Annotated in this window: 813 protein-coding genes, 3 tRNA genes, 2 other RNA genes and 3 riboswitches (1 of these 821 only partly in view); of the genes, 441 read left to right on the top strand and 377 right to left on the bottom strand. The window is 58.5% G+C overall.

Annotation, left to right across the window (positions count from 1 at the left end; translation table 11 throughout):
• Positions 1-2,250: the 5' portion of a sensor domain-containing diguanylate cyclase gene (locus J3362_RS13210; RefSeq protein ID WP_349520280.1), read on the bottom strand. It extends 99 nt beyond the left edge of the window; the window shows 2,250 of its 2,349 coding nt (coding positions 1-2,250); it begins with the start codon at positions 2,248-2,250; its stop codon lies beyond the left edge, outside the window.
• Positions 2,251-2,437: 187 nt separating this feature from the next.
• On the opposite strand from J3362_RS13210, the gene J3362_RS13205 reads away from it, so the two are divergent.
• The 9 genes from J3362_RS13205 to J3362_RS13165 all read left to right on the top strand — a co-directional run bounded on the left by J3362_RS13205 (position 2,438) and on the right by J3362_RS13165 (position 9,375).
• Positions 2,438-3,226, top strand: coding sequence for a MotA/TolQ/ExbB proton channel family protein (locus tag J3362_RS13205; RefSeq protein ID WP_349520278.1), 789 nt, complete (start codon positions 2,438-2,440; stop codon positions 3,224-3,226).
• A complete protein-coding gene (locus tag J3362_RS13200; protein ID WP_349520277.1) occupies positions 3,213-3,608 on the top strand; it encodes an ExbD/TolR family protein in 396 nt (131 codons plus the stop codon). The genes J3362_RS13205 and J3362_RS13200 overlap by 14 nt, the downstream gene beginning before the upstream one ends.
• The gene (locus J3362_RS13195; RefSeq protein ID WP_349520276.1) at positions 3,605-4,015 is read left to right on the top strand and encodes an ExbD/TolR family protein; all 411 of its coding nucleotides are present in this window, start codon (positions 3,605-3,607) and stop codon (positions 4,013-4,015) included. The genes J3362_RS13200 and J3362_RS13195 overlap by 4 nt, the downstream gene beginning before the upstream one ends.
• Positions 4,015-4,746: an energy transducer TonB gene (locus J3362_RS13190; protein WP_349520273.1), complete on the top strand. Its 732-nt coding sequence runs from the start codon at positions 4,015-4,017 to the stop codon at positions 4,744-4,746. The genes J3362_RS13195 and J3362_RS13190 overlap by 1 nt, the downstream gene beginning before the upstream one ends.
• Positions 4,747-5,083: 337 nt before the next feature.
• Complete coding sequence (locus tag J3362_RS13185) at positions 5,084-5,932, top strand: formate/nitrite transporter family protein (protein WP_349520270.1); 849 nt, start codon at positions 5,084-5,086, stop codon at positions 5,930-5,932.
• A 77-nt stretch (positions 5,933-6,009) separates the two neighbouring features.
• Complete coding sequence (locus tag J3362_RS13180; protein WP_349520268.1) at positions 6,010-7,734, top strand: bifunctional protein-serine/threonine kinase/phosphatase; 1,725 nt, start codon at positions 6,010-6,012, stop codon at positions 7,732-7,734.
• A gap of 215 nt (positions 7,735-7,949) precedes the next feature.
• On the top strand, positions 7,950-8,468 hold the full coding sequence (locus tag J3362_RS13175; protein ID WP_325146204.1) for an Hcp family type VI secretion system effector: 519 nt from the start codon (positions 7,950-7,952) through the stop codon (positions 8,466-8,468).
• 85 nt (positions 8,469-8,553) lie between these two features.
• Complete coding sequence (locus J3362_RS13170; protein ID WP_349520266.1) at positions 8,554-8,901, top strand: hypothetical protein; 348 nt, start codon at positions 8,554-8,556, stop codon at positions 8,899-8,901.
• 15 nt (positions 8,902-8,916) lie between these two features.
• On the top strand, positions 8,917-9,375 hold the full coding sequence (locus tag J3362_RS13165; RefSeq protein WP_349520265.1) for a hypothetical protein: 459 nt from the start codon (positions 8,917-8,919) through the stop codon (positions 9,373-9,375).
• Between the two features lie 33 nt (positions 9,376-9,408).
• Here J3362_RS13165 and brnA read toward each other — a convergent pair whose 3' ends face one another.
• Genes brnA through J3362_RS13150 form a run of 3 tightly spaced genes read right to left on the bottom strand, consistent with a single transcriptional unit; the run spans position 9,409 to position 10,540 of the window.
• A complete protein-coding gene (gene brnA / locus J3362_RS13160) occupies positions 9,409-9,654 on the bottom strand; it encodes a type II toxin-antitoxin system BrnA family antitoxin (RefSeq protein ID WP_349520264.1) in 246 nt (81 codons plus the stop codon).
• Positions 9,644-9,907, bottom strand: coding sequence for a BrnT family toxin (locus J3362_RS13155; protein ID WP_349520263.1), 264 nt, complete (start codon positions 9,905-9,907; stop codon positions 9,644-9,646). The genes brnA and J3362_RS13155 overlap by 11 nt, the downstream gene beginning before the upstream one ends.
• Positions 9,908-9,946: 39 nt before the next feature.
• Complete coding sequence (locus tag J3362_RS13150) at positions 9,947-10,540, bottom strand: type IV toxin-antitoxin system AbiEi family antitoxin domain-containing protein (protein WP_349520261.1); 594 nt, start codon at positions 10,538-10,540, stop codon at positions 9,947-9,949.
• 299 nt (positions 10,541-10,839) lie between these two features.
• Here J3362_RS13150 and J3362_RS13145 point away from each other — a divergent pair, with 299 nt between their 5' ends.
• On the top strand, positions 10,840-11,502 hold the full coding sequence (locus J3362_RS13145) for a hypothetical protein (RefSeq protein WP_349520955.1): 663 nt from the start codon (positions 10,840-10,842) through the stop codon (positions 11,500-11,502).
• Positions 11,503-11,511: 9 nt separating this feature from the next.
• Here the strand turns inward: J3362_RS13145 and J3362_RS13140 are convergent, their stop codons facing one another.
• Positions 11,512-12,807 carry a nitrate- and nitrite sensing domain-containing protein gene (locus J3362_RS13140; protein WP_349520260.1) on the bottom strand — a complete coding sequence of 432 codons (1,296 nt, stop codon included), beginning with the start codon at positions 12,805-12,807 and terminating at the stop codon, positions 11,512-11,514.
• A gap of 365 nt (positions 12,808-13,172) precedes the next feature.
• On the opposite strand from J3362_RS13140, the gene nirB reads away from it, so the two are divergent.
• Positions 13,173-15,680 (top strand): nitrite reductase large subunit NirB, encoded by a 2,508-nt coding sequence (gene nirB / locus J3362_RS13135; RefSeq protein ID WP_349520259.1) that lies wholly within the window; start codon positions 13,173-13,175, stop codon positions 15,678-15,680.
• A gap of 222 nt (positions 15,681-15,902) precedes the next feature.
• Positions 15,903-16,271, top strand: a complete 369-nt coding sequence (nirD, locus tag J3362_RS13130; protein WP_349520257.1) for a nitrite reductase small subunit NirD — start codon at positions 15,903-15,905, stop codon at positions 16,269-16,271.
• A 135-nt stretch (positions 16,272-16,406) separates the two neighbouring features.
• Here nirD and J3362_RS13125 read toward each other — a convergent pair whose 3' ends face one another.
• Positions 16,407-19,577, bottom strand: coding sequence for an efflux RND transporter permease subunit (locus J3362_RS13125; protein ID WP_349520256.1), 3,171 nt, complete (start codon positions 19,575-19,577; stop codon positions 16,407-16,409).
• A complete protein-coding gene (locus J3362_RS13120) occupies positions 19,577-20,653 on the bottom strand; it encodes an efflux RND transporter periplasmic adaptor subunit (RefSeq protein WP_349520254.1) in 1,077 nt (358 codons plus the stop codon). The genes J3362_RS13125 and J3362_RS13120 overlap by 1 nt, the downstream gene beginning before the upstream one ends.
• Positions 20,654-20,841: 188 nt before the next feature.
• On the opposite strand from J3362_RS13120, the gene J3362_RS13115 reads away from it, so the two are divergent.
• The gene (locus J3362_RS13115) at positions 20,842-22,209 is read left to right on the top strand and encodes a WS/DGAT/MGAT family O-acyltransferase (RefSeq protein ID WP_349520252.1); all 1,368 of its coding nucleotides are present in this window, start codon (positions 20,842-20,844) and stop codon (positions 22,207-22,209) included.
• 9 nt (positions 22,210-22,218) lie between these two features.
• Here J3362_RS13115 and J3362_RS13110 read toward each other — a convergent pair whose 3' ends face one another.
• Positions 22,219-22,626, bottom strand: a complete 408-nt coding sequence (locus tag J3362_RS13110) for an NINE protein (protein WP_349520251.1) — start codon at positions 22,624-22,626, stop codon at positions 22,219-22,221.
• A 386-nt stretch (positions 22,627-23,012) separates the two neighbouring features.
• Complete coding sequence (locus J3362_RS13105; protein ID WP_349520250.1) at positions 23,013-24,119, bottom strand: helix-turn-helix domain-containing protein; 1,107 nt, start codon at positions 24,117-24,119, stop codon at positions 23,013-23,015.
• A 225-nt stretch (positions 24,120-24,344) separates the two neighbouring features.
• Between J3362_RS13105 and J3362_RS13100 the strand changes: the two genes are divergently transcribed.
• Positions 24,345-25,250 carry a metal-dependent hydrolase gene (locus J3362_RS13100; RefSeq protein ID WP_349520249.1) on the top strand — a complete coding sequence of 302 codons (906 nt, stop codon included), beginning with the start codon at positions 24,345-24,347 and terminating at the stop codon, positions 25,248-25,250.
• A gap of 134 nt (positions 25,251-25,384) precedes the next feature.
• Here the strand turns inward: J3362_RS13100 and J3362_RS13095 are convergent, their stop codons facing one another.
• The 3 genes from J3362_RS13095 to J3362_RS13085 all read right to left on the bottom strand — a co-directional run bounded on the left by J3362_RS13095 (position 25,385) and on the right by J3362_RS13085 (position 28,230).
• Positions 25,385-26,164: a class II glutamine amidotransferase gene (locus J3362_RS13095; RefSeq protein WP_349520247.1), complete on the bottom strand. Its 780-nt coding sequence runs from the start codon at positions 26,162-26,164 to the stop codon at positions 25,385-25,387.
• Between the two features lie 48 nt (positions 26,165-26,212).
• The gene (locus J3362_RS13090; RefSeq protein ID WP_349520245.1) at positions 26,213-27,313 is read right to left on the bottom strand and encodes a GGDEF domain-containing protein; all 1,101 of its coding nucleotides are present in this window, start codon (positions 27,311-27,313) and stop codon (positions 26,213-26,215) included.
• Positions 27,314-27,414: 101 nt separating this feature from the next.
• Positions 27,415-28,230 (bottom strand): SDR family NAD(P)-dependent oxidoreductase, encoded by an 816-nt coding sequence (locus J3362_RS13085; protein WP_349520244.1) that lies wholly within the window; start codon positions 28,228-28,230, stop codon positions 27,415-27,417.
• Positions 28,231-28,434: 204 nt separating this feature from the next.
• Between J3362_RS13085 and J3362_RS13080 the strand changes: the two genes are divergently transcribed.
• Together J3362_RS13080 and J3362_RS13075 are read left to right on the top strand one after the other, a co-directional pair.
• A complete protein-coding gene (locus J3362_RS13080) occupies positions 28,435-28,893 on the top strand; it encodes an NfeD family protein (RefSeq protein WP_349520243.1) in 459 nt (152 codons plus the stop codon).
• Between the two features lie 2 nt (positions 28,894-28,895).
• Positions 28,896-29,930, top strand: a complete 1,035-nt coding sequence (locus J3362_RS13075; protein ID WP_349520241.1) for an SPFH domain-containing protein — start codon at positions 28,896-28,898, stop codon at positions 29,928-29,930.
• A gap of 14 nt (positions 29,931-29,944) precedes the next feature.
• Here J3362_RS13075 and yfbR read toward each other — a convergent pair whose 3' ends face one another.
• Positions 29,945-30,538 carry a 5'-deoxynucleotidase gene (gene yfbR / locus J3362_RS13070; RefSeq protein WP_349520240.1) on the bottom strand — a complete coding sequence of 198 codons (594 nt, stop codon included), beginning with the start codon at positions 30,536-30,538 and terminating at the stop codon, positions 29,945-29,947.
• Positions 30,539-30,645: 107 nt separating this feature from the next.
• Here yfbR and J3362_RS13065 point away from each other — a divergent pair, with 107 nt between their 5' ends.
• A complete protein-coding gene (locus tag J3362_RS13065; RefSeq protein ID WP_349520238.1) occupies positions 30,646-31,470 on the top strand; it encodes a substrate-binding periplasmic protein in 825 nt (274 codons plus the stop codon).
• Between the two features lie 2 nt (positions 31,471-31,472).
• Here J3362_RS13065 and J3362_RS13060 read toward each other — a convergent pair whose 3' ends face one another.
• Positions 31,473-34,298 carry a DUF748 domain-containing protein gene (locus J3362_RS13060; RefSeq protein WP_349520237.1) on the bottom strand — a complete coding sequence of 942 codons (2,826 nt, stop codon included), beginning with the start codon at positions 34,296-34,298 and terminating at the stop codon, positions 31,473-31,475.
• A gap of 79 nt (positions 34,299-34,377) precedes the next feature.
• Positions 34,378-35,664: an MHYT domain-containing protein gene (locus J3362_RS13055; RefSeq protein ID WP_349520236.1), complete on the bottom strand. Its 1,287-nt coding sequence runs from the start codon at positions 35,662-35,664 to the stop codon at positions 34,378-34,380.
• A 234-nt stretch (positions 35,665-35,898) separates the two neighbouring features.
• On the opposite strand from J3362_RS13055, the gene pdxH reads away from it, so the two are divergent.
• Genes pdxH through J3362_RS13030 form a run of 5 tightly spaced genes read left to right on the top strand, consistent with a single transcriptional unit; the run spans position 35,899 to position 38,694 of the window.
• Complete coding sequence (gene pdxH / locus J3362_RS13050) at positions 35,899-36,534, top strand: pyridoxamine 5'-phosphate oxidase (protein ID WP_349520234.1); 636 nt, start codon at positions 35,899-35,901, stop codon at positions 36,532-36,534.
• A complete protein-coding gene (locus J3362_RS13045) occupies positions 36,503-37,261 on the top strand; it encodes a 4'-phosphopantetheinyl transferase family protein (protein WP_349520233.1) in 759 nt (252 codons plus the stop codon). The genes pdxH and J3362_RS13045 overlap by 32 nt, the downstream gene beginning before the upstream one ends.
• A gap of 33 nt (positions 37,262-37,294) precedes the next feature.
• Positions 37,295-37,876 carry a DNA-3-methyladenine glycosylase I gene (locus J3362_RS13040; RefSeq protein WP_349520231.1) on the top strand — a complete coding sequence of 194 codons (582 nt, stop codon included), beginning with the start codon at positions 37,295-37,297 and terminating at the stop codon, positions 37,874-37,876.
• 57 nt (positions 37,877-37,933) lie between these two features.
• A complete protein-coding gene (locus tag J3362_RS13035) occupies positions 37,934-38,239 on the top strand; it encodes a DUF6482 family protein (protein WP_349520230.1) in 306 nt (101 codons plus the stop codon).
• Entirely contained in the window at positions 38,236-38,694 is a 459-nt protein-coding gene (locus tag J3362_RS13030) for a DUF3429 domain-containing protein (protein WP_349520228.1), read from the top strand. Before J3362_RS13035 ends, J3362_RS13030 begins: the two co-directional genes overlap by 4 nt.
• A 32-nt stretch (positions 38,695-38,726) precedes the next feature.
• Here J3362_RS13030 and J3362_RS13025 read toward each other — a convergent pair whose 3' ends face one another.
• The 8 genes from J3362_RS13025 to J3362_RS12990 form a co-directional block, all read right to left on the bottom strand.
• Positions 38,727-39,725, bottom strand: coding sequence for a sigma-70 family RNA polymerase sigma factor (locus J3362_RS13025; protein WP_349520227.1), 999 nt, complete (start codon positions 39,723-39,725; stop codon positions 38,727-38,729).
• Positions 39,726-39,863: 138 nt separating this feature from the next.
• On the bottom strand, positions 39,864-41,306 hold the full coding sequence (locus J3362_RS13020; RefSeq protein ID WP_349520225.1) for an aspartate kinase: 1,443 nt from the start codon (positions 41,304-41,306) through the stop codon (positions 39,864-39,866).
• Between the two features lie 50 nt (positions 41,307-41,356).
• Positions 41,357-42,625, bottom strand: coding sequence for a diaminobutyrate--2-oxoglutarate transaminase (gene ectB / locus J3362_RS13015; RefSeq protein WP_349520224.1), 1,269 nt, complete (start codon positions 42,623-42,625; stop codon positions 41,357-41,359).
• A gap of 208 nt (positions 42,626-42,833) precedes the next feature.
• Positions 42,834-43,349, bottom strand: a complete 516-nt coding sequence (gene ectA / locus J3362_RS13010; protein WP_014578976.1) for a diaminobutyrate acetyltransferase — start codon at positions 43,347-43,349, stop codon at positions 42,834-42,836.
• 149 nt (positions 43,350-43,498) lie between these two features.
• Entirely contained in the window at positions 43,499-44,449 is a 951-nt protein-coding gene (locus tag J3362_RS13005) for a hypothetical protein (protein WP_349520222.1), read from the bottom strand.
• 4 nt (positions 44,450-44,453) lie between these two features.
• On the bottom strand, positions 44,454-45,857 hold the full coding sequence (locus tag J3362_RS13000) for a sodium:solute symporter family transporter (RefSeq protein WP_349520220.1): 1,404 nt from the start codon (positions 45,855-45,857) through the stop codon (positions 44,454-44,456).
• Positions 45,858-46,301: 444 nt separating this feature from the next.
• Positions 46,302-47,273 (bottom strand): radical SAM protein, encoded by a 972-nt coding sequence (locus tag J3362_RS12995; RefSeq protein WP_349520218.1) that lies wholly within the window; start codon positions 47,271-47,273, stop codon positions 46,302-46,304.
• On the bottom strand, positions 47,260-49,449 hold the full coding sequence (locus J3362_RS12990) for a dihydrolipoyl dehydrogenase family protein (protein WP_349520216.1): 2,190 nt from the start codon (positions 49,447-49,449) through the stop codon (positions 47,260-47,262). Before J3362_RS12990 ends, J3362_RS12995 begins: the two co-directional genes overlap by 14 nt.
• 254 nt (positions 49,450-49,703) lie before the next feature.
• On the opposite strand from J3362_RS12990, the gene J3362_RS12985 reads away from it, so the two are divergent.
• Genes J3362_RS12985 through J3362_RS12970 form a run of 4 tightly spaced genes read left to right on the top strand, consistent with a single transcriptional unit; the run spans position 49,704 to position 52,107 of the window.
• Entirely contained in the window at positions 49,704-50,321 is a 618-nt protein-coding gene (locus J3362_RS12985) for an RNA polymerase sigma factor (RefSeq protein ID WP_273155801.1), read from the top strand.
• Positions 50,315-50,581, top strand: coding sequence for an anti-sigma factor family protein (locus tag J3362_RS12980; protein WP_349520214.1), 267 nt, complete (start codon positions 50,315-50,317; stop codon positions 50,579-50,581). Before J3362_RS12985 ends, J3362_RS12980 begins: the two co-directional genes overlap by 7 nt.
• A complete protein-coding gene (locus J3362_RS12975) occupies positions 50,578-50,889 on the top strand; it encodes an EthD family reductase (protein WP_349520213.1) in 312 nt (103 codons plus the stop codon). The genes J3362_RS12980 and J3362_RS12975 overlap by 4 nt, the downstream gene beginning before the upstream one ends.
• Positions 50,890-50,934: 45 nt before the next feature.
• Positions 50,935-52,107 carry an ADP-ribosylglycohydrolase family protein gene (locus J3362_RS12970; RefSeq protein ID WP_349520211.1) on the top strand — a complete coding sequence of 391 codons (1,173 nt, stop codon included), beginning with the start codon at positions 50,935-50,937 and terminating at the stop codon, positions 52,105-52,107.
• A 16-nt stretch (positions 52,108-52,123) separates the two neighbouring features.
• On the opposite strand, the gene J3362_RS12965 is transcribed toward J3362_RS12970, so the two are convergent.
• Positions 52,124-52,816, bottom strand: a complete 693-nt coding sequence (locus J3362_RS12965; protein WP_349520210.1) for a TVP38/TMEM64 family protein — start codon at positions 52,814-52,816, stop codon at positions 52,124-52,126.
• Positions 52,817-52,959: 143 nt separating this feature from the next.
• Complete coding sequence (locus tag J3362_RS12960; RefSeq protein WP_349520208.1) at positions 52,960-53,982, bottom strand: Fe(3+) ABC transporter substrate-binding protein; 1,023 nt, start codon at positions 53,980-53,982, stop codon at positions 52,960-52,962.
• A 193-nt stretch (positions 53,983-54,175) separates the two neighbouring features.
• Between J3362_RS12960 and J3362_RS12955 the strand changes: the two genes are divergently transcribed.
• Positions 54,176-55,291 carry an ABC transporter ATP-binding protein gene (locus J3362_RS12955; RefSeq protein WP_349520206.1) on the top strand — a complete coding sequence of 372 codons (1,116 nt, stop codon included), beginning with the start codon at positions 54,176-54,178 and terminating at the stop codon, positions 55,289-55,291.
• Between the two features lie 7 nt (positions 55,292-55,298).
• On the opposite strand, the gene J3362_RS12950 is transcribed toward J3362_RS12955, so the two are convergent.
• From J3362_RS12950 to J3362_RS12940, 3 genes are all read right to left on the bottom strand, one after another.
• On the bottom strand, positions 55,299-56,978 hold the full coding sequence (locus J3362_RS12950) for an ABC transporter permease (RefSeq protein ID WP_349520205.1): 1,680 nt from the start codon (positions 56,976-56,978) through the stop codon (positions 55,299-55,301).
• A 180-nt stretch (positions 56,979-57,158) separates the two neighbouring features.
• Positions 57,159-58,010, bottom strand: a complete 852-nt coding sequence (locus J3362_RS12945) for a UDP-2,3-diacylglucosamine diphosphatase (protein ID WP_349520203.1) — start codon at positions 58,008-58,010, stop codon at positions 57,159-57,161.
• A gap of 178 nt (positions 58,011-58,188) precedes the next feature.
• A complete protein-coding gene (locus J3362_RS12940; protein ID WP_349520202.1) occupies positions 58,189-58,812 on the bottom strand; it encodes a YbhB/YbcL family Raf kinase inhibitor-like protein in 624 nt (207 codons plus the stop codon).
• 114 nt (positions 58,813-58,926) lie between these two features.
• Between J3362_RS12940 and J3362_RS12935 the strand changes: the two genes are divergently transcribed.
• From J3362_RS12935 to J3362_RS12925, 3 genes are all read left to right on the top strand, one after another.
• Entirely contained in the window at positions 58,927-59,259 is a 333-nt protein-coding gene (locus J3362_RS12935; RefSeq protein ID WP_008176856.1) for an ankyrin repeat domain-containing protein, read from the top strand.
• Between the two features lie 6 nt (positions 59,260-59,265).
• Entirely contained in the window at positions 59,266-60,009 is a 744-nt protein-coding gene (locus tag J3362_RS12930) for a spermidine synthase (protein ID WP_349520200.1), read from the top strand.
• Positions 60,010-60,110: 101 nt separating this feature from the next.
• On the top strand, positions 60,111-60,284 hold the full coding sequence (locus J3362_RS12925; protein WP_349520199.1) for a hypothetical protein: 174 nt from the start codon (positions 60,111-60,113) through the stop codon (positions 60,282-60,284).
• 31 nt (positions 60,285-60,315) lie between these two features.
• On the opposite strand, the gene J3362_RS12920 is transcribed toward J3362_RS12925, so the two are convergent.
• Positions 60,316-60,876 carry an LOG family protein gene (locus tag J3362_RS12920; RefSeq protein ID WP_349520198.1) on the bottom strand — a complete coding sequence of 187 codons (561 nt, stop codon included), beginning with the start codon at positions 60,874-60,876 and terminating at the stop codon, positions 60,316-60,318.
• Complete coding sequence (gene yghU, locus J3362_RS12915) at positions 60,873-61,745, bottom strand: glutathione-dependent disulfide-bond oxidoreductase (protein WP_349520197.1); 873 nt, start codon at positions 61,743-61,745, stop codon at positions 60,873-60,875. The genes J3362_RS12920 and yghU overlap by 4 nt, the downstream gene beginning before the upstream one ends.
• A 109-nt stretch (positions 61,746-61,854) precedes the next feature.
• Here yghU and J3362_RS12910 point away from each other — a divergent pair, with 109 nt between their 5' ends.
• A complete protein-coding gene (locus J3362_RS12910; RefSeq protein WP_349520196.1) occupies positions 61,855-63,963 on the top strand; it encodes a 4Fe-4S binding protein in 2,109 nt (702 codons plus the stop codon).
• Between the two features lie 25 nt (positions 63,964-63,988).
• On the opposite strand, the gene J3362_RS12905 is transcribed toward J3362_RS12910, so the two are convergent.
• Positions 63,989-64,543, bottom strand: coding sequence for a carboxymuconolactone decarboxylase family protein (locus J3362_RS12905; protein ID WP_349520195.1), 555 nt, complete (start codon positions 64,541-64,543; stop codon positions 63,989-63,991).
• A gap of 116 nt (positions 64,544-64,659) precedes the next feature.
• On the opposite strand from J3362_RS12905, the gene J3362_RS12900 reads away from it, so the two are divergent.
• Entirely contained in the window at positions 64,660-65,265 is a 606-nt protein-coding gene (locus J3362_RS12900) for a TetR/AcrR family transcriptional regulator (RefSeq protein ID WP_349520193.1), read from the top strand.
• A 235-nt stretch (positions 65,266-65,500) separates the two neighbouring features.
• Positions 65,501-66,811 carry an NAD(P)/FAD-dependent oxidoreductase gene (locus J3362_RS12895; RefSeq protein ID WP_349520191.1) on the top strand — a complete coding sequence of 437 codons (1,311 nt, stop codon included), beginning with the start codon at positions 65,501-65,503 and terminating at the stop codon, positions 66,809-66,811.
• Here the strand turns inward: J3362_RS12895 and nuoN are convergent.
• From nuoN to J3362_RS12825, 14 genes are all read right to left on the bottom strand, one after another.
• Entirely contained in the window at positions 66,774-68,234 is a 1,461-nt protein-coding gene (gene nuoN, locus J3362_RS12890) for an NADH-quinone oxidoreductase subunit NuoN (RefSeq protein WP_502882439.1), read from the bottom strand. The two genes, J3362_RS12895 and nuoN, sit on opposite strands and share 38 nt — an antisense overlap.
• A complete protein-coding gene (gene nuoM / locus J3362_RS12885) occupies positions 68,231-69,766 on the bottom strand; it encodes an NADH-quinone oxidoreductase subunit M (protein WP_349520187.1) in 1,536 nt (511 codons plus the stop codon). Before nuoM ends, nuoN begins: the two co-directional genes overlap by 4 nt.
• Positions 69,763-71,637: an NADH-quinone oxidoreductase subunit L gene (nuoL, locus tag J3362_RS12880; protein ID WP_349520186.1), complete on the bottom strand. Its 1,875-nt coding sequence runs from the start codon at positions 71,635-71,637 to the stop codon at positions 69,763-69,765. Before nuoL ends, nuoM begins: the two co-directional genes overlap by 4 nt.
• Entirely contained in the window at positions 71,634-71,942 is a 309-nt protein-coding gene (gene nuoK, locus J3362_RS12875; RefSeq protein ID WP_349520184.1) for an NADH-quinone oxidoreductase subunit NuoK, read from the bottom strand. The genes nuoL and nuoK overlap by 4 nt, the downstream gene beginning before the upstream one ends.
• Positions 71,942-72,460: an NADH-quinone oxidoreductase subunit J gene (gene nuoJ / locus J3362_RS12870; RefSeq protein ID WP_349520183.1), complete on the bottom strand. Its 519-nt coding sequence runs from the start codon at positions 72,458-72,460 to the stop codon at positions 71,942-71,944. Before nuoJ ends, nuoK begins: the two co-directional genes overlap by 1 nt.
• 18 nt (positions 72,461-72,478) lie before the next feature.
• On the bottom strand, positions 72,479-73,048 hold the full coding sequence (gene nuoI, locus J3362_RS12865) for an NADH-quinone oxidoreductase subunit NuoI (RefSeq protein ID WP_349520181.1): 570 nt from the start codon (positions 73,046-73,048) through the stop codon (positions 72,479-72,481).
• Between the two features lie 13 nt (positions 73,049-73,061).
• Positions 73,062-74,045, bottom strand: a complete 984-nt coding sequence (gene nuoH, locus J3362_RS12860) for an NADH-quinone oxidoreductase subunit NuoH (RefSeq protein ID WP_349520179.1) — start codon at positions 74,043-74,045, stop codon at positions 73,062-73,064.
• A complete protein-coding gene (gene nuoG / locus J3362_RS12855) occupies positions 74,042-76,804 on the bottom strand; it encodes an NADH-quinone oxidoreductase subunit NuoG (RefSeq protein WP_349520177.1) in 2,763 nt (920 codons plus the stop codon). The genes nuoH and nuoG overlap by 4 nt, the downstream gene beginning before the upstream one ends.
• 38 nt (positions 76,805-76,842) lie before the next feature.
• Positions 76,843-78,171, bottom strand: coding sequence for an NADH-quinone oxidoreductase subunit NuoF (gene nuoF, locus J3362_RS12850; RefSeq protein ID WP_349520175.1), 1,329 nt, complete (start codon positions 78,169-78,171; stop codon positions 76,843-76,845).
• 38 nt (positions 78,172-78,209) lie between these two features.
• Positions 78,210-78,722 carry an NADH-quinone oxidoreductase subunit NuoE gene (nuoE, locus tag J3362_RS12845; RefSeq protein WP_502882433.1) on the bottom strand — a complete coding sequence of 171 codons (513 nt, stop codon included), beginning with the start codon at positions 78,720-78,722 and terminating at the stop codon, positions 78,210-78,212.
• Positions 78,722-80,482 carry an NADH-quinone oxidoreductase subunit C/D gene (nuoC, locus tag J3362_RS12840; protein ID WP_349520173.1) on the bottom strand — a complete coding sequence of 587 codons (1,761 nt, stop codon included), beginning with the start codon at positions 80,480-80,482 and terminating at the stop codon, positions 78,722-78,724. Before nuoC ends, nuoE begins: the two co-directional genes overlap by 1 nt.
• A 49-nt stretch (positions 80,483-80,531) precedes the next feature.
• Positions 80,532-81,209 carry a NuoB/complex I 20 kDa subunit family protein gene (locus J3362_RS12835; RefSeq protein WP_349520171.1) on the bottom strand — a complete coding sequence of 226 codons (678 nt, stop codon included), beginning with the start codon at positions 81,207-81,209 and terminating at the stop codon, positions 80,532-80,534.
• 77 nt (positions 81,210-81,286) lie between these two features.
• Entirely contained in the window at positions 81,287-81,697 is a 411-nt protein-coding gene (gene ndhC, locus J3362_RS12830; RefSeq protein ID WP_349520169.1) for an NADH-quinone oxidoreductase subunit A, read from the bottom strand.
• Positions 81,698-81,857: 160 nt separating this feature from the next.
• Positions 81,858-81,931 (bottom strand) — tRNA-Gly (locus J3362_RS12825).
• A 68-nt stretch (positions 81,932-81,999) separates the two neighbouring features.
• On the opposite strand from J3362_RS12825, the gene J3362_RS12820 reads away from it, so the two are divergent.
• The 3 genes from J3362_RS12820 (at position 82,000) to J3362_RS12810 (ending at position 84,883) form a co-directional block, all read left to right on the top strand.
• Positions 82,000-83,724, top strand: a complete 1,725-nt coding sequence (locus J3362_RS12820; protein ID WP_349520168.1) for a potassium/proton antiporter — start codon at positions 82,000-82,002, stop codon at positions 83,722-83,724.
• Between the two features lie 107 nt (positions 83,725-83,831).
• Positions 83,832-84,395 carry a L,D-transpeptidase family protein gene (locus tag J3362_RS12815; RefSeq protein ID WP_349520167.1) on the top strand — a complete coding sequence of 188 codons (564 nt, stop codon included), beginning with the start codon at positions 83,832-83,834 and terminating at the stop codon, positions 84,393-84,395.
• A gap of 206 nt (positions 84,396-84,601) precedes the next feature.
• Complete coding sequence (locus J3362_RS12810) at positions 84,602-84,883, top strand: Lpp/OprI family alanine-zipper lipoprotein (RefSeq protein ID WP_088558521.1); 282 nt, start codon at positions 84,602-84,604, stop codon at positions 84,881-84,883.
• Positions 84,884-84,924: 41 nt separating this feature from the next.
• On the opposite strand, the gene J3362_RS12805 is transcribed toward J3362_RS12810, so the two are convergent.
• The 7 genes from J3362_RS12805 to J3362_RS12775 all read right to left on the bottom strand — a co-directional run bounded on the left by J3362_RS12805 (position 84,925) and on the right by J3362_RS12775 (position 92,531).
• Positions 84,925-85,728: a slipin family protein gene (locus J3362_RS12805; RefSeq protein ID WP_349520165.1), complete on the bottom strand. Its 804-nt coding sequence runs from the start codon at positions 85,726-85,728 to the stop codon at positions 84,925-84,927.
• Positions 85,729-85,765: 37 nt separating this feature from the next.
• Entirely contained in the window at positions 85,766-87,253 is a 1,488-nt protein-coding gene (locus tag J3362_RS12800) for an NfeD family protein (protein WP_349520164.1), read from the bottom strand.
• Positions 87,254-87,358: 105 nt separating this feature from the next.
• Positions 87,359-88,405 (bottom strand): L,D-transpeptidase family protein, encoded by a 1,047-nt coding sequence (locus J3362_RS12795; RefSeq protein WP_349520163.1) that lies wholly within the window; start codon positions 88,403-88,405, stop codon positions 87,359-87,361.
• A 52-nt stretch (positions 88,406-88,457) separates the two neighbouring features.
• Positions 88,458-89,027 carry a TMEM165/GDT1 family protein gene (locus J3362_RS12790; protein WP_014578946.1) on the bottom strand — a complete coding sequence of 190 codons (570 nt, stop codon included), beginning with the start codon at positions 89,025-89,027 and terminating at the stop codon, positions 88,458-88,460.
• Between the two features lie 238 nt (positions 89,028-89,265).
• Entirely contained in the window at positions 89,266-90,657 is a 1,392-nt protein-coding gene (locus tag J3362_RS12785; RefSeq protein ID WP_349520162.1) for a DHA2 family efflux MFS transporter permease subunit, read from the bottom strand.
• Positions 90,658-90,660: 3 nt separating this feature from the next.
• A complete protein-coding gene (locus J3362_RS12780; protein ID WP_349520160.1) occupies positions 90,661-91,086 on the bottom strand; it encodes a MarR family transcriptional regulator in 426 nt (141 codons plus the stop codon).
• A gap of 161 nt (positions 91,087-91,247) precedes the next feature.
• A complete protein-coding gene (locus J3362_RS12775) occupies positions 91,248-92,531 on the bottom strand; it encodes an MFS transporter (protein ID WP_349520159.1) in 1,284 nt (427 codons plus the stop codon).
• Positions 92,532-92,802: 271 nt separating this feature from the next.
• Here J3362_RS12775 and J3362_RS12770 point away from each other — a divergent pair, with 271 nt between their 5' ends.
• From J3362_RS12770 to J3362_RS12755, 4 genes are all read left to right on the top strand, one after another.
• Positions 92,803-93,705, top strand: a complete 903-nt coding sequence (locus tag J3362_RS12770) for a helix-turn-helix transcriptional regulator (RefSeq protein WP_349520952.1) — start codon at positions 92,803-92,805, stop codon at positions 93,703-93,705.
• Between the two features lie 9 nt (positions 93,706-93,714).
• Positions 93,715-95,475 carry an ExeM/NucH family extracellular endonuclease gene (locus tag J3362_RS12765; RefSeq protein ID WP_502882432.1) on the top strand — a complete coding sequence of 587 codons (1,761 nt, stop codon included), beginning with the start codon at positions 93,715-93,717 and terminating at the stop codon, positions 95,473-95,475.
• 128 nt (positions 95,476-95,603) lie between these two features.
• Entirely contained in the window at positions 95,604-96,491 is an 888-nt protein-coding gene (locus tag J3362_RS12760; RefSeq protein ID WP_349520158.1) for an alpha/beta fold hydrolase, read from the top strand.
• 156 nt (positions 96,492-96,647) lie between these two features.
• The gene (locus J3362_RS12755; protein WP_349520157.1) at positions 96,648-97,715 is read left to right on the top strand and encodes an AraC family transcriptional regulator; all 1,068 of its coding nucleotides are present in this window, start codon (positions 96,648-96,650) and stop codon (positions 97,713-97,715) included.
• On the opposite strand, the gene queE is transcribed toward J3362_RS12755, so the two are convergent.
• Positions 97,716-98,372, bottom strand: a complete 657-nt coding sequence (gene queE / locus J3362_RS12750; RefSeq protein ID WP_349520155.1) for a 7-carboxy-7-deazaguanine synthase — start codon at positions 98,370-98,372, stop codon at positions 97,716-97,718.
• Entirely contained in the window at positions 98,372-99,037 is a 666-nt protein-coding gene (queC, locus tag J3362_RS12745) for a 7-cyano-7-deazaguanine synthase QueC (protein ID WP_349520153.1), read from the bottom strand. The genes queE and queC overlap by 1 nt, the downstream gene beginning before the upstream one ends.
• A gap of 185 nt (positions 99,038-99,222) precedes the next feature.
• On the opposite strand from queC, the gene J3362_RS12740 reads away from it, so the two are divergent.
• Positions 99,223-99,756 carry a 3'-5' exonuclease gene (locus tag J3362_RS12740; RefSeq protein ID WP_349520152.1) on the top strand — a complete coding sequence of 178 codons (534 nt, stop codon included), beginning with the start codon at positions 99,223-99,225 and terminating at the stop codon, positions 99,754-99,756.
• Between the two features lie 15 nt (positions 99,757-99,771).
• On the opposite strand, the gene J3362_RS12735 is transcribed toward J3362_RS12740, so the two are convergent.
• Complete coding sequence (locus J3362_RS12735; protein ID WP_008176800.1) at positions 99,772-100,011, bottom strand: hypothetical protein; 240 nt, start codon at positions 100,009-100,011, stop codon at positions 99,772-99,774.
• A 546-nt stretch (positions 100,012-100,557) separates the two neighbouring features.
• Here J3362_RS12735 and J3362_RS12730 point away from each other — a divergent pair.
• Entirely contained in the window at positions 100,558-100,830 is a 273-nt protein-coding gene (locus J3362_RS12730) for a hypothetical protein (RefSeq protein WP_349520151.1), read from the top strand.
• Between the two features lie 25 nt (positions 100,831-100,855).
• On the opposite strand, the gene J3362_RS12725 is transcribed toward J3362_RS12730, so the two are convergent.
• Genes J3362_RS12725 through J3362_RS12715 form a run of 3 tightly spaced genes read right to left on the bottom strand, consistent with a single transcriptional unit; the run spans position 100,856 to position 105,333 of the window.
• The gene (locus J3362_RS12725) at positions 100,856-101,269 is read right to left on the bottom strand and encodes a response regulator (protein ID WP_008176796.1); all 414 of its coding nucleotides are present in this window, start codon (positions 101,267-101,269) and stop codon (positions 100,856-100,858) included.
• A 14-nt stretch (positions 101,270-101,283) separates the two neighbouring features.
• Positions 101,284-101,841 carry a hypothetical protein gene (locus J3362_RS12720; RefSeq protein ID WP_349520149.1) on the bottom strand — a complete coding sequence of 186 codons (558 nt, stop codon included), beginning with the start codon at positions 101,839-101,841 and terminating at the stop codon, positions 101,284-101,286.
• A 33-nt stretch (positions 101,842-101,874) separates the two neighbouring features.
• Positions 101,875-105,333 (bottom strand): response regulator, encoded by a 3,459-nt coding sequence (locus tag J3362_RS12715; protein ID WP_349520948.1) that lies wholly within the window; start codon positions 105,331-105,333, stop codon positions 101,875-101,877.
• A 202-nt stretch (positions 105,334-105,535) separates the two neighbouring features.
• On the opposite strand from J3362_RS12715, the gene J3362_RS12710 reads away from it, so the two are divergent.
• Positions 105,536-106,606, top strand: a complete 1,071-nt coding sequence (locus tag J3362_RS12710; RefSeq protein WP_349520148.1) for a hypothetical protein — start codon at positions 105,536-105,538, stop codon at positions 106,604-106,606.
• Here the strand turns inward: J3362_RS12710 and J3362_RS12705 are convergent.
• Positions 106,603-106,854 carry a hypothetical protein gene (locus J3362_RS12705; RefSeq protein ID WP_349520146.1) on the bottom strand — a complete coding sequence of 84 codons (252 nt, stop codon included), beginning with the start codon at positions 106,852-106,854 and terminating at the stop codon, positions 106,603-106,605. The genes J3362_RS12710 and J3362_RS12705 overlap by 4 nt on opposite strands.
• A 196-nt stretch (positions 106,855-107,050) precedes the next feature.
• On the opposite strand from J3362_RS12705, the gene J3362_RS12700 reads away from it, so the two are divergent.
• Positions 107,051-107,395: a hypothetical protein gene (locus J3362_RS12700; RefSeq protein ID WP_008176786.1), complete on the top strand. Its 345-nt coding sequence runs from the start codon at positions 107,051-107,053 to the stop codon at positions 107,393-107,395.
• 10 nt (positions 107,396-107,405) lie between these two features.
• On the opposite strand, the gene J3362_RS12695 is transcribed toward J3362_RS12700, so the two are convergent.
• Positions 107,406-108,692 (bottom strand): serine hydrolase domain-containing protein, encoded by a 1,287-nt coding sequence (locus J3362_RS12695; RefSeq protein WP_349520144.1) that lies wholly within the window; start codon positions 108,690-108,692, stop codon positions 107,406-107,408.
• Between the two features lie 124 nt (positions 108,693-108,816).
• Positions 108,817-110,004 carry a sensor domain-containing diguanylate cyclase gene (locus tag J3362_RS12690; RefSeq protein ID WP_349520143.1) on the bottom strand — a complete coding sequence of 396 codons (1,188 nt, stop codon included), beginning with the start codon at positions 110,002-110,004 and terminating at the stop codon, positions 108,817-108,819.
• Between the two features lie 222 nt (positions 110,005-110,226).
• Between J3362_RS12690 and ybaK the strand changes: the two genes are divergently transcribed.
• Both ybaK and J3362_RS12680 read left to right on the top strand, forming a co-directional pair.
• On the top strand, positions 110,227-110,697 hold the full coding sequence (gene ybaK, locus J3362_RS12685) for a Cys-tRNA(Pro) deacylase (RefSeq protein WP_349520141.1): 471 nt from the start codon (positions 110,227-110,229) through the stop codon (positions 110,695-110,697).
• 3 nt (positions 110,698-110,700) lie between these two features.
• Positions 110,701-111,894, top strand: coding sequence for a cation:proton antiporter (locus tag J3362_RS12680; RefSeq protein WP_349520140.1), 1,194 nt, complete (start codon positions 110,701-110,703; stop codon positions 111,892-111,894).
• A gap of 88 nt (positions 111,895-111,982) precedes the next feature.
• Here the strand turns inward: J3362_RS12680 and J3362_RS12675 are convergent, their stop codons facing one another.
• The 8 genes from J3362_RS12675 to J3362_RS12640 all read right to left on the bottom strand — a co-directional run bounded on the left by J3362_RS12675 (position 111,983) and on the right by J3362_RS12640 (position 124,670).
• Positions 111,983-114,226 (bottom strand): NADP-dependent isocitrate dehydrogenase, encoded by a 2,244-nt coding sequence (locus tag J3362_RS12675; RefSeq protein WP_349520139.1) that lies wholly within the window; start codon positions 114,224-114,226, stop codon positions 111,983-111,985.
• Positions 114,227-114,715: 489 nt separating this feature from the next.
• The gene (locus J3362_RS12670) at positions 114,716-116,704 is read right to left on the bottom strand and encodes an acetoacetate--CoA ligase (RefSeq protein WP_349520138.1); all 1,989 of its coding nucleotides are present in this window, start codon (positions 116,702-116,704) and stop codon (positions 114,716-114,718) included.
• Positions 116,705-116,720: 16 nt separating this feature from the next.
• Positions 116,721-117,500 carry a 3-hydroxybutyrate dehydrogenase gene (locus J3362_RS12665; RefSeq protein WP_349520137.1) on the bottom strand — a complete coding sequence of 260 codons (780 nt, stop codon included), beginning with the start codon at positions 117,498-117,500 and terminating at the stop codon, positions 116,721-116,723.
• A 13-nt stretch (positions 117,501-117,513) separates the two neighbouring features.
• Entirely contained in the window at positions 117,514-118,878 is a 1,365-nt protein-coding gene (locus J3362_RS12660) for a TRAP transporter large permease (protein WP_349520136.1), read from the bottom strand.
• A complete protein-coding gene (locus tag J3362_RS12655) occupies positions 118,878-119,516 on the bottom strand; it encodes a TRAP transporter small permease subunit (protein ID WP_349520134.1) in 639 nt (212 codons plus the stop codon). The genes J3362_RS12660 and J3362_RS12655 overlap by 1 nt, the downstream gene beginning before the upstream one ends.
• Before the next feature lie 116 nt (positions 119,517-119,632).
• A complete protein-coding gene (locus J3362_RS12650) occupies positions 119,633-120,685 on the bottom strand; it encodes a TRAP transporter substrate-binding protein (protein WP_349520132.1) in 1,053 nt (350 codons plus the stop codon).
• Between the two features lie 324 nt (positions 120,686-121,009).
• A complete protein-coding gene (locus J3362_RS12645; RefSeq protein WP_349520130.1) occupies positions 121,010-122,422 on the bottom strand; it encodes a sigma-54 interaction domain-containing protein in 1,413 nt (470 codons plus the stop codon).
• 142 nt (positions 122,423-122,564) lie between these two features.
• Positions 122,565-124,670, bottom strand: coding sequence for a 3-hydroxybutyrate oligomer hydrolase family protein (locus J3362_RS12640; protein ID WP_349520129.1), 2,106 nt, complete (start codon positions 124,668-124,670; stop codon positions 122,565-122,567).
• 354 nt (positions 124,671-125,024) lie between these two features.
• Between J3362_RS12640 and J3362_RS12635 the strand changes: the two genes are divergently transcribed.
• The gene (locus tag J3362_RS12635; RefSeq protein ID WP_349520128.1) at positions 125,025-125,936 is read left to right on the top strand and encodes an alpha/beta fold hydrolase; all 912 of its coding nucleotides are present in this window, start codon (positions 125,025-125,027) and stop codon (positions 125,934-125,936) included.
• An 11-nt stretch (positions 125,937-125,947) separates the two neighbouring features.
• Here J3362_RS12635 and J3362_RS12630 read toward each other — a convergent pair whose 3' ends face one another.
• Positions 125,948-126,310, bottom strand: coding sequence for a DUF6164 family protein (locus J3362_RS12630; RefSeq protein WP_349520127.1), 363 nt, complete (start codon positions 126,308-126,310; stop codon positions 125,948-125,950).
• Positions 126,311-126,407: 97 nt separating this feature from the next.
• Between J3362_RS12630 and J3362_RS12625 the strand changes: the two genes are divergently transcribed.
• The 4 genes from J3362_RS12625 to J3362_RS12610 are packed head-to-tail and all read left to right on the top strand — an operon-like array spanning position 126,408 to position 130,905.
• Entirely contained in the window at positions 126,408-127,817 is a 1,410-nt protein-coding gene (locus J3362_RS12625; RefSeq protein WP_349520125.1) for a DUF2868 domain-containing protein, read from the top strand.
• Complete coding sequence (locus J3362_RS12620; protein WP_349520124.1) at positions 127,814-129,244, top strand: GTPase/DUF3482 domain-containing protein; 1,431 nt, start codon at positions 127,814-127,816, stop codon at positions 129,242-129,244. Before J3362_RS12625 ends, J3362_RS12620 begins: the two co-directional genes overlap by 4 nt.
• A 50-nt stretch (positions 129,245-129,294) precedes the next feature.
• The gene (locus tag J3362_RS12615) at positions 129,295-129,690 is read left to right on the top strand and encodes an ectoine synthase (RefSeq protein WP_349520123.1); all 396 of its coding nucleotides are present in this window, start codon (positions 129,295-129,297) and stop codon (positions 129,688-129,690) included.
• Between the two features lie 12 nt (positions 129,691-129,702).
• Positions 129,703-130,905, top strand: a complete 1,203-nt coding sequence (locus J3362_RS12610; RefSeq protein WP_349520122.1) for an MFS transporter — start codon at positions 129,703-129,705, stop codon at positions 130,903-130,905.
• 170 nt (positions 130,906-131,075) lie between these two features.
• Here J3362_RS12610 and J3362_RS12605 read toward each other — a convergent pair whose 3' ends face one another.
• Together J3362_RS12605 and J3362_RS12600 are read right to left on the bottom strand one after the other, a co-directional pair.
• A complete protein-coding gene (locus J3362_RS12605) occupies positions 131,076-132,251 on the bottom strand; it encodes a type III PLP-dependent enzyme (RefSeq protein WP_014578914.1) in 1,176 nt (391 codons plus the stop codon).
• A gap of 178 nt (positions 132,252-132,429) precedes the next feature.
• Entirely contained in the window at positions 132,430-133,248 is an 819-nt protein-coding gene (locus J3362_RS12600) for a hypothetical protein (protein ID WP_349520120.1), read from the bottom strand.
• A 140-nt stretch (positions 133,249-133,388) separates the two neighbouring features.
• Between J3362_RS12600 and J3362_RS12595 the strand changes: the two genes are divergently transcribed.
• Entirely contained in the window at positions 133,389-134,243 is an 855-nt protein-coding gene (locus J3362_RS12595) for an eIF2B alpha/beta/delta subunit family protein (protein ID WP_349520119.1), read from the top strand.
• On the opposite strand, the gene hrpB is transcribed toward J3362_RS12595, so the two are convergent.
• The 6 genes from hrpB to J3362_RS12565 form a co-directional block, all read right to left on the bottom strand.
• Positions 134,197-136,677, bottom strand: coding sequence for an ATP-dependent helicase HrpB (hrpB, locus tag J3362_RS12590; RefSeq protein WP_349520118.1), 2,481 nt, complete (start codon positions 136,675-136,677; stop codon positions 134,197-134,199). The genes J3362_RS12595 and hrpB overlap by 47 nt on opposite strands.
• A 22-nt stretch (positions 136,678-136,699) precedes the next feature.
• The gene (locus J3362_RS12585) at positions 136,700-137,371 is read right to left on the bottom strand and encodes an SCO family protein (protein ID WP_349520117.1); all 672 of its coding nucleotides are present in this window, start codon (positions 137,369-137,371) and stop codon (positions 136,700-136,702) included.
• A gap of 148 nt (positions 137,372-137,519) precedes the next feature.
• Complete coding sequence (cyoE, locus tag J3362_RS12580; RefSeq protein ID WP_349520115.1) at positions 137,520-138,440, bottom strand: heme o synthase; 921 nt, start codon at positions 138,438-138,440, stop codon at positions 137,520-137,522.
• Positions 138,437-139,498 carry a COX15/CtaA family protein gene (locus J3362_RS12575; protein WP_349520946.1) on the bottom strand — a complete coding sequence of 354 codons (1,062 nt, stop codon included), beginning with the start codon at positions 139,496-139,498 and terminating at the stop codon, positions 138,437-138,439. Before J3362_RS12575 ends, cyoE begins: the two co-directional genes overlap by 4 nt.
• 64 nt (positions 139,499-139,562) lie before the next feature.
• A complete protein-coding gene (locus J3362_RS12570) occupies positions 139,563-140,213 on the bottom strand; it encodes a redox-active disulfide-containing membrane protein (RefSeq protein WP_502882431.1) in 651 nt (216 codons plus the stop codon).
• Complete coding sequence (locus J3362_RS12565) at positions 140,194-140,931, bottom strand: SURF1 family protein (RefSeq protein ID WP_349520114.1); 738 nt, start codon at positions 140,929-140,931, stop codon at positions 140,194-140,196. The genes J3362_RS12570 and J3362_RS12565 overlap by 20 nt, the downstream gene beginning before the upstream one ends.
• Positions 140,932-141,011: 80 nt before the next feature.
• On the opposite strand from J3362_RS12565, the gene J3362_RS12560 reads away from it, so the two are divergent.
• The gene (locus tag J3362_RS12560; RefSeq protein ID WP_053113472.1) at positions 141,012-141,215 is read left to right on the top strand and encodes a twin transmembrane helix small protein; all 204 of its coding nucleotides are present in this window, start codon (positions 141,012-141,014) and stop codon (positions 141,213-141,215) included.
• A 10-nt stretch (positions 141,216-141,225) separates the two neighbouring features.
• Here the strand turns inward: J3362_RS12560 and J3362_RS12555 are convergent, their stop codons facing one another.
• The 4 genes from J3362_RS12555 to coxB are packed head-to-tail and all read right to left on the bottom strand — an operon-like array spanning position 141,226 to position 145,513.
• Entirely contained in the window at positions 141,226-142,113 is an 888-nt protein-coding gene (locus J3362_RS12555; RefSeq protein WP_349520112.1) for a cytochrome c oxidase subunit 3, read from the bottom strand.
• A 16-nt stretch (positions 142,114-142,129) separates the two neighbouring features.
• A complete protein-coding gene (locus J3362_RS12550; RefSeq protein WP_349520110.1) occupies positions 142,130-142,732 on the bottom strand; it encodes a cytochrome c oxidase assembly protein in 603 nt (200 codons plus the stop codon).
• A gap of 15 nt (positions 142,733-142,747) precedes the next feature.
• A complete protein-coding gene (gene ctaD, locus J3362_RS12545; protein WP_349520108.1) occupies positions 142,748-144,331 on the bottom strand; it encodes a cytochrome c oxidase subunit I in 1,584 nt (527 codons plus the stop codon).
• 57 nt (positions 144,332-144,388) lie between these two features.
• Positions 144,389-145,513 (bottom strand): cytochrome c oxidase subunit II, encoded by a 1,125-nt coding sequence (gene coxB, locus J3362_RS12540; RefSeq protein ID WP_349520106.1) that lies wholly within the window; start codon positions 145,511-145,513, stop codon positions 144,389-144,391.
• A gap of 204 nt (positions 145,514-145,717) precedes the next feature.
• Between coxB and J3362_RS12535 the strand changes: the two genes are divergently transcribed.
• The 7 genes from J3362_RS12535 (at position 145,718) to J3362_RS12505 (ending at position 152,666) form a co-directional block, all read left to right on the top strand.
• Entirely contained in the window at positions 145,718-147,046 is a 1,329-nt protein-coding gene (locus tag J3362_RS12535) for an MATE family efflux transporter (protein ID WP_349520104.1), read from the top strand.
• 206 nt (positions 147,047-147,252) lie between these two features.
• Complete coding sequence (locus J3362_RS12530) at positions 147,253-147,903, top strand: hypothetical protein (RefSeq protein ID WP_349520103.1); 651 nt, start codon at positions 147,253-147,255, stop codon at positions 147,901-147,903.
• Between the two features lie 16 nt (positions 147,904-147,919).
• Entirely contained in the window at positions 147,920-148,585 is a 666-nt protein-coding gene (locus tag J3362_RS12525; protein ID WP_349520102.1) for a methylamine utilization protein, read from the top strand.
• Positions 148,585-150,939 (top strand): putative bifunctional diguanylate cyclase/phosphodiesterase, encoded by a 2,355-nt coding sequence (locus J3362_RS12520; protein WP_349520101.1) that lies wholly within the window; start codon positions 148,585-148,587, stop codon positions 150,937-150,939. The genes J3362_RS12525 and J3362_RS12520 overlap by 1 nt, the downstream gene beginning before the upstream one ends.
• Entirely contained in the window at positions 150,936-151,811 is an 876-nt protein-coding gene (locus J3362_RS12515) for a DUF3034 family protein (protein ID WP_349520100.1), read from the top strand. The genes J3362_RS12520 and J3362_RS12515 overlap by 4 nt, the downstream gene beginning before the upstream one ends.
• Positions 151,812-151,813: 2 nt before the next feature.
• Positions 151,814-152,263 (top strand): group I truncated hemoglobin, encoded by a 450-nt coding sequence (locus J3362_RS12510; RefSeq protein WP_349520099.1) that lies wholly within the window; start codon positions 151,814-151,816, stop codon positions 152,261-152,263.
• A 16-nt stretch (positions 152,264-152,279) separates the two neighbouring features.
• The gene (locus tag J3362_RS12505) at positions 152,280-152,666 is read left to right on the top strand and encodes a DoxX family protein (RefSeq protein ID WP_062783591.1); all 387 of its coding nucleotides are present in this window, start codon (positions 152,280-152,282) and stop codon (positions 152,664-152,666) included.
• A 14-nt stretch (positions 152,667-152,680) separates the two neighbouring features.
• Here the strand turns inward: J3362_RS12505 and J3362_RS12500 are convergent, their stop codons facing one another.
• The gene (locus tag J3362_RS12500) at positions 152,681-154,477 is read right to left on the bottom strand and encodes a sensor domain-containing diguanylate cyclase (protein WP_349520098.1); all 1,797 of its coding nucleotides are present in this window, start codon (positions 154,475-154,477) and stop codon (positions 152,681-152,683) included.
• A gap of 158 nt (positions 154,478-154,635) precedes the next feature.
• On the opposite strand from J3362_RS12500, the gene J3362_RS12495 reads away from it, so the two are divergent.
• Both J3362_RS12495 and J3362_RS12490 read left to right on the top strand, forming a co-directional pair.
• Entirely contained in the window at positions 154,636-154,866 is a 231-nt protein-coding gene (locus J3362_RS12495) for a DUF1653 domain-containing protein (RefSeq protein ID WP_064229415.1), read from the top strand.
• 116 nt (positions 154,867-154,982) lie between these two features.
• Positions 154,983-156,305, top strand: a complete 1,323-nt coding sequence (locus J3362_RS12490; RefSeq protein WP_349520096.1) for a Na+/H+ antiporter family protein — start codon at positions 154,983-154,985, stop codon at positions 156,303-156,305.
• A 320-nt stretch (positions 156,306-156,625) separates the two neighbouring features.
• Here J3362_RS12490 and J3362_RS12485 read toward each other — a convergent pair whose 3' ends face one another.
• Positions 156,626-156,883, bottom strand: coding sequence for a YheV family putative zinc ribbon protein (locus J3362_RS12485; RefSeq protein WP_008176700.1), 258 nt, complete (start codon positions 156,881-156,883; stop codon positions 156,626-156,628).
• Positions 156,884-156,940: 57 nt separating this feature from the next.
• Positions 156,941-158,986, bottom strand: a complete 2,046-nt coding sequence (gene prlC, locus J3362_RS12480) for an oligopeptidase A (RefSeq protein WP_349520095.1) — start codon at positions 158,984-158,986, stop codon at positions 156,941-156,943.
• Positions 158,987-159,211: 225 nt separating this feature from the next.
• On the opposite strand from prlC, the gene J3362_RS12475 reads away from it, so the two are divergent.
• The 4 genes from J3362_RS12475 (at position 159,212) to J3362_RS12460 (ending at position 163,705) form a co-directional block, all read left to right on the top strand.
• The gene (locus tag J3362_RS12475) at positions 159,212-159,748 is read left to right on the top strand and encodes a gamma carbonic anhydrase family protein (protein ID WP_349520094.1); all 537 of its coding nucleotides are present in this window, start codon (positions 159,212-159,214) and stop codon (positions 159,746-159,748) included.
• A gap of 66 nt (positions 159,749-159,814) precedes the next feature.
• The gene (locus J3362_RS12470; protein WP_349520092.1) at positions 159,815-160,060 is read left to right on the top strand and encodes a hypothetical protein; all 246 of its coding nucleotides are present in this window, start codon (positions 159,815-159,817) and stop codon (positions 160,058-160,060) included.
• A complete protein-coding gene (gene mdoH / locus J3362_RS12465) occupies positions 160,053-162,158 on the top strand; it encodes a glucans biosynthesis glucosyltransferase MdoH (protein WP_349520091.1) in 2,106 nt (701 codons plus the stop codon). The genes J3362_RS12470 and mdoH overlap by 8 nt, the downstream gene beginning before the upstream one ends.
• A complete protein-coding gene (locus J3362_RS12460; protein WP_349520090.1) occupies positions 162,155-163,705 on the top strand; it encodes an alkaline phosphatase family protein in 1,551 nt (516 codons plus the stop codon). The genes mdoH and J3362_RS12460 overlap by 4 nt, the downstream gene beginning before the upstream one ends.
• Before the next feature lie 7 nt (positions 163,706-163,712).
• Here J3362_RS12460 and J3362_RS12455 read toward each other — a convergent pair whose 3' ends face one another.
• The 8 genes from J3362_RS12455 to J3362_RS12420 all read right to left on the bottom strand — a co-directional run bounded on the left by J3362_RS12455 (position 163,713) and on the right by J3362_RS12420 (position 170,412).
• A complete protein-coding gene (locus J3362_RS12455) occupies positions 163,713-164,030 on the bottom strand; it encodes a PA4642 family protein (RefSeq protein WP_349520089.1) in 318 nt (105 codons plus the stop codon).
• Positions 164,031-164,142: 112 nt separating this feature from the next.
• A complete protein-coding gene (locus J3362_RS12450; protein WP_349520087.1) occupies positions 164,143-164,976 on the bottom strand; it encodes a flagellar motor protein MotB in 834 nt (277 codons plus the stop codon).
• Positions 164,977-164,980: 4 nt separating this feature from the next.
• Positions 164,981-165,754, bottom strand: coding sequence for a motility protein A (locus J3362_RS12445; protein WP_053113435.1), 774 nt, complete (start codon positions 165,752-165,754; stop codon positions 164,981-164,983).
• Between the two features lie 54 nt (positions 165,755-165,808).
• Positions 165,809-166,636, bottom strand: a complete 828-nt coding sequence (aroE, locus tag J3362_RS12440) for a shikimate dehydrogenase (RefSeq protein WP_349520086.1) — start codon at positions 166,634-166,636, stop codon at positions 165,809-165,811.
• Positions 166,629-167,555, bottom strand: coding sequence for an oxygen-dependent coproporphyrinogen oxidase (hemF, locus tag J3362_RS12435; RefSeq protein ID WP_349520084.1), 927 nt, complete (start codon positions 167,553-167,555; stop codon positions 166,629-166,631). The genes aroE and hemF overlap by 8 nt, the downstream gene beginning before the upstream one ends.
• A gap of 8 nt (positions 167,556-167,563) precedes the next feature.
• Positions 167,564-168,136, bottom strand: a complete 573-nt coding sequence (gene tsaC / locus J3362_RS12430; protein ID WP_349520083.1) for an L-threonylcarbamoyladenylate synthase type 1 TsaC — start codon at positions 168,134-168,136, stop codon at positions 167,564-167,566.
• Positions 168,137-168,181: 45 nt separating this feature from the next.
• Positions 168,182-169,372, bottom strand: coding sequence for a DNA-processing protein DprA (dprA, locus tag J3362_RS12425; RefSeq protein WP_502882430.1), 1,191 nt, complete (start codon positions 169,370-169,372; stop codon positions 168,182-168,184).
• A gap of 23 nt (positions 169,373-169,395) precedes the next feature.
• Positions 169,396-170,412, bottom strand: coding sequence for a LysM peptidoglycan-binding domain-containing protein (locus J3362_RS12420; protein WP_349520081.1), 1,017 nt, complete (start codon positions 170,410-170,412; stop codon positions 169,396-169,398).
• 418 nt (positions 170,413-170,830) lie between these two features.
• Here J3362_RS12420 and def point away from each other — a divergent pair, with 418 nt between their 5' ends.
• The 9 genes from def (at position 170,831) to J3362_RS12375 (ending at position 180,326) form a co-directional block, all read left to right on the top strand.
• Positions 170,831-171,334: a peptide deformylase gene (def, locus tag J3362_RS12415; RefSeq protein ID WP_349520079.1), complete on the top strand. Its 504-nt coding sequence runs from the start codon at positions 170,831-170,833 to the stop codon at positions 171,332-171,334.
• 92 nt (positions 171,335-171,426) lie between these two features.
• Positions 171,427-172,362 (top strand): methionyl-tRNA formyltransferase, encoded by a 936-nt coding sequence (fmt, locus tag J3362_RS12410; protein WP_349520077.1) that lies wholly within the window; start codon positions 171,427-171,429, stop codon positions 172,360-172,362.
• A 1-nt stretch (position 172,363) separates the two neighbouring features.
• Complete coding sequence (gene rsmB, locus J3362_RS12405) at positions 172,364-173,665, top strand: 16S rRNA (cytosine(967)-C(5))-methyltransferase RsmB (protein WP_349520076.1); 1,302 nt, start codon at positions 172,364-172,366, stop codon at positions 173,663-173,665.
• A complete protein-coding gene (trkA, locus tag J3362_RS12400) occupies positions 173,662-175,065 on the top strand; it encodes a Trk system potassium transporter TrkA (RefSeq protein WP_008176663.1) in 1,404 nt (467 codons plus the stop codon). Before rsmB ends, trkA begins: the two co-directional genes overlap by 4 nt.
• A 105-nt stretch (positions 175,066-175,170) precedes the next feature.
• Entirely contained in the window at positions 175,171-176,196 is a 1,026-nt protein-coding gene (gene glyQ / locus J3362_RS12395; RefSeq protein ID WP_349520074.1) for a glycine--tRNA ligase subunit alpha, read from the top strand.
• 2 nt (positions 176,197-176,198) lie between these two features.
• A complete protein-coding gene (glyS, locus tag J3362_RS12390; protein WP_349520072.1) occupies positions 176,199-178,280 on the top strand; it encodes a glycine--tRNA ligase subunit beta in 2,082 nt (693 codons plus the stop codon).
• A 28-nt stretch (positions 178,281-178,308) separates the two neighbouring features.
• A complete protein-coding gene (gmhB, locus tag J3362_RS12385) occupies positions 178,309-178,866 on the top strand; it encodes a D-glycero-beta-D-manno-heptose 1,7-bisphosphate 7-phosphatase (RefSeq protein ID WP_349520071.1) in 558 nt (185 codons plus the stop codon).
• 35 nt (positions 178,867-178,901) lie between these two features.
• A tRNA-Pro gene (locus J3362_RS12380) sits at positions 178,902-178,978 on the top strand.
• Between the two features lie 277 nt (positions 178,979-179,255).
• Positions 179,256-180,326 carry a Fic family protein gene (locus J3362_RS12375; protein WP_349520069.1) on the top strand — a complete coding sequence of 357 codons (1,071 nt, stop codon included), beginning with the start codon at positions 179,256-179,258 and terminating at the stop codon, positions 180,324-180,326.
• An 81-nt stretch (positions 180,327-180,407) separates the two neighbouring features.
• On the opposite strand, the gene J3362_RS12370 is transcribed toward J3362_RS12375, so the two are convergent.
• Positions 180,408-181,964 (bottom strand): phospholipase D family protein, encoded by a 1,557-nt coding sequence (locus tag J3362_RS12370; protein ID WP_349520067.1) that lies wholly within the window; start codon positions 181,962-181,964, stop codon positions 180,408-180,410.
• A 244-nt stretch (positions 181,965-182,208) separates the two neighbouring features.
• Between J3362_RS12370 and J3362_RS12365 the strand changes: the two genes are divergently transcribed.
• From J3362_RS12365 to J3362_RS12355, 3 genes are all read left to right on the top strand, one after another.
• Positions 182,209-182,835: a peroxiredoxin gene (locus tag J3362_RS12365; RefSeq protein WP_014578868.1), complete on the top strand. Its 627-nt coding sequence runs from the start codon at positions 182,209-182,211 to the stop codon at positions 182,833-182,835.
• A 66-nt stretch (positions 182,836-182,901) separates the two neighbouring features.
• Positions 182,902-183,057: a hypothetical protein gene (locus J3362_RS12360; protein ID WP_349520066.1), complete on the top strand. Its 156-nt coding sequence runs from the start codon at positions 182,902-182,904 to the stop codon at positions 183,055-183,057.
• 4 nt (positions 183,058-183,061) lie between these two features.
• Positions 183,062-183,448: a rhodanese-like domain-containing protein gene (locus J3362_RS12355; protein ID WP_349520064.1), complete on the top strand. Its 387-nt coding sequence runs from the start codon at positions 183,062-183,064 to the stop codon at positions 183,446-183,448.
• Positions 183,449-183,493: 45 nt separating this feature from the next.
• Here the strand turns inward: J3362_RS12355 and J3362_RS12350 are convergent, their stop codons facing one another.
• Both J3362_RS12350 and J3362_RS12345 read right to left on the bottom strand, forming a co-directional pair.
• Positions 183,494-183,937, bottom strand: a complete 444-nt coding sequence (locus J3362_RS12350; protein WP_349520063.1) for a DsrE family protein — start codon at positions 183,935-183,937, stop codon at positions 183,494-183,496.
• Positions 183,938-184,103: 166 nt separating this feature from the next.
• Positions 184,104-185,012, bottom strand: a complete 909-nt coding sequence (locus J3362_RS12345; RefSeq protein ID WP_349520061.1) for an MBL fold metallo-hydrolase — start codon at positions 185,010-185,012, stop codon at positions 184,104-184,106.
• 281 nt (positions 185,013-185,293) lie between these two features.
• On the opposite strand from J3362_RS12345, the gene J3362_RS12340 reads away from it, so the two are divergent.
• The 6 genes from J3362_RS12340 to J3362_RS12315 all read left to right on the top strand — a co-directional run bounded on the left by J3362_RS12340 (position 185,294) and on the right by J3362_RS12315 (position 194,454).
• Positions 185,294-186,562, top strand: a complete 1,269-nt coding sequence (locus J3362_RS12340) for an NAD(P)/FAD-dependent oxidoreductase (protein ID WP_349520059.1) — start codon at positions 185,294-185,296, stop codon at positions 186,560-186,562.
• A 135-nt stretch (positions 186,563-186,697) separates the two neighbouring features.
• Positions 186,698-188,251: a methyl-accepting chemotaxis protein gene (locus J3362_RS12335; protein WP_349520058.1), complete on the top strand. Its 1,554-nt coding sequence runs from the start codon at positions 186,698-186,700 to the stop codon at positions 188,249-188,251.
• A 22-nt stretch (positions 188,252-188,273) separates the two neighbouring features.
• On the top strand, positions 188,274-190,328 hold the full coding sequence (locus tag J3362_RS12330) for a sensor domain-containing protein (protein WP_349520056.1): 2,055 nt from the start codon (positions 188,274-188,276) through the stop codon (positions 190,326-190,328).
• Between the two features lie 9 nt (positions 190,329-190,337).
• Positions 190,338-192,704, top strand: a complete 2,367-nt coding sequence (locus tag J3362_RS12325; protein ID WP_349520055.1) for a sensor domain-containing phosphodiesterase — start codon at positions 190,338-190,340, stop codon at positions 192,702-192,704.
• Positions 192,705-192,737: 33 nt separating this feature from the next.
• Positions 192,738-194,027 (top strand): sensor domain-containing diguanylate cyclase, encoded by a 1,290-nt coding sequence (locus tag J3362_RS12320; protein WP_108018228.1) that lies wholly within the window; start codon positions 192,738-192,740, stop codon positions 194,025-194,027.
• 55 nt (positions 194,028-194,082) lie between these two features.
• Positions 194,083-194,454, top strand: a complete 372-nt coding sequence (locus J3362_RS12315) for a VOC family protein (protein ID WP_014578858.1) — start codon at positions 194,083-194,085, stop codon at positions 194,452-194,454.
• Positions 194,455-194,494: 40 nt separating this feature from the next.
• Here the strand turns inward: J3362_RS12315 and J3362_RS12310 are convergent, their stop codons facing one another.
• The 3 genes from J3362_RS12310 to ptsP are packed head-to-tail and all read right to left on the bottom strand — an operon-like array spanning position 194,495 to position 200,042.
• The gene (locus J3362_RS12310) at positions 194,495-196,249 is read right to left on the bottom strand and encodes a PTS fructose-like transporter subunit IIB (protein WP_349520053.1); all 1,755 of its coding nucleotides are present in this window, start codon (positions 196,247-196,249) and stop codon (positions 194,495-194,497) included.
• Positions 196,246-197,211, bottom strand: a complete 966-nt coding sequence (pfkB, locus tag J3362_RS12305) for a 1-phosphofructokinase (protein WP_349520052.1) — start codon at positions 197,209-197,211, stop codon at positions 196,246-196,248. Before pfkB ends, J3362_RS12310 begins: the two co-directional genes overlap by 4 nt.
• Positions 197,211-200,042, bottom strand: a complete 2,832-nt coding sequence (gene ptsP / locus J3362_RS12300; protein ID WP_349520051.1) for a phosphoenolpyruvate--protein phosphotransferase — start codon at positions 200,040-200,042, stop codon at positions 197,211-197,213. Before ptsP ends, pfkB begins: the two co-directional genes overlap by 1 nt.
• Before the next feature lie 152 nt (positions 200,043-200,194).
• On the opposite strand from ptsP, the gene cra reads away from it, so the two are divergent.
• A complete protein-coding gene (gene cra / locus J3362_RS12295) occupies positions 200,195-201,229 on the top strand; it encodes a catabolite repressor/activator (protein ID WP_349520049.1) in 1,035 nt (344 codons plus the stop codon).
• Here cra and J3362_RS12290 read toward each other — a convergent pair.
• The 3 genes from J3362_RS12290 to J3362_RS12280 are packed head-to-tail and all read right to left on the bottom strand — an operon-like array spanning position 201,150 to position 206,050.
• Positions 201,150-203,447 carry a helicase C-terminal domain-containing protein gene (locus J3362_RS12290; protein WP_349520047.1) on the bottom strand — a complete coding sequence of 766 codons (2,298 nt, stop codon included), beginning with the start codon at positions 203,445-203,447 and terminating at the stop codon, positions 201,150-201,152. The genes cra and J3362_RS12290 overlap by 80 nt on opposite strands.
• Entirely contained in the window at positions 203,444-205,153 is a 1,710-nt protein-coding gene (locus tag J3362_RS12285; protein ID WP_349520045.1) for a VRR-NUC domain-containing protein, read from the bottom strand. Before J3362_RS12285 ends, J3362_RS12290 begins: the two co-directional genes overlap by 4 nt.
• 27 nt (positions 205,154-205,180) lie before the next feature.
• Positions 205,181-206,050: a polysaccharide deacetylase family protein gene (locus J3362_RS12280; RefSeq protein ID WP_349520044.1), complete on the bottom strand. Its 870-nt coding sequence runs from the start codon at positions 206,048-206,050 to the stop codon at positions 205,181-205,183.
• Between the two features lie 327 nt (positions 206,051-206,377).
• Here J3362_RS12280 and J3362_RS12275 point away from each other — a divergent pair, with 327 nt between their 5' ends.
• The 5 genes from J3362_RS12275 (at position 206,378) to folM (ending at position 211,086) form a co-directional block, all read left to right on the top strand.
• Complete coding sequence (locus J3362_RS12275) at positions 206,378-207,364, top strand: TRAP transporter substrate-binding protein (protein ID WP_349520042.1); 987 nt, start codon at positions 206,378-206,380, stop codon at positions 207,362-207,364.
• A gap of 58 nt (positions 207,365-207,422) precedes the next feature.
• The gene (locus tag J3362_RS12270) at positions 207,423-207,914 is read left to right on the top strand and encodes a TRAP transporter small permease (protein ID WP_349520040.1); all 492 of its coding nucleotides are present in this window, start codon (positions 207,423-207,425) and stop codon (positions 207,912-207,914) included.
• A 1-nt stretch (position 207,915) separates the two neighbouring features.
• A complete protein-coding gene (locus J3362_RS12265; RefSeq protein WP_349520039.1) occupies positions 207,916-209,196 on the top strand; it encodes a TRAP transporter large permease in 1,281 nt (426 codons plus the stop codon).
• A gap of 244 nt (positions 209,197-209,440) precedes the next feature.
• Positions 209,441-210,367 carry a LysR family transcriptional regulator gene (locus J3362_RS12260; RefSeq protein WP_349520037.1) on the top strand — a complete coding sequence of 309 codons (927 nt, stop codon included), beginning with the start codon at positions 209,441-209,443 and terminating at the stop codon, positions 210,365-210,367.
• A gap of 11 nt (positions 210,368-210,378) precedes the next feature.
• Positions 210,379-211,086 carry a dihydromonapterin reductase gene (gene folM, locus J3362_RS12255; RefSeq protein ID WP_349520036.1) on the top strand — a complete coding sequence of 236 codons (708 nt, stop codon included), beginning with the start codon at positions 210,379-210,381 and terminating at the stop codon, positions 211,084-211,086.
• Between the two features lie 18 nt (positions 211,087-211,104).
• Here the strand turns inward: folM and J3362_RS12250 are convergent, their stop codons facing one another.
• Together J3362_RS12250 and J3362_RS12245 are read right to left on the bottom strand one after the other, a co-directional pair.
• Positions 211,105-211,545, bottom strand: a complete 441-nt coding sequence (locus J3362_RS12250) for a DUF4864 domain-containing protein (protein WP_349520035.1) — start codon at positions 211,543-211,545, stop codon at positions 211,105-211,107.
• Between the two features lie 83 nt (positions 211,546-211,628).
• Positions 211,629-212,060 carry a hypothetical protein gene (locus tag J3362_RS12245; RefSeq protein WP_349520033.1) on the bottom strand — a complete coding sequence of 144 codons (432 nt, stop codon included), beginning with the start codon at positions 212,058-212,060 and terminating at the stop codon, positions 211,629-211,631.
• Positions 212,061-212,137: 77 nt separating this feature from the next.
• Here J3362_RS12245 and J3362_RS12240 point away from each other — a divergent pair, with 77 nt between their 5' ends.
• The gene (locus J3362_RS12240; protein WP_014578848.1) at positions 212,138-212,428 is read left to right on the top strand and encodes a DUF6482 family protein; all 291 of its coding nucleotides are present in this window, start codon (positions 212,138-212,140) and stop codon (positions 212,426-212,428) included.
• An 18-nt stretch (positions 212,429-212,446) separates the two neighbouring features.
• Here the strand turns inward: J3362_RS12240 and J3362_RS12235 are convergent, their stop codons facing one another.
• Positions 212,447-213,232 carry an SDR family NAD(P)-dependent oxidoreductase gene (locus J3362_RS12235; protein WP_349520031.1) on the bottom strand — a complete coding sequence of 262 codons (786 nt, stop codon included), beginning with the start codon at positions 213,230-213,232 and terminating at the stop codon, positions 212,447-212,449.
• A 155-nt stretch (positions 213,233-213,387) separates the two neighbouring features.
• On the opposite strand from J3362_RS12235, the gene recC reads away from it, so the two are divergent.
• Genes recC through recD form a run of 3 tightly spaced genes read left to right on the top strand, consistent with a single transcriptional unit; the run spans position 213,388 to position 223,000 of the window.
• Positions 213,388-217,014, top strand: coding sequence for an exodeoxyribonuclease V subunit gamma (recC, locus tag J3362_RS12230; protein ID WP_349520030.1), 3,627 nt, complete (start codon positions 213,388-213,390; stop codon positions 217,012-217,014).
• Positions 217,011-220,736: an exodeoxyribonuclease V subunit beta gene (gene recB / locus J3362_RS12225; RefSeq protein ID WP_349520029.1), complete on the top strand. Its 3,726-nt coding sequence runs from the start codon at positions 217,011-217,013 to the stop codon at positions 220,734-220,736. The genes recC and recB overlap by 4 nt, the downstream gene beginning before the upstream one ends.
• Positions 220,733-223,000, top strand: a complete 2,268-nt coding sequence (gene recD / locus J3362_RS12220; protein WP_349520027.1) for an exodeoxyribonuclease V subunit alpha — start codon at positions 220,733-220,735, stop codon at positions 222,998-223,000. The genes recB and recD overlap by 4 nt, the downstream gene beginning before the upstream one ends.
• On the opposite strand, the gene J3362_RS12215 is transcribed toward recD, so the two are convergent.
• Positions 222,997-224,820: an ABCB family ABC transporter ATP-binding protein/permease gene (locus tag J3362_RS12215; protein ID WP_349520025.1), complete on the bottom strand. Its 1,824-nt coding sequence runs from the start codon at positions 224,818-224,820 to the stop codon at positions 222,997-222,999. The genes recD and J3362_RS12215 overlap by 4 nt on opposite strands.
• A 254-nt stretch (positions 224,821-225,074) precedes the next feature.
• On the opposite strand from J3362_RS12215, the gene J3362_RS12210 reads away from it, so the two are divergent.
• The 3 genes from J3362_RS12210 (at position 225,075) to J3362_RS12200 (ending at position 229,146) form a co-directional block, all read left to right on the top strand.
• The gene (locus J3362_RS12210) at positions 225,075-226,805 is read left to right on the top strand and encodes an ABC transporter transmembrane domain-containing protein (protein WP_349520941.1); all 1,731 of its coding nucleotides are present in this window, start codon (positions 225,075-225,077) and stop codon (positions 226,803-226,805) included.
• 89 nt (positions 226,806-226,894) lie between these two features.
• Positions 226,895-228,172, top strand: a complete 1,278-nt coding sequence (gabT, locus tag J3362_RS12205) for a 4-aminobutyrate--2-oxoglutarate transaminase (protein WP_349520023.1) — start codon at positions 226,895-226,897, stop codon at positions 228,170-228,172.
• 209 nt (positions 228,173-228,381) lie between these two features.
• Positions 228,382-229,146: a VC0807 family protein gene (locus J3362_RS12200; protein WP_349520021.1), complete on the top strand. Its 765-nt coding sequence runs from the start codon at positions 228,382-228,384 to the stop codon at positions 229,144-229,146.
• 93 nt (positions 229,147-229,239) lie between these two features.
• Here J3362_RS12200 and gyrB read toward each other — a convergent pair whose 3' ends face one another.
• From gyrB to dnaA, 5 genes are all read right to left on the bottom strand, one after another.
• Complete coding sequence (gyrB, locus tag J3362_RS12195) at positions 229,240-231,654, bottom strand: DNA topoisomerase (ATP-hydrolyzing) subunit B (RefSeq protein ID WP_349520019.1); 2,415 nt, start codon at positions 231,652-231,654, stop codon at positions 229,240-229,242.
• A 54-nt stretch (positions 231,655-231,708) separates the two neighbouring features.
• Positions 231,709-232,836: a DNA replication/repair protein RecF gene (gene recF / locus J3362_RS12190; RefSeq protein ID WP_349520018.1), complete on the bottom strand. Its 1,128-nt coding sequence runs from the start codon at positions 232,834-232,836 to the stop codon at positions 231,709-231,711.
• Positions 232,837-232,964: 128 nt separating this feature from the next.
• Positions 232,965-234,236 carry an ABC1 kinase family protein gene (locus J3362_RS12185; protein WP_349520016.1) on the bottom strand — a complete coding sequence of 424 codons (1,272 nt, stop codon included), beginning with the start codon at positions 234,234-234,236 and terminating at the stop codon, positions 232,965-232,967.
• 15 nt (positions 234,237-234,251) lie between these two features.
• Positions 234,252-235,355 (bottom strand): DNA polymerase III subunit beta, encoded by a 1,104-nt coding sequence (gene dnaN, locus J3362_RS12180; RefSeq protein ID WP_088826473.1) that lies wholly within the window; start codon positions 235,353-235,355, stop codon positions 234,252-234,254.
• A gap of 55 nt (positions 235,356-235,410) precedes the next feature.
• Complete coding sequence (gene dnaA / locus J3362_RS12175; protein WP_349520014.1) at positions 235,411-236,865, bottom strand: chromosomal replication initiator protein DnaA; 1,455 nt, start codon at positions 236,863-236,865, stop codon at positions 235,411-235,413.
• 645 nt (positions 236,866-237,510) lie between these two features.
• Here dnaA and rpmH point away from each other — a divergent pair.
• The 5 genes from rpmH (at position 237,511) to mnmE (ending at position 241,523) form a co-directional block, all read left to right on the top strand.
• On the top strand, positions 237,511-237,645 hold the full coding sequence (gene rpmH, locus J3362_RS12170) for a 50S ribosomal protein L34 (RefSeq protein ID WP_008172542.1): 135 nt from the start codon (positions 237,511-237,513) through the stop codon (positions 237,643-237,645).
• Positions 237,646-237,659: 14 nt separating this feature from the next.
• Complete coding sequence (gene rnpA, locus J3362_RS12165; protein ID WP_349520013.1) at positions 237,660-238,067, top strand: ribonuclease P protein component; 408 nt, start codon at positions 237,660-237,662, stop codon at positions 238,065-238,067.
• A complete protein-coding gene (gene yidD / locus J3362_RS12160) occupies positions 238,067-238,360 on the top strand; it encodes a membrane protein insertion efficiency factor YidD (protein ID WP_349520012.1) in 294 nt (97 codons plus the stop codon). The genes rnpA and yidD overlap by 1 nt, the downstream gene beginning before the upstream one ends.
• Positions 238,361-238,364: 4 nt before the next feature.
• Positions 238,365-240,080, top strand: a complete 1,716-nt coding sequence (gene yidC / locus J3362_RS12155) for a membrane protein insertase YidC (protein ID WP_349520011.1) — start codon at positions 238,365-238,367, stop codon at positions 240,078-240,080.
• Between the two features lie 72 nt (positions 240,081-240,152).
• Positions 240,153-241,523, top strand: coding sequence for a tRNA uridine-5-carboxymethylaminomethyl(34) synthesis GTPase MnmE (gene mnmE, locus J3362_RS12150; protein ID WP_349520010.1), 1,371 nt, complete (start codon positions 240,153-240,155; stop codon positions 241,521-241,523).
• Between the two features lie 2 nt (positions 241,524-241,525).
• Here the strand turns inward: mnmE and J3362_RS12145 are convergent, their stop codons facing one another.
• Complete coding sequence (locus tag J3362_RS12145; RefSeq protein WP_349520009.1) at positions 241,526-243,346, bottom strand: acyl-CoA dehydrogenase C-terminal domain-containing protein; 1,821 nt, start codon at positions 243,344-243,346, stop codon at positions 241,526-241,528.
• 246 nt (positions 243,347-243,592) lie between these two features.
• Here J3362_RS12145 and J3362_RS12140 point away from each other — a divergent pair, with 246 nt between their 5' ends.
• From J3362_RS12140 to J3362_RS12130, 3 genes are read left to right on the top strand one after another with little or no spacing between them, the layout of a single operon-like run.
• Positions 243,593-244,153 (top strand): DUF3833 domain-containing protein, encoded by a 561-nt coding sequence (locus J3362_RS12140; RefSeq protein WP_349520008.1) that lies wholly within the window; start codon positions 243,593-243,595, stop codon positions 244,151-244,153.
• Between the two features lie 38 nt (positions 244,154-244,191).
• A complete protein-coding gene (locus J3362_RS12135) occupies positions 244,192-245,286 on the top strand; it encodes an efflux RND transporter periplasmic adaptor subunit (protein WP_349520006.1) in 1,095 nt (364 codons plus the stop codon).
• A 3-nt stretch (positions 245,287-245,289) separates the two neighbouring features.
• The gene (locus J3362_RS12130) at positions 245,290-248,436 is read left to right on the top strand and encodes an efflux RND transporter permease subunit (protein ID WP_349520004.1); all 3,147 of its coding nucleotides are present in this window, start codon (positions 245,290-245,292) and stop codon (positions 248,434-248,436) included.
• A 12-nt stretch (positions 248,437-248,448) separates the two neighbouring features.
• Here J3362_RS12130 and J3362_RS12125 read toward each other — a convergent pair whose 3' ends face one another.
• Positions 248,449-249,714: an EAL domain-containing protein gene (locus tag J3362_RS12125; RefSeq protein ID WP_349520002.1), complete on the bottom strand. Its 1,266-nt coding sequence runs from the start codon at positions 249,712-249,714 to the stop codon at positions 248,449-248,451.
• 228 nt (positions 249,715-249,942) lie between these two features.
• Here J3362_RS12125 and J3362_RS12120 point away from each other — a divergent pair, with 228 nt between their 5' ends.
• From J3362_RS12120 to J3362_RS12020, 21 genes are all read left to right on the top strand, one after another.
• On the top strand, positions 249,943-251,241 hold the full coding sequence (locus J3362_RS12120) for an MFS transporter (protein ID WP_349520001.1): 1,299 nt from the start codon (positions 249,943-249,945) through the stop codon (positions 251,239-251,241).
• Positions 251,242-251,580: 339 nt separating this feature from the next.
• Positions 251,581-253,467, top strand: a complete 1,887-nt coding sequence (gene mnmG / locus J3362_RS12115; RefSeq protein ID WP_349519999.1) for a tRNA uridine-5-carboxymethylaminomethyl(34) synthesis enzyme MnmG — start codon at positions 251,581-251,583, stop codon at positions 253,465-253,467.
• A gap of 9 nt (positions 253,468-253,476) precedes the next feature.
• Positions 253,477-254,121 carry a 16S rRNA (guanine(527)-N(7))-methyltransferase RsmG gene (gene rsmG / locus J3362_RS12110; RefSeq protein ID WP_349519998.1) on the top strand — a complete coding sequence of 215 codons (645 nt, stop codon included), beginning with the start codon at positions 253,477-253,479 and terminating at the stop codon, positions 254,119-254,121.
• A 50-nt stretch (positions 254,122-254,171) separates the two neighbouring features.
• Positions 254,172-254,966 (top strand): ParA family protein, encoded by a 795-nt coding sequence (locus tag J3362_RS12105; RefSeq protein WP_008172572.1) that lies wholly within the window; start codon positions 254,172-254,174, stop codon positions 254,964-254,966.
• Positions 254,967-255,026: 60 nt separating this feature from the next.
• The gene (locus J3362_RS12100; protein ID WP_349519995.1) at positions 255,027-255,902 is read left to right on the top strand and encodes a ParB/RepB/Spo0J family partition protein; all 876 of its coding nucleotides are present in this window, start codon (positions 255,027-255,029) and stop codon (positions 255,900-255,902) included.
• A 272-nt stretch (positions 255,903-256,174) separates the two neighbouring features.
• The gene (locus J3362_RS12095; RefSeq protein ID WP_008172578.1) at positions 256,175-256,573 is read left to right on the top strand and encodes a F0F1 ATP synthase subunit I; all 399 of its coding nucleotides are present in this window, start codon (positions 256,175-256,177) and stop codon (positions 256,571-256,573) included.
• Positions 256,574-256,592: 19 nt separating this feature from the next.
• Positions 256,593-257,465, top strand: a complete 873-nt coding sequence (gene atpB, locus J3362_RS12090) for a F0F1 ATP synthase subunit A (RefSeq protein ID WP_349519993.1) — start codon at positions 256,593-256,595, stop codon at positions 257,463-257,465.
• 75 nt (positions 257,466-257,540) lie between these two features.
• Positions 257,541-257,798, top strand: a complete 258-nt coding sequence (gene atpE / locus J3362_RS12085) for a F0F1 ATP synthase subunit C (protein WP_012138088.1) — start codon at positions 257,541-257,543, stop codon at positions 257,796-257,798.
• Between the two features lie 69 nt (positions 257,799-257,867).
• Positions 257,868-258,338, top strand: coding sequence for a F0F1 ATP synthase subunit B (locus J3362_RS12080; RefSeq protein ID WP_008172587.1), 471 nt, complete (start codon positions 257,868-257,870; stop codon positions 258,336-258,338).
• 15 nt (positions 258,339-258,353) lie between these two features.
• Positions 258,354-258,890, top strand: a complete 537-nt coding sequence (locus tag J3362_RS12075) for a F0F1 ATP synthase subunit delta (RefSeq protein ID WP_349519992.1) — start codon at positions 258,354-258,356, stop codon at positions 258,888-258,890.
• Between the two features lie 28 nt (positions 258,891-258,918).
• Positions 258,919-260,463, top strand: coding sequence for a F0F1 ATP synthase subunit alpha (gene atpA, locus J3362_RS12070; protein WP_349519990.1), 1,545 nt, complete (start codon positions 258,919-258,921; stop codon positions 260,461-260,463).
• A 75-nt stretch (positions 260,464-260,538) separates the two neighbouring features.
• Positions 260,539-261,402 carry a F0F1 ATP synthase subunit gamma gene (gene atpG, locus J3362_RS12065; RefSeq protein ID WP_104321065.1) on the top strand — a complete coding sequence of 288 codons (864 nt, stop codon included), beginning with the start codon at positions 260,539-260,541 and terminating at the stop codon, positions 261,400-261,402.
• Positions 261,403-261,457: 55 nt separating this feature from the next.
• The gene (gene atpD, locus J3362_RS12060; protein WP_349519988.1) at positions 261,458-262,852 is read left to right on the top strand and encodes a F0F1 ATP synthase subunit beta; all 1,395 of its coding nucleotides are present in this window, start codon (positions 261,458-261,460) and stop codon (positions 262,850-262,852) included.
• 47 nt (positions 262,853-262,899) lie between these two features.
• The gene (locus J3362_RS12055) at positions 262,900-263,322 is read left to right on the top strand and encodes a F0F1 ATP synthase subunit epsilon (RefSeq protein WP_349519986.1); all 423 of its coding nucleotides are present in this window, start codon (positions 262,900-262,902) and stop codon (positions 263,320-263,322) included.
• A 148-nt stretch (positions 263,323-263,470) separates the two neighbouring features.
• Positions 263,471-264,835 (top strand): bifunctional UDP-N-acetylglucosamine diphosphorylase/glucosamine-1-phosphate N-acetyltransferase GlmU, encoded by a 1,365-nt coding sequence (glmU, locus tag J3362_RS12050; protein WP_349519984.1) that lies wholly within the window; start codon positions 263,471-263,473, stop codon positions 264,833-264,835.
• Between the two features lie 30 nt (positions 264,836-264,865).
• Positions 264,866-266,698, top strand: coding sequence for a glutamine--fructose-6-phosphate transaminase (isomerizing) (gene glmS, locus J3362_RS12045; protein ID WP_349519983.1), 1,833 nt, complete (start codon positions 264,866-264,868; stop codon positions 266,696-266,698).
• Positions 266,699-266,799: 101 nt separating this feature from the next.
• Positions 266,800-267,270, top strand: a complete 471-nt coding sequence (locus tag J3362_RS12040) for a hypothetical protein (RefSeq protein ID WP_349519982.1) — start codon at positions 266,800-266,802, stop codon at positions 267,268-267,270.
• 55 nt (positions 267,271-267,325) lie between these two features.
• Positions 267,326-268,285, top strand: coding sequence for a helix-turn-helix transcriptional regulator (locus tag J3362_RS12035; RefSeq protein WP_349519980.1), 960 nt, complete (start codon positions 267,326-267,328; stop codon positions 268,283-268,285).
• Positions 268,286-268,391: 106 nt separating this feature from the next.
• Entirely contained in the window at positions 268,392-270,545 is a 2,154-nt protein-coding gene (locus J3362_RS12030; protein WP_349519978.1) for a TonB-dependent siderophore receptor, read from the top strand.
• Between the two features lie 340 nt (positions 270,546-270,885).
• Complete coding sequence (gene nhaB / locus J3362_RS12025) at positions 270,886-272,391, top strand: sodium/proton antiporter NhaB (RefSeq protein WP_349519976.1); 1,506 nt, start codon at positions 270,886-270,888, stop codon at positions 272,389-272,391.
• A 181-nt stretch (positions 272,392-272,572) separates the two neighbouring features.
• Complete coding sequence (locus tag J3362_RS12020) at positions 272,573-273,319, top strand: substrate-binding periplasmic protein (protein ID WP_349519974.1); 747 nt, start codon at positions 272,573-272,575, stop codon at positions 273,317-273,319.
• A gap of 13 nt (positions 273,320-273,332) precedes the next feature.
• On the opposite strand, the gene J3362_RS12015 is transcribed toward J3362_RS12020, so the two are convergent.
• The 3 genes from J3362_RS12015 to J3362_RS12005 all read right to left on the bottom strand — a co-directional run bounded on the left by J3362_RS12015 (position 273,333) and on the right by J3362_RS12005 (position 278,403).
• Positions 273,333-274,019: a DUF3047 domain-containing protein gene (locus J3362_RS12015; protein ID WP_349520939.1), complete on the bottom strand. Its 687-nt coding sequence runs from the start codon at positions 274,017-274,019 to the stop codon at positions 273,333-273,335.
• A 108-nt stretch (positions 274,020-274,127) separates the two neighbouring features.
• Entirely contained in the window at positions 274,128-275,033 is a 906-nt protein-coding gene (locus J3362_RS12010) for a response regulator transcription factor (protein WP_053113353.1), read from the bottom strand.
• Positions 275,020-278,403 carry an ATP-binding protein gene (locus J3362_RS12005; RefSeq protein ID WP_349519972.1) on the bottom strand — a complete coding sequence of 1,128 codons (3,384 nt, stop codon included), beginning with the start codon at positions 278,401-278,403 and terminating at the stop codon, positions 275,020-275,022. Before J3362_RS12005 ends, J3362_RS12010 begins: the two co-directional genes overlap by 14 nt.
• Positions 278,404-278,700: 297 nt before the next feature.
• Here J3362_RS12005 and urtA point away from each other — a divergent pair, with 297 nt between their 5' ends.
• The 11 genes from urtA (at position 278,701) to J3362_RS11950 (ending at position 291,894) form a co-directional block, all read left to right on the top strand.
• Positions 278,701-279,972, top strand: coding sequence for an urea ABC transporter substrate-binding protein (gene urtA, locus J3362_RS12000; protein WP_014578807.1), 1,272 nt, complete (start codon positions 278,701-278,703; stop codon positions 279,970-279,972).
• A gap of 99 nt (positions 279,973-280,071) precedes the next feature.
• Positions 280,072-280,998 (top strand): urea ABC transporter permease subunit UrtB, encoded by a 927-nt coding sequence (gene urtB / locus J3362_RS11995; protein ID WP_014578806.1) that lies wholly within the window; start codon positions 280,072-280,074, stop codon positions 280,996-280,998.
• 9 nt (positions 280,999-281,007) lie between these two features.
• Positions 281,008-282,216 carry an urea ABC transporter permease subunit UrtC gene (gene urtC / locus J3362_RS11990; protein ID WP_349519970.1) on the top strand — a complete coding sequence of 403 codons (1,209 nt, stop codon included), beginning with the start codon at positions 281,008-281,010 and terminating at the stop codon, positions 282,214-282,216.
• Positions 282,216-282,974, top strand: coding sequence for an urea ABC transporter ATP-binding protein UrtD (gene urtD, locus J3362_RS11985; RefSeq protein WP_162851866.1), 759 nt, complete (start codon positions 282,216-282,218; stop codon positions 282,972-282,974). The genes urtC and urtD overlap by 1 nt, the downstream gene beginning before the upstream one ends.
• A 2-nt stretch (positions 282,975-282,976) precedes the next feature.
• Positions 282,977-283,666, top strand: coding sequence for an urea ABC transporter ATP-binding subunit UrtE (gene urtE, locus J3362_RS11980; RefSeq protein ID WP_014578803.1), 690 nt, complete (start codon positions 282,977-282,979; stop codon positions 283,664-283,666).
• A 14-nt stretch (positions 283,667-283,680) separates the two neighbouring features.
• Positions 283,681-284,727: an aliphatic amidase gene (locus tag J3362_RS11975; RefSeq protein WP_349519968.1), complete on the top strand. Its 1,047-nt coding sequence runs from the start codon at positions 283,681-283,683 to the stop codon at positions 284,725-284,727.
• A gap of 15 nt (positions 284,728-284,742) precedes the next feature.
• Positions 284,743-285,786: an AAA family ATPase gene (locus J3362_RS11970; protein WP_349519967.1), complete on the top strand. Its 1,044-nt coding sequence runs from the start codon at positions 284,743-284,745 to the stop codon at positions 285,784-285,786.
• Positions 285,787-285,887: 101 nt separating this feature from the next.
• Entirely contained in the window at positions 285,888-287,120 is a 1,233-nt protein-coding gene (gene fmdA / locus J3362_RS11965) for a formamidase (protein WP_108018271.1), read from the top strand.
• A gap of 5 nt (positions 287,121-287,125) precedes the next feature.
• Complete coding sequence (locus J3362_RS11960) at positions 287,126-287,479, top strand: FmdB family zinc ribbon protein (RefSeq protein ID WP_041645822.1); 354 nt, start codon at positions 287,126-287,128, stop codon at positions 287,477-287,479.
• 155 nt (positions 287,480-287,634) lie between these two features.
• Positions 287,635-287,813, top strand: a riboswitch (cobalamin riboswitch).
• A 129-nt stretch (positions 287,814-287,942) separates the two neighbouring features.
• The gene (locus J3362_RS11955) at positions 287,943-290,708 is read left to right on the top strand and encodes a ribonucleoside-diphosphate reductase subunit alpha (protein WP_349519964.1); all 2,766 of its coding nucleotides are present in this window, start codon (positions 287,943-287,945) and stop codon (positions 290,706-290,708) included.
• A 127-nt stretch (positions 290,709-290,835) separates the two neighbouring features.
• Positions 290,836-291,894 (top strand): ribonucleotide-diphosphate reductase subunit beta, encoded by a 1,059-nt coding sequence (locus J3362_RS11950; protein ID WP_349519962.1) that lies wholly within the window; start codon positions 290,836-290,838, stop codon positions 291,892-291,894.
• Between the two features lie 4 nt (positions 291,895-291,898).
• Here J3362_RS11950 and J3362_RS11945 read toward each other — a convergent pair whose 3' ends face one another.
• Positions 291,899-292,195, bottom strand: coding sequence for a site-specific integrase (locus J3362_RS11945; RefSeq protein ID WP_349519960.1), 297 nt, complete (start codon positions 292,193-292,195; stop codon positions 291,899-291,901).
• Between the two features lie 229 nt (positions 292,196-292,424).
• Between J3362_RS11945 and J3362_RS11940 the strand changes: the two genes are divergently transcribed.
• The 7 genes from J3362_RS11940 (at position 292,425) to J3362_RS11910 (ending at position 297,201) form a co-directional block, all read left to right on the top strand.
• Positions 292,425-292,829: a GFA family protein gene (locus J3362_RS11940; RefSeq protein WP_349519958.1), complete on the top strand. Its 405-nt coding sequence runs from the start codon at positions 292,425-292,427 to the stop codon at positions 292,827-292,829.
• Between the two features lie 99 nt (positions 292,830-292,928).
• Positions 292,929-293,381, top strand: coding sequence for a hypothetical protein (locus J3362_RS11935; RefSeq protein ID WP_349519144.1), 453 nt, complete (start codon positions 292,929-292,931; stop codon positions 293,379-293,381).
• Positions 293,382-293,443: 62 nt separating this feature from the next.
• Positions 293,444-295,090 carry an ATP-dependent nuclease gene (locus J3362_RS11930; RefSeq protein ID WP_349519956.1) on the top strand — a complete coding sequence of 549 codons (1,647 nt, stop codon included), beginning with the start codon at positions 293,444-293,446 and terminating at the stop codon, positions 295,088-295,090.
• Positions 295,091-295,207: 117 nt separating this feature from the next.
• The gene (locus J3362_RS11925; RefSeq protein ID WP_349519955.1) at positions 295,208-295,486 is read left to right on the top strand and encodes a type II toxin-antitoxin system RelE/ParE family toxin; all 279 of its coding nucleotides are present in this window, start codon (positions 295,208-295,210) and stop codon (positions 295,484-295,486) included.
• Complete coding sequence (locus tag J3362_RS11920; protein ID WP_012137899.1) at positions 295,486-295,779, top strand: HigA family addiction module antitoxin; 294 nt, start codon at positions 295,486-295,488, stop codon at positions 295,777-295,779. The genes J3362_RS11925 and J3362_RS11920 overlap by 1 nt, the downstream gene beginning before the upstream one ends.
• Positions 295,780-295,858: 79 nt before the next feature.
• Complete coding sequence (locus tag J3362_RS11915) at positions 295,859-296,197, top strand: antibiotic biosynthesis monooxygenase (RefSeq protein WP_349519953.1); 339 nt, start codon at positions 295,859-295,861, stop codon at positions 296,195-296,197.
• Positions 296,198-296,352: 155 nt separating this feature from the next.
• A complete protein-coding gene (locus J3362_RS11910) occupies positions 296,353-297,201 on the top strand; it encodes a tetratricopeptide repeat protein (protein ID WP_349519952.1) in 849 nt (282 codons plus the stop codon).
• Between the two features lie 102 nt (positions 297,202-297,303).
• Here the strand turns inward: J3362_RS11910 and J3362_RS11905 are convergent, their stop codons facing one another.
• Positions 297,304-299,406, bottom strand: a complete 2,103-nt coding sequence (locus tag J3362_RS11905; RefSeq protein WP_349519950.1) for a molybdopterin-dependent oxidoreductase — start codon at positions 299,404-299,406, stop codon at positions 297,304-297,306.
• 164 nt (positions 299,407-299,570) lie between these two features.
• On the opposite strand from J3362_RS11905, the gene J3362_RS11900 reads away from it, so the two are divergent.
• Positions 299,571-300,344, top strand: a complete 774-nt coding sequence (locus J3362_RS11900; RefSeq protein ID WP_349519949.1) for a CLCA_X family protein — start codon at positions 299,571-299,573, stop codon at positions 300,342-300,344.
• 6 nt (positions 300,345-300,350) lie between these two features.
• Complete coding sequence (locus J3362_RS11895) at positions 300,351-300,812, top strand: methyltransferase family protein (RefSeq protein WP_349519947.1); 462 nt, start codon at positions 300,351-300,353, stop codon at positions 300,810-300,812.
• An 8-nt stretch (positions 300,813-300,820) separates the two neighbouring features.
• Here J3362_RS11895 and J3362_RS11890 read toward each other — a convergent pair whose 3' ends face one another.
• A complete protein-coding gene (locus J3362_RS11890; RefSeq protein WP_349519946.1) occupies positions 300,821-301,504 on the bottom strand; it encodes a DUF4396 domain-containing protein in 684 nt (227 codons plus the stop codon).
• A 35-nt stretch (positions 301,505-301,539) separates the two neighbouring features.
• The gene (locus J3362_RS11885) at positions 301,540-304,134 is read right to left on the bottom strand and encodes an EAL domain-containing protein (RefSeq protein ID WP_349520937.1); all 2,595 of its coding nucleotides are present in this window, start codon (positions 304,132-304,134) and stop codon (positions 301,540-301,542) included.
• Positions 304,135-304,376: 242 nt separating this feature from the next.
• Here J3362_RS11885 and J3362_RS11880 point away from each other — a divergent pair, with 242 nt between their 5' ends.
• The 6 genes from J3362_RS11880 to ahpC all read left to right on the top strand — a co-directional run bounded on the left by J3362_RS11880 (position 304,377) and on the right by ahpC (position 310,765).
• Positions 304,377-304,589 (top strand): acetyltransferase, encoded by a 213-nt coding sequence (locus J3362_RS11880; RefSeq protein ID WP_349519944.1) that lies wholly within the window; start codon positions 304,377-304,379, stop codon positions 304,587-304,589.
• 193 nt (positions 304,590-304,782) lie between these two features.
• A complete protein-coding gene (betI, locus tag J3362_RS11875) occupies positions 304,783-305,376 on the top strand; it encodes a transcriptional regulator BetI (protein WP_014578776.1) in 594 nt (197 codons plus the stop codon).
• 63 nt (positions 305,377-305,439) lie between these two features.
• Positions 305,440-306,909 carry a betaine-aldehyde dehydrogenase gene (betB, locus tag J3362_RS11870; protein WP_349519943.1) on the top strand — a complete coding sequence of 490 codons (1,470 nt, stop codon included), beginning with the start codon at positions 305,440-305,442 and terminating at the stop codon, positions 306,907-306,909.
• 27 nt (positions 306,910-306,936) lie between these two features.
• Positions 306,937-308,622, top strand: a complete 1,686-nt coding sequence (gene betA, locus J3362_RS11865) for a choline dehydrogenase (protein ID WP_349519942.1) — start codon at positions 306,937-306,939, stop codon at positions 308,620-308,622.
• 196 nt (positions 308,623-308,818) lie between these two features.
• On the top strand, positions 308,819-310,036 hold the full coding sequence (locus J3362_RS11860; RefSeq protein WP_349519940.1) for a BCCT family transporter: 1,218 nt from the start codon (positions 308,819-308,821) through the stop codon (positions 310,034-310,036).
• Positions 310,037-310,201: 165 nt separating this feature from the next.
• Complete coding sequence (ahpC, locus tag J3362_RS11855) at positions 310,202-310,765, top strand: alkyl hydroperoxide reductase subunit C (RefSeq protein ID WP_088828136.1); 564 nt, start codon at positions 310,202-310,204, stop codon at positions 310,763-310,765.
• A 77-nt stretch (positions 310,766-310,842) separates the two neighbouring features.
• Here ahpC and J3362_RS11850 read toward each other — a convergent pair whose 3' ends face one another.
• Complete coding sequence (locus J3362_RS11850; protein WP_349519939.1) at positions 310,843-311,319, bottom strand: peroxiredoxin; 477 nt, start codon at positions 311,317-311,319, stop codon at positions 310,843-310,845.
• Complete coding sequence (locus J3362_RS11845; protein ID WP_349519938.1) at positions 311,300-312,055, bottom strand: DUF3581 domain-containing protein; 756 nt, start codon at positions 312,053-312,055, stop codon at positions 311,300-311,302. Before J3362_RS11845 ends, J3362_RS11850 begins: the two co-directional genes overlap by 20 nt.
• 259 nt (positions 312,056-312,314) lie before the next feature.
• Between J3362_RS11845 and ahpF the strand changes: the two genes are divergently transcribed.
• The 3 genes from ahpF (at position 312,315) to J3362_RS11830 (ending at position 316,101) form a co-directional block, all read left to right on the top strand.
• Positions 312,315-313,901 (top strand): alkyl hydroperoxide reductase subunit F, encoded by a 1,587-nt coding sequence (ahpF, locus tag J3362_RS11840; RefSeq protein WP_349519937.1) that lies wholly within the window; start codon positions 312,315-312,317, stop codon positions 313,899-313,901.
• A gap of 172 nt (positions 313,902-314,073) precedes the next feature.
• Complete coding sequence (locus J3362_RS11835; protein ID WP_349519936.1) at positions 314,074-314,844, top strand: transporter substrate-binding domain-containing protein; 771 nt, start codon at positions 314,074-314,076, stop codon at positions 314,842-314,844.
• Between the two features lie 102 nt (positions 314,845-314,946).
• Positions 314,947-316,101 carry an ABC transporter substrate-binding protein gene (locus tag J3362_RS11830; RefSeq protein WP_349519935.1) on the top strand — a complete coding sequence of 385 codons (1,155 nt, stop codon included), beginning with the start codon at positions 314,947-314,949 and terminating at the stop codon, positions 316,099-316,101.
• Positions 316,102-316,125: 24 nt separating this feature from the next.
• Here J3362_RS11830 and J3362_RS11825 read toward each other — a convergent pair whose 3' ends face one another.
• Both J3362_RS11825 and J3362_RS11820 read right to left on the bottom strand, forming a co-directional pair.
• On the bottom strand, positions 316,126-316,794 hold the full coding sequence (locus J3362_RS11825) for a transglutaminase-like domain-containing protein (protein WP_349519933.1): 669 nt from the start codon (positions 316,792-316,794) through the stop codon (positions 316,126-316,128).
• A gap of 116 nt (positions 316,795-316,910) precedes the next feature.
• Positions 316,911-317,639 (bottom strand): TrmH family RNA methyltransferase, encoded by a 729-nt coding sequence (locus tag J3362_RS11820; RefSeq protein WP_349519931.1) that lies wholly within the window; start codon positions 317,637-317,639, stop codon positions 316,911-316,913.
• 156 nt (positions 317,640-317,795) lie between these two features.
• On the opposite strand from J3362_RS11820, the gene rlmE reads away from it, so the two are divergent.
• Positions 317,796-318,416 carry a 23S rRNA (uridine(2552)-2'-O)-methyltransferase RlmE gene (gene rlmE, locus J3362_RS11815; protein ID WP_349519930.1) on the top strand — a complete coding sequence of 207 codons (621 nt, stop codon included), beginning with the start codon at positions 317,796-317,798 and terminating at the stop codon, positions 318,414-318,416.
• Between the two features lies 1 nt (position 318,417).
• On the opposite strand, the gene J3362_RS11810 is transcribed toward rlmE, so the two are convergent.
• Positions 318,418-319,452: a histone deacetylase family protein gene (locus tag J3362_RS11810; RefSeq protein ID WP_349519929.1), complete on the bottom strand. Its 1,035-nt coding sequence runs from the start codon at positions 319,450-319,452 to the stop codon at positions 318,418-318,420.
• Positions 319,453-319,595: 143 nt separating this feature from the next.
• Between J3362_RS11810 and J3362_RS11805 the strand changes: the two genes are divergently transcribed.
• Together J3362_RS11805 and J3362_RS11800 are read left to right on the top strand one after the other, a co-directional pair.
• The gene (locus tag J3362_RS11805; protein ID WP_349519928.1) at positions 319,596-320,144 is read left to right on the top strand and encodes a YgjV family protein; all 549 of its coding nucleotides are present in this window, start codon (positions 319,596-319,598) and stop codon (positions 320,142-320,144) included.
• A 155-nt stretch (positions 320,145-320,299) separates the two neighbouring features.
• Positions 320,300-321,826, top strand: a complete 1,527-nt coding sequence (locus J3362_RS11800; RefSeq protein ID WP_349519926.1) for a flavin-containing monooxygenase — start codon at positions 320,300-320,302, stop codon at positions 321,824-321,826.
• Here J3362_RS11800 and mltF read toward each other — a convergent pair whose 3' ends face one another.
• A complete protein-coding gene (gene mltF / locus J3362_RS11795; RefSeq protein WP_349519925.1) occupies positions 321,827-323,191 on the bottom strand; it encodes a membrane-bound lytic murein transglycosylase MltF in 1,365 nt (454 codons plus the stop codon).
• A 189-nt stretch (positions 323,192-323,380) separates the two neighbouring features.
• On the opposite strand from mltF, the gene J3362_RS11790 reads away from it, so the two are divergent.
• Entirely contained in the window at positions 323,381-324,301 is a 921-nt protein-coding gene (locus J3362_RS11790) for a lysophospholipid acyltransferase family protein (RefSeq protein WP_349519924.1), read from the top strand.
• A gap of 69 nt (positions 324,302-324,370) precedes the next feature.
• On the top strand, positions 324,371-324,826 hold the full coding sequence (locus tag J3362_RS11785) for a DUF302 domain-containing protein (RefSeq protein ID WP_349519923.1): 456 nt from the start codon (positions 324,371-324,373) through the stop codon (positions 324,824-324,826).
• 40 nt (positions 324,827-324,866) lie between these two features.
• On the opposite strand, the gene J3362_RS11780 is transcribed toward J3362_RS11785, so the two are convergent.
• A complete protein-coding gene (locus tag J3362_RS11780) occupies positions 324,867-325,682 on the bottom strand; it encodes a prolipoprotein diacylglyceryl transferase family protein (protein ID WP_349519922.1) in 816 nt (271 codons plus the stop codon).
• 320 nt (positions 325,683-326,002) lie between these two features.
• On the opposite strand from J3362_RS11780, the gene J3362_RS11775 reads away from it, so the two are divergent.
• The 3 genes from J3362_RS11775 (at position 326,003) to J3362_RS11765 (ending at position 329,989) form a co-directional block, all read left to right on the top strand.
• Entirely contained in the window at positions 326,003-327,325 is a 1,323-nt protein-coding gene (locus J3362_RS11775) for a DEAD/DEAH box helicase (RefSeq protein ID WP_014578759.1), read from the top strand.
• 128 nt (positions 327,326-327,453) lie between these two features.
• Positions 327,454-327,933, top strand: a complete 480-nt coding sequence (gene mrtJ / locus J3362_RS11770) for a JDVT-CTERM system glutamic-type intramembrane protease MrtJ (RefSeq protein WP_349519920.1) — start codon at positions 327,454-327,456, stop codon at positions 327,931-327,933.
• Between the two features lie 235 nt (positions 327,934-328,168).
• Positions 328,169-329,989: a hypothetical protein gene (locus J3362_RS11765; protein ID WP_349519919.1), complete on the top strand. Its 1,821-nt coding sequence runs from the start codon at positions 328,169-328,171 to the stop codon at positions 329,987-329,989.
• A 137-nt stretch (positions 329,990-330,126) separates the two neighbouring features.
• Here the strand turns inward: J3362_RS11765 and J3362_RS11760 are convergent, their stop codons facing one another.
• The gene (locus J3362_RS11760; protein ID WP_349519917.1) at positions 330,127-330,849 is read right to left on the bottom strand and encodes an OmpW/AlkL family protein; all 723 of its coding nucleotides are present in this window, start codon (positions 330,847-330,849) and stop codon (positions 330,127-330,129) included.
• Positions 330,850-331,016: 167 nt separating this feature from the next.
• Positions 331,017-331,487: a winged helix-turn-helix transcriptional regulator gene (locus tag J3362_RS11755; protein ID WP_349519915.1), complete on the bottom strand. Its 471-nt coding sequence runs from the start codon at positions 331,485-331,487 to the stop codon at positions 331,017-331,019.
• Positions 331,488-331,576: 89 nt separating this feature from the next.
• Here J3362_RS11755 and J3362_RS11750 point away from each other — a divergent pair, with 89 nt between their 5' ends.
• Entirely contained in the window at positions 331,577-332,689 is a 1,113-nt protein-coding gene (locus J3362_RS11750) for an NADH:flavin oxidoreductase (RefSeq protein WP_349519914.1), read from the top strand.
• Positions 332,690-332,844: 155 nt separating this feature from the next.
• On the top strand, positions 332,845-333,150 hold the full coding sequence (gene bamE / locus J3362_RS11745; protein ID WP_349520935.1) for an outer membrane protein assembly factor BamE domain-containing protein: 306 nt from the start codon (positions 332,845-332,847) through the stop codon (positions 333,148-333,150).
• 30 nt (positions 333,151-333,180) lie between these two features.
• Here the strand turns inward: bamE and pntB are convergent, their stop codons facing one another.
• From pntB to J3362_RS11730, 3 genes are all read right to left on the bottom strand, one after another.
• A complete protein-coding gene (gene pntB, locus J3362_RS11740) occupies positions 333,181-334,572 on the bottom strand; it encodes a Re/Si-specific NAD(P)(+) transhydrogenase subunit beta (protein WP_349519912.1) in 1,392 nt (463 codons plus the stop codon).
• 12 nt (positions 334,573-334,584) lie between these two features.
• Positions 334,585-336,162, bottom strand: a complete 1,578-nt coding sequence (locus J3362_RS11735; protein WP_349519910.1) for a Re/Si-specific NAD(P)(+) transhydrogenase subunit alpha — start codon at positions 336,160-336,162, stop codon at positions 334,585-334,587.
• A gap of 127 nt (positions 336,163-336,289) precedes the next feature.
• Positions 336,290-336,922: a TetR family transcriptional regulator gene (locus J3362_RS11730; protein ID WP_349519909.1), complete on the bottom strand. Its 633-nt coding sequence runs from the start codon at positions 336,920-336,922 to the stop codon at positions 336,290-336,292.
• Between the two features lie 488 nt (positions 336,923-337,410).
• On the opposite strand from J3362_RS11730, the gene J3362_RS11725 reads away from it, so the two are divergent.
• The 7 genes from J3362_RS11725 to J3362_RS11695 all read left to right on the top strand — a co-directional run bounded on the left by J3362_RS11725 (position 337,411) and on the right by J3362_RS11695 (position 349,486).
• Positions 337,411-338,994 carry a flavin-containing monooxygenase gene (locus J3362_RS11725; RefSeq protein WP_349519907.1) on the top strand — a complete coding sequence of 528 codons (1,584 nt, stop codon included), beginning with the start codon at positions 337,411-337,413 and terminating at the stop codon, positions 338,992-338,994.
• Between the two features lie 116 nt (positions 338,995-339,110).
• The gene (locus J3362_RS11720) at positions 339,111-340,172 is read left to right on the top strand and encodes a zinc-binding metallopeptidase family protein (RefSeq protein WP_349519906.1); all 1,062 of its coding nucleotides are present in this window, start codon (positions 339,111-339,113) and stop codon (positions 340,170-340,172) included.
• Positions 340,173-340,186: 14 nt separating this feature from the next.
• Entirely contained in the window at positions 340,187-341,647 is a 1,461-nt protein-coding gene (locus J3362_RS11715; RefSeq protein WP_349519905.1) for a circularly permuted type 2 ATP-grasp protein, read from the top strand.
• A gap of 1 nt (position 341,648) precedes the next feature.
• Positions 341,649-342,587: an alpha-E domain-containing protein gene (locus tag J3362_RS11710; RefSeq protein WP_349519904.1), complete on the top strand. Its 939-nt coding sequence runs from the start codon at positions 341,649-341,651 to the stop codon at positions 342,585-342,587.
• Between the two features lie 35 nt (positions 342,588-342,622).
• Positions 342,623-345,925: a transglutaminase family protein gene (locus tag J3362_RS11705; protein WP_349519903.1), complete on the top strand. Its 3,303-nt coding sequence runs from the start codon at positions 342,623-342,625 to the stop codon at positions 345,923-345,925.
• Positions 345,926-346,014: 89 nt separating this feature from the next.
• Positions 346,015-348,519, top strand: coding sequence for a circularly permuted type 2 ATP-grasp protein (locus tag J3362_RS11700; RefSeq protein WP_349519902.1), 2,505 nt, complete (start codon positions 346,015-346,017; stop codon positions 348,517-348,519).
• A gap of 10 nt (positions 348,520-348,529) precedes the next feature.
• Positions 348,530-349,486, top strand: a complete 957-nt coding sequence (locus tag J3362_RS11695) for a transglutaminase family protein (RefSeq protein WP_349519900.1) — start codon at positions 348,530-348,532, stop codon at positions 349,484-349,486.
• A gap of 21 nt (positions 349,487-349,507) precedes the next feature.
• Here the strand turns inward: J3362_RS11695 and J3362_RS11690 are convergent, their stop codons facing one another.
• On the bottom strand, positions 349,508-350,404 hold the full coding sequence (locus tag J3362_RS11690; RefSeq protein ID WP_349519899.1) for an alpha/beta hydrolase: 897 nt from the start codon (positions 350,402-350,404) through the stop codon (positions 349,508-349,510).
• 112 nt (positions 350,405-350,516) lie between these two features.
• On the opposite strand from J3362_RS11690, the gene J3362_RS11685 reads away from it, so the two are divergent.
• The 5 genes from J3362_RS11685 (at position 350,517) to J3362_RS11665 (ending at position 355,268) form a co-directional block, all read left to right on the top strand.
• The gene (locus J3362_RS11685; protein ID WP_349519897.1) at positions 350,517-351,521 is read left to right on the top strand and encodes a GlxA family transcriptional regulator; all 1,005 of its coding nucleotides are present in this window, start codon (positions 350,517-350,519) and stop codon (positions 351,519-351,521) included.
• Positions 351,522-351,614: 93 nt separating this feature from the next.
• Positions 351,615-352,238 carry a MarC family protein gene (locus J3362_RS11680; RefSeq protein WP_349519895.1) on the top strand — a complete coding sequence of 208 codons (624 nt, stop codon included), beginning with the start codon at positions 351,615-351,617 and terminating at the stop codon, positions 352,236-352,238.
• Positions 352,239-352,274: 36 nt separating this feature from the next.
• On the top strand, positions 352,275-352,841 hold the full coding sequence (locus J3362_RS11675) for a gamma-glutamylcyclotransferase (protein WP_349519894.1): 567 nt from the start codon (positions 352,275-352,277) through the stop codon (positions 352,839-352,841).
• 75 nt (positions 352,842-352,916) lie between these two features.
• Positions 352,917-354,605, top strand: a complete 1,689-nt coding sequence (locus tag J3362_RS11670) for a phosphoethanolamine transferase (protein ID WP_349519893.1) — start codon at positions 352,917-352,919, stop codon at positions 354,603-354,605.
• A 207-nt stretch (positions 354,606-354,812) separates the two neighbouring features.
• Positions 354,813-355,268 (top strand): hypothetical protein, encoded by a 456-nt coding sequence (locus tag J3362_RS11665; protein WP_349519892.1) that lies wholly within the window; start codon positions 354,813-354,815, stop codon positions 355,266-355,268.
• On the opposite strand, the gene J3362_RS11660 is transcribed toward J3362_RS11665, so the two are convergent.
• The gene (locus J3362_RS11660) at positions 355,225-356,175 is read right to left on the bottom strand and encodes a DMT family transporter (protein ID WP_349519891.1); all 951 of its coding nucleotides are present in this window, start codon (positions 356,173-356,175) and stop codon (positions 355,225-355,227) included. The two genes, J3362_RS11665 and J3362_RS11660, sit on opposite strands and share 44 nt — an antisense overlap.
• A gap of 225 nt (positions 356,176-356,400) precedes the next feature.
• On the opposite strand from J3362_RS11660, the gene J3362_RS11655 reads away from it, so the two are divergent.
• On the top strand, positions 356,401-357,348 hold the full coding sequence (locus tag J3362_RS11655; RefSeq protein ID WP_349519889.1) for a LysR family transcriptional regulator: 948 nt from the start codon (positions 356,401-356,403) through the stop codon (positions 357,346-357,348).
• Between the two features lie 5 nt (positions 357,349-357,353).
• On the opposite strand, the gene J3362_RS11650 is transcribed toward J3362_RS11655, so the two are convergent.
• From J3362_RS11650 to J3362_RS11625, 6 genes are read right to left on the bottom strand one after another with little or no spacing between them, the layout of a single operon-like run.
• Positions 357,354-358,142 carry an ABC transporter ATP-binding protein gene (locus tag J3362_RS11650; protein ID WP_349519887.1) on the bottom strand — a complete coding sequence of 263 codons (789 nt, stop codon included), beginning with the start codon at positions 358,140-358,142 and terminating at the stop codon, positions 357,354-357,356.
• Positions 358,142-359,164 carry a FecCD family ABC transporter permease gene (locus tag J3362_RS11645; protein ID WP_081449850.1) on the bottom strand — a complete coding sequence of 341 codons (1,023 nt, stop codon included), beginning with the start codon at positions 359,162-359,164 and terminating at the stop codon, positions 358,142-358,144. Before J3362_RS11645 ends, J3362_RS11650 begins: the two co-directional genes overlap by 1 nt.
• Positions 359,137-360,174: an iron ABC transporter substrate-binding protein gene (locus tag J3362_RS11640; RefSeq protein WP_349519885.1), complete on the bottom strand. Its 1,038-nt coding sequence runs from the start codon at positions 360,172-360,174 to the stop codon at positions 359,137-359,139. Before J3362_RS11640 ends, J3362_RS11645 begins: the two co-directional genes overlap by 28 nt.
• 10 nt (positions 360,175-360,184) lie before the next feature.
• Complete coding sequence (locus J3362_RS11635) at positions 360,185-360,976, bottom strand: molybdate ABC transporter substrate-binding protein (RefSeq protein ID WP_349519884.1); 792 nt, start codon at positions 360,974-360,976, stop codon at positions 360,185-360,187.
• A gap of 22 nt (positions 360,977-360,998) precedes the next feature.
• Positions 360,999-361,490, bottom strand: a complete 492-nt coding sequence (gene tsaA, locus J3362_RS11630) for a tRNA (N6-threonylcarbamoyladenosine(37)-N6)-methyltransferase TrmO (RefSeq protein WP_349519882.1) — start codon at positions 361,488-361,490, stop codon at positions 360,999-361,001.
• Positions 361,491-361,505: 15 nt separating this feature from the next.
• Positions 361,506-364,013: an acyl-CoA dehydrogenase gene (locus J3362_RS11625; protein ID WP_349519881.1), complete on the bottom strand. Its 2,508-nt coding sequence runs from the start codon at positions 364,011-364,013 to the stop codon at positions 361,506-361,508.
• Positions 364,014-364,235: 222 nt separating this feature from the next.
• On the opposite strand from J3362_RS11625, the gene J3362_RS11620 reads away from it, so the two are divergent.
• On the top strand, positions 364,236-365,879 hold the full coding sequence (locus J3362_RS11620) for a methyl-accepting chemotaxis protein (RefSeq protein ID WP_349520934.1): 1,644 nt from the start codon (positions 364,236-364,238) through the stop codon (positions 365,877-365,879).
• On the opposite strand, the gene J3362_RS11615 is transcribed toward J3362_RS11620, so the two are convergent.
• The gene (locus tag J3362_RS11615) at positions 365,869-366,759 is read right to left on the bottom strand and encodes a prenyltransferase (protein ID WP_349519879.1); all 891 of its coding nucleotides are present in this window, start codon (positions 366,757-366,759) and stop codon (positions 365,869-365,871) included. The genes J3362_RS11620 and J3362_RS11615 overlap by 11 nt on opposite strands.
• Before the next feature lie 16 nt (positions 366,760-366,775).
• Entirely contained in the window at positions 366,776-367,663 is an 888-nt protein-coding gene (locus J3362_RS11610) for an AEC family transporter (RefSeq protein ID WP_088558697.1), read from the bottom strand.
• Positions 367,664-367,874: 211 nt separating this feature from the next.
• Between J3362_RS11610 and J3362_RS11605 the strand changes: the two genes are divergently transcribed.
• Positions 367,875-369,080: a MalY/PatB family protein gene (locus J3362_RS11605; RefSeq protein WP_349519878.1), complete on the top strand. Its 1,206-nt coding sequence runs from the start codon at positions 367,875-367,877 to the stop codon at positions 369,078-369,080.
• Here the strand turns inward: J3362_RS11605 and J3362_RS11600 are convergent.
• From J3362_RS11600 to J3362_RS11585, 4 genes are all read right to left on the bottom strand, one after another.
• Positions 369,074-369,619 (bottom strand): carbohydrate-binding protein, encoded by a 546-nt coding sequence (locus tag J3362_RS11600; RefSeq protein WP_349519876.1) that lies wholly within the window; start codon positions 369,617-369,619, stop codon positions 369,074-369,076. The two genes, J3362_RS11605 and J3362_RS11600, sit on opposite strands and share 7 nt — an antisense overlap.
• The gene (locus J3362_RS11595; protein WP_349519875.1) at positions 369,612-370,580 is read right to left on the bottom strand and encodes a DMT family transporter; all 969 of its coding nucleotides are present in this window, start codon (positions 370,578-370,580) and stop codon (positions 369,612-369,614) included. The genes J3362_RS11600 and J3362_RS11595 overlap by 8 nt, the downstream gene beginning before the upstream one ends.
• A gap of 44 nt (positions 370,581-370,624) precedes the next feature.
• Positions 370,625-372,016: a succinylglutamate desuccinylase/aspartoacylase family protein gene (locus J3362_RS11590; protein ID WP_349519873.1), complete on the bottom strand. Its 1,392-nt coding sequence runs from the start codon at positions 372,014-372,016 to the stop codon at positions 370,625-370,627.
• A gap of 191 nt (positions 372,017-372,207) precedes the next feature.
• The gene (locus J3362_RS11585) at positions 372,208-373,845 is read right to left on the bottom strand and encodes an MBL fold metallo-hydrolase (protein WP_349519871.1); all 1,638 of its coding nucleotides are present in this window, start codon (positions 373,843-373,845) and stop codon (positions 372,208-372,210) included.
• A gap of 292 nt (positions 373,846-374,137) precedes the next feature.
• Between J3362_RS11585 and J3362_RS11580 the strand changes: the two genes are divergently transcribed.
• Positions 374,138-374,563 carry a thioesterase family protein gene (locus tag J3362_RS11580; protein ID WP_008172718.1) on the top strand — a complete coding sequence of 142 codons (426 nt, stop codon included), beginning with the start codon at positions 374,138-374,140 and terminating at the stop codon, positions 374,561-374,563.
• Here the strand turns inward: J3362_RS11580 and J3362_RS11575 are convergent.
• From J3362_RS11575 to J3362_RS11555, 5 genes are all read right to left on the bottom strand, one after another.
• On the bottom strand, positions 374,549-375,886 hold the full coding sequence (locus J3362_RS11575; RefSeq protein WP_349519869.1) for an MATE family efflux transporter: 1,338 nt from the start codon (positions 375,884-375,886) through the stop codon (positions 374,549-374,551). The genes J3362_RS11580 and J3362_RS11575 overlap by 15 nt on opposite strands.
• A gap of 224 nt (positions 375,887-376,110) precedes the next feature.
• Entirely contained in the window at positions 376,111-376,608 is a 498-nt protein-coding gene (gene tpx, locus J3362_RS11570; protein ID WP_349519867.1) for a thiol peroxidase, read from the bottom strand.
• 68 nt (positions 376,609-376,676) lie between these two features.
• Entirely contained in the window at positions 376,677-377,897 is a 1,221-nt protein-coding gene (locus J3362_RS11565) for a Bcr/CflA family multidrug efflux MFS transporter (RefSeq protein ID WP_349519865.1), read from the bottom strand.
• Positions 377,898-378,128: 231 nt separating this feature from the next.
• Positions 378,129-379,040: a LysR family transcriptional regulator gene (locus J3362_RS11560; protein ID WP_349519864.1), complete on the bottom strand. Its 912-nt coding sequence runs from the start codon at positions 379,038-379,040 to the stop codon at positions 378,129-378,131.
• 33 nt (positions 379,041-379,073) lie between these two features.
• The gene (locus J3362_RS11555; protein WP_349519862.1) at positions 379,074-380,297 is read right to left on the bottom strand and encodes an alpha/beta hydrolase; all 1,224 of its coding nucleotides are present in this window, start codon (positions 380,295-380,297) and stop codon (positions 379,074-379,076) included.
• Between the two features lie 133 nt (positions 380,298-380,430).
• Here J3362_RS11555 and J3362_RS11550 point away from each other — a divergent pair, with 133 nt between their 5' ends.
• A complete protein-coding gene (locus J3362_RS11550; RefSeq protein WP_349519860.1) occupies positions 380,431-381,102 on the top strand; it encodes a haloacid dehalogenase type II in 672 nt (223 codons plus the stop codon).
• 153 nt (positions 381,103-381,255) lie between these two features.
• Here the strand turns inward: J3362_RS11550 and J3362_RS11545 are convergent, their stop codons facing one another.
• A complete protein-coding gene (locus J3362_RS11545) occupies positions 381,256-382,407 on the bottom strand; it encodes an alpha/beta fold hydrolase (protein WP_349520932.1) in 1,152 nt (383 codons plus the stop codon).
• A gap of 220 nt (positions 382,408-382,627) precedes the next feature.
• Between J3362_RS11545 and yihG the strand changes: the two genes are divergently transcribed.
• Positions 382,628-383,521 (top strand): 1-acylglycerol-3-phosphate O-acyltransferase, YihG family, encoded by an 894-nt coding sequence (gene yihG, locus J3362_RS11540; protein ID WP_349519859.1) that lies wholly within the window; start codon positions 382,628-382,630, stop codon positions 383,519-383,521.
• A 10-nt stretch (positions 383,522-383,531) separates the two neighbouring features.
• On the opposite strand, the gene J3362_RS11535 is transcribed toward yihG, so the two are convergent.
• The 3 genes from J3362_RS11535 to J3362_RS11525 form a co-directional block, all read right to left on the bottom strand.
• On the bottom strand, positions 383,532-383,735 hold the full coding sequence (locus tag J3362_RS11535; protein WP_349519857.1) for a hypothetical protein: 204 nt from the start codon (positions 383,733-383,735) through the stop codon (positions 383,532-383,534).
• A 61-nt stretch (positions 383,736-383,796) separates the two neighbouring features.
• Positions 383,797-385,782 carry a ribonuclease R family protein gene (locus J3362_RS11530; protein WP_349519855.1) on the bottom strand — a complete coding sequence of 662 codons (1,986 nt, stop codon included), beginning with the start codon at positions 385,780-385,782 and terminating at the stop codon, positions 383,797-383,799.
• Between the two features lie 84 nt (positions 385,783-385,866).
• Complete coding sequence (locus J3362_RS11525) at positions 385,867-386,541, bottom strand: Fe2+-dependent dioxygenase (RefSeq protein WP_349519853.1); 675 nt, start codon at positions 386,539-386,541, stop codon at positions 385,867-385,869.
• 137 nt (positions 386,542-386,678) lie between these two features.
• Here J3362_RS11525 and J3362_RS11520 point away from each other — a divergent pair, with 137 nt between their 5' ends.
• On the top strand, positions 386,679-387,605 hold the full coding sequence (locus J3362_RS11520; RefSeq protein ID WP_349519851.1) for a 4-helix bundle domain-containing protein: 927 nt from the start codon (positions 386,679-386,681) through the stop codon (positions 387,603-387,605).
• Between the two features lie 42 nt (positions 387,606-387,647).
• Here the strand turns inward: J3362_RS11520 and J3362_RS11515 are convergent, their stop codons facing one another.
• The 9 genes from J3362_RS11515 to folE form a co-directional block, all read right to left on the bottom strand.
• Positions 387,648-389,369, bottom strand: coding sequence for a diguanylate cyclase (locus J3362_RS11515; protein WP_349519849.1), 1,722 nt, complete (start codon positions 389,367-389,369; stop codon positions 387,648-387,650).
• A 154-nt stretch (positions 389,370-389,523) separates the two neighbouring features.
• Positions 389,524-389,973, bottom strand: a complete 450-nt coding sequence (locus J3362_RS11510) for a DUF411 domain-containing protein (protein ID WP_349519848.1) — start codon at positions 389,971-389,973, stop codon at positions 389,524-389,526.
• A 126-nt stretch (positions 389,974-390,099) separates the two neighbouring features.
• Entirely contained in the window at positions 390,100-392,721 is a 2,622-nt protein-coding gene (locus J3362_RS11505; protein ID WP_349519847.1) for a heavy metal translocating P-type ATPase, read from the bottom strand.
• A 6-nt stretch (positions 392,722-392,727) separates the two neighbouring features.
• The gene (locus tag J3362_RS11500; RefSeq protein WP_349519845.1) at positions 392,728-393,171 is read right to left on the bottom strand and encodes a MerR family transcriptional regulator; all 444 of its coding nucleotides are present in this window, start codon (positions 393,169-393,171) and stop codon (positions 392,728-392,730) included.
• 152 nt (positions 393,172-393,323) lie between these two features.
• On the bottom strand, positions 393,324-393,635 hold the full coding sequence (locus J3362_RS11495) for a hypothetical protein (protein WP_349519843.1): 312 nt from the start codon (positions 393,633-393,635) through the stop codon (positions 393,324-393,326).
• A 50-nt stretch (positions 393,636-393,685) separates the two neighbouring features.
• On the bottom strand, positions 393,686-395,953 hold the full coding sequence (locus tag J3362_RS11490) for a putative bifunctional diguanylate cyclase/phosphodiesterase (RefSeq protein ID WP_349519841.1): 2,268 nt from the start codon (positions 395,951-395,953) through the stop codon (positions 393,686-393,688).
• 107 nt (positions 395,954-396,060) lie between these two features.
• Positions 396,061-396,498, bottom strand: a complete 438-nt coding sequence (locus J3362_RS11485; RefSeq protein ID WP_349519839.1) for a CoA-binding protein — start codon at positions 396,496-396,498, stop codon at positions 396,061-396,063.
• A gap of 23 nt (positions 396,499-396,521) precedes the next feature.
• Positions 396,522-396,896, bottom strand: a complete 375-nt coding sequence (folX, locus tag J3362_RS11480) for a dihydroneopterin triphosphate 2'-epimerase (protein WP_008172757.1) — start codon at positions 396,894-396,896, stop codon at positions 396,522-396,524.
• A gap of 24 nt (positions 396,897-396,920) precedes the next feature.
• Positions 396,921-397,490 carry a GTP cyclohydrolase I FolE gene (folE, locus tag J3362_RS11475; RefSeq protein WP_008172758.1) on the bottom strand — a complete coding sequence of 190 codons (570 nt, stop codon included), beginning with the start codon at positions 397,488-397,490 and terminating at the stop codon, positions 396,921-396,923.
• Between the two features lie 196 nt (positions 397,491-397,686).
• Here folE and J3362_RS11470 point away from each other — a divergent pair, with 196 nt between their 5' ends.
• Positions 397,687-398,607, top strand: a complete 921-nt coding sequence (locus J3362_RS11470) for an alpha/beta fold hydrolase (RefSeq protein ID WP_349519837.1) — start codon at positions 397,687-397,689, stop codon at positions 398,605-398,607.
• A gap of 19 nt (positions 398,608-398,626) precedes the next feature.
• On the opposite strand, the gene J3362_RS11465 is transcribed toward J3362_RS11470, so the two are convergent.
• Positions 398,627-399,694: a GGDEF domain-containing protein gene (locus J3362_RS11465; RefSeq protein ID WP_014578682.1), complete on the bottom strand. Its 1,068-nt coding sequence runs from the start codon at positions 399,692-399,694 to the stop codon at positions 398,627-398,629.
• A gap of 195 nt (positions 399,695-399,889) precedes the next feature.
• On the opposite strand from J3362_RS11465, the gene J3362_RS11460 reads away from it, so the two are divergent.
• Both J3362_RS11460 and J3362_RS11455 read left to right on the top strand, forming a co-directional pair.
• A complete protein-coding gene (locus J3362_RS11460; RefSeq protein ID WP_349519835.1) occupies positions 399,890-400,972 on the top strand; it encodes a patatin-like phospholipase family protein in 1,083 nt (360 codons plus the stop codon).
• A gap of 63 nt (positions 400,973-401,035) precedes the next feature.
• The gene (locus tag J3362_RS11455) at positions 401,036-401,284 is read left to right on the top strand and encodes a CDGSH iron-sulfur domain-containing protein (RefSeq protein ID WP_349519833.1); all 249 of its coding nucleotides are present in this window, start codon (positions 401,036-401,038) and stop codon (positions 401,282-401,284) included.
• Here J3362_RS11455 and J3362_RS11450 read toward each other — a convergent pair.
• The 12 genes from J3362_RS11450 to pilG form a co-directional block, all read right to left on the bottom strand.
• Complete coding sequence (locus tag J3362_RS11450) at positions 401,281-402,288, bottom strand: PAS domain-containing protein (protein ID WP_349519832.1); 1,008 nt, start codon at positions 402,286-402,288, stop codon at positions 401,281-401,283. The genes J3362_RS11455 and J3362_RS11450 overlap by 4 nt on opposite strands.
• Positions 402,289-402,379: 91 nt before the next feature.
• Positions 402,380-403,192 (bottom strand): zinc ABC transporter permease subunit ZnuB, encoded by an 813-nt coding sequence (gene znuB / locus J3362_RS11445; protein WP_349519830.1) that lies wholly within the window; start codon positions 403,190-403,192, stop codon positions 402,380-402,382.
• Positions 403,179-403,946, bottom strand: a complete 768-nt coding sequence (gene znuC, locus J3362_RS11440; protein ID WP_349519828.1) for a zinc ABC transporter ATP-binding protein ZnuC — start codon at positions 403,944-403,946, stop codon at positions 403,179-403,181. The genes znuB and znuC overlap by 14 nt, the downstream gene beginning before the upstream one ends.
• On the bottom strand, positions 403,939-404,430 hold the full coding sequence (locus J3362_RS11435; RefSeq protein ID WP_349519827.1) for a Fur family transcriptional regulator: 492 nt from the start codon (positions 404,428-404,430) through the stop codon (positions 403,939-403,941). Before J3362_RS11435 ends, znuC begins: the two co-directional genes overlap by 8 nt.
• 73 nt (positions 404,431-404,503) lie before the next feature.
• Positions 404,504-404,965, bottom strand: a complete 462-nt coding sequence (locus tag J3362_RS11430) for a chemotaxis protein CheW (RefSeq protein ID WP_008172769.1) — start codon at positions 404,963-404,965, stop codon at positions 404,504-404,506.
• Positions 404,966-404,976: 11 nt separating this feature from the next.
• Positions 404,977-406,029: a chemotaxis protein CheB gene (locus J3362_RS11425; protein WP_349519824.1), complete on the bottom strand. Its 1,053-nt coding sequence runs from the start codon at positions 406,027-406,029 to the stop codon at positions 404,977-404,979.
• Complete coding sequence (locus tag J3362_RS11420; RefSeq protein WP_349519822.1) at positions 406,029-413,624, bottom strand: Hpt domain-containing protein; 7,596 nt, start codon at positions 413,622-413,624, stop codon at positions 406,029-406,031. The genes J3362_RS11425 and J3362_RS11420 overlap by 1 nt, the downstream gene beginning before the upstream one ends.
• Positions 413,625-413,635: 11 nt before the next feature.
• On the bottom strand, positions 413,636-414,535 hold the full coding sequence (locus J3362_RS11415) for a CheR family methyltransferase (protein WP_349519820.1): 900 nt from the start codon (positions 414,533-414,535) through the stop codon (positions 413,636-413,638).
• Positions 414,536-414,562: 27 nt separating this feature from the next.
• A complete protein-coding gene (locus J3362_RS11410) occupies positions 414,563-416,638 on the bottom strand; it encodes a methyl-accepting chemotaxis protein (protein WP_041645743.1) in 2,076 nt (691 codons plus the stop codon).
• Positions 416,639-416,729: 91 nt separating this feature from the next.
• A complete protein-coding gene (locus J3362_RS11405) occupies positions 416,730-417,275 on the bottom strand; it encodes a chemotaxis protein CheW (protein ID WP_008172777.1) in 546 nt (181 codons plus the stop codon).
• A gap of 20 nt (positions 417,276-417,295) precedes the next feature.
• A complete protein-coding gene (pilH, locus tag J3362_RS11400; RefSeq protein ID WP_011787171.1) occupies positions 417,296-417,658 on the bottom strand; it encodes a twitching motility response regulator PilH in 363 nt (120 codons plus the stop codon).
• Between the two features lie 32 nt (positions 417,659-417,690).
• Positions 417,691-418,083 (bottom strand): twitching motility response regulator PilG, encoded by a 393-nt coding sequence (gene pilG, locus J3362_RS11395; RefSeq protein WP_008175635.1) that lies wholly within the window; start codon positions 418,081-418,083, stop codon positions 417,691-417,693.
• A gap of 297 nt (positions 418,084-418,380) precedes the next feature.
• Here pilG and gshB point away from each other — a divergent pair, with 297 nt between their 5' ends.
• The 8 genes from gshB (at position 418,381) to J3362_RS11355 (ending at position 425,336) form a co-directional block, all read left to right on the top strand.
• Positions 418,381-419,334, top strand: a complete 954-nt coding sequence (gene gshB, locus J3362_RS11390) for a glutathione synthase (protein WP_014578672.1) — start codon at positions 418,381-418,383, stop codon at positions 419,332-419,334.
• A gap of 48 nt (positions 419,335-419,382) precedes the next feature.
• On the top strand, positions 419,383-420,249 hold the full coding sequence (locus tag J3362_RS11385) for an energy transducer TonB (protein WP_349519817.1): 867 nt from the start codon (positions 419,383-419,385) through the stop codon (positions 420,247-420,249).
• Entirely contained in the window at positions 420,246-420,812 is a 567-nt protein-coding gene (locus J3362_RS11380; protein ID WP_039882120.1) for a YqgE/AlgH family protein, read from the top strand. Before J3362_RS11385 ends, J3362_RS11380 begins: the two co-directional genes overlap by 4 nt.
• Complete coding sequence (gene ruvX / locus J3362_RS11375) at positions 420,805-421,227, top strand: Holliday junction resolvase RuvX (protein ID WP_008175643.1); 423 nt, start codon at positions 420,805-420,807, stop codon at positions 421,225-421,227. The genes J3362_RS11380 and ruvX overlap by 8 nt, the downstream gene beginning before the upstream one ends.
• Before the next feature lie 7 nt (positions 421,228-421,234).
• Positions 421,235-421,744, top strand: a complete 510-nt coding sequence (pyrR, locus tag J3362_RS11370; RefSeq protein ID WP_349519815.1) for a bifunctional pyr operon transcriptional regulator/uracil phosphoribosyltransferase PyrR — start codon at positions 421,235-421,237, stop codon at positions 421,742-421,744.
• Between the two features lie 27 nt (positions 421,745-421,771).
• The gene (locus J3362_RS11365) at positions 421,772-422,785 is read left to right on the top strand and encodes an aspartate carbamoyltransferase catalytic subunit (protein ID WP_008175649.1); all 1,014 of its coding nucleotides are present in this window, start codon (positions 421,772-421,774) and stop codon (positions 422,783-422,785) included.
• A complete protein-coding gene (locus J3362_RS11360; protein WP_349519813.1) occupies positions 422,782-424,086 on the top strand; it encodes a dihydroorotase in 1,305 nt (434 codons plus the stop codon). The genes J3362_RS11365 and J3362_RS11360 overlap by 4 nt, the downstream gene beginning before the upstream one ends.
• Before the next feature lie 284 nt (positions 424,087-424,370).
• Positions 424,371-425,336: a putative solute-binding protein gene (locus tag J3362_RS11355; RefSeq protein WP_228743866.1), complete on the top strand. Its 966-nt coding sequence runs from the start codon at positions 424,371-424,373 to the stop codon at positions 425,334-425,336.
• A 42-nt stretch (positions 425,337-425,378) separates the two neighbouring features.
• On the opposite strand, the gene J3362_RS11350 is transcribed toward J3362_RS11355, so the two are convergent.
• The gene (locus J3362_RS11350) at positions 425,379-425,651 is read right to left on the bottom strand and encodes an HU family DNA-binding protein (RefSeq protein WP_349519811.1); all 273 of its coding nucleotides are present in this window, start codon (positions 425,649-425,651) and stop codon (positions 425,379-425,381) included.
• A gap of 294 nt (positions 425,652-425,945) precedes the next feature.
• Here J3362_RS11350 and J3362_RS11345 point away from each other — a divergent pair, with 294 nt between their 5' ends.
• Positions 425,946-427,010 carry a hypothetical protein gene (locus J3362_RS11345; protein ID WP_349519809.1) on the top strand — a complete coding sequence of 355 codons (1,065 nt, stop codon included), beginning with the start codon at positions 425,946-425,948 and terminating at the stop codon, positions 427,008-427,010.
• A 26-nt stretch (positions 427,011-427,036) separates the two neighbouring features.
• Positions 427,037-429,100, top strand: a complete 2,064-nt coding sequence (locus J3362_RS11340) for a TRAP transporter large permease subunit (RefSeq protein ID WP_349519808.1) — start codon at positions 427,037-427,039, stop codon at positions 429,098-429,100.
• 21 nt (positions 429,101-429,121) lie between these two features.
• Here J3362_RS11340 and J3362_RS11335 read toward each other — a convergent pair whose 3' ends face one another.
• From J3362_RS11335 to mutM, 7 genes are all read right to left on the bottom strand, one after another.
• On the bottom strand, positions 429,122-429,400 hold the full coding sequence (locus tag J3362_RS11335; protein ID WP_349519806.1) for a hypothetical protein: 279 nt from the start codon (positions 429,398-429,400) through the stop codon (positions 429,122-429,124).
• Between the two features lie 87 nt (positions 429,401-429,487).
• Positions 429,488-431,023, bottom strand: coding sequence for a phosphoenolpyruvate carboxykinase (locus J3362_RS11330; RefSeq protein ID WP_349519804.1), 1,536 nt, complete (start codon positions 431,021-431,023; stop codon positions 429,488-429,490).
• A 172-nt stretch (positions 431,024-431,195) separates the two neighbouring features.
• On the bottom strand, positions 431,196-432,050 hold the full coding sequence (gene hslO / locus J3362_RS11325; protein WP_349519803.1) for an Hsp33 family molecular chaperone HslO: 855 nt from the start codon (positions 432,048-432,050) through the stop codon (positions 431,196-431,198).
• A gap of 69 nt (positions 432,051-432,119) precedes the next feature.
• On the bottom strand, positions 432,120-432,527 hold the full coding sequence (hslR, locus tag J3362_RS11320) for a ribosome-associated heat shock protein Hsp15 (protein ID WP_008175667.1): 408 nt from the start codon (positions 432,525-432,527) through the stop codon (positions 432,120-432,122).
• Between the two features lie 41 nt (positions 432,528-432,568).
• Positions 432,569-433,258, bottom strand: coding sequence for a GMP/IMP nucleotidase (yrfG, locus tag J3362_RS11315; protein WP_008175670.1), 690 nt, complete (start codon positions 433,256-433,258; stop codon positions 432,569-432,571).
• A gap of 95 nt (positions 433,259-433,353) precedes the next feature.
• The gene (locus tag J3362_RS11310) at positions 433,354-433,683 is read right to left on the bottom strand and encodes a hypothetical protein (protein ID WP_008175672.1); all 330 of its coding nucleotides are present in this window, start codon (positions 433,681-433,683) and stop codon (positions 433,354-433,356) included.
• 184 nt (positions 433,684-433,867) lie between these two features.
• Positions 433,868-434,680, bottom strand: coding sequence for a bifunctional DNA-formamidopyrimidine glycosylase/DNA-(apurinic or apyrimidinic site) lyase (gene mutM / locus J3362_RS11305; RefSeq protein ID WP_349519800.1), 813 nt, complete (start codon positions 434,678-434,680; stop codon positions 433,868-433,870).
• Positions 434,681-434,820: 140 nt separating this feature from the next.
• Between mutM and J3362_RS11300 the strand changes: the two genes are divergently transcribed.
• A complete protein-coding gene (locus tag J3362_RS11300) occupies positions 434,821-435,999 on the top strand; it encodes a DesA family fatty acid desaturase (protein WP_349519798.1) in 1,179 nt (392 codons plus the stop codon).
• Positions 436,000-436,081: 82 nt separating this feature from the next.
• On the opposite strand, the gene rsmD is transcribed toward J3362_RS11300, so the two are convergent.
• On the bottom strand, positions 436,082-436,732 hold the full coding sequence (gene rsmD, locus J3362_RS11295) for a 16S rRNA (guanine(966)-N(2))-methyltransferase RsmD (RefSeq protein ID WP_349519796.1): 651 nt from the start codon (positions 436,730-436,732) through the stop codon (positions 436,082-436,084).
• Positions 436,733-436,893: 161 nt separating this feature from the next.
• On the opposite strand from rsmD, the gene ftsY reads away from it, so the two are divergent.
• The 8 genes from ftsY (at position 436,894) to J3362_RS11255 (ending at position 445,023) form a co-directional block, all read left to right on the top strand.
• Entirely contained in the window at positions 436,894-438,075 is a 1,182-nt protein-coding gene (ftsY, locus tag J3362_RS11290) for a signal recognition particle-docking protein FtsY (protein WP_349519794.1), read from the top strand.
• A 29-nt stretch (positions 438,076-438,104) separates the two neighbouring features.
• Positions 438,105-438,797 (top strand): cell division ATP-binding protein FtsE, encoded by a 693-nt coding sequence (gene ftsE / locus J3362_RS11285; protein WP_349519793.1) that lies wholly within the window; start codon positions 438,105-438,107, stop codon positions 438,795-438,797.
• Positions 438,787-439,794 (top strand): permease-like cell division protein FtsX, encoded by a 1,008-nt coding sequence (gene ftsX / locus J3362_RS11280; protein WP_349519791.1) that lies wholly within the window; start codon positions 438,787-438,789, stop codon positions 439,792-439,794. Before ftsE ends, ftsX begins: the two co-directional genes overlap by 11 nt.
• Before the next feature lie 192 nt (positions 439,795-439,986).
• Entirely contained in the window at positions 439,987-440,847 is an 861-nt protein-coding gene (gene rpoH, locus J3362_RS11275) for an RNA polymerase sigma factor RpoH (RefSeq protein WP_349519790.1), read from the top strand.
• 240 nt (positions 440,848-441,087) lie between these two features.
• Positions 441,088-441,999 (top strand): NAD(P)-dependent oxidoreductase, encoded by a 912-nt coding sequence (locus tag J3362_RS11270; RefSeq protein WP_349519789.1) that lies wholly within the window; start codon positions 441,088-441,090, stop codon positions 441,997-441,999.
• A gap of 7 nt (positions 442,000-442,006) precedes the next feature.
• On the top strand, positions 442,007-442,786 hold the full coding sequence (hyi, locus tag J3362_RS11265) for a hydroxypyruvate isomerase (RefSeq protein WP_008175692.1): 780 nt from the start codon (positions 442,007-442,009) through the stop codon (positions 442,784-442,786).
• 103 nt (positions 442,787-442,889) lie between these two features.
• A complete protein-coding gene (locus J3362_RS11260; RefSeq protein ID WP_008175694.1) occupies positions 442,890-443,570 on the top strand; it encodes a winged helix-turn-helix domain-containing protein in 681 nt (226 codons plus the stop codon).
• The gene (locus J3362_RS11255) at positions 443,557-445,023 is read left to right on the top strand and encodes a HAMP domain-containing sensor histidine kinase (RefSeq protein WP_349519787.1); all 1,467 of its coding nucleotides are present in this window, start codon (positions 443,557-443,559) and stop codon (positions 445,021-445,023) included. Before J3362_RS11260 ends, J3362_RS11255 begins: the two co-directional genes overlap by 14 nt.
• 17 nt (positions 445,024-445,040) lie before the next feature.
• On the opposite strand, the gene J3362_RS11250 is transcribed toward J3362_RS11255, so the two are convergent.
• Positions 445,041-445,322, bottom strand: a complete 282-nt coding sequence (locus tag J3362_RS11250; protein WP_349519786.1) for a hypothetical protein — start codon at positions 445,320-445,322, stop codon at positions 445,041-445,043.
• A 302-nt stretch (positions 445,323-445,624) separates the two neighbouring features.
• On the opposite strand from J3362_RS11250, the gene greB reads away from it, so the two are divergent.
• Together greB and J3362_RS11240 are read left to right on the top strand one after the other, a co-directional pair.
• Positions 445,625-446,140 carry a transcription elongation factor GreB gene (gene greB / locus J3362_RS11245; RefSeq protein WP_349519785.1) on the top strand — a complete coding sequence of 172 codons (516 nt, stop codon included), beginning with the start codon at positions 445,625-445,627 and terminating at the stop codon, positions 446,138-446,140.
• 111 nt (positions 446,141-446,251) lie between these two features.
• Positions 446,252-446,701: a hypothetical protein gene (locus J3362_RS11240; RefSeq protein ID WP_349519783.1), complete on the top strand. Its 450-nt coding sequence runs from the start codon at positions 446,252-446,254 to the stop codon at positions 446,699-446,701.
• 9 nt (positions 446,702-446,710) lie between these two features.
• Here the strand turns inward: J3362_RS11240 and J3362_RS11235 are convergent, their stop codons facing one another.
• Together J3362_RS11235 and J3362_RS11230 are read right to left on the bottom strand one after the other, a co-directional pair.
• Entirely contained in the window at positions 446,711-447,028 is a 318-nt protein-coding gene (locus J3362_RS11235) for a site-specific integrase (RefSeq protein WP_349519782.1), read from the bottom strand.
• Positions 447,029-447,161: 133 nt separating this feature from the next.
• Positions 447,162-447,422, bottom strand: a complete 261-nt coding sequence (locus tag J3362_RS11230; RefSeq protein WP_349519780.1) for an acyl-CoA-binding protein — start codon at positions 447,420-447,422, stop codon at positions 447,162-447,164.
• 278 nt (positions 447,423-447,700) lie between these two features.
• Between J3362_RS11230 and tssB the strand changes: the two genes are divergently transcribed.
• The 25 genes from tssB to J3362_RS11105 all read left to right on the top strand — a co-directional run bounded on the left by tssB (position 447,701) and on the right by J3362_RS11105 (position 479,676).
• Positions 447,701-448,198, top strand: coding sequence for a type VI secretion system contractile sheath small subunit (gene tssB / locus J3362_RS11225; protein WP_349519779.1), 498 nt, complete (start codon positions 447,701-447,703; stop codon positions 448,196-448,198).
• Positions 448,199-448,254: 56 nt separating this feature from the next.
• The gene (tssC, locus tag J3362_RS11220; RefSeq protein WP_349519777.1) at positions 448,255-449,736 is read left to right on the top strand and encodes a type VI secretion system contractile sheath large subunit; all 1,482 of its coding nucleotides are present in this window, start codon (positions 448,255-448,257) and stop codon (positions 449,734-449,736) included.
• A 3-nt stretch (positions 449,737-449,739) separates the two neighbouring features.
• Positions 449,740-450,180: a type VI secretion system baseplate subunit TssE gene (gene tssE / locus J3362_RS11215; RefSeq protein WP_349519775.1), complete on the top strand. Its 441-nt coding sequence runs from the start codon at positions 449,740-449,742 to the stop codon at positions 450,178-450,180.
• A 146-nt stretch (positions 450,181-450,326) separates the two neighbouring features.
• The gene (gene tssF, locus J3362_RS11210) at positions 450,327-452,099 is read left to right on the top strand and encodes a type VI secretion system baseplate subunit TssF (protein WP_349519774.1); all 1,773 of its coding nucleotides are present in this window, start codon (positions 450,327-450,329) and stop codon (positions 452,097-452,099) included.
• Complete coding sequence (tssG, locus tag J3362_RS11205) at positions 452,063-453,079, top strand: type VI secretion system baseplate subunit TssG (protein ID WP_349519773.1); 1,017 nt, start codon at positions 452,063-452,065, stop codon at positions 453,077-453,079. Before tssF ends, tssG begins: the two co-directional genes overlap by 37 nt.
• A gap of 20 nt (positions 453,080-453,099) precedes the next feature.
• Positions 453,100-454,416: a type VI secretion system-associated FHA domain protein TagH gene (tagH, locus tag J3362_RS11200; RefSeq protein ID WP_349519771.1), complete on the top strand. Its 1,317-nt coding sequence runs from the start codon at positions 453,100-453,102 to the stop codon at positions 454,414-454,416.
• Positions 454,413-454,946 (top strand): type VI secretion system lipoprotein TssJ, encoded by a 534-nt coding sequence (gene tssJ / locus J3362_RS11195; protein ID WP_349519769.1) that lies wholly within the window; start codon positions 454,413-454,415, stop codon positions 454,944-454,946. Before tagH ends, tssJ begins: the two co-directional genes overlap by 4 nt.
• Positions 454,946-456,280, top strand: a complete 1,335-nt coding sequence (gene tssK / locus J3362_RS11190) for a type VI secretion system baseplate subunit TssK (protein ID WP_349519767.1) — start codon at positions 454,946-454,948, stop codon at positions 456,278-456,280. The genes tssJ and tssK overlap by 1 nt, the downstream gene beginning before the upstream one ends.
• A gap of 3 nt (positions 456,281-456,283) precedes the next feature.
• Entirely contained in the window at positions 456,284-457,111 is an 828-nt protein-coding gene (gene icmH / locus J3362_RS11185; protein ID WP_349519766.1) for a type IVB secretion system protein IcmH/DotU, read from the top strand.
• Between the two features lie 10 nt (positions 457,112-457,121).
• Positions 457,122-459,755, top strand: a complete 2,634-nt coding sequence (gene tssH / locus J3362_RS11180; protein WP_349519764.1) for a type VI secretion system ATPase TssH — start codon at positions 457,122-457,124, stop codon at positions 459,753-459,755.
• Between the two features lie 178 nt (positions 459,756-459,933).
• Entirely contained in the window at positions 459,934-461,505 is a 1,572-nt protein-coding gene (locus J3362_RS11175; RefSeq protein WP_349520930.1) for a sigma-54 interaction domain-containing protein, read from the top strand.
• The gene (gene vasI / locus J3362_RS11170; RefSeq protein ID WP_349519762.1) at positions 461,502-462,149 is read left to right on the top strand and encodes a type VI secretion system-associated protein VasI; all 648 of its coding nucleotides are present in this window, start codon (positions 461,502-461,504) and stop codon (positions 462,147-462,149) included. The genes J3362_RS11175 and vasI overlap by 4 nt, the downstream gene beginning before the upstream one ends.
• 34 nt (positions 462,150-462,183) lie before the next feature.
• Entirely contained in the window at positions 462,184-463,620 is a 1,437-nt protein-coding gene (gene tssA / locus J3362_RS11165) for a type VI secretion system protein TssA (RefSeq protein ID WP_349519761.1), read from the top strand.
• A 32-nt stretch (positions 463,621-463,652) separates the two neighbouring features.
• Positions 463,653-467,246, top strand: coding sequence for a type VI secretion system membrane subunit TssM (gene tssM / locus J3362_RS11160; RefSeq protein WP_349519759.1), 3,594 nt, complete (start codon positions 463,653-463,655; stop codon positions 467,244-467,246).
• 116 nt (positions 467,247-467,362) lie between these two features.
• On the top strand, positions 467,363-469,468 hold the full coding sequence (locus J3362_RS11155; RefSeq protein WP_349519757.1) for a type VI secretion system Vgr family protein: 2,106 nt from the start codon (positions 467,363-467,365) through the stop codon (positions 469,466-469,468).
• Complete coding sequence (locus J3362_RS11150) at positions 469,440-470,201, top strand: DUF4123 domain-containing protein (protein ID WP_349519755.1); 762 nt, start codon at positions 469,440-469,442, stop codon at positions 470,199-470,201. Before J3362_RS11155 ends, J3362_RS11150 begins: the two co-directional genes overlap by 29 nt.
• A 174-nt stretch (positions 470,202-470,375) precedes the next feature.
• Positions 470,376-473,633, top strand: a complete 3,258-nt coding sequence (locus J3362_RS11145; RefSeq protein WP_349519753.1) for a hypothetical protein — start codon at positions 470,376-470,378, stop codon at positions 473,631-473,633.
• Between the two features lie 427 nt (positions 473,634-474,060).
• Positions 474,061-474,633, top strand: a complete 573-nt coding sequence (locus J3362_RS11140) for a hypothetical protein (RefSeq protein WP_349519752.1) — start codon at positions 474,061-474,063, stop codon at positions 474,631-474,633.
• 182 nt (positions 474,634-474,815) lie between these two features.
• Positions 474,816-475,265, top strand: a complete 450-nt coding sequence (locus tag J3362_RS11135; RefSeq protein WP_349519751.1) for a DUF4124 domain-containing protein — start codon at positions 474,816-474,818, stop codon at positions 475,263-475,265.
• Positions 475,266-475,342: 77 nt separating this feature from the next.
• Positions 475,343-476,197 (top strand): DNA ligase, encoded by an 855-nt coding sequence (locus J3362_RS11130; RefSeq protein WP_349519750.1) that lies wholly within the window; start codon positions 475,343-475,345, stop codon positions 476,195-476,197.
• A 115-nt stretch (positions 476,198-476,312) separates the two neighbouring features.
• Positions 476,313-476,570 carry an HP1242/YdcH family protein gene (locus J3362_RS11125; protein ID WP_014578630.1) on the top strand — a complete coding sequence of 86 codons (258 nt, stop codon included), beginning with the start codon at positions 476,313-476,315 and terminating at the stop codon, positions 476,568-476,570.
• Between the two features lie 100 nt (positions 476,571-476,670).
• Positions 476,671-477,954 carry a glycerophosphodiester phosphodiesterase family protein gene (locus J3362_RS11120; RefSeq protein ID WP_349519748.1) on the top strand — a complete coding sequence of 428 codons (1,284 nt, stop codon included), beginning with the start codon at positions 476,671-476,673 and terminating at the stop codon, positions 477,952-477,954.
• A 138-nt stretch (positions 477,955-478,092) separates the two neighbouring features.
• Entirely contained in the window at positions 478,093-478,416 is a 324-nt protein-coding gene (locus J3362_RS11115; RefSeq protein WP_202346114.1) for an ElaB/YgaM/YqjD family protein, read from the top strand.
• A 2-nt stretch (positions 478,417-478,418) separates the two neighbouring features.
• Positions 478,419-478,931 (top strand): hypothetical protein, encoded by a 513-nt coding sequence (locus J3362_RS11110; protein WP_349519746.1) that lies wholly within the window; start codon positions 478,419-478,421, stop codon positions 478,929-478,931.
• Between the two features lie 166 nt (positions 478,932-479,097).
• Positions 479,098-479,676, top strand: a complete 579-nt coding sequence (locus tag J3362_RS11105; RefSeq protein WP_349519744.1) for an outer membrane beta-barrel protein — start codon at positions 479,098-479,100, stop codon at positions 479,674-479,676.
• 38 nt (positions 479,677-479,714) lie between these two features.
• Here J3362_RS11105 and cysK read toward each other — a convergent pair whose 3' ends face one another.
• The 3 genes from cysK to J3362_RS11090 form a co-directional block, all read right to left on the bottom strand.
• A complete protein-coding gene (cysK, locus tag J3362_RS11100; protein WP_349519742.1) occupies positions 479,715-480,686 on the bottom strand; it encodes a cysteine synthase A in 972 nt (323 codons plus the stop codon).
• Between the two features lie 43 nt (positions 480,687-480,729).
• Positions 480,730-483,645, bottom strand: a complete 2,916-nt coding sequence (locus tag J3362_RS11095; RefSeq protein ID WP_349519740.1) for a transporter substrate-binding domain-containing protein — start codon at positions 483,643-483,645, stop codon at positions 480,730-480,732.
• Positions 483,646-483,712: 67 nt separating this feature from the next.
• Positions 483,713-484,156 (bottom strand): methylglyoxal synthase, encoded by a 444-nt coding sequence (locus tag J3362_RS11090; protein ID WP_008175765.1) that lies wholly within the window; start codon positions 484,154-484,156, stop codon positions 483,713-483,715.
• Positions 484,157-484,239: 83 nt separating this feature from the next.
• On the opposite strand from J3362_RS11090, the gene J3362_RS11085 reads away from it, so the two are divergent.
• Entirely contained in the window at positions 484,240-485,031 is a 792-nt protein-coding gene (locus J3362_RS11085; RefSeq protein WP_349519739.1) for an ATP-binding protein, read from the top strand.
• On the opposite strand, the gene J3362_RS11080 is transcribed toward J3362_RS11085, so the two are convergent.
• Genes J3362_RS11080 through pdsR form a run of 3 tightly spaced genes read right to left on the bottom strand, consistent with a single transcriptional unit; the run spans position 485,032 to position 489,093 of the window.
• Positions 485,032-486,339, bottom strand: a complete 1,308-nt coding sequence (locus tag J3362_RS11080) for a DUF3422 family protein (RefSeq protein WP_349519737.1) — start codon at positions 486,337-486,339, stop codon at positions 485,032-485,034.
• 18 nt (positions 486,340-486,357) lie between these two features.
• Complete coding sequence (locus tag J3362_RS11075) at positions 486,358-488,388, bottom strand: ATP-binding protein (RefSeq protein WP_349519735.1); 2,031 nt, start codon at positions 488,386-488,388, stop codon at positions 486,358-486,360.
• A 3-nt stretch (positions 488,389-488,391) separates the two neighbouring features.
• Entirely contained in the window at positions 488,392-489,093 is a 702-nt protein-coding gene (pdsR, locus tag J3362_RS11070; protein ID WP_014578623.1) for a proteobacterial dedicated sortase system response regulator, read from the bottom strand.
• Positions 489,094-489,286: 193 nt separating this feature from the next.
• Here pdsR and J3362_RS11065 point away from each other — a divergent pair, with 193 nt between their 5' ends.
• The 5 genes from J3362_RS11065 (at position 489,287) to J3362_RS11045 (ending at position 493,477) form a co-directional block, all read left to right on the top strand.
• Positions 489,287-491,401 carry a marine proteobacterial sortase target protein gene (locus J3362_RS11065; RefSeq protein WP_349519734.1) on the top strand — a complete coding sequence of 705 codons (2,115 nt, stop codon included), beginning with the start codon at positions 489,287-489,289 and terminating at the stop codon, positions 491,399-491,401.
• A complete protein-coding gene (locus J3362_RS11060; protein ID WP_349519732.1) occupies positions 491,398-491,988 on the top strand; it encodes a class GN sortase in 591 nt (196 codons plus the stop codon). Before J3362_RS11065 ends, J3362_RS11060 begins: the two co-directional genes overlap by 4 nt.
• 48 nt (positions 491,989-492,036) lie before the next feature.
• Entirely contained in the window at positions 492,037-492,735 is a 699-nt protein-coding gene (locus tag J3362_RS11055; protein WP_349519730.1) for a lysophospholipid acyltransferase family protein, read from the top strand.
• Between the two features lie 95 nt (positions 492,736-492,830).
• Positions 492,831-493,073, top strand: coding sequence for a GlsB/YeaQ/YmgE family stress response membrane protein (locus J3362_RS11050; protein WP_008175780.1), 243 nt, complete (start codon positions 492,831-492,833; stop codon positions 493,071-493,073).
• A gap of 2 nt (positions 493,074-493,075) precedes the next feature.
• Positions 493,076-493,477 carry an MAPEG family protein gene (locus J3362_RS11045; RefSeq protein ID WP_349519728.1) on the top strand — a complete coding sequence of 134 codons (402 nt, stop codon included), beginning with the start codon at positions 493,076-493,078 and terminating at the stop codon, positions 493,475-493,477.
• A gap of 65 nt (positions 493,478-493,542) precedes the next feature.
• On the opposite strand, the gene J3362_RS11040 is transcribed toward J3362_RS11045, so the two are convergent.
• Together J3362_RS11040 and J3362_RS11035 are read right to left on the bottom strand one after the other, a co-directional pair.
• Complete coding sequence (locus J3362_RS11040) at positions 493,543-494,196, bottom strand: DUF2202 domain-containing protein (RefSeq protein WP_349519726.1); 654 nt, start codon at positions 494,194-494,196, stop codon at positions 493,543-493,545.
• 308 nt (positions 494,197-494,504) lie between these two features.
• A complete protein-coding gene (locus J3362_RS11035) occupies positions 494,505-494,945 on the bottom strand; it encodes an OmpA family protein (RefSeq protein WP_014578618.1) in 441 nt (146 codons plus the stop codon).
• Between the two features lie 322 nt (positions 494,946-495,267).
• Here J3362_RS11035 and J3362_RS11030 point away from each other — a divergent pair, with 322 nt between their 5' ends.
• Entirely contained in the window at positions 495,268-496,716 is a 1,449-nt protein-coding gene (locus tag J3362_RS11030; protein WP_349519725.1) for a rhomboid family intramembrane serine protease, read from the top strand.
• A gap of 121 nt (positions 496,717-496,837) precedes the next feature.
• Here the strand turns inward: J3362_RS11030 and J3362_RS11025 are convergent, their stop codons facing one another.
• Positions 496,838-498,292: a hypothetical protein gene (locus tag J3362_RS11025; RefSeq protein WP_349519723.1), complete on the bottom strand. Its 1,455-nt coding sequence runs from the start codon at positions 498,290-498,292 to the stop codon at positions 496,838-496,840.
• A gap of 144 nt (positions 498,293-498,436) precedes the next feature.
• On the opposite strand from J3362_RS11025, the gene J3362_RS11020 reads away from it, so the two are divergent.
• The 5 genes from J3362_RS11020 to J3362_RS11000 all read left to right on the top strand — a co-directional run bounded on the left by J3362_RS11020 (position 498,437) and on the right by J3362_RS11000 (position 506,194).
• Positions 498,437-500,260, top strand: a complete 1,824-nt coding sequence (locus J3362_RS11020) for an ABC transporter ATP-binding protein (protein WP_349519722.1) — start codon at positions 498,437-498,439, stop codon at positions 500,258-500,260.
• 94 nt (positions 500,261-500,354) lie between these two features.
• Positions 500,355-501,017, top strand: coding sequence for an SCO family protein (locus J3362_RS11015; RefSeq protein WP_349519721.1), 663 nt, complete (start codon positions 500,355-500,357; stop codon positions 501,015-501,017).
• A complete protein-coding gene (locus J3362_RS11010; RefSeq protein ID WP_349519720.1) occupies positions 501,014-502,534 on the top strand; it encodes a methyl-accepting chemotaxis protein in 1,521 nt (506 codons plus the stop codon). The genes J3362_RS11015 and J3362_RS11010 overlap by 4 nt, the downstream gene beginning before the upstream one ends.
• Before the next feature lie 260 nt (positions 502,535-502,794).
• Entirely contained in the window at positions 502,795-505,554 is a 2,760-nt protein-coding gene (gene acnA / locus J3362_RS11005; protein WP_349519718.1) for an aconitate hydratase AcnA, read from the top strand.
• A gap of 100 nt (positions 505,555-505,654) precedes the next feature.
• Entirely contained in the window at positions 505,655-506,194 is a 540-nt protein-coding gene (locus J3362_RS11000) for a ferritin-like domain-containing protein (RefSeq protein WP_008173036.1), read from the top strand.
• A 40-nt stretch (positions 506,195-506,234) separates the two neighbouring features.
• Here J3362_RS11000 and J3362_RS10995 read toward each other — a convergent pair whose 3' ends face one another.
• Positions 506,235-508,298: a GAF domain-containing protein gene (locus J3362_RS10995; RefSeq protein ID WP_349519717.1), complete on the bottom strand. Its 2,064-nt coding sequence runs from the start codon at positions 508,296-508,298 to the stop codon at positions 506,235-506,237.
• Positions 508,285-510,078 carry a sensor histidine kinase gene (locus tag J3362_RS10990; RefSeq protein ID WP_349519714.1) on the bottom strand — a complete coding sequence of 598 codons (1,794 nt, stop codon included), beginning with the start codon at positions 510,076-510,078 and terminating at the stop codon, positions 508,285-508,287. The genes J3362_RS10995 and J3362_RS10990 overlap by 14 nt, the downstream gene beginning before the upstream one ends.
• A gap of 107 nt (positions 510,079-510,185) precedes the next feature.
• On the opposite strand from J3362_RS10990, the gene J3362_RS10985 reads away from it, so the two are divergent.
• The 8 genes from J3362_RS10985 (at position 510,186) to J3362_RS10950 (ending at position 518,531) form a co-directional block, all read left to right on the top strand.
• Entirely contained in the window at positions 510,186-511,889 is a 1,704-nt protein-coding gene (locus J3362_RS10985) for a diguanylate cyclase (protein ID WP_349519711.1), read from the top strand.
• 30 nt (positions 511,890-511,919) lie between these two features.
• Entirely contained in the window at positions 511,920-513,050 is a 1,131-nt protein-coding gene (locus J3362_RS10980; protein WP_349519709.1) for a response regulator, read from the top strand.
• 4 nt (positions 513,051-513,054) lie between these two features.
• Positions 513,055-513,456, top strand: coding sequence for a response regulator (locus tag J3362_RS10975; RefSeq protein WP_349519707.1), 402 nt, complete (start codon positions 513,055-513,057; stop codon positions 513,454-513,456).
• Positions 513,457-513,552: 96 nt separating this feature from the next.
• Positions 513,553-513,873: a DUF2288 domain-containing protein gene (locus tag J3362_RS10970; RefSeq protein ID WP_349519706.1), complete on the top strand. Its 321-nt coding sequence runs from the start codon at positions 513,553-513,555 to the stop codon at positions 513,871-513,873.
• Between the two features lie 12 nt (positions 513,874-513,885).
• Positions 513,886-514,254 carry a PA4575 family protein gene (locus J3362_RS10965; RefSeq protein ID WP_349519705.1) on the top strand — a complete coding sequence of 123 codons (369 nt, stop codon included), beginning with the start codon at positions 513,886-513,888 and terminating at the stop codon, positions 514,252-514,254.
• Between the two features lie 29 nt (positions 514,255-514,283).
• On the top strand, positions 514,284-515,192 hold the full coding sequence (locus J3362_RS10960; RefSeq protein ID WP_349519703.1) for a LysO family transporter: 909 nt from the start codon (positions 514,284-514,286) through the stop codon (positions 515,190-515,192).
• Between the two features lie 103 nt (positions 515,193-515,295).
• Positions 515,296-516,255: an ABC transporter substrate-binding protein gene (locus J3362_RS10955; RefSeq protein ID WP_349519702.1), complete on the top strand. Its 960-nt coding sequence runs from the start codon at positions 515,296-515,298 to the stop codon at positions 516,253-516,255.
• Positions 516,256-516,305: 50 nt separating this feature from the next.
• On the top strand, positions 516,306-518,531 hold the full coding sequence (locus tag J3362_RS10950) for a PhnD/SsuA/transferrin family substrate-binding protein (protein WP_349519701.1): 2,226 nt from the start codon (positions 516,306-516,308) through the stop codon (positions 518,529-518,531).
• Here J3362_RS10950 and J3362_RS10945 read toward each other — a convergent pair.
• From J3362_RS10945 to J3362_RS10935, 3 genes are all read right to left on the bottom strand, one after another.
• Positions 518,501-520,117, bottom strand: a complete 1,617-nt coding sequence (locus J3362_RS10945) for a Na/Pi cotransporter family protein (protein ID WP_349519700.1) — start codon at positions 520,115-520,117, stop codon at positions 518,501-518,503. The two genes, J3362_RS10950 and J3362_RS10945, sit on opposite strands and share 31 nt — an antisense overlap.
• A gap of 73 nt (positions 520,118-520,190) precedes the next feature.
• Positions 520,191-521,399 (bottom strand): HD-GYP domain-containing protein, encoded by a 1,209-nt coding sequence (locus tag J3362_RS10940; RefSeq protein ID WP_349519698.1) that lies wholly within the window; start codon positions 521,397-521,399, stop codon positions 520,191-520,193.
• Positions 521,396-522,205: a TatD family hydrolase gene (locus tag J3362_RS10935; protein WP_349519697.1), complete on the bottom strand. Its 810-nt coding sequence runs from the start codon at positions 522,203-522,205 to the stop codon at positions 521,396-521,398. Before J3362_RS10935 ends, J3362_RS10940 begins: the two co-directional genes overlap by 4 nt.
• Positions 522,206-522,334: 129 nt before the next feature.
• Here J3362_RS10935 and J3362_RS10930 point away from each other — a divergent pair, with 129 nt between their 5' ends.
• Together J3362_RS10930 and J3362_RS10925 are read left to right on the top strand one after the other, a co-directional pair.
• Positions 522,335-523,168: a polyphosphate kinase 2 family protein gene (locus tag J3362_RS10930; protein ID WP_349519695.1), complete on the top strand. Its 834-nt coding sequence runs from the start codon at positions 522,335-522,337 to the stop codon at positions 523,166-523,168.
• Positions 523,165-524,457 (top strand): D-amino acid dehydrogenase, encoded by a 1,293-nt coding sequence (locus J3362_RS10925; RefSeq protein ID WP_349520929.1) that lies wholly within the window; start codon positions 523,165-523,167, stop codon positions 524,455-524,457. The genes J3362_RS10930 and J3362_RS10925 overlap by 4 nt, the downstream gene beginning before the upstream one ends.
• Before the next feature lie 38 nt (positions 524,458-524,495).
• Here J3362_RS10925 and J3362_RS10920 read toward each other — a convergent pair whose 3' ends face one another.
• Positions 524,496-525,218 (bottom strand): tRNA/rRNA methyltransferase, encoded by a 723-nt coding sequence (locus tag J3362_RS10920; protein WP_349519694.1) that lies wholly within the window; start codon positions 525,216-525,218, stop codon positions 524,496-524,498.
• Here J3362_RS10920 and J3362_RS10915 point away from each other — a divergent pair.
• Entirely contained in the window at positions 525,217-526,491 is a 1,275-nt protein-coding gene (locus J3362_RS10915; RefSeq protein WP_349519692.1) for a methyltransferase, read from the top strand. The two genes, J3362_RS10920 and J3362_RS10915, sit on opposite strands and share 2 nt — an antisense overlap.
• Here the strand turns inward: J3362_RS10915 and J3362_RS10910 are convergent.
• From J3362_RS10910 to J3362_RS10900, 3 genes are all read right to left on the bottom strand, one after another.
• Positions 526,448-526,954, bottom strand: a complete 507-nt coding sequence (locus J3362_RS10910) for a DUF4124 domain-containing protein (RefSeq protein ID WP_349519691.1) — start codon at positions 526,952-526,954, stop codon at positions 526,448-526,450. The genes J3362_RS10915 and J3362_RS10910 overlap by 44 nt on opposite strands.
• A 49-nt stretch (positions 526,955-527,003) precedes the next feature.
• Positions 527,004-528,212: an OmpA family protein gene (locus tag J3362_RS10905; protein WP_349519689.1), complete on the bottom strand. Its 1,209-nt coding sequence runs from the start codon at positions 528,210-528,212 to the stop codon at positions 527,004-527,006.
• A 160-nt stretch (positions 528,213-528,372) separates the two neighbouring features.
• On the bottom strand, positions 528,373-530,694 hold the full coding sequence (locus J3362_RS10900) for an ATP-dependent helicase (RefSeq protein WP_349520927.1): 2,322 nt from the start codon (positions 530,692-530,694) through the stop codon (positions 528,373-528,375).
• A gap of 194 nt (positions 530,695-530,888) precedes the next feature.
• Here J3362_RS10900 and J3362_RS10895 point away from each other — a divergent pair, with 194 nt between their 5' ends.
• The 3 genes from J3362_RS10895 (at position 530,889) to J3362_RS10885 (ending at position 534,005) form a co-directional block, all read left to right on the top strand.
• Complete coding sequence (locus tag J3362_RS10895) at positions 530,889-531,266, top strand: DUF2237 family protein (protein ID WP_349519687.1); 378 nt, start codon at positions 530,889-530,891, stop codon at positions 531,264-531,266.
• The gene (locus J3362_RS10890; RefSeq protein ID WP_349519685.1) at positions 531,266-533,425 is read left to right on the top strand and encodes a tRNA(Met) cytidine acetyltransferase TmcA; all 2,160 of its coding nucleotides are present in this window, start codon (positions 531,266-531,268) and stop codon (positions 533,423-533,425) included. The genes J3362_RS10895 and J3362_RS10890 overlap by 1 nt, the downstream gene beginning before the upstream one ends.
• An 82-nt stretch (positions 533,426-533,507) precedes the next feature.
• Entirely contained in the window at positions 533,508-534,005 is a 498-nt protein-coding gene (locus J3362_RS10885; protein ID WP_349519683.1) for an ankyrin repeat domain-containing protein, read from the top strand.
• An 11-nt stretch (positions 534,006-534,016) separates the two neighbouring features.
• Here J3362_RS10885 and J3362_RS10880 read toward each other — a convergent pair whose 3' ends face one another.
• Complete coding sequence (locus J3362_RS10880; protein WP_349519681.1) at positions 534,017-535,120, bottom strand: enoyl-CoA hydratase/isomerase family protein; 1,104 nt, start codon at positions 535,118-535,120, stop codon at positions 534,017-534,019.
• Between the two features lie 219 nt (positions 535,121-535,339).
• Here J3362_RS10880 and J3362_RS10875 point away from each other — a divergent pair, with 219 nt between their 5' ends.
• Complete coding sequence (locus tag J3362_RS10875) at positions 535,340-535,675, top strand: c-type cytochrome (RefSeq protein WP_349519679.1); 336 nt, start codon at positions 535,340-535,342, stop codon at positions 535,673-535,675.
• 24 nt (positions 535,676-535,699) lie between these two features.
• Here the strand turns inward: J3362_RS10875 and ppnN are convergent, their stop codons facing one another.
• Positions 535,700-537,082 (bottom strand): nucleotide 5'-monophosphate nucleosidase PpnN, encoded by a 1,383-nt coding sequence (gene ppnN / locus J3362_RS10870; protein ID WP_349519677.1) that lies wholly within the window; start codon positions 537,080-537,082, stop codon positions 535,700-535,702.
• Positions 537,083-537,192: 110 nt separating this feature from the next.
• Here ppnN and thiI point away from each other — a divergent pair, with 110 nt between their 5' ends.
• Positions 537,193-538,647 carry a tRNA uracil 4-sulfurtransferase ThiI gene (gene thiI / locus J3362_RS10865; protein WP_349519675.1) on the top strand — a complete coding sequence of 485 codons (1,455 nt, stop codon included), beginning with the start codon at positions 537,193-537,195 and terminating at the stop codon, positions 538,645-538,647.
• 4 nt (positions 538,648-538,651) lie between these two features.
• Here the strand turns inward: thiI and J3362_RS10860 are convergent, their stop codons facing one another.
• Positions 538,652-539,665: a histone deacetylase family protein gene (locus J3362_RS10860; protein WP_349519673.1), complete on the bottom strand. Its 1,014-nt coding sequence runs from the start codon at positions 539,663-539,665 to the stop codon at positions 538,652-538,654.
• 185 nt (positions 539,666-539,850) lie between these two features.
• Here J3362_RS10860 and J3362_RS10855 point away from each other — a divergent pair, with 185 nt between their 5' ends.
• Positions 539,851-541,302, top strand: coding sequence for an NAD-dependent succinate-semialdehyde dehydrogenase (locus tag J3362_RS10855; RefSeq protein WP_014578583.1), 1,452 nt, complete (start codon positions 539,851-539,853; stop codon positions 541,300-541,302).
• Positions 541,303-541,607: 305 nt separating this feature from the next.
• A complete protein-coding gene (gene uvrD, locus J3362_RS10850; RefSeq protein ID WP_349519671.1) occupies positions 541,608-543,773 on the top strand; it encodes a DNA helicase II in 2,166 nt (721 codons plus the stop codon).
• A gap of 151 nt (positions 543,774-543,924) precedes the next feature.
• Here uvrD and J3362_RS10845 read toward each other — a convergent pair whose 3' ends face one another.
• Together J3362_RS10845 and arsB are read right to left on the bottom strand one after the other, a co-directional pair.
• Positions 543,925-544,722, bottom strand: a complete 798-nt coding sequence (locus tag J3362_RS10845; RefSeq protein WP_349519670.1) for an undecaprenyl-diphosphate phosphatase — start codon at positions 544,720-544,722, stop codon at positions 543,925-543,927.
• Positions 544,723-544,850: 128 nt separating this feature from the next.
• Complete coding sequence (arsB, locus tag J3362_RS10840) at positions 544,851-545,921, bottom strand: ACR3 family arsenite efflux transporter (protein ID WP_349519668.1); 1,071 nt, start codon at positions 545,919-545,921, stop codon at positions 544,851-544,853.
• Positions 545,922-546,012: 91 nt separating this feature from the next.
• Between arsB and J3362_RS10835 the strand changes: the two genes are divergently transcribed.
• Genes J3362_RS10835 through arsJ form a run of 3 tightly spaced genes read left to right on the top strand, consistent with a single transcriptional unit; the run spans position 546,013 to position 549,023 of the window.
• Positions 546,013-546,777, top strand: coding sequence for a metalloregulator ArsR/SmtB family transcription factor (locus J3362_RS10835; RefSeq protein WP_349519666.1), 765 nt, complete (start codon positions 546,013-546,015; stop codon positions 546,775-546,777).
• Between the two features lie 46 nt (positions 546,778-546,823).
• Positions 546,824-547,828: an ArsJ-associated glyceraldehyde-3-phosphate dehydrogenase gene (locus J3362_RS10830; protein ID WP_349519664.1), complete on the top strand. Its 1,005-nt coding sequence runs from the start codon at positions 546,824-546,826 to the stop codon at positions 547,826-547,828.
• A gap of 1 nt (position 547,829) precedes the next feature.
• Entirely contained in the window at positions 547,830-549,023 is a 1,194-nt protein-coding gene (arsJ, locus tag J3362_RS10825) for an organoarsenical effux MFS transporter ArsJ (RefSeq protein ID WP_349520926.1), read from the top strand.
• 7 nt (positions 549,024-549,030) lie between these two features.
• Here arsJ and J3362_RS10820 read toward each other — a convergent pair whose 3' ends face one another.
• The gene (locus J3362_RS10820) at positions 549,031-549,657 is read right to left on the bottom strand and encodes a porin family protein (RefSeq protein WP_349519662.1); all 627 of its coding nucleotides are present in this window, start codon (positions 549,655-549,657) and stop codon (positions 549,031-549,033) included.
• Positions 549,658-549,746: 89 nt separating this feature from the next.
• Here J3362_RS10820 and J3362_RS10815 point away from each other — a divergent pair, with 89 nt between their 5' ends.
• The 7 genes from J3362_RS10815 (at position 549,747) to J3362_RS10785 (ending at position 559,406) form a co-directional block, all read left to right on the top strand.
• Positions 549,747-550,355 (top strand): ABC transporter ATP-binding protein, encoded by a 609-nt coding sequence (locus J3362_RS10815; RefSeq protein ID WP_349519661.1) that lies wholly within the window; start codon positions 549,747-549,749, stop codon positions 550,353-550,355.
• Positions 550,342-551,139, top strand: a complete 798-nt coding sequence (locus J3362_RS10810) for an ABC transporter permease (RefSeq protein WP_349519659.1) — start codon at positions 550,342-550,344, stop codon at positions 551,137-551,139. The genes J3362_RS10815 and J3362_RS10810 overlap by 14 nt, the downstream gene beginning before the upstream one ends.
• 99 nt (positions 551,140-551,238) lie before the next feature.
• Positions 551,239-552,414, top strand: coding sequence for an MFS transporter (locus J3362_RS10805; protein WP_349519657.1), 1,176 nt, complete (start codon positions 551,239-551,241; stop codon positions 552,412-552,414).
• A 105-nt stretch (positions 552,415-552,519) separates the two neighbouring features.
• The gene (corA, locus tag J3362_RS10800) at positions 552,520-553,593 is read left to right on the top strand and encodes a magnesium/cobalt transporter CorA (protein ID WP_349519655.1); all 1,074 of its coding nucleotides are present in this window, start codon (positions 552,520-552,522) and stop codon (positions 553,591-553,593) included.
• A gap of 2 nt (positions 553,594-553,595) precedes the next feature.
• Positions 553,596-554,717, top strand: coding sequence for a tRNA-queuosine alpha-mannosyltransferase domain-containing protein (locus J3362_RS10795; RefSeq protein WP_349519653.1), 1,122 nt, complete (start codon positions 553,596-553,598; stop codon positions 554,715-554,717).
• A 110-nt stretch (positions 554,718-554,827) separates the two neighbouring features.
• Positions 554,828-558,421: a pyruvate:ferredoxin (flavodoxin) oxidoreductase gene (gene nifJ, locus J3362_RS10790; RefSeq protein ID WP_349519651.1), complete on the top strand. Its 3,594-nt coding sequence runs from the start codon at positions 554,828-554,830 to the stop codon at positions 558,419-558,421.
• On the top strand, positions 558,414-559,406 hold the full coding sequence (locus J3362_RS10785) for a dihydroorotate dehydrogenase-like protein (protein ID WP_349519649.1): 993 nt from the start codon (positions 558,414-558,416) through the stop codon (positions 559,404-559,406). The genes nifJ and J3362_RS10785 overlap by 8 nt, the downstream gene beginning before the upstream one ends.
• A gap of 12 nt (positions 559,407-559,418) precedes the next feature.
• Here the strand turns inward: J3362_RS10785 and J3362_RS10780 are convergent, their stop codons facing one another.
• Positions 559,419-559,823 (bottom strand): acyl-CoA thioesterase, encoded by a 405-nt coding sequence (locus tag J3362_RS10780; protein WP_349519647.1) that lies wholly within the window; start codon positions 559,821-559,823, stop codon positions 559,419-559,421.
• Between the two features lie 197 nt (positions 559,824-560,020).
• Between J3362_RS10780 and J3362_RS10775 the strand changes: the two genes are divergently transcribed.
• The 5 genes from J3362_RS10775 to phoU all read left to right on the top strand — a co-directional run bounded on the left by J3362_RS10775 (position 560,021) and on the right by phoU (position 565,509).
• The gene (locus tag J3362_RS10775) at positions 560,021-561,061 is read left to right on the top strand and encodes a substrate-binding domain-containing protein (protein ID WP_502882429.1); all 1,041 of its coding nucleotides are present in this window, start codon (positions 560,021-560,023) and stop codon (positions 561,059-561,061) included.
• 137 nt (positions 561,062-561,198) lie between these two features.
• Complete coding sequence (pstC, locus tag J3362_RS10770; RefSeq protein WP_219120884.1) at positions 561,199-562,587, top strand: phosphate ABC transporter permease subunit PstC; 1,389 nt, start codon at positions 561,199-561,201, stop codon at positions 562,585-562,587.
• Complete coding sequence (gene pstA, locus J3362_RS10765; protein WP_349519643.1) at positions 562,580-563,854, top strand: phosphate ABC transporter permease PstA; 1,275 nt, start codon at positions 562,580-562,582, stop codon at positions 563,852-563,854. The genes pstC and pstA overlap by 8 nt, the downstream gene beginning before the upstream one ends.
• An 11-nt stretch (positions 563,855-563,865) precedes the next feature.
• Positions 563,866-564,753, top strand: coding sequence for a phosphate ABC transporter ATP-binding protein PstB (gene pstB, locus J3362_RS10760; RefSeq protein WP_349519641.1), 888 nt, complete (start codon positions 563,866-563,868; stop codon positions 564,751-564,753).
• A gap of 33 nt (positions 564,754-564,786) precedes the next feature.
• On the top strand, positions 564,787-565,509 hold the full coding sequence (phoU, locus tag J3362_RS10755; protein WP_088558819.1) for a phosphate signaling complex protein PhoU: 723 nt from the start codon (positions 564,787-564,789) through the stop codon (positions 565,507-565,509).
• A gap of 331 nt (positions 565,510-565,840) precedes the next feature.
• Here the strand turns inward: phoU and J3362_RS10750 are convergent, their stop codons facing one another.
• The 5 genes from J3362_RS10750 to mnmH form a co-directional block, all read right to left on the bottom strand.
• Positions 565,841-566,206: a histidine triad nucleotide-binding protein gene (locus J3362_RS10750; RefSeq protein WP_088558820.1), complete on the bottom strand. Its 366-nt coding sequence runs from the start codon at positions 566,204-566,206 to the stop codon at positions 565,841-565,843.
• A 41-nt stretch (positions 566,207-566,247) separates the two neighbouring features.
• Positions 566,248-567,543, bottom strand: coding sequence for an FAD-dependent monooxygenase (locus tag J3362_RS10745; RefSeq protein WP_349519638.1), 1,296 nt, complete (start codon positions 567,541-567,543; stop codon positions 566,248-566,250).
• An 82-nt stretch (positions 567,544-567,625) separates the two neighbouring features.
• Positions 567,626-568,183: an aminoacyl-tRNA deacylase gene (locus tag J3362_RS10740; protein WP_349519636.1), complete on the bottom strand. Its 558-nt coding sequence runs from the start codon at positions 568,181-568,183 to the stop codon at positions 567,626-567,628.
• Between the two features lie 170 nt (positions 568,184-568,353).
• A complete protein-coding gene (locus J3362_RS10735) occupies positions 568,354-569,187 on the bottom strand; it encodes a mechanosensitive ion channel family protein (RefSeq protein ID WP_349519634.1) in 834 nt (277 codons plus the stop codon).
• Positions 569,188-569,329: 142 nt separating this feature from the next.
• A complete protein-coding gene (gene mnmH, locus J3362_RS10730; protein ID WP_349519633.1) occupies positions 569,330-570,433 on the bottom strand; it encodes a tRNA 2-selenouridine(34) synthase MnmH in 1,104 nt (367 codons plus the stop codon).
• 133 nt (positions 570,434-570,566) lie between these two features.
• On the opposite strand from mnmH, the gene J3362_RS10725 reads away from it, so the two are divergent.
• Complete coding sequence (locus tag J3362_RS10725) at positions 570,567-571,226, top strand: class I SAM-dependent methyltransferase (protein WP_349519632.1); 660 nt, start codon at positions 570,567-570,569, stop codon at positions 571,224-571,226.
• 443 nt (positions 571,227-571,669) lie between these two features.
• Here J3362_RS10725 and J3362_RS10720 read toward each other — a convergent pair whose 3' ends face one another.
• Positions 571,670-572,074, bottom strand: a complete 405-nt coding sequence (locus J3362_RS10720) for a VanZ family protein (RefSeq protein ID WP_349519631.1) — start codon at positions 572,072-572,074, stop codon at positions 571,670-571,672.
• A 97-nt stretch (positions 572,075-572,171) separates the two neighbouring features.
• Between J3362_RS10720 and cysZ the strand changes: the two genes are divergently transcribed.
• The 6 genes from cysZ to J3362_RS10690 all read left to right on the top strand — a co-directional run bounded on the left by cysZ (position 572,172) and on the right by J3362_RS10690 (position 580,088).
• Positions 572,172-572,921: a sulfate transporter CysZ gene (cysZ, locus tag J3362_RS10715; RefSeq protein WP_349519629.1), complete on the top strand. Its 750-nt coding sequence runs from the start codon at positions 572,172-572,174 to the stop codon at positions 572,919-572,921.
• A gap of 16 nt (positions 572,922-572,937) precedes the next feature.
• Positions 572,938-575,799 carry an RNA polymerase-associated protein RapA gene (gene rapA, locus J3362_RS10710; RefSeq protein ID WP_349519628.1) on the top strand — a complete coding sequence of 954 codons (2,862 nt, stop codon included), beginning with the start codon at positions 572,938-572,940 and terminating at the stop codon, positions 575,797-575,799.
• A gap of 130 nt (positions 575,800-575,929) precedes the next feature.
• Positions 575,930-578,380: an acyl-CoA dehydrogenase gene (locus J3362_RS10705; RefSeq protein WP_349519627.1), complete on the top strand. Its 2,451-nt coding sequence runs from the start codon at positions 575,930-575,932 to the stop codon at positions 578,378-578,380.
• A gap of 17 nt (positions 578,381-578,397) precedes the next feature.
• Positions 578,398-578,778 (top strand): fluoride efflux transporter CrcB, encoded by a 381-nt coding sequence (gene crcB / locus J3362_RS10700; protein WP_349519625.1) that lies wholly within the window; start codon positions 578,398-578,400, stop codon positions 578,776-578,778.
• A 238-nt stretch (positions 578,779-579,016) separates the two neighbouring features.
• A complete protein-coding gene (locus J3362_RS10695) occupies positions 579,017-579,223 on the top strand; it encodes a cold-shock protein (protein WP_008172950.1) in 207 nt (68 codons plus the stop codon).
• Between the two features lie 169 nt (positions 579,224-579,392).
• Positions 579,393-580,088: a lysophospholipid acyltransferase family protein gene (locus tag J3362_RS10690; protein WP_349519623.1), complete on the top strand. Its 696-nt coding sequence runs from the start codon at positions 579,393-579,395 to the stop codon at positions 580,086-580,088.
• A gap of 50 nt (positions 580,089-580,138) precedes the next feature.
• Here the strand turns inward: J3362_RS10690 and J3362_RS10685 are convergent, their stop codons facing one another.
• Complete coding sequence (locus J3362_RS10685; protein WP_349519622.1) at positions 580,139-580,942, bottom strand: dienelactone hydrolase family protein; 804 nt, start codon at positions 580,940-580,942, stop codon at positions 580,139-580,141.
• A 109-nt stretch (positions 580,943-581,051) separates the two neighbouring features.
• On the opposite strand from J3362_RS10685, the gene ald reads away from it, so the two are divergent.
• The 13 genes from ald to J3362_RS10620 all read left to right on the top strand — a co-directional run bounded on the left by ald (position 581,052) and on the right by J3362_RS10620 (position 597,999).
• On the top strand, positions 581,052-582,170 hold the full coding sequence (gene ald / locus J3362_RS10680; RefSeq protein WP_349519620.1) for an alanine dehydrogenase: 1,119 nt from the start codon (positions 581,052-581,054) through the stop codon (positions 582,168-582,170).
• A gap of 22 nt (positions 582,171-582,192) precedes the next feature.
• Complete coding sequence (locus tag J3362_RS10675) at positions 582,193-582,765, top strand: glutathione S-transferase family protein (protein WP_349519618.1); 573 nt, start codon at positions 582,193-582,195, stop codon at positions 582,763-582,765.
• A gap of 233 nt (positions 582,766-582,998) precedes the next feature.
• Positions 582,999-584,411, top strand: a complete 1,413-nt coding sequence (locus tag J3362_RS10670; protein ID WP_349519617.1) for a carbohydrate porin — start codon at positions 582,999-583,001, stop codon at positions 584,409-584,411.
• A gap of 30 nt (positions 584,412-584,441) precedes the next feature.
• On the top strand, positions 584,442-585,713 hold the full coding sequence (locus tag J3362_RS10665; RefSeq protein WP_502882428.1) for an ABC transporter substrate-binding protein: 1,272 nt from the start codon (positions 584,442-584,444) through the stop codon (positions 585,711-585,713).
• Between the two features lie 6 nt (positions 585,714-585,719).
• Entirely contained in the window at positions 585,720-586,712 is a 993-nt protein-coding gene (locus J3362_RS10660; RefSeq protein ID WP_502882427.1) for a carbohydrate ABC transporter permease, read from the top strand.
• Entirely contained in the window at positions 586,709-587,551 is an 843-nt protein-coding gene (locus J3362_RS10655) for a carbohydrate ABC transporter permease (protein ID WP_349519615.1), read from the top strand. The genes J3362_RS10660 and J3362_RS10655 overlap by 4 nt, the downstream gene beginning before the upstream one ends.
• 15 nt (positions 587,552-587,566) lie before the next feature.
• Positions 587,567-589,183, top strand: a complete 1,617-nt coding sequence (locus tag J3362_RS10650) for an alpha-amylase family glycosyl hydrolase (RefSeq protein ID WP_349519613.1) — start codon at positions 587,567-587,569, stop codon at positions 589,181-589,183.
• Between the two features lie 51 nt (positions 589,184-589,234).
• Positions 589,235-590,368, top strand: coding sequence for an ABC transporter ATP-binding protein (locus J3362_RS10645; RefSeq protein WP_349519611.1), 1,134 nt, complete (start codon positions 589,235-589,237; stop codon positions 590,366-590,368).
• 31 nt (positions 590,369-590,399) lie between these two features.
• Positions 590,400-591,449, top strand: a complete 1,050-nt coding sequence (locus J3362_RS10640) for a LacI family DNA-binding transcriptional regulator (RefSeq protein WP_349519609.1) — start codon at positions 590,400-590,402, stop codon at positions 591,447-591,449.
• Between the two features lie 34 nt (positions 591,450-591,483).
• Positions 591,484-592,440 carry a carbohydrate kinase family protein gene (locus J3362_RS10635; RefSeq protein ID WP_349519607.1) on the top strand — a complete coding sequence of 319 codons (957 nt, stop codon included), beginning with the start codon at positions 591,484-591,486 and terminating at the stop codon, positions 592,438-592,440.
• 154 nt (positions 592,441-592,594) lie between these two features.
• On the top strand, positions 592,595-593,206 hold the full coding sequence (locus J3362_RS10630) for a Yip1 family protein (RefSeq protein WP_349519606.1): 612 nt from the start codon (positions 592,595-592,597) through the stop codon (positions 593,204-593,206).
• Positions 593,207-593,422: 216 nt separating this feature from the next.
• Positions 593,423-595,165, top strand: a complete 1,743-nt coding sequence (locus J3362_RS10625; protein WP_349519604.1) for an alkaline phosphatase D family protein — start codon at positions 593,423-593,425, stop codon at positions 595,163-595,165.
• A 107-nt stretch (positions 595,166-595,272) separates the two neighbouring features.
• Positions 595,273-597,999 (top strand): cation-translocating P-type ATPase, encoded by a 2,727-nt coding sequence (locus J3362_RS10620; protein ID WP_502882438.1) that lies wholly within the window; start codon positions 595,273-595,275, stop codon positions 597,997-597,999.
• Here the strand turns inward: J3362_RS10620 and J3362_RS10615 are convergent.
• Positions 597,980-600,397: a phosphoketolase family protein gene (locus tag J3362_RS10615; RefSeq protein WP_349519601.1), complete on the bottom strand. Its 2,418-nt coding sequence runs from the start codon at positions 600,395-600,397 to the stop codon at positions 597,980-597,982. The genes J3362_RS10620 and J3362_RS10615 overlap by 20 nt on opposite strands.
• 212 nt (positions 600,398-600,609) lie before the next feature.
• Here J3362_RS10615 and ilvD point away from each other — a divergent pair, with 212 nt between their 5' ends.
• Positions 600,610-602,298 carry a dihydroxy-acid dehydratase gene (gene ilvD / locus J3362_RS10610; protein ID WP_008173555.1) on the top strand — a complete coding sequence of 563 codons (1,689 nt, stop codon included), beginning with the start codon at positions 600,610-600,612 and terminating at the stop codon, positions 602,296-602,298.
• Positions 602,299-602,310: 12 nt separating this feature from the next.
• Here ilvD and J3362_RS10605 read toward each other — a convergent pair whose 3' ends face one another.
• The gene (locus J3362_RS10605; RefSeq protein WP_349519599.1) at positions 602,311-604,746 is read right to left on the bottom strand and encodes an EAL domain-containing protein; all 2,436 of its coding nucleotides are present in this window, start codon (positions 604,744-604,746) and stop codon (positions 602,311-602,313) included.
• A 394-nt stretch (positions 604,747-605,140) separates the two neighbouring features.
• Here J3362_RS10605 and pbpG point away from each other — a divergent pair, with 394 nt between their 5' ends.
• Positions 605,141-606,091 carry a D-alanyl-D-alanine endopeptidase gene (gene pbpG / locus J3362_RS10600; protein WP_349519598.1) on the top strand — a complete coding sequence of 317 codons (951 nt, stop codon included), beginning with the start codon at positions 605,141-605,143 and terminating at the stop codon, positions 606,089-606,091.
• Positions 606,092-606,110: 19 nt separating this feature from the next.
• A complete protein-coding gene (locus tag J3362_RS10595; RefSeq protein WP_349519596.1) occupies positions 606,111-606,590 on the top strand; it encodes an asparaginase domain-containing protein in 480 nt (159 codons plus the stop codon).
• A gap of 3 nt (positions 606,591-606,593) precedes the next feature.
• Here J3362_RS10595 and rsuA read toward each other — a convergent pair whose 3' ends face one another.
• The 3 genes from rsuA to J3362_RS10580 all read right to left on the bottom strand — a co-directional run bounded on the left by rsuA (position 606,594) and on the right by J3362_RS10580 (position 609,633).
• Positions 606,594-607,286 (bottom strand): 16S rRNA pseudouridine(516) synthase RsuA, encoded by a 693-nt coding sequence (rsuA, locus tag J3362_RS10590; RefSeq protein ID WP_349519595.1) that lies wholly within the window; start codon positions 607,284-607,286, stop codon positions 606,594-606,596.
• Between the two features lie 5 nt (positions 607,287-607,291).
• Positions 607,292-608,320: a metal-dependent hydrolase gene (locus J3362_RS10585; protein ID WP_349519593.1), complete on the bottom strand. Its 1,029-nt coding sequence runs from the start codon at positions 608,318-608,320 to the stop codon at positions 607,292-607,294.
• 62 nt (positions 608,321-608,382) lie between these two features.
• On the bottom strand, positions 608,383-609,633 hold the full coding sequence (locus J3362_RS10580) for a lytic murein transglycosylase (protein ID WP_349519591.1): 1,251 nt from the start codon (positions 609,631-609,633) through the stop codon (positions 608,383-608,385).
• A 228-nt stretch (positions 609,634-609,861) separates the two neighbouring features.
• On the opposite strand from J3362_RS10580, the gene J3362_RS10575 reads away from it, so the two are divergent.
• Positions 609,862-610,737: a response regulator gene (locus tag J3362_RS10575; RefSeq protein WP_349519590.1), complete on the top strand. Its 876-nt coding sequence runs from the start codon at positions 609,862-609,864 to the stop codon at positions 610,735-610,737.
• Here the strand turns inward: J3362_RS10575 and phoR are convergent.
• From phoR to J3362_RS10550, 5 genes are all read right to left on the bottom strand, one after another.
• The gene (phoR, locus tag J3362_RS10570) at positions 610,734-612,053 is read right to left on the bottom strand and encodes a phosphate regulon sensor histidine kinase PhoR (RefSeq protein ID WP_349519588.1); all 1,320 of its coding nucleotides are present in this window, start codon (positions 612,051-612,053) and stop codon (positions 610,734-610,736) included. The genes J3362_RS10575 and phoR overlap by 4 nt on opposite strands.
• A 53-nt stretch (positions 612,054-612,106) precedes the next feature.
• Positions 612,107-612,799 (bottom strand): phosphate regulon transcriptional regulator PhoB, encoded by a 693-nt coding sequence (phoB, locus tag J3362_RS10565; RefSeq protein ID WP_008173539.1) that lies wholly within the window; start codon positions 612,797-612,799, stop codon positions 612,107-612,109.
• Between the two features lie 76 nt (positions 612,800-612,875).
• Positions 612,876-613,763, bottom strand: a complete 888-nt coding sequence (gene ubiA, locus J3362_RS10560) for a 4-hydroxybenzoate octaprenyltransferase (protein WP_349519585.1) — start codon at positions 613,761-613,763, stop codon at positions 612,876-612,878.
• Positions 613,764-613,832: 69 nt separating this feature from the next.
• Positions 613,833-614,396, bottom strand: coding sequence for a chorismate--pyruvate lyase family protein (locus tag J3362_RS10555; RefSeq protein ID WP_349520922.1), 564 nt, complete (start codon positions 614,394-614,396; stop codon positions 613,833-613,835).
• Positions 614,377-614,934 (bottom strand): hypoxanthine-guanine phosphoribosyltransferase, encoded by a 558-nt coding sequence (locus J3362_RS10550; RefSeq protein WP_008173534.1) that lies wholly within the window; start codon positions 614,932-614,934, stop codon positions 614,377-614,379. The genes J3362_RS10555 and J3362_RS10550 overlap by 20 nt, the downstream gene beginning before the upstream one ends.
• 264 nt (positions 614,935-615,198) lie before the next feature.
• Here J3362_RS10550 and rd point away from each other — a divergent pair, with 264 nt between their 5' ends.
• The 3 genes from rd to tesB all read left to right on the top strand — a co-directional run bounded on the left by rd (position 615,199) and on the right by tesB (position 617,571).
• Positions 615,199-615,366: a rubredoxin gene (gene rd, locus J3362_RS10545; protein ID WP_286221021.1), complete on the top strand. Its 168-nt coding sequence runs from the start codon at positions 615,199-615,201 to the stop codon at positions 615,364-615,366.
• Between the two features lie 58 nt (positions 615,367-615,424).
• Complete coding sequence (locus J3362_RS10540; protein ID WP_349519582.1) at positions 615,425-616,579, top strand: FAD-dependent oxidoreductase; 1,155 nt, start codon at positions 615,425-615,427, stop codon at positions 616,577-616,579.
• A 134-nt stretch (positions 616,580-616,713) separates the two neighbouring features.
• Positions 616,714-617,571 carry an acyl-CoA thioesterase II gene (gene tesB, locus J3362_RS10535; RefSeq protein ID WP_053113187.1) on the top strand — a complete coding sequence of 286 codons (858 nt, stop codon included), beginning with the start codon at positions 616,714-616,716 and terminating at the stop codon, positions 617,569-617,571.
• A 4-nt stretch (positions 617,572-617,575) separates the two neighbouring features.
• Here the strand turns inward: tesB and J3362_RS10530 are convergent, their stop codons facing one another.
• The 3 genes from J3362_RS10530 to J3362_RS10520 all read right to left on the bottom strand — a co-directional run bounded on the left by J3362_RS10530 (position 617,576) and on the right by J3362_RS10520 (position 621,866).
• On the bottom strand, positions 617,576-620,155 hold the full coding sequence (locus J3362_RS10530; RefSeq protein ID WP_349519580.1) for an EAL domain-containing protein: 2,580 nt from the start codon (positions 620,153-620,155) through the stop codon (positions 617,576-617,578).
• Positions 620,156-620,236: 81 nt separating this feature from the next.
• Positions 620,237-620,683 (bottom strand): flavodoxin, encoded by a 447-nt coding sequence (locus J3362_RS10525; protein ID WP_349519578.1) that lies wholly within the window; start codon positions 620,681-620,683, stop codon positions 620,237-620,239.
• A 79-nt stretch (positions 620,684-620,762) separates the two neighbouring features.
• Positions 620,763-621,866, bottom strand: a complete 1,104-nt coding sequence (locus J3362_RS10520; RefSeq protein WP_349519576.1) for a GGDEF domain-containing protein — start codon at positions 621,864-621,866, stop codon at positions 620,763-620,765.
• A gap of 207 nt (positions 621,867-622,073) precedes the next feature.
• On the opposite strand from J3362_RS10520, the gene J3362_RS10515 reads away from it, so the two are divergent.
• Both J3362_RS10515 and J3362_RS10510 read left to right on the top strand, forming a co-directional pair.
• Positions 622,074-623,633 (top strand): inorganic phosphate transporter, encoded by a 1,560-nt coding sequence (locus tag J3362_RS10515; protein WP_349519574.1) that lies wholly within the window; start codon positions 622,074-622,076, stop codon positions 623,631-623,633.
• 89 nt (positions 623,634-623,722) lie between these two features.
• Positions 623,723-623,989 (top strand): hypothetical protein, encoded by a 267-nt coding sequence (locus J3362_RS10510; protein WP_008173512.1) that lies wholly within the window; start codon positions 623,723-623,725, stop codon positions 623,987-623,989.
• Positions 623,990-624,159: 170 nt separating this feature from the next.
• On the opposite strand, the gene panP is transcribed toward J3362_RS10510, so the two are convergent.
• The 4 genes from panP to J3362_RS10490 all read right to left on the bottom strand — a co-directional run bounded on the left by panP (position 624,160) and on the right by J3362_RS10490 (position 628,908).
• Positions 624,160-625,836 (bottom strand): pyridoxal-dependent aspartate 1-decarboxylase PanP, encoded by a 1,677-nt coding sequence (gene panP / locus J3362_RS10505; RefSeq protein WP_349519572.1) that lies wholly within the window; start codon positions 625,834-625,836, stop codon positions 624,160-624,162.
• Positions 625,837-626,030: 194 nt separating this feature from the next.
• Entirely contained in the window at positions 626,031-626,375 is a 345-nt protein-coding gene (locus J3362_RS10500; protein WP_349519570.1) for a DUF503 domain-containing protein, read from the bottom strand.
• 197 nt (positions 626,376-626,572) lie between these two features.
• Entirely contained in the window at positions 626,573-628,273 is a 1,701-nt protein-coding gene (locus J3362_RS10495) for an isovaleryl-CoA dehydrogenase (RefSeq protein ID WP_349519569.1), read from the bottom strand.
• A 2-nt stretch (positions 628,274-628,275) separates the two neighbouring features.
• A complete protein-coding gene (locus J3362_RS10490) occupies positions 628,276-628,908 on the bottom strand; it encodes a TetR/AcrR family transcriptional regulator (protein WP_349519567.1) in 633 nt (210 codons plus the stop codon).
• Positions 628,909-629,180: 272 nt separating this feature from the next.
• Between J3362_RS10490 and J3362_RS10485 the strand changes: the two genes are divergently transcribed.
• The 5 genes from J3362_RS10485 to J3362_RS10465 all read left to right on the top strand — a co-directional run bounded on the left by J3362_RS10485 (position 629,181) and on the right by J3362_RS10465 (position 635,246).
• Complete coding sequence (locus tag J3362_RS10485; RefSeq protein WP_008173503.1) at positions 629,181-629,402, top strand: hypothetical protein; 222 nt, start codon at positions 629,181-629,183, stop codon at positions 629,400-629,402.
• Between the two features lie 157 nt (positions 629,403-629,559).
• Entirely contained in the window at positions 629,560-630,582 is a 1,023-nt protein-coding gene (locus tag J3362_RS10480; RefSeq protein ID WP_349519565.1) for a lipase secretion chaperone, read from the top strand.
• Positions 630,583-630,722: 140 nt separating this feature from the next.
• The gene (hemB, locus tag J3362_RS10475; RefSeq protein ID WP_349519563.1) at positions 630,723-631,742 is read left to right on the top strand and encodes a porphobilinogen synthase; all 1,020 of its coding nucleotides are present in this window, start codon (positions 630,723-630,725) and stop codon (positions 631,740-631,742) included.
• Positions 631,743-631,793: 51 nt separating this feature from the next.
• The gene (gene ppk1 / locus J3362_RS10470) at positions 631,794-633,935 is read left to right on the top strand and encodes a polyphosphate kinase 1 (protein WP_349519561.1); all 2,142 of its coding nucleotides are present in this window, start codon (positions 631,794-631,796) and stop codon (positions 633,933-633,935) included.
• Between the two features lie 21 nt (positions 633,936-633,956).
• Positions 633,957-635,246, top strand: a complete 1,290-nt coding sequence (locus J3362_RS10465; RefSeq protein WP_349519559.1) for a DUF945 family protein — start codon at positions 633,957-633,959, stop codon at positions 635,244-635,246.
• Between the two features lie 62 nt (positions 635,247-635,308).
• On the opposite strand, the gene coaD is transcribed toward J3362_RS10465, so the two are convergent.
• From coaD to J3362_RS10445, 4 genes are all read right to left on the bottom strand, one after another.
• Positions 635,309-635,785 carry a pantetheine-phosphate adenylyltransferase gene (gene coaD / locus J3362_RS10460; RefSeq protein ID WP_008173494.1) on the bottom strand — a complete coding sequence of 159 codons (477 nt, stop codon included), beginning with the start codon at positions 635,783-635,785 and terminating at the stop codon, positions 635,309-635,311.
• A 338-nt stretch (positions 635,786-636,123) separates the two neighbouring features.
• The gene (locus J3362_RS10455) at positions 636,124-637,713 is read right to left on the bottom strand and encodes a GMC family oxidoreductase N-terminal domain-containing protein (RefSeq protein ID WP_349519557.1); all 1,590 of its coding nucleotides are present in this window, start codon (positions 637,711-637,713) and stop codon (positions 636,124-636,126) included.
• Between the two features lie 28 nt (positions 637,714-637,741).
• On the bottom strand, positions 637,742-638,380 hold the full coding sequence (locus J3362_RS10450) for a hypothetical protein (protein WP_349519556.1): 639 nt from the start codon (positions 638,378-638,380) through the stop codon (positions 637,742-637,744).
• Between the two features lie 169 nt (positions 638,381-638,549).
• Positions 638,550-639,995, bottom strand: a complete 1,446-nt coding sequence (locus J3362_RS10445; protein WP_349519554.1) for a coniferyl aldehyde dehydrogenase — start codon at positions 639,993-639,995, stop codon at positions 638,550-638,552.
• Positions 639,996-640,187: 192 nt separating this feature from the next.
• Here J3362_RS10445 and J3362_RS10440 point away from each other — a divergent pair, with 192 nt between their 5' ends.
• The 6 genes from J3362_RS10440 (at position 640,188) to gntR (ending at position 645,662) form a co-directional block, all read left to right on the top strand.
• The gene (locus J3362_RS10440) at positions 640,188-640,868 is read left to right on the top strand and encodes a TetR/AcrR family transcriptional regulator (RefSeq protein WP_219120837.1); all 681 of its coding nucleotides are present in this window, start codon (positions 640,188-640,190) and stop codon (positions 640,866-640,868) included.
• Positions 640,869-641,159: 291 nt separating this feature from the next.
• Complete coding sequence (locus J3362_RS10435; protein ID WP_349519552.1) at positions 641,160-642,170, top strand: TRAP transporter substrate-binding protein; 1,011 nt, start codon at positions 641,160-641,162, stop codon at positions 642,168-642,170.
• Positions 642,171-642,231: 61 nt separating this feature from the next.
• Positions 642,232-642,834 carry a TRAP transporter small permease subunit gene (locus J3362_RS10430; protein WP_349519551.1) on the top strand — a complete coding sequence of 201 codons (603 nt, stop codon included), beginning with the start codon at positions 642,232-642,234 and terminating at the stop codon, positions 642,832-642,834.
• Positions 642,827-644,143: a TRAP transporter large permease gene (locus tag J3362_RS10425; protein ID WP_349519549.1), complete on the top strand. Its 1,317-nt coding sequence runs from the start codon at positions 642,827-642,829 to the stop codon at positions 644,141-644,143. The genes J3362_RS10430 and J3362_RS10425 overlap by 8 nt, the downstream gene beginning before the upstream one ends.
• Before the next feature lies 1 nt (position 644,144).
• A complete protein-coding gene (locus tag J3362_RS10420) occupies positions 644,145-644,663 on the top strand; it encodes a gluconokinase (protein WP_349519547.1) in 519 nt (172 codons plus the stop codon).
• Complete coding sequence (gene gntR / locus J3362_RS10415; protein ID WP_349519545.1) at positions 644,664-645,662, top strand: gluconate operon transcriptional repressor GntR; 999 nt, start codon at positions 644,664-644,666, stop codon at positions 645,660-645,662.
• Between the two features lie 7 nt (positions 645,663-645,669).
• Here gntR and yihA read toward each other — a convergent pair whose 3' ends face one another.
• Positions 645,670-646,293, bottom strand: a complete 624-nt coding sequence (yihA, locus tag J3362_RS10410; RefSeq protein WP_349519544.1) for a ribosome biogenesis GTP-binding protein YihA/YsxC — start codon at positions 646,291-646,293, stop codon at positions 645,670-645,672.
• Positions 646,294-646,469: 176 nt separating this feature from the next.
• Between yihA and J3362_RS10405 the strand changes: the two genes are divergently transcribed.
• The 3 genes from J3362_RS10405 to J3362_RS10395 all read left to right on the top strand — a co-directional run bounded on the left by J3362_RS10405 (position 646,470) and on the right by J3362_RS10395 (position 648,783).
• Positions 646,470-647,078, top strand: coding sequence for a c-type cytochrome (locus tag J3362_RS10405; protein WP_349519542.1), 609 nt, complete (start codon positions 646,470-646,472; stop codon positions 647,076-647,078).
• Between the two features lie 143 nt (positions 647,079-647,221).
• Complete coding sequence (locus tag J3362_RS10400) at positions 647,222-647,857, top strand: thiol:disulfide interchange protein DsbA/DsbL (RefSeq protein WP_349519540.1); 636 nt, start codon at positions 647,222-647,224, stop codon at positions 647,855-647,857.
• Between the two features lie 65 nt (positions 647,858-647,922).
• On the top strand, positions 647,923-648,783 hold the full coding sequence (locus tag J3362_RS10395) for an endonuclease/exonuclease/phosphatase family protein (protein WP_349519538.1): 861 nt from the start codon (positions 647,923-647,925) through the stop codon (positions 648,781-648,783).
• 64 nt (positions 648,784-648,847) lie between these two features.
• On the opposite strand, the gene rpmG is transcribed toward J3362_RS10395, so the two are convergent.
• From rpmG to radC, 3 genes are all read right to left on the bottom strand, one after another.
• Positions 648,848-649,003: a 50S ribosomal protein L33 gene (rpmG, locus tag J3362_RS10390; protein ID WP_008173465.1), complete on the bottom strand. Its 156-nt coding sequence runs from the start codon at positions 649,001-649,003 to the stop codon at positions 648,848-648,850.
• 11 nt (positions 649,004-649,014) lie between these two features.
• The gene (rpmB, locus tag J3362_RS10385) at positions 649,015-649,251 is read right to left on the bottom strand and encodes a 50S ribosomal protein L28 (protein ID WP_008173462.1); all 237 of its coding nucleotides are present in this window, start codon (positions 649,249-649,251) and stop codon (positions 649,015-649,017) included.
• A gap of 228 nt (positions 649,252-649,479) precedes the next feature.
• Complete coding sequence (gene radC / locus J3362_RS10380) at positions 649,480-650,154, bottom strand: RadC family protein (protein WP_008173460.1); 675 nt, start codon at positions 650,152-650,154, stop codon at positions 649,480-649,482.
• A 186-nt stretch (positions 650,155-650,340) separates the two neighbouring features.
• Here radC and coaBC point away from each other — a divergent pair, with 186 nt between their 5' ends.
• The 7 genes from coaBC (at position 650,341) to argA (ending at position 659,711) form a co-directional block, all read left to right on the top strand.
• Positions 650,341-651,540, top strand: coding sequence for a bifunctional phosphopantothenoylcysteine decarboxylase/phosphopantothenate--cysteine ligase CoaBC (gene coaBC / locus J3362_RS10375; RefSeq protein ID WP_349519536.1), 1,200 nt, complete (start codon positions 650,341-650,343; stop codon positions 651,538-651,540).
• 41 nt (positions 651,541-651,581) lie between these two features.
• Positions 651,582-652,043: a dUTP diphosphatase gene (gene dut / locus J3362_RS10370; RefSeq protein WP_349519534.1), complete on the top strand. Its 462-nt coding sequence runs from the start codon at positions 651,582-651,584 to the stop codon at positions 652,041-652,043.
• 87 nt (positions 652,044-652,130) lie between these two features.
• Positions 652,131-654,773, top strand: coding sequence for a phosphomannomutase/phosphoglucomutase (locus J3362_RS10365; protein WP_349519532.1), 2,643 nt, complete (start codon positions 652,131-652,133; stop codon positions 654,771-654,773).
• A gap of 57 nt (positions 654,774-654,830) precedes the next feature.
• On the top strand, positions 654,831-655,727 hold the full coding sequence (gene argB, locus J3362_RS10360) for an acetylglutamate kinase (protein ID WP_349519531.1): 897 nt from the start codon (positions 654,831-654,833) through the stop codon (positions 655,725-655,727).
• 24 nt (positions 655,728-655,751) lie between these two features.
• Entirely contained in the window at positions 655,752-657,002 is a 1,251-nt protein-coding gene (locus J3362_RS10355; RefSeq protein WP_349519529.1) for an aq_1923 C-terminal domain, read from the top strand.
• A 26-nt stretch (positions 657,003-657,028) separates the two neighbouring features.
• The gene (argE, locus tag J3362_RS10350; RefSeq protein ID WP_349519527.1) at positions 657,029-658,198 is read left to right on the top strand and encodes an acetylornithine deacetylase; all 1,170 of its coding nucleotides are present in this window, start codon (positions 657,029-657,031) and stop codon (positions 658,196-658,198) included.
• A 205-nt stretch (positions 658,199-658,403) separates the two neighbouring features.
• The gene (argA, locus tag J3362_RS10345; RefSeq protein ID WP_349519525.1) at positions 658,404-659,711 is read left to right on the top strand and encodes an amino-acid N-acetyltransferase; all 1,308 of its coding nucleotides are present in this window, start codon (positions 658,404-658,406) and stop codon (positions 659,709-659,711) included.
• Here the strand turns inward: argA and J3362_RS10340 are convergent.
• A complete protein-coding gene (locus J3362_RS10340; protein ID WP_349519524.1) occupies positions 659,685-660,755 on the bottom strand; it encodes an aminopeptidase in 1,071 nt (356 codons plus the stop codon). The two genes, argA and J3362_RS10340, sit on opposite strands and share 27 nt — an antisense overlap.
• 171 nt (positions 660,756-660,926) lie before the next feature.
• On the opposite strand from J3362_RS10340, the gene J3362_RS10335 reads away from it, so the two are divergent.
• Both J3362_RS10335 and J3362_RS10330 read left to right on the top strand, forming a co-directional pair.
• The gene (locus J3362_RS10335) at positions 660,927-664,694 is read left to right on the top strand and encodes a DUF1631 family protein (protein ID WP_349519522.1); all 3,768 of its coding nucleotides are present in this window, start codon (positions 660,927-660,929) and stop codon (positions 664,692-664,694) included.
• An 18-nt stretch (positions 664,695-664,712) separates the two neighbouring features.
• Complete coding sequence (locus J3362_RS10330) at positions 664,713-665,579, top strand: phosphoribulokinase (RefSeq protein WP_349519520.1); 867 nt, start codon at positions 664,713-664,715, stop codon at positions 665,577-665,579.
• Between the two features lie 4 nt (positions 665,580-665,583).
• Here J3362_RS10330 and J3362_RS10325 read toward each other — a convergent pair whose 3' ends face one another.
• From J3362_RS10325 to J3362_RS10315, 3 genes are all read right to left on the bottom strand, one after another.
• A complete protein-coding gene (locus J3362_RS10325) occupies positions 665,584-666,432 on the bottom strand; it encodes a pirin family protein (RefSeq protein ID WP_349519518.1) in 849 nt (282 codons plus the stop codon).
• 134 nt (positions 666,433-666,566) lie between these two features.
• A complete protein-coding gene (gene speD, locus J3362_RS10320) occupies positions 666,567-667,361 on the bottom strand; it encodes an adenosylmethionine decarboxylase (RefSeq protein ID WP_064229797.1) in 795 nt (264 codons plus the stop codon).
• A gap of 247 nt (positions 667,362-667,608) precedes the next feature.
• A complete protein-coding gene (locus tag J3362_RS10315; protein ID WP_349519517.1) occupies positions 667,609-668,031 on the bottom strand; it encodes an OsmC family protein in 423 nt (140 codons plus the stop codon).
• A 265-nt stretch (positions 668,032-668,296) separates the two neighbouring features.
• On the opposite strand from J3362_RS10315, the gene crp reads away from it, so the two are divergent.
• Positions 668,297-668,938 carry a cAMP-activated global transcriptional regulator CRP gene (gene crp, locus J3362_RS10310; protein WP_007153756.1) on the top strand — a complete coding sequence of 214 codons (642 nt, stop codon included), beginning with the start codon at positions 668,297-668,299 and terminating at the stop codon, positions 668,936-668,938.
• An 82-nt stretch (positions 668,939-669,020) separates the two neighbouring features.
• Here the strand turns inward: crp and modC are convergent, their stop codons facing one another.
• The 6 genes from modC to J3362_RS10280 form a co-directional block, all read right to left on the bottom strand.
• On the bottom strand, positions 669,021-670,103 hold the full coding sequence (modC, locus tag J3362_RS10305; RefSeq protein WP_349519515.1) for a molybdenum ABC transporter ATP-binding protein: 1,083 nt from the start codon (positions 670,101-670,103) through the stop codon (positions 669,021-669,023).
• On the bottom strand, positions 670,100-670,780 hold the full coding sequence (modB, locus tag J3362_RS10300) for a molybdate ABC transporter permease subunit (protein ID WP_108018444.1): 681 nt from the start codon (positions 670,778-670,780) through the stop codon (positions 670,100-670,102). Before modB ends, modC begins: the two co-directional genes overlap by 4 nt.
• Positions 670,780-671,583 carry a molybdate ABC transporter substrate-binding protein gene (gene modA / locus J3362_RS10295; protein ID WP_349519513.1) on the bottom strand — a complete coding sequence of 268 codons (804 nt, stop codon included), beginning with the start codon at positions 671,581-671,583 and terminating at the stop codon, positions 670,780-670,782. The genes modB and modA overlap by 1 nt, the downstream gene beginning before the upstream one ends.
• Positions 671,567-672,535 (bottom strand): alpha/beta hydrolase, encoded by a 969-nt coding sequence (locus J3362_RS10290; RefSeq protein ID WP_349519512.1) that lies wholly within the window; start codon positions 672,533-672,535, stop codon positions 671,567-671,569. Before J3362_RS10290 ends, modA begins: the two co-directional genes overlap by 17 nt.
• Positions 672,495-673,481: a sterol desaturase family protein gene (locus J3362_RS10285; protein WP_349519511.1), complete on the bottom strand. Its 987-nt coding sequence runs from the start codon at positions 673,479-673,481 to the stop codon at positions 672,495-672,497. The genes J3362_RS10290 and J3362_RS10285 overlap by 41 nt, the downstream gene beginning before the upstream one ends.
• 108 nt (positions 673,482-673,589) lie before the next feature.
• Entirely contained in the window at positions 673,590-674,336 is a 747-nt protein-coding gene (locus tag J3362_RS10280; RefSeq protein ID WP_349519510.1) for a glutathione S-transferase family protein, read from the bottom strand.
• 138 nt (positions 674,337-674,474) lie between these two features.
• Between J3362_RS10280 and J3362_RS10275 the strand changes: the two genes are divergently transcribed.
• Positions 674,475-675,449, top strand: coding sequence for an META domain-containing protein (locus tag J3362_RS10275; protein WP_349519509.1), 975 nt, complete (start codon positions 674,475-674,477; stop codon positions 675,447-675,449).
• Here J3362_RS10275 and J3362_RS10270 read toward each other — a convergent pair.
• The 4 genes from J3362_RS10270 to J3362_RS10255 all read right to left on the bottom strand — a co-directional run bounded on the left by J3362_RS10270 (position 675,425) and on the right by J3362_RS10255 (position 679,516).
• Positions 675,425-676,267: a substrate-binding periplasmic protein gene (locus J3362_RS10270; protein ID WP_349519507.1), complete on the bottom strand. Its 843-nt coding sequence runs from the start codon at positions 676,265-676,267 to the stop codon at positions 675,425-675,427. The two genes, J3362_RS10275 and J3362_RS10270, sit on opposite strands and share 25 nt — an antisense overlap.
• A gap of 82 nt (positions 676,268-676,349) precedes the next feature.
• Positions 676,350-677,408 (bottom strand): quaternary amine ABC transporter ATP-binding protein, encoded by a 1,059-nt coding sequence (locus J3362_RS10265; RefSeq protein WP_349519506.1) that lies wholly within the window; start codon positions 677,406-677,408, stop codon positions 676,350-676,352.
• A gap of 11 nt (positions 677,409-677,419) precedes the next feature.
• The gene (locus J3362_RS10260) at positions 677,420-678,454 is read right to left on the bottom strand and encodes an ABC transporter permease (protein ID WP_349519505.1); all 1,035 of its coding nucleotides are present in this window, start codon (positions 678,452-678,454) and stop codon (positions 677,420-677,422) included.
• Between the two features lie 96 nt (positions 678,455-678,550).
• Positions 678,551-679,516 (bottom strand): ABC transporter substrate-binding protein, encoded by a 966-nt coding sequence (locus J3362_RS10255; protein ID WP_349519503.1) that lies wholly within the window; start codon positions 679,514-679,516, stop codon positions 678,551-678,553.
• Between the two features lie 299 nt (positions 679,517-679,815).
• On the opposite strand from J3362_RS10255, the gene J3362_RS10250 reads away from it, so the two are divergent.
• The 4 genes from J3362_RS10250 to J3362_RS10235 all read left to right on the top strand — a co-directional run bounded on the left by J3362_RS10250 (position 679,816) and on the right by J3362_RS10235 (position 683,049).
• Entirely contained in the window at positions 679,816-680,916 is a 1,101-nt protein-coding gene (locus J3362_RS10250) for a M14 family zinc carboxypeptidase (protein ID WP_349519501.1), read from the top strand.
• 41 nt (positions 680,917-680,957) lie between these two features.
• A complete protein-coding gene (locus J3362_RS10245) occupies positions 680,958-681,692 on the top strand; it encodes an alpha/beta fold hydrolase (RefSeq protein ID WP_349519499.1) in 735 nt (244 codons plus the stop codon).
• Between the two features lie 91 nt (positions 681,693-681,783).
• Complete coding sequence (locus J3362_RS10240; protein WP_349519497.1) at positions 681,784-682,401, top strand: glutathione S-transferase family protein; 618 nt, start codon at positions 681,784-681,786, stop codon at positions 682,399-682,401.
• Positions 682,402-682,437: 36 nt separating this feature from the next.
• Positions 682,438-683,049: a DUF4202 domain-containing protein gene (locus J3362_RS10235; RefSeq protein WP_349519496.1), complete on the top strand. Its 612-nt coding sequence runs from the start codon at positions 682,438-682,440 to the stop codon at positions 683,047-683,049.
• Between the two features lie 153 nt (positions 683,050-683,202).
• On the opposite strand, the gene trpC is transcribed toward J3362_RS10235, so the two are convergent.
• The 6 genes from trpC to rpe all read right to left on the bottom strand — a co-directional run bounded on the left by trpC (position 683,203) and on the right by rpe (position 688,921).
• Positions 683,203-684,024, bottom strand: coding sequence for an indole-3-glycerol phosphate synthase TrpC (trpC, locus tag J3362_RS10230; RefSeq protein ID WP_104270813.1), 822 nt, complete (start codon positions 684,022-684,024; stop codon positions 683,203-683,205).
• A gap of 166 nt (positions 684,025-684,190) precedes the next feature.
• Complete coding sequence (trpD, locus tag J3362_RS10225; protein ID WP_008173396.1) at positions 684,191-685,219, bottom strand: anthranilate phosphoribosyltransferase; 1,029 nt, start codon at positions 685,217-685,219, stop codon at positions 684,191-684,193.
• Between the two features lie 11 nt (positions 685,220-685,230).
• Entirely contained in the window at positions 685,231-685,812 is a 582-nt protein-coding gene (locus J3362_RS10220; RefSeq protein ID WP_108018455.1) for an aminodeoxychorismate/anthranilate synthase component II, read from the bottom strand.
• A gap of 16 nt (positions 685,813-685,828) precedes the next feature.
• Positions 685,829-687,316, bottom strand: coding sequence for an anthranilate synthase component I (gene trpE / locus J3362_RS10215; RefSeq protein WP_349519495.1), 1,488 nt, complete (start codon positions 687,314-687,316; stop codon positions 685,829-685,831).
• A 232-nt stretch (positions 687,317-687,548) separates the two neighbouring features.
• Complete coding sequence (locus J3362_RS10210; protein ID WP_349519493.1) at positions 687,549-688,238, bottom strand: phosphoglycolate phosphatase; 690 nt, start codon at positions 688,236-688,238, stop codon at positions 687,549-687,551.
• A complete protein-coding gene (gene rpe, locus J3362_RS10205) occupies positions 688,235-688,921 on the bottom strand; it encodes a ribulose-phosphate 3-epimerase (RefSeq protein WP_008173385.1) in 687 nt (228 codons plus the stop codon). The genes J3362_RS10210 and rpe overlap by 4 nt, the downstream gene beginning before the upstream one ends.
• 117 nt (positions 688,922-689,038) lie before the next feature.
• Between rpe and J3362_RS10200 the strand changes: the two genes are divergently transcribed.
• Positions 689,039-689,995 carry a DUF3530 family protein gene (locus J3362_RS10200; protein WP_349519491.1) on the top strand — a complete coding sequence of 319 codons (957 nt, stop codon included), beginning with the start codon at positions 689,039-689,041 and terminating at the stop codon, positions 689,993-689,995.
• On the opposite strand, the gene J3362_RS10195 is transcribed toward J3362_RS10200, so the two are convergent.
• The 3 genes from J3362_RS10195 to J3362_RS10185 are packed head-to-tail and all read right to left on the bottom strand — an operon-like array spanning position 689,992 to position 692,493.
• On the bottom strand, positions 689,992-690,753 hold the full coding sequence (locus J3362_RS10195; protein ID WP_349519490.1) for a DnaJ domain-containing protein: 762 nt from the start codon (positions 690,751-690,753) through the stop codon (positions 689,992-689,994). The two genes, J3362_RS10200 and J3362_RS10195, sit on opposite strands and share 4 nt — an antisense overlap.
• A complete protein-coding gene (gene murU, locus J3362_RS10190; protein WP_349519489.1) occupies positions 690,740-691,438 on the bottom strand; it encodes an N-acetylmuramate alpha-1-phosphate uridylyltransferase MurU in 699 nt (232 codons plus the stop codon). Before murU ends, J3362_RS10195 begins: the two co-directional genes overlap by 14 nt.
• Complete coding sequence (locus tag J3362_RS10185) at positions 691,435-692,493, bottom strand: aminoglycoside phosphotransferase family protein (RefSeq protein WP_349519487.1); 1,059 nt, start codon at positions 692,491-692,493, stop codon at positions 691,435-691,437. The genes murU and J3362_RS10185 overlap by 4 nt, the downstream gene beginning before the upstream one ends.
• Positions 692,494-692,736: 243 nt before the next feature.
• Here J3362_RS10185 and J3362_RS10180 point away from each other — a divergent pair, with 243 nt between their 5' ends.
• The 9 genes from J3362_RS10180 to slmA all read left to right on the top strand — a co-directional run bounded on the left by J3362_RS10180 (position 692,737) and on the right by slmA (position 701,282).
• Entirely contained in the window at positions 692,737-695,058 is a 2,322-nt protein-coding gene (locus J3362_RS10180) for an LPS-assembly protein LptD (protein ID WP_349520920.1), read from the top strand.
• A 64-nt stretch (positions 695,059-695,122) separates the two neighbouring features.
• Positions 695,123-696,463 carry a peptidylprolyl isomerase gene (locus J3362_RS10175; protein ID WP_349519486.1) on the top strand — a complete coding sequence of 447 codons (1,341 nt, stop codon included), beginning with the start codon at positions 695,123-695,125 and terminating at the stop codon, positions 696,461-696,463.
• Positions 696,463-697,473: a 4-hydroxythreonine-4-phosphate dehydrogenase PdxA gene (gene pdxA, locus J3362_RS10170; RefSeq protein WP_349519485.1), complete on the top strand. Its 1,011-nt coding sequence runs from the start codon at positions 696,463-696,465 to the stop codon at positions 697,471-697,473. Before J3362_RS10175 ends, pdxA begins: the two co-directional genes overlap by 1 nt.
• Positions 697,470-698,300, top strand: a complete 831-nt coding sequence (gene rsmA, locus J3362_RS10165) for a 16S rRNA (adenine(1518)-N(6)/adenine(1519)-N(6))-dimethyltransferase RsmA (protein WP_349519483.1) — start codon at positions 697,470-697,472, stop codon at positions 698,298-698,300. Before pdxA ends, rsmA begins: the two co-directional genes overlap by 4 nt.
• Complete coding sequence (locus J3362_RS10160) at positions 698,293-699,093, top strand: symmetrical bis(5'-nucleosyl)-tetraphosphatase (protein ID WP_349519482.1); 801 nt, start codon at positions 698,293-698,295, stop codon at positions 699,091-699,093. Before rsmA ends, J3362_RS10160 begins: the two co-directional genes overlap by 8 nt.
• 76 nt (positions 699,094-699,169) lie before the next feature.
• Positions 699,170-699,496: a DUF423 domain-containing protein gene (locus tag J3362_RS10155; protein ID WP_349520918.1), complete on the top strand. Its 327-nt coding sequence runs from the start codon at positions 699,170-699,172 to the stop codon at positions 699,494-699,496.
• Positions 699,497-699,521: 25 nt separating this feature from the next.
• A complete protein-coding gene (gene thiS / locus J3362_RS10150; protein ID WP_064229836.1) occupies positions 699,522-699,722 on the top strand; it encodes a sulfur carrier protein ThiS in 201 nt (66 codons plus the stop codon).
• Positions 699,723-699,794: 72 nt separating this feature from the next.
• Positions 699,795-700,604, top strand: coding sequence for a thiazole synthase (locus J3362_RS10145; protein WP_349519481.1), 810 nt, complete (start codon positions 699,795-699,797; stop codon positions 700,602-700,604).
• A 90-nt stretch (positions 700,605-700,694) separates the two neighbouring features.
• Entirely contained in the window at positions 700,695-701,282 is a 588-nt protein-coding gene (gene slmA / locus J3362_RS10140; RefSeq protein ID WP_349519480.1) for a nucleoid occlusion factor SlmA, read from the top strand.
• A gap of 408 nt (positions 701,283-701,690) precedes the next feature.
• Here the strand turns inward: slmA and J3362_RS10135 are convergent, their stop codons facing one another.
• The 3 genes from J3362_RS10135 to J3362_RS10125 all read right to left on the bottom strand — a co-directional run bounded on the left by J3362_RS10135 (position 701,691) and on the right by J3362_RS10125 (position 705,279).
• Positions 701,691-702,515 carry an inositol monophosphatase family protein gene (locus J3362_RS10135; protein WP_349519479.1) on the bottom strand — a complete coding sequence of 275 codons (825 nt, stop codon included), beginning with the start codon at positions 702,513-702,515 and terminating at the stop codon, positions 701,691-701,693.
• 56 nt (positions 702,516-702,571) lie between these two features.
• On the bottom strand, positions 702,572-703,867 hold the full coding sequence (locus tag J3362_RS10130) for a pyridoxal phosphate-dependent aminotransferase (protein WP_349519478.1): 1,296 nt from the start codon (positions 703,865-703,867) through the stop codon (positions 702,572-702,574).
• Positions 703,868-703,980: 113 nt separating this feature from the next.
• Entirely contained in the window at positions 703,981-705,279 is a 1,299-nt protein-coding gene (locus tag J3362_RS10125) for a substrate-binding domain-containing protein (protein WP_349519477.1), read from the bottom strand.
• 289 nt (positions 705,280-705,568) lie between these two features.
• Between J3362_RS10125 and J3362_RS10120 the strand changes: the two genes are divergently transcribed.
• Positions 705,569-706,168, top strand: a complete 600-nt coding sequence (locus J3362_RS10120; protein ID WP_349519475.1) for a response regulator transcription factor — start codon at positions 705,569-705,571, stop codon at positions 706,166-706,168.
• Here J3362_RS10120 and J3362_RS10115 read toward each other — a convergent pair.
• From J3362_RS10115 to J3362_RS10095, 5 genes are all read right to left on the bottom strand, one after another.
• Entirely contained in the window at positions 706,101-707,495 is a 1,395-nt protein-coding gene (locus J3362_RS10115) for a sensor histidine kinase (RefSeq protein WP_349519473.1), read from the bottom strand. The two genes, J3362_RS10120 and J3362_RS10115, sit on opposite strands and share 68 nt — an antisense overlap.
• Positions 707,496-707,574: 79 nt before the next feature.
• On the bottom strand, positions 707,575-708,678 hold the full coding sequence (locus J3362_RS10110; RefSeq protein ID WP_349519472.1) for a lipase secretion chaperone: 1,104 nt from the start codon (positions 708,676-708,678) through the stop codon (positions 707,575-707,577).
• Positions 708,679-708,685: 7 nt separating this feature from the next.
• Complete coding sequence (locus J3362_RS10105) at positions 708,686-709,612, bottom strand: esterase/lipase family protein (protein WP_349519471.1); 927 nt, start codon at positions 709,610-709,612, stop codon at positions 708,686-708,688.
• Positions 709,613-709,741: 129 nt separating this feature from the next.
• Positions 709,742-710,056 (bottom strand): DUF3301 domain-containing protein, encoded by a 315-nt coding sequence (locus tag J3362_RS10100; protein WP_349519469.1) that lies wholly within the window; start codon positions 710,054-710,056, stop codon positions 709,742-709,744.
• Between the two features lie 50 nt (positions 710,057-710,106).
• Entirely contained in the window at positions 710,107-711,738 is a 1,632-nt protein-coding gene (locus J3362_RS10095; protein ID WP_349519467.1) for a methyl-accepting chemotaxis protein, read from the bottom strand.
• A gap of 238 nt (positions 711,739-711,976) precedes the next feature.
• On the opposite strand from J3362_RS10095, the gene J3362_RS10090 reads away from it, so the two are divergent.
• Together J3362_RS10090 and J3362_RS10085 are read left to right on the top strand one after the other, a co-directional pair.
• Positions 711,977-713,665: a putative bifunctional diguanylate cyclase/phosphodiesterase gene (locus tag J3362_RS10090; protein WP_349519466.1), complete on the top strand. Its 1,689-nt coding sequence runs from the start codon at positions 711,977-711,979 to the stop codon at positions 713,663-713,665.
• 89 nt (positions 713,666-713,754) lie between these two features.
• A complete protein-coding gene (locus J3362_RS10085) occupies positions 713,755-714,720 on the top strand; it encodes an AraC family transcriptional regulator (RefSeq protein WP_349519464.1) in 966 nt (321 codons plus the stop codon).
• 64 nt (positions 714,721-714,784) lie between these two features.
• Here the strand turns inward: J3362_RS10085 and J3362_RS10080 are convergent, their stop codons facing one another.
• A complete protein-coding gene (locus tag J3362_RS10080; protein WP_349519463.1) occupies positions 714,785-717,874 on the bottom strand; it encodes an efflux RND transporter permease subunit in 3,090 nt (1,029 codons plus the stop codon).
• Entirely contained in the window at positions 717,874-718,974 is a 1,101-nt protein-coding gene (locus tag J3362_RS10075; RefSeq protein ID WP_349519461.1) for an efflux RND transporter periplasmic adaptor subunit, read from the bottom strand. The genes J3362_RS10080 and J3362_RS10075 overlap by 1 nt, the downstream gene beginning before the upstream one ends.
• Before the next feature lie 225 nt (positions 718,975-719,199).
• On the opposite strand from J3362_RS10075, the gene J3362_RS10070 reads away from it, so the two are divergent.
• Entirely contained in the window at positions 719,200-719,706 is a 507-nt protein-coding gene (locus J3362_RS10070; RefSeq protein ID WP_349519459.1) for a J domain-containing protein, read from the top strand.
• 2 nt (positions 719,707-719,708) lie between these two features.
• Here J3362_RS10070 and J3362_RS10065 read toward each other — a convergent pair whose 3' ends face one another.
• Complete coding sequence (locus J3362_RS10065; protein ID WP_349519458.1) at positions 719,709-720,497, bottom strand: secretin N-terminal domain-containing protein; 789 nt, start codon at positions 720,495-720,497, stop codon at positions 719,709-719,711.
• Between the two features lie 360 nt (positions 720,498-720,857).
• Here J3362_RS10065 and J3362_RS10060 point away from each other — a divergent pair, with 360 nt between their 5' ends.
• Positions 720,858-721,910 carry a 3-deoxy-7-phosphoheptulonate synthase gene (locus tag J3362_RS10060; protein ID WP_349519456.1) on the top strand — a complete coding sequence of 351 codons (1,053 nt, stop codon included), beginning with the start codon at positions 720,858-720,860 and terminating at the stop codon, positions 721,908-721,910.
• Here the strand turns inward: J3362_RS10060 and J3362_RS10055 are convergent.
• Positions 721,855-722,526 carry a LysE family translocator gene (locus J3362_RS10055; RefSeq protein ID WP_349519455.1) on the bottom strand — a complete coding sequence of 224 codons (672 nt, stop codon included), beginning with the start codon at positions 722,524-722,526 and terminating at the stop codon, positions 721,855-721,857. The genes J3362_RS10060 and J3362_RS10055 overlap by 56 nt on opposite strands.
• Before the next feature lie 175 nt (positions 722,527-722,701).
• On the opposite strand from J3362_RS10055, the gene J3362_RS10050 reads away from it, so the two are divergent.
• Positions 722,702-724,144: a dihydrolipoyl dehydrogenase gene (locus J3362_RS10050; RefSeq protein WP_349519453.1), complete on the top strand. Its 1,443-nt coding sequence runs from the start codon at positions 722,702-722,704 to the stop codon at positions 724,142-724,144.
• An 18-nt stretch (positions 724,145-724,162) separates the two neighbouring features.
• Here the strand turns inward: J3362_RS10050 and J3362_RS10045 are convergent, their stop codons facing one another.
• On the bottom strand, positions 724,163-724,438 hold the full coding sequence (locus tag J3362_RS10045) for a DUF2061 domain-containing protein (RefSeq protein ID WP_349519451.1): 276 nt from the start codon (positions 724,436-724,438) through the stop codon (positions 724,163-724,165).
• 229 nt (positions 724,439-724,667) lie between these two features.
• On the opposite strand from J3362_RS10045, the gene J3362_RS10040 reads away from it, so the two are divergent.
• Both J3362_RS10040 and J3362_RS10035 read left to right on the top strand, forming a co-directional pair.
• The gene (locus J3362_RS10040; RefSeq protein WP_349519449.1) at positions 724,668-725,141 is read left to right on the top strand and encodes a Dps family protein; all 474 of its coding nucleotides are present in this window, start codon (positions 724,668-724,670) and stop codon (positions 725,139-725,141) included.
• A gap of 161 nt (positions 725,142-725,302) precedes the next feature.
• Positions 725,303-726,973 (top strand): choice-of-anchor I family protein, encoded by a 1,671-nt coding sequence (locus tag J3362_RS10035; protein WP_349519447.1) that lies wholly within the window; start codon positions 725,303-725,305, stop codon positions 726,971-726,973.
• A gap of 61 nt (positions 726,974-727,034) precedes the next feature.
• Here J3362_RS10035 and J3362_RS10030 read toward each other — a convergent pair whose 3' ends face one another.
• From J3362_RS10030 to J3362_RS10005, 6 genes are all read right to left on the bottom strand, one after another.
• Positions 727,035-728,159, bottom strand: coding sequence for an NAD(P)/FAD-dependent oxidoreductase (locus tag J3362_RS10030; RefSeq protein ID WP_349519445.1), 1,125 nt, complete (start codon positions 728,157-728,159; stop codon positions 727,035-727,037).
• Positions 728,159-729,472, bottom strand: a complete 1,314-nt coding sequence (locus J3362_RS10025) for a class I SAM-dependent methyltransferase (protein WP_349519443.1) — start codon at positions 729,470-729,472, stop codon at positions 728,159-728,161. Before J3362_RS10025 ends, J3362_RS10030 begins: the two co-directional genes overlap by 1 nt.
• A 224-nt stretch (positions 729,473-729,696) precedes the next feature.
• On the bottom strand, positions 729,697-730,992 hold the full coding sequence (locus J3362_RS10020; protein WP_349519442.1) for a TRAP transporter large permease: 1,296 nt from the start codon (positions 730,990-730,992) through the stop codon (positions 729,697-729,699).
• Positions 730,989-731,534, bottom strand: a complete 546-nt coding sequence (locus tag J3362_RS10015; RefSeq protein WP_349519440.1) for a TRAP transporter small permease subunit — start codon at positions 731,532-731,534, stop codon at positions 730,989-730,991. The genes J3362_RS10020 and J3362_RS10015 overlap by 4 nt, the downstream gene beginning before the upstream one ends.
• A 102-nt stretch (positions 731,535-731,636) precedes the next feature.
• The gene (locus J3362_RS10010; protein WP_349519438.1) at positions 731,637-732,713 is read right to left on the bottom strand and encodes a TRAP transporter substrate-binding protein; all 1,077 of its coding nucleotides are present in this window, start codon (positions 732,711-732,713) and stop codon (positions 731,637-731,639) included.
• 145 nt (positions 732,714-732,858) lie between these two features.
• Positions 732,859-733,317 (bottom strand): ATPase, encoded by a 459-nt coding sequence (locus J3362_RS10005; protein ID WP_349519436.1) that lies wholly within the window; start codon positions 733,315-733,317, stop codon positions 732,859-732,861.
• Positions 733,318-733,435: 118 nt separating this feature from the next.
• Between J3362_RS10005 and J3362_RS10000 the strand changes: the two genes are divergently transcribed.
• Positions 733,436-734,503 carry a beta-N-acetylglucosaminidase domain-containing protein gene (locus J3362_RS10000; protein ID WP_349519434.1) on the top strand — a complete coding sequence of 356 codons (1,068 nt, stop codon included), beginning with the start codon at positions 733,436-733,438 and terminating at the stop codon, positions 734,501-734,503.
• A gap of 9 nt (positions 734,504-734,512) precedes the next feature.
• Here the strand turns inward: J3362_RS10000 and J3362_RS09995 are convergent, their stop codons facing one another.
• Positions 734,513-735,223, bottom strand: a complete 711-nt coding sequence (locus J3362_RS09995) for an SIMPL domain-containing protein (protein WP_349519432.1) — start codon at positions 735,221-735,223, stop codon at positions 734,513-734,515.
• 116 nt (positions 735,224-735,339) lie between these two features.
• Here J3362_RS09995 and J3362_RS09990 point away from each other — a divergent pair, with 116 nt between their 5' ends.
• Positions 735,340-735,873: a macro domain-containing protein gene (locus J3362_RS09990; protein ID WP_349519430.1), complete on the top strand. Its 534-nt coding sequence runs from the start codon at positions 735,340-735,342 to the stop codon at positions 735,871-735,873.
• 9 nt (positions 735,874-735,882) lie between these two features.
• On the opposite strand, the gene J3362_RS09985 is transcribed toward J3362_RS09990, so the two are convergent.
• Together J3362_RS09985 and J3362_RS09980 are read right to left on the bottom strand one after the other, a co-directional pair.
• A complete protein-coding gene (locus J3362_RS09985; protein ID WP_349519428.1) occupies positions 735,883-736,884 on the bottom strand; it encodes a ChaN family lipoprotein in 1,002 nt (333 codons plus the stop codon).
• Between the two features lie 22 nt (positions 736,885-736,906).
• Complete coding sequence (locus J3362_RS09980) at positions 736,907-737,086, bottom strand: ribbon-helix-helix protein (protein WP_349519426.1); 180 nt, start codon at positions 737,084-737,086, stop codon at positions 736,907-736,909.
• Positions 737,087-737,198: 112 nt separating this feature from the next.
• Between J3362_RS09980 and dauA the strand changes: the two genes are divergently transcribed.
• On the top strand, positions 737,199-738,950 hold the full coding sequence (gene dauA / locus J3362_RS09975) for a C4-dicarboxylic acid transporter DauA (RefSeq protein ID WP_349519424.1): 1,752 nt from the start codon (positions 737,199-737,201) through the stop codon (positions 738,948-738,950).
• Positions 738,951-739,021: 71 nt separating this feature from the next.
• Entirely contained in the window at positions 739,022-740,968 is a 1,947-nt protein-coding gene (locus J3362_RS09970) for a CASTOR/POLLUX-related putative ion channel (RefSeq protein WP_349519422.1), read from the top strand.
• A gap of 7 nt (positions 740,969-740,975) precedes the next feature.
• Here J3362_RS09970 and J3362_RS09965 read toward each other — a convergent pair whose 3' ends face one another.
• From J3362_RS09965 to J3362_RS09955, 3 genes are read right to left on the bottom strand one after another with little or no spacing between them, the layout of a single operon-like run.
• Positions 740,976-741,365, bottom strand: coding sequence for a CBS domain-containing protein (locus J3362_RS09965; RefSeq protein ID WP_349519421.1), 390 nt, complete (start codon positions 741,363-741,365; stop codon positions 740,976-740,978).
• 13 nt (positions 741,366-741,378) lie between these two features.
• The gene (locus J3362_RS09960) at positions 741,379-741,729 is read right to left on the bottom strand and encodes a transcriptional regulator (RefSeq protein WP_349519420.1); all 351 of its coding nucleotides are present in this window, start codon (positions 741,727-741,729) and stop codon (positions 741,379-741,381) included.
• Positions 741,726-743,219: a DUF1538 domain-containing protein gene (locus J3362_RS09955; protein ID WP_349519418.1), complete on the bottom strand. Its 1,494-nt coding sequence runs from the start codon at positions 743,217-743,219 to the stop codon at positions 741,726-741,728. The genes J3362_RS09960 and J3362_RS09955 overlap by 4 nt, the downstream gene beginning before the upstream one ends.
• Before the next feature lie 278 nt (positions 743,220-743,497).
• Here J3362_RS09955 and J3362_RS09950 point away from each other — a divergent pair, with 278 nt between their 5' ends.
• The 3 genes from J3362_RS09950 (at position 743,498) to senA (ending at position 748,517) form a co-directional block, all read left to right on the top strand.
• Positions 743,498-745,090, top strand: coding sequence for an isocitrate lyase (locus J3362_RS09950; protein ID WP_349519416.1), 1,593 nt, complete (start codon positions 743,498-743,500; stop codon positions 745,088-745,090).
• 163 nt (positions 745,091-745,253) lie between these two features.
• Positions 745,254-747,068 (top strand): SLC13 family permease, encoded by a 1,815-nt coding sequence (locus J3362_RS09945; protein ID WP_349519415.1) that lies wholly within the window; start codon positions 745,254-745,256, stop codon positions 747,066-747,068.
• 69 nt (positions 747,069-747,137) lie between these two features.
• Positions 747,138-748,517 (top strand): selenoneine synthase SenA, encoded by a 1,380-nt coding sequence (gene senA / locus J3362_RS09940; protein WP_349519414.1) that lies wholly within the window; start codon positions 747,138-747,140, stop codon positions 748,515-748,517.
• Positions 748,518-748,529: 12 nt separating this feature from the next.
• Here senA and J3362_RS09935 read toward each other — a convergent pair whose 3' ends face one another.
• From J3362_RS09935 to J3362_RS09880, 12 genes are all read right to left on the bottom strand, one after another.
• On the bottom strand, positions 748,530-750,104 hold the full coding sequence (locus J3362_RS09935; RefSeq protein WP_349519412.1) for a cation:proton antiporter domain-containing protein: 1,575 nt from the start codon (positions 750,102-750,104) through the stop codon (positions 748,530-748,532).
• A 109-nt stretch (positions 750,105-750,213) separates the two neighbouring features.
• Positions 750,214-751,152 (bottom strand): alpha/beta fold hydrolase, encoded by a 939-nt coding sequence (locus J3362_RS09930; RefSeq protein ID WP_349519411.1) that lies wholly within the window; start codon positions 751,150-751,152, stop codon positions 750,214-750,216.
• Between the two features lie 115 nt (positions 751,153-751,267).
• Positions 751,268-752,554: a phosphoribosylamine--glycine ligase gene (purD, locus tag J3362_RS09925; protein ID WP_349519409.1), complete on the bottom strand. Its 1,287-nt coding sequence runs from the start codon at positions 752,552-752,554 to the stop codon at positions 751,268-751,270.
• A 116-nt stretch (positions 752,555-752,670) separates the two neighbouring features.
• On the bottom strand, positions 752,671-754,251 hold the full coding sequence (gene purH / locus J3362_RS09920; protein ID WP_349519408.1) for a bifunctional phosphoribosylaminoimidazolecarboxamide formyltransferase/IMP cyclohydrolase: 1,581 nt from the start codon (positions 754,249-754,251) through the stop codon (positions 752,671-752,673).
• A gap of 84 nt (positions 754,252-754,335) precedes the next feature.
• Positions 754,336-754,653 carry a DNA-binding transcriptional regulator Fis gene (gene fis, locus J3362_RS09915; RefSeq protein ID WP_008170934.1) on the bottom strand — a complete coding sequence of 106 codons (318 nt, stop codon included), beginning with the start codon at positions 754,651-754,653 and terminating at the stop codon, positions 754,336-754,338.
• The gene (gene dusB / locus J3362_RS09910) at positions 754,650-755,648 is read right to left on the bottom strand and encodes a tRNA dihydrouridine synthase DusB (protein WP_014578431.1); all 999 of its coding nucleotides are present in this window, start codon (positions 755,646-755,648) and stop codon (positions 754,650-754,652) included. Before dusB ends, fis begins: the two co-directional genes overlap by 4 nt.
• Positions 755,649-755,872: 224 nt before the next feature.
• On the bottom strand, positions 755,873-757,129 hold the full coding sequence (locus J3362_RS09905) for a DUF3426 domain-containing protein (protein ID WP_349519406.1): 1,257 nt from the start codon (positions 757,127-757,129) through the stop codon (positions 755,873-755,875).
• 61 nt (positions 757,130-757,190) lie between these two features.
• The gene (gene prmA / locus J3362_RS09900; protein WP_008170937.1) at positions 757,191-758,087 is read right to left on the bottom strand and encodes a 50S ribosomal protein L11 methyltransferase; all 897 of its coding nucleotides are present in this window, start codon (positions 758,085-758,087) and stop codon (positions 757,191-757,193) included.
• 2 nt (positions 758,088-758,089) lie between these two features.
• Complete coding sequence (gene accC, locus J3362_RS09895; RefSeq protein ID WP_349519404.1) at positions 758,090-759,436, bottom strand: acetyl-CoA carboxylase biotin carboxylase subunit; 1,347 nt, start codon at positions 759,434-759,436, stop codon at positions 758,090-758,092.
• 18 nt (positions 759,437-759,454) lie between these two features.
• A complete protein-coding gene (gene accB, locus J3362_RS09890) occupies positions 759,455-759,913 on the bottom strand; it encodes an acetyl-CoA carboxylase biotin carboxyl carrier protein (protein WP_349519403.1) in 459 nt (152 codons plus the stop codon).
• Positions 759,914-759,940: 27 nt separating this feature from the next.
• A complete protein-coding gene (gene aroQ / locus J3362_RS09885; RefSeq protein ID WP_349519402.1) occupies positions 759,941-760,381 on the bottom strand; it encodes a type II 3-dehydroquinate dehydratase in 441 nt (146 codons plus the stop codon).
• 310 nt (positions 760,382-760,691) lie between these two features.
• Complete coding sequence (locus J3362_RS09880) at positions 760,692-762,305, bottom strand: diguanylate cyclase (RefSeq protein WP_349519400.1); 1,614 nt, start codon at positions 762,303-762,305, stop codon at positions 760,692-760,694.
• Positions 762,306-762,503: 198 nt separating this feature from the next.
• Between J3362_RS09880 and J3362_RS09875 the strand changes: the two genes are divergently transcribed.
• Together J3362_RS09875 and J3362_RS09870 are read left to right on the top strand one after the other, a co-directional pair.
• Positions 762,504-764,504 carry a bifunctional diguanylate cyclase/phosphodiesterase gene (locus tag J3362_RS09875; RefSeq protein ID WP_349519399.1) on the top strand — a complete coding sequence of 667 codons (2,001 nt, stop codon included), beginning with the start codon at positions 762,504-762,506 and terminating at the stop codon, positions 764,502-764,504.
• A 7-nt stretch (positions 764,505-764,511) separates the two neighbouring features.
• On the top strand, positions 764,512-765,564 hold the full coding sequence (locus J3362_RS09870; RefSeq protein ID WP_349519398.1) for a DUF2333 family protein: 1,053 nt from the start codon (positions 764,512-764,514) through the stop codon (positions 765,562-765,564).
• Positions 765,565-765,647: 83 nt separating this feature from the next.
• On the opposite strand, the gene ppa is transcribed toward J3362_RS09870, so the two are convergent.
• From ppa to rpiA, 3 genes are all read right to left on the bottom strand, one after another.
• A complete protein-coding gene (ppa, locus tag J3362_RS09865) occupies positions 765,648-766,175 on the bottom strand; it encodes an inorganic diphosphatase (protein ID WP_014578423.1) in 528 nt (175 codons plus the stop codon).
• A gap of 505 nt (positions 766,176-766,680) precedes the next feature.
• Positions 766,681-767,820, bottom strand: a complete 1,140-nt coding sequence (locus J3362_RS09860; RefSeq protein ID WP_349519396.1) for an acyl-CoA dehydrogenase family protein — start codon at positions 767,818-767,820, stop codon at positions 766,681-766,683.
• Between the two features lie 145 nt (positions 767,821-767,965).
• Positions 767,966-768,646, bottom strand: a complete 681-nt coding sequence (gene rpiA, locus J3362_RS09855) for a ribose-5-phosphate isomerase RpiA (protein WP_349519395.1) — start codon at positions 768,644-768,646, stop codon at positions 767,966-767,968.
• A 151-nt stretch (positions 768,647-768,797) separates the two neighbouring features.
• On the opposite strand from rpiA, the gene ilvA reads away from it, so the two are divergent.
• Entirely contained in the window at positions 768,798-770,333 is a 1,536-nt protein-coding gene (gene ilvA / locus J3362_RS09850) for a threonine ammonia-lyase, biosynthetic (RefSeq protein WP_349519394.1), read from the top strand.
• 365 nt (positions 770,334-770,698) lie between these two features.
• Positions 770,699-770,860, top strand: coding sequence for a hypothetical protein (locus J3362_RS09845; RefSeq protein WP_008170953.1), 162 nt, complete (start codon positions 770,699-770,701; stop codon positions 770,858-770,860).
• Here J3362_RS09845 and J3362_RS09840 read toward each other — a convergent pair.
• From J3362_RS09840 to J3362_RS09815, 6 genes are all read right to left on the bottom strand, one after another.
• Positions 770,842-771,477 (bottom strand): 5-formyltetrahydrofolate cyclo-ligase, encoded by a 636-nt coding sequence (locus J3362_RS09840; RefSeq protein WP_349519393.1) that lies wholly within the window; start codon positions 771,475-771,477, stop codon positions 770,842-770,844. The genes J3362_RS09845 and J3362_RS09840 overlap by 19 nt on opposite strands.
• A 4-nt stretch (positions 771,478-771,481) precedes the next feature.
• Positions 771,482-771,663: non-coding RNA, 6S RNA (gene ssrS, locus J3362_RS09835), on the bottom strand.
• 62 nt (positions 771,664-771,725) lie between these two features.
• Complete coding sequence (locus J3362_RS09830; protein WP_014578418.1) at positions 771,726-772,022, bottom strand: cell division protein ZapA; 297 nt, start codon at positions 772,020-772,022, stop codon at positions 771,726-771,728.
• On the bottom strand, positions 772,022-772,228 hold the full coding sequence (locus tag J3362_RS09825) for a TIGR02449 family protein (protein WP_008170964.1): 207 nt from the start codon (positions 772,226-772,228) through the stop codon (positions 772,022-772,024). Before J3362_RS09825 ends, J3362_RS09830 begins: the two co-directional genes overlap by 1 nt.
• 103 nt (positions 772,229-772,331) lie before the next feature.
• The gene (locus tag J3362_RS09820; RefSeq protein WP_349519392.1) at positions 772,332-773,606 is read right to left on the bottom strand and encodes an ABC transporter permease; all 1,275 of its coding nucleotides are present in this window, start codon (positions 773,604-773,606) and stop codon (positions 772,332-772,334) included.
• Positions 773,603-774,319 carry an ABC transporter ATP-binding protein gene (locus tag J3362_RS09815; RefSeq protein WP_349519391.1) on the bottom strand — a complete coding sequence of 239 codons (717 nt, stop codon included), beginning with the start codon at positions 774,317-774,319 and terminating at the stop codon, positions 773,603-773,605. Before J3362_RS09815 ends, J3362_RS09820 begins: the two co-directional genes overlap by 4 nt.
• A 67-nt stretch (positions 774,320-774,386) precedes the next feature.
• Here J3362_RS09815 and J3362_RS09810 point away from each other — a divergent pair, with 67 nt between their 5' ends.
• Positions 774,387-774,908, top strand: coding sequence for a DUF3299 domain-containing protein (locus tag J3362_RS09810; protein WP_349519390.1), 522 nt, complete (start codon positions 774,387-774,389; stop codon positions 774,906-774,908).
• Positions 774,909-774,914: 6 nt separating this feature from the next.
• Here the strand turns inward: J3362_RS09810 and J3362_RS09805 are convergent, their stop codons facing one another.
• The gene (locus J3362_RS09805; protein ID WP_349519389.1) at positions 774,915-775,478 is read right to left on the bottom strand and encodes a ZrgA family zinc uptake protein; all 564 of its coding nucleotides are present in this window, start codon (positions 775,476-775,478) and stop codon (positions 774,915-774,917) included.
• 136 nt (positions 775,479-775,614) lie between these two features.
• Here J3362_RS09805 and J3362_RS09800 point away from each other — a divergent pair, with 136 nt between their 5' ends.
• From J3362_RS09800 to J3362_RS09780, 5 genes are read left to right on the top strand one after another with little or no spacing between them, the layout of a single operon-like run.
• Positions 775,615-776,214, top strand: a complete 600-nt coding sequence (locus J3362_RS09800) for a UPF0149 family protein (protein ID WP_014578413.1) — start codon at positions 775,615-775,617, stop codon at positions 776,212-776,214.
• 26 nt (positions 776,215-776,240) lie between these two features.
• Positions 776,241-777,560, top strand: coding sequence for a Xaa-Pro aminopeptidase (gene pepP, locus J3362_RS09795; protein ID WP_349519388.1), 1,320 nt, complete (start codon positions 776,241-776,243; stop codon positions 777,558-777,560).
• Between the two features lie 6 nt (positions 777,561-777,566).
• Positions 777,567-778,850: a 2-octaprenyl-6-methoxyphenyl hydroxylase gene (gene ubiH / locus J3362_RS09790; protein ID WP_349519387.1), complete on the top strand. Its 1,284-nt coding sequence runs from the start codon at positions 777,567-777,569 to the stop codon at positions 778,848-778,850.
• Positions 778,843-780,066 carry an FAD-dependent monooxygenase gene (locus J3362_RS09785; RefSeq protein ID WP_349519386.1) on the top strand — a complete coding sequence of 408 codons (1,224 nt, stop codon included), beginning with the start codon at positions 778,843-778,845 and terminating at the stop codon, positions 780,064-780,066. The genes ubiH and J3362_RS09785 overlap by 8 nt, the downstream gene beginning before the upstream one ends.
• An 18-nt stretch (positions 780,067-780,084) precedes the next feature.
• Positions 780,085-780,999 carry a DUF808 domain-containing protein gene (locus J3362_RS09780; RefSeq protein WP_349519385.1) on the top strand — a complete coding sequence of 305 codons (915 nt, stop codon included), beginning with the start codon at positions 780,085-780,087 and terminating at the stop codon, positions 780,997-780,999.
• Between the two features lie 13 nt (positions 781,000-781,012).
• Here the strand turns inward: J3362_RS09780 and J3362_RS09775 are convergent, their stop codons facing one another.
• The 9 genes from J3362_RS09775 to ubiE form a co-directional block, all read right to left on the bottom strand.
• Positions 781,013-781,732 (bottom strand): 16S rRNA (uracil(1498)-N(3))-methyltransferase, encoded by a 720-nt coding sequence (locus J3362_RS09775; RefSeq protein WP_349519384.1) that lies wholly within the window; start codon positions 781,730-781,732, stop codon positions 781,013-781,015.
• Complete coding sequence (gene tatC, locus J3362_RS09770; RefSeq protein ID WP_349519383.1) at positions 781,729-782,514, bottom strand: twin-arginine translocase subunit TatC; 786 nt, start codon at positions 782,512-782,514, stop codon at positions 781,729-781,731. The genes J3362_RS09775 and tatC overlap by 4 nt, the downstream gene beginning before the upstream one ends.
• Complete coding sequence (gene tatB / locus J3362_RS09765; protein WP_349519382.1) at positions 782,511-782,984, bottom strand: Sec-independent protein translocase protein TatB; 474 nt, start codon at positions 782,982-782,984, stop codon at positions 782,511-782,513. The genes tatC and tatB overlap by 4 nt, the downstream gene beginning before the upstream one ends.
• 11 nt (positions 782,985-782,995) lie before the next feature.
• The gene (gene tatA, locus J3362_RS09760; RefSeq protein WP_148608823.1) at positions 782,996-783,235 is read right to left on the bottom strand and encodes a Sec-independent protein translocase subunit TatA; all 240 of its coding nucleotides are present in this window, start codon (positions 783,233-783,235) and stop codon (positions 782,996-782,998) included.
• A gap of 88 nt (positions 783,236-783,323) precedes the next feature.
• Positions 783,324-783,653: a phosphoribosyl-ATP diphosphatase gene (locus J3362_RS09755; RefSeq protein ID WP_349519381.1), complete on the bottom strand. Its 330-nt coding sequence runs from the start codon at positions 783,651-783,653 to the stop codon at positions 783,324-783,326.
• Between the two features lie 30 nt (positions 783,654-783,683).
• Complete coding sequence (hisI, locus tag J3362_RS09750; RefSeq protein WP_349519380.1) at positions 783,684-784,100, bottom strand: phosphoribosyl-AMP cyclohydrolase; 417 nt, start codon at positions 784,098-784,100, stop codon at positions 783,684-783,686.
• Between the two features lie 27 nt (positions 784,101-784,127).
• Complete coding sequence (gene ubiB, locus J3362_RS09745; RefSeq protein WP_349519379.1) at positions 784,128-785,771, bottom strand: ubiquinone biosynthesis regulatory protein kinase UbiB; 1,644 nt, start codon at positions 785,769-785,771, stop codon at positions 784,128-784,130.
• Positions 785,768-786,409 (bottom strand): ubiquinone biosynthesis accessory factor UbiJ, encoded by a 642-nt coding sequence (locus tag J3362_RS09740; protein WP_349519378.1) that lies wholly within the window; start codon positions 786,407-786,409, stop codon positions 785,768-785,770. The genes ubiB and J3362_RS09740 overlap by 4 nt, the downstream gene beginning before the upstream one ends.
• Positions 786,409-787,200: a bifunctional demethylmenaquinone methyltransferase/2-methoxy-6-polyprenyl-1,4-benzoquinol methylase UbiE gene (gene ubiE / locus J3362_RS09735; protein WP_349519377.1), complete on the bottom strand. Its 792-nt coding sequence runs from the start codon at positions 787,198-787,200 to the stop codon at positions 786,409-786,411. Before ubiE ends, J3362_RS09740 begins: the two co-directional genes overlap by 1 nt.
• Before the next feature lie 125 nt (positions 787,201-787,325).
• On the opposite strand from ubiE, the gene J3362_RS09730 reads away from it, so the two are divergent.
• Positions 787,326-787,604: a polyhydroxyalkanoic acid system family protein gene (locus J3362_RS09730; RefSeq protein ID WP_349519376.1), complete on the top strand. Its 279-nt coding sequence runs from the start codon at positions 787,326-787,328 to the stop codon at positions 787,602-787,604.
• 20 nt (positions 787,605-787,624) lie between these two features.
• On the opposite strand, the gene J3362_RS09725 is transcribed toward J3362_RS09730, so the two are convergent.
• A complete protein-coding gene (locus J3362_RS09725; protein ID WP_349519375.1) occupies positions 787,625-788,374 on the bottom strand; it encodes a DUF8198 family protein in 750 nt (249 codons plus the stop codon).
• Positions 788,375-788,457: 83 nt separating this feature from the next.
• The gene (locus J3362_RS09720) at positions 788,458-789,381 is read right to left on the bottom strand and encodes an alpha/beta hydrolase (protein ID WP_349519374.1); all 924 of its coding nucleotides are present in this window, start codon (positions 789,379-789,381) and stop codon (positions 788,458-788,460) included.
• 361 nt (positions 789,382-789,742) lie between these two features.
• Here J3362_RS09720 and J3362_RS09715 point away from each other — a divergent pair, with 361 nt between their 5' ends.
• The 4 genes from J3362_RS09715 (at position 789,743) to J3362_RS09700 (ending at position 796,085) form a co-directional block, all read left to right on the top strand.
• Positions 789,743-791,149, top strand: a complete 1,407-nt coding sequence (locus tag J3362_RS09715) for a WS/DGAT domain-containing protein (RefSeq protein ID WP_349519373.1) — start codon at positions 789,743-789,745, stop codon at positions 791,147-791,149.
• A 187-nt stretch (positions 791,150-791,336) separates the two neighbouring features.
• Complete coding sequence (locus tag J3362_RS09710) at positions 791,337-792,437, top strand: porin (RefSeq protein WP_104270852.1); 1,101 nt, start codon at positions 791,337-791,339, stop codon at positions 792,435-792,437.
• 239 nt (positions 792,438-792,676) lie between these two features.
• Entirely contained in the window at positions 792,677-793,846 is a 1,170-nt protein-coding gene (gene nosP / locus J3362_RS09705; protein WP_502882437.1) for a nitric oxide-sensing protein NosP, read from the top strand.
• A complete protein-coding gene (locus J3362_RS09700; RefSeq protein ID WP_349520916.1) occupies positions 793,824-796,085 on the top strand; it encodes a hybrid sensor histidine kinase/response regulator in 2,262 nt (753 codons plus the stop codon). Before nosP ends, J3362_RS09700 begins: the two co-directional genes overlap by 23 nt.
• Positions 796,086-796,195: 110 nt before the next feature.
• Here the strand turns inward: J3362_RS09700 and J3362_RS09695 are convergent, their stop codons facing one another.
• On the bottom strand, positions 796,196-796,873 hold the full coding sequence (locus J3362_RS09695; protein WP_088828159.1) for a response regulator transcription factor: 678 nt from the start codon (positions 796,871-796,873) through the stop codon (positions 796,196-796,198).
• A 370-nt stretch (positions 796,874-797,243) separates the two neighbouring features.
• On the opposite strand from J3362_RS09695, the gene J3362_RS09690 reads away from it, so the two are divergent.
• Genes J3362_RS09690 through J3362_RS09680 form a run of 3 tightly spaced genes read left to right on the top strand, consistent with a single transcriptional unit; the run spans position 797,244 to position 799,634 of the window.
• A complete protein-coding gene (locus tag J3362_RS09690) occupies positions 797,244-798,197 on the top strand; it encodes an ABC transporter substrate-binding protein (protein WP_349519371.1) in 954 nt (317 codons plus the stop codon).
• A complete protein-coding gene (locus J3362_RS09685) occupies positions 798,194-798,970 on the top strand; it encodes an ABC transporter permease (RefSeq protein WP_349519370.1) in 777 nt (258 codons plus the stop codon). The genes J3362_RS09690 and J3362_RS09685 overlap by 4 nt, the downstream gene beginning before the upstream one ends.
• Positions 798,963-799,634 carry an ABC transporter ATP-binding protein gene (locus J3362_RS09680; protein ID WP_349519369.1) on the top strand — a complete coding sequence of 224 codons (672 nt, stop codon included), beginning with the start codon at positions 798,963-798,965 and terminating at the stop codon, positions 799,632-799,634. The genes J3362_RS09685 and J3362_RS09680 overlap by 8 nt, the downstream gene beginning before the upstream one ends.
• Before the next feature lie 200 nt (positions 799,635-799,834).
• Here the strand turns inward: J3362_RS09680 and J3362_RS09675 are convergent, their stop codons facing one another.
• From J3362_RS09675 to J3362_RS09660, 4 genes are read right to left on the bottom strand one after another with little or no spacing between them, the layout of a single operon-like run.
• Positions 799,835-800,641: a lanthanide ABC transporter permease protein PedC gene (locus J3362_RS09675; RefSeq protein ID WP_349519368.1), complete on the bottom strand. Its 807-nt coding sequence runs from the start codon at positions 800,639-800,641 to the stop codon at positions 799,835-799,837.
• A 1-nt stretch (position 800,642) separates the two neighbouring features.
• On the bottom strand, positions 800,643-801,365 hold the full coding sequence (locus J3362_RS09670; RefSeq protein ID WP_349519367.1) for a lanthanide ABC transporter ATP-binding protein PedB/LutE: 723 nt from the start codon (positions 801,363-801,365) through the stop codon (positions 800,643-800,645).
• Positions 801,362-802,336: a YVTN family beta-propeller repeat protein gene (locus tag J3362_RS09665; protein WP_349519366.1), complete on the bottom strand. Its 975-nt coding sequence runs from the start codon at positions 802,334-802,336 to the stop codon at positions 801,362-801,364. The genes J3362_RS09670 and J3362_RS09665 overlap by 4 nt, the downstream gene beginning before the upstream one ends.
• Positions 802,337-802,378: 42 nt before the next feature.
• Positions 802,379-803,551, bottom strand: coding sequence for a lanthanide ABC transporter ABC transporter substrate-binding protein PedA1 (locus J3362_RS09660; protein WP_349519365.1), 1,173 nt, complete (start codon positions 803,549-803,551; stop codon positions 802,379-802,381).
• Positions 803,552-803,811: 260 nt separating this feature from the next.
• On the opposite strand from J3362_RS09660, the gene pedF reads away from it, so the two are divergent.
• The 3 genes from pedF to J3362_RS09645 all read left to right on the top strand — a co-directional run bounded on the left by pedF (position 803,812) and on the right by J3362_RS09645 (position 807,255).
• A complete protein-coding gene (gene pedF, locus J3362_RS09655) occupies positions 803,812-804,240 on the top strand; it encodes a cytochrome c-550 PedF (RefSeq protein WP_349519364.1) in 429 nt (142 codons plus the stop codon).
• Positions 804,241-804,329: 89 nt separating this feature from the next.
• Positions 804,330-805,286: a substrate-binding periplasmic protein gene (locus tag J3362_RS09650; RefSeq protein ID WP_349519363.1), complete on the top strand. Its 957-nt coding sequence runs from the start codon at positions 804,330-804,332 to the stop codon at positions 805,284-805,286.
• Between the two features lie 193 nt (positions 805,287-805,479).
• Positions 805,480-807,255, top strand: a complete 1,776-nt coding sequence (locus tag J3362_RS09645; protein ID WP_349519362.1) for a PQQ-dependent methanol/ethanol family dehydrogenase — start codon at positions 805,480-805,482, stop codon at positions 807,253-807,255.
• A 63-nt stretch (positions 807,256-807,318) separates the two neighbouring features.
• Here J3362_RS09645 and J3362_RS09640 read toward each other — a convergent pair whose 3' ends face one another.
• The 3 genes from J3362_RS09640 to J3362_RS09630 all read right to left on the bottom strand — a co-directional run bounded on the left by J3362_RS09640 (position 807,319) and on the right by J3362_RS09630 (position 810,319).
• Positions 807,319-808,104, bottom strand: a complete 786-nt coding sequence (locus tag J3362_RS09640) for an ABC transporter ATP-binding protein (protein WP_014578369.1) — start codon at positions 808,102-808,104, stop codon at positions 807,319-807,321.
• Entirely contained in the window at positions 808,104-808,919 is an 816-nt protein-coding gene (locus J3362_RS09635) for an ABC transporter permease (protein ID WP_349519361.1), read from the bottom strand. Before J3362_RS09635 ends, J3362_RS09640 begins: the two co-directional genes overlap by 1 nt.
• 66 nt (positions 808,920-808,985) lie before the next feature.
• Positions 808,986-809,094: riboswitch (guanidine-I (ykkC/yxkD leader) on the bottom strand.
• Positions 809,095-809,287: 193 nt separating this feature from the next.
• Positions 809,288-810,319 (bottom strand): alpha/beta fold hydrolase, encoded by a 1,032-nt coding sequence (locus J3362_RS09630; RefSeq protein WP_349519360.1) that lies wholly within the window; start codon positions 810,317-810,319, stop codon positions 809,288-809,290.
• A gap of 154 nt (positions 810,320-810,473) precedes the next feature.
• Here J3362_RS09630 and glnT point away from each other — a divergent pair, with 154 nt between their 5' ends.
• A complete protein-coding gene (gene glnT / locus J3362_RS09625) occupies positions 810,474-811,832 on the top strand; it encodes a type III glutamate--ammonia ligase (RefSeq protein WP_349519359.1) in 1,359 nt (452 codons plus the stop codon).
• Between the two features lie 14 nt (positions 811,833-811,846).
• On the opposite strand, the gene J3362_RS09620 is transcribed toward glnT, so the two are convergent.
• Entirely contained in the window at positions 811,847-812,617 is a 771-nt protein-coding gene (locus J3362_RS09620) for a class II aldolase/adducin family protein (protein WP_349519358.1), read from the bottom strand.
• A 138-nt stretch (positions 812,618-812,755) separates the two neighbouring features.
• On the opposite strand from J3362_RS09620, the gene J3362_RS09615 reads away from it, so the two are divergent.
• A complete protein-coding gene (locus J3362_RS09615) occupies positions 812,756-813,655 on the top strand; it encodes a bifunctional transcriptional activator/DNA repair enzyme AdaA (RefSeq protein WP_349519357.1) in 900 nt (299 codons plus the stop codon).
• Here the strand turns inward: J3362_RS09615 and J3362_RS09610 are convergent.
• The 5 genes from J3362_RS09610 to J3362_RS09590 all read right to left on the bottom strand — a co-directional run bounded on the left by J3362_RS09610 (position 813,638) and on the right by J3362_RS09590 (position 820,602).
• Positions 813,638-814,249 carry a TetR family transcriptional regulator gene (locus tag J3362_RS09610; protein WP_349519356.1) on the bottom strand — a complete coding sequence of 204 codons (612 nt, stop codon included), beginning with the start codon at positions 814,247-814,249 and terminating at the stop codon, positions 813,638-813,640. The genes J3362_RS09615 and J3362_RS09610 overlap by 18 nt on opposite strands.
• Positions 814,250-814,469: 220 nt before the next feature.
• Complete coding sequence (locus tag J3362_RS09605; RefSeq protein WP_349519355.1) at positions 814,470-815,537, bottom strand: putative urea ABC transporter substrate-binding protein; 1,068 nt, start codon at positions 815,535-815,537, stop codon at positions 814,470-814,472.
• Positions 815,538-815,608: 71 nt separating this feature from the next.
• Positions 815,609-819,235, bottom strand: coding sequence for an urea carboxylase (uca, locus tag J3362_RS09600; RefSeq protein WP_349519354.1), 3,627 nt, complete (start codon positions 819,233-819,235; stop codon positions 815,609-815,611).
• Positions 819,226-819,864 (bottom strand): urea amidolyase associated protein UAAP2, encoded by a 639-nt coding sequence (locus J3362_RS09595; RefSeq protein WP_349519353.1) that lies wholly within the window; start codon positions 819,862-819,864, stop codon positions 819,226-819,228. Before J3362_RS09595 ends, uca begins: the two co-directional genes overlap by 10 nt.
• Positions 819,865-819,876: 12 nt before the next feature.
• On the bottom strand, positions 819,877-820,602 hold the full coding sequence (locus J3362_RS09590; RefSeq protein WP_349519352.1) for an urea amidolyase associated protein UAAP1: 726 nt from the start codon (positions 820,600-820,602) through the stop codon (positions 819,877-819,879).
• 58 nt (positions 820,603-820,660) lie between these two features.
• A riboswitch (guanidine-I (ykkC/yxkD leader) is annotated at positions 820,661-820,766 on the bottom strand.
• A 375-nt stretch (positions 820,767-821,141) separates the two neighbouring features.
• Between J3362_RS09590 and exaC the strand changes: the two genes are divergently transcribed.
• The 13 genes from exaC (at position 821,142) to J3362_RS09525 (ending at position 835,400) form a co-directional block, all read left to right on the top strand.
• Positions 821,142-822,662 (top strand): acetaldehyde dehydrogenase ExaC, encoded by a 1,521-nt coding sequence (gene exaC, locus J3362_RS09585; protein WP_041646366.1) that lies wholly within the window; start codon positions 821,142-821,144, stop codon positions 822,660-822,662.
• A 333-nt stretch (positions 822,663-822,995) separates the two neighbouring features.
• Complete coding sequence (gene pqqA / locus J3362_RS09580) at positions 822,996-823,067, top strand: pyrroloquinoline quinone precursor peptide PqqA (protein WP_007153157.1); 72 nt, start codon at positions 822,996-822,998, stop codon at positions 823,065-823,067.
• A 53-nt stretch (positions 823,068-823,120) separates the two neighbouring features.
• On the top strand, positions 823,121-824,050 hold the full coding sequence (gene pqqB, locus J3362_RS09575; RefSeq protein WP_349519351.1) for a pyrroloquinoline quinone biosynthesis protein PqqB: 930 nt from the start codon (positions 823,121-823,123) through the stop codon (positions 824,048-824,050).
• Positions 824,047-824,802: a pyrroloquinoline-quinone synthase PqqC gene (gene pqqC, locus J3362_RS09570; RefSeq protein ID WP_349519350.1), complete on the top strand. Its 756-nt coding sequence runs from the start codon at positions 824,047-824,049 to the stop codon at positions 824,800-824,802. Before pqqB ends, pqqC begins: the two co-directional genes overlap by 4 nt.
• Complete coding sequence (gene pqqD / locus J3362_RS09565) at positions 824,802-825,077, top strand: pyrroloquinoline quinone biosynthesis peptide chaperone PqqD (RefSeq protein WP_053113097.1); 276 nt, start codon at positions 824,802-824,804, stop codon at positions 825,075-825,077. Before pqqC ends, pqqD begins: the two co-directional genes overlap by 1 nt.
• Positions 825,074-826,210: a pyrroloquinoline quinone biosynthesis protein PqqE gene (gene pqqE / locus J3362_RS09560; protein ID WP_349519349.1), complete on the top strand. Its 1,137-nt coding sequence runs from the start codon at positions 825,074-825,076 to the stop codon at positions 826,208-826,210. Before pqqD ends, pqqE begins: the two co-directional genes overlap by 4 nt.
• Positions 826,176-828,098, top strand: coding sequence for an alpha/beta hydrolase family protein (locus J3362_RS09555; RefSeq protein WP_349519348.1), 1,923 nt, complete (start codon positions 826,176-826,178; stop codon positions 828,096-828,098). The genes pqqE and J3362_RS09555 overlap by 35 nt, the downstream gene beginning before the upstream one ends.
• Before the next feature lie 44 nt (positions 828,099-828,142).
• A complete protein-coding gene (gene ercA / locus J3362_RS09550) occupies positions 828,143-829,306 on the top strand; it encodes an alcohol dehydrogenase-like regulatory protein ErcA (protein ID WP_349519347.1) in 1,164 nt (387 codons plus the stop codon).
• A complete protein-coding gene (locus J3362_RS09545) occupies positions 829,290-831,056 on the top strand; it encodes a PAS domain-containing hybrid sensor histidine kinase/response regulator (RefSeq protein ID WP_349519346.1) in 1,767 nt (588 codons plus the stop codon). Before ercA ends, J3362_RS09545 begins: the two co-directional genes overlap by 17 nt.
• 116 nt (positions 831,057-831,172) lie before the next feature.
• Positions 831,173-832,963, top strand: coding sequence for a CotH kinase family protein (locus J3362_RS09540; protein WP_349519345.1), 1,791 nt, complete (start codon positions 831,173-831,175; stop codon positions 832,961-832,963).
• Complete coding sequence (locus J3362_RS09535; RefSeq protein ID WP_349519344.1) at positions 832,960-833,718, top strand: polyphosphate polymerase domain-containing protein; 759 nt, start codon at positions 832,960-832,962, stop codon at positions 833,716-833,718. Before J3362_RS09540 ends, J3362_RS09535 begins: the two co-directional genes overlap by 4 nt.
• Positions 833,702-834,286 carry a DUF4956 domain-containing protein gene (locus J3362_RS09530; protein WP_349519343.1) on the top strand — a complete coding sequence of 195 codons (585 nt, stop codon included), beginning with the start codon at positions 833,702-833,704 and terminating at the stop codon, positions 834,284-834,286. Before J3362_RS09535 ends, J3362_RS09530 begins: the two co-directional genes overlap by 17 nt.
• Positions 834,276-835,400 (top strand): OprO/OprP family phosphate-selective porin, encoded by a 1,125-nt coding sequence (locus tag J3362_RS09525; RefSeq protein ID WP_349519342.1) that lies wholly within the window; start codon positions 834,276-834,278, stop codon positions 835,398-835,400. Before J3362_RS09530 ends, J3362_RS09525 begins: the two co-directional genes overlap by 11 nt.
• Here the strand turns inward: J3362_RS09525 and J3362_RS09520 are convergent.
• From J3362_RS09520 to J3362_RS09510, 3 genes are read right to left on the bottom strand one after another with little or no spacing between them, the layout of a single operon-like run.
• Positions 835,372-836,742, bottom strand: coding sequence for a sensor histidine kinase (locus J3362_RS09520; protein ID WP_349519341.1), 1,371 nt, complete (start codon positions 836,740-836,742; stop codon positions 835,372-835,374). The genes J3362_RS09525 and J3362_RS09520 overlap by 29 nt on opposite strands.
• Positions 836,739-837,380 carry a helix-turn-helix transcriptional regulator gene (locus tag J3362_RS09515; RefSeq protein WP_349519340.1) on the bottom strand — a complete coding sequence of 214 codons (642 nt, stop codon included), beginning with the start codon at positions 837,378-837,380 and terminating at the stop codon, positions 836,739-836,741. Before J3362_RS09515 ends, J3362_RS09520 begins: the two co-directional genes overlap by 4 nt.
• Positions 837,380-838,858 (bottom strand): response regulator, encoded by a 1,479-nt coding sequence (locus J3362_RS09510; protein WP_349519339.1) that lies wholly within the window; start codon positions 838,856-838,858, stop codon positions 837,380-837,382. Before J3362_RS09510 ends, J3362_RS09515 begins: the two co-directional genes overlap by 1 nt.
• Positions 838,859-839,050: 192 nt before the next feature.
• Here J3362_RS09510 and J3362_RS09505 point away from each other — a divergent pair, with 192 nt between their 5' ends.
• From J3362_RS09505 to J3362_RS09495, 3 genes are all read left to right on the top strand, one after another.
• Complete coding sequence (locus tag J3362_RS09505) at positions 839,051-839,335, top strand: hypothetical protein (protein WP_008171059.1); 285 nt, start codon at positions 839,051-839,053, stop codon at positions 839,333-839,335.
• 67 nt (positions 839,336-839,402) lie between these two features.
• On the top strand, positions 839,403-840,779 hold the full coding sequence (locus tag J3362_RS09500; RefSeq protein WP_349519337.1) for a class II fumarate hydratase: 1,377 nt from the start codon (positions 839,403-839,405) through the stop codon (positions 840,777-840,779).
• 27 nt (positions 840,780-840,806) lie between these two features.
• Complete coding sequence (locus tag J3362_RS09495; RefSeq protein WP_349519336.1) at positions 840,807-841,289, top strand: CDP-archaeol synthase; 483 nt, start codon at positions 840,807-840,809, stop codon at positions 841,287-841,289.
• On the opposite strand, the gene J3362_RS09490 is transcribed toward J3362_RS09495, so the two are convergent.
• Positions 841,286-842,260: a metallophosphoesterase gene (locus J3362_RS09490; RefSeq protein WP_349519335.1), complete on the bottom strand. Its 975-nt coding sequence runs from the start codon at positions 842,258-842,260 to the stop codon at positions 841,286-841,288. The genes J3362_RS09495 and J3362_RS09490 overlap by 4 nt on opposite strands.
• Before the next feature lie 165 nt (positions 842,261-842,425).
• Here J3362_RS09490 and chrA point away from each other — a divergent pair, with 165 nt between their 5' ends.
• From chrA to msrB, 3 genes are all read left to right on the top strand, one after another.
• The gene (gene chrA, locus J3362_RS09485; protein WP_349519334.1) at positions 842,426-843,607 is read left to right on the top strand and encodes a chromate efflux transporter; all 1,182 of its coding nucleotides are present in this window, start codon (positions 842,426-842,428) and stop codon (positions 843,605-843,607) included.
• Positions 843,608-843,719: 112 nt separating this feature from the next.
• Positions 843,720-844,373: a peptide-methionine (S)-S-oxide reductase MsrA gene (msrA, locus tag J3362_RS09480; protein ID WP_008171069.1), complete on the top strand. Its 654-nt coding sequence runs from the start codon at positions 843,720-843,722 to the stop codon at positions 844,371-844,373.
• A gap of 11 nt (positions 844,374-844,384) precedes the next feature.
• Positions 844,385-844,810, top strand: coding sequence for a peptide-methionine (R)-S-oxide reductase MsrB (gene msrB, locus J3362_RS09475; protein ID WP_349519333.1), 426 nt, complete (start codon positions 844,385-844,387; stop codon positions 844,808-844,810).
• A 33-nt stretch (positions 844,811-844,843) separates the two neighbouring features.
• On the opposite strand, the gene sorU is transcribed toward msrB, so the two are convergent.
• Both sorU and sorT read right to left on the bottom strand, forming a co-directional pair.
• Complete coding sequence (sorU, locus tag J3362_RS09470; protein WP_349519332.1) at positions 844,844-845,164, bottom strand: SorU family sulfite dehydrogenase c-type cytochrome subunit; 321 nt, start codon at positions 845,162-845,164, stop codon at positions 844,844-844,846.
• 58 nt (positions 845,165-845,222) lie between these two features.
• Positions 845,223-846,449 (bottom strand): SorT family sulfite dehydrogenase catalytic subunit, encoded by a 1,227-nt coding sequence (gene sorT / locus J3362_RS09465; protein WP_349519331.1) that lies wholly within the window; start codon positions 846,447-846,449, stop codon positions 845,223-845,225.
• A 214-nt stretch (positions 846,450-846,663) separates the two neighbouring features.
• Here sorT and J3362_RS09460 point away from each other — a divergent pair, with 214 nt between their 5' ends.
• A complete protein-coding gene (locus J3362_RS09460) occupies positions 846,664-847,428 on the top strand; it encodes a lysophospholipid acyltransferase family protein (protein WP_349519330.1) in 765 nt (254 codons plus the stop codon).
• A gap of 26 nt (positions 847,429-847,454) precedes the next feature.
• On the opposite strand, the gene J3362_RS09455 is transcribed toward J3362_RS09460, so the two are convergent.
• The gene (locus J3362_RS09455) at positions 847,455-848,438 is read right to left on the bottom strand and encodes a calcium/sodium antiporter (protein WP_349519329.1); all 984 of its coding nucleotides are present in this window, start codon (positions 848,436-848,438) and stop codon (positions 847,455-847,457) included.
• A gap of 9 nt (positions 848,439-848,447) precedes the next feature.
• Complete coding sequence (nhaD, locus tag J3362_RS09450) at positions 848,448-849,698, bottom strand: sodium:proton antiporter NhaD (protein WP_349519328.1); 1,251 nt, start codon at positions 849,696-849,698, stop codon at positions 848,448-848,450.
• 323 nt (positions 849,699-850,021) lie between these two features.
• Between nhaD and mqo the strand changes: the two genes are divergently transcribed.
• The 5 genes from mqo to J3362_RS09425 all read left to right on the top strand — a co-directional run bounded on the left by mqo (position 850,022) and on the right by J3362_RS09425 (position 857,602).
• Complete coding sequence (mqo, locus tag J3362_RS09445; protein WP_349519327.1) at positions 850,022-851,503, top strand: malate dehydrogenase (quinone); 1,482 nt, start codon at positions 850,022-850,024, stop codon at positions 851,501-851,503.
• Positions 851,504-851,659: 156 nt separating this feature from the next.
• Positions 851,660-852,892 carry an ATP-grasp domain-containing protein gene (locus tag J3362_RS09440; protein WP_349519326.1) on the top strand — a complete coding sequence of 411 codons (1,233 nt, stop codon included), beginning with the start codon at positions 851,660-851,662 and terminating at the stop codon, positions 852,890-852,892.
• A gap of 55 nt (positions 852,893-852,947) precedes the next feature.
• Positions 852,948-854,972, top strand: a complete 2,025-nt coding sequence (locus J3362_RS09435; protein WP_349519325.1) for a hypothetical protein — start codon at positions 852,948-852,950, stop codon at positions 854,970-854,972.
• A gap of 48 nt (positions 854,973-855,020) precedes the next feature.
• Positions 855,021-856,691 carry an acetolactate synthase large subunit gene (locus J3362_RS09430; protein ID WP_349519324.1) on the top strand — a complete coding sequence of 557 codons (1,671 nt, stop codon included), beginning with the start codon at positions 855,021-855,023 and terminating at the stop codon, positions 856,689-856,691.
• Between the two features lie 47 nt (positions 856,692-856,738).
• The gene (locus tag J3362_RS09425; protein WP_349519323.1) at positions 856,739-857,602 is read left to right on the top strand and encodes a hypothetical protein; all 864 of its coding nucleotides are present in this window, start codon (positions 856,739-856,741) and stop codon (positions 857,600-857,602) included.
• On the opposite strand, the gene J3362_RS09420 is transcribed toward J3362_RS09425, so the two are convergent.
• The 3 genes from J3362_RS09420 to J3362_RS09410 all read right to left on the bottom strand — a co-directional run bounded on the left by J3362_RS09420 (position 857,599) and on the right by J3362_RS09410 (position 860,022).
• Positions 857,599-858,486, bottom strand: coding sequence for a chemotaxis protein (locus J3362_RS09420; protein ID WP_014578332.1), 888 nt, complete (start codon positions 858,484-858,486; stop codon positions 857,599-857,601). The two genes, J3362_RS09425 and J3362_RS09420, sit on opposite strands and share 4 nt — an antisense overlap.
• A gap of 213 nt (positions 858,487-858,699) precedes the next feature.
• Positions 858,700-859,356: an SDR family oxidoreductase gene (locus tag J3362_RS09415; RefSeq protein WP_349519321.1), complete on the bottom strand. Its 657-nt coding sequence runs from the start codon at positions 859,354-859,356 to the stop codon at positions 858,700-858,702.
• A gap of 69 nt (positions 859,357-859,425) precedes the next feature.
• On the bottom strand, positions 859,426-860,022 hold the full coding sequence (locus J3362_RS09410) for an exopolysaccharide biosynthesis protein (RefSeq protein ID WP_349519320.1): 597 nt from the start codon (positions 860,020-860,022) through the stop codon (positions 859,426-859,428).
• Between the two features lie 261 nt (positions 860,023-860,283).
• Between J3362_RS09410 and J3362_RS09405 the strand changes: the two genes are divergently transcribed.
• Positions 860,284-861,090 (top strand): substrate-binding periplasmic protein, encoded by an 807-nt coding sequence (locus tag J3362_RS09405; protein WP_349519319.1) that lies wholly within the window; start codon positions 860,284-860,286, stop codon positions 861,088-861,090.
• 79 nt (positions 861,091-861,169) lie between these two features.
• Here J3362_RS09405 and J3362_RS09400 read toward each other — a convergent pair whose 3' ends face one another.
• The 4 genes from J3362_RS09400 to smpB form a co-directional block, all read right to left on the bottom strand.
• Positions 861,170-862,144, bottom strand: a complete 975-nt coding sequence (locus J3362_RS09400; RefSeq protein ID WP_349519317.1) for an MBL fold metallo-hydrolase — start codon at positions 862,142-862,144, stop codon at positions 861,170-861,172.
• 135 nt (positions 862,145-862,279) lie between these two features.
• Positions 862,280-862,644, bottom strand: a transfer-messenger RNA (tmRNA) gene (gene ssrA / locus J3362_RS09395).
• A 90-nt stretch (positions 862,645-862,734) separates the two neighbouring features.
• On the bottom strand, positions 862,735-864,153 hold the full coding sequence (locus J3362_RS09390) for a WS/DGAT/MGAT family O-acyltransferase (protein ID WP_041645611.1): 1,419 nt from the start codon (positions 864,151-864,153) through the stop codon (positions 862,735-862,737).
• 140 nt (positions 864,154-864,293) lie between these two features.
• Complete coding sequence (gene smpB, locus J3362_RS09385; RefSeq protein ID WP_008171507.1) at positions 864,294-864,773, bottom strand: SsrA-binding protein SmpB; 480 nt, start codon at positions 864,771-864,773, stop codon at positions 864,294-864,296.
• Positions 864,774-864,974: 201 nt separating this feature from the next.
• On the opposite strand from smpB, the gene J3362_RS09380 reads away from it, so the two are divergent.
• The 3 genes from J3362_RS09380 (at position 864,975) to J3362_RS09370 (ending at position 867,406) form a co-directional block, all read left to right on the top strand.
• Entirely contained in the window at positions 864,975-866,600 is a 1,626-nt protein-coding gene (locus tag J3362_RS09380; RefSeq protein WP_349519316.1) for a sodium-dependent transporter, read from the top strand.
• A 72-nt stretch (positions 866,601-866,672) separates the two neighbouring features.
• Complete coding sequence (locus J3362_RS09375; RefSeq protein ID WP_008171509.1) at positions 866,673-867,119, top strand: type II toxin-antitoxin system RatA family toxin; 447 nt, start codon at positions 866,673-866,675, stop codon at positions 867,117-867,119.
• Positions 867,116-867,406, top strand: coding sequence for an RnfH family protein (locus J3362_RS09370; protein ID WP_008171510.1), 291 nt, complete (start codon positions 867,116-867,118; stop codon positions 867,404-867,406). Before J3362_RS09375 ends, J3362_RS09370 begins: the two co-directional genes overlap by 4 nt.
• Here the strand turns inward: J3362_RS09370 and J3362_RS09365 are convergent.
• Positions 867,400-867,726, bottom strand: coding sequence for an outer membrane protein assembly factor BamE (locus J3362_RS09365; protein WP_008171511.1), 327 nt, complete (start codon positions 867,724-867,726; stop codon positions 867,400-867,402). The genes J3362_RS09370 and J3362_RS09365 overlap by 7 nt on opposite strands.
• A gap of 122 nt (positions 867,727-867,848) precedes the next feature.
• On the opposite strand from J3362_RS09365, the gene fur reads away from it, so the two are divergent.
• On the top strand, positions 867,849-868,259 hold the full coding sequence (fur, locus tag J3362_RS09360; RefSeq protein WP_104321777.1) for a ferric iron uptake transcriptional regulator: 411 nt from the start codon (positions 867,849-867,851) through the stop codon (positions 868,257-868,259).
• A 104-nt stretch (positions 868,260-868,363) separates the two neighbouring features.
• On the opposite strand, the gene recN is transcribed toward fur, so the two are convergent.
• Positions 868,364-870,043 carry a DNA repair protein RecN gene (gene recN, locus J3362_RS09355; protein ID WP_349519313.1) on the bottom strand — a complete coding sequence of 560 codons (1,680 nt, stop codon included), beginning with the start codon at positions 870,041-870,043 and terminating at the stop codon, positions 868,364-868,366.
• A gap of 254 nt (positions 870,044-870,297) precedes the next feature.
• Between recN and grpE the strand changes: the two genes are divergently transcribed.
• From grpE to greA, 7 genes are all read left to right on the top strand, one after another.
• Positions 870,298-870,897 carry a nucleotide exchange factor GrpE gene (gene grpE, locus J3362_RS09350; protein ID WP_349519311.1) on the top strand — a complete coding sequence of 200 codons (600 nt, stop codon included), beginning with the start codon at positions 870,298-870,300 and terminating at the stop codon, positions 870,895-870,897.
• Positions 870,898-870,989: 92 nt separating this feature from the next.
• Positions 870,990-872,915 (top strand): molecular chaperone DnaK, encoded by a 1,926-nt coding sequence (gene dnaK / locus J3362_RS09345; protein WP_349519310.1) that lies wholly within the window; start codon positions 870,990-870,992, stop codon positions 872,913-872,915.
• 78 nt (positions 872,916-872,993) lie between these two features.
• The gene (gene dnaJ, locus J3362_RS09340) at positions 872,994-874,124 is read left to right on the top strand and encodes a molecular chaperone DnaJ (protein ID WP_349519309.1); all 1,131 of its coding nucleotides are present in this window, start codon (positions 872,994-872,996) and stop codon (positions 874,122-874,124) included.
• Between the two features lie 26 nt (positions 874,125-874,150).
• Positions 874,151-874,951 (top strand): 4-hydroxy-tetrahydrodipicolinate reductase, encoded by an 801-nt coding sequence (gene dapB, locus J3362_RS09335; RefSeq protein WP_349519308.1) that lies wholly within the window; start codon positions 874,151-874,153, stop codon positions 874,949-874,951.
• A gap of 194 nt (positions 874,952-875,145) precedes the next feature.
• Entirely contained in the window at positions 875,146-876,276 is a 1,131-nt protein-coding gene (carA, locus tag J3362_RS09330; protein WP_349519307.1) for a glutamine-hydrolyzing carbamoyl-phosphate synthase small subunit, read from the top strand.
• Between the two features lie 80 nt (positions 876,277-876,356).
• Positions 876,357-879,575 (top strand): carbamoyl-phosphate synthase large subunit, encoded by a 3,219-nt coding sequence (gene carB, locus J3362_RS09325; RefSeq protein WP_349519306.1) that lies wholly within the window; start codon positions 876,357-876,359, stop codon positions 879,573-879,575.
• 4 nt (positions 879,576-879,579) lie between these two features.
• Complete coding sequence (gene greA / locus J3362_RS09320) at positions 879,580-880,059, top strand: transcription elongation factor GreA (RefSeq protein ID WP_349519305.1); 480 nt, start codon at positions 879,580-879,582, stop codon at positions 880,057-880,059.
• A gap of 77 nt (positions 880,060-880,136) precedes the next feature.
• On the opposite strand, the gene yhbY is transcribed toward greA, so the two are convergent.
• Positions 880,137-880,448: a ribosome assembly RNA-binding protein YhbY gene (gene yhbY, locus J3362_RS09315; RefSeq protein WP_008171523.1), complete on the bottom strand. Its 312-nt coding sequence runs from the start codon at positions 880,446-880,448 to the stop codon at positions 880,137-880,139.
• Between the two features lie 386 nt (positions 880,449-880,834).
• On the opposite strand from yhbY, the gene ftsH reads away from it, so the two are divergent.
• From ftsH to pnp, 13 genes are all read left to right on the top strand, one after another.
• A complete protein-coding gene (gene ftsH / locus J3362_RS09310; protein WP_349519303.1) occupies positions 880,835-882,778 on the top strand; it encodes an ATP-dependent zinc metalloprotease FtsH in 1,944 nt (647 codons plus the stop codon).
• 95 nt (positions 882,779-882,873) lie between these two features.
• Positions 882,874-883,704, top strand: a complete 831-nt coding sequence (gene folP, locus J3362_RS09305; protein WP_349519302.1) for a dihydropteroate synthase — start codon at positions 882,874-882,876, stop codon at positions 883,702-883,704.
• Complete coding sequence (gene glmM / locus J3362_RS09300) at positions 883,704-885,047, top strand: phosphoglucosamine mutase (protein WP_008171529.1); 1,344 nt, start codon at positions 883,704-883,706, stop codon at positions 885,045-885,047. Before folP ends, glmM begins: the two co-directional genes overlap by 1 nt.
• Before the next feature lie 75 nt (positions 885,048-885,122).
• Positions 885,123-885,881 carry a triose-phosphate isomerase gene (gene tpiA, locus J3362_RS09295; RefSeq protein ID WP_349519301.1) on the top strand — a complete coding sequence of 253 codons (759 nt, stop codon included), beginning with the start codon at positions 885,123-885,125 and terminating at the stop codon, positions 885,879-885,881.
• A gap of 24 nt (positions 885,882-885,905) precedes the next feature.
• Complete coding sequence (gene secG, locus J3362_RS09290) at positions 885,906-886,286, top strand: preprotein translocase subunit SecG (RefSeq protein ID WP_349519300.1); 381 nt, start codon at positions 885,906-885,908, stop codon at positions 886,284-886,286.
• 7 nt (positions 886,287-886,293) lie between these two features.
• A tRNA-Leu gene (locus J3362_RS09285) sits at positions 886,294-886,378 on the top strand.
• 321 nt (positions 886,379-886,699) lie between these two features.
• Complete coding sequence (gene rimP / locus J3362_RS09280; protein WP_088559066.1) at positions 886,700-887,161, top strand: ribosome maturation factor RimP; 462 nt, start codon at positions 886,700-886,702, stop codon at positions 887,159-887,161.
• Between the two features lie 55 nt (positions 887,162-887,216).
• The gene (gene nusA, locus J3362_RS09275) at positions 887,217-888,710 is read left to right on the top strand and encodes a transcription termination factor NusA (protein WP_349519299.1); all 1,494 of its coding nucleotides are present in this window, start codon (positions 887,217-887,219) and stop codon (positions 888,708-888,710) included.
• Between the two features lie 18 nt (positions 888,711-888,728).
• Positions 888,729-891,266: a translation initiation factor IF-2 gene (infB, locus tag J3362_RS09270; RefSeq protein WP_349519298.1), complete on the top strand. Its 2,538-nt coding sequence runs from the start codon at positions 888,729-888,731 to the stop codon at positions 891,264-891,266.
• A 25-nt stretch (positions 891,267-891,291) separates the two neighbouring features.
• The gene (rbfA, locus tag J3362_RS09265; protein WP_349519297.1) at positions 891,292-891,717 is read left to right on the top strand and encodes a 30S ribosome-binding factor RbfA; all 426 of its coding nucleotides are present in this window, start codon (positions 891,292-891,294) and stop codon (positions 891,715-891,717) included.
• Positions 891,714-892,655, top strand: coding sequence for a tRNA pseudouridine(55) synthase TruB (gene truB, locus J3362_RS09260; RefSeq protein WP_349519296.1), 942 nt, complete (start codon positions 891,714-891,716; stop codon positions 892,653-892,655). The genes rbfA and truB overlap by 4 nt, the downstream gene beginning before the upstream one ends.
• Before the next feature lie 78 nt (positions 892,656-892,733).
• On the top strand, positions 892,734-893,003 hold the full coding sequence (gene rpsO, locus J3362_RS09255; protein ID WP_064230008.1) for a 30S ribosomal protein S15: 270 nt from the start codon (positions 892,734-892,736) through the stop codon (positions 893,001-893,003).
• Between the two features lie 358 nt (positions 893,004-893,361).
• Positions 893,362-895,476, top strand: coding sequence for a polyribonucleotide nucleotidyltransferase (gene pnp / locus J3362_RS09250; RefSeq protein ID WP_502882436.1), 2,115 nt, complete (start codon positions 893,362-893,364; stop codon positions 895,474-895,476).
• Between the two features lie 88 nt (positions 895,477-895,564).
• Here pnp and J3362_RS09245 read toward each other — a convergent pair whose 3' ends face one another.
• The 3 genes from J3362_RS09245 to J3362_RS09235 all read right to left on the bottom strand — a co-directional run bounded on the left by J3362_RS09245 (position 895,565) and on the right by J3362_RS09235 (position 898,823).
• Positions 895,565-896,434: an alpha/beta hydrolase gene (locus J3362_RS09245; protein ID WP_349519294.1), complete on the bottom strand. Its 870-nt coding sequence runs from the start codon at positions 896,432-896,434 to the stop codon at positions 895,565-895,567.
• On the bottom strand, positions 896,404-898,269 hold the full coding sequence (locus J3362_RS09240) for an Lnb N-terminal periplasmic domain-containing protein (RefSeq protein WP_349519293.1): 1,866 nt from the start codon (positions 898,267-898,269) through the stop codon (positions 896,404-896,406). The genes J3362_RS09245 and J3362_RS09240 overlap by 31 nt, the downstream gene beginning before the upstream one ends.
• An 89-nt stretch (positions 898,270-898,358) precedes the next feature.
• A complete protein-coding gene (locus J3362_RS09235) occupies positions 898,359-898,823 on the bottom strand; it encodes a DUF3015 domain-containing protein (RefSeq protein WP_349519292.1) in 465 nt (154 codons plus the stop codon).
• Between the two features lie 320 nt (positions 898,824-899,143).
• Here J3362_RS09235 and J3362_RS09230 point away from each other — a divergent pair, with 320 nt between their 5' ends.
• Entirely contained in the window at positions 899,144-899,578 is a 435-nt protein-coding gene (locus J3362_RS09230; protein ID WP_349519291.1) for a hypothetical protein, read from the top strand.
• Positions 899,579-899,654: 76 nt separating this feature from the next.
• On the opposite strand, the gene J3362_RS09225 is transcribed toward J3362_RS09230, so the two are convergent.
• From J3362_RS09225 to J3362_RS09200, 6 genes are all read right to left on the bottom strand, one after another.
• On the bottom strand, positions 899,655-900,356 hold the full coding sequence (locus J3362_RS09225) for an ABC transporter ATP-binding protein (RefSeq protein ID WP_349519290.1): 702 nt from the start codon (positions 900,354-900,356) through the stop codon (positions 899,655-899,657).
• Positions 900,357-900,365: 9 nt separating this feature from the next.
• Complete coding sequence (livG, locus tag J3362_RS09220) at positions 900,366-901,121, bottom strand: high-affinity branched-chain amino acid ABC transporter ATP-binding protein LivG (RefSeq protein WP_014578286.1); 756 nt, start codon at positions 901,119-901,121, stop codon at positions 900,366-900,368.
• Between the two features lie 6 nt (positions 901,122-901,127).
• Positions 901,128-902,399, bottom strand: coding sequence for a high-affinity branched-chain amino acid ABC transporter permease LivM (locus J3362_RS09215; protein ID WP_349519289.1), 1,272 nt, complete (start codon positions 902,397-902,399; stop codon positions 901,128-901,130).
• The gene (gene livH / locus J3362_RS09210) at positions 902,399-903,322 is read right to left on the bottom strand and encodes a high-affinity branched-chain amino acid ABC transporter permease LivH (protein ID WP_349519288.1); all 924 of its coding nucleotides are present in this window, start codon (positions 903,320-903,322) and stop codon (positions 902,399-902,401) included. Before livH ends, J3362_RS09215 begins: the two co-directional genes overlap by 1 nt.
• Before the next feature lie 162 nt (positions 903,323-903,484).
• Positions 903,485-904,597 carry a branched-chain amino acid ABC transporter substrate-binding protein gene (locus tag J3362_RS09205; protein WP_349519287.1) on the bottom strand — a complete coding sequence of 371 codons (1,113 nt, stop codon included), beginning with the start codon at positions 904,595-904,597 and terminating at the stop codon, positions 903,485-903,487.
• Positions 904,598-904,751: 154 nt separating this feature from the next.
• Positions 904,752-905,660 (bottom strand): TPR end-of-group domain-containing protein, encoded by a 909-nt coding sequence (locus tag J3362_RS09200; RefSeq protein ID WP_088559079.1) that lies wholly within the window; start codon positions 905,658-905,660, stop codon positions 904,752-904,754.
• Positions 905,661-905,825: 165 nt separating this feature from the next.
• On the opposite strand from J3362_RS09200, the gene J3362_RS09195 reads away from it, so the two are divergent.
• Positions 905,826-906,320, top strand: coding sequence for a MarR family winged helix-turn-helix transcriptional regulator (locus J3362_RS09195; RefSeq protein ID WP_008171562.1), 495 nt, complete (start codon positions 905,826-905,828; stop codon positions 906,318-906,320).
• 106 nt (positions 906,321-906,426) lie between these two features.
• On the opposite strand, the gene lon is transcribed toward J3362_RS09195, so the two are convergent.
• Positions 906,427-908,880 (bottom strand): endopeptidase La, encoded by a 2,454-nt coding sequence (lon, locus tag J3362_RS09190; RefSeq protein ID WP_349519286.1) that lies wholly within the window; start codon positions 908,878-908,880, stop codon positions 906,427-906,429.
• A 207-nt stretch (positions 908,881-909,087) separates the two neighbouring features.
• On the opposite strand from lon, the gene trxA reads away from it, so the two are divergent.
• The 3 genes from trxA to J3362_RS09175 all read left to right on the top strand — a co-directional run bounded on the left by trxA (position 909,088) and on the right by J3362_RS09175 (position 910,646).
• Positions 909,088-909,951 (top strand): thioredoxin, encoded by an 864-nt coding sequence (gene trxA, locus J3362_RS09185; protein ID WP_349519285.1) that lies wholly within the window; start codon positions 909,088-909,090, stop codon positions 909,949-909,951.
• A 71-nt stretch (positions 909,952-910,022) separates the two neighbouring features.
• Positions 910,023-910,349: a hypothetical protein gene (locus J3362_RS09180; protein WP_349519284.1), complete on the top strand. Its 327-nt coding sequence runs from the start codon at positions 910,023-910,025 to the stop codon at positions 910,347-910,349.
• 63 nt (positions 910,350-910,412) lie between these two features.
• Positions 910,413-910,646, top strand: a complete 234-nt coding sequence (locus tag J3362_RS09175; RefSeq protein WP_349519282.1) for a hypothetical protein — start codon at positions 910,413-910,415, stop codon at positions 910,644-910,646.
• Between the two features lie 47 nt (positions 910,647-910,693).
• Here the strand turns inward: J3362_RS09175 and J3362_RS09170 are convergent, their stop codons facing one another.
• The gene (locus tag J3362_RS09170) at positions 910,694-912,058 is read right to left on the bottom strand and encodes a KamA family radical SAM protein (protein ID WP_349519281.1); all 1,365 of its coding nucleotides are present in this window, start codon (positions 912,056-912,058) and stop codon (positions 910,694-910,696) included.
• A gap of 162 nt (positions 912,059-912,220) precedes the next feature.
• On the bottom strand, positions 912,221-912,694 hold the full coding sequence (locus J3362_RS09165) for a hypothetical protein (RefSeq protein ID WP_349519280.1): 474 nt from the start codon (positions 912,692-912,694) through the stop codon (positions 912,221-912,223).
• A gap of 25 nt (positions 912,695-912,719) precedes the next feature.
• Between J3362_RS09165 and aceE the strand changes: the two genes are divergently transcribed.
• Complete coding sequence (gene aceE, locus J3362_RS09160) at positions 912,720-915,383, top strand: pyruvate dehydrogenase (acetyl-transferring), homodimeric type (RefSeq protein WP_349519279.1); 2,664 nt, start codon at positions 912,720-912,722, stop codon at positions 915,381-915,383.
• A 10-nt stretch (positions 915,384-915,393) separates the two neighbouring features.
• Entirely contained in the window at positions 915,394-917,073 is a 1,680-nt protein-coding gene (gene aceF / locus J3362_RS09155; RefSeq protein ID WP_349519278.1) for a dihydrolipoyllysine-residue acetyltransferase, read from the top strand.
• Between the two features lie 245 nt (positions 917,074-917,318).
• On the opposite strand, the gene J3362_RS09150 is transcribed toward aceF, so the two are convergent.
• The 6 genes from J3362_RS09150 to J3362_RS09125 all read right to left on the bottom strand — a co-directional run.
• On the bottom strand, positions 917,319-918,335 hold the full coding sequence (locus J3362_RS09150; protein ID WP_349519277.1) for a TRAP transporter substrate-binding protein: 1,017 nt from the start codon (positions 918,333-918,335) through the stop codon (positions 917,319-917,321).
• A gap of 220 nt (positions 918,336-918,555) precedes the next feature.
• Complete coding sequence (locus J3362_RS09145) at positions 918,556-919,842, bottom strand: TRAP transporter large permease (protein WP_349519276.1); 1,287 nt, start codon at positions 919,840-919,842, stop codon at positions 918,556-918,558.
• Complete coding sequence (locus J3362_RS09140) at positions 919,842-920,396, bottom strand: TRAP transporter small permease (protein ID WP_349519275.1); 555 nt, start codon at positions 920,394-920,396, stop codon at positions 919,842-919,844. Before J3362_RS09140 ends, J3362_RS09145 begins: the two co-directional genes overlap by 1 nt.
• 203 nt (positions 920,397-920,599) lie before the next feature.
• Complete coding sequence (locus J3362_RS09135) at positions 920,600-921,415, bottom strand: HpcH/HpaI aldolase/citrate lyase family protein (protein WP_349519274.1); 816 nt, start codon at positions 921,413-921,415, stop codon at positions 920,600-920,602.
• A 6-nt stretch (positions 921,416-921,421) separates the two neighbouring features.
• The gene (locus J3362_RS09130) at positions 921,422-922,003 is read right to left on the bottom strand and encodes a cysteine hydrolase family protein (protein ID WP_349519273.1); all 582 of its coding nucleotides are present in this window, start codon (positions 922,001-922,003) and stop codon (positions 921,422-921,424) included.
• Positions 922,004-922,042: 39 nt separating this feature from the next.
• The coding region (locus J3362_RS09125) for a CoA transferase (protein ID WP_349519272.1) at positions 922,043-922,746 on the bottom strand (704 nt) is incomplete at its 5' end.

Genomic DNA, 922,746 nt, shown 5'->3' with positions numbered 1-922,746 from the left:
GCCGCTGTCTTCCGCTGTCAGTTCCGTCAGGCCGATGCTGGTGGTTACACCGAATGAGCGGCCGTCATGCTCAATGCGAAGCGCCTCCACATCAACGCGAATCCGTTCCGCCAGCGCCTCGGCCCGGGTCATGCCGCAGGCAGGCAAAATGATGCCGAACTCATCGCCGCCCAGTCTGGCCACGGTGTCGGATTGGCGAACCGCGTCCTTGAACAGATCCGCCAGCCGTTTGAGCAGGTCGTCACCAAGCAGGTGACCGCCTTCATCGTTCACCGGTTTGAAATAATCGAGATCAATCAGCATCAGTACCGAACGGACTTCCTGGCGACCGGCCTCACCCAGGCACCGAACCAGCGAGGCGTTGAATGCGCGTCGGTTCATCAACTGGGTGAGGGTGTCGTGGGTCGCTTCCCAGGACAGCCGCTCCTCCTGCCGGCGCCGGTCGCTGTCGTCCCGCAGCACAAACACCAGGCGTTCATCCTCGCGGCCCTGACGAATGTGCAGCATGGTCAGATCAATAGGGAAGGGAACACCCAGCGAATTACGGAGCGTCACATAGAGGCTGTCCAGGTCATCACCAGTCAGGAACTGCTGCGCCGTCATTTCGCGTTCTTCCGTTTCGATGGTGACCAGCTGGAAGAAGTTCCTGAGCACGCATTCCCCCTCGGTTCCCAGAAGACGACATGCGGCATCGTTGGCAAAACGAATAACGCCCTCGACGTCTACCATGAGAACCCCCTCCTGGAGTACGCCAAGTATCGTCTCTGCCCGCTGCTGCTCTGCCCTGAGGGCCTCTTCCACCTCCAACTCATGGGATATATCGCGAACGACCGTGATGGTGCCGAGCGCCTTCTCAGGGGTCTGTATTGCAGCCGTCATCACATCACCCCAGATCACCCGGTCCCGTGCGGTCGATTCCAGCCTCAACCGTCCCCGGAAAACGCTCTGGTTCCTGATCGCCGTCTTCCAGCCGGCAATCGCCTCCAGTCGATCGCTCTCATGCACACGATTGGCCAGATAACTGTAGGTGAGTTGCTCCGCCGGATGGCCAACGATGGCCTCAAAAGCCGGGTTGGCAAATTCAATTCGGCCCAGAACGTCGGTCTGCACGATGCCGATGGGCGCACTTTGCGTGAGGGAACGGAAAAACGCCTCTCTTTCAGCGAGAGATACCAGAACCTCGTCCCGTTCATCGGTTACGGTGTTAAAAATCTCTGCAACCTGGCGGATTTCCTTGCCTCCGGCGACGTCCACCGGGTCGGAGCGCATACCAAGGTGGCGCTCGCGAATCTGCTCGCCCAGCGTTTTTAGCGGCGCCATCAATCGCCGGAAGCGCCAGAGCGCAAGAGGCGAGATCAACAGGATCACCGCAAGCAGAATCCACACAAAGGCATCCAACGTCCGGGTCATCGGGGCCAGGGCTTCACGTGCCGGCCAGGACGCCGCTACAAACCAGGGAACCTGGGTCAGCTGCTGCACCGACATGATGGTCTTTTCACCGTCGCTGCCGCGGGTCTCCAGCGTGCCTTCAAACCCCTCCATGGCATCCCGGAGCACCGGATTAGCAACACGAACCGGTGACATGGCCCTTTCATCCCGCTGACTGACCACCACAAACCCGCTCCGGGTAGCGACACCGAGATAACCGGTGGTTCCAATCCGGATATTGATAAACTGATCAAGGAAGTTGTTGCCATCCAGGGCGATGGCGCCGCCGATGACGCCGATGAACCGTTGGCGGTGGTCGAAGATCGGCGCGGCGACCATGATGGCCGGCTTTTCCTGATAATTGGACAGGTAGGGCTCGCTGATCACCGGCGTGAGAGTGGAGGAGACCCGGCGAAAATATTCCCGATTGCTTACATCCAGTCCCGACTGCCGGTAATCTTCGGGATGCTCGGCGACCACCAGGCCATCCTCATCCATCAGGTACACAGCATCAAACAGGTGCTCCAGGGCCGTTTGCCGCCGGATCAGAATCTGCGCCCTTGCATTCAGCACATCGCGAGACATGGTGAGGTTCTGGGCCACATGGTTAAGTGCGCCAAGCCTCAGGGCCAGTTTGTCGTCCAGCTCTCCCGCAATCAGGGTGGCAATCGTTTCCACCTGGTCACGGGCCTGCTGTTCCAGCTCCGACCGGCTCAACAGGGACCCGGCCACGGTTGCCAACAAAGCCGAAAGGATGATCGCCACCACCACCAGGGCAACGGCCCGATTCACCAGACTGCCGAACCATTGTTTGATCAGCACAGCATCCACGCTCCCGGACGGTTTCGACGACCCGTAATGACCTTACCTCCAATCTCAGGTTTTCTGTTCGAGTGACCAGTGGCTTCAAGTCTAACAGAGGGGCATTCAATGTCAGGTTACGTACTTGCAAATTTAATGATAATCGTTATTATTTAGTTCCACTTTTGCACAACGAGCGCCTTTTCAAATGACGGACCTCACCCTGCCCATGAACACAGGCCCACTCGCCCAACTGTTTGATATGGGTGGCCCTGTGATGATGGTGCTCGTAGCACTCGCGGTAATCGGCCTGGTTACTTTCGTGTATTTGATGCTCCTTGGAGCACTCTATGCACCACGCTTGTCCGGTCGGCTTAAAAAAACCGTAATGAACTGGCAGAGCAATCCGGCGTCGGTAAGACCCTCAGAAATGCGACAGCAGGCCGGCCGATGGGGGAGGATGAATCCGCTACAGCATCTTGTCACCGATACCATTGAGGCCATTCAGAAGGGCCGGGATGACCGGCAGATCCGGGAAACCGCGGCACGGGATGCCCAGCAATCCCTGGAGCCGTTCGAGGCCCCGCTGAAGATCATCGAAGTCATTGCCGCGCTGGCTCCTCTTCTCGGCCTGCTGGGAACCGTGCTGGGCATGATGGAGGCCTTCAGCGCCATGGCGGCTACCGAAGGCCGTGCCAATGCCACCCAGCTCAGTGGCGGTATTTACGAGGCCCTGACCACCACCGCTGCGGGCTTGGTCGTGGCCATACCGTTTGCTGCACTGGCTGCATGGATCGAGTTCCGGCTGCGACGCATCCACAAGACCATCAACAGTACCCTGGTTTCGATTCTGCATATTGTGCCGGAGCAGACCCTGGACGCTGATGAGGCAGACTACAAGGTTCCTGAACAGCAGCTTCACAGCGAGGCAGCCGGGGACGAGCCCGACCGCTATACAACTGCCCGGGGTCAGCGATTCGCCCATGCAACTGGTTGAACCAAGGCCGAGTCGCCCGGTCCCGATACGGATCACGCCCCTGATCGACGTCGTCTTCATCCTCCTGGTGTTCTTTATGCTGACCACCCGTCTGTTGCCAGTCGACTACCTGGAGCTTGCAAATAACACCACCAACCGCAGCCCGGTCACTGGCGAGCCTCTGCCTGAGCTGACTGTGACTGCCAATGGCAAGGTGCAATGGCAGGGGCAATCCATGGCCCTCGATCAGCTTGTGAGCGAGCTGGGAGACGCCGGTATCACCGAAGTAAACCTCGGGACGACGGGTGATACGCCTCTGGGAGCCTTCACCAGGGTACTCAGCGGCTTGACTGACCAGGGTATCGACACCCACTGGAAGCGGGCGAAATCACAGACACCATGAGCGATCTGGTTCCACCTCCCTTCACCTCCGGCAAAACCTTGATGGAACGCGTGGAAGATGCACTTCTGCCGTTGATCAATCTGGTGTTTCTGCTTCTCATGTTTTTCATCGTTGCCGGCCAGTTGACCGACGACCCACTTCCGGAATTGCCCGCCACGCAGCAGGCTGAGGACCGGCAGTCGCCCCATGCGGACATGATTGTCAGTGCAGAAGGCGAGTGGAAAGTGGATGGCGAGCTGCTCGACAGGGCGTCTCTGGTTGCCAGACTGCCAACGCCTGGCGAAGAGCAACCCCTGAAAATCGCCGCTTCCGAAGCAATCGGCATGGCGGATCTGGAGGCACTCTTCCGGTTGCTTGAGGAGGCCGGATACCAGGATATCCTGTTATTGACGGAGCCTGCCCAGTGATGCCGCAACAACCACCCTTCCGGTGGACACTTTTGCTGCTGGCATTCGTGATCACCTTTGTTGCGCTGGTCTTCGCATCTCCCGAAAAGACGGTGGAGCTCAATACTCTGGGCGAATCCGCCGTCAACACCGCGCCCGCCATTCGTATTAAGCTGGCTGGAGAGCCCGCTCCCAGGCCCGAGCCTGTGACTGCGCCGGAACCGAAGCCACAGCCCAAGCCGGAACCGGAACCGGAACCCGCGCCTGAACCGGAACCCGAGCCTGAACCCGAACCCGAACCTGAGCCTGCGCCCGAGCCAGAACCGGTAACGCAGCCGACGCCCGAACCTGAGGTCACCGAGCAAGTAACAGAGGCAGAGACGCCGGTTGGCGATCCCGTGGAAACGGAGACCCGGGAGCAATCTCAGGCGACCGTTCCGCTTCAAAACGCTGGCGTCAGATCAGAAGTGGACAATTACCTGTCCAGGCTCAGTCGCCACCTTGCCCGGTATTATGAATACCCCCGCCGGGCAAGACGGCTCGGCCAGGAAGGCACCCCTGTGATTGTGTTCGAGTTTCGGAGGGACGGGTCCCTGGTGGCACACAGCCTGAGAGCCAGCTCCGGACATCAGCTTCTGGACGAGTCGGCTCTGGCCATGTTGGAGCAGGCAGAGCCTCTTCCGGCCGTGCCTGATGAGATATCAGGAAAGAAATTCCGTTACGCACTGCCCGTACGCTTTCGCCTCCGCTGAACCGGGCTACCGCTGCGCCAGCTTGCAGCAATCCGCGGAGTTCACGCACCGATCGAGTGCGTGACAACAGGCTTCATGCTTGACACGAAATCAGGTATTCCCACCTAAAACTACATACCAAGCTGATTTAAATCTGATTTTTTTTGATTCAAACCAAACTGGCACAGTCTCTGCAGATTTGGACGTAACGGAACCAACGTTGGTTCTGTTCACAGCGACAGATTCATTCAGACGACGGCGTCTACTTGTACCTGCAGATTGCAGGCGGCGAGTAACGCCGTTTTTTTATGGCCAATCAAAACGTCTGGCCACTTGATAGAAGTCAGAGGAAAACACTATGTCTTACATCGTGCCTTCGGAATTCGTCACCAAAATGGTCGACGCCGGCGAATCCAAGATCTACATGTCAACCCGGGACACCCTTATTCGGGCCTTCATGGCCGGTGCCATCCTGGCCCTGGCTGCAGCGTTTGCCATTACCGTGGCGGTCCAGACCGGCGTGTTCCTGATCGGCGCCATCCTGTTCCCGATCGGCTTTTGCATGCTCTACCTGATGGGCTTCGACCTGCTGACCGGCGTTTTTATGCTCACCCCCCTGGCGCTACTGGATAAGCGTCCCGGCGTAACCCCGGCGGCCATTCTGCGGAACTGGGGCTGGGTCTTTCTTGGCAACCTGGGCGGCGCACTGACCGTGGCCTTCATGATGGCCTTTATCTTCACCTACGGCTTCAACACCGATCCGGGGGCGGTTGGTGCCAAGATCGCCAGTGTCGGAGAGGCGCGGACACTCGGTTACGCCGAATACGGCGCAGCCGGTTGGGCCACCATTTTTATCCGCGGCATGCTGTGTAACTGGATGGTTTCCATGGGCGTCGTCGGCGCCATGATTTCCACCAATGTCAGCGGTAAAGTACTGGCCATGTGGATGCCGATCATGCTGTTCTTTTTCATGGGTTTCGAGCACTCCATCGTGAACATGTTCCTGTTCCCGTCCGCCATCATCATGGGCGGTGAGTTCTCGGTCATGGACTACCTGTGGTGGAACGAGATTCCCACCGTGCTGGGCAACCTGGTAGGCGGCCTGGCCTTTACCGGCCTGACGCTCTACACCACACATGTAAGAACTGCGCCGAAGCGCAAAATTGCAACGGCCTACAACGATACTGCCCTGGCCAGCTCCAACTAAGCAGGGTCTTCCTGCAACTCCGGCTGCCGCACCCGCCGGAGTTGCTTTTTCCTCCAGCAGGGAACCCCCAGTTTTCCATGACAACATCTTTGTCCATTTCCGTCGGCCAGCACTCGGAAGCTGGCGCAAAGCCGATGAACCAGGACTTCCACGGTCTGTTAGTGCCTACGGGGCGTCAGCTGGTTACCAAAGGCATTGCCGTTGCCATCGCCGACGGTGTCAGCTCCAGCGATGTCAGTCAGATTGCCAGCGAATCCGCCGTGGCCGGGTTTCTCAACGACTACTTTTCAACCCCGGAGAGCTGGTCGGTCAAACAGTCCGCGCAACGGGTACTACGGGCGACCAACGCTTGGCTCCATGCCCAGACCCGGCAGAGCCAATATCGCTATGACCGCGACCGGGGCTATATTTGCACCTTGAGCGTGATGGTGGTCAGATCGGCCACGGCGCACCTGTTTCACATTGGCGATGCCCGCATCTACCGGGTCCATTCCGGACAGCTCGAGCAGCTCAGCACCGATCACCGACTCTGGCTCTCCCGGGAAGAGAGCTGCCTGACCCGTGCCATGGGCATCGGCGATCAACTGGACATCGATTATCAAAGCCTACCGATACAACCCGGCGACACTTTTCTGCTGACCACCGATGGCATCCATGAGCATCTGGACGGGCGAACCATGGCCCACATCGTTCAGGAATCTGCCGACGACTTGAACGTCGCCGCCCGCCGGTTGGCGGCTGCAGCCCTCGAGCGGGGTAGCAGTGACAACCTGACAGCCCAGATCATCCGGGTCGACTCAGTGCCCTCAGTGCGAGAAAGCCGCGAACTGTTTCACGAGCTGGCCGGACTCCCGTTCGCGCCGGAGCTACAGCCAGGACACCGTCTGGATGGCTACCGGATTCTGAGACAGATTCACGCCAGCAGCCGCAGCCACGTTTACCTGGCCGTAGAGGAGGACACCGAAACCCGGGTGGTGCTAAAGATGCCGTCACTGGAACAGCGGCACGATCCGGTCTACCTGGAACAGTTTTCCACCGAGCAGTGGATTGCCCGCCGAATCAACAGCGCCCATGTCGTGAGACCGTTTCAATCAGCCCGACAACCCAGCTTTTTGTACCAGGCTACAGAGTTCGTGGAAGGCGGTACCTTGCGGCAATGGATGCTGGATAACCCGGCCCCGGCACTCGAAACCGTGCGTAATCTCGTGGAGCAGATTGGCAAAGGCCTGCGGGCATTCCATCGGCTCGAGATGGTGCACCAGGACCTGAAACCGGAAAACGTGCTGGTCGATGCGCACGGCACCGTCACCCTGATCGATTTCGGCGCCACCCGGGTCGCCGGCCTGGAAGACTCTGGCGACGATGAGCAAGGCGGCCCAAGGGGAGCCGCTCTCTACAGTGCCCCGGAGACTTTTCTCGGAGAGCCTGGGAGCTGGTTAGCAGACCAGTTTTCCCTGGGGGTGATTACCTACCAACTGCTCACCGGCCAGCTACCCTATGGCCCGGAAGTGCCGAAGATTCACAGCAGGAAACAGCTTCGAAACTTGAAATATCAACCTGCCCGCCAGGTCCGGGAGAACCTGCCCGGCTGGGTCGACGATGCCATTGAAAAAGCCGTTCATCCCCAGGCCCACAGACGCTATCCGGCACTCTCGGAATACCTTTACAGCCTGCGACACCCTCCCGTCGATTGGCACAAATGCCATCGACCGCCACTGATGGAACGCAATCCAGTCGCCTTCTGGCAGGGCGTTTCCGTTTTATTGCTTCTGGCACTGCTGGCAGCCCTGGGTCTCCGCTGAAGCCTGCATTGCCCGGGCGAGATTTTGCCCCGCCAGCAATCCGTCGCCTGGTATTCGGGCGCGGGATTGCCCGGCACGCCCGGAGCGTTTCCGAGAAAAAAGATAACCTACTGTTTTAAATAACATTACCTGTTCTGGCACAGGCTTTGTAGTGGAAGTCGGCGTCCAGGGAACACCCCGGGGACACCATTCATTCACAAGTCATGGAGCAGACTATGCCAACTCCTTGTTATATCAGCATCGAAGGCCAGACCCAGGGCAACATCACTGCCGGCGCATTCACTTCCGACTCCGTCGGCAACATCTACGTGGAAGGCCACGAAGACGAAGTGCTGGTTCAGGAATTCAGCCACGTTGTTACAGTACCGACCGATCCCCAGTCCGGTCAGCCTTCCGGCCAGCGCGTGCACAAGCCGTTCAAGTTCACCTCCGCCCTGAACAAGGCCACCCCGCTGATGTACAACGCCCTCGCCTCTGGCGAGATGCTGCCCAAGGTCGAACTGAAGTGGTACCGCACCTCTGTTGAGGGCAAGCAGGAGCACTTCTTCTCCACCATCCTCGAAGATGCCACCATCATCGACATCAACTGCAACATGCCCCACTGCCAGGATGCCAACAACGCCGACTTCACCCAGCTGGTGACGGTGTCCGTGTCCTACCGCAAAGTCACATGGGAGCATGCCGTTGCCGGCACTTCCGGTGCTGACGACTGGCGTTCGCCTATCGAGGCGTAAGTCGATCCGCAGTGAGCGGAATAGATGCTCCGGAGACGAAAGGGTCTTCGGAGCATCAGCTTTAGAGCTTCAAGGAACGAAGAGCATGAGCGACTCAATTACTGAGAATGATGTTGATATCATTCAAGCAATCATTCGGTCATTCTATGGGCAAGGCAATGCCCGTCTGTTTACCTCATCCACGATTACAGATGAAACTATTGTCAAAGTAGTAGAGTTATTGGCAGAAACGGAAGACTGCAGCACTTGGATTGACGCAATTCCCAGCCCGCAGGATTTGCTTATGCCCTCCAATAAACCAAGAAAGTGGGGTCTGCGAATCATCAGAAAGTCCGGAGAGCCCTCTCTCACCGGCAACGTGCGCATTAACATAATGTGCAAGCGGTTCCGCGCTGCGCAATTCAAACCAGCTATAATCGACCCTTTAAATTAAACAGGGATGTGTTTCATGAAAGCGTTCATCGCTTGCGGGATTTTTTTGATCAGCCTGATCTCGGGTTGTGCTTCTCTTTATCAACAAGCCACCGAGTTTCGCACTTCCAATGGTATTGCGTTCGAGTTCAATAGCGGGCAATTCGATACTGTCGATATCCAACCTTCTGAAACACAGATTTGGCGCGGCTCGGAATTAGTGGGCTCTGTAGCGACGATGGAAACCAACGCCGAGTTTTCAACGGCAGTAGAGGAGGTCAGACAGGGTTTTAGGGAAGCACAGAAATCCTCTGGTGACGTGACAGAACTGGACTTGGGCGAAGGAGTCTATGGGTTCTCTGCAACTGTAAACGGCTACACCACTGCTTTTATCGCCACGTCGAACCACCCGTCATCATGGGTTACGATTAGCACTGATGATGACGTTTTCTACGAAGTTTTATCCACGTTGACGGTTCACGAGAGGCACCAATAATATTTGCCGTTAGTTGACACCACTGGCATTGTTTTAATTGGGTGGCTTATTAGCCGCCTCAGCCTGTAAACGCTCAACCAGCCAGACCTTGATGATGGATTGACGGGTAACGCCAATACGCGCTGCCTCACGGTCCAGAGACTCCACGACCCAAGCCGGAAAATCAACATTGATTCGCTTTTGTTCCTGATTCACCCGCCTTGCAGAAGACAGATCAAGATCCCCGACAACATCTTCCTGGCCCTCATCAAACTTCTTGTCAAAGTCTTTAGCTTTCATAAAGCTCAACCTCTTTCTTGCGGGAACGCCTGACCGAAATCAGGCGAATACGCCCCTCCCGGTAAGTCACAACGGCCGACCAGTGCTTGTCCCCAATCTTGCCAATTAGCAGATATCGGGGCTCATCCATGCACTTTGCCTTTACTTCCAGCAAATACGGGTCTTTCCACAGCTGCTGGGCATCTACGAAATCAATGCCGTGCTTGTCCAGATTGACTTGGCTTTTGGTTCCGTCAAATTCAAACACGTCCATGAGTACAAACTATTCCTTTTTTACTCAATCGACAAGAGACTACAATACCTTCACCGGCATCTCTCGTTTGGCTTCCAGGTAGGGCGCCATCACATTGGCGACCCGGCAGATTCTGGCGTATTCCATTAGTCTACCCGGTAGGAAGGTTTTACGGGTGCGATAAAGCTCCAGGGCCTCCAGCACCACATCCATGCCGATGCGATTGCGGAACTTGAAACAGTCCACCAGGGTTTTCTCAGGGTTGTAGACGTTCAGGACGATGCCATCCACGTCCACACGGTCAATGCCTGCACTGAAAGCCCGGCCGGAGAACCGGTATCCGGCCACCGGCGGATAATCCAGTACCGGCAGACGGGCATCCCGCTCCACCGCCAGATGCACCTGATGGGGAATCTGTGTAGTGATGTCGTGCCAGGCCAGCGCGGAAATCAGGCAAAGCACCGCATTGGGGAAACGGGTAGTGGCAGCCACCAGATCCGGGTTTTCTACTGAGGGCAGGTCCGCCAGCCGGTAAAGGCCACGGCTGACCGGTTCAATCAGCCCCTCGTCCCGGAGCTGATAGAACTGGTAACGGCTAAAGCCCCGAGCCAGCGCTTCTGTCAGGCGGAGCTGGCCGCCGCGTTGGCGGAACATGGTTTGGAGTTGTGCCCTGGAAGATCGGACGGAGTCGGAGCCAGACAAATCGTCACCACTTATTTATATATGGCGACAGTTTGTCTGAATTGCATAGGTCATTCAAGTATCGGCTTCACTGGACCTTTCCCAAAGGTCGATAATCAGTACCACTGCATAATATTGCCGAGCCAGACCATAGCAAACCGCAAATTCGAACGTTAAGCTTGTCTATTCTTACGCATTCGTGAAGTGGCCAGGTACCAAGTTTGCAGAAAACGCCCCTACCAACCCAGACCGCCATCAGCCTCGGCGAACTCATGTGCGCCGTCACCCGGGACTGGCTCTGGCAACCGGCGAAGCAGTGGGTCCGGGAACGCAATCCGGGCAGTGTCCTGCATTGCCGGGTTGGGTCCGGCCAGGCCACCTACCACCGCTACGATTCCCGCGACCGGCAGCACCTGATCACCTACGGTGCCCGCATGATCGCCGCTAAGCACCAGCCGGAGACGGCCAGCGGCTGGCTCTCGGGCCGGGAGATCCGGAAACGGGGGTACTTTGGCGGGGAACTGAGCACTCTGAATCTTTTGGCACACACCTGCTGCCACGAGTTTGCCCATCTCCTGCAGCAAAGTGCCGGACAACGGTATCGGGGTTCTGTGCACAACCGCCATTTCTACACCATTCTGGATGAGTTGCACGAGAGCGGGGCTGCGCAAGCTACCCGCAAGGCCCTGGCAGAGAGGGCCAAGGAACAGGGCCTGGCACTGCCGGATACGCCTTTCGAGCCTGTGGACACAAGACAACAGATGGCCCACTGGCAGGTGGGCGATACCGTACGCTTTGGTGCCGGCCAGCGGGAACTTCACGGCCAGATTATCCGGGTCAATCGAAAGACCTGCACCGTGGACGGTATCGGGCACTCAAGAGGGGTTCGTTACCGTGTACCAGTGCAGATGCTGAGCCGGGTTGGCCAGCGGTAGCGGCTAGCCTTACTTGAGTACATCTGCCATCGAAATGAGTGATCGGGCAACCTCTGGAAGCTTCCTGCCCTGATCCATGGCGAGTTTCCGGAGAAATCGGTGGGCTTCGTCATTACTGATTTTTCGATGCTCCATCAACAGGAGCACCGCTTTTTCCTGGGTTTTCCGGTCTTCCAGCGCTTCCTTTGCACTCCGGAGTTCGTCAGTGATCTGCTGCAAACGGCGAGTCTGCTCCTGTACAAGTTCAAAGATTGAACGGCCAAACTGCTGCCCCACCCCTTCACTTGAAAACGCCTCACCCGTTGAACCTTCGCTTCCGGAATTGCACAAAACCAGCAAAGGTTGACTGGCGTCCCCACCGGTATCAAGCGATGCAATCAATGTCTCCTGATGCGCCAACGACTTTTTGGCAGCGGCAAAGCGTTCGATACACCGGGTGTGAAAGCAGCCTTCGACAGAATCCTCAACCTGTTTCAGAGCATCGATACGCTCTGTCATCAGCTTGAACCACTGATCGGCGAGCTCGGAATCGAGATCTTTAAACCGCCCCAAAGACGACGCCAGACGTCTCATACGTTCGATTTCACCTTCACGCTCGTGACCACGTACTTTTTGCCAGAGAGACAGGGAATCCGCATCGGCAAAACCGGCAAATACGTCGAAGCAGCGTTCCTGTGCCTCAATGAGGTGCGCCATGCGCGCGGAAAGTGCACGATCAAATGCCCCGCTCGAGAAACCCGCAGAGCCCACGGCCCGTTCCTGCCCACACAATTCCTTGCCATTCATCAGGTGAACCATCGCCACCAACAACCCGGCAATCGTAGGGTCTGCGGCAGTGTCGGCGGCTTCGAAGACAACGGCTATCAGATTGTGTATCAGGCTGCTGTAGTCCTCGGTGGCTGACTCTGCAGTAATTGTCCGTGCCACGACGCAACGTCTCAGCTTGCTCAGGCCATCGAGGCTGTGAAGTGCGCTGGCAATCTGGTTCAGCAGACGGCTACTGACCGGGTGGCCGGTCAGCTCTTCGTGAATCTCTGCCAGCGCATGCTCAAAGGATCTTTTGAGCCGGTCGGATTCCCCGGCCAGCGACTCTCTTTCTTCCTGAAATTTCTGTCCCGAAGAACCGAGAAACACGTTGGACGCGCCACGCTCCCTTTGCAGACCATGCACCAGACTGCTAATGCATTGGACCAGCCTGCCCATCTGCAAAAAGTACTGGAGGCTCATCAGTTCGCAGGTCTTGGACGCAATCAGATAGTCGCCGGCCCTGGGAATTTCCGGAACGGTATTGCGCTTGGTATTCATCAGTACACTCCCGGGCGCTCTCACCCTCACCCCTCGCAGGGGGTTTCCGCAATTTGAAGACAGACCTGAGCAATTACCGCGCCATGCGAAACAGGCGCCAAAGCCGTGCAGTCTGCCCTGCGACAGGGCAGTTTTTCGGTCAGAAATTACCCTCGAATCCCACGGAAATTCTCAAGACATTGTTTTTAATAGCTTTTAAAACCTGGCACGAAGATCGCTACGTTTTTAGCAAGGACGAACGTCACGGCCATGGATCAGGCCGGACCATCAGATCATTGTTGTTGGCATTGGCGCCGGACCATCGATTTCCCTCCCTCGGGAATAGATGCTCCGGCTTTTTTTGTTGTTTGGGAGGCAGAACCGGAATGAGTAAAAAAACCCTGATCGTGGTTGGCAACGGCATGGTCGGCCATCACTTCCTGGAACAATTCTGCGCCAGCCCGGCTGCTGCCGATTTCGAGATCATCGTGTTCGGCGAGGAAAAACAGCTGGCCTATGACCGGGTCCACCTGTCCGAGTATTTCGGCGGCTCCACCCATGCCGATCTCGCCATGGGCACCCTGGAGTGGTACACCGAGCAGGGCATCCAACTGCACCTGAACGAGCAGGTAACCGGCATCGACCGCGAGAACAGAACGTTGGAAACACCACGGGGCAGTTACCGGTACGATGAGCTGGTCCTGGCCACCGGCTCCTATCCGTTTGTCCCACCGATTGAGGGCAACGAGCGCCCCCACTGCCTGGTCTACCGGACTCTGGATGACCTGGATGCCATTCGCGCCAGCTCGGAGGGTGCCCGCACAGGCGTGGTGGTAGGCGGTGGCCTGCTGGGTCTTGAAGCTGCCAATGCGCTCAAGAGCCTGGGACTGGAAGCCCACGTTGTGGAATTTGCGCCCCGGCTGATGCCGGTTCAGCTGGATGCCGATGGCGGCGCCCTGCTGCGCCACAAGATTGAGGAGCTGAGCGTTCAGGTACACACCGAGAAGGCCACCACAGCGATTACCGAAGGCAAGGATGCCCGTCTGCGCATGAATTTCAGCGACGAATCCTTCCTCGAGACAGACCTGATCGTCTTCTCCGCAGGCATTCGGCCCCAGGATGCCCTGGCCCGGGCCAGCGGACTGGAGATCGGCGAGCGCGGCGGCATCGTGATCGACAACCACTGCACCACCTCGGACCCGCATGTGCACGCCATTGGCGAGTGCGCGCTCTGGGAGCAGAAGATTTTCGGCCTGGTGGCCCCCGGCTACACCATGGCCCGCACTTTGTCTGCCGCCCTGAACGGTGATCGAGAAACTGCTTTCACCGGTGCCGACATGAGCACCAAGCTCAAATTGCTGGGCGTGGATGTGGGCTCCATCGGTGACGCCCATGCCCAGACCCCGGGCGCCCGCAACATTCGCTTCAACGATGAGCAGGCCGGCCACTACCGCCGCATGGTGATCAGTGAGGACGGCAAGACCCTGCTGGGCGCCATTCTGGTGGGCGACAACAGCCACTATGACACCCTGCTGCAATACGCCCTGAACGGCATCACACTGCCGGAGAATCCGGAAACCCTGATCCTGCCGGAAGGCCAGGGCGGCGCACCGGCCCTGGGCCCTGACGCCCTGCCGGAAACTGCCTCCATCTGCTCCTGTCACAACGTGACCAAAGGCGATATCTGCGGCGCCATTGATGCCGGCTGCTCGGACCTTGGCAGCGTCAAGACCGAAACCAAGGCCAGCACCGGCTGCGGCGGCTGCGCCGCCCTGCTCAAGAACGTGGTGGACAGCGAGCTGGAAATGCGCGGCGTGGAGGTCAGCAAGGATCTGTGCGAGCACTTCCCGTACAGCCGCCAGGAGCTTTTTCATCTAGTGAAGGTAAACGGCATACGCACCTTCCGCACCCTGATTAGCCAGCATGGCAAGGGCCACGGCTGCGACATCTGCAAACCGGCGGTGGCCTCAATCCTGGCCACCTGCTGGAACGAGCATATCCTGGCCACGGATCACGTGCCGTTGCAGGACACCAACGACACCTTCATGGCCAACATGCAGAAGAACGGCACCTATTCCATCGTGCCGCGCATCCCCGGTGGCGAGATCACCCCGGACAAGCTGATTGTGCTGGGTGAGGTGGCGAAGGAATACGATCTGTACACCAAGATTACCGGTGGCCAGCGGGTAGACCTGTTCGGCGCTACCCTGAGCCAACTGCCGGAGATCTGGGAAAAGCTGATCGCCGCTGGTTTCGAGACCGGCCACGCCTACGGCAAGTCACTGCGCACCGTAAAATCCTGCGTTGGCAACACCTGGTGCCGCTACGGCGTTCAGGACAGCGTGGGCATGGCGATTCGCCTGGAGGACCGCTACAAGGGCCTGCGAGCGCCCCACAAGGTGAAGATGGCGGTCTCGGGCTGCACCCGGGAATGCGCCGAAGCCCAGAGCAAAGACTTTGGTGTGATTGCCACGGAGAACGGCTGGAACCTGTATGTCTGCGGCAACGGCGGCATGCGGCCTCGTCACGCCGATCTGTTTGCCACGGATCTGTCTGACGAGGAGTTGATTCGCACCATCGACCGGGTGGTGATGTTCTATGTGCGCACCGCCGACCGGCTGCAGCGCACCAGTGTCTGGATGGAGAACCTGGAGGGCGGTTTGGAGTACCTGAAGCAGGTGGTGCTTGAGGATAGCCTGGGGATTGGCGCAGAGCTGGAGGAGCACATGGAGGGGATTGTTGGTACCTACCAGTGTGAGTGGAAAACCGCCGTTGAGGATCCGGAGAAGCGGAAGCGGTTCCGGGAGTTTGTGAATGCGCCTTCGCAGGCAGATCCGGTTCAGGAGTGGACGGTTGAGCGGGGGCAGCGGCGGCCTGTTTTGGAGTCCGCTTAGACTGGTTGTTGAGGGGCAGAGCGCAGGAGTAGGTATCTTTTCCCTCGGGAAAAAGAACTCGCTGCGCTCAGACACCTTTTTCCTGTCGGGAAAAAATACCTACCCCCACGCTCACCGGATCACGAGTTAACGCCCGAGCATAAAAGGCCGGAATTTGAAGGCCGAATCGACCTGAACCGCAAAACGATTCGGTTAATCGCAAAAACAAGATTGGAGGAATGCATGAAACCACGCACTCGTTGGGAAGCGGTTTGTACGGTCGACGACCTGGTACCGGAATCCGGTATCGCGGTATGGACTGAGGAAGGACCGGTGGCGGTTTTTTATCTGCCGCATCGACTGCCTGCGCTGTTTGCCATCAGTCACACAGACCCGTTCAGCGGCGCTAATGTGCTGGCTCGGGGTATTACCGGGGATCTGAAAGGGGAACCGGTGGTGGCCTCGCCGCTATACAAGCAGCATTTCAGTCTGCGCACCGGTGTCTGTCTGGAGGATGATTCCGTGCGGGTAAAAACCTATCCGGTGCTGCTGGACGGCAATCAGATCCGCCTGGAAGTCCGGGCAAATCAACGCCAATCAGTCGCTGCCTGACCCCCTAACAATGTCGGCAAGAGCCGACGCGTGGTATGGGAGGTCTTTGTGCAGGGGAAAAGATGTCTGAGCGAAGCGAGTTGCTTTTCCCCGGAAGAAAGACCTCCCATGGCGCGTGACGGCGCTACTCCCAGCTCAGACCTCGCCGGAATGGCGCTTTTGCCAACGCTCCCGCCAGCCAAGGACAAAGATGGTCAGTGACGGCAGGAAGGTCACGGTTACGATCGCTGCCCCAAGCAGGCCAAACAGGACGATGGCGCCTACGCCCCGATAGAGCTCGGTGCCTTCGCCCGGGAGAAACACCAGGGGCGAGAGGCCACAGATGGTAGTCAGGGTGGTCATGGCGATGGGGCGCAGGCGGGTCTGAACCGCACCGGTGACGGCTTGCACCACGGTAACGCCCTTCTGGCGCAGGTTCTGTCGGGCCTGGTCCACCACCAGGATCGGGTTGTTCACCACCGTCCCCATCAGGATCAGGAAGCCCAGCATGGTGATCATGTCAAAGGGCTGTCGCAGGGGTTGCAAGCCAATCATGGGCAGCAGCCCGCCTACCAGGTTCATCAGGGCCAGGCCCACGATGCCGCCAGCGACGCCCAGGGGGATGGCGGTCATGATCAGCAGCGGGAATCCCCAGTGCGCGAAGATGGCCACCAGCAGCAGGTAGACAATGGCAATGGCAATGATGAAATTGCCGGTCAGAGCCTCCCGGGTGGCATTGAGCTGATCGCTGGCGCCGGAGATATCCACGTTCACATTCGCGGGCAACGCGCCGCTGTCCCGCATGAACTGCAACAGTTCCGTGCGCACCCTCTCAACGCCGGCTTCGAGCGGCACATCGTCCGGGGGAATCACATTCAGGGTCACCGTGCGGCGACCGTCTACCCGGCGGACCGTGCTGGTATCGACGGTTTCCTCGATGGTAGCCAGGCTGGAGAGTGGCAGGGTAGCACCCTGGGGCGTGTGCACCATGACATCCGGCAAACTGTCCAGTGACGGGTTGCGACCCTCGCTGCCGTAGACATAGATATCGATCTTCTCGTCGTCCAGGAAGAAATCGTCGACGTAGCTGCCCTCAGTCAGGGAGGCCACGGTAAAGCCAATGCCTTCAGCGCCAAGGCCAAGTTCCGCGGCACGATCCCAGTCAGGCATGATCTGGATCAGCGGCTGTGCCAGGGACAGCGTGGAGGGTTGGCTCTGGATGCGGGGGTTGTCGAAGATTTCCTCTGCGCGCTGATAGGCAGCGTTCGCAGCGCCGTAGACTGACACCAGATCCGGCCCGGAAATGTCCAGATTGATGCTGCGGGTGCCGCCGTCGTTGCTGGAGATGATGGAGCCCTTGGCCGCGAAGGCGCGCATGCCCGGGAACTGTTCATAGAACCGGGTGATCTCGTCCATCAGGGCTTCGATGTGCCTTGGATTCAGGGTCTCGGCGATGATCCGGATCCTGGTGGGCGTTACCTGCATGTTGAGATAGGCCATGGGCGGCACGCTGGTTTCGCCGGCGGCGTAGGCATCGCCGTCCGCGTTCACGTGGGGCAGGAAGTAGTCTTCCACCTGGCGGGCAATGGCTTCCATCTCCTGCAGGTTATAACCCGGCGGCGCCGACATGGCGGCAAAGGTCTTGGGCTCCTCACCTTCCGGCAGGTATTCGGCGGGTGGGGTCAGCACAAAAATCACCCACAGGCTGAAGCCGACGGTGGCTGCCATCACCAGAAGCCGGCGGACCGTGCCATTCACCAGCCATCGCACCGCCCCCATGGCGGCCCCGCTCCAGCGACCCGAGGTTTCGTTGCCGTATTCATCGGTGGTCACGCCCCGGCGGCCGAAATCCAGCCGGGCGCAGAGGGTGGGTATGATGGTGATTGCCACCAACATGGAGGCGAGAATGGCAGCAGAGATGGCAATGGCCACGTCGGAATACAGCTGGCCCGCCTCTTCCTCGATAAACAGGATCGGCAGGAACACCAGGATGGTTGTGGTGGTGGACGCCAGCACCGCCGGCCAGACTTCGCGCACGCCCTTGAGGGCCGATTCGAAACGGTCCAGCCCCAAACGCCGGTGTCGCTCGATGTTCTCCAGCACCACGATGCTGTTGTCCACCGTCATGCCGATGGCAAAGGCGATACCGGCCAGAGAGATCACGTTGATGGTGCGGCCGGTGATCAGCAGTCCGATAAACGCGGCTATGGCACACAGCGGTATACCCACCACCCCGGCAAACGTGGCCCGGCCGGATCTCAGAAACAGGAACATCACCAGGGTTGCGAAGGCGGCGCCAATCCCCAGGTTGGTCCAGACATTGGCCACCGAGGCTTCCACGTAACGGGCATCGTCTGCGGTCAGGCCCAGCCTCATGCCCGCCGGCTCCAGCACCTCCTGGTTGATGGCGGCCACTTCGTCCATCATCGCGCGTTTGATATCAATGACATTGGAGCCGCTTTCACGACGCACCTGCAGGCCAATCACCCGCTGGCCGTTGATAAAGGACAGCTCCCGGATCCGGGAGTGGCCCTGCTGAACCCGGGCCACCTCACCAAGGCGCACCACGCTGTCGCCCTGCCGGCGTACCACCAGCTGTTCCAGGGATTCAACGTCGTCAAAACGCCCGACCGTGCGCAACAGATACCGGCGCTTGCCAGAGTCGATCTCGCCGCCGGAAATGTCCTGGTTACGAGCCACGATTGCGTTGCGCAAATCCACCAGGCTCAGGCCGCGCTGGGCCAAGGCGGATTCGTCCACAATGATCTGCATCTGCCGGTCGGCACCACCGCCAACGGTAACCTCGGAAACCCCCGGCACACTCTCCATCCTTGGCCGGACGCGATCCTCGATGAAATCGCGCATCAGCTCGATGTCCAGCTCGCGGGGATTGCCCTCCAGGGTAGCGACACGGAAATACATGAACGCATTGGATGAGAAAGATGCCGCGACAATCCGTGGCTCATCGACGTTTCTCGGGTAATCAGGGACCTGGCTCAGGGCATTGTTGATCTGGATGAGGGTCTCGGTGATATTCACCCCGAACGGAAACTCCAGCTCGATCTCCGCAGCGCCGCTGGATGCGGTGGAGGTCATCCGGCTCAGATTGGGGACATTGCGCAGGAACCGCTCCTGTTCGATCAGTATGTCTTTTTCGATGTCCTGGGGCGTCGCGCCAGGCCAGCTGGTTTCCACCGTGACCGTGCGCACTTCCAGGTCCGGAATCATCTGGACCGGAATCCGGAACGCGGCAGCCGCCCCGAGAATGGCAACGATCAGGGCAATAACAGTAACCAGAGTGCCGTGACGGATAATTCCGGCGAACATCAGCGGCTCTCCCGTTCGGCAATGCGAACGCTGATGCCCTCGCTCAGGGATTCGTTACCACGAACCACCACTTTCTGGTCCGTCTCAAGACCATCGGTCACCTCAACCCGGCCCTCGAAGCCAGTGCCCAAACGCACCCGTTTTTCCCGCACCGTCCAGGTATCGTCATCCCCCGGTTCGGCAATCCACACGGTGGTTCGCCCTTCCGGGTACCGATTGATGGCATCCCGGGAGACCGTCAGCCCACGTTCGCCGGTGGTAACACGCAAGACCGCCTGTACAGACATACCCGGAAGCAGCTTCATGGACTCGGGCTTGATGGCGCGGAGGAGAAAGGTTCTGGACTGGGGATCGTTGACCGGCACCAGAACATCGATGGCCGCTCTGCTCATTTCCTGCCCGTCCTGCACCAGCAGCCGGCTGTTGTCGTCGATGCGTTTGAAGAAAGTCTGGGGCACCTGGAAATCCAGGCGCAGGTTGTCGGTATCGACCAGGGTCAACAGCTGATCACCCGGGGTAACCCATTCCCCGAGATCCCGGGACCTCTGGCTGACCACACCATCGAAGGGGGCGGTTACGCGATGGCGCCCGGCCCGGACTTCCACAAGTCGACGTGCGGCTTCCAGACGCGCCAGGGTCGCTTCGCTGGCGGCCACTTCACTCTCCCGGGCACTGACCTCGGTGGCAGCAATATTGCGGCCTGCACCGACGGACCTGGCCTCACGCAGCCGACGTTGCGCTTCCTCGAGACGGCTACGGGCCTCTTCTGCCTCGGCCCTGGCGGCCGCCAACTCCCAGTTGACCATCTCATCATCAAGCTCGACCAGCACGTCGCCGCGGGAAACACGGTCGCCGGTTTCTACCCGAACCTCGTCCAGCAGGCCGGCAACCGCCGCCGACATGCCAGATACCCGCAGGGCATTCACCGTACCGTTCAGGGTCACTTCCTGGACAATATCCTCTGAAGAGACGGCCTCCAACTGAACACCCGGAAGGTCCTGCGCAGCGGTAAACGCGGAAAACAGGCAGCACACAAACAACAAGAGTCCCTGCAGGCTCTTCATGGGGGTAGCCACGTCCTTTTCTCCAAGATTCATTTCAATGGATGCAGTTACTAACCTTAGTTGAAGGCTTACGATGGAAAACCCTGTCCGGACCTTGGGCACCGTTTGGCCCGGTGGGTTGAGGAAATGCGAACCGGGGTCAATCCCGTCGTCAGACATCTGAGCTACTATTGTCACAACACTGATAACAAGGACGCCCCGTGAAACCTCTCAGCCCTACGGATCAGCTTTTTCTCTGGCTGGAAAAGCGGCAGCAGCCCATGCACGTGGGCGGTCTTCAGCTGTTTTCTTTTCCCGACGACGCACCGGATGATTACGTCGCCCAGCTGGCCGACCGGCTCAGACAGTACACAAAGGTAACCCCGCCGTTTAATCAGCGCCTGGATTACCGTTTCGGCCAGCCGGTCTGGGTGGAAGACGAGCATCTGGATCTGGAGCACCACTTCCGATTCGAAGCACTGCCAACGCCGGGGCGGGTCAGGGAACTGTTGTCGTTTGTTTCGGCAGAACATTCCCACCTGATGGACCGTGAGCGTCCACTGTGGGAATTTCATCTGATTGAAGGGTTGGGGGAGCGGCAGTTTGCGGTGTATATCAAGGTGCACCATGCCCTGGTGGACGGTGTCTCGGCCATGCGGATGGTTACCCAGATGCTGTGCCAGGATACCGGCGAGCGGGACATGCCGCCGATCTGGGCCATGCCACCCCGCCCAGCCCGTGAGAAGGATGATGGCGGCCCCTCCCTGTGGCGCAGTGTCGGCCATCTGCTGGGCGAATCCGGCAAACAGCTGGGCACCGTGCCTACCGTGGCCCGGGAACTACTGCGAACCATCAACGACGCCCGCAAAGACCCGGCCTATTCTTCCATATTCCACGCACCCCGAAGCATCCTGAACCGGAAAATCACCGGCTCCCGACGCTTCGCCGCGCAATCCTACGAACTCAGTCGGATAAAGGCCGTGTGTAAAACCTACGGAACCACGGTGAATGATGTGGTAATGGCCATGTGTGCCACCGCCCTGCGCAGCTACCTGATGAACCAGGACGCCCTGCCGGAAAAGCCGCTGATCGCCATGGTACCGGTGTCCCTGCGTAAGGATGATAGCTCCGGCGGCAACCAGGTAGGCGTTATCCTAGCGTCGCTTCACACCGACGTCACCAGTCCGGTAACCCGGCTGATGCAGATCCACGATGATGTTAAGGCTGCCAAAGACCGCTACGCCGACATGTCGCCGGAGGAAATCATCAATTACACCGCCCTGACCCTGGCCCCGGCGGCCTTTAACCTGCTTACCGGCATGGCACCGAAGTGGCAGACCTTCAACGTGGTGATCTCCAACGTCCCCGGACCCCGGGACACCTGCTACTGGAACGGCGCAACCCTGGACGGCATGTACCCGGTCTCCATCGCCATGGACCGCCTGGCCCTGAACATGACCCTGACCAGCTACGGCGACCAGGTGGAATTCGGCCTCATCGGCTGCCGCCGCACGCTCCCCAGCCTGCAGCGGATGCTCGACTACCTCGAAGAGGCCCTGGTCGAACTGGAAACCGCCGCCGGCCTATAAACAGAGCGATCAGCCGAAGCGGCGCTCTTCGTTGCGGATGGAGATCTGATTGTTCAGGGTCCAGAAGTCATACAGCACACCGATCAGGAACAGGCCGCCGGTAAACAGGTAGATGATGCCCGTGATCCACTTGCCCATGTACATCCGGTGAATGCCGAACACACCGAGAAAGGTCAGCAGGATCCAGCCGATGTTGTAGCTGACTTCGCCTTCCCGGAACCGAAGATCCGCCTCCCGGTCCATGGCCGGGATCAGGAACAGGTCAATAATCCAGCCGATGAACAGCAGCCCCAGGGTAAAGAACCAGATGGTGCCGGTAACGGGTTTGCCGTAGTAAAACCGGTGCGAACCCAGGAATCCGAAGATCCAGAGCAGGTAGCCGATCAGTTTGCTGTGGGTGTTTGGGCGCTCTGTCATGTTTGCTCTCATCCTTCTGGGTTGGTACCAGCTTTCAATGTTAGCCCAAGCCTGAGTGTTATGGGGGCTGGCCGGGGGGAAGGAATATTTTCCCTTGGGAAAAACAACTCGCTTCGCTCAGACATCTTTTTCCTGGCGGGAAAATATTCCTTCCCCCCGTCCGTCGAACCATTGTGGCATAACAAACGAAAAGCAAATTAAGACAGAGCAATAAAAAATAAGACGGCAATCTCCTCTGTCAGCAGGGCGTGGGGTGGGGCTTTATTTTTTCGGGGAAAAAATGTCTGAGCACAGCGAGTTGTTTTTACCCGAAAAAATAAAGCCCCACCCTGCGACCACGCTCCAAACCAAGCGGCCCGAGAAGGCCCGAATACCCAAGCCAAACCTCAGGGACCAACCTCAGGAGCCGGATCCGGCCCACCCTCGCGAAACTCGCTGGCCGACTTGCCGGTCCACTTCCGGAACGCCCGGCTGAAGTTGGAAAGGTCCGCATAGCCCAACTCGTAGGCAATCTCGCTGACCGACTGGTTGGTGTACCGGAGCAACTGGATCGCCCGGTCTTTCAGCACCGACTCGAGGATCTCCCGGTAGCTGGTATCCCGGTCCGCCAGCCGGCGTTTCAGGGTTCTGGACGAAACGCAGAAACGCTCGGCCATGGCTTCCAGTGATGGCAAGGGGCCCGGCATCATCCGGAGCATGTTGCGGATCGCCAGGACAATGTCGCCCTGCTCCTTCAGGGCTTTCTGCAGCTCGAACTCGCACTGGTCGCGGGCCATGCGGGAGGCTTCGGCGTCGGCCAGGCGCATACGCACATTAAGAAGGTCCCGGGGGAACACCATCATTTCGTCGGGCTGGCCGTATTCGAACCGCACCGGCAACTGGTCCGCAAACTGCCGGTACCAGGGCGGCTCCGGGGCGATCAGGCGAACCGTGACACCGGTCAGTTTGCCGTCTTCCAGGGCGAAGCCGCGTTTGATGGCGTCTTCCCGATCCAACAGCTGTTCGGTCAGCAGGATCAGGGTGGCACTGACGGTCTCCGCCAGAAACGGATAGAGGCCGGGCACTTCGAATTCAGCGCAGAGTTTTACCAACACCTGATCGTCCGCTTCGGACTGGCTCATACTGAGGAACGGCACCCTCAGATGCAGGTATCGGCGCACAGAATCCAGGGCATCGGCGAAGGTGGGGCTAGTCAGCGCGGCGAAGCCCAGGGTACCGTGAATCGTCAGCCGCAACTCCCGGGCCAGCATGAAGCTGAGACCGTCGTTCCCGGCAAGGTTCACGGCCCGTTTGGCCATGATGATGGCATCGGTAACAAACACCCGGCTGTCGTTGGACTTGAGATCGTCCGGGGTAACGTCCAGGCCTTCATAGAGTAACCGGTCGTTATAGCCAAGTTGGCGGACGGTCTCGGCCAGAACCCGCAGGTAAGCGCCCGGCACCAGGAACAATCCCAGCATCTGCCGTTCTCTGTCCGGACCGGTTGCGCTCATTGGCATTCCTTATTATTGAGTTGGCTGAAGCACCTGAACTGACTCTATCAGATGCCCTGTGCCGCGACAGTGGGGCCCGGCACACCCTGGTCGCCGTCAACTTGGCCAATCAATTTCCCGTCCTTGTCCCATCCTGATCGACAGCCGTCCCCTTTGCGCATTCCTGCCCGACGTTGACTGCCACACACTGGAGCCATGACATCAGCCAGAGTGAGGAGTACACACATGCTGAGCAACAAAACCGCAGAAAAGAAGACGGCTCCGGTTACCCGGGCTTCCAACACACCCGAAAACGTCACGATCACAGCCCAGCGTATGGGTTTTGAATTCGGTGAACAGGTACCCCGTTACTGGGTCGACAACAGCTACACCATCAGCCACATCATGAATGGCCTCTCGGTGCTGTTTCCGCAGGGCGAGCAGTTCTTCGTCGATTCGGTAAGAGCGTTCCGGGACCAGATCTCCGATCCCAAACTGAAAGAGGAGATACGCGGGTTCATTGGCCAGGAGGCCATGCATTCCCTGGAGCACGTCGCCATGAACCAGCATGTTCGTGATCAGGGCATGCCGGTAGAAGAACTGGAAAAACACCTGGAAGTGGTTCTGGGGATCGCCAAGAAGCTGCCCAAACGTCACCAGCTGGCCATCACCTGTGCCCTGGAACACCTCACCGCCATGATGGCCGACATGCTGCTGGACCGTGACGATGTGCGCGAAGACATGGATGAATCCATGCGCCCGCTGTGGGTCTGGCACGCAATCGAAGAAACCGAGCACAAGGCGGTTGCCTACGACGTTTTCCAGGCAGCGGGCGGCACCTATGCCGAGAGAACCTTTTATCTTGCCTTCAGCACCGCCGCCCTGGGTGTAATGAGCACCTATTTCACCAGCCGGATGATGCTGAACGACCGCACGAACTTCTCTTTGAAAGACACGGCCACAGGTCTCTGGCGCCTCTGGGGCGTAAACGGCACCTTCTCAAGCCTGATTCCCACATGGCTGGAGTACTTCAAACCCGGCTTCCACCCCTGGGACCACGACAACAGCGATCTGATTGCCCATTTCAAAGAGCAAATTCAGGCGCACATCGCACCGCAGTACAAGAAAGGTAATCGCAGGACGCTTCAGTAGCTTTTGGAGTTACGCGGCAAGCGGGTGGGGGTGGCTTTTCTTCCGGGAAAAACAACTCGCTGCGCTCAAACATTTTTTCCCTGCAGAAAAGCCACCCCCACCCACTCACTCGCTTGATCCGACTATGCTCAAGGCTATGCTTTTGCCACGCCAGAGCGAATAACCTCGCCCTTCCGCCAAAGCCGCCATTCACCTGGCTGGTAAACATCCCACTTTTCATCTGTGGTCAGAGGTTCAGTAACGATCACGCTGACGATGTCATTGGGCGTCGTTTCCGATTCGAAATCCACCGTTACATCGGCGTCTTTCAGACGTGCAGGACCAAACGGGGCTCTCCGGGTGATGCTGGCCATTTTGGTGGTGCAGTAAGTGAACAGCCAGTCGCCGTTGCTCAGCAGGAGGTTGAACACGCCCTGGCAGGCGTAGGCCTTGGACAGCCGAACCAGCCGCTCGATAATGTCGTCGGTGGGCGTGTTCCGGTCACAATGGCTGCGCAAGTGGTTGAGGATGTCGCAGAACAGGGCTTCGCTGTCGGTGGTGCCGACCGGCTCGTAGAAGCCGGGATTCGAACGGAAACCGGAGAGCTGGCCATTGTGGGCGAACACCCAGTAGCGGCCCCAGAGTTCGCGCATAAAAGGGTGGGTGTTGGCCAGGCAGATGTCGCCGACGTTGGCCTGGCGAATGTGGCAGATGGCCACTTCGCTCTTGATCGGGTGAGTCTGGACCACTTCGGCAATTCGGGAATTGGCGCTGGCATCGGCGTCGTGAAAGGCGCGCACGCCTTTGCCTTCGTAGAAGGCGACACCCCAGCCGTCCTTGTGGGGGCCGGTCTGTCCACCGCGACGGGTCAGGCCGGTGAAGCTGAAACACAGGTCGGTGGGCGTATTGGCACTCATGGCCAGCAGTTCACACATGGGCTACTTCAATATTGCAGGAGAATGATTACCCCAAGAATACCGGAATCAGCCCGCTTCGACAGTCAGAATCTCGAGCTGACGAGGGTTATGACCAGCACCTACGACGCGATTTCGTCCGGCTCGCTTGCCGCTGTAAAGCCATCGATCTGCAACTCGGAATAGGCTCTCGGCCTCGCGACCATGGTCTGGCCACTGGGCAATCCCGAAGGAGGCGGTCACCCGGATGCGGGCTTCGCCATAAGGCAACTCTCGTTCAGAAATTCGCTGGCGCAGCTCGTCCATCAGAACAAAAGCGTTCTTGGGCTTCACATCCCTAAGAATCAGGCCGAACTCCTCGCCACCCAGGCGGCCGACAAAGTCCGTGCTTCTCAGGCGCTCGGTCAAGCATCGGCTGATATTCTTCAGCACAAAGTCTCCGGCCTCATGGCCCAGGGTGTCGTTCACGACCTTGAAGTGGTCAATATCCATCACCACCAGCGCAAATCCGTTACCGCTGCGTTCACCCTCGGCAATGGTACGGTTCAACGTGCCCTGGAAGTTGCTTCGGTTGGCCAGACCAGTCAGCGCATCGGTCTGGGCCATATCCACCAGGCGCTGTTCGGCCTCTTCGCGCCGCCCCTCATACAGATGAATAAATGCCAGCATGAGCGCACCACACAGAACCATGTTAAGCAGATCAATCATTGCATGGGAGCTGCCGACCTGACCAAGGTGGATGTAGTAGATAACGCCGCCGACCATCATGAAGGGAGCGCTGAGGATCATGCCCTCTTTTTTGCCAAGCAGCAGATAGGCGAGAACCGGCATCATCAGCACCCAGACGAACGCAGATACCGATGCGTCGGGCAACAGCATGATGACCAGAAAGAATGCGAACAGCGGCACCAGGTAGGCGTAGACCCACTGCTGCAGATAGGGCGTCGATTTCAGGCGCCAGACGCCGAAATAGAGCAAGGCACTGGCGCAGAGTTCACCAATGCCTACCCAGAGGAAACCATTGAGAATCTGCAGGCATGCGAAAACCACCAGTGCCGAGCCGGTGATCAGAAAAAGCAGCCGCATCAGTGAGCGGCGGTGACTGTCGCGCAGACCCGAGCGGCTCTGTTCCAGAGTGGCCCCCAGGTCGGAATGGTGAGGCGTATTCATGCTGACTCTTCCTTGGATCAGCTTCCGAGTATAGTCCCAAAACACTGTTTGTAAAATGTACAGCGGACCCGGTCGCCAGGCCCGCCATACGCGGGGTACTGTCAGATATAAAGGTTCTTGCGGGAGAAGCGCTCGACCAGCGGCTGGTAGGCAGAGCCCAGCAGGCGGTTGATCGCATCAATACCCCAGGCGTCCGGGCCGACCAAGATGCGGGACTCGTTTTTCAGAATACCTTTAACAATGATTTCAGCCGCTTTCTCCGGCGTGGTCATGGCTAGCTTGTCGAAGCCTTTGCGCTGCGCGTCCGCATTCTCGGATCTGCCCATGCGCGCTGCGTTGGCAATGTTGGTGCGGATGCCACCCGGGTGCACACAACTCACCGCCACCGGCTGGTTCTCCAGCTTCATTTCCTGGCGCAGGGCTTCGGTGAATCCCCGAACTGCAAATTTGGCAGCATTGTAGGCACTCTGCTTGGGTACGCCTATCAGACCAAACACACTGGACACGTTCACCACATGGCCATCGCCCGAGGCAATCAGATGTGGCAGGAAGGCGCGGGTACCATGGGCAACGCCCCAGAAATCAATATCCATGACCCATTTGAAGTCCTCGTCGGTCATCTCCCGCACGGTGGCGGAAAGCGCAACGCCCGCGTTATTGATCACCAGATTCACCTGACCAAAGTCCTTCGCAACCTCTTCCGCATGGGCAAAGATGGCATCGCGATCAGACACGTCCAGCCGGTAGGTTTTTACATCAGCGCCACTGAGCTCTGCGGCGGTTTCGGCCAGGCCTGACTCATTGACGTCGGACAGCGCCAAGCGGCAGCCCCGGTCCGCCAGTGATTTCGCAAGCGCGCGGCCGATACCCGAGCCGGCACCGGTAACAACGGCCACTTTGTTTTTCAGCTTTTTCATGGTCAAAGACCTCTTGTTGTAGGCGTTTCAATTAAAGCAGATACTCTAACAATTGCCCGCCCGCGGGATATGGCTTTAGTGAACCAGGCCGCAAGGCATTCCGGCCACCCTCTGACTCGGCCCCCGGTTTCCGGTACAATCCAGTGCCGTTGTTCGCTGCGCAACAGCAACCCGACGCCTCTCCTGAACCTTTGGATTTTCTGTATGGAATGGAGTCTTACGCATTTCTGGCTGATCCTGGCACTGGTGCTGTGCCTGGCCGAGCTCACCTCCGGTGTGCTCTTGCTTCTCGCTCTCGGTATCGCCGCGGCCCTGACCGCCTTGCTGGCATTCCTCGATGCGCCCTTTGAATGGCAACTGGCTGGGATGGGGATTTTCTCGGGAATCCTGGTCCCCGTCGCCATACGCTGGATACGGCCACGCTTCTCCCCCAAGGGCGTGGCGTATGGAACGACAGGCACGGGCGTGGAACAGGGCCGGCACTACCAGACCCTGAAACGGGACTTCGACGGTGCCGCCGGCATCAAGGTGAATGGCGATTTTTATCGCCTGAGAGTCGCTGACACCGGAGCCACCGACCTTCCGGAAGGAACCAACGTCATTTTCAGACAGTTTGACGGCACGACCGCCGTTGTTGAGACGATCACACACAAGGAACAGTAAACATGGAACAGTATCTTTCACCCGGACTGGTTATCAGTCTGATCGTAGTCGCCATCGGCATCTTCATCATTGCCAAGGGTCTGGTCATCGTGCGCCAGTCCGAGGTCATGGTCATTGAGCGCCTGGGGTCGTTCAACCGGATCCTCGAAAGCGGCGTGAATATTATTATTCCCTTCGTGGAGCGGCCCCGAGCCATCAGCATGCTTCGTTATGTCCGCATGGGCGAAGATTATCATCCGGTGATGAGCGATGAGATCCGGATTGACCGCCGGGAGACGGTTATGGACTTCCCGGGACAACCGGTGGTGACCACTGACAACGTTACGGTGAAGATCAACGGTGCCCTCTACTATCAGATCATTGACCCGCGCCGGGCCGTGTACGAAGTGGCCAATATGAGCCAGGCGGTGGAAGTGCTGGCAAAAACCACGCTGCGCTCAGTGGTCGGCAAGATGGAACTGGACAAGCTGTTTGAATCCCGCAGCGAAGTGAATAACGCGATCCAGGCCGAGATGGAAGAGGCCGCTTCCAAGTGGGGTGTAAAACTCACCCGGGTGGAGGTTCAGGACATCAGCATGCCGGAAGAAGTGGAAGAAGCCATGCGATTGCAGATGGCTGCGGAGCGGAAACGCCGGGCCACGGTCACCGAAGCCGAGGGTGAAAAGTCAGCAGCCATCGCCATGGCCCAGGGCCAGCGGGAGTCCGCCATTCTCAACGCCCAGGGCGACAAGGAATCGGCCATTCTCCGGGCGCAGGGCGAACAGGAGTCTATCCGTCTGGTACTCAGCGCCATGGGCGACTCCGAGGAGAACAAACAGACCGTCATTGGCTACCTGCTGGGCCAGAGCTATATCAAGGTTCTGCCGAATATGGCGAAAGAAGGTGAGCGGGTGTTTGTGCCCTACGAATCCTCGGCCCTTCTGGGCTCCATGGGCATGTTCCGCGAACTGGCCGGCAGCCCGGAAGACACCGTTCGCCAGCATTTGCAGCGCGATGGTCTGCGTGGCGGGCTGGTCGGCTCGGCCGGTAACAGCTAAAGCCTGAGAACCTCTCAACCCAGCAGATTGTCCAGGGGTTGCTCGTAACTGGGGGCAAACACCTTCAGGAAATAAGCAACCTCTGGCAACCCGTCCTCGTCTAACCGCTTGCGGATCTGTCGGGCGGCGGGCTCGAATTCCTTGTTGCCGGCGCGGATCTCCGCCTGGCACTTCAGCCACGCCGACAACCTGTCGGCGGCCTTGATCAGTTCCTTGTCTTCTGCCGGTAGCTGCGATTCCCGAACGTAGGGTGAAAAAGCATCCCGCAGATCCTCCGGCAACAGCGCCAGCAGTTCCGCCTCCGCCTTGTGCTCGATGTCCCCGAATGCTTCTCGCATCACCTTCGAATGGTATTTTACCGGTGTCGGCATATCGCCGGTAATCACCTCCGTTGCATCATGGTAAAGCGCTGCTGCGGCAATACGATCGGCGTTCACACGGCCGCCAAAATACCGGTTGCGGATGATGGCAAGCGCATGGGCGAGGGTCGCCACCTCCCAGGAGTGGGTGGCCACGTTTTCCTCAATGGCATTACGCATCAGCCCCCAGCGCTTGATCCAGCGCAGGCGGGAGACATAGGCAAAAAAATGGCTCACACCGTTACCCATCACTTACAGATCCGTTTTGCATAAGTTAATAATCTTTTGCTTCAGGGGCACAAAATCCCCGTGCTATTCTGAATGCGTATTCAATTGTTACACAACCGGGAAGCGCCGTGCTCACAAACGCACCGATTTGGAAACTACTGGCCATATTTTCTGCCGCAATTATGCTGGCAGCGGCGCCGGTTTTTGCCAATGAAACCGAAATTACCGTGGGCGTTTACCACTTCCCCCCCATTGCCAGTGTTGACGACAACGGGGAAGCCACCGGGCTGCTCGGAGACTTGCTGCAAGAACTTGAGCAGGCCAACCCAACGGTATCCTTCCGGGTCTTTTATACCTCGCCCAAGCGTCGCTACCTGGATTTCGAGGCCGGCCTGTACGACGTTATCTTCTTCGAAAGCCCCGACTGGGGCTGGACCAAGAGAAACGTCGACATCTCCCGACCGATCCTGGCAGATGAGGAGCTGTATGTCGCTCTCAAAAAACCAGGCCGTGACGACTCGTTCTTTGAAGATCTGGAACAGCGGTCGATTGTCGCCATTTCAGGGTATCACTATGGTTTTACCGGTTACGAAACCGACAACTCCGTGCTGGAGCAGAAATTCAACATCGAGTTCTCCGACAGCCACAGCCGCAACATAAACCTGATCAAGGCCGACCGGCCGTCCGTTGCTGAAGTCGCTATTGTCAGCTACTCGTACCTCCAGCGGCATCTGGCCAGGCACCCGGAAGACTGGGACAAATTGCTGGTTTCAAGGGAGCCGGACCAGCGCTACCATCTCAGCATCATCGCCCGCAAAGGCGGCGCTGCGAGCGCCGACGAGATGCTGCGGCTTCTGGCGCCGCTGGTCGATAACGGTCGCTACCGGCAACTCGTGGAAAACTGGGGCCTCCAGTTACCAGCCGGTTTTCTGACCGGTTTCGAGGCCCCCTGAGTTCAACGAACGTCCAGGTTGAAGGCGACAATAACGTTTCCTTCGCTGCCCACGTCCGCATTGCGGGCCGGATCCAGTAGGAACAACTGATCAGCCGGCACACCGTGGGTCTGCTGGAGAACATTGCGCAGGGTCACGCCTCTCGAGGACGCCAGATTGCTCAACGCTTCCGGCGCGAGTGAACGCTTACCGGCAAGATACGCCTCCCGGGCAGCTTGCCATTCCTCCTCGGACACATCCCGCTGACCACCCGCTGTCAGGTCTTCCCGAAGCAGGGCAAGGCCATCGGCCTGAGGCTGAACATTACCCCGAATATTCAGCAGCAGGTCCGGGCGCTCCAGCATCGCGTCCGCCAGCGCCGCCAGCTTTTCAGCCTCGCCCTCGGCCAGCTGGATACTGCCGGGAATAAACCTCACCTTCCCGAGCTCCTCCCCGCTCAGGCCGGCGAGTTCGGCAATCGAGCCGAGCATACTGAACGGTGAGGCCGCCGCCTTGGCCAGAAGATTCACGAACGCCCGCATCACGACTTTCCCGACGCTGAAGTCCGGGTCAGACAGGTCGCCGCTGATGGGCAAGTCGACTTCAATCACTCCCTTACTGTCCCGAAGCAACGCCAGCCCGAGTTTTACCGGCGCATTAACGGCCTGATCACTGGCGATGGCCGAACCCAGCTCAAGACGATCCATCACCACCAGATTGGACGCATCGATCCTGGATCCGGCAATTTCATAATCCAGATTCAGGTTCAGCTTGCCACTGTCCACACCATAACCCAGGTATCGACCAAAGTAAGGCGAAAGCGCAGGCAGCGACAATTCCTGCATATTCAGTTTCAGATCGCTGACATCCTCGGTACCAAGGGTGCCGATGGTGCCTTCAAAGTCCAGATCCGCCACGCCGCCGACCCGGCCCCGGATAGAGACCTTGCCCTGTTGTGGGGAAATGTTGCTGAGGCCTGTCACGCTGCCGTTCAGCTCATCAAACGAGGTGGTAAACGCCGGTTCCAACGTGCGGTCGGTATACGCCAGCTCGCCATTTTCCAGCATCAGCTGGCCAATACGGAAAATGAACCCCGGCTCGGAACCCTCCCCCTGCTGAGCATCTGCGGTCGCCTCCTGCTGACCACCGGCCGCTGACGCTTTGGCGATCAGTTCCACGTTGTGGATATTGTCGGTATTGCGGACAACGTTGATGACCGGTTGGGCCAAGGTCACCGTTCCGATTTCCAGGCGTGCCGGATACACGTTGTATTCAATAGGTGCCAGGCGCAGGGTTTGCCAGGATACCAACGAACCGGAACTGTCGGGCAGCTTCAGATCGAGGCCGGCCACTTCCGCGGTGCCGCTGAAGGTGCCTGTGAGCGGCTCCTGCTGACCATCCAGATCAAGGTTGCCGTCAACGCCCAGCGTGCCGCTGGTAATGGCAAGGTTGGCGCCTTCCTGAACGTAGGGCTCAAAGGTCGCCAGGGCGATGCCGTTTCCAGAGATGGCGGCTTCCAGGGTAAACGGTGCGGGTGTCACCTGGCCATTGAATGACAGTTGGCCACCACTGGCCAGGCTTCCGGTTATCTCGTAAGACACCGGCTCCTCAAGTTGATGGCTCAGTTGCCCGATGGATGCGGAAAGCTGCTCTACGGCAATTTCAGTCGCCGTCGCCGGCTGGCTGTCCTGCCAGAGAATGCGCCCGCCTGACAGCGCGACGCCGGCGACTGACCAGCGGAATGGCTGACCGCCGGTAGACGCTTCGCCGTTGTTTTCAGGCTCAGCTTTGTTGGCGGCCAGCGGTGCCAACCAGTCAATCTCCCCATTTGCGCTCCGGGCCACGGCCACATCGAGCTTGTCCAGCGAAACCTGGCCGATACGGATTTCCCGACGATTCAGGTCGAACCCGACAGCATCCACGGAAAGCTCAGCGTTGCTCAGTCTCGCCTGTTCGCTCTGCTCATCCAGAGCGACGGCCAGATTCTCGAGTTGCAGCTGACCGTTGGTCGTCTCCAGGAAAAAGCCGTCGCCGGCCTGGATTTCATAGTCGGAGCTCAGGGTGACGCTGCCACCACGCAGATCATAGGGAAAGAAAGGAGCCAGGAAATGAGCCAGGGTTTCATAGCCCACCGATGATACCTTGAGCGTGCCGTTCGAGTAGAACGGGGCGACGCTCAGATCACCCTGCCACTCGATGGTCTGACTGCCCAGCGCCGCCAGCAGGGAGTAATCGCTGTCCTGCCCCTCGCGACGCCAGGTGGCCAGGTCACTCAGGGTAAGATCCATCGGGGTAATCCGGAACTCGGCCATGTCGGCCTGGGTAAAATCCCGGAACAACATTTCGCCGCCGTTGAGTTCAATTTTCCCGAAGTACAGCCGGGGTGGCGCCGCCGCGTCATCCGATTGCGACGCTTCAGGCCCTGGCTCTGCAGGTCCCGGGTTGGCCGCCTGCCAGTCTCGGGCAAAATTGACGCTGTAGTCCTCCAGCAGATCCACCCGAACATAGGGCTCATCCAGCTCGATGGCTTCAAACCCGGCAATACCCCGAACCAGCTGGAAAAAATTCATGTCCAACATGAGCCGGTCAAAGGCAAGCACCTGCTCACCCTGGGGATCGTTGGCCGACAGACCCAGCGCCTCGACTCGAAGGGTAAACGGGTTGGTTCGGATATCAGTGATTTCTGCCTGCCAGCCCATACGCTGGTCCAGTTGCTCGGGTACCAGACGCTCCAGCCACCAGGGAAGTAGCAGGAAACCGGCCAGGGCATAGATAATGAAAAACACCAGGAATCCGATCAACAGATTCCTGGGCATATGACTGCGTTGACGGCTCTGGGCCACGGACATCTCCTTCTAAACGGCGGATTCCCGGGGCAATCTTGCCCACCTGCCTGTTCACAAGGATAGTCGGCCCAGAGGCGGTTTGTCAGCTGTGACGGTTATGACCCGGCATCACCAACTCCGGATCGGCGGCCATGTTCGTAAATTCGCCGATCTCATTGAGGTCTCTCGGTACCATGGCAGCTCGCACCAGCTTACGCGTCGAATTGCCGGTTTTCGGATAGGCGGCCTGGCCGGCGCGCCAGGTAACCGGCATCGCAGGCGTGCCGATACGCTGATCAATCTGCCGCAACCGCTTGTACATGAAGGCATGCTGGCTATCTTCATGATCTGGCACCAGGGCAAAGAAGGCGCTGGCCGAGTACCGGGCGAGAAACACCTGATCCGACATCTGATCACGCAATGCCTCGCTGATTTCCCTGACGACCGCGTTCAACGATTCATCACCCATTCCGGTGGCCAGTTCACGGAAGTTGGCAATGTCGAGGTAAATCAGGGCAAACGGGTTGCCGCGGTCGTTGTCCCGGGCAAGAATATCCAGCAGACGTTGTTCCAGCGCTGACCGGTTGGGCAGGCCTGTAACGGCATCGGTAAAGGCAAGCTCTGCCACCCGTTTGTCCTCTTCCACCTTGAATTCCACAAGTGCCCGCTGATGCTTCACATCCAGAACGGTCACCACCAGGGCAACGGCCAGCATCGCAATGCAGAAGACGGCCAGGGGTATTCCCATCCAGTTCCCCCGCAGGCCGTTGTCAGCTGCAGGCACGGCGCCCTCCGGAAAGGTCATCGCCATCATGCCCGTGTAATGCATTCCACAGATTGCAGCGGCCATCACCAGGGCGGCCACGAACTGGACCGCCAGGGTGCCGGATCCGTCCATGCCCTGCAGTTTCCGGCAGAGGGCAAGCGCAGCTCCCGAAGCCACAACGGCAATCGCGATCGAGATCAGCAAAAATACGGTGTTAAACGTCGGCGGCGCTGACATGCGCATGGCATACATGCCCAAGTAATGCATCACTACGATACCGCTGGCCATGGACAGGGTCGCACTGACGAACAGAGGAACTCCCAATTGTTTGCGCCCGATGATGTGGAGAGCCACACCGGAAGCGAACACGGCTGCGAGCCAGGAAACCAACGTCATCATCACATCAAACGACATGGGGACACCCATCGGCATAGCCCGCATTCCGACAAAATGCATCGTCCAGACTCCGGTACCCATCAGCAAGGCGCCGGCAAATAGCCATTTCCGACGCTCGCCGGCCTCCGCATTGACGAGTCTGGCGCCAAAAAACAGAGCCGCATAAGCTGCCAATACAGCAACCAGAAAGGAGGCGACAACAAGGGGCAGATCATATTCGGACATCATTTATGCAAACCTTTGTTTTGTGTGTGCGGGCGGGCCAGCCAGGAAGTTTGCCCAACCCAGGCCAACGTCGCCGTCGGAAGAGATACGGGCAAGTTGTGATCCGGGTCTCACTTTATTGTTGGATTTATGTAACCGTTTCAGACATAAGCAGCGCTGACAGTGAACCCTGAACCCGATATGCTTCTGGCTCGTATTTCTCCCGGATCGTTTTACGCGCAGGCAAGAGGACAAGTTATGGACATCGGCGATATGCGTCGTGATTTCGAGAGTGAGGGACTGGATCGCGATGCGCTGGATAACGATCCGGTCAGACAGTTCCAGACCTGGTTTGAAGATGCCCGGGAGGCCGGCATTCTTGAACCCAATGCCATGTCGCTGGCGACTACGGGGCAGGACGGCATGCCAGATCTCCGCACGGTATTGCTGAAGTACTTCGACGACCGTGGCTTTGTGTTCTACACCAACTACGGCAGCCGAAAAGCGAAGGAGATGGAGGAAAACCCGCAGGCGGCGCTTTTGTTCCCCTGGATCGGACTGAACCGACAAGTAAGGATCCAGGGTGCCGTTGAGAAAGTCAGCAAGGCCGAATCCCTGCGCTACTTCGCATCGCGCCCCAGGGGCAGCCAGATCGGCGCCTGGGTTTCCGAACAGAGCAAGGCCATTACGTCCAGGGGCCTGCTCGAACAGAAGGTTGCCGAAATCAAGCGGAAATTCAGCGAGGGCGAAGTGCCTCTCCCCAGCTTCTGGGGCGGCTATCGCATCGTGCCGGAGCGTATCGAATTCTGGCAGGGCAGGCCCAGCCGGCTTCACGACCGTTTTGAATATGTGAGGAAAGGCGATGGCTGGCTCATCCAGCGACTTCAACCCTGAATCCCGGCCGTCGGTCTGGCTGTGTCACCAGACCGACGGACCCGAAATTGCCCACCCGCACTGGCTGACTGACTACGAACGCCAGACAGCGAGCAAGTTCAGCGGTCCGCGGGAACGTGAATACCTTTCCAGTCGCTGGCTGATTCGTCAGGCAATCGGCAAGTCAGCTCAGGTGGCACCGGACCTCTGCTGCCCGGTATCCGGGCGCCCCAATGCGTCCGGCACGCCCGAGGGCTGGCGGCTGTCCCTCAGCCACAGCCAGGGCCTGTCTGCCTGCGCCACTCTATCAGGCTCGCCCATTGGACTGGATCTTGAACCCTGCCAGCGCCATGCTCAATGGCAGAAAGTAGTAAAACGCTGGTTCTCCCCCGTCGAGCAGGAGTGGCTGTTCCGCGAAGACGACTCCAACACCTTCCTCAAGGTCTGGACCCTGAAGGAAGCATGGCTGAAAGCCACGGGCAGGGGCATTGCCGGCAACCTGCAAACGCTTGAGGTGCGGAAGAATTTCGAGATCTACGGCGACCAGCCCGAGCAGGACTGGCAGGCGGCCTGTTGCTATATTGAAGGCTATCTGTTGACCGTGGTGTACCGTGGAAGCCGGCCCCTATGGCCGGAAATCACCCTACTTGAGCCGCCGCCACGGGACTTCGCCCTGGTGGATGCCGAGCCGATGGAGGCCTACTGGGAGCCACTGTTCCAACGCACGATTCGTCGAAAAAGCCCGTAACCCGAACCAGACACAAATAACACAGGCTATTGTATGGAGACCGCTGAACGCTGCCCCTGGTGTGGAAATGATCCGCTTTACGTGCACTATCACGACACCGTCTGGGGCCGCCCGGAGTACGACGATCTCGCCCTTTTCGAAAAACTCTGCCTGGACGGCCAACAGGCCGGCCTGAGCTGGATCACCATCTTGCGAAAACAGCACAATTACCGAGCCGCTTACGACGACTTCAATCCGGAAAAGATCGTCCGTTACGATGAGGCAAAGGTCGAGGAACTGCTGTCCGACCCGGGCATCATCCGCAATCGGCTAAAAGTCAGATCGATCATCAAGAATGCCCGTGGCTATCTGGATCTGCAGGAACAAGGTATCGGTTTCAGTGATTTTCTCTGGTCGTTTGTTGGCGATAAACCAATCCAGAACCATTGGCGCGCCTTCTCCAAAGTGCCGACCACAACCGCAGAATCCGAGGCCATGTCGAAAGCTCTGAAGCGGTCCGGTTTCACCTTTGTCGGCCCAACCATTGTGTACGCCTTCATGCAGGCGACCGGCATGGTGAATGATCATCTGGTTCAGTGCCCACAACACCGGGAATGCTATTTACTAAGCCAATGATCTCAATAGGCTGGGGGGTCGTAAGTTCTGGAGTGTTTGAAACCGCGGAGCTTTACTGTGCGAATCACCCTCGACCAACTCAGAAGCCTGCAGAGTCCGGTTATCGACCTGCTTGAGATCCTCTCGCTTGAAGGCCAGCACTACATGGCCCGCCTGAGTATGGACAACCAAACCCTGCTTCTCTCGGAGAAAAACGGCACCACCAGTCTGTTCCGCGGCGCCTGGCAGATTCAGGACACCCTGGCGTCGTTCGACATTCGGGAAACCCAGGTGGTCCACCCCTCCGCTTACCACGAAATGGTGGGAATGGAACCGGCAGACGTTGAACCGATGCGAATCCGGGTGCAGAGGCAGAAACCGTGATTGCTGTAGCGAGACTTGCCATCCTCGTTGGCATCGCCGGATTGATACCGTTTATCGGCCTCCTGGCGGGGCTGTTTTTCATGCCGCATTACAGCGTGGCGCTTCTAGGCTATTTCTATCTGTACAGCGCAGGCATTCTGGCTTTTATGGCGGGTGTCTACTGGCCCATTGCCATGCAGCTGGACAACTGCTGCTATCCGTTGTCGCCGCTGATGACGATGCTACTCAGCCAAGTCTTCTTTGTTACTGCGGGGGTAGGATTACTTCTTCCTGTTAACGGCCAGATTGTGTTGTATACCAGTGCCTATCTGGCCCTCTATCTGGTGGACGCCCGCTGGATGAAGGTCTATTGGCCAGCCTGGTATCTTCGCCTGAGACTGGTCCTCACCTCGGTCGTCTTGGTCTGTCAACTTACTGCGGCAGCCTGGTTTCTTCTGCTGCACACTGCTCACTGAATCGAAATTGGGATGCAGGAGCCTGATGTATATCAGGCTCCAAACGCGTCCTCGGGGGATTCGTAACGACTCTGTAGCTTCTTCAAGGCGGTTTTTTCGATCTGACGCACCCGTTCCCGGCTGATGCCGAGATCGTCGGAAATCACCTGCAGCGTTTCCGGTTCCGGCAGTCCCAGACCATAACGACGCGACAGAATGTCTTTCTCACGATCATTCAACTCGCTGAGCATCGACTTCAGAGTACGTTGCCGATCCCTGTCCGACATCGGATGATCCGGCGCCATCTGATCGCCTGCGTCCAGGCTGTCTCCCAGGGTGACGGACCCGTCCTCAACAAGGGGAACGTCCGTTGATATCTCCCGGGTCGCCAGCGCCCTTAGCTCGCCGATCCTGGAAGGGCTTGCCTCCATTTCGCGGGCAAGCTCGGATTGGGAAGGCGTCCGCCCGAGGCTCTGATGCATTCTCAGCGACACTTTGTGCAGCTGACGAATTTCGTCCACCACATTTTCCGGTGTGTGCACCAGCCGGGTCCCACGCTGCAGGCAGCGTTTAACTTCCTCGCTTATCCACCAGTAGGCATAGGTCGAAAACCGGAAGCCCTTGGTGGGATCAAAACGCTCTACCGCCTTGATCAGACCGACGTTGGCGTCCTGAATCAGGTCGGACATGGGAATACCGTGCTGCCCGTAACGGCGGGCAATATGCACTGCCAGACGCAGATTGCTCTGGATCAGCTTGCGACGACAGGCGGTCGCCAGATGAAAGGCCCGGCGACATCGAGATGAAAACGCACAAGCGTCTCCGAGGCTACCAATCACTTCCCGGAACGTCTGCGGAGTCTCCTCCGGCAGGGCCAGCTCGGTACTGATGATTCGGTAACACAGTGTCAGTTTGCGGGAGAGGCGGCGTTCAGCCCCATCTGTCAGCAGTTCATACCGGGACGCATCCCTGAAGTACAGCCCGACAAGGGAATCCCTTTCACCATCGTTGGGCGTTGTCGGAGACGGTCCCAGCCTTTCGGTCGTTCGCATGGCTTAGGTACCGGTCAGAATTTACATCAAAGAATACGACGTGCTGTAGCTGATGGATTTACCGGGGGAGGGTCAGTAAAAACCCACAGACGACGCTGGCGGTCGGCTGTGGGTATCGTGCGAAGAGGTTACAGAAACTCAGGCTGCGACAATGGCGTATTCGTGGTTGTGTGGCTCGATCAGCACACCGTGCAGAGCAACGATCGCCTTCTTGTAGTCGTCCTCGTCCACAACAAACTGAATATCCACCTGGCGCATGCACTGGTGCAGGGCCAGAATACTGATCTCCTCATCCGCCAGTGCCTTGACGGAGCGGGCAAGAATGCCCGGAACCTTCATATCGCTTCCGATGGCGGAAACCACAGCCACCTTGCGGGTATTGATTTCCGCGTTGGGGAACTCTTCCTTCAGCGCCTTGACCACCCGCTTGACGTGTTTCAGCGTGCTACCCACGTAATGAGTGATGGTATTGGCGTTCGTATCCTTGGACATGAAGCGCACCTTGAAGCGGCTCAACACATCCAGAATGCGACGGTCGGAACCCGGCTCGCCCTGCATGTCCTGATCGAACACTTCCACGGCAAAAACGCCCTTGGCGCCGGCAATGATCTCCACCTGGGGTTTTTCACTCACATAATCGCCGGTGATCAGGGTACCCGTGTGCTCCGGCTCGAAGGTGTTCATTACCCGCAGCGGAATCTCGTTCTGGCGCATCCCCTTACCGGCACGGGGATGAATCGCTTCCATACCGAGGTTGGCCAACTGGTCTGCCACGTCGTAATTGGTGCGCCCCAGCGGAACAACCTTGTCGGCGCCAACGATATTGGGGTCGGCGGAGCTCAGGTGGTATTCCTTGTGGATGATCGCTTCACGGGCCTCGGTGATCACCGCGACCCGGCTGAATGTCATCTCGCTGTAACCGCGGTCGAAGGTGCGCATCAGGCCTTCCTTGCACTGGGCATAACCGGTCACGATCGGCAGCTCACGGCTAAGATCTACAGCATCGAAAGCTTGCTTTAGCTTTTCGTCCAGCGGCAGCAATTCATTGTCGCGCCAGCCGGTGAGGTCCACGAAACGGGCGTTTATACCCTCCTGCTGGAGTTTCAGCGCTGTGTTGAAAGCACTGTGGGCCTCACCGATGCCCGCCAGCATCTCCCGCACCGTCAGCAGGTGCTCTTCCAGCTGGAACTGGCCATAGGAGCACAGGCGCTGCAGATCGATCAGGCAACCCCGTACACCCTCGACACGGTCGGTGATGAACTGATCTGCCTGCTGCTTCAGCATCGGGTCCTCGAACAGCTCGCCGTTGATGTCGGTCAGGAACTTGACCAGTTTGGTGAGATCGTCACCCCAGGCCCAGTCGGACTCGGCATCCGCAAACAGAGCATAAACGCCTGGCTCACCGGTCTTCTTGTGTTCCAGCAGCTCGTTGGTCACGCCGCCATAGGCAGAGACCACAAAAATGCGCTGGTACAGGTTATCCTTCTTTCGATTACCGATAATGATGTTGTCACGGACGGCCTCGTAGTTACTCATCGAGGTGCCGCCGATTTTCTCAACGGTATGTAGTTGGCTGGTCATAATCTTGCCTTTGCTATCCTGCAGCATGAATGTCCGGATGTGCAGGCGTCTTACGACGCCTCGCTAAGCCCTTCCTGCATGATTTCGTCCACACTTTTTGCCAGCAGAGCAGCCCCTTTCTTGAGGTCTTCTTCGCTGGTTGTAAGCGGCATCAGGCACTTGATGACTTCATCATTCGGACCACTGGTCTCGATGATCAGGCCGTGCTCGAAGGCACGTTTGGTAATCGGGCCTGTGATGTCTGCGTGTTTTGCTTCAATACCACGCATCAAACCGCGCCCCTTCATTTTGAACTGACCGGGGTACTTGTCGCAAATCGACTGGAGGGCATCGCCCAGCACCTTGGTCTTGGCCTTCACCTCATTGGCAAAGGCATCGTCTTTCCAGTAATTCTCGACAGCAGCGCAGGCAGTGATAAACGCCATGTTGTTGCCGCGGAAGGTACCGTTGTGCTCGCCCGGATCCCACACGTCCAGTTCCGGCTTGAACAGCACCAGGGCCATCGGCAGGCCATAGCCACTGAGGGACTTGGAAACGGTTACGATGTCCGGCTTGATACCGGCAAATTCAAAGCTGAAGAACTCGCCGGTGCGGCCATTACCCGCCTGGATATCATCCAGGATCAGCAGAATATCGTGCTTCTTGCACAGCTCCGACAGGCCTTTCAGCCATTCCGCGCGACAGGCGTTCAGACCGCCTTCGCCCTGAACCGCTTCGACGATTACCGCCGCTGGCAGCTCAAAACCGGAGGAGCCGTCGCTCAGCAGTTTATCCATGATCGCCAGGGTATCGACATCGTCGCCCAGGTAGCCGTCATAGAACATGAAGTCGACATTGCCCAGGGGCGTGCCAACACCGCCGCGGTGATGCTTGTTACCCGTAGTGGCAACCGCGCCCATGGTCACGCCGTGGAAACCGTTGGTAAAGGAGATAATGCCGCTGCGGCCTTTTACCTTACGGGCCAGTTTCAGGGCTGCTTCCACACAGTTGGTGCCGGTGGGACCGGTGAACTGCATTTTGTAGTCCAGACCACGGGGATCCAGGATATGCTTCTTGTAGGATTCCATGAAATCGTGCTTGGCCGTAGTAAACATATCCAGGCCCTGGCTCACGCCGTCTGCTTCGATATACTCAAGCAGTGCCTTCTTCAGGGTATCGTTGTTGTGGCCGTAGTTCAGGGACCCGGCGCCGGCGAGAAAATCCAGGTATTCCTTGCCATCTTCGGTGTACAGGTGCGCGTTTTTGGCGCGGTTGAAGATAACCGGAAACGCACGGCTGTATACACGTACTTCGGATTCAGTCGACTTGAAAATTTCCATCGTCTTGCCTCTTAGCATGTCAGGTTCGAGGTAGATGCGCGGTGGCTTATCAAAAACTGCTGATGGGGTAGCGATAAGGCCTACCGTGCGTTGATTAAAGCCCTGTGACAGACCTACCTCAGTGGTCCGCCGGCTAATTCAAATCACAGCTTTACAGTCGTTCACAGCCCCGCAATCTTGTTGCCGGGCTGATCCAGGACCGCGGCCCTCAGGCTGGCTTCGTGAAAGGCCCTATGCGCAGCAAGAATTCGGAATCGTGCTTGCCGCCAAAGTGGGTCTCTTTCTCGAAATGCTCGTGGTAGGTGAGCTCGGCTCCCATATCACGGGCGAATGAACGGAACAGCGCCCATGAAGCCTCGTTGTCCTCGGTGATGGTTGTCTCCATATGGGTGACGTTCTTGCACGCATCACGGCCAACGATTTCTTTCAGCATCCGCTTGGCCAGGCCCTGTCCACGACCTTTCTCATGCACGGCCACCTGCCAGACAAACACGGTTTCGGGCTGTTGGGGAGGGATGTATCCGGAGATAAAGCCGACCAGATCGCCGTCCTTCTCCGCGGCCACGCCGGTTTCGGCAAAGTGGCTGCACTGCAACAGGTTGCAGTAAATCGAGTTGGGGTCCAGCGGGGGGCACTCTGCCACCAGCTGGTGGAGCCTGAAGCCATCATCTTTCACCGGTGTGCGAAGCGTGATGGCGGTGGTATTCGATCCTTCTGATGTCATAGCGAGATCAATTCGTGGCAAAAAGTTAGTGTTGAATTATATAGACCACAAAATATATTTCAAGTACAGCTCAAAACCCGCCTACGGCAAGGCCCCGACCCACTCTTTCAGAATAGACCGGATTGAAGCATTCGCCAGTGACAAAATGGTTAAATTAGTGCAGGGAAAATCACATCGTCGGCACTTAGTGAGGTGCCCGTCAGAATCCGGTTTCGATAGGAGATGGCGGCGGGCGAGCCGGTCGGCCATAACCGGTCAAACTCCGGCAGCCAGGCCTCCAGGGGGAAGGATACCGGCAGCAGAGAGACATGCAGACCCTGGCGCTCAATTCCGGCAACAGGCTCAATGAAAGGGCTGGAGAGACCAATCCGGGTGATCAGCCCACGCGGGTCTGATTGCAGATTCCCCATGCCTGCGGAGCCATTGTTCACCACTACCCGACTCTGCTCACCCACCAGCCCCGACCAGAGCACCGGCAGGCACGTGTGGGTTGAGGCAATCACATCGGCCCCCGACGCCAGGAACCATTCCGAGAGCTTGCCATCGTTACCTTCGACAAAAGCTTCGTGAGCCAATCCCCATCCGGCCAGAGACTCCAGATCCCCATGCACCACCAAAACCTTTAGGCCTCCAAAGATCAGGCATCGATACCGCGGCAGCAAGGACAAACGACGCTGGATATCAGGATGCTCCCAGGCAATGCCCTGAAGCCGTTCCATGATAAGGTTCGATCGCTCCACCACTCCCTGATCGACAAAATCCGGGTAGGCGCAACCGCACCCGGCACCGGCACTGGGATTCGCCAGCTCGAAATCCACATTCCCGAGACTGACCGTGTGATCCAACACCCGGTTATTGATGGTTCGGAACAGGCTATCGCTGGCGTTGAACCAGTTGAAGTCACCATTGAACACCAGCTTCACCCGATGCCCCTGCCGCTCTTCCGCCAATGCCATCTGCTCGATTTCATCGAGGGCCCAGGGATTTCCGTAGAGCCCTCCAATGATATACAGCACGTCCTCAGAGACCGTTCGGGGATCCTGGCAAAGCGATTCGGCAGAGTACCGGTACGCCAACGGACAGCTGCGGCCTTCGCTCATCGGCTCAGGCCTCCCCCGCCGCCAGTGACCGTCCGGCAAGGCGACGAAGCAATAAAGGCGTAAAGAAGCCAGCCGTACAAATAAGGAAGCCATAGGCGTTCACGCCCAGCAACATGGCGTACTTGCCATCGCCAATGGCCCAGCTGGAGGGGATCAGGCCAACCGCCAACAAAAGCCCGAGGCCCAGGCCAGTCCAGAAACTCAGGTGGAAACTCCAGGGCGACCACTTGGTGAAACCGTAGAACAGGAACACCGGCGCCAGCCCCATGACCATCGTCCCTGAGATGGTAGTTGCCTTGAGGATATCGGTGCCGGCGAACATCGGCAGGTTGCCGAGGAAGGCAAAGATCACCATCACGATCGCACCCACCCGCATGCTCGGCAGCGTGTCAGAAGCACGTTGCGCCAGCCTGGGCAGGTCCACCGCCAGCGACTTGGCCAGCGACGTGAAAGTGGAATCCAGGGTCGAGCCCGCCGAGGTCATCATGACCACGCTCATAAAGAACAACGCCGCCAGGCCCAGAGACTGGCCTACGGCAGCAGGCGCGTTGCCCATGGCCTCAATGCCATTAAGCCGGGCGTGAACACCCACCAGACTGAAGATAAACACCGCCACGAAGCCCAGCAGCCCGGCCACCACAAAGCTCTTGAGCATGGTCTTTTCCTTGTTCACAAAGCCCCGGTCGGTCAGCACCGGATCGTGGAACGGATAACTGAACAGCTGCAGCAAAGCCACCAGCAAGAGATCAAAGCCGGCATTGAGCCGGAACTCACCATTGGTCAGCAGGGCGCTGGTATCGTTCGCGGGTATGATTAGGAACAGCACCGCGCCCACAAAGAACACAAACACAAAAGCCTGAATCACATCGGTGAAAATCGACGACCGAAGCCCGCCTTTCAGACTGTAGGCCAGAGTAAACACCGTAAACAGCATCGCCGCCGCGTAATACTCCCACTCACCGGGCAACCCGAAATAACCGCCCACCACCGCCGTATTACTCCAGACTTCGTTATAAAGCCGGATCAGAATCGCCGCCGCAAACGCCAGACTGGCCAGCCGGCCAAACCGGGAGGTCAGAAATTCCTGCAGACTCTTGGCCCCGGTCTGGGTCCGGATCAGATAGATCACATAGCCCGCCACTGGAATCGACAACCAGTAACTGGCATAAGCCAGACCGCCCACCACACCATAAGCCGCACCCAGGTTCGCCGCATTGGTCACCGACTTGGCGAAGATCCAGCTGATAAAAATACTGGCCGTCAGCGACCACTGCCCCACCGGGTTACCCTGGTCATCGGCACCCTTATAGAACGAATTCGCGTTCTTGCTCCGGGGCGACAGCCAATACATCACCACGCCGTAGACCAGCAGGAATCCCCAGAACAGGGAGGCCTCTGTGAAGTTCATGTTTTCGTACCTTTGTTCTTTGTGCTTTGTTCCGGGGCCTTCCCGGGGTTTTTGATTTGGTGCTTTCGGGGCAGGCCGGTAGGGGGTTCAAAAAAACGCCCGTGAACCCATCCATGGGGGGCTTGGTCGCGCCATCCCTGGCGCTCCACATTTTTTGAACCCCCTACCGGCCTGCCCCTTGTTCAACTTCTGTTCTGGTTTCCCCGGCAAGGGAGATAGCCTATAGACTGGACCGACAGCTTTTTTATGCGCTTTGCTTTTCTATCTTTCTTCCCACTCAGCAACCGAATGGCAAAGCCCTGTCCGCGGTCTGGGTGGTGAGGTTATTTTCCCGCCAGGAAAAAGATGTCTGAGCGAAGCGAGTTGTTTTTCCCAAGGGAAAATAACCTCACCTCCCAGGCCGCCAATGACCAACTATCAGTCCTGAGCGGCCCTACACCAGAATCAAGCCGGCGCCGAACAGCTGGCCCCAAATCGGTAACAGGAAAAACACCGGTGATGCCGCAACATAATGCGCTCATCCATGCTCTCCGCCAGCGTGCCACCCAGATCGTACTGCGGGTCATCGTCCACCAGCGTGCAAGCAAACACCCGAACCTGGTCGCCCTTCTTCACCAGCATCCGCGTATAGGTGCACATAAAGTGCGACCGGGATTCCTTCGTCGGATACTTCTCCATGCAGGTCTCGGTAATCTCCGGGCTGCCGTCTTCCGAGCCTGGCGTACCCAGATCCGGAAATGCGGTGAATGCCAGGTTCTCCGGAATGCCCCACTCTCGGAAGATGTCACGGAACGCGGCTTCGACATCTGCCGGAATTTCCTCCGGATCGGTCTGGCGGGCAATGGACACCTTGAAGCCCTGTTCGACCAGCCAGCGGATGCCCTGCAAAGCCTCGTCGAAGCTGCCGTCGCCGCGGTCCTTGTCGTGACGGGCCCTGTCCGGGAAGTCCAGGCTGACCCGAAAATGAATCGGGTAGGGGTTGTCCAGCAAAGGCAGTACCTGATGCTGGCGCTTGTGCAGCGGCTCGGTGGCGTTGGTCAGCACGAAGCAGGGCCGGTGCTGGCTGGCGTAATTCAGGATATTGACGAAGTCCCGGATCACGAAGGGCTCACCACCGGTGAAGGAAAACTGCTCCACCCCCATGTCGATGGCTTCGTGGATAAACGGCTTTACGTCACTGAGCTTCATGCCAGGAATGCGGCCATCGCCGGGGTGGGAGCCCTCCAGGCAGAAGGGGCAGGCCAGGTTGCAGGCGGTGCCGGTGTGGATCCACAGCTCTTTCAGCTTGTCCGCATCGATGTAACCTCTCGGGTCGCCATTGCGGGTGTGGGTCCAGCTGTCGCGGGCCCGGGGTTCTAGGACTTCCACAGCCGGAATGCGTTGTTTCCGGGCCGGTCTGGTTTCAGTCAGGGGCATAGACGCTCCTCGGTGTATTCGTGTTTTTCCCACGGCGCCAGCCATGGAGCTTCTCCAGCAGCTTCAGGATGCCTTCGGGGGCATGAGCGCGCTTCCATTCACCGGCAGCGTATTTCGCCGACTCGTTCCAGGTCGGGTACGGGTGAATGGTGCCCAGGATCTTGTTCAGACCAAGGCCATGCTTCATCGCCAGGGTGAACTCCGCCAGGATTTCCCCGGCGTGGCTGCCAACCACAACGGCGCCCAGGATCTTGTCCTTACCCGGCGGGGTCAGCACCTTGATAAAACCATGATCCTCACTCTCGGCAATGGCACGATCCAGATCATCCAGCCCGTAGCGGGTCACTTCGTAGGCCACGCCCTGCGCCTTGGCTTCGGCTTCACTGAGTCCCACCCGCGCCACTTCCGGCGAGGTAAAGGTCACCCAGGGCATTACGCGGTAGTCTACCTTGAAGCGCTTGAACTGCCCGAACAGACCGTTGACCGCCGCGTACCAGGCCTGATGGGCCGCCGCGTGGGTAAACTGGTAAGGACCAGCCACATCGCCGCAGGCAAATACGTTCGGGTACCTCAGGCTCATGTCTTCCTCTACCGGTACGGTTCCGTTCGGCAGGGTATCCACACCAATCCGCTCCAGGTTCAGGCCGGCGGTGTTGGCAGCTCGGCCAACAGCAACCAGAACCTGATCAAAAGGAATGCGCACCCGCTCCCCGTCGTGCTCGCAGTAGGCAACCTTCTCTCCTTCCTCTATACGGAACTCGGCAGCAGCATGTTTCAGCCGGACATCCACGCCGTCCGCCTGGAACTGCTTCAGAATCAGTTCGGAGACATCCTCATCCTCCTTGGCCAGCAGGCGCTCGCCCATCTCCACCTGGGTCACCTTGCTGCCCAGCCGGGCAAAGGCATGGGCCAGTTCGGAGCCAATCGGACCACCGCCCAGCACCAACAGACGTTCCGGCTGCTCTTCCAGCTCCCACAGGTTGTCGGACGTCAGCGGCTGCATGTCTTTGAGACCGGGAATCGGAGGTACGGCCGGCTTGCCGCCGGTAGCAACAACGATACTGCGGGCGGTCAGGCGCTCGGTGCGGCCATCGTTGTGCCGGACCTCAAGCTCCCAGGGCGACACGAAGCTGGCTTCACCGGCGATGCAGTCCACACCCAGCTTTCGGTAACGCTCCGGGGAGTCGTGGGGCTCCACTTTGGCGACAACATCCTTGACCCGGTTCATGATGGTCTTGAACGAGCCTTTAACGGGCACCGCCTCCAGCCCGTACCGATTGGCATGGCGCAGGGTGTCGGCAGCCTTGGCGCTGCGGATAAGCGCTTTGGAGGGCACGCAGCCGGTATTCAGGCAATCGCCACCCATCTTGTGCTTCTCTATAAGAGCCACCTTGGCTTTCACCGCTGCAGCAATATAGGCGGATACCAGACCGGCAGAGCCACCGCCTATGACCAGCAGGTTGTAATCGAAATGTTCGGGCTTCTGCCAGCCGGCGTACACTTTGCGGCGGCGGATAAAGCCCACCACAAATTTGGCAATCAGCGGGAACAGACCCAGCAGCGCGAAGGAGAGCAGCAGATCGGCCGAGACAATGTCCCCGGTGGACTGGATCTGGCCCAACTGGGTGCCGGCGTTAACGTAAACAAAGGTGCCAGGCAACATGGCGATCCAGCTTACCAGCGCATAGGTGCGCAGCTTCATGGCCGTCAGGCCCATGGCCAGGTTGATCAGGAAGAAGGGAAACACCGGCACAAGCCGCAGGGTTGCAAGGTAGAAGGCGCCGTCTTTTTCAATGCCGCGATCCATCTTCGCCACGGTTTCGCCATACCGTTTTCGAAGCGTGTCTCGCATCAGGAACCGCGCCACCAGGAAAGCAAGCGACGCACCGATAGTTGAAGCAACGGAGACGGCTGCCAGACCGTAGAGATTGCCGAAAAACGCACCACCGGCCAGCGTCATGATAGTAGCGCCTGGCAGAGAAAGCGCTGTTACCACGACATAAACAACAACGAAGCCCAGCACCGCAACCAACAGATTCTGGTCAATCCAGTTACCCAGGGACTGTTGGTTTTCCTTCAGGTTCTCGAGGGTCAGAAGCTCGCTACCGCCACTGGCAATAAACCCGACAACCACAGCCGCAATCAACGCGACCAGAATCCATTTCTTGAGTGTCATGAAATAATCCTTTCTACCTTGAACGTGATAACGAAGAGACACCCCAATCCCGGAAGTGTTACATCAAACCTTGGGCTCAGTGTTCGCTACCGGCTTACCGTTGTTGTACGTCGTTCGGCAACGCATTGTGTCAACGATTGCTCATGAATATCTAACAATTTGATTACACCGCCTGCCGAATACGCCGGGAACTTATCGACCGATTTCCAAACTTACTGCTATTCTTGAACAATTGCTCATAAAAGGGAACGGTCATGACTGACTCAAGTCGGGAAAAGGAGATAGAACTGATTCAGGGCTTGAAAACGGGTGATAATGATTCTTTTCAGGAAGCAGTACGTGCCTACACCCCCGGCATGTTAGCAGTCGCCCGGTTCTATCTGGATCATTCCAGTGCAGAAGAGGCCGTTCAGGATTGCTGGGTTAAAGTTATTGATGCGATCCATGGCTTTGAAGGTCGTTCAGGTTTAAAAACCTGGTTGCACAGGGTTGTTGCCAACCGTTGCAAGAATCAGCTTCGATCGGCCAACAGGGAAGTCCCAACAGACTTTTCGGACAGCCTGGAGCCAGAACTGGCCCATCGTTTTAACGCCAAAGGACGCTGGGAGCTGCCACCCAAACTTCAATTCCATGAATCCGCCGATACCCTGATGGAGAACGGCGCTCTCAGCGATTGCCTCGACAAACACCTCTCCTCCCTTCCGGAAACCCAGCGCTCGGCGCTGATGCTCTACGAAGCCCACCAGCATAAATCCGATGACGTCTGTAACATTCTGGACGTCAGTGCCTCTAATCTGCGTGTACTTTTGCATCGAGCGAGGCAAAAGATCTTTCTGATGGTGGAGAATTTCCAGGAGACCGGCGAATGCTGATGTGCAGGGATCTCGCGGTAATTGCCAGCGACTATATTGATGGCGAGCTGCCTGCTCTCCAGAACATGTCAGTCAAAATGCACCTGATGATGTGCAAGGACTGCCGGACCTTTATTGGCAATCTGCGGGCAAGCACCGACATGTTAAAAGCACATTCCTCTGGCCAGGCAGACGAGGGGCTTATCCGCAAGATTGACGAACGGGTGGCCCAGGCGCTAAAAGAGGGTCCCCGCGATTCCACAAACCGAGGCCCAAAATGATCAAAGTCAGCGTCATGTATCCGAAAACCGCAGAAAGCACCTTTGACCTCGCCTACTACCGAGACACGCATATGGCGTTGGTCCGCAACAGGCTGGGCGATGCCTGCAAGCGTACAGCCATCGAATCGGGGTTGGCCGGAGGCACTCCCGGAGAAGGCCCCACCTACATTGCCATGGGCCATATGTATTTTGACTCTGTTGGTGATTTCCAGACCGCGTTCGGCCCCCATGCCAAGGAAATTCTTGGCGACATTCCAAACTTCACCAACGTTCAGCCAACGGTCCAGATCAGCGACGTTATCGAATAATCCTTCAGGTCGGACTTACAAACCAGACATCAAGGACCCCCCCCCATGGTCAGCCATCTTCCTCACGAAAGAAAAGCCGCCAGCACCGCTGCTCTGGCTGGAGGCTGGGTCGCAGACGCAGCCAGCCTGGGTTTGCACTGGCTCTACAACAGCGAGCGCATTCTGGAGGTGGGTGGACAGTCGCCCGAATTCCTGCCTCCACGATCCGAGTACTACACAAAGGGATTCGGTTACTTCGCTCACGAGGGGAAACAGGTTGGCGATGTGAGTCACTACGGCGCTGCCACCGGCGTGCTGACCGACAGTTTACTGGCCACCAACGGCAGTCTGGACATCCGCGATTACCAGCGCCGGTTTCGTTCGTTCTTTGGGCCCGGTGGCCAGTGGCGGGGATTTATCGATAACCCGACACGGATCACGCTGGAGAATTTCAATGCGATCGAGCGCAAGGCGGTCGAGGAGGCGCAGTCCGGCATGCCGGATGATCTTTCCGACAAACAGAAGCGAATTCTGGTGCAGAAGGTCATGCCCTACACCCGTCGTTTGAGCGGCAGCGCGCTTGCACAACCGGTGCGCGAGGCCATCAGCCTGACGTACAAGGAAAAGGCCATTCAGGAGGCCGGCGTTCATCTGGCGGAAACCATCGACCGCAATCTGGAACCGGAGAGTGGCGCCGACGACATGCAGCTGCCTGCGGTGTCCAAACTGCCGCCACTGGTTGCCTGCCATAGCGGAAGCAGCAACCTCCTGGACGTTGTTGAAGCAGCCGTGCGGGTTACCAATCACAACGACGAGGCCGTTGCCTGGGCAAAGTGTGCAGCGGTGCTTCTGGACGGGCTATTCAGGGGGGAGCCTCTTGCCAAGGCAATGAATTCGGCCATCGCCGAAGCACCCGATCAGGCGTCCCTCAAACGGGCACTGGAGAGCTCGGAACTGAACGGCGTTGCTGCCGGTGATACGTTTGGCCGTACCTGTTACCTGCAGGAAGCCATGCCGGTCAGCTTTCACATTCTGAACACGGCCCGGAGCTACACCGAAGCCATCCACGCCAATATTCATTGTGGCGGCGACTCCTGCGGTCGAGCCTGGCTGATTGGCCCGGCCATGGCGGCCATGCACGGTGTTGGCGGTGAGAAGGGCATCCCCCTGAGCTGGCTCGCCAGGGTAACGGATGCTGCGACCGTCTATCAGGATATCGAGTCGCTTTTGGGAAATTGAGATTCTGCAGCGGGCATCATACCCTTCCATCCAGCTGCAGCCAGCGAGCCAGACGGGAATGTGGGCGACGCCGCAGGTAAAGGGGCAACGTGCTCATCACCAGCAATACCGTGGCTGCCGCTACAACGGTCAGGGTGGGGTTAAGCTCGAGGGTATGCCCCAACCCGGCAAACACAAAGGTCATGGGTAACATTCCAATGACCGTTGCCAGGGCGTAACGCCAGAGGTGTATCGCCGTTACGCCGGCGGCATAGCTGATCAGGGCGAAGGAAAACACCGGGATCAAACGGGTGAGAAGAACGGCAATAAACAGGAACCGCTGTGACCCTCTGGCCGAGAATACGGGATTGTTTTCAAGCTTTTGCTGAACAGCATCCCGCCCAAGCACTCGCGCCAGATAAAAGGCAATCAGCGAACCCGCCAGGGCACCGGCTACCGCGATTGCCGTTCCGTTGAACATTCCGTAAACCAGGCCGGACGCCGCACTGATCGGCAAGGTGGGTATTGGCCCGACCACGACAGCAAGAACCATCAGGAGCATCAGTAATACCGGCCCAAGAGCCCCCTGACTGGCAAACCAGTCAGACAGCACCGTTGGCGCAAAGCTGGCAGGCATGCCCAGTTGCCGCAGCAGAAGCCAGATCATGGCCATCAAAAACGCGACAATGGCAAGAAAGGAGAGACGGAAAACCAGCGGCGATCGGGTCATCCGGCTATTCTACCCGCTCATCCGGTAACAGGAAGCACAGCCGGTGCCTCAATAAAAAGTAAAGGGCCGGATGTCATATCAACATCCGGCCCTTCGGCACGCTCTCGCAAGCGTAATGTGCAATCAATTTCGTGACACTTCGATTAACGCCATCCCACACGATCGAAGATTTTCACCGCTTCCGGGTTGTTGGTGCCCAGAACGCTCACATTGATGTCATCAATGTTCAGGTTGCCCCAGGAATCCAGCACCGGATTCTTCAGTACACCTTCTACAGCCGGGAACTCGTGATTGCTCTCAGCGAAAATTTGCTGAGCAGTATCGGAAGACAGAAACTCCAGGAACCGTAAAGCATTGTCGCGGTTAGGCGCGGTAGCCACCACACCCGCACCACCGATGTTGGCGTGAACACCGCGGCCATCCTGGTTCGGGAAGATAATGCCAACCTCACGGGCCACTTCACGGTCTGCAACATCATCAGAGTTCAGCAGGCGCGCGTAGTAGTAATGGTTGCCAACCGCCAGGTTGCATTCACCGGCAGCCACAGCGCGGATCTGATCGGTGTCACCACCCTGGGGATCACGGGCCATGTTATTGACTACGCCCTGCGCCCACTCCTCAGCGCCTTCTTCGCCGTGGTACTCAACCAGGCTTGCCAGCAATGACTGGTTGTAGATGTTGCTGGAGGACCGGATGCAGATCTCGCCCTTGAATTCCGGCTTGGCCAGGTCCTCGTACTGACTGATCCGGGCAGGATCAAAGTCTGAACGATCGTAGTAGATCACGCGCAGACGCTGACTGAAGCCGAACCAATGCCCTTCCGGATGACGCAGGGAATCCGGCAGACGGCTGTTCAGGATTTCGGAATCCACCGGCTGGAAAATGCCTTCCTGGTCGGCTCGCCAGAGGTTACCCGCGTCAACGGTGATCAGGATATCCGCCGGGCTGGCGACACCTTCCCGCTGGATTCGCTGGATCAACGCATCGGACTTGCCTTCAATCAGGTTTACCTTGATGCCGGTCTCCTCGGTGAAGGCGTTATAAATCGCTTGGTCCGAATCGTAATGCCGCGCAGAGTATAGGTTGACTTCACTCGCGGAGACACTTGTGGCTGCCAGTGTTGTTGCCAGGGCAGTGGCTGCCAACGTCGCTTTATGAGATACCACGGGATCTCTCCTTGGTTGTTAATTACTATTGCAGATGAAAACGATTAATATTTAGATGTGATTTAAACGAACCTAGGCATAGAAGTCAATAAATAGGAATCAGTCGCTTTTACGTATTCAATACACAATCAGACGCAACAAGCTTACAATTGCATCTCCACTGGAGTTTGAACCGGAAGGCTGGATCGGCACCATGAGCATTTATCAGGAAAGCCCAACCTACAGCGACCAACTCGAGAACGGCCTGTCAGGTCCGTCACTGATGCTTGACCGCGTGCATTGCCAGTTCCATGGCGATAGCGTTGTCAAAGACATCAACCTGCATCTGGAAGCGGGCGAAGTTGTCTGCCTCCTCGGCCCATCTGGCTGCGGCAAAACAACGCTGCTGCGTATCGCTGCAGGCCTCCAGATTCCTTCTCAAGGCAAAGTCTTTCTCGGCAGCTCCCTGGTTTCGGCACCCGGTGGCGTGCAGGTACCACCGGAAAAGCGGAATGTGGGCCTGGCATTCCAGGAATCTGCACTCTTCCCCCATCTGACGGTGCTGGAGAACGTCTGCTTCGGCATCAGCTCCATGCCGAAAAAGCAGCAACGTTCCCGCGCACTCGAACTGTTGGGGCGCCTGGGCATGGCCGATGCCGCCAATGTTTACCCACATACCCTCTCAGGTGGTCAGCAGCAGCGGGTAGCCCTGGCCAGGGCCCTTGCTCCCTCGCCACGAGTCATGCTGCTGGACGAACCATTCTCCAGCCTTGACGCCCGGCTGCGCGACCAGATTCGGGACGATACGCTGCATGTGCTGAAAGAGCTGAACACGGCCACCCTTCTGGTTACTCATGACCCGGAGGAAGCCATGTTCATGGCGGATCGGATCGCACTGATGCGAAACGGAGAGATCGTGCAAACGGGGACTCCTACGGATCTCTACTGCAATCCCGCCGAGCCGTTCGTGGTCAACTTTTTCGGGCAGGTGAACGAACATCGCGGCGTTGTCCACAACGGCGTGGTGACAACGCCATTGGGCCACCTGGAGGCTAAAGGTTTCGGGGACGGCAGCAGCGTTCGAATTCTGATCCGTCCGGAGGCGGTCAAAGTCAGGCAACTTGAAGGACAGGCCGGTGATGACCGCACCAGCCATGTTCTGATGTCCCGACTGCTCGGCCCGACCAGTCTGTTGCATATTTGTGCTCACGGGCCAGACGGGCAGGAAATGCACCTGCATGCAAAAGTGCCCGGGGTGTTCCTGCCGGAGGAGGGGCAGGCTGTCTCGCTTGAGCTGGATATGTCGCAGGTTTTTCTGTTCGGCGAGTAAACCGTGGCTACCCCGTTTTACTTCCCGGGCGGGAACGACGCATCGCCAGGCTCAGAATGACCACGGGAATGATCCCGACCACAACAATGGCGAGGGAGGACATGGCCGACTCGGCCAATCGCTCGTCAGAGGCCAGGCTGTAGGCACGGACCGCCAGGGTATCGAAATTGAACGGCCGGAGTATGATGGTCGCCGGCAACTCCTTCATCACATCCACAAACACCAGTATACCGGCCGCCAGCAGGCTACTGCGCATGATCGGCGTATGAACCTTGCGCAAGGTGCCACCGGCGGTTTGACCGAGGGTTCGCGCAGCTGCGTCCATTGAGGGCGTAACCTTCCCCAGGCTGGCCTCAACCGTATTGAAGGACACGGCCAGGAATCTCACCGTGTAGGCGTAGATCAGGACAAAAGCGCTGCCACTGAGCACCAGACCCACCATGAAACCAAAGTTGTCACGAAGAAAGAGATTGAGCTTCTGATCCAGCCAGGCCAGCGGAATCATGATGCCCACGGCAATGACAGAACCGGGGATGGCATAGCCCATGGCCGCAATCCGGTTCGCACTCCGGACCCAGGAGCTGGGATTCAGCCGCGCGCCGTAACTCAGCGTTACCGCAAGCGTAACGGCAACCAGCGCCGCGCTTGAGGCGAGTATGAGGCTGTTGAACGCGAACTCCAGAAAACGCGTCCCGAAAAGGCTGTCGCCGGTCGTAATCGCCATTTCCAGCAGAATCAGGGCCGGAACAATAAAACCGATAAGAACAGGCAGGAAACACACTGCAAAGGCGAGCGCAGCCTGACCTGAATTCAGCGAATACTCGGGCAACGCCTGATAACGTGCCGAGGTATGGTATTGCTTGCCACCGCGGGAAACGCGTTCCAGAACAACAACAAGAACCACGAACACCAGCAGGCAGGCTGCCAGCTGAGCCGCTGCAACCGGCTCACCCAGGCCAAACCAGGTCCGGTAGATTCCGGTGGTGAAGGTATCGACGCCAAAGAACTGGACTGCCCCGAACTCGTTCAGTGTTTCCATCAGGACCAGCGAAACGCCGCCGATGATCGCAGGACGGGACAGCGGCAGAGCAATGCGTTTGAACATACGCCACGGCCCCAGGCCGAGAGTGCGGCCAACATCAAGTGCACTTACCGACTGCTCCATGAAGGACGCCCGGGCAAGCAGGTACACGTAGGGGTAGAGCACCATGGTAATCAGCAGGGCAGCACCGCCCAGGGACCGGATATCCGGAAAGTAATAGTCGCCAAACTCCCAGCCGAACCAGTCGCGCAAGGCGCTTTGTAATGGCCCCGCAAACTGCAGGAAATCCGTGTAAGCATAGGCAATAACGTAGGTTGGCACCGCCAGCGGCAGCAGAAGGGCCCACTCGAACAGCCGCCTGCCGGGAAACCGGCACATAACCACCAGCCAGGCACAGGCAGTGCCAATCAGGGTGGTTCCTACGGCCACAGAGACACTGAGCACCACGGTGTTACTGAGGTATCTTCCAAGCACCGTGCTGACAAGGTGTTGCCAGACTTCACCAGACGGGAAAAACACATGGGCAAGGATGACCAGCACTGGCATCGCGACCAGCAGGGCGATCACGAGGGTGCTGACCGTCCAGGCGTTGAGACGACGCGCGCGATGACTGGCGGCGCCGGTTCCGGGGCCAGCGCCAGCCAAACCGCTTGTCTGTGATGTCGTATGTTCAGCCATAAAGCCTATGAAGGGCTGGTAGGGACACGGAGTATAAGGGATACGATGGCGTTATGAAAAATAGCCACCCTGAAGGAAAGGTATTGAAGCCTCGAGGGGCCCGAGCGAGTACCAGGGCAGGCGGCCGTGGTCGCCGCACACCGCTGCTCAGCTGGCGAGCCGGTTGACCTGCTCCACGAACGCCGTAGGCAAGGTATCAATCACCGGCCGGGCGTCTCCGCACACATCCGGATGCGGGGCGTCAGGCTCTCTGGCCAGAATATTGGGGTTTTCCGACCAATGCAGCAGCTCCAGTGTGCCGTTCTCCTGCTCCACCAGCGCCGTGCAGTGTTCTACCCAATCGCCGTCATTGCAGTAAAGACCATCTTCGCTGCGCAGGAAGCCGGCGGAGTGGATGTGGCCGCAGATAAAACCGTCGTAGTTGCCCTTTTCCGCGACCGTCAGCGCCGCCAGTTCAAACCGCCGGATGAACGTGCGCGCCTTGCCGATTCTGCTCTTTACCCAGGCTGCCAGCGACCAGTAAGGCTTGCCCTTGAGCCGGCGCCAGGCGTTGAACCAGCGGTTCAGGCGGAGCAGGATACCGTGGGCACGGTCACCGACCAGAAGCATCAGTGGGCTGCATCGCACCACCTGATCAAACTGGTCGCCGTGGCAGACCATGAAGCGTCGACCATCTGCGGTGGTGTGTATGGCCTTGTAGCACAGCTCAATACCGGCAATAGTCTGGCCGCAGAACCGGCGCAGGAAATCGTCGTGGTTACCGGGCACATAGACCACCCGCGTTCCACTGGCCGCCAGCTCAATGAGTTTGTGAATGACGGCCTGATGGGAATCCGGGAAGTGAACCCGTCGCTGCATCGCAATCAGGTCGATGATATCGCCCACCAGATAAAGAGTTTCGCAGCGGACCTGGTTCAGGAAATCCAGCAGATACTCGGCCTGGCAGTCAGCCGTGCCCAGGTGCACATCGGAAATGAAAACGCTCCGGTAGCTCCGCATCTTGCCTCCCGTCTTTCAACCATTCCGGATGCTGACACCTTGGCAAGACCGGGTGACGGGGACATGACAACAATAAGACACTTCTGTGACGTTCAGAAAGGAATCAGGGGGAGGGAACGATGGCTATCCGGTAACCGATGGGGTTACCGGAGTATCACTGCCCGGTGTCTGGAATCCGTTAGCGCAGGTCCGGATTCAGGGTGTAGGTACCCGTCACCCGGGCGCTGGCCAGTACGTGGCCTGCCATGGCTTCGCGCACATCGTTACCATCGAACTCGCCATCCAGCGCAAGGGTATCCACGTCCAGTGCGTGCACCTCGAAGTGGTAGTGATGGAGGATCTCATCGTTCCAGGGCGGACAGGGGCCATCGTACCCGGCGTAAGTGCCGTTCATGTCGGGATTCCCCGCCAGAAACTGGGTGTAGTTGTTCACGCCACGGATACCGATGGGGCCAGGACCCGGCTCCTTGCCCTTGGGAATCACACCATCGCTGTCCTCACCTTCCGGAATCCGGGTGGTGCCGGCAGGCACATCCACCAGCAGCCAGTGGAAGAAGTCGACGCGGGGAATATCTTTTGAAACCGTCTTACCTTCCTGATTCACGTCGTCGGCAACGCTGGGCACGTCCGGATCGAACATCATCACCACGAAGCTTTTCGTGCCCTCTGGCGCATCTTCCCAGACAATCTCGGGATTCCGGTTGGGGCCGAAACTCATGTGATCTTCTTCACTGTAGACCCCGAATGCGAATTTCTCCGGAATCGGCTGGCCTTCGTCTATGCCTTGAACCTGTAGTTTCACGGCGTTGCCTCCTGTGGTTTTTGGCCTTGGGCTCATTGACTGTGTCTGGGACAGTCTCATTCTGTGATAATACGTTTTTAACACAAAACCGATTGAACTGACCACGGAGCCCCGATGAGCCAACAGAAGCCCGGCAAGCCGCAACAGCCCGCAAACCAGAAAGACGAGGATGCGGTTGCCTTCGCCCAGGGTATTTTCGAACTGGCCCGCAACGGCGGTGCCGGACCTCTGAGCGTGATGCTTGATGCCGGCGTCCCGGTGAACATGCGCACCAGCGAGGGCGAGACCCTGCTGATCCTGGCCAGCAAGCACGGCCACCCGGAAACGGTACGTCTGCTGCTGGAAAAAGGCGCCGATCGCGAAGCGAAGGACAGCAACGGCAATACCGCTCTGTCGCTGGCAAAGACCGACAGCGTAAAGCGCCTGTTCGAAGAATCCGGCCGGTAAGCCGGCATGTTCAACAAAGGCGAGATTATCCACCACACCCGGGATGCCCTGGGCAGCATTCTGGTGGTCGATTACCGCAAACACCGGGTGCTTACCTTCAATTCGGTGTTCGAGCAAAGCAAGATTGATCGCCGCTTTCCCTATCTGCCAGTGCATGAGTACAACCGGGCCATGATGCTGCCGGCGGTATTTGCCAACCCTCGCCACGTCACCATTCTGGGCCTGGGCGGCGGCGTGATGGCCGGCGCTTTTCACCATCTTTATCCCGAGTGTCGGATACACGCCGTCGAGCTTCGCCAGGCGGTGCTGGACACCGCGAGGGAATTTTTTGATCTGCCCGGCAGTGAGCGCCTTGAGATCACCATTGCCGATGCCAGGGATGCCCTGGAAAAGCTGCCGGTGGCGAGTACGGATATGATTCTGGCCGATCTGTACAACGCAGACCGGATGAGCCCTGCACAGGCCCAGAAACAGTTCGTGGATGAGTGCGCCCGGTCGCTCACGGAGGACGGCTGGCTGGTGCTGAATTACCACCGGACCCCGGATGTCCAGGGGGCTTACTTCCGGAGGCTCAAGAGGCACTTTGCGGTGCTTCTTGGCTTTCGAAGCAAAAGCAACAACACCGTGGTTTACGCCAGCAAAAAGCACTTCCAGTCAGTGCACCCCAAGGACCCGTTGCTGGAGGAACTGGAGAACCGGCTACCAATAGACTGGCGTCGATTGATGGCGAAAGTCAGCCGGATGGAGTGAGCTGAAAATCGTCCCGGAGTTGATCTGCGTCCTTGATGATTATTGGGGATGATCCATAGTTACTGGTATGGAATCCACAGTGTTCGAGAGGAGTACTGACCATGAGTGAGGAAGACTACAAAAAGCTACATCCGGTACTGAGCGAGGTCACCCAGACCTACGTCGATCTCTACACCAACCGGCCTAATGAGGAAAACCGCGAGAAGCTGATCAAGCTTGAGGCCCTGCTGCACGAGAAGCTGGAAACCATTCAGAAAGCCAAGAACGAGCAGTAACAGGGCCCGACTGCGCCGGGCCCCTGCACGATCAGGTCCATTTTTCTCCGGGACTCCGATAGTCCCGGAAGGCCCTGTGCAGGCGATCCGGCTGGTCGGTCCGGATCAGCATGTCGATGTATTGCTGCTGCAAAAAACCGGCACGTTCCATGTTCTCCGCCATCGCCAGCAAAGGGTCAAAAAACCCGTTGACGTTGTAGATAGCACAAGGCTTCTGGTGCAGCCCCAACTGGCCCCACGTCCAGGCTTCGAACAGCTCTTCCAGGGTGCCAATGCCGCCAGGCAGCGCAACAAAACCATCGGCCAGATCGGCCATCAGGGCCTTGCGCTCGTGCATGTTTTTGACCACATGCAGCTCGGTCAGGCCGGAGTGGGCCAGCTCACGGTCCCGAAGATGCTCCGGGATGACCCCGTGGACCCTGCCGCTCGCGGCCAGGACCGCATCGGCTACGATCCCCATCAGGCCGACATGGCCTCCACCGAACACCAGCTCAATACCATTGCGACCGAAGTAGTCACCCAGCTCCCGGGCTTTGTTCGCGTAGAGCGGATCATTGCCCGACCGGGAGCCGCAATAGACCGCGACCTTCATTCACCGTCCCCGATCTTGTCCTGGGTCTGGGTCTCAAAATCACTGGCATCGTGGCGTTCATGCAACTGGCTGCTGGGCTCGCCCCAGGCCCGATTGACCATGCGACCACGCCTGACGGCCGGACGCTGGGCAATCTCATCCGCCCAGCGAATGACGTTGGTATAGGTGTGGGCTTCCAGGAACTCGGCCGCGTCATACACCTTGTTTTTCACCAGTGCGCCGTACCAGGGCCATATAGCCATATCGGCGATGGTGTATTCGTCGCCCGCGATGTAGCGGTTATTGGCCAGCTGCCGGTCGAGCACATCCAGCTGACGTTTGACTTCCATGGTGTAGCGGTTGATTGGGTACTCGTAGTATTCCGGCGCGTAGGCATAGAAATGACCGAAGCCGCCACCGAGCATGGGCGCACTGCCCATCTGCCAGAACAGCCAGTTCATGGTTTCGGCACGACCGGCCATGTCTTTGGGCAGGAACGTCCCGAATTTTTCCGCCAGGTAGAGCAGGATGGACCCGGATTCGAACAGGCGGATGGACGGGGTGACACTGTGGTCCACCATGGCCGGAATCTTGGAGTTGGGGTTCACCTCCACAAAACCGCTGCCAAACTGGTCGCCCTCGGTAATTTTGACAAGCCAGGCATCGTACTCGGCCTCTTCAATACCCAGTTCCAGCAGCTCCTCCAGCATCACCGTCACTTTCACCCCGTTGGGCGTCGCCAGCGAATAAAGCTGCAATGGGTGCTTGCCAACCGGTAGCTCCTTGTCGTGGGTCGGACCAGCGATCGGGCGGTTGATACTGGCAAACCGACCTCCGCTCTCGGAGTCCCATTTCCAGACTTTGGGTGGCGTGTAGGTAGCGTCGGTCATGGCATTTCTCCTCACAAAGTAGCATTCAGCTGGCTCCGAGGTCGCATTGAGCCCGGGGCCGAAAACTCTAGCATGGAAGATCAAACAAAAAGAACCACAGGAGTACCCCATGGCAGGGCACATTGTGCTCCTTCTTGCCTGTCTGTTTGTAATGCCCCCGGTCCAGGCCGAGCTGTCAGACAGCAAGCGGGCGCTGATCCAGGAGCTGTTTCCCTCGGCAACGGTCATTGAAGACAAGCTGCCGGATTTTCCCGTGTACCCGGTTTATCAACTCCAGGAACTGCTCGGCTATGCCTACGAAACCATAGACCACAGCCGGCTCCAGGGCTTTGCCGGCAAACCGATCAGCATGCTGATCGGCCTGGACAGCAAAGGGCGTTTCACCGGCATCAAGGTGCTGAACCACCACGAGCCGGTCTTTCTCCATGGCCTTGGCGAAGCCCCCCTGTTCGAGTTTGTAGACCAATACGAAGGGCATTCGTTACAAGAGCAGATTATTGTCAGTACCTCCAACTCCAGCCGTTCCGGACGAACCAGTGACGGCAACGTGGTGCACTTTGACGGTGTCAGCAAGGCCACGGTTTCGGTCCTGATCATCAACGACACCGTGCTCTCTTCAGCCCTCAAGGTGGCCCGTAAGAAACTCGAGGGCTTTGCCCAGAGCGCACCCACACGGGCGAAACAGGATTTCTACCAGCCCATGTCCTGGCAGCAGCTGGTGGATCGCGGCTACATTGGACACTGGCAGATTGCCGCCGAATCCATCGAGGCCGAGCTGGGCCGGCCTCTTTCAGACTACCCCATGGACATCGAGCCCGCAGACGGCGAACCTTTTACCGAGCTTTTCTTCGCCTACATCAATTCGCCCATGGTGGGACGGAACCTGCTCGGAGACGATGGTTACCAGCGCCTCATGCAACGGCTGGATGACGGCGCACAGGTTCTGGCCGTCATGTCCCGGGGCGCCTTTCCCCACGTTTCCCGCGAGTTCGTGCCCGGCAGCTCTCCAGACCGTGTTGGGCTCACCCAGAACAACCTTGCCGTGGAAATGCGCGATCTGAACCTGCTGGATCAGAATCTCGATTTTCGGGCGGCCGGCATCCCGTCATTCGATGCCGGCAACCTGTTCCGCGTGGGCGGTAACGCCGGCTTCAACCCCGGGGCGGAAGCCAATCTGAAGCTCAACGTCGAACTGGCCCGCAATCACCTGATGGTGGACCGCACGTCCCTGAATATCCCGGTTCGGTTCAACGAAGACCTGTTTGAAGCCGTCGAGGTTGCCCCCAACCCGGAAGACACCCGGCAACCGGTCTGGATCGGCCTGTGGAAAGAACGCTGGTGGCAGATTTCACTGCTGGTAATCGGCCTGACCGTTCTGACCGTGTTCTTCGCCCGCCAGAAAACCCTGAGCCGCAACCCGAAGCTCGTACACCGGTTCCGCTGGGGATTTCTGTTTTTCACCCTGTTCTTTATCGGCTTCTACGCCCAGGGCCAGCTTTCGGTGGTTAACATCTACACCCTGTTCCTGGCGATCTGGGACGGTTTCTCCCTCAATGTCTTCCTGCTGGATCCGATCATCTTTATTCTCTGGGTGTACACATTCATAACCCTGTTTATCTGGGGCCGCGGCCTGTTCTGTGGCTGGCTCTGCCCGTTCGGGGCCCTGCAGGAAATGGCCGCCTGGCTTGGCGAAAAACTGAAGTTCCGCCAGATCAAGGTGCCCGAGCAATGGCACCGGCGCCTGATCCTGCTCAAATACCCGATCCTGCTCGCTCTAGTGGGTACCGCTTTCTACTCCCTGACCATCGCCGAAAAACTGGCGGAAGTGGAGCCATTCAAAACCAGTATCACCCTGTTTTTCGTTCGCTCCTGGCCCTTCGTGCTTTACGCCGTCGGCCTGCTTGTGATCGGCATGTTCATCCACAAATTCTACTGCCGCTACCTGTGCCCACTGGGCGCCGGCCTTGCGGTGCTTGGCCGGTTCCGGCTGTTCAGCTGGCTGGTCCGGGTCGAGCTCTGTGGCAACCCCTGCCAGCACTGCAAGAATGAGTGCGGCATCAATGCCATTCGCAAGGATGGCAGCATCGATTACGACGAATGCATCCAGTGCCTGGAATGCGTGGTTATCCTCGAAGATGACACCCGGTGCGTGGACAAACGGCTCGAGACCAAAAAGCGATCAAGACAGGCAAACATACTGGCAACGGACGCGGGCTGACCCGCTTCGTTGCCCCAAACCCCGGTTACTGCTTCTTCTGCCATTCAAATTTCCTGAACGGCTCATCAACCGGTGTTTCCGCAATGTGATTGACGTAGTTACTCATGACTTTCTGGGACAACACCAGAATCACTTCCAGTACCTGGCGGTGCTGATAACCGGCTTCATAAAACGCGTCCAGATCCGCTTTGCTGACATTGCCGTGTTTGCGCATGACCGCGAGAGTGAAGGTTCTCAGCGCCTCGAGCTTGTCGCTCGGCAGCGGCGTTTCGTCCCGCAGTGCATTGGTAATGTCGTCAGACACGTCCATCATTTTGGCAATCCCGGTATGGGCCGGGACGCAGTAATGACAGGCGTTTTCCACGTTGATGGTCTGCCAGACGACCGTCTTTTCATCATTATCAAAGCTGCTGTCCAGCACCAGTTGATGCAGTTGCTGGTAACCCTCAAGGATGCCCGGCGCCTCCGCCATGACCGCATGCAGGCCAGGAATCATGCCGAACGCCTTGAGCGAATTGTCCAGCAATGGTCTGGACTTCTCCGGTGCCGTGTCTTTGTCGTGAAGGGGGAAATCTGTCATTGCTAACTCCTTTATTGAATGATTGCTCAATTTCTACTTCAGGCTAACTGTTATTGAGTGGTCATTCAAGATATAATTGAACAGTCATTCAATCACTACGATGGTGAATTGTTGTTATGGCCAGACACGCACGCTATGACCGAAAAACCGCTCTGGAAAAGGCCGTTGGCCTGTTCTGGGAGAAGGGCTATCACGGCAGCTCCATGAAGCAGATTGAGCAGGCCCTCGACATGCGGCCGGGCAGCATCTACGCCACGTTTGGCAGCAAGGACGGTCTGTTTTCAGAAGCACTGGCCGCCTATGCGGAACAGGGCGGCCGGGAGTTGGCCGTTCACCTCAAGGGTTTTGATTCCATTGTTGACGGCCTTCAGGACTATCTGCGCGGCATCGCCTGCAGTTGCGGCGACGGAGGCGCGGCACCCTCACGGGCCTGCATGATCGTGAAAACGCTGCTGGAATCCAGCAATACCCATTCGGCCCTGGCGGACCAGGCCAACAGCATCCTTGCTGCGATTGAGGGATCTCTTGCAGATCTGGTAGAGCAGGCTCGGGTGAAAGGCGAGCTGGCGCAATCCGTAGACAGCCGTCGACTTGCCCGACTCCTGCAGGCGCAGATCATGGGCCTGAGATCCATGGGTGAACGCAATCTGGACCCGCAAGCCATGAAAGACCTTGGTGACGATATGGCCGCCATCCTGGCCGGGTATCGCACCCAGCATTAGACCTGCGGCTCCGGCGAGCGCGCGGCTCCACGGGTTCGCGAGCGCCAGGCGGGAAGGAAACAGCACTTCCGTAGAATTGTACCCACAGGTCCGGCCGCGTTAACATTATCGCCCGGCTCAGGCCCCGCCCTGTTTCCCGATCGAATTGCGCCTGCTCATCTGGTTCCGAGTGAGGACAGCCAAGCATTCTCGCCTGAAGAGTGCTTGGCTCTCTTCACTTACAGGTCTGATTGGTATGGATAACCTTCATCACATTGTTGTGGTCGGCGGTGGCGCCGGCGGTCTCGAACTTGTTACCAGCCTCGGCAACAAACTGGGTAAAAAAGGAAAAGCCAGAATCACGCTGGTGGATTCCGGTCTGACCCACGTGTGGAAACCCCTGCTGCACGAAGTTGCCTCAGGTTCCCTGGATGCCAGCGCGAACGAAATCAACTATCGCGCCCATGCCCGCAAACACCATTACGAATTCCAGCTCGGCCGCATGAGCGGACTGGACCGCGATAGCAAGAAAGTGGTCATAGCCCCGTTCCACGATGTCGAGGGCACAGAGGTCGTTCCCGAACGCCATATCGCCTACGACACACTGGTGATTGCCGTGGGCAGCACCGCCAACGACTTTGGCACGCCCGGCGCCCAGGACAACTGCCTGTTCCTGGACAGCCTCAAACAGGCCCGGCGCTTCCACAACCTGATGCTCAACGCCTTTCTGCGCAAAAATCACGAGGCGTTTCAGGGAGCTGAGCACACCCTGAATATCAGCATCATCGGCGCGGGTGCCACCGGTGTCGAACTGGCCGCAGAACTGCGGCTGGCGTCCCGCGAGCTGCCGGTGTACGGCATGAACCACCTTCAGCCCTCGGACGTTTCCATTTCAGTGATCGAGGCCGCTGACCGTATTCTTCCCGCCCTGCCGGGCCGGCTGTCTGCAGCGGCCACAAGGGAACTGGAACACCAGCGGGTGAAAGTTCTGACCGGCCAGCCGGTGAGTGAGGTACGGCCGAGTACCGTGGTGATGAAAGACGGCACGGAATTACCCTCGGAAATGACCATCTGGGCAGCGGGCATCAAGGCCCCGGCGTTCCTGGCTGAGTTGGAAGGTCTGGAGGTGAACCGGAGCAATCAGCTGGTGGTGGAACAGACCCTGCAAACCACCCAGGATGCGGACATCTTTGCCTTTGGCGATTGCGCAGCCTGCCCGCAACCCGACTCCGACCGTCCGGTGCCACCCCGGGCGCAGGCGGCGCATCAGCAGGCAGACACCCTGTTCAAGACCCTCTGCAACCGCCTGGACAATGGCGAGGCGGTGCCCTTCGTCTACAACGATCACGGTTCGCTGATCAATTTCAGCCGCTACACCACCGTCGGCAATCTGATGGGCAACCTGTCCGGCCGCAGCATGTACATCGAGGGCAAGGTAGCCCGCATGTTCTATCTGTCCCTCTACCGGATGCATCAGGTGGCACTGCACGGCATGTTCCGCACCGGGATCATTTGGCTGATGGACCGGATCAGCCGCGCCATGCACCCGAGACTGAAGCTGCACTGACACTAAGTTCCTGCACCCAGTCGATCATCGGCGCGGGGTAGATGCCCAGTACCAGAATGACAATCGCCAGGGTGACCAGGGTCATGCCGCCAAGGCGGCTGCCCCAGTCATTGGTGACATCCCGGCGTCGCATCCCCGGTTCGGGCAGATACAGGGTGACCATCACCCGCAGGTAGTAATACAGACCAATAGCACTGCCGGCGACAACACCGCCCACCAGCCACCAGCGGCTGTCGGCGACACCCAATGCAATGACATAGAACTTGCCGATAAATCCGGCGGTCAGGGGAATCCCCGCCAGCGACAGGAAACTGACCGTCATGACCGCCGCCAGGTACGGACGCCGCCAGAATAGGCCGCGATAGAGCGGCAAGCCATCTGCGTCTTCGCCTCCGAACGGACTGGAGACGAGAGTCACCACGCCGAATGCCGCCAGGGTCGTCACCAGATAGGTAACCAGATAAACCCCGGTAGTTTCGACGGCCAGTGCGTCGCCGACGGCGATGGCCACCAGCAGGTAACCAAAGTGGGCAACGGAGGAGTAACCCAGCAGCCGTTTTAGATTCGACTGGAACAGCGCCAGCAGGTTGCCGCCCAGCATGGTCAACAGGGCCAAAACCGTGATTAAGGTCTGCAACCAGTCACTCTCGAGGATCGGCGCCGACAGTACCAGCCGCAACAGCATAACGAACACGGCCAGCTTGCTGACCGTCGCCAGGAAAATCGTGGCTGGCGCCGGTCCACCCTGATAGACATCCGGCGTCCACAGATGAAATGGCACCACCGAGAGCTTGAAACCCAACCCTACGATCATCAGCGCGGCACCTGCCAGCATCCAGATATCCGGCCCAGCCGCAAGGGCGCCCGCAATGCCAGCCAGATCCAGATATCCGGTGCGGGCATAAATCAGCGCCATGCCAAACAGCAGGAAGGCAGTGGCTGCGGCCGACAGCAGCAGATACTTGATACCCGCTTCCAGGGAGCGCTCGGCCCGAAAGCTGTAGGCAAGCATGCCGTACAGGGGCATCGACAGCAATTCCAGGCTGATAAACAGCATGGCGAGATGGTCACTTGCAACCAGTCCCAGGGCGCCTGCGGTGGCACACAGCAACAGCAGGTAGAACTCTTCTTGCGGACCGATATACCCCGTCAGATAGTGATGACTCAGGATCACGGTAACCAGCGCTGACAACAGAATCAGCGTCGACGCCATTCGGGCCAGCCCATCCACCGCCATCAACGGAGGAGATCCGTTGGATGTCATGGGCAGCAACAGGAGAGCAAGCACCAGACCCGCCCCGGCTAAGATGGCCGTGGCTGCGTGATGGCGCCGCCAGGCAATCGCCAGCATGACAACTACCGCGGTGGCGCCAACGATGATTAGTGGCAGCAATGTCAACAGGTCCGCCGCGGTCAGCATCAGCGCACCTCCCCGACACTTTCTGCCAGGCTCTGAGCACCGCCCGCAAACAGTTCTACCACCCTGCCGGACATGCCGGCGGTGGTATCCAGCAGCGGTTGCGGATAGAGCCCGATGAGCAGAACCAGCGCCAGCAGGGCCAGCATCATGCCGTACTCCCGCCAGTCCGGTCCCGCGAGCGCTCCGTCACGATAAGCCGGCCCGAAATGGACCCGCTGCATCAGGATCAGCGAATAAATAGCGGCCATGACCAGCCCCGTGCTGGCGATAACCACCACCACGGGCGCGCTCGGGAAAGTGCCGAACAGAATCATGAACTCGCCAACGAAATTGGCTGTGGCCGGCATCCCCAGGGACGCAGCGACAAAACACAGTGTAAATCCGGGCAACGTCGGTATCCGGCCCCAAAGCCCGCCCATGATGCGCATGTCCCTGGTATGGATGCGTTCATAAAGTTGGCCACTGAGTATGAACAGACCAGCGGAGGAAAACGCGTGGGCCACCATCAAAACCACCGCGCCCTGGATGGCCAGCTCCGAACCGGAGTAGATGGCAATCAGCACAAAGCCCATGTGGGAGATACTGGTGTAGGCGATCAGCCGCTTGATGTCCTGTTGGCCGCAGGCGAGCACGGCGCCATAGACAATGCCTACCAGCCCGAGCCCCATGGCCACGGGTGCAAAGGCGGCAGACGCTTCCGGGAATAATGGCAGCGCAAAGCGCAGCATGCCATAGGCGGCGGTTTTCAGCAGAATGCCCGCCAGATCGACGCTGCCTGCCGTCGGCGCCTGGGCATGGGCATCGGGCAGCCAGCCGTGGAACGGCACCACCGGCAGTTTCACCGCAAACGCCACGAAAAAGCCGAGCATCAGCCAGGGAGCGATGGCCTCTGGCACCTCGGTATTGAGAAGAACCTCGTAGCTGAACGAGAGCTCACCGGTATTGCCGAAATGAATAAACACCAGCGCCAGGATCGCCACCAGCATCAGCAGGCCACTGGCCTGGGTGTAGATAAAGAAACGCGTGGCGGCCCGAATTCGGGTCTGGCCGGCCGAGCCGCTGTGCCCCCAGAGCGCGATCAGGAAGTACATGGGCACCAGCATCATTTCCCAGAACAGGAAGAACAGGAACAGATCCAGGGCCAGGAATACACCGACCACACCGCCAAGGATCCACAGCAGGTTGAGGTGGAAAAAGCCGATGCGGTGGCCGATTTCATGCCAAGAGCAGAGCACTGCAAGGGCGCCGAGAAAGCCCGTGAGCGCGACCAGAATGAGCGAGAGCCCATCCATCGCCAGATGGATTTCAATGCCAAAGCGGGGAATCCAGTCGGCGCGCCACTCCAGCAACCAGGGCGTTTCACCCCCCGAGGGCAACGCGAAATCCCCCGCGGCCCACAGCACAAGGCTGATCACCAGGACAAACAGCATGGTCGCCAGGGCAATCCAGCGCGGTATCTGCTCGCCCCAGCGGTCCGCCTGCCAGCATAACAGGCCGCCCAGAAACGGAATCACGATCAGCCACATCAGGATCACGCGACACCTCCCGGGCCAATGGCAAGAGCCAGCAGAATCAGGGTTGCCCCCAGAATCATGGCCGTGGCATAACTACGAATCCGGCCATTCTGGGCCCGCACCAGCCCGTTATTGAGCAGCCGGGCGAGCACCGCCAACAGGTTGATAGTGAGGTTGACCAGGTCATGGCGCAGCATGCGCACCAGCAACTGCCAGGGCCGGACCAGCAGCCGGTCATACAGCGCATCAAATCCCCAGGCCCGGTGCCAGAGAGTCCAGAGGAAGGCGCCCGGGCCAAGACTGACTTGCCGACGGAGCCAGTTCCGCCGCTGCAGGAACAGCCAGCCGGCCACCGCCAGACCGGCAATAACGGTACCACTGGCCAGTAGCTGCAAGAGGGTATGACCTGCCTCGGCGCGCTCACCCGGCGCCATCGGGAATAGGCTGCCAAGGTGCGGATACAGCAAGGCGCCGACAAACGTGGAGAGCACCGCCAGCACGCCCAGGGGCAAATGGTGCGTCAGCAGATGGGTTCCGGGCTCGGCGTGTCTGGCGTTGTCACTGCCACAAGTGCCATGGAAGGTGCCGAGAATCAGCCGAACTGTATACAGGCAGGTCAGGAAGGCGCCCAGGAGACCGGCCACGAGGAGTCCCTGCTGGTCCGCGGCCATTGCCTGCCAGAGGATCTCGTCCTTGCTATAGAATCCGGCCGTTACCAGGGGCAGTGCCACCAGCGCGGACCCGCCCACCAGGAAACCGGCGTAGGCCACAGGCAGGCGCTTTCTCAGCCCGCCGAGATTCGCCATGTCCTGTTCGTGGTGGCAACTGGTAATCACCGCCCCGGCCGATAGGAACAACAACGCCTTGAAAAACGCGTGGGTGACCAGGTGAAAGATGGCGGCATCGAAGGCGCCCACTCCCAGGGCCAGGAACATGTAGCCAATCTGGCTCATGGTGGAGTACGCCAGCACCCGCTTGATATCGGTCTGGGCCAGGGCCGCAAAAGCGGCCAGGAGCAGCGAGACGGCACCGATGACGCCCACCAGCCACAAAACCTCCGGCGCAAGCAGGAATACACCATTGAGCCGGGCAATCAGGTAAACGCCGGCCGTCACCATGGTGGCGGCATGGATCAGCGCAGACACCGGCGTCGGGCCTGCCATGGCGTCCGGCAACCAGGTGTGCAGCGGCACCTGAGCTGATTTACCCAGGGCTCCGCCAAGCACCAGCAAGGCAACGAGGGTCGCGGTAGGGTCGCCCACTGACCAGACCTCGGCAACCCGCGCCATGACCTGCTGGATATCCAGAGTTCCCAGATCACGGAAGATCAGGAACAGCCCCAGGGCGAGAAACACGTCTCCGATCCGGGTGACCACAAAGGCCTTGAACGCCGCACGACCGTTGGCACTGTCCCGGTAGTAGTAGCCGATGAGCAGATAACTGCACAGACCAACCCCTTCCCAGCCCAGGAACAGCAACAACAGGTTATCCCCGAGTACCAGCATCAGCATGCTGAACACGAACAGGTTCATCCAGGCGAAGAAGCGGGTAACGCCGGCCTCACCACCCATATACCAGACGGCGAACAGATGGATGAAGAAACCGACGCCGGTAATCACGGCCATCATCACCAGGGCCAGGGCATCCACCGCCAGACCTATTGTCGGCTGGAAAGTCCCCACCTGGATCCAGGTCCACAGCGTGAAACGAACGGCGCCATCGCCGCCGGCATAAAGCGCAATGGCCCAGGCCGTTGCAAGGGCAGCAAGCCCCACACTGGCAACACCGATAACGGCGCCGGCCCGCGGCCCAAGCCGCCCGCCGGACAAAGCAAGCACCAGGGTACCCATCAGGGGCATGACAAACGACAGGGTGACCGCCAGTTCCATCATCCGCGCATCCTGCTAACCAGATCGAGATTGAGGGACTTGATCCGCTGAAAGAGCTGGATCATCAGCGCCAGACCCACCGCCGCCTCGGCGGCTGCCAGGGTAATCACCAGCAGGAACATCGCTTGCCCATCGGGCTGGTTCCAGGCCGTGGCGCCAACCACGAACGCCAGCGCTGAAGCGTTCAGCATCACCTCAAGGCTCATCAGAACAAACAACATGTTGCGGCGCAGCATCAGGCCAACCAGGCCCAATACGAACAGGATGGCCGCGAGAATCAGGCCGTGCTCCATGGGAATACCCGCCATCAGGGTCGCCTCCTCTGTCGCAACGGATTTGACCGCCGGCCCACGTGGGATGCGGCCACCAGCGCGCCGAGCAAAAGCAGGCCCGCCAACTCCACCACCATCAGCCAGGGCCCGAACAGGGTCAGCCCCACCGCCCGGGCAGTCAGCAGTTCGCCATGAATAACCTTGGCCATATCGCCCCCGGCGATCAGGTGGAACAGCACACCAAGTAGCACCAGAGCCAGCACCGAGGGGCCCAACCAGTGCCGCGGATGGCGCCAGCCAGCCTCCTCGTCATCCTGGTCCGGTCCGAGGTTAAGCATCATCACCACAAACACGAACAGGACCATGATAGCGCCAGCGTAGACGATGATTTCCAGCGCGCCGGCAAAGGGTGCTCCCAGTGCGAAGAAAACGAGGGCAACGGCAATCAGCGAGACAATCAGGTACACCACGGCGTGTACCGGATTACTGCCGGTAATCACACCGACCGTCGCCAGTACCGCCACCAGGCCACTCAGATAAAAGGCCAGTTCCATGGGTCTTTACCTCCCGCTCTATGGCAACAGAGAACGCACGTCCACCGGCTCCTCCTCGTTCAGAGCCTGGCCCTTGTCCTTGCCGCCGATGGCCATACCGGCCACCTTGTAGAAGTGATAATCATGGTCCTTGCCCGGACCGTTGATCAGCAGATCCTCTTTCTCGTAAACCAGCTGTTGACGGTCGTACTCGCCCATCTCGAAATCCGGTGTCAGCTGGATCGCCGACGTGGGACAGGCCTCCTCACACATGCCGCAGAAGATGCAGCGGGAAAAATTGATCCGGAAAAACTCCGGGTACCAGCGCCCGTCTTCCTGCTCACCTTTCTGCAGGGAAATGCAATCCACCGGGCAGGCTACCGCGCACAGGTTGCACGCCACGCAGCGCTCTTCACCGTCCGGATCCCGGGTCAGCACGATCCGGCCCCGGTAGCGGGGTGGCAGGTAAACCTCCTCATCCGGATAGTTCACGGTCTCCCGCTTACGAAAGCTGTGCATGAACACCATCCCCAGTGTGCGCAGCTGGCTCCAGGTTGCCGGTACCAGCCAGAACACGGATTTGATGAACGGGACCTTTTCCTTCTCCATAACAGGGTCCTCCTCAGCCTTCCGGGGCAACGAGCAGAATCGCCGCGCCGGTTGCCAGCAAATTGATCAGGGTCAGGGGCAGACACACCTTCCAGCCGAAGCTCATTACGCGGTCATAGCGGGGCCTGGGCAGCGAGGCCCGCAGCAGGATAAACAACATCAGAAAGAAGCCGGTCTTGATCGCGAACCAAAGAATCGGCGGAAGCCAGGGGCCGTGCCAGCCACCAAAGAACAGAGTAACGATGAGGCCAGACACCAGGACCATGCCCACATACTCGCCAATGAAAAACAGCCCGAACTTCATGCCTGAGTATTCAATGTGATAACCGTCCGCCAGTTCCTGCTCGGCCTCCGGCTGATCGAATGGGTGGCGGTGGGTCACCGCAATGCCTGCGATCAGGAATGTGCAGAAGCCAAAGAACTGGGGCACCACGAACCACAGCCCTTCCTGGGCCGCGACAATCTCGCGCATGTTGAAGGAGCCGGCCAGGGCCACTACCCCCATCAGCGACAGCCCCATGAAGACCTCGTAGGACACCGTCTGGGCGGACGAGCGCATGGCGCCCAGCAACGCGTATTTGTTGCCACTGGCCCAGCCCCCGACCAGCACGGCATAGACGTTGATTCCCGCCATTGCCAGGAAAAACAGCAGCCCGATGTGCAGGTCCGCAATGCCCCATCCGGGCGTTATGGGAATGACGATGAACGACAGCAGCAGCGAGGCAAAGGCGATCACCGGCGCCAGCAGAAACAGCGGACGGTCTGCAAACGGTGGAATCCAGTCTTCCTTGAAGAAAATCTTGATCATGTCCGCCACCAGCTGGAGGAGCCCGAACGGCCCGACCCGGTTCGGGCCGTAGCGATCCTGCCAGAGCCCCAGCAGGCGACGCTCAACAATCGTCAATGCGGCGCCCAGCAGCACCGCACCCAGCAGAATCACCAGGGCCTGAAACATCGCCCAGAGAATGGCCTGCCATTCCGGTGTCAGCCAGCTCATGGCCGCGCCTCCTCTCCGGCTGTCGGCGTGGAACCCGGGCCGGCGGTGAGCGTGACCGGACCATCAGCGATGCCCGCCGGAACACTGCCTGCCGGCAGGCCCACCAGACCCCGGGGCCAGTCCGCCTGCATGCGTGCTGGCAGCGTCACGCAGGCGTGCTCTCCGGTAACGGTCACCAGCCCGCCCAGCTCGGCACCCAGTGAAATGGCATCGGCTTCCGAAAGCAGTAGCACCGGTGACTCCATCCGCTGACGAATAGGGTCCGCCATCGCTGAGGTTTCGTCGCCGCCGAACAGACGGGGCAGAACGATGGCCTGGCAATCGGTATCGAACGGCTGGAAGGCAGCCGGAATGTCAGAATCGTAGTGATAGTGACCCGGCCGGGGATGGAGCAGGCGGATGCCAGGGTCGCCGCCGCGCAAGTGGCCGCCGACCTCATCGGTGAACTTGTTCCAGGCCTGGGGCGAGTTCCAGCCCGGCGCCCAGGCAAAGGGCACCTGCTGGTGCGGGTGCCGGAAACCGCTGTACCCTTCCATGGAGAAGGCAAGTGCGGTGTCCGGATCCTGGGGCACGCGAGGCTCACTGACATTCTGATTGGCACGCATGGATGTGCGACCACTGTACCGGTGGGGCTCACGGGCCAGGCGCAGACCCTCGATACGGAAGCGTGCATCGGGTGCGGCCGCGGTAATCATCTCCAGGTCCGCACAAGCACGGCTGCAGGCCGCTGTTACCTCGTCGAGGGTAATATCTCCGGGCGTATCGCCGCCCAAGTTGGCCGAGAGCCCGTGCAGCCAGCGCCAGCTCTCATGGATCCGGGCTTCGGGGCGAAGATACCCCGGCTCAAATACCTGGAAGAAGCGCTGGGCCCGCCCCTCGAGGCTGACCGCGGTACCATCACCTTCGGCAAAACTGGCTGCGGGCAGCGAGAAGGTTGCCCGGTTCAGAGTCCGGGTGCGCTGATGATCCAGCACCACCAGCGTCCGAACATTTGCCAGGGCCGTGTCGACCCTCGCTTCATGCACGCGTTGATAGAGATCGTTCTCCAGGATAACCGCCGCATCGGCGCTCCCATCAGTCATCTGCTCCAGAGCCCACTCCAGGGGCTGGCCGCCCAACAGGGACAAACCGGTGCTGTTCACTTCCCGACGCACCAGTAACAGTCCACCACAACGGGCCCGACGGGCCAGCGCCCGGGCAATGTTACCGGCCGCCTTGATAATAGCCGGGGAATCGAGAGCACCGCCACTGACCACCAGCGGCCGTTCCGCCGCCAACAACGCCCGGGCAATCTCGGTAGCCCGCGACTGCAGGCCCTCATCAAGATCAGCCACCGCTGGGGCTGTCGGATCAATGGCGTGGGCTACCGCAAATCCAAGACGGGCGATGTCGTCAGGCGCAAGCGCCACTCGTTTACGGGCAAGGCCGTCCAGTTCGGTTTCAGCCGGGTAGGCAATAAAAAGGGGCTGGCGATGGTCCTGGGAGAGGGTTTTCATGGCTTCGGCATTCCAGTTTGGGATGCCCAATTTCGCCGCGTACTCCACCGGTGGCGCGGTGATCGCCTGGCGGATGGCAAGCCCGAGCCGCGCCGCGCTTTCCATGGGATCCTCCCCAAGCAGGAGAACAGCATCGTGCCCTTCAACCTCCCGAAGTGTGGGCGTCGGCAATCCGCAACTGCGGCCCAGCTCGTCCATCAGCCCGAGGCAAGACTGCTCCCTCGAATTAATGCCCGTGGAAAAGTTCTCTTCGCCCACCAGTTCCCGTAGTTGGTGATTGCTTTCCAGGCTGGCCCTGGGCGAGCCAATGCCAATAATCCGGTCGGCATGGCGCAGCGCCTCCGTGATCCGCGCCAGAGCGGTATCCACCCCCAGCGCCTCTGGCTCCTGTTCCCGCGTCTGGGACGGACGGCACTCCGGCACTCGGGGTCGATCCTGCCGGTTCACATAGCCGTACCCGAAGCGGCCAAGGTCACAGAGGAAAAAGCCATTCACCTCGCCGTGGTAGCGGTTTTCGATTCGCCGGATGTCGCCGTAGCGTTCGCCCGGGCTGATGTTGCAGCCCATGGCACATTGATGACAGATGCCCGGTGAGAACTGGAGATCCCACTTGCGGGTGTAATGATCGGAATGGCTCTGGTCGGTGAACACGCCCGTCGGACAGACTTCCGTCAGATTGCCGGCAAACCGGCTTTCCAGGGTGCCTTCTTCGTAGCGACCAAAGTAGATGTTGTCCTTGGCGCCGAACGCGCCCAGGTCAGTGCCGCCCGCGTAGTCGTTGTAAAAGCGCACGCAGCGGTAACAGGTGATGCAGCGATTCATTTCGTGGGCTATGAAAGGGCCCAGGTACTGGTTGCGACGGGTGCGCTTGCGGAACCGGTAGCGGCGCCGGTCGTGACCGGTCATCACGGTCATGTCCTGGAGGTGGCAGTGGCCGCCCTCCTCGCACACCGGACAATCGTGGGGATGATTGATCATCAGCCATTCGACAACGCTGGCTCGAAACGCCCGGGCCTCTTCATCTTCAATGTCAATGCGGGTGCCGTCGGCGGCCGGCGTCATACAGGACATCACCAGCATACCCCTATCGTCCTCGCTGTCCTTGTACTGGCGCACAGCGCACTGGCGGCAGGCGCCGACACTGCCCATGGCCGGGTGCCAGCAGAAATAGGGGATATCCAGGCCCAGGGACAGGCAGGCCTGAAGCAGATTGTCTGCCCCGTTTACCTCGTAACTCTGGCCGTCCACGTGGATGGTTGCCATGGTGCCGGATTACTCCCTTTTGGCCGTGACTGTTCGTTTCATACTTCCCCCGCCGGGATGGGATCGACGTAGGGCTTTCCCTTCGGGTCGCGCACGCCCTGTTCGAACTCATGCCGGAAATGCCGCAATGCGGTCTGAAGAGGCATGGCCGCACCCGGCGCATGGGCACAGAAGGTAAGCCCCGGGCCACAGTCGGCCGCCAGCTTATCCAGCAGTCCCACATCGCCGATGTCACCCTCACCCCGCTCCAGGGCCAGCAGCAGCTTCACGGTCCAGGGCAGTCCATCCCGGCAGGGCGTGCACCAGCCACAGGACTCGCGGGCAAAGAACTCTTCCAGATTGCGCATCAGTGAGACCATGCTCTGATCCTCGGTCACCACCGTAATCAGGCCGGTACCCAGCCGGCTACCTTCCTTGCCAACGGTGTCGAAATCCAGGGGCAGATCCAGATGTTCCGGTAAAAGAAAGCCGGTGCTTGCGCCCCCGGGCAGCCAGGCCTTGAGCTTTCTGTCCTCTCGCAGGCCACCGGCCAGTTCCAGCAGCTCCCGGCCGGTGGTGCCAATGGGCAACTCCCAGAGTCCGGGGCGGTTCACCAGCCCGGATGCGCCATAAAGTTTCGTGCCGCCGTCCTCAGTGCGACCCCCCGACAGCCCCTGGTACCAGTCCGCGCCACGAAGCATCACCGCCGGCACGTTGCACAAGGTTTCCACGTTGTTCACAACTGTGGGTTTACCCCAGGCCCCGGACTGGCCGGGAAACGGAGGCTTCGCCCGCGGATTGGCCCGGTGGCCCTCCAGCGAGTTGAGCAGGGCGGTTTCCTCGCCGCAGATATAGCGGCCTGCTCCGGTGTGCAGGGCAATATCAAAGTCAAAGGCGCTGCCGGCAATGTTCGGGCCCAGCCAGCCGGCCTCCCGGGCTTCGGCAAGAGCTGCCGTGAGGACCCGGGCGGATTCCGCGTATTCCCCGCGCAAAAAGATGTAGCCATACCGGGCGTTGTTGGCGAAGGCAGCTATAATCATGCCTTCAATCAACAGATGAGGCTGCTGTTCCATCAGCAGGCGATCCTTGAAGGTACCCGGCTCCATCTCGTCGGCATTGCAGACGATATAGCCGCGGGGCATGTCGCTACCCTGCAGGGTGAGGCTCCATTTCAGACCGGCGGAGAAGCCGGCGCCACCGCGGCCCCGGACATTGGCCTCCTTCATCGCGGCGATGACGGCACCGGGATCGTGTCCATTGAGAATCTGCGAAACCGCCTGGTAGCCTTCTTGAGCTTCATACTCTTTCAGTCCCACCACCTGGCCATCATCCCGTAGCCGCCAGGTCAGCGGATGGGTCTCCGGCGTTCGCTCCTCAGTCGCCTGCATCAGGCGGCTTCTGTAAATCGGAGACCGGCGCTGGCTGTTCACGGATAGCCCTCCAGGATGTCCGGCAGATCCTCCTCACCCACGGGCCCGTAAACGTCGTCGCCAATCATCATGGCTGGCCCGCCGTCGCAGGCGCCCAGGCAGCACACCGGCAATAACGTGTAGCGACCGTCGGACGTGGTCTGGCCGAGGCTAATACCGAGCCTCTCCGACAGGTTCTTCCGGAGCCGGTCGGAGCCGGTCAGGAAACAGGAACTGCTGTCGCACACCAGGATGACATGACGCCCCACCGGCTGCCGGAAGATCAGGCTATAAAAGGTGGCTACGCCCTCTACATTGGCCGGCCCCACACCCAACACACGGGCAATGGCCGGGATCGCATCATCCGGTACCCAGCCATGACGACGCTGGACAATCTTCAGCGCCTCGATGCAGGCCGCCTGGGGCTGCTCGTAGTGACTGGCCTCGGCGCGCATGGCGGCTTCATCGTCCGGGTGCAACCGGAAGCCGTCGGTGGTGATGGTCTGTGAGGTCGGTGTCGGTTCCATCATCAGCGGTCCACGTCGGCCATAACAAAATCAATGCTGCCCAGGTGAGCAATCAGGTCCGGCACAAAGCCGCCGCGCATCACACTGGGTATCTGCTGAAGGTGCGGAAAACTGGGCGTCCGGATCCGGGTCCGGTAACTCATGGTGTTGCCGTCACTGGTCAGGTAATAGCTGTTGATGCCCTTCGTGGCCTCCACCATCTGCAACGACTCCTGGGGCTTGAGCACCGGCCCCCAGGACACCTGCAGGAAGTGGGTAATCAGGGTTTCAATGTGTTCCAGCATCCGCTCCCGGGGCGGTGGGGTAGTGAGCGGGTGATCCGCCTTGAAGTCCCCCGATGGCATGTGATCCACGCACTGCTGGATGATCCGCAGGCTCTGGCGCATTTCCTCGATACGCAGCTGGCCCCGGTCGAAGACATCGCCCCGCTCGCCCAGGGGCACCTCGAATTCGAAGTTGTCGTAGCCAGAGTAGGGGCGCTGTTTGCGAAGGTCAAAGTTGCAGCCGGTGGCACGGAGGTTGGGGCCGGTGACACCCCAGGCCAGCGCTTGGGCGGTATCGAAGGAGGCCACATTACGGGTGCGCTCACGCACCAGGGCATTCTCCATCATCGCCCGCTCGTACTCGCGCAGCCGTGGTGGCATCCAGTCCAGAAACTCCTGCACCAGTTTTTCCCAGCCCTGCGGTAAATCCTGCATCACCCCGCCAATGCGGTACCAGGCCGGATGCATGCGAAAGCCCGTGATCCCCTCGATCACCTTATAGCCCCGCTGGCGGTCGCTGAAGGTGTAGAACACCGGCGTCATCGCGCCCAGGTCCTGCAGGTATGTACCGAGAAACAGCAGGTGGCTGGTGATACGGAACATCTCGGCCATCATCACCCGGATGGTTTTCACCCGATCCGGTACCTCGATGCCGGCCAGCTTCTCCACCGCCAGCACGTAAGGCAGGTTATTCATCACCCCACCGGTGTAATCAATCCGGTCGGTGTAAGGTATGAAACTGTGCCAGGACTGGCGCTCGGCCATTTTTTCCGCGCCCCGGTGGTGGTAGCCAATGTCTGGCACACAATCGACAACTTCCTCACCGTCCAGTTGCAGCACAATGCGGAAGGCGCCGTGGGCAGAGGGATGGTTGGGCCCCAGGTTCAGGAACATGAACTCGGCGCCTTCACGTTCCCGAGCCATGCCCCAAGCTTCGGGCACGAACTGGAGGGCGTCCTGCTCGGTCTCCTGACCTGCCACCGTCAGGGTGTAAGGATCGAACTCGGTTGCCCGGGCCGGATAATCCTTGCGCAGGGGATGCCCGGTCCAGGTGTGTGGCATGAGGATGCGTTCAAGGTGCGGGTGGCCAGCGAAGCTGATGCCAAACATGTCCCACACCTCTCGTTCGTACCAGTTGGCCGCCGGGAAAACACCGGTGGCGGTCGGGAGACTCAGGTCTTCTTCCGCCAGACCGACTTTGAGCATGATGTCCCGATTGCGGGTAATCGACATCAACTGGTAGAACACGGTGAAATCCGAGTCGGGCAGGCCCTGTCGGTGGCCGCGCAGCCGCTCGTCCATTGCCGACAGGTCGAACAGCAGATCAAAAGGCGCGTCCAGTTGCTTGAGGTAACCCAAAATATTGGTCAGTGCCGCACGCGACACCCAGAGCACGGGCATGCCGGTACGGGTCTGCTGGCAGCACAGAACCACCTCGCCAAAGTCCCGCTGGAGGGCTTCGACCAGTTCAATGTCGGCATTGTCTGCGCTACTGCTCATGCTCGTGGTTTGACTCCTGACAATCAGTTGTAAACGACGGCAAGCGGCTTTAAAGCTTGTCGGGGCTCCTCAGTTCCGTGGCCTGGATTCGCTGATCCCGCCATTTCTCCCGCTGCGAGGGCATCTCGGCCCGGTAAACGCCCTGGTCACCCACCACCCAGGACAATGGCCGGCGCTCCTCCTGGATGGAGTCCTGCAACAGTTGCAACCCCTGCAGGAAGGCCTCCGGACGGGGTGGACAGCCGGGCACATACACATCAACCGGCAGGAATTTATCCACGCCCTGTACCACCGAGTAGATGTCGTACATACCTCCGGAATTGGCGCAGGAGCCCATGGAAATCACCCATTTCGGCTCCAGCATCTGGTCATACAGCTGCTGGATCACCGGCGCCATCTTGATGAAGCAGGTGCCGGCAATCACCATGAAGTCTGCCTGCCTGGGGGAAGCCCGGATAACCTCCGAGCCGAACCGCGCAATGTCGTGGGGTGCGGTAAAGGCGGTGGTCATTTCCACATAGCAACAGGACAGCCCGAAGTTGTAGGGCCAGAGGGAATTCTTGCGGCCCCAGTTAACGGCAGAGTTCAGCACTTCGCTCAACTTGCCGGTAAAGACATTTCGCTCGAGCTGCTGCTTGACCGGGTCTTCGACCCTCTCGCGCCGATCCAACGGATAACGGGCATTGCTTCCCGCAGGACCCTCAGCCCGGGTCAGGGTATAGGCCATGAAAACCTCCCTTGATGGTCACACTACTCCATCCATCTCCGGATTCCGCGGAATCGGGAGACTCAGAGCGTGTGTGTCTATGCGCCGCGCTTGCTCGCCGGGCTCTGCTCGGGCGCCCAGTCCAGGGCGCCGGTGCGACTGTCGTAAACCAGTCCGGCCAGCAGGATGAAGATGAACACAGCGGCGCCCCAGAAACCGGTCCACCCAACATCGGGGATGACAATGGCCCAGGCAAACAGGAAAACCGCTTCAATGTCGAAGATGACGAACAGCATCGCCACCAGATAGAACTTCACGGAAAAACGCTGGCGGGCACTGCCGGCGCCAACGATGCCCGATTCGAAGGGAAGAGACTTGCTGATACCGCGGCTGCGGCCACCCAACAGGCTTGATGCCCCCACCATGAAGGCGCACAAACCCGCTACCGCAAAGATGAAAAAGCCGGTAGCCCAATACTCGGCAATACCCTTTGCCGCCGTTTCAAGCATTCAGTTTCCCCTCGAAAGCACATGGCTGTCGTGTTGGATACCTCTCTTCAAACCTAGCAACGGGCCCCGAATTGCGCAAACCGCTGCGCGGAATCAACGCGCAAACGTATGATGCAAAAGATATTACGGATGAGGCAGGGGATTATGAGAAGATAAGAATTGGAGCGGGTGAAGGGAATCGAACCCTCGTATGCAGCTTGGGAAGCTGCCGTTCTACCATTGAACTACACCCGCAAAAAAGACCGCGAGAGCAATATAAGCGGTCAGCCCGGCAATGGGCAAGCATTCTGTCTGGAGCAACAATGGACCCCACCCTGACTCTGATTGGCGCCCTGATGCTGGTCATCAGTATCGTGCTCAGCCCGCTTTCCAGCCGGGTGGGCATGCCTGTGCTGCTGATCTTTCTCGTGGTCGGCATGATGATGGGCGAGGACGGCCCGGGTGGCATCCAGTTTAACGATTTTGAGCTGGCGTTTCTGATTGCCAATCTGGCGCTGGGCGTGATCCTGCTGGACGGCGGCATGCGCACCCGTGCCGAAACCTTCCGCGTGGGGTTAAAACCGGCCCTGGTACTGGCCACGCTCGGGGTCGCGATGACCGCCGCCGGCGCCGCGGTTGTGGCCTGGTGGGTATTCGATCTGCACTGGCTGACGGCCCTGCTAATTGGTGCCATCATTTCCTCTACCGATGCGGCCGCCGTGTTTTCCCTGCTTCAGGGGCGGGGCCTGCACCTGAACGAACGGGTCAGTGCCACCCTGGAGATCGAATCCGGCAGTAACGACCCCATGGCGATTTTCCTGACCCTGATGCTGGTCACGCTCATCGGTAACGATGGCGACCACGCGGGCTGGGCGGTCTTATCCATGCTGGTGCAGCAATTCGGCGTCGGCGCCGTTGCCGGGATCATTGGCGGCTTCGCCGTGGTTGAGCTGGCCAATCGTATCCGCCTGACTCCTTCTCTGTATCCCCTTCTGGTCGCCGCCGCCGGCATCTCGGTGTTTTCTGCCACAAACGCCCTCGGCGGCAGCGGATTTCTGGCCATTTATCTGACCGGCGTGGTGATCGGTAACCGCCACGTCCGGATGATGCCGATGATCCTGCAGGTGCACGATGGTCTGGCATGGCTGGCCCAACTGTGCCTGTTCCTGATGCTCGGACTACTGGTAACGCCCTCCGATCTGATTCCGCTGGCCGGCGGCGGGCTGATCCTGGCCCTCTCGCTGATCTTCATTATCCGCCCGCTGACGGTCATGCTCACCCTCTGGCCGTTTGCCTTCAATCGGCGCGAACTTGGTTTCATCAGTTGGGTCGGCCTCAGGGGTGCGGTACCGATCGTACTGGCCCTGTTCCCGATCATCGCGGACTTGCCGGAAGCGCAACTGGTCTTCCACGCGGCTTTCTTTATCGTGCTGGTCTCGCTCCTGGTTCAGGGCACCACCATGACACCCCTGGCCCGGAAACTTCGTCTGGAAGTTCCTGCCGGAGAGGATCCCTATCGAAGGCTGCCCCTGGATGCGCCGGCCGCCGGCGATCACGAATTGATGCTGTTCCCGCTGCGTGGCGAAATCTGGGAAACGCCTCGGCGGCTGAGTCAGCTTCGGTTTCCTGAGAACACCGCCGTAGCCGGCGTCTTCCGGAACCGGGTTTGCCTGCAGCCTAAGGCCGATCTGGAAGTCTCCAGTGGCGACATGGTGGCGATGTTCGCAACCCCCAGTGTGTTGCCGGAACTCGGCAAGGCTCTGAGCGGCCGGCATGCGCCCAAATACCTGGCTGAACGTGCATTTTTCGGAGATTTTGTGCTCAACGGCGATGCTCTGCTGGGTGACGTCGAGCAGGTTTATGGCATTGAGTTCGACGATCTGCCCCCGGAGCTGTCCCTGGCTGAATGCTTTGCCAGGCGCACCAAGGGGCACCCGGTTGTCGGTGACCTGGTCACCCTTGGTCCGGTAACGCTGGTGGCCCGGGCCACCAGTGCCGACAAGGTAACCAAGGTGGGACTGAAGATGGACAATTCACAAAATGGTTGATCAGCGAACCAGATAGCCAAAAAAGTTAACAAAACCCCTTAACAGATCCCTTGCGGGCTATGGTATAAAACGCCTGTACAAAGATTAATCATTGGTAAGTTAAGGACATGAGTATTTTCCGCGCCCTATTATCCAGCCTCGCCCTGCTCTGCATCGCCGCTGCTCCGACTGCTTTTGCAACCGAGCTGCTGGCCAAGGCCGACACCCGGATGCCGGTTGCCACCATGTATGAGCCCGCGGACATTCAGAACGTCAGTAGCGTGGTGGTTCGCAAGGGAGAGCGCCGCCTGTATCTGATGGATGGCGAGGATGTGGTTCGCAGCTACCGCATTTCCCTCGGCGACAATCCGGAAGGCCACAAGCTGTACGAGGGTGACGAGCGCACACCGGAAGGCGATTACACCCTGGACTGGCGAAATGCCGAGAGCGATTTCTACAAATCCATCCACATCTCCTACCCCAGTGAGCGGGATCGGGAACTGGCATCCGCCTGGGGCCTGGATCCCGGTGGCAGCATCATGATCCATGGCCTGCCCAATAACGTCGGCGACATGGCCTTTGCCTACACCGGTCTGGACTGGACCGATGGCTGCATCGCTGTGACCAACGAAGAGATGGACGAAATCTGGCAACTGGTGTCCAACGGAACCCCCATAAGCATTAACCCCTGAGCCAAACCTGACAGCCGCATTAAGTTGTTGTCACATGCTTAGCAAATTTACGTATCTGCAGTTAACATTCCCGCTTACAGTGTTTTACACTGTTTAACGACTCCGGTAGTCATTGCCTGACAAACGTTGCTGCGCAGGTTGACAGGAAGTCGTCTATACTGACTTTCGGATCACAGGAAATAACTCGACCAATAAGGGGATTTACAATGCGTAAACTGACGATCGCCGGGATTGCACTGGCTACTGCTCTGACTGCAGGTTGTGCCACCACCGACCAGGGCGCACTCGACGAAGCGAATGCAACCGCCAGCTCCGCTGAGCGCACTGCAGAAAATGCACTGAACACCGCTAACAGCGCTGCCAGCTCTGCACGTACTGCCCAGCAGACTGCAGAAGAAGCTCTGGCCGCTGCCAAGGCAGCCCAGAAAGCCGCTGATGAAGCAAACGAGCGTGCCAAGCGCATGCTCGAGCGTGCCAGCCAGAAATAAGGCTGATACGTAACAGAAGGGCCGGCAATGCCGGCCTTTTTTTATGCCCCGGAATCGGGCTTTTCCGGTTCGGATTTCTCCGGCGTAAAGGGCTTGTTCTCCTTCAGGAACGTGGTCATAAGTTCCATCGGCAGAGGGAACACAATGGTGGATGAGTTCGTGTTGCTCATATCTGCCAGGGTCTGGAGGTAACGCAACTGCATGGAACCGGAATTGGTGGACATGACATCCGCAGCCTCCACCAGCTTTTTGGACGCCTGCAATTCGCCCTCCGCGTGGATGACCTTGGCACGCCGCTCACGCTCGGCCTCAGCCTGGCGGGCAATGGCACGAATCATCGATTCGTTGAGATCCACGTGCTTGATTTCCACATTGGCCACCTTGATGCCCCATTCCTCTGTCTGGGCATCGATGATCTCCTGGATATCGGAGTTCAGCTTGTCCCGTTCTGACAGCATTTCATCCAGGTCGTGTTTACCCAGCACCGACCGGAGAGTTGTCTGGGCGAGCTGGCTGGTCGCGGAATTAAAATCCTCCACCCGGATAATGGCCCGCTCCGGGTCCACAACGCGGAAGTAAAGCACGGCATTCACCCGCACCGTCACGTTATCCCGGGAAATGACATCCTGGCTGGGCACGTCCAGAGTTATTACCCGAAGGTCCACCCGCACCATCTGCTGAATGCCGGGAATCACAATGATCAGCCCCGGGCCTTTCACACCCTGGAACCGACCAAGAAAGAACACCACGCCCCGCTCGTACTCCGGCAGGATCTTGATGGCCGAAACGAGAATCAGCAGTAACACCACCGTGGGTGCCAAATAGGGAATCAGATCGCCAATCATACGGCCTCCTTGTATTGCCGTTACTTTGTCTGCCAGGTCAGCCGTTGTCCGGAATGACCTTTACGGTTACCGTCAAACCCTCGATTGCTGTCACCTGAACCCGGTCACCTTCTTTGACCGATCCTTCGCTGATGGCGTTCCAACGCTCACCGCTCAGACGGACGTGGCCGCGAAAATGGCCATGGTCTCCGGAGAAGTCATCCAACGCTACACCTTCCTCGTGGGTAATCTGTTCGGCACCACTGACCGGATGCCGTCGACGCAGCCCGATAAACCGTGTCACCGTCCACAGAATAAAACCGGCAGCCACGACGGCCGTGCCGCCAATGGTCGGCAGGGAAATATCCCGGTGACTGCCGTCCATCAATATGATCGAACCGGTCACGAAGGCGACAATCCCGCCGACCCCCAGTATCCCAAAGCTGGGGACGAAGGCTTCGCCCACGATGAACGCCAGCCCGAGCAGAATGAGCGCCAGGCCGGCATAATTCACCGACAGGACCTGAAAGGCGAATAGCGCCAGGATCAGCGAAATCGCGCCAATCACGCCGGGCACTACGGCACCGGGGTTGGCCAACTCGAAGATGATGCCGTAGAAGCCGATGATCATCAGAAAGTAGGCCACGTTCGGATTGGTAATCACCGACAACAGGCGGGTGCGCCAGTCTGGCTGGGATCGGACGATTTCCATATTGGCCGTGTTCAGGGTCCTGTCACCTGACGCCATGCGAACGGTGCGTCCATCCACTTGCTGCAACAGATCCCGGAGGTTGGGTGAAACTACGTCAATGACGTTCTTCTCCAGCGCCTCTTCGGCACCGAGGTTTACAGCCTCACGGACCGCCTCTTCAGCCCAGTCGGCGTTGCGGCCATGGCGTTCGGCCAGGCCGCGGATGTAACTGACCGCGTCCTCCAGAACCTTTCGCTCCATGGCGGTGCCTCCGCGCCGTTTACCCTCGTCATCGCTGGCTTGCAGGTCACTGCCAGATGACGAATCGGAGGCGGAATCCGAACCTTCCTCGGATGTGGGAGCTTCGGAGGCCGGATCGCTCTCCGGTTCAGGGCTACCCGGCAGCCCACCCATCTGCACAGGCGTGGCCGAACCCAGGTTGGTCGCAGGCGCCATGGCGGCAATGTGACTGCCATACAGAATGTAGGTGCCGGCGCTGGCAGCCCGGGCGCCCTGTGGGGAAACATAGGTCGCGACAGGAACGTCGGAGGCCAGAATCACCTTGATGATATCCCGCATGGAATCCATCAGGCCGCCAGGCGTATCCATTTCGATAACTACCAGACCGGCACCCTCGGATTCGGCGCGGCGAATGCCCCGGGTGACGTAGTCCATGGTCGCGGGGCCGATAGCCCCCTCAACCGTGAGTACCAGAGCAATATCGGAGGATTTCTGCTGGGCAAAAACCTGATGGGCCAGGGACGCCAGCGCTAGCAGCACACCTGTCAGGAATACCAGAGCCCAGGCCCGGAGGCGGGCGGGATTCTGTGATCGCATGGGACGGTGTGCCTGCATAAAGCCTCCCCGGATCCGGAAGAAATTCAACTTGATACAGATACGATGGCAGCAGGACCGCGGTTCTGTCCTACATGGGACGACAACCGTGTTCAGCGCACCACATCAGAAGTATAGCCGCTGCTCCGGCTCCTTGGCCGATTCCGGCGACTTCTCTTCCACAGTCTTGTCTGCGGCCATCCGGGTTACCCGCTCACCAATCATGGTCGGCAGGCCGTCCGCCTGGTCGACGGCCAGTTCAATGGCACCGCGTTTGACCTCGACATCCGGATGACGGGTTCGGAAAGCTTCAACTTCAGCAAACACCTGCTGCCACAAGCGCTCTCGATCTTCGCGGGGGTAATCTTCATGGGGACGATGGACTTCCAGCCAGACCTCGCCATCCGAAAAACCGATCTTGACGGCGTCGTGCACAACCTGGACCGGAGTGCCCTTCTCGACCTGGTAAACGAACCGGGAGATATCCTCGTTGTACATTCGGAAACACCCGTGGCTGACCGGCATGCCCACACCAAATTTCTTGTTGGTGCCGTGAATCAGGTAGCCCTTTTCACTCAGGAGCAGGGCGTGGGTCCCAAGCGGGTTGCCGGGGCCGGGCGGAATCATCCTGGGCAGATAGTCTCCGGACGCCTCATACTCTGCCCGAATGCTCGCAGGCGGGTACCAGGCCGGGGACTCCAGTGGCATGGTGACCTCGGCATCGGTCAAAGGCGACGGATTCTCTGCCGTGCCAACGCCCACGGGGTACACCTGCACACCCTCATCGGTGAAGTAATACAGGCGGTACTCGGCAAGATTGATAACGATGCCTTCACGCCGGGCGTCCGGCAGCACGTACTGGCGCGGCAGGGTGATGGTGGTGCCGTCGCCGGGTAGCCAGGGGTCCACGCCAGGATTGGCCTTGACCAGCTCCAGGTACCCCATGGCCAAGCGGTTACCAATGCCGGCAAAGGTGTCCTCATAACGGGTTTCAAAAACACCGAGCTCTCCGGCCAGATCCCCCTGGACCGGGAATGTCGGCACACGAGGGCTTCGATCCGGCTCCTCGGGGTATTCCGGGTCGCTGGCAGCATCCTGAGCCTCCGCAAACACGGCGGTCGGGAACACCAGAAACTGTGCCAGAGAAAAAACCGCTAAAAATCTGAACCACATAGAAAACGTTCCGAAAGCATCAGGCAACCGGGTACAGTGACAGCAAGTACCCTCAGGAGTTCATATAGGTCGCCCATACTGTTACGACGGCAAGCGCCACAAACAACACACTTGCGCCAATCCGCGCTGTGGCGAGGGGCAACCTCTCCATCAGCCAGCGTCCCGCCATGATAACCGGTATATTGGCCAGCAGCATACCCACCGTGGTGCCCAGAATAACCCAGAAAGTCTCGGTAAACCTGGCAGCGAGAACGACGGTCGCAACCTGGGTCTTATCGCCGATCTCCGCCAGAAAGAACATGATGGTGGTGGCCATGAACGCCCCCATGCCCAGGAACTTTGAATCATCGCTGTCGTCCTTGTCCGGTACCAGCAACCAGAGCGCGATCGCAACAAAACTGCCGGCCAGAATCCACGGCAACCAGGCTTCCGGAATGAAGGAAGCGACCCAGGCACCGAGCCAGGCAGATAAGGCGTGATTGAGAACCGTTGCGACAAAAATGCCAAGAATAATAGGTAGGCGGGTAGCGTATCGGGCAACCAGGAAAAGCGAGAGCAACTGGGTTTTGTCACCAATTTCCGCTATGGCAACAGCGACCGTTGAAGCGAGGAAAGCGTCCATGAAAAACTCCAGGGCGGATAACCAGACATGAGGCAGTCCACCTTCCGCCCAATGGAGGTGAAACCGCCTCAGGTCTTGCCAATATCACCGGTGTCTCGGTGAAACATGATAGCCATGGGGATTTGGCCCCAAGTATGTTGACTATCATCCGACCGGCAGTTCCGGTGCGGAGGCTACTCCCCTGAAGAGATGCCGGCATAGTAATAAATTCGGAGCGGAGCCGCAACCAGAAGCTCCGCTAGACCCGCATTCTCCATACCGGAATCGCCGCAACCGCCACGAATACCGCCACCAGCCACCAGGCTGAGTGGAACGCGTTGATCGTGGGCATCCCGGAGGTGTGCTCACCGAATTCAATCGTCAGTGCCACCAGGTTGACGCCAAAGGCGCCCCCGAGCTGGCGCATGAAGTTGAGCGTGCTTGAGCCGGCCCCCAGTTCCTGTGGCTCCAGCGGATTCAGAGCGCCGGTCGACAGGGCCGGGAGCATGAAACCAATACCGATGCGGCCAAGCACTGTCCAGAGCACCAGCCAGCCAAAGGCGAGTTCGAGATCGGACAGCGCGAACAGCATGGCGGAAAGGGCAAATGCACCAATACCGAACACCACCAGAACACGGGCACTGTGCCTGTCCGCCATACGACCTGCCAAAGGAAACGTCATACCCAGGACAATCCCCGCGGGTAGCATCAGCAAGCCTGCCTCCGTCGCGCTGAAGCCCAGAGCTGTCTGCACGAACAACGGAATGAGGTAGGTGGATCCGAACAGCGCCAGCCCCAGTGCCATGGCACCCAGACAGGCGAAAAGAAACACCGGTTTACGCAGCAAGGCAATGTTCACCAGCGGATGCGCGGTGCGTCGTTCACGCAGCACGAAGAGCAGCAGCCCACCGAGGGCCAATAATCCTTCGGCGACAATCCAGCTCTTCTGGCCCGCCGCCTGCTGCAACCGGTTCAGGGTGTCGAGCGACACGGCGATTGTAAACCCGAGCAATATCAGGCCGGGGAGATCAAAGCGATAGCGCGCTGGCTGGGAAACAGGCAACGGCAGGAAGCGCCAGGCCATGAGAACACCCACCAGGGTGACGGGTGCCGGGGCAAACATCACGTAACGCCAGTCCAGCTGATCAACGAGAAAGCCTCCCAGCACCGGACCCAGGGCCGGCGCCAGAATTACCCCCATACCGTAGATACCCATGGCTTGGCCGCGGCGATCACGGGGAAAAATCCGGAATACCAGGTACATGCCCATGGGCTGCATCAAACCGGCCATGGCACCCTGGCCAATCCGGGCAGCGATGAGCTGCCCCGGCGTCTCGGCAAAACCACCGGCAAGGGAAATCAGGGTGAAGAAAAACATGGCTACGGCAAGGGTCTTGCGAACCCCGAAATGATCCAGCAGCCACGAGGAGGCGAGCATGGTGGTGGTCATGGCGGCGATGAAGCCCGTCGCCAGCCAGTGAACCTGGCCCTGGCGAATGCCGAACTCCACCATGATATCGTGCAACGCCACGTTGACTACGGTAGCGCTGAGTACGGTAGCCATGGTGCCTATCATCACCGTGGCCACCGCCAGCCAACGCCAGCGATCTCCATAGCGGGCTTTCAGCCCCTCAACTGAGTTATCAGCCAAGGGTTATTTCTGCTTTTCGGCGTTTTCCAGGATCTTGTGGAAGACCTTCACGGTGCACTCGATCTCTTTGTCGCTGATGCCTTCCAGCATTTCCTCGCGCAGCACCTCGGCTCGCCCGGAAAGGTCATCCATAAACGCCCGGCCGGCGTTGGTCAGATGCAGCCGCCGTGCACGGCGATCGTTCGGACAGGGCCGGCGCTCGATCAAATTCTGCTGCTCAAGGCTGTCCAGTAGTCGCACCAGAGTCGGATTCTCGATCGCCATGAGGCTGGCCAGCTCCCGCTGGGTGAGGCCCTCACCGCCTTTTTCCAGGTACACCATCGTGCTCCAGCGCGCCTGGGTGACGCCCAGATCCTTCAGGCGCTCATCGAGCATTTTTCTCCAGCGCCGGGTAACCCGCGCTACCGCAAAAGGAAACTGGTCTCTCATTTGTCGTCACTCCATATCAGAAGAGGGCTTGGCCCTGCCGAGCGCTGCCGCACTTTCGGCTAATTAATCACATTATCGGAAAGTCACCAATAGTATGCTAACCATTGAAATAAAAACAGATACGGAAGTAAAAACAAAATCGGGGAAAACCGAAAGCAGCATCAGCTCGCCTGACGCTGCTCTTCGTGCATCTCCTCGACTTCGGGAGACTCGTGGAACTCGCTGTTTCGGGGATCGATTTCGGCAAGAACCGGCGACGCTTCCGGCATGGCAGGCACGAAGTGCTCCTGGTCTGCAACGGCAACGTCCTCGGTATGACTGATCCGGTAACTGGTAATCGCGGCCAACAGCAGCAGAAATCCGGCATTGCCGAAGAACAGGCCTTTCGGCCCCAGGAGGTTGATCAACTCAGCCATGACAACCGGCCCGATGACACTGCCAACCCCGTAACTGAGCAACAGCGTGGCGCTGGCCGCAACAATACGGGTGCTTTCCATACGGTCATTGGTGATGGCCACGGCTACGGGGTACAAAGCGGCTGAAAGCCCCGTGAACATACCAACCAGAAGGGTCAACAGCCACGCATTGTCGGCCCCAAGAACTCCGACACCGCCTGCGGCTGAAGCCGCTACCAGGGCGATCCAGAACATCACCCGGCGACGGTCGAAACGGTCGCAGAGCCGGCCTAGCGGCCAGGCAAGGATCATGGCCGCGACAATGGCACTGGCCATGAACGTGGATGTCCGGGCAACGTCCAGCCCGATCAGTGTTGCGTACACTGGCCCAAGCGCATAAAAGCCGCCAATCATGACGCCACAGATCAGGGCGCCGGCAACACCGGAAAAGGACTCCCGGGCCAAAGTGAAAATAGAGATACGCTGAACCTGCTCAATAACGGGCGCTTCCATTTTGGTCAGAGCAAGCGGCATCAGCGCCAGCGCCAACAGGATCGCGGCAATCGAGAAAGGCATAAAGTTGGCGGGGTCGCCGATATTTACGATGAGCTGGCCGCCGGCGGCGGACAGATAAAAAACAATCTGGTACACCGCAAACAACGCACCACGGTTGGCATTGGTGGCACGGCTGGAGAACCAGCTCTCGATAACCACCAGCACACCGGCAATACTGAACCCGGAGAGTACCCGCAGAACGGCCCAGAAAATCTCGGAAACGGCCATCGGATAGAGTAGCGATGTAACAGCGGCAGCGGCGGCAAACACGGCGAACGCCCGGATATGACCAACCCGGCCGATAATCCGGTGAACGTAGAGCGTACCCAACACAAAACCGATGGAATAGCAGACCAGAATCCAGCCGATAATATCCGGTGATATCGCCTCGATACTCAGGCGGATGCCAAGCAGTGTCATCAGGAATGCATTGCCGCTGACCAGCAGAATAATGCTCAGAATCAGGGCAGACAGGGAGGTGACCATTCGGGTCATTACAGCGGCTCCGGGCGTTACAGGGTATTTTCGCTTGGATGACAGACAAAATAGCAGCAAGTCCCGGACTTTGCCGGCGACGTATTAGATCAGTAGCGGGAAGTGAAGCCACTAGGCACTTCCCGAAACGTGTTAACTGCGTCACAAAAACCCGCAAAGGCCGCCGTGTAGCGGTTTAACAGGGTTTTACATTAATGCGCCGTAACAGACCATGAGTGTCGGAGCAGGTAACATGAAAACGAGCTATTCATTGGACCGTGAGCGCCTGGTTATGAAAAAAACGGACTGGCCCATCCGCTGGGATCTGCTGCTTCGCTATCGACTCATCGAAACGATTGCCCTGTGGGAAGGTCGTCTGACAACCAACCACATCTGCCACAGTTTCGGGATCGGTCGTCAGCAGGCGTCCAAGGATATCAACACCTATCTACGCGAACTGGCGCCGGGCAACCTGGTTTACGACCGTCACCTGAAAGGTTATGTCCCGGCCGATAGGTTTCGCCCGGTGGTCACCCGTGGCGTGGTGAATGAATATCTGGACCTGCTTGCCCGCCAGCAAAACCTGAGCACTACGTTTGAATCCCTGAACATTGGTCTGCCGGACAGCACAGTGGTTCAGGGTCCGAATCGCGTCATCGCGCCGGACACCATGCGTGCCGTGGTGACGGCAACACGACAGGGTAGACAGCTGCGGGCCAGCTATGCCTCCCTGAGCCGACCGGAAGCGGTGGAAAGCATACTTGAGCCACATACTCTGGTTTGTGCGGGCGACAGCTGGCACTTGCGGGCCTGGTGCGACTCAAACCGGGAATTCCGGGATTTCGCCCTGAGCCGATTCCGGACCTCGCCCGAAGCCCTCCGGCAGCGCGCCAGGCACAACCGGGACCAGGACGAGCACTGGAACCGGCAGGTTACTCTGGTGGTCACCCCGGATCAGCGCCTGACCGAAGCCCAGCAAGAGATCATTGCCCGGGACTACGGCATGGAACATGGTCGTCTGGAGGTTGCTACCCGTGCCGCGCTTGCCCCTTACGTACTGTCCCGGCTCGGCATTACCTTCGACAATGAGCACCCGGATCCTCTGGTGCAACAGCTTGAGCTGGCCAATCCCGACCAGTTGGGATTTGGCAGCAAACGCGAGCAGGCTCTCAAAGCCGTTGCCGGCCTCAGCTAAACTGCCAGTGTGAGCTCTGAGACCTGGCGGTATTTCTTTCTCTGCGTCCTGATTCTGTCGATTCTGCCCGTAGCAGCGACGGCAGACTCGCTCTGTGGTGATCCCGCAACACCCATTTCCCGGATCCAGGGCAATGGCCCGGCCTCGCCCATGGCGGGAGATACCGTCACCGTCGAGGGAATCCTGACCCAGGATTCCCGGGCAAAGGGCGGCTTTGGTGGTTTTTACCTGCAGCAGGCCGATCACCAGGCCGACGGGAATCCCGCCACTTCCGAAGCGCTGTTTATCTACACCAATCGTGATATCGCCGATGTCGGCATGCGACTGCGGGTAACCGGAAAGGTGAAGGAATACCACGGTCTCACCGAACTGGTGTCGGTTCGGAGCATCCGAACTTGCGGGCATGAGGCACTACCAACGCCGATTCCTATAACCCTGCCCTGGACCATCGATCCGGAACATCTGGAGAACATGAGAGTTACCTTTCGCCAGGCCCTGACGGTGGTGGACAACTACAACCTGGCTCGCTATGGCGAGCTGGCGCTGGCCGCCTCAGACCAAGTTCAGCCCACGGAATACCTGCCGCCCGGCAAGGAAGCACACCGGGCACTCACCCGAAACGGGGCAAACCGCGTGCTGCTTGATGACAACCGGTCCCAGAGAGACCCACGCCCGGTACCCTGGCCCCCAGGCGGCCTGTCTTCGGCAACCGTAAGGGCCGGGGATGAGATTAAAGGGCTCGTCGGTGTGCTGGATTTCCGCTTCGATGCCTGGCGGCTCCAGCCCTCTCAGGAGCCGGCTTTCCTCGCCACCAATCCCAGAGAAACCGCGCCCGAGCCGCGACGTGAGGCTTCGGTACGGATCATGGCTCTGAACCTTGGTAATTTCTTCAACGGAGATGGCCGGGGCGGCGGGTTTCCAACGAGTCGCGGGGCTGAGACACCGGCGGAATTCCGGCGCCAGCAGCAACAACTGGTGAACACACTTCTGGCCCCCGATCCGGACATTCTTGCGCTGACCGAACTTGAGAACGACGGCTATGGACCGGCAAGTTCCATTGCCGAACTTGCAGACGCCCTGGGCGGCACCTGGCGGTTCGTCAGCACGCCCGGCCAGGACGGCGATGACGAGATCCGGACCGGTCTGCTCTACCGCAGCGACAGGATTAGCGCCGTTGGTCCGCCAGAGCGGCTCGCCAAAGGGCCATTTGAATCGGGAGGCCGGCCTCCCCTGGCACAGATTTTCGGCCGAACAGACGGTGATGCCACCATCCAGATAATTGTTCCTCACCTGAAATCGAAATCCTGTCGGGGCGCCCGTGGCGATAATCAGGACCAGGCCGATGGCCAGGGCTGCTACGCGAGCCGGCGGACCAACGAAGCGAAAACACTGGCCGCCTGGTCCGGCAGCGACACCCGCAGGCACCATTCAGTCGGCACCCTGATAATCGGTGACCTCAACAGCTATGCCCGCGAACATCCCATCGCGGCGCTGGAGCAGGCAGGTTTTACCAGCATGGTGGACCATTTCCATCCCTGCACCGAAAAGACCTGTGATCACTACACTTACCGTTACCGTGGTCAGAAGGGCTCGCTGGATTTCGTACTCGCCTCCGAGACCTTAAAAACAAGGGTTACGGGTGCCTGGAGCTGGCTGGTGAACGCCGATGAGCCCCGGGTACTCGACTACCGGAGCGATCACCCTGCATCCGGCCGGGGACCCTGGCGCTCCAGCGACCATAACCCGGTGATTGTCGACCTGAAGCTCTGACTTTCGACGCCCCGTCACGGGCAATCTGTTGCCCATTCGCCGACGTCCACGGGCACTGTGGCCAAGGCTCCGGATGCTGGTCCCGGTAGACTGGCGGTCAGACCCAACACCGGTGATCGCTGACAACCATGAGAATTCCTGCCCCCAACTTCTGGCCCGCTGCCCGCACGGGACAACGATTTCTTCTCCAGGCCCGCCGCCGTGAAACCATGGTCGATGGGCACAAGATGGTTTTCCTGGAACGGGGATCGCCAGATGTCGGCCGCCCGACGATCGTGCTGATTCACGGCTTTGCCGCCATGAAGGAAAACTGGGGCCTGTGGCTGCAAAGACTGCCAAGACACTGGCATCTTCTGGCGCCGGATCTGCCGGGGTTCGGGGAGAGTGATTACCGGCCGGAGGCCTGCTACCGGTACGAAACCCAGGCCCGTCGACTGGCTCAGTGGCTTGCAGGCGTTAGCACGGACAACATCCATCTGGCCGGCAGCTCCATGGGTGGCGCGATTGCCGCAGTACTGGCCCACACACTGGATCCGGCGCCCCGCTCGGTGACGCTGCTCAACAGCGCCGGCATCCCCGAAAATACGGAGGTAGACATTCACGCCCCCTTGAAGTCTGACCGGGACGGCATCCTGATTCCACGGGACTGGAAAGGCGTCTACCGTATGTTCAACAGTGTCGGCACCGGCAAGCCCACGGTCTCCGGACTTGCCATGGCCGGCCTTCTCGGACCGGACCTCCTGGGCCGCACCGAGGCCCTCCGGCATATCTTCAGTGACATGGTGGCAGACGCGCTGGCACCGGCCCGCTACCTGGGCCCCGAGACACCGCCACTGCAGGTTCAGTGGGGTGACCGTGACGTGATTACCCCGACCCGCTGCGTTGACTGGTTCAGCTCGGCCACGCCTCAGGCGGAAATCCACATGTTCCGGGGTGTCGGGCATCTTCCGATGCTGGAAACGCCCGGGCGATCTGCCGCAGCTCTGGAACACTTCGTCCGCCGTCATGGCCAGTGATCGATCCGGGTGCTTCCTGCCAAAGGGGCGATGATTGGCCTTTCAGGCCATTTATTCCGTCACCGAAGTCATGGGGCAACGAGCCGCGAGGCGCCATAATCGTCGAAACCAAGCGTTCTGCGACATAACAAGAACAGAATCAGACGAGGAAATCCCATGCGCGCCTCCGTTTCAACGGCACAGGACCTGGGCATGCCGGCCATCTACCTGCATCTTCTGGCCGAACTGCTGAACACCATCGGTGTTGACGAACAGGACCTTCTACTCCGGGTCGGTCTTGACCCGGTCCGCCTGCAATCCACCGATCGGCGGGTGAGCCAGACCCAGGCCAGCGAATTCGTCACCCGGGCCATTATCGAGAGCGGCGAACCCGGACTCGGGATCATGCTCGCCAGGGAGCTGAAGCTGCCCCTGCACGGTGCCCTGGGCACGGCCGTCATGAGCAGCCGAACCCTGGGCGATGCCATGGAGCTGATGACCCGATACCTGACGCTGCGGGTGCCCCATCTTCGGGTCTGCAAACGGGAGACCGGCAACCTGGCCTGGTACGTTGTGAATTGTGATATCGACCTCGGACCCCTGCACGGCTTTATCATGGACGCCATGCTGTTCGGTTGCGTTTCCATGGGGGCACAGTTGACGGGCTCACTCATTGACGGTTTGCGGATTGTTCGAAGGGGACCGGAGCCGGCCTATTTCCAGCGTTTCCGCTCACAGATCCCGGCACCGGTGGAATTCGGCGCTACGGAGAATGCCCTGGTGATTCCGGTTGGCCGTCTGAGCCTGCCCGTGCGCTTCACCGATGATCAACTGGCGGCCTCGTCCAAAGCCCAGTGCGAGGAAGCGCTGCGGCAGCTGACCGAAGACGCCGGATTTGCCTGTCGCGTCCGACGGGTGATCGAGACCAGCCACCCCTTCCCGCCAAAACTGGCCCGGGTAGCGGCCACCCTGTTTGTGTCCGAGAGAACGCTCAAGCGGCGGCTGCAGGAAGAAGACGCCAGTTTCCAGCAGCTGGTAGATCAGGTCCGCCTGGAACGGGCACAGGATCTGCTCCGCAGTACCACCATGAATCTGAGCCAGATTGCCGATGCCCTCGGTTACGCCGACGCGGCGAATTTCACCCGGGCTTTCAAGCGCTGGACCGGCAGCAGCCCCAGCCGTTACCGAATTTCGCCGCCGGGCCCAGATCTCACCAACGCCAGGCGTGCACTGGCCACGGGGTAATCAGTCGATGCCGATGATCTTGTGCATCTGCAGGGTGAGGCGCCACTGGGGATGCGCGAGACAATAATTGGTGGCGCGACGGGTATTGCTTTGTTTGATCTCATCCACGGCCGTTTCCGGTATTGAAGGAGAGGCCATCGGCGACAGAAAGTAATGGCTCGCGCGAATGCCCAGGAATCGCTCCGGCATCGCCAGGGGCTGGGGATAAACCAGCTTCAACTCGTCACAGGCCTCAAGCACCACCGGGGCATCGGCTTTCGGACTGACGCAGAGCCAGTCGATTCCTTCGGGCGCGGGCAGGGTACCGTTGGTCTCTACCCCGACCTCGAACCCCTCCCGGTGCAGTGCCTCAATCAGGGGAGCATCCAGCTGCAGCAGAGGCTCGCCACCGGTGCAGACCACGTAGGGCTTGCCTGGTGCGTCGGGCCAAAGATTGCGTATGTGACGGGCCAGCGCCTCCGCGGTTTCAAAGCGGCCGCCATTCTGACCGTCAGTGCCGACAAAATCGGTATCACAGAAACTGCACACGGCAGTGGCACGATCCTTCTCGCGACCGGTCCAGAGATTGCACTTGCTGAAACGACAGAACACGGCAGCACGCCCGGCCTGGGCGCCTTCGCCCTGCAACGTGTAGAAGGCTTCCTTGACCCGATACATCAGCTTGCCGCCTCGTAGTCCAGGGGATCTTTGACACCATTGGCAGCGAAGGCTTCCAGTCGTTCAACACAGGAGCCGCAGCGTCCACAAGCCCGCTCCCGGCCGTTGTAGCAGGTCCAGGTCTGTGCATAGTCCAGTCCCAGACGCAGGCCTTCAGCCAGGATCTGACCCTTGTCCATGGTCATAAAGGGCGCCTCAATGCCGACCGGCTCGTAGTTGGCCACGCGGCAGACCGCGTCCATTTTATCCACAAACTCCGGGCGACAGTCCGGGTAGATAGCGTGGTCGCCACCATGAGCTCCGTACCAGACGGCGCCAGCACCCGCGGTCACGGCGTAACCGGTCGCCAGGGACAGGAGAATCATGTTTCGGTTAGGCACCACCGTCGCTTTCATGCTGTCTTCTTCATAGTGGCCTTCCGGCACATCGATATCCGAGGTCAGCGATGAGCCGGCCATCACCTCACTCATGGCGCGGATATCGATCACCTTGTGGGGAATACCCAGCGCTCCACATACAGATCGCGCGCAATCAAGCTCCCGGACGTGGCGCTGCCCGTAGTTGAAGGACAGGGCATGAACCTGGTAGCCGCGCTCCCGGGCCAGATGCAGCAGGGTGTAGGAGTCCATGCCTCCGGAATAGATAACGACTACGGTGTCTGTCATTCGGGCTCCCCGTATGGTGCGGTTCGGATTTGGCTGGTTTACTGTCGCGCCCGAGGCCTGTTGCTGTCATCGGGCTTTTACAATGAATGGACATATTGTAACAGTGCAGGAACAGGTTGGGTTCGCGTCTCGCTTGCGGGGCGGGTAAACTCAGCGAAAAACAACTCATCAGCTACACTGACTCCATGACCACTATCCAGCCGGCATTCATCGATTTCGAGGCTTCAAGCCTTGATCTGATCGCGAGCTACCCCATCGAGGTGGGAATCTGCATGCCGGATGGCACCCTCCACAGCTGGCTGATCAGCCCACATGTGCTCTGGCAGGACTGGTCACAAAGTGCTGAGCAGATCCACGGCATTTCCCGCCAGACCCTGGAAGCGGATGGTATTGCGGTGAGCGAAGTCGCCAGTGCCCTCAACGAACTGCTCCCGGAACAGGTGTTTTGCGATGCCTGGACGTTCGACAGTTTCTGGCTGCACCGTTTGTTCAAGGCCGCCCGCATAACGCCTACATTTCAGCTTGAATCCATTTCAGCGCTGTTGGACACGAGGCAGGTACGCGAGTGGTCGGCACTTCGCCAACAGGTAATTACAGAGCTTGGCCTGCCTGTGCATCGGGCCGCAAACGATGCCCTGATTCTCCACAAAACCTGGGAACGGATTGCACCGGATCAGGACGAACTGGCGCCGTTAACGGGTCAAACCCGGCAGGCCTGACGCACTTCCAGGTGATCAGTGCCTGGCGTGACGGACACGCAATGCGATGACCTCGAGACCATCCCTGAGGGTATTCAGCGTCCAGTAGGTCACCAGCGCCATGAGTGCGGCTCCGGTCACGGTAAACACCAGATTCTCACCCACGACCTGCTCCTGCGCGACCAGCAGGTAAAGACCAAGTGCAATAATCAGGGCGAGTTCAATCAATGCGTGGGAACGGAACTTTTTACTGGCAGATCCGGCTTCGTCGGACATTTTGCTAGGTTTCAACCTCTGTCTGTTGATGGCTATTAATCGAATATTAGTGTGCGAATTATCGCCGGGACAGGCCGCAAAATCTGTAAGAAATAATGGCTACGAAGATTCCACTACCCAAAAAAAACGCAGCCATGGAGGCTGCGTAGAAAGGAGAGATCCATAGACTGCCTGGCGCGGCAGGCAGTCAGGATTGCACAACGTAAAACACGTGACGGGTAGGATTATGCCAAGCGGCCCTGGAGGCCGTCTGTAGGGGTTTGCCGAAGAAGCAGGGCTATTGCAAACGGCCCATTAGCCTATACACTGGTAGTCGAACCGAAACACAAGAGCCGGTATGACCAGGATGATTCCACAGTTCAGTGCTTACACAGCAGCAGGTTGCCATGCAGGGCAGTCTGTTCGCGCGATGGTGAAAGACATCTAACGGCTTTCGGTCAGTCCCGGGAGCCTATGTAGCGACCGGGTCAGCTTCTCCGCGAAACCCCGGTTGCTTCAAGCACCGGGGTTTTGTTTTTGCAGCCGCAAAACGACAAGGAGAACATCATGAAGAGACATCCGACAACTCGCGCAGCAAACCAGCCCATGAACAATCGCCAGGGCCCGATCAAGCGTCCGGAGAAGCTGCCGCTGCTGGATGCAATCTGCAAAAAACTGAATCAGCGCGTCAATCTGGATGACGAACAGCGGGTGCTGGGCGTGTATGAGCGGGGCTGGATCTTCAAGGGCGTCCTGGGCGATATGAACGACGCCGAGGCACGGTACGTCAGAGCACTGGCGACCCGTTACAATTCCTGGATTGCCCGGCAGGTCGCCTGATTCAGAAGCCGCGTGTCTGAACCGGTTAGTGGCGCCGGTTCAGACCCTGCATCATTGCCATATCGCCACCGTGAACCATGGCGTAATTATTGACAACATCGTGTATTTTTTCCTGGGAGTAGGGCTTGACCACGTAGCCGTTAGCGCCGGCACTGATCGCCCGCTGAATACTCTCGATCGAATCGTCCGCCGTCACCAGCACAATGTGCTGTTCCTCACGAGCATCCTTGAATTCCAGCATCAGTTCATGCCCATCGCCGTCCGGCAATCCCAGATCCAGCAGAATGATGTGAAATTCCCCGGCCTTGAAAGCCGTCCGCGCGGAAGCCGCGTCAATACACTCGATCACTTTGGTTGCGCCAGCGTTGTAGAGCATATCCACGAGCCGCTCTCGCATCACCGGCTCATCTTCCACTACCAGCACTTTCAGATCCGTCATGTGGGTTGCTCCTCTCAAACTGTCGGGTCGTTGCCCGTGCGCCGCGGCAGGTCCAGCGGCGCTGGTCGGTGCTCACTCATGTCATTGTAGTCAGAGCGTGGCGGGGTCTCCTGATTGTCCGTCGTCCCATCCTCCATGCCAAACCGTGTCAGTATATTGCTGATGCTCACGGCGGTTGTGTAGAGGGATATCGCAATAATCAGAAGGATCGGCTGAACAAAGGTTACAAAACCGGGTACATCCGCGCTGCCCAGTATACTCAGGATCAGAATGATTGCCGGCCCCAGCACCACGAAAAGCGTCAGCGCAATGAAGAAAACAATCCGCTCCTTGTAACGCCCGAGATCCCGGTTAGTCACGAGACCGAGCACGAACTTGCCGATAGCCAGACCAGCAAGAATAGCGGCGGCGATACTCAGGTCCGGTCGCAGCAGGGTTTCGTAAAGCCGGCCTTCCCACAGCCGTTGCATGCCGATAATCAGAAAGGGAAACAACACAAACAGGATATCGGCATAAGTACCATACATCATGCTCAGGGAATGGTGTTCTCGGCGTTCCGGCAACTCACTCATCGGGTTCTTCCTGTTGGTTGTTCTCGGCACACATCAGCCCGGGGTTTTCGCAGCGGCGAGGGCACGGTCTATCATTTCACCGAAACCCTTGAGTTCGCTGCGAACCCGGTCCCAGTCCGGTTCGGTGACTTTCAGAAGATCTTCCACTATTCCTGCCTGTCGGGTCATCAGCGGATAGCCCATGGCTCCCGCCGTGCCCTTGATCTGGTGGGCTTCGGTTTTCATTGCCTCACGATCAGCGTTCGCCAACGCGGCGTCCATTCGGGCCCGTCGCGCGGCAAGCCCATCAAGAAACTGCGCCACCAGGTGGGCAATTTCAGCGTCTTCGCCGGTATCCGTGGCGAAAACGCGCCCCGTGCCCAGCAGTCGATCCAGCAGGGCCGTAAGGTGGGACTGGTCAATAGGCTTGTTCAGCACGCCATCACAACCGGCCTCAAGCAATGCATCGGTTTCCTGCTGATCACCGGCTGTGAAGGCAATCACCGGCCGCCGGAACCCGGCCTGGCGCAGCAGTCTGGTGGCAGCAACGCCATCCATACCGGGCATGTGACGGTCCATCAGCACCAGATGAACGGTATCGGACAATGCTGTCCGAACCGCGTCCTCACCGTTGGTAACAGCCACGACGTCCAGACCTTCCCGGCGCAGCATCCGCTCCACCAGCTGACGGTTCTCCGTGTTGTCTTCGGCAACGAGCACCTTGCCCTGGTAGCGCGGCGTTGGGCTGTGGGCAAGTTCCGGGGTAACCGACAGGTAGCGGGCCAGGGTTTCATAGAATCGCTGCTTGTCGATGGGCTTCGCCAGATGTTCATTGCAGCCCGCCAGCCGATAGTCGGCAATGTCTTCGGACATCACATTGGCGGTCAGGGCAATCACCGGCGTATTCACCCCGGCTTCCCGAAGTGCCGCCGTCGCGTCACGCCCGTTCATCACCGGCATCTGGATGTCCATCAATATCAGATCGAAGGGTTCGCGAATCGCCAGTTCCAGCGCTTCGGCACCGTTGCTCACATGGACCAGCTCGGCGCCGGTTCGCGACACCAGCAAGGAGACGAGCCGACGGTTCACATCGTTGTCCTCGGCACACAGGATGCGTCCCGACAGTCGTGGCGCCACAACCATGGGGATGGCCCTGCGGCGCTGGCTAAGCTCTGAGGCATCGCGCAGAAAATGAACCTCATCCAGTGGCCCCGTCCGGATCGAAAGCTCAAACTCACTGCCCTCACCATAGGTGCTGTTCACCCGGATACTGCCGCCGAGCATTTCCGCCAGACGACGCGAGATGCTAAGCCCAAGGCCAGTGCCACCATATTGCCTGGAAATGGCGGCGCTGCCCTGGGCAAAAGGATCAAAGAGCCTTCCCAACTGTTCCGGCTTCATGCCAATGCCGGTATCCACTACCCGAGCCACCAGCAGCTCCTGCTCCCGATCACAGCGAACTACGAGGGAGATAGAACCTCTATCCGTGAACTTCAGGGCATTTCCGCACAGGTTGATGATGATCTGTCGCAGTCGGGTCGGATCGGTAAGGATCTGCTCGGGCAATGGGTACTCGCAGATGATACTGAAATCCAACCCTTTTTCCCGGGCCCGGGGGGCAAAGAAGGCGCGGATTTCATCAAGAAGTTCCGGCAGATTGACCGATACGATATCGACATCGAGTTTGTTGGCGTCGATCTTGGAATGGTCAAGGATATCATTGACCAGATCCAGCAGGTGGCGCCCGCTGCGCACAACGGTCTCGGCGCTGCTTCTTTTCTCAGGCTCACTCAGATCCGGATCAAGCAGGGTTTCGCCGTAACCGATGATCGCCGCCAGTGGTGTGCGGATTTCATGACTCATGTTGGCGAGGAACTGACTTTTCGCCTCCGCGGAGTTTCGGGCCAGTTCCTTTTCGAGCCGCTCCTGTTCACGCTCCCGTTCGATCCTTTGTCGATTGTGACTTTCCGTGGCGTCGATGCAGGTGCCTTCCAGATGGGTGGGCTCACCCTCGGTGTCATACACCGTGTGAAGTGAGATGGTCGCCCAGCGCTCGTCACCATCCCGGGTCAAGTATCGGGCCTCAATGCCCTTGACCGTGCCCCGGGCCTCCAGCTGTTCAACCACCAACCGCCGCAGGCGATCATCGGCAATACAGGTTTCCAGCACGTCCGGGTTCCGCTTGAGCAGCTCACGGCTGCTGTTATAACCCAGCAAACGCGCCATGGCTGGATTGGCGGTAACAAAACGCCGATCCGGGGACATCTGGAAGACCCCCTCGATGGCGTTATCGAACAACGACTGGTAGCGCTGAAGATTCGACAACGCCCGCTGGCTCCAGCCCAGCGCCTCGCCCTGAACCTGCTTGATCCGGTCTGCCAGGGCAAACGAGAACAGAATGATCTGGGCGGTCAGACCAAACTGGGGCGAGTAGGCAGTGAAGGTGTTCAGCGGCAGTATGCCCATCACCGTCAGGGCGTAGATACCGAAGCCCACCAGCGCCAGTGTCCAGGCGAAAAAATAGGAACGGGCCGCCGGGTTGTAATAGCGCCAGGACAGGTAACTGACCACGATCAGAATCAGGCTCAGCAGAATGGAGCCAACCACAATCCATTCCATGGCCACGTGGTAGGGCAGGAACAGCGACAGCACAAAAGTGGCAACCACCGAATACAGGCACAGGCGGATGACCTGATCAAGATCGGCAGACCGCTCTCGGGTCTCAAGCAGCGACCTTGCCATCAGCAGTCCCCAGAACCAGGTCAGAATGATCTGGAAGTGCAGGAACTGCTTGTCGAACAGAGCGGGCCGGCTGTCGAGAAGCTGGATACCGTGAACCTGTTCGGTGAAGATAAAGATGGCCGCAAAGACCAGGTAGAGCACGTAATAGATGTTGCTCCGCTCGCGAACCGAGACCGCGACGAACAGGTTGTAGGCGAGAATGGCCAGTACCGAACCAAGCAGGATGCCCCGCACCAGCTCATCAACCGAGACTTTTTCGATGTAGCTGTCCGGGTGCCAGAGGCTGATCGGCAGACGGAAAGTATTAGTGTTGACCACCCGCAGGTAGACGTGGCTGAGGGAATCCGGTGCCAGCGAGAGGCGGAATGTCGGGTTGGGGACGGCCAGGTCCCGTTCCACCCAGTTGTCCTCGTAACCCGCCTGTCGCTGATCAACCAGATCTCCGTCGCGGACCATGAACAGGGTGATTTCATCCACCAGTGGCAGGGCAAGCTCAAGGATCCATCCGTTCTGGTCCAGATTGCCACCCGAGCGCAGATCCAGGCGCACCCAGTATGCGGATTCCGTGTAGCCGAAGTTCAACACGCCGCCTTCGTGGCGGGTGAAGGCACCCGATTCGAGAGCGCGAACATCATCAAGGGTCAATGCCTGCCCCGGGTCCTCGAGATACCAGATGCAGCCACCCAGATCACGAATACTCTCGATACCGCCGTCCAGGACAATCTTGCCATCACGGCAGGGCCCGGCCGCACTGGCCGACGCCGGCATCATGGCCGTGGCCAGGAACAGCAGGGCCACTACCAAAGACGTCACCGCTGGAAGCGCCAATTCAAGCCGTTGCCGCAAAATGTGATCTCCGCGAGGGTAGATACCGGTTTTTTGTTTTACTGTCAGTAGCCACGCCGGGGCTATACCGTCCCGGTGACTCACTTTAGCCGTTTACACCGTTTTCCGCATCCCGGGGCCATCTGAAATGAGACATTCCTGCATTTTCGCCGCTGTTTCCATCACCACACTTGTCCTGAGTGGCTGCGGACTTGAGGATACCGGCCCGTCCGCGTTCAATCCGGCTACCAATGTGGATCTGACCTTCTCGAGCTTCAACCTGGAAAACACCAAGGTGGCGCCGGACAACCTCGACAACACCCGTTTCTGGGACTTCTACCGGGGCATCCAGCCCGCGGCAGACGATCCCGACGATCTGGAAACCACCGGGGAAATACGCAGCCACATCGATATTTTCACCAGCGCCACGCCAACGGATGCGGGCACCAGTTATGACAGCGTGCGCAACTCTCTGGATCTGATGAACCAGGTGCTGGCCTCCGGCGAAGTCACCAATTTCCAGGAAGGCAAACGATACATCAGCCAGAGGATTGCAGATGGTGTCGCAGGCACCTACAACACCCGGGGTAACGGCGCGCAGATCCGGTTCACAGACCAGTCGGCGGTGATTGGCAATCTGCCGCTGAACGACCAGCTCTGGATCTACCCCACCCTCGACTGGCGTTACCTGCCGGATGGCCCGGAAGGCTCGGACCTCGAAAACAAGGTATATCGCACGATCCAGTATGTCAGCCGCAGCGTTGAAGAAGAGGAGCAGGCCGCCCAGCCGGAGCTGGTCAGCGTGCTGGCAGGCAGCCGGTTTGATGCCAACAGTTTCATGACGCTGGGCTACAGCCCCACTGAATTCGCCACCGCCGACTACCTGAGCCGGAGCCATGGCAGCATTGAACTGCGCCAGGATTTCATTGACGAAAACACCGACACGCTGTTTATCAAGAATGACGAATCCGACGTAATCACACTCGATCGCTATCCGGGTTATGGCCTGGGAGACAACAGCCCGGACTGCCTGAGAGTCGAGCTGGATTACAACATGGATCTGGTGAGGATTTTTGCCTCGAACGGCGAGCCAGCGCGCATTGACGACCCTGACTCAACCGACGGGCAGGACACCATTCCGAATCCGGCCAATTGCACCTACCAGGAAGATGCCGACGCGATTACCAGCTGGACAACGGTGCCTGTTGCCGGCCGCTAGCCGGCGCCGCCATCCCTGAGGTCCCAGTTCTGCAGGAAGCCTTTCTTGCGGTCGATCATACGTTCATAGGTGGAGATCATGATGGCCGCGTGGGGCGCTTTGACAAGACGCAGGGTTTCTATTCGGCGCTCCAGCCGTTCAACTTCAGACCGCACCTGCTGGTGCACATGATTGCGAACGCTATCGTGATGGTCCAGCTTGACCTCGCGGGAGGCGAACTGGTTACTGGGGGATGTGGGCTTGTCCATTCGGCTTCTCGTCCAATGAGTCGTGATAGATCCTTTTCCCATCACGCAATTCTGCACAACTGTCCGACATAGTGCAATTAAAATGAATAGAGTTTCATTTTTATTTTCAGCTCTGCCGGACCTCCTGTCATCCAGACGACAGAACCCCTGCTATAGTTCCCTGTAGAGACGACATTGCCCACCGACAGGAGCTCCCATGACCCAGACATCCGTGGCGGATACCCTCCGTGAATATCTGTCGCTGCTGGAACTGCTGGACGATGCCTACTGGGAAGCCAGCAGCATTCACCACAAGGACATGCTGTACGACATCATCAGCATCTTCAGCCAGGAAGTGGCCGAGATAAACAAGCTCAGTATCCAGGACCACCATTACCCCTATGAGGTAATTACAGAAGGCATACGCCGGGTGGTGCCCAAGCTTGAGCGACTTGATGAAAACCGGGAAGACGTCATCCAGCGCACACAGACCCTGACGGATTTCAGGGACATTCTGTCCTCCGTGCTGGGCATACTCGAAGCCCAGCTCAGGACGCTCTGAACCCTGCGCCTCAGGCGGCGATCAGCGGTCGTCGGTGCTCGGGTATCAGCGGAAAACGATTGCCCACGGTATACACGAACTTCGCCAGTGCCGGCAGATGATGACCGACGATCGGGATGCCGGTGTTCAGCAGACTGACCGAAATATCACGGGCCGCATCCGCCCAACACAGCTTGTTGATCAGACCCACGTGACCGAAAGCAAACCGGCTGTTCTGACCCCAGAGGCCCACCGGATTACCGCCCAGCATCATGCCGGCACTGAAGCGCATGGGTATCATCATGGTGCGGTCTATCTGCAGGGAACCAAACTGTTGAATGGCCCGGCGGATGGTGATTTCGCTGCAGATTCGACGGCCGTTCCAGAGCCCGCCATTCAGCATCATCTGGAAGAACCGGCCCATTTCCTCGGCGGTTCCGCAAAGATTTCCCGCCGGGATCACCGCTTCCTGGAACCGCGGGTCATTGGTAACCCGCTCGACTGTCCGGATATCGCCACCCAGCGCACGGTTAACAACCCAGGAAACGGGGAAACGCGGCGTTGGTCCAGTGGCGTAATTGCAGGCCAACTCATCGAGATGTTCCGGGGCAATGCCATAGGTAAACCATTTCATGCCCATGGGCCGACGCAAATGCTTGTCGAGGTATTTTTCAATGGTGTCGCCCGTGACGCGTTCCAGTACCCGCTGCAGGACAAAACCGCCGGTGATGGCGTGATAAGCCACTTTGGCGCCATCCACCTCCACCGGTCGTGCAGCACAGAGCAGACGCCAGATTTCATCGTTATCCCACAGCACATCAATCGGCGTTTCCCGCGGAATGGCGGGAATACCACCCCGGTGAGAAAGAATCTGGTGAACGGTGATAGTCCTTTTTCCATTAGCCCCGAACTCCGGGCAGTAGTAGGACACGGGATCCATCAGGTTGACCAGGCCCTGTTCCGCCAGCATGTGCATAAGCAGTGCCGTCACCGCCTTGGAGGCGGAGAAGTAGCAGATGGGGGTATCAGTCGACATCGGAACCTTGGCGGCGTCGCGCGGGTCATGGGGGCCATTGCCACTGGCATGGCCAATCGCCCGGTGCAGAACCTGCTCACCCTTGTGGCGGATGGAAATCTGGATACCCGGGTGCACGCCGGTCCGGTAAAGGCTCTGGACGCTATGCCACAGGGCATCAACGGTTTCCTGGCTGACACCGGCCGCAGCCGGGTTTTCACCGGCATCATCCCGAAAGGTAACGGATTCGAGATCCTCGGGAATCTGACTGCTATGGAGGGCACGGCGGGCAAGTCGGTTCATCGGCTCAAACCTTTTTCAGTACGATTGTTGTTTTTCTATGTTCAAGAGAACCGGCCCGGTCCACATTGGCCGGGCCGCAGCAAGGCGTACGTCACCTCCTCCACCTGCCAGGACACGAGTCTCACTACTGATTATGGACCTGGTCGTGCAGGTGCGCCATGGCGACACAGTTGCGGCCCCTATCCTTTGCCAGATACATGGCTTTGTCGGCGGCGGCACAGAGTGTCGAAGCAGTCTGCCCGTGATCCGGGTAGACCGCAACGCCCACGCTGATGGTCAGGGGCACCGCCTCGCCATTCCCCAACGGCTGCGGCTCTTCCGCCACTTTGCGCCGCAAACGCTCGGCCGTTTCCTGGGCCTCCTCCAGATCCATTTCAGGCAAAACAATCACGAACTCCTCGCCGCCAAACCGACCGATGGAATCGACGCTGCGGACGCTACCCAGCAACAGGCGGCTGATACCCCTGAGAACCGAGTCACCTGCAGCATGGCCGTAGGTGTCATTCACATCCTTGAAATGGTCGAAATCCACCCAGAGCACCGCCATGGGTCGCTGGTAACGTCGGGCTCTCTGAAGCTCCTCATCCAGCACCCGGGACATTTCCCGCCTGTTCAGAAGCCCCGTCAGGGGATCCCGAGTGGCCATTTGTTCAAGCTCTGTCTCCAGCACTTTGCGGTCAGAAATGTCCAGAATGATGCCTTCAAGGTGGAGCGAACCATCTTCCTCCTGAACGCCTCGTCCCCGCTCCCAGACCCAGATACGACTGCCGTCTTTTCGGGTGACCTCATATTCCAGAGAAAACGATTCTTCTTTTTCGAGGGCCACTCTGACTTGCTCGAACAATTGCTGATTGGAGGCTTCGCTGACCAGCGCCGCATAACTGGTGACGCGGTTATTGACCAACTCGTCCGGTTCATAACCAGTCAACTTGATACATCCCTGGGAGACAAATCTCATCGTCCAGTCGGGATCATACAGGCAGCGATAGGCCATGCCCGGAAGGTTGTCCATCAGGATCTGGAGCTGACGCTCGCGCTCACGGAGTGCTTGCCGTTGTCTGTGTTGGAGACTGAGCAGAGCCCGATCCTTGGTGAGTTGGCGGAGCAACACAGAAAACAGAATTACCCCGGTTATCAGCACAAAGAAAGAGCCTTTCCAGGTCTGGATAAGGGAGAGAGTTTCTGGGTCAGGAAACCAGGTCTCTGCAAGGGTGTCGGAAAACGCAATCCAGGCAAAACCGGCGATCAGATAGACCAGCGCAGCCCAACCAGCGCGCCGCAAGGGTGTGCGGTTATCGTTCAAGCTTTTCATTCCCTGAGATTTCGACGACGAAGGCTCCATGGATACAGCCATCGATGTTTGAATACTTACAATGTACGAAAAATAGTCATAACGGGGCTTTAAGTCGAGCGTCAAATGTCATGCCCGGTAAAATCCAACCGGGAATCGGGTTTTGCGGCCACGCCTGAAAGTTGTTGTGATGCCGCTTAGGTGCTTTAATTCCCGGTTTCTGCCGTCTTTCAGGAGCCGAGCATGACGCCTGGCATCAACGCTGCGCGCAAAGCCGCTGTACCCCACACCATCCATGAGTACGACCACGACCCGGCCAGCGAGAGCTATGGCACCGAGGCCGCCGAGAAAACCGGAGTGGATCCCGCCCGGGTCTTCAAGACACTGGTTGTGGCCGTCGACGGCAGGGAACTGGTGGTTGCCATTGTGCCGGTGACCACCATGCTCAATATGAAACTCATTGCCCGGGCGGCTCAGGGTAAAAAAGCCGCCATGGCTGACAAACAGGCGGTTGAACGAACAACCGGCTATGTCCTGGGTGGAGTCAGCCCCCTTGGACAGAAGAAAAAGCTGAAAACCTTTATCGACGACTCAGCCCCGGGCTTCGAGACCATTTTCGTGAGTGCCGGGCGACGCGGCCTGGAGATTGAGCTCGCGCCCCGGGACCTGGCAGCACTGGTAAACGGCGGCTTTTTCCCACTCCATCAGGAGTAAGCCTTGAATCACGCCATTGACCTCCTTCTGATTGGCGGGATCATGCTCCTCGCACTCGGCGCTCATACGCTGGGCCAAAGGGTTCATGTCCCACGGGTGACCCTGCTTTTGCTTGTCGGTGCGCTTGCAGGCCCCTCACTGCTGGATATCATTCCGGTTCGAGTCAGTGACAACTTTCCGCTGGTAACCGAACTGACTCTGGCCATGGTTGGCTTTCTGCTAGGCGAGCGGATGTCGATGCGGGACCTTAAAGATGGTCGGGAAGCGATTATCGTGAGCCTCGCAGTCACTCTGATCACTGCTTTGATGATTTTCGTTGTTGTCTGGCTGGTCACCCACAATCTGACAGCCTCTCTGTTACTGGCCGCCATCGCCACGGCAACGGATCCCGCTGCGACACTGGATGTAATGCGTGAGGCTGGATCGAGAGGGCCACTAACGCGAGTTGTGGCGCAGGTTGTCGCCATCGACGATGCCTGGGGGGCCATACTCTTCAGTATTCTCCTGGTCTTCGCGGAACTGGTGTCCGGTAATGGGTCGGCGATTGTCGAATCGATCGGATTCGGTATCTATGAAGTGGTGGGCGCCATCATTCTGGGTGTTCTCCTTGGCCTGCCCATGGCCTGGATGACCGGGCGGCTCAAGCCAGGGGAACCCATGCTGCTGGAATCCGCCGGCTTTGTTTTTCTCGCGGCAGGTATAGCGGGGGCCTTGGAACTGTCCTACCTGCTCACCTGTATGGCACTGGGCGTTACCGTCGCAAACCGGGCCCACCATCACGTACGACCTTTCCGCTCTATCGAGGGGATCATCGAGCCGTTTCTGGCAACGTTCTTTTTTCTTGCCGGCTTCAGCCTTGAGTGGGACTTGCTGCCCACGCTGGGCCTGCTTGGTGGTGCGTACGTCACCGCACGGATCGCCGGACGGATACTCGGTGGCGCCATGGGCGGTCAGCTTGCCCATTCCGACCACGCGGTCAAACTGCGCAACGGTGCCTGCCTTCTGCCCCAGGCCGGCGTGGCCATGGGCCTGGCACTGGTGGCCACAGACCGGCTGCCGGAAGTCGCCTTTATTCTGCCTCTGATCATCGGTTCCACCGTTTTCTTCGAGCTGATTGGCCCGCCCATCACGATGTATAACCTCAAGCGAGCCGGAGAAACCGGAAGAGGTTACGAGGAGCCCGCCGACGAGGACTGAGGCCGGCACAAAAAAACCGGAGAACCCGCCAGGGTTGTCCGGTTTTTTGAGGGCATCCGGCTGTTAAACCGGATGCTTACAGGCTGACTTACTTCACGGATGCACGGGCATCTTCGAGAATCCGGTTCAGCGTGGCGCTCGGCTGCATCACTTCGCAGACCTTCTCCATCGGCGGGTGGTAGTAGCCACCGATATCCGCCGGGTTGCCCTGAACCACCGTCATCTCTTCCAGGATCTTGTCCTTGTTCTCTTCCAGCTGTGAAGACAGCTTGGTAAAGAACTCCTTCAGCTCCTTGTCGCTATCCTGGTTGGCCAGCTCTTCTGCCCAGTAACGGGCGAGGTGGAAGTGGGAGCCACGGTTGTCGAGCTCGCCGGTAACCCGGGACGGAGACTGGTTGTTTTCCAGCAGACGCTCGGTGGCCTTGTCCAGGGTCTGACCCAGCAGACGCGCGCGCTCGTTATTCTGTTTCTCGCCCAGCTCGTCCAGAGAGACCGCAGTGGCCAGGAACTCACCCAGGGAGTCCCAGCGCAGGTGGTTTTCCTGGATCAGCTGCTGCACGTGCTTGGGTGCGGAACCGCCGGCACCTGTCTCGTACAGGCCACCGCCGTTGAGCAGCGGAACGATGGACAGCATCTTGGCACTGGTACCCAGCTCGAGGATCGGGAACAGGTCGGTGAGGTAGTCACGCAGTACGTTACCGGTCACGGAGATGGTGTCGAGACCGCGAATCAGGCGCTCCATGGTCCAGCGGATGGCACGAACCGGGGACATGATGCGGATATCCAGACCTTCAGTGTCGTGATCCTTCAGATAGGTGTTCACTTTCTGGATCAGCTGGGCGTCGTGAGCACGCTCGTCGTCCAGCCAGAACACCGCCGGCATACCGGTGGCACGGGCACGGTTGACCGCCAGCTTGACCCAGTCACGGATCGGCAGGTCCTTGGTCTGGCATGCGCGCCAGATGTCGCCTTTCTCGACGTTGTGCTCGGTCAGCACGGTGCCGTCTTCGGCAACAACGCGAACGACACCGTCTTCCTTGATTTCAAAGGTCTTGTCGTGGGAGCCGTATTCTTCGGCCTTCTGCGCCATCAGACCAACGTTCGGCACGGTACCCATGGTGGTGGGATCGAAGGCACCGTGAGTCTTACAGAAGTTGATCACTTCCTGGTAGATGGTGGCGTAGGTGGACTCGGGCATAACCGCCTTGGTGTCCTTGAGCTTGTTGTCACGAGCCCACATCTTGCCGGAGTTACGGATCATCGCCGGCATGGAGGCATCAACAATCACGTCGCTCGGGACGTGCAGGTTGGTGATGCCCTTGACCGAATCCACCATGGCGATTTCCGGACGATGCTCGTAACAGGCGTGCAGATCTTCCTGGATCTGCTCCTGCTTGGATTCCGGCAGTTGCTTGATCTTCTCGACCACGCTGGACAGGCCGTTGTTCGGGTTCACGCCAATCTCGTCGAAGAGCTCACCGTACTTGTCGAACAGGTCCTTGTAGAAAACCTTCACCGCGTGACCGAACACGATCGGGTGGGAGATTTTCATCATGGTGGCTTTCACGTGCAGGGAGAACATGACACCGGTGTTCTCACAATCGGCAATGGCGTCCTCGAAGAACTTCACCAGCGCCTTCTTGCTCATGAACATGCCGTCCAGAACTTCGCCTTCCTGCAGCGGCAGGTCGGATTTCAGAACCGTCTGCTTACCCTGCTTGTTCTCGAACACGATGTTGGCTTTGGTCGCCTTGTCGAGAGTTACGGACTGCTCGCTGGAGTAAAAGTCACCACCGCGCATGTGGGCCACGTGGGTGCGTGAGGCCGGGCTCCACTCACCCATGGAATGCGGGTATTTGCGAGCAAAAGCCTTTACGGCAGTTGGCGCACGGCGGTCGGAGTTGCCTTCACGGAGCACCGGGTTAACGGCACTTCCCAGAGCCTTGGCGTAACGGGACTGGATTTCTTTCTCTTCGTCGGTTTCAGGATTCTCTTTGTATTCCGGAAGTTTGTATCCCTGCTCGTTCAGCTCTGTGATAGCAGCACGAAGCTGCGGAATAGAGGCTGAGATGTTCGGCAGTTTAATAATGTTGGCTTCCGGGTCCTTGGTATATTCACCCAGTTCGGCCAGGGCATCCGGAACCCGCTGATCTTCCTCCAGATAATCCGGGAAGTTCGCCAGAATACGCGCCGCGAGAGAGATGTCGCTAGTTTCGAATTCAATACCAGCCGGCTTGGCGTAGGTTTCCAGGATAGGAAGAAGCGACCGTGTTGCGAGGGCTGGCGCCTCGTCGGTCAGTGTGTAGACAATCTTGGCTTTGGATGATGTCATTTTCGTCCTCAGGCTAATGGGTGGGTTCAGGACGGTCATGGCGGGGTCAGGCGTCTTTTGAACGTCCGACCTGAGCAATGACTGATTAGGAACTTTTGATAGGGCTACTAAGATACCAGTTTTTCGTTAATTTTGGTTACGATCTTAGTATAAGAACGGACTAAAGATGCCTGATCTTCGGTTACAAGACGATGAAATGGCGGGAATTTACGAAACTTTCTAACATTGACTGGGTGGTGACGCGGGGCGGGTGAGGCCTTCCAAAACACGCTCCTGGCGGCACATTCCTGTGGCGCTTGGGCTCCGCCATCCCTGGCTCCGCACATTTTTGGAAGGCCTTACCCGCCCCGCTTATCTGACTGGTCAGTGGTATTCCACGGCTAATTTCGAGAAGCTATAAGGCCAGTTATTGTCAACAAAATCACCCGTAAACAGTAGGTCGGATTAGCCAAAAGCGTAATCCGACAACCACTCTCAGATTTCACACCTTCAATCGGGCAACAACCCAACCTCAGCCAACCGCTCCCGAATATGATCCAACGCCTCAGGATTCCCGAGAGCATCCCGATTATCCGCCTTCTTCGAACCATTGATCAGACGGGCCACTGCCAATTCCACCTTTTTGCCACTGCGGGTGTACGGAATGTCGTTCACCTCCACAATGTGCTTGGGCACGTGCCGTGGGCTGGCGCCTTCGCGGATTCGGCTCTTGAGCTGTTTCAGCAGGTCGTCGGTGATTTCCTGGCCGTCGGCCGGAACCACCAGCAAAACCACTTCCACGTCGCCGTCGATCTGGCGGCCGACGACGAGGCTGTCTTTGACCTCGGCCACGGTTTCGACCTGGCGGTAGATTTCCGCGGTACCGATTCGAACGCCGCCCGGGTTCAGGGTGGCGTCAGAGCGGCCATAGATGATCGCGCCGCCGTGTTCGGTGAACTCGATGAAATCACCGTGAGCCCATACGCCCGGGAAGGTGTTGAAGTAGGCGTCACGGTAGCGCTCGCCATCCGGATCCTGCCAGAAGCTGACGGGCATGGAAGGTAAGGGCTGGCGGCAAACCAGCTCGCCCCGGCCTTCGCTGACAGGCTGGCCATCGTCGCCGTAGGCGACAGCATCGACACCCAGGAAACGGCACTGGATTTCGCCACGACGAACAGGCAGAAGGGGTGTTGAGCCAACGAAGCAGCCGCAGATGTCCGTGCCCCCTGCAATGGAGCCAAGCAGGGCGTTGGGAGCGCCATCGCTGTAGACCCAGTCATAGTCTTCCGGCAACAGCGGTGAGCCGGTAGAAAACACGACTCGCAGCTTGCTCTGATCCAGGGTTTTTGCGGGCTTGAGCTCGCCTTTGCGGCAGCCGGCAATGAACCGGGCGCTGGTTCCGAAATGGGTGACCTTCTCTTCCGCCACGGTGTCCCACAGGAAGTTCAGGCTCGGGTAACCCGGAGAGCCATCAACGGTAATCACGGCGGCGCCGGTCATCAGCGCGGAGGCCTGCCAGTTCCACATCATCCAGCCACAGGTGGTGAAATACAGGAAGCGGTCTTCGGGACCAACGTCGCCGTGCAGCATCAGCTCCTTGGCGTGATTGACCAACAGGCCGGCATTGCCGTGCACGATGCACTTGGGCTTGCCCGTGGTGCCGGAGGAATACAGGATATACACCGGATGATCCGGCGGCAGCGGCGTAAACGAAGGTGCCGTGCCTTCGCCGGCGGCGAGGGCGCTTTCCCAGGTACTCACCAGATCGCCGGAAATCGGAGCCTCGTCTGGCAGTTGCTGGACACTGACAACCGCCTTGAGCGTTGGCAGGCCGGCAACAAGCTCGGCAAAATCCTGCTGGCGCGCAAACACCTTGCCACCGTAACCGTAGCCGTTCACGACGATCAGGGCCGAAGGTTCGATCTGGCCAAAGCGGTCAAGAATCGCGCCGATGCCGAAATCCGGTGACGCAGAACTCCAGATAGCGCCAAGACTTGTAGCGGCCAACATCCCCACCAGGGCTTCGTAGCCGTTGGTAACAACGCCGGCTACCCGGTCACCCTGTTTGATGCCTTTGTTGCGCAGGAAGGCTTCCAGGGCACCTGCATCAGCTTTCAGTTCGGCGTAGGTGCGACGCAGCACCGGACGGGTTTCGCAGTAGGCCACGACCGCTTCGCGATCGCGGTGCTCACCATCCGCGAGCCTCAGCAGGTTAGCGGCAAAGTTCAGCTTCATGCCGGGGAACCATTCGGCGCCCGGCATTTCACGTTTGCCCAGTACTTTTTCAGCCGGTGTATCGTAGACAAGGCCACAGTAATCCCAGACTTTCTGCCAGAAGGTTTCCAACTCATCAATGGACCACTGGTGCAGGGCATGGTAATCGGCAAAGGGACCGAAGCCCTGCTGCTCCAGCCAGGCCTTGAACTGGCCCATGCGGGAATTGGCCAGGGTGTCTTCCGACGGAGACCAGACTACTGGTGACTGTTCTTCATTGCTCATCCATATCTCCTGAATGTTACTGCATATGCCAGCCGTGACTGACCACGATGGACTGGCCAGTCAAAGCCGCAGACGGGAATGCAGCCAGATGAACGGCCAACTCTGCCACGTCTTCCAGGGTGGTGAATTCCCCGTCCACAGTGTTCTTGAGCATAACTTTACTGATCACTTCCTCTTCGGAAATGCCCAGCTCCTTGGCCTGTTCCGGAATCTGCTTGTCCACCAGGGGCGTGCGCACAAATCCGGGGCAGATGATGTTGCTTCGCACCCCGTGTTCCGCACCTTCCTTCGCCACTGCCCGACACAGCCCCAGCATGCCGTGTTTGGCCGCCACATATGGGGCTTTCAGGGGAGAGGCCTCCAGAGAGTGCACTGACCCCATATAGAGCATGGTGCCACCGCCACTCTCGTACATGTGTTTGAGGGCCGCGCGAGTCACCAGGAATGCGCCATCAAGATGCACATTCATGACTTTGCGCCAGTCGGCATAAGCAAGCTTGTGCACCGGATCAATGTGCTGGATGCCGGCGTTCGCGATGGCGATATCCAGACCACCCCACTGTTTAACCACATAGTTGACGTTTACGTCAACTGCATTTTCATCAGTCACATCCATTGCAAGGGCGATGGCGGTGCCGCCGGCCTGCTCGATGGCAGCTACGGTGTCCTGTGCCGCCTCGAGTGTCAGATCAGCCACAGCAACCTTGGCGCCTTCGCGGCCGTAAGCCTCGGCAATGGCCCGGCCGATGCCGCGGCCGGCACCGGTAATCAAAGCAATCCGGTTTTCCAGACGCATGGTTATTTTCTCCTTAATCGTAAGCCACGCTGGGCAGCCAGGTCGCGATTTCCGGTACCACGAACACAATAGCCAGTGCTGCCAGCTGAATAATGATGAACGGTATAACGCCACGGTAGATATCCGTCACCTTGATTTCCGGTGGCGCCACGCCCTTGATGTAGAACAACGCGAATCCGACCGGCGGCGTGAGGAAAGAGGTCTGCAGGCACATGGCAAACAGGATGGTGAACCACACCAGATCAAAACCGAGGTTTTGCACAACCGGCGCAACCAGCGGCAGGATGATCAGGGTGATTTCAACCCAGTCCAGGAAGAAGCCGAGCAGGAATACGCCGAAGAGAATGGTCAGAACCACGCCATAGGGACCGAACGGCAGACCCAACAGCGCGTCTTCGATCACCTGGTCGCCGCCCAGACCCCGCAGGACCACGGAGAACGCGGTCGCACCCAGGAAGATGGCAAAGATGAACGCGGCCGTGCGCGTCGTCTGCTGCATGGAAGAGTTAAGCACGTTCAGGTTCAGTCGACCGGACATCAGGGCCAGCAGCAGAGCGCCCAGCGCGCCCACACCGGAAGCCTCCGTTGGAGTCGCTATGCCGGCAAAGATGGAACCCAATACGCCCAGAATCAAGGCAGCGGTTGGCACTACCGCCTTTGCCACTTCCCAGACGATGGCCCAGCTCACTTTTTCGGTGCCCTCCGGCACCGGCGCAATGTTCGGCTGCAGCATCGGACGGATAATCGCGTAGGCCACGTACATGGCACCCAGCATGAGGCCTGGGAAGAAGGCGCCCATGAACAGGTCACCGACTGACGCCTCGGGAACCGCCAGGCGGTCAGCCATCAGAACCAGCATGATGGAGGGCGGAATCAGAATACCCAGGGTCCCGGTAGCACACGCCGTACCCACCGCAAAGCCCTTGTCGTACTTGTTCTCCATCATTACCGGCAGGGACAGCATGCCGAGGAGTACCACGGAAGCCCCGATGATACCGGTGGTCGCAGCTAACAGAACGCCGATAACAATGACGGTAACCGCATAGCCACCGCGAACGGCGCCAAACAGTTTGACCATGCTGTTCATCAATCGCTCGGCAACGCCGGACTGGTCAAGCATGATGCCCATGAATATGAACATGGGCAGGGCCACAAGGGTTTCGCTACTGACCACCTTCCAGATTCGCTCGGGCACAAGACCCATGGAAGATTGATAATCGAACCACAGATTGGCTCCAAAATTCTCAACGGCGACGACACCAACGACGGTCCAGATAACCGCGGTGCCACCCAATACCCACGCAACCGGATAGCCGGTCATCAGCAGTGCCCCGAAGGTGAGGAACATGCCGATTACAAATAGGGTTTCAAGCTCCATCAGGACGCATCCTCTTTCTTGGTCTCACCGGACTCGACCCGGATTGGCTTCGGAAAGCCGAAAAGCAAAGCGGTAACTTTCAGCAGACGGGACAGGGCCGCGACGATCAGGAGCCCGAAGGACAGCGCAAGGACGCCCTTGAGAATCCAGCGGTAAGGAAGGCCCGCCGGTGCCTGACTGGTCTCGCCCTGTTCCCAGGAGCTCAGGGCATAGGGAATCATTTCGTACACCGCCAACACCAAAAACGGCAACAACAGGAACACCAAACCAAACAGTTCAATCCACGCCTGGCCCTTCAGCGACAAGCGCTCATGGATAACATCCACCCGCACGTGATCATCGGTTACCAGGGTGTAGCCCAGCCCCAACAGCCAACCAGCGCCAGCGAGGTGCCACTGGACTTCTTCCAGGGTGACCGACCCCATACCAAAGGCATAGCGACCGACCACCGCGTAAATGATCACGCCTGTGACCACGAACCAGAGCCAGGATGCACTCCTGCCTATCGCAGAAATCACACCGTCCAAAACCTCGCTTAGCCGGGTGGTTGGAAACTCGGTGTGATGATGAATAAATTGACCGGCATCCGACGCCGATGCATGCACATCGGGTGGTGAGCCTTTATCAGACACTGTCATACAACAGTTCCTCGTTCAGAAAGCCTGCCGTGAAACAAGGATGGCCCCGCAGGGCCATCCAGACTAAATCGAAGAGCACCGGAATTGCGTCCGGTGCCCAGGGTCAGCCCCGAACCTTAGAGGTCCGCCGGAACGTAGGCGCGGGTATCCCACACCTTGTAGGATTCCATGAACTCCTGCTGGCTTTCGTAAACACGCTTGAAGTCAGCATCCTTGGAGGCTTCTTCTTCGAGCACTTCCTGCGTTACTTCCTTCAGCTTGAGCAGAACGTCGCGGGGGATCTGGTCGGCCTGAACGCCCTTGTCCTGGAACTCGGCCAGAACCTTGCCGTTCTTGTACTCACCCTCGGCCAGACCACGAGTGGTTGCCGCGGTGCAGGAAGCCTCAACCAGCGCCTTCTGTGCCTCGGTGGCTCGTGCCCACTCGTCCTTGTTGATCAGCATGTACTGGGCTGTGAACTGCTGGTGCCAGCCCGGGAACAGGTTGTACTTGACCACCTGGTTAAAGCCGAGGATCTGGTCGATGGCGGGCATGGAGAATTCGGTAGCATCAATGGTGCCCTTTTCCAGCGCCTGGTAAAGCTCGCCGCCCGGCATCATGGTGACAGAGGCGCCCAGTTTCTCGAGAACCTTACCACCCAGGCCGGCGAAGCGGATCTTCAGGCCTTTGTAGTCTTCCAGTGTTTTGATGGGCTCGGAATACCAACCAGCTGTCTCGGGCCCAATGATGCCGCACAGTTGTGCGTGAACGTTGAAGCCCTTGTTGGCATAGGTTTCCTGCAGCATTTCATGACCGCCACCGTAGTAGTACCAGCCGATGTAGGCAGGGGGCTTCATGCCGAAGGGAACAGCGGCGAACAGGGGAATTGCAGGCACTTTACCCTGGTCGTAACCGATCCAGGTGTACCCGGCTGAAACCTTGCCGTCTGAAACAGACTGCAGGATATCGAACGGCGGAACCAGCTTGCCGGGCTCATAAACACGGACCTGGATGCTGCCACTAGAAGCGGTAGTGAGGTTGTCTGCAACCCAGGCGGCGGGAGAACCGAGGCCCGGGAGGTTGGTAGCGAAGGCTACGGGCATTTTCCAGCGCAGATCGTCTGCAAACGCGGAGCCCGTGGTAAGAGCGATCGCACCGGCCACACCGGTGAGAGCCTTGAGAAGTTTCATTGGCAAGTCTCCTAACTTTGTTATTGTATCTGGCCTGGCGCGCATAGCCGGGGCCTGATCTGAGTATAGTCAGAGAATGCAGGAACAGACGGACAGGGTTAATCATGGGGGTCCAACAGTTCGCGTCAGTCTTGTTCTCTACATTGTTCTGACGTCCTGCACTTCGGATATAGCAGGCTCCATGCCAGATTAACTTTATCTATACTTTTCAGAATGTTAAGAATTCGTGCGCGAATCGATCGAGCAAAGAATGTCCGGATACCAGGACAGTCTTAGACATCAGTCGTAAGGGATTGTACGGATGAACAGACAGTCGTCCGGATTTCAGGACAGCCTGGCCAGTTTCTCGTAAAGAACGGATCGGGATATGCCCAACAGCTTGGCAGCCCGGGTGCGGTTGCCACGGCTTGCCACCAGGGCTTCTTCGATGGCCTGGGCCTCTGCCTCAGCAAGAGTCTGGGACAACGGCCTGACCGGTTGCGGCGCAAGAGAAGACACCGGGCGCGTCCCGGCTCGGGGCAACACCTTGAAAATCGCGTCGGCATCGAGCAAGCCACCTTCCTCGCCCATGGTCATTGCCCGCTCGAGAACGTTGCGCAACTCACGGATATTGCCCGGCCAGTCATAACTGCCCAGCGCCGAGACGCCAGCATCCGTAATCTCACCGCGCAACTCCAGACCCTCGCAGATCTCTTCAAGAAGGGCTTCGCAGAGCACACCGAGATCCGCCAGCCGATCCCTCAAAGGTGGGATGGGGATTTCCAGGACATTAAGGCGGTAATAAAGATCGGAGCGGAAAGTACCTTCGGAGATCATGACCTCAAGATTTCGGCTGGTGGCAGCAATAACCCGAACATCCACCGAAACCACCTTGTTGGAGCCCAGCGGTTCAATCTCTCCCTCTTGCAGGGCCCGCAGCAGCTTGGCCTGCAGCGGCAACGGCATGTCACCCACTTCGTCGAGAAACAGGGTGCCACCGTTAGCCAGTTGAAACTTTCCTTCCCGGGTGCGGCGATCGGCACCGGTGTAGGCGCCGGGTGCGACGCCAAAAAACTCGGCCTCAAGGAGGTTGTCCGGAATGGCGGCCACGTTCACTCCCACGAACGGTTTCTCCGCACGTCCCGAGACCGTATGAATCGCCTGGGCGAGCACTTCCTTGCCGGTGCCTGTCTCACCGAGCAATAGAACCGGCATGTCGCGACCGGCCGCCAAACGCGCACGACGCTTGACCTCCAGCGCCGCCGGACTGGCACCAACAAAATCACCGAGGCTATAGCGAGTACCCCGCGCCTTTTTCGCCAGCGCCTTGCGCGCAGCCGCCAGATCCTGGTGGAGCCGACGGTATTTCGACACCAGTGGCGTCAGGGGCTGAAGGTCGTCGTAAAGTACAAAGGCCACGGCACCGACGATTTTTCCGTTGTCGTCGTAGTACGGCAGGCGCGTTACCACCAACTGTTGCTGGTTGTGCTCCATGATGTCCAGCAGCAGGGGTTTACCGGTTTCAACCACCTCGGGCATTCGGGTGTGAGGGATCAGCTCGCGCACCGGTTTGCCGATGATTGTGGACGGATCGCCCAGGCCAAGAAGATGGGAATAGCTGCTGTTAATCCAGGTAATCCGTGCATCGCAGTCCACGGCGATGGCACCGGCGCTGGCTTCCTCGAACATGGGAAACAGGGCTTCGATCAGGTCTCTGGTCAGGCCACTTTTATTGTTGTCAGAAAACAGCTGTGTCATGTACCGCGCACCAACGGGTCGAATGTCATTCATTTGGATAACCCTCGCACCCGACAGGCCGGATGCAGTGACGGAAGTATATGGGGCCCCCGGACCGGGGGCAAACGAAGCCGGCCCCGCAACGGGCCGGCGTGTATCACACTTATTCCGGGATCCGCACCTGGTCGTCAGTGAAGACAATAAGGTCCGCGGCGTCCGGCGCGGGATTGATCGCCGGCAGGTTGGCCTCCGCCAGTGGGGTAGTAATAGCGCCGCGCGGCACAGTCCGCACCACCTGACTCGGCGGTAACGCCTGCTTTTCAGTCAGATTCGCCCAGACCAGGTCCAGCGCCTGGAAATAATAGTGGTGCAACGGCACATACCGGTCAGCAACGCCCGGGAACCCATTAAGTACGTCCAGATGATGCGCGTTCAGGATTTCGTAGTACCGCAGGTTGCTTTTCTTTCCTTCCACTCGCTGGTTCAGGCCAAAATAGGGCCGGGAGGTGTGGTTGATGGGTAGAATCGCATCGGCACGGCCGGTCACGAAAACCGTCGGCTTGCCCTGCAGATCACCCGAGGCACGGACTTCGGCGATACCCTCGGCAATAGCCGTTGCCAGCTCGGCGTCAGAGCCCTGCAGATCAGCTCCGCTGACGGCGTCCCTGCCCTGGGCAAGGCTACGAAGGCACAACAGTGCATCCAGGCCATAGTCCAATTGGTTGGTACTTGGTGAAGCACTGGCAGGCAGATTGGTGGGCTGACCATCGGCACCATCGTAGACGATGTTTACCCCGGCCGACGGCGGAATGCCATTGCTGGCCGAAAACAGTGCCGCCTCTGCAGCGGGCGCCAACTGGGTCACGGCTCCGGCGGAATCGGTTGCCGCCAGACTGAGCTCACAGACACGATCCTCGACACCGGCGCGACCATAAGCATTGGCATAGGTCATGGAAATACTCTGGGCTACGGCGAGCCCGAAGTGCACCGGCGCCAGCAGATTCTGCTCCGGCTGAATACCAAAGTCCTCGTTCAGGATGCGCAGCGCGTCTGTGGCTCGGTCATCCAGAGTGGCGCCACTCACCAGACCCTTGTTGGCAAGGGAGTTACAGATATTCTCGCCGATTGCAGGGGGATTGAAGGTGGCGTTCAAAGGCGCATCGTCCCGGATCGCCGGCGCCTGGTTGGCACAGCCCTGATAGACGGCAAGGGCCGTGGTGTAATCCAGCAGGCTGCGGCTGTGCTCGGTAATCTCCGGGCCCTCGCCCTGGCGTATGGTGAAGCTTCGGTCCACCTGCGGGTTCACGTTGGGCTCGGACACCGCCACGCCATCGATAAGGCCCTTCGTATCCTGCTCGGCTGCACGGACGGAAGAACCACCACCGTTGGAGACACTGGAGGCAATGACCACGGTGTTTTTGGGTTTGATGGTCAGCAGCGTTTCGCCGTTGCCCAGCTCACGGCCAAACTTCTCGTTCAGCACGTAAAACCCGAATTCGATGGACTGCAGTACATGCTGGCCCCAGTCGGCTTCCGGATTGGCTCTGGAGTGAGCGTGCTTCCAGGCAAACCGATCCGGCCAGGCGCTGTCGAAATCCGCTCGCTGCCCATCGGTCAGGTCGGCCCGGAACTGCACTGGTTCGACATCGGAGGTTAGCGTGCCATCAATCCGCTGGGCGGTGTTTGTAGCCAGGTTATGGGAACCGGTGCCTGTGCCCTTGTCGGTGTATACGACAGCACACCCCTTTTTCAGGCCCCACTCGCCGGCCGTACCGATAGCACCGTAGATGCCCCGGGAGCCGGAGGACGGCGCGGTGACCATGCAGGGTCGATCCGGGTCAAAGCTATCGGGCACCTGGGCCATCACCGTAACCTGCACGTCGGTTCCGGGCACAGACATGTAGGCAATGAATTCGTCACCCGCAATCAGGCCTTCACCGCTTGCGTTAACCTGCGGACCGAAGAAGGTTCCATAACCGCCTCCGGGGGCGGTATCCACCAGTGCGCGGTAGTTGTTATAGATCGCCAACCGTCGGAGTTCTTCAGCGGTAGGGTTCAAAGGGTCTGCGAATGCAGGCCCGGGCGCACTGGCCAGACCGCTGGCACCCAGGCCCGCAGTAAGCAGGTCATCAGTAATACCGTCGTAGCTGGTCTGACTGATATCGCCCTGAATGAAATCGGGGATTTCGTTAAACGGAGGATTATCCTTGCAGGCTGAGAGGGTCAACCCCGTGGCGCCGATCAGGGCGCAGAGCATTATTCGTTTCATGATCGTTCCTTGTTTGTTGTTGTAAACGAACAGACCAGGCCGCAAGCCGGGCCCCGGGAACGCCATGCGCATCCTGTGCCAATTGGCTATGTCTATGATTTATAAATATTAAATTTACCTCTTACTTAAACTTTAATGAATAATTCCGGATTTCCGGACAGCCCCGGGGCCGGCAATCATCGAAAAACACCTCCATTGCGAGCCTTGCAGAGATTGTCCTTGAAACCGGACACTGTACTGAATGTCGGACAATGGAGTCTGGGTGAGGCAATCCGAGCCGTATCGACATCCATCAATATCAGCCTGTCGTAACTTTGGTGTGAAACTTCAATTCGCCTGAAAAAGGAGAGCCCAGTGCCCGGTTACCGAACAGGGGGCAGACGGGGTGGGTTGGTCGGCGTGATTGGCAGCCTGCTGTTGCTGGCCGGATGCGCGACCCACCACAATGCACCAGAGAACGCGGCCTTGCCGGGAGAACAATCCTTTCAGGTAGAGCGCAATTTAGAGTTCTCCCCCGATAACTGGCCACAACGACTGTTCGCCGACCTTTACCTGCCCGAGAACGGGGCCTCAGGGCATCGCCATCCGGTGGTCCTGATGGTTCACGGGGGTGGCTGGCAACGACGGTCCCGTGAAGACATGGCCTGGATCGCGGAAGAAGTGGCCAACCACGGTTTCGCGGTGCTGAACATCGACTACCGGTTTGCACCGGAATACACCTTCCCGGCGCAGCTGCATGATCTCCAGCTCGCCCGCCAGTGGTTGAACGAGCATGCCGACAAATACCACCTCGACCGCAAGCAAGTCAGCGGTTTCGGGTTTTCATCCGGTGCCCATCTGATTACCCTGCTGGCCCTGGTGGCAAGCTCCGACAGCGAGCTGAACCAGCCGTACGGCGGGCCGGAGTCCCGGCTGCACGCTGTTGTCGCCGGCGGCTTACCGTCTGACCTCATGGCGTTCGGTTCAGGCAAGCTGATCCGGCAGTTCCTCGGTGGCGAGCAGCAGGCGATGCTGGACACCTATCGCAGTGCCTCACCGATCAGTCACGTGACCGCCAACGCACCGCCCTTCTTCCTCTTTCACGGCGCCGTGGACATGCTTGTGCCCTTCAGCCAGGCCGAACGTTTCCGGGACGCTCTCGCAAGTCATCAGGTATACAGCGAACTCTATGAAATGCATCTGCGAGGACATGTCACCAGCTTTCTCACAGCCGGCGATGCGGTTGACGAGGCAATCGCATTCCTCGACCGAAAGAACAGCGACTGATTGCCGGGTCGCTATCCGATCCGGATGAACGGCAGCAGACTCAGGCCCATGATCACCAGAATGGCCATGCAGGCCGCCAGAGTCCGGATTGGCCTCTGCCTGAGCATGAACCAGAAACCGCCGGATTCGCCCCGGGCCAGGTGCTCCTCGTAGGCCTGTCGCTGGGTTTCATAGCGTTGCCGCTGATACTCATCCAGCAGCGCCCTGGCCCTGGCCGCCTCATCGTCGTCGTGCACCCAGAAACCGCCCATGCTGATGCCCCAGCGGCTTGGTGGCGTCTCGTAATAGGCTACCTCATGGGCATCAAACAGGGCCCGGATTTCCTCGGCCTCGTCATCGGGTACATGGCGCAGGTTCATCAGATGGTGGGGCATGGACTCTCGTTGTCTGGTATCAGGTGCGGGTATCCCTATATCCTAGCACTAAAGCCCGACGGGGCCCGACAGCCCGAATTCGACACCGGAACCCTGAATGACCGACAACCCCCTCCGATTGCTGCTGGAGTTTGACAGCCAGGCGCAACGGGACAGATCACAGCCGCCTACCTTCCTGCATCGACGCGACCGCAAGTTCGCTCTCGTCTGTGAAGAGCAGGGCGAGGCCCCGGACGCGGCCCGCTGGCTCGCCCACCTGAACCGCCTCAGCGGTCCCCGGACAACCCCGACATCCGCGGACCGGACACTGGCATCGTGGCGCCGGATCAACGGTGGTTTTGCACTGTCAGGCGCGGTCGCGGGCACGCTGGCGATGGCCGGGCTGCTGTTCTATGACGGCGGCCAGCGCATCAACATCACGGTTTTCCTGGCGTTCGTGTTGCTGCACCTGATATTTGCCCTGTTCACCACCGTGCAGGCCATGGCCGGATGGCAGCCCTGGCGCTGGTTGGCGCACCGATTTGGGGTCAACCCGGGAGATGGCGCCTTCACCAGGCTTCAGCCTGTCCTGATGGCCAGAGCGGCTCACCTGGGCGGCATTGCGTTCGCCATCGCAGGGCTGTTTACCTTGCTGGCCATGGTCGTCTTGCAGGACCTCGCCTTCGGCTGGAGCACCACGCTGGACACTGCCGCCACCAGCTATCACGGATTGGTCAAGGCCATTGCGACGCCCTGGGCCTGGCTCTGGCCTGCCGCGGCCCCGGATCTTGCGCTGGTCGAGGCGACGCGTTTTTTCCGGGCCGGCAACCCAACGGCAAGTCCTGACCCGGCCCTCTGGGGCCTGTGGTGGCCGTTTGTGGCCATGATGTGGGCAACCTGGGTTCTTCTGCCAAGGGTAATTCTCTGGGCGTGTGCGTCCGTGCAGGCCCGGCAAAAAGCCCGGCGCCTGCTCACCAGCCATCCAGCCATGCACGCCCTGCTGTATCGCATGGAAACATCCGCCCTGGACACTGGCAACAGCCATCATGACGCCGACGATCTGCCGGACACCGACACTCGAGGCAACCTGCTACCACTGCCCGACAGCGACATTCTCTTGTGTTGGGCCGGCGCCGGTGAACCGGAATTGCCAGAGTCGCTTCGGTCAGGCAAGCAGCTCGTGCTTAAGGCCGGCGGCAGCGCCAGCCTTTCGGACGATGATCAGGCCCTGCACCGGATCGCCGAGCATCTGAAAAACCGCGCCAGGGCAGTCATCCTGCTGGTTCGCTGCTGGCAACCCCCGACCGGCGAGCTTCAGGACTTCCTCGCGGCCGCCCGGGACATCTGGCCCGACAACGCCAGGGTCGCGCTGGTGCCACTGGCCACGGACAGCAATCAGCAACCCGATGCCCACCAGATCCAGCCCTGGCTGCGATTTGCCGAAAGGTTGGGCAGCGAGTTTGTCCAGGTGTCTCTGCCCCCATTCCAGATGCGGGATCCCTACACAGCCATCGGGGACGGGTCATGACTCAGATACCCACGTTTGCGGTCGTCGGACACCCGAACAAGGGTAAATCCAGCGTGGTGGCGACCCTGTCCCAGAACGATGCCATTGCCATTGCCCTGGAACCCGGCACGACACGCAGGCATCAGGCTTACCCGCTGAAGGTGGACGGCCAGACCCTCTACACTCTGGTCGACACGCCCGGATTCCAGCGGCCGAGACGGGTAATGGAGTGGCTGGAAGCCCACAGCGTCTCCGCCTCGGATCACGCAGACACCGTCAAAGCCTTTGTGGCACAGCATGAGGGGGACGGCCGATTCACCGATGAATGTGAGCTTCTCAGACCGCTGATTGAAGGCGCCGGGATCATCTACGTGGTGGACGGCTCGGTGCCCTACAGCGCAGAGCACGAGGCAGAAATGACCATCCTGCGCTGGACTGGCCGTCCGAGCCTGGCCCTGATCAACAGCATCGGTGCCGACGACTACAGTGATACCTGGCAGGCCGCGCTGGGCCAGTTCTTTCAGGTTGTTCGCCGTTTCGACGCCGTTCGCGCCCCATTCGAGCAACATCTGGGCCTTTTACGGGCTTTCGGACAATTGGAGCCGGACTGGGAAACACCACTGGAACAGGCCACTCACTACCTGTCCGCCCAGCGGCAGCAGCGCCGCCATCAGGCCGCAGTACTGATCGCCGGGACGCTTGAGAGCATGATGTCCTACCAGGAAAAACGGACGCTTACCGCCGGCCAGGCTGCAGAAACCAGTGACGGCTCCCTGGCCGAACAGCTGCGGGAACGTTGGTATCGTCACCAGCGCAAGCGGGAACAGACCCTGCGCGTGGACATCGAACATCTTTATCAGCACCAGCGCATCCGTCGCCAGGAAGCCGAACTGGAGTGGCACAGCGAACACGACTTGTTTTCGGAAGACAGCCGCAAAGCCTGGGCGGTCAGCAAGCGCTACCTGGCCACCGCCGGCTTCGGCGCGGGCGCCGTCAGTGGCGCCGGAATCGACGCGCTGACCTTCGGCTCCTCCCTTGGAACCGGCGCTCTGGTGGGCGGTTTGATCGGTGCTGCCGGCAGCTATTTCTACGGCGATCGGCTGGCCCTGCCGGCCCTGAACATCGGCGTGCTCAGGGACGGATTGAAAACAGCCACCTTCGGTCCTGTACAGGACAGCCAGTTCGGCTATGTTGTATTGGGAAGGGCCGTGGATCACTGGTGGCATATCTCCCATCGGAATCACGCTGGTCGCGACCTGCTGGACCTTGAGCCAGCAGACCATCACTGGCTCGAGCGACTTGAAAAATCGAGCCGACAGGAAATTCAGAAAGCCTTCGACAAGTGCCGGAAACGGCGCCCCCTGGATGAACGCCAGCGGGAAAGATTCGCCACCTCGATCGAACAGGCCATGGCCGTTTACGACGATTGGCGGTTGAACCGCACCTGAAAGGGATGTTTATACTAAAAGGCTATTCCATCACACAATGAGGAATGCTCATGAAAATCGTACGAGTGCAAGACATTATCGGTACCGAGCGGGAAGTCACCGGACCAGGCTGGACAAGCCGCCGCATGCTGCTCAAGAAAGACGGCATGGGCTTTTCCTTCCACGAGACCATCATCCCTGCCGGGGCCGAGTTGAACCTCTGGTACAAGCATCACCTGGAAGCGGTCTACTGTGTTGCCGGCAACGGCAAGATCCTGGACAAGGCCACCGGTGAAACCCACGAGATCACTGACGGAACCCTGTACGCACTCGACAAGCATGACCAGCACACCCTGTACGGTGGCACGGAAGACATGCGACTGATCTGTGCCTTCAATCCACCGGTTACCGGCAGTGAAGTCCACGACGAAGACGGTGCCTATCTGCCGGACACCAGCGAAGACTGAATCGTCTTGCCCGTGGCTGAACACCAGGCCGCGACCACACCGCCACCGCCAGCGAAGCTGCTGCCGGTGGCGGTGTTGCTTTGGCTGGCAGGCGTTTACCTGCGGATACCGGTACTGGTCGCGCCGCCCCTGGCGCCGTTCATCAGCGACGAACTGGCACTCACCCAGGCACTCACCGGCGCCCTGACCACCCTCCCCATCCTGATGCTGGCCATCGGCTCCATGCCCGGCTCACTGGCCATTGCCCGGATTGGCCCCCGCAATACCCTGGCTCTGGCCATGGTGATCATGGTGATCGGCTCCGCCGGGCGCGGCCTGATGCCCGACACCCTGACCCTGATGATTGCCAGTGCCGTCATGGGCATCGGCGTTTCCATGATGCAACCATCACTGCCGGCACTACTGCCCCGGTGGCTGGAACCCCACCACCTCGCGTTAGGCTCGGCGATCTACATGAACGGCATGCTGATGGGTGAGTTCATAGGTGCCGGCATCACGCTGCCTGTGCTCATGCCCCTGCTGGACAACAGCTGGCGCGCCACCCTGGTGGCCTGGTCACTCCCGGCGCTGCTGGTTGCCGCAGCCCTGTTCCTGCCCAAACGGGACCGGGCCAAACCGGTGCGAAAAGTAGCCTGGCTACCGGACTGGCATAACCCCTTGACCCTGAGAATCGGTCTACTGCTCGGCCTCTCCGGCTCGCTGTTTTTTGGCCTCAACGCGTACATGGGCAACCTGCTGCAGCATCAGGGCCAGTTCGACAAACTGCCGGATGCCCTGTTCTGGTACAACCTTGCCCAGGTCTTCGCCTCCCTGATCATGCTGAAAATGGCGCGCTACTGGGTCGGGCGTCGTGGCGTCATCGCCACCCTGGCCAGCATCAGCCTGCTCGGCGCCATTGGCGCGGTCATGCTTACCGGCTGGTGGTCCATCGTCAGTGCCACCCTCATGAGCCTGGTCGCCGGCATGCTCCTGATCCTGCTCGTTGCGATCCCCCCGCTGGTGGTCTCCGCCGCCGAAACTGGCCGCCTCTCCGCCGGCACCTTCCTGGTCGGTTACACCGTCGCTTTTTGCGTGCCCATGCTTGGCGGTGTCGTCGCCGACTGGACCGGCGATGCCCGCCATGCCCTGATGCTGATGATCACCTACGGCCTGCTGGTCTTGCCCCTGGCCTTTACCCTGAACCTGGAACGAAAAAAAGACCAGCCCGAAAGCTGATCCTTCTCTGAATACCAAGTTTCCCTTCGCGGACTCCCCGTATCCAGCCGGAACGGTCGTGGGGCGGGGGTGTCTTTTCCGCCGGGAAAAAATGTCTGAGCAAAGCGAGTTGTTTTTCCCAGAGGAAAAGACACCCTCGCCCCGCGGCCAGACTCCGAACTAATACAGGGTCAGATGTAATAGTCCTTCAACGGAGGAAACCCGTTAAACTCAATGGCGCTGTACGTCGTTGTATAGGCTCCGGTAGACAGCCAATACATCCGATCCCCAATCGCCAGATTCAACGGCAACGGATACTTGTGATGCTCATACATGATATCGGCACTGTCACAGGTCGGCCCGGCAATCACACAATCCTCGCCTTCGCCCACCTTTTCCGTCCAGATCGGAAACTTGATCGCCTCATCCAGCGTCTCGATCAGGCCTGAAAACTTGCCGACATCGGTAAACACCCAGCGATGCAGGGCAGTACGGGATTTCCGGGAAATCAGAACCACCTCGCTCACCAGAACACCGGCGTTGGAAATCAGCGATCGGCCCGGCTCGATAATGATCTCCGGCAGCTCCGCACCAAAATCTTCGTGCAGGAAGCGGGCAATCTCCTCGGCGTACACCTTCAGCTCATTGGTGCGAGTGATGTAGTTGGCCGGGAAACCACCGCCCATGTTGATCATCTTAAGCTCGATACCGTCTTCTTCCTTCAGACGCTCGAAAATCACCTTCACCTTGTTCAGGGCCGCATCCCAGGCGCCAATCTCGCGCTGCTGGGAACCGACGTGAAACGACACGCCGTAGGGCACCAGACCCAGGTCACGGGCAAGGATCAGCAGGTCCATGGCCATGTCGGTCTGGCAGCCGAACTTGCGGGACAGCGGCCAGTCTGCCGTCAGGGTACCTTCGGTCAGGATACGCACATACACTTTCGAGCCCGGGGCCGCCTTGGCGATGTTGCGAAGGTCTGCCTCCGAGTCGGTGGCAAACATACGAACGCCTTTCTCGTAGAAGGTGCGAATGTCCTTCGCCTTCTTGATGGTATTGCCGTAGCTGATCCGCTCACCGGTCACACCCAGAGCCATCACCTTGTCCAGCTCGTACACCGACGCGATATCGAAAGAGGCACCCTTGTCGCGCAGCATAGTCAGGATCTGCGGGGCCGGGTTGGCTTTCACCGCGTAGTAAACCTTGGCGTAGGGGAAACCCTCGACCAGCTCGTCGTACTGACGGTCAATCGTTGCGGTATCGATCACCACAAACGGAGTTTCCTTGCCGTCGGCAAAGTCCTTGATGCGCTTGAACGTGTCAGCTTCGTAGTAATCGGCGATATTGGCGTTAGCGGCTTCGGTCATGGGTGGGGTGTCCCTCCACAGGGCAAACAGGCATAAAAAAAGGCACTACAGCAACGCTGCAGCACCCGTTAGATGGCGCGATCATCGGGCTTTTTTGACGGCCCGGATATGAGCATATCTACCCATAAGTAATGGGCGATATCGGCAACGCCACTGGCATGAATTCTGGCGGGAATTCCTAGACCGCCACCGGCCATATCGGCGGTGGTTCGGTGGGCCCGTCCGGGTCTTCCGGTTCGGTCTGTTCCCGCAGATAGCCAAGGATCGCTTCCTGAAGCTCCGTGCCCTGACCCAACCCCTTGTTTCCGAACAGCCGGTTGAATTCCAGTACGTAAGGGTGGCCATCCACCAGCGCAATATCAAAGCCGGCGTGATCAACACCCAGATCCCGGGCCAGCCGCAATGCCAGCGCCGTCATCGCCGGGGGAACCGGGCTGTTGTCGATGCGGCCACCTTGGGCCACATTGTTGTAGAAGCCCTGATCGGCCTGGGTTCGCCAGTAAGCCGTCAGCACCTGATCGCCAACCACAACAACTCGTGCATCCCGGTCCAGAGGCAGGTATTCCTGGGCATAGAGCACGTCGGTGCGTTCGCAGTAGCGGCGCCAGTCCTCACGGGATTCAATCAGCCAGACGCCTTCGCCCATGCTGGCCTTGGGGAGCTTTGCCACGAACGGATGCACCATGGCATCCCAGATCATGTCACGTTCCACCGGGCCGTTGGCCTCAATCATGGTCCAGGGCGTGTGTTCCGGGGCTACCGCCTGGAATGCACGGGTCATCTCTACCTTGTCGTGGCCGATTCGATAGCTGGCTTCGCTGGGAAACACCCGGCACTTGAGACCATGAACCAAGGCATTTAACTGCCAGTATTCGGGGAACAGGACCCAATCCGCTTCCCGCAACAGTTCTTTATGACGCAGAAACCGGTCCGGTTTGAGAACGGTGGTGTTGGGAAAGCTCAGGGTTCGAAAAATATCGAAGGAAACAAGGTGCATGGATACTGCGCACTCGGATTGAATTGCGCGTATTTTATACAGGGATTACATTCAGGCAAGCGGTATTTTCACGACCGGGCATCAGGAAAAGACCGTACAGATGCGATCCTTGGAGCAGCAAAGAAGCGCAGGAGGGCGGAATGCAGGAACTTGATGAGAGAGCAGAGTCTCTTCTGGCCGGACTGCAAACGGACTTCCAGTCCGGCGCTACGCAGCTGGCACTGAACACCCTCAATCAACTTCTATCTTACCTGGACGATGTCGAGCCAGAGGGCGAGACATTTCTGAGGCTTCTGGCAGAACTTCGGGCGGCACGCCCAAGTATGATCGTGATTGGCAATGCGCTGTCCATGATCGAAGAGCAGCTGGCCACGGATCCTCAGGTCGCGCGGCAGGCCGTCATCCAAACCAGGGACCAGCTAGCGAATGCCACGAGGACCATTGCCCGGCACGCAAGCGATCATCTGCCTGGGGCCCCGGTTATATTGACCCATAGCGCCAGCTCCGCGGTGCTGGCGCTATTTCGGATCATGGCGGAACAGGGCCAAACCTTCTCTGTCATCTGTACCCAGAGCAGCCCGGGATTCGAAGGCCACTCCCTGGCCCGCGCGCTGAATGAGCTAGCCATACCCATCATCCTGATCACCGATGCGCAGATGGGGCTGTTCGTGCCTCAGGCTGACCTCGTGATCACCGGGTGCGATACCTGGCTCACCGATGGACATTTTATCAACAAAAGCGGCACGTACTTGCTGGCTCTCGCGGCCCACGACGCTAGGAAGCCCCTCTGGGTTCTGGCCGACAGCTTCCGTAACAGCGACGCCGAACCCGGGTCGGTTGAACTCGAGGAAATGCCCGCGGAAGAACTCAACGCCCCGGCGGGAGACTGGATAACGCCACGGAATATCTACTTTGAGCGGGTGCCACACACGCTGGTCAGCAAACGCATCAGCGAATTGGGCGTTTTTTCGTGCCCTGCTGAGCCTCGGCGGTAAACGGATCTTCCGGCCAGGGATGCTTGGGATACCGTCCACGCATGTCCTTGCGCACCTCGGGGTAGGCGTTACGCCAGAAACTGGCCAGATCCGCGGTGACCGCCAGTGGCCGTTGTGCGGGGGACAACAGATGAAGCACCACCGGTACCCGCCCGCCGGCAACGGCAGGGGTTTCTTTCCAGCCAAACAGCGCCTGGAGCTTGGCCGCCAGAACCGGGCCATTGTCGGCGGTGTAATCCAGACTCACCCGCTGGCCGGTCGGTATGGTCAGGTGTGTTGGCGCCAGACTCTGAAGCTGCTGCTGGGCCGGGTAATCAATCAGGCTGTTAAGGGCCGCCAGCAGGTCGATCCGGGCCAGATCGGACCATCGGGTCATGCCGACCAGAAACGGGCCCAGCCAAACCTCGAGATTATCCAGCAACGCCGCGTCTTCGGTGTCCGGCCAGCCGGAATCCGGGAAGGTTCTGGCGAGCAACATCATTCGGGCACGCCACTGGCGACTGCCATCACTCCAGGGCAGGCTTTCCAGGCCCTTTTTCCGAATCGCACTGAGCAGCCCCTGCCGGACCAGTTCCGGATCCACCCGGCCAAGCGGCTTTTCCTGAAGCACGAGTTCACCCAGTTTCCGCGCACGTCGCGCCAGAATTTTACCCTGGCTATCGTCCCACAGCGCCTCTTCGATCTCCTGTATGTGGTCAGCCAGGTCGAGCTCCAGGTCCGGAATGTCCACCGGCGCGGCCAGGTAAATCGTCGCTTCGCGGGCCTGGCCATCCAGCTCGGCCGCCACCAGCCACTCGTGCCGAGCCAGGGGATCATCCTCTCTCAGTACCGCACCTTTGCCATTACTGAGCTGATACCTTGCCGCCTTATCCGATCGCCGCCTGGCAATACGGTCCGGATAGGCCAGGGCAAGCAATCGGCCGATCTCGGTCTCCGAGGGCGGTGTTGCCTCAGTCGCCCCGGGCCCGGAAAGGCGTCGGGCCGACTGGCGTACAGCCTTCAGGCGAGCGACATCCAGCGTGCGATCCCGCCGTTCCCCGAAGAACACCCGAACCCGCTCGTGCATGTCCGCACCAGCTCCGGGGCCCAGGAGATCACGCTCTTCCAGCAAGGCGGCCAAGGCCGCAGCCGCGCCTCCGAGCCCTATAGAACGGCCTTTCAACACCATATGAGCCAGTCGGGGGTGTATACCCAGCTCCCGGGCTGCTTTGCCGTGGTCCGTAATAGCTCCGTCTGAATCGAGCAGATCGAGCCACTGCAGCAGGGCCACAGCCTGCCCCCAATGGGCGGTGGGAGGCTTATCAATCCAGGCGACTGCATCGGCTTCCCGCGCGCCCCACTGGGCCAATTCCAGCACCAAGGGTGCCAGATCGGCCTCCAGAATTTCGGGCGGCGTGTAATCGGCCAATCCGAACTGTTCTGATTCGCTCCACAATCGATAACAGACCCCGGGCTCCATCCGGCCGGCCCGGCCTTTACGCTGTTCCGCAGAAGCTCTGGATACCCGGCCAGTGACCAGGCGAGTCATGCCACTGTTCGGATCGAACACGGCCCGACGCTGCTGACCGCAATCGATAACAACCCGAACCCCTTCAATGGTCAGGCTGGTTTCGGCAATAGCCGTGGCCAACACCACCTTGCGATGGCCTTCAGGAGCCGGAGAGATTGCCTGGTCCTGCTGCTCCGATTTCAGATTGCCGTATAGCGGAGCAAGCATCACCCGGTCCGGCAGGTTTGCACGGAGCTGTTGCTCAACCCGACGTATCTCACCCACACCGGGCAGAAACACCAACAGTGAGCCGCTTTGATCAGTCAATGCCTCCTGGACCACAGAGGTGACCTGATCCACCATGCGGCCACTGCGCGGCAACGGCCGGTAATAGACATCGACTGGAAACGCCCGTCCTTCACTGGTTATTACGGGCACGTCTCCAAGCACTTGCGCAATCGGCCCGGTGTCCAGGGTCGCGGACATCACCAGCAATCGCAGATCCTCCCGCAACGCCTGCTGCGATTCCCGCACCAGGGCCAGGCCCAGATCCGCCTGCAGCGAGCGCTCATGGAACTCATCAAAGATGACCGCCGCGTACTCCTCCAGCATCGGATCCGCCTGGATCAGCCGGGTCAGGATGCCCTCGGTCACGACTTCGATCCGGGTAGCTCCGGACACACGGGTATCCAGCCTTGTGCGATAGCCTACCGTCTGGCCGGGCTGTTCATTGAGTTGGCGAGCCATGAACCGGGCGGCAGAGCGAGCTGCAAGCCGACGGGGCTCAAGCATCAGGATCTTGCCGTCACCGCGCCAGGGCGCATCCAGAAGGGCAGCAGGCACACGGGTGGTTTTACCGGCACCGGGCGGGGCCTGCAGAAGTACGGTAGTCGTGCGTTCCAGGGCCGCTTTCAGGTCTGGAAGAATGGCATCAATAGGGAGCATCGGATTCCGGGTTTCTGAAACGTCAGGAGCTCACCCGTTCACGATTGGCCTTTGCCCACTGGTAAATCCGCTCAAAGGCCTTGGCCAGGTTGTGCGGATTATGGGGGGGCTGGATCACAGCAGCAAGTTCGCCATCGGGGTTCAGCAGCGCAAAATGGCCGCTGTGATCCACCAGCAGCTCGCCATCCACCTCACGATGGACAAACACGGCGTTCAGGCTTTTGGCCAGTTCCCGCAGGGTGTCCAGATCTCCGGTCAGACCATGGAAGTTTTCACCGAAGAAGTCCGTGTAGGCTTTGAGTTTTTCCGGCGTATCATGCTCCGGGTCAGCGCTGACCAGCAGATAGTCAGGCTGGGGCAGTTCCTTGGACAGCAGCTTGTCGGTCTGGCGCAAATTGGCCATGGCTGCCGGGCAGATATCCGGGCAGTTAGTGTAGCCCACAAACGCAAAGGTCCAGCGACCCCTCAGGCTCTCACGGGTGACCGTTTCTCCGTTCTCATCCGTCAACGTAAATTCCGCCAGCTGCCGTGGCTGGTCATAGACATAGGTGTTGAAATCCGTCAGCTCCGGCGCCGGTATTGGCTCCTGGTTACCCACCAGAAACACCTGCCGGCCGACGACCAGTCCAAAGATCAGAACGACGATTAATAGCAGACAGAACAGGGTCAGGCGAATAGAGCTCGAAGTTTTCATGGATCGTCCAATTCGATGGTCAGACAAGCAGGCGGGGATGGCTTTCCGAAACCGTGCGGAGCCATGGATGGCGGAGCCGAGCGTACACGGACGTATTTACAGCGTGTTTCGGAAAGCCATCCCCGCCTGCGTCAGCACAATGTCTGATTCAGAAGAATACAAAATGATCCACAAGCAATACCACAAACAGCGCCATGAGGTAAGTGATGGAATACTTGAAGGTATTCAGGGCCACCCGCCGATCGTCACCCTTCAACAGCCTTACCGCATACTGCAGAAAGCGCAGGCCAAGGGCCAGGGCGCCCACCAGGTAGATACCGCCGGACATGCCTGTGACAAAAGGCAGCAGACTGACCGCCAGCAACATCAGGGTGTAGAGAAGGATGTGCAGCTCGGTAAACTTGTTGCCATGGGTGACCGGCAGCATGGGAATGCCGGCCTTGGCGTACTCTTCTTTGCGATGGATAGCCAGGGCCCAGAAATGCGGCGGGGTCCAGGCAAAAATGATCAGCACCAGCAGCAGGGCGTGGCCCTCAACCTGGCCTGTCACAGCGGTCCAGCCCAACAGCGGTGGCATCGCACCGGCAAGGCCACCAATGGTGATGTTCTGGGGCGTTGCCCGCTTGAGGAAAAGGGTATAGACACCCGCATAGCCCACCAGGGAGGCGAGGGTCAGCCAGGCGGTGAGGTGGTTGACCTGCCACATCAGCACGGCCATACCGCCACACGCGAGTATCGTTGCGAACAGGAACGCATCCAGAGGCGAGATCTTGCCTGTGGCCACCGGGCGCTTACGGGTACGAGCCATCACCGTGTCAATTTTCTGGTCTACCACATGGTTGACCACCGCAGCCGCGCCGGCCAACAGGGCAATCCCCAGATTGCCCCACACCAACACCCCCCAACCGGGCACGCCTGGCGCCGCCAGCAGCATCCCGATAACCGACGTGAGGATCATCAACGCGACAACCCTGGGCTTTGTCAGCTCCAGGTAGTCACGCCAGGAAATGGTTGTTCTGGAGTCGCTCGCAATTGCCTGGGCGGGCAGTGCTTCCACTTGCTCGCTCATGCCCTAACCTCCTGGTTCATTGTTGTTGTGTGTGTTGACGGGATGCTATGTGGTTCGAGTAATAGCTGATGCCGCCAGATCAGGTGAATGACTGACAGAAGCAGGCCTGCGCCCATGGCGTTGTGGGCCACGGCGATGGACAGCGGAATATGGAAAATAACATTGGCGAGGCCCAGCAGGATCTGAACACCCAGCAGGACCGCCACCAGCCGAATGGCGTTATCCAAGCCGGAATCACCACGTCGCAGCCACATCAACGCCAGTAAAGCACTGAAATAGGCCAGCACCAGCATGGCACCGAGTCTGTGAGTTACATGGATGGCCACCCGGCCATCCGCCGTCAGTTGGCCGCCCAGGTAGTTTGGGCCCACGTGCTGGGTCACGTCAAAGCCGTGCCGGAAATCCATGCCCTCAGGCCACCACTGGCCCTGGCAGGTGGGCAAATCGGTACAGGCAACGGCGGCGTAGTTGGCCGCTGTCCAGGCTCCCAGGGCAATCTGCATCACCACTAACAGCAGCCCGCCATAAAGCCATGGCCGGAAACCGGACAGGGCATTTGATGGCGGTGGTTCCCGATCCGTTGTCTGTCTGGCCTGACGTCGCAACCTGAAGGCCAGCAGCGTCAGGAGACTCAGGGTGGTAAAGCCGCCAAGCAGGTGCAACGCCACCACCTGGGGCCACAATTTCAGAGTCACCGTCCACATACCGAAAGCGCCCTGAAGGATGATGAAACCCGCAATAAACAAAGGCAGCTTTATCGGAACACCCTGGCGCCGATTACGAACCGCATAGGCGGCCAGGCCGAACACCACCAGCCCCAGGGTGCCGGCGGCGTACCGGTGGATCATTTCGGGCCAGCCTTTTTGCACATCCACCGGCGTATCGGGAAAACGGGCGTTCGCGATGGCAATGTTCGATTCACTCTGGGGCACTGTGAGAAAGCCGTAGCATCCGGGCCAGTCAGGACACCCCAGCCCCGCGTGCACCAGACGGGTCCAGGCACCCAGCATGATCACGATAACCGCCAGCAGTACGGCAAAAGTTGCCCATTTGGCCATCTTGCGGGCCGCCGTGGATGGGGAAACAGATGACTGATTCAAGACTGACTCTCCGCTCTGGCAATTAACCGATCTGCGACAGTTTGAGCAGATGTTTCAGGTCCTCCAGCATATCCTTGCCGGTATGCTCGGAACCGTAATGCATCATGATGTTGCCGAATGGATCCACCAGCAGGATACGGGGCTCCGATTCCGGATTGACTCCCGATGGCCAGGACGGCTGGGTTCCCTCTGCGGGGACAAGGCGTTCCATCGAATTATATTCGTCTGACCAGCGTGACTGCAAATCCGGGGGCATACTGCCCAGTACGGCCGCCCGGGAAACGCGATTGGCGTTCTTGCCAAGTGCAATATTCACCTGCCTGGCCAGATAGAGCAGCTCTTCACACTGGCTGCCACACTGGCCGGCCGCAACAATCATCAGCCAATCCGGGTCCGTTTGGTCCGGGCCAAAGCGTTCAACCAGCGGTGTACCGGACGCGGTTTCAAGGTTAAGCGTAGAGACCGGCGCCACCGGCTGGAGCAGGACGCCATTGTTGGTATGGCCGGCAGGGTTCAGCCAGCCGGTGTAGAACATAATGGTTGCAACAATTATCGGGCCAAAGCCCAGCGCAAACAGAAGGAGAGCCGTGCGACGACCGCGACGGGCCTGCTCCGGCGTTGGCCCTTCGTTTTTTTCCTGGTCGGATATCCGGTTAGCCATTGTCATTGTCATTATTGGTTCCTGTCTTTCTGTAACTCGCCACTACTGTCAATATAGTCAGCGCAATGGCCAGCGCAAACCATTGCGTGGCATATCCGTAATGGGTTTGGGGCCCCATCAGGTCCGGTTCCCAGTCCGCCCGGTAGGCACCCGGCTGGCGCTCTCCGGAAAGGCGCACGATCTGGCCGGGAAGTTCGGGGATCTCCTGCCGGGCCGCCTGCTCGGAGAGACTTTGCACTCGCCGGGGCCATTGTCCACCTGCCGCCGGCTGGTCCATCAGTACCGGGGGCACTGGATAGTCACTGATCCGTCCTTCCAGGGTAAAAATCCCTTCCGGCGTTTCCAGCTGGGGGAGCTGATCCCGGGTTCGGGGAGCCTGAACCCAACCGCGATTGACCACCACCGGCGGGCCTTCAAGGGGACGGAAATCGGTAAGAACTTCATAACCCGGGATCCCGTCCCGGGTCCGGTTATCCAGCAGCCAGGTTCGGCTTCCATAGAGGCCGGTCAGTGTCACAGGCCGGCCACTGGTCAGGTCCCTGGCTACCATATCCTGCCACGCCAGGTTTTTCGCCTCCTGCTGCCACTGGTCCAGCAAAACCTGTTTTTCCGCCGCCCGGTTCAACTGCCAGACACCGAGGCCGATGAGTATCGGCAGGAAGACGCCACTGAAAACCAGCAATCGCCAGTCAAAGTGCCATTGACGTTGTTGGCCCTGCGAATCAGACATGCTCTGCTATAGTGACCTCAACGGGTCTGGAACCTGTTCCCGCCCGTACATTCACTGCACCTACAAAAACAGGAACTCCAATGCTCAAAGGCTTTATCGTTTTTCTGATGCTTGCCGTCGTGGTGAGTCTGTTCAGTGGCCTGTTTTTTCTCATCAAGGATGGCGGCAAAACCAACCGGGTGGTGAACTCCCTGGCGGTGCGGGTCACACTCAGCATACTGCTCCTGGCGGTCATTCTGATTGCGCTGTGGCAGGGCGCCCTGACATTAAACCCGACGCCCTGATCAGCATTTTTCAGAGAATATAGACAAAGACAAAAAGACCAAGCCAAACCACGTCCACAAAGTGCCAGTACCAGGCTGCCGCTTCAAACCCGAAGTGGTTATCTGCCGTGAAGTGGCCTTTGGTTATGCGTATCAGCATGATGATCAGCATCAGTGAGCCGAGAATCACATGCGCCCCGTGGAAGCCTGTCAGCATGAAGAAAGTGCTGCCGTAGATCCCGGACTGCAGAGTCAGGTCGAGGTCCTGGTAGGCGTGCATATATTCGTAGCCCTGGACAAACACGAACACGATCGCCAGCGCGATGGTCAGGGCGAGCCAGAGCTTGGTTTTCGCCCGATGGCCGGACTTCAGGGCATGGTGAGCCACGGTTACCGTGAAGGAAGATGTCACCAGCAGAATGGTATTCATTAACGGCAGGCCCCAGGCACTGATAACCTCTTTGGGTCCGGGGTAGGCCTCCGGGCTAGGGTTATTTATGAGAGGCCAGCTCGACTGAAAGCCTTCCCACAGCATATTGGAGGAACCCCGGTCGCCCTCGCCACCCAGCCAGGGCACAGCGAAAACCCGAACGTAAAACAGCGCCCCAAAGAACGCGGCGAAGAACATCACTTCCGAGAAAATAAACCAGCTCATGCCCCAGCGGAAAGAACGATCCATCTGCGGACTGTAAAGACCGGCCCTGCTTTCCTTTATCACGTTCCCGAACCAGCCGAACAACATGTACGCCATGATGATGGCGCCAATCATGAACATGATCCAGGCACCGGTGGTGCTCTCGCCCTGCTTGCCGTTCACCATGATGGCCGCAACCCCGTAGAGGGTCACGCCGAGGCCGACGGTCGCGATGATGGGCCACTTGCTCTGTTCCGGAACGTAGTAGGTCTGGTTTTCCGCCATGACAGTCTCCGATGGCTTATCCGTTATCGTTTATTGTTGTGTCTTTCCGGGAAGTTTGCGTTACCGCCGGCTGCTTGCCCTGATCGTAAAGCGTGTAGGACAGGGTGAGTTTGGTGATGTGCGCTGGCAGGTCTTTATCGACGATAAAAATCAGGGGCATTTCAGTGCTCTCTCCGGCTTCAAGCGGTTGCTGGTTGAAGCAGAAGCACTCGGTCTTGTGAAAGTAGAGCGTGCCTTCCGAGGGCGCAAGGCTGGGAACCGCCTGCCCGACCATCGGCTCGGCCGTGGGGTTCTCCGCATAGAAATTCACCGTTGTCGGCTCTCCTGGATGCACCTCTACCGAACGCACAACAGGGCGAAACTTCCAGGTCATACCCGGGCCATTGGACGCAAGAAACTGTACTGTCACCTTCCGGCTCATATCCGCTTCGGCCACCTCGGTTGACTCGTATCGCCCGCCGGTTTTGCCGTTTATCCCCGTAATCTCACAGAACACGTCATAGAGCGGCACCATGGCAAAACCGAAGGCAAACATGCCAACCACCCCGGCCAGGCACCAACTGACAACTCGGTTGGTGCTACGGGATGCGCCTGCCTCGTTTGCCTGCTGGTTCGACATGATGCCGGCCTCCGGTTACTTCACTTCCGGTGGTGTCGAGAAGGTGTGGTAAGGCGCCGGCGAGGGCACGGTCCACTCGAGACCTTCGGCACCATCCCAGGGCTTGGCAGCCGCCTCCTTGCCACCCCTGATGCACTTGACCACGATAAACAGGAACAACAGCTGTGTGGCTCCGAACATGAATGCACCGATACTGGAAACCATGTTGAAATCGGCGAACTGCAGCGCGTAATCCGGAATCCGGCGTGGCATGCCGGCGAGCCCCAGGAAGTGCATCGGGAAGAACGCCAGGTTCATGCCGATAAAGGACAGCCAGAAATGGGTCTTGGCCAGGGTTTCGTCATACATGTGGCCAGTCCACTTGGGCAGCCAGAAGTAAGCCGAAGCGAAGATCCCGAAGATGGCGCCCGGCACCAGCACATAGTGGAAGTGGGCAACCACGAAATAGGTATCGTGGTACTGGAAGTCAGCCGGCGCGATGGCCAGCATCAGACCGGAGAAACCGCCAATGGTGAACAGGATCACGAAGGCCACGGCAAACAGCATGGGCGCCTCAAAGGTAAGAGAACCCCGGAACATGGTGGCCACCCAGTTGAACACCTTCACCCCGGTGGGCACTGCGATCAGCATGGTGGCGTACATGAAGAACAGCTGGCCAACGATGGGAATACCAACGGTGAACATGTGGTGTGCCCAAACCACGAAAGACAGCAGGGCAATGGCACCGACCGCATAGACCATGGAGGCATAGCCAAACAGGGGTTTGCGGGAAAACGCCGGAATGATATGGGAGACCGCCCCGAAGGCCGGGAGGATCATGATGTATACCTCGGGGTGCCCGAAGAACCAGAACACGTGCTGGAAGAGTACCGGATCGCCGCCGCCGGAGGCGTCAAAGAAGCTGGTGCCGAAGTTGATGTCCATCAGCATCATGGTCACCACACCGGCCAGGACCGGCATCACCGCAATCAGCAGGAACGCCGTAATCAGCCAGGTCCAGACAAACAGGGGCATCTTCATCAGGGTCATGCCCGGCGCCCGGAGGTTCAGGATGGTGGCGATCACGTTGATCGCGCCCATGATCGACGAGATACCCATGATGTGGACCGCGAAAATAAAGAAGGTCGTGCTCGGCGGCCCGTAGGTTGTGGACAGGGGCGCGTAGAAGGTCCAGCCGAAGTTGGGACCGCCGCCTTCCATGAACAGGGTGGAAACCAGAATCAGGAATGCGCAGGGCAGGAGCCAGAAGCTCCAGTTGTTCATCCGGGGCAGCGCCATGTCGGGGGCGCCGATCATCAGCGGCAGCATCCAGTTGGCAAGGCCGACGAACGCCGGCATGACCGCACCGAAGACCATGATCAGACCATGCATCGTGGTCATCTGGTTGAAGAATTCCGGCTGCACGATTTGTAGCCCGGGCTGGAAGAGTTCTGCCCGGATGACCATGGCCATACTCCCGCCCAACAGGAACATGGCGAAGCTGAATATCAGGTACATGGTCCCGATATCCTTGTGGTTCGTGGTCAGCAGCCAGCGGCTGATGCCTTTTGCCGGGCCGTGATGATGATCCTGGGCGTGGGTATCTGCAACCGCACTCATGAAAACCCCCGTTACCGCCATTTATTGTGGCTGGTGATATCTGTTATCTGGCGTTGATTACTGCTGGTTCTTGTAATCAAAAATTTCTTTCGGAGTGACCATTTCACCGGTGTTGTTACCCCAGGCGTTCCGCTCGTAGGTAATCACCGCCGCCAGGTCCACTTCGCTCAGCTGGTTGCCGAAAGCCTGCATGGCCGTACCGGACTTGCCGTTCACAACGATGTCTATGTGAGCCGCCATGTCCTGGGTTGCAATGGGGCTTCCCTTCAGCGCCGGGAACGCCGGTGGCGCACCGCTGCCGTCCGCCTGGTGGCAGGCAGCACAAGCGGTCTGATAGGCTTTTTCGCCCCGTTCCATCAGCTCGGCCATGGTCCAGTCTTTCTGCGTCAATTGGCGCTCGCGCTCGGCAGCTTCCTTCTTCTCCGCAACCCAGGCGTTGTACTCCTCCTCGGGAACCGCTTCGACAACCACCGGCATGAAGCCATGGTCCTTGCCACAAAGCTCGGTGCACTGACCGCGATAAATGCCGGGCTTGTCGACCCGGGTCCAGGTCTCGTTGATGAAGCCCGGAATCGCATCTTTCTTGACGCCAAAATCCGGCACCCACCAGGAGTGGATAACATCGTTGGCCGTCACCAGAAAACGGATCTTTTTCCCGACCGGAACCACGAGATGGTTGTCCACCTCGAGAAGGTAGTTTTCACCTTTGGCCTGTCGGTTCTCAATCTGGTCTCGCGGCGTCGCCAGGTTGGAAAAGTAGCCAAAATCCTCATTGATATATTCGTATTGCCACTTCCACTGATACCCGGTGATCTTGATGTCCACCTCCGACTCGGAGGTGTCATACATGTCGACCAGGGTCGCCGTGGCAGGAATTGCCATAACAACGAGGATCACAAAGGGTATGATGGTCCAGAGAATTTCTACCAGGGTGTTCTCGTGAAAGTTGGCCGGTTTGGCGCCCTGGGATTTTCGGTGGGCAAAAATAGACCAGAACATGACCCCGAAAACCACGACGCCAATGACGACGCAGATCCAGAGTATGGTCATGTGAAGGCTGAAAATTTCGTTACTGGTGCCGGTCACCCCCGGGGTCATGTTCAGTGTCCAGTCCGCCATGGACCAGGCGGGGAACATCAGACCGCCTAAAAGGGCACCTGCCCGCTGAGCGTGCACGCGCATACTGTGTCTCCACAGAGTGTTATTCTTGTCGGATTTTGCGTTATCCCACTGGTCCTTACTGGCGCTCGCATACACCGGAAAAACCAGAGTGGAAGCCTGCTTACGGATACCTCAGATTCGAGTATAGACACAGATCAAAAAAAGACTAAAAAATCGGTTAAACCCAAAAGCGCTAACCACATTCTTTTAATAAGCAAAACGAATATGACATTAAACCTGCCGGCAACTGACCGGCGCCTCTGGGCTCTGGCCTGGCCGTTGATGCTTACCAACCTTACTGTGCCGCTTCTGGGACTGGTGGATACTGCCGTGCTCGGACACCTGGAAAGCCCGGAGTATCTTGGGGCGGTCGCCGTTGGTGCCAACCTGTTCAGCATCCTTTACTGGACCTTCGGCTTCATGCGCATGGGCACCACGGGTCTGGCAGCCCAGGCCTGGGGTAAGCGGGACAGCTTTAGCCAGGTGGCGTTGCTCCTGCGGTCGGTGCTGCTGGCAACCGGTATTGGTCTGCTACTGATCCTGTTTCACCAGCCGCTGATCCAGACCGGCCTGAGCCTGATGAATCCCAGTGACAACGTTACCGAACTGGCGGCCGAGTATGCCGGGATCCGGATCTGGAGCGCGCCGGCCGTTCTCTGCCAGTACACCCTGGTTGGCTGGCTCATCGGCACCCAGTTTCCGCGAGGCCCGATGATCATGCTGATTGCGGCAAACGGCCTGAACATCGTTCTGGATGTTCTTTTTGTTACCGTGCTTGGCTGGAACAGCCGGGGCGTGGCCATTGCCACTGTGATCGCCGAATACGGTGCCGCCACCATCGGTTTCCTGATCGTATTACGGCGAATACCTGAGGGGCAGAGGCTGACGAGGGCTCTGTTCGGCAAACTCGAGGATTATCTGAAGATCCTCCGGGTTAACCGCTACATCATGGTCCGAACCATCGCCCTGTTATTGGTGCTGGCATTCTTTACCGCCCAGGGCGCCCGTCAGGGAGACACCATCCTCGCTGCCAATGCCGTTCTGATCACCTTTCTACTGCTGATCTCCAACGCCCTGGACGGTTTTGCCAATGCTGCCGAGGCGCTGATTGGCGAGGCCATCGGCAAAGGCAGCCGCCGGCGCTTCCGGGTGGTCTTTCAAAGTGCCCTGCGATGGTCACTCTGGGGCGCCCTCTTGCTCACCCTTGTTTTTGTTGCCGGCGGACACTGGCTGATTGCGCTGCTGACCGGGATCGAAGAGGTGAGAGCCACCGCCTGGCGCTACCTGCCCTGGCTCTGGCTGCTACCGTTTGCCGCAGTCTGGGGTTTCCTTCTGGACGGCGTCTTTATTGGAGCAACCCGCACCCGGGACATGCAGAACACCATGCTGTTCTCAGCCTTGGCCGTTTTTGCTCCGGTCTGGTGGCTGACCACGGGCTGGGGCAATCACGGGCTCTGGTTCGCGCTGATCTCCCTGATGGTGGCGCGGGCTCTGAGCATGGGGTGGCTGTGCTGGTCCCATACCAGGAATGATCGTTGGTTCCAGAGCCAGTGACGCAGATTCAATCTGAAACATTACAGCCAGGTATTTTCACCACAGCGGAAAAGCAGGGGCAAAAATCTCGGCTACACTTGTCTGAACAGGCAGGCATGATGTGGTAGCCAGCCCTTCTCTCCTGCCCGGGAACTCGTTGCTATCAGTTGCTAACAACGGGAGGCGCCTTGCGACCTCAATTCGTTCAGACATCGGCTTCTCCTGAAATGACACCACAGGTAGTGCTTGAGATTATTGACCAGGCGCGGCGTAAGGAAGCCCGCTCCGGGACCTTCCTCCGACAGCTTCACGAAAAGGTTGCCGTGTTGCCGTCTGCAGTCACTATTGAGGGGTATCAGCCCGCCACCTGCCTGTTCCAGTTCGTGGTTGAGTACATCGAAATGGCACCAAGGCTGATCGAGTGCGTAGAAGCCTGTGCCCGGGAAGCCGGAAAAGCCGACCTGTTTGAGCCCTTCGTGAACGCCGCCATCCGGTATTTCACCCAGCCATCAGCGCTCCTGGTGCGCTATGACGGTCTCGATGGCCTGCTGATCCGCGCCTACCTTTGCCACCGATTGATGGAAGAAATGTATGAAAACAACCGATGTACCCGGGCCAGCGAAATCGTGGATATGGAAGCGACTCGTGCTAACCTTCTGGCTCATCAGCTTATCGGCGAGCCCTTTGCCAACGAGCTGGACGACTCCATCACCGTCACCGTGTTGCAGATAGCAGGCACGCCGGACTATTACGAGCTCAACCTCGACCCGTTTGTCGAGCAGGTGAACAACGCCGCCTGGGACTGGATGCGGCATTACTGGGAAAATCTGCTGGTAAGGAACCACATTCGATTTTCTCTCGGGTCCGGCCTGGCCTGACAGGTTCAGAGGTTTAATGAAAGTATCAGCGATTGCAGTGCTGGCGGGACTGTTGATTTCTGCCATGGCATCGACGGCCAACGCGTACGAGCTGTCCGTAACCGTCACCCTGGAAGGCAACACCGAACCCGTGGCCAATGCCGTGGTTTCCGCAGACAGCGCCCGTCCGGCAACACCGGTTTCTGCCGAAATCTATCAGAAGGATCGCGCCTTCCATCCCCATGTACTGGTGGTGCCAGTCGGCTCCAGCGTGGATTTCCCGAATCGCGACAATACCCAGCACCACGTGTATTCCTTCTCGCCGGCGAAAACCTTCAACATTGAGCTTTACGCCGACCGCCCGGCGGCTCCCATTGTTTTCGACAAGCCTGGCATCGTTGAACTTGGATGCAACATTCATGACCACATGCAGGGCTTTGTGGTGGTCACCGACACTGCTGCTACCGGCCGAACAGATGCCTCGGGCCGGGTTACCCTGTCGCTCGACACTCTGGCCGGCGAAGGCAGCCAGGACACGGTGACACTTGAGATCTGGCACCCACGACTGCCGGATAACACCCGCCCGGTCACCCGCGAAATCGAACGTGACAGCGAGCCCGCAATCGTCACCCTCAATCTTGAGCCCGAGCCTGCCGCAGAAGGCTCGCTGGACCGTCTCCAGCAACGCTTTCGGGAGCTTTGATGGGTCTGGTATCTCGTCTCGGATTCCGGGGCCGGCTTATTGCGGCCATGATCTCGCTGGTGGCGCTGGTGAGCCTCGTGATCGTCGCCCTGCTGATGGTGTACCTGTTCGAGGATGAAAAAAGCAGGGCACTGGAACAGCTGGCTATCGGAGAGCGGCTGACCAACGAGGTGATTGACCGCCGGACTGAGCTGGAACTGTCCCGGCTCAGTGTTGTAGTACAGGATTTCGGCTTTCGCTCCGCCATTGCCAGCCGCGACCCGGCAACCATCGACAGTGCGCTGGAAAACCACAGCGGCAGGGTGGGCGCCGACTTCGCGCTCTTGCTGGACAGTCAGGGAGAGCCCCTGGCCTCGACCCTGCAAAGCTCTTTTCCTGCCGTCAGCCAGGAACAGCTGACAAGCACCCGTCGTAATGGATTTGCCCGGTCACTGCGGGCCATTGATGGCAGGGGCTACGAGATTCTCATCATCCCGATAGAGGCCCCGGGGCTTCGGGCCTGGCTAGTTAGCGGCTTTGCCATGGACCAATCCCTGGCAGAGGTCATCGCCAGGCTTAGTGGTACATCGGTGATCTTCCGGGCACGATCGAATCAGAACCACAGCCTGAACAGTTTTGCCGCCACCACCAGTATCGATGCCAAGCTGGAACAGGAGCTTTCAGGCGCATCCGACAACGCCAATTTCATCGAAAGTGCCGGTTATTTCACCCGGATAATCAACCTGGGCGAATCAGACCCCGCCGCCGTCCAGGCCGTACTCCTGATCAGCCGTGATGCCACGCTCCAGAACTACTACCAACGAGCGGTGGAAATTGCCCTGTTGGTAACCGCTATCCTGATTTTCGCCATTCTGCTGGCACTGGTCATTGCCCGGAACCTCGGGCGTCCGGTGCTGCAGCTGGCAAGCTACGCGCGGGCTATCGGTGAGGGCACCACGCCCGAGGCACCGGCAATCCGGGCCGGCGGCGAACTGACCCAGCTCCGGAATGCCCTGCGGGACATGCTGTCTGGCCTTCGGGAGCGGGAAGCCCAGATCCGCTATGCGGCGACCCACGATGACGTCACCGGACTGAAAAACCGCAACGCCCTGATGCAGGAAGCCGCCGAGCTGTTTGAGAACCGTGGCACGGGTTCACTGGTGGGGATCCGGCTCAACGATCTCTCCGACATCAACGACACCCTGGGGCTGGAATTCGGCGACAAGGTGCTGATCGGTATTGCAAAGCGCCTGCAGCAGGAACTCCCGGACGCCCGCATCCTCGCCCGCACCGGCGGCGGCGAATTCCTGGCCCTGATTCCTTCACTGCCCCCGGAGCAAAGCAATGAAAGAATCCGGCAACTGCACGCGCTCATCGAATCTCCCTTGCAGGTAGACCAGACGCCCTTCTCCCTCAGGGTCACCATCGTCACCATGGAACTGCCGGAAGATGCCTCGGATACCGACGCCCTGCGTCGCCGGCTCAATCTCACCTTCGAGCAGGCCGAGGCCCATCCCGAAGCCTTCACACGCTACAAGCCCGGACAGGATGAAAGTCATCTCCGGGAACTGAAACTGGTTACCGATCTGCACACCGCCATCCTGAACAACGGGTTGCACATGAACTATCAGCCAAAACTGAACAGCCAGACCGGTGAGCTGGTTCAGGTGGAGGCCCTGGTACGCTGGATTCACCCGGAGCTGGGTTTTATATCCCCGGAGGAGTTCATCTTTCTTGCCGAGCAGTCGGGACAAATCCACGATCTGACAGCCCATATCCTGCAACGGGTCGCCAGCGATGCCCGGCGTTGGCACGAACAGGGTGTTGATGCGGGCGTCGCCATCAACCTGTCCGCCATGGACCTGACGTGGCCCGCCCTTATCCAACACATTGGCGACACCTTCCAGGGCTGGCACCACAATCTGGAGCGGGTCACTCTGGAAGTCACCGAAAGCGCCCTGATGGAAGACCCGGAAGAGGCGATGGCAACACTGAACCGGCTCCGGGAACTGGGCGTGACCCTGTCGGTAGACGACTTCGGTACCGGTTATTCCTCGCTGTCCCAGTTGCGCAAGCTCCCGGTACAGGAGCTGAAAATCGACAAGTCGTTCGTGCTCAGGCTGGATACCGAGCCCCAGGACCAGCTGATTGTGCGTTCCACCATTGATATGGCCCATGGCCTCGGGCTGAAGGTCGTGGCCGAAGGCATCGAGAACCTGGAGGCATGGCGCCTTCTGCAGCATTGGGGCTGCAACCTGGCTCAGGGCTTCTACCTGAGCCGTCCCGTCGCACCGGAGGATCTGCCTGAGACAGCCCGCGCCCTGGCTGACCGTCGGGAGGAATTGACCCATACCAACCCGGAGTATTCAGAATGACAGCAAGATGCCTGGTAACAATGGCCGTGGCGCTCCTGATCGCACCGGTGGCCGGCGCCGACATTGGCAGCCGGATCTGGGCGACCGGAGGCGTTACCACCATCGAGGGCAGTGCCGGCGGCGGCCTGGTGCCCTGGGCACTGCTTGGAAGCTACGCCAGCGACGAGGAGTGGGGCGGCACCCTTGCACTCAGCCGGGCCGAAGTGGACGAGTACTCGCTCTCGGTCACCAGTGCCGGCCTGAACTGGAACAACCGGCTGGAACTCACCGTGGCGCGGCAGACCCTGGATCTGGACAGCCTCGTGTTTACCCTGAAAGACGGTTTCGGCCTGGAACAGGACGAGCTGAACCAGGATATTTTCGGCGCCAAGGTCCGGCTCGTCGGCGATGTGTTGTACAGTCCGTGGGGCCAGTGGTCTGCCGGTGTGCAGTACAAGCGCCAGCGGGATTTCACCGTGCCGTCGGCGATTGGCGCCCGGGACGACAGTGGCACCGATGTGTATGTCAGTGGCAGCAAGCTGTTCTTTGCCGCCGTGATGGAGCGCAACCTGCTGGTAAACCTGACCGCGCGGGCAACCCGGGCCAACCAGGGCGGGCTCCTGGGATTTGGCGGTGACCGGAACAACAACCACGAACTGATGATGGAGGGCAGCGTCGGGCTTTTCCTGAATCGTCAGTGGCTGGTAGGCGCCGAATACCGGCAGAAGCCGGACAACCTGAGCTTTGCCACCGAAGACGACTGGTGGGACCTGTTTGTCGCCTGGGTTCCGGACCGTCGCCTGGCAGTCACAGGCGCTCTGGTCAACCTGGGTGACGTTGCCACACTGGAAGACCAGCAAGGTCTGTATCTGTCGCTGCAGGGGAGTTTCTGATTATGGTCCAAACAAATCTGCACCCCACGCTTACCGCCCTGTTGATTGCGCTGGCACTGGGACTCGGTGGCTGCCAAAATCTGAACAGCGGGCCGGAAAACAGCCTGTATCAGCAGCTCGGTGAACGGGAAGGCATCGCAAACGTAGTGGAGGACCTGCTCTACCTGATCGTCGAGGACGAGCGCATCAACCAGCAGTTCAAAGGCATGGATGTCGCCCAGTTCCACCACAACCTCACAGATCAGCTGTGCGAGCTCAGTGGCGGGCCCTGTGCCTACACCGGAAGGGAGATGCGCGAACTGCATTCCGACATGGCCATCACCGACACCCAGTTCAATGCTTTGGCGGAAAACCTGATCCTGGCGATGGAGAAAAACGATATTCCCACGGGCGCCCAGAACCGGCTGATCAAACAGCTTCTGCCGCTGTATCCTGACATTCGCAACCTATAAAACGGAGACCCTTGCCTTGCTCGAAAACGCTGATCTGGGAAAACTGATTATTCGCCTGACCCTGGGCGGGCTGATGCTGTTCCACGGCATTGCCAAACTGCTTAACGGTGTTGGTTTTATCGAAGGCGAACTGGCCAGCCACGGCCTGCCTACCTTTCTTGCCTACGGCGTATTTGTCGGCGAAATCATCGCACCGCTGATGGTGGTTCTGGGCTATCAAACCCGGATCGGAGCCCTGCTGATCATCTTCAACATGCTGTTTGCCATTATCCTGGTACATGGCAACGAACTTCTGAGCCTTGGACGCGGTGGCGGCTGGGCACTTGAGCTGCAGGGCTTCTTCCTGTTTACTGCCGTTGCAGTGATCTTCCTCGGGCCAGGCCGTTACAAGCTGAAGAACTGAAGATCAGAGAGCCCTCAGGCACCGGATACGGTCGCAGCCCTGAAATCACGGGCCACCATGACCCGGTTTCGGCCGGACTCCTTTGCCGAGTAAAGGGCCTCGTCGGCCTGACGGATCAGTTCCTGGGGCTCCATCTCCGGATCCGGAACCACGCAGGCAACGCCCACACTGATAGTGAGACTGACCGGGGCGACCCGCTCGTTGGAATAGACCGGCGACCGGGCAACAGCCTGACGCACTCGTTCGGCCACGCGAACTGCCCCTTCTTCCGGTGTTGCCGGTAACAGAATGATGAACTCCTCGCCGCCATAGCGGGCCAGCAGGTCGCCGGATCGCTGGACTTCGGCCGCACACAGGGCGGCCACTTCGGTCAGACAGTCGTCGCCGACCAGGTGGCCGAGCTCGTCATTTACCCGCTTGAAGTGATCAATATCCAGTAGTAACAGGCTCAATGGGTGACCGTGTCGCTGGGCCCGTTTCCATTCGTCCTGCAGTTTCTCATCGAACCGGCGCCGGTTGGCGACGTGGGTCAGCCCATCGGTGAGACTGATCGCCTTGAGCTGTTCATTGGCGCGCTCCAGTTCGTCGGTGCGCTCCTGAACCCGCATCTCCAGGGTCACGTTGGCCTGCTGCTGGATCGCCAGCGCCTGCTCCTGGGCCTCATGGCGTTTGCGACGTTCCAGATTGATCCGATAGGCAAGGGCAAAGGACAGCAGAACCACCTCCAAGGCCACACCGATCTGGGGCATGAACTCGGTGAGAAAACTGCGCGGCATCATACCGAGCTTGCTGACGGCCAGAATCAGATGGCCAATTAACAGGGGCGTCCAGGCCAGCACATAAAAACCGCCCAGGATCTGGCCCTTGCGCCACACCAGAAAACCGATGAACCAGGCCGCGGGAGTAACCACTGCCGCAATACCGCTAACCAGCACAATGCCAGTCTGATAACTGCCAAACAGGCCGAACAAGAAGCAAGCGAAAATAGCGGTCAGAACCCACTGCAGGAACCGATAGCTTCTCAGACTGTAGTGTCGAATGTGCAGAAAGCGGATTGCGAAAATAATGGCGGAGAAGAGGGCGAAGCAGATAACCGGAATGGTGAAATATCGATTGATACCGGGAGCATCCGGCCACAGCCACTGAAACAGCAGACCATTGAAATTGAGCTGAACCAGCCCGGTAAACACAACCGTCAGCACGTACCAGAGGTAGGTGGAATGGCGCACGATAACGAACAGGAAGAGATTGTACAGCGCCATGGCAACGATGATGCCCAGAAACATCGTCTGCCAACCGTAGGACAACTGCTCGTTGGCGAGGAATTCCGCCGACGGAATAACTTCCAGAGGAATCTGCACCGAACCCAGCGTTTTCACCCGCACGAAGGCGGTGACCGGCTCGGTGTTCGAGGGCACCAGGAAAACAAAATTACGATGATGAATCGGGCGACTGCTAAAGGGCAGGGTATCGCCAGTGTGGTGGGTCTGGATCAGCTCACCGTTCAGGACCCAGTAAACAGAAACCTCATCCAGCAACGGATAACCGATTTCCATCACCCGGTTCGCCGGGTCAGGCGAAATCTCGACTTTCAGCCAGAAACTGCCATCACTGAAACCACGATTGAACACCTCACTGGAGCCGGATGTCTGCCAGTCGCTCGGGGGCAGGACGCGAACGTCGTCGAGCGCCAATTCATCCGCGGCCGCTTCCAGCCAGTCAAATGCGACGGGAGCAGCCTGAACAGGCGTGCTGACCAGACACGCCAGCGACAATAAAACGAGAAGGATGCAGGTTAACTGCCGCATCATAGCTGTTTCCGGTTTCCGGGCCCGTCCGGGTGATCTACACTTTCAAGCCCTGACTGAGTCGTTCGCATCCCTGCAATTGTTTCCAGTTTAGACGGTTGCGCGTGCTACGTCCTCCGTAACGACAGGGCCAGCATAGCCCGAATCCATTGAGGCCAATAATGACCGAGCGCAAGAACGAGATACGTCCGGGTAAATACCGACACTACAAGGGCAAGGATTACGAAGTCATCGGCGTTGCCCGGCACAGCGAGACCGAGGAGCAGATGGTGGTCTACCGCTGCCTTTACGGTGACTACAGCCTCTGGGTGCGTCCTCTGACCATGTTCCGGGAAACCGTGGAAGTTGCCGGCGAGCAGGTTCCCCGCTTTGCCCGCCTCGATGAAGCCTGACCGTTACACAACCTCTTTGACTACCGCGACCATTTCCTGCACATTACCGCGCTTTTCATGATGCCGGCCCCCACAAGGGGCCGGAACAACCGTTAATTCCTACCCGGAGTTTTGCCATGAATGCCGTCGTCGCCGCGGTCGCGATTATGCTCGTCCTGAGTTTATGCCGCATCCACGTTGTTGTTGCCCTGATTATCGGTGCCGTATCCGGTGGCCTGATTGCCGGAATGTCCCTGGAAGCCACCATCGAAGCGTTCAATAGCGGCCTCGGAGGCGGTGCCACCGTGGCACTGTCCTACGCCACGCTCGGTGCCTTCGCCGTTGCCATCGGCAAATCCGGCCTCGCTCACGCCCTGGCCGACAGGGCCCTGGCTCTGGTGGGCCGTCAGGAGGAAGGCGCCGCAGTAAACGGCATCCGCTTTCTGATCATCGGCCTGCTGCTGGCCATTGCCATCTCGTCCCAGAACATCCTGCCGATCCACATCGCCTTCATCCCCCTGGTGGTACCGCCGCTGCTCTACGTGATGGCCAAACTGAACATGGATCGCCGCCTGGTTGCCTGTGTGCTGACTTTCGGCCTGATCACCCCATACATGTTCTTGCCCGTCGGCTTCGGCGGCATCTACCTGAATGAAATCCTGATCGCCAAGATCAACGCCAACGGCGTCGACGCCTCGGGCCTCAGCGTCATGAAAGCCATGGCACTGCCAGCACTCGGCATGCTGTGCGGCTTGCTGATCGCGGTCTTTTTCAGCTATCGCAGTGGCCGCACCTACAACCTGGAAACCATCACCAAAGCGGAACGGGTAGAAACCAGCTACAGCCCGCGCACCCTGGTTGTGGCCCTGTTGGCCATCGTCACCGCCTTCGTGGTGCAGCTCTGGCTGGGCTCCATGATCCTGGGCGCCCTGGCCGGTTTCGTGCTCTTCAACCTGTCCGGTGTGGTGCGCTGGAAAGAGGCCGATGATCTGTTCACCGAGGGCATGAAGATGCTGGCCATGATCGGCTTTATCATGATCGCCGCGTCCGGCTTTGCCGAAGTGATGCGGGAAACCGGGGAAATCGCCAGCCTGGTGGACAGCTCGGTGGGCGTGATTGGCGAGAACAAGGCCATGGCCGCACTGCTGATGCTGGTGGTGGGCCTGCTGATCACCATGGGGATCGGTTCGTCCTTCTCGACCATCCCGATCATCGCGGCCTTATACGTGCCCCTGGCCCTGCAACTCGGCTTCAGCCCCCTGGCCATCGTTGCCCTGGTCGGCACCGCCGGCGCTCTGGGCGATGCCGGTTCCCCGGCCTCCGATTCCACCCTCGGCCCCACCGCCGGCCTGAACGCCGACGGCCAGCACAACCACATCTGGGATACCGTGGTGCCGACGTTCCTGCACTACAACTTGCCGTTGCTTGGCTTTGGGTGGTTGGCGGCTATGGTTCTTTGAGCTGGGAGGTTTTTCTGTAGCCTGCTTGTTGAGGGGAGTTGCGAGGGGGCCGGGATATTTTGCCCTTGGAAATGGCAACTCGCTGCACTCAGACATCAATTTCCGGCGGGAAAAATATCCCGGCCCCCTCACATAGGAACTCACAGATATCGCTGAAAAGATTGGTTGCTCAAGAGATATCTTTTGAGCCAGATCGAGAGGGTGTGGGTGTGCTTTTCTGGCGGGGAAAAGATGTCTGAGCGAAGCGAGTTGCTTTTCCCCAGAAGAAAAGCATTCCCATGGCCTCTCACCCCCTCAACCAGAAGGCTAAGAGTTAACGATCAATCCTCGTCGTCGGCAGCAGACTTGAAGAACACCACCTGCTTGACGGTGTGATCGTCCTCATTCTTGCGCTTGTTCACCCGCGTCTCGAGCTCGGGGTTGGACGGTTGTTCGGCGTCGGATACCGCGTCGGTAAAGCCGCAGGCCACGCACTCGCGAACCTGATCATCGTCGTCGGTGGTGAACATCATGATCTTGTCCATCTCCGCGCAGCGGGGACAGACAGCGCCGGCGATAAAGCGTTTTGGACTCGCCATAAAAATACTCCCGTTTGGAACAACCGGCAGCCTTTACGACTGCCGGCTCAAATTGGGTCAGGCGGCTTCGTCCGTGATGCCGGTTTGCTTCAAGAGCGCATCCACCTGCGGTTCGCGACCCCGGAAGGCCTTGAACAGTTCCATGGGCTCCTGTGAGCCGCCTTTCTCCAGGATATTGTGGAGGAAGGCCTTACCGGTTTCCGGGTCGAAGATGCCTTTTTCCTCGAACAGGGAGAAGGCATCGGCCGCCAGCACTTCCGCCCACTTGTAGCTGTAGTAGCCAGCCGCATAACCACCGGCAAAGATGTGCGAGAAGGAGTTGGGGAAGCGGTTGAACTGCGGGGCTTCCACCACGGCAATCTCGCTGCGCACCTTGCGGTGCATATCCAGCGGGTTGGTGGGCGCTTCGTCGGTGAATTCCGCGTGCAGGCGGAAGTCGAACAGCGAGAATTCGAGCTGTCGTACCATGCCCATGCCGGACTGGAAGTTCTTGGCCGCCAGCAGTTTCTGCAGCAGATCCTCCGGAAGCGGTTCCCCGGTCTCGTGATGCGAGGCGATCAGCCCTAACGATTCCGGATTCCAGCACCAGTTTTCCAGGAACTGGCTGGGCAGTTCCACCGCATCCCAGGCCACACCGTTGATACCGGAAACGTCCAGCACATCGACCTGGGTCAACATGTGATGCAGGCCGTGGCCGAATTCGTGGAACAGGGTGGTCACTTCGTCGTGGGTCAGCAGCGACGGTTTGCCATTCACCGGCGGGGTGAAGTTGCAGGTCAGGAAGGCCACCGGCAACTGGAGCTGGCCACGCAGGTTACGCCAGCGCACCCGGCAATCGGCCATCCAGGCACCGCCACGTTTGCCCTGGCGGGCATAGAGGTCGAGATAGAACCAGGCCAGGGGCTCGCCATTGCGGCTGATGCAATACGCTGTGGCGTCCTCGTGCCAGGTTTCCACTTCCGGCTTCGCTTCAATCTGGACATCGAACAGCTTTTCAGCCACACGGAATAGTCCGGGCACCACCTTGTTCACCGGGAACCAGGGACGCAGGGTTTCCGGGGAGATGTCGTAGCGCTTCTGGCGAAGCTTTTCGCTGTAATAGCCGATATCCCAGGCCTGCAGTTCCTCGGCGCCGTACTCGTCTTTCGCGAACGCCTTGAGCTCGGCAAATTCTTTCTCGGCCTGGGGCTTGGACTTGGCCGCCAGCTGGTTCAAGAAGTCCAGCACTTCGTCGCTGCTGCGGGCCATCTTGGTGGCCAGGGAGCGCTCGGCGTAGTTGTCAAAGCCCAGCAGCTTGGACTGGGCGTGGCGGCGCTTGAGGATTTCCGCCATCACCGGGGTGTTGTCCCACTGGCCGGCATCCGGGCCCTGGTCGGAGGCGCGGGTCACAAAGGCCTCATAGGCTTCCCGACGCAGATCCCGGTTGTCACAGTAGGTCATGACCGGGAAGAAACTGGGAAAATCCAGGGTAATAACATAGCCGTCCAGGTCTTTCTGGCGGGCGGCCTGTTTGGCGCTTTCGATCGCAGTCTCGGGGACGCCGGCGAGTTCATCGACGTCGGTGATATGTTTGAACCAGTGCTGGGTAGCATCCAGCACGTTATCACTGAACTTGTTGGACAGCTCGGACAGCTCCCGGGACAACTCGGCGTACTGCTTTTTCTTGTCTTCCGGCAGGTCCACACCACCCAGGTGAAAGTCCCGGAGCGTGTTCTGCACGGACTTGCGCTGGGCCTCGTTCAGGTTCTTGAAATCGTCCCGGTCGGCCAGCTTCTTGTAGGCGTCACACAGGGCTGCGTTCTGGCTCACCTCGGTGCTGTACTCGGTGAGCTTCTCCAGGCAGTTCTTGTACACCTTTCGCAGCTCGTCGTTGTTCATCACGCCGTTCAGGTGCGAAATCACCGACCAGGCGTTGCTCAACTTGTCATCCAGCGCCTGCATCGGCTGCGCCAGGGTTTCCCAGGTGGGATCGTCCTGGTCTGCGATTTGGCTGATTTTCATCCGGTTTTCACTGAGAATCTGGTCAATTGCCGTTTCCATGTGTTCGGTGCGGACATGGTCAAACTTCGGCAACAGGTCGTAAGTCAGTAACGGGTTATTCATAGGTCCCCTTCTCAGTTCGTCGAATCTTGGGTAGTTTGGTTTCTTAATTCTCTGGGGCTGGCACCTGTGGGAGAGGTCCTTCCAAAACACGCTCCTGGCGGCACGTCCATGTGACGCTTGACTGTCGCCATCCATGGCGACAGACAGTTTTGGAAGGACCTCTCCCACAGGCGCCCCGGGCCTCCGGGTATACGCGTTCAATTTCAATCCAACAGGTACTATGTAATGACGAATATACGTTCACACAAGGGTATCACGCCACATTTTGGGGAACGGGCATGGGTCGATCCAAGTGCCGTGGTGATTGGCGATGTGGAAACCGGCGATGATGTTTCCATCTGGCCGATGACAGTGGTTCGTGGCGATATGCACAAAATCCGCATAGGACACAGGTGCAGCATCCAGGATGGGTCGGTCCTGCACATCACCCACGCCAGTGACTACAACCCCGGTGGTTATCCGCTAACGCTTGGCGACGATGTGACGGTGGGCCACAAGGCACTGCTGCATGGCTGCACCATTGGCAGCCGGATTCTGGTGGGCATGGGCTGCATCATCATGGATGGCGCCGTGGTGGAGGACGAGGTGATTGTTGCCGCGGGCTGTCTGGTTCCGCCCGGCAAGACACTCGAATCCGGGCATCTCTACGTGGGGTCGCCCTGCAAGAAAGCCCGGGCGCTGACGGAGAAGGAGCGCGGTTTTTTCACATACACCGCCGCCAACTATGTCCGCCTGAAGGATGAGTATCTTAACGATCAGTAAGCCAGTGGTCTGAAGTCACCGCCGTGGCCGTATCTTTCGGGGTAACCTTAGATCCCGGAGACCACTGTGGACACACCAGACCAACCGTTTGATCGAGCACTGCTCTACCTGCGCGCGGCAGGCCACGATACCGGTCCTGAAACCCGGGCGCGGTTGCACAGCCTGCTGCAGGTACACGCCGCTGAAAACCCGGCCCTGAGCAACGTGCAGTTCCTGGCGCGGATGCCGGAGTGGTTTACCCTGCCCGGGCCATGCCAGGGGCGCCCTCTGCCACCCATTACCCGGGCCAGTATCGGTTACCCTCGTGAATAGCGCCGCGTGCTGGCGCCCGGTCGCGTTCCGGCGACGCCTTCTGCTTGTTTTCCTGGTGGCCGCTCAAACCCTGGCCGGCGTCTATTTGTTTGCCCAGACATTGCCGGAGCAGGCGAATGGCGGAACGACTGCCATGTTGCTGGCCGTCTTCGGGCTCCTCTTTGCGTGGATCGGCGTGGGCTTCTGGACCGCCGTTTTTGGCTTTGTTGCGCTCCGCTTTGGCGGCGACCCCTGGAGCCTGTCCAGCCGCGTTGGGCAGCCTGAGTCCGAAGAAGCAACGGTCGCACCTACCGCCGTCGTGATGCCCGTTTGCAATGAACCGGTGCAGCGCACCCTCGGCGGTCTGAAAGCAATCATCCGCGATCTCGAGCGAACGGGACAACAGGAATCCGTTGATTTCTATGTGCTCTCGGACAGCCGGGACCCGGAAATCTGGCTCGAGGAACAGGCCACCTGCGACCGGATACGCACAGAGCTGGCGCCCGGCCAGCAATTGTTTTACCGGCGACGCAACATCAATCTGAACTACAAGAGCGGCAATATCGCCGATTTCCTGCGTCGATGGGGCCGGCGCTACCGCTACATGGTGGTTCTGGATGCCGACAGTCTGCTCAGTGCTCATTGCATTACCCGCCTGATACAGCTCATGGAAGCCCGGCCCGAAGCGGGGATTATCCAGACCACACCCCGCCTTGCCCGGGCAGAAACCCGATTTGCGCGTCTGCAACAATTTGCCAACCGCTGTTATGGCAGGCTTTACGGTGCCGGACTGGCCGCCATCCAGCTTGGAGAGGCCACCTATTGGGGCCACAATGCGATCATCCGGGTAGCGCCGTTCATGGCCCACTGTGGTCTTCGCAAGCTTCGCGGGCCCGGCCTGTTCCGGGGACCGGTACTCAGCCATGATTTTATCGAGGCGGCACTGATGGGCCGGGCCGGCTACGAGGTCTGGCTGGAACCAACCATCACCGGCAGTTTTGAGGAATCACCGCCGACCCTCGAGGATGACCTGATCCGGGACCGGCGCTGGTGCCGTGGCAACCTTCAGCATCTGTGGCTACTGGCAACCCTGGGGAGGATCCGGCTCGCCCACCGGATGGCCCTGTTAACCGGAATTTTCTCGTACCTGGCCTCTCCGCTCTGGCTGGTCTTCCTGGGCTTGTCAGGCTATGTGGCGCTGGCCGATTCGACGCCGGCTTTGCCGGGCGTGATGGCTACCACGGGCACCGGCTCTGGTCCGGGCTTTCTGCTGGTCCTGGTGACCTCGGTACTGCTGTTCGGCCCCCGGCTGCTTGCAATCGCGGACCGCGCGCTGGCAAAGCGGACTACCCGGTTTGGCGGGCTGCTCAGGCTCTCGGGGAACACGCTGATGGAGACGCTCGCAGCACTGGCGCTGGCCCCCATCCGGATGTTGGTTCACACCTTCCATGTTGTGGGCGCGCTGTCGAATCTCAAAGTTGGCTGGCAGGGACAGAACCGGTCCGGCGGCGCCAAGCCGGGCCTCAGCCTTCGGCACTTTGCCCTCCTGCTGGCTTCCGCCGTTGCGGCGCTCAGCCTGATTCAATGGCACGCGCCGTCGCTGACACCCTGGGCGCTGCCCGTATTGGCACCGGTATTGTTATCACCTGCTCTGGCCTGGTGGCTGAGCCGCAAACCGGGCGAAGGGCAATGGTTGGCGGTGCCCGAGGATTACCGGATAACGACGGTGATTGATCTTGCCGGTCCCGCACCACTGGGTCATCGGAAACCGGGCAGTCTGGAATGGTTCGAACAGATGGTTCTGTCTCCCGTTCCCGCCCGGGAGCACAGGCGAAGTGCCTCGCCATTACGGGGCAAGAAAGCACGAGCCCTGGCGTCTCTGGTGGATCGCTGCGCCACAGAAGGCAAGCAGGGCCTGACTCACCGGGAGCTCAGCCTGATCTGCAACCACCCGGAGGCGCTAGCCGCGCTGCATTGGCGCGCCTGGCATGCCTCCCACGAATCACCATGGCGGGAAACACTGACCCGCATGGCACAATCGGTTGAGGGAGAATCGCCGGTACCGGTACCCCTGCCCCGTCGGCAGGAACAGATCGCCTGGGTTGAGGTCGCTTCGTGATACTGGCCTGGCTTTTTCTGCTGAACGGGCTGTTCCTGTTTCCGTCCCTGGCATTGCCGGGTAACACCCCCTGGCTTTCTCTGGAGGCCCTGATCCTGTGGGCCATCATTTGCGGGCTCAGGGATCCCGAGCGGAGATACCGCGTCGCCCGTTTGCTGGCTATCGCCTACGCGTTTCTGTTCCTGCTTGTTCTGGCAGATGCCCTGGTTCGGGAGAGTCTTGGCCGCGGCCTGAACCTGTATCTTGAAGTTGGCCTGTTGGATGCGGCCTGGAATCTGCTCAACACAAACCTGGGGGCGGTTCTGGCGGTTGCGGCCCTCGCCGCTCTGCTGGGTTTGCTCGCAGGCGTGGGCTGGCTGTTTCGCTATGGCCTCGAACGGCTGGCGCACCACTCGCCGGCCCACCTGGGTAAACCGCTCTGGTTTGTGGCCGGCCTGTTTCTGGCCGGGGCCGTCACGCCCTGGATTGGCAGCCCGGCGTTGGCCTTCGTTGCCAATCAGGCCTCCCTGATCACTCACACTCACCAGACAACCCGGGATTTTGCCAACGAATTGAGGGCGCAGCCAGGGCGGGAAGGCCGGGCAACGCCCCTGCCAGGGCTGGCACATACCGATGTCATTCTGGGTTTTATCGAGTCCTACGGGGTGTCGACGGTCACGGACGAGCGCTACCGGTCACTCGTCAATCCGGGCCTTGAGGCCCTGGGCCGGTCCCTCGATGCGGCCGGGCTGTCGGTGGTGACTGGCCGGCTGCAATCACCCATCCAGGGTGGCCAGTCCTGGCTTGGTCATCTATCCGTGTTGAGTGGCCAGTGGATCCACAACCAGCTTGCCTACGAAACCCTCCTCAGCTCCGGCTACGCCACGCTGATCGATGACTTCCGCAGCACAGGGCACAGCACTGTCGCCGTGATGCCGGCTATCACCCAGGCCTGGCCCGAGGGCCGGCTGTTCCGCTACGACCGGATTTACGATCACGATGATCTGGGTTACCAGGGGCCACCATTCAACTGGGTCACCATGCCCGACCAGTACACCTGGCACCGGTTTCAGGACATTCGCGATGCGAATGAGGGGCCGCTCTTTGCCGAGCTGGCGCTGATCAGCAGCCACGCTCCCTGGGTGCCGATCCTGCCGGTGCTCGATGACTGGCAAAGCATCGGCAACGGTGAAGTGTTCCGGCGCTGGGAGGGTGCTGGCGAGGCGCCGGTTTCGCTGTGGCGCGATCCGGACCGGGTCAGGGAGCATTATGGTCAGGCGATTGCCTATGCCCTGGAAGTTGCCGGGGGCTTCGCCGCCCACTATCTGCGCCAGGACGCCCTGATGATCATTCTGGGTGATCATCAGCCGGCGCCACTTATCACCGGCGAGGAGGCCAGCCGGGATGTGGTCGTTCATGTCATCAGTGCCAACCCATCGCTGGTGGAACCTTTCCTGTCCGGCGAGCTCCCGGGTTTCCAATCCGGTATCCGGCCCGATCCGGAGACGGCTGGCGCCACCATGAGCCAATTCCGTCCGTTTTTACACCGGCATTTCGGGGAACTCTGAAGCCCGATCAATCCCCGGCCGCAGCCGTTTTCTTGGCGCCGGCGTTCTCCAGCGCCCGGGCATAATCGACACTGCGGCGATGACGGGAAATCAGGTCAAGAATGGTTTCCCCGTCTAGGCCTGCGGCATTCAGATCCCGACCCTCGGCAACAAAAAAGCCGATAAAGCGCTCGAAATCTTCGGCCCGCATCGCCTGATAGGCTTTCAACAGGGCGTTGAAGTCAGGGTTCTCGGCAGCATCCCAGGGCTGGATAGCCAGAAAACTTCTGACCCGCTCATCACTCCACTCTTCGCCAATCACTTTTGGCTTGTCCGGTCCACTCATGGTTACCCTCTCGCTCCGCTGTGCCAGTCAATAAACGGCGGACAGTATAAAGCCCTGAAAGCACGACAGTTATATGGATTACGAATGAGAAGCTTCACGCCGGATATAAGACTCAGGGCATGATTTCGACCGGAAGGTCGCCGGTCGGGACGTCATCGTTGCACTCGGGATTACGAATCGCGATCTCCACCCGACGGTTAAGGGCCCGGTTCTCTGGCGAATCGTTAGGCGCCAGAGGATTGGTCTCGGCTCGACCGGCCGCCACCACGCGGTCGGCGGGTACCTGGCGGTTCATCACCAGCTCGTGAACCACAGACACGGCACGAGCCGCTGAAAGATCCCAGTTCGAACGGTAGCGATCACTGGAGATGGGCCGGTCATCGGTGTAGCCGGACACCAGGACATCACCGGTACAGGCGGACAGCACATTGACCACCCGTTCGATGATCGGGATCATCTCGGGTTTTATGGCGGCATCACCGGATCGAAAGGTGGCTTCCTCGGAAAAGCGGATCACCACCTGGTTCTGGTCGTAATTGACACTCAGGGCCTCCGACGCCACTTCCGATTCCAGCTCCCGGATCATCCGGCTGGCCAGATCAATCACGCCTCCAGGGATCTGGGTGGGCGCGGCACCCTCGGCGCGCTCATCAATAAATTCGGGCTCCCTGGTCTGGGATTCCGTTGGCTCGGGGAGGGATACCGTCTCGGATTCAATCATGGTCAGCGGGGAACCACCGATATCATCGGCCAGGACATTACTGGAGCCAAAAGCGACCGCCATGGAATTGGCCATGGCCCGGTACTTCTCCACGTCCATCTCGGCAAACGACAGCAGGAGTATGAAAAAGGTCAGCAGCAGGGTGGCCAGATCCGCAAATGTGACGATCCAGGCCGGCGTCTGGTTCTGTAAACGCTTCCTGTTTTTCTTCTGGACCAGTTCCAAACCCTCAGGCCTCCCGCTCCGGCGCCAGGCCGGTGCGCTGCTCCGGGTGAACAAACGAAGACAGCAGTTCGGTCATTACCCGGGGATTCTCACCGCGCATGATGTTCTTGATGGACGTGATGATCAGCACCTGGTTCCGGGCCTCGTCCTCGGCTTTCAGCTGAAGCTTGTCGGCCAGGGGCAGGGCAACCAGTTGGGCAATAAACGCACCGTACAAGGTGGTAAGCAGGGCGATGGCCATGGCCGGGCCAATGGAGGACGGATCGTCGAGAGTGTTGAGCATCTGCACCAGGCCTACCAGAGTGCCCAGCATGCCAATGGCCGGAGCCGATTCGCCGATGCCCCGGAACACCCGCTCGGCCACTTCGTAACGCTCGGCGGTCTGCTGGGTTTCCTGGGCCAGCGCCTCCTCCACGAGTTCCGGCGGGTGGCCGTCGACACACAGGTTGATGGCCTTCTGGAGGAACTCGTTGTCAGTCTGGTGGTTTTCCAGGCCCAGAATGCCCTCTTTGCGCACCACCATGGCGAGCGAGCCCACTTCCCGGATCAGCTCCGCCGGCCGCGCCATGCGGTCGGTAAACGCGGCAGACATGGCCAGGCGGAAGGCGCTCATGACTGACGCCATTCGGAATTTGATCAGGGTAACGGCGAAGGTCCCGCCCAGCACAATGGCAAGCCCCGGAAGGTTCAGGAACGTCAGGAAAGAGGCATTGGCGAGCATCGCCATGATGACGATCAGAACACCTGCCACAAGCCCTACAAGGGTAAGAATATCCATCGAAAATCCCTACGGAAGTTGACCCTGAGCATAGCCCAATCCGGTGGCAGCGGCTCAGTCGTTACGCAATTCCTCGATGACGGGGCCGGTGGCAGGGTTCACGCCGCGCCAGATACGGAAGGATTCCGCCGCCTGCTCCACCAGCATACCAAGCCCGTCATGAACGTTCTGTGCACCCTGTTCCAGCGCCCACTGATTGAACGTCGTGGTTTGCAGAGAATACATCATGTCGTAGACCACCGTTTGCTCTCCGAGTACCTCCGGTGACAGCGGTGGTAAATCGCCCTGGAGGCTGGCACTGGTACCGTTGATGATCACGTCAAAAGGCTCCCGGGGCTGTTCGAATCCGCAGGCAGAAAGCGCGGTCTCGCCCGCCACGGGTTTAAACAGGTTAACCAGCGCGTCAGCCTTGGCAACCGTCCGGTTGGCAATGGTAATGGCGGCAGGATGCTCCGCCAGGATCGGCCCCAGAACACCACGAACCGCGCCACCGGCCCCCAGCACCAGGATGCGTGCCTGCCCGAGGACGACACCGTGGTTCACAACCAGGTCTCGCACGATACCGCACCCGTCAGTGTTGTCAGCGGTGAGCCGGCCCTCGTCATCCAGATACAGGGTATTGGCGGCCCCGGCATTCTCGGCCCGCTCGGTACGACGGTCCGCCAGCTTCCAGGCTTCCTCCTTGAAGGGCACGGTTACGTTCAGGCCCCTGCCACCCCGTTCGAAGAATTGCCTCACCGTGCCGGCAAAATCATCCAGCGGCGCCTGGATGGCCGTGTACTCAACCGGCTCACCGGTCTCGCTGGCAAACAGGCTGTGGATCCTCGGCGATTTGCTGTGGCTGATGGGGTTGCCAACTACCGCGTAGAGATCGTTAGTCATGTTGGGTCTCCAGCCAGTTTCGGCCGGTCAGGAAATAATCTGTCAGCCGGGCTTCTTCCGAACCGGGCTCGGCGGTCCGGTTGTAGTCCCAGCGCACCAGCGGCGGCAGGGACATCAGTATGGATTCCGTGCGACCGCCGGATTGCAGGCCAAACAGTGTGCCGCGGTCATAGACCAGGTTGAATTCCACGTAGCGCCCCCGGCGGTAGAGTTGGAAATCCCGCTCACGGTCACCAAACGGATGATCCATTCGGCGCCGGACGATAGGCTCGTAGGCGTCTATGTAGCTATCGCCCACCGCTTTCATCAGACCGAAATCCTGCTCGAAGTCGCCGGTGTTGTGGTCATCAAAAAACAGACCACCAACACCCCTGGGTTCATCCCGGTGTTTCAGATAAAAGTAATCATCGCACCAATCCCTGAATCGCTTGTAGGTGCCCTCTCCGAACGGCTCGCAGGCATCGCGGGCTGTCCGGTGCCAGTGCACACAGTCTTCCTCAAAACCGTAGTAAGGCGTGAGGTCGTAGCCGCCGCCAAACCAGTAAACCGGCTCGCTGTTCTGCGGCGTGGCAATAAAAAACCGCACGTTGGCGTGGGAGGTCGGCACATAGGGGTTGTTGGGGTGGATCACCAGGGACACACCCATAGCCTGCCAGGGTGCACCAGCCAGATGGGGACGATGAGCGGTGGCCGAAGCTGGCATGGTGTCGCCCATGACGTGAGAGAAATTAACACCACCTTTCTCGAACACCCGGCCTTCGGTGATCACCCGGCTGACGCCACCACCACCTTCGGGCCGGTCCCAGGCATCCTTGATGAACGATGCGCCATCATCGAGGGCCTCCAGACGGTTGCAGATGGACTCCTGCAGGCCCAGCAGATACTGCTTGACCGCCTGGCTATCGGGTTGCTGTGCCATAAACGCTCCTAACGAAGTTGCTGACCGCTGACAATATCAATAATACGGCTGGGTTTGCGATTACCGCCCAGTGCTCCCGGAACGATCCAGTCCAACTGATCGCCAAAATACCCGCGCACCTGCCAGATATGCCGGGCGGGCTGTCGCCCGGCCGGATTACAGGACGTGGAGACCAGAGGCATGCCCGTCGCTTCACAGAGCGCCCGCACCACCGGGTGCTCGCTGACCCGAACCGCGATGGAACTGTGCTTTCCGCGCACCCATTCCGGCACCTGTCGCTCTGGGTCTGGCAGCAGACAGGTCACGGGGCCGGGCCAGTGACGCTCAGCCTCGGCCCGGAGCGGAGGGGGAAGGGGATCCAGCAGGAAACGGACCTGGTCAAGGGAAGAAGCCACCAGAATCACGCCTTTCTCGACCGGGCGCTGCTTCAGCTCCAGAACCTTCTCTACCGCTTCCTGGTCCCAGGGATCACAACCCAGCCCCCAGACAGCCTCGGTGGGATAGGCAATAACGCCGCCTCCCAGAACCGTGCGGCGAGCGCAGTGCAATTGCCAGTCAGATAGGGGGTGGGAATGGGCCATACTGCTTGTGTCAAACGTTGATCCGGTTAGATGATCACACGGGGTTCAGGCAATTTTCTGGAAGCCTCCCGGTGCCGAGCTGACCAGCCCCTGCAACTCCAGAAGCAACAGGGACTGCATAAGCTGATCGGCAGGAAGGCCGGTTGCTGAACTCAGTGCATCGGTTGACTGTGGATCATACCCTAAAGCCTCAAACACCGCGATTTCACGGCGGTCGAGGCCGGCCAGCGGCCCCTTGCCTCTTGGCTTCGGCTCCGGGGTGCCGGCCGCTTCGGCTGTCAGTGGCGGGGACCACCAGGCACCAAGCTCCTCCAGAATATCGTCCACCGTTTCCACCAGGCGGGCACCCTGCTTGATCAGGTGATGACACCCCCGGGCAACCGGGCTGTGCACCGAGCCGGGAATGGCGAATACTTCCCGCCCCTGCTCCAGCGCCATCCTCGCGGTAATCAGGGAACCACTGCGCAGGCCCGCCTCGACCACCAGCACGCCACGGCTCAGGCCACTGATAATGCGGTTGCGTTGGGGAAAGTGCGCGGCTCTTGCCGGCGTGCCAGGTGGATACTCGGAAATCATCAGCCCGTTCGCAACGACCCGCTCACCCAGGCGGCGGTGCTGGTGAGGGTAAACGCGATCCAGGCCACAGCCAATCACCGCTACGGTGGGACACCCCGCCTCCAGCGCCCCCGCATGGGCAGCGCCATCGACCCCGAGCGCCAGACCGCTGGTCACCACCAGCTCGCGGGCGCTCAGTTCGGCGGCAAAACGCCGGGCATGATCCAGACCGGCGGGCGTAGCCTTGCGGCTACCGATGATACCAATCTGGTCCCGGGCGAGGAGTTCCATATCGCCTCGGGTGTAGAGCACCAGGGGCGCATCGTGAATGTGCCGGAGCTGCTCCGGGTAATGGGTATCTCCCCAGGTCAAAATACCGACGGCATACTTTTGGCAATCGTGCATTATGGTCCGCACCTCACGAACCGCCGGATGCGCATCATCCTGCTTTTGCCAGGCCTGGATTGCGGCCATGGCGTCTGCAGTCAGGCCCAGGGCCCGCAGGGTTGCAGCATTCATGGAGAGCATTTTGGGCAAGTCAGGAAATTCAGTCAGCAGTTCACGCCGACGGGTGCGACCGAGGCCGGGCAGGCAAGTCAGGAACAGCCATTGGGCTGTGGCAGAGGAAAACACGGCATCATCCTTGAAAACAGCGAGGCCGGACCTTCCTGGTCCGGCCATTGCTTCTATCGGTAGTCAGTCAATCAGGGGTTGGTAACCTTGTCACCCACCGTCAACACGCGGTTGGCCTGCAGCACCAGACCGTAGCTCATTTTTTCGTAGGCCTGGAAAACCATCAACAACCCCGCACGCTCGGAAGGCAGCTCGATGGTCTCTCCGGTCACCGGATCGCGAACCAGATTGCCGCTTTTCAGGACGGCCATCACGTTCCCGGCTTCCAGTCCTTCCCGGGTGCCGCGGTTAATGGCAACCACATCGTACTGACCGATCTGGCTCACGCCCCCGTCAACCGAAATCATCTCACCTTCAATGTCCCCGCTGGGTGCGCTGGGCACGAAGCTGGTGGTCAGGCGACGGTCCTCACTCACCAGAAGGCGGTCGCCAATGCGAACCTCTTCGTTGGAGCTGGTCAGGTTTACGGTCAACACATCGCCATTTTCCCGCGCCACATCACCACGGGCGATACTGCGCGCCTCAAGACCGAGGAACTCGCCAGTATCCGGATCCCGGAACTCCTTGCTGCGACGGAATATACCTACCTTGTCTGCAGGCTTTTCCCCGCGAGCATAGAGCTTGTCGCCGGCACCGGTGATAATCCGGCCGTCTTCACCCTCGAGAACATAGGGAGCACCGTTAATCTCTTCCGGGCTGACAATACGGGTATCCGTCAGGAAACTGCCAATGGCATCAAGCGGGATCGCCGGGATGGGCGTATCGATGGGCTCGGAACGTACCTTGGGCGACAGCTTTACGACATCGTTGCTGGCAACCTTGGTAATACGGGGCTTGCCATCAATATAAACCAGGGCAAGGCGATCACCGGGATAAATCAGGTGAGGGTTGGCGACCTGCGGGTTTACATGCCATATTTCCGGCCAGTACCAGGGGTTGTTCAGAAAACGGGCCGAAATGTCCCAGAGGGTGTCACCCTTAACTACGGTGTAACGCTCGGGATGATCGGACCGCAGCTCCGGTGCAGCATGAGCCCAGGAGGTTATAAGCAGCGTAGTTGCTGCCAGAGCGTACAGCAGTTTCCTCATTGTGTAAGTCCTTGATCGCGTGCCTTGATTCTTTGCATTCTGTTGGGATGCAGTCAGTTACCTGCAGCTTATTACGTTGTTATTCCAGTTACTATAGAAGAAGTCTCGCAAATTGTGATGTTATCTTTTGTTCTTCCAGTAAATTCTATCCCGTCGTTGAAAGATTTTAACTATTGACTGATCAGTTTGTACTCAATCGACGAATTGTTGGATAATAGCCGTATAGAACTTGATAACCCCTCCAGCCGTTGAAAGCTGGGGCCTTGCCCCGATAATAGTAGAGGCAAGGTGAAAATTTGCGCAGTACGCTGTCGCATTTCGGAGATCAGTTTCACACTGTTACAAAGAGCAGCAAAGTCAAAAGGGATGCCGGCACAATACCGCGGGCATCCCGACATACAGGCAAAAAGACCGACCTATGATACTAGAGATTCTCGAATACCCGGATCCCCGTCTACGCACCATTGCCAAACCGGTAGAAGAGGTGACAGACGCCGACCGCAAGCTGATCGACGACATGTTCGAGACCATGTACGATGCGCCCGGCATTGGCCTTGCGGCCACCCAGGTGAATGTGCACAAGCAGATCATTGTCATGGATCTGTCCGAGGACAAGAGCGAGCCGCGGGTGTTCATCAATCCCGAGGTGGAAGTGCTGGACGGTGAACGGGAATACATGCAGGAAGGTTGCCTGTCGGTACCTGGATTCTACGAAGACGTCGAACGGATCGAACACTGCATGATCCGAGCAATGGACCGGGACGGCAAACCGTTCGAAATCGAAGCCAAAGGCCTGCTGGCTGTCTGTATCCAGCATGAGATGGATCACCTGAACGGCAGATTGTTCGTTGACTACCTCAGCTCTCTCAAGCGCAACCGCATTCGTAAAAAGCTGGAGAAGCAGCACAAGAAGAGTGCCTGATCAGGCTTTGGCCTAGCCCAAAACCAGACACTATTCCGGACCGGGTCATGACCCGGTCTTTTCGTATACAACGGAACAGAGATCACAACACCGTGCGACTTGTTTTTGCTGGTACACCGGATTTTGCGGCAACCGCGCTCCGCGCCCTGATTGCAGCCGGCCACACCATTGTTGGCGTTTACTCCCAGCCGGATCGTCCCGCCGGCCGTGGCCGGAAGCTGCAGCCCAGCCCGGTCAAGCAGGTGGCGCTGGACCACGGGATCCCGGTCTTCCAGCCCGAAACACTGAAAACGCCCAACGCCCAGACGCAACTGGCCGATCTGAATCCGGATGTGATGATTGTCGCGGCCTATGGTCTGATCCTGCCGAAGACGGTCCTGGACATTCCAACCCACGGTTGCCTGAACATCCATGCCTCGCTGCTGCCACGCTGGCGCGGCGCCGCACCTATCCAGCGGGCCATAGCGGCAGGCGATGCGGAAACCGGCATCACCATCATGCAGATGGACGAGGGCCTGGATACCGGCGCCATGCTGTTGAAATCCCTGACCACCATTGAGGACACCGACACCGGCGGCAGCCTCCACGACCGGCTCGCAGACCTGGGCGGCAAGGCCATCATCAAGGCCCTTGAGTTGCTGCAGAAAGGTGAACTCACCGGGGAACCTCAGAACGACGAACTGGCCTGCTACGCCAGCAAACTGAGCAAAACCGAAGGCCATATTGACTGGTCCGCAGATGCCACAGCTATTGAACGGCTGGTTCGTGCTTTCAACCCTTGGCCGGGCAGCTACACCGATCTGGGTGACCAACGCATCCGGATTCACGAAGCCCAGGCCCTGGTTAGCACCAGTGATGGTCTGCCGGGAACCGTGGTGCAACGGGATCGGGACGGGATCGACATTGCCTGCGGCAACGGCACCCTGCGCATTACCCGTCTCCAGCTGCCGGGCTCCCGCGCCCAGAGCGTGAACGACCTGATCAATGGCGGCAAGGAACTGCTCATGCCCGGCCAGGAGCTGCGCTGAGATGGGCGACCGACAACACCCCATGCGCGCCATCGCCGCGGGTGTGATGCTTTCCGTTGAGAATGGCCAGTCCCTGTCCCAGTGCCTGCCGCCGGCTCTGAACCGCCTGCCCGCCAACGAACGCCCCGAGCTCCAGGCGCTCTGTTACGGCACCTGCCGCTGGTTTCACCGCCTAGACGGCGAGCTCAACAGCCGGCTGAAAAAACCTCTGCGCAAGCCCGACCGCATCATCCATCACCTGATGCTGGTAGCCCTGTTCCAGTTGCGCTTCAGCCAACAGGCCAATTACGCCGTTCTCAACGAAACCGTTGAAGCCTGTCGGGCCCTGGACAAACCCCATCTGACCGGGCTGGTGAATGGTGTTCTCAGGGCCGCGGAGCGGGAAGGCGCGCCAGAACCGGCAGACGATGCCGCCAGGTTCAGCCACCCGGTGTGGATGGTGGAAAAGCTCCGTCACAACTGGCCGGAAGACTGGCAGCACATTCTCGACGCCAACAATGCCCAGGCGCCCATGACCTTGCGGGTAAACGCCCTCCGTTTTGCCCGGGATGAGTATCTTGGCCTGCTGGCTGAGGCCGGCATCGAGGCAAACGCGACGCGCTTCGCGCCCCATGGCATTCAACTGGCCACTCCGGTTCCTGTCGATCGGCTGCCCTGGTTCGCCGATGGCGCTGTCAGCGTGCAGGATGAGGCCGCACAATTGTGTACCACCCTGATGGACCTGGCGCCTGGCCAGAAGGTCCTGGATGCCTGTGCCGCTCCCGGCGGCAAAACCTGCGCGATTCTGGAGAGCTGTGGCGAGCTGGCGGAAGTGGTCGCCATCGACGAATCCCCTGATCGCCTGCCCAGGGTTCAGGAGAATCTGGACCGACTTGATCTCAACGCCACCCTGAAACAGGCGGATGCGGCTGCGACCGACCAATGGTGGGACGGCGAGGCATTCGATCGCATTCTGCTGGACGTGCCCTGCAGCGCCAGCGGCGTGATTCGCCGCCACCCTGATATCAAGTTATTGCGCCGTGAATCGGACATTACCCCCCTGGCGGCCATACAGCTCGGGTTGCTGGACGCAATGTGGGCTATCCTGAAACCCGGAGGCCGGCTGGTGTATGCCACCTGCTCGGTGTTCCCGCAGGAAAACCACCGTATAATTCAGCGGTTTTGCAAGCAGCAGACCGATGCCAGTCTCGTTGAGCCGGATGCTCAGTGGGGACGCGATATGGGTGCGGGGCGGCAACTGCTCCCGGATCCGGACAGCCATGACGGCTTCTTCTACGCCGTGCTGGAGAAACCCGAACCATGAAAATCCTGATTCTCGGTGCCGGCCAGGTCGGCGGTACACTTGCCGAAAACCTGGCCAACGAAGCTAACGACATCACCATCATCGACAGCGATGGTGCCCGATTGCGCGAGTTGCAGGACCGGCTCGACATCCGCACCGTCCAGGGCGCGGCGTCTTATCCCACGGCACTGCGACAGGCCGGAGCCGAAGACGCCGACATGCTGATTGCCGTCACCAACAGCGACGAGACCAACATGGTCGCCTGTCAGGTGGCCAAACTGCTGTACAAGACCCCGACCACGATCTGCCGGGTGCGTGCCAACGCCTATCTGGCGAAATCCGAGCTTTTCTACCAGCGCGACCAGACCAAGGATCTCGACAGCCTGCGGGGTTTTCCCATTGATGTCCTGATCAGCCCCGAACACCTTGTGACGAAGCACATCACCCGGCTGATCGAGAATCCCGGCGCCCTCCAGGTACTGGAGTTTTCCAAAGGCCTGACCCGCCTTGTGGCCATCCGCGCCACCAAGGGTGGCCCGCTGGTGGGCCATGAGCTGTCTTACCTGCGCACCCATATGCCCAAGATCGATACCCGCGTGGCGGCCATCTTCCGCAAAGACCGGGCAATCATGCCCGAGGGCAACACCGTTATCGAAGACGGGGACGAGGTGTTCTTTATTGCCGCCGGCGACCACATCAAGTCGGTGATGAGCGAACTCCAACCCCTGGTCAAACCCTACAAGCGCATCTTTATCTGCGGTGGCGGCAATATCGGTCAGCGGCTGGCCCATACCCTCGAGAACCGGTATCAGGTCAAACTGCTGGAGCGGGACCACGAGCGCTGTGTCATGCTCTCGGAGAACCTGCGCAAGACCGTGGTTCTGGAGGGTAACGCCGCCAACAAGGATATCCTGCTGGAAGAGAACATCGAGAGTACCGATGTGTTCTGCGCAGTGACCAACGACGATGAAGCCAACATCATGGCTTCGCTGCTGGCCAAGCGCCTCGGCGCCCGCAAGGTCCTGACTCTGATCAACAACCCGGACTATGTGGACCTGATTCAGGGCGGCGACATCGACGTGGCCATCTCGCCCCAGCAGACCACCATCGGCAGCCTCCTGACCCACGTTCGCCGCGGTGATGTTGTGAACGTTCACTCACTTCGCAGGGGTGCGGCAGAGGCGATCGAAGCGATTGCCCACGGGGATCACCGGTCTTCGAAAGTGGTCGGTAAACGGCTTGATGAGATCAACCTGCCGGAAGGCACCACCATCGGCGCCATCGTGCGTCGCAACGAAGTTCTGATCGCCCACGATCATCTCCGGATCCAGCCGGACGACCACGTTATCCTGTTCCTGGTGGACAAAACCCGCATCCGGGATGTGGAAAAACTGTTCCAGGTGGGTCTTACCTTCTTCTGACTTAGAAATACACAGCCAGCACGCGTATAATGCGCCTTTCTTTTTTCGGAGCGCCCCGAAGGACAACCGGGGCGCCACACACAGACTGATCAGCAGGCAACCGTCGTGACAGACAAGGCAACGAAACAGACAACTCCGGATATCGGGACCTTCCAGGGCCTTATCCTGGCTCTGCAGAATTTCTGGGCGCAGCATGGCTGCGTGGTCCTCCAGCCACTGGACATGGAAGTGGGTGCCGGCACGTTCCACCCGGCCACCTTCCTGCGTGCCATCGGGCCGGAAACCTGGAACGCCGCCTACGTTCAGCCCAGCCGCCGTCCTACCGACGGCCGTTACGGTGAGAACCCAAACCGCCTGCAGCATTACTACCAGTTCCAGGTGGTTCTGAAGCCATCACCGGACAACATCCAGGAACTGTACCTGGATTCCCTGCGGGCGCTGGGTCTGGACCCGCTCGTTCACGACATCCGGTTTGTAGAAGACAACTGGGAGTCCCCGACGCTGGGCGCCTGGGGTCTGGGCTGGGAAATCTGGCTGAACGGCATGGAAGTGACCCAGTTCACCTACTTCCAGCAGGTTGGCGGCCTGGAATGCTTCCCGGTGACCGGCGAGCTCACCTACGGGCTTGAGCGGATCGCCATGTACCTGCAGGGCGTCGACAGCGTGTACGACCTGGTCTGGACCGAGGGACCGGAAGGTGTGGTCACCTACGGTGACGTGTTTCACCAGCAGGAAGTGGAGATGTCCACCTACAACTTCGAGCACGCTGACACCGAGTTCCTGTTTCATAGCTTTGATGTTCACGAGCGGGAGAGCGCACGGCTGATCGAAGCCGGCCTGGCCCTGCCCGCCTATGAACAGGTTCTCAAGGCCTCCCATACTTTTAACCTGCTGGACGCCCGCCACGCCATCTCGGTTACCGAGCGTCAGCGCTTCATCCTTAGGGTTCGCACCCTGGCTCGTGCCGTCGCCCAAGCGTACTTCGACAGCCGTCGCTCGCTTGGCTTCCCGCTCGCCCCCGAGGCGTTGCGCAAGGAAGTCCTTGCCGCCGCTGAGGCCGCCGACGACAAGGCGAAAAGCAAGAAGGGCAAGAAAGCCAAGAAGGCACAGCAGGAACAGGGGAACGCATAACCATGGCAACACAGGATTTTCTGGTCGAACTGGGCACCGAAGAGCTGCCCCCCAAGGCCCTCAAGCCGCTGTCTGACGCCTTTACCCAGGGCATTGCCCGGGGCCTGGAAGAAGCGGGGATCGAATTCGGCAAGCTTGAAGCCTTTGCCGCTCCGCGTCGCCTGGCCGTGCGCATCCGGGATCTGGCTGACTCCCAGCCGGACAAGTCGGTTGAAAAACGTGGCCCTGCCGTCAAGGCGGCCTTTGATGATGCCGGCAATCCGACCCGCGCGCTGACCGGCTTTGCCACCTCTCTGGGCGTGACCCCTGACCAGCTCGACACTCTGGAAACCGACAAGGGTGCCTGGGTGGTCTACCGCACAGTCGAGCAGGGCAAGCCCACCGTAGAGCTGATGCCGGAACTGGTGGAGCAATCACTGGCCGGCCTGCCGATTCCCAAGCGCATGCGCTGGGGTGCCCACCGTACCGAGTTCGTGCGTCCGGTCCACTGGGTAGTAATGCTGTTCGGCAACAAGGTGATTGAGGCGCCCATCATGGGCCTGACTCCGGGCAACAAGACCCGCGGTCACCGCTTCCATTGCCCGAAATCCCTGATCGTACCTACGCCGAGTGATTACGAAATCGTCCTCAAGCAGGAAGGCTATGTGATTGCCGATTTCGCCGAGCGCCGGGAACAGATCCGTGCCGGCGTCACCGAGCTGGCCGAGAAGGAAGCCGGTGGCAAGGCAGTCATCGATGAGGACCTGCTGGACGAAGTCACCGCGCTTAACGAGTGGCCGGTGCCGTTGATGGGTCGATTCGAGGAACGGTTCCTCGAGGTTCCGGCGGAGGCCCTGATTTCTTCCATGAAGGAACACCAGAAATACTTCCACGTTGTAGCCGCCGACGGGGAAATGCTGCCGCTGTTCATCACCGTTGCGAACATCGAGAGCAAAGATCCTTCACAGGTTGTTTCCGGTAACGAGAAAGTGATCCGACCCCGCCTGTCCGACGCTGCGTTCTTCTACGAAACCGACCGGAAGACAAAGCTCGAGGATCGCATCGACGCCCTCAAGCCCATCGTGTTCCAGGAGAAACTGGGCAGCATCTATGACAAGTCTGTGCGTGTTGCCGCCCTGGCAAAGAAAATCGCGGACGCCATCGGCAGTGATCCGGCCCTGGCCGAGCGTGCGGCCATGCTGGCGAAGACTGACCTGGTCACCGAAATGGTCCTGGAATTCACCGACCTGCAGGGCATTATGGGCCAGTATTACGCTGCCAACGACGGTGAACCCGAAGACGTGGCCAAGGCGCTGAACGAGCAATACATGCCCCGGTTCGCCGGCGACAACCTGCCGACAACCCTGACCGGCTGTGCCATTGCCATCGCGGACCGTCTGGACTCCCTGGTGGGCCTGTTCGGCATCAACCAGCCGCCATCCGGCACACGGGATCCGTTCGCCTTGCGCCGTGCTTCCCTCGGGGTGCTGCGCATTATCATCGAGCGCGAGCTGCCGCTGGACCTTCAGACCTGCTGCGAGTGGGCCGAAGAGAACTTCACCGTACTGACCGAGCAGAACACCGCCAGCACCGTGGTGGACTACATGCTGGAGCGCTTCCGTGCCCACTACGACGAGCAGGGCATTGGCGCCGAGGTCTACCTGGCCGTTCACGCCCGCCGTCCGACCCGGCCGCTGGATTTCGACCGCCGGGTAAAAGCGGTGGAAGCCTTCCGGCAGCTACCCGAAGCGCAGGCCCTGGCCGGCGCCAACAAGCGGGTGTCGAACATCCTGACCAAACAGGGTGGCGACAGCATCGGTGAAACGGTCGACACCAGCCTGCTGCAGGACAGCGCCGAAAAGGCCCTCGCCGAGCAGGTCGACCAACAGGCCGCGAAGGTTCTGCCGCTGTTCGAGAACGGCGACTACGCCAATGCCCTGAGCTCACTGGCCAGCTTGCGGGCACCGGTGGACAACTTCTTTGATGAAGTGATGGTCATGGCCGACGACGAGGCGGTAAGGAACAACCGGCTGGCGCTGCTGAACCGCCTGCGCAACCTGTTCCTGCGCGTTGCGGACATCTCCCTGCTGCCCACAGCAGGCTGAGACCGGACGACGGGGCACGCGCACAGCGATGTTGATCATTCTCGACCGGGACGGGGTCATCAACGAGTACGATGGCAATTACATCTGCTCGGCGGATGAATGGCACCCCATTCCCGGCAGCGTTGAGGCGGTGGCCCGGCTCTGTATTGCCGGCCATCGCATTGCCATCGCCACCAACCAGTCAGGCATCGGCCGCGGCTACTACGACACCGATGAGCTGGGTGCCATGCACGAGAAGCTCGAGCAGCTGGTGGAAGCCCAGGGTGGCTGCATCGACTTCATTGCCTACTGCCCCCACCACCCCGACGACCAGTGCTGCTGCCGCAAGCCACTCACCGGCCTGCTGGAGCAGATCCGCGAGCATTTTCATCTCGCCAGCCTTGAAGGGGTCATCATGGTGGGAGACAGCCGCAAGGACCTGGAAGCCGGCCACGCCGAAGGGTGTCTTCCGGTACTGGTACGAACCGGTAACGGACTGGACACCGAACGGCATCTGGACGCCAGGCCCATACCCGGCGCCGATGTCAGTATCTACGATAATCTCAGCAAATTTACGGATGCCCTTTTATCCGCCGAGGGCTGGTAAAACCGAAGCGAATCCGTATAATACCGGCCGTTGATCGGCGTGTGGCGCAGCTTGGTAGCGCACTTCGTTCGGGACGAAGGGGTCGCAGGTTCGAATCCTGCCACGCCGACCACTTTCCCGCTTTTCTTACTTTTCTTCTTATCCTACTTTCGTTACTACCTACAGTGGCTTTCCATTTTTGCCGGTACATTACTCTTTGTTCGAGCAGCTAGATTCGTTGCTGGGGAAATTTAGTGGACAATATGGCCGGAGCCGAGTGCATACATTTTTCCGTTTTCTGTATACGTGACACGTCACACACATAGAAAAACGCTATTTCCTTTGCATATCTGCTTGTACATGTATAGATTTTTGGTTTTTCTATACACAAATTAAACAAGGGATGTTCTGTGCTGCCAACCCTACCTCTTGAATACGTCGAACAATGGGAATCTCGCACCGTGCTGAAAAAGGTAGCGGAGGCGCATCGTTATCTGGCAGAGCTAAAAGGCGTAGCAGCAACTATCCCCAACGAAGAAATACTTATAAACACGCTCACGCTGCAAGAAGCCCGCCACAGCTCCGAAATCGAAAACATCATTACCACCCAGGATGATCTTTATCGCGCTGTAGTGTCAGATGAAGCCAGCGTCTCGCCGGAAACCAAGGAGGTTCAGGACTACGCTGCTGCGCTACGGGCCGGTTTCAGGAGCGTTCGCCAATCCCGGCTGATTCGGCTGAATGATATCCTTCTGATCCAGGAAACGCTGGAAAAAAATCAGGCAGGCCTGCGCAAGCTCCCAGGCACCGCTCTGAAAAATCAGGCTACTGGCGAGATCGTATATGAGCCGCCACAATCAGCTCAGGACATCAAAGATCTGATGGAAAATCTGGTGGCCTACATCAATGATGACGAACTGTGCGATGCCGATCCTCTCGTAAAAATGGCCATTATCCACCACCAGTTCGAGAGCATTCACCCATTCTACGATGGCAATGGCCGGACTGGGCGCATCATCAACATGCTCTACCTGGTAGCAAAAGATCTGCTGGATCTTCCGGTACTCTATCTCAGTCGCTATCTGATTCAGACTAAAACCGGGTATTACCAGGAATTACAGGCCGTGCGTGATACCGGCGACTGGGAGCCTTGGCTGCTTTACATGTTGGAGGGTGTTAGTCAGACCGCTAAACAAACCATTGCACTAATTGGCCAGATCCGTGAGCTAATGCAGCACACTAAACACCGAATGCGTGACGAGTGCCCGAAGATCTACCGTCAGGAATTACTGAACAACCTGTTTAATCACCCGTACACTAAAATCGAATTTGTGATGGAGGATCTGGGCGTCAGCCGAATTACCGCCACCAAATATCTGGATGAATTAGTCGGTATCGGTCTGCTGGACAAAACAAAAGTAGGCCGCAGTAATTTCTATATCAATTCAGCCCTGATGGTTCTCTTCCTTGAGCGCGCATAACACGATTCCGGATTTCATTTGTATCTACTAACTACGCCAGGACGATCGAAGGTTTGTGGACTTTACTTCCATAATCTTGCATTAAAGCAAGGGCTCCACCGGCAACAGCGAAAACAGAAACACCAGCGCACGCTTGAAAGCCCCGGTATTCGGCTCATGACGATGCTCGACACTCTCCGCTCCGTTGAATTCCAGCCAACGTAGTTCACCTTCGCCGTCCAGAATAACCTCGTAGGCCACCAGCCTTACCTGCTCAGTAAACGCTGACTCCAGGGCATTGGCCAGCTCCGGGCTCTTGATCAGAAAACCCAGCTCGGTGTTCAGATTCGCTGAACGGGGGTCGAAATTGAAGGAACCAACAAAAAGCGTCTCGCCATCTACGGCAAAGGTTTTGGCGTGAAGGCTGGCGGCCGAGCTGCCGGCAATGCCGCGAGGGCTCGACTTGCTGTCTTCCTCCTCCGACCTGAATTTACGCAGCTCGAACAACTCAACACCCGCCTTTAATAGGGCCTCCCGATATTTCGCATAACCTGAATGCACCAGGGCGACGTCGTTGGCTTCCAGGGAGTTGGTGAGAATCCGTACCTGCACACCGGCGCTTTCAAGCTCGCTGAACAGCTCAACGCCACGATTACCGGGGACAAAGTAGGGCGAAATCAGGGTCACTGTCTTTTCAGGTTCACCCAACGCCAGGGCCAACTGTTGGCTCAATAGACCCTGCTCTCCTTCGAGCCCCTGGGCCTTGGCAGGATCGTCGCTCACCATCTCTACCGGCGCCCAGACAAAAGAGACCTCCCGGTCCAGCAATTCCCTGAGAAAATCCGAATTCTGCAAAGCAGCCACGAAGCGCCGGGCTTCAGCATCCTGTTCGACGGAAGCAAGACTTGCTGCCATGGCATCCAGATCCTCATCATCGGCGCCTGCGAGCAACCGATCCACCGGGTACGCGGACTGACTCGCCCAGTAGCGATCAAAATCCCTGGAGACACTCTCCACGACGGGCCCGATCGCCAGAACATCCAGATCCGCGAACAGCGTACCGTCACCCACACCGAAATACTCATCAGCAATGTTGCGGCCGCCAATAATGGAGGCCTGGTTGTCAGCCGTGAATGACTTGTTGTGCATCCGGCGGTTCAGGCGACCAAAGTCCGTCAGAAAGCCCAACGCCCTGGAACTACGAATCACAAACGGATTGAACAGCCGAACCTCGACGTTGTCGTGATGATTTAACGCCGCCAGGAAATCGTCCAGGCCGGCGATGCCGTTGTCATCCAGAAGCAGCCGAACCCGAACGCCGCGTTCGGCCGCGCGATACAGCGAGTACAGAAGCAGCTTGCCGGTAATATCCTCGCGCCAGATGTAGTACTGGACATCCAGGGATATCTCGCTGGCCTCGGCGAGCAAAGCGCGGGCAACGAAAGCGTCCAGTGGATCCTCCAGTGTTGTAATACCACTGAGATCGGGGTGGACTTCAATTTCTCTGCCAACTGCGCTGCCAAGGCGCGTATCTGCCGTCTGCGCCTGAACGAATGCGACAGACTGTGAGCGGTCTTTCAGGGATGGCAACGCACAACCTGCCAGCAGACCTGTGAGCAGTAGGAGTGCGAGAGGGGCGAAAGTTCGGCTTTCGATCATTTTCAAAGGGGGCCTGCGACTGTGGGCACAATCTGAAGCATGCCACAGAGTAAACGCTTTATCAGAACAGAGAAGTAACCCTCACGGTAGAGCGATCTACTGAGAAAGGCCCGCCCTCAATTCGTTAAGCCTATTTGTTCTATAGATATAACTGTATTGGCTAAGAGCCTCCTGGCGGGTTATTGTTACTCCGACATCAAGAGGCAACCCGCCTCCACCAGCAAAACCCGACAGGAGATTCATCATGAGTTTATTGCTTGGCTCTACCGCCCCGAACTTCACCATCGACAGCACCGCCGGCCAGATCAACTTCCACGACTGGGCAGGTGATTCCTGGGTATTCTTCTTCAGCCACCCGGCCGACTTCACGCCGGTGTGCACCACTGAAATGGGCCGCACCGCGCAGCTGGCGAAAGAATTCGAGGCCCGCAACGTGAAGCCCCTGGGTCTTTCCACCGATACCGTGGAAGAGCACGTAAAGTGGATTGAAGACGTCAACGACACCCAGAACTGCGACCTCCAGTTCCCGATCGTTGCCGACGCTGACCACAAAGTGGCCGAGCTGTACGAAATGATCCACGCCGGTGAGAGCGAAACCGCAGCCGTGCGCAGCGTGTTCATCATCGACCCGAACAAGAAGATTCGTCTGACCATGACCTACCCGATGGCGGTCGGCCGCAACTTCGACGAGATCCTCCGGGTCATCGATGCCCTGCAAACCGGTGATGCCAACAAGGTTGCCCTGCCGGCCGACTGGCGCAAAGGAGACGACGTGATCATTCCGCCCTCCATTTCCAACGAGGAAGCCAAGGGTCTGTTCCCGCAGGGCTGGAATGAAATCCGTCCGTATCTCCGCACCACCAAGCTTTAATCCGACTCGCGGATAGATAAGGGGCCCGTCGTTCGGCGGGCCTCCCCAATGCAGGAGGAAACCATCATGAAGCATATACTGACAGCCCTGCTCGCCACTATCGCCATTGCCTTCAGCGCCCAGGCAGAAGAGGCACTTTCCCTCACCCCACAGCAAACCTATGACATGGTTCAGGAGCAGGGAGACCAACTCCTTTTTTTTGGATGTCCGGGATCCGGTTGAAATCATGTTTATCGGCTTCACCGATGTGGTCGACAAGAATATCCCGTTCAAACTCGCCGATCGCTCGACTTTCCTTGATGACAAGGGTCGGTTTGCCATGAACACCAATCCGGAGTTCGCTTCACAGGTAGAAAATGCTCTGAAGGAAAAAGGCCTGACCAAGGATGATCTGGTCATTACCATGTGCCGCTCCGGGTCCAGCCGTGGCAAGCCAAGCGCGGAATATCTGCTGGAGCGCGGCTTCACCAATGTGAAGTACATTGACCACGGTTTCCAGGGAAGTGGCGCCAAAGAAGGCAAGAAGAAAGGCATGAGAATTGTAAATGGCTGGCAGAATGACGGCCTGCCATGGTCCATGACGCTGAACGCCGACAAGATCTATCGTCTTTGAGTCAGATGTAAACGCCCGGGGTCACTGGACACCGGGCTTGCAAACTCAGAAAGTGAACGTACGCATCTTCGGGTTGAGCATCTGGCCGGCCATTTCCGGCGGCATGGCAACGCCCACGCCGTCAATCAGATCGTCCTTGCCGTAGTCGCTGTTCGGAAGATACAGCGCACAGACCTTCGCCTCACCACCGTTTTTCAACAGACCGCGCAGCATCTGCCCCGGAGTCACATCTTTGGGTTTGAGCGCGGGCGCTTCGTAGGACTTAAGTGCCAGGTCACCGGCTTTGTCGCACAGCAGCACGTTTACCTTGGCGCCCTGCTGGGCCATGGTGTTCGAAAGCACCATCGCCATGCCCTGTGTCTGCAGCGAATCGCTGGACAGGATCACCAGCACTTCTTCAACACCCCCTTTATGACTGTCGGCATGAACGCTGAGAGGTACGGCTGCAATCACCGCAGCCGCGGCGATGGCTTTGATTGACTTGATCATGGGAAAAGCTCCTTTTTAGTGGATCGAATAACTTCGAAACCAATGTATCCGGCCAGGGAGTGGCCTTCAGTGACAAAGTCACTCAACTCTGCCCAGCAGCTCTTCACCCACAAAAAAGCCGGGCTTTATCGGCCCGGCAAAGGGGTTGTGTGCTCCCTCTCCCGGGTTATTCCCAGGCAGCACCCTCGAGTGCGTCCAATGGAATCTTCAGATACCGTTTGCCGTTGGCTTCCGGCTCGGGAAGGCGTCCACCCCGGGTGTTGACCTGCAGCGCATGCAGAATCAATTTCGGCATCGGCAACTCGCTGTCACGGGTGTTCCGAAGCTCCACATACTCGGCTTCGGAGGTTTCAGCCAGGTGCTTGTTCGCCTGCTTCTGCTCGCCAACGGTACTTTCCCATTCAGGTTCACGACCACCGGGCATGTAATCATGACCGGTGAACAGGCGGGTCTCGTCCGGCAAGGCCAGAATGGCCTGGATGGAATCCCATAGCTGATGGGCGTCTCCCCCGGGGAAGTCCGCGCGGGCAGTGCCGAAATCCGGTTGGAAAATGGTGTCGTGCACGAACGCCGCATCTCCGATCACATAAGTGACGGAGGCCAGCGTGTGACCTGGCGAAAACATCACACGCCCATCAAGATTGCCAAGCCGGAACTCGTCCCCGGCCCGGAACAAATGGTCCCACTGTGAACCGTCAGCAGGAAAATCGGGCCAGTTATAGATGCCTTTCCAAAGCTCCTGAACTCCGGTCACATAACCACCGATTGCGGTTGGAGCGCCCGTCTGCTCTTTCAGGTACTGGGCTGCCGAGAAATGATCGGCGTGGGGATGCGTGTCGAGGATCCACTGAACTTCAAAGCCCTGTTCACGAATAAATGCCAGGAGTTCATCTGCGTGGTGCGTCGTCGTTGCGCCGGACTTTTCATCGTAATCGAGCACTGGATCAATGATCGCACACTGCTTTGTTTCCGGATCACTAACCACGTACTGGACACTGAACGTTCTTGGATCGAAAAACCCGGCCACATTCGGTGTGCCGGCGTGTTTTGCCGGTGATTCCTGAAACGTTCTCATAAGTGCGTCCTCCTCTGCATTGAAAACGCGTGATTGCTTACTTTAGTTATTAGTATATAGCTATAGGTTTTAATCTTCCAATTGCGAGCACCCATTAAGGCAATACACAAAACCTTTCGGATAATCCCAATTCATTAGGTTTTCCTAACTTTATAGCCACGCACTAGAGCTTCAGTCGGCAATATTCTTATTTAATCTAACGATAGAACCTTTTGTTTGGTACCCTTTGATATATCTCAAGCTCACTCGCACACAGCAAACAAAGACAAGAGGTTCGAGGCATGACCAGCAACACAACCACCACGGGCAGCGTCAAAACCCATACCGTCGTAATCGTGGGCGGCGGAGCGGCCGGTGTATCGGTGGCATCCAGCATCCACAAACGGGATGGCAATATCGACATCGCCATTATCGAGCCGGCTACCCGGCACCACTACCAGCCCGGCTGGACCATGGTGGGTGGTGGGGTTTTCCGGCCAGAAGTCACCTCCAAGCCCATGTCAGAAGTGATGCCAAAATTCGTATCCTGGTACCAGCAACCGGTAACCGCCATCGACCAGGACAACAACCAGGTTTCTCTTGGTGACGGTTCCTCCGTGGAATACAAAGCCCTGGTGCTCGCTCCCGGGCTAGAGCTGAACTGGGCCGGCATCGACGGTCTTGAGGAAGCGCTGGGCTCCAATGGGGTCACATCCAATTACCGGGAAGGCATGGCCAGCTACACCTGGGACATGGTGCAGAAGCTCAAGAAAGGCCGGGCTCTTTTCAGCCAGCCGCCAATGCCGATCAAATGTGCCGGCGCCCCTCAGAAAGCCATGTATCTGTCTGCCGATTACTGGCTCAAGCACGGCGTGCTCAACAACGTGGATATCCAGTTTCATAACGCCGGAGCCGTCTTGTTTGGCGTCGCCGATTACGTCCCGGCCCTGGAAGCCTATGTCGAAAAATACGGCATCGACCTGAATTTCCAGAGTACCCTGGTTGCGGTGAACGGACCTGCTAAAACGGCTGTGTTCCGCTCAACAGATGGCGACGGCAATACCGAAGACCGTGAGGTCAGCTTTGATATGCTGCACGCGGTGCCCCCCCAGCGGGCGCCGAAGCTGATCCGTGAGTCTGCCCTGGCGAACGAAGCCGGCTGGCTGGACCTGGAAGACGACACCCTGCGCCACAAAACCTACGCCAACATCTTTGGGCTTGGCGACGCGAGCGGAACCGGCAACGCAAAAACCGCTGCCGCGGTGCGCAAGCAGGCACCCGTGGTGGCTGAAAACCTCGTGGCCACGCTCCGAAACCAGCCGCTTGAAGCCGCCTACCTGGGCTATGGCTCCTGCCCGCTGACGGTCGAAAACGGCAAGATCGTGCTGGCAGAATTCGGCTATGGCGGCGTACTCCAGCCCAGCTTCCCGAAATGGATCAACGATGGCACCAAAGCGACCCGGGCGGCCTGGTGGCTGAAGGCGAAACAGTTACCCACTTTGTATTGGCACGGCATGTTGAAAGGTCACGAGTGGCTTGCCAGGCCAGCAGTCCGATCCCCCCAAAAATAAGAACTCTGCCTGAGAAGCCAGATTTGCAGTATTTGTCCTTGCAATTCCAGCCTGCCCAATTTCTTTTTCGTGGCAGGCTGGCGTATCAACGACTACCTTTCGAAGTGAAAGCAGCCGGATACGCAAGGACTTGCGATGAGAAAGAATCTACCTGTCACGGATAACGAAAAAACCTTTCCATCTAATCAGAAACTGATTTCCTCCACGGACCTCAAAGGGAAAATTCGACACTGCAACTCGGCGTTCGTCGAGGTCAGTGGCTTCAGCCGTGACGAACTGATAGGCCAACCCCATAACATCGTCCGGCACCCGGATATGCCTCCGGCCGCCTATGAAAACATGTGGTCTCACCTTAAAGCCGGGCAGCCCTGGATGGGCCTGGTAAAGAACCGCTGCAAAAATGGCGATTACTACTGGGTCAGTGCCTATGTCACGCCGGTCACCGAAAACGGCAAAGTAGTCGGGTATGAATCCGTCCGATCCTGTCCGGACCGACAGGATGTGGCTCGGGCGGAAAAACTCTACGCTGATATCCGTTCAGGCAATTCTGGCATTCGCTTTTGGCAGCGTTTCCAGCCGCCGACCCTCTTCCTCGCATTTGTCTTTATTGTCGCAGGGATCTTGTTTATTGCCGGCCAGAAAATGTTCTCTGAGCTCTCACTGGCTGTCGGCGTCATTATCTATGCGGGCTGGATGCATGTTGCGCGAAAACAGCTTATGGCGTCAGTCACTCAGTTACTTGAACACAGTTTCACCGATGACCTTGCTGCAAAAAGCTACACCGATGACGAATTGCCCCTGGGCAGGATCAAGGTTGCTGTCAAAGCTCAGCAGGCGCATCTGGACGCAGTTCTGACCAGACTTGAAGACTCTGCGGATGAAATGCGACTGTTTTCCGTGAAAGGCCGTGAAGTCACTTTCGAGGCGCAGGAAGCCCTCAGGCAGCAACAGGCTGAAACCGAACAGGTCGCGGCGGCCGTGCATGAGATGTCCCAGACCATCGCTGAGGTCTCTTCAAATGTTCAATCAACCGCGGAGCGGGCGGACAGCGCCAAGGAATTTGCCAACGAGGGGCGCTCTGTGGTCCGGGGAACGCGGGAAGCGATCGAGACCCTTAAGGGTTCTGTTCACAGCATCAGCGACTCCGTCGGCGAACTGTCACAACAAACCCAGCAAATAGCGTCTGCCGCGAAAATTATCGAGGAAATCGCTGAACAGACGAACCTGCTGGCTTTGAACGCTGCGATCGAAGCTGCCAGGGCCGGCGAACACGGGCGCGGTTTCGCCGTAGTCGCTGAGGAGGTTCGTGGATTGGCATCACGCACACGGAATTCCACCAGCGAGATCCACGGCATCGTCAATGCATTGATTTCCCGGTCCGAGGACGCCAACAGAAAAGCAGACGAAGGCAAGCTGTCGGCGGATGAAGGCATGGAAAAAATGCTGTCGGCAGAAAGCACACTGAATGACATCGCTGAATCGGTTACCAATATCGCCGAAATGGCACTGCAGATGGCAGCGGCCGTTGAAGAGCAGGCTCACGTATCTGACCAGATCAACGAACAGGTGGAAAAAATTTCGGATCTGGCATCCAACAACTTGTCGAAAGGTGAGGAGTCCACCGACTGTGTAAAAAACATTGAACAGATTGCCAACGATTTGCACGAACTGGTCGTAAGGTTCAAATAGCCAAGGGTTAAGGCATCACAGTATGAGCAAGCAAGACCTGGCATCGGCGCTGATGGATGCAGCGGTTGACGCCATCATTGTTATCAATGACAAGGGAATCATTCAGCAGTTTTCCGAATCTGCCAGAGCCCTGTTCGGATACGCCCCCGAGGAAGTGATCGGGCATAACGTCTCGATGCTCATGCCTTATCCGGACGCTCGTCACCACGATCGCTACATTGAGAACTACAAAAACAGTGGTGTCGGAAAAATAATTGGCATCGGTCGTGATGTGAAGGGGCAAAGAAAGGACGGCCAAACCTTTCCAATGCACCTTTCGGTTGGCGAGAGCGAATTTGCTGACCAACATCTTTTCGTCGGAATTTGCCACGACCTCAGCAATTATAAGAGCGCTCTCGACAAACTGGCGGCGGCTGAAGAACGTTACCGTGAAATTGTTCAGGCGCAGAAACAGTTCATACTGCGACTCGACAGCGATTTCCGAATTACCTTTGCCAACGCTTCTTTCACCCGAGCGTTGGGAACAGAAAACACCGACATCATCGGAGCGCCAATCACGGTCTTTTTTAACGAACCTGGCCATCGTATCCGCCAACGTCTGGCGTCCCTGTTCAGTGACGAGAACACCTCTGAGGAAATTGCTGTCAAAGTCACGATGAATGGCAAGGACGGCTCGCAGACTCTTGTAGACTGGAGTTTCCGAAGAACTTCGACGCAGGGGAGCGACGAAGCCGAATTACAGGGATTTGGTATCGACGTATCCGAGCAGGAAAGGGCCCTGGAGCAGGCACACTACCTCAGAACACACGATCCTTTGACGGGTTTGCTAAACAAACAGACGCTCGTTGAAGATTGTAAGGTCTGGTTCAGGAGTGCCAGCCCCGGCGCGCTGCTTTACATCGATATAGAGCATTTCAGCCTTATCAATCAGCGCTACGGCTACGAGATTGGCGACGCCGTTTTGATCAAGCTTGCCAACCGCATAGGGCGTGCCATCCAGCGCGCAAATCATTGCGCGCGGGCAGGAGCAGACACCTTCCTTGCGGCGATCCAGGTAAGCAGCCAGGCAGACGCAGAGGCAGTAGCGGAGAGGATCATCGAATATATTTCGACACCGTTCAAACTGCGGGAAAACCAGCTCAATGTGCGGGCCACTATTGGCATCGCGATGTACCCTGAAGATTCGGAAGTCATTGAAGTTCTCCCGGAGCTGGCCGAGTCGGCCAATGGGTTCGCTCGAGACCGAAACCAGCGGGTCGGGATTTTTGATTTCGAGCACCACAAAGTGCTCCACAGGCAAATCGAAATCGAACAGGGGCTCAAGGATGCTATCGAAAGTCACCAACTGGCGATTTATCTTCAGCCTAAATATCGGATCAGTGATAAATCCATTGCAGGTTATGAGGCACTGGTCCGCTGGCATCATCCCAGAGAGGGTTTCATATCACCGGGCGAATTCGTCCCGATAGCTGAAAAGTCTTCGTTAGGGTTGGAGCTGGACCACTATGTGCTGGTTCGGGTATTTGAGCTTATCGCCTCTGCCAGAGCGACTATCCGCGACTTTCCGCCTGTTGCCATCAATATAACGCCCGCGCACTTCTCACGAGTGGACTTTCACAAGCTGGTATTGGCCGGCATAGCGGATGCCAACATTCCGATTGAAAGTGTCGAGCTGGAAATTACCGAAGGGGCGGTAATGGAACGATCGGAAGAGGCCAGACAAAACCTTGATGCCCTTCGCAGCCAGGGTGTTCGCATCGCCATTGATGATTTTGGCACGGGTTACTCTTCACTGAACTATCTGCGATACCTTGGCATTGATGACCTGAAAATCGACAAAACCTTTGTTGATGAGGTATTGACGGAAAAAGGAAAAATTATCGTCAAATCCATCATTGATATCGCGGCGGCTCACGACATTCAGGTCATCGCAGAGGGCGTGGAAACTGCTCAGCAGTTCGAACTGTTACGTGAAATGGGTTGTCATCTGTGTCAGGGCTATCTACTGTCGAAACCACTACCGGTTGACGAAGCCATTGAACTTTTTTCCCAGCAGTCGCCTGCTCAAACACAGTGAGTCACAACCATGGACAGCAGTACCCTGGAGAAACGTCGGCTCACGGCACTGGAGCGCCTGGGCATCCTGGATACGCCACCGGAAGATCGGTTCGAAAGGCTCACCCGGATTGCCCGCCAGTACTATGGCGTGAAAACCGCGCTATTTTCGATTATTGATCATGAGCGCCAGTGGTTTAAATCTCGCCAGGGCCTTGAAACCAGTGAAACCCCCCGCTCAGTTGCTTTTTGCGATTACGCAATCCAGCAGGACAAAGCGTTTATCGTATCGGATGCCACGAAAGATCCACGCTTTGCGCAGAACCCCCTTGTAACAGGCTTCCCCCATATTCGATTCTATGCCGGCATGCCAGTGCGGGAGCCAACCGGATTCAAAATCGGCACAATCTGCATCATCGACGATAAGCCCAGGGATTTCGGGGAGCTGGATCTCGATATCCTTCGCAACCTGGCCACGATGATTGAGGACGAACTCGAGCGGACCTATCTCTCGATTGAAAATCATGAATTTGTTGAGGTGTCCCACCTGAACCGGTCGATCCAGAGGGCCCTGAACGTCTTTCTGACCAGTGACAACCAGCACGCCGCCTTCGAGCAGATGCTGAACGATCTGCTTTCGCTTACTGGCAGCCAGTTCGGTTTCATTGGTGAAATCCAGTTCAGGGAGAACGGCGATCCATTTCTGAAGATCGGCGCAATCACCAACATTGCCTGGAATCCGAAAACGCAGGCGCTTTACCAGCAGGTTGAACGACGTGGGCTGGTTTTCGATCGGCTCGATACGCTGATCGCACTTCCTATGACAACAGGAGAGGTTGTCATCTCGGACGATGTCGCCACAGATCCCCGGCGCGGAGGACTGCCCGAGGGACACCCCAATATCGACGCCTATATCGGGATTCCCGTTTTCTCGGGTGATCAACAGGTGGGACTTGTTGGACTTGCCAATCGCCTGGACGGTTATAAGCCGAGGCTGGCCGAGGAACTTGAGCCTTTACTGCAAACTCTGGGGAACCTGATTGAACGGAAGCGCCTGCATCATGAGAAACAACAGCACCAGGAACGGCTTGAAAAAGCTGCAAATTACGACTCGCTGACAGGTCTTCCGAACCGTCGACGGCTCACAGAAATATTTACTCAGGAACTTCATGAAGCAAACCTTCGCCAGGGGACTGTCTCCCTCTGCTTCATTGATCTGGACGGATTCAAGGGCATCAACGACCAACAGGGTCATGCAGTGGGCGACGCTGTTCTGAAAATCATTTCCGAACGTCTCAAAGCCACGATCAGGCAACACGATGCCATCGGCAGGCTCGGGGGCGATGAATTCGTCGCTGTTCTCAGGGATGTCGAAGACTCAACAGTCTACAGCCGGATTCTGGAAGCTATCCGCCGGCCCATCAGCTACCAGAATGCCGTCATGAACCTGTCGGCCAGTATGGGGGTGACCGTTTATCCCGATGACGCCGAAGACCCCGATACGCTGCTTCGGCATGCCGATCAGGCTATGTATGCGGCCAAAGATTCGGGAAAAGATACCTATAGCCTGTTTGATCTGGCGTCTCACTTTAATCGCAAGGAGCGAGTTCGTGTCCTAGAGCAGGTCGACGAAGCGCTGGCAAAAAACCAGTTCGAACTCTACTACCAGCCCAAGATCAACTACCGCACCGGAACGGTTGAAGGTTTTGAAGCACTGATCCGTTGGAATCACCCGGAGGAGGGACTCCTTTCCCCGGCGCGTTTTCTGGAACACCTGGAGTTCACCGATTACGCCAGGCAGGTTGGACTGTTCGTGATGGAAAGCGCGGTCAGCGTCATCTGTGAATTCATGGACCTGGGGCTGCCGTATACCCTGAGTATCAACCTCAGCCCGTCCCACTTCCTGAGTGAACACTTCCCCGACGATATAACGGGCATGCTGAACGAGTGCCCTCACGAGGTGCGTGACCGGCTGATCATTGAAATCCTGGAAACGACCGCATTGGACGATACCACGACCGTCATGAAGAATCTCAGCGTCTGTCGCAATACCGGTCTTTGCATCTCCCTGGATGATTTCGGAACCGGCTACTCTTCACTGAATTACTTCCGGACATTGCCGGCCCAGGAAGTGAAGATTGATAGAACCTTTGTGGGTGATCTGATAGGGAACCAGGATAACTCGATGATCGTAGAAGCTATTTTACGCCTGTCCCAGAGTTTTCAGAGGCGCACCGTGGCGGAAGGGGTGGAGACGGCCGAGCAAGAACAACGTCTCCTCGAACTTGGCTGTGATGTAGGGCAGGGCTACCGGTACAGTCCACCTCTGCCACTGGCAGAAGCGCTCGACTGGGCCAATAATTTCAATTGGGCTCGTTACCATTCGGGCCACAACTAGCCGCGAACAAGCGGCCTTCGTGTGAGGGATCACATGCACCTGACTGCAGAAACCAGGCTCAATGCCATTCTTGACGGCACCGGGGCAGGCACCTGGGAATACAACCTGGACACCGGCGAAATCATCTTTAATGAACGCTGGGCCACCATGCTGGGTTACACCCTGGAAGAGCTTTCGCCATTGTCGTTCCAGACCTGGGAAAAGCTCAGTCATCCCACCGATATCGAGTCAGCAAACCAGGCATTGACCGCGTACCTGAGCGGTGATGCCCACCAGTTTGAATGCGTGGTGCGTATGCTTCACAAGGACGGAGACTGGCGTTACATCCACACCCGCGGGACCCTGTTCAACAATGACCAGACGGCAGAAAGCCGTTGGCTGATGGGAACCCATCTGGATGTCACGGAAGAGAAAGTTTCCCAGCACCAACTGCAGCAACTTGCCGAATCCCTCCCGGGGGTCATATATACCTTTACCCTCAATAAAGATGGCAGTTTTCTCTTTCCCTATATGAGTCGCAAGGCCAAGGATTTCTATGGCGTAACGCCAGCGGAAACCCGAACCCACCCGGAACGGATGTTTGAAGCCATTCATCCAGAGGATGTTGCAAGAGTTCACGAGACCATCGAGCTTTCCCGCAAGACGCTACGCGAATGGGTTTGCGAATACCGCATTATGAAAGATGGCCAGACCCGATGGCTGCGAGGTGTTTCCCAGCCGGAGAGAAATCCGGACGGTAGCACCACTTGGCATGGCGTTATTACTGACATCGACGACCAGAAACGCCTGGAATTCCAGCTGGAAGCTCTGACGATTACCGATGAACTGACAGGGCTCTATAACCGGAGATATCTGCTCAGAAAACTTGAGGAACTGGCGGAACAATCTGCCCGTTACGACCATCCGTTCTCATTGCTTTCCCTGGACATTGATTTCTTCAAAAGCGTCAACGATTCCTGGGGCCATCTTACCGGCGATAAGGTATTGCGCAAGGTGGCCAGTCTGATCGAAACGCGGACCCGCAAGACCGACATTGTTGCACGCACCGGAGGGGAGGAATTTATCGTTCTGATGCCTCACACCACGTTGAGTGATGCCCGCCATGTTGCCGAATCCCTACGGATCGGTATGGAGACGGAGAGCTTTCTCAGTGACGATGACACCCCTTTCAACGTTACCTTGAGTGCCGGAGTCGTATGTTGGGACCGAAGCATAAACGGTGTTCGGGAGCTGCTATCCGCATGCGACCAGTTGCTTTACCAGGCCAAACGGGCGGGCAGAAACCAGGTTGTCGTCAGCGAATTCGGCGCTGAAAAGAGCTGACAGGCAAAAAACAGCGTATTCTGGCCTTGAACAACAACCCTGATGGAGAAAAAGCATGATCGGATACGTCACCCTTGGCGTCAGTGATATGGAAAGAGCAAAGGCATTCTATGCCGATTTGTTGAGCGACCAGGGAGCCAAGGTGCTTCTGGATATGGGCCGCATCGCATTTATCGGTAAGAGCATGAGCGCGCCCATGCTGGCAGTTTGCGTTCCCTTCAATGAAGAGCCCAACCATCCTGGCAACGGCAACATGGTGGCTCTGCCTGCCGGTTCGAAAGAGGGCGTGGATGAAATGTACAAGAAGGCCATTGAGCTCGGCGCCACCTGCGACGGCGAGCCCGGTCAGCGAATTCCGAACCAGTTCTACGGTGCCTACGTGAAGGACCCGGACGGCAACAAGCTGGCGTTTTTCGTATTCGGTTGATTAGTTGCGGCCCTCAGACGAGGGCCGCGGTCTCTATTTTTCAGCTAACCGCTGCCGTCACTTCCGCCTTACCGGTTTTCAGCAACGCGTAACCGAAACCAATCACCAGTGATCCCACCGCAATCGCAATCAGATAGGGCAATACCGCACTCACCGCGTTCGGAATGGCAAGCACAAACAGCCCGCCATGGGGTGCCATCAGCTTGACAGTGAACAGCATCGACAAAGCACCGGTAATTGCGCCACCGATCATACACACCGGGATAACCCGCAACGGATCCTTTGCCATAAACGGTATTGCACCTTCCGAGATGAAGCACAATCCCAGGACAAATGACGCCCGTCCGGCCTGGCGTTCCGCCTCTGCAAACTTACGCCGGGCGATGAAAGACGCCACACCCATGCCTATGGCCGGTACCATTCCTGCCGCCATGATGGCAGCCATGGGTGCCGAGCCGCCGCTGCCCTCAGACAGCAGTCCCACGCCGAAGGTATAGGCCGCCTTGTTGACAGGCCCTCCCAGGTCAAAGCACATCATGGCGCCCAGAATGCCACCAAGCAGGATCGCATTGGTCGTTCCCATACCCTCGAGGAATCCGGTCAGGGCGCCCATGATGGCAGCCATGGGCTCTCCAATCACATAGATCATCCCCAGGCCGGTAACCAGACTGGCCAGCAAGGGAATGATGAGGATCGGCTTCAGCGATTCGATGCTCTCGGGCATTGGCAGTTTCTGGCTGATAAAGCGCGCTACATAACCAGCGAGAAAACCCGCCACAATACCGCCGAGGAATCCGGCTCCCAGTTCGCCCGCCAGAAACCCACCGATCATTCCCGGCGCCAGGCCGGGACGGTCGGCAATCGACCAGGCAATGTATCCGGCCAGCAACGGAATCATCAGCTTGAAGGCGGTGCCGCCACCAATCTGCATCAGGGCCGCGGCCAGGGAGCCTTCTTCCTGGAAGGCATCGATGCCGAACACAAATGACAGCGCAATCAGCAAGCCACCGGCCACAACCATCGGCAGCATAAAAGAGACACCGGTCAGCAAGTGCTTGTAGGGCCCGCGCTTTTCGCCGCTACCGGCAACGCTGGCAGCTTTCTGCTTTCCGGCTTCCAGAACGACGGCTTCCGCCAGGGCATCACGGATGGTCTCAGCGGGCTTCTTAAGGGCGGCGCCGGTAGAGGTTCGCCACACTCGCTTGCCGGCAAAACGGCTTGGATCCACCTCAATGTCACAGGCGAGGACAACCACATCGGCAGCAACAATCTCCTCATCGGTCAAAGGATCCTGGGCGCCAACCGAACCCTGGGTTTCAACCCGGATCTCATGGCCGTCGGATTGTGCCGCCACGGTAAGCGCTTCCGCCGCCATAAAGGTATGGGCGACGCCGGTGGGGCAGGCGGTCACGGCGACGATTCGTTTGGCGGCGGCCGCCGTCTCACCTGAGGCAGTGGGCGCCGCGCTGCCGGTCGTCGGGTCCCAGGATTCCGCTTCCGCCTGAGCCCTGTCCAGAATCGAATCCGGATCGGGCAGCGCGGCAGTGACCGGGATCTGCAACAGGCGTTTGCCGGCGTACACCTCAAGGTCAACGGGCACGCCCACGGCTGCGATTACCAGATCGGCCTTTTTGATGGCTTCAGCGTCCGGCTGGCTTTCGGCCTTGCCGTCCGGGCCACGTGTGTCCGTGGTCACCGACCAGCCGCGCCGGTGCGCTGCCCGCTCGAGGGCCCGAGCGGCCAGAAAGCGGGTTGCCACACCCTGAGGGCAGGCAGTCACAATAATCAGATTCATAACGGCATCTCTCCGGTGTTGTTTTCCCCGGGCCAGGACTGCACCCGGGTTTCTTGGAGAAGGGTGGGAAAGTCTGGTGCATCGGGGTCGCCAGCACCTATATGTTGGACACACTCCGCAGACAGGGCGGTGGCAAACTGCAGCACAGCCTCGGCAGACTGTTGGTCAAGAATACCGTGCAGCATGCCGGCCAGGAGGGTATCGCCGGCGCAGACGGTACTGACTACCGAAACCGGGGGCGCCCACGATCTCAGAGTGCCGGCCGGTGATCGCCAAAACACCCCATTCGCTCCCATGGAAACCACCACATGGGGTACGCCGCCGGCCTGAAGGCGGGCGGCGGCCGATTCAATGGCTGCGATATCCGGCAGAGGCATCCCGGCCCAGCCAGACAACTCATCAGTATTGGGTTTTACTGCAAAAGGAGCGGACTCGATTCCAGCTGTCAGGGCATCACCGCTGGTATCAAGCCAGACCGGTTTGCCTGACCGGCCAGCACGCGTCACCAGCCTGGCCAGCCCGGACGGCGAACAACCCTCGGGAAGACTGCCACCGATAACGACTGCGTCGCATTCCGAAAGCAGAGGCGCCAGCCGGAATTCCAGTCGCTGCAAGGTGTCCTCCGGAATCCGGAACCCCCGCCCGTTTAAGTCGGTAACCCGGCCGCCGGACTCCGCAATCTTGACGTTGATCCGGTTATGGCCCGGAATGCGCACAAAACTGTCCTGCAATGCTTCGGCTTCGAACAGACGTTCAAAGGGGGCGGCATTGGTTTCACCCAACAAACCGCTCACCGTGACCGAATGCCCCAGACGAGCCAGCACCCGGGCAACGTTGACGCCCTTGCCGGCCGGCTCCAGCCGGGTATTACCGGTGCGATTGACCTCACCAAGTGTGAGAGCCGGAGTTTCGACACTCAGATCCAGGGCCGGGTTCAGAGTCACTGTGAGGATGTTGGCCATTACCAGGCCTCCAGGGCATCGCGTACCTCGGCGGCAGTTGCCAGGGAAAGCGCCTTTTCAGCCTGCTGTCGGGCATTTTCGAGGCTCAAGCCACGAATGCAGGCCTTCACCAGAGGCACACGGCGGCTGGTAACGGACAATTCGTCCACCTCCAGGCCCACCAGTACCGGAATTGCCTGGGGATCGGACGCCAGTTCTCCGCAAACTCCCACCCAGCGGTCGTGTGCATGAGCTGCGTCCACTGTCATACGGATCAGCTGCAGCACCGCCGGATGCAGGCCATCGGACTCGGCCGACAACTGGCCGTGGCCACGATCAATCGCCAGGGTATATTGAGTCAGATCGTTGGTGCCGATGGAGAAGAAGTCCACTTCCGGCGCCAGGGTTGATGCCAACAGAGCACAGGACGGGACTTCGATCATCACGCCCACCTGAACATCGCCGGCCGGAACTTCGGCCTGCACCCTGGACACGATCGCCCGGGCAGCGCGGAACTCCTCGAGATCCTTGACCATCGGAAACATGATGCGCAGCGGCCTGTCTCCGGCGGCAGTCAGAAGTGCCCGCACTTGGGTTTCAAGAATATCCGGCCGGGTCAGGGACAAACGTATGCCCCGCATGCCAAGAAAGGGGTTGTCCTCCTGGGGCAGAGGCCAGTAATCCAGAGGTTTGTCACCCCCGACATCCAGAGTGCGGGCCACCAGGGGCAATCCGTTCAGGGCATCGAATGCGTGTTGGTATTCCCGCACCTGGGTCTCGAGGTCGGGCGCTTGTGGATGCGCCATGAAGATGAACTCGGTACGAAGCAGGCCGATACCGTCTGCGCCCCTGTCCACCGCGTCCGGTGTATGGGCCGTGTTGCCGAGGTTGGCGCAGACTTCGACAGTATGACCGTCTTGCGTCGTAGCCGGCAGATTGCGGTTTTCATGGGCCTGGGCCTGCAGCGATTCCAGTTGCTCCAGTCGGCGGTTGATCCGTTCGCAACGTTCGGCCCCGGGATTCGGCACCAGGCAACCCCGCTCACCATCCACCACCAGATCGGCACCGTCCGGGATAGTGAGAATGCGCTCGCCAGCACCCACCACGGCAGGCAGACCAAGGGCTCGCGCCAGAATGGCGCTGTGGGAGGTTGCGCCACCGCGGGCAGTGACCAGGCCACGGACCCGGGACGTATCCAGCCGGGCAACGTCCGAAGGCCCGAGATCATCCGCGACCAGAATGTAAGGAGCATCCGGCGGTGTCGGCATCGCCACGCCACAAAGGTTGGCCAGCACTCGACGACCGACATCCCGCAAATCTGCGGCACGTTCTGCCAGCAAACGGTCTGCCAGCGCTTCCTGGGCCCGGGCTGCGGTATCGATGGCTTTCCACCATGCGGCTTCGGCCGAGCCGCCTTCGTTGATCGCTTCCAGCGCTGCCTGATACAGATCTTCGTCCTGAAGCATCTCCACGTGAACCGAGAGAATCGGGGCCGCCTCGCCGCCTTCCGCCTGACGAATCAGGGTACGGAGCTGGCCATCGGCCTCATCAACAGCCCGGTTCAGGCGCTGGATCTGTTGTTCACTGTCCTCGGCGGACTGCGGGTACTCCAACGCCGGCTGGCGCATCACAAAGGCCGGCGCCAGCGCCAGTCCAGGTGATGCGGCAACGGCTTTCAGGGGCTGATCGTCGGACAGGGGTTCCGGTGGCCGGGCCTTGGGTTCGGTGGCGTGCAGTTCTGCAGAACGCAGCGGAGCAACCTTCTCGCCCAGCCCCTCTTCAATGGCTTTGGTCAGGGCCGCGATGGCCGCATTGGCGTCGTCTCCGGTTGCCGACAGCACCAGCGTCTGACAACGACGAGCACCCAGGCCGATCACCCGGGTCAGACTGGTGGCGGAGACCGCGCTACCGTCACCCTCGAGGAGGCGAATCCGGATGCTGGCATTGTGGCGGCGTGCTTCCTGGACCAACTGTTTGGCCGGCCGGGCATGCAGACCGTGGGTATTAAGCAGGGTCACTTTGGCCGTGACCGCATCGGCTGCCTCTCCGGAAAGCCGCGCCAGCACGGCATCCGCACTCAGGCCATCAATCGGTTCATTACGAGCCAGGAAGTTATCAATACGGTCCAGCAGGTCGTGGCACTCATCGCCCGGACCCGCCAGGCAAAAGACACCCCGGAGTTCCGGCGTTGGCCGCTTCGGCGTTGCCAGTGACAGGGTCGGGCGCCTGGCGCCAACGGTGTGATGGGTCAGCCAGAACCCCTGGCCAAGGTCTACCGGTGGTTGGCCGATGATGCTAGCCAGAAAATCCGTATCTACGCAGCGCAAACTCTGGAGACGCGCCGCTGCAATCAGGGCCAGTTCGTTCGGGGTAGACGCATCAATACCCAGACACAGGGTCTCGCTGTCACATTTGGCAACCGCCGGGGCTTTGGAGAGCAAAGCAACCAGTTCGGCGGCATCCGAAGCATGGCCCAACTTCTCAGACAGCCCGGGCTTGTCCAGCACGCGGGTCAGGTGACGAAGAATATCCAGGTGCTCATCGGACTGAGCCGCAATAGCGACCAGGACATGCACCCGGGCACCATCGTGCCAGGTGACTCCCTCGGGAAACTGAAGAATGCGGATACCAGTTTTCAGGACAGCACCCCGGCTTTCCGGTGTACCGTGGGGAATGGCGATGCCGTTGCCCAGAACCGTCGAAGATTGCTGTTCACGGGCGTTCATTCCGGCCAGGTAGTCCGGTGAAGTCCGACCGGCGCTCTCAAGATCCCGGGCAGCCTGTTGCAGTGCGTCTTGCCAGTCAGAAGCAGTTGCACCCAGTCGAACGTCATTGGCAGTCAGCGTCAGCATGATCGTTGCCTCGCTTTTTGTTTTGATACTGCGTCTTCGTTTTGATACCGCGTATCGGTTTTAGTTTGCTGAATCGTGTCAGCATGCTTAAAATCGATCATGAAACAGATATGATCAGAAATCAAGCAATCTTTTAATCGGAGCTGTCGCCCATGACCCTTGCAGAACTTGCCCGACTTGCCGGCGTCTCACGAACCACCGCCAGCTATGTCATCAATGGCCAAGGGGTTGCCCGGCGCATTAAACCGGACACCATCGAGAAGGTGCTTGCAGTGGCTCGTGAGCAGAACTTTCAGGTAGACACCCATGCAGCAGCTCTGCGAGGTGGGGCCAGTCGGACTCTGGGCTTTATTCTGCCCGACCTGGAAAACACGAGTTATGCCCGATTGGCCAAGCTGCTTGAGCAGGGAGCAAGGGCCAGAGGCTACCAGCTTCTGATTGCCGGCTCTGATGACGATCCAGAGACCGAGAAATCCCTGGCTCGATCCTTGAGGGCAAGGCGCTGCGATGCTCTAATCGTTGCCAGTTCCCTGGCCGGAAACGACCCGTTCTACCGACAACTTCAGAAAGACGGTCTGCCGGTGATTGCTGTTGATCGCGCCCAGTCACCGGATGAGATTCGATGCGTGGTGAGCGACAACCGCGCAGCGGCCGAAATCCTGACTCGCTCCGTGCTCGATGCCGGAACCGCCAGCATCGCCTGGCTGGATGCAGTACCTGAGATAGCCATGACTCAAGAGCGCCGGGCGGGCTTTCTGGCTGCTGCGAGTGAGGCCGGTACGACGGCGTGGGTGGAAAGCGGCCCCCACTACGACCGCGACTCCGGTGCGGCAATGATGCAGCAGATTCTGAGCAAGCATGGCCTGCCGGATGCTCTGGTTACGGCGTCTTACACCCTTCTCCAGGGGGTCTTGGATGTTCTGCTCGCACAGCCCGGCGGACTTCCGGAGACGCTGAAACTCGCGACTTTTGGCGATGATCGATTACTGGACTTCCTCCCACTGTCAGTGAACTCTCTCCCGCAGAATCATGAGGCGATTGCCAATGCCACGCTCGAACAGGCCATGTCTGCCATCACAGAGAATCGCTCTGTGGACACCGTAGTCATTAACCGGACGTTAAAGATTCGCCCCGGGGATCGTCTTGGCGCTGCTCTACAAACCACCAGCGCGGCAAAAGCCGATTAATGGCCGGCTTCAGAAACCGATCATCAATCAGCCAGATTACACCCCGGTCTTCCGGGGTGCGGATCACCCGCCCGGCCGCCTGGGCCACTTTCTGCAACCCCGGAATCAGATAGGTGTAGTCGTACCCGGCAACAAATCGCTGTTCGAGCCGCGCCTTGAGGATTTCATGCCAGGCATCAAAGGGTGGCAAGCCAAGCGTTGCCACAAACGCCCCGATCAATTGATCCCCGGGCAAATCAATACCCTCACTGAACACCCCTCCCAGAACGGCGAACGCCACACTCCCTTCTGACTCCCTGAAACCTGCCAGAAATTCTGCTCTCTGTTGCGGCGACATGCCCGGTTGCTGCGCCCGCTGCGGAACATCCGGAGCCTGCTCGGCCAGGGCCTCACTAACCTGCTGCGCGTACTTGAAGCTGCTGAAAAACGCCAGGTAGTGCCCGGACCGCTCCCGGAACTGACTGGCGATCAGGTCGGCGATGGGCTTGAGCGAGGCCTCCCGATGCACCTGCCGGGTGCTGATGCCGGGCGTGAAGTGCACCTGCAGCTGTTCCGCGCTAAACGGGCTGGGCAGCGAGGTAAAGCGTGAATCCTCGGGCAGACCCAACAGATCCCGGTAGTAAACACCGGGGCTCAGGGTGGCGGAAAACAGCAGAACCGAATTCGCCGCTTCAAACCGCTCCCGCAGGAAATCCGCCGGGATCAGGTTCTGAATAGTCAGACTGGCCCGTCCCCGACCGGCGCGCTGGAATTCGCACAGGGAGTGATCACCGAAGGAATCTGCCAGTTTCATGAAGGCGACGCTTTCAAACAACAGTTCCTGCAGGGCCAGATCCGGCGGGTGGTCGGCCAGGTAATCGGTCAGATTGGAAACCATGGCCTGCAGGGCACCCAGCAACTGGGACGGCAGGGTTTCCAGAAACGCCGGAGTTTCATCGCCGGCCTGGTGATCCCGGATCAGGCTCTGCCAGGCGCGGGCGGCACGGTCAATGGCGGATTTCAGCGGCTTCGGTGCGGTCTTCTTGATCCTCAGCAAACGCTGTTGATCCAGCCGGACCGAGTACATGCCCCGGCCCCGGTCTACCAGGTTATGGGCCTCGTCTACCAGTACGCTGGCCTTCCAGTTGTTCTGGCGAATCAAACCATGGAGCAGGGCGGATTGATCGAACAGCCGGTTTACGTCACCGATCACCAGATCGCTCCACCGGGCCATTTCCTGGGCCAGAAAGTACGGGCAAATATCATGACCGGCGGCGATCTTCGCCAGGGTGTGCTGATCCAGCGTGCCTTCGCTCTGGGCCGCTTCCGCCCGCGCATCGGGCAGTCGGTCGAAAAACCCTTTCGCCAGCGGGCATGAATCGCCATGACAGGCCTTGTCCGGGTGCTCGCAGGCGTCGTCTTTCGACACCAGTTCCAGGGTTCGCAGGGGCCAATGCTGGGCGGCTTGAGCCGACCGCAGGCGGGCCACCGCATCCATGGCAAGCTGACGGGCGGTATTGCGACAGGTGAGATAGAACAGCCGGTCCTGCCCGGCCGACGGCATGGCCATCAACGCGGGAAACAGGGTGCCCAGGGTCTTGCCCAGGCCGGTGGGGGCTTCCAGCAACAGGGTGCCGGACTTCACGGAGTTCTTGTACACCGTCTCCGCCAGCTGGCGCTGCCGGGGGCGAAACGCGGGGAAGGGAAACGCCAGGCCTGCGAGCAGGGCATTGCGCTGTTCGCGGTAATGCTCCTCCTGTTCGGCCCAGGCCTTGTATTGACCACAGAGGGTTTCCAGTTCCTGCCAGAGTTCTTCGGCACTGGCGGTCTCCACCACCGGCGTTTCCTTGTCCTTGCCGGTGTCGTAATAGATCAGCGCCAGCTCCAGGGTTTTCCGGTTTTCCTGGCGGCACAAAAGCGCACCATAGGCCCGCAACTGGGCACGATGGAGGGCCCGCTGATGCTCACGGATCCGGGACAGGTCCCCCCGATGGGTCTTGATTTCCTCCAGCCGGCCGCGGTGCGGGTTATAGACATCGGCGCGCCCGGAAAGCACTAACCCCAGACATTCACCAGTCAGTAAATACTCGCTTTTATAGCCGTAGCCGCGCCGGGACTGGATTGCCTGATGGCCGGCGATGCCCTCCTCGGCACTCGGTGCCGGGGTATAGCGGAAGTCCAGGTCGCCCTTGCGCGCGGCAAACTCGCACAGGGTCCGGACGGCAACTTTCACCGTCATTCCATTGCCTCGCTGTCCTGCCATCGCACGTAACAGACACTGGCCGGGATACCCTCAACCGCGAAGAATTCGAGCCAACGGATCTGGTGGTCCTGCAAGCGGTCACCCGGCCCCTTCACTTCTATCATTTCATAACGCTTGTCAGGCTCAGCCGCATTGGGGAGAAACCGGATCAGATCAGGAAAGCCGCTGCGATGCTCCCGGATATTCAACAGCAGGCGACGGAACAGGCGTTCCAGATCCGCCGGTGGCAGACAGTCCAGCGCCAGGCTCAGCAGTTCCTCGGTGATGACCGGCCAGATCACGAACGGGTTGGTGGTGCCCTGTTTGGCCCGGTAATTCGCCAGAATCCGCTCCCGGTGGCTGCCATCCGCCAGCCACGCAAAGCACTGCTCGAACGATGTTTTCCGACGACTTACGAAGTCTTCCCGGGTCAGGTCCGCCGGACCCACATGGAACGGATGGAAAAAGGCTCCCGGCACCGGCGCAAAAATAGTTTGCCAGCAGAGCAGGCCGAACAGGCCGTTGATCAGCGTGTTTTCCACATAAACCACGGGCGCCTCGTCCCGGTAAAGGTGGTCCTGAACGGCGTATTCAACCGACCCGACATCTGGCTTCGGCAGGGTCAGGGTCATCTCCCGGATCGGCGGCGGCTGGGGAGGCGGTGGCGGTATCTCGCCAAGCCGGCTCGCAAGCCGCTTCAGAATTCGCGCCAGGCCCTGGGCTTCGGCATCACTCAGTTCATGGTTCTGCCACTCGGCAGCAATGGCCCAGGCTTCCCGGTGACGCTTCATCCGCTCGAGCAACCGGAGCTGCTTCAGCCGCGCTTCCCGATGGCCGCTGCTGGCGAAAGCCTCTAATGCCAGTTCCCGCTCCCCCTGGCGCTCCCCCTGCCGGCCCAACTCCAGCAACAGCCGGTCGCGGCGGCTGGTCAGCCAGGCGTTATCCGAGGGTGCCGGAACCGCCTGCCAAACCTCGTGGGCGGGTACGCCCTGGTCCAGCCATTCCCGGCACTGGTGCATGGCAAGATACAGGTCGACCTCTGAACGATACTGGAACGCCCGGGAATCAGGAGTGAAGGTCACCGGCTCATACTGCTGATGACCCAGTTCCACCAGCACAAAATCGGACCAGCTCTGGCGAAGATTGCCAAAAAACATCAGGCGCACCCGGTCAAACAGCGCCATGGTTTTAAGCCTGACCGCCGGCCTGGCGTGCTGACCGAGCCAACCGGTAACGGTAAGAGGGTCGGGAAATCGCAGATGCAGGGCGTCACGCATCTGGCCCTTAGGCAGGTTGGCGGGCTCTCCGGCCGCCTTCAGAAGAGGTCCCAGAGCCGGGCGCAGTTCTCCCAGGGTGAACAACCGGAACAGCTCGTCCAGGCTGAGCAGGGGATCGGTGTCCAGCCAGTCCGCACCCGTGATTTCGTCGAGGGCCCGGCCTTCTGGTATGCCGAGCTCCGGGTACTTGAGTTTGTCCGACCGGAACAGATCGCCCGTGCGCATCACCATTCGGGTCAGCAAGGCCCGGGCTGGCATTGAAAGGGTATGGAAACTGGCCAGTCGATCCCGCTCTTCCGCCGTCAGCAGGTCGCCGTGATGGCTCTGCACCCAGCCAAGGACGGTCTCCATGTTCTCGAGATAGTACAGCGGATTGTTCAGATCTGCGGTACCCGGTTGTGGGCTTATCGGGTTCCGTACTGCCATAGTCAGCTTGGCTTTATGCCTCCGGTATCAATCGTCGAAAAATGGTCTCACATAATCAAAGATCTGTCCTCTGGTGGTTAGCCACAGTTCGCTTTGCTGGGCACATCGCTTCACAATCTCTTCAAAGGCCCAGGCGCCTGCAGGCCTTCCGTAGCAGTGGCCGTGAACAATCACGTCGAGAATCAGCGTTTCACGATTGCTCGCCAATAACTTGTCCAGCGTCGTGTTGAACATTTCCACAAACTGCTCGGGCGTTCTGCCGAATCGCATGGCGTGTGGCAGATCATTGAAATCAATGGTGACCGGAATCGCCATGATGGAACTGTCGGAAAATCGCTGGAGGTAAGGTCGATCGTCATCCAGTGCGTCGCCGTGCCACTTGTAGCCATGCAGGGATAGACGACGCTGAACGTCCAGATCGGAGGTGATTCTTGGACTTATCCAGCCGCCCGGCTTATGACCGGTGGCTTGCTCAATCAGCGCAGTCGATTTTTTTATATTGTCTTCGATCTGCTGTGCATTCAAATACGGGAAAAGCATATTCTGGCCATAGCTGTGGCCAATAATCTCATGTCCGTAATCAAAGCGTTTTTTGAGCTCATCCGAACAGTGTTCTGCAACCAGTCCAGAGGTAAATACACTGGTGGCAACGCCGTAACGCTCTGCAATATCGAACAGCCTTCTCGCGCCTACGTTGGCGTTGTAGCGTCCATAGCTGTCGGCGTTTGGATCTACCATATCGCCAGCCAGAACGTTGCCCATGGGATTGACACTGGAACAGGCATCCGGTGTCCACATTTCAAAAGCGATATTGAAGTTAATCGCCAATCGTTTGTTTTCAGGCCATAAAAAGTCTTTTTCCAGGCGCTCTATTTCACACAAAACTTCCTGGCTCATCGCTTTTTCCTTTTATTAATTGATGCCGAATTAAATTAAATAAATAACCATCCCACAATTAAATAATATGATTTATCCGTTTTTGCAAATGCAATTATATTCAGGTGCTTATGAATGAAATTCAGGAAGGATCCCTTTTTAATTTAATTCACAAATGACTGAATAATATTAAATTTGCGCTTTTGTTTTTCTTACCCTAGATTATTTTTTACCGATCAAAATCGGAGCGAATAAACACAAATAAATTTGGCACAACCTGCCTGACTGGAAAACAGGTGCCATCAAGAAAAAACCCTTTTCCAGTTTGATTTACATCGGAGAAAAACAATGAAACTGATGAATCGTAAATTGATCGCCGCCGCCGTTCTGGCCAGCGCCGCCACGTTGAGCCAAGCCCAGACAACCATCAAGCTCGGCTGGACCACGGCCGACAGTAAGGTCGACCCGTACGCGATCGCCGCCCACTACTTTGCGGAAGAACTTGAGGCCGCCGCTCCCGGCGAATTCAACGTGCAGTTCTATCCCAACCATCAACTCGGCAATGACACCGCGATGCTGCAGGCCATGCAATTTGGCACCATGGACGCGGGCGTGATTACCGGAACCCAGGTAGGCACTCTGGAGTCTGCGTTCCAGCTCAACGATTTGCCTTTTCTGTATGCCAACAACCAGCAGGCACACAAAGTTCTGGATGGCGAAGTAGGCCAGACGCTGCTTTCCAAGCTGGACGCCAAAGGCATCATCGGGCTTGGTTTTCCAGAAGCGGGCTTCCGGCACACCATCAACAACGAACGCCCAATCCGCACACCGGAGGATTTCAACGGTGTGAAGTTGCGGGTACAGCCCAGTGACCTGTTCATTGCCAGCTTCCGCGCCATAGGCGCAAACCCGGTTCCCATGGCCTGGAGTGATGTTTTTACCGCGGTGCAGCAGGGCACGGTCGACGGACTGGAAATTCCGCTGCCTGTGATCTTTGCCAACAAATATCCGGAAGTAACTGACTATCTTTCCCTGACCAGTCATACCTACAACGCCCTGGCCCTGCTGATGTCCAAGCAGACCTTCAACAAGCTCTCGCCGGAAACCCAGGAACTGGTTCATCAGGCCGCGAAGCGGGCCATTGATCGTCAGCGCGAGACCGTTGCATCCAATAACGGTGCGGTTCTTGATCAGATCGAAGCAGCGGGTATGACCGTTAATGAAGTCGACGATGTCGAGGCGTTCCGGAGCAAGGTTGCCAACGTCTACGACGAATACCGCAGCAAGATTGGCGCGGATATTCTCGACAAGGCCCTGGAGCAGGTGGCCGAATAACGCCACCTGCCCGGAAACACCCCGAGGCTATCGGGACTTTTAACCGGGAACCGTCTGGATGTATCAGTACCTGGATAAATTTGGAAACGCCCTCGCCTTGGGGTCCCAGGCTGCCGGAGTGGTAACCGCTCTGGCCATGATCGGCAGCCTGCTACTTGGCGTCTTCTACCGTTACGTACTCGGTGATGCGCTGGTGTGGAGCGATGAAGTTGCGGCTCTGGCATTTACCTGGACGGTCTTCCTGTTTGCCAGTGCGCTGGTGCGCACCGGGGGCCATGTTCGGGTAACCCTCCTGGTCGACTCGCTGCCGGCGCTCCTCGGTGAGCTGGTGGAACGAAGCATCATGGTGCTGATCTTCGGCCTGGGGCTTGTGATGCTCTGGACCGGGTGGAACTTCGCGGAGTTCACGGCCGGCCAGGTATCGCCAGCCATCCGTTATCCAATCTGGGTCAGGAATGCAGCGGTTCCCTTCGGGGGCGCGCTGATCTGTATTCATGCCCTGATTCTTCTTGTCCGGCCACGGCCGATCCATAAATCCTCGGAGCATTAACATGGGTGAGATTGGCCTGGTCATGATAATTGGCCTGATTGTTCTCCTGGCCCTCGGTGTTCCCATTGCGTTCACAATCGGCCTGCTGGCGGCTGTCGGCATCTGGATGGCCGATGTGAATCCGATGATTCTGCCCCAGCAATTCATTGCCGGAAGCAGTGTTACGAGTCTGCTCGCGATTCCCGGTTTTATCCTGGCAGGTGAGGTAATGAGCGCCGGCGGCCTCTCCCGGCGGCTGGTGCGTGTTGCCGAAACCTTCTTCGGGCATTTGACGGGCGGTCTCTCAATGTCGACGGTTGCGGCCGGAACCTTCTTCGGTGCAATCTCCGGGTCCGCCCCCGCTACGACAGCGGCAGTCGGCTCAATCATGATTGATGAGCTTGAAGACCGGGGCTACCAGCGCGGTTATGCCGCCGCACTTGCGACTGCAGTGGGACCGTTGGGACAAATGATTCCACCCTCCATCCCGATGGTCATCTGGGGTGTACTAGCGGAGGAATCCATCGCCAAGCTGTTCCTTGCTGGCATCATTCCCGGTCTTATTGCTGCAGCCGGTTTTTGCGTAGTAAGCGTCCTTTACGCCCGGCATCACGGTGTCGCCAAGGAAAAGCGGGCCACCGGAAAAGAATTCCTGTTCGCTCTGAAAGATGGTATCTGGGCTCTGCTTGCCCCGGTTGTCATACTGGGCGGTATCTACAGCGGCATGTTTACGCCCACCGAAGCCGCTATGGTCGGTGTGCTCTACAGCACCATTGTCGGCCTGTTCCTCTACCGCGACCTGGACTGGAAAAAGATGCCCTCCATCCTGATGAGCTCCATGAGAACGACCGCCGTTATCATGTTCATCGTCGCGGTGGCTTACGGATTCGCCTGGGTAATGGCCAGTGAACAGATTCCGGCCCAACTCACCCAGGCGCTGCTTGCGCTCACGGACAACCCGATCATCCTGTTGCTGATCGTCAACCTCATGTTGCTCCTGCTGGGCGCCGTGATGGATAACATTTCAGCGATGGTAATCCTCAGTGGGGTGTTGATCGGCCTGGGCCAGCAGATCGGCCTGGATCCAATCCAGCTAGGCGCCATGGTGGTGATCAATTTTGCCGTCGGCATGGTGACGCCACCGGTGGGCTACTCCATTTTTGTTGCCTCCAGTATCAGCGGCTTGCGCGTGGAGACCGTCGCGCGCCACATCTGGCCGTTCATGTTGGTATTGCTCGGGGTTGTCGCACTGGTGGCCTATGTGCCAGCCATTACCCTCTGGCTGCCCGCAACCTTCGGCTGAGCTCCCGGCCTCCAAGGCTGCCTTCCAGTAGCTGTCCCCATAACTCCTTCTGTCAGGCCGGTGCTCGATACCAGAGCACCGGCTTTCCTCTGATTGTGGACGCCCCGAATCTGGCGCAAATATGAAGGGTCTGCGAGACTTGTCAGGAGCCTCTGGCAATCATTGGCCGCTCTGAAGCGCTATGACGCTGCCACAGGGACGTTGCAATAACAACAATGAAGGTAAGCTGCGAGAGTCAGGAAATATGGTGAATTTGCGCGATTTTGATCTGAATTTGCTGGTAATTTTCGCCAACATCATGGAGCAACGATCGATCTCAAAAGTCGCCAATGAGCTTGGGCTATCACCCTCGGCCGTCAGCCATGCACTCGCTCGTCTGCGTCTGATGCTCAACGATCAGTTGTTCTACCGCACCGCCAAAGGGCTGGAACCCACCGAAAGAGCCAAGGAACTCATTGTTCAGGTCGAAGATGGCCTTTCCTACCTGTCCAGCGCCATCAGTGCCCAACAGCAATTCGTGCCGGCCGAATCCAAGCGCGTGTTCAGTATGCAGGTGGCCAATTATGTTTCCGGCTTTTTCCTGCCCAGTTTTTCCCAGCGGATTCGAGAGGAAGCGCCGAATATCACCATCGATATTCTGCCGTTCTCCATTTCCACCGAGAGCTCCGAATGGGACCGGGTCGACGCACAGATTCGTCTGACACCCGGCCGCCTGAAGCCCAAGGCGGTGCGCAGTAAACGGCTGATGGCCGATGACGTTGTAGTATTGATGCGGCCCGACCATCCCAGCGCCTCGGAACCCATGACACCGGAGCTGTACGCCCGGCTGCCCCATGTAAAACTGTCCCAGGCGTCCACCGGTACAACGGTGATTGATGACGCGCTCGCCGGGCGCGGTTTTGAGAGGCATTCGGCGTTGATCGTGTCCAGTTGGGACGCCATTCCCGATATTCTGATGAAGACAGACCTGATTGCCATAGCGCCACGTCGGCTGCTGGCCCTGGATCCCCGTCTTAAACACTTCAAATCCGCGCCTCTGCCACTGGAAGAGGTCGTGTTCTCCTTTGACCTCTGCTGGGATCAGAATTCAGAAAAAGAATCCGGCCATAAATGGCTCTGCGAAACGATTATTGACGTATTCAATGCGGAGATTAAGCAGATTGAAACCTGATTGGAGACGTCATGACCACACCCATCCTGATTACCGGCGCTGGCCAACGCATCGGCCTGGCCTTTGCCAGAGCCTGTCTTGACCGCGGTCAGCCCATCATTGTTACCTACCGAACCTATCGACCGGCGATAGACGCACTCCAGAAAGCCGGTGCCGAGTGTATCCACGCGGACTTTGCCACGAACGAAGGTATCGAAGGATTTATTCAAACCCTGAAATCCCGAACGGACAAGCTCCGCGCGATTATTCACAACGCCTCGGACTGGATGCCTGAGCGCGAGGATTCAGATCCGGCCGATGTGATGAATGCGATGATGCAGATCCATGTGACCACCCCGTACCTGATCAACCTGGCCTGCCGATCCATGCTGGAGCAGGGCGATTCAACCACCGACATCATTCACATGACCGACTACGTAGTGGAGAAGGGCAGCGCCAAGCATATTGCCTATGCCGCCAGCAAGGCTGCGTTGACCAACCTGACGCTGTCGTTTTCACGGTTGCTGGCGCCCAGGGTGAAGGTGAACGCGGTCGCTCCCTCCCTGATCATGTTCAACCAGGGCGACAGCGAGGCCTACCGGGAGAAAACCTTGAAGAAATCACTGATGGGCATAGAGCCCGGAGCCGAGGTCGCCGTTGCGACCATCCAGTTTCTGCTGGACACCCCCTATATCACGGGCAGGACGCTTCCCCTGGACGGCGGGCGGCACCTGGTATGAGCACTTGGCCTGATCCCGTTAAATACCCAGTTCGGCCGGCTGGAGTCTCACGCCGGCTACCTTCCAGGCCCCTTCAGTGAGCACCATCCGGTAATAGGCGTCCCATCGCTTGCCCTCCGGCCCCTGCAACCGGACCACCTGGATTTCAAAGGCGCCGTGGGGCACGCGCTGGGTAAACTCGATGGCCGTGGCGTTGTGCACCGCCGGGTAGGCTTCACGAACCATGTCGACAAACACCTGTGACGAGCCGAATCGACGCTTGATGCCCTCGGAGGCGTGAGCCCAGGCCTGCTCCTCGTCGTTGTTCGCAAACGCTTCGATCTGGCGCAGGATGGTGTCGCGGATTTCTGCGTCTTTGTCGCTGGCCACAGACTGTGGAGACCCGAGAATCGCCAGACCTATGAAAGCCAGAAGTACGGGAATCAGCCACTTTCCGAAAACGATGTGTTGGTGACCCATGATGGCACCTCTCTATTGTTCATCTTTTAAACAATACGGTCAGAGCCAGGCTCCGGATTCGCCTGCCACCAAGGGGATTCCTGTTACCAGCTGCCCCTCTCCGGCCAGATGATCTTCATCAGTGCCCGACGCTTGGGATCCGGGAAGGCGATGGCGTTGTCGGACCTGGCGATCGAGAGGACCTCTCCGAGCATACGGAACAGTTCGATATTGTCGTGAACACAACGGGGGATGGCCTCGTCTTTCAGATAGTTCAGGTAGCGATCCAGATTCTCTTCGTCCGGCCGCCAGTGATCGCCAAAGGCGTCCCGGAACAGGGCCCGGGTGGCAATGGCTCGCCATTCGTCGCGATACCCCGTATCCAGCCTTTCCGGATACACGTACAGATCTCTGATTTCCTGATCAATTTTCACTTCCACATGATCCGGCGGAAACAGCATCCGCATGGCCAGCAGGTCGCAGCTGTCATTCAACTGCTCGTCCACGGCGGTTTTGACCAAATCAATCCTGCTCATAATTGCTCGTTTTATGACCTGTAACGGAAAGCGTTTCGTACTGTTCCTTACGACAACAAACCTGCGGGAGACTTCCCATGCACATGGACACCGGCGAACTGAAAAAACACAAGCACGACACGATTTCTCTGCTGGAGATTGTCTCGATGGAAGGTCGCTATTACATGGCGCGGTTCTATCTGGACGGGCAGGGCTATGTTCTGACGGACCCCTACGACAAGCCAGTGATGTTCACCGGAGCCTGCGCAGTGCGAGAACATTTCCACGAGTACGAGGTTGAGCGCACCGAGGTGATTCCGCCGACCGGAACCGATGAAATGATTGGCATGCCTGACAGCGGCTCTGAAACCATGCGGGTCCCCCTCTAGGCCCCGCCTGATGAAGCCTTAGCTTCCAGCGAATGAGAGCGAATCCACCAAATCGGCGCCATTGAACACCGCGCCGTGAAACTCACTTTCCGGAACCTGATTCAGCGTAAATACCAGAGCGCTGGCAGCCTGCTCGGCAGTCAGACATTCCCCGGCCTCCAGGCGCTTGGCCAGCCACTCTGCATGAGGCAGGTTCAGTTTGCCGGCCTTCTCGATGTGGCTCCGGATTCCCGGGGTATCCACCAGGCCAGGCTGGAACAGACTCACCACCGGTCCATCCAGCATAGTGTCGAATTCCACGGACATCTGGCGCACCAGCCGACGCAGCGCCATTTTGCTGATCCCGTAACTGCCGGTTCCGGGTTGTGCGTGCTTGTCCATACCCGCACCAATCATCACAATCCTCGACGCAGGTTCGCCTCCTTTCAACAGCGGCAGCAACGATTGGGTGAGCAGCATGGGCGCGGACACATTCACGGCCAGGGCTTCCTGGAAATCGATGAGCCCCAGGCTGGCAAAATCCGCAGCCGGCTCACCCACTCCGGCGCAATACACAAAAGCAGAGAGGCGATCGACCGTACCACTCACGTGTTGGGCCATATCGCGGGTGCTTGTGGGATCCGCCAGGTCCACTTCCAGGGTCATCACTTCCCGTTCGGGTGCTTCGGCGCGAAGTGTTTCCGCCACCTCTTCCAGCTTCGCCACGGTACGGCCAGCAAGAATCAGGTCATGGTCCCGGGCGGCCAGTTCCAGGGCCAGAGCCCGCCCAATGCCAGACCCCGCGCCAGTGATCAGTGTCCACATTGTGCTTCTCCTTTTCGCAGATAATTCACGACACCGTTTGTCTCGACGGGCCGTTATGATTTTTGGAGATCAGACGTTTCAGACAGTCCGCATCTGTGGTCACATACGGTAACCTGTGGCAACAGGATTGAACTGCACACCAGACAAGGAAATTCATGGCCGCACTCTCCACCGAGCCCACCGAGCAACGCGCCAGGATCGAACCCGGGTTTCACGCGATCCACGCCAACCATCTGGAAGACCTGCGCCGGGCCGTTGTCTACATCTGTCGGCACAACCCCATGCCGCCACTGGAGAGCGAGACCTTCCTGGTGCAGAGCAACGGTATTGCCCAGTGGCTGAAGCTGGCGCTGGCGGAGAAGCGCACCGAAGATGGCCTTGAGGGCGGCCTTGGGATTGCTGCCGGTATGGATTTCCTGTTCCCGGCCCGGTTTATCTGGCAAGCCTACCGGGCCGTGCTTCCGGACGGTGAGGTACCGGAACAGTCGCCCTTCGACAAACGGCGGCTGGTGTGGCGGCTGTACCGGTTATTGCCACGCCTGGTGGGGCAGGACGAGGCCTTTACACCCCTGGCCCGTTTTCTGGAAGGTAACGATCCGGACCTGCGCAATTTCCAGCTGGCGGAGAAGGTGGCGGATCTGTTTGACCAGTACCAGGTTTTCCGGGCCGACTGGCTGGCGGCCTGGGAGCAGGGCAAGGACGTGATTATCACGGCCCGGGCCGAGGAAAAGCCTCTGGATACGGAAACCCGCTGGCAGCCACTGCTCTGGCGAAGGTTGGTAGAGGATGTGGGGGCTGAAGCCCATACCAGCCGCTCGCAGATCCATACCCGGTTCATGGAACAGGGCCAGCGACTTCAGGCGCCGGCCAACCCGTTCCGGCTGCCGACCCGCATTGTCGTCTTTGGCGTCTCCTCGCTGCCCCGGCAAGCGCTGGAAGCCCTGTACGTCCTGAGCCGGTTCAGTCAGGTGGTACTGTGTGTTCACAACCCCTGCCAGTTTTACTGGGCCGATATCATCAGCGACCGGGAGCTGCTCACCGCCGAACGCAAACGGGGCAGGACCCATCCGACACTTTCCGACATTGAAGATCCAGACCAGCTGCACCAACACGCCAATCCACTGCTGGCCGCCTGGGGCAAGCAGGGCCGGGACTATATCCGGCTGCTGGACGAGTTCGACAACCCGGATCAGTACCGGGGCAGCTTCCAGACGCCAGACCAGAAAATCGATATTTTCTCGGACCATGGCAACCAGGAAGCACCTCGCCTGCTGCACCAGTTGCAGAACGATATCCACAACCTCACGCCCCTGCAGGAAATCCGCCAGCAGCAGCGAGAGCTGGACCTGCACCAGGATCATTCCCTGGCGTTCCATCAGGCTCACAGCCCCCAGCGGGAAGTGGAAATTCTGCATGATCAGCTGCTGGCTGCGTTCAATGCCGACGCCACGCTGCGGCCACGGGACGTTATCGTGATGGTGCCCGATATCAACGTGTACGCGCCTCACATCCAGGCCGTGTTCGGCCGCTACCAGCCGGGCCGGAAGCGCCACATTCCCTTCACCATTTCCGACCAGGGCCAGCGCCACCACGAGCCGGTGCTGATTGCCCTGGAAACCCTGATGTCACTGCCCCGCAGCCGGTTCGCAGTGAGTGAGATCATCAGTCTGCTGGAAGTGCCGGGCATACGGGACCGCTTCGGTATCAATGAAGAAGAGATCCCCCTGGCCCGTCGTTGGGTCGAGGGCGCCAATATCCGCTGGGGTCTGCACGGCCAGCACCGGGAAAGTCTGGACCTGCCCGCCGAACTGGAACGCAATACCTGGCAATCCGGGCTGCGCTCGATGCTGCTGGGTTATGGTATGGGCGACGACGAGGCCTGGGCAGGCGTGGAACCCTTCGGCGAGATCGGCGGCCTGCAGGCCAGCCTGGCAGGCCGCCTGAACGACTTTGTGGGTCAGCTGGAAACCCTCTGGCAGGCGCTGCAAACCAATCGCACCCCCGGAGACTGGGAGCGCCTGTTTTCAGAGATGCTCGTGCAGTTTTTCCACAAGGTGGAAGGCAGCGACCTGTTGCTGCTGAACCGTTTTCGCCGCCAGCTGGAACAGTGGCTGGATGACGCCATGGCGGCAGGCCTTGAAGAACAGACACTACCCCTGAACATCGTCAAGGATGTCTTGCTGGAAGGGCTGGATGAAGGCGGCCTGAACCAGCGTTTCCTGGCGGGCAAGGTCAATTTCGCCACCCTGATGCCCATGCGGGCCATCCCTTTTCGCAAAGTGTGCCTGCTGGGCATGAACGACGGCGACTACCCTCGCTCCCGACCACCGGTGGATTTCGACCTCATGGCCCAGGATTACCGCCCTGGGGACCGATCCCGCCGGGAAGACGATCGCTACCTGTTCCTGGAAGCCCTGCTGTCCGCCCGGGAGCAGCTTTACATCAGCTGGGTCGGCCGCAGCATCAAAGATGATTCGGAACGGCCGCCGTCGGTACTGGTGGGCCAGCTTCAGGATCATCTGGACAGCCTGTGGTCCGTCGCAGGACAATTCGAGGTAAAGGTCACCAGAGCCCTCACCACCCAGCATCCACTGCAACCGTTCAGCCGGGCCTATTTCCCGAAAGCCAACGGTCTGGAACAGGGTGGTGAGGGCGAAGACAGCCCACCCAGGCCCCTAAACGACGTCCTGCAGGCCCGTCATCTGTTCACCTTTGAACGGGAATGGCGCAGTGCTCATGGTGCTGAAGCTGGAGAACAGACGCAGTCTGCCCTTCCGTACCAGGCGCCCGAGGAGCCTGTCAGCCTGAGCGATCTGGCCGCTTTCCTGAAAAAACCCATCGACACCTTTTACCAGCGTCGACTGCAGGTGCGCTTCGAAGATGTCGAGGACGACGACACCGACAACGAGAATTTCGACCTGGACGGCCTGGACCGCTGGCGGTTGGACAACGAGCTGATCCAGGACGGGTTGCTGAAGGCCAGCAACGAAGAAGAACTGCATGAGCGGTTGCAAACAACCCTGGACCGGATGGCCCGCCGCGGGGACCTGGGCATGGGGGTCACCGAGCACCGCCTGCGTTCCGAACTGGCCGGCCGTTTGCCGGATCTGTTCGAGCGATATCAGAGCGCACTGGCTGACTGGCCGGAAGCAGTCGCTGAACCGCTCTCCTTTGACTACCGGTTTGAAAACGCCCTGGGTTCGGTGGAAATAGCGGATCTAATCGACAACCTTCGCTGCAATGGCGAAGGCGAGCTGTGCCGGCTGGTGGTGGCCGGCTCCAGCCTGCTGACCGGTTCCGGGTCCAGCAAGAAAGTGCGCTACGCCAACCTGATGCGGGACTGGCTGATTCACCTGGCCGGACAACTGGGCCGGCAACCGTTCGAAACCCTGATTCTGGCCAAGGAGGAGGGACGAAAATTCCGCTTTGCCCCATTGCATCCGGAACAGGCGAGACCGCTGTTCGAAGCGGTGCTCACGCGGTGGATGGAAGCCACTACCCGGGCGCTGCCGTTTCACTGCGAGGCCGGTTTCGCCTGGATCACCAGCTTCTACGGCAGCAAAAAGTATGTGGGTGACCACGAGCGAGCCATCGGCGAGGCGGAGCAGGCCTATACCGTTGCTCTGGAGCGGGACACCGGTTACCTGCGAGGCGCCTTTGAAACGCCGGAACTGCTGATGGCGAGCGGCGAATTCGAAGCTTTGCTGCATCAGCTCTATGTGCCGGTCTGGGAAGCCGAGCAGGGCAAGTCGGCAGCGGATCAGATCGGGAGCGTGGGATGACTGAACAGATGAGCAACCGAAACCCGAACCTGGATCCCCTGGCCCTGGCCCTGAACGGCAGTGCCCTGATCGAGGCCAGTGCCGGCACCGGCAAAACCTTCACCATTGCCATTCTGTACGTGCGCCTGGTGCTTGGCCACGGCCAGTCGCCCGACAGCCCGCTGCAGAACCTGCTGCCTCCCAATCTGCTGGTGGTCACTTTTACCGAGGCCGCCACCAAGGAACTGCGTGACCGTATCCGCACCCGGCTGACCCAGGCCGCCGAGGTGTTCTCCGACGCACCCGACGAGCCTAATCCGCCCGCGGAAACCGCACTGATCTATCAGCTACGGAATGAAAGCTACCCGGATCCGGCCAGCTGGCCGGAATGCCGGAAGAAACTGCTGCTGGCCGCCGAGTGGATGGACGAGGCGGCGGTATCCACTATTCACAGTTTCTGCAACCGCATGCTCAGCGAGCATGCCTTCGACAGCGGCAGCCTGTTCAAACTCACCCTGGAAACCGACCAGAGCGAATTGCTGGACGAGGTCGCCCGGGATTACTGGCGCACCTTTGTCTATCCGCTGCCCCCGGCGCTGATGGACGAGGCCCTGAGCCACTGGAAAACGCCCGGAGATCTGCGTCAGGGGGTTCGCAACCTGATTGATGATCCACAGAGCCTGGGCACACCGCCGGACAGCGTTTACCAGGCCATCGACCAGGTGGTCCGGCGGCGTCTGGAACAGTCACAGGCCCTGAAGGCTTACCCCTGGGGTCAGTGGCGCGGGGAAGTCATCGAGCTGCTGAACGAGCTGAACAAGAGCAAACGACTCCATGGCGCCAGCAAGAACGCCATGATCAAGGTCTGGGACTTTCTCATTGCCTGGGCGGAATCGGACGACCTGTTACCGGAGAAAATCGACAGTGCCGCCGGCTTCAGGAACCAGACACCCGAAGGCCTGGACAACATTCTGAAAGGCGACGATCCTGCCCCCCATCACCCGGCCTTCGACGCTATCGAGGCGCTGCTGGATTTCAGCCAGAACCAGCCCAGCGCCAAATCCGACATATTGCGCCACGCCAGCCACTGGATGGCCGAGCGGCTGGAATCGGAGAAGCAGAAACGCTCGGAGATGGGTTTCGACGACCTGCTCACCCGGCTGGACGATGCGCTGCACGGCCCCCGGGGCGACCAGCTGGCCGCGACCATCCGCCGCCAGTTTCCAGTGGCCCTGATTGACGAATTCCAGGACACCGACCCGGTGCAGTACCGGATCTTCGACCGCATCTATGATGTGGCTGGCGGCGATTCCGGTACCTGCCTGCTGATGATCGGGGATCCAAAGCAGGCCATCTACGGCTTCCGGGGTGCGGATATCTACACCTACCTGCAGGCGAGGCAGGGTGTGAAAGAGCGGACCTACACACTGGGCAAAAACTTCCGCTCCGCCAAAACCATGGTGGCCGCGGTCAACCAGGTGTTCGAACACAGCGACCGGCACAGCCGGGACGGCGCCTTCCTGTTCGGCAAGGGCGATACCTCACCGCTGCCGTTCCAGGGCGTGGACGCCAACGGCACCAAACGAGTCTGGTCAATCAACGGGGAAGTGCAGCCCAGCCTGGTGTTCTGGACCCACGAATCCGGTGAAGAGGACAAGGACGGCAACCCCAAGGGCATAGCCAAGGGCGCCGCCACGGCCGATGTGGCAGAAACCTGCGCCAGCGAGATCGCCCGTTTGCTGACCCTGGGCCAGGCCGGGCAGGCGGGTTTTTCCCTCCCCGATAATCCCGAGGATCTGGAACCGGTTGCCCCGAAAGACATCGCGATACTGGTCAACAACCGCAACGAGGCCAGCGCCGTTCGGGACGCCCTGGGTCGCCGGCGCATCAAGAGCGTCTACCTGTCAGACCGGGATTCGGTGCTGACCTCCCGGGAATCACAGGAAATGCTCTACTGGCTGCGGGCGTTTGCCGAGCCCCGGCAACTGGCTTACATCCGCGCGGCCCTGGCCACGCCCACCTTGGGTCAATCCTGGCATGCCCTGAATCAGCTGCTCACCGACGAGCTGGTTCTGGAGCGGGAAATCGAACGCTTTATCGGTTATCAGCAGCAATGGCAGAAGCAGGGTGTTCTGCCCATGCTTCGCAGTTTCCTGATGGACTTTGAAGTCCCGGGTCGGTTGCTCCAACGACCCGACGGCGAACGGCGGCTGACCGACATTCTGCACATTGCCGAGTTGCTGCAGCAGGACAGCCTGCAACTGGACGGCGAACATGCCCTGGTGCACCACTACACCCAGATTCTGCGGGCGGCCGACGAGGAAGACGAACACCGAACCCTGCGGCTGGAAAGCGATGCCGGCCTGGTGAAGGTCATCACCGTGCACAAATCCAAGGGCCTGGAGTACCCGCTGGTGTTTCTGCCCTTCGGCACGGCTTTTCGGGCTCAGAGTGAAAAGCAGGCTTTCGTGCGCTACCACGATAACCAGGGCAGGCTGATCACCGTGTTCGACCCGTCGCCGGAAGACGTGGCCAGGGCCGACCAGGAGCGTCTGGGCGAGGATATCCGCAAACTCTATGTGGCTCTGACCCGGGCCCGGTTTGCCACCTGGGTCGGCACGGCGGCCCTGGACAACTGGCAGCAAAGCGGCCTGGGCTACCTGATCGCCGGCGACGGACAGCGCCGTATCAGCGAATGCCTGGATCATCTGGCACAGGGCAGAACTGAGATCCGGATTACACCGCTACCGGCTCCAGACGACAGGCAATACCACGAACAGGCCCCGGAAGCCCTTGGCCCGGCCATGGTCTCTTCCCGCGAAGCCAAAGAGGACTGGTGGATTGCCAGTTACTCGTCCATCGAATACAGCGGCATGACCGGCACCGGTATCGCCTTTACCGGTGAGGTGGAAGACGCCCAGACCCAGAACCTGCTGGAAGAGAGCAGCCAGGAAGAAGGGGAAGAAGCAGATCAGGTAACGAGTCAACGCAACCAGCACAACTTCCCCAAAGGCGCCGGGCCGGGCACTTTCCTGCACGAACTGCTGGAGTGGTGCACACAGCAGGGATTCCAGCGGGTTGTGGATAACCCGCCGCTGCTTCATGAGCAACTGACCCGACGCTGCGGGACCCGTGGCTGGAGTGAATGGTTGGAACCGCTGGAACGTTGGCTGCAGGCATTGATCAGCAGACCCTTGAGCCTCGACCGCGCCGGCAAAGAACGCGTCAGCCTGGCGAACCTGATCACCCTGCGCCCGGAACTGGAGTTCTGGTTTGAGAGCCGCAACGTCAGCGTCCGGAAACTGGACCAGCTGGTGACCGCGCACACCCTGAACGGCGCAGACCGCCCCCGGGTCGAGGAGACCCGGTTCAACGGCATGCTCAAAGGCTTCATCGATCTGGTGTTCGAACACAACGGGCAGTATTACGTGCTGGACTACAAATCCAATACCCTGGGCGAGGATGACAGCGCCTATACCGACCAGGCCATGGGCAACGCCATTCTGGATAAACGCTACGATCTGCAATACGTGCTCTATCTGCTGGCCCTGCACCGGCTGCTGAAAGCCCGTTTGCCGGATTACGACTACGACCGGCACATTGGCGGCGCAGTTTATCTGTTCCTGCGAGGCGTTGATTCCGCCAGCGGCGGTGCCTTCACCGACAAACCACCCAGAGCCCTGATTGAACAGCTGGATGCCCTGTTCGATGGCGAGACCCTGGCCGGGGAGGTGGCTGCATGAGCCGTTCGCGCTCTCAAACCGGAAAATCCGACCACCAGATTGATCTGTTCGCGGAGGACATCGCCCCGGAAAGGTCGACCATGACGGCAACCGGTGACAACACTGTCGATATCAACGACCTGCTCACCAGCCCGGATAAAACCGAGGCTCTACTGCTGCACTGGCAACAGGCGGAGTGGATACGCCCGCTGGATGTGGGTTTCGCCCGGCTGATCCGTGAGCTGTCGGAGGAGCAGGGCGAAAAACCGAATCCCGTGGTTCTGCTGCTAGCGGCGCTGACTTCCCATCAGGTGGGTCGTGGCCATGTTTGCGTTGACCTGAGCCATCTCCTTGCCGATGCAGGGCATACCCTGTCACTGCCGCCGGATGAGTCGATTCACGAGCCACTCACCGATTCCGACGCCGATGAACCGGACCAGCCCAAACCTGCCGAAGTGCTCGCACTTGTGACGCTGCCGGAATGTTTAAGCATACTGGAAAAGGCATGCGCCGTAAGTGATGGCTCACTGACAACACCAATGGTGCTGAACGAGACCCGCCTTTATCTGCGGAGATTCTGGCGCTACGAGCAACGCATTGCCGAGGGCATCCAGCAACGCCTGGCTCTGCCATTCGCTCTGGCAGACCCGGAATCCGGGCCAGCACAAACCCTGACCCGCGCGCTCGGCCAGTTGTTCCGGTCGTCAGAATCGGTGGATTACCAGAAGCTGGCCTGCGCCCTGGCGGCCAGGAACCGTTTCGCGGTTATTACCGGCGGTCCTGGCACCGGCAAGACCACCACCGTGGTCAATCTGCTGGCAGCCTTGCAGGCGGTCGCCGGAGAATCCCTCGAGCGGGCAGGCCGCAAATACCGCATCCGCCTGGCGGCCCCCACCGGCAAGGCCGCTGCTCGCCTGAACGAATCCATCGGCGGTGCGGTCAGCCGGCTGCCCCTTGCCGAGTTACCGGGCAACGTGGATCTGACGGATATTCCTACCAGGGTCACCACCCTGCATCGGTTGCTGGGCAGCAGGCCGGATACCCGCAAATTCCGCCATAATCGCGACAACCCACTGCTCGTGGATATCCTGGTGATTGATGAGGCCTCCATGGTGGATGTCGACCTGATGGCGTCGGTATTCGATGCCCTGCCCGCCAACGCCCAACTGATCCTGCTGGGCGACAAGGACCAGCTGGCCTCGGTGGACGCCGGTGCGGTCCTGGGTGAGCTGTGCCAGCGGGCCCTGAAGGCCCATTACACACCGGAAACGGCGCAGTGGCTGGCCGCCATGACGGGCAGCCAGATACCACAGTCACTGGTGGATGAAACCGGCCAGCCAATGGACCAGGCCGTGGCCATGCTGCGCAAGAGTTACCGGTTCCAGGAAGACAGCGGCATCCGGGCGTTCGCGGAAGCCGTGAATACCAATGCGCTTGATAGCGCCATGTTGCGCCAGATCCGGAAAGCGGAATTCGACGATGTCATCCTGCTCAACGGCCAGTCCGGAAAACCGGACCCGGAAGACACCCTGGATCGGGTGTGTCGCCATGCCATCACCGGCTCACCGGAGGCATTCCGCCATGCCGGGCAGGGCCGGGAAGTGAACGGCAAGCGCCTGCCACCACCCGTTGGCTATCACCACTATCTGGAACGGTTACAGAATCACGGCCTGAACGAAAACAGCCCCCGGGAAGACTGGGATGCGATGGCGGCGCAACTGCTTGAAGCCTTCAGTGACTTCCAGGTGCTCTGTGCCCTGCGCAAGGGCCCCTGGGGCGTGGAAGGACTGAACGACCGGATCGCACGGCAGCTATTGGCTGAAAAGCTGATCCCACGGGCAGAAGGCTGGTACCCGGGCAGACCGGTATTGATCACCGGTAACGACTACAATCTGGGCCTGATGAACGGCGACATCGGCATTACCGTCAGCGTGCCCTGGGACCGAACCGAAACCGGCGAGCCCCGGTGGACCCTGCGAGTGGCATTCCCCAGCAGCGACACGCCTGGCGGCATCCGCTGGATTTCTCCCAGTCGTCTGCAGCAGCTGGAAACCGTGTACGCCATGACGGTGCACAAGTCCCAGGGTTCGGAGTTCAACCACACCTGCCTGGTGCTGCCAGACCGGCTGAGCCCGGTCCTGACCAGGGAGCTGATCTACACCGGCATCACCCGGGCCAGAAACTGGTTCAGCCTGATTGCCGGCAATGTGGACGTTCTCAGGGACGCCGTGGGGCAGCAGGTCGTCCGGGCCTCCGGCCTCGCCGAAAGGCTCAGGGCGAACTAGTCACTGGCGTCCTTTTTGTCGTCATTGCCTTCTTCGTCACGACTGTGCTGCTGCGCCCAGAGATGGGCGTAGTAGCCACCGGCGGCCAACAACTCGTTGTGACTGCCACCCTCGACAATTCGTCCGGCGTCCATCACCAGGATGGTATTGGCATCGCGGATAGTGGACAGCCGATGGGCAATCACCAGGGTGGTCCGCTGCTGGCTGACCTCGTTAAGAGCCCCAAGGATTGCCTGCTCCGAGAGTGAATCCAGCGAGGACGTGGCCTCATCCAGAATCAGCAACGGCGGGTTCTTCAGAATCACCCGGGCAATGGCCACCCGCTGTTTTTCGCCACCAGAGAGCTTCAGGCCTCGCTCGCCAACCTTCGTCTCGTAACCCTCCGGCAGGCTGTGGATAAAGTCTTCCAGGTGGGCCATTCGGGCAGCCCGATAGACCTCTTCCTCGGTGGCTTCCGGCCGCCCATAGGCCAGGTTCCGGTACAGGGTATCGTTGAATAGCACGGTATCCTGGGGCACCACCCCAATCGCCGCTCGCAGGCTGTCCTGGCTCACGTTACGGATGTCCTGGCCATCGATACGGATGGCGCCCTGATCGACTTCATAAAAACGGAACAGCAGGCGGGCTAGGGTGGACTTGCCGGCACCACTGGCCCCCACCACCGCCACCTTGTGGCCAGCCGGGATGGTGAAATTCACATCCCGCAGAATCGGCCGGTCCGGGCGGTAGGCAAAGTGAATATGGTCAAACTGCACTTCGCCTTTATCCACAGCCAGCTCGGTAGCATCCGGGGCATCTTCAATCGCCGGTTTGTCTCCCAGTAGCTTGAACAGGCGCTCGACATTCACCAGGGCCTGACGGATTTCCCGATAGACAAAGCCCAGGGCGTTCAGGGGAATGAACAGCTGGAGCAGGTAGGCATTGATCATGGTGAAGTCACCCAGAGTGATCTCACCGCTGGCCACTTCCTGAACCGCCATGGCCATAATCACAATCATCGCCACGCCAATGATCAACGCCTGGCCGGAGTTCAGGGCGGCCAGGGACAAACGGTTTTTCAGCCGAGCCTGTTCCCAGTCATCCAGATCAACGTCGTATAACTGCGCCTCATAGCGTTCATTGTTGAAATATTTGACGGTTTCATAGTTCAGCAGGCTGTCTATCGCCCGCGAGTTCGACTGATTATCCCGGGCGTTGGCTTCGCGCACGAATTTGGTCCGCCACTCGGTGATCTTGATGGAGAAGACCACATACACCACCACAGCCACCAGAATGGCCACGACATAACCCACGTTGAACACCACGAACAGGATGCCGGCGACCATCAGGATCTCCAGCAGGGTGGGCACAATGTTGAACAGGGTAAAGCGGAGCAGAAAACTGATGCCGTTGGTACCCCGCTCGATATCCCGGGCCAGGCCACCGGTCTTGCGGTCCAGGTGGAAGGCCAGTTCCCGCTGGTGCAGGTGCTCGAACACCCGCAGGGACACCCGACGCATGGCCCGCTCTGCCACCCGCGCGAAAACCGCATCCCGAAGCTCGTTGAACAGGGTGGCGCCAAAGCGCAGCGCGCCGTAGGCCACTACCAGGATTACCGGGATCCAAAGCAGGATGTCCGCGCCCCGGTTCTGGTCCAGATAGTCGACGATGTATTTCAGGGCAATGGGCGTGGCAACGGTGGCCAGCTTGGCCAGCACCAGTAAAGCCAGGGATAAGATCACCCGACCGCGGAATTCGGCGAGGTAGGGCCAGAGGCCTGAAATGATTTTCCAGTCCGGTTTATGATTTGCCGGGTAATCGTTGTCGGCGTAGGCGCGCACAGGATTTCCTTTTTTACTTCAGAGTAGTCGAGCGCACGAGTCGGGATGGCCTGACAGGACACGCTGTAAATACGTCCCTGTACGCTCGGCGAAAGCCATCCCTGGCTTTCGACGGTCCTGTCAGGCCATCCCGCCCCGCACGCTCTTACGTAGCTGTATGATAGGTCTTGTTGCCAGTACAAACCGTATTGGAGTGGAGTCTACAGTAGCCATCACCGTGGAGGCACATCATTAACACTCGTCACCGCAAGGCCCTGAAACTGGTCATCGACTTTATCAGCCCCTATCGCCGGGCCGTCGCCGGTGCCCTGGTGGCTCTGATCTTCACGGCCGGTATCACACTCGGCCTAGGGCAGGGTTTACGTATCCTGGTGGATCAGGGATTAGCCACCGAGTCACCGGCGAATCTAGCCAGGGCCATCGGGCTGTTTTTCATACTGGTATTGGGCCTGGCGTTCGGGTCGTTTGCCCGGTTCTATCTGGTGTCCTGGATCGGCGAGCGGGTGGTGGCGGATATTCGCAAAAAGGTCTTTAACCATCTGATTGATCTTCACCCGGGTTTCTTCGAGCAGAACCGGGCCCTGGAAATCCAGTCGCGGTTTACGGCTGACACCACGGTTCTGCAGTCGGTGATTGGCTCAACGGTATCCATTGCCCTGCGCAATGCCCTGATGCTGGTCGGGGGGTTGCTGCTGCTGTTCATCACCAACGCCAAGCTGGCGAGTATTATTCTGCTGGGCTTTCCGCTGGTGATTGCCCCCATCCTGTTCTTTGGCCGGCGGGTACGGGCGCTGTCCCGGCTCAGTCAGGATCGGGTTGCCGATGTTGGCAGCTACGTGGGCGAAAACCTCACACAGATCAAGACCGTTCAGGCCTTCAACCATCAGCCCCACGACCGCAAGTATTTCTCCGAGGTATCCGAGCGCGCGTTCGAGATCGCTCGCCAGCGTATCCGTCAGCGCGCCTGGTTGACCACACTGGCCATTTCACTGGTGATGGGTGCCGTAGGCATTGTTATCTGGATAGGGGGCCTGGACGTTATTCACGGCCGTATCAGCCCGGGTGAGCTGGCAGCCTTCGTTTTTTACAGTCTTCTAGTGGGCGTTGCTGCCGGTGCCATCAGTGAGGTGATTGGCGAGCTGCAGAGGGCGGCCGGTTCGGCGGCGCGGCTGTTCGAGCTGTTGCAGACCGAGCCGGCGTTTGAGCGTAAAGACACGACGGTAAGCCTTCCGGAGCCCGTTCAAGGTGAGATCGGGATTGATCACCTGAGCTTCAGTTATCCGGGACGTCTGGAACACCCGGCGCTGACAGATCTCTCTCTGACGGTGAAGGCCGGCGAGACACTGGCTCTGGTGGGCCCGTCCGGGGCCGGAAAATCGACCCTGTTCGATCTGCTGCTGCACTTTTACCAGCCAACGGACGGTAAAGTTCTCATCGATGGCATTAACACCGCCGACCTGTCGCTCCATACCCTGCGCCGATGTTTTTCCCTGGTGCCCCAGAATCCCGCCCTGTTCCATGGCACGGTGGCCGACAACATTCGTTACGCCCGGCCTGATGCCAGCCAGCAGGATGTTGAGCAGGCTGCGAGGATCGCCCATGCCCATGATTTCATCCAGAGCCTGCCAAAGGGCTACGAGACGCTGCTAGGGGATGCCGGCTTGGGGCTGTCCGGTGGCCAGAAGCAGCGTCTTGCCATCGCCCGGGCGCTGCTGGCCGATGCGCCAGTACTGTTGCTGGATGAAGCCACCAGTGCACTGGATGCGGAGAGCGAGAACCTGATCCAGCAAGCGATTCCAGCGCTCACTGCCGGGCGCACCACCCTGGTGATTGCCCATCGACTGGCCACGGTCCGGGATGCGGACCGGATTGCCGTTATGGACCAGGGACGCCTGCTGGCAGTGGGCACCCATGATGAATTGATGCGCCATAACGCCCTCTATCAACGCCTGGCAAAACTGCAATTCCGGGATGATGCCGCCTGAGGGCGACAATAGTCGGTTTGTTTCCTGACACCGTACTACTTACACTGTTAGGTGAAACTTTCGAACCTGAACCCAGGGAGAATGGCAAAGTGAGCAATAAAGAATTGCAGGCACTCAAAGAACGCTACGTTGCGGCGGGCGCGGCAAGTCCCAATGAACAATTTGCCGACCATGCAACGAATGCAGAGCTGTGGGATGCAGACGGCAAGCGCATGATCGATTTCGCCGGCGGCATCGGCGTACTGAATGTCGGCCATCGCCACCCGAAGGTGGTGGAAGCGGTCAAGGCACAGCTGGATAAACTGATGCATACCTGCCAGACGGTTATGCCCTATGAGGGCTACGTTAAACTGGCAGAGAAACTCAGCGGGGTGGTACCGGTTCGTGGCCATGCCAAGGTGATGTTGGCCAACTCCGGTGCCGAGGCCCTGGAAAACGCCATGAAGATTGCCCGTGCAGCGACCGGCAAGACCAACGTGATCTGCTTTGACGGCGGTTATCACGGCCGTACCTTCTACACCATGGCGATGAACGGCAAGGCAGCGCCCTACCAGACCGACTTCGGGCCGATGCCAGGAACTGTCTATCGCGCGCCATATCCGGTGCCGTATCACGGCGTCAGCGAAGACGAGGCACTTCGTGGTTTGAAGATGACCATGAAAGCGGACTCGCCGGCCAACAATACGGCTGCCATCGTGATTGAGCCAGTGCTGGGTGAGGGTGGTTTTTACGCGGCGCCAACCAGCTTCCTGAAGGAAATCCGAAAAATCTGCGATGAAAACAACATCCTGATGATTGTGGATGAAGTTCAGAGCGGCTTTGGCCGGACCGGCAAGATGTTTGCCATCGAGCACAGTGGTGTCGAGCCGGACATGATGACCATGGCCAAGAGTATGGCTGACGGTATGCCCATCTCCGCAATTGTCGGTACCGACAAGCACATGGATGCCTCCGGCCCGAACTCCCTGGGCGGCACCTACACAGGTAGCCCGACGGCCTGTGCTGCAGCCCTTGCCGTGTTCGATGTGTTCAAGGAAGAGGACATTCTTGGTAAGGCCCAGGCGCTGGGTGAGAAGCTGAAGCAGCGCTTCAGTCAGTGGCAGGAACAGTTTGCCCATGTCGATAATGTGCGCAACCTCGGCCCCATGGCGGCCTTTGAGCTGGTTGAAAGCAAGGATAGCCATACACCCAAGCCGGAACTCGCAGCGGCGGTAACCAAGAAAGCAAAGGAGAAGGGTCTGATTCTTCTGAGCTGTGGTATGTACGGCAACACCTTGCGGTTCCTGATGCCGGTCACCATCGAAGACGATGTGCTGGAAGAAGGGCTCGCCATTGTGGAAGAGAGCCTCAAGGAAGTGGGTGCCTGATCGGCGCTGACGTTCTTGAGGAAACAGGGAAGCCGGGCATAAGCCCGGCTTTTTTATGCCCGTTTGGAAGGCGTCTATTCAGCTAGTCAGACCACCGCTTCTGTGTACGCGGACGGCGGTTACGTCCGCACTTGGATTCATCGTATACTGCCCGGACTACTCCGGCAGTGCCTTCAGGCCTGCTCCAGTTTCACCAACCAGGCTAGATCATGACGTCTCCGAGCTCCGCCAACGTTCCGGACCACAAGCCAAGGCCCTGGGTCGACTTGCTGGTCAGCATTATCATTCCATCCGTTGTCTTGATGAAGTTCAGTGGCGAAGAACATCTAGGCAGCGTGAACGCACTGGTCATAGGCCTGGCGTTTCCACTGGGCTGGGGTTTGTTCGAACTGATCAAATACCGCAAGAAAAACTTCATTGCGGTACTCGGTCTGGTCAGTGTCGGGCTAACCGGCGGCATTGGCCTGCTTGAGCTGGATGCGGGTTGGTTGGCCATCAAGGAAGCCGCGATTCCGGCGATCATTGGCTTGGCAGTACTGGCTTCCACAAGGACGAAATATCCCCTGGTACGCACCCTCCTGTATAACCCGTCAGTTCTGGATGTGGATAAGATCCACAAGACCCTCGAGGAGCACAACCGGGTCGGGGAGTTCGAGGCCCGCCTGCTGAAGGCCAGTTACTTCTTTGCGGGCACCTTCCTCTTTTCCTCGATCATGAACTACGTCATAGCCAAATGGATCGTGGTCAGCCCGTCTGGTACGGAAGCGTTCAATGAGGAGCTCGGCCGGATGACCCTGGTGAGCTATCCGATGATCGCCATTCCTTCCATGATCATGATGATGCTGATTTTCTATTATCTGTGGCGGACCATTCGACGGCTGACTGGCTACACGCTTGAAGAGGTGATGGCGCCTCATTTGGCTGAGAAAGAGAAGGAACGAAACAAATCCTCGGAATCGACCACGGGGAAATAACAGTTCCCTGGGTTTTCCATTAAGGCCGGACACAAAAAAGCGGCGGAGGTTTAAAGCCTCCGCCGCTTTTTTATTGCGCCGGGACGTTGTGGATCAGATATCCAGATTGGTTACTTCCAGCGCGTTAGTCTGGATAAAGTTGCGACGCGGCTCTACGTCGTCACCCATCAGAGTTGTGAATATCTGGTCGGCGGCAATGGCGTCTTCGATGGTCACTTTCATCATCCGCCGGGTCTCCGGATCCATAGTCGTTTCCCACAACTGTTCCGGGTTCATCTCGCCCAGTCCCTTGTAACGCTGAATGTTCAGACCTCGCTGAGCCTCTTTCATCAGCCAATCCAGAGCGCCCTCAAAAGAAAGAACCGCCTGTTTACGCTCACCCCGTTGGATATAAGCGCCTTCTTCTATGAGACCATCCAGGGTCTCACCCATACGGGCGATCGCCGCGTAAGAGGATGATTCGAAGAAATCATGGCTGAAGACATGGTCGTAGGGGATCCCGTGAACGTAGATGGTCACCTTCGGGAGGTACAGGGCCCGTTCGGTATCCTTGGTTACCGAGAAGGTGTACTTGGTCCCGGTGCGGGTATCCAGGTCCAGGCCGTCACCCAGGCGCGCAACCCAGCGAGCCACGGAAGCTTCTTCCTTCAGGTGCTCGGGCTTGAGCGTGACGTTCTGAAGCATCTGTTCCAGAACCTTGGCCGGGTAGGCACGGGACAGGCGTCCAATCATGTTCATAACAGCCTGGTAGTCCTTCACCATGGTTTCCAGCGCAGAATCCTTGATCGCCGGAGCCTCCGGGTTCACATAAAGCTGGGCGCCTTCCAGAGCGGTCTGTGTGAGGTAGGCTTCTTTGGCCTTCTCGTCCTTCAGGTACTGCTCCTGCTTGCCCCGCTTGACCTTGTAAAGCGGTGGCATGGCGATAAAGACGTGGCCGCGCTCAATGATTTCGCGCATCTGACGGAACAGGAAGGTCAGCAGCAGGGTCCGGATGTGGGAACCGTCGACGTCCGCATCCGTCATGATAATGATTGAGTGGTAACGTAGCTTGTCAGGATTGAATTCTTCCCGGCCGATACCACAACCCAGAGCCGTAATCAGGGTGCCCACTTCCGCAGAGGAGAGCATCTTGTCAAAGCGCGCTTTTTCCACGTTCAGGATCTTGCCCTTCAACGGAAGGATCGCCTGGGTCTTGCGGTCACGGCCCTGTTTGGCGCTGCCGCCGGCCGAGTCACCCTCCACAATGTACAGTTCGGAAAGGGCAGGGTCTTTTTCCTGGCAGTCCGCCAGTTTTCCGGGCAGGCCTGCAATGTCGAGGGCGCCTTTGCGGCGGGTCATGTCTCGCGCCTTACGGGCGGCTTCACGGGCCCGGGCGGCCTCGATCATCTTGTTGACGATGAGCTTGGCTTCGTTGGGCTGTTCCTGCAGATATTCGGCAAAGCTCTGATACAGTTCCTGCTCGACCGCGGTTTTTACCTCGGAGGACACCAGCTTGTCCTTGGTTTGGGAGGAGAACTTCGGGTCCGGAACTTTCACGCTAATGATGGCAGTGAGGCCTTCACGGGCATCGTCACCGGAAGTCGCAACTTTGGCCTTCTTGCCCAGACCTTCATGCTCAATGTAGTTGTTGAGGGAACGGGTCAGAGCCGCCCGGAAACCGGCCAGGTGAGTACCACCATCCCGCTGGGGGATGTTGTTGGTGAAGCAGTAAAGGTTTTCCTGGAAAGCGTCGTTCCATTGCATGGACACTTCCACGGCAATACCGTCTTCCCGCTCACGGTTAAAGTGGAATACCCGGTTAATCGGGGTCTTGTTAGCGTTCAGATGCTCAACAAATGCCCGCAGACCACCTTCATATTGAAAAACTTCTTCCTTACCCGAACGTTCATCGGTCAGACGGATGCGGACGCCACTGTTCAGGAACGCCAGCTCACGAAGGCGTTTGGCAAGGATGTCGTAGTGGAACTCAATGTGAGTGAAGGTTTCCGGCGACGGAATGAAATGGACCTTGGTGCCCGAGGCGTCGGTTTCGCCAACAGCGGCCAGCGGCGCATTGGGCACACCGTGAGTGTAGGTCTGCTCGTATACCTTGTTATCGCGACGGATAGTCAGGGTGAGGGTAGAGGACAATGCGTTGACCACGGATACACCCACACCGTGAAGGCCACCAGACACCTTGTAGGAGTTGTCATCGAACTTACCACCGGCGTGCAGCACGGTCATGATAACTTCGGCCGCGGAAACCCCTTCCTCTTCGTGTAGATCCACCGGGATACCACGGCCGTTATCTTTAACGGTCACCGATTCGTCCGGGTGGATAACCACGCCAATCTCTGAGCAGTAGCCCGCAAGCGCTTCATCGATGGAGTTATCCACCAATTCAAAGACCATGTGGTGCAGGCCGGTGCCATCATCGGTATCGCCGATGTACATGCCTGGCCGCTTTCGCACCGCATCGAGTCCTTTCAAGACTTTGATACTGGAGGAATTGTAGTTCGATTCACTCATTCGGAAACTCCTGAAGCGTGATAGCCCGGGCAGTATTCGCTTTTCGCACCGGTCTTATTCTTCCGTCAATTTGCCATGTTCCACGTGGAACAATCTGTAATCTGGTGTTTTACCGCCTGGCCAGAGCTGTTCCACGAGCGGACGCTCTATAGACGTAATAAACACCTGACAACGTAATGCCTGTAGCCTGCTGGCCAGCATAGCCCGATGCCCTTCATCCAGCTCGGCGTTGATATCGTCAAGCAAAAAGGTCACCTGCTTGCCCATGCCACTCAACACCATGCCTTGGGCAATCTTCATCAAAATCACCAGGGTTTTCTGCTGGCCCCGGGAGAAGGTTTCGGCTACAGGCCTGCCCTGAAACTTCAACCGGATATCGGCGCGGTTGGGACCGTACAACGTGTGACCGACTTTCCGCTCCTGTTCCCGATGGTCTGCAAGTAATTCTGCCAGCGGCCGACTGACATCCCAGCCCGCGTAATACTCGAGCTTTAGACCTTCGGCCCAGGGTACATCTACTTCCCGGACCAGATTTTCAAAAGCCGACTTGAACCGGCCAAAAGTGCCGACACGGGCCTCACTAATGCGTTCACTCAGAGCAGCGTACTGGTGATCCCAGACACGCATTAAAGCTTCGTCTAGTCTACCATTTCTCAGCGTTTGATTCCGCTGTGATGTCACTCTCTGGCATTGTTGCCAGAGAGATCCAAAAGAAGGTTCCACGTGGAACACTAACCAATCGAGGAACTGACGCCGCTTTCCCGGTCCACCCGCCACCACATCAAAAACACCAGGATCGATCACGGATACCGGCAGGTGTTTCGCGAGCGCAGAAAGACTCCTTACCGCCTCACCATCTACCCGTAACACCGTTTCCTTCTGACCAACATCCCGGGATATTCCCAGGCGATGCACCAGATCGGTCTTAATGCCATGGTTGCGTTCACCCAGCCCATGGTCGAGGCCACCAAAAACCGTCAGCCGTTGTTCACCATGACTCACCACTGCCTGGTGTCTGTTCACCCGAAACGAACGGCCTAATCCCAGATAACCGATGGCTTCCAGCACACTTGTTTTACCGCTACCGTTTTCTCCGTAAAGCAGATTAAACGACGATGAAAAGCTGACCGGCGCCGACGACAGGTTGCGGAAGTTCTCAGTCTGGAATTTAACAAGCGCCATAGAAAAGCAGACTCGAAGGGGACGAGGGCAGGAAACAACACAAAACCCTTAAACGAAAAAGGCAGCGTTACCTTCCCGTCGGTAACGCTGCCCTAGTGTACAAAAGCCAATCGCTCAAGGCGACAGCCTCAGTGGAGCATGTTCAACCGTTCGTCCATGAACACGTCCATTTCTGGTGCAAGGATGTGAACATAGCGATCGAAATACAAGAACTGTTTCAGTAGCAAAGCGAATTCCCTTGGAAAATGCAGGCCGTGGCTTTCGCCGATCTTAACCATATCCATCAGGATATGATTCACATCGTCTTCTGCCTGCTCCGCCTCATAGGGAACCTCGTCGGGCACCATTCGATCCATTTGCTGGTACAGCCTTCTCAAATCGCTGGCCAGATCTTCGACCCGAACCGTCTGATGGGTAATACCGATGCGGATCATCGCATCGGCCATTCCTTCGAAATTCCCAACCATAACGGCTGAAATGAAATCGCTCACCGCCTGCCAGGTATCCGGCTTGATACGACCAACAATTCCGAAGTCGATAAAACCAACGCGACCGTCCTTGAGAACCATCAGGTTGCCCGCGTGCACATCCGCGTGGAAAAACTCACATTGGGTCAGACTGGAGAACCAGGTGTTCATGGCCGTAATCAGGGTACGCTCCGGATCACGCGCGTAACCGCGGATGCTTTCCAGATCGGTGAGGGACACACCGTGGAAACGCTCCATGGTCAGAATCCGCCGGGTACTGCAATGTTCGAACACCCTCGGTACTGCCGCATCCTCATTATGGGTTTCGTGCAGAAATTCCCTGAACACCTTCAGGTTGTTCGCTTCCTTGATGAAATCGCATTCTTCCATCATGGTCCGCTGAATTTCCTCGACGATACCGGACATGGACGTCCAGGACAGTTTCGGTGCCAGAGTTTCCAGAATACGGGCAGACAGGTACAGGAAGTTCAGATCTGTTAAAAGAATGTTTTCCACACCCGGCTTCTGAACCTTGATCACAACTTCTTCACCGGAAACCAGACGCGCGGCATGAACCTGGGCAATCGATGCCGACGCCAGGGCCACCGGATCGATTTCCGAATAGACTTCCTCCAGGGGTCGGCCAAGCTCTTCCCGGATAATCCTCTTGATCACACCAAAGGGCAGGTTGGGTGTTCTATCCAGGCAGTGCTGGAATTCCTCGACATACTCCTTCGGGAAAAACGTCGGGGAGCTGGCAATGAACTGTCCCAGCTTGATGTAAGTTGCACCGAGGGATTCAAACGTCTGCCTCAGCAGGCGGGGCGTTGGAGGGCGGTCCCCCCGAAGCCAGTTGACCCCGGTGCGCCCGAGTACCGACACAGTCTGGCCAATCCTGAAGGCGCCTTTGATTCCGTTCGTTACGGTACTCATCAATCTCATCTCCTCCTACAGCCTCATGGGCATGACAACATAGAGGCAACGGTTATCGTTTTGCGCCTCTATCAACGCACTGCTGTTCGGATTCGACAGGGTTATCTTTACCTGGTCTTCATCCAGCGCGTTCATGACATCCACCAGATAGCCTACATTAAAACCAATTTGCAGGGATTCGCCCTGATAGTCCACCGGCAGCGCGTCTTCGGCCTGTTCCTGATCCGGGTTGTTCGCGAATACCTGGAGTTCATTGGATGCCAGGTTCAGGCGCACGCCGCGGATGTTCTCGTGAGACAGGATGCCCGCCCGCTGCAGGGTATTCTTCAACGTGGCGCGGTCCGCCAGAACAACCTTGTCGCCTCCTCGCGGGATAACCCGGTTGTAATCGGGGAATTTCCCTTCGATCAGTTTCGACGTAAAGGTATACGACCCCACCGTCGCCCGCAGATGATTGTCGCCGATGACCAGGGTGACCGGTGTTTCCACATCATCCAGCAACCTGGCCAGCTCAAGGACCCCTTTCCGCGGGACAATCACCTGCCGCAACTCCGGGCAATTGGTCGGCAGCTCCAGATGTGCCATCGCCAGCCGGTGACCATCCGTCGCCACCGTCCGCACATGATCCTTGTCCACTTCCAGCAACAGGCCATTCAGGTAGTAGCGTACGTCCTGCTGAGCCATCGCGAACGCCGTTGCATCAAGCATCCGGCCGAGTTCCTTCTGGGGCAGCTCCAGCCGGAAGCTTTCATCTTCGTCTTCCACGTTGGGGAAGTGCTCCGCCGGCAGTGTGGACAACGTGAAGTGACTGGCGCCACAACGCAGATGCAACCGATCGCCTTCAAGCGACAGTTCCATCGGCGCCTCGTCGCCAAGAGCCCGGGAAATATCGGACAACTTGCGGGCCGGAACGGTAATCCGGCCGGGCTGATCCACATGCACCGGCGTTACCCGTGCCACCAGCTCCACTTCCATATTGGTACCGGTCAGGGTCAGGGTATTGTCTTCGGCCACCAGCAACACGTTGGAAAGCACGGGCATTGTCTGTTTCTTTTCCACCACGCCAGCAATGCTTTGCAGCGGGGTAAGCAGGGATTCACGGCTGATCGTCAGTTTCATGGCACTCAGCTTTCTTTATGTTGGAAGGGTGAATGTTATTCGCCAACGCCCGGCATCAGGTGGTCAGCAGTCTCATAAAATTCTGATAATCCTCGCGGATGCCCGGATCAGTCTCCTGCAATTCCACGATTTTCTTGCACGCATGCAATACGGTGGTATGGTCCCGACCGCCAAAGGCGTCTCCAATCTCCGGCAAGCTGTGATTGGTCAGCTCCTTGGAAAGGGACATGGCAACCTGCCGGGGCCGGGTCACCGTTCGAGTCCGGCGCTTGGAGAGCAAATCGGCTACCTTGATCTTGTAATATTCCGCCACAGTGCGCTGAATGTTGTCGATGCTCACCTGTTTCTCATGCAGCGCCAGCAGGTCTTTCAGGCTCTCCCGGATAAACGGCGGCGTTATTTCCGAGCCGGTGAAGTGAGCATTCGCTATCACCAAACGCAGCGCCCCTTCCAGCTCTCGCACATTCGAGCGAATCTTCTGGGCAATAAAAAAAGCCGCTTCGCTGCTCAGCTTTACGTTGGCCTGATCGGCCTTTTTCATCAGAATAGCGACCCGGGTTTCCAGTTCCGGTGGCTCAACCATCACAGTCAGGCCCCAGCCAAACCGGGATTTGAGCCGCTCTTCCATATCGACAATTTCTTTCGGGAACCGGTCACAGGTCACGATCACCTGCTGACCACCCTCCAGCAGCGCATTAAACGTATGGAAGAATTCTTCCTGGGATCGCTCCTTGCGGGCGAAAAACTGGATGTCGTCGATCAGCAGGGCATCCACCGAACGGTAGTAACGTTTGAATTCATTGATAGCATTCAGCTGCAGCGCCTTAACCATGTCTGCAACAAAGCGTTCCGAGCGAAGGTAGGCGACTTTCGCCTTGGGGTTGCGACGAACAATTTCGTTGCCGATGGCGTGCATCAGGTGTGTTTTACCAAGACCAACACCGCCGTACAGGAACAACGGATTGTAGGCACCACCCGGATTCTCCGCCACCTGCATGGAGGCGGCTCTTGCGAGCTGGTTGGATTTACCTTCGACAAAGGTTTCGAAGGTGAATCCTTCATTGAGAAAACTCTGGTGCTTGATATCGCCTTCAACCTGAACCGACCGTCGCTCACTGCCACTTTTCGGGCGAACCGAAGGCGACCCGACCACCGTGGCGGCCACACCTCTCTCTTCTTCGGTGACCCGGCTACCGGTCTCTTCATGAACCCGACCATTAACCCGGGCAGGTGCCTCCGAGCGTTTGACCGGCTCATCTTCACGGGGTGCCGAACCCACTTTCATATTGACGCGGGGAGCCTGCCCGCCGTTCAGATCCTTGAGCACCTCTTCGATACGCCGCAGGTACTTTTCGTTCACCCAATCCATCACAAAGCGGTTCGGAGCGAACAGCATAAGCTGCCCCTCCCGGAGATCGGACTGCAGGGGCCTGAGCCAGGTATTGAACTGTTGTGCGGGAAACTCGTCCCGGAGTACTTCAAGACATTGATGCCACATACTGTTTGGCACGACAGCCTGCTCCCGATAACCCTGAAATGTCTCTGAACGGACAAGGGACTTCCTGTCCTGTGAGATGACCCCGGATTCTAACCCGGCCGGCCCTTCAGTGAAAGAGCCAAAGCCAGTTCATGAACAGCCTGTGGAAATAAATTTCTATGCATTTCATATTTTTACGAACTTACCTACAACCTTGTGTACAGAAATTTCCTGCAATGAAAGTTACCCACAGCCCTGTGTGTACAGCCCGGGTTCAACCCTGTTAAGAACCCCGGGATGCAACCGGGGATAACTTTGAACCTCGCTTCGAAAAGGACTTACCCACATTTCGCCCTGCCATCGTCCACAGCTCTCAGGGTGCCTTATCAATACCCTTATGAACCGCCCAAAGACATGTTTTCCTAACCTTTTTTTCGCTTATCCACAGAAACCTGCGGTACTAATAACAGTAATAATTAATCCTTAAAAGAATTCTAAACAGACTTACTGAATTTATTACCTGGCATGACAGATTCCGAATTTCGAGCATGCGCATAACCCCCTAGCAATAAGCATTGAATTCCCGCCAGTATTTGCATAGAATGCCGCTCCTGTTTTGGCTGTTCATTTTCCAGCCAGTTACTGAATTTCCAACTTACGAATTGTGAGATCATCACCATGAAAAGAACGTTTCAACCAAGCGTCCTGAAGCGTAAGCGCGTTCACGGTTTCCGTGCCCGTATGGCCACTGCCAACGGTCGCAAGGTTATTTCCCGTCGTCGTGCCAAGGGCCGCGCACGTCTGTCCGCGTAAGCTCTGATTGCCTCATGAAGGCTTTGAGTTTCCCGAAATCACATCGTCTTTTGCGACCTGCTGATTACGGCAAAGTCTTCAACGACGTGCAGCTGAAAGTTCCGCACCGGAATTTTCTGATCCTGGCGACACCGAACAATCTTGGTCACGCCAGGATCGGTTTGATCTTCTCGAAGAAAAACCTGAAGCTTGCAGTCCAGAGAAACCGGGTAAAGCGCCAAATCAGGGAAAGTTTCCGTCACCAGACGGACCTGCCCGGCCTGGATCTTGTGGTTCTGGGACGCCAGGGGCTGGTTTCCCTGGACAACCACTCGGTTCGGTCGTCCATAGATGACCTCTGGCGACGTCTCAGGAAAAAGTACGCTCAATCTCAGCCATCCCGGGCAGCAACATCGGAATCTGCCAATCGAGGAACGGGTTAATGCGCAAGCTTCTGCTTCTGCCCATCCGCTTCTACCAGTATGCAATCAGTCCGCTGATGGCCAGTCACTGCCGCCACTACCCCACCTGCTCACAATACGCCGTTGAAGCCATAAACCATCATGGCGCGCTCAAAGGATTATTTCTCGCAATCCGGCGTCTGTTAAGGTGTCATCCCTGGGCGGAAGGCGGTTATGATCCTGTACCGGGAACGACAAAGCCTCGGGTTTCGGAAACCGCAACAGCCTGCGTACACGCTGATCACTCCCATACAACAACCCAGACCAGACAGTAACTCTATGGATATTCAACGCATCGTATTATTTGCCGGCCTGGCTATTGTCAGTTATCTGATGGTGCTTGCCTGGAATGAGGATTACCATCAGCCGCCCGAGACGGCTCAGGTCGCTGAATCCCAGCCTTCGCAGACCGCTGGCAACATGGGCAATTCGGACAATATGGTGCTTCCGGAAGAGAGCTCCGCTCAGGTTGATGCTGATGGCGAGTTCACAACTCCGGAGACCGGACAGGCTGTCATCAGCTCAACCGAAACCACCACCACGGTCAGCGATCAGTTCGTCACAGTCCGTACAGATGTCTACGACCTGCAGATTGATAGGGTCAGTGGCAACTTGGTAAAAGCCCAGTTGCTCAATTACGACAAATCCCTGAACAGCAAAGCACCACTGACCCTGCTGAACAACACCCAGAATCGCCTGTACGTTCTGGAAAGTGGGCTCATTGGTCGTGATGGTCCGGATAGTCGCAAAAACGGTTCGGCTCCGGTCTACAGTGCTGACGCTGCAAGCTATGAACTGGCGGAAGGCGACAACCAGCTTCAGGTAGATCTGACTTACACCTCCGACAATGGCGTCCAGATCACCAAGCGTTATGAATTTGAACGCAACAGCTACGAAATTGGCGTCAAATATCTGGTTGAAAACCGGTCTAGTGAAGAATGGCAGGCCAATTTCACAGGTAAGATCGTCCGGGACCAGTCCCCGGACCCGACCTCCCAGACCAGCATGGGTATCCAGGCTTTCCTAGGTCTGGTCATCAGCTCCCCAGAAGATCCCTACGAAAAATTTGATTTCGGTGATCTCCAGGAAAACCAGATTAATCAGTCCGTTACCAACGGCTGGCTGGCATTCCTCCAGCACTACTTCCTGTCGGCATGGGTACCAGAGCGCGATATTCCCGCCCAGTACCAGACCACACGCCGCGGCCCGAACTATGTGATGGGCTTTGTCTATCCGGCAACCAGTGTGGCGCCGGGCGAAACCGCCGAGATCGGTGCCCGGGCCTATGTCGGGCCGAAGATCATCGAACGCCTTGAAGGCATGGCTCCGAACCTCGACCGTACCGTTGATTTCGGCTGGCTGTTCTTCATTTCGCTTCCGCTGTTCATCATTCTGGACTGGTTCCATAGCCTGGTTGGCAACTGGGGCGTGTCCATCATCCTGCTGACGGTTCTCGTCAAGGCGGTGTTCTTCCATCTGTCGGCCACCAGCTACAAGTCCATGGCCAAGATGCGTGCGGTGGCGCCACAGCTGACACGACTAAAAGAACTGTATGGCGATGACCGTCAGCGCATGTCCCAGGAAATGATGGCACTGTACAAGCGGGAGAAAATCAATCCGCTTGGTGGCTGTCTGCCAATACTGGTCCAGATGCCCGTGTTCATCTCCCTGTACTGGGTACTGTTTGAAAGTGTCCAGCTTCGCCATGCACCGTTCATGCTGTGGATTCAGGATCTGTCGGTGATGGATCCGTATTTCATCCTGCCAATCCTCATGGGTGCCAGCATGTTTGTACAGATGAGTCTGAACCCGACGCCGCCGGACCCCATGCAGGCCAAGATCATGAAAATGATGCCCTTGATCTTCACGGTCTTCTTCCTGTGGTTCCCGGCAGGTCTGGTACTGTACTGGCTCGTGAACAACATTCTGTCCATTACGCAGCAGTGGTACATTACCCGCAAGATCGAAACAGAAATGGCCGGCAAAAAGCACTAGTACCGGTGCCCGAACCGACCCGGCAAAGGCTCCTCAGTGGGGCCTTTGCTGTTTTCAGCCTGTGGAAAAACCATGAGCCAGAGTTCTGAAACCATCGCAGCCATAGCCACCGCACCCGGACAGGCCGGGGTCGGAATCGTTCGCGTGTCCGGTCCCAAGGCACGGGTTATTGCCAGACAGATGCTGGGGTTTGAGCCTAGACCTCGTTATGCCCATTACGGCCCGTTCCAAGATAGCCGGGGTGAGCTGATTGATGAGGGCATCGGGCTGTTTTTCCCCAACCCCCACTCCTTCACCGGTGAGGATGTCTTGGAGCTTCAGGGCCATGGCGGCACCGTGATTCTCGATCTTCTGCTTCGGGAGGTTTGCAGCCAGGGCGCAAGACTGGCCCGACCGGGCGAGTTTTCCGAACGGGCGTTTCTGAACGACAAACTGGATCTCGCCCAGGCTGAAGCCATTGCCGATCTGATCGAAAGCAGCTCGGAACAGGCGGCACGCTGTGCCGTTCGTTCGATGCAGGGGGTGTTCTCGCGGCAGATCGAGGATCTGGTGGACGCGGTGACCCACCTTCGGATCTATGTTGAGGCAGCGATCGATTTTCCCGAGGAGGAGATCGATTTTCTGGCTGATGGCAAGGTGGCCAGTGATCTTCAAAACCTGCTGGACCGGCTCGAGAAAATTCTGGCGGAAGCCCAGCAGGGGACTATCCTGCGCGATGGTATGAAAGTGGTCATTGGCGGTAGGCCCAATGCCGGCAAATCCAGCCTGCTGAATGCCCTGGCCGGTCGCGAGGCTGCCATTGTTACGGCTATTGAGGGCACAACACGGGATGTCCTGAGGGAACATATACATATTGATGGTATGCCGCTGCACATCATCGACACGGCCGGTCTCCGGGACAGCCCGGATGAAGTGGAACAGATCGGTATTGCCCGGGCCTGGGATGAAATCCGTCAGGCCGATCGCATCCTTCTGATGGTGGATGCCACCACCACCGATAAAACCAGCCCCCATGAAATCTGGCCAGATTTTATTGACCAGTTACCGGCCAACGCACCGGTGACGGTTATTCGCAACAAGGTAGACCTGTCCGGTGAAACAGTAGGGATCAGTGCCGAAGACCACCAGAGCGCGCCGGTCATCCGTTTGGCGGCGAAGTCTGCCGAAGGTCTGGAGATTCTCCGGGACCACCTCAAACAGTGCATGGGGTTTGCCAGTACCACCGAAGGCGGCTTCCTGGCCCGTCGCCGGCACTTGGATGCTCTGGAACGGGCCCAGGCCCTGCTGATCCAGGGCCAGAGCCAGCTCGAGGGATTTGGTGCCGGTGAGCTTCTGGCTGAAGATCTGCGGGCCGCCCAAGACAGCCTGGGCGAGATCACCGGGCACCTCACCCCGGATGAGTTGCTTGGCAAGATTTTCAGCAGCTTCTGTATCGGGAAGTAGACCTACCCCGTAAAGGCCAGATCCTCGGCATCCAGTTGCATCAGGTTTTTGCTGGGGCTGAGCATGCTGCTAGCGTGGCCCTGGGCCCGAGGCAACAACCGCTCGAAATAGAACTCGGTAGTGGCCAGCTTGGCCTGGTAGAAACTGGTCGATTCCGCGCCGCCATTATTGATCTTATCCACAGCTACGACGGCCTGACGCATCCAGATATAAGCCATGGTCACGTAGCCGCTGTACATCAGGAAATCGTAGGATGCGGAACTCACCACATCGCGATCCTTACGAGCCGCGAGCATAATACGGACGGTCAGCAGGTTCCATTGCCCGGTCAGCTTGAGCAGTTCCAGAGCCCAGGGCCGTAGCCGTTTATCGGTGAGATGCTTACGGGCAAAATTGGCAATTTTCAGGGTGAACTCGCGCACCGCCCCACCTTGGGTCATCAGCAATACTTTTCGTCCCAGAAGGTCCAGCGCCTGGATTCCGGTGGTGCCCTCGTACAGGGTGGCGATGCGGGTATCCCGGACAATCTGCTCCATGCCGTGTTCCCGGATGTAACCGTGGCCTCCAAAAACCTGGACTCCCAGGTTGGCCGCTTCGCAGCCGAGTTCGGTGAGAAAGCCCTTCAGAATTGGCGTCAGGAAGCCGAGCTTGTCGTCGTATTTGTCCGCCTTTTTATCGTCGCCTTCGGTGAATCCCTCCACCATGTGATCGGCCAGCCGGGCTGCGTAATACAGCATGGCCCGACCGCCTTCGGCGATGGCCTTCTGGGTTAGCAGCATCCGACGCACATCGGCATGGTGGATCAAACTGTCAGCCACCTGATCCGGTTCTTTCTTGCCGGAAAGTGCCCGCATTGAGCGCCGATCCTTCGCATAGGCCAATGCCCACTGATAGGAAAGCTCAGCCGGCCCGACACCCTGAATTGCGGTGCCAATTCGGGCGGTGTTCATGAAGGTGAACATGCAGTTGAGGCCTTCATTCTCGGGACCAATCAGAAAACCGGTGGCGCCATCGAAATTCAACACACAGGTGGCCGAGGCCTTGATGCCCATTTTCTTTTCCAGACTGCCGCAGACCACCGCGTTGCGTTCGCCCACGCCGCCCTGGCTGTCGGTCAGGAACTTGGGCACGATAAACAGGCTGATACCCCGGGTGCCCTTGGGAGCATCCGGCAGACGGGCCAGTACGATGTGGACGATGTTTTCGGTCAGGTCGTGGTCGCCAGAGGAGATGAAAATCTTGGTTCCGGAGAGCCGGTAACTGCCGTCGGCCTGGGGTTGGGCTTTGGTCTTCACCTGGCCCAGATCCGTGCCGCACTGGGGTTCGGTCAGACACATCGTGCCGGCCCAGCGGCCTTCCGTCAGTGGTGCAAGGTAGGTCTGTTTCTGGTCCTCGGAACCGTGCAGGAAGATAGTGTTCATGGCCCCCAGGGACAGACCGGGATACATGGAGAAGGGCCAGTTCGCGGTGCCCATCATTTCCTGCTTCAGCAATCCCATGGATGCAGGCAGGCCCTGGCCACCGTATTCCTCGGGCGCTGAGAGTCCCTGCCAGCCACCCATGGCGTATTGCTGATAGGCTTCGCGGTAACCGGCGGGTGTGGTGACTTCGCCGTTGTCGAGTTTGCATCCTTCCTCGTCGCCGGAGAGGTAGAGTGGGCTCAGCACTTCTTCACAGAACTTTGCGCACTCGCCGAGTATTGCATCCACGATGTCCGGCGTGGCGTTTTCACCGCTGGCCAGGGTGGCGTAATGGCCCGGGTAGTCGAACACCTCGTTGAGCAGAAATTTCATGTCGCGCAGGGGCGCGTTGTAAACCGGCATAGCGAAATCCTCTGTATCTTTCTCGGAATCTTCGGAGGGCAATCACCCGCCATTGCCTGTTGTTTTACGCCAATACCCGGGCACTGCCATTGACGAAAAGCGCCGGGCAGACTGTCAGAATGGACAATTGGCCGAGATGACGTAGATGACCCTGTGGATTCCGGGTAATGATCGTAAAAGACGGTTGCGACGTATTTCCTTGCGCCCAAGAGCCCCCCATATTCCTGTTTAGAGAGTGTAAAAGTCATGCAAAGCCTGTTTACTGAGATATCGAAACGCCTGTCGACACCTATACTCTGTGTATTGTTTTCGGCACTGCTGCTCAGTGGCTGTGCCAGCCCGTCGCTTGAGGATTATGCAGACCGTAAACCCGAGCTGGTCCCTGAAGAGTTCTTCACCGGCGAACTTTCCGCCCGGGGCGTGGTCAAGAATTTCTCCGGTGAGGTGATTCGTACCTTTGATGCGGATATCAGCGCGTCGTGGGATGATGAGGGTGTGGGCACCCTGGATGAGGTGTTCCGCTTCAATGACGGCGAAGTGCAGACCCGGGTGTGGACCTTGACGCCGACCGACGACGGGTATCATGCCGACGCTGGTGATGTGGTTGAACCCGGAACCATGCGCTGGAGCGGTAACGCCATTCATATGAATTATGTCCTTCGCGTGGCCTACGGTGACGGTACGCTGGATGTGCGGATGGACGACTGGATGTATCTGATTACACCCGACACGCTGATCAACCAGACCACTATGAGCAAGTGGGGAATCGACGTGGGCGAAGTGGTTCTGGTCATCCAGAAAAAGTAACAGACGACTAACCAAGACCCGGAATATCTGGAAATCCTATGTGGAAGCAGTGGTTGATTGCGTTGGTGCTGGTGGCTGTGGCTATCGGCGGCGCCTTTGTGTATCAGAACCTGGACGACGGCGATGCCGCCCAGGATGGCCGTGAGCGTCCCGCCAGCGCGGTGAATACCATGCTTCCGCAGATGGAGACGGTGCGGGATGTGGTCAACGCCGTTGGCAGCCTGAACGCCCTCAACGCCGTGGAACTGACCACGGAAGTCAGTGGCCGGGTTGTGCAACTGAATCTGGAAACTGGCCGTCGGGTGGAGCAGGGTGAGGTGCTGTTGCGACTGGACGATCGCCAGGCCCGGGCGGATCTTCAGGTGATCGAGGCACAACTGGCGGACGCTGGCCGGCAGTTCGAGAGAGCACAGCGATTGCGCTCCAACAACAGCATTTCCCAGTCCCAGGTGGATGAGTTGAGAACGGCCGTCGATGTGGCCGAGGCCCAGCGACAGGCGGCACGGGTACGTCTGGAAAATCACCGGATTGAAGCGCCGTTTGCCGGCGTGGTCGGATTGAGTGACATCAGCGTCGGGGCCTACATCGCCGCTGGAACCTCGGTGACCACCCTGGACACCACGGACCGTATGGAACTGGGCTTTTCGATTCCGGAACGTTTTCTGGGGCAGGTGAGTCTCGGGCAGCAGGTTCGCGGCGCATCGCCGGCCTACCCGGACCGGCAGTTTTCCGGTCAACTGGTAGAGTTGGGTTCCCGGGTTAGCGAGCTGAGCCGGTCGCTGCCGGTCAGGGCACTGATCGACAACCCTGATGGCCTGCTGCGGCCCGGGCAGTTTATGTCCGCCACGCTGACGCTTCGGGAACGGGAAGCATTGGTGATCCCGGAACAGGCGGTGATGATCCGAGGCGATGAACAATATGTGTTTGTGGCTGAAGACGGCGTCGCCCGGCGGGTTTCAGTCAACCTGGGTTCGCGTATGCCCGGGTTTGTGGAAGTGTCGAAGGGTTTGAGCCAGGAAGATCCGGTGATTGTGACGGGTCAGGACCGGCTCAGCAGCGGGGACCGGGTTCGGGTATTGGAAGACGACAAAGCCATTCCCGAGAACCGTTTTATCTCTGCCAGGGAGTCCTGATCGGTGGTCCTCTCTGACATTTCCATCAAGCGGCCGGTATTTGCGACGGTTCTCAGTCTTCTGATCGTGGTGTTCGGCCTGGCCGCCCTGATGGGGCTTCCGGTGCGGGAATACCCGGATATCGATCCACCCGTAGTCTCCATTTCCACCGACTACACCGGTGCGGCGGCCGAAGTGGTGGATACTCAGATTACCCAGGTGATCGAGGGTGCCATCAGCGGCATCGAGGGTATTCGCTCCATCGAATCGTCCACTGAGCAGGGCGAATCCCGAACCAGCATCGAATTTACCACGGCCCGGGATGTCGACATTGCCGCCAATGATGTGCGCGATGCGGTGTCACGGGTGGCTAACCAGTTGCCGGACGAAGCGGATCCGCCCGTCGTGCGTAAAGCGGATTCCGATGCACGCCCCATGATGTGGGTTACCCTGCGCAGTGATGTCTGGGACAGCGCTGAGCTGAGTGACTTTGCCGACCGGGTTCTGGCGGACCGGCTCTCAGTACTCGACGGTGTTGCCGACGTGCGTATCGGTGGCGAACGGCGCTATGCCATCCGGGTCTGGCTGGACCGGGAACGTCTTGCGGCCCGGGATATCACCGTGTCGGAAGTTGAACGGGCGCTGCGTGCCAACAACGTCGAGTTGCCGGCCGGATCGGTGGACTCGTCCACCCGCAATTTCACGGTTCGCGCCGAAGGTCGGCTGTCGAATGTGGAACAGTTTCGGGAACTGGTAATCCGCCGCGACGGCAATGATCTGTTGCGTCTTGGCGAAGTGGCCAATGTCCAGATGGGGGTGGAGTCGGATGTCAGCCGCCTGCGCGCGAACGGCCAGACCGCCATCGGTATGGGGGTCATCCGTCAGTCCAAGGCCAACACGGTGGCCGTTTCCGATGCGGTCCGCGCCGAGCTCGAGAAAATTCGCGAGACCCTGCCGCCGGAAGTCACCATCGCGGAAAGCTATGACGAATCCATCTTCATCCGGGCCTCCATCAAGGAAGTGGTAACCACGCTCGCCATCGCGGTGTCTCTGGTTATCCTGGTGATTTTCCTGTTCCTGCGTTCCTGGCGCGCCACTCTGATTCCTGCGGTGACTATTCCGGTTGCGGTGATTGGCGCCTTTATCGGTCTGGGTTTTCTCGGTTTTTCCATTAACGTGCTGACCCTGCTGGCGGTGATTCTGGCCATCGGCCTGGTTGTGGACGATGCCATCGTAATGCTGGAAAACATCCAGCGTCGGATTGATGAGGGTGAGCCGCCATTGCTTGCCGCCTATCGTGGCGCAAAACAGGTCGCGTTTGCCGTTATTGCCACCACGCTAACCCTGGTGGCCGTGTTTGTGCCGATCTCGTTCATGGGCGGCAACATTGGCCGGCTGTTTGCCGAATTCGGTTTTACCCTGGCGGCGGCAGTGGTGTTTTCGAGCCTCGTTGCCCTGACCCTGGTGCCGATGCTGTGTTCCAAGTGGCTCAGGCACAGCCACGAATCGGCAGAAGGGCATCGTCTCTGGGCGGCCAGCGAAAAGGTCCTGAATGGCCTGACCAATGGTTACCGCAGGCTGTTGGAGTTTTCCCTGAGGCAGCCGGGCTTGTTACTGGGCCTGGGACTTGTCGGGTTGGTCATTGCCGCCGTGGTGTATCCGAAATTGCCTCAGGAGTTGGCGCCGACCGAAGACCGTGCCGTGATCATCATGCCCACCAGCGCACCGCGAGGCTCGACGGTTGAATACACAGATCACTACGTGCGCCAGGTGGAAGAGTCATTGCTGCCGTATCTGGATGAGGGCATAGCCAATCGCCTACTCTCCATCGTTGGATTCCGGGATGAAGAGGACAATGCGTTCCTGATCATGGGCCTGGTGCCCTGGGAAGAGCGGGAGATCAAGCAGCAGGAGGTGACCAGCGAAATCCGCAAGAAGCTGGCCGACGTGTCCGGCATACGTACCGTGGCCGTAAACCCGCCCGGTCTGGGCCAGCGCGGGTTCAGCCAGGCAGTCGAGTTTGTGGTGGCCGGTCCGGATTATGAATCAGTGCAGGCCTGGAGCCAGGAGATTGTGGAGCGGGCCAAGCAAAACCCGAATCTGGAGAATCTGGATACCGACTTCGAGCTGACCCGGCCGGAGCTGCGGGTGAATATCGACCGGGAGCGGGCCGCGGATCTGGATATTACGGTAGAGGACGTGGGCCTCACCTTGCAGACCATGCTGGCTTCCCGGCAGGTAACCACTTACATCGATCGTGGCCGGGAATACGACGTTATTATTCAGGCGGAAGACGCTAACCGGGCAACGCCTGAAGACCTGGGCCAGATTTTTCTGAGGCCCCGGGAGGGCGGTAACCTGATTCCATTGCAGGCACTGGTCTCCGTGCAGGAAATCGGCGCCAACCCGGACCTCCGCCGCATCGACCGCCTGCCCGCCGTGGTGATCAGTGCGTCTCTGGCGGATGGTTACGACCTGGGCTCGGCCTTGAACTACCTGAACAACCTTGCTGTGGATAACTTGCCGCCGGAAGCCCGCGTCAGCTACAAGGGCCTCAGTCGGGAATTCCAGGAATCCTCGGCCGCGATCTACGTTACCTTTGCCCTGGCGTTTGTCATCGTGTTCCTGGTGTTGGCCGCCCAGTTCGAAAGCTGGATCCATCCGTTGATCATCATGTTGTCAGTTCCGCTGGCGGTGACCGGGGCTCTTCTGGCGCTCTGGTGGACGGGGATCAGTCTCAATATTTACAGCCAGATAGGCATCATCATGTTACTCGGCTTGATGGCCAAGAACGGGATACTGATAGTGGAGTTCGCCAATCAGCTCCGGGACAAAGGCTATGAGGTTCGGGAAGCAATTCTCGAGGGCGCCTGCTTGCGCTTCCGGCCGGTACTGATGACAACCATATCGACGATTTTCGGAGCCGTGCCCCTGGTGATTGCAACTGGCGCGGGTGCAGAGAGCCGGGCGGCCATTGGCATGGTGATTCTGGGCGGCCTCATCTTCGCCACCACGCTGACCCTGTTCATCATTCCGGTGCTCTACAACCTGTTGGCACGGTTTGCCAAATCTTCCAATGCGGTGGAAAAAGAACTGGAACGCCAGGCATCCGGACAGGCTGGTGGCACGGGATTGGCCGCCGCCCCGCAGAAACGCGCCGACGATTTCTGACCAACCGGATGATTACAGGGTGGCCGGGAACTCCAGCTGGCCGCCAAACATCTCATCCGGGTGTATGTCGACACAGAAGACCTGTTGCCCCGGCAGCATTGTCGAGAGGGTGACGGTTCGTTTGGCATCCGGCAGACCGACATAGGGCCGGCAGCTGCTGATGTGCTGGGGCCGTTCCAGAGCATTCCGGAAGTACTCCCTGTGGGTCCATTGGGCGCCGGCGGAATGATACAGCGGATTGAACTTTCCGCGATGAATGTCCGGATTGGCGCGGGCAAGGTTGCCTTGCTGGATGCCCTGTGGATTGAGCAGGAAACAGCGTTTCACACCATCCACTTCCAACAGCTTGTTGCACGCGGTGCTGAACGGCAGCTCCCGGCTCAGGGAATGGCAGGCTTCGAGAATTTCGAAACGCAGAAGGCGGAAATAACTCTCCTGATCCCGTATGTCCTGAGCTGACGACTCGCTGGAATCGGCAATGATGCGTTTTAACGCCTGTTCGGTCAGTTCCGGCTCGTGTTGTTTCAGGTTGGATGGCCTTGCGAACAGGAAACCCTGCAGAAGATCGGCCTCCGTTTGCAGGGCAATGTGAGCCTGGGTGTGGTTCTCGATCCCTTCCAGAAGCACGAGACTGCCGCTTTCGCGGATCATCTTTACCAGACTTTCCAGCAGCATTCGGGCGCGACTGTTGTTCTCGGCGTTTACCAATAGGCTTCGGTCGAGTTTCACAATGAGCGGATTGATGCGCCACAGGCGCTCAAAATTGGAATCGCCCATACCGAAATCGTCGATAGCGATCTGAAAGCCGTGTGCTTTGGCCTTGAGGATGAATTCCAGAAGTGCGGCCGGGTTGTCGGATGCGGTTTCTACCAGTTCCAGAACCACCTTCTCGGGATCTATTCCGCTACGCTTGCATTGCAGAGCAAGCTTCTCCAGGGAAGCTTCAGGATGGATGCAGGTACCGGGATTGATATTCAGGAACAGCCAGACGGCCTGGGAGCTGGCCGCAAAGTTGTCCAGGTGAAGCTGCAAGAGATGTCTGTCCAGCTCCGGCGTCTGGTTATTTTCCTCCGCTTGCTCGAAAAGTTTGAACGGAGAGATGCTTTCGTTGTTCTTCCTGACCCGGACCAATGCCTCGTAGCCAACCAGTTTGCGATGGGTCGGGCTCAGGATCGGCTGGTAAACAGAACTGAAATCATAGTCGTCGATGATCTTGGGAGCCCGGGTTATTTGGGCTCCGCGATAGATGCGCCGGGGAAGTCGGACTACGCTGCTCATTGTCAGGGACCTTTATAGTGCCAATAATCCAGCCATCCTGGCCCGATGAAAAAGTGTCTGAACAAGGAGACCAAGCGAATTGCGTACCAGACGGCCAAAAATAAAGCGTTTAACTATGCTTAACCCCGTCAAATAAATGAACATGATTGCCGCTTTCTACGCTATTGCACCGGATCCGGGCAGATTTTCGGTAGCAATGCCGGCAACGCACCAAAACAGGATTTCCTGATGCCATCAAAAAGTCAGTTCCGTTTGCTTGGCCAACGCCGGTTCCTGCCGTTTTATCTGACCCAGTTCTCCGGCGCCTTCAACGACAATCTGTTCAAGAACGCCTTGCTTCTACTGATCACCTACAGTGCCGGCGGCTTGATGGGACTGTCGGTAAATGTGGTGGTTAACCTGGCCGCTTTCCTCTTCATACTGCCGTTTTTCCTGTTTTCCGGTATCGCCGGCGAGATGGCGGATCGCTATGAAAAATCCCGGATCATCCGGAATGTGAAGCTGGCGGAAATTGTCATCATGGTCGCTGCCGCACTCGGACTCTGGTTCGGCTGGTACGAGTTGTTGCTGGTTCTGCTGTTCCTGATGGGTACCCAGTCCACGTTCTTCGGTCCGGTGAAATACGCGATCCTGCCCCAGGTGTTGGCGGACGATGAGCTGGTGGGCGGCAACGGCCTGGTTGGTATGGGCACCTTTGTGGCCATACTGCTGGGCACTATTGTCGCGGGGCTGTTAATGGGCTTTGAGACGGCGGCCCGGCTGACGGCGGTTGCCGTTGTCGTCATGGCGGTGTTCGGCTATCTGGCGGCGCGCCAGGTCCCGCTGACTGAATCCGATGGTTCTGGTGTTAATGTCCGGTTTCGCCCGGTGCTTGAAACCTGGAGGCTGATGGCTCTGGCGGCTGAGCGTCGGCAGGTATTGCTGGCGGTGCTGACCATCTCCTGGTTCTGGTTTCTTGGCGCAGCCTACCTGACCCAGTTCCCCAATTTTGCCCGCACCAATCTCCTCGGTGACGAGACGGTGGTAACCCTGTTGCTGGCCATGTTCACGATTGGCATTTCCATCGGCTCCATGATGTGTGAGCGGCTCACCAAGCACCGGATTACCCTGTCGCCCGTACCCTGGGGTGCCTTGGGGCTGAGTCTGTTCGGGATTGATCTGTATTTTGCCGTTCCGGACGACCCGGTGGCCTCCACCTGGTGGACCCTGTTGACCGATCCTGTCTACCTGAGGGTGTTGATGGATCTGGTAGGCATCGGGATTTGCGGTGGTCTTTTCATCGTGCCCCTGTACGCCTTTATTCAGCACGAAACGCCACGGACCAAACGTGCCCGTATCATTGCTGCGCTGAATGTCATTAATGCGTTGTTCATGGTGGTGAGTGCCTTGGCCGGAATCGTGGTGCTCGGTGTGTTGGAGATCAGCATTCCGGGGTTTTTCCTGCTGCTCTCGCTCCTGAACGGAGTGGTGTTGTTGGTGGTCTGGCGACTTCGACGTAAAACAGCCGGAACTGTTGTGGATAATTAGTTGGACAACCTACGGAAAGCCTCTGGATGACTTTCTACGAAATATTATAAATCAACAACTTAGGTGTTTTTTTAGGGTGATTAATAAGTAGTCTTGCATGTGGATAACTTTCTTGAAAACTTTTATGAGAAGAGTGATCCAAACCCATGAAAAGCTGTGGGTTTCGGTTTTCCACTATCCATTTAGCGTGCTGAAAAGTCCCCTTTGAGTCCCAATCAGGTCCCTGCTGCTTTCAACGTGGTACGTCTCTGGTTAAAATTTGCACATCCTGACTGCAATTTCCCGGGTGAAGCGTTATACTCGCCGCCCGATTTTATCCCCCGATTTCCGAGGTGAGCTGTGGATTTTCCGACCCGTTTCGATGTCATTGTCATTGGTGGTGGCCATGCCGGTACCGAGGCCGCGCTGGCGGCTGCACGCATGGGTTCCCAAACCCTGCTGCTGACCCACAACATTGAGACTCTGGGCCAGATGTCCTGTAACCCGGCCATTGGCGGCATTGGCAAAAGCCATCTGGTGAAAGAAATTGATGCCCTCGGTGGCGCCATGGCTGAAGCCACCGACAAGGCGGGTATCCAGTTCCGGGTACTGAACAGCCGCAAGGGTCCGGCTGTACGCGCCACCCGTGCCCAGGCTGATCGCGTTCTCTACAAGGCGGCCATCCGCCATACCCTGGAGAGCCAGCCGAACCTGACCTTGTTCCAGCAGGCGGCGGACGACCTGATTGTCGAAAACGACCAGGTGACCGGTGTCGTGACCCAGACCGGTATCCGCTTCAACGCCAGGACCGTGGTGCTCACCACCGGTACCTTCCTCGGCGGTGTTATCCACATCGGTATGCAACACCATGCCGGTGGCCGTGCCGGTGATGCACCGGCCAATGCACTGGCCCAGCGTCTGCGGGAACTGCCCTTCAACGTTGGTCGTCTGAAAACCGGTACGCCGCCACGGATTGATGCCCGGTCTGTGAATTTCTCGGTGATGCAGGAGCAGTGGGGTGATGACCCCACGCCGGTGATGTCGTTTATCGGCAGCCGTAGCCAGCACCCGGAACAGGTGTGCTGCTATGTGACCCGAACCACCGAACAGACCCACGATATTATCCGCAGCGGTTTCGACCGTTCGCCGATGTTTGCCGGCAGTATTGAAGGCGTGGGTCCCCGCTATTGCCCGTCTATCGAGGACAAGGTGAACCGGTTTGCCGACAAGGATTCCCATCAGATCTTTGTAGAACCGGAAGGACTCACCACCAACGAGCTCTACCCAAACGGCATTTCCACCAGCCTGCCGTTCGATATCCAGTTGGCGGCGGTGCGTTCGATTCCCGGCTTTGAAAATGCCCATATCACCCGGCCGGGTTACGCCATCGAGTACGATTACCTGAATCCCCAGGACCTGCGCCATACCCTGGAAACCAAGTTCATCCAGGGCCTGTATTTCGCTGGCCAGATCAACGGCACCACCGGTTATGAAGAAGCGGGCGCCCAGGGCCTGCTGGCGGGAATCAACGCTGCCCTGCGGTCCCAGGAAAAAGACGAGTGGTACCCGCGCCGCGATGAGGCTTACCTGGGTGTTCTGGTGGATGACCTGATCACCATGGGCACGTCCGAGCCCTACCGTATGTTTACCAGCCGCGCCGAGTACCGCCTGATCCTGCGCGAGGACAACGCCGACCTGCGCCTGACCGAAACCGGTCGTAAGCTCGGTCTGGTGAATGACGAGCGCTGGCACAAGTTCAATGACAAGCGTGAGGCGATCGCCACCGAGCGCAGCCGCCTGGAGGCTACCCGGATTCACCCGAACACCGAGGCCGGTGAGCGGGCCAACGGATTTCTCAAACAGCCGATGACCCGGGATCAGTCCCTGGCGGAACTGCTGCGTCGCCCCGAGATTGTCTACAACCACATCGCCGAGATTGGTGCCGAGCAGGCCGATGATCCCGTGGTCGCGGACCAGGTGGAAATCGAGATCAAGTACGAGGGCTACATTTCTCGTCAGACCGACGAAATCGAGCGGCTGCGAAAAAATGAAAACACCGCCCTGCCGGTGGATCTGGATTACGATGTGATCGGCGGCCTGTCCAACGAGATCAAGCAGAAGCTCAAGACCGTACGGCCGGAAACAGTGGCCCAGGCCTCACGCATTCAGGGCGTGACTCCGGCGGCGGTGAGCCAGATTCTGGTACATCTGAAGAAGCGCGATCTGCTGCGCAAACAGTCGGCCTGATCTTCGCCCATGACCAAGTCACTCTGGCACGGCCAGCTCCGGGACGGACTGGCCACAATGGGCCTGTCCCTGGATGAGGATCGGCAGGAAAAGCTGTTGGCTTTCCTGGGCCTGCTCAACAAATGGAACCGGGCGTACAATCTCACGGCGGTTCGTGATGAACGGGAGATGGTGTCCCGGCAGCTGCTCGACAGCCTGAGCATTCTGCCCTGGGTCACTGCGGACCATCTGTTGGATGTGGGTGCTGGCGGCGGTCTGCCGGGTATTCCCCTGGCGATCGCCCTGCCCGAAAAACGCTTTACCCTGCTCGACAGTAACGGCAAGAAAACCCGATTTCTCAACCAGTGTGTGTTGGAGCTCGGCCTGGATAATGTCGAGGTTGTTCACGGGCGGGCGGAAGAATGCAATCCTCAGGAACCTTTTACCCAGATCAGCAGCCGCGCCTTTACTGCGCTCGAGAATCTGGTGAGCTGGTGCGGCGATCTGTTGGCAAATGGGGGTGAGTTCCTTGCCATGAAAGGTCAGTTTCCGGATGATGAAGTGTCTGCCCTTCCGGCTGGCTGGCAGGTAACATCCAGCCACCCCCTGGACGTACCGGGCGCCGATGGCGACCGCCATCTTCTGGTGATCGGCCGGACGGTGAATGCCCGGTAGTTTGGCAGTCCAATTTCAGAACCGCTAACCCATAAACAAGGAGCCAGGACATGGCGCGCGTGATTGCAGTGACCAATCAGAAAGGCGGTGTGGGCAAAACCACCACCTGCGTCAACCTTGCTGCCTCCCTGGCCGCCACCAAGCGCCGGGTGTTGCTGGTGGACATGGATCCCCAGGGCAACGCCACCATGGGCAGCGGTGTGGATAAAAATGCCCTGGAACTGTCCGGCTACGACATGCTGACCAAACGTGCCAGTGCCGCCGAGGTGATTATCCCCGCGGAGGCTTCCGGGTTCGATATCCTTCCGGCCAACGGTGACCTGACGGCCGCCGAAGTGGAACTGATGAACGAGATTGGCCGCGAACACCGCCTGCGCCTGGCGCTGAACACCGTTCGTGACAACTACGATTACATCCTCATAGATTGCCCGCCATCACTCAGCCTCTTGACAGTCAATGCCCTCTCGGCGGCGGATTCGGTGCTGATTCCCATGCAATGCGAATACTATGCACTGGAAGGATTGGCGGCGCTGATGAACACCGTTGAGCAGATCCAGGAAACGGTCAACCCGAATCTGCAGGTGGAAGGCATTCTGCGCACCATGTACGACCCTCGCAACAGCCTTACCCTGGACGTTTCCGGCCAGCTGAGCGAGTACTTTGGCGACAAGGTGTATCGTGCAGTGATTCCCCGCAACGTCCGTCTGGCCGAGGCCCCCAGCTATGGGGTTCCGGCCCTGAAATATGACCGCGCCTCCAAGGGTGCCATCGCCTACCTGGCCCTGGCCGGCGAAATGGTACGTCGCCACGGTTCGAAAAAGACATCCGCGCCGGTTGCGGTGTAACATACCGCCCTGTCACTCACTTAAGCACAACGATATTCAACGGGAAGAATGACTGACACCATGGCGGCGAAGAAACGAGGTTTGGGTGAACGTGGACTGGGCGCCCTGCTGGCGGGCTCCAAGGTCAATCTTGACCAGGAGCTGAAAGACCACGACGGTGAGCTCCGCGAAGTTCCCATTGATCTGATCCAGCGTGGTCGGTTCCAGCCCCGGCGTGATATGGACCCTGCCGCCCTTCAGGAACTGGCGGATTCCATTCGCCAACAGGGTGTAATGCAGCCGGTAGTGATTCGTCCCATCGCTGAAGGTCGGTACGAGCTGATCGCCGGTGAGCGCCGCTGGCGTGCCACCCAGATGGCCGGCCTGGACAGCATCCCTGCCATCATCCGGGATGTCCCCGATGAAGCCGCCATTGCCATGGCGCTGATCGAGAACATTCAACGCGAGAACCTCAATCCCATTGAAGAAGCCTTCGCTCTCCAGCGCCTGCAAGACGAATTTGGCCTGACCCAGGCCCAGGTGGCCGAAGCCGTTGGCAAATCCCGCACCACCATTACCAACCTGCTACGACTGATCGGTTTGTCTGAAGACGTTCGTATCATGCTCGAGCATGGCGATCTGGAAATGGGCCACGGCCGGGCGATGCTGACCCTGGCGCCAGAACTGCAGATGCAGGTGGCCAAACAGGTGGTGGCCAAATCCCTGTCGGTTCGCCAGACTGAAGCCCTGGTACGCCGGGTTCAACAGGAAACACCGGACAGCAAATCCCGGAAAAAGGGAGTGGTAGACCCCAACATCCGGGCGCTGCAGGACGATCTGGCTGAGCGATTGGGAGCGCGAGTGTCGATTGATCACGGGCAGCGCGGCAAAGGCAAGCTGGTGATCGAGTACAGTTCCCTCGACGAACTCGACGGCATCCTGGGCCATATCAAATAAAATCGTTGGGCTTTTGTGGGTCTTCCGACCCCCCTACGAAAGTTCGTATCTGGTTACGTACACAACATGTAGTGGTGAAAAACTGAACGGCCGTCTATTTGTGACGAAAATTGCCAAAACCCAGTTATTCCGCCGCTTTTGACCGATCAGCCGGTTCCCGGTTTTGTTGATTCGTGCACATTGAACACATATAATCTGCGGCGCTCGTGTCGGTGTATTTGCTTACTTTTTAAACGACATCGACCGAAAAGCACCGTACTTCCGGAACGAACATGACGAAGGCAGCTTCAGGCGGTATTGGCCGTCCACCCATCGCACGATGGTTTGTTATAGAGAGTGTGGTACTTGTCTTCGTCAGCCTGGCGTTTCTCTTGCGAGGCGAGGTTTCGGGTTATTCAGCGCTTCTGGGTGGACTTATCTTTCTGATCCCCCACGGTTATTTTGCGCTCAAGGCATTCCGCTACGCCGGCGCGCGGTCTGCCAAGAAGATTATGACGTCTTTTTATCAGGGTGAGGCCGGCAAGCTCATCCTGTGTGCCATCCTCTTCACGATGGTATTCAAATGGATTCAGCCGCTTGATATTGCGGCACTTTTTTTAACATTTGCGATCATGCTGGTCACCAACTGGTTGACACCGCTTCTGGCGGGCAGCAATACGCAGCAAAGCTAACTGGACCTGGGAAACCGTTATGGCAGGAAGTGCATCCGAATATATCCAGCATCACCTCCAGAACCTGACGTATGGCAAGTTGCCTGCGGGTTACGAGCGTGCCGATGGCACGATACTGCAGGAAACACAGTGGACCATGGCGCACAACGCTACAGAAGCATCCGACATGGGGTTCATGGCACTGCATGTTGATTCCCTTGGTTGGTCCGTTGCTCTGGGTGTGATTTTCCTGTTTCTGTTCCGCCTGGCTGCCAAGCGGGCCACGTCTGGCCAACCTGGCGGGCTGCAAAACTTTGTTGAAGTGATGGTGGAATTCGTCGATCAGAGCGTGAAAGAAACCTTTCACGGCAAGAACAAGGTCATCGCGCCTCTTGCCCTGACCATCTTCTGCTGGATCTTCCTGATGAACCTGATGGACCTGGTGCCGGTTGATTTCCTGCCGCAGTTGTTCCACCTGATGGGTCTGGAGTACATGAAGGTGGTTCCGACCACAGACGTGAACGTGACTCTGGGCATGTCACTGTCCGTATTCGCCCTGATTATCTTCTACAGCCTGAAGGTCAAGGGTATCGGTGGCTTCATGGGTGAGCTTACCCTGCATCCCTTCTCTTCCGACAATTTGTTCCTGAAGATTCTGCTGGTGCCGGTCAACTTCCTTCTCGAGGGCGTGAGCCTGATCGCCAAGCCGATCTCACTGGCTCTGCGTCTGTTCGGTAACCTTTACGCCGGCGAACTGATCTTCATCCTGATTGCACTGCTGCCGTTCTGGGCACAGTGGGCACTGTCTGTACCCTGGGCGATTTTCCACATTCTGGTTATCACCCTGCAGGCATTCATCTTTATGATGTTGACGATCGTGTACCTGAGCATGGCTCACGAAGACAGTCACTGATCGGACACCATTAAGCCGTAGTTCTAAACCCTAAACCCTTAAACTGAAAAACCTAACTGAAAACTGGGAGTTATCATGGAAACTGTAGTTGGAATGACCGCTATTGCCGTTGCACTGCTGATTGGCCTGGGTGCCCTGGGTACTGCGATTGGCTTTGGTATCCTCGGTGGCAAGTTCCTGGAAGGCGCTGCGCGTCAGCCGGAAATGACCCCGATGCTGCAGGTTAAAATGTTCATCGTCGCAGGTCTGCTGGACGCCGTAACCATGATCGGTGTTGGTATCGCACTGTTCTTCACTTTCGCCAACCCGTTTGTCGGCCAGATCGCCGGTTAATCGAGTCGCCAGAGCCGGGGTTTTGCCCCGGTCAGATGATTCTTAACAAAACAGGCGAGAGGTGAAGACGTGAACATTAATTTGACGATGATTGGTCAAGCCATCGCGTTCTTTATCTTTGTCGTCTTCTGCATGAAGTACGTGTGGCCGCCAATCATGGCCGCACTGCAGGAGCGTCAAAAGAAGATCGCTGACGGACTGGCTGCCTCAGACCGCGCTGCGCGCGATCTGGAACTGGCTCAGGAAAAGTCAGCTCAGGAACTGCGTGAAGCCAAGCAGCAAGCTGCTGGTCTGATTGAACAGGCCAACAAGCGTGCGGCCCAGATTGTGGAAGCATCCAAAGATGACGCCCGCAAGGAAGGCCAGAAGCTGATTGAGCAGGCCAAGGCCGAAATTGAACAGGAGCGGAATCAGGCTCGTGACGCTTTGCGTGCAGAAATTGCCAGCATTGCCGTTGCCGGTGCCGAGAAGATCCTGGAAACCTCTGTCGATGCCTCCAAGCACAACGAGATGTTGGAAAAATTGGCGGCAGAACTTTAAACGACGAGGTTCATCATGGCAGAACTGAGAACGCTGGCCCGTCCCTACGCAAAGGCAGCATTTAGTGCCGCTCAGGAGCATAAACAGCTGGCTGAGTGGTCCCAGGTGCTGACAATCGCCGGGCAGGTCACCGCGAACAAAGACATTCGACAGCTTCTCGCGAATCCGGGTCTGGAAGAGCAGAAGAAGGCTGAACTGATTCTGGAGGTCGCCGAAGATGGCGTCACCGATCAGGTCCGCAACTTTTTCGCTGTACTGGCTGAAAACCGCCGGCTGACTCTTCTTCCTGAGATTGCAGCGCTCTTCAACACGTACCGGGCTGATCTGGAGCGCACTGTTGATATCGAAGTCACCGCGGCTTTCGAGCTGACGGACGAACAGCAACAGAAGCTCGCCCAGGCACTTTCGAAGAAACTCGAGCGGCAAGTGTCACTCGCAGCGTCATTGGACAAGTCTCTTATTGGTGGTGTGATTATTCGCACCGGCGATATGGTCATTGACGCATCTGTACGCGGAAAGCTGACCAAGCTGGCCGACGCTCTGGGCTCCTGATTTCAGCACAAGGTTTGAGGATATTGGCATGCAGCAACTGAATCCATCCGAGATCAGTGACATCATCAAGAAGAGAATCGAGAAACTCGACATCTCTTCCGAAGCAAAGAACGAAGGTACGATCCTGTCGGTATCCGACGGTATCGTGCTGATCCACGGTCTTGCCGACGTTATGTACGGTGAGATGATTGAATTTGCCAACGGTACATTCGGTATTGCGCTGAACCTTGAGCGTGATTCTGTTGGTGCCGTTGTGCTGGGCGACTACGAAGATCTGGCGGAAGGCCAGAAAGTTCGTTGTACCGGTCGGATCCTGGAAGTGCCGGTTGGTCCGGAACTGATGGGCCGTGTTGTCGATGGTCTGGGTAACCCCATTGACGGCAAGGGTGACCTCGGTACCGATCTGACCTCTCCGGTCGAGAAGGTTGCACCGGGAGTTATCGCACGTCAGTCCGTTGATGAGCCAGTTCAGACTGGTCTGAAGGCGATCGACACCATGGTGCCGATCGGTCGCGGCCAGCGTGAGCTGATCATCGGTGACCGCCAGATCGGTAAGACCGCTGTCGCCATCGACGCGATCATTAACCAGAAAGACACCGGCATCAAGTGCATCTACGTTGCCGTCGGTCAGAAGCAGTCTTCCATTGCCGCCGTTGTGCGCAAGCTGGAAGAGCACGGTGCCATGGACCACACCATCGTGGTTGCCGCCGGTGCCGCCGATCCTGCAGCGATGCAGTTCCTGGCTCCGTACTCCGGTACCTCCATGGGTGAATACTTCCGTGACCGTGGTGAAGACGCCCTGATCATCTATGATGATCTGTCCAAGCAGGCCGTGGCTTACCGCCAGATCTCCCTGTTGCTGCGTCGTCCGCCGGGCCGCGAAGCATACCCGGGTGACGTATTCTACCTGCACTCCCGTCTGCTGGAGCGTGCGTCTCGTGTTAACGCTGATTATGTTGAGCAGCTGACCAACGGTGAAGTGAAAGGCAAGACCGGTTCCCTGACCGCTCTGCCGATCATCGAAACCCAGGCTGGTGACGTTTCAGCGTTCGTACCGACTAACGTAATCTCCATTACCGACGGTCAGATCTTCCTGGAAACCAACCTGTTCAACTCCGGTATTCGTCCGGCAATGAACGCCGGTATCTCTGTATCCCGGGTAGGTGGTTCCGCCCAGACCAAGATCATGAAGAAGCTTGGCGGTAACATTCGTCTGGCTCTGGCCCAGTATCGTGAACTGGCCGCTTTCGCACAGTTTGCTTCCGATCTCGACGAAGCAACCCGTCAGCAGCTTGAGCACGGTCAGCGTGTAACGGAACTCATGAAACAGAACCAGTACAGCCCGATGTCTGTGGCTGAAATGGGTACGGTTCTGTTCGCAGCCAACGAAGGCTTCCTGGACGACGTTGATGTCGACAAGGTAGTGAAGTTTGAAGCGCAGATGCTCGACTGGATGCGCTCCGAGCAGAAAGACCTCCTCGACAAGATCAACGAGAAAGGCGATTACAACGACGAAATCGCTGCCGGCCTCAAAGCTGCACTTGAGAAATTCAAGACCACTCAGAGCTGGTAAGAAAACGGGCCTGCGGCATGTGTCGCGGGCCGCTTTTCGTAGCAATGAGTGTCTAACTTGAGAAGGCAGTGAGTTATGGCCGTCGGCAAAGAAATACGTAACCAGATTTCAAGCATCAAGAGCACGCAGAAGATCACCAGCGCCATGGAAATGGTAGCTGCGAGTAAGATGCGTAAGGCTCAGGAACGCATGCAGGCGACACGCCCGTATGCCGACAAGATGCGTCAGGTGATCGGGCACATTGCCAAGGCGAATGCTCAGTACAAGCACCCGTTCATGGTCGAGCGCGAGGTTAAGCGCGTGGGCTATATCGTGGTGTCAACTGATCGTGGCCTCTGCGGTGGTCTGAACATCAACCTGTTCAAAACGCTTGTCCGTGAAATGAAAGCGTGGAAAGAAAAAGGAGTGGAAACCGATCTGTGCGCCATCGGGCAGAAAGGGGCTTCCTTTTTCCGGAGCTACGGCGGCAATGTCGTCGCGGCGTTGACCCATCTGGGGGACAGCCCGAGCTCTGAAAAACTCATCGGCAACGTCAAGGTTATGCTGGATGCGTTCTCGGAAGGCAAGATTGATCGCCTTTACGTGGTAAACAACGAGTTCGTCAACACCATGACCCAAAGCCCGAAGGTGGAGCAATTGTTGCCCCTGCCTGAGAGCGAAGACGAAGAAGAGATCAAGAACCAGTGGGATTATCTCTACGAGCCCGATGCCAGGCAGATCCTCGATGGCCTTCTGCCACGTTTTATTGAATCCCAGGTGTACCAGGGTGTGGTAGAAAATCTGGCATGTGAACAGGCAGCCCGGATGATCGCCATGAAGAGCGCAACTGATAACGCCGGTGGCATTATCGACGAACTTCAGTTGGCTTATAACAAGGCGCGTCAGGCAGCCATTACCCAAGAGATATCGGAGATTGTGAGCGGCGCGGCTTCGGTCTGATCCCGCCCACAATCCAACTGGTTTTATTGACTATCAAGATAACGAGGAACCGAGCATGAGTAGCGGACAAATCGTTCAGATCATTGGCGCGGTTATCGACGTGGAATTCCCACGTGACTCCGTACCCAAAGTATATGACGCACTGCTGCTTGAAGGTGGCGAAACAACTCTGGAAGTCCAGCAGCAGCTGGGTGACGGCATTGTTCGTACCATCGCCATGGGCAGCACCGAAGGCCTGAAGCGAGGCCTGAAAGCAGAAAACACCGGCAAGCCGATTTCGGTACCGGTCGGCACCCAGACTCTGGGCCGTATCATGGACGTTCTGGGTCGACCCATCGACGAAGCCGGCGATATCGGCGAAGAAGAGCGTTGGGCGATTCACCGTAAGGCCCCGGGCTATGCCGACCAGGCAGCGTCTGCGGACCTGCTGGAAACAGGCATCAAGGTTATCGACCTGATCTGCCCGTTCGCCAAGGGTGGTAAGGTTGGTTTGTTCGGTGGTGCCGGTGTTGGTAAAACCGTCAACATGATGGAGCTGATCAACAACATCGCGAAAGAGCACTCCGGTCTCTCCGTATTCGCGGGTGTTGGTGAGCGGACTCGTGAAGGTAACGACTTCTACTATGAAATGAAGGACTCCAACGTCCTCGACAAAGTAGCGATGGTTTACGGTCAGATGAACGAGCCTCCCGGAAACCGTCTGCGTGTGGCCCTGACCGGTCTCACCATGGCTGAGAAATTCCGGGACGAAGGCCGTGACGTACTGTTGTTCGTGGACAACATCTATCGTTACACCCTAGCCGGTACAGAAGTATCCGCACTGCTCGGCCGTATGCCGTCTGCAGTAGGTTACCAGCCGACTCTGGCCCAGGAGATGGGTGAGCTTCAGGAGCGTATTACCTCCACCAAGAACGGTTCCATCACGTCCATCCAGGCGGTCTACGTACCGGCGGATGACTTGACTGACCCGTCGCCAGCGACCACCTTCTCGCACCTGGATGCGACCGTGGTTCTGAGCCGTGATATCGCTTCCAAGGGTATCTACCCGGCGATCGATCCGCTAGATTCCACCTCCCGTCAGCTGGATCCGCTGGTTATCGGTCAGGAGCATTACGAAGTGGCCCGTGGCGTGCAGACCAACCTGCAGCGCTACAAGGAACTGAAAGACATCATCGCCATCCTGGGCATGGACGAACTGTCAGAAGAAGACAAACTGACTGTAGCCCGTGCCCGTAAGATCGAGCGTTTTCTGTCCCAGCCGTTCCACGTTGCTGAAGTATTCACCGGTTCCCCCGGTAAGTACGTTTCCCTCAAGGAAACCATCAGCAGCTTTAAGGGCATCCTGAATGGTGACTATGACGAATTGCCCGAGCAGGCGTTCTACATGGTTGGTACCATTGAGGAAGCGGTCGAGAAAGCGAAGGAAATGAAGAGCAAGGCCAAGAAGTAATTTGTGGCTGAGCACTTCTTTCCGGATCGATCAAAGAGGCAACTGACATGGGTATGACCGTGCATTGTGATGTGGTAAGTGCCGAAACAAAGATCTATTCCGGATTGGTTGAAATGCTGATCGCAGCGGGCTCTGAAGGTGACCTGGGTATTGCCCCGGGTCACACTCCCCTGCTGACCCAGCTGAAGCCGGGCCCTATTCGGATTATCAAGCAAGGCGGTGAAGAAGAAATTCTTTACGTGTCTGGCGGATATCTGGAGATTCAGCCCAATCTGGTTACCTTGTTGGCGGATACTGCGGTTCGTGCAAAGGATGTGGACGAAGCTGCCGCGCTCGAAGCGCAGAAAGAAGCCGAGAAAGCACTTGCCAATAAGACCGGTGAATTCGAGTACTCCCGTGCCGCTGCAGAGTTGGCCGAAGCTGTTGCCCAGCTTCGTACCATTCAGCAGCTGCGTAACAAAATGCGCTAAGCATTTCCGTTTCGGGTTTGCCGAACACCGAAGCCGCATCCTGAGCGGCTGGAAGACCAACGCAAAGCGTTGTGCCTCCGGCCCCAAGGGGTGCGGCTTTTTTTGTTTACTGACGATAGAGATCAAACCACAGGGAGCCTGATCCTTTATGAGCCCGCTACACGTTGTCATTCTGGCCGCCGGCCAGGGTTCTCGCATGAAATCGTCGTTGCCGAAGGTACTTCACACCCTTGCGGGAAGACCGCTGTTGCAACACGTGATCGACACCGCACACCAGCTGGGCGCAGACAAGATTCACACCGTGATCGGTCATGGTGCGACCCAGGTGCAAGAACGTATCGAGGATGATGGCATCCATTGGGTTGAACAAAAGGAGCGTCTCGGAACCGGACACGCGGTTGCTCAGGTTTTGGAACACCTCCCGGAAGATGCCAGAGTTCTCGTCCTCTACGGAGATGTACCCCTGATTCAGAAACCGACTCTTGCCACTTTGGTGAGTCATGTTGCCGTGAATAGTCTTGGCTTGTTGACCGTTACCATGGACGACCCAACAGGATACGGACGCATTGTTCGCGATGACCGTGGCAGAGTCACCTCTATCGTCGAGCATAAAGACGCAAGCATCGAACAGAAGGCGATCAGGGAGGTAAACACAGGAATTCTGGCTGTCATGGCTTCCCACCTGAAAACCTGGATCCCCCAGCTTTCAAATGAAAACGCACAGGGCGAGTACTATCTGACAGACATCATCGCCATGGCCGCGGGAGAAAAAATTGATGTAGCCGTCAACCAGCCGCAAGACTTGTTCGAGGTTCAGGGCGTGAATAACCGTGTACAGCTCGCCGAGTTAGAGCGTTGGTTTCAACGTCACCAGGCCGAACGTTTGATGCTGGCCGGCGCCTCGCTTGCCGACCCGGACAGGGTGGATGTGCGCGGCAACCTGGAAGTCGGTACCGACGTTTTCATCGACATTAATGCGGTTTTCGAAGGCAATGTGAAGATCGGCAACAATGTTCGGATTGGTCCAGGCTGTGTTATCAGGGACACGGAAGTGGGTGACGGAACCGAGATCAAGGCATACAGTGTGATCGAGAGTTCAAAAATCGGGGAGAATGGCCAGATAGGCCCCTATGCGCGTTTTCGACCCGGCAACGAGCTTGCCGCCAATACAAAGGTAGGAAACTTCGTTGAGCTTAAAAAAGCCGTGGTTGGCGAAGGTAGTAAAATTAGCCACCTGAGTTATGTTGGCGATGCCACCCTGGGTGCAAGGGTAAACGTGGGTGCAGGAACCATTACCTGCAATTATGATGGTGCAAATAAGTACCAGACAGTTATTGGGAATGGCGTTTTCGTGGGCTCTAACTGTTCGTTAGTCGCGCCGGTGACTATCGCACCGGAAGCCACCATCGGTGCAGGGTCCACCATCACCCGTGATGTAGCCGACCACGAACTGGCTGTCGCACGGGGTCGGCAGCGCAATATCGCCGGTTGGGAAAAGCCGAAGAAACACTGATACAAACGATCAACAGACAGGTAGAACAGCATGTGTGGAATTGTAGGCGCGGTTTCGGAAAGGGACGTTCAGGGTATCCTTCTTGAGGGTCTGCGCCGTCTGGAATACCGGGGATACGATTCGGCCGGTATGGCCGTAATCGGCGGCGATCACAGTGTCCAGCGTGCTCGTGAAGTGGGCAAGGTTGCGGCCCTGGCGGACGCCATGGACGCCAATCCGCTGTCAGGCCACATGGGCATTGCCCATACCCGCTGGGCAACCCACGGCGAGCCCTCTCAGATCAACGCCCATCCGCACATGTCTGGCGACCGGCTGGCTATTGTCCACAACGGGATCATCGAAAACTATCAGGAGCTGCGTGAGGAATTGCGGGCTGACGGTTTCGAGTTTACGTCCCAGACCGATACCGAAGTCGTCGCGCACCTGATTGAGAAACACTACCGCACACTGGGTAATCTCCATGATTCCGTGCGTTCGGCGATCGCCCGTTTGCGCGGAGCCTATGCCCTGGCGGTGGTACACGCCGACGAACCGGAGCACCTGGTGGTATGCCGTGAGGGCAGCCCCCTGGTCATTGGTGTGGGTATTGGCGAAAACTTCATCGCGTCTGACCAGCTGGCGCTGCTGCCAGTGACCGACCGGTTCATGTTCCTGGAAGAAGGCGATATCGCCGATATCCGAAAGGACGCCATTGCCATTCTCGACCGCGATGGCAAGGCCGTCGAGCGGGAAGTAACACGCTTCGAGCATGGCGCTGATTCCGCCGACAAGGGCGAGTACCGCCACTTCATGCTCAAGGAAATCTACGAGCAGCCGAAGGTGATCAAGGCGACCATGGAAGGCCGGGTCACCAGGACCCGGGTACTGGAACAAGCCCTCGGGACCGAGGCTGCGAACCTCCTCGAAAACGTTCGTCATGTCCAGATCATTGCCTGTGGCACCAGTTACCATGCCGGTATGGTGGCCCGTTACTGGATTGAGGAGCTGGCGGGCGTCGCCTGTTCCGTCGAGGTGGCTTCCGAATTCCGCTATCGCAAACACGTGATCCAGCAGGACACCCTGTTCCTCTGTATTTCCCAGTCCGGCGAAACCGCCGATACCCTGGCGGCCCTGCGTCAGGCGAAAAAAGCAGGTTTCCGGGCAGCATTGGCCATCTGTAACGTGCCGGGCAGCTCCCTGGTTCGCGAATCCGACCTGGTGATCATGACCCAGGCGGGACCGGAAATCGGCGTGGCCTCCACCAAGGCATTCACCACCCAGCTCACGGCATTGCTGATCTTTACCCTGGCTCTGGCCCGTCATAATGGGCTGCCCGAGGAGCAGGAAGCTGAAATCGTCGAGGCCCTCCACCTCGTGCCTGGCCAGGTCAGCGATGTGCTGGCCCTGGATGGCGAGATCGCCGAGATGTCCAAGGCATTCATGGATAAGAACCACAGCCTGTTCCTGGGCCGCGGTTCCCAGTTCCCGGTGGCTCTTGAAGGTGCCCTCAAGCTCAAGGAAATCTCCTACATCCACGCCGAGGCCTATCCTGCCGGCGAGCTCAAGCACGGCCCCCTGGCCCTGGTCGACAGCGAAATGCCGGTTGTCACTGTAGCGCCCAACAACGACCTGGTTGAGAAGCTGAAATCCAACCTGGAAGAGGTCCGGGCCCGCGGTGGTGAGCTGTTTGTCTTCGCCGATAAAAAGGCCGACGTCAAAGCGGAAGACGGCCTGCACGTGATGCAGATTCCGTCCGTGCATCCGATTACCGCGCCGATCGTGTACACGGTGCCACTGCAGTTGCTGTCCTACCATGTGGCCGTGTTGAAGGGTACCGATGTGGACCAGCCGCGGAACCTGGCCAAGAGTGTCACTGTAGAGTAGCCGCGCAGGCCAGCAAGGCCTTGATCACAGAATAAACGTTTTCTTGTATTTCACGATAATGATAATTATTATCATTATCGTGAATAAACAAGGAGAACGTGATGGAATTTCTGTGTCCCAATCACCGCCAACAGTTCGCGGACCTGCCGCTGGAAGAACGCAAAGACCTCTGGCTGTTCTGGATGGAGAATGCCCACGACTGCAGTGAGCAGGGGCAGTGGCGGGATGTTATCTCTCTGGCTGGCAGCGCCTTCGATCTTGCTTGCCTGCACGGGCTGCGGGATGAATCCTGCATGCACATCGAACTGACTCTCTCAGCCATACTGGTCTCCCGGGCCCTTTCCGATCGCGGTGAGCGGGCCGGTATGGACGCGGTGATTCTCCGGGCACTGGAGAGCCTTCAGCACCCGGACTATGCCGCCCCCATCGACGGTTGCTGTGATATCCACGACTGCGTTTCTGTGCTTATAGATCCTTCACGGCACGCAGACTTTTTTGCTGACTACCTGAACTGGCCTTCCTTACCTTTCGTTCCACCAAAACGGGCAACTATGATACGGACGCTCCATTGACCTCGTAACCGGACAACAGAGGCATAGTTAGCAGAACAGGTTGGATAGGCGTGGAGTGGGCAGGTTGCACACATTCAGTCAGGCAGATTTCGAACGTTTCGGGCAGCTTTACGACATAGAATTTCGGTTTCCGGCCATCCAGGGCGACACCGGAAGTGATGACCGTATCGTTGCCCGGGGTGACATTGCCGAGTACAGCCTGGCATCGGGTTTTCGGTTTACGTTTTCTTCGCTTCAGGTACTCCAGGCGTATGAATCAGTCCCTTCTGGTCATGCGCCGTTGCTTGTGCTGGTCGTTCTGGATGGCACCGTTGAGCTTACCCTCGGGTCGGACGAACACGTTTTGTCACCGGGTAATGCTGTCAGCATGCAGCTGCACCCGGACTATCCGTTACGGGCGCACCAGCCTGAGCAAGAGCATCTGCAAATTGTGGCACTCGCTTTCGACCCACGCGGCGCAACATTGGGCCACGTCTCCTCCAGCTTACAAGACCTGACTATTCTTCCCCGGGTTCCCCTGCGCCAATGGAGTGTGCCCCACCCGTTCGAGGAGTTGCTGCGGACCCATGCACGCCTCACGATGACCGTCGCCCAAAAAAACCTGGTTTTGGAGGGCCTAGCACTGCAGCTTGCCGGACTGGGTCTGGTAGGCGAAGAGCATGAATCCCCGGATGTTCCGGTGGTTCCGGTCCAGCAACGTCAGCGACTTGAGCTCGTAAGGCAGCATCTGGAGTTCACCCCGGACCATGACCACACCCTAAAGGACCTCGCACAGATGGCTGCCATGAGCCCAAGCGGCCTGCGAGCGAAATTCCGGGCGATGTACGGAGTGCCGGTGTTCGACTATCTCAGAAAATGCCGACTTCGGTTGGCAAAGCATTATCTGGAGCAAGGCTTCAGTGTTGAACAGAGCGCGAACAGGGTGGGTTACACCCACGCGACCAATTTTTCGACGGCGTTTCGCCGAGAGTTCGGCTTTTCTCCCCGACAACGGGCGGCCAATCACAAGAAATAGCATTACGCATAGGTTTTTTGGCTTCTGGAATACCAAAGCTCGGATCTAAACAACAATAATTCGCATTACAATTAAACTTGTAAAGCGCGTTGTTTGGAGCTGATCAATGAATTCGTTACGTGATAATCGCCAGTACTTACTCCCGTCCGGCCTGGCCGTGGCCATAGCCGGGGTTCTGGCAAGCCCGATACTGTACGCGCAGGAAGCGAATATTACCGAGCTGGATGCCATTGAAGTATCGGCAGATGCCGCCGAACCGAGCGGCACCGCACCGAGTGATGGCTACACCGCAGAGGCGACCGTTACCGGCACGAAAACAACCACCAGCGTGGTTGAAACGCCCCAGTCCATTTCCACAGTCACAGCGGATCAGATCGAGGACCAGAACGCGGCCAACCTGGGCGAAGTTCTGCGTTATACAGCCGGCGCCCGAGGCGAGACCTTTGGTTTCGAGCCGCGCACCACGTTTCTGAGAATACGCGGCTTCGATGTGGCCACCAGTGGCTTGTTTCGTGACAACCTGAAACTGGCGAACCCCGGCTTTGCCGCCGGTTACAGCCTGGAGCCCTATGGCGCCGAGCGCATTGATGTGCTCAAGGGGCCTTCTTCCGTTCTGTACGGACAAGCCGGTCCGGGTGGGTTGGTGAACTATGTGTCCAAACGTCCTACTTTCGATACACGCAGAGAAGTGCGCGTTGAGGCTGGTACCAACGATCTGGTCCAGGGTCAGTTTGATATCAGTGGGGCGGTGAATGACAGTGATACCCTCGCGGTTCGCCTGGTAGGCCTGGTTCGCGACAGCGAAACCCAGGTGGATTTCGTCAACGACGACCGAAAGTACCTGGCCCCCAGCCTGACCTGGCAGCCCACGGACGCCACCCGACTGACGGTATTGGCGCACTGGCAGTACGACGATACCCAGCCATCTCAACGTTACCCGTTGCAGGGCACGTTGGAGCCAAATCCGAATGGCCCGATTCCTGACAACCGGTTTACCGGCGAGCCAGGGTACGATGCCTATGAGCGTCGCGAGAGTGCCATTGGTTACGAGTTTGAGCACCGCATCAATGACCAGATAGTTCTGCGTCAGAATGTCCGGGACTACCGTAACGATGTTGACGACCAGACCATCTACACCACCGGCTTGCTGGCGGATCAGAGAACCATTACCCGGTCACGCTTCGACAGTTTCGGTCGCATTGACGGACTGGCCATGGATAACCAGCTGCAGTTGACTGCCCAGACGGGCTCGGCAGAACATACCGTTTTGGTCGGCCTCGACCATCAGGATATCGATGTGTCATCCCGGCAGTTCTTTGGGGCCGCAAGTAACCTGGACATCTATGATCCTGTCTATGGGGCGCCTGTCCCTGATGCCCCATTGTTTAAAGACGAGGACGGACAACTCAAACAGACCGGCATTTACCTCCAGGATCAGATCCGGGTAGACCGTTGGACGGTTTCCCTTGGCGGCCGGTATGATGTGGCCCGTTCCGAGACACTCAATAATCTCACCGGCGCCACAGCTAGCCGGGAAGACGAGGCCTTCACTGGTCGTGCCGGTGCCAGTTACCAGTTCGCGAATGGCTTTGCCCCTTATGTGAGCTACATGGAGTCGTTTCTCCCCACCACAGGTACCGATGCGGCCGGCAACCCGTTCGAGCCCGAAACCGCACACCAATATGAGCTGGGCGTAAAGTACCAGCCCAATACGGACACGCTGGTGACACTGGCCTGGTTCGACCTGACCCGGGAAGACTACTTGACCACCAACCCAACCAGTTTTGCCAATGAGCAGAAAGGCGAGGCCAACTCACGAGGGTTGGAGGTGGAAGCCCGCACCCGTCTGTTCCATGCGCTGGATGTGATCGCCAGCTATAGCTATACCGATGCCGAGATCACCAAAGCCAGCAACCCGGTGGAAGAGGGCGAGCCGCTGGAATACACACCGGAGCATGAAGCGGCCTTGTGGGGAAAATACAGCTTCCGGGGCGGCATGCTGCAGGGCCTGGGGTTGGGCGCCGGTGTGCGTTACATCGGCGAGAGTTTTGGCGCGGCATTCAACGCGGCCAATTCCGCCCTGGAAGTACCGGATGTAACCCTTGTAGATGCCGCTGTTACCTACGACATTGGCCAGGTGTCGCTAGGCCTGCATGCCCAGAACCTGCTGGACGAGAAATACGTGGCAACGGCTTTCGACAGCTCGGGCACCTACGGCACCCGCCGTGAAGTCACAGGTTCGGTTACTTACCGGTTCTGATTACATTATCCTCCCGGCGCAGGGACGCGCCGGCTCCGACAAATTTTCTCAATAGACCCCATCAGTGCCCTTCTCCCAGAACATTTGTGTATTTTTTTCACAAAGCGACCTCACAGCCACGCAAATCGGTTAAAATACGCACGCTACATTTTTGTTGATCAAGTAATACTACGAAGATATCTGTGTTGATCAGCGCCCATTCCCCATTTGCTTGTTAGTAAGACCAAAATCGGTCTTCATTTTGTACCTTTGGCCTATACCCCGGTACGCAAATATCAAGGAAGATGCGGGCCTGCTGGCACATAATACCAATAACCCGTTTTCTCAGAAGATTTCCGTAATGCCCAATACCGTTATCTCCGGCTTTACCCACAATTTCCTTGGCAAGGCGCCCGTCTGGTACAAGCAGGTGATCCTGCTGTTTCTTGTCGCCAACCCAATTGTCATGTGGACGCTGGGGCCCGGAACGGCCGGCTGGCTTCTGATTGCAGAGTTTATTTTTACCCTTGCCATGGCCCTGAAATGTTACCCGCTTCTGCCCGGTGGCCTGCTGGCGGTAGAGGCACTGCTGATTGGCCTGACCACGCCGGATGCCGTGTATCTGGAAGTGCTCACCAACTTCCCGGTGATCCTGCTGCTGATGTTCATGGTGGCGGGCATCTACTTCATGAAGGAACTGCTGCTGGTGACGTTCACCCAGATTCTGGTGGGCGTGCGTTCCAAGTCGGCGTTATCGTTACTGTTCTGCAGCGCAGCGGCGCTGCTTTCGGCCTTCCTCGATGCCCTGACGGTTACCGCGGTTATTATCAGCGTGGCGGTAGGGTTTTACGCCGTTTACCACAAGGTGGCCTCCGGCAAGGGCTACCAGCACAAGGATCACAACGCCGGCAGCGACGACGAAGTAATCGAGCTGCACCGCGAAGATCTGGAAAATTTCCGGGCGTTCCTGCGCAGCTTGTTGATGCATGGTGCTATCGGTACCGCGTTGGGCGGCGTTGCCACCATGGTGGGCGAGCCCCAGAATCTGTTGATTGCCAAAGTCGTGGGTTGGGATTTTGCCGGCTTCTTCCTGCACATGGCGCCAGTGAGTTTGCCAGTATTGGCGGCTGGATTATTTACCTGCTGGGCCCTGGAGAAGCTGCGTTGGTTCGGCTACGGCGGGCGCTTGCCCAAGCCTGTGCGTAAGGTGCTGGAAGAATTTGCGGAGAACGAGCGGATTAAGCGTACCAAGGCTGATCAGGCCGCGCTCTGGGTACAGGCTGTTGCCGCTGCAATCCTGGTGGTGGGCCTGGCTTTCCATCTCGCCGAGGTCGGTCTGATTGGCCTGCTGGTCATCATCCTGATTACCTCCTTTACCGGAGTTACCGACGAGCACCAGATTGGTAAGGCCTTCCAGGAATCCCTGCCGTTTACCTCGCTGCTGGTGGTTTTCTTCGCGGTGGTTGCGGTGATTCACGAACAGCACCTGTTCAAACCGATCATTGACTACGTGCTGTCGCTTCCTGAAGCCAGCCAGCCAGGCATGTTCTTCCTTGCCAATGGTGTGCTCTCAATGATCAGTGACAACGTTTTCGTTGCCACCGTTTATATCAGCGAAGTGAAGCAGGCTCTGGACGCTGGAGCCATCAGCTATGAGCACTTTCAGAAGTTGGCGGTTGCCATTAACACTGGCACTAACCTTCCCAGTGTGGCGACTCCCAATGGCCAGGCCGCATTCCTGTTCCTGCTGACGTCTGCCATTGCGCCGCTGGTTCGTTTGTCATACGGCAAGATGGTGGTGATGGCGTTTCCCTATATGCTGGTGATGGGCGGAGTCGGCCTGTACATGGTTATTAACCATATTTGACATTCTGTTCGGATTTTTGCGCGCGGTGTCAGTGCAGATTCGTCCGGGTCTGTTAATCTTTGCCTAAACAGACTCCAACAATACGGATTCCATGCACAGAAACTGCCCAGTTCATCGTTCCTCAATGTCTGAAGCCATGCATTTGATCGGTGTTCGGCTTTGGATATTGCTGGCAGGTTTATTGTTTACTTCTGCCTCCCTTGCCGAGCCGGAATCCGTAGACAAGACTCTTCGCATTGCCTATGTGGAGTTTCCTCCCATCACGTACCAGGACAGCGATGGCAGCGCTGCTGGCAGTTTTATAGAGCTTACCCGGAAGATCGCGTTGGAGGCGGGTTACGAACCGGAATTTCTCTTATTGCCCATCAGCCGGGTATACCTGTACCTGCGCAACGGTCGGATTGACGTATGGCCAGGTTCCGCCAACGTTCCTGCGCTTAACGGTGAAGTACTCGAGACCTGGGTCACTCCCCTCGCGACCCAGCTCAGCGCCTGGTATTTGGAGGGAACCGAACCACTCACACATTTTGATCAACTGCAGGGCAAGACCGTCATCACGATAGGAGGGTACACCTATGGAGGGCTCTTGTACTGGCTGGAGGCGGAAGGCTCGATTGACGTCACCGAGGCCCCAAACTATCGGGCTGCTCTGGAAATGCTCAAGCTTGGCCGCGGACATTACCTGTTTGGCCATCGGGATCCGGTTCTGGAAGCCCTGACAATGCCCAAAGACGAGAAAATCCGTGAATCGGCGATCCGTTTGAGGAATCTGACCTGGCTGTTCTCGCTGGCCAACCCCCGGGCAGCGATACTGCGGGAAGAGTTCGATGATGCCTATATCCGTTTGGCTGAAAAGGGTGAAGTACCGCCGATACGAGAGGTTGGAGAGAGCTTTGTGATCCCCGGATTTCCCGAGCAATACCGTTAGTAGTGTTGAGGGCTCAGGAGCCGGGTTTAAGAAGGATATCACCATACCAGGCTGTGGCCTTCTCCCCGGTGTTGTCCGAATCCGACATGATGGCAATACCCACCACCGGTGGTGGTTCCTCGCCAAACGCTTCCCGATAGTCGGCCATGATATCCCGCTCCACCGTGACCCATTCGCCGACCTGTTCTGATCCGGAATTAACGGAAATCATCATGGTTTTTTCGGTGTACGGGTTGGGCACAATCTCGCCCTTCGGGAGAGTATTGGCCCAGATGTAGTTGAGGGCATTGCCCGGCAGGGACTCACCGAATAACACCTCGACGGTCTTGCGTTTGGCGCGCTCGAAAAACCCCGCCTTCTCGGGCTGGAACTCGAACGCCACATAGATTCTGGCCGGGTAATCGTCCCCGGACTTTTCCCGGGCATCCCCGTTTTCGAAGACATTCGAGACCTTCCAGCGCCATTGCAGAATCAGCGAATCGGTTGGCTCCAGCGTGACCCGTGCGATCAGTCCCGACGCACCGCCGTCCGTGGTCGCCCGCACGACCTGCTGACCGTCTTCGGTTGTCAGTTCATAGAGGCTGAGCTGATCTATTTTGGGGAATTCCAGAGGCTCCCAGCCATCATTCAGGGACTGCATTTCCGAGAAAGGTGTGAGCGGGGATGGTGTCTGTGCCAACAAGAGCCCTGACAGGCCCATCAGAACCAGCACTGATAAAAATGTGGCAGTTTTTCTCATCGCGCTTCTCGCTTTCAGGTTCACAGTACCCCGATGGACAGACGCTATGAGCAAAAGTGCCCGAGGCCATTACTGGATTGCCAGCAAGCGGATTGCACTGGCTGCGGCCGCCGTCCGGTTCTCTACGCCCAGTTTCCGGAATACCTGCTCCAGGTGTTTGTTAACGGTTCGGGGACTCATATCCAGGATCTGGCCTATCTCCCGGTTGGTCTTGCCGTTCGCGATCCAGAGTAACACGTCGGATTCTCTCAGTGTCAGCTCGAACCGTTGCCGCAAGGCTGCTGTTGCGCTGTTCTGGTTCTGTGGTGTTTTCAGCCTCAGCAGGTATTCCCGGTTATCCACAAGGGCAAGAAACTCTACCGTTCTGTCGATGCCCATGATTTCGACTGGCATGCTGTGGCCCGGCTCGGGACGATGGCCCAGCCATTCCTCCAGTCTGGCACGTACCTCGGGGAATTCGGGGTGCGCTGCGTCGGGCAGGTACTGGCAAACCTGTGGCGTGCCCCAGAGCAAATTCGCCTCGCGGTCCACCGCAAACAGGTTCTGACCGGCCGTATCCAGGGCGCTACGAGCACTGCGGGTCATGCGGGCGTTCGTCAGGTGTACATCCATTCTGGCCAGGAGTTCGGTGGTGTTAATCGGTTTGGTCACGTAATCCACGCCACCGGCGTTGAGCCCCATAACAACGTGCTCGGTATCGCTTAGACCGGTCATGAAGATGATAGGAATATCGGCGAACGCAGGGTTCTCTTTCAATCGACGACAGGTTTCAAAGCCGTCCATATGGGGCATCAAAGCGTCCATCAACACCACATCCGGGGTGATATTCTGGCTGATCGTAAGCGCCTGGTTTCCTTCCAGGGCAACGAGCACCGTCATACCTGCCTCTTCCATGGCATCGTTGATCATTCGAATGGAGTCGACTGCGTCATCTACGACCATCACGACAGTCTTCCGGTCATTATGAAGCTTCATGTTCGGCTACCTCGAGTAGTTCAAGAATTTTCTCAAACTGGAAATCGTTGGTGAGTCTGGTGAGCTCAATCGCAAAGGGTTCGGCTGCCTCACCGCTGTGTTTCAGGTCATGCAATGCCTCAAGCAGGCCTTTCCGGTGTCCGATCCGGGCCAGAGTGGCCAGAGCCAGGCGCTGCTCCATTTTGGGTAAAGGCAAAACGCCATGGTCGGGTGCTGGAATAGCCGCCATGGGATCCGGGCTCTTATCGAATCGCCAATTGAGATCCAGCACGCTGGCAATGGTGTCGAGCAACAGGTTCAGCCGAACCGGTTTGATGATGTAGCCATCGTGCAGACGCGGTGAGTCTGCGGCGTGGTGGCCCTCGTTAGCGTCGGCAGAGACCATCACGACAGGCATGGTGTGCTTGTGCTGTCGTAGCATTGCCAGGACTTCCCAGCCGCTTTGGCCCGGCATGGACACGTCGAGAAGCACAAGGTCAGGGCGTTCGGCCTCAACGGTTGCCAAAACCTGCAGAGCATTGCCAAGATCGACGATTTCAAAGCCCAGGGGCGAGAGCATGGCCCGCATGACCTGGCGGTGGGACACATCGTCATCCACCAGCAGTACTTTGCGCCGGGAGCCGTGGTAGCCGTAGATGCGCCTGGCCGGCATGGAGATTGAGCGGGGTGTTGAAGAATGCAGGCTTGATAGCATCAGGCTGACCCGGAAGACGCTACCCTGACCCAGTTCGCTCTCGACCGAAATATCGCCACCCATGATTTCCGTGAGCAGGCGGGTAATGGTCAGACCCAGGCCTGTGCCGGCCCGGCTTTGCCCCGGTGTCCGGATACGTTCGAAGGGTCGGAAGATGCGTTCCACATTCTCAGGGGCTATGCCTTCCCCGGTATCGCGTACGGTGAACTCGGCGACCTGACTGCGATAACGCAGGGTCAGGGAGACGCCGCCCCGATCCGTGTATTTGATGGCGTTGGAGAGAAGGTTGATCAGAATCTGGCGCAGCCGCTTCTCATCGGTGGTGACCATCTCCGGAAGCGGGTTGGGGCAGTGGTAATCGAAGGCCAGGCCTTTGTCTTCCGCCTGCAGGCGGAACATGGTTACCAGTTGCTCCATCAACAGCTCTATTCGAACCTGATCGCGGTGCAGGTCCAGCCGGCCGGCTTCAATTTTGGAAATATCCAGCAGCCCCTCAATCAGATCGGCGAGGTACTCACCGCTTCGGCGTATCACGCCGAGGGCTTCCTTGCGGTGGGAGGGAATGGTCTCGTCGTTTTCCATTAACTGGGCATAGCCGAGGATGGCATTGAGCGGGGAACGGAGTTCATGACTGATCCCCGTCAAATAGCGACTTTTCGCCCCGTTGGCGGCCTCCGCCTGTTCCTTTGCCTGCTGAAGAGCCTGGTCGGTCCGTTCGTGGGCGACGATCTCTTCCATCAGGAGGCGGTTCTGGCGTCGGGACTCTTCCTCGGCCACCACCCGGCTTTCGTGGGCGAGCACGAACAGCCAGCAGATCACGCCGGTTACGATCACCAGAATGAAGAACACTTTCCACAGGGTCACTGACAAAAGAATGCCTTCAGCGGGTGAAGCGACCGGCGTCTTGAAATAGATCAGGGACAGCAGCAGGCCGGAAAGGCCGTTGATGAGCACCAGCAGGCTCAGAAAATGCCCGAGCCTTGAGCGCAGACCGGCCAAAACCGGTTTTGGCATCAGGCTCCCGAGAAACTGGTTGAGCTGTTCCTGATATCCGGCCCCCGGTTTGCAGGCGTCTGCGCAACGGGCATCGAGTGAACAGCACAGTGAACAGATGGTGCCGTCGTACGCGGGACAATGGGTGAGATCTTCTGGTTCGAAGTGATGTTCACAAATCGTGCATTGCACGAGCTGATGATCAGTAGCGATGGGGACAAATGGCCGTGCTGTGTAGAAACGGCCACCGGTTTTCCAGGCGATCAGAGGCGCCATGATCAGCGCGACTCCCATGGCGATAAAATGGGACAGAGCCTCCGGATAGACGCCCAGTATGCCGGTGTGGCAGATGATGCCTACTACAGAGGCCGTCAGCATGGCACCAACCCCGACCGGGTTGATGTCGTACAGGTGGGCACGTTTGAACTCAATGTGTGCGGGACTGAGCCCCAGTGGTTTGTTGATCACCAGATCCGCCACCAGCGAACCAACCCAGGCAATGGCGACGATGCCATAGAAACCCAGGGTTTCCTCCAGCGCCCGGTAAACGCCCAGTTCCATCACCAGAAGGGCAATGGCGACGTTGAAAAACAGCCAGACAACTCGTCCGGGGTGGCTGTGGGTGAGTCGCGAGAAGAAGTTGGACCAGGCGATGGAGCCGGCATAGGCATTGGTAACGTTGATCTTGAGCTGGCAAAGAATCACGAAAATGCCCGCCATCGCCAGGGAGATCTCGGGCGAATGGGTAATGTAATTGAAGGCGATCAGATACATCTGGGTGGGATCAGCCGCCTCCGAGGCGGTAACGCCCTGTTTCAGGGCAAGAACCGCAAGAAAGGAGCCCGCCAGGATTTTCAACATGCCGATCACAATCCAGCCAGGTCCGCCTGCCATAACGGCGGCCCACCAACGTCGCTTTTCCCGGGCATTGCGGGGTTCTGGAATGAAGCGCAGGAAATCCACCTGCTCGCCGATCTGGGCAATCAATGAGAAAACCACAGCCGCCGCAGCCCCGAACATAACGATGCTGAAGCCACCGGAATCAACCGGGTTAAGCCCCTCGAACTGTGTCCAGTCGCTGACGGAAGAGGCATCCGCGTAAACAATGAAAACAAAGGGCACCAGTTGGAGAAAGATGAAGGCTGGCTGGGTCCAGACCTGGAACCGGCTGATCGTGGTGATCCCGTGGATTACAAAGGGAATGATCACCACGGAGCAAATCAGGTAGCCCAGGACTAGTGGAATCCCGAACAGCATTTCCAGCGCCATGGCCATGATGGCGGCCTCGATGGCGAAAAAGATAAACGTGAACGAGGCGTAGATCAGCGAGGTGATGGTGGAGCCTATATAGCCAAAGCCGGCACCGCGAGTCAGCAGGTCAATGTCGACGCCATAACGGGCCGCGTAGTAACTGATCGGGATGGCGGTGAGGAAGATCACCAGACTGACGGCCAGTATCGCGGCGACCGCATTGTCGAATCCGTAGTGGAGGGTAATGGAGCCGCCGATGGCTTCCAGCGCCAGAAAGGAGATGGCGCCCAGGGCTGTGTTGCTTACCCGGGCCGCGGACCAGCGCCGGGCACTCTTGGCGGTAAAGCGAAGCGCATAGTCTTCCAGGGTCTGGTTGGCTACCCACTGGTTGTAGCTGCGCCGAACCCGAAAAATATTCTGTCTTGCCGCCATGACTGCCTTGCCTTTGGTGTTTGAGTGCCCCGCGTTAGTGCAGCTTCAAGCTGAAATGCACCGGATGAGAAAGCCGGAACAATATCCGTGCCATAGACCGGTGCAGGGATGTTCTTCTTCTACATGCCTGCGTTTTTAGCCTGTCCTGTTGGTTACAGGAATGCGTCAAATGACGTAGCGCGCTGGGGCGATTGCCGAATGGGCACCTGTACGGGTGCCGAGCAGAATGATTCTCGTGGGCACTGTGCTTTCGAAGGGAAGCGCGGATCCGGACTTCAAAAACTGCGAGGAATCACCATGGATACGACAGATCAAGCCGCCAACGGGCGGTCGTTCGGTAAGGGACTGGGGCTGAAAAAGAGCCTGATGACGCTGGCGGCTTCCGTCATGCTTGCGACGTCGGCACAGGCGGCAGTGCCGGCCACAGCAGAGGTCAACACGACTGGTCTGGCGGTGACGGATGACACCGTTACGGTCGGCATTCTGCACTCCATCACCGGCACAATGGCGATCAGTGAGATTGGCTCGGTTCAGGCGGAAAAGCTGGCTATTGACCAGATCAACGCCTCCGGTGGTGTCCTGGGCCGCCAGATTGAATTCGTTCAGGAAGACGGCGCCAGTGACTGGCCGACCTTCGCTGAAAAATCCCGGAAGCTACTGCGCCAGGACAACGTTGCTGCGATCTTCGGCGCCTGGACCTCGGCCTCCCGCAAGGCCGTTCTCCCGGTTATCGAGCAATACAACGGTATGCTCTATTACCCCACCTTCTACGAGGGTCTTGAGCAGTCGCCCAACGTGGTCTACACCGGCCAGGAAGCGACCCAGCAGATCCTTGCCAGTATCGACTGGGCCGCAGAAACCAAGGGTGCCAAAAGCTTCTATCTGCTCGGATCGGACTACATCTGGCCCCGTACTTCGAACAAGATCGCCCGCAAGCACATCGAGGACAAGCTGGGCCTCAAGGTCTCTGGCGAAGAGTACTATCCGCTGGGTCACACCCAGTTCAACTCCGTCATCAACAAGATCAAGCTGCGTAAGCCGGACGTGATCTTTGCCTCGGTTGTCGGTGGCTCCAACGTGGCCTTCTACAAGCAGATGAAAGCGGCCGGTATCGATTTCACCGACGAAAAGCCCCTTCTGCTGACCATCTCTGTGACCGAGGACGAAATCCGCGGTATCGGCGGTGAGAACGTGGACGGCATCTACGCCTCCATGAAGTATTTCCAGAGCCTCGATAACCCCAACAACAAGGAATTTGTTGCGGCCTTCAAGGAAGCCTACGGCGATGACATGGTCATCGGTGACGTGACCCAGGCGGCTTATCTCGGCCCATGGCTGTGGAAAGCTGCGGTTGAAAAAGCCGGCTCATTCGACATCGACAAGATCCGTGAAGAGTTCGCAGGCATTGAGTTCACGAAAGCGCCAGAAGGTTACGTGCGCATCCACGAAAACCATCACCTGTGGTCCAAGACCCGCATCGGCCAGGCTCAACCTGACGGCCAGTACAAGGTTGTCTACGAGACCGAAGAACTGATGGAACCGGACCCGTTCCCGGAAGGCTACCAATAAGCCCGGACTGCTGGCGCCCCCGGGCGCCAGCATCCGTTGCCTCTGCAACACGAGATTAAGGGTTTGAAGGGTAAGTTGGTCTCAAGGGGAGTAAGGGTCATGTTTGATGGCTACACCAGCAGTGAATTGATGTCGATATTTGCCATGCAGGGGTTTGCCGGGCTCTCCCTGTTTTCAGTGTTCGTACTGATGGCATTGGGCCTGGCCATCATCTTTGGTCAGATGGGGGTGATCAATATGGCCCACGGGGAGTTCATGATCCTCGGCGCCTACACCACCTACCTGACATCCGGTTTTTTCCAGTCCTATCTGCCGAGCCTGTTCGGCGGCTACTTCTTCGTCGCCATGGTTCTGGCTTTCCTGATTTGTGCTGCCCTGGGGGCATTCGTCGAATGGCTCATGATACGGCGACTCTATCACCGACCACTGGATACCCTTCTGGCCACCTGGGGTCTGAGCCTGATCATGCAGCAGGCTTACCGATCCATCTTTGGCGCCCGGGAAGTGGGTGTGGACCTGCCCGAGTGGATGATGGGGGCGATCCAGGTGACTGACCTGGTGGAGCTGCCCATCAATGGCTTGTTCGTCATGATCATCGCGCTGTCCATTGCCGTGGGCGTGTATTTCCTGATGTACCGATCCGGCTATGGCAAGAAAGTGCGGGCGGTGGTTCAGAATCGCCCCATGGCTGAAGCCGTTGGTATCAACAGTGCCGGTATCGACCGAGCCACCTTTGCCCTCGGGTGTGGCATCGCCGGCGTCGCGGGTGCTGCCTTCACCATGATCGGTTCCACCGGTCCGTCCTCTGGCCAGGCTTATATCGTAGACACCTTCCTGGTGGTGGTGTTTGGCGGTGCCCAGAGCCTGATCGGCACCATTGTGTCCGCCTTCGGTATATCCCAGGCCCAGTCCACCATGGAGTTCTTCCTCAGTGGTTCCATGGCCAAGGTGCTCACCCTACTGGTTGTCGTCGGCATCCTGATGCTGCGTCCAGAAGGACTCATGGCCCTCAAGGTCCGTCGCTAGGAGATTGTCATGAAGAGTTCATCCCCATTGAAATGGTTTGCCACCCGCGAGGGACTGTATTACGTCGCACTGGCCGTGTTGCTGGTGGTGCTTTTGCCACTGGCGCTGGACCCATTCCGCCTGAACATGGTGGGCAAGTACCTGACCTACGCCTTTGTCGCCATTGGCCTGGTGATGTGCTGGGGCAAGGCCGGCATTCTCAGCCTGGGCCAGGGTGTGTTCTTTGGCCTTGGCGGCTACTGCATGGCCATGTTCCTGAAGCTGGAGGCCTCCACTCCGGAGGCCACCGCCATTCAGTCCACCCCCGGCATCCCGGATTTCATGGACTGGAACCAGCTCACCGAGTTGCCATGGTTCTGGGAACCGTTCCACAGCTTCTCCTTCACCCTGCTGGCGGTGATCGGTGTGCCGGTTCTGCTGGCGTTCGTTATCGGCTTCGCCATGTTTACCCGGCGGGTGGGGGGCGTGTACTTCGCCATCATCACCCAGGCTATCGCCGCAATCCTGACGATTCTGATTATCGGACAGCAGGGCTATACCGGCGGTGTGAACGGCATTACCGATCTGCAGACGCTGAACGGCTGGGACATCCGCACCGATGAAGCCCGGACCATCCTGTACTTTGTCTGTGTTGGCATGCTGTTCCTCTGCCTGTTTGTGGCGCGCCTTGTCCAGAACCGGAAGCTGGGCCGCATCCTGGTGGCCATGAACGCCCAGGAAAACCGGGTGCGTTTTTCTGGCTATGACGTTGCCGCCTTCAAGATCTTCGTGTTCTGCCTGGCAGCGGCTTTTGCCGGCGTCGGTGGTGCCATGTTCACCCTGATTGTTGGCTTCATGTCGCCGTCGTTCATCGGCATCGTCGCTTCCATCGAGATGGTCATCTTCTGTGCCCTGGGTGGCCGGTTGTCCATCCTCGGCGCAGTCTACGGTGCCTTGCTGGTAAATGCCGCCAAGAGCGGCTTCTCGGAATCCTTCCCGGAACTCTGGCCGTTTGCCATGGGTGCTTTGTTTATCGGCGTCGTACTGGCCTTCCCGAACGGTCTGGCCGGCCTGTATCAGACCTACGTCATGCCCCTGGAAGACAAGATCTTCAAGCGCAACAAGGGTGCACAGCTGGAGGCTAAGCCCGCGAAAAAAGCCGCAGAGCCGAAGCCGACCGCTGAGAAGACTCCTGATTACGATCCGATGATCGATTCCTACAGCCCGGAGAAATCGTGATGAGTGCAGCCAAAAGCAAAAGTGGGGATTTCCTGCTGGCGGTCGAAGGCCTGACCGTGTCATTCGATGGCTTCAAGGCCGTGGATGACCTGTCCTTCTACCTCGATCCCAAGGAAATCCGGGTCATCATCGGCCCCAACGGTGCCGGTAAAACCACGGTTCTGGACCTGATCTGCGGCAAGACCAAGGCCACGTCCGGCTCCATCAAGTTTGACGGTAAGGAGCTTACCAAGCTCAAGGAGCACCAGATTGTTCACTCCGGTGTGGGCCGGAAGTTCCAGACCCCGTCGGTGTTCGAGGACCTGACTGTCTTTGAAAACCTTGAAGTGTCCTACCCAAAGGGACACAGCGTGATGGGCGCCCTGGGATTCAAGCGCGACGCGGAGGTGATCAAGGCTGTGGAGGAAGTGGCTGAAACCATCTTCCTGACCGAGGCCCTGAATGAGCCGGCTGCCTCGTTGAGCCATGGCCAGAAGCAGTGGCTGGAGATCGGCATGCTGCTGATCCAGAAACCGGACCTGCTGATGCTGGATGAGCCGGTAGCCGGGATGTCCGTCACCGAGCGCAAGAAAACCGCCGAGCTGCTGAGAGTGATTACCAGGGACCATACGGTACTGGTGATCGAGCACGACATGCAGTTTGTCGGTGATATCGCTGACCGGGTCACGGTCATGCATCAGGGCAAAGTTCTTTCCGAAGGGTCCATCGAGCACGTGAAATCGGACCCGAAAGTCATCGAAGTCTACCTGGGGCACTGATCATGCTGAGCATCAAACATCATTCGGTGGCCTACGGCCAAAGCACCATCATCGATGACCTCAACCTCGACGTGGCAAAGAACGAAATTGTCGCCGTGGTGGGGCGTAACGGCATGGGCAAGACCACGCTGATGAAATCCCTGGTGGGCATGACCCCCACGCGAGGCGGTGAAGTCAGCCTGGATGGTAACGACCTTTCCGGCCTGAAGAGCTTCCAGCGTGTGCGCGCCGGAATCGGTTTCGTGCCGCAGGGGCGGATGATCTTTCCGACACTGACGGTACGGGAGAATATCGAGACCGGCCTGGCCGCTGTTGGTGAGAAGAAGGTACCCGAGGACCTCTACGAGATGTTCCCGGTACTGAAGGAAATGCAGAACCGGCGTGGTGGCAACCTCTCCGGCGGCCAGCAACAACAGCTGGCTATTGCCCGGGCACTGGCCACCCGGCCCAAAGTGCTGCTGCTTGACGAACCCACGGAAGGTATCCAGCCCAACATTATCAAGGAAATCGCGCAGACCCTTCGGCGCATCCGGGATGAGCGGGGCCTGTCGATTGTGGTGTCGGAGCAGGTTCTGAGCTTCGTGATGGATGCGGCAGACCGGATCCTGGTGATTGAAAAGGGCGCGATTGTGCACGAAGAGAGCCGCGAAGAAGCGGATCAGGACAAGATTGCGAGCTATCTGGCGGTTTAACGAGGAGCAGAACGATGAGACACGGTGATATTTCCAGCAGCAACGATACCGTCGGCGTAGCGGTGGTGAACTACAAGATGCCGCGGCTGCATACCAAAGCCGAAGTGTTGGACAACGCCCGCAACATCGCTGACATGATCAAGGGTATGAAAGTCGGCCTGCCCGGCATGGATCTGGTGGTGTTCCCGGAATACAGCACCATGGGCATCATGTACGACAACGAGGAAATGATGGAAACCGCGGCCACCGTGCCCGGTGACGAAACGGCCATCTTCTCCGCCGCCTGTCGTGAGGCGAACACCTGGGGCGTGTTTTCTCTGACCGGGGAACGCCACGAGGATCACCCCAACAAGGCGCCGTACAACACCCTGGTTCTGATCAACAACGAGGGTGAGGTCGTCCAGAAATACCGCAAGTGTATCCCCTGGTGTCCGATCGAGGGATGGTATCCGGGTGACACTACCTACGTCACCGAGGGTCCAAAGGGCATGAAGATCAGCCTGATCATCTGCGACGACGGCAACTATCCCGAGATCTGGCGCGATTGCGCCATGAAGGGGGCGGAGCTGATTGTTCGCTGTCAGGGCTACATGTACCCGGCCAAGGAACAGCAGGTGATGATGGCCAAGAGCATGGCCTGGGCCAACAACTGTTACGTTGCGGTGGCCAACGCCTCCGGATTTGACGGCGTGTATTCCTACTTCGGCCACTCCGCGATCATTGGCTTCGATGGCCGTACCCTCGGGGAATGCGGTGAGGAAGACATGGGCATTCAGTATGCCCAGCTGTCCGTGAGCCAGATCCGTGATGCCCGTGCGAACGACCAGTCCCAGAATCACCTGTTCAAGCTGTTGCACCGGGGCTACACCGGTGTGCATGCCTCCGGGGACGGCGACAAGGGCGTGGCCGACTGTCCGTTCGAGTTCTACCGTACCTGGGTGATGGACGCCCAGAAGGCGCAGGAAAATGTGGAGGCCATGACCCGGAAGACGGTAGGTACCGCCGAGTGCCCGGTGGGCGAGCTGCCGTTCGAAGGCAAGGAAAAATCCGCAGGGGCCTAAGCCCGGGAGGCGTTCATGCCGTTTATCAACGAACGGCTGGAAGCCAATCGGGAAACCATTGAAAAGAACCGGGCCGCCTCAGGCCCGGTTCGTGCTTCCCGGTTCCGCTTCGAGCCCGAGGCCGTGATGGCCAGACTGCGGGAAAATATCGTCGGCCAGGATGAGGCTCTGGCCGCCATGGAATCCATGCTGGTGCGGGTGAAAGCCGATATCGGCGAGGACAACCGGCCGCTGGCGGTGCACCTGTTCCTGGGTCCCACCGGCGTGGGCAAAACCGAAACCGTGCGCCTCATTGCCGAAGCCATCCACGGTAATCGCGATGGCCTGTGCCGTATCGACATGAACACCCTGGCCCAGGAGCATTACGCCGCAGCCCTGACCGGTGCACCGCCGGGCTACGTGGGCAGTAAGGAAGGCCACAGCCTGTTCGATCTGGACAAGGTACAGGGCTCGTTCAGCAAACCCGGCATTGTGTTGTTTGATGAAATCGAGAAAGCCAGCAAGGAAGTGGTGCGCACGCTGCTGAACGTGCTGGACACCGGTCGGCTGGTGTTTCCCTCCGGTAACCGGGAAATCGACTTCCGCAACACCCTGATCTTCATGACTAGCAACGCCGGTGCGCTGGAGGCGGAGACGTATGAGCAGAGCTACCAGCGGGGCTGGCGTCGCTGGCTCGGTTTATCACCTGGCAACGGCGAGGCCATTCGCGATACCGCTCTGCGCCGGCACTTTGACCCGGAATTCCTCAACCGGATTGATCAGATCCTCACCTTCAACCGACTTACCGACAACTGGCTGGACGCCCTGCTGGACATTGAGCTGGCGGGCCTCAATCGCCGGTTGTCCAGAAAGCACGCCGAGCTGTCGCTGTCGCCTGAGCTGCGAGAGGAACTTTGCCGTGGCTACGACGCACGCTATGGCGCCCGTGAAATGCTGCGGGCGTTCCGGCAGCGTCTGGAACCCGCCGTTGCCCGGGCGTTGCTGGCGTATCCGGACTGTCGCCGGTTTGAAGCCGGCCTGAAGGCCAGGAAGGTCACGGTGCACCAATACGTCGAATGACGTAGGCACCGGGGGCATTTCGCGAATACCTCACAGGGACGGGATTTCGGATAGTAAAGCCGTTACCTAATCGTGCAAGCCAACACCAAGGAGCGCCCGTTATGGCTGAAACCATTATCAAGATCGATCTGAACAAGTCGGCCTATGAGAACGACAAAATTCACAACCGCTGGCACCCGGATATTCCGCTGGTGGCCACCGTCAAGCCGGGCGACGATTTCATCGTTGAGTGCTATGACTGGACCGGCGGCCAGATCAAGAACGACGACAGCGCCGACGACGTGCGCGATGTTGATCTCAGCCAGGTTCACTTCCTGTCGGGACCGATCGGGGTCGAGGGCGCGGAGCCGGGCGACCTGCTGGAAGTCGACATCCTCGACATCGGCACCTTCGAAGAGAGCCAGTGGGGCTTTAACGGGTTCTTCTCCAAGCAGAACGGCGGTGGCTTCCTGACCGAACACTTCCCGGAGGCCCAGAAATCCATCTGGGACTTCAACGGCATGTTCACCAAATCCCGCCACATTCCCAACGTGGAATTTGCCGGCCTGATTCACCCGGGCCTGATTGGCTGCCTGCCCTCCAAAGAATTGCTGGACACCTGGAACAAGCGTGAGGCCGGACTGGTCGCGACCGATCCGGAGCGTGTGCCGGAACTGGCAACACTGCCCAACGGTGAGACCGCCCATATGGGCCAGATGACCGGTGACGCGGCCAAGGCTGCCGGCGCCGAGGCCGCGCGTACCGTGCCGCCACGGGAACATGGCGGTAACTGTGACATCAAGGATCTGTCCCGTGGCTCCAAGGTGTATTTCCCGGTGTACGTGGACGGGGCCGGCCTCTCCGTAGGCGACCTTCACTTCAGCCAGGGCGACGGCGAAATCACGTTCTGTGGCGCCATCGAAATGGCCGGCTGGATTCACCTGCGGGTGAACCTGATCAAGGACGGCGTGAAGAAGTACGGCATCAAGAATCCGGTGTTCAAGCCCAGCCCGATCAAGCCCCGTTACGATGACTATGTAATCTTCGAAGGCATCTCCGTAGACGAAGACGGCGGCCAGCATTACCTGGACGTGCACGTGGCTTATCGTCAGGCGTGTCTGAACGCCATCGAATACATGACCAAGTTCGGTTATACCAAGGCCCAGGCCTACGCGATTCTGGGCTGTGCGCCGGTGGAAGGCCACATTAGCGGCGTGGTGGATATCCCGAACGCCTGCGCCACGCTCTGGTTGCCGACGGGCATCTTCGACTTCGACATTAACCCGTCCGCTGAGGGTCCGCAGAAGAAAGTCAGCGGGGGCATGGACGTACCGCTGTCGAAAGATAAGGAGTAATCGCCATGCCCGTGTATGACTACAAGTGCCGTGAACATGGCCTCTTTCACACACTGGCCACCATGGAGGATGCGGCCAAGCCGGCGCAATGCCCCACCTGCAAGGCCATGTCGCCGCGGGTGATCGTGTTGCCATCCCACATTGCCGCCATGGACCCGGCCAAAAGGGCGGCCGAGGACCGGAACGAGCGGTCCCGGCATGAGCCGGTGTTTTCCACCGCAGACCGAAGGGCGAATGATAAGGAGCACAGTCGCGCCTGCGGCTGTGGCTCCCCGAAACCCGGAAAGTCCATGCTGTTCTACACCGCTGACGGGAAGAAGATGTTTCCTTCCATGCGGCCCTGGATGATCAGCCACTGATTGGCTGAGTTGAAACTGTCACGTGTTTGGCCCCCTCTCCGGGGCCTTTTTTATTGCTTCAGGTTGTCCCTTCCGAATATCGTGTATATAGTGTTTCTATCCTTGGTCAAATACCAGATGTAGTGATCAGTGCGTAACCAACTCGGTCAACGTGTGATCATCTCAGCCATTCTGGTATCGGGAATCCGGTGAGACTCCGGAACTGACGCGCAGCGGTATTGGGGAACAAGCGTGGCATCAAGACACTGGTGAAAGCCGGGAAGTCGCCACACGAGGCCGAATCGAACGATTCATGCCCCTGAGTCCGAAGACCTGCCAGGGATGAAGGAGCCTTACGGCTCCCAACTGCACCTTCGCGACCCAGGGTGAGCAGACCGGTTATGCCCAGCCATTCCCATGGCGAGGTGTGCCCCTGCGTACGCGATGGTGAAAGGAACTCAACGCGTATTCAGGAGAACACTGCATGTCTGCCTCAGCCCTGGCCGAACCCCGGCCAACCTCGCACACGGACACCGAATCCCTTCAGGTCATCAAGCGCAACGGCACACTTGTCGGCTTTGACCCATCCAAGATCAGCATCGCCGTAACCAAAGCGTTCCTCGCTGTTGAGGGCGACACCGCCGCCGGTTCCGCCCGTATCAATGACGCGGTACACCGGGTGACCGACCAGGTTATCCAGGCGATTGGCCGTCGCCTGAAGGCCGGTGGCAAGGTGCATATCGAAGACATCCAGGATCAGGTGGAACTGGCCCTGATGCGGGCCGAAGAACAGAAGGTGGCCCGCGCCTACGTCCTGTATCGGGAAGAGCATGCCCGCGAGCGCGCCCGCCATGCGCCGGTTGAGGCGCACCCCCATCTGACGGTGAAAAAGACCAGTGGCGAGATTGCTCCGCTGGATCTGGGCCTGATGAAACTGCAGGTGGAACAGGCCGCCACAGGGCTGGAGGGCATTGAAGGTGATTCCCTGGTGGACGATGCCCTGACCAACCTGTACGACGGCATCGCCGAGGAAGACGTGCTGTCGGCCTTGATCATGACAGCCCGCAGCCGGATTGAGCGGGAGCCGGACTACAGCGCGGTCACTGCACGCCTGCTCCTGGAGCAACTTCGCCTGGAGAATGCCGCCGCCCTGGGCCTGCCCATCAGTCTGCCATTGGCTGAGATTTATCCACAGGCCCTGAGTGCCTTTATCGATGCGGGAATCCGTTACGAATTGTTGGATGAAGCTCTGGCCACCTTTGATCTGGAGCGCCTGGGTGCCGCCCTTCGGCCGGAGCGGGATCTGCAGTTTGGCTTCCTGGGCCTGCAAACCCTGTACGACCGTTATTTCCTGCACTGGAACAAGGCCCGCCTGGAATTGCCTCAGGTATTTTTCATGCGGGTTGCCATGGGCCTGGCCCTGCGCGAAGACGACCCGAATGCCCGGGCCATCGAGTTCTACAACCTGTTGTCTTCGTTCGACTACATGGCGTCCACACCCACGCTGTTCAACAGCGGTACCCGCCATTCTCAGCTGTCGTCCTGTTACCTGACGACGGTTGGCGACGATCTTGAAGACATCTACGGCGCCATCCGAGATAACGCCATGCTGTCCAAATGGGCTGGCGGTCTGGGTAATGACTGGACTCCAGTTCGGGCGCTGGGCTCCCACATCAAGGGCACCAACGGCCAGAGCCAGGGTGTGGTGCCCTTCCTGAAAGTAGTCAACGACACCGCCGTAGCGGTCAACCAGGGCGGCAAGCGCAAGGGTGCGGTGTGTGCCTACCTGGAAAGCTGGCACCTGGACATCGAGGAGTTCCTGGAGCTGCGCAAGAATACCGGCGACGAACGCCGCCGAACCCACGACATGAATACGGCCAACTGGGTGCCGGACCTGCTGATCGAGCGCATGCGCGAAGACCGGGACTGGACCCTGTTCTCCCCCAGCGATGCGCCGGATCTGCACGACCTGTACGGCAACGCCTTCCGTGAACGCTACGAGCATTACGAAGCCCTCGCAGAGCAGGGCAAAATCAAGCTGTTCAAGAAAATCCCGGCCAAGCAGCTCTGGCGCAAGATGCTCACCGTGCTGTTCGAAACCGGCCACCCCTGGATCACGTTCAAGGACCCGTGCAATCTGCGCTCTCCCCAGCAGCACCGGGGCGTGGTGCACAGCTCTAACCTGTGCACGGAAATCACCCTGAACACCAGCGCCGACGAGATTGCCGTGTGCAACCTTGGTTCCGTGAACCTGGCGGCTCATATCGCCAACGGCGAGCTGGACGTGCAGCGCCTGGAACAAACGGTGAACACCGCCGTGCGCATGCTCGATAACGTTATCGACATCAACTACTACGCCGTACCTCAGGCCCGGAATTCCAACCTCAAGCATCGCCCGGTCGGTCTTGGCCTCATGGGTTTCCAGGACGCGCTCTATCAATTGGGCCTGCCGTATTCCAGCCCGGAAGCGGTTGAGTTTGCCGACGTTGCCATGGAGCAACTCAGCTACTTCGCCATCCGCGCCTCGGCTTCGCTGGCGGGTGAGCGAGGCGCCTATGAGAGCTTTGAGTGCTCACTCTGGCAGCAGGGCATCCTGCCGATCGACTCCATTAACCTGCTCAAGGAAAACCGCCGGGAAGGGGACCTGTCCGTGAATACCAACGCCCGGCTGGACTGGTCTCCCGTACGCGAACTGATCGCAAAAAACGGCATGCGCAACAGCAACGTGATGGCGATTGCCCCGACTGCGACGATTTCCAACATCGTGGGTGTGTCCCAGTCCATCGAGCCGGCGTACCAGAACCTGTTCGTGAAATCGAACCTCTCCGGCGAGTTCACCGTGGTGAATCCCTCTCTGGTCCGAGACCTCAAGGCCGAAGGACTGTGGGACAACGTGATGGTGAACGACCTCAAATACTTCGACGGCAGCGTTCAGCAAATCGACCGCATCCCCAACGAACTGAAAGCGCGATACGCCACTGCCTTTGAGATCGACGCAAGGTGGCTGGTGGAAGCCGCGGCCCGGCGCCAGAAATGGCTGGACCAGGCCCAGAGTTTGAACCTCTACATGGCCGAGCCCAGCGGCAAGAAGCTGGATGCCCTCTACCAGCTGGCCTGGGAACGTGGGCTGAAAACCACCTATTACCTGCGCTCCCTGGGTGCCACCGGCGCTGAAAAAACCGCTCCGGTTGCCGCACCCCAGCCCCAGGTGTGCAGCATCGACGATCCGGACTGCGAAGCCTGTCAGTAACGCCGCGGTAAATGTAGGTCGGATTAGGCGAAGCCGTAATCCGACAACCAAGCCAGAGTTCACGAACCACCGTCGGATTACGCTGCGCTAATCCGACCTACAGTGAACCGAATGTAGAGGTAAGAAAATGCTCAACTGGGACGACGAACCAACTACTCAAACCAAACCGACAAACACAGCAGCCCCGGCACCGGTGAACGTGGACGACAAACGAGTCATCAACGGCGAAACCGACATTAACCAGCTGGCACCGTTCAAGTACCCCTGGGCCTGGGAGTACTTCATGAACGCCAACAAAAACCACTGGACCCCCCTGGACGTGAACATGGCCCAAGACGTTCACGACTACCACCACCGGCTGACCGCGCCGGAAAAACATGTGTACGAGAACGTGTTGGCCTATCTGACCACTTCCGACATCCTCGCCATGCGCAACATCGGCCTGGCGGTGATGGAGAAGATGAGCGCGCCCGAGCTGCAGATCTACCAGGCCCGGCAGGTATACGAGGAAGCCATGCACACCTGGGCCTACCAGCACTGCATCGAAACCCTCAACCTGGACCAGAGCGAGATCTACAACCGCTACCGTGTGGTGCCCGCCATCAACGGCAAGATCCAGATCGCCAACCGCCGGCTGGATGCGGCCATGCGCCCGGACATGAACCTGCGTAACAAGGACGACCTGCAGGAATTCATCATGTCTTACCTGTTTTTCGCGGCGGTGTTCGAAGGCACCTGGTTCTACAACGGCTTTAGCCCCATCTTCGCCCTGCAGCGTCGAGGCCTGATGCGCGGCACCGGTGAACAGCTGCAGTACATCCTGCGGGACGAGGCCATGCACTTCTCATTCGGCCTGAAAGTGGTCAACCAGATCGTCGAAGAGGAGAGCATCACCTTCGATCCGAAGGCGGTGCGCGAGATGTGGGACGAATCAGAAGCCGCCGAGAGGGCCTATGCGGACTACATCTTGCGGGACCCGATACTCGGCTACTCCGCCGAATATCACAGCGAACAGTTCCGCTTTGTGGCCAACCGCCGTGCCCGCACCGTGGGCCTGGAAGAGCCGTTCCCGGGTGCGAAGAACGTGTCGCCCTGGCTCGACGAGCAAGCCACCCTGCGCAAGGAAAAGAACTTCTTTGAAACGCGGGTGATTGAATACCAGACCGGGGCTCAGCTGGAGTGGTGAGGGCTTACTGACCGCTAGCCGAGCGGACTGCGCACCCCTGCGAAACCTTGTCCGAGGACGTGGGTATAAATTTGGGTGGTGCGCAGATCCGCATGGCTGTCGCGACATTACGATGCACAGCGAGCCAGGTCAGAAACTCATTGACCTCTCTGGGCCCCATATCGCGAGGGTGCTTCATTTGCTGAAAACGAATGAAGTAACGGATCCAGTACCAGTAGGTTTTTTCGGTACGGATGCTGTAATGATTCACGCGGATAACCGCATGAACCTGGTCCCGTAAGCGAGGTTGTTTTCCCTTCATGCGTCCCGGCTCCCTGCCAATACTGTTTATTTATACAGTATTATTGGTGGCGTGGATCACAGATGTCAAATGATTACATGGAAAGGCAGTTTGTAGTGGGCTAACCTGTTGTTTTATAAATTTATGGGCACTGCGTACTGTGATCCAGAAGCCGCAATAACGAAGCGGTCAAATTTCTGCAATCATGAAGCGCTCTGTCTAATTGCTGTTATGCACTAAGGAGAGTGAAGTGCCGATAACCGGCGGGTGTTTCTGTGGTGAGGTGAGCTACCAAGTCGATGGCATACTTAGTGATGCTAGGTCCTGCCATTGCTCCCGCTGCCGAAAAGTATTCAGCTCCCAGGCGTCAGCATATGCATTGGTTGAATCCTCTGAGTTCAGTTGGTTGTCCGGCGAGGAGTTGCTTACATCCTATGAGGGCAGCCATGGCTTTGGGCTTCAGTTTTGTAGCAAATGCGGGTCTACGCTCTGTGGCATTTTTAATGGAGTCATTCATGGTGTGACTTTGGGATGCGTGAACGGCGATCCTGAAATCGAGATTGGCATGCACATCTTTGTAGGCTCCAAGGCGACGTGGGAAGTTTTGCCAGATACGGTGACTCAATATCATGAGCAGGGTCCGAACAATGCATAACCAGGCGGTCAACCGGACGCCAAAAGCGTACCGCTTTTGGTTCCCTCCGCTGCGCTCCGGCGCCGGTTACCATCAGCGTTAAGTGCTTTAGGGGTATCAGTGCTGAATTCATTATCTGAGCATGGTTTTAAAAGCGTTTCCGGCTATGGCAAGAGAATTCCAGAGTGTGTGTCACTTTTAAAGAAGCAAACATGGAATACAAATCGCGCTATATGTGTGGTCGAACTGAATGTGCTCCCCAAAGATATGAGGACTTATCTTAAAGGGTTGAGAACTAGTGTGGCATTTCGGGTCGGCTTCTTTCCTTTGTTTTGGGGGTTGGGCTTGCAGGTTGTGGTGGTCTGTCCCGGTATTAAATCTCTAGAACAAGATCCGGTAGATTTCGTGGCGAAAGTAGACAATCAATGGGCAATCATCCAGAGCGTGTTCCTTGTCGACCCAGGAGATCGAAGTTTTAGAGAAGGTAGAACTTGGGGGCAGTTCTTAACCGGCAAATATCAAGATGCCATTTCAAATGAACTGCGAGTTAGCTATGGCAAAGCAGGCACTTAACAAGGCGCTGCTGCCGACAAGCGGCAGAGCTAGGCGTTAAGCGTATTTAAAAGGGGAGCTTTATGAGGTTGTCAGCCTTACTTATATCTAATTTCAAGGGCATCAAGGATGAAGTGAAAATCCTTATAGATAATATTGTTGTCCTAGTTGGTCCGAATAATAGTTGCAAATCAACAATGCTCGATGCATACGAGGCCTATGTCTCAATGGGAAGTCCACTTAGTATCGATCATTTTCACAATAGAGAAACAGATAGCCCGGTAATAATAACCGGTATATTTAAAGATGTTACACAAGACGATATAGATACCTTGGGACAGGAATGGTATCTGCAGAATGATCCAGAATTTGGCGATTGTGCTAAGTTTCAGATTCGCTGGGAATCCCCTGATGAAAATGGCACAAAGTATAGCTTTAGCAATAAAATCAACGACTGGAAAAAAGGTGGTGCTGGGGGCTGGAATACGCTTTTACAAAGTAGGTTACCTGCACCAATCAGAGTAAATCCAAATGATGGATACGACGGTCTTGAAAAGGTAGTCAAAGATCTTGCCTCAAAAAATGCAGCAAAGAAACTAAAAGATGACAAGGGCAAAGTAGCTGGCATTGTTTCTGAAATAGAAAAGTTAGCAAAAGAAGTAGATAAAGAAATTTCTGGAAGCGTAAACCAGTTGAGCAAAAAGATAGAGAATGAATTGAATAAATTGTTTCAGGGAGCTTCTGTAAGCTTTGAAACAGGAGTTGGGAAGTTTAAGGCTGAAGACGCGATAAAAGACGGCTCTAAGTTCTTTATAAAAACAAGTGGGAATGTATCTTCTCTTGACCATCAAGGTACTGGCATCAAGAGAGCCTTCTTATGGTCGGCTATCAATGCTCTGTGCAGTGAAGGAATGTACAAGAAGGGGTCGAAAGTAATTCAAAATGATGCCCCAAAAGTTTTGCTTATTGATGAGCCTGAGATAAATTTGCATCCTTCTCTGATAAGAGCGGCGAGGAAGGCGATATATGCCTTGGCTGATATGGAAGGCTGGCAGGTCATATGTACAACTCACTCTCCTGTATTTATTGATCTTACGCAGGATCATACTACTTTGATTAAGGTCTCAAACACTCAGGATGGTGTTTGCTATTTTCAAACAGATCGCGCTCACTTTAGTGTTGATGAGAAAGATAATTTAAAAATGCTGAATCGATGTTGTCCGACCGTTAACGAGTTCTTTTTTTACTCGAATGCGCTTCTTGTTGAGGGTGATACCGAATATTTGGCATATCAATACATCATTGAAGAATCAGGCCTTGAGGGAAGCTATTGCGTTATAAACTGTAGAGGGAAGGCCAACATTCCGACGTTCATCAAGATATTTGACCAATTCAACGCGAATGCTGTTGCAATTCACGACCTTGATACAAGGTTCAAGAAGGATGGATCTAAGAATGCCATGTGGACGATTAACCTGAATATCAGAGATCTCGCAGATAAAGCCGGTGGGAGAGTCAAAACTGTAGTCCATAATCCTGACTTTGAAGGATTTTATCTTAACGAGAGTCCGGTAAAAGACAAGCCTTATAATCTCTTTACTCATTTAACCTATTCTGGTTTTAAGACTGAGGAGAAGTACAAGAAGCTGCGAAATTCTCTCAATTCAATTATTGATGGTTCGCATGAAGGGTTATATGAAACTCAGGCTGAACTTGATGGAATGGCTTAACAATGCCAAGCACGGCGACAGCTTCTCCATTGCGGCTGCGCCTCCATTCCAAAGCTGCGCATGTTGGCGGCGTTAAGCTCTATTGTTGCGTGATGCGCAACATGCTAGCATCCCCTCATGATTAAATCATTCCGTCACAAAGGACTGAAGCGGTTTTACTCGACCGGCCACACGTCTGGCATACAACCCGACCATGCCAAGAAGCTGCGTATGCAACTGGCTGCTCTGGATACGGCGACTTCAGTGGAAGACATGGATGTCCCTGGTTTTCGGCTTCATCCATTGAAGGGTAAAGATAAAGGCCGGTGGTCGATTAGGGTTAACGGAAATTGGCGCATGACGTTCGAATTCCAGGACGGCAACGCCTACATTCTTGATTATGAGGATTATCACTAATGACTATGCATAACCCGCCTCATCCTGGTGAATTCATTCGTGAGGTGTACCTGGAGCCTTTCGGTATCAGCTCTCGTCAGCTTGCTTCCAGTCTGGGCGTTTCTCCCTCCACTTTGTCTCGGTTGCTAAAAGGGGATAGTGGCATTAGCCCTGAAATGTCTTTGCGGCTGTCCAAGGTTCTCGGGCGTACTCCTGAGAGCTGGTTGGCGATGCAAGATATGTATGACCTATGGGTGGCTCGCGGCACAGTCAATCTGGAGGGTATTCATCGCCTGGACTTCGAAGCAGCTTAACCAGTGGCTGTTGTCGGACGCGCCTGCGCTGGCGCTCCGGCGCAGGTTACCCAAGCATTAGCACTCAGTGAGGAAATGAATGTTTGTTGCCGTTTATGAGTTTGAGATCAAGGAAGGCGCAGAGACTTCATTTCGCGAAGCTTGGCTTGCAGTGACGAAAGCTATCTATGAGCACTGTGGCAGTTTTGGTTCAAGACTCCATACCTCAGACAAGCCGAATATCCTGGTTGGTTATGCTCAGTGGCCTGATCGGGAAAGGTGGGCAAAAGATCGTCACGTAATCGATGAAAAATATCATAGAGCACGCAAATACATGCTCGACTGTTTGGTTCAATCGAAAACTGTCTATAAATTGGAAGTCAGTGACGATTACTTGCAGCCTGTTTTGGCTCAGCCAGTCTCGTTTTCCGATAGCTGATACGGCGCGGGGAGAATCAGTGCGCTATTGATCGCTGAATTTGTGCTCGGATTGTGTGAAATAAGCTGCAGAAAACTGTAAAACCTTAGTTTTGATCAATGGTTGATGGAGTACGGGTGGTGAGCGTCAGGTGTCGAGGGATCGTTTTGCTGTGTTTGTTGCAGCTCGCGGGGTGTTCAATCACTCAAAGTGGAAAAGGCTTTGATCTTGTAGACGACAATAAATACGAGGAAGCTCTGCCATATTTTGAAACGGCAGCAAACGAGGACGGTAGTAAGTCCTCTGCGGTCATGGCCAGCTTCCTTTATTTGTCCGATTACCAGATCCCGCGCGATATCGAGAAAGCAAAGGAGTACTACCAGCTATCGCAAAGCCTGGAGCACGGTCGTTGGGATCAGTACCTCGATTACTTTATGCCGTTGGCAAACGCTAAAATTCTGCTTTACGACGATGATCCCGGCAATGATGAAGAAGGAACGGATATTTTAAGGGGAGATCGTTACTCCGAGTATTCGCCTGCTCTTGGTTTACTGGCCAAATCTTACGCTTTCGGAAAAGGTGTCGATAAGAAGATTGGCATATCCAAGGCGCTGTTCGAACGATCAGTCGAATACGATAACGAAGTATATTCGGCGCATCATTATTCCTGGTTTTTGGCGGTCCACCCCGATGCGGAGTTTCGTGATGGTGCTCGAGCGCTGGAACTGATTCAGGAAGTCATGGAGGACGACGATGAATCAAAGCAGGCAACAACACTGGATACGTTAGCGGCGGTTCTCGCAGAAAATGGTCGGTTTGATGAAGCTGTCGAAACTCAGAAGAAGGCGATAGACAGGTTGATTGAGGAAAGTAAGGATTATCCCAAGTTCCTTGTCTGGAAAAGTTGGCTGGAGTGTCGCCTGAAAACGTACGAGAAAAACCTTCCCTGGCACTATGAATCGAATCAAACGCCCTTTGTTGGTTCTGCCGGCAGTCAGCCTTGTGTGTGGAAAGAAAGCCCATAAAAGGGGATTTGCCGACCAGCCTCCGGCAGTACCAACCAAGACTGACTGACAGACTTCCCCTATTCAGCAAGACGCGCAACCTTCTCCATGCCCTATCTCACATCAGGCTGCGCGTACGGCTACCCTCGTACCGTTGAACGCCGCATTGCCCGTCAACGCGTCAATGCGCCCGGAATCAGTAACGTCGTTCATGCTCACGCCGGGTTGTCCCTCGGCGATCGACATGGCGGTGTCGGGCCGGTTGTGGCCCCAGCCCTGGGGCATGCTGATCACACCCTCGAACATATCGTCGTCGATTTCCACCGGCAGGTTGATGCTCCCGGAAGCCGACGTAACCTTGGCCAGTTGTCCGTCTTCAAGCCCGATTTTGAGGGCATCTGACGCGTTCATCTGCAAAGTGCACGGGTTCTTGCCCTTGACCAGGCGGTGGGAATTCTGGGTCCAGGTATTGTGGCTGCGGGGCAGGCGGCGGCTGATCAGCGTGAACGGATAGTCGCTGGTCTCATCTGCCTGCAACAGGCCTGAGGCATTCAGGCGCTTCAGATCGTCCAGATACAGCTGCGGAGCCACCCGGATCTTGCCGTCTTCGGTCTGGATGCGCTGCGCCAGGCAGGGCTGAAGCGGCCCCAGATCCACGCCATGAGGGTTGGCTTTCAGGGTCTCCAGACTCATGCCCTCTTTTCCGTAGGCGCCGTGTTTCAGGCCCAGATCCAGCATGGCCTCCGGCGTTACGCCATCGTCTTCCAGGCCCGTTAACTGCAGGGCGAGATCCCGCAGAATTTCCCAGTCGTGTTTCTGGTTTGGCGCTTTTTCGAACATCGGTTCCGAGAATTTCGCGGTATTGCGAACGGCGAAAGAGTTGAAGAACACATCGAAGTGCGGCACTTCCAGCCCGGTCGTGGCCGGCAGGATGATGTCGGCGTGACGGGTGGTTTCGTTCAGGTAGATATCGACCGACACCATGAAATCCAGGGCATCGAAAGCGTCTTCCAGTCGGGCTCCGCCGGGCGCCGAAAGCACCGGATTACCGGCGATGGTGATCATCGCGCGGATCTGGCCCTCGCCCGGGGACAGGATCTCATCGGCCAGGGTAGCCACGGGGAATTCGTTGTTGAAGTAGGGGAGTTTTCGCACCCGGGACTCATAGCGGCCATAGGAACTCGGCTTGCCCTTTTTGTCCCTGACAAGATCAAAGGCCGGCTGGGGTAACATGGCGCCGCCGCGGCTATCGAAGTTGCCGGTAAGAATGTTCAGCACGTTGTTCAGCCACTGGCAGAGGCCGCCGAACGACTGCGTCGAGGCGCCCATGCGGCTGTAGCAAACCGCACTTTTGGCAGCGGCCATCTCCCGTGCCAGCTCGCGGATGGCGCTAGCGCTCATACCGCAGGCGTCCGCTACGGATTCCGGAGCATAGGGTCTGACGGCCTCGGCCAGTTGTTCCAGCCCGTCGATCCGGTCTTCCAGGTGGCCAAGGGTAACCAGTTGTTCCTCGAACAGGGTGTGGACCATGGCCAGCATGAACAGTGCATCGGTTTCCGGGCGGATGAACAGGTGCTGGTCGGCCTTTTTCGCGGTTTCGGTGCGCCGTGGATCAACCACCACCACTTTGCCGCCGCGTTGCTGGATGGCTTTCAGCCGTTTCCCCACGCCGGGTGCGGTCATCAGGCTGCCGTTGGAGACAATTGGGTTGGCGCCAATGATCAGCATGAAATCCGTATGGTCGATGTCGGGCACCGGAATCAGCATGCCTGCGCCGAGCATGTAATTGGAAGCCACGTGGTGCGGTAACTGGTCGGCGGAGGCGGAGCTGTAGCGGTTGTTGGTGCCCAGCGCCTTGAAGAACCGCGGCAGCATGATGGCGTTGCCGAAGTTATGGGCGTTTGGATTACCCAGATACACCCCAACGGCATCCTGGCCGTGTTCCTGCTGGATGTCCCGAAACCGCGAGGCGATTTCCTCGAAGGCAGCTTCCCAGCTGATCTCCTGCCAGCCGTCGGCGGTGCGCTTCATGGGTGTTTTCAGGCGGTCCTTGTCATTGTAGAAATCCTGCAGTGCAACGGCTTTCGGGCAGATATGGCCGTGGCTGAACGGGTCGTTGTTGTCGCCCTTGATGGACAGGATCTCGTTACCCCGATGCTGGATTTCGAGGCCACACATGGCTTCACAGATGTTACAGGTGCGGTAATGGGTCTGGGTGTCGGTCATGGCAAACACTCACTCGGGATATTGTCATTGTAGGTTCTGGCAGTGTGGCACAGGCCGGCGGAAAATCAGACGGTCATAATTCACATAAAACCGGTCAATCCCGCCAAATAATGTTTCTCCCGGTGCCTGAAAGACAGGCCGGAATTTCATCGTACAATAGCGCCATGGCTAAAACCTTTTACCGTCGGGGCCCGGACCATCGTGCCGGAGCGCCGGTTACCTTTCTCGACGTCCGTCGTCGTTTCCAGTTTCGTACCATCGAGATTGGCCGCTGGGTCACCGAGCCGGAAAAACAGCGCAGTGCGTCGCTGTTCTACGATGCCCTGTGCGACCTGATGACCATTCTTGGCGGCACCGAGTCGCTGGTTTCCCTGCGTGGCACCCTGGCTCTTCAATATGGCATTGGCGGCCGACCGGGTGTGTCGGCCCACTACACGCCGGCCACGCGCAGCTTCTCACTGGCCAAAAATGCCGGGCCCGGCAGCATCGCCCACGAGTGGTTTCATGCCTTCGATCATTACATCGGCGAGAAACTTTTCGGCGAGGCCCAGAGAGGCCAGTTTGCCTCGAAGCTCTGGCTTGGCCGTGACGACGCTGTACGGCATCCTCTAAACGATCGACTGCAGGCCTGCTTCAAGGCGATTCTTCTGGACGAAAAAGGCGCAGAGCCGAGCGAGCTCTTCCGGTGCTCGGTGAAGGCGGACAAAGCGGCAGGGATTCAATATTTCAGCTTGCCCGAAGAGCTTTGCGCCCGGGCGTTTGAAGCGTTTGTGCAGGATGCAGACGTGAAGAACGCCTTTCTGGTGAGCGGAACCCGGGAAACTGAAGAGGCAAAACTGGGTCTGTACCCGGTGGGCGCGGAACGCGAACGCGTCAACAGCGCTCTTTACGATTATTATACCGCTCTTGGCCGGGCGCTCCGGTCAGCAGAGGAGTAATGGCTTATGACAGCACTTGAGCTGAAATTACCGCCGGTGGTTCTTGTCGCTATTGTGGCGGTTGGGATGTGGGCTCTGTCCCGTATTGCACCTGACTTTCCAATCGCCATTCCAGTAGCAGGCTGGTTGGCGTCTGGCGTTGCACTGACGGGTATGGCGATCGCGGTTCTTGGTGTCTCGGCGTTCAGAAAGGCGGGCACAACGGTAGATCCCAGGGTTCCCGGGCAGTCGGAAAGTCTCGTGGTTTCTGGTGTCTATCGGTACAGCAGAAACCCGATGTACCTCGGATTCCTGCTGGTGCTTTGCGCCTGGGGCCTGTGGCTTGGCAACCTGCCGGCCCTGCTTTTCCTGCCGGCATTTGTCCTCTACATGAACCATTTCCAGATTGTTCCGGAGGAGCGGTTCATGCGGGACAAGTTCGGTGCCGCCTATGCGACCTACTGTGCCGAGGTTCGCCGCTGGATATGAGCAGCAGTTCAGTGGCAGTGCGCGTGAGCAGCCGCGTTCTCATCCCTCGGATCGCCCATGCCACCCTTGAGGCCGTATTTGATCAGCAGCAGGTTGGCGGGCCAGGCTGCAAACAAGCCCAGTGAGAGTGAAATGTAAAGAGAGGACCAGAACAGGGCATCCCCCATGGTGGCCCTGCCGCCCAGGTAGAGATCGGTGGTAATTGCCACGGACTCCATCACAACGATGCTGATGGTTTCTGCGAAGAAGGCGCCCTTGAACGCTTCCTTGAACGCCATGCCGTTCTGCATCATCGGGCCAATATTCAGGGCGAAGCCAAAGATATAGGCCAGGGTAAAGGTGATGATGGCAGCCCAGAAATTACCCATGGCAAACAGGCCAACGGATATCAACACCCCGAGAATTTCGCCGATGCCGCAGCCGGAGTAGCAATGTGCTACCGACCGGAAGCCCTTGCGGGCAAGGCTGTCGGTAGGGATCTGTTTGCGCCCCGAGTATCGGTAGATAGCTACGCCTACCGGCCCGGAATAAAGCACGGTAAGCCCCCACACCCACTGCATCATGGAAGCAATGTGGCTGTTGCTGGTTCTGAGGTCGTAAACCACCCAGACGACGCTGGCCGCAACAAAGGCCAGCCAGATGCCCAATCCTGTCCAGGTGTTAAGCAGGGCCTGAATCTGGTCAAGGCTCATAGCGAATACAGTCCTTTCAATCGAAATGTATACCTCTAGTCTAGTCGGTGGAGGCCAAGTGCCTCCCTTTCAACCTCCATCCAGGCCTGTAGCTCGTGTAGAGGCTTCGGCGAGCAGATCCAGTAGCCCTGGAGCATTTCCGCTCCGAGAGCTTCAAGGAGGCGTGCCGATTTTTCGGTTTCGACACCCTCGGCCACCACCTGATAGCCCAGGCCCTGGCCCATCCTGATGGCGGTTTCGACAATCATACGCGCGCCCTCGCTGGATTCGATGTCCTGTAACAGTGCGCGGTCCAGTTTGATTTCGCTGGCGGGCAGTTTCTTGAGATAGGAAAGCGAGGAGTAGCCGGCGCCAAAGTCGTCAATCGACAGCTTCAGCCCGATATCCGTCAATTGCTTCAAGGCTTTCAGGCCGGTGTGCGGATCATCCATGGCAGCGGTTTCGGTGAGTTCGATAATGACCTGTTCGGGCCGCAGCTGATATCGCTTTACGCGGGTTTCGAACAGGCCTGTCAGTTCTGGTGAGCTGAGGTCCCGGGCAGAGATATTCACAGAGACGGTGAGCTCTGGATTGATCGCGTGGAGCGCCTTGAGATCGTTCATAGCCTGATCCACTACCCATCGTGTCAGATGTTTGATCACACCGGTTTTCTCTGCCATCGGAACAAATTCAATCGGCGCCACCCAGCCTCGATCCGGGTGGTGCCAACGGATCAGCGCCTCAACACCCACCACTTTGCCTGTCGCCAGGCTGATTTTGGGCTGGTAGTAGAGCTCGGTCTGATTGTGGTGCAGTGCCTCCCGGAGGTCGGACATCAACGTCAGCCGGCTTTCGTCATAGATGTCATCCTTGCGGGAATACAGGCCGGTTTGATAAGGGCCATGAGGCGCCATTTCCATGCCGACATGGGCATTGCGGATCAGCAGAGCGGCTTTCTTGCCATGTTCCGGATAGCTGGCGGCACCGAACCGGGGATTGGGCTCTATGGCGATATTGTCCAGCAACACGGGTTCTGCCAGTTGTTCGAGTGCATTATCCAACGACTGGAAGTCGTCTCCCGTTTTACCGACTTTTACCAGCAAACCAAAGCTGTCCCCCGAGAGCTGATATACCCGCTCATCGTTGCCGAGCGCATCGACGGTGTGATGAACCATGGGCAGGCCTGAGGCCAAACGGGTCATCTGCTCTGCCATGGCCTTGAGCAAACGTTCGCTGCGGTCCAGGCCCAGCGTCCGGTTGATTTCCTTCAGCTGCGTTATCCGGGTAACGCCCACCATGAAGCGGCCGTTGGGGTTTTGCCGCAATTGCTCATCCACCATCCACTCGAACCGGTTGCGGTTTGGGAGACCGGTAACCGGGTCATGGGTCAGTGCTTCATTCAACTGGTTCTGGGCTTCGTTGCGGGCCTTCTGTTGTTGCAGGATATCGGCCTGAGCCTGGATTTTCTGTTCCCGTTCCCGGTATAGGCGGTCGGCGAGGGCAAGCGTGAGAATGAAAGCCTCGAGCCCGGAGCCGATCTGCATGGCGTACTCGGTAAAGAAATTCTCCGGCAGCAGGCCCAGGGCCCGCCCCGCCGTTGCCGAGACCCCTATCGTAAGAGGTGTCCAGGCGATCGTGAAGAACACCCCGGCCCGGACACCGGCAGCCCAGGCCACAGGGCCGGCCACCAGGAGCAGCGAGAAGAACGCGAACGCGGAAACAGCCGCCACCCGGATACCGGTGTCGTAATCCAGCAGCGGCGCAGACAGGAAAAACAACATTTCAAACAAGAGCATCCCCTGCAGGGCCCGGTACAGCCTGGGGCTGTTAGAGCGCACCTGGAGGAACTCCATGCAGAAAAGTATCGAGAACATCGCCAGGAATGGCATCGACAGCAGAAGCACATGCGTGTGAAGAAACGGTGCGCCCGGGTAGATGTGCTGGAGTGTATAGCCGCGTACAGCGGCGAAGAACAGGAAGTAGCCGGAAATGGCCAGGGCGTAGTACAGGTACAGCTTTTCTCGCAGGGTCAGGAACACGGCCAGGTTGATCAGAATGATCACTGCGAGACTGCCGTAATAGAAAAAGTGCAGTTTCTGCTCGTTGGCAGCGGCTTCGTAAAAATCATTCTGTTGCCAGATCTGCAGCGGCACGACCATCGTGCCCTGGGTGGCGACCCGGATATAAAGAGTTTTCGAGGCGTCCGGGGCCACATGGAATCGATATAGCATGTTGGGATGGTCGACATCCCTGGGGTAGAAAGAGCGGGTGTCCCCGGTGGCGAATTCTCGGAGCAGGGTGCCGCCGGAGAGCTCGTGAAACACCACGTCATCAAGCTGGGAATAGCCCAACTCGGCAATCAGAAGCTGGTCGCGGCCGGTCTGGTTATGCACCTTAATCCGCAGCCAGTAGGCGGAATCGGTAATCCCGAAGGTGGCCTTGCCAGATGGTTTGGCCTGCCAGGCGGATTCGGGGAGGGCGCGAACATCGGCCAGTTTTGCATCGGCACCGGCGTCTTCCCAGTACTGGAAATGGCTTTCAATCGGTTCGCCTGAGGCAAGGGTAATCGGGCCGCCATCCGCGTGCGCAAACTGGAACGCGCAGGAGGCCAGAATCAGTACAAGGATACGCAGAGCAGTGCTGAGGATCACCAACAGTAGACCCCGTTATATCGCCATCAGGCTTTTATTTTTTATCCCGGTCATCAGCTTAACAAGCTTTCTCCCTCGGAAAAGCCGAGAACCGATATTTAATGTAGCGAAATGTCTCATATTTGCAGATTCCCGGCCTTGCCCATTCGTCTTCTTGTGCTTCCCGTAGCCTGTAAGCGGCTGTCTGGATGGCGGCGCATCTGCTACGTTAGAGGGAGGATTTCTATCCCAAGGAGGCCGCTATGTTTGTCGCTGAAAAAGCAACCGGGCACCTGATCGAAGTTATGGACACCCAGGCACTGTTTGATCCCCATATCCAGCAGGTGCGAGGCAGCCTCCATTACGGTGAGGAGGCACAGGACCCAGAATTGTTTAAAAAATCCGAACTCGCATTTCCCTCCGGTGAAGCGCTTCCCGTGTGCTGGACAGACCCGGATTATCGGCGCCATAGCTGATATTTGCATTCCCCTCCCGCAGCTTAACAGGGCCGAGTTAGCGTGGCCCTGGGCTCGTTCGCTTTTTGATCAGGTTTGAATTTCCCGCTTCGCTTCTGTAAGCTTTTTATTAATTGAACGTTCAATTAATAAAAAGCAGGGCTGATTGGTGCTGCTTTCAACACCGGAATCAAGACGAGTAACCGAAGCCGCCATGCCAAAAGTTGGGGTTAAAGACACACGCAAGCAGCAGTTGATTGAAGCCACCATGCATTCGATTGCCGAGCTCGGAATGCAGAACACCACCATTGTGAGCATCAGCAAACGGGCGGGCATGTCCTCCGGGATTATCAGCCATTATTTCGGCGGCAAGCAGGGTCTGATTGAGGCGGCCCTGCGTTATCTGCTTGATCAACTGGGCAAGGAACTCCGGGAGCGAATGGCCAAGACCGACCGCTCCCCGGAACAGCGGCTCAATTGCATTATCGAGTCGAACTTTTCCGAGTTTCAGCGTTCTGCGCTGGCGGCCAAGACCTGGCTGAGCTTCTGGGCCCGGTCGATGCATGAGCCGGGGCTCAAGCGGCTGCAGCAGATCAACAACGCCCGGCTGTACAGCAACCTGCGATATTCCTTCGCACAGGTGCTTGAACCTGGCGCAGCGACTGAGGCCGCCCGGCAAACCGCGGCAATGATCGATGGGTTCTGGTTGCGCAGTGCCCTGAGCCTCGATCCGGCAGAAAGTTTTGAAGCCGGCGAGCGGCTCTGCAAGAAATTTGTCCACGAGACACTGGCGCAGGCAACCGCCTGAGCCGGGATTGATTCGAACGGCCCACAAGGCCTGAAGACACCGAACCGAGGTTAATTACCGACTATGTCTGCATCTCTTCCTGTTGTTCAGAATTTCGTCCATGGCCGTTTCCTGGCCAACAGCACCGGCGAAACCTTCCCTGTGGTGAATCCGGCCACGGGTCAGGTTATCTACGAAGTGGAAGTGGCGGATGAATCCGTGCAGCAGGCCGCCATTGAAAGTGCCCGCGCCGGTTTTGCCGAGTGGTCTGCCATGACCGCCATCGAGCGCAGCCGGATTTTGCTTCGGGCGGTTGCGCTTCTGAGAGAGCGTAATGATGAATTGGCTGCCGCAGAGGTGCGCGATACTGGCAAGCCCTGGCAGGAAGCAGAAGCCGTGGATGTGGTCACCGGTGCCGATGCGGTTGAGTTCTTTGCCGGCCTGGCGCCGTCCATTGAAGGCAACCAACAGGACCTGGGCGGTGATTTTTACTACACCCGCCGGGAGCCCCTGGGCATCTGCGCCGGCATTGGCGCCTGGAACTACCCGATCCAGATCGCCTGCTGGAAATCCGCGCCGGCCCTGGCCTGCGGTAACGCCATGATCTTCAAGCCATCCGAGGAAACCCCCATGGGTGCGGTGAAGCTGGCGGAAATCTTTACCGAAGCGGGCGTGCCGGCGGGCGTATTCAACGTGGTGCAGGGCGCCGCCGAAGTTGGCCAGTGGCTGACCCACCACCCGGAGATTGCCAAGGTCTCCTTCACGGGAGAAGTTGCCACCGGCAAGAAGGTGATGGCAGCGGCATCTTCCACCCTGAAGGACGTCACCATGGAGCTGGGCGGGAAGTCACCGCTGATCATCTTTGACGATGCGGATCTTGAGAACGCCATTTCCGCCGCCATGGTCGGCAACTTCTACACCCAGGGTGAGATCTGCACCAACGGCACCCGGGTGTTTGTTCATGAAAATCTGTACCCGCGCTTTATCGAACGTCTGCTGGAACGCACCCGCAACAATATCAAGCCTGGCGACCCGATGAATCCGGACACCAATTTCGGCGCCCTTATCTCCGCAAAACACCGGGATCTGGTGCTCGATTACATCGCCAAAGGCCTGTCCGAAGGCGCGACCCTCAGCCACGGCGGTCGGGCCTTTGAACCGGAAGATTCCAAAGGCGGCTATTTTGTCGAGCCCACCATCTTCACCGATTGCACCGATGATATGACCATCGTTAAAGAAGAGATTTTCGGGCCGGTGATGTCGGTACTGACCTTCTCTGACGAAGACGAGGTGATTGCCCGGGCCAACAACACCGATACCGGTCTGGCCGCTGGCGTGTTCACCAACGACATCCGCCGGGCGCATCGGGTGATTCACCAGATCCAGGCCGGCATCTGCTGGATCAACAGCTACGGCGCTTCGCCGGCGGAAATGCCGGTCGGCGGCTACAAACTCTCCGGCATCGGCCGCGAGAACGGGCGCGAAACCATTGCGCACTACACCCAGATCAAATCGGTGTATGTCGGCATGGAAGACCTCGACGCCCCGTTCTAATCCCGCACACGACACAGGAGAATGCGTATGACAGAAAATCGATACGACTACATCATTGTGGGTGCGGGTTCTGCCGGTTGCGTGCTGGCCAACCGCCTGACCGAGGACGCGCGCCACCGGGTGCTGCTGCTGGAAACCGGCGGCAGCGACAAGAGCATCTTCATCCAGATGCCCACCGCCCTGTCCATTCCCATGAACACCAAGAAATACGCCTGGCAGTTCGAGACCGAGCCGGAACCGTTCCTGGACAACCGCCGCATGCACTGCCCCCGGGGCAAGGTGCTGGGCGGTTCTTCCTCCATCAACGGAATGGTCTATGTCCGCGGCCATGCCCGGGATTTTGACGAATGGGATTCCGAGGGCGCTACCGGCTGGCATTACCGCAACGTCCTGCCGTATTTCAGGAAGGCCGAGACCTGGGCCTTTGGCGGCAACGACTACCGGGGCGATAAGGGCCCGCTCGGTGTGAATAACGGCAACAACATGCAGAACCCGCTCTACAAGGCCTTTATCAGGGCGGGTGCCGATGCCGGTTACTTTGAGACCGATGATTACAACGGTACTCAGCAGGAGGGCTTCGGCGCCATGCACATGACCGTCAAGAACGGTCGTCGCTGGTCCACTGCGAACGCCTATCTGCGCCCGGCCATGGAGCGCGATAACCTGACTGTGGTCACCCATGCCCTGGTGCACAAGGTGTTGCTCGATGGCAAAACCGCCACCGGTGTCCGTTATGAGCAGGGCGGCAAGGTGCACGAGGCGAAAGCCGCCGAGGAAGTCATCCTGTCAGCGGGCTCTATCGGTTCACCCCACCTGCTTCAGCTGTCCGGAATTGGCAAGCGTGAGGTACTGGAGAAGGCTGGTATCGAGGTAAAGCACGAGCTACCCGGCGTTGGTGAGAACCTGCAGGACCACCTGGAGTTTTACTTTCAGTACCGCTGCAAACAGCCAGTTTCGCTGAACGGCAAGCTGGACTGGTGGAACAAGCTGAAGATCGGTGTTCGCTGGATTCTCCGCAAGGACGGTCTGGGCGCCACCAATCACTTCGAGTCCTGTGGCTTTATCCGGTCCAAGGCCGGCGTCGAGTGGCCCGACCTGCAATATCACTTCTTACCGGCAGCCATGCGCTACGACGGTAAGGAGGCCTTTAATGGAGACGGATTCCAGCTGCACATTGGTCACAACAAGCCGAAAAGTCGGGGCTTTGTGCATGTGCAATCGGCCGACCCGAAACAGGCACCGACCATCCGCTTCAACTATCTGCAGCACGAGGCAGACCGGGAGGGCTTCCGGGACTGTGTGCGCCTGACCCGGGAAATCATCAACCAGCCGGCCATGGACGAGTATCGCGGAGCGGAGATCCAGCCCGGTGCCGAGGTCCAGACCGACGAGGAAATTGATGCGTTTGTCCGTCAGGCGGTGGAGAGCGCCTACCACCCGTCCTGCTCCTGCAAGATGGGCACCGACGAGCTGGCGGTGGTGGACCCGGAGACGCGGGTTCACGGTATCCGGAATCTCAGGGTGGTGGATTCGTCCATCTTCCCGACCATACCTAACGGCAACCTGAATTCGCCCACCATCATGGTGGCCGAGCGGGCAGCCGACCTGATCCGGGGCAGGGAGCCCCTGCAACCTTCTGACGCGCCTGTGGTGATGGACGACCAGTGGCAGACACGTCAGCGCCCGGGACAGGCAAAGCGCGCGCTCGCGTAGCGCGTCGTCATCCCACCCGGGTGCGCAACGCACCCGGGGTTTTGCAAGCCCTCAGGATTTCCCTATCAGCGCGACGGTGTTCTGCCGTTTTCGGGCGCCCGATAGGCAAGTCCTGGGTTTGTGTCCGATTCGAACCAAGTAGAGGAGGAACACCCATGCTGTTTATCAAAAAGAAAGAAAGTAACCGGAGGACGTTATGACCCTCTGGTTATCTGCCGGTCTTATATTCACCTTCGCCGCCATCGTGCTGATTCTGTACAAATGGTGGGACATCCAGTGCATCGGCGTAACGCCGGTACGAACCTTCACCTTTATCGCCATCCTGTTCACCTCCGGTCTGGATGTGGGGCTGATCATGTTTCCGCTGACCGAGTTCGGTGGCTACGGCGATCTGTCTGCCAGCCCTGAGTACGGCTTTGCCAACCCGCTGGCCATAGAGTTCGGGTTCTGGGCATTCCTGATCTGGGGGTTCTATTTCCTGACCTGTTTTTACTTCGCGATCATCGAGCCGCGGGTGCAGTTCTTTGAAATCCCGCTGGTGAAAGTGGTTAACAACGTGGTGATCATCGGCACCTGCGCTTTCACCGCTTATCTTTTGCTGGTGAATTTGCCCTGGTATCTGCCCATGCTGGGTGACGGTGAGTCTGTGGTGCCTGCGTTCTACTTCATCGTGTTTGCTGCGATTGCGCTGGCGGTCTACTCCAGCTCCAAGATCAAGTATGTGCGCATCCTCAGCCTGGGTTCGAGCCTGCTGTTTATTGCGCTGATCGTGGGCATGTGGTTCCGGGCGTTTGTGATGGGTGCCGGCTCACCGGCGGATTTTTTTGGCACCGCCGGATTGATCGGCGAGTATTTCGCCAACATCCACCAGTTTGCGCTGCCCATTAATGACTACCACGAGTTCTACCTGTTCTGGTGGTTTGCCTGGAGCATCATGATCGGCCAGTTTACCGCTCGCTTCGTGAGTGGTATCCGTACCTGGCAGCTGCTGATTGCCATGCTGGTGGTGCCGTCTATCGCCATTGGTGTGTGGTTTACTGTGCTTTACCACTATCATGCGGAAGGTCTGCAAATTGCGGCGTTTACCAACCTTGCCATGATTTCGGTGGGTGTATTGATGGTGGTGAATTCGCTGGATTCCCTGATCCGATTGTACACCGACAACCTCAACCTCACTGCCGAGCGCCTCGGCCGGGTGAACTATGTGGTGTTCAATTTCCTGGCGATGGTCGGCCTGACCATGCTGTTCCAGCTGGATTTCTTGCGGATTCAGTGGGTTGGCGCCCTGGTGATTGCACTGTATTTCAGCTGTTTGGCCTTTATCCTGGCGAAAAAGCGGGCGGAAGTGGCTGCCATTAAAGCGTCACCGAAAGAGAATATTCTGGATTTCGGAAAGATTGAACTGGCGGGCTAAGACCCCATAGATGGGGTGGCGGAAGGAAATTCCCGGCCGGAAACCAGAGATAGGTTTTCCCTATCTCTGGTTTGGGAATTATCAATTTTATCCGCATCGTCGATATCCGTACCTTACGCGCCATCAATTCATCAACTTATGAATCCATAAACAAGGAGTTTTTTAATGGGCATCATTAACAGCGAGATCAAACCGTTCAACGCCACCGCTTTCAAAAACGGCGAGTTCGTTGAGATCAGCGAAGCCGACGTGAAAGGCAAGTGGGCGGTATTTTTCTTCTACCCGGCCGACTTCACATTCGTTTGCCCGACCGAGCTGGGCGACGTGGCCGACAAGTACGAAGAGCTCCAGAAGCTGGGCGTTGAAGTGTTCTCCGTGTCCACCGACACCCACTTCACCCACAAGGCATGGCACGACAGCTCCGAGACTATCGGCAAGATCAACTACTACATGGTAGGCGACCAGACCGGCACCATCACCAACAACTTCGGTGTGATGCGCGAAGGTCAGGGCCTGGCAGACCGCGCTACCTTCCTGATTGATCCGGATGGCATCATTCAGTCCGTAGAAATCAGCGCTGAAGGCGTTGGCCGTAACGCTGACTACCTGATGGACAAGGTCAAGGCTGCCCAGTACGTGCGCAAGCACCCGGGTGAAGTTTGCCCGGCCAAGTGGAAAGAAGGCGAAGAAACCCTGGCTCCGTCACTGGACCTGGTTGGCAAGATCTAAGCTCTCCTTCCGGAAAGCTTATGAACGAAAAACCCCGGACGTTCCGGGGTTTTTTGTGTCTGAACAAAAAGTGAAGCTCAGAGTGCGTCGAGAATGGTTTCCGCGCTGGTCTGGTCAAGGCCCTGAGCATCCACGTGCAGCAGCTCAACCTTTCCGTCGTTCACGATCATGGCGTAACGCTGGCTGCGAATGCCCATGCCGTTGGCGGTCCGGTCCTGGGTCAGGTCCAGCGCCTTGGCGAACTCTGCTACGCCATCGGCCAACATGATGATCTCTTCGGCATTGTGGGCCTTGCCCCATGCGTCCATCACGAAAGCATCGTTGACCGATGTGCAGACGATTCTGTCCACGCCTTTGGCCCGCAGTTTGTCGGCATTCACCACAAAGCCCGGTAAATGGGCCGCTGAACAGGTAGGGGTGAATGCACCTGGTACTGCGAAGAGAACGGCTTTCTTGCCGGCAAAAAGTTCGCTGGTGCGGACTTTCTCCGGACCTTTCTCGCCCATTACCTGAAGCTCGATATCTGGCAGGGTATCACCCGGCTGAATTGGCATTGCTGTGGTCTCCACTGTTGTCCTTGTTGAAATAATCGGCACCACGGGCCTTGAGGCGATAGAACTCTTCTATAACACCGGCCATCGCCTCAGGACAGTAGGGCCGCAAACCACTCAATACGAGTCGCTTGGTCACTTCGCCCACCGGTTTGTTGTCGGCGGTCAGGCGGTATTCCAGAAACACGTTGCCTCGCTTTCCCGCGGCCTCGAGGGTGGCGTTGTGCAATTCCAGGCCCGGTGAGGGAAGATCCAGGTTGTCCAGGGCCAGGCTCATGCTCTCGTACATCACCATGGGGCGGTCGGGATTGAACATTACCCCGTTAGACTCCATTAATGGCTTCAGGGTATGAGGGAAATTCTTGCCGGAGGCCGCCACGTAGGCGCGAGTGATGTCTTCGATCAGTTGTGCATCCTGGGTGCAGGCGCCACTGCGAGTAACTTCTATGTAGACTTTGCCAGCGTCGTCACAGACATCAATAGTGTTCTCGGTTTCGATGAACTTGAGCGGTACATTTTCACCGAGCAGACTGCGAAACCGGAAGGTCATGTTCTCGGACAGCCCGAAGCGCGCCAGCACAATCGCGAAGAGCAGGTCTCCGGGAACACAGAAACGGCGGGCGTCCGGGTCGTGGATGGGATTGAAGTCCCCCGCGATCTCCTTGGCGAACTGGCTGGCCTGCAGGGCGGAGATAACGACGTGTCCGTCCTGGACGGAGTGGAAACGATCTAGAAACATGCGTTGCCTATTCTGGGTACCAGAGAATGATGGTGCGACGGTATGACAACATCATACTGCGGTAGGCTTTCGGTGGATATGCGCTATTGGTCAAGCTCCGAGCGGCGATGAACCTGAATGTATAGCAAAGCCCTATCAAACAGTTTGGGTCAATTAATTTGAGCATCAGCGTGCCGCGCCGTATCTTGGCGCCAACTCAACCTAACCACCGTATTTGATTCAAATACTTAGTTTCGAGATTTAAAGGAGAAGTCAGACTATGTTGGATGCCAATATCAAGGAACAGCTCAAGGCCTACATGGACAAGCTGCAGCAACCGATCGAGCTGGTTGCGGCCTATGACGACGGCAAGAAATCCCAGGAACTTCGTGAGCTCCTGGAAGAACTGGAACCGATGTCTTCCAAGATCAGCCTGCGCACCGAAGAATCCAATGATGTGCGCCGTCCGTCCTTTGCTATCAATCGTGTAGGCACCGATATTGGCGTTCGCTTTGCTGGCATTCCCATGGGCCACGAGTTTACCTCGCTGGTACTGGCCCTGCTGCAGGTAGGTGGTCATCCGTCCAAGGCATCCCAGGATGTAATCGAGCAGATCCAGTCTCTGGAAGGCCGGTTCGAGTTTGAAACCTATTTCTCTCTGTCGTGCCAGAACTGCCCGGACGTGGTTCAGGCCCTGAACCTGATGAGCGTGCTGAACCCGAACGTAAAGAACACCTCCATTGACGGGGCCCTGTTCCAGGATGAAGTGGAGCAGCGCGAAGTGATGGCGGTACCCAGCGTTTACATGAACGGTGAGCCCTGGGGTCAGGGACGTATGACCCTGGAAGAAATTGTTGCCAAGCTGGACACCAGCTCCAGCGAGAAAGACGCCGAGAAAATCAATCAGAAAGACGCCTTTGAGGTCCTGATCATTGGTGGTGGCCCGGCTGGCGCCTCTGCTGCCATCTACGCTGCGCGGAAGGGCATTTCCACCGGCATCGCGGCCGAGCGTTTCGGTGGCCAGGTGGCTGACACGATGGGCATTGAGAACCTGATTTCCGTACCCTACACCGAGGGCCCGAAACTGGTGGCGGCCATGGAGCAAAACGTCAAGGAATACGACGTGGATATCATGAACATGCAGCGCGCCGAGAAGCTGATCCCGGCGTCACGCCCGGGCATGCTCCACCAGGTAAGGTTGGAAAACGGTGCCACTCTCAAAGCGCGCAGCTTGGTGCTGTCCACCGGTGCCCGCTGGCGCCAGATGGGCGTTCCGGGAGAGGAAGAGTACCGCAACAAGGGTGTGGCCTACTGCCCGCACTGCGACGGCCCCCTGTTCAAGGGCAAGCGCGTGGCGGTGATTGGCGGCGGTAACTCCGGTGTCGAAGCAGCCATCGATCTGGCCGGTATCGTGGGTCATGTAACCCTGATCGAATTCGGTGCCGAGATGCGCGCTGATGAGGTGTTGCAGAAGAAACTGCGGAGTCTGAAGAACGTCGAGATCATCACGTCCGGACAGACCACCGAGATTACCGGGGAGAATGGTAAGGTCAACGGTCTGAATTACACCGACCGCACCTCTGGTGAGCAGCACCACATCTCCCTGGAAGGTGTGTTTGTACAGATCGGCTTGGTTCCCAACACCGAGTGGTTGAAAGGTGACATCGAACTGAGCCAGCACGGCGAGATCATCGTCAACGACCGCAACGAAACCTCCATTCCGGGCGTTTTTGCGGCGGGTGACGTGACGACCGTGCCTTACAAGCAGATCGTGATCTCCATGGGCGAAGGTTCCAAAGCCGCTCTCAGCGCCTTTGACTTCCTGATCCGCAATTCTGTGGACGAGAGCGAAGACGAAGCGGCGTAATCGACTCAACGCCGCCTGATGAGAGAGAAAGGCACCGGAGCGATCCGGTGCTTTTTTTCAAACCCCCATATTTAACAAGGTTTTTCTGGCGTATAGAAAACGACATTGCCATACTGCGGAACCTGTATGAAAAATAGTCATTTATTTGTCGTCATGGACTGATGCGCGAGTCATGAAACGCTACCTCTCTGGATTTCGGGTACTCCTGTTTGCCGCAGTCATACTGAGTACGCCTGCAGTGGCCGATCCTGTGATCCGGATCGCGGTTCCGGATATCACCAGTCTGCTGACCGAAAACCGGGATGGTGTCTACCAGAGAATCCTGCACAGGGCCCTGGAAGGCCTTGATGTGCCTGTGACCGAGCAGTTCTTTCCCTACAAACGGGCCATGATGGTATTCGAGCAGCATGGCGCAGACTGCATCTATTCCTTCACCGAGGTCCTGGAGCGTCGACTGGGCGACGATGCGGTTATTGCCAGTTTTCCACTCGGCAAATTCACCTATTACCTGTTCACCCCGCAGGACGCAGATCCCATGAGTTCCCTGTCGCAACTGGAGGGGAAAACCGTGGGTGCGGTTATTGGTCATGAGACCTATCTGGACGGAGTGCTGGAGGGCCACGACGTTAATGTGATCTGGTCGAAGAGCGATGCCCAGAACCTGGCCATGCTCGAGCACCAGAGATTCGGCGCCATGATTGCTGCGGTTCCGGATGTCCGGCCTTTCATGGACGAGCTCAGCTACGATCCGAAGACGCCCCTTCTTGAAAGTTACGATCGGCTTACCTGCCACAACACCGAAGCCAACCGGCAGTTCCTGGGCAAGCTCTCGGCTCGGATGAAGAGCCTCAAAGAAGCCGGGCTATACGAACAATTGGCCGGCCAGCTCTACGTTGAGTTTGACTACCCCGCTCCGGCCGCTGAACATTCCCTTCTGAACTGAGACATTGGTTACGGATCTCCGCTTGTCTGTTACACAACAGGTCGGTAGCTTAGGCTCCTTAAAAGCCAACTCTGCCAGGTCGTCCAGAGGGTGATTCGTTCCATGAGGTCTTATCCAGCCCGCTTTCTGATCAGTTTCCTGCTCCTTCTTTCAGTGCCTTTGGCGAACGCCGGCGCAAGGCCCAGCGTTGTTTTTCTGTCGCCGGATGATTCCCGTTTCTGGCAACTGGTGGCCGGTTTCATGGAGGCGGTGGCGGAGGATCTCGAGGTAGACCTGGAGGTTCAGTACGATCGGGAGAGTCATCGATTCAGCTATCTTCGCATGGCGAAGGACGTATTGGCCCGCGAAGAAAAGCCCGACTACCTGCTGTTCATGTGCAAGGAGAATGTTACCGAATCCATGCTCAGGCTTGCGGATGGGGCAGGGGTAAAGGCGTTCACCTTCAATACCGATGTGCCTGACGGCGCCCGAGCCAGAATTGGTACGCCGCGAACGGTTCTGTCGGGCTGGCTCGGCCACTTATCGCCGGACAATATTGCCGCCGGTCGCACTCTAGTAACGCTACTGGGTAAGCAGGCCGAACAATCAGGGCTCGCCTCTGGACCCAGCATTCCCATGGTCGCCCTCTCTGGAACACGGGATTCCTCTGCCGGCAAGGACAGGGACGGGGGGATGCTGGCGGCTGCCGTTCAACAGCGAAGCCAGCTTCTACAGCTTGTGTATGCCAACTGGAGCGGTGAACTGGCCCGTGAAAAAACGGAGGTCCTGCTGGAGCGCTATCCGGAGACTGTTTCCATCTGGAGCGCGAGCGATGGCATGGCACTGGGGGCCATTGAAGCTGCCCGACATGCCGGCCGGATTCCGGGGCTGGATCTGCTGGTTGGTAGTGTCGATTGGCAACCTGAAGCCCTGGATAAAATCCGGTCCGGGGAGTTGCTGGTCAGCCTGGGCCGGCATTTCATGGGTGGTGGACTTGCCTTGCTCCTGCTGCATGATTATCACCATGGCCGGGATTTCGGTGATATGTCACCGGACTATGTTTTCCGCTACAAGCTGGAACCTGCAACCCGTGACAATGTTGAGTGGGTGCAGCGCATTATGGACCCGAAGAATTGGAGCGCCATTGATTTCCGGCGTTTCAGCCGCGTTGGCGAGACTGAGACTGGTAAGACAGTGCCCGATTCTGATGCCGTGCTGGATGCGATCACTGGGGCGCTGGCAGGGCAGAGAGCAGACACGGTAGCGAGGAGAGAATAAGGCCTTCCCGGATTCGAGCAGGCTCTAGGGACTTGATATGTCCTGCACCAGACTGCCTTCCGGAGCTTCAGGCTCCTCTTCCCCGGCAAAGAGATGGCCGTAGGCCGCCCGCACACCGGAAACGATGAACCCGTGGGGCACGTCGTCGAACAGGCCGTGGTCGTTGACGTATTCCATGTGGGCTTCGCCCGATTCTGTGTACTCCTGGAAGATCGAATCGTTAATACCATCAAATTCCAGCGGCTCCACCTTCATCAGCTCGCACAGTTGCCGATTGAACGCCGGCGTCGCCTTGACCCATTGGCCGTTCAGGTACAGCTCGATGTACCCGTGCATCCGGAAAATGTCCGACCGCAGCCATTCGATCAGTTTCGGGCTTGAGAGATGGTTGCGTACATCGGCCAGGCCGAGGCGGCTGGGAACGCCAATGGATCGGGCTGCCGCGCCCAGAAGAACCGCTTTCGGGATGCAGTAGGTTTCGCCGCTTTCCAGAGCGTAGCTGGCACTGAACGTGTTGGCATCGGTCCGGAACACGTACGGGTTGTAGCTGATGCTGTCACGAACAGCGAGATAGAGCGCCTTGATCTGCTCCACCGGCTCATCAGGAACTCCCTCCAGTTCTGACTCGATCCAGGCCTGCAGCCGTGGATGGTCATAGTCGAAAAAGGCGGTGGGCTGGAGATAGCGTTCCATAGTCATCAGTCCGGTCTCGGGATCAGACTCTGATCGTGCTCAATTGGCAATGCACAGGCAATGGCGGTTTCCGCCAGAACGATTGGGGAAAGTGCTCAGAGCATGGGGTTTGCAGTCTAAAGATTTCGCATTAATTCGTAGGTGCACATATTCACCGCTGAGGCCAGGTTCAGGGACTCGATCTGCCCCTGGCCTTGAATGCTGTACGGCAACGCCTTCAACTGATTGAGGGCCTCCCGCGGCACACCCCGGGCCTCGTTGCCGAACAGATAACAGTCGTGTTCCCTGAAGCCCTGGGATGCCATCGAACCGCCATTGAGGTCGAGGCAGGCAAGACTCTGGTATCTTTGGGGAAGGCTGTCCAGAGTCACGTCGGTCTCGAGAGGGATGTGAAAGAGCGCGCCCATGCTGGCTCGCACCACCTTCGGGTTGAACGGGTCTACACTGCCCGGGCTCAACAGACACCGGAAACCGCCGAACCAGGCCAGGGTGCGCAGTATCGTACCCAGGTTGCCGGGGTCCTGAACCTCATGCAGATAAATCGCTTTTTCGCCGGGCACCGGTTCCGCCGGGCGCTCCGGCATGGGCACGACAGCCAGAATTCCCTGCGGGGTTCGGGTGTCGGCGAGTTGCGCCATCTGGCGTTCGTTGATGACATGTGATCTGAACGGGCTCTGCCAGTTCTCATAGGCTCCGGTGACGTAGAGTTCCGAGGCCTTAAGAGCAGGTTGGCGGTCGGCGGCTTTCTGAAGCTCAAGAATCAGGTGTTCGCCCTCAACGAGGTAGTGGCCAAACGACTGCCGGTACTTTTTCTGGTGCAGCTTTTTGATGTCGGCCAGATTCACGAGGGCGGTCTCCCGTCAGGTGGGCGTGGTGGGTTCTGAAAAATCATAGAATTCAGGCAGGATTGTACGTGTGGCCGTCCCGGTTGTCAGGATTTTGCCGCCGCCCGGCGCGGCACGTACAATTGGCCCTTGGCTTTCCCGTTGTGAAGAGACCCCATGGCCCGATCCAAAAGCAGTAGCCGCTGGCTTGAAGAGCACGTCAACGACCCCTTCGTGAAACAGGCGCAGGTGGATGGCTACCGCTCGCGGGCCAGTTACAAGCTTCTTGAAATCAACAAGAAGGACCGGCTGATCCATCCCAATATGGTGGTGGTGGATCTGGGCTCGGCGCCCGGTGGCTGGTCTCAGGTGGCGGCCAAACTGGTTGGCCACAAGGGCCGTGTCATTGCCTCAGACATTCTCCCCATGGATGCCATTGCCGGCGTGGATTTCATTCAGGGTGATTTCACCGAGAACGATGTGTTCGAGTCGATCATGGCCACCCTCGGTGATGACCCGGTGGACGTGGTGATTTCCGATATGGCTCCGAACATCAGCGGCGTGACCGTGGCCGACCAGGCCTCGTCCATGTATCTGGTGGAACTGGCCCTGGACATGGCAAGCCAGGTGCTCAAGCCCAAGGGCAGCTTCCTGGCCAAGGTGTTTCAGGGGGAAGGGTACGACGAGTACCTGAAATCGGTCCGCGCTGTCTTCGACAAGGTTGTGGTGCGCAAGCCGGATTCCTCCCGCTCCCGCTCCCGGGAAGTCTACATTCTCGGCAAGGGTTTCAAGGGCTGATTCAGCCCACAGCCCGGTCGAATCCCTGCATCACATTCACGGCATTGACGCCGATGGCGTCGACGTCGTAACCGCCTTCCATGGTAAAGACGGTTGGTAATCCAAGCCCGGCAAGACGCTGGCCGAGGGTTAGATAATCGCCGGAGGTCAGCTTGAAGAACGAAATCGGATCTTCTTCGAAGGTGTCGACACCCAGGGCAACCACCAGGGCATCGGGCTGGAATGATTGTATCCGGTCGCAGGCCTTTTCCAGTCCCTCGCTCCAGACGCTGTAGGGCGTGTTGGGCGGATAAACCATGTTCAGGTTGTAACCCTCGCCGTCGCCCTCGCCAATCTCGTCTTCAAAACCCAGAAAATGGGGAAACACCAGATCCGGATCGCCGTGCAGGCTGATGGTGAGAACGTCGTTGCGACCGTAGAAGATCGCCTGGGTGCCGTTGCCGTGGTGGAAGTCGACATCCAGCACGGCGACCTTGCCATAGCCCTGGTCACGAAAGGCCTGAGCCACGATGGCGGCGTTGTTGAAGAAACAGTACCCGCCGAACAGATCGGCATGGGCGTGGTGGCCGGGTGGGCGGCACAGGGCAAAGGCGGCGCGCTCGCCTTCAGCCACCAGTTTCTGGGCGGTAAGGGCCACATTGGCGGATGCCCGGGCAGCTTCCCAGGTGCCGTCTGAAATTGAGGTCTCCGCCGCGAAGCTGTAATAGCCCAGCCGGCCGTCGATGTCCTTGGGCAGCCGGTGGCGCATGCCTCGACCCGCCCAGACCGCCGGGATGGCTTCACCCGGTTTGCCGGCAGCCAGCCATTCCTGCCAGCAGGTTTCCAGGAAGGCCACGTAATCCGCCGTGTGCACCCGCTTGACGGGCTCCAGACCAAATTCTTCCGGTTCCAGAATCTCTCCCAGCGCCTGTTCCTTCACCCGTGCCAGGATGGTTTCGGCACGGGACGGCTTCTCGTGAGGCTCGATCAGCAGTCCGCCATCCAGTTCGGTTTTGACGTGTCGGCGGCTGTGCAGGGGAGAGAATACGGTTTTCATGGTCTTGGGTGGTCCTTGCTGAATGACGTGAGCACTTTGGCACAGGGAGCTTGATGGCTCAAAGGCCCTGATTGTGGCAGGCTGAAACCTTTTGCGGGCAGAGGGGATTACCGATATGGCGAAAAGCGACAGGCCGGTAAAGGATGATTGATCTGATCGCGGACATGACCCTGGCCGAGGTTCTGGGCCAGGTGTGCGGTCTTGTAGCCCTGGGTTTCTGCATTGCCGGCTTCGCGAACAAGAATGACGACCGGTTGATGGTGCTGCTGATCTCCGCCAACGTTGCCTTTGCCCTGATGTTCGCGTTTTTCGAGAGCTGGACCGCCTCTGCTCTGACCGTTCTGGTGATTGTACGCATTACCCTGGCGCGGAAGTATCAGGGCAACTGGCCCATTATGCTGGGCATGCTGGCGGTGAACCTGTTAGTCGCCTGGGCGACCTGGGAATCCATCACCGACGTATTCCCCCTTGCCGCCGCTGTTTTCGGCACCGTGGGCATGTTCATGCTCAGGGGTATTCCCCTGCGAATCGTGCTCGGGTTTGCTGCCCTGGCCTGGATGCTCAACAACATCGTGATCGGCTCCGTGGGTGGCACCCTGGCGGAGGGCATGGTGCTGGTCACCAACATCATCACCATCATCCGGCTCTATCGGCTGCAGAAGAAATACCCCGATTTCACGCCCGGAAGTTGAACGGCGTTGCGGGTCGGCGGTTTCGCATCTCAAGACTGACTGAAACAACCAGGGACAGGGACCACTTTGGCCAATTCCCGACCAGCCCAGCCTGAGCTATCTTGATTGCAGGCCATTGATTATAAAAAGCGGACTGGAATCCGAGAGGACAGGCAATGAGTAACCAGCATTTCGATGTACTGATCATCGGCGCCGGCGTTTCCGGCATTGGCATGGCATGCCATCTTAAGCGTGAATGCCCCGGCAAGTCGTTTGCCATCCTCGAACGTCGGCAGTCCCTGGGTGGCACCTGGGATCTGTTCCGTTACCCGGGAATCCGCTCGGATTCGGACATGTTCACCTTCGGCTACAATTTTCGCCCCTGGACCGGCGGCAAGGTGCTGGCCGACGGCGCATCGATCAAGAATTATGTGGCGGAGACCGCCAGGGAGCATGATGTCGAGCGCCACATCCGCTTCGGGCTGGCGGTCAAGACGGCGGACTGGTCGGGCGTCGACAAACACTGGAAGCTCACGGCCCTGAACGAAGCAACCGGCGAAACAGAGCACTACACCGCCAACTTCATGGTCGGGTGTACCGGCTACTACAATTATGATCAGGGCTACAAGCCAGACTTCCCGGGTGAAAATGATTTCCGCGGCCAGATCGTACACCCGCAGCACTGGCCGGAAGATCTCGACTACGCGGGCAAGAGGGTGGTGGTCATTGGCAGCGGCGCAACCGCGATCACGCTGGTGCCGACTATGGCGGAGAAGGCCGGGCATGTGACCATGCTCCAGCGCTCACCCACCTATCTGATGCCTCTGCCCTCAACCGACAAGGTGTCTCTGGCCCTGCAGAAAATTCTGCCCGAGAAAACCGCCTACAAGCTGACCCGGGCCCGGAATATTTCTATTTCCCGTTTCCTTTACTTGCGCTCCAGAAGGAGCCCCCAGTTCATGCGCCGGCTGTTCCTGGGCATTATCAAACGCAAGGTTGGGGGCACCGCCGACATGCGTCACTTCACGCCGGATTACAATCCATGGGACCAGCGCCTGTGTGTGGTGAAAGACGGGGATCTTTTCCGGGCCATGAAAGCGGGCAAGGCCTCCATTGCCACTGATCATATTGATCGCTTCACAGAAACCGGCATTCGCCTGAAATCCGGCGAAGAGCTGGAAGCGGATATCATCATCCCGGCAACAGGCTTGGATATCCAGATGCTGGGCGGAATCCGGCCAATGGTGGACGGCCAGGAAGTCGTGATGAAAGACAAGATCATCTACAAGAACGTGATGGTTGAGGGCGTGCCCAATGCCGGCATGATTTTCGGTTACACCAACATTTCCTGGACACTGAAGGTGGACATTGCCGCCGAGTACCTGTGCCGGCTGATGAACCTGATGGACAAGCGTGGCTATCGTACCGTGGTGGCCCGGGACACTGAGAACAGTCGCGGAGACGACACGGTTCTCGGATCGCTCGACGCTGGCTACATTCGCCGGGCCGCCGATCGCCTGCCCCGCCAGGGCACTCACGGGCCCTGGAAGTCGTCTCAGAATTACCTGGAAGATGTGAAAATCCTGCGATTCGAGCCGATCGAGGATGGCTACCTGGAATTCGACGGCAAGCGGACCCACGCGAGCCATAAAGAATCGGGCGGTTTCCTGAGCCCCCTGCGCTCGGCCCTGTTCGGGACCTGATCACTCAAAAGCTGAACGAATGACATCCCGGTAGTTGCGAATGCGCTGAACGTAATGCACGGGTTCATAGCCCCGGGCGTACCCGTAACGGGTGCTGGGGTAGTATCGCTTGTCCGCCTTCAGGGGTAGAACCTCGGTCATTTCCTGCCAGGAGTCCGGATTCTTGTTCAGGGTCCGGGCCAACTCCCGGGCATCCAGCAAATGCCCCCGGCCTATGTTGTAGCTGGCCAGCGCCAGGAACGTGCGGTCCGGCTCCGGAATGGTTTCGGGCAGGCGGCGGTGCCGGTCGGCCAGGTAACGTGCGCCGCCATCAATGGCGGCCTCGGGGTCCAGCCGGTTGGTGACACCCAGAGATTCGGCGGTACGTTGGGTCAGCATCATGATGCCGCGGACTCCGGTGGGAGATTTCGCTGCCGGGTCCCAATGGGACTCCTGATAAGCGAGGGCGGCAAGGAGGTCTGCGGGCATGCCGGTTTTGGCCTCGGCTTCCCGGAATTGATCAATGAATTCTGGCAGCCGGTCCTCGATCCGACGGTTCAGCGCCCTCAGATCGACAAAATCGAAATCACCGATGTAGGAATAGTAACGGTTCTCCATGAGGCCGATGGCTTCATCGCCATCGACGCTATTCATCCACTCGTGGGCATCTGCGCCCAGGTCTTCTGAACCCTTGGGCAAATACCAGCCAAGGTTCCGCCCCTCCGTGAGCGTCATTGCCACTTCCAGGTGCGGGAAGTGCCGGCGCATCACCTGAACAATGTTGGAATCGGCGACGGTGCAGCCGACGTCCTGTTCGGCAACGTCCGAGAGGATCACTTCGGTAGTGCGATCTGCATCTTCCTGAAACTCGATTCCCGGGTGTTGCTCATTCAGTTTGTTCAGGGTTTCGACGTAGCTGGAGCCGGCGGTGACGACAATATCGGTTCCCGGGATGTCTTCGGGTTTCCGGGGCATGGGCCGCGCATCGCGATGGCAGACCAGCTGTTCGGTAATCTCGGTGTGGGCCGGGCCCCGTGCGAAAAGCTCATCCCGGGAAGCCAGATGGGTCAGCCCGGCTGCCGCCAGGTGGGTGTTGCCAGACTCCAGCGCAGAAAGAACGTCACTGGTGGATTCCAGCATGGTCCATTCCACCTGCCAGCCACGCTGTTCGGCATAAGCGCTGATCAGCGCATGCTCGGGACCGACGGGATTTTCATGGCGATCCAGGTAATAGGTGGTGGAGCCATTGCGGGTAGCGACTTTGAGTGTCCCGGTCTCTGACGGTGGTTTGAGATTCGTTGCCGTCGGTTGGCTTTTGTCTTCACTGCAACCGACCAATACAATTGGCAGGATCAGGAGAACGTGGGCGAACTTCGATCGGGACATAACGAGGAGTTTCCTGTCGTTTCAGAATGACATCTACGTATTAACACGTACCTTTACTAAACCATACTCCTGAATTTCGGAACTGGATCCCTCCGGGTCATCAGGGTTGATGAGGAACTCAACTATTCAACCGGCAGAGAATGTGTCAGGCTGGCCGACCGCTCTCTCATTACCAAAGGCGACCGTTGTATGGCGTCCGGCAGAAAAAGTAGAAAACGCGCGCTCTGGCATCCCGCTTTCTGGGGGGCCTGGACTCTGGTCTTCCTGCTCTGGCTTTTGTCGTTTCTCCCAATGCGGCTCAAGCAGCGTTTTGGTCGCTGGCTGGGCAGGCTGCTTTCCAGAAAAATGCGATCCCGTGCCAGGGTTGCGGACGCCAACCTGGCGGCCTGCATGCCGGAACTCGATCAAACGACCCGTAGCCAGCTGGTGGAGGATGCGTTTGTGGCCTCGGCTCGTGGCGTTCTGGAAAGCGTTCATGCCTGGTGGCGGGATATGACTCCCTACTGCGAGAGCGCCTCGGTGCATGGTACCGAGCACCTTGAAGAAGCAAAACGACGCGGCAAGGGAGTGCTGCTGATCGGTGGGCACTACAGTATTTTCGATTTTGCACTGCCTTTGATTGCCTGCAAGCTTGAGAAGCCGGGTTACATGTACCGCCCCAATAACAATCCGGTGATTGATCGTATGATCGAACGTGGCCGCCGGCGGCATTTTGGTATCCGCCCCTTCACCAAGCGTCAGATAAGACCCATGTTGTCGTTCCTGAAAGAAGGTGGGCAGGTCTGGTTCGCCTGTGATCAGGATTTCGGCAATAAGTCAGAGGTGTTTGTGCCCTTTTTCGGGGTCAGTGCCGGCTGTATTACCTCGCCGAGTTACATTGCCCGGGAGTCCGGCGCTGCGGTCATCTGTGTGAGCCACCTTCGAATGCCCGATGGCAGTTACCGGGTGGTGTTTTCTCCGATACAGGAATCCTTCGGTGAAAACCCCGAACAGGACGCCAAAGTCTGGAACCGTTTTATTGAAGCCACCGTTCGTGAGCAGCCCGATCAGTATCTCTGGCTGCACAAGCGATTCAAGAGCAGGCCAGAGGGTGCGGCAGCGATTTACTGATGCGCGCTCATGCGTGCCGCCCGCCGCTGTTCTATCCTGAAATCTTCAGTAAACGCTTGGGAGGATACTATGCGCTGCATTCTCAGACTGGTTCTGGTGGCATCAACCCTGTTGTTCGCCATGCTCACCCATGCCGCAGATGGACTGGTCGCGGTCAAAAGCAGTCACGATGTAAAAGCCACGGCCGACAAACTCGAGTCTGTGCTCAAAGAGAAGGGCATGACGGTCATGGCCCGCGTTAATCATCAGCAGGGCGCCGAAAAAGCCGGTCTGGAATTGCGTCCGACCGAAGTGGTTATTTTCGGCAACCCCAAAGTCGGCACACCGCTGATGCAGTGCGCCCAGAGTGTCGCCATCGACCTGCCCCAAAAAGCCCTGATCTGGGAGGATGCCAACGGAGAGGTGTGGCTGGGGTACAACGATCCGCAATACCTCAAGAGCCGCCATGGCATTGAGGGGTGCGATGAGGTGCTCGGAAAAGTCAGCGGGGCATTGGGAAATTTTGCCAAAGCGGCAACCCGGTAGATAAAAACGCCCCACGGCTAACGGGCACAGCGGGCTTGGTTCACTGGTCGGGTCTGCGGATCTTTTCCAGGCCCCTGGCCAGTGTTGCCCGTGACAGCTCGCCCATGTGGGAATCGATCAGTTCGCCCTGGGCATTGTAGAAAAGCGTTGTTGGCAAGCCATTGCTGCCCACTGAGCGTGCCAGCTGGGCCTGATCGTCCCGGTAAAGGTTGTTCAGGTTCAGGCGGTATTCCTCAAGAAAGGAACGGATGGTCTCGGGCTGTTCCCGCTGGTTGGCAAACACAAACGCGATATCCGGATAGATGTGTTGGGCTTCCTCCAGCACCGGCATTTCCCGGATGCAGGGTGGGCACCAGGTTGCCCAGAGGTTCACGACCAGGGGTTGGCCCGGAGCCAACCGGGACAGGTTGATCACTTCACCATTGAGCGAGCGCAGGGTCACGTCCGGCATACTGCGGGCCTGCTGTTCGATCAGTGTAATGGTGCCTGCGGTACCGGCCCAGAACAGGGCGCCCGTTAACGCGGCGGTAGCCAGCGGCTTGCGTTGTGCTCTCCTGCGCCACATCAGAAAGCCGGTGAAGATGATGGCGCCGATGACACCCCAGAGCGCATCAAAACCGCCGTCCCGGATATCAATGATGCCCAGAAGGTCGTTCTGGTAATGCTCGAAGTAGCTGATTACGAAACCGATCCGGGCGCTCAGCATCGCGACTACAAAGATATCGGCCACCGATCCGGCTACCGGCACCTGATATTTGCGGCCAAGTATCCCTCCAACCAGCAGAGCCAGCGCGAAGGCGATAACCAGGAGAAGGTGGCCGATGGACAGGCTCACTGGGCCGATACTGACGCTCATTCTGACAAATTCCTGTGTGGTTCGGTTTCGTGAAAGCAGTCTGACTCGAAGATGCAATCCAGGTTCCTTCGGATGCTTATTATAATCACCTATGGCTAATTGGCCGGGGCTCTGTTAATGTTCCCGCATCCTGCCTCTAGGGATTCCGCAGTTTAAGGCTTTAAGCCCGTGCGACCTTTCCATACGACCTGTCAGAGGACGTCACCCCGATAACGGCGCGTGACCGTAGTCGTCTTTTATTCCATGAATATTCATGGCATCTGCCCGCATTCGCCGAAAACGGTGGTCGTGGAGGCAGAATAATCAAGAGTTGATCTTATATGAGTTTTTCTTCACTCGGTTTGTCCGAGCAGCTGGTCCGTGCCACGTCTGACCAGGGTTATGAAACCCCGTCTCCCATTCAGGCCCAGGCGATTCCTGCCGTGCTTTCTGGCCGGGACGTTATGGCGGCAGCCCAGACCGGTACCGGCAAAACCGCCGGCTTTACCTTGCCCTTGCTGCAGCGTCTGGGTGAAAACCCGCGCACTGGCAAAGGCCCCCGCGCCCTGATTCTGACGCCCACCCGTGAACTGGCGGCGCAGGTTCATGACAGCGTGAATCTTTACAGCAAATACATTCCAACCAAGGCCGCCGTGGTCTTCGGTGGTGTGAAAATCAATCCGCAGATGATGAAGCTGCGCAAAGGCCTGGACGTGCTGGTGGCAACACCGGGCCGTCTGATGGACCTGTACCAGCAGAACGCTGTGCGCTTCAACGAAGTGGAAATCCTGGTTCTGGACGAAGCCGATCGCATGCTGGACATGGGCTTTATCCGCGACATCCGCAAGATCCTGTCGTTGTTGCCGGCCAAGCGCCAGAATCTGCTGTTCTCCGCCACCTTCTCCAACGAGATCCGGACTCTGGCAGAAGGTCTGCTGGATAACCCGGTTCAGGTTGAAGTCGCGGCTCGGAATACCTCTGCCGAAAATATCAAGCAGTCCGTCTATCCGGTAGATCAGAGCCAGAAAACAGCGCTGCTGAGCAAGCTGGTTCGCGATAACAGCTGGGATCAGGTGCTGGTTTTCACCCGCACCAAGCACGGTGCCAATCGCCTGACCCAGAAGCTGGAGAAGGACGGTATTACGGCTGCTGCCATCCATGGGAACAAGTCACAGGGTGCCCGTACCCGCGCGCTGGCGGATTTTAAAGCTGGCGAAGTACGTGTGCTGGTGGCGACGGATATCGCCGCCCGTGGCCTGGATATCAAGCAGCTGCCCCAGGTAGTGAACTTTGAACTGCCCAACGTGCCGGAAGATTACGTGCACCGTATCGGCCGTACCGGCCGTGCCGGTGAAAGTGGTCACGCCCTGTCGCTGGTCAGTGCCGATGAAGGCAAAATGCTCGCCGGTATCGAAAGGCTGATCAAGAAGCAGCTGCCGCGCACGGAAGTGGAAGGTTTCGAGCCGACCAACAACCTGCCGCTGAAGCCCAAGGCCAAGGCCGACCCCAGTCGCGCCCGTAACCGCAATGGTAACGGCGGTGGCAATGGTCGTCCTGGCGGAAAGCCGAAGAGCTTCGGCGCCAAGCCGGGTGGTCGCAGCGGTGGCCGTAGCCAGAATGGCGGTGGTCAGCGAAGTCGTCCGGCTCAGCGCCAGAGTGCCTGAAGGCTGATTGGCAGTTATGAGAAACGGAGCTTCGGCTCCGTTTTTCTGTTTCTGATGCCCTGACTTTTTGAGGGTGGATGCTCTAGTATTCAGGGTCTGAAACCAGTCCGGCCAGGATATCCCCGCCTATGCATCAATCCAGCTCTGTACGGGCACAGTTGGGCTTGAGCCGACCAACGCGGTCCATGGCCGATGGTCAGTTTGTGCTTGCTCTGGTTATCGGTTGTCTGATTGGTATTTTGCTGACAGTGCTTGCCGGAGGCGGTGGCTGGCAGGATGCAGATCTGCTTTCAATTCTCTCATTGGTGCTCTGGGCACCTATCATCGAAGAACTGGCATTTCGCGGGGTGGTGCAGGGCTGGCTGGCTAACACTCCGATGGGTCAGAAACGCTTCGCCGGCCTGTCCTTCGCAAACCTGATCGCGGCGTTTCTGTTTACTGCCTGGCATCTTGTTTATCGAACCGATCTGATGGCCTGGCTGGTGTTCCTGCCTGCTCTGGTGTTTGGGTATTTTCGGGACCGGCACGACTCGCTGCTGCCCTGTGTGATTTTGCACGCCACGTACAACTTGTCGATCCTCCTGGGCCAGACGTATCTTAGCTTTTGAGCGCCAGTTTCATTTGTAAATAGCCCCACGGCAGCACGCCCTATATTTCTTTTGGCTATTACGTTATAACTGATGCCGGGTCACGCGTTGGTGGTGACGGAGTGTGGTCAAAAGTTGATTAGTGTCAAAGCCGGAATTCTGCTTGTGTATCAGCCTGAATATCCCGGCAATCTCGAGGGCGGTTATGAGGACTTTTCTCCCGAAAAGTGTGTTTCCATGGCGATATGTTGCGCTCATGTCGATATTTTTAACGGCCTGCAGCGATACTGGCGGGTCGTCTGAAGACGCAAATGGCGAGACCGACCCGGATTCCGGCCATGAAGATATTTTACCCTCGCTTACTGCCCAGATAGAGCACTGGAGCCCGACCGGCGTTTTCCTGGCGGCGGCGGATTGTGGCCAGTGCCATACTGCCAGTCAGCCCGGTGACAGCCCCGCCGTGCTGCGGGCGCCAGATGCTCAGATCTCGGAGAACCAGCCCTCGCCCCAGGGTGATGACATTAGCCCCTTCGCAGACTGGAAAAGTACGGTGATGGCGAATGCGTTCACCGATCCTTATTTCCGGGCGAACATGGTGCATGAGGCGGAGACATTCCCCCATCTGGCAGGGTTCATTGAGAACAAATGCCTGACCTGCCACAGCCCCATGGCGACCACGCATGCTCACCAGACGGGGTCAGGTCTCGATGATGGTTTTTACCGGGCCGAACAAGCCCTTGTTGACCCCCATGCCCGAGAGGGGGTCAGTTGCACAGCCTGCCATCAGATAACCGACAGTGTATTGGACGGTAATGCTTACCCCGATGGCGTGCACTCCGGCAATTTCGAGATTCCTGCCGAGGGTGATCCGGACGCATTCACGATCCATGGGCCATACCAGAACCCGCAGGGGCAGGCGATGCAGAATCAGGTCGGTTACACGCCAGTCTTTGGTCTGCATATGTCGGACTCCCGGCAGTGCGCCAGCTGCCACGAACTCTACACCCCGACCATCGATATGGAGACGGATCAGCCCAACGGTGAGGATTACCCTGAACAGACGCCTTACACCGAGTGGGCAAACAGTGATTTCGGACCCAATGGCAGCAACCCCCGTTCCTGTCAGCAGTGCCATATGGCGCGTGAAGAGATAACTGAGGACTTCCTCACCCGTCTGGCGGTCAGGCCGAACGGCTCGGTAAACGCCAGTTGGCCCGAGAGGCAGCCTTACTCACCTCATGTGATGCTTGGCGGTAATACCTGGTTGCTTGAAACCCTGGAGCTGTTCAGAGAGGAACTCGGTCGCGGCGATATCAATGAGGCGGGAGAATTTGCGGCAACGGCAGAGTTGACCCGGGAGTTCCTCAAAACGGCTGTAACGTTATCAGCAACCGGGCAGACCCTCGGGGCTGGCGAGTTGGCCTTTGATCTGACCATTCAGAACGAAACCGGCCACAAGCTACCCACCAGTTTCCCCGCTCGGAGAATGTGGGTAGGAACCCGGGTGAGTGATGCCAATGGCGCGACGGTGTTTGCCAGCGGACTCCCGGATCAGTCTTATCGTTTGCCAATGGATGCGGTGTTTACTTCGGAGGCCTGTCTGGCCGCGAAGAAGACCTCCGATTTTGATTCCTCGGTCTGCTATCAGGCTCATCTCAATGAGGTATCGTCCGAAAACGATGTGCCGGTCTATGAAACTGTTCTGGGCTCAACCACCGGCGCAATTACCCATATTCTGCTCTACGCCGCTAACCCGCTGAAGGACAATCGTATCCCTCCCAAGGGGTTCGATATTGCCTCGGTACCAGAAGATGTCCGGCCGATCGGGCTGAATGGCGATAGCGATTTTAACGCTGAAAACGCAGGGCGGGACACCATTCGCTATCGGATTCCGGTTGGCGCGGCCGTGGCTTTGCCCCTGCAGGTGGATGCGACTCTCTACTACCAGTCTATCCGCCCGACTTTTATTGATGGCTTGCACGGAGAGCATGAATGGGTTGATGAGTTCCAGACAATCGCCAGATTGAACCCACCGCCCGCCGAGGTTATGGCCGAGCTCAGCTTCGAGGTTCAGTAGGATTTGATGACAGGCTCAGGGAAGAGCTGTTTTATGATTGGGTATCGATATAAAAAGGCGGGGCCGGAGAAGCCCCGCATAGGAAAACGCACCTTCCGCCAGCCAACAGACCGTGGCGACTGGCGGAGGCACGGGGATCAGAACTTGTAGGACACGCCTACCATGTAGACCCAGGGGGCGATATCCACGTCGATGGTGCTGGTATCGGCTACCGCATTGCCCGCGTAGGCGTTGATGGTGGCTTCGGTGTCGATGTCGATCCACCAGACCGCAGCGTTGATACCCACGTTTTCGGTGATCATGTAGTCAAGACCAATTTCGGCTGCCAGACCAAAGCTGTCATCCAGCTTGATGTCTGTACCGTCAATACCCGGGTTTCCGGCTACAGCGTCATAGGTGGTGGTCAGCGTCTGAGTGGTCTTCTCTTCAAAGAAGTTGGTGTAGTTCACACCAGCGCCGACGTATGGCTGGAATTTGCTACCGCTGGGCATCGGGAAGTATTGCAGTGTGATGGTCGGCGGCAAGTGTTTGGTTTCTGCCAGCTTGCCGGTTCCACCGAGCGCCGCTCCGTCACCGTTGATGTCGTGTTTGAACGGGGTCGCGGCAAGCACACCAACAGCGATCTGGTCTGTCAGCATGTAGCTAGCGGTCAGTCCCAGCTGGGTATTTGAATCGACGCTTACTTTGGCACCGTCAATCTCGCCAAGAAGGCCAGAGGTCAGATTGCCACTGGAAGAATCCGGATCAACCGTTGCCACACCAACGCGGCCTATAAAATCACCAGCTTCGTACGCCTGAACAGCGGGAGCAGCAGCCATTACCGCTGCAGCCAGAACACCAAGTTTGAATGTACGGGACATATCCATCTCCTTAACCTGAATCGTTGATGACTGCAGATTAATGACATCGGGAGATGGAAACTTGATTTAGCGCAAGAATGCCCGGGCAGGTGAGCGCGTTTGATCAGCGGATTGATTCAACTCAAAAAAACCGACGGTGATTCGATGGCTGCGGTTATTGCGAATAGTCAGGCAGAGTTCTTTTTCCGCACGGGCAGGCTCTCGTCCGGGACAAACACGTCTCTGATGGACAGGGCCTGGCCATCGGCGTCCTGGACTTCTACCGTATGAATCGGTCGGCCTGTAGCGCGGTCGCGCAAATCGAGCGAAGGCTCGTCCGGAGCAGGGTTCCACTTATCTCCCCACTGGCGGAGAGCGATAACCACCGGGAAAAGATCCCTGCCTTTTTCGGTCAGGCGGTATTCAAAGCGTGACCCATGTTCGCCCACATCCACCTTGCGCAGCACTTCATTGTCCACCAGTCGTGCCAGTCGATCACACAGGATGTTCCTGGCAATGCCCAGTTCCTGCTGGAAATCCACGAACCGGCGGGTGCCATACATGGCGTGCAGCACAATCAGGAGGGACCACCAGTCGCCCACTTCATTGAGGGCGCGGGCGACGGAACAGCTGGAGTCATCAAAACGTTTTCTGGCCATGACGGGAGTGTACCGAATAGGGTTGCATTTTAAAACCAGATTTAATAGGGTTGCTTTACGAAACCAAATTAGTGAGGTTGCACACTATCATGAGCATAAATCTTGGCCCGCTTTTCGAACCGTTTGAACTTCACAACCTCAAGCTGCGAAACCGGGTGGCTATGGCGCCCATGACCCGTAACTTCTCTCCGGAGGGTGTTCCGGGAGAGAACGTGGTGTCCTATTACCGCCGCCGGGCCGAAGCGGGCGTTGGCCTCATCATTACCGAAGGCACGATCGTCAATCACGCGGCCGCCAATGGCTACCCGAATGTACCGGCGTTTCACGGCACCGACGCTCTTGAGGGTTGGAAGCATGTTGTCGACGCGGTCCATGAGGCCGGCGGCGCGATTTTCCCGCAGCTCTGGCACGTGGGTGCCGTCAGGAAGGAGGGCACCCCGCCGGATCCTTCGGTACCCGGTTACAGCCCTTCCGGCTTGTTCGCACCGGGCAAGCCCAACGGCAAGGCTATGAGTAAAGAAGACATCGAGGATGTCGTCGTCGCCTTTGCCGATGCGGCCCAGGATGCCAAGGCACTGGGTTTTGATGGTGTCGAGCTCCATGGCGCCCACGGCTACCTGCTGGACCAGTTCCTGTGGGAAGGCACCAACCAGCGCGATGATGAATACGGCGGCAGTCTGGAAAACCGCCTGCGGTTCGTGGTGGAAATCGTTGAAGCGGTGCGTCATCGGGTTGGCCCGGATTTCCCGATCATGCTCCGATTCTCCCAGTGGAAGCAGCAGGATTACGAAGCCAAACTGGTTAACAGCCCGGAGGAACTCGAACGCTTCCTGAAGCCTCTGGTAGAAGCCGGTGTGGATATTTTCCACGCCTCCACCCGTCGTTTCTGGGAGCCGGAGTTTGAAGGCTCGGATCTGAATCTCGCGGGCTGGACCCAGAAGCTCTCCGGTAAGCCCACCATGTCTGTCGGCAGTGTCGGGCTAACCGAAGATTTCATCAGCGGGACCTTTGCCAGCAAGCAGGAAGCCGTTGAGAAAGCCGGTATCGATGAGCTGGTGGAGCGAATGAACAACCACGAGTTCGAGTTGATCGCCGTTGGCCGGGCGCTTTTGCAGGATCCTGAGTGGCTGATCAAGGTGAAAGAGGGCCGCCTGAACGAGGTGGAATCCTTCGCCAAGAAGTCCCTCGCCAAACTTTATTGATCCTCCCCTTCGATCGGACGATCGAAACCTGCCGCAGTGTCTTCGGGCCTGCGGCTTTTTTGTGTCCGGTGAATCTGTCGTCTTCGTAATCGCGTCTGATCAGAGACACGTTATGATAGGTGAAATTCACCTCGATATGAGGAATTGGTATGTCGATGCTTGGTTCGATCAAAACACTGTCGGTGGCGCTGCTGATGTCGGCCATCGTGGGGTGTGCGACCGTCGGGAAAGATTTTGCTACCCACAATGTGGATCAGATCCAGATTGGTGAAACCACGCGGGCCGATATCCAGGAGATGTTTGGCGAGCCGTGGCGCACCGGGATCGAAGACGGCAAACGCACCTGGACCTATGGCAAGTACAAGTGGTCTGCCTTCGGTGATGCAGAAACCACCGACCTGGTTGTTCGGTTCAACCAGGACGGCACAGTCTCGTCTTACGTTTACAACACCACTGAATAAACTGGCAAAAGATCAGGCGCGGGGCTGCCTTCAGCCCCGCAAACCTCCTACCAGCTTGTCGATGCTGTCCTTGGCATCGCCGAACAACATGCGCGTGTTGTCCTTGAAGAACAGCGGGTTCTCGACGCCGGAATAGCCGGTGGCCATGCCTCGCTTGAGCACGACAACCTGTCCAGCCTTCCAGACCTCCAGCACCGGCATGCCGGCAATCGGGCTACCGGGATCTTCTGCTGCCGCCGGGTTTACGGTGTCGTTTGCGCCAATAACCAGCACCACGTCGGTATCCGGGAAATCATCATTGATTTCGTCCATTTCCAGAACGATGTCATAAGGAACGTGGGCTTCCGCCAACAGCACGTTCATATGCCCTGGCAGGCGGCCGGCCACCGGATGGATGCCGAAGCGCACGTTGACGCCACGGTCCCGAAGGATCTTGGTCATCTCGCTGACGCCGTTCTGAGCCTGGGCGACCGCCATGCCATAACCGGGCACGATGATCACCGACTGGGCGTTGCGTAGCTCTTCACAGACCTCATCCACACTGGATTCATGCACGGTCTGGTCAGCATCGGCTGCGGCCGAGCTGCTGCTGGTCTGGCCAAAGCCGCCGAGAATCACGCTGATGAACGAGCGGTTCATGGCCTTGCACATGATGTAGCTGAGGATGGCACCGCTGCTGCCCACCAGGGCACCAACGACAATCAGCAGATCGTTGCCCAGCATGAAGCCGATGGAGGCTGCGGCCCAACCGGAGTAGCTGTTGAGCATGGAGACCACCACAGGCATGTCGGCACCGCCGATAGCCATGATCAGATGGATGCCGAGGACCGAGGCAATGACGGTCATCAGAACGAGCGCCACGATGCCCAGGGCCATGCTGTCGGTACCCAGGAACCAGGCCCCGAGGAAGACACAGACAATAACGCCTGCCAGGTTCATCAGGTGCCGGCCGGGCAGGGTCAGGGCCTTGCTGTCGATGCGGCCATCGAGCTTGCCGCAGGCCACCAGCGAACCTGTAAAGGTCACTGCACCAATGAAGATGCCAACGAAGACTTCCACCAGCTTGATGGTGTGCTCCGCGCCGGAGGTTGCAATCAGAGGCTCGATGTAGCCTGAAAAGCCGACAAACACGGCTGCCGCGCCCACAAAGCTGTGAAGCAGGGCCACCAGCTGTGGCATCTGGGTCATTTCCACCTTGTTGGCGATGGCAATGCCGATGCCGGCACCCAGCAACACGGCCACCAGGATCGCGACGATGCCGCCGTCAACGCTGGCCAGGGTTGCTCCCACGGCGATGATGATGCCGGCGACGCCGTAGAGATTGCCCCGTCGTGCCGATGTCTGGTGGCTAAGGCCACCAAGGCTGAGAATAAACAAGATACTTGCGACCACGTAGGCCACGCTCACCAGTCCTGTGCTCATATCGGGCGTCTCCTACTTGCGGAACATTTTGAGCATGCGATGGGTGACCCGGAAGCCGCCCCCTACGTTGATGCTGGCAATCAGCACCGCGACAAAGGCCATGATCCCGACGGCAACGTTCTCCGCCTGCGCGAGATGCAGAATGGCACCGATCACGATGATGCCACTGATCGCGTTGGTTACGCTCATGAGAGGCGTATGCAGGGAGGGCGTGACATTCCAGATGACCTGCCAACCGATAAAGCAGGACAGAACAAACACGGTAAAGTGCTGCAGGAAGCTTTCCGGCGCGTGTGCGCCAACCCCGTAGAGTGCCAGGGCGGTCACGGCTAGAAGGACGCCTTTGCCGATCAGGCTCTTGCGATCGGCCTCTTTCTTCGCGGCGGCTTTGTCAGCGGCCGACGGCTCCTCCGTGCCCGGTGCCGGCTTGGGACTGACCGGCGCCTCCGGTTGTGGTGGTGGCCAGGTGATGTCGTCTTCATGAACCACGGTAAGACCACGGATGACATCGTCTTCCATGTTCACCACGGGTTTGCCGTCCTTCTCCGGTGTCAGCTCGGTCAGCAGATGAACCAGGTTGGTGGCGTAGAGCTCACTGGCCACCTTGGCCATGCGGCTGGGCAGGTCGGTGTAGCCGATCAGGGTGACGCCGTGCTGGTGCGCCACTTTGCCGGGCTCGGTGAGCTCGCAGTTGCCGCCCCGTTCGGACGCCAGATCCACAATCACGCTGCCGGGCTTCATGGATTTCACCATGTCTGCGGTGATCAGCTTCGGCGCCGGCTTGCCGGGAATCAAAGCGGTGGTGATGATGATGTCCACCTCTTTGGCCTGCTCGGCGAACAATTCCATTTCCGCCTTGATGAACTCGTCGCTCATCTGCTTGGCGTAGCCGCCGCTGCCGCTGCCGTCCTCGTCTTCGAAGTCCAGCACCAGGAACTGGGCGCCCATGCTTTCAACCTGTTCTTTCACTTCCAGGCGGGTATCAAAGGCACGCACGATGGCGCCCATGCTGTTGGCAGCACCAATGGCCGCCAGGCCAGCAACGCCGGCACCGATCACCATGATCTTGGCCGGTGGCACCTTGCCGGCAGCAGTGACCTGGCCGGTAAAGAAACGCCCGAAATGGTTGGCCGCTTCGATTACCGCCCGATAGCCGGCAATGTTGGCCATGGCGCTGAGGGCGTCCATCTTCTGGGCGCGGCTGATGCGGGGCAGGCTGTCGATAGCAAAAGAGGTGATCTTTCTGGCAGCCAGCTTCTCCAGGAGTTCCGGGTTTTGCGCAGGCCAGATGTAGCTGACCAGAAACGCGCCCTCTTTCATCAGATCCGCTTCGTGTTTACCCAGCGCCGGATTTTCCATGGGCGCGCGGACTTTCAGAATAAAGTCGGCTTCTTTCCAGAGCGAACTGGTGTCCGATGCGATGGCTGCGCCCACTTTTTCATAGGCAGCATCGGAGTAGTTGGCCGCCTCGCCGGCGCCTCCTTCCACGATCACGTCGTAACCAAGCCCGACTAATTTGTGAACGGAGGGTGGCGTTGCAGCGACCCGCCTCTCATCCTCGAAAATTTCCTTTGGGATACCGATTTTCATGTTAAGCGCGTCCTCCGGAACGACCGACTCAATGGATATCTCGGTTTTTACGTAGCCGGGGATGGTACCAGATTTGCTGAGAAATACCTAAATGAGAACCTTTACGGTGAAATGACGGAACCGAAGGTTAGGGAAGGCGGTGGCGCAGAGATTGAATGGTCGATTCCGAAAGGCCGTCCAGAATGGCGCCCCGGAATTGTCGGTTGATGAAACGCTCGGTTTCGGCCTGGATGGTTTCCCGCTGTTCCGGTTTCTCGATGTAGTCCATCGCCCGGAACAGAATGTACCGAATGGTCATGCGGGAGATTTCATGAATGGTCCCCGGTGGCACGTCGTTGACCAGTTGACGCTCGATAATATCCTCGGCCATTTCTTGGGCGCTGGCTTCCAGCTGGAATTCGAGCGCCCGGCGCAGTACCGGCGAGGGGCCGTGAAGTTCCCGGACGGCGACAGTGGTGGCCGCCGGATTGGCCAGGAAATAGTGGTAAACGAAGGCCACCGTATCCCGGGACGCCTGTTCCGACGAATCGGCCATCTGACGCAAATCCCGTACTCCGGCTTTCATCTCCTCGGCAATGTAACCCAGTACCGTTAGCCCGAATTCATCGAGGCTCTTGAAGTGCCGGTAAAACGTGTTCGGATTCAGCCCCGCCTCCCGGGCCAGCTCCCGCAGTCCGAGCGATGTCAGGCTCCGGGTTTCGGTAATCAGCCGAAGTGCAGCCTGAATGAGTTTCAGTTTTCCGCCGGTTATTGAGTTCATTTTTTCCTCTTGGTGGGGTGGAAGAGCGGCTGTCGGGGCCGCCTTCACAGACACGCTGCAAGTACGTCCCTGTACGCTTGTTTCCGGCCATCCATGGCCTCCAACAGTCTGTGAAGGCGGCCCCGACACCCGCTCCCGGACATTGGAATAGGCCTTCCAGATGCCAAGCCAATGTTTAAGGGCGGGCCTGCATGAGTCTGACGGTCGTTTGTGGGAAGGGCTTCCAAAACTGTCTCTCGCCAAGGATGGCGAGAGCCAAGCGTCACAGGGATGTGCCGCGAGGAGCATGTTTTGGAAGCCCTTCCCACAAACGGCCAGCCCCAAAACCCGAGCCCGCCACGGAGGCCAACGATCAGTCACCTGAGGCCAATCACCGACTCAGGAGTATACGGTTGTCTACCAATCTGTGTATACATGTGTCTACCGGACATCATGACCAACAGGACAACAACAGACAAGGCCGGGCAGGCCAACGCAGGAGTGCAGCAATGACACAGAACACACAGATCGCCATCATCGGCACCGGCTTCTCCGGCCTGGGCATGGCCATCAAACTCAAGGAAGCCGGTTACAATGACTTCGTGATCTTTGAACAGAGCGACGACATCGGCGGCACCTGGCACCAGAATCATTACCCGGGGTGTGCCTGTGACGTTCAGTCTGCACTCTACTCCTTCTCCTTCGAGCAGAATCCGAACTGGAGCCGGATGTATGCCCAGCAGCACGAGATCAAGGCGTATCTGAAACATTGCGCCGAGAAATACGGGCTGATGAAGCACATCCGGCTGAACACCCACGTGGCGGGAGCGCGATTTGATGAGAACCATCAACGTTGGGTTGTTGAAACCTGTGATAGCCCGGCGCTTTGGGCGTACATGCAGGAAAGAGGCGTGAAGCCGGGAGACCGGTTGGATCGCACCGATAAGGGGCTGCCGGAATTCAGTACGTTGAGGGCCGATATCCTCGTTTCCGGGATGGGGGGATTGAGCACGCCCGCGTATCCGGAGATCGAGGGGATCGAGACCTTCACGGGCAAGCGTTTCCACTCCCAGGACTGGGATCACGACTACGATTTGCACGGCAAGCGGGTGGCGGTGATCGGCACAGGCGCCTCGGCCATCCAGTTTGTTCCGGAGGTGGCGAAGCAGGCTGCGAGGGTGGACCTTTACCAGCGCACACCGCCCTGGATCATGCCCAAGCCGGACCGGGCCATCCGACCGCTGGAAAAGCGGCTGTTCCGGATGTGCCCGCAGACCCTCAATGCGTTCCGGCAGAGTATTTACTGGTCGCTTGAGGCGCGAGTGTTGGGTTTTGTCGGCAACCCGCGGATTCTGAAACTGGGTGAACTGCAGGCCCGTCGGCATATTCGCAACCAGATTCCAGACAAGGCATTGCGCAGCAAAGTCACACCGGATTTCCATTTCGGCTGCAAGCGGGTGCTGATTTCCAATAACTATTATCCGGCGCTGGCCCAGGACCATGTGGACGTGGTGACCGAGGGTATCCGTGAGGTGCAGGGCAACATCGTGATCGATGATCAGGGCAACCAGCGGCAAGTGGATTGCATCATCTATGGCACCGGTTTCCGGGCCCAGGACCCGATTCCCGCGGGCATGATTTTTGGCCGTCATGGTCAGGATTTGCTGGATGCCTGGAAGGATGGCGCCGAAGCTTATAAAGGCACCACCATCAGTGGCTTCCCGAATTTCTTCATGCTGATGGGCCCGAATACCGGCCTCGGCCACAGCTCCATGGTGTATATGATCGAGAGCCAGATCCAGTATGTGCTGGATGCCCTCCAAAAGATGCACCGGCAGCAATGGAGCAGCATGGAAGTGAAGCCGGACGCCCAGAGCCGTTACAACGCTTCCATTCATGCCAAGCTGGGCGATTCCGTATGGCAGACCGGTTGCAAGAGCTGGTATGTCAACGAAAACGGCAGGAACACGACCCTGTGGCCGGGTTTTACCTGGCAGTTCCGGAACCAGACACGGCGCTTCGACGCAGAGCAGTACCTGTGTAAAGGCGCCAGTGACAGCGTCGCCGGAGTTGATCCTGCCATGGCGGTCTAGCGTCGGATCAGCGGGGGTATTCAGCCGCCTTTTGACGGTGGATAAGTTGCGTTTTGGCCCGGATGGCCAATACTTAAGGCAACGGTCTTGCCGGTATCGGCCAAGGATGTCCCCCAATGAAGCTGTTTCACTGCGGCCGATGCGCCAACCTGCTGTATTTTGAAAACAGCCGTTGTACCAATTGCGGGTGTGGCCTCGGCTTTGCCCCGGATGTCATGGACCTGCTGGCTATCGAGCCAAACGATGATGGCACTTGGGCGGCCGTGGCCCGGGGCGACCTTTACCGGCTTTGTAGCAACTATCAGAACCAGGGTGCCTGCAACTGGCTGATCCCTGCTCCGGACTCCCATACCTTCTGTGTCGCTTGCCGACTGAACCGCACTATCCCCGATCTCAGCATCCCCAAGAACAACGATCTCTGGCGGCGTCTGGAGAAGGAAAAACGGCGTCTGGTGTATTCGGTGTTGCGCCTTGAGCTGCCCTGCGAACCCCGTCATGAGGACCAGTACGGGCTGGCGTTCGATTTTCTGGCTGACCAGCCGGCGATGTTCGACGAACGCGCGAAAGTAAAAACCGGCCACGCCAATGGTGTGATAACCATGAACATTGCGGAGGCTGACCCCGTAGAGCGCGAGCGAATGCGGAGTCAGATGGCCGAACCCTATCGCACTGTTTTGGGGCACTTCCGCCACGAATCCGGCCACTACTACTGGGACCTGCTGGTGCGGTCCGGGTCCTGGCTGAGCCCGGTAAGGGAAGTATTTGGTGACGACACCAGGGACTACAGGCAGGCTATGGACCAGCATTATCAGTACGGCCCGCCCGGTGACTGGCAAGGCTGGTACATCAGCGCCTATGCCAGCAGCCATGCCTGGGAAGACTGGGCGGAGACCTGGGCACATTACCTGCATATGGTGGATACATTGGAGACTGCCTGGCAGTTCGGGATGCGGGTGAATGCCCGGCAGCGCCCGATGATGAACAGCGAACCAGACCCTGCGTTTGATCCCTACCAGGCCGACAATTTCGATGCACTGATCAAGCACTGGTTACCCCTGACGCTTGCGCTCAACAGCCTGAACCGAAGCATGGGGCATGAGGACGCCTACCCCTTCGTGCTTGCGGCTCCGGTGGTGGAGAAGCTCCGCCTGGTACACCGAATAGCTCACGGTGGTTAACAAAAGGACCCCAAATGAAAAAGAATAAATCGATAGACTGGAAAAACTACGATCCCAATGACTTCTTCGATGAGCTGATTGCCGCCAAGGGCAAGCCCCGGCCCGCCGCCACGGCGATTACCGATTACCTGGGCAACCTTGGTTCCGAGGAAATCCAGGCGCGTCAGCAGGCGGCCGAACTGGCGATACTGGAGATGGGGATCAGTTTCACCATCTACAGTGAAGGCGAGAATATCGACCGGGCCTGGCCCTTCGACATCATTCCCCGGGTGATCTCGCTCCGGGAGTGGGAAACCATCGAGCAGGGCCTGGCGCAGCGCCTGACGGCCCTCAATATGTTCATCAATGACATCTATAACGACCAGAACATCGTCAAGGACAAGGTCATCCCCAAGTACGTGTTCGCCAACTCCAAGAACTTCCGCGAGCAATGCCGGGGTTTTACGCCGCCATTGGGGGTCTGGGCACATATCTGCGGATCGGATCTGGTGCGGGATAAAGACGGCACCGTGTACGTCCTTGAGGACAACTTGAGGGTTCCCTCGGGTGTCTCCTACATGCTCGAGAACCGGCAGCTGACCAAACGGGTGTTCCCGGAGCTGTTCGGCAACACCAACATCCTGCCGGTGGATGACTACACCAACCAGTTGTTCGACATGCTGGCGTCAATCTCGCCCCGGCCACAGGACCACCCGAAGATCGCGGTGCTCACGCCGGGTATTTTCAACTCCGCCTATTTCGAGCACTCCTTCCTGGCCCAGCGCATGGGCGCCGAGCTGGTGGAAGGCGCCGATCTGGTGGTTGGCGAGGATGACTGTGTCTACATGCGGACCGTTGAAGGCCTTGAGCGAGTGGATGTGATCTATCGCCGCATTGATGACGATTTCCTGGACCCGGAAGAGTTCCGTTCCGATTCCACCCTGGGTGTACCCGGTCTGATGCGGGCCTGGCGTAATGGCAAGGTTGGCCTTGCCAATGCGCCGGGTGCCGGCGTGGCTGACGACAAGGTGATCTACGCCTTCGTGCCGGACATGATCCGTTACTACCTGGATGAGGAACCGATCATCCCGAATGTGCCCACCTGGATGTGTGTGAACAAGCAGGATCAGGAGTATGTCCTTGAGCATCTCGACGAGCTGGTGGTCAAGCCCGCGAACGAGTCCGGGGGGTACGGCATGCTGGTGGGACCGCATTCCACCAAGAAGCAGCGCGCCGAGTTTGCCCGGCTGATCAAGAAGAACCCGCGCAACTACATCGCCCAACCCACATTGAGTCTGTCTGTGGCTCCCACCCTGTGCGACGAGGGCCTGGCGCCCCGACACCTGGATCTTCGGCCTTTTGTGCTGCAGGGCGTGAGGACCTACGTTACCGCTGGCGGTCTTACGCGGGTGGCGATGCGCAAAGGCTCCCTGGTGGTGAATTCTTCCCAGGGCGGTGGAAGTAAGGATACCTGGATCGTGGACGAGGAGAATTGATGTGCTGTCACGTGTAGCGGAACGACTGTACTGGATGGCCCGATACCTTGAGCGGGCCGAGAATAATGCCCGGATGATCATGGCCTTTAATTCCCTGTCCCTGGACATGCCCCGGGAAACCCAACTGTCCTGGAAGGGACTGGTGGCGGTGACGGGCATGGGCGCATTGTTTGATCAGCACCATCAGCGGGCTGATGAACGCAATTGCGTGAAATTTCTGATGGCGGATAGCTACAACCCGAGCTCCATAGCGTCCTGCATCAAGGCTGCCCGCGAAAATGTCCGTACCACCCGGGACCAGATTCCCACTGACGCCTGGGAGGTGATCAACGAGCTTTACCGTTACATTCTCGAGCACATAGACCAGGGGGTTGGTAAGCGGGCGAGGTACGAATTCCTCAACGAAATCGTGGGTCGCTGCCAGATGCTCAATGGCTTGCTGGCCGGGTGTATGAGCCACGATGCCGGGTACGATTTTATCCGGGTCGGGCGCAACCTTGAGCGGGCGGACATGGCCACGCGGCAGATTGAAGTCGGCGCCCTGCAGTTTCTGGATGGCTGGGATGGCACCGAAACCTATGGCGGGCTGTTGTGGACCAGCGTCCTGCGCTATCAGAGTGCGTTCCAGATGTACCGTCACAACGTGCGGCGAAAGGTCAGCGGGCCTCTGGTTATTCGCTTCCTGCTTCAGAACGAGCCGTTTCCGCGTTCGGTGCTGCACAGTCTCAGCGAGGTGGCCGGGGCCCTCGGCCGCCTGCCAAGGAACGAGATACCGTTACGCACGGCATTGCAGGCAGTCCGTCACACCCGGGAGGGCGACGTGGATGCGCTGATCCGCAAGGAAGACGTGATCCCGTTCCTGGAAAAACTGCAGTTGGAAATCGGTGAGCTTCACGACGACATTGCAGAGACCTGGTTTCCTGTCTACGAGACAGCCTGAAACTCCCAATTTTATTCGCCTGCGAGATAGGTTCCATGTCGATTCATGTTGCCCTGAGTCATACCACCCACTATCGCTATGAGCGCCCGATAACCCTGGGCCCTCAGATAGTTCGTTTGCGGCCCTGTCCGCACGCGCGAACCCGGATCCTCAGCTACTCGCTGAAGGTTGAGCCCGACGGTTACTTCCTCAACTGGCAGCAGGACCCGCAGGCCAATTACCTGGCCCGCCTGGTGTTCCCCGAAAAAACCGGTGAGCTAAAGATCACGGTGGACCTTGTTGCCGAGATGGCCGTGATCAACCCGTTCGATTTCTTCCTGGAACCCCGGGCGGAGACCATCCCCTTCGACTACGAGGAATGGCAGACGGCAGAACTGGCGCCCTATTTACAGAAACTGCCGGAAACACCGGAATTCCGTAAGTGGATGGCCACCATAGACCGCAAGGAAACGCCCAGCGTGGATTTCCTGGTGGGTGTGAACCAGAGCCTTGCTGATCGTATTGATTACCTGATCCGGATGGAGCCGGGTGTCCAGACCCCGGAAGAAACCCTGAAAAAAGGCTCCGGCTCGTGTCGGGATTCAACCTGGTTGCTGGTGCAGACGCTCAGGCATCTGGGGCTGGCGGCGCGCTTTGTGTCCGGCTACCTGATTCAGCTCAAGGCAGACCAGAAAGCATTGGATGGTCCCTCGGGCGCTGAGGAAGACTTCACCGATCTGCACGCCTGGTGCGAAGTCTTTCTGCCGGGCGCGGGTTGGGTGGGGCTGGATCCGACGTCCGGCTTGTTTGCAGGAGAAGGGCATATCCCGCTGGCCTGCAGCCCGGATCCGTCCTCAGCGGCGCCGATTACCGGCATGGTGGAGGAGTGCGGGGTCGAGTTCGAGCACCAGATGAGCGTTCAGCGCATTTGGGAAGCACCACGGGTGACCAAGCCCTACACCGAAGCCCAATGGGAACGCATCGTCGGGCTTGGTCACAATGTCGACCAGCGCCTCACCGAGCTGGACGTGCGCCTGACCCAGGGCGGCGAACCCACCTTTGTGGCGAATCACGACCGGGACGAGCCGGAGTGGAATACCGAGGCCATGGGTCCCACCAAGCGTAAGAAGGCCATCGAGCTGTATCACCGGATGCGGGACCGCTACGGTGCTGGCGGGCTGGTTCACTTCGGGCAGGGTAAGTGGTATCCCGGCGAGCCGCTGCCCCGGTGGTCCCTGAACTGTTATTGGCGAAAGGATGGTGAGCCGATCTGGCAGGATGAGCGCTGGCTGGCGGATGAGCGCGCCGAGGGCAAGGCGACCCCGGAAGCGGCCCACCGGTTTCTGCAGGGATTGGCGAAACAATTGGGTGTTGACGAAAAGCAGCTGTTTCCGGCGTTTGAGGATGCTTTTTATTACCTCTGGCGGGAACGTCGCCTGCCGGTCAACGTCGATCCGTTTGATGCCAAACTAGAGAATGCCCTGGAGCGGGAGCAGCTTCAGCAGATTTTCAGCCGGGGCCTGGATGAGCCTGTGGGTTATGTGCTCCCCCTGCGAGTTACCGAAGAAGGGCAGGAATGGGAAACGGGCCCCTGGTTCCTGCGCAGTGAACGCTGTTATCTGATTCCGGGCGGCTCCCCCATGGGCCACCGTTTGCCTCTGGATAGCCAGCCCTGGGTGGAAGAAGCCGATTACCCCTGGATCCACGAGCAGGATCCTTTTGCCCCACGTGGTCCGCTGCCCGGTACTGACGAGATCCGGCAATGGAACAGTCCTGGAGAGGCCGGTCAGTTGCCCCCGAAACGGGAGCCCCCTGCGAAAGGAGAGTCGGCATCGGAGATTGTCCGCACTGCCCTGTGCGTGGAACCCCGGGATGGAGTTCTTCGCATCTTCATGCCGCCACTGGAGGAGTTGGAGCCCTACCTTGCGCTGGTGTCCGCCATTGAGAAAACAGCCGCTGAGCTCCAGCTAACGGTATTGCTGGAAGGCTATGAGCCGCCTTCCGATCACCGTTTGAGTCATTTCCGGATCACACCGGACCCCGGGGTGATCGAAGTGAATGTGCAGCCGGTTCGAACCTGGGATGAGCTGGTTGAACAGACAGAGACTCTCTACGCGGACGCCTACGAGTGCCGGCTGACCTCTGAGAAGTTCATGATGGACGGGCGTCATACCGGCACCGGTGGCGGCAACCATTTCGTGCTGGGCTCGCAAAAAGCAGAAGATTCCCCGTTCCTGAGGCGCCCGGATCTGTTGCGCAGCCTGATCAGCTATTGGCATAACCATCCCAGTTTGTCTTACCTGTTCTCCGGCCTGTTCATCGGTCCCAGCTCCCAGGCACCAAGGATTGATGAGGCACGCAATGATCATGTGTTCGAGTTGGAGCTGGCGTTCAGGGAAATGGAACGTTTATGCCCGATGGGCAAAAAAGTCGCGCCCTGGGTGGTGGACCGCTTGCTCCGGGACCTGCTGACCGATGTAACCGGCAATACCCATCGGGCCGAGTTCTGTATCGACAAGCTCTATTCTCCCGACGGCCCCGGCGGGCGCCACGGCCTGCTCGAACTGCGGGCCTTCGAGATGCCGCCCCATGCCCGGATGAGCCTGACCCAGCAGCTGCTTCTGCGGGCGCTGGTGGCACGATTCTGGGAGCAACCCTACAAGCCCAGCGGGCTGGTGCGCTGGGGCACCGAGCTGCACGACCGGTTCCTGCTTCCGCATTATGTCTGGCAGGACTTCGAGGACGTCATCGACGATATGAAGTCTCAGGGCTACCCGCTTGAGAGCGAGTGGTTCGCGCCCCATTTTGAATTCCGGTTCCCCCGGATCGGCGATTACAAGGTCAAGGGCATAACCCTTGAGCTTCGCTCGGCCCTGGAGCCCTGGCATGTGACGGGGGAGCACGGCGCGATTGGCGGCACAGCGCGTTACGTGGATTCTTCCCTGGAGCGTTTGCAGGTAAAAGTTCGTGGCGCTGCCCCGGATCGTTACCAGATCACCTGCAATCAGGTGCCATTGCCACTTCAGGCTACTGGAATGGTCGGTGAATCGGTCGCTGGCGTTCGTTACCGGGCCTGGCAGCCCTCACAGTGCATGCATCCAACCATTGGTGTGGATGGACCGCTGGTGTTCGACATCGTCGACACCTGGAACGAACGCAGTCTGGGAGGGTGTGAATACCACGTGACGCATCCCGGTGGCCGGAACTTCGAGACTCTGCCGGTGAATTCGTTCGAGGCCGAAGGACGACGTATGGCGCGTTTCTTCAGGATGGGACACAGCTCCGGGCAACAACCCCTGCGGCCGGTTCCGGAGCATCGGGAGTTCCCGTTTACCCTGGATCTGCGATATCACAAATAACATCCATGGACATGTGGTTTGATGCTGGCTCCGGAGAGTAGAAAGCGGCTATGCTTCCAGCTCACTGACCAACGGAGCCTGAATTCAAGGTGGCGAAGCAACGCGCAGTAATTGACATCCTCCGTCAGTACCACCCGGTGCCGGATCGGTTTGATGAGCTCGGTTCCATGGGCTCCGGACCGAAGTCCCACTGGCGGCCATTGCTGAAGCAGTTCAACCTTGAGTCAGTCGACAGTCTCAATATCAGGGCTCAGGCCGTTTCCAGTGCCATCGCCGAAGATGGTGTAACTTACAACGTTTACGAAGATCCGCGCGGAGACACCCGGCCCTGGGAAGTGGATCTGCTGCCCCTGGTCCTGGGCGCCGATGAGTGGCAATGGCTGTCAAAAGCGGTAGCTCAACGGGCAGAGCTGCTGGACCGCGTTCTGGCCGATCTGTATGGCGAGCAGGCGTTGTTGAAAGAGGGGCTGATGCCACCCGCGCTTGTCTACGGGCAGGCCGGATTCCAGTGGCCCTGTCAGGGTATTGAGCCCGCCGGTGGTCGGTTCCTGCACCTGTACGCCGTGGATCTGGCGCGGGCGCCGGACGGCGGCTGGTGGGTGATGGCGGACAGAACCCAGGCGCCCTCGGGGGCGGGCTATGCCCTGCAGAACCGGTTGGTGATTTCCCGAGCCTTCCCGGCGCCCTTCCACAACCTGCCGGTGACCAACCTGTCGGAATTCTTCCAGGGCTTTCAGAACAGCCTGGCGAACATGTCGCCTGCCGGCACTGAATCGCCGCTGTGTGTCCTGCTGACCCCCGGGCGTTTCAACGAAACCTATTTCGAACATGTTTTCCTGGCCCGTTACCTGGGCTTGCCCCTGGTTGAAGGCCAGGATCTGACCGTCCGTGATGACACCGTTTACCTGAAAACGCTCCAGGGCCTGCGTCGGGTGCATGCCATTTATCGCCGGCTGGATGATGGCTTCTGTGATCCGCTGGAGCTTCGCGCCGATTCCGTATTGGGCATTCCCGGGCTGCTGGGTGCGGTGCGGGCAGGCAAGGTTCTGATGGCGAATGCGTTGGGCTCAGGCGTGTTGGAGAGTGCCGCGTTGTTCGGCTTCTTGCCGGAGATTTCGAAGAAATTGCTGGGCTCGCCTTTGGCCATGCCGTCGGTGGCGTCCTGGTGGTGCGGTGAGAAACCGGCCCTGGACTATGTGATCGAGCACCTGGACGAACTGGTGATCAAGCCGGCATTCGCGGGCATGCGAATGGAACCGGTATTCGGCTATCAGGTGAAGGGCGCGGATCGAGACGCCCTGATCAAGAAGATGCACGCCCATCCCCATGCCTTTGTCGGGCAGGAGCTGGTCCACCTTTCCCAGGCGCCGGTCTGGAAGGGTGAGCGGGACCAGCCGCTGGCAACCCGGTCCATCGGTTTGCGCCTGTTCGCTGCGGCCACGCCCTCCGGCTGGCGGGTTATGCCCGGCGGTCTGACCCGGGTAGCCATGGACGAGGGCGTGGAGGTTATCTCCATGCAGCGGGGTGGATTGTCGAAAGATACCTGGGTACAGGCCCGCTATACGGCACCCTCCAAGTCACTGATCAAGAAGCGGCTGCAGGTTTCTGACCTGCTCGATGGCGAGCGGGACACGCCCTCCCGTGTTGGTGAAAACCTGTTCTGGATGGGCCGGCATTCGGAGCGGGCCGAAGGTACGGCCCGCTTGTTGCGGGCGGCCTTCAACCGTCTGTCGGGCCACGACCAGGCCAGCGAGGAGGCCCTGCTCGGGCTGCAGCAGGCAGCGGAACAGTTCGGGACGCTTCCGGAACCGGAAGAGGACGCAGTGCCGGAGCCGCTTCCCGACGCGTTACTCAGGGCGGTCAGCGATCTCAAGTTTCCGGGTTCGATCGCGTCTATCCTTCAGGCTTTGCTGTTCAATGCCAGCCAGGTCCGTGACCGGCTTTCCTCAGACAACTGGCACACACTCAATCGGGTGGGCAAGCCCCTGAACCCCGCGCCAACCACGCCGGACCAGTCGATCCGGGCGTTGAATCTGGTGTTGCTGGACTGCATCTCCCTGGCCGGCTTTGCCATGGATGACATCACCCGGGACGCCAGCTGGGTTTTCCTGGTGATCGGTCGGCGTCTGGAACGGCTGGCCAATCTCTGTACCCTGATCTGCGTGCCATTGTTCAGCGACCGGTTCAGCCGCCACTCCATGCTCGAGTGGCTGCTGGAAGTGGCCAACTCGGAAGTCACCTACCGCACCCGATACCGTCGGACACCGGAGCTCCTGGGCGTACTCCATACCCTTGTGGTAGATGCGAGCAACCCCCATTCAGTGATGTTCCAGCTGCGACAGCTGCAGAAGGATCTGCCGGAGATGGGCCGCAAAACCGGGCAACTGTTTCCCCCGGATCTGGGTGAATCCCTGAAGCGTCTGCAAGCCCTGGATTTGCACGCTTTTGAACGCAAACACCCGGACAAAGCCTGTGAGGCCCTGGCAGAGCTGTTGTGTGGCATGCGCTCCGAGGTCTATCGTGTGTCGGATGAAATCCAGCGGCAGTGTTTCATTCACACCCGGTATTCCGACCGGCCTGTGAAACCGGATTGAGGCGTCTGTCATGACATTTGTTCGCTACCATGTGCGTCATGAGACCCTGTACCAGTACGATCAGGTGGTGGGGGAGTCTCATCATTTGCTGAGACTCACGCCGCGAGAGCTTCCCTGGCAGAGGAACCTTGAGCACCACTTGGCGATCTCACCGGAACCTTCGGCAAGGCGCTCCTTTCTCGACTGCTTCGGAAACCGCATTACCAAGATTCATTTCACCGCCGACCACGAGTACCTGGAGATTATCAGCGAGTTCTGGGTGGAACTGCGCAATCGTCCGGAACCTTCGGCATCGGCTGCAAAAGTGCCCTGGGAAATCGTGCGCGACAGTCTCCGGTACCGCGCGGACAGGAAGTTTCCGCCGGACCATCTTCAGGCCACGGCCTTTCGGTTTGTCTCCACCAATGTGCCCATTGATTCACAGTATGCCGCCTATGCCCGCGAGGCGTTTCTTCCGGGCCGGCCTCTGGTGGAGGCGGCGGATGCCCTGATGAGGATGATCCATCGCGATTTCAGTTTTGATGCGACGGCAACGGAAACCTTCACCCCGGTCGAGCAGGCGTTCAAGGCCCGTCGCGGGGTCTGCCAGGATTTCTCCCACATCATGATTGCCTGCCTGCGCTCGGTTGGCCTGGCCGCCCTCTACATGAGCGGCTATATCCTCACCCATCCGCCTGAGGGCAAGGAACGGCTGGTCGGCGCTGATGCCACCCATGCCTGGGTGGCTGTGTTCGTGCCGGATTTCGGCTGGCTGGAGCTGGATCCCACCAATGCCCTGAGGCCGGATCTGGAACACATCACTCTCGGCTGGGGCCGGGACTTCTCCGACATAACACCTATGCGGGGTGTGTTACTCGGAGGTGGCGAGCATGAACCGGAGATTGCGGTCACCGTGGTGCCCGAGGAGGAGTTCGCTTCGCTGTACGCCGATGGCGAAACCTACCTGGAAGAACTGTCACCCGGGTGACCGCGGCTTTCTGGCATGGCATCACCTTCGGCCCAGACTTTTCAGGACCGTTTCCATGACCATGGGACTTGAGAGAATCCGATGATGGCCAAGACCACTGGTGCGCAAAAGATCTGCCTTGGCCCAGGTTTCAGCCACGCGTTGGCTTTCGTCCGGTGAAATGGACGTGTCGGTGTCGTCAATGGCAACCAGGCCGGGCTGGTTCAGCCCACGGCACAGCGTCTCAAGATTCAGCTTCTCCCAAATGGAGGGGCCGAACCGGTCTTCCATGAGTTCGAGGTGAACGGCCAGCACTTCGGGACTGAGGGCCAGCTGCCTGCCAAGGTTCTCCATAGCGGCCTTGAGGCTGACTGGTGGTGCCAGCATAGCCAGGTAGTCGGTGTGAAGCCCGTTGGTGATGGCCCGCGCCGCTGCGATACATCCGAGGGAATGCGCCAGTACACCTCGGACACCGCCCACGCTGGCAGACACGTGAGCTGTCACGTCTGCCATTTCGAGCAGATCTGTGCTCTCCCCCTGTGCCCGGCCATGGGCCGGGGCATCGAAGAGAACCACCCGATAACCGGCTTCAACCAGCGGTTCAATCCAGGCGCCGAACTGAACGCCCGCACCTCCCCAGCCATGGACCCCCAGAATCACCGGGCCTTCTCCCCAGGAATAAACTGGAATGGTTCGGGCGCCGTGTTGAAGCTGGGTATAGCTGTCGGTGTTATCCAGCCAGTGCTCGTAGCGAACGGGCAGAGACAGACGGGACGGCCTGAAGGCCATACGGTTCACCAGTTTTCCGGCTTTTTGCGGCGATACCCGGGCATAGAGTTGCAGCGCCAGACGAGTCGCGGAAAGCCCCGCCGTGGCGGGTTTCCCGGCTTCGCTTGAATGGCGTGGGATCTGTGTCTGTGTATTCAGTTGTGAGGTCATGGAGAAAGTCCTTCTTCGGGCTGTGGTGGATGACAGCTTCAGGTTAGGGCTTGCCGGTTGTCAGCAGGAGTGTCATATTTGACATATAAAGTGCTGAAAGGGCCATTTCACCATGATGAATATTGCAATTGTTGCTTTGCCCAACTGCCATGCTTCCGGTGTACATGGTGTGATGGATTTCTTCACTGTGGCGAACTATTGCGCTCGCGTGCCAGGCGTTCGCAGTGATCCCCTGTTTAACTGTCAGCTGGTGACCGTGGATAATCAGCCAGTTGGTGGTTACAGCGGTGCCCTGGTAACACCGACGGTGTGTCGTGAAAGCTTTCGGCCAGACCTCATTGTGGTTGGCTCCTCTGTTGAGGCTGCGGTCCGCGCTGAGCTTTTGGAACGAACCCTGGCACCAGCCATTCCTCTGCACGGCTGGTTAAGGCAGGCCTTTGAGCAGGGGGTTGTGGTGGCAAGTGTATGCACTGGCAGTTTTGTGCTTGCGGAGGCCGGCTTGCTGGACGATCAGGTGGCTACAACACACTGGCGGGCAGCGCCATTGTTCCGCGGCCGTTACCCGCAGATCCGGTTGGATGAAGATCAACTGCTGGTGGATAACGGCCAGATTATCTGTGCCGGCGGTGCAACGGCGTTTGTGGATTTGTGCCTTTACCTGGTGGAACGTTTTGCCTCTCCCTCGGTTGCCCTGGCCTGCAGCAAGATGCTGGTTCTGGATGGTCGCCGAGTGGAACAGACACCGTATATGGCCTTCTACAGCCGGAAGGCCCATCAGGATGATGCCATCCGCAAGGCTCAAACCTGGCTGGAGCACCATTACTCAGACCCGGTCAGCATTGATGACGTTGCCGATGTCGCCGGACTGGGTACGCGCACCTTCAAACGCCGGTTCAAGGAGGCAACCGGGGAAACGCCCATTAGCTATCTCCAGCATCTGCGGATTGAAGCCGCCAAACACAAACTGGAATCCAGCCGTGAGCAGACTGCCCGCATTATCTGGAGCGTGGGCTATGAGGATGCCAGCTCGTTCCGGCGTTTATTCAAGCGAACAGTGGGCTGCACAATGGAACAGTATCGTAAGCGCTTCAGTTATGTGACACCGTTGGCCGTGTGATTCGAAGAGCCGTCATACGTCCACTTCCTTACGGCAGAAAACGTGGTAGCAAGCTATGCTTGCCCGCTTTCATTGACCGCTGGAATACCCGGAATGCTTGAAACCTTTTTCTCCACCTACATCAGCAGCACCATTCGCTTTTTGTTTCTTTTGGCGCCGTTTTTCGTGGTGACCATGTTCCTGGCGTTGACCAGGGGCCTGCCGGCAACCGAGAAGACATCGATTATCCGCCGTGCCTGTGTTTCGGCATTCATGATGGGCGTGATTCTGTTCTTTGCCGGCCCGCTGCTGTTCAGTGCTATCGGCATTACCCTCAACTCTTTCCGGATCGGTGCCGGTAGTCTGCTGTTCCTGACCGCCATCAGCCTGGTGACGAGTGGTACCCGGAATCACGCCACCGGTTTGCCCGATGAAGATCGGGATGACATTGCTGTTGTGCCTCTGGCGATTCCGGTGATGATTGGCCCGGCCACCATTGGTGCGATTATGGTGTACGGTGCCGAGCTCAACCGTGTATCCGAGGTGGCCGGCGGGCTCCTGGGGCTGGTATCGAGCTTGCTGATCCTGGCGGTGTTGCTGCACTTGTCGGGTTACCTTGAGAAGGTGCTGGGCAAGACCGGCCTGAACATCATGTCCAAGATCAGCGGTTTGATCCTCTCGGCTATGGCGGCTGAAATCGTCCTGACGGGCATTGCGGGTTTCATTGCCTCCACCTAGAGTATCGCGGGAAACGTTTTCGCTGCAGGGTGTCTGATGTCTGCCAATACCATTGAGCATAATCGCAAACGATACGATTTCTCCGGCGTTGAGTCGGTCTGGCTGTTCGGTTATGGCTCCCTGATCTACAAGGTCGATTTTCCGTTTCTTGAGCAGCGCCCGGCGTCGATCCGTGGCTGGGAGCGGCGGTTCTGGCAGGGTTCACATGATCACCGGGGCACGCCGGAGGCGCCGGGACGGGTCGCAACCCTGGTGGAGAAACCCGGTGCCGTCTGCAAAGGCATGGCGTTCCGGGTGTCGCCCAGTGTGTTCGAACACCTGGATGTTCGGGAAAAGAACGGTTATCTGCGCCTGAGTACCACGCTCACTTTCGACGATGGCAGCCATGCTGAGGGTCTGGTTTACATTGCCACCGAAGACAATGAAGCTTTCCTGGGCCATGCGCCGGATGTTGATATTGCCCGGCAGATCGCCTCTGCCTCGGGGCCGAGCGGCCCTAATGCCCATTATCTCTTGCGCCTTGCAGAGTCCCTGAGGGCAATGGGTGCGGATTGCCCGCACACCTTTGCCATCGAATCCCTCCTGCGTGATGAGTTGAGCTAAGTTCGTTTAAGTTTGCTTTAAGGTTCGGGGAGCACACTCACCAGACCTTGAATCACACTTATCCCGGGAAATCCCATGGGCTTGTCCTCAAAACGCACTCTTCACGCGCAGCCGTTTGTGCATGGCGGAACCGGTCGGTTTCAATGGCCTGCAATCAAACCCCATTGGCTGGTGTTGATCAGCGCCCTCGCCCTGACCGGTCTGTATAACGTTCCTTTCTACACCGCCATTGAGCGATACGTCGGCTTTGAACAGCCGATGCTGATGTTCAAACTCGCGTTTTTGTTGCTGCTGGTCAACCATCTTCTGATCAGCCTGTTCTCGGCACGATTTACCCTGAAGCCGGTACTGGTGTTCCTGTTTTTGAGCGCTGCGCTCAGTGGGTATTTCATGAACGCGTATGGCGTGCTGATTGACAAGCACATGCTGCAGAACGTGTTCGAAACCGATGTGCAGGAAGCTCGCGGCCTGCTGAGCCTTGGACTGCTTGCGCACATGGCGCTCTTTTTCGTGATTCCGGTTGTGCTGCTCTTTCTGGTACGCGTGAGCTGGCCGGCGGGCCTGAAAAGGGTCACTTACTGGTTGACTCCGATCATTGTTGATATCGCTCTGATTCTGGTGCTGGCTTTGACCAGCTATCAGGAGATGGCTTCAACGTTCCGCAATCACCGCGACATCAGGGATCTTGTGGTGCCGGTGAACAGTGTTGCTGCCCTGGCATCGCTGGGTAGCAAGGTGGCTGCGGCGCAGTTTCCCCAGGAATACCAGCAGGTGGGGCTGGATGCGACGGTTTCTCTCCCGGTTTCCGATCGCAGCAGACCCAATCTGGTGGTTTTTGTTCTTGGTGAAACTGCGCGCGCAGACCATTTTGGTCTGAATGGCTATCAGCGCAATACCACCCCAGAGCTCAGTAAACTGGCCCGGCAATCGGGCGGAACACTGGTCAATTTTCCCCGCGTATCCTCCTGCGGGACCGCCACAGCCTTGTCGGTGCCCTGCATGTTTTCGTGGCTGGGCAGATCGGATTACGATGAAGCCGTGGCCAAGAACAGTGATAACTTCCTGGATGTCATGACCCGCGCGGGCATTGTCAGTACCTGGCTGGATAATAACTCCGGCTGCAAGGGCATGTGTGACCGGATTCCCAACGTTCGTCCGGAGGATACCGACCTTTGCCAGGGCGCGTACTGTGATGATCTGGTGCTGCTGAAGGGTGCCCATCAGCAGCTCGACGCCCCAGACAACAATGACCATTTCGTGGTGCTGCATCAGCTTGGCAGTCATGGTCCCGAGTACTACAAGCGCAGCAAACCGGACCAGAAGAAGTTCCTGCCCGAGTGTCAGAGCAATGAACTGCAGAGCTGTGACCAACAGGCCATCATCAACGCCTACGATGACAGTATTCTGGTCACCGATCGCTTGCTCGGAGAAACCGTGCGCATGCTGAAATCCATGCAGGCGGATTACAATACTGCCCTCGTGTATGTCTCTGACCATGGCGAGTCACTTGGCGAGGGTGGCATCTACCTGCACGGTATTCCCTACATGCTGGCGCCGGAGGCCCAGACCCATGTGCCCATGGTGATGTGGTTGTCAGACGGTTTCCGGATGGATAACCGGATTGATGCCGAGTGCGTCAACCGGATCGCATCGCAACCGTTGAGCCACGACAACCTGTTCTCCTCTATGCTGGGACTGATGAATGTGAAGACCGAGGCGATCGAGCCGTCGCTCAATATTTTCGAGGACTGCAGAACCACCTGAGGCGCTGAACGTTTTCTTCACCTTCTGACAAAAAATACGACACTACCGGCCATTCAAACGTCAAGCTGACGGGGCCTTGCGTAAAGATCCTGCAAAGCCGGCCCCAAGGCACTGACATTCGCTCCCGCTTCGATAATCTGGGTTCAGAGGCATCCGGCACTGGGTCCGGATGCGAGATCTGTCTCTGAGCAGAACGGGAGAATCATCATGAAGCGACTGTTGATCGGAAGCCTGGTAACGGCATTCCTGATGGCATCGGCTCCGGTGATGGCGGGTCACGATGACCGCCGCGGTCATGGCTGGCAACCGCACCATGAGCGGGGGAGTTTGCTACCTCCAGGCCACCAGAACAAGTTCCTGCAGGCGCACTATCGAGACGACCGTCACGATCGGCACCACCATAAACCACGGCACTACAAGAAGCATCAATGGGACCGAAAGTACCACGATCGCCACAGGTACCACGGTGACAAGCGCGGATGGGGCAAGAAACACAAGCGGGATGTCTATCGCGACAGATACGATCGTCGGCGCGACTGGCACCGTCACCATTCGGGCCATTACCGCATCAAACTCGGCTATGGTGACGGATTGCCGCCGGAGGCCCGTATCGGTCGGATTATTCACGACACTCACGTGCTACTTGAATCTTCCCGGCACTGAATGACTCTTCCTGGTTCCGGCGCCCCTGTTGCTCCGGGGCCGGGTTGAACCCCCTTGCAGGTTCCTTGCGCCGGTGCTGCAGACCAATGAGCAGCAGGGGCACCACAATCATCAGGCTGCCAGCCAGGAACCACAAGTCGGGCACTTCTCCGAACCAGATCCAGCCAATTCCCACGGCCCAGATAAGGCCCGTGTATTCGGCACTGGTGACCTGGTTGGCATCCACCTGCCGATAGGCCAGCAGTACGGTGATGTTGTAGCCGAGAATAAACAGCGCTGAGCCCATGGCACCGATCAGGATGCCAGAATCCCATTGGGCGCCTTCCCACCAGGCCAGTGCACCCGCTGCGGGCAGAATCAGCAGGTAGTTCAGGAACAACTTGTGGACGGTGCTCTGCTGTTTCGGCAGTTTCCGGACCAGCACGGCGTTGATGGCCAGGGCAAAGGCAGAGCCAAGCGCCGCCACGGCCGCCCAGTTGAATTCCACCGGCCTCAGGATGAGCACAATACCGGCAAAGCCGCTGAACACAGCGCTGACACTCAGCGGCGTGAGTTTTTCCCGGAACAGGAATACCGAGAGCACCATCACCAGGATGGGCGCGGCGTAGAACACGGCGTTAGCGGTCGCCAGCGGCAGGTTGGCCAGGGCGACTACCATGCAAAGCAGGCCGGCCAGGTGGATGTGGGCCCGGAAGGTGTGGATTTTCAGGCCGGCGAACAGGTTTTTCCGGTCCAGTTGCCCGGCCATTGGCAGTAGGAGTGCCAGGGTGATCAGGCAGCGCAGGAAGGCAAACTGGAACACCGGGGCACCGGGTTCGAGGAGTTTGATGAACACGTCAGAGATCAATGCCATGGCGTTGCCGATCACCAGCAGCAGGATGGCGCTGTTTACGGTTTTTCCTGACATTTTTTTCTCCTTTGCTCTTCAAGTTCGGGTGCAAGAGCAAATCGAGTGGCTCCCTCCGAAAACCGCTGTGAATACGTCCCTGTACGCTTGCTCTCCGCCATCCATGGCTCCGAGCATTTTCGGAGGGAGCCACACGATCTGCTCCCGTAACATGGAGGGAAGTCTAAGCGGGTGTTAATATCCGATAAAATGATCAATATTCACGTGCTATTAGAAAATTAGATAATGAAGCTGCCACCCCTGAAAGCCCTGCCTGTCTTCGAAGCCGTTGCCCGTCTCAACAGCTTTTCACTCGCTGCCGATGAGTTGGCGGTGAGCCAGAGTGCCGTCAGCCATCAAATCAAGCAGCTGGAAACCTACCTGGGCGAGCAGTTGTTCTGGCGCAGTGGACGGACGCTGTCGCTGACCGATGAGGGCCGGCAGTACCTGGATGCGATCAGTTCAGCGCTGTTGCAGATTGAGCGGGCCAGTGAGCAGTTGTTGGGGCATGAGGAGTCGCGCCTGCGCTTGTCGGTGTTCAGCTCGTTTGCCGTGCGCTGGCTGGTGCCACGGTTGCCTTACTTGCAGCGGCTGCATCCCCAGCTGGATCTGGCGCTTGAGATGAGTAGTGGGAACCCGGTGTTGTCGGATCGGGTGGCGGATTGCTTTATCACCATCCGCACGGATGCCGCAGCTTTCAGTTATGACAAGCTGTACGAGGAGCGGTTGTTTCCGGTCTGCAGTCAGGATTACTGGAAGCGGATGCGGCGGGAACTTGGTCGGGATGATCAGTTGGAGGTGCGGGATGAGCCGCCGTTGTCGCCTGAAGAGCTGGCGCGCTTTCCGTTGCTATCGACCCACAGTATTTTTGACCGGGCCACCGGGGACTGGCAAGCCTGGTATGACGCAGTGGGTGAGCGACTGCCCGGTGGCGTTCGGGTGCAGCACTTCAGCCACATGCTGTTGGCGCTGGAGGCGGCGAGGTTCCATCAGGGGGTGGCCCTGACCAACGATTACATGCTGAGTACCCGACGGGATTCGGAGGATTTTGTGCGCTTGCCGTCCCATTCGGTAGCAACCGGTGACACTTTTTATTTTGCCTGGAAGACCAGCCGACGGCAGGAGCGGGGCATCCAGACCCTGCGACGCTGGCTGGTGGATGAGGCCATCAGGAGTCGGTTGCGGGCATCCTGACGGCTCTAATGATGGCTGGTCAGCGCCGGCATGCAGACCTTCCGCCCGGAGGAGGTTGTTTCCACTGCAACGGGAAGACCGTACACGTCGCTCAGGTTGGGGCCGGTCAGTACGTCGCGAGCGGTGCCTTGCGCCAGTTCGTGTCCGTCTTTCATGAGCAGCACCCGGGCGTCGAGAGCGAAGGCCTGGTCCGGATCGTGGGTGGACAGCACTACGCCGCAGCCCCGGGCGGCCACGTCGCGGGCGAGGCTGGCGATCTGCATCAGCACCTGGGCCTGGTTGCCAAAATCCAGGCTGGCGGTGGGTTCGTCCATGACGATCAGAGGTGCCTCCTGGGCCAATGCCCGCGCGATCAGTACCAACTGGCGCTGCCCGCCGGACAGGCGCGAGTAGTCACGGTGGGCGAGGTTGGCAATGCCGAGTCGATCCATGGCGTTATGGGCGATTTCCCGATCGTGGTGCCCCGGTTGCCCGAACACGCCCAGCCGTGCGGTCCGGCCCATAAGAACCACCTCCAGAGCTTCGAACGGAAAAGGCGGCGCGTGTGCCTGGGGCACGTAGGCAATTTGCTGGGCGATGGTGGCCGGAGTCTGGTTGGCGACGGGCCTGTTCCCCAGAGTGACGGTTCCGGACAGTGCCGGCAGAAGACCCAGCAGGGTCCGGAACAGGGTGGTCTTGCCGCAGCCGTTAGGGCCCAACAGGCAGAGTATGTCTCCCTGGTTCACGCTCAGGTTCAGGCCGGATCCAATCTGAGTCCGGCCGTAGCCGATGGCCAGTTCGCGGGCTTCCAGCATCACGACCACCCGCGCCGGCCGCGTGCCAGCAGCCAGACGAAAAATGGTGCGCCGATGACGGCCGTGAGAATGCCAAGGGGGACTTCTACCTGGGCCATGGTTCGCGCCAGGGTATCCACGACAAGCAGGTAGCCGGCGCCGATCAGCACGGAGGTGGGCAGAAGCCGGCCGAAGCCGGGACCTACCAACATGCGGGCAATATGGGGGATCACCAGACCGACCCAACCGACCACACCGGCCAGGGCGGTCACGCTGGCGGTGATCAACGTGGCGGCCACGATCACCAGAAACCGGGTTTTCGACACGTCGATCCCCAGGGCCCGCGCTTCTTCGTCCCCAAGACTGAGCACGTTGATGCGCCATCGCAGCAGGGCCAGCGGCACCAGTCCTATCAGGACCATCGGCAGGGTCGGCAGAATGTCCTCGGTGGTGGTGGCAGCCAGGGAGCCCAGCAGCCAGAAGGTAATGGCCGGCAATTGATCGTAGGGATCGGCCATGACCTTCAGCAGTGAGGTGGCCGCACCCGCCAGGGCGCCGATCACCACCCCGATGAGCACGAGGGTGAGGGTTCGGTCGGTGTTGCGCACCAGCGAGGCCACCAGAATGACGAAGCCCACCGCCAGCATGCCGCCGACAAAAGCGGACGCCTGGATGGCCGCCACTGGCAGCGACAGGAATATGCCGGCCACCGCACCCAGGCCTGCGCCCGCAGAAACGCCCAGAATGTCCGGCGATACCAGGGGATTGCGGAACAGCGCCTGGTAACTGGCGCCTGCGGCCGCCAGAGCCGCGCCCACCAGCAGCGCCGCCGCTACCCGGGGCAGGCGGATGTTCCAGACGACGATTTGAGCCTGGGTATCACCCTGACCCAACAGCGCGGCCAGCGTCTGGCCCGGGGTCAGGTTGTAGGGGCCAATCATTACGGCGCCAAACGCCAGCAGCGTCAGGCCGAGGGTCAGGCCTGCACCCAGCGAGATCACCGGCTTTGGCCGGGCTATTCCCCGGAGCGACCCTCGGTCCACTGGAGGAGCCTCCCCAATTGATCGTCGCTGAGATCGACGTGGTAATACTGGCGATAGAACTCGCGGGTCTCTTCCCGCAGGTTCCCTTCCCAATCGTCCGGATAGAGCAGCCCGGTCATCCAGATCAGCCCCATGATGCGGTTGAGTGATGGTGGCCGGTCGATCCATCCGAACGGCAAAGAGGGCGACAGGTAAACACGGCCACTTTGCACCGCATCAATCCCCTGCCAGAGCGGATCGTCAAACACCTTGGCGTAGAAATTCGGATCCCAGGTCACAATGGTATCCGGGTTGGCAGTGATCATCTGCTCCATGGAGACCTGCACCAGCCCGCGGGTGGCGCCGCCGTCATCGGCCACGTTGCGACCGCCGGCGCGCTCAATGATCTCGGTGTTGATGGAGCCTTTGATGCCGGTTTCCAGGCCATCCGGGCCGCGGGCCAGGTAGGTTCTGGGCCGCTCGCCCTCCGGCACAGTCTCCAGAATGCGTTCGATTCGGGCGAAGGTAGCTTCTACATCCTCGGCCAGGGCTTCGCCCCGCTCGGGCACACCCAGTGCTTCACCGACAACCCGCAGTGCCTCCGGGGTGTTCTCGAAGCGGCCGTCGATCAGCAGGTAGGGAATGCCGGTCTGGTCCTGCACCCGGTTGGCCAGGTCCACATAGGTGTCGCGCACCGACCCGAAATCCAGGATCAGGTCGGGCTGGATCTGCAGTACCCGCTCCAGGTTGGCTTCGCCGCCGCGGCCGGTCAGCCGGCCGGTTTCTGGCAGGTCCCGATAGGGTTCGGCGATGAACTCGCGTTCGTCAGGCCGCAGGGCCCGGGGCCAGCCGGTCATGGCCTCGGGCTTGACGATATACAGCAGGATGGCCGCTGGCGGCCCGGCAGCAAAGACCGTGTCCACTTCGTCCGGAATCTCAACGATGCGGCCGGCGCTGTCCACGACGGTCCGGGCCTGGGCTGGCAGGGCCAGCAATGCCAGCAATGCCAGCATTAGACAGAGGATTTTCACTGCCGTCTCCTCACTCGCCCTGCACCGTTGCCACGGCGTCGAAACCGTACTCGGCGAGCACTGACTGGCCGGCAGGCGACAGGATGTACATGGCCAGCTTCCAGGCGGCAGGCGGTGCCTCATTCAGTACGATCAAACCATAATCAGCACCGACAGAGAGTGACTGGGGGACCCGGATAGTTTGCAGGGAGGGCACTTCCGCCCGGGCCAGTACGGCGTTGGTGCAATAAGTCAGGAAAACATCGGTCTGATCACTGTCCAGTACCCAGGCGTAGTTGTTGCGACCCTCGGGCGGCTTGGCGCTGTCCGGACCCCCGGTCAGTTGCAGCGCTTTGGCCTTGAGGGTGTCGGCATGCCCGGTTTTGTCGAACAGTTCGAAAGCGTAGTCACCAGACGGGTCTGCCTTCGGTGTCGAGGTTCCGATTCGAATCGAGTCATCCAGCATTACTTCCAGCAGAGTGTCCGTAGTGACAGTCACCTCGGGGCGAGCCAGGGCGCAAAGCTGGTTGCGGGCGAACAGGGCCACCGGACCGCCATTGCCTGCCCCCTCCAGCGTTCGGGGGTGACGCATGTTGGCCGAGGCAAACACGTGGGCTGTCTCGCCGGATTCGATGCGTTGCCTCATCAGGCCAGAGGGGCCGAAGCTGGTGTTCACCGGTACGTTATAAGCTGCCGCGAAATCTTTTGCGACTTCCGACAAGGCCGCTTTCAGGCTGCCTGCGGCGTAAAGGGACAGATCCTGAGCAATGGCCGGACTCATCGCAGCGCCCAGCACAGAGGCAAGCAGAAGTTTTCGTACCATGGGATTTCACTCTTGTTCATTGTTATGAAATCGGCTGGTTGCCGGTTTTTTGGGGTGCCTTCGGGCTGAAGGCGCAGCGGTCTGGCTTGATGTCCAGCAGCGGGGTGCCGTCCAGACAGTCCAGGCCGCGCACGATCAGCGTTCCTTTTTCTATACGAACCAGTTTGACCATGGACGTGCCAATCGGGTTGGGTCGCACCGGGGAGCGCAGGGCGAAGGTGCCGAAGGTCTGGCCGTCGCTTCTGGGGCTTTGCCGGATCAGATCGCGTCGGCTCTGGTCCAGCCAATAGAGCACCTCGATGGTGTCGTAGTCTTCGAGCCCCTTCAACCCTTCGTGCCAGACAGGGTCCAGAACCAGCTGGCACTCCGGGCCGTCGAACCGGCCCTGGCGCGGGCAATCCTTGCGATGGCGCCAGGGAGTCCGGATGGTACCAATGAAGCGCAACGTGGCATCAGAGGCCGGTTCAAGTGCCACGGCCTCCTCATTCGGACGTAAATCTGCAAAATCGCTCATCGATCGGTCCGCACCTTATTTCTCATCTCTGGGCGGGCGTTCGACCACCTTGCGCTTGCCTTTGGCGCATCGCGAGAGCGCTTTCAGGCCGTCGGCATCGAAGGCATCCACGCGGATCACATCATAGAGCGCTTCCAGTGCTTCCAGCAGTTTGTCGCACTCGTCTGCCTTGACCACGCCCTGGGCACAGGCCCAGTCAACCAGTTCCTTGCGTTGATGCCCCATCAGCAGGTCAATGCCGCCCAGTTCGTCTTCATCGCGGTTACGCATGGCGTCATGCAGCCGGCTGCGCATGTCCGCGGTCTCGTTGGCCAGCTTGTAGGCATTGAGCACCCGCCCGAGCGGATCTTCCGGGTCCATGGTGGTGTAGGCACCGCGACTGATGCGCTGGCGCACCGGGGTGTCCTTGACGATGGATTCCGCGATCTGTGCGCCCAGCTTGTCGTCCGGGCCGTTAAGGCCGGTGGCGCCGAGCGGGAACACCAGCAAACGCAGGGGCCAGCGCAGGGCCGGCACCGGGAAGTTGATGATGGCTTCGCGCATGGAGCCCTGGAGGTCCCGGAGACAGGTCTGCAAACACCACTCTACCAATGGCCGCTGGTCATCGGGGTAACCCTCCTCATGCCACTGTTTGATGACGGCGGTCGCGTAATAGAGTTGCACCAGGCAGTCGGCCATGCGCCCTGACAGGCGTTGCCGGGCTTTGAGGCCACCACCAACGGTAAGCAGAGTGACGTCGGTCATCAGGGCGAAGGCTGCTGAGAACCGCGCCAGCTGTCGGTAGCTGGACTTGATGTTGCCTTGCCGTGGCACCGATTCGGCCCATCCCCTGGTCAGTCCCAGCAGCAGGGCCCGAAGGGCATTGCGGGTGGTGTGGGCCAGATGCCGGTAGAAGATACCGTCGAATTTCTTCGCTGCCTTGTCCTCGTCTTCCATGCCCGCTGCTTCGATCTCCTCAACAATGAACGGATGGCAGCGGATGGAACCCTGGCCAAAGATCATCAGGCTCCGGGTAAGGATATTGGCGCCTTCCACGGTGATCCCTATCGGCACCGCCTGGTAGGCCCGGGCCAGGAAGTTGCGGGGGCCGGTGATGACGCCGCGGCCTGCCACCACGTCCATGGCATGGTTGATGACTTCCCGCATCAGGTCGGTATTGCGGTATTTCAGCACGGCGGACGGCACCGAGGGCCGCACGCCACGGTCCAGCATGCCGGAGGTCAGCAGCCGGGCAGCGTCCATCATGTAGGTGTAGCCTGCGATGGGCTCCAGGGCTTCCTGCACGCCTTCAAACTGACTGATAGTCCGGCCGAACTGTTCCCGGGTGTAGGCGTAGGAGCCGGTGGCCAGGCTGGCCACCTTGCCGGCACCGGTGCCGAGGGCGGGCAGGGAGATGGAGCGGCCGATGGACAGGCATTCCAGCAGCATGGTCCAGCCCTTGCCGAGCATGTCCTGGCCGCCGATGACCTGTTCCATGGGAATGAACACGTCGTTGCCCCAAGTCGGCCCGTTCATGAATACGGTGTTCATGGGCAGGTGGCGTGCACCGGCGTTGACGCCGTCGGTGTCCTTCGGCACCAGTACACAGGTCACGCCGATCTCATCCGAATCGCCCAGCAGCTTGTCCGGATCATAGACCTTGATGGCCAGGCCGATCAGTGTCGCCACCGGGGCCAGGGTGATGTAGCGCTTGTTCCAGGTGACTTTCAGGCCCAGCACTTCCTTGCCGTTCCATTTGCCCTTGCAGACGATGCCTTTGTCCGGAATGGCGCCGGCGTCGGAGCCGGCCACCGGGGAGGTGAGGGCGAAACAGGGAATCTCGTCGCCGCCGGCCAGTCTGGGCAGATAATGCTGTTTCTGCTCATCGGTGCCGTAGTGCATCAGCAACTCGCCCGGGCCGAGGGAGTTGGGCACCATCACGGTAACGGCAGCTGATACGCTCCGGGTGGAAATCTTCATCACGATTTCTGAGTGGGCAGTGTTAGAGAACCCGAGGCCGCCGTCTTCTTTTGGAATCACCAGGCCGAAAAAACCGTTCTCACGGATAAACTTCCAGACCTTGTCCGGCAGGTCGTAATGCTCGTGGGTGATCTTCCAGTCGTCGAGCATGGCGCAGAGCTTTTCCACCGGGCCATCCAGGAAGGCCTGTTCCTCGCTGGTGAGGTGTGCCGGCTTGGCGTCCAGCAACTTGTTCCACTTGGGCTTGCCGGAAAAGAGCTCACCGTCCCAATCGACCGAGCCGGATTTCAGGGCTTCGGCTTCGGTGTCCGAGAGTTTGGGCAGTCGGCTGCGTACCCAGCCGAGCAGCGGGCGGCTGAGCTTGTCAAGACGCAAGTCGCCGGGGATAACCAGAATCAACGCCAGGGCCAGCAGCACGCCGCCGCAGAGAATGCTGATCAGATGCCATTCATCCTGGAACAGGCCCACAACGGTCGCAAGGGACATGACGGCAGCGGCTGTGGTGCCGCCGATACCCAGGTAGATCAGCACCAGGGCACTGATCAGCAGGAGAAGAACACTCATGGGGAGACCTCCGTATCGTGAATGCAATTGCTCAGAAGCAACTTTAACCATCGGTTAAAGTTCAGGCAGTTGCAAGGGCTCGGGGCGTGAGATGTAAAGATTGATTGCAGTAATGAAAAGGATTGTCAAAAAACGGGGGTGAAGGCTTTATTGATTGATCCAATCTGCCATTTTCAAAGAAGTCATAGGCTCATTCAATAAAAATGTGCCCGGAGCCTAATGATGTTTGGTCATTTCACCGTTGCGAAACGCCTAGCCCTTGGTTTTGGACTGATTCTGTCCCTGGTAATCGCGGTCAGTCTGATTGGCAACCAGCGGGTCGGTTTCATTGACAGGACCCTGACCGATGTGGGTGACGGCGCTGCCGTGAGGCAGCGGTACGCGATCAACTTCCGCGGCAGTGTCCACGATCGGGCGATAGCTATCCGGGATGCGGTGCTGGTGGAGAACGAGCGGGATCTGCAAACGCACCTCGCTGACATTGAGCGGTTGAAGGCGTTTTACCGGGATTCCGCTGGCCCCATGGATGAGATGTTCCGGGAAGAAGGTGCTACCAGCCGGGAAAAGCAACTGCTGGCAGCGATAAAGGACATTGAACTCAGGGCCCTCACGTTAACGGATGAACTGCTTGAGCTGCGACTGGCCGGCGACATCAATCAGGCCAGGGCATTTCTCCTCAGCGATGTCTCCGGCGCTTATTCGGAGTGGCTCAAACGGGTCAACGCCTTTATCGACTACCAGGAAGACGTGGTGACTAACGGTGTCGATGAAGTGCGTGATGCGGCCAGTACATTTAATGCCCTGAACCTGTCGGTAACGGGTCTTGCGGTCGTTCTGGGTGCTGTTGTGGCACTGGTAATCATCCGCAGGTTGAAGAAGATTCTTGGCGGTGAGCCGGAAGATGTTGCCCAGGCGATTCGCCAGCTGGCCGACGGAGAGCTGGACCAGGATATTCAAACCCTCTACCCGGACAGCGTGATGGGCGCGTTGCAGGATACCGTGGAGCGACTGGGCGGCATTATCCGGGAAGTCCGCTCAGCGGCGGAGGAACTGTCCAGCTCGTCTTCTGAACTGGAAGCGACCTCCGACAACAACAGCCGTCAGATTCGTCTGCAGGCCAGCGAAGCGGAACAGATGGCCACAGCCGTGAACCAGATGGCGGCCACGGTAAACGAAGTGGCCGGATTTGCGGCCAGCGCGGCCACCGCTACCCAGAAGGCCGATACCGAGGTTGAGAGCGGCAATCGCGTGGTCCAGGAAACCGCGGCCTCCATCGGCGAGCTGGCGGAAACCCTGGAACAGGCAACCCAGACCGTACATCGGGTGTCCGAGGACAGCGCCAATATCGAAAAGATCATTGAGGTAATCAACGCCATCGCCGAGCAGACTAACCTGCTGGCGCTTAATGCTGCCATCGAAGCCGCCCGCGCGGGTACTCACGGTCGGGGTTTCGCGGTGGTGGCGGACGAGGTGCGTTCCCTGGCGTCGCGGACCCAGGATTCCACCCGGGAGATCCAGGAAATGATCGGCAACCTGCAGACCGGTGCCGGCGAGGCGACCAACGTGATGGAAAGCAGTCGTGAACTGGCACGTAACACGGTGGACAAGACCAGCGAGGCGGAAGCTGCCCTGGCCAGAATCCGAAGTGAAGTCGGCGCCATCAATGACATGAACGCCCAGATTGCCAGTGCCTCGGAAGAGCAGAGTTCCGTTGCGGAAGAGGTCAACCGCAACATCAGCCGCATTCACGACGCTACCATGGAAACGTCAGCCGGTTCCGAGCAGGTGGCCGGGGCCAGCCGGGATCTGGCGGTGCTTGCCGGGCAGCTGCGTTCGCGGGTCAGCGTCTTCCGGTTTAAAGGCTGAGCCCGCAGATCAACAACGCGAGAGTGGCCAACAGCACCGCGACGTTGATGCCCAGAAGGGTGTTTAGCTGTGCGGGATTGCTCAGGGCGCCCCGCAGCCTGGTGCTAACCCAGACCGCTGCCGGTAATGGCGCAAGGGCGATGGCCGTCCAGGTCGGCAACCAGCCGACCCAGATTGCCGAGCCGAGTAGGCCGTAGCTGCCAAGTAACAGGAGGCCTGCCAGGCGGGCAGCGGCCGGCTGGCCCATGGTAATGACCAGATGCCGCCGGCCGACTTTCCGGTCTGCATCGGCATCCGGAATTTGATTGATCAGCAGTAACTCGCTTACCAACAGCAGACTGATGGCAGAGGCTGCAACGGCCCCAGCATCGAGCCGCGCCCCCAGGGCAATCAGGCTGCCCAGGATCATCACGGGGCCGAATCCCAGCCCGGGAGCAAGCAGGCAGATCAGTGGCGAACGGGTAATCCAGCGGGTGTAGGTAAGTACCAGCACCACGCCTGCGGCACCCAGCACCAGCATGGGCAGGCCCCGGAGCCAGAGAAAGTAGAGGCCAATGGCCACAACCAGTGCCAGCGTACCGGATGCGGCCAACAGGACCTGCCGGGCGGCGGAGGGAACCTCCGGCAGAGCGCCACTGCCGCCGGAGAAAGGCGTGCGCCGGGTGATCAGGTCCAGTCCGGAGATGAAATCTTCGTATTCATTGAGCAGGTTAACGGCGGCATGGGCCAGGAGGGCGCCAATCAGAACCAGCAAGGTGTCAATCAGGGCCGGCGATGCGCCTTGCTGCCAGGCCAGGGCCACACCGAGACCGGCACACAGCGGTGCGAGTATCAGAAAGTTTGGGCGGGAGGCGCGTACCACCGCAGCGGTTTCAGACATCGGGTCCTTCCTCTGATCAAACGTAGCCGGCGGCAAACACCAGCCCGAGCACAACCGGCATAACGATAAGACTGCCCAGGTTGCTCAATAATACCAGCGACGCGACCTTGTGTGGCTCCTGTCGATACTGTTCCGCCACCATGTAGTTGAGTACAGCCGGTGGCAGGGCCGCAAATACCCACAGCGCGGCTATCTGCATGCCCGGAAGATCCAGAACCGCAATCATCGGCCAGGCCAGTATCAGGCCGCTGGCGGGGCAGGCGATGGCGCCCAGCATGCCCAGCTTCCAGTCACTGAAATCAATATCAAGCATGCGCACGCCGAGGGCAAAAAGCATCAGCGGGATGCAGACACCCCCCAGCATGTTCAGGGTTTCCAACAGCCATTCCGGCAGGGGTACGCCCCCGAGATTAACCGACAGCCCGGCAATACTGGCAAACACGATGGGCAGCTTGAGGCGTTTGATGATGGAGGTGTGGGGGTCAAGCATGTAAAGCCCCACCGAGAAGTGCAGCAGCATTTCCACAATAAACAGCACGATCGCAGCAGGCAGGGCTTCATCACCGAACGCCAGCACCAGCAGCGGGATCCCCATGTTGCCGGAGTTATTGAACATCATCGGCGGCAGGAACGTTTTCAGGTTCAGCTTCAGAACCCTTGCCAGCGGGTAGAGAACAATACCTGATCCGAGCACGACCACGGTGGCCGCCAGTGCCAGCCGGGCATACTCCTGCAGCGGAGCCTGCTGGTCGGCAAGAACGGCAAAGACCAGCATGGGCACAAACAGCTCCATGTTGAGAACGTTCAGTCCCTGGATATCGGGGGTCCGATAACGGCCGTAGAGGGCGCCGCAACCGGCGATCAGAAACACCGGCAACATGGTGGACAGGATCTGGCCAATCATTGAACAGGCTCCGGGAGAAAGTTTGGACGTTTTTGTTGGATAAACCGTTAGGTTCGCAAGTATCGGCCCATCTGGGCAAGTGTTAATCGACGATGTTCGACCAAAGCCGGAGATGAACACAATGGTTGTGTTCGTGCAGGCGCTTGCGGTGCCTGGTTGGGCCCACCACAATACCGGTTTCCTATACTGATATCTGCTCTGGAGAGTCTTTGTGTCCAGCCCTTTCGATGCCCCGGTTTCCCGTGAGAATACCTGTTCCGTCAAGTTCGATGCCCGCCAGGCGGTTTTTGGCACCGAGGAGGTGATTCCGGTGTGGGTTGCTGATATGGATTTTGCAGCCCCTGAGGCGGTCACCCGCGCATTGGCGGAGCGGGCGGCACATCCGGTTTACGGCTACACCTTGTTTCCGGACAGTCTTTATCAGTCGATGATTGACTGGTTTGCCAACCGTCACGGCTGGGAGATCCAGCGGGAATGGATACTGATGGCACCCGGCGTGGTGCCATCCATCAACGCCGCGTGCATGGCCTACGCCGGGCCTGGCGAGGGTGTGATCATTCAGCCGCCGGTGTATCCGCCGTTCTTCAGTTCGGTGCGGCACAGTGGCCGGGTGGTGATCGAGAACCCGTTGGTGCCCGAGGATCCGGACACCGGGGACCCCGGCCACTACCGCATGGATCTGGATCATCTTGAAGAGTGTGCAGCGCGTCCCGATGCTCGAGTCCTGCTGCTGTGTTCACCGCACAACCCGGTCGGCCGGGTGTGGTCAGAGGAAGAACTGAAGGCGGTGCTGGATATCGCACGTCGGCACCAGTTGGTGGTGGTGTCCGACGAGATCCATTGCGATCTCATTTTTCCCGACAAACCCCGTCATACGATGCTGGCCAACCTGGCCGGCCCTGACGACGCACTGGTCATGGCGGTGGCTCCCAGCAAGAGTTTCAATATGCCCGGGCTGGGACTGTCGGCTCTGGTGATTCCGGATGCGGATCGGCGAAAGGCCATCAAAGCGGTGTTCGAATCGATGCATCTGCCCCAGTGTAATCCGTTCAGCATTGCCGGGTTTGAGGCCGGTTATCGCCATGGTGGTCCCTGGCTGGACGATCTGATGGCTTACCTACAGGCAAACCGGGACTACGTGGTGGAAGCGGTCGGCCAGCGCCTGCCCGGCATTCGGGTGTCTGCTCCGGAGGGCACGTATCTTATGTGGCTGGATTGCCGCGAGCTGGGCCTGGACGATGCGGGTCTGAAACGCTTTTTTGTTCGGAAGGCCGGTGTGGGCATGAATCCCGGACTCTCCTTCGGAGACCCGGGCAGCGGCTTTATGCGCCTGAATATCGGCTGCCCGAGGTCGGTTCTTGAGGAGGTCATTGGCCGCATTGAAGCGGCCCTGGACAGGGACGTGTCAGATCACTGATTTTGAAGGGCGCAGTGCTCTTCAACCAGTTTCCAGTGAGGGGGCTCGTCCATGTCTGGCATGTCCCCCCGAGTTGGCCCGGTGGCTTCCCAGATCTGTCCTCCGTGACTGGCCAGGTCACCTTTTTCATAGCTTTTCGAAAACAGCCATTGTTCCGGCCTTACGCACATTCCGGAGGCGGTTTCGCCGCGATGGGATTTGCCGTCTGCCTCGTTGAGCCCCGGCTGTCCGTCATTCTGTTTGTCGTTGCCATTTGCCCGCTTTTCGCTCTCGGGTCGGTTGCTGCAGTCGGGCACGGAGTCGAGCTTGATCCAGTCAAACGTGATGCCGGGCTCCAGACCCTTGTGCATCTCTCTGGATTCGTACCAGTGGCCTTTATGGAAAACCACTGCCTCTTCAGGGTAATAGTGCTCGGGGTTCCACTTGGCTGTCTCCGGATCGCAGGGTTCTGCAGCAGCCGTTGCCGACAGGCTCGCGGTCAACAGCATCAGAATCAGGCAAAAGAAGCCGCGAGCGTTTCTGAGAGTGTGTTCAACCATGGGTTTCTCCTTTTGCTTGCTGCTTTGAGAGTGGGTAGTTCGTGCGTATTCGGGTTTGTGTCGCCAGCACCAGTCCCGCAAGAATCAGCACGCCTCCGACGATGTGAAACAGTCCGAGGGACTCGGCCAGGAAAATGCCCGCAAGAATCGAGGCGAAGACAGGCGTCAGGTACATAAAGATGGCCGCTCTGGCCGGGCCAATTTTATGCACACCGTGGTTCCAGAATCCATAGGCCAGGATCCCCGGGAAGATCGCGAAGTACAGAAGCGGCATGGCGGTGGTTTTTGACAGTTCGAAGCCTCCGGAGAAGAAAATCAGATCTGTCAGGTAGAAGGGCAGCACAACCATCGTGCCCAGAAGAATTTGAGTGGTCAAAAAGGTCAGTGCTGGCAGAGGCACTGCCTGTCGTCTCAGTAGCACCGAGAACAGGCCCCAGCTGAATACTGCCGCCACCATGATCAGATCCCCCGGCTGGGCCCGAAGGCTGGTCAGCACAGAGAGATCGCCACGGGCAATAACGGTAGCAATACCGGTAATGGCCAGCGCGATACCCAGCGCCTGAATCGGTCGGGTACGGTCGCCGAGCAGGATCCAGGCCAGCAGTGCCACGAAAATGGGTATGGTGGCGTTGATCAGGGCAATGTTGGTTGCGGTGGTTGTGGTGGCCGCCAGGTAAAGCAGGGTATTGAACGCCCCCACACTGAAGGTCGCCAGTGCCAGCATGGATCCGAACCGTTGGCGGATAATCTGGCGGTGGCGCCAGATACCCGGAAGCCCGAAGGGCAGCAGGATAGCCAGGGCGATCACCCAGCGCCAGAACGACATGGATAACGGCGGGATGTTCTCGACCGTGCCCCGGGCCACCACGGCGTTGCCGGCCCAGAACAGCGGGGTGAGAACCAGCCCGATGTAGGCCAGGCCGGGAATACGTGATAAAACTCCGGCGTTCTCGGAAGACACAAAGGCTCCTCTGGGTTGGTGATGCCCGAAAAAAGCCTAGCATACTACTCTCCGGGAACTTCTGCCTCCGTACCAATGTGGTAGGCGGCGAAACCGGCCATCACGACCTGGTCCACGGCCATACCGATCACACGGCCATCACTGGTGGACCGGATGGGGTGCTGGGCGTTGGTGATCGGGTCGGAGACGTAACCGAGAATCTCACCTTCCGACACATTGGCCCCCAGCTCAATTTCGCTGAACAGGATCCCGCCGTGATCGGCCCGGATCCAGTCGGAATCGTAGTAGACCGGTTCCGGATCGCCCCACACGAACATTCGGGAGATCATGCCCTGGCGCTCCATCAGGCTGGTGAGGCTGTTAACGCCGGCGCTGATCTGGTGTTGCTGGATACGGTGGGATTCGCCCGCTTCCAGGGTGACCGTTCGAATGCCGGCCTCCACTGCGGCCGTGCGCAACATGCCGGCAGAGCCCGAGCTGTGCACCACCGCCATGCGGTCAAAGCCGCGGGTAAATTCCGCCACATCCGGATTGTTCATGTCGGCGCGAAGCTGTGGCAGGTTGGTGCGTTTCAGTGAGCCGGTATGGATGTCCACCAGCATGTCGCATTTGCGAATCACGTTTTCGAACAGTGAATGGGCAATCCGGTCCGCCAGGCTGCCGTTGGGACTGCCCGGGAAATGCCGGTTGAGATCCCGACGATCGGGGAGGTAGCGGCTGCCCTGCTGGAATCCAGGCAGGTTTACAATCGGCACGCCTACCACCGTGCCCGAGAGCTTCTCGGGGTTCAGGTCGTACATGGTCTGGCGGATGATTTCGATGCCGTTCAGTTCGTCCCCATGGACGGCGCCGGTGAGGCACAGGGTGGGGCCGGCGTTGATACCGTTAACCACCAGTACCGGCGTGGTCTGGGACAGACCGGCAATCTGGATGCCTGGCGTCCAGGCCAGGCGGGTAGACGTGCCCGGCATGACGTCGTTGTCGAGCAGGGTGAATACCTTGCCCTCGAGAATTTCGGGTTCGGGTTGCGGCTCAGGTTCGGCCACGGCTTCGGTTGCCATCACCTCGGATTCGGCGGCATCCGCATCCGTGTCGGCCGGCGTTGACACTTGGGTTTCCGGTGGCGGCGCCACCTGTTTCAGATCGATATTCGGCGCCACTTTCCGTGACGCTGCTGAGGGCGTATCGACACCGGCACCGCCCCGTGCGGCTTCCGGTTTCCGGGCTTTGTTTTCCTGCCCTTTGGTCTGCAAGGGAACTGACTGTTCAACGTCCTCGACGCTTTCGTCCTCGGCCAGTTCGGCAACCAGCACTTCGGATTTTTGGCTGGCCTTTGCCGAATCGGTTTCGGCCAAAAGCGGTGCCGACAACCAGGGAACTACCAGGCCGATCAGCAGGATCCGGGGGGACGGTTTTTTAAGCCGCTCAAACAGCATATTTCCTCACGGTTCGTCAGTGTGCGCTCAAGGATAGAGTGCCTCTGTCGGTCATGAATACCGCTGTGACAAAGGTTTAATGCCACTTTCATGAAATCCGGGCAAGTTATAACGAACCCTGTTATACGCCGGAAAAGCGATCAACAATATGGGTGTTTTGCGAAATCCGGTGTGCTTTCGTTACGACCGCGTTAGCTCTCGTGTATGGCATGCCAGAGGTCGTCCTCCCGGAACGCCCGGTGCTCCGCTTCCAGTTTCAGCAAATGCGCCAGGGCTGACCGTGCCGCCAGGCCGTGGATGGCCGCCGGAACATCGTCATAGGCTTTGGCGGTAAGGGCTTGAAGATCCACGGGAGTAAGGGCTTCCAGCGCACGGGCCACTTTGTGTTCGCGCGAGAGGCGGTGGGTAATCAGGAAATCGATCACCGCTTCGGGATGCCCCATCAGGAACCCGTGTGCCGGCGCAATGTAACGTACAGACTCTGCCAGCAACTCGTAGAGCGACTCGATATAGGCCTTCATGTCGCCGTCCGGCGGATTAATGACCACCGTTGAGCCCTGCATGATGTGGTCACCGGAGAACAGCAGCTTCTGGTCGACTAGCAGGAAACACAGGTGGTTCGACGCATGCCCCGGGGTATGCAGCACCTTCAGGACCCCGGCTTCGGTCACAATCAGATCACTGTGCTCCGGTTCATCGTCGGCCCGGAAGGTCTGGTCTTGCCCGGCACCCGCGGGCGCCGGCCAACCGAACACCCGACAGCCGGTGCGTTCTTTCAGGGCAGCAACCGCCGGCGAATGGTCCTGGTGCGTGTGGGTCACCAGCACCTGATCAATCACCCCACCGGTCACCTCCAGAATCCGCTCGATATGGGACTCGTTGGCGGGGCCGGGATCAATCACCGTAAAGCGTTCATGGCCCAGAATGTAAGTGTTGGTACCCGGCCCGGTCATCATGCCCGGGTTGGGCGCCGTCAGCCGGGTAACCCGGGCAGCGACCTCTACCGGCTCACCGGGAATAATCTCCGCCTGGGTCGACCCCTCACCTTCCGGATCAAGCTTGGCCGCCTCATCATAGGCCGGCGCACCCGGTTCCAGCGTCACCGGCTTGCCCTTTTTCGTCGCCGGCCAGGGCTTACTTGGATAGGGCTCAGGCGGATTGGCATGGGCGTAGCGCATCAGCGCCTCAGTGGTGTCGAAATCACTGAGCACCCGCAGCGTCCGGATCGTCGGCAGCCCCAGCAACCGCAGGCCATTGCGATGATCCTCAAGGGCCTGCTCGGGACGAAGCCAGGCATGATCAATGGTCTCGACCCCATCATGACCGGCCAACTGGCCTTCCGGTGCAGGCGTTACAAAAAACCGTGTGTCGAAACGCCGTGGTGGCCCCGGTGGCGTAATCCAGTGGCCCAGGTAAGCCAGCCTGTCCAGGGGGATCGACAAACCGTGCTTTTTACACAAGCTGGCAAGAGACAGCTCGCCGCCGAACACCGACTGCCGATCAGCATGGGCCGGATGATCCCCGACAATCGGGTTGCCCTGCTTATCCACCGCAACCAGAACGCCGGACTCCTCGAAACACTCCCGAACCGCCGCCAACATATAGTCCGCGCCGCCCTCATCGACGCTCATGATCTGACTGATCTCGGCGTCTGCGGTCCCGATTATATGATCCTGGCCGTGAGTCTCATTTTCCTCGACCCGACCGCCGGGGAATACGAAATAGCCGGGCATAAACACCGCGTCCCAGGTACGTTGCAGCAGCAGGACTTCAAGGCCGTCGGCCGTATCTCGAACCAGAACCAAGGTGGCAGCAGGGCGAATATCCATAAAACTCCATCTTCAAATATTTATTGTCAGTGCGCGGGAGTGATACGAACGATGGCAGGGAAGGGCTTTCCAAAACTGTCTGTCGCCATGGATGGCGACAGACAAGCGTCACATGGACGTGCCGAAAGGAGCGTGTTTTGGAAAGCCCTTCCCTGCCGTCGCTCCACCAAAACCATCGGCGCGGAGGTCTCATAGCAAGATAACCGATTTGGGACTGGGCGTCTTGAGATGAACACTAAAGTCGAACAGCGTATGATTTGCCCCAAGATACCCAGTGAAAACAGGAACCCACGTGGCCCGAATCAAACTCTCCTTCCCGGACGACGTCTTCTGCTTCGAAACCAGGATGCCCGTCAGAATCACCGACATCAACGGCGCCAACCACCTCGGCAACGACGCCCTCATCTCCATGCTCTCCGAGGCCCGGGCCCAGTTCCTGGTCAGCTACGGCATCCAGGAAGCGAGCAAGGACGGCACCGGCATTATCGTCACCGACCTGGCCACCATGTACCAGTCCGAGTCCTTCTTTCCGGAAATGCTGCGCTTTGAAGTAGGCCTGATGGACTTCAACAAGTACGGCGGAGATTTCGTGTTCCGTGTCACCAAGGCCGAGAGCGGCCAGCCAGTAGCATTGGCGAAGTACGGCTTTGTCTTCTTCAACTACCACCGCAAGGAAGTGGTGCCGGTGCCCGAAAGCTTCCGCTCACGCTTTGCCTGAGGATATCTCGCCTTTTAGACGCGCCATGCCGGACCGGTAGAAACTGTAAGCCATGGCGCCGGCAAACAGATTGCCCACCAGCGCACCACTCATAAGCCCATAGACGCCGTTGATCTGGCTGCCGATCCAGAGCAGGGGCAGGAAGCACAGGAACAGGCGAAGGGTGGACACCAGCAGTGCCCGCATCGCCAGGCCGAGGGCATTGCACACGGATACCATCAGCATACACACGCCGAGGCCGCTGTAGCTCAGCGGCACCCGCACCAGGTAACCGGCCAGAACCTCCTGAACATCGCTGTCGCTGGAGAAGAGTTCCGACACCAACCCGGAAGCGACCACCCAGGTCAGGCCAATGGCGAGCTGCCAGACCACCACAAACCGGACCGCAAGGCGCACCAGTTTCCGGATCTGCTCGATATCTCCGGCACCCAGCATGCGGCCAATCATCGGCGGCATGGACATGGTCAGGGCCAGCACCACCACAATGGAGAAAAATTCCAGGCGGGTACCCAGACCCCAGGCGGCGACGGCGGCGGAGCCAAAGCCGGCCACCAGTGCTGTTGCGAGCATGGCCGAGACCGCCGGCATCAGTTGGCTCACCATGGCCGGGGCCATGATGCCGTTCAGCTGTTTCAGGGCCTTCCAGAGAGCAAGCTCCCGCAAATCGAACCGGATCCATTGGCGTTTCAGAAGTTTCGGGTAGATCACCAGACAGCCGATTCCGAACGACGTGATGGTTGCCCAGGCGGCACCGGGCAGTCCCCAGCCGAAAACAAAGATATAGAGCGGATCCAGGGCGATGTTGGTAAGGCTCGTGGCCACCATCATGTACCCAGGCAATTTGGTATCGCCGTGGGAGCGGCACACGCTGTAGCCGAAGTACAGGAACGCGCCGGTCCAGGCCGCCATCAGCCAGGGAATCCAGTACTGGCGGATCAGGGGTAGAAGTGAGTCTTCCGCGCCAAGCGCGGTCATGATGGGCCCCTGGAGGAACCACAGAGTCACGCAAATGACGAACACGAGGCTGCCGCCCACGGTAATAATCAGTCCGCCCAGCCGGTACGCCCGAATTTCATCGCCGGCTCCCAGTGTGCGGGAGACGATCGCCGTGGTGGCAATCCCCAGACCCACCTGAAGGCCGATGATCAGTTGCTGCATCGGCAGGGTGAAACCCAGTGCCGCCAGCGGATCCCGACCTAGCTGACCTACGAAGGCACTGTCGGCCAGCTGGAAGGTCATCAGGGACAACACCCCAAAGAGCATGGGCCAGGTCATGCTGTAGAGCTGGCGGGCCAGGGATGGGTTCTGGGTGGTGGTCTGCACGGGGTGTTGTGGGCCTTCGGTTTGGCTTGGAGGCGAGATTCTAACAGGTCTGGCTTTTGGTGTTAGCAAAGTCGCCGGAACGACTTATCAGGAGACGCCGTGGACCCATCCCTGGGGGCTTGGCATTGCCATCCCTGGCAATGCACACTCCTGCTAAGTCGTTCCGGCGCCTTTGCCCAGACCGTTGGTGGTGTTTCCAGCTTCCCGGTTTTGAATTTGAGCGCTTAAAGCGTCTTCAGCGCTGCATCGTAATCCGGCTCGTCTTTGATCTCACCAACCAGTTGGCTGTGCAGAACCTTGTTGTCTTCATCCAGCACAACCACCGCCCGGGCGCAGAGACCGGCGAGGGGGCCGTCTTGCATGGCGACGCCGTAGTCCTGCTGGAAGCTGTAGTTCCGGAAGGTTGACAGGGTTTCGACGTTTTTCAGACCTTCGGCACCGCAGAATCGGGCGGCTGCGAAGGGCAGGTCGGCGGAAATGACAAGGACCACGGTGTTGTCCAGGCTGCCGGCCTTTTCGTTGAACTTCCGGGTGGAGGCGGCACAGACTCCGGTGTCGATACTGGGAATGATGTTCAGAATTTTGCGTTTGCCGGCCCAGTTATCAAGTTTCACTTCTTCCAGGCCGCTGTTGGTGAGCGTGAAAGGAGGGGCGGTGTCGCCTGCCTCGAGAAATTTGCCGCTCACGTCAATAGGGTTGCCGTCCAGGGTTACGCTGCTCATGGGGTACTCCTTGTCGTCTGGTTTAGAGTCTTACGTACTCTGTGTAGACCACTTTGGATGATTTTTCCTTAACTGCTGGTTGCGCTTTGTGGTTCGAAACCTTTGGCAGGATAACGCTGAACCAGCAGCAAATAACAGCCCATGGCAATCGCGGCGCAGGCGGCGATGATGGTGGCCATGACCAGAGAGGTGCCGTCGTGCAGGTGGCCGACCAGCATGCCGGCAACTGCGGCGACGGCCATCTGGGTGAAGCCGAACAGGGCAGAGGCGGAGCCGGCCATAGTGGGGAAGTTCGCCAGGGCGCCCGCCATGGTCTGGGGCAGGACCATCCCGGTACCGATCATAAACAGGGCCTGGGGCAAAATGACCGCCCATACGTTAAACACCTCACTCAGTGCCAGCACGGCCATCAGACTGCCGCCGCCGACGGCGATGATCAGGCCACGAACCAGGATCTGGTCCGGCAGCAGACGACGGCCGAGACGCACGGCGGTCAGGTTGCCGACGATGTAACCGGCCACCATGCAGGCGAAGTACAGGCCGAACTGCTCGGTCGGCACGCCCAGAAAATCGATCAGGACGAATGAAGAACCGGACAGGAAAGCAAACAGACCGGAAAAGATAAGCGCGTTGGTTAGTGTGTAGCCCACGAAGCTGATGTCTTTCGCGATGGTTCGATAATTCCGCAACAGGCTGCAGATTTTCAGGGATTGGCGATGCTCCGGGCGCATGGGCTCGGGAATCCCGAAGGCCACCACCACCGCCATCACCAGTGCATAGCCACCCAGTGCCAGGAACACCGAAGCCCAGCCCAGGCTGGCGGTCAGCAAACCGCCAATGGTCGGCGCAACTGCGGGCGCCAGGGCCATGATGCTGGCCAGGATCGCCAGGATCTTGGCAGCTTCGCGGGGCGTATAGATATCCCGAATCGCCGCCCGACCCAGGACCGGGCCGGCAGAACCACCAAGGGCCTGCAGGAAACGGCAGAGAATCAGGGTTTCAATGTTCGTCGCCAGGGCACAGCCAATACTGGCTATGGCGAAAAGCACGAAACCGCCAATCATGATCGGCTTGCGACCAAAACGGTCCGCCAACGGACCGCAAATCAGCTGGGCAATAGCAAAGCCCACCATATACAGACTCAGTGTCAGCTGAACCTGATCGGTACCGGTGCCAAAGTCTGAACCAATCTGTGGCAGTGCCGGCAGATACATGTCCGTTGCCAGCGGCCCAAGGGCCACAGCGGCGGCAAGAAGTATCGTTGTCCAGACACTGGTCAAAGTCAGCATAGTTTTCCTGATGCGTTATCGAAGAGTTACGACAGGTCAGGTTGGGAAAGGCTTTCCAAAACTGTAGAGGGCCAAGGATGGCCCGAAACAAGCGCACATGGATGTGCTCGTAGCGTGTTTTGGAAAGCCTTTCCCAACCTGGCCGACCGCCGAGTAATGGCAGTCTAGGTGAGAGGAGGTAAGAAGATAACGCCAGCAAAGCTCATACAACCTATGAGCAAAACTAATTGATTAACTTTTCAGACCGTTGAGCGTAGCGGCAACAGCATTCACCTGATTCCGCAGCCATTTGTGGGCAGGATCGTTCTGATTGCGGCGATGCCACAACATCAGCAGGGTAAAGGGTTTGAAATCAAAGGGCAGAGGCACCCAGGCGAAGTCGCGGAGTAAGTGTTTGCTCATGCCTTCCGGCGCCGTGGCAAGCATATCCGTGCCTCGCAGGAACTCCGGCAGGCCGGAAAAATTGGAAACCGTTACCACATTGCGGCGAATCAGGCCACGGGTATCCATGGCGGTCTCTACCGTTGGCTTCTCGCCAGTGGCAAACAGCAGGGCAATGTGGTCCGCCTTCAGGTATTCCGGCAGATCTGCAGGCGGTTTGCGATAGTCGGGATCGTAGAACACCACCATCCGATCGGCCATCAGGCCCCGCTGCATAATGTCTGTCGCCTCCGGCGCATGGGGCGAAATAATCAGATCGCAGGCGTCCTTGCGCAACAGGTCTGCCCGGGGAATGCCAGATGGAATCACCTGAAGGCTGATGCCCGGAGCTTCCTGCCGCAAGGTACGCACCAGGCCGGGCAAAAGCAGGTCCCGCTGGTAATCATTGGCAGCAATCGTGAACGTGAACTCGGCCGTGGCGGGGCTAAACGGCGGGCCTGAGGACAGAGACTGCAGGTCATCCAGAATCTGGCGAATATGCGGCCCCGCCTGCAGCGCGTAGCGGGTTGGCACAATGCCGCGCCCGGACTTCACGAACAGGGGGTCACCTAAAGCCTGGCGCAGACGCTCCAACGTGTGGCTCACCGCCGACTGGGTAACACCCAGCCGCACCGCAGCACGGGACACGCTGCCTTCATCAAGCACCGCCAGGAACGTACTCAGGGCCCGGAAATCCAGGTTGAATGTATCAATCGGGTTCATGAATGGCAGTGTAACCCGATGCCCCTGGTGGCGCTACGGCACCTTGGTGTACTCGCTTTCCTTGATGAAGGACCCGATGGCCTGAGCAAGATCATCAAACCAGGGGTTGTAGGTCAGCCGGCTGGTAAACACGGGCCGCTCCGTATCGTGCCAGGCGCTGAACCAGAGATCTTCCTCCGGTAATTGCTGGCAATCCTCGAGAGAAATGTTGTTTGGTTCCAGGCACCTTTGCAGCGGCGCGCCCAGGCCGTACAGTTCGTTATCCGGCGCAATCAGCAGGGACTGGTGAGAGAATTCCAGAATATTGGCGTCAGGCAGATAGCTGTTCAGGAAACGGATGCGCTCATCGGCCTGCGTGTCCGGCCAGGATTTACGGGTATCCCGAAAAACCATCATGGCATTCCCGGGATTGGTAAACCGCTCCCGGAATTGCGTGACCAGATACTCGAGATTGATCACCGAGTCGGCCTCGGTGGCGGCAAGGAACAGGGGTATATCGAGGCTTTCCTGCTGGGTTATGCGGCTTTGCGCTGCCGAGATGACATCGCCGATCTGGCTGCCTGCATTGAAGGAAAAAGACTCGTACTTCACCGGGTTAAGCTCGGGTTCTTTTTCCACGAAATCACCAAAAACGTCGGCGATGGGTGCCAGCCAGAGGTAATCCCGCAGACCGTTAAGCTGCCAGGCGGGCGCGACTGCAATCAGACCCGCCGGTCGCGGTCCGGTCTCCGAAAGGGCGTAATCTGTGACCAGTGCACCGCCCAGCGAAAAGCCGCCAATAAACGCCCGATCCACATCCTGTGACAGGGCGGCAAAGTGATTGCGTACCTGATCGCGCCAGACGTCGGCGCTGGCCGTCACCATATCCCCGGGACGGGTTCCGTGTCCCTGCAGCAACAGGGTTCGGACTTCCACGCACTGATCCGCCAGGTATCGGGCCAGATCCCGGAACACAAAGGGCGAATCGCTCAGGCCGTGCACCAGCAACAGCCCGGTGCGATCTCCGGAGTTACAATCGGCGGCCGGCGACAGCCTGTATGGCAGGTTCCATAATACCTGCTGTTCCCGTTCAAACCCTTCCACCGGCACCAGATTGGTATCGACGTAGGCTTTAACCGATGCCACATAACGGTCGAAATCAGTAACCGGTTCGGTCCCTAATGTTGATGGCCCTGGCGTGTAGAGTTGCGTGCTGGTGGCGCACGCGGTGGTGGCGGCCAGCACCAGTAAAACGAGCCAATTCCTGAGAATAGTCATAGCCGGCGAGTGGGTTTCGCTCCTTTCGTTTGAACCGTCGTCATTGGTGACTGTGTTGAGTGATCGTTCAAATCCCGATACTGTGACTTCAGTATACGACCCCGAACCGCCTTCCGGATGAGGAGCCCCGCCAATGAGCATGACTCTCGCTTTCGACGTCTACGGAACCCTGGTTGACCCCATGGGCATGTCCCGCCTGCTGGCGGAAGACGCTGGTGACAGGGCAGAGGGCGTAGCCGCGTTGTGGCGGGAGAAACAGCTGGAGTTCTCGTTTCGCAAGGGCCTGATGAAAGTCTACGAAGATTTCGGTGTCTGCACCCGGCAAGCCCTGCGCTACGCCATGGCAACCCACAAACTGACCCTGTCCGAAGAACGCGAAAACGCCCTGATGGCGGCTTACCTGTCTCTGCCTGCGTTCGACGATGCCTTGCCGGCATTGAAAACACTGAAAGGGCAGTATCCGCTGTTCGCGTTTTCTAACGGAAGTTATCCGGCGCTGGAAAAGGTCCTGGGACATAACGATCTGTTGGACCAGTTTGAAGGTCTGGTCTCGGTGGATGACATCAAAAGCTTCAAACCCGATCCTGCTGTTTACACCTACGCTCGGAGAGCCACTGGTTCCTGGGAAAACCCCCTGTGTCTTGTATCCAGTAACCCCTGGGATGTAATTGGGGCTCGAGCTGCAGGATTACTCGCAATCTGGGTAAAAAGGGATCCGGATAAGGTTTTCGAAGACTGGGGGATTCAGCCCTCAGCAGTGATCAGCAGTCTTTCAGGGTTGGAGGTAACACTGAAGAACCTCTGAAGTAAGAGGAGGCGGGTGTTGGGGTAGGCTTTCCAAAACTGTAGAGGGCCAAGGATGGCCCGAAACAAGCGCACATGGATGTGCTCGTAGCGTGTTTTGGAAAGCCTACCCCAACACCTGCCGGCAATCTCCAAAGCATCCGAGGCAGAGGACTCAGTCCGACCGAATAGCCAGCCACTCCGCCAACTCCAGCCAACTCTGACGCGGAGCCTTGCTCCCGGCAAGAATGCCCATATGCCCACCCGGCACAACCCGGAACGTCTTGTCCGTAGAACTCACATGATCCATCACCCGCTTGGCTGCACCGGGTGTCACGAGCGTATCGTCCCCGCCGGCAATGGCCAGTAAGTTGGCACTCACATTGTCCAGCCTGGCAATGTCCTCGCCGATCTGGATCTCACCTTTGGACAGCTGGTTGTCGATCCAGACCCGCACCACCGTGTCCTGAATAATCCCGCCGGGATAGGCCACCATCCGGTCCAGAAACGCCGACGTGGTCGCATGGTTGGCGACAAACTCCCGGTCACCCAGCCGGATGATCAACTCCCAGTAACTCATCACGCTGGCGATCGGATTGGTCAGCTTGAAACCGATGGTATTGGCCCAGCCGGGGGTATGAAACCAGTGAGGTTTCACATCGTGAAGCCGGAACCCGGTCCTTTCTCGAACAAACCCGGCCACGTCCGCCATGCGCTGATTCACAAGCCCCAGAATACCGGATGCGTGACTGTCGATCGGCGAGCCCAGCACGATGGCATTGCGCACGTGCTGGTCGTTGCTGAGGGCGGAATAGAACAGCGTGAACATGCCACCCATACTCCAGCCATGCAGCGACAACTCCTGTTTCCCGCTGTGCTCCCGAACCCGGTTCAGATTGGCCGGCAGCAATTCGGCCACATAGGTATGCAGGTTGTAGTGGCTGTGCTCCCGCGTGGGCATGCCCCAGTCAATCAGATACACCTCGAACCCCTTGGCCCGCAGAAACCGCACCAGACTGCGCTGGGGGAACAAGTCATAGATGAGCATGTTCACCGCCAGGGGCGGTACGATCACAATTGGTGTCCTGTGCGCTTTTCGCTCAACCGCGATGGTCTCCCCGTCCAGCTCGATAAAATCCTCGGCCAATGGCGGGTAGTAACGCAGACTGACCAGACCGTCGGTATGCAGGGTTTCAAACGGCGTCTGCCCGGCCTGAACCAGACTGGCGGCCCGGAACACACGGTCGAAGGCATTGCCGGCATACAGGGTCGTTTGCCGGGTAGCGGCTGCCGCGCGGTCGGCGGCGAATTTGAAGAGATTGGGCATGGGCATGTCCATGGAAAATTTGATGCTCACTATACGGATTACCGAACTTCGATTCTCTTCGGCCAGAAACCGGGATTATCCATGCTGGCGTGTAAATCACCATGGCAGAAGTGTCCAAACTGGTGGGCAAACCGGTCACTTCAGGCCACTGCCCAATGAGGGCTGTGGTTGATATCATTAGGTCCCATTTTGAAAGAACAACCAGAAAAACAGGACCGCCATGCTCAGCTTTCTCCCTGCCCCCGTGATCGGTGTACTCAACTCCATCCTGCTGGGAATCAACACCCTGTTCTGGTGCATACTGCTCTACATACCGGCCATCCTGAAACTCATCATCCCCATCAAGGGCTTCCGGGTACTCTGCACCCGGGTCATCATCTGGATCGCCGAAGCCTGGGTCGCCTGCAACACCGGCTGGATGAAGCTTACCCATGGCACAAAATGGGACGTGAAAGGTGCCGAGAACCTCAAGCGGGAAAGCTGGTACCTGGTGCTGGCCAATCACCAGAGCTGGGTGGATATCTTCGCCATGCAGCGGGTTTTCAACCACCGCGCCCCTTTTCTCAAGTTCTTCCTCAAGCAGCAACTGATATGGGTGCCCGTCATAGGCCTGGCCTGGTGGGGCCTCGATTTCCCGTTCATGAAGCGGTACACGAGGGAGTACCTGATCAAACACCCGGAGAAACGCGGTGAAGATTTGCGGGCCACGCGTCGGGCCTGCGAGCAGTTCCGCCACACCCCGGTCAGTGTGATGAACTTCGTTGAAGGGACCCGGTTTACCCAGGCTAAGCACGATAAACAGAAGTCTGCCTACAAACACCTGCTGACCCCAAAGGCTGGCGGTGCGGCCTTTGTACTCGACGCCATGGGGGACTCGATCCAGACCCTGGTGGATGTGACCATTGCCTATCCGGACGGCGCACCCACCTTCTGGGACTTTATCTGTGGCCGGGTCACGGAAGTCAAAATGGAAATCCACACCGTTGATATCCCGGATCACCTGAAAGGCCGGGACTACTCAACGGATGCGGAGCACCGTCGGAACGTGAAGAACTGGCTGGGAGAGCAGTGGCAGGCCAAGGATGAACGGCTGGAGCGGATGCTGGCCCGGTAATTACCGGGCATCAGTTGTCGGAGTCATCCTCCACTTCGTCCGGATGCTCCTGCTTGTAACGCTCCCACTCTTCCCAATCGTGGGGCGTTCCCGCATGGGGCCTGCGCAGATGTTTTGCGTGCTCCATGGCGTTGTTGCGGAGACTGTGGTCCCGCTCTTCGTCTTCCTTGTCGAAACCGTACTTTTTCAGAAATTCATCGGGCGTGATGGGCATGGCGCACCTCCATCATCGGATCATGTGCTGATTGATACGATGCGCCTGCCCGTGTGGTTTTTCAACCGTTGTCGGAGCTCGTCCCGGTCGGGATCTCCTGGGCTTCCACCAGCTTGAAATTGATCTGTCTGCGCTCGTCATCCACCCCGGCAAAGCTGACCGTTACCGGTTGTTCCAGCTGGAAGATGCGTCCGTTCTTGTTGTGGATAAGGCGCATGGTAACCGGATCAAAGCTGTACTTGCCGTCAAGATCCTTGCAGCTTACGAAGCCTTCCAGCCCGTTGGCATCCAGGCGAACGAAGAAGCCGGCGGGTACTGTGCGGCTTATAACGCCGGCCATAGGTTCGTCGCCGAGGGTTTTGGCAAAATCGCTCTTGAGCCAGGATTCCAGGCTGTTCGCCGCCTGTCGGGCGCGGATTTGGGCAGCTTGCAGGGCCTCCAGTTGATCATCTGTCAGCGCTTTCATAGGAGTGTTCCACAGAGCCGCCTTGATCAGCCGGTGCACGTAAAAGTCCGAGAACTTGCGCAGCGGCGAGGTAAAGGTGGTGTAGGCGTCCAGGCCCATGCCATGGTGCGGGGCGGGCTTGAAACTCAACTCGGCCCGGGCCAGCTGGCGGGACAGTATGGCCTTGACCGGCACCTCGGCTTCAAGGGCGTCTGTTTCCTTCATCAGTTTGCGGAAACCCTCGGCCTGATGAGCATCGACTCCCGATAGGTGCGGTGCGTGACTGTCGATCAATGCCCGGATGTTATCGGCGCGATCATCCCGTAACCCGGGATGCTGGATGAACAGGCCGGCGGTGTGGTTGCTCAGGAAATCCGCGGCGCAGCGGTTGGCGGCGACCATGCACTCTTCCACCAGCCGATGGGCTTCATTCTGGATGGACGGTTCGATCAGCCTGATACGTTTGTTTTCATCCAGCCGGAGGCGGAATTCGGGACGGTCGCCGCTCAGCAGCGCATGCTCGTTGCGCCATTTCCGGAGGGCTGTCGCTGCCTGATGCAGCTGGTCCAGGCTGTTGGCGACGGCGTCCGGCAGTGCCTTGATGTCGTCGTCTTCACGACCTTCGATCAGATTCGAGACCAGCTCATAACTAAGCTTGCCTTTGGACTGGATAACCGCCTGATGAAAGCTGTAGTCGCCAAGGCTGCCATCGTTGTTAACCTGAAGATCGCATACCAGGGCCAGGCGCTTGGCTTCCGGCATCAACGAGCACAGGCGAGTGCTGATGCTGTCTGGCAGCATGGGCAGGGGCTCGCCCGGGAAATAGATAGCGGTGGCCCGATTGAACGCTTCCTGTTCCGCCGGGCTGTCGGTGTCGATCACGGCCGTCGGATCGGCAATGGCAATCGAGAGTGTCCAGCCGGTGGCGTTGGGTTCGGCCAGCAGGGCGTCGTCCATGTCCTGCGTGCCCGGGCTGTCTATGGTCACATATGGGCGTTCCGTGCGGTCCTCCCGTCCGGTTTCCCGGGATTCGATATCGCTGTCACCGAGGCTGTCGGCCTGCGTGCGCACTGCGTCCGGCCAGGTGTCCGCCAGATCAAAGGTGGCCAGGGTGAAAGAGCGTTCGATGCCGGGTTCGCCGGCCTTACCGATTACCCGCAGTACCTTGGCCTGGCCCTTGCCGTCCTTGATCGGATGCTTGTGGATCTGGCAGTAGATGTAATCGTCCTGCTGGGCGTTCATTCGTTCCTTGGGGGGGATGAAGATCCAGCGGTTGATGCCCGGCGTCTCGGGTACCACGAAATGCCCTTTACCTTTTATCAGGTAACGACCCACAAAGGTGTTCAGGCGGGTTTCCAGGAGTTCGTCAACCACGCCCTGGGTTTTGCCTTTCTCAACTTCCTGCTCGGTAACATTCACCCGGTCCCCGGGCAGCACTTTCTGCATCTCCTCGGGTGGCAGGAAAACATCCCGCCCCTCGTCGAGCGCAACGAATCCGAAACGGCCATTGGTGGCTTTGACGGTACCCGGAAAAACCACCTTGTTGTCCTTGATATCCGATTTCAGCTGGCGCAACTGGGTGAGGGCGTCGGCATTGAGCATGAAGTAACCTGGCTGGTAAATAATGAATGATGGGGCGGAGTATAACGGTTATGGCCCTATGCGTCAGATAGCAGAATACGCAAATCAGATTTCTGTCCAGAATCTCTGGAGGTTGGCCAGTGATTTGGTGAGCAGATCGAATTCTGTCGTTTTACCCTCACGTTCAAACAGTTGTCGCCGGGCCGTGTCCAGATCAAAGAGCACTTCCCGCTGGGCTGGTTCCCGAATGGTGCTCTGAGCCCAACCGATAGCGACACGGCGTTGGCCCCGCGTGACCGGATCAACCCTGTGCAGGGTTGAGGACGGATAGACCACCGCCGCGCCAGCCGGTAATTTGTAGGATTGCTCACCGGCCGTGGTTTCGGTAACCAGTTCGCCCCCTTCGTAGCTTTCAGGATCGTCTAGGAACAGCGTGAAGGAAACATCGGTCCGCAACCTGCCGGCCCCCCGGCCCATCAAAGGATCATCCACGTGATTGCCGTAGGTCATACCATCCCGGTAGCGACTGAATATGAGAGGTGTGACCTTGGCAGGCCGCACTGCCATCTGGAACAGGGGGTGTTCCGTCAGGGCTTTTTCTACTTCGGCCCGAAGACCTTCCGCCTGGCTCCCGGACACCTTCAATTGCTCGTTGTTCTTGACCAGCTTTGCATGCCACCCGGCTGTGCTCCGCCCGTCCTGGAACTGGCCGCCGTCAAGCGCGTTGCGGATTCGCTGGAGCTGTTCAGGGGTCAGGATCTGGTCGATACAGATAATCATGGTTAGCTCAACTCTTAATACGAATAATTTGCAATCAGTATTGGCTGTGGCGCATCATGCACCACTATGGACAGACCATCAATCTTACCGTTGTTGACGAAGAGCAGCAGGCGGTTTTTAACAGGGGAAAGAACGGAATGAAGAATGAAAAGTTGAAGCTCTGGACCGGCATTGGCATGGCTACGCTGATTGCCAGTTCGGGAGTTGTCGCCAGCGAGCATAAAGAAAAGCATCACGACGACATGATGACCTCGGGCTCAGCAGAAGGCGGCGAGGGCGGAGAACATCACGGGGGTGAAGGCGGTGAACACCATGGAGGCGAAGGTGGCGAAGCCGGAGCAGGAGCCGCATTCAGTTACTTTGCCGCCGGTGGAGAAGGCGGAGAAGGCGGAGAAGGCGGATCTTCCGCTGTTTCTCCTGTCGACTCTGACGGCGCCTATATTGCCATGTTGCAGATGATGCAGGGTCATTTGATGGCGGCTCGCGAATTGATCAAGGCAGGCCAGGTCGCTGATGGGCGCCCACATCTGACGCATCCCTGGGTTGAGCTTCATGGCATGGTTGCGCCGGGCCTGGAGAGCCGGGGTCAAAACGACCTGAGTGAACGTCTGGAGATTTTGGCGAATCAGGCAGGCGAGGTTGAGCGCTGGAGCGACATTAATAAGGAGTTCCAGGCAGCCTGGGTGGCTCTCGAGAAAGCGGTCAACGCTGCCGATAGCAAGCACGCACAGAGCGCCGGAACCGTCTCGAGAGTGGTCCTCTCGCTGACCAAGCAGGCCGTGCTTGAGTATGACGAGGCGCTGGAAGAAGGGCGCTTTGTTGCCGTGCACGAATATCAGGACGGGCGCGGCTTTGTGAGTTCTGCACGTGACTATCTGGATAGCCACCAGGCGACACTCAAAAAACAGAACAAGGAAGCCTGGCGTGATGCCGTGAAGGCGTTGGAAGAGCTCCAGAAAGCCTGGCCGTCCGCCGTGCCGCCTGAGCAGCCAGCCGTTCCCGTGGCTAATGTCTACTCGGCCCAGGCCCGGTTGGAGCTGGCCCTTGCGCCGTTCCTGTACTGATTGATGCTGCCGGGGCCTCTGGTTTGGGCTCCGGCTTTTCGGTCAGTCTTCGGAAAGCGCTGTTTCGTCATCCAGCGTGTCGATACAGACCTGGTTACGGCCGCCGGCTTTCGCGCGGTAAAGCGCGCGGTCGGCATGCCTGAGAATGGTATCGCTGGTGTCGCCGGGTCGGGCAAAAAATCCGCCGACGCTGACCGTTACCGCTGCGCCGGTTTTTCGACTCTCCTGTTCTACCAGTTCCCGAATTCGCCGGGCAATCTGTTCCAGGGTGCCGGGGTCACACGGTGACAGTAAAACCACGAACTCGTCGCCGCCCCATCTTCCCGGATGATCGTAGGGCCGAACGCCGGCTTTGAGCCAGAGTGCGACACGGCAGAGAATCTGGTCGCCCGCCTGGTGGCCGAGGCTGTCGTTGATCGTCTTGAAATGATCGATATCCAGCCAGATAACGCCAAACCCGCTGTCCTGCCGACGGGCCCGCTGAATCTCTTCTTCCAGCACCTCGTCCAGTCCGCGACGGTTCTTAAGACCGGTCAGTGGATCAATTCGGGCCAGCCGGTTGAGCTCATCCGTGCGTTGAGCCACTTTTGCCTCCAGCTCCCGCGTGGACTGACCCAGCTTCTGAGCCATTTTTTCGAAATGGTCGGCCAGCCAGCCAACCTCATTATCCGGTTTTTCGAGACGTGGCAGGTCAAAACTACCCTCACGGACTTTTTCCACTGCATGTTCCAGGCTCATGATGGGCTTCAGAATCCGTGACTGGATGATGAAATGGAACAGCAACAGGCTCACGAGCAAGGTCACAAGGAATACGGCTGCGAGCGGCCAAAGAAAGCTCTGGGGTAGAAGTGTGTTCAGATCCAGAAGGGTAATTTCAAACCAGCCAATGGCGGGCAAAAAGGCAACCCCGGCCAGATGCTTGCGACCATCCACCGTCACGAAGCCGCTCTCCACCTGTCCGGCCTGGTCTCCGCGCTTTTTCAGCAGCTGGAGCATACCGAGGATCTGCTGCTTGTCCTGGGGATCCTCGAACAGCAGGTCGACCGTGTTCTTCTGTCCTTCGGGTTTGATGATGCTGGCGAAATCGATGTAGTTGCGGTCGCGGTATAGCTGTATGGCGCCGTTGTAATCGACAAACAGCGTGGTGATGCCTTCCTGACCGATGTCGACAATATCCTGCAGGAAAGCATCGAGGCTGAGACCGGTACCGACCATGCCGACAATCTCGCCGGTCTCGTCCCGCATCAATACATCGATCCAGAGCTTGGTGACCCCCAGTTCGGTATCCGGATTGACGTTGAGGTGGAAGTCCCGTCCTTCCTCAATCAACTGGAAAAACCAGGCGTCATCGGGTTTTTCTTTATCGAGAACATACCGGAACTGGCTGTCGGCGTATTCGTTCTCTTCGTTGTTGTAGTAATAGTGGCCATTCTCGACCAGAGCAACGAAGTAATTGTTGTCCCGGAAATTGGAACGAAAACTCTCCATCTGGCGGATGGCTTCCGACTCCAGTGCGGCGTCATCGGGATTGGCGGCCCAGTTGGTCAGGGCGGAGGAGCTGGCCATTTGTTTGGCAAGCCCGATCTCCCGCTCAAGAGACTGGAGCAGGCGGGCGCTGTCATAGCGCACCTGAATTTCTGCAACCTGTTGCCCCCAGCGCTCGATGATGCTTTCGGAAAGCTCCCGATAGGCCAGCCACGAAGCCAGCGAAGCTACGATAATCAGGCTGGCGGCCAGGCCAAGGATGCGGGTTTTGAGGCTCAACGAGTATCCCTCTCGGAGGTTCCGGGTTTCTGGGCGCTAATGATAGAACACTGGTTAACCAGAGTGTAGAAAAAACGGACAGGGACGGATTCGGATATAAGAGGAAAACCGGTCGCAAGGGCCTGTTTATGCGGCCCTTGTCTCCACATTCATGTTAATTGTGCTCGGAAAAGATCCGGGTCTGTCCTGCCTCGTTAAACAGAATGACCTTGTAATGATCTTTCCGGTCGCCCATCTCCATGCCAGGCGACCCCATGGGCATGCCGGGCACGCTCAGGCCGGTGGCCCGGGGCGCTTCGCTGATCAGGCGCTTGATGTCGTCGGCCGGCACATGGCCTTCGATGACGTAATCGCCGACAAAGGCGGTATGGCAACTGCCAAGACCGGCAATCAGGCCGGCATCGGCCTTGATCCTGCCCATGTCGTTGGTGTCGGTCGCCTCCACCTCGAAGCCATTTTCTTCCAGGTGGTCGATCCAGTCTTCACAGCAGCCGCACGTGGGGGATTTGTAGACGTGAATACTCTGGGCGGCGCCCGCAGCCAGCGCCGTGGTGCTGAATCCCAGGGCTGCCATCAGGCCAAAAGCCAGCGTGTGTTTTTTCATGGCAAGTACCTCAGTGGTGATGTTGATGTTCACTTGAGCCTGTGTCGTCAGAACCGGACAGCCAGAACCACCAGACGATGGCCGCCATCAGGGCGAGTCCTCCGACGTTTACCAGTAGTGCCTCCATCAATTCCGCTCCTGTTGCTGTTTCGGATCACTGTGCCTGCCGTTCTGTTCCGGACGGTGACTGGTTCGGAACAACCTCAGACGGTTGGCGTTCGAGACTACCGTTACCGAGGACAGGGACATGGCGGCGCCGGCCAGAATCGGGCTCATCAGTATTCCCCAGATAGGGTAGAGCAGGCCGGCGGCCACCGGAATACCCATTGTGTTGTATACGAACGCGCCAAACAGATTCTGGTGAATATTTTTCACCGTGGCCCGGGAAATCTCGATGGCATCGGGCACGCCGTGAAGCGAACCACGCATCAGCGTGATGCCGGCGCTCTCAATGGCCACATCCGTGCCGGTGCCAATGGCAAAGCCGACGTCTGCCGCTGCCAGGGCAGGGGCGTCGTTGATGCCGTCGCCAACCATGGCGACGATGTGGCCCTTGCCGCGCATTTCGCTGACCACCTCGGCCTTGTCTTCGGGCAGGACTTCCGCCCGGTAGTCATCGATACCGGCCTTCTTCGCGATGGCCTTCGCGGTGGCGTCGACATCGCCGGTGACCATCATCACCTTGATGCCGGCCTCATGGAGGCGCTGGATCGCGGCCTTGGAGTCCGGTTTGATGGCGTCAGCAACACCGATGACCCCCAGGGCCTCGTTGCCCAGTGCCAGAAAAAGAGGAGTGCCGGCTTCGTCGGTGATTGTGCGGGCGGCATCGGCCAGATCGTCCAGGGCAATGCCCTGTTCTTCCAGCCAGCGACGGTTGCCCAGTCGCACAGGCTTGCCGTCGAGTTCACCTTGCACGCCTTTGCCATTCAGGGCTTCAAAACCGGTCACCTTTTCGGGTTCGACGCTTTCCTCTTTGGCCTTCGACAGAATGGCCTCGGCCAGGGGGTGTTCGGAGTGTTGTTCCAGCCCGGCTGCGATGGCGAGCAGGCGTTGTTCTTCACCGTTACTGGCATGAACCCGGGTAACCGCCGGATGGCCTTCGGTGATGGTGCCGGTCTTATCCAGTATGACCAGATCCAGCTTGCCGGCGGTTTGCAGGGCATCGCCCTGGCGGATCAGCGCGCTGTATTCCGCTGCCTTGCCAACACCGACCATGACCGACATCGGCGTGGCCAGACCCAGAGCGCAGGGACAGGCAATGATCAGCACCGTGGTGGCAGCCACCATCATATGAACTACGGCCGGTTCCGGCCCGACGTTGTACCAGACCAGCGCCGCGACTACCGCAATCAGCATGACGGTGGGCACGAACACCGACGAAATCTTGTCGGCAAGCCGACCGATGGCGGGCTTGGAGCCCTGGGCTTTCTTCACCAGCTTGATGATCTGGGCCAGCGCGGTTTCACTGCCTACCCGGGTGGCCTCATAGACGATCGAACCGTGGGTGTTCAGGGTGCCGGCAGAAACCTCATCGCCTTCCGATTTGCTCACCGGCATGGGCTCACCCGTGAGCATGCTCTCATCAATGCGGGTCGAGCCTTCGGCAATCACGCCATCGACCGGTAATTTCTCCCCGGGCCTTACCCGGATATGATCGCCCTTGCGAACCTCCTCGACCGGAAGGTCCTGCTCTTCACCGTCGCGAATCACCCGCGCCGTTTTTGCCCGCAGGTCCAACAACCGGCGAACGGCCTCCGAAGTCTTGCCCTTGGCCCGAAGCTCCAGCGCCTGACCCAGGTTGATCAGGCCGATAATCATCGCCGAGGCCTCAAAATAGACATGGCGAGCCATCTCCGGCAGCGCTCCGGGAATACTCGCCACGACAATGGAATAGAGCCACGCCGTGCCGGTACCGAGGGCAATCAGGGTGTCCATGTTGGCGTTGTGGTGCCGGAAGGCCTTCCAGGCGCCGGTATAAAAATGCCCGCCGGTGGCTGCCATCACGATCAGTGTCAGCACACCCAGGCCGAGCCAGGTGCCCTGGTTGGCGTCCGTCACCATCATGGTGCCGAAGCCCATGCCCCAGACCATCAGCCCAAGCCCCAGGCCCAGACTCACCGCCATCTTAATCAGCAGGGTCTTGTACTGCTTCCGGTCTTGCTCCTGCTTGCGGTCATCGGCTTCGTCCTCGTCCTCAATCACGCTGGCGCCATAACCGGAACTCTCAACCGCCTTCACCAGCGCCTCGGGATCGGCATCACCCGTGGCTGTGGCGGTGTTGTCTGCCAGGTTCATGTGGGCATGACTGATACCGGAGACCGACATCAGGGCCTTCTCAATTGTGTTTACGCAGGAGGCACAGGTTGCTCCCGTCACCGACAGATGAATCTGCCCGTCCGCACCGGTTATCGCTTCAGAGCCCGTCGGCGCCGAATCTTCTCCGGTTGTCTGATCTTCAGGGTTTTCGATGGAGTCGGCCTTTTCCTTATTACCTGAAGAACAGCAACTGTCCGGCTCGGCGTCTTCCTGAAAAGGCTCAGCGGGGTAGCCGGTCTCGGTAACAATACGCGCCGCCTGAGCGGCATCTACACCCTCCGGCAAGGCCACGGTCTGCCTTTCCAGATTAACCTCGACCAGCCCGGCATCGCCGGTTAACGGTTCCAGTGCGTTGCGAATCTTTTTCGCACAGCCCTGGCACGAAGCCCCGGAAATACTGAGCGTGGTTTGTAAAACAGGTGTGTCAGTCATCCAGATTCACCCCTCGTTCTGTTCGTTTGCCCCGCAACAGGGCGCCGGATCATCCCAGTGTTCGATCAACCGGCAAATTGTATGGCCATCCGGCGTACCATCAGGCATGTCCTGCCAGGCCGCCAACGCTGCGGTCATCCGCTCGCGCAGCTGCTGCAATTCCCGAATCTCCCGCTCAACCTCCGCCAGCCGGTGCTGAAACACATCCCGGACCATCGGACACGGCGAATGATGATCGTCTGCCTGGTTAAGGATCTGTCGAATCTCGGGCAATGAAAACCCCAGCTGCCGGGCCTTCCGGGCAAATCGAAGCCGTCGGAGATCCTCGGTATCGTATTGCTGGTAGTTATTGTCCGGGTTACGGGTTGGTTGAAGCAGTTTTTCCCGGGTGTAGAAACGCACTGTATCCGGATTTACACCAGCTGCGTCTGCAATCTCTTTTACTTTCATCGTCTTGTTCTCAATGTGCCAAAGATAATGGCTTCAGGAACCAGAGACTGAAGTCAGCACGGCAAACTCCAAACCAATAAGAATAGACTAGAACCTGTGAGCAACTCACAGGTCAAAGGGTTTTTTTCGAGGGAGGAGTCCGGGAAGGCCTATTAATCCCGGGAGCGTAGAAACGTACCGCAGGTCTTGCACTGGTCCGGCGCCATCAGCTTCGCCTGCCAGCCAATCTTGTGGCCGCAGGCCGGGCACGCCAGCTTAAGCTGCAGAACAATAATGGGCATGATCAGGGCGGCGATCAGAACACCCAGGGGGCCCCAGCTTTCGTCGCTGGACAAACCCAGCTGGCTGCTGAACACCAGGATGATGGTTAGCGCCACAAAGGCAAAAATAAAATAGTTCCGGTTCCAGCGTTCCCACTGGCGAATCTTATCGTCCTGTTCCGGTGTCAGGTATTGCGCAGCCATAGAATCTCACCTGGAGGATTTATCCGTATCTTGGGGACGGCCGGGGGTAATTACAATCCGGAATCGGCGGTGATGCCCGCCACCAGAACGCCGGAGGCCAGCGCTTTTTCAAGATCATCGACCGGGATCGGCCGACTGATCAGGTAACCCTGGGCAAAGTTGCAGCGTTGGTTTTTCAGAAAGCTCAGTTGCTCCTCGGTTTCCACGCCCTCGGCAACCACCTGAATACCCAGATTGTGCGCCAGATTGATCACCGCCCGGGTAATGACGGCATCGTCGTGGCGTTCGGTGACCTCCGTGATGAACGAGCGGTCGATCTTCAACAGGTCGACCGGGAAATCCCGCAGGTAGCCGAGAGACGAATAACCGACACCAAAGTCATCAATAGCCAGGTTCACTCCCAACTGATGCAGGCGGGAGAGCTGGTTGCGATTGTGCTCGATATTCTGGATGAAGATCTCCTCGGTCAGCTCAACCTCCAGACGATCTGCCGGGACATTCTCTGCTGCCAGCGCTTCGCGGATATGATCCACCAGATCCTCATCGTCCAGCTCTCGGCCCGAGAGATTGACCGCAATGCGCAGGCCCTCCTGAGGAGTGCCTTTCCAAGCCGCCAGCTGCCGACAGGCCGCCATGACCACCCAGCGCCCGATATCGGTGATGCGGCCACTTTCCTCCGCCAGAGGAATGAATTCCACTGGCGGCAAAAGACCTCGGCGTGGATGGCGCCAACGTATCAGCGCTTCAACACTCTGGATTTCACCGGTGTCCAGATTCAACTGAGGCTGGTAGAAGAGCACGAATTCGTTGTTGGCCAGGGCCTGGCTCAGATCTTTGTCCAGCTCCAGGCGCATAACTTCCCGTTCCTGCATTCCTTCGGTATAGAACTGGTAAGTATTTCGGCCCTGCTCCTTGGCGCGATACAGGGCAATGTCGGCATTGCGCAACAGCGTATCTGCGTCCAGACCGCTCTGGGGATACACCGCCACGCCCATGGTGCCGGTAATGCTGTGGGACTGGCCTTGAACCTCGTAGGGCTGGTCAAAGCACTGTTTGATCTGGCCCAGCAGGTGAATGATGTCGTCAATGTCGTGTACCTGCTGCTGGCAGAACATGAACTCATCGCCTCCGGAGTAGGCCACCAGCAGCCGTTCGTTACTCAAACGGTTGAGCCGCTCGGACACCTTGATCAGCAGTTCATCACCGAACTGGTGGCCAAGGGAGTCATTCAGCGTCTGGAACCGGTCCAGATCCAGCATCACCAGGGCTACCTGGCGCATCTGGCGATCGGCAATGTTCAGGGTGTGGGACAGGTCTTCCATGAAGAACCGACGGTTGGCCAAACCAGTGAGGGTGTCGGTGGATTCCAGCCGCGCCAGATCCTTCTGAATCGCGGTGCGCTGTTCGATTTCCTGATCCAGCTCCCGGCGGGTCTTCAGCAGGGCTTGATTGCGTTTCAGAATCAGCTGCACCAGTAACGTGGTCAGGCTGGTGAGAAGGCCCATCAACAGGAACGTGGCAAAGGTCAGGGCAGGCCAGTCGCTGTATTGGTTCTCGACCCACTCGACAGACGGGCGAAGTGTCAGGGTCCAGTCCAGCGTCGGCAGATTAACGGATTGGCGTCGCGAAAATTCGCTGCTAACGGGCTGTGACACGTTCAGTTCATAGCTGACTTCGCCGGCTTCGCGGATCTCGATCCGGAACGATTCCAGAACCCGTTCGGTGAGGAGTTGCCGGGCCAGCACTTCCATCCTGAAGACGCCGGCCATGAAACCATTGTTTTCAGGGCCTGCTCCCACGGGCGCATAGATCACCATGCCCTTGCCGCCCTGGCGCAAATTGATGACACCTGAGAGATCCCAGGTGCCGGACTGCTTCGCCAGCTCCAGCGCCTGGCGTCGTTCCTCGTTGAAGGCAACGTTGTATCCGATGACCTCCTCGTTATCGGTGAATGGCTCCAGCCAGCGGATAACGAAATCAGAGTCAATCCATTCAATGGCCTGGTAAACCCCGAAATCGTCCAGATAGTTGCGGGCGTCCTGGCGCCACTCCTGTTCGGTGATGTCCGGAGCTGTCTCGAGTCTTTCAGCCATGCGCCGGATTGCTTCGGCATGAATCAGAAATTCCCGCTCGAGGTGGTTGGCCATGGCACGGGCTTCATTGGCCAGGTTTGCTTCTATCTGATGTTTGTCCTGCTGAACCAGCCCATAGCGCAGGCCGGCTGCCAGACCCAGGAAAACCAGGAAAATCACCACCGGAAATGCCGGACTCAAGAGGCCCGAAACAACAGCTTTAGGGGGTGATGCAGGTTGATCCACAGGGCTCTTCCAGTCTTCTGTTTATATCCGGTGATTATGTCAGACCTGACAGACCGGTAACAGAAGAGTACTTGAAGTGTGACGCAGTGCCTGATTCAGATCGGGTTTCAGGAGCGGTCAGAAACCCTGGAGATATCCAGGCGGGGAATTTCCTGTTTGGGACAACGATCCATCACGACCGTCAGACCTGCGGCCTCAGCCCTGGCCGCGCCCTCCTCATTGATAACACCAATCTGCAACCAGACGACCGGGATGTTGAGATCGATAGCCTGGTCAATGATGGCATCGGTGCGTTCCGGTGCCAGGAACAGATCAACCATGTCCACCGGTTCCGGCAGGCTGTTCAGATCGGCGTAAACGGTTTCGCCGAGTACCGTCTTGCCTGCCAGGCGGGGATTCACCGGGAGGATTCGGTAGCCCTGTGCCTGAAGGTATTCCATGACCTCGTGGGAAGGCCGGCTGGTCTTTTCGCTGGCACCGACAAGGGCGATGGTTCTGACAGTGGTCAGGATGTCACGCAACTGTTCCGGGCTGGTACTGGGCATGATGCTGGAGAAACCTCGCTGGATTAACGGTGTGCCTGCAGACAGACAGACACTGACTCCGCGTAGCGTAGCGCGTGAGGCTTGTCGATTTCCACCTCGGCCCACTGTACCGCTTCATGCTCCATGACGATGGTCAGAACCTCGTGGGTCAGACGCTCGAGCAGGGCGAAGCGATTGCCATCCACATGGTGAATGATCTGCTTCGTGATGGTTCGATAGTTGAGGGCAGCGGAGATTTCATTCTGGTTTACGGCTTCCGTCGCATCATAAGTCAGCGCAACGTTGATCAACACGTCCTGCTGATTATTGATTTCTTCTTCCTTGATGCCGATGTAGGCCCTGAGAAGAAGGTCCTTGATGCGGACTTTTGCCAGGTGATTCCCGTTGACGTCTGTCATGCGCCCTCCCTCGGGTCAGATAGTTCAGCGATTGTTACTGATCAGCGTTAGAAACTCTGTGCGGGTCGCCTGGGATTTGCGGAACTGCCCCAGCATCATCGAGGTTTTCATGCGGGAATTCTGTTTCTCCACGCCCCGCATCATCATGCACATGTGCTGGGCTTCGATGACAACGGCCACGCCCTTGGCGCCCGTGACGCTCTCAACGGCTTCGGCAATCTGTCGGGTCAGGTTTTCCTGGATCTGCAGACGGCGGGCGTACATGTCGACGATGCGGGCAAACTTGGACAGGCCCAGTACCTTGCCTGCGGGCAGGTAGGCAATGTGGCACTTGCCGATGAACGGCAGCATATGGTGCTCGCACATGCTGTAGAGTTCGATATCCTGAACCACGACCATTTCATCCATGGCCGATTCGAATACCGCATTGTTCACCAGGTCGCCAAGGTCCTGCTGGTACCCGCACGTGAGGAACTGCATGGCCTTGGCCGCGCGCATTGGAGTGTCTTGCAGACCCTCGCGATCCGGGTCTTCGCCCAGGCCATCGATGATGGCACGGAAGTGCCCTGAGAGGTCGTCAAGGAGTTTGCTCATAGTCTTTTCCGGTTAGCAGTGTCTTACGAGGGCCAAAGCTTAAGGCAATTTGCCCGCCATCTCTACGCTTTACGCAGGCATCGTCGGAAAAGACCACTTTGGCCGCCACGCCCAGTGGTATGGGCGGTGGGGCTATGGCAGTGGCGGCCGGTTTGTTCTACAGTTTCAGGCTATCAATGTTCGTCGGGGACAATGCATGGATGAGGTGATGCCGACCGTTGGTGGGGTTTCCGCCGCGGGGCGCGAGGAAGGCACCCTAGAAGGGTGGCAACATGGAGGTAAGTGGTTCAGTTTCGAGGGACATGCCATCTTCAGCCGGATGGCAGGCTCGGGAGAACCGCTGGTGCTGATCCATGGATTTCCCACTGCCAGCTGGGACTGGAATCGACTCTGGCCGATGCTGGTTCAGCAGCACAACGTGCTGGCCCTGGACATGCTGGGCTTTGGTTTTTCCGATAAACCCGCCGATTACGATTACAGCATTGAAGACCAGGCGGATCTGTTTCAGGGCTGGATTGAGGGTCTGGGTCTGCCGTCCGTGCACCTGCTGGTTCATGACTACGGGTGCAGTGTTGCCCAGGAGCTTCTGGCGAGGGAGCAAGAGGACCTGCTGCCATTCAGGATTGCGAGTGTCTGTTTCCTCAACGGCGCCCTTTTCCCCGAGGTCCACAATCCCCTGCTTATTCAGAAGCTGCTGGGGAGCCCCTTTGGCGGGCTGATCAGCCGGGGCCTGACCCGACGCAGTTTCGAGCGAAACTTCCGCCGGTTATTCGGAAACCAGAATCCGCCTGATCGGCAGGATATGGAGGATTTCTGGCACCTGCTGACCTATAACAACGGCCGGGGCATCCTGCATCATCTGATCCAGTTCATGGAAGAACGACGCTGTCACCGCAACCGGTGGGTTGGCGCGCTGCAGAAGGCAACGCAGCCGATGCGATTGATTTCGGGTACCGCCGATCCGGTCTCGGGTGCCGGCATGGTCAGACGCTACAGGGAACTGATGCCCGATGGTGATGTGGTCACCCTCAGGAATATCGGGCACTACCCCCATCTGGAGTGCCCCTGGGAGGTTTTCAGTGCCTATCGGGAGTTTCGCAAGCGCTGCGAGGGATAGCTCCCGGGGCGGGTTTTCCTCAGCCCGATGCGGAATCGGGCATATCCTCGGCACCCCGGCCTACAACCGGTAGCGGCCGGGCCGCGTTGACGACCTGGTTGCGACCCCGGGATTTTGCTTCGTAAAGCGCCTGGTCCGCCCGGTTCAGCCAGACTGACCAGGTCTCACCCTTGCTGACCTCTGCGACACTGGCACTGGCGGTTACCTTGATATCTTCCAGGAATGGCCGTGCGCTGATGCTGGTCAAAAGCTGATTCGCCAGCACATCGGCATCTTTCTGGCGGGTTTCCGGCAGCACGATCATGAACTCCTCACCACCAATCCGGAACAGCTGATCGCTCTCGCGCAGGCGGGATCTCAGGCGCAGTGCCATTTCCGTGAGCACCTTGTCGCCGGCCAGATGACCCCACTGATCGTTGATCGTCTTGAAGTAGTCAAGGTCCAGCAGAATCAGGCTGGAGACCCGCTCATACCGTTCCCGCATCTGAATCTGACCGTTGAGGATGTCGGCCAGTTGCGAGCGGTTCAGACAGCCGGTCAGGGGATCGGTGGTTGCCAGTCGCGTGAGTTCCTGCTGAAGCTTGCCCACCAGCCAGGCGAAAATCATGGCAAACAGGCACGTGAGGCCCAGCGAAAAGGTTATCCGCCAGAAGTCGGCCTCGGGAAATCGTAAAAAGGACACGACGGCCATAACGACAACGAAAACAATGTTGCTTCCAATCGCCTCCCTGAGCGGTAGCAAAAAGAACAGGGCCGTGGCCGCTGGGTAGGCCCAGTACAGGCCGGCATGGCCATTGATGTGTGTCGAGTAGGCGGCACTGACCACGGCGAGCAGGGGAAACAGACGGCCTTTGAGGAAGTAGGTGCCCCGGAACCTCAGGAATGCGATAACCAGAAGGGCGTTCGTGCAGAACAGGACCAGTACCGCGGAAAGCAGATAATGGGATTGCTGCCATTGCACCAGAACCAGGGGCGCTACGGCGATAAATGCCCAGAAATGCAGGTGATAGACCAACTGGCGCTTGAACCCCAGCACCGCGAGTGTCGGGTTGGTGGCAAGGGTGGAGGGTGGTACCGAAAAATTCACAGCATACTCCCGCTGTTTGAGTCGTATCCGCCCGCGTCCGGTGCCGGGACAGTCCTGAAGTCTAGCATGGCCGTTCATTTAATGAAGCAGATAGCGCCGTTTATGACCACCATTAGTTTTGTTCAGTTGGCCGCGCCTTGTCCACTTCGTTAAACTCCGCGGGACTGATTCAGGGACACGCCCAGGGACCATCCTATGACTGCTATTCACATCCGAGAACCGGCTCTGACGATCCGGGCAGGCCGGCGCGCGATGCAGCGCCTCAGGGAAAAGCCGCTGTCGCCCGAGGACGTGCATGTCATTCCGGGTGCTGCCGGTGGCCCCAAGGCTCTGGGAATAAGTGGCCTGGACAAAGCCATTTTCGGTGACTGGTTGCCAAGGGTTCCGCAGGAGCGATCATTGATCGGCTCGTCGATCGGCAGCTGGCGTTTTGCCGCGGTGGCTTCCTCCGATGACCCGAAAGCCCAGCTTGCCCGGCTGGCAGAACTTTATACCGCACAACGCTTTGCCAAGGGTGTCAGCGCTGCGGAAGTGAGCCGCAAGAGCGTGCTGTTTCTGGAAGAGCTGCTCGGTGGGCGGGAAGACGCCATTCTGAACCACCCATGGTACCGACTGAACGTTGTGGTCGTTCGCAGCCTTGGCATGCTGGCGGAAGACGCCCGGGGCCGGCTGGGGCTCGGCCTTATGGGCGCGATCAGCGCCAACATGGTCAGTCGTCGTCATCTGGGCAGGTTCATGGAGCGGGGCATCATCCATGACGCCCGCCTGAAAGCGCCTGTGTCCAAACTGGTGGATTTTCCCAGCCACGAGGTTGCGTTTAACCGCGATAACCTGTTGCCTGCTCTCCTGGCCTCCGCATCTATCCCACTGGTGATGTCCGGTGTCCGCAATATCCCCGGCGCGCCCGAGGGTGTCTATCGAGACGGTGGTTTGCTGGACTACCACCTGGATCTGCCTTACCAGCAGCCTGGCGTGGTGCTCTACCCGCATTTCACCGATAAGGTGGTTCCCGGCTGGTTCGACAAGTCCCTTCCCTGGCGGCGGGGCGACGCCTCCCGGTTGCAGGACGTGCTGCTGGTTGCGCCATCAAGAAGCTATCTGGAGTCCCTGCCTGACCGCAAGCTCCCGGACCGGAAGGATTTCGAGCGCTATGCCGGTGACGATGCCGGCCGGGAACGGGCCTGGCGTTCGGCGATTGCCGAGAGTGATCGCCTTGGCGATGAGTTTATGGAACTCACCGAAACCCGGCGCCTGCCCGATGTCATCAGGCCGCTCTGAACACAGGGCTTCCGAAAGAGTGACTATACTGGTGCAGTAAAGTCACGAATCGGGGAATATGTTATGTCGGATAAAAAACCGGTGGTCGCCAGCAAGACACCTTTCTCTGTGATGGTTGAGGCGGGCAAGAACTACTTCTGGTGTGCCTGTGGCCGCAGTGGTAACCAGCCATTCTGTGACGGTTCCCACAAGGGCACCGGGATAACCCCCATCAAATACGAGGCGGAGAAGAAAGAGTGGGTGTGGTTCTGCGGGTGCAAGCAAACCGGTAATGCCCCTCTTTGCGACGGTAGTCACAAAGCCCTCGATTAGAGTGCCATTCGTTGCAGGGTGCTTACCCTGAAGCCTGAGAGGCCGTGAACCGGGTCTTTCAGCGCCCGAACCCTGAGTACCACTGGAATCTCCGTCTCCTGGTCACGATGGACCAGGGAAAGATCGACGCGTTCAATGGAACTGTCACTGCGGGCGGCCGCCAGGGCTCGCCGGAAATTGTCCCGGGACGCCAGTGCAACAAGTTCCTCCAGGGGCTGGTTGACCAGATCGGCGGGTGCCTGGTCCAGAAGTTCGGCGATTTGCGGTGAAACAAAACCGATCCTGGCTGTTTCATCCAGTTCCCATATGACCGCTCCGGACAGGGCCACCAGATCCCGGCTCCGCTGCTCACTATCGTTCAGTGCTCGCCGAAGTATCGATTTTTCGACCTGAAAGTTGGCGATCTGATGGTCAGCACCAATTTCTCTCTGCTCCAGACCATGAATGTGAAGTGTTTGCCGGTATAGCCGCCGGTTCAGCACCAGGGTGAGGGCGGCCGCGAACACCGACAGGGCTGCACCGGCGATCCAGACGGTTCGTCGGGAGGCTTGGGCGACCGCTTCAAGTCCCTCTGGAGACGGTACGGTCGTGAGTATCCAGTTCTGATCCATTGGCGAAACTTCGGTACGCAGCGCCCGTGTCGGGTCCACCGAACCGTTGGTGCCCAGTTCCAACAGCGGCATCTTGGTATGTCGTTCGAGGGTGTCGATGCGCAGTCCGAGAGAATCCGGCAGGGTGTCGCTGAACAACGCCTGGAGCCAGGCCGACACGGGTTGGTTGTTGTCTCCCATCATCGACTGGTCCGGTACGTTGGCCAGTAGGCGATTCACCAGGGCCTGATGCTGGGCGTGATAACGCGCTTCGGCAAGCGCCGTGGCCCGACGTGCTTCAATGTTTGCAGTAATTCCGGTTACCAGCAGCCCGGCGGCGACCAGAAGCAGAGGAATCCAGATTCCTGGCCATAAGACCGGTCTGCGGAAACGGGCTGAAGTCGAGCTTTCCATGCCGGGCGTCCTTTGCGGCTAGGTCTGTACCCTCAGAACAGACCGACGTTACTCCTATACTCTAGTCCAGCTCGTGAAGAGAGGGAAATGCTCAGGTCCGGACTTTGCCAGCGGCGCCGTAAACCAGCAGGAACACGGCAAAAGCCGTGACAACAACGGAAGGGCCGGCCGGTGTGTCCAGGTGCCAGGACAGGCTCAGGCCGCCGCTGACCGCGACAAACCCGAACCCGACTGCCATGGCCGCCATGATCTCCGGATTGTGGGCCAGGCGCCTGGCGGTTGCCGCAGGAATGATCAGCAGTGCGGTAATCAGCAGCACGCCGACGATTTTCATGGCTACGGCGATGACCAGTGAGAACATCAGCATCAGAACCAGGCGAAGCCGCTCTACGGCAACGCCCTCCACCCGGGCGAGTTCTTCGTGAATCGTGCTCATCAGCAACCCCTGCCAGAGTACGGCAAGCAGCACAATGATCAGTGCCGCGCCGCCGTAGATCCACAGCAGGTCTTCACGGCTCATAGCCAGCAGATCCCCGAACAGAAGGCCGGTCAGGTCGACGCGGACATCCGGCATGAAGCTCAGCGTTACCAGGCCTATGGCCAGGGCACTGTGGGCCAGTATGCCCAGCAGGGTATCGGTTGCCAGAGTCCGGGTTCGTGACAGGAGTACCAGTGCCATGGCCAGCACCACACAGGTAATAATCACACCGAGGTTCAGCGGTACACTGATCAGGAAGCTAAGAGCGATGCCGAGCAGGGCCGAGTGCGCCAGGGTATCGCCAAAATAGGCCATTCGTCGCCAGACCACGAAACAGCCCAATGGCCCTGCTACCAGGGCCACGCCGAGTCCACCGATCAGGGCACGCCAGAAGAAATCGTCCAGAATCGCGTCAATGATGGGCATGGTCACACTCCGTGTGTCTGCTATCAACGACATCTCCGTGCAGATCGTGGCTGTGGTTGTGGTGATGGTGATAGACCGCGAGGGACTCTGCCACGGGGCGACCGAATGTTTCGATGAAGGCCGGGTCGTGGGAGATGTCCTCGGGGTAACCGCTGCAGCAGACATGCTGGTTAAGGCAGATAACCTTGTCGGTTGCTGCCATGACCAGGTGCAGGTCGTGGGAGATCATGATAACACCGCAGTTCAGGTCATCCCTTAACTGGCGTATCAGATCATACAATGACGCCTGGCCATTGATGTCGACGCCCTGGGCGGGCTCATCAAGGACCAGAAGATCCGGTTTGCGGGCCAGGGCCCGAGCCAGCAAGAGCCTCTGCTTCTCCCCCCCGGAGAGGTGGTGCACGGAGGCATGCAGCAGGTGTCCGACGCCGGTGCGGGCAAGGGCAGACTCACATTCCGCGAGGGACCGGCCGCTGAGCATCATGAAGCGCTTGACGCTCAGAGGCAGTGTGGCCTCGAGCGTGAGATGCTGTGGGACGTACCCGATCACCAGGTTCTTTTTCAGGGACACCTGACCCTCAGACACTTTCTGGATTCCCAGTACTGCCTTGATCAGTGTCGTCTTGCCTGCCCCGTTTGGACCAATGATGGTGATGATGTCGCCACGGTGAATCTTCAGGTTGACCCGATCAACCACGGGGCGTTCGTCAAACCGGACAGTAAGGTTCTCCAGGCTGACCAGAGGATCAGTCATGGCCCGGCTCCGACTGGCATCGGGGGCAAAGGCCGGCAATTTCAAGCGTCGTGGTCTCAGCCCGGAAGCCTTCCCCGGAAGCGGCTTTGCGAACTTCTGTTGACACCTCTGGAGCGGTCAGTTCGAGAACATTGCCGCAGGCGCGACAGATCAGAAACATGCCGGTGTGGCTTTCACCCGCATGGGTACATCCGATAAAGGCGTTAAGCGACGCGATGCGGTGCACCAGGCCATGCTGCTGAAGGAAATCCAGCGCGCGGTAAACGGTGGGCGGAGCAGCGTTATGACCATCGGAAGAAAGCTTCGCCAGCACATCGTAGGCGCCCAGCGGTTTGTGGGATTGCCAGATCAGCTCCAGCACTCGTTCCCGGATGGGCGTCAGTCGGGCATTCTGCCGCTGGCAAATGGTCCTGGCGTCAGTCAGGGCCTGACTGACACAGGCATCGTGGTTGTGAGGCCGGTAGGGAATAGCGCGGGCAGACATGGTCGAAATCCTGCAAAATTTGAAACATTATAACATTTGCAGAGCTGTCTGCCATGTCCGGCAGTGGAACAGGTCAGTGTCGGGACTTTACAACCAGGGATTCCAGAAATTCCAGATTCGGGATCCAGGCATGCTCACCTTCAACCTCGACCTGCATCAGATCCGCCGGCCCCGGTTCACCCTCCAGCTTCCTGACCTGGTCTTCTGCCAAACGGGCCTGGCTGGGAATGCCCTGGGTAACCAGTGCCATAAACGGGACTTCCTTGTGGTGGTCGCCGATGGTGTTGAGGACAACGATGCGGCCCCGATTATCGCCCGGAACGGTGAGGGCGCCGCCGTTGGCCGCATCGTATGAAATCACCGGAAGTTGCAGGCCCCGCCAGTCAAGGTAGCCAACCAGCCATTCTGGCGTGTTCGCGCCGGCATCAGCGCTGGCATAGTCGACCACTTCCGCAATCGAGACGTTGGGCAGCAACAGTTGCCGTCCGCTCATGGGAATCATGACGCAGGAGAGGGATTGGCTGTTGTCATTCATTGCGTGTTACCTCAGGCGGAGTCCCGTTTCTGCCGGCTCTTGAGCAGGCAGGATTCTTCGATGGTTTTTACCAGTTCCCGTGCCAGCTGCTCCGGGGTGCCACAGAAACCACTGCAACCGGTGGCGGCGACGGATTCGGGCATAGAGCTGTTGCCGCAGCTTGTGCTCTCCTGGACCCAGATCCGGCTACCGTAGGCTTTCAGTAAAGGCGCTGCAATAGCGCCATCATTACCCATGCCGGAAAAAAGAATAGCATGACAGCGCTGGCCGTAATGATCCGCTACGTTAAGCAGGACCTGATCGATAGAGGGGCCATAGGGCCCCGGCCAGGCATTGCTGGTTTCCGTCAGGGCACCCTGCTCGTTCAGCTTCCATTCGTGCTCCACCGGCATCAGCACGACATCACCATTCTTGACCCGGTAGCCTTCGTCGGCCCGCTTGAGCTGATAGTGGGCGTGGCGACCCAGTACCCGTGTAAGAACCTCGGTGAAGTTCCCATCTATGTGCTGGGCATAGATGAAGCCCACGGGCAGATTCGGCGGCAGGTGATCCAGAAACGTCTTAACCGCCGCCGGCCCTCCCAGTGAAGCGCCAAGAATCCAGACTTCCTCGGCCACCGAACCGGGTACTGCAGGCGGAATCCAGTGAGGCAGGCCCGGCGATGGCGTTGGTGGCGGCGTTTCCTGCTCCAGTTCTGCCAGAGTGGCTTCTGAGTCCAGCTCTTCCAGGTGCCCCAGTTGCTGCTCGAGCTTGCCCAGTAAACGTCGTTCCCAGCGAAAATACTCTGTACTTCCTGGCTTGGGTGCTTCATCCAGGCCGAACAGTACCGGTACGTCGGTATTTTCAAGCAGGTGATCGAACAATAACGGGTGATCGGCCTCGTCTTCGAGGGTGACCAGCCAGAGGCTGGCATCCGGGAATTCCGGGTAGCCCAGCAACCGGTCCGGATCTCCGGAAAAACGCACCTCCAGACCGAACTTCGATGTCGCGGCCTGCAGTCGGTGTCGCTGCAGAACCACATCCGAGACGATCCCGACCCGTGGCCGGCCAGTCAGGCCGGCCATCACTGACGTCCGGTCAGCCGCTCAATAGTCTCAAGCAACTCGGTTTCCTGGAACGGCTTGCCGAGATACTCGTTCACACCAATGGCCAGCGCGCGTTCGCGGTGTTTTTCGCCGGTCCGGGAGGTGATCATGCAGATCGGGGTTTCCCGCAGGTTGTCGTCATGGCGCACAAAGCTGGCAACCTCAAAACCATCCATCCGCGGCATTTCAATATCCAGCAGGATGATATCCGGTTTGTGATCCTGCAGTTGCGCGACCGCGTCCAGGCCGTCTTTGGCAGTGATGACTTCCATGCCGTTACGCTCCAGCAGTCGTGAGGTAACCTTCCGTACTGTAACAGAGTCGTCCACCACCATGACCACGGTAGCCTGTTCCTCATAGCGGGCAGACTCGCGGGCTTTCTCGAGATTGGCCAGTCGCTGGCGCTCGGACAGGATGTCGGAACGGATCATCGCAGGCAGGTCGAGAATCACCACCACGTTACCGTCACCCAGAATGGTGGCACCGGACACACCGCGTACCGAACTGAATTGAGGGCCAAGAGATTTAACAACGATCTCCCGGCTGCCCATCAGGTTGTCCACCTGCAGGGCCATGGGCTGCTCGGCGCCGCGCACCAGGATCACCGGCAGCGGCAGGGCCTGGCCCTGCAGCTTCGGATGGTGATCGCTGTTCAGCAGGCTGCCCAGATACTGGAGCCGGTATTCCTGGCCGGCGTATTCGTACATCGGCGCATCCGGCTTGTAGTATTCCTCAAGCTCGTAGGTGCTGACCCGGACAATACCCTCGATGGTGTTCAGCGGGATTGCGTAGAAATCCTCGCCGGTGGACACCATCAGCGCCCGGTTGACGGAAACTGTGAACGGCAGGCGAACCGTGAAGGTAGTCCCGCGGCCAACGGCAGAATCGATATCCAGGCTGCCACCGAGCTGTTTGATCTCGCTGGCAACCACGTCCATGCCCACGCCGCGGCCGGAAATCTGGGTCACCTGCTGGGCGGTGGAGAAGCCGGGCTGCAGGATAAACTGCAGGATTTCCCGCTCGGACAGGTCCTCGTCTTCCCGCAGCATGCCCTGCCGGATCGCTTTGTCGCGAATGACCGAAGAGGGAATGCCCGCGCCATCGTCGATCATCCTCAGGACAACGTCGCCGCCTTCACGCGTCAATGACAGAGTGACTTCGCCGGTTTCCGGCTTGCCGGCTTGCTTGCGGTCCGACGGGCTTTCGATGCCGTGGTCCAGTGCGTTCCGGAGCATGTGTTCCAGGGGCGCGATCATACGCTCGAGGATGTTCCGATCCATTTCGCCTTCGGCGTTACGGACATCGAAGTCGACTTTCTTGCCCAGTTCGCCGCTGATCTGGCGAACGATGCGCCGCAGGCGGGGCACCATGGAGGCGAACGGAATCATCCGGGTCTTCATCAGACCTTCCTGGAGCTCCGTGTTGATCCGGGACTGCTGCACCAGGAGGGTTTCGGTGTCCCGTACCCGGTCAGACAGGGTTTCCCGCAGGTCTGCAAGGTCCGAGGAGGACTCGGTCAGAGCCCGGGACAGTTGCTGGATAGAGGAGTAGCGGTCCATCTCCAGCGGGTCGAAGTCGTCGCCGTAATCCGGCCCGTGTTCTTTCTCGGCACTGAACAGGATCTGGGCTTCGGTCTCGATTTCCATCCGGCGCAGCTGCTCACGCAGACGCTCGATGGTGGCGGCCATTTCGTCCAGGGTATGACCAAAATCACTGGTCTGCTGTTCAAGCCGGCCACGGGTAATACTGGTTTCACCCGCCAGGTTGACCAGCTCATCCAGCAGCGGCGCGGACACCCGAATGGTCTCCTGTGCCGCCCGCTGTGCCTCGACTGCTTGTTTGCGAACCTTGGCCGGCGATTTTCCGGGCTTGGGTGCCGGTGCTACCGGTTTTTCTGCCTTGGCGGGAAGCGTCGGCTCTTCAGGCTTTTTCGGTTCCGGCGCGGCCGGGGCTGGCGCCGGCTGTTCGGCCTTTGCCGAAGGCACACCCATGCCGGACTCATAGCCCTTACGGATGTCGGCAACCAGGGCGATGATGGCGTCGTGATCTTCGGTAATGGCCTGCCACTGGGACTCATCCGGGGGATTGCCGCCAAGGTCAATCAGGCGGGTCTCAAAGGCGTGAGCCCTGTCGCCAAGCTGAGTCAGCTGGGACAGGCGCGCACCGCCTTTCAGCGTATGCAATGCACGCTGGGCTTCCTGGTTGAAGTTGTGGTTTGCCGGCTCCTTGCGCCAGTCATCAAGCAGCTGCTCGAGCTGATCCATGATTTCACCGGCTTCCTCCAGGAAGATTTCCAGTACTTCAGGATCGATCGCTTCCTGTTCCGATTCTTCACGGGGGGCTGCGGTTTCTTCGGTGGCAACCTCGTGGGCTGCCTGGAAGTCTTCAATAAGCCCGGTATCCGGTTCGGGCTTGCTGCCATCTTCCAGGCTGTTGAGCATGGTCTTTAGGCTGCCGAGTGCCCGATCGCTGAGGCTAAGCAGAGTCTTCTGGTTATTGGAGCCGGAAATCAGCGGATCCAGGGCGTCTGACCAAGCCTCTGCCAGGTTGGCAATGGGATCAACGTCAGAAAGCCGTGCACCGCCCTTGAGAGTGTGCAGCTCCTGCTGAAGCTGGGTCAGGCCGGTCAGTTCTTCCGGTTCGTCACGCCACTGATCCAGACACTCGCTAATGGCGTCGTAGATTTCCAGCCCTTCGTCCAGGAAGATGCCGATAAGATCGTCATCACTGGCCTGTGTCAGAGTCTCGCTGAGGTCGGGGGCTTCTGCTGACACCTTGGGAGGCGCCTCTGCGCTTTCGGCCTCTGCCGGCTGTTCCGGCTCTTGCTCACGATCATCGGACCACGCCGATTCGCCCCGAAGGATGGATTGGACGCGAGCGACCAGCTCCTCCGCCGGTGGGCAGGGCTTCTGGGTCGCCACCTGCTCGACCATTTGCGCCAGCCGGTCATGGCAGGCAAACAATAGGTCGTTCATGGCGTCGCTGGCTTCCAGCTGACCCTCTGCAACCTTTTCGAACAGGTCTTCGAGCACGTGGGTCAGGTCGCCAATGGGCTCCACGCCAGCCATCCGGGCGCCACCCTTGAGCGTGTGGACATCCCGCTGCAGTTCCGCGGCAATGCTCCGGTCCGACGGGTCTTCGGTCCAGGTGTGCAGGGCGCTGCCGGTAGAGTTGATCAGGTCGTAGGCTTCTTCCAGGAAAATGCCGACCAGCTCCGGATCCAGGTGCGAGAGATCCGCAACACCGTCTTCCACCTCGCCGGTTTCCGCGGTTTCAGGATCGGAATCGACGGGTTCCTCGACCTCCGGGAGCGGGGCCTGTTCTTCATCGTTGAAATCCGGTTCCGCTTCCTCTTCAGGGCTCGCAACATTGGTGACCGGGCGTGTTCCGGTGGCGCTGTCCATGTACGCCTGGATTTCGCCAATCAGATCCGGCGCAGGGCGCGGCGGCTCCTTGGCTTCCAGATTTTCGACCATGCCCGCAAGCCGGTCATGGCAGCGGAACAGCAGGTCTGAAAGCTCATCATTGATCGATAGCCGTTGCTCGGTCAGTCCCTCAAACAGGTTTTCCAACTCGTGGGAGAGATCGCCGACGGCAGGAATGTCGGCCAGGCGTGCACCACCCTTAAGGGTATGCAGATCCCGCTGCAGCAAACGAAGGATATCCAGATTTCCGGTATTTTCGCTCCAGCTCTGCAGCGCATCAGCGGTGCTGTCGATGAGGTCGCGGGCCTCTTCCAGGAAGATCTCCGCAAGCTCCTCGTCCATGTCGTCATCGGATTCGGACATTTCCGGAAGCGGCGGTTGTTCGGTCGCCGTTGGCTCTTCATTTGCCGGTACTTCGGTTTCATCCATCTCAAAGCTGAGATCGATTTCCTCGAGTTCACCGGTGAATTCCTGCTCGAAGGCGTCGGGTTCCTCGTTTTCTGTGCTCGGGGCCCGTTTCAGGTTTTCGAGCGCGGTAACCATGTCGTCGCTGGATTCCGTGGCAAGCCCGGCGGCCACCTGATCCATCATGTTGATCAGCTGTTCGTGAGCTGCCCGAACGGTCTCGAAAAAGGCTTCATCCGGCGCTTCATTGTGTCTGGCGGCGTCGTCATAGCTGTCTTTCAGGGCGCCCGAGAGTGCGGCAACGTCGCCAAGTCCGGCTTCTGAGGCGCCAGAGGTCAACTGTTCGAGCTCGGAACGCAACGGGTTCAACGACTCCATTTCGCCGGGGTTGTCCGCCCAGTGGTCGAGAATCCGGTCAGCATCCAGAACAATGTCGAGGCCTTCGTTCAGGAACAGTTGAACCAGCCGTGATGGAGCCTGCTGCGGATGCTGACGCGGGGCTTCCTCGCTGTGGCCGCGGAGTGTCTCATCCGTCAGTTGGTCCAGTTTCTCGAGGAAAGCTTCGGTGCCCGGCAGCGAGGCCTGCGGGTTCTCACGGATCTGGGCCAGCCCCTGAGTCAGGAAATCGCAGGCAGATTCGATCAGCGAAAGCACGTCGCGGTTTGCCCGCTTGTTTTGTGCCCGGGATTCCTTGACGAAGCGTTCCAGTGGTGTGATCACAGCTGCAATGGGAGCAATGCCGGCGGTATGGGCACTGCCTTTGAGGGTATGCAGGGCCCGGGAGAGATCATCGGTGTAGGTAACCGTGGTCTTGTCTCCGGCTGCTGACAGGAAATCCTTCAGGGTCTGCAGATGGGTCTCGGTTTCACTTTCAAAAATATCCAGCAATACCGGGTCGACCGCATCCTCTTCAGCCGTCTCGGTCTCTGCGCCTGAAGTGGTGGTCTCACCTTCGGCTACGGCTTCGGAGCCGTCCGATTCGGCCGCCGGCATCATGCTGGCATCGGGAATCTCACCGCTGGCCAGGGCGTTGGCGCGGGCTTCCAGGTGGGCGGTATCGAAGGAAGCCGCACGGCGCTTCTCAAAATCTTCGACCAGGGCCGGCAGGCTGGCGGTGACATCTTCCAGAAGACTGGCGATGTCATCGTTCATGAAGATGCTGCCGTCGATAACGCGGTTCAGCATGTTTTCCACGGACCAGGCCAATTCGCCAACAACCAACGCGCCGACCATACGGCCACTGCCTTTCAGCGTGTGGAAGGCACGGCGAACTTCCGACAGGGCGCTGCGGTCATCGTGCTGGCGCAGAAGCATCGGCAGGTATTCGCGAATGGTGTCCAGCACCTCACCGGCTTCTTCGACGAATATTTCAAGTATTTCATCGTCAATCAGGTCATCGTCTTCGGCGGATTCATCCAACACGGCCTCAGCGGCGGCTTCTTCATCAACGGATGCCGCGATGTCCTGCTCTTTTTCTCCCGGGTCGACGACTGTGTCTTCGACCTCGGGAGTTTCCGGCACCGTCACGGCATCGTCGTCGGTGCGACGGGTGGTTGCCATGGCTTCGGCCCGGTTGATGAGCTCGTCCACGTCGCCTGCGGTCTGGCCGTCCTTGAATTCACGGATCAGTGACGGAATGCGGGCATTGACCTCGTCCACCAGGGTAAACATGTCTTCGGTGGGGCGAATGGTCTGATCGATCACCCGGTTCAGCAGGTTTTCCACAGACCATGCCAGCTCGCCGATACTGGTCGCGCCAACCAGACGTCCGCTGCCCTTGAGCGTATGGAAAGCACGACGAACTTCGGTCAGAGCCTCACGGTCGTCGTGACTCTGGCGCAGACGGGGATAGAATTCATGAATGGTCTCGAGAACCTCTTCGGCTTCCTCAACGAAAATGCCGAGAATCTCATCGTCCAGGAGCTCCGTGTCCGAGCTTTTGGTTTCTTCCGGCGCGGCCGAAACGCTGGCTTCATCCTGCTCGTAAGACGGTTCAGCGACGGGCTCTTCCTGGGCCGTGGTTTCCGTCCAGGTGGGCTCAGCCCCGACCGGGAAGCCGAGGGAAGCGAGACTGTCCTCGGCAACCCGCAGAATCGAATCGTTTTCGCCAATCCCTTCAGCGAGGCGCTCCAGGTAATACTCGATGCTGGTAACCGCATCGGCCAGGATGTCGAGCTGCTTCCAGTCAGGAACCTGCTTGCCGTCCAGCAGAACATCGCTGATGTAGCGTTCTGCCGAGGCCAGCATGCTTGCAACCCGGTCCAGCGGGATCAGGCTGAGGCCACCGCGAATGCTGTGCAGCAGGCCGGGAACATGCTCGATTTCCCGGGTATCCCATTGCGAGGCAATAAAATTGACGATGGCGGATTTCACCTGTTCCAGGGTGTTCCGCGATTCCCGCAGCAGCGCGCCGCTGGCCTCGCCCAGTTCCCGGGAGCCCAGGTTAATCGGTGCATCGGAGGTTTCGTCTGCGGATGACTCCTGCTGACCTTCACTGTCCAGACCGGCAAGACTGGCTTCGACGTAAAGCAGTGCGCCGGCGATATCCATCAGCGTGCCATCGTCAACCAGCTCTGCCTGGGCGCTGAGTTTCTCAACCAGTTCAACCTGCTCGGTGATCACTTTCCGTGGTATGCCCAGACCCAGTACAGCCAGGGTATTGGCCACCTGACGCAGACCAGGCAACAGGTCGTCAAGCTCACTGTTCTGGCGGAGTTCTGAGCGGACAAACAGATCCAGCTGATCCTTCAGTTTCGCCAGCTCTTCATTGAGCGCGCCGACAACGGAATGAATGGCGTCGCGGCCGGGGCCGGACACTCTGGTTCGGGCGGCATCAACATCGTCTTCCGACGGCAGTGCCTGATTCAGCTGGTAGGCATCTCTCAGGGCACTGACCTGGGGGGAATCCAGATCTCGCGCACGGGCAACGTAGTAGAGCAGGTGTTTGAGCAGCGCTTCCGGTGCCGGTTGCTGAAGGATATCCGCGTGCTCGTCGGTGAGCCGTCGTATTTCACTGTCCAGCTCCCTGAGCAGGGATTTGACCGCCGCATTCACCGGATTCACGTGTGCCTGAAGTGTTTCCACGAACGCACTGGCTGCTTTCCAGAGCTCGCCCCGGGGCGTTTTCTGGCATAAACGCATCAGCCGTTGAATGACCTTCTGCATGTACTCGAAATGGGCATCGAGATCTGCTTCCCGGATGACACCGGCCAGCGCGAACTGGTACATCTGGCGTAGCTTACGGATATGGCCCAGGACTGTTGGATCCTGCAGGCGCTGGGAGACCTTCCCGGTCACGGTAATTCGCGAGGGGGCCAGGTCCGGTTTGAACAGCGAGGTATCAGACAGCAGGGATTCGCCACGGGCGGCCCGAAGGTCGTTCAGTAGTGGCAGCAGCACCATCGGGAAATCGTCCTGGCTGCTGGCCAGATGCTCGAGGTACTGGGGCAACTGCAGGATGGCCTGCATCAGGACTTCAACGGCTTCGTCGGTATTGGCAACGGTCTCGTTGAGTACGGCCTGGGTGAGCTTTTCCATCTCCTCGGTGAGCAGGGCTGCACCATAGAGCTCGACCATTTGCAGGGTGCCATGTACCTGATGGAGATAATTCAGGCAGAAGCGCAGGCGCGCGGTGTCGTCACGATTCTCGACATACGCTTCCAGTGCATGCTGACCCTGGGTCAGCGTGTCCTGTATCTCTCCCCGAACCCAGTCGAGGGCGATGCTGTCATGGTGATTGCCCATAACCACTCCGGTTATTCTTCGTCAGTCTGGCGTTTGATCCACGCCAGCACATGTTCCGAGGGGACTCTCTGTAACCCTGGAGGCTGCCAGTCGGTCAGCTCTCCCTGGCCCAGTACCAGCAACCCCCCGGGCGCCAGCCGCTCTGCAAGTCGCTTGACAATTTCCCGCCGGCGCCAGCGGCGGAAATAAATCAGCAGATTCTGGCAGAAAATGATGTTCATACCGTGCATGGGTGCCTTGTTCAGGTCCAGAACATTCAGTCTGGTAAAGCACACCCTGTCGCGGATGCTGTTCACGATTTCTACGGTATTCCGCTCGGCCGGGCGGAAATACCGGGCTTTCATTTCCTCGTCCATTCCCAGCAGTTTGCGGGGATTGAACTGACCGTTCCGGGCCTTCTCGATCACCGGCTTGCTGATGTCAGAACCGGTGACACCGAACAGAGGCTGCAATGCCAGCTGCTCCATGCATTCATTCAGCACCATGGCCAGGGTGTAGGGCTCTTCCCCGGTAGAACATCCGACACTCCAGGCCTCCAGGGGGCGCTTCTTCAGCTGTTCCCGAGGCCGTGTCAGGACATAGTCGGATACCAGCCGGAAAGCGTCGGGATCCCGGAAGAACCGGGTTTCCTGGACAGTGAGCCGGTCCACCAGCGTTGACCATTCCCTGATCGCATCCGGCCCGGATACGATCTTTTCGTAATAGGCCTGATAGCTGCTGCAGCCGATTTCCCGCATCCGGATGCCAAGGTTCGTTTCCAGAAACGAACGGCGCTCGGACGACAGGGTCATACCGGTTCGGTGTTCCAGCAGGGTTTGCCACTGGCTGAACTGCGCCTCGTCCATATCCGGGAGTCGGCGCAGTGACCAGATGCCCTCGGCAGGTGACAGGTTGTTATGCATTTGTGCCATAAACCGTCAACAGCCCTGGAGCGGAAATCAGCCCACCACCGGAACGTCGCTGTCTTCCTCTTCCTCGTGATCAGCCACGTCTTCTTCCGGCAGAGTGAAGCCTGCAACGGAGGACCGAAGCTCGGACGCCATTTCTGCCAGGTTACCGATAGACTTCGCTGTTGCGTTGGTACCGGAAGACGTCTGGGACGTGATTTCCTGGATAACGTTCATGGTGTTGGAAATGTGCGCCGCCGACGAGGACTGCTGACGTGCGGCGTTGGAGATGTTCTGGATCAGTTCCGCCAGAGACATGGATACGTTCTCGATTTCCTCGAGGGCGATACCCGCGTCCTGGGCCAGACGGGCACCACGGACCACCTCGGCGGTGGTGTGTTCCATGGAGATAACCGCTTCGTTGGTATCCGACTGGATCGTCTTAACCAGCGCTTCAATCTGCTTGGTTGCTGCAGAAGAGCGTTCCGCCAGTCGCTGTACTTCGTCCGCAACAACCGCGAAGCCCCGGCCCGCGTCACCGGCCATGGAGGCCTGGATCGCCGCGTTCAGGGACAGGATGTTGGTCTGGTCGGCGATGTCGTTGATCAGGGATACGATGTCACCGATTTCCTGGGAAGATTCACCCAGACGCTTGATACGTTTGGAGGTTTCCTGGATCTGTTCACGGATGTTGTCCATGCCGCGGATGGTGTTCTGTACCACTTCCGCGCCTTTCTTCGCGATCGCAACCGACCGCTCCGCAACCGCGGAGGACTCGGCAGCGTTCGAGGATACCTGGTCGATGGACACGGCCATCTCGTTCACCGCAGCGGAGGCGCCGGCGATTTCCTGGGCCTGGTGCTCGGAAGCATCGGCAAGATGCATCGCAGTGGCCTGGGTTTCCTGAGCCGCTGACGCTACCCGTACGGCAGTACCACGAATCGCCTGTACCAGTCCGCGCATCTGGTCGATCGCGTAGTTGATGGAGTCGGCGATGGCACCGGTGAAGTCCTCGGTTACCGTGGCCTCGGTGGTCAAGTCACCATCAGCCAGGTCGGCCAGTTCGTCCAGCAGTCGCAGGATCGCGTTCTGGTTCTGCTCGTTCTGCTCTTGAGTAGTAGCCAGTCGGGCCTGGGCTTCGCGGTACAGGGCCAGACCGATAAACACAACAATGGCAACCATGGCGGCCAGGATCGCGAAGGCCAGAGTCGGGCTGACCAGACGTGAGCCGGACTGGGTCCGGAAGTTCTCGGCCAGTACAGAGAGTTCGGAAAGCAGGATCTCGGAATTCTGGAAGATGTCGCTGGCAGCAGTACGAACCTTGAAGAGGTCGGGAGAGGCTTCAAGGATTGCGTCTACGTTCTGGGAAACGAACTGGAACAGTTCATCGACAGCTTCGAGGCCGTAGATGGCGTCTTCGTCATTTACCTGGGAGATCCCCATGGCAGGGTTGCCGTTCAGCTGGCCTTCAAGCACTCGGCCGAACAGGCTCGCGTCACGACCGAAACGGTCCGCGGCAATAACCGCGTCTTCGTCACCGGAGAGTACGTTGTTAACCGAGCGAACAATCCGCTCCGCCAGGAGTGACTGACGCTGCGCCAGTGCGATCTGCTCGGCGGGTGCGTCGTTGTCGAGCAGGATCTGTACGATATCGTCGTACTCAACCTGCAGCTGCGGAATGGTTTCGTTCAGGGTCCGGGCAACCTCGTGGAGGCCGAGCACCGCATCCTGGGTGGAGAGGATGCTGTCGGCGTTTTCCCGCACGGTGTTCCAGTTTTCCTGAACGCCACTCTGCTGGGCCAGTTCACTCGGCGGCAGGCCGGTTTCCGGATTGCCCTCGGTTACGTTGGTCCAGAGCTGCTGGAATTCGTCACGGGAGCGGCGCAGCTGGTTGAAGGCCTCGGCGGTACCGCCGGCAGCCTCGGTCGCGTTCTTCGCAATCTCCTGAGAGAGCACCCTCAGTTCGGCGGTGTTGGCGATGTATTCCTGATCGTTCTGGCTGTCTGTATTGATAATGAACAGCACCACAACGAGCAGGATAGTGAGTGCGATCAGTGCGGCGATCAGGCCGGCAACCAGCTTGTTGCCTCCCTGTCCCATACTGAGTCTTCCGGCTCTGTTCTTCATTTTCTGGCTCCCGGCCTCTTCAAGAAATTGGCAAGTTTGTTTTTTCGGGTTTCAGGCGGTCAGGGTGATGTTCCTGCCATTGTCACCACCCTTACCACTGTGCGACGTCAAGAAATCGTTCGTCCTCGAGCAGGTCGACGGCCGAAAACACTTTCCAGACTTCCTCGTTGCGTTCATAACCGCCTGAGACAAACGGTCGAACGTTTTCAGGCACGCCCTCGGGCGAATCCTTGAAACTGTCAGTTGCGAAATACTGCATGCCCAGCACACTATCGACTACCAGCCCGCTGAAAATGTCACCCTGCTCTACCACCAGCACGCGCCGTTCCCGCTGGCTACGGGAAGAGCGGGGAATATCGAAAAAGCCGGCAAGATCAACCAGGGGCAGGAGGCGGCCGCGAACATTGGCCGCGCCAAGCAAAAACGGGCGAACCCCCGGTATATGGGTAAACCGGGGGACGTGGAGGATTTCAGTGACTTCGCCCATGGGGGCAACGTACCGTTCGCCTGCGAGAACGAAGCCGATGCCGTTCCACAGCTCAACGGCTTGCTGTTGTTCCGGCAGGCCGGCAGCCAGCGACCGGCTGCGCGCGGCGATATCCGTCAGAACGGCAAAAGGGGCGGCCTGGGCGGACATGCTTACTCCACGGTTGGGGATCAGGCAATCAGACTGTTGATTGTTTTGATCAGGTCGTCTTCGTTAACCGGCTTGACCAGGTAACCCTTGGCGCCCTGTCGGGTGCCCCAAACGCGGTCAGTTTCCTGATCCTTGGTGGTTACGATGACGACCGGGATGGACGCGGTTTCCGGGGCGCGGGTCAGTTGGCGGGTTGCCTGAAAGCCGTTCAGGCCGGGCATAACCACATCCATCAGAACCAGGTCCGGGGTCTCTGCACGAGCCTTGGCAACGCCGTCTGCGCCGTTGTCAGCTGTAAGCACCTCGTGCTTATGCTTTTCCAGGATCGTGGAGATTTTCTTAACCTCGGTAGGGGAATCGTCAACAATAAGAATGCGGGCCATGGTTTCCTCGATAGTTCTTGGGGGCAGCAGGTTTACTGTTCCGCCTGTGGAACATACTGGCGGATGGTATTAAGCAGCTCATCCTTACTGAACGGTTTGGTCAGATACTGGTCCGAGCCGACGATGCGGCCCTTGGCCTTGTCGAACAGACCGTCCTTGCTGGAGAGCATGATAACCGGCGTCTTTTTGAAGGAGGAATTGTTCTTGATAAGTGCGCAGGTCTGGTAGCCGTCCAGGCGGGGCATCATGATATCGACAAAAATGATGTCCGGCTGTGAATCGGCAATCTTGGCAAGAGCGTCAAAGCCGTCAGTCGCGGTGATGACCTCACAGCCGACCTTTTTCAGAAGGGTTTCTGCGGTGCGACGTATGGTTTTACTGTCGTCGATCACCATGATCTTCAAGTTCTCGAAGTTGTCATCCATTGTCCAACTGCCTTGCGCTCAGCGACTGTCGTTATTTTAAAACGGGGGTTTTAACACAAACCTTAAGGTTCTTCTATAAACCCCGCTCATTTATAGATTATCAATGGCCGGATAAAAAGTATTAGTTTGTGACCAAATGTACTACTGCCCGCAACGTCACGTAACTGACTGAGGATTTCTCCGGATGCATTTGCAGTTCGGGTACAATACCATCTGATTTCAAAGCATAGCACTTAATGTCTGGTCCGCTCTGCAGACCGGTTCGTGTTTTTAACCCTCAGGAGTGCAGGAACGCCCATGACCGTCAGACTCGGGATCGTGATGGATCCGATTGAAGATATCCACTTCAAGAAAGACAGCTCACTGGCCATGTTGCTGGCTGCCCAGAAACGCGGTTGGGAAATCGAGTACATGGAGCTCCCCGACCTGTACCTGGACGGTGGCCGTGCCATGGCGCACACCCGTGACCTGACTGTGCACATGGATCCGGAAAACTGGTACGGCTTCGGGCCGTCCCAGGACCGGGCGCTGGGAGATCTTGATGTCATCCTCATGCGCAAGGACCCGCCGGTAGACCGGGAGTTCCTGATGGCCACCTATATACTGGAGGCGGCCGAGCAGCAGGGCGCTCTGGTGGTCAATCCGGCGTCCACGCTGCGCGACTGCAATGAGAAGCTGTTCGCCACGCAGTTTACCGACCTGACGCCGCCACTACTTGTCAGCCGTTCGGCGAGTCGCTTCCGCGAGTTCTACGCCGAACACGGCGATGTCATCATGAAGCCGGTGGACGGCATGGGCGGTCATTCGATCTTCCGTATCAGGGAAAACGATTTCAATCTCGGTGTCATCATCGAAACCCTCACCAACTATGGCACGCACCAGGCCATGGCCCAGAAATACATCCCCGAAATCAGCGATGGCGACAAGCGCATCCTGCTGATCGACGGTGAACCGGTACCCTATTCACTTGCGAGAATACCCTCCCATGGCGAGAATCGGGGCAATCTGGCCGCCGGCGGCCGGGGTGAAGGTCGTGAACTGACCGCGCGGGATCGTGAGATCTGCGAACGCGTTGCCCCGGTGATCAAAGAGAAGGGCCTCATTTTTGTGGGCCTGGATGTCATCGGTGACTACCTTACCGAAATCAATGTCACCAGCCCGACCTGTATCCGGGAGCTCGATGCGGCCTTCGGGATCGATATTGGTGGCTTATTGATGGACGCGATTGCGAAGCGTCTGGGCCAGGCATAATCCGGTGATGGCGGCCGGGCAGGTATAACGACAGGATCCATATCAGGAATGGCAGTTCAGGTAAGCGACTTCGACCGGTTTTCCTTCACCCTGTTTATGGCGCTGGCGGTGCACGCCATCGTGGTGCTGGGAATCACCTTTGCGCCTGAACCGCCCCGCTCCTCTGCCCAGACCATGGAAATCACCCTGTCCCAGTTCGACGATGAGGAAGCTCCGGAGAAGGCGGATTTCCTGGCCCAGACCAGTCAGAAGGGCAGTGGTACCGAGGAAGAGGTTCGGGAAATGACCACCCCGCAACCGGCGGAGGTGAGCCAGCCGCAGGTGGCACAGGTTCAACCCGAGCCTCCTGCGCAAACCGAGCCGCAGCCACGTCAGGAAAAGCAGGTAGTTCAGACCGAAAGTTCTTCCAGTCAGAAGGTTCGCCAGCCTGAAGAGCGCGCCAGGCCGGAAGAGGAACCTCTGCCGGTTCGCGAGAAAAAGAGCCTGATGGAGCGCAGCCTGGAAATTGCCAGCCTTGAGGCCCGATTCGATGCCCAGCAGCAGGCCTATGCCCGCAAACCCAGGGTGATGCGGGTAACGGCCGCCTCTACGCTCAAGTCCACCAACGCCTGGTACGTTCAGAACTGGGTGAGCAAGGTAACGCGGGTGGGGAATATCAACTACCCGACCGAGGCGCGCAATGCCGGAATCTATGGCACACTGCGAATGCTGGTGTCACTCAAGAAAGACGGCACCATTAAAGAAGTGGCGATCCTGCAGTCTTCCGGCAGCACCGTCCTGGATGATGCTGCCATCCGTATAGTCAGGATGGCCTCGCCTTTTGCACCATTTCCGGACGAAATGCGGAAAGAGGTGGATGAACTCGAAATCATACGTACCTGGTCCTTCCAGCGTCGGGGGCTGACATCCGGATGACAGCATCAAAACACTCTCCCCATAGCTTGCGCCACCAGTTCCTGGTGGCATCGCCCTATCTCGCTGATCCCCGTTTCCATGGCGGCGTGATCTACATTTGCGAGCATTCTGACGACGGTGCCCTGGGGTTAATGATCAATCAGCCGCTGGACATCCACCTTGGTGAAATTCTGGAACAACTGGACCTGCCGGGCGGCGAGCTGGATCTGCCGGTATTCAGCGGTGGTCCGGTGCAGCCGGAACGCGGCTTTGTGCTGCATCCCCCAGGCACCAGCTGGCAGAACACGGCGAAGGTCACCGACGATGTTCTGCTGACCACATCCCGCGATGTATTGGCAGGCATTGGTCGTGGCGAAGGTCCCGACGAGTACCTGGTGGCATTGGGCTATTCCGGCTGGAGCGAAGGGCAGCTGGAAGAGGAACTGGGCAGCAACGCCTGGCTCACCTGTCCGGCCAACACCGACATCCTGTTCCGTACTCCCTGGGAAGAGCGCTACAAGGCGGTGCTGCAGCTGATCGGCATTGATCTCAATCAGCTCAGCGAATCGGTCGGTCATGCCTGAACCGGCCAGCCGTCGCGTCATGGCGTTCGATTTTGGCACCCGCCGTATTGGCGTAGCGGTTGGTCAGGAGTTGCTTGGATCCGGCCAACCGGTGGCTCTGATTCCTGCCCGAGACGGTATCCCCGATTGGCAACAGATTGAATCCCTGCTCGAGGAGTGGCGTCCGGACCTGGTCGTGGTCGGTTTGCCCCTCAACATGGACGACACCGAAAACGATATGTGTGCCCGGGCGCGCAAATTCGGCAAGCGCCTGCATGGGCGCTACCACGTGCCGGTCGAGATGGTGGACGAGCGGCTCACCAGCTTCGAGGCCAAGGGTGAAGTGATGGCCGCCGGAGGCAGTCGTGATTTTGGTCGCCACGGAGTGGATGACCGGGCCGCGGTGCTGATCCTGGAAACCTTTTTTCAACAGTGAGGACCGAATGACGGCATTGCTTGATATTGATCAGTTGCTTGACCAGATGGAAACCGGGCTGCGTCAGGCGCTCCAGCAACGGGGCGTGCAATCCCCGGTCCTGATCGGTATACGGACCGGAGGCGTCTGGCTGGCCGACGTCCTGAGCAAACGCCTTGGCATCGAAGAGCCGTTCGGCGAACTGGACATCTCCTTCTACCGCGATGATTTCAGCCGCATCGGCCTGAATCCCCGGGTGAAACCCTCGAGTCTGCCCTTCGATACCGAAGGCCGTGACATCATCCTGATTGACGATGTCATCATGAGCGGCCGGACGATCCGGGCGGCCATGAATGAGATCTTCGATTATGGCCGTCCAGCCAGTATCATACTGGCCACCCTGATTGACCTCGGTGCCCGGGAATTGCCCATCCAGCCGGATGTTGCTGGCAAGACAATGGCGTTGGAAGCCCATCAACGCGTCAAACTACGTGGCCCCGACCCGCTCCGTATCGAGCTTCAGGAAGCCGGACAATAAACCTCCGAATCGGATAACAGGCGACCCATGACCGCGAACGACTCTTCCCCGCACCACTTGCAGCTGACCCGGGATGGTCAGTTGCGGCATTTCCTTACTCTCGACGGTCTGGATCGGGCGCTGCTGACCGACATCCTGGACACGGCGGACTCCTTTATCGAGGTCGGTGAGCGAACCATCAAGAAAGTGCCACTGCTTCGCGGGCGAACCGTGGTAAACCTGTTTTTCGAGTCCAGCACCCGAACCCGCAGTACCTTTGAGCTGGCGGCCAAGCGCCTCTCTGCGGATGTGCTCAACCTGGATATCAGCACCTCGGCCACCTCCAAAGGCGAATCCCTGTCTGACACGCTGCTGAACCTGGAAGCCATGGCCAGCGACATGTTCGTGGTCCGGCACTCCCAGAGTGGTGCGCCGCATTTTATTGCCGAGAGCGTGACGCCCGGCGTCGCCATCATCAACGCCGGTGATGGTCGCCACGCTCACCCGACGCAGGCCATGCTGGATATGCTGACGATTCGCCAGCACAAGGGGCGTTTCGAGGGCCTCAAAGTCGCTATCGTTGGCGACGTGCTGCACTCCCGAGTGGCCCGCTCCCAGATCCGGGCTCTCAACGAGCTGGGTGCCGAGGAAGTTCGCGTCATTGCCCCGGGAACCCTGCTTCCCAAAGACGTGGAAAGCCTCGGCTGCACGGTGGAATACGACATGACCCGCGGGATGAAGGATCTGGATGTGGTCATCATGCTGCGACTGCAGAAAGAGCGGATGGAAGGCGCATTGCTGCCCAGCGAGCGCGAGTTCTACCGGCTCTACGGCCTGAACCAGCAAAAACTGGCGTTGGCCCATCCGGAATGCATCGTTATGCACCCGGGGCCGATCAACCGGGGCGTTGAAATCGAATCGGCGGTTGCCGACGGACCACAGTCGGTCATTCTGAACCAGGTGACCAACGGCATCGCCATCCGGATGGCGGTCATGTCCATGGCCATGGGTGGCCAGGTTTCAGAACGGCAGCAGAAATTGAGTGAGAGGGGCCAGGCATGAGCAGTGTCAACACATCCGGAACCAGCCTGAAGATTACCGGAGGCCGACTGTTCGATGGTCAGGGCCCGGAGCAGCAGAATACCGCGCTGCTGATCCGGGATGGCCGTATTGCCGCGATGGGCGAAGCTGCCACCCGGGCAAAGGCCGACGAGACAATCAGCGCCGAGAACGCTGTCATAGCGCCGGGGTTTGTCGATCTTTGCTGTAACCTCCGTGAGCCGGGCAATGGCCAGAAAGGCAATATTGCCTCGGAAACCCTCGCAGCGGCTCATGGCGGTTACACGACGGTCTGCGCCTCGCCGGAAACCTCGCCGGTGAACGATTCCAGTGCCGTCACCCACCTGATCCGGGATGGCGCCGCCAGCCGGTCGCCGATCCGGGTGTTGCCCATTGGTGCCATCACCCGGGGCCTCGAGGGTGATCTGCTCAGCGACATGGCGGGCCTGGCCTCAGCGGGCTGTGTCGCTGTGGGTAATGGCTCCCGGGGCGTGCGCAACGCTCGCATATTGCGCCGTTGCATGGCCTATGCCCAGACCTTTGGTTTGACGGTGATGTTCAGTCCCGAAAACCAGGCCCTGGCTGCCGACGGCTACGCCCACGACGGCCTGGTAACATCTCGCCTGGGTCTGCTCGGTATTCCGGAAGTGGCGGAAACCGCTGCGGTGATGGAAATGTTGTTGCTGGCGGAGGAAACCGGGGTACAGCTGCATCTGAGCCAGCTCTCCTGTGGTCGCAGTGTTGAAATGCTGGCCGAAGCCCGCCGCCGCGGCATTGCGGTAACCGCCGATGTGGCCATGCACCAGCTTGTGTTCACCGAGGAGGCCTTGGCCGGTTTCGACAGCCGCTTCCATGTTCGGCCTCCTCTGCGCGGCGAGAGCGATCGGAAAGCGTTGATAGCCGGTGTTCGGGACGGTGTGATCGATGCCATCGTCAGTCAGCATCAGCCCCATGATACCGCCGCCAAGCAGGCGCCTATGGCAGCCACGGAGCCGGGACTGTCGAGCATTGAGAGTGTGCTGTCGCTGGGTCTGGAACTGGTAGAGATGAATGAGCTGGCACTGCCTGATCTGATCCGTGCGCTGACCAACGGTCCAGCCTCAGTGCTTGGCCGGACGGCCCGTCTTGCTGAGGGCGAAGTCGCTGATGTCTGTGTGTTTGATCTCGATGCATTCTGGACACCGAGCGCGAAAACACTGGTTTCAGCCGGTCGCCATGCACCGGTGACCGATCGCGAATTGCCGGGTGTCGTCCGGCTCACCCTCAGTGAGGGTCGAAAGGCCTGGCCAAAGCCGGCTATCTGAGTCCGGCTTAGGCGACAAAGTGCGGCAGGGGTTGCGGAACCTCTGTCGACACCATCACAGAATCCCCCCCTTTTGCTGAAAAACCCTTGATGGCAGGCACCTGTGCCAACGTATTCTTGTAGCCGTCGCCCTATGGTCGACCAAGGAAAGCGTGGCCTGACCGGTTCATTTTCACAGACCGGCGCCCGACAATAATAACCAGGAGTCATCCCGTGAAATCAGCAAACCTCCCCCAGCGGGTAGCCATGGCAGCTGCCCTCTGTGCCAGTCTGGTATTCCCCTCGATGGGTCAGGCACAGGCACAGAACGAGCCTCTGGAACGCAGCTTTTGCGTTTTTGACCCGGTTGGTGCCAATGGTCCCCTGTTTGCCATCACCAAAACCTTCCAGCCGGTTGCCCTGAAAAACGGCATCAAACTGGATCTTCGCGCCTACACCGATGAGAAGGTGGCCGCCGAGGACTTCAAGGCGGGCCAGTGCGACGCCGTGCTGCTCACCGGCACCCGGGCTCGGGAATTCAACAAGTTCACGGGCAGCCTTGAAGCCATGGGCGCAGTGCCCGGCGAAGAGGAAATGCGGCTGCTGTATAACACCCTCAGCCAGCCCAAAGCCCGGCCGTTCCTGATTGATGGTCCCTACGAGGTCGCCGGCGTATTCCCCGGGGGCGCCATCTACCTGCACACCCGGGATCGCAATATCGATTCCGTCGAGAAACTGCAGGGCAAACGGATCGCAACCCTCGATTACGACCAGGCATCAGTGCGGATGGTTCGCCATGTGGGAGCATCTGTGGTGGGGTCCAATTCCGCCAACTTTGCCGGCAAGTTCAACAACGGTAGCGTGGACCTGGCCTATGCCCCGGCCGTCGCCTACACACCACTGGAACTTTACAAGGGCGTTCAGCCTAACGGTGCGGTGGTCAAATATGCCCTCGGGTATATGAATTTCCAGGTAATCATTCATCGCGACCGTTTCCCGGATTCCGCCGGCCAGATGGTGCGTGACCAGGCCATCAAACGCATAGACGAGGCCTACGAGATTATTGCCCAGGCAGAGGCTGAAATTCCGGAAGATGTCTGGATGCAGTTGCCCCAGGAAGACACCGCTGAATACGACAAGATGCTGCGTAAGGTGCGTCTCTCGTTGCTGGAGGACGGTGTATACGATGAGCGGGCCATCAAGTTGATGAAAGCGATTCGGTGCCGGGTAGATGCCACTCGCTCCGAGTGTGCTTCCGTCGCCGGAACCTGATACAGGCGTAAAGCAGGCCCGCAGGTGCGGGCCTGTACCCGGCTAGCGGATTTCGTCTTTGAGAGCCTTGCCGGCCTTGAAGCCTACGGTCTTGCTGGCAGGGATGCGAATACTCTCGCCGGTTTGCGGGTTTCGTCCATCACGCGCCTCGCGGCTGCGGATGTTGAAAGTGCCAAAGCCGATCAGGGTGACATCCTCGCCACGGGAGGCGGCGGCCGATACCTGGTCGGTAAACGCGGTAATCACTTCGCTGGCCTTTTCCCGGGTCAGCCCGGTGCGGTCGGCAATGGCCGCGGCGAGTTCAGGTTTGCGCATCGGATACTCCTTTTATTGTATTTCTGCGGGTTCGGTCTTTACTGGCCGGAATCACAACGACTCTCGGTTGCTCCAATCTATAGTGGCTCGCGGCCCATTGTGCAAACCAACGGGTGGCACAGGTGTGTGTAAATTGGCGTCATTTGCGGCATCGGTCGCATAAAAACGGGGCCTCCTGCGCCATAATGCGTGCCTGGTTACAGACTGTAACAAACCGGTTTCTCTGCCAGAGTCCGGGCCGTGCGATTGCAGCGGAACTGCATCAGAACAAAAAACGCAAAAGGTGAAGAAGGTATGACCCATTTCCGGAATCCCTCCCGCAAGTTGCCATTTTCCGCGCGTCGAGTGCGTACCCTTGTGGCGGCTTTCACGGCCAGTGTGGTCCTTGGAGGCTGCAGCGCGGTGAATCACGTGATGTACAAGACCACCGGGGATGTGATGCAGGGCTTCTCCAGGGATCACACGGTGCCTTTTCTGATGGAAAGCAACGATCTGGCCATGGGGTGCGCCATGAGCGAGGCGACTGCGCCACTGCTGATGTCCTTCGGTCGCGTTACCAATGAGCCGGACCAGTTGGCGGTGATGCTCTACCTCAGTGCCGGCGGCTGCGCCGAAGAAGAGGCCAGGGAGCACGAGCTGGCCGCACTTGCCGCCCTGAATGCCATGAACGGCAATGAGGCCGAGGATGCCATGATCCGGCAGAAGCGCGCACATAGCGTTGCTGCCCGGCGCTATTACAAGGCCTGGCAGCACCACAATGCCCATTACGGCAATCCTGCCGATGGCGAATGCCCGGATTTTGATGACGACATGGACGAGTTCATCTACATGGCGGGTCTTCTTTCCGGCCTCCAGGCGCTTAATGCCCAGATTCAGTCCACCTCGTCCATTGGCGTACCGGCGAACGTTGGCTCCATTGCCGCCCGGGCCACAAGCTGCCTCGATAATGAAAAATGGTGGGGTGCGCCCATGGCATTGCGGGCAACGGTGTGGGCGATGATTCCGGGTGCCCAGCCCGAGGGTGAGAACGCGTTTGAACGGCTGGCCATCGCCGACGATCAGGGCGAGGTTGCGGGTGTGCGTTTGCCCCACGTGTTCCACGCCATCGCGGCTTTGAACAAGGGAGACGAAGCCATGGTTCGTTCGGTGATCCGGGATCATGCCGAATCGATTGAGACTACGCCGTCCAATGAGCAGTGGCGGTTCGTGGACGCCATGGCCACCGATATGATCGTCGCGGTCTCTGACCGTCTCTGGGTTGAGAACACCGGGCACCGTACACCCATGGGGCAGCTGGGCAGCTTCTGGGATGACCAGGCGGAAGCCGTTGAAACCATGGATCTGGACGATCTGCTGTAACCACTCCCTACCCAGAGTAATCAGTTATGTCGAAGGGCGGTTTTCATCGTAGCGGGCTGGAGTGGTTTTCATCGCTGCCCGCCTGTCTGTTATTGCTTGCGGTGGTTATTTTTTCCACGAGCAGCGACATCCACAACCAGATGCTTCGGGGCGGTGAACAGCTCTGGAGTGGCTATTACAAATTGCGGATGGATCCGGTTCAGCCCACCTGCGACCCGAACCGGGATATCGACGCGGCAGTTGCTCAAGAAATGGCGGCGGATGCCGAGACGGATGACCCGATGGCTGCGTTGCTGGGGGCCGAGGAAAAAGACCCGGCTGATGTCCGGCTTGCCATCGAACGAGCGGTTGCTGACTGCCGCGAGGCCCACCAGAATTTCGAGAATCTCAGTGAACAGCTGACACCAGGGGTGAAAGCCTATCGGGCCATCGAACTTTTTATTGCTGACCTGATCGCCTTTGGCCTGGAGTCACAGCGTTTCATCCTCGTGATCCTTGTCATGCTGTGTGCGGTCACGGCGACCCTCACTCGTCATCATATCGCCATGCGTGCCATGGAAACGCGGCTGGATTACACCGTCTCCCACACTCTTCAAACCATCGCCAATGCCATGCTGTTGGGGTCGAGCGCAATCTTTCGCCAGTCCAGCCTGGGTTCAGACACGGCGGTCTCGTCCGAAGAGCTGTTGCTGCACAATTTCTGGATTATCGGTTTCGCCTGCCTCACGCTGGCCAGCCTCTACCGGCTGTTCCGGGTGCCTGATGATCTTGAGGAAGGTGGCAGCCTGAACAAGGCCTTCCTGGCCGTTCCGCTCTATACCGTGATGTGTCTGATATCCGGCACCTATTTTGCGCTGATCGGACACGCGTCGGGGATTGGTATCTATCTCGGCAAGATGATGGAACTGTCAGACATGTTCCTGAATGTCGGTCTGTATGTTTGGGTGGGCATGATGCTCAAGCAGACCCGCCTGGCCACGCTGGTGTTCAATGTCTTCCGGCCCTGGCGCATGCCACCGGAAATGCTGGCGGTTGTCGCGGTTCTGGTGGCTGCGGTGCCCACGGCTTACACCGGTGCCTCGGGCATCTTCGTCATCGCGGCCGGTGCCGTCATCTACAGTGAGCTGCGCGCCGCGGGTGCCCGGCGGCATCTGGCCCTGGCGGCGACCGCCATGTCCGGTTCCCTGGGCGTGGTGTTGCGGCCCTGCTTGCTGGTGGTTGTGATCGCCTACCTGAACCGGGAAGTCACCACTGACGAACTCTTTGGCTGGGGCATCTGGGTGTTCGTGCTGACCGCCACCATGTTCGCGATCGTGGCCCTCAGTCTGAACCGACAGAGTGAATTCAACCTGGCGCCCTCTGCTGAAGCCTTCCCGGCCATGACGCAGGCGCTCAAACCCCTGATTCCCTACGTTCTGGTCATCGCTGCCGTGGTCCTGTTCTACCGTCTGGCGCTGGATGTGAGCATGGATGAATTCTCGGCGCCAAGGCTGCTGCCGGTGATCATGCTGGCAATCCTTGTGTACGAGCATGTCAGCCTGAAAAACCGGTCAGGAAAAGCCTCGGGAGAGATCAACCATCAGGGCCTGGAGCGAAGTCTCCGCGGCGCCACGAACGATACGACGGCGGAAATTGGTGCGTTGTTGCTGTTGCTGGGGTTGTCGGTCAGCATCGGTGGTGTGATCGAGCGGGCCCACCTGATGGAGGCTTTCCCGCAGTCGTTCGACAGTGCCTGGTCGGCCATGCTGCTGATGGTGGTGATCCTGGTGATCCTGGGCATGATCATGGACGCATTCGGTGCCGTGATCCTGGTGACCGCCACGGTTGCCACGATTGCCTATTCCAGCGGGATTCATCCGATCCATTTCTGGATGGTGACCCTGGTGGCGTTTGAACTTGGCTACCTGAGCCCACCGGTAGCCCTGAACCATCTGCTGACCCGGCAGGTGGTTGGAGAGGCGGAAGTGCTGGCTGCGCAACAGGAAACGGGGACGTTTTATCAGCGTCATGAGCGTATCATCATGCCGCTGATTGCCATGGGGATTTCGCTGGTGCTAGTGGCCTTTGTGCCGCTTATATTCTACGCCTGATTACAGGATGTGGGGCGACCGCTAGCGGTTGCCCCACATCTTCGACACCGCGGCATCTGAGCCCAACGTCCCGACGACCAACGACACGCCACCAATACCGGAGAAAACCAGCACGGGAATCAAGGCGCCTGCCTTACCGGTGTAAACGAGCATAGCCGCTGACACCGTCGCCAGAACGAGGAACAGGACGCCCACCACATTCAGCACGGTGCGGTGCGAATCTTTGTAGCTGGGCCCAACCTTTCCGGATTCCAATGGTTTGAGAATAAACGAAAAGAGCTGGCGTAGACGCTGTTTCATGAAGCCGTTTCCTAGAGTGTGTTGGGCCATCATACAAAAAAAGCGCCGTGCTTTCGCAGGGCGCTTTCCTTACTTGCCGTAATCGACTCAGCTCAGCTTCGGACCGGCTTCGACGATCGAATCTGCCACGTCGAACTTCTTGAAGTTCTCGACGAACTGGGCGATCAGTTCCTGGGCCTTGCCATCGTAGTAGTCCGGGCTTACCCAGGTGTTGCGCGGGTTCAGCAGCTCGGTGTCCACGCCCGGAACATGCTTGGGCACGTCCAGGTTCAGGGTCGGCAGGTGTTCGGTTTCCACGTCGTCCAGGTCGCCATTCTGGATTGAGGCGATGATGGCACGGGTGGTCGGAATGCTGAATCGCTGGCCTTCACCGTAAGGACCGCCGGTCCAGCCGGTGTTGACCAGGAAGACCTTGCTGCCAAACTCGTCCATCCGCTTCATCAGAAGCTCGGCATAAACGCCGGCCGGACGGGGGAAGAAGGGCGCACCGAAGCAGGTGGAGAAGGTGGATTTCAGTTTCGAGGAAGAACCCATCTCGGTGGAGCCAACCAGTGCGGTGTAGCCACTCAGGAAGTGGTAAGCGGCGCCTTCGCGGCTCAGGATGGACACGGGCGGCAGAACGCCGGTCATGTCACAGGTCAGGAACACGATGTGCGAAGGCTCACCGGCGCGGTTCTCGATAACACGCTTTTCAACGTGCTCGAGCGGGTAGGCGCAGCGGGAGTTTTCTGTGAGGGAAACATCGGTGTAATCCGGCTCACGGGTCTCAGGGTCAATCGTCACGTTTTCAACGATGGCACCAAAGCGGATGGCGTCCCAGATGATCGGTTCGTTTTTCCTGGACAGGTCGATGCACTTGGCGTAGCAGCCGCCTTCGATATTGAATACGGTGCCGGGGCCCCAGCCGTGTTCGTCGTCACCGATCAGGAAGCGGTGCGGATCGGCAGAGAGGGTGGTCTTGCCGGTGCCGGAAAGGCCGAAAAACAGACAGGTCTCGCCGTCTTCGCCGACGTTGGCGGAGCAGTGCATGGGCAGCACGTCTTTTTCCGGCAGCAGGAAGTTCTGCACGGAGAACATGGCTTTTTTCATTTCGCCGGCGTAGTGCATGCCAGCCAGCAGAACCTTGCGCTTGGCAAAGTTGATCATCACGCAGCCGTTACTGTTGGTGCCATCGCGCTCAGGATCGCACTCGAAGTTGGCGGCGTTCAGGATCTGCCATTCCTGCTTGTCGGCCGGGTTGTAGCTGTCCGGGCGGATAAACAGATTGCGACCGAACAGGTTCTGCCAGGCGGTCTCGGTGGTCATTTTGACCGGCAGATAGTGTTCCGGGTCGGAACCAACATGAACGTGAGACACGAACTGGTCTTTTTCGGCGATGTAGGCTTCAACACGATCCCAGAGGGCGTCGAATTTTTCAGCGTCGAAAGGACGGTTGATCGGACCCCAGTGGATATCGTCCGAGGTACTCGGCTCCTCGACAATATAACGGTCCTTGGGAGACCGGCCTGTGCGGTCGCCGGTTTTTACGACCAGGGAACCGTTGGCTGCCAGCTGGCCTTCTTCACGCGCCAGTGCAACCTCAACCAGTCGTGCTGTACTCAGATCATTATAAGTGTTGCTCACTTCGACCTCGCCCTCGGGATGTCTTAGTGATTGCTCAGGCCGCCCCCCAAAATTGACGGAAATCTGAGCAATCGGGTCAATTCAGGCGCGCTATTATGCCAGAGACGCCGGTAAAAAACGACTGCCCGGGAAGCCTTGCTATCAGCGGGTTCCCGGCTAATCAAACGTGTTTCTAGTGTAGCGTATGGCCGGTGAAAAGATGATCAATATCATTTCTATCGAAGCGATAGTGAGCGTGACAGAACTGGCAGTCCATTTCGATAGTGCCCTGTTCCTCAAGAATGCTGTAACACTCCTCGCGGCCAATGGCTTCCAGGGCACCGAGGGTGCGCTCCCGGGAACAGCTGCACTGGAAGGCGACCGGTTCGGCGTCAAACAGGCGTACAGTCTCCTCGTGGAAGAGGCGGTGAAGCAGCGTTTCGCTATCCAGCTCCAGCAATTCGGAGGCTTCCACGGTTCGGGCCAGATGGTTTACCCGGTCCCAGAGGTCTTCATCCTCCTCTGTAGCTCCCGGCAAGCGCTGGAGCATCAGGCCGGCAGCGCCGTTCTCGTCGGCAAACAAGAACAGGCTGGTGGGAATCTGCTCCGAGCGATCAAAGTATTCCTCAAGGCAGCCGGAGAGTGTCTCCTGATCCCGGGGTACAACGCCCTGATAGCGGTTGCCGCGGTTGGGCGTGATGGTGATGGCCATTCGACCCTCGCCGAGCAGATCGTGGAAGCTGTCCTCGCTGACCGCATGTTCGTCAAAGCGGGCCAGGCCGCGGATGTGTCTGTCGTGGCTGCACTCGGCCATCAAGGTGCGTAGTGGCCCTTCCCCCTGGGCCTGGACCGACAGCGTGCCTTCGAACTTCAGGGTGCTGCTCATCAGGATGCTCGCCACCAGTGCCTCTCCAAGGAGCTCGCGGACGGTGTCCGGGTAGGGCGCCTGGCTGCCGATTTCCTGATAGCTGTCTGCTAGCTGCACCCAGGCTCCCCGCACCTGGCTGTGTTCAAAGATAAAGCGCTGGAACTGGTCGCGGGCTGCCATGTTGTGTCTCCTGAATGCTGAATGCCGGTCGTTGCACGTTTGACTGAGGGCGGGGATGTAAAAAAGGGTTCAGAGGCCGTTCTGTTCGCGAAAGCGCTGAATGTCCCTCCGGTCTTTCTTTGAGGGCCGTCTGGCCGGAGGAAGCTGCGCTGCCTGCATGGTTTTACGCTGCCAGGCCATTTCCTCGCGTTTCTTAACGCTGTCTTCGGTTTCGTGGTAAAGCTTCTGGGCTTCGGGTGCACCACGGCGCCGGTCGCTGATGTCATCAACAATAATGATTTTTTCCTGCCAGCCCAGGCGCAACGTCAGCTTTGCGCCGGCTTCCACCAGCCTGCCGGGTTTGCATCGCTGGCTGTTGTAGTGAACCTTGCCACCCTCGATCGCTTCCTTGGCCAGGGAGCGGGTTTTGTAGAATCGGGCGGCCCAGAGCCATTTATCGAGTCTTACACGTTGGTCGTCAGCGGTTGATGCCGTCATGTCTCCTCACCTGATGGGCTTGTAGGCCAATTATAACCCTGTCATCGGCCGGATGGCAGGGGCGACCGCTGGCGAAGCGCTGGGAGAATTTCATCGAAGTGATGAATGCAGGGTATTTCCGGGTGCTGTTCCCGGGCTTCCTGCTGGCTGTCCGGCGCCAGTACGGCCAGACATTGGGCAATGCCGGCCGCTAGCGCACTTTCCAGCACCGGAAAACTGTCGTCGACCATCAGGGTGCTTTCGGCCTGGTAAGGCGTTACCCGCTGGAGGTCCTGCCAGAACGAGGGATCTTCCTTGGGCTTGCCCAACTGGTGGCTGGAAACAATGGCATCCACCCTTGTATCGAGACCGGTTCGTTTCAGCTTCAGGGCCAGGGGGTCGGGGTGACAGTTGGTGACAATCACCGAGTGAAGCCCGGCTTGTCGGAGGGCATCGAGAAAATCCGTGACGTGGGGGCGGTAACCGATCCGGTCGCCTACTTCTGCTTTCAGCCCCGTGATGTCGAGGGACAACCGCTCGCTCCAGTAATCGGTGCAGTACCAGTTCAGTGAGCCGCGCTCGGCCATGATCATCGGGATCAGGCGGTCTTTCGCTTCCTGGGGGTGGAGGTCGTAGTGCTCGGCGTACCTTGCCGGCAGATGCTCGAGCCAGAAGTGGTTATCGAAATGCAGATCCAGCAATGTCCCGTCCATATCCAGGAACACCGTGTTAAGCGAGGACCAGTCAACCATAGAGAAAAACAGCCTGAAGAATTTGCTTCAGGCTGCCGGAGTTCGATCTTCGGGGCAAGCCGTGATAGTACGGAGGCGTGCCCGATGTAGCCGGATCAGTTGCTGGTCTGGACCGTCTCGGGTTTCTTGCCGGTGCGGGTGCAGCCCAGGCAGCGCACGAAGGTCGCCTTGGCCGGGCCCATCACCAGAACTTCCCCTGCTTCATCGGCGTTGCCGCCCAGCAGGGAGAAGGGCAGGGAGACCAGATAGACAGCGCTGCCCACGATGGTGGTAGCCAGCAAGGCCGGGCGAACAAAAATCGCATCACCGGTCATTGCCAGTGCCGACGGGGTTTCGTCCACGGCCTGGGCATGCCCGAGGGATGAGAATGCCAACAGGCAGGCCGCCACAGTGGCTACCAGGGTGCGAGAAATCTTGCGGGTCATCTTACTGTCTCCTGAGCTTTAGTGGCCCTGAAAGGGTGCTGCTTTAAAGAAAAGCAAACCCGGATCGCATCAATTGGATACCATCCTATTGTAAACCGTGGGCGTTAATCCTCTGTTAACTATGAATCATATTTGCGCATTTTCAAACGATTTTTCGTTGCAGAATGTGCGATCTGGTAAGCATTCAGCGCTGGCAGCGGGGACAGTAAACCGTTGAGCGGTTGTTCATCCGTATTTCCTTCAGTGGTGCCCCGCATTCCTTGCAGGGCAGGCCGCCCCGGCCGTACACCAGCAGGGACTGGGCAAAATAGCCGGGCTTACCATCGCTGTTCACGAAGTCCCGAAGGGTGGTTCCGCCCATCAGAATGGCGGCGCTGAGCGTTTCCCGTATGGCTTCGGCCAGCCGGTGATAGCGGTCGAGGCTGATTCTCCCGGCCCTGCGGCGGGGATGAATCCCTGATTTGAACAGCGCTTCATTGGCGTAGATGTTACCGGCACCCACGACCACCTGATTGTCCATGATGAACGATTTCACCGGTGTTTTTTTTCCGCGAGAGAGCCGGAACAGGTGCGCGCCATCGAATTCCGGGGCCAGGGGCTCCGGCCCCAGGTGGGTGATCAGCGGGTGTTCTTCGGCGGAATCAGCCCACAGCCAGCAGCCGAAACGGCGTGGGTCGTTGAATCGAAGAATGACTCCGGACTGCAATACCACGTCGATATGATCATGGGTCAGGGGAGGGGTATTGTCGGTGATGATGCGCAGGCTGCCAGACATGCCAAGGTGAACAATCACTGTGCCCCGGTCCATGTTCAGGAACAAATACTTGGCCCGGCGGTCTACGCTCTTGATAATCTGACCTTCCAGCCGCTCTCCCAGATCAGCCGGAACAGGCCAGCGCAGACTGCCGTTGCGGACTGTCACTCGGGTAATTGTCTCGCCTTCGCAGTGGGGTGCAATACCCCGTCGGGTCGTTTCTACTTCGGGCAGTTCAGGCACGGGCGGGAATCTCCGGTGGAAAACGGCTAAGTGTAATAAGTAACAATTTTGCATCCAAATGCTGTTGTTGTGGCTTACAGCTGTACGCTAAAGTGTGAAGGTTGGCCTCGCGCCAAAGATATTGATTTTGAGGATTTGCTATGTGGTTTAATGGTCTTCTTGACCTGTCGGTGATGCAGCTCATTCTGGTCACCCTCGGAATGACACACGTCACGATTGTCAGTGTAACGCTCTACCTGCATCGCCATTCGGCGCATAACTCGCTGGATCTGCATCCGGCCCTGAAACACTTCTTCCGGTTCTGGCTCTGGTTAACCACTGCGCAGAATACCAAGGAATGGACCGCCATCCATCGTAAACACCACGCCAAGTGTGAAACCGAGGAAGATCCCCACAGCCCGGTAGTGTTGGGTATTCGCAAGGTCCTTTTCCAGGGCGCCGAACTCTATGCGGAATCGGCGACGCCCGAAACGCTCGAACGCTATGGCCAGCGGACACCGGAAGACTGGGTGGAGCGCAATGTTTACAGCCGCTACAAGATGCTCGGCATCGCGTTGATGGCGGTGATCAACCTTGCCCTGTTTGGCGTTCACGGTATCTGGATCTGGGCGGTGCAGATGATGTGGATTCCGGTCTGGGCTGCCGGTGTGGTCAACGGTATCGGCCACTGGATGGGTTACCGGAACTACGAATGCGCTGATAACGCCCGCAATATTTCGCCTATTGGTTTTCTGATTGGCGGCGAAGAGTTGCACAACAATCACCACACCTATCCGAATTCCTCCAAGCTGTCCCGCCGCTGGTTCGAAGTGGATGTCGGTTGGGGTTACATTCGCCTGTTCCAGTTGTTCGGACTGGCCAAGCCCAAGGGCTATCGACCGATTGCCCACCATGTACCGGGTAAACTGGAGGTCGATGTGGAAACGGTTCAGGCCATCGCCAACAATCGGTTCGATATCATGCGCCAGTACCGTAAACGTGTCATGGAGCCGGTGCTGCGCCAGCAGAAGTCTCTGATGGATGATGAGATCCGTCCCCGTTACCGGAAGCTCAAGCAATTGCTCTCCCGAGAGATCACGCTGATTCAGCCGAAGGAGAAGGAAACCCTCGAGTCTGTGCTGGAGCGCAACGCGGTACTTCGCCAGATCTATGAGAAGAGCCACGAGCTGCAGGCGCTCTGGCGTCAGCGTGGGCTCAAACCCCAGGACAAGCTGAACGCGCTGATGGAGTGGTGCCGTGAGGCGGAAGCCAGCGGCATTCGCTATCTGGAAGAGTTCGCCGAGCACCTCCGGGCCTACTCTCTGCGCCCCTCGGCCTGATGCCGGCCGGGTAGAGAATCGACGTAAACCTGCTTCGGCGGGGAATCCGGGGTCAGATGAAAGCCTTCATCTGACCCCTTTTTCATTCTGGCCCGGAAACGACCCGGAACAGGGAGTAGGTGACCTGTCCTGCACTCTTCTGCCGGTGCAACTGCCAGGATACAGGCACAGAAGGCGTTGGCAGCTCGCTCTCGTGTTCCACGTAAACCCAGCCGCCGGGTTTGATCCACGCCTGTTGTTCCAGCAGCGGAAACAGCTTTTCGAGCCAGCCCTGGCGAAACGGCGGATCCATGAACACGATATCGAATGGCTGCCGGTTTCTCTGGACCAGATAGCTTTCGACGTCCGAACACACCACCTCGCCGTTGTCGGATTTCAACAACCGGAGGTTGTCCCGCAGTGCTCCGGCCAGGGCTGGCGTATGGTCCACGAGTGTGGCCCGTCCGGCACCCCGGGAAAGAGCTTCGAGCCCGAGGGCGCCGGAGCCGGCGAACAAATCGAGGCAGTCACTGCCCGCAAGGTGGAAGGCAAGCCAGTTGAACAGGGTTTCCCGGGTGCGCGCGGGGGTGGGTCGAACGCCACCGGCGTCCGGAAAGCGCAGTTTCCGGCTGCGCCAGTCGCCGCCAATGATTCGCAGCTCACCGGTGCCGCTGCTTTTGCCAGCCGAAGCCGCCTCGCGACCAGCTGGGGATCTCGTCTGGTGAGACCTGCTTGCGGATTGTCTGCGCGCCATAGCCGCCGCTCCAGGGAAATATTTGGTTCAGGATATGTGTCTGCATCTTACCGGAAACGTTTACGGTCGCGATAATCGGGGCGACCCTCACTTCACCGGGACAGTCTGCTAGAATATCGGCTTTCTTCGTCCCGCCCATTCAGACTGATGGATTGATTTTTATGACGGCAGAGTGGATTTCAATCGGCCTCCTGGCCCTTCTTGTGCTCGTATTTGTCCTGGATATCGCCGGCAACCGCAGCCGGGCGCCACACCCCAAGCCGGTGCCGCAGCGCAAGCCCGAGGTCGCCAAAGGGCCGGCACCAGAGCCGGAAGAGGGCGAGAGCGAAGCGCCTGCCGCCGCAGAGCCACAACCAGAGCCGGTAGCTGAACCGGAACCGATCCCAGAGCCCGAGCCGCAGAAAGCACCGGAACCGGAGCCTCAAGTCAGCGTTTTCGAGCGAATCAAAAAGGGGTTGGGCAAAACCCGGGCGAGCCTGACCGGTGGCTTGTCCGACATGTTCTCGCTTGGCAAGAAAATTGACGAGGAACTGCTGGAGGAAATCGAGACCACGCTGCTGATGGCAGACGTTGGTGTAACCGCCACTTCTGAAATCATCGATTCTCTCACCGACAAGCTTGAGCGCAATCAGCTCAAAGACGGTGAGGCCCTGCGCAAGGCCTTGAGGGATGAACTGCATGGTCTGCTGAAGGATGTCACCAAGCCACTGCAGATCGACTCCGGCAAGACGCCTTATGTCATTCTCATGGTGGGCGTAAATGGGGTGGGCAAGACCACCACCATTGGCAAGCTCACCAAGAAATTCCAGAACGAAGGAAAGTCGGTCATGCTGGCCGCCGGCGATACCTTCCGTGCTGCTGCGGTCGAGCAGCTGCAGGTCTGGGGTGAGCGCAACAAGGTTCCGGTGGTGGCGCAACACACCGGCGCTGACAGTGCCTCGGTGATATTCGATGCCATCCAGTCAGCCAAGTCCCGTGGTGTTGATGTGGTGATTGCCGATACCGCCGGTCGCCTGCAGAACAAGGACAACCTGATGCAGGAGCTGGAAAAGGTGGTCCGGGTTATGAAGAAGCTGGACGAATCCGCACCCCACGAGGTCATGCTGGTGCTGGATGCAGGCACCGGCCAGAACGCCCTGAGCCAGGCGCAGGTGTTCCAGCAGGCCGTGGGCGTCAGTGGCATTACGTTAACGAAACTGGACGGCACAGCCAAAGGCGGTATTGTGTTTGCCATTGCCCGTCAGTTGCAGTTGCCTATCCGGTATATCGGTGTTGGTGAACAGGTGGACGACCTGCGCAGCTTCGATGCCGAAACCTTTGTGGACGCCCTGTTTGACGAATAGCCCGGAATCCAGCCGCGCGGAAGCCTCCCATGATTGAGTTTCGCCAGGTCACCAAGCGTTACGACAGTGATCACACCGCCCTGCGGCAGGTCAATTTTGGCCTGGAGCGGGGCGAGCTGGCGTTCCTGACCGGCCATTCCGGCGCTGGTAAAAGTACCCTGCTGAAGCTGATTATGGTCATGGAGCGCCCCAGTGCCGGCGAGGTGGTGGTAGGCGGGCAGGTTCTGAACCGCTTGCCGCGCCGTCAGATCCCCTACATTCGCCGCCATATCGGCGTGGTTTTCCAGAATCACCAGCTGCTGTTCGACCGCACCGTTTTCGACAACGTCGCCATGCCTCTGGAAGTCATGGGTGCGTCCCCCAGAGACACGGGCCGGCGTGTGCGGGCGGCCCTGGACAAGGTAGGGTTGCTGCAAAAGGAAAAAATGAACCCGATGCAGCTTTCCGGCGGGGAACAGCAGCGCGTCGGTATTGCCAGGGCGGTGGTAAACAAACCCCCGGTGCTGCTGGCGGATGAGCCGACAGGTAACCTGGATCCGGCCCTGTCCTCGGACATCATGAACCTGTTCGGACAGTTCAGCCAGGTGGGCGTTACTGTGTTGATCGCAACCCACGACATCGCCCTGATCAACGAGATGGGGCGGCGAACGCTGAAGCTGGACCATGGCCGTTTGGTGACCGGCGGCACCTCGGTTATTGGCGGAGGTGCCAGTGGCCGCTGATCCGCGCAAAAAGTCACAACCGGCACGGGGTGCCAACAAGGCCCGCTCGCCCTGGCGTGAGCAGGCTGAAAGCTATTTCACCCATCATCGGAAGGTTGCCGAGGATAGCGCCCGCCGTCTCTGGCGTAACCCGGTGGCCAGCCTGATGACCTGGACCGTAATGGGTGTTGCCCTGGCCCTGCCGGTGGCGCTGCTGTTGCTGCTGACCAGCCTTCAGGGGGTTAGCGCGGGTTGGGAGAGCAGTGCGCGGGTGACTGCCTACATCGAGCTGGATGTACCGCTCGAGCGCGCAAGGGTGCTGGGCAACGACATTGCTGGCGATGGCCGGGTCTCTGGCGTCGAGTTGGTTGATCGGGATCAGGCCCTGGCGGAGTTTCGGGCCTCATCGGGCCTGGAAGATGCCCTGGACTACCTCGAAGATAATCCGCTACCACATACCCTGCTGATTACACCGGAGGAGGGCGCCCGCTCTACCGAGGGTGTTGAGGGGCTCGTGCGGTTCATCGAGGGGATGGAAGGCGTAGAGCGGGTTCAGGTGGATCTGGGCTGGTTGCAGCGCCTGAATGCCATGACCGATCTGCTGGCCCGCGCCGTCTGGGCATTGGCGATCCTGCTGGCTGCCGCTGTTGTGCTGGTGATCGGAAATACAGTGCGTCTCTCGATCGAGAGCCGCCGTGACGAAATTCTGGTTGCAAAACTGGTGGGCGGAACAGACAGTTTTGTTCGCAGGCCTTTTCTGTACACCGGCGCCTGGTTCGGGCTCGGTGGTGGTGTTGTGGCGCTAATTCTATTGCAACTGTCTTTGTGGTGGCTCAGCGGGCCCATAGAGCGGCTGGCGGGACTGTACCGGAGTGATTTTTCGCTCGACGGCTTGCAGTTTGATGGTGCGCTGGCGTTGATAATTGTTGCGATGCTGCTAGGCTGGCTGGGCGCCTGGGTCGCGGTTAAGCGTCACCTGGATGACATGGAGCCGGGTGATATTGCCGGAGGTGGGTGATCCGGATAGCGGTAAAACCGTATTGAAGAAACAGCTTCTATTGGCGTAGGTTGAGAGTCAATAAAGCCACAGTGAGATTTCCAGCTAGTTGATTTGAAACGTTTTACTGGAGATTTCGGGAACTTTCAGGGTTCTTGGCGGTCTAAATAGTAACTGATATATTTATGGGCCGTTGGGTTCGGAGGTTAGAGCATGGGTACGAGTTTACAACTGGTTGACAGACTGGTTCCGGGTCAGAATCTCGAGTCTTACATTCAGGCTGCGAGTCGCATTCCGGTTCTCACCGTGGATGAGGAGCGGGACCTGGCTGAACGGTTACACTATGAGGGCGATGTGGAAGCCGCCCGTCATCTGGTTATGTCTCACCTTCGCTTCGTAATTCACATCGCCCGGAGCTATTCGGGCTATGGCCTGGCTCAGGCGGACCTGATCCAGGAAGGCAACGTTGGCTTGATGAAAGCGGTCAAACGCTTCAACCCGGAATACGGCGTGCGGCTGGTTTCTTTTGCGGTTCACTGGATCAAGGCAGAGATTCACGAATTTATCCTGCGCAACTGGCGGATCGTGAAAGTGGCCACCACCAAGGCCCAGCGCAAGCTGTTCTTTAACCTGCGCAGCCAGAAGAAAAAGCTTGCCTGGCTCAGCCATGATGAGCTGAACGCTGTGGCCGAAGATCTGGGCGTTGAGCCCAAGGTTGTCCGGGAGATGGAAGGCCGGCTGGCGTCTCAGGATACCGCCTTTGACGGTCCTCAGGACGACGATGACGACAACGCCTACCAGGCGCCGGCGTATTATCTGGAAGACGCTCGCAGCAACCCGGCGACCCAGCTTGAAAACGCGGATTGGTCGGACGATTCCAATGGCCGGCTGATGCAGGCTCTGGGGCAACTGGATGAGCGCAGCCAGGATATTCTCCGGGAGCGCTGGTTGTCTGAAAGCAAGTCGACGCTGCACGAGCTGGCCGACAGGTACGGCGTTTCGGCCGAGCGTATACGGCAGCTAGAGAAAAATGCGATGAAGAAGATTCGCATGCAGATGTCCGAGGTGGCCTGAGTGATTGGCTAGCCACTGAGTACCTGAGTTGTAAAAAAACGCCACCACCGGTTCCGGTTGGTGGCGTTTTTGTTTGTATAATCGGAAACTTTACCTTGGGGGCAGAAGCGATTGGGTGGGCCTTTCCAAAACACGCTGTGAATACGTCCTTGTACGCTCGGCTCCGCCATCCATGGCTCCGCACGGTTTTGGAAAGGCCCACCCAATCCCTTCTCGAACCTTTGTGCAAAGGCCTGAAAAATGACTGATAAACTCCCTCATATCGCATTTCTTGGCATCGGCCTGATGGGCGCGCCCATGACCCGTAACCTCCTGAACGCGGGCTTTCCGATGACCCTTTGGAACAGAACGGCCAGCAAGTGCGAGCCCTTTGCTTCTGAAGCAACCATTGCCAAATCCCCGGCGGAGGCGGTTGCCAATGCCGAGGTGGTGATCACCATGCTGGAGAACAGCGATGTGGTGGAGCAGGTGCTGGTCGCCCAGGGCGCGATTGATGCCCTGACGCCGGGCGCGCTGGTGATCGATATGAGTTCAATTCAACCTTCCGTGGCCCGGCGCCATGGCGAGTTGGTTGCAGAGCAGGGCGCTGGGTATGTGGATGCGCCGGTGTCCGGGGGTACTGTGGGCGCGGCTGAAGCCCGCCTGAGTATCATGGCGGGTGGTTCGGAAGCGGATGTGGATCGCGTCCGGCCGGTATTCGAGGCGCTCGGCAAGTGCACGCGGATTGGTCCTGTTGGCGCCGGGCAACTGGCGAAGCTGGCCAATCAGGCTATTGTTGGTATCACCATTGGTGCTGTATCAGAAGCTTTGTTGCTCGCGGCGAAGGGCGGGGCGGATCCTGCGGCTGTGCGGGAAGCGTTGCTGGGCGGGTTTGCCGGTAGCCGGATTCTGGAGCTGCACGGCCAGCGGATGATTGACCGGGATTTTGCACCCGGCGCGCCGGCGCGGATTCAGCTCAAGGACATGCGGATGATTCTGGATGAGGCCCGTGCGGAAGGGTTGACCCTGCCCCTGGCTCAGCAGACGCATAACGAATATCTGTCGCTGGTGGCCAATGGCCACAGTGATGTCGACCACAGTGGCCTGTTGCTGGAGCTGGAGCACCTGAACGGTGCCCTGCTGGGCTCCCTTGGCCGCGGCCCGAAGGAGTAAACACGCCATGCCCCGTTTTGCTGCCAATCTGTCCATGCTGTTCACGGAAGTGGACTTTCCCGAGCGCTTTGCCATGGCCCGGGCCGCGGGTTTTGAGGGTGTGGAATACCTGTTCCCCTATGCCTACCCCAAAGAGCGACTCGGCCAGATGCTTAGCGACAATCAGCTGACTCAGGTGCTGTTCAATCTGCCGCCCGGTAACTGGGACGCCGGTGAACGGGGCATCGCCTGCCTGCCGGACCGGGTTGAGGAGTTCCAGGCCGGCGTGGATCAGGCGATAGACTATGCCAAAGCCCTTGGCTGCCGGCAGCTGAACTGCCTTGCGGGGCTGAAGCCGGCGAACGTTTCCGATGACATTGCCTGGCAGACGCTGGTGAGTAATGTCGCCTGGGCAGCGGGCAGGCTGGCCGACGAGGGCATTACCCTGTGCCTGGAAGCCATTAACTCGCGCGTGGATATGCCGGGCTTCGTACTGGATACCTCCGGCAAGGTGCTCGCTCTGATCGAGGAAATCGACGCCGACAACGTGCGCCTGCAGTATGACCTTTACCATATGCAAATCATGGAAGGGGATCTGGTGCGCTCCATGGAGTGTCTTTTGCCCTGGATCGGCCACATTCAGTTTGCGGACAACCCGGGGCGACATGAACCCGGCACGGGGGAGATTAACTTTTCGAATGTTTTTGCGGCCATCGATGCCATGGGATATGACGGCTGGGTAAGCGCGGAATACCGGCCTACCGGTGCAACCGGTGACAGTCTGGGCTGGTTTCCGGGGAAAGCCTGACCGTCGCCATTGGCGACACCCTCTTACAAGATCGTAACTGGCCGGGTTGCCAACTTCTTCGTACCCTTGTCGTTACTGTAATCCGCTATCGGGAGGAGAGCCGGTGAAAGCGCTGGTAATCGAAGACGATCAGGACGTTGCAAATTATCTTGTCAAAGGGCTGAAGGAATCCGACTTCGTGGTCGACCATGCAGCCGATGGCAAGGAAGGCATGATGATGGCGGCCAGCGAGGATTACGACATCATGATTGTAGATCGCATGCTGCCGGGAATGGACGGTCTGTCCATTATCAAAACGGTACGTGCGACCGGAAACCAGGTGCCGGTTCTGATTCTCAGCGCCCTGGGTGATGTGGACGACCGCGTGGAAGGTTTGCGTGGTGGCGGCGATGATTACCTCACCAAGCCGTTTTCATTCACCGAATTGTTGGCCCGTATCGAGTCTCTGGTGCGCAGAAATCGGCAGTCGGCGGAAACCGAAACCGTACTGCGGGTCGCCGATCTCGAAATGGATCTGCTCGCACGCACGGTAAAGCGGGCCGGCCAGAATATCGATGTCCAGCCCCGGGAGTTCCGTCTGCTGGAGTACCTGATGCGTAATGCCGGCCAGGTGGTCACCCGGACCATGTTGCTGGAGAAAGTCTGGGATTACCATTTCGATCCCCAGACCAACGTTATCGACGTGCACATCAGTCGGCTGCGAGCCAAGATCGATAAGGAATTCGATACACCCTTACTGCAGACCATCCGGGGTGCAGGGTACATGTTACGTGAAACTGCTTAGCCAGCTCAGGACCTCGTCCTTCCAGCTAGCCCTGCTGTACATGGTGGTGTTTGCCACCTCGGTATTTCTGTTACTGGCCTTTATCTACTGGCGTACGGCGGGCTTCATGACCGCCCAGACCGACGAAACCATTGAAGCGGAAATCGCCGGTTTGGCGGAGCAGTATCGTGGCCGTGGGGTAAACGGCCTCATCACCATCATTCGCGAGCGCGTTGCCCGCGACCCGAACGCCAAGTCCATTTATCTGCTAACCACCGACGACTTCCTGAAGCTGGCGGGCAACATCGAGACCTGGCCGGAAGGCAGCCGTTCTGAGAGTGGCTGGATCAATTTCACCCTGAACGAATCCGTCGGCTGGACCGGGGTTGAGCGCCTGGCCCGTGCGCGGATTTTTGAGGTTCAGGGTGGTTTACGCCTGCTGGTCGGGCGGGATGTCGACGAACTCACCAACCTCAAGCGGGTGATTGAAACGGCCATCAACTGGGGGATGGGTATTACCCTTGCCCTTGCGCTGCTTGGTGGCTTCCTGATGAGCCGCAGCACGACCCGGCGTATCGAGGTTATCAACAACACTTCCCGGCGGATCATGAACGGCCATCTGTCCCTGCGGATTCCAACCCGGGGCACCGACGATGATTTCGACCAGCTGGCGGAAAACCTGAACCAGATGCTGGACCGGATTGTGTATCTGATGGAGGGCATCCGACACGTTTCCGACAGTATTGCCCACGATTTGCGCACGCCCCTGACCCGACTCCGCAACCAGCTTGAAAATACCCTGATGTCGGTGGATAACGACGAGGCGAGGGAGCAGGCCGGGCGCGCCGTGGCGGAGGCCGATCAGCTGTTGGCCACCTTCAACGCGTTGTTGCGCATCGCCCGGTTGGAAACCCGGGGTAATACCGCCGACATGAAACCGGTGCCGCTGGATGAGCTGGTCACCGATGCCTGTGAGCTCTATGAGGCGCTGGCCGAGGACAAGGACCAGTCGTTCGAGCAGGGCCTGGAAAGCGGAGTGATGATCGAGGGCGACCGCGACCTTCTGTTCCAGATGGTCAGCAACCTGATTGATAACGCCATCAAATACACGCCCGAGCATGGCGTGATCGGCGTTTCCGTTCGACGCGAGGGTGCTGAGGCGGTCTTTGAAGTTCGGGACAGTGGCATCGGTATACCCGATGCCGAGAAGGACCAGGTTTTCCAGCGTTTCTACCGGGTTGGCAAGAGTCGTTCGCTACCGGGTAACGGTCTTGGGCTTAGCCTGGTGAGCGCTGTTGCAGAAATACATCAGGGCCGGATTGTTCTGAGCGATACCCAGCCCGGCGAGGAGCCGCCAGGGCTGACCGTAGCGGTGAAGATCCCCGCCTTTACCGAAGCCCGCAAACGCATTCGCGCGGCCCAAGCGGAGCAGCCGACGGATTCAGCGGCCGGGGAAACCCGAACCGCCTCTTGATCCGCCGGCGTAAATACTTACTGACTGGCGCGGAAACGGTTGATGCGTGAAATCACGGGGCCAATCAGCGCGTCTCTGCGGGACTCGATCTCGTGGGTAATCTTTTCCACCTGGGAGCGACGACGGTTTACCCGCACCTGAATGCTGTCCCACTCACCTTCCAGATGCTTCTGCTCGGCCGCGAGAAAAGCCGCAATGTTGTGCCGATTGACCTTGCCAGTAATTCCGTACTGGTCAAGCCGGTAACCAATAACATCCACGCCATTGAGTGCCAGGTTCAGCAGCTTCTGAGTATTCATGTTGTTTTCTCCGAGAATGGAAACGTTCAAAAAGACTATAAGCGCTACGCTATGCTCCGAACCTAGAGTCTGCAACCTAATTCCCGGGGCCAGCGTTCGGAGTTTCCCTGACTAAAAGGTAATTCCTCGGCCACGCCGGTGTAATCCATGCTGTGCATAATTGAAACTGTAGCTTTGGAAGCCTGCAGATTTGTTGCTTGCTTCTCCCTCCAGCACAGCGCTAGCCTTACCCCGTTTTTACGGGGTTTTTTTATGCCCTTCCAATTTCTGATTCCCAACTGGCAGAGGACGTTGCGAGACCAATGACCCAGGTTCCCGGTAATGGCGGCCCACGCCCCAGATACATCACTCCGGAAGGCGAGCGGGCCTTGCGTGATGAACTGCAGTATCTCTGGAAGGTAAAGCGCCCGGAAGTGACTCAGGCCGTGCGGGAAGCTGCCGCTCTTGGTGATCGATCCGAGAACGCCGAGTACATTTACGGCAAGAAGCAGCTGCGGGAAATCGACCGCCGGGTGCGCTTTCTGGGCAAACGCCTGGAAGAGCTGACCGTTGTGGACCGATTACCGGATGACCGGGACAAGGTGTTTTTTGGTGCCTGGGTAACGGTGGAAGACGAAGATGGCGACGAACAGACCTATCGCCTGGTCGGCGCGGACGAGTTTGATTTGAACAAAGGCTATCTCAGCATCAACTCACCGCTCGCCCGGGCCCTTATCGGTAAACGCCTGGACGACGAAGTGAGCGTTCGCACTCCGGAAGGTTGGAAGTCGGTCTTTGTAGTAGGAATTCGCTACGAGGCGCCATCCGACGACAAGTGAATGATGTCACAAAATTGGCGAGTGCCCGGGCAGGTTATGTGATTAGTCGATAAACTGATCAAAATTTGTCACAACTGGTCGCAGACAGGATCGTCTGCCGGGGTAAATGCCATGGGTATGCGTGGAGAAGCGGGGAACGTTCAGAGCAGGGTGATCACGGTGCTTGTCTTGGCTGGGGCATTTTCTGCCGGTGCGGCCTTTGCGCAGAGCGACGCGCAGGACAGTGCTTTCCAGTACGAAGAGCGCTCAACCATCCACACCATCCAGCTGAATTCCATGGAGGAAGAGACGCTGGCCAATACCGTTATCGAGGGTGGCCTGGCGGCACCGGCTGCGGGTGTGCCGCTCAAACCCCGGGTTGAAGACGATTTCTACCTGGATCCCCTCGGCCTTCGACCGGGAGATAGCCGCACGGATCTTGGCCGATCACAGATTCCGGTGGAGTTCCGGTTCAGCAATCCGAAATCCGTTCCCGGGCAGACCCACAGCAACAATTACGTGATCCGCCCACCCGAGAATCGCACCTACGACGCGCTTAACATCAATATGAATGAGCGTTGAGACAGGCTATCAGGCTGCGGCGCAGCCGTTGTCTCCGGCGGGCGTCTTACCCAGAACATCTTCATAGAAAAATGCCAGGGCCTGGTTGGCCTGATTGAATCGCGCCCGGGATACCCGCATGCGATCGTTCAGGTACTCCAGAAACAGCTGGCGATCTTCATTGGCCAGCGCATCCGGATCTTTCAGATCGCTAAACAGCACGAATCGAGTGATCCAGTGAAGGTAGGTTTGCTCTGAGCGTTGATTGAGCTTGTGCTTGTGAATGGCGTCCTTGACCCGTGCCACCAAGCCTGGCTGGGACTGTTCCAGCGCTTCCGTGATGTCCATAAATAACTCTTCCTGGTGAATTGGTATTGTTATTTTGCGCGCATCTTATGACAGGAGATTTACGAGCGCAAAGCATAATTCAGGAAGATTGACTCTGGTCATTTTTCGACCAGAGTCTGGGCTGGAACGCCAGTTATTTCAGGGCTTCAAGCTTGTCGATGTACTTCTGCATGGCCTCATCGCCGGACATGCCCTTGGCCTTTTCCCAGGCATCAAACTTGGCGCGGCCGACAAAATCCATCATGCCCGGGCGCTTGCCGGATACATCGCCCTCGGTGGCCTGCTTGTAGAGCGCGTAGAATTCCAGCTTCATCTCATTGGACGGTTTGAAATCGCCCTCGGCGGTCTGGATGTAATTCACGGCTTCGTCGAAGCGGGTTTTCAGGTCACTCATGCTGATCTCCTTATGGTTTCGTATTGATCCTGCTCGTTGGGCGAGTATAGCCACAGCCACCAATGCCGTCATTGACTGAATCTCCGTATGAGTGATGACAAACTGGAGATCCCGCGTATTCTGGCAAAAGCTTGCCCGGCCGCACATTCGCGAAGAAAGCTGGCCAGTTTTTGCTTGAGAATGGCAAGTGATCTGTGTAGAGTTTTGAACGTTGCGCGCCAGGAGGGCGCGTACAAGGGATTGAACAATTGCAAATGATTTGCACAGGGAGCAAGCGCATGTCTTCAAAAGACGGTTCCGTCGCGCCTAAAGAGCGCATCAATATCAAGTACGTCCCCGCCACCGGAGATCAGCAGGCAGAAACCGAGTTGCCGCTGAAGATGTTCGTGGTTGGCGATTTCAAGGGACACGCAGAAGAAACCCCCATCGAAGATCGCAAGGCCATTTCCGTCGACAAGAACAACTTCCGTTCGGTCATGAAGGAAGCCGGCCTGACCCTTTCCACCACCGTGACCAACAAGCTGGATGAGGACGCCGACGAACTGCCGGTAAACCTGGAATTCCAGACCCTTGATGATTTCTCCCCCGACAGCGTTGCCCGTCAGGTTCCGGAGCTGAACAAGCTGATTGAACTGCGGGAAGCCCTGGTGGCCCTGAAAGGCCCATTGGGTAACGTACCGTCGTTCCGTTCCAAGCTTCAGGAACTGCTGGACAACGACGACGCCCGGGACAAGCTGCTGGCCGAACTGGAATTGGCCACAGACAGCAACGAGTAAGCGAGCGCGCGCTCATAACTTCCGATTGAATTCAAAACGTACTGAAGGGATGTGGTATGTCTGATACTGCTGTGCAGCAATCTGCTGCCTCCGAATCCGTTGCAGAAGGGTCCTTGCTGGACCAGGTCATGGCCAACAGCCGTATGGCACCGGCGGATGAGGGTTACGATGTCGCTCGCAAGGGTGTGGCAACGTTCATCGCCAACCTGTTGAAAAGCGATGAAAAAGGTCAGCCGGTCAATAAGGCCCTGGTAGACCAGATGGTGGTTGAGCTGGATCGAAAGATCAGCGCCCAGATGGATGAAATCCTGCACGCGCCCAAGCTGCAGGAGCTGGAGTCCTCCTGGCGCGGCCTGAAGCTCATGGTCGATCGCACCGACTTCCGCGAGAACATCAAGGTGGATATCCTCCACGCCACCAAGACCGAGCTGCTGGAAGACTTCGAGTTCGCGCCGGACGTTACCCAGACCGGCTTCTATAAGCACATCTATTCCACGGAATATGGCCAGTTCGGGGGCGAACCGGTCGGCGCGGTTGTTGGCAATTACGCCTTTACCCCGTCCACACCCGACATGAAGTTGCTGCAGTACGTATCGTCTGTCGGAGCGGTGGCCCATGCCCCGTTCCTGTCTTCGGTGGCGCCGTCGTTCTTTGGCGTCGACAGCTACCAGGAACTGCCCGCCATCAAGGAACTGAAGGCCGTTTTCGAAGGCCCGAAATACGCCAAATGGCGCTCCTTGCGTGAATCCGAAGACGCCCGCTACTTGGGCCTCACGTCACCGCGCTTCTTACTGCGGGTACCTTACGATCCCACCGAAAACCCGGTGCGCAGCTTCAACTACAAGGAAGACGTGTCCGGCGACCACGAGCATTACCTGTGGGGCAACACGGCGTACCTGCTGGCCACCCGCCTGACAGAAAGCTTCGCCAAGTACCGCTGGTGCCCGAACATCATCGGACCGCAGAGCGGTGGCGCGGTGGAAGACCTGCCGGTGCATCTGTTCGAATCCTTCGGCCAGCTGGAAGCCAAGATCCCTACCGAAGTGCTGATCACCGATCGTCGCGAATACGAAATGGCAGACGAAGGTTTCATTGCCCTGACCATGCGCAAGGGCAGCGATAACGCGGCCTTCTTCTCCGCCAACTCGGTGCAGAAACCCAAGCAGTTCCCTAACACCAAGGAAGGCAAGGAAGCGGAAACCAACTACAAGCTGGGTACCCAGCTCCCTTACATGATGATCGTGAACCGCTTGGCCCACTACATCAAGGTGCTGCAGCGGGAACAGATCGGCTCATGGAAGGAGCGCCAGGATCTGGAGCGTGAGTTGAACACCTGGATTCGCCAGTACGTGGCCGACCAGGAAAACCCGCCCGCGGAAGTCCGCAGCCGTCGACCCCTGCGCGCGGCAAAGGTCACCGTCTCTGACGTGGAAGGCGATCCGGGCTGGTACCAGGTGTCCCTGGCGGTTCGGCCCCACTTCAAGTACATGGGTGCCAACTTCGAACTGTCACTGGTTGGGCGGCTGGACAAGGATTAATCCGTGTACCAGCACCCGGCCAGCGACGGATCGCAGGCCAGCAGCGGCAGCCTGTTCGAGAGACTCGAACAGGCTGCTGAACCGGCCGGCCAGAGTATGGGGGACGTCACCTACGTTGTTGAATCCATCAAGCGTCACCTCGTTCGGCTGCTGAACGCCCATCCGGGCAACAGTGCCAGCGTGCCGGATCTGGGCCTGCTCGATTTCAACGACGCTACGCTCGGTACCCACGATCTGAGCGTTCAGATCCGCGGGGCGATCCGACAGTGCATTGAGAAGTTCGAGCCGAGAGTGAAGCGGGTGGATGTCGTTAATCTGCCCCAGGGCCCGGATCCGCTGCAATTGCGGTTTCAGGTGACGGTATACCTGAATGTCGGCCCAAATGACGACAAAACAACCATAGATTTAGTATTGGATGACAAACGTTACTACCAGGTGGTGTAACGAAACGGATCAGCAAACACCAAGGATGGCGAGAGACGGTGGGGATGCTTTTCTGCAGGGAAAAAAATGTCTGAGCGCAGCGAGTTGTTTTTTCCCGGAAGAAAAGTATACCGACCATCTCATACTCCCAAGGATGCGGTAGTTGTATGAAGTTAAATCGGTTCTACAGGGACGAGTTGAGTTTTCTCAGACTGCAGGGCCGGGAATTCGCGGATGCCCATCCGCAGTTGACCCGGTTTCTGTCGGAGCAGAGCACCGATCCGGATGTTGAACGGCTACTGGAGGGCTTTGCCTTCCTGACCGGAAAGCTCCGGGAAAAGGTCGAGGACGAGTTTCCGGAGATTACCCACTCGCTGCTGAACATGTTGTGGCCGAATTACCTGCGGCCGGTACCCAGTTGCACGATCATGCGCTTTGATCCGCAGTTGCATGCCATCAGCGAACGCCAGCGGGTAGACCGCCACACCGAGATCAAGAGCCGGCCTCTGGGCGATGCCAATCGCCAGACCCAGTGCCGGTTCCGCACCTGCCGGGCGGTGGACGTATTTCCCGTGAGCGTTGCCGCGGCCCATGCGGAGCACTCACGGGAAGTGTCTTCGGTGACCGTGGACCTGGCGCTGCACACCGATCAGCCCCTGTCGTCACTGGGTATGGACAGCCTGCGCTTTTACCTGGGAGGCGAGAGTCATATCGCCGAAACCCTGTTTTTCTGGCTGAACCACTATCTGGAACGCATTGATCTGGTGGTGGGCGACGCTGTATACCGCCTGCCTGCCTCGCTGTTGCAACCGGTGGGTTTTGGCAACGAAGAGGCTCTGCTGCCGTACCCAAAGAACGCCTACCCCGGCTACCGCATTTTGCAGGAATACCTCAGCTTCCCTGAGGCCTTCCGTTTCGTGGACATCCATGGCCTGGCCCGCCGGTTGCCGGCGGTGCAGGCGGACGAAATCAGCCTGCGTTTTCAATTCAGCCGGATATTGCCGCCGGATGCGAAAGTGCGGGAGGACAATTTCCAACTCTACTGCACCCCGGCGGTGAACCTGTTTACCCACGAAGGCGAGCCGGTGGATCTGAACGGCCGCCAGACCGAATACCGGATTTCGCCTTCCAGCCGCTCCCCGGACCACTACGAGGTGTTCAGCATTGAGCAGGTCGAAGGCTGGCTGGAGGGACGGTCCGGACGCGGTGAGCCCCGGATCTACACGGCCTTTGAGAGCTTCCAGCATGAGGTGGAACGGGACCGAGGGCGCACCGCCCTGTACTACCGGGTCCGGGCCCGGGAAAGCGTGCGCGGGGACGGCTTTGATCACTACATGTCGTTTGTCCGGGGTGACGAGTCGGAGTGCCTGAGCCGGCAGGAAGCGGTTTCCCTGACCCTCACCTGCACCAACCGCCAGCTGCCCAGCCAGCTGGCGGTTGGCGAAATCTGCATGGCGACCGAGAGCACGCCGGCGTTTGCCACCTTCAGTAACATTACCCGGCCCACCGCGACCCTGCGGCCAACCCTGGATGGCAGCCTGTTGTGGACGCTGATCTCGAATCTGTCCCTCAATTACCTGTCCATGCTGGATGTGGATGCCTTGCGCACGGTACTTCGAGTCTATGATTTCCGGGCTCTGGTGGACCGCCAGGCGGAGCGGGTGTCCCAGAAGCGTCTGGCCGGTATTACCGGTATCGAGACAGCACCGGTTGACCGGATGGTCAAGGGCCTGCCGGTGCGGGGTATCCGCTCGGTGCTGAAACTGGACCAGCAGGCTTTTGCCTCAGAGGGTGATCTTTACCTGTTCGGCACGGTTCTCAGCCAGTTCTTTGCCCTTTACGCCAGTATCAACGCGTTTCACCAACTGGAAGTGGTGAACACCGATAATCAGGAACGGTACACATGGACGTTACAGCAAGGTCAGCAGCCGCTGATGTAGCCGAGCTGCAACCTGTTCTGGGCAATGCGCGGCGATACAGTTTTTTCCAGTTGGTGGATCTGATTCATCGGCACCATGGGGATGATCTGGAGCGAAACAGCGACGATCAACCCCGCCAGGAAAGGATCCGGTTTTCCGCCTCCGCGGGGCTGGGGTTTCCCGGCAGCGATGTGGTTTCGGCGCTGTCGCCAGAGCACGAACATGCTCCGTACCAGATAGAAGTCAGCTTTCTGGGGTTGCACGGCTCACAGTCGCCGTTGCCGGGCTATTACCTGGAGGATCTGGCCTGGGAAGCGGGGCAGAATCTGGGCATCCGCCGACATTTTCTTGATTTTTTCAATCATCGCCTGGTCACGCTGTTCCACCGGGCGTGGCGCAAGTATCGCTACTACGTTCGGTTTCAGCCCGGTGCCTCGGACGGCTTTTCAGAACTGATCTTTGCCCTGATAGGACTCGGCGACAGCCGGCTGCGGCAGGCGACACCGGTTAACTGGTCCAAGATGCTGGCCTATTCCGGGCTGATGGCCGGTCGCAGCCGGTCGCCGGAGGTGGTGAGCGGCATCGTTGCCCATTGCTTCGATCTGGACGATGTCAGTATTGAGCAGTGGGTTCTGCGCAAGGTGGCCATCGCCGATGACCAACAGACCCGACTGGGCCAGGCCAACGCCTGTCTGGGCAGCGACACATTGGTGGGATCGGCCATTCGGGATCGCAGTGGCAAATTCGTGCTCCGTTTGCGAAATCTCAGCCGGCAGCGCTTTGCAGATTTCCTGCCTAATGGCGAGGATCACCAGCGCCTGGTCAAACTGGTGGAGTTCGCTACACGGGAGCAACTGGCCTACGACCTGGAGCTTCAAATGCGTCCGAAAGACATCCGCCCCATGGAGTTGGGGGAGGATGTGCGGCTGGGCTGGAACTCCTTTGTGACCCCGGACAAGGCCCGGCGCCGGCCTGCGGTCCGGATTCAGATTCGCCGGTAGATCCGGCAGGGAAGGCATTCATGGATGAACAACAGGCCTCGGGCCTGAAACTGACCGTCACCAATCCGACCGTTGCCGGCGGTGGGGCAACCATCGAGCACTGTTTCAGCGTTCGCGGCGGCTCTATCGGGACAGCCGCCAGTGATACCTGGCGGTTATCGGCCCAGCGAACGGGTGCGGTTCCCGGCCACGCGGAGATCCGTTTTCTGGACGGCGGCTTCTGCCTGATTGATCGCAGTGGCCGGACCTACATCAATAGCGCAAGTCAGCCCGTAGGCCGGGGCCGTCGGGCACGACTGAACCATGGTGATACCGTCAGTATTGGTCGCTACCAACTTCGTGCGGAGCTGGCCGAGGGTGTTGGCGAACCGTTGCTTGAGAGCGGTGAAGCAGAGCAGGCCGGGCAACTGGTTGATGTGGATGAAGGGCTGCTGGTGCGAGCCGAGGACCCTACCAGCCAGACCGAGAACCCGGAGCCCCTGCAGAATTTTCCCCAGGTAGCCGGGGAGGCAGTCAGTGATGACCCATTGGCGCTCTGGAACGGGCAGCCGGACGAACAGAAGTCGGATACTGACGCGCTAATGGCCAGCGAGACCTCCTGGCGCGCCGGTGAAAGGCAGGTTTCGGATGAGTACCGTGAAAACCGCGACGTAGCGATGGGCCTACCCGTTCGCAAAGGAGAGAAAGACAGGATGTCTGAGATTGCAAAGACCGCTGATCGCCGGGAGGCTTCAGATCAGAGCAGCAAACACATCAGTGGTGCCCCTCTGCTGCGGGGTATGGAAGCCGGGCTGGACTTTGCTGACAGTGACGAGATGCGTCTGTTCCTGGAGGAAGCGGGGCAGACCCTGAAGGCCACCATGGAGGGGCTGCTGGCCTTGCACCAGGGAGAAGACAGCCGGCATCAGGCGCTGAGAACCCGTCTGCAACCCATCGAAGACAATCCACTGCGGCTGGGGGAAGGTTATGAGGACACGGTGCAGACCCTGTTCGCCAGCCACCGCAGCCCGGTTCACCTGTCGGCGCCGGCGGCGGTGCGGGAGAGTCTGCAGAGCCTGAATCACCACCAGCAGGCAACCCGTGAGGCCATCAGCGAGGCACTGGAGGCCATCCTGCATGCCTTTTCGCCCGAGGCCTTGTTGCGTCGTTTCCATGGTTATCGTCGGGGACTGCGCCAGAACGAGGACGAGGGACGCTGGGCCTGGGATATGTACCAGCATTATTACCAAGAGTTGAAATCCAGTCGTCAGCAGGGGTTCGAGCGTCTGTTTCAGGAAGTGTTCGAACAGGCTTACGACCAGAACCTGCGCCAACTACAGAGGGAGAACCCGTTGTGAAGACCTGCAAATGGAGTTTGCTGGCCATCGTATTCGTGCTTGCCGGATGCAGCACACCCTATAACGCGGTCACCAAAACCGCAAAAGTGCTTTGGGACCCGGATATCCCGGTGGGATACCCGGAGGATCTGCCTAGCCGGGTAGGTCTGACCATGGTGGCCGAACCGGATGTAAACCCGAATGAATCCCTGGCACCCACGCCCATTGCGTTCCAGATCATCGAAATGCGCGACAGCTCGTTATTGATGGCGGGGGATTTCGACCAGTTGCTGAGTGATCTTGAGTCATCGCTGGGCCAGAACTATGTGGACCACAGCGATTACTCCCTGCTGCCGGGCCAGTTCAAGTTCATCGAACCCTTCGAGATTGGCGAGGACACCCGATTTATCGGCGTGATCGCCTTTTACGCCTACCCCAACCTGTCCCAGTGGAAGAAGGTGGTGAAGGTGGATCCAATCGGCGGCCGTTACAACCTGCTGGTGAACCTGCGGGAGCGGGAAGTTCAACTCAAGCATTCGGATGACACCTGATGGCGGTAACCAATCGAGTCGTCTGGAGTGATGGCCTGTTTATCAAGCCCCAACACTTCCAGCAACAGCAGCGATATCTGGAACACCAGATCAATGAACGGGCGTTCGCGATCTCCGATTATCTGTATGGCTTCAGCGACCTGGAACTGAATGCAGAGTACCTGAGTTTCGGCCGGGTTGGCCTGGTGCGGGCATCGGGGTTGTTCCCGGATGGCACCCGCTTCAGTCTTCCCCAGGACGACGTGATGCCTGAACCGATGGAAATCACCGATGCCTCAGTGGCCAATCAGGTCGTCTACCTGGCGTTGCCGCTGGGCAGTGAAAGCCTGGCGGAAGTGGAATGGCCGGACGCCCCCGTGGCCGGCCGGTTCCGTGCCGACTCCCGGGAAATCCGGGACCTGCATTCGATTGACGGCGATGCCCACGCCATTGATGTGGGCCGCGTGGCGCCCCGCCTGATGCTGGAGAGGGAAGATCGCAGCGCCTATGCGGCCGTGGCTATCGGCCGGATTCTTGAAAAGCGCCCGGACGGAAGCCTGGTGATGGATCCGAACTTCCTCCCCACCATGCTGAGTGTGCGAGCCGCACCCAGGCTGCAGCGATTTGTCGGTGAAATGGCGGGACTGATGCGGGAACGGGCGCGCAATATTGCCGAGCGTGTCGGTGCCCCTGGGCAGGGCGGCGTTGCCGACGTGGCGGATTTCATGTTGCTGCAGATGCTGAATCGGGCCCATCCCAGGTTCATGCATCTGGCCCGCCTTCGCCAGTTGCATCCTGAACGGCTGTTCGAAGCCCTGCTTGAACTTTGTGGCGAGCTGGTGACCTTCACCGATGAAGGACGCTTGCCGAGGGAGTACCCGGCCTATGACCACGATCTCCCGGAGGATTGTTTTACCCCGCTCATGCAGGTTCTGCGGCAGTCCCTGAGCACGGTTCTGGAACCGAGGGCCCTGGCTATCCAGCTCCAGCAGCGCCAGTACGGCCTGACCGTGGCCCCGCTTCAGGATGCCCAGTTGGTCCGGGATGCGGAATTCATTCTTGCGGTCAAAGCCGACATGCCACTGGACGACCTGCGCAAGCAGTTCACCCAGCAGTGCAAGGTGGCCTCGGTGGAAAAGATCCGGGATCTCATCAGCCTCCAGCTACCGGGGATTCCGCTCGCCGCGCTACCGGTTGCACCCCGGCAGTTGCCGTATCACGCCGGCTTCGTGTACTTCCGCCTGGATGACCAGAGCCAGGCCTGGCAAATGCTCGACAACGCCAGCGGCTTCGCGTTCCACGTGGCCGGCAGTTTCCCGGGCATGGAAATGCAGTTCTGGGCAATCAGGAGCTAAATCATGGCAGATGCACAGGTAATGGACTTACCCAATGGCAGCAGGAATTCCGGCAGCAGTGCGTTCAGTGATCTGATTTTTGCCGACAGCCGGGGAGCAGATGAGGGCAACAGGGACGGCCAGGTCGACGAGCATTTCCAGCTTAGAGGGTTGGAACATAACCGCCTGACCGATGCCGCCACACCATTGCTTGGCCTGGTGATCAGGATACGCAGGCTGGCAGACTATCGCGCGGTGGAAACCCTCTATCAGCAGGTGGTGGATGAGATTGCAGCCATTGACCGGGAACTGGTGGAGCAGGGTTATGACCGGCCGGTCGTCGTGGCTTATCGGTACGTGCTCTGCGCCTTCATAGACGAAGCCGTGCTTGGAACCGACTGGGGCGCCCATAGCGTCTGGTCACAGCACTCCCTGCTGTCCCGCTTCCACAACGAGACCTGGGGTGGGGAGAAAGTTTTTGCCATTCTTGCCCGGATGGAGCAGGAACCGGCCCGCTACCGCGACATGCTGTCGTTCATCTACCTGTGTCTCTGTCTGGGTTTCGAAGGGCGGTACAAGGTTATGGAAAACGGCCGGGATGAATACGACAAGATTTTCCGTGGCCTGCACGAGCAACTTAAAGCGTTGCTGGAGGAGCAGGAACCGGCGCCTCTTGCGGATGCCCGGGCGAATGTAAGGCCAACCCGGAACCGGTTGCGCAGCGGCATGCCCGTCTGGGGCATTGCTGGTCTGTTTGTGGCGGCCATGGCCGGCATCTACTCCCTGTATAACATCGCACTGAACGAGCGCATCACGGACGTATTGCGCGTACTCGACCAACTACCGAAATAAGGACATCAACGTGATTCGGGTAGAACTGCCGGCGCTGATCGGGCGCCTCAACGACATGTCACGCCAGGCCCTGGAAGCTTCCGCGGCGCTGTGCATCAGCCGCCAGGGCGCGGAAATCACGCCGGCCCATCTGCTGTTCAAACTGCTGGAAGCGCCGTTTTCGGATGTGCGCCAGATTCTGGAACACACGGGCATTGATCATCAGCAACTGCAACCGCTGGTGGGCGACAGCCTGAACGGCGAGGCGCAAAGCGCTGAGCCGTATCCATCGTTTTCGCCGCTGCTGGTGGAACTGATGCAGGATGCCTGGCTGCTGGCTTCCACCGAACTGGGTCATACCGAACTGCGCTCCGGCGCCGTGTTCCTGGCCCTGCTGATGAACGCCGACCGCTACCTGATGCCCCGCGTGGCCCTGGCGCTGGTAGACATCAACCGTGAGCAGTTGCGCAAGCAGTTTGACAGGCTCACCGACGGCTCCGCGGAGCGGCCGGAACTGAACGAGCAGGAAGCCGGAGTACCGTTGGCACGCGCAGATCTGGACCCGCTCAAACGCTACGCAACTGACTTCACCAGACTGGCCCGGGAAGAGAAACTGGACCCCGTAGTGTGCCGCGACGCCGAGATCGACCAGATGATCGACATCCTCTGCCGCCGCCGCAAGAACAACCCTATTGTGGTGGGCGATGCCGGTGTGGGCAAAAGCGCCGTGGTGGAGGGCCTGGCCTTGCGCATCGTCAACGGCGACGTGCCGGACCGCCTGAAAAACGTCGAACTCTGGACCCTGGACATGGGCGCTTTGCAGGCCGGCGCCTCGGTGAAAGGCGAATTTGAAAAGCGCCTGAAAGGCGTGATCGAGGCCGTCAAAGGCTCCGCCACCCCGATCATCCTGTTCATCGACGAAGCCCACACCCTGATCGGTGCCGGCAACAGCGAGGGCGGCTCAGACGCCGCCAACTTGCTGAAACCGGCCCTGGCCCGGGGCGAGCTTCGCACCATCGCCGCGACCACCTGGCGCGAGTACAAGAAATACTTCGAAAAAGACCCGGCCCTGAGCCGCCGGTTCCAGCCAGTGGCCCTGGACGAGCCCACACCGGGCGAAGCCGTTCACATCCTCCGTGGCCTGCGCACCGTCTACGAAAAGGCCCATCAGGTACTGATCGCCGACAGTGCCCTGAAAGCCGCCTCGGAGATGTCTGCCCGTTACCTGGCCGGCCGACAGCTGCCGGACAAAGCCATCGATGTACTGGACACCGCTTGTGCTAGGGTCAGCCTCAACCTGAGCACACCGCCCCGGCGCCTGAGCCACGTCCGCAGTAAACTGCATCAGCTGGCCATGGAACAGGACCTGCTGAGCAGAGAACGCACGCTGGGGCAGAGCGTGGATGCCGAACTGGAACAGGAGCTTGAACAGCGCATTGTCGGGATCACTGCCGAATCTGAAACCCTGGAACAACGCTGGCACGACCAGCGCGACCTGGTGGTCCGACTGGTGGAGATCCGTGAACAGTTGCTCACCGGCGAATCGCAGGCAGAAGCGGCTTCCTCTGAATTGACTGATGGGGATATTGAAGAACGCCCGGACCTGAAAAGCGAAGCCGCCGCCATCGAACAGGAACTTGCCGAACTCCAGGCTGACGAACCACTGGTGCACGCCCGCGTTGATGCCAGACAGGTGGCCGAAGTCATTGCCGACTGGACTGGTATTCCGGTCAATCGCATGACCACCGACGAACTGGAAAAAATCACCCATTTGCCGGCGTATCTGCAGGAGCATATCAAAGGCCAGGACACCGCCATCGACTGCCTGCACCAACACCTGCTTACCGCCCGTGCTGACCTGCGCCGGCCCGGCCGCCCCATGGGCGCCTTCCTGCTGGTGGGTCCCAGCGGCGTTGGCAAAACCGAAACAGTGGTACAGCTGGCCGAACTGCTCTACGGCGGCCGCCAGTTCCTCACCACCATCAATATGTCCGAATACCAGGAAAAACACACCGTTTCCCGCCTGATCGGTTCACCTCCGGGGTATGTTGGCTTCGGCGAAGGCGGCATCCTTACCGAAGCCATCCGCCAGAAACCATACTCCGTGGTCTTGCTCGACGAAGTCGAAAAAGCCCATCCGGAAGTCCTCAACCTGTTCTACCAGGCGTTCGACAAAGGCGAACTGGCTGACGGCGAAGGCCGCCTGATCGACTGCAAAAACGTCGTCTTCTTCCTCACCTCTAACCTCGGCTACCAGACCATCATCAACCACGCCGAGTCCCCGGCCAGCCTGGACGAAGCCCTTTACCCGGAACTGGCCGGGTTCTTCAAACCGGCCTTGCTGGCAAGAATGGAAGTGGTGCCTTATCTACCTCTGGGCGAGGAAACCCTCAACCGCATCGTCGGCGACAAACTCCAGCGCCTGGCGGACCAGATCAAGGCCCGTTACCACACCGAAGTGGAACTGCAGGACGGCCTGATCGATGCCATCCGCAGCCGTGCGACAAGAAGCGAAAACGGCGCAAGGATGCTTGAGTCGATCATAGAGGGTGAGCTTTTGCCGCCGGTTTCATTGGCCTTGCTGGAGAAACTGGCTGCGCGGGAGCCGGTTACGAAGGTCACGTTGGGTGTTGAAGACGCCAGATTCACAGGAATGGTGGTTTAGGATCACTCTAAAGTAGCGCAGCGTGGGGTTATGCTTTCCAAAACCCTGCGGAGCCATGGATGGCGGAGCGGAGCCTACAGGGATGTATTCACGGCGTGTTTTGGAAAGCATAACCCCACGGTGTGCGGTCGACGAACACAAAAGCATAAAAATCTTAGGGAAGAGAACCATGGGACGGATGCAGATGGAACTGCACACCGGCATCGACCTGACGGTGGCCCTGATCCAGCAGGACAACCTGCCGGATCTGCTGAAAACCGCCACAACACAGCTGGAAAACGCCTTCGGCCTGACCCGCTGCTGGGCACTCGAACTCGACCTCAGTGGCCGGACCCTCCACTGCAGCGACCTCGCTGAACAGGGCGAATTCGACTGCGGCGACTTCAGCCACCCCTTTGCCCACGTGCTTCAAACCGGCAAAGCCCGGGAACTTACCCGTGCCGCCAGCTATCGACTGGACCACGCCGGCTTCCAGGCCCTGTTCGAGGCCAGTGACCGGCCGTGTTCCCTGTGGCTCGAGCCCCTCGCCGGTAATGATGGCCGAACCCTCGGCATCCTGGTCCTCTGTCGGGACGAACCCGACTGGGACGGCATTACCGGCCAGCCTCTGTACTGTGGCCTACGGCAACTGCTGGTTCATCAATGGATTACCCGGCTTCAGAGCCGCGATCAGGTCTGGCAACGCCGCCTGCTCAAGCGTTCACTGGATCATTTGCATGACGCCGAAACCGTTCGCACCCGGTGCGAACAACTGGCCCAAACCCTTGTCGGCAACTCCCGGGCGATGACCAGCCTCCGGGCCCAGATTGTCCGGGCCGCCGGCAGCCAGCTTTCCGTTTTGGTGCAGGGTGAAACCGGCTGTGGCAAGGATGTGGTCGCCCGCGGTATCCATGAACTGTCTGACCGGTCCGAAGGCCCGATGGTGGTGGTCAACTGTGCCGCCATTCCGGATACCCTTCTGGAAAGCGAACTGTTCGGGCATACCAGAGGTGCTTTTTCCGGTGCCGATCGGGACAAGCAGGGGCTTCTGGCACAGGCCAACGGCGGCACCCTGTTTCTGGATGAAATCGGCGATATGCCCATGGCCCTGCAGTCGAAACTGCTCCGGGTGTTGGAAAGTCGTCAGTTCCGCCCGTTGGGGGCCCGCGAGGAACAGCATTCGGATTTTCGGCTGGTAGCGGCCACCCACCAGCCGCTGCAGGCAGGTATCGAAGACGGCAGCTTCCGGCGGGACCTGTTTTACCGCCTGAGCCAGTTTCCGCTGCGGGTGACGCCCTTGCGGGAGCGGCCCGACGACCTCGAAGCTCTTTGCCGTCACTTTATCCGACTATATACCGAGCGTGAGGGCAGTGGACCCATGGGCATTTCCAGCCACGCTCTGCACCTGCTGACCGGATACGACTTCCCGGGCAATGTCCGTGAGCTGCGAAACATCATTGAGCTGGCCTGCCTGCAGACTCCGGGCGGTGATGATATCCAGCCGGAAGTTCTGAGAATTAATGACCTGTTTGAAGAGTCTGATGGCTGGACCAATGCACCCTGGGATGCCAGAGAAAGAAATCCCGTTGATCTACCCGCAGTGGAAGAGATCCGGGATCTTAAAGCCGCGGCACAGGCCTTTGAAGCGGCAATTATTCGTGAGCGATTGCGCCAGTATGGTGGCAACCGGGCCCAGGCGGCAGAAAGCCTCGGCCTGCCAAAGCGGACCCTTGCCCACAAGTGCCTCAAGTACCAGGTGACAGAGTCATGAGTCCCCGAAAAGTGCGATTAACCGCAGGTGTTGCAGCGGCACTGGCGCTGGTTTCACTGGTCTCCAGTGCCTGCGCTGACCCGCTTGAAGATGCCCGGAACTGTACCAGTGAGTCCCGGCGACTTGAACGGCTGGCCTGCTTTGACGAGGTTTTTGGTACCCCCCTGGCGCCATCGGGCGAGGAACTTGCGGCCCCGGATGCCCAACGATCCGAGCGGTGGCGACAGGCCTACGCCAGCCTTGATGCAGAAAATGCCGGTGCCGGCGCGCTTTACCGGAATACCGGGCGAGCAGCTGGCCAACTGGTGACGATTCCGGCTTTGGGGGTTCAACCTCCCAGACCTTTGCTGGCCCTTCAGTGCCACAACAACATCACTGAACTCACTCTGATGCTGCCTGAAGCAATGGATGAGGAGCGGGTTCAACTGGGGTTTGGCCGGGGACAAACCGTCTGGCGGGTGAGGGACAACGGTTTCGTACTTAGTGGCGGCCGGGGGCTGCCCGCCATTCGTACCGTGAAAGCCATGATCTACGGCACAGAGGCGCGCATTGACTCGCCCAACAGCCGGATTGACGGCCTGCTGTTTGATCTCTCGGGATACCGCCGGGCAATCGAACCGCTTCGCGAGACCTGTGGCTGGTAAACGCCGGCTGAACACAGTGATTCAGGACAGCAACATGCAGATCATTGAGCAACATCCCTACGTTGAACAGGTTGTCTCACCATTGCCCCGCGATGCGGGTGTGGGCGAGGCACTCGGAGACGATGCAACGCTCGAGTTTCTGGAAAACGAGATCATGAAGGTGGGCTCTCTGGCCCATACCGATATCGATTGGAGCAAGGTTGAAAGCGATGCCCTGACGATTCTCTCGGACCGCAGCAAGGATTTGAAAGTGCTCGGCTTTTTGCTGATCGCTCTGCAACGCGGCGGCGACGGAGAAAGGTTTGCCTTGTCCCTGTACCTGCTGCACCAGGTTCTGGACGAATGGTGGGAGCAGGCCTGGCCGTATCCCGGGGACCAAGGCAAGCGAGCCCGCAAGATGATGTTCACCCAGATGCTCCAGCGCGCCATCAAGGGTGTAGATGCCCTGGCGTTTGATGGCAGTGTTGGCGACGGTCGGGAGTTCTGCCTTGAACTTCTGGCCAACTTGATGGACCAGGCTACGGGCCGGGAATTGCCGGAGGAGTCACTGCAGGATCTCAAACGGGCCATTGAAAATCTGCCCCGGGTTAACGACGCCACAGCAGCCCCCGAACCCCGTCCGTCGGCAGGACCGGTCAGCCAGGATTCGGGAACGGAAACGCCAGAGCAGAAACCCGCATCGTCGAAGCCTTCCCTGGGGGCACTCACCCTGGACCCGGGCGATGAGCGAGCAACCCGGCAGAGTCTTCTGAAAGTCGCGGACATGCTCACCGAATTGGGGCCGGACCAGCCTCTGGGGTACCAGATTCGCCGTTACGCCATCTGGCAGAACATCACCACGGTGCCGCCGACACGGGATGGAAAGCGTACCGATCTTGCCGCCGTGAGTGCGGATCGTGTGGCTGACTATCGGGAAGCCCTGGAAAAATCCGCGGACTTGGCGCTGTGGCAGAAAATCGAGCAGAGCCTGTCGGTCAGTCCGTTCTGGCTGGACGGCCATTGGCTAAGTGCCCGGGTAGCTGCAGCCCTGGGCCACCACGCCTGCGCAGAGGCAATCCGTGTGTCTGCAAAGGAGTTTGTTGAGCGCCTTGCCCAGTTGCCTGAGCTCACCTTCAACGACGGCACCCCGTTCCTCTCCCGGGAGGCGGAAGAGTGGCTCTGGTCCGCGCCGGCTACCGGTGGTTCCGCCGGCAACGCCAACGCCTGGGAGCAGGCATACGATCAGGCCCGGGACATGATTGCACAAAAGGGGCTGGCTGCCGGGATGCAACTTCTGGAGGACGGGCTGGCGGAAGCAAGGGAGCCAAGAGACTGCTTTTACTGGCGCCTTGCCAGCGCCCGATTAATGAAAGACGCGGGCCTGAAATCACTGGCCACGCAGCAGATTCAGGATCTGCAAACGCAGGTTCGCGGGCTGGCTCTCGAGGACTGGGAGCCCGCCCTGATCAGGCAGCTTGAAAAGCTGGGCTGATCCCCGGAACACATCAAGGAATCACTGCAGGAATGGACACCATGTGGAGAAAAGCTTTACTCATCGGTCGCTGGCTTCTGCCATACCTCAAAAACGCTGCCCCGGTCACCCTGGCACTGGGCGTTATTGCCTTGCTGGTGGCCACCTGGTGGCTGGGGCCACGCTGGGAGCTGAATGGTGAGTTTCCATTGGCGGCCTGGCAGATGCGGGCCCTCGTAACCCTGGGCGTTGTCCTTGTGGTCGCGATGGTGTGGGGCATGGTGCTGGCGCGCCGCCTGCGCAAGGTGAATGTCAAACAGGCCGAAGTGCAGAAGGAACAGGAAGATCCGATTCTGCCCATGGAGCGCAAGCAACAGCGCCTCCTGGATCGCCAGCTGACGGCCCTGAAAAGCAACCTCCCCGGCCGCAAAGGCATTTACCGGCTGCCCTGGTACCTGGTGATGGGCCTTGAGGATGCTGGCAAGTCCAGCCTGATTCAACGCTCCGGGCAGACCTACACGCTCACCAACGTAACCCGCAACAATCGGGTGGATCGCAATGCTTTCGGTTTTGACTGGTGGATCGGCGATGAAGGCGTGCTTATCGATCCGGATGGTGAACTGCTGAGCCAGGGGCAGGGTGAGGGCGCTGGCGCTGAGATTCAGCAGCGTCTTTGGAATCATTTCATTGCCTGGCTTGAGCGAAATCGCCCGCAACGCCCCCTCAATGGTGTGGTGTTGGCCATCGATCTGGCCAGTCTCAGCGTGGCCGACCCCGGCCAGAGGCGGGACCGTGCAATCCTGTTGCGCACGCGCCTGCGGGAACTGATGGAGCAAATCGGCTCCCGCCTGCCCGTGTATGTCACCTTCACCAAGATGGACCTGCTCTACGGTTTTGGTCCGCTCGTGCGCACCCTGAGCAAGCAGGAGAAGGAACAGGCCCTTGGCTTCACCTTCAGCCTCGAAGGCCAGATGGATAACGACGATTGGCTGCACCAGTTCGCGGACCGATACACCGCCATGGTTGAGCGGCTTACCGATCGCTTGCCGGATGTTCTGGCCAATACCCGGGACGCCGAGGAGCGGGCAGCGGCCTATTCCTTTACCCGCCAGCTTGCCGGCCTGAAGCCTGTTCTGGAGCATTTCCTGACCGATTTGCTGTCTGCGGATGTGTTCTCGACACCTGCGATGGTTCGCGGCACCTACTTCACCTCGGTGTTGCAGGAGGGCGTGCCGGAGGATGCCTTTGTCTCAGCAGCCGCCGCCAACTATCAGATTGCCGCGCCCATTCAGCCTGCTCAACGGACAGGGCGGTCCGCTGCCCTGTTTACCCGGGCAATGTTCCCCGAGATCATCTATCCGGAGGCTGGCCTGGCCGGTGATAACCGACGGGTGATTCAGTCCCGGCAACGGCGGCTGGCCGTGGCCGCCGTGGTGGCCATTTGTGCCGGTGCGGGTATGACCGCCGGCTGGCAGCATTTCTTTATCAAGAATGCAGAGGCCGCGACCGCCGTGGAAACCCGTGTTCAGGAGTTCATCGACAACTGGCAGCCGGTGGGCTTTGAGCCGGACAACACCGGCCGGAACTTGCTCGGCCCGCTGGATGAACTTCGTGAGGCGACCCTGGCCTTTGGCGATCATCGCCGGGACTGGCCGTTGTTCAGTGATATGGGCCTGTACCGAGGCCACGAGGTGGGGCCGGAAGTGGAGGAATCCTACCTGGATATGCTGGCCTACCAGTATTTGCCAGCCCTGATGTTCGGTGTGATGACCGAGATGGGCCGGGCGCCGGATAATAGCACTGAGCGCCTGGAGCATCTGCGGGTGTTGCGCATGCTGTATGACGCCAGTGGTCGTCGGGACGATATTGTGACCCGCTACATGCAGAACTATTGGCAACAGGCGTTCCCCGGTCAGAGTGACCTGCAGCAGCGGCTTCTGGGTCATCTGGACTATGCCATGGCGCATACCGATCTGGCACAGCTCACTCGCCAGGGAGATACGGTTGCCGATATGACCCTGGCGCCGTTTCGTAGCAGTGTGCAGTGGGCACAACATGAGCTCGGTCGGATTGCCACGCCAGACCGGGTCTATCAGGATCTGGAAAATGAAGCAGAACAGGAATTCCGGGCACCGTTGGAACTGGCCCGGGCATCCGGGCCGGCATTCAGCACGGTGTTCACTCGGGTGGATGGGTATGGCGAGCCATCCCACTCTGGGTCAGCGGTCGAGGAAGACCCATTGACTATCCCCGCGTTGCTGACCCGAGAGGGGCTTGAGAAGTGGTTCCTGCGCAAGTCCGGCTCGGTAACGGAGCTGGCCCTGGTAGACGCCTGGGTGTTGGGCCGCCGGGACAACGTCGATTTTAGCAAGGCGGATGAAGCCAGGCTGCTGGCCAGTTTGCAGACCCTCTATGCTGAGCACTACGCGGAGGCCTGGCGTACTGCCTTGAGCCGCATCAATATTCAGCGGTTTGAGGACCTGAACCACGGCGTACGCATTCTCGAGAGTCTGACCAGCGGCCACGAGCCCCTGGCAAGCCTGCTCGGGCAGGTTCGCCATAACACGCGTCTTGTTCCTTCGGCAGAAGGGGAGAATGCCGCAGCCCGGGAGCTTCTGGAGCAGTCACCCCATTTCCGCATGCTGCAGGATATTGAACGCCAGTTTGCGGAGCTCAACCAGCTGACCCGGAAAAATGACGATCAGCCAACCGGGCTCGAACAGGTCATGATGGTAGTTGGGGAACTTCATGAGTACATGCGCAACATTCAGGAAGCGCCAGACAAGGGCAAGGCTGCCCTGGCCGCTGCCCGGGCCCGCATGGGCCTGCAGGGAGCCGACCCGATCTTCACTCTTCAACGCATGGCCAATAACCAGCCGGAGCCCCTGAACCGGCTTCTGAACCGGTTGGCCACGGAAAGCTGGCGAGTGGTTCTGGACCAGGCGGTGGCGCAGCTCGAGCGTGAGTGGTATCGCGAGGTGTATCAGCCTTTTCAGCAGAATCTGGCCCGCCACTATCCGTTCAATCCGGACTCCGGGCGGGATGTTGCACTGCAGGACTTTGAACGATTCTTTGCCCCCGGCGGCGTATTGGACGCCTTTTATCAGGACAACCTGAAACTGTTCCTCGAGGATCACCCGGAACAGGTGGGCGATGCCCGACGTGCCGGCCTGGTGCGCGGTGCGGTCCTGACTTCCCTCGAGAATGCCGACCGAATCCGCAGGGCCTACTTTACCCGGGGTGGTTCCCTGGATGTGGAGTTCGCGCTGGAACCGCTCAACCTCTCAGCCAACAAGCGTCGTAGTGTGGTGAATGTCGACGGCCAGCTGGTGGAATTCAGCCATGGCCCGCGCCAGAGTATTCCGCTGGTCTGGCCCAATACCCTGAGGGACTCGGTTGAGAGCCGTATTACCCTGGTGCCGGTCCAGGTGAACCGTTCTCCCCGAAGCCTCTCGGAAAGCGGCCCTTGGGCTCTGTTCCGACTGCTCGATAAAGCCGATATTACCGGTGTGAGCAGCAGCGCGGTGGATGTCCGGTTCCGGGTTGACGACGGGGAGATGCGTTATCGCCTCCACGCGGCCAGCAATACCAACCCGTTCACACAGCAACTATTGGCGGGGTACCGCATACCCCGCAGCTTGTATTAAACTCTCCCACTAAACCAGGGTCGCCCTGATGAGAGCAGGATGTTTTTATCAGGGCTGGGCTTTCGCACAGAATGGTGCGAAAGCTCGGACTTTATTTTTCTTCAGGGACCGAAGACATGCCCCAGGCAAGCGGACTGCAATTCACCGCCACCATTGGCGAATTCTCCTCTGATCACTTTTCCGTTGTTGGCTTCGCGCTGACAGAGCGACTGTCGGAGCTGTTCCAGGGACGTCTTGACCTCGCCAGCACTGATTCGTCTGTTGGCGCCTCCAGCGTTCTGGAGCAACCGGTCGATCTCGTGATCTGGCGGGACGGGACCCCGCTGCGTCGTTTTACCGGCGTAGTCAGCGAATTTGCCCGCGGCGAATCCGGCCATCGGCGTACCCGCTACGAACTGGTTTTCCAACCACCGCTCTGGCGTCTGGCGCTGATGCACAACAGCCGTATTTTCCAGAACCGCGGCACGGATGAGATTGTGCGTACCCTGCTGGAGGAGCGGGGGATTGTCGATACCGTCTTCGACCTTGAACGCCGCCCCGAGGAGCGGGAATACTGCGTCCAGCATCGGGAAAGTGATCTGGCCTTTGTTGAACGTCTGGCTGCCGAAGAAGGCTGGCACTACCGCTACCAGCACGGCACCCTCGATGGTCAGGCGCCACCGGCCCTGATTTTTGCCGATCATCATCGCGATTCGCCACGGCTTGAGGCCGTCCCATACAACGGCAAAGCAGGGGGCAGTACCCGAACGCCCTGTGTGTTCCGGTTCGCGTACCGAGAGCGGGTGCGCCCCGCTTCGGTCGCCATGAAGGATTACACCTTCAAAAACCCGGCCTACGCCCTGATGCATGCACAGTCTGGTGACCAGCTCGTCCACCGGGAGGATTACCAGCACTACGACTACCCCGGCCGATTCAAACAGGATGCCAGTGGTCGGCCGTTCACTGAAGCCAGGCTTGCTGCCCTACGCAGCGACGCCAGCACAGCCTTTGGCGAGAGCAATCGCCCGGATTTTGCACCTGGGGCCAGGGTGCCCCTGACCGACCACGACAACGAAGCCGTGAACCGCGACTGGCTTCTCACAGCGATCACCCATACTGGCTCACAACCCCAGGCCCTGGAAGAAGAGGGTGGCAGCGAACCGACACGCTATGGCAACCATTTTACTGCCATCCCGGCAGACCGAAGCTGGCGGCCCCTGTGTGAGCACAAACCCCTGATGGACGGGCCCCAGATGGCCATGGTTACCGGCCCGGAAGGCGAAGAAATTCACTGCGACCAATACGGCCGCGTGAAAGTGCGGTTTCCCTGGGATCGCTATGCGGCAAATGATGAGCACAGTAGTGCCTGGCTCCGGGTCAGCCAGGGTTGGGCCGGCGGCCAGTATGGTTTCACCGCACTGCCGAGGATTGGCCATGAAGTGATCGTTTCCTTCCTGGACGGCGACCCCGATCAGCCGATCATCACCGGCCGGACCTGGCACGCCACCAACACGCCGCCGTACTCGCTGCCGGTACACAAAACCCGCACCACCCTGAAAACCAAAACCCACAAGGGCGAAGGCAGCAACGAGCTGCGGTTTGAAGACGAAGCCGGCGAAGAACAGATCTACGTTCACGCCCAGAAAGACCTGGCTCTGATCACGGAGAACAACCGCACTGAAGTCATCAGGAACGATTGCTACCTGACCGTGGGTAATGACCGCAAGGCCCACATCAAAGGCAATGACCACGCCACGGTGAACGGTGAAAAACGGGAGAAAACTGGCAAAGACCGCAGTTTCAACGTCACTGGTACGTTGCACCTGAAAGCCGGCACGGCTTGGCTAACCGACTCTGGCACCGAATTGCATATCAAGGCCGGCCAGAAAGCCGTTATTGAAGCGGGTGCGGAAATCACCCTCAAGGCCGGTGGCAGCTTTGTAAAGATCGATCCCAGCGGTGTGGCCATGGGTGGCGCTGCCATCAAGCTGAATGCCGGAGGCTCGCCGGGTAAGGGGAGTGGGCAGAAGGTGCAGGTGCCGGAGATGCCTGGGTTGGTGGGGAAGAATGGGGGGGCTGTTGCGCCGGTCAAAATGGCCGATGTGGGGCAGCGGCCACTCGCTGAGCGAGTGGATCGCAACACACTCTTGACTGCGGCTGCAGAGCGCGCACCAGCTACAAAAATCTGCCAGAAAAAACTGGATGGAAGTTGCAATGTCGACAATTGCCCCTGTGTTGCCTAGCCGCAAATGCCTGGATAGCTTCCAGGAGGCCATTCATGAGTGGCAGCTTCAGCCGAATCGGCGTTGTCTTCTGATTATTGATGCCGCGCAGTTTGACGAACATGAAGTTACCAGTGCGCTCTATGCTGAATGCAACGATCCGAACTGGTGCTGGTTGTTCGAAAATAGCCCATTGGACGCCTTCGCAGATGCGGGGCCCATCATCATTGATACGGACGCTGACAGTCGTTTTTGTCAGCATGCGCTGACTCAGTGGGCTGAGAAGGGGCTGTTGTTCCTGTTTACCGAGAGTGACGCTGATAAAGCCGTTGCCGGTTTGCGCTCAGTGCTGAAGGTTGAACTGGAAACGGCTGGCCCGTGTCTTCTCAGACCTTACGACACCCGATTTCTTCAAGTGTTATCCGCCTGTCAGCCCAAGCAAATGGCGGAATTGCTCACGGCCGACAGCACCTGGATCTGGTCTGTCGATCTCCAGAACCGTGTGCAGTGGTCCGGTTTACACGCAACAGGTTCGGCTCAACCGGCAAGAAACCATCATGGCCGTGATTTTGAGCGCTTGCTGAGTTGGGTCGCTGGCTGGCCTGCCTGTTTGCCCTATGTATCCGGGGATTGGCAGGCAGATGCCACAACGCTTACTCGTTTTATCACCAATCAGTGGCACTCGGGGTTGGCCTGGGACGATCAATCAGGCGAGCTTGAGACGCAATGGACAGCGTTTCGCGAATCATCATGATGAGAAGGATTTCAAAGCATGTCAGCGGTTAAAGCACCTTCCTGTGCCCCTTCAACGTCGTTCTGGCTGGAACTGACGGGGCAGCGTTCACTGGCCGGTCATGAATATGTTCTGAGCGAATTCAGAGAGGACGGTAATGACGTTGTCACACCCTTGGAGGTCTGCCAGAAACACATGGGCCGCAAGGGGCCGATTCTCGCGGGCCATGTTGAACAACCGGAAAAACGCTCGCTGATTCTTCGACTGACAGGGGACGAGACAATAAACGTGCCCATAATCGACGGGGAGTTTATCGGCCCTTACGCTCTGAAAGCTCCTCAGAGGCAGTACCAGGACAGTCTCATGGTGTCGCTTCATCCCACCCTTTTCTGCGATGCGGGAGAATTGACACATCCGCGGCCAATGAGTGGCTATGAGCAAGTCATCGGCGCACCGTTGCGAACCGGGTGGGTCTACGTGTTTTTCCGAGGTCGCCTCTGGCGGGAACTGTCGGTTGTCACTAGTGAGACTGCAGCGCCGGTTTTGAAGGATACCGCTGTTGAACAGGCTCGCGAAGCCTCACCTGAAGCGGCCAATGACCGTAAGGCAAGTGGCCCTGACTTAGACGTTATTCACGTGCCGGCTCGACTAAATGGTACAGATGTCTACAGCGAGGTTTACCTCGCATTCAGCGAAACGCAGTGGTCATGGAAGTACATTAGTGCGCTGGAGCAGGATGCCAGTCTGATTGCAGCACGCTGCCGCTCCGCCAGGGCGATCCGGGCCTTTCTTGAGGGGCAGCCGAACCTGGATGGCCATTGGAAACGTCTGGATGACATGCCGGCCATGCGAGCCCGTGACAGTGCGATAGAAGCGGACGTTAACTTCCCGGGGCAATGGTTACACGACGTTGATGGCGTGAAGTCACAGCAGGCGCAAGATGCGCTCACTGCGCAGCGTGATGCCATCGAAGCCGATGAGCCTTTGGTGGACGCAGACTACTTCATCGAAACGCCATCGCTCTATCCGCTCTGGCGCCAACTTCATTTGCAAAATGAGCCATTGCCGACAATACAGCCTGGCACCGATGTTTTCGGCCCGCTTCGGGATCGCCATCTGATCACATTACACCTCAGAGACACCCTACAGGGTGCCCGCCATTTGGCCCAGCAAATGAACGCCGCACTGGCGCTCATGCTGGCGCTGGTGGACAACGTCAAGAAACGCCCGTTTGGTGTCACTGCTGAGTTGTTCCACAACAACTTCCGCCGCGAAACCCTCCCCGATGGTTCAGCCAACCCTCTCTATTTTGACAGTGGTTGGTTTGACAACCGAATCGACGACAGTGAGGACGGTCGACTCAAGCGGACACTCTATGACGTCGAAAGAGCGGCTTTGCGGGAGTTTCTCACAGAAGCTCAAGCCGCGTTGGTGCGCTTGCTGAACGACGAGCGTCCGCAAAACCTGACTGCCACCCTGCGGGATCTGTTTGCGTTGGAATCGGGCAATGCGGCCGCGGGGTATGTCCAGACCGGGCCGTTGCTGCAGGTGCTCTCATTGCCAACGCACCGCGCCGACCCACTGGTCCTTCCGCAGGAAACGGATGCGAACGGAAATAACGAAGCAGCCTCAACGGCGTTGAAGATTGCGACGGGCGAGCATCCTCTGGGTGTCATGTTACTGCCGTTCCAAAGCCGATCGGACGAATGCCGGGTTGGAGACGCGACCTTGCTCAATCTGAAATCCCTGGTCGAGGCTCTCGAGGACCGCGACCAGGACATGCGAGTGCTGGAACCCAATGTCCTGCGCAGCATCGCGGATCACCAGGAGCAAACCAGGGCGCCGGATGGTGAGGCGGTAGCGGGCTTTGTTGGTCGTGGGACTTCGGCTTTCTCCAGTGTTGCCGGTGAAATTTCCCAGTGGTGGCTTACTCAGGTTCAAACTGAACTGACTCAGCGGGGGGCAGCATTCACGGCTGACATTAATCGAATCAAGAGTGCCTTTGAAGGGTTTGCCGAAGCTGCCATCCCCGGCAGAACCACCTTGCAGCTGGAAGGTGCCGATGAAGGGCGTACATACATTGTTCTGGAGGTGCTGGACGAACAGGGCAATACGTTGACCTCCGGGGCTGCCGTCGGTGCGGCATTGAAGGTGAGTGATGTCGATGCGTTTGATGGCGTGGTAAAGCACCAGCCGGTTAAGCGGTTTATGCATCAGGTGACGGCGCATCCGGGGGGATTGCCGGGCGTGCTTGTGGTTTTTGATATATGGAATTTGCAGAGCGCAATTAATGCCAATGCCGGAACCGGGCGATATCTAGCTGGAGCGGTCAGCGCACTTGCAGACTTAGGTTTAAGTTCCGCTCACGTTGTGTCGTTGATACCGACGCGATCCAAGTGGCTTGCCCCGGCAGTTGAGAACTTGAAGCATGAAGCCAGGTGGTTTTCGGCAATGACAAACAAAATCAATGTTGCAGATGAAATGGCGGAAGAGATTGTTCGAAATAAACTCCAAGCAGCAGGCTGGGTAGCGGGTATGTTTACTACCGCAATTATGATTAGCGACGCAGTTGTTTTGTTTGCCAATGGTCGATGGGGCAGCGGCTCGGCACAACTGATAAAGGCTGGCGGTGTCGCTACTATGGTCAATGCCGATATCATCGCTGCCCGTTTGCTGACGCCAGCCGGTCGCCGAGCAGTTGAGCGTACATCGACTCAAGCTGTCCAGGCAGCGATTGGACGACTGATGCCTTCCGCTGCCCGATGGGCGGGAACCGTCGGATCGGGTTATGTCACCGCACTGGGCTTTGCGATTTACGTAGTGGGTGAAATTGCTTACTACCGGATGAGGGACGATGCCGTCAGCGAATGGCTTCGTGCGGGACCATTTTCCGGTGACCCTGATGAGCAGACTGACGAGTTGGCCTCGGAATCTGACGCTTACATTGCTTTGGTAAAAGCGATGACGCCGGTATCACTCAAACGCATTCCAGAGAGTGGCATGGTGGAATGGCTTCAGGTGCGGAAGATGACGGCCTGGGAAAACGAAGCAGAGACAGTTCTATCATTCGCCAGCCCAGCACTGGCTATCACCGGCAAGCCCGCCGACATCGAACTGGTACTATCGTACGAGCAGGAACACTACCGCATACTTGGTCCGAACCCGGCCGGAGGCTGGCGTACTGGAACGATTGCCAGAAAGTCGGGCACCATCCGTCAGGGCATTCAAAACGACTTTGACGAGCAGCGTCAGTCGATTAACTTTATGATCGGCAAGTCGCAGTTATCAGACTTTGTGCGGCAATCGGATTATGAGCGTGTGGAAACCCGTTACCGGGTGAAACGCCTTTCGCTGACCTTTACGGTTGACGTATGGCAACGAGACGCAGAGGAATACGAGGCTCAGGAAGTGACTCACAGGATAGAGGATCTGGACGTTGAGTGGCAGCGATAATCAGTCGGAGTCGATGAGCGAATACCAAGACACGGCGTTTCATTCCGATAATATTCCGAAACAACCCGTTCTTGAGAACCCGGGTAGCTTCGCAAAATCACTGGAAGGAAGCGATCTGATTGAGAGGTTGCCTTGGGGTCGCTATAGCAATTTAAATATTCATGTGCGCCCAAAATATGTAGAAGCCCATCAATCCCGAAAGCAGAATGGCAGTCGGTTGCCGGAGGGGCGCGCCTGGACACACAAGCAGAAACCCAAAGATTTAATCAAGACTCGTTGGCAGTTATTTCTGATGCTGGCCGGGTCGTTTGCTGATTATTCGCTATTCAAATGGATGTTAATTGTTTTAGTCGCAGGGATATCAATAACCGCTTTTAAATTTGGCACTGAGGGAATTTTGGTTGGCCTTCATTGGTTGTTGTGGCTTGTGGGTTTACACCTCTTCTTCCGCTACCCCTTCACCTGGTTCCTCGAGCGCAACCCCGGCTTCATCGTCAAAGACCTGGGCTGTGGCTTCTTCCGCCCTACTGGCATGGTCAAATTCCGCACCTGGCGCGAAGAGACCTTTGAGGCGCCGTTTATCGAGTTCGACCCCTACATTTCCTACCACGTCCAACCCAAAGGCCCGGTCAGCTATAAGCTACAGCTTCGCCACCGCTACAGCGGCTGGCAGACAGCGGTTGCCGAAGTGCACAGCACCCAGAAAGTGGAACTCTACGCCCACTGGGACGAACTCCAGCGCTACATGGACGTCAGCCAGCCGTTGCCGGATATCCCGGCGCTCGAACCCTACCGCCACCTGGATCCCACCACTGCCGAGTACGACGCAGCGGGCAAACGCCAACGCCCTGCCGACTACTGGGCCACCCTGGATCTGGAATGGTGGGAGAAAGAGGGCTACCCCGCCCACATGGAAAAAATCCGGACGTTCCCATGGGACAAGCTGGAAGACCAGATGCAGTACAGCGTCCCTAATCTGAACGAGGGGGCGATGGCGTAGGCCTCGATGATCTGGCTTAGCGGAGAGGGCAGGACAGTTGGATCAGCGCTCCCTCAAGAACTTTAGTTGAACCAGCAGGTGAACTTACCTGCTCCTCGCTAAGGTGCTAGGCTTTCCAACGACGTAGAAGGCATATCCTCGCAGGTGAGCCAGGGAGTTAACGAAGTGAAAAGGAGTTCTTTGTGAAAGTATTTCTGGTTCTGATATCTCTCTGTTTTATCCCCCTCTCCGCAAGCGCCGGCGTTTACAAATGGGTCGACGCCAACGGTCAGACCCATTTTGGAGACCGTCCACCGGCCAAGGCGGCATCAAGTGAAGTCGCGGTGAAGGCCGCTCCGGCCAGCGTGGATGCGGGTGCCCAGGAGCGGCATCAGAAGATGACTGAGTTTCTGGAGCAGCAGCAGGAAGAACGTGAGGCGCGGCAGGCAGCCAATGCCAAGGCTGAAGAGAAAGCGGAGAAGCAAGCCGAACTGTGCAGAAAGCTTCGGGCGCGCCTCAAGTTTCTTGCCAGCGTTTCGACTTTTTACAACATCAACGATCAGGGCGAGCGGGTCTATGTGAATGAGGCCGAAAATACCCGTATTCGTGAGGATTTCCGGAAAAAGGTGAGGAACACCTGCGGAAACGACTAATACGCTGATGCTGACCAGGGGTGGAAAGGAAAGTCTGACCTCTGCAGGAAAAAGGAACTGAGAGCAAAGGAATTGCCATGTCTTTTCGATTGTTCAGCGCCGTGCTGCCGGTGCTGATTTCCCTTCTGTTTTCCCCCGTGGCGGTAGCGAAACCGCCCGAGCTGACACTTGCTAACGTGTATCAAAAGGGCATGCCGCTGGACGACTACTGGGTCAGTGAAAAGCTCGACGGGGTGCGCGCATACTGGACAGGCGAACGATTTCTTTCCCGTGGCGGCCATGAGTATCGAGCGCCCGATTGGTTCACCAGAGGGTTTCCGGCGCACCCCCTGGACGGCGAGCTCTGGATGGGGCGTGGCCGTTTTGCGGAATTGTCAGGGGCGGTGCGTCAGTTGGTGCCCGATGATGACGATTGGCGGCGGATTCGGTTCATGGTGTTTGATCTTCCAGATCAGAAGGCTACCTTTGATCAACGCCTGGTACAGCTGAGGGTATTGCTCGAGAAGGTTGGATCACCCTACATGGAGCTTGTCGATCAGCAACGGGCGAGCACCCACGAGAATTTGATGGCGCAGCTGGAAGAAGTGGTCGATGGTGGGGCCGAAGGTTTGATGCTGCGGCTGGGGAGCAGTGGTTACCGCAATGGGCGCTCGAATGATCTGCTGAAAGTAAAACAGTATCAGGATGCCGAAGCGGTGGTGGTTCGTCATCTGCCGGGCAAGGGCAAATACGAGGGGCTGATGGGGTCACTGCTGGTGGAGTTGGAAGATGGCAGACAATTCCGGATTGGTTCGGGGTTCAGCGATTCCGAACGAGCGTCACCTCCCAAACCCGGAACCACGATCACATTCAAGTACTATGGCCTCACAGCCACTGGTTTGCCTCGCTTTGCCAGCTTTCTCCGTATCCGGAACGATGAACCTGCGCGGTAATTGGGCGCGCAGGTGCACTGGCGCTTGACGGGGATCAAGACTGACGAGGACAGCGAGCCCTACACTGAAATGAGTCAACTTCATCTCATCCCCCACAGTCATGGAGACTGCGCGAATGTCCCTGGAAAAACACGATCTGATTCACGAACTGCCCGAATCCAAAGAAGCCATTCATCTTTTGAAAACCAACAGCACTCACTTCGCCAAGCTGTTTGACGAATACCATGAAGTGGACCATGCCGTTCATCGCATTGAAACCGGCGCTGAGAACACGTCCGATGAGTACCTCGAAAACCTCAAGAAGAAACGTCTCAATCTGAAAGACCAGCTATTTGCGATGATTCGCGAATATGAGGCATCGGCGGCGAGCTGAAGGCAACCTGTCAGATAATCCTGCATCGGTCGTCTATTGGCCGTAATCCTCCTTGGTGAGACTGTTGATACGGTATCATCAGTATCATAAGGAGGAGATTATGACGTTACGGATCATTTCGGGGCTGGCGCTGTGCATGGTGCTTTCCCCGGCGCAAGCGGCTACCGTTGAAGACGACTCCCCGCCATCAATGGTTTCGGCGCCGAAACAGTTGGAGCCCCCGGTTCATCTGGGGCCGCGACCTTTCTGGCTGGTTGATGCCATGGACGAGAGTCCGCTCAAAGAGCGCCTGCAGGCCTGCAATACCGGGACTGTTGAAAAAACGGACTTCTCCATCGGCCACCGGGGTGCACCCCTGCAGTTTCCCGAACACACCCGTGAATCCTACATCGCGGCAGCGCGTATGGGCGCAGGTATTCTGGAGTGCGATGTCGCATTCACCAGGGATCGGGAACTGGTTTGCCGACATGCTCAGGACGACCTTCACACTACCACCAATATTGTTGCCGTTCCGGCACTGAACGCCAAGTGTACCCAGCCTTTTGTACCCGCTGATCCTGCCACGGGCACACCGGCACAGGCCGAGTGTCGCACCAGCGATATTACCCTGGCCGAGTTCAGGACCCTCAAGGGCAAGATGGATGCCTACAACCCCATGGCAACTACGCCGGAGGAGTATCTGGCTGGCACCGCGGACTGGCGCACCGATCTCTACGCCAGCCGGGGCACCTTGATGACCCACCGAGAGAGTATCGAGTTGTTCAAGGCGCTGGGCGTGAAGTTCACTCCCGAACTGAAATCACCCGTGGTTGATATGCCTTTCGAGGGTGAATACAGCCAGCGAGACTATGCCCGCCAGATGATCCAGGATTACATCGATGCCGGTGTGCAGCCTGGAGACGTCTGGCCCCAGTCCTTCAACTTGAAGGACGTTCTTTCCTGGGTGGATGAGATGCCGGAATTTGGCCGGCAGGCGGTGTTTCTGGATCAGTCTGAGTCAACGCTTGTGAATGCTTCCCTACCGTATATGGCCTACCTGAAAACCAGAGGCGTTAACGTTCTGGCGCCGGCGCTCTGGAAACTGCTGGCCCTGGACAGCGAGGGGCAGATCGTTCCGTCCCGGTATGCGGAGAACGCGCGCGAAGCCGGCCTGGACCTGATTGCCTGGACCGTTGAGCGCAGCGGCCCGCTGAATGATGGCGGCGGCTGGTACTACCAGACAGTGACCGATGCCATTAACAACGATGGCGATGTGCTTACAGTGATCGATGTGCTGGCCCGTGAAGTAGGGGTAATCGGTATCTTCTCGGACTGGCCGGCGACAACAACGTTTTACGCCAACTGCATGGGGGCGGCGGCGGAGCCCTCAAGATCAAACCGATGAGTTACCGGCCGGTAACTTGTACCTGAATTCCATGTGCTACGCTGAAAGTGCGTCTTCCGATATGAACGATCGGCGGGGCGCATTCTTATTCTGGAAACGCCAAATTAGCAGTAGATCTATTGTTTAAGGAGGCAGAACATGGAAGCCAAATCTACCCAAGACGACTATAACCAGGTCAAGCAGGATCTTCAGGAGCTTCGTGAGGATCTGGCCAAGCTGACCCGGACGGTTTCGGAAAGCCAGAAAAGCAACATTAGCAGTTTGCGCGATGAAATCCGGCGGGAGAGTCGCGAGGCCCTTGATCAGGTCAGGCAGAGGGGCGACGAGGCCCTGCATCGTGCCAAGGATGCCGGAGACAAAGCGTTCCACGATGTTGAACACAAGATTGAGGAGCGACCGTTCCTCAGCATCATCGTGATGTTTCTGGCGGGTATCCTGGTAGGCAAGATGCTTGATCGCTGATCATGCTTGATTCCCCTCAGGTACAGGGTGCGATGCGCAAGGCTGCCGCAGCCGTCATCGGCTTCGTGTTGGCGATGGTCTTGCTCACCGCCCTGCTGCTTTTCGGATTTTACCTGCTAGTTCAGGCAGCCTTGCTTGGGCTCTCACCCTGGCTCGGCGAGGCCGGCGCCACGGCGCTGACGGGCTCCATTTGCATTCTCTTGCTTGCGCTCGTCTTCTATCGCCTGACGCGGCCGGTTTCTGCCAGCAAGCGGTGTAGGGAGCCCGATGCGCGGTCGATCTCAGGTATCGATGCTATTCGGACCCTGATTAAAGAAAACCCGATGGAAGCGGCTCTGATGGCTTTTGCGGTGGGTATTGCAGAGCAGAAAGACCCCCGTTTGAAGTCGTTGCTTCTGGAGGGTGGCATGGTGCTGATGAAACGGGCCGAATCGTCTGACCCCGACCGGGCCGATGCAGATAAAACTCCCGAGAACGAGAGTGAAACCCAGCCAGATTCTAATACTCCTCGATAAATCAAAGTTGTTGTTTTTACGAAGTTAATTCCGGATTACCAGATCTTAGTCCGGGTTTAACCCGGTAGGGCAGAAATTCCTAGTAGGGTGAGTTCAGGTAATTGAAAGGCAACTTTCGATTTCCATGGAATGAAAGGATATTTGAACTCATTAGGAGGAACGCCCTATGAATTCCGCAATCCGTTTTACCAGCGCCGCACTGTTCACAGCCTCGTTTGTCACTGCGCCCGTCGCTATCGCTCAGAGCAACGTGGAGAGGGACCAGTCAGGCCCGTATGTCAGCGGTAGCTACGGTGGTTACAAATCACACGGCGGCGAGTTCGAGGATGAGAATGATCTGCTTGGCGCCGCTGTCGGCTACCAGTTCAATCCGTTTTTTGCCCTGGAGGCGGAATACATCGATTTTGGCAACTTTGGCGAGGACGACGTTGAAGGCAAGCTGAAAGGCTTTGGCCTGAGCGCTGTTGGCCGTCTGCCTCTGACCGATAGCTTTGGCGTATATGGTAAGGCCGGCGCGTTTGCGTCTGCGTTCGATGTTGATGTATTCAACGAAAGTGAAACCTACGATGAGGTATCGCCCTTTGTCGGCGCCGGTGTGGATTTCCGGGTAACGCCCGCTCTGACGGCATTCGCGGAATACAATCGCTACAACGTCGACATTGATAAAGAGGATTTCAACGGCCAGGTAACCAACAGCGGACCGGAGTTTGATACCGGTCGGGTCGGCCTGAAGTATCAGTTCTGATGAGTGCAAGGCGCAGCGCGAGGCTGCGCCTTTCTCTTTTACTGAACGTTTTCCTGTTCGCCAAACTGGCCGGCGAATAGCGCAGTGGAAAGATAACGCTCGGCGGTATCTGGCAGCACCACTACAATGTTCTTGCCCTGGTACTCCGGCTGCTTGCTGATGCGTACCGCAGCGACCACGGCTGCACCGCAGGAAATACCGCAGAGAATGCCCTCTTCCCGCATCAGCCGATGGGCCATGTCCATGGACTCTTCGTTGGTGACCGTCTCCACCTGATCGACCATTTCCAGATCCAGGTTCTTGGGCACGAAGCCCGCACCGATGCCCTGGATCTTGTGGGGCGCCGGCTTGATGTCTTCGCCGTTCATCATCTGGGTGATCACCGGTGAGTCGGTAGGCTCGACGGCAATGGTGGCGATCTGTTTGCCCTTGGTGCCTTTGATGTAGCGGGAAACGCCGGTCAGCGTGCCACCGGTGCCCACGCCCGCCACGAAGATATCGATTTCACCATCAGTGTCTTCCCAGATTTCCGGGCCGGTGGTGTCCTCGTGGATTCGGGGGTTGGCTGGGTTCTGGAACTGCTGGGGCAGGAAATAGTTATCCGGGTCTGACGAGAAGATCTCTTCGGCCTTGGCGATGGCACCCGGCATGCCTTTGGCAGGTTCGGTCAGCACCAGTTCGGCTCCCAGTGCCTTCAAGACTTTGCGACGCTCAAGGCTCATGGAGGCGGGCATGGTCAGGATCAGTTTGTAGCCCCGGGCGGCTGCCACGTAGGCCAGGGCGATACCGGTATTGCCGCTGGTGGGTTCCACAATGGTCATGCCCGCCTTCAGGGTGCCGCGCTTCTCGGCGTCCCAGATCATGGCAGAGCCGATCCGGCATTTAACGGAATAGGCCGGGTTGCGGCCCTCAATCTTGGCCCAGATCGTGGCGCCGTCGTTCACGCGGTTCAGTCTGACCAGCGGGGTGTTGCCGATGGACAGGGAATTGTCCTCGTAGATGCGAGCCATGGCGTTCTCCTTGTTACTTTGTTTTTATTCAGTCTAGCACCACTCAGGAACCCACTGAACGCGCCTCCAGCCGGTTGCGACCGTTCTGCTTGGCCTGGTAGAGCGCCTGGTCTGCCTGTCTGAGAAACTCTGCTGGCGAGTCGTCGGGGCCCGGTATGCCAGTGGCAAGACCAATGCTGATGGTGAGGTGAACCTCGTGTTCTCCGCATAACGAGCAGCTTTTTTCGACGTGTTTGCGGAAGGATTCCAGCCGGTTGCGAATTTCGCTGTTGTCTTCATAGCTGGCGAAAATAACGAACTCTTCGCCACCGAAGCGCGAGAGCCGGTCGGTTTCCCGCCGGAAATGTTTGCGCATAAGCTCTGCCAGTGTTTGCAGGCAGATGTCGCCCGCTTCATGGCCGTAATTGTCGTTGATCCTTTTGAAGTGGTCGGCGTCGACCATGGCCACTGCAAAGCCAGAATTGTGGCGCTGGCACCACTGGAAGCTCTTCCGGAATTCCTGGTCAAAGTAGCTTCGGTTGCCCAACTTTGTCAGGTCGTCGGTAACGCTGAGTTTCGCGAGCGTCTCGTTGGCCTCGGTCAGATCATGGTTGAGGCGATTCAGCTTTCTATTCCAGTAAACCAGTAGGAAAGCGATCACAATGGCGGCGATCGACAGTTGCCAGATCAGGGTGTAATCCACAGGCTCTTTGAGGCGGATGTTGCGCCATTGCCTTTCGAGGTCTTTGCGTTCCTGGGTGGTAAGACTGGATACCAGTTTCTGCATGATGCCCAGAACAACAGGCTCGTCTTTCCTGACGGCAATAGACAGCGACCAGTCTGCTGGAATCCGCCCGATGACCTTCAAATCAGCGAGGCCGAGTTCCTGCATATAGTAACTGGCGGTTGCCAGAGTGGTGATGTAACCATCCAGTTCGTTGTTCTGCAGTTGCCTCAGGCCAGCTTGTTCATTGGGAACTTCGACCAGGTTCAAGGAGGGATAGCGGCTTTGGAGCAGCTCTGCGAACGCATAGTCCTCGACAACGCCAATTTTTTGGCCACGAAGATCGCCCACTCGCTCGATAAAGGGAGCTTCGATCCTGCCCAGCACAACGGTAGGCACTTCAAGATAGGGTTCAGTAAAGTTGAGGAACTCCAACCGCTCCGGCGTTTGCATCGCCATGGTAAAAATCTGACATTTACCCTGTTTGATCGAGGCAATGGACTCGGTCCAGCTGTCCGTGGCAACCAGTTCGAAGTCCACGGGCGATCGTTTGGAGAAGAGTCGGGCAACCTCTGCGGATAATCCGGCATGCCTGCCTTCCTCGTCCAGGCCTTCCAACGGGAACCAGTCCGGATCAATACAGTAGCTGAGTTGATTGTTATGCGTCCCGAGCCAGGCGAGCTCAACGGCGTTCAGAGAAACCTCGCCAGTTTCCTGGACTTCCATATCAACACTGGCGCCCAACCATCGGCTCTCGATGGTGTGCATTTCTTCCGGCGTGATTGCTGCCAATGCATCGTCAAGGATGTCCGCGAGCGGCGCGAGCCCCGGCCTCACACCGAACCGCAGATCTTCTCCCGTCTGTTCGTCCAGAACCAGCTCGCCGGCGATCCGGACACCCGGGATGCCCAACTCTCGAATCCAGAAGTTGCCATTGGGCAGGGCGGCCAGAACAACATCCACCTCGTCTCGGGATAGCGCCTGGAACATGGCCTCCTGGGTCGTGAATATTCGGGCATTTTCGCCCAGGGCCTCTCTGACAGGCTCTTCGTAGTAAATACCGGAACCCAGGGCAACACGCTGATCTTTGAGATCAGCCAGAGTCTCGGTTCTCAGGGTTGGGTCCCGGGTAAAAGCGACATTCGGGATGGTGTGATAGGGCTTGGTAAAACGAGTGAAAGCCTCCCGTTCCGGTCTGAAAGACATGTTGGCCAGGACGTCGATCTCGCCATCCCGGAATAATGGCAACAGTTCTACCCATTGCCCCTCAACTGGTATCACCTGTAATCCCGTCAGGTCCGATATCCGATTGAGGATATCGACGCTCAAGCCGTGAATTCGTGTGCCGCTTTCGAAACTGTAGGGTGCGTAATCCCGCATCAGGCCAACGCGAACCGGGCCCGTTTCAGCAATGAACCGGCGCTGTTCTGGCGACAGGGAGAAACTGGTTCCGCCTACGAGACTGTTACCTCCAAGATCCTGCCAACGCTTGAGCAGTTCGCTGATTCGCTCTTTCGGAATCTGTTCCAGCCCGAAGGCGATCTTCTGGTACAGGTCTTCATTGGTTTTCAGCACGCCAATGCGAAAATCCTCGGTCGCCAGTTCCCCGAGTGGCGCAGCGCCGACAATTTCGAGAAAACCGAATCCGGCCTGGTTCGCATAGTATTGAAGTATGAGCCTGGGGCCCACAATCACATCCACCCAGCCGAACGCGAGGGCCCGAATGAGGCTGTGAACGGAATCATAGCTTGTGAGGGAGACACCTTCTGCCTGGAGGGCGTCGCGATAGTACACGTCGCGCACAATGCCTACCCGAAGTCCCTTGAGATCTGAGAGAGTATTGATGTCTCCCAGTGGCCTCTGGGTGTTTTGCATCAGATAGGTCTGGCGTAGGTGGTAGGGCTTGGTGAACAGGATGTTTCCTGCCCGCTCGTCACTGAACGAGATGCCGTCAATGACATCCAGATCACCCCGAACAAATGCATCGTAGATCTCCGGCCAACTGCCAGCGCGAAATCGGAAGTTCAGATCGGCATTTCGGGCGACCTCGCGAAGCACATCAACAGAAAAACCGGAGGCGCCGGGACCATCGTCGAACGAGAAGGGTTTGTTGTCGCCCACGATGCCGACAGTCACGGTGTCGTCGGCCTGTTCGGACATCGCCAGTGGGGATGCGAGCAAAAGGCAAAGGGCCCAGAGGACTGTCGCGGCCACGCTCCGGTATCGAGTTTCTTTGTGAGTATCGGAAGTCTTCATCGGCGAGCCGGCGATCCTTTACAGCTTCGACTTAAGTGTAGCCTTAACCGACTCGATTGAACATTACTCAGGTGCTCACTGGGCGGCCGGTGTAATCGGAGAAGTCCGGCTTTTTCGGATGATGCTGGTCGTCTGTCATGTACGCCGAGGTAAGAATGAATTCGGCAGTTGCGCGGTTGCAGGCTACTGGAATGTTCCAGAGCGCGGCAATGCGCAGCAGGGCCTTGATGTCCGGGTCATGGGGTTGAGGTTCCAGGGGGTCCCAGAAGAACACCAGCAGGTCGATTTCGCCCTCGGCGATCTTGGCGCCAATTTGCTGGTCGCCGCCCAGGGGACCGCTTAGCAGGCAATGGATATCGTCCCGCTCCAGGTTATCCCGGAGCAGCCGGCCGGTGGTGCCGGTGGCGTAGAGTTTCAGCGGAGCGAATCGGGTGCGGTTCTCGGCAACCCAGTCCACCAGTTCTTTTTTCTTGTTGTCGTGTGCCACCAAAGCGACGGATTTTACGGCCATTTGGGGTAAAGTCTCCTGTTATCAAGGTTTTTACGGTGCCAGTGTTTCACAGGCTGGCCCGGTTCGGAATAGGAAAGAGGTTTATGTCCGCGACAACATCGTTTGACTGGCAATCCACACCGGCGGCTGTCTGGCGTCGGCATCGCTCGGGGCTGCGCGCCATCCGCCGGCTCGATCCGGTGCAATGGCAGGATCTGAAGGGTATCGACCGACAGCAGCAGGCCCTGGCCCGCAATACCGAGCGCTTTCTTGCCGGTGAGCCTTCCAACAACGCGTTGCTCTGGGGCTCCCGGGGCACTGGCAAGTCGTCGTTGATCAAGGCGCTGTTGAATCGCTACCAGGAGCGCGGGCTGCGGATGATCGAGGTGGACAAGGATGATCTGGTCAACCTGCCGGAAATTGTCGATGACATCTGCGATCTGCCGTTCCGGTTTGTGATCTTCTGCGACGACCTGTCGTTTGATGTTGGTGAGTCCAGCTACAAGGCCCTGAAAAGTGTACTGGAAGGCTCGCTGGAACTGCCGCCGGAGAATGTGAGGGTGTATGCCACCTCCAACCGCCGTCACCTGATGCCGGAGTTCATGTCCGATAACCTCAAGAGCGAGATGCGCGACGGTGAGCTGCACCCGGCCGAAGCCATAGAAGAGCAGGTGTCCCTGGCGGACCGGTTCGGTTTGCAACTCTCGTTTTATGCGTTCTCACAGGCAGTGTATCTTCAGGCAGTGGATGCGCTGTTCCCCGAATTTGATGACCGTGAAGGTCTTCACCGGGAGGCAATTCGCTTCGCCACCGCCAAAGGCGTACGCAATGGTCGCACGGCCCAGCAGTTTTACCGGCAGTTTGCCGGCGAGCAGGATCTTGGCAGGCTGAAGTAGTTACTGCCGTTTTGCCATCTTGATGAAGTGATGGTGGACCACCCGAACGCCGAGAAACACCAGGGTCATCACCACTGGAATGGCGATGCCCAGAACCAGGGTTTTGTTGAAGGCAAAACCCGCCTCGTAAACCGAATCCAGCCCGAATTTGAGCAGGCCAATCAGGTAATAGGTGATGGCCACCACGGAGAAGCCTTCCACCGTGTGCTGCATCATCAATTGAATTTTGGAACGCCGGTCCATGGAACTGAGCAGTTGCTGGTTCTGGCTCTGGATGGCCAGTTCCACCCGGGTGCGCATCATGTCCGAGGCCCGGTCGACCCGTCGGGAGAGGTCTTCCAGCCGTTCGCTCACCGCTTCGCAGGTTTTCACTGCCGGAGTCAGCCGGCGGGTCATGAATTCGGTCAGGGTCAGGTGGCCGGAGAGTTCGTCTTCCCGCAATTCTTCCAGGCGGGTCAGTACCAGCCGGTGATAGGCGCGGGTGGCAGAGAAACGGAACGTGGAGTGGGCCCGGAAGGCCTCGATACGGGCGGCAATGTTGGTCAGCTGGGCCAACAGTTTTTCTTCGTCGACATCTTCGTTTTCCGCCAGTGACCGGGTGATCACGGCCAGTTTCTCGTCCATGTCGTTCAGGGACGGTGTGATTTCCCGGGCAACGGGGAGTGCCAGCAGTGACATCAGGCGGTAGGTTTCGATTTCCATCAGGCGCTGGGTCAGGCGGCCCAGCTGGCTGTCCGACATATGGTGGTTCATCACCATGAAACGGCCAAAGCCGTCACTGTGTAGCCGGAAGGTGCCCCACACCCTGGCGGCACCCTCCTGGGGACTGCTCCCGACCAGCCGCATGCCTTCGAAGTGCTTGCGTACATAGTCCAGGTCGCCTTCGGTTCCGTCAGCGGCCGGCCGTACTTCCAGGTGGAACGCCGCGATCACTGTACCGGTCAGCTGTTCCAGCCATCCCTCGGGTAACGGACTAATGCCGGTTTCGGTAAAGGGTGTTTCTTCACCAGCGGCCAGATTGATGAAGGTGTAAGATGCGAATTCCATGTGCATCTCACGCCGCACCCGCAGGGCACCGAAGGTATGTTCAAAGCAGCCCACCTCGTTCTCCGGTACCGGATGCCCCATCAGCCGATGGAGTTCCTGCAGGTGCCGGAATTGTTCCTGCCGTTGCTCAGGTGTTGTCAGAACCGCCATCTGGGTAACCCGCGCCGGTGTCGGTAGCACCTGGAACGGCCTTGAGTGCAGCTCGTTGTAGAGATCGTTCCGAAGCGGGTGAATGTCGAGGGATTCCAGGCGTGCGCTCACGGCGGGGTGGTCCTGTGGTCAAGAGTGGATAGCTGGGATCATAACCCGGAAGCACACACCGTCAATGCCACCTTGGGTGCGGTTCCGGGCTTCCACATGGGCACCATGGTAGTCGGCAATCAGGCTGACAATGAGCAGCCCCTGCCCCAGGTGGCCCTGTTCCTGGCCGTCCCGCATTGAAACGAAGGGGCTGAAGATGTCGGTTGTTGTGTCTTCGGGGAGTGCTGAACCCTGGTTAAAGACCGACAGACACAGCCCTTCCGAAGTTGTTTTCAGGCCCACCTGAATCAGGCCATCCTGTGGTGTGAAATCCCGGGCGTTATCGACCAGCTTGTCGAGCAGTTGCACCATCAGTTCTGGCGAACCCGTGATCTTGCAGCCTGTCTGCGGCCCCGAGTAGCGGATCTGATGGCTGCTGTCGAGGGCCTGATACGCAGCGGTTGCTTCTGCGGCCACCTCCGCCAGATCGAACTGTTCTTTATCCGCATGGTCCAGGCTCTGTTCCAGACGCGCCGCTTCGCTCATGCCATGGAGTATCTGCCGGAGGCGTTCGGTGGCGGAAGCGGCCCTTTCAATGTATTGCCTGCGCTCTTCCTCCGAGTCGCTGTGATTGAGGTTTTCCAGCGAGGAGCGAACCACGGCGACAGGTGTTTTAAGCTCGTGAGAGAGTCGCCGGGAGAAGCTTTCCAGGTAGCGGTTGTACCCGTGGAGACGATCCACCATCAGGCTGAAGTGTCGCTGCAACTGGCCCAGTTCGTCCTTGCTTCGGGCATCCGGCACTCTGCCGGTGATCCGGCCGTCTTCATCAATACTGGCGCTGACAGCACGCTGCAGTCGTGTAATCCGCCAGGAGAGCCAGCTGGCATAGCCAAGCAGAACCAGGGTCAGGGCGACAATGATGAGGGTGCTGCGGGCAATGACCGAGCCGAGGGCAGAGCCGGAGAGGGTAAGAAGCTGATCCAGCGACTGCTCCAGAATCAGCGTGCGGCCACCGAAAACTTCCCGGGTGGTCAGCAGCCAGACGCTGTCATCTTCATGACGGACCAGGCTCGTTTCCGGTAGCGCCTCAATGTCCACACGGTTGGTGTCGGTTTCGATTGAGGTGGGTTCTGGCTGGTAGAGCCGTACCAGGCCTCTGAGTGCATTGAGACTGATCTTTTCGATCACCTGCACCGGGCTGAGAGTGTCGAACTCTGGCGCTGTGACGGCTGAGTCAGCCTGTTGTCTCGCGATGACCCATCCGGCCGGTTCAACCAGTCGGGCCTGCTGGCCCGGGTTAAGTCGTGGTTCCAGCTGTCGCTCCAGGGCCAGATTTCGACTGACCAGCACCGGCAATGGGTCAACCGACGTAGAGACGCCAGTTATCTGATCACTGCCCCATAAGGCCGCAAAACCCAGGCGGCTGCGGTCGGCAGGCATTGGCAGTTTCAGTTCCAGTTGCCAGCCATCGCCGGCACCCTGCAAAAAGCCAGAGAGGCGATAGTCGGGCTGGCCACTTTTCTCTTCAAGGCCATAGAGCTGGCCGGGGGCTGGTGTGCGCAGTAACCAGGATTGCCGGCCGGATTCCTGGGCCAGGTTGCCCGGAGAGGGCTCCAGCCAGAGCCTCAGCCGGTCATGGGCCTGTTCCGGGCTGCCGGGATTAAAGAACACGGGTTGCCTGTGGCTAACGCGAATTAGCAGGTACAGGTTCCGTCTATCGGTAGCGGCCTGCCATTGCAGAGCCGTTTCCCCGGCTTTGCCGCTGGTGAGCCTTTGCCAGTTTCTGGTCTGGTTTGCCTCGTCATATCCTGGCCAATCGTCAGCGTAACCATCCAGGTTCAGGTTGCCGGCAAAAGGTTCCACGTAGATGGCGGGCTGACCTGGCCGGACCACCGGCGTACCGATGATCTGATCGCCAGCGGTCGCGGCCAGTCTTTCGGCCTGGGCCTGGAGTTGCTGCCGGGCCTGTTGGCGAAGGGCATCGTCCAGCTCCAGAACAAACTGAAGGCCCGCCCAGGGGATCAGCAGCATCAGAAGGCTGGCAACGAACAGCTGGCGCTTGAGATTCAAGGCTCAGACCTCACGGGCGTTCCACCGGTAGCCCATGCCGTAGGCGGTCTGTATGCCGTCAAAGGTTGCGTCAATCTGCTGGAACTTGCGGCGGATGCGTTTGATGTGGGAGGTAACCGTATTGTCATCCAGCACCGTGCTGGCGGCTTCCATCAACTGCTCGCGACTGCGGACATGGCCCGGATGCTGGACCAGTGAGTGCAGCATCCAGAATTCAGTGACGGTCAGGTCGATGGGCGTTTCGTCCCAGGCCACTGTCATGCGATCCACATTGAGGGAGAGTTTGCCTCGCTCAAGCACCTCGTCCGGTTTCTGCAGGGCTTCGGCCCAGGCGTCGGCCCGCCTGAGCAGGGCGGTAACCCGGGCCAGCAGGTGGTCAAGGCTCATGTCCTTGGTGACGTAATCGTCAGCCCCAAGACGCAGGCCATGAACGGAGTCGATGTCGCTGTCGCGGGCGGTCAGGAAGATAATCGGCAGGGTCTGGGACAGTGATCTCAGGTCCTGACACAGGGCAAAGCCGCCTTCCGGTTCATCGCCCAACCCGACGTCGATAATGGCCAGGTCGGGCAACGACTGACGCAGCACCTGCCATGCGGAAGCCCGGTCGCCATGGGCGCTCACACGATAGCCACGGCGCTCGAACGCGGCTCGGTAGTTGTCGCGGATGGCGGGTTCGTCTTCGATCAGTACAACGTGTTTCTTCATGGTTGCGGCTGCTTCCCCTTGCCGGTGTGTGCCTATTTAACCACGGCAGGTGTTGATAACAAGTTCGAACGGCGTTGTTGCCACAATTCATCATTTTTCGAGGGCGGTTTGTCGCAATCTGCCATGGGAGTTCCTTTCCGGATTGCTGAAATGGCGGTGTTTCGCACAGTCATGCAGTCACAAGGATTCCCTCATGATTATTTCCAGTTCCCTTCTAAGGCTTTATTCACGTCCCTCCGCTAACAGCGGCCAGCGAATCCGGTTAAAGCGCTGCCTGGAGGGCATCAGCCTCTGGCTCGCCGTGATGTTGATGCTGTTTGTCCACCCACTCTATGCCGAGGCGAATGAGACCGACAACGTTGGCCAGTTTCATTTCGTTGACGGCCAGGGTCAGTGGCAGGAGCCGGCCCTGGTTCTGGAGAGCGATTTCGATGTGCGCATCAGCGGTTTGATTGCCGACTCCCGGCTGCTGAGGCGTTTTCGAAACACCAGCGACCGGTGGCGGGAGGGCGTGTTTGTGTTCCCGCTGCCGGAAAAGGCCAGTGTGTATGGACTGACCATGAAAGTGGGCGAGCGGACGATCGAAGGCAAGGTGCAGCCGAAGGAGACGGCGCGCCGGACCTATGAGAAAGCAAAACAGGCCGGGCAGCACGCGGCGAATGTCGAGCAGCAGCGGCCGAATCTGTTTACCGCACGGGTGGCCAACATTCCCCCGGGGGAGACGGTATCGGTGGAGCTGAAGTATCAACAACCGGTGCAGTATCAGGCCGGCGTGTTCGAACTCACTGTGCCAACCACGCTGACGCCCCGTTACATGCCGGGAAAGGCGCTCAGTGCAGCGCCGGATCAGTGGCAGGGTGGTTGGGCAGTGCCGACGACCGAAGTGCCGGACGCCGTTGCCATCAGTCCCTTTACGGTCAATCCGGGTGATGTGGCGGACGATAGCCATCGGGCGGTGATCAATCTGGTGATTGATTCCGGGCTCCCACTTGAGAGCGTCTCCAGCCCGTCGCACCGACTTGCGACCAGTCAGGACGGCCAGACGTTCAGCGTTCGTCCCGATGGGGGCGAAATCCTTATGGACCGGGACTTTGTGGTGCGCTGGCGCCCGGTTGCCGGGCTGGAGCCCTCGGCAGCGGTGTTCCATCAGTCCTGGGAAGGAGAGGACTATCTGATGGCCATGCTGGTGCCGGGAGAAAGCGGCACCATGGTGTTGCCCCGGGATCTGGTGTTCGTGATCGACACCTCCGGTTCCATGGCGGGCGAATCGATCCGCCAGGCTCGCGATGCCCTTCAGGCCGGTCTGGACACGCTTACACCGAGAGACCGATTCAACGTCATCCAGTTCAACAGCCAGACGCATTCCCTGTTCATGCAGCCGGAAGTGGCCACCGGGAACAACCTTGCCCGGGCCCGCCAGTATGTGGATCGCCTTCGTGCCGACGGCGGCACCGAGATGGCACCGGCCCTGTCCAGAGCCCTGGAAGGCGGAGGTGAGACTGAAGACGGCGCACGGGTGCGCCAGGTCATCTTCATTACCGATGGCGCGGTGGGAAATGAAGCGGCGCTGTTCCGGCAGATCCGCCAGCAGCTTGGAAACCAGAGGCTGTTTACGGTGGCTATTGGCTCTGCGCCGAACCGGCACTTCATGCGTGAGGCCGCGCGCTGGGGGCGGGGTACCTACACGGCGATTCACTCGCCTTCGGATGTGGATGGACCTCTGCAGGCCCTGTTTTCGGCCATGGAGTCACCGGTTCTGACCGATATCCGGGTCAACTGGCCAGGCCAGAATGCCGGTCAGGAGTCGTTTCCGAGACGCCCGGGCGATTTGTTCCAGGGGGAACCGCTGATTCATGTGGTCCGTGGCGTCCCGGCCATGGGGCAGCTAGAGGTGTCGGGGCGACTGCCGGGTGGCAGGGACTGGACCAGAGCGCTGGACCTGCAACAGGCCGCTTCCGCAACGGGACTGCATCGGCATTGGGCGAGGGAGAAAATCGATAGTTTGGAGGATGAGGCGAAGGTCGCTGGCCGGGAGCCGGATAAGGCCAGCCTGACCGAGCTGGCGGTTCAGCACGGCCTGATGTCTACCTACACCAGTTTTGTGGCCGTGGACTCCACGCCCGCCCGGAGCGCGGAGACGCCAATGACATCGGACAACCTGCCCACACTGCTGCCGGCAGGGAGCCAGGCGGGCATGCTGCGTTATCCGCAGACGGCAACCCCGGCACCCTTGCTGATTGCGATCGGTCTGGTGGGGTTGATGTTCTCACTGGCGATTGTGCTACTGCAGAGGAGGGCGTTCTCATGACCCGGCTTCTGCTTCTGTTATTGACCAGCTCTGCTACCTTGTTGGTATTCGGGTTATGGATTCCGCTCAAGGCGGTTATCGCCCAGGAATTACTGGCAATCGCCTGGGCGGAAAGCCAGGCCCGGCAGACGGAATCGCGCCCCTGGCCGTGGGCGGACACCTGGCCGGTAGCCCGGCTGGCTATTCCGGAACTGAGCGACTCGATGATTGTTCTGGCCGATACCCATGGCGAGAGCCTGGCCTTTGGGCCGGGCCGATTAACCGGCGGCGAAGGCACCGGGGGAGCCGTGATTATTGCCGGGCATCGGGATACGCATTTCCGGAGTCTTAAAGCGCTGGAGACCGGCAATGAGGTGCGTCTGCAGGCCCGGGATGGCCGTTGGCAGAGTTACCTGGTGGAGGGTGCCCGGGTAGTGGACAGCCGTTCAGAGCTGATTGATACCCAGCGTTTGCCGGACGGTACGCTTCTGCTGGTAACCTGCTACCCGTTCGACAGTGTCGATGCCGGTGGGCCACTGCGATACGTCGTCAGGGCCTCGGCAAAGGGTAAACAAAGGGAACAAATTGACACTGTTGCCGGAATATAAAGTTGGCGTACACTTGTGCGCCAAAATTTGGCTGCAGAGTTTGGTTGCATGGGTATTATCAGAAAACTGCTGGCGTGGTTGAGCGTGCCGATCATTTGCCTGTTCGCGCTCGTGTTCTATGCGGCAAGGCCGTTCAATCCGGATAACAACCGTTTCCTGGCGCGTGCTGTGGCCCGTTTCGGACGGGCAGTCCTGGGTATGGAGCGACCATTGGAAGGCTGGGAAAACATGCCCCAGGACCGGCCCACGGTCGTCATTGCCAACCATCAGCACAATGACGATCTGTTTGTTGTGGGCGACCTGTTGCCGCCGCGCACCGTAACGGTCGGTAAGTCGGCTCTGTTGTGGGTGCCTTTCTTTGGCCAGGTCTTCTGGCTGGGCGGCAACGTTATCCTCAATCGCGGACGCTCGCACAAAGCCATCGCGGTTATGAAAGCCACAAGTAGTGCCATCGCCCGGGATCGGAAAAGCCTCTGGGTTTTCCCCGAAGGCACCCGCAGCAGAGGCCGGGGACTGCAAAAATTCAAGAAAGGCGCGTTTCACGCAGCGGTAGCATCGGGCGCCCCCATCACCATGGTCTGTGTTCAGGAGTACGCCGATGAGGCCGTTGGCTGGACCGGCCGGCGTGAGTCTGTGGCCATTCGGATTTTGCCGCCCATCGAAACCGAGGGTCTCACGGCTGACGATATTCCGGAACTGATCGAGCGTTGTCACAAAAAAATGTCGGAGACGATTGCCACATGGTAATTGCGTCGTTTGGAAGTGCTTGAAGCACTTCGGTAAACAGGGCAGTCTTGCGGGACTGATCGTTTCGTTCAACGACCCTCAGGGAGAGGCAAGAGATGAACCTGATTCTGTTTCTGATTATAGGCGGTGTGGCCGGTTGGCTGGCTGGTCTGATTATGAAAGGCCGTGGCTTTGGCATTCTGGCCAACATCGGTATTGGTATTGTCGGCTCGTTTCTCGGAGGTTTTGTTTTTCGCCTTCTGGGTCTGGCGGCCCAGGGTGCTGTTGGTGAGCTGGTGACCGCAACGGTAGGCGCTGTGTTGCTTCTCGCTATTGTTAGTGCAATCAAGAAGGCCTGAGCATGATCGTACCCGTAACCGGAGTGTTTGCCGCAGTTATCGGCATTCTTTTGCTGGTGTTGTCGGCTCAGGTCGTCAAATTTCGTCTGAAGTACAAAAAGGGCCTGGGCGTCACCGATGATCGGGATTTTGAGGCCGCGGTCCGCGCCCACGCCAACCTGGTGGAGTACGCCCCCCTTGGTCTGCTCATGCTGGCCATCGCTGAGCTCAACGGCGTTTCCAGTACTCTGATTTACTGGACCGGTATGGCGCTGGTGGTTGGCCGCATTCTTCATGCCTTCGGCATGATCAACGGTCGCGGTGGCACCCACTGGGCCCGGATGGTTGGCATCTTGCTGACCTGGCTGGCGATTCTGGTGACAGCCTTATTGCTGTTGTGGAACGTCTGGCAGGTTTATGGCTAGGGCAGAAAAGAACGGGCGGCCAATGGCCGCCCGTTCTGCTTTTGGCAACCCGGTTTTATAACCAGTCAGTCTTCAACCTGGCTCTCATCCTCCAGGATAAGCTCCACTTCTTCCGCATCCAGTACCTGAGGCTCATAGGTCAGTCCCTGTGCCTCGATCAAGCTTACAAAGGCTTTCAGGTGGCTTTTTGATCCATCCAGCAGGTTGGAATAGGCAAGAATGATGGCGCGCTCATCGGTTTGATTAATCGCGGCCAGAATATCTCTCATATCCTTCTCTTCGATCAGGCCCCCTACGAACAGGCCATCAACAAACGAGTTTTTTCCCTTGGCAACTAATTCGTCATACAGGGCCTGAAGTTCCTGGTTGGTGAATACGCCGATCGTGTCATTCACTACCGGGTCTTCAACATCAAACTTTTTCAACAGGTAGTCTACGGTGCTGGTATGAGATTCTTCGGACAGCGCGATTCTTGCGAATACCTGCGTTCTGTCGCCCCAGTACTGGTCCATTGTGAGATAAACGTCTCGGGCCAGCTTTTCCTCTTCGCGCATGAACTGCAGATCGCTCACCTCAATGGTGGTCAGATCTTCCGAATCGGCAGTTTCTGCCGATCGACCCCCGCCGTCGCTGTTGCGCGGACCGCCTGCAGCGAATGTGGCGCTGGCAAGGAACATCGAACCAATGAGTGCGGCAGTGGTGAAGGTTTTTGCGTTCATAGTGACCTCTCTAGTCAGGTAACAGGTAAACCCTGGATACATGACTAAGACGAGGGATTCGGGCAAAAGGTTCGTTAAATAAATGTAAGTTTGCTTTCTAGTTTGTAAATAAAGTATTGTTTTTATTTAATAATAATTTTCAGTTTTAATGAAATTGATCCGTTTACCGCTTCAGAAATCGGAATAATTAAGATTTCATAAAAGCCGCCGACAGCGGTTGCAGGGTGTTCCATCACGCCTGTGCAGGGTGCATCCAGCCCCCGCTACGCGGTAAGTCCGGGGGCGGCCTATGGGGTTGGTGTTGCCGCTCAGAGTGCCTGGGCGACATCCATGTCCATGTATTCCAATTCTACTCGGCGGTTGGCAGCCCTGTCTTCCGGCGTTGCCAGAGGGCGCGCTGAGCCCCAGTGCCGCATTAGAATCCGGGATTCCTCCACGCCTTCCTGAATGAGACTTCGCGCCACTGCATTGGCCCGCAATCGTGACAGAAACTGGTTGTAATCCTCCGAACCGAAGTTGTCGGAATGGCCATGAATCCGCACGCTCACGGAAGGATGCTCCTTCAGGTAGGCGGCGTGCTGTTGCAGGAAGGCAATGTCATCCTTGTCCAGTGAGTGCTTGTTGAAGCCGTAATGGAACTTCATGCGGTGCGGGCGTCTGGTCCCGGCATCGTAAGTGGCAGCGGTGAAGCCTGCGGCCATCGCAGCATTGGCGATCAGGCCCGGGTTATCCAATACAAGTACGGTCATCTGAAAATCCTTGGTTCGGTATCCGGTTTTTCTTGTTATTCCTGTTCACTATTGGCTGGAGCAGGAACAACGGCAATTGGCGAAAGGTCGATATATGGCCCGGTACAGTCCTTCGATGGAACCGATTGAATGTCATTTCTGTGACATCCCAATGACAACCGGACCAGTCGTTTGGGCTTTCCCGACTCTGTGGGGTGTGCCACATTTCCGAGATTGACCCATAGCGACCTTTGCGCTGGATTCCATTTGAGCGCGAAAAGAAGGCGTGGCTGTGGTAAAAAGCAGACTTTCAGGGACAGATTATGATGAATTGTGACCGCCCATGCTGATTATCCCCGCCGAAAACGCCATCAACTGGAAACGCCCGCCCTGGGTCACTCTGGGCCTGATCATGGCCTGCCTGCTGGTTTTCCTGTTTTATCAGGGGGACGACAGCCGGAAACTCGAGCAGGCCGTTGAACAGTACCTGGCCGCCGACCTTCATGAGCTGGAGGCGCCGGCCTACGAGGATTACCTGCAACGGCAAATCCAGTTCCAGGGTGAAGAAGGCCGGGTATACGAACTACAGCAGTTTCAGCAACTCCGGGAAGAGAACGAAACCTTCTGGCTGGCCATCAATCTGATGATGGACCGGGAGTTCTATCAGTATCTGCTGCAGAACCGGGACGTGATCTGGGCGCCGGCAGACAGGGCCCGCTGGCAGGAGCAGCGCACTGCGATAGAGCAGCAGTACATCCAGAAGCTGAGTGCCAACCAGTTGGGGCTGGTTCCTGCCGATCTGTCATTGTATACCCTGATCACCTACCAGTTTCTGCACGGCGGCTGGGGCCATATCATCGGTAACCTGATCTTCCTGTTCCTGCTGGGATTCACCGTTGAGAAAGCCCTGGGGCCGGGTCGGTACCTGATTGCCTATCTGGTTTGCGGTGCCTTGTCCGGCCTGATGTTTACCGCGGTTTCGGCGGGTAGCTATGTGCCCCTGGTGGGTGCCTCGGGCTCGATCTCCGGCCTGATGGGCATGTACGTAGCCATCTATGGCCTGCAGAAGATCCGTTTCTTCTACTTTCTCGGCGTTTACTTCAACTATTTCCGTGCTCCGGCTATTGCTCTGTTACCGGTATGGGTGGGCAAGGAAATCTACGATTACTGGTACGCCGGTGCCACCGGTATCGCCTACATGGCCCACGCTGGCGGTCTGATCGCAGGTGCCGGCCTGGTCTGGCTGCTTGGCAAAAGCTGGCTGCAGGTGCGAGAGGAATTTTTCGAACCGGAAGAGGAAGAGCAGGATGCCCGGTTTACCACCGGTTACGCCCAGGCCATGGCCAGCCTGGGCCGGATGGAGTTCGATCTGGCCCGTCGGCAATTCGGGGCCCTGCGCGAGCATTACCCTGAACGCCATATTCTTCTGGAACATCTCTACCAGCTGGCCAAACTCCGGCCGGATCTGCCCGAGTACCGTAACCGGGCCAAAGAGTTGATGAACGATGCCCTGAGCCGCCGACAGCCAGAGCAGATGATTGCCATCTGGCAGGAATACCTTGGCAAAGGGGAAAGCTATCAGCCACTAGCGGCAGAAGACCATAATCGAGTCCTGTTCACCAGCCTCAAGCAACATGACCTCAAGGCTGCAGAGAAAGCTTTCGAGCGTCTCAGAAGCACGGGCGATGACATGCTGACAACCGAGGCCTGTCGGTTGCTTGTGGAAGAGTTTGAAAAGCGCCAGATGGCGCCCAAAGCTCGTCATTATCGCCAATTATTGCAGGCCAACTGACACAGTTCGGGGCAGGGTATGGGGGCGGCTTCCCAAAACTGTGCGGAGCCAGGGATGGCGGAGCCAAGCGTACACGGATGTATTTACAGCGTGTTTTGGGAAGCCGCCCCCATACCCTGCCTTACTCCTGAACTGAAAAAGACGCCTTTGGCCCCTTCAAAGGCTCTTTATTCTGCGCCTGCTCCAGATAAACCGTAATCTGCTCATGCAGCGGATGATTCACGCATTTTTTCTGGATAAACGTCAGGAAGGCCGTCGCTTTTTCCCACTGGGACAAGCCGTTGGCCAGGGTCTGGGCGACCAGCAGGTAGGCAGGGGCCAGCTGTTCGCTGTCCGGGAAGCGTTTGTGGAAATCCTGAAGCACCCGCAAGGCCGGTTTGAACTGGCCCCGGTGATACAGGGCCCGGGCGCAGCGCACGGACAGGTCCGGATCATCCAGTTTGAAGCCGGGCTCCGCTTTCTGGAGCGTGTTCAGCACATCCGCAATGCCTTCGCCGTCGTTGCGATCGGCCAACCAGCTCAGGATTCGAGGGTGGTAACGGTAGAGTTCGTCGGTGTCCTGGCGGGCTGTGAGTAGCTGGTACAGCTGGCCGATTCTCAGGGCGTTGTCCCGGTCCCGCTTCAACGCTTCCTTCAACATGCTTTGTACCCGATCGTAGTTGCCGTCTTTCAGGTTCATATCGATATCGGCATCGAAGCGGGCGCTGCGGTCGCGCTGGTGTGTGTCCTGCCCGGCGGTGTCATCCTGGATATCCGAGGCAAAACCCAGCTCTTCCTGGTACTGGAACAGCAGGTAGCCAAGCATGTGGAACAGGATCAGGGTGAAGGTACTGTTAAGGAAGCCGGCCAGGGGCTGGGCAACCCAGAACGGAAAGTGATTCACCGCAAAGTCCTGGGCCGCGCCCGAGGCGAGGGTCAGCAGGATCAGGTAGCCGTAGAGCAGGAAATAAGGGGTGCCAATTCGCGAGATCAGCACCGCCAGATTCATCGGATTCACCGCAGCACCCACAGAACGCTCCATAGCCAGAACCATGATGCTGGCCGGTAATGCCAGAATGACAAACGCCAGCGCCAGCAGCATCAGGATGGGGCCGCCGAGCATGGCGGCAGCGCCAACCAGCCCGCCCATGAGCACGAAGACCAACAACTGCAGGACGACAATATCAAAGCCGCTTCCGGTGAAGGCGACGGACACGGCGGGTGGTTTCAGATGGCCTTCAGCAGTGTGGTTGATTACCGCATAGGTGTACTTGAACAGGGCCAGCGCGAGCACCAGCCAGATCAGGATGCCGATCAGGTTTGCGGGGGCAACCACCGGCACCAGGGTGCAGATGGCAATCACGATCAGCGGATCTGTATGGAAAGGGTAGCGAAAGAACGCACCGAGTCGCTGCCAGAAGGGGACCACTTCGGTGGCGGCGCCCAGGTATCGCATGGCCTTGCTGCAGTGCGGGCACAGAGCCCGGCGCTGTCGGGTATCGGCATCGGGCATGCAGCGGCTGCAGTAGTGAATCTGGCACTCCCCACAGTGCCATTTGGCAGGGTCGCCGGGGTGGTAGTGGCAATCGTGTTTCACAGGTGCTTGTGTCCTGGTCCATCAGAAAATCGTTGGCTCATGATGACAGATGTCGGTTTTGATCGCAGCAAACCAGTTAACAGGTAGACTATTGTCAGTTCCCGGGCGTATCCAACCGGGCACATCTGATTATCCGGAGGTTGCTTGGAACACCCGCAGAACAGCGTAACCGGTATCGATACTCGCGAAACCCGGCAGCAGTACACCTGGCGGGATATCTTTGCGCTTGCGCTAAAGCACAAGCCAAGACTGGTGCGTGCCAACCTGCTGGCTATCATGGCAACCGTCATGAGTGTGCCGGTGCCGCTGCTCCTTCCGGTTCTGGTGGACGAAGTGCTGCTGGACGAGCCTGGCCCGGTGTTGCCCGTTATGAACTCGCTACTGCCCGGGGGCTGGCAAACCCCGGTGGTTTATATCGGCCTGATGGTGGTGGCGGCCTTCCTGCTCCGGGTCGCAGCGCTGTCGTTTAACGTTTTGCAGTCTCGGGAGTTTTCCAAGGTCTCCAAGGACGTGGTGTTCCGTATCCGTTCCCGGTTGCTGGGGCGTTTGCAGCGGGTTGCCATGTCGGAGTACGAAACCCGGGGCTCCGGTGGGATCAGCAGTCATTTCATTACCGACCTGGACACGGTTGACCAGTTTCTGGGCACCACCATCAGCCGGTTCCTGGTGGCCAGTCTCACGGTGTTCGGCACGGCTCTGGTGTTGCTCTGGGTACATTGGCAACTGGCTCTTCTGATTCTTCTGTTCAACCCTCTGGTGATCTTCGCCACGATTCTGATCGGCAAGCGGGTCAAGGAACTCAAGAGGCGGGAGAACAGCGCCTACGAGGAGTTCCAGGGGGATCTGACGGAAACCCTGGACGCAATTCACCAGCTGCGGGCGGCCAATCGGGAAAAACACTACCTGCGCCAGCTGATCGACCGCGCCCGCAACGTTCGGGATCACGCCATACAGTTTGAGTGGCGCAGCGATGCCGCCAGCCGGGCCAGCTTCGCCCTGTTCCAGTTTGGTGTTGATGCCTTCCGGGCAGCGGCCATGGTGACCGTGCTGTTCAGCGACCTGAGTATCGGCATGATGTTCGCCATTTTCGGATACCTCTGGTTCATGCTGACGCCGGTTCAGGAAATGCTGAACATGCAGTATGCCTGGTTCGCCGCTAATGCGGCTCTTGGGCGTATTAACCGATTACTGGATCTGAAAGAAGAGCCCCGCTATCCGGCGCTGGAGAATCCGTTCCGCGACCGGCACACCGTAGGCCTGACGCTCCGGAATATTCATTTCGCCTACGGGGAAGAGGAGGTGCTCAGCGGTATCAACCTGGAACTGGCACCCGGCGAAAAAGTGGCCCTGGTGGGCGCCAGTGGTGGCGGCAAGTCGACCCTGATTCAGGTCATCCTGGGCATGTACACGCCCCAGCAGGGTGACGTACTGATTGATGGCGTGCCGGTTCAGCGCATTGGCTTGCCGTGCCTTCGTGAGCATGTGGCCACGGTGCTTCAGCACCCGGCGCTGTTCAACGATACCGTTCGCCAGAACCTGACCCTTGGCCGGGACAAGCCCGATGCCGCGCTCTGGGATGCCCTGCGAATCGCCCAATTGGATAGCACGGTTGCGTCAATGCACGACCAGCTTGATACCGTTATCGGCCGACAGGGCGTGCGCCTGTCTGGCGGCCAGCGTCAACGGCTGGCCATTGCCCGGATGATCCTGTCAGAGCCTTCGGTGGTGATCCTGGATGAGGCCACCTCGGCGCTGGATGCGGAAACCGAGTTCCAGCTCCATCGGGACCTTGAAGCCTTCCTCAAACAGCGCACCACCCTGATCATTGCCCATCGCCTCAGCGCCGTTAAACAGGCAGATCGTGCCTGTGTTTTCGAAGACGGTCGGATAATTGAGGAGGGGCACCACGATGAACTGATTGCCAGAGAGGGGCTCTACGCCCAGCTTTATGGCGAGCGCCAGATGTAATCCCGTCCATAAAGTTTACTTTTCATTACAACAAAAACTGATCTGTCGCTTTTTGCGTCCGTAAAGGATTCGAAATGCAAGTTCTGAGGGCTACATGTTGCGTAATGCACCTATAGCCCGGTTTCAAACTTCTCTGCAAACTTGCGCCGATCTTTCACGGACAGGAAAAGTGAACAGGAAAACGACAAGTATTCTGCTTTTTATCACAGCTTTCCTGCTGGCACTTGCGCTCCCGGTAATGCCGTCGTTGCTCAACAACAGCGGGTTTTACGGGATGGCGATTGATGAGCCGGGAGAGAACCTGAATGGCTACCAGCCTCCGCAGAACGGGCTTTCCGTTATCTTCTTTGGTTATCGCCAGTGCGGAACCGTTTGCCCGGTTCAATTGGTCAACCTGATGGACCTGAGCGAACGTCTGAAGGACGCCAAAGTCGAGTTTCTCTTTGTCACCCTTGATCCGGAAGACGACACGGCAGAAGTGTTGCAACAGACGACCGAGAGTCTTGGCGAAGCGTTCAGGGCCTACCGGCCGGAAAATCACCGGGCCGCTCAAAAACTGGCTTCAGCTTACAACGATTTTGCCGTTAAACAGGGTAGTTCCTCAGATGATCTCATTGCTCACAGCGCAAATCTGCATGTAGTGACGGGAGAATTCCGCAGAAGGCTGGTTTACACAACACCAGATCTGAATCTTGAGCTGGTTGAACAGGATCTTCGGCGCTTACTAAAAGACAAAAATAGCGAGAGTTCCATATGACGACCGCAGTAAACAGTCAGTCTTACGAAGTTGAAATCCGGGAGCGCACCGATCGCCAGATGTTGTTTATCCTTCTGGCTCATATTCCGGTGGTCGGCTTACTGGTGCCGATGGGCTATGGCACCACTATGTTCGCTCTGATTGCGTCTTTGCTAGTGGGAGGTCTTGCAACTGCCGGCTTCTTTACGATGCGTGGAACAAGGGCCTTGTCGTCACTGTTCGCAATCTGTCTGATGCTGTTCTCGGCCATCATGATCCAGGCGCAGTTGGGTCGTATTGAAATGCATTTCCACATTTTTGCTGCGCTTGCGCTGGTGATCATCTATCGGGATTGGCTGCCCGTGGTGGTCGGTGCTGCAACGATAGCGTTGCATCATGTTGCATTTACAGCGCTTGAGCTGGCAGGTGCCACATTGGGCGAGATGCCGATCATGATCTTCAACTACGATTGCAATTGGTCCATTACCTTCCTGCATGCTGCATTCGTGGTTTTTGAGTCCGCAATTCTCGTCTTTTTTGCGATCCAAATGGGGGCAGAGCAAAGGCAGTCGTTTCAGATTATTGAAATTATAAGGACGTTCGATACGGATAATAATCTTACCGCACGTCTTGATGGCTCAGACAAGAACGTCACGGCCAGCTCCTTCAATAACATGCTTGACAGGTTTGTCGGGCTCATTGCCCGGCTGAAAGAGCTTTCTGGTCAATTGCGTTCGAACGCTGATGATATGACCAGCGTTAGCGATACGACGACATATATCACCAGTGAGCAGCAGGTCCAGACCGATCAGGCGGCAACAGCCACCAACGAGATGTCAGCCAGCATCCAGGAAGTGGCGAGCAACGCGCAACTGGCATCAGACGCAGCCAGCAATGCTTCCGCCGCCGCCACCAGAGGCGGTGAGGCCATGGCTAACGCGTCGAAACTCACGGAGTCTACCGATGAAGCTCTTGAAAGCAGCGCCAATCGGGTTGATGAACTGAGCGAAAAGATTGAATCCATTGCTTCTGTTGTCGGTTCTATCAACGCCATTTCCGAGCAAACCAACCTGCTGGCTCTGAACGCCGCCATCGAGGCGGCAAGAGCCGGAGAGCATGGCCGTGGATTCTCCGTGGTGGCGGATGAGGTCAGGGCGCTTTCCCTGAGAACCCAGGAATTTACTGACCAGATTCGGGCTACCGTTGGCGAACTGAGCCAAATATCAGAAGCCACCAGGGCTTCGATGGAGATGGGACGGACCCGCTCGACCGAATCTATACGGGCTATGCGAGAAACCGGAGAAGCAATCCGCGAGGTTGAAGCAGCCATCGGCGAGGTTTCGCGAATGAATTACCAGATCGCATCGGCCTCGGAAGAGCAGGCAGCCACGTCGCTTCAGATCAATGAGAACATTCATTCCATCGCCAACCGGAACAACGATGTGGTATCCGAGGCGGAGCGGGTGAGAACCATGGCTTCAGACCTTGAGGCGGTCACCGAAAAACTGAATGAACTGGTGAAGCTTTATCGCATCTAAGCCTTCCAGGAACTGATGTCGGAGAGTCGCCCGGCTCTCCGACGTTGGTCTGATATTCACCGCGCTGATGCCGAACATTCACCGGCCCGCGGTTGAACTCTCGTTAATTGCTGCAATAGTTAAAGGTGACTTCACGCTGTGGAGTCCTTTCATCAGGCTATTGCCCGGTATGGGATTGCTTTCCCGGTCGATGCGTTGCTGAAAGGGCTTCGAAAGAGCCTTCCGGACTACGCGGATAACGACGAAAAAGGAGGCACCACATGTCGAACGAAAGTCTCAGTAAAGACAGTCTGAATACCCTCTCCAGCCTGAATGCTGGCGGTAAAACCTTTCATTACTACAGCCTGCCCAAGGCTGCGGACACCCTCGGCGACCTGAATCGCCTGCCGTTTTCGCTCAAAGTGCTGATGGAAAACCTTCTGCGCAATGAGGATGGCACCACCGTGGACAGAAACCACATTGATGCCATGGTGCAGTGGATGAAGGATCGTCATTCCGACACTGAAATCCAGTTCCGGCCTGCCCGTGTGTTGATGCAGGATTTCACCGGCGTGCCCGGCGTCGTCGACCTGGCTGCCATGCGTGAGGCGGTCAAGGCAGCCGGTAAGGATCCGGCGATGATCAACCCGCTGTCGCCGGTGGACCTGGTGATCGACCACTCGGTAATGGTGGACAAATTCGGCGACGCGTCCTCGTTCAAGGACAACGTAGCCATCGAAATGGAACGCAACCAGGAGCGCTATGAGTTCCTGCGCTGGGGCCAGCAGGCGTTCGACAATTTCCGTGTGGTGCCACCGGGCACGGGTATCTGTCACCAGGTGAACCTGGAGTACCTCGGCAAGACCGTCTGGCAGAAGGATCAGGACGGCAAGACCATCGCCTACCCGGACACCCTCGTGGGCACAGACTCCCATACCACCATGATCAACGGCCTGGGCATTCTTGGCTGGGGCGTTGGCGGCATCGAAGCGGAAGCCGCCATGCTGGGTCAACCGGTCTCCATGCTGATTCCGGAAGTGGTGGGCTTCAAGATCACCGGCAAGCTTCGGGAAGGCATCACCGCAACAGATCTGGTGCTTACCGTCACCGAAATGCTGCGCAAGAAAGGCGTGGTGGGTAAATTCGTGGAGTTCTACGGCGACGGCCTGAAGGACATGCCGGTGGCAGACCGGGCCACCATCGCCAACATGGCCCCGGAATACGGCGCCACCTGTGGTTTCTTCCCGGTAGACGAGCAGACCATCAAATACATGCGCTTGACCGGTCGTGAGGAAGAACAGCTGGAGCTGGTGGAAGCCTACGCCAAGGCCCAGGGCTTGTGGCGTGAGCCCGGCCATGAGCCGGTGTACACCGACAACCTGGAACTCGACATGGGCGAAGTTGAGGCCAGCCTTGCCGGCCCCAAACGCCCGCAGGATCGTGTTGCCCTGAAGAACATGAAGTCCTCCTTTGAGCTGTTGATGGAAACTGCCGAGGGGCCTGCCGAGAACCGTGAGGCCAACCTGGAATCCGAGGGTGGCCAGACCGCCGTGGGCGTTGACGACAGCTACGAGCATCATGCCAGCCAGCCCCTTGAGATGAACGGCGAGAAGAGCCGGCTGGATCCGGGTGCGGTCGTCATTGCGGCGATCACGTCCTGCACCAACACCTCAAATCCGAGCGTTATGATGGCCGCAGGCCTGATCGCCCAGAAAGCGGTCCAGAAGGGACTGAGTACCAAGCCCTGGGTCAAGACATCGCTGGCGCCGGGTTCCAAAGTCGTCACTGACTATCTGAAAGTGGGTGGCTTCCAGGACGATCTGGACAAGCTCGGCTTCAACCTCGTCGGCTATGGCTGCACAACCTGCATCGGCAACTCCGGGCCTCTGCCGGACGCGGTAGAGAAAGCCATCAGTGATGGTGACCTGACCGTGGCCTCTGTGCTCTCCGGCAACCGGAACTTTGAAGGCCGGGTGCACCCGCTGGTGAAAACCAACTGGCTGGCATCGCCGCCCCTGGTGGTTGCCTATGCGCTGGCGGGCAACGTGCGCCTGGATCTCTCAAAAGATCCGTTGGGCAACGACAAGGATGGAAACCCGGTGTACCTGAAGGACCTCTGGCCGAGCCAGCAGGAGATCGCTGAAGCGGTGGAGAAAGTGAAGACCGATATGTTCCGTAAGGAATACGCGGAAGTCTTCGACGGCGACGCCACCTGGAAGTCCATCAAGGTGCCGGAAAGCAAGGTGTACGAGTGGTCTGATAAATCCACCTACATCCAGCATCCGCCGTTCTTCGAAGGGCTCAAGGAAGAACCGGACGCGATTGACGATATCAAGGATGCCAACATACTGGCACTGCTGGGCGATTCGGTGACTACCGACCACATCTCACCGGCCGGCTCCTTCAAGCCGGACACCCCTGCCGGTAAATACCTGCAGGAACACGGTGTTGAGCCAAAAGACTTTAACTCCTATGGCTCTCGCCGGGGTAACCACGAAGTCATGATGCGAGGCACCTTTGCCAATGTGCGTATCAGGAACGAAATGCTCGACGGCGTGGAAGGCGGTTACACCAAATTCGTGCCCACGGGCGAACAGATGGCGATTTACGATGCCGCCATGGAGTATCAGGAGAAAGGCACTCCGTTGGTGGTCATTGCCGGCAAGGAATACGGTACCGGCTCAAGCCGCGACTGGGCGGCCAAGGGTACCCGTCTGCTCGGTGTAAAAGCCGTGGTGGCCGAATCCTACGAGCGCATTCATCGCTCCAACCTGATTGGTATGGGCGTGATGCCACTTCAGTTCCCGGAAGGCACGGATCGCAAGAGCCTGAAACTCACCGGTGAGGAAACCATAAGCATCGAAGGCCTGTCTGGCGAGATCAGGCCGGGACAGACCCTCAAGATGACGGTGAAATACAAGGACGGTTCCACCGAGACCTGTGAGCTGAAATCACGGATCGACACCGCCAACGAGGCCGTCTACTTCAAGCATGGCGGCATCCTCCATTACGTTGTGAGAGAGATGCTGCGCACTGCCTGATTGAAAGGACTGAAATTGGCATAGCGGGCCGCCGCTATGCCAATTTCATCTGCCAGACTAGATTCAAAGCTAAATTCAAGAGAGAAACGAGAGAGACAATATGACCGATCAACCGTTTCTGACGGACGTCAAAACCCTTCGCGAAAGGGCCCGTAAACACATTGAAGAGGGCGCCCTCACCGAAGGCTATGGCGCCAACCGCGACAACGTGGTGAAGATTCTTAACGAGGCGCTGGCGACCGAAATTGTCTGCACCCTTCGTTACAAGAGCCATTATTTCCGCGCCGATGGCATCAACGCCAATGTCGCTGCTCAGGAGTTCCTTGAGCACGCAGACCAGGAACAGCAGCACGCCGACTGGCTGGCGGAACGCATCGTGCAGCTGGGTGGGAAACCGAACTTCTCGCCCGAAGGTCTTTTGACGAGGTCCCACGCCGAGTTCGTTGAGGGCGATACGTTGCGGGAAATGGTAGTTGAAGATTTGGTGGCAGAGCGGATTGCCATTGACAGCTACCGCGAAATTGCCCGCTATCTGGGCGATCAGGACCCGACCTCGCGGCGGATTATCGAGGAAATCCTGGCTCAGGAAGAAGAGCACGCCGACGATATGGCCGGTCTGCTGGAAGGGCTGGACAGCTGATTAATCGTGTTTTCAGCCTGCTGTTTGCTAGCCGGGGGCCTTATTGAGTCCCCGGCTCCGCGAGCGGCAAGGTGATCCAGAAGCAGGCGCCAGATCCCTCTTCGGATTCGAAATCGACCTCACCCCCCATTGCCTGCATCAATTCCCGCGTAATCGCGAGGCCCAACCCGGTTCCTTCCTTTGTCCGTGAAGAGGTTGAGTTCGCCTGGGCAAACTTCTGAAAAATCCTGTCCCGGAAACTCTCAGGCACACCAGGGCCCTGATCCCTGACTTCAAGCTTTGCCTCATCCCCAGATTTGGACAAATCCACCCTAACGGCAGCACCGGCCGGGGAAAACTTGATTGCGTTTGACAGAAGATTTGTTATGGCTTGGGTAAGCCGAACAATGTCGTAGTTGGCATACAGGTCTTGTTTCAGGACATTCAGTTGCACCTCGACGCCTCGTTTTCTTGCCATCGGCTGGATCTCCTCGATGGCTGCCTCGGCTGCTTCGTCCAGTCTCTGGACAGAAGCGTCGAACGTCACGTTGCCGCTGACCAACTTCTCTATATCGAGAAGATCGTCGATAAGATGCCTCAGTTGTTTACTGTTGCGTTGGGCAATGTCGAGCATTTGCCCGGTTTTCTCGTTGATTGGACCGGTTGCGCCGCCAAGGATCAGCCCCAGAGAACCGGATATCGAGGTTAATGGTGTTCGTAATTCATGGCTGACGGTGGAGATGAACTGGTTCTTCATCTCATCGATTTTCTGGCGTTCATCAACATTCGTAATGTAACCGTGCCACAAGATGCTGCCATCGGGCAGAGCCTCCGGTTGTGCCAGTCCTTCAACCCAGCTCCAGCCATCGGTATCCAGACGCACTCGGTACCGGAGCTGCCATTGAGAAAGAGTCTGTGCAGATTCTTCGATCGATTTGAGCAGCCCGGGAAGGTCATCAGGGTGTACCCGGGCTATGGCTTTGTTAGCGTCGATAGCCGCTTCTTCAACGTCAATCCCATAGATCTCTTTAATACCTGGGCTGGTGTAAGGAAAGCTGCTGTGTCCATCGGGCCACAGGCGGTATTGGTAAAGCATACCGGGCGCCTGGGTTACCAGTTTGTTCAGTGTTTCTGTGCGCTGGACGCGATAAAGGGTATCGGCCACCCAGTCTGCAAAGAGAGTGACGAACATCTCTTCTGTGGCACTGAACGGGCGATGTCTGGGCGAGTGCGACGAAAAGTTTACGGTTCCAAAGATCTCGCCGTCGATCCAGATAGGCGCTGCCAGATACGTCTCCAGCCCGAAGATCTCGTAACACAGGCGGCTGGTGAATCCGGATTCGGCCATGTTTTGAATAGCAAACAATTTATGGCCGGATTCCAGAAGCAGGGAGCAATAGGTTTGTTCGAGGGGTAAGGTCGTGCCGTTTTCGATTGGTTTAGTGCCACGGGTGAAATGCCAGTGGATGGTATACACCGTGTCGGTGACCCGGCTGACAATGCCGTTTTCAAGGCCAAGATAGTCGCAGGCGATCCTCAGGGCTCTCGCCGCTCGCTCATCGGTGTCACCGGCAGAATCCAGAACGATCTCAGTCAGCACGTTCAGTGCTCGGGTGCGATCCTCGGAGTGGTCCCGGATTGCACCAATCGAGAATTCGCGTTCCACCAGATCGGCCAGATCCCTCAAGGTTGCTTTGTCTTCTTCTGAAAAGGATCGGGGCTTGCGATCAATGATGCAGAGCGTTCCAACCCTCTGTCCCTGAGGATCGTGGAGCGGAGCCCCCGCATAAAACCGGATATTGGGATCGCCAGTTACCAGAGGATTATCAAAGAAGCGTTCGTCGTTGAGTGCGTTCTCGATAACAAGTGTTTCCTCGCGCAGGACAGCATGTCCGCAAAACGAGATATCCCGACCGGTCTCTCTGGCATCCAACCCCTGGCGCGACTTGAACCACTGTCTGTCCCTGTCAATCAGGGATACGAGCGCGATGGGGGCGTTCAGGGTTCGGGCGGCAAGCCGGGTCAGCCGGTCGAATCTTTCCTCAGGAGGTGTGTCAAGGAGAGCCAGCTCATCCAGGGCAGACAATCGGAAGGATTCGTCTGGTGGAACGTCAGGTGCCTTCACGGTCGCTCCCTTTCTCCAAGTTATCCGGTTTGCACGCTGGCAGCTGTACCCAGAAATGCGCCCCGTTGTCATAATAGTAACCAACTTCGCCGCCCATCAAGCCCGCCAGCTCCCGGGTGATCGCAAGGCCCAGGCCGGTTCCCGCCTTCGACCTTTCAGTACCTGATTCAGCCTGGGCAAAGCGTTGGAACAATCTGTCAGAAAAGGTATCCGGGACGCCAGTGCCCTCATCTGCGACTGTAATCCTGATCTGGTTATCCGGGGCGTAGCTCGACCAGATGCGAACAGTTCCATCCACTGGCGAGAACTTGATCGCATTACTGATAAAATTGTCCAGTATCTGGCGTAGACGGAGTGGGTCAGCCATAAGCCAGTGCTTTTCGCAATTTTCGGTATTCAGCGGAATCTGGTAATGCCGTGCCATGCTGTCGTTGCCTTCACAGGCCTGATTAACTGCCCGCTGCACATCGACCTGCTGGGGATGAATGGGCATCTGGCCTGCCACTGCCTTGTTGAAATCCAGCAGGTCTGATATCAGGTGCTGAAGCTGTTCGCTGTTGCGGAACGCAACAGCGACCATCGCCCGTGCTTTTGGGGGCAGTTCGCCCGCTGCGCCCGCCTGCAACAACTTCAGGGACCCGTTAACGGATGTGAGTGGAGTTCTTAATTCATGACTGACGGTAGAGACGAACTCATCTTTCAAACGGTCGAGCCCTTCCCGCTCCTGCATGAGAGTGTTGAACGCCCGGGCCAGATTACGGATTTCCGGGGGGCCTGACTCCGAGACGCGCCCGGTGGCAGAACCATCACGGCTAATGGCTCGTATTTTCTTCGACATGATTTCCAGAGGACGGGTTGCTGCGCGAGTAAGAATCAGGGCTGTGGCCGCTAACAACACGGTAGCCAGAACGCTTACCACGAGAAATTCCCGAAATGACGCCCAGGCGGGGTTGGTCGCTTTCTCATAGGGCACGGCGCGCAAAAACATCCAGCCGACTCTTTCGAGGTGTTCGGTGGCATAGATCCATTTTTTGCCGTCATTATCGGTGACGACGCCGGAGGTCACACCTGAGAGGGCCGCGTCGACGATGAGGTTTTCGCCCGGGGCCGGTAATTCGGGCATCGGCGCGTTTGATGACAGCGAATCGACCTGAATGAACCTTTCAGTGTCCAGTACCTGAAAGATGGTTTGTGAATCACTCCTGGCGGTTCGGGGAACAATCCGTGAGTCTTCGAGATTCACAATGCCGCCGGCAAACCCGAGCAGGTCGCCGTCGTCGTTTTCAATCGGGGCAACAAACGACAGCAATGGGAGGCCCGTTTTTCGGCCTATAATTGGGCTGCTGATAACCGGTTGCCTGCTTGTCATTGCTCGCCGGAAGTGACTTCTGTCAGCGTAAGAGGTGCCAATGCGGCCCGGCACAAAAGTGTTTTCCGCGATGGCGACGGCATTTGCATCCATCACGGTAAGGCCTTCCTTGAAATAAGTGCCCAGAGTGGGTTGGCGTCCCATCAGGTTTTTAATGCGGTCAAGAGGGATGAGGGTTTTGCCATCTGTCAGCGTGGCGGCAAAGGCCTGCAAGGCCGTCAACCGGATCTCGAGCGAACGGTTGACTTCATCGGCAACGCCCCGCGTTTCAATCAGTTGTTTCTGGCTAAGAACGCGTTCGAAGTCCTTCAGCAACTCGTTGTAGGCAGTGCCCAGCAGGATCAGAACGGTAATAGCGCTTGTCAGGAGGGTTATAAGTGCAATTCGGGTGCCGAGGGACAGACGTTTCAAAGTACTTCCTTTGAGGAATAGCCTTGTGGGCCGCAACGTGATTTCATTGGATACGAGAATAGTGGATTTAATCATTGCGGCAAACTGCTTTTGCCGGGGGAAAGAGAGTGGCTTTGCAGTCAGACAATGACGTTTCCGAAAAGCTGAAAGTCCTCAGGGAAAAGTTTCTCACCAGGGCCAGATCAGATATCAGGGAATTGAGCGGCTATGCCGAGCAGACCCGGTCTGGAACGTTGTCTGCCGAGGGACTCATTCGCTGTTATCAGTCGTTGCATCGCCTTGCCGGTTCGGCAGGGACCTTTGGCCTTCCTCGGCTAGGTGAACAGGCGCGCTTAATTGAAAAACAGTTGAAAAGCCAGGCTGAAGCTCTGGGAGAAACGTCGGAGGTGCAAAGGCAATCTGTGGAGGTTTCCGATGGATTTGCGGATAGCATTGATGCCCTGGCAAGTCTCGTCGAGGAAAGTTCTGAGAATGCTTCAAGCGCAGAGTCTGACAATGTGACGTCGCCGGATCAGAACCGGTTTGAGGGCAGCCACGGCATGCAGGTTCGGATTCTTCTCGTTGACGATGATGCTGGAGGGCAGGTTGCATCTTTGTCCACCGAGTTAGGGCGTCACGGTTTTATTTGTCAGTTCGTGGACCAGCATGACGAAACAGCCCTTGAGGGTATTTTCTCAGGCATTGGAGGGACTGCTTCAATTCTTTGCCGCGATTCCGCAATGCCCATTGTTATGAATTACGCAAGGACGCGGGAAAACGAAGGCTCTCGTCGCAGGATCCCTGTTGTTGCCATTGGTGCCAATGACTCCTTTGATAATGAATATCGGATTGCGAAGGCTGGCGCATCGGCGTTTTTTGCTGCTCCTGTGAACGTTCCAGAGTTGGCCGAGCGTGTTGAATTGCTGGCGATCGAACGGAGTTCTGGCGTCAACGGCCGGGTGCTTATTGTTGAAGATGATGCTGAGCTGGCCGAGCATTACTGTCTGGTACTGAGCGCAGCAGGGATAGAAGCCAAGTCTCTCATCGATCCGAGGCGTTTGATGGCGGAGCTATCCTCGTTTCAGCCGGACATCGTGCTCATGGATGTTCAGATTGGAGAATACTCGGGTGTCACTCTCGCGCGACTGATACGTTTCGAGTCTCGCTGGTTAAGTTTGCCCATTATTTACCTATCCTCAGAGGATGACCGGGATGAACAGCTTGAAGCGCTCTCCAAAGGCGCAGACGAGTTTCTTGTAAAACCGGTGTCAGATGATTATCTCGTTCGGTCGGTGCGCATTCGTTGCTATCGAGCGCGTCAGCTTTCCGACCTTATGAACCGTGACAGTCTGACCGGCCTTCTCAAGCATTCGTTGATCAAACAGGAGCTTGAAAAAGAACTCGCACGATGCCGCCGCTTCGGCCACCTTTCCAGTGTCGCCATGATCGATCTCGATTATTTCAAGCAGGTCAACGATACCTGGGGGCATCGATACGGCGATATCGTGATACGAGCGCTTGCAAATTTATTACGGAACCGGCTTCGGGAAACGGATATGATCGGCCGTTACGGTGGGGAAGAGTTCATGGTTGTTCTGCCAGATTGCTCGGTGCAGGCCGCCGCAGATTTGCTGCAAAGCATTGGGGATAGCTTTTCCGAGCTTGTTTTTGCGGTAGGTGAAAAGAATTTCCAGGTAACGCTCAGCGCGGGCATTGCTGGTGTCAATGATTTCCCGAGCGGGGCGGAGGCACTGGAAGCTGCGGATCAGGCACTCTACCGATGCAAACATGAAGGGCGTAACGGGGTCGCGATTTATTCTGCGAACAATTGACGGTGTTTTCTGTTGTCAGGTGGTGGTTTGTTGAAAGCGCTAATCCTCGAAGATGATGATCTGGTCTCTGAATTACTCGAGACGGTCGTTGCGGGAATCTATCCCGGTGCATTGGTCAAAGTGGCAGGCAGCTTGGGCGAGGCGTTCGAGCTGGTTAGTGGAAATGCATTTGATCTCTTTATTGCTGACTGGAATCTGCCTGACGGTGCCGGCCTGGAGCTTGTCAAAAAAGTCAGGAAGTCAAATAGTGATGTACCCATCGTCATGGTTTCAGCCCGGTCAGATCGTGATTCTGTGCTGAAGGCCGCCCATCACGGAATCGATGGGTATATGACCAAGCCATTCGATGTGCAACAGTTGCATCAGCGTCTTGTCAAACTCCTTCAACCTTCCCAAGACACAGTTCCAGAAGTATCGGCGTTGCTGAAAAGTTCGCTTGAGGGGATTATCCAGCTGCCAACGGATGTCGATCCCGCAGACATTCTGGAACTCATAAGACGTCAGGATGAATTATCGCCGTCTCAGTTGGCAGAACGTTGGCGTGAAGAGGCAAGCATTACAGCTCGATTGATGGATGTCGCCAACAGCACGTCTTTTCGGCGCACCGGCAAGCCAGTAGAAAGCCTGAGGGATTCTATCTCCTCAATGGGTGTAGGTCTTGCCTTGAATCAGGTGTTGGCTTTATCTCTGGATGTGTCTGGCAAGCTCAAACACGAGGTTCTCAAAGGGCTTGCAAAAAGGCATTACGATGATGCGCTGCAGGTCGCCAAAAAGGCGCAGGGATTGGCAATCAAACTGAAGAAGCAGCCGGTTTCTTTGCAAAAGGCCGCGTTGCTCAGTCGTCTGGGTGAGCTGGCGGTACTTAAGGTGCTCAACGATTTTTTGGCTATCGGTGGGTCACTTGATGCGTCCGAGGCGGAGCAACTGGTGCGCACCTGGGCTCAATCTTATGGCAATCGCCTGAAAGTTCAGTGGCGGTTGCCATTGAGGGTGAGGGAGTTGATCGGCGCTGTGCATTTCCTGCCTGTCGATTGCACGCAGGAGGACAGGATTATCATGCGCGCCGCCGCAATGCTGGCCGGTGGCGAGAAGGCGTCCGAGGAGTGTCAGCGGCTTCTTCGTCGCCTGGGAATGGACACAGAAGAACCAATCAGGGATTGACGCAATGAAACCAGGCAATACCAGCTCCATATCACGAGTTCTTTACGTAGAGGACGACCCGGACATTCGGGCAATTGCTGAGATCGCGCTGCAAGATGTCGGTGGTTTTGAGGCAGCTGTGTGCGAATCCGGCGTTGCCGCTTTGGCAGCGGCTCCAGACTTCGATCCCGAGCTTATTCTGTTGGATGTCATGATGCCGGGCATGGACGGCCCTGCAACACTCAAGGCCCTGCGCGAGCTTGATGGAATGGCGGATGTGCCGGTTATTTTCATGACGGCACGACTGCAGAATTCGGAAATACGCGAGTACCGTGAGTTAGGTGCATTGGGCGTGATCCCGAAGCCCTTCGACCCCATGACCCTTTCGGATCAGATTTCACGCATTCTCCAAGACTCCCGAGGGTAAAACAGGCAGATCGGCAGAGTCCTCCGGAAGGTGCGGAAAGATGCAATTTCCGGTAGTCTGGCCAGCGTGAGCCCTGTTTAGATTGATGAGGTAGTCATGTCATCCTCCCCACCCCGGGACGAATTGAAAGCCAAGCTGAATCTTGAGACTTCTCGCATCCACTGGCACGAACTGCAGACCTACTTTGCCAGGGGACAGGTGGTCAGGGTGTCGCCCGACCTGAATTTGCTTGAAGTGGCGACTGAGTTGGCGGCGGATAACAAGGCCCGTTTCGAACAGTTGATGAACGATGGTCGCGTTGGTGAGGTTGCGCCGGACACCGCGCGGGATTGGTATGATCGCAATGCGGAACTCTGGGCGGTCGTCATCGCACCCTGGGTCCTCGTTCAGGACAGGTCAGGGCATGTCCTGCACTGACCGCATGGCGCCATGAAGCTCCACTATTTCCACGGCCGTAGCCCGCTTCGGGATCTTGTCATGGTGAAAGACCGCCAACGCATCGAGCTACATATCCGGCCAGCAGGCGGTGGCCATTGGGGCCTGGTGGTTCTGTCTGGCCCTGACCAGGGGCGCCCTGATGGGCAGTTCTGCCGTGGGCCCTGGCCAACCCAGGCTCGGGCTGAATCGGTTCTCAGGAGTGTCGCCGGCACCATGATGGGAAAAGGCTACGAGCCGAAGCCCGGAGACTATGTGGTCTGGTCCGTTACCGCCCAACGTCTTGCCCGCACCATCGGAGCTCCCCAGGGTGAACAACTCAGCCCCGATGCCGACCCCGACCAGTTCAAACCCCTTATCTGACAATCACCCTTTCTTTTTTTGAGGACACCATGCTGACTGGAGCCCTGCTCATACTCGCTCCCCTGTTCCTGGGGTTCGCCATCGCCCTGGAGAATCGCCGGGCCATGACCGTGATCCACTACACGGTGGAGGGCCTGGTGTATTTTATCCTCGTGTTGCTTGGCCTGGGCCTTGGCCAGATGGAAGGCCTGGCGGCACAGCTGGGTGGTATGGCGGCCCAGGTACTGGCGCTGGTGCTGGTACTTTTCTTTGCCAACATGTTAGGGCTCTGGCTGTTCCACCGCTGGCAGCCGATGTCCATCGAGCGGGTCGAAGGCAGTGTCAGTCCCGGTTACCGCAGGCTGTTCCTGGCCGGCATGAAACCCCTGGTGGCGGTGATTGCCGGGCTCCTGGCCGGATACTACCTGTTGCCGGACATGCCGATGGCGGAACAGCTGGCGACCTGGTCCCTGATGTTCCTGTTGTTTCTTATTGGCCTCCAGTTGCGCAATGCCGGCCTGTCGTTGCGCAAGCTGCTGATGAACCGCCAGGGCCTGGGTATCGCACTGGCTCTGACGCTGAGCTCTCTGGTGGCCGGGGCCCTGTTGATACCCTGGCTTGGGCTGCCCTGGCACGATGCCCTGGCGGTTGCTTCCGGTTTTGGCTGGTACTCGCTGTCCGGCATTGTGATTGGCGAGGCCCTTGGGCCTGCCTGGGGCGGCGTGGCCTTCCTCAATGATGTGCTCAGGGAGATTGTTGCACTGGCCATCATTCCCCTGTTGATTGCCAACAGGCCGGCCATGGCCATCGGTTATGGTGGCGCTACGGCCATGGATTTCACCCTGCCGGTAATCCGCAGCAGTGGTGGGCTGACCTGCGTTCCCGTGGCCATCGCCTCCGGTTTTTTGCTGTCTTTTCTGTCGCCGGTACTGATGGGGGTGTTCCTGTCTTTGGGTTAAATTGACGCGGTGCAATGCAAGTTGCGGTTTTACGGGTAGTATGTGAAACAGTAAACTATCGTTTATTGACAAATGTTAATGTCCTGACCCGGTTCCGAACCTGATGCAACGCCGCGAATTTCTTGGTTTATCGATAGCAGCCGGGCTGTCCGCGGCGGGATTGCCGGGTTGCAGCGATTCCGGCCCGCTGAGGTTCGGCATTCACCCCTGGATTGGCTACGAGCCACTTTACCTTGCCCATGATTTCAACTGGTTGCCGGATACGGTTGCGCTGGTGCCGGGCACGTCTGCCAAAGACTCCATGGAAGGGCTGTTGTCCGGGACTCTTGAAGGGGCGGCGCTGACTCTGGATGAAACCATACGCGTCTGGTCGAGAGGGCTGGAACTGGTTGTGGTTGCTGTCGCTGATGTGTCCGCCGGCGCCGATGTACTGATGGTCAAGCCATCGATTACGGAATTGGCTGCCCTCAAAGGACAGCGGATTGCGGTAGAGCTGGACGGTGTCTCGGGCGTTATGCTGTTTAAAATCCTTGAGGTAGCCGGGCTCGGTCGCAGCGACGTGATAAAAGTGGATTTGCCGGTGAGCCAGCATGCACAGGCCTGGTCCCGCGGTGAAGTGGATGCTTCCGTGGGCTACGAGCCAACAGCGTCACTTATAGAGAACGCCGGTGGTGTCAGGCTCTTCGATAGTAGCGACATTCCGGAAACCATCTTCGATTTGCTGGTGGTGACCCGGAAAGCAGCAGACAGCAATTCCCGTGCGGTTCGCGACCTGGTGACCGGACATTTCACCGGTCTGCGGCATCTTGTGCGTAGCATGCACGACTCGGTTTACCGGATTGCCACCCGTCAGGGGATCAGCCCGGATGAGGTCCGGGCGGCGCTCGCCAGCGTTATGCTGCCGGATCTGGCCGCAAACCAACGCTATCTCAGAGCAGCCGGACCCATTGAAACCATGGCCGGAACCCTGTCTCGCCTTATGCTGGCAGAGGGGATGATTGGTCAAAATCCGGGCATCCAGCGCTTGTCAGATCCTTCGTTTTTGCCAGCGAGGGTCTCTTGAACATTCGCCGGTTTGCTGTCTGTCTTTGTTTTCTGTTTGCCACGGAGCTTGTGGCCATTGCATCAGCCAATGCAGATGAAACACTGACTATGGGCGTATTCGCCTATCGCCCGGATGACGTGCTTCGGGAACGCTACCAGCCTCTGACTGATTACCTGTCCCGGGAAACCGGCATCCAGATAAAGCTCGAAATTCTCAATCAGGAAAATATGAGCCGGGCGATCGCCGCCAACCGGCTGGATTTTTTTCTTACCAATCCCAGCCATTTTCTGCTGATCCGAAGCGAACGCAGTCTGACCGGCGTTCTGGCGACCCTGGTCAGGCGCTCCGGCCAGTCCGCGACCGGGAGTCTTGGCGGCGTGATCTTTACCAGGGCCGAGCGCGACGACATCGAACAGCTCGCCGATATTCGCGATAAAACCATTGCCTCACCGGGTGTTCATTTCCTGGGGGGCTACCAGACCCAGGTTCTCGAGCTGATGGATGCCGGTATTGATATCCGGAGAGTGAATCTGATTCGGTTTATGGGCACCCACGACCGGGTGGTTCGTTCGGTTCTTTCCGGAGATGCGGACGTTGGCTTTATCCGAACCAGCATTCTGGAGCAGATGGCGCAGGAAGACCCTGGTCTGTTCACCCGGGTGAAGGTTCTGAACCGTCAGCGGCTGGCGGGTTTCCCCTACGTTGTTTCAACCCGTCTATACCCGGAATGGCCCGTGGTGGCGCTGCCCCATGTAAACGAGCGGGCCGTCCGTCGTATCGCGTCGGCGCTTTTTGCCATTGAGCCGGAAGACGAGGTTGCGCTGTCAGTCGGCATTTCGGGTTTTTCGCCGCCCGCGGACTACCAGTCGGTTGAGTACCTGGCGCGCACTCTGCGGGTGCCGCCCTACGACCAGGCGCCCCAACTTACCTGGGTGGATGCGTTGCACCAGTATCGGCTCTGGGTCTTTACCATTCTGGTGTTGGTCATGTTGCTGGTGGCATCGTCGCTCTGGCTGGGCAAAAGCAAGAAGCAGCTGGCCGCGGAACAAAGGCGACTGCGCCAGCTTATCCGGGGTTGGCCACAAGCTGCATTGCTGATCCGGGGTGGACTTTTCATCGACACCAACCGGGCTTCTGTCGACCTGCTCAGGTACACCTCCAGCGAATCACTGATCGGTAAGGATCTGGCGGTCTTTTCGCCCGAATTCCAGCCGGACGGGCAGATTTCCCGACAGAAAATGGCGCCTATGCTGGCCCGGGTTTCGGCGGGTCAGGTGGAACAGTGCGAATGGGTTCTCAATCGCTCTGACGGCACGGAGATCTGGGTGGAGCTTACTATGGCACCCGTCCACACTGAGGACGAACCGGAAGCTCTGATTCTTTGCTCCCTGTATGAAATCACTCTCCGGAAACGTGCGGAACAGCGGCAGCGGTTGGCGGCGAGCGTCTTCGAATACGCCCGGGAGGCGATTTTCATTACTGACAATCACGGCATCGTAATTGATGCCAACGATGCGTATCTGGCGATTACAGGCCGGGCCCGCAATCGGGCGATAGGAAGACTGCCACCCTTACCGGTGGAGGAAGGCAGTGGTATTTTCGCCAGTGCCCGGTCCCAGGGCTTCTGGGCCGGAGAGTTTGCCAGCAGGCGCAATGATGGCGAGCCGATTACCTTGTCGGTAACGCTCAGCAGTGTCCGTGGCGATCATGGCGAAGTTTCGCATTTTGTCGGTATTTTCAGTGACATCAGTCGGCTTAAAGAGCAGGAAAGGAAGCTCCGGATTATGGCCCATTACGATGCCCTGACCGGAATGCCTAACCGGGTTCTGTTTGCCGACCGGTTGCAGCAGGCCATGGCCCTGACACGGCGACAGAGCGGCAAACTGGCTGTGGTTTATATTGATCTGGACGAGTTCAAGCCGGTAAACGATGCCTTCGGCCATGAGGCGGGCGACCAGTTGCTGGTTGAGGTAGCTGCCCGTATGCGCGGGGAGCTTCGGGAAGAGGATACCCTGGCGCGGCTCGGCGGTGATGAGTTCGCGGCCATTGTCATGAATGTTCAGGACGATCCCGCCCTGGAGAGCCTGTTGAGGCGTTTGCTGGCCCGGGTGGCCGAACCGGTCTGGGTAGCGGACCACAGTGTGGAAGTCTCAGCCAGTATCGGCTACACATTGTTCCCGCAGGCAGAGGATCTGGACGGCGACCAGCTCCTGCGCCAGGCCGACCAGGCCATGTATCAGGCCAAGCACCGGGGCCGCAATCGCTATGTCCGATTCTCCGGTCCTTCCTCCTGACGGCTGCCGTTCAGCAATTCCATCCCGGGCTTCCAGCCCAGTGACTTGTTCCACTGGTCACAGAGACGTCGTACGGAACTCAGGTCATCCAGTGTCCGCTCTCCTGCAATGGCAGTGAATTCTCCTTTGACAATCATCGACAGCATCCGGGATTTGAGCACGTGGTACGTCTTCTCAATATCATGGAAGGTCCCGGGTTCCGGGCTGTCTGCGGCAACCAGCGTTCTCAGCAGGCCGAGGTAGTGTTCAAAGTCTTCCCGGAGGCAGTCCAGCTGTGGCAACCGACTGGCTTCTTTGAGCTGCAGCAGGGCAGGGGCCAGAACCGTGGCTTCGGTCAGATAGCGACAGGTCAGAATGTTCCTGCTGAGGATATCCACCGTCGCCAGATGCATTTTCTCCGCCCTCAGTCTGGAAATGTAGTCTGCAATGGACTGGTTCAGACTCAGGCAGGCATCGGTTTTCGGGCGGATCTGGGCGGGTTTCAGGTCCTCCCGGTCAAGACAGACTCGAAGCAGGCCTCGGGTGAGACCAATCAGGCGCTTCATCTCCTGATCAACGGCACCAACCGCGAGTTCGGGAGTGGTGACGAGTGTGTCGTCCAGAAATCGCGGCTCGGCGCTGTCCTCTTCCTTGCTGCGGAAGAGTCTTCCCAGAAATCGGGCAAAGCCTGGCGTCAGCGGCAACATGATAAACGCGCCGAGCACGTTGAACAGTGTGTGAAACAGGGCCAGCGAGACGGCGATATTGGCGTCCATTGCGAGCCACTCTGCAAGCAGGGACACCATCCATAGCATGACGGGCAGAATGGCGAGGGCAATGAGACCGGTCGCTGCGTTGAACAGGATGTGCCCTACCGCAAGCCGGCGGGCGTTGGCTGTCGCTTTCAGGGCAGAAAGGGCCGCCGTGGACGTTGAACCGAGATTGGCGCCTATCACCGCCGCAGCGGCGTTGTTCAGTGGAATCAGGCCACCCGCCGCGGCAGTAAGCACAATGGCCAGCGCAGCGCTTGAGGATTGTGTTAGGACGGTTGCCAGAAATCCGACCAGGATGAAGGCGGGCAACCCATAGTCGTTGTGCAGCAGAAAGTTGCTGTCGAGGCCGCCGGTCAAGGTCTCCAACGACGATTTCAGTATGGACAGCCCGAGGAAAAACAGCGCGAAGCCTGCCACCGCCTCGCCCAGTGACCGGGTGCGCGGATTGGAGGCGATCAGCTTGAGCCCGACACCGGCCGCAAGAATCGGGAGCGCGATGGCTTCAATATTGAATCCGAAGCCCACGAGGCTGACAAGCCAGGCGGTCATGGTGGTGCCAATATTGGAGCCAAAGATGACGCCGAGGGACTGGCTGAGGTTGAGCAGGCCGGCGTTCACAAAGCCGATCGTGGCCACGGTTACTGCCCCGGAAGACTGAACCAGGCCGGTAATCACAAAGCCCGCCGCCAGACCTCTCAAAGGGGTTTTGGTCCAGTGACCGAGCATATGGCGCAACTGTTGTCCCGCTGCGCTTTTCAAGCCGTTGGTCATCATTTCCATGGCCAGCAGGAACAGGGCCAGGCCACCAAGAATCTGGAAAACTGTGGCAGTCATATGGGTTCTTTTGTGATGAAGCCGATGTCCTCTGAGCTTAGCAGAGCCCTTGGCTAGCGGAGATGCCTGCTACTCAGACGAGGAATTTCCGGACATCAATTTTGTAGGTTTCCGGATCCACGGCTCGCAGAATCCGGTCCTGCGTCCCAGGTTTCGCGAGGTCGATGGTATCTACGGTGACCGGCATCCGGAATTTGGTGTGGTACATGACACGCACCGTCGGCAGTCTTTGATCACTCTCGTTGGCTTCGACCACCACGCCAAGACGGCCGCTTTCCAGAAGTACCATAGAACCCACGGGATAAAGGCCCAGACAGCGAATAAACTGTTTGACCAGAATCGGATCCAGATGACTGCCGCTCCATTCCAGAAGCTTTTTGAGGCCCTGTGTTGGCGTCATACCTTTATGGTATACCCGATCCGCCGTGATGGCGTCGTAGACGTCGCTGATTGCGACCATCCGGCCGTACTCCGAGATCTCATCTCCCTTCAGGCCTTCCGGATAGCCGGTTCCGTCCAGGCGTTCATGGTGTTGGGCCGCCGTGATGACAGTGAGCTCCCCAATGCCCTCGGTGGTAGCCAGGATGTCCCGTGAGTGGCGGGCGTGAAGTTTCATCACCTCGAACTCTTCGGGGGTCAGGCGGCCGGGTTTGTGCAGTATCTCGTCGGGTGTGAGAATTTTGCCCAGGTCGTGGAGAAGCGCGCCGACGATGGTCTGGTGCAGGACATCGGAAGACAGGCCCCGATGGTTCCCGAACAGGGACATCAACACACTCAGGTTTACAGAGTGTTCCAGAAGATAATTGTCTTTTTCGCGGATGCGCCCCAGGCAACTCAGGGCGTTGGCATTCCTGAGCACGGAATGCTGGAGCTCGTCCGCCAACTGGTGGATGGGTGCAACGTCGATAGCGCCGCCCACCTTGGCATGGTTCATGAACTCGCCGACCAGCCCCTGGGCCTGGCTGTGAATTTGCTGGGCGATCACGATTTCTTCCGCAAGCGCCACGTGCGGGCGCAGGCCAGGCGCCAGTGCACCGGCTTTCTGGAGGGCTGACTCGTTACGGCGATCCACCTCGGCGGCGGTCTCAGAATCCTGGGAGTCCAGCCCTTTCGAAGCGTCGATGTAGACGAATTCGACACCCATCCGCCGGATTTTCTCGATGGTTTCCTCTTTTTTGATAACACCCCGCTTGCGCTGGGTATTGTGGGGAATCCAGTCGTTGTTCAGATCGGTTATGTACATGCCGACCTTGAGTGCGGAGGTGGGGACGCGCTTGATCATTCGCTGGAGAAAAACGTCCTCAGGCTGTTCTGATAAGTCTTGGAAATCACCTCGTCCAGAGGCAGTTCCTTAACCTCAGCGATTTTCTCGGCCACAAAGGGCAAATAGAACGGTGCGTTTTCCTTACCCCGGTAGGGTACCGGGGTCAAAAAGGGCGAGTCGGTTTCCAGCAGGATCTGGTCGATAGGAGCCATGCGCACGATGTCCCGCACATTCTCCGCCTTGTTAAAGGTCGTAATGCCGTTGAAGCCCAGGCACCAGCCCTGATCCAGGGCATACCGGGCGAGACCCGGTCCGGACGTGAAGCTATGGATGACACCGCGGCGCTTCAGCGTAGCCTCAAATTCGCCAAGGATCTCGATGGTATCCTCGTCGGCTTCACGGCTATGGATAACCACCGGCCGATCCGTGTCGCAGGCGATCTGCAGTTGACGCCGGAACACCTCGCGCTGCACATCCCGGTCGGCGTTGTCGTAAAAATAGTCCAGACCAATTTCGCCCACGGCAACGATCTTATCGTCCCTGGCATGGGCGCGGATTTCGGCCTCTACGTCGTCGGAATAGCTTTCGGCATCGTGAGGATGTATTCCCTGAGTACCATAAACCCAGGGCGCCACCTGGCTGAGCTCTCGCACCCTGGCAAGGTTATCCGGGGACACCGCAATCGTGATCACCTTCTCGATATTGACCCCTTGTGCCTGCTCAAGGGTCTCCTCCAAAGGGCGGTCCTTGAGATAATCCAGGTGACAGTGGGTCTCGATGATCGGATGATCGAATACGGGAATCTCGCGACGTTTTTTACTCATTGCCGGGTACTACACTCCATCGCAACCTGCGTGCAGGCTGCTATTCTGTGAATTCAGGCTCACAAGTCTACCAGTTTGTTCGATTGTTGACCTGTATTACCTCCATAGCGAGTTGCACGGAGCACTTTGATGAAGTTGTCGGCGTTTGCCAGTTCTTTTCTTTATCAACCTGGAAATCCCAGATTCCGGGATTACCCGACTTTTCTGGATGGCGATGACACCACGCTGCCAGGGTTGGAAGCCAGTCTGGATCAAATCGGTGAATACCAGCGCCGGCTCTGGGCCAACCAGACCCGGGCGGTTCTATTGGTTACCCACGGCCCGGACACCAGCGGAAAAGACAGCCTGATCCGTACTCTGGCAACCTACGCCGACCCCGCCGGTTTTCATGCCTGGTCGTTCAGCCGACCCAGGGGCCTTGAAGTCCGGCACGATTTTCTCTGGCGGGTCACGCCGTTTCTGCCCGGTTTTGGTGAGATGGTAGCCTTTAACCGCAGCCATCACGAAGCGGTGATCGCGGAGCGGGTATGGCCTGTCCACGCACCTGAAAGCTACAACTGGCAGAACCGCTACCGGTCCATCCGGAACTTCGAGAATCACCTGGTGGAAGAAGGCACCACCGTGATCAAGGTCTGGCTCAACCTGTCCGAGGACGAGCATCGTCAGCGTCTCCTGAAACGTCTGGACAAACCGCGTAAGCGCTGGAAATTTGATCGATCCGATATCGATGGCTGGGAAAAGCGCCGAGAGTACGCAGCGTTTGCCGAGGAAGCTATGGCCGCGACTCACACAGAGGAGGCGCCCTGGTTTATCGTGCCGGGTGATCGGAAGCCCCAGGCCCGAGCGATTGTCGCGGCCATTTTGGCTGAGCAATTGCAGAAACTGGCGCCGGATTACCCGAAAGAAGACGAGAATGTTTTGAAAGAGTACCGTCGCCTGCTGGCGAAAAGCGGCGTGAAATAAACCCAGGGGAGGAATGCATGCACATTGCTGTTGTTGGTGGCGGCGTGGTGGGAATGACCACCGCCTACGAGCTGAATCGCCGGGGCCACCGGGTTACTGTGCTGGAACGTCATTCAATGGCCGGCAACGAGACCAGTAAGGCCAATGCGGCCCAGCGATCCTATGGCGTAGTTTACCCCTGGGCCGATCCCGCGATTGTGTTCAAGGCCATCCCCTGGATCCTCAAGCAGGACGGCCCATTGAAACTGCGGTTTCCCCCATCTGTGGAAACCCTGAAATTCATGTTCGCCACCCTCCGTTACGCCTGGTCGCCGGGCCTGTTCGGTTTGAATCGCCGCGCCATGTTGCGCCTCGGCATCCACAGCCGGGAACGGTTTTTGGCTCTGGAAAAGGAGCTTGATCTGTCCTTCGATGGCGACCACCAGGGCCTGCTGCATCTGGCCAGCACACCGGAAGCACTGGAAGGCTACCGAACGACCCATGAACTTCTGAACGAACTGGGTATCCCTTCCCGCTTGCTCACCCCCGAACAGGTACGCGAAGCGGAACCCGGCATGGTCGGCAACGGCCCGCTTTTCGGCGCCCTGAGCTACGACACTGACGGCACCGGTGATTGTCATCAGTTCTCCCGGGAGCTGGCGAAAGCCTGCGAAGCAAAGGGGGTGGTCGTTCGTTATAGCGTGGAAGCCGAAAAGCTGATTGCCGATGACCAGAAGGTCAGTGCAATTTCAGTCAGAAACAGCGATGGCGTGATGGAAACGCTGGAAGCAGATGCCGTGGTGATCAGCGCCGGCTGCTGGTCCAGCCACTTGGTTCAGCCCCTCGACCTGGAACTGCCCATCTATCCGGTAAAAGGTTACAGCCTGACGGTCCCCATGAAGGATCCGGAACGAGGCCCTGCTTCCACCATTCACGATGACAACTACAAAGTGGTTTCCACCCGTCTGGGGAACAGGCTCCGGGCTACGGGTTTCGTCGAGCTGGCGGATTTCAACCGGGATATTCCCGAGGTCCGACTGGCAACTATCAAGAAGTCGGTCGAATCCCGGTTCCCCGGCTGCGCCGACCTCGATGCCGCCGAAACCTGGACCGGCTTTCGCCCCATGACCCCGGACGGCCCGGCGATCATCGGACGAGGTCCCAGAGACAACCTCTACCTCAACACCGGCCACGGCACCTTCGGCTGGACTCTCTCTGCCGGCAGTGCCGATGTCATCGCCCAGGTAATTGAAGGCGAGGAACCCGCCATCTGTCTGGATGCCTTCCGCCCAGGAAGATTCCAGGAGTAGTTTCAACAATTCGATGCGCGCAAAAAGCCCGGGAGGGCTTATCCGTTCGGCTCCTTCTCAGAAGCCGAGCGCGCCTGAGAGCCAAGCTTACGCTCCATGTTCGAGCACAGCGTATGAACAAACCCGATATCCCGATCAGACAACAACGGCAGCCGCTCAAAGACCCACTGGGACAGCTTCCCTTCAGGCGGTGTGTCCAGTTCCGGCAGCAAGGTTTCGAGCCGGCCGCGTAGGGCACCAAGACGATTTTCATCGGCAGGCTCACTCTGGTTATCCATGGCTTCCGAAAGCCCTGACATTTCCCAGGCGTAGAGCATCACAGACTGGGCAAGGTTCAGGGAGGGGTAGGCGACCTTCATGGGTATGCCGGTGAGCAGATCGCAGAGCGCCAGCTCCTCATTGGACAGCCCACGATCTTCCCGGCCGAACACCAGTGCTGCGGTTGCTACCGAAGCCTCCTTGGTGGCAAGAACTTTGCGAAGATCTGAGGGGCCGTGCCAATCCTGGCGCCGATGCCGGGGCTTGGCAGAGGTGCCCATCAGCAGGTCTACGGAGTTTCTTACCGCAGCCAGATCGGGGAAAATGCGCGCATTGTCCAGGATATGGTCGCTGCCATGGGCCAGCCAGTGGGCTTCCGGGCGGGTGTGCAGATCGGAATTGACCAGCCAGAGCTCGTCGAAGCCCATGGTGCACAGGGCGCGGGCGGCCGCTCCGACATTTTCCGGAACCTTGGGTTCAACAAGTACAAAGGCCAGTTGCATGACGTTACCTCCGGCGGCGAGTTTACACCACGGCGCGGAATCTTTTTACCAGCGATGGCAGCAGTTGAACGACTGGCTGGTACAGCATTCCGAGTTCTGGCAACCGGCGCCGTTCATGACGCAGGAGCCGGCCTGGGCACTGCTTTATCCGGAACTGGCCGCCGTACTGGCGGACCTTACCGATGAGGAATGCCAGCAACTGGATGACAGCCCGGTTGAGTTGGCGGCTTCGCTAGCCCCCTGGTTGCCGTCTCTCGACCGTTACGCCGACATGATTCAACTGCCGGAACTGTTATCGGCACCCGAAAAGGCATCAGAGGCGACTCTCCCGGAAATTCGGGCCACGGATATGCCCGGTCGGAAACGCCTGCAGTCGGGCGCCTTTACGGCGGCACTGACACCGCTGGAACACCCCGCTCTGGACTGGTGTTGTGGTAAGGGCCATCTGTCCCGGACGCTGGCGCCGTTTTGCCCCGGTGAGATACAGGGTTTTGAGTGGAATCCGGAGCTGGTGCACGATGGCAACCGACTGGCTCAACAGTTCGGAGATGCAATGTCGATCTGCTGCCAGGATGTCATGGTAGCGGATTTGTCGCTTCCCAGCCGTCACCACGGTGTTGCACTTCATGCTTGCGGCGATCTGCACCGGCAGTTGCTGAAGCGAGGCAGTGAAGCCGGGTTGCCGAGATTGAGCATCTCGCCCTGCTGCTACCACCTCACCGAGATGGAACACTACAGGCCGCTTTCCCAAAGAGCGGCGGATTACCAAAAAGCGCTGCAGCCGAGCCGGAACGATCTTCGGCTTGCGGTTCAGGAAACCGTGACGGCGCCCGCCCGGGTGAGGGAACAGACTCGCCTTGTCAGCCAGTGGCGCCTGGGATTTGATGGTTTGCAGAGGAAACTTCGTGGGCGCGATGAGTATCTGTCGGTCCCTTCGAATCCGCCCCGCCTTTTGAACGAAGGCTTTCCCGCCTTCTGCCGCTGGGCGGCGGCGAAAAAACAGCTCCGACTACCCGATACGGTGGACTTTGATCACTGGCAGGCGTTTGGTGAGCAACGGCTGGCGGAGGTTCGCCGCCATGAGCTGGTCAGGCATCTGTTCCGGCGTCCTCTGGAACTCTGGATGGTGTTGGATTACGCGATCTTTCTGGAAGAGCAGGGGTACAGGGTCAGGCTGGGGCATTTCTGCGACCGGTCGCTGACACCCCGTAACCTGCTGCTGGATGCGGTCAGGGTTTCCGGTACTCAATCCGTTCAACACAGCCATCCCTGAAATACACATAGGTCAACTCATAGAGCGCGCCATAATAGCGGGTCTGGTAGATCCAGACTTCCTGGGGACTGGTGTAGATTTCCGGAGGGTTGCCGAAAGCGCGCCGCACGTTTTCGCCGGTCATGCCCGGCACCACCTGCTCCCGAATCAGATAACGACGCAAATCGGTGGAGTTGATAAACCTGCAGGTGCCGGCCTCTTCTTCTGGTTCCGGCTCTTTGGCCTGTTCCTCGGGATCAGCTGCCTCTTGTGTCGGGAGGTTCTGGTTAAAGCTGCCACCAATGCGGTTATCCCGTAACTCAACCGATTCGGCATCCTCCCCGCAGGGCTGGTCTGCGAAGACCGTATTGCCGTCTGTTTCGCAGCGAAAAACCTGAGCCTGTGCCGGTATTGCCAGAACAGAGAGGGAAAAGATCAGGGCAATGGCTCTGAGCATCGGTTCCTCGAGTTTGATCAGAAACAAAAAAGGCGCCCGAAGGCGCCTTTTCAACCACTCAGGTAAAAACCTTCAATTAACGGCGAACCTGAATGCGCGCTTCAACCCGGCGGTTGGCAGCTCGGCCGTCCGCTGTGTTGTTGGACGCAATCGGCTGCTCCTCACCGTAACCTACGGCTTCCACTCGTGCCGGATCAACACCCAGAGGCCCGGTCAGACGGCCGGCAACTGCTTCAGCGCGACGCTGGGACAGGAACTGGTTGTAGTCCGCGTCACCGCGGCTGTCAGAGTGACCGGCAATTTCCACGATGGTTTCCGGGTTTTCCTGCATAAAGTCCGCGACGCGACGGATTTCCTCATCGTAGGCATTGCCGATGACCGAACTGTTGGTCGGGAACTGCACCTCGATGGTGAAAGTCTGGATGGTTTCAGTAACACCCTCACAGCCTGTCTCGTCAACCTCAGCGCCAGCGGTCGTGTTCGGGCACTGGTCCTGGCTGTTGACGACGCCGTCGTTGTCACTGTCCAGCTCACAGCCGCGACTGTTCACTTCGGCCCCGCGCGGGGTATCGGGACACTGGTCACGACTATCGGCAACACCGTCGCGATCTGAATCCGGTTCGCAGCCATTGCTGTCAACCGTGGCGCCAGCTGGAGTACCCGGACACTGATCCCGTGAATCCGGCACGCCATCGCCATCAGCATCTGCCGGACGCGCAGGCTCGGGCGAGGCCTGGGCCACGGTGCGGGTAAACGCAAAACTGATGCCGAGCGATACCTGGGTGTCGAAGGTGCTCTCATCAATCCCGTGGAATTCACGGAGGTCGCCACGCAGTGACACAGCATCGCTGATGTTGTAGCGGAAACCGGTACCCACGTTCACCCGGGTTTCGTCATGGTTGCTGCCCGCAGTGCGAACGCCGCTGTTGTCCGAACCAAAGTCTGCATGGCCTGCGCCCAGAGACACGTATGGGTTCCAGGCTTCGTCCGGGCCTGCAAAGTAGTAGGTACCGTCAACCCGAACTTCATCGAATTCCGATTCGCCAGGCACATATTTACGGTCTGCATCAGCGCGTGAGTACAGAGCCTCAACTGACCAGTGGGGGCGGAATCTATATTCCACACCAACCCCGAAGGTGCCGGTCTCGCTCAGGTCGCGCTTGTCGTCAAACAGCTGGAAACCTGCAAATGGGTTGATGTAGACGGTTTCCTGACGGTCGGCCATGGCCGGGGTTGCCAGTGTAGCGGCCAGGACAGCCGCGGAAATCGGACGCATGACGTTCATGCAGAACCTCCTGTTCATTGTCGTTGTGGTACCGCACTTCCTCATGAAAAGTGCTTGTATACCCGGAATTTAGGCCAGTAGGCCAAAAAAAACAAAAAAATGATACGGATTGTTACGTCCGCAATTGTACCCAGTTGACCTTTACGTACCCGAGGTCGTTTCAGGCCAGCGCGGAAAAATACAGATGCGCGCTCTTTTTACTGAAATTCAGGACCTCGCCGTTGTCGAAGTGCACTTCGAACGAGCTTTCATCCTCGGCAACCACCGAGCCGGGGCCGAAAATCGCGTGGCTAAGACGCTTCTGATGCCAGAGCGGTTCCATGGAATTTGCAGATGTTGCCGCCTGGCCTTCCAGAGTGACGGTCTCCCGGTCAGCATAGCGCTGGCTGACCGGTGTTAGGGGAGCGGTCAAACGGATTGTTGAAGTCTCGGCCGGGATTCGTTCATCCAGCCAGCGTCCGAACTCCTCGGCGAGCTCAAAGCAGCACTCTTCCACGAAACGGCTCGGGCCCAGATCGCCGTCCAGGTGCGGTTGCTTGCTGGCCGGTCGGGTGATCAGGTGCAGTTGCTGACGCGTTCGCGTCATGGCGACATACAGCAGTCTCCGTTCACTCTCCAGGAATCCTCTGGCATCGTCCTGGGGTCGGGGGCTGTAAGGCAGATATTTCTCCTGCAGTCCGGGAATGATAACCGTTGGCCATTCCAGGCCCTTGGTGCGGTGAATGGTCGACAGCAGCACGCCTCCCTGTCGTTTTTCACCCGCTTGCTGCTTCAGGGCTTTCAGATGGTCCAGGGCTCCCTCTGCCGTGACATCCAGGCTTTTCAGGTACTGCCGGAACCCCTGCACGGTATCAATCCGCTCCTCGGCGCTTTCATGCGTCAATGCCAGGCTGCGGATGCCCTCGTAAAGATCGGTGTGCTCGGCGTAGACACTGATCAGCCCTGCAACCGGACCTCCATAACTGCGTAGTTGGGCAAGCACCTCGCCCAGTTTCCGCAACTTACGGGCCGCCATGGGTGCCAGGGCGTCAAAATCCATGGCCAGCAGACGCTCGTGCCATCCACCAGAAAACCCTGCCAGGAAACGCGCGAGCTGCTCCAGTTCCGGCTCTTTCAAGCCAACGTGGGGGAAACGCAACAGCTGACGTGCCAGTTCCAGCCGATCCTCGTCCGGCAGATTCTCCAGCTTGCCGGTCACCACCATCAGCAAGGCGGTGATGGCCTGCACCTCGCGGCTGAACAGGGCGCCCTTGCCGGCATCAATCCGATAGGGAATCTGCCGCGCCAGCAACTTCAGCTCGATGGGGACGCTCTGGCTCCAGACCCGGAACAGAATGGCGGTGCCTGTCAGAGCCGGTTCCGACTGGCCCTGAAGAATCTGCAGCACGGTATCGGCATCGCTCTCGGCCCGATGCAGGCTGATCTCTGTGCCGGGAGTGGAAGGGTGGGAATGACAAAGCACATCCTTGCGCCCGGTGTTGTGGCAAATCAGATGGTTCGCCAGCAAAGCCACGCGATGGCCGTAGCGGAAGGTGTAACTCAACGTCTGCTCCAGCGGGCTTTCGAACTCATCGCTGAACCGCTTAAGAATAAACTCCGGCTTCGCACCCCGGAACTCATAAATCGTCTGGTCCGGGTCCCCCACCACCGTCACCCGGGCCCGGTCGCCGGCCACGTATCGCAACAGAAGATGCTGGATCTCATTGGTGTCCTGGTACTCATCCACCAGAATCAGATCCATCTTGTTGCCCACCAGCCGCTGCAACGGCGGATTCTGGTGAATCGCCATCACCGGCTCATACAGCATGTCCGCGTAACTGATCCGCCCCTGGCCCTTACGCCACTGCTCAAAACTGTGGAACAGATCGATCAGATACTTGTGCTTGTCCGAATACCCCAATTCCTCGAACACAATCTCCGCCGGCGACAGCGTCGTCTTCACCAGATCAATGAACCCCGTCGCCGTTTCGACAAAATCCTTCTTGTTGCGCCGGATTTCATCCGCCAGATCCTCCGGCGCCAGCCGCCGCGTCAACTGCCAGGCCTGAAAACTGATCTCCTGCTCGGTCAGAATCTTCTCCAAAAACCCCGGCAGATAACCCTCCCGAACAAACCGCTTATACAGCCGCAAGCCCATGGCGTGGTAAGTCCGAATCTCCGGCAGCGCCAGCCCGCTCCGAGCACACACTTCCTGCAGCTTACGCCCAAAATCCACCCGGGCACTGCGGTTGAACATCAACACCAGCATCCGGTCCGGATCATGCCCCTGCTCCAGCAGATACCGGATCCGCCACGCCAGCGTCGACGTCTTGCCACTGCCGGCCACGGCGGTAATTACCGAATGCTCATAGCCGGCAGTAATAATCGCCCGCTGCTCATCGGTGAGAAAATCCGGCAGGTTGGAGGTATCAGGGATTTGGGGTTCGGTCGGCATGGCCGGTATTGTAACGGCCTGCTGGTAGAGCGGATACCGCTCCCGCATAATTGATGCTCGAGCGATCAAGCGTGTTTAAAGACTCCAGCTCCCAGATTTGAGTGCGGGGTTTGGACACACTTTCCAAAACTGTGCGGAGCCATGGATGGCGGAGCCCAAGCGCCACAGGGATGTGCCGTAAGGAGCGTGTTTTGGAAAGTGTGTCCAAACCCCGCAAACTCCCAAGCCAAAAGGTCTGAATAATGGAAATGTCTGAATCGATAAACGTACTGGGCGAAAAACTGGAAACCTGCGGCAAAGACCCGATTACCGGCTTTTACCGCGATGGCTGCTGCAACGTCGGCCCGGATGACTTTGGCTTGCATGCCGTCTGCGCTGTGGTCACCGACGAATTCCTTGAATTCTCCAAGGCCCAGGGCAATGACCTCAGCACACCTAGGCCTGAATTTGGCTTTGAAGGCCTGAAAGCCGGCGACAGCTGGTGCCTGTGCGCTGCCCGCTGGCAGGAGGCCTTCGAAGCGGGCTCTGCGCCACGAGTCCGGCTGCGCGCAACCCATCGGGCTGCCCTCGAAAAATGCGCCCTGGACGACCTCAAGACCCACGGTGCCGATCTTAGCTGATGAGCCATTCCGGACCCGACGTCCAGCCGGATTTATCCGGCTGGCGCGCCATGCAGGCCAGCCTCGCCGCTAGCGGCGAGCGCCGCCTGGTCCTGCTTGAGGGCAGCCGGGAAACCAGTCTCATGTGGCTCTCTGCGCTGCTACCTGAGCTCGAACTGCAAGCGGGCCTCTGGACAGGCCCGGAAGACCAATGCCCGGATCCGCGCTTGACCCGGATTGTTCCCACCGAAGCCCGGGAATGGCTCGGTCGCGAAGTCTCACTGATTATCTGGGACGGCTGGCAGGGAAATCCACCGGATGCCTTCGCTGCGCTCTCAGGGGCATTGACCGCCGGCGGTCTGCTGTTCTGGCTGATGCCGCCGCTGGACGAGTGGCCGCAGTTTGCTGACCCGGATTACCCGAGAACCGGCCTGGACCATGGCGGGGAGCATCCTTTCGCTGCCCGGATGGCCGACATTCTTGCCGACCATGAGGCGGTGATCCGCATTTCCCCCTGCTTTGCGACATCGACCTTGCCGGCCATTCCCCGTGCGCCGGAACAAAGCTTTAAAATTGCAACAACCCGCGACCAGGAAAAGCTGGTTCAGCGCCTGGTACGGTTTGGCCTGGGCCGAAGACGCCGGCCTTTGGTTGTTACGGCAGACCGGGGCAGGGGCAAGTCCGCCGCTTTGGGAATGGCAGCAGCGGAATTGCTGGAGAAAGGCAGGCAGGAAATCGTGGTTACCGCGCCCTCTGAGCAGAATGTGGATACCCTCTTTCGCCACGCCCGTCAGGCTCTCGGGGGGCAATTGGCCGAAGCCAGCCCAGGGATGCTGACCTCCCGAGCCGGTGGCCGCCTGAGGTTTATTCCGGTCCGTGAATTGCTGGCTGTGCGGCCGGAAGCCGAAGTGGTCCTGGTGGATGAGGCAGCAGCGATTCCGGCGCCGCTGTTGAAATCGGTTCTGCTCGGCTGGCCGAGAGTGGCGTTCGCCACCACGGTCCATGGTTACGAAGGGGCCGGCCGGGGCTTTGCCATTCGTTTTCGACAGGTCCTTGATCAATCAACGCCCCAGTGGCAGTCGGTAACGTTGAGCGAGCCGGTACGCTGGGCCATGAACGATTCGCTGGAAGCCCTGATCACCCGACTCTTTCTGCTGGCTGCCGACGGTGGTCGCTTGCGCGGGAAAACTGAATACAGCGCCGGGGAACTGGTCATCGAACCCTGGGAGCCGGCAACGGCAAGTGACGTAGCCTTGTCCCGTGCCTTTGGGTTGCTGGTGGATGCCCATTACCGGACCAGTCCCGCTGATCTGAGGCAGTGGCTGGACGATCCGGCCGCCCGCAGCTGGCGCGCGAGGATTGGCGATCAGACGGTTGGCGTGCTCTGGTGCGCGCTGGAGGGTGGCCTTCCGGCGGAGCTGGCAGAACAGGTCAGCCTGGGCACTCGGCGAATACGGGGCCACTTGCTGCCGCAATCGTTGGCCAGCCACAGCGGCTATCCAGAGGCCGCGGTCCTGCGGGGTCTGAGGGTTGTCCGCATTGCAGTGTCAGACGAGGCCAGACGCGCGGGTATTGGCCAAAGCATGGTGCAGGCTGCCAGGGCGTATGCCGCCGAGCAGGGTGTTGATTACCTCGGAACCAGCTTCGGTGGCAGCGCTGACCTGCTCGCGTTTTGGCAGACCTGTGGTCTGCATGTGGTCAGGGTTGGCTTGCAGCAGGAAGCATCCAGTGGCGAATATCCACTGCAGATGGTGGCCGGCTTTTCGCAGGCTGGTCGCGATCTGGAAGGGCGCATCCGCAACCGCCAGGCCGACCATTGGCTTACTCTCTTGCCCGGCAACTGGCAGGGGCTGGAGTCGACATTGCTGGCCGGCATAACCGCCGATCTGCCCCCCGGGCCGACGCTGGACAAGGATGATCTGCGGGATCTCCGCAATTTCGCCAATGGGCATCGTGGGTTTCAGGTTACCGTCCCGGTATTGCGGAAGCTGAGTCAGGCACCGGGGATCATGGCGTGGCTGAAAAGCCATGAGGCGCTCGTGGTGTGGTGTCAGAGTGTTCTTCAGGGGCGGCTCTGGTCCGCGCTGCAGGCGGACAGACTTTGCCTGGGCCAGAGAGAAGGCGAAGATCGTCTGCGGCAGGTGGTGCGCGATCTTTTGAAGGATGGCCCGGGTTTGTGACTCGCTCGATTTAATTTCCGCCGGTGTCTGCCCAGAATGGGCCCTCGTATCCTTTCAACGAGATCCACAGAGACTGTTTGTTATGGCCAAGGGAACCGGCGCCTTCCGTTTTTTGCTGTTATTGCTTCCGCTTGTTGTTTTCCTGTCCGCCTGCGCTTCCCCGAACCAACCGGTTGCTCTGAGTCCCGAGGCCCTGGCCGAGGCGGATGCGCTGCTGGTTTCAGCCGCCGGGAATGGTGAAAAGCGGCGCGTGCAACTGTTGTTATCTGCCGGCGCCGATGTGAACACCAGTGACCAGCACGGTTATACCCCCGTGATGCGGGCGGCGGAAAACGGCCATCTGTCGGTGGTGAAGGTATTGGTGGCAGCCGGTGCCAACGTCAACGTGAGTCAGGGGGGCGAATCCCTGCTGATGAAAATCGTGGCCAACGGGGATTTGCTGACGGCGGAGAGGCTGGTGGCGGCCGGGGCCGACGTCAATTACGAGGCGAACGACGGCCAAACGGCACTGGACATTGCCCGCGCCACCAACAATCGGGATCTGGAAATGCTGCTGGTGCAGGCGGGCGCCGAATTCTAGCGCCGGCCCGCCTACTCCAGGCCCATCGGATCCGTCTCGTCATCCCACTCCGGGGTGAAATGGGCCGCAACCACGTCTTCCGGCACATCGGCCACGCTCGGGGAACTCCATTTTGGCTGGCGGTCCTTGTCGATAGCCAGAGCCCGGATTCCCTCCGCCAGATCAGGCCGGCGGATGCATTCGGAGACCATCGCCAGTTCCATTCGGAAGGCGTCCTTCAGGGACATTTGCTGCGCTTTCTGAAGCTGGGTCCAGACCAGCCATGCAGAGACCGGGCATCCGGTTCTGAGCGTGTTCATGCAGGCATGCCACCAGTCGCAATCCACCTCCGCTGCAAGCAGCTGATCAACGATGTCCGGAAGTTCATCGCCGGCGCTTAGCCTGGCAATCCGCTGTTCGTGCCGGGCGAGGTGACTGGGTGCCAGTGTCCGGTAATCCGGTGTCTGGATCTGGTTGAGTAACCTGAACAGTCGGTTGTCATCGGCGGCGGTTTGGCCGGTCCAGCGTTCCGAGGCCAGTCGGTCGAGCAGGCGATCTCGGTCCTCCGGCAGGATGGCCATGTCGGCCAGACCAACCCTCAGCGTATCACTGACGTTCAAACGGGCGCCGGTCAGCCCCATGAACAGGCCCAGCCGTCCGGGCAGCCGTTTCAGAAACCAGCTGGCACCCACATCCGGAAACAGACCGATCGTGATCTCGGGCATCGCCAGCGTTACATCCGGCGTAACCAGCCGATACCGGCAGCCGGAGAACACACCAAGACCACCGCCCATCACCACGCCGTGGGCTATGCCCAGCACAGGCTTTGGAAAGCGATGGATATTGTAATCCATCCGGTATTCCCGGCTGAAAAAACGTACCGGTTTCTCCGGCTCTTCCTCATCGAGAATCGCATTATAGAGTTCGCGGATATCACCGCCGGCGCAAAAGGCTCTCTCACCGGCGCCCTGAATGACCACGATGCAGATTCGGTCATCATTGGCCCAGCGGTCCAGAATTTCCTGGATCTGCTCGATCATGTGCTCGGAAAGCGCGTTGAGAGTGCCCGGGGAGTTCAGTGTCAGAACACCCATGTGCCCTTCGCGGCATGCAAGTTCCTCGGCCTCTACAGACATTGACGTTTTCTCCGGAGAATTAAATCAATCTTGGATACGGATTCGAACGTACTTTCACCCTAATAGCCAGAACAGGAAAGAGGACTAACGTCGAAAAGAAGTCCTTGACCTATCGCATTTGAGGTTCCCCGGCTCTGTGCTATAAGTGCAAGTCAGTTTAGTGTCCGGCCACCGAACCGGCCTTAAAATCTGGAAAAAGACGATGAGAGGGTAATAACAATGAATCTGAAACACTACGCTGTTGCGGGAATTCTTGCGCTTGGCGCTGCTGTGCCTGCTGTAGTTTCTGCTGCGGACGCCGAAGCGGGCAAGGCAAAAGCGGCTGTCTGCGCTGCCTGCCATGGTCAGAATGGACTGGCACAGATTCCCACCTATCCGAATCTGGCGGGCCAGAACGAGCAATACCTTGTATCTGCCTTGAAAGCCTACAAGAACAAGCAACGCTCTGGCGGCCAGGCCGCGATCATGCAGGGGCAGGCTGCTGCCTTGAGTGACACCGACATTGCCAACCTCGCGGCTTACTTCTCCAGCCTGCCGGCGGACGGCGGCAAGTAAGTCTCATCCTGTCAGCGAGGCGGCTCAGGCCGCTCCGCTGACGATGCGATAGCTCGGTCTGTAAGCGGAAGAACCCGGTAGTTTCATCCGGTTCTGGGTCACAAACTGCTCGAGCATGGCTTCCAGCGGTTTTATCAGGGTCGGGTCGCCTGCGATTTCGAACGGCCCCTTCTCCTGAACCTGCCGTATACCGCCCTCCTTGACGTTACCGGCAACAATACCACTGAAGGCCTTGCGCAGATTTGCAGCGATCAGGTGCACAGGCTGGTCCCGGTGTAGCTCCAGCGCCCGCATGTTGTCGTGATTGGGCTCGAACGGTAGCTGGAACACAGGGTCGATCTTCAGCATCCAGTTGAAATAGTACGCATCCTGCATGGCGCGCCGGAACGTCTCGACTTCCTTCATTCCTTTTTTCATGGTCTGGGCCACGCGCACCGGATCGTCGATTATGATCTCGTACTTACTCGCAGCCTCATCCCCGAGGGCGTTCCGGATGAACTTGTCGATCATCTCGAAGTATTCGGCGTTTTCCTGCCGGCCGGTAAACACCACCGGGAAGGGGAGGTCCGCATTGTCCGGATGCAGCAGGATGCCGAGCAGGTATAGAATTTCCTCGGCGGTGCCGACACCACCCGGGAATACAATCACGCCGTGACCACAGCGGACGAAGGCTTCCAGGCGCTTTTCAATGTCCGGCATGATGACCAGTTCATTGACGATGGGGTTTGGGGCCTCGGCGCCAATGATGCCGGGTTCTGTAATACCTATGTAGCGACCGTTCCTGACCCGCTGCTTGGCGTGGCCAATGGTGGCACCTTTCATGGGGCCTTTCATGGCACCCGGGCCACATCCGGTGCAGATGCTCAGGGCCCTGAGCCCCAGCTGATGACCGACGTCCTTGCTGTACTGGTATTCATCATGGCCGATGGAGTGACCACCCCAGCAGACCACCAGGTCCGGTTGTCTTCCAGCCTGAAGTACACGGGCGTTGCGGAGAATGTGGAACACGTAATTGGTCAGGTCTTCCGGATCATCCCGGCGAAAACCGGCGGCTGTCTGGGGGATTGAATGCGAGTAGATAATGTCTCGCAAAACCGAGAACAGATGTTCGCGGATTGCCCGCAGCATTTCGCCATCAACAAAGGCATGGCCGGGCGCATTGATCAGTTCCAGTTTGAGGCCCCGGGGCTGCGGTACAAGGCGGACATCAAAGTCGGCATGGGATTCCATCAATGCCTTGCAGTCGTCAGTCTCGATGCCGGTATTGAGAACCGCCAGCGCGCATTGGCGAAACAGCCGGTAAAGACCGCCTTCGCTGCGGTCCTTGAGACGGTTGACCTCATGATTGGAGAGAATTTCAAGGCTGCCCTCTGGTGAAACCAGGGCACTGATGGTGGTTTCCTGCATTAACGGTCAAACTCCTCGATGTTGCGGAAATGCCCGATTTTGAGGCACGCATTCAAAAGGGTAGACTAAGGCCTTTCCGTACAATACGCCACCCGACAAAATTCCGATTTATGAAACTGCTTATTCGTCCCGCCCCTGAAGTTGCTATCAAGAGTAAACCCGTCCGCCGTCAGCAGATGCGTCATCTGCGCCAGAACATCCGAAAACTTCTGGCGCGGCTGGATCCGGAGATTCGGGTTGAAGGCAGCTGGGACAGGGTAGACGTGGAGGTGCCAGACGGTCGCAGGATGTCCGGCCCGGCCCTTGAGGTGCTTTTGCGCATACCGGGCATTTCCACGATTCAGGAAATCGGAGCGTTTCCGTTTGTCAGTCTCGAAGACGTTGCCGAGAAGGCTGTTGAGGCCTTTGCTGACAGGTTGACTGGCAAAACCTTTGCCGTCAGGGCCCGACGTCACGGTGAACACAGTTTCCGCTCTATTGATCTGGAGCGCACCGTGGGTGCCGCACTTATGCAGGCATCGGGTGCCAGTGGGGTTGATCTGAAATCCCCACAGGTTGAGGTGCGGATTGAAGTCCAGGACGACCATTTCCATATTGCCCATCGCAAGCATCGGGGGGTGGGCGGCTATCCGCTGGGCAGTGTCGAGAATGTGCTGACCCTGATTTCCGGGGGCTATGATTCGTCGGTGGCGGCTTACCTGATGATGCGAAGGGGTTTGCGCAATCACTTCCTGTTTTTCAACCTCGGGGGCACGGCTCACGAGGTGGGTGTGCGCCAGGTGGTGCACTACCTGTGGGATCGCTACGGTGCCTCCCACAGTGCCAAGTTTATCTCGGTGCCCTTTGAGGGTGTTGTCGCTGAAATCATGCGTTCGGTGAGTCACCGTCACTGGGGCGTGGTGCTCAAGCGTCAGATGCTGATGGCAGCGGCAGAGATTGCCCGCAAGAACAACGCCGCGGGGGTGGTGACAGGAGATGCCGTGGCCCAGGTGTCCAGCCAGACCCTGAGCAACCTCAATGTGGTGGATCGGGCCAGTGACGAGGTGGTCCTGCGCCCATTGGTGTCCATGGACAAGGAATCCATTATCCGCATCGCCAGGGAGATTGGTACCGAAGTCTACGCCCGCAACATGCCGGAATACTGTGGTGTGATTTCCCAGAAGCCGGCCACTCGCGCCAAGTTACACCGGGTAGAGGAAGATGAATCCCGGATGGATGCTTCCGTGCTTGCAAGTGCAATCGAGGCCCGGGAAGAAACGCCGGTCAATCGGTTGCTGGAAACGACCGTGACCCCCGAGGAAGTGGAAATGGTGCAGACGCCCTCCGTGGACGACGTGATCATTGATGTCCGCCACCCTTCCGAGGGGGAGCAGTCACCGCTGAAACTGACTAACAACGAAATTCTGCAGATTCCGTTCTACGAGCTGAATCAACAGCTGCCGGAGTTGCCGGCCAACCGGCAGTATCTCCTGTATTGCGATCGCGGCACCATGAGCCGCATGCATGCGGGGCACCTCAGGGCCGAGGGGCACGAAAACGTAAAGGTTTACGCGCCCGCGGCCTGAAATATCAGCCGGCCAGGCCTTTGAAGAACTGCTGGACGTTCTCGCTCAGGGCGTCCAGGTCATACCCGCCTTCCTGCACCACCAGAGTGGGCAGTCCCAGCTGGCGCACATGGGTGCTGAGCCTGCAGAAACCTTCCGAGGATACCGATACCTTGGCCTGAGGATCGTTCTTGTAGATGTCGAATCCGAGGGCCAGAATGATGGCGTCCGGCTGGAACAGCTTGATCGCTGCAAGGGCGTCGTCCAGTTTCGCGAAGAAGTCATCTTCCGAGGAACCATGGGGCATCGGCATGTTGATGTTGTAGCCAAATCCTTCCCCTTCGCCACGTTCGTTCTCAAAGCCGGTGACTACCGGGTAGAAGTTGGTGGTATCGCCGTGTATGGAGATGTACAGCACATCGCTGCGATCGTAGAAGATTTCCTGAATACCCTGGCCGTGGTGCATGTCGGTATCCAGGATTACGATTTTCGGGAACCGGGCTTTCATGTGCTCGGCGGCAATCGCGGCGTTGTTCAGGTAGCAGAAACCACCGGCGGCATCCCGGCGGGCATGGTGCCCCGGAGGGCGACACACCGCATAGGAGGTGCGGTCCCCGGCGATCAGCGCGTCGGCGGCACCCAGCGCGCTCTGGGCAGACCAGTAGGCGGCATGCCAGGTATGTTCGCCGATCGGACAGCTGCCATCGGCCTGATAACGGGCCGCCTCGGCAAGAATGCCAGTCAGGTGATTCGGGGAGCGGACGAAGATATTCGAAATAACCTCATCGCCCCAGTCATCCATCGCTTTCCAGCGCCGATGAGCTGATTCCAGAAAGCGCAGGTAGCCCAGATCGTGAACTTTTGAGATCGGCCCCGCGCCCTGGTCTGCTGGCTGCAGCACGGAGATGCCCAGTTCTCTGAGTCCGCCCAGCATTTCACCGGTGCGGGCAGGAATTTCCTGGGGCTGGCGCATCTGTCCCCGGGTGAAGTAGGTCTGTGGAACATGCTCATCCTGTGCAGGATGGAAAAATGCCTTCATTGTCCGGTCTCCTGGGTGTCTGATCCCCCGAGTATAGGCACACTCAGGCGATGATCAAAAGCCTGCCCTTGACTTTACAGGTCGGGATACAACATCCACTATGAAAGACATAAAACACTGACGCAACCAGATTACCTTTACTGCGCCCCACTCGGGGCGGAGCCAATCACAGAAGAGGAGCCGAGATGATCGAGTCACCCCTGCTGGAAAAGCTGACCGGCTATATCGGTGGTCGCTGGACTGACAATGAACATGGCAACACCTTCGATGTTTATAACCCGGCAACGGGCAAGGTGATCGCCCAGGTCGCATCCATGTCGGAAGACGAAGTGAACGCCGCCGTTGCCTCCGGCAAGTCGGCACTGCGACTGACCAGCCCCTACAGCATCGAGACCCGCCGCAAGTGGCTGGAAGACATCCGGGACGCGCTCAAGGCCAACAAGGAAGAAGTCGGTCGGATCCTGTGCATGGAGCATGGCAAGCCGCTGCAGGAGGCCCAGGGTGAAGTGGATTACGCCGCCGGGTTCTTCGATTACTGCTCCAAGCACATCCAGGCCCTGGATGCCCATACCATTCCGGAAAAGCCGAAAGACTGCACCTGGACGGTTCACTACCGGCCCATTGGTGTCACCGGCCTAATCACGCCCTGGAACTTCCCCATTGGCATGATCGCGAAGAAGCTCTCCGCTGCGCTGGCGGCAGGCTGCCCCTCGGTGATCAAACCGGCCAGCGAAACCCCGCTGACCATGATCGCCCTGTTCAGCCTGATGGATAAGCACACCGACATACCTGACGGCATGGTGAACCTGGTGATGGGTAAAGCCAGCGTGATCGGCAAGGTTCTGTGCGAGAGCCCCGACGTGCCCATGCTCAGCTTCACCGGTTCTACCGAAGTGGGCCGCAAGCTCATTGTCGATACGGCGGATCAGGTCAAGAAACTGGCCCTGGAGCTGGGCGGCAACGCGCCGTTTATCGTCTTCGACGATGCCGATCTGGATGCGGCGGCGGATAACCTCATCGCCAACAAATTCCGGGGTGGCGGTCAGACTTGTGTCTGTGCCAACCGGATTTTTGTGCACGAGAAAGTGGCTGATGCCTTCGGTGAGAAACTTGCCGAGCGGGTCAACAAGATGACCGTCGGCGACGGCATCAACGGCGACGTAGACCTCGGCCCCCTGATCAACCAGGCCGGCTACGACAAGGTCAAGCGTCACGTCCAGGATGCCCTCGAAAAAGGCGCGACCCTGGTTGCCGGCAAGAAGCCTGAAGACCTGGGTAACGACCTGTTCTTCCCGCCCACTGTCGTGCACGGTGTAAACCGGGATATGTGCTGCTACCAGGAAGAAACCTTCGGCCCGCTCGTGCCCATGGCGTTGTTCCGCACCGAAGAGGAAGTGATCGAAGCCGGTAACGACACCGAATTCGGCCTGGCCTCGTATGTGTTCACCAACGATGCCGAACGTGCCCAGCGCGTTGCTGCCGGCCTTCGTTTCGGCCACTGCGGCTGGAACACCGGCACCGGTCCGACACCGGAAGCGCCATTTGGCGGTATGAAGGCCTCGGGTATTGGCCGTGAAGGTGGCCTGGAAGGTCTGTTCGAGTTCGTGGAAGCTCAGACGGTACCCAGAGGCTTCTAAAGAATAGCCCTCATCCTTGGGGGTGTCGCACGGGGGAGGTCCCCCTTCAGGACACGCTACGAGCACATCCATGTGCGCTTGGCTGTGGCCATCCCTGGCCACAGACAGTCCTGAAGGGGAACCTCCCCCGCGCTCTTTCTGGCATTAGATGAGCGCTTATCAAATCTTCTCGCCTGACATGAGTAGGTCGGATTAGCGAAGCGTAATCCGACAAACAACTACAAAACATTCCCACCCGGAAATCCCTCTTTTCTCCTGTTATACTCAACGACCTGTTTATTTAACCAGTAGCGAACCGATTCTTTATGGACGTCTCCCACATCATCGATCCGTTGAACGATGCCCAGCGCGAAGCTGTAACTGCCCAGAATGACCACTTGCTGGTGCTTGCCGGCGCGGGCAGCGGCAAAACCCGCGTTTTGGTCCATCGGATTGCCTGGTTGATGACCGTGGATCGGGTGCCGCCCACTGGCATCCTGGCGGTTACGTTTACCAACAAGGCCGCCAAGGAGATGCGTTACCGCATTGAGCAGATGATGGACATTCCGGCTCGCGGCCTCTGGTTTGGCACCTTTCATGGCATCGCGCATCGTCTGCTGCGCTCGCACTGGAAAGACGCCGGGCTGCCTGAAAACTTTCAGGTGCTGGACAGCGACGACCAGCTGCGGCTGATCAAGCGAGTGATGCGGGAAAACCAGATTGATGAGAGCAAGTGGCCGCCGAAGCAGGCCCAGTGGTTTATCAGCAGCCAGAAGGATGAAGGGCTGCGGGCGGATCATATTCAGGAGAATCCGGGCGACCATTTCCTGTCGATCATGCTGAAGATCTATCGCCAGTACGAAAAGCTGTGTCAGCAGGGCGGTCTGGTGGATTTTGGCGAGCTGCTGCTGCGTTCCCATGAACTCTGGCTGCATCGCCCGGAGCTGCTGGCCCATTATCAGAGCCGGTTCCAGCATATCCTGGTGGACGAGTTCCAGGACACCAACACCATTCAATATGCCTGGTTGCAGGTGCTGGCCAGCAATCGCGTGCCAATGACGGTGGTGGGGGACGACGATCAGTCTATCTACGGCTGGCGGGGTGCCAAGGTCGAAAACATCCAGCAGTACCAGCGGGATTTCCCCAATGCACGGCTGGTGCGGCTCGAGCAGAACTACCGCTCCACCCAGATGATCCTGAAGGCGGCCAACGCTGTGATCGCCAACAACCAGGGCCGGCTTGGCAAAGAGCTCTGGACCGATGGTCCGGAAGGCGAACCGATCAGCCTGTACGCGGCGTTCAACGAGCAGGACGAAGCCAACTATATTGCCGACAGCATTTCCGCCTGGGTGCAGGACGGCAACCTGCGCAGTGAATCCGCGATTCTCTATCGCTCCAACGCCCAGTCCCGGGTGCTGGAAGAATCGCTGATGCGCCAGGGTATTCCTTACCGGGTCTACGGCGGCCTGCGATTCTATGATCGCCAGGAAATCCGAAATGCCCTGGCGTACCTGAGGCTGGTCCAGTATCGCCGCGACGATGCGGCATTTGAGCGAGTGGTGAACGTGCCGCCCCGTGGCATTGGCGCCAAGAGCCTCGCGGAGCTTCGGGAATACGCGACCGAGCAGGGCATCTCATTGTGGGAATCCGCCGAGCGTATGCTGGAAGCCGGGCAGGTGAAAGGCCGGGCCAAAACCGGGCTGCAGTCTTTCATTGCCATCATCGAAGGCCTCTCCGAAATGGTGGGCGATGCCTCGTTGCATGGCCTGATGAAGCAGACTATCGAAAACAGCGGCCTGAAGGACTACCACGCCAGCGAGAAAGGCGAGAAAGGCCAGGCCCGGGTGGAGAACCTTGAAGAACTGGTGAATGCCCTGTCTGATTACGAAGTGGAGGATGGCGTGGACGCGCTGTCGGAATTCATTGCCCAGGCGGCCCTGGATGCAGGTGAATCCCAGGCTGAGGACCACGAAGACAGCGTTCAGTTGATGACCCTGCACTCTGCCAAGGGTCTGGAGTTTCCGCTGGTGTTTCTGGCCGGCGTGGAAGAGGGGCTGTTCCCCCACGGCATGTCCCTGGAAGAGCCCGGCCGTATGGAAGAAGAGCGTCGCCTGGCCTATGTGGGCATTACCCGGGCGATGAAGAAGCTGGTGCTCACTTATGCCGAATCCCGCCGTTTGTACGGTCAGGAAAAGTTCAACGCGTTGTCCCGGTTTGTGCGTGAAATTCCCGGCGATTGCCTCCAGGAGGTACGCCTGCGGAACACCGTGACCCGACCGGCTATGGTCGAACGCCCCAACCAAAGCATGTTCAGTCAGGATTCAGCACAGCAATCCGGGTTCAGTCTCGGGCAACGGGTACGCCATCCCAAGTTTGGCGAGGGCATCGTGATGAATTCGGAGGGCACCGGGCACCATACTCGGGTGCAGGTGAACTTTGATGAGGGTGCGAAGTGGCTGGTTTTGGCTTATGCGCCTTTGGAGGCCTGCTAGTTTCCGGGGTGTGCGCAGGACTGGGTAGGCCTTTCCAAAACACGCTCCTTGCGGCACATCCCTGTGGCGCTTGGGCTCCGCCATCCATGGCTCCGCACAGTTTTGGAAAGGCCTACCCAACCCTGCGCTTGCAGCTCTGTGCTGACCGCTCTTACATCAGAACTGCGTAAATCACCCCCGCGAGAGCAATCCGGTAGATAACGTATGGCCACATACCCACCTTATTTAGCCACTTCAGAAAGAAGTGGATCGCAGTAATGGCCATAAGGAAAGAGGTCACGCCACCAATCAGAAAACCACTCCAGTCGACGATCACATCCGAAGTTGCCACTTCGAGCAGTTTCACTGCAGATGCCAGCACGATAATGGGGATCGCGAGAAGGAAGGAGAATCGGGATGCGGTCTCGCGGGTCATGCCCAGGAACAGACCGGCGGTGATGGTAACCCCGGAGCGGGAGGTGCCGGGGACCAGGGCCATGGCCTGGGCAATGCCAACCAGGGCGGCGTCTTTCCAATTCAGTTTGTCGAGGGTGCGCTGACGTTTGGGCAGCCAGTCTGCAAGGCCGAGGAGCAGGCCGAAGAACAGGGTGGTGAAGAAGATGACTTCCACCGCCCGCAGTTCGTTGTCGATCATATCCAGCAGCGCCAGGCCGGCCAGGCCCGCAGGTATGGTGCCGATCACCAGGTACCAGGCCAGTGCGCCCTGGCCAACAATTCTCCGGCGACTGATGGAGATCAGGCCGTCCCGGGCAATGCCGAAGACGTCCTGGCGGAAATAGAGCACTACGGCCAGCAAGGTTCCAAAATGAACCGACAGGTCGAAGCCCACGCCTTGGTCATTCCAGCCGAAGAAGACCGGCGTCAGGATCAGGTGAGCAGAGCTGGAGATGGGGAGGAATTCAGTCAGTCCCTGGAGAAGGCCAAGGAATAGGGCCTGGAAAACGTCCATTGCGTGGATTCCGTCAGATTCAGTGCGTCAGAAATGTGGGCGCGATATTAGCAGGGTGCGGGTTGGCTGAACAGACGACGTTGTTGATGCCAGTGCCGGGAAGTGTTCCTGACACTGGCATCAAGGCCTTATGTCGGAAACAGCCCCCGGGTTTTGTTGGCGATACGCACCAGGACCAGCATCAGGGGTACCTCCACCAACACGCCGACCACGGTTGCCAGGGCTGCGCCAGATTGCAGGCCGAACAGGGCGATGGCAGCCGCGACCGCCAGTTCAAAGAAATTACTGGCGCCGATCATGGCGCCCGGTGCCGCGATGCAATGGCGTACTTTCCAGAGTCTCGCCCAGCCGTAGGCCAGAAAGAAAATCAGGAAGGTCTGAACAATCAGGGGCACGGCGATCAGCAGGATGTGCAGGGGGTTGTTCAGGATCACTTCGCCCTGGAAGGCGAACAGCAGCACCAGGGTGACGATCAGCGCTGCCGGGGTGACCGGGTTGAGCCGCTTCATGAACACATTGTCGTACCACTGCTGACCGTGGCGCGAGATCAGGGCGCGACGGGTCAGGTAGCCGGCCGTTAGCGGAATGACGATGTACAGGAGTACGGACAGCAGCACGGTATCCCAGGGCACCTGTATGTCGGAAATGCCCAGCAGGAAAACAACAATCGGCGCGAAGGCAAACAGCATGATGATGTCGTTCAACGATACCTGGACCAGGGTGTAGGCGGCATCGCCTTTGGTCAGGTAACTCCAGACGAACACCATGGCGGTGCAGGGCGCCGCACCCAACAGAATCGCACCAGCCAGGTATTCGCTGGCCAGTCCCGGCGCAATCCATGGCTCGAATACCACCATCAGGAAGAACCAGGCAATGGCAAACATGGTGAAGGGCTTGATCAGCCAGTTGACGATGGTGGTGATGGCCAGCCCCTTCGGCTCCTTTCGCACGCCGACCACAGCACTGAAATCAATCTGCGCCATCATCGGGAAAATCATCGCCCAGATCAGAATGGCGATGGGAATGGAGACCTGCGCGTATTCAAAACGGGACAGGGTCTGTGGCACCACAGGTGCGAGCTGACCGAGGGCCACGCCGGCGGTGATGGCAAGGGCTACCCACACCGACAGGTACCTGCCGAAAAGATCCATGCCTTCGCCGGTGTCTTCCTGCTGAGAGATTTCCGTGTTGCGGCTCATGGGGCTAGAGGAATCCTTTACTCGTGGAGAGGTTGAATCTATTATGCACAAAATTAGATATTCATAAAACCGAATATACGGAATTCCAGATATGAAGCGCCGCATTCTATTTGTCTGTACCGCCAACAGCGCCCGTTCCCTGATGGCGGAAGCATTGCTTCGGGACATTGCCGGAGACCGGTTTGAAGTTGCCAGCGCCGGTACCGAGCCAAGCAGGCCCCACCCTATGGCACTGCAGGTGCTGGAGGAAGCCGGCATATCCACCGAAGGATTGCATAGCAAGCAATTGGCGGATATGCAGGGGCAATACTGGGATTACGTGATCACCCTGTGCGAGAAAGCCGCGAACGAGTGCGGCACGGTCTGTCAGCCGGCCCAGCAGATTGCCTGGGATTTTGCCGATCCGGTACCGGCAAACCGCCACTCCACCTTTGCACTCACTCTCAAGGAAATCAAAGAGCGTATTGCGCTGTTCGCACTGGTGCATCAGAAAGAAACCGGCCCGAAACCCGCCAGCTATGACCCGGTCGCGGTGTTCAAAGCCTTGGCCGATGATTTCCGCCTGGCAGCCCTGCTGCTGATTCGAAGCCAGGAACAACTCTGCGTATGCGAGCTTACGGAGGCCTTTGAAGCGCCCCAGCCGAAAGTCAGCCGGCATCTGGCCACTCTGAGGGATGCCGGCCTGCTGGCCACGGAGCGTCGGGGTCAGTGGATCTACTATTCCCTGAACCCGGGCATTCCGCAGTGGCTGATCCGGGTTCTGGATGAGACCGCCAGCCATAACGAACGATTGATAGAGAACCCGCTGGCGCGATTGCAGGCCATGGCAGACCGTCCGTCTGTCCAATGCCTGTAATGCCCGCGCGGTTGAATTTAGGGAACAGGTTCATCAGGAGCAGATCATGAGCAAGATCAAAGTAGGCATTAATGGATTCGGCCGAATCGGTCGTCTGGCCTTGCGGGCCGCCTGGGGCTGGCCAGATATGGAGTTTGTGGCCATCAATGACCCGGGTGCCGATGCCGCCACGCTGGCCCACCTGCTCAACTTTGACAGCATCCATGGTCGCTGGAGCCAGGAAGCCACTGCGGACGGAACGGACATTGTTATTGAGGGCCAGCGCATTCGGGTGACTCACAACCGCGCCATCGGTGAAACCGACTGGTCCGGCTGCGATCTGGTGATCGAGGCTAGTGGTGTCAACAAGAAGGTCAATGCTCTGCAGGCGTACCTCGATCAGGGCGTGAAACGGGTAGTGGTCACGGCACCGGTGAAGGAGGCGGGTGCCAAGAACATTGTGCTCGGTGTGAACGATGATATTTTCGACCCGGCCAACGACCGCATTGTCACCGCCGCCTCCTGCACCACCAACTGTCTGGCGCCGGTGGTGAAGGTGATTCATGAGAAGCTGGGCATCAAGCACGGCTCCATCACCACCATTCACAGCCTGACCAACACCCAGACCATCATTGATGCGCCCCACAAGGATCTGCGCCGGGCAAGGGCCTGCGGCAGTTCACTGATTCCTACCAGCACCGGTTCCGCAACGGCGATTATCGAGATCTTCCCGGAGCTGAAAGGGCGCCTGGATGGCCACGCCGTGCGCGTGCCGCTGACCAATGCGTCGCTCACCGATTGCGTGTTTGAAGTTAAAACGGCGACGGACAGGGATTCCGTAAACCAGCTGTTGAAAGAAGCCGCTGAAGGCGAGCTCAAAGGCATCCTGGGTTACGAAGAGCGACCGCTGGTGTCGATTGATTACAAGACCGACCCGCGTTCCTCCATCGTCGATGCCCTGTCCACCATGGTGGTCAACGGCACCCAGGTGAAGATCTACGCCTGGTACGACAACGAATGGGGCTATGCCAACCGCACCGCAGAACTGGCTCGCAGGGTGGGCGCTGCCTGATATGACCGCGGCCATCCGACAGTACCTGGTAATCACCGGCAACTACTGGGCGTTCACCCTTACCGATGGCGCCCTGCGGATGCTGGTGGTGCTGCATTTTCACCAGTTGGGCTACTCGCCCTTGGCCATCGCCCTGCTGTTCGTCTTTTACGAGTTCTTCGGGGTGGTGACCAATCTGGTGGGTGGTTATCTGGGCGCCCGTATGGGGCTGAACCGCACCATGAACATCGGGTTGTTCCTGCAGATTGTGGCGCTGGCCATGCTGGCAGTCCCGGCGGTGATGCTGACGGTGCCCTGGGTAATGGCGGCGCAGGCGCTCTCAGGCATTGCCAAGGATCTGAACAAGATGTCCGCCAAGAGCGGCATCAAGCTGCTAGTGCCGGATGAGCAGCAGGGCACCCTGTACAAGTGGGTGGCGATTCTCACCGGTTCCAAGAACACCCTGAAGGGCGTCGGCTTTTTTCTCGGTGGTGTCCTGCTGGTGGCTGCCGGCTTCAAGGGTGCCGTGATTATCATGGCGGTGGCTCTGGGACTGGTCTGGCTTGCCAGCCTGTTCCTGCTGGGACAGGATCTGGGCAAGAGCAAGGCCAAGCCGAAGTTCAGCGAGATCCTCTCCAAAAGCCGGGCCATCAATGTCTTGTCGGCGGCCCGGATGCTTTTGTTCGGTGCCCGGGATGTCTGGTTTGTGGTGGCCTTGCCGGTTTACCTGCACACGGTCTTTGGCTGGGATTTCTGGAAAGTGGGCGGATTCATGGCCACCTGGATTATTGGCTATGGCTTTATCCAGACCATTGCGCCGCGCATCACCGGAAACATGGAAGGCAAACAGCCTGCTGTGCTCTGGGCCGCAGCGCTGGCGCTGATTCCGGCAGCGATTGCCATCGGCCTGACAGCGGGTTGGTCACCCCAGTTCGTGATTGTTGGTGGCTTGCTGGTGTTTGGCGTGCTGTTTGCCGTCAACTCGTCGCTGCACAGCTATCTCATCGTTAGCTATGCCCGTGGGGATGGCGTGTCGCTGGATGTGGGGTTCTATTACATGTCGAACGCTGCCGGGCGTTTGCTGGGCACCATTCTGTCCGGCTGGGTGTATCAGGCCTCCGGATTGGAGGCATGTCTTTGGATATCGTCCGGTCTTGTGGCCATGGCTGCGTTGTTGTCAGTGCTGTTGCCCGAGCGGCGACCAGTGACGGCCTGACCGGGCCTCAGAACCGAATGGCCAGCCCTGCCGCCGCTTCCACCTGCAGGTAGCCGCTGCTGTCGAACCTGAGTTCGCACCCGCCTGAGCAGAACGCGGAGCCGCCCGAGTTCAGGGCTGTGTAAACGCCGCGCAGATCCAGCCTCAGGCGCAATTGTTCAGTCAGAAAGAACTGATACCCGCCCCCCAGAGACAGGGCGGCCCGGTGGTGGGTTTCGTAACTCGAATCGTCCGGTTCCAGCCGGGTAACCCCGAACACTCCAGAGACAAACCCGCCGTGATTCTGGCCACCCGGGAAATACAGCCCACCGAACTGGAGCTGGTAGATCGTCAGGTCGATGGACTCCACGCCTGGTGCGAACAGGCTATTGTTCAGTCTGGCCGAGGTGCTCTGCCGGCCAAAATAGAGCTCTCCCTGTTTGCCAGGGTCTGGCAGATCAAAATTGAACACCAGGCCCTGGCTGGCGGAATCCCGGAAGTCGATCTGGTCTGAGGTGCTGGCGCCGGCGGTCTGGATATCCACCGAGCTGCTCATGCGAAAACCTGCAAACGGTGCCAGGCTGACCTCTGCTGCCAACGGCGGGGCAATCAGTGCAGATGCCAGTGTGACGATAATAAGAGATCGAAGCTTCATACATCCCTGGCCTGTGTGGCTGGTTGTTGGCAGAACACTGTGCAATGGTATATCCGTTATGAACATTGGCGAGCCCTGATGAGGCTATCTTGACAGATTTGGTGCTGGAAAATCTTTGTGTTGGCACTCTCAGTAACGTGTCTTTGACGGTACCGGGTGGACAGGTTGTCTGTCTGTCCGGTCCGTCCGGCAGTGGCAAGAGTCGGCTGCTGAGAGCCGTGGCCGACCTGGAGCCACACGGCGGCACCGTGTCTGTGGCTGATACCTGCCAGGAGGATTTGCCCGCCCACCAATGGCGAAGCCGGGTGGTGATGGTTCCGGCAGACAGCCAGTGGTGGTTTGACGATGTCGGTGGCCACTTCCCGGATGATGCGAAGACAAAATTGCCGTCAGCGCTGGGCTTTCCGCCTGAGGTGATGGGCTGGTCGGTGAGTCGGCTGTCTTCCGGTGAGCGGCAGAGGCTCGCGCTCTGGCGGGCCCTGGTGCTTGAGCCAGAGGTTCTGTTACTGGACGAACCCACCGCCAATCTTGATAACGACAGCACAGAAGCCATTGAAATCTGGCTGCTTGAGGAAATCCGGCGGCGCCAGATTGCTGTTCTCTGGGTTGCCCATGACCCTGCCCAGATCCAACGTGTGGCAGAAGCCCATTACCGGATTCTTGGTACCACTGTGGAGCGCGTCCATGGAAGTGATTGATCTGGCGTGGTGGAAGCTCGGGCTGGCGGCCCTGCTGGTACTCGCTCTGGCTGCGACAGGCTATCTGGCCCGCCTGGGCATTACCCGAAACCTGTTGATTGCCGCCCTGCGCACGGTGATACAGCTGGCGCTAATCGGGCTGGTACTGGAAGCGCTGTTTGCCTCCGCTGCCTTCTACTGGATAGCGTTGATGGCTCTGATCATGCTGCTGGTGGCAGGGCGAGAAGTGGTGGCGCGACAGGGCCGACGGTTACGGGGCTGGTGGGCCTTCAGTATCGGCACAGGATCAATGTTCGTGTCGTCTTTTACGGTGACAATCCTGGCCCTCACCGTGGTGATCGGCCCGGACCCCTGGTACGCCCCGCAGTACGCCATTCCTCTGTTGGGCATGATGCTCGGTAACACCATGACAGGCGTCAGCCTGGCGCTGGATCGGTTGAATGAGTCGGTCTGGCGGCAGCGGGCGGTCATCGAGAATCGCCTGATGCTGGGGCAGACCTGGCAGCAGGCGCTGGAGGATATCCGGAGGGACGCCATGCGCAGTGGCATGATGCCGTCCATTAACGCCATGGCCGCCGCCGGTATCGTCAGCCTGCCCGGCATGATGACGGGCCAGATTCTCGCGGGCAGCCCACCGGCAGTCGCGGTGAAATACCAGATCCTGGTGATGCTGATCATCACCGTTGGCACCGGGTTTGGTGCCCTGATGGCCGTTTCGTGGGGCGGTCGAAGACTGTTCGACGACCGTGAGCGTTTGCGGCTGGATCGACTGGTAAAACCCTGAAACAGCAATGCCATAGCCAACCAGACACCAAAGTAGCATGGGCGAAGTGAGCCTCCCGGGGCTAGGCTTGGTTCATCGCTCGAATAAAAGACAACAACAATGATCGACCTGCTACGACGTTACCCCCTCCCTGTGATTGTTCTGGCCCAGCTCTTTGGTACCTCACTCTGGTTCAGTATCAACGGTGTCTGGCTGTCGCTGGCCGGCGAGCTAGGCCTGACAGAAACCGATCTGGGCCGGCTGACTCTGGCCGTTCAGGCGGGGTTTATCGCGGGTACCCTGACCATTGCAGTGACCGGTCTGGCGGACCGCTTCGGCGCCAGTCGGATCTTTGCGCTGTCGAGTCTGCTCGGGGCATTGGTGAATGGCGGGTTTATTTTTGCCGCCGGTGCGCCGCCGCTCGATTTCCTCCTGCGCTTTGCCACCGGGCTGTGTCTGGCCGGTATCTATCCCCTGGGCATGAAAATGGTGATCGCCTGGACGCCAAAGTACGCCGGGGCCGCCCTGGCCTGGCTGGTGGGGATGCTGACACTTGGAACAGCCCTGCCACACCTGATGCGCGGGGCAACCCTCGGCATGCCGTGGGAGTGGCCGCTGATGGCGGCGTCCTGCTTGGCATTGGCCGGAGGGCTGCTGGTGTTCTTGCTGGGCGACGGGCCGCACCTGCCGAAAAGCAGTGGGCGATTGCCCCTGAGTCAGGGACTGGCGGCCCTGCGCATTCCGAGATTCCGGTCCGTGGCCGGTGGCTACTTCGGCCATATGTGGGAGCTCTACGCGTTCTGGACATTGACGCCTCTGCTCATCGGCCGGGAGCTGCAGCGGATGGGGCAGAGTGACGCGCTCATTCCCTGGTTGTCGTTTGCCGTCATCGGCATTGGTGCGGCAGGATGTGTCGGTGGCGGCCGGCTCAGTCGAGCCCTTGGCAGCGAATGGGTGGCCCGGCGAGCGCTGATGGTGTCGGGGGTTTTCTGTCTGGTTTATCCGTGGTTGAACGGGCTGGCACCGGTTGTGCTGATTGCCTTGCTGGTGATCTGGGGTATTGCCGTCGTTGCCGATTCACCCCAATTCTCGGCGCTGGCCTCGGCAACGGCGCCCAGGGAATCAGTGGGCTCTTCATTGGCGGTGATGAATGCGGTCGGTTTTGGTCTGACGTTGCCTGCCATCTGGCTGACCAGTGGACTTTGGGGCCAGTTGAATGTCTGGGTGGTTCTTTTGCTGTTCCCCGGCCCCGTGTTTGGCCTGTGGTCCCTGTCTTTATATCGGCGTCAGGCCTGAAACAGGGCTGCCATGCGCAACAGGGCTACCCGGGTTTCCGGTGATATGAGCTATGCTCTGCTTGCAATGACACCTGGCGGAACGAAACGCGCATAAGGACCTGACATGGCGTATTTCAGCAAGCATTATCACAACCCCGGAACCGCGCCCGGCACCCTGGTTGCCAAGACCGACCCAAGGCGGCCGGTGAAAATTCATCTGGTGGATTACACCGAGGGTCAGGTGGAGGAAGTCAGCCTGGCCAATGCGGCTGATTGCCGGGATTACCTCGTAAAAGAGTCGAAAACCTGGGTCCAGATCAATGGCCAGGCCGATCCTGACACCCTCCGGAGCCTGGGGGATCTGTTCGAACTGCACGATCTGGCCCTCGAGGATGTGCTCAATACCGGGCAGCGCCCCAAAGTGGAGTTGTACGACGATCAGCTGTTCATCATTGCCGCCATGCCGTTTTATGACGGTGAGAACCTGGAAATCGTTCAGATCAGCCTGTTTGTCGGTAAAAATTACCTGATCTGCCTGTGCCCGCTGGATGAGGATCCTTTCGAACCGGTGCGCAAACGCCTGCGCATGCCCAATAACCGGCGATTTTCCAGCCGGGAAATCGACTACCTGCTTTATGCGTTGCTGGATCTGATCACTGATTCCGGTTTTCCCGTGCTGGAGCAGTTCGGCTACCAGTTGGAGGAAATGGAAACCGATCTGCTCGAGAACCCGAACCAGCAAACGCTGGCCCAGATCCACGGCCTGAAACGGGAGCTTCTGACCCTGAGGCGTGTGCTCTGGCCACAGCGTGAGCTGCTCACCAGTCTGATGCGAACCGAGGATCAACTGATCAACGCCAACACTCAGGTGTATTTCCGGGATTGCCATGACCACAGTGTCCAGATCATCGAGCTTCTTGAGAGCTTCCGGGAAATGGCCACCAGCATGCTGGATATCTATCTTTCGAGTATCAGCCAGCGCACCAACGAGACCATGCGGGTGCTGACCATCATTGCGACGATCTTTATCCCGCTGACGTTCGTGGTGGGCATCTATGGAATGAACTTCGAGCACGCCGACAGCCCCTGGGCCATGCCGGAGTTGGGCTGGTACTACGGCTACCCGATGGTCTGGGCCGTGATGATTGCGATCACAGGTGGCCTGATCTGGTTTTTTCGGCGCCGCGGCTGGATGTAGTCATGCAGAATCCGGGCGAAGGCCCCAAAAGAATCCTGCTTCTCTCGGGCTATGATGCCGCCAGCCATCGGCGTTGGCGTGAACAGCTCATCGACTTGCTGCCCGATTTCAGGTGGGCGAGTCTTGCACTCCCGCCAAGGTTCTTCCGCTGGCGCATCCGTGGCAACCCGCTGAGCTGGCTGAATGAGCCGCTCTTGCAGCAACCTTGGGATCTGATCATCGCGACGTCCATGGTGGATCTGGCGACGCTGCGTGGCCTGTACCCGCGTCTTGCCCACACTCCCTGCCTGCTCTACATGCATGAAAATCAGTTCGCCTTCCCGGTATCCAGTGGCCAGAACGCCAGTGCTGACCCGCAGATGGTGAACCTGTACGGCGCGCTTTCGGCCGATTGTGTGGTGTTCAACAGTGGCTGGAACCGGGACAGTTTTCTGGCCGGCGCCGACTCTTTTCTCCAGAAATTGCCCGACGCAGTGCCCGAGGGCCTGATCGATACCCTGCGTGACAAGTCCCGGGTGATACCGGTGCCGATTGAAGACCGATTATTTACTGATCGCCCGTCACTTTTGGACCAAACCTGTCCGCACCTGCTCTGGAACCATCGGTGGGAGTACGACAAAGGGCCCGACCGTCTGCTGAAGCTATTGACTGTGCTGCACCAGCGGTCGGTGCCGTTCAGGTTGAGCGTGGTGGGCGAGCGGTTTCGCAGTTACCCGAAGGCCTTTGACCGGATCCGGGAACAGTTTGGTCCTTGCATCGAACACTGGGGATTCCTGGAGAATCGTGGAGCCTACGATCAGTTGCTACGCCAGGCGGATATTGTGATCTCCACGGCACTGCACGATTTCCAGGGGCTGTCGATGCTGGAAGCCATGGCTTCAGGTTGTGTGCCGCTGGCGCCGGATCGCCTGGCCTATCGGGAGTACGTACCGGATGTGTGCCGCTATGAAAGTTATCACGAGAATACGGCGTTGGAGGCTGAAGCGGCAGCTGACACGCTTGAAAATCTTATGGAAAAACAAACGCTTGCCTGCTCGCTGGAGACGTGGCGGGCATCCAGCCTGGCCGGTGACTATCGGTCTCTGTTTCAACACCTGATCACTACAGGAGCAGTCGGTTCCTGAACCTGTTTCTCCTCCAAACCTGTCTCAGATCAATCCCGTTCCTTTGCGGTTGGCCCGGCCGATACTAGACTCAGAACTGTCTTTCGGCCTCACCACAAGGAGTCGTGGCCATGGAGTTCCATACCCTCGATGGCAATGAAGCGGTGTCTTCGGTGGCTTACCGCCTGAGCGAAACCATTGCCATTTATCCGATTACGCCCGCCTCGGTGATGGGCGAGCACGCTGATGACTGGGCGGCCCTGGGCAAACCCAATCTCTGGGGGCAGGTGCCCAGTGTGGTGGAAATGCAATCCGAGGCCGGTGCCGCCGGCGCCATGCACGGGGCATTGCAGGCCGGGTCTCTGGTGACCACCTTTACCGCCTCCCAGGGGCTGCTGTTGATGCTGCCCAATCTGTACAAGATTGCCGGTGAGCTGTCGCCGTTCTGCATGCACATTGCGGCCCGCAGCATTGCCACCCACGCCCTGTCGATCTTCTGTGACCATTCCGACGTAATGAGTGCCCGCGGTACCGGCTTTGCCCTGCTGGCGTCCGGATCGGTCCAGGAAGCCCAGGATATGGCCGCGATCGGCCATGCCGTCACCCTGGAAAGCCGGGTGCCGGTGATGCATTTTTTCGATGGTTTCCGGACTTCCCATGAAATTTCCAAGATTGCAGCGCTCAGTGACGAGGATTTGCAGGCGCTGGTATCGCACGAAGGGGTGGAAGCACATCGTAGCCGGCGGATGACACCGGACCGGCCGGTGGTTCGTGGCACCTCCCAGAACCCGGACGCCTTCTTCCAGGCCCGGGAGGCCATCAACCCTTTCTATCAGGTGTTCCCGGAAAAGCTTGAAGCCGTGATGGATCGGTTTGCCGACATTACCGGCCGCCAGTACCGGCTGTTTGATTATGTTGGTCACCCCGAGGCCGACCGGGTCGTTATCCTGATGGGCTCCGGCGCCGAATGCGCCCACGAGACGGTGGAGTGGTTGCTCGAGCAGGGCGAAAAGGTCGGGGTCCTCAAGGTGCGCCTGTTCCGGCCCTTTGCCACGGAGCGCTTCCTGAGCGCTTTGCCTGACACGGTCGAACATTTGGCAGTCATGGATCGAACCAAGGAACCCGGGGCCCAGGGCGAGCCGATGTTGCTGGAAGTCAGCGGTGCCCTGATGGAAGCCTACAGCCGCGGCGAGCGCAAAGTGCTGCCCCGGGTGATCGGGGGTCGCTATGGCCTGTCCTCCCGTGAGTTTACGCCCGCCATGGTCTGCGCCATTTTCGACGAACTGAAAGCGGCAGCGCCGAAAACCCGCTTTACCGTTGGCGTGCGGGACGATGTCAGCCATCTCTCGCTGGACGTGGATAGCGAGCTGGATATTGAATCCCCGAAAACCCGCCGGGCCCTGTTCTTTGGTCTCGGCGCCGATGGCACCGTCAGCAGCAACAAGGCCAGCATCAAGATCCTGGGGGAGGGCACGGAGCTGCTCGCCCAGGGCCATTTTGTCTATGACTCCAAGAAATCCGGCGCTACCACCGTCTCCCATCTGAGGTTCGGGCCGCTGCCCATTCGCTCCAGTTACCAGATCAACAGGGCCCAGTTCGTCGCCATTCATGCGCCCCAGTTTCTGGAGCGGTTTGATGTGCTCGAACACGCTGCCGAGGGTGCCACGGTGCTGCTCAATGTGCCCTGGTCAAAGGACGAGGTCTGGGATCGGCTCTCGGTCGAGGTCCAGAGGGTATTGGTGGAGCGCAAGGCCCGGCTGTTCGTGATTGATGCCGCCGAGGTGGCGGAAAAGGCGGGTCTGGAGCGGCGGATCAACACCGTGATGCAGGTCTGCTTCTTCGCCCTGGCAGATATCCTGCCCCGGGAAGAGGCCATTGTCCATATCAAGGAATCCATTCGCAAAACCTGGGGCCGCCGCGGGCCGGAGGTGGTGCGCCGCAACGTGGAAGCGGTGGATTCGGCCCTGGACAACCTGCATGAGGTGCCGGTACCGGACAAGGTAACAGCAACCCGCACCCGACCGCCGAGGGTGCCCGAGAGTGCGCCGGACTTTGTCCAGAAAGTCACTCGCCTGTTGTTGGAAGGGCAGGGGGACAAACTGCCGGTCAGCGCTTTTCCGCCGGATGGTACCTGGCCAACGGGAACCAGCCAGTATGAGAAACGAACCATCGCCCTGGAGATCCCGATCTGGGAGTCCGACCTCTGCGTGCAGTGCAACTTCTGTGCAATGATCTGCCCGCACACCGCGATCACCAGCAAGGTGTTTGAGCCGGAGGCGGTCAAGGGTGCGCCGGAGTCGTTCGAGGTGGTGCCGGAAACCCAGACGTCTGAACTGGAAGGTCTGGATTATCGGATTCAGGTGGCGCCGGATGACTGCACCGGATGTGGTTTGTGTGTCGAGGTCTGCCCGGCAAAGGACCGGACCCAGCCGAAACGCAAAGCCATCAATATGCAGCCGATCGAAGCGCACCGTGAAGTGGAGGCCGACAACCTTTCGTTTTTCCGGCAATTGCCGGATGTCCCAAGGGATCGTATCCCCCGGGACTTCAAGTCCCTGCCGCTACTGATTCCTCTGTTCGAATATTCCGGCGCCTGTGCCGGCTGCGGAGAGACACCCTACATCCGGCTGCTGACCCAGCTGGTGGGGGACCGGCTGCTGATCGCCAATGCCACCGGCTGTTCCTCGATCTACGGCGGCAACCTGCCCACTACGCCTTACACGGTGAATGCGGACGGCCGGGGGCCCACTTGGAACAACTCGCTGTTTGAAGACGCGGCGGAACTGGGCCTGGGCATGCGTCTGGGGCTGGACAAGCTGGTGGGCCGGGCCCGGCAGTTACTGGATCACCTGAAAGGTCAACTGCCCGAGGGCCTCTACGCCGAACTGACCAGCGTCTGCACCACCACTGATGAGACAGCCATGGCCTCCAGGCGTGCCGCCATAGCGCAGCTTCGCAGCTGGTTGGCGGATCAGGAGGGCCCGGAGGTCCGGGAACTCGACAGTCTGGCTGATGAATTGTGCCCGAAGAGTGTGTGGGTCATCGGTGGCGACGGCTGGGCATACGATATCGGCTACGGCGGGCTGGATCACGCTTTGGCCTCTGGCCAGAATCTGAAACTGCTGGTGCTGGATACCGAAGTGTACTCCAACACCGGTGGCCAGCAATCCAAGGCCACCCCCATGGGTGCGATTGCCAAGTTCGCCGCTGCCGGCAAGGCCACCCGTAAGAAGGATCTGGGCCTGCTGGCCATGAGTTATGGTCACGTCTACGTGGCCCAGATTGCGATGCAATCCCACAGCAACCACACCACCAAGGCCCTGCAGGAAGCCGAGAGCTTCGACGGCCCGGCACTCATCATCGCCCACAGCCCCTGTATTGCCCACGGTTACGACCTGGTGCACTCGCCCGCACAGCAGAAGCGGGCGGTAGACAGCTGGGCCTGGCCGCTGTACCGGTTTGATCCCCGGCGCATCCACGAAGGGCTGCCGCCGCTTCAGCTCGATTCCCTGCGCCAGAAGGTCACCATGAAAGCCTATATGCAGGAAGAGGCCCGGTTCCGGATGCTGGAGTTGAGGGATCCCCAGCGTTACGAAAAGCTGGTGGCCGCAGCTTCTGAGGCGGCGACTGAGCAGCGTGAACTCTACAAACAGTTGGCGGGGATCCACTTCGAGCCCCACGAAACTTCTGACACTGACAACGAAAAGGGTGAACGTCATGACTGAATTGGCAACCCGTTGGCTGGGGCTGGAACTCCGCTCGCCCCTGGTGGTTGGAGCCAGTCCGCTGACCGATGACCTGGACGCGCTGAGAGCCTGTGTCGATGCCGGCGCCGGTGCCGTGGTGATGCATTCCCTCTTCGAGGAGCAGCTTGTGGAGGAGCAGCTGGCGGCCCATCGGTTTATTGATTCGCGGATTAACATGGACGCCGAGGCCCGATCGTTTTTTCCCGAATCGGAATTGTTCGAGATGGGATCGGACAGCTACCTGCAGCGGTTGGAGCTGTTGCGACATTCACTGGGTGTGCCAGTGATTGCCTCGCTCAACGGTATTTCAGCGGGTGGCTGGACCAGGCATGCACGTGAGCTGGAAGTGGCGGGCGCCCATGCCATCGAGCTGAATCTCTACGACCTGGCCTCGGACCCGGAGGAAACAGCGGAGGCACTGGAACAGCGGCAACTCTCGGTTGTGAGGTCAGTGGCTGAGCAGGTGAGCATTCCGGTCAGCGTCAAGCTGTCACCTTTCTACTCGGCGTTGCCTGCGTTCGTCTCCGGTATCGAAGAGTCAGGGGCCCGGGGGGTGGTGCTGTTCAACCGGTTCTATCAGCCGGATATGGATCTGGACGAGCTGGAGTTAAGCCGGGAGGTGGTGCTGTCGACCAGTGCGGAGCTGCCGTTGCGGTTACACGCAGCCGCCATGCTGTATGGCCAGACAACACTGGAAATGGCGGTTTCAGGTGGCGTTCATAGTGGTGACGATGCGGCAAAAGCGATTCTTTCCGGCGCTTCTGCTGTGCAGGTGGTCTCGGCGGTGCTGTCGGAGGGTGCCGGCGCCCTGTCGAGGATTACCCGGGAAATGACTGCTCGGCTCTCCGGAATGGGATACCGCTCGCTGGCGGAAGCACGGGGCGTCCTGTCAATGGCGAACGCCCCCAATGCCCGAACCTGGGAGCGTCTTAACTACGCCCGCCTTCTGCACGGCTGGAAATAGAACGGCTCAGGGTCAGAGAACCTGCTCCGGCACCTCGCGGATACGACCGTGCTCATCAATGGCGACGTAGACGAACAGCCCCTCGGTTACCTTGCGTGGGTTCTTGGCAGTGCGGTCAAGGGTCCACACTTCCACGCTTATTTTCATGGAACTGCGGCCGATATCGACGAGTTCGCAGTAGCAACCTACCTGAGATCCTACCCGCAACGGTGACAGGAACTCCATCCGGTCCATGGCGACGGTGGCGTTACGGCCCTGGGAAATCCGTCCGGCCATGGTATTGGCGGCGAGATCCATCTGTTTCACCAGCCAGCCGGCGAAGACATCGCCATTTGCATTGGTGTCTGAGGGGAGCGGGATAATCTGCAGGGTGAGTTCGCCACGGGGCGTGGGTTTGTCATCATCTAGCGCTGTCATATTACTGCCTTCTTGCGAGCCTGGAATTGTTTTAACACGCATGGTAGCGGGCTCAAGCGCCGCTGCAAGCAAATTTGAACATTCCCGACTATATTTCAGAAGCTGTAACAAAGTTGTCACAGAGTGCCATTAGTCTGCACACATCGGTAAAACACATCCGACACAACGTCCAAACCGAATAATGGAGACTTGACGTGATGAAACTGAACAAAGCACTCGCGACTGTAGCACTGGCCGGCTCCGTGGCCGCCATGTCTGCACCCGCCATGGCCCGTGACACCATCAGCATCGTGGGCTCCTCCACTGTTTATCCGTTCGCCACTGTTGTTGCCGAGCGCTTCGGCACCAAGACCGACTTCAGCACCCCCAAGCTGGAATCCACCGGTTCAGGCGGCGGTCTCAAGCTGTTCTGCCAGGGCATCGGTACCCAGCATCCGGATATCACCAACGCGTCACGTCGGATGAAGACGTCTGAGTTCGAACTCTGCCAGAGCAACGGAGTGACAGACATCACTGAATTCCGCATCGGTTCTGACGGCATTGTGATTGCCAGCTCCAAAAAAGCCGAGAACCTGGACATTACCCTGGAGCAGCTGTTCCTGGCCCTGGGCTCCAAAGTGCCCGTTAACGGCGAGTGGGTAGCCAACCCGAACAAAAACTGGAGCGACGTTGACTCCAGCCTGCCGAACAAGCCGATTCGTGTAATGGGTCCGCCCCCGACTTCCGGTACCCGTGATTCCTTCAACGAGCTGGCACTGGCTGCTGGTTGCGACCAGCTGCCTGAAGCCGCCAATCTGGGCAAGGACGAGCACGCCTCAATCTGCGAAAGCGTTCGTGAAGACGGCGCCTTTATCGAAGCGGGTGAGAACGACAACCTGATCGTGCAGAAGCTGATTGGTGATACCGGCATGTACGGTGTGTTCGGTTACAGCTTCCTGGAAGAAAACGCAGACCGTCTGCAGGCTGCCACCCTGAACGGTATGGTCCCGACTGCCGAAGCCATTGCTGCGGATGAGTATCCGGTAGCCCGTTCACTGTTCTTCTACGTGAAGAAAGCCCACGTTGGAGTGGTTCCGGGCATTGCGGAGTATGTCAGTGAGTTCACCAGCAACGCTGCCATGGGCCAGAACGGCTACCTGAAAGACGTTGGCCTGATCGTGCCGCCCCGTTCCGCGCTGATGGATCTGATGGACAAGGCAGAAAGCATGCCGAACCTGACCCTGGACGAGCTCAAGTAAGACCGCCGTCCGGTCAAGAACGAAGGTGCGGGCCTCGAGGGAGGCCCGCACCTTTCGCACGTTAGGACGATCCGGTGCCAGTGCAGAGGTGAATCTGTAAACTGAGCGCCAATCCGAAGTCGAATACAGGAATTTTCATGCAACCGGCTAATCTTTTATTACTGACTCTGGTGCTGGCGATCGTGGCCTATTGGCTCGGTTACGCTCGTTCCCGGTCGTTGGCGATGCCGCTGGGTGGGATCCGTCATCTCAAATCTCTTCCTTTCTATTACGGAGCCCGAGCGGCGTTCTGGAGTGGCATTCCAGCCCTCCTCGTGCTTGGTTTATGGGCAGCATTCCAGGGCAAAGTCATCCAGCTGATTGTTATTGGTGGTCTGCCGGATGGCATGATTCCGGCAACCGATGGTGAAGCGAGCCTGCTGTTGAGCAAAATCAGCAATGTGGCCAGCGGAGCCTTGCCTCCAGGCTTCGTTGAGGCCCCGATAGCGGAGGCCGCCGAGCGTTTGCAAGAGCTGCGTACGCAGAGTCGGTTCCTCATGTCTGGCCTGGTGATCTCGGTTGCCGTGCTTGCCGGTTTTCTCGGGTGGTTGAGAATCCGCCCGCGGCTCAATGCCCGTGCCCAGGTAGAGTCCATTCTCAAATGGGTATTTTTCGCCTGCGCGGCCCTGGCTATATTGACCACTGTTGGAATCATTTTCTCGGTGGCGTTCGAGACCTTTCGTTTCTTTGGCAAGGTCCCCTTCACCGAATTTATCTTTGGTAGTCATTGGAGTCCCCAGACCGCTCTGAGGGCTGATCAGGTAGCTTCCCAGGGTGCCTTTGGAATGATCCCCCTGTTTACCGGCACCTTGCTGATTTCTGCCATTGCCATGGTTGTGGCTGTGCCGGTGGGCTTGCTGTCGGCCATTTACCTGTCGGAATACGCGGGTAGAAAGGTGCGCGGTGTGGTCAAGCCGTTGCTGGAAATGCTGGCGGGTATTCCCACCGTGGTTTACGGCTTCTTCGCCGCGCTTACGGTGGCGCCGTTCATCAGCGATCTGGCCGCATCCATGGGTATCGAGGCATCAAGCCAGAGTGCCCTGGCTGCCGGTGCCGTTATGGGCATCATGATCATTCCGTTTGTGTCTTCCCTGTCGGATGACGTGATCAATGCCGTACCCCAGGCCATGCGTGATGGCTCTCTGGCGCTCGGAGCCACCCAGTCCGAGACCATGAAGAAGGTGATTTTCCCGGCTGCACTGCCCGGCATCATGGGCGGTATTCTGCTGGCGGTCTCCCGGGCGATTGGTGAAACCATGATCGTGGTCATGGCCGCAGGGCTGGCGGCCAACCTGACAGCCAACCCGCTGGAAACCGTTACCACCGTGACCGTGCAAATCGTGACCCTGCTCACCGGTGACCAGGAATTCGACAGCGCCAAGACGCTGGCCGCCTTCGCATTGGGCGCCATGCTCTTCCTGGCAACCCTGTTGCTCAACGTTATTGCACTGAAAATCGTACGCAAATATCGGGAACAGTATGACTGACCAACGTTCACAGGCGGAGATCGTCCGCCAGTCGCTCAAGCGCCGCTATCGCAAGGAACGCCGTTTCCGCGCCTATGGCATCATGGCCATCGCCATTGCCCTGGGGGCCCTGTTAATCCTGTTCACCGATATCATCGGCAAGGGTTATACCGGCTTCGTGAAGACCACCATCACCATGGATGTGCAGTTGGATGGTGAGATGATGTACCTGGATGATCCCACGGACGAGCGTCAGATCAAGATGGCCGATTTTGTCGAGCCTCTGGTTCAGGCGCTGATCAAGGAGATCCCCGGAGCAACAGAGGAGGACCGGAAACAGGTTCGCGAACTGATAAACCCCTACGCTTCGGTGACGCTTCGGGATGCCCTTAAGGCCAATCCAGAGTGGCTGGGCACCACGCAGACCATGACGTTCCTGACGCATACGGATGTTGACGTCTATGTGAAGCACGCGGGGGACGATGCCTATTCCATCAAGCTGAATGAACAGCAGCAGGCATGGGTTGACGAGCTTCTGCAGCGGGACGTGGTCGAGACATCATTTAACGATGTGTTCTTTAGTGGCGGAGATTCCCGTGATCCTTCCAAGGCGGGTATTCTCGGGGCTATTGTCGGTTCCCTGCTGACCATGTTCGTCACCCTGATCCTGTCGTTTCCGATCGGTGTCGCGGCCGCGATCTATCTGGAAGAGTTTGCGCCCCAGAACAAGTTCACCGACTTCATTGAGGTCAACATCAACAACCTGGCGGCGGTGCCATCGATCATCTTTGGTCTGCTCGGCCTCGCGGTGTTTATCAACCTGTTTGGAATGCCACGTTCGGTTCCGGTGGTTGGTGGGCTGGTACTGACGTTGATGACGCTGCCGACCATCATCATTTCCAGTCGGGCCGCGATCAAAAGCGTACCGCCCTCGATCCGCGAGGCCGCTGAAGGTATCGGCGCATCCAAGATGCAGGTAGTTCTGCATCATGTGCTGCCGCTGGCCATGCCGGGCATGCTCACCGGTTCAATCATCGGTATGGCCCAGGCACTGGGTGAAACGGCACCGCTGCTGCTGATCGGTATGGTGGCGTTCATTGTGGACGTACCGGACGGGTTCTTCGATTCGGCTACGGTTCTGCCTGTACAGGTATTCCTGTGGGCGGGCAGCCCGGAGCTGGCCTTTATTGAGCGAGCGTCGGCAGCCATCATGGTGCTGCTGGCCTTCCTGATCAGTATGAACGCATTGGCGATCTGGATGCGTAAACGTCTCGAGCGCCGGTGGTAAGGAGAATCAAGATGAATAGTGTGAATACAACCATTGCCAGTGAAGTTACCCAACCGGATGAGGTCGCCGTGCCAGTTCAGGAATCAAAGCCCGCTGAAACCATCATTGAAGAGGGCAAAACCGTCGGTAAGCCGTTCTCGGACGACCCGAAGTTTAAGCTTCGTGATGTCGAGGTGTTCTACGGCGATGCCCCCGCGATCAAGAAGATCAGCCTCGATATTGGCCGAAACGAAGTCATTGCCTTCATCGGCCCATCCGGTTGCGGCAAATCCACCTTCCTGCGCTGCCTGAATCGCATGAACGACAGCATCGATATCTGTCGTGTGAAGGGTTCCCTGCAACTGGACGACCACGACATTTACGACCCCAAGCGAGATGTTGTCGAACTGCGGGCCAGGGTCGGTATGGTGTTTCAGAAGCCGAACCCCTTTCCCAAGTCCATCTACGACAACGTGGCTTACGGCCCCCGGATTCACGGCCTGGCCAACCGCAAGTCGGATCTGGACGAAATTGTGGAAAACAGCCTGCGCAAGGCCGGCCTCTGGGAGGAGGCAAAGGATCGCCTGGACGCCAATGCAACCGGCATGTCCGGCGGCCAGCAACAGCGTCTGTGTATTGCCCGTGCAATTGCCGTGAGCCCGGAAGTGGTGCTGATGGACGAGCCCTGTTCGGCCCTGGACCCTATTGCGACCGCAAAAGTGGAAGAGTTGATTGCCGAACTGTCCGAAAGCTACACGATCGTTATCGTGACCCACTCGATGCAGCAGGCGGCCCGGGTATCCCATCGCACGGCTTACTTTCACCTGGGGCACCTGGTGGAAGTGAACGAGACCAACAAGGTATTCACCTCGCCGGAACATGAACTGACCGAGTCCTACATCACCGGCCGTTTCGGCTGATTCCGGACCTGAGGAATTTTGGAGAAGAACAGTATGCCTACGAAGAAGGACGAAGTTTACGGGGATCACATCTCCCACAAGTTCAATAACGAACTGATGGAGCTCAAGACCGAGTTCCTGAAAATGGGTGGCATGGTGGAATCCCAGGTCGAGAACGCCATTCAGGCCCTGGTGGATGGCGATGGTCATCTGGCCGACGAGATTCGTGCCAACGACAAGAAAGTTGACCGGATGGAAGTGGAAATCGACGAGGAGGCCACCCTGATCATTGCCCGCCGTCAGCCGACGGCACGGGACCTGCGTCTGGTGATCTCGGTCATCAAGATGGTCGCCGATCTGGAGCGTGTGGGTGACGAGGCCAAGAAAATCGCCAAGCTTGCGATCAAGCTGCAGGAAGAAGGCCAGGCCCCGCGCGGCTACGTCGAAGTCCGCCACATTGGCACCCACGTGCTCAGCATGCTTCACGATGCCCTGGATGCCTTTGCCCGGCTGGATTCCGAGCAGGCGTTGCGGATTATGAAGGAAGACAAGCGCGTCGATGAGGAATATCAGGCAGCGGCTCGGACCCTGCTGACGTTCATGATGGAAGATACCCGCAACATTTCACGGTGCATGTCCGTAATGTGGGTGCTCCGTGCCCTGGAGCGGGTGGGTGACCACGCATGCAACATTGCCGAGAACGTGATCTTCATGGTCAAAGGCGAGGACGTTCGTCATACGCCGGTGGAAGAAGCTGAGAAGGTGGTCGGACGCTGATTTTTGCTTTGGAGGAAGCAAGCGGGCTGGTAGTGCTCTTTGGGACACGCTCAAGGCATCCATGCGCGCTTATCTTTCGCCATCCATGGCGAAAGATAGTCCCAAACAGCACTACCAGCCCACTTGCCCGAAGCTGGGTGCTGCTTTCCAGTTCGTTTCAGTGATCTTTGGTATTGCAGGCGTGATGCAATAGTTTGGCCGGACGGCGTGTGGTGGGGCTTTCCGGGACTGTCTTTCGCCATGGATGGCGAAAGTCAAGCGACCAGGGACGGCTCGAGCGGGTCCCGGAAAGCCCCACCACATGCCGTCCCTCCACCCAAGCCTAAAACAATCAGGCCTGCTTCATTTTGTCGGTATAAGGCGGCCAGCCCAAAGGTTTGCCGGCAAGAACGTGCAAGTGGATGTGGAACACCGTCTGCCCTGAATTTTCCCCGCAGTTCATGACAACGCGATAGCCATCGTCGGAAAACCCCTTCTCTTTGGCAATCTTCGCTGCCACCAGGTACAGGTGCCCCACCAGTTCCCGATCATCTTCGGTGATGTCGTTAATGGTGGCGATGGCCTTTTTGGGGATGACCAGGAAGTGTACCGGCGCCTGAGGATTGATATCACTAAACGCCAGGGCGATGTCGTCCTCGTAGAGGATGTCGGCGGGGATTTCCCGGTTGATGATCTTGGTGAAAATCGTCTCTGACATGGTGGCTCCTTTTCGCGTGTCCTTGGGATTGTTGTTTGGTTTCAAAGCTGACTAAAGCCCGGAATCCGGGAAGTTATCTGCCTGATCACGGCGGGCAGTTCCTCGTCGATGCCCATGGCGTAGCGGGCGACCCGGTTGCGGGCAAAGGGCAGGGCGCGGGCGGCGCCGAGGCCGAGGTTGCGTAGCAGGTGGACGGGTGGAATCCGGTTGCTGAACAGGTGGTAGAACACATCCATGGTCAGCATCATTCTGCGGTTTGCCGGCCGGCGCTGTTGCTCATAGAGATTCAGCCACTTGGGAGTGGCCAGATCATCACCCGCGCGCTTGGCCTCCTTGAGCGCCGCCTGAAGGGCCTGGGCATCCTGGAAGCCCAGGTTTACCCCTTGCCCGGCCAGCGGGTTGATGGTGTGGGCCGAGTCGCCGGCCAGGACGACCCGTCCGCAGTGGTACTGTTTGGCGTGCTGGCGGGCGATGGGAAACGAGGCCTTGCTGTCGATGTGTGTCAGCAGCGGCAGGCTCGCGGGAAACGAAGACTGGATCTCGTTCATCAGCGCGCTGTCGTCCAGGTTTTTCAGGCGAGCGAGTTCGTCGGGCGAATCGTACCAGACCAGGGAGCCCCAGCTTTCGCCGGGATGTTCCAGACCGGCGCTGTGCAAGGGCAGGAAGGCTCTTGGGCCGGAGGGGTGGAAGCCCTGCCACGTAATGTCTTCAACCGGCCCCTGATAGCGTACCGAGACGACCATCGCCTGCTGGTCATACTGGTTCCGGGTGGTGCCAATGCCGGCCAGGTCGCGAACTCGGGACTGGGCTCCATCGGCTCCGACCACCAGGGTTGCGAGCAGCTCGCGGCCGTCATCAAGAGTGACCGTGGCAGTCTCATCGGATTGCGACAGTGAGGCGACACCCTGACCGTGGAACAGGGATACCTGTGGGCAGGCCTCGGCGGTTTGCCAGAGCGCCTGTTGAGTCACCGAGTTCTCGACGATGTGTCCCAGATGGTGCGCACCCAGCTCGGTGGCGTCGAATTGGACTTCGGCCAGTTTCCGGGGTACCAGGTTCTGCAGTGGGTAGCGGGTTTCATCCCATACGGCCAGCCGCTTGTAGGGCGTTGCCCGCATGCGAAGGATGTGGTCCCAGGCACCCAGGCTCTGAAGATAGCGTTCACTGCCGGCACTCAGGGCCGAGACCCGGATATCCGGGGCGCTGTTCGGGTCAAAGGCGGGAGGCGGAGCCCGGTCAACAAGGGCAACGCGGAAGCCATTCTGGCCAAGGCCAGTGGCGAGAGCGGCACCGACCATGCCGGCACCAACTACCACAATATCAAAGGCTTGAGTCATATCGGTTTCCTGTCTGATGCCCTCAGTTTACGCGATGACGGCAGCCAGACAAGAGATCGGGATCAAGCCGGAATGAAAACCCTCAATAGCCTGCCATACCTGACACCCGCGGCTCGGCAGCGTCGTCAGGCCTGCGACGGCTCTTGATCAGCCAGGCGGGCTTCTGTGCACCCGGTTTGTTGAATCCCTGGTTCAGGACCATGGGTTGCACGAGGGTCAGGAAATCCGAGGTTTTCATATGTACCGATTCGCTGTGGCTGCCTGCGGCGAACGCCAGTTCGGGCTGCTCGGTCAGCGCTTCGGCGCAATAGACGGTCATTCCGAACAGGTTGCCAAAGGGGGGCATGGCGCCTACCTCGCAATCCGGGAAGCGGTCCTGGAATTCCTGCTCGTCAGCGAGGTCAAGAAAGTCGGTGTCGAGGATGCGGGATAACCTGTCCCAGCGGATTCGCCAGGTGGCCGGCATCACCAGCATTGCCATTTTGCCATCCAGTTCGATGATCACCGTTTTAACGACACGGTCGCCGGCAATCTTGACGTGGTGGGCGAGTTCCTGGGCGGTAAATGCAGGAGGGTGGGAGAGGCACATGTATTCCACACCTGCCTCATCAAGGAATTCCTTCAACTGCTGTACCGGCATAGTGACGACCTCCTACCAGCAATGACAGCGTTCCGGAGCCTGTGTTGATCTAATTGCCTGGCCCCGATGGCCTGGCGGGGTTAGTCAACCCCGCCATTAATGGTCAGCTTAGTTGAGGTTACGCAGTTTGCGAGTAACCGGATGTATCAATGAGAAACCGATCTCGAATCTCAGTCGGTTTTAATCATATGCACATCGCGCTGGGGGAACGGAATGCTGATGCCCTCGGCGTCGAATGCCTTCTTCACTTTCTCATGCATGTCCCAGTAGAAGGGCCAGAGGTCGGCGGACTTGGTCCAGGCCCGAACGGTCAGATCGACGGAGCTTTCGCCGAGGGCACCAACAACAATCAGTGGCTCGGGGTCTTTCAGTGCGCGCTCGTCTTCCTCAATGAGGCGTTTGCAGATGGCCTTGGCCTTGTCGATGTCATCACCGTAGCCGATGCCGAAGCTCATGTCGCAGCGACGGGTTTCATAGGCGCTCAGGTTGGTCAGGCTGGCGTTGGCCAGTTGACCATTCGGGATCACAATCCGGCGGTTATCGAAGGTGTCGACAATGGTGTACAGGATGGAGATTTCCCGGACGGAGCCAAGGTAGCCCTGGGCGTCGATGACATCGCCAACCTTGAACGGTTTGAAGATCAGGATCAGCACGCCGCCAGCGAAGTTGGCCAGGCTGCCCTGTAGCGCCAGGCCGACGGCCAGGCCGGCAGCACCGATAATGGCAATGAAGGAGGTGGTGGCAATGCCGACCATGGAGGCGACAGAGACCAGCAGCAGAATCTTGAGGATTGCTCCGATCAGGCCGCAGAGAAACTTGTTCAGGGTGGGGTCTTTTTTGCCCAGCTTGTTATCGAGGACACCGACAAACCGGTTGATCAGCCACATGCCCACAATCAGAGTGACAATGGCCAGCACGACCTTGGGTGCGTATGTCATGACCAGAGACATGGCCTGATTCATGAGTTCCGAGGCACCGCCTTCAGCGCCAAATAGGTCTTCCATAAAAGACTCCTTGTTCGTTGGTATTTTTTCATAAGTGTCGGATTAACGGACAAAATCCTGCAACAACCTGATTCGTCTACTTCTCTATATAGCAGACAAATGTCAGGGGTGTGTACTGCAGGCGTAATATTCAGTCAGGGCCTTACGCAACCGAGCTCTTGTTGGCCCAATCGAGAATGGTCTCGGGGCCTCCGCGGACAAGAATCCGGCCTTCTTTCTTGCCCAGTTGGTAGTCGTACATGGGGTCGTAATAGTCCTGGAGCAGCGACTGGATCCAGGCGTTATGGGCAGCTGTCTCTCCGGTGGCTTCCTGCTGCAGGAGTGCCTGTTCCATCAGGCCTCGCAGCTGCTGGTGCCGTTCCCCGCCCAGGCGCTTGCGGATACGGTCAATGGCGCTCAGCAGATAGTCCCGGAAATTCAGCCAGCCCGCTTCGGTCCCGTCGCGGTCCACGTAATCCGAATACATTCCTTCAACATAATCCTCACGGATGATGCCAATACGCTCTTCCATCGGTTGCTCGAGGATCAGCAATGGCGACCCGGCCATGCGCTCCTTGAGGGATTCGGGCAGGGCGCAACGGCCCACCAGGCGGCTTTCATCCTCCAGATAGACCGGACCACTGTTCAGGTGACGGGCTTTGAGCATGGCCACGGCCAGCCGGTTCTCGAAATCGATCTGTGAAGGCTGCGGTGTTACCTGACGCCCGAAACTGGAACCCCGGTGGTTAGCCAGGCCTTCAAGATCCACCGGATTCGGCAGCTGTTGCAGAACCCGTGTTTTGCCGGTACCGGTGCGCCCGCTGAGAATATGGAACTCGCCGGATTCGATCTGCGCTTCCAGGCTGTCGATCAGGAATCGGCGCAATGCCTTGTAGCCGCCTTTAACCAGCGGGTAGTCAATGCCGGCATCCCGGATCCACTGCTGGGTGAGCCGGGAGCGCAGGCCACCCCGAAAACAGAACAGGTAGCCGTTCGGGTGGCGGGCCACAAAGCGCTTCCAGGCTTCAATGCGCTGGGCCTTGATGTCACCGGACACCAGCTGGTGTCCCAGTTCAATCGCCTTTTCCTGGCCTTTCTCCTTGTAACAGATGCCAATCCGATGGCGCTCCTCATCGTTCATCAGGGGCGCGTTTTCGGTATTCGGAAAGCTGCCACGGCTGAACTCTACCGGTGCCCGGACGTCCAGCAGCGGCACATCGTTCAGGAACAGGGAAAGGTAGTCGTCGGTGTCGGGTCTGCTTGCCATTTCAGCGGTAAACCAGTTGTCAGATGGAGGCGGCAGTATAGCGGAAATGGGGTTTTTCTGCTTGTCGCCGCCTGTTTCCCGGACCGGTCACGGGTACAATGGCGCCTGAGTGAAATTCGAGGTTGGATACCCCATGTCAGCGGACTGTCTGAATCAGCACCTGCGGAAAACCCTCTCCCGAGGTCGGGTGGCCGTTTCCCGTCCTGCCGGCTGTGAGCGCATTGCCTTGTACCTCTTTGACCCAACGGTGCTCGAAGGGCCGTTATCGCACGACGAGGCCCAAGCGGTGGTTGCCGAACCTGCCTACTGGTCTTTCTGCTGGGCCAGTGGCCAGGTGCTTGCCAGCTGGATTCTGGACAACCCCCAGTGGGTCGAGGGCAAGCGGGTCCTGGATTTCGGCTCCGGATCGGGAATAGTAGCCGTAGCGGCCGCGATGGCGGGAGCAAGGCAGGCCATCGCCTGTGACATTGATCCGGCAGCGCTGGACGCAGCTAGTGTAAACGCGGCTCTCAATGGTGTTTCCGTTGGCCTTTGCCGTGACTGGGCAGGCCGACCGAAGGATCTGGATGTCGTGACAGCGGCGGATGTGCTTTACGATCCTGAAAACCGGCCGTTGCTCGGCGTTTTCCGCGAGGCGGCACCCCGGGTGCTACTGGCGGATTCGCGGATGAAGGTGTTGGGTGACAGCGCCTACCGCAAGCAGACAACGCTTGAGGCCCGGACCTGGCCGGATCTTAACGAATTCGAGGAGTTCAATCAGGTTCGTATCTACCTGGCCGACAACGACCAGTGATGCAATGGGGGTGAGAAAAAAGCGGGTATAAAAAATAAAGGGCAACCATACGGTCACCCTTTCTCGGAACAGGTCGGCGCATCCTTGCGCATTGGGCAACAGCCGTGTTGCGAGATCCTTGAGCCACTCCGTGGTGCCGGCATCCGAGCCGGCTATCCGAATAGTTATCCCTTAAGCGAGGCGTCCTTGTGTCCTTACCTCTCCCTGCAGTCCGTGCCGGGGTGCATCCAGTGCGTCGTCCTTTTCCCTGTCATCCTTGACGATAACAATATACCAATTGGATTCTGACAAACGTGTGAACTGTGCACGCGTCGAATGAGGTGTCGGTTTGGGTGTATCCAATAAAATAAAGTTATCAAAGAGTTAGCTTTTCTCTAAAGAGTTTCTGGAACTCCCGCGCACGCAACGTAACTGCAAGATCTCACGCCTTTGTGAGAGATATCTCACAGCGATTCTGGCGAATTTCGCAAATCCGGTTTTCCGGCGTTTCGGATGCCAGGCCAGGGAAGCAGTCCGATAGCAATGCCGGCGCCGTCCGCAGCCAGATCGGCCAGGGAAAATTCCCGATAGGGCAGGGTTGCCTGGATAAGCTCAATGCCAAGACCAAAGCCTAGTAAGGCCGGCGCAAACCAGATGGCCCGGAGCTCCGGCCAGGCCAGACGGGTGAGGATGGTGAGCTCAAGGAAGGCGATGAGGTGGTTTACCTTGTCGTTTGACGATGACGGTATGGCGTGGGTGCTATCGGTTGTCGCAAGGAAGCCGATGGCCAGCAAGGAAACCACAAAGGCTGCCTGCCAGAGGGGGCGGTATTGCAGCAGGCTGGTCAGTTGTTGTTTCAATGTATCCATCGGGGAAGTCACTGAGCGTTCTCGGGCTGTGGGAATGTTGCCAACATGATATGCTTTGCGCCCCGTCATTGTCATTGAAGCGGAGGTCCTGCCAGCTATGCTCAAGGGTAATTTTTTTCGTGGATTGGGCTACCTGGGTGAGGGTTTCCGCCTGATTCGTCAGCCCGGTCTGCGGCTGTTCGTCATTATCCCACTGGTTATCAATATCCTGCTCTTCGGATTGCTGTTCTTTTTTATGGGAGAGCTATTCGCAGGCCTGATCGCCGCTGCGATGGGGTGGTTGCCGGACTGGGCGTGGCTTCAGGCACTGGATTGGCTGTTCTGGATTCTGTATGGGGCGGTCATCGTACTGATGCTCGCCTACGGCTTTGTGATCGTTGCCAATCTGATTGGTTCCCCTTTCTATGGCTATCTTGCCGAGCTGACAGAAAAGCACCTGACCGGTCAGGAGGTGAATACCGATGACAGCTGGGCATCGATCATCAAGGATATTCCCCGTGCACTCTGGCGCGAGGTTCAGAAGATCCTGTATTACCTGCCGCGAGCTATCGGTTTACTGATCATCGGTCTTATACCGGTTGTTAATCTGGTGGCTGCTGTTCTCTGGTTCCTGTTCAACAGCTGGATGATGGCGCTGCAATACGTGGACTACCCCGCAGACAACCACAAGGTCAGTTTCCCCGCCCTGAGACGGTTGCTCGGTGACACACGCTTGTCTGCCTTCGGCTTTGGCCTGCCGGTGGCGCTGGCCGCCATGGTGCCGGTGCTGAATCTGTTTGTCGTGCCGGCGGCGGTATGTGGGGCGACGGCTTACTGGGTGCGTGAGAACGGCGCCACAAGAACTTAATTGGTCTGGAGGTTTCTTGGATACATCGGAATTTGTTATTGGTCAGCGTTGGGTCAGCCATAGTGATACCGGCCTGGGACTCGGGATCGTCACGGATATCTCCGGGCGCCGGGTGACCCTCGGGTTTCCCGCCGCCGATGAGGAGCGCACCTACGCGATTGATAACGCCCCGCTGTCCCGCATCATCTATCAGTTGGGCGAGGAGATTGAGACCTTCGGTGGCGAGCGGTACACGGTTCGTGCGGTTGAGGACCTCGGCGGTGTGCTGATGTACCACGCTGACGACGGTACCGATCTGCATGAAATTTCCGAAGTAAAACTCGCCGGGTCTGTGAATTTTTCAGCACCGCACCAGCGGCTGTTTGCGGGTCAGTTTGATCGCAACGGCGCCTTTCGACTGAGGTTTGCCACGCTTCAGCACATGAACCGCCTGCGGGCATCGTCAGCCCAGGGGTTGATCGGCGCCCGCACGCAGCATCTGCCGCACCAGATCTACATTGCCCATGAAGTTGCCCGGCGTCATGCGCCACGGGTACTTCTGGCCGATGAAGTCGGCCTTGGCAAAACCATCGAGGCGGGTCTGATTCTTCATTACCAGCTGCACACCGGCCGGGCAAAACGTGCCCTGATCGTGGTGCCGGATTCCCTCACCCATCAATGGCTGGTGGAAATGCTTCGGCGCTTCAATCTGCGTTTCTCGATCGTGGATCAGGGTCGCTACGATGCCCTGAAAGACGAGGAAAGCGACGTTGATGCCCTCGTTAACCATATTTTTGGCGATGAAGATGCGGTTAATCCCTTTGAAAGCGAGCAGCTGGTGCTTTGCAGCCTCGATTTCCTGAAGAAAAGCCAGAAGGCCCGGGACGATGCCCTGAAGGCCGACTGGGACCTGATGATTGTGGATGAGGCCCACCATCTGGCGTGGAGCCCTGAAGAAGTCAGTCCGGAATACCGGATTGTTGAGGAACTGTCGGCGGTCAGCCGTGGCTTGATGTTGCTCACAGCAACGCCTGAGCAGGTGGGTATCGCCAGTCACTTTGCTCGCCTGCGGCTTCTGGACCCGGCCCGTTTCCATGATCTGGAAACCTTCCGCAAGGAGGAGCAGCAGTACGAAGCCATCAACAGCGTTGTTCGCCGGCTTCAGGATGAAGATTCCGATATCGGCGAGGGCGACCAGAAGCTGCTGCGGGAATGGTTGGGTGAAGAGCTGGACCAGCTGCTGGCCGGTGACAACCCGCGGCAATCGGTGATCGATGCCCTGCTGGACCGGCATGGTACCGGTCGCGTGCTGTTCCGGAACACTCGGGCGGCCATTCAGGGATTTCCCGAGCGCCGACCCGATCCTGAACCGCTGCCTTGCCCGGCCATGTACGAAGGGCAGGCCTCAGGTATTCAGGGGTTGACCCCGGAGCAACTGGTGCCCGAGGAGCAGTGGCTGGGGGGCGATCCCCGGGTCGAGTGGCTTGAGAAAAAGCTGGTCGGCCTGCGCCCGGCCAAAGTGGTGGTTATCTGTGCCAGTGCCCAGACCGCCATCGCCCTTGAGCATTATCTCCAGCTGCGGGCCGGTATCCGCAGTGCTGCCTTCCATGAACACCTGAGCCTGATCGAGCGTGATCGCGCCGCCGCCTATTTCGCCGACACGGAGCAGGGTGCCCAGGCACTGATCTGCTCTGAAATTGGCAGCGAAGGCCGCAATTTCCAGTTTGCCCATCATCTCGTGCTGTTCGATCTGCCTGCAAACCCGGACTTGCTCGAGCAGCGCATCGGGCGACTGGACCGGATCGGTCAGACCGAAGCCATTGATATCCACGTGCCCTATCTGCGTGGAACCAGTCAGGAGGTGCAGTTCCGCTGGTTCCACGAGGGCCTGAACGCCTTTGCTGAGAGCTGCGCCGTTGGTGTTGCGGTTCAGGAAACGGTGCAGGCCCAGTGGCAGCAGGCTATTGATGGCGACCTTGATGTGGCTGATGAACTGGTCAAGGCCTCCGCGGACGAGGCAAAGCGCTTGAGAACGCTGCTGCAGGCTGGCCGCGATGCCCTGATCGAGCTGAATTCCTGCCGCCCTGAGGTGGCAGAGGATCTGATCGCCGCCATCGAAGACGAAGAAGCCGAGGCCCGGGTCCGGGATTACATGATGGAAGCCTTCGATATCCTCGGTGTGGATGTCGAAGACCACGCCGATCACTCCGACATTCTGCGGCCCGGCGAACAATATCAGGCCGGTCATGTCGCCGAATTGCCGGAAGACGGGATTACCGTGACCTGGGACCGACAGAATGCCCTTGAACGGGAAGACCTGGCCTTCATGAGCTGGGAACACCCGATGGTTACCGGTGTGATGGATTCGGTGACCAGTTCCGGTCTTGGCAAGGCTGCGCTCGCCAGCCTTTCCGTGAAGGCCCTGCCGCCCGGAACGCTGTTGATGGAGGCCCTGTTTACCGTGCACTGCCCGGCACCGGAAGCCCTCCAACTGACCCGTTACCTGCCGGTCTCGCCACTTCGGCTGCTGGTGGACGTGAATGGCAAGGAGCTCTCGGGAGCGTTGCCCCACGACCGGTTGAATGAAATGTGCTCGAATATCCGGCGGCGCACGGCCCAGGCCATCGTTCCGCAGATCCGGCCTCAGGTCGAAACGATGGTGGATCACGTGGAGCGGCTGTCGGAGCCTCACCTGGAGCCTTTGAAAAAGCAGGCGCTCGAGCAGTTGGAGGCCAGTTTCGCACCGGAAATCCGACGGCTCGAGGCATTGAAAAGGGTGAATCCTGCGATTCGGGAGGAAGAAATCGACTTTTTCCGTGATCAGTTCGATGCGGCGAAAGACGCCATAGGTCATGCCAGCCTGGCGTTGGAAGGCATTCGTGTGATCGTGACCGCATAATGCGAGGTGTGATCCCCGTAACTGGCTGACTGTGGGGCATTTGCTGGTCAGCCCTCATCTGATGCGGTACCGTAAACGTAACGGTTTATAGTCTTCGACATTCCCGAACCATGGATGACAGAGAGAACCTATGATGACTTTCATACTGTTTGTAGTGGCACTGGCTGGCCTGCTGATTGTGATGCGGCGCGAGTCCGGTGCAACGTCCGCGATTGGCGTAATGGCCATTACCGGCCTGCTGTCGCTGATGTTTGCCTCTGGTTGGCTGGCCCTGGTTTTGTTTATTGGTGCCGCCGTAACGGCTGCCGCTGGCCTGCCCGGGTTTCGCCAAAGCTGGTTGACACCCCGCATTTTCGCGATGTTCAAGAAAGTCGCACCGAAGGTTTCCGATACTGAAAAAGTGGCACTCGAAGCAGGGACAGTCGGCTGGGACGGTGAACTGTTCACTGGTCGGCCCGACTGGCACAACCTGCTGATAAACCGTAATACGGGCCTGAGCGAGGAAGAGCAGGCCTTCGTCGACAACCAGTGTGTCCAGGCAATTTCCATGTGTAACACCTGGGACGTGGCGGTCGAGCGGGCTGATCTGCCCAAAGAACTGTGGGATTTCCTCAAGAAGGAAGGTTTCTTCGGGATGATCATTCCCAAGGAATACGGCGGTCTCGAATTCTCTGCCAAGGCGCAGTCTGCAGTTCTGCAAAAGCTGGCATCCAACGAGACGCTCATGGTGTCTGTGGGCGTACCCAATTCCCTCGGTCCTGGCGAGTTGCTCGTCAAGTACGGCACCGAGGAACAGAAAAACCATTACCTGCCAAGGCTTGCTGACGGTCGTGACATTCCGTGCTTTGGCCTGACTGGCCCAAGGGCTGGTTCGGATGCGACGTCGCTTCCGGATACCGGTATCGTTTGCAAGCAGAAAGTCGATGGCAAGGAAGTTGTCGGTATCCGGCTCAATTTCGAGAAGCGCTGGATCACCCTGGCGCCAATCGCCACGGTTGTTGGCCTTGCCTTCCGCATGTTTGACCCGGACGGGCTCCTGGGCGAAACCGAAGACTATGGCATTACCTGCGCACTGATCCCCAGGGATACCAAAGGCATGGAAATCGGCCGTCGTCATTGCCCGATTGGTAGCCCGTTCCTGAATGGCCCCATCAAGGGTAAAGACGTCTTTATTCCGCTGGACTACATCATCGGTGGCGTGGATATGGCCGGTCAGGGCTGGCGCATGCTGGTTGAGTGCCTGTCTGTAGGTCGCTGTATCACCCTGCCGTCCGGTGCGGCCGGTGCTGCTGCGTCGGCCGTTGGCACCGCTGGTGGTTTCACCCGCATCCGCCGTCAGTTCAATACGCCGGTGGCTGATATGGAGGGTGTGCAGGAGCCTCTGGCCCGAATCGCCGCCAAGACCTATATCTCTCAGGTAGCTGTAAACCACACTGCCAACATGATTGATAAAGGTGAGAAGCCGGCAGTGCCGTCTGCCATCCTTAAATACCACCTTACCGAGTTCCAGCGCGGTGTGTTGACCGATGCGATGGACGTTCACGGTGGCAAGACCGTGACACTCGGCCCGCGTAACTACCTGGGCATAGGCTACAGCGGTGCCGCTGTCTCGATCACTGTTGAGGGTGCCAACATTATGACCCGCAGCCTGATGATCTTCGGTCAGGGCGCCATTCGCTGCCATCCATATGTGCTCAAGGAGCTGGCGGCCAAGGACAACGATGATATCAACGCATTTGACGATGCGTTCTTCGGCCACGCGGGGCTGATTTTCGGCAATGCTGCCCGCGCCTTCACCCAGGCTCTCGGTCTTGGTCGGGCAGATGTGCCGTTTGACAGTGCCAGTCGCAAGTACGCGCAGGCGGTTGCCCGCTTTAGCGCGGCCTTTGGTCTTTGCTCGGATGCCGCGATGACCACGCTCGGCAGCGAACTGAAAATGCGGGAGCTTATCTCTGCACGACTGGGGGATATGCTGTCCAACCTGTACCTGGCTTCCATGGTTCTCAAGAACTGGCACGAGACTCAGCCGGTAGAGGGTGAGAAGGAAGTAATGGAATACAGTCTGGGCATGCTGCTGCATCGCACTGAAAGCGCCCTGGACGAGTTCCTCCAGAACCTGCCGAATCGCGCCGTGGCGCTGGTTCTGCGCGGCGTTACGATGCCGCTCGGCCGTCGTTGGGGCAGCCCGCAGGACGACCTTGCGCGCAAACTTGCTCGTGCAATATCCACCGATACGCCCATCCGCAATAAGCTGATTGCCAGCGTCTGGCATACCAATGGCGAGGGCAACGTGGAGAATCCGGTGGCTCGCTACAATGGCTTGCTCAAAGACTATGACAAGGCCGAGCAGCTATACCGGAAAGCGACCAAGGCCTACGCTAAGGGGGAATTGCCGATGACCGCCTTGCATCCGGAAGAGCGGTTTGAGGCGGCCCTGAAGGCTGGTATATATACCAAGGAAGAGGCCGATTTCATGCGCCAGTATGAGACCGTTGTACTCGAGATGCTGACGGTCGATGACTTCCCGTTTGATGAGTTTGCGCGCAACAAGGAGACAGTGATTGATCATAACCCTGCCTGACAGGAGACAGCCCTGACATGTGGTTGTCGTTCGTTGCTGTGAGTGTTGGCGCCGTTATCGGCGCCAACCTTCGTTGGGCTCTGGGGTTGTGGCTGAACACGACATACCATGCCATTCCCTACGGAACGCTGGTTGCCAATCTCAGTGGTGGTTGGCTGATTGGGCTGCTGATCGGTTACTTCAGTCATGGCACCACACTGGCACCGGAATGGCGACTCTTTGCCATAACCGGATTGTGCGGTGCCCTGACCACCTTTTCGACATTTTCACTCGAGATGTTTGCTGCAATCCAGGACGGCAAATGGGCCATGGCCATCACCGGTATTCTGGCCCATGTTGTCGGCTCCATCCTTATGACTGCACTGGGAATTTACACCTTTGGCCTGGTGAAGGGCTGATGGGTACCACTACCTACATATTTTCTTGAAAATGCCCTTGGCAAGCCTCGGATTCAGGAGTAGAGTTGAAGTTGTAGGAAAGATTCAGTAAAGCATTTCATGAATAAGACGTACTCCGCAGTTAGTAGTGACCGTCCTGTTTTTGATTCCGCGAGTTCTGTATTTCCGTAAAACGTCGACCTTGCACCACGAAGGTGTGTGGCGGCAGATAATATGATTGATTTCAGGAAGTTTAAGTATGTCTACTACTACCGGTACTGTTAAGTTCTTCAACGAAGCAAAAGGCTTTGGCTTTATCACTCGTGAAGGCGGCCCGGACGTTTTTGTTCACTACAGCGCTATTCAGGGCAGCGGTTTCAAAACTCTGGCAGAAGGCCAGCAGGTTGAGTTCACCGTTACCCAGGGCCAGAAAGGTCCTCAGGCGGAGAACGTTGTTGCCCTGTAATCCCTGATGGATTCGGCAATAACCGCCAAAAAGGCAGCTTCGGCTGCCTTTTTTAATGCCTGAAAAACGCCTGGCAAGGTGGCACGCTTTTGTCTTTTTCCATCATTATGTAATCTTTACCGACCTGCTGCTCGTTTAACTGGAAGTCGAGATCTCCAGGAATCATTACATGCTCCGACTGCTCAAGGCCGCCTGGATCCTGTTCTGGGCCATACTGCTCACCCTGATTCTGTTCTTTCCGATTGTCATTGCAGCCCTTTTCGGGAAGCGAGGGGACGCAGCGTTCCACGGCACCCAGATCTATGCATGGATTATCCTGAAAGTTTGCGGCATCCGGCTCAAGGTCCGTGGCAGGGAAAACATCGAGCCCGGTCAGCGATATGTGATTCTGAGTAACCATGCCTCCTATCTTGATCCCCCGGCGTTGGTGCTCGCCCTTGGCCTGCAATATCGGTGGGTGATCAAGAAAGAGTTGCGCAAGGTGCCCCTGTTTGGATTGGCACTGGAAGCCTCGCGGAATTTGTTTATCGATCGCTCGAAAGGCAGCGATGCCCTGGAGAGCATCAAGCGGGGAGTGGGCCAGCTGCCGGACGGTACCGGCATTCTGATTTTCCCGGAAGGAACCCGTTCGTGGGATGGCAAATTACTGCCCTTCAAGAAGGGTGGGTTCGTCATTGCACAGGATGGCCAGCTTCCGATTCTTCCTGTCACCATCTGTGGATCCCACCAGCGATTGCCCAAAGGAAGTGCATCGTTCAGCAGCGGTGAGATTGAAATCGTCATCCATCCCCCGATGGCGTCCGGGGCTTTGCCGCTGGATGATCTGATGACAGACGTTCGCAACAGCATTGCGTCGTCTCTCTGAAGCAAAAGAACCCGGCCGTCAGACCGGGTTCCGGTTTTCAGCTCACGGTGTTACCGGGTGAAAATAGCCTCGTAGAAACGCATGGTTCCCTCCCAGGACCGTGTGGCGGCCTCTTCGTCATAACCTATCGGCATGCCGAACTCCTCGGCGACCCTGTCAGCGCCAGGATTGGTGAATGAGTGCAGCACTCCGGGGAAGCTCACCAGGGTGAGATCAACTTCTGCGTCCTGCATCTCCTTTACCAGGCCGGCGACCTGGTCTGAGGGAACCATCTTGTCGGCACCACCGGTGTAGACCTGAACCCTGGCCTTTACTGTTCCTGCTTCGGCGGTTATGGGGCTGCCAAGCGCTCCGTGGTAGCTGACGACACCGTCCAGATCCACGCCCATACGTGCCATATTCAGGACCACCGCGCCGCCGAAACAGTAGCCTTGTGCAGCGATGCGGGAAGCATCAACGCTTTCATGGTTTTGCAGGATCTCCATCGCCTTCATGAAGCGCGCCTTGACCTGATCCATGTCCTTGGTCGCTTCCTGCATGAACTTCTGGGCGGTGTCGGGATGGTCGGCCTGCTTGCCGGAACCATACATATCCAGGGCAAACGCGGTGTAGCCGGCAGCGGCAAGCCGCTCTGCCTGCTCCCGGGCGAATTCGTTGTGGCCCCACCACTCATGGACCACCAGGACGCCCGGGCGTTTCTCTTCGAATTCGTCATCCCAGGCCATGTAGCCGGTAAAGGTGGTTTCACCGACCTTGTATTCAACGGTCTTGGTTTGCATCTCTGCCAGTGTCTGTGTGCTTGCCAGGGTGAGTGACAGCGCTGCGGCGGTCGCCGCTGTTTTCACGGTTGTCATGATCTGTCCTGCTCCATGTGGGTCGAATGGTCTTATCAGTCCAGTATAGGACCTTTTGACTACACTACATTCAGACACTCGCAAATCCCGAATGATCTGGAGGTTGTTTATGAGGATCGGTGTACCCAGGGAAATCAAGAACCGCGAATACCGTGTAGGCATGACGCCGGCTGCCGTTCACGAGCTGTGCGGCCATAAACATGACGTGTTTGTGGAAACCGGAGCTGGCCTCGCCATCGGCTTTTCCGACGAGGATTATCGGCAGGCCGGGGCGCGAATTCTTGAGACGGCCAGGGAGGTTTTCGATACGGCAGAGTTAATCGTCAAGGTGAAGGAGCCCCAGGCTGAAGAGCGGGCCATGCTGAAGCCGGAACACACGCTCTTCACCTATCTGCATCTGGCCCCGGACAAAACGCAAACAGACGACCTGGTGAAGTCCGGCGCTACCTGCATTGCCTATGAGACAGTGACCGACCGTGGAGGGCATTTGCCCCTGCTGGCGCCGATGTCGGAAGTCGCTGGGCGCATGTCGATCCAGGCCGGTGCCCATTGTCTGGAGAAAGCCATGGGCGGGCGCGGCGTGCTGTTGGGCGGCGTGCCCGGTGTCAGCCCGGCGCGGGTAGCGGTCGTTGGTGGCGGAGTTGTTGGCCAGAATGCGATTGCCATGGCGGTCGGGTTGGGTGCCCAGGTCACGGTTCTGGACCGCAACATGGACGTACTCAGAAACCTGGACCATCTCTACGGCAACCGCATAATAACCCTGTTTTCAACGGCCCAGACTCTCGATCAGGCGGTGACGGAATCCGATCTTGTTATCGGCAGTGTGCTCATTCCAGGGGCCTCTGCGCCCAAGCTGATTACCCGCGACATGATTCGCCGGATGCCGGAGGGAAGCGTCATCGTGGACGTTGCCATTGACCAGGGCGGCTGTGCTGAAACCTCTCGGGCAACCACCCACGACGATCCCACGTATATTGTTGATGGTGTGGTACATTACTGCGTGGCGAATATGCCGGGTGCCGTGGCGCGGACCTCCACGCTGGCTCTGAATAACGTCACCTTGCCTTTTGTGGCGGCCCTGGCTAATAAGGGTCCGGACCGGGCGATGAAGGAAGATCCGCACCTCAGGGCCGGGCTGAACGTGGCCGCGGGCAAGGTGACCTACAGGGAAGTGGCAGAAGCGACCGGGCACCCATACACAAACCCTGAATCCCTGTTGGGATCCTGAGTGTGAAATCCTCGGAGAAACCATGAAATTGATCGGATCCACCACTTCACCGTACGTTCGGCGCATTCGAATCCTGCTGGATGAGGAACCCTATGAATTCGTCAATCTCAATATCTATGGTGAAGGTAGGGACGAGCTGCGGCGAAATAATCCGACCCTGAAAATTCCGGTGCTCGAAGACGGCGGCAAGGAGATCTATGATTCCCGGATTATCGCCCGTTATATCAGTGCCAAGCAGGGCCGTGACCCGCTGACCTGGGATCAGGAGAACCAGCTGACCATGGTCGATGGTGCCAACGACTCCGCGGTTACCATGCTGCTCTCTGAGAAATCCGGAATCGATACCGGCGACGACCTGATGTTCTACAATCTTCAACGCGAACGCATCATGACGACCCTGCGCACGCTGTCGGCAATGGCGGAAGAGGGCCAGTTTGAGGAATGGAATTATCCGGCCATCTGTCTTTATTGCCTGGTAGACTGGCTGGATTTCAGGAACCTGGTGGACTTTTCCGGTGTTGAGAGCCTGTTATCCTTCCGCGACAGCCACAGGGATTACCCTTGGGTTGCCGAGACCGATCCCCGCAATTCCTGACCAGGGGCGGCCGGCAACTGCTGGCCGCCTGCCTCATAATTTAAGTTGAAATTAAGCCTTCTGAAAGGTTGCAGAAGCTATTCTGTGCTTTTATCTTTGGTCATTACTTAATCATTTAAGTGCTCATTCCGGACCTTGGTCCGATTTTTTTTGAGTGACTGTCTTAATGCATTAAGTATTAGATAAATTGCAGCTACAACAGACCTTACAAAAACAATACGAGGTTCCGACAAATGAATTCTGGTAAGACACCAATCCGTAATCCCCTGGCCGTCGCAGTCTCTATGGGCCTACTGGCCTCAATGCCCCTGGCCGCCCAGACCCAGGATAGCGTGGAAGAACGACTTGCCGCGCTGGAAGAAAAGCTCGCTGAAGTGGAGCCTCAGGCCACCGGAGCTGAGGGGTTTTCTTTCAACACCTACGCACGTTCTGGCCTGTTGCTGAATGGCGACCTGCAAAGTGCCCCGGGCGGCCCCTACCTGACGCCCGCCGGTTCTGTGGGTGGCGCGGTAGGCAGACTGGGTAACGAGCCCGACACCTACCTTGAGGCAATACTCAACTACAAGCAGGAAGCTGAAAACGGCACCAAATCCCACTACCGCCTGATGATCGCCGATTCCACCACCTCCAGTAACGACTGGACGGCCGGTGACGGCGCCCTGAACGTTCGTCAGGCCTACGTGGAATTCAGTGATCTTGCCGGTTTTTCCGGAGTCTTCCGGGATTCTGCGATCTGGGCCGGTAAGCGGTTTGACCGCGACAATTTCGACATTCACTGGCTCGACAGCGATTTCATTTTCCTCGCCGGCCTTGGCGCGGGAGTTTACGATGTGAAGTTCACCGAATCGGTGAAATCCAATTTCTCGCTCTACGGCAGAAGCTTCATTGACTTCCCGTCCGACCCGCAGACAGCAACCGAAACCTCAAGCACCGACAGTCTGATCCTTACCGCCAACAACTATTTCGGCAACGTTCAGTGGATGCTCAACGGCATCAACGCCCAGGATAACGAGACCCGGGTTGTGAATGGCGCACAGGAAGCGGCAGACACGGGTTTCCACACCATGCTGGCCTACCACGGCGGTGACTTCTTTGGTCTGTCCGACGGCAACTTCAAGGTGGCGGTCATGCACGGCCAGGGCCTGGGTGCCGAGGCCAAGAACATTGGTGCTGATGGCGATTTACACGAGGACGCCGTGAGTACTCGCCTGGGTATCTACGGCACCACCTATCTGAGCGAGAACTGGCGTTTCGCGCCAGCGATCCTGGCGGAAACCAGCGAAGACCGCTACATCAAGGGGGACGAGTATCAGTGGCTGACGTTCAATGCCCGGTTGGCCCACGAGATCGGCAGCAACTTTGAAATGCAGTACGAGGCCTCCTGGCAGACCATGGATATCACCCCGCTGGGCTATGCCGGTCGGAATGCGGTTGACGGTGACTACTCCCGGTTTACCGTGGCGCCCACTTTCAAACCCCAGGTCGGCGGCTTCTGGAACCGGCCGGAGATCCGGCTGTTTGCCAGCTACTCTACCTGGGATGAGGAGCTCGACGGCTATGCCAGCAGCGACGCTCTGGGTGACGCGGAAACAGACTTTACCAGTGGTCAGTGGACCTTTGGTACGCAAATGGAAATCTGGTTCTGAAACCGACAATAACAAACCGAGGTGACTGACATGTCCAGATTCAATCGTAACCTGTGGATGGCCGGCAGCCTGGCGGTTTTCGCCTTCGCTGGCGGCCTTCAGGCCAAGACCATCACCATCTCCTGTGGCGCGGTGGGTGCCGAGAAGCAGCTTTGTGAGGAAGGAACCCAGGCCTGGGCGGAACAGACCGGCCACGAGGTAAAGGTGGTTTCCACGCCCAACTCGGCTACTGAGCGACTTTCCCTTTATCAGCAGCTGCTGGCGGCCCAATCCGAGGATGTCGATATTTTCCAGATCGATGTGGTCTGGCCGGGGATGCTGGCCCAGCACCTGGTGGACCTCTCGGAGTACACCAACGGTGCCGAGGATGCCCACTTCGAGTCCCTGGTCCGGAACAACACCGTGGATGATCGTCTGGTAGCCATGCCCTGGTTCACCGATGCGGGTGTGTTGTATTACCGAAAGGATCTTCTTGAAAAGTACGACCAGGAGGTTCCGGAAACCTGGCAGCAACTTACCGAGTCGGCCCGCGTGGTCATGGCCGGCGAGCGTGAAGCCGGTAACGACCGCTTCTGGGGCTTTGTCTGGCAGGGCCGGGCCTACGAAGGACTTACCTGCAACGCCCTGGAGTGGGTCAGTTCCTACAATGGTGGCACGGTGGTAGACGCCGAGGGCAAGGTCACCATCAACAATCCCCAGGCTCGGGAAGCGCTGGCGCTGGCCAGCACCTGGATTGACGATATTTCCCCACGCAGCGTGCTGAACTACACCGAGGAGGAAGCGCGGGGCGTGTTCCAGTCTGGTAACGCCCTTTATATGCGCAACTGGCCCTATGCCTGGAGCCTGGCCCAGAGCGATGACAGCCCGGTCAAGGACAAGGTGGGTGTGGTGGCACTGCCCAGAGGGGGAGAGCAGGGCAGTCATGCTGGTACCCTGGGTGGCTGGCAGCTGGCTGTTTCACGCTACTCCGCCAACAAGGACGAAGCGGCGGATCTGGTCCGGTTCCTCACCAGCTATGACGAGCAGAAACGCAGGGCGATTCAGGGCAGCTACAACCCCACGATTCCGGGTCTGTATGAAGACGAGGAAGTCCTCACGGCAGTACCCTTCTTCGGCGAACTGTTCGAAACCTTCAAGAACGGTGTTCCCAGGCCTTCTTCGGTGACCGGTGAACGCTACGGCCGGGTCAGTAATGCGTTCTTCAATGCTACCCATCAGGTGCTCTCTGGCGAGGCGGAGCCAGAGCAGGCGTTGAATGGTCTGGAGCGTCAGCTTCAGCGTCTCGGCCGTCGGGGCTGGTAACCGGCCATGGCTCATACCACACCGGCACCTGTAGAAACGGCCGCGGGCGGCAATTCGCCGGCCCGGGCCTTTCCCGCCAAACGGCAAGCCAGCCGGGTGCGCCGCCAGCGCCTGCGCGCGGCATGGCTATTCCTGATTCCCATGCTGGTGGTGCTCGCTGCCGTGGCGGGCTGGCCACTGATGCGAACCATCTGGTTCAGCTTCACCGACGCCAGTTTCTCCAACATCAGTGATTACGGTCTGGTGGGTTTCGAGAACTATCTGGTGTACGACAACGGCGCCTGGTATGGGGTGTTGGCCGACCCGACCTGGTGGAATGCGGTTTGGAACACGCTGTTCTTCACGGTGGTGTCGGTGGGAATGGAGACCGTGCTCGGGCTGATCATAGCGCTGACTCTGAACGCCCAGTTCCGGGGTCGGGGCTGGGTTCGGGCCGCCACACTGATTCCCTGGGCGGTGCCGACCATTGTTTCGGCCAAGATGTGGGGATGGATGCTCCACGACCAGTTCGGGATCATCAACGAGATGCTCCTGGGGGTCGGCCTGATTTCGCAGCCACTGAACTGGACGGCCAATGCGGACCTGTCCATGTGGGCTGTGATCATGGTGGATGTCTGGAAAACCACGCCATTCATGGCCCTGCTCACGCTGGCGGCCCTGCAGATGCTGCCCTCGGACTGCTATGAGGCAGCAAAGGTAGATGGGATTCATCCGGTGCGGGTGTTCTTCAAGGTAACCCTGCCGCTGATCCTGCCGGCATTGATGGTCGCCATCATTTTCCGGGTGCTTGATGCGCTGCGGGTGTTCGATGTGATCTACGTGCTGACGTCCAATAGCGCGGACACCATGTCCATGTCGGTCTATGCCCGACAGCAACTGGTGGAATTCCAGGATGTCGGATACGGCTCGGCGGCCTCCACGGTGCTGTTCCTGATCATCGCCCTGTTGACCATCAGTTATCTCTATCTCGGACGCAAACAGGTCGGAGGTGAGGCATGAACCGCAAGTTGCTGAAGAAAATCGTGGCGAAAACCGGCTTTGCGGTTCTCTTGGCGGGCATCCTGTTGTTCACGGTGTTCCCTTTCTATTACGCCATCGTGACCTCGTTCAAGAGCGGGTCAGAGCTGTTTGACGTGACCTGGTGGGTGAGCTCGTTCGATTTCTCCAATTACCTGTCGGTGATTGGCGATGGCTCCTTCGTGGGTAGCATCTGGAACTCGGTGCTGGTGTCCTTCGCCACGGTGATCATTGCCATGGCGTTCGGTCTGACGGCCGCCTATGCCCTCGGGCGCGTGCAGTTCCGGGGCCGGAGTGCGGTGCTGATGATTGTGCTCGGGGTATCGATGTTTCCCCAGGTGGCGGTGCTCTCCGGGCTGTTCGAGGTGATCCGGGCCCTGGACCTGTACAACAACCCGCTGGCGCTGATCTTCTCCTACACCATATTCACATTGCCGTTCACGGTCTGGATTCTGACCACCTTCATGCGGCAGTTGCCGAAGGAGCTGGAAGAGGCCGCCATTGTTGACGGCGCCTCGCCCATGACCACGCTGTTCAAGGTATTTATCCCGTTGATGTGGCCGGCCATGGCAACCACAGGTCTGTTGGCGTTTATCGCTGCCTGGAACGAGTTCCTGTTTGCACTCACCTTTACCCTCACCGACGACCAGCGCACGGTGCCCGTTGCCATTGCCCTACTGACCGGCGGCTCCCAGTACGAGCTGCCCTGGGGCAACCTGATGGCGGCGTCTGTGATCGTCACTGTGCCGTTGGTGTTGCTGGTGCTGATTTTCCAACGTCGTATCGTATCCGGCCTCACGGCGGGTGCGGTGAAAGGTTAATTAAGGAGTTATTGTATGACCCAGTCACAGCCCTGGTGGAAAGGTGGCGTTATCTACCAGATCTATCCCCGCAGTTTTCTCGACAGCAACGGGGATGGTATTGGCGATTTGAAGGGCGTAACCCGGAAACTGCCCTACGTCGCCTCCCTGGGCGTAGACGCTATCTGGCTGTCTCCGTTCTTCACCTCACCCATGAAAGACTTCGGCTACGACGTTTCTGACTACCGCGGGGTCGACCCGATATTCGGGGACACGGATGACTACCGGGCGCTGGTGGCTGAAGCCCATCGCCTGGGTCTGAAGGTGATCATTGACCAGGTGCTCAGCCACACCGCGGAAAATCATCCCTGGTTCGAGGAAAGCCGTTCCAGCCGGGACAACCCCAAGGCCGACTGGTTTGTCTGGGCCGACCCCAAACCTGACGGCACCCCGCCCAACAACTGGCTGTCCATTTTTGGTGGCAGTGCCTGGGCCTGGGACAGTCGCCGAGGCCAGTACTACCTGCATAATTTTCTGGCCAGTCAGCCGGACCTGAACTTCCACAACCCGGCGGTGCGCCAGGCCCAGCTGGATAATATGCGATTCTGGCTGGAGCTGGGGGCGGATGGGTTCCGCCTGGACACCGTGAACTTCTACTACCACAGCCAGGGACTGGAGAATAACCCCGCCGTTCCCGCTGGTGAGAACAAAACTTTCGTGGCCAAAGGTGTGAACCCTTACACCTATCAGCGCCACGTGCACGATCTCAGCCAGCCAGAGAACCTGTCGTTCCTGCAGGACCTGCGTGCTCTGATGGACGAGTTTCCGGATACTACCCTTGTGGGTGAGATCGGAGACGACCGGCCACTGGAGCGCATGGCTGAGTACACCCGAGGCCGCAACCGCCTGCACATGGCCTATTCCTTTGACCTGCTCTCCGACCAGCATGGTCCGGAGTGGGTTCGCGATGTGGTGCGCCGCTTCCAGCACGGACTCGGCGATGGCTGGGCCTGCTGGGCCCTGAGCAATCATGACGTGGTGCGGGTGGTCTCACGTTGGGGTGAGCGTGCCGAGGATCCCCACGCCCACGCCCGAGTGCTCATGGCCCTGTTGCTCTCGCTTCGCGGCAGCGTTTGTATCTACCAGGGCGAGGAGCTCGGTTTGCCGGAAGCCTGGGTGCCTTTCGAGGCTTTACAGGATCCCTACGGCATCGAGTTCTGGCCGGAATTCAAGGGTCGGGATGGTTGTCGTACCCCCATGCCCTGGACCCCGGAAACCAACGGAGGGTTCACGACTGGCACGCCCTGGCTTCCGGTGGACCGCCACCATCTTGAGCTGTCGGTGCAGAGCCAGGAAGACGATCCGGACTCTACCCTCAATGCCGTCCGCCGCATGATCCGCTGGCGGCAGAATCAGCCGGCGTTGGTGCAGGGGGAGTTGGAGCTGATAGAGAACACGGGCGATGCGCTTTGCTGGGTTCGCAAGGCTGGGGAACAGTCCTTGCTGGTTGCGCTCAATGTTACCGAACGGGAGCTTCGCATCCCGGTTCCCTGTGACATCGACCGGATTGCAACCGGACACGGCTTTGCCGGCTATATCGATGGCGGTGATCTGGTCCTGCCGCCGTATCAGGCATTGTTTGCAGAGTTGTAAACCTTCGCGGCGCCCGGCTCTGATCGGGCGATCAACAGAGGAGTCTCCACCATGGCATGCGTGGAACTGAAAAATATAAACAAGACCTTTGGACAGATTGAGATTCTGCCGTGCGTGAACCTGCGCATCGAAGACGGCGAATTCGTGGTCTTTGTCGGCCCGTCGGGTTGCGGCAAGTCGACCATGCTCCGGCTGATCGCCGGGCTGGAGGACCCCACCAGCGGGGATATCGAAATCGACGGCGAAGTGGTCACTGACCAGTCACCGAAAGAGCGGGGTGTGGGCATGGTGTTCCAGTCCTATGCCCTGTATCCCCACATGTCGGTGTATGAGAACATCGCTTTTGGCCTCAAGTTGGGCAAGGCCAAAAAGAACAAGATCCGCGAGTGGGTGGAAAAAACAGCGGAAGTCCTGCAGCTGGAGAAGTTGCTGGATCGCAAACCCCGGGAGCTGTCCGGTGGCCAGCGGCAACGGGTCGCGATTGGCCGGGCCATGGCTCGGGAGCCCAAGATCATGCTGTTCGACGAGCCGTTGTCAAATCTGGATGCCAGTCTGCGGGTGCAGATGCGCACGGAAATCGCCAAGCTCCATGACCGCCTGCAGTCCACCATGATCTACGTAACCCACGACCAGGTCGAGGCCATGACCCTGGCCGACAAGATTGTGGTGCTTAACGGCGGCAATATCGAGCAGGTCGGTACCCCCTACGAGCTCTACGAAACGCCGGCCAGCCTGTTTGTGGCCGGATTCATCGGTTCGCCGAAAATGAACCTGATGCCCGGCAGGGTCGCAGGGGAAACCGGCGCACCAACAACGGCCATTGATATCCGTGGTCTGGGGGAAGTGACTATCAACCGTGAGACCTCCGGTCTGACCGATGGCGATTCGGTGACCGTGGGGGTTCGCCCGGAACACTTCAGCCTGGCGTTGTCGGGGCCTGATCACGGTCTGGAAGTGGTTAACGTTGAGTACCTCGGGAACGAGGCCTATGTCTATGTCGAGCTGCCCGGGATGCAGGAGCTGATGGTTGTGCGACAGCCGGTGCCCTGCGAGGTTCAGACCGGGCAGCGCGTGGCGCTGACCACCGAGCCGGAACTGGTGCATGTGTTTGATAACAATGGCCGGGCCCTCGGCCCTTTCAAGGCGGACGCTGAGGCGACTGAAAGGTTGGCTGCGACCCAGTGAACTCTGAGAACCGAGGGCGGGAGAGACGAGTGTGACGGAGAAACCCAGGCGTCTGACAGTGAAGCTGATGGCGGAGAAACTGAATGTTTCCACTGCCACCATCTCCAATGCCTTCAATCGGCCGGATCAGCTGTCTGAAGGCCGTCGCCGCTGGATTCTCGAAGAGTGCAAACGTCTGGGCTACATGGGCCCCAATGCTGCAGCCCGAAGCCTGCGTACTGGCAGGACCGGAAACGTTGGCGTAATGCTGGCGGACAACCTGGCCTACAGCTTGACGGACCCGGTTGCCAGTGAGTTCCTGCATGGCCTCGCGGAGGTACTCGATCGACGCCATATGAACATGTTGCTGCTTTCGAGCCAAGACGATGACGAGCACCGAAGCCGGCTTCAGGAATCCATGGTGGACGGATTTATCATCTACGGCTGGTTGAAAAAAGGCAGAACCTACGAACGCCTGCTCCAGCATGGCAAACCCATGGTGGCGGTGGATTTTGATCTGGAAGGCTGTACCTGGGTCAACATTGATAACTATGAGGGTGCCCGCCGCAGCGCCGAACATGCGCTCCAGCAGCCCCCTGAAAACGTCGCGATTCTGGGCCTCCGACTGGTGGACACTGACCGTGTCTGCCGGATTCGCGACCGGGAACTGTTCAACGAGGCGAAGGCGATTTCCGTTCGCCGGCTAAACGGTTATACCGACGCCCTGGAAGCCGCCGGCTACCGGGTAACCGCCGAACGCATCTGGTCCACACCCACCAATACCCATCAGGACGCCTACCAGGCGGCACGGGAAGCGCTGACCAGCAGCCCCAGGCCGGATCTGTTGCTTTGTATGAGTGATCGAATTGCCCTGGCCGCCATTCAGGCCGCACTGCAGATGGGGCTGAGAGTGCCCGAAGACGTCCGGATCGTCGGTTTTGATGGAATTCCCGAGGGCGCCAACATCCACCCGTCGCTGACCACGGTCTATCAGCAGAGTGCGGAAAAAGGACGTATCGCCGCGCGGATTTTCCTTGGTGAACAGGAGGACGCCAACGTGCTGTTGCCCACCTGTCTGCTGGTGCGTGAAAGCTGCCCCTGACACCCGCTCACTCCACACTGCAAACGAGCCCGCAATGATGCCATTTGACGTACTCTGCTTCGGTGAAGCCCTGATCGACATGCGCGGTGAACGCGTTGACGGGCAACTCCGTTTTGTTCCCCAGCCCGGTGGCGCTCCCGCCAATGTTGCGGTCGGTGTGGCGTGGCTCGGTGGCAGGTCCGGGTTTGCCGGTCAGGTCGGTGCCGATCTTTTTGGCGACCAGATCCTTACCTCCCTTTCCGGGTTCGGTGTGGATACATCGTTACTGGTGCAGACCCACAGCGCCAATACGGCGCTGGCCATGGTCGCCCTGGATGAAGCCGGTGAACGCAGCTTTACCTTTTACCGCAATTCCACGGCGGATTTGCTGTATGAGCCAGAACAACTGCCGGACAGCGCTTTCGCCGGTCAGCCAATCTTTCACATATGTTCAAATACCCTGACTGAGCCGGTCATTGTGGAAACGACCCTGGCCCTGGTGGCACGGGCACGAAAAGCGGGTTGTCTGGTGAGCTTTGATGTCAATTACCGCGAATCGCTCTGGCCGGATCCGGATCGGGCGCCGGCGCAGATTCGTGCCCTTGCCATGGAGGCCGATCTGGTCAAGTTCAGCCGGGAAGAACTGACAGCGCTTTATGGTCAACAGGGCGACGCGTTGGTTGGTGAGCTATGTCGCCACGGTGTTCAGTTGGTGCTGGTTTCTGATGGCCCCAACGCACTTCATGCCTGGGCGGGTGATCGGCAGCACACACTTGCGCCGCCGCGGGCGCGTGCGGTGGATACTACCGCTGCCGGTGATGCCTTTGTTGCCGGTCTGCTTCACCAGCTGGCCGGCCACGGTGTGACTGCGGAACGATTAGGGCCGTGGCTCGCCCAGCCCGCTAGTCTCGACCTGGCCCTGGAGTTCGCAAGCCGGTGCGGTGCCATGGCTGCAACCCGGTTTGGTGCCTTCGATGCCTTGCCGTCAAAAGCCGACTTGCGCGACCTGTGAGCGAGTGCCCAAATGTCAGACTGGATTTTGATCAATTTCCCTTTCCTGATTGCTGTTCTTGACTATAGTTAAGAACAAGGAACGGCTTCTGATCTGACAGTTTCCGCTTTCCGTACGTATAACTACCAACAATAGAAAAGAGAGGGGGTCATCCATGCTCCTGTCACATGCGTTCGGTCTCTTTACCCATCCTGATGAAGAGTGGGCTTCCATACGAAAAGAACATGAAACGCCGCGCCGGGTTTATGTAACCTATGTGCTCATTCTGGCCGCGATAGCTCCCATTTGCGCCTACATATCGACGGCCTATTTCGGTTGGACGGTCGGTAATGAGCGGCTGATCAAGTTAACCGAGATCAGTGCAATGCAGCTCAGCGTGCTTACCTATCTGGCGATGCTCGTCGGCGTCTTCGCGCTGGGTTACGCCATCAACTGGATGGCAAGAACCTACGGCGCTAAAGAAGAGCACGTGCCCTCCAATGGCATTGCCCTGGCTGCATACTCCTGCACGCCCCTGTTCCTGGCGGGTTTTGCCCTGCTGTATCCAGTGCCCTGGTTTAACGCTGCCGTCTTCCTGGCCGCTGCCTGTTATGGTGCTTATCTCATGTATGACGGGCTACCGATCGTTATGGGTATCGAAAAGGAACGTGCCGTCATGTATGCCGGGGCGTTGCTGACGGTGGCCCTGGTGATTCTTGTATCCACACGGGTCGGGTCAGTCATTATCTGGAACCTCGGAGTCGGGCCGGTATTCATCAGCGGATAGACCGGGTTTAAACGGGCCGCAAAAAGGGAGCCACCGGCTCCCTTTTTTTATGGTTTCTGGTCCTCGCGAACGACTTGTCGTGATTTGCCATCCCCCTGTCGCAAATTGGCAATGCGTTCTTAACCAAGCCCGATTAGCTTCTTCATCTGGAGTAGAAACGGCGAAGGGTAGAGAAGGCCGAGACTACAAAGGACGAACGCAGGGGAAGGTATAACAATGAAGCGACTGACACGACGGGATTTTCTGAAGGCATCAGCCATGGGTATGGGAGCCGTGGTGATTTCGACTGGCCTCGCAGGCTGTGTACTGGACAGCTCCGACAAGCGAGCAATCAGTTTTACCCATGGAGTGGCCAGCGGCGACCCGCTTGCCGATGGTGTCATGCTCTGGACCAGGGCTGCACCGGCGACCGGTTCGGCACCTGTCGGTGTCGCCTGGGAGGTGTCGACGGATGAGGGTTTCGAGAACCTTGTGCACTCCGGCACGGCAGAAGCCACTGAAGCCCATGACTTCACCGTCAAGGTGGATGTTCGCGGCCTGGCACCGGGGCAGAGCTACTATTACCGCTTTCAGACGACCGATCGGCAGTCACCGGTGGGCGTAACCCGGACCTTGCCGGAAGGCAGTATCGACTCAGTGCGCCTGGCCGTGGTCTCCTGCGCGAATTATCCGGCCGGTTATTTCAACGTCTACGGGGAAATCAGTAAACAGAATGACCTGGATGCCGTGGTCCATCTGGGCGACTACATCTACGAATACAGCTCCGACAGCAGCAGTTATGCGGCACAGGATGCCCAGGCGCTGGGGAGGACCTTTTCTGAGGACAACAATCTTGAGCTGATTGAACTGGTGGACTATCGCAAACGTTACGCTGCGTATCGGGCAGACCCGGATCTTCAATCCCTGCATGCGAGAGTGCCGTTCATTGTGGTGTGGGACGACCACGAAGTGGCGAACGACGCCTGGGAAGAGGGAGCTGAAAACCACAACGAGGGCGAGGGCGATTTCACCCAGCGTAAGCTCAATGCCCTGAAGGCCTATTTTGAATGGATGCCGATCCGCCCTGTGATCGAGGGCAGCGACGAAGCTATCTTCCGGACCTTCCGGTTCGGCGACCTGGTGGACCTGCACATGCTCGACACCCGAATTATCGGTCGCGACCAGCAACTGGACTATATGGACTACTTTACGGGAGAAGGATTGGATGCCGCACGCTTCACTGCGGATGTCGGCAGTCCGAATCGTACCCTGCTCGGTGCGGAGCAACTGCTCTGGCTGCAGTCTTCCCTGAACTACTCCACCGCAACGTGGCAGGTGTTGGGGCAACAGGTCCTCATGGGCCGAATGAATCTACCTGCGGAGCTGCTGGTGGCCATTGCTACTGAGCAGTTTGACGGTCTGCCGGAAAAACTGGCGGAACTGGCCCAGCTCAAAGGCCGGGAGCTCCAGGGGGATCCGTCCCTGACTGACGAGGAACTGTCACGCATCAACACGGTTGCGCCCTACAATCTCGACGCCTGGGATGGCTACCAATATGAACGGGAAGTGGTTCTGGGAACGGCCAAGGCGCTGAACAAGAACCTGGTTGTGCTGGCGGGGGATACCCATAACGCCTGGGCCAACAATCTGAAAGACATCCAGGGCGACCAGATTGGCGTGGAGTTCGCTACAGCGTCGGTTTCATCACCCGGCCTGGAGGAGTATCTGGGCATTCCGGATGACATGATCCAGGGCGCGGAACAGGCCATTGGTCTGCTGGTGGACGACCTGGATTACCTGAACGTGAATCAGCGTGGCTACATGCTGGTGACCTTTACGCCGGAAGAAGCCCGGGCAGACTGGTATTTCGTGGACACCATCAAGTCAAAGGATTATCAGATCGACGTTAGCCGCAACGCTTCCCGGCGGGTATTGCCCGGTCCCGGAAATCGTACGGTGCAGGACACAAGCATAGGATAAGAAGTCCGACCGGTCCCCAGACTATTCTGTCTTTGATGCAGCGCAAACCACCCCGGGTGCTTTCCGGGGTTTAATGGGGTGTTGCAATGGCAGGGAGCTCTCAGGGGATGTCGGAATCAGTGGTCTTGAAAAACGGCGAGTGCGAGCAGCGGGAGCCGGAGTGGCATGTGCTTCAGTGCGCGGAAGCAAGGCAGGAGCTCAAAGCAAAGGAGCCCCTGTCTGAGGATGAGATTCGCCAGCGCCTGGCCCGCCATGGCCCAAATGCTTTGCCGGAAGCTCGTGCGAAGGGGCCTTGGGCGAGACTGGGACGGCAACTCAAGAATTTCCTGATTTACGTACTGGCAGGGGCTGCCGTAATCACGGCGAGCCTGGGCCACTGGGTGGATGCTGGCGTCATTCTCGCTGTTGTTGTTATCCAGACGCTGGTGGGCTTCGTTCAGGAGGGCAAGGCCGAGCAGGCCCTGTCGGCCATTCGCCACATGCTTGCGCCCAAAGCACGGGTCGTGCGGTCTGATGGCCAGCATCAGATAGATGCTGCCAATTTGGTTCCGGGCGATACGGTACTGCTGGAGCCCGGAGACCGGGTGCCCGCCGATCTGCGCCTGGAAAAGTCCCACAACCTGAAAATCGATGAGGCCATTCTCACAGGTGAGTCCGAGGCTGTTGATAAATCAACAGGTTCGGTGGCTTCAGATGCTCCGTTGGGGGACCAGTCCGGGATGGCCTTCTCCGGCACCATGGTTGCGACCGGGACCGGCCGTGGCGTTGTGGTTCGAACCGGCGCGCGCACCGAGATCGGTCGCATTTCCGGACTTCTCGCCCAGACCACAACTCTGAAAACCCCCTTATTGGAGCAAATGGACAGGTTCGCCCGAATCCTTTCCATCATCGTGATTGCCGCCGGCATTGCGATTTTTGTTGGCGGAGCTGCATTCAGCGGTCTGCCGTTCCGGGAACTGTTTATGGCAGTGGTTGGCCTCACCGTTGCCGCAATACCCGAGGGCTTACCAGCAATTCTCACCATTACCCTGGCTATTGGTGTGCGCCAGATGGCTCGCCGACAGGCCGTGGTTCGTCGAATGCCGGTTATCGAAACCCTGGGCGCGGTGTCAGTTATCTGTTCGGATAAAACCGGAACCCTTACCCGTAACGAAATGATGGTTACTCGGGCAGTCTTGTCTGGTTGCCGGCTGGAGGTAGCCGGCGAGGGCTATGATTTCGAGGGTGCGTTGAACGCAGATGGGGGGCAGCCAGTAGACTCCACACTGCTGAACGAACTTGCCCGGGCCGCGGCCCTCTGTAACGACGCCCATGTCCATCATGATTCGGGCAGGGTCAGGATCACCGGCGATCCAATGGAGGCAGCGCTTTCCGTGTTTGCCCGCAAAGCCGGGTTTGATGTGGACGGCAGCGCCGCCGACTGGCCGCGGAAAGATGAGATCCCTTTCGATACCGAAAATCGCTTCATGGCCACGCTGAACCATGATCACCACGGCCGTAGCGTGATTTACCTGAAAGGCGCACCGGAGCGGATCCTGGATATGTGTAACAGCGAGGTTGCCGAATCCGGGGAAACCAGTGAACTGCGCCGGGATTTCTGGGAGCGGGTTATCACCGAGATGGCATCCGATGGTCTCAGAGTGCTGGCCCTGGCCCGGAAGCCCGCAGAACGCGGCATTGGCGAACTGGCCATTGAAGATCTTGAACAGGGTGCAGAACTGCTAGGTCTGGTTGGTTTGCTGGATCCACCACGGCAGGAAGCCATTCGGGCCATTGCCGAGTGCCACGATGCCGGAATCCGGGTGAAGATGATTACCGGTGATCACGGGATCACGGCAGGCGCTATTGCACGCAAGCTGGGCCTGAAAAATACCGGGCGGGTTCTGACTGGTAAGGAACTGGACCAGCTGGATGACAATCAGCTTCGGGATCTTGTTGGCGAAGTGGATGTCTTTGCCCGGACCAGTCCCGAACACAAATTGAGGCTGGTCACTGCGCTTCAGGCCCTGCATGGAGTTGTCGCCATGACCGGGGACGGGGTCAATGACGCACCGGCCCTCAAGCGGGCGGATGTGGGTATTGCCATGGGGGTGAAGGGCTCGGAGGCTGCGAGGGTAGCGTCTTCGGTGGTGTTGCTGGACGACAATTTTGCCAGTATTGCGGCAGCCGTGCGCGAGGGGCGAACTGTTTACACCAATCTTAAAAAAGGCATTGCCTTTATGCTGCCCATTAACGGTGGGGAGTCTATCAGCCTCGTTACCGCCCTGTTGCTGGGCCTGACCTTACCCATTTCGGCGCTGCAGATTCTCTGGGTTAATATGGTCAGCTCTGTGGTTCTGGCCATGACACTGGCGTTCGAACCCGCGGAACCCGATGTTATGAAGCATCCGCCAAGGGGGCGGAATGAGTCCCTGCTTCGGGGATTCGTAGTCTGGCGCGTGGTCTTCGTCTCACTACTGTTCCTTGGTGGCATTTTTGCTGCCTGGTACTGGGCCATGCATCATCATGGTGACGAGAGCACTGCCCGGACCCTTGCGGTCAACACGCTTGTGGCCATGGAGATGTTTTACCTGTTTGCGGTGCGATACCTGGATTCAGCGTCAATGACGCTACGAGGGGTGTTGGGTACGCCGATCGTCCTGTTGGCCGTTGCCGCAGTCATTGCATTGCAACTGCTGTTTACCTATCTACCCTGGTTCAACGAGACCTTCGGCACCCAGGCGCTGAGCTTTGAAATGCTCGGGTTTGCAGCGGCTTCCGGTGTGGTGGTTCTGGTGATCCTCGAAATCGAAACGGTTGTCAGAAGGCGTTTGCTCAGGGCAGGCCCCGGGTAATCACCGCCGGGTCCCCCCGGCCTTCTACCGCTGCCAGCTCCGCACTGGACAGCCATTCCCCCGGGGGCTTGTCCATCACGCTGGCACAGGCAGCCAGGGCATGGCCCCAGGAACAGCCGTTGGCAAACAGCATGCCGGCCTCATTCAATGTCCCCCCGCGGTTGATGTAGCCAAGAACCCGCGCCTGTGACGGTTCCGGGAACAGCGGATGTAGATGGCCCCGGAAGACCTCCGGGCGCATGTGCGTGAGAGCAACCCGTCGGCGAATGCGGTGGGGGAACAGGCGCTCCTGCTCGAATTCGGACAGGCATACCTGAGCTTCCATGGTGTCCCTCGGCTGGCGGAATCTGCCGGGTTCCTGGATATAGACCAGGCGAAAGGGGGTGCCGGTCTCCCTCAGGCGTTCGCAGGCTCTGATTGACTCGGATAACTGGTAGGCGCCATTGGCGATGAGCAGCAATGGTTCACCGGACGAGGTATCTTCATCCACCACCAGGGCCCCGTGCCTCGCCAGCAGTTCCGCTTCCCGGGTGTCGAAGACGCAGGGGCGTTCCCGTTTCGGGATCACCATGCAACTGATCGTGCCCCTTTCACGGAATACCGATGGCAATGTTGCCAGGGTGCTGTTGTAGTCGGCCGGAAACAGCACCCGGGAGACGTCGTTCATCTCCGCGAGCATGCTTTCGCAGAAGGTGGTGTCCTGATGGGACTGCTCGTTCTTGCCATTTTCCCAGGTGTGTGAGGTGGCAATAACCGGCAAGCCGAGCCAGCGGGCAGGCCGCCCGATTTCTTTCTGGTGCCGGGCAAAAATCAGCTCCTGGCGGATGGCGCCAAGCATTTTCACGCAGAAGGCCTCATAGCTGGCGACCAGATTCAGCCCCGCCTTATTGGCCAGACAAGCCGATACCACAGATTCTTCGTTCAGTGCCGTGATGATCTTGCCGTGCACCGACTCCTGATCGTTCTCGGGATCGTTCACCCGGTGCTTCAGATCATCCAGCACTCCGCCAAGACGATTGCTTGCCAGCTCGTCCGGATTGCCCACTCTGGCCCTGAGGTCCGGGTTCTGGGCCACCAGCGCCCGGAAAAAATCATCCACAGCCTTCATCGGCGAGGTGCATTCCCGACAGGCCGGAAGCCGGGGGATTATCGGGTCCGGTGGATTGCGGGTCGCGAGAGCATGATCACGCTCAAGTGGGCGAGATTGCCCGGCGTGCTGGTTAAGATGAGTGATGGCGTTTTGAAGCTGATCCGGAGCCACCCACAATCTGGCGGCATGCTCGTTAAACAGCTCCCTGGCCCGGGCATCCATTCGCGGGTTTCCGGGCAGTGGCAGGTTGTGGGCTGCATTGCTGCTGGCGCCATAAAAACCATACCCCTTGGTGGTCTCCGCAATGCCATAGGGTACCCGAACGGGATAGCCGCTCTCTCCCCGCAGCGCCGCCTCGCCATTGGTGGCGAGTGCCTGCTCCATTTCATAGAGAGCACAGACAAAGGCGGCAGGATCGCGGCCATCAAAACGGAAGGGCACAAAGCCCCTGTGTTCGAGATGCGCTTCAAAGCGTTCGAGACCCTCGCGGGTGCCCAGCTCGGTTCGCTGTTCAATGCGCCGTCCATTGGCAATCATAACCGGCATCACTGCGCCGCAGTCCTCGGCGCGCCACCAGCGGGGAACCCAGTCGCTGCCGCGCTGCTCCTCGGCGGCCCCATCAGACAGAAAGGCCACCAGAGACTCTCCCGGCAGGGGCATATGGGCGTATTGCAGCTCGGCAAATCCGAGGTAACCACCCTCGAGAATGCCACCGGCGGTGTGTGGATTGACGTGGCTGCCAAGGGGCGCGGCCATGGTACCGTCCGGCTTCTGGCGGTAACTGTAGAAATCGGAAACCAGAGTGGAAAGCCCTTCAGGCCCGCGATAACGCTCGGTCTGTTCCGGATGAAGGTTGCCGGTAAGAACGTTCAGGGCATCCACTGCCGCCACACAATGCCCCTGGCCCATCAGCCAGCTTCTTGTCCGGCCCGTGAGATTGTTCAGAGCCAGATAGCCGGCATAGGCCGGCACCATGTTCAGTGCCCCGCCGGTGTGGCCTTCCGGATTGGTTTTGAAGTCCTGTGGCGCCAGGGGCTGGCCGGAGACATCAACCCGGCGGGCGTAGGTCATGTGGACTACCAGCCAGAGACCGGCACTGGTCAGCCTGTCCAAGTCGGCGAGTTTACGATAGACCGTGGCAGCATCGGGCTGGTGGCCGGCAGAAACCAGGTGCTCTGCCAGTACGCTGACCTGATGTTGCGTGGCTTCACTATGCTGGATGACGCCATAACCATCGCACCAGCGCCGGAAATCCGGGCAGTCCGAAGCGGCGTGATTAACCGCTGGTGTTTGAATGGGTAATGGCATGAGATGCCTCCATGGCGTCAGTGTGTCCTGGAATTTTAAAACCACCGCTGTAGCCTGCTATTGATGCAGGTCAGTCGAAACTGCATCTTTCTGCAGAGTGCTCCAAGACAAGCGTTCCACCCGCCCGCGTGCAGGCTTGCTCGCCTGCCCGTTGCCGAATGCCATGGTTTCTGAGAGTCTGTTCGAATAAGCCATCTGATAAGGAGACTCCCATGACGCAAGACAAGAATCAGGACAAGCGCCGGAAATATTCGGCCCCCGTTGTTGATGGCATTGGCAAATCCGCCAGCCGTGCCATGCTTCGGGCCGTCGGGTTTACCGATGAGGATTTCAAAAAGCCCCAGATCGGCATTGCGTCTACATGGAGTAACCTCACGCCGTGCAACATGCACATCAACCAACTGGCCGAAGAGTCGGCTGCCGGTGCCGATGAGGCCGGCGGCAAGTCGCTGATTTTCAATACCATTACCATATCGGACGGCATTGCCAATGGTACCGAGGGCATGAAGTATTCCCTGGTGTCCCGGGAGGTGATCGCCGATTCCATCGAGACCGTGGCCGGTTGTGAAGGGTTTGATGGCCTGGTGGCGATCGGTGGCTGCGACAAGAACATGCCCGGTTGCATGATGGGCCTGGCGCGTCTGAACCGGCCGTCTGTGTTCGTGTATGGCGGCACCATCATGCCTGGCGAGAACCACACCGACATTATTTCCGTGTTTGAAGCCGTGGGTGCCCACGCCCGTGGTGATCTGGATCTGATTGAGGTGAAGCAGATAGAGGAAACCGCGATTCCGGGGCCAGGGTCCTGTGGTGGCATGTATACCGCCAATACCATGGCGTCGGCCATCGAGGCCATGGGCATGAGCCTGCCGGGCAGCTCTGCCCAGAACGCTGTGTCGGAGACCAAGGCAGAGGATTGTCGTGGTGCCGGGGCTGCGGTGCTGAACCTGCTGGAGAAAGACATCAAGCCCAGCGACATCATGACCCGGAAAGCCTTCGAAAACGCCATTACGGTCGTCATCGCCCTGGGCGGTTCCACCAATGCGGTACTGCACCTGCTGGCCATGGCCAGCACCGTCGGTGTCGATCTGGAACTGGAAGACTTTGTCGAGATTGGCAAACGGGTGCCGGTGCTGGCGGATCTGCGCCCGAGCGGCCACTACATGATGTCGGAGCTGGTGGCCATCGGCGGTATCCAGCCTCTGATGAAAATGTTGCTGGACCGCGGGTTGCTGCACGGTGACTGTCTTACCGTAACCGGTCAGACGCTGGCGGAGAACCTGGCTGATGTTGCCCCCTATCCGGAAGGGCAGGACATCATTCATGCCTTCGACAACCCGATCAAGGCTGACAGCCATCTGCGGATCCTGTTCGGCAATCTCGCACCAACGGGTGCGGTGGCGAAGATTACCGGCAAGGAAGGTACTCACTTTACCGGCCGTGCCCGGGTATTCCATTCGGAAGAAGAAGCCCAGGAGCGGATTCTCGACGGCACGGTGGTGGCCGGCGATGTGCTGGTCATCCGCTACGAAGGTCCCAAAGGTGGACCGGGCATGCGGGAGATGCTGAGCCCCACCTCCGCGATTATGGGCAAGGGCCTGGGCAGCGATGTCGCGTTGATTACCGATGGCCGGTTCTCAGGGGGCAGCCACGGTTTCGTGGTTGGCCATATCACACCGGAAGCGGCCGAGGGCGGCCCGATTGCGCTGGTCGAGGATGGCGACACCATTACCATTGATGCCGTCAGTAACCGGATTGAGCTGGATGTCTCGGATCAGGAACTGGAACGTCGTCGGCAGGCCTGGCAGGCTCCACCACCCCGCTTCACCCGAGGCACGCTGGCGAAGTATTCGCGAACCGTAAGTTCTGCCTCGAAAGGGGCAGTAACCGATTTGCCCTGATCTGATCGGAGCTCAGGTCTTCAGCTGTTCTGGCTTGCCCCAGTAGTATCCCTGGCCATACAGGCCGGGGAACTGCTGTAGCCAGGCGGCGATAGCTTCCTCCTCCACACCTTCGACCACAACATCCAGGTCCAGAGCCTCACCCAGGTCAAGCGCCGCTCGGAATATTCGCTGTCGGGCGGGTTGGGTGAGTATGTCGCTGAGAAAACTCCGGTCGATTTTTAACTCGTCCAGCTCGAATGTGGCAAGGGTTCCCAGCGACGAGTGCCCGGTTCCAAAATCATCGACGGCAATTCTGAAGCCACTTTGGCTCAGGGTCCGAATGACGTCTTTTGCCAAGACTGTGTCAGCCATCATCGCTGTTTCGGTAATCTCCAGAATAAGATCGGAAGGTTGTGCCCCATGGTGCTGCACAATTGCCTTCACCTTTTCCAGAAAGTCCGGGTGGGTGAGATCGTTTGCAGAAATATTGACCGCAACGGCAATGTGGTCCCCGTGACGGGCCTTAAGCGCGCTCATATCTTCACAGACGCGGTCCACCACCCAGAGCGTAACGTGGTGAATCATCCCGACCTGTTCCGCTAACGGGATCCACCGATCCGGAGCAACCGTGCCGAAGTCCGGGTGTTGCCAGCGGATCAGGGCTTCCAATGAAGCGATACGTGCGTCCTGTATTCGCACGGTTGGTTGATATTCCAGCCATATGCAACCATTGCCCAGTGCCTCTTCGATATCCAACATCAGCATTTGCTGCTGGTACTGCCAGTCCGCGATAGCCGGGTCGTAAACCGTCAGGGGCTGACGCGTATCCAGGGCAGCAAAGCCAGCTGATGAAAGGATTTCTGAGGCGTCGACTCCATGCTGCGGAGCATGGGCGATACCCACGGAAGAGCTCCAGGATAGCGAAAATCGGCCTTCGCGGAAGTTCTCTCCCAACCAGTTCATGAGTGTTTTCAGTTTTTCCGGGTAAGTGTCCGGGACATCACTGTGGTAAAAGGCGAAGGCATGGTTGCTGGTGTCAATGCTGGCGAGCGCATAGCCGTCAATCATGATCAACTGATCACCCATGATCCGCTTCAGGAATCCGTCGAGCTCCCACAGATAACTTCTGAGCAGATCCTCTGCCGTCCGATAGCCGAGGGCCTGCTCGATTTCGTTAAACCGGGTCAATTGAATCATGGCGACGGTGTAGGGCTGTTGTTGGCTGTCAAGCTGATCCAATGACTCCTCCAGCATGGCCCGATTGGGTTTGCCCGTAACACTGTGGGTTTTGAGGAGTTGTTTGTAATTTTGCTCAACGTGAGAGCGCAGCGTTTGTTCCTGCCGGGCCCGAATATCGGAAGCCAGCCTTTTTTTGCGCTCTTCCAATACCTGACGGCCAATGCCGCTTGTCAGGATCAGAGATGCGGCTGCTGCACCGATAAAGAATGCGGAATCGGTAAAGCTGTTCACCGGGACCCAGCCGACAGTCCGTGCCGCCGAGATAATTGTACCCAGGAGAATGCAGAGCAGTGATAACGCAAAGTAGCGGGCATACACCTCATGCCGGGCCTGTTTGAGCGTCAGGGCCAGAATTATTGAACCGCCGGTCAGGGCCAGTATCAGGAAGGAGTCCTGACCGAGCAACGGTAGCCTTAATGGCATGGCCAGCAGATGTAAAAGGCCGAGCACACTCGTCGCATTCAGTAGCAGTCTCGGGAGTTTAGAAACCTGGATAAAGTTTGGCGTGATTTGGCAAAGTGAGATGAGGCAAAGACAGAGACTGACGTTCAGTAATGCGTTTATTTCCGGGAAGTTTGGCCAAATTAACCAGAGCCCGAAGCCCTCCATGACAAGTTGCACGTGAATAACGGATAGCGTTAGAACGCCCAGCCACGCCAGCCCCGGGAGCCTGAATTTCATCATAAAGCTGAGGTTCAGCAGCAGTGCAAAAACGAGGAGGCCAGTGATGAACGCCTTCCAGGTCATGGTTCCTGCGATGCTGCTTACAACATTGTTCGGTTCCAGAATGCTAATGGGCAGTAGTGTGGGGCCGGCATTTTGAACCTCGAACAATAGTGTCGACGTGCCCGTTGGTAATGAAACTGGCCAGATCCACGGTGGTAGCGAAATCAGCCGGTTACCGAACGGATAAAGGTCTCCCATTTCACGAAGCCGCTGGAAAACGCCGTGTTCATCGAGAAGGGCGGGCCTGAGCCGGTCGATGTAGGGCGCGGATACAAGCGCCCACTGTTCGGCGTTTGTGGTTCCGGGGTTTTCCACCGTCACCTTGAAGGTGACAGGTCCGTTGTAATAGCCAATGCCGGAGTTCTGTGACGGGGCCGCTTGCCAGTTTTTCTGTCGCCAGTTTTCGTCATCTATAACCTGCTCCAGAGGCATAACCAGATAGTCGATCTGCACAATGCGGGAGGACTGTGGCGCTGACTCGGGAGAGTCGACGTGCGACACTGGGGAAGGCGGATTTTCAGGCGCATGGAGGAGGTTTGCGAGCAGACCGTATGCCATAGCAGCCATAAGAAACAGGAATGGCAGCCACCGTCGAAAAGGTGTGAGTCCAGATTGGGCTCGGAGTTGTGACAGCACGGCTTTTTCAGTCTGATGTGTGCTGTCATCCATAGGAAGCGACGGTCCCGCTAAGTGGTGTTTTCTGACTCGGTGAATCAGGTCGAATTTTAATGGTTTTTCAGCTCACTTGCATTTGCTAGGTGAAATTGGCGCAAGAAACTTTTCACCTGATCAAACAAGACATTCGCTGGTATAGTTAACCCTGACCATCATATCTGTAAAAGCCTGTTTCCGGACCGGTTGCGCGATGCATGAATAAACCACAGGATCTGTACAAATGAGACTCGCCGGCTTTTCCCCTTTCGTGATCTTGATGTTGCTCTGGCTGCCTGGATCGCTTATGGCCCATCAAACGGGGGGTGAATCCCAAAAGCGGGAGGCAGAAACAGACAGTGGACCCAGGCTCGCTTCGGTGAATGCCGCGGTTGCCGTGGCTGGTGATAACGAGCTGATTTTCGGCAAGAATGCCGACCGGTCCGTACCCATTGCCTCTGTCACCAAGGTCATGACCGCGCTGGTCGTGCTGGAATCCGGCGAGCCGCTGGATGAGTGGCTGACTTTTCATGAGCGGCATACGCCCGCCGCCGCCAACGCCTACAGTCGGATTCGCATCGACTCGGAGATGCGGCGTAAAGATGTCCTGCGTATTGCACTGATGTCCTCCGAAAATTTTGCCGCCTACACCCTTGCCCGTAGCCACCCGGGCGGGTTCGATGCCTTTATCGAGGCGATGAACGCCAAGGCCGCGGCCCTGGGAATGACCGGTACCCGGTTTGTTGATCCGACCGGGCTGTCGTCGGAGAACCTTTCAACCGCCGCGGATCTTGTAAAGCTGGTAAACGCTGCGGCTGATTACCCGGAAATCCGGGAGTACTCCACCACCGGTTATTTCCGTGGGCAATTCCGGCAGCCCCGTTACAGCCTGTCGTTCGGTAATACCAATGCCCTGGTGCATCGGGATAGCTGGGGGGTGGCCCTCAGCAAGACCGGCTATCTCTCCGAGGCCGGGCGCTGCCTGGTGATGATTTCGAAGATGAACGGCAAAGAGGTGGTGACCGTGCTGCTGGATTCCCTCGGTACCCGCTCGCCGATGGGCGATGCCGGACGGATAAAGCGCTGGCTTGATACCGGAGCCAGGGGCTCGGTGGCCGCTGCCGCCCGGCGTTACGAACAGGAAAAGAACGCGTCATACGCGACCGCTGGTAACAGTACGGTCAGTGTGAACTGACACTGAAAGGAATCCCGTTATGATCCAGATATTCACGACCGGTGGCACCATCGACAAGGTCTACTTCGATGCCAACAGCGAGTTCGAGGTAGGGCACAGCCTGCTGCCGGAGCTGCTGTCTGAATCCAACATCCACGAGGGCTATCGCCTGCGGGAACTGCTGCGCAAGGACAGCCTGGAGATGACCGATGATGATCGCCAGCAGGTACTGGCGGCGGCCAGTGAATGCGATTGTGGCCGAATCATTATTACCCACGGCACGGACACCATGGCCGATACTGCGGCGGTACTGTCCGGCTTGAACGACAAGACCATCGTATTGACCGGCGCGATGCAGCCGGCCCGGATGCGCCGAACCGATGCGGTATTCAATGTCGGGTTTGCCTGGGCTGCGGTGCAGCTGCTGCCGCCGGGTGTGTATATCGCGATGAATGGTGAAGTGTTCGAGGCCGGTGCAGTGCGCAAGAATCTCAAGGCGCAGCGTTTCGAGCGCACCTGAGTATCACGCCAGGCTGTCTCTTTCCTCGGCGGTCAGTTCCCGGTATTCGCCGGGCATCAGCGCATCGTCCAGTTCGACCTGTCCAATGCGGACACGATGAAGGGCTTCCACGTGGTTGCCAACGGCTGCCACCATGCGCTTGACCTGATGATAGCGTCCCTCCGAAATCGTCAGCTCAATGATCCTGTCTTCCATAAAATGCACCCGGGCCGGTCGCGTCGGCCTGGGATCATTATGCAGATCTACGCCACGTTCCAGTTGCTGTGCCGCCGCGTCGCTCAGGGGCTCGTTCAGGGTTACCCGGTAAGTCTTGGGGCAGTCGGTTCGCGGTGAGGTGACCCGGTGGGACCACTGGCCATCGGTGGTCAGTAACAGCAGGCCGGTTGTGTCTGCATCGAGGCGCCCGGCAATATGGAGATGTCGGGTGATGTCTGCTGGCAACAGGTCCAGCGCTGTTGGATGGTCGCTGTCGGTCGTCGCGCTCACCACGCCTGCTGGCTTGTTCATCATCAGATAGCGCTCGCCCGGGAGGGTCAGAAGGGTGCCTGACAGGGCCACCCGTTCATCCCCGGCTAACCGGGTGTTGGCGCCCTTGCAGATTTGCTCATTGATCGTTACTTCCCCGCTTCCGATGGCCCGTTTGGCCTCTTTTCGGGAGAGCTCGGTGCTGTTGGCAATAAACTGGTCCAGTCGCATGGTATTCAGCAGCGTTGTCCTGGTGCCGGGGAGCTCAGACTGGCCAGGCAGAGCACCGGCGTTTCGCCAATCATCCGGGACCAGAGCAGCCCCAGGGCTTCGGAGCTTACGGGTGGGCGTGGGGTCCGAAAGCTCGCTGTGGGGTCGATGCCGCTGCCATTGCGGGTCGCCAGAACAAAGGTAAACGGGTGCGCGCCTGGAATGCCCAGCCGGATATCGGTGGCCGTGATGCGGTCGCCGGCCTGGTTGTAATCCAGGAAGCCCCGGGTGAACCATTCAAGACGCTGGACCTCGGGCAGGTCCGAGACTTCGCTCGCCAGCTCCGGGCGGCGTGGAAAGTATTCAAGATGCAGAGGCGTGTCACCATCCAGAAAGCCGGTGACAATTTCTACCCGCTGATCACCCTGCAGAGCCGTCGCCCGCCACAACAGGGTGTTGAATGGCATGGGCTGAACCAGCAGGTCAGGGTTTTCCAGGCCGGCTGCCGCAAGCGCGGGTTGTACTCGCTGTGTCATCACTTGCTGGGCGAGAACACTCCAGCCCAGGTACAGGGTGGACACTGCCAATCCTGCAATTATCGCTGTTTTGGCGGGCGGCCGGGCGAGAAAAAACAGGCACCCGGCCAGCAGGGGCAGGGTGTATAGCGGGTCGATGATAAAAATGCTGCTGACGGCTACGGGTGGCCCGATGGGCCAGAACAGCTGGGTGCCATAGGTTGTGAAGGCATCCAGCAAAGGATGGGTAATCAGGATCAACCCCGTCAGGGCGAGCCACCGCTGAAAACTCAGTTGTGGTTTCCAGCGCCAGAGCAGCCAGGCAAGGGCCACCGCAAGAGGGGCCAGAACGAACAACGAATGGCTGAATCCACGGTGTTGGGTGAAATTGGCCACTGCGGTGCCGTAATCGATGACGACATCCAGATCTGGCAGGGTGCCCAGAACTGCGCCTGTCAGCAAAACCGAGCGGCCAAGAGTCTTGCCGGCTACGGCGCCGGCCAGGGAGGCGCCCAGGGCGGCCTGGGTGAGTGAATCCATGTCAGATCAGTCTCGCATCAAAACGGTGTCCTGCAGTAGTAGGCCGCCGACTCCCCGGCGGATCACTGTCCTGCAGGTATTTCCAGCGCCGCCAGCACCGATTCACCGGGGTAGCCATCAGCCACCAGGTTGTTGGCAGCCTGGAACTGACGGATGGCAGACCGCGTTGCCGGGCCCATGATGCCATCGGGGTTACCTGGCTCATACCCCCGTTGCTGCAGGGCTTTCTGGAGGTTGATGATGTTGGCGCGGGACAGCGCCGGCGCGTCTTCGGGCGGCGGATTTTGCAATTTGCCCGCACCGGCAATCCGGTCAGCCAGATGACCAACCGCAATGGCGTAGAACTCGGAACGGTTCCAGCCCATGATCACGCGGAAGTTGTGATAGGCAAGAAACGCAGGCCCGCGGTGTCCTGCCGGCACCACGAGGGTGGCATTAATCGGTTCGCGGGCCAGTGGCTTGCCGAAGGCATCCGTAATGCCCATTTCTCGCCACTGCGCCAGCGGCAGACGACGCCCGTCCGCAAGGGAATAGTCGAAATTCTCGGGTAACAGGACCTCGCGGCCCCAACGGTAGTCGCCGTCCCAGTTCATGGATTCGAGAAACCGGCCCGCAGACATCATGGCATCCGGCAGGCTGTTCCACAGATCCCTGCGGCCATCACCATCGGCATCCACCGCGTGTTTCAGGAAAACGGTTGGCATGAACTGAACGTGGCCCATAGCGCCGGCCCAGGAGCCTTCCATCTGGTCAGCCGGTATGGCGCCCTCATCAATGATGCGCAGGGCCGCGATCAGCTGCTCGGTAAAGAAGGTGCTGCGGCGGGGATCGCAGGCCAGGGTTGTCAGGGAGCTGGGTACCGGCATCTTGCCGAAATAGCTGCCAAAATTGGTTTCCAGGCCCCAGAAGGCCACCAGATAAGGTGCGGGCACGCCGGTTTCCCGGGTGACTCTGGCCAGCAGCTCCTGGTGTTCCTGCAACAGTTCGCGGCCGGTGTTGACCCGGGCATCGTTAACCCGCCGATTCAGGTAGTCGGCAAAGGTCGTGGTGAATTCCGGTTGCCGCCGGTCCAGCTCAATCACCCGTGCCAGATGCTGAACCCCGGACATCACCTCGCTGGCGGTCTTGCTGCTGACCCCGGCGGCAATGGCCTGTTCCTGAAGCCGGGCCTTGCATTCGGCAAATCCCGTCGGCTCAACCTCAGCGTTGTCCTGGGCAATGGCGGGCAGTGACAGACATGACAGAAAACCGGAAAACAATAAGCCGCGAGTAACGCCGCCCTGGCGAAGAATCCTTGCAGGTTTGGTCAGCACACAAAACCTCTATCAGGCTGATGATCGTGGAATATCCTGAGCCCATGTTAGCGCGTTTTCCAGCCGGAGAAACACTGTCCTGGTCCCCGTGGAGTGACAATTCTTTAACCTGACGGTTCCCGAAAAACAGCGATTGTGGTCTTTTTGTTGCCGGCAGGTTTCTGGCGCAGGTCTTTGTTCTATAGTTGCACCATAGAACCGGGTTGTGGATAGGGGAAGGTCTGAACTATGGCAATGCTGAAAGCGCTGGTGGTGGATGATGCCAGCTTTGTACGTGATCTGGTCAAACGAACCGTGCGCCAGCGTTTTCCGGTCATCGAGACTACCGACGCCCAGAACGGCCGGCGAGCCCAGTCACTGATGTCGCGGACCGCATTTGACCTGATCCTGTGCGACTGGGAGATGCCTGAGATGTCCGGCTTGGAGTTGTTGCAGTGGATGCGCCAGCAGCCCCAGTACGAAAACGTGCCTTTTATCATGATCACCAGCCGGGGCGACAAGGATCACGTGATCGAAGCGGTCAAAGGCGGCGTTTCCGAATACCTTGGCAAACCGTTCAGCCCCGAGGGGTTGAGCAAGAAAATCATCAAGGTGATGGGCCGTAAACTGAAAGATGCCATGGACCGGAGCGGCAAATCCATGGCCAGCCCTGCCGATGCCTTCAAGGAGTCGGCCAACCTGCTGACCCGCAAGCCCGAAGCCGCGGCGGAGGTTTCCGCCGCGCCACCGCCCTCTTCCCCCCGGCCCGAGCCTTCGGCACCGACGAGGCAGACCTCGGCCCGGGCGCCCATGAGCCTGGCCTCGGTACGCTTCGCCGAGAGCACCCTGAAATCGGTGGTCAAGGATATTAATCTGACGGAGGTGCGGGTGATCGCGAAGCGGGACCAGGTATTCCCGGGGATTCTCGACCAGGCGGTGGTGGACATCGAGATCGCCGAGGGCCAGATGGCGAGGCTGAACGGCTACGTGCACCAGTTGCAGGCGGTGGACAAACGCCAGGACACGGACTTTGTCAGCGTGACCATTCGTTTTGTCGATGAAGATCCGAAAAAGCTGGAGGACCTGTCGAGGTTTGTCGCCCGCTTCCGCGCGGGTATGCGCTAGCTCTCTACCTTCTCGGGGATCCGCTCGACCAGTCGCTCCCGCGGGAAATGACAGATAAATTCACTGCCCTCGCCAATCCGGCTGCGAATCTCCAGATTGCCATCGTGGTTGAGCAACACGTGTTTGACGATTGCCAGGCCAAGACCGGTGCCGCCGGTGTCCTTGTGACGGCTGGGGTCGGCCCGATAGAAGCGTTCCGTCAGACGGGGGATATGGACCGGGTCGATACCGATTCCAGTATCCTTGACTGACAGGTGTGCGCCTTCCCGGTTGGTGGACCAGGACACGATAATCTGGCCATTTGCAGGGGTGTACTTCACCGCATTGAATATCAGGTTCGAGAAAGCGCTGCGCAGCTGGCTTTCATCGCCTTTCAGCAGGCGATGGTCGCCGATATGCACGGTAATCTCGTGCTGTTTTTCGCCGCTGAGCGCCCGGGCGTCATGACAGATCTGGGTTAGCAAGTGGTCCACGTCCGTGAGGGTGTCGTTAACCGTTTGCTCCCCGGTTTCAATTCGTGAGAGCAGGATCAAGTCGGTAATCAGGGCTTCCATCCGGGATGACTGGGCGGCCATGGTGTTAATGGCCCGGCGCCACTTCGGCGGCAAGTCGGCGGCATTGTCCACCAGGGTTTCGAGGTAGCCACTAATGACCGTGAGGGGCGTGCGCATCTCGTGGGACACATTGCCGACAAAGTCACGGCGCATCTGCTCGAGCTGGTACAGCCGTGTTACGTCCTTGGCGACGATCAGACGGTCGTCGTCACCAAAGAGGCTGATCTGGATCTGAAGGTGAATATGAGGTCTGGCCGGCGAATGTATCTCCAGGGGATCGCGGTAATCCCGTGAATCGAAGTAGGTCTTGAACGCCGGCGTGCGGATCAGGTTATGGATGTACTGGCCCTGGTCGGTGTTGCGCCGGAAACCCAGCAGATACTCGGCGGAGCCGTTCCACCATTCCATGGCACCGCGGGAGTCGGTCATGATCACGCCATCACGCATGGCGTTGGTGGATTCCTGAACCCGATTGATCTGGGCTCTCAACCGGTCCTGGGTTCTCAGGTGGTTCTGGTGCAGTTTGTGGAGGTTGTCGAAAATATCGCCCCACAGGCCGATGCTCTGGGGGGCTTCGTCGGTGGCGCTGGGGTTGGAAAGCCACTGGTAGAGGCGCCGGGCCTGAAGCAGCGTCCACCACAGATAGACGATTAGCCCGAGGGTAAGGCCGTAGACGGGCTCACCGAAATAGAGGCCAACCAGGGTGGAGCCAATCAGGCCACCGATAATGTAGCGCAGGTATCGTGACCAGTTGTGTTGCATCAAAAACTGCCTTGTGTCCTTTCCGGGGCTGATGCTCAGCTGGCCGGAGTTACTTACGCGGCTCTGGTCGAGAAGCGGTAACCGGTTCCCCGCACGGTCTGGATCAGGTGGTCGTACTGGTCGCCAAGTGCCTTGCGGAGCCTGCGGATATGCACATCCACAGTCCGTTCCTCGACATAGACATTGCCCCCCCAGACCTGGTCCAGGAGCTGGGAGCGAGTATATACCCGTTCCTGGTGCGTCATGAAGAACTGAAGCAGTCGGTATTCTGTCGGGCCCATGGTAAGAGCGCCATCCTGGGTGGTGACCCGATGCCCGACCGGGTCCAGCGTCAGGCCTTCCACTTCAATCGGGCTGTCTACGCCAGGCGGCGTCGCACGCCGAAGTACGGCTTTCAGGCGGGCGACCAGTTCCCGGGGGCTGAACGGTTTGGTGATGTAATCGTCGGCACCAACTTCCAGGCCCTGGATCTTGTTGTCTTCCTCGACCTTGGCGGTGAGCATGATGATGGGAATGTCGGCGGTCGCTTCTTCTTTCTTGAGGCGACGTGCCAGTTCCACGCCGCTGGTGCCGGGCAGCATCCAGTCGAGGAGTACGAGATCCGGGTGTTTGTCGACAATCAGGGCATGGGCTTCCCGGGCGTCCGCTGCCTCCAGATAGTCATAATCCGCCATTTCGAGGGCCACCGCGATCATCTCGCGGATCGGGGCCTCGTCATCGACGATCAGGACAGTTTTTCCAGTCATGAGCTTTAACCTGTGTCAGACCTTGATTTGTTGCTGCCCCATTACAGCGCCCAAGTGTTACAAGTATATGACAGGTTCAGCCAATGATGAGATCAATTACCAGGCCTGCAAAAACCGCAAAACCGGCCCAGTTGTTATTCAGAAACGCCTTGAAGCAGTCGTCCCGTTCACGTTCCCGCGCCAGGTACTGGTGGTAAATGAACAGGCAGGCCATGACCACGACGCCCAGGTAGTAGAACGTGCCCAGCTCCGTACGGTGGCCCACCATGATCAGAATCAGTACCACCATGGCCTGCAGCATGCCAATGATCGCTTTGTCGGCTTCTCCGAACAGGATGGCCGTGGACTTGATCCCAACTTTCAGATCGTCATCCCGATCCACCATGGCATAAAGGGTGTCGTAGGCAACGGTCCAGAGTACGTTGGCAGTGAACAGGAGCCAGGTGAGCTGGCTCAGTTCGCCTGCCTCCGCTGCCCAGGCCATGGGGATGGCCCAGGAAAACGCGGCTCCTAGAAACAGCTGGGGCAGGTGGGTGTAACGCTTCATGAAGGGGTAAATGAACGCCAGCAGGGCACCGCCGAACGACAGATACAGGGTCAGCGGGTTGGTGAACAGAACCACCATCAGGAAGGAAACCAGGCACAATCCCGCGAACAGCGCCACCGCTTCCCAGGGTTTTACCCGGCCCGCGGTCAGTGGCCGGTCCTTGGTGCGTTTTACGTGCTTGTCCCAGTCCCGGTCAGCGAAATCGTTGATCGCGCAGCCGGCCGCCCGCATGAAGAACACGCCCAGGGTGAAAATGATGACATTAGCCAACGCGGGGCTGCCGTCACCGGCCAGCCACAGGGCCCAGTAGGTCGGCCAGAGCAGGAGCAGAGTTCCGATCGGGCGGTCGATTCTGAGCAGGCTGGCATAATCGGCCAGCCGGCGCTGGATAGGTTCTGGCACAGCGTCAGGCAGCATGGCGTGCGTCCGTCTGGTGTTCTGAGAATTGAATGAGTGCAGGGATTATAGCCAGTGGCGGGAGGCCGGTTAAAGCGCGTTCCGCTGAAACAGGGCTGGCAGCAGGTACTCGCCAACCAGCAGGGAGCTGTTGTGGCCACTGAACAGGGAGCGCCGGGCCAGTTCCGGCTGGCCTGGCATTGCCGGTTTACAGAGCCCGGTTTCCAGTGGGCCCCGTTGCCAGTGGGGGCTGGTGAACAGGTAGGCACCCAGCGGCCGGTTGCCCAGGTGAAGCAGCCGGCGCCCCTCGCCCTCCAGGCATTTCAAGGGAATGACCGTCCTGGCCAATACCCAGGGTTGGTTGTCGCCGCACAGGCTGACTTCCCGTATCCAGGCGTGTTGACGGTGGGGAATGCGCAGGCGCCCGGCCTCTTCCTGTGTCGGCGTTGCAAAGCCCTCCCGGCGGACCTCCACGTGAAAGGAATGGCTGCACTGTTTCTGCAGCGCCCTTGTAAACGAGCCCTCTACCTGCAGCCAATAGCGGGCAGGCCCGTGAACCTCCGGGTTAAGAAGGCCGGCGGCCGTCAGCGATTGGTACCAGTCCGTCGGGGGTATGGTCAGGTGACTGTCGATGTCAGAGACCCTTGACTGCATAGATGCCGGGGGCATTGCGCCAGTAGCCTTTGTAGTCCATGCCGTAACCGAACAGGAAGCGGTCTTCCACTTCCAGGCCGGTGAAATCGGCCTTCAGATCCGGGCGCGCTTTCCGGTCATGTTGCTTGTCGACCAGAACGGCCGTCAGTACCTCACTGGCACCGTGAGCGCGGCAGTAGTCGGCGATGGCGCACAGGGTCGTCCCCTCATCCAGAATGTCATCGATAATCAGGATGGTACGGCCATGCATATCGGCTTCGGGTTGCAGTTTCCACTCGAGAATGCCGCCGGTAGTTTCCTGACGGTAGCGGGTGGCATGCAGGTATTCGGCCTGGACCGGAAACCGGAGCCGGGGTAGCAGTTGTCCGGTCAGGATCAGCCCGCCGTTCATTACGCAGAATAACAGGGGGTTACTGTCTTTCAGGCGGGCGGTAATATCGTCGGCCAGGTTGCCGATTGCAGTCTGTACCTGCTGTTCATCCACCAGGCAGTCGGCTTCGGCCATAACCTGGTTCATTTCGGCGACGGTATCGGTCATAACGGTCGGTCCTGTCGTAAAACGGGCGATTATACCGGAGAGGGCCTGCAGAAGGGAGGGGCCGCCCCGGTTGTCAGATCTGTATTTGTGGCTATTGGCAGAAATCCCCTGACCGGACCGTCGGCATTGGCATTGGTCAATACCGGGGCGATGGGTATGATGGCCTGATTCGACAGTTGTTCGTATCTGTTAACTGAATAAAACACTTGCGTGTAATATTGTCTGACAATTATTATTGCGCCCGTCTGATGTTGGGAGAACGTTATGAAGAAGTGGCAGTGTGTGGTTTGTGGTCTGATTTACGATGAAGCCGAAGGCTGGCCCGAGGACGGCATTGAGCCGGGCACCACGTGGGAAGACGTACCGGAAGACTGGGTGTGCCCGGATTGCGGTGTCGGCAAGGAAGATTTTGAAATGATCGAGATCGGTTGATATTACCCTGCACGGCCGGTGAAACCCGCCAAGGTGAGTTAAATACAGGAACACGGTTATGACTGAACAGGCCCCCATCATTATTATCGGTACCGGGTTATCCGGTTATTCCCTGGCGCGGGAAATCCGTAAGCAGGACAAGGAGACCCCGGTTCTGATGGTTACCGCCGACGATGGCGTGAGCTACTCCAAGCCCATGTTGTCCACCGGCTTTACCAAGGGGAAGGACGCCGATGGCCTGGCTCAGGGCGGTACCGACGCCATGGCGGAGCAGCTCAATGTCGGGATTCGCACATTTGCCACGGTCACCGGCATTGATACCGAAGCCCACGAACTGATTCTCGGTGATGAACGACTTGCCTACAGCAAGCTGGTTCTGGCCTGGGGCGCCGATGTGATCCGGCTTGGCCTGGACGGTGATGGCCAGGAGCATGTGTTTTCGATCAATGACCTGATGGATTACCGCGCCTTTCGGGACGCCCTGGGCGACGGCAAACGGGTGGCGATCATGGGTGCTGGTCTGATTGGTTGTGAGTTCGCCAACGACCTGCGCAATGGCGGTTACGAGGTTGAGGTGATTGCCCCTTCCGAGGAGGTTATGCCAGGACTGCTGCCGGAGGCGGCCGCCCATGCCGTCCAGCAGGAGCTGGAGAATCTGGGGGTAGGGTTTCATCTCGGAACCGTGGTTGATCGGATCAATCGCAGGGGTGACGGGGTCAGTCTGACCCTGGCCAATGGCCAGACGCTGGAAGCTGATCTGGTACTGTCCGCTGTGGGCCTGCGCCCGAGGACCGATCTGGCCCTGACTGCCGGGCTGGAGACGGCCAGAGGCATCGTAGTGAATCGCGCGCTCGAGACCTCCGCACCGGATGTCTACGCACTCGGTGATTGCGCCGAAGTCGACGGTCACGTGCTGCTTTATGTCCTGCCGCTGATGGCCTGTTCCCGGGCGCTTGCAAAAACCTTGCTCGGTGAGCGCACCGAGGTGAGCTATGGAACTATGCCGGTGATGATCAAGACGCCCTGCTGCCCGACCGCCGTCTGTCCACCACCGTCGGAAGCCGAGGGCAACTGGGAAGTTGAGCAGGATGGCACCAGCGTCAAGGCGCTGTTCAAGAGCGCCGGGGGCGATGTACTGGGGTTTGCGGTAACCGGCAGCTATGCCATGGAGAAACAGGCCCTGTCCAAGGAAGTGCCTCCGATACACGGCTGATTAGCCCGAGTCCAATCCGCAGCCCCGATACCACGGGGCTGCTTTCTCTTGGCCGGCGACGGCTTTTCATTGCGAAATTTCGCCGCTTGCGGTAGAAAACTCCTTCGTGTGCTAACGAAATCACAGGAGCAGGCATGCTTGAGGTAACCAAGAAACTGGTGGAGTTGCTGGATCTCTCGCCCATCGGTGACGACCATTTCCAGGGGGACAGCGAGGATCTGGGCTTTCCAAACGTGTTTGGCGGGCAGGTTCTTGGTCAGGCGCTGATGGCGGCCAGCCGAACTGTTGAAGGTCGCCTTTGCCACTCCCTTCATGCCTACTTTTTGCGCCCCGGCAATCAGGACATGCCCATCGACTACGAGGTCCAGCGGGTCCGTGATGGTGGCAGTTTCTCGGTACGTCGGGTGATTGCCCGCCAGGACGGCAAGGAAATCCTGACCGGTTCCATGTCGTTCCAGGTAGCCGAGGAAGGGTTCGAGCATCAGCTGACCATGCCGGATGCGCCGGACCCGGAAACACTTCGCTCGGAACAGGAATGGGGCGAACTGCTCGCACCCCAGGTACCCGAGAAGATGCGCCCGATTCTGACCCGGGACCGCCCGATCGAGATCCGCCCGGTGAACCCGGTCAATCCCCTGAAACCGGAGAAGCGGCCGCCCCACAAGCAGAGCTGGTTCCGGGCCCAGGGGCATCTGCCAGACGATCCCGTGCTTCACCGTTGCCTGCTCACTTACGCATCGGATTTCCAGTTCCTCGGGACGTCCCTGAACCCGCACGGCCTGACATTCATGAGCAAGGGGCTGCAGGTGGCCAGCCTTGATCACTCGATCTGGTTCCACCGGGATTTCCGCATGGACGAATGGCTGTTGTACGACAAGGACAGCCCCAGCGCTTCGGCCGGACGGGGATTCAATCGGGGTAATTTCTTCAATCAGGACGGTGTGCTGGTGGCATCCACTACCCAGGAAGCACTGATTCGTCAGAGGTCCTAGCCGGCTAGCCCAGTTTGCGATGGTCCGGCTGCTGGTGATTTTGATCCAGCCAAGTCATCAGTTCATCGAAGGGCAGTGGCGGTGTCAGCAGGTAGCCCTGGATCATGTCGCAGCCCATGTCTCTGAGCAGATTGGCGGTGAGGTCATCTTCCACGCCTTCTGCCACCACCTGATAGCCGAGGCTGTGGCACATGTCGATGGTGGTCTGCACGATCACACGATCTTCCGCCTCGGTTGTCAGCTCGGTGACCAGGGAACGGTCGATCTTGATCTCGCTCGCGGGCAGCTGCTTGATGTAGGACAGTGAGGAATAGCCGGACCCGAAGTCATCGATCGACACCGGGATGCCTGTGGCGCTCAGGGAATTCAGTGCCCGCAGGGAGTTCGCCGGGTCCTGCATCATGGACGTTTCCGTCACCTCAAAGATGATGCTGCCCTGGTGACTGTGATAACTGTTCATCAGACGCTGGACAAAGATGGGAAAGTCCGGCTCCCGCAGGTTATTGGGCGAAATATTGATGGATACGTTCAGGGGCCAGCCCCGCTCGAGCAGCCGTGAGCGTAATTCCAGTGATTGCTCAATCACCCATCGGGTCAGTGGCTTGATCAGCCCGGTCTGCTCCGCAAGGATGACGATCTCGTCAGCGCGGATGGGTTTTGCCCTGCCGGGCCACCGAATCAGAACCTCAATCCCGACGATACGGCCTGTTTTCAGGCTCTGCTTAGGCTGCATAAACAGAGCAAGCTCGTTGGTGTTAAGCGCATGTCGCAGCTCGGACACCATGGTCAGCCGGTCGGCGCTGTAGGAGTCTTTCTTGGACTTGTAATAGGCAATACCCCGCTCCCGGGCAGAATCCGAACCTTCGGCGATCACCGCCCGGCGTATCAGGGTGTTGGCATCAGTGCCGTGCTCAGGGAAGATCGCTACTCCCAATCTTGGGTCCAGGGGAATCTGCATGCCCAGATAGTCAATCGGATAGCGAATGCCCTCCAGTGACTTGAGAATTGCGCGTGGAACGGAGCCCGTGGCATCGGCATCGACAACAAACGCGAATGTCTGCGGATCCAGCGATGCGAGGTAGAAATTGCGCTGATCACTCTGCTCAATCGGCAAGGCGCCTGGGAGCTCCCGCGCCACGGCATTGTAGTGCTTGGATGCCAGCGCCAGAATCCGGTCGCTGTTGCGATGTCCCAGCGTCTTGGTAACCGACTGCAGGTTATTCAGGTGGATGACGGCAACGCCGTAACGTCGCTCGGGGCTGCGCAGCATCAGGTCGTTCAGCATCATTTCCAGGCTGCTCCGATTGGGGAGGCCGGTGAGTGGATTGTGCAGCGCATGATCCATCAATTTCAGCTCCGCTGACCGTCGTGCTGCCAGAGCATTCAGTTCGGCTTCCCGTGCGTCAACCTTGTCTTGCCGTTCCTGATAGAGCCGCGCCGCCAACGCCAGCGTGAGCAGAATGGCCTCCAGTGCCGAGCCGATCTGCATGCCGTAGGTGGTGACAAAGTTATTGGGCAATATGCCGTACTTATTGGCCGCGGTTATGGCGCTGCCCAACGTCAGTGCCGCCCAGGCCACCGTGTAGTAACCTGCCTGTGGATTTCCTTTCCACCATTGCACCGGCCCCAGAACGGTTAGCAACAGGCAGCTGGGTATTGCCAGGGCCACGGTCAGTCGGCTACCGGTGCTGTAGTCGACGAAGAAGGTCATCAACGCAACGGTTGCATTCAAGGATATTGCGAAAACCACCAGCCGGTTGAGCGTTGGGCCGGTTTCCCGCAGCTTCAGGAACGAGCGCGAGAACAGCAGGGTAAACAGAACCGCTAGAGGCACTGCCACCAACATGATCTGGTTCTGGATGCCGGGGTTTTGCGGCCACAGGAACTGGTAGGTGGCGCCGTTTAACGTGCCGATGAGCAGAAGGTAACCCAACGTCGATAGAACGTAGAGCAGATAAACCGGTTCCCGCAGCGCGGCAAAGATAAACAGGTTAAAGAAGATGACTGTGATCAGGATGCCGTAGTAGACCGCATGCATCTGGTCCTCGGTGGAGGAATGCTCGAAGAACGCCCGGGCGTTCCAGAGCCTTATCGGAATCTGCATGGCGCCCTCTGTACGCACCTCCAGCAAAATCTCGTACTCGCTGGCAATGCTCTGTTCGAAGGGGAACAGGAAATGCCGGTGCAGAATGGGGCGTTGATCGAACGGAACGTGATCTCCAGTCACCACGCGCCTTGCGATTCGGCCATTCTCAAGCAGGTGGAAGGCAAGCTTGTCCAGTTGTGAGTAGCGAACTTCAAGAAGATTGATGCTCTCAGGGTGCGACACCGGGAACCGGAGCCAGACGGTATCGCGAATGTAACCAAAATTGGGGCTTTCCTCCTCCAGGGTTTGCCAATCGCCGGATGCCAGGGCCTCACTGGCCGAGAGGTTGTCATCAGGCGCGGCGCGCAGATACTCGATCTGCGGGACATAGGAAGCCTCGGCCCCGAACGAGGGGGCGGCCAGGCCCGATAACAGCAAAAGCGTTATCAGCAAACGAAGCCAGAGAGTGGATGCCACGTCGTACCGCTTACTTGTCATTGTCTTCAGGAGTATGGCGTGTCGCCTTTGGCGCCTCAAGTCGCTGTCGGACCCTGTTTGGCAAATTTTTGTAGTCAGCGCTCAGATTTGCTCCAGCCATGCCCTGACCCAGGGCAGTGCTTCGGCTTCCGGCTCCATGGTTTCCAGGGCGTCGATCCTGAGCGTGTTTCCGACCTTGCGGGCCGCGGTTTCGTAAAGCGCTTCCTCCATCAAGTCCCCGGCGCCGCAGAACGTGTCTCCGTAGGAGCTGTCACCCAGCACGATGATGCCAAACGGCCGGCCCGGTTGTTGGGGCAACTGCTCCCGCAGGTCCAGGTAGAAGGGCAGCAGATTGGCCGGCAGTTCACCCTGTCCGGTCGTGGAGGTGCATACCAGAAGCGGATCGTTGTTCGACGTGATGTCATCCAGTACCGGTTTCTCCAGCACAGTGACGTGGTGACCCTCGCTTTCCAGCTGTTTCCTGAGAGTTCTGGCCGTCAGGAGCGCGCCACCATAGACGCTGCCCACCAGGATTCTGATTGATGTCATAGGTTACCCATTGGCTGCCTGAGGATTGACCATACGGTCGTTCGGTGGCGCACGATCATAGCGGGAGTGCTTTGCTGCCTCAAGTTGAGGGAGTAGGTGAGGGCTCGCTTTCCTGGCTACGAACCCGGGGTGCTATCCGGTTACGTCCGGATTCCTTGGCATTGTAGAGATGCAGGTCGGCCTGTTTGAGCAGATCGTCCAATGATCTGGCCTTGGCAATGGAGCAGACGCCGGCACTGATGGTCACCGGCAACGCCTGATCCCTGAACCGGAACGAGTGCCTGGACACGTCAGAACGCAACCGCTCTGCCAGGGTCAGCGCCTGCAGCAGGGAGGTATCCGGCAACAAGATCAGAAATTCCTCACCGCCCCATCGGGCTGCGACATCCGCCTGCCGGATCACCGTTCTCATCAGTCCGGCGAACTCGCGGAGGACGTCATCACCGGCATCGTGGCCGAACTGGTCGTTGATCTGTTTGAACAGGTCCAGATCGATCAGGGCAATGGAGAAGTGGTGGCCGGAACGTTGGTACCGGGAAAACTCCATGGCCAGACGATTCTGCATGTCGCGCCGGTTGGCAAGCCTGGTGAGTTCGTCTGTTCGTGCTGCATGTTCATGGGTTTCAGCGAGGGTGAGAAGTTCATTGCGTGCCTTCAGGCGGCTGGCTTCAAGCACGAAGCAGAAAATGGATTCGAAGGTCAGGGCCGCGAAAAACCGGATCTTGAAATCCATGCTGTATTCCGTGGATACCAGCGGAAGGCCGGGAAACTGGAATACCACTACGGCAACCAGGTAGCAGAACAGCAGAACCGCCGTGCCGGTTTTGAGATCGGTCAGATAAAACAGGAGAGGGGGGAAGACATAAAACCAGAGCGGTCCGGTGTTGCTCTCGCCGCCGGAGGCGATCAGGTAGGTGAACAGCAGCCCAACAATCAGGATCATCCCCGCTTTCTGGCGGGCACGGTTTCCGGTACTTGCAAAGTAAAGCATGTTCAGGGCAATCAGGCCGATAAAAGACCAGAGCACCCAGGCATGGGTTGTGTGGCCGGCAAACCAGGCCTTGGCGCCGATGCCAATCAGGAAACCAATGGCGGTTGCAGACAACCAGGTCAGAAGTCGCGAGACCTGGGCATCTTCCCGTTCGCCGGCAGCGCGCTGCCCGGAGGAAGTTGGATGGGGCATGGAGACCTTGTTTGCTATTTTTATAATTTTGACGCTGATCGCCGGAATTATGGGTCAATTTAGTGAATTTTTGCAGTTCCGTCTGTGATGTGTTTACTTTGTGTGAAATGTGGCCGTTTTATTTCATTTTCATGTCAAAAATTTTATAGTTGCCGCGCGACAGAGCTCGCCCCCAATCCCCACAGACTAAACGAGACCTGAGCTGTTATGGCCCGTTCGAGCGGATTACTGGATACCCTTCTCACCAGCCCTACCACGGAACGATACAGGGTCGGCATCAGCCTGCTTTTCCTACTTGGCGTGTGGCTGACTGTCGGATCTTTCAGTCAGGGAATGCCCAATAGTATGCTGCTGATGGCCGCTGCGGTCATTGGCGGTTACATGGCGATCAATATCGGCGCCAATGACGTTGCCAACAACGTAGGGCCTGCTGTTGGCTCCGGGGCCCTGTCCCTGGGTGCGGCCGTGGTGATTGCCGCCATTTTTGAAGCAAGCGGCGCAATCATTGCCGGCGGTGATGTGGTTTCCACCATCAAGGGCGGCATCATCGATCCCTCGAGCCTTGAAGAAGGCCGGGCTTTTGTCTGGTTGATGACCGCAGCCTTGCTGGCGGGTGCGCTCTGGTTGAATCTGGCCACCTGGATGGGAGCACCGGTTTCCACGACGCACTCTATCGTTGGGGGTGTTCTCGGCGCCGGTATCGCTGCCGGCGGCTGGGGTATCGCCGACTGGGCAGTGATGGGCAAGATTGCCGCCAGCTGGGTGATTTCCCCGGTTCTTGGTGGTGCGCTGGCGGCCCTGTTCCTGTTCGCGATCAAGAAGACCGTGCTTTATCGCAAGGAGGTCATTCCGGCCGCCCGAACGTTCGTGCCATGGCTGGTCGCAATTATGGCCTGGGCTTTCGGCACCTATTTGATGATCAAGGGCGTCAAGAAAATCGTCAAAGTCGATTTCATGGAAGCGACTCTGATCGGCCTCGCTGCCGCCGCCGTGGTGTTCTTTGTCATGCGTACCCTGGTGGGTCGCATGGCCTCGACCATGGAAAACAGCTCCGCCGGGGTAAACACCCTGTTCACCTGGCCGCTGATCTTTGCCGCGGCGCTGCTGAGTTTCGCCCACGGCGCCAACGACGTGGCCAACGCCATTGGTCCACTGGCCGCGATTAACGACGCCCTCTCTGCTGATTCGGTGGTTATGTCAGCGAACATTCCCCTGTGGGTGATGATGGTGGGTGCCCTGGGTCTGGCCGTTGGCCTGATGCTGTTCGGCCCTCGCCTGATCAAGACTGTCGGCAGTGAAATCACTGAACTGGATAAAACCCGGGCGTTCTGTATCGCGCTTTCGGCAGCGCTCACGGTGATCCTTGCGTCTCAGCTTGGCCTGCCGGTCAGCTCCACCCATATCGCGATTGGTGGGGTGTTCGGCGTTGGCTTCCTTCGGGAGTACCTGAAGTCCAACTATGCAACCCAGCTTCACAAGATCATGGAGCACCATGATCCTGCCGAGCAGGAGCGTCTGAAGCCGTTCCTGGATGATTTCCGCAACGCGTCGGTTGAGGAAATGGAGAATCTGCTCAAGCGGGCCAAGAAGAAAAAGCAGGTCCCTCTGTCCAAGTCCGAGCGTAAACGCCTGAAGAAGATCTACCGGGAAGAGCTGGTGAAACGTTCGCATCTGGTGCGCATTGCCGCAGCCTGGATCATCACCGTACCGGCATCGGCCATTATGGCTGCGATTCTGTTCTTCACCCTGCGAGGCTTGTTGATCTGACCGGGCTGGTTGTATAAACCGAGTTTGGTCATACTATCTGTAAAAAGGGGTGTTTCACCCCTCAAGCCTATTTGTCCGTGGAGTGAAGTATGAGTTCATCCGTTGAAGGCCGTCAGGCGAAGATGATTAATGAGCTGAGGACCTTCATCAAGAAGGTTTTGAGCGACCCGACCATTGCCGTCAAGTCCATGGAGATTGCTCGCAAACACCGGGGTCAGCCAAATGCCGAGGAGCTGATTGCGCAGGAAATCAGTGCCAGCACCAATATCCGGATTCCGGAGAACTGGAGTGAGGCAGACAAGATGTTCCTGGATATCATCCATGATGTTCTGGATGATGAAGAGGCGCTTTACTGATCTATTCCAGGCTCTTGGCCTGAAACCTCGGGAGAGGAGCCGGCTGGCGGGACGTTTCAAAAACACGCTGTGAATACGTCCCTGTACGCTTGGCTCCGCCATCCCTGGCTCCGCACAGTTTTTGAAACGTCCCCCCAGCCGACTTCAGGCTCCAGTGTTTGCCGCCGTTTTCAAGCCTGTCTGGCGTTTGGCTGCGCCTGTTTTAATACAGCATCTGCCATCTGATGGAGAATGCTGATCTCATCCTCGATCCCTTCATCCCGGGACAACTCTCTCTGTTCCGAAAGGATGTCTGCCAGGATTTCTTTGGTGGTCAGAGGGTTGGCCAGTACCACCCGGAAAACGATGCACGGGAAGTTGTAGTAACGGGCCGGCTCCAGTCGGGTCCGTGACACGAAGGCCTTGCCCCGTTCCCGCTGGGTTTTCTGGATGAACTTGGTGATCCGGTTCAGGCAGGTGTTGAGCTTTTCTGCCTGCAGTGGATCGGCGCAGGCCAGGGCTTCCTGAACGTTTTCCGGGCAGTAGCGGTAGGTCAGGATGTTCAGTTCCGGTCTCGTGACCAGTTCGAAATCCGGCTCCGCTTCGATCATTTCCGCGAAGGTCTTGGCTTTGTCGATGCCCTGGTCGATCAGAATCTCGTAGCCTTCTCTGGCCAGGATTTTCAGGCCCGAATGGATCAGCATGGACATGCCGGGCCGTGAGCCTTCGAGGGTTGTGCTGCCAAGATCTCGGGAGCCTTTACGGATGATGTACTGGGCGTGGTGTTCCACCGCACTGGCGAGGCTCGGGTCGCGGAATACGACCAGGCCCACGCCCATGGGCACATAGAGCTGCTTGTGCGCGTCGAAAGTGACGGAATCTGCCTTCTCGATGCCGCGCAGCAAGTGTTTGTAGGTGCGGGAGAACAGGGTCGGCCCGCCCCAGGCGGCATCCACGTGGAAGTGGGCGCCGAATTCCCGGGCGATGTCGGCCATGGCGTCCAGGGGGTCGACGTTACCGGTTTCGGTAGTGCCCGCCACGCCGCAGATGGCCATGACCTTGATCTTCTGACGCTGCAGTTCCAGGCACTTGTCCCGCAGGGCATCGGTGTTGATGCGGTTTTCGTCGTCGGTATCCACCGGAATCAGGGATTCCCGGCCCAGGCCGAGTACGTCAGCGGCTTTGCGCAGGGAATAATGGCCGCGGCGCGAGACGACGATGGCGGCGCCTTCGTAGCCGTAGTATTTCAGCGCCCGGAACAGGCCTTCCTGGTGCAGTCCGCGGAAGCTTCCCTCGGCCGGGAAGGCTCGGTTGCGGGCAACCCACAGGGCGGTTAGGTTGGCGACTGTACCACCAGAGCACATGGCGCCCAGGGCGTAGCGGGGGTCGTGCATCCACTTGCGGTAGAAGGCGCCGTCTTCCTGGTATACCAGCCGGTGAATCATGCCCAGCACCTGGCGCTCCATGGGGGTAAACGCCTTGGATGTTTCTGTTTTGACGAGGTTCTGGTTCAGGGCAATCATGATTTTCGACAGCGGCAGCATGAAATACGGCAGCGCTGAGGTCATGTGCCCGATAAAGGCCGGCGAGGCGGTGTGAACGGAGTTTGCCACCAGTTTGTCGAGCAGGAACTGGGCCTGTTCAGACACGAAGACGGGCTTCTCGGGGATGCTGTAGTCGGAGAAGTCTTTCTCCACATCCGAGAGGTCCCGTTCAACCGCAACGATGTGTTCCTGCAGGAAGCCTGCAAGATTGCGGGAGATGTTCTGGTCAATCCGGCTCAGCGTGGATTCCGGTGCCTCGGGCACCGTGAACACGCGATACATGGCCTCAACCGAGGCCTGTGCGGATTTTTTCTTTCCGGTCATAGGCGCCACTCACATTCAGTGGTCATCCGAAGGGCCGGTTCCGGATGCCCTGCGGATACGGCCGGCATTCATGTCCGGCGTTAGTTTCTGGTCACCTGCTTGTGGCAGGTGCACTGGCATCCCTGAGGGGGCGTAGTATACGGCCTGACGACAGGTTACGCCACACGGCCCCGGCTCGGGTTATTGCGTCCCGGTCAGAGTATTTCCCGGTGTATATCCAGTATGGCAGCATCCACCCGTTCTTCGATGGCTTTTTCAATCTGGTCCAGGCGTTGGGTAATCTGCTGGGAGGAGGTGCCCAGGGCGGCGATGGTCCAGGTGGCGCAGTCGAGGGCCTCCAGGTCGGCGGTTTCGGCAACGGCCAGGTCGGGCTCTTTGCCCCAGACGGCCTTCAGGGCGGTGAAGACTTTGCGCTTGGCTTTGAGGTCGTCGCAGCCGTAGAGCTGGAAGTGCAGGGTCAGGACGCCTACGTGGGGCGTGATGACCGGCTGCTGGGGCTTTTGGCCTTCCCGCAGGAGTTTTCTCAGGGCTTCTGACATGTCTGGTTCCGGCTTTGGTGCTGGAACCGGCGAGGGTAGACTCTCCAAAACACGCTCCTTGCGGCACATCCCTGTGGCGCTTGGGCTCCGCCATCCATGGCTCCGCACAGTTTTGGAGAGTCTGCCCCCGCCGGTTCGCGAACAGTTCAGTTGGGGTCCGCCAGATCGAAGCGTTCGTGGCCCGGCAGACGCCGATTCTAGCCTACTACAGGCGTCGCCCGTTTGATAATGGCAGCGGGATCGGTGCCCGAAGGCAGGTTGCCGTAGTTCATGCCGCCGCCGGATTGCAGGCGGGAGGCGCAGAAGGCGTCGGCCACGGCGGCATCCGAGTGGCGGAGCAGCAGGGAGCCCTGCAGGGCCAGGGCCATGCGGTCGACCAGGTTACGGGCGCGGTACTGGAAATCGCTGATGTCGGCGAAGTCGTGTTGCAGCTGCGCCAGGAACTGATCGAAGCGGCGGTCGGCGCCTTTGGCTTCGGCGGCTTCCCGGAAGAAGGCGTCGAGGGTTTCGGGCTCTTTTTGCAGGGCGCGCAGGGTGTCCAGGCACTGGACGTTGCCGCTGCCTTCCCAGATGGCGTTGACTGGCGATTCCCGGAACAGGCGGGGCATGATGCAGTCTTCCATCACGCCGCTGCCGCCGATGCATTCCATGGCTTCGTAGGCATGGTTCGGGGTGCGCTTGCAGATCCAGTATTTGCCCACCGGGGTGGCCAGGCGAGCCAGGAGGCGTTCGTGTTCCTTGTCCTGATTGTCCAGGGCGCGGGCAATGCGCATGGTATAGGCCAGTGCCGCTTCACTTTCCAGAGCCAGGTCGGCCAGGACGTTCTGCATCAACGGCTGTTCGATCAAACGGTTGCCGAAGGCACTGCGGTGACGGCAATGATGGCTGGCCTGGGCGATGGCCTGACGCATGCCGGCGGAGCTGCCGATCATGCAGTCGAAGCGGGTCATGGCGACCATTTCGATGATGGTGGGTACGCCGCGGCCTTCTTCACCGACCATCCAGGCCAGTGCGCCGCGCAGTTCAGCTTCGCTGGAGGCGTTGGCGATGTTGCCCATCTTGTTCTTGAGACGCTGGACCTGCCAGGGGTTCTTGGTGCCGTCCGGGCGCCAGCGGGGCATCAGGAAGCAGGACAGCCCGGCCGGGGTCTGGGCCAGTACCAGGAAGGCATCGCACATGGGCGCGGAGACAAACCATTTGTGGCCAACCAGTTCATAGGCCTGTCCGGGGCCTACGGCTCCAATCGGGTAGGCTCTGGTGCTGTTGGCCCGGACGTCGCTGCCGCCCTGCTTTTCAGTCATGGCCATGCCGATGGTGACAGAGCGTTTCTGGCCGTCCGGAAGGTTGCGGGAGTCATAGCTGTCGGCCAGGATGCGCGCTTCCCAGTCCGCTGCCAGTTCTGGCTGTTTCCGAATAGAGGGAATGGCCGCGAAGGTCATGGTGACCGGGCAGCAGTGGGCAGCCTCCACCTGGGAGTGCATGTAATACTTGGCGGCGCGGGCCACGTGGGCGCCCTGGCCGGGATGGCTCCAGGGACTGCTGTGCAGGCCATTTTCGAAGGCGATCCGCATCAGTTCGTGGTACGCGGGATGGAAGTCCACTTCGTCAATGCGGTGGCCGAACCGGTCATGGGTGTTGAAGACCGGTTTGTTGGCGTTGGCGCGGAAACCCAGGTCGATGGTTTCGGCGGCGCCGGCCAGGGCGCCGAACGCCCTGAGGTCCTCTGCGGCATTGCCGGCACCTTCGCGGAGAGCGGCTTCCTGCAGGGCAATGTCCTGCTCGAACAGGTTGTAGTTCTCCAGCGCCGGGGGCTGGTTGAAGACCTCGTGGGTGGCGGCCAGGTAGCGATCTTCCTGTTCGGTTGATGGCATCTCTGGCTGGGGCTGCCGCGCGCTCATAGCTATCTCCTGGTGCCGGTCAACCCCTGCATACAAAAGCGGATGATGGAATTGACCAGCGGGTCATTGTTGTCTTCTGTTGCGCTGTCCGCCTCGCTGGTCTGTGTCGGTGACAATGGGCCAACCAGGCTTTCTGCAATAGCGCCTACCAGGCAGGTACTGCTCTGGCGGGCGTCCTGATCCGGAACGCATCCTTCATCAATGCCTTCGCGGATCGCCTTCTCGAACAGGTTGGCGTAGGCCTTGCGGTACGCCAGTCGTTCCTCTTCCACTTTCGGGTCCACCGGCTCGGCGATCAGTGACCAGGCCATTTGCGGGCCTTTCAGTGCCCGCTCGGCAAATTGTCTGAGTGCCTGCTCAAGCCGCTCGGCGGCGCTGCCATCGGAGGCCAGAGCTTCGGCGACCTTGTCGACTTCCCGCTGAGTTGCCAGCCGGAAAATTTCGGCGAACAGGTCCTCTCTGGACTCGAAATGCCGGTAGATAGTTCCTGTGGCAACGCCGGCCAGCCCGGCTATCCGGGTTACCCGTGCGCTTCGAAAACCGCCCTCGGCCACGCACTGATAGGTGCAGTCCACAATCCGTTTGCGCGCCTCCGCCTTGCGCTGGCGCATTTTTTCCGTTTCTCGATAGGCCATTCGGGCTCCCTATAAGCAGTGAATCACTATTCATTCTTTGTGTCAATTTTTTAATCTACAGAGGAATATAAAATTTCCGCATATAATTCAATTGGTTGTTTATAGTTACAAAAAGTTACAAAAAAGGCGTTGCCAATAAATAGCGTGGTCACGAAAAGCAGATTATAAAGACGCCAAGACGAAGCCGCAGGCGGTCGTTCGTCGATACGGAGTGAGCTTCCCTGCGGGGTCGCAGCACTCGACCATCTGTTTTCGTTGATGGAGAAAAGATCATGAGTGAATTCGACGAAAGCAACCTGGAGCAGTCCGGAAGCTGGACCAGCGACAGTGACGACAACCATTCCATTGCCGGCCGTGCCCGCGTTCGTGCACAGTTGCAGGCAGACATTGAAGCGTTCCTGAGCCAGGGCGGAAGGATCCAGGAAGTAGATACCTCCTTCCGTTCTGATACACCACGCAAGGTGGAAGTGGGTTTTAACAACCGCTCCCTCTGAACGTTCAGACGGCAGGCCGGGGCGCTTGGCCCCGGCTCCGTTTTTGATCCCTGTCTCGGTATGACCTGTCAGCGTCGTTTATCCTCGTTCATTATCATTTTGCGCCGTTAGCGCGGGCAAATCGCCAGTCACCCGTAATCCGGACTCCCGTGTGGTAATGAAGCCCCCTATTCGTCTTTTTCCTGTTTTGCTACTGATCATAGCAGCTGTTGCCAGCTTCTGGCTGATGACGGCAGACCCGGTTGCCGACGGTGAGCCGGTCGTGTCGGCGCCTGTTGGTGAGCCTCTGAAACCACTGAACAATGAGAAGGGCGCTTCTGCGCCGTCCGACCTGGTAAACAATGCTTCCACGGTCCGTGTTCCCGAGCAGTTGCCGGCCTCGCTGACAGGCACCTCGGTCCCGGATGGTTGGGCCCGGACGGACAGGCTTGGCAATCTTATCCCGACCCCGCATCTGCGGCAGCTGTTCGAGTATTTCCTGTCAGCCCTGGGAGAGGAATCGCTGCAAGAGTTGGTGGCGCGCATTGAAACGGCTCTGTCGGTCCTGGACGAGCCGGCGAGATCCCAGGCCCTGGCAACTCTTGGAAACTACCTCGAATACAAACTGGCGGTTTCTGAGCTGGAACAAAGCTACGGTGAGGTATCCGGGCTTGGCGCTGGTGAAATGCAGCGCAGGATGGCAGAGATCCAGGCGCTGCGCCGGACCTGGCTGGACGCTGATACCGCCGCCGCTTTTTTTGCCGACGATGAGGCAGTCGACCGATTCCAGATCGAAAAGCTCAGGATCGCAAGCGATGACAGCCTGACCGATGAGCAAAAATTAGAGGCTCTTCGCCAGGCTGAGTCTGCCTTGCCGGAGCCGCTCCGCAGGGCCAGGGAGGAGACCCGGCGGTTCGCAGACTATGAACAGGTTCGCCGGGAGCTGGCGGATGATCCCCGGGCGCTCGATGCCTGGCGTCAGGAGGCCTTTGGGGAAGCAGCGGCGGACAGGCTGGCCCGCCTTGAGGAGGAACAAAAGAGCTGGGACCGCCGCTGGCAAGCCTATTCACAGGAGCGGGATCGGCTGTTGTCGTCCGGGCTCGCCGAGCCGGAGCGTCAGCAGGCGCTGGAGCGACTCAGGGCGAGTCACTTCAATGAAACCGAACGGGTTCGTGCCGAGGCGCTGGATTCGATACGGTAATTGCCCTGTCATTTAATCGCCTTAACCTGCTGAGGGAGTCTGCAACCAGCGGCGTCGGCCGTGTATGATGCTCAAAGGGCGCCCGGCGGATGCCGAGACGATCCATCAGACTTTTTGTTCAGCCATTCAGGAGGTTGTCAGTGCCGATTCCGACTCCCCGTACTTTTCCTGCCACTCGCTTACGCCGTAACCGGGCCAGCGATTTCTCGCGTCGCCTGGTTCGGGAAAACCAGCTCACGCCGGACAACCTGATCTATCCGGTGTTCGTGCTGGAGGGTGAGGGCCAGCGGGAACAGGTGCCCTCAATGCCGGGGGTGGAGCGTCTGAGCATTGATCTTCTGGTCGAACAGGCCGCGGAGCTGGTGGAATTGGGTATCCCGGCGATCGCTCTGTTCCCGGTGGTTCCGGCCGAGAAGAAAAATCTCTCCGGCTCCGGGGCCTGGGATTCCGATGGCCTGGCGCAGAGAGCAGTTCGCGCCCTCAAGTCTGCCCACCCGGAACTCGGGGTGATTACAGACGTGGCGCTGGACCCGTTCACCACTCATGGCCAGGACGGCATCATCGATAACGACGGTTATGTCCTCAATGACGTGACTGTCGAGGCACTGGTCAATCAGGCGCTCTCCCATGCCGACGCCGGCGCCGATGTGGTCGCACCGTCTGACATGATGGATGGCCGGATTGGTGCCATTCGCGAAGCCCTGGAGAACGGCGGCCATGTGAACACACGGATCCTGGCCTATTCTGCCAAGTACGCATCGAGCTATTACGGGCCTTTCCGCGATGCGGTAGGCTCGGCCGCCAATCTCGGCAAGGGTAACAAGGCCACTTACCAGATGGATCCGGCCAACGGAGACGAGGCATTGCATGAGGTCTCGATGGACCTGGCCGAAGGCGCGGACATGGTGATGATCAAGCCCGGTATGCCGTATCTCGATATCGTGCACCGGGTGAAGACGGAGTTGCGGGTACCGACGTTCGTTTACCAGGTCAGTGGCGAATACGCCATGCACATGGCCGCAGCCCAGAACGGCTGGCTGGACGGGAATGCGGTGATGATGGAAAGCCTGATGGCCATGCGCAGAGCCGGGGCCGACGGAATCCTGACCTACTTTGCCGTGCGCGCGGCCCGACTGATGCGGGATCGTCAGCGCGGATAAGGCCAAAAAATCATTCGCCATCAGTGGCGAACACACGGGAATCGAGGAACCATGACAACGGAAACGGCGAAGAATAAGACGGCAGGGGATGACCGGAGTGTGCCTGCGCCGGTGGATGTGCCCCCGGTTGGCGAGGAGATCAACCTGGATGCCAATGAAAATTACTTCAATAGGGAACTGAGCCAGCTCCAGTTCAATTACCGCGTGCTCAAGCAGGCGCTGGATACGACCCACCCGTTGATCAATCGTCTGATTTTCTGCTGCATTTTCAGCAGCAACATGGACGAGTTCTTCGAGATCCGTGTGGCCGGTCTAAGGCAGCAGATGAAATACGGCCGTGAGACCGTTGGTGCCGATGGCATGATGCCGGACCAGGCCCTGGCGGAGATCAGCCGTGTTGCTCACGAGTACATTCGCGAGCAGTATGACATACTGAATAATGTGCTGATTCCCGAGATGGAACAGCAGAACATTCACTTTGTCCGGCGCCGGGAGTGGACGCCAGAGCAGGCGGAGTGGGTGCGCACTTACTTCGAGGAGGAGATCCTGCCAGTGGTCAGCCCCATCGGGTTGGATCCTTCGCACCCGTTCCCACGTCTGGTCAACAAAAGCCTGAACTTCATTGTTGAGCTTGACGGCAAGGACGCCTTCGGGCGGGAAACCGGCATGGCGATTGTGCCGGCTCCGCGTTCGCTGCCCCGCCTGGTCCGTCTGCCTGATGATGTCTGCAATGGTGGCGAAAACCTGGTTTTCCTGTCGTCCATGATCCACGCCCATGCCGACGAGCTTTTCCCCGGCATGGAGGTGAAAGGCTGCTATCAGTTCCGGCTGACCCGTAACGCCGACCTTGAGCTTGAAGACGATCTGGAAGACCTGGCCTCGGCCCTGCGTGGTGAGCTGCTCAGCCGCCGGTTTGGCGACGGCGTGCGCCTTGAGGTTGCCGACAACTGCCCGGAAGAGCTGGTTCAGTTCCTGCTGAAGGAATTCGGTCTGACCGAGCGCGATCTTTACCAGGTCCATGGCCCGGTGAACCTGACCCGATTGATGGCGGTCGGAGGGCTGGTGGACCGTCCGGACCTCACCTATTCCGGTTTTTCGCCGTCGATTCCCAAGCTGATACGCAGCAAGGAATCGATGTTCGATGCGATTCGCAAACGGCCGATACTTCTGCTGCATCCCTACGAGAATTTCAGCCCGGTGGTGGACTTGCTGCGTCAGGCCGCCAAGGATCCACAGGTTCTGGCGATTCGCCAGACCCTTTACCGCACCGGGGCAGACTCGGAGATTGTCGAGGCGCTGGCGGATGCGGCCCGCCGCGGCAAGGAAGTGACCGCAGTTATCGAGTTACGTGCCCGGTTCAGCGAGGCCGAGAATCTGGAGCTGGCGAGTCGGCTCCAGGAGGCCGGGGTGATCGTGGTTTATGGTGTGGTGGGTTACAAGACTCACGCCAAGATGATCCTGATTGTCCGTCGCGAAGAGGGCCGTCTGCGTCGCTATGTGCATCTTGGCACTGGCAACTATCACGCCGGCAACGCCCGTCTTTATACCGATTACAGTTTCATGACCTGTGATGAGTCTATCGGCGATGACGTCAACAAGCTGTTCCAACAACTGACCGGGATGGGCAAGGCACTGAAGATCAAGAAGCTCTTCCACTCGCCATTCACGCTCCATGCGCGTCTTCTCAGCCTTATTGAGCGCGAAGCGGGCTATGGGGAAAAAGGCCGGATTATCCTCAAGTTCAATGCGCTCACCGAGATCCAGCTGATCAAGGCACTTTATCGGGCATCTCAGGCAGGCGTGAAGATTGATCTGATCGTTCGTGGTATCTGCTGTCTGCGCCCGGAGGTGCCAGGTCTTTCCGAGAACATTCGGGTAAGATCCATCATCGGTCGCTTTCTGGAGCATACCCGGGTGTATTATTTCGGCAATAATGGCCGCCCGGATGTGTACTGCACGAGTGCCGATGGCATGGAGAGGAACCTGCTCAGCCGGGTGGAAACCGCTTTCCCCCTGGACGATCCTGATCTTGCCGCCCGTGTCAGAGAGGATCTGGATACCTACCTGGCCGACAACTGCCAGTCCTGGGTACTGCAACCGGACGGCAGTTACATTCAGAACCAGCCCGCAGAAGGCGAAGAGCGCCTTGCCTCACAATTGGTGTTGCTTGAACGGCTGACCGGAAAAACCTGATTCCCGAACTGGAGAAAGTGTTTGAACACCAAATGGATGATTGCCGGCGCTGGTGTGCTGGCTGTAGCGGGCGGCTTGCCCTGGGTCGTGGGATACGTAACTGAGCAGCAGTGGCACCAGGCAACAGCGGAGGTGAACGGTGCGCAACCTTTCCTTCGCATGGAAACGGATAACTATGAGAGAGGTATTCTTGGAGCCCGTTTCAGAGGTTCGGTGAACCTGATCAATCCGGAAACCGGTGAATCCCAGAAGCTTTCCTATCGGGCCAATGTCACCCATGGCGTGACCGGCAGCCTGATGGATTTCCAGCCCGAGGATGGCTGGGCCGCCGGCGATACCGACTGGTTCTCCGGCGAGGAGCCGAAGCTGACCCTGGAAACCCGTCTCTGGGGTACGGCTGTTCTCGAACTCGAAGCGCCCCAGATGACCTTGACGGACCCGGATACCGGGGAGACCCTGGCTTCAAGTGGCGGTTTGGCACGAATTGAGGTCAGTGACGCCGGTTCTCAGGCCGATGCCTTGATGGTCTGGCCGGGAGTAACCCTGTCCGGTCCGGAACTGGATATCCAGGTCAGCGATTTCCGCCTCGAGCAAACCATGAGTCATCTGACCGGTGAGGTCTGGACCGGCTCCGGCGAGATTGCGGTGGAATCGGTTGCTGTGACCCCGGCAGCGGAAGCCCCGTTCATGCTTCAGGGGATTTCGGTTCTTAGCAGCAGCGAGCCGGTCAACGATGGTGAGCGCCTGGATTCAAGAATGACGTTCGAGGTCGCTGGCGTTTCAACGGCCGATGAGCGTTATGGTCCCCAGAGACTGGTGTTCGCATTGTCGGGGCTGGATGTGGCGGCCTGGAGCAACCTGACCGAGAGTCTTTCATCCATGCAGGCACTGGCTATCACTCAGGCGTCTGGCGGTCCCCAGCAGTTTGAGCAGCAGATGGCCGCCATGCAGCAGGTGAATGCCGCCGTTCGGGATTTGGCAGCAGCCGGATTCTCGGTTGGTTTTCCAGAGCTGACCGTGACCACCCCGGAGGGTGTGATTGAAGGCAGCGCCCGGATCGCCCATCCGGAGCTGACGGCGGATCAGAAAGCCGAAATGTTGATGGTGATGCAGCAGTTGACCGGCGAAATGGATCTCAGTCTGCCGGTCGCGCTCGCGGAGGAATACCCGGAATTCCGGTTACAGCTGGCACCGCTGATTAAACAGGGGTTGCTGGTAGGGCAGGGCGACCGGCTGGTGCTTGATGCCAGTATGAAGGATCTTGTGCTGGACGTGAACGGTGTGGAAATTCCTTTGCCGCCGTTGCTTTGACGCCGCTGGTTCAGTGCCATAAAAAAGCCCCGCTGGTCGGGGCTTTTTTTGTAATTTCAGGTTCAGCTGAATTTCTTTTTCAGGGCAGCCTCTACCGCCGGATCAACAAACTCCGAGACATCGCCGCCCAGGGATGCAATTTCCCGGATCAGCGTGGAGGAGATGTAGGACAGGTGGTTGGCCGGTGTCAGGAACACGCTTTCCACTTCCGGCGCGAGCCGGCGGTTCATATCGGCCAGCTGGAATTCGTATTCGAAGTCCGACACCGCTCGGAGACCACGAAGGATCACGGTGGCGCCCTGTTCACGGACGAAATCGGCCAGCAGGTTGCTGAAGCCGGTGACGCTGACATTGGGGAGGTGCGCGGTTGCCTGGCGGACCAGTTCGCAGCGTTCTTCGAGGTCGAGAAGTGGCTGTTTCTTGGGGTTGTAGGCGATGGCGACGACGATTTCATCAAACATTCGGCCGGCCCGTTCGATCAGGTCGGTGTGGCCGTTGGTGATGGGATCGAAGGTGCCCGGATAGATGACTTTGGACATGCACAGCTCCTTTCTTTGCAAGAGCCTAGGATAGCAGCATTTTTTTGCCACCTGTAGTTGGCGGCCAGGGCATTGGTAAACGCATGTTGGCTATGCGGGTGGTGCCAGCTTGGAAGGGCTGATCCGGGAAACGCTACGAGCCCCCCTCCGGGGTCCGGCCAGCAATCATAGATTGCTGTCGTTCGCCTGCGCATGAAGCTTCGCTTCATAACCGCTTGTCTCACCCATGTGCGCTTGAGCGAAGCCATCCCTGGCTTCTCACATTCCCGGATCAGCCCTTGCAGCCGGCCCTGTCATCCCCGTGCAAGTCTCCCCGACGGGCAGCGTTAGCCGGCTGATCAAGACAGTCTCTGCGCAAGCCTGGTGCTGTTTCTGGCTGCCAAAGCATAAACCGACAGTTGCGGGTTTGCTCCGATGCTGGTGGGGAAGATCGAGGCATCGTGGATGCTGAGGTTGCTGACGTGGTGGTGCTCGCCAAAGCCGTTGACGACCGAATCTTGCGGATTGCTTCCCATGGCGCAGCCGCCCATCTGGTGGGCGGTGAACAGGCGGACCCGATGGGGTGCCATGGGGAGTTGGTTGATGGCTGCTTTGGCGTCGGTCCAGTTGGTGTACCAGTCGGAGTCCAGGTGCATCAGGCGGACTTTTTCGGCGCCGGCGGCGAACTGGATTTCGGCCATGGTGTGGAAGGCTTCGCGGATGCCGGTCCAGAGATAGTCGCTGATCGGGTAGTCCAGTACCGGGCTGCCGTCGTCGCGCAGGGAGACGGTTCCGCCGGGGCTTTCGGGGTGGAAGCCGTCCCGGAGCAGGGCGATGACGGACTGCATGTGGGGCAGGCCGGCCATGTTGTTGATCTGGGTTTCGCCGTGGCCGGGTATGACGCCGCTGGACATGCCCGGGTGCAGCGGTGGCACCTCGAGTTTGTAACCAACCGGGCCGTCGACGCCGTTTCGGAAGTTGAATTCGTCCGAGTAGATGGACTGGGGCGCGCCATAGAACGGATCGACGCGCTGAGGCATCTGGGCGACGGTGGCGTTGACCGGATGGATGAACGAACGCTTGCCGATCCGCTGGTGCGGGTCCGGGATGTTGGAGCGAAGTAACAGGCCGGGGCTGCCGATGGCGCTGGCGGCGACCACGAAGTGTCTGGCTTTGAGATTGACCTTGATGCCGGTCGGGGTGACGCCATCATCGGCAAACGCAGAAGCTTCCAGATGGTCGATCTGGTCCTCGTTCATTACCAGGCGGTCGGCGCGCAGGCTGTGGAACAGCCGGGCGTTGTTATCGAGCGCCCCCGGAATGGTGGTCATCAGGGCGCCCTGTTTGGCGTTGGTCGGGCAGCCGACGCCGCAATAGCCCAGGTTCCAGCAGCCTTTCACATTGCGGGGAATGATCTGCCAGCTGTAACCCAGTTTTTCGCAGCCCTGGCGCAAGATGTCGTTGTTGACGTTCGGGTCGACCTGCCACGGGGCCATGGAGTGGCGTTCTTCCCGGCCATCGAACCAGGGCGCCATGGCGTCCGGCCGAAGTTCGTCCAGGCCAAACTGCTCGGCCCAGTAATTGAGCGTGGGCGCCGGTGTCCGGAAACTGGAAGTCCAGTTTACCGTGGTGGAACCGCCCACGCAGCGGCCCTGCAAAATGGCGATTGCCCCGTCCCGGGTCACCCGGCTCATGCCTTCCTGATAAAGATTGGCATAGGAGGTCTGCTCGTCCATCTTGAAGTCTTTCTGATAGTAAAGCCGGCCCTCCTCCACGAGGATCACGGACAACCCGCTGCGGGCCAGAATCTCGGCGGTGGTGCCGCCACCGGCACCGGTTCCGATAACCACAACGTCCGCTTCTGCGGTCAGGTTTTGCGTCAGGAGGGCGCTATCGGTGACGTTCCAGCCTGATTCCAGGCCCTGGGCAATACGATCGGTCAATGACATGTTTGTGCTCCGTCAGATCAGCTGGCAATCAGGCGTTTTGGAATTGTGGCAATGCGTCGACCGCGTATTGCGGTGGTCCGGGATAGCCGGACAGGTGCCAGAAATCCCGATAGCCAAAAAACGCCACGTTGCTGATCTTGGTCAGCGCAATGTAGCCATTGTTGAAAAGCCCGATGCGGCTGGTGCGCCAGCGCTCCAGAAACGCGTCGGCTTCCGCCGTTGTCACATTCGGCCAGCTGGACCAGACCCGGGCAACGGTCACCCGGGTGAGCCCGAAGTTCAGCAGATCAAACAGTTGCCGAAGTTCCTTCTGGTTAGCTGGTCCGAACTTGTGGATGCCGGCATCAATCCGCTCGATAGTCCCGGCAATTGCCAGGTTTCTGGCCTGTGGCTGCTCTGGCAAACCCGGCCCAATCATGGCGGGCAACAAGGCCTCGAACAGCGCAATGTCATCCTCGTTTAAAAACCGGAACTGGTAGCTGGCGTCCATCCGGGTGCCAACGGCACTCAGCCGGCCCGCCGGCTGCGTGGCGCATCCGCTAAGCCCGGCGGTGACGCTGACGGTGCCCAGAAACACGGCACCGCCAAGTCCGGTTTTTAGAAAGCTTCGGCGGTTGAGATCGGCAAATTGAGGGTGTCCTGACGGATCAGGGATCTGTTTCTGCATGGGTGTGTTCTCGTTATTGTTTTTGGATAGCGGGGAAAATGCTGAATCGTCGCGGGCTGGTAGCCCCTTCCAAAACTGTGCAAAACAGGGATGTTTTGCTCAAGCCTACACGGACGTATTCACGGCGTGTTTTGGAAGGGGCTACCAGCCCGCGACAGACTCCGAGTTCTCAGCGGATAAAGAACTTGTAAACCAATTTGTGCGCAGTTGTCCCATGGGGCGCATAGACAAACTTGCCGCTGTTGAATTTCTGCTTGGTGAAAATGGCCCGGTGATGGGAGAAGGTCAGGAACCCCTCGCGGCCGTGATAGTGCCCCATGCCGGAATCACCGATGCCACCGAACGGCAGATCATCCTGGGCTACGTGCATCAGGGAATCGTTGATGCACATGCCTCCAGAGTGGGTGTTATCCACCACATGCTGCTGCTGGGTCTTGTCGTATCCGAAGAAATACAGCGCCAGAGGCCGCGGACGATCATTGATGTAATGAATGGCTTCATCCAGGCTGCCGTAACTGACGATCGGCAGAATCGGACCAAAGATCTCATCCTGCATCACCTTCATATCCGGCGTGGTGTTCAGCACCAGCGTCAGGGGTAGCTTTCGGGTGCCGTCCTTCAGATTCTCCCGGGCAGGGTTGATCTCCACCAGCTCGGCGCCTTTCTCCCGGGCGTCATCAAGGTAGCCTTGCAGTCGATCGTACTGCCGCTCATTGATGATGGCGGTGAAGTCGTCATTGTCCCGCAGGCTGGGATACATCTCGGAAAAACGGGCGCGGAACTCGTCGACAAACGACTGCACCCGGTCAGCGGGGCAAAGGACGTAGTCGGGCGCCACGCAGGTCTGGCCGGCATTGAAAGCCTTGCCAAAGGCGATCCTCTGGGCAGCGTCTTCCATGGGCACATCCGGAGAGACCACGGCCGGGGATTTGCCTCCCAGCTCCAGGGTGACCGGTGTCAGGTTTTCCGCTGCGGCCTTCATGACCAGCTTGCCCACCGATGTGGAGCCTGTGAACAGCAGATGATCAAACGGACGTGACGAGAAGTCCGCAGCCACGTCGGCCTCGCCATTAATAACCGAGACCAGGTCCTCGGGGAAGCTGGCTTCGATCAGCTCCTTGAACAGGGCTGAGGTGTGTGGCGTGTACTCCGACATCTTGATCATGGTGCGGTTGCCCGCTGCCAGGGATGCGACCAGTGGGCCCACCGCCAGGTACAGAGGGTAGTTCCACGGCACGATCACGCCAACCACACCCTTAGGCTGGTAGTGGACCTTGTTGCTGGCGGGCTGGAACAGCACGGAGACGTGGCGCCTGGACGGCTTCATCCAGCCGCTAAGGCTTTTCAGGGTGTAGTTGATGCCCTGGATCGACGGCATGACCTCGGCAATCAGGGATTCGTCCTTCGAGCGGCAGCTGAAATCCCGGTCGATGGCATCCAGAAGCCGGTCCTGGTTGTTGAGCAGAACCCGCTTGAGGCGTTTGAGGTTCTCCTGCCGCTCGGCAAGGGAGGGCATCGGATTGTTGCGGAACGCCTTTTTCTGATCCTCAAACACGCGGTGGGTGTGCTGGATCTGTTTCTTGCTCTCGGTGAGCTGGACGACAGTGGCTCCCATGATGCTTTCTCCTCATTGGTGCCGATCAGAGTCCGTCGGCGACCTGTTATTCCAGATATTGAAAGGCTGGCGAAAAAATACTCAATTTGCGTCTGGGGGTATTATTAGAGTATATACTCTAGTGAGTCAAGCGGAGGCGGGTGGCGAATCGGGCCATCTGTGAGCGACACAACAACAAACGCCGACGGGTCTATGAAGACAAGAGACAAAATTCTGCTCTCCAGCCTGGAGCTTTTTAACGAACGTGGCGAGCGCAACGTCACGACCAACCATATTGCGGCGCACCTGGCCATCTCGCCGGGCAACCTGTATTACCATTTTCGGAACAAGTCGGACATCATTTACGAGATCTTTCTGGAATACGAAAAACTGGTGGATTTCTACCTGGATATTCCGGAAGACCGGGCGATGACCCTGGACGACATGACCTTCTACCTGGAGTCGGTCTTCGACGGTCTCTGGAGTTATCGGTTCTTCCACCGGGATCTGGAATACCTTCTCGATAGTGATCAGAGGCTGCGCCAGGACTATCGGGATTTCACCAACCGCTGTCTGGCATCCATCAGTCGTATCTTCGAGAAGCTGGCGGAGGCGGGCATTATTGAACCCCAGGAAGAGGATCTCCGATCGGCCATGTCGCTGAACGTGTGGCTGGTGATTACCAACTGGATGGCTTTCCTGAAGACAGCACATGCAGCCGAGGCATCCGCCTGCCTGACGCTCACGGAGCTGAAGCAGGGCATCTACCAGGTGCTCACCCTGGAAATTCCCTATCTCACCCCGGCGTATCGCGAGCGTGTTATGGCGCTGAGAGAAAAATACCGGCCCTCACTTCATGAACTGGGCGACACCGGCACCGGGGTTTGTAAGTGAAACCCGAAAATGTGGTCAAAAAACGATCTATTCTGGAACTTTTGTCGAACACCACAGTCATATGGACTGACGTTGGGAATTCGGACATTCCTTGCGTCTCCTGAGTGCGATCTCAGGTTTTAGCACGTCGCAAACCCTGACGTTTCACCGGTCTGCTCTCTGGCAGGCCGGTTTTTTATTCCCTGCTGTTTCCTGTTCAAAAAACACCCTTGTAAGTGGTTTCCGAATTCGATACGCTTCTCATGTTACCGGTAACATATGCCGGCACAAAAACAATCAGGAGACGCGATTATGTTCCCGACCCGACTCGCGACTGGCCTACTGTCAGCTGCACTTGCCTTTAACGCCTTCGCGGCGGACTACACCTTCAAGTTCCAGTCCTCCGATCCCTCTGGCGTCAAGAACTTCGAGATTCAGCAACAATGGGCTGACCGCGTCGAAGAAATGACCGGTGGCCGTGTTGCCATTGATCTGCTGCCCGTGGGCAGTGTGGTAAGCCATACCGAAACTCTCGGTGCCATGAATATGGGTGTCCTGGATGGCCATGTGTCGGTGACCGGTTATTTTTCCGGCAAGGATCCCGCGTTCGGGCTAATTGGCAATACCGTGGGCGCCTGGTCCAGCCCGGACCAGCTCATCGATTACATCAATTATGGCGGTGGCTATGAGCTGATGAACGAGCTCTACGCGCCCTATGGCGTGAAGTTTGTTGGCGGTGGAGGCACGGGCCTGGAGTCGTTTGTTTCGAAGAAACCGCTGGACGGTGTGGAGGACCTCAAAGGCCTCAAGATGCGTGCACCGGAAGGTCTGGTGCAGTCGGTGTTTGCCGCCGCCGGGGCAGCGCCAGTGAACCTGCCAGGTTCCGAGGTCTACACCGCACTGAGCAAGGGTGTTATTGATGCTGCCGACTACACGGTGTTTTCCACCAACCACGAAGCCGGTTTGCACGAGATTGCCCCGCATCCGGTGTACCCAGGCTTCCACTCCCTGCCGCTGATCGAAATTGCCATGAACCTGGAAGATTGGGAAAAGCTTCCCGAGGACATTCAGACAATCATGACTGTCTCGGCCCGGGACTTCGCCCAGGATATCAGTACCCAGCTGGCCATGGCGGACAAGAAGGCCGTCAGGGAAGCCCGTGACAATCCTGATATCACCGTTCATGACTGGTCGGCGGAAGAGCGCCGGAAGTTCCGCACCATTGCCCGGGACCAGTGGAAGAAATACGCCGAGCAATCCCCCAATGCCGAGAAAGTCTATCAGTCGGTAACCGGCTATCTGGAATCCCAGGGCCTGCTCTGAAGGCGATGCCCCGTAACCAGTAACCGGGCGGGCAAGGCCTGCCCGGTGCGCGGAGTTGATTATGTCTACTGCAAACCTTTCCTCCGGGCCGGAGAGCACTCCGGGCCAGGGTGATCTGCTGCCCGAAACCGATGAGGATATCGGATTTACCCGCCTTGACCGCGCCATTGTCTGGCTGGGAAAAAAGCTGAGCCTTGTGTTCGCGTTGATTGTTCTGGTGTCTTTCTACGAGATTGTCCGCCGATATGTGTTCGGATCGCCGACGCTCTGGGTGCATGAAACGGTGACCTTCGCTGGTGCCACCCTGTTCGTGCTGGGTGGGCTCTATGCCCTGGCCACCGATCGCCACGTGCGTATTGTGCTGATCTACGACGCCGTGTCCCCGGCCGTTCAGCGTTGGCTGCGGGTGGTTCACCATCTGTTCGGGCTGGCGTTCTGTTCGATGCTGCTCTATGCCAGCTGGTTCATGGCCAGGGGCGCTGTCTGGGCACCCTGGGGCGGCTGGCGCCTGGAGACTTCCGGGTCGGCCTGGAATCCGCCTTTTCCCGCCTTGCTCAAGGTGATCATTCTGGTGGCGATTGCTGTCATGACCCTTCAGTTTGTCCTGCACCTGATTCGTGATCTGCGTGGTCCGGCAACGGCCGGGGAGAAAGACAATGTTTGAGCTGGCTTCCCTCGGAATTGGCTACGGCAGCCTGCTGATGCTGCTGATGCTGATTGTACTGTTACTGACCGGCATGCAGCTGGCCTTTGCCACTGGCCTGGTGGCCCTGGTCTTTGCCCTGGGCTGGTTTGGCCCTGACGCGCTGCCGATTGTCAGCAGCCGTCTGTACAGCTTTATCGGTAACTACGTTTTCCTGGCGGTACCGATGTTCGTGTTGATGGCGTCGCTACTGGATCATTCCGGCATTGCCCGGGACCTTTTTGATGCTATGGCTCGTTTTGGCCGCAAACTGCGCGGTGGTGTCGCCCTCCAGACTCTGGTGGTAGCGGTGATCCTTGCTTCCATGTCGGGGGTGATCGGTGGCGAAACCGTGTTGCTCGGCATCCTGGCGCTGCCGCAGATGCTGCGCCTGGGCTACGATCGCAAACTGGCCATTGGCACCACTTGTGCCGGTGGTGCGCTGGGCACCATGTTGCCGCCGAGTATTGTCCTGATTATTTATGGTCTGACCGCAAACGTCTCCATTGGTGACCTGTTCAAGGGCGCGTTCTTGCCCGCGCTGATCCTGGCGCTACTCTATATGGGGTACGTGCTGGTCAGGGTCTGGCTGAAGCCGGAGATGGCCCCCATCCCCTCCGATCAAGACCAGCCGGAGACCCCGGCGCCGAACTTCTTCAAGGCCCTGCTGTTTCCGATTCTCTCGGTGGTGGTTGTGTTGGGGAGCATCTATGGCGGTGTGGCGTCGGTTACCGAAGCGTCAGCGCTGGGCGTGCTGGGTATTGCCATCAGCACCTGGATACGTGGCGAACTTTCCCTGGCCATGGTGCGCAAGGCCACCATCAGCACCCTGCGGGTGTGTGGCATGATCATCTGGATCGGCATTGGCGCCACCGCTCTTGTAGGCGTCTACAACCTGATGGGTGGCATCGAATTCGTCCGCGAGATGGTCTTTGCGGTCAGTGGTGGCGATGGGCTGACCACCATACTGTTCATGATGTTTATTCTTCTGATTCTGGGCATGTTCCTGGACTGGGTCGGGGTAGCTCTGCTGACCATGCCGATTTTCGTGCCCATTGTCACGGAACTGGGCTACAGCCCGATCTGGTTCGGTGTGGTGTTCTGCATGAATATGCAGGTATCCTTCCTGTCACCGCCCTTTGGCCCGGCCGCGTTCTATCTGAAAACGGTTACCCCCAAGGACATCACCCTCGGCGAAATTTTCCGGTCACTATTGCCGTTCATTGTCTTGCAGATTGTTGCTCTGGCCCTGTTGATTGCATTCCCGCAACTGGCCTTGTGGTGGCAGTGATATGAGCGTCCGTAAAGTTATCATCATGGGTGTGTCCGGGTGTGGCAAAAGCCTGATTGGTACCCGGCTGGCGAAACGTCTTCAGGTACCTTTTTTCGACGCCGACGACTTTCACAGCCCGGCTAACGTGGCCAAAATGGCCAGCGGTGTGCCGCTGACCGATGCCGATCGCAGCGGTTGGCTGGATGATCTGGCAGGGTTGGTTAAGCGTGAAGACGGCGGCTTGGTGCTAGCATGTTCCGCCCTCAAGCGGGCTTACCGTGACCGGCTGAGGGCGGGTAATCCGTCACTGCAGTTTGTCTATCTCAAGGGCGACATGGAAACCATCTGGTCTCGGCATTCCAGCCGGGAAGATCACTACTTCAATGGTCGTTCCATGCTCGAAAGTCAGTTTCGCACGCTGGAGGAGCCGGAGCCTGGGGAAGGGGCCATTGTCGTGGACGTCTGCGACCCGCCCGACTGGATTGTTGAGCGCTGCCTGGCAGTGCTGAGTACACCTGAACGGAACCGGAAAAACTGAATGGTTAAAAAGAAGCGCCCAACATTGCAGGATATTGCCGATAGGGTCGGTGCCACGAAAATGACCGTGAGCCGTTGCCTGCGGGGCGGCGATAATGTGTCTGAACGCATGCGTGAGCGGATTTTCGCCGAGGCCGAGGCACTCGGTTACATCCCGAACAGGGCGCCGGATCTGCTGTCCAAATCCACCAGCCACGCAATCGGTGTGCTGCTGCCATCGCTGACCAACCAGGTCTTCGCCGATGTCATCAAAGGGATCGAATCAGTCACCGAACCGGCGGGCTATCACCTGATGCTGGCCCACTACGGCTACAGCCGCGAGGTGGAAGAGCGCAGTCTGGCCTCACTGCTGTCCTATAACGTTGATGGCGTGATCCTGTCGGAAAGCCAGCACACCGAACGTACCCTGCGAATGCTGGGGACTGCGGGCGTGCCCACGGTGGAAATCATGGACACCCACACGAAGCCCTTCGAACAGGCGGTGGGCTTTGACAATGTGCGCGCGGCCTATGACATGGTGCGTGAGATGATTCGTCGCGGTCGCCGCCATGTGGTGTACCTGGCGGTTCGGCTGGATGCCCGCACGTTGCAGCGACAGGAAGGTTACACCCGTGCCATGGAGCAGCAGGGGCTGATTCCCGTTACCCTTCGCAGTGAACAGCGCTCATCATTCAGTGTCGGCGCCACATTGCTGCAACGCATACTCATCGAAGAGCCGGACACGGACGCGATATTTTGCACCAACGACGACGTGGCTATAGGCGCGTTTTACGAGTGCCAGCGGCAGGGTATCGAAGTGCCAGGTCAGATGGCGATAGCAGGCTTCCACGGCCACGATGTTGGCCAGGTCATGGTGCCGACGCTGGCCAGTGTCATTACACCACGTGAGCAGGTTGGCCAGAGGGCGGCTGAGGCCCTGATCGCTCGCCTGTCCGGCAGGACCATGGGCCAACAGGTGATTGACCTCGGTTACCGGATCGAGTGCGGTGGTACCCTGTAATTCCTTGTTACTCTGCTTCCAGCCAGTCGATCAGCGCCTCCCGGCACTCGTCCACGCCCCGTTTTGACGTGGCAGAGAACATGATCAGATGTTCGACGCAGGAATACGATTTCAGGTTCTTGGCAATGCCCAGCATGGCGGTCTTGGCCTGGCCGTATTTCAATTTGTCTGCTTTGGTGGCCAGAATCATCAGCGGCAGGTTGTTATGCTCGCACCATTCCACCATCATTTGGTCGAAATCGGTCAGTGGGTGGCGAATGTCCATCACCAGAACCAGGCCGCGTAAACAGCGCCGGTCATTCAGATAGTGGCCCAGGTGCTGTTGCCAATCGTCTTTCATGTCCCTGGATACTTTGGCATAGCCGTACCCGGGCAGATCGACCATTCGGCAATTCTCGCGGTTCAGAGAGAAGAAGTTGATCAGCCGGGTGCGCCCCGGAGTTTTACTGGTTCGCGCCAGCTTGCCATTGGCGGTGATTGCGTTCAGTGCGCTGGACTTTCCGGCATTGGATCGGCCGGCGAAGGCAACTTCCGCTCCGAAATCGGGCGGGCACTCGTCCAGGCGGGAAGCGCTGATGAGGAATCGGGCGCTGTTAAATGAGAGGCTTTTTTGAGTCAGATCAGGGTCCACAGCGGTTGGCTTTCCTTTGGATTTCAGTTATCAGGGATTAATGTATAATGCTACACCAATTCCGGGCGGCGCGCTGTGCGCGACCGCTGTCAGCCCCGGTTTTGAGCCTGACTGGTCAGTGCCTGCCGGCTGCGTAGCGAAGAATACCCTTAAAAGATGAGAGAAGCGGAGCGAGCATGAAAAAACTGATCGCAGGAGTAGTTCTCGGTGTTGGCCTCACAGCGATGGCGCACGGGGCGGGAGATCCTCAAGCGGGCGAACAGAACGCAGCGGTATGTGCGGGTTGTCACGGTCAAGGCGGTGCCAAGCCGGTGATGGGCGTATACCCGAAGTTGTCTGGCCTTGGTGAGAAGTACCTGTATCGCCAGTTGGTGGCGATCAAGAGCAAAGAAAGAAACATTCCTGAGATGACCGGCATTCTGGATAACATGTCGGACCAGGATCTGCAGGATCTTGCAGCCTACTTTGATTCCCAGGAAATGGTTGTCAGTCAGGCAGATCCCGATCTGGTTGATCAGGGCTCGGCATTGTACCGCGGGGGCAACTTGGCAACTGGCGTTCCGGCCTGTGCCGGCTGCCACAACCCTCAGGGCAACGGTAACGCACCGGCAGGCTATCCGGCCCTGGGCGGTCAGAATGCAGAGTACTTGACCAAGCAGCTGAAGGCCTACCGCGAAGGAACGCGAAACGCGGGTTCCAATGCCGCAATCATGATGGACGTGGCCTCCAAGCTGACGGACGCCGAAATAGAGGCGGTCTCCAGCTACATTTCCGGCCTGAACTGAAGCTGCCGGACTGTGTCGAAAACCCCGCCCTGTGCGGGGTTTTTTGTTGCCTTTCGTTTCTGTAACTGCCGACCGGTGGAACTTTTCGGGTACGCTGGGTCATAATCCTCCCAAAACGACATAGAGATAATCGGAGATTTTTCATGTTTCGATCCTTCAAAACGGCCTTCCTGCTTCTTTTGGCGCTGTCTGTCACCGGCCTGGCCAACGCCGCAGAGTGGAAAGAAGGGGTCCATTACAACCGGTTGGATAACCCGGTACGCACCGACAGCGATTCCGGAGTCGAGGTAGCGGAAGTCTTCTGGTACGGCTGCCCCCACTGCTACCGGTTCAAGCCCCTGGTTGAAGAATGGGCGGTCAACGCGCCTGACTACGTCAATTACGTGAAGATTCCCGCTGCACTGGGGAGAAACTGGGAGCCTCATGCCTACGCCTTTTATGCGCTTGAAGCGATGGGTGAGCTGGACAAGGTTCACGATGCTCTGTTTGATGCGCTTGCCGGTGAGCGTCGTCCGCTGAATACACCGGAAGCCCTTGCGGATTTCGTTGCGGATTATGGGGTTGATCCGGATGAGTTTGTCAGCACCTATAAAAGCTTTGGTGTGAACGCCCGCATGCAAAAAGCCCAGTCGAAAATCCGCGGTGCGCGGATCACCGGAACTCCGACTATGCTGGTTAATGGCAAGTACACGGTTAGTGCATCTATGGCCGGCAGCCATGAGGCCGTTCTTGACGTGGTGGACTACCTGGTTGCCAAAGAGCGGGGCGAAGTGGAGTAAGGGGCCGCGCCAGGGACGCAAGAGCCGAGTTAGACAAGCCGCCGGCCGGGTTGAGACCGCCCATTATGTACAAGCATATCCGAAAACAGTTGAATGGCATCCTGAAGCCGGCCGGCGGGCCTAGGGGTGCCTGCTCCGGAACCGAGCATGTGCCCGAGTTCGAGCCGCAACGACATATTCGCCTGCTCACCTTCAACATCCAGGTGGGAATCAACACTTCGTCCTACCGTCATTACCTCACGCGAAGCTGGCAGCACATACTGCCTCATCGTAACCGTATCGAAAATCTGGACCGGATTGCCTCCCTGTTGCGCGGGTACGACGTGGTGGCTTTGCAGGAGTGCGATGGGGGCAGTCTGCGCAGCGGCTATATCAACCAGGTGCAATACCTGGCCGAAGCGGCCGGCATTTCCTACTGGTATCAGCAACTGAACCGGAATCTCGGTCAGATCGCCCAGCACAGCAATGGCCTGTTGAGCCGGTACCGGCCCCTGGACGTTACCGAACACAAGTTGCCGGGCCTGATTCCGGGCCGCGGCGCCATCATCGCCCGATACGGAACCGAGCATGATCCACTGGTGCTGGTGCTGATGCACCTTTCCCTCAGCAAGACGGCCCAGCAACGCCAGTTGGGCTACATCCGTGAGCTGATTGCCGACTACCGGCATGTGGTTCTGATGGGGGACATGAACGCCCATGCCGAACAGCTACTGACCCAGACGCCCCTCAGGGAAACCGATCTGGTGCCGCTGCCGGATACCGCCCATAGCTTCCCCAGCTGGCGGCCGGAGAAGGCCCTGGACCATATCCTGGTAAGTCCTTCACTCGAGATCCGCAGGTCCGAGGTGGTGAGTTATCCGATGTCGGATCACCTGCCCATCGCCATGGATGTGGCGTTGCCGGAGGGCTACCTGGAGAAGTTCTGAGTAGTATTAGGTCAAAAAAAAGCCCGGCGCATTGGCCGGGCTTTTTTGGATGCCGGATCAGGAATTACTTGATCTTGGCTTCCTTGTACGCAACGTGCTTGCGGACAACCGGATCGTACTTTTTGATCTCGATTTTTTCCGGAGTGTTACGCTTGTTCTTCTTGGTCGTGTAGAAGTGACCAGTACCTGCTGATGAAACCAGCTTGATTTTCTCGCGCATGATGCGGCTCCTTAAAATTTCTCGCCGCGGGCACGAAGATCGGCCAGCACAGCGTCAATGCCTTTTTTGTCGATGATGCGCATGCCCTTGGTGGATACGCGCAGCTTCACGAAACGCTTCTCGGACTCAACCCAGAAACGATGGTTCTGCAGATTCGGCAGAAAACGACGACGAGTGTGGTTCATCGCGTGGGAAACGTTGTTACCGGATACCGGACGCTTACCGGTAACCTGACAAACTCTGGACATACTTGCCTCCGACCTGAGCAATGGTCTCAATAATACGAATTCGTTTTTAATGCGTCTCTGGTTGCTAAGGAGCTATTACGCCCCCATTCGCGCCTCTAAACTGAACGCTGCTCGCCAGACGCCGCCAGAAAGGGACGCTTTTATACCAGAACTCACCCCCCAACGCAAAAAATTGTTGGGAATTTGGCCAGTTTTCCGGCATTGACGTTCACGGTTAACCATCGGGCTTTACAGCAGACCCCGTTCAGCGAGAGATACTACCTCACCATGGCCAACAACCATATGGTCAAGAACCCTGATATCCACCAGTCCGAGGGCCTCTTTCAAGCGGCGGGTAAGGGAAATGTCGGCCTGGCTCGGTTCGGCGACGCCCGACGGGTGGTTGTGAGCGAAAATCACCGCTGCTGCATTGTCCTCCAGAGCCTGTCGCACCACTTCCCGTGGATAGACGGCCGCGCCATCGATGGTGCCCCGGAACAACTCACGGTATTGAATAACGCGATGGCGATTGTCCAGAAACAGGCCTGCGAAAACCTCGTGCGGGTAGGTGCCGAGTCGACTGGTAAGAAAGCGGCGGGTATCTTCGGGAGAGCGCAGGGGATCACCCTGCCGCAATGGTTCATCCATGACCCGGCGCGCCATTTCCATGGCCGCCTGAACCTGGGCGTATTTCGCGGTTCCCAGACCTTTGACATCGCAGAACTGTCGACGGGAAGCCGTCAGCAACCCCCGAAGCCCGGAAAACTCCTCAATGAGGTGGCGGGCCAGTGCCATGACCGGCATGCCGGTGGTGCCGGTGCGTAAAAATAGCGCGAGCAGTTCGGCGTCGGAGAGGGTTTGCGGTCCGTGGGCGAGCAGGCGTTCCCGTGGACGTTCGTCCGTGGGCCAGGCGGGGTCTGACATCGTGGCTTCCTTGCATTGGTTGTCTCCTGCCCTGGTGCTTCCTGCACCGCGACGGGCATCTCAGGGTTACAAAGGTTACTTTAAAAACTAACAATCGGTAAACGTATGCCGGGTCTGGCAGGCTGTCGCTGCGGCCTGAGCATGCTATCTTATAAGCCTTTCATTTTATGCGGAAACGGAGCCCCTATGGCCGCCAGACGAATCCTCCTGGGAGTAACCGGTGGTATCGCTGCCTATAAAAGTGCCGAGCTGGTTCGCCAGTTAAAGAAAGCGGGCCATGAGGTGAGGGTTGTTATGACCCGCGGGGCGGAAGCGTTCGTGGCACCACTGACCTTTCAGGCCCTCAGTGGCGAGCCCGTGAGGACGTCCTTGCTGGACCCTGAGGCGGAAGCTGGTATGGGGCATATTGAACTGGCCAAGTGGGCTGATCAGTTGGTCGTTGCGCCGGCGTCGGCCGATTTTATCGCCCGCCTTGCCCAGGGGATGGCCGACGATCTGTTAACCACCGTTTGTTGTGCAACCGAGGCGCCCATTGCCGTGGTGCCTGCGATGAATCAGGCAATGTGGAGCAATGGCCGTACCCAGAGAAATATCCGGCTGCTTGAAGAGGATCCCCAGATCGAATTATGGGGGCCGGCTCAGGGAGCGCAGGCCTGTGGTGATACCGGGCCAGGAAGAATGTTGGAGCCGGAGGACATTGTTGCGCTTGTCGATCACGGTCGCACAGGCGTGCTTGCTGGCAAGACGGTCGTGATTACTGCAGGCCCGACCCGAGAGCCTATCGACCCGGTGCGCTATATAAGCAATCACAGCTCCGGGAAAATGGGTTATGCCCTGGCCAGCGAGGCGCAGAAGGCAGGTGCCCGGGTGATTCTGGTCAGTGGTCCGGTAGCGCTTTCCGCGCCTATCGGTGTCGAGGTTCGTCCGGTGTTAACGGCCGAGGACATGTTGCAGGAAGCGTCAAGCGCAGTGGATGAGGGCTGTGACCTGTTTATTGCGACAGCTGCGGTCGCGGATTACCGGCCGGAAACCTGTGCCGGAGACAAGATCAAGAAGTCCAGTGATGCCATGGCGCTCTCGCTGGTGCGCAATCCCGACACCCTGGCTACCATAGCCGGGCGCGACGATGCGCCTTTTACCGTAGGTTTCGCTGCAGAAACCACCGATGTATCGAGCTACGCCACCGACAAAATGCAACGCAAGAAGCTGAACATGATCGTGGCCAACGATGTGTCCGCGCCCGGGCTGGGCTTTAACAGCGACAACAATGCGGTGACCGTATTCTGGCCGGGCGGCCAGACGTCGATCGGCCCTGATAGCAAAACGAACATTGCCAGACAGCTTGTGGCGATGATAGGTGAACATCTTGGTCAGGCCGCCCGCTGACTCAGCGCAGCGCACCTGCACTACAATCGACAGGACCCCTCATGAGCAGGAAAAATCTTCAGGTACGTATTCTGGATGATCGCATTGGCAGCCAGATTCCTTTTCCCGAGTATGCCACTGAAGGCTCTGCAGGCCTTGACCTTCGGGCCTGCCTGGACGAGCCGCTGATCCTCGAGCCGGGCGATACTCAACTGATCAGGACAGGGTTATCGATCCACATTGCCGATCCGTCGCTGGCGGCGATGATCCTGCCCCGAAGCGGGCTCGGCCACAAGCACGGCATTGTGCTTGGCAATCTGGTGGGGTTGATCGATTCGGATTATCAGGGCGAGTTAATGGTGTCCTGCTGGAACCGGGGGCGCATCAGCTTTACCGTGGACGTGGGCGAGCGTCTGGCCCAGTTGGTACTGGTGCCTGTGGTCCAGGCCGATTTTGAGGTGGTTTCAGAATTTGACGCCAGCGCTCGCGGTGACGGCGGCTTTGGTTCCACCGGCACGCGGTGACCGGGCACGCAGAACATTGTGCCGGCGTCTATACTTTGCGGATAACTGCTTGTCCAGGACGATAAAATTACAACTGCAGGATGGACTATGAAGCTGGGTAAAAAGAAAGATGCCGACGCGTCCGGTGATGAAAAGCCGGCGAAGAAGGCGGTGAAAAAGGAAAAAACCAGTTCTTCGGGACCCAAACTGAAGAGACTCAATTCCGTGGCGGTGAGCCAGTCGCTGGTCGTGGTTCTTGCGGGGGTGATTGCCGTTGCCTTGCTTCATTTTCTGGTGGTTCAGCCGTCGGCAAAGGAGCGTTTCGAGTCACTGAAAGTCCTGGAAGCGGATGCCGCTGCGCTTCGACTGAACCAATATTTTGACCAGGTCCAGAAAAGCGTCAGTGGCCTGGCCACCCAGCCGCACGTGATTCAGGCCCTGAACAGCCGGAACGAGATACCGGCAACCGAGGTGCAGCTGGCGGAGTCACTGCCCGGTATCGAGGCGGTCCATCTGTTTCCCTACCGTGACATTCCGCGTACGTCCAGCAGTGACGGACTGCTGGGCTTCTCAGGCCTTGAACTCGCCCGACGCGCTGAAACCGGCCAAAGCCTGTTTCCAGATGCGTTTCCACGGGATAACCGCTGGTTTGTCCAGATGGCGGCCCCGGTACGCAACCCTACAAGCAATGCGGTCATCGGAAGCCTGCTGATTATCTTCGACTCCGGCCAGATCCAGCCGTTGCTGCAAGTGGTTAACTCCAGCCTTGGTGGCCAGCTCGCGCTGGTGCAGACCGTGTCCGGTTCGTCCCGCACCGTGGTCAGTAACGGCAACGGCTCCGGAAACGCTGAATCCCGGCGGCTTTCCAACCCGGACTGGACAGTAGCCTACACCCCCGCCAAATCGTCCGCAGCGCCGGTGGATACGGTGATGATCGCGCTTCTGGTCGGGGTTCCCGCTCTGCTCGCGGCCATTACCGTTTGGGTACTGCTGGGCGGGGCCCAGAAAGGCTTGCGTCAGGACGTGACGGCTCTGATCCAGTGGGCCCACAAGGTGTTCGGCGGGGAGCGGGTAAAACTGCCGACCTTCCGTTGGGATATGGTGGCCTCAACCGGTGAGGTGCTCTACCGTCTATCCCAGGTGGTTGATAAACGGGTCGCCAAGGCTGGAGAAAGCGCCAAACCCAGGCAGGCCGGTTCCGGAAAGTCTGGCGGTGGTGCCGCCAAGGGCGGCGATGAGCCTCTGTTCCAGGACAAGGACATGCCCGATATCGACATGCTTGATGGCGATGAGGACGTTCTGGGCTTCGGCAGCGGCGATGATACCGTCTTTGGTTCCGGCGACACTCCGGATGTGGAAGAGGTGGCCCTGCCTCAGGTGGAGCTTTCCCAGGATATTTTCCGGGCCTATGACATTCGGGGCATTGTAGGCGAAACCCTGACCGCCGAGGGCGTTGAAGTCATCGGTCGGGCCATCGGTTCGGAGGCCCGGGAGCGTGGTGTCGACAGCCTTTGCATTGGTTATGACGGCCGCCATTCCAGCCCGGATCTGGCTGATGCCCTGGCGCGCGGTGTCATGGCAGCCGGGTGCAACGTGATTCACGTGGGTGCCGTGCCGACACCGGTCCTCTATTTTGCCACCCACGAACTCCAGACTGGCTCTGGCGTTATGGTGACCGGCAGTCACAACCCGGCCAACTACAACGGCCTGAAAATCATGTTGGGTGGTGAAACCCTTTCAGGTGAGGCCATCCAGAAACTGTATCAGCGCATCCAGACCGGAGATTTTGCCAGCGGTCGGGGCAGCCAGAGCACCGAGGATGTGCGCCGTGCCTACCTGGACCGGATTGTTGGCGATATTGCGGTAGCGGCACCGCTCAAGGTGGTCGTCGATGCCGGCAATGGCATTGCGGGTGAGCTGGCGCCCATGCTGATCGAGGAACTGGGCTGCGAAGTGATTCCGCTCTACTGCGAGGTGGACGGTGACTTCCCGAATCACCATCCCGACCCAGGTAAGCCGGCGAATCTGGCCGATCTGATTGCCCGGGTTGAATCGGAAGGGGCCGACATCGGTTTGGCCTTCGATGGCGATGGTGACCGCCTTGGCGTGGTAACCAATTCTGGCAAGATTATCTGGCCGGACCGGTTGATGATGCTGTTCGCCCGGGATGTGGTTTCACGTAATCCGGGGGCCGATGTCCTCTACGATGTGAAATGCAGCCGCAGGCTGGCCGGGGTGATTTCTGAGGCCGGTGGCCGACCGATCATGTGGAAAACCGGTCATTCCCTGATGAAGGCGAAAATGAAAGAGACTGGCGCTTTGCTGGCCGGGGAAATGAGCGGTCATATTTTCTTTGGCGAGCGCTGGTACGGGTTTGATGACGGTCTGTATTCCGCGGCCCGCCTTCTGGAAATTCTGGGCATTGAGGATCGTCACAGCGATGAAGTCTTCGAGGATTTCCCGGATGACATCAGTACGCCAGAGCTGAATGTCGAAGTGACGGAAAGTTCCAAATTCGACATTATCAAACGCCTCGGCGAGTCCGGGGATTTCGGTGACGGCAATATCAGCACCATCGACGGCATCCGGGTGGACTACGCCGACGGCTGGGGGCTATGCCGGGCATCAAACACCACACCGGTGCTGGTCTTACGCTTTGAAGCGGAGACCAACGAGGCACTGGAGCGTATCAAGTCTGTGTTCCGTGACCAGCTGCAGAAGGCAGCGCCGGATCTGGTGGCGGATTTCTGATTCGCAGTCACCGAGTTTCACAGGCAAGTTTCAATACAGGATCAACAAGGCAAAAACATGGCGCTGGATCGTGAAACAGCAATGCAGGTGGCTTCGGTACTCAGCCGGGGCCTGCCTTATATTCAGAGATTTACCGGCAAGACCGTGGTCATCAAGTATGGCGGTAACGCCATGGAAAACGAGGACCTCAAGAGCAGTTTTGCCCGCGATGTGGTGCTGATGAAACTTGTAGGCATCAACCCGATCGTTGTCCACGGCGGTGGCCCGCAGATCGGCGAGCTACTGGAGCGTTTGAACATCCAGTCACGATTCGTCAACGGCATGCGGGTAACCGATTCCGAAACCATGGATGTGGTGGAGATGGTACTTGGTGGCCAGGTGAACAAGGAAATTGTATCCCTGATCAACTCCCATGGTGGCATGGCGGTGGGGCTCACCGGCAAAGACGCCAATCTGATCCGGGCCCGCAAGCTGGAGGTGGTGAATCGATCCGCCGAACTGGAGCGGCCTGAAATCATCGACATCGGCCATGTGGGCGAGGTCGCCAGTGTCAACGTGGATGTGATCGACATGCTCACCCGCAGCAACCTGATTCCGGTGATCGCACCCATTGGTGTTGGGCCCGACGGCGCCTCCTACAACATCAATGCCGATCTGGTGGCGGGCAAGGTGGCCGAGGCCATGAAAGCCGAGAAGCTCATTCTGCTGACCAACGTGTCCGGTTTGAAGAGCAAGGACGACAAGGTGCTGACCGGGCTCACGGCCAAACAGGTCAACGATCTGATTGAGGACGGCACCATTCATGGCGGCATGCTGCCCAAGATCCGGTGTGCCCTGAGTGCCGTCGAAAACGGCGTGCGCACGTCCCATATTATCGACGGCAGGGTCGCTCATGCGTGTCTGTTGGAGATCTTCACTGATGAGGGTGTCGGCACCCTGATTTCCCGTAACTGACGGCACCCGACAAGGAGTCTCCGGATGAAGCGCCTGCTTGCGACGCTGGTAATACTGGTTCTGGTCGGCTTTGCCGCATTCAAGGCGGGGGTCTGGTGGCTGGCGGATCAGCGCATGGCCGAGGCGAGACAGGCGCTGGAGCCCCACGGTGTGCTGCACAGGGGCAACATCAGTTCCGGTGTCGAGGGCCGGTTGGTTCTCAACGACGCCAGCTGGCAGGATTTCGAGCTCACCCAGCCTCTGGACATGGCGAGGGTGGAGCTTGATACCGGCTCACCCGTCAGTTTGCTCTCTGTCCTGTTCGACCCGGCTGACATGCCGGAACAATGGACCTTGCGACTCGACGGCCTTGGCCTGACCCTAGATCCGACTATGCTTCGTAACTGGGTTACTGCAGAAGGCGCCAACAGCGAGGGCGATCCGGCCTTGTTTGCTTTTTCCTGCGCGCCAGATCCGCGCCAACAGCTGGGTAGCGGCGACCTGATCCGCATGGGCATCACAGCACTCGCCGGGGATGGCTTCGTGCGACAGACTCCGGGCAATCTCCATGCTGAGTTGAATACCGTCAGCACCGGCAGTCTGGAGCTGGACTGGCGTGATGCTCGAATCCGGATCCAGGATGCCGAGCTGACCGTTTCCGGTGGCGCCGAGCCGATGACGCTGACCTTGCGTGATGGTGGCCTGATGCGTCGCATCGCCGCCTATTGCGCCCGCGAAGCCGGTATCGAAACCGGAGAGTGGGCCGGGCGCGCAGTGCAGGCGCTGTCTGCCGGGCTTGAAGCCCGGGGCCTGGCCGCCAGTGACCAGCTGAAAGCGTTGTACCGGCAGTGGCTGCTGGAGGGCGGTGAGCTCACGGTAAATGTGCAGCCGGCTCAGCCTCTGCTCGGAGTGCCTGTGAGAACGGCTGAAAACGAGGGTGCGGGCATGAGCTGGCCCGTCCGTTACAACGGTGCAGGCGTGCCGGACGTCTATCTGGCCGAGGCCGAGCCGGTTGTTCAGGAAACACCAGAGGTGGCCGTCGAGCCGGTGGTGCCACGGGAGGATCCTGAGACAGAAACCTGGTATCCGGCGAGTCTTGAAACCGCTGAACAATGGGTTGACCGGCAGGTCCGGGTAACGCTTTCCAACGAGAACGTGGTGGAAGGGCGTCTGGTGAGCGTCAGCGAACGCGAGCTGGAAGTGGCCCGGGTTATCGCTGGCGGTGAAGTCGCCTACCCGATGTTGATCCGGGCGATTACCAACTTTGAAGTCTGGCGGCGTGGCCGTGCACAATGATTCCAATGGGAATCTGAGAGGAAACTATGTCGCAGTCCGATAGCAAATCCGCAGTGGTGCCGGGCATTCGTGACATGCTTGCCCGCCTGATATCTCTGCCCTCAATCAGCAGCGCGTCGGCAAAATGGGATCATAGTAACGAGCCCGTGGTGCGAACCCTGGCAGAATGGCTCGAAGCCCTCGGGTTTTCCGTGGAAATCCTGGAAGTGCCAGGCATGCCCGGAAAATTCAACCTGATCGGAACCCTTGGCAGCGGCCCGGGCGGTCTTGTGTTGTCCGGCCATACCGATACAGTGCCCTTTGATGACAAACGCTGGCAGAGCGACCCCTTTACCCTGACCGAGCGGGACAATCGCTGGTACGGGCTGGGTACCTGCGACATGAAAGGCTTTTTCCCGCTGGCCATTGAAGCAGCCAGGGCCTTTGTCGACGAGGACCTCAAGCAGCCACTGATTATACTGGCCACCGCCGACGAAGAAAGCTCCATGGACGGCGCCCGGGCGCTGGCCGAAGCTGGTAAGCCCAAGGCCCGCTACGCGGTCATCGGTGAGCCCACCAGTCTGAAGCCGGTGCGCATGCACAAGGGCATCATGATGGAGCGTCTGAAATTCGAGGGCCAGTCCGGCCACTCCTCCAACCCGGCCCTCGGCCGCAACGCCATGGAGGGGATGCACGAAGCGCTCACCGAATTGATGGCACTCCGCTCAGGCTGGCAGGAAAAGTATCGTAACCCGAATTTCGAAGTGCAATTTCCAACCCTGAACCTTGGCTGCATCCACGGCGGTGACAACCCCAACCGCATCTGCGCCCAATGCGAGCTGCACTTTGATTTGCGCCCGTTGCCAGGCATGAACATGGAAACCCTGCGTCAGACCATTCTGAGCAAGGTCCAGCCAATCGCGGAACGGAGGGAACTGTCCCTGGAATTCGAGCCGCTCTTCGACGGCGTACCACCGTTTGAAACCCCGGCCGATGCGGCCCTGGTCAAAGCCTGTGAAAAACTGACGGGCCATACCGCCCACGCCGTTGCCTTCGCCACGGAAGCGCCCTGGTTGCAGAAACTCGGCCTGGAGACATTGGTTATGGGCCCCGGGTCCATCGATCAGGCGCACCAGCCCGATGAATTTATCGAGCTGTCCCAGCTTGACCCAACCGTCAAAGTTCTGCGAGGGCTCATCCGAGAATTCTGTCTCTAACCGGGGCGCAGGCACCTCTGAAGTCTGCGGAGAGTCCTGGCGGGGAGGGTGTGCGAAAACCGTGGAGCGCCAGGGATGGCGCGACCGAGCCCTACAGGGACGTATTTACGGGCGTGTTTTGGCACACCCTCCTCGACAGGGCTCGGCAAACTCCTCAAGATAAAAGACCGGCCGCTAACCGATATACAAGAACCAGGAGAAAGGTTTGAAATCAAACGACTGGCTGCATGGATTCCGCCATTCATCCCCTTACATCAACGCCCATCGCGGGCGGACGGTGGTATTGACCATTCCGGGGGATGCGATTGAACACGGGAATTTCATCAACATCATCCATGACATCGCGCTGCTGAGCAGTCTTGGTGTGCGGCTGGTCGTTGCCTTTGGTGCCCGCCCGCAAATCCAGACGCGGCTGGATGTTGCCGGAATCGAATCGTCGTTTTCGAAAGGTCTTCGGATTACACCGCAAGAGCACCTGAGCATGGTGATGGAGGCCGTCGGTGGCCTGAGAGCTTACCTGGAAAGCCACCTTTCCATGGGTCTGGTGAATTCGCCAATGCACAATGCCCGCATCCGGGTGAGTGGCGGCAATTATGTGGCCGCCAAACCCGTTGGCGTGCTGGACGGTGTTGATTTTGGCCATACCGGCAAGGTGCGCCGGGTTGATGTGGCCGGCATCGAGAAGCTGCTGGAGCTTGGTCACATTGTCCTGCTGCCGCCTATGGGTTATTCGCCGACGGGAGACGCCTTTAACCTTTCCTACGAGGATGTTGGCAGCCAGGTGGCAGCGGCCCTTCAGGCCGAGAAGCTGATGGTGTTTATTGATGATCCCGGGCTGCAGGAAGAGGACGGCACTTTGATCCGGGAGCTGTCGGCGCGCCAGGCGTCCGAGCGTCTGGCGGCCGGAGCGGTGACCGGTCACGATGCCGACCTGCTGAGAGCTGCCTGTGATGCCTGTGTGAAGGGTGTTCGTCGTGCCCATATCATCAGCTATGTGGATGACGGCGCCCTGTTAAAGGAGCTGTTCACGCGGGATGGCGCGGGCACGTTGGTCAGTGGCGATCACTACGAGCAGTTTCGCCAGGCCAGGGTCGAGGACATCGGCGGTATTCTGGAGCTGATCCAGCCGCTGGAGGAGCAGGGCATTCTGGTTCGCCGCTCCCGGGAGATGCTGGAAACCGAGATTGACCGCTTTGTCGTGGCGGAGCGCGACGGCACGATCGTGGGCTGTGCCGCTCTCTACAGTTACCCTGAAGAGGGTGCCGGCGAGTTGTCCTGCTTCGCGGTAGACCCGACCTATCGCCGGGCCGGGCGGGGTGATGAGATTCTGGCAATGGTGGAGAAGCTGGCCAGGGGGCAGGGTATCCAGAAGCTGTTCGTGCTCACCACCCAGACGGAGCACTGGTTCCGGGAGCGGGGCTTCCAGCCTTCGACAGTGCAGGCCCTGCCCGGGCCGAAGCTGGCTGCCTATAACACCCAGCGGAACTCAAAGGTGTTCTTCAAACCGCTCTGACAGCGCGGCCAGATGTTCAGATCTCTGGGGTTCCGGTTGCTCTGACAGCGTCTCGACGGCCTTGTAAAAGTCCGCAAAGTCGTAGTCTACATTCCGAAGCATCTGGCGGAACGCCGGTACGTGCTGGTTGTACTGACGAAACAGCGCCAGGTTGGCATTGTTCAGGCTGACCGGTACCGGTCCGAACGGGCCCGGTTCGGGCCACTCTGCGGAAAGTTCCTGATAGGCAAGAGCCAGCTCTTGGTAAATAGCCGCCTTGCGATTCCGCAGTTGCTGGTCTGGCAAGCTGCTCTGCTGAGCATAAAGAACGTCCAGCCGGGCACTGAAGTCCTCGACCAGGGCGAGCGTCTGGTTTCGGCGCGCCAGGCGGTCCAGTGCCTCCTCGAACTGGCCGGGTTTGCCCTGTTCCGATAGCCAGAGCCTGAGCCCTTCCAGCTCCACCGCGGTGGCAAAGCTTTCGTTAAATGTCGTGTCATTGGCGATGTAGACCACCCGGTGTGCCAGCTCATGGAACATCAGGGCGACCATGCGATCCTCCGTCAGTCGGGTAAAGCCGGTGTGCAGGGGGTCATCAAACCAGCCGAGGGTGGAATAGGCTGTTACGCCGCCAATAAACGTGTCGAAGTCGTCGTTGCGAAATTGCGACTCCTCGGCACGCGCATCCGCCAGGCTGTAGTATCCGCGGTAGGCCTGACAGCCGAGCATCGGATAGCACCAACGGTGCGGCTCCAGGGAGAACTCCGGCACGGCCACCAGGTTCACCACCACCCAGGGTCTGCCGAGATCCACGTAGTCGCTGAAGGCGCCCCCCACCGGCAGGGCCAGTCGCTGAGCGGCGAATTCCCGGGCCTGTTGCGCTACCGCGAGTTTAGCCCGAAGATCCATCGGCGTTGTGGTGTCGGAGAGTATTTCGTGGACCGGTTCCGCCGACATCATCAGGGAGAGATGGCCACTGACAGCTTGCGAATAGTAGCCAATGGTCGAACAGCCGTTAAGCATTGTTACCAGTAGCAAAAGTAGATAGATCTGACTAAGCTGTTTCATGGGTCAGGATGTTATAGTGGATTGGTTTGCCTGTGGGGGCCAGGCCGCTATAGTACAATCATGGTCTCTATAGTAGCAGCCGGTGGCATCCGCCATCGTTTCAGGGACGTGAGTCGGTACCGGGCGCTGTGTTCGGTGATCGTTCCGGCTTTGCGAGATATCAGGTAGTTCATGGATCCGAGAGAACGTCGTAGCAGCCCCCGCCAACCAATCAAGCTTGCCGCCCAGATTGATCTGGGAACCGGTGAAGCCTGGCCTTGTCAGATCGCCGACTTCTGTGCGGAGGGTCTGTTCGTCCGCTATTCGGGTGAAACCTCGAAGAAGCTGGATCGGGCGTTTGCTTCCGGCACACCGCCAGAACTTGTGATACGTTTTCGGGGCCTGGATGGCGCCCGCCGCCATGAGCTTCATGTCAGTATTGTCCGCCGCATCGATGGCGCCATGGGGGTCAATTTCAGCAGACCCAACCCGGTAGCGGTGGATGCCATGCTGCAGCAATGCGGGGGCTCCCGCAGTCAGGATCGCTCATCGCTCCGCGCGCCCAGTGACCGCGTACAGTTTGTCCTGCACCAGTCCGCCAAGGCGGTGGTACAGTTTATCGAGCCGTTGATGGACGCCTGTTTCGTGCAGATGGTGGAGGGTCTCAAACTGGCGGCTCAGAGAGCCTCAAATGATCAGCAGGCCAATGAATACATGGATGCCTCGGGCCAGATTCAGGCCCGGCAACGGGTTATCTGGCATCAGATGGCGCGAAGCCTGGAATCGCCACTGAAGCCCACCCCCAAGGGCTTTCCGGGTTCCGAGCTGTCCGTGGTCGACAAGGGCGAATTCGAGGACTGGCTGACAATCCGGGTGATGGTGACCAAGGCGGATACCCAGTATCGGGGCGATCTGCTGCAGCTCAAGCTTCGCCTGGACAAACTCGGAATCGCCAATGCCACGGGACACCATAACCCCCTCGGGCCTTCCCTGGTCTGTGAAGCCTTCCATAATGGCCTCAGTCAGCTCAAGGCGACCCGGGAGGTGGAGAAAATCTGTCTGCGTGTCTTTGAGCAGACGGTGTTACAGCAGCTGGGGCCTCTCTACAAGGAACTCAACGATATTCTGATTCGTCACGGTGTTTTGCCAGACCTGGATCTCAGCAAGTATCTGAGCGAGCAGGACGGGGCGAAGCCGGAGGGACCAAAAGAGTCCGTAGAGCCCGAGCCGGTTACCCAGGAGAGTGCTGCTGCAGAGTCGAAGTCAAAGCCAAAGGCGGGTGCCGGGGACGCAGGGCAACCGCCGCCTCGTCGCAGAGCCGGCATGCTGGGAGGCGAGTTTCGGGGCTATGCCCAGGCGGCCCAGACTGCGTTCGCCACGGTGCGCAACCTGCTGAATACCCTGAGTGCGAGTCGTGTGGCCCGAGGCGATCCGGAACCTTTGCCGTTCCAGCCCAACGCCAGGCCCCTGTCGTCCGGAGAATTCCAGCGAGAACTCCAGCAGCTGCAATCTCAGCCCGTGGATACTGGCGAGGAGCTGGCGCCCCTGAAGGAGCGGGTGGTAGAGAGAGTAAAGGCAAGTGGTGATAACCGGTTGGATGAAGAACAGCAGGAAACGGTTGATGTGGTCGACCGGTTTTTCAAATCGGTGGTGGAAAGCCCGAAGCTCAGTGAGTATGCCCAGCAGCGAATGCGGCAGCTGGAAGTACCTGTTCTCAAAGTTGTCATGAGGGACCCTGCGTTCTTTGACGATCAGGATAGCCCGGTACGCGGGGTGATGAACCGTCTGGCCCAGTTAGGGGTAAAGGGCGGGCGCATCAATCCGGTGGTTCAGCGTCGCGTGGATGAGCTTGTAGAGCGCATTACAACGGATTTCGAGCAGGACACCGGGGTATTCGAGCAAACGGTCCAGGAGCTGGACACCCTGATTGATCGCCAGAATCTTGTCTATCGCAGGAACGTCGAGCGAGTGACAGCGGCCGCGGAGGGAGCCCAGAAGGTGGCCGAGTCGAAAAAGGCTGTGGCCGATGTGCTTGACAGCAAACTGGGTGGGCGCAAGGTGCCAAAGGCGGTAATCAGTCTGTTGGATGGTGGCTGGCGGGATCTGCTTTCGCTGACCTGGATCCGGCAGGGGCCGGATAGCCAGCTTTGGCAGGATTATCTGGCGGTAATTGATTCCCTGCTGTCCTTCGCAAATGATCCCAACAGTTCGATCAATCTGCCCGAGCTGCTGCGGGTTATTCAGGATGGCCTGGCCTCTATTTCCAGCAACCACATGCCTTCTTCGCAAATCCGGGACGAGCTCAAGCAGTTCCTGGTTCGCAGTCCGCAAAAAAGCCCCGAACTGGTTGAAGTGCCAGTGGCAAAGCCGGAGCAACCGGATGCCAGAAAACTGTCCGACCGGGAACAACGCAGTCTTCAGCGCTGGATCAACCGGGCGCAGAAATTGCGAACCGGCGACTGGCTTCGCGACCAGGAAAAACCGGACGAACCCCAGTACATTCGCCTGGTCTGGGTGGCCCGGGGCTTCAGCCGCTTTGTCTTTGTGAATCACCAGGGCATGCGAGTGGTGGAATTGGAGCTGGAGGCTCTGGCCCGGCAGATGCGAAAAGGCATCATCGTGCCCGATAGCCAGTATGAGCGGCCTCTGGTGGACGAGAGTATCGATCGGATGGTCCGCAAGGTCTATGACCAGTTGTCCTGGGCCTCCACCCACGATGAATTGACCGGCCTTCTCGGGCGTCGGGAATTCGAACGCATGCTCGATCAGCAGTTGGCCCGTCGGGAGGATGAGCGCTCCCTGGTGCGCCTGGATCTCCGTAGGTTCCGCCTGCTGAACGACACTGCCGGCTACCAGGCCGGTGATGAGACCCTGAAACGGGTTGCCGATATCCTGCGCAGTCATGTAAGTGATGGCATGCCCGTGGCAAGGCTGGCAGGCAATGAGTTTGCCATGCTGGTGCCGTCCGAGAGTGCCAGCGACGCGGCAAGAGATCTCATCCGGGCAGTGGAGGCCGCCGAGTTCAGTTTTGGTGGTCGCGACTACCGGCTCTCTGCAAGCGCCGGTGTGGTCCCCACGTTACCGGCCCTGGTCAGTGCTGAACGCTGGTTGCGGGCCTCGGAGCAGGCGCTTGCCGCGTCCCGCCAGCAGGGCCACGGCAAGGTTTCGGAGTATGCCCTGGGTGCCGAGGATCAGGCCCGTCAGGAGCAGATTGCCGCCAAGGTTGCCAGCCTCAGCGACCTGAATGAGGAGCGCATGCTGCTGCGCTGCCAGAAGATCATCCCTCTGCATGCCAAGGCGTCCATGGTCGCGCAGTATGAGGTATTGATCAGCATGTACGATGACGAGGGCAACCTCATTACCGGTAGGGACTTCGTGCGCATGGCCGAGCGCTATGACCGTATGCAGGCCGTGGATCGCTGGGTCGTTGGTCACATGTTGGACTGGCTCAGGGAGCAGGCCCCGGACCCGCGGCATTTCGGCGGTGTCTGCATCAACTTGTCCGGCTACTCCATGAACGACCAGTCGCTGCTGGAGTTCATCTATGAAAAGCTGAGTGAGAAAGATGCGCCTATCGAGCGGCTGTGGTTCGAGCTTACCGAAGCCTCGGCGATCAATGACGTCCAGTCAGTGGCAGACTTCATCGTTGAGATGAAAGAGCTTGGCTGCCGGTTCTGTCTCGGCAACTTTGGCAGTGGCCCCAGTTCGTTCGAGTTCATGCGTTCGTTACCGGTAGACCTGATCAAGATCGACAGCGCCTTTACGGGCCAGCTGTCGACCAGCGAGACCGATCGGGCAATGGTGCGCTCAATGGTGGACATGGCGCACTACATGAACCGGGAAGTGATTGCCTCCCAGGTTGAATCTCGCGACGTTCTGGACATGCTCCGGCAGTTAGGTGTGGACTATGCTCAGGGCTTCGTGGTTGAAAAACCGCGTTTGCTCGACAGCCTCAGCTGATTCCGGCAACCTGCCTCTATGTCAAAACGTCATCCCATCATCGCGGTTACCGGCTCGTCCGGAGCCGGAACCACGACCACCGGCCAGATTTTCAGCCGGATGTTTGCCAGTGAGGGGCTGAATGCTGCGATGGTCAGTGGCGACAGTTTCCATCGATACAACCGCGAACAGATGGCCAGGCTTGCGGCCAAGGGCCAGTTCGGTGAGCGCAACCACTTTGCCCTGGCCGCCAACCACATCGACAAGCTGGAAGCACTGTTCTACGACTACGGCCACACCGGCAACGGCCGTTATCGTCAATACGTTCACGATGAAGATCGCAGGCTGGTTGAAGCGGGGCACAAGCCCGGCACTTTTACGCCCTGGGGGCCTTTGCCTGCCGATACCGATCTGCTGTTCTACGAGGGGCTGCATGGGGGTGTTGTCAGCGAAACCTGCAATATTGCCCAGTATGTGGACCTGCTGATCGGTGTGGTTCCGATCGTGAATCTTGAATGGATCCAGAAGATCCACCGGGACACGCACAAGCGCGGCTACAGCCAGGAGGCGGTGGTGGAAACCATCATCAACCGCATGGATGACTACGTGCACGACATCGTGCCCCAGTTCTCCCACACCCACATTAATTTCCAACGCATTCCCCTGGTAGACACTTCCAATCCCTTTGTCGTCCGGGATGTCCCCACTGAGGACGAGAGCATGCTGGTGATCCGGTTCCGGGACCAGTCAGAAGTGGACTTTCCCTATCTGCTGCAGGTGATTGCGGGCAGCAGCCTGTCTCGACACGATACCCTGGTGGTTCCGGGCACAAAAATGCCGCTGGCCATGGACCTGATTGTCAGGCCGATGGTGCAGCGGCTGATGGCAAGAAAGCCGTTTGCCTGAGAGGTCAGGCCGTCAGGCGTCCATCCCTGTAATCCCGGAGTGTCTGCTCGATCTCCTCGCGGGTATTCATCACAAACGGACCGTACTGGACCACCGGCTCGCCAATTGGTTTGCCGGCAATCAGCAGCAGTTGCGCTCCGGCTTCCCCCGCATGGAGTTCGATCTGGTCGCCGTCCTCAGAAAGAACGTTAGCGGCGCTTCGCTGCAGCGAGTTTTCTCCCAGGCTCGCGGTGCCCTCGTAAAGATAGAGCATGGCGTTGTGGCCTTCCGGGAAGGGCAGTTTCAAACTTCCGCCTGATGCCAGGTGGATGTCGGCGTAGATCGGCTGAGTGGTGCGATCCGGCATCGCCCCTTCATGGGTCTGACCATCGATCTTTAATGAGCCGGCAATGAGCTTCAGTTTGCCTCCGTCGAAGGCAAGTTCCGGAATCTCTTCCGGTTGGATGTCCCGATAGCCGGCGTTCGTCATTTTTTCCGCCGCTGGCAGGTTCAGCCAGAGCTGAAAACCGCGCATCACGCCTTCTTCCTGCTGGGGCATCTCCGAATGGATGATGCCGCGACCTGCGGTCATCCATTGCACACCGCCGTTGCGCAGGTCGCCCCGGTTTCCGAGATGATCTTCATGCAGCATGTGCCCCTCGATCATGTAGGTCACGGTTTCGAACCCCCGGTGGGGGTGCGAGGGGAAGCCTGCGATATAGTCGGCAGCGTCCGAGGAACCGAACTCGTCCAGCATCAGGAACGGATCCAGGCGAATGGTCTGTTGCTGCCCAATGGAACGCTTGATGCGCACGCCGGCGCCGTCGGAGGTTTCCAGGGCGGGTATAATCTGTTTCAGGGAGCGCAGTGTCATGGGGTCCTCCTCTCGTAGCTCTTGAGCCTATTTAAGCGGGATAGGAGGAGAGAATAAAACGCAGAAATCTGGCGGGTGACATCAAAAAAACTGAAGGACCCGTGACGCCCCGGGCGGAGCGCCACAGGAGGCGATCATTCGACGTTGCGGGAATAGAAGATTTCCAGCATTTCCCGACGAAGACGGTCCTCGATGGACTGCGCTTCGGCGGGATCAAGATCACCGGCGTTCACCCCGAACACATAGTTATCAAGATTGAAGTTCTTCAGCATCATCTTGGTGTGGAACAGGTTCTCCTGGTACACGTTGACATCGATCATCTGATACGCGTTCTGGGTATCCTCGGTCAGGTAGTTCTGGATCGAATTGATGTCGTGATCAATGTAGTGCTTGGTGCCGTCCACATCACGGGTAAAGCCGCGAACCCGGTAGTCCACGGTGACGACATCGGAATCAAAGCTGTGGATCAGGTAGTTCAGCACTTTCAGTGGTGATATCAGGCCACAGGTGGATACATCGATGTCAGCCCGGAAGGTGCTCACGCCATCGTGGGGATGGCTTTCCGGGTAGGTATGTACGGTAACGTGGCTCTTGTCCAGGTGCGCGACGATGGTATCCGGCAGCGGTCCCGGGGATTCCTCGTTGTCTGGCTCTTCGCCATTGGTAAGCTCATGCTCGGCAATCAGCATGGTGACAGAGGCGCCATGGGGCTCATAGTCCTGACGCGCAATGTTCAGAACGTTGGCACCGATAATCTTGACGACGTCTGTCAGAATCTGTGTGAGACGCTCGGCGTTATACATCTCATCGATGTAATCAATGTAGGCCGTGCGTTGTTCTTCGGTCTGCGCATAACAGATGTCATAGATGTTAAAGCTCAGGGATTTGGTCAGGTTGTTGAAACCATGCAGCTGGAGTTTTGATTCCATGCTCAGCCCCTCCGGATCGTGGAGATGAATGACTGCAGAGCTGCATTGCTGCGCTCTGCCGAGGCCGCCACCGACTACTGACCGGGTTGTTCACCTTTTGCGCAGACCGGCGGAGAGGGTGCGTATTATGCACACCGCAAGTGACGTTGAATAGTATTGCCAGTGACATTTTAGCATTCGTGATTTCCCCTGCATCTGGCCCGGGGAATCGGTCCATGAGCGGCCCTGGCGAGATTTCTCACACGGGTTATGAAGCCTGGTGAACCTCGTAGCTGTGACTGATCTCGACGCCGGCCTTCTCAAGCATGATAGACGCGGAGCAGTACTTTTCTGCCGACAGGCTCACGGCCCGCTTGACCAGATTGTCTTTGAGGCTGTTTCCGGTTACCACGAAGTGCAGGTGAATGCGTGTAAACACCGCCGGAACCGCGTCGGCCCGCTCTGCTTCGAGCTCGGCGTGGCAGGCGGTCACGTCCTGGCGGCTTTTCTTCAGGATGCTCATGACATCGAACGCCGAACAGCCTCCGAGCCCCATCAGCAGCATTTCCATCGGTCGCGGGCCCAGGTTCTCGCCACCGTGGTCTGGCGGGCCGTCAAGCTGGACGCTGTGGCCGCTGCCGCTGGTGGCTTTGAAACTGGCGTTGCCGGTCCAGTCTATGGTTGCTTTCATGGGACGACTCTCCGTTGTGATGACGCGGGACCGACTGTTGTGATGGCCCCGATAAAGATGACCTGTGGCCGGATGCTAGCACAACCGGCTTCGCCAGGCAGGCCGATCTCGGATACATGTTGTATACTCTTTCCGGTTGCCCGCAACAGACCTTCTTGTTATAAGTTGCGCTGTTTTGCAGTAAAAAAGAACGAACCCGCAAGGAAAGCCGGGTGCATAACAAACATTGGGACCCGCCAGTATCTGAGGAGGCACGACTCGCATTATGGCCACTATCGTCAAGCCGGTTGAGCAGAAAACCAAGCATCTCGACTATTTCCTTTCGCAGTGCCATCGCCGCCGTTACCCAGCCAAGAGCACGATTATCTATGCCGGGGACAAGAGCGATTCCCTGTTCTACATCGTCAAAGGCTCGGTGACGGTTATCATTGAAGACGACGACGGTCGCGAGATGATCATGGCCTACCTGAACGCCGGTGACTTTTTCGGTGAAATGGGGCTGTTCGACAACATGGATTCCCGCAGCGCCTGGGTAAAGGCCAAGACCGAGTGCGAAGTGGCGGAGATCAGCTACACCAAGTTCCGTGAGATCGCCCAGCAGGATCCCAGGGTTCTGTATTTCATTGGCGAACAGATGGCTTCCCGCCTCCGCCAGACCACGCGCAAGGTGGGTGACCTCGCGTTCCTGGATGTGACCGGTCGGGTCGCTCGCACCCTGCTGGACCTCTGCAAGGAACCGGATGCCATGACCCACCCGGACGGTATGCAGATCAAGATTACCCGCCAGGAAATCGGCCGTATCGTGGGTTGTTCCCGGGAGATGGTTGGACGAGTTCTGAAGACACTGGAAGATCAGGGCCTGGTTCGGGTCAAGGGCAAAACCATGGTGGTGTATGGCACCCGGTGAGTCTCCGGACAGCAGAGCATCGATGTAGCAAGAAAGGCCGCTGATATCAGCGGCCTTTCTGGTTGGGGCAGGGGCGCCAGTGTCAGTCCGCCAGGGCCACGGACTTGATCTGCATCCACACCTGCCGGCCGGGTTCCAGAGCTAGCTGGTCAACCGCCCGGGTGGTCAGTCGGGACATGACCGGTGTGGGTCCGGCGAGCAGGCGGACGATACTGACGCCGGGGGTAACATCCGGTTCAATCCGGTCGATGGTTGCCGGAATCAGGTTCTGTATGCTCTGGTCAGGGTTCTCTTCCAGAGCCAGACTGATGTCCCGGGACATCAACTGGATCCGGACCCGATCCCCGATTTTCATGCCGTTGTCCCGGCGCAGCCAAAGGGAGCCACCGTCGAACTCAAAGCGCGCCAGGTGCCAGCGCTGATCCAGTTCTCTTATTGTCCCTTCCACAAGCACGCCCGCGTCGTCCTCGAGACGGAACGGGTTGTCCATGCGTGCAAGTGTCTCCCGGGTTGGCCCGCTGGCTATTACCTTGCCGTCCTCCATGACCACCAGATGGTCGGCGAGCCGGGCCACCTCGGCGGTGGAGTGGGAGACATACACGATCGGGATGGCCAGGGCGTCCCGAAGACGCTCCAGATAGGGCAGGATGTCGTGTTTGCTGGCTTTGTCCAGGGCCGACATCGGTTCGTCCATAAGTAGCAGCCTGGGGCTGGTCAGCAGCGCGCGGGCTATGGCCACCCGCTGGCGCTCGCCCCCGGACAGGCCTGCAGGCATACGGTCCAGGTGGCCGCCGAGTCCCAGCCAGTTCACTGCTTCGTCAAACCCGATCTGCCGGTCTGAGGCCGGAATACGCCGGTATCCGAATTCAAGATTCTTGCGCACGGTCAGATGGGGAAACAGGTGGGTTTCCTGGAATACATAGGCCAGGGGGCGTTTATGGACCGGAAGAAAGGCATCGGCGCTTTGCCAGTGTTCGTTGAGAACGGTCATGGTTCCCTCTGCGCGGTGCAGGCCCGCCATGCAGCGCAACACGGTGGTCTTGCCGCAGCCGGAATGCCCGAACAGGGCGGTGATGCCCGTGCCGGGCAGGGTCAGGTCAACGTCCAGACCAAACCCGGGAAATGCGCACCGGAAGCGGGCACAGATGCTCTTGTTCCCGCTCATCTCAGTGCTCCCGACCGGGCCTTGCCGTTCAGCGCGTACAGGGTGACCAGAACCACGAAGGAGAACACCACCATGCCGGCAGAAAGCCAGTGGGCCTCGGTGTATTCCAGGGATTCCACGTGGTCATAGATGGCCACCGAAAGGACCTTGGTTTCCCCGGGAATGTTACCCCCGATCATCAGAATCACGCCGAACTCACCAATGGTATGGGCGAAGGTCAGAACGGCGGCAGTCAGGAAACCGTTGCGGGCAAGGGGCACGGCAACAAACAGGAATCGATCCCAGGGCGGGGCGCGAAGCGTGGCAGCGACCTCGAGGAAACGGTCGCCAACCGACTCGAAGGCATTCTGCAGCGGTTGCACCGTAAACGGCAGGGAATAGATCACGGATGCCACCACCAGACCCTCGAAGGTAAAGGGCAACAGCCCGATACCGAGCGACTGGGTAACCTGGCCAACCCAGCCTTCCGGCCCCATCACCAGCAGCAGGTAAAAGCCAAGGACCGTTGGCGGCAAAACCAGAGGCAGCGCGACTACGGCCGCCACCGGTTGGCGCAGCCAGTGCCGGGTTCTGGCGAGCCACCAGGCGATGGGCGTGCCTATTAGCAACAGCAGCAGAGTGGTTGTCGTGGCCAGTTTCAGGGTCAGCCAGACTGGATCCCAGTAGGTTTCAAACATCAGTTGATCGCGTCATGTCCTTCGTCGTAACCATAGCTCCGGATGATGCCGATGGCAGTATCGGATTTCAGGAAATCCATCCAGGCGCGGGCTGCTTCATTGCTGGCGCCCCGGTTCAGCAGGATGGCCTGCTGGTCGATGGGCTGGTAATAGGCCTGAGGCACGTGCCATAGGGTGCCGGCATCCTCGTCCCAGACTTTCACCTGGGAAGCGGCCACGAAACCTGCCTGGGCATTGCGACTGACAACAAACTGGAACGTCTGGGCTATGGAATCACCGCGGACCAGTTTCGGTTGTAACGGTTGCCATTGGCCGATGTGCTCAAGAACCTGCTGGGCAGCCAGGCCATAGGGTGCGGTTTTCGGGTTGGCAATGGCCAGTCTGGCGAAGGGCTGCTGCTCCAGATAGCGCGGGGCATCCTCAAACGCATCGGGCGCCGGGCTCCAGAGAACCAGCTTGCCCCGGGCATAGGTAAAGCGGGTTCCGTTGACCCCGGCCTGCGCCTCTTCGATCAGCTCTGGCCTGAGCACGTCGGCCGCCATGAATACGTCGAAGGGCGCGCCGTTCCTGATCTGGGCGTAAAGTTTGCCGGTAGAGCCAAAGCTGGCGGACACCCGGTGACCGGTTTCCGCTTCAAAGTGCCTGGTCAGTTCCCGTGTGGTATCGGTGAAGTTTGCGGCCACACCAATACTGACTTCGCCGGCGATGGCTCCGGAAGCAACACTGAACAACACGCACAGGCAGGCGAAAGCCCGGGTTATTGGGTGGCATATTCTGGTGCGGCGTTCATGGGGCTCTGGCATGGAGCAGGGCTTTCTGTTCGGCGGTTGATTGGGCAGACGCATTGTCCCTATGCAGGCACAGGGAATGCAAGTATTGCCACACCTCGTCCCGGTTGGTTTCGTTGAGCATCTCATGGCGCCCGCCCTCAAACAACCTCAGGGTCACATGGCCAACACCCGCCTCTCGAATGGCCTGGAAGTGCTGGCGCACGCCGCGGCCCATTTCACCAACCGCGTCCGCCGTTCCAGAGAACAGGTGCACGGGCAGGTCCTTGCGCCAGGTCGGCGGCTTGATGGCCAGCATGCCGCCGATAAAATCCAGCCAGAGCCCGGTCGAGCATTGGAACCCGCAAAGCGGATCGGCAACGTAGGCGTCAACCTGGTGTGGATCGCGGCTGAGCCAATCGGCATGGGTCCGGTTGGGGCGGAACCGGCGATTGAACTGCTCGAAGGTCATGCGGGCGATCAACGGGCTGCGGTGCCGCTTGCCCCGGAGCAGTCGTATCAGGCCAATCAGGGCCCGGGATGCCAATAGCTGGCCCCGATCAATCCGGTTGGTGGCGCTCAGGATCAGGGTATCCAGGGAATCACCGTACCTCTGGGCGTAATCCTGGGCAATGAACGAGCCCATGCTGTGGCCCAGCAGGTTGACCGGCAGCCCGGGAAACTGTGAACGGGCGTGTTGGACCACCTGGTGCAGGTCGGCCAACACGCTGGCCCAGCCGTTCTGGTCCGCATAGTGCCCCAGGTTCTCGACTCTTGAATGTGGGCCATGGCCCCGATGGTGAAAGGTGATAACGGCCATGCCGCGTTTGCAGAGCCAGCGTGCGAGGGACTGGTAACGGTCGCCATGCTCGGCCATGCCGTGGCTGATGATCAGAAGGCCGGTGGGAGCCGTCGGGGTAAAGACTGTTCCGGCTATGCTGTGGTCATCACCATTGTTCAGCGTCAGAGGGTGTTCGTTCGTTGTCACGACCCGGTTCCTTGTTGTTTTTCTCCGCAGCCGAGCGTTGCCACTCCGGCGGTTTCCATAGATGGGTAAGGCGAGACAATAATCTGCCGGGCTGTGCCATGTCGCGGAACAGGTCCACGTATTCGTGGGTCCAGAGCACAATCAGGTTATTGGAACGAACGGGCCGGGTGATGCCGTATTCGGGCGGATCCTGGGCATTTTCATCGACAAACGTGCCGAACAGACGATCCCACACTATCAGCGTGCCGCCGTAATTACGGTCGATGTAGCCGGGATTCCGGCCATGATGGACTCGGTGATGGCTGGGCGTGTTGAAAACCAGTTCGACCCAGCCGGGCAGCTTCCCGACCAATGTGGTGTGAATAAAGAACTGGTAGACCAGCGACAGGGCATAGGCCACGCCGATCCAGACAGGGTTGAGTCCCAACAGCGCCAGGGGCAGATAGAACACCCACATGCCGTTGAAAATGTTGGTGGCATTCTGGCGCATGGCAGTGGAGAAGTTCATCCGCTCGGAGGAATGGTGCACCACATGGGCCGCCCAGAACCAGCGCACCCTGTGACTGGCCCTATGCATCCAGTAGAAACAGAAGTCCACGCCCAGAAAAGCCAGCAGCACGGTGAATCCGTTCAATTCCAGATCAAACAGCCGGTAGTGATAGCACAGGGCGTAGACAGGGAAGGCAATGAGGCCGGCGAAGAGCAGTTCGGTCACCTGATAGCCGGCGCCAAGGGCAAAGTTTCTGACCGCTTCACGGGTATCTATCAGCTGCGGATCGTGGCGAATCTTCAGGTATTCCCAAAGGGTAACGCCCACAAAAACCGGTGTTGCAATCACAAAGATCAGTTGGCGTTCATCCAGCGCCAACCACGGCGCAGCCATCGCCCAGAGAGAAAGCAGGCCGCTGTCTTCCAGTACGGCCAGTATCATGTCGGTCAAAGCCATCGGGTTTCTGCCGGTTTCCTCATCAAGTCCGTTTATTCTCGCACGTAACCCGGAAACCGGACTGTCGGTTCACGCCAGATTGGCTAACGGATTCCGACAATCCGGTACTCAGCCTGGCCGACGGTTGTCTTCGTACACTTTTCCCAGAGCCCGGATCTGTGGCTGCCACTGGTCCAGCCAATGTTTGATGTCTTTCGGAATTCGCGCAGTTTTCGGCCATGGCACCGGATACTGTGCTGGCTGGAACATCGGTGCAAACAGGGCGGCTGCCGTCAGGTCTGCGCGCGAAAACTGGTCGCCAGCCAGGAAAGGTCTTTCGGCGTAGATGGAAGCCAGCTCGGTGAGCAACTCTTCCATGACCTGGCGGGACGTTTCAGAGGTTTTTTCGTTGATCTTCATCCACTGACGCATGGCTTCATCAACCCGGCTGAAAGCAAGACTGAGCAGTATCCGGTTATAGAAAGGCGTTCCCGCGGCCAGCATGGGCACCACAATCTTGGGGCGCTGGAGGAAGTGGTGGTAGGAATAGCAGCGGATAGCCGGCCCCGCTTCCTCGTCAAGCCGGCGTTCCCAGGCCAGCGCCTGCTCACGAACTTCCGGGTCTGCCGGTGTCAGCAAGTGCTCTGGAAACGTCTGGTCCAGGTAATCCAGAATGGCCGCTGAGCCCTGAACCACGTGGCCGTCATGGTCCAGCACCGGCACAGAGGAGGCTTCACCGGTCAGTTTCCGGATGGTTTTCACATGTTGTCCTGGCAGCAGATTCACCGTTTCGTAGTTGAGCCCCTTGTAGTCCAGGGCCCAGCGTATTTTTTCGCAGTAGTGGGAAATGGCAAATTGGTAAAGTTTCAGTGCCATGGGGTGTCTCCTTGGTCCAGCGTCCTAGCATACTGCCGGTGGGGCGGTATAAGAAGTCCCATCAGATGCTCATGGTGGCCTCATCGGTCGTTGGGCTCTAAACTGTAGGCCGAAAAGACGCTCACAAGGGAACTGACCATGCACTCACGACGAGTTTTGATGTTGTCCGTCGTCACTGCGGCGAGCCTTGCTATCTCCGCCTGCTCCTCTCTATCCAAAACCAGTCAGCCGGTTTCCGCGAGCTATGCTTGCGGGCAACTCGATATCGCCGTCTCCGGCAACGACGACAGCGATCTGATCAGCATCGACTATCTGGATCGACGTGTTCTGCTCAAGCCGGAGGTAAGTGCCTCGGGCGCATTGTACGTTGCCCCCGGCGACGACCAGACGCGGTTCTGGAGCAAGGGTGAAAAAGCGACCCTGACAGTGAAGGGGCAAACCTACCCGGAGTGTTTGCAGCCAGGCGATCTGGAAATGCCTTTTGAGGCGAGGGGGAATGAGCCTTTCTGGCACGCGACGCTTGGGGGCGGTGAGCTCTTGATAACACGGCCTTTCGAGGAGCAGGGAACCCGTCGGGTACCGGTTGAAGTGAAAACATCCAACCGGCATGGGCGGACATTTGTGGCGACGCTGGCAGATCTCCCCATTACCCTGACAGTCGCCCGTCAGCTCTGTGACGACAGCATGTCCGGGGCTCAATATCCCGCGCAGGTGCGCCTGCAGGTCGGTGATGATGAATTCAGGGGGTGTGGCGGTGATCGCCAGCGTCTGTTCCGGGGCGCTATCTGGGTTGTTGAGGATCTTGCGGGCGCAGGCATCATCGATCGGTCCCGGATCACGATCGAGTTTCTTGAGGGCAATCGGATCGCGGGCAGGGCGTCTTGCAACCGATATACAGGCGCCTATGAACTCAGGGGTGAAGGCATGGCTATCGGCCCACTGGCATCAACACGGATGGCCTGTGCGCCCGCGCTGATGAATCAGGAAGAGCGGTTTCTGAACCTGCTGGATCAGGTGAATTCAATGCAGATCGGGCAGCAGGGCCAACTGCTGCTTTCGACACCGGGCGGTGAGTCGATTCGGGCGTTTCAGTCTGACCACGACAGTCCGTAGCGCGTCAGGATCTCTGCCACCCGCCCACTGCTTTGCAGGGCTCTCGCTCCCTCTGAAAGGAGCGCTGCGAGCTGGGCGGAATCACGGCCGACCGGTGAAAATGCAACGTAGATCGGTGACTCATGGATCACCGCGGCCATTCTCAGGCCTTCCGTGTTGCCCTCCCGCTCCAGTTGCCACTGCATCACATAGCGGTCTTCCGGGAATACGTCAGAGCGCTGCTGGTGCAGGAGTTCGATTGCCCGGCTCAGTGGTGCCGGCCCGGACAGCACCCAGACCCGCTCCGGATCGTCCTGGTACTTCTCGATATAGCTGTCCAGTTCCGGTGAGTAAGCGTAGCCGTTGATCGCCAGCAGCGTGGATTGGCTGAGCGAGTCGATGCCAGCGTACTGCCAGTCGTTGTCAGGGTGGGTATAAAGCGCGATCGTCGAGTAACCAGTAGCGGCGTCCGGAAACACGAAGTCCGGCGCATCCCCCGGAAGGGCTCCGACAACCGCATCAATATACCCGTCCCGGGCCTGTTGCAGGGCCCGGGCCCAGCTCATGTTCACGTACTCGACATCGATACCGGCGAGTCCGAACGCCTCCCTGGCAATATCTATCATATAGCCTTCGTGCTCGGAGCCGGCTTCACAATTGTGAGGACACCAGGGATCAGCGGCAATGACGACGCGATGGCGCGGCTCTGTGGGAGCCGGCGCAGCGGGAGCGGTCTTCGTTGCCTTTGCTGCTGTTTCAGGAACCAGCGGTGGCGGGTCCTCTGGCTGCGAGCAGGCGGCAAGAAAGAGCGCAATGGAAAGAACCAGGGTTTTTGCCATGGTGATAAAACCGGGATGCCGATAACGTCGGCTCTCCCTGAAGCATAGACCCTGGTCGCGGTTTTGTAATGGTTAAAAGCGTCTAGGCTGCGGTTTTGTCCCTGTCTGCCGACGCGGCGGTCGGCACCAGTGCCCGGGCGAGGTCTTTCATGTGCAAAGTGCCCACTTGCTGGTCGTCCCGGACCACCCGGAAATTCAGGGACATGTCACCATCGGACTTCAGCAGTACCGACTCGAGGTTGTCTTTCTCCGAGATATCGCCGGCGAACGTGGAGTCGCCGTCATCCGGCGGACTCATGACCGATCGTACCCTGAGTACCCGTGCCCGATTGATATCGCTGATGAAGTCGACGATGTAAGGGTCGCCGGGATTGAGCAGGATTTCCTGGGGATCTCCCTGCTGGACTACTTCGCCGTCTTTCAGGATGACCAGATGGTCGGCCAGTTTCAGGGCCTCATCGAGATCATGGGTGATGAACACGATGGTTTTCTGCAGTTCTTCCTGAAGCGCCAGCAACAGGTCCTGCATATCGGATCGAATCAGCGGATCGAGTGCCGAGAAGGCTTCGTCCATCAACATGATCGGGGCGTCGGACACCAGAGCGCGGGCGATGCCTACCCGCTGTTGCATGCCACCGGATAGCTGGTGCGGATACTGGTATTCGTTACCTTCCAGACCAACCCGCGCGAGCCATTTGCGGGCATCGGCCTCAAAGTCCGAAGTCGTGTAGCCGCGAATGTCCTTGGCCATGCCGGCGTTCTCGAGCACGGTTTTGTGGGGCAGCAGGGCAAACTTCTGGAATACCATCGACATCCGCTCGCGGCGAAGTTTTCGCAGCTGCTCCTCGGTATAGCTCATGATGTCTTCGCCATCGACGCGGATCTCGCCGGCCGTGGGGTCGATCAATCGGTTCAGGTGCCGGATGAGTGTGGACTTCCCGGAGCCGGAAAGTCCCATGATGACCGTGATCTCGCCATCGTGCATATCCACGTTGATATCACGCAGACCGAGGACGTGTCGCTGCTGCTCCAGCAGATCGGCTTTGCCCATGCCCTTGCGAACATACTCCAGGGCAACATCCGGGGTCGGCCCGAAGATCTTGTAAAGGTTCCGGATCGAAATCTTGATGTCTTTTGCCATGGGGGCTTTCCTCACTGCTTCTGGGAGACGTTAATTCGTGCCAGGGACGCCTTGGTTACCCGGTCGAGAATAACCGCCAGGATCACGATGCCAAGGCCGGATACCAGGCCAACACCCAGTTCCAGATTACGGATGCCCCGGAGAACCAGAACGCCAAGCCCGGGCGCGGATACCAGGGATGCGATGACGACCATGGCAAGACTCATCATGATGGTCTGGTTAACCCCTGCCATGATATTGGGCAGCGCCAACGGGATTTGCACCTTGTAGAGTTTTTGTCGGGGCGTCATGCCAAAGGCGTCTGCGGCCTCAATCACGTCCTTGTCTACCAGCCGGATGCCCAGGTTCGTCAGCCGGATCACAGGAACAATCGCGTAGAGGATGATGGCGATACCATACAGCTTTGACTCAGTGACACTGAACAGGAAGATCAGCGGGATCAGGTACACAAAAGGTGGCAGCGTCTGCAGCATGTCCAGTACCGGTATGATCATCCGTTGCAGCGAGTTGCTGCGTGCCATGGCGATGCCTATGGGGACTCCCAGCAAGACACAGAGGAAGGCACATACAAAAATGATCGCCAGGGTTTGCATGGCGTACTCGTAATGGTCGATAAACGCCAGCAGTACGATGCTGCCGCCAACGAACAACATCAGCTTCCAGGATTTGGTGACCACGTAAACGACCGCCAGAAGCAGCGGAATCACGATCCACCAGGGCGTGTTCAGCATGCCGTAGAGTGCGCCGTCGAGGAACCAGCTGAGGGGTTGTGTTAACGGGTCGAGAATCAGGCTCAGACTGTCTTTAATTGCCAGAAATCCCTGCTCCAGCCCCTTGGTAAGCTCCCTGGACTGGGGGAAAGCGGAGCAGGATTCGTTGAGTGCGTCCATGGACGGAAACGGGAGTTCCCATAGTGAGGCCGGTTCGGCGCTCTCTCCCTTGGTTTTATTCAGCAGGTCGGCCATCGACATGGGGCCGCTGCTTTTGCCTTCCGAGCACCATTGCTCAAGGCCGAGCGATGAAAAAAGGGAATCGTAGGTTGCCATGGGCGGTCAGTCTCTCCTGCGCACGTCTGGAATCAGAACGGTTTTCGGGAAACGACCCGGGGCATCCCGAAGGATGCCCCGGGAGGGGCAGGCCAATCAGTTAAGAACGTTGGCCAGACGCTCACGCGCGGAGTCGTTCAGCCAGGTTGACCACTCGTCGCTGTTGTTGCTGAGGTAGTAGACCGCAGCTTCTTCGCCCGAGGCATTGTTGGAGTCCATCCAGGCCAGGATGGCGCTCATGGTCTCGGTTTTGAATGTCAGCTTGCTGAGCATGTCGGCCACTTCAGGCTCGCGTTCTTTGAAGTCGGTGGTTACCGACGTCAGGATCGTGGCCGCCGGGAAGTCGGAAACGCCCGGATTATCCACATCCGGTGTCTGGTTTTTCTGGTGCACGTCCGGTTTGATCTCGCCGAGGTCAACCCGGGTCATGTCGTACTTGCCGAGCGGCACTGTGGGGCCCCAATAGTAGCCGAACCAGGGTTCTTCGTTCTGGACAGCGGACGCCATGGAGGATGCCAGGGTCTCACCGGAGCCATGATTGAATACGTCAATGCCGGACTCTTCCAGATCCAGGGCGCGAATCAGGTTGTCACTGACAACACGGCAGCCCCATCCGTCCGGGCAGTTGTTGAAGGTGCCGCCAACGAGCTCGGGATTGGCCATCACGCCTTCGATGGTTTTCAATTCCGGGTGCTCTTCAGCGAGGTAGGTGGGGATCCACCAGCCTTCAACGCCGCCCGGATCCAGAACCTTGCCAAGGCGTTCCACCTTGCCCTGTTCTTCCAGGCGCAGGTAGGCCTCGCCCGCGGAGTTGAGCCACAGCTCGGTGACGATGTCTGGCTCACCGTTTTCGGCAACGGAGGTTACCGCCGGAACAGTATCGGAAGGAACAATGGTTACGTCACAGCCGTAACCCTGCTCCATGATGAAGGTGGCCACGTTGGTGACGACCGTGTTGGACGCCCAGTTCATTTCGGTAATGGATACCTCGCCGCAATTGGCCTGGGCCGCGACGGGTACGGATAGCGCGCAAAGCAGTGCAGCAGACTTAAGCTTTCGCATAGTCACTTCTCCTTTTCAGGGTTTGTGATTTTTGGAGGGTGTTGTCGGTGTTAGTGCCGATACGAGGGGGCCGCGATCCATGAGGATCGGGAGAACAGCTCTTTTATGGTCGCTGTTAAGGTCGAACAAATCACGAAGTCTCGGTTAATACTTAAATGTAAGGATAACTAACCTCAGCTCAGTTACAAGGGCGTATTCCAAATGCGTCTTTAAAAGAGACATATTATGCCCCGGGAGAACTGTCAAGAAGGTGTAGTAATCGATGGGTACACTCCGGGTACCTGAACCCGGAGAACAGCATGACAGAGCTGCGCGACCTGACACCTCACACATCAATCAGCCACGAGCAGGCCACCCGGGATGGGCGTCAGCGAAGGCTGCTGAGAACCTTCCTGCCGGAGCTGGTTGGCCTGGAGCGCATTCTGGCAGAAGCGCCGGATTTCATTGCAACCGAAGTGGTGGAGCGGGTCGCCCTCAAGGACATATCCTTGCCGATCTACCGTGTCGATATCGGCTCTTCCCGGCCCGATGTGCCAGCAGTATTGCTTGTTGGGGGTGTGCACGGGCTTGAACGCATTGGAAGCCAGGTGGTGATGGCCTGGCTGCAGTCGCTGCTCGCCAGAGTGACCTGGGACGAACATTTTCTGGGGTTGTTGCAGAAGGTTCGAATTACCCTTTTACCAATCCTTAACCCTGGCGGTATGTATCTGAATCAGCGAAGCAATCCCAACGGCGTGGACCTGATGCGCAATGCGCCGATCCAGGCCCAGGACCGTAGCGCATTTCTGCTCGGCGGCCAGAGAATTTCACCCCGATTGCCATGGTATACCGGGGATCCTGACCAAGGTATGGAGCCTGAAAACCAGGCGCTGGAGGCGGTCATAAAACAGCTGCTGCCGGGACGGCCGTTCAGTGTGGCACTGGACTGCCATTCCGGATTCGGGATGCAGGACCAGATCTGGTTTCCCTACGCTTACCGGCGTCGACCCATGCGTCGAATCGCATCGGTTATGGCGCTGAAACTGATCTGGGAGCAGTCTTACCCAAACCACGACTACCGTTTCGAGCCGCAGTCCCGCCACTATCTGACCCATGGCGACTTGTGGGATCACTTCTACAAGCAGGTCAATCGCGAAAATGCCGGTGTTTTCCTACCCCTGACCCTGGAAATGGGCTCCTGGCGCTGGATTCGCAAGCGGCCCCGTCAGTTGCTGAGACTCGACGGCTTTTTCAATCCCCTGGTTCCGCATCGGCACAAGCGGGTCCTGCGCAGTCACCTGACCTGGATGGACTTCCTGATTAACGCCGCCGCCAGCCATGAAAACTGGTTGCCGGCTCGGGATGAGGAGTCCATGCTGAAAGAGGCCGCGATCATGCACTGGTATCGCGATACTCACTAGCGATCCAGCCGGCCCAGGCATTCATCAATCGGAACTATCGTATGCACTGGATTCTGTTGCGGGGTCTGACTCGGGAGCACGCCCACTGGGGCAGCTTTCCGGCTCGCCTCGAGGAGGCATTTCCGGAGCACCAGTTCCATAAGGTCGATCTGCCCGGGACGGGCGTGCGATATCGAGAGGACAGTCCGGCAACGGTAGCGGCGATTCGGGAAGCCGTTTCCAGGCGCGTCAGCCATATCCCCGGTCCCTTCAGTATCCTGGCACTTTCTATGGGCGGTATGGTGGCCCTGGACTGGGCCCAGCAGGCTGCGGATGGACAGATCCAGAACCTGGTTCTGATCAATACCAGTTCCGGCTTCAGCCCGCCATGGCAACGCATGCGGCCTGGGGCCTGGCCGCGAATTATGCGGCTGCTGGCCCGTCAGGAATTGTTTGACCGTGAGCGGGATATTCTCCGGCTCACGTCTAACCGTGAGGTGCCTCTGTCACTGGCAATACAATGGTACAGCATACAACGACAACGTCCCGTCAGTACTCGCAATGCGATCAACCAGTTGGCGGCCGCCGCCCGCTACAAACCCGGTAAAAAGCGTCCTATGCCAGATGCACTGATTCTCGCCAGTCGCGGCGATCGCATCGTTCACTGGCGCTGCAGTTCCACGCTGGAGGAGCGCTGGCAATGGACCATGGAACTGCACCCGGATGCTGGCCATGACCTCCCGCTGGACGATCCGGAGTGGATTATCCAGCAGATGCGCAACTGGCTGCCCCGGTAACGCCGGTTGCTTGACGCAACTCTTCTTTCCGGTCAGTCTTCTCGTTTTGAACCGTCAAAGCCGCCATTGATCAGGAACGGAGCCGATAATAATGAAAATCTTCGAAACCAAAACCGCCCCCAACCCCCGCCGTGTGCGCATGTTCATGGCCGAAAAAGGCCTGTTGGACAAGGCCGAATTCATCGAGATTGACTTGCAGAAGGGTGAAAACCTGACACCTGAATTTATCGCCCGAAATCCGATGAAGAAAGTGCCGGTGATGGAGCTGGATGATGGCACGGCCATCGCCGAGACCATGGCAATCTGCCGCTATTTCGAAGAGAGCTACCCGGATACGCCGAGCCTGCTGGGCGATACCCCGCTGGAAAAAGCCCAGCTTGAGCAGTGGCTCCGGTGGATCGAGCTGTTCTTCTTCATGCCCACCGGCATGTGTTTCCAGCACACCACCGGCTACTTCAAGGACCGGATGAACCCGATCAAGGAGTGGGGTGAGGAATGTGGCAAGAGTGTTGAGAAGTTCATGCACTTCCTCGACAAGCAGCTGGAGGGCAAGGAATACATCTGCTGCGACCGTTTTACGGCCGCCGATATCAACGCCTTCACTACGGTGGCATTTGCCCGGGTGGTAGGCATCCGCATCAAGCCCGAGCAGGCCAATCTGCAGGCCTGGTACGACCGAATCAAAGAACGCCCCTCTGCCCAGGTCTGAGCCGCAGGCCAGTCAGAAACCAGAAGAGAGATCTTAATGACCACAACGGATTCAAGACTCCAGTGTGCGCTGGCGTCTATTGACGCAGCGAATAAGGCCGATCCCAATCAGGAGGCTTCTGGCAACGAACGCCTCCCGAAGGAATACGCCTACAGCCTGCACATGACCCGCTGGCTGTTCGAGCTTGAATCCGACCCTTCCGAACGCATGCAGATCGCCTGCCGCGCCCAGCACATCGAGCGCTGGACCATGCCGCGGAAGGACTATCCGGAAGGTCGTAAAGCCTATTACCAGTGGCGCCAGGCCTGTGGCCGTATGCATGGCCGGCGTGCTGCGGAAATCATGGCGGATTGTGGCTACCCGAAGGAGGAGTGCGAGCGGGTGGAGACCATTCTGACCAAGCGGGAACTGAGGCAGGATGCCGACACTCAACTGCTGGAGGACGTGGCCTGCATGGTCTTCCTGGAACGGTACTTCGCAGATTTCTATGAGGAAAAAGCGGACTACGATCGGGAGAAGTGGCTACGCATCGTGCGCCGGACCTGGGGCAAGATGTCGCCCCGTGGGCACGAGGCGGCACTCAAGCTGGCAGAGGGGATGCCGGCGCACATTCTGGAACTTTTGCAGGAGGCTTTGGCCGACGCCTAGCATCAAATGCCTGTTGCGAACTTTTGTGCACAGTCCAGCGGGTACGACCTGCCAAAATACGCTGTGAATACCTCCCTGTACGCTCGGCTCCGCCATCCATGGCTCCGCACGATTTTGGCAGGTCGTACCCGCCGAACTGTTTAAACTTGTGAGTTAGCCTTTTGGAAAGAACAGTTCTTGAAGTTTCTGACCAGGCTCTTCCGCCCGCATAAACGATTCCCCCACAAGGAAACCGTAAATCCCGCGAGCAGTCATCGCTTCTACGTCGCTGCGGGTCATGATGCCACTTTCCGTAATGGTCAGCCGGTCCTGGGAGATCCGCTCATGCAGATCAAACGTGGTGTCCAGCGAAACATCGAAGGTATGCAGATTGCGGTTGTTGATGCCGACCAGAGGCGTCGTCAGCGTCAACGCATCATCCAGTTCCTCACCATCGTGCACTTCGACCAACACATCCAGCCCGATCTCATGGGCAATACCTTCCAGCTCCTGCATCTGGTCTTTGGTCAGGCAGGCGGCGATCAGCAGAATACAGTCGGCACCGATGGCCCGGCTTTCGTAGACCTGGTAAGGAGCGACCATGAAGTCCTTGCGAATTACCGGCAGGCTGCAGGCATTGCGGGCGGCGACCAGATAGTCTTCATGGCCCTGGAAGAAGTCGCGGTCGGTGAGTACCGACAGACAAGCAGCGCCGCCGTTCTCGTAGCTTTCGGCAATGACCGCTGGCTCGAAGGGATCTCGCAGAATGCCCTTGCTCGGCGAGGCTTTTTTGATCTCGGCGATAACAGCGGGAGTCTGCTTTTCAATTCGGCTGCGCAGAGCGTTGGCGAAGCCTCTGGCTGCTGGTTGGTCCCCAGCCATGGCTTTCAGGTCGGCAACCGAAACCCTTGGTTTCCGCTCGTCAATTTCTTCCCACTTGCGGTCCACGATCTTGCGGAGAATGGTGGGAGTCTTATCCAAATGTCGTTCAGTCATTAGCGGCCTGCAAGTAGTTAGCGAGAGCCGGTGGGGCAGGGCTTGCCAAAACTGTCGTCAGCCATGGATGGCTGACGCCAAGCCCTACAGGGACGTATTCACGGGCGTGTTTTGGCAAGCCATGCCCCACCGGGTCGTCCTGCCGAAATCCGGCAGGCTTAGTCGATCAAAAGCACTGAGAAAAATCAGCCAGCTCCGACATCTTGCCGGCAGCGAGGCCAGAGCCCATGGCGTCGAGGGCCATATCCACACCTTCTTTCGGCGTCTTGGCCAAACCAGCGACGTAGATTGCTGCGCCCGCATTCAGGGCAATCAGGTCCCGGGCTTTCTCGGCCATTTCATCGTGGCCACGTCCGAAGGCTGCCTTGATCAGCTTCAAGGAATCGTCGGCGGTGTCCACGGTCAGACCCACCAGAGCCTGGCTCTTGATGCCAAGATCCTCCGGGGTGATGTCGTATTCGGTGACCTCACCGTTCTTAAGTTCTGCCACGTGGGTGGCACTCGCCAGACTGATCTCATCCAGGCCGTCTTTGGAGCAAACGACCATGATGTGCTCGGCCCCAAGGCGATGCAGCACCTCCGCCATCGGGCGGCACAGCTCCCGGTTGAACACGCCTACCAGTTGGCGTTTAACGCCAGCCGGGTTGGTCATCGGGCCCAGGATGTTGAAAATGGTCCGGCAGCCCAGTTCCTTACGGGGGCCAATGGCGTGTTTCATGGCGCCGTGATGGGCCGGGGCGAACATGAAGCCGACACCGATTTCCTCGACGCAGCGGGCCACTTCCTCGGGTTTCATGCTCAGGTTGATACCCAGCTTTTCCAGCAGGTCGGCACTGCCGCTCTTGGACGAGACGGCCCGGTTGCCGTGCTTGGCTACGAAGCCGCCGGCAGCGGCCACTACAAACGAGGCGGCCGAGGACACGTTAAACAGGTTGGCGCCGTCGCCGCCGGTGCCGACGATGTCCACCAGTGGCTCGGCCTTGACCGTGACCTTGGTGGCCAGCTCGCGCATGACCTCGGTGGCACCGGTGATTTCATCAATGGTTTCGCTTTTCAGACGCAACCCCATCAGAAACGCGCCGATCTGGGCGTCCGTGGCCTCGCCGTTCATGACGATACGCATCACGTCCTTCATTTCCTCCCGGGACAGGTCCAGGTTGGAGGCAATGCGGTTGAGAGCTTCTTTCATGTCCATGTGTCGGCCTCTTATTGTGTTCTCAGAAAGTTGCGCAGCAGCTCGTGGCCCTGTTCCGTCATAATAGACTCCGGATGGAACTGCACGCCCTCGATGGGCAGCGTCTTGTGGCGAACCCCCATGATTTCCTCGATGGAACCGTCGTCGTTGCGGGTCCATGCGGTCACTTCCAGGCAGTCGGGCAGGGTGGCCTTGTCGATCACCAGGCTGTGGTAGCGGGTTGCCTGCAGCGGATTGCTCAGGCCCCGGAACACGCCGGTGTCCTTGTGGAATACCGGGGACACCTTGCCATGCATGACCCGGCCGGCGCGGATGACGTCGCCGCCGTATACCTGGCCGATGGCCTGGTGGCCCAGGCAAATGCCCAGGATCGGAAGCTTGCCGGCGAAATGCCGGATGGCCGCCATGGAGATGCCAGCCTCGTTCGGGGTGCAGGGGCCGGGGGAAATTACCAGCCGTTCCGGGTTCAGGGCTTCAATCTGTTCGATGGTAATTTCATCGTTGCGGTGCACCTGCACGTCGGCACCCAGTTCGGCCAGATACTGCACCACGTTATAGGTGAAGGAATCGTAGTTATCGATCATCAGCAACATAATCTGTTCCTCCGCCTCAGTGGTCGAAATCGTTGTAGGTCATGGCCACCGCCCGGAAAATGGCGCGGCCCTTGTTCATGGTTTCCTTCCACTCGAGGCGGGGCACCGAATCGGCCACTACGCCTGCGCCGGCCTGGATGTGCAGGGTGTTGTCCTTGATTACGGCGGTACGGATGGCAATGGCGGTATCCATGTTGCCGTTGAACGACAGGTACCCCACGGCGCCGCCGTAAACCCCACGCTTGACCGGCTCCAGTTCGTCGATAATCTCCATGGCCCGGATCTTGGGCGCACCGCTCAGGGTGCCGGCGGGCAGGGTGGCGCGCAGCACGTCCAGGCAGCTGGTGTTGTCTTTCAGCCGGCCGGTGACGTTGGAGACGATATGCATCACGTGGGAGTAGCGCTCCACGATCATCTTGTCGGTCAGCCGGACCGTGCCGGTTTCCGACACCCGGCCGGCATCGTTCCGGCCCAGATCGATCAGCATCAGATGCTCGGCAATTTCTTTCGGATCAGCCAGCAGTTCTGCTTCCAGCGCCTTGTCCTCGGCATCGGTGGCGCCCCGCTTGCGGGTGCCGGCGATCGGCCGAACCGTCACTTCCTCGTCTTCCACCCGGGCCAGAATTTCCGGGGAGGAACCCACGATGTGGAAGTCACCCAGATCCAGGAAATACATGTAGGGCGACGGATTCAGCACCCGAAGCGAGCGATACAGGTTCAGCGGCGGCGCCTCGAAGGGAATCGACATGCGCTGTGAGATCACCGTCTGCATGACATCGCCGTCGAGCACGTAGCCCTTGATCTTGTCCACCGCGGCTTCGAATTTGTCCTGGGTAAAGCCGGAGATGAAGTCGCTCTCGTCTACGGCTTTTCCGCGCAGGTGTTCGGGGGTGCGGGGCGCGTCAGCGGTTTGCCTGTGCAGATGGTTCTCCAGCTCATCAATGCGGCTCTGTGCCTTTTCGAAGGCGCCCTCAATGGCCGGATCGGCATGGACAATCAGATGCAGCTTGCCCCGCAGGTTGTCGAACACCACGATCTCGTTGGAGACCATCAACAGGATGTCCGGGGTGCCGATTTTGTCCGGCGGACAGCTTTTGCGCAGCCGTTTTTCGATGTAGCGCACCGTGTCGTAACCGAAGTAGCCCACCAACCCGCCGTTAAACCGGGGCAGCTCGTCCAGATCTGGCGCATGGAAGCGTTTCTGATAGGCCTCGACAAAGGCGAGTGGATCGTCCACTTCCTCGGTTTCGACAACCTCTCCGCCGCGGCTGATCTCCACCCGGTGGTCAAAGACCTTGAGCACCTCGTGACTGGGCAGGCCGATGATCGAATACCGACCCCATTTCTCCCCGCCCTGCACGGATTCGAACAGATAGGAGTAGGGCCCGCTGGCGAGTTTCAGATAGGTGCTCAGAGGCGTATCGAGGTCGGCCAGTACCTCACGGTACACGGGGATGCGGTTAAAGCCGGCGTCGGCGAGCTCAATGAATTGCTCGGGTGTCATGGTACGGTTTCCTGAAATCTGATCTGCATTGTGGATGAAAGACTTTGCTTCCATCAGGTGCTGCGGGCTCGACCAGCAGACGCCAGTCAGCCTCCGGGCTTGCTTAGCCGGTGCGCCATCGCCACCATCGTGTTGCGCGGGTTGTCAGGATGCCTCGCGCTGCAGTCAGATTCAGTCCCTGCACGGCAGGAATCTCCCGTAAAGAAGTGCTCAAGGTAAGTTCCTTGTGAGATTACAAAAGCTCGGCCAGCGAATCAACAACCGCGTCGGCGCCCAGGGTATCCACCGCAGGCCCGTAGTTATACCCGTACCGCACCGCCACACAGGGAATGCCCGCGGCCAGCGCCGCGTTAATATCCGCTGCGGAGTCGCCCACCATGACCGTGGTTCCGCGGGTGCCCCCGAGGGTTTCCATGGCATGAAGCAGGGGAGCGGGGTCCGGTTTCTTGACCGGCAGGGTGTCACCACCCACGGTCAGGTCGAACCAGTGGTCCAGTCCCATTTGCTCAAGCAGCGGTGCCACAAACTGTTCCGGCTTGTTGGTGACGATGCCCAGCCGGCAGCCCTGGTTCTTCAGGTGCGTGAGACAGGCCTCGACGCCGGCGTAGACTACCGAATGCTGCCCGTTGAGGGTGCCGTAGGCGTGATAGAAAATCGCCAGGGCATCCTTGAACAGGGCCTCGTCTTTTGGTCGCGCCGGTTCCCAGTCCACCTGGCTGGCCAGGGCCCGGCGCACCAGAACGCTGGCGCCATTGCCTACCCAGTTCCGTACCCGGTCAATGCCCGCGGGTGAGCGCCCAAGATGCGCCAGCATCTGATCCACGGCGGCCGCCAGATCCGGTGCACTGTCCACCAGGGTGCCGTCGAGATCAAACAGGGCAACCCCCGGCCAGCGTGGATTGAACAGCCCTGCCAAGCTCATTGGCTGATCACCCTGCGGGCCTGCTCCAGTTCTTCGCGCATGGCATCAATGGTGGTTTTATAGTCGTCGGTGTTAAAGATGGCAGATCCGGCCACGAAGGTGTCGGCACCGGCCTCGGCGATTTCCCGGATGTTCTCGGTCTTCACGCCGCCGTCGATTTCCAGGCGGATATTGTAGTTACTGGCATCGATGCGTTTGCGGGCCTCCCGGAGCTTGTCGAGCGTGCCGGGAATGAACTTCTGGCCACCGAAGCCGGGGTTTACCGACATCATCAGCACCATGTCCAGTTTGTCCATCACATGATCCATGTAATGCAGCGGCGTGGCCGGGTTGAACACCAGGCCCGCCTGGCAGCCACCGTCGCGGATCAGCTGCAGTGAGCGATCGATGTGGTTGGTCGCTTCCGGGTGGAAGGTAATGTAACTGGCCCCGGCGTCGATAAACATACGGATGAGGTCGTCCACCGGCGACACCATCAGGTGCACATCGATGGGGGCGGTCACGCCGTGCTTGCGCAGCGCCTCGCAGACCATGGGGCCAATGGTGAGGTTGGGTACGTAGTGATTGTCCATCACATCGAAGTGCACCACGTCGGCGCCGGCGGCCAGCACGTTATCGACTTCCTCGCCAAGACGGGCAAAATCGGCGGACAGGATGGATGGGGCAATCAGGTAAGGGTTCATGACGGCTCTCTCACAACAATGGATAATGGCTTGGTCAGCGGTCCCTGCCGCACATTCAGGATGGCTGCTAGTCTAACAGCTCAGTGGCGTTTTTTCGCAGTCAAAGGATCAGTATCTGTGCAGAGATTCGAGATTTACCGGCCTGGCGTGTTCTGGCTTTTTATCCTGGCGCTGATGTGTGTCGCGCCGTCCATCACCCTCGGGCAGGAAGAGAGTGGGACGGCCGGTGAGACCGAAGGCGTCGAGGCGTCAGAGTCTGCAAGTCGGGCCCTGATCTGGACAGGCACCGGCGAACGCTCCCTGATCCAGCGTTTTCCCGAATCAGCGGTATGGCTGGAGCTTGAGGAGGGTGATAGGGCACTGGGCCTGTTCTACCCGGAAGCCAGGTTGCCGGCTCGCGGTGCGGTGCTGGTTCTGTCGGACGAAGGTGAAACTGCCGCTTCCGGGGTAACCGGCTCACTGGCAGCGGGGCTGGCTTCCCGGGGCTGGGCCGTCCTTACGCTTGGTCTGGAGTCGCCCTCTCCGGTTCTGAATGGGTTCCTGATGCGGCCCGTGATGGAGCCGCCGGCGGCTGAAGCAGGCGCGGGCGAGGAGGGGGCATCAGATTCAGTCATGATCGATGTCATGGCCTCATCCGAGAGCGCCGATGATCTTGAGGCGCGCTACAGAAGCCGCATCAACCAGATGCTGCAGGCAGGGCTGGCCCTGCTGGTTGGGCGGGGCTATGAAGCTCCGGCAGTTCTTGGTGTCGGCCGAGCCAGTATCCATGTGACCAACCGGGTACTGGATGGCGCCGATGCCTCTGCCCTGATCTGGGTGGTGCCACGGTTTTATCCCGTTGACCGGTCAGGTCTGCCGGACCGTCTGGAGTCGCTCGGCACTGATTTGTTGGAGCTGTATCCACAAGGGACGGCTGATGATCAATCGGGCTGGAGTATTGGCATGCAGTTGCGGCGCGCCGGAATGAGCGGCTTTGAGCGACAACCGATTCCCTGGATCAGCCCTGCGCCTGAGACTCTGGGCGATGGCGTCGCCAGTCGTGTTGCCGCCTGGCTGGAATCCCGCGAGCGTTAGGGGCGGAGGGTGTTGTGTCGCTTTATCAGTTCCCAGGCTTGTTGGTAGTGGAGCAGGCGTTCCTTGGCCAGGCTTCGATCGCGGTCACTGACCTGCTGTTGGGCAAGCTTGTCCGGGTGGCACTCGGATATCTTCTTGCGGTAGGCCCGTTTGATCACTTCCAGGGAATCCCGGCGGGTAACCCCTAGAAGTTCACAGGCCTGCTGATAGCTGGTGGGTCTGGAAAGGTTCTCGCTGTGCCGGGTCCAGACCTTGCTGGCATAACTGTCGAAAATGTCCTCGCTGATGCTTACCGGCAGACCAATCTGGTCAATGGCGTCCTCGCAGCGATAACGTCTGGGTTTGCCGGGGCGGCCGTTAAGCTGGCCGGCGTGGCAGAGACAGATGGCGGTTTTCAACGCGGGCGCTGGCCAGAGACGGCGGGAAAGGCGCATGGCCAGCCCGCGGATAAACGGCAGTTGCCCGGCCGACTTGCCCTGCTGGAACCAGCCAATGGCTCGCCTGCGCTGACGTTTCGACAGCCTCATGGCCTTGATCAGCGATTCGGCATAGCCGATGTCGGCTTCGGTGACCCGTCCGTCTGCCTTGGCGATGTAGCCTAGGAAGAAGAACAGGGAGTGCCTGCACCAGCGGGGCAGGCGGGCCCGCTCGATCAGCGCGGGGGCCTGATGACCGCAGGCCGAAAGTTCCCGCATCAGGCTGGAGAACTCGGCTTCCATCCGGGCCGGCAGTGCCGGTTGTTTGTTACTGCCCGCCATGGCTCTCGGATTCCCTGTTGGCCAGTTGCCTGTCCAGCGCCTGCAGGCGTTCCGGGGTGCCGACGTCTACCCAGTGCCCCGGATGGTAGAGGCCTTTCACGCGGCCTTCGGCCATGGCACTGCGCAGCACCGGGCCCAGCTTTCCCGCACGGTCGGTCAGGCCCTCGAACAGGCGCCGGTGCAACAGGCTGATGCCGGTGAAGGTCAGCTTGTTGGTACCATCGCCCAGAAGTAATCCCTGATCGGTGAGGTGAAAGTCGCCTTCCGGGTGGTGTGGCGGGTTGCTGGTGACAACCAGCAGGGCGTCCGCGTCAGCCGGCGGTGTCAGTCGGGAAAGGTCGAAATCGCTCCAGATGTCGCCGTTGATCACCAGAAACCAGTCAGATTTGTCATCGGCAAGCAGGGGCAGCGCGCGCACGATGCCGCCGGCAGTTTCCAGCGGCTCGCCTTCCCGGGAGTATTGAATGGAAAGTCCGAACTGGTCGCCATTACCCAGGGTTTCCTCGATCTGGTCACCCAGCCAGGCATGGTTGATCACCACCTCACGGATTCCCGCCTGACGAAGGTGGTCCAGGTGATAGCTGATCAGCGGCTTGCCGGCGGCCCGGAGCAGGGGTTTGGGTGTGGCCAGAGTCAGAGGCCGCATGCGTTCACCTTTGCCGGCGGCGAGAATCATGGCTTTCATTGTGGCAGGTGCTTCTGGCCGGGGGCCGGGCCAATGCTCGCCTTGATCCGGGGCATCACCGAATCCCTGAGCCATTCGTGGAAGTGGCGCAGGGCCGGCTGCCGACTGCTGGCAACGATCAGGTACTGCACGGTGCGAGGAATATCATTGAGGTAGCCGTGCTTGCCATCACGGATCGACAGGCGGGCGAAAATCCCGGCGGCCTTCAGGTGGCGCTGCATGCCCATCAGTTCAAACCACTGTCGGAAGGTTTCCGGATCAGCCCGGTGCAGGCCTGCGTCCAGGCTGCTCTGGCGATACACTTCCAGCCAGTCGCAGATTCGCTCCTCCGGCCACTGGATGTAGCAGTCCTTCAGCAGCGAGACCGCATCGTAGGTAACCGGCCCGGTAACCGCGTCCTGGAAATCGATGACACCCGGGCGAGGTTGGTCTTGGCGAACCAGCAGGTTTCGGGAATGGTAGTCCCGATGGACCGTCACTTCCGGTTGCGCCAGGGCGCTTTCCCACAGCATGGAAAAGGTCGTGTCCAGCAGAGCCCGCTCGCTGTTTTCCAGGTCCATGCCCAGATGCCTCTCCAGCAGCCAGTCCGGGAACAGCGCCATTTCCCGCTCAAGCAGAGTGGCATCGTAAGGCGGTAGCGGGTAATCACTGGGGGAGGTCTGGCTCGCGATCAGGGTCAGTTCTTCCAGAGCGTTCCGGTAGAGCTGGTCTGCGGACTCCGTGCTCAGTCGGCCGAGCATCAGCTGGTCGCCAAAATCCTCCAGTAGCAGGAAGCCCTGCTTCAGATCAGCCTGCACGATGTCCGGAACCGCAATACCCTGCCGGTGCCAGTGCCGGGCGATGGCCACGAAGGGCTCGCAGTCTTCATGTTCCGGGGGCGCATCCATCACGATAAACGGCGCACGGTCCCCGGGAGCGGTTGTCGGGTTTGCGTGCTGCCAGACCCGGAAGTAACGGCGAAAACTGGCATCGCCGGAGACCGGTTCGGCTTCGCACTGTTCGAAGCCGGGAAATTGTCTGACCCAGTTGGTCAGCAACTGCAGGCGGGTATCCATAGTTCGGGTTGCGATCCTGAAAAAAGTTGTCGCTGACAGCGAAAGTTAGCAGACGAGTATAAAGAGGGTAAATCGGTTTTGCAGCGGAGTTTCCGTTAACAACCCTCGAGGGCACGTGTAAACTAGGCGGCGTTTATTATTGCCCGTCCTCCAATTCACCCGGAACAGGATCCAGCCACCGTGCCATGTCCCGAACGCCCACTGCATTCGCCGGAAACCCGGTGGCAGAGCCGGTATGGCCGTGTGTTGCTGGCTGCGTCTTTGGGGTTGGGCGTTGCGGAAGGGTATGCCCAGACACCGCCGTCTGCGGCGGAAATAGACTGGCGACCGAGAGCAGAGCTGCCAGCCGAGGCCCGGTCCTCGTTGCCCCTTTTCTGCGAAGGGGGGTATCTGCCTTCCGGTCGCACTAATGGCGTTGATGGTGCGTTTGCCGTTGGCAGCGATTCCGAGCAACCGCTGGAAGCCAGAGGCTTGAACGCCCGCTACGAGATTGACCGGACACTGTTTCTTCAGGGGGATGTCCGCATTCGCCAGGGCGGCTTTCAGGTAACCGGTTCAGAGGCCCGCTACAGCCAGCAGGAGGGTGCAGTATCGGTGCAGGGCCCGCTGGTCAGTCGCGGCGAGGGTTTCCTTCTCACCGGTGAGAACGCGAACTACGACGTCGATAGTGGACGCCTCGACATCAACACTGCGACATTCCTGCTGCATGGTCCGGAAATGCGCGGTCGTGCAGGCAGCCTGTCGCGCATCAGCGAGGAACAGGTCGTCATTGCAGATGGCTTTCTGACTACCTGTGGCCCCAGCCAGAATGACTGGGCCATCGTTGCCTCGGATATCAGGCTGGATCGGGCGCAAGGATTCGGTACCGCCAAACACGTTCGATTGGAAGTCCTGAATGTGCCGGTTTTCTATTGGCCGTGGGCAAGCTTTCCTATTGATGATCGCCGCAAGTCCGGTTTCCTTTACCCGCAGTTCGGCTCTTCCAGTGCCGGCAGCGGCGGCTTTCTTGCCGTGCCCTATTACTTCAATCTGGCCCCCCATTACGACGCGACGCTGACGCCCCAGTACATTCATGGCCGGGGCCTGTTCAATGAAGTCGAAGGCCGGTATCTCAGCTCTCTCGGGGAAACTGCCCTGCAGCTCGGGTACATCGGCAATGATTCGGCGTTCCAGGAGGAAAATCCGGGTGAATCCGGTGAGCGCTGGGCCCTGGATGCCACGACCCGCGCTGCCTTTGGCCGTGGCTGGCGAGGCTACGGAGATTTTTCCGTGGTGAGCGATGAAGACTATCTCAGCGATCTGAACCGCAGCCTGGAGATCAACCAGGCAACTCATTTGCAGAGAAAGGGCGGGATTAGCTACCGAAGCGACAAGCAGTATTTCGATGCCTACCTCAACGATTACCAGACCATCAGTGATCGCATTGCCGACGTGGACAAACCCTATGCCCAGTTGCCGGAAGTGATCTACGCAGGCCAGACCGGCGCGGGGATTGTGGAGGCCAACCTGGAAAGCCAGTACACGGTGTTTTACCGGGATAACGAAGCACTGACCGGTCTGGACCGGGCCAACGGGCAGCGTTTCCGGGCGCGGCCGGAACTGGCGTTGCCCATGCGGGCGTTGTGGGGGTTCAGTCGGCCGTCGGTAAGCGTGGATTACACCCGCTACAACCTGGACGACTACGTGCTGGGGGATGGCAGCTTCGATCGCACCGTGCCGGTTGCCGAGTGGGATAACGGCTTGTATTTCGACCGACAGAGCAGCCTGTTCGATGTGCCCTACAACCAGACTCTGGAGCCCCGGCTCTATTACGCCTGGGCCGATGCCGATCCGGACCAGAACGACATTCCGGATTTCGATACCGACCTCCAGACCTTCCGTTTTGAACAGCTGTTTAGACCGGACCGCTTCACCGGCGGTGACCGGGTAGGCGATGCCAACCAGTTGACCGTTGCCTTGACTAGCCGTTTCAATGACCTGCTCACCGGTGCGGAGCGTGCCCGATTCAGTATTGGACAGATACAGTATTTCGAGGACCGCGAAGTGACGTTGTTCGGTGAGGGTGCCGGTACCCGGAGCCGTTCACCGCTGGCGGGCGAAGTCGTGCTGAACCCGCTTGATACCCTGGAAATCCGCTCCTCCGGATTGTGGGATCCTGATACCGGGGATACCGAGGAAGGCCGCAGCCAGTTAACCTTTCACTCCACTGACTACCGGTACCTGGCCAGCGTGGGGCACACTTACAGCCGGGGCGAACTGGAACAGTCGGATATCGCGGCGGTTTTCCCGGTCTCGGACCGTGTTAGTCTGATCGGCCGCTGGGTCTACGACTCCGACCTTGATCGAACCGTCGGATCCCTGGCCGGGCTGGAATACAATAACTGCTGCTGGAGTGTTCAGGTGGTTCACCAGAACTATCTGACCGATGACCGGGAACTCGATAGCCGCATACTGTTCCAGATCCAGCTAAAGGGCCTGGGCGGCAGCGATGGTGCCTCATCGAGTATTTCCGAGGCCATTTACGGTTTTGATGAAAGGGAGCGTCGTCGTTTTGGAACTCCCTGACTGGATCCCGGACTAAGGCCCCCAAAACGCCAGAAAAGCTCAAATTCTATTTGTAGAGGTGATTATGAAGGCGACCCTTCGCCATGGTGTACAAGCGTTACTGGTTCTTTTAGCCGTCCTGGCCCCGTTGTCTGTTCAGGCCGAGCGTAAGTTGCTGGACCAGGTGGTGGCCATCGTCGATGAGGATGTCATCCTTCAGACCGAGTTGGAGGCCCGAATCAACACCATCACCAGTCGCCTCAGTGCTCAGGGCACGGCGCTGCCGCCAAGGCAGGTCCTCGAAGAGCGTGTGCTTGACCAGCTGATCACCGAATCGATCCAGATGCAGATGGCAGATCGGGCCGGTATGCGCATCAGCGATAACGAGTTGAACGAAACCATGGCCAACATTGCCGAACGCAATGGCATGAGCCTGCCGCAGTTTGAAAACCAGCTCGAAGCCGAAGGCGTGACTTATAACCAGGCCCGCGAACAGATCCGCAAGGAGATGCTGACCAGCCGGGTTCAGCAGCGCCAGGTCGGCAACCGGGTTCGGGTGACCGATCGGGAAGTTGAAAACTATCTGGAAAGTCTGGAGGCCCGTGGGGGCAATAACGCTCAGTATCGGTTGGCGTACATCTTTGTGAGCGTAGACGACCCCTCTGATGAGGCGGAGGTGGATGCCGCCAGGGAGAAAGCCGAGCGGCTGCGCAGTGAGATCGCCAATGGCCGTGATTTCCGGGAAGTGGCTGTTGCCGAGTCTGATGCCAGTAATGCCCTGGAAGGTGGCGATATGGGCTGGCGTGCCGAGGGTCAGCTGCCGTCTCTGGTTGCTCCGGTTGTGCCGGAGCTGCCGGTGGGTGAGCCTTCGGACGTCCTGGAAAACAACAGTGGCTTCCACCTGGTGATGGTGATGGACAAGCGCGGCGGCGAGCAGCAGCAGATGATCCAGCAGCACCGTGTCCGTCATATTCTGGTCCGGCCTTCCGAAGCAACTACTGACAGCCAGGCTGAAACCACGATCCGGGATCTGTACCAGCAGCTTCAGAACGGAGCCAGCTTCAGTGCGCTGGCCAGAGAGTTCTCCGATGATCCGGTGTCTGGCTCCGATGGCGGTAATCTGGGCTGGGTAAGCCCGGGCCAGATGGTGCCGGCGTTTGAGCAGGCCATGCTCGATGCTGATATTGGCGAGTTGCGCGGGCCATTCCGTTCCCAGTTTGGCTGGCACATCCTGCAGGTTCAGGAGCGCCGCCAGAAAGACATCAGCGGTGATGTGCGCGACGCCGAGGCCCGCCAGGCCATCTATCGCCGCAAGTTCGAGACCGAACTGCAGAACTGGCTTCAGGAGATCCGCGATGAGGCCTTTGTCGAGTTCAAGGGCGAGTACGCCAAGGATGAACCGGCCGAAGAAGAGCCGGTCTCCTGATGAGTAATCCCGTGGTGCTGGCACTGACCGCCGGCGAACCTGCCGGCATTGGTCCGGAGTTATGCCTGCAACTGGCTCTTGCGGCCCGGAGTGCAGGTGTGGTGGTGGTTGCCAGCCGGCCATTGCTGGAGGCCCGGGCGAAGCAAATGAATCTGGCGGTTGAAATGCGTGCCTGGCAGCCCGGAGAGGTGCCGGAAATGGAGGCAGGCCTGCTGTCGGTGCTGCATGTGGACGGTTGCGCCAATCATGAACCGGGCACACTGGATACCGGCAGCGGTGCCTATGTGCTCAGAACACTGGAAGTCGCCGCTAACGGCTGCCTCAGCGGTGATTTTGACGGTATGGTGACGGCGCCTGTCCATAAGGGCGTTATCAACGATGCCGGCATCGCGTTCAGCGGCCATACCGAGTTCCTGCAGGAGCTGTGTGGGGTGGATCGTGTGGTCATGATGCTGGCGACCGAAGAGCTGCGGGTTGCGCTTGTTACCACCCACTTACCGCTCAAGGACGTTTCCGCCGCCATTACCCCGGAGCGCCTGGCTCAGGTAACGCGAATTCTTGATGCCGATCTAAAAAAGTTCTTCGGCATTGCCCGGCCCAGGATACTGGTGGCAGGCCTGAACCCTCATGCCGGCGAAGGTGGTCACCTTGGTCGGGAGGAAATCGACACCATCGAGCCGACTCTGGAGGCTCTGCGTGCCGAAGGCATTTCTCTGACCGGACCTTTACCTGCCGATACCCTGTTTACCCCGCACTGGCTCGGCCAGGCAGATACGGTTCTGGCCATGTACCATGATCAGGGGCTGCCGGTGCTGAAGTTTCAGGGCTTTGGGCGTGCGGTGAACATTACCCTGGGGCTTCCGATTGTGCGCACCTCTGTGGACCATGGCACGGCTCTGGATCTGGCGGGAACCGGTCGAGCCGATGCCGGCAGTCTGCATACGGCCCTGAAGGTAGGCGAGCAAATGGCTCGTTGTCGCAAATCTGCAATTGAAGAGACTCGTTCGTGAGCAACAAAGCCGGCCACCAGGCCAGAAAACGGTTTGGCCAGAATTTCCTCCATGATCCGGGGGTCATAGAGCAGATCATCCGCGCCATTAACCCGAAACCCGATGACGCTATCGTGGAAATTGGCCCTGGCCTGGGCGCACTGACCGAGGAAATCCTGGCGGTGAATCCGAAGTTGCAGGTAGTGGAGCTGGATCGGGACCTGATTCCGGTGCTGCGCACCAAGTTTTTCAACTATCCGGAATTCCGGATTCACGAGGCGGACGCGCTCAAGTTTGATTTCAGCCAACTGATGGTTGACCGCCCCCTGCGGATCATCGGTAATTTGCCGTACAACATTTCCACACCGCTGATTTTTCACCTGCTGTCCCAGGCCGGCGTTGTGCAGGACATGCACTTCATGCTGCAGAAAGAGGTGGTTCAGCGGATGGCGGCTGTTCCGGGTGACAACAATTACGGCCGCCTCGGCATCATGACCCAGTATTTCTGCAAGGTTCAGCCGTTGTTCGAGGTGGGGCCCGGCGCATTCCGCCCTGCGCCCAAGGTGGATTCGGCGATTGTCCGATTGGTGCCTCACAAGACCCTGCCACACCCGGCGAAGGATTTGACGACACTGCAGGCCGTGGTCCGCACAGCCTTTAACGCCCGGCGGAAAACTCTCCGCAAGGCACTTGGCGGAATGGTTTCGGTCGAGCAGCTCCAGAGCCTAGGCATCAATGACGGTCTGCGCCCGGAGAACCTTGGCCTGGCCGATTACGTGGCCATTGCAGACCTGCTTTTTGCGGAGAAGGGTTCAGCCAACCCGGCAAACGAGGTAAGTGATGACTGACTACGCGATCGGCGACATTCAGGGCTGTTACGAGCGTCTGAGAGATGTCCTGGATAAAGTGGATTTCTCTCCCTCCCGTGACCGTCTATGGGTGGCCGGCGATCTGATCAACCGTGGCCCGTCCTCACTGGCAACCCTGAGGTATATCGAGAGCCTGGAGGATTCGGCGGTTGTGGTGCTCGGCAATCATGATCTGCACCTTCTGGCGGTGGCGCTGGGGGGGCACCAGACGCGTCGGAAAGACACCCTGGCGGATATTCTGGAAGCACCGGATCACGACCGGCTGGTGAGCTGGCTTCGGCAACAGAATCTGTGCGTTCACGATCCGGTCCGGAATCTGGTGATGACCCACGCCGGTTTGCCCCATATCTGGACGGTCAGTCAGGCCATGGCGTGCGCTCAGGAGGTGGAAGCCGTGATCCGGGGCGATGCCGCCGAGGAATATTTCACCCACATGTACGGCAACCAGCCCGAGCGCTGGGATGAAACCCTGCAGGGTATGGACCGCTGGCGGGTCATTACCAACTATTTCACCCGCATGCGCTTTATTGCCGACGATGGCACCCTGGAGCTGGCGGCAAAGGAAGCCGTTGACAGCGCCCCGGAAGGTTTCGAACCGTGGTTTCATTTCCCTCGTACTGACGATGTCCGTGTGGTGTTTGGTCACTGGGCAGCCCTGGAAGGAAAAACCGGCAGCGACCGGTTTATCGGTCTGGATACAGGGTGTGTCTGGGGTGGAGCGTTAACCATGATGAACCTGGATACGGGAGAAAAGATCCACTGTGACTGCTGAGTCCGTACAACAGACCGAAAACCGGGTCCTTGCACTGCCCCTGGTTGCCGGTGCTTTTCTGGCGCTCCTGGCGGTGATGGCTGGCGCCTTTGGCGCACACGGCCTGCGTAGCCTGGTCAGTGAGCGAGGGCTTGAAGTTTTTCAGACCGCCGTCACATATCAAATGTACCATTCCTTGGCGCTGGTTCTGTTGGCGTTACTGGCCGGACAAGGGCTTTCCAAAAAATTATTGGGTTGGTCAGCCGGATTCTTCCTGGCCGGCATCCTGTTATTCAGTGGCAGTCTTTACTTGCTGGTGGTGACGGATATCCGCTGGATCGGCCCGATCACGCCGCTTGGTGGGGTGTGCTTCATGGTGGGCTGGGCGCTGTTAATAACCTCCGGTCTCCGCCGGAACAAGTGAAGAATACAGAGGTTCAAGAGTCACGATGCAGGTTCAGGTGAATGGCGATGCAATGGAACTGCCGAATGGCGCAACCATTGCCACGCTGATTGAAAAGATGGCTCTCGCGGGCAAGCGGCTGGCGGTTGAGGTTAACGAGGACATTGTGCCGCGGAGCCGGCATCCGGAATTTACCCTGAGCGATGGCGACCGTGTAGAAGTCGTTCACGCTATTGGCGGCGGCTGAATTGGCCGGTCCGCCGAACCTACCGACCACGGCGGTTTTCATCCTCCCGTATTCAAATTATTCAGGAATACTATGACAGAGACATCCGAAATCCAGCTTCCAGAAGACAGACCACTCGAAATTGCCGGACGGGTCTACCAGTCCCGTTTGCTCGTCGGTACCGGCAAATATCGTGACATGATGGAAACCGGCCATGCGATCGAATCCAGCGGGGCCGAGATTGTTACCGTTGCGGTGCGTCGCACCAACCTTGGCCAGAATCCGGACGAGCCGAATCTGCTGGATGTGGTGTCCCCGGATCGATACACCATTTTGCCCAACACGGCGGGCTGTTATACCGCGAAAGACGCCGTACGCACCTGCAAGCTGGCCCGGGAGCTTCTCGATGGTCATGATCTGGTGAAGCTGGAAGTCCTCGGTGAGGAGAAAACCCTTTACCCGAACATGACCGAGACCCTGGTTGCCGCCGAAGAGCTCATCAAGGACGGCTTCAAGGTCATGGTCTACTGCTCGGACGACCCGCTGCTGGCCAAGCGTTTGGAAGAGATGGGCTGTGTGGCCATCATGCCCCTTGGTGCCCCCATCGGTTCCGGCCTGGGTATCCAGAACCGGTATAACATCCGGCTGATCGTGGAAAACGCCAAGGTACCGGTACTTGTAGATGCGGGCGTTGGCACTGCGTCAGACGCCACCATCGCCATGGAACTGGGCTGCGACGGCGTGCTGATGAACACCGCGATTGCCCAGGCCAAAGATCCGATCAGAATGGCCAATGCCATGCGTTTGGCCATTGAGTCTGGTCGTGAAGCCTATCTGGCGGGCCGGATGCCCAAGAAGCTCTATGCCAGCGCATCCTCGCCCATTGATGGCACCTTCTTCTGATCTCGGGCACAATCCTGACTAACGATAACCGAGGGCCGGCGCCGAACGACCGGCCCCGACAACGATAAATCAGAGCGCTGCTGTCCTGCCATGACTGACCAGAAACCCAGTCGCCGCGAGGCGATTCTCCATGCTCTTGTGGAACTCCTGGAGACCGATCCGGGCGCCCGTATCACCACCGCCGGTCTCGCCAAATCCGTGGGCGTTACCGAGGCCGCTTTGTATCGGCATTTTCCCAGCAAGCGGAAAATGTTCGAGGCGCTTATCGAGTTTGCCGAAGAGGCCGTGTTCTCTCGCTGCCAGGTGATCCTGCAGGAGCAGGACGATGTGCGGGTGCGCCTCCAGCAATTGGTGCACCTGGTGCTGGTCTTTGCTGAACGCAATCCGGGGCTGTGTTGTGTGCTGACCGGCGATGCCCTGATGGGCGAGAACGACACCCTGCGCAAGCGTGCCTCCCAGTTCTTCGAGCGCCTGGAAACCCAGGTGCGTCAGACCCTGAAGGAAGGCGAAATCCGCCAGGGTTTGCGGCCCAGAACCAGCTCGGCCCGGGGCGCTGATTATGTTCTGGTGTTCGTTGAAGGCCGCATTCAGCGGTTTATCCGGTCGTCTTTCTCGCGGTTGCCGTCAACCGATTTTGACGAGAGTTGGGGATTGGTTGCCGAGGGTGTTTGGGGCTGAGTCTGAAGTTGGCTGCTTTAAATTTTGTAGCCTGAAGGCTTGGGAGTCTGGCGCCGTTGGGTGGGGCTTTTACGGAACCGCTACGAGCACATCCATGTGCGCTTGGCGTCGGCCATCCATGGCCGCCGACATTCCGTAAAAGCCCCACCCAACAGCGCCTCTCCAGCTCTAGAGATATATCTTTCGATTACGGCCTATCCGATCTTTCTTCCAAATTTCTGCGATATCGCCACTGCAACGCCGGCACGGGATGGGAACCTGCTCCCCGGAATGTCGCCGGCCATGGATGGCCGACGCCAAGCGCACATGGATGTGCTCGTAGCGGTTCCGGGGAGCAGGTTCCCATCCCGTGCCTGCCCGATAGCTAACAGGCCAGGGACAACACTATGGAGGCGAGCACAGGTCTAATCAGTCATACCCCGAGGCCGACCGCAGGATAGACCGAACAGGCTCCCAGACGGCCGGCGCCGAGATCAGAATGTCGCGGCCCCAGAGGTCGGCAGGATAGCCCTCAGGCACCTCGCTGAAATGCCCCGCTGTGGCGCCTGCTTCCAGGGCGATCAGGCGGGCGGCGGCGAAGTCCCAGGGGCTGACGTTCTCGTAGTAGATATCCAGTCGGCCGCAGGCCACCCAGCAGATATCCAGGGCCGCTGAGCCAATCCGGCGCAGGTCGCGGCACTGGTGAATCATCGCATCCAGGCGCTTTACCAGGGGTTCAAGGCTGTCTTTGGTGTAGGGAAAACCGGTGGCGAATAGTGAGTCCCTGGGCACGGTGGCACCACTGTGGCGAATGGGGCGGCCATTCAGTGTCGCGCCTTCTGAGCGGGTTGCCCGGAAGGTTTCGCCCGGGAAGGGTGCATGCACCACACCGGCCTGAACCCGACCTTTTTCGGCATAGGCAATGGAGACGGCTACCTGGGGATGGCCATAGGCGTAGTTCACTGTGCCATCGATGGGATCGACGATCCAGAGGGGGGTATCCAGCTCCTCGGCCTGGCTAAGGTCCGGCATGGTCTCTTCCGAGAGAATCCGGTGTCCGGGGAAGCGTTTGCGGATGGCGCCTATGATGAATTCGTCCGCCATCACGTCGGCGTGGGTTACCAGCTCGGTTTGATGCTTGTAATCGGTGCGCAGGGCGTTGTTGTCCCGCTCGCGGCGAATCAGTTCGCCGGCCTCGCGGGCCAGGTTTTCGGCAAAGTCGGTAATCTCGAGCAGAGAAACAGAATCAGACATGGCACCCCCGTTGATATCCCGTAAGAGAATGAGGGCGCCAGTCTAACACGGCAGAATCAGAGGCTGGTCAGCCACTGCTCCATCTTGTCCATAGCCTTGACCAGTCGTGGGCATGCCTGTTGGACGAAGTCGTCGCCCAGTTCCTGTTCGGCATAGTCGCCGCCGGCGAGCGCCAGGGATTCGGCACCGTCGAAGTCAACGAAGGCCAGGCGCGCCGCCAGATGATCCGGCACGAAGCCAAAATCGCTGGCCGGCAGGATGGCCACGCCGGTGTTTTCCAGCAGGGCCTGGCAGAAGGCCTGGCTGGTCTTGATGTCTTTACTGGCCAGTTGTTCCCGGAAACCGGAGAAGTCCGGGAACAGGTAGAACGCACCTTCCGGTTTCTGGACCACGGCGCCCATGTCGCTCAGTCGACGATGCATGTACTCGCCAACAACCTTCAGCACCCGACGGGACTGTTTGAGGTATTCGTCGATGTCGTCGCCGCCATTGAACGCGGCAATGGCCGCGTGCTGGATGGGTGCGCTCGTCGCCGTGTACGTTTCACTGGCGATGATGGCCATGGCGTCCTGCAGCGGCCTCAGTTCCCGGGGGAAAATGAATGTGCCAAGACGCCAGCCGCCGGCACCCGCCCACTTGCTCAGGCCAGTACTGATGATGGTGCCTTCCGGGTAATAGCGGGCAATGGATTTGTGTTTGCCCTCGAAATGTACCTCGCCGTAAATCTCGTCCGACAGCAGGATCAGCCGGTATTTGCGGGCGACATTGGCGATGGCCAGCAGCTGGTCGTCGGTGTAGGTGCACCCGGTAGGGTTGGACGGATAGTTCAGGATCAGTATCCGGGGCCGCGAGGGATCATCCCGACAGATGATATCCAGCTCTTCGGCGGTAAGCTGCCAGTTGTTCTCGGCATGGGTCGGCAGCCAGTGGACAGAACGGCCGATAATTCGGGCTTGCGGGGCGTAGGAAACCCAGCTTGGGCGCGGAATCAGCAGATCCCCATAGTAGGCCAGTTGAAGCATGAACAGCAGCTCTTTGGAGCCCGGGCCGATCAGGACGTCCTCCCAGGTACAACGCATTCGCTCGCTGCGATTGATGTAGCCGGCAATCGCTTCGCGCAGGCCTTTGAGACCTTTTACTGGCAAATAGTCCTTTTCGTGGGCGTGCTCCTTGAGCGCGTCCACCACGCGATCGGGAACCGGGAAAGGGGATTGCCCCAGCCCGAGTTTGATAATGTCCTTGCCCTCGGATTTGAGCTGATTGCTCAGCTCGTTGATTCGAAGGGTGGCCGAGGGCTGAATGCCTCGGACGTTCAGGTTGATCGCGTAACGGTGGTCGTTTTGGATGTCCATTGTCCCTGTCTGTTGGTTGAAAATGACCCCGTCAGTATAGGAAACCCAAACATATCTGTGATGTCGTGGCGGATAGGTGATTGCCGCAGTTTTTCCTCAGACTTTGGTCTCGGCTAGCGGGATTTGATCCAGACTTCCACGCGACCATTGCGCGGGCTTCCGCTTCCACCTACCGGCATGTACTGGCCGTAGCCGGTGTAGGCCACGTCCGGTACCCCTACCTCCTGCAGAGCCTTGCGGACCGACAGGGCCCGAAGCTCGGAAATCATCTGGGCACGTAGTTCATGGCTCTGGGTGTCGGCGAACCCGATCAGTAACAGGTCGTCGGCGGAGCGCTCGTTTTGGGCCAGGTACTGCTGCAGACGCTGCAGGTCCCGGCGGGCCTTGTTATCGAGCTTGGTCCGGCCTTCGGAGAAACGGAAATTGACCGTCAGGCGATGGTAGTTGCCGGTCAGACGGCGAAAACTCTCGGGCGTCGATTCGTCGAATTCCGGCTTGACCGCGATGGGATTCTGGGAGATGAATCCGGACTCGGCAACCAGTGCCTGGCCTTGCTGGCCGAGGGCAAAGCCAATCAGACCTGCGGAAAGTGGCGGGACGTCACTCCCGGGCGTGTACATGAACAGGCGTCGTGATAGCGGATAATCCTCACTGGCAACGGTGAGCTGGTTGGGGTGAAGCGCCGGGGCATTGCCTTCCGAGATCGCCAGGAGTTTGCTCTTACGCACTGAGGCGAGGCCGGAGAAACCAATACCCGAAGGATCCCTGCTTACGTCATCCGACAGCTGGTCGTTGGATTCGTAGCGCCTGGCGTTGCTGTCCAGTTCGAACTGTTTTCCAAGAACCAGGGATTTGAAGGTGTCCCAGGTTCCGGAACGGTCATCCCGGGCGTAGAGATGAATCGGGCGGTCCGGGCCGCCCAGCTCAGACCAGTTCCGGATCTGCCCGGAGAATACGCGGCCCAGGGTTTCGATGCTCATTTTGCTTACGGGGTTGGACGGGTGCACCAGAATGGCCAGGCCATCAATGGCAATAACGTGCTCGCTCTCGGGCGCAGTGAGATCCGCCCGGGCGCGAAATTGCTCTGCTTCCTGCGGTTTTACCGGGCGGGAAGAGGCCCAGATGTCGGCCTTGCCTGCGGCCATCGCCTTGAAGCCGGTGCTTGATCCGTGCGCCGCGACCAGCACCTCGGCCGCCCGATTGTTCACAGGCGCTCGCAGGATCTTTTCGTTTTCCACGCCCGTACCCCTGGCTGCAACCTGTCCGCCGCCATGCTCTTCCAGATAGCCGGTAACCAGCATTGGCGCCAGGGTCGCGCCGACGGTATTGGAACCGTGAATTTCCAGATCATAGGCCTGGGCCTGAAAGGCCATAAGAGCGGGCAGTAGCAGTCCCGGGAGTGTTGCAGTCATCCGTGTGAATCGCGGCATCTTTCGAAAAACCCTTACCAGACAGTTGGTTGAGAAGCTGGAAGGATGCTTCAGAAATATGACATTTGTGTTTCATTGCCTACACATTGGGACGCAAGGCCGTAGGTCCCTGTAAAAAAATGTTAAGCAGTGCGCGGAGCGCAGCGTTTGGCTGGCCTATAGTGACGCATCCGCCGTAACAAAAATAAACACAGCGGGCAGAGGCACATCCATGGATGCCATATCATCGAAAGCCGGGCAAGCCCCTGCTGCGGGCGCACGACCAGTTCCTATGAAGAAGGTGTTGCTGGTCGATGACCATGCTCTTTTTTCCCAGGGGTTGGCGGGCCTGATCCGTCAGGAAGGCTTGGCCGAATCCGTTGTGATCGCCAGCACCGTTGAGGGCGCCTCGGATTTGTTGGTCCGTCAGGACGATTTTCAGCTGATCCTGCTCGATATCGCTTTGCAGGGCGAAACAGGGTTGGCGTTGTTACCCAGGCTGGCAAGCCACAGGGAGCCACCTCCGGTGGTGATCATTTCCAGCAGTGAAGACGAATCCACGGTAAGAGCTGCGCAGGCAGCCGGTGCCAGTGGCTTTCTGGCGAAATCTGCCGGGCGGTCGGCGCTGGTGAGCATGGTCCGCTCTGTAAGCCGCGGTGAGAGGTATTTCCCCGGCGGTGTCGATCCTGTGGCACCGGGTCTGTCATTGACCCCGAGGCAAATGGACGTGCTCCTGTTGTTGGCCCAGGGCTTTCCCAATAAACGGATTTGCCAGAGCCTGAATTTGACGGAGCACACGGTGAAAACCCATCTCAAGGCGATTTTTACCCAGCTTGGTGTTCACAACCGGACAGAATGCGTGAATCTGGCCCGGGCTCGTGGGTGGTTGTAACGGCCGCGGGAAGCCGGACCCAGAACACAGCTCCCCCGCCAGACTTCGACTCGGCGCCGCACTCTCCCCGCATCAGCGCAACAAATTCCTGAACAATGGTCAGGCCAAGTCCCAGACCCGGATACTCACTGGGGCCTGCGCCTCTCACGTAGGGTGAGAACAGGTTATCCACCAGCCCCGATGGCAGGCCGATGCCGTTATCCGCGACTTCCAGCAACACCTGTGAGCCCATGGCTTTTGCTGACAGGGTAACGGCCGTGCCGCCGCTGTGTTGCACCGCATTGAATATCAGGTTCTGGAGGATCCGCGACAACAGTGATGGATCCGCCATAACCTGAAGATCACTACCCGGGTGGTCAATCCGAACCTCTATCTTGTTATTGCCAACCGAGTCCGCCAGCAAATCGTTGAGATCCCGGAATACCGGTGCCAGTGCGGTGGGTCGGATAACGGCTTGCACCATGCCCTCGTTGAGCCGTGCGCTGTCGAATACGGTGCCCAGCAGGCGCCGGAGATGACGAATCATGTCCCGCAACTGTTGGGTGGCCGGGTGCGCTGCGGGGCCGTGTTTGCTTGGTGACAGGCTTTCCAGCGTTATGTCGATCACGTTCAGAGGCTGGCGCAGGTCATGGCTGGCTGCGGTGATCAGCTCCGTTTTTCGCCGGCTCTCGTCGCGGGCCGCCTGATGCATGTGATCCAGCAGCTTACGGTCCAGAAAGTGCGCTCGGTGGCGGTATTCACTGGTCCACGCGCCAACCATGCCGATAAGGTTGGCCGTGGTCAGGAAAAACAGGTTAGTCGCGATGTCGGAGCCGGACATACCGCTCCAGAGTTCGGTCAGAAGGTAGCCGACGATCAGAACAAGCGAGACCATGGACGCGCTGAAGAACGGCAGCCCCATGGCAAAGTATCCGAACATGAGCATCAGGATCATGCCCTCGTAGGGCAGCGGAAAGGCAACCTGTCGCGCGGCGGCTATGATTGCGACCACGCTCAGGCCACCTACGAGGTAGGCCAGGGTATAGATGCGCTCGAAGAGCCTGTCCGAGGGAGACGCGCGGTAGGCGAGCCAGACAACTGAGGCAATCACCGGGCAGGTGACGGCGAGCCGGATGGAGACCGTGACCTGAGCCAGGTCAGGCGGCAGGGTCAGTGTATCCATAACCGCGTAGATCAAAAAAAGGAACAGGCCGGCCACTGAAACGGGCCGGGCTCGTTGTCGGATCAGTGCGGACCGGGTTCGCCGGTAAGCCTCCTCCAGATCGGGCGCAAAGCGCAGGTTCCGAAATCCGGCGGCCTGTTGTTGTCTGATCTGCTCGGTTGTCATGGCCGTTTCCAGTGTCGGGCAGGTTTCTGGATTGTATCCGCCCCGGCCGACTGGCTTCGCGAACCCGAGCACATTCCGGTCAGCCGTTACCGAGCATCTTCAGCCGTGCCCAGGTTCTGTCCTGCTCATCAGGGAAATGCTGTTCCAGCAGAGCTTCCTGCTGTTCTTGTATGTCGGCTTCGGCCAGACCCGAGGATTCCTCCCGTTCCATCGCGTCCCGGAACGCATCGAAGCGCTGGTCGAAGCGCTTACGCTGCTTGAGATACTTTACGACGCTCTCGACACCGTCCGGATCCACGCCAAGCTCTTCCAGTTGCCTGCCGGCGGCTTCCGGAGACGAGGCAGATTCAATGGCGGCTGTCCGGGCCTGTTGTTGTCGGCTGCTCGCATGAAGGTGTTGCTCAGTTGTCCTCAATTCCTCGGGCAACTGATTGCGGTGCCACTGTACGAGTGCCTGTTTGCCCTGTTCGCTCAGGTCTGTGCGCTGCTGAATGGCGAGTGTCGCCAGTGTGTATTCGCTGTAAGCCTCCTCAAGCCCGAAGAAAGCCCGGTGGGCATCGGGGCTGAAGGTGCTGGCGCGCAGTTGTTTCAGCTGTGCCAGGGCATCACCCAGCGCCGTCAGCTGATAGCCCGGATCCTCTGTTCGGGCTGGGTCGAGTCGGGTTTGCAGGACCTGCAGTGACGCCTGTTTATAGGCGAGATACTCATCGAGGAGCGCCAGCGCCTGGGTGGAAGCGGGCTCAGGCAAGTGGTTCCTGGCCATGCTTTCGATCTGTTGAATGGCTGTTTCCGGAGTCACCTCGCCGACCGTGCTGAGGAAGTAATCGAAAAAGTCACGCACCCGCAGATTGATAACCAGCTCGCCGTTGTCATCGGCTGTCAGGGCGCCGTCAATTTGTGTCCCTGATAGCGACGCCGCAAACGGGGTCGGCCCGAGGGAATCAGGAGTTCGGGATTGCTCCTGTCCAGAAGAAGGCTCTTCCGGGACCGCTTTGGCGCTGTGTTCGGATGCTGGCGTTGGCGACTTCGCCGGGGCCGCGGATGATGGTGGTATTGAAGCCGAAATTTCGGCGTTTGTCTGGGCTGTTCCGGCAAGGCCATACCAGAGAGCACCGGCGACCAGGACGGCCGCCAGTGCACCCGGGAACAGCCACCGACGGGCTTCGATGGATGTCCGCTTCATGGTCACCTCACAGACCGCGGTTTTTAAGCCGGTTGGCCTGGGTGCGGTAAAGGGTGACAGGGTTAGTCCACAGAGAACGGGCTCCGAGAAGGTGGTTGATGGCGTCCACGTGGTTCATGTCATAGTGGGTGCCGATCACCCGGCCCATCATGGTTGAGCAGACGCCTACCAGCCCGTCGTTGGGCTCGCTGCCAAAGGCCAGTGAAGTGATACCCAGGAACGGGTCGGTAATGTCGAGCGCATTGGTCCACACGCCCCGGCCAGTCCAGGAGAAGAACTTGATGCGGTTGCCGTCTATCCAGACATCCTCGCTGGTTCCGGCGCAACTATTCCGGTTCACGCCTTTCCAGCCAAGGGCATCGTTCAAGCTGGTTGTGCCAGGCGTGGTGAGGGTCTCCAGCGCTGCCAGCCCGTTCTGCGGGTTGTCTGCCCCGGACAACGCATTGATCAGATCACCCAGGGCGTTGGCGATGGCGTTGGCGCCGCCTTCGACATAGCTACCTGGCGGAAGGATTCCCCGGACCACATCGGCCACTTTGGAGCCCTTGTTAACGCCGTCGATGGAGGTGATTGAGGCAATACGATGAGGAATCAGGGCTGCAGTCACCCGGGAGGTAGGCGCGCCCTGGCTGTGGGCCATCAGGTTGACTTTGGAATGGCCGAGGCTGTTGACGTAGTTCGCCAATTGCTGGCCCCGCTGCTCACTGCTGTTGACGAAGGAAACGCTGGCGGAATAGACCTGTGCGCCACTGCGCTCAAGATTCCAGGGGATGGTATGGAAGTAGTTCACCAGGCCGCCAATGGTGTTGAACCCGGTGACACCGTGAACCAGCACAATCGGATGACGGGTCTGGGTATAACCGGCGTGAGTAAAGAACGAGGCGGACAGCAAGGCCAGCCCCAGCACAACTGCTGTGGTAAATCGAATACGCATGTTTGACTCCTGTTGTTTTTGTTGACGGCTGCATCAGGCAGCCGACGGTCGTCGATGCGTTGTCGATTATTGGTGTGTGATGAGCGATCAGGAATCGCCCAAATGGGTGAGGACAGGAAGGCTGCGTATTCAGGAAAACCGGTGGGGTTCCAGCTCCATATGCTGGATGCGCTGGCCCAGCATGATGATACGGCCGGTGTAGCGCTCTTCACCGGTAGACGTGAAATCGAACAGGAACCGGCGCCATACACGGACCCGGCCCTGATCGTCGCGTTTGAACCAGAGACCACGGAGGAATACGGCATCATCCAGCAGCATCACGTCCATGCTTTTGCAGTAGCGGCGCGCGGCCTGAAGCACGAAATCCTTGATGGCTTTGGCGCGCCACCAGTACCAGACAGCAAATCCGGCCACGAACAGCCAGAACAGGGTTCCAAGAGTCACGGTTGCAGCGATCTTCCAAGATTGGTCAAAAGGTTGATCGCCAGCCTACCTTATTGCGTTGGCTCGGGGAATCGTTGCCGGTTCTTGGGCGCTGGTGCCGGCAACAGTCGGTCACACAGCATCTGCAGGAAATGACTGGTCAGCAACTGGGCCTGATCCACGTTATTGCCAAGGTGTTCCGACTCTTCCCGGGCGTTTTCGCTGCTCTCGACCGAGCGGTTGCCAAGCTCCAGAAGCCGTGCTGCCTGACGTTCCACCTGAACGCTCAGTGCGGCCTGTTCTTCCGTCGCGCCGGCCACCTCATGGGTACAGGACGTGATGAGATCCACATCCCTGAGGGTCGCTTCCAGCGTTTCGCTGGCCTCATTGGCGATGCCTGCCGTTTGCTGACAGCAGTGGGTGCCGTTGTTGATCACCTCGACCACCTCACGGGTTTCGCTTTGCAGGGCAGCAATCATCTCATCGATCTTGCGGGTGGATTCGTGGGTTCGCTGGGCAAGCCCCCGAACCTCATCGGCAACCACGGCGAAGCCGCGACCTGATTCGCCGGCTCGCGCCGCTTCGATGGCGGCATTGAGAGCCAGCAGATTGGTTTGCTCGGCGATGTCGGAGATCACATCCAGAACCATGCCGATGGCATCGCTTTTTTCGGACAGCGCCTGCATGCGGTCATTGGCCACAGAGAGCTGCCCGCCGAGCTCGGACAGCGACTGATTCATGGACGTCATCTGCCCGCGACACTGGTTGGCTGACTGGCGCGCGTCGTCTGTTGCGTCATGGGTCCGTGCGGTCAGTTCGCTGACCCGCCGCACGCTTTCCGCCAGCTCCTCAAAGGCACGTGTTATGTCCTGGATATCGCCCTGCTGGCTGCGGATGCTGGCCACAGAGTTGGCGACCCACTCGACGGTCCGCTGTTTCCGGCCGTGGAGCTTGCCAACATTGGCGTGCATGCGGGCGGAAACGGCCCGAAGAACGGCATCCCGTTTCTGGCGATCAAATTCGATCCAGGCACCTTCATCCCGGCGGCCGGTATAGATCCAGGGCATAGCTGGGTGGGTCTCGGTACAAGCCGATCTGGCGCTGCGCATCACAGGAAGGGTAAGCCAGACCGGTACCGCGAATACCGCCAGCAGCAGCCCTTGCAATATCACTAGATGGGACAGGGCGAGCTCTGACAGGCCGGACCAGAGTAGGGCGACTGCCAGCAGTCCATACAGGCAGCCCAGTTTCAAAGCCAGGGGCGGACTGACTGCAAGGTATCTGCGGGGGACGTTGCCTTTTTTCCAGGCCGAATAGAGTTTCTCCGCCCGGGCAACCTGATCTGGTCGGGGGCGTGTGCGAACAGACTGGAACTCAACAATCTCGCCGTCTTTGCGAATTGGCGTAACAAAAGCGTCCACCCAGTAATGGTCGCCGTTCTTGCAGCGGTTCTTCACCATACCCCGCCAGGATTCGCCGGATTTAATGGTTTGCCAGAGATTTTCGAATGCCCCCGGCGGCATGTCCGGATGCCGTATCAGGTTGTGGGGCTGGCCGACCAGTTCGTCAATTGTATAGCCAGCGACTTCGGCAAACTCTTCGTTTGCGGCGGTGATCTTGCCGCGAAGGTCGGTGGTGGTGATCAGGTGGTAGTGGTCCGGGTAAACCTGTTCTTTCTGAGTGACCGGTTCGTTGACTCGCATGGCGTTTCCTTGCACGGGTCAGTGTTTTTCTCGTTGTTGGCCTACTATCAACCCGTTCTTTCGTCTTGAATATCCGGTTATTGCAATAGATGAAAATGTGTTCATCTATTTGCGGTTTCTCCTGGTGGTTTCTCGTCTTTTGCAATATGTGGCTAGGTTGGCGACAGATACTGCTTATGCTAGTGGGTGGAACTGATCGGACACGATTCAGGGGCTGCTAAAAAGGAGTGAGCAGTGCATGCAGGCATTACAACAACAAGATTTCAGGGCTCTCGTCGACAACCACCCAAAAGCCATCATGCTGGCAACCAGGGAGCCAAGGATTCTTTACGTGAACGAGAAATTCCGTTCAGTCACCGGGTACCGGTCGGACGAGGTGCTTGGCCAGCCCCCTTCGGTGCTCAGCTCGGGATTTCACTCCCGCGAGTTCTATCAAGCTATGTGGAGGGCCATTGGTCATAAGGGGCGCTGGGAGGGGCTGGTCTGGAATCGGCGCAAGAACGGCGAGACCTATCCGCAGTGGTTGACGATCTATCCGGTTGAGCACGAAAGCCATCGGTTTTACGCCGGCGTTTTCATGGATGTCGGTGATATGACGGCTGACGATGAGCGCCTCGCGTCGCTGGCCTATTACGACCCGCTGACCGAGCTGCCTAACCGCGCGCTGTTTCAGGAATTCCTGAAGGCGCGAGTCTCACAGAGGGCACAGGACGGTCAGGCGTTCGCGGTGCTTTATATCGACCTGGATTTCTTCAAGTCCGTTAACGATTTGCATGGACACGATTGTGGTGACCGGGTTTTGCAGCAGGCAGCTCTGTGTATCCAGAGTGTGCTTCGCCGCGGGGACGTTGTGGCCCGCCTGTCGGGTGACGAATTCGCCGCTATTATCGAACTTCGGAATGATGATGACCTCGAGGGCGTGTGTCAGCGGATGGTTCAGAGCTTCAGGGCGCCGGTGATTGTCGATCATCGTGAGTATTTTTTGTCGTCATCTGTGGGCGCCGCCGTATATCCGGACCATGGCAGTCAGGCATCCGAGCTGCTGCAGAACGCGGATCGGGCCATGTACGCAGCAAAGCTTGCGGGACGGGCCTGTTTCCGGATTTACGATGCGATCGACACCGAACAGGGTCGGCATGCCGAGCTGCTATCAGAGGCGTTAATCGTTTCACTGAAAACGGCGCCCGAGGAGTTCACGGTTGTTTATCAGCCACAGTACCATCTCGATACCGGCAAGATGGCGGGGCTGGAGGCACTTCTGCGTTGGACCCATCCTGAATTCGGTGCCGTGTCACCCGCCGATTTTGTGCCGATCGCCGAACAACGAGGTCATATCCACGAGCTAACGGAGCATTTGGTCCGTTGCATTGAATCGGATCTCTCTGGATTCCCTACCTCATTTCTCCGTGGCCTGCGGCTTGCTCTCAATATTTCGGCCCGGCAGATCACGGACTCCCGTCTTGAAGCCCTTTTAAATCCCCTGTTCGCAAGAATTCGAACGGTTGGCTGGTCACCCGAAATCGAGATCACCGAAACCCATTTGATGAACTTGTCCCACAAATGCCTGGATAAGCTACGTGAATTTGGTGCACAAGGAGTAGTTGTCGCAATTGATGACTTCGGGACCGGTTATTCCTCTCTGGCCTATCTGCACGCGCTGCCGGTTCAGGTGCTGAAAATCGATCGACAATTCATTCATCGGCTTGGGAGCGAATCCCGGGATTCACGTATCGTCTCGGCCATTTTGGCGATTGCAGATGCGCTGGATTTGGAAGTGGTTGCGGAAGGTATAGAAAGCAGCGAGCAGCACAGCAAACTGCGTGAGTTGAAATGTCACCGTGGCCAGGGGTACCTGTTGGCTCGACCGGCTCCCTGGGACACATGGAATGATGATCTGATTGATCAATATCAAGATAGCAGAAAATAACCTTGTAATACTTAAGGTCTTGCAAAATTTGGCTAGTGGAATGGCGCGGCCTCCGATAGAAGTAAACTAGGCTTTCCACGCAGGAATTTATGGGACCTATATCTCGAAAGTCGGCTCTGGACGCATACCTGAGACTGAACAATGCTTCGTTGGATGAATGGCTCGCCGCTTTGCGCGAGTTGTCTGGCTGCGATGACATACTTTGCCGGCTCCACTCGGGCAGCGGACGGGTCGGTGCCATATCCGTGCTTGAAAGTGAGCTTGGGCATGTGATCTCGCTGAGAGCCGGCAAAGGCATGGACGTTTCGGGCTGCCGTACCTCGAATCCGGTACTCCTGTTTCCGGGGGGTGGCATGCCCGAAATATCCATTCGAGGTAGAGGCTGGGGCAGCCTGGATCAGCTGTTCCTTGCCCGTCCCGAGGATAGGTTTGAACTCCGTTTGGCCCCCAAGACTGAAGTTATAATCTTGAAGCCAAGCAATGGTGCTCTGGATGATTCGCTTCTGCGATCGTCCACCGCCTGGCTATCCGTTCTGGAAGTCATGATCAACTGTTACCTCGACCGGTTGCACTTTGTCCGCGATGATGTCCAAGCGAAACGATTAACAAATCGTCTTTTCGATACAATGAAAACGCCCTGGGCACCCGGGAAGGCAGCTGTGTGTTCGGAACGCACCCTTGACCGTCGTTTGCAGCGGGTGGTCGAAAAAATCATGCAGGATCCTGCCTGGGAGTTCGACCTCAAGGAACTGGCAAGTTACGCCGGTGTTAGCGAGCGGAATCTCTACTACCTGATGAAGCGGGAAACGGGTATTACGCCTTATCGGTTCTATCAGAGGGCTCGTTTGACCCGGGTTCGGGAGCGGTTGGTTGACTGTCAGTGTGAGGTGCCACACATCTCCTGGTACGCCGCGGATGAGGGGTTTTCCCACCTTGGCCGATTTGCCGCCATGTACCGTGAGCATTTTGGGGAGCTGCCCAGCGAAACCGTCCAATGGCGCCGTAACCTGCTGCGACACAGCGTTGCGTCCACTGAGGAACTTGTAGAGACGTGAATGTCTCTGGTAATAAAAAGCCCGGCGCACGTTGCCGTGGCCGGGCCTTATACCTCTCCCCGCTTCAGTGAGACGGGGCCGCCTTTGCTTCGGGTTCTGAGCCCGGGTCCTCTTTCTCTCCTCCGTAGCCGTGATGGTCACGACCCAACAGGATGTAGAACGCCGGCAAGACAAAGATGGTAAACAGGGTGCCGATACCAAGACCTGCGCTGATGGTCAGGCCGATGGCAAAGCGGCTTTCTGCACCCGGGCCGATGGCAATCAGCAGAGGCACCATGGCAAAGATCAGCGCCAGTGATGTCATGATGATTGGTCGCAGGCGAATGGCCGCTGCCTCGATGACCGCATCCACCTTGTTAAGCCCACGTTCCTTCTGCAACTGGTTGGCAAACTCGACAATCAGGATACCGTTCTTGGACACCACCCCGATCAGCGTGATCAGACCCACCTGGGTATAGATGTTCATGGTGGCAAACCCGAGCACGATGAACGCCATTGCCCCGGCCACAGACATGGGCACCGACACCAGGATGATGAACGGGTCCCGCCAGCTTTCGAACTGCGCTGCCAGAACCAGGTAGATCACCAGCAGCGAGAGGAAGAAGGTCACCATCAATGCGCTGCCCTGGGTGGCCAACTGTCTTGTCTGGCCGGTGTAATCATAGGTATAACCCTGCGGGAACACCTCGGCCGCGGTCTGCTCCATGAAATCCATGGCAGTGCCAGCGGCCACCCCGGGCATAACCACACCCTGAAGGGTCAGAGAGTTCTGCTGGTTAAACTGGGTCCGGTTGGACGGTTCAACATCCTGGGTGAAGCTGACGACGCTGCCCAGCGGCACCAGTTCGCCGTTGTCTGCCCGAATGTAGTACTCATTGAGCGCCTGGGCATCCAGCCGGAACTGCTGATCCACCTGCGGAATAACCTGGTAGGAACGGCCCTCCATGCTGAACCGGTTGATGTAGCCACCTCCGAGCATGCTCGAGAGGCTCTGGCCGACATCCTGCATCGACAGGCCCAGATCCGCGACACGATCCCGATCAACGTTGATGCGCGTGATGGGACGATCAAAGTTGATGGATTTCTGCAGGAACATGAAGTTTCCGCTGCCCATGGCTTTGCCCAGCAGTTCATCCGCTACCTGGTCCAGCTGTTCATAGCTGTTGCCGGTAGTAATCACGAACTGGAATGGCAGGCCACCGCCGGAGCCGGGCAGGGACGGTCGCGGGAACACCGCGGTTTGCAGGCCGGTTACATTTTTGAGCTCGGCGTCCAGCTTCGGCTGGACTTCAAACTGACTGATCTCCCGCTCACTCCAGGGCGCCAGCTTGAAGCCACCGAATACCGCATTGGGGCCGGTAATACCGATGATCATGAAATCCTCGTTGTAGCCCGGGACCGTAGACATCCGCTCCTGGATTTCATCACCGTGCTCCAGCAGGTAGTCCAGGGTCGAGGTCTGGGGGCCAAGTCCCTGATAGAACAGAATGCCCTGGTCTTCCGTGGGAGCCAGTTCGTTCTGACTCATGGAGACCATGAAGTAAATGGAGCCCAACACCACCACGGCGAAGAAAACCACCACCGATTTGGTCTGCATCAGTGAGCTCAGGGCAGACTTGTAGCTCGCCGCCAGGCCGTTGAAAGTTTTCTCAACCAACTGCTCAAATCTACCGGGGTTGCCATGAGGCTTCAGTACCTTGCCCGAAAGCATGGGGGAGAGCGTCAGGGCAACAATGCCGGAAATCACCACCGTGCCCGCAAGCGTGAACGCAAACTCGGTGAAGAGCGAGCCAACCAGCCCGCCCATGAACCCAATAGGCGCGTATACCGCCACCAGCGTTGTGGTCATGGCGATGATAGGCACCGCCATTTCCCGGGCGCCATTGATTGCAGCCTCAAAGCGGGACTCGCCCTCTTCGATGTGTCGGTGCACGTTTTCCACCATGATGATGGCGTCATCTACCACGAGGCCGATTGCCAGCACCATGGAGAGCAGTGTCAGCAGGTTCAGTGAGAAACCGAACATCAGCATGACAAAAGCGCCACCGATCAAGGACAGAGGCACCGCAACGGACGGCACAATGGAGGCGCGCACGGAGCCGAGGCAGAGGAACACCACCACCAGTACAATGACCATGGCTTCCAGCAGCGTCTGGATTACCTCGTTAATGGAATCTTCAATAAAGTCAGACGCATCGTACGCCAGGCGCACATCGAGTCCGGAGGGCAGCTGGCTTTCGATATCCGGCAGCTCGTCTTTCACGAGGCCGGCGACGGTCAGCGGGTTGGCCCCGGGAGCCAGTTCAATGGCCACGTAAGTGGCAGGCTGTCCCTTGTAAAGGGCCAGTTGATCGTAGGTCTCCGAGCCGAGTTCTACCCGGGCGATGTCCTGTAGGCGGATCTGGGTGCCGTCGGACTGTTTGACCACCAGGTTGCGGAACGCATCCGGGTCGGCGACGTCGGTGTCGCTGGTCATGCTGATTTCAGTGTAGGTGCCTTTGGTGTTGCCCACTGCAGCCTGATAGTTGTTGGCGCGGAGCTTGGCGACCACTTCCTGGGGTGTCATGTCCACGGCGGCCAGTCGTTCTGGATCCAGCCATACCCGCAGGGCGAATTTCCGGCCCAGCAGTTCCGCCTTGCCGACACCTGAAAGCGCCTGCAGTCGGGGCTGGACAACGCGGGTCAGGTAGTCGGTGATCTCGGGCACCGCCAGCTCGTTACTGTAGAAGGCGATGTACATCAGGGCGGTTGAGTCACCGGTGGTGGAGGTGATTACCGGGTCCTGGGCCTCCGCCGGCAGTACGTTGCGCTGGCTCGCCACCTTCGCCTGGATTTCGGCAAGGGCTGCGTTGGCGTCATAGTTCAGCACCATCTTGGCTTCGATGGTGGAAGTGCCCTGCGAGCTTGTGGATGTGAGATAGTCAATGCCGCTCGCTTCGGCAATTGCCTGCTGCAGCGGCGTGGTAATGAAGCCTTTGATCAGATCGGAGCTGGCACCGGGATAGGCCGTTGTCACGGTCACCGTGGTGCTTTCAAGCTCGGGGTACTGCCGGATTTCCATTTCCATGGCCGCGCGGGCGCCCAGGAGCAGGATCAGCAGGCTGACCACTGTCGCCAGTACGGGACGGTGGATAAAAATGTCGGTGAAGCGCATTACTCAGACGCCCCCTGCTTCTGCTCTTCGTCCTGAATGGCAACTTTCTGACCAGCGCGCAGGCGCAGCAACCCCTTCTCTACAACGGTTTCACCGGCTTCCAGCCCGGACAAAACGGCTACGCGGGTGTTGCGGGTTTCGCCGGTGGTTACCGTGCGACGATTGACCACCAGATTCCCCTCGTCATTTTCTTCAACGACAAACACAAAGTCGCCGTAAGTGTTGTAGGAGATGGCGGTGCGCGGCACCGTGACTACTTCGTTGTCTTCCGGTTGCTGCGTCAACACGGTGGCAAACATGCCAGGGCGCAGGAGGTTGTCAGGGTTAGACAGCGTGGCACGGACTCGGACAGTCCGGGTCTCCGGGTTAACCGAGGTGTTGATTGCGCTGACAGAACCTTCGAAATCCTGCTCCGGAACAGCTGCAACGGTGGCGACCACCGGGTAGCCTGTTGCTACGTTCGGCAGGTTTTTCTCGGACAGGGTATAGTCGACATAAATCGGATCCAGCATGTTGATCTCGACAATTGGGGTGCCGGTGGCAATGTATTCGCCCTGGTCGACCATCCGGATACCGAGCGTACCATCGAAGGGCGCGCGGATGATTTTCTTGCTCAACTGGGCCTCGGCTTCGTTCACGCGTGCACGGGCGGCGTCGAAATTGGCCTTGGCTTCATCGTATTGGGACTGCGACACTGCGCGCTTGGGCAACAGGTCGGATACCCGTTTGAATTCCTGCTCGGCCAGTTGCGCTTCGGCACGGCGTGTGCGAAGGGCAGCCTCATCAATGGCGGCGTCAATGCGAATCAATACGTCGCCCTGTTTGACCACGTCGCCGGATTCAAAATTGATGGCCTCAATCACGCCAGGTACCTCATTGGCCACCTGGATACCGTTAATGGCTTCGACACTGCCCACAGCCTTGATGGCCGGTGTCCAGGCTTCGGTCTGAGCCTCAACGGCGGAAATCTGCGCCGGCGGTTGGGGCTGGGACATCTGCTCTTGCATCTGGCCAAACTGGTAGAATTTGTAGCCGAAGATGCCTCCGAGCACTACGCCGAGAAATATAATGACGATCAGAAAGCGGGAAGCAGTGCGCATGATTCGGGTCCTGAGGATCTGTGTCAGATTTTGGGAAGCATAGCATCCTACAAAACAGGGTCGCTAATGTCACCGGGTTGTAAGTATTTCTATCTAGACTCCGGGCTTGCCGGATTTGATAAACATCAAGGCTGTTTCGTGGCGGTCGGCTTTCCGCGCAGGGCACTGGTAATGTAACAGGTGTCAGTGACAGAATTACGACGGTATTCAGGGTGAGGATCAACAATGCAGTGGATTCTGGGAATCGCGTTGGCAGCCGCCGTGTTTGTGATTCTGAAACAATGGGGTGCGTTGTCCGCCGAAAAGAAGAAGGCGGCCACCTGGAAAGTTATCCTGGTCGTGGGCGGCGCACTGCTGGTGTTTATGGTGCTCACGGGCCGGATCCATGTGCTTACAGCGGCGGTGGCGGCCCTTATTCCGCTGTTGCGCAAACTCCCCGCCTTGTTGAAGTTTGCCCCTGAAATCAACCGGTTCATGGGGTCGAAACAGCGGGAAGACGGGCATGCGCAGGGGAACGATCACGCTGGTCCGGGCGCTGATCTGGTCGGCCAGATGTCCGAGCGCGAAGCCTGCGATATCCTCGGCGTGAAAGCCGGCTGTGCCGAGGAGGACATCGTGATGGCCCACCGCCGGCTCATGCAGAAACTGCACCCGGATCGCGGCGGGAACGACTACCTGGCGGCCAAGCTGAACGAAGCCAAGCAGGTCCTGCTGGGCAAGCGCCACGCCTGATATCAGGGCAGAACGTCGACCCGCACTTCAAAACTCCGGTTCTCGGACCGACTGCTGTTCACCTGATAGGTAATGCCACTGCGCTCCTGATTTGATCGGGTTGCGGTGCTTCCCAGTGTTACCCACTGTCCCGGCTCCACACGCCGGATGGTGACCACCGCCTCCGTTTCGTAGCCGTCCAGGTTTGCCGGTTCTTCCTCGAACGAAACAATGCTCAGTTCGACCGCCTGATCAGAAATAACCTGGGGGCTGACCAGAAAGCCACTGCGCGTTTCGACCTGCTGTAGAAAGGCAGCAGGATTTCGGCCACCACGAACAGCGACGGGGATTGTCCGGACCTGGCCAGAGGTGATGTGCGCCGACTGGCCATCCTGCATGATCACGGATCGTTCCTGAGCACTGCCGGTACTGGTGACGCGACGCTCTGCGGATATTCCTGCCTGACCGTTGGACGCGGAGATACCGGCACCTGAGCGCTTGCCGCCGCTGTCGGTTCTGGAGCGAACGGTGATCCGAACCTGGACTGGCGCTACATCCAGCGTTTCGACAAGCCGTCCGATTTCCTCCAGCAAGGGCGGTTCGCCGCGCACCACCAGTTGTTGCCCCCTTGAAGTCACGGTTACCGGCGAGCCCTGATAGAGTTCGCGGATCTGCACCGCCACATCGTCGCCCGGCCTGTTGTTGAGCTGGTAGGTGCGGGACTCGGCCTGGGCCAGAACCTGGCTGGAGATAAGCCCGAGCAAGAACGCCAGGGCCAGCTGCAGAGGGTATCGTCGGACGAAATAGACCATTGATTGCTCCCAACCCTGATGTCGGTGGTGAAAAAACTCCGGCACGCGGGTTGCCAAGGTGAAAACCGGGGGTATATATTGAAAAGCATGAAGACGACACACGCGACCTGTCAATTGAATGTTTTGCAAGCTTTCGGCGCCAAGCCGGCGGCTGCAGTCGCTGCTGTGTTTTTCTGGTGGTTTGGTTATGGCTTTTATTTTAGCCAGAGCCGGGGCCGCCCATAGGATCTTCATCGAACGAATAACGAGGAAGGCAGCCCGGCAGAAAACCCAGGCTGCCACCGGACTCAAAAAGCCCCGACTGGTAGCCCACCAGCCGGGGCTTTTTTGATTCTGACGCAGGGAAACGGAAGCACTGACATGAATATGTCCTTGAACACTGAACTGACACACCAGGTCGTCGGATCACCGGCCACCCACCGGGAAGAAGTGGTTCTGCCAACGCCGGCGGAGCTCAAACTTCAGATGCCGGCCAGCGACGACATTGTCCGGCAAGTCGATAAACACCGGCAGGCAATCCGGCAGATTCTGCAGGGCAGCGACACGAGAACGCTGATCGTCATGGGGCCCTGCTCCATCCACGATGAGGTGGCCGCTCTGGAATACGGGGAAAAGCTGAAAGCGCTGGCGGATGAAGTCAGTGACCGCTTCCTTATCGTTATGCGGGCCTACCTGGAAAAGCCGCGGACCACGGTGGGCTGGAAGGGGCTGTTGTACGACCCCGAGCGCACGGGTGCAGGCGATCTGCATGAGGGGCTGCGTCGCTCCCGCCGCCTGCTCCTGAATCTGGCTGCGATGGGGCTGCCACTGGCCACCGAAGCCCTGAGCCCGTTCGCCATGGATTATCTCGGGGATCTGGTGAGCTGGACAGCTATTGGTGCCCGAACTACCGAGTCGCAGGTGCATCGGGAGATGGTCAGTGGGCTACCCATGCCGACCGGCTTCAAGAACGGCACCGATGGTGGTATCGCCGTAGCCACCAATGCCATGAAGTCGGCCTCCCATCCCCATCATCATCTTGGGGTTTCGGCAGCAGGCGCGCCGGTCATGATTACCACCCGGGGGAATCCTGACACCCATCTGGTGTTGCGCGGTGGCCGCGGTATCACCAATTACGATGCGGCCAGCATTGAGCAGGCCGTGAGCACCCTGGCAGAGGCAGGATTGTCCACAGCCGTCATGGTGGACTGCAGTCACGACAACGCCTGCAAGCAGGCAGAGCGACAACTGGATATTGCCCGGGACGTTATGGCGCAGCGCCGCGTCGGTAACCACCATATCCGGGGTCTGATGCTGGAAAGCTTCCTGGAGCCGGGGCGTCAGGACGATGGCGAAGATCTGCGCTACGGCTGTTCGATCACCGATCCGTGTCTGGGATGGGCGCAGACGGAGGCTCTGATCCGCTCACTGTAGACAGCAGTAGCTGTCCGGCCAGCAACAGGAGAACGCCGCCCATCAGCCTGTCCAGCCAGTGCCCGAACCGGTTAAACCCGCGGCGGACGCGGGGCAGGGTAAAGAAAACGGCAACCATGGCGAACCAGAGTGCCGTGGCCAGGGCCATGTAAATGCCATAGCCGGCCTGGATCACAATGGGTGTGCCTGGGCTGATCACAACAGAGAAAAGGGATACAAAGAACAGCGTTGCCTTGGGGTTCAGGGCATTGGTCAGAAAACCCAATCGCAGGGCTGCGATACCGGACTGTCCACCCGTCGGATGCTGTTCCACATGAATGCCCCCGGCCCTTGCCCGCAGGCACTGGACAGCAATCCAGGCAAGGTAAAGTGCCCCCAGCACCTTGAGAACGTTGAAGAGCATGATCGATTGCTGGATCAGCAGGCCAATGCCCAGCAGGGAATAACAGACATGCACAAGAATGCCCCCGCCGATACCAATGGCGCTCAGCAGCGCGTTTCGCCGGGTCTGGCACAGAGCCTGTCTGAGTATCACGGCAAAGTCCGGCCCGGGACTGGCCACTGCCAGCAGGTGGACAAAGGCTACCGTCAGAAATTCCGGCCAGTAACTCTGCATCTTCCCAATTCCTCCGTTGAGACGTCCGTTGCCTGAAAAGTCTGACAGCATAGGCGGAATCGGTGCGTTTTTCATCGTGTGGGTGAAACTTGTCACGGCTTCTATACTGGAGGGCATAGCCGTCCCAATCTTCCCTGTTCCCCGATTCCGGGAATGCCCGTCAGGAGACCCTTGTATGGAAAAGCGAACCGTAGACGTTGCCATAATCGGAGCTGGAACCTCTGGCATGGTGGCTTACCAGCGAGTACGCAAAGTAACCGACAAGGTTGTGCTGATCGAAGGCGGTCAATATGGAACCACCTGCGCCAGAGTCGGGTGTATGCCGAGCAAGTTGTTGATCGCGGCCGCTGACAATGCTCATCAGATGCAGCTTGGTGAGCTTTTCGGCGTGTCTGCCGGGGATATCAGGATCGACGGAAAGCGGGTGATGGAAAGGGTGCGAAGCGAACGGGACCGCTTTGTTGCTTCGGTGATCGATTCGGTAGATAAGTTTCCGGATACGCACCGCCTTGAAGGCCATGCACGGTTTGCCGGCCCGAATCGCCTGGTCGTCGACGGCAATGTCGAGGTTGAGGCGGAACGTATCATCATCGCCACAGGCTCCCGACCCAATGTTCCCGGGTTCCTGAAAGATGCCAAGGATCGGCTGGTTGTAAACGACGATATCTTCGAATGGCAGGATCTTCCCGATTCGGTGGCAGTCTTTGGCCCGGGGGTAATTGGTCTGGAGTTGGGGCAGGCTCTGAGCAGGCTGGGCGTGCGTGTCCGGATGTTCGGGGTTGGCGGTTCGGTTGGCCCTATCCAGGATGAAACCATCCGGGACTATGCGCTGAAAACGTTTAACGAAGAATTCCCTCTGGATCCGGATTCGGATGTAAAGACGATTGAGCGTGTCGAGGAGGGTGTCGCCATTACCTTTGAGAATGGCAAAGCCGGAGCAAAGACGGAAACCTTCGATTACCTGCTGGCGGCTACCGGGCGCCGTCCAAACGTCGACGGGCTGGATATCCAGAACGCCGGAATTGAGCTAGATAAAAAGGGAGCGCCCCTGTTTGATTCCCATACCCTGCGCTGTGGCCAGAGCCACATATTTATCGCAGGCGATGCCAATAACAGTCTGCCGCTGTTGCATGAGGCAGCCGACGAGGGCCGGATCGCGGGCGATAACGCTGGGTCATACCCGGATGTGCGAACCGGGCTTCGCCGCGCGCCGTTGGCCGTGGTCTTTACCGATCCGCAGATTGCGACGGTGGGGCTGACGATTCACCAGGTTGATGAGCGCTGCCGCGGTTGTTTCGCCGTTGGAGAGGTGTCCTTCGAGGATCAGGGTCGCAGTCGGGTCATCGGTAAGAATCGAGGGCTACTCAGAGTTTATGGAGAACATGGAAGCGGCCTGTTCATGGGCGCAGAGATGTTTGGCCCGGCGGCGGAGCATATTGCCCACCTGCTCGCATGGTCTGCCCAGCGAAGGCTGACTGTCACCGAAATGCTGGAAATGCCGTTTTATCATCCGGTTGTCGAGGAAGGTCTGAGGACCGCGCTCAAAGACTTGAACCGCAACCTCAGCATCGGACCGGCTCCAGAGGAAGGTTGCACCGATTGTGGGCCGGGTGTCTGAGCCGGCCCTTGATAGGAATCAACAGATATGAGGCCTGGCCTCGCTCAGCGTTCCCTCTGGAACGCTTGTATTTCGCTGGCGCCGAGCCCAGATCTTTTCGTGGAAGAAATAGGCAACCGTGTTGACTGCCGGTTCCACCATGGCAATCAGGCTTCCGATGACCAGGTCACCAGTGAGCAGGTAAGCCACGGTAAAAGCGATGGTAAAATGGGTGAGGGCGAACGTTACCGTCTTGATAAGCGACTGGTCGCCATTCGTCCCATGGTTGTGTACGAACAGTTTCAACTCGCTCATGGTTCTCTCCGGTGTTGTTCGTTAATAAGATCATTAAACGCCGGGTGAGAATGATTGTTAAATGAATTGTATTGAGAGATCGGATAGTTTCGAGCTATCTGATTTTCGTCTTTTATAGTGTTATGCATCGATCCTATCGTCGAGATTAGCAAACTAAACTTCCTGACGTCCGGTGATCAAGAGTATCTTTGTTACTAAACCTGTTACATAACCGCGAAGGAGAAGCGTTATGGGTAAGAATTTCATTGGTCTTGATACCGAGAAGACGGCAAGTCTTGCTGACTCCCTGAATGATCTGCTGTCCAACTATCAGATCTTTTATATGAATGTTCGCGGCTACCACTGGAACATCAAAGGCGACAACTTCTTTGAGCTGCATGTAAAGTTCGAGGAGCTCTACGACGATCTGCTGCTCAAGATCGACGAGATCGCAGAGCGGGTTCTGACGCTCGGCCATCGCCCGGCTCATGCCTACAGTACTTACATAGAGCGTTCGGAAGTGCCGGAGCGAAAAGATGTTTCTGACGGCAAGGAAGCGATGGAGAACATCGTCGAGAGCTTTGCCAAGCTGATCGGCAAACAGCGGACATTGCTCAGTCTGGCCGGTGAAGCGGAAGACGAGGGCACCGTTGCCCTGATGAGCGACTATATCTCCCAGCAAGAGAAGACGGTGTGGATGTATCGCAGCTACCTCGGTCACTGAGCCGAGGGAGGTGAACGAATGGCGGCCCTGCGGGGTCGCCATTTTTTTGTCTTTTCATCAATTCGTAATCGTAATGACCCGGAACTGACGCTGAACTGTCACGCCTCTGACCTAGCGTGTGTAGGGATTTTCTACATCAAGTTATCCCAGAGGCGTAAAACATGTTCCGAAAGACCCTGCTCTCCGCAACCATACTGTCTTCCCTGTTCGGCCTGAGTGCCTGTACCGATGACGGTGACGATGGCGCTGATGGTGCCAATGGCACCAGTAAATCGCTGATTGAACTCAATGTGCTGGGCACCTATCAGGCTCCAGGAGACGTGTTTGACGTGGGGGCGGCAGAGATTGTTGCCCACGACCCGACCAACCAGCGTCTGTTTGTCGTGAATTCAGGTGCCTCCACGGTGGACGTGCTCGATATACAGGACCCATCCCAGCCGGTCCTTCTGCAGACCATTGATGCAACCGCCGAGGGCGCTTCTGCAAACAGTGTCGCTGTCTACGGTGATCTGGTTGCTGTGGCTATCGAGGCAGACGTCAAGCAGGACAATGGCAAGGTGGTTTTCTACAACACGACAGACCTCGGCAAGGTCGGAGAGGTCACGGTGGGCGCTCTGCCCGACATGGTCACCTTTACCCGGGACGGCATGAAAGTCCTGGTCGCGAACGAGGGTGAGCCCAGCGACGACTACACCAATGATCCAGTCGGCTCCGTCACCATTATTGATTTGTCGGCGGGGGTTGCCGGTGCCACAGCAACCACAGCAGGATTCGAGGACTTCAATGCCGACGAGGCAGCACTGAAAGCCAGTGGGGTGCGGGTATTTGGTCCGGGAGCGACCGTCGCCCAGGACATGGAGCCGGAGTACATTGCGGTCTCTCTGGATAACAAGACGGCCTGGGTCGCCCTGCAGGAGAACAACGCCGTTGCCGAGCTGGATATCGAAGCTGGCGTGATCAATGCGATCCTGCCGCTTGGTTTCAAGGACCACAGCATTATTGGCAACGAGCTGGACGCCAGCAACCGGGACAGCGGCATCAATATCCGTAACTGGCCGGTAAAAGGTATGTATATGCCGGATGCTATCACCAGTTACGGCTACAACGGCAAGACCTACTACATCACTGCCAACGAGGGCGATTCCCGGGATTATGATGGCTTTTCCGAGGAATACCGGCTTGGTGATCTCACCCTGGACGCAACGGCCTTTCCGACTGCCGCGGATCTGCAGTTGGATGAAAACCTTGGCCGTATCAACGTGACTTCAACCATGGGGGTCAGTAATGGATGTGACCCCAGTGACCTGGCGACAGATGCTGAAGTCGATTGCGAATATAGTGAAATCTACACCTATGGCGCGCGGTCTTTCTCCATCTGGTCTGCCGATGGCAAGCGGGTCTTCGACAGCGGCAGCGAATTCGAACGTATCACCGCCAGCCTGCTGCCTGACAATTTCAACGCCACCAACGACGAGAACAACTTCGACAATCGGTCTGACGACAAAGGGCCGGAACCAGAGGCAGTGACGGTCGGTAAGATCAACGGCCAGACTTTTGCGTTTATCGGTCTTGAGCGGATTGGTGGGGTCATGGTCTACGACGTGACCAATCCCCAGAATCCGGAATTCGTCCAGTACCTGAACAACCGGAATTTCTCGGTCTCTGATGCAGACCTTCAGGCCGGTATGGCTGGCGATCTCGGACCAGAGGGCATTGCATTCATTGGCTCAGAGGAAAGCCCCAACGGGCAGCCATTGCTTGTAGTAGGTAATGAAATCAGCGGAACAACCACACTGTACGGTATCGATGTGGTCGAGCTGACGGCAAACTGATTTCAGAGCCTGAAAAAACCGGGAGCATCGGTGCCGTCGCTCCCGGTTTTGTTGTCCGCGGTCACACAGCGACTTGCAGTGGTGGAACCTGCTGGTGCAGGAACCACTTCTCTGTAACCACCTTGCGGGTAAACCAGTGGGAGCGCATCAGGCTGCTGGCCAGAGGCATCTTGACCCAGTCAGGAACCTGCCAGCCCTGGTCTGCCTCGGAGGCGCGAGTGCCGAAGCGTTCGGCAATGGCATCACCGTAGATCTGCAGGGAGGAGGCGGAATAGTCGGTGGCCTCGCGAAGCACATCGGCTGCCAGAAGGGCGGACTCGATCGCCGGCCGGATACCCTCGCCACTCTGGGTGTAGGCAAGGCCGGCGGCGTCGCCAACCAGTATCACCCCGTCGTCCACCAGGGGTCTGTCGGCATGGGCGTAGAGCAGATAGGCGTGCCCCTTGAAGCGTCCGGGCAGGTCCTGTGGAATCCGACCGGTGGATTTCATTTCCTCAACAAACGCTTCCAGATGCCCCGTCAGTTTGTGGTTGTCTTCCCGGCCCAGGCCAATATTCAGGAAATTGCCTTTACGGAACACCCAGGCATAGCCTTTGAGGTCCCGACAGAACCAGAGTTCGGGCGTATCGCCCCGGGCCTGGCAGGCTGAAGCCTGTTCCGGTGTCATTTCAAATTCAACCTCTTTGGCCGCCACAACGGTTTCATGGCCACCGGGGCCATCCCCCAGCAATCGTGCAACCGGGCAGAAGTGACCGCCGGCACCGACAATAAGAGGCGCTTCCCAGGTGCCATTGACGACCCAGTTGCCGTCTTTACGAACGATGGATTTGACCGGCGTGGCCAGCTGTTTTGGAGTGTTGACGCGGCTGAGCAGGTAGTCGTCAAACTCACACCGGCGAATACCATAGCTGACCACATCGCTGTGATCGTTCTCCACGGCTGGCTGGCCCATCATCCCGATGCGAAAACGCCGGATGGGTTGCAGAGTTCGGCCGTCCGAGTATTCCTCCGGGTCAATCTTCAGGGTCTCCATCACGGCAGGCGTAACCCAGCCTGCGCAGGTTTTGTCCCTGGGAAAGTCCTGTTTATCAATGATCAGCACTTTTTTGCCGGTGTTTTCGAGGGCGCTGGCCAGGGTGGATCCGGCAGGGCCGGCCCCAACGATGATCAGGTCGTAGTAGTCCATCAGGCCTCCTCGGGTGCTGCAGGAAAGTCGTAAAGATCCCGTCTGTTCCGGGGCAGTTTGTTATTGTCACCATGGCTAAAGACCACCTGGAACAGCTGCAGAGAACCTGCCCGGAAGGCAGCGATGGAACCGGCCAGATACATGCGCCAGGCCCGGGTGAAGTGGCCGTCGTACATGGCAGTGACCTTGTCTTCGTTCTGGTTGAAGCGCTCCATCCAGTGACTCAGGGTATGGGCGTAATGCAGGCGCAGGTTCTCGACGTCCAGGACTGAAAAATCACCGTGCTCACAGATCTGCATGAATTCGCCGATGCTCGGCGGATAGGCGCCCGGGAAGATGCGTTTCTCGATCCATGCGTTCATCAGCATCGGGCGGTTGCGGCCAATGCTGTGCAGCAGGGCAATGCCGTCAGGCTTGAGGCTGCGTTTGATCAGCTCGGACAGGGCCTCGTAATTCTCTTTACCCACATGCTCAAGCATGCCGATGGATACGAAGGCGTCGTATTGCCCGCTGATGTTCCGGTAATCGTCCTCGACATACGTTACCAGATGATCAAGCTTCTGCTTGCGAGCTTCTTCACGGGCAAACGCGAGCTGTTCCCTGGAGATGTTGTAGGAATGGACCTTCACGCCGTAATTGCGGGCCATGTAGCGGGCCAGCCCACCCCAGCCGCAGCCGGCCTCGACCACGGTCATGCCCGGTTTTAGCCGGAGTTTGCGGCAAACGTGCTCGAGTTTGGCTAGCTGGGCCTGTTCAAGACTCAGATCCGGCGTCTCGTAGTAGGCGCAGGTGTACTGCATTTCGGCGCTGTCCAGCCAGAGCTGGTAGAACTCGTTGCCCAGATCGTAGTGGTGGTGAATGTTTTCCTTGGCTTCCGGGATGCTGGTGGATCGGGGGTTGTGGTTGCGCCACAGGGCCTCCAGCCATTTCGGCCACTTCTGGCGTGCCTGGTGAACGGACCGGTAGAGGGTTTCCATCAGATCCGGCAGATCGCCTTCCACCTCCAGGCGACCGCCGCTGTAAAGGTCTCCGAACGCCAGGTTGGGATTGGTTACCAGTGCGTATAGGGCTTTGGGGTCGGTCAGATGCAGGGTGAACTGCGAGTGTTGGCCCTCCGGTTCGATCACATCGCCGTTCCAGAGCCGGAAGCGCAGCGGTGGTGATCCTGCCATCCGCATGAGCTTGGCTATCAGCCAGCGCTCGTAAGTGTGCGGTGACCGGTCCACATGGGTATTTTCCAGTGGCAGGGTCAGAACGTGGCTTTTGGATTCTTGCCCGTTGTCACGGGTTTTCTGGGCAGTGCTCTGGTTCATGGACTCCGCTCTCCCTTGATAACCTCAACATCAATGTTTTGTCTATGCGCGCGCGCCAGGGTTCCCGAATACCAGTCTGAGAATCGCCGGTTGTCCGTTCAGTATAGAAAACAGTGAGATTTTGTCAGGTTGACTGAAAATAGAGGAAGACTATTGGAAGGATAGTGAAGAGCGAGAATGGACGGATAAATAATGCCGGGCCAAGGGGCCCGGCATTATTCAGGTCAATATGAGGAGCTCATACCAAACCATTCAGGGAAAATCACAATCAGCGCCAGCACGAACATCTGTATCAGGATGAAGGGCAGTACGCCTTTATAGATATCCGTCGTTCGTACCTGCGGCGGTGCAACGCCTTTGAGGTAGAACAACGAGAACCCGAACGGTGGCGTCAGGAAGCTCGTTTGCAGGTTCATGGCGATCAGGATAGCGAACCAGAGCATGTTGATGCCCATGGCTTCCGCCACCGGGGCAAGGATCGGCACAATGATGAAGGAGATTTCAACGAAGTCGATGAAGAAACCCAGCACCAGGATGACTGCCATAGCCAGAATGATGAAGCCCCACTTGTCGCCGGGCAGCTGGAGCAGCCACTCTTCCAGCAGGTAGTCCCCACCGGTGTAGCTGAATACCATGGAGAAGGCAGTGGCACCGATCAGGATCGCGAAGACCATGGCGGTCACCTTGACCGTATCCTTGGATGCATCCCATACCATCTTGAAGGAGAACTGGCGGTAGATGATCGCCAGAACCACGGCGCCAACGCCACCCAGAGCGGATGACTCGGTTGGTGTGGCAATGCCGGTGAAGATCGAGCCCAGAACCACCACAATCAATGCCAGCGGCGGGATGATCGCCAACAGCGCATTGAAGATTTCCTTTTTCCGGGACACGCCTGGTTCATCCGGCATGGCCGGCGCGGTTTCAGGCTTCAGTCTGGTCAGCACCAGGATATACACGATGTACAGTCCGACCAATACAACGCCGGGCCAGACCGCGGCCTTGAACAGATCCCCAACCGGAAGGCCAAGGACATCGCCCAGAATAATGAGGATGATGGATGGCGGCACGATCTGACCGAGGGTGCCGGATGCACAGATGGTACCGGTGGCCAACCTCTTGTCGTATTTATGCGCCAGCATGACCGGCAGCGAGATCAGGCCCATGGCAACCACGCTGGCGCCCACGACACCGGTAGAGGCGGCCAGCAGTGCACCGACAAGAATGGTCGAGATAGCCAGGCCACCGGGCAGGCCACCGAACAGACGTCCCATGGATGTCAGCAGTTGTTCCGCCAGTCTCGTGCGTTGGAGCACCACACCCATGAATATAAACAGCGGCACTGCCATCAGGACCGTGTTCTGCATCACGCTCATGATGCGATAGGGCATGAAGGCAAAGAGATCCATGCCCTCAGCGAAAATTCCGAAAAACAGTGCAACGCCACCGAAGGTGAATGCAACCGGGAAGCCCAGCATAAGCATCAGCAGGGCCACACCGAACATAATCATACCGATCATGCGAGGCCTCCTCCGCTGTGCTCACCTTCATATTCCTTGTCCCCCGCCATCACTCGCACGGCATAGGTCGCCATATTGAGGCCGGCAATACCGATGAAGACGGCACTGACAGGAATGACGGATTTGATAATCCAGCGGTGCGGCAGCCCGCCCGGATCACCGCTACCTTCGCCCATGCTGTAGGAGTCGAGGGCGAAATCGTAGCCGTAAATGCCGATCAGATAAGCGAATGGAATGACGAAAATGAAGGCGCCAACAAGGTTGACCCAGGCTTTGGCCTTGTTGCTCCATTTGGTGTAGAAGACGTCGACCCGAACATGACCATCCGTGCGCAATGCGTAGGGAATACCCAGCAGGAACACCACAGAATAGAGGTGCCACTCCATTTCCTGCATGCCGATTGAAACGTTGTTAAAAGCGTAGCGGGCCACTACGTCGTAAAAGACGTTGGCTGCCATCAGTATCATCGCGACACAGGCAACCCAGCCACAGAAGATGGACACCCGGGCAAGCCCGTCGTCCAGTTTGATAATCCACCGCATTGATGATCCCCCGCCAGACGGACTGGCGCTTTTATCCGTTGCTATAAACGACAAAACCGGGATCACTCAAAGAGCGATCCCGGCTCCGTTACAGCCTATATCTTACTCGACTTCGGCCATGGTGTTGAGGTAGGCGCGCTCAGAAATGTCTGTGTAGGCGCGACTCTTCTCAAGGTAGTTTTGCTGGGATTCGATAATCTTCGCAGCCATTTCACTACCTTCGGCGGCTTCGTCAAGCAGCTTTTTGTTGGCAGCGTACATGGCGTCGAACACGTCATCCGGGAACTGTTTGATCTGTACGTTCGGATACTCTTCCTTGATGTTGGCCCAGGCTTCAGCGTTAGCGTGCTGTGACTGAACGAGCATGTCGTAGGAAGCAGTGCGCATGGCAACGCGCATGATTTCCTGCAGGTCCGCCGGCAGCTTGTCCCAAACGCGCTTGTTCACAAGGAACTGGAGCTCGGTCGCAGGCTCATGCCAGCCGGTGTAGTAGTAGTCGGCGATCTGCTGGAAGCCAAGACGCAAGTCCAGGGCAGGACCTACCCACTCAACGGCATCGATGGTGTTACGTTCCAGGGCAGTGTAAAGCTCGCCCGGAGCGATGTTGGTCGGGTTAACGCCAACTTCTGCGAACACTTCACCAGCGAAGCCTGGGATGCGCATCTTCAGACCCTTCAGGTCGTCAATGGAGTTGATTTCCTTGCGGAACCAGCCACCCATCTGAACGCCAGTGTTACCACCCGGGAACGACAGCATGTTGTGCGGCTCGTAGACTTCCTGCATCAGCTCCATGCCACCGCCATGATAGAACCACGCATACTGTTCCATGGCAATCATGCCGAACGGCATGCTGGTGAAGAACAGGGTCTCGGGAACCTTGCCTTTCCAGTAGTAGGATGCGGAATGGCCCATGTCGTACTGACCAGCCTTGACCATATCAAACACGCCCAGCGGGGCTTTGTGCTTGTTGGCGGAATCGATGCGGACTTTCAGGCGTCCGTCAGACATTTTCTCGACGGTTTCGGCGAAGCGCTTGGTGGTGTCACCGAAAATCGGGAAGTTTGGCCCCCAGGTTTCTGCGAGGCGGAGTGTGAAGGTGTCTTGGGCGAGCGCCTGCGAGGAGGCAAAGGTTGTTGCCACAGCCAGCACAGCCGCGGAAAGAACAGAACGGATCTTCATTGCTCTTCTATCCTCTTATCTTTTTTGTGGGTCGAGCGTCCCCCCTTTTGGGGAAAATCACTCTTAATGCTAGTTCACGTTAGCAATTATCGTTAACAAACGAAATCAAAAACCGCTTGGTGTACGACCTTGGTCGTACGGCGGATCAGAGGTCGTCCATGCGGCTGATCTGGCTCGACAGGCGCATAGCCTCATGCTCCTCAAGGCTGAGGAGATCCTCAAGCAAGGTCTTGGCCTCGGGAATCTCAGCCTTGCCAATAAGAGAGTCGTAGAGATCCATGACCTGGTCATGGAACTGGAAAATCTCCCTGGCAATATCCTGAAAGCTCATTGAGGCGTAGTGCGTGTAGGAGTCTGCACTGGCCCTGATCGGTTTGTGGTTCAGGTAGTCGTACATGCGGGTTTTCAGGGCTTTCGGGTCAGCCTGTTTCTCGAATTCCTGCACGGTTTTCTCGAGTATGTTCTCGTGACTGGCCACATAGTCGAGCAGGGCGCTGGCTCGCTCGTCGTTGTTGAGCTTGGCGGACTCCTTCAGGCACCTTGCAAGATGCGCGTGCAGTTGCCTCGTCCACTCGATGAGGTCCTCGAACGTCTTAATTTCCATTGAGTTGCTCCTTGTCGGGCAGTTCGGTTGTAGTTGGCTTTACCGGTAAGTCTAGTCAAACTTGGAGGTTACAGGGTACCTGAACCGGGCCCGGGAACCAGCGGAGCGGAAATCGGCCATGGCAACGAAACTCGGTATTATTGAAGGATTTTACGGCCCCATGTGGACCTGGCAGGAGCGGCGGCAACTGGTTCGCACCCTGGCGCCCCATGGTTACGGATTTTATCTCTATGCCCCGAAGGCCGATGTTTTTCTGCGTCGCAAGTGGCAGCAGCCGCACCCGCCGGCGATGGCCGCGGAGCTGGCCGATTTCTCGCGCTTTTGCCGTAGCGAAGGCGTTCGTTTTGGTGTCGGCCTGAGTCCCTTCGAGGTGTTCAACCGGTTTGACGACGAGGCCAGGGCGGCGCTGGCAGAAAAACTCGCCCTGCTGGAGCGCATTGGAATAGATGAGCTGGCGATTCTGTTCGATGACATGCGGTCAGACACTCCGGACCTTGCTGGTACCCAGGCGGACATTGTGCACTGGGTCCGTGACCGCACCTCGATCAAACAGCTGAGCGTCTGTCCCAGCTATTATTCCGATGATCCGGTTCTCGACCGCGTGTTCGGGGAGCGTCCGGCGGATTATCTGGAGACGCTCGGGCGCAAGCTGGACCTCTCGGTGGACGTGTTCTGGACCGGAGAGGAAGTGTGTTCCCGGGAAGTGTCACCCGGCCATCTGAAACGTGTCGGAGACCTGCTTGGCCGCAAGCCGGTGCTCTGGGACAACTACCCGGTCAACGACGGCGACCGGATGTCGCAACATCTGCACCTGCGAGCCTTCACCGGGCGACCGGCGGCCAACGCGGCGCACCTTGCCGGCCATGGTATCAATCCGGCCCTACAGCCAACGCTGACGGCCATCCCGGCTATCACGCTGGCGGAGTCCTACCGCCTGGGGCCCTCTTATCAATATGCACAGGCGTTCCGCCATGTCGCCCGCGAGGTGCTGGGCAGGGAGTTGGCAACGCAGCTGCATGCGGATTTGCTGGTGCTACAGGACGCTGGCCTGGGCCGGATCAGTGATGAAAAACGCCAGAGCCTTCAGCATACCTACGATGCCTTTGAGCACCCTGCAGCCAACGAGATTCTGCGCTGGCTGGCGGGTGAATATCAGGTGACCGATGAGATGGTGGCCACGCAGTAGGCGGTCGGCCTACCGAAGGTAATATTCGACGGTTGAGACTACCCGAACGGTTTTTACCGGCTGTTGCTGCTCCATGATGCCCGGCGCCTGATCCCGGGCCAGAATCTGGAAAACGCCCTGATTGGCGCGTCGCAGCCCCCCGAGTTCCGCTTTCGCATCCTGGGCGAACTGGTCGGCAGCTTCCCGGGCCGATGCAGTGGCCTCGGCAATCATCTCCGGCTTGATGTCGTTGAGCCCGTTAAATACGTAGGTCGGGCCGGACGGGCCGTAGTCCGAAGACAGCACCACTCCGGAGTCCACCAGTTCACTGACACCCTGGGCGGCCTGCCGGATTCGGTCGATGTCTGTGCTGCGCACCATCAGCGTCTGGCTGATGATGAACTTCTGCTCTCCGTTGTTGGGCTGGTAGGGGTTGGCCCGGGTATCGGTGACATCCAGGCGCTGGAGTTCGACCGCATTCTGGTCAATGGCCTGCAGTTTGAGGAACGCCATGATCGCGTCCCGGCTGCTTCTGGCTCTTTCCTGGGCCTCACTCAGTGAGGCGCCGGTGGCGACAAAGCGGATGGGCCACAAGGCCAGACCGGCATTCACTTCCCGTTCAGCCACGCCTTTAACGGTCACGTAGCGGTCGCCGGTACGCAGATCCGTCAGGCCATTGCCAATCAGGGCGGCAGAAATGATGGCACTGACGCCGAGAATCACTGAGGCAAAAAGTTTCATGGGGTGTCCCTGTGTTACGTCACCGGAATGTTCCGGAAAGCGTCCGGTGTCTGGCTGCTATCCTGAGGTCATGGTCAAGATTAGCGTTTCACGCCCCAAGCGAAAAGGAAGGAAACATGACGGTTGTGAAAGTTGAGTGCATCAGAGGAAACATTGCTGAACAGCAGGATATGGATGTGATCGTCAATGCCGCCAACGCCGAACTGTTGCCAGGGAGTGGCGTGGCAGGCGCCATACACAGCGCCGCCGGACCGGGGCTGGCAGAGGAATGCCGGGCTCTGGCGCCGATCAGGCCGGGGCAGGCAGCCATAAGCTCGGCTCACGAGCTGCCAAACCAGCACGTAATCCATTGTCTGGGGCCGGTTTACGGGGTCGACGAGCCATCCGACCGTTTGCTGGCCGAGTGTTTCAGAAATGCCCTGTTGCTGGCAGATCGGCATAAGCTGACTTCCATCGCTTTTCCTGCCATCTCCACCGGGGTTTTCGGCTATCCACTGCAGGATGCGGCGGCAGTGGCCATGAAGGCGGTGTCTGACACGCTGGCGGAGCTCAACTCTGTTCGCCTTGTCCGGTTTGTGCTGTTCAGCGACGAGGACCGGAAGGTGTTTGAACAGGCTCTTGAGTTGGAATCGGGCCTGTCAGGCCGGTAGCCGGCCGTTTCAGTCACAACTTTTGTCGGTCGAGCGGCGAAAGCGGGCTGTCATCGCCTCACGTTCCCGCTGGGCGTCCCGGAATTCGTCGGGCAGAGGCTGGATAAAGTAGATGAAATCACCCTTGGCGCGATTATTCTCCAGGGGCGCTTCGTTGACGTCCGAAGGCCAGAACGCCGGGCTTGCGACGGCAACCGAGATTTCCGGCGCGCGCTGTTTCAGAAGCGCCACGGTGCCCAGGCCATTTTCACTGTGAAAGGTGCCAGTCACGTGCAGTACTTTGTGCTCCGGGTGCTCTGTCCGCGCCTGAAGAATACGTGTTGCCATGGTGTTGTCCCTGAGCAACTGGGCCTTGTAGGTGTTGTCCATACGCTCGCTCATGGTGTCGTCTGCCTGGTGGCTGGCACCGATGGCCGCCATGAACTTTTCCCGGTATTCCGGGGTGTCCATGAAGGGAGTGGCGGGTAATTTCTGTCTCAAGGTGTCTGAAATACGGTCAAGATAGCCCGGGCCCTTGCGGCCAACGCAGCGGACCACGTCGGCCGGCGCATTGGAGGCGATCACCGGAAGGTCGTGCCGGCGTGCAAACTCCACCAATGGACGATAGGAGGCACGGTAATTGTCCCAGGCTTCGGCGTCTTCGATCATTTCGGTTTCGCCAGTCTCTCCCCGCAGATAACGGTTCAACTCGTCCTGACGATCCAGGTTGAACTGCTCCATGCTGAGAATCTGCTCCGGCCGCAGCCGAAACAGGGCGCTCAGAAGCCGGGATTGCAGAAGGTGTGAGCCATGGTGCCCGTGGTATTCCCCGACAACCACAACATCGACGTCGGCCAGTTGCTGCGCCAGTTCTTCCGGAGTCAGGGCGGTCTTGTTTGCCGGGTTTACCAGCAGGGCATCGTACTGGGTTTGCGGAGCCGTATTCAGCGTGTCGGGGGCTTTCGATGAAGTGCACCCGTTCATAACAGACAGAGTGGCAAACAGCAGGATTGGCGCGATAGGTTTCATCATAGTCTTTACGCAATGAACCCCGTCAGGATTTCTTTTTACGCTCTTCCCGCCAGTCCGATCCCAGTCTTTCTTCCACGTATTCCCGAATAAACTGGCGTACCTTCTGGGATGGCGTCACATCCTCCTGCTTGCACAGTTCTTCAAAGGCGGCCTTTTTCTCGGGATCGATCAGTAACGTCAGGCGGGCAGTGCGGTTTTCCATTGGGTTCTTCTTTACCTCGGGTGGCTTTCGATGATGTTAACCATATTAACATTGAATGTAGATATAATGAGCATATAATTAGTCGTTAAAAGTTGCAATTAACGAGTCACTCATGCCGCATCGTGCCCACCTTTTTTCTCTCCGGATGGCCCACGCATTCCGGGAAGCGTGTATTGATGAGCCCTACCGGGGCCGCCGTTTCCTGCGCGATGTGATGGCCGGTTTGACGGTGGGCATTATTGCCATACCCCTGGCCATGGCATTGGCGATCGCCAGTGGTGTTGCACCCCAGTACGGCCTCTACACCGCCATTATTGCCGGGTTCGTGATCGCATTGACCGGTGGCAGCCGGTTCAGCATCTCCGGCCCTACCGCTGCTTTCGTTGTCATTCTGTACCCCATCGCCCAGAGCTATGGACTGGGTGGTCTGCTTTTGGCGACCCTGATGTCGGGCGTTTTGCTGATTCTGATGGCCCTGATGCGCCTGGGTCGTTTTATCGAGTACATTCCAGAATCGGTAACCCTGGGATTTACCGGGGGGATCGCAGTGGTGATTGCTACCCTGCAGATCCGGGATTTTCTGGGCCTTCAGGTTAGCGATATGCCCGAGCATTACTGGGACAAGCTGGCCATGCTGGCAGGTGGGCTGCCGGAATTTGATGGTATGAGTACCTTGGTGGCCGGTGTCACCCTTGCCTGCATGCTGCTCTGGCCACGCCTGAAAACCCCGGTGCCCCCGCATCTGCCGGCCGTGGTGATCGGAAGCCTGCTTGCACTCTGGTTGAATGCCCAGGGTGCTGCTATCGATACCATTGGTTCAAGATTCAGTTATCTCTTGCCGGACGGCACCAAGGGGGCGGGTATTCCGCCGTTCTTGCCGGAATTCGCCTGGCCGTGGCAGCGGGCCGGGGCATCGGGCGAACCTGTTGGACTGTCATGGTCTCTGGTCCGGGATCTGCTGCCGGCAGCCTTTGCCATCGCCATGCTTGGTGCCATCGAGTCCCTGCTGTGTGCCGTGGTGCTTGATGGCATGACAGGCAAGCGCCACAGCGCCAACAGCGAGCTGATGGGGCAGGGCCTTGGCAACATCATCACGCCGTTTTTCGGCGGTATTACCGCGACGGCCGCCATTGCTCGCTCGGCCGCCAATTACCGCGCCGGCGCCGAGTCGCCGGTCTCCGCAATGGTTCATTCTCTGGTGGTGTTGCTGGCGCTGGTTTCACTGGCGAGCCTTCTGGCGTATCTGCCCATGCCAGCCATGGCGGCTCTTCTGATTATAGTGGCCTGGAATATGAGTGAGGCGCCCAAGTCGCTGCACCTGCTGAAAACGGCTCCACGCAGCGACATTCTGGTTTTTGTCACCTGCTTTTCGCTCACGGTGTTGCTGGACATGGTGATTGCCATCACCACCGGGGTTTTGCTGGCGGCGGTCCTGTTCATGCGGGAAATGGCGCAGATGACCAGGGTCACGGATATTACCCTCAGCAAGCGAATTGCTGGCTCCCCTCTGCCCGAGGGTTGGCAGGTGTTCAAGATCAATGGCCCACTCTTTTTTGCTGCAGCCGACCGGATTTTCGGGGAGCTGGCGGTGCTGTCCCGGAATGCCCGGGGATTCATTCTCTACATGGACGGCGTTACGATTCTCGATGCCGGGGGGCTGTCAGCCCTGAACAAGCTCGTCGCCACCTGTGAACGGGACGGCACGCAGATGGTCATTGCCGATCTCCAGTTCCAGCCGTTGAGAACCCTCGCCCGCGCCGGTGTCAAGCCGGTGCCCGGCGTTAGCCGCTATACTTCTTCACTGGAAGACGCCTTACGCCTGATCAGTCAACCCGCACCTGAATTTGATCAGCCCTCCAGTTAAGACATTGATTCTTAAAATTTCCGGATGGTTTACCCTTAGGCGGTGAGAATACTCCGAAAAAGAGGAATACCATGCTGCCTTTCCGGCTGATCGACCGAGTGAAATTCATACTGGAACGCCAACTCGTAAAGGGAGCGGGGTTTCAGCTTCTTGTGGTCGCTGTGTTTATCGGCCTGATCTCGCTGATCGGCGGCCTTTTGGTGGTTCCTCAGGGCGGGGACTTCGAAGAGCCCGGCTCGGCCATCTGGTGGGCTTTCCTGAGGCTGACCGATCCCGGCTACCTTGGGGACGATGTAGGGACCTGGCAGCGCTTCGTCTCCACCCTGCTGACCATCAGTGGCTATGTGGTGTTCATGGGTACCCTGGTGGCCATCCTGACCCGTTGGTTGATTGCCAAAATGGCGGACCTCGAGCGGGGTCTCACACCGGTGACTCTTAAAAACCATGTGGTGGTGCTGGGCTGGACCAGTCAGACTTTGCCGCTGCTATCCGAGTTGTTGGGCTCCAGTGGCCGGATGAAACGTTTTTTGGAAAAACACGATGCCCAGAAGCTGAACCTTGTCGTGTTGTCGGAAGACGCCTCTGCGGCCCAGGTGCATGAGCTGCGCAGCGAGCCGGGTATCGGGCGCAGAGCCCGCCAGATCATCCTGCGTTCAGGGTCGGCAATCCAGCCGGATGCCCTGCATCGGGTGGCTTGCCTGGAGGCTGCTGCGGTCATCGTTCCCAGCGCAGCCCATGAGGCTGGCAGCCTGGTGACGTCGGATGTGGAAACGGTCAAGGCGCTGCTTTCCATTGCCGCCCAGGCAAGGCATTTTCAGTCTTCATTGCCGTTTGTGGTGGCCGAGATCCAGGATGTCCGCAAGCTCCCGGTGATAGAGCGGGCCTACCCCGGGGCCGTGGAGGTCGTGGCTGGCGATGCCACCATCAGTCGCCTGATGGTGCAGAACATTCTTCATCCTGGCCTGTCGGAAGTGTTCAACGAACTGCTCACCGCCGGTGAGGGGAACGAGATCTATATCCGTGGAGGCGAGTCGCTGGCAGGCATGACGCTGGGCGAGCTGGCAGCCGCCCGGCCCGAGGTTATTGTGCTGGGGCTTTTGAAGCCGGGCAGCTCAGGATGGGACGTCCAGTTGTTGGCGCCCTCAGACTCACCCATTGCATCGGCCGATCGGGTGGTCATCATGGCCCGGGATTACTCCGAGACGGAGCCAAATACCAAAAAGGCAGCCTTGCCAGAGCTCGTGAGAGGACAAGCGGTGCGCGTTGACCGGCCCGCCGCCCAGATGAATCACCGGGTTCTGGTGTTGGGCTGGAACCGACGGGTGCCCAGCCTGATCGCGGAATTCCTGAGCTACGGACACCGTCATTTTGAAGTGGATCTGGTTTCCGTGGTTCCGAAAATCGAGCGGGAACAGGCCATTGCCCAGTACGTTAATAATGCCGAACGCCTGACCTGTCGACATCTCGAGGCGGACTACATGGTGGAGGGGGAGCTGCGCCGGATTGGGCCGGCGGGCTACGATACCGTGATCCTGCTGAGCAGCGACCGACTGGCCTCAGGCGAAGAGGCCGATGCCCGGGCAATGGTGGGTTATCTCCAGCTTGAGGACATCCTGGCCGATTCTGCCCGAAGGCCACAGCTGATTATGGAACTGAGCGATCCTGACAACCGGCACCTGTTGGATGGACACCAGAGTGAGATGATGATCAGCCCCATGATTCTGAGTCATGTTTTGGCCCAGGTGGCGTTGCGGCGGGAGCTCCGCATCGTGCTGGATGAACTGTTCACGGTTGGCGGTGCCGAGATCCAGTTCCGGGATCCGGCGGATTACCCTTTGCCCGCCAGTGCAACGTTTCAGGTGCTGGAAAAGACGGTGGCCTCCGAAGGTGAGCTGGCGCTCGGGATATTTCGGCACCGTGCCAATGAAAGCGGGCGCCACCTGCAACTGAACCCGCCCCGCAAAGACTACCTCGAGTTGCAGCCGGGTGACCGGCTGGTCGTGCTTTGCCTGACCTGATTGCGGGTCAGTCGATGCTGTCGAGCAGGGCCGCCATGATATCGTCCATGACAACGAAGCCTTTCAGGTCATTGTCGGCCAGCACCAGAAGGCGCTTTACCCGGTATTTGCTCATCAGGCTGGCGGCGTGTCGGACGTTCAGATTCTCGCCAACGCTGATGACAGGCTTGGCGCAGGCGTCGTAAACGTTCAAAAGGTCGATGTCGCCGTCTTCCGCGATAACGGTTTTCAGCACGTTGGTATAGGTGATCAGGCCCCAGGCATCGTGCTCGCTCGTTTTCTCCACCACCAGCGATTTTACAGAGTGCTGTTTCATCTGTGACAGCGCCTCACGGATGCTGGCAAACGGAGAGATGGTTATTACGTCCCGCACCATCACATCTTTGACCAGTTTCATGGCTGTTCTCCGGTTACAGTGAATCTTTCAGATGTTGTTCGAATTTTGCGACCTGGGACATGTCGATCCCGCCGAGGTGTTCGAGGGGAAGTGTGAACACCAGTCCCCTGGAATCTTTATGGTCGGGCATGAGAATTTTCTGGATAACTTTCAGGATATCGAGCGAGAGGCCCTTCTCCAGCACCATCAGCAGAACGCTCTGGCTGCCGTCGTAGGTCAGGCCGAAGAAGGTTTTCTTCGCGGTGTTGCTGATGCCGCGGCCGGGGATCACCGTGATACCACCGGCGCCAAGGTCTCTCGCGGCATTAACGCAGTCCTGCTCCTGATCCTCTGGAACAATTGCTACCAGAACCGAAAATTTCATGAGTCTGTTTTCCTCTGCTTGGCAAGCATTTCAACAATGATGGCGTAGCTCATCACCGTCACGATCGGAAAGATGGAGGCGAAGGCAATCAGGCCGAATCCGTCGATCAGCACGTTACGGCCTTCAATGTTGCTGGCCAGACCAATACCCAGTGCGGTTACCAGAGGTACGGTAACCTCGGAGGTGGTAACGCCGCCAAGATCGTACGCCAGCGGGATGATATATCTCGGGGCCAGCGCGGTCAGGATAATGACCAGAATATAGCCGCCAATGATGTAATGGTGAATGGAATCGCCACTGATAATCCGGTGGACGCCAAGGGTGATTCCAACGGCGACTCCGACCGCCACAATAATCCTGATGGCGTTGCCGTTTATGGTGCCGGCCGCCGCCTGTTCCGCCTGATGTCCGATTGCGATCAACGCGGGTTCGGCCATGGTGGTGGCGAACCCGATCATGAAGGCGAAGAGATAGACAAAGACGAAGCCCTCCATGCCCATCAGTTGCCGGGCCATACTGGTGCCGATCGGGAACAGGCCGAGTTTCAGGCCGACCACGAAGGCATAGAGACCCAGCACCACCAGCGCAAACCCGAACAGGATCTTGCGCGGGTTGGTCAGCCCCCGGCGCAACACCAGGTACTGGAAAAAAAGGATAGTGATAATGATGGGGAGTACATCCCGGATCATGCCGGCAAGATCGAGCAGCATCGTCAGCAGAACGGGAGTCTGATCGGCGGTTCCATTGTGTACCAGGGTTGGCACCGTGGTCGGATCGGTTGTCACACCGGAATAGACGAAAATCCCGTAAAGCTGAACGGTAATCATGGGAACCATCACCGCGAGGGCAACCAGTCCGAAGCCGTCCAACAGGGGGTTTCGACCCCGAATGGAAGCCGCGAGACCAATGCCCAGGGCGGCAATCAGGGGAACGGTGACAATGTTGGTGGTCACGCCACCGGAATCGTAGGCAAGACCAACAATCTCGGGTGGCGCGAACCAGGTAATGATCACCACCACGATGTAACCGATGATCATGAACCAGTGCAGCGGGTAACCAAATATGGTTCTGAACACGCCCAGGGCAACGACGAGGCCAACGGAAACGGCCACCAGTATCCTGAGTGTCAGGGCCTTTATCTTGCCCTCGCTGATTTCCTCCGCCTGCTGGGCCACGGCAATCAGTGCCGGCTCTGCCACCACCGCAGAAAAGCCCATTGCGAAGCCGAACGAGAGCAGAACCGGCACAGAGCCCCTGCGGGCAAACTGATTGGACAGACTTTTGCCAACCGGGAAGATGCTCAGCTCAAGGCCCTGGAGGAACAAGGCAACGCCGACAGCCACGATCAGCAGACCCGCTGCCATCGCAAACGTGTTGTCCGGCATTTGCCGGAGAATAACAAGCTGGAAGAAGACAACGACGGCGATGATCGGAAACAGGTTCTTCAGGGCATGCACAAGGGAGTGGCTGAAAGCTCGCAGGTAGAACACTGTTTGCGCCTGATGGGGTCGGGTGATGCTTGCTCACTGGTAACAGTAACAATAGCCACTTTTCCGATGTTGATCCAACTCAAGAATAAGGGGCTCTTACCATTCACCAGGAAAATGCCGAAAATAGATCATATAAATTTCAATTATAAATTTGAAACCACTAAAGTAACCATCAACGTCAGCGCTTCGCTCAAAAAGTGAGCAGGTTGTTGGCTTCGGAAGTGGCTGTACGCTTCTCCGCATCGACTTAGAAAACCAACGTAGAAAGGATTGAGACCATGCCCTACGCACAAGACGTTGACCAGATCGCTTCCCTGTTGAAGCAGCACCCGACCTGGAACGCCATCAACCCGAAGCACGCCGCTCGCATGCGCGCCCAGAACAAGTTCAAGACTGGTCTGGACATCGCCAAGTACACCGCCAAGATCATGCGCGAAGACATGGCGAACTACGACAAGGACACTTCCCAGTACACCCAGTCCCTGGGCTGCTGGCACGGCTTCATCGGTCAGCAGAAGATGCTGTCCATCAAGAAGCACTTCGGCACCACCAAGCGTCGTTACCTGTACCTGTCCGGCTGGATGGTTGCTGCACTGCGCTCCGAGTTCGGTCCGCTGCCTGACCAGTCCATGCACGAGAAGACTGCCGTATCTGGCCTGATCGAAGAGCTTTACACCTTCCTGCGTCAGGCGGATGCCTGGGAACTGAACCACCTGTTCCGTGCCCTGGAAGAAGCCGAGAATGCCGGCGACAACGCCAAGGCTGAAGAGCTGATCAAGCAGATCGACAACCACGAAACTCACGTTGTTCCGATCATCGCTGACATCGACGCTGGTTTCGGTAACGCCGAAGCGACTTACCTGCTGGCCAAGCAGATGATTGAAGCCGGTGCCTGCTGCATCCAGATCGAGAACCAGGTCTCTGACGAGAAGCAGTGTGGTCACCAGGACGGCAAGGTAACTGTTCCCCACGCCGACTTCCTGTCCAAGATCAACGCCGTTCGTCTGGCGTTCCTGGAGCTGGGTGTGGACGACGGTGTTATCGTTGCCCGTACTGACTCCCTGGGCGCTGGCCTGACTCAGAAAATCGCCGTGACCAACGAGCCGGGCGATCTGGGCGACCAGTACAACAGCTTCATCGACGGTGAAGTGATCGAGAAGGCAGAAGACATCAACAACGGCGACGTTGTGATCAAGCAGAATGGTCAGCTGGTTCGTCCGAAGCGTCTGGCGTCTGGCCTGTTCCAGTTCAAGCCGGGTACTGGCGAAGACCGTGTGGTTCTGGATTGCATCACCAGCCTGCAGAACGGCGCTGACCTGCTGTGGATCGAAACCGAGAAGCCGCACGTTGGCCAGATTGCAGCCATGGTTAACCGCATCAAGGAAGTGGTTCCCGACGCCAAGCTGGTTTACAACAACAGCCCGTCTTTCAACTGGACTCTGAACTTCCGTCAGCAGGTATTCGACGCATGGAAGGAAGAAGGCAAGGACGTTTCTGCCTACGACCGCGCCAAGCTGATGAGCGAAGAGTACGACAACACCGAGCTGGGTCAGCTGGCTGACGAGTGGACTGCCAACTTCCAGCGCGACGGCGCTCGTGAAGCGGGTATCTTCCATCACCTGATCACCCTGCCGACCTACCACACTGCGGCCCTGTCTACCGACAACCTGGCCAAGGGCTACTTCGGTGACGAAGGCATGCTGGCCTACGTTGCAGGCGTACAGCGCAAGGAAATCCGTCAGGGTATCGCCACCGTTAAGCACCAGGACATGGCTGGTTCCAACATCGGTGACGACCACAAGGAATTCTTCGCTGGTGAAGCGGCCCTGAAGGCCGGTGGTAAAGACAACACCATGAACCAGTTCGGTTAATAGAACAGTTCAGTTGTCTCTTCTGGAGTAATCCGGAAGCCACAAAAACCCCGCCTCGGCGGGGTTTTTTCGTTGAGGCGAGGATATTTGGTGTATCGCTCGTGATGTGTTCGATACTGTAACCTGAAGAGAAACAAGCTCGGTGCCAACCGGAGGGAAGGTGTTGAACACGGATCAGGCCATTGTTTTTTCGATACTGGGTATCGCTCTGGTGCTGTTCGTCTGGAACCGGATTCGGTTCGATCTGGTCGCCCTGATCGCGCTTCTTGCTGTCTCGATTGCCGGGATCGTGCCTGTGGATCAACTGTTCGACGGCTTTGGCCATCCCGCGGTTGTCACGGTGGCGGCGGTTCTGGTGATCAGCCAGGGGCTGGTCAACGGCGGTGTGGTTGACCGCCTGGCTAGGCTGCTTGGAAAGGTCGGGCACCGGCCCACGCTGCAGGTGCTGATGCTGACTTCGGTGGTGGCCCTTTGCTCGGGGTTTATCAACAACGTTGGTGCACTCGCACTGTTGATGCCGGTGGCGGTCTGGATGTCCAGGGAGGCCGGGCGGTCGCCCTCGCTGCTGCTGATGCCCCTGGCATTTGGTTCCCTGCTCGGGGGAACCATGACACTGATTGGCACGCCTCCGAACATCATCATTGCCAGTTATCGGGAAGCTGGTTCTTTCGGCATGTTTGACTTCGCACCGGTGGGCCTTGCTATTACGTTGGCAGGCATCGGCTTTATCACGCTGGTCGGGTGGCGGCTGACGCCGCGGCGGGGTAAGCGCGACGACGGTGGCAAGCTGTTCAGTGTGGGCGACTATGTTACCGAGCTTCGGGTGCCGGAGGATTCCTCCCACGTCGGGGCAACCCTTCATGGGCTTCTGACGCGCGCGGATGCCGAGAAGGACGTGGTGGTTCTGGCGCTTATCCGGGATGACAAGCGGTCGCTGGCACCCTCAACGTTCTCCGTACTGCGCGGCGACGATCTGCTCCTGGTGGAAGCGGATACCGATGCCTTGCAGGACTTTCTGGACAGCACCGGGCTCGAGTTGGCGAGTGTGGAGGAGGCCTCTTCAGAGGCGTCCGATCAGGACGAAACAGAGTCGGGAAAGCCGGGCGATAAGTCCCTGTCCGAGGGCGACGTGCGTTTGATCGAAGCGGTCATCACGCCGGAATCGGGGCTGATCGGAAAAACCGCCAACAGGCTCAATCTTCGCGAGCAGAACGGTCTCAACATCGTTGCGATTGCGCGTCAGGGTCAACGGTTGCAGCGACGTCTGGGTGATATTCGGTTTCAGGCTGGCGACATCCTTCTGGTCCAGGGCGAGGAGGAAACCTTGCGTGTCACGCTTCAGGGGCTCGGCTGCCTGCCCCTGGCCGAGCGGGGTCTCCGGTTTGGCAGGGAGCGCAACTCCCTTCTGGCTGGCGGCCTTTTTATCGCCGCCATAGCATTGATTGTGGTTGGCTGGTTATCGCCCCCCGTCGCGCTGGTCGCCTGCGCCGTGGTCATGGTTCTCAGCAAGGTTCTCAGCAACCAGGAAGCCTACCGGGCGATTGACTGGCCCGTTATCGTTCTGCTGGCCGCCATGATTCCTGTGGGGCAGGCCCTCGAGACTACCGGTGGGGCAGAATTGATCGCGTCCTGGATGCTGATGCTGGGCTCCGGAGGCGATGCCTGGGTGGTTGTTACCATTGTCCTCACGGGCACAATGCTGCTGTCGAACGTTGTGAACAACGCGGCAGCGGCCATCCTGGTTGCGCCGATTGCCTTGAGTCTTTCCGGGCAGCTTGGCATTGCCGCCGATGCCATGTTGATGGCGGTGGCGGTTGGCGCCTCCTGCGCCTTTCTGACCCCGGTAGGGCATCAATCCAATGCTCTGGTTATGGAGCCCGGAGGTTATCGCTTTGGGGACTACTGGCGGCTGGGGCTGCCGCTGTCTCTCCTCGTGACCGTGGTAGCTGTGCCGGTCATTCTGGCGGTCTGGGCGTGACGCCGTTTAACCGGTGTCTGTACTCTCTGTTATGCTGTTACTCATCTGTTTTGATGGGTGACTGGCACGATGACAGTGATTGAGCAAATCGATCTGGCAAAGTCGGAATTGCTGGAGCAGCTTGAATGGACAAGGAAGCGAACCGAGACTCTCGTGTGTTCTCTTCCCGAGACCGCGCTGGACGTTCCCTACCATCCGGGCGTCAATCCACCGCTCTGGGAAATGGGGCATGCGGCCTTCTTTTACGAAGTCTTCGTCTTCAACCTGCTGGATGGCACACCGAGCCATGATCCTGCCATGGACGACCTGTGGGATTCGTTCCACATCGAACACCGGGATCGATGGAACCGGGAGTTGTTTCCCGGGCGGCAGAAAACCCTCGACTATTTCAATCTCATCTATGATCGCGTGGCCGAGCGGATCGAGAAGCAACCGTTAACCGACCAGGCCCGTTACCTCTACCGCTACGCAATCTACCACCAGAACATGCACATCGAGTCTATGATCTGGTGCCGTCAGACCGTCGGCTACCCGGCTCCGCCGGGTACTGATTTTTACCGACCGGCGCCAGGTGACTCGCATCAGGGAGACGCCTATGTTCCGGCAGGAGAGTGGTTGATCGGGATGCCGGGTGAGTCCGGGCAGTACGCCAGTGACGATTTTGCCTTCGACAATGAAAAGCCCTGGTTTACCGTGAAGCTGGAATCGTTCGCAATTTCAAAATGTCTGGTCAGCAACCGGGAATTTATGCAGTTTGTGGAAGACGGTGGCTATCGGCGGCCAGAGCTCTGGTCTTTTGGCGGGCGGAAATGGCTCCAGACCGAAACCGATGTTGCCCTGGTTCACGGCAGTGACGAGCCTCTTTTACGGGCGCCCCGCCACCCGCTTTACTGGCGCTGGCATGATGAGCAGTGGCAGGAGCGGGTGTTCGATCGCTGGCAGCCGCTCAATCCGGATGCACCGGTCACTCACGTGACGTTCTGGGAGGCGGAGGCCTGGTGCCGTTGGGCCGGGCGTCGGCTGCCAACGGAATACGAGTGGGAAGTGGCGGCTCTGGGCAATCGCCCGGGCGAGCCCTTCCGGCGTTTTCCCTGGGGCAACTCGGCGCCGACCGAACAGCTGGCGGATCTCAACGGGCGCGCCATGGCGCAGAACCCGGTGTTCGACTTTCCTGCGGGTGACAGTCCGTTCGGCTGCCGGCAGATGACTGGCACGGTCTGGGAGTGGACCGGCGATCAGTTCCTGCCCTACGACGGTTTCAAAGTGGATATGTACCCTTTCATGTCCACCCTTCAGTTCGGTGATCACAAAGTCACCAAGGGCGGCAGTTGTGCAACGTCATCCTGCCTTATCCGGGGTACCTATCGGCAGGCCTATCTCCCGCTCCGGAACGACGTATACACTGGTTTTCGAACCTGCGCGCTCGAAAGCCCTGAACGTCGGCTGTAATCGCCGATACAGTTAATTAGGTTTGCCGACAACCAGGGATGGTTTGGCGGGCTTTTTATCGATCAGGTGGCTGGCGAGGGCCACGCCGGTTTCACTCATGGTCAGGTAGGCTTCATCGGCCCCGGCTTCCCGGATCTGTTTCGCCTCATCTTCATACATGGTGTGGGCCACGATAAAACCCTTGAAACCCAGTTTGCGCAGCATTCGGGCGGCGATCAGTTTGCCTTCTATGTCACCCATTGCCAGGATCACCGACTGCACTGCAGGCATGTGCAACCCGTTCCAGAAGGACGCATCCTCGGCATCAGCAAAAACCACGTTGCGACCTTCTTTCTGGTGTTGACTGGCTTTCGCAGGGTCGGAATCCAGCCCCATCAGTTTGGGCTGATCCTCGCAGAGCCAGTCGTAGGCTGCGGTCCCTGTCCGCCCCATGCCCATTATCAGGACGCGGGTATCCCCGAGGGAAATCGGTTGTTCATCGGGATGATGTTTGCTGCCTTCAAAGCGGCTGAGATCCTGGGAGTAGCGTTCATAAAGGCCGTGCGCAAACCGGTTGATCGGGGCCGAAACCAGGAACGACAGCGACACCGAGATCGCCAGAGGCACCAGCCACTCCGGCAAGGCAACGCTTGCCACAATCAGGCCGAATTCGCTGTAGTTGGTCAGCGCCAGGGCGCTCAGGAAGCCGCTGCGGGCCCGTAAACGGAAGGCCAGCAGCAGGAAGAAGAACAGGATGCCCTTCAGCGGCAGCACCAGCCCAGCAATGATCGCGAAAATGAGCGCATCCCCGTCGGGCAGACCGCCAATGCCAATCTGCAGGAAGAAGCCTACCAGGAACACTTCCTTGACGCTCCAGAGCGACTTGGAGAGTTCCTGTGACCGGGGGTGATTTGCCAGCATGGCACCGAAAACCAGCGCGCCGAGCTCCGAGCTGAGGCCGACGGCCTCAAAGCCAAGCCCGCCGACAACGAGTGCCAGAAGCAGTCCCAGGAGCACCAGCAGTTCGTCGTGGCCGCTGGCATCGAGCAACCGGAACAGCAGTGGGCGAAGCAGGGGAAGTCCGAATACAATCAGGGCCCATTCGGAGGGTGTTTTACCAGCGGCCAGGCTCATGACAACCAGGGCGATCAGATCCTGCATGATCAGGATGCCGATTGCGACCCGGCCATGGAACGCCCGCAGTTCCCGTTTGGATTCAAGAACCTTGGCGGCCAGCACCGTGCTCGAGAATGACAAGGCGATGGCCAGCATCAGCGCGGTCGACCAATCGAGGTCCATCAGCAGGTAGACACCGGGGGTGAATACCGCGCAGGTGATGCCAAAGTGCAGCAGGCTGCCGCCAATCACTTCCGGACTGACGATGGATCGGAGCTTCAGCTTGAGCCCCACGGTGAACAGCAAGAGGAGCACGCCAAGGTGCGCGATGTGCTGGAGAACGTCGGTCGCCTCAATCACGACGCCGGTCGCCTCGGCAATGCCACTTAGCACAAAGCCGGCAGCCAGATAGCCAACAAGAGGGGGGAGGCCAACGAGCTTGACCAGCAGGCCAAGACCGAAGGCAAAGGTAATCCAGATCGCTTCAGGCATGGGGTATCAGTTCAGACGTCGAAAGCACAATGGTTGCTAGGCTACCCTGTTTTGCCGTGCCCTTGTAGTCGCTGAAGGTGGAATGCTGGCGTATTCCTTTAACTAAGACTCACCTGACAGGTTGCCCGATAAACGCCCGGAACAGCTCTGCGGATTCTTCCGGAGCCTCCACCATCGGTGCGTGGCCGATGCCCTCCATCAGTTCCAGCTTGGCATCCGGGATTGCTGCGGCGAACACCTCGCCGTTCTTGTAGTTGATCACCCGGTCTTCCTTACCCCAGATGATCAGAACCGGGGCCTGGATACGGGTAATGGCATTGCGGAAGTCCGACTCGAAGCCGGCATCACGAATGGCTGCAAAAATAACCTCGTTGACGTCCCGGTTGGCGATGGCGCGCTCCTCCATCACACCCATGATCGGCCAGGGCACGAAAGGCTTTTTCTCCAGCGCAAAATCCATGAGCCGTTCAAAATCACCAGGCTGCTTCGGGATCAGGGGATTGTCGCCATCCATCACCAGATCCACCAGCTCGCTCTCGTATTCCAGAATGCCGGCCGGATCGAACAGTACCGCTGACTTGACTCTTTCCGGGTAACTGGCCGCGTACAGAGCGGTAATTGCACCACCCATGGAGTTGCCCATGATGTGGGCGTTTTCGACCGACAGCGTCTCCATAATCCGGGCAACGTAGCCGGCCTGGTCTTCCAGGCGGTAGCCGATGTCCAGCGGCTTGCTACTCTCGCCATGCCCCGGCAAATCGATCGCGTAGACGTTGAAGTCGTCGGTCAGGTGCCCGGCCAGGCGGGTCCAGTTGTCCTTGTTGGCCCCGAAGCCATGGATCATCACGATGGTGTCGCCATCAACCGCCTGATGATTTCTCAGATAGGCGATCTCGAGGTCATCAACCATCACGGTATCCGCTTCCAGGCCGGCGGAGGACCGCTCAAGCCCGATGGCTGTCTCGTAAATGCCCTGGCGTGAGCAGGCGCTCAGAAGCAGTGAGGCAGTCAGTATGAAAACAAGGTTCAGTGATAGAGAGCGTTGCATCTGGGGCTCCTGTCGGGCGGCTCATCGGCATCCGTTGCGAGGCGCTTACATTACTCCATAAAAAAGCCCGGTCAATGACCGGGCTGCGTTTTCGAGGACTGGTTCAGGCCAGGCGTCAGGACTGCTCCCGGGCAATGGCACGGAAAGCGATGTCTTTGCGGTAGAACGCGCCATCCCACTGGATCCTGGAGGCCAGCTCGTAGGCCCGTTTCTGGGCTTCGGTAACGGTGTTGCCAAGCGCCGTTGCGCAGAGCACCCGACCGCCGTTGGTAACCACCTGGTCGCCATTGAGACGGGTGCCGGCGTGAAACACTTTCTCGCCTTCGGTCTCGGTGTCTGGCAGGCCGGAAATGGCGTCGCCCTTGTTATAGCTGCCCGGGTAACCACCGGCTGCCAGCACGATACCGACGGAGGCGCGGTCATCCCATTCGGAATCGCACTGGTCGAGCTTGCCGTCGATGGCCGCGTCGCAGAGTTCCACAAGATCCGACTTCATCCGCAGCATGATCGGCTGGGTTTCCGGGTCGCCAAAACGGCAGTTGAACTCGATCACCTTGGGGGTGCCGCTGTTGTCAATCATCAGGCCGGCGTAGAGGAACCCCTTGTAGGGATGGCCCTCGGCCGCCATGCCGCGCACGGTCGGATAGATTACTTCATCCATGATGCGCTGATGAACATCCGCGGTCACCACCGGGGCCGGCGAGTAGGCGCCCATGCCACCGGTATTGAGACCGGTGTCGCCGTCGCCCACCCGTTTGTGATCCTGGGAGGTGGCCATGGCCAGAACGTTTTCGCCGTCCACCATCACGATAAAGCTGGCTTCTTCACCTTCCAGAAACTCTTCGATGACGACACGGCTACCGGCATCACCAAACGCGTTCCCGGCCAGCATGTCGCGGATTGCATCTTCGGCTTCTTCCAGGGTCATCGCAACGATCACGCCTTTGCCGGCAGCCAGGCCATCGGCTTTGACGACGATAGGAGCGCCCTGCTGGCGAACATAGGCCAGGGCTTCTTCCACATCAGTGAAGTTGCTGTAGCCGGCTGTCGGGATTTTGTGGCGCGCCAGAAAATCCTTGGTGAAAGCCTTGGAGCCCTCAAGCTGGGCAGCGCCGGCACTCGGGCCGAAAACCCTCAGGCCACGCTGCTCAAATTTGTCGACGATGCCTGCGACCAGCGGCGCTTCCGGGCCGACGATGGTAAGCCCGACATAGTTGGTGGCGGCGAAGTTGGCGAGGCCGTCCAGGTCCATCACGTCGATGTCGACATTTTCCAGGCCGGTTTCCCGTGCCGTGCCGGCGTTGCCGGGCGCCACAAAAACACGGTCTGCCTTGGGGGATTGCGCGGCTTTCCAGGCCAGGGCATGTTCGCGGCCGCCGGAGCCAATAACGAGAATATTCATGAGCGTATTCCTGTTTTGTCGGATTACGCCGTTGGCTAATCCGACCTACTGTATTCGTGCTTCAGTTCGTAGGTCGGATTAGCCGCAGGCGTAATCCGACACTCCCAAACCTTCCCTTAATGGCGGAAATGACGCATGCCGGTGAAGACCATGGCGATGCCGTGCTCGTTGGCTGCATCGATCACTTCCTGGTCGCGCATGGAGCCACCGGGCTGGATCACGGCGGTGATGCCCGCAGCTGCCGCAGCATCAATGCCGTCTCGGAACGGGAAGAAGGCGTCGGAGGCCATCACTGAGCCTTTCACTTCCAGACCTTCATCAGCAGCCTTGATGCCGGCAATCTTCGCGCTGTAGACACGGCTCATCTGGCCAGCGCCGACGCCGATGGTGCGACCGGCTTTGGCATAGACAATGGCGTTGGATTTGACGTACTTGGCCACTTCCCAGGCAAACAACAGATCGTTGAGCTCCTGCTCGGAGGGCTGGCGCTCAGTGACCACCTTGACGTCCTCCATGGCCACCATGCCCAGGTCGCGGTCCTGAACGAGCAGACCACCGGTCACGCGCTTGTAATCCATGGAGCGGGCACGGTCGCCGTCAAACTCGCCGCACGCAAGCAGACGCACGTTCTTCTTGGCGGCTACCAGTTCCACTGCTTCCGGAGCAACGGTCGGCGCGATGATCACTTCCACAAACTGGCGATCAATGATGGCTTTGGCAGTTTCCGCATCCAGCTCACGGTTGAAGGCGATGATGCCACCAAACGCCGAGGTGGGGTCGGTGGCGAACGCCAGGTCGTAGGCCTGACGGATATCGGCGCCGATCGCCACACCACAGGGATTGGCATGTTTGACGATCACGCAGGCCGGATCCGCGAAAGGCTTCACGCATTCCAGGGCGGCATCGGTATCGGCCACGTTGTTGTAGCTGAGCTCCTTGCCCTGAAGCTGTTTGGCCGTGGCCACGCAGGCTTCCTTGGGGTTGCGCTCGGCGTAGAATGCGGCGCGCTGATGCGGGTTTTCGCCATAACGCATGTCCTGGACCTTCACGTACTGGGCGTTGAAGGTGCGTGGGAAATCAGCGTTGTCGTTATCCGGCGTGCGGCCGCCCAGATAGTTGGCGATGGCGCCATCGTAGCCAGCGGTGTGCTCAAACGCTTTTACGGCCAGATCGAACCGGGTGCTGTAGCTCAGTTGGCCATCATTGGCCTCCAGTTCTTTAAGGACCCGGCTGTAATCACTGGCGTTGACCACGATGGCGACGTCGTTGTGGTTCTTGGCAGCAGCGCGAACCATGGTCGGACCACCGATATCAATGTTCTCGATGGCGGTCGCCAGATCACAGTCCGGCTTTGCAACGGTCTCCTCGAAGGGGTAGAGATTGACCACAACCATATCGATAGGGCTAATGCCATGCTCGGACATCACCGCATCGTCAGTGCCCCGGCGCCCGAGAATCCCGCCATGGATCTTCGGGTGCAGGGTTTTTACCCGGCCATCCATCATCTCGGGAAAGCCGGTGTAGTCGGAGACTTCGGTTACCGGGATGCTGTTTTCTTTCAGGAGACGGTAGGTGCCACCGGTGGAGAGCAGCTCAACGCCGCGTTCGGTCAGGGCACGGCCGAATGCGACGATGCCGGTTTTATCACTCACGCTGATCAGGGCGCGACGGACGGAGGTGTTAGCCTGGTTTGCCATGGGTCACTTTCTTCGCTGGAGATGAACGAATAAGGGCCTCGCGAATGATGTCCGGGAGGCCCTCTTCAAATCAGGGTGTCTGGATTATAGCAGACCGTACTGTTTCAGCTTCTTGCGCAGGGTCCCGCGGTTCAGGCCCAGCATGGTGGAGGCCTTGGTCTGGTTGTTGCGGGTGTATTTCATCACCTGTTCAAGCAGCGGAGCTTCCACTTCGGAAAGCACCAGTTGGTAGACCTCGGTCACCGGAGCGCCGTCCAGTTGGGCGAAGTAGTTTTTCAGGGCGACCTCAACGCTGTCGCGCAGGGTGACGGTGTTGCCGCTGCTGTTCACCGTCTGCAACTGATGGATATCATCGTTGGCCGGGGTGCTCAGGTTGTCGTTTGCCAAAGTCTCAGCGCTCATGCTGCGAATACCTCTCCATTTCGTAAGCCTGCAAAATACCGTTGAATCGTGTCTCTCTGCTCCAGCGCATCGTCGATCGCGTTGAAGCGTTTGCGGAACTGTTTACCCGGATCATGGGACTGCAGGTACCAGCCCACGTGTTTTCTGGCAATACGCACGCCCATGGTCTCACCATAGAAAGCATGCAACGCCTGGAGATGCTCGGTCAGAATTTCCTCGACCTCATCAAGCTCCGGTGCGGCCATGTGGCTACCGGTTTCCAGGAAATGCCGGATTTCCCGGAAAATCCAGGGGCTGCCCTGGGCAGCGCGGCCAATCAGCAGGCCGTCGGCGCCGGTATGGCGAAGGACGTCCCGGGCTTTTTCAGGCGATGTAACATCCCCGTTGGCAAACACCGGAATGCTGATGCGGGATTTCACATCGGCGATGGTGTCGTACTCGGCATTGCCCTCGTATTTGTCCGCACGGGTCCGACCGTGAATGGCCACTGCCTGAATGCCGGCATCCTCCGCCATTCGGGCAATAACCAGTGCGTTGCGGTTGTCCCGGTCCCATCCGGTTCGCATCTTGAGGGTGACTGGGACATCAACCGCCTGAACCACCGACTCCAGAATGTCGCGAACCAGGGCTTCATCTTTCATCAGGGCGGAACCGGCGGCCTTGTTACAGACCTTCTTGGCCGGGCAGCCCATATTAATGTCGATGATCTGGGCGCCGAATTCCGCATTCTGACGGGCGGCATCGGCCAGCATTTGCGGATCGCCGCCGGCAATCTGCACCGAGCGGGGCTCAGGCTCGCCTTCATGGTTCAGGCGGGTCTGTGATTTGCGCGTATGCCAGAGTTTGCTGTCCGCTATGACCATCTCCGACACCGCCAGTCCTGCGCCCAACCTCCGGCACAAAAGACGGAAGGGGCGGTCTGTTACGCCAGCCATGGGCGCAACAATCAAGGGGTTGGGCAAGGTGTACGGCCCGATTTTTGCCGTTGGCAGCATGATCTGAGTCCGTGTCACAGCGGGTTAAGCAAAGGTCGGGCTGAGCGGTTGTTCAATAAGTAACCGATCCAGCATCCGAAGGGCGGTAATGATACCGCCGGGTGGACCATGATTGAAGGGGCTGGGCGGTGAAAAAACTGATTATTTTTCGCCCTTTCTGGTTGACTTTTGTTCTGTACGATGGCCGTCGGGAATGGCTGTCTAGTGAATACTTGCTTACGACATCAGGGTGCGTGGGGGCGGAAAAGGATGTTGTAATTCACCGCGTCACGGCCCGGATCCCGAATGTTGATGGCAATGCGAACGGGGGTATCCGTGGGCATGGCGTCTAGCTCCCGACCTTCGCCTGCCAGGTACTCCTCAGGCGTGAACAGACTCTGTGCCACCACATCGCCATTCAGGTTGGAAAAGGTGAGGGCAATGGCGGGAAAGGGTTGCTCGAAGTCGGCCCGGTTGATGATCACGGCATCGACCACCAGTTGCGAGCGATTATCCGGATCGGTCCGCACCACCAGTTTCCGGCTCTGGATGGCTTCCACATTGATCAGCGGTTTGAGTTCGCAGCCGGCCAGTTCACAGCCTTTCTCATAGAAGGGGCGCAGCTCGGGGATGGCCGACAGTCGATCGAACTGGAACCAGGTTACCTGGGCGATCAGAACACCGATCAGGCCCAGTACAATCACGCTCCACACGATCGTGCGGACGCCACTTCCACCGGAATCGACAGCAACCGGCTCCCGGCGTAGATCCCGGAAGGGCGGGTCGGCATGGAACGCGTCGGCCGGTCGGTCCGGCTCATCAAAATCGAAACCGGATTCGTCCACAAAGTCATCGAACGGATCGGAATCTTTGGCCGGCCCGGTCGCCGCGGAAGAGGGTGTTCCGGTCTGCTCAAACACCGGTTCTTCCTCCAGGCTCAGCTCAGGGCGAGGCTCTGGCCTGGGCTCCGGTTCGGGAGAGGTTTCTTCAGGCTCCGGTTCGGGGGCAGGCTCGGGGCGCTGGGGGGCAGAAGGTTTTCGGGATGCTGGCTCGTCATCCTGAAGAATGGCTTCGGCCCAGCTTTCATCGACTTGCTCATCGGGACTGTCGGTGTCAGCGTCCTTGTAGTCTGCTTCGTCGCGCTCATCAAAGCTGCGGAAACTGTCGCTTAACTCGTCATCGGAGAAGGTCAGCTTGGTGCCGGCGTAACGACCTTCCGCCGCATCCTCTTCCGGGTTATCGGCGAAGACAAAATCCTCCTCGCTGACACCAGAGCCGGAGGTAGAACCGGCAGACGATGATGCGTCTGCGGGTTGCGCCGGGGCAGCCGGGATTCGTGGTTTCTCGCCACCGCCCGGGATAACCTGGTGCTCAATGGCATTGAACACCTTCATGCAGTTCCCGCAGCGCACTTTGCCCTTGGCAATGCCAAGCTGTTCTTCGGTTACCCGGAAGCGGGTCTGGCAATTCGGGCACTGTGTCTGCAGGCTGCTCTGGGTCATGCTTCTTCCTGAAAGCGACTAGGCTACGAGTTTCGGAGTTTAGTCGTTAAGACCGGTTTCGTCATCTGTCGTGGCGCCGTCCTGTGAGGCGTATCCACTCTTCCCGCTGCTCGGGCTCGTCCATGACGAACCATGGCTCATAGGCGGCCATTACTTCCCGGGCCTGGTTAGACAGGATGCCGGACAGCACCAGATCGCCGCCGGGCCTGGTCCGCGATGCAAGATGGGGAGCAAGGCCGATCAGGGGCTGGGCCAGGATGTTGGCAAGCATGATGTCGGCTTTGGTCTCGGGTTCGTTGTCTGGCAGGAACAGGTCCAGCTTGCTGTCTTCGACACCGTTGCGGCGGGCGTTTTCCCGGCTGGCTTCGAGGGCCTGCGGATCGGTATCGACACCAATCACATGGTCTGCGCCAAGGAGCAGGGCAGCAAGGCCGAGAATGCCGGAGCCACAGCCGTAATCGATCACCTGCTTGCCATGGGGATCCTGGCCATCAAGCCATTCCAGGCAGAGGGCCGTCGTTGGATGGGTGCCGGTACCGAAGGCCAGACCGGGGTCCAGCATCAGATTCGCCGCATCCGGGTCAGGTGCGTCATGCCAACTCGGGACGATCCAGAGCCTCTCGCCAAATTTCAGGGGCTGGAAGTCGTCCATCCAGGCCCGTTCCCAATCCTTGTCCTCAACCAGAGTGACGTCGATTTCCGGAAGGGCCTGCTGGGTTTGCTGGTGCCAGGCATCCCGGATATCGGCGCAGAGCTGCTCGATATCCCGGCCGGAATCGAACAGCCCGGTCACCGTTGTCTGGCTCCATAAAGGGGTGGTGCCGGGATCCGGCTCATAGAGGGGCTGGTCGGCGGCATCTTCCATGGAGACGGCGTCAGAGCCCATCTCCATGAGCAGATCCTCCAGCTGATCCGCGTTATCCGGATCAGCCGGGATCTGGAGTTGTATCCAGGGCATGATTAATCCCGCATCAGTTTCTCAAGGTAGTGGATGGTGAAGTCTACCTGTTTAAAGCCACCATCGCGTACCAGTTTCCGATGCAGCGGTTGATTGGTCTTGATGCCCTCGACCACCAGTTCGTCCAGGGCGTTCTTCATGCGCCGTCGTGCGATCTCACGGTCATCGCCCCAGGTGATCAGCTTGGCCACCAGGGAATCGTAGAAGGGTGGAACCGTGTAACCACTGTACAGGTGGGAATCGACGCGGACGCCGTTGCCGCCGGGCGCGTGGTAATGGGAAACCTTGCCCGGGCTGGGAACGAAGGTTTTCGGGTCTTCCGCGTTGATCCGGCATTCCATGGCGTGGCCTGAAATGCGTATATCATCCTGGGTGTACTGCAGTGGCAGGCCGCTGGCGATGCGGAGCTGTTCGCGGACAATATCCACACCGGTAACCATTTCCGATACCGGGTGCTCCACCTGGACCCGGGTGTTCATTTCGATGAAATAGAACTCGCCGTCCTGATACAGGAACTCGAAAGTACCGGCGCCCACATAACCGATTTCCTTGCAGGCATCGGTACAGGCTTTCAGGGTGCGCTCCCGGGATTCCGGATTGATGTTCGGAGCCGGAGCTTCCTCTATGACTTTCTGGTTCCGGCGCTGCATGGAGCAGTCGCGGTCGCCCAGATGAATGCAGTTGCCGTGCATGTCAGCAAGAACCTGGACTTCGACGTGTCGCGGGGTTTCCAGAAATTTTTCCAGGTACACGGTCGGGTCGCCGAAGGCATTCTTGGCTTCACTCTGGGTGATCTGGACACCTTTGAGCAGAGCGGCTTCAGAATGGACCACCTGCATCCCGCGACCGCCGCCACCGGAAGCCGCCTTGATCATGACGGGGTAGCCGATCTCCCGGGCAATCCTCAGGGTCCGCTCCTCATCATCGTCAAGAGGGCCATCGGAGCCCGGCACGGTCGGAACTCCGGCCTTGATCATGGCGTTGATAGCGGACACCTTGTTTCCCATCAGCCGGATGGTTTCGGCCTTGGGGCCGATGAAGCGGAACCCGCTTTTTTCCACCTGTTCGGCAAAATCGGCGTTCTCGGCAAGGAAGCCGTAGCCGGGGTGAATGCCCACGGAATCGGTTACCTCGGCGGCGCTGATGATGGTGGGGATGTTCAGGTAGCTGTCGGTCGCGCTATTAGGGCCAATACAGACAGACTCGTCGGCAAGACGTACGTGCATCAGGTCGCGATCGACCTGGGAATGCACTGCCACGGTCTTGATGCCCAGCTCCTTGCAGGCGCGCAGAATCCGGAGGGCAATTTCACCCCGGTTTGCGATCAGAACTTTTTCTAACATGGCCATGAGTAACTATTACCCCGTTCAGGAAATGGCGACCAGGGGCTGGTCAAACTCAACCGGCTGGCCGTTCTCGACCAGGATCTCCGTGACGGTTCCGCTTTTGTCCGCCTCGATCTGGTTCATCATCTTCATGGCTTCCACGATGCAGACTACATCACCGACATTGACGGTCTGGCCGACTTCCACGAACGCCTTGGCAGTGGGCGATGGGGAGCGATAGAACGTGCCTACCATCGGGGATTTCAGGGTATGGCCGGTCGGGGCGGCAGGTGCGGAGGATTCTTCCGCAGCCGGAGCTGGGGCGGCAGGCGCAGCGGCCTGGGGCGCCGGGGCCGGATAATGGCTCACGTACTGGGTGCCGGCAGCCGGTTCACGCCGGCGGGAGATGCGCACCGAATCGTCGGCTTCGTGAATCTCCAGCTCCTCGACGTCAGATTCCTCGAGCAGCTCGATCAGTTTCTTGATTTTACGAATATCCATAGTCAGTCCAGTCCCGTTTTGTCAGGTCTATCGGTGAATGCGTTTCAGGGCCGCCTGGAGTGCGAGATCGTACCCCTGACTGCCCAGCCCACAGATAACGCCTACGGCGATATCCGAGAAATAGGAGTGATGCCGGAACGGTTCCCGGGCATGCACGTTGGAAAGATGCACTTCAATAAAGGGAATCCCCGAAGCCAGCACAGCATCGCGCAGGGCAACGCTGGTGTGGGTGAAGGCGGCCGGATTGAAGATGATGAAATCCACGCCTTCCGCCCGGGCCTCGTGAACCCGCTCAATCAGTTCGTATTCTGCGTTTGATTGCAGGTGCAGCAGATGATGACCCTGCTCTGCCGCCAGTGAACGCAACCGGTCGTCGATGTCCGCCAGTGTCTCGAAACCATAGACCTCCGGCTCGCGGGTACCGAGCATGTTGAGGTTGGGTCCATGGAGCACGAGAATTGTCGACATGGTTCTGTCTGCCTTGATGTCTTTTTACAGGATCGCCGAATTTAACGGCATGTTCCCCCAATGGTGCGTGCTTGTTTTGTTCAGATCAACACTTTTTGACAATCGTCCCTGTTGTCCATTGGTCGTAAAAAGACGGCAAATGAATCGAAACGGGATCTTTCCGCTGATGACAATCATTGTCGTGAACGGCGGAACGAACTTCCATACGACGTTGGTTTCATAAAAGGTAGCAGCCGGGCAGTGACTGAGCCATGCCCGACCGAAAATTGTCTGAAGAGTCTGGAGAGAAGGGGGGCGGCACGGCCCGGATTCAGGAATCAGCCAGGGTCACGCAGTTGCGGCCAAGCTCCTTGGAGCTGTAGAGCGCTCGGTCGGCCCGCTCGCACAGTGCCTGGGAGGTGTTGTCGTCCCAGGCCGCAATGCCACAACTGAAGGTGACATTGAATTCCCGGTCGCCGGCGGGTTGCTGCAACTCGGAGAACCGTTCCCGGATTTCATTGAGAACGTTCCGGGCATCGCTCGGGCGAGTGTTGGGCAGGATGATGGCAAATTCTTCACCACCGTAGCGGCCGATGTGGTCGGTTTTCCGCAGGCGTTGTTTGAGGAACATCGACAGACTGCGCAGCACCCGGTCGCCGATCGGGTGGCCAAAGGTATCGTTCACTTTCTTGAAATAGTCGATGTCGATCATCGCAAAGCACAGCGGCTGTTCTTTCTGGCGCGCCCGCACAATCTCCTGATCCAGCAGGTGAAGGGTGTGGGTGTGGTTGAACAGGCCTGTCAGGCTGTCACGGATCATCAGGGCCAGCAACGAGCGGGCACGCCGCCCGCGGTTGTGGATCGTGGCAATCAGGTGTTTCGGGTCGATCGGTTTGGTCAGGAAGTCGTCGCCGCCCAGGCTCATGGCATGGAGCTGTTTCGTCACGTCTTCCTCTGCCGAGAGGTAAATGATGGGCACGCTGTGAAAACGGTCCTGCTGGCGGATAACCCGGGCGATTTCCATGCCCGTACAGCCCGGCATATACATGTCGAGGATGATGATCTCCGGCGAGAACTCCTCCAGGGCGTGGATGATCTGCATCGGGTCGGTGATGATGTGGGCGGTCATGCCCGCTTTCTTCAACACCGTTTCCATATATTTAGCCTGGGCCCGGGAATCATCCAGAACCAGAACCTTATAGGGCTCCACTGTGTTGCCGTGAGTGTAGGTCTCGATCTTTTCGATCAGCTGCCCCGGATCGACGGCAGGGTAGAAGAACTCTTCCCCGCCGCAGCGGGAAGCTTGCAGGCGGGTCTCGATGGAGCCGTCCTCGTCACTCATGAAAATAATCGGAATGGGCGTATCGTGTCGTTCCTGTAGGCGTTCGATGGTGGTAATGCCGGCATTGGGCGAGTCGCCGAAATTGACGTCTACCAGGATGGTTTCCGGCTTGTGCAGTGCGCAGGCTTCGGTCAGTTCATCGGCATTGGCAAAGGCCGAGGCCCGGAAGCCGAAGAATTCCAGCTGCCGGATCAGGCGGGCTGCCATCTCCTGGTTGGCCAGGGCAATGTAAACCGGGGTTCGACGAAATTGGTGGGGCGCTTCGGAGCTGTTGAGGTCGGTCCTGCGCAGGGTACTCTGGGACAGGTTCTCGATGGCATCCTGCAGCTGTCGCTCCAGGCTCTCGTTCAGGGCAGATCCCGGTTCCCACTGGTTGATCAGCGCCAGCGTGGTTTGACCGGCCCGGGCGTGGCTGTCCATTTCAAACCGCTGGGCATAGCGCACCAGTTTGTCCGCAGCCGCCGCGAACTCGTTGCGGTGGGCGGCGGCCTTGTCCCGGTCTTCGTGAATTTTCTGCCAGGTATCCAGAACAACCCGGGCCTGGGTTGTCACACGGCGTGCGAAATGCTGCCTGAGTTTTTCTTTCTGGCTTTCGTCGTTCATGTTGCTCGGGCCTGTCTCTTTTTCGTTATTGGTCGTCCTTTCCCGGTGTGGACGATTTTTCAACCTTAGTCCTTTTGCAGAGTCTATAGTGTTTAATGTTGTCGGCGTAGGTTGCGCTATGTAAATGTTTGTCAACTCTGCGGTGCAGGTCACAATCACCTGGACGGCTGGCTCACAGCCAATCCGGAGAAGCTCCCCATGGCACGGAAGCATATCCCCCTGAAGCAGACGCAACAGGGTGCGGTCACATTGCGAACCCTGCTTCTGGTGTTGACCGGAAGTCTGCTGGTTACCCTGCTGGTTGCGGTGTTTATCACCAGCTACGGTTATTTTCGGGACTATGTCTCGGATCAGCTGGCAGGTCATGCCCGTGACGGGGCGACCGCGATCGGGTTGTCCCTGTCCAATGCCATCGACGGCCGCGATCCGGTTGCCTCCGCCTCCCTGATTGATGCGGTGTTTGATAGTGGCCGCTATCTGTCGGTCAGCTACCTGAATCATCAGGGCGAGCAGGTTGCCGGTCGGGCCATGACGCTCAATAAAGTGGCTGTCCCCGCCTGGTTCCGTGACCTCGCGGATCTTCCGCTGCCGGTTGCCGAGGCAGAAGTTGTCCGTGGCTGGAGCCGCCTCGGCACAGTGCAGGTGATCAGTCATCCCGGCCGAGCCTACGAGGATCTCTGGCGAATCACCATTGGGTTGACTGCCAGTACTGCCGTTATCGGGGGCATTGGACTGTTTGCGGTTTTCCTTCTGCTTCGTCGTACCCTGCGCCCGCTTCATGCTCTCGAGGATCAGGCAAAGGCCCTCGGCCAGCGGGATTTCAGGAAGCGGGTCTCTATCAAGTCGACCCGCGAGATCAATCAGGTGACGGGCGCCATGAACCGGATGGCGGATGACCTGGGCCAGCTCTTCGAAGGCCAGGCGAAACTCATTCAGCACCTGCGTCGCGTGAACAACGAGGATTCTGTAACCGGGCTGGCCAGCCGGAGTGCCTTTGACCAGCGCCTGAAAGTGGAGGTGGAGTCCGAGGAAAAGGCGGCACCCGGAATTCTCATGCTGATTCAACTGGCCGACTTTTCGGGATATAACCAGGCCTATGGCCGGAGCGAGGCCGACCGGTTGCTGCTACGGGTAGCAACCTGGATTGGCGAATTCGTCATGCAGCATGCCGGGTCCTTTGCCGGGCGCCGAACAGGAGCCGAGTTTGCCATCTTTCTGCCCGGTGCGATGCCGGCTGATGCCGGTGTCTGGTGCCGTCAGCTGGTCACGGACCTTGATGGGGTATATGCAGATCTTGCCTCGCCGATGGATACCGCCGTTCATGCCGGTCTGGCAAGAACGCTGGAAGGCCGTGGTGCCCGCGACCTGATGGCGGCGGCGGATGAAGCTTTGCGCGCTGCCCAGAGCAGGGCCGAGACTGGCTGCCATCTGGCTGATCCTGAAAAGGATGGTCATCACAACCTCGAAACCTGGCGGGTGATTATCAGCGAGGCAATCCGCCGACAGGCCCTGTCGCTGTGGCTCCAGCCCATGGTGAACGAGGGCCGCCTCATGCCGGTCTATCATCAGGTGTTTTCCCGGATCGATTCCGCCGAAGGGGCCTTGAAGGCAGGCACCTTTGTACCGATGGCTGAGCGTTTCGGGCTGATCTCGGACCTTGATCGTCTGCTGGTCCAGCGGGTGCTTAACCGCCTGAAACAGAGCCCGGATCAGCCGCTGGCGGTCTCGCTTGGCAATGCCTCCGTGGCCAGCGAGGCATTTCGCACGGATTTGCTGGACCAGCTGCGGCAGGCCGGTTCGCCGGCACGGAATCTCTGGATCGGTATTTCAGAGCAGGCCATTCACCACCACCGGACCGCGGTGGGCCTACTGGTCAGGGCGTTGGGGCGACTCGGTGTTCCGGTACTGGTCGACCGCTTCGGAGTGGGAGGCGTACCGTTCAGTTACCTGAGAAATCTGAGGTTTCAGGCCCTGCGTATCGACAACAGCTTCATCCACAATATCGACACCCATGAAGATAACCGCTTCTACCTTGAGTCTGTGGTGGCCATCGCTCACAGTCGTGGCGTGAAAGTGTTCGCCACAGGAGTGGAAACTGCCGCGGAATACTCGGTACTCTGTAAACTGGGTATCGACGGGGCCATGGGTTACCATCTGGGCAGGCCGTTTGCCGCTGACAATCAACAGACAGGGGATTAAAAGTCATATGCCAGGCAAAATCAGACAGTACTTCAAGGACAAGAAAGACGATGTTCAGGATTATGCCGGTGGCAGCGGCGTAATTGGCAAACTGATTCTGGCGTTGGTTGTAATCTACCTGCTGGTGGCGCTGGTGCTGGGCATGATCTGGAGCAGCGAGCCCGAAACCTTCTCGGTGCGCGAGCACACGAGGTCTGTGGCCAACACGATGGAAAGGGAACCTATTACCGGCTTTGCCACCACAGTCACTATGATTCGTATCGGAGAAACCCTGCTGGATAAGCCTGGTGGCTATATTTCCAACGACATTTTCCCGCCAGGACTGTGGCTGGATAACATGCCGAACTGGGAATACGGCGTTCTGGTTCAGCTGCGGGACCTGTCGCGCGCCATGCGCAAGGACATCAGCCGCTCGCAGAGCCAGTCTGCGGAAGATCGGGATCTGACGATCGCCGAGCCGCAGTTCCATTTCGACAGCGAGAGCTGGGCGATCCCGTCTACCGAGGCTGAATACCGTCGGGGTATCACCGCTCTGAAACGTTACCTTGACCGGCTGTCGAGCCCGGAACAGGCCGACGCCCAGTTTTTCGCTAGAGCGGATAACCTGAGCAACTGGCTGGCGGACCTGGAGACTCGCCTGGGGAGTCTGTCGCGTACGCTTGGTGAAAGTGTTGGCAAGGCATCTGTATCAGACTCGGTGATCACAATGAACTCCGGTGATCCTCTTGCTGAGGAAGCGACCGGAGAAGATGTGAAGACACCCTGGACCAAAATTGATGACGTTTTCTATGAAGCCCGCGGCAGCTCCTGGGCGCTTCTGCACATCTTCCGGGCAATTGAAGTGGATTTCCGGAAAGTGCTGCAGGACAAGAATGCCATGGCGAGCGTGCGGCAGGTGATCATCGAGCTTGAGGGTGCCCAGGGCGAAATGTGGAGCCCGGTGATTCTCAATGGCAGCGGCTTTGGCGTACTGGCCAACCACTCGCTGACCATGGCCGCCTACCTTTCCCGGGCCAACTCGGCGATCAGTGACATGCGGGACCTGCTGTCCCGGGGTTGATGACAGGAGAGCTTGATCCAGAAACAAAAAAACCGGGCTTAGCGCCCGGTTTTTTTATGCCATCAAGCAACGAAGAGCCCGGCTCAGCCTTTGTAGGCGTTCACGGAATCCACGATGGCTTTTTTGGCGGCGTCGGCGTTGTCCCAGCCTTGCACTTTCACCCACTTGCCGGGCTCGAGCGTCTTGTAGTTCTCGAAGAAATGCTTGATCTGGTCGCGCAGCAGCTCGGGCAGATCGTCAATTTCCTTCACGTCATGGTAGGTGGTGGTCAGCTTGTCATGGGGAACTGCAACCAGCTTGGCGTCGCCACCGGCTTCGTCTTCCATGTTCAGCACACCCACCGGGCGGCAGCGAATCACGGAACCGGCCTGGATCGGGTAGGGGGTCACAACCAGAACGTCCAGGGGGTCACCGTCGTCGGCCAGGGTGTGCGGGATGAAACCGTAGTTGGCCGGGTAGAACATGGGGGTCGCCATGAAGCGGTCTACCAGCAGGGCGCCCATGTCTTTGTCCAGTTCGTACTTCACCGGGGAGCTGTTGGCCGGGATTTCGATAGCAACGTAGATGTCTTCAGGCGGGTTCTTGCCTGCGGGGATGTTGTCGAATTGCATGTGCGATCCTTCCTGGTACGTTAAAGGTACGTTTAACTGCGGTTAAAAAGTGGGCGCAATTATACGGGAGTATCCTGCAGTTCGAAACTAAACCTTGGTCGTTGGTTATTGGCTTGGTTGCCGGTCTTGGTAGGTCTTTCATTCTGGTGCAAGCAGCTATCTGGAAGGGCCTTCCGAAAAACGCCCGTGAATACGTCCATGTAGGGCTCGGTCGCGCCATCCTTGGCGCTCCACGTTTTCGGAAGGCCCTTCCAGATAGCCGCCCGAGCCATTGAGCAACCCTCAAAAGCGGACCCTGATGAGAGAGGCCAACAAAAGGCGGATTGCACATTGCTTGAACGGGGGCCTGTCGGTGGCCTTTCCAAAACTGTAGAGGGCCAAGGATGGCCCGAAACAAGCGCACAGGGATGTGCTCGTAGCGTGTTTTGGAAAGGCTACCGACAGGACGCCGCCCCCAATCTGGCAGGCTGGGTCAGGGCCGGAGAGCACGATCGAAGCCAACGGGTTAGAGCTTGATCTGCTTGGCAATGAGCTCCTTCATGATCTCGGTGGTGCCGCCGCCGATGGAAAGGATTTTGGCGTCACGATAGAGGCGCTCGACGACGGTTTCCCGCATGTACCCCATGCCACCGAACAGCTGCACCGCTTCCCGGGTGACCTTTTCGCAGACATCCACCGAGAAATTCTTGGCCATCGCCACTTCCTTGATGGGGTTCTTGCCCGCCTGCATCAGGGCGGCGCATCGGTAGGTGTATTCCCGGGCCACGTCGATCTGGGTCGCCATATCCACAAGCTTGTGGCGGGTCACCTGGAAGCCCGTGATATTGCGGCCGAAAGCCTTGCGTTGTTGGGTGTATTCCAGCGCCGCTTCGTAGGCCAGTTGGGCGGTCATGTACGCCATGATAGCCAGGCTCAGGCGCTCAAACAGGAAGTTGCTCATGATGGCGATGAAACCGGCGTTTTCGGCGCCGATCAGGCGGTCGGCCGGCACGCGGCAGTCCTCGAAAAACAGCTCGGCGGTATCGCTGGCCCACCAGCCCATTTTTCGCAGTTTCTTGCCGGTGGAGAATCCGGGCATGTCCCTGTCGATCACCAACAGGCTGATTCCACCATGGCCCTCGCCGCCGGTACGCACGGCCACGGTATAGTGGTCGGCGCGCATGCCGCTGGTGATGAAGGTTTTGCTGCCATTTACAATGTAATGGTCGCCGTCGCGGACGGCCCGGGTTTTGAGGTTGGCGACATCGGAACCTCCGCCGGGTTCGGTCACTGCCAGGGCGGCAATTTTTTCACCCCGCAGTACCGGCGGCACGATCTGTTCGCGGATGTCCTTTTTTGCCCATCTGGCGACTGGCGGCAGCCCGATATCCAGAGACCCTAGACCAGCGACAAGGCCGCCTGATGTGGATCGCATAAGCTCTTCAGAAACGGCTACTTTCAGGAAAATGTCGCCTTCTCCGATGCCCCCCAATGCTTCCGGAAAGCCAATGCCCAACAGCCCGGCATCCCCGGCTTTTTTGTAGAGATCCCGGGGAAATTCACCGGCTTCTTCCCAGTCGTCGATGTGCGGCAATACGTGGGTTTCGATGAACTTGCGGGCGGTCGCGCGGACCTGCTGATGGGTTTCGTTGAAGTATTCGGACACGGTCTGGCTCCCCTGATCGGAATCAATGGGAAGCAGTGTCGCCTAAATATGATTACCAAGCAAGCGCTTGGTTGTTCGCCCATCCAGGCAATAAAAAAGCTGGCCCGAAAGGCCAGCTTCGACATCGAGGAGCGACAGAAGCCGGTCAGGCGCCTTCGCTGGAGATGCTTTTCACGCCGTCTTTGGTTCCCAGCAGCAGGAGATCAGCGCGGCGGCGGGCGAACAGACCATTGGTGACCACGCCGACGATGTTGTTAAGCTTTTCTTCGACCCGGATCGGTTGGGAAATGTCCATGTTGTGCACGTCGATGATAATGTTGCCGTTGTCGGTCACTACCCCTTCCCGATAGACCGGGTCACCGCCCAGTTTCACGATTTCCCGGCCAACATGGCTCCGGGCCATGGGAATGACTTCCACCGGAAGCGGGAATTTGCCCAATATACCGACCATCTTGGAGTCATCGGCAATGCAGATGAAGGTTTTGGCAACCGCGGCCACGATTTTCTCCCGGGTCAGCGCGGCGCCGCCGCCTTTGATCAGTTCCAGGCGGTCGTTGGTTTCGTCAGCGCCGTCCACGTAGAACTCCAGCTCTCCGGCACTGTTGAGGTCGTAAACCGGGATGCCGTGGCTTTTCAGACGTTCGGCAGTGGCCTCAGAGCTGGCAACGGCGCCGTCGAACTCGGTCTTGAGTTCCGCGAGCATGTCGATGAAGAAATTGGCCGTGCTACCAGTGCCCACACCGATCACGCTCTCGCTATCAAGACGAGGAGCAATGTAATCAATGGCGGCTTTGGCGACGGCTTTTTTCAGTTCGTCCTGGTTCATCACTGGCTCCGGCTTCAAATCAGTTTGGCTTTGCCGGCATTATAGCGCCTAAGAGGCCTCTGCTTATAGACGGCTGCCGTGCAAACTTTCTACACTGTGGGTTTTTCTCAGCCAGTCATCACTCACTCATCGACCAAAAGCCGGAACTGCTATGCCGCAACGCTACATCAAGAAGATTCTCGATGCGCGCGTCTATGACGTGGCCATCGAAACACCCCTGACTGAAGCCCGCAGTCTGTCCAAGCGCTTTGGCAACAATATTCTGCTCAAGCGTGAAGATCTTCAGCCGGTGTTCTCCTTCAAGATTCGTGGTGCCTATAACCGGATTGCACAGCTTTCCGAGGAGCAGAAGGCCAAGGGTGTCATCTGTGCGTCCGCCGGTAATCATGCCCAGGGTGTGGCGCTGGCTGCCAAGAATCTCGGGATCAAGGCGGTGATTGTGATGCCGCAGACCACGCCAGAGATCAAGGTGCGTTCGGTGCGGGATCACGGTGCCAAGGTGGTCCTCAAGGGCGATGCCTTCGACGAGGCGGCCGCCCACGCTCAGGAGTTGATCGCAAAGCACGGCTACACCTACATTCCGCCGTACGATGATCCCGATGTGATCGCCGGCCAGGGCACGGTGGCCATGGAAATTATGTGGCAGTTCAGCAAGCCGATCCACGCCATCTTCATCTGTGTTGGTGGCGGCGGGCTGATTGCCGGCATGGCCGCTTACATCAAGTATTTGCGCCCCGAAATCAAGGTTATTGGCGTCGAACCGGAGGACTCCAACTGCCTCCAGGCCGCCATGAAAGCAGGCAAACGTGTGGTGCTCGATGAAGTGGGCATCTTTGCTGACGGGGTGGCAGTCAAGCAGATTGGCAAGTACCCCTGGGAGATCTGCAAGGACCACGTGGACGAGGTGATCACCGTATCCACCGACGAAATCTGCGCGGCCATCAAGGATGTGTTCGAGGATACCCGCTCCATTGCCGAGCCGGCCGGTGCCCTGGGTGTGGCGGGCATCAAGAAATACATTGAGCGTGAGAAAGTCGAGGGCGAAAACCTGATTGCCACCCTGAGCGGTGCCAACATGAACTTCGACCGCCTGCGCTACATCTCCGAACGCACGGAAGTGGGCGAGAAACGCGAGGCGATCCTGGCCGTGACCATTCCGGAGAAACCGGGTGCCTTCAAGACCTTCATCAACGCCCTGCACAAACGCAGTATCACCGAGTTCAATTACCGCTACGCCGATGCTGCCAATGCCACGATTTTCGTTGGCATCCAGATTGCCGCGGGTGGTCACGGCCGCGAGGATCTGGTTCAGGATCTTCGGGAGAGCGGATACTCGGTGGTCGATTTAACTGACAGCGATCTGGCCAAGCAGCACATCCGTCACATGGTGGGCGGTCACGCGCCGACCATCACCAATGAGAAAGTCTTCCAGTTCGAGTTCCCGGAGCGCCCGGGGGCGTTGCTGAAGTTCCTGATGTCTCTGGGTACCCGCTGGAATATCTCCATGTTCCATTACCGAAACCATGGTGCGGCCTACAGCCGTGTTCTGCTGGGCGCCCAGGTGGACGACGATGAGGTGCAGGATTTCGAGAAAATGCTCGATAAGGTCGGTTTCCGCTATGAAAACATGACGGATAATGAGGCCTACCAGTTGTTTCTCGGGCAGGGTAACGCCCGGTCCTCCTAGCTCGTGAGTTCAGTGCGGGAACCGGTTGTGGACACCCTTTCAGAAACACGCTCCTGGCGGCACATCCCTGTGTCGCTTGGGCTCCGCCCCTCAGCGCTTATTGCTCCTGCGTCGCGCTGAGGGTCCTGGGCAGGCCGTCCATGGCCTGCCCGTGAAGCACTGGCGCGCTCCACCCCTGGCTCCGCACAGTTTCAGAAAGGGTGTCCCCAGCCGTTTCGTAAGCTCTGAGAAAGCTTACGGAAGTTTAATCTGTGAAAAATTGTAAAACCAAAGATAGGTGTTAGTCTTTGTTCTGATTCTTGAAGTCAAGAATAGCTCACTGATTTCCCGACATTTTCAAAACTGCATCTTGAGGAACTGAAGCCATGGGCGGCAAGCCTGACATCATCAAAGCCATTGTGCTGATTTTTGCCATCGGCCTTGTGATTACTGGTTTCACATCCATCCACGCCTCCGAAGATAAAGACGCACGAGCGGCCAATCTGGTTGGCTCCGTTCAGGTCATGAATCAGCCGCTGAACCGGTAACGTCGCTTATCGGTCACTACGCTGTGAAGGGGCACGTCCCAGGGCTCGATTGGCAGCTTCTTAACTTTCTGGAAATCGTGGGCCAGGCCAATCAGCTTCGGCGCCAGTCTGGGCCTTATCCGGCTGAAGGCAAACGTTCTGTCGTAAAAGCCTCCCCCCATCCCCAGTCTTCCGCCCTGTTCGTCAAAACCCACTAACGGAAAAAGTACCGCATCCAGTGCCCAGGCGGGGCGACGCAGGCCTTTGCTGAACCCTGGCTCGGGGATGCCAAAACGGTTGGCGGTGAGTTCCACGCCGTCGTAGTAGGGGCTGAAAACCAGCCTGCCGTCATGGATCGGATGCAGTACCGGCAGGTAGAAGCGGATGCCCTTACGCCGGGCGATGTCCAGATAAACGTGGGGATCAATTTCGCCGTCGTTGGGCAGATAGATTGCGATGTGCCGGGCCCGGTGCAGGTCTGGATTCTTCAGCAGATTGAGGGCCAGGTGCTCGGCGGCCTGCTGCTGTTTTTCAACGCTCAGGTCGCGACGATATTGCCGCAGGCGTTTGCGAAGTTCACTGCGTGAAAGGGTATCAGGATGGGATTGGAACGGTTGAGGCTCGATAAACTGGCTCAAAATAAAGCTTCCCGGGCTGCCGTTATCGGATGTGGCCCTTGAACCCAAAGTTCAAGGTCGGTGGCCGCTGTGACATATTAGGCTTTCCCCTGTCGGGGACGTGCTCACAATGCCCTGAAGTAGCCACCTGGGTAGTGCGCATCGGCTCGAGGACGTATCCGACTATCCCGAACAGCCCAGGAAGTTGTTCTCATTATACGGGCAGTGTCGGGGCCGATTGCAACACCTGTCTGAGATTCTCTGGAGATTTAACGACCCGAGCCATCACCGAGCGCGCCGTCCAGTTTGTTGTCCATGGCTCGCAGCAAGGTGCTGGTAGCATCGGACATGGTGTCGCGCTCGAGCAGTTCGTGGGTAATGTTCAAAGCTGCCATTACAGCAATGCGCTCGGTACCAAAAACCTTGCCGCCGGCGCGGATTTCCCGCATTTTGCTGTCCAGATGCCGGGCGGCACGCAGCAGTGCCTCCTGTTCTTCCTCGGGGCAGGCGACCAGATATTCCTTGTCGAGGATTTTCACCTCAACCGTGGTGGATTGCTGTGCCATCAGTGATGCTCCAGGGCCCTAAGGCGGCTGATCATGGCTTCGATCTTGTGCTTCGCGTGATCGTTCTTCTGCACCAGCTGGGCCCGTTCCCGGTTCCAGTCGTCTTGCAGCTCCCGCAATGTGGCGTTGTCCCGCTCAAGTTTCTGACAGCGTTCAATCAGCCTGTCCAGCTTGTCCGCTAATGCCTGTACTTCGGACTGTTCCATGACGTGCCCAGCAGTGGTTTTATGATATTAAGCTCAACTATAAGTGTGGACGCTAAGTCGGTCAATTTACAGGCTTGTCATTGCGTTCCCTGCGTGATGCCGATCACTGATCCGCGGCCTCGCCAAAGCCCAGCCGGCGGCTCTGGCGCCATGTGTTGAAGGCCGGGATCAGCGCCACGGTGAAGGCGGCAACCGGAACCAGGGCCAGTAACGTCCATTCCTCGGGCGTCAATGGGCGAAGCTCGATTTGCAGGCCATAGTTGGCCAGTAACCATGGGCTCGCCAGTGCAAGGCCCGCCATACCAAGGGCCAGGGCGAGCACGCAGGCTGCCAGGGCAAGAGCCACGCACTCGAGGATGTACAGTGAGGCAATTAGCGCCGGAGAGGCACCGGTTGCCCGCAGTACGGCGATTTCGTGGGCTCTCTGGGCCTGGAGGGTCAGAAGTACGGCGATTAGTCCGATCAGGCTGGTTACCACGACAAAACCGGTTATGCCCAGTAGTGCTCGCTCAAACTGGCCCATCAGCCGCCAGAGTTCACTGAGGGCGACTCCCGGAAGTATGGCCGAGAGCGGCTCGCCGGCAAACTGGTTGATTTCCCGCTGTATGCGGAAGGTCAAGATTTGCCGGTCGATACCAACGAACACGGCGGTAATGGCATCGGGTGTGAAATCTCGGCCCTTTGCCTGCTCCGGTGTGATTGTCCGTCCGGGGATGGCGACCCCGGATTCCCAGCCTACGTGCATGGCCTCCATGCCATTCAGGCTGATATACACGGCCTGGTCCACCGGCGTTCCGGTAGGTGCCAATATGCCGGTGACGGTAAACGGCGTGTCTTTGTGGTTGGAGAAACTGGTGCGTCCACCGCCATGGGATAGCACAATCTGTTCGCCCACCTGATGCGCCAGCGAGCGGGCAACGCCGGCGCCCAACACCACATCAAAGACCCCTTCAAACCACTGGCCTTCATCCAGTTCGAGGGGCAGGTCGCGGCCGTAACGGAAGTGTTTGAAAAAGTTCTCATCTGTGGCGACCACACGATTACCCCGGTAGCTGTCTCCCAGGGAAATCGGAATCAGCCAAGCCAGGCGGTTATCCTGTTTCAGGCCCTGATAAGTCGACCAGCGAATGTTGTTGGTGGCATCGCCAATATGAAACACGGTGTACAACAGTAGATTCAGCTGGCCACTTCGGGCGCCGATGATCAGGTCTGTACCGCTGATGGTGCTGGTGAAGGACTGTTTGACCTCCGTGCGCAGGTACTGGATGCCAAGGAGCAGCGAAACACTGAGCGTCAGTGTAAGGCACACCAGGGCCAGTACTTTTTTCCGGTGCCAGAGGCTGGCCAGGGCGAGTGTCAGGGCCAGGCGTGCTTTCATGTCCGGTCACCCTGCAGTTCCAGCTGATTATCGAAATGGCGGGCCAGGGCCTGGTCGTGACTGACGAACAGAACCGAGGTGTTGTGCCGGTGCGCAAGAGTCAGAAGCAGTTCCAGGAACCGGTCCCGGTTGTCGGCATCCAGGGCTGATGTAGGTTCGTCCGCGAGAATCAGGCCGGGCGCGCCAATTAGCGCCCGGGCGGCTGCGATACGTTGCTGCTGGCCAATACTCAGCCTGGTGACTTTCCTCTGCCAGTGGTCCTCGGGGATGGACAGGGCGGCAAGCAATCTTTCCGCCTCGTCTTCGACGGTCGGTTCGGTGCGCTCTCTGCGCAGTTCAGAAAGTCCGCAGGGCAGGGTGACGTTGGCTCGTGTGCTCAGGTAGGGCACCAGATTGAACTGCTGGAAGATCACGCCCATGTGGTCGGCCCGGAACTGGTCGCGGGCGCCGGCACCCAGCCGGTGGATATCGGTTCCGAGTACCCTGACAGTGCCAGAGGCCGGTCGAAGCATGCCTGCCAGCAGGCTGAGCAGCGTGCTTTTGCCACTGCCGCTCGGGCCGTGCAGAAAAAGGTGTTCGCCGCGTTTCAGTTTGATATCCGGAAAGCTGAGGCGGGGCTGAACAGGGCCCCAGGAAAAGCCGAGCCCGCTGACTTCCATCGCAGTTTCTGTGCTTCGGGAACTGTTGCTGGCTGAGTCTGTCTTGCTGGTCATGTTGGTTGCCGTCGCCCCGGTGTATGATGGCGGTTTCCGGATAGTAATCTCAGGAGTCTTTGGTCCAATGATGTCTGCCCCGGCACGTTCGCGCTTTGCGCTGCCTTTTTTCATCGCGCTTACCCTGGTGTCTGTGCTTCCATCAACAGGTCGGACTGAAACCCGGGAGATCGACTGGCTTGAACTGATGCCCGCCGAGGATCTGGCGCTGCTGGAGAATATGCCAGAGATTGAGCACGAGGGCGATGGCCCGCCGCTGCTGCCGGATGAGATCATGACCGGTCGGGTTGTGCCGGAAATGGGCAATGTTGAAGGCCGCATTCCTGGCTTCGTGGTCCCCCTCAAGACAACCGAGGACATGCGCATCCTGGAGTTCTTCCTGGTGCCCTACTACGGCGCCTGTATTCATGTGCCGCCACCGCCCCCCAATCAGATCATTCACGTCAAGTACAAGGAAGGTTTCACGCTCGAAGCCCTGTACGATCCGGTGTGGATCGAAGGCAAGCTGGTCATTGACCGCACCGAAAACGACATCGGCACGTCTTCCTATTCTATGGTCGCAACCGGGGTTGAGCCGTACGAAGAATAGATGCTGTCATCGGCTGCGGAGTTCAAACGTGCTTTCTCCGTGGCCCAGCCGGGCTGATCCCTGACCTTCTGGCCATACCCACTGAACGCCGAGATGCTCTATTCCGGAAAACCGGGTTGTAATGGGCGTTGCAAGCGCCTGGGATGAACCCAGGCCCGGACAGCTCAGGGTCTGGGTGACTTCGAAATCCGAGTGAGATGATTCGTCCGGATGATCATGGTCATGCCCATGACTGTTTCCGTGATCATCGCCACCTGTCTGATGATGCACTACCGCATTCATGACGGTGCAGCCCCCCTCACTGGTATCCGCCAGGGGTGTCTGTCCAAGCCAGTTGGCTACCTGGTTAACCAGTGCTTTCTGGTCGTCCGAACGGGCACGATGTTCGAACCCCAGCAGGTTGTAGGCCGGCGATGTGAACAGGAGATCAATCTGCTCTCCCTCGATGGCCAGTTGTAGTTCGGCATGACCGTGCTGGTGAGCACCTGGATTGTCGCTGGCAAACACAGGGCCAGCGTTTGCAATAGCGGCGCCAGCCAGGAAGAAGTAGGTTGTGTCTCGTAAGGACATGGCTTTAGCTCTCGGCATAAATGATACGTTATAACATATTGTTCGCTTGCCGGATAAAAATCAACAGGCAGTGCCTTGGCACCGCCTGAATGCTAGGATAGACCTCTAATCCATTAACACAGGATCCGCCTGTTTCATGTCAGAAACCGACACTTCCGGTGCTGCCCGCGCCGCAGAATTCGAGCGCTGGGCCAACGTTTTTACAGCTCACAAGGCATTCAGCCACCCATCCGAACTGCACGGCGCGCTCTGTGGTCGCCTGGCGGCCGGATCCCGTATCGAAGAGCCGGAGTGGCTGGCAATGGTGTGTGAACACATGGGGCTGGCCGAGAACGCGGCCGAAGAGTCCGATGATCTCGCTCCGTTCATGAACAAAGCCTATGAACAGACCCTGGAGCTCTTGAAATCAGCAGACATGAGTTTCCATCCTTTACTGCCGGATGACGACTATGCCATTGAGCAGAGGCTGGAAGCCTTGGTTTCCTGGGTGCGGGGATTTCTCGAGGGTATGGCACTGTCGGCCGGCGAGTCACTCGGCCAGGCGCCGGACGAGATCCGCGAACTGATCGAGGATATGGTGGCCATCAGCCAGCTATCCGAAGAGGAAGAAGCGGACGACGAAAGCGAGCAGCAGTTGCTGGAGATTACCGAATACATCCGGCTGGGGGCGCTCGCCGTGTTCACTGAATTCAACGCCCCTGAACCACCGAAGTCTGATTCGCCGACCCTGCACTGAGCCGGGTCCTGATTGCAGGAGAGACTATGAACTCCATGATTCCCGTAAAGGAGTTTGCCGAGCGCCGTCGCAAGCTGATGGAGCGTATGGCGCCAGACAGCATTGCGATTATTCCGGCCGCCCCGGAGCGCGTTCGTAATCGGGACGTGCTGCATCCGTTCCGCCAGGACAGCGATTTTCATTACCTGTCCGGTTTTGGTGAGCCGGAGGCCGTTCTGGCGCTGATTCCGGGCCGTGAACACGGGGAATCGGTACTGTTCTGCAAAGAGCGCAATCCGCAGAAGGAGCTCTGGGACGGTTTCCTGGTTGGCCCGGAAGGCGCCATCGAACGCTACGGCCTGGACGATGCGTTTCCGATTGCAGACATCGACGACATCCTGCCGGGCATGATCGAGGGTCGAAGCCGGGTCTATTATCCCCTTGGCAAGGACGATCATTTTGACGCCCGGGTCATGGACTGGGTGAAGATGATTCGCAGCAAGGTTCGCAGCGGCGCCCATCCGCCGGGCGAATTCGTAGCCCTGGAGCACCTGCTTCATGACCTGCGGCTGTACAAGAGCACCCATGAGATCAAGATCATGGCCAAGGCCGGCCAGATCAGTGCCGAGGCCCACTGCCGGGCCATGAAACGGGCCCGCAAGGGCGGCTTCGAGTACAACCTCGAGGCTGAGCTTATCCACACCTTCATGGAGCATGGCGCACGGTCTACGGCCTATCCATCCATCGTGGGCGGGGGCGCCAATGGCTGCATCCTGCATTACATCGAGAACAGTGCGCCGCTAAAGGACGGCGATCTGGTGCTGATCGATGCCGGCTGTGAATACCAGTGCTACGCCTCCGACATCACGCGCACCTTCCCGGTCAGTGGAAAGTTCAGCAATGAGCAGCGGGCCCTCTACGAGGTGGTGCTGGCGGCGCAGTATCGGGCCATCGAGGCGGTCTCGCCGGACAACCACTGGAACCGGCCTCATGAGGCTGCGCTGGAAGTACTGACCCAGGGCCTGATCGATCTGGGGCTGTTGTCCGGCACCCTGGAAGACGCCATCGCCAACGAAGCCTACAAACCCTTTTTCATGCACCGAACCGGCCACTGGCTGGGGCTGGATGTACACGACGTGGGCGATTACAAGGTCGGTGACGCCTGGCGCCAGCTGGAACCCGGAATGGCCCTGACCGTCGAGCCTGGCCTGTACATTGCGCCGGATAACACCGACGTGGATGAGAAATGGCGCGGCATCGGTATACGCATCGAAGACGATGTGGTGGTGACCAAAGACGGCTGCCGGGTCCTGACCGAAGCGGTGCCGAAAACCATTGCCGAAATCGAAGCCCTGATGGCGGACTGACAGCCTGTGACCAAGCCTGATACCGATCTGATCATTGCCGGTGGTGGCCTCGCCGGAGCAACTCTGGCCCTGGCGCTGGCACGGATGGTGCCGTCGCTGCGCGTGACCGTGGTCGAGGCCTTCCCGCTCTCGCCCGATGCCCTGCCGGAGAGTTACCAGCCCAGTTACGATGCCCGTTCAACCGCACTGGCGTGGGGCTCCCGGTTAATCTTCGAGGAGCTCGGGCTGTGGCAAAGGCTGGCCGAACATGCCACACCCATCGAGCATATCCATGTTTCAGATCGGGGCCATTTCGGCGCCACACGGTTGCATGCTGCCGAGCATGGCCAGGCGGCGCTCGGGTACGTGGCTGACAATCGCTGGATGGGGCTGTGTCTGATGCGTGAGCTTCTGGAGACCAACGTCCAGTGGCGGGCGCCGGCAGAAGTAACGGACATGACGCCGATTCCCGGCGGCGTCCGTGTGCAGCTCTCAGAAGAAGGTGATGAGGCCGCGGAACTGACGGCCCGTTGCCTTGTCGTTGCAGATGGCGGTCGTTCCGGTCTGCGGGAAAGACTCGGGTTCCGGCCGGATCGTCACAGCTATGGCCAGAACGCCCTGATCGCCAATGTCTCCACCAGTGACAGCCACGGATTCAACGCCTTTGAACGATTTACCGATGCCGGTCCAATGGCTCTCTTGCCCCATGGATCATCAACCAGAGCCGGACATCAGTCGGCACTGGTCTGGACGCTATCCGATGAGGTTTTGCAGCAGGTTCTGGCGTTGCCCGACGACGAGAAATGCCGTTGGCTTCAGGACCGGTTTGGCTGGCGTCTGGGCCGGTTTACCCGCATCGGCGCCTGTCACCATTACCCGCTGACCCTGACGACGGTAGACGAGCCGGTGCGCCCCGGGGTTGCCCTGGTGGGCAATGCGGCCCATGCCCTGCATCCGGTCGCCGGGCAGGGCTTCAATCTCGCGCTGAGAGGGCTCATGACGCTGGTCGAACAGTTCCGCCTGGCTGAAGAGCAGGGCAGGTCGATTGGCGATATCGAGGTCCTGAAGCGCTACCAGGCACTGCATCGGGAGGACTGGCAGCAGACGGTGCGCTTCTCCGATTCGCTTGTGCGTTTGTTCGGGCATTCCATGCTGCCGGTTGCGGCGGCCCGCGATGCCGGCCTGGTGGGTCTTGATCTGTTGCCTGGGGCAAAACGCTGGTTTGCCCGCAAGGCAATGGGCCTGGGCGGCCGCCGGGCCGTGATAGAGCGGCCCGGAAACCTGAACCGGGAGGCGCCGGCTAATGAGTGAGGCGCAAACGTTCGATATTCTTGTGGCTGGCGGTGGCATGATCGGTTCCGCCCTGGCTCTCGGGCTGTCACGACAGGGTTGGCATGTGGGGCTGGTGGAAGGTTCCGGCCATGAGTCTCTGGTTGAGGCGCAGGACTCCGCCACCACCGTTGCCGATTTTGAACCACGGGTCAGTGCCATTTCGGTGGCGAGTCAGCAATTGCTGGAGCAACTCGGAGTCTGGTCCGAGGTGACCGCCGGTCGGCACTGTCCTTACCAGACCATGACGGTCTGGGATGGCGACGGCACGGGGCGAATACAGTTTGAGGCAGCCGAGCTGCAGGCGAGAGCCCTCGGAACGATTGTCGAGAACCGCAGCATCGTGCGGGCACTGTTCAGGGCTCTGGAACAAAGTCCGGTCGAACTGATTGATGGCGCGAGGATTACTGGCTGTAAACGGTTATCTGGAACTTATACGGTTGAGCTTGAGGATGGTCGATCCTTGTCGGCGGGGCTACTGGTGGGGTGTGACGGTGCCAACTCCCGTCTGCGCCACTGGATCGGCCTGCCAACACGTGAGTGGGACTACGACCAGCAGGCTATCGTATGCACGGTGAAAACCAGCCAGAGCCACCGTTTCACCGCGTGGCAGCGATTTTCGACGACCGGGCCGCTGGCGTTTTTGCCCTTGCTACCAGAGTCCGGAGATGAGCATTTCTGTTCCATTGTCTGGTCCCAGGATACCGGGGAAGCGCGGCGTCTGATGGCTTTGGACGACACCGACTTTGCTGCTGAACTTGAGCGTGCGATTGAGCGCGAGCTGGGATCGGTGGAGTCCATTTCCGGCCGCTTCGCCTTTCCGCTTCGACAGCGCCACGCGAAGGACTACATTGCCCCCGGCTTTGCCCTCGTCGGCGATGCGGCCCATACCATCCACCCGCTGGCGGGACAGGGTGCCAACCTTGGCTACGGAGATGTACGGGCTATGCTCGATGAGCTTTCGCGAGCTAAAAAGGCGGGCCTGAGCCCAGCCAATGAGCTGGTCCTGGCCCGCTATCAGCGCCGCCGGAAAGGCGAGAATCTCGCCATGATGGCCGCCATGGAGGGCTTCAAGCAGCTGTTCGGCCGTGATGAGCTGCCGGTCCGCTGGCTGCGAAATACCGGCCTGCGCTGGCTCAACCAGATGGGGCCGGTGAAAAATCGTATAGCTGCCGAGGCCATGGGTCTTAACGGCTGAATAAAAAGGAATTGTCCAATGGCAGGAAGCAGCCTTCTGGTACTGATCGATGACATCGCCACTGTGCTGGACGATGTTGCCCTGATGACGAAAGCCGCCACCAAGAAAACCGCGGGTGTTCTGGGGGATGATCTGGCGCTCAACGCCCAGCAGGTGACCGGTGTAAAGCCTGCCCGGGAACTGCCAGTGGTTCTCGCGGTTGCCCGCGGCTCCATGATCAACAAGGCCATCCTGGTGCCGGCGGCCCTTGCGATCAGTTTTTTCATGCCCTGGCTGGTAACGCCTCTGCTGATGCTCGGCGGTGCATTCCTGTGTTTCGAGGGCTTCGAGAAGCTGGTGCACAAGTTTTTGCACCGGGAGCAGGACCAGAAGCGCAAAGGCGAGCTGCGTGAAGCCCTGAAGAGCCCGGACGTCGACTTGCGGGCGATTGAGAAAGACAAGATCAAGGGCGCCATCCGCACCGACTTCATTCTGTCTGCCGAGATCATTGCCATTACCCTTGGAACGGTAACGACCCAGACCATCGGCATGCAGTTCATGGTGCTGGCGGTGGTCGCCATCCTCATCACGGTCTGTGTTTACGGTCTGGTGGCGGGGATCGTGAAGCTGGACGACGGCGGTCTCTACCTCAGCCAGCAAGAGAACCCGGTGCTCCAGCAATTGGGTTCAGGCATTCTCTGGCTGGCTCCCTATCTGATGAAGACACTCTCCATTCTGGGCACTCTGGCAATGTTTCTGGTGGGTGGTGGCATTCTTACCCACGGACTAACGCCGGTATACGATGCTATTCATCACTTTGCCGAGGGTTTCAGTGGTGTGGCTGGTGTGCTCGTGCCAACGGTGGCCAATGGGCTGTTCGGTGTCATGGCAGGCGCGCTACTGGTGGCCATTATCACGCCACTGACGCGATGGTGGCAGGCAAGGAACGCCTGAGAAGACCGGGGCTCTAGAGGCAGGCGTCGAACAGCCGACTCACCAGTACCGGTACTGCGGTTTCGACCCGCAGAATGCGGGGGCCGAGATGCACGCTCTGGCAGCCGGCTTCTTCCAGTTTGCCCACTTCATAAGCCGTGAAGCCACCTTCCGGGCCAATGCAGAGCACGGTCGGCTGGTTAAGGTGCACAGGGCAGGGGGTGCTTGTGCCGGGATGCGCTACCAGGGCCTGTCGGTCTGCCAATAGCGCCGGCAACTCGTCTTCCACGAAGGGTTTGAACAGCTTGCGGATCTGCACCCGTGGGATCAGGGTATCTTTTGCCTGTTCCAGCCCGAGCGTCAGGTTCTCCCGAAGCTGTGCGTCTAAGAGCCACGGCGTCTGCCAGAAGCTTTTCTCCACCTTGTAGCTGTTAATCAGCCAGAGGTCTTTCACGCCCAGAGCAGCGCAGGTTTGCAGGATGCGACGGAACATCTTGGGCCGGGGCATGGCGAGTATCAGGGTGAGCGGCAGAGGCGGCGGCGGAGCCTGATCCAGCGTCACCCGCAGCTCCGCCTCGTTATCGGTAAGCCGGATAACTTCGCCGATTCCCATCTGGCCATCCGCGCGGCCCACCGGCACGGTATCGCCAGCAACGACTTTTATGACGGACTGCAGATGCGCCAGGCGTCGACCGCGAAGAACGGCACGATCAGTTGCCACGAAATCCTCGTCAAACAGTAACGCCAGATTCATTCGCCGGCGGGCTCATCGCTTTCCGGGTCTGCGACTTCCCGTTTCGCCAGCCGCCCGAACAGGATGCCGACCTCGAACAGGATCCACATGGGTACCGCGAGAAGGGTCTGGGAAATAATATCCGGCGGCGTCAGCAGCATGCCGATGATGAAACAGCCCACCACCACGTAAGGGCGCTTGGCCGCGAGATCGGCGGGCGTGGTGGCGCCGGTGAGGATCAACAGCACCGTGGCGATCGGAATTTCGAAGGCCACACCGAAGGCGAAGAACATCTTGAGTACGAAATTGAGGTAGCTGGTGATGTCCGGTAGTTCGACGATGCCTTCGGGGCCTATCGCGGTAAAGAAGCCGAACACCAGCGGGAAAACCACGTAATAGGCAAACGCCGCGCCCGCGTAGAACAGGATGACCGAAGTAAACAGCAGCGGAAAGGCCAGGCGTTTTTCGTGGGCGTAGAGGCCCGGCGCAATAAAGCTCCAGAGCTGGTAGAGAATGATCGGAATGGCAGCGAACACAGCCAGAACCAGGGCCAACTTCAGCGGTGCGAAGAAGGGCGAGGTAACGTCTGTTGCGATCATGGTCTGGCCAACGGGCAACAGGGAGCGGATGGGCTCCGACAGCCACAGGTAAAGTTCGTTGGCAAACGGATAAATGGCAGCGAAGCAGATCAGCACCGCAAGGACCATTTTCAGAAGGCGATTACGCAGTTCGAGCAGGTGCTCGATCAGTGGCATTTCCTGCTGTTCCGGAGGCAGCTGGTTGCCGTCGGGTTTTGCATTCATGAACGATTATCCGGCGGACTTTGCGGGGTTTCGCTTTTGTGTTGTTCGTTTCCGGCAGAACCCGCGTCAGGGTTCTGCGAGGAGTCACTGGTATCAGCGTGATCCTGTGCCGGAGTCTCGGAAGCTTTCGACTGGCTGGATACCCGTCGTGTCGCGGGTGCGGGCCTTGGCTTCTGGGTCTCGTTCTCGGGCAGGATCATGTGCTCATACTTCTTGGCCTCGTCCAGGGCGCCGCGCACGGTTTTCTGAACGTCGTCGAGGCCAACATCTCCTGCCTTGCGAAGCTCGTCGCGGAGTTCGCCGGCTTTCAGTTCCCGGTCCAGTTCCGAGGTGAACTGGCCAACCATGCGCCGTGCACCACCCACCCAGCGGCCAGCCGCACGGGCGGCCGCGGGCAGGCGCTCGGGACCGAGCACCAACAGCGCTATGACGCCGCAGATCAGCAGCTCAAGAAAGCCGATATCGAACATTCAGCCTGGTCTCAGCTGTGGGACTTGTCCCGGGGCTTGTCTTCGGCCGCAGCCTGTTGCTGTGGCTGCTCCTCTTCCTTGCCTTCCAGGGACTCCTGGTTCTCGGCCTTGGAGTCCTCATCGCTCATCGACTTCTTGAAGCCGCGAATGGCACCACCGAGGTCACTGCCGATGTTGCGCAGCTTCTTGGTCCCGAACAACAGAATGACAATGCCGAGTACGATAAGTAATTGCCAGATGCTGATACCCATTACGGGGTCCTCGTTTTAATGTTTCTGTTCAATGACATTGTACGTTACCAGAACCGTTACGCGGAAACCCCTTTAGAGGTATTACCGGTCACTTGTTCCTCGACGCTTTTTCTTCCAGGCCTGACAGATCGAACCGGCTTGCCAGTTCGTCCAGGATGTCTTTCGGGCCAAGGCCCAGGCTCGACAGCATCACCATGCTGTGAAACCAGAGGTCGGCCGTTTCATAAACCACGTCCCGTGTTTCCCCGGAATGCTCTGCGTCCTTGGCGGCCAGCAGGGTTTCCGTGCACTCTTCCCCCACTTTTTCCAGGATCTTGTTCAGACCCTTGGCATGGAGACTGGCTACGTAGGAGGTTTCCGGATCTGCTTCTTTCCGGGCTTCCAGAACCCTTGCCAGGTTTTCCAGTACTTCGCTCACTGTCCGTGCTCCTCAGTTGCTGCCGTAGCCTCAGTTGCTGCCGTAGATAGTGCCGGGGTCCTTGATCACCGGGTCAACGCTGACCCACTGACCGTCTTTCAGGGTCCGGTAGAAGCAGCTGCGTCTGCCAGTATGGCAGGCGATGCCGCCTTTTTGTTCCACTTTCAGCAGGATGACGTCCTCGTCGCAGTCCAGTCGAATGTCCCGGATGACCTGTTGGTGCCCCGAGGTTTCCCCTTTGCGCCAGAGCTTGCCCCGGGAGCGCGACCAGTATACGGCGTGTCCTTCTTCGGCGGTCAGCCTGAGCGACTCGCGGTTCATCCAGGCCATCATCAGGATATCGCCGGTGTCGGCGTCCTGGGCGATGGCTGGCACCAGGCCGTCCTCTGTCCAGCGAATGGCATCCAGCCAGTCAGGGGTCTCGACCTTATCCGAGCTATTTTGCATTTTTGTGAATCCTGAAATCTTTATCGGTTATCGGCTGCCCCGGAGCATGAGCCCGCCGGCGACGGCAAACAGGGCCCAGCTCCAGGTTGGCACGCTTTCAATCCACTGCCGACCCTCGGGCTGAGTGCCCAGAAAGCCGCCTGCGATGAGCAGTACCGCCAATGTCGCCCGCCGCCAACGCCGCTCAGTACGGATCTGCTGCTCCCGGAGCAACGCCAGTGTCGCCCTGTTCTGGGGCTCGGTGGGCCCCGCCTGCCGCAGTTGCAATAGCGCATCGTGCACCAGCTGGGGCATTTCCGGCGACTGTTCCAGCCAGGAGGGAAGGTGCGACTGCAGCGACTTGATCAGCCCCGAGGGGCCAATGCGTTTGCGCATCCAGGTCTCGAGGTAGGGTTGCGCGGTGCTCCATAAATCCAGATCCGGATACAGCTGTCGGCCCAGACCTTCCACGTTCAGGAGGGTTTTCTGCAGTAGAACGAGCTGGGGCTGCACTTCCATGTTGAATCGCCTCGCCGTCTGGAACAGGCGTAACAGGAAATGGCCGAACGAGATGTCCTTTAAAGGCTTCTCGAAAATTGGTTCGCAAACAGTACGTATGGCCGCCTCAAACTGGTTCACCGGGGTATCGGGTGGTACCCAGCCGGACTGAATGTGCAGCTGCGCAACCTGCCGGTAATCCCGGCGGAAAAAAGCGAGCAGGTTGCGGGCAAGGTAGCTCTGGTCGTCCGGCGCCAGGGTGCCGACAATGCCAAAATCGATGGCGATATACCGGGGATCAGCAGGATTGGAGGTATCCACGAAAATGTTGCCGGGGTGCATGTCCGCGTGGAAGAAGCTGTCCCGGAACACCTGGGTAAAGAAAATCTCCACGCCTTTCTCGGCGAGCACCTTCATGTTAACGCCAGCGGCTTTCAGGGCGGCGGTGTCGGCAATGGGGATACCATGGATGCGCTCCATCACCAGCACCGATTTGCGGGTGTAGTCCCAGTCGATAAACGGAATGTAGATCAGCGATGAGTTCTCGAAATTACGGCGTAGCTGGCTGGCATTGGCGGCTTCGCGCTGCAGGTCGAGCTCATCGTGAATGGTGGAATCGTAGTCGGCCACCACTTCCACCGGATGCAGGCGCTTGCCCTCTGACCAGTATTTTTCCAGCAGGCCGGCCATCAGGTACATCAGGGCCAGGTCCTGACGGATTACCTTCTCAATGCCCGGTCGCAGAACTTTCACGACTACCTTCTGGCCGTTGCGCAGGGTGGCTGCATGCACCTGGGCAACCGATGCCGAGGCAAGCGGGTCCGGGCTGAATTCGGCAAACAATTCCGAGACGGGAGCGCCGAGGGAAGTTTCGATGATGCACCGGGCTTCATCGCTCGGAAACGGCGGTACCCGGTCCTGAAGATTTTTCAGGGATTCGGCCATGTCATCCGGCAGCAGGTCCCGTCGGGTAGAGAGAATCTGGCCGAACTTTACGAATACCGGGCCCAACTCTTCCAGTGCCAGCCGCAGGCGATCTCCCCGGTCGAGCTTGGGTTTCGGGAACAGGTGCCAGGGCGCCAGCAGGAAAAACACCTTCAGGGGCGCGGGCAGCTCTGCGATAGGCAGGAACGTGTCCAGTCGATAGCGGCAGAATACCCAGGCAATTCGGAACAGGCGTTGCAGGCGGGTCACAGGTTCTCCGATTCGTCAGTCTTGCCGCGGTTTTCAATCAGATTAAGCCGCGCTTCCAGTCTTTCCGTGCGCAGGTTCAGTTCGTCGATATCCTCGAACGTAGCTTCCAGCTCCCTCCGACCGGGAAGGGCGCGACTTTCCTCGTGCACATACTCCTCGATGTTGGCATTCAGGGACTGAAAGGCCTGTCGACTCCATCGGATAGCGCCGCGAACCCGTTGGCCCAGGAAGTGCGCGGGCACATCACCGATATGCCGGGCCATGGCCGCTTCCCAGTCCGGCTCAAGCTGGTTCAGGGCACGCTGAAGCTGGTGAGCCAGGGCCGTGTCACCGGCCACGTCGAGACGACCGTCGGCGAAGACCCGGTCATCACCGGTGGCCAGCGCCGCAAAGGCAATGGGTTTGCCCGTAATCTCCAGGGCGGGCTGTTCGGCCGGCTGACTGCCCACCCGGACGCGGTTTCCGGTCCGGTCCAGGGTGTAGGTCAGGGCAATCGGGTCGGTGATATTGAACTGAACCGGGCCCGCCAACGCTTCCATCAAGGCTCTATGCCCCGCCGGGTCCAGTTCCAGTGCCCGGTTCAGGGCACTTTCGAGGATGGCGGAGACAGCGGAAAGCAGGGTGGGGCCGGGAAACATCAGGGCTTGATTCCCACATGCAGGGCGACGATGCCACCGGTCATGTTGTAGTACTTGCAGTTCACCAGACCCGCGTTTTCCATCATGCCCTTCAGGGTGTCCTGGTCCGGATGCATGCGGATGGATTCGGCCAGGTATTTGTAGCTTTCACTATCACCGGCAATCAGCTGACCCATGATTGGCAGAGCGGAAAATGAGTAGGTGTCATAGGCCTTGCTCAGCAGCGGATTGGTCGGCTTGGAGAATTCCAGGATCATCAGCTTGCCACCGGGTTTCAGAACCCGGGTCATGTCACGCAGGGCCTGGTCTTTATCGGTGACATTGCGCAGACCGAAGGCGATGGATACGGCGTTGAAGTTGTTGTCCGGAAACGGCAGATGCTCGGCATCCGCCTGTACGTATTCAATGTTGCCGGCATAGCCGCGATCGGTCAGCCGGCTGCGGCCCACCTGCAGCATGGAGGCATTGATGTCGGCCAGCACCACCTTGCCGGACGGACCCACAAGGTCTGAAAACTTCATGGTGAGATCGCCAGTGCCGCCGGCAATGTCCAGCACCTGGTGGCCGGGACGCACGCCCGAAAGCTCAATGGTGAAACGTTTCCAGAGCCGGTGAATTCCCATGGACATCAGGTCATTCATGAGGTCGTACTTGCCCGCCACACTGTGGAACACCTCGGCCACCTGGCTCGCTTTCTGGCTCTTGGGCACATTGCGGAAACCGAAATGGGTTACGTCGTCCTGGCCGTTGCTGTTTGCGGCCTGGTTGGCTGGCGTTTGCTGCTCGCTCATGGGGCATGTCCTGTCAGAATCTGAACCCCGTATTCTAACCGCTGACGGGGTTGCTACAAGGGTGGCGATGAGTTAAATCGCGCCCTAAACTGTAAATCTATCCAAATCCGAGAGAAAACCGCTTCATGTCTGTAATTGATGTACATCGCCCGCACGCCCTGGACAAAGAGCACGCAAGGCAGGCTGCAGAATCCCTTGCCAAAGACCTGTCCAGTCAGTTTGACGTGCATTATGAGTGGGAAGGCGACCACCTGAAGTTCAAGCGCAGTGGCGTCAAGGGGCACCTGAACATCACCCCGACAGACCTGCACATTCACCTCGAGCTGGGCATGATGCTGCGGCCCTTCAAATCCCGGATCGAGCAGGAAATCCACTCCCAGCTGGACCAGATCATCAAGGCCTGAGCCGGCGGCCTATCCTTGGCTCAGAGGTTTTCCGGCAGGCTGAACGGGTCCGGGTGATGGTCGAGGATATTGCGCATCACCTGCTGCTCCCGGGAAACCAGCCGGTCAATCAGTAGCTCCACATCGTCCATCCTCCGGAAGGCGGAATAGCCCCGGTGCAGGAAACTGTGCAGATCCGTCAGATCGGCCATCTCTGCCGGGCCCCGGGTCATCGATAGCAGCCACCCAAGGGTGCGGTTGCGGACATAGCGATCCAGTTGCTGGCCAACGTCTGCCACCAGGGTAATCTGTTTCTCTCTCTGCGCCAGCCTTCGGCTCTCCCGGTAGGCGGCACAATAGTCATCGGTGGTGATTGACCGGGCGGACACACCCTGCTGATGGAACAGTTCGGCGAGCTCCAGGTCCAGCTGCTGGGTGATCAGGTTCAGTTCCACGAGGCCGGCGAAGGTGTCCAGCAGATTATCTGGCAACCACTTCACCATTTTGGGAAACACCCGATCGATATTGTCGTCCCGGCGGGTCATGCCGGCCGGGGCGTAGAGGTCGGTCAGCAGAAATTCGAGGCCGTGGTGATATCCGGGATGGCGATAAAGATCCTCATGGGTCGACTTCAGCCGCTCCGCCTGCCAGTCGGCCACGGAGACGGCGTGTTCCATCAGCGGATGCTCGGCTTTCAGGTGCCGGAAATCATGGTAGTCCAGAAGCAGTTGCTGCAGCTGGCGAGCGCTTTCAGAGCGGGCTTCGGTAGCGACGAGGCGCTCACGGTACATGGGCGATGGCTCCACTAAACCTGAGGAAAAGAGCGTAGTTTAGCGGAGCTGCAGTGGTCTTGCAGCAGGGTACAGACCGGGCGTCAGCCCTGCGCGGCTGTCGGGAGCGTTTCGAACCCCGGAACCCATTCCTTGCTGTCCAGAGTAATGAAGTGGCTCGGCGCCTGGGTTTCCACGATGCGCATAGTGGTCGGGCTCTGGCGGGCGCTGGCCAGCATGGATGAGCGATCCAGAATGCGATCCACCGCAGGGATCAGGAAGGTGCCGTGGCGCACATGGCCGTAGACACTGCTGTCCGTCCGCGCCATCCAGTCCATGATGTTCTCGATGTTACGAACAATCGTCAGGTGATCCTTGGTGGCTGAGAACAGCTTGCTCAACAGCTGCTTCTTGCGCGGGTTCATTTTGCCGAAGAAGGTCTGGCCATAGGCTGACGACGGAGCGCTGTTGATCAGCCGGATCAGCCAGGGCCACATGCCGTGGCTGACCGGTTCCAGAATGGTGGTTACCAGAGCGGAGAGCTTGCCGTCGGGGAGTACCGGTGCCTCCAGAACCACTTCCACGTCATCATAGAGCTCGGGCCATTGTTTGATGGCCTCAAGAATTACCGCTCCGCCACGGGAATGTCCATGAACCCGGATGTTCTGAGTAGTCGGCAGGCTGGAGAGCGCCTGGTTAAGAATGCAGGCGTCGTACTCAATCGTGCCTTCCAGCTGCTTGATCGGCACTTCCCATTCCGGAGTCTCCGGCGTAACGCCATTTACCGGGATGTGGTAGTTGCTGCAGGTGAGCAGGATCAGTTCAGTGGTCGGCGCTTCATAGGCCTGGGTGAAGTAGCAGTGATTTTCCAGAAAGCCGTGCACGCCAATAACGGTCTGCTCCGCTTTGCCGCTGTGGTTGCGAACGGAAACAGCGCCCTTGCCGACGCGATACACGTGCCCGGAAAACATTTCCGAGTAAGCGCTTTCAATCGGTTTGATCAGCTTGCGAACATGGCTCGCTTTCATAACTGTTCTCCCACCCAGCACGGCAATGGCCTGTTGTTGGAATTTGGTTGTGCTGGTAAGCCTTTTGTACTCCGATCATCTGGTTATGTTACTGGCTCTGAGTACGGATTTTTTGATCTCTCAGGGCCAATCGGTCACGGATCGGCAGCGTTTAATAACCATTGCACCAAGGCTTATAACCAGTATAGGACTGAACAGTTACTCACGTGTAATTTTTTGTAACAGCGTGCGCTGGTGCCGCATATGGAGACGGCGCGGCTTGTCTGGCACAATGCGGAGTTCGGTTTTTACTTAGGGCGCCTCCTGCTTGGCATTGGATCCAAGGCCCCTTTCTTCATTACTTCTCCAGGGACGTTCGGGTTTGAGTCACGAGCAATCGCATCTCCTGCTACCTGCTGATTCGGCCTGGCTGGCCCTGGAGCGCCCGGAAAACCCCATGACCATCACCGTGATGCTGCGGGTTGATGGGCTCACTGCGCCCCGTTTCAGGGAGTTTCTGCGGGTGTACTGGATGGCCTGGGAGCGTTTCCGGTACATGCCCGTCAAACGCTCACCGGCCTGGTGGTGGGAGCAGGATCCGACGTTTGATGTCCGCCACCACCTTGATGTGGTTGTGGACCGTTTCACGCCCGACAGCCTTCAGGAATGGGTGTCCGCGCGGCTGAACCAGCCTCTGCCCATGTATCGTCCGCGTTGGAAATTCTGGCTTGCGCCCAATGCCGAGGGTGGGGCGGTGCTGCTGCTGCGCATTCACCACTGTTACGCCGACGGCCTGTCTCTGCTGGGCATCTTTGACCGACTGTGCCCATCCTCTCCCCAGCAGCATCCCGCCATTTACGGCGCCCCCGAAATCGCGGAGCTGTCACGCTGGACGGCTGCGGCAAAGGCCTGGTTCGGGCAGCTGATGGCATCCGAAGAGCCTTCTGAAGAATCCCACGGTGCTGGCAATGCAGACCGGTCCGCCGGTAATCAATGGCAGGACGCGGGGCGCTTGCTGGAGCGGGTCGCCAAGAAGAGCCTGAAGCTGGTCAATGAATTTTCGGAGTTCCTGGTGGAGCCGGAAGACACGGCGACGGATCTCAGGCAGCCGCTGCTGGGGAGGCGACATTGTCGCTGGTCCGAGCCGGTGCCCCTCGACCGCTTCAGAAACATTGCCCGAGCTACCAATGTAACCATCAACGATGTGTTGCTGAGCTGTGTGGCGGCGGCTGTGCGCACCCGCCTGGGCATTGAAGGCGAGGACCTCGATGAAGCCGTGCTGCATGCCGCCGTGCCGGTGGACATTCGCAGTCGCCTGCCGGAGGAGCTCAAGCCGGCACCCGGCGCGCTGGGCAACTATTTTGGCACCGTGTTTGTCCCCTTGCCGGTGGATGGTGAAAGTCCCCTCGAGCGACTTTTCCGCATCAAGCACGAAACCCGACGTCTGAAGAAGAGCTGGCAGCCGGGTATTGCCTGGGGCCTCGCGGCCAGCGCCACGATTGTGCCGGAGCCCTGGCGAGAACCTCTGGCGGAGGTGTTTTATCGCAAGGCCAGTGCCGTGGTGTCCAACGTGCCCGGCACTCCGGAGGCCCGGTATATTGCCGGCTGCCGCATAACCGAACAGATGTTCTGGGTGCCCCAGGCCGGCGATATCGGTCTTGGGATCAGCATTGTCAGCTACGCCGACCAGGTGCAGTTTGGCGTGGTTGCGGATGAGGCCGTCATGGCCGACCCCGAAGACTTTCTCAATGACTGCCTGCAGGAACTGGCCCAGTTCCCCGGCGACTGATCCGCCGGGTCGTACTCCCAAAGTTTCAATTCAAGTGCCTCCCAAATGAGCAGAAAACCTGCTCCGTCGAAGCATTTTCCCCCTCCCTCGCATCACCGACCATGGAATTCAGGCGACAGACCGCGCCTGGGGCGTCCGGATGATCCGGGCCTCCGATCCCAGATTTCCAAAAACAACCGGGGGAACTATGAAAAACAATAACGTCAGAAAGTCAGGGTTAGCGATTGCCATGGCAGCGGCCATGGGTGCCAGCGCAGGGGCCAATGCCGCTGTTGAGCTGTATAACCAGGACGGCACCAGCTTTTCCGTGGATGGCTACTTCAACGCATTCTACGTAAACCGTGACGATAAGCAGAACGACGTTCGGGATTCCCGCATCAAGATGGGCTTCCTGCCGAACACCATCGGCTTCAATTTCAGCAAGGATATGGGTGATCTGACCCTGGGCGGACGTTCCTCGTTCTGGACCACCATCAATGACAGTCTTGATTCACCCACAGACACCGCCATCGATGTGCGTCAGTTCTATGCCACGGTAGACGGCGATTTTGGTCAGGTGCTGATTGGTAAGGACTTCGGTCTTTACGCCCGCTCCAACATTTTCCTCGACGAAATCCTGATGGGATTCGGTTCCCCGGGCGTTGCCGGTGGCGTTTCCTTCGGCAATATCCGTGCAGGCTATCCGTACCCGACACCCTCCGCCCAGATTACCTATCGCTCGCCGGATATGGGCGGCCTCAAAGTCGCGGCCGGTGTGCTGGATCCCGCCGATACGGTGACCGGCGCCAACGATGAAAACGCCGCACCCCGCTTTGAGTCCGAGGTAACCTATAACGCCAACCTGAACGACGTAGCCCTGACCGGCTGGGTGAACGGCCGCTACCAGTCTGCCGAGAACGGCACCACGACCGTTGACAGCACAGGCCTCGGGTACGGTATCAAGGCGTCGGTCGCGGGACTGACCCTGGCCGCCTCCGGTTTTACTTCCAAGGGTGACAACCCGGTTCTGATCGGCAACGGTGCGGTGACCGAAGACGATGCCGACGGCTTCCTGGTTCAGGGCTCCTATGCCTTCGGTGCCAATCGCGTTGTGCTTTCCTACGGCGAGACGGACGCTGAAATCCTGAATCTGGAAACCGAGAGCACAACGCTCGGGTTCTTCCACGATGTAAACAGCAACTTCAAGCTGGTTGCCGAGTACAACATGTACGAAGACAACAACCGCACCACCGGTGCAACCACCACTGAGGCGGACACCATCGCCCTTGGCGCCATCGTGATGTTCTAAGCCCTAGCTGGCGTTGCGGGTGGCAGGAGGCCTCTCGCTGCGCTGGTTTGTCTAAGACTAAAGTGCCGGTTTGCCTTGAGGCAAACCGGCAGCGCCACCAGGCATTGATTCAGGAGGCAGTTTAATCAATGGCTTACGATCATTTTGGCGCGCCGATTAAAAGCACTGAAGTCGCATTGGCTGCGTTTGCGGATGCCGTAGAATCGGTGAAAAGTCATCCGTTTTCGGGAACCGCGTTTATGAAGCCAGCGACGACCCTACCTGCGGTCCGGGTAGCGAGCTCCAGCGTTCGCGATCCCATGTTGGCCGCCACCAATCTCGCCAGCCAGCTCAGCCACGAGCATCTTGGCTGTGTACTCTTCTTCTGTTCTGCGGAATACGATCTGGGTCGACTTGGTAGTGCCCTTGAGCACAGTTTTCAGGGTGTGCGTGTCTGCGGCTGCACTTCGGCCGGGGAGATCACTCCGGACGGCTACGGACGTGGATGCATCACCGCCATCGGGTTTGACAGCCGCTATTTCGCCATCGATTGCGCACTGATCCGGGAGCTGGACCGATTCACCCTGCAGGATGCCCAGGGGGTAATCGACGGTCTGCTTTCGACCTGTCGGGATGCCAGACTCGCGCCGGTCAAAGGCAACACCTTTGCCATCACGCTGCTGGACGGCCTGTCGAGCCGTGAAGAGCTGGTGCTGGCAACGCTCAACTCGGCCCTTGGCACCATTCCCCAGTTTGGCGGTTCTGCCGGCGACGATGAGCGCCTGGCCAACACCCATGTGTTCTACGACGGCCAGTTCCATACCGGAGCCGCCACGGTGTTGCTGGTAAATACACCGCTGGATTTCCGGGTGTTTTCCACGCACCACATGGTCGAACGCAGTGAAAAGCTGGTGGTGACCGACGCCTGCGCGGAAAGTCGCACGGTATACGAGCTCAACGCCGAGCCGGCGGCCGATGCCTATGCCCGAGCCGTTGGCGTGGATGTCGAAGCACTGGATCGCAAGGTGTTTGCGCTACGGCCCATGGGGGTGAAAATCGGCGGCCACTATTTTGTCCGCTCGGTGCAGCGGGTGAACCCGGACAAGAGTCTGACTTTCTATTGCGCCGTGGAAACCGGAATCGTGATGACGGCCATGGAGCCGGAATCCCTGCTGGACAGCGTTCGTACCCAGATAGAAGCCGCAGAACGGGTTGTGGGGCCACCTCTGGTGACCATCGGCTGCGATTGTTTTCTGCGCAGGCTGGAGGCTGAACTGACCGGGGAGGTGGAAGCGGTCTCGCAGTTCCTCCGCCACCACAATGTGATTGGCTTTAACACGTACGGCGAGCAGTTCGACGGTATGCACATCAACCAGACGTTTACGGGGGTGGTCATTGGCCAGCCTGATGTCCGTTCCGGACAAGATTGAAGCACCCGTTGAAGACAGGCGGGATCTCCGGATTGCCGAACTTGAGGCGGAGAACGAGCGCCTGCGGCGGATTCGCGATGCCCTGATTGTCCGGGTGGAGTCCGGCTCTGCCCACAAGCCGGAGCCCTACGCCGCCTTCGAGCACTCGGTGGTGCTTGCCGAGCAGGTTCGGGAGCGGACCGAGGCACTGAACCAGGCCATGGAGCAGCTCAAGGGCAGCAACAAGGCCCTGAACCGGGCCCGGGAAGAAGCCGAGACAACCCGCCAGAGACTGAGCGATGCCATCGAAAGCATTGCCGACGGGTTTGTGCTGTTTGATAACCGGCATTGCCTGATCCAGAGCAACAGCCGGTTCCGGAGCTACTGGCGCCATGCCGGTGTTGACGCGCCGGGCCAGGGTACCCGGATTTCAGATGTAAAGCGGCAGGCGGTGGCCTGCGGTCTGGTCCTGGAGGAACACAGCCATCCGGATTCGGAAGGCGTGGTGTTTCTGCTGGCCAACGGCCGCTGGGTTCAGGTTACCGAGAGACCGACCCGGGAAGGTGGGTTGGTGGTGCTCTATTCCGACATCACCGATGTGAAGAACAGCGAAATGGCCCGCCGGATCAAGGCGCTCGAAGAGAGCGAGCGCTGGATCCGGGTGGTGACCGACCATGTTCCCGCGCTGATTGCCTATATCGGGGCCGACATGACCATCCAGTTCTGCAACAAGGTCTATGAGTCCTGGTACGGGCGCAAAGGCGAGTCGCCCCTTGGCAAACGTCTTAACGAGGTGCATTCGCCAGAGTTCTACCAGCGCCTGCTTCCCCAGATTCTCGATGTCATGGACGGCCACAACGTGACGTTCGAATTCGAGGAGACCGGTGAGCAGGGTGAGGTACGCCACATGCTGCGTTCCTACGTGCCGAATTTTGATGAGCAGGGCGATATCATCGGTTTCTTCGTGCTGATACGGGACATCACCGACCGCCGCAAGACCGCCCTGGCCCTGGAGCAGGCCTATGACAACCTCGAGCGACGGGTGAAGGAACGCACCGCAGCCCTGACCGGTCTGAACAACCAGCTGCGCCAGGAAATCACCGAGCGTGCGGCTGTGGAAGCGCGCCTTCGGGATGCCAAACTGGAGGCCGAACGGGCCAATCTTTCTAAAACCAAGTTCCTGGCGGCCGTCAGCCACGACTTGCTGCAACCTCTGAATGCCGCACGGTTATTCACCAGTGCATTGCTGGAACAGTCGTTCGGGCCCAAGGCTGAAGGCCTGGTTCGATCGGTGAGCACCTCTCTGGATGACGTTGAAAACCTGCTGGGCACCCTGGTTGATATTTCCAAGCTCGATGCCGGCGTGATCAAACCGGATGTCACCGCCTTTGACCTTCGGGACCTGCTCAACAATATCGCACGGGAATTCCGCCAGATGGCCATGGCCGAGGGGCTGCAACTGGACTTTATTGCCAGCTCCGCGATTGTGGAGTCCGATTCCCAGTTGCTGGCGCGGATTCTCCGGAATTTCCTCACCAACGCCATTCGCTACACCGGCAACGGCCGGATCCTGCTTGGCGTTCGCCGACAAAAGGATCATGTGCTGTTGCAGGTGTGGGATACCGGCCCGGGTATTCCCGAAGACAAACTCACCGAGATCTTCCAGGAATTCAAGCGTATTCGCCCCGCCGGCTCACAGCCCGATAAAGGCCTGGGACTTGGTCTGGCCATTGTCGACAAAATATCCCGAATGCTCGGGCACGAGGTGACGGTGAATTCCATCGAGGGCAGGGGATCTGTTTTCAGCGTCCGCGTTCCCATTGGCAAGCTGAAGCCACGGCAACCGTCGGTCGACCAGAACCGCGCCGTGTCTTTCGATAGCGGTCTTGGCGGCGCCCGAATCTGGGTGATCGACAACGACCAGTCTATTTGCCAGGGCATGCAAACCCTGCTCGAGGGTTGGGACTGTCAGGTCGTGACGGCGGTGTCCCTGGAGGATCTCGAACGCCAGCTGGATCCGGCCAGCAGTGCGGTGGACCTGATCCTGGCGGACTATCATCTGGATAATGATGAAAACGGTGTGGATGTAGTAGCGGAGATCAATGGCCGCCGGAGATGTCCGGCGCCAGTGGTGATGATTACGGCTAACTACACCAACGAACTCAAGCAGCATATCCGCGAACTTGGACACCTGCTGATGAACAAGCCGGTGAAGCCCCTGAAGTTGCGCAGTGCGCTGAGTCATTTGCTTAGAAGTTGAGATTGACGATAGGTGTCGGATTACGGCTTCGCCTAACCCGACCTACACTCCGCTCAAAACGTAGGTCGGATTAGCCAAAGGCGTAATCCGACAAACAAGCCTTAGTTATCTTACCGCTTCAGATACTGACTGAAATCCACATCACTGGCGGACAGAATCGCCTGCACCCGGTTGTGAACCCCCAGCTTACGAAGAATCGCCGAAACATGGGCCTTCACCGTGGTCTCGGCGATATTCAGGTTGTAGGCAATCTGCTTGTTGGATTCGCCCTTGGACATGCGCTCGAGCACCAGCAGCTGACGGCGGGTAAGGGAGTTGAGCAGCTCCGGTGAAATCGGATTGTCTTCATTGCGACTACGGCGGGTGTTGCTTTCCTTGCCGGTACGGATGATGTCCGAGGGCAGATACACATTGCCGTTCAGGATTTGCTGGATGGCCTCGGTCATCTGGGCCCGAGGCGAGGACTTGGTAATAAAGCCGCAGGCGCCGTAAGTAATGGCCTGCAATACCACCTGTTTGTCTTCCTCGGCAGAGACAATCACCACAGGAATGGTCGGGGCCTCATTGCGCAAAGTGATCAGGCCGTTCAGACCGTGCATGCCGGGCATGTTCAAATCCAGCAGAATCAGGTCCAGATCATCATTCTCGCGAGTGATGTCCACGGCACTGTCCAGATCGTCGGTTTCGATGATCTCGCTGCCCTCAAAGCCAGAGGCGATAACGCTGCTGATGGCTTCCCTGAACAGTGGGTGGTCGTCGGCAATCAGAATCTTGTAAGCCGGCTCCATGGAGGGGGCTACCTGTTTGTTTTCAGTATCTGGGATGGCTTCCGAATCATGATAGCGGTTTTCGGACGCATGATGGCAGTTTTCGGAAGGGGAATTCTCGGTAGAGAGTGCGGCTTCGAGCTCGTTCAGCATGGCGGCCTCCTGTGCAGAGAATCACCGATGGCGGTTTCGATCCTCTGTTTATTATTGTGATGGTTTCATTACACGCCATCCTGGTCTCGGGGTGAATGCGACCATCGCACCAAAAAACAGGCACCAAAGTACTATTCTTGCCGGGCTTTGGGCTTCGTATCGTGGAGCAATGAGCCTACAACCAACAATAACTCCAGTCTCCCAACCCTCTTTTGCCGATCGCTGGATCAAAAAGGGAGTGAGCGCCCTGGTGTGTCTTATCTTCAGCCTTGCAGGTGGTGCCAAGGCGGAGGACGCAGCCTCTGAGCTGCCCGTACTGTCCGTCAGCGTGTTGCAGTTCGGCACGGCCCATTGGGAGCTTGCCCATATCCTGCATCGGGGACTGGATCGGGACAATGGCTACCGGCTGAACCTGAAACCGGTGGCCAACTTGCCGGCCTCCAGGCTCGCTGTGACCAGCGGGTCGGTGAATGGCGCAGTGGCCGACCTGCTGTGGGCGCAGTCCAGGTTCCAGGCAGGAGCGCCCTACCTTTATGTGCCTTTTTCATCCCAGATCGGCGATATCGTTGTCGCCGAGACCTCCCCGATCCGCTCGGTGGCGGATCTGGCGGACAAGCGCATCGGCGTAGCCGGCGGGCCGGACAGCAAGGGCTGGATACTGCTCCAGAAAGTCGCAGAGCGACAGGGTATCAATCTGGACGAATCCGCAGAGATCCAGTTCGCTGCTCCGCCGCTGCTCAGCCAGGCTCTCAAGCGGGGACAGGTAGACGTGATCGTCACCTACTGGCATTTCGCGGCCCGTCTCCGGGGTGAGGGCGGCTGGCGGTCGGCCTTCAGCATGGCCGACCTGCTCACTGAGCTGGACCTGGATCGCAACCTGCCGGTGCTCGGGTATGTGTTTCCAGAACGTTGGGTGCAAGAGCATGGCTCCCTGATTGATCGTTTCGCAGCCTCCCTGCAACAGGCCAAAGCCGAGCTGGCGGACAGTGAATCAGCCTGGCAACGCCTGCGTCCCCTGATGGGTAATCCTGAAGAGGGCGTCTTCACGGCATTGCGCGAGGGCTTCGTCGCCGGCACGCCTGCTCCACAAACAGACCAGCGTATTGCAGACCTGCAGCATTTGATGACCCTCACAGGTGCCGATCCGGACCGCCTGATGCCCGCCAATCTGTTTTACCGGAGCCAACCGTGAAAGGCCCTCCCGGCCGCCCGCCGCTCTGGTGCTACTGGATAGTTTTGCCCTCGTTTGTCGTGCTCTGGGCGCTGACGGCCTGGCTGCTTCAGTCGCCCCTGTTACCAACGCCGGCGAACGTACTGGACACCCTGGTTCGGGAGTCGGCGTCCGGCGAACTCTGGCATCACCTGGGAGCGACCCTGGCCCGCGTGGTGGTCGCATTCATTCTGGCGATGGCGATTGGCACCGCCATCGGCATTGTGATGGGCCGTTCACAAACCACCAATGCCCTGTTCGATCCCCTGCTGGTGTTGTTACTCAACCTGCCGGCGCTGGTCACCATCATCCTTATGTACGTCTGGTTCGGCCTGGTGGAAGTGGCTGCCGTGATGGCGGTGGTGATCAATAAAGTGCCCAACGTTGCGGTGACGGTTCGCGAAGGCGCCCGCAGCCTCGACTACCGGCTTGAGGAAATGGCCACCGTATACGAGTTCACCCGCTGGCAACGGTTGCGTGAGGTGTGGGTGCCGCAGCTGTTTCCCTACCTCATGGCCGCCACCCGGGGTGGTCTCGCCCTGATCTGGAAGATTGTCCTTGTAGTGGAACTGCTGGGCCGCTCCAGCGGCGTCGGCTTCCAGCTGCATATGGCGTTTCAGGTATTCGACGTGGCCGCCATTCTGGCCTACAGCCTGGCCTTTATAGCCGTGGTCCAGCTGATCGAGCTGGCCATCCTGCAGCCCCTCGAGCGTCGATGCAGCCGCTGGCGTCAGCCGGAGGCCGCCCATGCTTGAACTCAGAATCGCGGGCCGTGATTTCGGCCAGCCGGTGCTCGGAGAGGTCTTCGCAACCATAAAGCGAGGCGATCGCATCTGCCTGCTGGGCCCCTCGGGGATCGGCAAGACTACATTGCTGAACGCCATTGCCGGTCTCGATACATCAGTTTCGGAAGAAGCGGTGATCGGGCGTGACAAACTTCGCGTGGGCTATCTGTTCCAGGAGCATCGGCTGCTGCCATGGCGGACCTTGAACGCGAATCTTAGACTCGTTGGTGCTAACGGTAAGGAAGCTGAGGCATTGCTGGGCCAGGTTGGCTTGTCAGGGTACGGTCATTATTTGCCGGACCAGCTTTCACTTGGCATGGCCAGAAGAGCCGCCTTGGCCCGTTGCTTGGCGGTAAAACCCGATCTGTTGTTGTTGGACGAGCCGTTTGCGTCATTGGATCCTGTGATGGCGGATGAACTCAAAGGGCTGATAGCCGGGATATTGGATACGCATTCGGATATGGCGATGATCTGCGTTACTCATGATGGTGGGGATGCAGAAATACTTGCAAACCGTCTGTGGTACCTGGATGGAAAGCCCGCCCGATTGCAGTGGGATGATCCGATTGGTGAACCCGGAGTGGTTGATGGGTTGCTTGGAAGGCTTCGCGGTTTGGATTTGACGGGCTGTTAGGTTGATCGAGGGGGCCCGCAGTCTGTCGGATTACGCTTTGCTAATCCGACCTACGAGGTCTGCACGGTGCCCGTGGCAGGCAGCGGGATAGGCTTCCCAAAAATGTGCGGAGCCATGGATGGCGGAGCCCAAGCGCCACATGGATGTGCCGCAAGGAGCGTTTTTTGGGAAGCCTATCCTGCTGACTGCCTTACCCCGGATCAGGCAGGCTTGGAGGTCCCAAGTATCCTGGTACGCTGTGGCCGGAACCCAGCTGTAGCAAACAATGCAAGAACCACCGTTACTCCAGCAGTAATCCCGTAAGCCATCGGATTCCACTCCAGGTACAGCGAAAACCGGATTGCCTCCACCGCATGGGTGAACGGATTGAACTGGCAGATCCAGTACAGCCAGGGACTGGCCTCGTTCATACGCCAGAGGGGATAGAGCGCCGAGGACATGAAGAACATCGGGAAGATGACAAAGTTCATCACCCCGGCGAAGTTCTCCAACTGTTTGATCCAGGTGGCGATCAGCAGCCCCAGAGCACCCAGCATCAGGCTGGTCAGAATCAACGCCGGCAACACCGCAAGGTAGCCCCACAGCGGTGGTTCCACATCCACCAGCAGCGCCAGCAGCAGGAACACATACACCTGACCGATGGACACCACGCCCATGGCCAGCAGTTTGGTGACCAGCAGGAACGGCCGGGGCAGGGGGCTCATCAGCAACACACGCATGCTGCCCAGCTCCCGGTCATACACCATCGACAGGGCACCCTGCATGCTGTTGAACAGGATGATCATGCCGCACAGACCCGGGGCGATGTAGGTCTCATAGGTGATGTAGGTCTGGTAGGGCGGGATGATGGAAATACCCAGCACCGCCCGGAAGCCGGCGGCGAACACTACCAGCCAGAGCAATGGCCGCACCAGCGCGCTGGCAAAGCGGGTGCGCTGCTGCCAGAACCGCAGCCACTCCCGGGTCTGGATGCCCACAAAACAGTGCCAGTAGTGTGCTGCCTTCATATCAGCCGGCTCCGGTCAGGGAATGGAAAGTTTCGGCCAGATCCCGGGTGCCTTCGGCCTCGCAGATGGCCTGGCCGTTGCCGTCGGCCAGTAACTGGCCCTGATGCAGGATCAGTACCCGGTCGTCTTCACGGACTTCTTCGATCAGGTGAGTCGCCCAGAGTACGGTCAGGCCGTCTTCTTCACACAGGGTACGCACGTGCTCGTTGAGCGCCTTGCGGCTTGCAACGTCCAGGCCCACCGTGGGTTCATCGAGCAACAGCAGAGAGGGTTCATGCAGCAGAGCACGGGCAATTTCCACGCGCCGGCGGTGACCGCCGTTGAGCTGGCGGACGGCATCGTTGGCCCTGTCCAGTAGCCCGAAGCGTTCCAGTTCCCGGTCACCGCGGGTGCGGGCTTCTTTGCGGGACAACCCGTGTAACGCCGCGTGGTATTGCAGGTTCTGGCGAACGGTCAGGTCCAGGTCCAGGGCATTCTGCTGGAACACCACGCCGATCTTGCGCATGGCCTCCGCCGGCTGTTTTTTCAGTGATTGGCCGCCCAATCGAATATCACCCTGCTGCAGGGCCAACAGCCGGGTGAGCAAACCAAAAAGGGTGGATTTACCCGCCCCGTTTGGCCCGAGCAGGGCATTTAAACGGCCAGAGGTCAGCACAAAGCTGACCTCCCGGAGCACCGGCTTGTCGCCGTAACGAAAGCTGAGGTTGCTCGCTTCGATGGTCATGAAGTCGGATCGATGACCACACCCCAGGGGTAGCGGCCCACCTTGATGGATTTAATGACCTTCATGTCCTCCAGATTGATCACGGACACGTCCCCGGAAACGCCGTTGGTGGTGTACAGATGCGTCTCGTCCTTGTCGAGATCCAGCTGCCAGACGCGTGCACCCACCAGAAGGTAATCCAGAACCTCATAGGTTTTTGCGTCGACTACCGCCACATGATTTGAGGGGCCAAGCGCCACAAACGCGTACTTGCCGTCAGACGTCAGCTCAATACCTACCGGCTGGACCCGATCCTGATTCACACCGGGCACTTTGAAGGACATCTCGTGGATCTGCTCCAGGTTGTCGACATCAATGATGTGCACGGTGCCGCCAATTTCCGCGGAGGCCCAGGCAATCTTGCTGTCCTTGCTGAACTCCACGTGGCGCGGACGCTGGCCCACTACGATGTTCTTCTCGATCTCGAAGGTCTCGGTGTTGATCCAGTGCAGCATGCTTGTGGTTTCGGAGGTGTTCACGGCCCATTTTCCGTTCGGGCTCACCGCCATGCCTTCCGGCTCGATGCCCACATCAATCTGGGCGAGCACCTCTTTGCTGTCGACATCCACCACGGTCACGATGGCGTCGTCCTCGTTGGCGATGTACAAATGCTTGTTATTCGGGTGCAGCGCGAATTGTTCCGGATCTTCACCGGAAGGCAGGGTGTCGACAATCTTGCGGGTAGCCAGATCCAGCACCTGAACCGTGTCATCGTCGCTGGCGCAGATGTAGAGCTTGGTGTAATCCCTTGAGAGCAGGATGCCCCGGGGCCGCTGGCCGACGTCGATGGTTTCAATCACTTTCTGCGTTTCGGTATCGATTACCGACAGGGTGTTGTCCTTCTCGTTGGATACATAGGCCACGCTGGCCAGGGTCGGTGTCGACAGACCAATCATCGTGGCCAGGGCAGCGCGCTTGATCAGGGGTTTCATGGTATCGCTCCTTTTTGTTGTAACCGGTAAGGCGGTATCGGGTTAGCCGTTGATCCGGCACTCACTTTCTGGCCGGTCGAAACCGAGGGTGTCCATCTGGCTGTTGGGATGGAGAAAGCCTTCGAAGGGTGCGCGCGCCACCAATCCCCGGGGATGAACCAGCGGAATTGGTTGTCTCAGCTGGCCATTCCAGTCGCGGAAGGTGAGCTTACGGCCCTTGAACGCAGCCAGTTGGAACTTGTCACTGAACAGGTAATTCCGGATCTCGGCGGGACTGGCGGAGTTCAGGTCGGTGATGGCGGTACCGATGGAGCGAACGGCTGTCCAGGCGGCGTAGTCCTCGCTGTTCATGTCCCTGCCGGCCAGCTCGCGAAAACGATTCTGGAGCTGGGCAGCCCCCCAGCTCTCCACCACCCGGTGCCAGGTAACGGGTGACATGCCCTGGGTACCCACCACTGGTCGTGGCAGCCAGGTGTTGAACGGCACGTACTCGCCAAAATCGCCCCGCACATCGGCGACCACCACCGCGTCGTAATCGCTGGCTTGGGTGAACAGCGGCAGCTCTTTCGAGGCGGTGCGGCGCAGGTCGGCATCAAAGGTCCAGGGCTTGTCTTCGACGATCTCCAGCCCGAAGCGCTTGGCCGAACGGCGGAAGGCATCGGCCCAGCCTTTGTCGGCTTCGGTTGGACCGGTAATCAGGAACACCTCATCCCAACGTCGCTGGTTCAGCCACTGGCCGAGGGCATCGGTGAGCATCGAATAGCTGGGGATGGTGTGCAGCAGGTTCACGTGGCACTGGCCGGTGCGCAGGGCGTCGTCTTTGGCGCCGGCATTGAAGATCAGGGTGTTGTCGCCGGCTTTTTCCGTGAGGGTTTTCAGGGTCGAGGCCGGCGCGTTCACCACGAACAGGTCGAGACCACTCTCGCGCATGGTCTCAAAGGCCGCGATAGCCGCTTCTTCGGTATCGGCAACGTCGCTCTCGAGTGAGTAGGTCTGGCCCAGAAATTTGCCGGTGGTGCTGTTGTCGTTCATGGCCAGTTCGGCACCCCGAAGGCCGGCGTCTTCCGGCTCCGGGATCACGTTGGAGAGCACCGGTCCCTGGTCCGGAACCCACTGTAGATAGCCAATCCGCACGTCCAGGGATCCCGCCTGCAGCGGGCATGCTGCTGCCATGGTGATTAATGAAGTGGCCGCTGTCCGGGACAGAAAAGACATGGGGTTCTCCGGTTTGTTGTTGTGGTTCCAGCTTATGGAAGGTGGCAACGCCCGGAAATATTCAGAAAGTAGGAATCAGGCAGTACCAAAGGATGAGATTTCTTCTCGCAGACCAAAAATCTACTACCAAGGAACTAAACCAAAACCCCCAAAGTGGCATTCGGATTGGACAGCGGGATTCCTAGACTGGTGATCAGTAAGTTGGCAACTGACAAATCCAATAGCCAACCACGGGGAATCCAATAACAGAGGTAAGACCAATGGCACTGTCCTTTTCACTCAAAACATTCGTGGCCGCGGCCATGTTTGGCCTGGCCGGCTTCGCTATCGCGCACGGCAATGTCACACCACAGGAAGTGGATACGGGCAATCTGCCGGAGCTGGGCGATGAGGTGCGCATCGAGAATCCCTTCCGCGAGGGCAATGAATTCGGCGAGTTCAACACCCAGGCCGCGAAAATCGGCGAGAGTGCATACGCTGGCAACTGCGCCGCGTGCCATGGCATTCGGGCGATGTCCGGCGGTCTCACGCCGGATCTTCGCGAACTGACCGAGTGGGATGACGAGTACTACATCGGACGCGTGATGAACGGTACCGATCGCGGCATGCCGTCTTGGAAAAAGAGCATGGACCAGAACGCCATGTGGGCAATCCGCACCTATGTGGAATCCCTGCCCAAGCCAGAGTGATGAGCGCGGCTTCTGTCAAAACGAGCGCCTGAATTCGGGTCGGCCATGTGCCGGCCCTTCGTCGTTGAGAGAAAAGGTGGGAGAAAACAATGAAAAGTCTACTTGGAATACTTGCCCTGTTGCTGTTCGCCCAGGTGGTGCTGGCCCAGGAGGTTAACGACGGGAACGAATTGCTCAACCGGCCTGCGGAGCGCACCTACGACATCATCCTGGATTCCGGCTACCTGAAAGTCGGCGTTTACGAGAACTTCCCGCCTTATTCCTACCAGGTCGATGGTGAACCCAGGGGTATCGACATCGAACTCGGGCGACGGATTGCCGAGGAAATGGGCGTCGAATTCAAAGTGCACTGGATAATTCCGGATGAAAACCTCGGCGACGACTTGCGTAACAACGTCTGGAAAGGGCACTACCTGGCCAAACAACGGCTTGCCGACGTGATGCTGCGGGTGCCCTACGACAAGACCTATGCCTACATGCAGGATTCCACCGGCGAGTACATCAACGAGCAGGTTGTTCTGTTCGGCCCCTATCAGCAGGAGACCTGGCAGATTGCCTTTAACCCTGCAGAGCTCGATTCCGTCGAGACCGTAGCAGTTTTTCAATACAACCGTATTGGCGTCGAGATCGATACCTTGCCGGATTTTTATCTGACCTCCGCGTTCGGCGGACGCATGCGGGAACAGGTACGCCATTACACCAACGTGTCGGATGCATTCGAGGCAATGCGCAAGGGTGAGGTCAGTGCCGTCATGGGTATGCGGTCGGAAATTGATCACGAGCTGGCCAAACCCGAGAACGCATCGTTTACCGCCGCCGGTAATGGGTTTCCGGGCATCGGCAAGCAGGTATGGGATGTGGGTATGGCGATCAAACACACCCATCGCCAGCTGGGCTATGCCCTTGAAGCCATCATCGACAGGCTGGTGAAGACCGGCGAGATGAACGAGCTGATGGCTAGCCAGAAACTCCGATACAGCGTGCCGGGTTATTACCGGGAATTTCTGGATGAGCAGGCTATCGCCAGGGCTGAAGGGGATCTCTGAGGGGGTGCCCCGAACGCCGGGGCCGGAAGATCCGGTGTAGTCGTACTACCAAGTGATGAGAAAACCTGTTCCGGCGAGCAATTGTTGGTTTTTTCCACAAAGCGAAGAATCGTATCAGAGGCGGGAAAAGTTCCCGGTTCGGCCTGAAACGAACTCAAGAGAACTGAAAACAAGAGACTTGGAGAGCGCAACCATGAGAACCAACAAGTTCGGGATTCGCATTGCGGCCAGCGCCCTGGCCATGGCAGTTTCCTACGGGGCCCATGCGGTAACCGACGAAGACATCATCAACGATCACAAGACCCCTGAAGACATTGTCAGCTATGGCATGGGTACCCAGGGACAGCGCTACAGCATTCTGGAAGACCTGAACACCAGCAACGTTCAGTATCTGCAGCCGGCCTGGGCTTTCTCCTTCGGCAGCGAAAAAATGCGCGGCCAGGAATCCCAGCCACTGATCAAGGACGGCGTCATGTACGTGACCGCCTCCTACTCCCGAATCTATGCCATCGATGCCAGAACCGGCGAAGAAATCTGGCAGTACGATGCCCGTCTGCCCGATGGCATCATGCCCTGCTGTGACGTGGTTAACCGCGGTGCCGCCATCTACGGCGACAAGGTGATCTTCGGTACCCTGGACGCCAAACTGGTTGCCCTGAACAAGGACACCGGTAAGCCGATGTGGATCAAGAAGGTGGCCGATTACCAGGCCGGTTATGCAATCACCGCCGCGCCCATGGTCATCAAGGGCAAGGTCATTACCGGTGTTTCCGGTGGTGAATTCGGTATTGTCGGCAAGGTGGAAGCCTACGATGCCAATACCGGTGATCTGGTATGGACCCGTCCGACGGTAGAAGGCCATATGGGCTATGTCTACAAGGACGGCAAAAAGATCGAAAATGGCATTTCCGGTGGCAAGGCAGGCGTGACCTGGCCCGGCGAAATGTGGAAGAACGGCGGCGCGGCTACCTGGCTGGGCGGTACCTACGATCCGGACACCGACTCCCTGTTCTTTGGCACCGGTAACCCGGCGCCCTGGAACTCGCACCTGCGCCCCGGCGACAACCTGTTCTCTTCAAGCCGCCTGGCGATCGACCCGGACGATGGCAGCATTAAATGGCACTTCCAGACCACTCCGAACGATGGCTGGGATTATGACGGTGTCAACGAGCTGATCTCCTTCGACTACGAAGAAAACGGCAAAACCGTCAAAGCGGCGGCCACGGCCGACCGTAACGGTTTCTTCTATGTTCTGAACCGTGAGAATGGCGACTTCATCCGTGGCTTCCCGTTCGTGGACAAGATCACCTGGGCTGAGGGTCTGGATCCTGACACTGGTCGTCCGATCTATGCCGACGGCGGTCGTCCCGGCAACCCTGCTGATATGGACGGCAGCAAAGGTGAAACCGTTCTTGCACAGCCGGCTTTCCTGGGTGGCAAAAACTGGATGCCTATGGCCTTCAGCCAGCAGACCGGTCTGTTCTATGTTCCCTCGAATGAGTGGTCCATGGATATCTGGAACGAGCCTGTTTCCTACAAAAAGGGTGCTGCGTTCCTGGGTGCAGGTTTCACCATCAAGCCGGCCAACGATGACTACATCGGCGTACTTCGGGCCATGGATCCGAAAACCGGTGAGGAAGTCTGGCGCTACGAGAACACCGCACCGCTGTGGGGTGGCGTGATGACAACGGCTGGTGGCCTGGTATTCACCGGTACTCCCGAGGGTCACCTGAAGGCGTTTGATGCCAAGACCGGCGAAGAGCTGTATCGCTTCAACACCGGTTCCGGTGTGGTGGGCACGCCCATTACCTGGACCATGGACGGCGAGCAGTACGTCTCTGTGGCGTCCGGCTGGGGCGGCGCAGTTCCGCTCTGGGGTGGCGAAGTGGCCAAGGTAGTGAAGGACTTCAACCAGGGCGGTATGGTCTGGACCTTCAAGCTGCCGAAGGATCGGGTTGCCAGCAACTGATCCAAGCGAAAGTGAAAAAAAGGTCGCCCTAGGGCGACCTTTTTTATTGAGCTGTCCGTTAGATCAGGCGGCCTGATTACGGGCTGTCTCGCTGACCGACTGGTGAATGTCTTCGAACAGTTTTCGATCCGTTTGCCCGATCGGCAAGTCGTAGGTGATGGTGGCACCGAATGCCTGTGGGTCATGGGGATCATTGCGCACCTTGTCGAACACCAGCAGTCGGGTGCCCAGGTAAAAACCCTCCTTCAGATCGTGGGTCACCATGAAAATGGTGGTGCCGGTTTCCTGCCAGAGTTTCAGCAGCAGGTCGTGCATGTCACCGCGAATACCCGGGTCCAATGCGCCGAAGGGCTCATCCAGCAGCAGAACCCGTGGGCGCATGATCAGTGACTGGGCAATGGCCAGCCGCTGCTGCATGCCGCCGGAAAGTTCATGGGGCCATTTGTTGGCCGATGGGCTCAGGCCCACCGACTCCAGCATGGCATCCACTTTCTCGAGGGCTACCTTGCGGGCGCCGCCGAACAGCTTGCCCAGCCAGGGTTTCTGTTCCAGTTCCAGGCCCATTAGCACGTTCTGGCGCACCGTCAGGTGTGGGAACACCGAGTAGCGCTGGAATACGATACCCCGGTTCCGGTCCGGCTCGCCGGGGAAGGCCTCTCCCTCCAGTAGCAGTTCGCCGCGGGTCTGGGTTTCCTGGCCCAAAAGCATTTTCAGGAAGGTGGACTTGCCGCAACCGGAGGCGCCCACGAGGGTGCAGAACTCGCCCTGTTTCACGCTCAGGTTCAGGTTCTCCAGGATCACCTGATCGCCGTATTCCTTCCAGAGATTGTTAACCGTAATAAAGCTCATCAGTGGCCTCCTGCGTTGTACCAGGGAAACAGCCTGCGGTTCGCCAGACGCAGGCACTGGTCGATAACAATGGCGAGAATGGTGATCCAGATGACATAGGGCAGGATCACGTCCATGGCCAGGTAGCGCCGCACCAGGAAGATCCGGTAGCCGAGGCCTTCGGTGGAGGCAATCGCCTCGGCAGCAATCAGGAACAGCCAGGCGGGGCCAAGGCTCAGGCGCACGGCGTCGATCAGGCGGGGCAGCACCTGGGGCAGGGCCATGCGGGTGATTACCTGCCAGGAATTCGCGCCCAGGGTCTGGATCTTGATCAGTTGCTCGCCGGGAAGTTCGCGGACCCGCTGGGCCACATCCCGCATCATGATGGGCGCAGTGCCGATCACGATCAGCATGACTTTGGAAAGCTCACCCAGCCCGAATACGATGAAGAGGATGGGTAGTATGGCCAGCGGCGGCACCATGGAGAGCGCGGAGACCAGAGGCGCCAGGTTGGCCCTGACCAGTGGCAGCACCCCATTGAGAATACCCACCACCAGCGCCAGCGACGCGGCGATGCCAACGCCCATGCCGAGGCGTGCCAGGCTGGCAGTGGTGTCCTGCCACATCAGGTAGTCGCCGCTGCGGCGGTCCTCCTGAAAAGCCATGCGATCCACGGCGGCGGTCATCTGCTCCAGACCTGGAAGAAGTTTGTCGTTGGGGTTTTCTGCCAGGCGCTCCTGGGAGGCCAGGCTGTATACAAGCATGATCAACAGGAAGGGCAGCAGGCCCAGCAGGGTGGCTGAAACGCGCCCGGGGTGATGGTTGATCATTCGCATGAATCGTCTCCTCTGGTTACACAACACGGCAAGGTCATCGCGGGTAACAGCGTCCCTTGCGATTCAGTCTCCCGGGCTTTTGTCCCGCCGTGTAACCTCCCCAGAGGTCGGTAACTCTCGGACCAGCCATCCGGGAATCATGCCTGCCCGGACCGGAACCCTAGTCACCCATTGTGTCCGTTGTGTTCGCCGCTCTGTCTGCGGTGTTGTGAACAGTGCTGTAAACGGATCGGGGTTTTGAAAACCGTCAGTCGGAAACAGTGCAGATGGCATGCCAGATCCGAAGAGCGGGCGAAAACGGGTCATCCCGGCAAAAGCATCGGCAAAAATATGCACCGGGTTGGTGCGGCATAGGTTCGGGTGCTCGATCATGACGCCTTTCCCGAGAGCAAAGCGCGGGCGGCCGCAAGGGTGCGATTGTGGCTTGCAGCATCCCGGCCCGCACCACCGGCTACGTGGCCCCAGTCCGATTCCAGCGATTCCACGGTTGCGCCGGGCATCCGGCGGCCATCCTCACTGGCGTCCTCTTCGGTAAAGTAGAGATCGGTGCTGCCGGGCATCATTCGGGTAGGCATGGCAATGGCAGAGAGCGCCGCTTCGTAATCCATGCCAAATACGGGGTTGTCGCTGATATCGCCGTTCTGCCAGGTGTTCAATACGGTGAGCAGATCATTGGCGTCCTGGCCCAGATGATCCTGCTCCCAGAATCGCAGCAGCTCTTCAATGGAGCCAAAACCCTGTTCGCGCCAGAGCTCGTGACGGAAAAACGCCTGGGAATAAGCCCAGCCCGCATAAACCCGGCCGAAGGCCCGGAGTCCGCGTTCGGGTGGAGTTCGGTAGCGGCCATTCTCGAAGGCGTGGTCACAGGTCAGTGCCGCCTTTACGCCCTCAAGAAATACCCGGTTGTGGGGATAGCACCGTGCGGTGCAGCAGGTGGCCAGCACCGCGCGCACCTGCGTCGGAAACAAACAGCCCCACTGCAGTGCCTGCATCCCGCCCATGGACCAGCCCATCACCAGCGCGATCCGGGCGTCTCCGAAGATGTCCTCCACCAACCGCTTTTGTAGCATCACGTTGTCACACAGGGACACGGCAGGAAAGCCCGGGCCGCCCTGTGCTCCGGCGGTGTTCGAGGGTGAGGATGATTCGCCTGCGCCTATCAAAGCGGGAATAACGATGCAGTAACGGTCCGGATCGAGGGGGCTGTTGCCTCCAACCCAGGGGTAATTACCCGCCGCTGCACCACCGTAGTACGTGGGCAGCATAATAAGGTTGTCTTTTGGTGCGTTCAGCTCGCCGATGCGGTGGTACCGCAATTTCGCGGAGTGCAACGTTTCGCCGGAAGTCAGAGGCAGGTCACCCGCTTCGTAATCCTCTACAAGCCATTGCTTCGACGCCATTTTCCCCTCTCTTTCAGGCTGACTGTTTGCCTGAAGTCTCTCGCCTTCGCTCTTATATATACACGCTGGCATGTATGTTGAATGGCAAATACAAAGAAAGAAACGTGCCAGAACCCAAACTGATTGCCCGCATGACGGGCCGGAGAAAAACAGGATGACGGAATTGACTAACACCCAGGCCCTGAAAGAGAAGCTCACAGAGGAAGGTGTGAAATACGCCATTGCCAGCTACGTGGACATCCACGGTGTGACCAAAGGCAAGTTCGTGCCCGTGGCTCACCTGGGGCAAATGATGGAAGGCTCGGAGCTTTACACAGGCGCCGCCCTGGATGGCGTGCCCCAGGATATCTCCGACGACGAGGTAGCCTCCATGCCGGATGCCGATGGGCTGGCTATCTGCCCCTGGAATCGCCAGCTGGCCTGGTTTCCGGGCAATCTGTTCCTGAACGGCGCGCCTTTCGAAGCCTGTTCCCGGAATATTCTACGGCGTCAGCTGAGTGCGGCGGCGGATATGGGATATCGCTTCAATCTCGGTATTGAAACCGAGTTCTTCCTGTTCCGGGATACCGAGGATGGCGGCTTTGCCCCGCTGAGTGATCGCGACAACCTGGGCAAGCCCTGTTACGACCCCCGCACGCTTATGGATAACCTGCCCATCATGGATGAGCTGGTAGACGCCATGAACGAGCTGGGCTGGGATGTGTACTCGTTTGATCACGAAGACGCCAACGGCCAGTTCGAAACCGACTTCAAATACGCCGACGCACTGACCATGTCCGACCGCCTGGTGTTCTTCCGGATGATGGCCAATGAGATTGCCCGCAAACATGGCGCTTTCGCCAGCTTCATGCCCAAGCCCTTTGCCGACCGCACCGGCAGTGGCGCCCACTACAACATGTCGCTGGCGAATCTGAAAACCGGCGAAAACCTGTTCGAGCCCAAGGGCGACGATCTGCACAACTGCGGCATCAGCAAGATCGCCTATCACTTCACCGCAGGTGTGCTGAAACACGGCGCCGCCATCAGTGCCGTGATTGCGCCGACAGTCAACAGCTACAAACGGCTCGTTCGCCAGGGCAGCATGTCCGGTTCCACCTGGGCACCGGTATTCATGTGTTATGGCTCCAACAACCGCACGAATATGATCCGGATCCCCGGCATGGGCGGGCGCATCGAATGCCGTGCCGCAGACATTGCCTGCAATCCGTACCTTGGCAGTGCCCTGATACTGGCCGCGGGCCTGGAAGGCATCCGTGAAGGTCTGGACGCGGGCGCACCCCACCACGAGAACATGTACAACTACAGCGATGCTGAAATCGCCGAGCAGGGCATCGAGTATCTGCCCCGGAACCTGGGCGAGGCCGTGGAGGCCTTTGAGGCCGATCCGCTGGCGAAAGAAGTCTTCGGTGACGCCATGTTCAACAGCTTCATCGACTTCAAGAAAGGCGAGTGGGAGAGCTATCAGAACCACGTATCTTCCTGGGAAGTGGATCGTTACCTGAAGATGTTCTGATAGCTCGGTTGGCTTTAACTCCGGAAGCCGGGATCAATGCGATCCAGTTTGCGTAGCATTCCCGGCCAGGCGAGGTTGCCGCCCATACCCCTGGTGACCTGCCTGGCCTGTTCACGGATCGAACTGAGAATGCTGTCCGGAATCTGCACCAGCGGCTGGCCCCCGGACATGGCCTGGATCTGGACTTCGCAGGCACGCTGGAGGATGTACATTCCCAGAAAGGCTTCGGCGACGCTGGGCCCGGTGGTCAGCAGGCCGTGGTTGCGCAGGATCATGAAACGGGCGTGGCCCAGATCCGCCTGCAGGCGCGCTTTTTCGTCTTCCCTCAGAGCCACGCCTTCGTAGTCGTGGTAGGCAAGACCCGAGAGCGGGAACAGGCTCTGCTGGGACAACGGCAGCAGTCCTTCCTTCTGCGCTGACACGGCTACACCAGCGGTGGTGTGGGTATGCATTACGCAGGCGGCATCCTCACGAATCGCATGGATGGCACTGTGGATGGTGAACCCGGCCGGGTTGATGTCGAAATCGTCAGGGTTGACCTTGTTCCCTTCCTGGTCGATGCGTACCAGGCTGGAGGCCGTGATTTCCTCGAACATCATGCCGTAGGGATTGATCAGGAAATGGTGCTCGTCACCGGGGATCCGCAGGGAAATATGTGTGAAGATCAGATCGTCCCAGCCGTAGAGGGCGATCAGGCGGTAGGCGGCGGCAAGATCAACGCGCAGCTGCCACTCATCCTCACTGACTTCGCCTTTCTTTGATGGAATTGCCATTTGTTCAGACATGGTATTGGCCTCGCGGAATCTCTTGGTTTTGTTGTTGATTGACGGCCAATGTAGCGCCCGCAAGAATCGGATGGAAGGGGGCGAGGCAAACGCGCATCATAGGAACGATTGGTCATGTGAACACCAAGGAGCCAAAGCATGGCAAGTTCCCGAACCCCGATGCTTGATGATAGAGATAGTGAGGCGGAATCATCCATCCCTGTTGCTGATCGAATGGTCGCACTGGCCAGATTCATCGAGAGCAGGCCAGATGAAGCGTTGAGCCTTGCTGACCTCGGCGCTGTCGTTGGGTTATCGCCATCCCGCGTACAGCGGGTGTTCAAGGAAGCTTTCGGTGTCTCACCAAAGGCTTATCAGGACGCACTGCGCCTGGCCCATTACAAGAAGGGTCTAAGAAAGGGTCAGACCGTGACCGATGCAATCTACGAGGCCGGCTTTGGTTCGGTCAGTCGGGTCTATGGCAAAGCCGATCGACAGGTCGGGATGCCTCCGTCACGCTACGGCAAGGGTGGGGAAGGTGAAACCATTACCTATGCCTGCCGGCAGACCGCACTCGGCCTGTTGATGATGGCCGCCACCGATCAGGGTGTGTGTTTTGCCGAATTCGGGGATGACGAAGCGGCGCTTCAGGAACAATTGCAGAGAGAGTTTCCGAAGGCCCGACTGGTTCCATCTGAGGCAAAGGCATCGCCGGATCTGGATGCCTGGATTGCCGCTCTGGACGAACACCTCAGCCAGAACACGCCTCGCCCGGATGTGCCTCTTGATATCCGCGGCACCGCGTTCCAGACACGCGTCTGGAAACTCCTGCTGAGCGTCCGCGAAGGTGAGGTGGTGAGTTACACAGAGTTGGCAAAGCGACTGGGTGAGCCCAGAGCCGTTCGGGCGGTGGCCTCCGCTTGCGGGCGAAACCGCATCGCCGTGCTGATTCCCTGCCACCGTGTCTTGCGCAGTGACGGCTCCCTGGGCGGTTACCGCTGGGGGCTCGACCGAAAGCAGCAGTTGCTCGAAAAGGAACGCTCAGCTTCGGCCGAGTAACACCCAGAACTGTCGCCGGAAAAACGCCGTCTCCTGTTTCAGTGAAAACAGCTTCGGCGCAAACAGCCATGTCTGGGTAATCCCCATCAGATAGGTGTAACTCAGCAGCCCCAGCTCCTCAGGATCTTCCTGCGTACTGATCAGACCCCGCTCAGCGGCCTGGCCCACCAGATCCCGGAACATCGTAATAATCGACTTGGTCAACGCGCGCTCCCGCTTCAGAGTCCGGCTCATGGCATCGGTCAGCTCGGTCTTGTTCAGCAGAATCTCGAACGACTGGCGATATTTACGATCATTGGCCAGCAGGCCCAGCCAGCGCTCGATGAAATGATCCATGGCCTCAATTGGCGTTTCCCGCATGCCTGAACACTCCGCAACCAGGGCGTCCAGGGGTTCCTGAGAATAGGCGAGTACGGCCTCGTAAAGATCATCCTTGTTCTCGAAATGCCAGTAGATCGGCCCCCGGCTGCAGCCCGCTTCTTTGGCGATACGGCTCAAGGTTGTCAGTGAGTAACCGTCCCGGCTGAAGAGCTTCAGAGCAGCTTCCAGGACCGTTTGGCGTGTCTTTTCGGCATCTTCCTTGGTACGGCGCATAGGTCTTTTTCTCAACGCTTCACTGAGGGTATGGGGGGGTGGGCTGATGGCTTCTCCAAAACTGTGCGGAGCCATGGATGGCGGAGCCCAAGCGCCCCAGGGATGGGCCGAAGGAGCGTGTTTTGGAGAAGCCATCAGCCCACACCCATGCTCCGAAGCCCACAAAAAAAGGGCACGATTAATCGTGCCCGATCCTAGCAGAGTTTTAGAGGAAAATTGCTCAGATCTCCCCGTCTGCCGCCATCTGCATGTGGCTGTCGTTAAACCGAAGCTTCACATTTCCGGTGTCGCCCATGATTGACCCATCCGGGAATTCGATGCCCACAAAGTCCGGGCTCATCGCACCTTGCCCAAGCAGCCCCTTCTCGAAAGAGAACTGGCGAACGCTGTCCATGGCCTCCAGGGCTTCATTGCTGTTAATGAAATCCACTGACATCTGCGGTTCCCAGAACATCTTCATACCGGCCAGTTGAGCCTCATAACCGGCCTGGTCGGTGCCGGAGAGCTCGCCGAGAAATGCTCGCGCTTCCTGACCTTCTTTACTATCGGAGGCGAGGATGCTCATGGTTTCGTACCAGGCACCCACAAGCGCCTTGCCCAGCTTCGGGTTGTCGGCCAGGGTTTCCGTGTTCACCAGCGTCAGATCCTTGATATGACCCGGAATCTGGCTGGAATCGAACAGTTTGGTCGCGCCCGGGTAGGCTTCCACTTCCGCCAGCAGCGGATTCCAGGTAGCCACGTGGCGGACATCGTCGGTCTGGAACGCGGAAACCAGATCGGCATCGGAAATGTTCACCACGCTCAGATCACGCTCTTCGAGACCGACGCTTGCCAGTGCCCGTGCCAGCAGGTAGTGCGATACGGAGAGCTCAACCAGGTGAACGGTTTCACCCTCCAGCTCTTCGATGGTCTTGGCATCTTTGGATACGAGGCCGTCGTTACCATTGGAGTAGTCGCCCACGATAAGCGCAGTCGTGTCCACGCCGGAGGCGGCCGGAATCGACAGGCCATCCATGCTGGTGGCTACCACGCCGTCAAACTGGCCGGCGGTGTACTGGTTGATGGACTCGATGTAGTCGTTCACCTGCACGATATCCACCTCGATATCGTACTTGTCCGCCCACTTTTTCATGATTCCGTAGTCCTCGGCATACTGCCAGGGCACCCAGCCGGCATAGATGGTCCAGGCGATGCTGAAGGAGTCCTTTTCCTGGGCCATTGCACCCATAGACAGGGAGGCCGTGAACAGACCGGCCGCCAGACGTTTGGTGATGTCGCGTGTATTCATGGTGTCTCTCCTCGGGCCTTGCCCGTGTTTTCAGGTTTGGTCTTTCTTCAGTTTTTTTGGGGTTGCTGGCATTACTCGGTAATCTCTTCGACAATCACGACCGGCGTTCCGGGCGAGACCGCCTGTCCCGCTTCCCGACGCACGTCCACCACGCGTCCGGTTACGGGGCTCAGTAATTCGATTTCCATCTTCATGGATTCAATGACCGCCACCGGCCGCTGGGCATCGATGGTGTCGCCTGGCTTGACCAGGCACTCCCAGAGGTTGCCGGCTACGTGGCTTTCCACCGCGTGCTGGCCTGCCGGCAGGTTGGCAATGTCATCCTCGCCGGTCTCCTCAATGGGCGCCTCGGAGCTGAAGTTGATCTGGCCAGACTCGATCCAGCGCTGCAGCTCCTCGTCGAAGGCTTGCTTGCGCTTGGCTGTGAAGGTCTGGATTTCGTCGTCGTTGTTTTCCAGAAACTGCTCGTAGTCCTTCAGGTTGAAGCGGGTTTCCTCGACCTTTATCGGGTAGTCGCCGTTGGGAAAGTCCCGCCGGATCTGCTGCAGTTCTTCGGCACTGACCTCGTAGAAGCGCACCTGGTCAAAGAACCGGAGCAGCCAGGGCTTGCCAGCCTCGAACAGGTCGGTCGTGCGGTAGCGGTTCCACATCTGCAGGGTGCGACCAACAAACTGGTAGCCGCCCGGGCCTTCCATGCCGTAGATGCACAGGTAGGCGCCGCCGATGCCTACGGAATTTTCCGCGGTCCAGGTGCGGGCCGGGTTGTATTTGGTGGTCACCAGCCGGTGCCGGGGATCCAGCGGGGTAGCGACCGGCGCGCCCAGATAGACGTCGCCCAGGCCCATCACCAGATAGGTTGCCTCGAAAAGCGTCTTTTTTACCTCATCGATGCTGTCCAGTCCGTTGATGCGGCGGATGAACTCCAGGTTGCTCGGGCACCAGGGAGCGTCCTTACGCACCGACTGCATGTATTTCGCGATGGCGGTCTGGCAGGCTTCGTCATCCCAGGACAGGGGCAAATGAACGATGCGCGCGGGCACATCCCACTCGGGCTGTTTTTCCAGTTCCTTTTCGGCGCCGATCAGCAGATCCAGCAGCGTGCGCTGGTTCAGTTTCTGGCTGTCGTAATGCACCTGCAGGGAGCGGATGCCGGGGGTCAGTTCCAGAATGGCATCGTGATTCTGCTCGCGCAGCCACAGCATCAGCGCGTGGGCGCGGAAGCGCAGGCGGATATCCAGCTCCATGGGGCCGTATTCCACCAGCACGTAGTTGTCGCCGGCGGCCCGATAGACCATGCCGGTTTCGTGTTCTTCGTCACTGAGTGACGCCAGAATCGGGGAGGTTGGCGTGATCGGTTTGATATGGGCGGTCGCTGAGGTCAGGGTGGCGATGGACTCGTCGAGGGCTTCCCGCAGGGCCACGGCCTGGTCCTGACTGACCGGAACAAATTGGACCTTGTCACCGGCTTTCAGCTGGCCCAGTTTCCACAGGTCAGCGCTGATGACCGTCACCGGGCAGACAAAGCCGCCCAGGCTGGGGCCATCGGGACCGAGAATCACCGGCATATCGCCGGTGAAATCCACGGTGCCCACGGCGTAAGCGTTGTCGTGAATGTTGGACGGATGCATGCCGGCCTCTCCGCCGTCACTGCGCGCCCACTGCGGCTTCGGGCCAATAAGTCGTACGCCGGTGCGGCTCGAGTTGTAGTGAATCTCCCAATCGCTGGCGAAGAAGGTGTCGATGTCTTCGTCAGTAAAATAATCCGGCGCGCCATGAGGCCCATAGGTAACGTGCAGTTTCCAGGTCTTGCCGATGGTCGGTTTGAGGTCGGCAGGGAGAGTGGTCAGGCCAGTTGGCTCAGACTCCGCCAGGGCCAGCACATCGCCGGCCCGCAAGGCGCGACCACAGTGGCCGCCAAACTGGCCAAGGGTAAAGGTGCTGCAGGAGGTCAGATACTCGGGGCAGTCCAGCCCACCGCGGAACAGCACGTAGGCCCGGGCGCCGTCCGCCGTGGTGGCGCCCAGCTTCAGGGTAGCGCCGGCGGGCACGTCGATCACCTGCCAGGAAGCCACGGGCTGATCATCCAGTGTGGCGTCCAGCTGGGCGCCCGTCAGCGCAATCTGGGTGGCGCGGTTGAAAGTGAGCACCGGCCCCTTAAGGGTGATTTCCAGGCCTGGAGCCCCTTCCGGATTGCCCAGCAGTCGATTGCCAAGCCGGAACGAATAACTGTCGAAAGGACCCGACGGTGGTACGCCAATTTCCCAGTAGCCGATGCGCCCGGGGTAGTCCTGGATGGTGGTCAGGGTGCCGCCACTGAGCACATCCACGGTGGCCGGCTGGTAATCGAATTCGTTGAGGGTTCGAGTAAACAGTTTGCCCTCGGCAAAGCGCGGGTCGTCCAGTACCTGGCGTACATACTTGAGATTGGTCTCGATGCCATAGAGCTGGCTGTCGTCGAGTGCCAGCATCAACCGCTGGCGGGCCGATTCGCGATCGGCCTCATGCACAATCAACTTGGCGAGCATGGGATCATAAAGCGGCGACACCTCTGTGCCCGGCTGAATCCAGGTATCGATTCGCAGTGCCTCGTCCTCGGGCCAGGCCACGTTGGTGAGCAGGCCGGCTCCGGGCTGGAAATCCTTGTTGGGGTCTTCCGCATAGATCCGGGCCTGGATGGCGTGGCCGGAAGGCACAAGGTTGCTGTCCAGTTTTGCCAGGTCGGGCAGGGTGCCTGCGCCCAGTTCCACCATCCATCGGACCAGATCCACGCCATACACCTGCTCGGTCACACCGTGCTCCACCTGTAAGCGGGTATTCACTTCCAGGAAGTAGAATTGGGTAGTGTCCGGGTCGTAGATAAATTCCACTGTGCCGGCGCTCCGATAGCCAATGCTTTCACCCAGCTGACGGGCTGTGGCGTGCATGCGGGAGCGGATGTCGTCGGATAGCCCCGGCGCCGGAGCTTCCTCTATCACTTTTTGGTTGCGACGCTGGGCCGAGCAGTCACGCTCGCCCAGGGCCAACACCTGGCCCTGGCCGTCGCCGAAAAGCTGTACTTCGACATGGCGGGCGTGTTCCACGAATTTTTCCAGGAATACGCCGCTGTTGCTGAAGTTGTTCTGGCTAAGGCGCTGGACCGACTCGAAGCTTTTGCCCAGATCGTCCGGGCCGTAGCAGCGGGACATGCCAATGCCGCCACCGCCGGCGGTGCTTTTCAGCATCACCGGGTAGCCGATGGTGTCGGCGGCTTTAAGCGCTTCCTCCAGATTGGTCAGCAAGCCGGTGCCTGGTAGCAGTGGTACGCCGGCGTTTTCAGCCAGTGACCGTGCCGTATGCTTGAGACCGAATTGCTCCATCTGCTCGGGTGTCGGGCCCAGGAAGACCACGCCTTCGGCGTCACAGCGTCGGGCAAAATCGGCGTTTTCGCTCAGGAAGCCGTAGCCGGGGTGGATGGCGCCGGCACCGCTCTTGCGGATTACCTCGAACAGTTTGTCCTGATCCAGGTAAGTGGTCGCTGCCGGGCCCTCTCCCAGGGAATACGCCTCGTCCGCTTGGCGTACGTGAAGTGAATCGGAATCCGCTTCGGCATAGACGGCAACCGAGGTCAGCCCCATGTCACGCAACGTGCGAATAACCCGGCAGGCGATGGCGCCGCGGTTGGCGATCAGGACCTTTGAGAATCTGCCGCTCAGCTCCATACCAGCACCTCGATCGGTGTCGGGTTCCAGCCGTTGCACGGATTGTTGAGCTGCGGGCAGTTGGAGATCATCACCAGAACGTCCATCTTCGCTTCCAGTTCCACGTATTTGCCGGCATCGGAAATCCCGTCGGCGAAGGTGAGTCCGCCGTCGGCCGTGACCGGGACATTCATGAAAAAGTTGATGTTGTGGGTGATGTCCCGTTTGCTCATGCCCAGTTCTTCATGTTCGGTGACGGCCACCAGCCAGCTGTCCCGGCAGGCGTGCATGCACTTTTTCTCAAGGGCATAACGCGTGGTGTTGCTCTCCGCCGCACAGGCACCGCCCAGGGTGTCGTGACGGCCGCAGGTGTCTGCGGTGATTTCCAGCATCACGTTGTTTTCTGAAGACATCAGTTTGGAGCCGGCGGTCAGGTACACGTTGCCCTGCTCGCGGATGGTGTCGACGGCGCTGTACCGCTCGGTGGGATTGTGAGCGTTGTAGAACAGGGTGTCGGCGGCCTGGTTGCCTTCCAGATCCAGGATCCGGACGGTCTCGCCGGCTTTCACCACTCTCAGGAAATATTCGCCCGCCGGCACGGTTTCACGGAAGGCGGCGTTTTCAGGCTTCAATACGCTTTGCTTGATCATTTCCGGCCTCCGTTACTGGAACAGGTGGTACAGGGCGTTATTGGCGAAGGCCCGGGTGGCCTCGGGGGACGACGTCTTGCAGGGATCGGCATCGGTTACCGGGGCCGCCTTGAACAACTGGTACCGCAGCGGATGGCTGGGATACTCGCTGGCCGGGTTCATCGGATGCGGGCAGGTGTGCAGCACCACGATGGTGTCCATTTCAAAGCGCAGGTCGACGGTGGCGCCGGCGTGGGAGTGACCCTCGGAGAAGGCCATGTTGCCGTCGTCATCTGTTTTTACTTTGCTGAACCAGTTCAGGTTGGCGGTCAGGTCTTTCTTGCCGAGGCCGTATTTAGCCAGTTCGTTCAGGAAGCTGGTGAAGCCGTTGCGGTGGTAATGGTTGTGAGCTTGCTGATAGGTCTTTTTGCCCCAGCGCTTTTCCACCAGATCGGCATTGCAGGTGCCAGCGACGGTATCGTGCCAGCCAAGATCATCGCGGATGATGGAGGCAAACACCCGGCCCATGTCCGAGAGCAGCACGTGGCCTTTGGTGAGCAGGAAGGTGTGCTGGTTTTTCAGGGTGTCCGGCATGTTGTAACGCTCGAGCGGGTTCTCGGGGTTGTACATCAACATGCCGACGTTGGTCCCGCCGGTTTCGTCAATCAGGCGCAGCACATGGCCACGGCGCACGATAAAGGACCAGTGGGATCCGCCGGGAATCAGATCGTCGTAGAGGGGGGCTGCGGTTTGCAACATGGCCTTTTCCTCCTGGTTAGGGCATCCAAAAAAGCGAGAGGCGTCAGTAACTGAGCGATCCTCCCGGGCTTTTGTCCCGCCGTGTAACCTTGGAAAAGGTCGTCAACTCTCGGACCAGTCGTCTGCGTTTGTGGTTGCAGACCGGAACCCTAGTTGACCATTGGTCAGATTGTGGCGCTTTGATTGTGGTTTCAGTAACCGACGTCTCGCTGCGTGCTGAACATACTGCAGAGTCCATGCCAATCGGCAAGTCACTGATTTTATTGCGGCGGAGGTTCAGGGGTGGGGGTGGGCTGCTTCCTGCCTGGGCGGACGCACCGTTTTTGTGCATCGGTCAGTGCGCTTCCAGTGCATTTATTTTCGGAGTTTGATTCCAGAGCCAGACCACTGATGGCATGGCCTTCAAGCCATCTACTACCAAGGGAGGAGTTTTTCGCCTCCATCGCATCATTCAAACCTTGGGAATTGGGGTCTACATTGAATGGGTAAACGCGAAAGGCCGCGTTGCCCTGCGACAAACACAACAAGAGGTCGAGATCATGATCTACGCACAACCAGGAAAGGATGGCTCCGTCGTTTCTTTCAAATCCCGTTACGAGAACTACATCGGTGGCGAGTGGGTTGCCCCGGTAAAAGGCCAGTATTTCGAAAACATCACACCGGTCACTGGCAATGTGATCTGTGAAATTCCGCGCTCCAGTGCCGAAGATATTGATCTGGCTCTGGATGCAGCGCACAAGGCGGCACCCGCGTGGGGCAAGACGTCGCCCACCGAGCGTTCAAACATCCTTCTGAAAATTGCGGATCGTATCGAAGCCAACCTCGAGAAGCTCGCAGTTGCAGAAACATGGGACAACGGCAAGGCGGTGCGCGAAACCCTGAACGCCGACATTCCTCTCGCGGCTGATCACTTCCGCTACTTCGCGGGTTGTCTGCGTGCCCAGGAAGGCCATATGGGCGAGATCGACCACAACACCGTGGCGTACCATTTCCATGAGCCGCTGGGTGTCGTTGGCCAGATCATTCCATGGAACTTCCCGATTCTGATGGCGGCCTGGAAACTGGGCCCCTGTCTGGCTGCGGGTAACTGCACCGTGCTGAAGCCCGCCGAGCAGACGCCAGCCAGCATCCTGGTACTGATGGAAATCATTGGTGACCTGCTGCCGCCGGGCGTGCTGAACATTGTAAACGGCTACGGCATCGAGGCCGGCCAGGCCCTGGCCACCAGCAAGCGTATTGCCAAGATTGCCTTCACCGGCTCCACCCCGGTTGGCTCCCACATCCTCAAGTGCGCGGCTGAAAACATCATCCCGTCCACAGTGGAGCTGGGTGGTAAATCCCCGAACATCTACTTCTCCGACGTGATGAAGGCCGAGCCGGAATTCATCGACAAGTGCGTGGAAGGTCTGGTTCTGGCGTTCTTCAACCAGGGCGAAGTCTGCACCTGTCCGTCGCGGGCGCTGGTTCAGGAAGACATGTTCGAAGAGTTTATGCAGAAGGTGGTTCAGCGCACCAAGTCGATCAAGCGCGGCAACCCGCTGGACACCGATGTTCAGGTAGGTGCCCAGGCGTCGAAAGAACAGTTCGACAAGATCATGTCCTACCTGGCCATTGGTAAGGAAGAGGGCGCTGTGGTGCTGACTGGCGGCGACCGCGAGCATCTGGATGAAGAGTTCAACAATGGCTTCTACATCCAGCCGACCCTGTTCAAGGGTGACAACAAGATGCGCGTGTTCCAGGAAGAAATCTTCGGACCGGTCGTCGGTGTTACCACCTTCAAGACCGAGGAAGAGGCCCTGGCCATCGCCAACGACACCGAGTTTGGTCTGGGTGCCGGCGTATGGACCCGCGACACCAACCTTGCCTACCGAATGGGCCGCAACATCCAGGCTGGTCGGGTGTGGATGAACTGTTACCACGCCTACCCGGCTCACGCAGCCTTCGGTGGTTACAAGAAGTCTGGCGTCGGCCGTGAAACCCACAAGATGGCGCTCGAGCACTATCAGCAGACCAAGTGCATGCTGACCAGCTACGACACCAACCCGCTGGGTTTCTTCTGAATCTATGAGCGGTAAGCGGGCCTCCCACACGGGCCCGCCTGTGAGTCAGCACAGCGGATGTGCACCTTCATTCCCCGGTGTCTGGCCGGGGCGACTCTCTTACGGGAGTTCGGGTTTTTCTGTCACTCTCTTTGGCCCTTCCCAGGGCCTTTTTTCGTTTCAGGACAGGGCGCCTGTCTGCTCCTGGTTTCTGCGACCTAGGGAGGCACCAAAACAGTTCCAAAGTACCATATTGGCCCCTTGCCCCGGCCGATAGGATGGGAACTGGGTTATCGGCAATGTCGTTGATTCACCCTCAATGCGCTAACAATCATGACAATAGAGGTGAGCATTATGTGGACCAAACCAGCCTACGAAGATCTCCGCATCGGTTTCGAAGTCACCATGTACTTCGCCAATCGCTGAGTGCTGAAGCGGCCAGCCTCGAGCTGGCCGTTTTGCTTGTGGAGTGACCCACTATGTTGATTCACGTTCTGGGCTCCGCCGCCGGCGGTGGCTTTCCTCAGTGGAACTGTAACTGCGCCAACTGCGACGGCTTCCGCAAGGGCACCCTGAACGCCCGGGCCCGTACCCAGTCTTCCATCGCCATCAGTGAAGACGGCGAGCACTGGGTCCTGTTTAACGCCTCCCCCGACATTCGCGCCCAGTTGGCTTCCTTCGAAGCGATGCAGCCGGCACGTGCTCTGAGGGATACCGGCATTGATGCCATTGTGCTGATGGACAGCCAGGTGGACCACACCACCGGCCTGCTGTCCCTGCGCGAGGGTCTTCCGATGGACGTCTGGTGTACCGAACAGGTGCATGAAGACCTCAGCGGTGGTTTTCCGCTGTTCACGATGCTCACGCACTGGAACGGTGGCCTGAACTGGCAGCGCATCGAGGCATCCGAGCAGACGCCTTTTACCATTCCCTGCGCACCGTCCATCGAGCTGACCGCCATTCCGCTGCTGAGCAACGCACCACCGTATTCACCGCGCCGGGACAACCCGCACCCGGGCGATAACATTGGCCTGTTCCTGAAAGACACCCGCACCGGTCAGACCGTGCTTTATGCCCCGGGCCTGGGCGAACCGGACGACCGTATTCTCGGCTGGATGCGCCGGGCCGACGTGCTGATGGTGGACGGGACCGTCTGGCACGACGACGAGATGATCCGCCAGGAAGTAGGCACCAAGACCGGCCAGGCCATGGGTCATCTGGCCCAGAGTGGCCACGGTGGCATGATCGAGGTGCTCGACGCCATGCCGGCCCAGCGTAAGATCCTGATACACATCAACAACACCAATCCGATCCTGAACGAGGACTCCCCGGAGCGGGCGGAGCTGACCCGCCACGGCATCGAGGTGTCCTGGGACGGAATGCACATCGACCTGTCGGGGCAGCCATGAACGCCAAAGCCAACACCGCCATGAACCGGACGGATTTCGAGCAGGCCCTGCGCGCCAAGGGCCATTACTACCACATCCACCACCCGTACCATAAAGCCATGTACGGCGGACAGTGCACGCCCGAACAGATCCGCGGCTGGGTGGCCAACCGGTACTACTACCAGATCAAGATTCCCCAGAAAGACTCCGCCATCATGACCAACTGCCCGGACGCTGGTGTGCGCCGGCTCTGGCTGCAGCGGATTCTGGACCACGATGGCCACGACGGGGATGTCGGCGGCATCGAAGCCTGGTTGTCCCTGGCCGAGGCGGTTGGCCTGAGCCGGGAAGAGGTGATTGATCAACGCCACGTGCTGCCCGGGGTACGCTTTGCCGTGGACGCCTACCTGAACTTCGCCCGCCGGGCGACCTGGCAGGAGGCGGCCTGTTCGTCACTGACCGAGCTGTTTGCCCCGGAAATCCACCAGTCCCGACTGGACAGCTGGCCCGCCCACTATCCGTGGATTGAAGAGAGCGGCTACAGCTACTTCCGCAAGCGTCTGTCCGAAGCCAGAAGAGACGTGGAACATGGCCTGACCATTACCATCGACCACTTCACCACAGAGGCACAGCAGGCCCGGGCCCTGGAGATTCTTCAGTTCAAGCTGGACATCCTCTGGACCATGCTGGATGCCATGACCATGGCCTACAGCCACCGCACCCCGCCGTACCACACCGTGACCGACGAACAGGTCTGGCACCGGGGACTGTAATGGAGGTGGGTATGCACGAAGTACCGCGTTTTCGGCGAGGATTCCGGTTCCAGTGGGAGCCGGCCCAGGAAAGTTATGTGCTGCTGTATCCGGAAGGGATGGTGAAGCTCAACGGCAGTGCCGGCGCCATTCTCAACGAGGTGGACGGTCAGCGTACCGTGGCCGACATCGTCGCCAGTCTGGAGCAGCAGTTCCCCGACGCCGGCCCGCTTGGCAAGGACGTCAGCGAATTTTTGCAGGACGCCCGGCACCAACACTGGATTGAACTGTCATGAGCACGACCAACCCCCACAACGCCGGGCCACCCCTGTGGCTGCTGGCAGAGCTGACCTATCGCTGCCCGCTGCAATGCCCTTATTGCTCCAATCCGCTGGACTTTGCGCAAACCCAACAGGAGCTGACCACCGAGGAGTGGGTGAGTGTGCTTCGACAGGGCCGCAAGATGGGGGCGGCGCAACTGGGTTTTTCCGGCGGCGAGCCCCTGGTCCGCCAGGACCTGGCGGAGCTAATCGCCGAGGCGCGGCACCTGGGGTATTACACCAACCTGATTACTTCAGGGCTGGGCCTGACGGAGGCCAAGGTGGATGCCTTTGCCGAGGCGGGGCTGGATCATATCCAGGTGAGCTTTCAGGCGTCCGATCCGGAACTGAACAACGCCGTGGCCGGCTCCCGAAAGGCCTTTGACCAGAAGCTAGCCATGGCCCGGGCGGTGAAGGAAGCCGGCTATCCCATGGTGCTCAACTTCGTGATCCACCGCCACAACATCCACCAGATGAACGACATCATGGATTTGTGCGAGCGCCTGGGGGCGGACTACGTCGAGCTGGCCACCTGCCAGTATTACGGCTGGGCCTTCGAAAACCGGGAAGGGTTGATGCCTTCCAAAGCACAGCTGGTGAAGGCAGAGCAGGAAGTGAACCGGTACCGGGAACGGCTGCAGCAATCCGGTTCGGCCATGAAGCTGATCTTTGTGACACCGGACTATTACGAAGAGCGCCCGAAAGCCTGTATGAACGGCTGGGGGAATCTGTTCCTGACTGTGGCCCCGGATGGCACCGCACTGCCGTGCCACAGCGCACGGCTCCTGCCGATCGATTTTCCGAATGTCCGAGACATGGATCTGCAAAACATCTGGTACGACAGCCCGGGGTTCAACCACTACCGCGGCGACAGCTGGATGCCGGAGCCTTGTCGTTCCTGCGATGAGAAGGAGAAAGACTTCGGTGGCTGTCGCTGTCAGGCCTATCTTTTGACGGGCAACGCGGATAACGCAGATCCAGTATGCAGCAAATCGTCGTATCATGATCGAATACTGGCAGCGAGGAAAGCTGCCGATCATGCCACGGCCGGCCTGACTGAACTGGTATATCGAAATGCGGATAATTCACGGCTTTTCTTCCGGGGTTAACAACTCCGCCAGCAATCCTGCACTGGTCGGCCATCACCACGACAAAACGGTACTGAGTGCCTACGAGGCCTGCTCGGCGCATGTCCAGCGTGGGGAACTTGCGGTGTCCCCGGCGGGTGTGTGCTGGCTGGAGACGGATCCGGCACGCGGCTGCAATACGCTCTGGCACCTTTCCGATCAGGGGCCTGTTCGCCTTGGACCTGATGATCTTGGCATCCGCAGCCGGGTAAATGGCTACGGTGGTGGCGCCCTGGCGGCTGCCGACAGCGGTGTGTTCGTGGTTGGCGAGGATCAACAGATTCGGTTTGTCAGTCTGGCCGACGGCCAGTGCCACAGCCTGACCGATGACCCCGGGGCGGCCTATGGTGGGCTGGTCGCTGACCAGTCCCGTCAACGGGTGCTCGCGGTACGGGAAGCAGAGGGCAAGCAGCAACTGGTTGCTGTCTCCATGCTGGGCGAGCGTTCGGTGCTTCATTCCGGCCTGGATTTTTACAGCGCGCCGGCGGTCTCGGGCGATGGCAATCAGGTTGCCTGGACCAGCTGGCAGTTGCCGGATATGCCCTGGCTGCGTTCACGGCTGTGGACCGCAAATTGCTCTGAAGATGGATTGCTGGATCAAGGCCGGGAATGGCCCACTCCGTCTGAAGCGTCGGTACAGCAGCCGGTGTTCGATAGCAACCAACTCTGGGTTTTGTCCGACCACGAGGGTTGGTGGCAACCCTGGCGTATTGATACGTCGGGCGAGGGCAACTGGCACGCCAGCGATTCACCCGCCCGGGATCATGCCAATGCCCCCTGGCAGTTGGGCGAATCCCACCACTGCCCAACAGGCAGGGGCGGTTGGGCCCGGGTTCGTTATTGTAATGGCACGGGTGAACTCTGGCTCAGCTCCGGCCAAACCGGTGACGCAATCCGGGTTGCCCGGGATTTTGGCGACTTCCGTTGTCTGCAGTCGGCTGGTGAGCATCTCTACTGCATCGGCCGTGCATCCAGCCGCCTCGACGCCGTCCTCCAAATTGATCTCCAGACCGGACAGGCCCGCACCATTGCCGGGGGCGAGGAGGCCATGCCAGAGGCGAGGGCGGCACTGCCGCTGGATATCGAAATTCCAACCCTGAACCCGGGCGAAGCCTCTATCCATGGGTTTTTCTACACGCCCAAACTGGCCACGCCAGACGTTCCTCCACTGATTCTGATTGCTCATGGAGGGCCGACGTCGGCGGCCTATCCGGTGTTCAATCCCCAGGTTCAGTACTGGTGTCAGAGGGGATTCGCCGTCGCTGAAATCAACTATCGAGGCAGCACCGGCTTCGGTCGTGAGTTCCGCCTGGCCCTGGAAGGTCGGTGGGGTGAAGTGGATGTCGCGGATATGGAACGGGCGGCAGACCACCTGGCCTCCTTTGGTCTGGCTGATGGCAGCAGGGTGTTTATCCAGGGACGTAGTTCCGGGGGTTACACGGCCCTGATGGCGATGATCCGAAGCCAGCGTTTTACCGCCGGTGCCAGCATGTTCGGCGTGACGGATCCCATGCGCTTACGGGCCATGACCCATCGCTTTGAATCCGGTTATCTGGATTGGCTGCTGGGCTCGCCAGAAAAATACCCCGAGCGGTGGAAGGAGAGAACGCCCCTGTTACACGCCGATCGCATAACCGCGCCCATGATCTTTTTCCAGGGCGGGCAGGATCGTGTGGTGGTGCCGGAGCAGACTCGTGCGATGACAGAGGCCATGAAAGCGGCTGGCAGGGCTCCGGAGCTGCACTGGTTTGAAGACGAGGGTCACGGTTTCCGACGCCAGGCCAACCAGGCCGGTATGCTCGAATGGATGTTCAGTTTCTACCGAAAGCATAGCCAAAAGGCCAATGAACAGGCGGAGAACTTGAGTTAAACTCTCGGCTATTCCTATAACAACAAACGGTCGAGTGCAGTCTGATGAGTCACGATATCTCTTCCTTGCGAAAGTTTGTCTCACCGGAAATTGTGTTTGGTGCCGGCTCCCGGAAGTCCGTGGCCAACTTCGCCAGTAATTTCGGTGCTCGTCATGTCTTCCTGGTGTCGGATCCGGGAGTGGCAGCCGCCGGCTGGGTCAATGAAATCGTGACGCTGCTGACCGATGCAGGTATCCGCTCGACCGTTTATACCGGTGTTTCACCGAACCCCAAGGTGGATGAGGTAATGACCGGGGCCGAGCTCTACAAATCCAGCGAATGTGATGTCATTGTCGCCATCGGTGGCGGCAGCCCCATGGACTGCGCCAAAGGCATCGGTATCGTCGCCACTCATGGCCGCAGCATCCTGGAGTTCGAGGGCGTCGACACCATCACCAACCCGTCACCGCCCCTGATACTGATTCCGACCACCGCAGGCACTTCGGCGGATGTGTCCCAGTTCGCGATCATTTCCGACCCCAACCGCCGGTTCAAGTTCTCGATCATCAGCAAGGCCGTAGTGCCGGACGTGTCCCTGATTGATCCGGAAGTCACTGAAACCATGGATGCCTACCTCACCGCCTGCACCGGCGTAGATGCCCTGGTGCACGCCATCGAGGCCTATGTGTCCACGGGCAGCGGCCCGCTGACGGATACCCATGCGCTTGAAGCCATCCGGCTGATCAACCGGAATCTGGAGCCGCTGGTGGACAACACCGCTGATCCCTATCTCCGGGAGCAGATCATGCTGGCGTCCATGCAGGCGGGGCTGGCCTTCTCCAATGCGATTCTTGGGGCGGTACACGCCATGTCCCACAGTCTTGGCGGATTCCTGGATTTGCCTCATGGTCTGTGTAATGCGCTGCTGCTGGAGCACGTGGTGGCTTACAACTTCCAGTCTGCGGAAGACCGTTTCCGCCGCGTTGCCGAAGCCATGGATATCGATACCCGGGGTATGAACAAAGCGGAAATCAAGAAGCGGCTGATGAACCGTATTGTGGAGCTCAAGCGGCGGGTCGGTCTGGAGGCGCGTCTTGCCCAGCTGGGTGTTTCGGTGTCCGATATTCCCCACCTGTCCGGCTTTGCGTTGCAGGATCCCTGCATTCTCACCAATCCCCGGAAGTCGTCGCTGCGGGATGTCCAGGTCGTCTATGAAGAAGCCCTCTGACATCAAGGATGGCGAACAGGACAGTAGCTACGGAATTGGCGATCTTCTCGGGCTGGGCAGCCAGTCCGTCCGCAAGAACTATTACCCGGCTCTGCAGGAACGCATTGACGAGCTGGAGCAGGAACGCAACCGCTACAAATGGCTGTTCGAGAACGCGCTGCACGGTATCTTCCAGGCCAACCTGCGGGGCGGCTTTCTGGCCTGCAACCCGGCGATGGCGAGAATCTGCGGTTATGACAGCCCCGAGGCGCTCACGGAAAAGGTCATCCGGCTCCGTGAACAGTTGTTCTGCAGTTCCAGTGAATTCGATGCCATACGTCAGGAGCTTCTCGACGAGGGCAGTCTGAGTGCCCGGGAAACCCGTTTCCAGCGTGCTGATCGCACGCCGGTCCACGTTGCTGTCACCCTGCTGCGACGCCCGGACCTCGGACCGGAAGTAGTGGAAGCCTTCGTTGCCGACATAACCGAGCGAGTGTTGGCCCGGCAGAAACTGGAGCAGTTGAACGCCACCCTTGAGCGGCGCGTGGAAGAGCGGACCGAAGCACTGCAGAATGCCAATGTGGGCCTGCGCTACCAGATCGAGGAGCGCGAGAAGGTTGAGCGCGAGCTCTTTGTTGCCATGGAGGCCGCCAAAGAGGCCAACCGCAGCAAGGATAAATATCTCGCGGCGGCCAGCCATGACCTGCTTCAGCCCCTGAATGCAGCCCGGCTGATGATATCCGCGCTCCAGGACAGCACGCTGCCGGAACAGGAAACCCGCATGGTGCACCAGGTGCATCGGGCTCTGGAGGGCGCCGAAGACCTGCTGGCGGACCTGCTGGATATCTCCAAGCTCGACCAGCAGGCAATGAAGCCTGATCTGGTTTACACCGATGTGGCCGCCCTGGCCAGATCCCTCGGGGAGGAGTTCGAGGCCGTTGCCAGCAATGCCGGCCTCGGGTTCCGGGTACGCACCATTCCGGCGATGGTGCGGACAGATCAGCGCATGCTGACCCGTATCCTCCGAAATCTGCTCAGCAACGCCTTCCGGTACACCCGCAAGGGCGGTGTTGTCATGGCGTTGAGATCCCGCGGCGACCGTCTGCGGATTGAAGTCTGGGACACCGGTGTTGGCATCGAGGAAGACAAGCTCCGGGACATTTTCACCGAGTTTCACCAGCTGTTGCCCCAGGGCACCGGCGGCCGGCAGGGTGTGGGCCTGGGGCTGGCCATCGTGGAACGGATGGTTCGGGTGCTGGGGTACGACATTGATGTGTCATCACGGCCCGGTCGTGGCTCCCGCTTCGTGCTGAGCCTGCCGCTTGAACCCGCTCAGGCCAGACCGGATATGGCCCGTACAGATTCGCTCCAGAATTTCGCCGATGGCTTTGACGGTGTGCCGGTGCTGGTGATCGACAACGAGCCGGCGGTGTTGGAGAGCATGCAGTTGCTGCTGGAGCGTTGGGGCTGTGATGTGCTCACAGCCGCCAGCAAGGCAGAGGCCGTGGAGGCTCTCGAGCAAACCGGCCAGATACCGGCCCTTATCCTTGCGGACTATCACCTGAACAATGAGCGAACCGGTTACGATGCAGTTCACGGGGTTCGCCGCCACCTTGGTCGGGATATTCCCGCCGCCATCATTACCGCAGATCGTAGCGACGACACCCGCAAGATACTGCGCGCACAGTACCTGCCAATACTGAACAAGCCGGTGAAACCGAACCGGCTCAGGGCCCTGATGACCAGCCTGCTGACCTCTGCTTCGGCCTGACCCCTTCTCGCCCGTCATGTAAGACTTTCTTACATACACTCTGAAGCGCTTCGCGAAATACTCCCTCAACCGGTCTCCGATACCGGCAGGTTTCAAAACATCTGAGGGAGTAACAGATGAAAACAACAACGATTGGCCGGAAAGCCGGCAGTGGATTTGGGCATTGGTGGCTGGCAATGATCGGCGCTGTGCTATTGGCCGGTTGCGGCGGTGGGGGCGGCGAGACGGAGGTGTCCAGCCCCTCGGATTTCGAACCCCCGGCGGAGCCCGTGAATATCGGGGGTGATGCCGAGCTCTATGATCCCGAACGGCTGATTGATGTGTCGGTCACCATGAGCTCCGCCGATTTCAGCAAACTGAAATCGGAAGCCCGAACCCTGGCCAGCACTGACCGGGAATGTGTGCCCGAGTTCGAATACACGGAATTCACGGCCAGCGTCACCATCGACGGTGACCGCATGGACCGGGTGATCGTGCGCAAGAAGGGCTACATGGGCTCCCTGAGCCCCAGTATCCCCTCTCTCAAGCTGGACTTTAACGATCTCTGGCCTGGTCGCACTTATCAGAACATGACCCGGATGACCCTGAACAATAACCGCCAGGACCCCTCCAATGCCCGCCAGTGCATGGCCTATGACCAGTTTCGGCAGGCCGGGCTCGCGGCGCCGAAATGCAATTACGCCAGAGTGTCTGTCAATGGCGAGGATCTGGGTGTGTTTACCAATGTCGAGCCGATCAAGAAGCCCTTTCTGGCACGGGTATTCGGGGACGACGACGGTAACCAGTACGAAGCCCAAACGGCGGACTTCGGTACCTGGCTGAGCGAGCGTTTCGAGAAAAAGACCAACGAAAAAGAAAACGACCGGACTGACCTGCAGACCGTTACCGATGCTCTGGCGTTACCCGATGAGCAGATGATGAATGTATTGCCGCAGCTGGTGGATGTGGATGAATTTATCCGGTTCTGGGCGCTGGAAACATTGTTAGGAGCCTGGGATTCCGCTACTGGCAACGCCAACAATTTTCACATCTATCGGGACCCCGGAGACGGCCTGTTCCATTTTATTCCCTGGGGCGCTGATACGGCGTTTCGTGGGGCGCATCCCCTGAAGCCGCTCACGGGGGTGCTGTACCGCAACTTCTCGCTGGCCGACCGGCTTTTCAACATTCCCGAGTACAGGACGCGCTATGAGGCCGAGCTTGAAGACCTGCTGGCCACCCAGTGGGATGAGGCCGATTTGCTGGCGGAAGTGGAGCGGATACGTGAGCTCACCAGCACCAGCGCGGAGGCGACTGCCAGCCTGAAAGCCTTCATTGGTGGCCGTGGCGTGGCCGGTGATGACGATTTCCGGCCTGCCCGCCGAGCTGTTATTGAACAGGCCATCGCCGAGGAAACGCCCTTCGGGGAAGTGTACCGGCTTGCGGACACGCAACCGGATTGCAGCGTGCCGGCGACAACCAGCCTGACCGGCACCATCAAGTCCGAGGACGGTGCCGACACAGGTGCCTTCCGCTTCACGCTGCCCGGAGGTCGGGCGGTGAACGCGAGCCTGACTTTTGCCGCCTTCGAGGTGGACAGCCTGGTTTACTCGGTTGATCGCGAATCAAACCCGGCGGTGATCAGCCTCCTGCTGATTGGCGCGGATATCAACGACAACTTCACGCCCTATGTGCTGCAACTGTTTATCGAGGCATCCGATTACGTGCCGGGCACACACGAGTTCCATGGCTTTGCCACCAACGCTCTGTTGATTGAGGTGGATGAAAGCCAGCCCGGGGATGTGCGCACCCTGGCCCTTGGCGCAGAGGGCAGTATTACTGTCATCGGGGCGGGATCCGGGGCCAGTGAGGGCGACGTGGAACTGACCCTGAACGCCACCCTGGAATACGATTCGGCGATTCGATGAACATGGCTGTCGCCAGCCCGCTGGAAGGATTCCGCGGGCACTGTCTGGCCGAACAGATGCAGGCCCGTTTGATGAATCGGGTCGACACCAAGTTTCTGGTGCCCGCATACCTGCTGGATGCCTGTCTGCGTGGATTGGAGCACCATTACTCCATCCTGGAGATCGACGGGCGCCGGCGGTTCACCTACGACACCCTGTATTTCGATACACCGGAACGCCAGCTTTACCTGGATCACCACAACGGCAAGTTGAACCGGTTCAAGCTCCGTATCCGGCACTACCGCGAAACCGGGGACAGCTTCCTGGAGGTCAAGAAAAAGAACAACCGGGACAGAACCATCAAGAACCGTTTGCCGCTGACAGCGCAAACCGTTGCAGACAGCCGGGTGGTTCCTTTCCTTGAAGAGCAATTGGGCCGACCGGTGGCAGGGATGCTGCCGGCTCTTTTTGTCGGCTACCGCCGGATGACCTTCATGAGCGCACAGGGGACCGAGCGCATTACGGTGGATACAGGGCTGGGTTTTTACTCGGCCGACCGCCGCAGCGGTCTGTGCCTGCCTGATATTGCCGTTTTCGAGGTCAAGTACGATCGCAAAGTCCCGTATTCCCCTTTCCTGGAACGTCTTGGTCAGCTCGGCTGCCGCCCCGTGCAGTTCAGCAAATACTGCATCGGCACAAGCCTGTTGTTCGGCCACGAATGCAAAACCAATCGCTTCAAACCGCTGTTAAGGAGACTTCATGGAATCTGCTGTTGATGTCCATTTTGCGATCCGGCTTTTGATCAATACCGCCTCCGTGTTTGTGCTGATTCGCTGCTACTACGCGTTTTCCCGTCACCGGGAGAATGCCGCCTCGTTCATTCTGTTTGGTGTCGGCGTTTTCCTGGTGACCGCATTGCTGCATTCGGTCACCGTCACCATGGGCTTTGCCTTCGGTCTGTTCGCCGTTTTCTCGATGCTCCGGTACCGAACCGAGGCCCTGGGCATAAAAGAGATGACCTATCTGTTTCTGGTGATCGCCATGGCCCTGCTGGCAGCAGTTGGCAACATGCACCACCTGGAACTGGTGTTCCTGAATCTGCTGGTCATTGCTCTGGCGCTGGTGCTCGAAACCCGTGTGCTTTTGCCACGCCACAGCGAGAGAGAGGTGGAGTACGAAAAGATCGAGAACGTCCACCGGGATCGCCGGGAGCTGCTCATTGCGGACCTTCGTGAGCGCACCGGTCTGGATGTGTTTCGGGTGGATGTGGTGTCTGTCAGCTATCTGAGGGACACCGCCATGCTGCGTATGCACTTCCGTCAGGAGGCCGATCATGCTCGCTGAGCTGAAATGGGCGTGGCTGGTGATCGGTCTGACACTGGCGTTCATGGTACAGCCTCTGCTCGCTGTGGCTTCTCCTGTCGAAGCAGAAGTGGGCGGTTACGTCGCCGCCGGTGTCGACCATTACGAGTCATTTTATGATGAAGACGGTGAGCGCAGCACAACCCGGGGCGTCCTGAGAAATGCGAAACTTGAACTGGAACTGGCCTTGGGAAAGCGCTGGGAGGTAGAGCTGGATGGCAGCTATAAGATTGAAGGTGACAAGAAAGAGCTGGATCTGGGCGATGCCTATCTCCTGTATGACGGGGAGAGCCGTTTCGAGGCTCAAATTGGGCGCTTCAAGGAGCCTTTTGGCCTGGAACGCCTCGCCAGCTACACCAGCCTGAACACCAGCGAACGTTCGCTGGTGACCTCGGCGTTCGCACCGGGGCGTTCCATCGGTGTTATGGCGGGGCAGTACCGCAAACGCGGCACCTGGTCCCTGGGTCTGTTCACCGATGAGCCCGATGGTGGCTCCACTCACGCCATAACCGCGAGACTGACCCGTGCCCCCATTCGTTCAGAAAGCCAGACCCTGCATCTGGGAGCCGCCGCCTCTTATCGTGATCTCGGCGACAGCCGCTTTCAGATCAAGGATGAGGGGGAGGTGTTCAGTGCCGACAATGTCATCCGCAGCCCACGATTCGAGGCCGGTGATGCCTGGCTGGCAGGTCTCGAGGTCGCCTGGCTTTATCATCGTCTGACCCTCGTGGCGGAAGCCATGGCACAGAACGTACGGCGAACCGACGGGTCACGCTGGCAGTTCGGTGGCACTTACCTCCAGGCCGGTGTGTTCCTGACCGATGATCGGCGCTATTACAACCGGGGTGAGTTTGACCGGATAGAGCCCCGGCACCGGGCGGGCGCCCTGGAACTGGTCGCACGACACAGTGCTGTGGACCTGAGAGACCGTAACCTGGGAGCCGAGGCGAGTGTGACGCTGCTGGGTCTTGCCTGGTATCTGGGCGAGTTGTTCCAGCTGCGCCTGAATTACCTGATGCCGGATATTCGCGGCAATACCCTGATGGCCGTGCCGGACGGAGACGCTGTTACCCTGCGTGCTGTGCTGCGGTTCTAGGCAGCGTGAGGGTCACCTGCGTCCATTGGCCGGGTTCGCTGGTAATCGACATGTTGCCCTTGTGATGGCGCATGATGGTCTGACAGATACTGAGGCCCAGCCCCAGGTTGTCCGGTGTATCACTGGTGGAATAGAACGGATCAGTGAGCCGCTTGATATCGTCTGGCGCGATGCCCTGGCCGTTGTCCCGAATTACGATTCGATGGGCACTGTCAGCGCTTTCGGCCGTTATCTCGATTTTGCCGGGCTGCCGGTTTTTGCTGACGGCAGAGACGCCATTGAGCAGCAGGTTTACGAACACCTGGGTCAGGGCAGATGGATAGCAGGGAACGGTCGTCCCGGCCGGGATGTCAGTCTGAAGCTCGACACCTCGTAGCTGATGCTGGCAGAAGCGGGTGGCGGTGGTCACCAGTTTGCTGAGGTCTGCCGTTTCCAGGTTGTGTTCAGGGACGGGGCGGGAAAACTCGATCAGGTCAGACACAATATCGGCAATGCGTTTCTGGTGGGTGCTGGCGTCGGTCAGCGCGTCTGCGACCTCGAAATTCCGGTTCACCGAGTTGGCAAAATCCACGGCCTGGCTGGCGCAGTTCAACGGGTTCATGATCTCGTGCAGCAGCCCCTTGGCCATATGGCTCAGGGCCTGATGTTTCTGTTCCTGGGCCAGTCTTTCTTCCGTTGATTTCAGGGTTTCCAGAGTGCGGGAAAGTTGTCGATTCCGGTCCCGGAGCAGGAATTGAAGCGCCAGCAAATTGCGCAGGAACTGCGACAGGAACCAGGCCGACAGCGGCGCCACCACCAGACACATCAGAATCAGCCAGTTGGTCAGAATGCCGATCAGGGTGTCGCTTACCTGAGTGCTGTCGACCGCCACGAACGTGGCGAGTACCAGCAGTGTCAGGTTGATCAGGATAATCACGCTGGTGTGGAACAGGGACAGGGTAATGATGCCAACGGAGCTGATGAAAAAGAACAAGCCCACGATGGGAGCGAGCGTCGCGCCCGTTGTCATGTATCCCAGGTAGCTGAACGCCGCCATGTTGAAAAACACCAGGTAGACAATCATCGGCGCTGACCGGCGCAGGCGCGTGAACCGGTGAGCGGCGATCAGACCGGTCAGAATCGCGGTGTAGATGAGGTAGATGCCGAATACGTCCGGTGCATCCGGGTTCAGGGCCAGGCCCCCGAGAAACAGCAGGGTACCGATAAAGGCAATCACCAGGTAAACGTCGGCGAACAGTGGCAGCACCCGGTACCGATACTGGGTGTGGTAGAAGCGTTCGAAGCGTCGCTGTCGGTAGGCGGGCAGCTGGCGGATCTGATCCATCCCGGAAAGCAGTTTCACTCGGCGGCTCCGTGTTGGTGTCGTTGCATAAAGAGAATGAGCTCGGGCAGGCGCTCGAAGCCCAATTTCACGAAAATCCGGTCCTTGTAGGAATGCACCGTCTTGCAGGAAACGCCAAGCCTGCCTGCAATATCGCGTACCGGCAGCCGGCTGGCCATCAGCTGTGCCACTTCCCGCTCCCGTCCGGACAAGGCCTGGTAGGCGAGCATGGCGGCCGGTGCTGGTTCCTGCTGCCAGTTACCGACATAAACCTGCCCGTTTCGAATGTAGAACAGCGTCTTGATCAACTCCTGTACTGGCTGGTCTTTGGATACCACGGCCTTGATGCCTGCTTCCAGATAGATCGCCATCCGCCCGTTGCTGACCGGCGTGTCCGATATCAGCAGCACGGACAATGACGGATTCACCGCCAATGCATGCTCGGCGATGGTGAGCCCGTCGTTGTCCTGCAGGTTTTCCTCAATCAGCAGTACCGAAGGGGTGGCCGTCTTCAGCCGATTGAGCGTTGCCACTCCGGTCTCCGATTCGCCAACCAGTTCGACCTCATCGTGCAAGAGGATCTGGAATAGCAGGCTGTCACGGAGCAGTCGCTGCCCCATGGTGACGTACAACCTGAGCCTGCGCTGACCTGACGCCATCAGTCTGCCCTGGCCGGCAGATGGAGACTCAATCGAAGACACTGGTCGCCTCCGGTCACGTCGATATCCCCAGCAAGCAGTCGGGTGCTTACGAAGAGCATCAGAAGAGCGCTCTGCTGCTCCAGCAGGGGGCGGGAGAGACGGGTGATTGGCGCCAGCAGATGGCTGTACATGTGAAGCGGGCTGGCGCTGGTGACCATGAGACCGCTCTCGGCCCGGGTCAATTCCAGAGCAGAGCGCTCCAGCCCGGAGGCCTTCATCAGGGTTGCCAGTGCCTGGCAAAGGGCCATCAATGGTGTTGGTGTTTCGCTCGTGCCTGCCGGGTTCTCCAAGGCGTCCGCGAGTGCCTGGTCAAAGGCTTGCCGGTTCTGGATGCCGTGCACGTGGCCTGGCTGCAGGGTGCTGAGCTGTCTGCCCACCATTCCGGCAAAGTCTCTTACAAGATCATGCTCAAGCGCGGTTTCCCGGCTTGCGCGCAGATGGGGTGGCTGGGCAGGAAGTGTGCGGACAGTTGCCAGGGCGTCCAGAAAGTCGGCAGTGATCGGTTCGCCGGTAAAACCGTCGACTCGCTCGGATAGATGTTCAAGCAGTCTGGCTCGTCGTTGCTGGCGAAGCTCCGCGAACTGTTGTTCTGCGATTGAGCGTGAGCGGTCTCTTGCAGAGACCAGGGTGCGATGCTGGACAAGAGCCTTGCGGAAGAGAGACAGCAATTCGGCTGCGTTCCATGGCTTCTTCTGATAGCGGAAGATCCGGCCCTCGTTAACCGCATCCATGGCCACATCAACCTCACCCCAGGCTGACGTGAGAATTCGGACAATGGTCGGGTGCGACTGGCGTAGTTCGTCCAGCAGCTCTTTGCCATGCATCCCGGGCATTCTCTGGTCTGTCATCACCACCGCGACATCGCTGTCTTTCTGCAGTACGAGCCGAGCCTCTTCTGCACTGATGGCGCTCAGCACGCGGAATTCGTCCTGCATGCGCTCCAACTGCCTCGACAGATAACGGGTGGCAGTCGGTTCGTCATCCACAATCAGAATCGCCGGTTTGGGGCCCTCGTGGGCCTCGCTGGTATCCGGAGAGAAGGTTTGTCCTTCGCGGGTAAGCGCGGCTGTGAGCACGTGCGACCGGATAACATCGGGATTGACCGGCTGTTCGAAGCAGCGATCGACCAGCTGATGGTCCAGCAGTTTCACGAGAAGGTTCAGCGCAATGGCATCTCCTATGAGGATCTTCAGAATCCGGGGGTGGTGGTCCCTGGCCTGTGCCAGTAGCGACGACTCAAGATAGTCATCAGCGCGGTTCGGAAGCAGAACGATCGCGGTGGGTATGGTGGCAGCCGAGGGCAGGTAGTCGAGTGCCCCCTGGTCAGTGGCGAACGCGTGAATAACGAAATCGCTGGCAAACAAGGTTTCGAAGTGCTGTCGGTCCTCGTCGTCGTCATACCGGAGAAGGATCTCCGCCGCTCCGCTGGTCGCCATGATTACTCTGTATCCTGTTGATGGGGTAGGGAAGAGATTAGCAACAACAGTGGCTTAGCGGTGTAGGAACTTCCTACAGGAGTGCCTTTGCCGGCAATGAAAACCTGGTTCTGTGACAGCCTTGGCACTATGGACTGTCCTGGCGTCAGGAGCGACTACACTTACCAGAGGCTCATCGAAAGGGAGATAACCATGACAGTTCCTGAGAATGGTCTGACGAATCACGAAGTAACCATCTGTCTGGCTGGCGGCGCCGTGCTGGGTCCGTTCAATGCGACCTGGAGCAAGGATTCCGGTGGGGATGTGCGTGAACTGGTCCGCGAGTACGATGCGTTTCTGCAGGGTGAAAAGCAGCACCGTTACAAGTTTCACCTGCACGACACCTACACCAACACCGTTCATACCCTGATCCTCAATTTTGAACAGGTTACGGGCATCTGCGACCATGTCCGGCTCAGATCCCAGGGCGGCGGCTGAGCCATGGCCGGGCCCCTGGCGTACACGCCAAGAAGCCCACAGTGCAAATGCACGGACAGGAGGGAATATGAGCGAATTCAGAACGGAAACCGACAGCCTCGGGGACGTCCAGGTACCTGCGGATGCGCTCTGGGGCGCTCAAACCCAGCGCGCGGTGGAAAACTTCCCGGTCAGTGGCCAGCCGATGCCTCAGCCGTTTATTGCCGCCGTTGCCCAGATCAAGCGCGCGGCCGCCGAGGCCAACACCAGCCTGGGGCTGCTCGACAACGATCTGCGGGATGCGATCTCCCAGGCTTGCGAAGATCTGGTGAAGGGCGAGTACGCGGATCAGTTTCCGGTAGACCGCTACCAGACCGGCTCCGGCACCAGCACCAATATGAATGTCAACGAGGTGATCGCCAGTATCGCCCGCAACGCAGGCTTCGAGGTGCACCCGAACGATCATGTGAACATGAGCCAGAGCTCGAACGACGTGATTCCAACGGCGATCCACGTGAGTGCCGTGATTGCAGCCAAGGAGAAGCTGCTGCCGGCGCTGTCGCATCTCTGCGGTGTGATCTACGAGCAGGAAGCGGCGTTTTCCAGCCAGGTAAAAACCGGCCGCACCCACCTGATGGATGCCATGCCGGTGACCCTCGGCCAGGAGTTGAAAACCTGGCGCGAACAGCTTCTGGCCGTAGAAAAACGCGTAGAAGCCGCAGCTGATGAGCTGTTGGCCGTTCCCCAGGGCGGCACGGCGGTGGGTACCGGAATCAATGCGCTACCGGAATTTTCGGGCCAGTTCGTCAAGTTCCTGCGGGCCAATACCGGCTATCCTTTTACGTCGCTTGATCACAAATTCACCGGCCAGAGCGCGGTGGATGCCCCGGTGGCCCTCTCCGCACAATTGCGCGGTGCAGCTATCGTGCTTACCAAGATCGCCAACGATCTGCGCTGGATGAACAGCGGCCCTATTCACGGCCTGGCTGAAATCAGTCTTCCGGCATTGCAACCGGGCAGCAGTATCATGCCGGGCAAGGTCAATCCGGTCATCCCGGAGTCCGTGGCCATGGTCGGCGCCCAGGTGATGGGGCTGGACAGCGCCGTGGCCATTGCCGGTCAGTCGGGTAATTTCCAGCTCAACGTCATGCTCCCGCTGGTGGGCGGTAACCTGCTGGACATGACCGATTTGCTCGCCAATGCGGCCATCATGCTGGCGGACAAGGCGATCAAGGATTTCACGGTCAATGCCGACAACCTGAATGCAGGTGTGGGCAAGAATCCCGTATTGGTGACAGCGCTTAATCCCGAGATCGGCTACAGCCTGGCGGCAGACATCGCCAAGGAGGCGTATAAGACGGGCCGGCCAGTCATCGATGTGGCGGAAGAACGCAGCGGCCTGAGCCGGGAGCGGCTTGAGGAGTTGATGGATCCGCTCAAGCTGACCCGGGGCGGTATCGCCTGATCGGTCGTTTCAGAGGGGCGCAAACGCTTGCTGATCATCCTGGAGCTGTTTGTGATGCTGGTGCTGGCGAACGGTACGCCGGTGGTTGCCGCCGGGCTGCTGAAAAACCGCTGGTCGGCCCCGGTGGACGGCGGTCGACTGCTGTCCGATGGCCGCCCCTTATTTGGTGAAAGCAAAACCTGGCGGGGTGTTGTATCCGGTGCACTGGCTTGCGGGCTTTTTGCGCTGTTTACCGGGCTGGGATTCTTTTTCGGGCTTCTGTTCGGCCTGCTGGGGCTGGGAGGAGATCTTCTGAGCAGCTTCATCAAGCGTCGAATGGGGTTGGCATCGAGTGCCCGGGCTGTCGGGCTGGATCAGATCCCGGAAGCCCTCCTGCCCATGCTGCTGGCAATGTGGTGGCTACCGGTGAGCCTGTGGGTGGTGTTGGTTGTGGTGGTGGTTTTTACCCTGTCCAACATTTTTGGTTCACCGCTGCTCTACCGTCTCGGGATCCGGCGGCAGCCCCATTAATCCGGCCCGCGGGTCAGCGTGTGAAGGGTTACTTCCGGCGGACAGTTCAGGCGAACGTTTACCACGGACGTTCCGGAACCCGGTGAGGTGTAGCCCTGCATCCCGTTCATCCGCCAGTGGCCTCGACCGAGTGTTCGCGGGCAGTCAGAGTCGAGAGTCACCGGTACACCGCCTGGCAGGCAGATCTGGCCGCCGTGAGTGTGGCCGCAGAGAAAGACGTCGTAGCCGGCATGGGCAGCCTCGCGCCAGATCTCCGGCGTATGGCTGAGCAGGATGCTGGTTCCTCCCGCAGGGATGTTGTCCCCCGCCTGGTGCAGGTTGTGGGCCTTGAAGAAGTGGGCGTCGTCCACACCCGCGAGGTACAGGGTCTGGCCTCCCCGTTCAATGGGCGCCATTTCGTTCATCAGCAGCTGGTAACCCATGTCTTCCAACGCCGGTACCATGCGAACGCTGTCGTGGTTACCCAGAACCGCATAGGGCTTGCTTTTTATACCGTCCCTCAGCCGCGCCATGCCGTCCAGGGCGTCCTCAATCGGGCCCCACGTGAGTTTCCGGTAGTCGCCGGTCAACACGCACAGATCGTAGTCTAATGGTTCGATCTGGCGCAGGACTGCCTGCAGGTTGGCTTCATCCATGTCCACGTGCAGGTCGGTCAGGTGCAGAATACGAAAGCCCTCGAAGGCTTCCGGCAGGCCGGGAAGCTGGAAATGGTTGTGCACGGTGTTCATGCGCCGGCTGTTGCTCTGGCCGCGGCCCCAAAGGCCAACCATGCGCAAACAGGTACGGATAAAACCGGGCGCCGTGGCCCAGTTTTCCAAATGGAATGAGCTGTGATCCTGCCCGAATACCTTCGCTTCAGCTTCCCGTTCAATGCCGAGCCTCTGGCGGGCGTGAACAGGGCCGAGCCTCAGGCTCAGGCGGTATTCCAGGAGTTCATCCTGGTTCTCCGGTGTACGAGCCCTTGCCGTCATTTTTCTTCCCTTATATGCCGAGCCGGGCATGGCCGATGTACTAAGTGGCAAACCCTGTCTGTCATTATGGATGGCCCTCGAAGGTATGCAACCAAAACGACACAATGTTCATGTTTGATGACACACTGACGGTTAAGCCAGCGGAGCAACAGACTCAGGAGTTTTATGACGGAACCATCGAGTGATGACAGGCTGTCGTTCAGCCAGATTTTCCTGCTGTTCCTTCGGCTGGGGCTGACGTCGTTTGGTGGTCCGGCAGCGCATCTCGGATTCTTTCACGATGAATTTGTCAAACGTCGGCGGTGGCTCTCAGACAGTGCCTACGCAGAAGTTGTGGCCCTCTGCCAGTTGCTGCCGGGACCGGCTTCCAGCCAGGTCGGTTTAACCATAGGGTTCCTGCGCGGCCATTACCGCGGCGCACTCGCAGCGTGGTTGGGCTTCACCCTGCCATCGGCGGTGATCATGATTGGTTTTGCGCTGGGGTTGAACGCCTGGCCACAGGCCAGCAGTGGCGGCTGGATACAGGGTCTCAAGCTGTTTGTGGTGGCGGTTGTGGCCCAGGTGGTCTGGCAGATGGGAAAAAGCCTGTGCCCGGACCGTCCCCGAATCGCTATGGCTTTGCTGGTGGCGGTGAGCCTTCTGGTGATGGGCGAAACCTGGATGCAGATACTGGCGCTGGTCATTGCCGGGGCTGTTGGTTCCTTTCTGGGGTTGGGGAGTGGTGAGGCATCTGAGCCGCTGCATGTGCCGCTGAAATCCCGGAAACCTGCGCTTTTTGCAGGGGCCTTTTTGATTCTGTTGTTGGTTTCGTTCCTGCCTCAGGCCACCGGCAGTCTTGGCTGGATAGGCGCTGAAATGTACCGGGCCGGTGCCCTGGTGTTTGGCGGCGGACATGTTGTGCTGCCCTGGCTGCAGGAGGGCTTCGTGGCCTCCGCTGCCATGCCGGCGGACACTTTCCTGGCGGGGTATGGCGTAGCCCAGGCTATGCCGGGACCGCTGTTTTCCTTTTCAGGATTTCTGGGTGGTTCACAGGCCGGTGTTCTCGGTGGTGTGATCGCCGTAATGGCCGTATTCCTGCCGGGAACCCTGCTGGTATTCGCCGGTCTTCCCCTATGGAGTTGGCTTCGGGAGCATCGTTGCGCCCGGTCAGCACTGGCCGGCGTGAATGCAGGCGTGGTGGGGTTGTTGCTGGCGGCTCTCTACGATCCGGTCTGGGTCTCCGCCGTCCATGGTGCGCATGATCTGGCACTCGTGCTCGCCATTTGGGTCTGTCTCGCTGTCTGGCGGGTTCCGGTCTGGGTACTGGCGCCGCTGAGTGCGCTGGCTGGAGTGATCCTGCTGTCCTGATCAACGTACATATAGTCCTTTCTTCCTGAGCCGGCACGCGGGTTGGCAAATCAGCAGGTTTCCAGCCACAATCGAGCGGTTAAAGGCAGATAATTCGAACGCAGAGGTTACCATGACGACATCCTGCAGTATCCCGGGTCTCAACGTACCCCGTAGCCGTTTTCCCGATCCTGAACAGGACCTGCCGGCGGCCGAGGGCGAACAGCGTGTCGTGCTGGCTGGCGGCTGTTTCTGGTGTGTGGAAGCCGTTTTCCTGGCCATCGATGGCGTAACCAGTGTTGAGTCCGGTTACGCTGGCGGTCACGCCAGCTCTGCCAATTATGAGGCCGTATGCTCAGGTACTACCGGCCACGCAGAAGTGGTGGATGTTCACTATGATCCGGCCAGGGTCAGTTTTGGCGAACTGCTAAAGGTGTTCTTCTCGGTTGCTCACGATCCCACCCAGTTGAACCGCCAGGGCAACGACCGGGGCACCCAGTACCGCTCGGCTGTGTTCTACGAGACTGCCGAACAGCGGCGGGTAGCCGAGGCCTACATCCATCAGCTCAATCAGGCCGAAGTGTACCCGGATCCGATAGTGACCACGCTGGAGCCGCTGGAGGCATTTTACCCGGCAGAAGAGTACCACCAGAATTTTGCTGCCCGGAATCCCTACCAGCCATACATCATGGCCGTGGCCGCCCCGAAAATGGAAAAGCTTGTAGACAGTTATCCTGATCGCCTGAAGCCGGAATTTACAGACAACGACGCAGGCAGCACCGCCTGAGGAGGCAGACTATGGGAGTTTCCGCTGCAGGTTATGACCTGACACCACTAAACGAAGCACAGGTTGAGGAGAAAGCTGCGGATCTGACATCGGAAGAGCGGCGCGTACTGCTCGACCATGGCACCGAGCATCCGTTTTGCGGAACCTTGCTCGATAACAAAAAAGCCGGTGTTTACCACTGCCGGCTCTGTGATTTGCCTTTGTTCAGCTCGGACTCGAAGTTTGACTCGGGAACCGGCTGGCCAAGCTTTTTCCAGCCCTTTGATCCGGAGCATATCCGCTACATTGAGGACACGAGTCTCGGGATGACCCGCACCGAAATCCGCTGTCCCCGTTGTGACAGCCATCTCGGCCATGTCTTTCCTGATGGCCCGCCGCCAAGCGGGCAGCGCTATTGCCTGAACTCTGTCGCGATGGTGTTTCAGGAAAACGCCTGAGACGAACATTGGGGGCGCGCAATGCCCCCAACTTTATTTACTGCCGCCTGTCACAGTCGCCACGTAGTGTGCCACCGCCTGAATCTGTTCCTCAGACAATGACTCGTTGAACGCCGGCATGATACCGACCCCGCTGGTTACGGCATTGACCACCCGTTCCCTGGTGGGTTTGAGTTCATCCAGGTTTGGGCCGACGGCACCTGCAGAACCGGCGTCTGCCAATGTATGGCATATCGTGCAGGCGGGTTGTGCGTCCTGAGTGAATACCTGTTTCCCTTCTTCAAGGTCGCTGGCCATTGTCAGGGGCGACAGTCCGAACAGGGCGATGATGCCCAGTACTGCAGTTTTTCTCATATCATTGCTTTCCGGATAGGTCGGAGCCGCCGTACTCCCGGGTCGGCTCCGCCAATGATCAACTGATGGCAACCGTGACTCCGTGGTCGCTCCAGCCATTGTGGCCGTAGCCGCGTTCATTCTCGATCCGGCCCTCAGGCTGGGTGTTGCCCTGCACGTCGGTCGCCCGGCTGACAATCCGGTGCTCTCCGGCCGCTAGATCCGCTGCCAGGACAAACGGCCTCCAGGCATAGGGACCAAGGTCCGGTCCCAGGAAACGAGCCTGTTTCCAGGTTTTACCACCATCCACTGAAACGTCGACTTTTTCGAGCGGAACAGTGCCACCGAAAGCGACGCCATAGATCATGTTGCGACCGCTATGACCGCTTTCCAGGGGCGATGTTACCCAGGATTTGACGTTCATTTCCCACATGGAAGGCTGATCCGGGGCGCCTTTCACGCCGACATCACGAACCCGGTAGCCTGAAGCCTGGATCTTGGCGTCAGTCTGGTTTTCGGTGAAGGCAAGGTTCTTGACGTACTTCACGTTGTTCACGCCGTAGTAACCCGGCACAACCATTCTTAACGGGCCACCGTGAGTGTGGGTCAGAGGCTCGTCATTCATTTCCCAGGCCAGCAATGCGGTTTCCATGGCGCGGGTGGGAACGGAACGCTCCACGATAATCGTTTTCGGGTCCAGGCCGTCGGGAAGTGTCTCGCCGCCGGTACTGGTGATGTACCGTGCACCGTCAACAGGGCCGCCAAGAGCCTCCACAACATCTTTCAGAGGTACACCTGTCCACATGATGCAGCCCGCGGCGCCAACAGACCATTGGGTACCACTCGCGCCATGGGGGAAGAAGGCGCGACCGTTACCGGAACACTGCAATACGGAGGCAACGGTGGTGACCCCCATCTGTTTCAGGTCGCCGACCGTCAGGGTTCGGGGATTTTTCACGCCCTCGATCCGCACCTCCCAGGCATCCGGGTTATCGGTTACCGAGGCTGGTGGCGCGGGCAGGTTATTACGAACGAACAAGCGGTCACTTGAGGTAATGACGCCATTGCCGATTGCCCCACGTTGGGTTTCCATCGTGTTTGCACTGTGAACAATCAGGGCGTTTCGTTCTTTCCAGGCGGCGTAATCAGGAAGTGATTTTGGTTCATCGGCTTTGGCAAGGGGCGTAAATCCCAGCACGCTTACCGCGGCCATGGCGCCGGCACTGCCAAGTAGCAAAGTGCGGCGGGAGGGGTTCTGAAGGCCCGGGTCATTCGGGCCGCGCATCAGCGCTGATTCCTGCTTCATTATCCGTCTCCTTTTTAGGGTTGTCGTCGGACGGTGGGACTGCTCTTTCAATTCTTCGTGGTTATATCCTTATACCTTATAGGTAATGGTCAAAAATTAATCAATACTTTTGTGCGTTATCCAGCGGGTTTTTCAGTCGCTATAATTTGCCCCTTATTAAATGCGCAGCAGCAAGGCCGCGAACAAACCCGGGAAACAGAGCAGGGTAGCCGAGATGATTCGATTGAAGATGAATCCGCTAACGGAGTCAGCGACGCTTCTTCGGCGGGCGGGTGTGGTTCTGGGCAGTGTCGGTTTGACAGCACTCTTTTCCCTGTTGGTTTTGCTGAGGGCGCTGTTCGGGAGGTTGAACCGGCCCATCGTCGACAAATACTGTCGCGAGTGGTCGGCCTCGCTGTTACGACTGGTTCGTGCCAGCCTGACAGTGCGCGGGCAAGTGCCTGATTTCGGCGACGGGCGCCGGTACATCATCATGTGCACCCATGCCAGCCACTATGATATTCCGGTCACCTTCGTATCGTTGCCGGGGTCCATCCGCATGCTGGCGAAAAAGGAGCTGTTCAGTATTCCCTTGCTGGGCCAGGCCATGAGGGCGGCGGAGTTTCCTTCAGTGGACCGATCCCATCGGCAACGTGCGGTCAGGGATCTGGAAAAGGCCCGGGCGATGATGGAAAGCGGAATCGTGCTGTGGGCCGCGCCTGAGGGCACCCGTTCACCAGACGGAAAGCTGCTGCCATTCAAAAAGGGCTGCTTTCATCTGGCGCTGGATACTGAGGCGGTGATTGTTCCAGTGGCCGTGCGTGGTATTCATCGGGTATTGCCTGCCCGAACCTGGCAGATCAATCTGGGGCAGCCGGTGGATGTGCGGGTTGGCGAGCCGCTGGAGACGGCCGGCAAGACCAAGGCCGACCTGGATGAGGTGATGACCGAAGTGCGTTCAAGGCTGACTGAGCTATTGGGAGACGGTGAAGCCGGTTAGCACCGGCCTCACACAGATTCGGCAGATCAGGCTGTGCTGGCGGCTACCACTGTAGACAGCAGGTAACCGGTATAGGCCACGTAAACCAGCACCAGAATTCCGCCATCTACCCGGCTTACCAGCTTGCGCCAACCGGTGAGACCAAAGCCCATCAGGAACAGGCCCACCGTTAATGCCAGCATCAGGGCCCAGTCCCGATAAAGCACTTCCGGGTCTACCGCCAGAGGCTCGATAACGGCTGCAAGGCCCACCACCGCGAGGGTATTGAAGATGCCCGAGCCCAGAATGTTGCCCAGAATCAGATCGTGCTCGTTCTTTTTGACGGCGGCGAGGGCGGAAGCCAGCTCCGGCAGGGAGGTGCCGATGGCAACGATGGTCAGACCGATGACCAGGTCGCTGACACCGAGGCTTTGGGCAATGGTTACGGCGCCCCACACCAGCAGTCGGGAACTGACAATCAGCAGCACCAGGCCAATAACCAGCCAGATAACGGCGGTTTTCAGGGGCATGGGGTGAGCGATGATTTCAGCATCCGCGTCGCCGGCGAGCGGGTCCGCCTTACCTTTCAGTCCCTGGAAGATGGACCACCCCATTACCGCTGCAAAAACCGCCAGCAATACCCAGCCGTCCAAACGAGACAGCTCGCCATCGATCAACTGAGCGCCAGCAATCAGCGTCAGTACAATGAGTAGCGGCAACTCTTTGCGGATAACCTGGGAATGCACGGCGATGGGTGCAATGATGGCTGTCAGACCAACAATCAGCGCAATATTGGTAATGTTCGAACCGTACCCGTTACCAAGGGCCAGTCCGGGATTACCGTCTGAAGCGGCCATGGCAGACACCGCCAGTTCCGGGGCTGACGTGCCGAAACCGATGATTACCATGCCGATCAGGAGGGTGGGCATGCCCAGATGTTTGGCGGTCGCCGCGGCGCCCTCCACAAACTTGTCGGCACTCCAGACCAGCAGGACCAGGCCGGCGATGATTGCGCCAAATGCCATTAGCATAGATAGACCTCAGTTGATGAAACGTCCGAGCATGAAAACCCCGGCATAGCCAAGGGTGTAGGCTGCCAGAAGGTGTGCAAGATACCGCATATAGGCGGCGAAGGTCAGCCCCGGAATCTTGCTCATTGCCACTATACCGGCGGCTGAGCCAATCACCAGAAGCGATCCACCTACACCCACGGCATAGGTCAGGCCCATCCACTCGCCGGGGCTCATGTCGATGCCGGATTTCAGCAGGGCCGCCGTCAGAGGCACGTTATCGATAACGGCCGAGAAAATGCCCATCAGGTAATTGGCATACAACGGCGGCAGGATGTCGTAAATCGCCACCAGCGAATCCAGCGCATGGATCTCCTTGAGCATGCCCACCAGAAGAAGGATGCCGAGAAAGAACAGCAGCGTTTCAAACTCAATGATGCGGATGTACTCGAGAATCGGGTCCAGATCGGAGTCGTCACTCATGAATCGAGACACCAGGAACATGATGGACAAGCCGAACAGAAAGGTCAGTACCGGTGGAATACCGAACAGGGCATTACCGGCAATGGTGCTCAGGATTGTTAACAAAAAGAGCCCGCTGATGATCGCATCCACCCGTCGAACAGGGGTATTGTTGGAGCGCATTGTCACGGTCCCTGTAAGCCCTCGCGACAGGAAAACCGCAAGGATGAAGACGGTGATCGAGGCCGGAATGGCCAGGGTCAGCAGTGTCAGTATTTCAACCTTTTTCGCCAGGAAAATCATCAATGTAGTGACGTCGCCGGTGATCAGCGAAACGCCCCCCGAGTTGACCGCAAACACAACCAGGGTGACGAACTGGATACGCTTTTTCAGCTCCAGATCCAGAGACAGAATCAGCGAACATGAGACTAAAGTGGCGGTGATATTGTCTGCTAAAGAGGAGAAAATGAAACAAAAAAGACCGGTCAGGAATAGTAGCCGTCGCTCGCTTACCTGCTTCGGCATGATCAGGTAAATCACGTTTTCGATCATACCCTTCTTGTTCAGGTAGGCGACAAACGTCATGGCTGCGACCAGAAACAGCCATAGCCCGGCGATTTCGGCGATGCTCTCGGACAAGCCGTCGGAAATGGCGGACGTTTCACCAGCGTTATCACTGAACAGGAACAGCAGCATCCAGCTCATGGTGCCAAAGAACAGCGTTACCTTGGCCTTGTTGATGTGGATGACCTCTTCAAATATGACGCCGAGCAGCGCCAGAACCGCGAGAATAATCAGAAACGCATCAAGGGCAGACATTGGGGAAATCCCGTCCTGGTTTGTCAAAGTGGAGGCCTGAGCCGGCCAGACAGATCACGCGGGCGGATTTTAGACCTTTGACCCGTAGCAAACCACTGTTCGTAAGTGCACGTATCGGCATCTGAGCCAAATAGATGCCGAAGAAAGACGCAACGATTGACAATCGCAATTTATTCTCCCGGCAAAAATCGGGATAATTGCGCGCACATTCAGACCGGAAGCAGACGGCGGCGCCGTTTACCTCGCGCCCGACCGGCTTCCGACAGGCTTTCTTGCTGATCGTGAGAGGGCAAAAGGCTCAACACTAGCTAGGGTGAAAACCAATGGCCGTTAGACAGGCAGACGTAGTGCTGGTCGGCGGTGGCGTCATGAGCGCCACTCTCGGCATGATGCTCAGGCAGCTTGATCCGTCCCTGGACATCGTCATGGTGGAGCGTCTCGACCACGTTGCCCATGAAAGCACAGACGGATGGAACAACGCAGGTACCGGGCACGCCGGGTACTGTGAGCTTAACTACACTCCCGAGACCGGTGATGGCGATGTAACCATCGATCGGGCTCTGCAGATCAACGCCCAGTTCGAGGTGTCACTGCAGCTGTGGTCCTACCTTGTGGAGCAGGGCATCCTGCCCGAACCCTCCAGCTTTATTAACCGTACACCGCACCAGAGCTTTGTCTGGGGCGAGAAAGATGTGGCTTTCCTCAAGCGTCGTTATGAGCGCCTGAGTGCCCATCACCTGTTCCGCGACATGGAATACAGCGAGTCCCCGAAGGATCTCGAGGAGTGGATGCCGCTGATCGTTAATAACCGGGACCCCATGCAGCGGGTTGCCGCGACCCGGATCAAGCACGGTTCCGATGTGGATTTCGGCTCGCTCACCCGCAGCATGGTGAGCTGGCTGGAAACCCAGCCGAATTTCGAGCTGATGCTCAGCTCTCCGGTGCACTACATCGACCAGCGGGACAACGGCCGATGGAAGATCCGCGTCAAGAACCAGAAGACCGGCGAGCTGACCAAGCTCGAGACCGGCTTCGTGTTCCTGGGCGCCGGCGGTGGCGCGTTGCCGCTGCTGCAGAAATCCGGTATCGAGGAAGCCCGGGGCTACGGCGGCTTCCCGGTGAGCGGTCAGTGGCTGGTGTGTGGCAAGCCCGACATCGTCAAGCAGCATAACTCCAAGGTATACGGCAAGGCGCCGATCGGGGCGCCGCCCATGTCGGTACCGCACCTCGATACCCGCATCATTAATGGCGAGCCGGCGCTTCTGTTTGGCCCGTTCGCAGGTTTCACCACCCGCTTCCTGAAGCAGGGCTCCATCTTTGACCTCCTGGGTTCGGTGAAACCCACCAACCTTAAGCCCATGCTCTCGGTGAGCAAGAGCAACATGGACCTGACACGCTACCTGATCGGGGAAGTGTTCCAGTCCCACAGTGACCGGGTGGCCTCGCTGCGCAACTTCTTCCCGGACGCCATGGAAGAGGATTGGCAATTGCGCATGGCCGGCCAGCGCGTTCAGATCATCAAACAGGTCGATGGTGGCGGTGGCAAACTCGAGTTCGGCACTGAAATTGTGGCGGCAAAAGATGGAACGCTGGCGGCGCTGCTGGGTGCTTCTCCCGGAGCCTCCACCGCAGCCAATGCGATGATCAACGTGATCGAGCGCTGTTTCCCCGAGAAGATCAAGACTCCGGAGTGGCAGGAACGGATGAAAGTGCTTGTTCCGTCCTATGGACAGTCCCTGGTAGAAGATGAAGCACTGCTTACCAAAGTTCGCGAGAGGACCCTGTCGACCCTGAAACTGGGCTGATATTCCCAATCGATCTAAGAAAGCCTAAGGCACTGCGATTGCTGGATTCACTCCCGGCTGTCGTAGTGCTTTTTCCGTTTCGAACGGGGGCGAAATTTGCGATTTCACAGCTAATGCGTAGGGTTATAAGTCAACCCTTATGAAAGGAGAGAGCCTGTGAGTGAGCAAAAGTACAATCCTGAGAAAGGGTATATTGCGTTACTGGGCTGGAGCCTGAATGCGGTTGAAGCGGCCGACAAATTCGATCGTCGGTATGTTGTCGTGGCACCGGACTGGGCCGAAGCCTATTGCGAAGAGCATGACATTCCCTACGTGCCCTGGAATTTTGAGCGCCTGAATGATCGTTCGGTAGAAATTGCGCAGACCCTCAAGGAGATGGGCGTAGACGTTGCCATCCCGTTGTTTGAGGAGACTGTGGAGTGGGCAGGTGCCATTAACTCAGTGTTGATGGATAAGCCTCGTTTGTTCGGCCAGGCCATGCTGCTGCGTGACAAGGCCCTGATGAAACGCCGTGCCCAGCTCGGTGGTATCCGGGTGGGTATCTTCGAGGAAGCGCACGACAAGGGTGATGTTATCCGGTTCCTCAAGCGGGTTAACCAGACTCTGCTGAAACTGGATGGTGACCCCAACGATCCGATTCACCTCAAGGCCTTTGATAAGGCCGGCTGCCTTGGCCACCGGGTGATCCGTACGCCGGATGAAGTCGATACCATCCCGGAAGAAGAATTCCCGGTTTTGATGGAGTCGCACCTGGATGGCTGGGAGTTTGCGGTCGAGGCCTGGATTCACAACGGCAAGATCGCCTTCCTGAACATTTCCGAGTACGTGACGCTGGGCTATTCAGTATTTGTGCCCGCAACACCGGACCTGGAGAAGTATCGCGACCAGATTCGCGGCGAAATCGAGAAGCTGATCAAGACCTTCGATATCGAATTCGGGTTTATTCACCCGGAGTACTTCGTAACCAGCGACCGGACCATGTACTTTGGCGAGGTGGCCTATCGCCCACCGGGCTTCAAGGTATTCGAGCTGCTTGAGCGTGCATACGGCTTCAACGCGTACCAGGGAATGATCCTGACGTTTGACCCGAAAACCACGGAAGATGAAATCAAAGCCTTCTTCCCGAAGGAAGTAGTAGATGCGAAGGGGTATGCCGGTTGTTTCGGTGTGTATCCGCGCCGTCGGGTTGTCAGCAAGCTGGAAATTCCGGACGAGACCGAAAATCACGAGTATTTCGAGTCTCACGAGCTGACTGCGCCGCTTGAAGAAACGGTCACCAAGCGTACCGCTTTCGGTACCCACTGGGGGCTGGTGTATTTCTTCGGTGAAGACCCCTATGTCATGCGGGACCTCCTGAAACATCAGGAAGACCTCGATTTCTATGTATAATCAGGAGAAGCATTAACAACAACCGGGTTTGGTGCCAGGCCCTGAGGATTATCGTTTGAACGATCACCAATCGGGCAGCGCAGCGCCAGCTGTAAACATTGACAAGCTGGCTCAACGCCTGGATGACGCCATTCAGGCTTTGGAAGAAAGCCGGTCTTTTACCAAGGCCGGCAAACTGCCGCGTGTGCTGGATATTGCCCGCCGGATCCTGCTGCAGCCGGATGGCTGCCGGATCATCGAGGAGCGCGCTGAGCGCCTTGAACTGGCGGGCGTCTTTGCAGGCACCGACTGGGCCGAACCCGGTATTCTCCTTCCCACGCTGACAACCTATTCGCTGCAGAGCCAGAATGCCGATACCGTCGTCATCGAGGCCTTCAGCGAATTGCGGCTGCTTTCCGTCGCCCGTGGCAGCTATCTGCACCCCTCCGTGTCGGCTGAACAGGCCCACCACTATCTGACCCAGGTTCTTGCCATCAACCTGGGCCTGCTGTTTGGCATGACCGGCGAGGCCGAGCGGGAGCAGGGCAAGCTCGCGCTGATCAGTCAGAACCTTGTGCAGTATGTGGCCCACCATATTGGCTACGAACATGTCATTGATAGTCTGATCGAGGAGATCTGGCGGATCCTTGAACAGCGGCCGATCCAGGTATCGGACGTGCGCAAGATGATTACCCAGATTGCCCTTTGCCGAGCCGATCCGCAGGCCGATCTGGGCAGTGCCGGGCGCGGAGCCGACCGGTTGATCTCCAGCCTCTATGGCCCCACCCGGGCCTGCAGTGAAGACCCCGGAACCGTGGTCTACGAGCAGCGGCTGGAAACCATGGACGCCCAGGCCCTGCAGAACGAGGCCACCGGGTTTGCGCGTTCCATGCACGATACCGGCCTGGTCTCGCCTTACCATGCCTCGTTCATACGTTTCATTCTGTTGGACCAGGACACCTTGCTGAGCGAAGCGCTGGGTCTGTCCAGTACCGGCCGGGATTGCCTGATGTGTTATCGGGAGCTGGTCCACACCCTGATTAAAGAAGGTATCTATCCGGAAACGGCACAGGGCATCTACGGCCTGGCGCTGCTTCTGGAACGGGGTATTCTTTATCAGCCTCCTGTTGCGCCGGGCCTGTGGCGCCAGGCACGGCTGTCTCTCTGTCCTCATGCGCGGGAGCGACTTGAGCTGGCCTATGGCTATCAACCGCAACCGAATGCCTGGCTGATTCAGGGCGTGTTGAATATGTTGGGCCAGCCTTTGGGGGTGGGGCAGGGCAACAATCCTACCTGCCAATCGGCCCGTGCTCTCTCGATGTGGGCGTATAACGATCCGGACTATCTCTTGCAGATGGTGGCCTGGGCTGCCAGAGACAATGAAATCGTCATTCACTTTGAAGGCGAGCCGGTGTCGTCGGCACGAAGTGTCGGCGGTGTCGCTTCCGAGGTAACCCTCGATCTGGATCCTGTCTCCCTGGTTGTAGTGCCGCATCTGGACCGCATTTATGTGGAGATGGGCCGGTTGTGCGTCGGCCGCCAGGGCGATCCCCACAAATGGGTGAACCCGGAGTTCCACGGCTGGTCTGCCGGGCGCGGATTTGCCATCAATGTGGATGTGGCCACTGGCAAGCTGCATGATCTGGAAGGCTTTATCCGGCATTTCTATGCCAGTTATCACCCCTACTACAACGGCAATCAGCCGCTGATCCACCCGCAGCCTGCGGGTATTGCGGTGACCGACAGTGCCGCCAGGTTTATCGGCTGGCACGCCATTACCATTCTCCGGGCTGCGCTCGACCCGGAAGGTGAGATGCGGATTTATTTCTTCAATCCCAATAACGACAGCGGCCAGAACTGGGGCGATGGAGTCAAAGTCAGTACCTCTGGCAACGGAGAGCGTTTTGGCGAGTCGTCGCTGCCTTTCGAACAGTTCACATCGCGACTGTACATCTTCCATTACGATCCCCTGGAGCGGGGGGAACCTGCGGAAGTGAACGAGGACGCCCTTCGGCGCGTAACAGAGGGTGTGTATCGCAGTTGGGGTCTGGATCGCGTGCCGGCGGATGCTTTGCAGGCGGAGCCGCCCATAACCGATTGATCCCGGAACCTGCCGATCACCCGGAATCCACAGATCAAGAGGAAGGCCATGGCCAACGAACAGACCCCGGCCCGTAATGGGGCCGAGTTGTTTATTCGGGCGCTGGAGAACGAAGGCGTTGAATACATTTTCGCGGTGCCCGGCGAGGAGAATCTTGCCTTCCTGGAGGCTTTGAGGACCTCCAGTATTCAGCTGGTCCTCAACCGCCATGAACAGGCTGCCGGCTTCATGGCCGCCACCTACGGCCGCCTGACGGGGCGCGTGGGAGTGTGCCTTTCCACGCTCGGGCCCGGCGCCACCAACTTCGTGACTGCCGCCGCCTACGCTCAGCTGGGCGGTATGCCCATGATGATGATCTCGGGCCAGAAACCCATCAAGTCCTCCAAGCAGGGGCTATTCCAGATTCTGGATGTGGTGGACCTGATGCGTCCGCTCACCAAGTACACCCGGCAAATCAGCAATGCCAACACCATTCCTGCCAAGGTTCGGGAAGCTTTCCGCCTGGCCTCTGAAGAGCGCCCGGGTGCCGTGCATCTGGAGCTGCCGGAGGACATCGCCGATGAGGCGCCCGAATCCGATACCCACATCTTCAAACCCAGTGATGCCCGGCGGCCCTCGGCCAGCCCGAAAAGCCTGGAGATGGCGTGCGAAATGCTGCGCGAGGCCAGGCATCCGCTGATCATGATCGGTGCCGGCGCCAACCGGAAACGGGTTTCCCAGGCGTTGCTGCATCTTGTGAATGTTACCGGCATCCCGTTCTTCACCACCCAGATGGGCAAGGGCGTGGTGGATGAGCGACATCCGCGCTACCTGGGCAACGCTGCCCTGTCGGCCGGCGACTTTGTCCACTGTGCAATCGACCGCGCCGACCTGGTGATCAACGTGGGCCATGATGTGGTGGAGAAGCCCCCCTTCTTCATGACCCCCGGCGGCAAGAAGGTCATTCATGTCAACTTCAGTGCGGCCGACGTGGACCCGGTGTATTTCCCCCAGCACGAGGTTGTCGGGGATATCGCCAACAGCGTGGAATACATGGCCGAGAACTGTGGCCAGTGCGCCAACCACGATTTCACCCGCCTGATGGAGGTGAAGGAGGCGGTGGATGCGCACCTGCAGGAGCGGGCTGAAGACGATCGCTTCCCGGTGATCCCCCAACGCATTGTTCACGATGTGCGCCAGGTAATGCCCGATGACGGGATCATCACGCTCGACAATGGCATGTACAAACTCTGGTTTGCCCGCAATTACCGCGCCTACGACAACAATACGGTACTGCTCGACAACGCCCTGGCTTCCATGGGCGCCGGCTTGCCCAGCGGCATGATGGCTTCCATGCTGTATCCGGATCTGAAAGTGATGGCGATCTGTGGCGATGGTGGCTTCATGATGAACAGCCAGGAGCTGGAAACTGCGGTGCGACTGAATCTCAACCTGGTGGTGCTGATTATCAACGACAGTGCCTACGGCATGATCAAGTGGAAGCAGGGCCAGGAAGGCTACAGCGATTTCGGCCTGGATTATCGCAACCCGGATTTTGTCACCTATGCCCAATCCTATGGTGCCAAGGGTCACCGCGTGGCCCGCACGGAAGACCTCCGGCCAACCCTGGAAGGCGCCCTGGCTGAAGGCGGTGTTCATGTGGTGGACGTGCCCGTGGATTACAGTGAAAACCGCCGGGTGTTTGATGAGGAGCTGGCGGAACTGACCTGCAAACTCTGAGGGGTGTATTATGCATCCATGGATGATGAGCCCAAGGTAGCACGGCAATGATGCGTTCTTTTTTTCGCGGCCTGGTGGCCGTCGCGACACTGACTTTGCTCGCCGCGTGCAGCAACCCGGAGACGCCCCAGGAAGTGGCGGCGGCCTTCTGGCAGGCCATGGCCGAGAATGACGCCGGCGATGTGATGGAATACTCGACCCTGGCCGAATCCGCCGCGTTCGACGGTTACAAGCGCAGCTGGACCGACGCCGTGCCATCCTTCGGCCGGGTCGTCATTGAAGATCTCGAAGCCACCATCGTAACCCGCCTGCCGGCCGAAGCCGGAACCGAAGGCGAGCGGCTGGAGCTGGTCACCTATCTCGTGCGGTTCCAGGATCAGTGGCTGGTGGATTACGACCGTACTGGCGAGGCCATCCTTAACCCTTCCCCGTTCAGCAGCATCATGGGCGAGCTCAGCCGGCTTGGTGAAGAGCTCAGCGCCCGTTTCTCATCGTCTTCGGATGACTTTGAGCAGCAGATGGAACAGCTGGCGCGGGATCTGGAAGCCTACTCAGACGAAATCGGCCGTGAGGCAGAGGGCGCCATGGAGGCGTTCGGCAAGAAGTTGCAGGAAGCCATGCGGGAGCTTGAGCGCTCGGTGGAAGATGCCCTGAAAGACAGTGAGCCGACACCGGAGGAGGACCGGGTGATTCTGGAGCAGGCCGCCCGGGATCTGGACCGCCAGGCCGATGAGCTGAACGATCCCACCATGGAATCCATCGCCAATGCCAGCCGCACCGTGGCCGAAACCGGCGAACGATTCACTCGCCTGAGTGAGGAAACGCTGAATCGTCACCGGGAAGAGTGGCAGCAGAGGCTGGCGGAGATGCGCGCTGACGCGGACGAATTTATCGAGCAGCTCAGGCTTTAGCGGGCCTGCTCGGCGCCTCGCAGCATGGCCTGAAGCAGCTCCTCGGCATCGAATTTCGTCAGCGCTTCGTTGGCGCCCACCTGATTGGCATAGCTCAGGCTCATCTCACTGTTCAGTGATGTATGCAGGATGATGTAAGGCTGCTTCAGTGCTGAATTGTCCCGCACATTGAACGCCAGCTCGTACCCATCGAGCCCCGGCATCTCGATATCGCTGACCAGAATGTCCGTGGGTCGGCCCAGTTCATGGTCGCGCAGCAGAATCTGCAGCGCGTCATCACCGTTGGACGTCACCTGATAGGGGATGTCCTTGCTGTCCAGCACGTCCGAGAGTTGCTTACGGGCCACCTGGGAATCGTCGACCATCAGAATGTTCAGGGACTTGAGCGTCTCACTCTGCACATCCGTGAGAACCACCTCCTGGGTGTCCAGTGATTCCGGATACACCTTCGCCAACAGCAATTCCACATCCAGCAGCTGGATGATATCGCCATCCACGTCCAGCAGACCTGTGATAAACGCCTTGCTGCCCAGGGCCTTCGGTGGCGGCATCACAGATTTCCAGTCAGTCTCGATGATCTGTTGCACGCTGCGCACCAGAAAACCGATCTCCTGGCGCTGGATATCCGTGACAATAATCGAGGCTTTTTCCCGTTCTTCCTGCGTCAGCGGCGGATAGCCGACCGCGGCAGCCATATCGATCACCGGAACGGCGGAACCCCGGAAGGTGGCCGTGCCGATGACGGCGTGATGGCTGTGGGGCAGTTTGGTCAGCCGCATGAAAGGCAGGATTTCCCGGATCTTCAAGGTTCCGATCCCGAACAGACGCTCGCCGGAAAGCCGGAACAGCAGAAGTTTCTGGGTCTGCTTCGCTTTGCTGGACATACAACCGGGTCCTTTCAAACGCAAAAGCCCCTGACGCAGGAGCTTTTCAAGAATTGGATTCAGCAGGCTGTCTGGCGGGTGCTGCCAAGCCCATAAGCCTGAAGTATGTAGCAATAGTAGCAGCTTTACCGTGAATCGGGATTCAGAAGGATTGTTTCAAATGGTGACAGAAACACTCCGCGCGAGGCCTTGCGCTGCCATGCCAGCGCGCCCTCAGAACGCCATGTCCTTGCCGTCCCAGGCCTTGAAGCAGCCGGTTTCGGCGAGGGTGAGGCTATCAATCTGCCGCCTGAGGCCATCAACGGATTGTTCAACCGATACCTCGGCGTCGCTGCCGCCCATGTCCGTGGCCACCCAGCCCGGGTGGTAGATGCCCACGGCAATGCCCTGCTCACGCAGGTCAACGGCGAGATTTCGCCCGAGATTGAGCGCCGCCGCTTTCGAGGCTCGATAAATGTACCGGCCGCCACCCGCAGAAGCCTGGGATCCAAGTTTGCTGGATATGATGGCGATTTTCGGGGTGCCGCCCCCGGCCACTGCCAGTCTGAGATTGGGTAGCAGCGCCTGTATGGTGAGGAATACGCCGGTCACATTGACCTGGAAGTGCTCCGCCCAGAGTTCGGGCGGGTAGCCGTCGTCCAGCTGTTCATGGCGATCGAGCAGAATGCCGGCGTTACAGACCAGGGTTGAGATCGGTTGGCTTTCGAGGCGCTCGCCCAGCGCGGTCACGCTGGCGGGGTCGGCGACATCCAGCACCTCCATGCCCGGTTCGCTGCGGGCCGTGCCGATGACATGCTCGCCCGCCTCTCTCCACTCATCGGCCAGGCCCTTGCCGATGCCGCGATTGGCGCCCGTGATAAGAATGGTCATGTTTGTATTCCTTGTAGCTGAAGCTCAACAGTAGCACAGGTCTCTGGCGACCCCTGCCGGAAGTGCTGCCTACCAGGGGAGGTTATTCAGGATGAACCAGGCGGTGCCCCCGGTCGCCAGGATCGCCACCAGGGCAAGCAGACCATCTCGCGCCACGATGGCCAGGCCAAACGCCATCAGGGCGATTCCGGCACCGTTGGCGCTGAATGGAATCACCTCCATCAGTGGCATGGCTGCAGCCACGGCCATACAGATGATGGCGATAACGTATTGCCCCGGCCCGCGAACCAGAAATGGCAGCCGTTGTTGCGTCCAGCGATCCAGAAAACGGGCCGGCTTCGCCATCCAGTCGAGGCCTTTGGCAAGCTTTTCTCTTTCAATGTTCCGGCGCGCCAGCTTTGAGGGAATCCAGATCGAGTGGCGCTGGAACACGAGTTGCCCAAGGGTAAGTAACACCATCAGGCCGAGCAGGGTGGGTACCCCGGGAATGTCACCGATCAGCGGCGCCAGGGTAATAACACCGGCGATCAGAACCATCGGCCCGAAGGAACGTTCACCAACAGCTGCCAGTACATCGCCCACAGACACCTGAACCTGTCCCTCGGTGTTTGCGCGAAGGCGCTCCAGAAGTTCTGTCAGGCTGGCCGGATCGTCTGGCTGGTTCATGGTGGTGCTCGTGGTCTCCTATTGAACAGGTTTTGCAGACACTACCTTGATTGCGCAACGAGTGCATGAACACAAGATGACAGGGAGTTAGCCCGGGCGTTGCTACTCAGAATATTGAGTGCCTGACTAATTAGTCTATATTAATTAGACTTCCCTTCCTCGGCGGCATCAAAGATGTATCCAGGCAAGAGCAACGGGTTGCCGTTCTCAAAGTCGTTGCTTTCCCGTTTTTTGGCGCCCGCGCTGTGCAGATCTGCTTTGGTGCTAGTGTCCGTTCTCTTTTTTTCGGCCCCAAGCTTTGGGGACTGCGACATCTCCCTGCGCTGGGACGATGATCCGCCCTATTTCATGGTTCAGGAGGGTAAGGTGGTCGGCATTGATGCCGACCTGGTCCGTGAGGCCTTGGGGCGCCTGGATTGCGGGCTTTCCTTTCAGAAGATGCCGTGGGCCAGGGCGCTTCGGGAGTTGCGTGACGGGCATGTGGATATGCTCTCCGGCGCCTACCGGACTCCGGAGCGAGAGGAGTATGCCCATTACTCCGAAGTGGTCGGTCTGGTATCACCCAATATCCTGTTTATTCGGCAATCTGACGAGTCAAGGTTCGAGCTGAATGGCCTGAGGCAGCTGCTGGAATCGGGTTTCAGGCTTGGTGCCCAGATTCATGTGTCTTACAGCGATGAGTACAGCGCCCTTGTCCAGAATCCGGATTACGAAAAAAACATCGAGTACCTCTCCCGCCGGGAGCCGCTATGGCTCATGCTGGCCCGCGATCGGGTCGATGGCGTGGTGGCGAGTCAGTTAACCGGGCTCTACGAGATTCAGGAACTGGGGCTTACCGGAACGGTTATTCCCAGCTCCTTGGTCGTGTCCAATAAGCCCGCGTACTTTGTTTTTTCCAAAGCAACCGTTGGCTCCACGTTTGTGGAAGACTTTGATCGCGCACTGCAGTCGATGCTGGATGATGGCACTTTCACGGCTATCGTAAATCGGTACGTCTGCGTGGCTGCAGGCGCTGGATTTTCAGAGGTTGCGGATGACCCCGGGGCTTGTTCCCCGGCAGAGCAATAGCGTTGAAAAGAGCGGGGAATCAGCAAAATGAAAAAAGCCGGAGGGTTGCTCCGGCTTCTTCGTCCTCAGGAATGAGTCATCATTCGCCAGTTTCAGTAGCGCCGACACCACCCTGGTAGTTGGCAGGAATGAATTCGTAGCCCTGGTCTGCGCTTTTCAGGTGCCCCAGGCCCGGAAAAGAGAGGTGGGCGGAACCTACCCAGTAACCGGTTTCCTGGGCGTCGGCAAAGGCCTGTGCGCGGGACTCCACTGCCTGTTCACTGTTTACATCGAACTGGATGGCAATGTCCGGCTGCGGGAACTGAACCGCTGCCACGTGAATCAGGTCGCCCCAAAGCATCAGCGTGTTGTCCCCGCTTTCAACCTTGTAAAGGCTGTGGCCCGGGGTGTGCCCGCTGGCGGACACTGCAGAAATACCCGGCACCAACTCCTGGTCTTTGTCGAAAGGCTTGAACTGGCCGGATTCGACATACGGATTGAGAGAGGCCATCGCGCCCTTGAAAAAGCCCTTCGAACCTTCATCAGCGGCCTTCAGGTTGTCTTCGTTCAGCCAGAAATTCTGGTCTTCCACGCTGGCGCGAACAATGGCATTGGGGAACACAATCTCACCGTCCGACACCAACCCGCCAACATGGTCCGGATGCATATGCGTGATGTAGATCTCGTCGACATCTGCCGGCTCGTAACCGGACGCCTTCAGATGCTCAACGAGTTTTCCGAGTGTTGGCCCGAACAGACTGCCGGCGCCTGTATCCACCAGCACCAGATGGTTGCCGGTGTTAATCAGATAGCCGTTAACGGACGTGTCGAGCGGGGCAGACAGGAAGTTATCCGCCAGGGTGTTATGCACGTGTTCTTCGGTGGTGTTCAGCAACAGTTTGCCCACCGGCAGCTTGACTGTGCCATCGGACAGGGCGGTGATTTCGAAGTTGCCGAGCATGGTGCGGTAATAACCCGGGGCCTGCTCTTTTACCATCGGGGCCTCCGCCTGGGCGGCGGCCGCAAACAGAACACCGGCGGTCAGGCCGGTAATGCGAGTCAGCATAGTAGGCATACGTAATCCCTCTTCCGTCTTGTAAACAGAATGAATGTTTGGGTGTGGGGGTAATCTTCGTTGAGGGAACCAGTTTAGACCACTCTGGCCGGGCACAAAAAAGGCCTCGTCGTGGGACGAGGCCTTTTGGTTGTTTGGTGGAGACGGCGGGAATTGAACCCGCGTCCGCCAGTACTCAGCCTTGAGGTCTACATGTTTAGCGTCTCTCTATTGATTTAAGTTCAAGCGACCCGAGAGCCAGGGTGCAAGAACCGAGTTCTTTAAATCTTAGCCGTTAACCAGTGAACTCTGGGTAACGGAGCATCCCGTAAGCGATGACGTCCTGAGATGTTGCTTCCGGGCTACGGGCGACCCGGTCAGGACGACTAGCAGCTTACGCTGCTAGTGCGTAGTTTTCGTCGTTTGCGACTATTGCGTTGCAGCTTTGGATTAACGAGATTGGCTGCCATCTCGACATGCACTCAAGGGTTCGCCACCGGCGTCGAAGCCATGTCGTCCCCTTACCTTCAGTATATGTGTCCGGTTTGCCGGACTTCAAGGTTTCTTTGTTGCAGTTTTGTGCTTTCGGGGCTGTAGATGTACCTAGAACCCTAGCTGGCCTTGCGCTCAATGGCGTCATGTCGGCCTGCCAGGGCCGCGTGGCTCAGGGCCTCGAAGCTTTCCCGGAAGTAGCCCATCACGGCGTCCGGGTCCGCGTGAATCGCCTTGTCCACGGTGATGCCGAATTGCACGGTGCCGGCATAACTGAGAATACTCATGCCGATACCGATGCTGCCGCTCTGGGGAACCCAGAACATGGGCTGGGTCAGCTTGCTGCCCGCCAGATACAGGGGCTCTTTCGGGCCGGGTACGTTGGTCAGTACCGCCGAGGCCTTGTTGCTGAGCAGATCCAGGGCTCTTCGTTCAATAACATCGGGGCCGCGCCCGAAGATATCAAGCAGGCTGTAGGTAACCTGGGCCTGATAGGACCGTTTGAGCCGGTTCATGTTCTCCTGCACCTGGCGGAAGCACATGAGCGGGTCTCTCACTTCCACCGGCAGGGTAACCAGAACGAGCCCGAACTTGTTGCCCAGGGTTTCGATTGGCTGATCAAGAGGGCGCAGATTGAACGGCACGGCAACCCGAATGCCGCACTCGGGGATGGTTTCCTTGTGGGCGGCAAAATGTCTCTGCAAGGCGCCGGTGACGGTGCAAAGGAGGGCATCGTTGATGGTGCCCCCCAGAGCCTTGGCACAGGCCTTTACCTCGGCAAGGTCGAGGGGATCGGCCCAGGCCACTTGCTTGCGCCCGGATAACGGTTCTTTCAAGCCGGTTTTGGGTTCGCCAGGCGCCAGGCCAAGTTTCAGGAGGTCAAGGGCGACACCGCTGGCGGTGGTGGCCAATTTTAACGGGTAGTTGGGCTCTTCACGGACGGACTGGATAAACAGTTTGGCCTGGTTGGTAGCTGTCTGCGCGCTGTCCACGGCACGGTGCAGGAAGTTCTGGATGGCCGATTTCCTGCCGGGTTTGGAGCGGCGCTTGCGGGCGACTTTGCCCAGCCGGGGTTCCGGCGTTTTATCGGTGAGTGACAGCATTACACGAACCAGCGAGATGCCATCGGCAATGCAGTGGTGAATGCGGATGAGTAGCGCGCCGCCGTCCCCATAATTGTCGATGTAGTGCATTTGCCAGAGCGGTTGCCGGAAATCCAGCGACGTGCTGTTCATGTCACTGACCAGCTTCTGGAGCTCCGCTTTGTCGGCCTTGCCCGGGAGGGCGATGCGGTGGAGATGGTTGTCCAGATCGAACAGGGGATCGTCCTGCCAGTACGCCCGGTCGCCAGTGTCGATCACCCGTTGCCGGAACCGGTTGAAGCAGAGAAACCGCTCCTCGAGCGTGTGCCTGAGGCGGTTCATCGATACGGGGCGTTCCAGTGTCCATACCCCGCAGATCATCATGGGGTTCTGGGGCGAGTCCATGCGTAGCCAGGCGCGGTCTACGGCGGACATTGGTATCTGTTTGGGTGACATAAGCGGCTCCCTTTGCCATGCACCAGAGTTCCCGAGTATAGGCCCGATGGAATTCTGAACAAAGAGAGTGAGTATGCGACACACCCGTTCACGCCGGCCATGACCGGCGTCAGGTATTTGTTAATTGGTGGCGGGCAGGATCAAACGTTGGTTTCGCGCAGGATGCGTTGCTTCTGGCGGTTCCAGTCGCGTTCTTTCTCGGTGGCGCGCTTGTCGAACAGCTTCTTGCCTTTTACCAGGGCGATTTCGCATTTGACCTTGTTGTTTTTCCAGTACAACGCCAGCGGAATGCAGGTGTAGCCGGCCTGGTTGACCTTGCCCACGATCTTGGCAATTTCCTTGGCGTGAAGCAGCAGCTTGCGCGTGCGCGTGGGGTCTGCGATCACGTGGGTGGACGCCGCAATCAACGGGGTAATGTGAGAGCCGAGCAACCAGGCTTCGCCGTCCTTGAGCAGCACATAGGCGTCCACCAGCTGGGCCTTGCCCGCACGCAGGGACTTCACTTCCCAGCCCAGCAGGGAGAGACCCGCTTCAAAGCGTTCCTCAATGTGATACTCGTGCTTCGCCTTTTTGTTCAGCGCAATGGTATTGCTCGGCGTTCCGGGTTTTTTCTTGCTCATGAATCAATGAATCCGGGGTCGGACGAATGAACGGGCCGGCGTTGCTGCAGCCGGAAAAAGGCGCATTGTAGCCCAACAGTGGCGGACCGGTCACGAATTCGGCGTTGTGACGGTGTCCGGTTCGTGCGCGACGGGATCCTTCAGCTACAATACTGGCCCAGACTTTCTCCCCCGACCTGTTGAGTGGCCTCAGGGACGCGAATGCCTACGCCGTATCAGACACATATCGGGTCCTTTACCCGAAAATCAACCTTCTTCTGGGCCGCGGTGGGCGCTACCGTGGGCCTTGCCAACCTGTGGCAGTTCCCGTATCTGGCCAGTCTGCATGGTGGTGGCCTGTTCATCCTGCTTTACCTCGCCTGTCTGTTGCTGGTGACCCTGCCACTGATGGTGACTGAAGCGGCTGTTGGTCGGTATTCCCGTCACGGCATTGTGCTGGCCATGGACGGGCTGATTCGCAGTGCCAGGCAGTCTCGGGCCTGGATGGCGGTTGGCCGGCTCAGCATACTGGCCGCTTTTCTGGTGCTCTCTTTTACGGCAGTCTTCGGATCCATTGCTCTGGCTTACGTGTTCTTCGGCGCACTTGGCCGTTTCTCCGGCGCCGGTGAGGCAGAGGCAACCGGGATTCTGGCGGGGCTGGTGTCCGACCCCAGGCAGTACCGGGTATTCATGGGCTGGCATATCTTCTTTTTGCTGCTGGTGCTCTGGGTCTCGGCGCAGGGCGTAGTGAGAGGGCTGGAAAGGGCCCTGAGGGTGGTTGTGCCGGGCGCCCTGGTACTGATGCTCGTGCTGTTCGCCCTGGCTGCCTGGCATGGTCGGATCGACGGGGCCATCAACCACATTCTGGCCATGCATCCGGAGGACCTTTCCTGGGAAAGCCTGAAAGCCGCGTTGTTTCATGCCTTTTTTACGCTCGGGCTGGGCATGGGCGTCTGGGCGATACTGGGCTCGTATACCACGCCTCAAACCCGTTTGAAGCGTTCGATTCTGGCGGTGGTGTTGATGGATACCCTGGTGGCGATCCTGGCTGGCCTGATGATCTTCGCGATTGCAACAGACGGCAACAGCTTTGACGGTGAACGGGGCTTCAGCCTGCTCTTTGTTTCCATGCCGGTCACGCTGGCCCAGTTGCCCGCGAGCCAGTTCGTGATCGCCGCTGTTTTTCTGCTGGTGGTGCTGATTGTCTGGACCACATCCCTGAATCTGCTGGAGCCCATCGTGGGCTGGTTCCGTGAGTGGACCGGGGCGCCCAGGGCACTGTCGGTGCTGCTGATCGGCCTGTCTGTGTGGCTGGCGGGGCTCGCGTCTCTGCTGTCGTTTAATGTCTGGGCCGAGGAGCGGATGGGCGGCGCCACCATGTTCCGCTGGCTGGAGCTGATCACCGGTGGCCTGCTGATCCCGCTCGTGGCCATTCTGATTGCGCTGTTTACCGGCTGGTGCCTGACCCGACACCTTTCGGGTACCATGCTCGGCGCAGCGCCAAAACTGTTCGCCAGCATCTGGTTCTGGGTGATGCGCCTGGTGCTGCCCATCGTTGTTGCCTGGATAGGGATCCAGTACACGGCCTTTTCATTGGCTAACCTGTGCAGCAACGGCAACGTTGCTGCCTGGTGCGATCAGCCCGCTGCCATGGTCTCGGAAGACGGAGAAGTGCCAACGAAAGATCGTCCTTTTGCCGCTACGCCGGCCGAGCCGGAGGAGAAAACCGCCGAGGCTGAGAAGACAGCGCCCGCGTCAGACCAGAAGCCGACGGGGGTGGAGGAAAGTGGTGGTAAGTCAGGCGAAAAAGCCCCAAAACAGGATGATATCCTTTATGATAGCGTGTGATTGAGGCTGTCTTCCTTCCCAGAAGTCTGCAACCTTTTCACAGCGTGTTTGCAAGCAGGACAACCGGTTCCAATGCCCCATCAGATTGATAAAACAGCTTTGGTTATGCACTCCGCCGAGCGCATGTTTCATCTGGTTAACGACATCGCCCGTTACCCGGAGTTTCTCCCCTGGTGCGCCGGCGCGGAGATTCATGAGCGCCAGCCGGAGCAGGTGACGGCGTCGCTTGAAATTGCCAAGGGTGGGGTGCGGCACACGCTCACGACCCGGAATCAGCTTCTGATGCCGGAGGCGATCGAGATGAACCTGGTGGATGGCCCTTTTCGCAACCTGACCGGTCGCTGGCATTTTAAATCCCTGGATGAGAACGCCTGCAAGGTGATCCTGACCCTGGAGTTCGAATTCTCCGGATCGCTTTCAAGGATGACCTTCGGGCCGGTATTCAGCCAGGCGGCCAATACGATGGTGGATGCCTTTTGCCGGCGCGCTGATGAGCTCTACCGGAAGGAGGGTGCATGATTCAGGTGGAAGTGGCCTATGCCCGGCCTGACCGACAGGAAATTGTGCCGGTAAATGTGCCCGAGGGCACGACCGCCCTGGAAGCGGCCAAGCTGTCCGGGATCAGCGATATTTTTCCGGAGATCGATCCGGATACGATTGATATGGGCGTGTTCGGGAAGGTGATCAAGGACCCGGCCGCCCATGAACTGCGTGAAGGTGACCGGGTGGAACTGTATCGCCCGCTGAAGATCGATCCGAAGCAGGCGCGACTGAATCGGGCGAAAAAGAAAGATCAGGCTCAGTAGGCCGGCGTTTCTTCCAGCAGTTGTGCCTCGTAATAGGCGTACTGGTCTTCTTCGTAGTACACGATGATTCGCTGTTCCTGGATGTCCCCGCCTTCTCTCTGGAAGGTATACACGTAGTATTCGCGGGAGGGGTCAACCGGGTTGAGCATGAGCGGTGTTCCCATCACGGCGTGCACCTGGCTGCGAGGCATGCCCTCGGTCAGCTGTGTCAGCTCCTCATCGGTAACGATGTTTCCCTGCTGGACGTTGATTTTGTAGACGCCCGGGAAAACGCAACCGGATAGAACGAAAGTGAGAATGAGAGCTGTGAGCTTTTGCATCGCCGGGGGAAATCCTCTATCTTGAAATCGCCTGCCAGAGGCAGGTGTGACACGGTTTAACCGTTCAATGGCGGCTTCATCATACCGGAAGCCGTGAGGCACACCAAAGAGTGAATAGTAACATGTCATCCGAAAACGCCGAATTACGAAAAGTCGGTCTGAAAGTGACTCTTCCGCGGGTCAAAATCTTCAATATTCTGGAGACCGCGGAGGAGCATCACCTCAGTGCCGAAGATGTTTACAAGAAGCTTCTGGAGCAAGGCGATGACGTGGGGCTGGCAACAGTCTACCGGGTGCTGACGCAGTTTGAAGCAGCAGGGCTGGTACTGCGCCATAATTTTGAGGGCGGCCATGCCGTGTTCGAGATGGCCGGCGACGACCACCACGACCATATGGTGTGCACCCAGACGGGTGAGGTAATCGAGTTTGTCGACGAGGTCATTGAAGAGCGACAGAAGAAGATTGCCGAAGAACACGGTTACGAAATCGTCGACCACAGCCTGATCCTGTACGTAAAGCCGATCAAGTCCTGAGCCTGGCTCGGGCCGTTGGCTGAAGGAACGAAAAAAGGGGCGGGTTTATGGCCCGCCCCAACAGCTCTCAGGATCGAGAGGGGTAGTGGATAGTTGCTCGCGGCTCAGTGATGGGTTGCCTGCCCCTTTGAAAACATTTCCCTGGCATGAGCGATCGTATGTTCGGTCATGTCCACGCCTCCCAGCATTCGCGCCACTTCACTGATTCTGCCCTGATCGTCCAGCGTCTCGATTTTCGAGAAGGTGGCATCCTGCTCGGTGAATTTGCTGACAAACAGGTGCTGATGGCACTGGGCGGCCACTTGCGGCAGGTGGGTGACGCAGAGCACCTGCCCGTTGCCGCCAAGAGTCCGTAATAGTCGGCCAACCACCTCGGCCGTGCCGCCGCCAATGCCGACATCCACTTCATCGAAGACCAGTGTGGGTGTGGTTGATGTCTGGGCAACCACCACCTGGATGGCAAGGCTGATCCGCGACAGTTCGCCGCCGGAGGCTACTTTGGCCAGTGGCCGCGCAGGCTGCCCAGGGTTGGCGCTGACCAGGAATTCAATCTCTTCCAGTCCGTGGGGTGCCGGCTCCCCACCATTGCTGCGGTTCAGGTGAGTAATGAACTGCATGTTGGGCATGCTTAACTGGGCAAGCTCCGCTGCGACCCGCTGATCCAGTTCGGCGGCGGCCCTGGCACGGGCCTCTGACAGCTCCCCGGCCAGTTCATCGAAGCGTCCGCGCTGGCTGTCCAGCTCTGCGGCCAGCTGCTCCAGGCTGCCTTCTCCACCGTCCAGCTCGGCCAGCTCGGCACTCAGGCGCTGATGCAGTTCCGGTAATTCTTCCGGTGTAATCCGGTGTTTGCGGGCCATCTGGTAGATGGCGCTCAGCCGTTCTTCCACTTCCGCCAATCGAGCCGGATCGGCCTCGTAGTCCTCGACGAAGTGGCGAAGGTTGTCGCCGGCCTCACTGATCTGGATCTGGGCTTCGTTCAGCATCTGGATCGTGTCTGCCAGTGCGGGAACATCCACAGGAAGCTGCTCCAGCTGCTGTAACGCCTGACGCACCAGATCCACTGCGCTGGTTTCATCTTCGGTGCAAAGCAGGGCGGCCTGATGGCTGTTGTGCAGAACCGTATCCGCCTGGCTAAGCTGCGCCTGCTCCTGTTCCAGGTTTTCCTGCTCGCCCTCTTCCAGGGCCAGACGATCCAGCTCTTCCACCTGATACCGCAAAAGCTGGAGTTTGGCCTCTGCTTCATCGGCATTCTGCTGGCGTTCGGTCAGCCGCTGGCGGATCTGGTTCCAGAATTTCCAGGCTTCCCGGGTTTCAGCGGCCAGGGACTCAACGCCGGCGAACTCGTCCACCAGCTTGCGGTGGGTTTCCTTGCGCAAGAGGGACTGATGCTGGTGCTGGCTGTGAATATCCATCAACACGCCGCCGAGTTCCTTCAGATGATTCAGGGGGCAGGGTTGGCCATTGATGTAGGCGCGGGAGCGACCATCCTTGCTGATGACCCGGCGCAGGATGCAGTCGTTCTCGTCATCCAGTTCATGCTCTGCCAGCCAGTTGCTGGCCTCGGGAATGTCGGTTACATCAAAGGTGGCTGTGATGTCTGCACGCTTGGCGCCATGGCGGACGGCGCCGGCATCTGCGCGACCGCCCATGGCCAGGCCCAGGGCGTCCAGCACAATGGATTTTCCGGCGCCGGTCTCGCCGGTCAGTGCGGTCATGCCCTTGCTGAACTGGAGTTCCACCCGTTCGGCGATGGCGTAATTGGAAACCGTAAGTTGAGTCAGCATGCAGATAACCTCCGCGTTTTTCCTGAGACCGGCTAATACTGTTGATGTATACAGTGACTGTGAATATATACAGGGTTTTTATCGTTTGCAAACCTGCTTGAGGGATTTTCTTCAGGATTGCAGGCATTGGTGGTTGAAACCTGAAGAGCGGGCCCCATATCCGTTCGCAACGACATTTTCCGGCTCGCCGGGGCCGGATCCCATGTTTAACCGGCCACTGACAGCGGGCCGCTTTCGATCAAGCAGGAGTAGCCATGAGCACTGACGAGAACCGGAATGAGCACGAGGAACTGAATGAAGCCCTCGAGGCTGCGAAAGAGGAAGCCCAGTCCGCAGAAGGCGAAGCTGGCGACAACGAAACCTCCGACGTGGAAGCGCTCCAGGCTCAGGTTCAGGAATTTCAGGAGCAGATGTTGCGCTCCCAGGCGGAGATGCAGAATGTGCGCCGTCGAGCGGAGATTGATGTGGAGAAGGCCCACAAGTTTGCCCTGGAAAAGTTCGTTAAAGAGCTTCTGCCGGTTGCCGACAGCCTGGAAAAGGCCGTCGAGAGCACTGAGGGGCATGAGGACTCGGGCGATGCGGTTGCCTCCATCCGTGAAGGCGTTGAAATGACCCTGAGCCTGTTCATGTCCAGTCTCAAGAAATTCAACGTTGAGCAGATCAACCCGGTGGGCGAACCGTTCGATCCCCAGCATCACGAAGCCATGTCCATGGTGCCGGCTCCGGATGCAGAGCCGAACAGTGTGGTCGCCGTGGTGCAGAAAGGGTATCTGCTGAATGGCCGCGTTGTGAGGCCGGCCATGGTAGTGGTCGCCAAGGCGGAAGATGCACCAAAAATTGATGAGCAGGCTTGAAAAGCCGATTAAAGCGCCAATATAGCCAGTAAATAGCGAAAGCGGAGGCAAATGCCCTCCGGGAAAGCATTCAGAAGAATTGGAGTGATTCAATGAGCAAGATTATCGGTATCGATCTGGGAACCACCAACTCTTGTGTAGCCATCATGGATGGCGACAAGGTCAAGGTAATTGAAAACGCAGAGGGTGATCGCACCACCCCGTCTATCATCGCGTACACCGACGATGGTGAGACCCTGGTTGGCCAGTCAGCCAAGCGCCAGGCGGTCACTAACCCGAACAACACCCTGTACGCCATCAAGCGTCTGATTGGTCGTCGTTTTGAAGACGACGTCGTTCAGAAAGACATCAAGATGGTGCCGTACAAGATTGCCAAGGCAGATAACGGCGACGCCTGGGTGGAAGTGAAGGGTGAGAAAATGGCTCCCCCGCAGGTTTCTGCGGAAATCATCAAGAAGATGAAAAAGACGGCCGAAGATTATCTTGGCGAGAAAGTGACCGAGGCGGTTATCACCGTGCCGGCCTACTTCAACGACAGCCAGCGTCAGGCAACCAAGGACGCTGGCAAGATTGCCGGTCTTGATGTGAAACGCATCATTAACGAGCCGACTGCAGCTGCTCTGGCCTATGGTCTGGACAAGAAGAGCGGTGATCGCACTGTTGCAGTTTATGACCTCGGCGGTGGTACCTTTGACCTGTCCATCATTGAGATTGCTGATGTGGATGGCGAGCATCAGTTTGAAGTGCTGGCGACCAACGGCGACACCTTCCTCGGTGGTGAAGACTTCGATATGAAGATCATCGAGTTCCTGGCAGACCAGTTCAAGAAAGACAGCGGTATTGATCTGCGCGGCGACTCTCTGGCCATGCAGCGTCTGAAAGAAGCCGGTGAGAAGGCCAAGATCGAGCTTTCCAGCAGCCAGCAGACCGATGTGAACTTGCCGTACATCACGGCCGATGCCAGTGGTCCGAAGCACATGAACGTCAAGCTCACTCGCGCAAAGCTTGAGTCGCTGGTGGAAGATCTGGTTCAGCGCAGCCTTGAGCCTTGTAAAGTGGCTCTGCAGGATGCCGGCATGAAAGCGGATGGTATCGACGAGGTAATTCTGGTCGGTGGTCAGACCCGTATGCCGCTGGTGCAGGAAAAAGTGAAAGAGTTCTTCGGCAAAGAAGCCCGCAAGGACGTCAACCCGGACGAAGCTGTGGCGATGGGTGCTGCGATTCAGGCGGCCGTTCTCTCCGGTGATGTGAAGGACGTTCTGCTGCTGGACGTCACCCCGCTGACCCTGGGTATCGAAACCATGGGCGGTGTGGCAACTCCGCTGATCGACAAGAACACCACGATTCCGACCAAGAAGTCGCAGACGTTCTCCACAGCGGATGACAATCAGACTGCGGTAACCATCCACGTGGTTCAGGGCGAGCGTAAACAGGCTGCCCAGAACAAATCGCTGGGCCGTTTCGATCTGGCTGATATTCCGCCGGCAGCGCGTGGTGTGCCGCAGATCGAAGTTACCTTCGATATCGACGCCAACGGTATCCTGAACGTGTCCGCCAAGGACAAGGCGACCGGTAAAGAGCAGTCGATCGTGATCAAGGCCTCTTCTGGTCTGAACGATGACGAAATCGAGAAGATGGTTCAGGACGCCGAGGCCAACGCCGAGGAAGATCGCAAGTTCGAGGAGCTTGTCCAGGTCCGTAACCAGGGCGACGCAATGGTTCACGCTGTTCGCAAGACCCTGAAGGATGCCGGTGACAAGGTCAGCGACAGCGAGAAAGAGTCTATCGAAGCTTCCATCAAGGAGCTTGAAGAAGCTCTGGAAGGTTCGGACAAGGAAGACATCGAAGCCAAGACTCAGAAGCTGACCGAAGTCTCTTCCGAGCTGGCCCAGAAGATGTATGCAGATCAGGCGGATCAGACCCAGCAGGCCGGTGGACAGGAAGAAGCCCAGGGCCAGAAGTCTGACGACGCGGTCGACGCTGAGTTTGAAGAAGTCAAAGACGACGACAAGCGATAAATCTGACGTACATCAGGCAGTTGGAAAACGCGGGGAGCTCCCCGCGTTTTCCGCGTTTAAAAACAGGGTTTTAAAAGCATGGCCAAGCGCGATTATTACGAGATTCTCGGGATTTCCCGGGACGCGGACGAGAAGGAAGTTAAGCGAGCCTACCGAAAGCTCGCCATGAAGTATCACCCCGACCGTAACCCGGACGACGCCGAAGCCGAGAATAAGTTCAAAGAGGCCAGCGAAGCCTACGAAGTATTGGCAGAGCCGTCCAAGCGGGCTGCATACGACCAGTTCGGTCACGCCGGCGTAGACGGTCAGGCTGGTGGCGGCGGATTCGGAGGCGGCGGTGCCAGCTTCTCCGACATCTTCGGCGATGTATTTGGTGACATTTTTGGTGGTGGCGGCGGTCGTGGCCGCAATACCCGTGGTGCCGACCTGCGTTACACCCTGGAGCTTGATCTGGAAGAGGCCGTAAAGGGCAAGACTGTCCAGATTCAGATCCCGGGTCATCGCGAGTGTGAAGTGTGCGATGGCAGCGGCGCTGAAAAAGGCTCTCGCCCGGAAACCTGTGGTACCTGTAAAGGTATGGGGCAGGTGCGCATGCAGCAGGGCTTCTTTACCGTGCAGCAGGCGTGTCCGACTTGCCGGGGCTCCGGCCAGATCATCAAGAACCCCTGTAAGGCCTGTCATGGCCAGGGTAGGGTTCAGGAAGAGAAAACACTGTCGGTCAAAGTGCCGCCGGGTGTGGACACCGGCGACCGCATTCGCCTCTCAGGTGAAGGTGAAATGGGCATCGATGGCGGGCCCTCTGGAGATCTGTATGTACAGATCGCCGTGCGCGAGCACTCCATCTTCACCCGTGATGGTCGCAATCTCTATTGTGAAGTGCCCATCAGCATCGTTGATGCCTCCCTGGGTGGAGAGCTCGAGGTGCCGACTCTGGATGGCCGGGTGAAACTGAAGATTCCACCGGAAACCCAGACCGGAAAACTCTTCCGGTTGCGCAACAAGGGCGTTAGCCCGGTTCGTGGCGGTCCTGCTGGTGACTTGCTTTGCCGCGTGATTGTGGAAACGCCTGTAAATCTGACCAAGCGCCAGAAAGAGCTGTTGGAAGAGTTCCAGAAAACGCTGGATGCCAGTAACGGCACAGAGCACGGTCCGAAGAAGACCTCCTGGTTTGAGGGTGTAAAAGGCTTCTTCGACGAAATGAAATTCTGATCGGCGCGACAAGAAGGAACGCGAGCATGAGGGTAGCAATCATCGGCGCCGCCGGGCGCATGGGAAAGGTCCTGATCGAAGCCGTTGAGGGCACCGAGGGTCTTGAGCTGGGTGCCGCCGTTGTCGAGCCGGGCAGTAGCCTGATCGGCGCCGATGCCGGCGAGATGACCGGGATCGGCAAAACGGGCGTCAAAATGGCCGGCAGCCTGGCCGATGTGAAGGATGATTTCGATGTGCTTATCGATTTCACCTTCCCGGACCTGACTCTGGAAAATGCCGAGTTCTGCAAGGCCAACGGCAAGATGCTCGTGATCGGTACCACCGGCATGTCCGACGCCGAAAAGCAGCAGCTGGCCCTGGCCGCTGAATCCACGCCGGTAGTGTTCGCGCCCAACATGAGCGTGGGCGTTAACGTTGTCCTCAACCTGCTGCGCACGGCCGCCGCAACCCTGGGTGACGACTACGACGTGGAAATCATCGAAGCCCATCATCGCCACAAGAAAGATGCTCCTTCAGGTACGGCGCTGCGCATGGGAGAAGTGGTTGCTGATGCCCTCGGTCGTGATCTGAAAGAGTGCGCCGTCTATGGCCGTGAGGGTTTTACAGGCGAGCGCACCCGCAAGGAAATCGGCTTCGAAACCATTCGTGCGGGTGACGTGGTCGGTGATCACACCGTTTTGTTCGCCACCGAGGGTGAGCGCATCGAGGTGACCCATAAGGCAAGTAGCCGGATGACCTTTGCCAAGGGTGCGATGCGCGCCGCCTTGTGGCTGAAGGATAAGTCGGCAGGGCTTTACGATATGCAGGATGTGCTGGACCTCAAGTGAGGCCATTTCTCGTGGACACAAAGCGCCATATTTTTTACAATAAGGCGGTTTGACTGCACCAAGCGTACCTTTGCACCAAGTTTCTGAAAAAGCGGGACCGAGTTAAGACTCCGTCTCGCTTTTTTGCAACCTGAATTTGCGCTTGCGTTCCTGTTCGTGACGAACCGATACGCCACTCGATGAGGATACAAGCCTTGAGCACACCAGCAATCCTTGCACTCGCAGACGGAAGCCTGTTCTACGGCACAGCCATCGGCGCTGATGGAGAAACCAGCGGCGAAGTGGTGTTCAACACCGCCATGACCGGCTACCAGGAAATCCTGACCGACCCGTCCTACTCCCGCCAGATCGTTACCCTGACTTACCCGCATATCGGTAACACCGGTGTGAACGAAGAAGACGTCGAGTCAGACCGCATCCAGGCCGCCGGCCTGATCATCCGCGATCTGCCTCTGCTGGCCAGCAGCTGGCGTAGCAAGGGAACTCTGGACGATTACCTGCGAAGCAACAACATTGTTGGGATCGCCGACATTGATACCCGCCGTCTGACCCGCATCCTCCGGGACAAGGGCTCTCAGAACGGTGCCATCGTTGCCGGTGAAAACGCCACTGCCGAGCGGGCTCTGGAACTGGCGAAAGCCTTCCCGGGCCTCAAGGGCATGGATCTGGCAAAAGAGGTTACCTCCGACAAGATCTGGTCCTGGAACGAGACCGAGTGGACCCTGGGCGAGGGTTACGGTGAGCGTGAGGAATCACGGTTCAAGGTGGTTGCCTGGGATTACGGCGTCAAGCTGAACATCCTGCGCATGCTCGCCTCCCGCGGCTGCGACATCACCGTGGTGCCGGCGCAGACTCCGGCCTCGGAGGTTCTGGCGATGAACCCGGACGGTGTGTTCCTGTCCAATGGTCCCGGGGACCCCGAGCCCTGTGATTACGCCATCACCGCCATCAAGGAAGTGCTGGAAACCGAGATTCCGGTGTTTGGTATCTGTCTGGGGCACCAGTTGCTGGCCCTGGCCAGCGGTGCCAAGACCATGAAGATGGGGCATGGCCACCACGGAGCCAACCATCCGGTTCAGGACATCGCCACCGGCACCGTGATGATCACCAGCCAGAACCACGGGTTTGCCGTGGATGAGGCAACTCTGCCGGCCAATGTCGAGGCGACTCACAAGTCCCTGTTTGACGGCACCCTGCAGGGCATTCGCCGGACCGACAAGCCGGCCTACAGCTTCCAGGGTCACCCGGAAGCCAGCCCCGGCCCCCATGATGTGGCCCCGCTGTTTGACGAGTTTATCCGCCTGATGGAGGCGCGATCGGCCTGAGACCGATCGCCACGGAAAACTCACGGGCGCCGCGTGTTGCGCTGCCAGAATTCAAAAGTTGCTGACAGGTTTACCAAGACATGCCAAAACGTACCGACATCCAAAGCATCCTGATCCTGGGCGCCGGCCCCATCGTGATCGGGCAGGCGTGCGAGTTTGATTACTCCGGAGCCCAGGCCTGCAAGGCGCTGCGCGAAGAGGGTTACCGGGTTATTCTGGTTAACTCCAACCCGGCAACCATCATGACCGACCCGGTCATGGCCGATGCCACCTACATCGAGCCGATTACCTGGAAGACCGTCGAGAAGATCATCGAGAAAGAGCAGCCGGATGCGCTGCTGCCCACCATGGGCGGCCAGACCGCACTGAACTGCGCGCTCGAGCTGGAAAAGCAGGGTGTGCTGGAAAAGCACGGTGTGGAAATGATCGGCGCCAACGCCGATACCATCGATAAAGCTGAGGATCGGGACCGCTTTGACAAGGCGATGAGGAAGATTGGTCTGGAATGCCCCAAGGCCAACTTCGCCCATTCCATGGAAGAAGCCCGGAAAGTCGCTGACGAGATCGGCTTTCCCTGCATCATCCGTCCGTCCTTCACCATGGGCGGCTCCGGCGGCGGGATTGCCTATAATCGCGATGAATTCGAGGAAATCTGTACCCGCGGCCTGGATCTGTCTCCGACCAACGAGCTGCTGATCGACGAGTCCCTGATCGGCTGGAAAGAGTACGAGATGGAAGTTGTCCGCGACAAGAACGACAACTGCATCATCGTCTGCGCCATCGAGAACTTCGATGCCATGGGTGTCCACACCGGTGACTCCATCACCGTGGCCCCGGCCCAGACCCTCACCGACAAGGAATACCAGATCATGCGGAACGCCTCCCTGGCGGTTCTGCGTGAGATCGGTGTGGAAACCGGCGGCTCCAACGTCCAGTTCGGCATCAACCCGGACACCGGTCGCATGGTGGTGATCGAGATGAACCCGCGGGTGTCCCGCTCCTCGGCGCTGGCGTCCAAGGCCACCGGCTTTCCGATCGCCAAGGTCGCGGCCAAACTGGCGGTAGGCTACACCCTGGACGAGCTGCGCAACGAAATCACCGGTGGTGTCACCCCGGCTTCGTTCGAGCCGTCCATTGATTACGTGGTCACCAAGATCCCCCGGTTTACTTTCGAGAAATTCCCCCAGGCCGACGCCCGCCTGACCACCCAGATGAAATCCGTGGGTGAGGTCATGGCCATCGGCCGAACCTTCCAGGAATCCCTGCAGAAAGCCCTGCGCGGCCTGGAAGTTGGCTCCGAGGGCTTCGATGAGAAGCTGGAAAGCCTCACTTCCGAGGACTCGCAGGAAACCCTGATCACCGAGCTGAACGTGCCCGGTGCCGAGCGCGTCTGGTACATAGGTGACGCCTTCCGTTGCGGAATGTCCGTGGAGGATGTGTTCGCCCATACTCACGTGGATCCCTGGTACCTGGTCCAGATCGAGGATCTGATCAGGGAAGAGCAGGCGCTGAAGAGTGCCGGCAAGGCCGACATTGACCAGGCCACCCTGTTCCGTCTCAAGCGCAAGGGCTTCTCCGACGCCCGCCTGGCCAAACTGCTGGGTATCTCCGAGGTGAGCCTGCGCAAGCTGCGCCACGACCTGGGCATCCGCCCGGTGTATAAGCGCGTGGACACCTGTGCCGCCGAGTTTGCCTCCGATACCGCCTACATGTACTCCACCTATGAGGAAGAGTGCGAGGCGGATGCCAGTGATCGCGAAAAGATTGTTGTCATCGGTGGCGGCCCCAACCGGATCGGCCAGGGCATCGAATTTGATTACTGCTGTGTGCACGCGGCCCTGGCCATGCGTGAAGACGGCTACGAAACCATCATGATCAACTGCAACCCGGAGACCGTGTCCACCGACTACGACACCTCCGACCGGTTGTACTTCGAGCCGATCACCCTGGAAGACGTGCTGGAAATCATCCACGTCGAGAAGCCCAAGGGCGTCATCGTCCAGTACGGCGGCCAGACCCCGCTGAAACTGGCCCGTGGCCTGGAAGCGGCCGGCGTGCCCATCATCGGCACCAGCCCGGACGCCATCGACCGCGCCGAGGACCGGGAACGGTTCCAGCAGATGATCACACGCCTGGGCCTGAAGCAGCCGGAAAACGCCACTGTGCGCAGTCACGAGGAAGGCATCCTGGCGGCCCGGGAAATTGGCTACCCGTTGGTGGTGCGTCCGTCTTACGTGCTGGGCGGCCGGGCCATGGAAATCGTCTATGACGAGGAAGAGCTGGTTCGCTACATGCGCAATGCGGTGCTGGTCTCCAACGACAGCCCGGTGTTGCTGGACCACTTCCTGAATGCTGCCATCGAAGTAGACATCGACGCCATTTCCGACGGCAAAGACGTGGTGATCGGCGGTATCATGCAGCACATTGAGCAGGCCGGCGTGCACTCCGGTGACTCCGCCTGTTCACTGCCGCCGTACACCCTGTCCCAGCAGGTTCAGGACGAAATGCGCGATGCGGTCAAGAAAATGGCCATCGAGCTGGACGTGATCGGCCTGATGAACGTGCAGCTGGCGTGGCAGGACGGCGAGATCTACGTGATCGAAGTAAACCCGCGGGCCTCCCGGACCGTGCCGTTCGTCTCCAAGGCCATCGGCGTGTCCCTGGCCAAGGTGGCGGCCCGGGTAATGGCTGGCAAGACCCTTAAAGAACTGGAGTTCACCCAGGAAATCATCCCCCGTTACTACGCGGTGAAAGAGTCGGTGTTCCCGTTCAACAAATTCCCGGCGGTGGATCCCATCCTCGGGCCGGAAATGAAGTCGACCGGTGAGGTCATGGGCCTGGGTGACAGCTTTGACGAGGCTTTTGCCAAAGCCGCTCTGGCTGTTGGCGAGCGACTGCCGGCCAAGGGCACTGCGTTCATGTCGGTGCGGGATGTTGACAAGCCCGGCGCCGCAAAAGTGGCCCGTGATCTGGTCGAGGCTGGCTTCAAGCTTGTGGCTACCACCGGCACCGCCAAGGCCCTGAAAGAGGCCGGAATCGAGGTTGATCGGGTGAACAAGGTCCGTGAAGGCCGTCCGCATATTGTGGACGCCATCAAGAACGGACAGGTTCAGCTGATTATCAATACCACTGAAGGTCGCAAGGCCATTTCCGACTCGGCCCAGATCCGCCAGTCGGCGTTGCAGACCAAGGTAACCTACACAACAACACTGGCGGGCGGCGAAGCCTTCTGCCGGGCCATCAAGTTCGGCCCGGAGCGCACTGTACGCCGCCTCCAGGATCTTCACGCAGGAAAGTGAGACTATGGCTGACAGAGTACCGATGACAAAGGCGGGCGAGACCCGCCTCCGCGAGGAGCTTCAGAAGCTGAAGTCCGAGGATCGTCCCCGGGTTATTGCGGCGATTGCCGACGCCCGGGAGCACGGCGACCTGAAAGAGAACGCTGAATATCATGCTGCCCGTGAGCAGCAGAGCTTTATTGAAGGGCGCATTCAGGAAATCGAGGGCAAACTTTCAGCCGCTCAGGTAATCGATGTGACCACCATGGAGAATACCGGCAGGGTAATCTTCGGTACCACGGTGCACCTGCTCAACATGGATACGGACGAACAGGTGACCTACAAGATCGTTGGTGAGGACGAGGCGGATATCAAGGCAGGCAAGCTGTCGATTTCCTCACCGATTGCGCGGGCGCTGGTTGGCAAGAGCGAGGGCGATGTGGTGGCAATTCGCGTGCCTTCCGGTACTGTGGAATACGAGATCGAGCAAGTCGAATACGTCTGATTTCGTCTCTTGCAAACAAAAAGCCGGCTCGGGTTTCCCGCAGCCGGCTTTTTGTTTCTGGATTCCGGGCGACCGGATCAGTGCTTGTGGCGCAACAGGTTGGAGAGCTTGGGGTTGGGCTTCTTGGCCCGACGCAGTATCACGGCGATCTTACCGATGGTCTGGACCAGTTCAGCGCCAGACGATTCGCACAGCGCAGTAATCGCTTCGTGCCTGGTTTCCCGATCCTGGCTCGCCACCTTGATCTTGATCAGCTCATGATCATTCAGTGCGCGCTCAAGTTCTTCCTGCAGCCCCTCGGAAAGGCCTTTGTCGCCAACAATGATGACGGGCTTGAGGTTGTGGGCAATCGCCCGGTATTCCCGGCGCTGTTCCGGTGAAAGACTCATGATGTAATCTCTTTATTGGTGCAATTAACAAAAGGTCAGCGGCGGAAAGGCTGACTTGAACGTATAATCGCCAAATTGTAACAGATCGTTCCGCTGTAAGAATGGCCGTTAACACGTATCGACGTGGGGTCGGCAACCAGAAGGAACCAACCCGGGTGGCAAGGGTCAAAAGGTTCGCGGAAATGGGGGCGTATTGAGGGTTGCTGTTGTAATTTCAGATATGGCGCCCAATATGAATGTTAAGGCGACTTTTCATTAAAAAACTGTGTGCTGCGTGTGGCCGATACGGATGGGCCGTTTCTGGTGGACGGGCGTACAATTGGTGTAAGGTGTCAGAAAAGGGTGCTTTGCGAAAGGTTAACCCTACAATTCACAGGTGATGATCCTTGAACGATATGGCAAAAAATCTGGTTCTCTGGCTAATTATAGCCGCCGTGCTGCTGATGGTGTTTCAGAACTTTTCTCCCACCACCACCGGCCAACAAGTCAACTATTCCCAGTTTGTGGAGATGGTCCAGGAAGGCCAGGTCCGTCAGGTCACAATCGATGGGTTGCAGGTTCAGGGTACCCGTGGTGACGGCTCCCAGTTCCAGACAATCCGTCCTCAGGTGTCTGACAACAAGCTGATGGACGATCTGCTCGCGAACAACGTTGAGGTTATCGGTAAGGAGCCTGAGCGCCAGAGCCTGTGGACACAGCTTCTGGTAGCCGCGTTCCCGATACTGATCATCATCGCACTGTTTGTGTTCTTCATGCGCCAGATGCAGGGCGGCGGTGGCGGCAAAGGCCCCATGTCGTTCGGCAAAAGTAAAGCGCGTCTGATGAGCGAAGACCAGATTAAGACCACCTTCGCGGACGTGGCCGGTGTTGATGAAGCCAAGGAAGATGTTAAGGAGCTGGTGGATTTCCTGCGGGATCCCAGCAAATTCCAGCGTCTTGGCGGCAGCATCCCCAAGGGTGTCCTGATGGTTGGTCAGCCGGGTACTGGTAAGACCCTTCTCGCCAAGGCCATTGCCGGCGAAGCCAAGGTGCCGTTCTTCTCCATCTCCGGTTCTGACTTTGTCGAAATGTTCGTGGGCGTGGGTGCTTCCCGGGTTCGTGACATGTTCGAACAGGCCAAGAAACAAAGCCCCTGTATTATTTTCATCGACGAGATCGATGCTGTTGGTCGCCACCGTGGCGCCGGCATGGGTGGCGGTCATGACGAGCGTGAACAGACTCTCAACCAGCTGCTCGTTGAGATGGACGGTTTTGAGGGTAATGAAGGCGTTATCGTAATTGCCGCTACTAACCGTCCCGACGTTCTCGACCCGGCACTGTTGCGCCCGGGCCGTTTCGACCGTCAGGTTGTTGTTGGCCTGCCAGACATCATTGGTCGTGAGCAGATCCTCAAGGTGCACATGAAGAAAGTGCCTCTGGCGGATGGTGTCGAGCCGGTTCTGATTGCCCGTGGCACGCCCGGATTTTCCGGTGCGGACCTCGCCAACCTGGTCAACGAGGCGGCGCTCTTCGCGGCCCGGCGCAACCAGCGCCTGGTGTCCATGGAAGAGTTCGAACTTGCCAAAGACAAGATCATGATGGGCGCCGAGCGCAAGTCCATGGTGATGAGCGAGAAAGAAAAGCGGAATACGGCTTATCACGAGTCGGGCCACGCTATTGTGGGTCGTCTGATGCCGGAGCATGATCCGGTGTACAAGGTGAGCATCATTCCGCGCGGCCGCGCTCTGGGTGTTACCATGTTCCTCCCTGAGGAAGACAAGTACAGCCATAGCAAGCGCTTCCTGATCAGCTCGATCTGCAGTCTGTTCGGTGGTCGCATCGCGGAAGAGCTGACGCTGGGCTTTGATGGTGTGACGACCGGTGCTTCGAACGACATCGAGCGCGCGACCAGTCTGGCCCGCAACATGGTTACCCGCTGGGGTCTGTCCGAGAAGCTGGGCCCGCTGCAGTATGATACCGACAGCGAAGAGCCGTTCCTTGGCCGGTCTGCCGGTCAGTCCCAGACGGTGTACTCACCGGAGACGGCCCAGCGCATCGATGAGGAAGTTCGCAACATCATCGACAGCTGCTACGAAAAAGCCAAGCAGATTCTGGTCGATAACCGGGACAAGCTCGACATGATGGCCGACGCGTTGATGAAGTACGAAACCATCGACCGTCACCAGATTGATGACATCATGGAAGGCCGCACACCTCGCCCGCCGAAAGGTTGGGGGGACAGTGGTCCCGCTGGTGGCGTCAAGGCCGACGAGCCTGAGACGTCGCCGGAGCCAAAGGCTTCCGATGACGGTCGTCATCCCGGCGTTGGCCGGCCGGCCGGAGAACACTGACGGCTAGCAGCTTTTGGTTATAAAAAGAGTGTAGTTCCCTGCGCCGCCCGGATTCCGGGCGGCGTTTGTTTTTGTCATTGTGAAAAAGGTTTGCCATGAAAATGAATTTTGCCGGGCGGGAACTGGATATGTCCCGCTGCCACGTGATGGGCGTTCTGAATGTAACACCGGATTCGTTTTCCGATGGTGGCCAATTTAACCGGCCGGATGCGGCTTTGGTACGGGCCAGGCAGATGGTTGCCAATGGCGCCACGTTTATCGACATCGGTGGCGAATCCACGCGGCCGGGCGCCACGCCCGTGTCGTTGCAGGAAGAGTTGGACCGCGTCTGCCCGGTGGTTGAGGCGGCAGCCCGGGAGCTCGATGCGGTTATCTCGGTAGACACCAGTGCGCCGGAAGTGATGGCTGAGACGGCAAAACTCGGGGCCGGCCTGATCAATGATGTGCGGGCCCTGCAACGTGACGGTGCTCCGGAAGTGGCTGCAAAAGCGGGCATACCGGTTTGCATCATGCATATCCAGGGGGAGCCGGATACCATGCAGGATCGCCCCGAGTACCGGAATGTGCGTCGGGAAGTCAGTGCTTTTCTGACCGAGCGCATCCGCGTTGCGGAGCACGCCGGGGTTCGCCCTGAAAACATCCTGCTTGATCCCGGCTTCGGTTTTGGGAAAAGCCTCGAACATAACCTGCAGTTGCTGGCCTCCCTTGAGCAGATGCATATCCTGGGGCATCCCCTGCTGGTTGGCGTTTCCCGGAAGTCCATGTTGGGTCATATCACTGGGCGTGAGGTGAATGAAAGGTTGCCTGCGAGCCTTGCGGCCGCGACAATAGCGGCCATGAAGGGTGCCAGTATTATTCGTGTGCACGATGTCAGGGAAACAGTGGACGCTATCCGCGTGGTGGCGGCAGTGAAGGAGGCAGGTTAATGTCCGAGAGAAAGTACTTTGGTACCGACGGTATTCGCGGGCACGTGGGTGAATTTCCGATAACGCCGGAGTTCATGCTGAAACTTGGCTGGGCTGCGGGCCAGGCCTTCAAGCGCGATGGTCAGCGCAACAGCGTACTGATCGGCAAGGATACCCGGCTGTCCGGTTACATGTTCGAATCCGCCCTGGAGGCCGGCCTTGCGGCGGCGGGTGTCGATGTAAAACTGCTCGGTCCGATGCCAACGCCGGCGATCGCCTACCTGACTCGCACCTTTCGCGCTTCGGCCGGCATTGTGATCAGCGCCTCCCACAATCCCCACCACGACAACGGTATCAAGTTCTTCTCGGCGGCCGGCACCAAGCTGGACGATGCTCTTGAAGCCGAGATTGAGCGCTGGCTGGACAAGCCCATTGAGGTTTGTGGCCCGACTGAGCTGGGCAAGGCCTCCCGCGTTGACGACGCGCCGGGCCGGTATGTGGAATTCTGCAAGAGCACTGTGCCCAATGAGTTTACGCTCGACGGCATGAATATCGTATTGGACTGTGCCCATGGCGCCACCTATCACGTGGCCCCCAAGGTATTTCGGGAGCTTGGGGCCAAGGTTTCGGTTATCGGTGGCGATCCCGATGGGCTCAATATCAACCTTAACGTTGGCTCCACTCATCTGCAGGCGCTCAAGGCAGCAGTGATCGAAAAAAACGCTGATCTGGGGATCGCATTCGATGGGGATGGCGATCGGGTTCTGATGGTGGATCGGGACGGATCCGAGGTGGACGGCGATGAGCTGCTCTACGTCATCGCGTCCCAACGCTTTGCCGAGGATCGCCTGAAAGGCGGTGTGGTAGGTACGCTGATGACCAATTTGGGTGTCGAGCTTGCTTTGAATGAAATCGGAATCGAGTTCGAGCGTGCAAAAGTCGGCGACCGGTACGTGATGGAGCGGCTGCTCGCCAACAACTGGGTGCTCGGTGGCGAAGGTTCTGGCCACATGGTTATCCGCGACTGCACCAGTACCGGTGATGGTATTGTTTCGGCGCTGCAGGTCCTTCTTTCAGTGTGGAAGTCCGGGAAAACCCTTGCGGATCTGCGGAAGGGGATGAGCAAGCTCCCTCAGAAAATGATCAACGTTCGGGTGGCGCAACGTTTCGATCCGTTCAGTCGTGATGATATCGTGGCTGCGGTGCGCAAGGCCGAAACCGAGCTGGGCAGTTCAGGAAGGATTCTGTTGAGAGCCTCTGGCACAGAGCCGCTGATTCGTGTGATGGCGGAGGGGCAGGACGCCAGCGAGATTCTTCGGGTAGTCGAGGAACTGGCAAAAGTTGTGGAGAAATCCACCGCTTAATTTTGTGTTTTCAGGCGGTTGTCTGCCGGGAGGGAGTACTGTATAGTTCGCCCTCCCTAACGTTCGGGAACTGTTATGCGTCGTAAGATTGTAGCCGGAAACTGGAAAATGAACGGGTCGAAAGACCTTGCACAAACGCTGGTCAGCGATGTGCGATCCCAGGCGGCCTCTCTTGATAATGGCGTCGAGGTTGTTATTATTCCTCCCGCAATTTACGTCGGAGAAGTAGCCGCCAATGCAGGCGATCTCCTCTCAGTCGGCGTTCAGAACGTGGGGCAGTGGGCTTCCGGAGCCTATACCGGAGAGATCTCTGCCGAGATGGCGAGGGATCAGGGTTGCCAGTACGCGCTGGTCGGGCATTCCGAGCGTCGTCAGATCTTCGGTGAAACCGATGAGATGGTGGCCGAAAAAGTCGGTCGCATCGTTGCCGGCGGACTGTATGCCGTAGTTTGTGTCGGCGAGACTCTGGAAGAGCGTGAGGCTGGCAAGGCTGAATCGGTGGTCGCGGCCCAGGTCAGAAACGGTCTGGCAGCGGTGTCGGCGGATCAGTGGCGGCAAGTGGTCGTGGCCTACGAACCCGTCTGGGCCATTGGTACCGGCAAGACTGCGACCGCGCAGGATGCCCAGGCAATGCATGCCTCGATCCGGAAGGTGCTGTCAGAGATAGGCGCGCCAGCCGATGAGATATCCCTGCTTTACGGGGGGAGTGTAAAAGCGGATAATGCAGCCGCTCTTTTCGCCGAGCCGGATATTGACGGCGGTTTGATCGGCGGAGCGTCGCTCATTGCACAGGATTTTATAAGTATTTGCCGGAGTGTTCCGGCGGGTACCTGAATTTAAAGGTTCGCGAGAGTCGTTATGGATTGGGTAGAAACACTGGTAGTCGTTGTGCACGTGGTGATCGCGGTGGCGCTGGTGGGTCTGGTGCTGATCCAGCAGGGCAAGGGCGCTGATGCTGGTGCCGCCTTTGGTGGTGGTGCTTCCCAGACTGTGTTTGGCAGCCAGGGCAGCGGCAGTTTCCTGACCCGCTTTACGACCCTGCTCGCCGTGGTATTTTTTGTAACAAGTTTCTCGCTGGCAATCTTTGCCAAGCAGCGCGCCGAAGTGGCGGGTGAGGCCGGTATTCCTGTTGTTCAGGAATCCAGCAGCCCGGCCCCTGCAGACAGTGCTGCTGACAATGGTGAAGCCGCAGCCAGCGAAACCGAGGGTGGGGAGTCTGATCTTCCCGAACTCGAGTAAGAATGTTGCCCGGGTGGTGAAACTGGTAGACACGCTATCTTGAGGGGGTAGTAGCGAAAGCTGTGCCGGTTCGAGTCCGGCCCCGGGCACCATATTAGAAGAAAAGCGGCTTGGAGTTTCCAGGCCGTTTTTTTTGGTCAGTCCTTGACCAGTCTGCCTGGCGTCTCTATACTCCGGCGGATATTGGGACCTGCCGCGTGTTACTGGCGGGTTTCTGGCAGGCCAGGTGTCTGTCAGCAGGAAGCGGTACACCGTTTTGCTTCCTGCGAGTTCTTGCAACAAAAGGCCCCATTGTAAGGGGCTTTTTGATTAAGGGGCCTGGCGCAAAGGGCCCTGGTGCATAAAAAGGGCTGATAAAACAGCCCTTTTTTTGTTTTTGGGGCCGGTAAATCTGATAACGGAGAAGGCACAACTTGTCAGCCAAGCTTAAGCAACTGGAAGACATTCTTCAGCCTGTAGTGGAAGGTCTGGGGTATGAGTTCTGGGGCATTGAATTCCGCTCGCAGGGCCATCATTCCCTGTTACGGGTGTTTATTGACGATGCTGAAAACGGCATCGGCATCGAAGACTGTGAAAAAGTCAGTCGTCAGATCAGCGGTGTGATGGATGTGGAAGATCCCATCCAGACCGAATACACACTCGAGGTCTCATCCCCGGGGATGGATCGCCCGCTGTTTCGTCTTGAGCAATACGAGGCCTTTGTTGGTCACCAGGTTCAGATTCGTCTCCGGATGGCATTTGAGGGCCGCCGGAAGTTTCAGGGGCTGATCAAAGGCGTAGAGGGTGATGATGTGGTTGTGGTCGTTGATGACCACGAGTATCTGCTGCCATTCGACAGCATTGAAAAAGCCCACATCGTGCCGGTATTTGAGTGAACGATTTGAATAAAGTCCGTGGACGCACAGTTGATTTTAAGGGCAGGGCAATCCAATGAGTAAAGAGATCTTGCTGGTGGTTGAATCCGTCTCGAACGAGAAAGGTGTCGAGAAGGATGTGATCTTTGAGGCGATCGAGCTGGCACTGGCCACCGCTGCCAAAAAGCGCTTTGAAGACGAAGAGGCGGATATCCGCGTATCAATCGACCGGAAAACCGGCGAATACGAAACCTTCCGCCGCTGGCTGGTGGTGGATAATGACGCCGTTCCTGCGCTGGGCACCGAGCTCACCCTGCAGGAAGCCGAGGAAATCGACACGGCCCTGAAGCCTGGCGATATCCACGAGGAGAAAATCGAATCCGAAGCCTTTGGTCGCATCGGCGCCCAGGCTGCCAAGCAGATTATCTTCCAGAAGGTTCGTGAAGCTGAACGTACCAAGATTGTGGACAGCTACCGCGACCGCGTTGGTGAGCTGGTGTCAGGTACCGTTAAGAAGGTTACCCGTGACAACGTGATTGTTGATCTCGGCGCCAATGCAGAAGCGTTGTTGCCGAGGGAATTCCTGATCCCCCGTGAGACGTTCCGAATGGGTGACCGGGTGCGTTCCCTGCTGCTGGAGATCCGTACGGATCACCGCGGTCCCCAGTTGATTCTCAGCCGTACCTCTTCGCAGATGCTCATTGAGCTGTTCCGCATTGAGGTGCCGGAGATTGCTGAAGATCTGATCGAGATCCGCGGTGCTGCCCGCGACCCGGGTTCCAGGGCCAAGATCGCGGTGAAGACCAACGATCGCCGTATTGATCCCGTTGGCGCCTGTGTTGGTATGCGTGGCTCCAGGGTTCAGGCGGTGTCCAATGAGCTGGGCGGTGAGCGTGTCGATATTGTGCTGTGGGACGACAACCCTGCGCAGTTGGTCATCAACGCGATGGCGCCTGCGGAAGTGGCCTCTATCGTGATGGACGAAGACGGGCACACCATGGAAGTGGCAGTGGCGGAAGACAACCTGGCTCAGGCAATCGGCCGTAACGGCCAGAACGTTCGCCTCGCCACCGACCTGACAGGTTGGACCCTGAACGTGATGACCGAGGAAGAAGCCGGTGAGCGTCAGGAACAGGAATACAGCCGGCTCGTCGAGCATTTCATCGGCAACTTGGATGTTGATGAAGAGTTTGCCGGTGTGCTGATCGAAGAAGGCTTTACCTCTATCGAAGAGGTGGCCTATGTGCCGATGGAAGAGATGTTGGCGATCGAAGGCTTTGACGAAGAGACCGTCACCGAGCTGCGCCGTCGTGCCAAGGACGTCCTGCTGAACCAGGCCCTGGCAAGCGAGGAAGCGCTCGAAGGTGCTGAGCCGGCAGAGGATCTTCTGGGAATGGACGGCATGGACCGTAGCCTGGCCTTCAAACTGGCCGGGATGGGTGTGCGCACCATGGAAGATCTGGCAGAGCAGTCGGTTGGCGACCTGCTCGAGATTGAAGGTATGGATGAAGAGCGTGCCGGTCAGCTTATCATGACTGCACGTGCCCCCTGGTTTGAAGACCAGGCTTAATTCGGGAGGAGGACCAGTATGGCTGAAGTAACGGTAAAACAACTGGCCGAAGATGTAGGCGCTCCCGTGGATCGTTTGCTGAAGCAGATTGTGGAGGCTGGCCTGAAAGCCCGCTCCGAGAATGATTCTGTCTCCAGCGATGAGAAGCAGCAGTTGCTGGCCTATTTGAGAAAGACTCACGGTGAGGCTGATGCCGAACCGCGGAAGATTACCCTGAAGCGTAAAACTACCACCACGCTCAAGGCCGGCAAGGCAAAGACCGTCAATGTTGAGGTTCGCAAGCGCCGTACCTATATCAAACGGGCTGAGTTGCAGCCTGAGGCGGAAGCGCCGAAACCGGAAGAGGCGCCAGCACAGCAGCAGCCTGAGCAAGCGCCGGTAGAGGAAGCGCCAAAGGTAGCGGCTGAGCAGGCGCCGCAGCCGGAAGCAGAGAAGCCGGCCGAGGCAGCAACATCAGAGCAGCCGGAACAAACAGAGAAGGCCGAGCCGAAGAAAGAGCCCGAGCCGGTTCCTGCTCCGGAAGATATGCCGATGCCTCCGCCCGAGGGCGATGGCAAGGATCGCAAGCCGAAGAAAAAGAAAGAGAAAGTTCGCGAGCGCGGCGACGAGATCGAAGAGGGCAAGCCGAAGAAGAAGCAGGCTGGCCATCGTGGTCCTCGCAGTCGTCCGGTGGAAGAGCCGCTGGTTATCTCCGAGGATGAGGAAGAGACCACGCTGCGCAAGCCGCTGCGTGCGAAAAAGAAACCCAAAGAGAAGCGTCATGCTTTCGAGAGGCCGACCAAGCCAATGGTCAGAGAAGTAGAGATTCCGGAAACGATTTCTGTCGGCGACCTTGCCCAGCGTATGGCGGTCAAGTCGGCTGATGTTATCAAGACCCTGATGGGCATGGGCGTCATGGCCACCATCAACCAGGCACTGGACCAGGAAACGGCGGTTCTGGTGACCGAGGAACTGGGTCATAAAGCCAAGACCGTCAGCGAAGATGCGTTCGAAGAAGAGGTTCTGAGCGAATTCTCCTTCGAGGGTGGCGAGAAAACCAAGCGGGCGCCGGTTGTGAGCGTGATGGGTCACGTTGACCATGGTAAGACCTCTTTGCTGGACTACATCCGCCGTACCAAGGTGGCCTCCGGTGAATCCGGTGGTATTACCCAGCATATTGGTGCCTACCACGTAGAAACCGATCACGGCATGGTCTCCTTCCTGGATACCCCGGGCCACGCGGCCTTTACCGCCATGCGTGCCCGTGGTGCCCAGTGTACCGATATCGTTATCCTGGTCGTCGCCGCCGATGATGGCGTGATGCCACAGACCAAGGAAGCGGTGCAGCACGCCCGTTCCGCCGGTGTGCCGATCGTTGTTGCCATCAACAAGATGGACAAGGAAGGTGCGGACCCTGATCGAATCAAGAGCGAGCTGGCTGCTCTGGAAGTTGTGCCGGAAGACTGGGGCGGGGACGTTCAGTTCGTCCCTGTTTCCGCTCACACCGGTGACGGCATTGACGCACTGCTTGAGGCCGTCTTGCTGCAGTCCGAAATCCTCGAACTTGAGGCCTCTACGGATGCACCGGCCAAAGGTGTGGTCGTGGAATCCAGCCTTGAACGTGGCCGCGGTTCCGTCGCGACTGTACTGGTACAGAACGGTACCCTGCGTCAGGGCGACATGGTTGTTGCAGGTGCCTATTTTGGTAAGGTCCGGGCGATGACTGACGAAGCCGGCAAGCAAACGAAAGAAGCTGGCCCGTCGATTCCGGTTGAGATCCTCGGCCTGAACGGCACGCCGGACGCCGGTGACGAGTTCTTCGCGGTGGCCGACGAGAAGAAGGCCAAAGAACTGGCCGAGTTCCGCCAGACCCGTGAGCGGGAGCAGCGTCTCCAGCGCCAGCAGGCGGCAAAACTCGAGAACCTGTTCGAGAACATGGGCAAGGACGAGGTCAAAACCCTCAATGTTGTGCTCAAGACCGACGTTCGCGGTTCGCTGGAAGCCATCACCAAGGCCTTGCAAGATCTCGGTAACGATGAGGTACAGGTCAAGATCGTGTCGTCCGGTGTTGGCGGTATTGCCGAGACCGACGTCAGTCTGGCCATGGCAACCAATGCGGTTATCTTCGGTTTCAACGTCCGTGCGGACACGGCGTCCAAGCGCCTGGTTGAGCAGGAAGGTCTGGATCTGCGCTACTACAGCATCATCTACAACCTGATTGATGATGTGAAAGCAGCCCTGACTGGCATGCTGGCACCGGAATTCCGCGAAGATATCGTTGGCATCGCAGACGTGCGTGATGTGTTCCGTTCGCCGAAGTTTGGTCAGGTGGCAGGTTGTATGGTCACCGAAGGCACGGTTTACCGTAACAAGCCGATCCGGGTTCTGCGGGACAACGTGGTTATTTTTGAAGGCGAGCTGGAATCCCTGCGTCGCTTCAAGGACGACGTGCCTGAAGTCCGTAACGGCATGGAGTGCGGTATTGGCGTTAAGGGTTACGACGTAAAAGTCGGCGACCAGATCGAGGTCTTCGATCGCGTCCGGGTCGAGCGCAAGCTTGAGTCCACCGGCGCGTGATGCGCCCGATTTTGAAGGAAGCCTAATGCCAAGAGAGTTCAGTCGTATTGATCGCATCGGCGATCAGATGCAACGGGAACTGGCCCAGCTCATCCAGCGGGAGGTCAAAGACCCGCGGGTGGGCATGGTCACGGTAAACGCAGTCAAGGTCAGTCGTGACCTTGGCTACGCCGATATCTATGTGTCCCTGCTTTCCACCGAAGAGCTGACGGAGGAATCTCCGGAAGTTAAAGAATCGATTTCGGTGCTCAACAAGGCCTCGGGTTTTCTGCGTGGCCAGGTAGGGCGTGCGATGAAGCTGAGGGTTGTGCCCCAGCTGCGGTTCCACTTCGATACCCTGCAGGGCTACAGCCGCAAGATGGACAGCCTGATTCGTGAAGCGGTTGGCGACAAGCCGGCGGTAGACCGGAATGGAGACGAAGACCAGGACGATCCGGAGCGTAACGATTGAGCCGCAGACGCAAGGGCCGTGACGTCAACGGTATTCTGGTCATCGACAAGCCGCTGGGTGTTACCTCCAATGGTATCCTGCAGCAGGTGAAACGCCTGTTCGGGGCAGCCAAGGCGGGCCATACTGGTGCTCTTGATCCCCTGGCCACAGGCGTGTTGCCTCTGTGTTTTGGTGAGGCCACCAAGTTCTCACAGATGATGCTCGATAGCGACAAGGCCTACATTGCCACCGCCCGGCTCGGAATCAAGACCGAGACCGGTGACAGTGAAGGGGCAATCGTTGCCGAGAAACCGGTACCCAGAGGCCTCACTGCCGATGTACTGGAGCCCGTTCTGGACGGTTTCCGGGGTGATATCCAGCAGGTTCCTTCCATGTACTCGGCGCTCAAGCACAAGGGACGTCCGCTTTACGAATACGCCCGCGAAGGTATTGAGGTGGAGCGTCCGGCAAGACCCGTCACCATCTACGAGCTGACGCTCCTGGATATTCGTGAGAATGAGCTCGATATCGCAGTCAGTTGCACCAAGGGTACGTACATTCGCTCACTGGTTGAGGATATTGGCGAAGCCTTGGGTTGCGGAGCGCATGTAACGGCATTGCGCCGTACCATGGCCTCGGGTTTCACCCTGGCTAATGCCCATGCAGTGAGTGATCTCGAGGCGATGCGTGAACGGGATGAGAGCCTCGATGGTCTCCTCGTGGCGCCGGATGCCGCGCTGTCTATGTTCCCCGAGCATCGTCTGGCGGGGCAAGCGCTGGTATCGATCTTGAACGGACAACCGGTTAGAATACCGGGTCAGGCCTATGAAGGCTTCGTGCGTCTCTATGCGAATGAGAGCGCTAACGAAAGTTTCGTGGGGCTGGCAGAAGCATTCCCGGAAGGCGAGCAGACCAATCTGGTCCCGCGCCGACTGGTGAAAAGCAGCGGAAAGCGTTAGGCGCGCCGCTGTCTAGCCGGGCTGTAGAGATGCGCGGTTCGGCCGTATTCGAAAGCATCGCAAACAATGAGGTGAGTTATGGCACTTTCTGCCAACGAGAAAGCACAGATCGTTCAGGATTTTCAGCAAGGTGATGGCGATACCGGTTCCCCTGAAGTTCAGGTGGCACTGCTGAGCGCGAACATCAACAAGCTGCAGGATCACTTCAAGGCCAACAAGCAGGATCACCACTCCCGCCGCGGCCTGATCCGGATGGTTAACCAGCGTCGTAAGCTGCTGGACTACCTCAAGCGCAAGAACGCTGACCGTTACCTGGAGCTCATCCAGCGTCTGGGTCTGCGTCGCTAATCCGGGTCTTTACGACCTGAGGGCTGTGCCGGTGTTTCCGGTGGCAGCCGTCAACCAGCAGGCTCCTCACGGGGTCTGCTGGTTGTGTTTTTCTCCCACTGCAGTTGGATTGTCTGTGTGTTCGAAGGATTCCCTGTCGTAATGGAAAGCCGAAATTGATAGCAGGTTGTTGAAAAGCCCGGGCCTGGCGGCCTCTGGAACCGCCGCCTCCGAGACCGGGGTTTTGCAACAGCCTGTTAGCTTTCAGACGGGTTGCTCTTCAGACCACAGCGCATCATCTGCAGACCTATGGTTTCGAGCGCAGGGGCGCCCGGAACGAATCAATCTGGAACAGATAGACCAGGAGTTTTTTGTGGATCTGAAACCTTTCAAGAAATCATTTGAGCTTGGCGGCAAAACCGTCACTCTGGAAACCGGCCGTATTGCCCGTCAGGCAACCGGTTCCGTACTGGTAACCGTCGACGACATTTCCGTTCTCGGTACCGTTGTTGGCGCGAAAGAAGCCAAGCCCGGCCAGCCGTTCTTCCCGCTGACCGTGAATTACTTCGAGAAGACCTACGCCGTGGGTAAAATCCCCGGTGGTTTCTTCAAGCGTGAAGGTCGTCCTTCCGAAAAGGAAACCCTGACCTCCCGCCTGATCGACCGTCCGATTCGTCCGCTGTTCCCGAACGGCTTCATGAACGAAGTTCAGGTCATCACCACGGTCATGTCCTCCAGCAAGAACCAGGATCCGGATATTGCCGCGATGCTGGCCGCTTCTGCTGCGCTGTCCATCTCCGGTATTCCGTTTGATGGCCCCATCGGTGCGTCCCGCGTGGGTTACACCAACGAGCGCGGTTATTTCCTGAACCCGACCTTCGAAGAGCTGCAGACCTCCCTGCTGGACATGGTTGTTGCCGGCACCGAAGACGCGGTTCTGATGGTGGAATCCGAAGCCAAGGGCCTGACAGAAGACCAGATGCTGGGCGGCGTGCTTTACGGCCACCAGGAAATGCAGACGGCGGTTGCCGCTATCAAGGAATTTGCCGCTGAAATTGGCAAGCCCCGTTGGGACTGGCAGCCGGCGGTCGAGAACACCGAGCTGCTCAATGCCATCAAGGCCGACTTTGCCGGCGCTATCGAGGAAGCCTACGGCATTCGCGACAAGATGGCCCGTTACGAGCGTCTGGGCGAAGTGAAGGCCGCTGCCGTTGAGAAACTGGCCGGTGAAGAGGAAGGCCAGCCTTCCGAAGACGAAGTCAAAAAGTACTTCGGCAAGATCGAGAAGAGTGTGGTTCGCCAGCAGGTCATTGATGGCAAGCCCCGGATCGATGGTCGTGATAACAAGACTGTCCGCCCGATCGAAATTGAAGTGGGCGTTCTGCCCAGCGTTCACGGTTCCGCCCTGTTTACCCGTGGCGAGACCCAGGCCATCGTGACCACCACTCTGGGTACTTCCCGTGATGTGCAGATCATTGATGCGCTGGAAGGTGAGCGCAAGGATCCGTTCCTGTTCCACTACAACTTCCCTCCGTACTCTGTAGGTGAAGCTGGTCGTGTAGGAACCCCGGGCCGCCGCGAGGTTGGTCACGGTCGTCTGGCCAAGCGTGGTGTTCTGGCTGTTATGCCGACACTGGAAGAATTCCCCTACGCTATCCGTGCGGTTTCCGAGATCACCGAGTCCAACGGTTCCAGCTCCATGGCATCCGTCTGTGGTTCCAGCCTGGCGCTGATGGACGCGGGTGTACCCATCAAGGCGCCGGTTGCCGGTATTGCCATGGGTCTGGTCAAGGAAGGCGACAAGTTCGCGGTTCTGACTGACATCCTGGGTGACGAAGATCACCTGGGCGACATGGACTTCAAGGTGGCCGGTACCCAGGAGGGCGTAACCGCCCTGCAGATGGATATCAAGATCAACGGCATCACCGACGAGATCATGGAGCTTGCTCTCGAGCAGGCTCACGCCGCGCGTCTGCACATCCTGGGCGAGATGAACAAGGTTATCTCTACCCCCCGTGCCGAGCTGTCTGCACGCGCCCCGAGCATCACCACCATCAAGATCAATCCGGAGAAGATTCGCGACGTTATCGGTAAGGGCGGTTCTGTGATCCGTTCCATCTGTGACGAGACCGGTGCTTCCATCGATCTGGATGATGACGGCAATGTGAAGATCTATGCGGATAACCAGGAAGCTGCCCAGGCGGCGGTGAACCGGGTTAAGGAAATCACCGCTGAGATCGAAGTGGGTGCCATCTACAAGGGCCGCGTTGAGCGCATTGTGGACTTCGGTGCCTTCGTTAACATCCTGCCTGGCAAGGATGGTCTGGTGCACATTTCCCAGATCTCTGACCGCCGCATCGAGAACGTGACTGACGAGCTGAGCGAAGGTCAGGAAGTTCTGGTGAAGGTATTGGATGTCGACAACCGTGGTCGCGTGAAGCTGTCCATGAAGGAAATCAAGGAAGGCGACCAGCCGACCGATTTCTCTGCCTGAGGGACCCCGTCCTGAAAGGTAGGTCGGATTAGCCAAAGGCGTAATTCGACAAACAAAAACCCGCCTTTCCTCTGGATTGGCGGGTTTTTTATTGCGACATAAACCGAATCACTTCCCTCCGATATCCCGGTATAACAAACGTCGCCCCATGGGGCGTATCCGTCTGCAAAAACTCCTTGGGCTCCTCGGCAGCCTCGTAAAGCGCCTCCCCATGATGAAACGGAATAATGCCGTCCCGCACGCTGTGAATGACCATCACAGGAACCGGGCTGATCCGCGAAATATGATCCACACCCTCGTAATCGTCGGGGATAGTCCAGCTCAGCGGAATCTGTAACGGCCAGGTAAGCCAGAACCCATCCAACTTCTCCCGGGCGATTCTACGGAAGCCGGAGAATGTGCCGTCCAGAATGACACCATTCAGGCCTGGCTGTTCCTGCCGTTGGGTCCATTCACTTGCGAGGGCTATTCCCAGTCCACCGCCAAGGCTCTGGCCAAGGATGTACAGTGGCCGCTCACTCACTTCTGGCTTTTCCACCAGCCATCTCAGGCCGGTTTCAACATCATGCAGAGCACCCTCGATGTCCGGATCCCCGGTGGATTTTCCAAAACCCCGGTAGTCGATTGTAAAGACGTTGTAGCCTTTCTCAGGCAGCCAGGCCACGTTGAGGATGTGGCTGCTGACGTTCTGGGCATTGCCGTGGAGGAAATAGACTGTGCCTCTGACGTTATTCTCAGGGACTTCTGCGGGTAGCCACCAGCCATGGAGGGTTTCGCCGTCGGCGGTGTCGAGGTAGATGTCTTCGTATTCGAGATTCAGCCGGTCCGGGGTGATGTAAGTCACTCGATCCGGGAAGAAGAATACACTGCTGCAACCTGATAACAGGAGGAGAGCAACCAGAAGCACGGTCGTCCGCGCCACGGTGGTCAGAAGTAGGCGTGAATTCCGGCGTGCCATGTGCTCTGGTACCTGTCGTAGTGATCTTCGCGGGTGAATTCGGCAAACAGACTGAACTCGCGGCCGATGTGCCAGTTGGCCTTGGCGTAAAGCTGGTCCTGACGGTGCTGGCTGCTGACGATCCAGGCCTTGGTCTTGGCACCGGCAAGCAGGCTGAAGTGGTCGTTCTGGTGCAGCAGGCCGATATCGGCGCCGGGGGCGGCATCGTAGCCCCGGCGCAGGTCGTCATCGATTTCCAGGTCTGCAGTGGCGATGGCGAAGGCCTGAGTCTGGTGGCCCAGGCGCCAACTGCCCCCGGCGCCCCCTTCAAGGTAGGGCGTCAGGACCCGGTCGTTGCCGGTGTCGGTGCGGCGCCCACCAAATCCCACCTGCCAGGACAGCGGCGAGAAAAAAGCGTTCCTCGGGCTTAATGAGCGGATCTCCACGCCAGTCAGCTGTTCCAGTTGAAGCTCGTTATTGTCGGTGTACAGGCGCGCGTCGAGTCGGAGGAACTGAAGCTGGGCACCCGTGCGGTAGCCCGCCGGCGGGTCCAGGACGTCGTGGTAGGCCGGGCGCAGGGTCAACTGGGTGAATTCCCTGTGCGCCTGCTGGCCTGCCCCGAGACTCAGGCGGAAGGTGTCGTGGCCCTGGTCGTCTCTGACAACTGGCGCGGGTGGATCCTCCGGCGGAGCGACGTTATTGATCTGGCTGCGTTCTCTCAACAGGTTATGGGAGAGAGGCGCGGCGATTTCACGGGGCCAGCCGTCGGCCTCGCTTTTGTAGCGAACATAATCGTAGGTGGCGTCCAGAACATGGGCCCTCTGCTCGGGTGGCAGCGAGGTTATTTCACCGCCGTCCGCGTCGACATAACCGTTGGCGATCGCCGCCGCGAGGGTCTGGTGATCGTCGGGCAGGGTCGAGAGACTGTAAGCCACGGAGGTGGCGGCCGAAGGCCGGTAATACACGTCGCTGACCAGATCTTTGTCCACCACCCAGCGAACCGTGTCAGAGGGGATAGCGTGAGTGCTTACTTCGCCCAGAAGGTCGGTGCCGGGTCGAGCGATGTCTATCAGCGCCAGCAGGCGATAGGCGCAATTCTCGTCAAAGAAGTAGTAATCAAAATTGCGGTCCCGTATTTCCCAGGCGTGGGCAATCATCAGGTCCACTTCATCCTGTGTGAGGTTCAGTTTGTATTCCCACAGGTCGCGATGTTCGATGTCCGAATACAACCGGATTTTTTCATAGTAGGGCTGAACCGAGGTGATGCCGGGGTAGCCGCCGAAAATTCCCTTGTAGGCAAACAGCAGTTCACTGTCGTGGGCAGCAGCATCGGCAGCATAGGAAATCGTGTTGGCCAACAGCAGGTTCGTTTCGTCGTCGTCCTGGGGCGGGTCCAGGCGCAGAAACGTATGACCGAACATAGACGACGGGCTGTTCAGGTACGAGGCGGCGAACACCAGGGTCACCGTCTCGGTGTTCAGGGTTTCCGACCATTCCTGATAGCCAGGACACTCAATTTCCGGTAGCGACAGGTCCAGTTGCTGACGAAGCCAGGTCTCCCGGGCGGGGAAACGGCAGCGGGCATGGTCATCGCCTTCGCCGGGCCGTTTGATGGCTTCGAGGGTTGCCTTCAGCTCCGCTTTCGGTGAGTGCTTGCCGTCCTCGCTCAGGAAAAAGGCCGGGTCGTCGGCCTGGCTGGTGTAGCCGTCGCCAAAAGATTCGGGCTGATAGTGGATCAGGGTGAGCCAGGCGGGATCAAGATGAAGGTCGGGCTGGCTCTCAGGCGGTTTCGCCTGGATTGGCAGGCTGACTGCGAGCCAGATCAGAGCTGGCCCAATGCGAAGCATGTTGCCCATGGGTGAGTGCTGCATCCGGGGTTAAACAGGGTAGAGGGTGGAACAATGCGCCGTCCCTGGCGCATGAGAGTCCCTTCAATGAGTCAGTATCAGGCTGCTACGTACTTGCTGAGTGACTCGTTTTTCTCCAGCAGCGCGACGATGGCGTCCACGGCTTCGCCGGAGGTGGTGTCAGAGCTCGGGAAAATGGTGGCAAAGTTGTCTTGCAGCACCTTGCGGAAGGCTCCACGGTCAGCTTCGTCAACGCCCAGAAGTACTGCCAGGGTGTCCAGGTTCTCGCCGGAACCGCGGGACATATCCCGAGCTACCTTGTCGATGTTGCTGTCCATATACATGGCCATGGACTGAACAGACTGATTGGTCTGGCAGCCAAGCGTGCCTGTCGTCATACCAAAGGTCTGGTTACCAAAGGTTCCGTTGGTGGTTGCAGCCAAAACGTGGGGAGCAATGCCGGACTGTCCTTTCCAGATCATGGCACCTACACCACAACCCGGTTGGGCAAAGGCCAGGGAGGAAGCACCCAGAAGAATTGCACCTGCGATCAGTTTTTTCATTATCCACTCCTTTCTGTGGTTTAAAGCTGTCGTCGCAATACACAGTACTGCCCCTGACTTGGCGCAGTACTGCGAAAACGGCCCTGACTGGTCTTGTGGAGACAGGTTGACCGTTGGCTTGAGTATAGATCATTCGTTGATCGGGCAAGGTATTTTGTATGTTTTTTGTTCAAGTCATTGATAAGGTTAAAAATGCTAATATTTTTAAATAACAAATAGTTCTAAAAAAAGGAACGCGCGGTTTTCTTGTTATAAAAATGGAGCATGCGTATAGTGACGCCGGCCACGAAGGCCATGAAACAACACATGGAGACATCATTTTGAAAAAAGTTCTTATCGCATCCTCGCTTGTTCTGGTTGGCGCGCTGTCCGGCTGCAGCTCCCTGAATGTAAGCTCAAACGCTATGCCTATCACTGCTCCCCTGGAAACTAATATTAAGGCTGACATTGAAGTTGGTGAGAAGATCAGTGGTAAAGCATCTGTAACAAAGATTCTGTTCTTCACCATCGCTAACGACAAAGAATTTGCTGATGGCGTAGCATACGGAGCCGGTGCCTCTGCCGGTGGCGCGCTGCCGTTTGAAAATCCGGTCTCTAAGGCTAAGTCTGCTGCTGCCTATAAGGCTATCAAGCAGTCAGGTGCAGATATTATCGTAGCACCGCGTTACACAGTTGAGGCCGAGGACTTCCTCATTTTCGGTACCATCAATGTAACCGTCGAAGGCTACAAGGGCACTATCAAGAGCATTAAGTAATACGCTCTTTGCCCAAAGAAAAAGCCGGAGCATGGCAACATGCTCCGGCTTTTCTGTTTTCAGCAAGTGTCTGCAATCAGCCTCCCAAATAGGCGTTCTGAACGTCCGGGTTTTCCAGCAGATTCTTGCCCGTATCATGCAGCCGAATCTTGCCTGTTTCCAGGACGTAGCCCCGGTCGGCCAGATTAAGTGCCTGGTGAGCGTTCTGCTCCACCAGGAAGACAGTAATGCCTTCTTCGCGAAGCTGACCGATGATCTCGAAGATCTGCTTGATGATCAGCGGAGCCAGACCCAGCGATGGTTCATCAAGGATGATCATCTCTGGCCTGCTCATCAGGGCCCGCCCGATAGCCAGCATTTGCTGCTCGCCGCCGGACATGGTGCCGGCACGCTGATGTTCGCGTTCCTTGAGGCGCGGGAAGAGCTCGTAGACGTGCTGCTGGCTCTTGCGGATTTCGGCCTTGGTGTTGAAGAAACCACCCATGTGGAGGTTTTCCTCCACGGTCAGGCCCGAGAATACCCGACGCCCCTCCGGAACAATGGCGATGCCGGAGCGCATGATCTGCGCGGTGGATTCGTTGGTGATTTCCCGGCCCTCCAGGAAAATGCGTCCTGAACTGGCCCGGGGGTTACCGCAGACGGTCATCAGCAGGGTGGTCTTGCCGGCGCCGTTGGCGCCGATCAGCGAGACGATCTCACCCTTTTTGACTTCGACAGACACCCCGTGCAAGGCCTCGATCTTGCCGTAATGGGTATGGACATCTTCTAGTACTAGCATGTGTTTACCTCAGGCCTCGCCCAGATAGGCTTTGATCACGTCGTCGTTCTGGCGGATTTCTTCCGGCGTGCCACTGGCCAGGGGGCGGCCCTGGTTGATGACGTTGATGCGGTCGGAAATATCCATTACCAGGCTCATGTCGTGCTCAATCAGCACTACGGAAACGTTGTAGTCCTCTTTCAGGCTGATGATCAGCTGGTTGAGTTCCTTGGTTTCCGCCGGGTTGAGGCCGGCTGCCGGCTCGTCGAGCATTAGCAGCTTGGGCTCGGTGACCATGCAGCGGGCAATCTCCAGGCGCCGTTGCTGGCCATAGGCCAGGTTGCCGGCCTCCCGGTTGGCCATGTCGAGCAGGCCTACCCGGTCCAGCCAGTAGGCGGCCCGGTCCAGGGACTTCTGCTCTTTCTTCCGGTAACTGGGTGTCTGGATGAGGCCGGAAATCAGGTTGGTGTTCAGGTGGCGATGTTGTGCCACCAGCAGGTTTTCCACCACCGTCATCTGGCTGAACAGCCGGACATGCTGGAAGGTGCGAACCATCCCCAGACGGGAGATCTTGTAGTCAGGCTTGCCCTGTACTTCCTTGCCCTCGAACAGGATCTTGCCGCCCGTGGGCTTGTAAAAACCGCTCATGCAGTTGAAAACAGTGGTTTTTCCAGCCCCGTTGGGGCCGATGATGGACACAATCTCGTGTTCCTGAACGTCCAGAGACACTTCGTCTACCGCCAGCAGGCCGCCAAAGCGCATGGACAGATTCTGTACTTCAAGCATCGTCTGTCACTCCTGCCTTTTCAGTTCAATATGAATGCGGCGCATGGGCATCAGGCCCTGCGGACGCCAGACCATCATCAGCACCATGGCGGCACCGAAGATCAGCATGCGGTACTCGGAGAACTCACGGGCCAGTTCCGGCAGGATGGTGACAGCGATAGCCGCCAGTACCACACCGATCTGGGACCCCATGCCCCCGAGAACCACGATCGCCAGGATGATGGCAGACTCCAGGAAGACAAACGATTCCGGGCTGATAAAGCCCTGCTTGGAGGCGAATACAGTGCCGGCGAAACCGGCAAAGAAGGCGCCAATGGTAAAGGCGGACAGCTTCACGGCGGTGCGGCTGAGACCCAGTGAACGGGCAGCGATCTCGTCTTCCCGCAGTGCTTCCCAGGCTCGACCTACGGGCATCCGCATGAATCGACGGATCACGAGCGCGGTGAATACCGCCAGAACCAAAGCAATGAGGTACAGGAAGATGACCTTGTGCTCGCCGCTGTAGGCGATGCCGAAGGTTTCGTGGAAGGATGTGTTGCCTTCTTCCTTCACCCTGCGACCAAATTCCATGCCGAACAGGGTCGGATCCGGAATGCCGCCAATACCATTGGGGCCGCCAGTCAGAGTGGTCCAGTTATTGAGCAATATCCGGATGATCTCGCCGAACCCCAGAGTGACAATAGCCAGATAGTCCCCTCGTAGTCGGAGTACCGGAAAACCGAGAACAAGACCGAACAGAGCGGCGAGCAGGGCACCGATGGGCAGAGCCAACCAGAACGAGATGCCTGTGTACTGGGACAATAAGGCAAAGGTATAGGCACCCACGGCGTAGAATGCCACGTAGCCCAGATCCAGAAGGCCGGCCAGACCGACCACCACGTTCAGGCCAAGGGCCAGCATCACATAGATCAGCACCAGTGTGGCCAGATCCACGGAACCGCGGGACACGAAGAAGGGCCAGAACAGGGCAAGAACCACGATGCCGGTGAGTACCCAGGACTCAATCTTTGCCCGACGGTTTTCCGCCATGGGTTCCTTGCTGGATTGTGGCAGCGGCTTGGGAATGCTCTTCAAGGTCCCCATGATCTGTTCCCGGAACATCTGGAACAGGAATACGATCACCGCCGCGAGCAGTACCAGTACGATGGTGCTGGCATCGGCGCCGGTCAGGGTCACGTTGATGCCCTGGGCTTCAAGATTGAAACCAATGATCGGGTAGGAAATGATCAGTGTAATGAACGCACAGAAGAGCGCGTGTCTGAAATTGTTAGCAGCCATTAGATCTTCTCAACCTCCGGTTTGCCGAGCAGGCCGGTGGGTTTGAACAGCAGAATCAGGATCAGCAGGCTGAACGAGATCACATCCTTATACTCACCGCTGAGGTAGCCGGAGGTCATGCTCTCTGCAACGCCCAGTATCAGTCCGCCCAGCATCGCGCCGGGGATGCTGCCAATGCCGCCAAGTACCGCTGCGGTGAAGGCTTTCAAGCCGGCAATGAAGCCGAACAGAGGGTCAACCGAACCGTAGTACATGCCCAGAAGAAGGCCGGCAACGGCTGCCAGCGCTGCACCGATTACAAAGGTTGCCGAGATGATCCGGTTGGTGTCGATGCCCAGCAGGTTCGCCATGCCCAGATCCTGTGACACCGCTCGGCAGGCGCGGCCAGTCCGTGAACGGGATATGAACAGGGACAGGGCTGTCATACAGACCAGCGTGGTGATGAAGATGGTGATCTGCATGTAGGACAGGGACATCTGGAAACCGTCACCGGAACCGAAGTTGAAGCCACCGTCAATCAGGGCCGGGAAGCCGATGTTGCGGGACCCCTGTGCCAGGTGAACGTAGTTTTGAAGGAAGATGGACATCCCGATAGCCGAGATCAGCGGGATCAGGCGATGACGTCCCCGCACCGGCCGGTAAGCCACCCGTTCCACCGCCCAGCCCATGGAGCTGGAGACTAGCATTGCGCAGAGCAGGGCCACGATCAGTATCAGCGGCAGCCAGGCAACGCCCAGCGAGGCGAGGCCGGTAATGGCAATCAGCGCCGTGTAGGCACCGATCATATAGATTTCACCATGGGCAAAGTTGATCATGCCGATGATGCCGTAAACCATCGTGTAGCCGATGGCGATCAGGGCGTAAGTGCTCCCGATCGTCAGCCCGTTAATGAGCTGCTGTGAGAAATAAAGGAGGTCTTGCATTGTTATGGGACTCCGAAAGCCTGCTCCCTCCGCTACCACACGCCGTGCCCGGGATATCCGGGCAGGAAGTGGGGGAGGATCAACAGGAGCCTAGAAAAACACCTTCTCCCGGATCGCGGTGAGAAGGTGTTCTCATGATTACCGTTTGTTAACGATTTTGGCTTAGTTTACCGGAGTTTTGCTTCCATCTGAATGCCATTCGTACACAACAAACTCGAATGACTTCATGTCGCCGGCCTTGTCGTATTCAACAGTACCGATCGGGGTCTGGAAGGTGCCTTCGCGCAGTGCAGCGGCAACATCGAACGGATCGGTGGAACCGGCGGCTTCAATGCCTTCGGCAACCAGTTGAACAGCGGTGTAGGAAGTCAGAACGAACGGACCGGAAGGATCCTCGCCCTTGTCCTGGAATGCCTTCACGAGCGCCTGGTTTTCAGCTTTCTGGTCGAATGCCGGTGGCAGGGTTACCAGGAGACCTTCGGCCGCTTCGCCGGCGATGGTGTTGATGTCCTTGTTACCGACGCCCTCGGGGCCCATGAAGCGGGCATCCAGGCCAGCGGAGTCAGCCTGGCGCAGGATAAGACCCAGCTCCGGGTGGTAACCGCCGTAGTAGACGTAATCCACATCGGCCTGCTTGAGTTTGGTGACGAGTGAGGAGAAATCCTTGTCACCGGCGGTGATACCTTCGAACATGGCGATTTCAATGCCAGCGTCCTTCAGGGTGTCACGAACGGCGGTGGCAATACCTTCACCGTACTGCTGCTTGTCGTGAACGATAGCTACGCGCTCAGGATTCTGGGAGGCAATGTAATTGGCGGCAACCGGGCCCTGCATGCTGTCCAGGCCGATGGTGCGGAATACCAGCTCATAGCCACGCTCGGTGATTTCCGGGCTGGTGGAAGCCGGAGTCACCATCAGGATGCCTTCATCTTCATAGATGTCGGAAGCGGGCTGGGTGGAGCTGGAGCACAGGTGGCCGATCACGAAGCGTACGCCATCATTGACCAGGCTGTTGGCAACGGTAACGGCCTGCTTCGGGTCACACACATCGTCGTATTCGACGGCAACCAGTTCTTCACCCATGACGCCGCCATTGGCGTTGATCTGCTCGATCGCCATACGGGCACCGGAGAATTGCATGTCACCATACTGGGCAACAGGGCCAGTCATGGGGCCGGCAATACCGATCTGGATTTCTGCAGCGGCGTGGCCGGCGCCCATCAGGGCTACGGAAGTACTTACAGCGGTTACGAGTTTTTTTACTGAAGTTCTCATTGAGTCTGTCCTGTTTTATTTCAGGGTTATTCTTGTGTTCTCAGAGAGTTAAACAAACACCACACCTCACTGCTTGTCAAGCAGATGGCTCTGGAGTTTGCTCCGGAACACGGGCCTGTCTGAAAAGGCAAAACCCGTGCCGCTCTGAGCGGTGTCACGCATCCCTGCCGTCTTCTTCATCCTCTGAGACCAGCACCCGGAAGCTCTCATGTTCGCGGAGCTGGTCAAAACTCACGTCTACGGAAGCATCGTCGCGGTATGCCTCGGAAATTTCAATAGCTTTCTTCAAGGTACTGACTGCGTCGTCCCAGCGGCCGATTTCCGCATAGGCACATGCCAACTGATAGTGCGCGTGGCCATTATCCGGTGCAAGCTTCAGCGCCCGCTGGCAGAGACTGATGGCCCACAAAGGTTCCTGCATTTCCAGGACAGCGTCGGCCTTGTAGCTCAGAGCTTCCACATCATCCGGGCGAAGATCCAGAATCTGGTCGTAGGCAGAGATCTTGTTCTGCTGCGAGGTCTCCTGGCTGGCTTTCAGCCACAGGGAATGCACTTCGTTGGTGCGCTCGATCTCGGCCTGGTTCTGGTGAATGATGTCGGATTTCTGCTTGAGCTGATCCTCGATGAACTCAAGCCGCTGCTCATACTCGATCACCAGCTCGTTGACCCGTTTTTCGGCCAGGCTGGTCAGCTGATTGCGCATATCCCGGATGGAGTTCCAGCCGATAACAACGAGAATAGAGGTGGCGCCAGCGATCAGGTAGAAGAAGTAGGTGACGGTGTCGGTGGCGTAGGACATGGTCTTGTCCGCTACCGACAGCTCCTTGTCGACCACCTTTTCGATCAGCTCTGCCCGGGTGTTTTGCATTTCCTTGCGCAACGCTTTGCTTTCTTCCAGCAGGTACAGCTCCACAAAGGGCGTATACATGGGTTCGTCCAGCGTTTTGATGCTCTCTTCCAGATCCTCTGCGGTGAGCTCTTTCTCTGGCCCCAGTTTATCCTGGGCGAGGAGGGTGCCGGCGAATGTCGTCATCAAAAGAAAAGGCAGGAAATACTTGATCATCGGGCGCATTCCGTCCGTCTGTCGTAAGTTGAACAAGTGAGAAACCTTAGCATAGTGGACGGCCGAAAAAATGCCGGGAATCTCCCTGACTTGCAATCGCGGGTGCAAAGACCTCTAATAGTTAGGGGTATAAAGAAATTCCCATGACCGATTCGGAGTATTGCTGTGAACAGTTATGAAGATGTACTGGTGGCTCTCAGGCGGGTTATCCGGGCGACGGACCTTCATTCGAAGCGCCTCAGCAAGCATGCCGGGCTCACGGGGCCGCAGTTGCTCATCATGAGAACGATTCGGGATCTGGGCGAGGTGACTATCGGCACCATTGCAGAAAAGGTCAGTCTCAGCCAGGCGACGGTAACGACCATCCTGGACCGCCTGGAGCATCGGAAACTGGTTTATCGGGTACGCAGCACCCAGGACAAACGTAAGGTTCACGCGCACCTGACCGAGGAAGGCGCAGATCTTCTGGCCCGGGCGCCCAATCCGTTGCAGGAGGATTTCATTCAGAAATTCCAGAGCCTGGCGGAATGGGAGCAAACCATGATTCTGGCCTCGCTTCAGCGGGTAGCGAATATGATGGATGCCGACGACATTGATGCATCGCCGGTGCTGACCGTCGGGTCGGTGTTGAAGGACGATGGCTGGAAAGAGAAAGCCTGAACAGTGGTGTCGGATTACGACCCTTCGTGTCTAATCCGACCTACAAGTCACATGTCTCAAATTCGTAGGTCGGATTAGCAAAGCGTAATCCGACAAACTCGCTCGATTAATGCACCGAAGACCCCTTCCTGGGCTTGTTCCCAAAGCACACCTGGAAAACATCGCTGTAATGCTTGGCAAAGTTCACCACCAGGCCTTCCTTCAGGTACTCCGGCAACTCCTCGTAATCGCCCCGGTTGGCTTCCGGCAGGATCAGATTGCTGATTTTCTGCCGGCGCGCTGCAATCACTTTCTCGCGAATGCCGCCCACCGGCAGAACCTGTCCGGTCAGGGTTAGTTCTCCGGTCATGGCGATGTTCTGCTGAGGTGCCTCCCGCCGTGCGATCGACAGCAGGGCGGTTGCCATGGTGACGCCGGCGCTGGGGCCATCCTTCGGCGTGGCGCCTTCGGGCACGTGCAAGTGCACGAAGGACTTGTCGAAGAATGTCGGGTCACCTTTATAGCGCTTCAGGTTTGAGGACACATAGCTGTAGGCGATTTCTGCGGACTCCTTCATCACATCCCCCAACTGGCCGGTCAGTTTGAAACCGCGCTGGGAGCTGTGAATCCTGGAGGCCTCGATGCTCAGGGTGGCCCCGCCCATGGCGGTCCAGGCCAGGCCGGTTACAACACCGGTGCCTTTGAGAGATTTCTCTTTCTTGAACGAGGGCTGTCCGAGGTAGCTCTGCAGATCGGAAACGCCCACCTTCACCGGCTGGTCCGGATTGTCCAGCAGCTTCACGATGCCCTTGCGGAGTATCTTGTGCAGCAGCTTTTCCAGGCTTCGAACGCCGGCTTCGCGGGCGTACCCCTCAATAACCTGCTTGATTGCGGCGTCGGTGATGTTTAACTGCTTTTTCAGCAGCCCGGCCCTCTTCAGCAGTCTGGGTAGCAGGAAGTGCTTCGCAATGGCCAGTTTTTCTTCCGCGATGTAGCCGGAAAGACGAATCACGTCCATCCGATCGAGCAGCGGCCGCGGAATCGTGTCCAGCTGGTTGGCGGTGCAGATGAACAGAACCTTGGACAGGTCCATGCGGACGTCCAGATAGTGGTCGAGAAAGTCTCGGTTCTGTTCCGGGTCCAGGGTCTCCAGCAGGGCTGAAGCGGGATCACCCTGGAAAGACGCACCGATCTTGTCGATTTCATCCAGCATGATGACCGGGTTTGCCACCTTTGAGTCTTTCAGTGCCTGGACAAACTTGCCCGGCATGGCGCCGATGTAGGTGCGACGGTGGCCTTTGATTTCAGCTTCATCCCGCATGCCGCCCACGCTGAAGCGGTAGAACTTCCGCCCCAGTGCATCCGCCACGGAATGGCCGATGGATGTCTTGCCAACGCCGGGCGGGCCCACCAGCAGGAGGATTGAGCCGCTGACTTCCCCTTTGAAGGTACCTTCGGCCAGGAACTCGATGATGCGATCTTTCACATCGTCCAGGCCGTCGTGATCCCGGTCCAGAATCCGGCGAGCTTCGGCCAGATCGAAGTGATCTTCTGAATGAACGCCCCAGGGAACCTGCGTCAGCCAATCCAGATAATTACGGGTGACGCCATATTCCGGCGAGCCCTGCTCCAGTACCTGAAGCTTTTCGACTTCATCGTTGAATCGCTCCTGAACCGCCTCAGGCGGGTTGAGCTCCGCCATGCGCTCCTGGAAACGTTCCACATCGGCGGTCTTGTCATCCTTGGCCATGCCCAGCTCGCGCTGAATGACCTTGAGCTGTTCCTTCAGGAAGAACTCGCGCTGATGCTTCTGGACCTTTGCGTTCACCTCTTCGCTGATTTCCGACTGCAGTTTCGCCACTTCCTGTTCCTTGCGCATCAGCAACAGAACCTTCTCCATACGGCGAAGCAGGGGAACGGTGTCCAGCACATCCTGCAGCTCGTTGCCCGGGGCGCTGGTCATCGAGGCGCCGAAATCGGCCAGCGGTGAGCTGTCATCCGGCCCGAATCGGGAAAGGTACTGCTTTACGTCTTCACCATAGAGCGGGTTGGTACGCAGAAGCTCCTTGATCGAGCTGATGATGGCCAGGGTGTAGGCCTTGAGCTCGTCTGCGTCTTCTTCCGGTTCCGCCGGGTACTCAACTTCCACCAGGTAGGGTGGCTTGCGGCGCAGCCACTGGACAATCCGGAAGCGCTGGAGACCCTGGGCGATAAACTGGACCTTTCCACTCTCATTCTGGGCGTGATGCACCCGAACGGCGCAGCCCACGGCCTCCAATTGCTCACTGGCAGGGGTGTCGCCTTCCGCTTCCTGTTCTTCTACAAAGCAGATACCCATGACCTTATGGTCGGTCTCGCCGACCCGCTTCAGGGTTTCCTGCCACGGGTTCTGGTTCACCACGATCGGCTGCACTTGGGCCGGAAAGAAAGGGCGGTTTGAAACCGGCAGCACGTACATGCGCCGGGGCATCATCTGCTGGGGCAGGGCAAGGCTCTTGCTGTGCTCGTCCTTGCCGATGTATTCGGTCACGTCCTCTTCGAATTCCTCAAGTGAATCGTTTTGCGTGTCATCGTTGTTCATGCCGCGAGTATCCGTCCGGAAAGGTTGTGAATCAGTCCGGGACGGGCTGCTGGGCTATTGTCCCGGAGTGTTGCTTACTAGCTATGTAACGGCAGATACGGTGATTTCAAGGAGTTGGCTTTGGCCAGTTGGCGCTTGAATTTGCGGGAGTTGGCCCCATGTCCCTGACAACTCGTAACGATTCATTCGACTTTTCAGGTGCCTTGCATGAGCAACTCTCCGTACATCTTTGATGCCACCATGGAAAACTTTCAGCAGAAGGTCATGGAAGCCTCTGCCAGCACGCCCATTCTGGTGGATGTCTGGGCCGAGTGGTGTGCGCCCTGCAAACAGTTGACCCCTGTGCTGGAAAAACTGGCTGAGGATTACCAGGGCGCGTTCATGTTGGCCAAGGTAAACGCCGACGAGCAGGAGCAGCTTACGTCGAGCCTTGGCGTGCGCAGCCTGCCCACGATTATCCTGGTCAAGAACGGCCAGGCGGTGGATGGTTTTAACGGTGCGCTGCCGGAAAACGAAATCCGCAAGGTTCTGGACAAGCATGTTGAAGCGCCGAAGGAGGATCCGTATGACAAGGCCCATCGGATCTGGGAAGGGGGCGATGTTGAGGGAGCGCTGGCCATCCTGTCGCAGATGAACCAGGAGGATCCCGAGAACCTGAAGGTCCTGATCGATCTCGCCCAGTTGAAGGCCGAGATGGGCGATCTTGAAACGGCTGAACAGGTGCTGGAAAGCCTGCCTCCTGAAGAGAAGATGCAGCACCAGGCCAAGCAGCTGGCGGCCCGTATCAAGTTTCTCAGACAGTCGGCCGAGCTGCCACCGATCAAGGATCTTGAAATGGCGCTGGAGCAGGATCCCAAAGACCCGAACGCTCTGCACCAGTTGGCGCTCCACCACGTATTACAGGAGAACAACGCCGAGGCCATGGATCTTCTGATCCGGTTAATGCAAGTGGACAGTAAGTACAAGGACGAAGTGGCCAAGACAACGCTGATCGAGCTGTTCGACAAGCTGGGCAACAATAACCCGGATGTACGGACCTATCGGCGAAAGCTCTATACCCTGATGCACTGATCGTTTGGCCTTTGCGATCAGCAGCGTAGGTCGGGTAGAGCCGAAGGCGAAACCCGACTGGTATTTCCGCAATGCTCAAACTTCCACCCCAACCCGACAATTGCGAACTCTGCGAACGCCCGGTTGCGAGGCTCACCCGGCACCACCTTATCCCCAAGCACCTGCATCGGAAGAAGCGCTTCCAGAAACTGTTTACCAGGGAGGATCTGATCACCCGAACGCTCTGGGTGTGCCGTCCCTGTCATAACGCCATTCATAAAGCTCGCTCGGAATACGAGCTGGGTCTGCACTTCAACACCCGGGAAAAGTTGCTGGAGCTGGAGGAATTGCGGACGTTTGTTGAATGGCTCAGGGACAAGCCAGAGGGTTTTGTGCCGAAGTTTGTCAGGCAAAAATAGCGAACCTGATCCAATGACAAATAGATGCAGTATTCATAGGCTCATTTATTCGGAGAGGTCGTTATGCGTAGTCGAAAAGATGATCGTCGAATTCAGCGATTCCTGGCTTTGAGCGCCCTTATACTTCTCACTCCATGGCTCCTCATTGCCGGCTTGCTGGGAATAGAGAGCGTCCAGGATGGTGTGCTGGATAATGGTGGCCTACAGATGGCATTGATTGGCATTATCGGGGTTGTGTTCGGAGCCCTGGTGTTTTGGATTATTCCCAACTGGAAAGCGCGCCGGCCCAATCGCTGAAAAGCAAAGCGGCCCCGTTGGAGGGGCCGCAGTATAAGGGTCTGTTTTCAGCCGTTACCCTTCTTCATTTCCTCATACTCATCTTCAAAGAAGAACTTCTCTTCGCCAAAGGCCGGTTCCAGCTCGTGTAGCCAGGTGGCCGTCTCGCTGTACTTGGCGAAGAACGGGCGCTGCACCCAGTCCGGGTTGCGGCCCTGCAGGAAGCGCAGCACGAACACCTTCTCACCGTGGATCTCGCTAATACCCTGAATCTCCACCTTGCCGGGGCCGGCACTCATGGAGGGTCCACGGGCGGTGCGCGCCAGGCCGCTGACCTTTTTCATGGCTTCGCGATAAATGTGGAAAGCCTCGACAAGGGGCACTTCGAAGTAGTTCTTGGCGCCGGTGTCCCGCTCTACAAACATGTAGTAGGGAATGATGCCCAGCTGCACTTCCTTCTTCCACAGCTTGGCCCAGGCTTCGGCATCGTCGTTGACGTGCTTGATCAGCGGGCCCTGAGCGCGGATTTCGGCACCGGTGGCGCGAATGCGGCGGATGGCCTCTTCGGCAATCTCGGTGGTGATTTCCTGCCAGTGGTTGTAGTGGGCCATGATGGCCACATGCTTGCCCGCGTCGACCAGTTTCGCGAACAGGTCGATCAACTCATCGGCATCCTTGTCGGTCACGAACCGGTATGGCCAGAAGGTGAGGGCCTTGGTACCGATGCGGATGGTCTGGATGTGGTCGAACTCGGGCTCCAGCAGCGGCTCGAGGTACTGCACCAGGTTCTTTGTTTTCATGACCATTGGATCACCACCGGTCACCAGCAGGTCGGTTACCTCGGTGTGCTCCTGCAGGTAGCCGTGGAGTTTCTCGGCTTCGGTGCTGGCCATTTTCAGGTCCTTGTCACCGACAAACTGTGCCCAGCGGAAACAGAAGGTGCAGTAAGAGTGGCAGGTCTGACCCTGGGCCGGGAAAAACAGCACTGTCTCGCGGTACTTGTGCTGAACACCGTCCAGCACTTCACCGTCCAGCTCGGGCATGTTCATTTCCATCTGGCCTGCCGGGTGCGGGTTCAGTTCATCCCGGATTTCCTTGGCAACCGCCTGGATCTCTTTTTTGTCGGCACCTTCACGGTGCATTGTTGCCATGCGCTCGTAATGCTCGTCTTTCAACATGCCTTTCTGGGGGAAGACAAGCTGATAGATCGGGTCGTTGGGAACCTTGTCCCAGTTGATCAGTTCATTGATTACATATTCGTTGACCCGGAAAGGTAGCACGCTGGCTACCACCTTCATTTCAAACAGCGTCTCCTCAGGGAGATTCTGAATGACTTCAATCTTGTCGAGCTGGCGGTCTGTGTAGACCTTGAAACGCCGTTCCTCGAACTCCGTGGTAGGAATCCGGTTCGGAAAGGTGACTATGGAGTTCATAGATCGCCCTCTGTTGGTGCCAATGGCAGAAAAGTGGTCCGACCACTTTCTCGGTGGTTAAAAATCAGGCAGGCGAGTATACATAAACGGGAGATTATTTTCAGGTCTAATTAAAAAGTTCCGTTAAATTAGATGAGTAGCAGAGATAAAGGCTCAGAATACTCAGCAAAAATCACTAAATGCGGCGAATGTGTGGCGAATTGCGGCGAGGATATCGTTTAGCGTGGTAATCAATTTCCCGGTTGATAAGAATGCTACGACATTGGTCGCAGTCTGGTTGTCTGCTGGTCCAAAAACGGTCATTCTTCCGTAAGTAACCGCAAAGAGCGCCCCTGAAATGGATTTAGATAGGGTGTAAATTGAATTTAGCGTTAAAAATGTAGTAAAAAGACGACAAAATGGGTTGGCTGATCCGCGCGCTTCATCGGCACACCGATCATTCGTGGGGCCAAAAGCCCGTAAATCGGAGGCGATCGGGCAGGAAAAGTGTGAAAGCTGTTCTATGCTTTGTACAGGTTCTGTGTACTGGGAGCCGGTACACCTGTCAGGCTGATATACCCACAACAAAACACTGCATTTCATCGCAGCTTTTCGATACCGCAACGCGCCCGGCTGCTGATCGTGGCGGCGCTGCACTTTTTGATGCCAAGGGGAGGGTTTGATGTACCAGGACGATGATCCCATTGAAACCAGTGAATGGCTGGACGCGCTGGAATCTCTGATCGAGAACGAAGGCGTAGACCGGGCCAAATACATTCTTGAGAGGCTCTCCGAACGGGCGAGCCGTGACGGAACCGAGCTGCCATATTCCATTACCACGCCATTCAGGAACAGTATTCCTGTGTCCCAGCAGGCGCCGATGCCCGGCGACCTCTTCATGGAGCGCCGTATTCGCTCTCTGATCCGCTGGAATGCCATGGCTATGGTTATGCGCGCCAATCAGCGTCCCGGAGATCTTGGCGGCCATGTTTCCTCGTTCTCGTCGGCTGCAACCCTCTACGATGTTGGCTTTAACTACTTCTTCCACGGTGGCGACGAAAAGCGCGAATCCGATCTGGTTTATTTCCAGGGGCACTCATCTCCGGGCATCTATGCACGCTCCTTCCTTGAAGGCCGGTTCGATGAAAAAGATCTCGACAAGTATCGCGAAGAGGTAGATGGCACCGGCCTTTCGTCCTACCCGCACCCCTGGTTGATGCCGGATTACTGGCAGTTCCCCACGGTTTCCATGGGGCTGGGCCCGATTCAGGCCATTTATCAGGCCCACGTAATGAAGTATCTGGACAGTCGGGAGCTCATCGAGATGGGCGATCGCAAGGTCTGGTGCTTTGTCGGTGACGGCGAGTGCGACGAGCCGGAAACCCTGGGTTCCATTTCCATGGCCGGCCGTGAAAACCTCAGCAACCTTATCTTTGTGGTCAACTGCAACCTTCAGCGTCTGGATGGTCCAGTCCGTGGTAATGGCAAGATTATCCAGGAGCTTGAGGGCGTCTTCCGCGGTGCCGGTTGGAACGTGCTGAAAGTTGTCTGGGGTCGCCACTGGGATCCCCTGTTCGAGAGGGACAAGGAAGGAAAGATGCAGCACGTCATGGACGAGGTCTGCGACGGCGACCTGCAGAACTTCAAGAGTAATGGCCCGGCCTATACCCGTAAGAATTTCTTCGGCAAATACCCCGAAACCGCCAAGCTGGTTGAGGATCTGTCGGATGAGGAGATCAACAAGCTCAACCGGGGTGGTCATGATCCTTACAAGATCTATGCAGCCTTCCACCATGCTATTAACAAGAACGGTGGGCGTCCGACCGTCATACTGGCCCATACCATCAAGGGCTATGGCTTTGGCGAGGCAGGCGAGGCTCAGAATACCGCCCACTCTCTGAAAAAGCTCGATATCGAGCAGCTGAAATCGTTCCGCGACCGCTTTGCGGTGCCGCTGAAGGACGATGAGCTCAAGGACGTTCCCTACTATCGGCCAGCGCCGGATAGCCCGGAAATCGTCTACATGAAGAAGCGCCGGCAGGAATTGGGTGGTTTCTATCCCAAGCGCCGTAAAGATTGCCAGCCGCTGCAGATTCCTGATCTGGACATCTTCAAAGCGGTACTGGACGGCTCCGGCGACCGGAAGATCTCCACCACCATGGCCTTCGTCCGTATCCTGACAGCCCTGACCAAGGACAAGCGAATCGGCAAGCGTGTGGTACCGATCGTGCCGGACGAAGCCCGGACCTTTGGTATGGAAGGCATGTTCCGTCAGCTCGGCATCTACACCGCCGAAGGGCAGAAATACGTGCCCGAAGACCGTGACCAGATCATGTACTACCGGGAAGACAAGAAGGGCCAGATCCTCGAGGAAGGTATCAACGAGGATGGCTCCATGGCCGCGTGGATGGCAGCAGCAACGTCATACAGCACCAACAACTTCCCGTTGATTCCGTTCTACATCTTCTACTCCATGTTTGGCTTCCAACGGGTCGGCGATCTGGCGTGGGCCTCCGGTGATATCCAGGCTCGTGGCTTCCTGATCGGTGGCACCGCCGGCCGGACCACCCTGAACGGCGAAGGTCTGCAGCACCAGGACGGTCACAGTCATGTGCTGGCCAATACCATTCCGAACTGTAAGGCCTACGATCCGGCCTACGGCTACGAAATGGCCGTGGTGCTTCGCAAGGGTATGAAAGAGATGTTCGAGGACAACCAGAACGTCTTCTACTACCTGACCATCGAGAACGAGAACTACGAACAGCCGGCCATGCCCAAGGATTGCGAAGACGGCATTATCAAGGGCATGTACAAGTTCGAGTCTGTTGAAACCAAGGGCAACAAGAAGACTCCTCGGGTTCAGTTGCTTGGTGCTGGCGCTATCCTCAACGAGGTGCGCGCTGCCGCCCAGATGCTGAAGGACGACTGGGGTGTTGCCTCCGATGTGTGGAGTGTTACCAGCTTCAACGAGCTTGCCCGTGAAGGCCTGCACGTAGAGCGCTGGAACCGCCTGCACCCGGATGACAAGCCGAAGAAGGCGTATGTTACCCAGTGTCTGGAGAAGCAGAGCGGGCCAGTGGTGTCTTCCACCGATTACATCAAGCTGCACTCCGAGCAGCTCCGGGCGTTCATTCCCAAAACGTACCTGACCCTGGGCACCGACGGCTTTGGCCGCAGTGACACCCGGGAAAAGCTGCGCAGCTTCTTTGAAGTGGACCGTTACTACGTAACAGTCACGGCGCTGTCAGCTCTGGCCAAGGACGGTGAGGTGAAGAACGATGTGGTTCTCGAAGCCATGCGCAAGTACGGAATCGATCGCAACAAAACGAACCCGGTGCTGAGCTAAGGAGACCGCCATGAGTGAACAGGAAATCAAGGTTCCGGATCTCGGCGGTGCGGATGAGGTCGAGGTTATCGAAATCACCGTCAGCGCAGGGGATTCGGTTGAGGCAGAAGATCCGATTCTGACCGTAGAGTCAGACAAAGCCTCGGTTGAGCTACCGTCGCCCGGCGCCGGCAAGATCACCAAGATCACCGTCAAGGTGGGTGACAAGGTCAAGGAAGGTGATGTTGTCGGGATGATGGAAGCCAGCGCCGATGGCGGTGGCTCTGACGATGCCGGCAGTGATGACTCCGAAGAAAAGCCGGAAGAGAAAGCCGCGGAAAAGGGCGAGGCCAAGCAGGAAGAGAAATCTGAAGAGAGCAAGCCGACGCCCAAGAAAGCTTCCGGTGGCTCCCGCAAGGAGACCGTCAAGGTTCCCGCGCTGGATGGCTTTGACAATGTCCCGGTCATCGAAATCAACGTGTCGGAAGGCGATACCATTGAAGCCGACGATCCGCTGGTAACGGTGGAATCCGACAAGGCCACCATGGAGATTCCCTCGCCCTACTCGGGTAAGGTGGGCAAGATCCTGGTGTCCGAGGGTGACAAGCTCTCCGAGGGCGATGAGCTGCTGGAGATGACCGTTCAGGAAGACGGTGGCGAAGAGGAAGAAGCCTCTGAGCCGGCTTCAGAAGAGCCGGCCAAGGAAGAAAAGGCCGAATCGAAGTCCGAAGAGAAGCCAAAGCAGCAAGCGGAGTCTGCCCCTGAGCCCCAAGGTGCCACCTATGAGCCGCCGACGCCGGGCGCCAAGGTTCACGCTGGCCCGGCCGTGCGCAAGCTGGCCCGGGAGCTGGGTGCCGATCTGGCCCGCATCAAGGGCTCTGGTCCGAAGAGCCGGATTATCAAGGACGATGTCCATGCCTATGTGAAGAGCCAGCTCAAGCAGGCTCAGCAGGGCGGTGGTGTTGCCACCGGATCCGGTATTCCTGGGGTCAAGTTGCCGGACTTCAGCCAGTTTGGTGAGGTGAAGCGTGAGGCCATGTCGCGGATGATGTTCGCCACGGCGAACAACATGCAGCGCAGCTGGTTGAACGTGCCCCACGTGACCCAGTTCGAGGATGCGGATATCACCGACATGGAGGATTTCCGCAAGGCCCAGAAAACAGCCGGCGAGAAGAAGGGCGTGAAGATGACGCCGCTGCCGTTCCTGCTGAAGGCCTGTGCCACGGCACTTGCGGAACTGCCCCAGTTCAACGTGTCCCTGGACATGGAGCGCAAGGAGGTGGTTCGCAAGAAGTACATTCACATCGGGATTGCGGTGGATACGCCCCATGGGCTGATGGTGCCGGTGATCAGGGATGTGGACAAGAAGGGTCTTTGGGAGCTGGCGGCGGAAAGCGCCGAGCTTGCCCAGAAGGCCCGGGACAAGCAGCTGAAGCCGGCAGAGATGCAGGGTGCCTGTTTTACCATAACCAGTCTTGGTGGTATTGGCGGCACGGCATTTACGCCGATTGTGAATACGCCGGAGGTGGCGATTCTTGGAGTGTCCAAGGCGGCGATGAAGCCGGTTTGGGATGGCAAGGAGTTCCAGCCCCGGTTAATGCTGCCGTTGTCGCTGTCTTACGATCACCGGGCGGTGAATGGGGCCGATGCGGCCCGGTTTACCACGGTGCTCAGTCAGCTCCTTGGGGACATTCGTACCCTTCTGCTTTGATGTGAAGCCTGCTGCCACCTAGCCTGTGGGTTGGGTGGCTCGACAAAGGCCGGTACGGCTTTTCAGAACCCGTCTCCCGGCTGGGGAGTAGCTTTACCGACTTAGTTGCAGAGAGAATTCAAGACTCTGTTCTGACCAATGAAAAGGGGTGCCAAAGGCACCCCTTTTCATTTCCTAAGCTCTTCTTGATTCCGGAGATCTGATTGAGACCTGACGAATGAAGACGCTCTCGATCTGTTGGAAATTTATTGCATACCCTTGATCACTGATTTAGCTGGAAGACCTCTGTTTTCCAGAGGCTCAGCCCATTGGTCGTAAACGTCTTGCAGCTTTGCTCTAGCCTCTGTGAGCTCGTTGTCGGAAAGCGGGGTTTGTTCGATCCCATGTTCGTTCTTCAATACTGCGATTACTTCGGGTTCTGAATTGTCTACATAATCGCAGTACGTTTTCATCGCATATTGGCCTGCTTCTACGAGAATCTCCTGCTGCTGATCCGAGAGACTATTCCATACTCGATCACTGATCGAGTATGTCAGGCCAAAGCTACCGACGGTGAGGTTCGGAATAATCTGGTCGAGAGCCGGCGCAAGGCCGTAATCGAGAATTCCTCGAACAGGGAAATACACGCCATCCAAAGTTCCGCGACTTAGCGATGTCAGAACATCAGAACCCTGCATACGTACAGGGCTGGAACCCAGTGCCGTCGCTGTCAATGCCATAGGGCCGCCAGCAGTCCGAATACGGAGCCCCTCAAGATCCTCAAGTGAAGATACTTCCTTGTCACTGGTCAGAATTCGGTATTTGCCCATGTTTCCCACCCATAGTGGGCGGATTTTGTGCTTCTTGAACTCAGCCTCGTAGATAGCTCCGCCCGGTTGGGCGAGTTCATAAAAGCTATCAGCGGCTGAGCAGGATCCTTGAACGATCTCCGGGAGTTCGACTACGCCGGACAGAGGGAATTTTTCAGGGATGTAAGCGGGGGAGACGTTGGCGATATCTGCAACGCCAGTTTGCAGCAGAGTCAAAGACTCTGAGCCTCTGCCCAGCTGCTCAGCTGGGTAGAATTCAAATGTTATTTTGCCGCCAGAGAGTTCTTCGACCTTCTCCATAAAAGGTGCCGCGCCGTACTCAGTTGCAAATGAAGTGGTGGGAAGCCACTCAGCGAACTTCAGTGTCAGGGGCTCTACCTCGGCTGCTGCTGCGGTGAGAGGTGAAACCATTATTGCTGCAAGAGCCAGGCTGTATTTGGTTGAGCATTTCATACCGGTATTCCTTTTGTAGTTGAGTCAGTATTGTTTTATTTGTGTATATCACTACGGTTGAATAGCCATTGATGCACGATAATGCATAATGCATTCCTCGATCTGTTACAGTGATGCTCGTTTTGATCCCTCCCCTTGTCAAGTGAATTTAATCAGTAAAACATTCGTCGACGGTTATGCATTCCATTGCGGCCGTAGGAACTCGTCCTGAGAAATTTATTTAGTTCATCGCTGTCGATGGAAGCCAAAGAACAATCTCCGGAAACGCGATGAGCAGGGCAATCAAACCGAGAAGCATGGCAATGTAGGGTATGACCCCTGCGAATAGATCCCGGACAGGAATGTCTGCAACCTTTGCCACTACAAATACGTTCATCCCTACAGGTGGAGTTACGATCCCAATTTCCGAGAGCAAAATGACAATGACGCCAAACCATATGGGGTCGAATCCAAGGGCGGTCACCACGGGAAGAACGACTGGAATGGTGAGTATTAGTATTGAAATGAGGTCCAGAAACAGCCCGAGGACCAGATACAGAATCACCAGGAAAAACAGGATAAAGTAAGGAGAAACATCGAGCGCACCAACGTAACCAACGAGGTTGCGAGTGACCCCGGTCATGGTAATGAAATACCCAAAAATATGCGCGCAGACGATGATGAGTCCGATCATGGCGGAGATACAGCAGGTGTTTACCAGAGCCTGCCTTAGCTCGCTTGCTCCCAGTCGTCCTGACTTAAGTGCGAGAATGAAGGCTCCCAGAGCGCCAAGGGCTGAGGACTCGACAGGAGTTGCTATCCCGGTATAAATCAAACCAGTCACAATGCCAAACAGCAGTATGAAGGGACCGGCAACTTTCAGAGCTGCAATCTTCTCTATCAGTGTGTAATCGTCTCCGGAACTCTTAATAGGCGTTTTTAACAGTAGCAATTTGATGGTGATAGCAATGGTAAGGGTAACCAGGATCCCCGGCACAATGCCGGCTATCAGTAGATCACCGATGCTGACGCCGCTCAGGAGGCCATAGAATATCAAAGCCACACTTGGAGGAATCAACATGGCAATCGTTCCTGATATGGCCGCAATGCTGCCTGCCATTTTCGGTGAGTAACCTTCAGCAAGCATGGCCGGCGTGCTTATTTTGCCCAGTGTTGCGGCAGCGGCTGTGCTCGACCCTGAAATAGCGCCGAATGCTGCCCCTGTGATCACTGCAGCAATGCCCACGCCACCGTTGATCTTTTGAGTCCATTTTGAAACTGCGCTGAACAGGGAGTTGGTAATCCCACTGACGCCCATAAACTCCGCCATAAGAATGAACATTGGAACGGTGAGCAATTCGTAGGTTGTCAGAGCGGAGCCTGGTGAAGCTGAGAGGATTCCAAGCAGCACGTCAAAACCGTTTGAAAGGATGATCCCTATGGCGCCGGAGATCGCGAGACTGAGTGCAACGGGAATCCCGATCATCAAAAGGAAAAACAGGATGAAGAAAGGCAATACGATAACCATCAGATTTCACTCCCCTCTGAGAAGAACTGATCGAGCGTTTTGAGGAACAGTCGGAACGAAAAGGTAAAAGAGCTTATGGCAATGATGAATTCGGAAGGCCACACCAGCCAGTTGACCGCGCCATATATCACTTCGTTTTCTTCCCACGCGGAATAGGTGCGGACTGCGTAGGTGTAGGTGACATAGACAAAGAGTGCTGTAGCAAGTAGCCCTGAAACGGTCACACAGAATTTGGTAAACCGAGGCGGAAACTTACCCTTGAAGTAGTCAACTTTGAGGTGATTCCCCGTCCGTAACGCGTAAGAAAATGCAAGGAAGTAGCAGCCTGGAAGCAGGTACATGGTAATGAAATCGAAAACCCAACTCATTGGTGAGTTGAGCGCATAGCGCATGATTACATCGATGAACGTGATGATCATGGCTGCAATGGTCATGTAGCCCGCAGTGAAGATCAGCACATTTTCCAGAAACCGACATACCAGCTCCAGCCAGAAAGAAAGGCCGGTCTTACCGGTTGTATTCGGGATAACTGTTTGTTGTTGTATTGATGCCATAGAAAACCTCGGTGCCAAGATTTAGGGGCGAAATAACAGCGCCGCTGGGCTGTGTCTCGTTAATCAGCGACCGTCCCGATTGATTTTCTGCTGTTCGCAACGCCTTCGGTGATTTTGTTCTTATTCATGATGTCCTCGAGTTTCTTAATTCTGACCCGTTTTCAATGCCCGGCCGGACGTACTGTCGGACCGGGCCAGAAACCTCAGCCATTTTCTTTGGCGAACTGAAAATCCGCTAGTATACGTTCCGCTTGCACCACAACGGGCTTGTCCACCATTTTTCCGTCCACCGTAGTTGCGCCGCCGCTGCTGCTCTGCATTGCAGCCACTACGCGTCTCGCCCAGTCAACCTCTTCAGCTCCCGGGGTGAATGCGTCATTCACTGCGGCCACTTGTTTGGGGTGGATGCAGAGCTTGCCGCCAAAGCCGAGTTGACGGGAGCGTCTTGCATCGTTGTTCATTTGATCCGGGTTTGCGAAACCCACGCTTACACCGTCAACAGGAGGCTCCAGGCCGGCAAAGCAGGACTCGATTATGATCTGTGTCCTTATGGCGGTCATGGCATCACCTTCGTCCGTAATACCTGTTTCAGTTCCGAAATCGACACTGCCAAACGCGAGTCGCGTAACACCGCTTGATTCGGCAACGCTCCGAAGCTCCTTGAAGCCTTTAACTGTCTCAATCAACGCAATCAGCTTATGGCCAGGAAGTGCCTGTGCGGTCTCCCTAACTGATCTGAAATCAGCTTTCGGAAGCATGACTGTCGCCTGAGGGGCGCCAGCCATCATTTCCAGGTCGCCCTTGAACCATTCGGTGTCGGCAGCATTGATGCGAACGGTAGCCACGTTCCCCTTTCCAAGCCAGGCCGCTGTAGCGGCTCTGGCCTCGTTTTTTTCTGCAGGAGATACGGCATCTTCGAGATCAATCGCAATTTGGTGTGCTCCGCTGTTGCGGGCTTTTTCAAATCGATCGGGACGACTACCGGGTACGAACAAGATGCTACGGGCTGTGCGCTCCATACTTCCTCACTTGAACTCGACGTTGGATGAAGATGTTTGTGCACAGAACCGCTCAAGGCTCTTGATGGCAATTTCGTGCTCTTCTTTGCTCGTACCGCAGCAACAGTCCTCCAGCACAACCATCTCAAAATCGCGGTCATGTCCATCCCTGACAGTGGCCTGAACAACCGCGTTCGTGGAAATGCCTGAACAGTAGATTCGGGTTATACCTTTTGCGCTGAGCACCGCTTCAAGAGTTGTTGAGTAAAAAGGACTGACACGGTGTTTAACGACATCGATGTCCTCGGAAGTCTGGCCCAAGGCAGGATGGGTCTCAGTACCCCATTCGCCAAGTTTGAAAATGTTGTTGTCCCTTGCCTTATTGAAGATCGGTGAGTTTGGCGGGCACTCGCGGTAATCAGGCGAAAAGCCAACACGAACAAACCCCACCGGAATGCCAGCGGCACGGGCCTTTTCAATCGCGATTCGAGTGTTCTCGACAATGTTTCTGGAGCGCACCTGTTCCCCATAGGGACCTTTACTGCTCACGCCGTCTTCATGAACCAGGTCGTTCATCATGTCGAGTACGAGATAGATTGAGTTGCTCATTTTTCTCTTCCTTTTAACGCTTTAGTGGTTTGTGAGAATTCAGAATATAATTTCGCGTTGTTCCAGATCTTGTCTCTGTGCGGAGTTCAGCCCAAGCAATTCTCCGAAGACATAATCCTCATCCTGCCCCAGGTCCGGGGTGCCTCTGCGAATTCCGACATCCGGGGTTCCACTGAAGCGTGCGGGGGTCCCGACCGCAAGCCTCTCAGGATTACTCGGGTCGTTAACCGTTGTAAGCGCCCCTCGCTGGAGCAGGTGAGGACACTCTGCGATCTCCTGAGTGTTCCAGGAGACATGGGCACATATGCCCGCATTCTGTAATTGCTCAGCGGTGGGCTCTGCACCTTTCCCCCTGAGCCAGTCGGTGACCAGTTCGTTGACCAGTTTCCGGTTTTTCAGGCGCGCCTCGGCCCTGGCAAAACGTGGATCGTCGGCCGCTGACGGCGTGCCAATCACACCCACCAGCGCTCGCCATTCCCGGTCGTCCCGAACCGCAATGGTGAGCCAGCGATCGGTAGTTGACGTGGGGTAGACTCCGTGGGGCGACATCATCAGATCATCGTTGCCGGGGCGAACCGGCTCCTGCCCCAGGCTGGCCATCAACAGGGCATCGCCAATCATCGCGGAGGCAACGTCACGGGCGGCCAGGTCGATGTACTGGCCTTCCCCGCTCCGGCGCTTTTGATGCAGTGCGGCCAGCAGGGCGACCACTGCGTGATAACCGGCGGAATGATCCATCACGT

The organism is Marinobacter sp. NFXS11 (assembly GCF_040148675.1).
In the GTDB taxonomy this organism is placed as follows: Bacteria; Pseudomonadota; Gammaproteobacteria; order Pseudomonadales; family Oleiphilaceae; genus Marinobacter.
The sequence above is the reverse complement of the archived record's forward strand: the minus strand, read 5'-3'. Positions and strand labels throughout refer to the sequence as shown.

Excerpts from the sequence above, each read along its gene's own strand:
- J3362_RS13205 (WP_349520278.1), top strand. The coding sequence starts at position 2,438 with ATGACGGACCTCACCCTGCCCATGAACACAGGCCCACTCGCCCAACTG.
- J3362_RS13200 (WP_349520277.1), top strand. The coding sequence starts at position 3,213 with ATGCAACTGGTTGAACCAAGGCCGAGTCGCCCGGTCCCGATACGGATC.
- J3362_RS13195 (WP_349520276.1), top strand. The coding sequence starts at position 3,605 with ATGAGCGATCTGGTTCCACCTCCCTTCACCTCCGGCAAAACCTTGATG.
- J3362_RS13190 (WP_349520273.1), top strand. The coding sequence starts at position 4,015 with ATGCCGCAACAACCACCCTTCCGGTGGACACTTTTGCTGCTGGCATTC.
- J3362_RS13185 (WP_349520270.1), top strand. The coding sequence starts at position 5,084 with ATGTCTTACATCGTGCCTTCGGAATTCGTCACCAAAATGGTCGACGCC.
- J3362_RS13180 (WP_349520268.1), top strand. The coding sequence starts at position 6,010 with ATGACAACATCTTTGTCCATTTCCGTCGGCCAGCACTCGGAAGCTGGC.
- J3362_RS13175 (WP_325146204.1), top strand. The coding sequence starts at position 7,950 with ATGCCAACTCCTTGTTATATCAGCATCGAAGGCCAGACCCAGGGCAAC.
- J3362_RS13170 (WP_349520266.1), top strand. The coding sequence starts at position 8,554 with ATGAGCGACTCAATTACTGAGAATGATGTTGATATCATTCAAGCAATC.
- J3362_RS13165 (WP_349520265.1), top strand. The coding sequence starts at position 8,917 with ATGAAAGCGTTCATCGCTTGCGGGATTTTTTTGATCAGCCTGATCTCG.
- brnA (WP_349520264.1), bottom strand. The coding sequence starts at position 9,654 with ATGAAAGCTAAAGACTTTGACAAGAAGTTTGATGAGGGCCAGGAAGAT.
- J3362_RS13155 (WP_349520263.1), bottom strand. The coding sequence starts at position 9,907 with ATGGACGTGTTTGAATTTGACGGAACCAAAAGCCAAGTCAATCTGGAC.
- J3362_RS13150 (WP_349520261.1), bottom strand. The coding sequence starts at position 10,540 with ATGTTCCGCCAACGCGGCGGCCAGCTCCGCCTGACAGAAGCGCTGGCT.
- J3362_RS13145 (WP_349520955.1), top strand. The coding sequence starts at position 10,840 with ATGTGCGCCGTCACCCGGGACTGGCTCTGGCAACCGGCGAAGCAGTGG.
- J3362_RS13140 (WP_349520260.1), bottom strand. The coding sequence starts at position 12,807 with ATGAATACCAAGCGCAATACCGTTCCGGAAATTCCCAGGGCCGGCGAC.
- nirB (WP_349520259.1), top strand. The coding sequence starts at position 13,173 with ATGAGTAAAAAAACCCTGATCGTGGTTGGCAACGGCATGGTCGGCCAT.
- nirD (WP_349520257.1), top strand. The coding sequence starts at position 15,903 with ATGAAACCACGCACTCGTTGGGAAGCGGTTTGTACGGTCGACGACCTG.
- J3362_RS13125 (WP_349520256.1), bottom strand. The coding sequence starts at position 19,577 with ATGTTCGCCGGAATTATCCGTCACGGCACTCTGGTTACTGTTATTGCC.
- J3362_RS13110 (WP_349520251.1), bottom strand. The coding sequence starts at position 22,626 with ATGACAGAGCGCCCAAACACCCACAGCAAACTGATCGGCTACCTGCTC.
- J3362_RS13105 (WP_349520250.1), bottom strand. The coding sequence starts at position 24,119 with ATGAGCGCAACCGGTCCGGACAGAGAACGGCAGATGCTGGGATTGTTC.
- J3362_RS13100 (WP_349520249.1), top strand. The coding sequence starts at position 24,345 with ATGCTGAGCAACAAAACCGCAGAAAAGAAGACGGCTCCGGTTACCCGG.
- J3362_RS13095 (WP_349520247.1), bottom strand. The coding sequence starts at position 26,164 with ATGTGTGAACTGCTGGCCATGAGTGCCAATACGCCCACCGACCTGTGT.
- J3362_RS13090 (WP_349520245.1), bottom strand. The coding sequence starts at position 27,313 with ATGAATACGCCTCACCATTCCGACCTGGGGGCCACTCTGGAACAGAGC.
- J3362_RS13085 (WP_349520244.1), bottom strand. The coding sequence starts at position 28,230 with ATGAAAAAGCTGAAAAACAAAGTGGCCGTTGTTACCGGTGCCGGCTCG.
- J3362_RS13080 (WP_349520243.1), top strand. The coding sequence starts at position 28,435 with ATGGAATGGAGTCTTACGCATTTCTGGCTGATCCTGGCACTGGTGCTG.
- J3362_RS13075 (WP_349520241.1), top strand. The coding sequence starts at position 28,896 with ATGGAACAGTATCTTTCACCCGGACTGGTTATCAGTCTGATCGTAGTC.
- yfbR (WP_349520240.1), bottom strand. The coding sequence starts at position 30,538 with ATGGGTAACGGTGTGAGCCATTTTTTTGCCTATGTCTCCCGCCTGCGC.
- J3362_RS13060 (WP_349520237.1), bottom strand. The coding sequence starts at position 34,298 with ATGTCCGTGGCCCAGAGCCGTCAACGCAGTCATATGCCCAGGAATCTG.
- J3362_RS13055 (WP_349520236.1), bottom strand. The coding sequence starts at position 35,664 with ATGATGTCCGAATATGATCTGCCCCTTGTTGTCGCCTCCTTTCTGGTT.
- pdxH (WP_349520234.1), top strand. The coding sequence starts at position 35,899 with ATGGACATCGGCGATATGCGTCGTGATTTCGAGAGTGAGGGACTGGAT.
- J3362_RS13045 (WP_349520233.1), top strand. The coding sequence starts at position 36,503 with ATGGCTGGCTCATCCAGCGACTTCAACCCTGAATCCCGGCCGTCGGTC.
- J3362_RS13040 (WP_349520231.1), top strand. The coding sequence starts at position 37,295 with ATGGAGACCGCTGAACGCTGCCCCTGGTGTGGAAATGATCCGCTTTAC.
- J3362_RS13025 (WP_349520227.1), bottom strand. The coding sequence starts at position 39,725 with ATGCGAACGACCGAAAGGCTGGGACCGTCTCCGACAACGCCCAACGAT.
- J3362_RS13020 (WP_349520225.1), bottom strand. The coding sequence starts at position 41,306 with ATGACCAGCCAACTACATACCGTTGAGAAAATCGGCGGCACCTCGATG.
- ectB (WP_349520224.1), bottom strand. The coding sequence starts at position 42,625 with ATGGAAATTTTCAAGTCGACTGAATCCGAAGTACGTGTATACAGCCGT.
- ectA (WP_014578976.1), bottom strand. The coding sequence starts at position 43,349 with ATGACATCAGAAGGATCGAATACCACCGCCATCACGCTTCGCACACCG.
- J3362_RS13005 (WP_349520222.1), bottom strand. The coding sequence starts at position 44,449 with ATGAGCGAAGGCCGCAGCTGTCCGTTGGCGTACCGGTACTCTGCCGAA.
- J3362_RS13000 (WP_349520220.1), bottom strand. The coding sequence starts at position 45,857 with ATGAACTTCACAGAGGCCTCCCTGTTCTGGGGATTCCTGCTGGTCTAC.
- J3362_RS12995 (WP_349520218.1), bottom strand. The coding sequence starts at position 47,273 with ATGCCCCTGACTGAAACCAGACCGGCCCGGAAACAACGCATTCCGGCT.
- J3362_RS12990 (WP_349520216.1), bottom strand. The coding sequence starts at position 49,449 with ATGACACTCAAGAAATGGATTCTGGTCGCGTTGATTGCGGCTGTGGTT.
- J3362_RS12985 (WP_273155801.1), top strand. The coding sequence starts at position 49,704 with ATGACTGACTCAAGTCGGGAAAAGGAGATAGAACTGATTCAGGGCTTG.
- J3362_RS12980 (WP_349520214.1), top strand. The coding sequence starts at position 50,315 with ATGCTGATGTGCAGGGATCTCGCGGTAATTGCCAGCGACTATATTGAT.
- J3362_RS12975 (WP_349520213.1), top strand. The coding sequence starts at position 50,578 with ATGATCAAAGTCAGCGTCATGTATCCGAAAACCGCAGAAAGCACCTTT.
- J3362_RS12970 (WP_349520211.1), top strand. The coding sequence starts at position 50,935 with ATGGTCAGCCATCTTCCTCACGAAAGAAAAGCCGCCAGCACCGCTGCT.
- J3362_RS12965 (WP_349520210.1), bottom strand. The coding sequence starts at position 52,816 with ATGACCCGATCGCCGCTGGTTTTCCGTCTCTCCTTTCTTGCCATTGTC.
- J3362_RS12955 (WP_349520206.1), top strand. The coding sequence starts at position 54,176 with ATGAGCATTTATCAGGAAAGCCCAACCTACAGCGACCAACTCGAGAAC.
- J3362_RS12945 (WP_349520203.1), bottom strand. The coding sequence starts at position 58,010 with ATGCGGAGCTACCGGAGCGTTTTCATTTCCGATGTGCACCTGGGCACG.
- J3362_RS12935 (WP_008176856.1), top strand. The coding sequence starts at position 58,927 with ATGAGCCAACAGAAGCCCGGCAAGCCGCAACAGCCCGCAAACCAGAAA.
- J3362_RS12930 (WP_349520200.1), top strand. The coding sequence starts at position 59,266 with ATGTTCAACAAAGGCGAGATTATCCACCACACCCGGGATGCCCTGGGC.
- J3362_RS12925 (WP_349520199.1), top strand. The coding sequence starts at position 60,111 with ATGAGTGAGGAAGACTACAAAAAGCTACATCCGGTACTGAGCGAGGTC.
- J3362_RS12920 (WP_349520198.1), bottom strand. The coding sequence starts at position 60,876 with ATGAAGGTCGCGGTCTATTGCGGCTCCCGGTCGGGCAATGATCCGCTC.
- yghU (WP_349520197.1), bottom strand. The coding sequence starts at position 61,745 with ATGACCGACGCTACCTACACGCCACCCAAAGTCTGGAAATGGGACTCC.
- J3362_RS12910 (WP_349520196.1), top strand. The coding sequence starts at position 61,855 with ATGGCAGGGCACATTGTGCTCCTTCTTGCCTGTCTGTTTGTAATGCCC.
- J3362_RS12905 (WP_349520195.1), bottom strand. The coding sequence starts at position 64,543 with ATGACAGATTTCCCCCTTCACGACAAAGACACGGCACCGGAGAAGTCC.
- J3362_RS12900 (WP_349520193.1), top strand. The coding sequence starts at position 64,660 with ATGGCCAGACACGCACGCTATGACCGAAAAACCGCTCTGGAAAAGGCC.
- J3362_RS12895 (WP_349520191.1), top strand. The coding sequence starts at position 65,501 with ATGGATAACCTTCATCACATTGTTGTGGTCGGCGGTGGCGCCGGCGGT.
- nuoL (WP_349520186.1), bottom strand. The coding sequence starts at position 71,637 with ATGATGGAACTGGCGGTCACCCTGTCGTTTGTCATGCCCCTGATGGGT.
- nuoK (WP_349520184.1), bottom strand. The coding sequence starts at position 71,942 with ATGGCGGGTATTCCCATGGAGCACGGCCTGATTCTCGCGGCCATCCTG.
- nuoJ (WP_349520183.1), bottom strand. The coding sequence starts at position 72,460 with ATGGAACTGGCCTTTTATCTGAGTGGCCTGGTGGCGGTACTGGCGACG.
- nuoI (WP_349520181.1), bottom strand. The coding sequence starts at position 73,048 with ATGGAGAAGGAAAAGGTCCCGTTCATCAAATCCGTGTTCTGGCTGGTA.
- nuoH (WP_349520179.1), bottom strand. The coding sequence starts at position 74,045 with ATGAGCTGGCTGACACCGGAATGGCAGGCCATTCTCTGGGCGATGTTT.
- nuoG (WP_349520177.1), bottom strand. The coding sequence starts at position 76,804 with ATGGCAACCATCCACGTGGACGGCCAGAGTTACGAGGTAAACGGGGCA.
- nuoF (WP_349520175.1), bottom strand. The coding sequence starts at position 78,171 with ATGCAGGCGACTGAGGAGCGAACGCCGGAGACCCATCCGCTGACCTGG.
- nuoE (WP_502882433.1), bottom strand. The coding sequence starts at position 78,722 with ATGATGGAACCGACACCGACCTCACAGACCATCACCACCGACGGCTTC.
- nuoC (WP_349520173.1), bottom strand. The coding sequence starts at position 80,482 with ATGAGCAGTAGCGCAGACAATGCCGACATTGAACTGGTCGAAGCCCTC.
- J3362_RS12835 (WP_349520171.1), bottom strand. The coding sequence starts at position 81,209 with ATGGCCTATACCCTGACCCGGGCTGAGGGTCCTGCGGGAAGCAATGCC.
- ndhC (WP_349520169.1), bottom strand. The coding sequence starts at position 81,697 with ATGCTTGAAACGGCGGCAAAGGGTATTGCCGAGTATTGGGCTACCGGC.
- J3362_RS12820 (WP_349520168.1), top strand. The coding sequence starts at position 82,000 with ATGGACCCCACCCTGACTCTGATTGGCGCCCTGATGCTGGTCATCAGT.
- J3362_RS12815 (WP_349520167.1), top strand. The coding sequence starts at position 83,832 with ATGAGTATTTTCCGCGCCCTATTATCCAGCCTCGCCCTGCTCTGCATC.
- J3362_RS12810 (WP_088558521.1), top strand. The coding sequence starts at position 84,602 with ATGCGTAAACTGACGATCGCCGGGATTGCACTGGCTACTGCTCTGACT.
- J3362_RS12805 (WP_349520165.1), bottom strand. The coding sequence starts at position 85,728 with ATGATTGGCGATCTGATTCCCTATTTGGCACCCACGGTGGTGTTACTG.
- J3362_RS12800 (WP_349520164.1), bottom strand. The coding sequence starts at position 87,253 with ATGCAGGCACACCGTCCCATGCGATCACAGAATCCCGCCCGCCTCCGG.
- J3362_RS12795 (WP_349520163.1), bottom strand. The coding sequence starts at position 88,405 with ATGTGGTTCAGATTTTTAGCGGTTTTTTCTCTGGCACAGTTTCTGGTG.
- J3362_RS12790 (WP_014578946.1), bottom strand. The coding sequence starts at position 89,027 with ATGGACGCTTTCCTCGCTTCAACGGTCGCTGTTGCCATAGCGGAAATT.
- J3362_RS12780 (WP_349520160.1), bottom strand. The coding sequence starts at position 91,086 with ATGAGAGACCAGTTTCCTTTTGCGGTAGCGCGGGTTACCCGGCGCTGG.
- J3362_RS12775 (WP_349520159.1), bottom strand. The coding sequence starts at position 92,531 with ATGACCCGAATGGTCACCTCCCTGTCTGCCCTGATTCTGAGCATTATT.
- J3362_RS12770 (WP_349520952.1), top strand. The coding sequence starts at position 92,803 with ATGAAAAAAACGGACTGGCCCATCCGCTGGGATCTGCTGCTTCGCTAT.
- J3362_RS12760 (WP_349520158.1), top strand. The coding sequence starts at position 95,604 with ATGAGAATTCCTGCCCCCAACTTCTGGCCCGCTGCCCGCACGGGACAA.
- J3362_RS12755 (WP_349520157.1), top strand. The coding sequence starts at position 96,648 with ATGCGCGCCTCCGTTTCAACGGCACAGGACCTGGGCATGCCGGCCATC.
- queE (WP_349520155.1), bottom strand. The coding sequence starts at position 98,372 with ATGTATCGGGTCAAGGAAGCCTTCTACACGTTGCAGGGCGAAGGCGCC.
- queC (WP_349520153.1), bottom strand. The coding sequence starts at position 99,037 with ATGACAGACACCGTAGTCGTTATCTATTCCGGAGGCATGGACTCCTAC.
- J3362_RS12740 (WP_349520152.1), top strand. The coding sequence starts at position 99,223 with ATGACCACTATCCAGCCGGCATTCATCGATTTCGAGGCTTCAAGCCTT.
- J3362_RS12735 (WP_008176800.1), bottom strand. The coding sequence starts at position 100,011 with ATGTCCGACGAAGCCGGATCTGCCAGTAAAAAGTTCCGTTCCCACGCA.
- J3362_RS12730 (WP_349520151.1), top strand. The coding sequence starts at position 100,558 with ATGAAGAGACATCCGACAACTCGCGCAGCAAACCAGCCCATGAACAAT.
- J3362_RS12725 (WP_008176796.1), bottom strand. The coding sequence starts at position 101,269 with ATGACGGATCTGAAAGTGCTGGTAGTGGAAGATGAGCCGGTGATGCGA.
- J3362_RS12720 (WP_349520149.1), bottom strand. The coding sequence starts at position 101,841 with ATGAGTGAGTTGCCGGAACGCCGAGAACACCATTCCCTGAGCATGATG.
- J3362_RS12715 (WP_349520948.1), bottom strand. The coding sequence starts at position 105,333 with ATGATGCCGGCGTCGGCCAGTGCGGCCGGGCCCTGCCGTGATGGCAAG.
- J3362_RS12710 (WP_349520148.1), top strand. The coding sequence starts at position 105,536 with ATGAGACATTCCTGCATTTTCGCCGCTGTTTCCATCACCACACTTGTC.
- J3362_RS12705 (WP_349520146.1), bottom strand. The coding sequence starts at position 106,854 with ATGGACAAGCCCACATCCCCCAGTAACCAGTTCGCCTCCCGCGAGGTC.
- J3362_RS12700 (WP_008176786.1), top strand. The coding sequence starts at position 107,051 with ATGACCCAGACATCCGTGGCGGATACCCTCCGTGAATATCTGTCGCTG.
- J3362_RS12695 (WP_349520144.1), bottom strand. The coding sequence starts at position 108,692 with ATGAACCGACTTGCCCGCCGTGCCCTCCATAGCAGTCAGATTCCCGAG.
- J3362_RS12690 (WP_349520143.1), bottom strand. The coding sequence starts at position 110,004 with ATGAAAAGCTTGAACGATAACCGCACACCCTTGCGGCGCGCTGGTTGG.
- ybaK (WP_349520141.1), top strand. The coding sequence starts at position 110,227 with ATGACGCCTGGCATCAACGCTGCGCGCAAAGCCGCTGTACCCCACACC.
- J3362_RS12675 (WP_349520139.1), bottom strand. The coding sequence starts at position 114,226 with ATGACATCATCCAAAGCCAAGATTGTCTACACACTGACCGACGAGGCG.
- J3362_RS12670 (WP_349520138.1), bottom strand. The coding sequence starts at position 116,704 with ATGAGCAATGAAGAACAGTCACCAGTAGTCTGGTCTCCGTCGGAAGAC.
- J3362_RS12665 (WP_349520137.1), bottom strand. The coding sequence starts at position 117,500 with ATGCGTCTGGAAAACCGGATTGCTTTGATTACCGGTGCCGGCCGCGGC.
- J3362_RS12660 (WP_349520136.1), bottom strand. The coding sequence starts at position 118,878 with ATGGAGCTTGAAACCCTATTTGTAATCGGCATGTTCCTCACCTTCGGG.
- J3362_RS12655 (WP_349520134.1), bottom strand. The coding sequence starts at position 119,516 with ATGACAGTGTCTGATAAAGGCTCACCACCCGATGTGCATGCATCGGCG.
- J3362_RS12650 (WP_349520132.1), bottom strand. The coding sequence starts at position 120,685 with ATGAAACTTCTCAAGGCTCTCACCGGTGTGGCCGGTGCGATCGCTCTT.
- J3362_RS12645 (WP_349520130.1), bottom strand. The coding sequence starts at position 122,422 with ATGACACAGCTGTTTTCTGACAACAATAAAAGTGGCCTGACCAGAGAC.
- J3362_RS12640 (WP_349520129.1), bottom strand. The coding sequence starts at position 124,670 with ATGAAACGAATAATGCTCTGCGCCCTGATCGGCGCCACGGGGTTGACC.
- J3362_RS12630 (WP_349520127.1), bottom strand. The coding sequence starts at position 126,310 with ATGCCCCACCATCTGATGAACCTGCGCCATGTACCCGATGACGAGGCC.
- J3362_RS12625 (WP_349520125.1), top strand. The coding sequence starts at position 126,408 with ATGACCGACAACCCCCTCCGATTGCTGCTGGAGTTTGACAGCCAGGCG.
- J3362_RS12620 (WP_349520124.1), top strand. The coding sequence starts at position 127,814 with ATGACTCAGATACCCACGTTTGCGGTCGTCGGACACCCGAACAAGGGT.
- J3362_RS12615 (WP_349520123.1), top strand. The coding sequence starts at position 129,295 with ATGAAAATCGTACGAGTGCAAGACATTATCGGTACCGAGCGGGAAGTC.
- J3362_RS12605 (WP_014578914.1), bottom strand. The coding sequence starts at position 132,251 with ATGACCGAAGCCGCTAACGCCAATATCGCCGATTACTACGAAGCTGAC.
- J3362_RS12600 (WP_349520120.1), bottom strand. The coding sequence starts at position 133,248 with ATGCACCTTGTTTCCTTCGATATTTTTCGAACCCTGAGCTTTCCCAAC.
- J3362_RS12595 (WP_349520119.1), top strand. The coding sequence starts at position 133,389 with ATGCAGGAACTTGATGAGAGAGCAGAGTCTCTTCTGGCCGGACTGCAA.
- hrpB (WP_349520118.1), bottom strand. The coding sequence starts at position 136,677 with ATGCTCCCTATTGATGCCATTCTTCCAGACCTGAAAGCGGCCCTGGAA.
- J3362_RS12585 (WP_349520117.1), bottom strand. The coding sequence starts at position 137,371 with ATGAAAACTTCGAGCTCTATTCGCCTGACCCTGTTCTGTCTGCTATTA.
- cyoE (WP_349520115.1), bottom strand. The coding sequence starts at position 138,440 with ATGAGCGAGCAAGTGGAAGCACTGCCCGCCCAGGCAATTGCGAGCGAC.
- J3362_RS12575 (WP_349520946.1), bottom strand. The coding sequence starts at position 139,498 with ATGGCCAAATGGGCAACTTTTGCCGTACTGCTGGCGGTTATCGTGATC.
- J3362_RS12570 (WP_502882431.1), bottom strand. The coding sequence starts at position 140,213 with ATGACAATGACAATGGCTAACCGGATATCCGACCAGGAAAAAAACGAA.
- J3362_RS12565 (WP_349520114.1), bottom strand. The coding sequence starts at position 140,931 with ATGTCTGATTCGCAGGGCCAACAACGTCAATGGCACTTTGACTGGCGA.
- J3362_RS12560 (WP_053113472.1), top strand. The coding sequence starts at position 141,012 with ATGCTCAAAGGCTTTATCGTTTTTCTGATGCTTGCCGTCGTGGTGAGT.
- J3362_RS12555 (WP_349520112.1), bottom strand. The coding sequence starts at position 142,113 with ATGGCGGAAAACCAGACCTACTACGTTCCGGAACAGAGCAAGTGGCCC.
- J3362_RS12550 (WP_349520110.1), bottom strand. The coding sequence starts at position 142,732 with ATGTCGAACCAGCAGGCAAACGAGGCAGGCGCATCCCGTAGCACCAAC.
- ctaD (WP_349520108.1), bottom strand. The coding sequence starts at position 144,331 with ATGAGTGCGGTTGCAGATACCCACGCCCAGGATCATCATCACGGCCCG.
- coxB (WP_349520106.1), bottom strand. The coding sequence starts at position 145,513 with ATGCGCGTGCACGCTCAGCGGGCAGGTGCCCTTTTAGGCGGTCTGATG.
- J3362_RS12535 (WP_349520104.1), top strand. The coding sequence starts at position 145,718 with ATGACATTAAACCTGCCGGCAACTGACCGGCGCCTCTGGGCTCTGGCC.
- J3362_RS12530 (WP_349520103.1), top strand. The coding sequence starts at position 147,253 with ATGACACCACAGGTAGTGCTTGAGATTATTGACCAGGCGCGGCGTAAG.
- J3362_RS12525 (WP_349520102.1), top strand. The coding sequence starts at position 147,920 with ATGAAAGTATCAGCGATTGCAGTGCTGGCGGGACTGTTGATTTCTGCC.
- J3362_RS12520 (WP_349520101.1), top strand. The coding sequence starts at position 148,585 with ATGGGTCTGGTATCTCGTCTCGGATTCCGGGGCCGGCTTATTGCGGCC.
- J3362_RS12515 (WP_349520100.1), top strand. The coding sequence starts at position 150,936 with ATGACAGCAAGATGCCTGGTAACAATGGCCGTGGCGCTCCTGATCGCA.
- J3362_RS12510 (WP_349520099.1), top strand. The coding sequence starts at position 151,814 with ATGGTCCAAACAAATCTGCACCCCACGCTTACCGCCCTGTTGATTGCG.
- J3362_RS12500 (WP_349520098.1), bottom strand. The coding sequence starts at position 154,477 with ATGATGCGGCAGTTAACCTGCATCCTTCTCGTTTTATTGTCGCTGGCG.
- J3362_RS12495 (WP_064229415.1), top strand. The coding sequence starts at position 154,636 with ATGACCGAGCGCAAGAACGAGATACGTCCGGGTAAATACCGACACTAC.
- J3362_RS12490 (WP_349520096.1), top strand. The coding sequence starts at position 154,983 with ATGAATGCCGTCGTCGCCGCGGTCGCGATTATGCTCGTCCTGAGTTTA.
- J3362_RS12485 (WP_008176700.1), bottom strand. The coding sequence starts at position 156,883 with ATGGCGAGTCCAAAACGCTTTATCGCCGGCGCTGTCTGTCCCCGCTGC.
- prlC (WP_349520095.1), bottom strand. The coding sequence starts at position 158,986 with ATGAATAACCCGTTACTGACTTACGACCTGTTGCCGAAGTTTGACCAT.
- J3362_RS12475 (WP_349520094.1), top strand. The coding sequence starts at position 159,212 with ATGACGAATATACGTTCACACAAGGGTATCACGCCACATTTTGGGGAA.
- J3362_RS12455 (WP_349520089.1), bottom strand. The coding sequence starts at position 164,030 with ATGAGTGGACCGGACAAGCCAAAAGTGATTGGCGAAGAGTGGAGTGAT.
- J3362_RS12445 (WP_053113435.1), bottom strand. The coding sequence starts at position 165,754 with ATGGATATTCTTACCCTTGTAGGGCTTGTGGCAGGTGTTCTGATCGTC.
- aroE (WP_349520086.1), bottom strand. The coding sequence starts at position 166,636 with ATGACTAACGATCTCTACGCGGTAGTTGGCAACCCCATCAGCCACAGC.
- hemF (WP_349520084.1), bottom strand. The coding sequence starts at position 167,555 with ATGGCACAGCAACCCGATAGCCAGGCGGTCAAGCAGTATCTGCTGGGC.
- tsaC (WP_349520083.1), bottom strand. The coding sequence starts at position 168,136 with ATGGCCCATTCCCACCCCCTATCTGACTGGCAATTGCACTGCGCTCGC.
- dprA (WP_502882430.1), bottom strand. The coding sequence starts at position 169,372 with ATGGCCGGACCAGGAAGGTCCGGCCTCGCTGTTTTCAAGGATGATGCC.
- J3362_RS12420 (WP_349520081.1), bottom strand. The coding sequence starts at position 170,412 with ATGAGGAAACTGCTGTACGCTCTGGCAGCAACTACGCTGCTTATAACC.
- def (WP_349520079.1), top strand. The coding sequence starts at position 170,831 with ATGATACTAGAGATTCTCGAATACCCGGATCCCCGTCTACGCACCATT.
- rsmB (WP_349520076.1), top strand. The coding sequence starts at position 172,364 with ATGGGCGACCGACAACACCCCATGCGCGCCATCGCCGCGGGTGTGATG.
- trkA (WP_008176663.1), top strand. The coding sequence starts at position 173,662 with ATGAAAATCCTGATTCTCGGTGCCGGCCAGGTCGGCGGTACACTTGCC.
- glyS (WP_349520072.1), top strand. The coding sequence starts at position 176,199 with ATGGCAACACAGGATTTTCTGGTCGAACTGGGCACCGAAGAGCTGCCC.
- gmhB (WP_349520071.1), top strand. The coding sequence starts at position 178,309 with ATGTTGATCATTCTCGACCGGGACGGGGTCATCAACGAGTACGATGGC.
- J3362_RS12370 (WP_349520067.1), bottom strand. The coding sequence starts at position 181,964 with ATGATCGAAAGCCGAACTTTCGCCCCTCTCGCACTCCTACTGCTCACA.
- J3362_RS12365 (WP_014578868.1), top strand. The coding sequence starts at position 182,209 with ATGAGTTTATTGCTTGGCTCTACCGCCCCGAACTTCACCATCGACAGC.
- J3362_RS12360 (WP_349520066.1), top strand. The coding sequence starts at position 182,902 with ATGAAGCATATACTGACAGCCCTGCTCGCCACTATCGCCATTGCCTTC.
- J3362_RS12355 (WP_349520064.1), top strand. The coding sequence starts at position 183,062 with ATGTTTATCGGCTTCACCGATGTGGTCGACAAGAATATCCCGTTCAAA.
- J3362_RS12350 (WP_349520063.1), bottom strand. The coding sequence starts at position 183,937 with ATGATCAAGTCAATCAAAGCCATCGCCGCGGCTGCGGTGATTGCAGCC.
- J3362_RS12345 (WP_349520061.1), bottom strand. The coding sequence starts at position 185,012 with ATGAGAACGTTTCAGGAATCACCGGCAAAACACGCCGGCACACCGAAT.
- J3362_RS12340 (WP_349520059.1), top strand. The coding sequence starts at position 185,294 with ATGACCAGCAACACAACCACCACGGGCAGCGTCAAAACCCATACCGTC.
- J3362_RS12335 (WP_349520058.1), top strand. The coding sequence starts at position 186,698 with ATGAGAAAGAATCTACCTGTCACGGATAACGAAAAAACCTTTCCATCT.
- J3362_RS12330 (WP_349520056.1), top strand. The coding sequence starts at position 188,274 with ATGAGCAAGCAAGACCTGGCATCGGCGCTGATGGATGCAGCGGTTGAC.
- J3362_RS12325 (WP_349520055.1), top strand. The coding sequence starts at position 190,338 with ATGGACAGCAGTACCCTGGAGAAACGTCGGCTCACGGCACTGGAGCGC.
- J3362_RS12320 (WP_108018228.1), top strand. The coding sequence starts at position 192,738 with ATGCACCTGACTGCAGAAACCAGGCTCAATGCCATTCTTGACGGCACC.
- J3362_RS12315 (WP_014578858.1), top strand. The coding sequence starts at position 194,083 with ATGATCGGATACGTCACCCTTGGCGTCAGTGATATGGAAAGAGCAAAG.
- J3362_RS12310 (WP_349520053.1), bottom strand. The coding sequence starts at position 196,249 with ATGAATCTGATTATTGTGACTGCCTGCCCTCAGGGTGTGGCAACCCGC.
- pfkB (WP_349520052.1), bottom strand. The coding sequence starts at position 197,211 with ATGGCCAACATCCTCACAGTGACTCTGAACCCGGCCCTGGATCTGAGT.
- ptsP (WP_349520051.1), bottom strand. The coding sequence starts at position 200,042 with ATGCTGACGCTGACTGCCAATGACGTTCGACTGGGTGCAACTGCTTCT.
- cra (WP_349520049.1), top strand. The coding sequence starts at position 200,195 with ATGACCCTTGCAGAACTTGCCCGACTTGCCGGCGTCTCACGAACCACC.
- J3362_RS12290 (WP_349520047.1), bottom strand. The coding sequence starts at position 203,447 with ATGACGGTGAAAGTTGCCGTCCGGACCCTGTGCGAGTTTGCCGCGCGC.
- J3362_RS12285 (WP_349520045.1), bottom strand. The coding sequence starts at position 205,153 with ATGGCAGTACGGAACCCGATAAGCCCACAACCGGGTACCGCAGATCTG.
- J3362_RS12280 (WP_349520044.1), bottom strand. The coding sequence starts at position 206,050 with ATGAGCCAGGAAGTTTTGTGTGAAATAGAGCGCCTGGAAAAAGACTTT.
- J3362_RS12275 (WP_349520042.1), top strand. The coding sequence starts at position 206,378 with ATGAAACTGATGAATCGTAAATTGATCGCCGCCGCCGTTCTGGCCAGC.
- J3362_RS12270 (WP_349520040.1), top strand. The coding sequence starts at position 207,423 with ATGTATCAGTACCTGGATAAATTTGGAAACGCCCTCGCCTTGGGGTCC.
- J3362_RS12265 (WP_349520039.1), top strand. The coding sequence starts at position 207,916 with ATGGGTGAGATTGGCCTGGTCATGATAATTGGCCTGATTGTTCTCCTG.
- J3362_RS12260 (WP_349520037.1), top strand. The coding sequence starts at position 209,441 with ATGGTGAATTTGCGCGATTTTGATCTGAATTTGCTGGTAATTTTCGCC.
- folM (WP_349520036.1), top strand. The coding sequence starts at position 210,379 with ATGACCACACCCATCCTGATTACCGGCGCTGGCCAACGCATCGGCCTG.
- J3362_RS12250 (WP_349520035.1), bottom strand. The coding sequence starts at position 211,545 with ATGGGTCACCAACACATCGTTTTCGGAAAGTGGCTGATTCCCGTACTT.
- J3362_RS12245 (WP_349520033.1), bottom strand. The coding sequence starts at position 212,060 with ATGAGCAGGATTGATTTGGTCAAAACCGCCGTGGACGAGCAGTTGAAT.
- J3362_RS12240 (WP_014578848.1), top strand. The coding sequence starts at position 212,138 with ATGCACATGGACACCGGCGAACTGAAAAAACACAAGCACGACACGATT.
- J3362_RS12235 (WP_349520031.1), bottom strand. The coding sequence starts at position 213,232 with ATGTGGACACTGATCACTGGCGCGGGGTCTGGCATTGGGCGGGCTCTG.
- recC (WP_349520030.1), top strand. The coding sequence starts at position 213,388 with ATGGCCGCACTCTCCACCGAGCCCACCGAGCAACGCGCCAGGATCGAA.
- recB (WP_349520029.1), top strand. The coding sequence starts at position 217,011 with ATGACTGAACAGATGAGCAACCGAAACCCGAACCTGGATCCCCTGGCC.
- recD (WP_349520027.1), top strand. The coding sequence starts at position 220,733 with ATGAGCCGTTCGCGCTCTCAAACCGGAAAATCCGACCACCAGATTGAT.
- J3362_RS12200 (WP_349520021.1), top strand. The coding sequence starts at position 228,382 with ATGACGTCTCCGAGCTCCGCCAACGTTCCGGACCACAAGCCAAGGCCC.
- gyrB (WP_349520019.1), bottom strand. The coding sequence starts at position 231,654 with ATGAGTGAATCGAACTACAATTCCTCCAGTATCAAAGTCTTGAAAGGA.
- recF (WP_349520018.1), bottom strand. The coding sequence starts at position 232,836 with ATGGCGCTTGTTAAATTCCAGACTGAGAACTTCCGCAACCTGTCGTCG.
- J3362_RS12185 (WP_349520016.1), bottom strand. The coding sequence starts at position 234,236 with ATGAGTACCGTAACGAACGGAATCAAAGGCGCCTTCAGGATTGGCCAG.
- dnaN (WP_088826473.1), bottom strand. The coding sequence starts at position 235,355 with ATGAAACTGACGATCAGCCGTGAATCCCTGCTTACCCCGCTGCAAAGC.
- rpmH (WP_008172542.1), top strand. The coding sequence starts at position 237,511 with ATGAAAAGAACGTTTCAACCAAGCGTCCTGAAGCGTAAGCGCGTTCAC.
- rnpA (WP_349520013.1), top strand. The coding sequence starts at position 237,660 with ATGAAGGCTTTGAGTTTCCCGAAATCACATCGTCTTTTGCGACCTGCT.
- yidD (WP_349520012.1), top strand. The coding sequence starts at position 238,067 with ATGCGCAAGCTTCTGCTTCTGCCCATCCGCTTCTACCAGTATGCAATC.
- yidC (WP_349520011.1), top strand. The coding sequence starts at position 238,365 with ATGGATATTCAACGCATCGTATTATTTGCCGGCCTGGCTATTGTCAGT.
- mnmE (WP_349520010.1), top strand. The coding sequence starts at position 240,153 with ATGAGCCAGAGTTCTGAAACCATCGCAGCCATAGCCACCGCACCCGGA.
- J3362_RS12145 (WP_349520009.1), bottom strand. The coding sequence starts at position 243,346 with ATGCCGGTTTACAACGCGCCCCTGCGCGACATGAAATTTCTGCTCAAC.
- J3362_RS12140 (WP_349520008.1), top strand. The coding sequence starts at position 243,593 with ATGCAAAGCCTGTTTACTGAGATATCGAAACGCCTGTCGACACCTATA.
- J3362_RS12135 (WP_349520006.1), top strand. The coding sequence starts at position 244,192 with ATGTGGAAGCAGTGGTTGATTGCGTTGGTGCTGGTGGCTGTGGCTATC.
- J3362_RS12125 (WP_349520002.1), bottom strand. The coding sequence starts at position 249,714 with ATGAGCAGCGTAGTCCGACTTCCCCGGCGCATCTATCGCGGAGCCCAA.
- J3362_RS12120 (WP_349520001.1), top strand. The coding sequence starts at position 249,943 with ATGCCATCAAAAAGTCAGTTCCGTTTGCTTGGCCAACGCCGGTTCCTG.
- rsmG (WP_349519998.1), top strand. The coding sequence starts at position 253,477 with ATGACCAAGTCACTCTGGCACGGCCAGCTCCGGGACGGACTGGCCACA.
- J3362_RS12105 (WP_008172572.1), top strand. The coding sequence starts at position 254,172 with ATGGCGCGCGTGATTGCAGTGACCAATCAGAAAGGCGGTGTGGGCAAA.
- J3362_RS12100 (WP_349519995.1), top strand. The coding sequence starts at position 255,027 with ATGGCGGCGAAGAAACGAGGTTTGGGTGAACGTGGACTGGGCGCCCTG.
- J3362_RS12095 (WP_008172578.1), top strand. The coding sequence starts at position 256,175 with ATGACGAAGGCAGCTTCAGGCGGTATTGGCCGTCCACCCATCGCACGA.
- atpB (WP_349519993.1), top strand. The coding sequence starts at position 256,593 with ATGGCAGGAAGTGCATCCGAATATATCCAGCATCACCTCCAGAACCTG.
- atpE (WP_012138088.1), top strand. The coding sequence starts at position 257,541 with ATGGAAACTGTAGTTGGAATGACCGCTATTGCCGTTGCACTGCTGATT.
- J3362_RS12075 (WP_349519992.1), top strand. The coding sequence starts at position 258,354 with ATGGCAGAACTGAGAACGCTGGCCCGTCCCTACGCAAAGGCAGCATTT.
- atpA (WP_349519990.1), top strand. The coding sequence starts at position 258,919 with ATGCAGCAACTGAATCCATCCGAGATCAGTGACATCATCAAGAAGAGA.
- atpG (WP_104321065.1), top strand. The coding sequence starts at position 260,539 with ATGGCCGTCGGCAAAGAAATACGTAACCAGATTTCAAGCATCAAGAGC.
- atpD (WP_349519988.1), top strand. The coding sequence starts at position 261,458 with ATGAGTAGCGGACAAATCGTTCAGATCATTGGCGCGGTTATCGACGTG.
- J3362_RS12055 (WP_349519986.1), top strand. The coding sequence starts at position 262,900 with ATGGGTATGACCGTGCATTGTGATGTGGTAAGTGCCGAAACAAAGATC.
- glmU (WP_349519984.1), top strand. The coding sequence starts at position 263,471 with ATGAGCCCGCTACACGTTGTCATTCTGGCCGCCGGCCAGGGTTCTCGC.
- glmS (WP_349519983.1), top strand. The coding sequence starts at position 264,866 with ATGTGTGGAATTGTAGGCGCGGTTTCGGAAAGGGACGTTCAGGGTATC.
- J3362_RS12040 (WP_349519982.1), top strand. The coding sequence starts at position 266,800 with ATGGAATTTCTGTGTCCCAATCACCGCCAACAGTTCGCGGACCTGCCG.
- J3362_RS12030 (WP_349519978.1), top strand. The coding sequence starts at position 268,392 with ATGAATTCGTTACGTGATAATCGCCAGTACTTACTCCCGTCCGGCCTG.
- nhaB (WP_349519976.1), top strand. The coding sequence starts at position 270,886 with ATGCCCAATACCGTTATCTCCGGCTTTACCCACAATTTCCTTGGCAAG.
- J3362_RS12015 (WP_349520939.1), bottom strand. The coding sequence starts at position 274,019 with ATGGGCCTGTCAGGGCTCTTGTTGGCACAGACACCATCCCCGCTCACA.
- J3362_RS12010 (WP_053113353.1), bottom strand. The coding sequence starts at position 275,033 with ATGAAGCTTCATAATGACCGGAAGACTGTCGTGATGGTCGTAGATGAC.
- J3362_RS12005 (WP_349519972.1), bottom strand. The coding sequence starts at position 278,403 with ATGGCGGCAAGACAGAATATTTTTCGGGTTCGGCGCAGCTACAACCAG.
- urtA (WP_014578807.1), top strand. The coding sequence starts at position 278,701 with ATGGATACGACAGATCAAGCCGCCAACGGGCGGTCGTTCGGTAAGGGA.
- urtB (WP_014578806.1), top strand. The coding sequence starts at position 280,072 with ATGTTTGATGGCTACACCAGCAGTGAATTGATGTCGATATTTGCCATG.
- urtC (WP_349519970.1), top strand. The coding sequence starts at position 281,008 with ATGAAGAGTTCATCCCCATTGAAATGGTTTGCCACCCGCGAGGGACTG.
- urtD (WP_162851866.1), top strand. The coding sequence starts at position 282,216 with ATGAGTGCAGCCAAAAGCAAAAGTGGGGATTTCCTGCTGGCGGTCGAA.
- urtE (WP_014578803.1), top strand. The coding sequence starts at position 282,977 with ATGCTGAGCATCAAACATCATTCGGTGGCCTACGGCCAAAGCACCATC.
- J3362_RS11975 (WP_349519968.1), top strand. The coding sequence starts at position 283,681 with ATGAGACACGGTGATATTTCCAGCAGCAACGATACCGTCGGCGTAGCG.
- J3362_RS11970 (WP_349519967.1), top strand. The coding sequence starts at position 284,743 with ATGCCGTTTATCAACGAACGGCTGGAAGCCAATCGGGAAACCATTGAA.
- fmdA (WP_108018271.1), top strand. The coding sequence starts at position 285,888 with ATGGCTGAAACCATTATCAAGATCGATCTGAACAAGTCGGCCTATGAG.
- J3362_RS11960 (WP_041645822.1), top strand. The coding sequence starts at position 287,126 with ATGCCCGTGTATGACTACAAGTGCCGTGAACATGGCCTCTTTCACACA.
- J3362_RS11955 (WP_349519964.1), top strand. The coding sequence starts at position 287,943 with ATGTCTGCCTCAGCCCTGGCCGAACCCCGGCCAACCTCGCACACGGAC.
- J3362_RS11950 (WP_349519962.1), top strand. The coding sequence starts at position 290,836 with ATGCTCAACTGGGACGACGAACCAACTACTCAAACCAAACCGACAAAC.
- J3362_RS11945 (WP_349519960.1), bottom strand. The coding sequence starts at position 292,195 with ATGAAGGGAAAACAACCTCGCTTACGGGACCAGGTTCATGCGGTTATC.
- J3362_RS11930 (WP_349519956.1), top strand. The coding sequence starts at position 293,444 with ATGAGGTTGTCAGCCTTACTTATATCTAATTTCAAGGGCATCAAGGAT.
- J3362_RS11925 (WP_349519955.1), top strand. The coding sequence starts at position 295,208 with ATGATTAAATCATTCCGTCACAAAGGACTGAAGCGGTTTTACTCGACC.
- J3362_RS11920 (WP_012137899.1), top strand. The coding sequence starts at position 295,486 with ATGACTATGCATAACCCGCCTCATCCTGGTGAATTCATTCGTGAGGTG.
- J3362_RS11915 (WP_349519953.1), top strand. The coding sequence starts at position 295,859 with ATGTTTGTTGCCGTTTATGAGTTTGAGATCAAGGAAGGCGCAGAGACT.
- J3362_RS11905 (WP_349519950.1), bottom strand. The coding sequence starts at position 299,406 with ATGACCGACACCCAGACCCATTACCGCACCTGTAACATCTGTGAAGCC.
- J3362_RS11900 (WP_349519949.1), top strand. The coding sequence starts at position 299,571 with ATGGCTAAAACCTTTTACCGTCGGGGCCCGGACCATCGTGCCGGAGCG.
- J3362_RS11895 (WP_349519947.1), top strand. The coding sequence starts at position 300,351 with ATGACAGCACTTGAGCTGAAATTACCGCCGGTGGTTCTTGTCGCTATT.
- J3362_RS11890 (WP_349519946.1), bottom strand. The coding sequence starts at position 301,504 with ATGAGCCTTGACCAGATTCAGGCCCTGCTTAACACCTGGACAGGATTG.
- J3362_RS11880 (WP_349519944.1), top strand. The coding sequence starts at position 304,377 with ATGTTTGTCGCTGAAAAAGCAACCGGGCACCTGATCGAAGTTATGGAC.
- betI (WP_014578776.1), top strand. The coding sequence starts at position 304,783 with ATGCCAAAAGTTGGGGTTAAAGACACACGCAAGCAGCAGTTGATTGAA.
- betB (WP_349519943.1), top strand. The coding sequence starts at position 305,440 with ATGTCTGCATCTCTTCCTGTTGTTCAGAATTTCGTCCATGGCCGTTTC.
- betA (WP_349519942.1), top strand. The coding sequence starts at position 306,937 with ATGACAGAAAATCGATACGACTACATCATTGTGGGTGCGGGTTCTGCC.
- J3362_RS11860 (WP_349519940.1), top strand. The coding sequence starts at position 308,819 with ATGACCCTCTGGTTATCTGCCGGTCTTATATTCACCTTCGCCGCCATC.
- ahpC (WP_088828136.1), top strand. The coding sequence starts at position 310,202 with ATGGGCATCATTAACAGCGAGATCAAACCGTTCAACGCCACCGCTTTC.
- J3362_RS11850 (WP_349519939.1), bottom strand. The coding sequence starts at position 311,319 with ATGCCAATTCAGCCGGGTGATACCCTGCCAGATATCGAGCTTCAGGTA.
- J3362_RS11845 (WP_349519938.1), bottom strand. The coding sequence starts at position 312,055 with ATGTTTCTAGATCGTTTCCACTCCGTCCAGGACGGACACGTCGTTATC.
- ahpF (WP_349519937.1), top strand. The coding sequence starts at position 312,315 with ATGTTGGATGCCAATATCAAGGAACAGCTCAAGGCCTACATGGACAAG.
- J3362_RS11835 (WP_349519936.1), top strand. The coding sequence starts at position 314,074 with ATGAAACGCTACCTCTCTGGATTTCGGGTACTCCTGTTTGCCGCAGTC.
- J3362_RS11830 (WP_349519935.1), top strand. The coding sequence starts at position 314,947 with ATGAGGTCTTATCCAGCCCGCTTTCTGATCAGTTTCCTGCTCCTTCTT.
- J3362_RS11825 (WP_349519933.1), bottom strand. The coding sequence starts at position 316,794 with ATGGAACGCTATCTCCAGCCCACCGCCTTTTTCGACTATGACCATCCA.
- rlmE (WP_349519930.1), top strand. The coding sequence starts at position 317,796 with ATGGCCCGATCCAAAAGCAGTAGCCGCTGGCTTGAAGAGCACGTCAAC.
- J3362_RS11810 (WP_349519929.1), bottom strand. The coding sequence starts at position 319,452 with ATGAAAACCGTATTCTCTCCCCTGCACAGCCGCCGACACGTCAAAACC.
- J3362_RS11805 (WP_349519928.1), top strand. The coding sequence starts at position 319,596 with ATGATTGATCTGATCGCGGACATGACCCTGGCCGAGGTTCTGGGCCAG.
- J3362_RS11800 (WP_349519926.1), top strand. The coding sequence starts at position 320,300 with ATGAGTAACCAGCATTTCGATGTACTGATCATCGGCGCCGGCGTTTCC.
- mltF (WP_349519925.1), bottom strand. The coding sequence starts at position 323,191 with ATGTCCCGATCGAAGTTCGCCCACGTTCTCCTGATCCTGCCAATTGTA.
- J3362_RS11790 (WP_349519924.1), top strand. The coding sequence starts at position 323,381 with ATGGCGTCCGGCAGAAAAAGTAGAAAACGCGCGCTCTGGCATCCCGCT.
- J3362_RS11785 (WP_349519923.1), top strand. The coding sequence starts at position 324,371 with ATGCGCTGCATTCTCAGACTGGTTCTGGTGGCATCAACCCTGTTGTTC.
- J3362_RS11780 (WP_349519922.1), bottom strand. The coding sequence starts at position 325,682 with ATGAGCGTCAGTATCGGCCCAGTGAGCCTGTCCATCGGCCACCTTCTC.
- J3362_RS11775 (WP_014578759.1), top strand. The coding sequence starts at position 326,003 with ATGAGTTTTTCTTCACTCGGTTTGTCCGAGCAGCTGGTCCGTGCCACG.
- mrtJ (WP_349519920.1), top strand. The coding sequence starts at position 327,454 with ATGCATCAATCCAGCTCTGTACGGGCACAGTTGGGCTTGAGCCGACCA.
- J3362_RS11765 (WP_349519919.1), top strand. The coding sequence starts at position 328,169 with ATGTCGATATTTTTAACGGCCTGCAGCGATACTGGCGGGTCGTCTGAA.
- J3362_RS11760 (WP_349519917.1), bottom strand. The coding sequence starts at position 330,849 with ATGTCCCGTACATTCAAACTTGGTGTTCTGGCTGCAGCGGTAATGGCT.
- J3362_RS11755 (WP_349519915.1), bottom strand. The coding sequence starts at position 331,487 with ATGGCCAGAAAACGTTTTGATGACTCCAGCTGTTCCGTCGCCCGCGCC.
- J3362_RS11750 (WP_349519914.1), top strand. The coding sequence starts at position 331,577 with ATGAGCATAAATCTTGGCCCGCTTTTCGAACCGTTTGAACTTCACAAC.
- bamE (WP_349520935.1), top strand. The coding sequence starts at position 332,845 with ATGCTTGGTTCGATCAAAACACTGTCGGTGGCGCTGCTGATGTCGGCC.
- pntB (WP_349519912.1), bottom strand. The coding sequence starts at position 334,572 with ATGAGCACAGGACTGGTGAGCGTGGCCTACGTGGTCGCAAGTATCTTG.
- J3362_RS11735 (WP_349519910.1), bottom strand. The coding sequence starts at position 336,162 with ATGAAAATCGGTATCCCAAAGGAAATTTTCGAGGATGAGAGGCGGGTC.
- J3362_RS11730 (WP_349519909.1), bottom strand. The coding sequence starts at position 336,922 with ATGAACTCAATAACCGGCGGAAAACTGAAACTCATTCAGGCTGCACTT.
- J3362_RS11725 (WP_349519907.1), top strand. The coding sequence starts at position 337,411 with ATGACACAGAACACACAGATCGCCATCATCGGCACCGGCTTCTCCGGC.
- J3362_RS11720 (WP_349519906.1), top strand. The coding sequence starts at position 339,111 with ATGAAGCTGTTTCACTGCGGCCGATGCGCCAACCTGCTGTATTTTGAA.
- J3362_RS11715 (WP_349519905.1), top strand. The coding sequence starts at position 340,187 with ATGAAAAAGAATAAATCGATAGACTGGAAAAACTACGATCCCAATGAC.
- J3362_RS11705 (WP_349519903.1), top strand. The coding sequence starts at position 342,623 with ATGTCGATTCATGTTGCCCTGAGTCATACCACCCACTATCGCTATGAG.
- J3362_RS11695 (WP_349519900.1), top strand. The coding sequence starts at position 348,530 with ATGACATTTGTTCGCTACCATGTGCGTCATGAGACCCTGTACCAGTAC.
- J3362_RS11690 (WP_349519899.1), bottom strand. The coding sequence starts at position 350,404 with ATGACCTCACAACTGAATACACAGACACAGATCCCACGCCATTCAAGC.
- J3362_RS11685 (WP_349519897.1), top strand. The coding sequence starts at position 350,517 with ATGATGAATATTGCAATTGTTGCTTTGCCCAACTGCCATGCTTCCGGT.
- J3362_RS11680 (WP_349519895.1), top strand. The coding sequence starts at position 351,615 with ATGCTTGAAACCTTTTTCTCCACCTACATCAGCAGCACCATTCGCTTT.
- J3362_RS11675 (WP_349519894.1), top strand. The coding sequence starts at position 352,275 with ATGTCTGCCAATACCATTGAGCATAATCGCAAACGATACGATTTCTCC.
- J3362_RS11670 (WP_349519893.1), top strand. The coding sequence starts at position 352,917 with ATGGGCTTGTCCTCAAAACGCACTCTTCACGCGCAGCCGTTTGTGCAT.
- J3362_RS11665 (WP_349519892.1), top strand. The coding sequence starts at position 354,813 with ATGAAGCGACTGTTGATCGGAAGCCTGGTAACGGCATTCCTGATGGCA.
- J3362_RS11660 (WP_349519891.1), bottom strand. The coding sequence starts at position 356,175 with ATGTCAGGAAAAACCGTAAACAGCGCCATCCTGCTGCTGGTGATCGGC.
- J3362_RS11655 (WP_349519889.1), top strand. The coding sequence starts at position 356,401 with ATGAAGCTGCCACCCCTGAAAGCCCTGCCTGTCTTCGAAGCCGTTGCC.
- J3362_RS11650 (WP_349519887.1), bottom strand. The coding sequence starts at position 358,142 with ATGCTGGAAGCCCGCGAACTGGCCATCGGCTACGGCCGGACTCAGATT.
- J3362_RS11635 (WP_349519884.1), bottom strand. The coding sequence starts at position 360,976 with ATGGTACGAAAACTTCTGCTTGCCTCTGTGCTGGGCGCTGCGATGAGT.
- tsaA (WP_349519882.1), bottom strand. The coding sequence starts at position 361,490 with ATGAGCGATTTTGCAGATTTACGTCCGAATGAGGAGGCCGTGGCACTT.
- J3362_RS11625 (WP_349519881.1), bottom strand. The coding sequence starts at position 364,013 with ATGAGTGTTCTTCTCCTGCTGATCAGTGCCCTGGTGCTGATCTACCTG.
- J3362_RS11620 (WP_349520934.1), top strand. The coding sequence starts at position 364,236 with ATGTTTGGTCATTTCACCGTTGCGAAACGCCTAGCCCTTGGTTTTGGA.
- J3362_RS11615 (WP_349519879.1), bottom strand. The coding sequence starts at position 366,759 with ATGTCTGAAACCGCTGCGGTGGTACGCGCCTCCCGCCCAAACTTTCTG.
- J3362_RS11610 (WP_088558697.1), bottom strand. The coding sequence starts at position 367,663 with ATGATTGGCCAGATCCTGTCCACCATGTTGCCGGTGTTTCTGATCGCC.
- J3362_RS11600 (WP_349519876.1), bottom strand. The coding sequence starts at position 369,619 with ATGGTTGAACACACTCTCAGAAACGCTCGCGGCTTCTTTTGCCTGATT.
- J3362_RS11590 (WP_349519873.1), bottom strand. The coding sequence starts at position 372,016 with ATGCTGTTTGAGCGGCTTAAAAAACCGTCCCCCCGGATCCTGCTGATC.
- J3362_RS11585 (WP_349519871.1), bottom strand. The coding sequence starts at position 373,845 with ATGGATATTCGCCCTGCTGCCACCTTGGTTCTGGTTCGAGATACGGCC.
- tpx (WP_349519867.1), bottom strand. The coding sequence starts at position 376,608 with ATGAGCAGCGTAACCCTGGACGGCAACCCTATTGACGTGAGCGGCAAA.
- J3362_RS11565 (WP_349519865.1), bottom strand. The coding sequence starts at position 377,897 with ATGCTGACTTTGACCAGTGTCTGGACAACGATACTTCTTGCCGCCGCT.
- J3362_RS11560 (WP_349519864.1), bottom strand. The coding sequence starts at position 379,040 with ATGAACCCGATTGATACATTCAACCTGGATTTCCGGGCCCTGAGTACG.
- J3362_RS11555 (WP_349519862.1), bottom strand. The coding sequence starts at position 380,297 with ATGACTATTCTCAGGAATTGGCTCGTTTTACTGGTGCTGGCCGCCACC.
- J3362_RS11550 (WP_349519860.1), top strand. The coding sequence starts at position 380,431 with ATGAGCATGACTCTCGCTTTCGACGTCTACGGAACCCTGGTTGACCCC.
- J3362_RS11545 (WP_349520932.1), bottom strand. The coding sequence starts at position 382,407 with ATGCCCAATCTCTTCAAATTCGCCGCCGACCGCGCGGCAGCCGCTACC.
- yihG (WP_349519859.1), top strand. The coding sequence starts at position 382,628 with ATGCTCAGCTTTCTCCCTGCCCCCGTGATCGGTGTACTCAACTCCATC.
- J3362_RS11535 (WP_349519857.1), bottom strand. The coding sequence starts at position 383,735 with ATGCCCATCACGCCCGATGAATTTCTGAAAAAGTACGGTTTCGACAAG.
- J3362_RS11530 (WP_349519855.1), bottom strand. The coding sequence starts at position 385,782 with ATGCTCAATGCCGACGCCCTCACCCAGTTGCGCCAGCTGAAATCGGAT.
- J3362_RS11525 (WP_349519853.1), bottom strand. The coding sequence starts at position 386,541 with ATGATTATCTGTATCGACCAGATCCTGACCCCTGAACAGCTCCAGCGA.
- J3362_RS11520 (WP_349519851.1), top strand. The coding sequence starts at position 386,679 with ATGAAGAATGAAAAGTTGAAGCTCTGGACCGGCATTGGCATGGCTACG.
- J3362_RS11510 (WP_349519848.1), bottom strand. The coding sequence starts at position 389,973 with ATGAAAAAACACACGCTGGCTTTTGGCCTGATGGCAGCCCTGGGATTC.
- J3362_RS11505 (WP_349519847.1), bottom strand. The coding sequence starts at position 392,721 with ATGACTGACACACCTGTTTTACAAACCACGCTCAGTATTTCCGGGGCT.
- J3362_RS11500 (WP_349519845.1), bottom strand. The coding sequence starts at position 393,171 with ATGAAAGTAAAAGAGATTGCAGACGCAGCTGGTGTAAATCCGGATACA.
- J3362_RS11495 (WP_349519843.1), bottom strand. The coding sequence starts at position 393,635 with ATGGCTGCGCAATACCTGACACCGGAACAGGACGATAAGATTCGCCAG.
- J3362_RS11485 (WP_349519839.1), bottom strand. The coding sequence starts at position 396,498 with ATGCCCAGTACCAGCCCGGAACAGTTGCGTGACATCCTGACCACTGTC.
- folX (WP_008172757.1), bottom strand. The coding sequence starts at position 396,896 with ATGACAGACGTCAACGGGAATCACCTGGCAAAAGTCCGCATCAAGGAC.
- folE (WP_008172758.1), bottom strand. The coding sequence starts at position 397,490 with ATGAGCAAACTCCTTGACGACCTCTCAGGGCACTTCCGTGCCATCATC.
- J3362_RS11470 (WP_349519837.1), top strand. The coding sequence starts at position 397,687 with ATGGATGAGGTGATGCCGACCGTTGGTGGGGTTTCCGCCGCGGGGCGC.
- J3362_RS11460 (WP_349519835.1), top strand. The coding sequence starts at position 399,890 with ATGACTGCTATTCACATCCGAGAACCGGCTCTGACGATCCGGGCAGGC.
- J3362_RS11455 (WP_349519833.1), top strand. The coding sequence starts at position 401,036 with ATGTCGGATAAAAAACCGGTGGTCGCCAGCAAGACACCTTTCTCTGTG.
- J3362_RS11450 (WP_349519832.1), bottom strand. The coding sequence starts at position 402,288 with ATGGAAAGCTCGACTTCAGCCCGTTTCCGCAGACCGGTCTTATGGCCA.
- znuB (WP_349519830.1), bottom strand. The coding sequence starts at position 403,192 with ATGCCCATCATTGACGCGATTCTGGACGATTTCTTCTGGCGTGCCCTG.
- znuC (WP_349519828.1), bottom strand. The coding sequence starts at position 403,946 with ATGACTGATCCTCTGGTCAGCCTGGAGAACCTTACTGTCCGGTTTGAC.
- J3362_RS11435 (WP_349519827.1), bottom strand. The coding sequence starts at position 404,430 with ATGTCTGCCCGCGCTATTCCCTACCGGCCTCACAACCACGATGCCTGT.
- J3362_RS11430 (WP_008172769.1), bottom strand. The coding sequence starts at position 404,965 with ATGAATGACAACAGCCAATCCCTCTCCTGCGTCATGATTCCCATGAGC.
- J3362_RS11425 (WP_349519824.1), bottom strand. The coding sequence starts at position 406,029 with ATGGCCGGCCTGACTGGCCGGCCACGGGTCGGGATCGTCTCGGATGTG.
- J3362_RS11420 (WP_349519822.1), bottom strand. The coding sequence starts at position 413,624 with ATGGGCAATCACCATGACAGCATCGCCCTCGACTGGGTTCGGGGAGAG.
- J3362_RS11415 (WP_349519820.1), bottom strand. The coding sequence starts at position 414,535 with ATGGCACAAATGCATAACAACCTGTCACCTGCCGAGGGCATCTGGTCA.
- J3362_RS11410 (WP_041645743.1), bottom strand. The coding sequence starts at position 416,638 with ATGAAGAACAGAGCCGGAAGACTCAGTATGGGACAGGGAGGCAACAAG.
- J3362_RS11405 (WP_008172777.1), bottom strand. The coding sequence starts at position 417,275 with ATGTCCGCCCAGGCCGCCCCTTTTGCCGTTCTGACGGATATCGCCGCG.
- pilH (WP_011787171.1), bottom strand. The coding sequence starts at position 417,658 with ATGGCCCGCATTCTTATTGTTGACGATTCCCCTACCGAGGTTAAGAAA.
- pilG (WP_008175635.1), bottom strand. The coding sequence starts at position 418,083 with ATGGATGACAACTTCGAGAACTTGAAGATCATGGTGATCGACGACAGT.
- gshB (WP_014578672.1), top strand. The coding sequence starts at position 418,381 with ATGACCGTCAGACTCGGGATCGTGATGGATCCGATTGAAGATATCCAC.
- J3362_RS11385 (WP_349519817.1), top strand. The coding sequence starts at position 419,383 with ATGGCAGTTCAGGTAAGCGACTTCGACCGGTTTTCCTTCACCCTGTTT.
- J3362_RS11380 (WP_039882120.1), top strand. The coding sequence starts at position 420,246 with ATGACAGCATCAAAACACTCTCCCCATAGCTTGCGCCACCAGTTCCTG.
- ruvX (WP_008175643.1), top strand. The coding sequence starts at position 420,805 with ATGCCTGAACCGGCCAGCCGTCGCGTCATGGCGTTCGATTTTGGCACC.
- pyrR (WP_349519815.1), top strand. The coding sequence starts at position 421,235 with ATGACGGCATTGCTTGATATTGATCAGTTGCTTGACCAGATGGAAACC.
- J3362_RS11365 (WP_008175649.1), top strand. The coding sequence starts at position 421,772 with ATGACCGCGAACGACTCTTCCCCGCACCACTTGCAGCTGACCCGGGAT.
- J3362_RS11360 (WP_349519813.1), top strand. The coding sequence starts at position 422,782 with ATGAGCAGTGTCAACACATCCGGAACCAGCCTGAAGATTACCGGAGGC.
- J3362_RS11355 (WP_228743866.1), top strand. The coding sequence starts at position 424,371 with ATGGGTCAGGCACAGGCACAGAACGAGCCTCTGGAACGCAGCTTTTGC.
- J3362_RS11350 (WP_349519811.1), bottom strand. The coding sequence starts at position 425,651 with ATGCGCAAACCTGAACTCGCCGCGGCCATTGCCGACCGCACCGGGCTG.
- J3362_RS11345 (WP_349519809.1), top strand. The coding sequence starts at position 425,946 with ATGACCCATTTCCGGAATCCCTCCCGCAAGTTGCCATTTTCCGCGCGT.
- J3362_RS11340 (WP_349519808.1), top strand. The coding sequence starts at position 427,037 with ATGTCGAAGGGCGGTTTTCATCGTAGCGGGCTGGAGTGGTTTTCATCG.
- J3362_RS11335 (WP_349519806.1), bottom strand. The coding sequence starts at position 429,400 with ATGAAACAGCGTCTACGCCAGCTCTTTTCGTTTATTCTCAAACCATTG.
- hslO (WP_349519803.1), bottom strand. The coding sequence starts at position 432,050 with ATGGCAGCCCGCGACCAGTTCCAGCGCTTTATCTTTGAACACAGCCAG.
- hslR (WP_008175667.1), bottom strand. The coding sequence starts at position 432,527 with ATGACGGCATCAACCGCTGACGACCAACGTGTAAGACTCGATAAATGG.
- yrfG (WP_008175670.1), bottom strand. The coding sequence starts at position 433,258 with ATGGTTGACTGGTCCTCGCTTAACACGGTGTTCCTGGATATGGACGGG.
- J3362_RS11310 (WP_008175672.1), bottom strand. The coding sequence starts at position 433,683 with ATGACCCGCAAGATTTCTCGCACCCTGGTAGCCACTGTGGCGGCCTGC.
- J3362_RS11300 (WP_349519798.1), top strand. The coding sequence starts at position 434,821 with ATGTGGTTTAATGGTCTTCTTGACCTGTCGGTGATGCAGCTCATTCTG.
- rsmD (WP_349519796.1), bottom strand. The coding sequence starts at position 436,732 with ATGGCGCGCAGACAATCCGCAAGCAGGTCTCACCAGACGAGATCCCCA.
- ftsY (WP_349519794.1), top strand. The coding sequence starts at position 436,894 with ATGACGGCAGAGTGGATTTCAATCGGCCTCCTGGCCCTTCTTGTGCTC.
- ftsE (WP_349519793.1), top strand. The coding sequence starts at position 438,105 with ATGATTGAGTTTCGCCAGGTCACCAAGCGTTACGACAGTGATCACACC.
- rpoH (WP_349519790.1), top strand. The coding sequence starts at position 439,987 with ATGGGTACGAGTTTACAACTGGTTGACAGACTGGTTCCGGGTCAGAAT.
- J3362_RS11270 (WP_349519789.1), top strand. The coding sequence starts at position 441,088 with ATGACTGATAAACTCCCTCATATCGCATTTCTTGGCATCGGCCTGATG.
- hyi (WP_008175692.1), top strand. The coding sequence starts at position 442,007 with ATGCCCCGTTTTGCTGCCAATCTGTCCATGCTGTTCACGGAAGTGGAC.
- J3362_RS11250 (WP_349519786.1), bottom strand. The coding sequence starts at position 445,322 with ATGAATACTCAGAAGCTGCTGAACCTGGCACTCAATGGCGTGGATGTT.
- greB (WP_349519785.1), top strand. The coding sequence starts at position 445,625 with ATGACCCAGGTTCCCGGTAATGGCGGCCCACGCCCCAGATACATCACT.
- J3362_RS11240 (WP_349519783.1), top strand. The coding sequence starts at position 446,252 with ATGGGTATGCGTGGAGAAGCGGGGAACGTTCAGAGCAGGGTGATCACG.
- J3362_RS11235 (WP_349519782.1), bottom strand. The coding sequence starts at position 447,028 with ATGGACATCACGGAAGCGCTGGAACAGTCCCAGCCAGGCTTGGTGGCA.
- J3362_RS11230 (WP_349519780.1), bottom strand. The coding sequence starts at position 447,422 with ATGAGTGACCTGAAAACCCGCTTCGACGAAGCCGTGAATTACATCCAG.
- tssB (WP_349519779.1), top strand. The coding sequence starts at position 447,701 with ATGTCTTCAAAAGACGGTTCCGTCGCGCCTAAAGAGCGCATCAATATC.
- tssC (WP_349519777.1), top strand. The coding sequence starts at position 448,255 with ATGTCTGATACTGCTGTGCAGCAATCTGCTGCCTCCGAATCCGTTGCA.
- tssF (WP_349519774.1), top strand. The coding sequence starts at position 450,327 with ATGAAGTTAAATCGGTTCTACAGGGACGAGTTGAGTTTTCTCAGACTG.
- tssG (WP_349519773.1), top strand. The coding sequence starts at position 452,063 with ATGGACGTTACAGCAAGGTCAGCAGCCGCTGATGTAGCCGAGCTGCAA.
- tagH (WP_349519771.1), top strand. The coding sequence starts at position 453,100 with ATGGATGAACAACAGGCCTCGGGCCTGAAACTGACCGTCACCAATCCG.
- tssK (WP_349519767.1), top strand. The coding sequence starts at position 454,946 with ATGGCGGTAACCAATCGAGTCGTCTGGAGTGATGGCCTGTTTATCAAG.
- icmH (WP_349519766.1), top strand. The coding sequence starts at position 456,284 with ATGGCAGATGCACAGGTAATGGACTTACCCAATGGCAGCAGGAATTCC.
- J3362_RS11175 (WP_349520930.1), top strand. The coding sequence starts at position 459,934 with ATGCAGATGGAACTGCACACCGGCATCGACCTGACGGTGGCCCTGATC.
- vasI (WP_349519762.1), top strand. The coding sequence starts at position 461,502 with ATGAGTCCCCGAAAAGTGCGATTAACCGCAGGTGTTGCAGCGGCACTG.
- tssA (WP_349519761.1), top strand. The coding sequence starts at position 462,184 with ATGCAGATCATTGAGCAACATCCCTACGTTGAACAGGTTGTCTCACCA.
- tssM (WP_349519759.1), top strand. The coding sequence starts at position 463,653 with ATGGACACCATGTGGAGAAAAGCTTTACTCATCGGTCGCTGGCTTCTG.
- J3362_RS11155 (WP_349519757.1), top strand. The coding sequence starts at position 467,363 with ATGCCCCAGGCAAGCGGACTGCAATTCACCGCCACCATTGGCGAATTC.
- J3362_RS11150 (WP_349519755.1), top strand. The coding sequence starts at position 469,440 with ATGTCGACAATTGCCCCTGTGTTGCCTAGCCGCAAATGCCTGGATAGC.
- J3362_RS11145 (WP_349519753.1), top strand. The coding sequence starts at position 470,376 with ATGGGCCGCAAGGGGCCGATTCTCGCGGGCCATGTTGAACAACCGGAA.
- J3362_RS11130 (WP_349519750.1), top strand. The coding sequence starts at position 475,343 with ATGTCTTTTCGATTGTTCAGCGCCGTGCTGCCGGTGCTGATTTCCCTT.
- J3362_RS11125 (WP_014578630.1), top strand. The coding sequence starts at position 476,313 with ATGTCCCTGGAAAAACACGATCTGATTCACGAACTGCCCGAATCCAAA.
- J3362_RS11120 (WP_349519748.1), top strand. The coding sequence starts at position 476,671 with ATGACGTTACGGATCATTTCGGGGCTGGCGCTGTGCATGGTGCTTTCC.
- J3362_RS11115 (WP_202346114.1), top strand. The coding sequence starts at position 478,093 with ATGGAAGCCAAATCTACCCAAGACGACTATAACCAGGTCAAGCAGGAT.
- J3362_RS11110 (WP_349519746.1), top strand. The coding sequence starts at position 478,419 with ATGCTTGATTCCCCTCAGGTACAGGGTGCGATGCGCAAGGCTGCCGCA.
- J3362_RS11105 (WP_349519744.1), top strand. The coding sequence starts at position 479,098 with ATGAATTCCGCAATCCGTTTTACCAGCGCCGCACTGTTCACAGCCTCG.
- cysK (WP_349519742.1), bottom strand. The coding sequence starts at position 480,686 with ATGGCTCGCATCTACGAGGACAATTCCCTGTCCATCGGCAACACCCCG.
- J3362_RS11095 (WP_349519740.1), bottom strand. The coding sequence starts at position 483,645 with ATGAAGACTTCCGATACTCACAAAGAAACTCGATACCGGAGCGTGGCC.
- J3362_RS11090 (WP_008175765.1), bottom strand. The coding sequence starts at position 484,156 with ATGGCCGTAAAATCCGTCGCTTTGGTGGCACACGACAACAAGAAAAAA.
- J3362_RS11085 (WP_349519739.1), top strand. The coding sequence starts at position 484,240 with ATGTCCGCGACAACATCGTTTGACTGGCAATCCACACCGGCGGCTGTC.
- pdsR (WP_014578623.1), bottom strand. The coding sequence starts at position 489,093 with ATGAAGAAACACGTTGTACTGATCGAAGACGAACCCGCCATCCGCGAC.
- J3362_RS11065 (WP_349519734.1), top strand. The coding sequence starts at position 489,287 with ATGATTATTTCCAGTTCCCTTCTAAGGCTTTATTCACGTCCCTCCGCT.
- J3362_RS11060 (WP_349519732.1), top strand. The coding sequence starts at position 491,398 with ATGACCCGGCTTCTGCTTCTGTTATTGACCAGCTCTGCTACCTTGTTG.
- J3362_RS11055 (WP_349519730.1), top strand. The coding sequence starts at position 492,037 with ATGGGTATTATCAGAAAACTGCTGGCGTGGTTGAGCGTGCCGATCATT.
- J3362_RS11050 (WP_008175780.1), top strand. The coding sequence starts at position 492,831 with ATGAACCTGATTCTGTTTCTGATTATAGGCGGTGTGGCCGGTTGGCTG.
- J3362_RS11045 (WP_349519728.1), top strand. The coding sequence starts at position 493,076 with ATGATCGTACCCGTAACCGGAGTGTTTGCCGCAGTTATCGGCATTCTT.
- J3362_RS11040 (WP_349519726.1), bottom strand. The coding sequence starts at position 494,196 with ATGAACGCAAAAACCTTCACCACTGCCGCACTCATTGGTTCGATGTTC.
- J3362_RS11035 (WP_014578618.1), bottom strand. The coding sequence starts at position 494,945 with ATGACCGTACTTGTATTGGATAACCCGGGCCTGATCGCCAATGCTGCG.
- J3362_RS11030 (WP_349519725.1), top strand. The coding sequence starts at position 495,268 with ATGCTGATTATCCCCGCCGAAAACGCCATCAACTGGAAACGCCCGCCC.
- J3362_RS11015 (WP_349519721.1), top strand. The coding sequence starts at position 500,355 with ATGTTGCGTAATGCACCTATAGCCCGGTTTCAAACTTCTCTGCAAACT.
- J3362_RS11010 (WP_349519720.1), top strand. The coding sequence starts at position 501,014 with ATGACGACCGCAGTAAACAGTCAGTCTTACGAAGTTGAAATCCGGGAG.
- acnA (WP_349519718.1), top strand. The coding sequence starts at position 502,795 with ATGTCGAACGAAAGTCTCAGTAAAGACAGTCTGAATACCCTCTCCAGC.
- J3362_RS11000 (WP_008173036.1), top strand. The coding sequence starts at position 505,655 with ATGACCGATCAACCGTTTCTGACGGACGTCAAAACCCTTCGCGAAAGG.
- J3362_RS10975 (WP_349519707.1), top strand. The coding sequence starts at position 513,055 with ATGAAACCAGGCAATACCAGCTCCATATCACGAGTTCTTTACGTAGAG.
- J3362_RS10970 (WP_349519706.1), top strand. The coding sequence starts at position 513,553 with ATGTCATCCTCCCCACCCCGGGACGAATTGAAAGCCAAGCTGAATCTT.
- J3362_RS10965 (WP_349519705.1), top strand. The coding sequence starts at position 513,886 with ATGAAGCTCCACTATTTCCACGGCCGTAGCCCGCTTCGGGATCTTGTC.
- J3362_RS10960 (WP_349519703.1), top strand. The coding sequence starts at position 514,284 with ATGCTGACTGGAGCCCTGCTCATACTCGCTCCCCTGTTCCTGGGGTTC.
- J3362_RS10955 (WP_349519702.1), top strand. The coding sequence starts at position 515,296 with ATGCAACGCCGCGAATTTCTTGGTTTATCGATAGCAGCCGGGCTGTCC.
- J3362_RS10945 (WP_349519700.1), bottom strand. The coding sequence starts at position 520,117 with ATGACTGCCACAGTTTTCCAGATTCTTGGTGGCCTGGCCCTGTTCCTG.
- J3362_RS10940 (WP_349519698.1), bottom strand. The coding sequence starts at position 521,399 with ATGATCAAGCGCGTCCCCACCTCCGCACTCAAGGTCGGCATGTACATA.
- J3362_RS10935 (WP_349519697.1), bottom strand. The coding sequence starts at position 522,205 with ATGAGTAAAAAACGTCGCGAGATTCCCGTATTCGATCATCCGATCATC.
- J3362_RS10930 (WP_349519695.1), top strand. The coding sequence starts at position 522,335 with ATGAAGTTGTCGGCGTTTGCCAGTTCTTTTCTTTATCAACCTGGAAAT.
- J3362_RS10915 (WP_349519692.1), top strand. The coding sequence starts at position 525,217 with ATGACGTTACCTCCGGCGGCGAGTTTACACCACGGCGCGGAATCTTTT.
- J3362_RS10920 (WP_349519694.1), bottom strand. The coding sequence starts at position 525,218 with ATGCAACTGGCCTTTGTACTTGTTGAACCCAAGGTTCCGGAAAATGTC.
- J3362_RS10905 (WP_349519689.1), bottom strand. The coding sequence starts at position 528,212 with ATGAACGTCATGCGTCCGATTTCCGCGGCTGTCCTGGCCGCTACACTG.
- J3362_RS10900 (WP_349520927.1), bottom strand. The coding sequence starts at position 530,694 with ATGCGGGAGCGGTATCCGCTCTACCAGCAGGCCGTTACAATACCGGCC.
- J3362_RS10895 (WP_349519687.1), top strand. The coding sequence starts at position 530,889 with ATGGAAATGTCTGAATCGATAAACGTACTGGGCGAAAAACTGGAAACC.
- J3362_RS10890 (WP_349519685.1), top strand. The coding sequence starts at position 531,266 with ATGAGCCATTCCGGACCCGACGTCCAGCCGGATTTATCCGGCTGGCGC.
- J3362_RS10885 (WP_349519683.1), top strand. The coding sequence starts at position 533,508 with ATGGCCAAGGGAACCGGCGCCTTCCGTTTTTTGCTGTTATTGCTTCCG.
- J3362_RS10880 (WP_349519681.1), bottom strand. The coding sequence starts at position 535,120 with ATGTCTGTAGAGGCCGAGGAACTTGCATGCCGCGAAGGGCACATGGGT.
- J3362_RS10875 (WP_349519679.1), top strand. The coding sequence starts at position 535,340 with ATGAATCTGAAACACTACGCTGTTGCGGGAATTCTTGCGCTTGGCGCT.
- ppnN (WP_349519677.1), bottom strand. The coding sequence starts at position 537,082 with ATGCAGGAAACCACCATCAGTGCCCTGGTTTCACCAGAGGGCAGCCTT.
- thiI (WP_349519675.1), top strand. The coding sequence starts at position 537,193 with ATGAAACTGCTTATTCGTCCCGCCCCTGAAGTTGCTATCAAGAGTAAA.
- J3362_RS10860 (WP_349519673.1), bottom strand. The coding sequence starts at position 539,665 with ATGAAGGCATTTTTCCATCCTGCACAGGATGAGCATGTTCCACAGACC.
- J3362_RS10855 (WP_014578583.1), top strand. The coding sequence starts at position 539,851 with ATGATCGAGTCACCCCTGCTGGAAAAGCTGACCGGCTATATCGGTGGT.
- uvrD (WP_349519671.1), top strand. The coding sequence starts at position 541,608 with ATGGACGTCTCCCACATCATCGATCCGTTGAACGATGCCCAGCGCGAA.
- J3362_RS10845 (WP_349519670.1), bottom strand. The coding sequence starts at position 544,722 with ATGGACGTTTTCCAGGCCCTATTCCTTGGCCTTCTCCAGGGACTGACT.
- arsB (WP_349519668.1), bottom strand. The coding sequence starts at position 545,921 with ATGAGCCGCAACACGGAAATCTCTCAGCAGGAAGACACCGGCGAAGGC.
- J3362_RS10835 (WP_349519666.1), top strand. The coding sequence starts at position 546,013 with ATGAAGCGCCGCATTCTATTTGTCTGTACCGCCAACAGCGCCCGTTCC.
- J3362_RS10830 (WP_349519664.1), top strand. The coding sequence starts at position 546,824 with ATGAGCAAGATCAAAGTAGGCATTAATGGATTCGGCCGAATCGGTCGT.
- arsJ (WP_349520926.1), top strand. The coding sequence starts at position 547,830 with ATGACCGCGGCCATCCGACAGTACCTGGTAATCACCGGCAACTACTGG.
- J3362_RS10820 (WP_349519662.1), bottom strand. The coding sequence starts at position 549,657 with ATGAAGCTTCGATCTCTTATTATCGTCACACTGGCATCTGCACTGATT.
- J3362_RS10810 (WP_349519659.1), top strand. The coding sequence starts at position 550,342 with ATGGAAGTGATTGATCTGGCGTGGTGGAAGCTCGGGCTGGCGGCCCTG.
- J3362_RS10805 (WP_349519657.1), top strand. The coding sequence starts at position 551,239 with ATGATCGACCTGCTACGACGTTACCCCCTCCCTGTGATTGTTCTGGCC.
- corA (WP_349519655.1), top strand. The coding sequence starts at position 552,520 with ATGGCGTATTTCAGCAAGCATTATCACAACCCCGGAACCGCGCCCGGC.
- J3362_RS10795 (WP_349519653.1), top strand. The coding sequence starts at position 553,596 with ATGCAGAATCCGGGCGAAGGCCCCAAAAGAATCCTGCTTCTCTCGGGC.
- nifJ (WP_349519651.1), top strand. The coding sequence starts at position 554,828 with ATGGAGTTCCATACCCTCGATGGCAATGAAGCGGTGTCTTCGGTGGCT.
- J3362_RS10785 (WP_349519649.1), top strand. The coding sequence starts at position 558,414 with ATGACTGAATTGGCAACCCGTTGGCTGGGGCTGGAACTCCGCTCGCCC.
- J3362_RS10780 (WP_349519647.1), bottom strand. The coding sequence starts at position 559,823 with ATGACAGCGCTAGATGATGACAAACCCACGCCCCGTGGCGAACTCACC.
- J3362_RS10775 (WP_502882429.1), top strand. The coding sequence starts at position 560,021 with ATGAAACTGAACAAAGCACTCGCGACTGTAGCACTGGCCGGCTCCGTG.
- pstC (WP_219120884.1), top strand. The coding sequence starts at position 561,199 with ATGCAACCGGCTAATCTTTTATTACTGACTCTGGTGCTGGCGATCGTG.
- pstA (WP_349519643.1), top strand. The coding sequence starts at position 562,580 with ATGACTGACCAACGTTCACAGGCGGAGATCGTCCGCCAGTCGCTCAAG.
- pstB (WP_349519641.1), top strand. The coding sequence starts at position 563,866 with ATGAATAGTGTGAATACAACCATTGCCAGTGAAGTTACCCAACCGGAT.
- phoU (WP_088558819.1), top strand. The coding sequence starts at position 564,787 with ATGCCTACGAAGAAGGACGAAGTTTACGGGGATCACATCTCCCACAAG.
- J3362_RS10750 (WP_088558820.1), bottom strand. The coding sequence starts at position 566,206 with ATGTCAGAGACGATTTTCACCAAGATCATCAACCGGGAAATCCCCGCC.
- J3362_RS10745 (WP_349519638.1), bottom strand. The coding sequence starts at position 567,543 with ATGACTCAAGCCTTTGATATTGTGGTAGTTGGTGCCGGCATGGTCGGT.
- J3362_RS10740 (WP_349519636.1), bottom strand. The coding sequence starts at position 568,183 with ATGCCGGTACAGCAGTTGAAGGAATTCCTTGATGAGGCAGGTGTGGAA.
- J3362_RS10735 (WP_349519634.1), bottom strand. The coding sequence starts at position 569,187 with ATGGAAGACCTATTTGGCGCTGAAGGCGGTGCCTCGGAACTCATGAAT.
- mnmH (WP_349519633.1), bottom strand. The coding sequence starts at position 570,433 with ATGGCAAGCAGACCCGACACCGACGACTACCTTTCCCTGTTCCTGAAC.
- J3362_RS10725 (WP_349519632.1), top strand. The coding sequence starts at position 570,567 with ATGTCAGCGGACTGTCTGAATCAGCACCTGCGGAAAACCCTCTCCCGA.
- J3362_RS10720 (WP_349519631.1), bottom strand. The coding sequence starts at position 572,074 with ATGGATACATTGAAACAACAACTGACCAGCCTGCTGCAATACCGCCCC.
- cysZ (WP_349519629.1), top strand. The coding sequence starts at position 572,172 with ATGCTCAAGGGTAATTTTTTTCGTGGATTGGGCTACCTGGGTGAGGGT.
- J3362_RS10705 (WP_349519627.1), top strand. The coding sequence starts at position 575,930 with ATGATGACTTTCATACTGTTTGTAGTGGCACTGGCTGGCCTGCTGATT.
- crcB (WP_349519625.1), top strand. The coding sequence starts at position 578,398 with ATGTGGTTGTCGTTCGTTGCTGTGAGTGTTGGCGCCGTTATCGGCGCC.
- J3362_RS10695 (WP_008172950.1), top strand. The coding sequence starts at position 579,017 with ATGTCTACTACTACCGGTACTGTTAAGTTCTTCAACGAAGCAAAAGGC.
- J3362_RS10690 (WP_349519623.1), top strand. The coding sequence starts at position 579,393 with ATGCTCCGACTGCTCAAGGCCGCCTGGATCCTGTTCTGGGCCATACTG.
- J3362_RS10685 (WP_349519622.1), bottom strand. The coding sequence starts at position 580,942 with ATGACAACCGTGAAAACAGCGGCGACCGCCGCAGCGCTGTCACTCACC.
- ald (WP_349519620.1), top strand. The coding sequence starts at position 581,052 with ATGAGGATCGGTGTACCCAGGGAAATCAAGAACCGCGAATACCGTGTA.
- J3362_RS10675 (WP_349519618.1), top strand. The coding sequence starts at position 582,193 with ATGAAATTGATCGGATCCACCACTTCACCGTACGTTCGGCGCATTCGA.
- J3362_RS10670 (WP_349519617.1), top strand. The coding sequence starts at position 582,999 with ATGAATTCTGGTAAGACACCAATCCGTAATCCCCTGGCCGTCGCAGTC.
- J3362_RS10665 (WP_502882428.1), top strand. The coding sequence starts at position 584,442 with ATGTCCAGATTCAATCGTAACCTGTGGATGGCCGGCAGCCTGGCGGTT.
- J3362_RS10660 (WP_502882427.1), top strand. The coding sequence starts at position 585,720 with ATGGCTCATACCACACCGGCACCTGTAGAAACGGCCGCGGGCGGCAAT.
- J3362_RS10655 (WP_349519615.1), top strand. The coding sequence starts at position 586,709 with ATGAACCGCAAGTTGCTGAAGAAAATCGTGGCGAAAACCGGCTTTGCG.
- J3362_RS10650 (WP_349519613.1), top strand. The coding sequence starts at position 587,567 with ATGACCCAGTCACAGCCCTGGTGGAAAGGTGGCGTTATCTACCAGATC.
- J3362_RS10645 (WP_349519611.1), top strand. The coding sequence starts at position 589,235 with ATGGCATGCGTGGAACTGAAAAATATAAACAAGACCTTTGGACAGATT.
- J3362_RS10635 (WP_349519607.1), top strand. The coding sequence starts at position 591,484 with ATGATGCCATTTGACGTACTCTGCTTCGGTGAAGCCCTGATCGACATG.
- J3362_RS10630 (WP_349519606.1), top strand. The coding sequence starts at position 592,595 with ATGCTCCTGTCACATGCGTTCGGTCTCTTTACCCATCCTGATGAAGAG.
- J3362_RS10625 (WP_349519604.1), top strand. The coding sequence starts at position 593,423 with ATGAAGCGACTGACACGACGGGATTTTCTGAAGGCATCAGCCATGGGT.
- J3362_RS10620 (WP_502882438.1), top strand. The coding sequence starts at position 595,273 with ATGTCGGAATCAGTGGTCTTGAAAAACGGCGAGTGCGAGCAGCGGGAG.
- J3362_RS10615 (WP_349519601.1), bottom strand. The coding sequence starts at position 600,397 with ATGCCATTACCCATTCAAACACCAGCGGTTAATCACGCCGCTTCGGAC.
- ilvD (WP_008173555.1), top strand. The coding sequence starts at position 600,610 with ATGACGCAAGACAAGAATCAGGACAAGCGCCGGAAATATTCGGCCCCC.
- pbpG (WP_349519598.1), top strand. The coding sequence starts at position 605,141 with ATGAGACTCGCCGGCTTTTCCCCTTTCGTGATCTTGATGTTGCTCTGG.
- J3362_RS10595 (WP_349519596.1), top strand. The coding sequence starts at position 606,111 with ATGATCCAGATATTCACGACCGGTGGCACCATCGACAAGGTCTACTTC.
- rsuA (WP_349519595.1), bottom strand. The coding sequence starts at position 607,286 with ATGCGACTGGACCAGTTTATTGCCAACAGCACCGAGCTCTCCCGAAAA.
- J3362_RS10585 (WP_349519593.1), bottom strand. The coding sequence starts at position 608,320 with ATGGATTCACTCACCCAGGCCGCCCTGGGCGCCTCCCTGGCCGGCGCC.
- J3362_RS10575 (WP_349519590.1), top strand. The coding sequence starts at position 609,862 with ATGGCAATGCTGAAAGCGCTGGTGGTGGATGATGCCAGCTTTGTACGT.
- phoR (WP_349519588.1), bottom strand. The coding sequence starts at position 612,053 with ATGCAACACAACTGGTCACGATACCTGCGCTACATTATCGGTGGCCTG.
- phoB (WP_008173539.1), bottom strand. The coding sequence starts at position 612,799 with ATGACTGGAAAAACTGTCCTGATCGTCGATGACGAGGCCCCGATCCGC.
- ubiA (WP_349519585.1), bottom strand. The coding sequence starts at position 613,763 with ATGCTGCCTGACGCTGTGCCAGAACCTATCCAGCGCCGGCTGGCCGAT.
- J3362_RS10555 (WP_349520922.1), bottom strand. The coding sequence starts at position 614,396 with ATGCAGTCAAGGGTCTCTGACATCGACAGTCACCTGACCATACCCCCG.
- J3362_RS10550 (WP_008173534.1), bottom strand. The coding sequence starts at position 614,934 with ATGACCGATACCGTCGCCGAAATGAACCAGGTTATGGCCGAAGCCGAC.
- rd (WP_286221021.1), top strand. The coding sequence starts at position 615,199 with ATGAAGAAGTGGCAGTGTGTGGTTTGTGGTCTGATTTACGATGAAGCC.
- J3362_RS10540 (WP_349519582.1), top strand. The coding sequence starts at position 615,425 with ATGACTGAACAGGCCCCCATCATTATTATCGGTACCGGGTTATCCGGT.
- tesB (WP_053113187.1), top strand. The coding sequence starts at position 616,714 with ATGCTTGAGGTAACCAAGAAACTGGTGGAGTTGCTGGATCTCTCGCCC.
- J3362_RS10530 (WP_349519580.1), bottom strand. The coding sequence starts at position 620,155 with ATGACAAGTAAGCGGTACGACGTGGCATCCACTCTCTGGCTTCGTTTG.
- J3362_RS10525 (WP_349519578.1), bottom strand. The coding sequence starts at position 620,683 with ATGACATCAATCAGAATCCTGGTGGGCAGCGTCTATGGTGGCGCGCTC.
- J3362_RS10520 (WP_349519576.1), bottom strand. The coding sequence starts at position 621,866 with ATGCCCCATCCAACTTCCTCCGGGCAGCGCGCTGCCGGCGAACGGGAA.
- J3362_RS10515 (WP_349519574.1), top strand. The coding sequence starts at position 622,074 with ATGGCCCGTTCGAGCGGATTACTGGATACCCTTCTCACCAGCCCTACC.
- J3362_RS10510 (WP_008173512.1), top strand. The coding sequence starts at position 623,723 with ATGAGTTCATCCGTTGAAGGCCGTCAGGCGAAGATGATTAATGAGCTG.
- panP (WP_349519572.1), bottom strand. The coding sequence starts at position 625,836 with ATGACCGGAAAGAAAAAATCCGCACAGGCCTCGGTTGAGGCCATGTAT.
- J3362_RS10500 (WP_349519570.1), bottom strand. The coding sequence starts at position 626,375 with ATGTCAGAAGCCCTGAGAAAACTCCTGCGGGAAGGCCAAAAGCCCCAG.
- J3362_RS10495 (WP_349519569.1), bottom strand. The coding sequence starts at position 628,273 with ATGAGCGCGCGGCAGCCCCAGCCAGAGATGCCATCAACCGAACAGGAA.
- J3362_RS10490 (WP_349519567.1), bottom strand. The coding sequence starts at position 628,908 with ATGGCCTATCGAGAAACGGAAAAAATGCGCCAGCGCAAGGCGGAGGCG.
- J3362_RS10485 (WP_008173503.1), top strand. The coding sequence starts at position 629,181 with ATGAGTGAATTCGACGAAAGCAACCTGGAGCAGTCCGGAAGCTGGACC.
- J3362_RS10480 (WP_349519565.1), top strand. The coding sequence starts at position 629,560 with ATGAAGCCCCCTATTCGTCTTTTTCCTGTTTTGCTACTGATCATAGCA.
- ppk1 (WP_349519561.1), top strand. The coding sequence starts at position 631,794 with ATGACAACGGAAACGGCGAAGAATAAGACGGCAGGGGATGACCGGAGT.
- coaD (WP_008173494.1), bottom strand. The coding sequence starts at position 635,785 with ATGTCCAAAGTCATCTATCCGGGCACCTTCGATCCCATCACCAACGGC.
- J3362_RS10455 (WP_349519557.1), bottom strand. The coding sequence starts at position 637,713 with ATGTCATTGACCGATCGTATTGCCCAGGGCCTGGAATCAGGCTGGAAC.
- J3362_RS10450 (WP_349519556.1), bottom strand. The coding sequence starts at position 638,380 with ATGCAGAAACAGATCCCTGATCCGTCAGGACACCCTCAATTTGCCGAT.
- J3362_RS10445 (WP_349519554.1), bottom strand. The coding sequence starts at position 639,995 with ATGGGAGCCACTGTCGTCCAGCTCACCGAGAGCAAGAAACAGATCCAG.
- J3362_RS10440 (WP_219120837.1), top strand. The coding sequence starts at position 640,188 with ATGAAGACAAGAGACAAAATTCTGCTCTCCAGCCTGGAGCTTTTTAAC.
- J3362_RS10435 (WP_349519552.1), top strand. The coding sequence starts at position 641,160 with ATGTTCCCGACCCGACTCGCGACTGGCCTACTGTCAGCTGCACTTGCC.
- J3362_RS10430 (WP_349519551.1), top strand. The coding sequence starts at position 642,232 with ATGTCTACTGCAAACCTTTCCTCCGGGCCGGAGAGCACTCCGGGCCAG.
- J3362_RS10425 (WP_349519549.1), top strand. The coding sequence starts at position 642,827 with ATGTTTGAGCTGGCTTCCCTCGGAATTGGCTACGGCAGCCTGCTGATG.
- J3362_RS10420 (WP_349519547.1), top strand. The coding sequence starts at position 644,145 with ATGAGCGTCCGTAAAGTTATCATCATGGGTGTGTCCGGGTGTGGCAAA.
- gntR (WP_349519545.1), top strand. The coding sequence starts at position 644,664 with ATGGTTAAAAAGAAGCGCCCAACATTGCAGGATATTGCCGATAGGGTC.
- J3362_RS10405 (WP_349519542.1), top strand. The coding sequence starts at position 646,470 with ATGAAAAAACTGATCGCAGGAGTAGTTCTCGGTGTTGGCCTCACAGCG.
- J3362_RS10400 (WP_349519540.1), top strand. The coding sequence starts at position 647,222 with ATGTTTCGATCCTTCAAAACGGCCTTCCTGCTTCTTTTGGCGCTGTCT.
- J3362_RS10395 (WP_349519538.1), top strand. The coding sequence starts at position 647,923 with ATGTACAAGCATATCCGAAAACAGTTGAATGGCATCCTGAAGCCGGCC.
- rpmG (WP_008173465.1), bottom strand. The coding sequence starts at position 649,003 with ATGCGCGAGAAAATCAAGCTGGTTTCATCAGCAGGTACTGGTCACTTC.
- rpmB (WP_008173462.1), bottom strand. The coding sequence starts at position 649,251 with ATGTCCAGAGTTTGTCAGGTTACCGGTAAGCGTCCGGTATCCGGTAAC.
- radC (WP_008173460.1), bottom strand. The coding sequence starts at position 650,154 with ATGTCAGACCCCGCCTGGCCCACGGACGAACGTCCACGGGAACGCCTG.
- coaBC (WP_349519536.1), top strand. The coding sequence starts at position 650,341 with ATGGCCGCCAGACGAATCCTCCTGGGAGTAACCGGTGGTATCGCTGCC.
- dut (WP_349519534.1), top strand. The coding sequence starts at position 651,582 with ATGAGCAGGAAAAATCTTCAGGTACGTATTCTGGATGATCGCATTGGC.
- J3362_RS10365 (WP_349519532.1), top strand. The coding sequence starts at position 652,131 with ATGAAGCTGGGTAAAAAGAAAGATGCCGACGCGTCCGGTGATGAAAAG.
- argB (WP_349519531.1), top strand. The coding sequence starts at position 654,831 with ATGGCGCTGGATCGTGAAACAGCAATGCAGGTGGCTTCGGTACTCAGC.
- J3362_RS10355 (WP_349519529.1), top strand. The coding sequence starts at position 655,752 with ATGAAGCGCCTGCTTGCGACGCTGGTAATACTGGTTCTGGTCGGCTTT.
- argE (WP_349519527.1), top strand. The coding sequence starts at position 657,029 with ATGTCGCAGTCCGATAGCAAATCCGCAGTGGTGCCGGGCATTCGTGAC.
- J3362_RS10340 (WP_349519524.1), bottom strand. The coding sequence starts at position 660,755 with ATGAAACAGCTTAGTCAGATCTATCTACTTTTGCTACTGGTAACAATG.
- J3362_RS10335 (WP_349519522.1), top strand. The coding sequence starts at position 660,927 with ATGGATCCGAGAGAACGTCGTAGCAGCCCCCGCCAACCAATCAAGCTT.
- J3362_RS10330 (WP_349519520.1), top strand. The coding sequence starts at position 664,713 with ATGTCAAAACGTCATCCCATCATCGCGGTTACCGGCTCGTCCGGAGCC.
- J3362_RS10325 (WP_349519518.1), bottom strand. The coding sequence starts at position 666,432 with ATGACACTGCGCTCCCTGAAACAGATTATACCCGCCCTGGAAACCTCC.
- speD (WP_064229797.1), bottom strand. The coding sequence starts at position 667,361 with ATGGAATCAAAACTCCAGCTGCATGGTTTCAACAACCTGACCAAATCC.
- J3362_RS10315 (WP_349519517.1), bottom strand. The coding sequence starts at position 668,031 with ATGAAAGCAACCATAGACTGGACCGGCAACGCCAGTTTCAAAGCCACC.
- crp (WP_007153756.1), top strand. The coding sequence starts at position 668,297 with ATGGCCACTATCGTCAAGCCGGTTGAGCAGAAAACCAAGCATCTCGAC.
- modC (WP_349519515.1), bottom strand. The coding sequence starts at position 670,103 with ATGAGCGGGAACAAGAGCATCTGTGCCCGCTTCCGGTGCGCATTTCCC.
- modB (WP_108018444.1), bottom strand. The coding sequence starts at position 670,780 with ATGTTTGAAACCTACTGGGATCCAGTCTGGCTGACCCTGAAACTGGCC.
- modA (WP_349519513.1), bottom strand. The coding sequence starts at position 671,583 with ATGCCAGAGCCCCATGAACGCCGCACCAGAATATGCCACCCAATAACC.
- J3362_RS10285 (WP_349519511.1), bottom strand. The coding sequence starts at position 673,481 with ATGGCTTTGACCGACATGATACTGGCCGTACTGGAAGACAGCGGCCTG.
- J3362_RS10280 (WP_349519510.1), bottom strand. The coding sequence starts at position 674,336 with ATGGCACTGAAACTTTACCAATTTGCCATTTCCCACTACTGCGAAAAA.
- J3362_RS10275 (WP_349519509.1), top strand. The coding sequence starts at position 674,475 with ATGCACTCACGACGAGTTTTGATGTTGTCCGTCGTCACTGCGGCGAGC.
- J3362_RS10270 (WP_349519507.1), bottom strand. The coding sequence starts at position 676,267 with ATGGCAAAAACCCTGGTTCTTTCCATTGCGCTCTTTCTTGCCGCCTGC.
- J3362_RS10265 (WP_349519506.1), bottom strand. The coding sequence starts at position 677,408 with ATGGCAAAAGACATCAAGATTTCGATCCGGAACCTTTACAAGATCTTC.
- J3362_RS10260 (WP_349519505.1), bottom strand. The coding sequence starts at position 678,454 with ATGGCAACCTACGATTCCCTTTTTTCATCGCTCGGCCTTGAGCAATGG.
- J3362_RS10255 (WP_349519503.1), bottom strand. The coding sequence starts at position 679,516 with ATGCGAAAGCTTAAGTCTGCTGCACTGCTTTGCGCGCTATCCGTACCC.
- J3362_RS10250 (WP_349519501.1), top strand. The coding sequence starts at position 679,816 with ATGACAGAGCTGCGCGACCTGACACCTCACACATCAATCAGCCACGAG.
- J3362_RS10245 (WP_349519499.1), top strand. The coding sequence starts at position 680,958 with ATGCACTGGATTCTGTTGCGGGGTCTGACTCGGGAGCACGCCCACTGG.
- J3362_RS10240 (WP_349519497.1), top strand. The coding sequence starts at position 681,784 with ATGAAAATCTTCGAAACCAAAACCGCCCCCAACCCCCGCCGTGTGCGC.
- J3362_RS10235 (WP_349519496.1), top strand. The coding sequence starts at position 682,438 with ATGACCACAACGGATTCAAGACTCCAGTGTGCGCTGGCGTCTATTGAC.
- trpC (WP_104270813.1), bottom strand. The coding sequence starts at position 684,024 with ATGACTGAACGACATTTGGATAAGACTCCCACCATTCTCCGCAAGATC.
- trpD (WP_008173396.1), bottom strand. The coding sequence starts at position 685,219 with ATGGACATGAAAGAAGCTCTCAACCGCATTGCCTCCAACCTGGACCTG.
- J3362_RS10220 (WP_108018455.1), bottom strand. The coding sequence starts at position 685,812 with ATGTTGCTGATGATCGATAACTACGATTCCTTCACCTATAACGTGGTG.
- trpE (WP_349519495.1), bottom strand. The coding sequence starts at position 687,316 with ATGACACCCGAGCAATTCATTGAGCTCGCCGACGCCGGCTTTAACCGC.
- J3362_RS10210 (WP_349519493.1), bottom strand. The coding sequence starts at position 688,238 with ATGAGCTTGGCAGGGCTGTTCAATCCACGCTGGCCGGGGGTTGCCCTG.
- rpe (WP_008173385.1), bottom strand. The coding sequence starts at position 688,921 with ATGAACCCTTACCTGATTGCCCCATCCATCCTGTCCGCCGATTTTGCC.
- J3362_RS10195 (WP_349519490.1), bottom strand. The coding sequence starts at position 690,753 with ATGGCGGGCAGTAACAAACAACCGGCACTGCCGGCCCGGATGGAAGCC.
- murU (WP_349519489.1), bottom strand. The coding sequence starts at position 691,438 with ATGAAAGCCATGATTCTCGCCGCCGGCAAAGGTGAACGCATGCGGCCT.
- J3362_RS10185 (WP_349519487.1), bottom strand. The coding sequence starts at position 692,493 with ATGGATACCCGCCTGCAGTTGCTGACCAACTGGGTCAGACAATTTCCC.
- J3362_RS10175 (WP_349519486.1), top strand. The coding sequence starts at position 695,123 with ATGAAGGCGACCCTTCGCCATGGTGTACAAGCGTTACTGGTTCTTTTA.
- pdxA (WP_349519485.1), top strand. The coding sequence starts at position 696,463 with ATGAGTAATCCCGTGGTGCTGGCACTGACCGCCGGCGAACCTGCCGGC.
- J3362_RS10160 (WP_349519482.1), top strand. The coding sequence starts at position 698,293 with ATGACTGACTACGCGATCGGCGACATTCAGGGCTGTTACGAGCGTCTG.
- J3362_RS10155 (WP_349520918.1), top strand. The coding sequence starts at position 699,170 with ATGGCTGGCGCCTTTGGCGCACACGGCCTGCGTAGCCTGGTCAGTGAG.
- thiS (WP_064229836.1), top strand. The coding sequence starts at position 699,522 with ATGCAGGTTCAGGTGAATGGCGATGCAATGGAACTGCCGAATGGCGCA.
- J3362_RS10145 (WP_349519481.1), top strand. The coding sequence starts at position 699,795 with ATGACAGAGACATCCGAAATCCAGCTTCCAGAAGACAGACCACTCGAA.
- slmA (WP_349519480.1), top strand. The coding sequence starts at position 700,695 with ATGACTGACCAGAAACCCAGTCGCCGCGAGGCGATTCTCCATGCTCTT.
- J3362_RS10135 (WP_349519479.1), bottom strand. The coding sequence starts at position 702,515 with ATGTCTGATTCTGTTTCTCTGCTCGAGATTACCGACTTTGCCGAAAAC.
- J3362_RS10130 (WP_349519478.1), bottom strand. The coding sequence starts at position 703,867 with ATGGACATCCAAAACGACCACCGTTACGCGATCAACCTGAACGTCCGA.
- J3362_RS10125 (WP_349519477.1), bottom strand. The coding sequence starts at position 705,279 with ATGACTGCAACACTCCCGGGACTGCTACTGCCCGCTCTTATGGCCTTT.
- J3362_RS10120 (WP_349519475.1), top strand. The coding sequence starts at position 705,569 with ATGAAGAAGGTGTTGCTGGTCGATGACCATGCTCTTTTTTCCCAGGGG.
- J3362_RS10115 (WP_349519473.1), bottom strand. The coding sequence starts at position 707,495 with ATGACAACCGAGCAGATCAGACAACAACAGGCCGCCGGATTTCGGAAC.
- J3362_RS10110 (WP_349519472.1), bottom strand. The coding sequence starts at position 708,678 with ATGAAGCGGACATCCATCGAAGCCCGTCGGTGGCTGTTCCCGGGTGCA.
- J3362_RS10105 (WP_349519471.1), bottom strand. The coding sequence starts at position 709,612 with ATGCGTATTCGATTTACCACAGCAGTTGTGCTGGGGCTGGCCTTGCTG.
- J3362_RS10095 (WP_349519467.1), bottom strand. The coding sequence starts at position 711,738 with ATGCGAGTCAACGAACCGGTCACTCAGAAAGAACAGGTTTACCCGGAC.
- J3362_RS10090 (WP_349519466.1), top strand. The coding sequence starts at position 711,977 with ATGCAGGCATTACAACAACAAGATTTCAGGGCTCTCGTCGACAACCAC.
- J3362_RS10085 (WP_349519464.1), top strand. The coding sequence starts at position 713,755 with ATGGGACCTATATCTCGAAAGTCGGCTCTGGACGCATACCTGAGACTG.
- J3362_RS10080 (WP_349519463.1), bottom strand. The coding sequence starts at position 717,874 with ATGCGCTTCACCGACATTTTTATCCACCGTCCCGTACTGGCGACAGTG.
- J3362_RS10075 (WP_349519461.1), bottom strand. The coding sequence starts at position 718,974 with ATGCGCACTGCTTCCCGCTTTCTGATCGTCATTATATTTCTCGGCGTA.
- J3362_RS10070 (WP_349519459.1), top strand. The coding sequence starts at position 719,200 with ATGCAGTGGATTCTGGGAATCGCGTTGGCAGCCGCCGTGTTTGTGATT.
- J3362_RS10065 (WP_349519458.1), bottom strand. The coding sequence starts at position 720,497 with ATGGTCTATTTCGTCCGACGATACCCTCTGCAGCTGGCCCTGGCGTTC.
- J3362_RS10060 (WP_349519456.1), top strand. The coding sequence starts at position 720,858 with ATGAATATGTCCTTGAACACTGAACTGACACACCAGGTCGTCGGATCA.
- J3362_RS10055 (WP_349519455.1), bottom strand. The coding sequence starts at position 722,526 with ATGCAGAGTTACTGGCCGGAATTTCTGACGGTAGCCTTTGTCCACCTG.
- J3362_RS10050 (WP_349519453.1), top strand. The coding sequence starts at position 722,702 with ATGGAAAAGCGAACCGTAGACGTTGCCATAATCGGAGCTGGAACCTCT.
- J3362_RS10045 (WP_349519451.1), bottom strand. The coding sequence starts at position 724,438 with ATGAGCGAGTTGAAACTGTTCGTACACAACCATGGGACGAATGGCGAC.
- J3362_RS10040 (WP_349519449.1), top strand. The coding sequence starts at position 724,668 with ATGGGTAAGAATTTCATTGGTCTTGATACCGAGAAGACGGCAAGTCTT.
- J3362_RS10035 (WP_349519447.1), top strand. The coding sequence starts at position 725,303 with ATGTTCCGAAAGACCCTGCTCTCCGCAACCATACTGTCTTCCCTGTTC.
- J3362_RS10030 (WP_349519445.1), bottom strand. The coding sequence starts at position 728,159 with ATGGACTACTACGACCTGATCATCGTTGGGGCCGGCCCTGCCGGATCC.
- J3362_RS10025 (WP_349519443.1), bottom strand. The coding sequence starts at position 729,472 with ATGAACCAGAGCACTGCCCAGAAAACCCGTGACAACGGGCAAGAATCC.
- J3362_RS10020 (WP_349519442.1), bottom strand. The coding sequence starts at position 730,992 with ATGATCGGTATGATTATGTTCGGTGTGGCCCTGCTGATGCTTATGCTG.
- J3362_RS10015 (WP_349519440.1), bottom strand. The coding sequence starts at position 731,534 with ATGCGGTGGATTATCAAACTGGACGACGGGCTTGCCCGGGTGTCCATC.
- J3362_RS10010 (WP_349519438.1), bottom strand. The coding sequence starts at position 732,713 with ATGAAGATCCGTTCTGTTCTTTCCGCGGCTGTGCTGGCTGTGGCAACA.
- J3362_RS10005 (WP_349519436.1), bottom strand. The coding sequence starts at position 733,317 with ATGGAAATTAAGACGTTCGAGGACCTCATCGAGTGGACGAGGCAACTG.
- J3362_RS10000 (WP_349519434.1), top strand. The coding sequence starts at position 733,436 with ATGGCAACGAAACTCGGTATTATTGAAGGATTTTACGGCCCCATGTGG.
- J3362_RS09995 (WP_349519432.1), bottom strand. The coding sequence starts at position 735,223 with ATGAAACTTTTTGCCTCAGTGATTCTCGGCGTCAGTGCCATCATTTCT.
- J3362_RS09990 (WP_349519430.1), top strand. The coding sequence starts at position 735,340 with ATGACGGTTGTGAAAGTTGAGTGCATCAGAGGAAACATTGCTGAACAG.
- J3362_RS09985 (WP_349519428.1), bottom strand. The coding sequence starts at position 736,884 with ATGATGAAACCTATCGCGCCAATCCTGCTGTTTGCCACTCTGTCTGTT.
- J3362_RS09980 (WP_349519426.1), bottom strand. The coding sequence starts at position 737,086 with ATGGAAAACCGCACTGCCCGCCTGACGTTACTGATCGATCCCGAGAAA.
- dauA (WP_349519424.1), top strand. The coding sequence starts at position 737,199 with ATGCCGCATCGTGCCCACCTTTTTTCTCTCCGGATGGCCCACGCATTC.
- J3362_RS09970 (WP_349519422.1), top strand. The coding sequence starts at position 739,022 with ATGCTGCCTTTCCGGCTGATCGACCGAGTGAAATTCATACTGGAACGC.
- J3362_RS09965 (WP_349519421.1), bottom strand. The coding sequence starts at position 741,365 with ATGAAACTGGTCAAAGATGTGATGGTGCGGGACGTAATAACCATCTCT.
- J3362_RS09960 (WP_349519420.1), bottom strand. The coding sequence starts at position 741,729 with ATGAAATTTTCGGTTCTGGTAGCAATTGTTCCAGAGGATCAGGAGCAG.
- J3362_RS09950 (WP_349519416.1), top strand. The coding sequence starts at position 743,498 with ATGCCCTACGCACAAGACGTTGACCAGATCGCTTCCCTGTTGAAGCAG.
- senA (WP_349519414.1), top strand. The coding sequence starts at position 747,138 with ATGACAGTGATTGAGCAAATCGATCTGGCAAAGTCGGAATTGCTGGAG.
- J3362_RS09935 (WP_349519412.1), bottom strand. The coding sequence starts at position 750,104 with ATGCCTGAAGCGATCTGGATTACCTTTGCCTTCGGTCTTGGCCTGCTG.
- J3362_RS09930 (WP_349519411.1), bottom strand. The coding sequence starts at position 751,152 with ATGCAACGCTCTCTATCACTGAACCTTGTTTTCATACTGACTGCCTCA.
- purD (WP_349519409.1), bottom strand. The coding sequence starts at position 752,554 with ATGAATATTCTCGTTATTGGCTCCGGCGGCCGCGAACATGCCCTGGCC.
- purH (WP_349519408.1), bottom strand. The coding sequence starts at position 754,251 with ATGGCAAACCAGGCTAACACCTCCGTCCGTCGCGCCCTGATCAGCGTG.
- fis (WP_008170934.1), bottom strand. The coding sequence starts at position 754,653 with ATGAGCGCTGAGACTTTGGCAAACGACAACCTGAGCACCCCGGCCAAC.
- dusB (WP_014578431.1), bottom strand. The coding sequence starts at position 755,648 with ATGCTGCCAACGGCAAAAATCGGGCCGTACACCTTGCCCAACCCCTTG.
- J3362_RS09905 (WP_349519406.1), bottom strand. The coding sequence starts at position 757,129 with ATGACCCAGAGCAGCCTGCAGACACAGTGCCCGAATTGCCAGACCCGC.
- prmA (WP_008170937.1), bottom strand. The coding sequence starts at position 758,087 with ATGCCCTGGATACAACTCCAGATCCCGGCTGATCCGGATAACGCGGAT.
- accC (WP_349519404.1), bottom strand. The coding sequence starts at position 759,436 with ATGGCCATGTTAGAAAAAGTTCTGATCGCAAACCGGGGTGAAATTGCC.
- accB (WP_349519403.1), bottom strand. The coding sequence starts at position 759,913 with ATGGATATTCGTAAAATCAAGAAACTGATCGAGCTGCTCGAGGAATCT.
- aroQ (WP_349519402.1), bottom strand. The coding sequence starts at position 760,381 with ATGTCGACAATTCTCGTGCTCCATGGACCCAACCTCAACATGCTCGGT.
- J3362_RS09880 (WP_349519400.1), bottom strand. The coding sequence starts at position 762,305 with ATGAACGACGAAAGCCAGAAAGAAAAACTCAGGCAGCATTTCGCACGC.
- J3362_RS09875 (WP_349519399.1), top strand. The coding sequence starts at position 762,504 with ATGGCACGGAAGCATATCCCCCTGAAGCAGACGCAACAGGGTGCGGTC.
- J3362_RS09870 (WP_349519398.1), top strand. The coding sequence starts at position 764,512 with ATGCCAGGCAAAATCAGACAGTACTTCAAGGACAAGAAAGACGATGTT.
- ppa (WP_014578423.1), bottom strand. The coding sequence starts at position 766,175 with ATGCAATTCGACAACATCCCCGCAGGCAAGAACCCGCCTGAAGACATC.
- rpiA (WP_349519395.1), bottom strand. The coding sequence starts at position 768,646 with ATGAACCAGGACGAACTGAAAAAAGCCGTCGCCAAAGCCGCCATTGAT.
- ilvA (WP_349519394.1), top strand. The coding sequence starts at position 768,798 with ATGCCGCAACGCTACATCAAGAAGATTCTCGATGCGCGCGTCTATGAC.
- J3362_RS09845 (WP_008170953.1), top strand. The coding sequence starts at position 770,699 with ATGGGCGGCAAGCCTGACATCATCAAAGCCATTGTGCTGATTTTTGCC.
- J3362_RS09830 (WP_014578418.1), bottom strand. The coding sequence starts at position 772,022 with ATGGCACAGCAATCCACCACGGTTGAGGTGAAAATCCTCGACAAGGAA.
- J3362_RS09825 (WP_008170964.1), bottom strand. The coding sequence starts at position 772,228 with ATGGAACAGTCCGAAGTACAGGCATTAGCGGACAAGCTGGACAGGCTG.
- J3362_RS09820 (WP_349519392.1), bottom strand. The coding sequence starts at position 773,606 with ATGAAAGCACGCCTGGCCCTGACACTCGCCCTGGCCAGCCTCTGGCAC.
- J3362_RS09815 (WP_349519391.1), bottom strand. The coding sequence starts at position 774,319 with ATGACCAGCAAGACAGACTCAGCCAGCAACAGTTCCCGAAGCACAGAA.
- J3362_RS09810 (WP_349519390.1), top strand. The coding sequence starts at position 774,387 with ATGATGTCTGCCCCGGCACGTTCGCGCTTTGCGCTGCCTTTTTTCATC.
- J3362_RS09805 (WP_349519389.1), bottom strand. The coding sequence starts at position 775,478 with ATGTCCTTACGAGACACAACCTACTTCTTCCTGGCTGGCGCCGCTATT.
- J3362_RS09800 (WP_014578413.1), top strand. The coding sequence starts at position 775,615 with ATGTCAGAAACCGACACTTCCGGTGCTGCCCGCGCCGCAGAATTCGAG.
- pepP (WP_349519388.1), top strand. The coding sequence starts at position 776,241 with ATGAACTCCATGATTCCCGTAAAGGAGTTTGCCGAGCGCCGTCGCAAG.
- J3362_RS09785 (WP_349519386.1), top strand. The coding sequence starts at position 778,843 with ATGAGTGAGGCGCAAACGTTCGATATTCTTGTGGCTGGCGGTGGCATG.
- J3362_RS09780 (WP_349519385.1), top strand. The coding sequence starts at position 780,085 with ATGGCAGGAAGCAGCCTTCTGGTACTGATCGATGACATCGCCACTGTG.
- J3362_RS09775 (WP_349519384.1), bottom strand. The coding sequence starts at position 781,732 with ATGAATCTGGCGTTACTGTTTGACGAGGATTTCGTGGCAACTGATCGT.
- tatC (WP_349519383.1), bottom strand. The coding sequence starts at position 782,514 with ATGAATGCAAAACCCGACGGCAACCAGCTGCCTCCGGAACAGCAGGAA.
- tatB (WP_349519382.1), bottom strand. The coding sequence starts at position 782,984 with ATGTTCGATATCGGCTTTCTTGAGCTGCTGATCTGCGGCGTCATAGCG.
- tatA (WP_148608823.1), bottom strand. The coding sequence starts at position 783,235 with ATGGGTATCAGCATCTGGCAATTACTTATCGTACTCGGCATTGTCATT.
- hisI (WP_349519380.1), bottom strand. The coding sequence starts at position 784,100 with ATGCAAAATAGCTCGGATAAGGTCGAGACCCCTGACTGGCTGGATGCC.
- J3362_RS09740 (WP_349519378.1), bottom strand. The coding sequence starts at position 786,409 with ATGTTTCCCGGCCCCACCCTGCTTTCCGCTGTCTCCGCCATCCTCGAA.
- ubiE (WP_349519377.1), bottom strand. The coding sequence starts at position 787,200 with ATGAGCGAGCAGCAAACGCCAGCCAACCAGGCCGCAAACAGCAACGGC.
- J3362_RS09730 (WP_349519376.1), top strand. The coding sequence starts at position 787,326 with ATGTCTGTAATTGATGTACATCGCCCGCACGCCCTGGACAAAGAGCAC.
- J3362_RS09725 (WP_349519375.1), bottom strand. The coding sequence starts at position 788,374 with ATGTACCGTGAGCGCCTCGTCGCTACCGAAGCCCGCTCTGAAAGCGCT.
- J3362_RS09720 (WP_349519374.1), bottom strand. The coding sequence starts at position 789,381 with ATGAAAGCGAGCCATGTTCGCAAGCTGATCAAACCGATTGAAAGCGCT.
- J3362_RS09710 (WP_104270852.1), top strand. The coding sequence starts at position 791,337 with ATGAAAAACAATAACGTCAGAAAGTCAGGGTTAGCGATTGCCATGGCA.
- nosP (WP_502882437.1), top strand. The coding sequence starts at position 792,677 with ATGAAGCCAGCGACGACCCTACCTGCGGTCCGGGTAGCGAGCTCCAGC.
- J3362_RS09700 (WP_349520916.1), top strand. The coding sequence starts at position 793,824 with ATGTCCGTTCCGGACAAGATTGAAGCACCCGTTGAAGACAGGCGGGAT.
- J3362_RS09695 (WP_088828159.1), bottom strand. The coding sequence starts at position 796,873 with ATGGAGCCGGCTTACAAGATTCTGATTGCCGACGACCACCCACTGTTC.
- J3362_RS09680 (WP_349519369.1), top strand. The coding sequence starts at position 798,963 with ATGCTTGAACTCAGAATCGCGGGCCGTGATTTCGGCCAGCCGGTGCTC.
- J3362_RS09675 (WP_349519368.1), bottom strand. The coding sequence starts at position 800,641 with ATGAAGGCAGCACACTACTGGCACTGTTTTGTGGGCATCCAGACCCGG.
- J3362_RS09670 (WP_349519367.1), bottom strand. The coding sequence starts at position 801,365 with ATGACCATCGAAGCGAGCAACCTCAGCTTTCGTTACGGCGACAAGCCG.
- J3362_RS09665 (WP_349519366.1), bottom strand. The coding sequence starts at position 802,336 with ATGAAACCCCTGATCAAGCGCGCTGCCCTGGCCACGATGATTGGTCTG.
- J3362_RS09660 (WP_349519365.1), bottom strand. The coding sequence starts at position 803,551 with ATGTCTTTTCTGTCCCGGACAGCGGCCACTTCATTAATCACCATGGCA.
- pedF (WP_349519364.1), top strand. The coding sequence starts at position 803,812 with ATGGCACTGTCCTTTTCACTCAAAACATTCGTGGCCGCGGCCATGTTT.
- J3362_RS09650 (WP_349519363.1), top strand. The coding sequence starts at position 804,330 with ATGAAAAGTCTACTTGGAATACTTGCCCTGTTGCTGTTCGCCCAGGTG.
- J3362_RS09645 (WP_349519362.1), top strand. The coding sequence starts at position 805,480 with ATGAGAACCAACAAGTTCGGGATTCGCATTGCGGCCAGCGCCCTGGCC.
- J3362_RS09640 (WP_014578369.1), bottom strand. The coding sequence starts at position 808,104 with ATGAGCTTTATTACGGTTAACAATCTCTGGAAGGAATACGGCGATCAG.
- J3362_RS09635 (WP_349519361.1), bottom strand. The coding sequence starts at position 808,919 with ATGCGAATGATCAACCATCACCCCGGGCGCGTTTCAGCCACCCTGCTG.
- J3362_RS09630 (WP_349519360.1), bottom strand. The coding sequence starts at position 810,319 with ATGGCGTCGAAGCAATGGCTTGTAGAGGATTACGAAGCGGGTGACCTG.
- glnT (WP_349519359.1), top strand. The coding sequence starts at position 810,474 with ATGACGGAATTGACTAACACCCAGGCCCTGAAAGAGAAGCTCACAGAG.
- J3362_RS09620 (WP_349519358.1), bottom strand. The coding sequence starts at position 812,617 with ATGTCTGAACAAATGGCAATTCCATCAAAGAAAGGCGAAGTCAGTGAG.
- J3362_RS09615 (WP_349519357.1), top strand. The coding sequence starts at position 812,756 with ATGGCAAGTTCCCGAACCCCGATGCTTGATGATAGAGATAGTGAGGCG.
- J3362_RS09610 (WP_349519356.1), bottom strand. The coding sequence starts at position 814,249 with ATGCGCCGTACCAAGGAAGATGCCGAAAAGACACGCCAAACGGTCCTG.
- J3362_RS09605 (WP_349519355.1), bottom strand. The coding sequence starts at position 815,537 with ATGAATACACGCGACATCACCAAACGTCTGGCGGCCGGTCTGTTCACG.
- uca (WP_349519354.1), bottom strand. The coding sequence starts at position 819,235 with ATGGAGCTGAGCGGCAGATTCTCAAAGGTCCTGATCGCCAACCGCGGC.
- J3362_RS09595 (WP_349519353.1), bottom strand. The coding sequence starts at position 819,864 with ATGATCAAGCAAAGCGTATTGAAGCCTGAAAACGCCGCCTTCCGTGAA.
- J3362_RS09590 (WP_349519352.1), bottom strand. The coding sequence starts at position 820,602 with ATGTTGCAAACCGCAGCCCCCCTCTACGACGATCTGATTCCCGGCGGA.
- exaC (WP_041646366.1), top strand. The coding sequence starts at position 821,142 with ATGATCTACGCACAACCAGGAAAGGATGGCTCCGTCGTTTCTTTCAAA.
- pqqB (WP_349519351.1), top strand. The coding sequence starts at position 823,121 with ATGTTGATTCACGTTCTGGGCTCCGCCGCCGGCGGTGGCTTTCCTCAG.
- pqqC (WP_349519350.1), top strand. The coding sequence starts at position 824,047 with ATGAACGCCAAAGCCAACACCGCCATGAACCGGACGGATTTCGAGCAG.
- pqqD (WP_053113097.1), top strand. The coding sequence starts at position 824,802 with ATGGAGGTGGGTATGCACGAAGTACCGCGTTTTCGGCGAGGATTCCGG.
- pqqE (WP_349519349.1), top strand. The coding sequence starts at position 825,074 with ATGAGCACGACCAACCCCCACAACGCCGGGCCACCCCTGTGGCTGCTG.
- J3362_RS09555 (WP_349519348.1), top strand. The coding sequence starts at position 826,176 with ATGCGGATAATTCACGGCTTTTCTTCCGGGGTTAACAACTCCGCCAGC.
- ercA (WP_349519347.1), top strand. The coding sequence starts at position 828,143 with ATGAGTCACGATATCTCTTCCTTGCGAAAGTTTGTCTCACCGGAAATT.
- J3362_RS09545 (WP_349519346.1), top strand. The coding sequence starts at position 829,290 with ATGAAGAAGCCCTCTGACATCAAGGATGGCGAACAGGACAGTAGCTAC.
- J3362_RS09540 (WP_349519345.1), top strand. The coding sequence starts at position 831,173 with ATGAAAACAACAACGATTGGCCGGAAAGCCGGCAGTGGATTTGGGCAT.
- J3362_RS09535 (WP_349519344.1), top strand. The coding sequence starts at position 832,960 with ATGAACATGGCTGTCGCCAGCCCGCTGGAAGGATTCCGCGGGCACTGT.
- J3362_RS09530 (WP_349519343.1), top strand. The coding sequence starts at position 833,702 with ATGGAATCTGCTGTTGATGTCCATTTTGCGATCCGGCTTTTGATCAAT.
- J3362_RS09525 (WP_349519342.1), top strand. The coding sequence starts at position 834,276 with ATGCTCGCTGAGCTGAAATGGGCGTGGCTGGTGATCGGTCTGACACTG.
- J3362_RS09515 (WP_349519340.1), bottom strand. The coding sequence starts at position 837,380 with ATGGCGTCAGGTCAGCGCAGGCTCAGGTTGTACGTCACCATGGGGCAG.
- J3362_RS09510 (WP_349519339.1), bottom strand. The coding sequence starts at position 838,858 with ATGGCGACCAGCGGAGCGGCGGAGATCCTTCTCCGGTATGACGACGAC.
- J3362_RS09505 (WP_008171059.1), top strand. The coding sequence starts at position 839,051 with ATGACAGTTCCTGAGAATGGTCTGACGAATCACGAAGTAACCATCTGT.
- J3362_RS09500 (WP_349519337.1), top strand. The coding sequence starts at position 839,403 with ATGAGCGAATTCAGAACGGAAACCGACAGCCTCGGGGACGTCCAGGTA.
- J3362_RS09490 (WP_349519335.1), bottom strand. The coding sequence starts at position 842,260 with ATGACGGCAAGGGCTCGTACACCGGAGAACCAGGATGAACTCCTGGAA.
- chrA (WP_349519334.1), top strand. The coding sequence starts at position 842,426 with ATGACGGAACCATCGAGTGATGACAGGCTGTCGTTCAGCCAGATTTTC.
- msrA (WP_008171069.1), top strand. The coding sequence starts at position 843,720 with ATGACGACATCCTGCAGTATCCCGGGTCTCAACGTACCCCGTAGCCGT.
- msrB (WP_349519333.1), top strand. The coding sequence starts at position 844,385 with ATGGGAGTTTCCGCTGCAGGTTATGACCTGACACCACTAAACGAAGCA.
- sorU (WP_349519332.1), bottom strand. The coding sequence starts at position 845,164 with ATGAGAAAAACTGCAGTACTGGGCATCATCGCCCTGTTCGGACTGTCG.
- sorT (WP_349519331.1), bottom strand. The coding sequence starts at position 846,449 with ATGAAGCAGGAATCAGCGCTGATGCGCGGCCCGAATGACCCGGGCCTT.
- J3362_RS09460 (WP_349519330.1), top strand. The coding sequence starts at position 846,664 with ATGATTCGATTGAAGATGAATCCGCTAACGGAGTCAGCGACGCTTCTT.
- J3362_RS09455 (WP_349519329.1), bottom strand. The coding sequence starts at position 848,438 with ATGCTAATGGCATTTGGCGCAATCATCGCCGGCCTGGTCCTGCTGGTC.
- nhaD (WP_349519328.1), bottom strand. The coding sequence starts at position 849,698 with ATGTCTGCCCTTGATGCGTTTCTGATTATTCTCGCGGTTCTGGCGCTG.
- mqo (WP_349519327.1), top strand. The coding sequence starts at position 850,022 with ATGGCCGTTAGACAGGCAGACGTAGTGCTGGTCGGCGGTGGCGTCATG.
- J3362_RS09430 (WP_349519324.1), top strand. The coding sequence starts at position 855,021 with ATGGCCAACGAACAGACCCCGGCCCGTAATGGGGCCGAGTTGTTTATT.
- J3362_RS09425 (WP_349519323.1), top strand. The coding sequence starts at position 856,739 with ATGATGCGTTCTTTTTTTCGCGGCCTGGTGGCCGTCGCGACACTGACT.
- J3362_RS09420 (WP_014578332.1), bottom strand. The coding sequence starts at position 858,486 with ATGTCCAGCAAAGCGAAGCAGACCCAGAAACTTCTGCTGTTCCGGCTT.
- J3362_RS09415 (WP_349519321.1), bottom strand. The coding sequence starts at position 859,356 with ATGACCATTCTTATCACGGGCGCCAATCGCGGCATCGGCAAGGGCCTG.
- J3362_RS09410 (WP_349519320.1), bottom strand. The coding sequence starts at position 860,022 with ATGAACCAGCCAGACGATCCGGCCAGCCTGACAGAACTTCTGGAGCGC.
- J3362_RS09400 (WP_349519317.1), bottom strand. The coding sequence starts at position 862,144 with ATGCCTACTATGCTGACTCGCATTACCGGCCTGACCGCCGGTGTTCTG.
- J3362_RS09390 (WP_041645611.1), bottom strand. The coding sequence starts at position 864,153 with ATGTCACCCAAACAGATACCAATGTCCGCCGTAGACCGCGCCTGGCTA.
- smpB (WP_008171507.1), bottom strand. The coding sequence starts at position 864,773 with ATGAGCAAGAAAAAACCCGGAACGCCGAGCAATACCATTGCGCTGAAC.
- J3362_RS09380 (WP_349519316.1), top strand. The coding sequence starts at position 864,975 with ATGCCTACGCCGTATCAGACACATATCGGGTCCTTTACCCGAAAATCA.
- J3362_RS09375 (WP_008171509.1), top strand. The coding sequence starts at position 866,673 with ATGCCCCATCAGATTGATAAAACAGCTTTGGTTATGCACTCCGCCGAG.
- J3362_RS09370 (WP_008171510.1), top strand. The coding sequence starts at position 867,116 with ATGATTCAGGTGGAAGTGGCCTATGCCCGGCCTGACCGACAGGAAATT.
- J3362_RS09365 (WP_008171511.1), bottom strand. The coding sequence starts at position 867,726 with ATGCAAAAGCTCACAGCTCTCATTCTCACTTTCGTTCTATCCGGTTGC.
- fur (WP_104321777.1), top strand. The coding sequence starts at position 867,849 with ATGTCATCCGAAAACGCCGAATTACGAAAAGTCGGTCTGAAAGTGACT.
- recN (WP_349519313.1), bottom strand. The coding sequence starts at position 870,043 with ATGCTGACTCAACTTACGGTTTCCAATTACGCCATCGCCGAACGGGTG.
- grpE (WP_349519311.1), top strand. The coding sequence starts at position 870,298 with ATGAGCACTGACGAGAACCGGAATGAGCACGAGGAACTGAATGAAGCC.
- dnaK (WP_349519310.1), top strand. The coding sequence starts at position 870,990 with ATGAGCAAGATTATCGGTATCGATCTGGGAACCACCAACTCTTGTGTA.
- dnaJ (WP_349519309.1), top strand. The coding sequence starts at position 872,994 with ATGGCCAAGCGCGATTATTACGAGATTCTCGGGATTTCCCGGGACGCG.
- dapB (WP_349519308.1), top strand. The coding sequence starts at position 874,151 with ATGAGGGTAGCAATCATCGGCGCCGCCGGGCGCATGGGAAAGGTCCTG.
- carB (WP_349519306.1), top strand. The coding sequence starts at position 876,357 with ATGCCAAAACGTACCGACATCCAAAGCATCCTGATCCTGGGCGCCGGC.
- greA (WP_349519305.1), top strand. The coding sequence starts at position 879,580 with ATGGCTGACAGAGTACCGATGACAAAGGCGGGCGAGACCCGCCTCCGC.
- yhbY (WP_008171523.1), bottom strand. The coding sequence starts at position 880,448 with ATGAGTCTTTCACCGGAACAGCGCCGGGAATACCGGGCGATTGCCCAC.
- folP (WP_349519302.1), top strand. The coding sequence starts at position 882,874 with ATGAAAATGAATTTTGCCGGGCGGGAACTGGATATGTCCCGCTGCCAC.
- glmM (WP_008171529.1), top strand. The coding sequence starts at position 883,704 with ATGTCCGAGAGAAAGTACTTTGGTACCGACGGTATTCGCGGGCACGTG.
- tpiA (WP_349519301.1), top strand. The coding sequence starts at position 885,123 with ATGCGTCGTAAGATTGTAGCCGGAAACTGGAAAATGAACGGGTCGAAA.
- secG (WP_349519300.1), top strand. The coding sequence starts at position 885,906 with ATGGATTGGGTAGAAACACTGGTAGTCGTTGTGCACGTGGTGATCGCG.
- nusA (WP_349519299.1), top strand. The coding sequence starts at position 887,217 with ATGAGTAAAGAGATCTTGCTGGTGGTTGAATCCGTCTCGAACGAGAAA.
- infB (WP_349519298.1), top strand. The coding sequence starts at position 888,729 with ATGGCTGAAGTAACGGTAAAACAACTGGCCGAAGATGTAGGCGCTCCC.
- rbfA (WP_349519297.1), top strand. The coding sequence starts at position 891,292 with ATGCCAAGAGAGTTCAGTCGTATTGATCGCATCGGCGATCAGATGCAA.
- rpsO (WP_064230008.1), top strand. The coding sequence starts at position 892,734 with ATGGCACTTTCTGCCAACGAGAAAGCACAGATCGTTCAGGATTTTCAG.
- J3362_RS09245 (WP_349519294.1), bottom strand. The coding sequence starts at position 896,434 with ATGGCACGCCGGAATTCACGCCTACTTCTGACCACCGTGGCGCGGACG.
- J3362_RS09240 (WP_349519293.1), bottom strand. The coding sequence starts at position 898,269 with ATGGGCAACATGCTTCGCATTGGGCCAGCTCTGATCTGGCTCGCAGTC.
- J3362_RS09235 (WP_349519292.1), bottom strand. The coding sequence starts at position 898,823 with ATGAAAAAACTGATCGCAGGTGCAATTCTTCTGGGTGCTTCCTCCCTG.
- J3362_RS09225 (WP_349519290.1), bottom strand. The coding sequence starts at position 900,356 with ATGCTAGTACTAGAAGATGTCCATACCCATTACGGCAAGATCGAGGCC.
- livG (WP_014578286.1), bottom strand. The coding sequence starts at position 901,121 with ATGCTTGAAGTACAGAATCTGTCCATGCGCTTTGGCGGCCTGCTGGCG.
- J3362_RS09215 (WP_349519289.1), bottom strand. The coding sequence starts at position 902,399 with ATGGCTGCTAACAATTTCAGACACGCGCTCTTCTGTGCGTTCATTACA.
- livH (WP_349519288.1), bottom strand. The coding sequence starts at position 903,322 with ATGCAAGACCTCCTTTATTTCTCACAGCAGCTCATTAACGGGCTGACG.
- J3362_RS09205 (WP_349519287.1), bottom strand. The coding sequence starts at position 904,597 with ATGAGAACTTCAGTAAAAAAACTCGTAACCGCTGTAAGTACTTCCGTA.
- J3362_RS09200 (WP_088559079.1), bottom strand. The coding sequence starts at position 905,660 with ATGATCAAGTATTTCCTGCCTTTTCTTTTGATGACGACATTCGCCGGC.
- lon (WP_349519286.1), bottom strand. The coding sequence starts at position 908,880 with ATGAACAACGATGACACGCAAAACGATTCACTTGAGGAATTCGAAGAG.
- trxA (WP_349519285.1), top strand. The coding sequence starts at position 909,088 with ATGAGCAACTCTCCGTACATCTTTGATGCCACCATGGAAAACTTTCAG.
- J3362_RS09180 (WP_349519284.1), top strand. The coding sequence starts at position 910,023 with ATGCTCAAACTTCCACCCCAACCCGACAATTGCGAACTCTGCGAACGC.
- J3362_RS09175 (WP_349519282.1), top strand. The coding sequence starts at position 910,413 with ATGCGTAGTCGAAAAGATGATCGTCGAATTCAGCGATTCCTGGCTTTG.
- J3362_RS09170 (WP_349519281.1), bottom strand. The coding sequence starts at position 912,058 with ATGAACTCCATAGTCACCTTTCCGAACCGGATTCCTACCACGGAGTTC.
- aceE (WP_349519279.1), top strand. The coding sequence starts at position 912,720 with ATGTACCAGGACGATGATCCCATTGAAACCAGTGAATGGCTGGACGCG.
- aceF (WP_349519278.1), top strand. The coding sequence starts at position 915,394 with ATGAGTGAACAGGAAATCAAGGTTCCGGATCTCGGCGGTGCGGATGAG.
- J3362_RS09150 (WP_349519277.1), bottom strand. The coding sequence starts at position 918,335 with ATGAAATGCTCAACCAAATACAGCCTGGCTCTTGCAGCAATAATGGTT.
- J3362_RS09145 (WP_349519276.1), bottom strand. The coding sequence starts at position 919,842 with ATGGTTATCGTATTGCCTTTCTTCATCCTGTTTTTCCTTTTGATGATC.
- J3362_RS09140 (WP_349519275.1), bottom strand. The coding sequence starts at position 920,396 with ATGGCATCAATACAACAACAAACAGTTATCCCGAATACAACCGGTAAG.
- J3362_RS09135 (WP_349519274.1), bottom strand. The coding sequence starts at position 921,415 with ATGGAGCGCACAGCCCGTAGCATCTTGTTCGTACCCGGTAGTCGTCCC.
- J3362_RS09130 (WP_349519273.1), bottom strand. The coding sequence starts at position 922,003 with ATGAGCAACTCAATCTATCTCGTACTCGACATGATGAACGACCTGGTT.